The sequence below is a fragment of the Nonomuraea sp. NPDC047897 genome (assembly GCF_043204415.1).
Classification (GTDB): Bacteria; Actinomycetota; Actinomycetes; order Streptosporangiales; family Streptosporangiaceae; genus Nonomuraea.
In genome coordinates, this window is sequence record NZ_JBIDCC010000001.1 from 1 (window position 1) to 752,657 (window position 752,657).

At 71.9% G+C, this 752,657-nt stretch carries 676 protein-coding genes, 1 tRNA gene, 1 other RNA gene and 3 pseudogenes; 407 read left to right on the forward strand and 274 right to left on the reverse strand.

Annotated elements, in window-relative coordinates:
• Together ACGF0J_RS00005 and ACGF0J_RS00010 are read left to right on the forward strand one after the other, a co-directional pair.
• Window positions 1-2,563, forward strand: a 2,563-nt coding sequence (locus tag ACGF0J_RS00005) for a DNA-directed RNA polymerase subunit beta (RefSeq protein ID WP_393140633.1), incomplete at its 5' end; no start/stop codon positions are given.
• Window positions 2,564-2,580: 17 nt separating this feature from the next.
• A complete protein-coding gene (locus ACGF0J_RS00010) occupies window positions 2,581-6,456 on the forward strand; it encodes a DNA-directed RNA polymerase subunit beta' (protein ID WP_393140636.1) in 3,876 nt (1,291 codons plus the stop codon).
• A 124-nt stretch (window positions 6,457-6,580) separates the two neighbouring features.
• Here the strand turns inward: ACGF0J_RS00010 and pepN are convergent, their stop codons facing one another.
• The 5 genes from pepN to ACGF0J_RS00035 form a co-directional block, all read right to left on the reverse strand.
• Complete coding sequence (pepN, locus tag ACGF0J_RS00015; protein ID WP_393140638.1) at window positions 6,581-9,175, reverse strand: aminopeptidase N; 2,595 nt, start codon at window positions 9,173-9,175, stop codon at window positions 6,581-6,583.
• Window positions 9,175-10,224, reverse strand: a complete 1,050-nt coding sequence (locus ACGF0J_RS00020; RefSeq protein WP_393140640.1) for a pyridoxal phosphate-dependent aminotransferase — start codon at window positions 10,222-10,224, stop codon at window positions 9,175-9,177. The genes pepN and ACGF0J_RS00020 overlap by 1 nt, the downstream gene beginning before the upstream one ends.
• Before the next feature lie 10 nt (window positions 10,225-10,234).
• Window positions 10,235-10,639, reverse strand: coding sequence for an ester cyclase (locus tag ACGF0J_RS00025; RefSeq protein WP_393140642.1), 405 nt, complete (start codon window positions 10,637-10,639; stop codon window positions 10,235-10,237).
• 27 nt (window positions 10,640-10,666) lie between these two features.
• Window positions 10,667-11,905, reverse strand: a complete 1,239-nt coding sequence (locus tag ACGF0J_RS00030) for an acyl-CoA dehydrogenase family protein (protein ID WP_393140644.1) — start codon at window positions 11,903-11,905, stop codon at window positions 10,667-10,669.
• A gap of 74 nt (window positions 11,906-11,979) precedes the next feature.
• Window positions 11,980-12,807 carry an SAM-dependent methyltransferase gene (locus tag ACGF0J_RS00035; protein WP_393140646.1) on the reverse strand — a complete coding sequence of 276 codons (828 nt, stop codon included), beginning with the start codon at window positions 12,805-12,807 and terminating at the stop codon, window positions 11,980-11,982.
• A gap of 1,212 nt (window positions 12,808-14,019) precedes the next feature.
• Here ACGF0J_RS00035 and ACGF0J_RS00040 point away from each other — a divergent pair.
• The 56 genes from ACGF0J_RS00040 (at window position 14,020) to truA (ending at window position 63,559) form a co-directional block, all read left to right on the forward strand.
• On the forward strand, window positions 14,020-14,205 hold the full coding sequence (locus ACGF0J_RS00040; RefSeq protein ID WP_393140648.1) for a thiocillin/thiostrepton family thiazolyl peptide: 186 nt from the start codon (window positions 14,020-14,022) through the stop codon (window positions 14,203-14,205).
• A gap of 167 nt (window positions 14,206-14,372) precedes the next feature.
• Window positions 14,373-15,128 carry an alpha/beta fold hydrolase gene (locus ACGF0J_RS00045; protein WP_393140650.1) on the forward strand — a complete coding sequence of 252 codons (756 nt, stop codon included), beginning with the start codon at window positions 14,373-14,375 and terminating at the stop codon, window positions 15,126-15,128.
• A complete protein-coding gene (locus ACGF0J_RS00050; RefSeq protein WP_393140652.1) occupies window positions 15,128-17,824 on the forward strand; it encodes a lantibiotic dehydratase in 2,697 nt (898 codons plus the stop codon). The genes ACGF0J_RS00045 and ACGF0J_RS00050 overlap by 1 nt, the downstream gene beginning before the upstream one ends.
• On the forward strand, window positions 17,821-18,834 hold the full coding sequence (locus ACGF0J_RS00055; RefSeq protein WP_393140654.1) for a lantibiotic dehydratase C-terminal domain-containing protein: 1,014 nt from the start codon (window positions 17,821-17,823) through the stop codon (window positions 18,832-18,834). Before ACGF0J_RS00050 ends, ACGF0J_RS00055 begins: the two co-directional genes overlap by 4 nt.
• The gene (locus ACGF0J_RS00060) at window positions 18,824-19,927 is read left to right on the forward strand and encodes a lantibiotic dehydratase C-terminal domain-containing protein (protein ID WP_393140656.1); all 1,104 of its coding nucleotides are present in this window, start codon (window positions 18,824-18,826) and stop codon (window positions 19,925-19,927) included. Before ACGF0J_RS00055 ends, ACGF0J_RS00060 begins: the two co-directional genes overlap by 11 nt.
• The gene (locus ACGF0J_RS00065; RefSeq protein ID WP_393140658.1) at window positions 19,924-21,528 is read left to right on the forward strand and encodes a hypothetical protein; all 1,605 of its coding nucleotides are present in this window, start codon (window positions 19,924-19,926) and stop codon (window positions 21,526-21,528) included. Before ACGF0J_RS00060 ends, ACGF0J_RS00065 begins: the two co-directional genes overlap by 4 nt.
• Window positions 21,525-23,201 (forward strand): hypothetical protein, encoded by a 1,677-nt coding sequence (locus ACGF0J_RS00070; RefSeq protein ID WP_393140660.1) that lies wholly within the window; start codon window positions 21,525-21,527, stop codon window positions 23,199-23,201. The genes ACGF0J_RS00065 and ACGF0J_RS00070 overlap by 4 nt, the downstream gene beginning before the upstream one ends.
• A complete protein-coding gene (locus tag ACGF0J_RS00075) occupies window positions 23,198-25,111 on the forward strand; it encodes a TOMM precursor leader peptide-binding protein (RefSeq protein WP_393140662.1) in 1,914 nt (637 codons plus the stop codon). The genes ACGF0J_RS00070 and ACGF0J_RS00075 overlap by 4 nt, the downstream gene beginning before the upstream one ends.
• Window positions 25,089-26,417 (forward strand): cytochrome P450, encoded by a 1,329-nt coding sequence (locus ACGF0J_RS00080; RefSeq protein ID WP_393140664.1) that lies wholly within the window; start codon window positions 25,089-25,091, stop codon window positions 26,415-26,417. Before ACGF0J_RS00075 ends, ACGF0J_RS00080 begins: the two co-directional genes overlap by 23 nt.
• Window positions 26,393-27,688, forward strand: a complete 1,296-nt coding sequence (locus ACGF0J_RS00085; RefSeq protein ID WP_393140666.1) for a hypothetical protein — start codon at window positions 26,393-26,395, stop codon at window positions 27,686-27,688. Before ACGF0J_RS00080 ends, ACGF0J_RS00085 begins: the two co-directional genes overlap by 25 nt.
• Window positions 27,685-28,881 carry a cytochrome P450 gene (locus ACGF0J_RS00090; protein ID WP_393140668.1) on the forward strand — a complete coding sequence of 399 codons (1,197 nt, stop codon included), beginning with the start codon at window positions 27,685-27,687 and terminating at the stop codon, window positions 28,879-28,881. The genes ACGF0J_RS00085 and ACGF0J_RS00090 overlap by 4 nt, the downstream gene beginning before the upstream one ends.
• A complete protein-coding gene (locus ACGF0J_RS00095) occupies window positions 28,869-31,313 on the forward strand; it encodes a lantibiotic dehydratase (RefSeq protein ID WP_393140670.1) in 2,445 nt (814 codons plus the stop codon). Before ACGF0J_RS00090 ends, ACGF0J_RS00095 begins: the two co-directional genes overlap by 13 nt.
• Before the next feature lie 35 nt (window positions 31,314-31,348).
• The gene (locus ACGF0J_RS00100) at window positions 31,349-31,861 is read left to right on the forward strand and encodes a pyridoxamine 5'-phosphate oxidase family protein (RefSeq protein WP_393140672.1); all 513 of its coding nucleotides are present in this window, start codon (window positions 31,349-31,351) and stop codon (window positions 31,859-31,861) included.
• A complete protein-coding gene (locus tag ACGF0J_RS00105; RefSeq protein WP_393141813.1) occupies window positions 31,861-33,054 on the forward strand; it encodes a YcaO-like family protein in 1,194 nt (397 codons plus the stop codon). Before ACGF0J_RS00100 ends, ACGF0J_RS00105 begins: the two co-directional genes overlap by 1 nt.
• A 51-nt stretch (window positions 33,055-33,105) precedes the next feature.
• Window positions 33,106-34,422 (forward strand): TfuA-like protein, encoded by a 1,317-nt coding sequence (locus ACGF0J_RS00110; protein ID WP_393140674.1) that lies wholly within the window; start codon window positions 33,106-33,108, stop codon window positions 34,420-34,422.
• On the forward strand, window positions 34,419-36,140 hold the full coding sequence (gene tsrT / locus ACGF0J_RS00115) for a tryptophan 2-C-methyltransferase (RefSeq protein ID WP_393140676.1): 1,722 nt from the start codon (window positions 34,419-34,421) through the stop codon (window positions 36,138-36,140). Before ACGF0J_RS00110 ends, tsrT begins: the two co-directional genes overlap by 4 nt.
• Window position 36,141: 1 nt before the next feature.
• Entirely contained in the window at window positions 36,142-36,957 is an 816-nt protein-coding gene (locus ACGF0J_RS00120) for an SDR family NAD(P)-dependent oxidoreductase (protein ID WP_393140679.1), read from the forward strand.
• A 104-nt stretch (window positions 36,958-37,061) separates the two neighbouring features.
• Window positions 37,062-39,188, forward strand: coding sequence for a S41 family peptidase (locus tag ACGF0J_RS00125; RefSeq protein WP_393140681.1), 2,127 nt, complete (start codon window positions 37,062-37,064; stop codon window positions 39,186-39,188).
• Window positions 39,189-39,691: 503 nt separating this feature from the next.
• Window positions 39,692-40,066, forward strand: coding sequence for a 30S ribosomal protein S12 (gene rpsL, locus ACGF0J_RS00130; protein ID WP_020542315.1), 375 nt, complete (start codon window positions 39,692-39,694; stop codon window positions 40,064-40,066).
• A 2-nt stretch (window positions 40,067-40,068) separates the two neighbouring features.
• Window positions 40,069-40,539: a 30S ribosomal protein S7 gene (gene rpsG / locus ACGF0J_RS00135; protein WP_020542314.1), complete on the forward strand. Its 471-nt coding sequence runs from the start codon at window positions 40,069-40,071 to the stop codon at window positions 40,537-40,539.
• 90 nt (window positions 40,540-40,629) lie between these two features.
• Window positions 40,630-42,678, forward strand: a complete 2,049-nt coding sequence (gene fusA, locus ACGF0J_RS00140) for an elongation factor G (RefSeq protein ID WP_393141814.1) — start codon at window positions 40,630-40,632, stop codon at window positions 42,676-42,678.
• Between the two features lie 161 nt (window positions 42,679-42,839).
• Window positions 42,840-44,033, forward strand: a complete 1,194-nt coding sequence (gene tuf, locus ACGF0J_RS00145; RefSeq protein ID WP_393140683.1) for an elongation factor Tu — start codon at window positions 42,840-42,842, stop codon at window positions 44,031-44,033.
• 271 nt (window positions 44,034-44,304) lie between these two features.
• A complete protein-coding gene (gene rpsJ, locus ACGF0J_RS00150; protein WP_012887830.1) occupies window positions 44,305-44,613 on the forward strand; it encodes a 30S ribosomal protein S10 in 309 nt (102 codons plus the stop codon).
• A gap of 14 nt (window positions 44,614-44,627) precedes the next feature.
• The gene (gene rplC, locus ACGF0J_RS00155; protein WP_393140685.1) at window positions 44,628-45,281 is read left to right on the forward strand and encodes a 50S ribosomal protein L3; all 654 of its coding nucleotides are present in this window, start codon (window positions 44,628-44,630) and stop codon (window positions 45,279-45,281) included.
• Window positions 45,278-45,940, forward strand: coding sequence for a 50S ribosomal protein L4 (rplD, locus tag ACGF0J_RS00160; RefSeq protein WP_393140687.1), 663 nt, complete (start codon window positions 45,278-45,280; stop codon window positions 45,938-45,940). Before rplC ends, rplD begins: the two co-directional genes overlap by 4 nt.
• 5 nt (window positions 45,941-45,945) lie before the next feature.
• Window positions 45,946-46,248 carry a 50S ribosomal protein L23 gene (gene rplW, locus ACGF0J_RS00165; RefSeq protein ID WP_219601697.1) on the forward strand — a complete coding sequence of 101 codons (303 nt, stop codon included), beginning with the start codon at window positions 45,946-45,948 and terminating at the stop codon, window positions 46,246-46,248.
• A gap of 105 nt (window positions 46,249-46,353) precedes the next feature.
• Window positions 46,354-47,190, forward strand: coding sequence for a 50S ribosomal protein L2 (gene rplB / locus ACGF0J_RS00170; RefSeq protein ID WP_101783543.1), 837 nt, complete (start codon window positions 46,354-46,356; stop codon window positions 47,188-47,190).
• A gap of 11 nt (window positions 47,191-47,201) precedes the next feature.
• The gene (rpsS, locus tag ACGF0J_RS00175) at window positions 47,202-47,480 is read left to right on the forward strand and encodes a 30S ribosomal protein S19 (RefSeq protein ID WP_127939591.1); all 279 of its coding nucleotides are present in this window, start codon (window positions 47,202-47,204) and stop codon (window positions 47,478-47,480) included.
• A 28-nt stretch (window positions 47,481-47,508) separates the two neighbouring features.
• The gene (gene rplV, locus ACGF0J_RS00180; protein WP_175587900.1) at window positions 47,509-47,862 is read left to right on the forward strand and encodes a 50S ribosomal protein L22; all 354 of its coding nucleotides are present in this window, start codon (window positions 47,509-47,511) and stop codon (window positions 47,860-47,862) included.
• Window positions 47,862-48,704, forward strand: a complete 843-nt coding sequence (gene rpsC / locus ACGF0J_RS00185; protein ID WP_393140689.1) for a 30S ribosomal protein S3 — start codon at window positions 47,862-47,864, stop codon at window positions 48,702-48,704. Before rplV ends, rpsC begins: the two co-directional genes overlap by 1 nt.
• A 2-nt stretch (window positions 48,705-48,706) precedes the next feature.
• Complete coding sequence (gene rplP / locus ACGF0J_RS00190; RefSeq protein WP_393140691.1) at window positions 48,707-49,126, forward strand: 50S ribosomal protein L16; 420 nt, start codon at window positions 48,707-48,709, stop codon at window positions 49,124-49,126.
• A complete protein-coding gene (gene rpmC / locus ACGF0J_RS00195; protein ID WP_080047279.1) occupies window positions 49,126-49,362 on the forward strand; it encodes a 50S ribosomal protein L29 in 237 nt (78 codons plus the stop codon). Before rplP ends, rpmC begins: the two co-directional genes overlap by 1 nt.
• Window positions 49,355-49,660, forward strand: a complete 306-nt coding sequence (gene rpsQ / locus ACGF0J_RS00200; protein ID WP_101783548.1) for a 30S ribosomal protein S17 — start codon at window positions 49,355-49,357, stop codon at window positions 49,658-49,660. Before rpmC ends, rpsQ begins: the two co-directional genes overlap by 8 nt.
• A 188-nt stretch (window positions 49,661-49,848) precedes the next feature.
• The gene (gene rplN, locus ACGF0J_RS00205) at window positions 49,849-50,220 is read left to right on the forward strand and encodes a 50S ribosomal protein L14 (protein WP_026214151.1); all 372 of its coding nucleotides are present in this window, start codon (window positions 49,849-49,851) and stop codon (window positions 50,218-50,220) included.
• Window positions 50,220-50,522, forward strand: coding sequence for a 50S ribosomal protein L24 (gene rplX, locus ACGF0J_RS00210; protein WP_393140693.1), 303 nt, complete (start codon window positions 50,220-50,222; stop codon window positions 50,520-50,522). The genes rplN and rplX overlap by 1 nt, the downstream gene beginning before the upstream one ends.
• Complete coding sequence (rplE, locus tag ACGF0J_RS00215) at window positions 50,522-51,097, forward strand: 50S ribosomal protein L5 (protein ID WP_101783550.1); 576 nt, start codon at window positions 50,522-50,524, stop codon at window positions 51,095-51,097. Before rplX ends, rplE begins: the two co-directional genes overlap by 1 nt.
• A gap of 2 nt (window positions 51,098-51,099) precedes the next feature.
• Window positions 51,100-51,285: a type Z 30S ribosomal protein S14 gene (locus ACGF0J_RS00220; RefSeq protein ID WP_020542298.1), complete on the forward strand. Its 186-nt coding sequence runs from the start codon at window positions 51,100-51,102 to the stop codon at window positions 51,283-51,285.
• Between the two features lie 190 nt (window positions 51,286-51,475).
• Window positions 51,476-51,874, forward strand: coding sequence for a 30S ribosomal protein S8 (gene rpsH / locus ACGF0J_RS00225; RefSeq protein ID WP_080043229.1), 399 nt, complete (start codon window positions 51,476-51,478; stop codon window positions 51,872-51,874).
• Between the two features lie 16 nt (window positions 51,875-51,890).
• A complete protein-coding gene (gene rplF / locus ACGF0J_RS00230) occupies window positions 51,891-52,433 on the forward strand; it encodes a 50S ribosomal protein L6 (protein WP_393140695.1) in 543 nt (180 codons plus the stop codon).
• Between the two features lie 2 nt (window positions 52,434-52,435).
• Window positions 52,436-52,819: a 50S ribosomal protein L18 gene (gene rplR / locus ACGF0J_RS00235; RefSeq protein ID WP_101783552.1), complete on the forward strand. Its 384-nt coding sequence runs from the start codon at window positions 52,436-52,438 to the stop codon at window positions 52,817-52,819.
• A gap of 25 nt (window positions 52,820-52,844) precedes the next feature.
• Complete coding sequence (gene rpsE, locus ACGF0J_RS00240; RefSeq protein WP_091090115.1) at window positions 52,845-53,474, forward strand: 30S ribosomal protein S5; 630 nt, start codon at window positions 52,845-52,847, stop codon at window positions 53,472-53,474.
• Between the two features lie 2 nt (window positions 53,475-53,476).
• Window positions 53,477-53,659 carry a 50S ribosomal protein L30 gene (gene rpmD, locus ACGF0J_RS00245; RefSeq protein WP_020542293.1) on the forward strand — a complete coding sequence of 61 codons (183 nt, stop codon included), beginning with the start codon at window positions 53,477-53,479 and terminating at the stop codon, window positions 53,657-53,659.
• A 2-nt stretch (window positions 53,660-53,661) separates the two neighbouring features.
• Complete coding sequence (gene rplO, locus ACGF0J_RS00250; RefSeq protein WP_393140697.1) at window positions 53,662-54,117, forward strand: 50S ribosomal protein L15; 456 nt, start codon at window positions 53,662-53,664, stop codon at window positions 54,115-54,117.
• Between the two features lie 171 nt (window positions 54,118-54,288).
• Window positions 54,289-55,599: a preprotein translocase subunit SecY gene (secY, locus tag ACGF0J_RS00255; RefSeq protein ID WP_393140699.1), complete on the forward strand. Its 1,311-nt coding sequence runs from the start codon at window positions 54,289-54,291 to the stop codon at window positions 55,597-55,599.
• On the forward strand, window positions 55,599-56,249 hold the full coding sequence (locus tag ACGF0J_RS00260; protein ID WP_393140701.1) for an adenylate kinase: 651 nt from the start codon (window positions 55,599-55,601) through the stop codon (window positions 56,247-56,249). The genes secY and ACGF0J_RS00260 overlap by 1 nt, the downstream gene beginning before the upstream one ends.
• A gap of 111 nt (window positions 56,250-56,360) precedes the next feature.
• The gene (gene map / locus ACGF0J_RS00265) at window positions 56,361-57,170 is read left to right on the forward strand and encodes a type I methionyl aminopeptidase (protein ID WP_393140703.1); all 810 of its coding nucleotides are present in this window, start codon (window positions 56,361-56,363) and stop codon (window positions 57,168-57,170) included.
• A gap of 15 nt (window positions 57,171-57,185) precedes the next feature.
• On the forward strand, window positions 57,186-57,617 hold the full coding sequence (locus tag ACGF0J_RS00270) for a DUF1707 domain-containing protein (RefSeq protein ID WP_393140705.1): 432 nt from the start codon (window positions 57,186-57,188) through the stop codon (window positions 57,615-57,617).
• 100 nt (window positions 57,618-57,717) lie between these two features.
• Entirely contained in the window at window positions 57,718-58,131 is a 414-nt protein-coding gene (locus ACGF0J_RS00275; RefSeq protein ID WP_393140707.1) for a hypothetical protein, read from the forward strand.
• Between the two features lie 501 nt (window positions 58,132-58,632).
• The gene (gene infA, locus ACGF0J_RS00280) at window positions 58,633-58,854 is read left to right on the forward strand and encodes a translation initiation factor IF-1 (RefSeq protein WP_012887858.1); all 222 of its coding nucleotides are present in this window, start codon (window positions 58,633-58,635) and stop codon (window positions 58,852-58,854) included.
• Window positions 58,855-58,878: 24 nt separating this feature from the next.
• Window positions 58,879-58,992, forward strand: a complete 114-nt coding sequence (gene rpmJ, locus ACGF0J_RS00285) for a 50S ribosomal protein L36 (protein ID WP_003956441.1) — start codon at window positions 58,879-58,881, stop codon at window positions 58,990-58,992.
• A gap of 235 nt (window positions 58,993-59,227) precedes the next feature.
• Window positions 59,228-59,608: a 30S ribosomal protein S13 gene (gene rpsM / locus ACGF0J_RS00290; RefSeq protein WP_080043219.1), complete on the forward strand. Its 381-nt coding sequence runs from the start codon at window positions 59,228-59,230 to the stop codon at window positions 59,606-59,608.
• 45 nt (window positions 59,609-59,653) lie between these two features.
• Window positions 59,654-60,058, forward strand: a complete 405-nt coding sequence (rpsK, locus tag ACGF0J_RS00295; protein ID WP_020542285.1) for a 30S ribosomal protein S11 — start codon at window positions 59,654-59,656, stop codon at window positions 60,056-60,058.
• A gap of 20 nt (window positions 60,059-60,078) precedes the next feature.
• On the forward strand, window positions 60,079-60,705 hold the full coding sequence (gene rpsD / locus ACGF0J_RS00300; protein ID WP_185088199.1) for a 30S ribosomal protein S4: 627 nt from the start codon (window positions 60,079-60,081) through the stop codon (window positions 60,703-60,705).
• Window positions 60,706-60,805: 100 nt separating this feature from the next.
• Entirely contained in the window at window positions 60,806-61,822 is a 1,017-nt protein-coding gene (locus tag ACGF0J_RS00305) for a DNA-directed RNA polymerase subunit alpha (protein ID WP_101783560.1), read from the forward strand.
• A 144-nt stretch (window positions 61,823-61,966) separates the two neighbouring features.
• Window positions 61,967-62,527, forward strand: a complete 561-nt coding sequence (gene rplQ, locus ACGF0J_RS00310) for a 50S ribosomal protein L17 (RefSeq protein WP_393140709.1) — start codon at window positions 61,967-61,969, stop codon at window positions 62,525-62,527.
• 114 nt (window positions 62,528-62,641) lie between these two features.
• Window positions 62,642-63,559 carry a tRNA pseudouridine(38-40) synthase TruA gene (truA, locus tag ACGF0J_RS00315; protein WP_393141815.1) on the forward strand — a complete coding sequence of 306 codons (918 nt, stop codon included), beginning with the start codon at window positions 62,642-62,644 and terminating at the stop codon, window positions 63,557-63,559.
• Here the strand turns inward: truA and ACGF0J_RS00320 are convergent.
• The 3 genes from ACGF0J_RS00320 to ACGF0J_RS00330 all read right to left on the reverse strand — a co-directional run bounded on the left by ACGF0J_RS00320 (window position 63,524) and on the right by ACGF0J_RS00330 (window position 68,414).
• On the reverse strand, window positions 63,524-65,146 hold the full coding sequence (locus ACGF0J_RS00320; RefSeq protein ID WP_393140711.1) for a hypothetical protein: 1,623 nt from the start codon (window positions 65,144-65,146) through the stop codon (window positions 63,524-63,526). The two genes, truA and ACGF0J_RS00320, sit on opposite strands and share 36 nt — an antisense overlap.
• 762 nt (window positions 65,147-65,908) lie before the next feature.
• A complete protein-coding gene (locus ACGF0J_RS00325; protein WP_393140713.1) occupies window positions 65,909-67,633 on the reverse strand; it encodes a hypothetical protein in 1,725 nt (574 codons plus the stop codon).
• Between the two features lie 22 nt (window positions 67,634-67,655).
• The gene (locus tag ACGF0J_RS00330; RefSeq protein ID WP_393140715.1) at window positions 67,656-68,414 is read right to left on the reverse strand and encodes a CAP domain-containing protein; all 759 of its coding nucleotides are present in this window, start codon (window positions 68,412-68,414) and stop codon (window positions 67,656-67,658) included.
• Window positions 68,415-68,723: 309 nt separating this feature from the next.
• Between ACGF0J_RS00330 and rplM the strand changes: the two genes are divergently transcribed.
• Genes rplM through glmM form a run of 3 tightly spaced genes read left to right on the forward strand, consistent with a single transcriptional unit; the run spans window position 68,724 to window position 71,063 of the window.
• Window positions 68,724-69,167 carry a 50S ribosomal protein L13 gene (gene rplM / locus ACGF0J_RS00335; RefSeq protein ID WP_393140717.1) on the forward strand — a complete coding sequence of 148 codons (444 nt, stop codon included), beginning with the start codon at window positions 68,724-68,726 and terminating at the stop codon, window positions 69,165-69,167.
• Between the two features lie 26 nt (window positions 69,168-69,193).
• Window positions 69,194-69,715 (forward strand): 30S ribosomal protein S9, encoded by a 522-nt coding sequence (gene rpsI / locus ACGF0J_RS00340; RefSeq protein ID WP_393140720.1) that lies wholly within the window; start codon window positions 69,194-69,196, stop codon window positions 69,713-69,715.
• A 1-nt stretch (window position 69,716) separates the two neighbouring features.
• Entirely contained in the window at window positions 69,717-71,063 is a 1,347-nt protein-coding gene (gene glmM / locus ACGF0J_RS00345) for a phosphoglucosamine mutase (protein ID WP_393140722.1), read from the forward strand.
• Window positions 71,064-71,124: 61 nt separating this feature from the next.
• Here the strand turns inward: glmM and ACGF0J_RS00350 are convergent, their stop codons facing one another.
• The 6 genes from ACGF0J_RS00350 to coaA are packed head-to-tail and all read right to left on the reverse strand — an operon-like array spanning window position 71,125 to window position 76,398.
• Entirely contained in the window at window positions 71,125-71,841 is a 717-nt protein-coding gene (locus ACGF0J_RS00350) for an ABC transporter permease (RefSeq protein ID WP_393140724.1), read from the reverse strand.
• 1 nt (window position 71,842) lies between these two features.
• Window positions 71,843-72,757 (reverse strand): ABC transporter ATP-binding protein, encoded by a 915-nt coding sequence (locus ACGF0J_RS00355; protein ID WP_393140726.1) that lies wholly within the window; start codon window positions 72,755-72,757, stop codon window positions 71,843-71,845.
• Window positions 72,754-73,611: an ABC transporter permease gene (locus ACGF0J_RS00360; protein ID WP_393140728.1), complete on the reverse strand. Its 858-nt coding sequence runs from the start codon at window positions 73,609-73,611 to the stop codon at window positions 72,754-72,756. The genes ACGF0J_RS00355 and ACGF0J_RS00360 overlap by 4 nt, the downstream gene beginning before the upstream one ends.
• Window positions 73,604-74,512, reverse strand: a complete 909-nt coding sequence (locus ACGF0J_RS00365; RefSeq protein ID WP_393140730.1) for an ABC transporter ATP-binding protein — start codon at window positions 74,510-74,512, stop codon at window positions 73,604-73,606. Before ACGF0J_RS00365 ends, ACGF0J_RS00360 begins: the two co-directional genes overlap by 8 nt.
• Before the next feature lie 39 nt (window positions 74,513-74,551).
• A complete protein-coding gene (locus ACGF0J_RS00370; RefSeq protein WP_393140733.1) occupies window positions 74,552-75,478 on the reverse strand; it encodes a DUF389 domain-containing protein in 927 nt (308 codons plus the stop codon).
• 17 nt (window positions 75,479-75,495) lie between these two features.
• Window positions 75,496-76,398: a type I pantothenate kinase gene (gene coaA / locus ACGF0J_RS00375; RefSeq protein WP_393141816.1), complete on the reverse strand. Its 903-nt coding sequence runs from the start codon at window positions 76,396-76,398 to the stop codon at window positions 75,496-75,498.
• A 172-nt stretch (window positions 76,399-76,570) separates the two neighbouring features.
• Between coaA and ACGF0J_RS00380 the strand changes: the two genes are divergently transcribed.
• The 12 genes from ACGF0J_RS00380 (at window position 76,571) to tsaD (ending at window position 87,238) form a co-directional block, all read left to right on the forward strand.
• Window positions 76,571-77,980 (forward strand): PhoX family protein, encoded by a 1,410-nt coding sequence (locus tag ACGF0J_RS00380; RefSeq protein ID WP_393140735.1) that lies wholly within the window; start codon window positions 76,571-76,573, stop codon window positions 77,978-77,980.
• A 23-nt stretch (window positions 77,981-78,003) separates the two neighbouring features.
• Window positions 78,004-78,354, forward strand: coding sequence for a holo-ACP synthase (locus tag ACGF0J_RS00385; protein WP_393140737.1), 351 nt, complete (start codon window positions 78,004-78,006; stop codon window positions 78,352-78,354).
• 10 nt (window positions 78,355-78,364) lie between these two features.
• The gene (locus ACGF0J_RS00390; RefSeq protein WP_393140739.1) at window positions 78,365-79,822 is read left to right on the forward strand and encodes an NAD(P)H-hydrate dehydratase; all 1,458 of its coding nucleotides are present in this window, start codon (window positions 78,365-78,367) and stop codon (window positions 79,820-79,822) included.
• Between the two features lie 58 nt (window positions 79,823-79,880).
• Window positions 79,881-80,999 (forward strand): alanine racemase, encoded by a 1,119-nt coding sequence (alr, locus tag ACGF0J_RS00395; protein ID WP_393141817.1) that lies wholly within the window; start codon window positions 79,881-79,883, stop codon window positions 80,997-80,999.
• A gap of 66 nt (window positions 81,000-81,065) precedes the next feature.
• Window positions 81,066-82,124 (forward strand): alpha/beta fold hydrolase, encoded by a 1,059-nt coding sequence (locus ACGF0J_RS00400; RefSeq protein ID WP_393140741.1) that lies wholly within the window; start codon window positions 81,066-81,068, stop codon window positions 82,122-82,124.
• Window positions 82,121-82,588, forward strand: coding sequence for a tRNA (adenosine(37)-N6)-threonylcarbamoyltransferase complex ATPase subunit type 1 TsaE (gene tsaE / locus ACGF0J_RS00405; protein ID WP_393140744.1), 468 nt, complete (start codon window positions 82,121-82,123; stop codon window positions 82,586-82,588). Before ACGF0J_RS00400 ends, tsaE begins: the two co-directional genes overlap by 4 nt.
• A gap of 207 nt (window positions 82,589-82,795) precedes the next feature.
• Window positions 82,796-83,443, forward strand: coding sequence for a hypothetical protein (locus tag ACGF0J_RS00410; RefSeq protein ID WP_393140746.1), 648 nt, complete (start codon window positions 82,796-82,798; stop codon window positions 83,441-83,443).
• Between the two features lie 3 nt (window positions 83,444-83,446).
• The gene (locus ACGF0J_RS00415; protein ID WP_393140748.1) at window positions 83,447-83,980 is read left to right on the forward strand and encodes a class F sortase; all 534 of its coding nucleotides are present in this window, start codon (window positions 83,447-83,449) and stop codon (window positions 83,978-83,980) included.
• A 32-nt stretch (window positions 83,981-84,012) separates the two neighbouring features.
• Window positions 84,013-84,951 (forward strand): aminoglycoside phosphotransferase family protein, encoded by a 939-nt coding sequence (locus ACGF0J_RS00420; RefSeq protein ID WP_393140750.1) that lies wholly within the window; start codon window positions 84,013-84,015, stop codon window positions 84,949-84,951.
• Window positions 84,952-85,126: 175 nt separating this feature from the next.
• Window positions 85,127-85,771 (forward strand): tRNA (adenosine(37)-N6)-threonylcarbamoyltransferase complex dimerization subunit type 1 TsaB, encoded by a 645-nt coding sequence (tsaB, locus tag ACGF0J_RS00425; RefSeq protein ID WP_393140752.1) that lies wholly within the window; start codon window positions 85,127-85,129, stop codon window positions 85,769-85,771.
• Window positions 85,772-85,782: 11 nt separating this feature from the next.
• The gene (gene rimI / locus ACGF0J_RS00430) at window positions 85,783-86,214 is read left to right on the forward strand and encodes a ribosomal protein S18-alanine N-acetyltransferase (protein ID WP_393140754.1); all 432 of its coding nucleotides are present in this window, start codon (window positions 85,783-85,785) and stop codon (window positions 86,212-86,214) included.
• Entirely contained in the window at window positions 86,207-87,238 is a 1,032-nt protein-coding gene (gene tsaD, locus ACGF0J_RS00435; RefSeq protein WP_393140756.1) for a tRNA (adenosine(37)-N6)-threonylcarbamoyltransferase complex transferase subunit TsaD, read from the forward strand. Before rimI ends, tsaD begins: the two co-directional genes overlap by 8 nt.
• Window positions 87,239-87,277: 39 nt before the next feature.
• Here tsaD and ACGF0J_RS00440 read toward each other — a convergent pair whose 3' ends face one another.
• The 4 genes from ACGF0J_RS00440 to ACGF0J_RS00455 all read right to left on the reverse strand — a co-directional run bounded on the left by ACGF0J_RS00440 (window position 87,278) and on the right by ACGF0J_RS00455 (window position 92,503).
• Window positions 87,278-88,486, reverse strand: a complete 1,209-nt coding sequence (locus ACGF0J_RS00440) for a hypothetical protein (protein WP_393140758.1) — start codon at window positions 88,484-88,486, stop codon at window positions 87,278-87,280.
• Complete coding sequence (locus tag ACGF0J_RS00445; RefSeq protein WP_393140760.1) at window positions 88,483-89,007, reverse strand: SigE family RNA polymerase sigma factor; 525 nt, start codon at window positions 89,005-89,007, stop codon at window positions 88,483-88,485. Before ACGF0J_RS00445 ends, ACGF0J_RS00440 begins: the two co-directional genes overlap by 4 nt.
• Before the next feature lie 206 nt (window positions 89,008-89,213).
• Complete coding sequence (locus ACGF0J_RS00450) at window positions 89,214-90,962, reverse strand: hypothetical protein (RefSeq protein ID WP_393140763.1); 1,749 nt, start codon at window positions 90,960-90,962, stop codon at window positions 89,214-89,216.
• Between the two features lie 191 nt (window positions 90,963-91,153).
• A complete protein-coding gene (locus ACGF0J_RS00455; protein WP_393140765.1) occupies window positions 91,154-92,503 on the reverse strand; it encodes a methyltransferase domain-containing protein in 1,350 nt (449 codons plus the stop codon).
• 301 nt (window positions 92,504-92,804) lie between these two features.
• On the opposite strand from ACGF0J_RS00455, the gene groES reads away from it, so the two are divergent.
• The 5 genes from groES to ACGF0J_RS00480 all read left to right on the forward strand — a co-directional run bounded on the left by groES (window position 92,805) and on the right by ACGF0J_RS00480 (window position 96,853).
• Entirely contained in the window at window positions 92,805-93,119 is a 315-nt protein-coding gene (gene groES / locus ACGF0J_RS00460; RefSeq protein WP_197093639.1) for a co-chaperone GroES, read from the forward strand.
• Between the two features lie 72 nt (window positions 93,120-93,191).
• The gene (groL, locus tag ACGF0J_RS00465) at window positions 93,192-94,811 is read left to right on the forward strand and encodes a chaperonin GroEL (protein ID WP_393140767.1); all 1,620 of its coding nucleotides are present in this window, start codon (window positions 93,192-93,194) and stop codon (window positions 94,809-94,811) included.
• 92 nt (window positions 94,812-94,903) lie between these two features.
• Window positions 94,904-95,557: a hypothetical protein gene (locus ACGF0J_RS00470; protein WP_393140769.1), complete on the forward strand. Its 654-nt coding sequence runs from the start codon at window positions 94,904-94,906 to the stop codon at window positions 95,555-95,557.
• Between the two features lie 298 nt (window positions 95,558-95,855).
• On the forward strand, window positions 95,856-96,491 hold the full coding sequence (locus ACGF0J_RS00475) for a sigma-70 family RNA polymerase sigma factor (protein WP_393141818.1): 636 nt from the start codon (window positions 95,856-95,858) through the stop codon (window positions 96,489-96,491).
• Window positions 96,488-96,853, forward strand: a complete 366-nt coding sequence (locus ACGF0J_RS00480; protein ID WP_393140771.1) for a hypothetical protein — start codon at window positions 96,488-96,490, stop codon at window positions 96,851-96,853. The genes ACGF0J_RS00475 and ACGF0J_RS00480 overlap by 4 nt, the downstream gene beginning before the upstream one ends.
• 217 nt (window positions 96,854-97,070) lie before the next feature.
• On the opposite strand, the gene ACGF0J_RS00485 is transcribed toward ACGF0J_RS00480, so the two are convergent.
• Both ACGF0J_RS00485 and ACGF0J_RS00490 read right to left on the reverse strand, forming a co-directional pair.
• Window positions 97,071-97,448 (reverse strand): DUF5319 domain-containing protein, encoded by a 378-nt coding sequence (locus ACGF0J_RS00485; RefSeq protein ID WP_185088231.1) that lies wholly within the window; start codon window positions 97,446-97,448, stop codon window positions 97,071-97,073.
• Between the two features lie 36 nt (window positions 97,449-97,484).
• Entirely contained in the window at window positions 97,485-98,498 is a 1,014-nt protein-coding gene (locus tag ACGF0J_RS00490) for a helix-turn-helix domain-containing protein (RefSeq protein ID WP_393140773.1), read from the reverse strand.
• Window positions 98,499-98,917: 419 nt separating this feature from the next.
• On the opposite strand from ACGF0J_RS00490, the gene guaB reads away from it, so the two are divergent.
• From guaB to ACGF0J_RS00505, 3 genes are all read left to right on the forward strand, one after another.
• Window positions 98,918-100,399 (forward strand): IMP dehydrogenase, encoded by a 1,482-nt coding sequence (gene guaB / locus ACGF0J_RS00495; RefSeq protein ID WP_393140775.1) that lies wholly within the window; start codon window positions 98,918-98,920, stop codon window positions 100,397-100,399.
• A gap of 3 nt (window positions 100,400-100,402) precedes the next feature.
• Window positions 100,403-101,524 (forward strand): GuaB3 family IMP dehydrogenase-related protein, encoded by a 1,122-nt coding sequence (locus ACGF0J_RS00500; RefSeq protein WP_393140777.1) that lies wholly within the window; start codon window positions 100,403-100,405, stop codon window positions 101,522-101,524.
• Window positions 101,525-101,721: 197 nt separating this feature from the next.
• Window positions 101,722-102,084, forward strand: a complete 363-nt coding sequence (locus tag ACGF0J_RS00505) for an arsenate reductase family protein (RefSeq protein WP_393140779.1) — start codon at window positions 101,722-101,724, stop codon at window positions 102,082-102,084.
• Between the two features lie 159 nt (window positions 102,085-102,243).
• Here ACGF0J_RS00505 and ACGF0J_RS00510 read toward each other — a convergent pair whose 3' ends face one another.
• The 5 genes from ACGF0J_RS00510 to ACGF0J_RS00530 form a co-directional block, all read right to left on the reverse strand.
• On the reverse strand, window positions 102,244-103,224 hold the full coding sequence (locus tag ACGF0J_RS00510) for a MerR family transcriptional regulator (protein ID WP_393140781.1): 981 nt from the start codon (window positions 103,222-103,224) through the stop codon (window positions 102,244-102,246).
• Between the two features lie 96 nt (window positions 103,225-103,320).
• A complete protein-coding gene (locus ACGF0J_RS00515) occupies window positions 103,321-104,145 on the reverse strand; it encodes a ketose-bisphosphate aldolase (protein WP_393140783.1) in 825 nt (274 codons plus the stop codon).
• A gap of 31 nt (window positions 104,146-104,176) precedes the next feature.
• Window positions 104,177-105,085 (reverse strand): 1-phosphofructokinase family hexose kinase, encoded by a 909-nt coding sequence (locus ACGF0J_RS00520; protein WP_393140785.1) that lies wholly within the window; start codon window positions 105,083-105,085, stop codon window positions 104,177-104,179.
• Window positions 105,085-106,218 (reverse strand): N-acetylglucosamine-6-phosphate deacetylase, encoded by a 1,134-nt coding sequence (gene nagA, locus ACGF0J_RS00525; RefSeq protein WP_393140787.1) that lies wholly within the window; start codon window positions 106,216-106,218, stop codon window positions 105,085-105,087. The genes ACGF0J_RS00520 and nagA overlap by 1 nt, the downstream gene beginning before the upstream one ends.
• Window positions 106,215-107,087: an SIS domain-containing protein gene (locus ACGF0J_RS00530; RefSeq protein ID WP_393140789.1), complete on the reverse strand. Its 873-nt coding sequence runs from the start codon at window positions 107,085-107,087 to the stop codon at window positions 106,215-106,217. Before ACGF0J_RS00530 ends, nagA begins: the two co-directional genes overlap by 4 nt.
• 132 nt (window positions 107,088-107,219) lie before the next feature.
• Between ACGF0J_RS00530 and ACGF0J_RS00535 the strand changes: the two genes are divergently transcribed.
• Both ACGF0J_RS00535 and ACGF0J_RS00540 read left to right on the forward strand, forming a co-directional pair.
• Entirely contained in the window at window positions 107,220-107,990 is a 771-nt protein-coding gene (locus ACGF0J_RS00535; protein WP_393140791.1) for a DeoR/GlpR family DNA-binding transcription regulator, read from the forward strand.
• A gap of 90 nt (window positions 107,991-108,080) precedes the next feature.
• Window positions 108,081-109,817, forward strand: coding sequence for a glycerol-3-phosphate dehydrogenase/oxidase (locus tag ACGF0J_RS00540; protein WP_393140793.1), 1,737 nt, complete (start codon window positions 108,081-108,083; stop codon window positions 109,815-109,817).
• Window positions 109,818-109,901: 84 nt separating this feature from the next.
• On the opposite strand, the gene ACGF0J_RS00545 is transcribed toward ACGF0J_RS00540, so the two are convergent.
• A complete protein-coding gene (locus ACGF0J_RS00545) occupies window positions 109,902-111,686 on the reverse strand; it encodes a S8 family serine peptidase (protein WP_393140796.1) in 1,785 nt (594 codons plus the stop codon).
• A 261-nt stretch (window positions 111,687-111,947) separates the two neighbouring features.
• Here ACGF0J_RS00545 and ACGF0J_RS00550 point away from each other — a divergent pair, with 261 nt between their 5' ends.
• On the forward strand, window positions 111,948-114,737 hold the full coding sequence (locus ACGF0J_RS00550; protein WP_393140798.1) for a BTAD domain-containing putative transcriptional regulator: 2,790 nt from the start codon (window positions 111,948-111,950) through the stop codon (window positions 114,735-114,737).
• Here the strand turns inward: ACGF0J_RS00550 and ACGF0J_RS00555 are convergent, their stop codons facing one another.
• Window positions 114,738-115,223: a phospholipase A2 gene (locus tag ACGF0J_RS00555; RefSeq protein ID WP_393140800.1), complete on the reverse strand. Its 486-nt coding sequence runs from the start codon at window positions 115,221-115,223 to the stop codon at window positions 114,738-114,740.
• Window positions 115,224-115,694: 471 nt separating this feature from the next.
• The gene (locus ACGF0J_RS00560; protein WP_393140803.1) at window positions 115,695-118,016 is read right to left on the reverse strand and encodes a M28 family peptidase; all 2,322 of its coding nucleotides are present in this window, start codon (window positions 118,014-118,016) and stop codon (window positions 115,695-115,697) included.
• Window positions 118,017-118,187: 171 nt separating this feature from the next.
• Here ACGF0J_RS00560 and ACGF0J_RS00565 point away from each other — a divergent pair, with 171 nt between their 5' ends.
• Together ACGF0J_RS00565 and ACGF0J_RS00570 are read left to right on the forward strand one after the other, a co-directional pair.
• Entirely contained in the window at window positions 118,188-118,778 is a 591-nt protein-coding gene (locus tag ACGF0J_RS00565) for a CGNR zinc finger domain-containing protein (protein WP_393140805.1), read from the forward strand.
• A gap of 63 nt (window positions 118,779-118,841) precedes the next feature.
• On the forward strand, window positions 118,842-119,327 hold the full coding sequence (locus tag ACGF0J_RS00570) for a protein-tyrosine phosphatase family protein (RefSeq protein ID WP_393140807.1): 486 nt from the start codon (window positions 118,842-118,844) through the stop codon (window positions 119,325-119,327).
• Between the two features lie 30 nt (window positions 119,328-119,357).
• On the opposite strand, the gene ACGF0J_RS00575 is transcribed toward ACGF0J_RS00570, so the two are convergent.
• From ACGF0J_RS00575 to ACGF0J_RS00585, 3 genes are read right to left on the reverse strand one after another with little or no spacing between them, the layout of a single operon-like run.
• Complete coding sequence (locus ACGF0J_RS00575) at window positions 119,358-120,002, reverse strand: response regulator (protein ID WP_393140810.1); 645 nt, start codon at window positions 120,000-120,002, stop codon at window positions 119,358-119,360.
• Complete coding sequence (locus tag ACGF0J_RS00580; protein WP_393140813.1) at window positions 119,993-121,078, reverse strand: sensor histidine kinase; 1,086 nt, start codon at window positions 121,076-121,078, stop codon at window positions 119,993-119,995. Before ACGF0J_RS00580 ends, ACGF0J_RS00575 begins: the two co-directional genes overlap by 10 nt.
• Complete coding sequence (locus ACGF0J_RS00585; protein ID WP_393140815.1) at window positions 121,062-121,679, reverse strand: DedA family protein; 618 nt, start codon at window positions 121,677-121,679, stop codon at window positions 121,062-121,064. The genes ACGF0J_RS00580 and ACGF0J_RS00585 overlap by 17 nt, the downstream gene beginning before the upstream one ends.
• 279 nt (window positions 121,680-121,958) lie before the next feature.
• Between ACGF0J_RS00585 and ACGF0J_RS00590 the strand changes: the two genes are divergently transcribed.
• Window positions 121,959-122,921 (forward strand): MBL fold metallo-hydrolase, encoded by a 963-nt coding sequence (locus ACGF0J_RS00590; RefSeq protein WP_393140817.1) that lies wholly within the window; start codon window positions 121,959-121,961, stop codon window positions 122,919-122,921.
• Between the two features lie 4 nt (window positions 122,922-122,925).
• The gene (locus tag ACGF0J_RS00595; protein ID WP_393140819.1) at window positions 122,926-124,542 is read left to right on the forward strand and encodes an FAD-dependent monooxygenase; all 1,617 of its coding nucleotides are present in this window, start codon (window positions 122,926-122,928) and stop codon (window positions 124,540-124,542) included.
• A 99-nt stretch (window positions 124,543-124,641) separates the two neighbouring features.
• On the opposite strand, the gene ACGF0J_RS00600 is transcribed toward ACGF0J_RS00595, so the two are convergent.
• Complete coding sequence (locus ACGF0J_RS00600) at window positions 124,642-125,892, reverse strand: hypothetical protein (RefSeq protein ID WP_393140821.1); 1,251 nt, start codon at window positions 125,890-125,892, stop codon at window positions 124,642-124,644.
• Between the two features lie 212 nt (window positions 125,893-126,104).
• Between ACGF0J_RS00600 and ACGF0J_RS00605 the strand changes: the two genes are divergently transcribed.
• Window positions 126,105-126,413 carry a MiAMP1 family antimicrobial peptide gene (locus ACGF0J_RS00605; RefSeq protein ID WP_393140823.1) on the forward strand — a complete coding sequence of 103 codons (309 nt, stop codon included), beginning with the start codon at window positions 126,105-126,107 and terminating at the stop codon, window positions 126,411-126,413.
• Between the two features lie 49 nt (window positions 126,414-126,462).
• Here ACGF0J_RS00605 and ACGF0J_RS00610 read toward each other — a convergent pair whose 3' ends face one another.
• The gene (locus ACGF0J_RS00610) at window positions 126,463-126,627 is read right to left on the reverse strand and encodes a hypothetical protein (RefSeq protein ID WP_393140826.1); all 165 of its coding nucleotides are present in this window, start codon (window positions 126,625-126,627) and stop codon (window positions 126,463-126,465) included.
• Between the two features lie 389 nt (window positions 126,628-127,016).
• Between ACGF0J_RS00610 and ACGF0J_RS00615 the strand changes: the two genes are divergently transcribed.
• Together ACGF0J_RS00615 and ACGF0J_RS00620 are read left to right on the forward strand one after the other, a co-directional pair.
• The gene (locus tag ACGF0J_RS00615; RefSeq protein ID WP_393140828.1) at window positions 127,017-127,142 is read left to right on the forward strand and encodes a hypothetical protein; all 126 of its coding nucleotides are present in this window, start codon (window positions 127,017-127,019) and stop codon (window positions 127,140-127,142) included.
• 176 nt (window positions 127,143-127,318) lie between these two features.
• The gene (locus ACGF0J_RS00620; protein ID WP_393140831.1) at window positions 127,319-127,951 is read left to right on the forward strand and encodes a LysE family translocator; all 633 of its coding nucleotides are present in this window, start codon (window positions 127,319-127,321) and stop codon (window positions 127,949-127,951) included.
• 13 nt (window positions 127,952-127,964) lie between these two features.
• Here the strand turns inward: ACGF0J_RS00620 and ACGF0J_RS00625 are convergent, their stop codons facing one another.
• From ACGF0J_RS00625 to ACGF0J_RS00645, 5 genes are all read right to left on the reverse strand, one after another.
• On the reverse strand, window positions 127,965-129,146 hold the full coding sequence (locus ACGF0J_RS00625; RefSeq protein ID WP_393140833.1) for an AAA family ATPase: 1,182 nt from the start codon (window positions 129,144-129,146) through the stop codon (window positions 127,965-127,967).
• Window positions 129,147-129,234: 88 nt separating this feature from the next.
• Window positions 129,235-131,202, reverse strand: a complete 1,968-nt coding sequence (locus ACGF0J_RS00630; protein ID WP_393140836.1) for a beta-propeller domain-containing protein — start codon at window positions 131,200-131,202, stop codon at window positions 129,235-129,237.
• Between the two features lie 40 nt (window positions 131,203-131,242).
• Window positions 131,243-131,404 (reverse strand): hypothetical protein, encoded by a 162-nt coding sequence (locus tag ACGF0J_RS00635; RefSeq protein ID WP_393140838.1) that lies wholly within the window; start codon window positions 131,402-131,404, stop codon window positions 131,243-131,245.
• Complete coding sequence (locus ACGF0J_RS00640; RefSeq protein ID WP_393140841.1) at window positions 131,404-131,574, reverse strand: hypothetical protein; 171 nt, start codon at window positions 131,572-131,574, stop codon at window positions 131,404-131,406. The genes ACGF0J_RS00635 and ACGF0J_RS00640 overlap by 1 nt, the downstream gene beginning before the upstream one ends.
• Before the next feature lie 165 nt (window positions 131,575-131,739).
• Window positions 131,740-133,782, reverse strand: coding sequence for a protein kinase (locus ACGF0J_RS00645; protein WP_393140843.1), 2,043 nt, complete (start codon window positions 133,780-133,782; stop codon window positions 131,740-131,742).
• Window positions 133,783-133,856: 74 nt separating this feature from the next.
• On the opposite strand from ACGF0J_RS00645, the gene ACGF0J_RS00650 reads away from it, so the two are divergent.
• Both ACGF0J_RS00650 and ACGF0J_RS00655 read left to right on the forward strand, forming a co-directional pair.
• Window positions 133,857-135,347 (forward strand): succinic semialdehyde dehydrogenase, encoded by a 1,491-nt coding sequence (locus ACGF0J_RS00650; RefSeq protein ID WP_393140846.1) that lies wholly within the window; start codon window positions 133,857-133,859, stop codon window positions 135,345-135,347.
• Window positions 135,348-135,480: 133 nt separating this feature from the next.
• Entirely contained in the window at window positions 135,481-137,445 is a 1,965-nt protein-coding gene (locus ACGF0J_RS00655) for an endo-1,3-alpha-glucanase family glycosylhydrolase (RefSeq protein ID WP_393140849.1), read from the forward strand.
• 61 nt (window positions 137,446-137,506) lie between these two features.
• Here the strand turns inward: ACGF0J_RS00655 and ACGF0J_RS00660 are convergent, their stop codons facing one another.
• Genes ACGF0J_RS00660 through ACGF0J_RS00670 form a run of 3 tightly spaced genes read right to left on the reverse strand, consistent with a single transcriptional unit; the run spans window position 137,507 to window position 139,657 of the window.
• Entirely contained in the window at window positions 137,507-138,370 is an 864-nt protein-coding gene (locus tag ACGF0J_RS00660; protein WP_393140852.1) for an SDR family oxidoreductase, read from the reverse strand.
• A gap of 36 nt (window positions 138,371-138,406) precedes the next feature.
• On the reverse strand, window positions 138,407-139,156 hold the full coding sequence (locus tag ACGF0J_RS00665) for an N-acetyltransferase (RefSeq protein WP_393140854.1): 750 nt from the start codon (window positions 139,154-139,156) through the stop codon (window positions 138,407-138,409).
• Window positions 139,157-139,180: 24 nt separating this feature from the next.
• Complete coding sequence (locus ACGF0J_RS00670) at window positions 139,181-139,657, reverse strand: Lrp/AsnC family transcriptional regulator (RefSeq protein ID WP_393140856.1); 477 nt, start codon at window positions 139,655-139,657, stop codon at window positions 139,181-139,183.
• A 60-nt stretch (window positions 139,658-139,717) separates the two neighbouring features.
• Here ACGF0J_RS00670 and ACGF0J_RS00675 point away from each other — a divergent pair, with 60 nt between their 5' ends.
• From ACGF0J_RS00675 to guaA, 3 genes are all read left to right on the forward strand, one after another.
• A complete protein-coding gene (locus ACGF0J_RS00675; protein ID WP_393140858.1) occupies window positions 139,718-141,082 on the forward strand; it encodes a pyridoxal phosphate-dependent decarboxylase family protein in 1,365 nt (454 codons plus the stop codon).
• A gap of 109 nt (window positions 141,083-141,191) precedes the next feature.
• Window positions 141,192-142,034, forward strand: a complete 843-nt coding sequence (locus ACGF0J_RS00680; protein WP_393140860.1) for an SDR family NAD(P)-dependent oxidoreductase — start codon at window positions 141,192-141,194, stop codon at window positions 142,032-142,034.
• Between the two features lie 101 nt (window positions 142,035-142,135).
• Window positions 142,136-143,683, forward strand: a complete 1,548-nt coding sequence (gene guaA / locus ACGF0J_RS00685; protein ID WP_393140862.1) for a glutamine-hydrolyzing GMP synthase — start codon at window positions 142,136-142,138, stop codon at window positions 143,681-143,683.
• Between the two features lie 79 nt (window positions 143,684-143,762).
• On the opposite strand, the gene ACGF0J_RS00690 is transcribed toward guaA, so the two are convergent.
• The 9 genes from ACGF0J_RS00690 to ACGF0J_RS00730 form a co-directional block, all read right to left on the reverse strand.
• The gene (locus tag ACGF0J_RS00690; RefSeq protein WP_393140864.1) at window positions 143,763-145,349 is read right to left on the reverse strand and encodes an FAD-dependent monooxygenase; all 1,587 of its coding nucleotides are present in this window, start codon (window positions 145,347-145,349) and stop codon (window positions 143,763-143,765) included.
• Window positions 145,350-145,484: 135 nt separating this feature from the next.
• Window positions 145,485-146,129 (reverse strand): TetR family transcriptional regulator, encoded by a 645-nt coding sequence (locus ACGF0J_RS00695; RefSeq protein WP_393140866.1) that lies wholly within the window; start codon window positions 146,127-146,129, stop codon window positions 145,485-145,487.
• Between the two features lie 28 nt (window positions 146,130-146,157).
• Window positions 146,158-147,600: a hypothetical protein gene (locus ACGF0J_RS00700; protein WP_393140868.1), complete on the reverse strand. Its 1,443-nt coding sequence runs from the start codon at window positions 147,598-147,600 to the stop codon at window positions 146,158-146,160.
• Window positions 147,601-147,636: 36 nt separating this feature from the next.
• On the reverse strand, window positions 147,637-148,263 hold the full coding sequence (locus tag ACGF0J_RS00705) for a polysaccharide deacetylase family protein (RefSeq protein ID WP_393140870.1): 627 nt from the start codon (window positions 148,261-148,263) through the stop codon (window positions 147,637-147,639).
• A gap of 114 nt (window positions 148,264-148,377) precedes the next feature.
• Window positions 148,378-149,706, reverse strand: a complete 1,329-nt coding sequence (locus ACGF0J_RS00710) for an acyl-CoA reductase (protein WP_393140872.1) — start codon at window positions 149,704-149,706, stop codon at window positions 148,378-148,380.
• The gene (locus tag ACGF0J_RS00715; RefSeq protein WP_393140874.1) at window positions 149,703-150,734 is read right to left on the reverse strand and encodes an acyl-protein synthetase; all 1,032 of its coding nucleotides are present in this window, start codon (window positions 150,732-150,734) and stop codon (window positions 149,703-149,705) included. The genes ACGF0J_RS00710 and ACGF0J_RS00715 overlap by 4 nt, the downstream gene beginning before the upstream one ends.
• 103 nt (window positions 150,735-150,837) lie before the next feature.
• Complete coding sequence (locus ACGF0J_RS00720) at window positions 150,838-152,151, reverse strand: AMP-binding protein (protein ID WP_393140876.1); 1,314 nt, start codon at window positions 152,149-152,151, stop codon at window positions 150,838-150,840.
• 26 nt (window positions 152,152-152,177) lie between these two features.
• Window positions 152,178-152,903 (reverse strand): SDR family NAD(P)-dependent oxidoreductase, encoded by a 726-nt coding sequence (locus ACGF0J_RS00725; RefSeq protein WP_393140878.1) that lies wholly within the window; start codon window positions 152,901-152,903, stop codon window positions 152,178-152,180.
• Between the two features lie 31 nt (window positions 152,904-152,934).
• Window positions 152,935-153,180 (reverse strand): acyl carrier protein, encoded by a 246-nt coding sequence (locus ACGF0J_RS00730; protein ID WP_393140880.1) that lies wholly within the window; start codon window positions 153,178-153,180, stop codon window positions 152,935-152,937.
• A 367-nt stretch (window positions 153,181-153,547) separates the two neighbouring features.
• On the opposite strand from ACGF0J_RS00730, the gene ACGF0J_RS00735 reads away from it, so the two are divergent.
• Genes ACGF0J_RS00735 through ACGF0J_RS00745 form a run of 3 tightly spaced genes read left to right on the forward strand, consistent with a single transcriptional unit; the run spans window position 153,548 to window position 158,040 of the window.
• On the forward strand, window positions 153,548-154,183 hold the full coding sequence (locus ACGF0J_RS00735; protein WP_393140882.1) for a hypothetical protein: 636 nt from the start codon (window positions 153,548-153,550) through the stop codon (window positions 154,181-154,183).
• Complete coding sequence (locus ACGF0J_RS00740) at window positions 154,180-155,793, forward strand: class I SAM-dependent methyltransferase (protein WP_393140884.1); 1,614 nt, start codon at window positions 154,180-154,182, stop codon at window positions 155,791-155,793. The genes ACGF0J_RS00735 and ACGF0J_RS00740 overlap by 4 nt, the downstream gene beginning before the upstream one ends.
• A gap of 15 nt (window positions 155,794-155,808) precedes the next feature.
• Window positions 155,809-158,040, forward strand: coding sequence for a glycosyltransferase (locus ACGF0J_RS00745; RefSeq protein ID WP_393140886.1), 2,232 nt, complete (start codon window positions 155,809-155,811; stop codon window positions 158,038-158,040).
• Window positions 158,041-158,187: 147 nt separating this feature from the next.
• On the opposite strand, the gene ACGF0J_RS00750 is transcribed toward ACGF0J_RS00745, so the two are convergent.
• Both ACGF0J_RS00750 and pseB read right to left on the reverse strand, forming a co-directional pair.
• Window positions 158,188-159,315, reverse strand: a complete 1,128-nt coding sequence (locus ACGF0J_RS00750; protein WP_393140888.1) for a DegT/DnrJ/EryC1/StrS family aminotransferase — start codon at window positions 159,313-159,315, stop codon at window positions 158,188-158,190.
• On the reverse strand, window positions 159,315-160,298 hold the full coding sequence (pseB, locus tag ACGF0J_RS00755; protein WP_393140890.1) for a UDP-N-acetylglucosamine 4,6-dehydratase (inverting): 984 nt from the start codon (window positions 160,296-160,298) through the stop codon (window positions 159,315-159,317). Before pseB ends, ACGF0J_RS00750 begins: the two co-directional genes overlap by 1 nt.
• A gap of 104 nt (window positions 160,299-160,402) precedes the next feature.
• On the opposite strand from pseB, the gene ACGF0J_RS00760 reads away from it, so the two are divergent.
• Window positions 160,403-161,131, forward strand: a complete 729-nt coding sequence (locus tag ACGF0J_RS00760; protein ID WP_393140892.1) for a cytidylyltransferase domain-containing protein — start codon at window positions 160,403-160,405, stop codon at window positions 161,129-161,131.
• Complete coding sequence (locus ACGF0J_RS00765) at window positions 161,128-162,090, forward strand: PseG/SpsG family protein (protein WP_393140894.1); 963 nt, start codon at window positions 161,128-161,130, stop codon at window positions 162,088-162,090. Before ACGF0J_RS00760 ends, ACGF0J_RS00765 begins: the two co-directional genes overlap by 4 nt.
• Here the strand turns inward: ACGF0J_RS00765 and pseI are convergent, their stop codons facing one another.
• Entirely contained in the window at window positions 162,091-163,134 is a 1,044-nt protein-coding gene (gene pseI / locus ACGF0J_RS00770; RefSeq protein ID WP_393140896.1) for a pseudaminic acid synthase, read from the reverse strand.
• Entirely contained in the window at window positions 163,131-163,631 is a 501-nt protein-coding gene (locus ACGF0J_RS00775; protein WP_393140898.1) for a GNAT family N-acetyltransferase, read from the reverse strand. Before ACGF0J_RS00775 ends, pseI begins: the two co-directional genes overlap by 4 nt.
• 156 nt (window positions 163,632-163,787) lie before the next feature.
• Here ACGF0J_RS00775 and ACGF0J_RS00780 point away from each other — a divergent pair, with 156 nt between their 5' ends.
• The 3 genes from ACGF0J_RS00780 to ACGF0J_RS00790 are packed head-to-tail and all read left to right on the forward strand — an operon-like array spanning window position 163,788 to window position 167,163.
• Window positions 163,788-165,236: a glycosyltransferase family 2 protein gene (locus ACGF0J_RS00780; protein ID WP_393140900.1), complete on the forward strand. Its 1,449-nt coding sequence runs from the start codon at window positions 163,788-163,790 to the stop codon at window positions 165,234-165,236.
• A gap of 47 nt (window positions 165,237-165,283) precedes the next feature.
• Complete coding sequence (locus ACGF0J_RS00785) at window positions 165,284-166,093, forward strand: CDP-alcohol phosphatidyltransferase family protein (RefSeq protein ID WP_393140902.1); 810 nt, start codon at window positions 165,284-165,286, stop codon at window positions 166,091-166,093.
• 20 nt (window positions 166,094-166,113) lie between these two features.
• A complete protein-coding gene (locus ACGF0J_RS00790) occupies window positions 166,114-167,163 on the forward strand; it encodes a sulfotransferase family protein (protein ID WP_393140904.1) in 1,050 nt (349 codons plus the stop codon).
• A 113-nt stretch (window positions 167,164-167,276) separates the two neighbouring features.
• Here ACGF0J_RS00790 and ACGF0J_RS00795 read toward each other — a convergent pair whose 3' ends face one another.
• The 8 genes from ACGF0J_RS00795 to ACGF0J_RS00830 all read right to left on the reverse strand — a co-directional run bounded on the left by ACGF0J_RS00795 (window position 167,277) and on the right by ACGF0J_RS00830 (window position 177,558).
• Window positions 167,277-168,341, reverse strand: coding sequence for a glycosyltransferase (locus tag ACGF0J_RS00795; protein WP_393140906.1), 1,065 nt, complete (start codon window positions 168,339-168,341; stop codon window positions 167,277-167,279).
• Window positions 168,338-170,989 carry a CDP-glycerol glycerophosphotransferase family protein gene (locus ACGF0J_RS00800; RefSeq protein WP_393140908.1) on the reverse strand — a complete coding sequence of 884 codons (2,652 nt, stop codon included), beginning with the start codon at window positions 170,987-170,989 and terminating at the stop codon, window positions 168,338-168,340. The genes ACGF0J_RS00795 and ACGF0J_RS00800 overlap by 4 nt, the downstream gene beginning before the upstream one ends.
• Before the next feature lie 86 nt (window positions 170,990-171,075).
• Entirely contained in the window at window positions 171,076-171,897 is an 822-nt protein-coding gene (locus ACGF0J_RS00805) for an SRPBCC family protein (RefSeq protein ID WP_393140910.1), read from the reverse strand.
• A 78-nt stretch (window positions 171,898-171,975) separates the two neighbouring features.
• Window positions 171,976-172,830 carry an FAD binding domain-containing protein gene (locus ACGF0J_RS00810; protein WP_393140912.1) on the reverse strand — a complete coding sequence of 285 codons (855 nt, stop codon included), beginning with the start codon at window positions 172,828-172,830 and terminating at the stop codon, window positions 171,976-171,978.
• Entirely contained in the window at window positions 172,827-175,226 is a 2,400-nt protein-coding gene (locus ACGF0J_RS00815) for a xanthine dehydrogenase family protein molybdopterin-binding subunit (RefSeq protein WP_393140914.1), read from the reverse strand. Before ACGF0J_RS00815 ends, ACGF0J_RS00810 begins: the two co-directional genes overlap by 4 nt.
• A complete protein-coding gene (locus tag ACGF0J_RS00820) occupies window positions 175,223-175,705 on the reverse strand; it encodes a (2Fe-2S)-binding protein (RefSeq protein ID WP_393140916.1) in 483 nt (160 codons plus the stop codon). The genes ACGF0J_RS00815 and ACGF0J_RS00820 overlap by 4 nt, the downstream gene beginning before the upstream one ends.
• A 73-nt stretch (window positions 175,706-175,778) precedes the next feature.
• Window positions 175,779-176,006 carry a hypothetical protein gene (locus tag ACGF0J_RS00825; RefSeq protein WP_393140918.1) on the reverse strand — a complete coding sequence of 76 codons (228 nt, stop codon included), beginning with the start codon at window positions 176,004-176,006 and terminating at the stop codon, window positions 175,779-175,781.
• Complete coding sequence (locus ACGF0J_RS00830; protein WP_393140920.1) at window positions 175,996-177,558, reverse strand: PspC domain-containing protein; 1,563 nt, start codon at window positions 177,556-177,558, stop codon at window positions 175,996-175,998. Before ACGF0J_RS00830 ends, ACGF0J_RS00825 begins: the two co-directional genes overlap by 11 nt.
• A gap of 112 nt (window positions 177,559-177,670) precedes the next feature.
• Here ACGF0J_RS00830 and ACGF0J_RS00835 point away from each other — a divergent pair, with 112 nt between their 5' ends.
• From ACGF0J_RS00835 to ACGF0J_RS00870, 8 genes are all read left to right on the forward strand, one after another.
• Window positions 177,671-178,879, forward strand: a complete 1,209-nt coding sequence (locus ACGF0J_RS00835) for a PspC domain-containing protein (RefSeq protein ID WP_393140922.1) — start codon at window positions 177,671-177,673, stop codon at window positions 178,877-178,879.
• Window positions 178,876-179,514, forward strand: coding sequence for a response regulator (locus tag ACGF0J_RS00840; protein WP_393140924.1), 639 nt, complete (start codon window positions 178,876-178,878; stop codon window positions 179,512-179,514). The genes ACGF0J_RS00835 and ACGF0J_RS00840 overlap by 4 nt, the downstream gene beginning before the upstream one ends.
• A gap of 259 nt (window positions 179,515-179,773) precedes the next feature.
• The gene (locus ACGF0J_RS00845; protein ID WP_393140926.1) at window positions 179,774-181,174 is read left to right on the forward strand and encodes a glutamate--cysteine ligase; all 1,401 of its coding nucleotides are present in this window, start codon (window positions 179,774-179,776) and stop codon (window positions 181,172-181,174) included.
• Between the two features lie 4 nt (window positions 181,175-181,178).
• Entirely contained in the window at window positions 181,179-181,814 is a 636-nt protein-coding gene (locus ACGF0J_RS00850) for a neutral zinc metallopeptidase (RefSeq protein WP_393140928.1), read from the forward strand.
• A gap of 91 nt (window positions 181,815-181,905) precedes the next feature.
• Window positions 181,906-182,163: a WhiB family transcriptional regulator gene (locus ACGF0J_RS00855; RefSeq protein ID WP_393140930.1), complete on the forward strand. Its 258-nt coding sequence runs from the start codon at window positions 181,906-181,908 to the stop codon at window positions 182,161-182,163.
• A gap of 9 nt (window positions 182,164-182,172) precedes the next feature.
• Window positions 182,173-182,877 (forward strand): CPBP family intramembrane glutamic endopeptidase, encoded by a 705-nt coding sequence (locus ACGF0J_RS00860; RefSeq protein ID WP_393140932.1) that lies wholly within the window; start codon window positions 182,173-182,175, stop codon window positions 182,875-182,877.
• Between the two features lie 155 nt (window positions 182,878-183,032).
• Complete coding sequence (locus ACGF0J_RS00865) at window positions 183,033-183,233, forward strand: type II toxin-antitoxin system VapB family antitoxin (RefSeq protein WP_393140934.1); 201 nt, start codon at window positions 183,033-183,035, stop codon at window positions 183,231-183,233.
• Window positions 183,227-183,655 (forward strand): PIN domain nuclease, encoded by a 429-nt coding sequence (locus ACGF0J_RS00870; protein ID WP_393140936.1) that lies wholly within the window; start codon window positions 183,227-183,229, stop codon window positions 183,653-183,655. The genes ACGF0J_RS00865 and ACGF0J_RS00870 overlap by 7 nt, the downstream gene beginning before the upstream one ends.
• A 136-nt stretch (window positions 183,656-183,791) precedes the next feature.
• Here the strand turns inward: ACGF0J_RS00870 and ACGF0J_RS00875 are convergent, their stop codons facing one another.
• On the reverse strand, window positions 183,792-184,511 hold the full coding sequence (locus ACGF0J_RS00875; RefSeq protein ID WP_393140938.1) for a PIG-L deacetylase family protein: 720 nt from the start codon (window positions 184,509-184,511) through the stop codon (window positions 183,792-183,794).
• Window positions 184,512-184,607: 96 nt separating this feature from the next.
• Here ACGF0J_RS00875 and pcrA point away from each other — a divergent pair, with 96 nt between their 5' ends.
• On the forward strand, window positions 184,608-186,860 hold the full coding sequence (gene pcrA, locus ACGF0J_RS00880; protein WP_393140940.1) for a DNA helicase PcrA: 2,253 nt from the start codon (window positions 184,608-184,610) through the stop codon (window positions 186,858-186,860).
• Between the two features lie 314 nt (window positions 186,861-187,174).
• Here the strand turns inward: pcrA and ACGF0J_RS00885 are convergent, their stop codons facing one another.
• A complete protein-coding gene (locus ACGF0J_RS00885; RefSeq protein WP_393140943.1) occupies window positions 187,175-188,221 on the reverse strand; it encodes a L,D-transpeptidase in 1,047 nt (348 codons plus the stop codon).
• A 241-nt stretch (window positions 188,222-188,462) separates the two neighbouring features.
• On the opposite strand from ACGF0J_RS00885, the gene galE (ACGF0J_RS00890) reads away from it, so the two are divergent.
• A complete protein-coding gene (gene galE / locus ACGF0J_RS00890; RefSeq protein ID WP_393140945.1) occupies window positions 188,463-189,455 on the forward strand; it encodes a UDP-glucose 4-epimerase GalE in 993 nt (330 codons plus the stop codon).
• A gap of 97 nt (window positions 189,456-189,552) precedes the next feature.
• Here the strand turns inward: galE (ACGF0J_RS00890) and ACGF0J_RS00895 are convergent, their stop codons facing one another.
• On the reverse strand, window positions 189,553-190,440 hold the full coding sequence (locus tag ACGF0J_RS00895; RefSeq protein WP_393140947.1) for a hypothetical protein: 888 nt from the start codon (window positions 190,438-190,440) through the stop codon (window positions 189,553-189,555).
• Window positions 190,441-190,894: 454 nt separating this feature from the next.
• Between ACGF0J_RS00895 and sucC the strand changes: the two genes are divergently transcribed.
• From sucC to ACGF0J_RS00910, 3 genes are all read left to right on the forward strand, one after another.
• Window positions 190,895-192,076: an ADP-forming succinate--CoA ligase subunit beta gene (gene sucC, locus ACGF0J_RS00900; protein WP_393140950.1), complete on the forward strand. Its 1,182-nt coding sequence runs from the start codon at window positions 190,895-190,897 to the stop codon at window positions 192,074-192,076.
• 3 nt (window positions 192,077-192,079) lie between these two features.
• Window positions 192,080-192,955, forward strand: a complete 876-nt coding sequence (gene sucD / locus ACGF0J_RS00905; protein WP_393140952.1) for a succinate--CoA ligase subunit alpha — start codon at window positions 192,080-192,082, stop codon at window positions 192,953-192,955.
• Window positions 192,956-193,112: 157 nt separating this feature from the next.
• The gene (locus ACGF0J_RS00910) at window positions 193,113-194,738 is read left to right on the forward strand and encodes a DUF6350 family protein (protein ID WP_393140954.1); all 1,626 of its coding nucleotides are present in this window, start codon (window positions 193,113-193,115) and stop codon (window positions 194,736-194,738) included.
• A gap of 82 nt (window positions 194,739-194,820) precedes the next feature.
• On the opposite strand, the gene ACGF0J_RS00915 is transcribed toward ACGF0J_RS00910, so the two are convergent.
• A complete protein-coding gene (locus ACGF0J_RS00915; RefSeq protein ID WP_393140956.1) occupies window positions 194,821-195,240 on the reverse strand; it encodes a hypothetical protein in 420 nt (139 codons plus the stop codon).
• A gap of 75 nt (window positions 195,241-195,315) precedes the next feature.
• Between ACGF0J_RS00915 and purN the strand changes: the two genes are divergently transcribed.
• The 3 genes from purN to ACGF0J_RS00930 all read left to right on the forward strand — a co-directional run bounded on the left by purN (window position 195,316) and on the right by ACGF0J_RS00930 (window position 197,874).
• On the forward strand, window positions 195,316-195,945 hold the full coding sequence (gene purN, locus ACGF0J_RS00920) for a phosphoribosylglycinamide formyltransferase (RefSeq protein WP_393140958.1): 630 nt from the start codon (window positions 195,316-195,318) through the stop codon (window positions 195,943-195,945).
• On the forward strand, window positions 195,942-197,483 hold the full coding sequence (purH, locus tag ACGF0J_RS00925; protein ID WP_393140960.1) for a bifunctional phosphoribosylaminoimidazolecarboxamide formyltransferase/IMP cyclohydrolase: 1,542 nt from the start codon (window positions 195,942-195,944) through the stop codon (window positions 197,481-197,483). The genes purN and purH overlap by 4 nt, the downstream gene beginning before the upstream one ends.
• Before the next feature lie 202 nt (window positions 197,484-197,685).
• Window positions 197,686-197,874, forward strand: coding sequence for a hypothetical protein (locus ACGF0J_RS00930; protein WP_393140962.1), 189 nt, complete (start codon window positions 197,686-197,688; stop codon window positions 197,872-197,874).
• Here ACGF0J_RS00930 and ACGF0J_RS00935 read toward each other — a convergent pair.
• The gene (locus ACGF0J_RS00935; protein ID WP_393140964.1) at window positions 197,847-198,767 is read right to left on the reverse strand and encodes an ROK family protein; all 921 of its coding nucleotides are present in this window, start codon (window positions 198,765-198,767) and stop codon (window positions 197,847-197,849) included. The two genes, ACGF0J_RS00930 and ACGF0J_RS00935, sit on opposite strands and share 28 nt — an antisense overlap.
• 157 nt (window positions 198,768-198,924) lie before the next feature.
• Between ACGF0J_RS00935 and ACGF0J_RS00940 the strand changes: the two genes are divergently transcribed.
• The gene (locus ACGF0J_RS00940; protein WP_393140966.1) at window positions 198,925-199,770 is read left to right on the forward strand and encodes a bifunctional methylenetetrahydrofolate dehydrogenase/methenyltetrahydrofolate cyclohydrolase; all 846 of its coding nucleotides are present in this window, start codon (window positions 198,925-198,927) and stop codon (window positions 199,768-199,770) included.
• 30 nt (window positions 199,771-199,800) lie between these two features.
• On the opposite strand, the gene ACGF0J_RS00945 is transcribed toward ACGF0J_RS00940, so the two are convergent.
• Together ACGF0J_RS00945 and ACGF0J_RS00950 are read right to left on the reverse strand one after the other, a co-directional pair.
• Window positions 199,801-200,223, reverse strand: a complete 423-nt coding sequence (locus ACGF0J_RS00945; protein ID WP_393140968.1) for a DUF6157 family protein — start codon at window positions 200,221-200,223, stop codon at window positions 199,801-199,803.
• A gap of 21 nt (window positions 200,224-200,244) precedes the next feature.
• On the reverse strand, window positions 200,245-201,405 hold the full coding sequence (locus ACGF0J_RS00950) for a CynX/NimT family MFS transporter (RefSeq protein WP_393140970.1): 1,161 nt from the start codon (window positions 201,403-201,405) through the stop codon (window positions 200,245-200,247).
• 209 nt (window positions 201,406-201,614) lie between these two features.
• On the opposite strand from ACGF0J_RS00950, the gene ACGF0J_RS00955 reads away from it, so the two are divergent.
• Window positions 201,615-202,595: a DUF418 domain-containing protein gene (locus tag ACGF0J_RS00955; RefSeq protein WP_393140972.1), complete on the forward strand. Its 981-nt coding sequence runs from the start codon at window positions 201,615-201,617 to the stop codon at window positions 202,593-202,595.
• Between the two features lie 50 nt (window positions 202,596-202,645).
• Here ACGF0J_RS00955 and ACGF0J_RS00960 read toward each other — a convergent pair whose 3' ends face one another.
• Together ACGF0J_RS00960 and ACGF0J_RS00965 are read right to left on the reverse strand one after the other, a co-directional pair.
• Window positions 202,646-203,551, reverse strand: coding sequence for a MurR/RpiR family transcriptional regulator (locus ACGF0J_RS00960; RefSeq protein ID WP_393140974.1), 906 nt, complete (start codon window positions 203,549-203,551; stop codon window positions 202,646-202,648).
• The gene (locus tag ACGF0J_RS00965) at window positions 203,548-204,987 is read right to left on the reverse strand and encodes a glycoside hydrolase family 3 protein (protein ID WP_393140976.1); all 1,440 of its coding nucleotides are present in this window, start codon (window positions 204,985-204,987) and stop codon (window positions 203,548-203,550) included. The genes ACGF0J_RS00960 and ACGF0J_RS00965 overlap by 4 nt, the downstream gene beginning before the upstream one ends.
• 88 nt (window positions 204,988-205,075) lie before the next feature.
• Between ACGF0J_RS00965 and ACGF0J_RS00970 the strand changes: the two genes are divergently transcribed.
• Window positions 205,076-206,635, forward strand: coding sequence for a glycoside hydrolase family 10 protein (locus tag ACGF0J_RS00970; RefSeq protein ID WP_393140978.1), 1,560 nt, complete (start codon window positions 205,076-205,078; stop codon window positions 206,633-206,635).
• Window positions 206,636-206,643: 8 nt separating this feature from the next.
• A complete protein-coding gene (locus tag ACGF0J_RS00975) occupies window positions 206,644-207,834 on the forward strand; it encodes an anhydro-N-acetylmuramic acid kinase (RefSeq protein WP_393140980.1) in 1,191 nt (396 codons plus the stop codon).
• Here the strand turns inward: ACGF0J_RS00975 and ACGF0J_RS00980 are convergent.
• Window positions 207,808-208,452, reverse strand: coding sequence for an FHA domain-containing protein (locus tag ACGF0J_RS00980; protein ID WP_393140982.1), 645 nt, complete (start codon window positions 208,450-208,452; stop codon window positions 207,808-207,810). The genes ACGF0J_RS00975 and ACGF0J_RS00980 overlap by 27 nt on opposite strands.
• Before the next feature lie 181 nt (window positions 208,453-208,633).
• Between ACGF0J_RS00980 and ACGF0J_RS00985 the strand changes: the two genes are divergently transcribed.
• From ACGF0J_RS00985 to ACGF0J_RS01000, 4 genes are all read left to right on the forward strand, one after another.
• Window positions 208,634-209,755, forward strand: coding sequence for a citrate/2-methylcitrate synthase (locus ACGF0J_RS00985; RefSeq protein WP_393140984.1), 1,122 nt, complete (start codon window positions 208,634-208,636; stop codon window positions 209,753-209,755).
• On the forward strand, window positions 209,752-210,045 hold the full coding sequence (locus ACGF0J_RS00990; protein WP_393140986.1) for a DUF3017 domain-containing protein: 294 nt from the start codon (window positions 209,752-209,754) through the stop codon (window positions 210,043-210,045). Before ACGF0J_RS00985 ends, ACGF0J_RS00990 begins: the two co-directional genes overlap by 4 nt.
• 53 nt (window positions 210,046-210,098) lie before the next feature.
• Entirely contained in the window at window positions 210,099-211,316 is a 1,218-nt protein-coding gene (locus ACGF0J_RS00995; RefSeq protein ID WP_393140988.1) for an NADP-dependent isocitrate dehydrogenase, read from the forward strand.
• 170 nt (window positions 211,317-211,486) lie between these two features.
• Window positions 211,487-212,512, forward strand: a complete 1,026-nt coding sequence (locus tag ACGF0J_RS01000) for a polysaccharide deacetylase family protein (RefSeq protein ID WP_393140990.1) — start codon at window positions 211,487-211,489, stop codon at window positions 212,510-212,512.
• Between the two features lie 4 nt (window positions 212,513-212,516).
• Here the strand turns inward: ACGF0J_RS01000 and ACGF0J_RS01005 are convergent, their stop codons facing one another.
• The gene (locus ACGF0J_RS01005; RefSeq protein ID WP_393140992.1) at window positions 212,517-212,726 is read right to left on the reverse strand and encodes a hypothetical protein; all 210 of its coding nucleotides are present in this window, start codon (window positions 212,724-212,726) and stop codon (window positions 212,517-212,519) included.
• On the reverse strand, window positions 212,702-213,334 hold the full coding sequence (locus ACGF0J_RS01010) for a hypothetical protein (RefSeq protein WP_393140994.1): 633 nt from the start codon (window positions 213,332-213,334) through the stop codon (window positions 212,702-212,704). The genes ACGF0J_RS01005 and ACGF0J_RS01010 overlap by 25 nt, the downstream gene beginning before the upstream one ends.
• 262 nt (window positions 213,335-213,596) lie before the next feature.
• Between ACGF0J_RS01010 and ACGF0J_RS01015 the strand changes: the two genes are divergently transcribed.
• The 3 genes from ACGF0J_RS01015 (at window position 213,597) to ACGF0J_RS01025 (ending at window position 217,507) form a co-directional block, all read left to right on the forward strand.
• On the forward strand, window positions 213,597-214,142 hold the full coding sequence (locus ACGF0J_RS01015; protein WP_393140996.1) for a hypothetical protein: 546 nt from the start codon (window positions 213,597-213,599) through the stop codon (window positions 214,140-214,142).
• A 131-nt stretch (window positions 214,143-214,273) separates the two neighbouring features.
• Window positions 214,274-216,478: a bifunctional serine/threonine-protein kinase/glutamate ABC transporter substrate-binding protein gene (locus ACGF0J_RS01020; RefSeq protein WP_393140998.1), complete on the forward strand. Its 2,205-nt coding sequence runs from the start codon at window positions 214,274-214,276 to the stop codon at window positions 216,476-216,478.
• Between the two features lie 54 nt (window positions 216,479-216,532).
• Window positions 216,533-217,507 carry a malate dehydrogenase gene (locus ACGF0J_RS01025; protein ID WP_393141000.1) on the forward strand — a complete coding sequence of 325 codons (975 nt, stop codon included), beginning with the start codon at window positions 216,533-216,535 and terminating at the stop codon, window positions 217,505-217,507.
• Window positions 217,508-217,633: 126 nt separating this feature from the next.
• On the opposite strand, the gene galE (ACGF0J_RS01030) is transcribed toward ACGF0J_RS01025, so the two are convergent.
• The gene (gene galE / locus ACGF0J_RS01030) at window positions 217,634-218,581 is read right to left on the reverse strand and encodes a UDP-glucose 4-epimerase GalE (RefSeq protein WP_393141002.1); all 948 of its coding nucleotides are present in this window, start codon (window positions 218,579-218,581) and stop codon (window positions 217,634-217,636) included.
• An 84-nt stretch (window positions 218,582-218,665) separates the two neighbouring features.
• Here galE (ACGF0J_RS01030) and ACGF0J_RS01035 point away from each other — a divergent pair, with 84 nt between their 5' ends.
• From ACGF0J_RS01035 to ACGF0J_RS01050, 4 genes are all read left to right on the forward strand, one after another.
• Complete coding sequence (locus ACGF0J_RS01035; RefSeq protein ID WP_393141004.1) at window positions 218,666-220,015, forward strand: hemolysin family protein; 1,350 nt, start codon at window positions 218,666-218,668, stop codon at window positions 220,013-220,015.
• 14 nt (window positions 220,016-220,029) lie between these two features.
• Entirely contained in the window at window positions 220,030-221,034 is a 1,005-nt protein-coding gene (trpS, locus tag ACGF0J_RS01040; protein WP_393141006.1) for a tryptophan--tRNA ligase, read from the forward strand.
• Window positions 221,035-221,158: 124 nt separating this feature from the next.
• Window positions 221,159-222,415 carry an ATP-binding protein gene (locus tag ACGF0J_RS01045; protein ID WP_393141008.1) on the forward strand — a complete coding sequence of 419 codons (1,257 nt, stop codon included), beginning with the start codon at window positions 221,159-221,161 and terminating at the stop codon, window positions 222,413-222,415.
• Between the two features lie 88 nt (window positions 222,416-222,503).
• A complete protein-coding gene (locus tag ACGF0J_RS01050; RefSeq protein ID WP_393141010.1) occupies window positions 222,504-223,517 on the forward strand; it encodes a YihY/virulence factor BrkB family protein in 1,014 nt (337 codons plus the stop codon).
• Here the strand turns inward: ACGF0J_RS01050 and ACGF0J_RS01055 are convergent.
• The gene (locus tag ACGF0J_RS01055) at window positions 223,491-224,615 is read right to left on the reverse strand and encodes a D-alanyl-D-alanine carboxypeptidase family protein (protein WP_393141012.1); all 1,125 of its coding nucleotides are present in this window, start codon (window positions 224,613-224,615) and stop codon (window positions 223,491-223,493) included. The two genes, ACGF0J_RS01050 and ACGF0J_RS01055, sit on opposite strands and share 27 nt — an antisense overlap.
• Before the next feature lie 80 nt (window positions 224,616-224,695).
• Between ACGF0J_RS01055 and ACGF0J_RS01060 the strand changes: the two genes are divergently transcribed.
• Entirely contained in the window at window positions 224,696-224,902 is a 207-nt protein-coding gene (locus ACGF0J_RS01060; protein WP_393141819.1) for an SCO4848 family membrane protein, read from the forward strand.
• Here the strand turns inward: ACGF0J_RS01060 and ACGF0J_RS01065 are convergent.
• Window positions 224,862-226,265, reverse strand: coding sequence for a peptide ligase PGM1-related protein (locus tag ACGF0J_RS01065; protein WP_393141014.1), 1,404 nt, complete (start codon window positions 226,263-226,265; stop codon window positions 224,862-224,864). The two genes, ACGF0J_RS01060 and ACGF0J_RS01065, sit on opposite strands and share 41 nt — an antisense overlap.
• Before the next feature lie 518 nt (window positions 226,266-226,783).
• Here ACGF0J_RS01065 and ACGF0J_RS01070 point away from each other — a divergent pair.
• On the forward strand, window positions 226,784-228,013 hold the full coding sequence (locus ACGF0J_RS01070) for a M20 family metallopeptidase (protein WP_393141016.1): 1,230 nt from the start codon (window positions 226,784-226,786) through the stop codon (window positions 228,011-228,013).
• 172 nt (window positions 228,014-228,185) lie between these two features.
• On the opposite strand, the gene ACGF0J_RS01075 is transcribed toward ACGF0J_RS01070, so the two are convergent.
• A complete protein-coding gene (locus tag ACGF0J_RS01075) occupies window positions 228,186-228,395 on the reverse strand; it encodes a hypothetical protein (RefSeq protein WP_393141018.1) in 210 nt (69 codons plus the stop codon).
• 402 nt (window positions 228,396-228,797) lie between these two features.
• Here ACGF0J_RS01075 and ACGF0J_RS01080 point away from each other — a divergent pair, with 402 nt between their 5' ends.
• Window positions 228,798-229,697, forward strand: coding sequence for a PaaX family transcriptional regulator C-terminal domain-containing protein (locus ACGF0J_RS01080; RefSeq protein WP_393141020.1), 900 nt, complete (start codon window positions 228,798-228,800; stop codon window positions 229,695-229,697).
• On the opposite strand, the gene ACGF0J_RS01085 is transcribed toward ACGF0J_RS01080, so the two are convergent.
• From ACGF0J_RS01085 to ACGF0J_RS01105, 5 genes are read right to left on the reverse strand one after another with little or no spacing between them, the layout of a single operon-like run.
• Window positions 229,687-231,732, reverse strand: coding sequence for an acetate--CoA ligase family protein (locus tag ACGF0J_RS01085; RefSeq protein ID WP_393141022.1), 2,046 nt, complete (start codon window positions 231,730-231,732; stop codon window positions 229,687-229,689). The genes ACGF0J_RS01080 and ACGF0J_RS01085 overlap by 11 nt on opposite strands.
• Window positions 231,729-233,273 (reverse strand): FAD-dependent monooxygenase, encoded by a 1,545-nt coding sequence (locus ACGF0J_RS01090; RefSeq protein WP_393141024.1) that lies wholly within the window; start codon window positions 233,271-233,273, stop codon window positions 231,729-231,731. Before ACGF0J_RS01090 ends, ACGF0J_RS01085 begins: the two co-directional genes overlap by 4 nt.
• Complete coding sequence (locus ACGF0J_RS01095) at window positions 233,270-234,136, reverse strand: fumarylacetoacetate hydrolase family protein (RefSeq protein ID WP_393141026.1); 867 nt, start codon at window positions 234,134-234,136, stop codon at window positions 233,270-233,272. The genes ACGF0J_RS01090 and ACGF0J_RS01095 overlap by 4 nt, the downstream gene beginning before the upstream one ends.
• 7 nt (window positions 234,137-234,143) lie before the next feature.
• Complete coding sequence (locus ACGF0J_RS01100; RefSeq protein ID WP_393141028.1) at window positions 234,144-235,190, reverse strand: cupin domain-containing protein; 1,047 nt, start codon at window positions 235,188-235,190, stop codon at window positions 234,144-234,146.
• On the reverse strand, window positions 235,187-236,875 hold the full coding sequence (locus ACGF0J_RS01105; RefSeq protein WP_393141030.1) for a (2,3-dihydroxybenzoyl)adenylate synthase: 1,689 nt from the start codon (window positions 236,873-236,875) through the stop codon (window positions 235,187-235,189). The genes ACGF0J_RS01100 and ACGF0J_RS01105 overlap by 4 nt, the downstream gene beginning before the upstream one ends.
• Window positions 236,876-237,380: 505 nt before the next feature.
• Here ACGF0J_RS01105 and ACGF0J_RS01110 point away from each other — a divergent pair.
• The 7 genes from ACGF0J_RS01110 to ACGF0J_RS01140 all read left to right on the forward strand — a co-directional run bounded on the left by ACGF0J_RS01110 (window position 237,381) and on the right by ACGF0J_RS01140 (window position 246,237).
• A complete protein-coding gene (locus ACGF0J_RS01110; RefSeq protein ID WP_393141032.1) occupies window positions 237,381-238,694 on the forward strand; it encodes an MFS transporter in 1,314 nt (437 codons plus the stop codon).
• Window positions 238,695-239,237: 543 nt separating this feature from the next.
• A complete protein-coding gene (locus ACGF0J_RS01115) occupies window positions 239,238-240,314 on the forward strand; it encodes a BMP family protein (RefSeq protein ID WP_393141034.1) in 1,077 nt (358 codons plus the stop codon).
• Window positions 240,315-240,501: 187 nt separating this feature from the next.
• Entirely contained in the window at window positions 240,502-242,130 is a 1,629-nt protein-coding gene (locus ACGF0J_RS01120; protein WP_393141036.1) for an ABC transporter ATP-binding protein, read from the forward strand.
• The gene (locus tag ACGF0J_RS01125; RefSeq protein ID WP_393141038.1) at window positions 242,130-243,269 is read left to right on the forward strand and encodes an ABC transporter permease; all 1,140 of its coding nucleotides are present in this window, start codon (window positions 242,130-242,132) and stop codon (window positions 243,267-243,269) included. The genes ACGF0J_RS01120 and ACGF0J_RS01125 overlap by 1 nt, the downstream gene beginning before the upstream one ends.
• Complete coding sequence (locus ACGF0J_RS01130) at window positions 243,266-244,561, forward strand: ABC transporter permease (protein WP_393141040.1); 1,296 nt, start codon at window positions 243,266-243,268, stop codon at window positions 244,559-244,561. The genes ACGF0J_RS01125 and ACGF0J_RS01130 overlap by 4 nt, the downstream gene beginning before the upstream one ends.
• Window positions 244,561-244,956, forward strand: a complete 396-nt coding sequence (locus tag ACGF0J_RS01135; RefSeq protein WP_393141042.1) for a cytidine deaminase — start codon at window positions 244,561-244,563, stop codon at window positions 244,954-244,956. The genes ACGF0J_RS01130 and ACGF0J_RS01135 overlap by 1 nt, the downstream gene beginning before the upstream one ends.
• Window positions 244,957-246,237, forward strand: coding sequence for a thymidine phosphorylase (locus ACGF0J_RS01140; RefSeq protein WP_393141044.1), 1,281 nt, complete (start codon window positions 244,957-244,959; stop codon window positions 246,235-246,237).
• Between the two features lie 65 nt (window positions 246,238-246,302).
• Here ACGF0J_RS01140 and ACGF0J_RS01145 read toward each other — a convergent pair whose 3' ends face one another.
• Window positions 246,303-246,680, reverse strand: coding sequence for a MarR family winged helix-turn-helix transcriptional regulator (locus ACGF0J_RS01145; RefSeq protein WP_393141046.1), 378 nt, complete (start codon window positions 246,678-246,680; stop codon window positions 246,303-246,305).
• Between the two features lie 87 nt (window positions 246,681-246,767).
• On the opposite strand from ACGF0J_RS01145, the gene ACGF0J_RS01150 reads away from it, so the two are divergent.
• The 8 genes from ACGF0J_RS01150 (at window position 246,768) to ACGF0J_RS01185 (ending at window position 253,557) form a co-directional block, all read left to right on the forward strand.
• The gene (locus tag ACGF0J_RS01150; RefSeq protein WP_393141048.1) at window positions 246,768-248,180 is read left to right on the forward strand and encodes an MFS transporter; all 1,413 of its coding nucleotides are present in this window, start codon (window positions 246,768-246,770) and stop codon (window positions 248,178-248,180) included.
• A gap of 411 nt (window positions 248,181-248,591) precedes the next feature.
• On the forward strand, window positions 248,592-249,068 hold the full coding sequence (locus tag ACGF0J_RS01155; RefSeq protein ID WP_393141050.1) for a hypothetical protein: 477 nt from the start codon (window positions 248,592-248,594) through the stop codon (window positions 249,066-249,068).
• Window positions 249,069-249,072: 4 nt separating this feature from the next.
• The gene (locus ACGF0J_RS01160) at window positions 249,073-249,426 is read left to right on the forward strand and encodes a cupin domain-containing protein (RefSeq protein ID WP_393141052.1); all 354 of its coding nucleotides are present in this window, start codon (window positions 249,073-249,075) and stop codon (window positions 249,424-249,426) included.
• Window positions 249,427-249,516: 90 nt separating this feature from the next.
• Window positions 249,517-250,590: an adenosine deaminase gene (locus ACGF0J_RS01165; RefSeq protein ID WP_393141054.1), complete on the forward strand. Its 1,074-nt coding sequence runs from the start codon at window positions 249,517-249,519 to the stop codon at window positions 250,588-250,590.
• A complete protein-coding gene (locus ACGF0J_RS01170; protein WP_393141056.1) occupies window positions 250,587-251,198 on the forward strand; it encodes a hypothetical protein in 612 nt (203 codons plus the stop codon). The genes ACGF0J_RS01165 and ACGF0J_RS01170 overlap by 4 nt, the downstream gene beginning before the upstream one ends.
• 57 nt (window positions 251,199-251,255) lie before the next feature.
• Window positions 251,256-252,071, forward strand: a complete 816-nt coding sequence (locus tag ACGF0J_RS01175) for a MerR family transcriptional regulator (RefSeq protein ID WP_393141058.1) — start codon at window positions 251,256-251,258, stop codon at window positions 252,069-252,071.
• Entirely contained in the window at window positions 252,068-253,051 is a 984-nt protein-coding gene (locus ACGF0J_RS01180) for an RNA polymerase subunit sigma-70 (protein ID WP_393141060.1), read from the forward strand. Before ACGF0J_RS01175 ends, ACGF0J_RS01180 begins: the two co-directional genes overlap by 4 nt.
• Window positions 253,052-253,071: 20 nt before the next feature.
• A complete protein-coding gene (locus tag ACGF0J_RS01185; protein WP_393141062.1) occupies window positions 253,072-253,557 on the forward strand; it encodes a GyrI-like domain-containing protein in 486 nt (161 codons plus the stop codon).
• 112 nt (window positions 253,558-253,669) lie between these two features.
• On the opposite strand, the gene ACGF0J_RS01190 is transcribed toward ACGF0J_RS01185, so the two are convergent.
• From ACGF0J_RS01190 to ACGF0J_RS01205, 4 genes are read right to left on the reverse strand one after another with little or no spacing between them, the layout of a single operon-like run.
• Window positions 253,670-255,433, reverse strand: a complete 1,764-nt coding sequence (locus ACGF0J_RS01190; protein WP_393141064.1) for a phospho-sugar mutase — start codon at window positions 255,431-255,433, stop codon at window positions 253,670-253,672.
• On the reverse strand, window positions 255,430-256,233 hold the full coding sequence (locus tag ACGF0J_RS01195; RefSeq protein WP_393141066.1) for a purine-nucleoside phosphorylase: 804 nt from the start codon (window positions 256,231-256,233) through the stop codon (window positions 255,430-255,432). Before ACGF0J_RS01195 ends, ACGF0J_RS01190 begins: the two co-directional genes overlap by 4 nt.
• A 2-nt stretch (window positions 256,234-256,235) precedes the next feature.
• On the reverse strand, window positions 256,236-257,564 hold the full coding sequence (locus tag ACGF0J_RS01200) for a M20/M25/M40 family metallo-hydrolase (RefSeq protein ID WP_393141068.1): 1,329 nt from the start codon (window positions 257,562-257,564) through the stop codon (window positions 256,236-256,238).
• On the reverse strand, window positions 257,561-258,553 hold the full coding sequence (locus tag ACGF0J_RS01205) for an Lrp/AsnC family transcriptional regulator (protein WP_393141070.1): 993 nt from the start codon (window positions 258,551-258,553) through the stop codon (window positions 257,561-257,563). The genes ACGF0J_RS01200 and ACGF0J_RS01205 overlap by 4 nt, the downstream gene beginning before the upstream one ends.
• A 111-nt stretch (window positions 258,554-258,664) precedes the next feature.
• On the opposite strand from ACGF0J_RS01205, the gene ACGF0J_RS01210 reads away from it, so the two are divergent.
• Complete coding sequence (locus ACGF0J_RS01210) at window positions 258,665-259,966, forward strand: MFS transporter (protein WP_393141072.1); 1,302 nt, start codon at window positions 258,665-258,667, stop codon at window positions 259,964-259,966.
• 11 nt (window positions 259,967-259,977) lie between these two features.
• Here the strand turns inward: ACGF0J_RS01210 and ACGF0J_RS01215 are convergent, their stop codons facing one another.
• Window positions 259,978-260,430: a gamma-glutamylcyclotransferase gene (locus tag ACGF0J_RS01215; RefSeq protein WP_393141074.1), complete on the reverse strand. Its 453-nt coding sequence runs from the start codon at window positions 260,428-260,430 to the stop codon at window positions 259,978-259,980.
• A 73-nt stretch (window positions 260,431-260,503) separates the two neighbouring features.
• Between ACGF0J_RS01215 and ACGF0J_RS01220 the strand changes: the two genes are divergently transcribed.
• From ACGF0J_RS01220 to ACGF0J_RS01265, 10 genes are all read left to right on the forward strand, one after another.
• On the forward strand, window positions 260,504-261,898 hold the full coding sequence (locus ACGF0J_RS01220; RefSeq protein WP_393141076.1) for an NAD(P)H-quinone dehydrogenase: 1,395 nt from the start codon (window positions 260,504-260,506) through the stop codon (window positions 261,896-261,898).
• Window positions 261,899-262,304: 406 nt separating this feature from the next.
• Window positions 262,305-264,602: a TIM-barrel domain-containing protein gene (locus ACGF0J_RS01225; protein WP_393141078.1), complete on the forward strand. Its 2,298-nt coding sequence runs from the start codon at window positions 262,305-262,307 to the stop codon at window positions 264,600-264,602.
• Window positions 264,599-265,912, forward strand: a complete 1,314-nt coding sequence (locus ACGF0J_RS01230) for an ABC transporter substrate-binding protein (RefSeq protein WP_393141080.1) — start codon at window positions 264,599-264,601, stop codon at window positions 265,910-265,912. Before ACGF0J_RS01225 ends, ACGF0J_RS01230 begins: the two co-directional genes overlap by 4 nt.
• Window positions 265,913-265,915: 3 nt before the next feature.
• Entirely contained in the window at window positions 265,916-266,776 is an 861-nt protein-coding gene (locus tag ACGF0J_RS01235; protein WP_393141082.1) for a carbohydrate ABC transporter permease, read from the forward strand.
• Window positions 266,773-267,600 carry a carbohydrate ABC transporter permease gene (locus ACGF0J_RS01240; protein WP_393141084.1) on the forward strand — a complete coding sequence of 276 codons (828 nt, stop codon included), beginning with the start codon at window positions 266,773-266,775 and terminating at the stop codon, window positions 267,598-267,600. The genes ACGF0J_RS01235 and ACGF0J_RS01240 overlap by 4 nt, the downstream gene beginning before the upstream one ends.
• A gap of 26 nt (window positions 267,601-267,626) precedes the next feature.
• Complete coding sequence (locus ACGF0J_RS01245) at window positions 267,627-270,515, forward strand: glycoside hydrolase family 3 C-terminal domain-containing protein (protein WP_393141086.1); 2,889 nt, start codon at window positions 267,627-267,629, stop codon at window positions 270,513-270,515.
• A 180-nt stretch (window positions 270,516-270,695) separates the two neighbouring features.
• Window positions 270,696-273,386: a cellulose binding domain-containing protein gene (locus ACGF0J_RS01250; RefSeq protein ID WP_393141088.1), complete on the forward strand. Its 2,691-nt coding sequence runs from the start codon at window positions 270,696-270,698 to the stop codon at window positions 273,384-273,386.
• Between the two features lie 214 nt (window positions 273,387-273,600).
• Window positions 273,601-274,806 carry an ROK family protein gene (locus ACGF0J_RS01255; protein ID WP_393141090.1) on the forward strand — a complete coding sequence of 402 codons (1,206 nt, stop codon included), beginning with the start codon at window positions 273,601-273,603 and terminating at the stop codon, window positions 274,804-274,806.
• 155 nt (window positions 274,807-274,961) lie between these two features.
• Window positions 274,962-277,760: a glycoside hydrolase family 3 C-terminal domain-containing protein gene (locus tag ACGF0J_RS01260; protein ID WP_393141092.1), complete on the forward strand. Its 2,799-nt coding sequence runs from the start codon at window positions 274,962-274,964 to the stop codon at window positions 277,758-277,760.
• Window positions 277,757-278,761, forward strand: a complete 1,005-nt coding sequence (locus tag ACGF0J_RS01265; RefSeq protein WP_393141094.1) for a LacI family DNA-binding transcriptional regulator — start codon at window positions 277,757-277,759, stop codon at window positions 278,759-278,761. Before ACGF0J_RS01260 ends, ACGF0J_RS01265 begins: the two co-directional genes overlap by 4 nt.
• A 50-nt stretch (window positions 278,762-278,811) precedes the next feature.
• Here the strand turns inward: ACGF0J_RS01265 and ACGF0J_RS01270 are convergent, their stop codons facing one another.
• From ACGF0J_RS01270 to ACGF0J_RS01280, 3 genes are all read right to left on the reverse strand, one after another.
• Window positions 278,812-280,338 carry a serine hydrolase domain-containing protein gene (locus tag ACGF0J_RS01270; RefSeq protein WP_393141096.1) on the reverse strand — a complete coding sequence of 509 codons (1,527 nt, stop codon included), beginning with the start codon at window positions 280,336-280,338 and terminating at the stop codon, window positions 278,812-278,814.
• Window positions 280,339-280,439: 101 nt separating this feature from the next.
• Entirely contained in the window at window positions 280,440-281,816 is a 1,377-nt protein-coding gene (locus ACGF0J_RS01275) for a hypothetical protein (RefSeq protein WP_393141098.1), read from the reverse strand.
• Between the two features lie 133 nt (window positions 281,817-281,949).
• Window positions 281,950-283,701 (reverse strand): acetyl/propionyl/methylcrotonyl-CoA carboxylase subunit alpha, encoded by a 1,752-nt coding sequence (locus ACGF0J_RS01280; RefSeq protein WP_393141100.1) that lies wholly within the window; start codon window positions 283,699-283,701, stop codon window positions 281,950-281,952.
• Window positions 283,702-283,928: 227 nt separating this feature from the next.
• On the opposite strand from ACGF0J_RS01280, the gene ACGF0J_RS01285 reads away from it, so the two are divergent.
• From ACGF0J_RS01285 to ACGF0J_RS01295, 3 genes are all read left to right on the forward strand, one after another.
• Window positions 283,929-284,201 (forward strand): WXG100 family type VII secretion target, encoded by a 273-nt coding sequence (locus tag ACGF0J_RS01285; protein WP_393141102.1) that lies wholly within the window; start codon window positions 283,929-283,931, stop codon window positions 284,199-284,201.
• 120 nt (window positions 284,202-284,321) lie between these two features.
• Window positions 284,322-285,461 (forward strand): type VII secretion-associated serine protease mycosin, encoded by a 1,140-nt coding sequence (gene mycP / locus ACGF0J_RS01290; protein WP_393141104.1) that lies wholly within the window; start codon window positions 284,322-284,324, stop codon window positions 285,459-285,461.
• 110 nt (window positions 285,462-285,571) lie between these two features.
• Window positions 285,572-287,818 (forward strand): protein kinase, encoded by a 2,247-nt coding sequence (locus tag ACGF0J_RS01295; RefSeq protein WP_393141106.1) that lies wholly within the window; start codon window positions 285,572-285,574, stop codon window positions 287,816-287,818.
• Window positions 287,819-287,906: 88 nt separating this feature from the next.
• Here the strand turns inward: ACGF0J_RS01295 and ACGF0J_RS01300 are convergent, their stop codons facing one another.
• From ACGF0J_RS01300 to eccCa, 3 genes are all read right to left on the reverse strand, one after another.
• The gene (locus ACGF0J_RS01300) at window positions 287,907-289,100 is read right to left on the reverse strand and encodes a transglycosylase SLT domain-containing protein (protein WP_393141108.1); all 1,194 of its coding nucleotides are present in this window, start codon (window positions 289,098-289,100) and stop codon (window positions 287,907-287,909) included.
• Window positions 289,097-289,435 carry a hypothetical protein gene (locus ACGF0J_RS01305; RefSeq protein WP_393141110.1) on the reverse strand — a complete coding sequence of 113 codons (339 nt, stop codon included), beginning with the start codon at window positions 289,433-289,435 and terminating at the stop codon, window positions 289,097-289,099. Before ACGF0J_RS01305 ends, ACGF0J_RS01300 begins: the two co-directional genes overlap by 4 nt.
• An 88-nt stretch (window positions 289,436-289,523) precedes the next feature.
• On the reverse strand, window positions 289,524-293,516 hold the full coding sequence (gene eccCa, locus ACGF0J_RS01310) for a type VII secretion protein EccCa (RefSeq protein WP_393141112.1): 3,993 nt from the start codon (window positions 293,514-293,516) through the stop codon (window positions 289,524-289,526).
• Window positions 293,517-293,805: 289 nt separating this feature from the next.
• On the opposite strand from eccCa, the gene eccD reads away from it, so the two are divergent.
• On the forward strand, window positions 293,806-295,161 hold the full coding sequence (eccD, locus tag ACGF0J_RS01315) for a type VII secretion integral membrane protein EccD (protein WP_393141114.1): 1,356 nt from the start codon (window positions 293,806-293,808) through the stop codon (window positions 295,159-295,161).
• A 7-nt stretch (window positions 295,162-295,168) separates the two neighbouring features.
• Here eccD and ACGF0J_RS01320 read toward each other — a convergent pair whose 3' ends face one another.
• Window positions 295,169-295,615, reverse strand: a complete 447-nt coding sequence (locus ACGF0J_RS01320; protein ID WP_393141116.1) for a YbaB/EbfC family nucleoid-associated protein — start codon at window positions 295,613-295,615, stop codon at window positions 295,169-295,171.
• A 211-nt stretch (window positions 295,616-295,826) separates the two neighbouring features.
• Here ACGF0J_RS01320 and ACGF0J_RS01325 point away from each other — a divergent pair, with 211 nt between their 5' ends.
• The 3 genes from ACGF0J_RS01325 to ACGF0J_RS01335 all read left to right on the forward strand — a co-directional run bounded on the left by ACGF0J_RS01325 (window position 295,827) and on the right by ACGF0J_RS01335 (window position 297,450).
• On the forward strand, window positions 295,827-296,087 hold the full coding sequence (locus ACGF0J_RS01325) for a hypothetical protein (protein WP_393141118.1): 261 nt from the start codon (window positions 295,827-295,829) through the stop codon (window positions 296,085-296,087).
• A gap of 13 nt (window positions 296,088-296,100) precedes the next feature.
• Entirely contained in the window at window positions 296,101-296,943 is an 843-nt protein-coding gene (locus tag ACGF0J_RS01330; RefSeq protein ID WP_393141120.1) for a hypothetical protein, read from the forward strand.
• A gap of 63 nt (window positions 296,944-297,006) precedes the next feature.
• The gene (locus ACGF0J_RS01335) at window positions 297,007-297,450 is read left to right on the forward strand and encodes a YbaB/EbfC family nucleoid-associated protein (protein ID WP_393141122.1); all 444 of its coding nucleotides are present in this window, start codon (window positions 297,007-297,009) and stop codon (window positions 297,448-297,450) included.
• A gap of 30 nt (window positions 297,451-297,480) precedes the next feature.
• Here the strand turns inward: ACGF0J_RS01335 and ACGF0J_RS01340 are convergent, their stop codons facing one another.
• Window positions 297,481-298,359 carry a hypothetical protein gene (locus ACGF0J_RS01340; RefSeq protein ID WP_393141124.1) on the reverse strand — a complete coding sequence of 293 codons (879 nt, stop codon included), beginning with the start codon at window positions 298,357-298,359 and terminating at the stop codon, window positions 297,481-297,483.
• Window positions 298,360-298,376: 17 nt separating this feature from the next.
• Window positions 298,377-299,825, reverse strand: coding sequence for a hypothetical protein (locus tag ACGF0J_RS01345; RefSeq protein WP_393141126.1), 1,449 nt, complete (start codon window positions 299,823-299,825; stop codon window positions 298,377-298,379).
• Window positions 299,826-300,135: 310 nt separating this feature from the next.
• Here ACGF0J_RS01345 and ACGF0J_RS01350 point away from each other — a divergent pair, with 310 nt between their 5' ends.
• The 6 genes from ACGF0J_RS01350 (at window position 300,136) to ACGF0J_RS01375 (ending at window position 304,802) form a co-directional block, all read left to right on the forward strand.
• Window positions 300,136-300,495, forward strand: coding sequence for a WXG100 family type VII secretion target (locus ACGF0J_RS01350; RefSeq protein WP_393141128.1), 360 nt, complete (start codon window positions 300,136-300,138; stop codon window positions 300,493-300,495).
• 38 nt (window positions 300,496-300,533) lie between these two features.
• Entirely contained in the window at window positions 300,534-300,863 is a 330-nt protein-coding gene (locus ACGF0J_RS01355; RefSeq protein WP_393141130.1) for a hypothetical protein, read from the forward strand.
• Between the two features lie 67 nt (window positions 300,864-300,930).
• Window positions 300,931-301,338: a hypothetical protein gene (locus tag ACGF0J_RS01360; RefSeq protein WP_393141132.1), complete on the forward strand. Its 408-nt coding sequence runs from the start codon at window positions 300,931-300,933 to the stop codon at window positions 301,336-301,338.
• An 11-nt stretch (window positions 301,339-301,349) separates the two neighbouring features.
• Window positions 301,350-302,825, forward strand: a complete 1,476-nt coding sequence (locus ACGF0J_RS01365) for a WXG100 family type VII secretion target (protein WP_393141134.1) — start codon at window positions 301,350-301,352, stop codon at window positions 302,823-302,825.
• A 35-nt stretch (window positions 302,826-302,860) separates the two neighbouring features.
• On the forward strand, window positions 302,861-304,036 hold the full coding sequence (locus tag ACGF0J_RS01370) for a pentapeptide repeat-containing protein (RefSeq protein WP_393141136.1): 1,176 nt from the start codon (window positions 302,861-302,863) through the stop codon (window positions 304,034-304,036).
• A 1-nt stretch (window position 304,037) separates the two neighbouring features.
• Window positions 304,038-304,802 (forward strand): WXG100 family type VII secretion target, encoded by a 765-nt coding sequence (locus tag ACGF0J_RS01375; RefSeq protein ID WP_393141138.1) that lies wholly within the window; start codon window positions 304,038-304,040, stop codon window positions 304,800-304,802.
• A 174-nt stretch (window positions 304,803-304,976) separates the two neighbouring features.
• Here the strand turns inward: ACGF0J_RS01375 and eccB are convergent, their stop codons facing one another.
• Entirely contained in the window at window positions 304,977-306,392 is a 1,416-nt protein-coding gene (gene eccB / locus ACGF0J_RS01380) for a type VII secretion protein EccB (protein ID WP_393141140.1), read from the reverse strand.
• Window positions 306,393-306,522: 130 nt separating this feature from the next.
• Here eccB and ACGF0J_RS01385 point away from each other — a divergent pair, with 130 nt between their 5' ends.
• The 3 genes from ACGF0J_RS01385 to ACGF0J_RS01395 all read left to right on the forward strand — a co-directional run bounded on the left by ACGF0J_RS01385 (window position 306,523) and on the right by ACGF0J_RS01395 (window position 308,921).
• The gene (locus ACGF0J_RS01385) at window positions 306,523-306,924 is read left to right on the forward strand and encodes a hypothetical protein (RefSeq protein ID WP_393141142.1); all 402 of its coding nucleotides are present in this window, start codon (window positions 306,523-306,525) and stop codon (window positions 306,922-306,924) included.
• 19 nt (window positions 306,925-306,943) lie between these two features.
• A complete protein-coding gene (locus ACGF0J_RS01390) occupies window positions 306,944-308,407 on the forward strand; it encodes a WXG100 family type VII secretion target (RefSeq protein WP_393141144.1) in 1,464 nt (487 codons plus the stop codon).
• A 118-nt stretch (window positions 308,408-308,525) separates the two neighbouring features.
• Complete coding sequence (locus tag ACGF0J_RS01395; protein ID WP_393141146.1) at window positions 308,526-308,921, forward strand: VOC family protein; 396 nt, start codon at window positions 308,526-308,528, stop codon at window positions 308,919-308,921.
• Window positions 308,922-309,006: 85 nt separating this feature from the next.
• Here the strand turns inward: ACGF0J_RS01395 and ACGF0J_RS01400 are convergent, their stop codons facing one another.
• Entirely contained in the window at window positions 309,007-309,744 is a 738-nt protein-coding gene (locus tag ACGF0J_RS01400; protein WP_393141148.1) for a transposase, read from the reverse strand.
• Between the two features lie 445 nt (window positions 309,745-310,189).
• Window positions 310,190-314,863, reverse strand: a complete 4,674-nt coding sequence (locus tag ACGF0J_RS01405) for an FtsK/SpoIIIE domain-containing protein (RefSeq protein ID WP_393141150.1) — start codon at window positions 314,861-314,863, stop codon at window positions 310,190-310,192.
• Window positions 314,864-316,480: 1,617 nt separating this feature from the next.
• Here ACGF0J_RS01405 and ACGF0J_RS01410 point away from each other — a divergent pair.
• From ACGF0J_RS01410 to ACGF0J_RS01470, 13 genes are all read left to right on the forward strand, one after another.
• Window positions 316,481-317,146 (forward strand): hypothetical protein, encoded by a 666-nt coding sequence (locus ACGF0J_RS01410; RefSeq protein WP_393141152.1) that lies wholly within the window; start codon window positions 316,481-316,483, stop codon window positions 317,144-317,146.
• Between the two features lies 1 nt (window position 317,147).
• Complete coding sequence (locus ACGF0J_RS01415; RefSeq protein WP_393141154.1) at window positions 317,148-317,864, forward strand: hypothetical protein; 717 nt, start codon at window positions 317,148-317,150, stop codon at window positions 317,862-317,864.
• Window positions 317,861-319,156: a CpaF family protein gene (locus ACGF0J_RS01420; protein ID WP_393141156.1), complete on the forward strand. Its 1,296-nt coding sequence runs from the start codon at window positions 317,861-317,863 to the stop codon at window positions 319,154-319,156. The genes ACGF0J_RS01415 and ACGF0J_RS01420 overlap by 4 nt, the downstream gene beginning before the upstream one ends.
• Before the next feature lie 2 nt (window positions 319,157-319,158).
• Complete coding sequence (locus ACGF0J_RS01425) at window positions 319,159-320,001, forward strand: type II secretion system F family protein (protein WP_393141158.1); 843 nt, start codon at window positions 319,159-319,161, stop codon at window positions 319,999-320,001.
• Window positions 319,994-320,914, forward strand: a complete 921-nt coding sequence (locus tag ACGF0J_RS01430; RefSeq protein WP_393141160.1) for a type II secretion system protein — start codon at window positions 319,994-319,996, stop codon at window positions 320,912-320,914. Before ACGF0J_RS01425 ends, ACGF0J_RS01430 begins: the two co-directional genes overlap by 8 nt.
• Window positions 320,914-321,135 carry a Flp family type IVb pilin gene (locus tag ACGF0J_RS01435; RefSeq protein ID WP_393141162.1) on the forward strand — a complete coding sequence of 74 codons (222 nt, stop codon included), beginning with the start codon at window positions 320,914-320,916 and terminating at the stop codon, window positions 321,133-321,135. Before ACGF0J_RS01430 ends, ACGF0J_RS01435 begins: the two co-directional genes overlap by 1 nt.
• A 41-nt stretch (window positions 321,136-321,176) precedes the next feature.
• Window positions 321,177-321,569 (forward strand): TadE/TadG family type IV pilus assembly protein, encoded by a 393-nt coding sequence (locus ACGF0J_RS01440; RefSeq protein ID WP_393141164.1) that lies wholly within the window; start codon window positions 321,177-321,179, stop codon window positions 321,567-321,569.
• A gap of 52 nt (window positions 321,570-321,621) precedes the next feature.
• Window positions 321,622-321,990 (forward strand): TadE/TadG family type IV pilus assembly protein, encoded by a 369-nt coding sequence (locus ACGF0J_RS01445; protein ID WP_393141166.1) that lies wholly within the window; start codon window positions 321,622-321,624, stop codon window positions 321,988-321,990.
• Window positions 321,987-322,418 (forward strand): TadE/TadG family type IV pilus assembly protein, encoded by a 432-nt coding sequence (locus tag ACGF0J_RS01450; protein WP_393141168.1) that lies wholly within the window; start codon window positions 321,987-321,989, stop codon window positions 322,416-322,418. The genes ACGF0J_RS01445 and ACGF0J_RS01450 overlap by 4 nt, the downstream gene beginning before the upstream one ends.
• A gap of 528 nt (window positions 322,419-322,946) precedes the next feature.
• Complete coding sequence (locus ACGF0J_RS01455; protein ID WP_393141170.1) at window positions 322,947-323,168, forward strand: hypothetical protein; 222 nt, start codon at window positions 322,947-322,949, stop codon at window positions 323,166-323,168.
• Window positions 323,169-323,323: 155 nt separating this feature from the next.
• Entirely contained in the window at window positions 323,324-326,011 is a 2,688-nt protein-coding gene (locus ACGF0J_RS01460) for a BTAD domain-containing putative transcriptional regulator (RefSeq protein WP_393141172.1), read from the forward strand.
• A gap of 277 nt (window positions 326,012-326,288) precedes the next feature.
• Window positions 326,289-326,975, forward strand: a complete 687-nt coding sequence (locus tag ACGF0J_RS01465) for a hypothetical protein (RefSeq protein ID WP_393141174.1) — start codon at window positions 326,289-326,291, stop codon at window positions 326,973-326,975.
• Complete coding sequence (locus ACGF0J_RS01470; RefSeq protein ID WP_393141176.1) at window positions 326,972-328,009, forward strand: hypothetical protein; 1,038 nt, start codon at window positions 326,972-326,974, stop codon at window positions 328,007-328,009. The genes ACGF0J_RS01465 and ACGF0J_RS01470 overlap by 4 nt, the downstream gene beginning before the upstream one ends.
• A gap of 186 nt (window positions 328,010-328,195) precedes the next feature.
• Here ACGF0J_RS01470 and ACGF0J_RS01475 read toward each other — a convergent pair whose 3' ends face one another.
• Complete coding sequence (locus ACGF0J_RS01475) at window positions 328,196-328,630, reverse strand: MarR family winged helix-turn-helix transcriptional regulator (RefSeq protein ID WP_393141178.1); 435 nt, start codon at window positions 328,628-328,630, stop codon at window positions 328,196-328,198.
• A gap of 88 nt (window positions 328,631-328,718) precedes the next feature.
• Here ACGF0J_RS01475 and ACGF0J_RS01480 point away from each other — a divergent pair, with 88 nt between their 5' ends.
• On the forward strand, window positions 328,719-329,906 hold the full coding sequence (locus ACGF0J_RS01480) for an MFS transporter (protein WP_393141180.1): 1,188 nt from the start codon (window positions 328,719-328,721) through the stop codon (window positions 329,904-329,906).
• Window positions 329,907-330,027: 121 nt separating this feature from the next.
• Here ACGF0J_RS01480 and ACGF0J_RS01485 read toward each other — a convergent pair whose 3' ends face one another.
• The 3 genes from ACGF0J_RS01485 to ACGF0J_RS01495 all read right to left on the reverse strand — a co-directional run bounded on the left by ACGF0J_RS01485 (window position 330,028) and on the right by ACGF0J_RS01495 (window position 333,684).
• A complete protein-coding gene (locus tag ACGF0J_RS01485) occupies window positions 330,028-330,537 on the reverse strand; it encodes a methylated-DNA--[protein]-cysteine S-methyltransferase (protein ID WP_393141182.1) in 510 nt (169 codons plus the stop codon).
• Complete coding sequence (locus tag ACGF0J_RS01490) at window positions 330,534-332,195, reverse strand: DNA-3-methyladenine glycosylase 2 family protein (RefSeq protein ID WP_393141184.1); 1,662 nt, start codon at window positions 332,193-332,195, stop codon at window positions 330,534-330,536. The genes ACGF0J_RS01485 and ACGF0J_RS01490 overlap by 4 nt, the downstream gene beginning before the upstream one ends.
• Window positions 332,196-332,307: 112 nt before the next feature.
• Window positions 332,308-333,684 (reverse strand): MFS transporter, encoded by a 1,377-nt coding sequence (locus tag ACGF0J_RS01495; protein ID WP_393141186.1) that lies wholly within the window; start codon window positions 333,682-333,684, stop codon window positions 332,308-332,310.
• A 61-nt stretch (window positions 333,685-333,745) separates the two neighbouring features.
• On the opposite strand from ACGF0J_RS01495, the gene ACGF0J_RS01500 reads away from it, so the two are divergent.
• Window positions 333,746-334,753 carry a DUF5937 family protein gene (locus tag ACGF0J_RS01500; RefSeq protein ID WP_393141188.1) on the forward strand — a complete coding sequence of 336 codons (1,008 nt, stop codon included), beginning with the start codon at window positions 333,746-333,748 and terminating at the stop codon, window positions 334,751-334,753.
• Here the strand turns inward: ACGF0J_RS01500 and ACGF0J_RS01505 are convergent.
• The 3 genes from ACGF0J_RS01505 to ACGF0J_RS01515 form a co-directional block, all read right to left on the reverse strand.
• Window positions 334,711-335,652 carry an NYN domain-containing protein gene (locus ACGF0J_RS01505; RefSeq protein ID WP_101783790.1) on the reverse strand — a complete coding sequence of 314 codons (942 nt, stop codon included), beginning with the start codon at window positions 335,650-335,652 and terminating at the stop codon, window positions 334,711-334,713. The two genes, ACGF0J_RS01500 and ACGF0J_RS01505, sit on opposite strands and share 43 nt — an antisense overlap.
• 106 nt (window positions 335,653-335,758) lie before the next feature.
• Window positions 335,759-335,959 (reverse strand): acyl-CoA carboxylase subunit epsilon, encoded by a 201-nt coding sequence (locus ACGF0J_RS01510; protein WP_393141190.1) that lies wholly within the window; start codon window positions 335,957-335,959, stop codon window positions 335,759-335,761.
• The gene (locus ACGF0J_RS01515) at window positions 335,956-337,542 is read right to left on the reverse strand and encodes an acyl-CoA carboxylase subunit beta (RefSeq protein WP_393141192.1); all 1,587 of its coding nucleotides are present in this window, start codon (window positions 337,540-337,542) and stop codon (window positions 335,956-335,958) included. The genes ACGF0J_RS01510 and ACGF0J_RS01515 overlap by 4 nt, the downstream gene beginning before the upstream one ends.
• A gap of 36 nt (window positions 337,543-337,578) precedes the next feature.
• On the opposite strand from ACGF0J_RS01515, the gene ACGF0J_RS01520 reads away from it, so the two are divergent.
• The 3 genes from ACGF0J_RS01520 to ACGF0J_RS01530 all read left to right on the forward strand — a co-directional run bounded on the left by ACGF0J_RS01520 (window position 337,579) and on the right by ACGF0J_RS01530 (window position 342,643).
• On the forward strand, window positions 337,579-338,364 hold the full coding sequence (locus tag ACGF0J_RS01520) for an ABC transporter ATP-binding protein (RefSeq protein ID WP_393141194.1): 786 nt from the start codon (window positions 337,579-337,581) through the stop codon (window positions 338,362-338,364).
• Entirely contained in the window at window positions 338,361-339,953 is a 1,593-nt protein-coding gene (locus tag ACGF0J_RS01525) for a hypothetical protein (RefSeq protein ID WP_393141196.1), read from the forward strand. The genes ACGF0J_RS01520 and ACGF0J_RS01525 overlap by 4 nt, the downstream gene beginning before the upstream one ends.
• Window positions 339,954-340,021: 68 nt before the next feature.
• Window positions 340,022-342,643, forward strand: a complete 2,622-nt coding sequence (locus ACGF0J_RS01530; RefSeq protein WP_393141198.1) for a phosphoenolpyruvate carboxylase — start codon at window positions 340,022-340,024, stop codon at window positions 342,641-342,643.
• 70 nt (window positions 342,644-342,713) lie between these two features.
• Here ACGF0J_RS01530 and ACGF0J_RS01535 read toward each other — a convergent pair whose 3' ends face one another.
• Window positions 342,714-343,835: an epoxide hydrolase family protein gene (locus ACGF0J_RS01535; RefSeq protein ID WP_393141200.1), complete on the reverse strand. Its 1,122-nt coding sequence runs from the start codon at window positions 343,833-343,835 to the stop codon at window positions 342,714-342,716.
• A gap of 67 nt (window positions 343,836-343,902) precedes the next feature.
• The gene (gene fdhD, locus ACGF0J_RS01540) at window positions 343,903-344,751 is read right to left on the reverse strand and encodes a formate dehydrogenase accessory sulfurtransferase FdhD (RefSeq protein WP_393141202.1); all 849 of its coding nucleotides are present in this window, start codon (window positions 344,749-344,751) and stop codon (window positions 343,903-343,905) included.
• A 131-nt stretch (window positions 344,752-344,882) separates the two neighbouring features.
• Here fdhD and ACGF0J_RS01545 point away from each other — a divergent pair, with 131 nt between their 5' ends.
• The 8 genes from ACGF0J_RS01545 to ACGF0J_RS01580 all read left to right on the forward strand — a co-directional run bounded on the left by ACGF0J_RS01545 (window position 344,883) and on the right by ACGF0J_RS01580 (window position 351,127).
• Window positions 344,883-345,704: a biotin--[acetyl-CoA-carboxylase] ligase gene (locus ACGF0J_RS01545; RefSeq protein ID WP_393141204.1), complete on the forward strand. Its 822-nt coding sequence runs from the start codon at window positions 344,883-344,885 to the stop codon at window positions 345,702-345,704.
• A gap of 33 nt (window positions 345,705-345,737) precedes the next feature.
• Window positions 345,738-346,262, forward strand: a complete 525-nt coding sequence (locus tag ACGF0J_RS01550) for a PH domain-containing protein (RefSeq protein ID WP_393141206.1) — start codon at window positions 345,738-345,740, stop codon at window positions 346,260-346,262.
• A 39-nt stretch (window positions 346,263-346,301) separates the two neighbouring features.
• The gene (locus ACGF0J_RS01555) at window positions 346,302-347,387 is read left to right on the forward strand and encodes an S-(hydroxymethyl)mycothiol dehydrogenase (protein ID WP_393141208.1); all 1,086 of its coding nucleotides are present in this window, start codon (window positions 346,302-346,304) and stop codon (window positions 347,385-347,387) included.
• On the forward strand, window positions 347,388-348,008 hold the full coding sequence (locus ACGF0J_RS01560) for an MBL fold metallo-hydrolase (RefSeq protein WP_393141210.1): 621 nt from the start codon (window positions 347,388-347,390) through the stop codon (window positions 348,006-348,008). It begins immediately after the preceding gene.
• Between the two features lie 122 nt (window positions 348,009-348,130).
• On the forward strand, window positions 348,131-348,307 hold the full coding sequence (locus ACGF0J_RS01565; RefSeq protein WP_393141212.1) for a bacterioferritin-associated ferredoxin: 177 nt from the start codon (window positions 348,131-348,133) through the stop codon (window positions 348,305-348,307).
• A 17-nt stretch (window positions 348,308-348,324) separates the two neighbouring features.
• Complete coding sequence (bfr, locus tag ACGF0J_RS01570; protein WP_393141214.1) at window positions 348,325-348,810, forward strand: bacterioferritin; 486 nt, start codon at window positions 348,325-348,327, stop codon at window positions 348,808-348,810.
• 367 nt (window positions 348,811-349,177) lie between these two features.
• Window positions 349,178-349,846 carry a response regulator transcription factor gene (locus tag ACGF0J_RS01575; RefSeq protein ID WP_043620820.1) on the forward strand — a complete coding sequence of 223 codons (669 nt, stop codon included), beginning with the start codon at window positions 349,178-349,180 and terminating at the stop codon, window positions 349,844-349,846.
• Between the two features lie 3 nt (window positions 349,847-349,849).
• Window positions 349,850-351,127, forward strand: a complete 1,278-nt coding sequence (locus ACGF0J_RS01580; protein WP_393141216.1) for an ATP-binding protein — start codon at window positions 349,850-349,852, stop codon at window positions 351,125-351,127.
• On the opposite strand, the gene ACGF0J_RS01585 is transcribed toward ACGF0J_RS01580, so the two are convergent.
• Window positions 351,111-351,590 carry a GtrA family protein gene (locus ACGF0J_RS01585; RefSeq protein WP_393141218.1) on the reverse strand — a complete coding sequence of 160 codons (480 nt, stop codon included), beginning with the start codon at window positions 351,588-351,590 and terminating at the stop codon, window positions 351,111-351,113. The two genes, ACGF0J_RS01580 and ACGF0J_RS01585, sit on opposite strands and share 17 nt — an antisense overlap.
• A 264-nt stretch (window positions 351,591-351,854) precedes the next feature.
• On the opposite strand from ACGF0J_RS01585, the gene ACGF0J_RS01590 reads away from it, so the two are divergent.
• Both ACGF0J_RS01590 and purE read left to right on the forward strand, forming a co-directional pair.
• Window positions 351,855-353,003: a 5-(carboxyamino)imidazole ribonucleotide synthase gene (locus ACGF0J_RS01590; protein ID WP_393141220.1), complete on the forward strand. Its 1,149-nt coding sequence runs from the start codon at window positions 351,855-351,857 to the stop codon at window positions 353,001-353,003.
• Between the two features lie 52 nt (window positions 353,004-353,055).
• A complete protein-coding gene (gene purE, locus ACGF0J_RS01595; RefSeq protein WP_393141820.1) occupies window positions 353,056-353,544 on the forward strand; it encodes a 5-(carboxyamino)imidazole ribonucleotide mutase in 489 nt (162 codons plus the stop codon).
• Between the two features lie 155 nt (window positions 353,545-353,699).
• On the opposite strand, the gene ACGF0J_RS01600 is transcribed toward purE, so the two are convergent.
• On the reverse strand, window positions 353,700-355,013 hold the full coding sequence (locus ACGF0J_RS01600; protein WP_393141222.1) for a UDP-glucose dehydrogenase family protein: 1,314 nt from the start codon (window positions 355,011-355,013) through the stop codon (window positions 353,700-353,702).
• A 125-nt stretch (window positions 355,014-355,138) separates the two neighbouring features.
• Between ACGF0J_RS01600 and ACGF0J_RS01605 the strand changes: the two genes are divergently transcribed.
• From ACGF0J_RS01605 to ACGF0J_RS01630, 6 genes are all read left to right on the forward strand, one after another.
• Window positions 355,139-356,302 carry an acyl-CoA dehydrogenase family protein gene (locus ACGF0J_RS01605; RefSeq protein ID WP_393141224.1) on the forward strand — a complete coding sequence of 388 codons (1,164 nt, stop codon included), beginning with the start codon at window positions 355,139-355,141 and terminating at the stop codon, window positions 356,300-356,302.
• Between the two features lie 235 nt (window positions 356,303-356,537).
• Window positions 356,538-356,930: a MarR family winged helix-turn-helix transcriptional regulator gene (locus ACGF0J_RS01610; RefSeq protein WP_393141226.1), complete on the forward strand. Its 393-nt coding sequence runs from the start codon at window positions 356,538-356,540 to the stop codon at window positions 356,928-356,930.
• A 78-nt stretch (window positions 356,931-357,008) separates the two neighbouring features.
• Window positions 357,009-357,644, forward strand: a complete 636-nt coding sequence (locus ACGF0J_RS01615) for a DsbA family protein (RefSeq protein WP_393141228.1) — start codon at window positions 357,009-357,011, stop codon at window positions 357,642-357,644.
• Window positions 357,645-357,646: 2 nt separating this feature from the next.
• A complete protein-coding gene (locus ACGF0J_RS01620; protein ID WP_393141230.1) occupies window positions 357,647-358,171 on the forward strand; it encodes a nucleoside deaminase in 525 nt (174 codons plus the stop codon).
• A complete protein-coding gene (locus ACGF0J_RS01625) occupies window positions 358,168-358,488 on the forward strand; it encodes a DMT family transporter (RefSeq protein WP_393141232.1) in 321 nt (106 codons plus the stop codon). The genes ACGF0J_RS01620 and ACGF0J_RS01625 overlap by 4 nt, the downstream gene beginning before the upstream one ends.
• 40 nt (window positions 358,489-358,528) lie before the next feature.
• The gene (locus tag ACGF0J_RS01630) at window positions 358,529-358,927 is read left to right on the forward strand and encodes a DMT family transporter (protein WP_393141234.1); all 399 of its coding nucleotides are present in this window, start codon (window positions 358,529-358,531) and stop codon (window positions 358,925-358,927) included.
• 366 nt (window positions 358,928-359,293) lie between these two features.
• On the opposite strand, the gene ACGF0J_RS01635 is transcribed toward ACGF0J_RS01630, so the two are convergent.
• Window positions 359,294-361,120, reverse strand: a complete 1,827-nt coding sequence (locus ACGF0J_RS01635; RefSeq protein WP_393141236.1) for a sugar transferase — start codon at window positions 361,118-361,120, stop codon at window positions 359,294-359,296.
• 220 nt (window positions 361,121-361,340) lie between these two features.
• Between ACGF0J_RS01635 and ACGF0J_RS01640 the strand changes: the two genes are divergently transcribed.
• Window positions 361,341-362,588 carry a DUF1266 domain-containing protein gene (locus tag ACGF0J_RS01640; protein ID WP_393141238.1) on the forward strand — a complete coding sequence of 416 codons (1,248 nt, stop codon included), beginning with the start codon at window positions 361,341-361,343 and terminating at the stop codon, window positions 362,586-362,588.
• Window positions 362,589-362,621: 33 nt separating this feature from the next.
• Here the strand turns inward: ACGF0J_RS01640 and ACGF0J_RS01645 are convergent, their stop codons facing one another.
• The 4 genes from ACGF0J_RS01645 to ACGF0J_RS01660 form a co-directional block, all read right to left on the reverse strand.
• Window positions 362,622-363,368 carry a DUF4097 family beta strand repeat-containing protein gene (locus ACGF0J_RS01645; protein WP_393141240.1) on the reverse strand — a complete coding sequence of 249 codons (747 nt, stop codon included), beginning with the start codon at window positions 363,366-363,368 and terminating at the stop codon, window positions 362,622-362,624.
• A gap of 104 nt (window positions 363,369-363,472) precedes the next feature.
• Window positions 363,473-364,312, reverse strand: a complete 840-nt coding sequence (locus tag ACGF0J_RS01650; RefSeq protein WP_393141242.1) for an LLM class flavin-dependent oxidoreductase — start codon at window positions 364,310-364,312, stop codon at window positions 363,473-363,475.
• Window positions 364,313-364,424: 112 nt separating this feature from the next.
• A complete protein-coding gene (locus tag ACGF0J_RS01655) occupies window positions 364,425-364,772 on the reverse strand; it encodes an STAS domain-containing protein (protein WP_393141244.1) in 348 nt (115 codons plus the stop codon).
• Window positions 364,773-364,807: 35 nt separating this feature from the next.
• Window positions 364,808-366,298, reverse strand: a complete 1,491-nt coding sequence (locus tag ACGF0J_RS01660; protein WP_393141246.1) for an LCP family protein — start codon at window positions 366,296-366,298, stop codon at window positions 364,808-364,810.
• An 81-nt stretch (window positions 366,299-366,379) separates the two neighbouring features.
• Between ACGF0J_RS01660 and ACGF0J_RS01665 the strand changes: the two genes are divergently transcribed.
• Window positions 366,380-367,399: a glycosyltransferase family 2 protein gene (locus tag ACGF0J_RS01665; RefSeq protein ID WP_393141248.1), complete on the forward strand. Its 1,020-nt coding sequence runs from the start codon at window positions 366,380-366,382 to the stop codon at window positions 367,397-367,399.
• Window positions 367,400-367,555: 156 nt separating this feature from the next.
• Here ACGF0J_RS01665 and ACGF0J_RS01670 read toward each other — a convergent pair whose 3' ends face one another.
• Window positions 367,556-368,830 carry a 2-C-methyl-D-erythritol 4-phosphate cytidylyltransferase gene (locus tag ACGF0J_RS01670; protein WP_393141821.1) on the reverse strand — a complete coding sequence of 425 codons (1,275 nt, stop codon included), beginning with the start codon at window positions 368,828-368,830 and terminating at the stop codon, window positions 367,556-367,558.
• Between the two features lie 134 nt (window positions 368,831-368,964).
• On the opposite strand from ACGF0J_RS01670, the gene ACGF0J_RS01675 reads away from it, so the two are divergent.
• The 6 genes from ACGF0J_RS01675 to ACGF0J_RS01700 all read left to right on the forward strand — a co-directional run bounded on the left by ACGF0J_RS01675 (window position 368,965) and on the right by ACGF0J_RS01700 (window position 374,847).
• Complete coding sequence (locus tag ACGF0J_RS01675; protein ID WP_393141250.1) at window positions 368,965-370,407, forward strand: CDP-alcohol phosphatidyltransferase family protein; 1,443 nt, start codon at window positions 368,965-368,967, stop codon at window positions 370,405-370,407.
• Window positions 370,404-371,027, forward strand: a complete 624-nt coding sequence (locus ACGF0J_RS01680) for a DUF5941 domain-containing protein (RefSeq protein WP_393141252.1) — start codon at window positions 370,404-370,406, stop codon at window positions 371,025-371,027. Before ACGF0J_RS01675 ends, ACGF0J_RS01680 begins: the two co-directional genes overlap by 4 nt.
• A gap of 78 nt (window positions 371,028-371,105) precedes the next feature.
• A complete protein-coding gene (locus ACGF0J_RS01685) occupies window positions 371,106-371,837 on the forward strand; it encodes a sugar phosphate nucleotidyltransferase (protein WP_393141254.1) in 732 nt (243 codons plus the stop codon).
• 146 nt (window positions 371,838-371,983) lie between these two features.
• Window positions 371,984-373,024, forward strand: coding sequence for an iron-containing alcohol dehydrogenase family protein (locus tag ACGF0J_RS01690; RefSeq protein WP_393141822.1), 1,041 nt, complete (start codon window positions 371,984-371,986; stop codon window positions 373,022-373,024).
• Window positions 373,002-373,769, forward strand: a complete 768-nt coding sequence (locus ACGF0J_RS01695; protein WP_393141256.1) for a CDP-alcohol phosphatidyltransferase family protein — start codon at window positions 373,002-373,004, stop codon at window positions 373,767-373,769. The genes ACGF0J_RS01690 and ACGF0J_RS01695 overlap by 23 nt, the downstream gene beginning before the upstream one ends.
• Before the next feature lie 193 nt (window positions 373,770-373,962).
• On the forward strand, window positions 373,963-374,847 hold the full coding sequence (locus ACGF0J_RS01700; RefSeq protein ID WP_393141258.1) for a glycosyltransferase: 885 nt from the start codon (window positions 373,963-373,965) through the stop codon (window positions 374,845-374,847).
• Here the strand turns inward: ACGF0J_RS01700 and ACGF0J_RS01705 are convergent.
• On the reverse strand, window positions 374,819-375,583 hold the full coding sequence (locus tag ACGF0J_RS01705) for an acetoacetate decarboxylase family protein (RefSeq protein WP_393141260.1): 765 nt from the start codon (window positions 375,581-375,583) through the stop codon (window positions 374,819-374,821). The genes ACGF0J_RS01700 and ACGF0J_RS01705 overlap by 29 nt on opposite strands.
• Before the next feature lie 107 nt (window positions 375,584-375,690).
• On the opposite strand from ACGF0J_RS01705, the gene ACGF0J_RS01710 reads away from it, so the two are divergent.
• Together ACGF0J_RS01710 and ACGF0J_RS01715 are read left to right on the forward strand one after the other, a co-directional pair.
• Window positions 375,691-376,134, forward strand: a complete 444-nt coding sequence (locus tag ACGF0J_RS01710) for an RNA polymerase sigma factor (protein WP_393141823.1) — start codon at window positions 375,691-375,693, stop codon at window positions 376,132-376,134.
• Window positions 376,131-377,060: a hypothetical protein gene (locus ACGF0J_RS01715; protein WP_393141262.1), complete on the forward strand. Its 930-nt coding sequence runs from the start codon at window positions 376,131-376,133 to the stop codon at window positions 377,058-377,060. The genes ACGF0J_RS01710 and ACGF0J_RS01715 overlap by 4 nt, the downstream gene beginning before the upstream one ends.
• Here ACGF0J_RS01715 and ACGF0J_RS01720 read toward each other — a convergent pair.
• From ACGF0J_RS01720 to ACGF0J_RS01735, 4 genes are all read right to left on the reverse strand, one after another.
• Window positions 377,057-378,025 carry a glycosyltransferase gene (locus tag ACGF0J_RS01720; RefSeq protein WP_393141264.1) on the reverse strand — a complete coding sequence of 323 codons (969 nt, stop codon included), beginning with the start codon at window positions 378,023-378,025 and terminating at the stop codon, window positions 377,057-377,059. The two genes, ACGF0J_RS01715 and ACGF0J_RS01720, sit on opposite strands and share 4 nt — an antisense overlap.
• Window positions 378,026-378,081: 56 nt before the next feature.
• On the reverse strand, window positions 378,082-379,503 hold the full coding sequence (locus tag ACGF0J_RS01725; protein ID WP_393141265.1) for an acyltransferase family protein: 1,422 nt from the start codon (window positions 379,501-379,503) through the stop codon (window positions 378,082-378,084).
• A 175-nt stretch (window positions 379,504-379,678) separates the two neighbouring features.
• Window positions 379,679-381,304 (reverse strand): LCP family protein, encoded by a 1,626-nt coding sequence (locus tag ACGF0J_RS01730; protein WP_393141266.1) that lies wholly within the window; start codon window positions 381,302-381,304, stop codon window positions 379,679-379,681.
• A 144-nt stretch (window positions 381,305-381,448) separates the two neighbouring features.
• Window positions 381,449-382,963 (reverse strand): hypothetical protein, encoded by a 1,515-nt coding sequence (locus ACGF0J_RS01735; RefSeq protein WP_393141268.1) that lies wholly within the window; start codon window positions 382,961-382,963, stop codon window positions 381,449-381,451.
• A gap of 92 nt (window positions 382,964-383,055) precedes the next feature.
• Here ACGF0J_RS01735 and ACGF0J_RS01740 point away from each other — a divergent pair, with 92 nt between their 5' ends.
• The 3 genes from ACGF0J_RS01740 to ACGF0J_RS01750 all read left to right on the forward strand — a co-directional run bounded on the left by ACGF0J_RS01740 (window position 383,056) and on the right by ACGF0J_RS01750 (window position 387,171).
• Window positions 383,056-385,119, forward strand: a complete 2,064-nt coding sequence (locus ACGF0J_RS01740) for a hypothetical protein (protein WP_393141270.1) — start codon at window positions 383,056-383,058, stop codon at window positions 385,117-385,119.
• A 95-nt stretch (window positions 385,120-385,214) separates the two neighbouring features.
• Window positions 385,215-386,108, forward strand: a complete 894-nt coding sequence (locus tag ACGF0J_RS01745) for a glycosyltransferase family 2 protein (RefSeq protein WP_393141272.1) — start codon at window positions 385,215-385,217, stop codon at window positions 386,106-386,108.
• Between the two features lies 1 nt (window position 386,109).
• The gene (locus ACGF0J_RS01750) at window positions 386,110-387,171 is read left to right on the forward strand and encodes a glycosyltransferase family 4 protein (protein ID WP_393141274.1); all 1,062 of its coding nucleotides are present in this window, start codon (window positions 386,110-386,112) and stop codon (window positions 387,169-387,171) included.
• Here the strand turns inward: ACGF0J_RS01750 and ACGF0J_RS01755 are convergent.
• Complete coding sequence (locus tag ACGF0J_RS01755; RefSeq protein ID WP_393141276.1) at window positions 387,072-388,031, reverse strand: lysylphosphatidylglycerol synthase domain-containing protein; 960 nt, start codon at window positions 388,029-388,031, stop codon at window positions 387,072-387,074. The two genes, ACGF0J_RS01750 and ACGF0J_RS01755, sit on opposite strands and share 100 nt — an antisense overlap.
• 104 nt (window positions 388,032-388,135) lie before the next feature.
• Here ACGF0J_RS01755 and ACGF0J_RS01760 point away from each other — a divergent pair, with 104 nt between their 5' ends.
• From ACGF0J_RS01760 to ACGF0J_RS01790, 7 genes are all read left to right on the forward strand, one after another.
• The gene (locus ACGF0J_RS01760) at window positions 388,136-388,954 is read left to right on the forward strand and encodes a methyltransferase domain-containing protein (RefSeq protein WP_393141278.1); all 819 of its coding nucleotides are present in this window, start codon (window positions 388,136-388,138) and stop codon (window positions 388,952-388,954) included.
• A gap of 38 nt (window positions 388,955-388,992) precedes the next feature.
• Entirely contained in the window at window positions 388,993-389,952 is a 960-nt protein-coding gene (locus ACGF0J_RS01765; protein WP_393141280.1) for a lysylphosphatidylglycerol synthase domain-containing protein, read from the forward strand.
• Between the two features lie 92 nt (window positions 389,953-390,044).
• Complete coding sequence (locus ACGF0J_RS01770; protein ID WP_393141282.1) at window positions 390,045-391,169, forward strand: glycosyltransferase family 4 protein; 1,125 nt, start codon at window positions 390,045-390,047, stop codon at window positions 391,167-391,169.
• Window positions 391,170-391,189: 20 nt separating this feature from the next.
• Window positions 391,190-392,281, forward strand: a complete 1,092-nt coding sequence (locus ACGF0J_RS01775) for a sugar phosphate nucleotidyltransferase (RefSeq protein WP_393141824.1) — start codon at window positions 391,190-391,192, stop codon at window positions 392,279-392,281.
• Window positions 392,282-392,352: 71 nt separating this feature from the next.
• Entirely contained in the window at window positions 392,353-393,249 is an 897-nt protein-coding gene (locus tag ACGF0J_RS01780; RefSeq protein WP_393141284.1) for a DNA-3-methyladenine glycosylase family protein, read from the forward strand.
• A 46-nt stretch (window positions 393,250-393,295) separates the two neighbouring features.
• Window positions 393,296-395,869 (forward strand): bifunctional FO biosynthesis protein CofGH, encoded by a 2,574-nt coding sequence (locus tag ACGF0J_RS01785; RefSeq protein ID WP_393141286.1) that lies wholly within the window; start codon window positions 393,296-393,298, stop codon window positions 395,867-395,869.
• A gap of 81 nt (window positions 395,870-395,950) precedes the next feature.
• Window positions 395,951-397,702, forward strand: coding sequence for a substrate-binding and VWA domain-containing protein (locus ACGF0J_RS01790; RefSeq protein WP_393141288.1), 1,752 nt, complete (start codon window positions 395,951-395,953; stop codon window positions 397,700-397,702).
• 93 nt (window positions 397,703-397,795) lie between these two features.
• Here the strand turns inward: ACGF0J_RS01790 and ACGF0J_RS01795 are convergent, their stop codons facing one another.
• The 3 genes from ACGF0J_RS01795 to cofD all read right to left on the reverse strand — a co-directional run bounded on the left by ACGF0J_RS01795 (window position 397,796) and on the right by cofD (window position 400,892).
• Entirely contained in the window at window positions 397,796-398,527 is a 732-nt protein-coding gene (locus tag ACGF0J_RS01795) for a lytic polysaccharide monooxygenase (RefSeq protein WP_393141290.1), read from the reverse strand.
• Between the two features lie 86 nt (window positions 398,528-398,613).
• Window positions 398,614-399,957 carry a coenzyme F420-0:L-glutamate ligase gene (locus tag ACGF0J_RS01800; RefSeq protein WP_393141292.1) on the reverse strand — a complete coding sequence of 448 codons (1,344 nt, stop codon included), beginning with the start codon at window positions 399,955-399,957 and terminating at the stop codon, window positions 398,614-398,616.
• A complete protein-coding gene (cofD, locus tag ACGF0J_RS01805; RefSeq protein WP_393141294.1) occupies window positions 399,954-400,892 on the reverse strand; it encodes a 2-phospho-L-lactate transferase in 939 nt (312 codons plus the stop codon). The genes ACGF0J_RS01800 and cofD overlap by 4 nt, the downstream gene beginning before the upstream one ends.
• Window positions 400,893-401,074: 182 nt before the next feature.
• Between cofD and ACGF0J_RS01810 the strand changes: the two genes are divergently transcribed.
• The gene (locus ACGF0J_RS01810; RefSeq protein ID WP_393141296.1) at window positions 401,075-403,453 is read left to right on the forward strand and encodes a hypothetical protein; all 2,379 of its coding nucleotides are present in this window, start codon (window positions 401,075-401,077) and stop codon (window positions 403,451-403,453) included.
• Window positions 403,454-403,773: 320 nt separating this feature from the next.
• Window positions 403,774-404,034, forward strand: a complete 261-nt coding sequence (locus ACGF0J_RS01815) for a WhiB family transcriptional regulator (RefSeq protein WP_020546325.1) — start codon at window positions 403,774-403,776, stop codon at window positions 404,032-404,034.
• A 123-nt stretch (window positions 404,035-404,157) separates the two neighbouring features.
• Here ACGF0J_RS01815 and ACGF0J_RS01820 read toward each other — a convergent pair whose 3' ends face one another.
• A complete protein-coding gene (locus tag ACGF0J_RS01820; RefSeq protein WP_393141298.1) occupies window positions 404,158-404,598 on the reverse strand; it encodes a metallopeptidase family protein in 441 nt (146 codons plus the stop codon).
• 135 nt (window positions 404,599-404,733) lie between these two features.
• Here ACGF0J_RS01820 and ACGF0J_RS01825 point away from each other — a divergent pair, with 135 nt between their 5' ends.
• Genes ACGF0J_RS01825 through ACGF0J_RS01845 form a run of 5 tightly spaced genes read left to right on the forward strand, consistent with a single transcriptional unit; the run spans window position 404,734 to window position 408,762 of the window.
• Window positions 404,734-405,102, forward strand: a complete 369-nt coding sequence (locus tag ACGF0J_RS01825) for a DUF3499 domain-containing protein (RefSeq protein ID WP_393141300.1) — start codon at window positions 404,734-404,736, stop codon at window positions 405,100-405,102.
• Between the two features lie 41 nt (window positions 405,103-405,143).
• Window positions 405,144-406,502: a phosphomannomutase/phosphoglucomutase gene (locus ACGF0J_RS01830; protein ID WP_393141302.1), complete on the forward strand. Its 1,359-nt coding sequence runs from the start codon at window positions 405,144-405,146 to the stop codon at window positions 406,500-406,502.
• Window positions 406,499-406,666, forward strand: coding sequence for a Trm112 family protein (locus tag ACGF0J_RS01835; RefSeq protein ID WP_393141304.1), 168 nt, complete (start codon window positions 406,499-406,501; stop codon window positions 406,664-406,666). Before ACGF0J_RS01830 ends, ACGF0J_RS01835 begins: the two co-directional genes overlap by 4 nt.
• Entirely contained in the window at window positions 406,663-407,769 is a 1,107-nt protein-coding gene (locus tag ACGF0J_RS01840) for a bifunctional phosphoglucose/phosphomannose isomerase (RefSeq protein WP_393141306.1), read from the forward strand. Before ACGF0J_RS01835 ends, ACGF0J_RS01840 begins: the two co-directional genes overlap by 4 nt.
• Window positions 407,770-407,823: 54 nt before the next feature.
• A complete protein-coding gene (locus ACGF0J_RS01845; RefSeq protein WP_393141308.1) occupies window positions 407,824-408,762 on the forward strand; it encodes a cation diffusion facilitator family transporter in 939 nt (312 codons plus the stop codon).
• A gap of 54 nt (window positions 408,763-408,816) precedes the next feature.
• Here the strand turns inward: ACGF0J_RS01845 and ACGF0J_RS01850 are convergent, their stop codons facing one another.
• Both ACGF0J_RS01850 and ACGF0J_RS01855 read right to left on the reverse strand, forming a co-directional pair.
• Window positions 408,817-409,308: a GerMN domain-containing protein gene (locus ACGF0J_RS01850; protein ID WP_393141310.1), complete on the reverse strand. Its 492-nt coding sequence runs from the start codon at window positions 409,306-409,308 to the stop codon at window positions 408,817-408,819.
• Window positions 409,305-409,664 carry a MerR family DNA-binding transcriptional regulator gene (locus tag ACGF0J_RS01855; protein ID WP_393141312.1) on the reverse strand — a complete coding sequence of 120 codons (360 nt, stop codon included), beginning with the start codon at window positions 409,662-409,664 and terminating at the stop codon, window positions 409,305-409,307. Before ACGF0J_RS01855 ends, ACGF0J_RS01850 begins: the two co-directional genes overlap by 4 nt.
• 109 nt (window positions 409,665-409,773) lie before the next feature.
• Here ACGF0J_RS01855 and ahcY point away from each other — a divergent pair, with 109 nt between their 5' ends.
• Window positions 409,774-411,201, forward strand: coding sequence for an adenosylhomocysteinase (gene ahcY, locus ACGF0J_RS01860; RefSeq protein WP_393141314.1), 1,428 nt, complete (start codon window positions 409,774-409,776; stop codon window positions 411,199-411,201).
• 203 nt (window positions 411,202-411,404) lie between these two features.
• A complete protein-coding gene (locus ACGF0J_RS01865) occupies window positions 411,405-412,640 on the forward strand; it encodes an adenosylhomocysteinase (RefSeq protein WP_393141316.1) in 1,236 nt (411 codons plus the stop codon).
• A 4-nt stretch (window positions 412,641-412,644) separates the two neighbouring features.
• On the opposite strand, the gene ACGF0J_RS01870 is transcribed toward ACGF0J_RS01865, so the two are convergent.
• On the reverse strand, window positions 412,645-413,286 hold the full coding sequence (locus ACGF0J_RS01870; RefSeq protein WP_393141318.1) for a DUF305 domain-containing protein: 642 nt from the start codon (window positions 413,284-413,286) through the stop codon (window positions 412,645-412,647).
• Between the two features lie 324 nt (window positions 413,287-413,610).
• Between ACGF0J_RS01870 and ACGF0J_RS01875 the strand changes: the two genes are divergently transcribed.
• A complete protein-coding gene (locus tag ACGF0J_RS01875; RefSeq protein WP_393141320.1) occupies window positions 413,611-415,002 on the forward strand; it encodes an LVIVD repeat-containing protein in 1,392 nt (463 codons plus the stop codon).
• A 190-nt stretch (window positions 415,003-415,192) separates the two neighbouring features.
• Window positions 415,193-416,506 carry an LVIVD repeat-containing protein gene (locus ACGF0J_RS01880; RefSeq protein ID WP_393141825.1) on the forward strand — a complete coding sequence of 438 codons (1,314 nt, stop codon included), beginning with the start codon at window positions 415,193-415,195 and terminating at the stop codon, window positions 416,504-416,506.
• Between the two features lie 21 nt (window positions 416,507-416,527).
• Here the strand turns inward: ACGF0J_RS01880 and ACGF0J_RS01885 are convergent, their stop codons facing one another.
• Complete coding sequence (locus ACGF0J_RS01885) at window positions 416,528-417,454, reverse strand: RDD family protein (protein WP_393141322.1); 927 nt, start codon at window positions 417,452-417,454, stop codon at window positions 416,528-416,530.
• A gap of 51 nt (window positions 417,455-417,505) precedes the next feature.
• On the opposite strand from ACGF0J_RS01885, the gene ACGF0J_RS01890 reads away from it, so the two are divergent.
• A complete protein-coding gene (locus tag ACGF0J_RS01890) occupies window positions 417,506-418,498 on the forward strand; it encodes a stage II sporulation protein M (protein WP_393141324.1) in 993 nt (330 codons plus the stop codon).
• Window positions 418,499-418,513: 15 nt separating this feature from the next.
• Here ACGF0J_RS01890 and ACGF0J_RS01895 read toward each other — a convergent pair whose 3' ends face one another.
• The 5 genes from ACGF0J_RS01895 to ACGF0J_RS01915 are packed head-to-tail and all read right to left on the reverse strand — an operon-like array spanning window position 418,514 to window position 423,914.
• Complete coding sequence (locus ACGF0J_RS01895) at window positions 418,514-419,887, reverse strand: DUF58 domain-containing protein (RefSeq protein WP_393141326.1); 1,374 nt, start codon at window positions 419,885-419,887, stop codon at window positions 418,514-418,516.
• A complete protein-coding gene (locus ACGF0J_RS01900) occupies window positions 419,887-420,867 on the reverse strand; it encodes an AAA family ATPase (protein WP_393141328.1) in 981 nt (326 codons plus the stop codon). Before ACGF0J_RS01900 ends, ACGF0J_RS01895 begins: the two co-directional genes overlap by 1 nt.
• Window positions 420,857-422,035, reverse strand: a complete 1,179-nt coding sequence (locus ACGF0J_RS01905; protein ID WP_393141330.1) for a DUF4350 domain-containing protein — start codon at window positions 422,033-422,035, stop codon at window positions 420,857-420,859. The genes ACGF0J_RS01900 and ACGF0J_RS01905 overlap by 11 nt, the downstream gene beginning before the upstream one ends.
• Entirely contained in the window at window positions 422,032-422,679 is a 648-nt protein-coding gene (locus tag ACGF0J_RS01910; protein ID WP_393141332.1) for a DUF4129 domain-containing protein, read from the reverse strand. Before ACGF0J_RS01910 ends, ACGF0J_RS01905 begins: the two co-directional genes overlap by 4 nt.
• Window positions 422,676-423,914 carry a glycerophosphoryl diester phosphodiesterase membrane domain-containing protein gene (locus ACGF0J_RS01915; protein WP_393141334.1) on the reverse strand — a complete coding sequence of 413 codons (1,239 nt, stop codon included), beginning with the start codon at window positions 423,912-423,914 and terminating at the stop codon, window positions 422,676-422,678. Before ACGF0J_RS01915 ends, ACGF0J_RS01910 begins: the two co-directional genes overlap by 4 nt.
• Window positions 423,915-424,168: 254 nt before the next feature.
• Here ACGF0J_RS01915 and mtrA point away from each other — a divergent pair, with 254 nt between their 5' ends.
• The 6 genes from mtrA (at window position 424,169) to ACGF0J_RS01945 (ending at window position 431,343) form a co-directional block, all read left to right on the forward strand.
• On the forward strand, window positions 424,169-424,846 hold the full coding sequence (gene mtrA / locus ACGF0J_RS01920) for an MtrAB system response regulator MtrA (RefSeq protein ID WP_043620615.1): 678 nt from the start codon (window positions 424,169-424,171) through the stop codon (window positions 424,844-424,846).
• Window positions 424,847-424,864: 18 nt separating this feature from the next.
• Window positions 424,865-426,610, forward strand: a complete 1,746-nt coding sequence (gene mtrB, locus ACGF0J_RS01925) for an MtrAB system histidine kinase MtrB (RefSeq protein ID WP_393141336.1) — start codon at window positions 424,865-424,867, stop codon at window positions 426,608-426,610.
• Window positions 426,597-428,375, forward strand: a complete 1,779-nt coding sequence (locus tag ACGF0J_RS01930; protein WP_393141338.1) for an LpqB family beta-propeller domain-containing protein — start codon at window positions 426,597-426,599, stop codon at window positions 428,373-428,375. The genes mtrB and ACGF0J_RS01930 overlap by 14 nt, the downstream gene beginning before the upstream one ends.
• 123 nt (window positions 428,376-428,498) lie before the next feature.
• Entirely contained in the window at window positions 428,499-429,179 is a 681-nt protein-coding gene (locus ACGF0J_RS01935; protein WP_393141340.1) for a ComF family protein, read from the forward strand.
• 626 nt (window positions 429,180-429,805) lie between these two features.
• Window positions 429,806-430,480, forward strand: a complete 675-nt coding sequence (hpf, locus tag ACGF0J_RS01940; RefSeq protein WP_393141342.1) for a ribosome hibernation-promoting factor, HPF/YfiA family — start codon at window positions 429,806-429,808, stop codon at window positions 430,478-430,480.
• Between the two features lie 164 nt (window positions 430,481-430,644).
• Complete coding sequence (locus ACGF0J_RS01945; RefSeq protein ID WP_393141344.1) at window positions 430,645-431,343, forward strand: response regulator; 699 nt, start codon at window positions 430,645-430,647, stop codon at window positions 431,341-431,343.
• Here the strand turns inward: ACGF0J_RS01945 and ACGF0J_RS01950 are convergent.
• Both ACGF0J_RS01950 and ACGF0J_RS01955 read right to left on the reverse strand, forming a co-directional pair.
• On the reverse strand, window positions 431,336-432,553 hold the full coding sequence (locus ACGF0J_RS01950; RefSeq protein ID WP_393141346.1) for a winged helix-turn-helix domain-containing protein: 1,218 nt from the start codon (window positions 432,551-432,553) through the stop codon (window positions 431,336-431,338). The two genes, ACGF0J_RS01945 and ACGF0J_RS01950, sit on opposite strands and share 8 nt — an antisense overlap.
• A 326-nt stretch (window positions 432,554-432,879) precedes the next feature.
• A complete protein-coding gene (locus ACGF0J_RS01955; RefSeq protein WP_393141348.1) occupies window positions 432,880-433,140 on the reverse strand; it encodes an HGxxPAAW family protein in 261 nt (86 codons plus the stop codon).
• A 226-nt stretch (window positions 433,141-433,366) separates the two neighbouring features.
• Between ACGF0J_RS01955 and secA the strand changes: the two genes are divergently transcribed.
• Window positions 433,367-436,156 carry a preprotein translocase subunit SecA gene (secA, locus tag ACGF0J_RS01960; RefSeq protein ID WP_393141350.1) on the forward strand — a complete coding sequence of 930 codons (2,790 nt, stop codon included), beginning with the start codon at window positions 433,367-433,369 and terminating at the stop codon, window positions 436,154-436,156.
• Between the two features lie 244 nt (window positions 436,157-436,400).
• Here secA and ACGF0J_RS01965 read toward each other — a convergent pair whose 3' ends face one another.
• The 4 genes from ACGF0J_RS01965 to ACGF0J_RS01980 form a co-directional block, all read right to left on the reverse strand.
• Window positions 436,401-437,240: an alpha/beta fold hydrolase gene (locus ACGF0J_RS01965; RefSeq protein ID WP_393141352.1), complete on the reverse strand. Its 840-nt coding sequence runs from the start codon at window positions 437,238-437,240 to the stop codon at window positions 436,401-436,403.
• Window positions 437,241-437,571: 331 nt separating this feature from the next.
• Window positions 437,572-438,144, reverse strand: coding sequence for an Rv3235 family protein (locus ACGF0J_RS01970; protein WP_393141355.1), 573 nt, complete (start codon window positions 438,142-438,144; stop codon window positions 437,572-437,574).
• Window positions 438,145-438,348: 204 nt separating this feature from the next.
• Window positions 438,349-439,683: a PTS transporter subunit EIIC gene (locus tag ACGF0J_RS01975; RefSeq protein WP_393141357.1), complete on the reverse strand. Its 1,335-nt coding sequence runs from the start codon at window positions 439,681-439,683 to the stop codon at window positions 438,349-438,351.
• Window positions 439,684-439,788: 105 nt separating this feature from the next.
• A complete protein-coding gene (locus tag ACGF0J_RS01980; RefSeq protein WP_393141359.1) occupies window positions 439,789-440,529 on the reverse strand; it encodes a GntR family transcriptional regulator in 741 nt (246 codons plus the stop codon).
• A gap of 123 nt (window positions 440,530-440,652) precedes the next feature.
• Here ACGF0J_RS01980 and ACGF0J_RS01985 point away from each other — a divergent pair, with 123 nt between their 5' ends.
• The 9 genes from ACGF0J_RS01985 (at window position 440,653) to ACGF0J_RS02025 (ending at window position 446,969) form a co-directional block, all read left to right on the forward strand.
• A complete protein-coding gene (locus tag ACGF0J_RS01985) occupies window positions 440,653-441,687 on the forward strand; it encodes an SIS domain-containing protein (RefSeq protein WP_393141361.1) in 1,035 nt (344 codons plus the stop codon).
• 33 nt (window positions 441,688-441,720) lie between these two features.
• On the forward strand, window positions 441,721-441,957 hold the full coding sequence (locus ACGF0J_RS01990) for a glucose PTS transporter subunit EIIB (RefSeq protein WP_393141363.1): 237 nt from the start codon (window positions 441,721-441,723) through the stop codon (window positions 441,955-441,957).
• An 11-nt stretch (window positions 441,958-441,968) separates the two neighbouring features.
• Window positions 441,969-442,415 carry a PTS glucose transporter subunit IIA gene (locus ACGF0J_RS01995; RefSeq protein ID WP_393141365.1) on the forward strand — a complete coding sequence of 149 codons (447 nt, stop codon included), beginning with the start codon at window positions 441,969-441,971 and terminating at the stop codon, window positions 442,413-442,415.
• Window positions 442,416-442,454: 39 nt separating this feature from the next.
• The gene (locus ACGF0J_RS02000) at window positions 442,455-442,718 is read left to right on the forward strand and encodes an HPr family phosphocarrier protein (protein WP_393141367.1); all 264 of its coding nucleotides are present in this window, start codon (window positions 442,455-442,457) and stop codon (window positions 442,716-442,718) included.
• Between the two features lie 96 nt (window positions 442,719-442,814).
• The gene (locus tag ACGF0J_RS02005) at window positions 442,815-444,185 is read left to right on the forward strand and encodes a glycoside hydrolase family 3 protein (protein WP_393141369.1); all 1,371 of its coding nucleotides are present in this window, start codon (window positions 442,815-442,817) and stop codon (window positions 444,183-444,185) included.
• Between the two features lie 115 nt (window positions 444,186-444,300).
• The gene (locus tag ACGF0J_RS02010; RefSeq protein ID WP_393141371.1) at window positions 444,301-444,945 is read left to right on the forward strand and encodes an HAD family hydrolase; all 645 of its coding nucleotides are present in this window, start codon (window positions 444,301-444,303) and stop codon (window positions 444,943-444,945) included.
• Between the two features lie 34 nt (window positions 444,946-444,979).
• On the forward strand, window positions 444,980-445,477 hold the full coding sequence (locus ACGF0J_RS02015) for a DUF6912 family protein (RefSeq protein ID WP_393141373.1): 498 nt from the start codon (window positions 444,980-444,982) through the stop codon (window positions 445,475-445,477).
• Window positions 445,478-445,521: 44 nt separating this feature from the next.
• Window positions 445,522-446,148 (forward strand): HAD family hydrolase, encoded by a 627-nt coding sequence (locus ACGF0J_RS02020; RefSeq protein ID WP_393141376.1) that lies wholly within the window; start codon window positions 445,522-445,524, stop codon window positions 446,146-446,148.
• A gap of 107 nt (window positions 446,149-446,255) precedes the next feature.
• Entirely contained in the window at window positions 446,256-446,969 is a 714-nt protein-coding gene (locus ACGF0J_RS02025) for an HAD family hydrolase (RefSeq protein WP_393141378.1), read from the forward strand.
• A 97-nt stretch (window positions 446,970-447,066) separates the two neighbouring features.
• On the opposite strand, the gene ACGF0J_RS02030 is transcribed toward ACGF0J_RS02025, so the two are convergent.
• Window positions 447,067-447,954, reverse strand: coding sequence for a penicillin-binding transpeptidase domain-containing protein (locus ACGF0J_RS02030; RefSeq protein ID WP_393141826.1), 888 nt, complete (start codon window positions 447,952-447,954; stop codon window positions 447,067-447,069).
• Between the two features lie 249 nt (window positions 447,955-448,203).
• Window positions 448,204-448,653, reverse strand: a pseudogene (locus tag ACGF0J_RS02035) (NTF2-like N-terminal transpeptidase domain-containing protein); the annotation flags it as partial.
• 87 nt (window positions 448,654-448,740) lie between these two features.
• Between ACGF0J_RS02035 and ACGF0J_RS02040 the strand changes: the two are divergent.
• Genes ACGF0J_RS02040 through ACGF0J_RS02050 form a run of 3 tightly spaced genes read left to right on the forward strand, consistent with a single transcriptional unit; the run spans window position 448,741 to window position 452,545 of the window.
• The gene (locus tag ACGF0J_RS02040; protein ID WP_393141380.1) at window positions 448,741-449,670 is read left to right on the forward strand and encodes a LysR family transcriptional regulator; all 930 of its coding nucleotides are present in this window, start codon (window positions 448,741-448,743) and stop codon (window positions 449,668-449,670) included.
• Entirely contained in the window at window positions 449,667-450,524 is an 858-nt protein-coding gene (locus ACGF0J_RS02045) for a serine hydrolase (protein ID WP_393141382.1), read from the forward strand. Before ACGF0J_RS02040 ends, ACGF0J_RS02045 begins: the two co-directional genes overlap by 4 nt.
• Window positions 450,525-450,583: 59 nt before the next feature.
• On the forward strand, window positions 450,584-452,545 hold the full coding sequence (locus tag ACGF0J_RS02050; protein WP_393141384.1) for an acetoacetate--CoA ligase: 1,962 nt from the start codon (window positions 450,584-450,586) through the stop codon (window positions 452,543-452,545).
• Window positions 452,546-452,557: 12 nt separating this feature from the next.
• Here the strand turns inward: ACGF0J_RS02050 and ACGF0J_RS02055 are convergent, their stop codons facing one another.
• Window positions 452,558-453,118, reverse strand: a complete 561-nt coding sequence (locus tag ACGF0J_RS02055) for an NADPH-dependent FMN reductase (RefSeq protein WP_393141386.1) — start codon at window positions 453,116-453,118, stop codon at window positions 452,558-452,560.
• The gene (locus ACGF0J_RS02060; RefSeq protein WP_393141388.1) at window positions 453,115-453,993 is read right to left on the reverse strand and encodes an NAD(P)H-binding protein; all 879 of its coding nucleotides are present in this window, start codon (window positions 453,991-453,993) and stop codon (window positions 453,115-453,117) included. Before ACGF0J_RS02060 ends, ACGF0J_RS02055 begins: the two co-directional genes overlap by 4 nt.
• A gap of 116 nt (window positions 453,994-454,109) precedes the next feature.
• Here ACGF0J_RS02060 and ACGF0J_RS02065 point away from each other — a divergent pair, with 116 nt between their 5' ends.
• Window positions 454,110-455,183, forward strand: a complete 1,074-nt coding sequence (locus tag ACGF0J_RS02065; protein WP_393141390.1) for an AraC family transcriptional regulator — start codon at window positions 454,110-454,112, stop codon at window positions 455,181-455,183.
• 12 nt (window positions 455,184-455,195) lie between these two features.
• Here ACGF0J_RS02065 and ACGF0J_RS02070 read toward each other — a convergent pair whose 3' ends face one another.
• The 5 genes from ACGF0J_RS02070 to ACGF0J_RS02090 all read right to left on the reverse strand — a co-directional run bounded on the left by ACGF0J_RS02070 (window position 455,196) and on the right by ACGF0J_RS02090 (window position 461,440).
• Entirely contained in the window at window positions 455,196-456,623 is a 1,428-nt protein-coding gene (locus ACGF0J_RS02070; RefSeq protein ID WP_393141392.1) for an FAD-binding oxidoreductase, read from the reverse strand.
• A gap of 106 nt (window positions 456,624-456,729) precedes the next feature.
• On the reverse strand, window positions 456,730-458,232 hold the full coding sequence (locus ACGF0J_RS02075; RefSeq protein WP_393141394.1) for an NADH-ubiquinone oxidoreductase-F iron-sulfur binding region domain-containing protein: 1,503 nt from the start codon (window positions 458,230-458,232) through the stop codon (window positions 456,730-456,732).
• Window positions 458,233-458,287: 55 nt separating this feature from the next.
• Window positions 458,288-459,067, reverse strand: coding sequence for a hypothetical protein (locus tag ACGF0J_RS02080; RefSeq protein WP_393141396.1), 780 nt, complete (start codon window positions 459,065-459,067; stop codon window positions 458,288-458,290).
• Window positions 459,068-459,245: 178 nt separating this feature from the next.
• The gene (locus tag ACGF0J_RS02085) at window positions 459,246-460,799 is read right to left on the reverse strand and encodes a DUF1996 domain-containing protein (protein WP_393141398.1); all 1,554 of its coding nucleotides are present in this window, start codon (window positions 460,797-460,799) and stop codon (window positions 459,246-459,248) included.
• Window positions 460,796-461,440, reverse strand: coding sequence for a DUF4142 domain-containing protein (locus tag ACGF0J_RS02090; RefSeq protein WP_393141400.1), 645 nt, complete (start codon window positions 461,438-461,440; stop codon window positions 460,796-460,798). The genes ACGF0J_RS02085 and ACGF0J_RS02090 overlap by 4 nt, the downstream gene beginning before the upstream one ends.
• A gap of 108 nt (window positions 461,441-461,548) precedes the next feature.
• On the opposite strand from ACGF0J_RS02090, the gene ACGF0J_RS02095 reads away from it, so the two are divergent.
• The 4 genes from ACGF0J_RS02095 to ACGF0J_RS02110 all read left to right on the forward strand — a co-directional run bounded on the left by ACGF0J_RS02095 (window position 461,549) and on the right by ACGF0J_RS02110 (window position 468,103).
• Window positions 461,549-462,103 carry a sigma-70 family RNA polymerase sigma factor gene (locus tag ACGF0J_RS02095; RefSeq protein ID WP_393141402.1) on the forward strand — a complete coding sequence of 185 codons (555 nt, stop codon included), beginning with the start codon at window positions 461,549-461,551 and terminating at the stop codon, window positions 462,101-462,103.
• Window positions 462,103-462,300: a zf-HC2 domain-containing protein gene (locus tag ACGF0J_RS02100; RefSeq protein WP_393141404.1), complete on the forward strand. Its 198-nt coding sequence runs from the start codon at window positions 462,103-462,105 to the stop codon at window positions 462,298-462,300. The genes ACGF0J_RS02095 and ACGF0J_RS02100 overlap by 1 nt, the downstream gene beginning before the upstream one ends.
• Window positions 462,301-462,386: 86 nt before the next feature.
• Window positions 462,387-463,190, forward strand: coding sequence for a tryptophan 2,3-dioxygenase (locus ACGF0J_RS02105; RefSeq protein ID WP_393141406.1), 804 nt, complete (start codon window positions 462,387-462,389; stop codon window positions 463,188-463,190).
• Between the two features lie 38 nt (window positions 463,191-463,228).
• Complete coding sequence (locus ACGF0J_RS02110; RefSeq protein ID WP_393141408.1) at window positions 463,229-468,103, forward strand: NAD-glutamate dehydrogenase; 4,875 nt, start codon at window positions 463,229-463,231, stop codon at window positions 468,101-468,103.
• 87 nt (window positions 468,104-468,190) lie between these two features.
• Here ACGF0J_RS02110 and ACGF0J_RS02115 read toward each other — a convergent pair whose 3' ends face one another.
• Window positions 468,191-469,204 (reverse strand): hypothetical protein, encoded by a 1,014-nt coding sequence (locus ACGF0J_RS02115; protein WP_393141410.1) that lies wholly within the window; start codon window positions 469,202-469,204, stop codon window positions 468,191-468,193.
• A gap of 47 nt (window positions 469,205-469,251) precedes the next feature.
• On the opposite strand from ACGF0J_RS02115, the gene prfB reads away from it, so the two are divergent.
• Entirely contained in the window at window positions 469,252-470,367 is a 1,116-nt protein-coding gene (gene prfB / locus ACGF0J_RS02120; protein ID WP_393141412.1) for a peptide chain release factor 2, read from the forward strand.
• Here the strand turns inward: prfB and ACGF0J_RS02125 are convergent.
• Entirely contained in the window at window positions 470,353-470,544 is a 192-nt protein-coding gene (locus ACGF0J_RS02125; protein WP_393141414.1) for a hypothetical protein, read from the reverse strand. The two genes, prfB and ACGF0J_RS02125, sit on opposite strands and share 15 nt — an antisense overlap.
• A gap of 204 nt (window positions 470,545-470,748) precedes the next feature.
• Here ACGF0J_RS02125 and ftsE point away from each other — a divergent pair, with 204 nt between their 5' ends.
• From ftsE to ACGF0J_RS02155, 6 genes are all read left to right on the forward strand, one after another.
• Complete coding sequence (ftsE, locus tag ACGF0J_RS02130; RefSeq protein ID WP_393141416.1) at window positions 470,749-471,438, forward strand: cell division ATP-binding protein FtsE; 690 nt, start codon at window positions 470,749-470,751, stop codon at window positions 471,436-471,438.
• A gap of 20 nt (window positions 471,439-471,458) precedes the next feature.
• The gene (ftsX, locus tag ACGF0J_RS02135; RefSeq protein ID WP_393141418.1) at window positions 471,459-472,364 is read left to right on the forward strand and encodes a permease-like cell division protein FtsX; all 906 of its coding nucleotides are present in this window, start codon (window positions 471,459-471,461) and stop codon (window positions 472,362-472,364) included.
• A gap of 98 nt (window positions 472,365-472,462) precedes the next feature.
• The gene (gene smpB / locus ACGF0J_RS02140) at window positions 472,463-472,930 is read left to right on the forward strand and encodes an SsrA-binding protein SmpB (RefSeq protein ID WP_393141420.1); all 468 of its coding nucleotides are present in this window, start codon (window positions 472,463-472,465) and stop codon (window positions 472,928-472,930) included.
• Window positions 472,927-474,798 carry a penicillin-binding transpeptidase domain-containing protein gene (locus ACGF0J_RS02145; protein WP_393141422.1) on the forward strand — a complete coding sequence of 624 codons (1,872 nt, stop codon included), beginning with the start codon at window positions 472,927-472,929 and terminating at the stop codon, window positions 474,796-474,798. The genes smpB and ACGF0J_RS02145 overlap by 4 nt, the downstream gene beginning before the upstream one ends.
• 320 nt (window positions 474,799-475,118) lie before the next feature.
• Window positions 475,119-475,502, forward strand: a transfer-messenger RNA (tmRNA) gene (gene ssrA / locus ACGF0J_RS02150).
• A 189-nt stretch (window positions 475,503-475,691) separates the two neighbouring features.
• Window positions 475,692-476,669, forward strand: a complete 978-nt coding sequence (locus ACGF0J_RS02155; protein ID WP_393141424.1) for a PLP-dependent cysteine synthase family protein — start codon at window positions 475,692-475,694, stop codon at window positions 476,667-476,669.
• A 46-nt stretch (window positions 476,670-476,715) separates the two neighbouring features.
• On the opposite strand, the gene ACGF0J_RS02160 is transcribed toward ACGF0J_RS02155, so the two are convergent.
• Window positions 476,716-476,901, reverse strand: a complete 186-nt coding sequence (locus ACGF0J_RS02160; RefSeq protein ID WP_393141426.1) for a hypothetical protein — start codon at window positions 476,899-476,901, stop codon at window positions 476,716-476,718.
• Between the two features lie 260 nt (window positions 476,902-477,161).
• Between ACGF0J_RS02160 and ACGF0J_RS02165 the strand changes: the two genes are divergently transcribed.
• The gene (locus ACGF0J_RS02165; protein ID WP_393141428.1) at window positions 477,162-477,413 is read left to right on the forward strand and encodes a hypothetical protein; all 252 of its coding nucleotides are present in this window, start codon (window positions 477,162-477,164) and stop codon (window positions 477,411-477,413) included.
• Entirely contained in the window at window positions 477,410-477,838 is a 429-nt protein-coding gene (locus ACGF0J_RS02170) for a type II toxin-antitoxin system VapC family toxin (protein ID WP_393141430.1), read from the forward strand. The genes ACGF0J_RS02165 and ACGF0J_RS02170 overlap by 4 nt, the downstream gene beginning before the upstream one ends.
• Before the next feature lie 275 nt (window positions 477,839-478,113).
• Here ACGF0J_RS02170 and ACGF0J_RS02175 read toward each other — a convergent pair whose 3' ends face one another.
• Entirely contained in the window at window positions 478,114-478,692 is a 579-nt protein-coding gene (locus tag ACGF0J_RS02175) for a hypothetical protein (RefSeq protein WP_393141432.1), read from the reverse strand.
• A gap of 57 nt (window positions 478,693-478,749) precedes the next feature.
• Window positions 478,750-479,184 carry an SSI family serine proteinase inhibitor gene (locus ACGF0J_RS02180; protein ID WP_393141434.1) on the reverse strand — a complete coding sequence of 145 codons (435 nt, stop codon included), beginning with the start codon at window positions 479,182-479,184 and terminating at the stop codon, window positions 478,750-478,752.
• A 523-nt stretch (window positions 479,185-479,707) separates the two neighbouring features.
• Here ACGF0J_RS02180 and ACGF0J_RS02185 point away from each other — a divergent pair.
• From ACGF0J_RS02185 to ACGF0J_RS02200, 4 genes are all read left to right on the forward strand, one after another.
• Entirely contained in the window at window positions 479,708-481,297 is a 1,590-nt protein-coding gene (locus ACGF0J_RS02185; protein WP_393141436.1) for a protein kinase, read from the forward strand.
• Window positions 481,298-481,306: 9 nt separating this feature from the next.
• Window positions 481,307-484,150 carry a BTAD domain-containing putative transcriptional regulator gene (locus ACGF0J_RS02190; RefSeq protein WP_393141438.1) on the forward strand — a complete coding sequence of 948 codons (2,844 nt, stop codon included), beginning with the start codon at window positions 481,307-481,309 and terminating at the stop codon, window positions 484,148-484,150.
• 148 nt (window positions 484,151-484,298) lie between these two features.
• Window positions 484,299-484,901 (forward strand): hypothetical protein, encoded by a 603-nt coding sequence (locus tag ACGF0J_RS02195; RefSeq protein ID WP_393141440.1) that lies wholly within the window; start codon window positions 484,299-484,301, stop codon window positions 484,899-484,901.
• On the forward strand, window positions 484,885-485,460 hold the full coding sequence (locus ACGF0J_RS02200) for an OmpA family protein (protein WP_393141442.1): 576 nt from the start codon (window positions 484,885-484,887) through the stop codon (window positions 485,458-485,460). The genes ACGF0J_RS02195 and ACGF0J_RS02200 overlap by 17 nt, the downstream gene beginning before the upstream one ends.
• A gap of 63 nt (window positions 485,461-485,523) precedes the next feature.
• On the opposite strand, the gene ACGF0J_RS02205 is transcribed toward ACGF0J_RS02200, so the two are convergent.
• Window positions 485,524-486,585 carry a S1C family serine protease gene (locus tag ACGF0J_RS02205; protein WP_393141444.1) on the reverse strand — a complete coding sequence of 354 codons (1,062 nt, stop codon included), beginning with the start codon at window positions 486,583-486,585 and terminating at the stop codon, window positions 485,524-485,526.
• 195 nt (window positions 486,586-486,780) lie between these two features.
• Between ACGF0J_RS02205 and ACGF0J_RS02210 the strand changes: the two genes are divergently transcribed.
• Both ACGF0J_RS02210 and ACGF0J_RS02215 read left to right on the forward strand, forming a co-directional pair.
• Window positions 486,781-487,668, forward strand: coding sequence for a hypothetical protein (locus ACGF0J_RS02210; RefSeq protein WP_393141446.1), 888 nt, complete (start codon window positions 486,781-486,783; stop codon window positions 487,666-487,668).
• Between the two features lie 62 nt (window positions 487,669-487,730).
• Window positions 487,731-489,908 carry an acyl-CoA dehydrogenase gene (locus ACGF0J_RS02215; protein ID WP_393141448.1) on the forward strand — a complete coding sequence of 726 codons (2,178 nt, stop codon included), beginning with the start codon at window positions 487,731-487,733 and terminating at the stop codon, window positions 489,906-489,908.
• Between the two features lie 61 nt (window positions 489,909-489,969).
• Here ACGF0J_RS02215 and ACGF0J_RS02220 read toward each other — a convergent pair whose 3' ends face one another.
• Window positions 489,970-491,805, reverse strand: a complete 1,836-nt coding sequence (locus ACGF0J_RS02220; protein ID WP_393141450.1) for a hypothetical protein — start codon at window positions 491,803-491,805, stop codon at window positions 489,970-489,972.
• A gap of 107 nt (window positions 491,806-491,912) precedes the next feature.
• Between ACGF0J_RS02220 and ACGF0J_RS02225 the strand changes: the two genes are divergently transcribed.
• The 5 genes from ACGF0J_RS02225 to ACGF0J_RS02245 all read left to right on the forward strand — a co-directional run bounded on the left by ACGF0J_RS02225 (window position 491,913) and on the right by ACGF0J_RS02245 (window position 499,833).
• The gene (locus ACGF0J_RS02225) at window positions 491,913-493,568 is read left to right on the forward strand and encodes a hypothetical protein (protein WP_393141452.1); all 1,656 of its coding nucleotides are present in this window, start codon (window positions 491,913-491,915) and stop codon (window positions 493,566-493,568) included.
• Window positions 493,569-493,674: 106 nt separating this feature from the next.
• Window positions 493,675-493,809, forward strand: coding sequence for a hypothetical protein (locus ACGF0J_RS02230; RefSeq protein ID WP_393141454.1), 135 nt, complete (start codon window positions 493,675-493,677; stop codon window positions 493,807-493,809).
• A gap of 11 nt (window positions 493,810-493,820) precedes the next feature.
• Window positions 493,821-494,624, forward strand: coding sequence for a glycosyltransferase (locus ACGF0J_RS02235; RefSeq protein WP_393141456.1), 804 nt, complete (start codon window positions 493,821-493,823; stop codon window positions 494,622-494,624).
• A complete protein-coding gene (locus ACGF0J_RS02240; protein ID WP_393141458.1) occupies window positions 494,621-495,754 on the forward strand; it encodes a glycosyltransferase family 4 protein in 1,134 nt (377 codons plus the stop codon). Before ACGF0J_RS02235 ends, ACGF0J_RS02240 begins: the two co-directional genes overlap by 4 nt.
• Window positions 495,751-499,833, forward strand: a complete 4,083-nt coding sequence (locus ACGF0J_RS02245) for an alpha-(1->3)-arabinofuranosyltransferase family protein (protein ID WP_393141460.1) — start codon at window positions 495,751-495,753, stop codon at window positions 499,831-499,833. Before ACGF0J_RS02240 ends, ACGF0J_RS02245 begins: the two co-directional genes overlap by 4 nt.
• Here the strand turns inward: ACGF0J_RS02245 and ACGF0J_RS02250 are convergent.
• Together ACGF0J_RS02250 and ACGF0J_RS02255 are read right to left on the reverse strand one after the other, a co-directional pair.
• A complete protein-coding gene (locus ACGF0J_RS02250) occupies window positions 499,760-501,031 on the reverse strand; it encodes an acyltransferase family protein (RefSeq protein ID WP_393141462.1) in 1,272 nt (423 codons plus the stop codon). The genes ACGF0J_RS02245 and ACGF0J_RS02250 overlap by 74 nt on opposite strands.
• On the reverse strand, window positions 500,929-501,720 hold the full coding sequence (locus ACGF0J_RS02255; protein ID WP_393141464.1) for a class I SAM-dependent methyltransferase: 792 nt from the start codon (window positions 501,718-501,720) through the stop codon (window positions 500,929-500,931). Before ACGF0J_RS02255 ends, ACGF0J_RS02250 begins: the two co-directional genes overlap by 103 nt.
• Before the next feature lie 156 nt (window positions 501,721-501,876).
• On the opposite strand from ACGF0J_RS02255, the gene ACGF0J_RS02260 reads away from it, so the two are divergent.
• Together ACGF0J_RS02260 and ACGF0J_RS02265 are read left to right on the forward strand one after the other, a co-directional pair.
• Window positions 501,877-502,788 (forward strand): DUF3068 domain-containing protein, encoded by a 912-nt coding sequence (locus ACGF0J_RS02260; protein WP_393141466.1) that lies wholly within the window; start codon window positions 501,877-501,879, stop codon window positions 502,786-502,788.
• Between the two features lie 179 nt (window positions 502,789-502,967).
• Entirely contained in the window at window positions 502,968-504,074 is a 1,107-nt protein-coding gene (locus ACGF0J_RS02265; protein WP_393141468.1) for an NAD(P)H-dependent flavin oxidoreductase, read from the forward strand.
• A gap of 3 nt (window positions 504,075-504,077) precedes the next feature.
• Here the strand turns inward: ACGF0J_RS02265 and ACGF0J_RS02270 are convergent, their stop codons facing one another.
• Both ACGF0J_RS02270 and ACGF0J_RS02275 read right to left on the reverse strand, forming a co-directional pair.
• Window positions 504,078-504,383: a type II toxin-antitoxin system Phd/YefM family antitoxin gene (locus ACGF0J_RS02270; protein ID WP_393141470.1), complete on the reverse strand. Its 306-nt coding sequence runs from the start codon at window positions 504,381-504,383 to the stop codon at window positions 504,078-504,080.
• Between the two features lie 39 nt (window positions 504,384-504,422).
• Window positions 504,423-505,232, reverse strand: a complete 810-nt coding sequence (locus ACGF0J_RS02275; protein WP_393141472.1) for a crotonase/enoyl-CoA hydratase family protein — start codon at window positions 505,230-505,232, stop codon at window positions 504,423-504,425.
• 195 nt (window positions 505,233-505,427) lie between these two features.
• On the opposite strand from ACGF0J_RS02275, the gene ACGF0J_RS02280 reads away from it, so the two are divergent.
• The 4 genes from ACGF0J_RS02280 to ACGF0J_RS02295 are packed head-to-tail and all read left to right on the forward strand — an operon-like array spanning window position 505,428 to window position 510,073.
• Complete coding sequence (locus tag ACGF0J_RS02280) at window positions 505,428-506,975, forward strand: acyl-CoA synthetase (protein ID WP_393141474.1); 1,548 nt, start codon at window positions 505,428-505,430, stop codon at window positions 506,973-506,975.
• Between the two features lie 19 nt (window positions 506,976-506,994).
• Entirely contained in the window at window positions 506,995-507,903 is a 909-nt protein-coding gene (locus ACGF0J_RS02285; protein WP_393141476.1) for a Zn-ribbon domain-containing OB-fold protein, read from the forward strand.
• Entirely contained in the window at window positions 507,903-508,922 is a 1,020-nt protein-coding gene (locus tag ACGF0J_RS02290; protein ID WP_393141478.1) for a lipid-transfer protein, read from the forward strand. Before ACGF0J_RS02285 ends, ACGF0J_RS02290 begins: the two co-directional genes overlap by 1 nt.
• On the forward strand, window positions 508,922-510,073 hold the full coding sequence (locus ACGF0J_RS02295; protein ID WP_393141827.1) for a thiolase domain-containing protein: 1,152 nt from the start codon (window positions 508,922-508,924) through the stop codon (window positions 510,071-510,073). Before ACGF0J_RS02290 ends, ACGF0J_RS02295 begins: the two co-directional genes overlap by 1 nt.
• Window positions 510,074-510,105: 32 nt before the next feature.
• On the opposite strand, the gene ACGF0J_RS02300 is transcribed toward ACGF0J_RS02295, so the two are convergent.
• Window positions 510,106-511,140: an RNA-guided endonuclease InsQ/TnpB family protein gene (locus ACGF0J_RS02300; protein ID WP_393141480.1), complete on the reverse strand. Its 1,035-nt coding sequence runs from the start codon at window positions 511,138-511,140 to the stop codon at window positions 510,106-510,108.
• 176 nt (window positions 511,141-511,316) lie between these two features.
• On the opposite strand from ACGF0J_RS02300, the gene ACGF0J_RS02305 reads away from it, so the two are divergent.
• Window positions 511,317-512,903: an acyl-CoA synthetase gene (locus tag ACGF0J_RS02305; RefSeq protein ID WP_393141482.1), complete on the forward strand. Its 1,587-nt coding sequence runs from the start codon at window positions 511,317-511,319 to the stop codon at window positions 512,901-512,903.
• Between the two features lie 9 nt (window positions 512,904-512,912).
• Here ACGF0J_RS02305 and ACGF0J_RS02310 read toward each other — a convergent pair whose 3' ends face one another.
• Both ACGF0J_RS02310 and ACGF0J_RS02315 read right to left on the reverse strand, forming a co-directional pair.
• Window positions 512,913-513,539 carry a LysE family translocator gene (locus ACGF0J_RS02310; protein WP_393141484.1) on the reverse strand — a complete coding sequence of 209 codons (627 nt, stop codon included), beginning with the start codon at window positions 513,537-513,539 and terminating at the stop codon, window positions 512,913-512,915.
• A 21-nt stretch (window positions 513,540-513,560) separates the two neighbouring features.
• Entirely contained in the window at window positions 513,561-514,427 is an 867-nt protein-coding gene (locus tag ACGF0J_RS02315) for a LysR family transcriptional regulator (protein ID WP_393141486.1), read from the reverse strand.
• 110 nt (window positions 514,428-514,537) lie between these two features.
• Here ACGF0J_RS02315 and ACGF0J_RS02320 point away from each other — a divergent pair, with 110 nt between their 5' ends.
• Window positions 514,538-515,059: a cysteine dioxygenase gene (locus ACGF0J_RS02320; RefSeq protein WP_393141488.1), complete on the forward strand. Its 522-nt coding sequence runs from the start codon at window positions 514,538-514,540 to the stop codon at window positions 515,057-515,059.
• Between the two features lie 19 nt (window positions 515,060-515,078).
• Here ACGF0J_RS02320 and ACGF0J_RS02325 read toward each other — a convergent pair whose 3' ends face one another.
• The 4 genes from ACGF0J_RS02325 to ACGF0J_RS02340 all read right to left on the reverse strand — a co-directional run bounded on the left by ACGF0J_RS02325 (window position 515,079) and on the right by ACGF0J_RS02340 (window position 518,416).
• Window positions 515,079-515,648, reverse strand: a complete 570-nt coding sequence (locus tag ACGF0J_RS02325) for a hypothetical protein (RefSeq protein ID WP_393141490.1) — start codon at window positions 515,646-515,648, stop codon at window positions 515,079-515,081.
• Window positions 515,649-515,852: 204 nt separating this feature from the next.
• Window positions 515,853-516,530 (reverse strand): hypothetical protein, encoded by a 678-nt coding sequence (locus tag ACGF0J_RS02330; RefSeq protein ID WP_393141492.1) that lies wholly within the window; start codon window positions 516,528-516,530, stop codon window positions 515,853-515,855.
• Between the two features lie 631 nt (window positions 516,531-517,161).
• Window positions 517,162-517,800, reverse strand: a complete 639-nt coding sequence (locus tag ACGF0J_RS02335; RefSeq protein ID WP_393141494.1) for an alpha/beta fold hydrolase — start codon at window positions 517,798-517,800, stop codon at window positions 517,162-517,164.
• 109 nt (window positions 517,801-517,909) lie between these two features.
• Window positions 517,910-518,416 (reverse strand): DinB family protein, encoded by a 507-nt coding sequence (locus ACGF0J_RS02340; protein ID WP_393141496.1) that lies wholly within the window; start codon window positions 518,414-518,416, stop codon window positions 517,910-517,912.
• A 183-nt stretch (window positions 518,417-518,599) separates the two neighbouring features.
• On the opposite strand from ACGF0J_RS02340, the gene nhaA reads away from it, so the two are divergent.
• Both nhaA and ACGF0J_RS02350 read left to right on the forward strand, forming a co-directional pair.
• Window positions 518,600-519,913, forward strand: a complete 1,314-nt coding sequence (gene nhaA, locus ACGF0J_RS02345) for a Na+/H+ antiporter NhaA (RefSeq protein ID WP_393141498.1) — start codon at window positions 518,600-518,602, stop codon at window positions 519,911-519,913.
• A gap of 59 nt (window positions 519,914-519,972) precedes the next feature.
• Window positions 519,973-521,244 carry a PucR family transcriptional regulator gene (locus ACGF0J_RS02350; protein WP_393141500.1) on the forward strand — a complete coding sequence of 424 codons (1,272 nt, stop codon included), beginning with the start codon at window positions 519,973-519,975 and terminating at the stop codon, window positions 521,242-521,244.
• A 22-nt stretch (window positions 521,245-521,266) separates the two neighbouring features.
• Here ACGF0J_RS02350 and ACGF0J_RS02355 read toward each other — a convergent pair whose 3' ends face one another.
• From ACGF0J_RS02355 to folE, 5 genes are all read right to left on the reverse strand, one after another.
• A complete protein-coding gene (locus ACGF0J_RS02355; RefSeq protein WP_393141502.1) occupies window positions 521,267-523,525 on the reverse strand; it encodes a transglycosylase domain-containing protein in 2,259 nt (752 codons plus the stop codon).
• Between the two features lie 113 nt (window positions 523,526-523,638).
• On the reverse strand, window positions 523,639-524,430 hold the full coding sequence (locus ACGF0J_RS02360; protein WP_393141504.1) for a rod shape-determining protein: 792 nt from the start codon (window positions 524,428-524,430) through the stop codon (window positions 523,639-523,641).
• Window positions 524,427-524,822 (reverse strand): hypothetical protein, encoded by a 396-nt coding sequence (locus tag ACGF0J_RS02365; RefSeq protein ID WP_393141506.1) that lies wholly within the window; start codon window positions 524,820-524,822, stop codon window positions 524,427-524,429. Before ACGF0J_RS02365 ends, ACGF0J_RS02360 begins: the two co-directional genes overlap by 4 nt.
• 145 nt (window positions 524,823-524,967) lie before the next feature.
• Window positions 524,968-525,339 carry a hypothetical protein gene (locus tag ACGF0J_RS02370; protein WP_393141508.1) on the reverse strand — a complete coding sequence of 124 codons (372 nt, stop codon included), beginning with the start codon at window positions 525,337-525,339 and terminating at the stop codon, window positions 524,968-524,970.
• 183 nt (window positions 525,340-525,522) lie between these two features.
• Window positions 525,523-526,167, reverse strand: coding sequence for a GTP cyclohydrolase I FolE (folE, locus tag ACGF0J_RS02375; RefSeq protein WP_393141510.1), 645 nt, complete (start codon window positions 526,165-526,167; stop codon window positions 525,523-525,525).
• A 139-nt stretch (window positions 526,168-526,306) separates the two neighbouring features.
• On the opposite strand from folE, the gene ACGF0J_RS02380 reads away from it, so the two are divergent.
• A complete protein-coding gene (locus ACGF0J_RS02380; RefSeq protein WP_393141512.1) occupies window positions 526,307-526,963 on the forward strand; it encodes a helix-turn-helix transcriptional regulator in 657 nt (218 codons plus the stop codon).
• Between the two features lie 38 nt (window positions 526,964-527,001).
• Here the strand turns inward: ACGF0J_RS02380 and ACGF0J_RS02385 are convergent, their stop codons facing one another.
• A complete protein-coding gene (locus tag ACGF0J_RS02385) occupies window positions 527,002-528,357 on the reverse strand; it encodes a dipeptidase (RefSeq protein WP_393141514.1) in 1,356 nt (451 codons plus the stop codon).
• Window positions 528,358-528,588: 231 nt separating this feature from the next.
• Between ACGF0J_RS02385 and ACGF0J_RS02390 the strand changes: the two genes are divergently transcribed.
• Together ACGF0J_RS02390 and ald are read left to right on the forward strand one after the other, a co-directional pair.
• Window positions 528,589-529,971 (forward strand): aspartate aminotransferase family protein, encoded by a 1,383-nt coding sequence (locus tag ACGF0J_RS02390; protein ID WP_393141516.1) that lies wholly within the window; start codon window positions 528,589-528,591, stop codon window positions 529,969-529,971.
• A gap of 32 nt (window positions 529,972-530,003) precedes the next feature.
• Complete coding sequence (ald, locus tag ACGF0J_RS02395) at window positions 530,004-531,119, forward strand: alanine dehydrogenase (RefSeq protein WP_393141518.1); 1,116 nt, start codon at window positions 530,004-530,006, stop codon at window positions 531,117-531,119.
• A 9-nt stretch (window positions 531,120-531,128) separates the two neighbouring features.
• Here ald and ACGF0J_RS02400 read toward each other — a convergent pair whose 3' ends face one another.
• From ACGF0J_RS02400 to ACGF0J_RS02410, 3 genes are all read right to left on the reverse strand, one after another.
• Window positions 531,129-532,517: a tetratricopeptide repeat protein gene (locus tag ACGF0J_RS02400; RefSeq protein ID WP_393141520.1), complete on the reverse strand. Its 1,389-nt coding sequence runs from the start codon at window positions 532,515-532,517 to the stop codon at window positions 531,129-531,131.
• 52 nt (window positions 532,518-532,569) lie between these two features.
• Complete coding sequence (locus tag ACGF0J_RS02405; protein WP_393141522.1) at window positions 532,570-533,640, reverse strand: sulfite exporter TauE/SafE family protein; 1,071 nt, start codon at window positions 533,638-533,640, stop codon at window positions 532,570-532,572.
• 170 nt (window positions 533,641-533,810) lie between these two features.
• Entirely contained in the window at window positions 533,811-534,440 is a 630-nt protein-coding gene (locus ACGF0J_RS02410) for a TetR/AcrR family transcriptional regulator (protein WP_393141524.1), read from the reverse strand.
• An 81-nt stretch (window positions 534,441-534,521) separates the two neighbouring features.
• On the opposite strand from ACGF0J_RS02410, the gene ACGF0J_RS02415 reads away from it, so the two are divergent.
• Complete coding sequence (locus tag ACGF0J_RS02415) at window positions 534,522-535,421, forward strand: hypothetical protein (RefSeq protein WP_393141526.1); 900 nt, start codon at window positions 534,522-534,524, stop codon at window positions 535,419-535,421.
• Window positions 535,418-536,686 (forward strand): methyltransferase family protein, encoded by a 1,269-nt coding sequence (locus ACGF0J_RS02420; protein ID WP_393141528.1) that lies wholly within the window; start codon window positions 535,418-535,420, stop codon window positions 536,684-536,686. The genes ACGF0J_RS02415 and ACGF0J_RS02420 overlap by 4 nt, the downstream gene beginning before the upstream one ends.
• Here the strand turns inward: ACGF0J_RS02420 and ACGF0J_RS02425 are convergent.
• From ACGF0J_RS02425 to ACGF0J_RS02435, 3 genes are all read right to left on the reverse strand, one after another.
• On the reverse strand, window positions 536,667-537,413 hold the full coding sequence (locus ACGF0J_RS02425; protein WP_393141530.1) for a class I SAM-dependent methyltransferase: 747 nt from the start codon (window positions 537,411-537,413) through the stop codon (window positions 536,667-536,669). The genes ACGF0J_RS02420 and ACGF0J_RS02425 overlap by 20 nt on opposite strands.
• Window positions 537,414-537,600: 187 nt before the next feature.
• Window positions 537,601-538,248: a response regulator gene (locus ACGF0J_RS02430; RefSeq protein WP_393141532.1), complete on the reverse strand. Its 648-nt coding sequence runs from the start codon at window positions 538,246-538,248 to the stop codon at window positions 537,601-537,603.
• The gene (locus tag ACGF0J_RS02435) at window positions 538,245-539,357 is read right to left on the reverse strand and encodes a sensor histidine kinase (protein WP_393141534.1); all 1,113 of its coding nucleotides are present in this window, start codon (window positions 539,355-539,357) and stop codon (window positions 538,245-538,247) included. The genes ACGF0J_RS02430 and ACGF0J_RS02435 overlap by 4 nt, the downstream gene beginning before the upstream one ends.
• Window positions 539,358-539,452: 95 nt before the next feature.
• Here ACGF0J_RS02435 and ggt point away from each other — a divergent pair, with 95 nt between their 5' ends.
• Window positions 539,453-541,219: a gamma-glutamyltransferase gene (gene ggt / locus ACGF0J_RS02440; protein WP_393141536.1), complete on the forward strand. Its 1,767-nt coding sequence runs from the start codon at window positions 539,453-539,455 to the stop codon at window positions 541,217-541,219.
• Window positions 541,220-541,308: 89 nt separating this feature from the next.
• On the opposite strand, the gene ACGF0J_RS02445 is transcribed toward ggt, so the two are convergent.
• Entirely contained in the window at window positions 541,309-541,473 is a 165-nt protein-coding gene (locus ACGF0J_RS02445) for a hypothetical protein (RefSeq protein WP_393141538.1), read from the reverse strand.
• A 103-nt stretch (window positions 541,474-541,576) separates the two neighbouring features.
• Here ACGF0J_RS02445 and ACGF0J_RS02450 point away from each other — a divergent pair, with 103 nt between their 5' ends.
• The gene (locus tag ACGF0J_RS02450; RefSeq protein WP_393141540.1) at window positions 541,577-542,356 is read left to right on the forward strand and encodes an SURF1 family protein; all 780 of its coding nucleotides are present in this window, start codon (window positions 541,577-541,579) and stop codon (window positions 542,354-542,356) included.
• 3 nt (window positions 542,357-542,359) lie between these two features.
• Complete coding sequence (locus ACGF0J_RS02455) at window positions 542,360-542,671, forward strand: DUF3817 domain-containing protein (protein WP_393141542.1); 312 nt, start codon at window positions 542,360-542,362, stop codon at window positions 542,669-542,671.
• A 30-nt stretch (window positions 542,672-542,701) separates the two neighbouring features.
• On the opposite strand, the gene ACGF0J_RS02460 is transcribed toward ACGF0J_RS02455, so the two are convergent.
• From ACGF0J_RS02460 to ACGF0J_RS02470, 3 genes are all read right to left on the reverse strand, one after another.
• On the reverse strand, window positions 542,702-542,893 hold the full coding sequence (locus tag ACGF0J_RS02460) for a hypothetical protein (RefSeq protein WP_393141544.1): 192 nt from the start codon (window positions 542,891-542,893) through the stop codon (window positions 542,702-542,704).
• 120 nt (window positions 542,894-543,013) lie between these two features.
• Window positions 543,014-544,138 carry a protein kinase gene (locus ACGF0J_RS02465; protein ID WP_393141546.1) on the reverse strand — a complete coding sequence of 375 codons (1,125 nt, stop codon included), beginning with the start codon at window positions 544,136-544,138 and terminating at the stop codon, window positions 543,014-543,016.
• A 185-nt stretch (window positions 544,139-544,323) separates the two neighbouring features.
• Window positions 544,324-544,998, reverse strand: coding sequence for a pyridoxal 5'-phosphate synthase (locus ACGF0J_RS02470; protein WP_393141548.1), 675 nt, complete (start codon window positions 544,996-544,998; stop codon window positions 544,324-544,326).
• 257 nt (window positions 544,999-545,255) lie between these two features.
• On the opposite strand from ACGF0J_RS02470, the gene ACGF0J_RS02475 reads away from it, so the two are divergent.
• The 3 genes from ACGF0J_RS02475 to ACGF0J_RS02485 are packed head-to-tail and all read left to right on the forward strand — an operon-like array spanning window position 545,256 to window position 549,104.
• Window positions 545,256-546,794 carry an amidohydrolase family protein gene (locus ACGF0J_RS02475; protein ID WP_393141550.1) on the forward strand — a complete coding sequence of 513 codons (1,539 nt, stop codon included), beginning with the start codon at window positions 545,256-545,258 and terminating at the stop codon, window positions 546,792-546,794.
• Between the two features lie 14 nt (window positions 546,795-546,808).
• Window positions 546,809-547,891 (forward strand): alanine racemase, encoded by a 1,083-nt coding sequence (locus ACGF0J_RS02480; RefSeq protein ID WP_393141552.1) that lies wholly within the window; start codon window positions 546,809-546,811, stop codon window positions 547,889-547,891.
• A gap of 22 nt (window positions 547,892-547,913) precedes the next feature.
• Window positions 547,914-549,104 carry a hypothetical protein gene (locus tag ACGF0J_RS02485; RefSeq protein ID WP_393141554.1) on the forward strand — a complete coding sequence of 397 codons (1,191 nt, stop codon included), beginning with the start codon at window positions 547,914-547,916 and terminating at the stop codon, window positions 549,102-549,104.
• A 9-nt stretch (window positions 549,105-549,113) separates the two neighbouring features.
• Here the strand turns inward: ACGF0J_RS02485 and ACGF0J_RS02490 are convergent, their stop codons facing one another.
• Together ACGF0J_RS02490 and ACGF0J_RS02495 are read right to left on the reverse strand one after the other, a co-directional pair.
• Window positions 549,114-549,671: a TetR/AcrR family transcriptional regulator gene (locus tag ACGF0J_RS02490; protein ID WP_393141556.1), complete on the reverse strand. Its 558-nt coding sequence runs from the start codon at window positions 549,669-549,671 to the stop codon at window positions 549,114-549,116.
• 4 nt (window positions 549,672-549,675) lie between these two features.
• Window positions 549,676-550,293 (reverse strand): LysE family translocator, encoded by a 618-nt coding sequence (locus tag ACGF0J_RS02495; protein ID WP_393141558.1) that lies wholly within the window; start codon window positions 550,291-550,293, stop codon window positions 549,676-549,678.
• 102 nt (window positions 550,294-550,395) lie between these two features.
• Between ACGF0J_RS02495 and ACGF0J_RS02500 the strand changes: the two genes are divergently transcribed.
• Both ACGF0J_RS02500 and ACGF0J_RS02505 read left to right on the forward strand, forming a co-directional pair.
• Window positions 550,396-553,179 carry an ATP-binding protein gene (locus tag ACGF0J_RS02500; protein ID WP_393141560.1) on the forward strand — a complete coding sequence of 928 codons (2,784 nt, stop codon included), beginning with the start codon at window positions 550,396-550,398 and terminating at the stop codon, window positions 553,177-553,179.
• A gap of 207 nt (window positions 553,180-553,386) precedes the next feature.
• Window positions 553,387-553,725, forward strand: coding sequence for a type II toxin-antitoxin system PemK/MazF family toxin (locus ACGF0J_RS02505; RefSeq protein WP_393141562.1), 339 nt, complete (start codon window positions 553,387-553,389; stop codon window positions 553,723-553,725).
• A gap of 71 nt (window positions 553,726-553,796) precedes the next feature.
• Here ACGF0J_RS02505 and ACGF0J_RS02510 read toward each other — a convergent pair whose 3' ends face one another.
• Together ACGF0J_RS02510 and ACGF0J_RS02515 are read right to left on the reverse strand one after the other, a co-directional pair.
• Window positions 553,797-554,240 (reverse strand): GNAT family N-acetyltransferase, encoded by a 444-nt coding sequence (locus ACGF0J_RS02510; protein ID WP_393141564.1) that lies wholly within the window; start codon window positions 554,238-554,240, stop codon window positions 553,797-553,799.
• Between the two features lie 235 nt (window positions 554,241-554,475).
• Window positions 554,476-554,883 (reverse strand): response regulator transcription factor, encoded by a 408-nt coding sequence (locus ACGF0J_RS02515; RefSeq protein ID WP_393141566.1) that lies wholly within the window; start codon window positions 554,881-554,883, stop codon window positions 554,476-554,478.
• Between the two features lie 114 nt (window positions 554,884-554,997).
• Here ACGF0J_RS02515 and ACGF0J_RS02520 point away from each other — a divergent pair.
• Window positions 554,998-555,069: transfer RNA gene (locus ACGF0J_RS02520), tRNA-Arg, on the forward strand.
• Window positions 555,070-555,290: 221 nt separating this feature from the next.
• Here ACGF0J_RS02520 and ACGF0J_RS02525 read toward each other — a convergent pair.
• Entirely contained in the window at window positions 555,291-557,525 is a 2,235-nt protein-coding gene (locus ACGF0J_RS02525; RefSeq protein WP_393141568.1) for an NACHT domain-containing protein, read from the reverse strand.
• Between the two features lie 205 nt (window positions 557,526-557,730).
• Between ACGF0J_RS02525 and ACGF0J_RS02530 the strand changes: the two genes are divergently transcribed.
• Window positions 557,731-558,393: a DNA alkylation repair protein gene (locus tag ACGF0J_RS02530; protein WP_393141828.1), complete on the forward strand. Its 663-nt coding sequence runs from the start codon at window positions 557,731-557,733 to the stop codon at window positions 558,391-558,393.
• Between the two features lie 203 nt (window positions 558,394-558,596).
• Here the strand turns inward: ACGF0J_RS02530 and ACGF0J_RS02535 are convergent, their stop codons facing one another.
• A complete protein-coding gene (locus ACGF0J_RS02535) occupies window positions 558,597-559,376 on the reverse strand; it encodes a BTAD domain-containing putative transcriptional regulator (protein ID WP_393141569.1) in 780 nt (259 codons plus the stop codon).
• An 855-nt stretch (window positions 559,377-560,231) separates the two neighbouring features.
• On the opposite strand from ACGF0J_RS02535, the gene ACGF0J_RS02540 reads away from it, so the two are divergent.
• Together ACGF0J_RS02540 and ACGF0J_RS02545 are read left to right on the forward strand one after the other, a co-directional pair.
• Entirely contained in the window at window positions 560,232-561,326 is a 1,095-nt protein-coding gene (locus tag ACGF0J_RS02540; protein ID WP_393141571.1) for a sensor histidine kinase, read from the forward strand.
• Window positions 561,319-562,455 (forward strand): hypothetical protein, encoded by a 1,137-nt coding sequence (locus tag ACGF0J_RS02545; protein ID WP_393141573.1) that lies wholly within the window; start codon window positions 561,319-561,321, stop codon window positions 562,453-562,455. The genes ACGF0J_RS02540 and ACGF0J_RS02545 overlap by 8 nt, the downstream gene beginning before the upstream one ends.
• Here ACGF0J_RS02545 and ACGF0J_RS02550 read toward each other — a convergent pair.
• Entirely contained in the window at window positions 562,422-563,054 is a 633-nt protein-coding gene (locus tag ACGF0J_RS02550; RefSeq protein WP_393141575.1) for a DNA-binding response regulator, read from the reverse strand. The genes ACGF0J_RS02545 and ACGF0J_RS02550 overlap by 34 nt on opposite strands.
• Window positions 563,055-563,293: 239 nt before the next feature.
• Window positions 563,294-564,004, reverse strand: a complete 711-nt coding sequence (locus ACGF0J_RS02555) for an FkbM family methyltransferase (protein WP_393141577.1) — start codon at window positions 564,002-564,004, stop codon at window positions 563,294-563,296.
• An 837-nt stretch (window positions 564,005-564,841) separates the two neighbouring features.
• Here ACGF0J_RS02555 and ACGF0J_RS02560 point away from each other — a divergent pair.
• The 8 genes from ACGF0J_RS02560 to ACGF0J_RS02595 all read left to right on the forward strand — a co-directional run bounded on the left by ACGF0J_RS02560 (window position 564,842) and on the right by ACGF0J_RS02595 (window position 572,871).
• Complete coding sequence (locus ACGF0J_RS02560) at window positions 564,842-566,701, forward strand: asparagine synthase-related protein (RefSeq protein ID WP_393141579.1); 1,860 nt, start codon at window positions 564,842-564,844, stop codon at window positions 566,699-566,701.
• Between the two features lie 27 nt (window positions 566,702-566,728).
• On the forward strand, window positions 566,729-566,980 hold the full coding sequence (locus tag ACGF0J_RS02565; RefSeq protein ID WP_393141581.1) for a lasso peptide biosynthesis PqqD family chaperone: 252 nt from the start codon (window positions 566,729-566,731) through the stop codon (window positions 566,978-566,980).
• Window positions 566,980-567,438 carry a lasso peptide biosynthesis B2 protein gene (locus ACGF0J_RS02570; protein ID WP_393141829.1) on the forward strand — a complete coding sequence of 153 codons (459 nt, stop codon included), beginning with the start codon at window positions 566,980-566,982 and terminating at the stop codon, window positions 567,436-567,438. The genes ACGF0J_RS02565 and ACGF0J_RS02570 overlap by 1 nt, the downstream gene beginning before the upstream one ends.
• 74 nt (window positions 567,439-567,512) lie before the next feature.
• Entirely contained in the window at window positions 567,513-567,641 is a 129-nt protein-coding gene (locus tag ACGF0J_RS02575; protein ID WP_393141583.1) for a hypothetical protein, read from the forward strand.
• Window positions 567,642-567,852: 211 nt separating this feature from the next.
• Window positions 567,853-568,524: a bacteriocin fulvocin C-related protein gene (locus ACGF0J_RS02580; RefSeq protein WP_393141585.1), complete on the forward strand. Its 672-nt coding sequence runs from the start codon at window positions 567,853-567,855 to the stop codon at window positions 568,522-568,524.
• Between the two features lie 106 nt (window positions 568,525-568,630).
• On the forward strand, window positions 568,631-570,403 hold the full coding sequence (locus ACGF0J_RS02585; RefSeq protein WP_393141588.1) for an ABC transporter ATP-binding protein: 1,773 nt from the start codon (window positions 568,631-568,633) through the stop codon (window positions 570,401-570,403).
• 48 nt (window positions 570,404-570,451) lie between these two features.
• Window positions 570,452-571,030, forward strand: a complete 579-nt coding sequence (locus tag ACGF0J_RS02590; RefSeq protein ID WP_393141590.1) for a TOPRIM nucleotidyl transferase/hydrolase domain-containing protein — start codon at window positions 570,452-570,454, stop codon at window positions 571,028-571,030.
• 362 nt (window positions 571,031-571,392) lie between these two features.
• Window positions 571,393-572,871: a sialidase family protein gene (locus tag ACGF0J_RS02595; RefSeq protein ID WP_393141592.1), complete on the forward strand. Its 1,479-nt coding sequence runs from the start codon at window positions 571,393-571,395 to the stop codon at window positions 572,869-572,871.
• A gap of 168 nt (window positions 572,872-573,039) precedes the next feature.
• On the opposite strand, the gene ACGF0J_RS02600 is transcribed toward ACGF0J_RS02595, so the two are convergent.
• The 3 genes from ACGF0J_RS02600 to ACGF0J_RS02610 are packed head-to-tail and all read right to left on the reverse strand — an operon-like array spanning window position 573,040 to window position 574,732.
• A complete protein-coding gene (locus ACGF0J_RS02600) occupies window positions 573,040-573,561 on the reverse strand; it encodes a DM13 domain-containing protein (RefSeq protein ID WP_393141594.1) in 522 nt (173 codons plus the stop codon).
• A gap of 12 nt (window positions 573,562-573,573) precedes the next feature.
• On the reverse strand, window positions 573,574-574,035 hold the full coding sequence (locus ACGF0J_RS02605) for a hypothetical protein (protein ID WP_393141596.1): 462 nt from the start codon (window positions 574,033-574,035) through the stop codon (window positions 573,574-573,576).
• Window positions 574,036-574,039: 4 nt separating this feature from the next.
• Complete coding sequence (locus ACGF0J_RS02610) at window positions 574,040-574,732, reverse strand: TetR/AcrR family transcriptional regulator (RefSeq protein ID WP_393141598.1); 693 nt, start codon at window positions 574,730-574,732, stop codon at window positions 574,040-574,042.
• Between the two features lie 89 nt (window positions 574,733-574,821).
• On the opposite strand from ACGF0J_RS02610, the gene ACGF0J_RS02615 reads away from it, so the two are divergent.
• The 3 genes from ACGF0J_RS02615 (at window position 574,822) to ACGF0J_RS02625 (ending at window position 576,973) form a co-directional block, all read left to right on the forward strand.
• Complete coding sequence (locus ACGF0J_RS02615; protein ID WP_393141600.1) at window positions 574,822-575,829, forward strand: saccharopine dehydrogenase NADP-binding domain-containing protein; 1,008 nt, start codon at window positions 574,822-574,824, stop codon at window positions 575,827-575,829.
• 86 nt (window positions 575,830-575,915) lie between these two features.
• Entirely contained in the window at window positions 575,916-576,578 is a 663-nt protein-coding gene (locus ACGF0J_RS02620; protein ID WP_393141602.1) for a class I SAM-dependent methyltransferase, read from the forward strand.
• Window positions 576,579-576,670: 92 nt separating this feature from the next.
• On the forward strand, window positions 576,671-576,973 hold the full coding sequence (locus tag ACGF0J_RS02625; protein WP_393141604.1) for a 4a-hydroxytetrahydrobiopterin dehydratase: 303 nt from the start codon (window positions 576,671-576,673) through the stop codon (window positions 576,971-576,973).
• Between the two features lie 3 nt (window positions 576,974-576,976).
• On the opposite strand, the gene ACGF0J_RS02630 is transcribed toward ACGF0J_RS02625, so the two are convergent.
• The 3 genes from ACGF0J_RS02630 to ACGF0J_RS02640 form a co-directional block, all read right to left on the reverse strand.
• On the reverse strand, window positions 576,977-577,312 hold the full coding sequence (locus ACGF0J_RS02630; RefSeq protein WP_393141606.1) for a putative quinol monooxygenase: 336 nt from the start codon (window positions 577,310-577,312) through the stop codon (window positions 576,977-576,979).
• Window positions 577,313-577,386: 74 nt separating this feature from the next.
• Window positions 577,387-578,205 carry a hypothetical protein gene (locus ACGF0J_RS02635; protein ID WP_393141608.1) on the reverse strand — a complete coding sequence of 273 codons (819 nt, stop codon included), beginning with the start codon at window positions 578,203-578,205 and terminating at the stop codon, window positions 577,387-577,389.
• A gap of 133 nt (window positions 578,206-578,338) precedes the next feature.
• Window positions 578,339-578,683, reverse strand: a complete 345-nt coding sequence (locus tag ACGF0J_RS02640) for a hypothetical protein (protein WP_393141610.1) — start codon at window positions 578,681-578,683, stop codon at window positions 578,339-578,341.
• A 66-nt stretch (window positions 578,684-578,749) separates the two neighbouring features.
• On the opposite strand from ACGF0J_RS02640, the gene ACGF0J_RS02645 reads away from it, so the two are divergent.
• Window positions 578,750-579,688: a GlxA family transcriptional regulator gene (locus tag ACGF0J_RS02645; RefSeq protein ID WP_393141612.1), complete on the forward strand. Its 939-nt coding sequence runs from the start codon at window positions 578,750-578,752 to the stop codon at window positions 579,686-579,688.
• 26 nt (window positions 579,689-579,714) lie between these two features.
• On the opposite strand, the gene ACGF0J_RS02650 is transcribed toward ACGF0J_RS02645, so the two are convergent.
• On the reverse strand, window positions 579,715-580,386 hold the full coding sequence (locus tag ACGF0J_RS02650) for a TetR family transcriptional regulator (RefSeq protein WP_393141614.1): 672 nt from the start codon (window positions 580,384-580,386) through the stop codon (window positions 579,715-579,717).
• A gap of 79 nt (window positions 580,387-580,465) precedes the next feature.
• On the opposite strand from ACGF0J_RS02650, the gene ACGF0J_RS02655 reads away from it, so the two are divergent.
• The 10 genes from ACGF0J_RS02655 (at window position 580,466) to ACGF0J_RS02700 (ending at window position 590,818) form a co-directional block, all read left to right on the forward strand.
• Window positions 580,466-581,236 (forward strand): enoyl-CoA hydratase/isomerase family protein, encoded by a 771-nt coding sequence (locus ACGF0J_RS02655; protein WP_393141615.1) that lies wholly within the window; start codon window positions 580,466-580,468, stop codon window positions 581,234-581,236.
• A complete protein-coding gene (locus ACGF0J_RS02660) occupies window positions 581,205-582,101 on the forward strand; it encodes a 3-hydroxyacyl-CoA dehydrogenase family protein (RefSeq protein ID WP_393141830.1) in 897 nt (298 codons plus the stop codon). The genes ACGF0J_RS02655 and ACGF0J_RS02660 overlap by 32 nt, the downstream gene beginning before the upstream one ends.
• Window positions 582,102-582,146: 45 nt before the next feature.
• A complete protein-coding gene (gene paaZ, locus ACGF0J_RS02665) occupies window positions 582,147-584,180 on the forward strand; it encodes a phenylacetic acid degradation bifunctional protein PaaZ (RefSeq protein WP_393141617.1) in 2,034 nt (677 codons plus the stop codon).
• Window positions 584,181-584,272: 92 nt separating this feature from the next.
• On the forward strand, window positions 584,273-585,229 hold the full coding sequence (paaA, locus tag ACGF0J_RS02670; protein ID WP_393141619.1) for a 1,2-phenylacetyl-CoA epoxidase subunit PaaA: 957 nt from the start codon (window positions 584,273-584,275) through the stop codon (window positions 585,227-585,229).
• Window positions 585,226-585,558 carry a 1,2-phenylacetyl-CoA epoxidase subunit PaaB gene (gene paaB / locus ACGF0J_RS02675; protein WP_393141621.1) on the forward strand — a complete coding sequence of 111 codons (333 nt, stop codon included), beginning with the start codon at window positions 585,226-585,228 and terminating at the stop codon, window positions 585,556-585,558. Before paaA ends, paaB begins: the two co-directional genes overlap by 4 nt.
• A gap of 7 nt (window positions 585,559-585,565) precedes the next feature.
• Window positions 585,566-586,435, forward strand: a complete 870-nt coding sequence (paaC, locus tag ACGF0J_RS02680; protein ID WP_393141623.1) for a 1,2-phenylacetyl-CoA epoxidase subunit PaaC — start codon at window positions 585,566-585,568, stop codon at window positions 586,433-586,435.
• Window positions 586,429-586,971, forward strand: a complete 543-nt coding sequence (paaD, locus tag ACGF0J_RS02685) for a 1,2-phenylacetyl-CoA epoxidase subunit PaaD (protein ID WP_393141625.1) — start codon at window positions 586,429-586,431, stop codon at window positions 586,969-586,971. Before paaC ends, paaD begins: the two co-directional genes overlap by 7 nt.
• On the forward strand, window positions 586,968-588,050 hold the full coding sequence (gene paaE, locus ACGF0J_RS02690; protein WP_393141831.1) for a 1,2-phenylacetyl-CoA epoxidase subunit PaaE: 1,083 nt from the start codon (window positions 586,968-586,970) through the stop codon (window positions 588,048-588,050). The genes paaD and paaE overlap by 4 nt, the downstream gene beginning before the upstream one ends.
• A 41-nt stretch (window positions 588,051-588,091) precedes the next feature.
• A complete protein-coding gene (locus ACGF0J_RS02695; RefSeq protein WP_393141627.1) occupies window positions 588,092-589,465 on the forward strand; it encodes a hypothetical protein in 1,374 nt (457 codons plus the stop codon).
• Window positions 589,466-589,570: 105 nt separating this feature from the next.
• Window positions 589,571-590,818 carry an FAD-dependent oxidoreductase gene (locus ACGF0J_RS02700; protein ID WP_393141629.1) on the forward strand — a complete coding sequence of 416 codons (1,248 nt, stop codon included), beginning with the start codon at window positions 589,571-589,573 and terminating at the stop codon, window positions 590,816-590,818.
• Window positions 590,819-590,827: 9 nt separating this feature from the next.
• Here the strand turns inward: ACGF0J_RS02700 and ACGF0J_RS02705 are convergent, their stop codons facing one another.
• The 9 genes from ACGF0J_RS02705 to ACGF0J_RS02745 all read right to left on the reverse strand — a co-directional run bounded on the left by ACGF0J_RS02705 (window position 590,828) and on the right by ACGF0J_RS02745 (window position 604,713).
• Complete coding sequence (locus tag ACGF0J_RS02705) at window positions 590,828-592,171, reverse strand: glutamine synthetase family protein (RefSeq protein ID WP_393141631.1); 1,344 nt, start codon at window positions 592,169-592,171, stop codon at window positions 590,828-590,830.
• The gene (locus ACGF0J_RS02710) at window positions 592,168-593,970 is read right to left on the reverse strand and encodes an IucA/IucC family protein (RefSeq protein WP_393141633.1); all 1,803 of its coding nucleotides are present in this window, start codon (window positions 593,968-593,970) and stop codon (window positions 592,168-592,170) included. Before ACGF0J_RS02710 ends, ACGF0J_RS02705 begins: the two co-directional genes overlap by 4 nt.
• Window positions 593,970-595,232 (reverse strand): hypothetical protein, encoded by a 1,263-nt coding sequence (locus tag ACGF0J_RS02715; protein WP_393141635.1) that lies wholly within the window; start codon window positions 595,230-595,232, stop codon window positions 593,970-593,972. Before ACGF0J_RS02715 ends, ACGF0J_RS02710 begins: the two co-directional genes overlap by 1 nt.
• The gene (locus tag ACGF0J_RS02720; protein WP_393141637.1) at window positions 595,229-596,602 is read right to left on the reverse strand and encodes a lysine N(6)-hydroxylase/L-ornithine N(5)-oxygenase family protein; all 1,374 of its coding nucleotides are present in this window, start codon (window positions 596,600-596,602) and stop codon (window positions 595,229-595,231) included. Before ACGF0J_RS02720 ends, ACGF0J_RS02715 begins: the two co-directional genes overlap by 4 nt.
• Complete coding sequence (locus tag ACGF0J_RS02725; protein ID WP_393141639.1) at window positions 596,599-598,458, reverse strand: IucA/IucC family protein; 1,860 nt, start codon at window positions 598,456-598,458, stop codon at window positions 596,599-596,601. Before ACGF0J_RS02725 ends, ACGF0J_RS02720 begins: the two co-directional genes overlap by 4 nt.
• Window positions 598,455-600,017 (reverse strand): pyridoxal phosphate-dependent decarboxylase family protein, encoded by a 1,563-nt coding sequence (locus tag ACGF0J_RS02730; protein WP_393141641.1) that lies wholly within the window; start codon window positions 600,015-600,017, stop codon window positions 598,455-598,457. Before ACGF0J_RS02730 ends, ACGF0J_RS02725 begins: the two co-directional genes overlap by 4 nt.
• Before the next feature lie 137 nt (window positions 600,018-600,154).
• Entirely contained in the window at window positions 600,155-601,537 is a 1,383-nt protein-coding gene (locus tag ACGF0J_RS02735) for a diaminobutyrate--2-oxoglutarate transaminase family protein (protein WP_393141643.1), read from the reverse strand.
• A gap of 88 nt (window positions 601,538-601,625) precedes the next feature.
• Window positions 601,626-602,867 carry an alanine racemase gene (locus ACGF0J_RS02740; protein ID WP_393141645.1) on the reverse strand — a complete coding sequence of 414 codons (1,242 nt, stop codon included), beginning with the start codon at window positions 602,865-602,867 and terminating at the stop codon, window positions 601,626-601,628.
• Window positions 602,868-603,114: 247 nt separating this feature from the next.
• Window positions 603,115-604,713, reverse strand: a complete 1,599-nt coding sequence (locus ACGF0J_RS02745) for a hypothetical protein (RefSeq protein ID WP_393141647.1) — start codon at window positions 604,711-604,713, stop codon at window positions 603,115-603,117.
• A 111-nt stretch (window positions 604,714-604,824) separates the two neighbouring features.
• Between ACGF0J_RS02745 and ACGF0J_RS02750 the strand changes: the two genes are divergently transcribed.
• Window positions 604,825-605,358, forward strand: coding sequence for an NUDIX hydrolase (locus tag ACGF0J_RS02750; RefSeq protein ID WP_393141649.1), 534 nt, complete (start codon window positions 604,825-604,827; stop codon window positions 605,356-605,358).
• Between the two features lie 12 nt (window positions 605,359-605,370).
• Here ACGF0J_RS02750 and ACGF0J_RS02755 read toward each other — a convergent pair whose 3' ends face one another.
• Window positions 605,371-606,288, reverse strand: coding sequence for a hypothetical protein (locus ACGF0J_RS02755; RefSeq protein WP_393141651.1), 918 nt, complete (start codon window positions 606,286-606,288; stop codon window positions 605,371-605,373).
• A 133-nt stretch (window positions 606,289-606,421) separates the two neighbouring features.
• On the opposite strand from ACGF0J_RS02755, the gene ACGF0J_RS02760 reads away from it, so the two are divergent.
• Window positions 606,422-607,336, forward strand: a complete 915-nt coding sequence (locus ACGF0J_RS02760; protein ID WP_393141832.1) for an SDR family oxidoreductase — start codon at window positions 606,422-606,424, stop codon at window positions 607,334-607,336.
• 3 nt (window positions 607,337-607,339) lie between these two features.
• On the opposite strand, the gene ACGF0J_RS02765 is transcribed toward ACGF0J_RS02760, so the two are convergent.
• Together ACGF0J_RS02765 and ACGF0J_RS02770 are read right to left on the reverse strand one after the other, a co-directional pair.
• On the reverse strand, window positions 607,340-609,487 hold the full coding sequence (locus ACGF0J_RS02765; RefSeq protein WP_393141653.1) for an ATP-dependent RecD-like DNA helicase: 2,148 nt from the start codon (window positions 609,485-609,487) through the stop codon (window positions 607,340-607,342).
• A 130-nt stretch (window positions 609,488-609,617) separates the two neighbouring features.
• Window positions 609,618-611,141 (reverse strand): N-acetylmuramoyl-L-alanine amidase, encoded by a 1,524-nt coding sequence (locus ACGF0J_RS02770; RefSeq protein ID WP_393141654.1) that lies wholly within the window; start codon window positions 611,139-611,141, stop codon window positions 609,618-609,620.
• Window positions 611,142-611,347: 206 nt separating this feature from the next.
• Between ACGF0J_RS02770 and ACGF0J_RS02775 the strand changes: the two genes are divergently transcribed.
• Window positions 611,348-613,309 carry a family 10 glycosylhydrolase gene (locus ACGF0J_RS02775; protein ID WP_393141656.1) on the forward strand — a complete coding sequence of 654 codons (1,962 nt, stop codon included), beginning with the start codon at window positions 611,348-611,350 and terminating at the stop codon, window positions 613,307-613,309.
• Window positions 613,310-613,313: 4 nt separating this feature from the next.
• Here the strand turns inward: ACGF0J_RS02775 and ACGF0J_RS02780 are convergent, their stop codons facing one another.
• Window positions 613,314-614,150, reverse strand: a complete 837-nt coding sequence (locus ACGF0J_RS02780) for an alpha/beta hydrolase (RefSeq protein ID WP_393141658.1) — start codon at window positions 614,148-614,150, stop codon at window positions 613,314-613,316.
• A 197-nt stretch (window positions 614,151-614,347) separates the two neighbouring features.
• Here ACGF0J_RS02780 and ACGF0J_RS02785 point away from each other — a divergent pair, with 197 nt between their 5' ends.
• From ACGF0J_RS02785 to ACGF0J_RS02795, 3 genes are all read left to right on the forward strand, one after another.
• Window positions 614,348-614,677: a type II toxin-antitoxin system RelE/ParE family toxin gene (locus ACGF0J_RS02785; RefSeq protein ID WP_393141660.1), complete on the forward strand. Its 330-nt coding sequence runs from the start codon at window positions 614,348-614,350 to the stop codon at window positions 614,675-614,677.
• 4 nt (window positions 614,678-614,681) lie between these two features.
• Entirely contained in the window at window positions 614,682-614,981 is a 300-nt protein-coding gene (locus tag ACGF0J_RS02790; RefSeq protein WP_393141662.1) for a helix-turn-helix domain-containing protein, read from the forward strand.
• A gap of 77 nt (window positions 614,982-615,058) precedes the next feature.
• Window positions 615,059-616,747 (forward strand): hypothetical protein, encoded by a 1,689-nt coding sequence (locus ACGF0J_RS02795; RefSeq protein WP_393141664.1) that lies wholly within the window; start codon window positions 615,059-615,061, stop codon window positions 616,745-616,747.
• On the opposite strand, the gene ACGF0J_RS02800 is transcribed toward ACGF0J_RS02795, so the two are convergent.
• The 4 genes from ACGF0J_RS02800 to xylA all read right to left on the reverse strand — a co-directional run bounded on the left by ACGF0J_RS02800 (window position 616,729) and on the right by xylA (window position 620,354).
• Complete coding sequence (locus ACGF0J_RS02800; RefSeq protein ID WP_393141666.1) at window positions 616,729-617,193, reverse strand: NUDIX hydrolase; 465 nt, start codon at window positions 617,191-617,193, stop codon at window positions 616,729-616,731. The genes ACGF0J_RS02795 and ACGF0J_RS02800 overlap by 19 nt on opposite strands.
• A 151-nt stretch (window positions 617,194-617,344) precedes the next feature.
• Window positions 617,345-618,454 (reverse strand): Gfo/Idh/MocA family protein, encoded by a 1,110-nt coding sequence (locus tag ACGF0J_RS02805; protein ID WP_393141668.1) that lies wholly within the window; start codon window positions 618,452-618,454, stop codon window positions 617,345-617,347.
• Window positions 618,451-619,191 carry a sugar phosphate isomerase/epimerase family protein gene (locus ACGF0J_RS02810; protein WP_393141670.1) on the reverse strand — a complete coding sequence of 247 codons (741 nt, stop codon included), beginning with the start codon at window positions 619,189-619,191 and terminating at the stop codon, window positions 618,451-618,453. Before ACGF0J_RS02810 ends, ACGF0J_RS02805 begins: the two co-directional genes overlap by 4 nt.
• A gap of 2 nt (window positions 619,192-619,193) precedes the next feature.
• Window positions 619,194-620,354, reverse strand: coding sequence for a xylose isomerase (xylA, locus tag ACGF0J_RS02815; RefSeq protein ID WP_393141672.1), 1,161 nt, complete (start codon window positions 620,352-620,354; stop codon window positions 619,194-619,196).
• A gap of 92 nt (window positions 620,355-620,446) precedes the next feature.
• On the opposite strand from xylA, the gene ACGF0J_RS02820 reads away from it, so the two are divergent.
• Together ACGF0J_RS02820 and ACGF0J_RS02825 are read left to right on the forward strand one after the other, a co-directional pair.
• Window positions 620,447-621,631, forward strand: a complete 1,185-nt coding sequence (locus tag ACGF0J_RS02820) for an ROK family protein (RefSeq protein WP_393141674.1) — start codon at window positions 620,447-620,449, stop codon at window positions 621,629-621,631.
• A gap of 100 nt (window positions 621,632-621,731) precedes the next feature.
• A complete protein-coding gene (locus ACGF0J_RS02825; RefSeq protein WP_393141676.1) occupies window positions 621,732-622,493 on the forward strand; it encodes a hypothetical protein in 762 nt (253 codons plus the stop codon).
• A 119-nt stretch (window positions 622,494-622,612) separates the two neighbouring features.
• Here ACGF0J_RS02825 and ACGF0J_RS02830 read toward each other — a convergent pair whose 3' ends face one another.
• Entirely contained in the window at window positions 622,613-623,542 is a 930-nt protein-coding gene (locus tag ACGF0J_RS02830) for an arginase family protein (RefSeq protein ID WP_393141678.1), read from the reverse strand.
• Window positions 623,543-623,571: 29 nt separating this feature from the next.
• On the opposite strand from ACGF0J_RS02830, the gene ACGF0J_RS02835 reads away from it, so the two are divergent.
• The 3 genes from ACGF0J_RS02835 (at window position 623,572) to ACGF0J_RS02845 (ending at window position 627,672) form a co-directional block, all read left to right on the forward strand.
• Window positions 623,572-624,105, forward strand: coding sequence for a CGNR zinc finger domain-containing protein (locus ACGF0J_RS02835; protein ID WP_393141680.1), 534 nt, complete (start codon window positions 623,572-623,574; stop codon window positions 624,103-624,105).
• A gap of 345 nt (window positions 624,106-624,450) precedes the next feature.
• Entirely contained in the window at window positions 624,451-624,981 is a 531-nt protein-coding gene (locus tag ACGF0J_RS02840) for a pyridoxamine 5'-phosphate oxidase family protein (protein ID WP_393141682.1), read from the forward strand.
• Window positions 624,982-625,242: 261 nt separating this feature from the next.
• A complete protein-coding gene (locus tag ACGF0J_RS02845; RefSeq protein WP_393141684.1) occupies window positions 625,243-627,672 on the forward strand; it encodes an excinuclease ABC subunit UvrA in 2,430 nt (809 codons plus the stop codon).
• 10 nt (window positions 627,673-627,682) lie between these two features.
• Here the strand turns inward: ACGF0J_RS02845 and ACGF0J_RS02850 are convergent, their stop codons facing one another.
• Window positions 627,683-627,922 carry a hypothetical protein gene (locus ACGF0J_RS02850; protein WP_393141686.1) on the reverse strand — a complete coding sequence of 80 codons (240 nt, stop codon included), beginning with the start codon at window positions 627,920-627,922 and terminating at the stop codon, window positions 627,683-627,685.
• A 233-nt stretch (window positions 627,923-628,155) separates the two neighbouring features.
• On the opposite strand from ACGF0J_RS02850, the gene ACGF0J_RS02855 reads away from it, so the two are divergent.
• From ACGF0J_RS02855 to ACGF0J_RS02870, 4 genes are all read left to right on the forward strand, one after another.
• A complete protein-coding gene (locus tag ACGF0J_RS02855) occupies window positions 628,156-628,578 on the forward strand; it encodes a hypothetical protein (protein ID WP_393141688.1) in 423 nt (140 codons plus the stop codon).
• A gap of 180 nt (window positions 628,579-628,758) precedes the next feature.
• A complete protein-coding gene (locus tag ACGF0J_RS02860) occupies window positions 628,759-631,158 on the forward strand; it encodes a lantibiotic dehydratase (protein ID WP_393141690.1) in 2,400 nt (799 codons plus the stop codon).
• Window positions 631,159-631,241: 83 nt separating this feature from the next.
• A complete protein-coding gene (locus tag ACGF0J_RS02865; RefSeq protein ID WP_393141692.1) occupies window positions 631,242-632,663 on the forward strand; it encodes an AAA family ATPase in 1,422 nt (473 codons plus the stop codon).
• Window positions 632,657-633,856, forward strand: coding sequence for a tetratricopeptide repeat protein (locus ACGF0J_RS02870; protein WP_393141694.1), 1,200 nt, complete (start codon window positions 632,657-632,659; stop codon window positions 633,854-633,856). Before ACGF0J_RS02865 ends, ACGF0J_RS02870 begins: the two co-directional genes overlap by 7 nt.
• On the opposite strand, the gene ACGF0J_RS02875 is transcribed toward ACGF0J_RS02870, so the two are convergent.
• Genes ACGF0J_RS02875 through ACGF0J_RS02890 form a run of 4 tightly spaced genes read right to left on the reverse strand, consistent with a single transcriptional unit; the run spans window position 633,853 to window position 638,284 of the window.
• Window positions 633,853-635,226, reverse strand: a complete 1,374-nt coding sequence (locus ACGF0J_RS02875; RefSeq protein ID WP_393141696.1) for a glycoside hydrolase family 5 protein — start codon at window positions 635,224-635,226, stop codon at window positions 633,853-633,855. The genes ACGF0J_RS02870 and ACGF0J_RS02875 overlap by 4 nt on opposite strands.
• A gap of 3 nt (window positions 635,227-635,229) precedes the next feature.
• Window positions 635,230-636,045 carry a carbohydrate ABC transporter permease gene (locus ACGF0J_RS02880; protein WP_393141698.1) on the reverse strand — a complete coding sequence of 272 codons (816 nt, stop codon included), beginning with the start codon at window positions 636,043-636,045 and terminating at the stop codon, window positions 635,230-635,232.
• The gene (locus ACGF0J_RS02885) at window positions 636,042-637,004 is read right to left on the reverse strand and encodes a carbohydrate ABC transporter permease (RefSeq protein ID WP_393141700.1); all 963 of its coding nucleotides are present in this window, start codon (window positions 637,002-637,004) and stop codon (window positions 636,042-636,044) included. Before ACGF0J_RS02885 ends, ACGF0J_RS02880 begins: the two co-directional genes overlap by 4 nt.
• The gene (locus ACGF0J_RS02890) at window positions 637,001-638,284 is read right to left on the reverse strand and encodes an extracellular solute-binding protein (RefSeq protein WP_393141702.1); all 1,284 of its coding nucleotides are present in this window, start codon (window positions 638,282-638,284) and stop codon (window positions 637,001-637,003) included. The genes ACGF0J_RS02885 and ACGF0J_RS02890 overlap by 4 nt, the downstream gene beginning before the upstream one ends.
• Before the next feature lie 138 nt (window positions 638,285-638,422).
• Here ACGF0J_RS02890 and ACGF0J_RS02895 point away from each other — a divergent pair, with 138 nt between their 5' ends.
• Together ACGF0J_RS02895 and ACGF0J_RS02900 are read left to right on the forward strand one after the other, a co-directional pair.
• Window positions 638,423-639,436: a LacI family DNA-binding transcriptional regulator gene (locus ACGF0J_RS02895; protein WP_393141704.1), complete on the forward strand. Its 1,014-nt coding sequence runs from the start codon at window positions 638,423-638,425 to the stop codon at window positions 639,434-639,436.
• A 70-nt stretch (window positions 639,437-639,506) separates the two neighbouring features.
• A complete protein-coding gene (locus ACGF0J_RS02900) occupies window positions 639,507-639,956 on the forward strand; it encodes a DUF6789 family protein (RefSeq protein ID WP_393141706.1) in 450 nt (149 codons plus the stop codon).
• A 3-nt stretch (window positions 639,957-639,959) separates the two neighbouring features.
• Here ACGF0J_RS02900 and ACGF0J_RS02905 read toward each other — a convergent pair whose 3' ends face one another.
• Window positions 639,960-641,105 carry an alpha/beta hydrolase family protein gene (locus ACGF0J_RS02905; RefSeq protein WP_393141708.1) on the reverse strand — a complete coding sequence of 382 codons (1,146 nt, stop codon included), beginning with the start codon at window positions 641,103-641,105 and terminating at the stop codon, window positions 639,960-639,962.
• Window positions 641,106-641,237: 132 nt separating this feature from the next.
• Between ACGF0J_RS02905 and ACGF0J_RS02910 the strand changes: the two genes are divergently transcribed.
• The 4 genes from ACGF0J_RS02910 to ACGF0J_RS02925 all read left to right on the forward strand — a co-directional run bounded on the left by ACGF0J_RS02910 (window position 641,238) and on the right by ACGF0J_RS02925 (window position 646,758).
• Window positions 641,238-642,425 carry a sensor histidine kinase gene (locus ACGF0J_RS02910; protein WP_393141710.1) on the forward strand — a complete coding sequence of 396 codons (1,188 nt, stop codon included), beginning with the start codon at window positions 641,238-641,240 and terminating at the stop codon, window positions 642,423-642,425.
• Complete coding sequence (locus tag ACGF0J_RS02915; protein ID WP_393141712.1) at window positions 642,422-643,066, forward strand: response regulator; 645 nt, start codon at window positions 642,422-642,424, stop codon at window positions 643,064-643,066. Before ACGF0J_RS02910 ends, ACGF0J_RS02915 begins: the two co-directional genes overlap by 4 nt.
• 21 nt (window positions 643,067-643,087) lie before the next feature.
• The gene (locus ACGF0J_RS02920) at window positions 643,088-643,444 is read left to right on the forward strand and encodes a nucleotide pyrophosphohydrolase (RefSeq protein WP_393141714.1); all 357 of its coding nucleotides are present in this window, start codon (window positions 643,088-643,090) and stop codon (window positions 643,442-643,444) included.
• Between the two features lie 68 nt (window positions 643,445-643,512).
• Entirely contained in the window at window positions 643,513-646,758 is a 3,246-nt protein-coding gene (locus tag ACGF0J_RS02925) for a BTAD domain-containing putative transcriptional regulator (protein ID WP_393141716.1), read from the forward strand.
• A gap of 56 nt (window positions 646,759-646,814) precedes the next feature.
• On the opposite strand, the gene ACGF0J_RS02930 is transcribed toward ACGF0J_RS02925, so the two are convergent.
• Window positions 646,815-647,264, reverse strand: coding sequence for an SRPBCC domain-containing protein (locus ACGF0J_RS02930; RefSeq protein ID WP_393141717.1), 450 nt, complete (start codon window positions 647,262-647,264; stop codon window positions 646,815-646,817).
• Window positions 647,265-647,397: 133 nt separating this feature from the next.
• Between ACGF0J_RS02930 and ACGF0J_RS02935 the strand changes: the two genes are divergently transcribed.
• Entirely contained in the window at window positions 647,398-650,094 is a 2,697-nt protein-coding gene (locus tag ACGF0J_RS02935; RefSeq protein ID WP_393141719.1) for a DUF6493 family protein, read from the forward strand.
• A 128-nt stretch (window positions 650,095-650,222) separates the two neighbouring features.
• Here ACGF0J_RS02935 and ACGF0J_RS02940 read toward each other — a convergent pair whose 3' ends face one another.
• Window positions 650,223-650,675, reverse strand: coding sequence for a hypothetical protein (locus ACGF0J_RS02940; protein WP_393141721.1), 453 nt, complete (start codon window positions 650,673-650,675; stop codon window positions 650,223-650,225).
• Window positions 650,676-650,898: 223 nt separating this feature from the next.
• Between ACGF0J_RS02940 and ACGF0J_RS02945 the strand changes: the two genes are divergently transcribed.
• The 4 genes from ACGF0J_RS02945 to ACGF0J_RS02960 all read left to right on the forward strand — a co-directional run bounded on the left by ACGF0J_RS02945 (window position 650,899) and on the right by ACGF0J_RS02960 (window position 654,678).
• On the forward strand, window positions 650,899-651,708 hold the full coding sequence (locus ACGF0J_RS02945) for an alpha/beta hydrolase (RefSeq protein WP_393141722.1): 810 nt from the start codon (window positions 650,899-650,901) through the stop codon (window positions 651,706-651,708).
• Between the two features lie 48 nt (window positions 651,709-651,756).
• Window positions 651,757-652,461: a maleylpyruvate isomerase family mycothiol-dependent enzyme gene (locus tag ACGF0J_RS02950; protein WP_393141724.1), complete on the forward strand. Its 705-nt coding sequence runs from the start codon at window positions 651,757-651,759 to the stop codon at window positions 652,459-652,461.
• A gap of 184 nt (window positions 652,462-652,645) precedes the next feature.
• On the forward strand, window positions 652,646-653,371 hold the full coding sequence (locus tag ACGF0J_RS02955) for an ABC transporter ATP-binding protein (RefSeq protein WP_393141726.1): 726 nt from the start codon (window positions 652,646-652,648) through the stop codon (window positions 653,369-653,371).
• Complete coding sequence (locus ACGF0J_RS02960) at window positions 653,368-654,678, forward strand: FtsX-like permease family protein (RefSeq protein ID WP_393141728.1); 1,311 nt, start codon at window positions 653,368-653,370, stop codon at window positions 654,676-654,678. The genes ACGF0J_RS02955 and ACGF0J_RS02960 overlap by 4 nt, the downstream gene beginning before the upstream one ends.
• Before the next feature lie 77 nt (window positions 654,679-654,755).
• Here ACGF0J_RS02960 and ACGF0J_RS02965 read toward each other — a convergent pair whose 3' ends face one another.
• The 6 genes from ACGF0J_RS02965 to ACGF0J_RS02990 all read right to left on the reverse strand — a co-directional run bounded on the left by ACGF0J_RS02965 (window position 654,756) and on the right by ACGF0J_RS02990 (window position 660,675).
• On the reverse strand, window positions 654,756-655,007 hold the full coding sequence (locus ACGF0J_RS02965) for a hypothetical protein (protein WP_393141729.1): 252 nt from the start codon (window positions 655,005-655,007) through the stop codon (window positions 654,756-654,758).
• Between the two features lie 427 nt (window positions 655,008-655,434).
• The gene (gene recQ, locus ACGF0J_RS02970; protein ID WP_393141730.1) at window positions 655,435-657,249 is read right to left on the reverse strand and encodes a DNA helicase RecQ; all 1,815 of its coding nucleotides are present in this window, start codon (window positions 657,247-657,249) and stop codon (window positions 655,435-655,437) included.
• A 141-nt stretch (window positions 657,250-657,390) separates the two neighbouring features.
• Complete coding sequence (locus ACGF0J_RS02975; RefSeq protein WP_393141731.1) at window positions 657,391-658,089, reverse strand: IclR family transcriptional regulator; 699 nt, start codon at window positions 658,087-658,089, stop codon at window positions 657,391-657,393.
• Window positions 658,086-659,360 (reverse strand): cytochrome P450, encoded by a 1,275-nt coding sequence (locus ACGF0J_RS02980; protein WP_393141732.1) that lies wholly within the window; start codon window positions 659,358-659,360, stop codon window positions 658,086-658,088. Before ACGF0J_RS02980 ends, ACGF0J_RS02975 begins: the two co-directional genes overlap by 4 nt.
• A gap of 20 nt (window positions 659,361-659,380) precedes the next feature.
• Window positions 659,381-660,145, reverse strand: a complete 765-nt coding sequence (locus ACGF0J_RS02985) for an alpha/beta fold hydrolase (RefSeq protein WP_393141733.1) — start codon at window positions 660,143-660,145, stop codon at window positions 659,381-659,383.
• On the reverse strand, window positions 660,091-660,675 hold the full coding sequence (locus tag ACGF0J_RS02990; protein ID WP_393141734.1) for an ATP-binding protein: 585 nt from the start codon (window positions 660,673-660,675) through the stop codon (window positions 660,091-660,093). The genes ACGF0J_RS02985 and ACGF0J_RS02990 overlap by 55 nt, the downstream gene beginning before the upstream one ends.
• Before the next feature lie 502 nt (window positions 660,676-661,177).
• On the opposite strand from ACGF0J_RS02990, the gene ACGF0J_RS02995 reads away from it, so the two are divergent.
• Window positions 661,178-661,417, forward strand: coding sequence for a DUF3040 domain-containing protein (locus ACGF0J_RS02995; RefSeq protein WP_393141735.1), 240 nt, complete (start codon window positions 661,178-661,180; stop codon window positions 661,415-661,417).
• 56 nt (window positions 661,418-661,473) lie between these two features.
• Here the strand turns inward: ACGF0J_RS02995 and ACGF0J_RS03000 are convergent, their stop codons facing one another.
• From ACGF0J_RS03000 to ACGF0J_RS03010, 3 genes are all read right to left on the reverse strand, one after another.
• The gene (locus ACGF0J_RS03000) at window positions 661,474-661,713 is read right to left on the reverse strand and encodes a DUF6343 family protein (protein ID WP_393141736.1); all 240 of its coding nucleotides are present in this window, start codon (window positions 661,711-661,713) and stop codon (window positions 661,474-661,476) included.
• Window positions 661,714-661,775: 62 nt separating this feature from the next.
• Complete coding sequence (locus ACGF0J_RS03005) at window positions 661,776-662,480, reverse strand: maleylpyruvate isomerase family mycothiol-dependent enzyme (protein ID WP_393141737.1); 705 nt, start codon at window positions 662,478-662,480, stop codon at window positions 661,776-661,778.
• 151 nt (window positions 662,481-662,631) lie between these two features.
• Window positions 662,632-663,360, reverse strand: coding sequence for a hypothetical protein (locus ACGF0J_RS03010; RefSeq protein ID WP_393141738.1), 729 nt, complete (start codon window positions 663,358-663,360; stop codon window positions 662,632-662,634).
• 186 nt (window positions 663,361-663,546) lie between these two features.
• Here ACGF0J_RS03010 and ACGF0J_RS03015 point away from each other — a divergent pair, with 186 nt between their 5' ends.
• The 4 genes from ACGF0J_RS03015 (at window position 663,547) to ACGF0J_RS03030 (ending at window position 667,193) form a co-directional block, all read left to right on the forward strand.
• Window positions 663,547-664,419 carry a sugar kinase gene (locus ACGF0J_RS03015; RefSeq protein WP_393141739.1) on the forward strand — a complete coding sequence of 291 codons (873 nt, stop codon included), beginning with the start codon at window positions 663,547-663,549 and terminating at the stop codon, window positions 664,417-664,419.
• A gap of 141 nt (window positions 664,420-664,560) precedes the next feature.
• The gene (locus ACGF0J_RS03020) at window positions 664,561-666,156 is read left to right on the forward strand and encodes an SMI1/KNR4 family protein (RefSeq protein ID WP_393141740.1); all 1,596 of its coding nucleotides are present in this window, start codon (window positions 664,561-664,563) and stop codon (window positions 666,154-666,156) included.
• Between the two features lie 29 nt (window positions 666,157-666,185).
• Complete coding sequence (locus tag ACGF0J_RS03025; RefSeq protein ID WP_393141741.1) at window positions 666,186-666,725, forward strand: carboxymuconolactone decarboxylase family protein; 540 nt, start codon at window positions 666,186-666,188, stop codon at window positions 666,723-666,725.
• Window positions 666,726-666,803: 78 nt separating this feature from the next.
• Window positions 666,804-667,193: a DUF1622 domain-containing protein gene (locus ACGF0J_RS03030; RefSeq protein ID WP_393141742.1), complete on the forward strand. Its 390-nt coding sequence runs from the start codon at window positions 666,804-666,806 to the stop codon at window positions 667,191-667,193.
• Here the strand turns inward: ACGF0J_RS03030 and ACGF0J_RS03035 are convergent.
• From ACGF0J_RS03035 to ACGF0J_RS03055, 5 genes are read right to left on the reverse strand one after another with little or no spacing between them, the layout of a single operon-like run.
• Window positions 667,153-668,148 carry a LacI family DNA-binding transcriptional regulator gene (locus ACGF0J_RS03035; protein WP_393141743.1) on the reverse strand — a complete coding sequence of 332 codons (996 nt, stop codon included), beginning with the start codon at window positions 668,146-668,148 and terminating at the stop codon, window positions 667,153-667,155. The genes ACGF0J_RS03030 and ACGF0J_RS03035 overlap by 41 nt on opposite strands.
• 32 nt (window positions 668,149-668,180) lie before the next feature.
• Window positions 668,181-669,551 carry a GH1 family beta-glucosidase gene (locus ACGF0J_RS03040; RefSeq protein WP_393141744.1) on the reverse strand — a complete coding sequence of 457 codons (1,371 nt, stop codon included), beginning with the start codon at window positions 669,549-669,551 and terminating at the stop codon, window positions 668,181-668,183.
• Window positions 669,548-670,351 carry a carbohydrate ABC transporter permease gene (locus tag ACGF0J_RS03045; protein ID WP_393141745.1) on the reverse strand — a complete coding sequence of 268 codons (804 nt, stop codon included), beginning with the start codon at window positions 670,349-670,351 and terminating at the stop codon, window positions 669,548-669,550. Before ACGF0J_RS03045 ends, ACGF0J_RS03040 begins: the two co-directional genes overlap by 4 nt.
• Complete coding sequence (locus tag ACGF0J_RS03050; protein WP_393141746.1) at window positions 670,351-671,304, reverse strand: carbohydrate ABC transporter permease; 954 nt, start codon at window positions 671,302-671,304, stop codon at window positions 670,351-670,353. The genes ACGF0J_RS03045 and ACGF0J_RS03050 overlap by 1 nt, the downstream gene beginning before the upstream one ends.
• Window positions 671,301-672,593, reverse strand: coding sequence for an extracellular solute-binding protein (locus ACGF0J_RS03055; RefSeq protein ID WP_393141747.1), 1,293 nt, complete (start codon window positions 672,591-672,593; stop codon window positions 671,301-671,303). The genes ACGF0J_RS03050 and ACGF0J_RS03055 overlap by 4 nt, the downstream gene beginning before the upstream one ends.
• 243 nt (window positions 672,594-672,836) lie before the next feature.
• Between ACGF0J_RS03055 and ACGF0J_RS03060 the strand changes: the two genes are divergently transcribed.
• Entirely contained in the window at window positions 672,837-673,334 is a 498-nt protein-coding gene (locus ACGF0J_RS03060; RefSeq protein WP_393141748.1) for an RrF2 family transcriptional regulator, read from the forward strand.
• Window positions 673,335-673,371: 37 nt separating this feature from the next.
• On the opposite strand, the gene ACGF0J_RS03065 is transcribed toward ACGF0J_RS03060, so the two are convergent.
• On the reverse strand, window positions 673,372-674,019 hold the full coding sequence (locus ACGF0J_RS03065; protein ID WP_393141749.1) for a response regulator: 648 nt from the start codon (window positions 674,017-674,019) through the stop codon (window positions 673,372-673,374).
• Window positions 674,016-675,152, reverse strand: coding sequence for a sensor histidine kinase (locus ACGF0J_RS03070; RefSeq protein WP_393141750.1), 1,137 nt, complete (start codon window positions 675,150-675,152; stop codon window positions 674,016-674,018). Before ACGF0J_RS03070 ends, ACGF0J_RS03065 begins: the two co-directional genes overlap by 4 nt.
• A gap of 117 nt (window positions 675,153-675,269) precedes the next feature.
• On the opposite strand from ACGF0J_RS03070, the gene ACGF0J_RS03075 reads away from it, so the two are divergent.
• The 8 genes and pseudogenes from ACGF0J_RS03075 to ACGF0J_RS03110 all read left to right on the forward strand — a co-directional run bounded on the left by ACGF0J_RS03075 (window position 675,270) and on the right by ACGF0J_RS03110 (window position 681,271).
• The gene (locus ACGF0J_RS03075) at window positions 675,270-675,806 is read left to right on the forward strand and encodes a hypothetical protein (protein WP_393141751.1); all 537 of its coding nucleotides are present in this window, start codon (window positions 675,270-675,272) and stop codon (window positions 675,804-675,806) included.
• A gap of 61 nt (window positions 675,807-675,867) precedes the next feature.
• Complete coding sequence (locus tag ACGF0J_RS03080; protein ID WP_393141752.1) at window positions 675,868-676,494, forward strand: TetR/AcrR family transcriptional regulator; 627 nt, start codon at window positions 675,868-675,870, stop codon at window positions 676,492-676,494.
• On the forward strand, window positions 676,491-677,381 hold the full coding sequence (locus ACGF0J_RS03085) for an ATP-binding cassette domain-containing protein (protein ID WP_393141753.1): 891 nt from the start codon (window positions 676,491-676,493) through the stop codon (window positions 677,379-677,381). Before ACGF0J_RS03080 ends, ACGF0J_RS03085 begins: the two co-directional genes overlap by 4 nt.
• Window positions 677,378-678,961 carry an ABC transporter permease gene (locus tag ACGF0J_RS03090; protein WP_393141754.1) on the forward strand — a complete coding sequence of 528 codons (1,584 nt, stop codon included), beginning with the start codon at window positions 677,378-677,380 and terminating at the stop codon, window positions 678,959-678,961. The genes ACGF0J_RS03085 and ACGF0J_RS03090 overlap by 4 nt, the downstream gene beginning before the upstream one ends.
• A 120-nt stretch (window positions 678,962-679,081) precedes the next feature.
• The gene (locus ACGF0J_RS03095) at window positions 679,082-680,557 is read left to right on the forward strand and encodes an aldehyde dehydrogenase family protein (RefSeq protein ID WP_393141755.1); all 1,476 of its coding nucleotides are present in this window, start codon (window positions 679,082-679,084) and stop codon (window positions 680,555-680,557) included.
• Window positions 680,554-680,637: pseudogene (locus ACGF0J_RS03100) on the forward strand (CoA transferase); the annotation flags it as partial. The gene ACGF0J_RS03095 and the pseudogene ACGF0J_RS03100, both read left to right, overlap by 4 nt.
• Window positions 680,638-680,783: 146 nt before the next feature.
• Window positions 680,784-681,029: a GntR family transcriptional regulator gene (locus tag ACGF0J_RS03105; protein WP_393141756.1), complete on the forward strand. Its 246-nt coding sequence runs from the start codon at window positions 680,784-680,786 to the stop codon at window positions 681,027-681,029.
• Window positions 681,026-681,271: an FCD domain-containing protein gene (locus tag ACGF0J_RS03110; protein ID WP_393141757.1), complete on the forward strand. Its 246-nt coding sequence runs from the start codon at window positions 681,026-681,028 to the stop codon at window positions 681,269-681,271. The genes ACGF0J_RS03105 and ACGF0J_RS03110 overlap by 4 nt, the downstream gene beginning before the upstream one ends.
• A gap of 2 nt (window positions 681,272-681,273) precedes the next feature.
• On the opposite strand, the gene ACGF0J_RS03115 is transcribed toward ACGF0J_RS03110, so the two are convergent.
• On the reverse strand, window positions 681,274-682,161 hold the full coding sequence (locus tag ACGF0J_RS03115; protein WP_393141758.1) for a serine/threonine-protein kinase: 888 nt from the start codon (window positions 682,159-682,161) through the stop codon (window positions 681,274-681,276).
• Between the two features lie 38 nt (window positions 682,162-682,199).
• On the reverse strand, window positions 682,200-684,107 hold the full coding sequence (locus tag ACGF0J_RS03120; RefSeq protein ID WP_393141759.1) for an N-6 DNA methylase: 1,908 nt from the start codon (window positions 684,105-684,107) through the stop codon (window positions 682,200-682,202).
• Window positions 684,108-684,183: 76 nt separating this feature from the next.
• On the opposite strand from ACGF0J_RS03120, the gene ACGF0J_RS03125 reads away from it, so the two are divergent.
• A complete protein-coding gene (locus ACGF0J_RS03125) occupies window positions 684,184-684,954 on the forward strand; it encodes a PP2C family protein-serine/threonine phosphatase (RefSeq protein ID WP_393141760.1) in 771 nt (256 codons plus the stop codon).
• A gap of 143 nt (window positions 684,955-685,097) precedes the next feature.
• A complete protein-coding gene (locus ACGF0J_RS03130; protein WP_393141761.1) occupies window positions 685,098-686,030 on the forward strand; it encodes a CHAP domain-containing protein in 933 nt (310 codons plus the stop codon).
• A gap of 38 nt (window positions 686,031-686,068) precedes the next feature.
• Here ACGF0J_RS03130 and ACGF0J_RS03135 read toward each other — a convergent pair whose 3' ends face one another.
• On the reverse strand, window positions 686,069-687,004 hold the full coding sequence (locus ACGF0J_RS03135) for a LysR family transcriptional regulator (RefSeq protein ID WP_393141762.1): 936 nt from the start codon (window positions 687,002-687,004) through the stop codon (window positions 686,069-686,071).
• A gap of 134 nt (window positions 687,005-687,138) precedes the next feature.
• On the opposite strand from ACGF0J_RS03135, the gene ACGF0J_RS03140 reads away from it, so the two are divergent.
• Entirely contained in the window at window positions 687,139-689,013 is a 1,875-nt protein-coding gene (locus ACGF0J_RS03140) for an isochorismatase family protein (RefSeq protein ID WP_393141763.1), read from the forward strand.
• 53 nt (window positions 689,014-689,066) lie between these two features.
• Window positions 689,067-692,276 carry a fused isobutyryl-CoA mutase/GTPase IcmF gene (icmF, locus tag ACGF0J_RS03145; protein ID WP_393141764.1) on the forward strand — a complete coding sequence of 1,070 codons (3,210 nt, stop codon included), beginning with the start codon at window positions 689,067-689,069 and terminating at the stop codon, window positions 692,274-692,276.
• A 3-nt stretch (window positions 692,277-692,279) separates the two neighbouring features.
• Here the strand turns inward: icmF and ACGF0J_RS03150 are convergent, their stop codons facing one another.
• Window positions 692,280-693,083: an SAM-dependent methyltransferase gene (locus ACGF0J_RS03150; RefSeq protein WP_393141765.1), complete on the reverse strand. Its 804-nt coding sequence runs from the start codon at window positions 693,081-693,083 to the stop codon at window positions 692,280-692,282.
• Between the two features lie 248 nt (window positions 693,084-693,331).
• Between ACGF0J_RS03150 and ACGF0J_RS03155 the strand changes: the two genes are divergently transcribed.
• A complete protein-coding gene (locus tag ACGF0J_RS03155; RefSeq protein WP_393141833.1) occupies window positions 693,332-694,099 on the forward strand; it encodes a helical backbone metal receptor in 768 nt (255 codons plus the stop codon).
• 9 nt (window positions 694,100-694,108) lie between these two features.
• Here the strand turns inward: ACGF0J_RS03155 and ACGF0J_RS03160 are convergent, their stop codons facing one another.
• From ACGF0J_RS03160 to ACGF0J_RS03180, 5 genes are read right to left on the reverse strand one after another with little or no spacing between them, the layout of a single operon-like run.
• Entirely contained in the window at window positions 694,109-695,287 is a 1,179-nt protein-coding gene (locus ACGF0J_RS03160; RefSeq protein WP_393141766.1) for an ROK family protein, read from the reverse strand.
• A 3-nt stretch (window positions 695,288-695,290) separates the two neighbouring features.
• Entirely contained in the window at window positions 695,291-696,139 is an 849-nt protein-coding gene (locus ACGF0J_RS03165; RefSeq protein ID WP_393141767.1) for a carbohydrate ABC transporter permease, read from the reverse strand.
• Complete coding sequence (locus tag ACGF0J_RS03170) at window positions 696,123-697,040, reverse strand: carbohydrate ABC transporter permease (RefSeq protein ID WP_393141768.1); 918 nt, start codon at window positions 697,038-697,040, stop codon at window positions 696,123-696,125. Before ACGF0J_RS03170 ends, ACGF0J_RS03165 begins: the two co-directional genes overlap by 17 nt.
• A gap of 37 nt (window positions 697,041-697,077) precedes the next feature.
• On the reverse strand, window positions 697,078-698,442 hold the full coding sequence (locus ACGF0J_RS03175; protein ID WP_393141769.1) for an ABC transporter substrate-binding protein: 1,365 nt from the start codon (window positions 698,440-698,442) through the stop codon (window positions 697,078-697,080).
• A gap of 31 nt (window positions 698,443-698,473) precedes the next feature.
• Window positions 698,474-699,361 carry a sugar phosphate isomerase/epimerase family protein gene (locus ACGF0J_RS03180; RefSeq protein ID WP_393141770.1) on the reverse strand — a complete coding sequence of 296 codons (888 nt, stop codon included), beginning with the start codon at window positions 699,359-699,361 and terminating at the stop codon, window positions 698,474-698,476.
• Between the two features lie 112 nt (window positions 699,362-699,473).
• On the opposite strand from ACGF0J_RS03180, the gene ACGF0J_RS03185 reads away from it, so the two are divergent.
• The 3 genes and pseudogenes from ACGF0J_RS03185 to ACGF0J_RS03195 form a co-directional block, all read left to right on the forward strand.
• Entirely contained in the window at window positions 699,474-700,502 is a 1,029-nt protein-coding gene (locus ACGF0J_RS03185) for a zinc-binding dehydrogenase (RefSeq protein ID WP_393141771.1), read from the forward strand.
• Between the two features lie 3 nt (window positions 700,503-700,505).
• Window positions 700,506-701,291 (forward strand): sugar phosphate isomerase/epimerase family protein, encoded by a 786-nt coding sequence (locus ACGF0J_RS03190; protein ID WP_393141772.1) that lies wholly within the window; start codon window positions 700,506-700,508, stop codon window positions 701,289-701,291.
• A gap of 53 nt (window positions 701,292-701,344) precedes the next feature.
• Window positions 701,345-702,466, forward strand: a pseudogene (locus ACGF0J_RS03195) (hypothetical protein); the annotation flags it as partial.
• A gap of 9 nt (window positions 702,467-702,475) precedes the next feature.
• Here ACGF0J_RS03195 and ACGF0J_RS03200 read toward each other — a convergent pair.
• Window positions 702,476-703,579, reverse strand: a complete 1,104-nt coding sequence (locus ACGF0J_RS03200) for a zinc-binding dehydrogenase (RefSeq protein WP_393141773.1) — start codon at window positions 703,577-703,579, stop codon at window positions 702,476-702,478.
• Window positions 703,576-704,580 (reverse strand): Gfo/Idh/MocA family protein, encoded by a 1,005-nt coding sequence (locus tag ACGF0J_RS03205; RefSeq protein ID WP_393141774.1) that lies wholly within the window; start codon window positions 704,578-704,580, stop codon window positions 703,576-703,578. The genes ACGF0J_RS03200 and ACGF0J_RS03205 overlap by 4 nt, the downstream gene beginning before the upstream one ends.
• Before the next feature lie 105 nt (window positions 704,581-704,685).
• Here ACGF0J_RS03205 and ACGF0J_RS03210 point away from each other — a divergent pair, with 105 nt between their 5' ends.
• The 3 genes from ACGF0J_RS03210 (at window position 704,686) to ACGF0J_RS03220 (ending at window position 707,515) form a co-directional block, all read left to right on the forward strand.
• Window positions 704,686-705,660 (forward strand): glucosyl-3-phosphoglycerate synthase, encoded by a 975-nt coding sequence (locus ACGF0J_RS03210; protein ID WP_393141834.1) that lies wholly within the window; start codon window positions 704,686-704,688, stop codon window positions 705,658-705,660.
• A complete protein-coding gene (locus ACGF0J_RS03215; RefSeq protein ID WP_393141775.1) occupies window positions 705,657-706,808 on the forward strand; it encodes a glycosyltransferase in 1,152 nt (383 codons plus the stop codon). The genes ACGF0J_RS03210 and ACGF0J_RS03215 overlap by 4 nt, the downstream gene beginning before the upstream one ends.
• A gap of 161 nt (window positions 706,809-706,969) precedes the next feature.
• The gene (locus tag ACGF0J_RS03220; protein ID WP_393141776.1) at window positions 706,970-707,515 is read left to right on the forward strand and encodes a phosphatase PAP2 family protein; all 546 of its coding nucleotides are present in this window, start codon (window positions 706,970-706,972) and stop codon (window positions 707,513-707,515) included.
• On the opposite strand, the gene pip is transcribed toward ACGF0J_RS03220, so the two are convergent.
• From pip to mscL, 3 genes are all read right to left on the reverse strand, one after another.
• Window positions 707,469-708,440, reverse strand: a complete 972-nt coding sequence (pip, locus tag ACGF0J_RS03225; RefSeq protein WP_393141777.1) for a prolyl aminopeptidase — start codon at window positions 708,438-708,440, stop codon at window positions 707,469-707,471. The two genes, ACGF0J_RS03220 and pip, sit on opposite strands and share 47 nt — an antisense overlap.
• Before the next feature lie 33 nt (window positions 708,441-708,473).
• The gene (locus ACGF0J_RS03230) at window positions 708,474-709,064 is read right to left on the reverse strand and encodes a hypothetical protein (RefSeq protein ID WP_393141778.1); all 591 of its coding nucleotides are present in this window, start codon (window positions 709,062-709,064) and stop codon (window positions 708,474-708,476) included.
• A gap of 82 nt (window positions 709,065-709,146) precedes the next feature.
• Complete coding sequence (mscL, locus tag ACGF0J_RS03235) at window positions 709,147-709,569, reverse strand: large conductance mechanosensitive channel protein MscL (RefSeq protein WP_393141779.1); 423 nt, start codon at window positions 709,567-709,569, stop codon at window positions 709,147-709,149.
• 206 nt (window positions 709,570-709,775) lie between these two features.
• On the opposite strand from mscL, the gene glgX reads away from it, so the two are divergent.
• The 4 genes from glgX to ACGF0J_RS03255 all read left to right on the forward strand — a co-directional run bounded on the left by glgX (window position 709,776) and on the right by ACGF0J_RS03255 (window position 717,008).
• Window positions 709,776-711,869, forward strand: coding sequence for a glycogen debranching protein GlgX (gene glgX, locus ACGF0J_RS03240; RefSeq protein WP_393141780.1), 2,094 nt, complete (start codon window positions 709,776-709,778; stop codon window positions 711,867-711,869).
• Window positions 711,862-714,000: a malto-oligosyltrehalose synthase gene (treY, locus tag ACGF0J_RS03245; RefSeq protein ID WP_393141781.1), complete on the forward strand. Its 2,139-nt coding sequence runs from the start codon at window positions 711,862-711,864 to the stop codon at window positions 713,998-714,000. The genes glgX and treY overlap by 8 nt, the downstream gene beginning before the upstream one ends.
• Window positions 713,990-715,702: a malto-oligosyltrehalose trehalohydrolase gene (gene treZ, locus ACGF0J_RS03250; protein ID WP_393141782.1), complete on the forward strand. Its 1,713-nt coding sequence runs from the start codon at window positions 713,990-713,992 to the stop codon at window positions 715,700-715,702. Before treY ends, treZ begins: the two co-directional genes overlap by 11 nt.
• A 208-nt stretch (window positions 715,703-715,910) precedes the next feature.
• Window positions 715,911-717,008: a hypothetical protein gene (locus ACGF0J_RS03255; RefSeq protein ID WP_393141783.1), complete on the forward strand. Its 1,098-nt coding sequence runs from the start codon at window positions 715,911-715,913 to the stop codon at window positions 717,006-717,008.
• Window positions 717,009-717,124: 116 nt separating this feature from the next.
• On the opposite strand, the gene ACGF0J_RS03260 is transcribed toward ACGF0J_RS03255, so the two are convergent.
• The 3 genes from ACGF0J_RS03260 to ACGF0J_RS03270 form a co-directional block, all read right to left on the reverse strand.
• A complete protein-coding gene (locus ACGF0J_RS03260; RefSeq protein ID WP_393141784.1) occupies window positions 717,125-717,997 on the reverse strand; it encodes a hypothetical protein in 873 nt (290 codons plus the stop codon).
• A 94-nt stretch (window positions 717,998-718,091) separates the two neighbouring features.
• On the reverse strand, window positions 718,092-719,150 hold the full coding sequence (locus ACGF0J_RS03265) for a CU044_5270 family protein (protein ID WP_393141785.1): 1,059 nt from the start codon (window positions 719,148-719,150) through the stop codon (window positions 718,092-718,094).
• A complete protein-coding gene (locus ACGF0J_RS03270) occupies window positions 719,150-719,734 on the reverse strand; it encodes an RNA polymerase sigma factor (RefSeq protein WP_393141786.1) in 585 nt (194 codons plus the stop codon). The genes ACGF0J_RS03265 and ACGF0J_RS03270 overlap by 1 nt, the downstream gene beginning before the upstream one ends.
• A gap of 470 nt (window positions 719,735-720,204) precedes the next feature.
• Here ACGF0J_RS03270 and ACGF0J_RS03275 point away from each other — a divergent pair, with 470 nt between their 5' ends.
• Entirely contained in the window at window positions 720,205-721,224 is a 1,020-nt protein-coding gene (locus ACGF0J_RS03275) for a hypothetical protein (RefSeq protein ID WP_393141787.1), read from the forward strand.
• 102 nt (window positions 721,225-721,326) lie between these two features.
• On the opposite strand, the gene ACGF0J_RS03280 is transcribed toward ACGF0J_RS03275, so the two are convergent.
• Complete coding sequence (locus ACGF0J_RS03280) at window positions 721,327-722,352, reverse strand: winged helix-turn-helix transcriptional regulator (protein WP_393141788.1); 1,026 nt, start codon at window positions 722,350-722,352, stop codon at window positions 721,327-721,329.
• A gap of 68 nt (window positions 722,353-722,420) precedes the next feature.
• On the opposite strand from ACGF0J_RS03280, the gene ACGF0J_RS03285 reads away from it, so the two are divergent.
• From ACGF0J_RS03285 to ACGF0J_RS03295, 3 genes are all read left to right on the forward strand, one after another.
• Window positions 722,421-723,212 carry an ABC transporter permease gene (locus ACGF0J_RS03285; RefSeq protein ID WP_393141789.1) on the forward strand — a complete coding sequence of 264 codons (792 nt, stop codon included), beginning with the start codon at window positions 722,421-722,423 and terminating at the stop codon, window positions 723,210-723,212.
• Complete coding sequence (locus ACGF0J_RS03290; protein ID WP_393141790.1) at window positions 723,213-724,142, forward strand: ABC transporter ATP-binding protein; 930 nt, start codon at window positions 723,213-723,215, stop codon at window positions 724,140-724,142.
• 151 nt (window positions 724,143-724,293) lie between these two features.
• A complete protein-coding gene (locus tag ACGF0J_RS03295) occupies window positions 724,294-725,115 on the forward strand; it encodes an ABC transporter permease (protein ID WP_393141791.1) in 822 nt (273 codons plus the stop codon).
• 85 nt (window positions 725,116-725,200) lie between these two features.
• Here ACGF0J_RS03295 and ACGF0J_RS03300 read toward each other — a convergent pair whose 3' ends face one another.
• The 7 genes from ACGF0J_RS03300 to ACGF0J_RS03330 form a co-directional block, all read right to left on the reverse strand.
• On the reverse strand, window positions 725,201-725,491 hold the full coding sequence (locus ACGF0J_RS03300) for an MTH1187 family thiamine-binding protein (RefSeq protein ID WP_101784070.1): 291 nt from the start codon (window positions 725,489-725,491) through the stop codon (window positions 725,201-725,203).
• A 78-nt stretch (window positions 725,492-725,569) separates the two neighbouring features.
• Window positions 725,570-725,893 carry a hypothetical protein gene (locus ACGF0J_RS03305; protein WP_393141792.1) on the reverse strand — a complete coding sequence of 108 codons (324 nt, stop codon included), beginning with the start codon at window positions 725,891-725,893 and terminating at the stop codon, window positions 725,570-725,572.
• Between the two features lie 10 nt (window positions 725,894-725,903).
• Window positions 725,904-726,581 (reverse strand): uracil-DNA glycosylase, encoded by a 678-nt coding sequence (locus ACGF0J_RS03310; RefSeq protein WP_393141793.1) that lies wholly within the window; start codon window positions 726,579-726,581, stop codon window positions 725,904-725,906.
• 125 nt (window positions 726,582-726,706) lie between these two features.
• Complete coding sequence (locus ACGF0J_RS03315; protein ID WP_393141794.1) at window positions 726,707-727,615, reverse strand: carbohydrate ABC transporter permease; 909 nt, start codon at window positions 727,613-727,615, stop codon at window positions 726,707-726,709.
• The gene (locus ACGF0J_RS03320; RefSeq protein WP_393141795.1) at window positions 727,612-728,994 is read right to left on the reverse strand and encodes an ABC transporter permease subunit; all 1,383 of its coding nucleotides are present in this window, start codon (window positions 728,992-728,994) and stop codon (window positions 727,612-727,614) included. The genes ACGF0J_RS03315 and ACGF0J_RS03320 overlap by 4 nt, the downstream gene beginning before the upstream one ends.
• Window positions 728,995-729,006: 12 nt before the next feature.
• On the reverse strand, window positions 729,007-730,332 hold the full coding sequence (locus tag ACGF0J_RS03325) for an ABC transporter substrate-binding protein (protein ID WP_393141796.1): 1,326 nt from the start codon (window positions 730,330-730,332) through the stop codon (window positions 729,007-729,009).
• A 7-nt stretch (window positions 730,333-730,339) separates the two neighbouring features.
• Window positions 730,340-731,587: an ABC transporter substrate-binding protein gene (locus ACGF0J_RS03330; protein ID WP_393141797.1), complete on the reverse strand. Its 1,248-nt coding sequence runs from the start codon at window positions 731,585-731,587 to the stop codon at window positions 730,340-730,342.
• A gap of 127 nt (window positions 731,588-731,714) precedes the next feature.
• On the opposite strand from ACGF0J_RS03330, the gene ACGF0J_RS03335 reads away from it, so the two are divergent.
• From ACGF0J_RS03335 to ACGF0J_RS03345, 3 genes are read left to right on the forward strand one after another with little or no spacing between them, the layout of a single operon-like run.
• Window positions 731,715-732,221 (forward strand): PadR family transcriptional regulator, encoded by a 507-nt coding sequence (locus ACGF0J_RS03335; RefSeq protein ID WP_393141798.1) that lies wholly within the window; start codon window positions 731,715-731,717, stop codon window positions 732,219-732,221.
• Entirely contained in the window at window positions 732,218-732,949 is a 732-nt protein-coding gene (locus tag ACGF0J_RS03340) for an ABC transporter ATP-binding protein (protein ID WP_393141799.1), read from the forward strand. Before ACGF0J_RS03335 ends, ACGF0J_RS03340 begins: the two co-directional genes overlap by 4 nt.
• The gene (locus ACGF0J_RS03345; protein WP_393141800.1) at window positions 732,946-735,216 is read left to right on the forward strand and encodes an FtsX-like permease family protein; all 2,271 of its coding nucleotides are present in this window, start codon (window positions 732,946-732,948) and stop codon (window positions 735,214-735,216) included. Before ACGF0J_RS03340 ends, ACGF0J_RS03345 begins: the two co-directional genes overlap by 4 nt.
• A gap of 64 nt (window positions 735,217-735,280) precedes the next feature.
• On the opposite strand, the gene treS is transcribed toward ACGF0J_RS03345, so the two are convergent.
• Both treS and ACGF0J_RS03355 read right to left on the reverse strand, forming a co-directional pair.
• A complete protein-coding gene (gene treS / locus ACGF0J_RS03350; RefSeq protein WP_393141801.1) occupies window positions 735,281-736,969 on the reverse strand; it encodes a maltose alpha-D-glucosyltransferase in 1,689 nt (562 codons plus the stop codon).
• A gap of 265 nt (window positions 736,970-737,234) precedes the next feature.
• Window positions 737,235-738,869 (reverse strand): asparagine synthetase B family protein, encoded by a 1,635-nt coding sequence (locus ACGF0J_RS03355; RefSeq protein ID WP_393141802.1) that lies wholly within the window; start codon window positions 738,867-738,869, stop codon window positions 737,235-737,237.
• Between the two features lie 70 nt (window positions 738,870-738,939).
• On the opposite strand from ACGF0J_RS03355, the gene ACGF0J_RS03360 reads away from it, so the two are divergent.
• From ACGF0J_RS03360 to ACGF0J_RS03385, 6 genes are all read left to right on the forward strand, one after another.
• Window positions 738,940-740,796 carry a hypothetical protein gene (locus tag ACGF0J_RS03360; RefSeq protein WP_393141803.1) on the forward strand — a complete coding sequence of 619 codons (1,857 nt, stop codon included), beginning with the start codon at window positions 738,940-738,942 and terminating at the stop codon, window positions 740,794-740,796.
• A gap of 7 nt (window positions 740,797-740,803) precedes the next feature.
• A complete protein-coding gene (locus ACGF0J_RS03365; protein WP_393141804.1) occupies window positions 740,804-741,463 on the forward strand; it encodes an anticodon-binding protein in 660 nt (219 codons plus the stop codon).
• A gap of 124 nt (window positions 741,464-741,587) precedes the next feature.
• Window positions 741,588-742,970: a diaminopimelate decarboxylase gene (gene lysA / locus ACGF0J_RS03370; RefSeq protein ID WP_393141805.1), complete on the forward strand. Its 1,383-nt coding sequence runs from the start codon at window positions 741,588-741,590 to the stop codon at window positions 742,968-742,970.
• Complete coding sequence (locus ACGF0J_RS03375) at window positions 742,967-744,256, forward strand: homoserine dehydrogenase (protein WP_393141806.1); 1,290 nt, start codon at window positions 742,967-742,969, stop codon at window positions 744,254-744,256. The genes lysA and ACGF0J_RS03375 overlap by 4 nt, the downstream gene beginning before the upstream one ends.
• A gap of 123 nt (window positions 744,257-744,379) precedes the next feature.
• The gene (gene uppS, locus ACGF0J_RS03380) at window positions 744,380-745,099 is read left to right on the forward strand and encodes a polyprenyl diphosphate synthase (protein ID WP_393141807.1); all 720 of its coding nucleotides are present in this window, start codon (window positions 744,380-744,382) and stop codon (window positions 745,097-745,099) included.
• 1 nt (window position 745,100) lies between these two features.
• Window positions 745,101-746,534: an oxygenase MpaB family protein gene (locus ACGF0J_RS03385; protein WP_393141808.1), complete on the forward strand. Its 1,434-nt coding sequence runs from the start codon at window positions 745,101-745,103 to the stop codon at window positions 746,532-746,534.
• A 33-nt stretch (window positions 746,535-746,567) separates the two neighbouring features.
• On the opposite strand, the gene ACGF0J_RS03390 is transcribed toward ACGF0J_RS03385, so the two are convergent.
• The 4 genes from ACGF0J_RS03390 to ACGF0J_RS03405 all read right to left on the reverse strand — a co-directional run bounded on the left by ACGF0J_RS03390 (window position 746,568) and on the right by ACGF0J_RS03405 (window position 752,472).
• Window positions 746,568-748,448 (reverse strand): glycosyltransferase, encoded by a 1,881-nt coding sequence (locus tag ACGF0J_RS03390; RefSeq protein WP_393141809.1) that lies wholly within the window; start codon window positions 748,446-748,448, stop codon window positions 746,568-746,570.
• Window positions 748,445-750,442 (reverse strand): glycosyltransferase, encoded by a 1,998-nt coding sequence (locus ACGF0J_RS03395; protein ID WP_393141810.1) that lies wholly within the window; start codon window positions 750,440-750,442, stop codon window positions 748,445-748,447. Before ACGF0J_RS03395 ends, ACGF0J_RS03390 begins: the two co-directional genes overlap by 4 nt.
• Complete coding sequence (locus ACGF0J_RS03400) at window positions 750,439-751,941, reverse strand: glycosyltransferase (protein WP_393141811.1); 1,503 nt, start codon at window positions 751,939-751,941, stop codon at window positions 750,439-750,441. The genes ACGF0J_RS03395 and ACGF0J_RS03400 overlap by 4 nt, the downstream gene beginning before the upstream one ends.
• A gap of 93 nt (window positions 751,942-752,034) precedes the next feature.
• Entirely contained in the window at window positions 752,035-752,472 is a 438-nt protein-coding gene (locus ACGF0J_RS03405; RefSeq protein ID WP_393141812.1) for a hypothetical protein, read from the reverse strand.
• Window positions 752,473-752,657: the final 185 nt, after the last annotated feature.

Below are 752,657 nucleotides of genomic sequence, written 5' to 3' on the forward strand. Positions count from 1 at the left end.
TTCGGAGATCACGCAGGGCACGCTGACCGAAGAGGACATCGTCGCCACGATCGAGTACATCGTCCGGCTGCACGCGGGCGAGGAGTCGATGCCGGCCGCCGAGGGCGCGCCGCTCGACGAGGTGATCGTCGAGGTCGACGACATCGACCACTTCGGCAACCGCCGCCTGCGCAGCGTCGGCGAGCTCATCCAGAACCAGGTCCGCCTGGGCCTGGCCCGCATGGAGCGCGTCGTCCGCGAGCGCATGACCACGCAGGACGTCGAGGCCATCACGCCGCAGACCCTGATCAACATCCGCCCGGTCGTGGCGTCGATCAAGGAGTTCTTCGGCACCTCGCAGCTGTCGCAGTTCATGGACCAGACCAACCCGCTGGCCGGGCTGACGCACAAGCGGCGGCTGTCCGCGCTGGGCCCCGGTGGTCTGTCCCGTGAGCGGGCCGGCTTCGAGGTCCGCGACGTGCACCCGTCCCACTACGGCCGGATGTGCCCGATCGAGACCCCCGAAGGCCCGAACATCGGCCTGATCGGCTCGCTGGCCTCCTACGGCCGCATCAACGCCTTCGGCTTCGTCGAGACGCCCTACCGCAAGGTCGTCGACGGCAAGGTGACCGACCAGATCGACTACCTGACCGCCGACGAGGAAGACCGTTTCGTCAAGGCGCAGGCCAACACCAAGCTCAACCCCGACGGCTCGTTCGCCGAGGCCCGCGTCCTGGTCCGCACCAAGGGCGGCGAGACCGAGCTGGCGCGTGCCGAGGAGGTCGACTACATCGACGTGTCACCGCGCCAGATGGTGTCGGTCGCCACGGCGATGATCCCCTTCCTCGAGCACGACGACGCCAACCGCGCGCTCATGGGCTCCAACATGCAGCGCCAGTCGGTGCCGCTGCTCAAGAGCGAGGCGCCGCTCGTCGGCACCGGCATGGAGTACCGTGCCGCGACCGACGCCGGCGACGTCATCTGCGCCGAGAAGGCGGGCGTGGTCGAGGAGGTCTCCGCCGACTACGTCACCGTCATGAACGACGACGGCACGCGGACCACCTACCGGGTGGCGAAGTTCAAGCGGTCCAACCAGGGCACGAGCTTCAACCAGAAGCCCATCGTGGCCGAGGGCGACCGGATCGAGGTCAACCAGGTCATCGCCGACGGTCCGTGCACCGACAACGGCGAGATGGCGCTGGGCAAGAACCTGCTCGTGGCGTTCATGCCGTGGGAGGGCCACAACTACGAAGACGCGATCATCCTGTCCCAGCGGCTGGTGCAGGACGACGTCCTGTCCTCGATCCACATCGAGGAGCACGAGGTCGACGCCCGTGACACCAAGCTGGGCCCCGAGGAGATCACCCGCGACATCCCCAACGTCTCCGAGGAGGTGCTGGCCGACCTCGACGAGCGCGGCATCATCCGGATCGGCGCCGAGGTCGTCCCCGGTGACATCCTGGTCGGCAAGGTCACCCCGAAGGGCGAGACCGAGCTGACGCCGGAGGAGCGGCTGCTGCGCGCGATCTTCGGTGAGAAGGCGCGCGAGGTCCGTGACACCTCGCTGAAGGTGCCCCACGGCGAGCAGGGCAAGGTCATCGGGGTGCGCGTGTTCTCCCGTGAGGAGGGCGACGAGCTGCCTCCCGGTGTCAACGAGCTGGTCCGCGTCTACGTGGCCCAGAAGCGTAAGATCACCGACGGTGACAAGCTCGCCGGCCGGCACGGCAACAAGGGCGTCATCTCCAAGATCCTGCCGGTCGAGGACATGCCGTTCCTGGAGGACGGCACCCCGGTCGACATCATCCTCAACCCCCTCGGCGTGCCCGGCCGGATGAACGTCGGCCAGGTCCTGGAGACCCACCTGGGCTGGATCGCAGCCCGAGGCTGGGACATCTCCGGCGTCGAGGAGGCCTGGGCCGAGCGGCTGCGCGACAAGGGCTTCGAGACCGTCGAGCCGCGCACCAACATGGCCACCCCGGTCTTCGACGGCGCCCACGAGGAGGAGATCGTCGGCCTGCTCAAGAACACCGTCGCCAACCGCGACGGCGACCGGATGGTGCAGGAGAGCGGCAAGGCGCGGCTGTTCGACGGCCGCTCCGGTGAGCCGTTCCCCTACCCGATCTCCGTCGGCTACATCTACATCCTCAAGCTGCTCCACCTGGTCGACGACAAGATCCACGCCCGTTCGACCGGCCCCTACTCCATGATCACCCAGCAGCCGCTCGGCGGTAAGGCCCAGTTCGGCGGCCAGCGCTTTGGTGAGATGGAGGTGTGGGCGCTGGAGGCCTACGGCGCCGCCTACGCCCTCCAGGAGCTCCTGACCATCAAGTCCGACGACGTCCTCGGCCGCGTGAAGGTCTACGAGGCCATCGTCAAGGGCGAGAACATTCCCGAGCCGGGCATCCCGGAGTCCTTCAAGGTCCTCATCAAGGAGATGCAGTCGCTCTGCCTCAACGTCGAGGTGCTCTCCAGCGACGGCATGTCCATCGAGATGCGCGACACCGACGAGGACGTCTTCCGCGCCGCGGAGGAGCTCGGCATCGACCTGTCCCGGCGTGAGCCGAGCAGCGTGGAAGAAGTCTGAGGGGGAGATCGCAAACAATGCTGGACGTCAACTTCTTCGACGAGCTCAGGATCGGCCTCGCGACGGCCGACGACATCCGTCAGTGGTCGCACGGCGAGGTGAAGAAGCCGGAGACCATCAACTACCGGACTCTCAAGCCGGAGAAGGACGGGCTCTTCTGCGAGAAGATCTTCGGTCCGACCCGCGACTGGGAGTGCTACTGCGGCAAGTACAAGCGCGTCCGCTTCAAGGGCATCATCTGTGAGCGCTGCGGCGTCGAGGTGACCCGCGCCAAGGTGCGCCGTGAGCGGATGGGCCACATCGAGCTGGCCGCGCCCGTCACGCACATCTGGTACTTCAAGGGCGTCCCGTCGCGCCTCGGCTACCTGCTCGACCTCGCCCCGAAGGACCTGGAGAAGGTCATCTACTTCGCGGCGTACATGATCACGCATGTCGACACCGAGATGCGTGAGCGTGACCTGCCCTCGCTGGAGGCGAAGATCTCCGTCGAGCGGCAGCACATCGAGCAGCGCCGTGACGCCGACGTCGAGGCCCGCCAGAAGAAGCTCGAGTCCGACCTGGCCGAGCTGGAGGCCGCCGGCGCCAAGGGCGACCAGCGCCGCAAGGTCCGTGAGGGCGCCGAGCGCGAGATGCGTCAGCTCCGTGACCGGGCCCAGCGCGAGCTGGACCGGCTGGACGAGGTCTGGAGCCGCTTCAAGAACCTCAAGGTCCAGGACCTTGAGGGCGACGAGCTGCTCTACCGCGAGATGCGCGACCGTTTCGGCCGTTACTTCAAGGGCGGCATGGGCGCGCAGGCGATCCAGGACCGGCTGATCAGCTTCGACCTGGACGCCGAGGCCGAGAACCTCCGCGAGACCATCCGCAGCGGCAAGGGCCAGAAGAAGGCCCGCGCGCTCAAGCGGCTCAAGGTCGTCTCGGCGTTCCTCAACACCACAAACTCGCCGCGCGGCATGGTGCTCGACTGCATCCCGGTCATCCCGCCGGACCTGCGTCCGATGGTGCAGCTCGACGGTGGCCGGTTCGCGACCTCCGACCTGAACGACCTGTACCGCCGGGTCATCAACCGCAACAACCGCCTCAAGCGGCTGCTCGACCTCGGCGCTCCCGAGATCATCGTGAACAACGAGAAGCGGATGCTGCAGGAGGCCGTCGACGCGCTGTTCGACAACGGCCGTCGCGGCCGTCCGGTCACCGGTCCCGGCAACCGGCCGCTGAAGTCCCTCAGCGACATGCTGAAGGGCAAGCAGGGCCGCTTCCGCCAGAACCTGCTGGGCAAGCGAGTCGACTACTCCGGCCGTTCGGTCATCGTCGTCGGCCCGCAGCTCAAGCTGCACCAGTGCGGCCTGCCCAAGCAGATGGCGCTGGAGCTGTTCAAGCCGTTCGTGATGAAGAGGCTCGTGGACCTCAACCACGCGCAGAACATCAAGTCGGCCAAGCGGATGGTCGAGCGGGCTCGCCCCGTGGTGTGGGACGTGCTCGAAGAGGTCATCACCGAGCACCCGGTGCTGCTCAACCGCGCACCGACGCTGCACCGGCTGGGCATCCAGGCGTTCGAGCCGCAGCTCGTCGAGGGCAAGGCCATCCAGATCCACCCGCTCGTCTGCACCGCCTTCAACGCGGACTTCGACGGCGACCAGATGGCCGTGCACCTGCCGCTGTCGGCTGAGGCCCAGGCCGAGGCACGCATCCTGATGCTCTCGACCAACAACATCCTCAAGCCGGCCGACGGCAAGCCCGTGACGATGCCCACCCAGGACATGGTCATCGGCCTCTACTGGCTGACCACCCAGAAGGAGGGCGCCCAGGGCGAGGGCCGGGTCTTCGGCTCGATCGCCGAGGCGCAGATGGCCTTCGACCGCCGCGAGCTGGAGATCCAGGCGAAGATCCAGATCCGGCTCAAGGACGTCCTGCCGCCGCGTGACTGGGTCGCGCCGGAGGGCTGGGAGCAGGGCGACCCGCTCCGCCTGGAGACGACGTTCGGCCGGTGCCTGTTCAACCAGACGCTGCCGGCGAGCTACCCGTTCGTCAACTTCCAGGTCGGCAAGAAGCAGCTGTCCACGATCGTGAACGAGCTGGCCGAGACCTACCCCAAGGTCGAGGTCGCCAACTCGCTCGACGCGCTCAAGGACGCCGGTTTCCGCTGGGCGACCCGTTCCGGCGTCACGATCTCCATCGACGACGTCGTCGCGCCGCCGAACAAGGCCGACATCATGGAGAGCTACGAGCGCCGCGCCGACAAGGTGCAGCGCGAGTACGAGCGCGGCCTGATCACCGACGAGGAGCGCCGTCAGGAGCTCATCGAGATCTGGACCCACGCGACGGCCGACGTCGAGACCGACATGGTCAACGCCTTCCCGGCGACCAACCCGGTCTGGATGATGGTCAACTCCGGCGCCCGGGGCAACAAGATGCAGGTGCGTCAGATCGCCGGCATCCGTGGCCTGGTGTCCAACACCAAGGGTGAGACGATCCCGCGGCCGATCAAGGCCTCGTTCCGCGAGGGCCTGTCGGTGCTGGAGTACTTCATCTCCACCCACGGACAGCGCAAGGGTCTGGCCGACACCGCGCTGCGCACCGCCGACTCGGGTTACCTGACCCGTCGTCTGGTGGACGTGGCGCAGGACGTCATCGTCCGCGAGATCGACTGCGGCACCGACCGCGCGGTCCCGCTGCACGTCGGTGAGCGTGACGCGTCGGGCAACCTGGGCAAGGCCGAGAACGCCGAGTCCAACGTGCACGGCCGCATCCTGGCCGAGGACGTCGAGGTCGACGGCAAGGTCATCGTGGCCAAGGGCGTCGACATCAACGACATCCACGTCACGAAGCTGGTCGAGGCCGGCGTCGAGACCGTCCGCACCCGCAGCGCCCTCGTCTGCGAGGCCAAGATCGGTGTCTGCGCGACCTGCTACGGCCGCTCGCTGGCCACCGGCAAGCTCGTGGACGTCGGCGAGGCGGTCGGCATCATCGCCGCCCAGTCCATCGGTGAGCCGGGCACGCAGCTGACGATGCGTACCTTCCACACCGGTGGTGTGGCAGGTGCCGACATCACCCACGGTCTGCCCCGAGTCCAGGAGCTGTTCGAGGCGCGCATCCCCAAGGGTGTCGCCCCGATCTCCGAGGCCGAGGGCCGGGTCCGCATCGACGAGACCGACAAGTCCCGGAAGATCGTCATCACTCCGGACGACGGCTCGGAGGAGATCGCCTACCCGGTCTCGATGCGGTCGCGCCTGCTCGTCTCCGAGGGCCAGCGGGTCGGCGTCGGGCAGCAGCTCGTCGCCGGTGCGGTCAACCCCAACGAGGTGCTGCGCATCCTCGGCCCGCGGGCCGTGCAGCTGCACCTGGTGGCGGAGGTCCAGCAGGTCTACCGCTCGCAGGGTGTGTCGATCCACGACAAGCACATCGAGATCATCGTGCGGCAGATGCTCAAGCGCGTGAACGTGCTGGAGTCCGGTGACACCGACCTGCTGCCCGGCGAGCTCGTCGAGCGCCCGCGCTTCGAGCAGATGAACCGCGAGACGGTGGCGGAGGGCGGCTCCCCGGCCGCCGGCCGCCCGGTGCTCATGGGCATCACCAAGGCGTCGCTCGCCACCGAGTCGTGGCTGTCGGCGGCCTCCTTCCAGGAGACGACCAGGGTCCTGACGGACGCGGCGATCCACGCCAAGTCCGACTCGCTCCTGGGCCTGAAGGAGAACGTCATCATCGGCAAGCTCATCCCGGCCGGCACGGGCATGCCCCAGTACCGCAACATCCGGGTCGAGCCGACCGAGGAGGCCAAGGCCGCCATGTACACGGTGGGCGGCTACGACGGCTCCGCGGCCGACTACACCTTCGGCACCGGCAGCGGTGAGGCCGTGCCGCTGGAGGAGTACGACTTCGGCCAGTACAACCGATGATCTGTTCGTAGGTCACCGTAGCGCGCCCGGGCCCCGTCCTACTGGGGTCCGGGCGCGCTGCTGTCAGAGCCTCATCTGTTACGGCGGTGCGGCATGGCGCGCTGGGCCGTGCCGCACGCTCCGTTCACGTCGAGGACGACGGCCCCAGGTCGAACGCACGTGCGCGGAGTGCGCGTTCGACCTCGGCCGCGCCCTCCAGCACCAGGCGAACGAGCGGTTCGGGGTGGCCCTGTCCGGCGAACTTCTTGGCCTTGTCCACCGTGGACCGGCGGATGGACCACGCGGGAAACAGACCGGTGACGACGCCACGGGCGTGCTCGGTGGAGCGGCGGGCCCACAGGGCGGGGATCTCGTCGAAGTACCGGTCGGTGAAGGGCTCAAGCAGGTCCTGCTGGCCGGGAAACGCGAAGCTGTACAGGAGAGCTTGCTCAACCGTGGGCGCGAGTGAGTCGCTCTGCATGACCTGCTGCCACGCCCGTTCCTTGGCTGCCGTCAGCGGGCGCAGCACCGCGGCGCGGGCTCCTTGGAAGGCTCCGGCCGATGTGGCGTCATCAGCGATCGCGGCGTCGATGACCGGGGTGTCGACCCCGTCCATGTCCACGCACCCGGCCGCGCTGAGGGCGAGCAGGATCGACCAGCGGAGGTCGGTGTCGATGGCGAGCCCGGCGAGGCCCTGGCCCGCTGCCTCTCCGTCGAGCAGGGCGCGGAGGACGTCGAGATGCCGGGGGCTCAGCACCGCTGTCGCCAGTCCCGAAACCAGGATCAACTGGTGATCAGAACCCGGCGCCGAGGACCTGGCGGCGGCCAGCAGGCCGTCGGCGAGGGACGGCCAACCGACCTCCTCGGCCCAGGCCGGATCGGCGTAGCTGGTCAACGCGAACTGTGCCTGCGTCACGAGCCGTTGGACGACCGCGACCGCCGGTTCATGGAAGCCACGGTTGACCAGCGAGACGAAGTCGCGCGCCCGGAGCTCGACCTCGCGTGTCATCTCCCAGGCGGCGGACCAGCACAGCGTGCGGGGCAGGGAGTCACGTACGTCGCTGATGCGGTCGATCAGCGTGGCGGAGGACTCGGGGTCCAACCGCATCGAGCAGTAGGTGAGGTCGTCGTCGTTCACCAGGATCAGCCGGCCTCGTGGCTGCCCGTGCAGTTCGGGAACCGCGGTGCGCTCGCCCGACACGTCGATCTCGACTCGGTGCCGACGGATGAGCGATCCGTCGGCGTCCTCGTCGTACATGCCGACCGCGACGCGGTGCTCCCGGAACTCTCCCGTGCCCGGGCTTGCCGGTCCCTGGACGACCTCGAATGAGGTGATCTTCCCATCCGGCGTGGTCTCGAGTACCGGACGCAGGGTGTTCATCCCGGTGGTGGCGAGCCACTGCGACGCCCAGCCGGACAGGTCCCTCCCGGATGCCCGCTGGAGGTGGAGCAGGAGATCGGAGAGAGTCGCCGTGCCGTAGGCGTGCTCGGTGAGGTAGGCGCTGAGGCCTTTGAAGAAGTTGTGCTCCCCGACGAACGCCACCAGCTGTTTGAGGACGGCGGCACCCTTGAAATAGGTGATGCTGTCGTAGTTGACCTTCACCGAGGCCAGGTCCGGGATGTCGGAGATGACCGGGTGGGTGGAGGCCAGTTGGTCCTGACCGTACGCCCAGCCCTTCTCCACGCTGGCGAACGTCGTCCAGGCGCCGGTGTACGCGGTGCTGGAGGCCTGACAGAGGACGGCGGCCAGCAGCGCGAACGACTCCTTGAGCCAGAGGTCGTCCCACCACTTCATGGAGACCAGGTTGCCGAACCACATGTGCGCGATCTCGTGCAGGATCGTCTGGTTGCGCCGTTCGTAGGAGTCGGCGGAGACCTTGCTGCGGAACGCCCATTCCTCCATGCAGGTGACCAGCGCGACGCTCTCCATCGCGGCCGCGTTGAACTCCGGCACGAGGCACTGGTCGTACTTGCCGAACGCGTAGGGAATGCCGAAGGTGCGGTGGAAGTAGGCGAAGCCTTCCTTGGTCTCCGCGAACAGGCGTTCGGCGTCCACGTGCTCCGCCAGCGACTCCCGGCAGTAGATCGCCAGCGGAATTTCGCCGTGCTCATCGGTGTAGGTGTCGGTCCAGCGCCGGTAGGGTCCCGCGGCGACTGCCGTCACGTACGTGCTGATCGGCGGTGTCGGCGCGAAGGTGTGCAGCCGCCCACCGCCGGGAAGGTCCTCGGTCGTGAGGCAGACGGAGTTGGAGATCACCGTCCAGTCCTCGGGCGCCACGACGGAGAAGGTGAAGGCGGCCTTGAGGTCCGGCTGGTCGAAGCAGGCGAACGCACGCCGGGCCTCGGCGCTCTCGAACTGACTGTAGAGGTACGTGGCCGAGTCCGTGGGGTCCACGAACCGGTGCACGCCGAGTCCGAAGGACGAGTACGCGTGGTCCGCGGCGACGACCAGGGTGTTGTGCTCGGCCAGCCGGCTGAGCTCGATGCCGGATCCGGAAACGCTGGGGTTGAGCAGCTTCTCGCCGTTGAGCTCCGCCCGGTGTACCCGCTCCGCGACGAGGTCCACGAAACTGGAGCTGCCGGCGCGAGCGTCGAACTCGATCGTCGAGGTCGACGTGAAGAGCTCCGAGCTCGGTGCCCCCTGACCGTCGGTGAAGTCGAGTTCGATCGAGTAGCTGCGGACCCTGAGGTCGGCTGCCCGCTGTGCCGCCTCATCGCGGGTGAGGTTGTGAGCAGTCATCACTGTCTTCCTGTCGGCTGGTTCTCTTTGCTCGATCCGTGCCGTGCTGCGCAGTACTCGCGAACGCCCTCCACGACCCTGTCACCGCCCTGCTCGTGGCCGATGGTGATGCGGACGCCGAGGGGTGAGCGGCTGACCAGGACACCACGGTCGGCCAGCCGATCAGCGAGGTCGTGGTGCCCGACGACGAGAACGAAATTGGCCGCGCTGTCAGGGACTTCGAGCCCGAGGTCCCGCAGTTGCTCGGTGAGGCTCGCGCGCATGGCTCTGATCCGCGCGACCTTGTCGTCCACCGTGTCCATCGCCGCCGATGCCGCCGCGCAGGCCACGTCGGTCACGGCGAACGGAAGCGTCGACGCGGCGAGTCTCCTCGCCAGGTCGGCGTGGGCGATCGCATAGCCGATGCGCAGCCCGGCCAGCCCGTGGGCCTTGGAAAGGGTTCTCGTGAGCACGACGTTCGGGGCATCGACGGCGGCGGCCGCGGAGGCGGCGAGGTCGGCTCGCTCGTCGAAGTCCACGTAGGCCTCGTCCACGACGACCACGGTGTCGGTCCGCACCTCCGCGAGGAACGAGGTGAGCTCCGCGTCCGGGCAGCGAGTGCCGCTGGGATTGTGCGGGTTCGTGATCGCGACGAGGGCCGGACGCGCCGTGCGGACCAGGTGACGGATCTGCTTGAGGTCGGTGCGGAATCCGGGCGCGAGAGGGACGCTCATGGGTGTGCCGCCCCGCCGCACCGTCAGCCATGGGTACATCTCGAAGCCCGGTTCGGCGAAGACCACCGGGTCGCCGGGGTCGACCGTGCAGGACCAGACCGCCTCCAGCAGGCTGACGCTTCCCGCGCCCAACACCACGTTCTCCGGGGCGCAGCCGTTGCGCTGCGCGATCACGTGCGTAAGACGTCGCTGGAGCACACCTCGCGGGTAGCGGTTGGCCGTCCTCAGGACGTCGGCCAGCAGAGCTGCCGACGAGTCGTCGATCGCGACGGGGGACTCGTTCAGATCCATCCGAATCTGCCGGCCGTGGTCGTGCATCGCTGTTTCCTCGGTCATCGGGGCACGGTCAGACGTCGATGTGCCCGAGCTGCCGGTACAGCCCGAGCAGGTCCATCTGGTCCCAGTGCTGGGCGAGGAGGCCGTTCTCCACCAGGAAGATGTCGATCAGACCGATGGAGAAGGTCTTGCCGGTGGGCGGAATGCCGAGGACTTCGCCCACTTGGCGGCCGCTGAAGGTCATGCGCACCACGATCTTGTCGCTCCCGACAACCAGGTCGTCCACTGTCAGCTTCAGCGACTCGACGTTCTCCCGCCAGCGGCCGACGACCTGCTTGAACGCCGCCCGGTCCGGGACGGCGGGGTTGGGGTGGCGGTAGTCCGCCGCCAGGCACCGGTCGAGCAGAGCGAGGTCACCTGAGTTGTAGGCGCCGACGAAGTCGCTCACCAGCTGTTCGGCGAGGGCTGTGTCCATGGGGTCCGTTCTCCTGTCCTGCTCGGTTCACCCGGAGGTCGCGAGCTCTCGCTGGGCCGAATCGGCCAGCGTCGATCGCAGCGGTGGCGTGACCGGCGCCACGGAATCGCCCAGCGTGGTCGCGGCGATCAGCTCGCAGGCGTCGGCGTTGCTGTAGGGGTGCATGGTTCCGGCGCGGACGTCGCGTTGGGCGCGGTCGTACAGCGATCCCGCACGCAGCGCGGACGAGCCGACGATCTGCACGACCCGATCCACCACCGAGACCGCGTTCTGCGTGCCGACGACCTTCGCCAGCACCACCCGGGACATGCCCTCCTGCACGCTCATGGACGTCCACAGGCTGTTGCCCATGACCTCGTCGGCCGCTCGGGACAGCACGGCACGGGCGCTCTCCACGAGCACCTCGCAGTCCGTCAACGTGGTCTGGACGAACGCCTTGGACTGCCACCCTCTTTTGACCACGTCACGCACACACTGCTCCAGCGCGCCGACCGCGATGCCCAGATAGACGGCGCCGAACGACGGCATCGCCCAGCCCCACAACGTCTGCAGCAGCGTGCCGTCCAGGTGGCCCACCGGGAAGGTCAGGAAGACCGCTTCCTCCGGCACGTAGACGTCGTCGAGTTCGATGTCCTCGCTGAGGGTCGCCCGCATGCCGGACGTTCGCCAGGTACCGGCTTTGATTCGCACTCCCGGCGTGTCCGCGGGAATCCTGAAGATCAGGACGCGTGGGCCGTCCGGATGTTCGTCGTCCACGGCCATCGAGGTCATGTGTGTCATGACCGCCGAACCGGTCCCAAAGGTTTTGTTGCCGGTGACGCGGTAGCCGCCCGGTACGCGGGTGGCGACGCTGCCCGTGGACCGCACCAGCGAGTGCCCGGGCTCGGCGGTGGCCCCGGCCAGGAACACCGATCCGTCCACCACACCGCGCAGCATCTTCTCTGCTTTCGCGTCACCGGTGGTGCGCCAGTTACGCGCCATCTGCCCCACCATCGACAGGTGCATGTTGACCACCAACGCTGTCGAACCGCAGCCGGCGGCGAGTCGTTCCTGGGCGCGGACCATGTCGGTGAGGTCGCCACCGCCGCCGCCCAGTTCCTCGGGCACGGTCATCGCGAGATAGCCGGACTCCCGCATGTCCTCGATGTTGCGGTGGGGGAACTCCACGGTCTCGTCGAACCCCGCCGCCCTTTCGCGGAAGCGGTCGGCGAGCTCTTCGGCCAGCGTGACGTGCCGTGTGTACCTGGGTGCGTTGATGAGCCTCATGCGAGTTCCTTCCACCAGCGTGCAGGGCGCCCGGCAGCCCCGCCGAACATGGTCTGCTTCCAGCAGGATTCGTCTCACTCGGTGCGGTGCGCGGTCACCAGCCACGTGCGGGCCACGCCGGGTACGTCTCTTGACGGTGTCTGCGGCACCTGTCGTCCGGTCGCTCCGGGAACGCCCACAGGTTCGGTCACCTCCGCCCGCCAGCCGTGACCGGCCAGCCAGCGCTCCGGCTCGGCGACGCCGGACTTCCAGGCTCGGCCCTCCGTGCGCATCTGGGCCAGCCAGTCCTGCATCCACGGAGCGCGGTAGGTGTCGTTGTTGACGTGCTCCAGACCGAGTGTGCTGCCCGCTGCCGAGAGCCTGGTCAGCACGCGCACCACCCCGTCGGCCTCACGGGCGGTCAGGTAGTAGAGCAGGCCCTCGACCAGCCATGCGGTGGGCAGGTCCGGATCGAAGCCCGCCGCCCGCAACGCGGCGGGCCAGTCGCCGGTGAGGTCGGCTTTGACGATGTGGCGGCCGCACGAGGTGGGGGCGAAGTCGCACTCCTGCACCAGGAGCTCCTTCTCCGCCAGGACCTCCGGCAGGTCCAGCTCGAACAGCCGGGTACCGGCCGGCCACTCCAGGCGGAACGCTCGGCAGTCCAGGCCGGCGGCGAGCAGGACGACCTGGCGGACCGCGGGCGCTGCGAGGGCGGCAGCCAGGTAGTCGTCGAAGTACTTCGTTCGCACGGCGAGGACGTCGAACCGGGACGTCGGACTCGCACGTAGCTGCGCGAGCAGCTCGGCGTTCGTGCGCTCCATGAACGCCACCGCGAGCGGGTCGGTGAACAGGCGGTCCGTTCTCAGCGTCTCGGCCGCCCGTGCGTAGGCGATCCACGCAGCGGTGGCGCCGACGCCGCTCATCGAGCACTCCCGGTGCCGATACAGCGCGCTGAACGAATGTAGGGCGGCGCCGGCCGTAACAAGTGCGAGCGCATCATCAAGTCTTGCCGGGCACAGGTCGCCTGCCGAATGCGGGTGCCTCTGACATCGGTACTCCGGTCCTTATCGTCGACGCTGCGGCAGTGAAATATCCGGCGTGACGGACGTGTTCACACGCCCGTCGTCCGTGGGCGAGTCCGAACTGTCCGCCGTCCCGCCGTGAATTTGATCCCATATCGAGTGCGGCGCGCAAGGGGTCTGTCAACAGAATGGCTGGACGGTCATCGAGAAACGAAATGACCGCTTAGTCGTCGTCGCTTTTATCGGCTCCTCGCGCCTGTGTGAAAAGCGAGAAGTGTGCTCGGCCAACTGTGCGCCGTGCCACCGGTCGCGCTCGGGCGCACACGGAATACCGGTGCACTGCGGAAAGTCAAATAATTGATCAGGAAAGTACTTCGACCGCGTCGTGTCGAGGCGACTCTCGCGCCGTCACGGCCCAAGCCCGTATGCCGACCGCGACGGCATACGCCGTGCCTGGCCGGTGAAGTGTGTGGACGACAGGTGTCGAGCGGAAAGGCGATCCGCGTCAGCGCGGGCCGCCGTCGTCGCATCGGCTGTGCTGATGCCTGGAAAGGGTCGCCGAGCTGCGTGAACGCCGTACTTCACGGCTGCGACGCCGCCGGCAGGTAAGTGAATTGACGCGCACGAACAGAACGCCAGTGAAATCAGAACCCCCAGTGATTCCGATCAGAGCCCTGCTCACGGACAAGCCGTCTCATGCACCCCAAGGCGCAGAGCTCCCCGTCGGACGTGACACTTAGGCACCATAGCCGCACCTCCTTAACGTCGTCAATGGTGTGTTCGACATACCTTGTCCGTCCTGTCAAGGTGCCAGGAAGACACGGATGTGGGCTCGCTCCCGGCGGCATCCCGGTCGCATCCGGAGAGCCTCATATCACCTGCCCCGGGCGGCGGAATTGCGCGAGCGTCGGACCGGGAAATCGCGGCGGATTCGGATTGGAGGGGTGGACAGATCGATCCTTGCATGGTTCTACTTGAACTCGACCTCGGCCAGTCAATGATGCATCAGCCCGCGGGCCGTGGGATTCGAATTCGTGGCTCAGACCACCCGGGGTTCAAAAGTGCAGCGGACCACGTGCGCCGTTGCATCACTGCGATTAGGAAGGTAATCGTATGAGTGCTCCTGTGGAAATGTCGTCGGAGGTCGGCGTCGTCGGCCTGACCGGGCTCGACATCGACACGCTCGAGATCAGCGACTACATCGACGAGTCGCTGCTCGACGCGCACGACCTCACGGAGACCATGGCGGCTTCGTCGTCCTGCACCACCTGCATCTGCACCTGCAGCTGCAGCTCCTGAGGTAAGTAGCTCCTGAATCCACCCGGGCACACGTCTTGGGAGCCGGCCCCGTCATGGCGAGGGCCCGGGTGGATTCGCGCCGCCCGCCGAGCGGCCCCACCTCGGCAGCCCTCGCGTGACCACCCTCCGCAGCTGTGACCAGGCAAGGAAAGAAGAGGACTCGACACGTGCGATCAGTGGTTCTCGTGCACGGTCTGATGGGCACCGTGACAGCGCACTACGAGCGGTGCCGGGAGCTGTGGACCCATCCGGTCGTCGAAGTCGGCCTTCCTGGGCACGGCCTGGACGAGCAACTGCCCGAGCACCCTGCCCGTGCGGCCGTCCGCCGGGTCCACGACGCGATACTCGCCCAGCCCGAGCCGCCGGTGGTGGTCGGCCTGTCCTACCTGGGCGCCGCGGTCGCCCTGCGTGCCGCCGAGAGCGTCGCGGAGTCGGTCCACGGTGTGGTGATCTCCGGCTACTCGCTCATCGTGAGCCCCAAGACCTTGCGGCTCTGGCTGGCGGGGTTCACCCGCATGGCAGCCGAGCAGCACCGGACCCGCGAGTACCTCGCGGGGTTGCACGGTCCCGAGTGGGAGCGGCTGCTCGCCAGTACGGTCGCCGAACTGGACGACGGCTGTTTGATCCTGCCTCAGCAGCAGGACATCGAGTCGCTCGGGACGCCCGTGCTCCTGATCAACGGCGCCCTGCTGGAGAACGAGCGGCTGGCCGTGCAACCAGCAGTGGAGGCCGGCGCGGACGTCGCGATCGTCGGCGGAGCCGGCCACCTGGTGCCGCAGGACAGCCCGCGAGCCTTCGTCGCCGGCGTGGAGGAGTTCCTCGACCGGGTTTCCGAACGGCGGACGGTCTTCCACGAGCGGCGACGGGTCGCCGAACGGGCCGCGAGCGCCAGACCGGTCCCGGCCGGAAGGGACGGCGTGTGATGGCCGGCTCGAACGACGGCTGCCGGCTCGCCGGTTACGGTGTCGTCCGCGTCTGCGGAACGCCGGTGTCGGCGCTCACCAGGCTCAGTTCACGCAAGGTCGCAGACCTCGCGGACGCGCTGGCGCAGGTCGAGCTGGACTGGTCGCTACGAGCGCCCCAAGTGGCCGACGCGCTGACAGATCTGGTCCCGCGGCTGGACGACCGCGGGCACCGCAGGACGGTGCTCGCGCTACGCCGCACCCTGCACCGCAGCGGACAGAGCGCCGAGGACGACATCCAGCGGGTGGCCGCGATGCCCACCGCCGATCAGGTGCCCGGCCTGCGCCGGCTCGCCGGCCTCGCCGCGGCCCGCGCCGACCTGCTCGCCAGGCTGGACAGCGACTACGACGACGCATGGTCCGATGAGCAGCGGGTGCTCGCCGAGATCGCCGGGCAGCCCGCGCTGCGCACGGCCGCCCAGCTCACCTCCGATGGTCTGCTCTTCAACCTCGACCGGTACGTCGCCGACGTGGAGCGAGGAGACGCGCGCGGTAAGCGGGCTCGCGCCACCGAGGCGACCCTGGTCAATCTGGTCACCCGCAGCGCGCTCAAGCCTTCACCGTTCGGCCAGCTCGTGCACACCCGGCCGCTGTCCTTCGAGCCGACGACCGAGCCGACGACCGAGCCGACGACCGAGCCGACGACCGAGCCGACGACCGAGGCGCGGGAGGAGGCCGCGGGCGGGCATGAGGCCGTCGCGCGGCAATCCGTGTGCCGGTTGCCGCGGCAGTTGGTCAACTGGGTGGAGCGAACCCTGGCCGACCACAAGGACCTGCGCACGGTCACGGTGCTGCGGCGGGCTCCCGTCGCCGCGGTCTCCGACACAGGGGTCGCGTTCGTGGTCCGCGGCCGCGACGGCACCCACACCGCCGCACTCGTCGAGCGGATCGTGCGAGCACAGCCGTCCGCGGTGCTCTCCGCCCTCCTCGAACTTCCCGCGGACCAGCCGATAGACGAGCATGACCTGCTTTCGCGCTGTGCCGGGCAACCCGACGTGGACCACGTCCTGGCCGGCCTCATCGAGCAGGGCGTGCTGGCGCGCGACCTCGTCATCGGCGAGCAGGAGCCCGATCCGCTGAACCGCATGGTGCAGCTGCTACCCGAGGGCTGTGACGAGCGGCTGAGCCGCTGCGTGCGCGCGCTCGCCGAGGTGGAGACCGCCTTCGGTACGGCGGACACCGCGCGCCGCACCGAACTGCTCGACAGCGTGCGTGCCACGATCACCGAACTCGCCGGGATCTGCGGAGTGCCGCTGCCGCCGCTGGACGCGGCCCGCACGCTGATCTACGAGGACGCCGTGGTCACCGCCGTGCGTCGTGAACCGGTCGCCCGGTGGGCACCGCACCTGCGGGCCTTGTCCACCATGCACCGGCTGGTGCCGCTGTTCGACGACGACGCGCACGTGCGGGCCATCGTCGCGCAGGTCGTGCAGGAGGCTTTCGGGCCAGGCCCGCATCGCCTGCTGACGCTGTACACCATGATGTCCGGGCCCAAGCTGCGACGGCTGCTCGCCTCGCGGCTCGTCGACGTGACCGCGGGCGTGCCGAGCCAACTGCGCCGCATCCAGGACGCGGTCCTCCAACAGCCGGACATCCACGCCGGCCCGGAGGTCCTGCTGGACCACGAGCGGCTCGCCGCGGTCGGCGCCCGTACGCCGCCGTGGATGTCACAGTGGCCCAGAGTGAACTGGCAGGTGCAGCGCTATGGCGCCGAAGGCGGTGAGCGCCTGGTGGTCAACAGCTGCGCGGCCGGCTACGGGCGGGCCATCTCGCGATTCTGCTCCGCGTACGCCGAGGCGGAACAACCCGCGGACGGCTTCACCGAGCTGGTGCGCGCCGACATCAGCCGCGACGACGATCCCGGCGCGCCGCTCACCGACCTGTCCGCGGTGCTCGGCATCAACGCCAACGTGCACCCGCCGCTGCTCGGCCAGCACCTGCGATACCCCTGCGGCACCCCGCAGGACTGGGGCGGCCCCGGCATCTCGCTGGAGGACTGCTGGGCCGAGGTGGACCAGGCCGGCGGCAGGTTGGTGCTGCGCCACGGGAGGAACGGACCGCCACTGCGCCTGGTGACGCTGAACTTCCTGCTGAACGACCTCGCGCCGCAGCTCTACCGGTTCCTCAACTTCTTCGGCATGGGCAGCCTGGCCAACGTCGCCTGGTGGGACCGGGTGGACCAACGCTTCGGCCGGCGCGAGGAGATCCGCGTGTACCCCAGAGTGCGGCTGGACGACGTCGTGCTGGCTCGCCGTACCTGGAAGATCCCCGCCGCCGAGCTTCCCGACCTGACCGACGTGGACGGTGCGGCCGCGTTCCGCGCGATGCGCTCGTGGCGGCGCTCGCTCGACCTGCCGGAGCGGGTGTTCTGGCGGAAGTTCACGGTGCCCGATCCGCTGGTGGCCGTCTCGCCGGAAGAGCGGGCGCGAGTGACCAGGAGCTTGACCCAGTTTCCGAGCTCCGCGGAGCGCAAGCCCGCCTTCCTCGACTTCTCCAGCATCACCAGCGTCCGTACCTGGCAGCGCGCACTGCGCCGCATCCCGGACGAGCTGACGTTGCAGGAGTGCCTGCCCGAGCCCGGCGACGAGGTCAACTCGACCGCGGCGCGGCCGCCGACGCACGAGTTCACCATCGAGACCGCGGGAGGCCACCGATGAATGCCGACCGGGTGTGGTTGTCCTGCCACGTCTTCTACCACGGCGACGCCGACGGCCTGGTCGTCGACCTGGTGCTGCCGATGTTCGACGACCTCCTGCGCCGCGGGCTGGTGACGCGGCGGTTCTTCCTGCGCCACTGGGAACGCGGTCCGCATGTGCGCATCCGGCTCCAGGTGAGGCCCTCGGACGCGGACGTGGTGCGCGCCGAGGTCGAGACCAGGGTCATCGGCTACCTCGCCGAGCATCCCGGCCCCACGGACGTCGATCAGGCACGGCTGGACGCGTCGCTGAGGAGACTCAGCATCCTTGAGCACGGATCGGCCGACGACGTCGAGGTGCGCACCGCCGAGCCGCCCAACGTGCTGCGCTGGCTCGACTACCGGCCGGAGCTGGGCAAGTACGGCGGCCCCGAAGGCGTCGAGATCGCCGAGGACGTGTTCGACGTGAGCAGCCTGCTGGCCGGTCAGGTGCTGCGCGAGGTCTCCAGCGGCGGCGCGCGGCTGGGTATCGCGATGCAGTTGCTGCTGATCGCCAGCCGGTCCCTCGGCCTCGATCCGGCCGCCCGCACCGTCTTCCTGCGTTCGTATCAGGAACGCTGGCAGAACTACCTGCCTGACGCGCCACGTCTGCTCGCCGCCTGGGGACAGCAGTACGAACACCAGCGGGAGACGTACCTCTCGCTCGTGGCCGACCTCGACGCGGGCGCGCCGATCGGCAAAGGCGTCGGGCTGCGGTGGGAGCAGACGCTTGACGACGCGATCAGCCGGCTACGCCCGCTGGTCGCGAGCGGCGTGGTGTGGCCGTCCGACGTCGACAGGCAGGCGCCCCCGTTCGTCGCGGTGGCCGCGCTGGTCTGCCAGTTCCTGCACACCACCAACAACAGGATGAACGTCCGGCCGCAAGGGGAGTGCTTCGTCGCCTACCTGGCTCACCGCGCGGCCACCGAATGCGGCTTGTCGAACCCGGTCATCGCTGTGGGCGGGCAAGGATTGGAGCGTCATGCGGGCTGAGAATCACGGAGACCTGACTGTCAACGTGCCGTGGTCGGTGCAGGAGGACCTGCTGCTCGACGTGGCGGCGCCGACCCTCGATCAGGCGGTCGAGATCGGCGAGGCCGAGTCCTGGTACTACCTGCGGGAGAGCTTCGAAGGCCGGCCCTACCTGAGGTTGCGCTTCGACACCGACAGCCCTTCGCTGGCTCGACGCCTTTGCGCGCGGATCTCCGAGAGCGTCGGCCCGGCCGGGCGGGAGGACCTGTTCGACTACCGGCCCTACAACCGCGAACACGACTGGCTCGGCGGTCCTGCCGGGCTGGAACTCGTCGAGGCGTTCTGGTTGCGGACCAACCCGCTCGCACTCGATTCGTTGCGGGCCACCAGGGGTGACCGCGCCCTACGGATGGCGCTGGCCTTCGACCTGCTGGTGTGCAGCGGGACGCTGCTGGCCGACAGGCTTCCACCCAGCGTCGGCAAACACGGCTTCAAAGCGGGCTACCTGTCCTATCTGGCCACGTTCGAGGGCTACATGCTGCTCATCCGGGACCCGGAGGGCACCAGGGCGCGCCACGACGAGCGCTACGCGGCGAACCGGGACAAGCTGCGGCCGCGGCTGCGGAGCGTCATCGAGGCCATGGCCGAGCCGGACGGTGAGCTGACGGACGTCCCGCCGATGGCCAGGCAGTTCGTGACCACGCTGCGCGGCTTTCTGCCCGCCATCCAGGCAGGGTTCGACGAGGGTCGCTTCTTCCTGTACGCCTCACCGAAGACCGAGGAGGTCGCGAAGCTCACCCCGTCTCCGGACGGTCTCTATCGCCGGCCTGACGTGCCCTGGCTGGCCGACCTGCCGGAGCCCCCGGTGGCCGGTATCCACCGTGCCATCGCCGACAACGAGTACTACCAGGGGATGATCCGTGAGGATCGCCGGTTCCTGGCCTCCCGGCTCGCGCAGGCGTACGTCAACTGGCACCTGTTCCGGCTCGGGTTCCGGCTGTCCGACCGTTACGCGCTGTTCTACCTGGTGGCGCGGAGCTTCGAGGAGGAGTTCGACCTCGACGCGAGCGAGCTCATCCGATCGGTCCGCCCGGAGGCCGAGGTCGCCGGATGACCCTCACGCGACCCCATGGCCGGCAGGCGCTGGACGCGGACGGCGTCGACGCCTTCGTGCACCGGCTGCGCGGCACGTACGAGGAGATCTACCCGGCGAACTGGCAGATCGACTGGCGCAACGTGCCCAGCCCTTTTCGCTGGTACGAGGGCATTGCACGGATAGATCTGCCGCCGCTGCCGCGCGGGCTGACCACCGGCGGCGCCCGGGAGGCCGCCGCGCTGGCCGATCGCGGACTCCTCGCGCAGGTGGGTGGGTTGCTGCAGGCCGCGTACGGGTTGACCGGGGTGCGCTGGTACCCGGAAGGCATCGCCAAGAGCAGTCCCGAGGAACCGGCTCCCGTGCACCGCGATCCGCACTACCAGCTGCGGCGGGCGGTGCCGTCCGGCGGTGTCACCTTCCCCGCCGAGTGCTACCTCACCACGGGCGGCGATGACCGTCTGCCCGCCGGTGTCTACCACTATGACGCGACCCGCCACGCGCTCGCACCGCTGGTCGCCGGGCGGCCGCCGGTCGGCATCGGGCGGCCCGACGGGGGGCTGCGTCTGGTGCTCACCGTCCCGCTGTGGAAGAACCACTTCAAATACGGCGACTTCTCCTACCGGCTGGCCGCGATGGACACCGGGGCGGTGATCGGCCAGTTCGCGCTGGTCGCCAGGCGCTGGGAATGGTCATGCCGTGTCTCGTTCGGCAACGACGAGTCCCTGCTGCTCAGCCAGCTCGGGCTGGACGCCGACGTCGAAGCCGCACCCGTGGTGCTGGACATAGGGCCGGCCGGACGACTCCCGGACACGGGGGAGGCGCAGGTCGGCTCGCTGAGCTGGCTCGGTTCGATGGGCAAGCTGGACGAGGCGGCCGGAGCGCGCCGCATGCACGGCGCCTGCCTGCGCGCTGCCCGCCCCGGGCAGCCGATCGAGCTGCCTCCGGTATCCGTGAGCGACCTGTCGCCGAGTCCGGACGCGGTGCTGCCGTCGGTCGACGACGAGCCGACCTCGGTCGCGGACGCGTGGGCGCGCACCGCGCTCGGTGAGCAGTTCCGCGGGGAGCCTGCCGACGCCGGTGACCTGGCGCGCTGGCTGGCGCAGGTGACCGCGCCGCTGGACTGCGACGTGCCCGGCGCCGGTGCCGGCCTCGCGCACCCGCGGTGCCTCGTGCTGGTCAAGTCGGTCACCGGGATCCCGGCGGGCGCCTACCTGCCGCTGCCCGGCGGCGGGCTCGGCAAGCTGGCCGATGGCGAATTCGGCGAACTGGTGCAGAGTTGCCTGTTCGGCTCCTACATGAACTTCACCCAGGTGCCGCTGATCGCGGTGATGGTCGGCGCCGCCGAGCCGCACCGCCTGGCCAGCGGTCCGGTGGGCTACCGCACGCAGCACGCGCTCGCCGGCGTACTCACCCAGAGGTTGGCGGTCGCCGCCACCCGCGACGGGTTCTCCGCGCACCCGGTGCTCGGCTTCGTGCCTGCCGAACTCGACCGGCGGCTCGGCCTCGCCGACCGCGGCCTGACCTCGTTGTTGCTGGTCGGCATCGGCCGCTACCGGCGCGCGATCTATCTGGAGAACAGCCTGCACCCGGTGGCGGGGGCGGATGGGGGCATGACGTGAGCAAGACCCTGCTGAGGCTTCGCGCCGACACCTACTACATGCCGGTACGTGACGGCGTGTGGATTCGGACCACCGCCGGTTCGTTCACGTTGCGCGGCGCCAACGCGGCCACCTGGGTGCGGCACCTCGCCCCCCTGCTGGACCGTGGCGTGGTGCCGGAGCGGCTCTACGAGTCGCTGCGCCCCGAGCAGGTCGGCTACGTGCGCAAGCTGATCGACGCGCTGGAGCAGCGCCACGTGTTGCGCTGGGAGCTCGACAACGAGGACCCCGTGCTGGCCGGAGCCTTTCCCCAGCAGATGGAGTTCCTTCGGCATTTCGCTCCGGACGCACAGGCGGCCCTGCGGAACGTGCGCCGGTGCCCGGTCGCGGTCGCCGGCGAGGCCGGACGGGCCACGGTGCTCGCTGCCGCGCTGGCGGAGGCCGGATTCGCCGACATCGCCCTGCGGGACGCCGAACCCGACGAGGAACTGCGTGAGCTGGCTGAGGACTACGCGGCCAGGGGAGTGCCGGTGCGCTTCGCCGGCCCGACGTCCACCGGGGAAGCGACGTCCACCGGGGAAGCACGGCACGTTGTCGGGGTGTTCGCCGCGGACGAGACGGACCAGGGCTTCGCGCTGGCCGACCGCGCGAGCGCCTCGGGAGTCGGCGCTTGGCTCGCCCTGGTTCGAGGGCAGGCCATGCTGCTCAAAGGGCAGCTACCGGGCTCGGGCACCGCTTGCGTGCGGTGTGCCTGGCGCAGGCTGGTGCACTCATCGGTCGATCTGGCGGCTACCGACGGTCTCGGTCATGTGCACGTCTCGATCGCCGCGGCAGCGCTCAGCCAGGAGCTGTTCCAGCAGATCGCCGTACCGGACGGTGCCCGGCTCGCCGAGGGAGTCGTCGTCGACCTGCCGAGGCTCAGCATGTGGCGGACCGCGATCGACCCGGACCCGAGCTGCCCGGCGGCCGCCGTCCATCAGCACGACCCGGAACCTCGGCCACGCACCGGAAAGTACCCGGACGTGGTGTTCGGCGCCCGGTGCTTCGGCCCCTTGGTGGCCTGTTCCCCCGAGCAGTACCGGCAACTGCCACTGGCAGTGGTCCGGCTGCGGGTCAACCCCCCTGGCCGCGATGAGCCGATCGGTCGCGCTGACGGCCCGCTCGTGGTGGCCGAGACGACGGGCGCCACTCGTGAGGAGGCGGCCTTGCTCGCCGTGCGCGACGCGGTGCCCGGCGACGCGGTGCCCGGCGGCGCGGTGAGCGACGTCGGCCGCAGCCGGGCCGAAGCCATCGCCAGGGCGTTGCTGCGCTGGGGCGACACCGTGCCCACCACCGGCTGGATCCCCGCCGACCCCGGCGAGGCCGGGGAGGTCCGGCGTCGCCTCCACAGTCTCGCGGGCGAGCTTCCGGAGGTTCGCCACGAGGCGCATCCCAGTGGGTTGTGGCGGGCCACCGTGGCCACGGAGCAGCCGCTCACCGGCCTGGATGCCGAGCACGCCGGGGAACGCGCCCTCCTGCGCGCGCTCGGTGCCCGGCAACTGCCCGGCAGCCAACTGGACATCGTGCCCGCCGCCGGACGTCGTGAGCCTGATGAGTCCGTGCTGCTGCGCATCTGCGACGCGCTCTCGCTCACGCCGAAGCCGATCCCGTTGCCGCCCTTGGTGTCCGAACACCTGGTCGGGATCGCCCTGTGACCGCGCTTGTGGCCGCACCCGTCGCCGGCATGCTCGACCGGCTGCGCCGGCTGCTCGGCGCAGACACCGTCGTCACGACCGTTCCCGCAGAGTTGCCTGTCGGCCGTCCCGGTGTCCTGCTCGACCTGAGCTGGGACGCTGATCTCGCCGCCCTGCCGGCGCCGGCCGGACCGGTGCTGACGGTGCACGGGCTGCGCGGGCGGCTCGCGCTCGGGCCGCTGATCGAACCCGGAGCACGAGGTTGCCCGCACTGCCTCGCGCTGCGGGTCCGTGCCGCCGAACGCCCGACGGGTGCGGCGCGCGGCGACGTACCGGCACGGTTGTCCGAACGCCCGCACGGGCAGTGGTGGCCGCTGGGCGCGCCGGGCCTGCTCGCCGCTGTGATACGCGCGGAGCTGGACCTGCTGTCCGCCGGCGAGCGACCACTCAGCCGGGACGCCGCGTACGTCGTGGACACCGGCGGTCTGGCCGGCGACTGGCATCCGGCGATCCCCCACGCGTTGTGCACCTCTGCCCACTGCGCCGGGACCAGCGTGCCGATTCCCCCGCCGCTGCCCGTCCTGGACCAGCCGTTGCCCGCCACCGCGGTCGGCTCCACGCGGCGATTCGACGTCGCGCACTTCGCCGGGCAATTGGCGGACGAGTACCTGGACTCCTGGTCCGGGGTGGTCCGCGCGCCGGCACTGGCCGGCAACGCGGCGTTGCCCTCGGTGCAGGTCGACGTTCCGACCGCATGGGGGTTCGCGGAGATCGCCATCGGCCGCGCGGACGACTACTCCGCCGCTCGCACCGGTGCCGTGCTGGAGGGGCTGGAGCGTTACGCGGGATGGCACTGCGGTGGCCGGGAACCGGCGCGGATGGCCGCGTTCGCGGAGCTCGGCGACGCCGTCGACCCGCGCACGCTGCTGCTGCACGAGGAAGGCGCCTATGACACACCGGGCTTCGAATACACCCGATTCGACCCGGACACCCAGACCGGGTGGGCCGAGGCCTACTCGGTCAACTCCGGTAGGCGCACTCTGCTGCCCTTCCACATCGCCTACTACGGCTCCACGCAGCGCACCGACACCGGCCCGGCGTTCGTCTACGAGAACTCCAACGGGTGCGCGCTGGGCGCGGGCGTGGAGGAGGCGCTGCTCGCCGCGCTGCTGGAGATCGCCGAGCGGGACGCCTTCCTGTGCGCCTGGTACTCCGGCACGCCGCTGCCGGAGATCGACCTGACCGAGTTGCCGGCCAGGCCGGCAGCCGCGATCCGCATGCTGCGGCACCACACCGGGCGCGAGGTCCGTGCGTTCCGTGCCGTGGGCCAGTTCGGCGTTCCGGTCGTCATCATGGTGTCCACGTCGGACGATCCGGCGGAGCCGGCCACGCTGGCCACCGCGGGCTGCGCGCTCACCGTACACGGCGCGCTGCTCGGCGCCGCGCAGGAGATGGCCGCGGCGGCACCGGCGATCGCGTTCGACTACCGCGACCGCCGAGTCGCGCTGGAGGCCGCGCTGGACCAGCCGGAGCTGGTCCGGCACATGACCGACCACGCCGTGGTGGGCGCACTTCCCGGCGCCCGCGGACGGTTCTCCTTCCTGCTCGATCAGAAAGCGGAACACGGGCCGAGCGCCGACCTGCACGTGCCACGAGGCGACGTCGCGGCCGACCTGGCCGCGATGCTGCAGGCGGGAGCGGACGACGGCCGCGACGTCATCGTGGTGGATCACACCACCGTGGAGCTGTATCGACTCGGCCTGCGCTGTGTGAAAGCCGTCGTCCCGGGCACCGCGCCGATGACCTTCGGGCACTCGCACCGCCGATTGCCCACCACGGAGCTGGTCCGCGACTTCCGGCTGCGCAACGGGATCGACCTCGGCACCCGCTCAACTCTGGAGGTTCGGCATGAGCCCCACCCGTTCCCCTGACGTCGCGCCCCCGCACGGGGTCACCGCGCTGCCCCACGGTATGGGCTGGGTGATCACGAACCGGGAGATCGCCGTGCGACTGCTCAGCGACGATCGTCTCGGCGTGGTGGAGTCGGCGCCGGTGGTGGCCGCGCTGAGCCGCGACCTTCCGGCCGACGTCCGGCCGCTGGCCGAAGAACTGGGCGAGTTCGCCGACCGGATCATGCTGCAGGCGGCACCCGAACGGCACGCCGAGCTGAGGCGGGCGTTCGGCCGGTTCTTCACCGCCGACGCGGTCGACGCCCGGATCCCGGCCATGCGCGCCTCCGCCGAACGGCTCGTCGAGAAGTTCGCGGGCGAAGGCGGCGGCGAGTTCATGACCGAGGTGGCGTTCCGCTACGCGATCGACGTCGGCAGCCAGTTGGTCGGCTTGCCTGCCGCGCAGTTCAGCCGGCTGCACAAGCTCAGCCAGCGCCTCGCCATGGTCGCCTACGCCTCCCGGCTCAGCGAGCCTACGCGGGCCGTGCGCGAGGGGCATGCCGCGCTGATCGCCATCCGGGCGTCGATAGCGCAGGCACGGAGCACCGCGCCGAAGGACTCCGTACTCGGATCGTGGAACCGGGGTGAGACCGGCGACCTGTCCGACGCGGACTTCGAGGCCAACGCGGTCATGCTCGTGCAGGCCACACTGGAGACGGTGGCGGGAATGCTCGGCAACGCCGCCGTCCGCATCCTCGGTACGCCAGGCGCGTTGGCCGTCGCCGAGCACCGCGCCGAACTGCTCGACGAGGCGTTGCGTCATGAGCCGCCGCTGAAAACCCTGGAACGGGTCGTGCGGGAACCGGTGTCAGTGGACGGCTTCCAGTTCGGCCGGGGTCAGGTGATCTCGGTACAGATCGCCGAAGCCAACCAGATGTCCGGCGGCGGCGAGGCCGTCGCCGGTCGTGCGGTGTTGTCCTTCGGCTGGGGGCCCTACCGCTGTCTCGGCGCCAGGATGGCCCGCCACCAGGCGTTGGAGCTGTTCTCCGCCCTGAATCGGTTGGCGCCGGACTCGACGCTGGCCGAACCGGAGACCGAGCGGGTGCGCCATATTCGCTTCGACATGCCCCGCCGGCTGCTGGTGCGCTGCTCACCTGCGCCCGGACCGCTCCTGGAAGCCCTCACCGACGCGCTGGCCGAGCACGATCTTGATCGCCCGCTGACCTCCATCGAACGTGTCGTCGCCGGTTCGGTGCTCGGCGAGTTCGGCCACGCCGAGCCCGAAGCGGTAGACGCCCCGCGAACCATCCGGGAGTGGGTGACATGGGCAGAGCACAACCGTGGCTGAGTGACGCCGTGGAGTGCCTCGCGCGCTCACGGGCAGGCCTGATCACCGAACACGGCAGGATCGGGTGGCCGGAACTGCTTCGGCGGGCACGGGACCTGGCCGGTGTCCTGCCGCATGCGCCGCACGGCTGGGTCGTGCCCGCGGACGGATCGGTCCGGTCCGTCATCGGCCTGCTCGCCGTCGGCCTCGCGGACCCCGCACCGCGTTGGCTGCTCGGCGATCCGGGCCGCTACGGCACGGGGGAGTCCTTCGGTGACGCGCTGTGGGTGGCCGGAGGTGGCTGCGCGGCACCGGAAACCGTGGTGGGCGTCACTTACGCCACCGCGACGTCGGGCACCACCGCCGCACCGAAGTTGCTGTTCGGCAGGCCGGACGCGCTACCCGACGCGGTGCGGCTCTATACCGACGGCATGCCCGAGTACGCCGGTGCGGAGGTGTTCGCCGCCTGTTCCGGGCTTGATTTCGCCGCGGCCTTCTACATGGTCGTCATGCCCGCGCTCCTGCAGGGCCGCGACCTGCTGCTCTTCGCGCCGAACCGCTGGGACGTCGCGGCACGCGAACTCGCGGGCAGGCCGGGAATCTGCCTGGCCGCACCGGCGTTGGCCGTGCTCGGAGCTCGGGCGGCGGCTGGAGCGACCTACGGCGGTACCTCGATCGTTCCCGCCGGCGGTGGGCTCACCTTCGAGCGGGCCGAGCGGATCACGGCCGGCTTCACCGGGTGCGGGTTCCTGACCATGCTCGGATCCACCGAGACCGGTCTGCTGACCGTGGGCCGTGAGGTGCGCGAGGACGGGCACGTCGGTGAGCCGCTGCGCGGCAAGCCCGTGTGGCTTGAGGACCTGGACGCCAACGGCGTCGGGACGATGTGGACCCGGGGGCCGGACACCCGCTTCGCGGTCACCGGAGGCCGGTTGCTGACGCGTGCGGACGGCGCGACAAGCGCCGGTGACCTCGCTCATCACGACGCCGGCGGCACGGGCTTCTTCCTGGACGGTCGTACCGACGACGTGATCAAGGTGGACGGGGTGAGCGTCTACCCGGGCGCGGTGGCCGCCGCCGTGCGCACGCTGGCCGGTGTCGTGGATGCCGCGGTGTCCGTGGACCGCGGCGGGCCCGCCGACCGGATCACGATCGTCGTCGTCGGGGACACCACCGAGGAGCGCGTGCGCCGAGCGTGCGCCGCACTGCCGCAGCCTGTCGTACCGCACCGGGTGCTGGTGCGCACCGCTGCCGAAGACGCCTACAACGAGCGTGGAAAGGTCCTGTTTTGAGCGGTGATGCGCAGGTTGCCAGCCCGGAACGCGCTGCCGCCGCAGCAGCGATACTGCGCAATCCGGACCTGCTCTACGAGAGCCTGCACAAGCGTGGGCCCGTGCAGTGGAGCGAGCAAGGCCGCGTCTGGCTGGTCGTCGGCTACCAGGCGGCCAGATCTGTGCTGCGTGACGTGCGGTTCCGCATGCCCGGCCCCGGCGCGGACCCGGAATGGGGCGAGGGCGGCGCGCACGGCGAGTTCATGCGCAGCCTGCTGCTCGAGGCCGAGGGCGCGCACCACGAGCGACTTCGCCGGGCGCTCGGCCCGGTGTTCTCCCCCCGCACCGTGCGGGCCAGGGAGGAACGGATCCGCGCGGTCACCGACGAACTCCTCGCCGAGATCAAGCCGGACACGACCTTCGACGGCGTCGCGACGATCAGTGCCCGGCTGCCGGTCTCCGTGGTGGGTGACCTGGTCGGCGTGCCGTCACGGTTACGTAGCGAGGTCTCCGCACTCTGCCGCGCCATCAGCACCGGCGGCGGACTCGCGTCCGGAGCCGCCTCCGCGGACGCCGTCCGCTCGTCCATCGCGGCGCTGGACGAGCTCACCATGCTGGTCCGCGACTGGCTCAAGCACCCCGAACTGCTGCCGGACGGCTCGGTGCTCGCAACCTCCGCCGCCGATCCCGGGACGCTGACCGAGGCCGAGATCGTGGCGAACGTGTTCAGCCTGTACCTGGCGGGCCACGACACCTCACGCAACATGCTCAGCGCGCTGCTGTTCCACCTGGCCGGCGAAGAGAGCCTGCTCGGCGACCTGGCCACCGGACGTACGACTCCGGCAGCCGAAGTGGAGCGGGTCCTGCTCGGCGAGTCGCCGCTCACCTTCACCGTGCGGGTCGCGCTGGAAGAGGTGCGGTTGGAAGGCGAGCTGATCGCTCCCGGCGACCGGATCCGGGTGATGCTCGGCGCCGCCAACCACGACCTACGGCGCACCGGCCAGTCAGGCGGCCTCCTGAGCGGAGTCAGTTTCGGCGAGGGCCGCCACGTGTGCCTCGGCGCTCACGTCGCCCGCCTGGAGGGCATCGTCGTGCTGGAGACGGTCGTCCGCCACTGGTCCACCGTCGCCCTGGCCGACGAACCGCAATGGACTCCTCACTTCCTGCACCGCGGTCTCAACGTCCTGCCGTTGGAGGTTTCGTGGCGGTCGTGAGCCCGGTGGGCGCGGTCCGCGTGGGGCCGGCGGTGATCCGGCGCCGCTGCCAGGTGCGGGCGGACACGCTGGAAAGCCTGGGCAGCGACGCCGTGTGGTCGGCCGCCGGGCACCTCGCCGTGGCGGTCGACGAGTGCTTGCGCCTGGGTGCCGCGCTGGCCGACCGGATCGGCGAACGCATACCGGAGACCGGAGCCGCCGAGCGGCGTGCCCTGCTCCACGCCAGACGGAACGCCTTCAACGGCCGCCCGTTGGACGAGGAACCGGACGTCGAGGGCGTCGGCGCGTACCAAGACGCGCTCGCCGTGTGTCACCAGAGGCGCGCGCAGTTGGCGCGACACGATGCGGAACTGGCGGCCTCGACGCGGGCGACGCTGCTCCAGTCGTTGTCCGATGCCGACTTCGCCGGCTCCGTCGAGCTCTCCGTGCCCGGCCTGGTACGCCAGGTGCCTGCCGCCCTCTCGCGCGACTCGGCGAAGGCCCGGCGCCGCACACTCACCCTGTATCGCCTGCTGACTCGCGCGGCCACCAAGCCGAGCCCGTTCGCCCGCCTCGCCGACTCCACGATCCTGCTGCCCGGCGCCGCGGAGGAGCCGGTGCGCAGCCACGTCCGCATCGACCGCAAGGCGCTGGACTGGGTCCAGCACTGGGTTCGCGCAGGCGGGCTGCGCGCACTGCCCGCCGAGAGGGTGTGGGTGACCACCAACTCCAGCGCCACGCTCACCCCTGGCCGGGTGAGCTGGCTGGCCGGCCGTGGCGTGCGCGGCGCGGCGTGTTCGGCCGGACTGGCGGACCTGCTCACCCGGCTGCGGACACCCGTGCGCCTCGCTGAACTGCACTCGGGCGGCGTCGTGGCCGAGCTCGTCGAGAACGAACTGCTGGAGATCGGCCTTCGGCTCCCCGGCTGGGGCCGGGACACCCTCGCCGTGGCCGCGGCGGCGGTGGACGCCGACGACGAGAACGCCCGGGAGATCCACGACGCGCTGGTCGCCCTGCACGAACTCGAGTCCACGGCCGAACCCGGTGCCGTCGTCAACCGGGCCGGCGCCGGACTGCGGCGCCTGGCCGCCGCATGCGGAGTCCGGGACACCGGCCCCCACCGGGTGCTGGTCAGCGAGGACCGGGTCGGCGTCGCAGGCGATCCGGGACCGCGCTGGGACGCCGACGTCCTCGCCGACCTCGGCCGGCTGCAGCGGGTCGCTCCGCTGTTCGGTCCCGAACTGCCTTTTCACCTGGCCGGCGCCATCTCCTTCGGCGAACAGTTCGGCGACGTGGCCGTCCCGCTGCTCACCGCGTTCCGCTGGTTCCTCCAGGCCGGAAGACAGTCCGCCGATCAGCTCATCACCGAGTCCACCCATCCGGTGCTGGCCGGCGTGCTGGCGGTACGGACCGAGATGATCCGCGGTCTGGAGCGGCTGCGCACCGACGCCGCAGGTGCCGAGGAGGTGTCCGTCGGCCCCGGCTGGCTGGACGACCTAGCCGCCGCGATGCCTCCAGAGGTGCCGGAGTGGCCCTGTGTGTCCTGGCCGGTGCAGGAGGCCGGGGATCGTCTGGTTCTCAACGGGATCGGCTCAGGCTACGGACGGTTCGCGGCCAGGATCGCGGCCACCCTGACCGAGCCGCAACGCCGGCAGGTGCGCACCTGGATCGCCGACGTCGCGGGCTCCTGGACGTTGCCGGTGGACATCGCGGTCCGGTTCGGTGCGACCGTCAACGAACACCCGCTGCTGCTGCCCGCGGCGCTCGCCTACCCGGGCAACGCACTGGACTGCGAACCCGCCACCCGGATCGACATGGCGTCCGTCACGCTCCGGATGGAGGACGGCCGCCTGGTCGCACGCAGCGCGGACTTCCCGGGCAGACGGCTGCTCTTCCTGCCGCACAACGCGACGCTACCGAGCCTGGCGCCCCCGCTGTATCGCTGGCTGAGCCGGCTCGGGCCGCCGCCGGGCAGCACGCTGGCGCTCTGGGACCTTGTCGACAGCGCCGTCGACAGCGCCGCCGGAGACCCCGGCGTGCGCTGCTATCCACGGCTCTCGACGGGCAGGCTCGTCCTGTGCCGCCGCACCTGGAAGGTGCCCGGCGACGCGCTGCCGGACGGCGACGTGGTGGCCTGGCGGCGCTGGTCGGACCGCACCGGGGTGCCGCGCCGGTCGTTCCTGCGGACCACCACGTTGCCCGACCCGTGGGACGTGATGCGCGGGCTGGCCACCGCCCACCGCGTGGGCGCCGCTCGCGCACCCGGCGGCGCGGCAGTGCGCAAACCCTCCTACGTCGACCTGTCCCAGCCACTGGCCCGGCCCGCGAAGGACGGCGACCCCACAGCGAGGCTCACCTTCACCGAGCCGCTTCCCGACCCGGCCCGCAGCGCCCCCGATGGCCATGTCACCGAGTACGTGATCGAGACGGCGCCGGTCAAGACGGTGCCATGACTACCTCTCAACTGATCCGACCCAAGGAAGACGATATGACCGACCATGCCGCCTGGGACATCATCCGCACCACCGTCTCCGAAGCGCAGAACTACTGGATCTGCACCGTGCGCCCGGACGGCCGGCCGCACGCGGTGCCGGTCTGGGGAGTGTGGTGGCGCGACAGCGTGGTGTTCTCCACGATCAACTCCAGCGTCAAGGCAGCCAACCTGCGTACCAACAGCAACGCCAACGTGCACCTGGAAAGCGCGCAGAACGTGGTGACCATGGACGGTCCCGCGGCCGAGTTGACCGACGAGGCCGAGCTGATCGAGATCGGTGCTCTGTTCGACGCCAAGTACGCGGAGATCGCCGGTGTCACCTATGACCTGGTCGCGGCGCACGCCGCGGGCATGACGATCTGCGCGGTGCGTCCGGAGGTGGTGCGCGCGTGGCGGGCCGACGACATGCTGGGCTCCTCGCGGTTCACGTTCGACGTCGACGGCAATCCCGTGCTGGTCCGATCGGTCCCTTTCGAGGCCGTGGCCGAAGAAACGACGTCGGCGTGATGGCCACCGTGCTGCGGGAGGAGGCCGGCCGGTTCGTCGCGGGGACCCACCGCACCCGGCCTCCCGCGGACACCTGGCGGCTGGCCCAGGAGCTGTTCGGTCGTTGTGGGATCAGCCGGGTCGCCGACGTCACCGGGCTGGACATCCTGGGCATCCCGACCTGGGTCGCCGTGCGCCCGCTGGCCAGCACGCTGAGCGTGAGCCAGGGCAAGGGCGCGACCCACACCGAGGCCAAGGTCTCCGCGTCGATGGAGGCCATCGAACTCTGGTACGCGGAGAACACGCCCACCGTGGACCGGGGGCCGCGGGCGGCGAGCGCGTCCTCGCTCGCGTTGTCCTACGACTTCGGCGGGCTGCAACGTGCCGCGCGCAGCCTGCTGACGGCGGACACGCCGCTGCCGTGGGTGCACGCCGACGTCATCGGGGAAGACCGCACGACCTTGGTCCCCGAAGCCAGCGTCGCGATCTCCTCGCTTGCCTCGCCGCAGTGGTCACCGCCGCTGCTCCGGGTGTCCAGCAATGGTCTTGCCAGCGGCAACTGCGCCGACGAGGCGGCGCTGCACGCGCTGTTCGAGCTCGTCGAGCGAGACAGCACGGCGGACCTCGGGCAGCGCCCGGTGCAGGTACGTGACTACATCGATCCCGCCACCGTGGATGACGCGATCTGCGCGGCGCTGATCGAGCGGATACGAGAGTCCGGTGCCTGGCTGGAGCTGGTGGACAACACCCGCGATCCACACTTTCCCTGCTATGTGTCCTATGTGTGGTCGCCGGAGGATCCCTCCATCTACTCCGGCTCGGGCTGTCACAGCAAGCCGGAGGTCGCCCTGTCGCGGGCGATCACGGAGGCGGCCCAGAGCAGGCTGACCGTGATCAACGGGACGAGGGATGACGTGCGCGGCTCGCTCTACCGTTCGCACCGCTGGGACACCACGGCGCCCGTCACGCCCGCCGGCCGCATCCGCTCCTGGCAGGAGGCCACCGACGGGATCGACCGGGTCGCCTTCGGGACCCCGCGAGAGCAACTGCTGTTCACCGCGGAACTCGTGACCCGGCGCACCGGACAGCAGGTGCTGCGTGTCCCCCTGTCCGCTCCGGACGAAGCGCTCGCCGTGGTCCGGGTGATCGCGCCCGGCCTGCGGTTCAGCGCCGGTGACGAGTGCCCTCGGCCGGTTCACCCGAACGGGAGTTGACCAGCTTTGTCGATCCATGTCTTCGCAGGCCCCACGATCGCTCCTGAGCAGGTGACCGAGCTCCTGCCGCAGGCGCGGGTCCATCCTCCGGTTCAGCACGGAGATCTTCTCCGCCTCGACCTCGACACCGGCGACACCGTCCTGATCCTGGACGGGTTCTTCCAGCAGGCACCGGCGGTGCGGCACAAGGAGATCCTGCACCTCGTGCACCGCGGGGTGCGGGTGGTAGGAGCCGGCAGCATGGGCGCGCTGCGGGCCGCGGAGCTGTCCGACCACGGCGTCGTCGGCGTGGGGCACGTCTTCGGCTGGTACGCGGACGGCACCGTGACCGGAGACGACGAGGTGGCCGTGTCCCACCTGTCCGCCGAGGAAGGCCACCGCCAACTCTCCGACGCGCTGGTGAGCCTGCGGTACGGGCTCGGCCGTGCCGCGGGCAGCGCGATCACGGAGGCCGAGCGCGACGCGTTGGTCAAGGTCGTCGCGGAGCTTCCGTTCCCGCAGCGCGGCTGGACGTCGTTGTGGCGGATCACGGAAGGAACACCGCTCGCCGGCGCCGCCGCGCGGGCCCGTGACTATCTCCAGGAGCACCCGCGCCACCTCGACGTCAAACGCGTCGACGCGGAACTGGCGTTGCGCTGGGTGCGGGACAACCCGGCGGTGTCCTCGCCGGCTCCTCGCCCGTCCACCCTGGACACCGTCTATCTGGCCGACTGGCTCTGGGAGAACTCGGGCGCCGAGGTGCGTGGTCAGCACGTCAGCGACCGGCATGCGCTCGGTTTCCTGCAGCTCTTCCTGCCGGCCTATCCGGAGATCCACCGCCTGAGCGCGTTGGCGGCGATCGGCGGCACGGCGGACGGCGCGTTGGCCGCGGCCCGCGCGCGCGGGCTGCTCGGTCCGGACGACGAGCCGACCGCCGGCATGCGCGAGTGGCTCGCCGACGCGGAGCTGGCTGCCGAGCCCGGCCGTGAACTGGTGCTCCGGGCGTTGGTCCGCTCCTTCCGTACCGCGCCGGGAGTCCGCACCGGACATTCCCTGCCCGCGATGGTCGCCGCCTCGCCCGAACTGCTCGGCCTGGCCAGGAACATCACCGCCGTCGCCGCTTCGATGAACGAAGCCAAAAGCGCGCGCCAGCCCGGGTTCCGGGTCGAGCACATCCGTGGCGACCTGGTCGAGCAGTTCTTCACCGACCGCTGGGGCTGCCAGGGCCTTGAGCACGCGTGCTGGGACCGAGGCCTGACCGGTATCGGAGACCTGCACGAGCTGGGCGCGTACTTCTTCCTGCTCGCCCGCTCGGGGCGGCTGCCGGAGCAGGCGCTGTCGGCCGTCGCGGTGGGCACACCAAGCGGCCACGGGGAGAGGATCCGATGAGTAGAGGCTTAGTGGTACTGGTCAACCCGAACAAGGTGCACCCGCCGATCGCGCCGTACGCCCTGGACGTGCTGACCACGTCGTTGGAACTCGCCGGCTTCGAGGTCGAGGTGCTGGACCTGACCTTCCACCGCGACGACTGGAAGTCCTGCCTCGCCGAGTACTTCGGGCATCGAAGCCCGATGCTGGTCGGCGTCACCATCCGCAACACCGACACGGTCTACGCCTTCGAACAGCGCCCGTTCGTCGGTGAGCACAAAGAGATCATCACCGAGATCATGCGGCTGACCGACGCCCCGATCATCGGCGGCGGGATCGGCTTCTCCACCATGCCGTTCGCGCTCATCGACTACTTCGGCATCGACTTCGGGGTCAAAGGGCCCGGTGAGCAGATCCTCTGCGATCTGGCCGACGCGCTGGCCACCGGGCGCGACCCCGCCACGGTGAGCGGCCTGATCCGCAACACCCCGGGCGGCATCACCCGGGTGCCGCCACCGGTCCTCACCACGTCCCGCGAGCGTACGGTGACGCTGCCGTTCACCGGGCACAACGAGGACCGCGTGTGGCAGGTGGACCGCGCCGGCACCTATGTGCGCCGGTCAGGCGCGCCCTACAAGGTGGACAACCTGGAGTACTACCAGCGCGGCGGTCTGGCCGGGATCCTCACCAAGAACGGCTGCACCTACCGTTGCGCGCACTGTGTGGAACCGGACGCGAAGGGCACGGTGTTCGGTCGCCGAGACGTTTCGGCCGTGGTGGACGAGATGGAATCTCTCGCCGGACACGGGATTCTTGATCAGCACACGACCGACAGCGAGTTCAACCTGTCCATTGCGCATGCCAAGAACCTGTTGCGCGAGATCATCCGGCGCAAGCATGCCGACGCCGCCAATCCGCTCAACGAACTGCGGCTGTGGGTCTACTGTCAGCCCTCGCCGTTCGACGAGGAGTTCGCCGAACTGCTCGCGGCCGCGGGCTGCCGGGGGGTGAACGTCGGCTCCGACCACGTGCGCGCGGACATGCTGCAGAACTGGAAGGTGACCGCGAAGGGCACCACCTACTACACGTTCGCCGACACCGAGAAGCTTGTCCGGCTGTGCCACGAGCACGGCATGATGACCATGGTCGAGGCGCTGCTGGGGATGCCGGGCGAGACGCACGAGACCATGCTCGAATGCGTCGACGCCTTCATGGGGCTGGATGCCACGGTCACCGGTTTCTCGCTGGGGCTCCGGCTCTTTCCCTATACGCCGATGGGGATCTCGATGGCCGAGCAGTGCGACGGGGTGCGAACGCTGCCGGGGCTGCAGTCCAACACGGCCGTCGCGCCGATCGTGCTGAAGCCGCTGGCCAAGTGCTCCGGCCCGGTGGAGTACGAACGGCAGTTCATGTTCGACGAGCACGGTGACTTCCGCCTGGTCTGCTACTTCTCGCCGGATCTGGTCGAGGCGCCGGGGACGGTCACCGATCCCGCCGGCCGCTGGAGCCGGTCGGTGGAAGTGCTGTGGGACCACATAGACCCCGGCGAGTACTACCGCGTGATGCTGCCGACGTTGTCCGGATCCAGCGAACACGACAACAACTATGCGGACAATCCCTTCCTGACCAGCCTCAGCGGACTCGGCTACACCGGCGCGTTCTGGGCGCACTGGCGCGATCGGGAGGTGATCCTGCGCCGGGCGCGGGACGCGGGCATGATCGGGTCGGTCGATGCGTGACATGAAGCCGCTCACCGGACAGTGTGCCCTGATCACCGGCGCGAGCAAGGGCATCGGCCGTGAGGTGGCCCTCGCGCTGGCCGGTGCCGGGATGTCGGTGGTCCTGCTCGCCCGCGACCGCGAGCGGCTGGCCGAGGTCACCGAGGAATGCGCCAGGCTCGGGGTCCAGGCGACCGAGGTCAGTGCCGACGTCACATCCCCGGATCACGTGCGCGCCGCGGTCTCCGTGCTCGGCCGGATCGATCTGCTGGTGAACAACGCCGGCGTGGTGGACAGCCATGAGGTGCCGCTGTGGGAGGCGGACTGGGACCAGTGGTGGCGAACCTACGAGACCAACGTGCGGGGGACCTTCAACGTCTGTCGCGCCGTGTTGCCCGGCATGGTCGCCAGGCGCGCGGGTCGGGTGGTGAACATCAACTCGGTGCTGGCGGTACGTCCCGACGTCCGCTATTCCGCCTACTGCACCTCGAAGAGGGCGTTGCTGGGGTTCTCGGACGCGCTCGCCGGCCCGCTCGCCGAGCACGGGGTCTCGGTGTTCGAGCTCAGCCCCGGCATGGTGCGGACCGGCATGACGCTGGGGATGTCCATCTGCGACGGGCGCGAGGACTGGACCCCTGTCGATCGCATCACCGGTGCGCTGTTGCGGGTCGCGACCGGTGAACTCGACCCGCTCGCCGGCCGTTTCGTGCACGTCGGGATGGACGATCTGGACCAGATGTTGTCGCGGGCCGACGAGTTGCGCGCACACGACGCCAGGAGGCTGCGCCTGACCGCGTACGGCCCCGGCGACCCGTTGGCCGACCTCGGCACAGGTTGACTCGTAGGGCAGAGAGGACACATGGTGAAACTCGTAGAGGTCGTTTGCCGCCGGCACCCGATCCGTCACCACCATCACGGCGAGCCCGTTCCCGCGGAGTGCTCATGAGCCGGGCCGACGCGGCGCGCGCGCTCGCGACCGTCTGGGGGGCCGTACGGCACTTCCACCCCGGCGTGTTCGGCCGGGAGGCCGCCTGGGACGAGGCGCTGGCCGAGACGCTGCGAAAGCACTGGGCCGGCGGCGCGGCTCTCGACGGCCGAGCCGCCATCGAGCACCTGCTGGGCCTGCTGGACGACCCGTGCACCGCGGTGGTGAGCGAGCCGGGCTCCCGCGACGTGACGGACCCGGAACGGCCGCCCGCGCTTCGCCGGCTGGACGACGGGACGTGCGTGCTCGCGACCGCGGAGTTCAGGAAGGTGCCGCCGGGCGGGGAACTCTTCAGCGTGCTCCACGGCATGATCAGCGAGGGGCTCCGGGCGCCGCGGCTGGTGATCGACCTGCGGGGCACCACTCGCCTGTTCCAGTTCTCCGCGTTGCCGTACCTGCTGGGGCACTTCATCGGAGAGGAGACGCCACTCGCGATGACCCGCAGCCGGCAGTCCCTCGGGCTGCGGCCCGAGGCCGGCGAGAACATCACCGAGCACCGTGACGGGCTCCTGACCGCGGTCGGCGGGAGCCTCCGCCCGCAGCCGGGCCCCCCTTCGGACATCCCGCTGGCACTGGTGGTCGGGGACGCCAACGAGCCCGGTTACGCCCACGCGCTGGCCCTGCGGCAGGCCGGTCGCGCTCGGCTGGTCCACGCCGCGGGGCCGGCCGCCCAGGCGCCGGGTACGGTGCTCGCCCTGCCCGAGGGGACCCGGGTCCGGGTGCGCACACACGAGTACGTCGGCCTGGACGGCGGGCCGGATCTGCTGGCCGACCCGGCTGACGGGATCTCCGCGGCGGTCCGGACACTGATGTCCGCCCCACCCGCCCCCTCGGCGTTGCCGACGTGGGGACTCCCGCCGGGCCCGGCCGCTCCGGACACCGCCTTCCCGGAGCGTGAGTACCGGCTGCTCGGCCTGATGAAACTGTGGTGCGCCGCGCGCTGGTTCTTCCCCTATCACGAGTTGTGCGACCGTCCCTGGGACGAGGCGTTCGCCGCGGCGCTCCCGCTGTTCGAGGAGGCCCGTGACGAGCGGGACTACGCACGCGCGACAGGCGTGCTCACGACCTGGCTGCACGACTCGCACGCCCAGGTGATGAGTCCCGCGTGGCTCGAGTCCCTGGGCGGCCCGACCGGGATCGACGCGATGGTGCGGCTGGTGGAAGGGCGCACCGTCGTCGTGCAGAGCTCGCAACCGGAGTTGGCCGTCGGGGATGTGGTCACTGTCGTCGACGGCACGCCCTGCGCGGAACGGCGGGCGTTCCTCGGCCGGTACCTGTCGGCCTCGACTCCGCAGGCCCTGGAGAACGCGGTGGACTCCCTGCTGTTGACCGGCCCGGCGGAAAGCACGGCCACACTGGTGATCGAGCGGGCCGGGCAGGCGCCGTCGACCGTCGTGATCCCCCGGACACCGCCGAAGCAGCTCACGTACCGCTCACACCTGCCGGTCTTCGGAGAGCTCACGGAAGGTGTCGGCTACATCGACCTCGTCAGGCTCGCCGCCAGCCAGGCGGAGCAGGCGTTCGAGGAAGTGGAGCGGCTTCCCGGCCTCGTCATCGATCTGCGGGGCTATCCGGGCAACGCCGGTCCGCAACTCGCCTCACGCCTGACGGGCCGCCGTGTCCCGTACGCCCGCCATGCCTATCCGGCCCCGGACTCGCCGGGCCATACCTCGGACGTGGTCCGTGATCGGCTCTTCCACATCGAACCGGCCGACCCCGGCCGCTCGTACGAAGGCCGCGTCGCCGTACTCGTGGACGAGTCCACCATCAGTCAGGGAGAGGTCGTGTGCCTCATGATTCTCGGCGCGGCGCAGGGCCGGGCGCGCGTCTTCGGCACCGCCACGAGCGGGGCCGTGGGCAACGTCACCGACGTCCGGCTCCCCGGGCAGAGCGTCGTCATGTTCAGCGGCTTCTCGGTACGCCACCCGGACGGCGGCACCGTGCAGCGGAAGGGGATCGTCCCCGACACGGTGGTCCCGCTCACGCTCTCCGCGGTGCGCGCCGGGCGGGACGAGACGCTCCAGGCGGCCATGGCCCACCTGCGTCCCAGCCCTGAGGACCCGCTGCGCCCCATGCCGGCCTGACCATCGGCTGCCCGGGGTCGCCACGCGTGGGCGGCGTCGTTCCCGACGGAGTGAAGGATCGTCGGGAACATCGGCGCGACGGTGCGAACGTCGCTCGCGCTCGGAGCCTCGGCGACCTCGGCAGTCTCACGAACCGGTCACAGATCACCCCCCTGTCCCGATATCATGGGTACGGAGCCGTGGCCGGGCACTGACGAAAACAGTCTCGGCGTCCCGGAGTGGCAAGCCGTGTACGCTTTACCGCGCCGCTTTGACGTGTCGCAGAGGCCTGGGTAGTCTTGTGCTTCGTGCCCGTCGTAAGCGGGCCCTCGGTCGTGCGCTCCTTACGGGCGTAGGACGGCTTCCTCGCTCGTAAACTCCGCGGGACGTCTGCGTGAACAGCGCGACACGCCCGAGCGCGGGGGCACCGAGTCGAGAAAAACCAGCAGGTCATGACACCGGCAGTACCTGCGAAACGCACCACAACTGACGTAACACCGGCCAAGGCACGAAACGGAGTGGCAGTGCCCACTATTCAGCAGTTGGTCCGCAAGGGCCGGCAGGACAAGGTCTCCAAGACCAAGACTCCTGCCCTCAAGGGGAGTCCGCAGCGGCGCGGCGTGTGCCAGCGCGTCTACACCACCACCCCCAAGAAGCCCAACTCGGCACTGCGCAAGGTGGCCCGTGTCCGGCTCACCAACGGCATCGAGGTCACGGCTTACATCCCCGGTGTGGGCCACAACCTGCAGGAGCACTCCATCGTGCTCGTGCGTGGCGGTCGTGTGAAGGACCTGCCGGGTGTTCGCTACAAGATCATCCGTGGCTCGCTGGACACCCAGGGTGTCCGCAACCGCAAGCAGGCCCGTAGCCGTTACGGCGCGAAGAAGGAGAAGAGCTAACTATGCCTCGCAAGGGTTCTCCTGGCCGTCGTCAGCTCATGGCTGACCCGGTTTACAGCTCGCCGCTGGTGACCGCCCTGATCAACAAGGTGCTCCTGGACGGCAAGCGCTCCATCGCGCAGTCGATCGTCTACGGCGCCCTCGAGGGCTGCAGGGAGAAGACGGGCAACGACCCCGTCGTCACCCTCAAGCGCGCGCTCGACAACGTCAAGCCGACCCTCGAGGTTCGCAGCCGTCGTGTCGGTGGCGCGACCTACCAGGTGCCAGTCGAGGTGCGCGCCGCGCGCAGCACCACCCTGGCCCTGCGCTGGCTGGTGCAGTACTCCCGCGCCCGCCGCGAGAAGACCATGACCGAGCGCCTCATGAACGAGCTCCTGGACGCCAGCAACGGCCTCGGGGCGAGTGTCAAGAAGCGTGAGGACACCCACAAGATGGCCGAGTCCAACAAGGCCTTCGCCCACTACCGCTGGTAACCCCGGCGGGTTCGACGAGACGACGAGGACGCGAGAGAAGTGGCCACCACGACCGCTCTTGACCTGGCCAAGGTCCGCAACATCGGGATCATGGCCCATATCGACGCGGGCAAGACCACCACGACCGAGCGCATCCTGTTCTACACCGGCATCAACTACAAGATCGGTGAAGTCCACGAGGGCGCTGCCACGATGGACTGGATGGAGCAGGAGCAGGAGCGCGGCATCACGATTACGTCGGCCGCGACGACCTGTGAGTGGGCCGGTCACACCATCAACATCATCGACACGCCCGGCCACGTCGACTTCACCATCGAGGTGGAGCGCTCGCTCCGCGTCCTCGACGGTGCCGTCGCCGTGTTCGACGGTGTCGCGGGTGTCGAACCGCAGTCGGAGACGGTGTGGCGCCAGGCTGACCGCTACGACGTGCCCCGCATCTGCTTCGTGAACAAGATGGACCGGGTCGGCGCGGAGTTCCACCGCTGCGTCGACATGATGGTCAGCCGCCTGGGCGCGACCCCGGCGGTCATCCAGCTGCCGCTGGGCGTCGAGTCCGACTTCAAGGGCGTCATCGACCTGATCCAGATGAAGGCCTTCGTCTGGAGCGCCGAGGCGGCCAAGGGCGAGATGTACGACACCGTCGACATCCCGGCCGACCACGCCGAGGCCGCTCGCGAGTGGCGCGACAGGCTGGTCGAGACCGTCGCCGAGAACGACGACGAGCTGATGGAGCTCTTCCTGGAGGGCACCGAGCCCACCGAGGAGCAGCTGGTCGCGGCCCTGCGCCGCGCCACGCTGGCCAGCGCCGTCAACCCGGTCCTGTGCGGCACCGCGTTCAAGAACAAGGGCGTGCAGCCCCTGCTCGACGCGATCGTCGCCTACCTCCCCGCGCCGACCGACATCCCGGCCTTCAAGGGTCACGCGGTCGGCAACGAGGAGCAGGTGGTCGAGCGGCACGCGGACCCGACCGAGCCGTTCTCCGCCCTGGCCTTCAAGATCGCCAGCGACCCGCACCTGGGCAAGATCACCTACATCCGCATCTACTCGGGCACGCTCGAGTCCGGCTCGCAGGTCGTCAACTCTGTGAAGGGCCGCAAGGAGCGGATCGGCAAGATCTACCAGATGCACGCCAACAAGCGCGAGGAGCGCCCGTCGGCGATCGCCGGTCAGATCGTGGCCGTGATGGGTCTGAAGGACACCACCACCGGTGACACCCTGTCCGACCCGGCCCACCAGGTCGTGCTCGAGTCGATGACGTTCCCGGCCCCGGTCATCAACGTCGCCATCGAGCCCAAGACCAAGGGCGACCAGGAGAAGCTGTCGACCGCGATCCAGCGGCTGGCCGAGGAGGACCCGTCCTTCCAGGTCCGCCGTGACGAGGAGACCGGCCAGACGGTCATCTGGGGCATGGGCGAGCTTCACCTCGAGATCCTCGTGGACCGCATGCGGCGCGAGTTCAAGGTCGAGGCCAACGTCGGCCGTCCGCAGGTCGCCTACCGCGAGACCATCCGCCGTAAGGTGGAGAAGATCGACTACACCCACAAGAAGCAGACCGGTGGTTCCGGTCAGTTCGCGCGGGTCATCATCAACCTCGAACCGCTGGGCGACGGCAACGACGGCTACGAGTTCGAGAACAAGGTCACGGGTGGCCGTGTCCCGAGGGAGTACATCCCCTCGGTCGACGCGGGCGCCCAGGAGGCTGCCGAGTTCGGCGTGCTGGCCGGCTACCCGATGGTGGGCGTGAAGGTGACGCTGACCGACGGTGCGGCGCACGACGTCGACTCCTCCGAGATGGCCTTCAAGATCGCCGGCTCGATGGCCTTCAAGGAGGCCGCGCGCAAGGCTGACGCTGTGCTCCTCGAGCCGATGATGGCCGTTGAGGTCACCACGCCCGAGGATTACATGGGAGACGTCATCGGTGACCTCAACGGTCGCCGCGGGCAGATCCAGGCGATGGACGAGCGGGCCGGTGCCCGTGTCGTCAACGCGCTCGTGCCGCTGTCTGAGATGTTCGGTTACGTGAATGACCTGCGTAGCAATACGCAGGGGCGCGCGAGCTTCAGCATGCAGTTCGACTCCTACGCTGAGGTGCCTCCGGGCATCGCCAAGGAGATCGTCGCGAAGGCCCGGGGCGAATAGTCTCGGGACCCCATGGCCGGACGCCGGGAGACCGGCGGCCGGCCGCCAATGGGGCCTCGGCCCCTGGCTGGGTGGTGTGAGCCGCCCGGCCGTCCAGGGATTCGGGATTACCCGGGCCCGAGTGTGTAGACGAAAGTCAGAGATTCTCAAGGAGAGAACCAGTGGCCAAGGCCAAGTTCGAGCGGACCAAGCCGCACATGAACATCGGCACCATTGGGCACATCGACCACGGCAAGACCACGCTGACCGCGGCGATCACCAAGGTGCTTCACGACCGTTTCCCGGAGCTGAACAAGGCTACGCCGTTCGACAAGATCGACAAGGCGCCCGAGGAGAAGGCTCGCGGTATCACGATCTCCATCGCGCACGTCGAGTACCAGACCGAGAAGCGCCACTACGCCCATGTGGACTGCCCCGGTCACGCTGACTACGTGAAGAACATGATCACCGGTGCCGCCCAGATGGACGGCGCGATCCTCGTGGTCGCCGCCACCGACGGCCCGATGCCGCAGACGAAGGAGCACGTCCTCCTGGCCCGCCAGGTCGGCGTCCCCTACATCGTCGTGGCGCTCAACAAGTCCGACATGGTGGACGACGAGGAGATCCTGGAGCTCGTCGAGCTCGAGGTCCGCGAGCTCCTGTCCGCTCAGGAGTTCCCCGGCGACGACCTGCCGGTCGTCCGCGTCTCCGCGCTCAAGGCTCTTGAGGGCGACGAGAAGTGGGCCGACAGCATCATCGAGCTGATGAACGCCGTCGACGAGAGCGTGCCCGAGCCGCCGCGTGAGACGGAGAAGCCGTTCCTCATGCCGGTCGAGGACGTCTTCTCGATCACCGGTCGCGGCACCGTCGTCACCGGCCGTATCGAGCGCGGCATCGTCAAGGTCAACGAGCAGGTCGACATCATCGGCATCAAGCCCGAGAAGACGACCACCACCGTCACCAGCATCGAGATGTTCAACAAGATGCTCGACGAGGGTCACGCGGGCGACAACGCCGCCCTGCTGCTCCGCGGCATCAAGCGCGACGACGTCGAGCGCGGCCAGTGCATCATCAAGCCGGGCACGACCACCCCGCACACCGAGTTCGAGGGCCAGGTCTACATCCTGTCCAAGGACGAGGGCGGCCGCCACACGCCGTTCTTCAACAACTACCGCCCGCAGTTCTACTTCCGTACGACTGACGTGACCGGTGTCGTGCACCTCCCCGAGGGCACCGAGATGGTCATGCCGGGCGACAACACCGAGATGCGCGTTGAGCTGATCCAGCCCATCGCCATGGAGGAAGGCCTCAAGTTCGCGATCCGTGAGGGTGGCCGCACCGTCGGCGCCGGTCGGGTCACGAAGATCATCAAGTAGCACGATCGCGGGGTGGCGGTCGGCCCCGGAGACAGGGCCGGCCGCCACACCACGAGGGGAGGGAGCTCCGGCTCCCGCCCCGGCTCCACGGCCAAAGCCGTGATCTCGCAGTCGCTTCGGACGTGACCGAAGTAACTGCCGGATCACGGAAGAAAAGGCAGATCGACTGCGTCTGCTACGTGGAGCCTCGCGGGCTCGCGCCCGCAGCACTACAGCGGCAACAGGCCGCACGATACTTTTTCAGACGACAGCGAAGGACACCGAGGCCACTATGGCGGGACAGAAGATCCGCATTCGGCTCAAGGCCTATGACCACGAGGTCATCGACAGCTCGGCCAAGAAGATCGTCGAGACGGTGACGCGGACTGGCGCGAAGGTCGCGGGCCCGGTGCCGCTGCCGACCGAGAAGAACGTGTACTGCGTCATCCGCTCGCCGCACAAGTACAAGGACAGCCGCGAGCACTTCGAGATGCGCACGCACAAGCGGCTGATTGACATCATCGACCCGACGCCCAAGACCGTCGACTCGCTCATGCGGCTCGACCTCCCCGCGGGCGTCGACATTTCGATCAAGCTCTGAGGGATCACACTGACATGGCTAAGACGATCAAGGGCGTCCTGGGCAAGAAGCTCGGCATGACCCAGGTCTTCGACGCGGACAACCGGATGGTTCCGGTCACCGTGGTCGAGGCCGGTCCGTGTGTGGTGACCCGCGTCCGCACGGCAGAGAAGGACGGCTACTCCGCGGTCCAGCTCGGCTACGGGCAGGTCGACCCCCGGAAGGTCAACAAGCCGCTCGGCGACTACCTGCGCAAGCACGACATCACCCCGCGCCGTTACTTCGCGGAGATCCGCACCGACGACGCGAGCGACTACACCCTGGGCCAGGAGCTGCTGGCCGACACCTTCGAGGCCGGCCAGTTCGTCGACGTGACGGGCAAGAGCAAGGGCAAGGGCTTCGCCGGTGTCATGAAGCGGCACGGCTTCGGTGGTCTGGGCGCGTCGCACGGTACGCAGCGCAAGCACCGCTCGCCGGGTTCCATCGGTGGCTGCGCCACCCCGGGCCGCGTTTTCAAGGGTCTGCGCATGGCCGGTCGGATGGGTAACGTCCGCACCACCGTGCAGAGCCTCAAGGTTCACTCCGTTGACGCCGAGAAGGGCCTCATCCTGATCAAGGGTGCGATCCCCGGTGCCAACGGCAGCCTGGTCCTCGTCCGCACCGCTGCCAAGAAGGGGGCTGCCAAGTGACCACCATTGACGTCCTCGACGCCAGCGGCGCCAAGACCGGCACCGTCGACCTGCCCGAAGACATCTTCGGCGCCAAGGTCAACGTTCCCCTCATCCACCAGGTCGTCGTGGCCCAGCTCGCCGCTCGCCGGCAGGGCACCCACAAGGCCAAGACCCGTGGTGAGGTTCGAGGCGGCGGCAAGAAGCCGTACCGTCAGAAGGGCACCGGCCGCGCCCGTCAGGGTTCGACCCGCGCCCCGCAGTTCGCCGGCGGTGGCGTCGTCCACGGCCCGGTCCCGCGTGACTACTCGCAGCGCACCCCCAAGAAGATGAAGGCCGCCGCCCTGCGCGGTGCCCTCTCCGACCGGGCCGGCAGCGGTCGCGTGCACGTGGTGAGCAGCCTGGTCACCGGCGAGACGCCGAAGACGCAGGCCGCGCTGCAGGCCCTTCGCAAGATCACTCAGGCTCGGACCGTGCTCGTCGTGGTCGACGAGGCCGACGAGCTGACCTGGATGAGCCTGCGTAACGCTCCCGAGGTCCACCTGCTGGACGCGGGGCAGCTCAACACCTACGACGTGCTCGTCCACGACGACGTGGTCTTCACCCAGGAGGCGTACGACCAGGTCGTGGCGCGTCTGTCGGCGGGGTCGGCCGAGCAGAGTGAGAAGGAAGACGCCTGATGAGCATGGAGAGGGTCGTCGACCCGCGCGACATCATCATCAAGCCCGTCGTCTCCGAGAAGAGCTACGGCCTGATCGATGAGAACAACAAGTACACGTTCCTGGTGAAGAAGACCGCGAACAAGACCCAGGTCAAGATCGCTGTTGAGCAGATCTTCGGGGTCAAGGTCACCAGCGTGAACACCATCAACCGGCAGGGCAAGCGCAAGCGCACCCGCACCGGCTTCGGCAAGCGTCCCGACACCAAGCGCGCGATCGTGAGCCTGGTCGAGGGCGATCGGATCGACATCTTCGGTCAGATCGGCTGACAGCCACAGATGTAAAGCGGGCCGCATGGTCCGTAGCGGGCAGAGACCGTCGCACTTCGGTGCGGCGGGCTCACCCATGTAACCGACGAAGGATGAACGAAAAAGATGGGCATCCGTAAGTACAAGCCGACGACTCCGGGTCGCCGTGGCTCGAGTGTCTCGGACTTCTCCGAGATCACGCGCAGCACGCCCGAGAAGTCGCTGCTTGCGCCCCTTCACAACAAGGGCGGCCGCAACGTACACGGCCGGGTCACCGCGCGCCACCAGGGCGGCGGTCACAAGCGCGCCTACCGGATCATCGACTTCCGGAGGCATGACAAGGACGGCATCCCGGCGAAGGTCGCTCACATCGAGTACGACCCCAACCGCACCGCCAACATCGCTCTGCTGCACTACGCCGACGGCGAGAAGCGCTACATCATCGCGCCGACCGGCCTCAAGCAGGGCGACCGCATCGAGAACGGCCCCGCGGCCGACATCAAGCCGGGCAACTGCCTGCCGCTGCGCAACATCCCGACCGGTACCTTCATCCACGCGGTGGAGCTCCGTCCGGGCGGCGGCGCCAAGCTCGGCCGCTCCGCGGGCGCCCAGATCCAGCTGCTCGCGAAGGAAGGCCAGTACGCCACGCTGCGTATGCCGTCCGGCGAAATGCGCATGGTCGACGTGCGCTGCCGGGCTTCGGTCGGCCAGGTCGGCAACGCCGAGCAGGCCAACATCAACTGGGGCAAGGCCGGCCGCATGAGGTGGAAGGGCAAGCGCCCGACCGTCCGCGGTGTCGCGATGAACCCCGTCGACCACCCGCACGGTGGTGGTGAGGGCAAGACCTCCGGTGGTCGTCACCCGGTCAACCCCAAGGGCAAGCCGGAGGGCCGTACCCGCCAGGCGAACAAGGCCAGCGACCGGCTGATCATCCGACGTCGGAGCAAGAGGAAGAAGCGGTAGGAGCAGCCGAAATGCCACGTAGCCTTAAGAAGGGTCCCTTCGTGGACGACCACCTCGCCAAGAAGGTGGACGCCCAGAACGAGAAGGGCACCAAGAACGTCATCAAGACGTGGTCGCGGCGCTCCATGATCGTGCCTGACATGCTCGGGCACACGATCGCCGTTCACGATGGCCGCAAGCACGTCCCGGTGTTCATCACCGAGTCGATGATCGGCCACAAGCTGGGAGAGTTCGCCCCGACGCGCACCTTCCGCAGCCACGTCAAGGAAGACCGCCGCAGCCGGCGATAGCAGCCTTCAGAAGTAAGAGGAGTAAGCGATGGAAGCCAGGGCTCAGGCGCGGTTCGTCCGCGTCACGCCCCAGAAGGCCCGCCGCGTGGTGGACCTTATTCGCGGGCTGCCCGCTTCGGAGGCGCAGGCCGTGCTGCAGTTCGCTCCCCAGACGGCGAGCGAGCCGATCTACAAGGTGCTCTCCAGCGCCATGGCGAACGCAGAGCACAATTTCGATCTCGACCCTCAGACGCTGGTCGTCAGCCGCGCGTGGGTCGACGAGGGCCCGACGCTGAAGCGGTTCCGTCCGCGTGCCCAGGGTCGTGCCTATCGGATCAACAAGCGGACGAGCCACATCACCGTGATCGTGGAGTCCCGCGAGCCGAAGGGAAGGACCCGATAGTGGGCCAGAAGGTTAACCCGCACGGGTTCCGCCTCGGCATCACGACCGACTTCAAGAGCCGGTGGTACGCCGACAAGCTGTACAAGTCGTACGTCGCCGAGGACGTGGCGATCCGTCGCATGCTGCAGAAGGGCATGGAGCGGGCCGGCATCTCCAAGGTGGAGATCGAGCGCACGACCGACCGCGTCCAGGTCGACATCCACACCGCGCGTCCGGGCATCGTCATCGGCCGCCGCGGCGCGGAGGCCGACCGCATCCGCGGCGACCTGGAGAAGCTGACCAAGAAGCAGGTCCAGCTCAACATCCTCGAGGTGAAGAACCCCGAGATCGACGCCCAGCTCGTCGCGCAGGGTGTCGCCGAGCAGCTCTCCAGCCGCGTGTCGTTCCGGCGTGCCATGCGCAAGGCCATGCAGTCGGCCATGAAGAGCGGCGCCAAGGGCATCCGGGTGCAGTGCTCGGGTCGTCTGGGCGGCGCCGAGATGTCGAGGTCGGAGTTCTACCGCGAGGGCCGCGTGCCGCTGCACACCCTCCGCGCGGACATCGACTACGGCTTCTACGAGGCCCGCACCACCTTCGGCCGCATCGGCGTGAAGGTGTGGATCTACAAGGGTGAGGCCGCGACCAGCCGCGCCGAGCGTGAGGCGGCCGCCGCCGGTGCTCGCGCCGGCCAGCGTCGCGAGCGTGACGACCGTAGGGGTGGCGGCGACCGTCCCCGTCGCGGTGGCGCCGGTGGCGCCCGCCGTGGTGGCGGCCGCGGCGACCGCGCCCCCAGGACCGAGGCGGCCGCGCAGGCCGCCCCCGAGACCGGCCCGGCTGCGCAGCCGGGTGCTGAAGGGAGCTGACCATGCTGATCCCGCGCAGGGTCAAGCACCGCAAGCAGCACCGGCCTGACCGCAGCGGAGCCGCCAAGGGCGGCACGAGGGTCGTGTTCGGCGAATTCGGCATCCAGGCGCTTGAGCACTCGTACGTGACCAACCGCCAGATCGAGTCCGCCCGAATCGCGATGACCCGTCACATCCGCCGTGGCGGCAAGGTGTGGATCAACATCTACCCCGACCGTCCGCTCACCAAGAAGCCTGCCGAGACCCGCATGGGTTCCGGTAAGGGTTCGCCCGAGTGGTGGATCGCCAACGTCAAGCCCGGACGCGTGATGTTCGAGCTGTCCGGCGTGGCGGAGCCGATCGCGCGCGAGGCGCTTCAGCGCGCGATCCACAAGCTGCCGATGAAGTGCAAGATCGTTAAGCGTGAAATGGGTGAGGCGTGATGGCTAAGGGCCTGACCGCCGGCGAGCTGCGAGTGGAGGACCAGGACACCCTGGTCCAGAAGCTGAAGGAAGCCAAGGAGGAACTGTTCAACCTCCGCTTCCAGGCGGCGACCGGTCAGTTGGAGAGCCACGGGCGGCTGCGTGCTGTCCGCCGCGAGATCGCCCGTATCTACACCGTGATGCGCGAGCGTGAGCTCGGCATCGTCACGGTCGAGAAGGAGACGAGCGATGGCTGAGACCGAGACCACCGAGACCACCCAGGCCGCTGAGGAGACCGCCGAAGGGCGTCACTTCCGCAAGGTCCGCGAGGGCCTGGTCGTCAGCGACAAGATGGACAAGACCGTCGTCGTCGCCGTCGAGGACCGGGTGAAGCACCGGCTGTACGGCAAGGTCATCCGCCGTACGACCAAGTACAAGGCGCACGACGAGTCCAACGCCTGCGGCGTGGGCGACCGTGTGCTTCTGATGGAGACTCGGCCGCTGTCGGCCACCAAGCGGTGGCGGGTCGTCGAGATCCTCGAGAAGGCCAAGTAACCCTTCTCGGATATACCGCGCCTCGTGGGGGGTGGAGACACCCCCCATGACGGTGTCCAAGGACGTGAGACCCCTCGCGTCGCCTGCGGTGCGGCCCCCTTCGGGGGCTGTGGCCGGAGGACCAAGACAACAGCAGGTTCCGCCAGGCTCACGTGAGTGAGAACCGGCGCGACTAACAGGAGTAGAACGTGATCCAACAGGAGTCGCGGCTCAAGGTCGCCGACAACACGGGTGCCAAGGAGATTCTCTGCATCCGTGTTCTCGGTGGCTCGGGCCGACGCTACGCCGGTATCGGCGACGTCATCGTCGCCACTGTCAAGGACGCGCTGCCCGGCAGCACGGGCGTCAAGAAGGGCGATGTGGTCAAGGCCGTCATCGTCCGCACGGTCAAGGAGCGCCGCCGGCCCGACGGCTCCTACATCCGTTTCGACGAGAACGCCGCCGTCATCATCAAGGACAGCGGTGACCCTCGCGGCACCCGTATCTTCGGCCCGGTCGGCCGTGAGCTGCGTGACAAGAAGTTCATGCGCATCATCTCGCTCGCGCCGGAGGTGCTGTGATGTCGAAGCTGCACGTGAAGAAGGGTGACCTGGTCCAGGTCATCGCCGGCAAGAACAAGGGCGCCAAGGGTCGCGTGATCGCCACCCACCCCGCCGACGAGCGTGTGGTGGTCGAGGGCGTCAACATGATCACCAAGCATGGCAAGGAGACCCACCAGGGTCCGCGCGGCGCCAAGACGGGCGGCGTGCAGACCATGGAGGGCCCCATCCATGTGAGCAACGTGAAGAAGCTCAAGGACGACAAGCCCGCCGACAAGAAGGCCGACGAGAAGAAGGCCGACGAGACGGGTGAGGACAGCTGATGACCGCCACGACCACAGAGACCGAGCGTCCGACGCCGCGCCTCAAGACGAAGTACCGCGAGGAGATCGCGGCCCAGCTTCGTGAGCAGTTCGGCATCGAGAACGTCATGCAGATCCCCGGCCTGGTGAAGATCAAGGTCAACATGGGTGTCGGCGAGGCGGCTCGTGACTCCAAGCTCATCGAGGGCGCCGTTCGCGACCTGACCGTGATCACGGGGCAGAAGCCGGCCGTCGTCCGCGCCCGCAAGTCCATCGCCCAGTTCAAGCTGCGCGAGGGCATGCCGATCGGTGCGCACGTGACGCTCCGCGGCGACCGCATGTGGGAGTTCCTCGACAGGCTGCTGTCGCTGGCGCTGCCCCGCATCAGGGACTTCCGCGGCCTGTCGCCCAAGCAGTTCGACGGCAACGGCAACTACACCTTCGGTCTGACCGAGCAGGTCATGTTCCACGAGGTCGACCAGGACAAGGTGGACCGGCCGCGAGGCATGGACATCACGATCGTGACCACCGCGAAGAACGACGACCAGGGCCGGGCGCTGCTGAAGCTCCTCGGGTTCCCCTTCAAGGAGGCCTGATCATGGCGAAGAAGTCGCTGATCGCCAAGGCGGGGCGCAAGCAGAAGTTCGAGGTCCGGGCCTACACGCGGTGCTCCCGCTGTGGCCGGCCGCGTGCCGTCTACCGGAAGTTCGGCCTGTGCCGCGTGTGCTTCCGTGAGATGGCGCACCGGGGCGAGCTGCCTGGCATCACCAAGTCCAGCTGGTAGCTAGTCTTGGGGGCGGCGGCCACGTCGCCCCCAAGCGGTCGCTGCTCAGCGGGCCGTACATATTCACTGTCAAACCCAGGGTGCTCCGACGCGGAGCGCCCACGACCGCGCCGAAGGTCCACCGGCAGAGCAGTGCTCAGGCACTGGAAGCTTGGCCGACTGGAAACCGCGGCGAGGAAGGCCACTGGCCATGACGATGACCGACCCGATCGCAGACATGCTCACGCGTCTGCGCAACGCGAATTCGGCGTACCACGACAGCGTGTCGATGCCGTACTCCAAGATCAAGGCGCACATCGCCGAGATCCTCCAGCAGGAGGGTTACATCCAGGCTTGGACCGTCGAGGACGCCAAGGTTGGCAAGAACCTCGTGGTGGAGCTCAAGTTCGGGCCGACCCGTGAGCGGTCGCTGTCGGGCCTGCGCCGGGTGTCGAAGCCCGGTCTGCGGGTCTATGCGAAGAAGGACAACCTGCCCCGCGTCCTGGGAGGGCTGGGCGTCGCGATCATCTCGACGTCCCACGGTCTCATGACGGACAAGCAGGCCGGCAAGCGTGGTGTGGGCGGGGAAGTCCTCGCCTACGTCTGGTAGAGGGGAGGAACACAGCATGTCGCGAATCGGACGGCTGCCCATCCCTGTGCCCAACGGCGTAGACATCACGATCAACGGCCGCGATGTCCAGGTCAAGGGCCCGAAGGGCACGCTTTCTCACACGGTCGCCGAGCCCATCACGGTGGCTCGGGACGACGACGGCTCCATCGCCGTCACCCGCCCCAACGACGAGAACAAGGTCCGTGCGCTGCACGGCCTGTCCAGGACGCTCATCGCCAACATGGTGCAGGGCGTCACCCAGGGCTACTCCAAGACCCTGGAGATCGTCGGTGTCGGTTACCGCGTCCAGGCCAAGGGCCCGACGCAGCTGGAGTTCGCGCTGGGCTTCAGTCACCCGGTCATCGTGGACGCCCCCGAGGGCGTCTCCTTCCGCGTCGAGAAGCCGACCCTGTTCCACGTGGACGGCATCGACAAGCAGAAGGTCGGCGAGGTCGCGGCCAACATCCGCAAGCTGCGCAAGCCCGACCCGTACAAGGGCAAGGGCGTGCGCTACCAGGGCGAACAGATCCGCCGCAAGGTCGGAAAGGCTGGTAAGTAGGCATGGCTCCGAAGACTGCGTTCAGCAAGCACACGGCTGCCCGCACCGTCTCGCGGGCCCGCCGTCACCGCCGCGTCCGCAAGAACGTCGTCGGCACGACCGCGCGTCCGCGTCTGGTCGTCAACCGTTCGACCCGTCACATGTTCGTCCAGATCGTGGACGACACCGTCGGCCACACGCTGGTCAGCGCGTCCACCATGGACCCCGCGCTGCGCTCGCTCGAGGCCGACAAGACGGAGAAGGCCAAGAAGGTCGGCGAGCTCCTCGCTCAGCGGGCCAAGGAAGCCGGGATCACGGCGGTCGTCTTCGACCGCGGTGGCAACCGCTACGCCGGTCGCATCGCGGCTCTGGCGGACAGCGCCCGCGAAGGCGGGCTCGAGTTCTGATGGCAACTGAGAAGAGGAACCACTGATGGCTGCAGCTCCGCGTCGCGGTGGCGGCACCGGTGGCGAGCGGCGGGACCGTCGTGACGATCGCCGCGGTGGCGCCGCCGACAAGGGCGTCTCGTACATCGAGCGCGTAGTGAAGATCAACCGAGTGGCCAAGGTCGTGAAGGGTGGTCGTCGCTTCAGCTTCACCGCCCTCGTCGTCGTCGGTGACGGCAACGGCCTGGTCGGCGTCGGCTACGGCAAGGCCAAGGAAGTGCCCGCGGCCATCGCCAAGGGCGTCGAAGAGGCGAAGAAGCACTTCTTCAAGGTGCCTCGCATCCAGGGCACGATCCCGCACACCGTGCAGGGCGAGGAGGCGGCCGGTGTCGTCTTCCTGCGTCCGGCCTCGGCCGGTACCGGCGTCATCGCCGGTGGCCCGGTGCGCGCGGTCCTGGAGTGCGCCGGCATCCACGACGTGCTCTCCAAGTCGCTGGGCTCCGACAACCCGATCAACATCGTGCACGCCACCGTGGCGGCTCTGAAGGGCCTTTCCCGGCCCGAGGAGATCGCCGCCCGCCGTGGCCTGCCGATCGAGGACGTCGCGCCGGCCCGGATGCTCAAGGCTCAGCGCGAGGGCCTCGCCGAGGCCGCCGCGGCGAAGGCGGTGAGCTAGTCATGGCACGCCTGAAGATCACTCAGGTTCGCTCGAAGATCGGTGGCAAGCAGAACCAGCGTGACTCGCTGCGTTCGCTTGGCCTGAAGCGAATCGGCGATGTCGTCGTCAAGGAGGACCGTCCCGAGATTCGCGGGATGGTCGCCGTGGTGACGCACCTCGTCGAGGTGGAAGAGGTCGACTAGTCATGACTGACAAGGCTCCGCTCAAGATTCACGACCTGCGTCCCGCCCCCGGCGCCAACAAGGCCAAGATCCGTAAGGGTCGCGGCGAGGCGTCCAAGGGCAAGACGGCCGGTCGCGGCACCAAGGGCACCAGGGCGCGCACCGGGGTCCACCTCGGGTTCGAGGGTGGCCAGGTGCCGCTGCAGAGGCGTCTGCCGAAGCTCAAGGGCTTCTCGAACGCGCTGTTCAAGACGACCTACCAGGTCGTCAACCTGGACAGGCTCGGCGAGCTGTTCCCCGAGGGTGGCGACGTCACCGTCGAGACGCTGGTCGCCAAGGGTGCTGTTCGCAAGAACCAGCTCGTCAAGGTGCTGGGCACCGGCGAGATCTCCGTCGCGGTCAACGTGCAGGCGCACGCCTTCTCGGCCGCCGCGAAGGAGAAGATCGCCGCTGCTGGTGGCTCCGTTACCGAGCTGTAGTTTCGCTATGACGAGGCGTGGAGGCCCTGACAATGGGCCTCCACGCCCGTAGTGCGTTAGAGTTCGCGAGACGGCAGGATTCTGTCCTGCTCGTTTGTACCTGAGACTTCAGATGGCAGATCCCCGCTCCATCGCATACTCACATCGCCGTAAAGGCGCGCAGGAGGGACCGTGCTGACCGCGTTTACCCGGGCGTTCCGGACGCCGGACCTGCGCAACAAGTTGCTCTTCACTCTGGGCATCATCGCGCTGTTCCGCCTTGGCTCGGTTCTTCCGACTCCAGGCGTTCACGTCGAAAATCTCGCCGCCTGTTACGACCAGGCCCGCACCGGCGAAGCCGGCAACATTTACGGGATGGTGCAGCTCTTCAGCGGCGGCGCGCTGCTGAAGCTGTCGATCTTCGCGCTCGGCATCATGCCGTACATCACCGCGAGCATCATCCTGCAGTTGCTCGTCGTCGTGATCCCACGTCTTGAGGCGCTGAAGAAGGAGGGGCAGTCGGGTCAGGCCAAGATCACGCAGTACACGCGTTATCTGACGATCGGCCTCGGTGTCCTGCAGTCCACCGCCTTCATCGCGCTCGCGCGTTCCGGTCAGCTTTTCCCCGACTGTCAGCAGAGCGTGCTGATCAACCCCGACGACGTCTTCCAGATCGTCACGATGGTCATCATCATGACCGCCGGCACCTCGGTGATCATGTGGCTGGGTGAGCTCATCACCGACCGTGGCGTCGGCAACGGCATGTCGATCCTGATCTTCACCTCCGTCGTCTCGATCTTCCCGTCCGAGCTGGCCAACATCTTCCAGGCCAACAAGTTCACCTTCGCCGTGGTCATGGTGGTCGGCATCTTCATGATCGGCGCCGTGGTCTTCGTGGAGCAGGCGCAGCGCCGCATCCCGGTGCAGTACGCCAAGCGGATGGTCGGCCGCAGGATGTACGGCGGCACGTCCACCTACATCCCGCTGAAGGTCAACCAGGCCGGCATCATCCCGGTCATCTTCGCCTCGTCGCTGCTCTACCTGCCGCAGTTGGTGACCTCGTTGTTCGCCAACGCCGAGAACCCCAACGCCGTCGTGCAGTGGATCTCGCAGAACCTCGCCACGGGCGACACGCCGATCTACATGATCACGTTCTTCGTGTTGATCGTGTTCTTCACGTACTTCTACGTGTCCATCACGTTCAACCCCCCTGAAGTGGCCGACAACATGAAGAAGTACGGTGGGTTCATTCCGGGCATCCGTCCGGGCCGGCCGACGGCTGAATACCTCAACTTCGTGCTCACCCGTCTCACCGCGCCCGGCGCGCTCTATCTGGGGCTGATCTCCATGGTCCCGATCGTGGCGCTGTCGGTGGCCGGTGCGAGCCAGAACTTCCCGTTCGGAGGGACGAGCATTCTGATCATGGTTGGTGTCGGCCTGGACACGGTCAAGCAGATCGAGAGCCAGCTGCAGCAGCGTAACTACGAAGGTTTCCTGCGGTAGTGCGTCTCGTTCTGGTCGGGCCCCCCGGAGCGGGAAAGGGGACACAGGCCCAGTACATCGCATCCAACCTGTCCATCCCGAAGATCTCGACAGGTGACATCTTCCGTGCCAACGTCTCTGGCGGCACGGAGCTCGGCAAGTTGGCCAAGACCTACATGGACCGCGGCGACCTGGTGCCCGACGAGGTCACCATCGCCATGGTCCGTGACCGCCTCTCGGAGGACGACGCGCAGGACGGCTTCCTGCTCGACGGCTTCCCGCGCAACGTGCCGCAGGCCGAGATCCTGCGCGACATGCTCAAGGACTGGGGCCAGGCCCTCGACCTGGTGCTCGAACTCGTCGTCGACGACGACGAGGTGGTCAGGCGACTGGCCGGGCGGCGCACCTGCAGCCAGTGCGGCCGCATCTGGCACGTCGAGTTCGACGACAAGCAGGACGACCTGTGCGACGCCTGCGGCGGCTCGCTGTTCCAGCGTGACGACGACAAGGAAGAGACCATCCGGCACCGCCTGGAGGTCTACCAGGAGCAGACGGCCCCGCTCGTCGCCTACTACGCCGACGAGGGCATTCTGGTCGGGGTGGACGCGACGGGGCCGGTCGAGGAGGTCACCCAGCGGGCGATGGAGGCCATCCGGCCGTTCATGGGTTAGCTGGAAGAACCGACTGTCCGAGGTGGCACGAGTTTTCGTGCCACCTCGCGGCTATTGTGGGGGAATTGGGCTCCCGCGTCCGCCCGTTGCATACCCTGGGGGTGCCGAGACGTGTTCAAGAAGAACAGGCATGGAATTCAGATCAAGACGGCCGAGCAGCTCGACAAGATGCGCGCTGCCGGCCTTGTCGTCGGGCGCACGCTGGACCTGCTGAGGCGCGTGGTCGAGCCCGGCATGACGCCGCTCGACCTCGACGTCATCGCCGAGAAGGCCATCAGGGACGAGGGAGCCATCCCGTCGTTCAAGGGCTACCAGGGATTCCCGGCCACGATCTGCGCCTCCGTCAACGACGAGGTGGTCCACGGCATCCCGACGAACGCCCGCAAGCTTCGCGAGGGCGACATCATCTCCATCGACTGCGGCGCCATCCTCGACGGGTGGCACGGCGACTCCGCGGTGACGGTGCCCGTCGGCGAGGTCGATCCCAAGCTCACCGAGCTGATGCGGGTCACCGAGGAGGCCATGTGGCGGGGCATCGCCGCCCTCGCGGCCGGTCGGCGGCTGTCCGACATCGGCCACGAGATCGAGAAGTACGTCCGGTCGCAGGGCCGTTACGGCATCCCGCCGGAGTACGGCGGCCACGGCATCGGCACCGAGATGCACATGGAACCGTGGATCGCCAACCACGGCCGTCCTGGCCGGGGTCCCTCCCTGGAGGAGGGCATGTGCCTGGCCATCGAGCCCATGGTCAACCTGGGCACCGAGCGGACGCGCGTGCTGGCCGACGACTGGACGGTCGTGACGATCGACGGTAAGCAGTCCGCGCACTTCGAGCACAGCGTCGCCGTGACACATAATGGACCTTGGGTGCTGACCGCCCTGGACGGCGGCGCGGAGCGCCTGGCCCAACTGCATAACTAGCCGGGGAGGGTGGGCATGTCGCAGAGCCCCGAGATGCGAGCCTCCGACGTCGAGCGCGACCGGGTCGCCGCCGTGCTCCGGGAGCACACCGCGGTGGGGCGCCTCACCATGGACGAGTTCAACGAACGGCTGGAACTGCTCTACAAGAGCAAGACGCGGGGCGAGCTGGCCCGGCTGACCGCCGACCTGCCGGACGTGGACCTGAGCCAGCGCCAGGTGGCCAAGGTGTCGGAGACGTCCGTCGAGAAGAAGCAGCACGCCGGCATGCGCGCCGCCTGGGGCGCCTGGGCGATGGCCAGCTCCATCAACTGGATCATCTGGCTGATCATCAGCGTCTCCTCCGGCGACATGATCTACCCCTGGCCGCTGTGGGTGATGGGGCCGTGGGGCGTCATCCTGCTCGTGAGCAGCATCTTCGGCGGCGACGAGGACAAGAAGAAGTCCTGAGTGTGCACTAGTGCATTCTGCGCATTCCTCCACAGAACGCGGCGGCGAATCTTCCTAACGTGAGCGGTGTCCGAACAGACACCCCTCATCGGAGGAAGACATGCGTAAGCTCATCGCCACCGCCGCCCTCGCCGGCTCCGCGGTCACCGGCCTCGCGCTCACCGCCCCCGCCGCTCAGGCCGCCACCGCCCCCGCCGTCGCCATCTCCCAGGCGGCGCCGGTGCACAAGTGGGGCAAGTTCTACTCGGCCGGGCACAAGGCCCACACCTACGGCTACACCTGGAAGTCGAAGGGCAAGGTCCACACCAAGTGGTACGGCAAGGAGTTCACGAAGCGGGCCGGCTGGGTCTGGTTCCGGTACGAGCTCCACGGCGGTGGCGGCGGCAAGTTCGCCCTGAAGTGGGACGGCTCGCACACCGGCGCCTGGTCCAAGAAGGGCATCAAGAAGCTCTACACCTACACCTGCTGGGGCGGGAAGTTCACCGCGTGCGGCAAGGTGTACCGCATCTACTGATCTCCACGGACCGCCACGCGGGCTGCTGACGTCCGCGCGGGATGACGACGTCCGGCCGAGCCCGCCGCCTCGCACTGCCGGCTCCTACGAGCCGCGGGGCAGCCACACGGGGGCGCAGTGCGGAGATCATTGGGAAGCGGCCGTGACGGCACGGCACACAGGGACGACGCGACAGGCCCGCCGGGAAGCCCGGCGGGCCTTCCGCCCGCGCCCCGCCGTCCGGCAGCCGTTGACCGGAGGGAAGCCGTTGACCGGGGGAAGCCGGGAAGGGCGGACGGGCGTGGGTACGCGGCGGATGCGGTAAACTGATTCGTGGTTGTGTCAGGACACCTGGCACGCATTTCGCGTTTTAGGCTCAGGTGTCGTACACTCCTTAGTCGGCTCACTATGACCATCGCGCGTCGGCGGTCTTTGCCGGTCGCCGCTCTCTTCGAAGTGCGAGGTCGCGGCTGCTTAGTGAACCGGAGCCTCAGACGATCGATCAGTGAAACGCGAGGGATTTTGGCCAAAAAAGACGGCGCCATCGAGATCGAGGGCACTGTGGTCGAGTCGCTCCCGAACGCCATGTTCCGGGTGCAGCTCGACAACGGCCATAAGGTCCTGGCCCACATCAGCGGACGGATGCGGATGCACTACATCCGGATTCTGCCTGACGACCGGGTGGTCGTGGAACTGAGCCCCTACGACCTCAGTCGTGGGCGGATCGTCTACCGATACAAGTAAGACGTCTGAGGAACACGAAGGACAATGAAGGTAAAGCCGAGCGTCAAGAAGATCTGCGACAAGTGCAAGGTGATCCGCCGGCACGGTCGCGTCATGGTGATCTGCGACAACCTGCGCCACAAGCAGCGCCAGGGCTAGTCGCCGCAAGGCTCCTCCGAGTCCGCCCCAGCAGGGAGCGGGCTCGACGCATGCGGAGCCGCAGTCAGTAATAGCGCGTCACACCTGAGCAGGCGGCGTCACCGGGTTCCGGCCCGGGGGCAGCGGGCCGTACCACTCAGGAGACCCCCGGTCGGAGGCCGGGGCCCTCACCCCGGGCATGGGGAGGGGTAGTGAGGCGCAAGACCTCCGCCACACCGAAGGAGAATGCCCGACCATGGCCCGCCTGGTTGGCGTCGACCTCCCCCGCGAGAAGCGGCTGGAGATCGCTCTCACCTACATCTACGGAATCGGCCGCACCCGCGCCAAGGAGATCCTTGAGGCGACGGGCGTCAGCGGCGACCTGCGCGTGCACCAGCTCAGCGACACCGAGCTCGTCCCGATGCGTGACTACATCGAGGCGAACTTCAAGATCGAGGGTGACCTGCGCCGCGAGGTTCAGGCCGACATCCGTCGCAAGATCGAGATCGGTTGCTACCAGGGCATCCGGCACCGTAAGGGCCTGCCCGTCCACGGCCAGCGCACGCAGACCAACGCGCGCACCCGCAAGGGCAAGAAGAAGACCGTGGCCGGCAAGAAGAAGCCCGGTAAGAAGTAGTCCGCGCAGCCGCGAGACCGAACACCTCAGGAGTGAAGGCAAAGGATGCCTCCTAAGAGCCGTCAGGGTGCGCCGAAGAAGGTGCGCCGCAAGGAGAAGAAGAACGTCGCTCACGGGCACGCCCACATCAAGAGCACGTTCAACAACACGATCGTCTCGATCACGGACCCCAACGGCAACGTGATCTCCTGGGCCAGCGCGGGCCACGTGGGGTTCAAGGGCTCCCGTAAGTCCACCCCGTTCGCCGCTCAGATGGCCGCCGAGAACGCCGCCCGCCGCGCCATGGAGCACGGCATGCGGAAGGTCGACGTCTTCGTCAAGGGTCCCGGCTCCGGCCGTGAGACCGCGATCCGCTCCCTCCAGGCCACCGGCCTTGAGGTGGGTTCGATCCAGGACGTCACGCCGGTTCCGCACAACGGCTGCCGTCCGCCGAAGCGCCGCCGCGTCTGAATTCCAGGAGAGATTGAGAAATGGCTCGTTACACGGGCGCGGACTGCAAGCTCTGCCGTCGTGAGAAGACCAAGCTCTTCCTCAAGGGCAGCAAGTGCGAGTCCGCCAAGTGCCCCATCGAGATTCGCCCCTACCCGCCGGGTGAGCACGGTCGCGGTCGTCCCAAGGAGACCGAGTACCAGCTTCAGCTTCGCGAGAAGCAGAAGACCCGCCGCATCTACGGCGTCCTCGAGAAGCAGTTCCGCAACTACTACGAGGAGGCCGCGGGCAAGAGCGGCAAGTCGGGTGAGGTGCTGCTCCAGATCCTGGAGAGCCGTCTCGACAACGTCGTCTACCGCGCCGGCTTCGCCCAGTCGCGTGACGCCGCTCGCCAGCAGGTCCGCCACGGCCACATCACCGTGAACGGCAAGAAGGTCGACATCCCGTCGTACCGCGTGCGCGAGCACGACATCATCGAGGTTCGCGAGAGCAAGCGCAACCTTCTGCCGTACGAGGTGGCCCGCGCCACCGCCGGCGAGCGCACGGTCCCGGCCTGGCTGGGCGTCGTGCCCGACAAGCTCCGCATCCTGGTGCACCAGCTGCCCGTCCGGCAGCAGATCGACACCCAGGTCCAGGAGCAGCTCATCGTCGAGTACTACTCCAAGTAGTCCTCGCGGCTGGATGGCGTACGGTTCGCCGTACGCCATCTAGGCTTGTACATCGGAGTGACGTCATATAGCGGGCGTCACACGAACAGGGGAGACCCGCATGCTGATCGCTCAGCGCCCGACTCTTCTCGAAGAGTCGATCGACGAGACCCGGTCCCGGTTCGTCATCGAGCCGCTGGAGCCGGGCTTCGGCTACACCATCGGCAACTCGCTGCGCCGCACGCTGCTGTCGTCCATTCCGGGCGCGGCCGTGACGAGCATCCGCATCGAGGGCGTGCTGCACGAGTTCTCGACCGTTCCCGGGGTCAAGGAAGACGTCACCGACATCATCCTCAACCTCAAGGAGCTGGTCGTCTCCTCCGAGCACGACGAGCCGGTCGTGATGTACCTGCGCAAGCAGGGCCCGGGTGAGGTCACCGCCGCCGACATCGCGCCGCCCGCCGGTGTCGAGGTGCACAACCCCGAGCTGCGCATCGCCACGCTCAACAGCAAGGCCAAGCTGGAGATGGAGCTGACCGTCGAGCGCGGTCGCGGCTACGTCTCCGCCGCCCAGAACAAGCAGCCGGGTCAGGAGATCGGTCGCATCCCGATCGACTCCATCTACTCCCCGGTGCTCAAGGTCACCTACAAGGTCGAGGCGACCCGAGTCGAGCAGCGCACCGACTTCGACCGCCTGATCCTCGACGTCGAGACCAAGGCGGCCATGAAGCCCCGCGACGCGGTGGCCTCCGCCGGCAAGACGCTCGTCGAGCTGTTCGGCCTGGCCCGTGAGCTCAACGTCGAGGCCGAGGGCATCGACATCGGCCCGTCGCCGACCGACGCCGCCCTGGCCGCCGACCTGGCCCTGCCGATCGAGGAGCTCAACCTCACGGTCCGCTCCTACAACTGCCTCAAGCGCGAGGGCATCCACACCGTGGGTGAGCTCGTCGCCCGCAGCGAGCAGGACCTGCTGGACATCCGCAACTTCGGCGCGAAGTCCATCGAAGAGGTCAAGCAGAAGCTGCACGAGATGTCGCTGGCGCTCAAGGACTCCCCGCCCGGGTTCGACCCGAGCGCGGTGGCCGGCGCCGGGTACGACGACGACGACAGCGCGTACGTCGAGACCGAGCAGTACTGAACCCGGTGAGGGCCCTCGTGGCCCTCACCTCTCCCCGTGCCGCACGGCGCGGACGACAGTAACGGACCGCGGCAGCGACGGCGGTCCGGCCCGACTCCGGTACCTGGCACGGCCGGGGCGGGTTAACTCACAAGGAGAACTCCCATGCCCAAGCCCACCAAGGGCGCACGTCTTGGCGGCAGCCCGGCTCACGAGCGGCTGATCCTGGCGAACCTCGCCACGGACCTGTTCCGCCACGGCAAGATCCGCACCACGGTTGCCAAGGCCAAGCGCCTCCGCCCGCTGGCGGAGCGTCTGATCACCAAGGCGAAGAAGGGCGACATCCACAACCGTCGCCAGGTGCTCACGGTTGTCAAGGACAAGGGCGTCGTCCACCACCTCTTCACCGAGATCGCGACGACGTTCGCCGAGCGTCCCGGCGGCTACACCCGCATCACCAAGGTGGGGCCGCGTAAGGGCGACAACGCCCCCATGGCCGTCATCGAGCTGGTGTCCGAGCCGCTGAACACGGTCCGCGTCTCGCGCACCGACGCCCCGGCCGCCGCTCCGGCGAAGGCCGAGGAGAGCGCGGCTCCCGCCGAGACCGAGGCTCCGGCCGCCGACGAGGCTCCGGCCGCCAAGGCCGACGAGTCCGCCGAGGCTCCCGCCGCCGAGTCCGAGTCCAAGTCCGAGTCCAAGGACGAGGCGAAGAAGGACGAGGCCTGATCCTTCGGGCAGTCTGCACCGGGTCCGGTTCCCCGCACGGGGTGCCGGGCCCGTTTCTCGTTTCCGGCCCCGCCGAGTGGCGGGCCGGTGTCGCGCATCGTGTGGAGGAAGTTCGTGGTACGGCTCCGCCTCGACCTCGGGTACGACGGCACCGACTTCTCCGGCTGGGCCCGGCAGCCCGGGCGGCGTACCGTCCAGGGTGAGATCGAGCAGGCGCTCGGACGGATCCTGCGGCTGGCCGAGCCGCCGGCGCTGACCGTGGCCGGGCGCACCGACGCCGGGGTGCACGCCCGCGGGCAGGTCGCCCACGTGGACCTGCCGGGGGCCGCCCTGGCCGAGCTCGACCGGCGCTCCGCCCGTACGGCGCAGCCGGACGACGAGCCGGGGGCGGGGCCGGCCGTGGGCGTGGATGAGAGGCTCGCCACGCTCGTGCGGCGGCTGGGCGGGGTCCTCGAACCGGATGTACGGGTTCATCGGGTGTGCGTGGCTTCTGAGGGCTTCGACGCGCGGTTCTCGGCGCTGTTCCGCCGGTACGCGTACCGGGTGAGTGACGCGCCCGGCGGCGGAGACCCGCTGCGCCGCCGCGAGGTCGTCTGGCACAACCGGCCGTTGGCGCTGGACGCGATGAACGCGGCGGCCGCTCGGCTGCTCGGCGAGCACGACTTCGCGGCGTTCTGCAAGAAGCGCGAGGGGGCCACCACGATCCGGGAGCTGCAGCGGCTCCGGTGGGCGCGGGACGCGGACGGCGTGCTGGTGGCCACGGTGGTGGCGGACGCGTTCTGCCACTCCATGGTGCGGGCCCTGGTCGGTGCGTTGCTGGCCGTGGGCGACGGGCGGCGGCCGGTGGAGTGGCCCGCGCAGGTGCTGACCCGGGCCGTACGCGACTCGGGCGTGCACGTGGCGCCCGCGCACGGGCTGTGCCTGGAGGAGGTCGGCTACCCGCCGGCGGAGGAGCTGGCGGCGCGCGCCGCCGCGACGCGCCGGGTGCGCACCGCGTCAGCCGTCGGAGATGCGCCGCTCCAGGACGAGTGACATCTCGTCGCGGAACGCGTCGCTCACCTTCCCCAGCGTCTTGTCCTTGGCGCCCGGCGTGTGGCCGTCGGCGTAGGTCGCGTAGCTGAAGACGATGTAGCGGCCCCAGACCACGCCGGCCGCGTAACCGCCCGCGATGTGCACCCGCTCGCCGCCGCTGCCCGCCGGGCCGGGGAGCGGGCGGAACCACACGTTGCGGCCCAGGTTCTTGGCCTTGTCGGCCCGCAGCGCGGCCTCCTTCGTGGGGAAGACCGCGATGCCGGTCGTCACGGCGTAACGTCGCTTGGCGTCGACGTACGTCGCGCGCAGCACCCGGCTGCACTTCCCGTCGCGCAGCGCCTCGGCGAACGGGCCGGACGCCGCCTCCCTGCAGGTCGCCTCGTTGTGCGTCTTGACCCGGGCGAACTCGGCGCCCGCCGCCTCCACCTTCTTGCGCGGGAACGCCTCCGACAGCGACATCTTCTTCGGGTCGGTCCTGTCGGAGTCGAGCGCGGCCCCGGCGGGGGGCTCGGGGGAGGCCGACGGCGACGCCTCGGTGGCGGGCGGGGACGCGGGGGGAGGCGTCGTCGCGGTGGTGGCCGCCGTGGTGCGCGGCTCAGGCGCGCTCAGCGAGCGGTAGGCGAAGAAGCCGCCGGTGGCGACGCCCGCCAGGACCAGGACTCCCACGGTCGCGAGCAGCGCCCGCTTGCTCTTGCCGGGCTGCTCCGCGGCGGGCGCGGCGGGGCTGGGCTGCTTGAACGGGCCGTCCGGGTGGCCCGGGGCGCCCGGCGGGGGCTTGGGCAGCGGGAACGTCGTCGGCGGGTGCTGGAGGGGGCGGCCGCTGGGCGGCGGCGCGGCGGGTTTGCCCCAGATGTCGCGGGTGAAGGGCAGCTCGGGAAGTTGCTCCTCCTGGCGTTGCTCCTCGGTCTGCGGCGGGGGCGGCAGGGCCGTCGCCGGGGTGCCCGGCCGGGCGACGGGGGGCGGGGCGGGTGGCGGGGCGGCCGGATCGGCCGTCGCGGGGGTGCCCGCGTCGGCGGCCTGATCGGCTGCCTGGTCGGCGGCCTGGTGGGTGGCCTGGTCGGCGGCGTGGTCGGTGGCCTGGTGGGTGGCCTGGTCGGCGGCCGGTTTCGTGTCCGGGGTGGGTGGCTCGGCGCCGGGTCCGGGGGCGGAAGCCGGTGTGGCGTCGGGCTGAGCCGAGGGGGAGGCGGCCGGGTGGGTGGCGGGCCAGACCGGGACGTCGCCGGGCTCGGCGGGGCGCGTGGCCGGCATCGGGTTCGCGCCGGGTGCGTACGGGACGGCCTGGTGCGGGCGGGGGCCGGTGGGCGAGGTCTCGTCCGCGTCCAGGCCCGGCACGGGCTCGCCGGTCGCGGCGGGCCATGGGGGCATGGCCGGCGTGCCGGAGACGGGGGCGGGCCATACCTGCATGCCGGCCGCGGCGGCGGTGAACGCGGGCGGCGGCTCCCAGCGTGGGGCACCGGGCTCGTGGCCGGTGGACGGCTGCCCGCCGGGCTTGTCGTCGGCGTACCAGTCGTACGGTGCGGCGTCGGTCGCGGGCACTTCCCAGGGGTGCGCGGCCGTGGCGGAGGGGGCGGATGGCCGGTCGCTCACGGGAGGGCCGGTGGGCGCCGAGCGGGGGCCGGCCGGCAGGCCGGCGTCGTCCGCCGGGCGGGGAGGCGGAGCGGGGAGGCCGCTCGGCGGAGCGTGCGGCGGCCGGCCCTGGGAGGCGGCGGGCGGCCGGCCGGCGGGCGGGGGCGGGGCGGGGACCGGCGCGGGCCCTCTCGGAGGGCCGGCGGGAGCCGTGAGGTCTGGCGAGGCGGGCGCGTCGTGGTGGGGCGTCGCGTTCGAGGGCGGGAGCGGCGCGTACGGGGTGCCTGGCCCGACCGGCGGGGGGAAAGGCACGTGCGGGGAGGTCTCGTCCGGCTGCGGGGCGGGGACGCGCGGGGCGACCGCGTGGGGCGACCGCGCGTCCTCGTGCGGCGGGGCGACCGTGTGGGGCGAGAGCGCGTCCCCGTGCGGCGGGGGGACGCGGGGCGAGGTGGCGTCGCCCTGGGGGAAGGGGGCCTCCGGCTGCGGGAACGGCAGGCGGGGGGACGTCGTGTCCCCTTGCGGGTACGACGGGTGGTCGGGGGACGTCACGTCCGGTGGGGCGTCCCGCGGTGCCGGGGCGTGGTGCTCGGACGGGCGGCCGAAGCTCGGCGGTGGCGTCGCCGCTGCCGAGCCGTCGGCTTGCCCATGATCGTGCTCAGACCCGGGTTCCTGGCCACGCATAGGGGGAGCCTAGCGAGAGACGCGAGATCGTCATGGCGGTATGGACGTTCCTGGTTGAACAGAACGCGTGGATTGTCACCTTTTCTGGCCGGAAGGGGGAATTCAGCTTGCCGGGAAGCCTGTCATCGAACGAGCGTCCAGCGCCTTGAAGACCGTCGCGCCGGTGATGTCCTTGACGGCACCCGTGATCGCCTTCTGGGACTTCTTGTCGGGCTTGCTGCCGTCCTTGTTCTGGAACCAGATCATGACCGCGTAGTGGCCGTGCATCCAGACGTTGGCGCCGCCGCTGCCCGATCCGACGAGCTTGGTGACCTCGTCCTTGCCCGGCAGCGGCTTGACGTAGTTGGTCTCGCTGCCGACGGAGGCGACCTTGGTGGCGGCCTTGCTGGTGCTGAGGTTGGCCACGCCGACCGTGCCGATCACCTTGCCGGCCTTGTCGCGGAAACTGGCGCGGATGAGCTGGGTGCACTTGCCGTCCTTGAGCGCCTTCTGCATCTTGGCGCCCATGGCGCCGTCGGCGCACTTCTTCAGCTTGCTGGTGATCGTCATCTGGTACGAGCGTCCGGAGACGGTGAGCTTCTTGGCCGGGAAGAGCTCCTTGACCGTGAGCGGCTCGGGGTCCGTCTTGCGGCTGCCCGCGTAGGCGTACTTGCCGGGCGGGCCCGACGGGAGCGGGGCCGAGGTGCGGCGGGTCGTCTGAGCGGCCGTCGTGTCGTCCTCGCCCGCCCGGAACATCAGGACGAGGCCGCCCACCAGCAGTCCGAGCACCGCGACGCCGCCGAGGACGAACCAGAGCGGCCCGCGGGAGCGCGGACCCTCCGCGTAGGGGCTCCACGTCTCGCGGCGCTGCGTGTTCCTGGCCGTGTCGGCGGCCTTCTTGCCGTCGGCCGCTCCGGTGCCCGGGGAGACCGTCTCCTCGGCGCCGGGCGTCCCTGGCTTGTCGGATCCGCTGCCGAACGGGGCCCGCCTGCGTGAGCCGGGACGGGAGGGGCCGGGGGCGGCGGTGTCGAACGGGTCGCGTCCGCGCGTGCCGGAGTCGGTGGAGCTGGAACCGGGGGCGTCGGCGTCGAACGGGTCGCGTCCGCGCGTGCCGCGGCCCCCGCTGTCGGAGCCTCGGGTGCCGGGGCCCTGGGTGCCGGGGCCTCGGGGGTCGGCGCCCGGTGCGCCGGTGTCGAAGGCGGCGCCGGTGCCGAACGGGTTGCGCGGGTCGGGCCCCGCTCCTGGTCCGGCGTCGGGGCCCGATGGCCCGGCGCCGAAGGGATCGCGGGGGCCGGGTCCCGAGCCGGGGCCGGCGGCGTCGAAGAACCCGCGGGGAGCCGGGCCCGATCCGGGGGCTCCGCCGTCGAACGGGTCGCGCTGGGGGCCGCCGGGCGCGAAGGACTCATGCCGCGTGGGCCCGGGCCCGCCCGGACCCGCCGCACCCGGTCGACCAGCGCCCGGTCCGCCCGTGCCGGGTCCGCCCGCGCCGCGTCCCGGCCCGGCGGAACCGGAGCCGGGGCCGCCGGGGCCGCCGGGGCCGTGGGCGCCGGCAGGTCCGGAGCGGGAGGCGGTGGTGTCGAAGGGGTCGCGGGGGGACGGGGCGCCGAAGAAGTCCGTGTCGCCGCCTCCCGCGCCGAAGGGGCCGGGAGCGGCCGGGCCGCCGAAGGAACCCGGCGGCCCCTCGCCGAAGGGGTCGGTCATCCCGAACGTGTCACCCGTGTCGGCGGCCTCCTTGCGACCCTTGCGCGAACGCGGAGCGGCGCCGCCGGTGTCGTCGCCACGCTTCTTCCTCAGGAAGCGGCGCGGCGCGCTCTCCGTGTCGTCTTCGCGGTCATCGGGGAAAGCCATGCGGTGACATTACCGCGACGCCTCAGGAGTATCCGAAGTCCTGCGTCCACCACGGCCCGCCCGGACCGTCGGCCACGCCGACGCCGATGGCCCTGATCCTGCAGTTGAGGATGTTCTGGCGGTGGGCGGGGCTGGCCAGCCACCCGTCGACCGCCTCCTCGGGGCTGGTGTAGCCGCGGCCGATGTTCTCGGCGGCGCCGGCCCGGTAGCCGGCCCGCTCCATCCGCTCCCACGGTGACGAGCCGTCGGGGGAGTCGTGCGCGAAGCGGCCGCTCCTCGCCATCTCCAGCGAGTGGGCACGGGCGGACCGGGTCAGTCCGGCGTCGACGCGCAGCGGCCGGCAGCCCTTCCTGGCGCGGGCGGCGTTGGTGAGCGAGACGACCCTGGACGCCATGCCCGGCGCGGACTGGATCTCCTCGCCGCCGAGCACCCGGGCGGGGTCGTCGACGGTGAAGCCGCGCACCTCGTTCGTCGGCGACGCCGACGGCCTGGCGGCCCTGTTCCTGGACGACTGGCCGCGGGCCGCCTCGGTCGTCTCCTCGCGCTCGATCCGGCCCACGTGCGGCTGCGCCTTACTGGGCGCCGGCGTGGTGGCCTTGGCGGCGGCGGGCGGCGCGGTCTCGTTGAGATAGATGTGCCCGGCCGGGGCGGCGTCGTCGCTCAGCCGGCCGAGGAGCACGCCGGTGAAGAACAGGGCCGCCATGAGGCAGACCACGACACCCAGGTGACTCCGGCGCCGGGCGCTCCGCTGGGTGTGCCGGGTGTGAGAGGTCTGCCGCATACCGCTGTCAACGATAGAGATGTCGGGTCCTGGTGAAGAAGGGATCGCCGGGAACCGAAATAGAACCGTTCTGTGTCGGGTAGAATCGCTGAAGGTTACCGGTCTTTTGACCTGCGCCCGCGAGGGCGGGTAGCCTCATCGTTCGTTGTGTGCATAGGTCCAGCGTGACCGATGCGCGGCGCGTCCGGCGTCATCTCCCATCTTGTGCGGAGACGGAAGGTCCGGGCCGTCGTGTGCCCGCACCGACCGACCCCAGCGCTGCCGCATCCGGCAGCGCGCCGAAGACGCGAGCAAAAGAAGGCTACGACCGTGCGCACGTACTCACCGAAGCCCGCCGACGTCCAGCGTCAGTGGTACGTCATCGATGCGACCGATGTCGTGCTGGGCCGGCTGGCCAGCCACGTCGCGACCCTGCTCCGCGGCAAGCACAAGCCGATCTTCGCCCCGCACGTCGACACCGGTGACTTCGTCATCGTGATCAACGCGGGCAAGGTCTCGCTCAGTGGCAACAAGCTTGAGCAGAAGAAGGCCTACCGCCACTCGGGCTACCCGGGCGGTCTGCGCTCCGTGAGCTACGGCGAGCTCATGGAGAAGCGGCCGGAGAAGGCCGTCGAGAAGGCCGTCAAGGGCATGCTGCCCAAGAACTCCCTCGGCCGGAAGATGGCCAAGAAGCTGAAGGTCTACGCGGGTGCCGAGCACCCGCACCAGGCTCAGCAGCCGGTGCCGTTCGAGATCACCCAGATCGCCCAGTAGTAGTTCGAAAGATTTAGAGGAGAACCGTGGCTGAGCCCACCGGTGTCGAGACGGCCGTCGAGGCCGAGGTGGAGGACTTCTCCGGCGAGGAGTTCCCTTCCGAGTACACCACCGAATCCGCTGCCAGCGCTGACGCCCCTGTGCGCAAGCCCGTCACCACGGGCAACTCGTACGGAACCGGCCGCCGTAAGGAGGCGATCGCCCGCGTGCGCATCGTCCCCGGCACCGGCAAGTGGACGATCAACGGTCGTTCGCTGGACGTGTACTTCCCCAACAAGGTTCACCAGCAGATCGTCAACGAGCCCTTCGTGGTGCTCGGCGCCGAGGAGGCGTTCGACGTCATCGCGCGCATCGACGGCGGCGGCGTGACCGGCCAGGCCGGCGCGCTGCGCATGGGCCTGTCCCGCGCGCTGGCGATCCTGGACGTCGAGGCCAACCGCCCGCCGCTGAAGAAGGCCGGCTTCCTCACCCGTGACGCCCGCGCCACGGAGCGGAAGAAGTACGGCCTGAAGAAGGCCCGTAAGGCTCCGCAGTACAGCAAGCGCTGAGTTGGCGCGTCTTTTCGGCACCGACGGGGTACGTGGGGTCGCGGGACGCGACCTCACGGCCGAGCTCGCCATGGACCTCGCGGTCTCGGCGGCTCACGTCCTCGGCGATGCAGGCGCGTTCGCCGCTACCGGACGCCGTCCGATAGCGGTCGTGGGCCGGGACCCGCGTGCCTCGGGAGAGTTTCTCGAGGCCGCCGTGGTCGCCGGCCTCGCGTCGTCCGGAGTGGATGTGCTGCGCCTCGGTGTGCTGCCCACCCCGGCCGTCGCCCACCTCACCGCCGCGCTCGGCGCCGACCTCGGCGTCATGCTGTCGGCCTCGCACAACCCGGCGCCCGACAACGGGATCAAGTTCGTGGCCCGCGGCGGCTTCAAGCTGTCCGACGCGGTCGAGGACGAGATCGAGCGGCGGCTGGGCGAGGGCTGGAGCTTCCCCGTCGGCTCGGCCGTGGGCCGGGTGCGCGACGCCTACGGTGAGGCCGATCGCTACATCACCCATGTGCTGTCCACGGCGCGCGGCGGGCTCGACGGGCTCAACGTCGTCGTCGACTGCGCCCACGGGGCCGCGCACATGGTGGCGCCCGAGGCGCTGCTGCGGGCCGGGGCCTCGGTCGAGGCGATCGGAGCCAGGCCCGACGGGCTGAACATCAACGCCGGCCACGGCTCCACCCATCTCGACAAGCTGCGGCAGGTCGTCATCTCGCGCGGGGCCGACGTCGGCATCGCCTACGACGGTGACGCCGACCGCTGCCTGGCGGTGGACCACACCGGCGCGGTGGTCGACGGCGACCAGATCATGGCGATCCTGGCCGTCGCCATGCATGCCGGGGGCGAGCTGGCCAAGGACACCGTGGTCGCGACCGTGATGTCCAACCTGGGTTTCAAGCTGGCCATGCGCGAGGCGGGCATCCACGTGGTGGAGACCGCGGTGGGCGACCGCTACGTGCTGGAGCGGATGAAGGCCGACGGCTACAACCTGGGCGGTGAGCAGTCGGGTCATGTCATCATGCTCGACCACGCCACCACCGGCGACGGGCTGCTGACCTCGCTGCACCTGCTGGCGGTCGTGGCCTCCTCGGGCAGGTCGCTGCGCGAGCTGGCCGCCGTCATGACGCCGCTGCCGCAGGTGCTCATCAACGTCACCGAGGTCGACAAGGGCAAGGCCAGGTCGGCCGCGCTGGCGTCGGCGGTGGCCGAGGCCGAGACGGAGCTGGGCGACACGGGACGGGTGCTGATCCGGCCGAGCGGCACGGAGCCGATGATCCGCGTCATGGTCGAGGCCTCCTCGGAGGACCAGGCCACCAAGGTGGCCGAGCACCTCGCCGGCGTGGTGCGGGCCGTCTGCGTCTGACGCCTTCCGACCGGGTACGGCATGCGATCCGCGCGCCGTACCCGGTTTCGCGTTGTCCGGGCTATTCGTCGCCCGTGAGGGAGAACGCGCGCAGCCGCAGGCCGGCCCAGACGACGGCCACCACGGTGGCGATGACCAGGGCGGGGACGGCGAAGCCGAGCGCGATCTCGGCCTTGAGGTAGACCGAGGTGGAGAGCTGGTCGGCGACCGTGCGCCCCCACTGCTGGATCGAGAACTTGCGGGCGCCGGGGACGAAGTTGCCGACGAGGCTCTCCCAGACCAGGGCGTACACGACGCCGATCGTCACCGCGTGCCGGGTGACGACGCCGAGCAGCAGGAACACCGCCGCGTAGGCGATGCCCGCGACCAGCGACCCGACGGCGAACCCGGCGGCCATGCCGTCCTCGTTGCGTACCAGCAGCCAGACCGCGAGGTAGGTCGGCAGCGCGGCGAACACCACCAGCAGCGACGCCGCCACGAGGAACTTGGTCTGTGCGATGACCGGGCGGGAGATCGGCTTGGCCATCAGGTGGATGATGGTGCCGTCGTCGATCTCCGGGGCGATCACGCCGGTGCCGACGATGAGGCCGAGCAGGGGCAGCATCGTGCCCAGGGCGAAGTTCTCCATCAGCAGCGTGGCGTAGCGCTGGTCGGCGTTGCCGGTCAGGCGCAGCAGTACGGCCAGGCCGAGCAGGCCGAGGGGCAGCAGGAGCAGCAGCACGATCCGCCGCCGCCCGAGCAGCGCCCGGTAGGTGATACCGGCTACGACGGTGTTCATGTCAGGCGCTCCGGTTGATCAGGTACGAGAACACGCTTTCCAGGTCTTCGTCGGCGGGCGAGATCTCGTGCAGGCGGATGCCCTCGGCGCGGGCGACCTGGGGCAGCAGCCGGGCGAACCGGCGGAACTCGACGGCCTGGACCTCCAGCCCGTCGGGCCGGAGGGTGACGCCGCCGGCGGAGCTGTCGAGCATCAGTGTGGCGGCCAGCTTGCGGTCGTCGCTGGAGCGGATCCTGAACAGGTGCGGCCGGTCGGTCATCAGCCGGCGGATCTCCCGGAAGTCGCCCGAGGCGGCGTGCCGGCCGGCGACGAGGACTTCGATGTGCTGGGCGACCCGCTCGACCTCTTCGAGGATGTGGGAGCTGAACAGGATCGTCTTGCCCCCGGCGCCCATCGTCTTGATGAGGTCCATGAGATGCATCCGCTGGCGCGGGTCCATGCCGTTGAACGGCTCGTCGAGCAGCAGCACCGCCGGGTCGTGGACGAGCGCGGCGGCGACCTTCACCCGCTGGCGCATGCCCTTGGAGTACGTCTCGACGCGGCGGTCCTTGGGTTCCTCCATCTCGACGGTGGCCAGCGCCTTGCGGGCGGCCTCGACGGGGTCGGGCAGCCCCTGGAGCCTGGCGGCCGACAGGACGAACTGCCAGCCGGTCAGGAAGCCGTACACACCCTCCCGCTCAGGGACAAGGCCGATATTTCGGTAGATGTGGTGGTTCTTCCAGACGGGAGTGCCGTCCAGGGCGACCGTCCCGCCCGACGGGGCGAGGAAGCCGGCCATCATGTGCAGGAGCGTCGACTTGCCCGCCCCGTTGGGGCCGAGCAGCCCGGTGACGCCGGGCCCGATGGTCATGGTCACGTCGTTGACCGCGACGACGTTGCCGTACCACCGGGAGGCCTGGGAGAGCACGATCTTCATCGTGAGGCCGCCTTCCGGTAGCGGAGCGCGAGGGCCGCGAGCGCGGCGGCGATGAGCACGACGACGAGGACACCGGAGATCGGCCCGGCGGGGTAGCCGTCGCCGTCGGCGTTGGGCACGGTGCCGAACAGCCATGCCTGCACCGCGTCGACCAGCCAGAACGGGTTGAGCAGCCAGGCCCACCGGGCGGCGTCGTCGTTGCCGGAGGATTCGAGCATGGCGTAGCCGATCGGGACCGAGGCCGACGACAGCAGGTAGACGGTGATCACCGAGGCCACGCCCAGCCCGCGCCGAGGCGTGAACGAGGCGAGCGCCAGGCCGAACGACGACAGCAGCAGCGCGAGCAGCAGCCCGGTCGCCATGGCGCCCAGGTATTCCTTGGTGGCCGGCGGCCCGTCGAGGTCGACGAGCAGCTCACCCACGTACATGAGGGTCAGCGGCACGGCGACCAGCGCGAACAGCGCCGCGGTCATCGCCACGACCTTCGCGGTGACGTACTGCGTGATCGTGACGGGCCGCGACAGGTAGAGCGGCAGCACCCGGAAGCGCAGGTCGGGCGCCACCGCGGTGGGCGCCTGCGCGGCCAGGAAGATGGCCACCACCGCCTGCATGACCACCGCGAAGGAGCTGTAGGTCAGGCCCCGCTGGCCGAGCATGGCCAGCATCGCGATCGACACGACGGCGGGCAGCAACATGATGGCGGCCAGGCTGAACGGCACGATCTTGCCGCGGACGGTGCGGCCGAGACCGAAGACCCCGCGCAGGGTGTGGACCGTGAGCGCGCCCGTGGCGTGCCACCGGCCCAGGCGCGGGCCGTCGTAGTGGCGGTAGCCGATGTCGTAGATCTCAGACATGCGCGGCCTCGTCCTTGAAGACGTCCTCGATGCGCTGCCGGCCCCGCTCCAGCCGGATGAGGCAGAGGTCGAGGTCGGCGGCGGCGTCGCGGATGGCGTCCAGCGTCTCGGGGCCGCTGACCCGGACCAGCAGCATCCGCCCGTGCGGGGTGACGCCGTGACCGAGCTGCGTCAGCCGCTCGGCCAGTGCTCCGGTGCCCTCGTCCACCTCGACGGTGACGCTCTGGGTGGTCTGGGTGAACTCGGCGATCGCGGACGAGCGCAGCAGCCGCCCGCCGTCGATGACGATCACGTGGTCGCAGATGCGTTCCAGCTCGCCGAGCAGATGGGAGGTGACGAGCACGCTGATGCCGAACTCGGTGCCGATGCGCCGGATCAGGGTGAGCATCTCGTCGCGCCCGCGGGGGTCGAGCCCGTTGGTCGGCTCGTCCAGGAAGATCAGTTTGGGGTCGTGCACCAGGGCCTGGGCCAGCTTCACCCGCTGCTTCATGCCGGTGGAGTAGCCGCCGACGGCGCGGTAGCGCTCCTCGGCCAGCCCGACGTGGCGCAGCACGTCGGCGGCCCGCTCGCGGGCGGCCGTGCGCGGCAGCCCGGACATGCGGGCGAGGTGGACGACCAGTTCGGTGGCCGAGACGTCGGGCGGCAGGCACTCGTGCTCGGGCATGTAGCCGACGAGCCCGCGGATCTGCGCGCCCTTCGCCGTGACGTCGAGGCCGAGCACCCGCGCGCTGCCCGAGGTGGGCGGGAGCAGGCCGAGCAGGATCTTGATGAGCGTCGACTTGCCCGCCCCGTTGGCCCCCACCAGGCCCGTCACGCCGGGCCCGGCGGTGACCGTGAGCCCGTCGAGCGCCGTGACGGTCGGGAAGCGTCTGGTCAGCCCCTCGGTGTCGAGGATGTGCATGATCGGGACCCTACCCGCGGGTTCGGGCCACCGCATCGGTCACACGGATGAGCCGCGTCCTACTTGAGGCCAGAATCGGCGCTGGACGGCGAGCGTGGCGGTGCCCGCGACGAGCATGCCGGCGATGTTCAGCGCGAGCTGCGCCACCGAGCCGGCCACCTCGGCCCACTCGCGCAGCGCCAGCGCCACCCCCACGTATCCGGCGGCGGGCACCGTGGTCACCGAGATGAAGACGCCGATCAGGGCCGACGACTTGCCGCCGGTGATCGACAGGACCCCGGCCACGCCGGCGAGCATCGCCACGATGAACGACCACCGGTCCGGCTTGACGATGAACTGCATCTCCTCGTTCACCTGGAGGTGGGCCGGGCCGATCCAGCCCAGCCAGGAGGCCGCGAGCGCGCAGGCGAACGTCACCGCGACGGCGATGACGAAGCCCACGACCAGCGTGCGGAGGGCGCCCACGACCAGCAGCCACCGCCCGCGCAGCAGCCCGAAGCAGATGGCCGCGACGGCGCCGAACTCCGGCCCGAGCACCATCGCGCCGACGAGCAGCACGATGGAGTTGAGCACCACGCCGATGCCGGCCAGCAGCGTGGCGATGGTCAGGAACGCCAGGAACGCCCAGGTGATGCGCGACTCGGCCGAGACCCGCTGGGCGAGCTGCTCCCAGACGACCGCGTCGTCGGGGTCGCCCGGAGCGTCCTCGACGGCCTCCTCGGCGACCTTCGACAGGGCGAGGTCGATCTGCTCCAGCGCGATCGAGCCCTCCCCGTGCAGCCAGGAGAGCTTGCCGATCACCTCGTTGGCCGACTCGCGGGCCAGGTCCGCCTGGACCAGGTCGCCCTCGGGGGTGACGGCGACGCCGGGGAACACGACGACGTTCGTGGCCCCCGGACACTCCGCCAGCACCGCCCTCACCTCGTGGGTGCGGGCGGCCGGGCTGATCACGCGAAGATGGAGCACCGGGTCATTGTGGCCGATCAGGTGCGGCGCAGGCGCACGCGGCGGACGGAGTGGTCGGCGCCCTTCTTGAGCACCAGGTCGGCGCGTCCCCGGGTCGGGGCGATGTTCTCGACGAGGTTGCGCTCGTTGATGTCGCGCCAGACGTTCACCGCGAAGTCCGTCGCCTCCTCGTGCGACAGCTCGGCGATGTGACGGAAGTAGGACTTGGGGTCCTCGAAGGCGGTGCGGCGCAGCTTGTGAAAGCGCTCGACGTACCAGGTGCGGATGTCCTCGACCTTGGCGTCGACGTAGATGGAGAAGTCGAAGTAGTCGTTGACCGCGAGGGAGGTGGGCGGGGCCGGCTGGAGGACGTTGAGCCCTTCCATGATCAGAATGTCCGGACTGCTCACGGTCTGGTGGGCGCCCGGGACGATGTCGTACTCCAGATGGCTGTAGACCGGCGCCCGCACCTCCGCCGTCCCGGCCTTCACCTCGGCCACGAACCTGACCAGCGCCCGCCGGTCATAGCTCTCCGGGAAGCCCTTGCGGTGCATGATGCCCTTGGCCTCCAGCACCTCGTTCGGGTAGAGGAAGCTGTCGGTGGTGATCAGCTCCACGTGCGGATGCTCGGGCCAGCGGGCGAGCAGGGTGTGCAGCAGCCGGGCCGTGGTCGACTTGCCGACCGCGACGCTGCCCGCGATGCCCAGGACGTACGGCACGCGCCGCTCCTCGTGCCCGAGGAAGGCGCTCAACACGCTGCTGCGCTGCTTGGACCCGGTGTAGTGCAGGTTCAGCAGCCTCGTCAGGGGGAGGTAGATGTCGGTGACCTCGACGAGATCGATGGGATCGTCGACGCCGCGCAACTCTTCCAGCTCGTCTGCGGTGAGAGTCAAGGGCGTGTTCTTGCGGAGATCGCTCCACTGCTCCCTGCTCAGTTCCACGTAGCCGTTGTTCACCTAGGCAGCGTAGCGACGGCGGGCGAACCGCCACCGGCCGGGTGGGGCGGGTTGTCCACAGGCTGTGGACAGAAGTGGGGGATTACCGACACTCAGTTCGGGGAAAGGGCCGCCGTCCTCGTTCCGCCGGCGGCTACTGTCGGGTGAGGAGGGCTCCGTGGACCGTCGTCGCTTCCTCGTCACCACCGCCGTCGCCGGCATCGCCGGCCCCTTCGCGGGCGTCGCCTGCGCCGGCCGCCAAGGCGGGGCCAAGCCGGTGCCCGGCTACGGGCCGCCCCGCCCGGCACGCGACCTGCGCGACGGCGAGGTCAGGCTGCACCTGCCCGACGGCTTCTCCTACCGTTCCTTCAGCGCCGTCGGCGACACCTTCACCGACGGCTCGCCCGTGCCGGGGCGGCACGACGGCATGGCCGCCTTCCCCGGACCGAAGGACACCGTCTTCCTGGTGCGCAACCACGAGGTCAACGGCCCCGTCGGCGCGTTCGGCGCCAAGGACCGCGCCTACGACGAGATGGCCGGCGGCGGCACGGCGACGCTCCGGGTCACCAGGTACGGCGAGGTGCTCGACAGCAGGCCGTCGCTCACCGGCACCATGCTCAACTGCTCAGGCGGCCCCATGCCGTGGAACGCCTGGGTGTCGTGCGAGGAGACCGTCAACGGGCCCGACGTGGGCGACGACTCCACCGGCGGCGACAACTCCAGGCTCACCCGCCGGCACGGCTATGTCTTCGAGGTGCCCGTGCGCGGCACCGCCACGGCCAGGCCCATCAGGGCCGCCGGCCGGTTCGCGCACGAGTCGGCCGCCTTCGACCCGGCCTCGGGCGCGCTCTACCTCACCGAGGACTGCTACAAGTTCCCGTCCGGCTTCTACCGGTACCTGCCGCCCCGGCACCCCCGGGAGGCCGGCCGCCTCCTCGACGGGGGCCGCCTGCAGATGCTCGCCGTCGAGGGCTCGCCCCGCGAGGACCTGTCCGCCGGGCAGCGACCCGGCGCCGCGTACCGCACGACCTGGGTGGACATCGACGACCCCGATCCCCGCTTCACCGGCCGGCCGGCCAACGACGAGGCCGTCCAGGCCGTCGGCCGGCAGGGCCGGGCCGCCGGCGCCGCGATCTTCGCGCGGCTGGAAGGCGCGGTCCACCACCAGGGCACCGTCTACTTCGTCTCCACCCAGGGCGGCGCCGCCTCACCCGGCGGCCCGTCGCCCGGCGGCTTCGGCGACGGCCGGGGCCAGGTGTGGGCGTACGAGACGTGGAGCGGCCGGCTCAGGCTGGTCTACGAGTCGCCCCGCTCGGCGGTGCTCGACCTGCCCGACAACGTGACGGTCAGCCCGCGCGGCACGCTCGTGCTGTGCGAGGACGGCGACGGCGCCAACCACCTGCGCGGCCTCACCCGGCGCGGCGAGCTCTTCGACTTCTGCCGGCTGGCGCCCGTCCAGGGCGACCCGGGCGCCGAGTTCGCCGGCACCACCTTCGGGCCCGGCGGCCACACCCTCTACGTGAACGTCCAGTCCACGCGCGGCACGTCGTTCGCCATCTGGGGGCCGTGGCAGCGCGGCGCGTTCTGACCGCCCGCCGTTAGCCTGGGGGGATGATCCTGGGCATCGGGGTGGACGTGGTCGACATCCGGCGGCTGGAGGAGGCGCTGCGGCGCACCCCGGGCCTGCGCACCAGGCTGTTCACCGAGGGCGAGCGCGACCTGCCCGCGCACTCGCTGGCCGCCAGGTTCGCCGCCAAGGAGGCGGTGGCCAAGGCCCTGGGCGGCCCCAGAGGGGTCACCCACCTGGAGGCCGAGGTGCGCCGCAGGGAGAGCGGCCGCCCCGAGCTGCACCTCACCGGCAGGGCCGCCGAGGTGGCCTACGAGCTGGGGGTCAAGCGCTGGCACCTGACTCTCAGCCACGACGGGGGCGTCGCCGTGGCCTACGTGATCGCGGAGGGATAGCTTCGGACCCATGCGCACCGCCTACACCGCCGACCAGATCCGCGCCGCCGAGCACGCGCTGATGGCGCGACTGCCCGAGGGCACGCTGATGCTGCGCGCCGCCGCCGGACTCGCCGCCGTCTGCGCCGCCGCCCTGGGCAGGGTGTACGGCAGCCGCGTGGTGCTGCTCGTCGGCGGCGGCGACAACGGCGGCGACGCCCTGTACGCCGGGGCCCTGCTGGCCAGACGGGGAGCGCGGGTGGCGGCCGTGCTCGCCGGGTCCAGCGCCCACGAGCGCGGGCTGGAGGCCTACCTGCTGGCCGGCGGGCGGATCGCGGAGGGCGCGGCCGCCACCGCCGTCGAGCGGGCCGACCTGGTGGTCGACGGGCTCGTCGGCATCGGCGCGACCGGCGCGCTGCGCGAGCCGTACGCGGAGCTGGCCCGCGCGGCCAACGCCGCCCCGGCGCTCACCGTCGCGGTGGACGTGCCGAGCGGCGTGGACGCGACCAGCGGCCGGGTCGCCGGCGCGGCCGTCGAGGCGCAGATCACCGTCACCATGGGCGCGGCCAAGACCGGTCTGCTCGTCGATCCCGGCGCAGCCCGCGCCGGCACGGTCGAGCTGGTCGACATCGGGCTCGGCCCCCACCTGCCGGACCCCGACGTGGCCGCGCTGACCGATGCCGACGTGGCGGACCTGCTGCCGCGACCGGCCAACGAGTCCGACAAGTACCGCAGGGGCGTCGTCGGCGTCGCCGCAGGCAGCGACCTCTACACGGGCGCCGCCGTGCTCGCCGTGGGCGGCGCGCTGCGGGCCGGTGCCGGCATGGTCCGCTACGCCGGGCAGCACGCGCCCGTCACCGAGGTCCGCTCCCACTGGCCGGAAGCCGTCGTCACCGAGCTGGCGCGGCCCTCGGTCGACGCGGTCGGCCGGGTCCAGGCGTGGGTGCTCGGCCCCGGCCTCGGCACGGGCGAGTGGGCCCGCGAGCTGGCCGCATCGGTGCTGGCGAGCGACGTGCCCGTCCTGGTCGACGCCGACGCGCTCACCCTGCTCTCCCGCGACTGGTCGCTGCTGCGCCGCGCCGCGCCCGTCCTGGTGACCCCGCACGCGGGCGAGCTGTCGCGGCTCACCGGGGCCGCCCGCGACGAGATCGAGGCGGCCCGGCTGGAGCACGCCCGCTCGGCGGCCGCCGAACTGGGCGTGACCGTCCTGCTCAAGGGCTCGACCACACTGGTCGCGGCTGCCGACCGGCCGGTGCGGGTCAACACCACCGGCACCTCGTGGCTGGCCACCGGCGGCACCGGCGACGTGCTGGCCGGGGTCGCCGGGGCGCTGCTCGCCCAGGGGCTCGACTGCTACGACGCCGCGTCCTGCGCCGCGCACCTGCACGGCCTGGCCGGCCGGATCGCCGCCGAGGGGGCGCCGCTGGCCGCGGGCGACGTGGCGGCGGCCGTCCCGGAGGCCATCCGGCGCGTGCACGACGAACGCTGAGCGCGAATCCGGCTCGGCGGGCCGGGCCACCTGCCAAAATGAGGAGATGGACTCCCGGATGGCGACGCCCGCGACCGCGCGGGTCGAGCTCGCCGCGATCAGGCACAACGTGGCGCTGCTCAGGCAACGGGCCGGCGGCGCCGAGGTGATGGGCGCGGTCAAGGCCGACGCCTACGGCCACGGCCTGGTGCCCGCCTCCAAGGCCGTCCTCGACGGCGGCGCGACCCGGCTCGGCACCGCCTACATCAGGGAGGCGCTGGCCCTGCGCGAGGGCGGCGTCACGGCGCCGGTGCTGTCGTGGATCATCGGCCCCGGGGAGCCGATCGACGACGCGCTGCGGGCCGGCGTCGAGCTGTCGGCGGCGGACGTGCCGCTGCTCGACGAGATCGCCGCGGCGGCCCGGCGCGTCGGGCGCGCCGCGCGCACGCACCTGGAGGCCGACACCGGGATGAGCCGGGGCGGCGCGCCGCTCGCCGCCTGGCCCGCGCTGCTGGCCAGGGCCGCCGCGCTGCAGGCCGAGGGCGCGATCGAGGTCGTCGGGCTCTGGTCCCACTTCGCCTGCGCCGACATCCCCGGCCACCCCTCGATCGACGCGCAGCTCGACGCGTTCGATGCGGCGCTCAGGCTGGCCGAGAAGGAAGGCGTCGCCGGCTCCCACGTGATCAGGCACCTGGCCAACTCCGCCGCCGTCATGACGCTGCCGCGCGCCCACTACGACATGGTCCGCACGGGCATCGCCATGTACGGCCTGAGCCCGGTCCCCGAGCTGGGCGACTTCGGGCTGCGGCAGGCGATGACGCTCACCGCGCGGATCGCGCTGGCCAAGCGGGTGCCCGCCGGCTCGGGCGTCTCCTACGGCCACCTGCACGTCACCGACCGCGAGACCACGCTCGGCCTGGTCCCGATCGGCTACGCCGACGGCGTCCTGCGCCACGCGACCGGGCGGGTCGAGGTGCTGGCAGGCGGGCGGCGCAGGCCGGTCACCGGGCGGGTGTGCATGGACCAGTTCATGATCGACATGGGTGACGACCCGTTGGCGGCGGGTGACGAGGTCGTGCTCTTCGGCCCCGGCGGGGAGGGTGAGCCCACCGCTCAGGAGTGGGCGGATAACCTCGGCACCATCACGCATGAGATCGTGACCAGGATCGGTTCGCGGGTTCCGCGCGTTCACGTGTAGAAGGCGTTCGCGTGCAGGGCCCCCGGTGGCGGAACGGGCGTGGCCATGAGCGGAGAAGGGTCGGACATGACGACGACAACCCGGCGCAGGTTCGGCATCGCCGGCGCCATCGTCGGCGCCGCGTCGGCGGGCGTGGCGGCGGCGGCGCTGGCCAAGCGATACGCGGTGGGCCGGATCAGGCTGCGCCCCGACCCCGACGCGGACGAGCCGTTCGGCGAGCTGCGCGGCAGGGTCAGCACGCTCACCACCTCCGACGGCGTGCAGCTGAACGTCGAGCTCGACGGTCCTGACGACGCGCCGCTGACGGTCGTGTTCTGCCACGGCTACTGTCTCAGCCTGGAGTCGTGGCACTTCCAGCGCAAGGACCTGCGCGAGGAGCACCGCCTGCTGCTGTGGGACCAGCGTTCGCACGGCCGCTCGCAGCGGGCCGGGGCCGGCGACAGCACGATCGACCGGCTGGGCGAGGACCTGGCCGAGGTGATCGAGGCGTTCGTGCCGGGGCCGTGCGTGCTGGTCGGCCACTCCATGGGCGGCATGACGATCATGGCGCTCGCCGACCGCCGCCCCGACCTGTTCGGCGACCGGATCAAGGGCGTGGCCCTCATCGGCACCTCGGCCGGCCGGCTCGCCGAGATCACCCTGGGCCTGCCCGCGCTGGTGTCGAAGGTCGTCCACAAGCTCGCCCCGACGACCGTCTCCATGCTGGGCCGCAGGGGCGCGCTGGTCGACCGGACCCGCCACGCGGGCAGCGACATCGCCTTCCTCATCACCCGCTACATGGGCTTCGGCGACTCCGCGAACGTCAGCCCGACGCTGGTCGACTTCGCCGAGTCGATGATCAGGGCGACGCCGACCGAGGTGGTCGCCGACTTCTACCCGGCGCTGATGAACCACGACAAGCTGTCCGCGCTGCACGTCCTCGACCCCGTGCCCACCGCGATCATGGTGGGTGACAAGGACTGGCTGACCCCGCCCGACCACAGCAGGGCCATGGCCGCGGCGCTGCCCAAGGCGCAGCTCACCGAGGTGGCCGACACCTCCCACCTGATCCAGTTGGAGCGTCCCGGCGTGGTCAACGACGCGCTGCGCGACCTGGTCAAGCGAGTGATGGGGGAGGCACGATGACCGCCGAACGGCTGCCCACGGCCGACGACATGCGGGCGTACGGGACCCGCCTGGCGGCCCGGCTGCGCCCCGGCGACCTGGTCGTCCTGTCCGGCGCCCTGGGCGCGGGCAAGACCACCCTGGTGCAGGGCATCGCCGAGGGCCTGAAGGTGCGCGGCCCGATCACCTCGCCCACGTTCGTCATCGCCCGGGTGCACCCGTCACTGCGGCAGGGACCGCCGCTGGTCCACGTCGACGCCTACCGGCTCGGCGGCGACCTGGAGGTGGACGACCTCGACCTCGACGCCTCCCTGGAGGAGTCGGTCACCGTCGTCGAGTGGGGCGAGGGCCTGGTCGAAGGGCTGTCAGACGACCGGCTGGAGATCCACATCGACCGTGAGGCCGGTGATGACGCCCGCGTGGTGACCGTACGCGGGGTCGGGGGCCGCTGGTCCGACACGCCGCCTGATCGCGAAGAAGAGTAAAGTCCCCACCTTCGCCGGGCAACGCTGTCACCCTGGACGTATCCCGCCAAAGTCAAAAACATGATCGTTGGCTGTGGATTCCCCCAGATTTTCTGGGTATCAGGAGGGAAAGCATCCCCAACCATGGCGGATGCTTGGTGAAGTCAGGCGAAGTGGGGTGCGCTGGTGCTCAGTGTCGGACGAGTCGCATGCGCGGGAGCCGTCCTCATGATCGGCGCGGTGGGCTGCTCGGCGCAGGCCAACTCCGCACCCACCCTGTCACCCTCGGGCACGGCCACCGCCACCGCCACGGCGACCACCACCGCGACCACCACGGCGACCACCACCGCGACGCCGGCCCCTGCGGCGACCACCACCAGGGCGGCCATCAACGTGCGGCTCAACCCCGACCGGGTCCCCGCTGGGGAGACGTCGACGGTGTGGATCCTGGCCAACTGTCCCGTCCCCTCCGGCGGACCCGCCCACACCGGCACCGCCACGTCCCGCGCGTTCGTCGCCGGCGTCACGCTCAACCCCACGCGGCCCTCGTCGGCCTCGCCCGGCTCCACCGCCGCGCCGGCCACCCCGTGGGTGCGCGGCGAGGCTCAGGTGTCCGGCACCGTCGCTCGCGGCTCGTACCGGGTGGACGTCAAGTGCGACGGCACCAACCACACCGGTCGGGCCACGCTGCGCGTCACCAGGCCGGACCCGCTGCCCAGCGACGTGCCCACCAAGGCGCCCCGCGCGGGCGGCGGCGGCACGTTCGCCAAGGACGTCGAGGAGGACTCGTCGCTGCCGCTCGCCCCGGCCGGTGTGGTGCTCGGCCTCGCCCTGATCGGCGCCGCGATCGTGCTCAGGCGCCGCGGCCGGGCCTGAGCGGTGGCGCGCACGGGACAGGTGGTGCTGGCCGGCGCCGCCACGGGACTGGCACTCGTCATGTTCGGCAAGATCGAGACCGCCGGGCCGCCGGCCGGGCAGATCGTGCCGGAGAGCGTCGACATCCCCTCGATCGACGTGGAGGCGCCGCTGATGAAGCTCGGCCTCACCGACGACGGCGAGGTGGAGCTGCCGCCGTACGAGAAGCCGAAGCTGGCCGGGTGGTACACCGGCAGCGCGGTGCCCGGCGACAAGGGCGCCTCGGTGATCGTCGGCCACGTCGACACCAAGACCGCGCCCGCCGTCTTCTACAAGCTCAGGCAGGTGCGCAAGGGCGACCGGGTCAAGGTGCGGCGCAGCGACGGCAAGGTGGTCACCTACCGGGTGGACGAGGTCGAACAGGTGCACAAGGACCGTTTCCCGCTGCGCCGCGTCTACGTGGAGGACGGGCTCAAGCTGGTCACCTGCGGCGGCCGGTTCGACCGGGCCAAGGGCGAGTACGTCGACAACGTGATCGTCTACGCGTCGCGCGTCTGAAAACCGGTTGAGCCCTCCGGGACGATGGGGACATGAGCCTGGACGTCAACCCGTACGGCCCACCGGCCTCCGGATCGCGGGTTCCCTGGGAGCGGGTGCACCCCGCCGCCCGCGCGGGCGTCGAGGAGTTCCTCGGCGCTCCCGTGGCCGAGGCCGTCACCCAGTCCGGCGGCTTCTCGCCCGCCGCCGCCGTACGGGTGCGCGCCGCGAACGGGCGGCGCGCGTTCGTCAAGGCCGTGGGCCCCCAGCCGAACTCCGAAGCGGTCGCCATCTACCGCGCCGAGGCGCGCAACGCCGCCGGGCTGCCCCCGTCGGCGCCCGCGCCGCGGCTGCTGACGAGCTTCGAGGCGGCGGGCTGGGTGGTGCTCGTCTTCGAGGACGTGGCCGGCCGGCATCCGGCGACACCCTGGCGGCGCGACGAGCTGGACCTCGTCCTGGCGGCCGTCCGGCGGATGTCCGCCGAGCTGACTCCCGCCCCGATTCCCGCGCCGACCGTGGGCGACGGGTTCGCGGAGTCGTTCACCGGCTGGCGGAGACTGCTCGGCGAGGACACCACGGGGCTCGACCCGTGGGCGCTGCGCCACCTCGACGAGCTGGCCGGGCTGGAGTCCGGCTGGGCCGAGGTCGCGGCCGGCGACACGCTCCTGCACGCCGACCTGCGCGCCGACAACATCCTGCTCGCGGACGGGCGCGTCTACGTGGTCGACTGGCCATGGGCGTGCGTCGGCGCGGCCTGGTTCGACCTGGTGTGCATGCTGCCCTCGGTCGGCATGCAGGGCGGGCCGCCGCCGGACGAGCTGCTGCCCGACCCCGACCCCGCCGTCACCATGGTGCTCGCCGCCGTCGCGGGCTACCTCGTGCGGCACGGCCGGCTGCCGGCGCCGCCGGGGCTGCCGACGCTGCGGCCGTTCCAGCGCGCCCAGGGTGTGGTGGCGCTCGGCTGGCTGCGGCGGCGCACCGGCTGGTCCTGACGGCGGCCCCGGCCCGAGCGGTCGGCCCGAGCGGTCGGCCCGGGCGGTCGGCCCGGGCGGTCGGCCCGGGCGGTCGGTGGCGCGGACGGCTCGACGGGTCGGCTCGACGGGTCGGTGTGACGGGTCGGTGTGACGCGGCCGGGTGTGCGGCGCGCGGCGGGTAGGCTAATCAGTCGTGCTGGTCCTGGCCTTTGATACCGCGACTCCCGCCGTCACCGCCGCCCTCCACGACGGTGGCCGAGTGCTCGCCGAATCGACCACGATCGACGCCCGGCGCCACGGTGAGCTGCTCGTGCCCACCGTCGAGACCGTGCTGAGCGAGGCCGGGGCGTCGCTGCGCGACGTCACCGCCGTCGTCGCGGGCAGCGGCCCCGGTCCCTACACGGGGCTGCGCGTGGGCCTGATGACCGCGCAGGCGCTCGCCACCACGCTCGGCGTCCCCGCGTACGGCATCTGCACGCTCGACGCCGTCGCCTACGGCAGCGGGCTGCCCGGCCCGTTCGTCGCCGCCACGGACGCCCGGCGCAAGGAGGTCTTCTGGGCCCGCTACGCCGACGCGCGCACCAGGGCCGACGGGCCGTTCGTCGACCGCCCCGCCGACGTGCCCGTCGAGGGGCTGCCCGTGGTGGGCGCGGGCGCCGCGCTCTACCCGGAGGTCCTGGGCGAGTCGAGCGCCCCGCCGTACCCGTACGCGGGATCGCTGGCCGCGCTGGCGGTCGAGCGGCTGGCGGCGGGCACGCCGCTCGACCCGCCGCGCCCGATCTACCTGCGCCGGCCCGACGCGGTGGCGCCCGGCGCGCCCAAGCGGGTGACGGCGTGATACTCCGGCAGATGACCGATACCGACCTGCCGGCGGTCATGGCGATCGAGCGGGCGACGTTCCCGCTCGACGCGTGGAGCGAGGGCATGATGCGCGGCGAACTGGCCGAGCAGCCGCGCACCCGGCACTACGTGGTCGCGGTCATCGACGGCGAGATCGTCGGCTACGCCGGCCTGGCCGCCGCGGCCGACCAGGCCGACGTGCAGACCATCGCCGTGCTGGAGGCCCACCAGCGCACCGGCATCGGCGGCGCCATGCTGGCGGAGCTGCTGGGCGAGGCGCGCAGACGCGGGGCACGCGAGGTTTTCCTGGAGGTCCGCTCCGACAACCCGCGGGCCCGCGCCGTTTACGAGCACTTCGGGTTCGAGGAGATCGGCACCCGCCGCCGCTACTACGACGACGGCACCGACGCGATCATGATGAGGAAGAAGCTGGATGGCTGACGCACCGCTGGTCCTGGGCATCGAGACCTCCTGCGACGAGACCGGTGTCGGCATCGTCCGCGGGCACACGCTGCTGGCCAACACGATCGCCTCCAGCATGGACGAGCACGCCCGCTTCGGCGGCGTGGTGCCCGAGGTGGCCTCCCGCGCCCATCTGGAGGCCATGACGCCGACCGTGGAGGCCGCGCTCGCCCAGGCGGGGCTCCGGTTCTCCGACATCGACGCCGTCGCCGTGACCGCCGGGCCGGGCCTGGCCGGGGCGCTGCTGGTGGGCGTCGCCGCGGCCAAGGCCTACGCCCTCGGCCTCGGTGTGCCGCTCTACGGCGTCAACCACCTGGCCGCCCACGTCGCAGTCGACCAGCTCGAACACGGCCCGCTGCCCAAGCCGTGCATCGCCATGCTGGTCTCGGGCGGCCACTCGTCGCTGCTGCTCGTCCCCGACGTGGCCAAGGACGTCATCTCGCTCGGGTCCACCGTGGACGACGCGGCGGGCGAGGCGTTCGACAAGGTGGCGCGGGTGCTCGGCCTGCCGTTCCCCGGCGGCCCGCACATCGACCGGGCGGCGGTCACCGGCTCCGGCACCGCCGTCTCCTTCCCCCGCGGCAAGATCGACGACGGCACGCTCGACTTCTCCTTCTCCGGGCTCAAGACGGCCGTGGCCCGCTGGGTGGAGGCGCGGCAGGCGGCCGGCGAGACGATCCACGTGCCCGATGTGGCCGCCTCGTTCCAGGAGGCCGTGGTCGACGTGCTGACCCGCAAGGCGCTGCAGGCGTGCAGGAAGTACGACGTGCACGACCTGCTCATCGGCGGCGGCGTGGCGGCCAACTCGCGGTTGCGCGCGCTGGCCCAGGAGCGGTGCGACGCGGCGGGCGTGCGGCTGCGCGTGCCCCGCCCCGGACTGTGCACCGACAACGGGGCCATGGTCGCCGCCCTGGGCTCCGACCTGGTGGCGGCCGGGATCACCCCGTCCGCGCTGGAGATCCCGGCCGACTCGTCGCTGCCGATCACGACCGTCCACGTCTGACGGGGCCGCCCAGGGGGCCAGGTGGGCGGTGCGGTGCCGTCAGAAGCCCGGAAGGACGATGTCGCCGCTCCAGCCCCGGAAGGTGTAGGCACGCAGCCTGCGCACGGCGCCCGTCGTGACGTCGAGGGCGTACGCCGTCTCCCCCAGGGTGGGCACGCGCCCCTCGACCGGCCTTCCCGTACGGCTGGCGGTCCAGGAGCGGTCGATGACGGCAGCCGAGACGACGACCTCCGTGGGGCTGCGCCAGCCGCCGATCCGCCACGACGGGAAGCGCTCGGCCTCGTCGCGGATCCTCACCCTGGACAGAATCCGTCCCGTCGTCGCGTCGACCGTGACGATCGTGTCGTCGGGTCGCGACTTCTGCGCACCGCCGGAGGTCAGCCCCGGCGTCCCGCCGGTCAGGTAGGCGACCCTCCGCCCGTCGGGCGCCAGTTCGCTCACCTGCCGTGCCACGTCCGCGGCGGCGAAGGGTCGCGCCTGCCCGTCGATCAGGAGGGCGTACCGGTCCTGTTCGTTCACGAGGACGACCGGGGAGCCGCCGTCGGGGACGCTGTGCACGTGCCATCCGGCGGGGATCTCGTGGACCCGACCGGCGTCCATGTCGACGACCGCGTCCAGCCCGCCGAAACCGTACAGGCCCAGGTGCCGGCCGTCGGGTGACAGTCGCAGCAGCCCGCCGTTGGTGACCATCGTCGCCCTGCTCACGGTCTGCGGCGCCAACCGGACGTCGCCCGACGCCAGGTCCCGGACGGCGAACCGCTGGTCCTTCTCGCTGTAGTAGGCGATTCGCCGGCCGTCGGGGGTGATGGCCACGGGAGCAGCGGTGTTCATGTAGTTCTGCTCGCTCTGGTCGGTGTAGAAGCTGAGCGCCTCGGGCATCCGGAAGTTCTGCCCGGTGCGGGTGACCACGTGCCACTGCACGCAGTCCTTGCCCGCGAACTCGCCCGTGTTCTTGCCGGGGGTCCACTTCACCCCGCACATGTCGTAGTAGGCGTAGGCGAGCGGATCCACCCCCGAGGTGGGCAGCACGTCGGTGACGCGGCCGCTGATCGTGCCCTGCTCGGCGCCGCCGAGGAGTCCGCCGGCGAGCACTGTCGCACCCAGTGCCACGGCGACCAGCGTCGCCAGCGCGGAGCCGTAGAGGCCGATCCGCCGCCTGCGCCTCGCGCCCCGCACCGCGCGCTCGGCGAGATCGACGGCGGGGGCCTGGCGGGCGAGCAGGTGCAGTTCGTCGCGCAGTCCGGTCATCGGGGCAGCTCCTGGGGATCGACGGCGTTGAGCAGATCGGCCAGTTCGGGGGCGAGGACGCGCAGCCGTCCCAGCGCGTGACTGGTCTGGCTCTTGACCGTGCCGCTGGAGCAGCCGAGCAGGGCGGCGGTCTCCTCGACGCTGCGGTCCTCGTAGTAGCGCAGTACCAGCACGGCGCGCTGGCGTGGGGTCAGCCGCATGAGCGCCTCCTGCAGCGCCAGACGGTGCAGGCTCTCGTCGCCGGAGTCCCGGCCGCGGTCCGGCGGACGTGCCGTAGGGGTCTCGTGCCGCCGGCGTAACCGCCTGCGCCACGACACGTGCTCGTTGATCAGCGCTCTACGGACGTACGCCTCCGGGTTGCCGTCCCCGGCGAGCCGGTGCCAGTGCCTGGCGGTCCGCATGAGCACGGTCTGCAGCAGGTCCTCGGCCTGGGAGGCGTTCCCGGTGAGCAGGTACGCGCTGCGCATCAGCGCCTGCTGGCGCGCGTGCACGAACTCCCTGAAGCCCTCGTATCGATCCATGCGTCTCCTCTCATCCCTCTGTCAACGCCACCTGGACCGACGGGGTTGGAACCGCGGGCGCTGCTGCCACGGTCGCATGCGCCGTGACGTGGCCCGCGCTGGCGAGGCGCGCCGTACCGGCGGCACGGCGCCGAGAGGCGATCTCGGGTTCGAGGACCCGGGGGATGACGAGGGTGATCGGCGAGCCGGCTGGTGGGCCGGCGGCGCTAGTCCTTGGGGCGGGTCGGGCGCAGGAGCGCCTCGGCCAGCGCCAGCATGGTCTCCTCCAGGGCGCCCAGGCGCTTGGTGAGGGTGGTCGTGGCCGGATGGACGATGCCCGTCACGGTCTGGGTCAGCTCGTCGCGGTCGGGCCGGGCCTGGACGGCCTCCGTGAGCGCGGCGGCGGCGGCGGTCAGGCGCTGGGCCTGCTCGGCGGTCTGCGCCGCCAGCCGCTCGTCCAGGCGCTCGCCGATGGCGAGCGTGGTGGGGAGCTGCCCGACGCGCTGGTTGACGGCCTCGACGCGGTCGTCGACGTTCTCCAACTGCTCGCCGGCCTGCTCGGCGCGGGCGGCCAGCTCGGTCAGGCGCCCCTCGACCCCGTCGAAGCGGGTGCCGACCGCGTCGAAGCGGCTGCGCAGGCTGCCGTCCACGGCGGTGAAGCGGCTCTCCAGACCGTTGTCGATCGTGGCGAGGCGGGCCGTCACCGTGCCGTCGACGGCGTCGACGCGGCTGGTCACGGTCTCGAACCCGGCCGCGAGCTTGGTGTCGACGGTGTTGAGGCGGCCGTTGACGGTGCTGTCGACCTGGTCGAAGCGGGTCGTCAGGTGCTCCTCCAGCTCGCCGATGCGCTCGTCCAGGGACTCCAGGTTGTTGTCGAGGTGGTTGAAGCGGCCCTCGTTGCGGGTGGCGGCCTCGGACAGGTGCTGGTCGGTCGCGGCCACCCGCTCGTCGAGCGCGGTGAACCGGCCGTCCATGCGCCCGTCGATCGCGCCGAGCCGGCCGTCGACGGCGACGACGCGCTGGTCCACGGACGTCAGCCGGGAGTCCACCGCCGCGATCCGGCCGTCGATGCCGTCAAGACGGCCGTCGAGGTCGGCGAAGCCCTCGCCGGTCGCCTCGATGCGGCCGTCGACGCCGTCGAGTCGCGACTCGATCGCGAGCAGCCGGCTGTCGAGCCGCCCGGTGACGCGCTGCTCGGTCTCCTGCAGGTGGCCGGTGAGCCGGTGCTCGGCGTCGTCGAGGCGCGTGGCGACATGCTGCCGGGTGGCCGCCAGCCGCTCGTCGAGCTGCGCGCCGACCAGCTCGGCGGTGGCGGACAGCCGGCTGTCGAGGCCCGCCGACAGCTCGGTGAGCACGCCTTCGACATGGTCGGTGCGGGAGGCCAGCTCGGCGATCGACTTGTCGAGCCGCGTGAACCGGCTCGCGGCCACCTCCATGCTGGAGTGCAGCTGCGACAGCGTGGCCGCGAAGTCGCCCATCCGCCGGGCGATGCCCTCGCTGCTGTCGAGCACGCTCTCCAGGCGTTTGAGCGTCTCCTCGACACCGCCGCCGATGGTCGACAGGTCGGCCCACATGGTGGGCAGCTCGCTGAGCGGGGCGACCCGCTGGGTGACCGACTCGACGCGGGCGTCGACGGTGCCGACCTGCTCGCCGACGGCGTCGACGTGGTCACGTACCGCCTCCACGTGCTGGGCGAGGCCCTCGGCCCACATCGGCGGCTTGGCCGCGATGTCGTCGAGGCGGCCGTTGACGGTCTCCAGCGTGCCGCTGAGCCCGCCCAGCTCGCGCTCGCGCACCTCGCGCAGCAGCCACTCCATCCCTTCGAGCCGCTGCCGGATCTCGTCGAGCACGGCGCCCTGGGTGCGCTGCTCGTACACGTGGTCCTGGGCGACGCGTGCCAGCAGTTCGCGCATCCTGTCGGGAACGTTGAGGTGCCCGCCTGACTGGAGAAGGGTGGTGTGGCTGGAATGATCCACCGAAAGCTCCTTCGCTCGCCGACGGTCTGCCGCGCAGCGGTGGGGTAGGTCCGGTTTTCAGATGAAAAGGAGGGCGCGGTGAGCCGCTGCGGGGGGAGAACTCACGCCCGCACACCTTAGCCTCTGGATCAAGGTCCGTCAGGGTCGATGGAAAATATCGGGGTTATTGTGGTATCGCCCTGGTTTGTCATTTACGCAGGTGGGGTGGGGTGGCAAATGAGGGCCGACGGTTTGTCCAGGACGCGGGTGAGAATGACCACGCCGGATTTATCGCCCGAAAGTCGCAGATCTGCGCGGAGCCGTTCGATGTCGACGGCCGAGGCGCGCTTCTTGATGGTCACATTCCCGATGTGCCGCTCACGCAGGGCCGCGCGCAGCCGCTTCAGCGAGAACGGCAGCGCCTCGGCCACCTCGTAACGCGCGGCCCAGGGGGTGTCGACCGGCTCGTCGCCGGTGATGTAAGCGATCATCGGGTCGGGCAGCCGCCCGCCGACCAGCTCGGCCACCTCGCCCACCAGATGCGCCCGGATCGCCGCCCCGTCGGGCTCGTAGACGTAGCGGCCCAGCGGCCCCACGGGAGCGGCGGCGCCGGTGGCCGCGAGCGTGTGCCCGCCGGGCAGCAGCGTGGCCCGCCGCGCCACGGGGCCTGAGGCGCCTGAGGCGCCTGAGGCGCCTGAGGCGCCGGACGCGCCGGACGCGCCGGACGCGATCCACAGGGACGCCTCCTTGACCTCCCCCCTGACGGACACCCACTCGGCCTCGGCGCCGTCGGGGATGAACGCGTACGGGATGCCCGGCGCGACCTTCAGGCAGGCTCGCCGGGACCGGGCCACGAGGTCGAGGACGACCGGCCACGGCGGGGAGTAGGCGAGCGGATCGAACGTGCGGCCCCGCGCCCCGCGCCGTGCCGGGTCGGCGAACAGCACGTCGTGATCCTCCGGCCGCACCGAGGCGGCGTCGGCCACCCGCACCGTGATCCGGTCGGCGAGCCCGAGCGCCTCGGCGTTGGCCCTGGCGACGGCGACGGTCAGCGGGTCGGCGTCCACGGCGTCCACGACGCAACCCGCCCGTGCCAGCGCCAGGAAGTCACCCCCGACCCCGCAGCAGACGTCCACCACCCGCAGCCCGCCCGCTGAGGCCGGGGCCACGTCCCGAGCGGGAGCCATGTCGGGAGCCGGAGCCATGTCGGGAGTGGGAGCCATGTCGGGGGCCGTGTTTGGGGCCGGGAGCGTGTCTGGGGCCGGGGCCGGGAGGGCGCAGCCGGTGAGGCGGCGCGCCCGGTGGGCGGCGACGTCGGCGCGGGTGGCCTGCTCAAGCCCGTGCGGTGTGAAGAACATCAGCTCGGCGTCGGCCCCGAACTTGGCCCGCGCCCGCTCCCTGAGCGCCGTCTGGGTGAGCGCCGCCGACACGAGCGCGGCGTCGTAGGTCCTGCGCAGCCGGGTCGCCGCCGCCACCGGATCGGCGCCGCGCAGCTCCCGCGCCTCCTCCAGAGCGCGCCGGCCGCGCGAGGTCAGCAGCTCGGTGAAGGCGTCGAGGTCCACGCCGTACGACGTTAGCGCCTCGCCCCCGGTACGGGCGCCGCCGGAGGGGGTGACCGCCCTCCGGAGGTGGCCAGGACGAACCCGGTCGAAGGCCCCGCCTGCCTCGCCAAATGGGCATGTCTCGGTCCTGATCGCTCTGAGCAGACGCGTTCGTGTTGACTGTCAAGCCCCTCTTGCATATGTTTCCTGTTGGCACTCTCCCCTTGAGAGTGCCAACGTGCGACGAGGCAGGTCTGGCACCCGCGACGGCAGGCCCCGCTGGTCGCCTCTTCTGATCATTCAAATCTGAAGGGGAGGTCCGATCGTGACGACCGCCACCAAGGTTCCCGTTAAGCCGCTCGGCGACCGCATTGTGGTGCAGCCGCTCGAGGCAGAGCAGACCACCGCTTCCGGCCTGGTCATTCCTGACACCGCCAAGGAGAAGCCGCAGGAGGGCAAGGTCCTCGCGGTGGGCCCGGGCAACTGGGACGAGGACGGCGACAAGCGCATCCCGCTCGACGTGAGCGAGGGCGACATCGTTCTCTACAGCAAGTACGGCGGCACCGAGGTCAAGTACGGCGGCGAGGAGTACCTCGTGCTCTCCGCCCGCGACGTTCTCGCGATCATCGAGAAGTAAGCCGGTCGTGTCGGGCCCCGGGCGCTCTCTTGCGGCCGGGGCCTTCGACACCAGGAGAGGACTTTCAGCAAAATGGCGAAGATCCTGGAGTTCGACGAGGACGCCCGGCGCGCGCTCGAGCGTGGCGTCAACGCCCTCGCGGATGCCGTGAAGGTTACCCTCGGCCCGCGTGGCCGCAACGTCGTCATCGACAAGAAGTTCGGTGCTCCGACGATTACGAACGACGGCGTGACCATCGCTCGTGAGATCGAGCTGGAGGAGCGCTACGAGAACCTCGGCGCCCAGCTCGCCAAGGAAGTGGCCACCAAGACCAACGACATCGCGGGTGACGGCACGACCACCGCGACCGTCCTGGCCCAGGCCATGGTCCGTGAGGGCCTGCGCAACGTGGCGGCCGGCGCCTCGCCGCTGTCGCTCAAGCGCGGCATCGACAAGGCGGCCAAGGAGATCAGCGACAAGCTGCTCGCCAGCGCCCGCCCGGTCGAGGACAAGAAGGAGATCGCGAACGTCGCGACCATCTCCGCCCAGGACGCCAAGATCGGCGACCTGATCGCCGAGGCGTTCGACAAGGTCGGCAAGGACGGCGTCCTGACGGTCGAAGAGTCCAACGCCATGGGCATGGAGCTCGAGTTCACCGAGGGCCTCCAGTTCGACAAGGGCTACCTGTCGGCCTACATGGTCACCGACCCCGAGCGCATGGAGTCCGTCCTCGAGGACGCCTACATCCTGCTCACCCAGGGCAAGGTCTCCTCGATCGCCGACTTCCTGCCGCTGCTGGAGAAGGTCGCGCAGACCAAGAAGCCGCTGCTCGTGGTCGCCGAGGACGTCGAGGGCGAGGCCCTGGCCGTCCTGGTCACCAACAAGATCCGCGGCACGTTCACCTCCGTCGCCGTCAAGGCGCCGGGCTTCGGTGACCGCCGCAAGGCGATGCTGCAGGACATGGCGATCCTCACCGGCGGCCAGGTCGTCAGCGAGGAGATCGGCCTCAAGCTGGAGAACGTCGGTCTCGAGGTTCTCGGCCAGGCCCGCCGCGTCGTCGTCACCAAGGACGCCACGACCATCGTCGACGGCGCCGGTGACGCGCAGGCCATCGAGGACCGCGTCAAGGAGATCAAGATTGCCATCGAGCAGTCCGACTCCGACTGGGACCGCGAGAAGCTGCAGGAGCGCCTGGCCAAGCTCGCCGGTGGCGTCTGCGTGCTGCGTGTCGGCGCCGCCACCGAGGTGGAGCTGAAGGAGAAGAAGCACCGCCTCGAGGACGCGATCTCCGCGACGCGCGCCGCGATCGAGGAGGGCATCGTCTCCGGCGGTGGCTCGGCCCTGATCCACGTCTCCAAGGAGCTCGACGACCTCGGCCTCACGGGCGACGAGGCCACGGGCGTCGGCGTCGTGCGCCGCGCGCTGGTGGAGCCGGCCCGCTGGATCGCCGAGAACGCCGGCCTTGAGGGCTACGTGGTCACCCACAAGGTCGCCGAGCTGCAGACCGGCCACGGCTTCAACGCGGCGACGGGCGAGTACGGCGACCTCATCGGTCAGGGCGTCATCGACCCGGTCAAGGTCACCCGCTCCGCGGTGCAGAACGCCGCCTCGATCGCGGGCATGCTGCTCACGACCGAGGCCCTCGTGGTGGACAAGCCCGAGGAGGAGGCTCCGGCCGCCGGCCAGGGCCACGGCCACGGTCACGGCCACTGACCCCAGCACCACCGCACGGCCCGTCCCGCTCCGGGGCGGGCCGTTCGCATGGCCGGGCACCTGCGCGGGTTGCGACGTGGCACACTCGGCGGGTGGATCGGGACGTGGCGTCGGCGGTGACGCGGCTGCGGGAGGTGTTCGCCCGGTATCCTCGGCGTCCCGTGCTGGAGGGCTGCCCGCACTGCCGGGGCCGGGTGCCGGTGGACGAGGAGCACCTGTTCGAGCTGTCGATGCGACTGGGCGGCACGGTTGGGACTCTCGACGACATCAAGGCGCTGCTGCCGCTGCTCGCGGAGCGGCTCGTCACGGGGCACGAGCTGTTCCCGGCGACCGTCCTCGGCCTGCTGGCGCGTGAAGGGCTGGCGCACTGGCCGGACGCCGAACGTGATGCGGTCGAGGACTGGCTCATGGCGGTCTGGCGGTCGATGCTCGCCGGGTTCCCGGCGCGGGTGGGCGGGTTCGGGGACGTGGCCGACTTCCTGGACGACGTCGCCCGCCTCATGGATCCGGGGCCGTTCCTCGACACCTGGGACGGGCTGCGTTCCCTGGAGGTGGACCGGCACCTGGCCGGCCTGGTGGCCGCGTGGGCGCGCGGGGCGCGGCTGCCCGCCGCGGCGCTCGCCTGGCTGGGGCGCGACGCGGTGCGCGACCGGCTGCACGCGGCGTTCGAGCGCGATCACGACACCGTCTGGGCGGGTGACCTGGCGGTGGCTTACGACCTTCTCGCCGTCCGTCCCTGTCGATGAAGCGCGCCTTGGGCCGACCCGTAAAGCGCTTGTCGGGCGCCAATGTTGTGTGACGTGGTACCTATGACTCCCAGACCGCCAGAGGATATGGAATGGTGACTTATCCCAAGTAAACCGTTCCTGTAAGCGAAGCGTCGGCCCAACTGACAAATGTCGCGTCATTTCGTCTAATGGGTGAAATATAGTGCCGCCATGAAAGGCTTAGTGTCGCCGTTCGATTACTGGCCGTTATCGTCGCGTCAATGTGACCAATCCGTAGCCGTTCGCGATGACGACAGGCAGGACCAGTACGGGCATCATGCCTAACGTGAGCGAGGGAAGCGTCGCCGACGCCAAAATTGGGGTAAGGCTCGCGTCGAGACTTCCGGCACGAACGGATGACTCCGACCTAAGAGAACTGACGAGTCTCGCCGTGCAGGGTGATCGCAGCGCGATCGAATCCCTGCTGGGCGAGTTGCGTCCGATGGTGGTGCGGTATTGCCGTGCCCGGCTGGGCCGGGTTTCCGGGCAATATCACATTGCCGATGACGTGGCCCAGGAGGTCTGCATCGCGGTGTTGTCCGCGCTGCCCCGCTACCGTGACATGGGCCGTCCGTTCGCCTCGTTCGTCTTCGGGATCGCCTCGCACAAGGTCGCCGACGCGCTGCGCAGCTCGGTTCGTTCGGCCGTGCCGACCCAGGATCTGCCCGACGGGCCCGACGACGGGCCCGGGCCCGAGGAGACCGTGGTCCGCTACATCGAGGTGGAGCACGCCCGCAGGCTGCTCGCCCGGCTCCCGGAGCACCAGCGCGAGTTGCTGCTGTTGCGGGTGGTGTCGGGGCTGTCGGCTGAGGAGACCGGTAATGTACTCGGCATGTCACCAGGTGCGGTTCGGGTCGCCCAGCACCGGGCGCTCGCGAGGTTACGGCAGATGGCCGAGCTGGAGTCGGCTTGACGCCGGAGGAGCAGAGCGACGCCCTCCTTGACGCGCTGTCCCGCGGTGAGCCGCCGTGCGACGCCGATCCCGCCGCCTGGCTGCTCGCCGCCCTGCGCCGCGACGTTTCAAGCCGCGACGTTTCAAGCCGCGACGTTTCAAACGGCCACCGGGCTGGAGGCGAGGGCGCATCCCCGACCGCGTCCTCGACCGATGCGCCGGCCGGGGGGGAGGGCGCATCCTCGACCGATGCGCGGGCTTGGGGGGAGGGTGTGTTTCGGGCCGACGCGCGGGCCAGGCGCGACGGCGTGCCGCCGGGAGACGTCAGGGCCCTGTGCGGCAGCGCGAAGGGGAGCGGCGGCGACCATCTGAGCGACGGCTGAGCCGCCGGGGGGCGGCGAAGTGCCCGCAAGCGGCAGGGTTTTCAGCTTCGCGGGCGGCGGGGTTTCGAGCTCCGCGGGGGCAGGGTTTTCAGCTCCGCAAGCGGCGGGGTTTCGAGCTCCGCAAGCGGCAGGGTTTCCAGTTTCGCGGGCGGCGGGTTTTCAGCTCCGCAAGCGGCAGGGTCTCCGGTGGAGGCGGCACCGGCACGACGGCAGTGGGTCAGTGGCGTTCTTCGGTGTCGATGACACCGTCGACATAACCCCGGGCGTACTCCCAGGTGACGTAGTCGGCGGGGTCCGGCTGGAACGCCGGCTCATGCACCTGTGGCTGACCCTTCTCGATCATCTGGCGGAGGTTGCCGCGCAGCAGCTCCCAGTCGAAGAAGTGCTGTTCGCCGCATTCGGGGCAGTCGAGCACCAGACCGAGCACCCCCTGCGGCTCCAACAGGGAGCGAAAGACCTCGACGTCGGCGAGGTCGGTGATGGCCTCGTCACGCTCGGCCGCGGTGAGCGGCTCGGCGTCGTCGAGCTCACCCATCGCCGCCGACGGGTCGTTCGGGTCGTCCGCGAACGGATCGCGGGGGACGTCTTCCAACACCTTCCCACCATATGACCGATGCGGCCTCAGCGGTGCTCAATGGGTGAGCCATCCGCGCCGGGCCGCCTCCACCCCCGCATGGAAGCGTGACTGGGCCCCCAGCCTGGCCATCGCGTCGGCGAACCGCGCGCGGACCGTGCGCACCGAGACGCCGAGGTGGCGGGCGATCGACTCGTCGCACATGCCCTGGGCCGCGAGCCGGAGCACCTGCACCGCACCGTCGCCGCGGCCCTGCCACGGCACGGGCACGGCCCGGCCCCACAGCTCCTCGAACAGGGAGCCGAGCACGCCGACCACGATCGGGGTGCGTACGAGATAGAAGTTGTAGGCGTGGTCCGGCAGGTTGCCGCCCCACAGCGCGGGCAGCCCGGCCGCCTCCGGACCCGCGGTCATGAACCAGCTCGGCACCCGGTCGAGGGTCCGCACCCGGCCGCCCGTGTCCTGCAGGCGGGTCACCTGGTCGCGCACGCCGGACAGCGGCAGAGAGTCCACCGGGATGACCGCGCGCACCTCCAGCAGCCCGCGCCGCTGCGCGTCGATCCACGGGTCGGCGAACTTCCGCACGAAGTCCGTCATGGTGCGCTCGTCGGGGATGGCGGTCAGCAGGGTCATCGGCGGCGCCTGCACGGCCATGCCGATCACGCTCTCGTACAGCACGTCGGCCCCGCTGGCCAGCTCCACCGGGAACGGCCCGCTCTGGTAGTCGCGCCCGGCGTCGTAGTCGCGGATCAGGCCGCGGATCGAGCCGAGCGCCGAGTCGATGCGCCGGCTCTCCTCGGCCAGCCGGTCGAGCCGCTCGGCGATCAGCCGGCCCAGCGCGCCGGCGGGGTGCCGGGCGAGGTACTCGCCCGACTGCTCGTCCACCACCCCCAGCTTGACCAGGTCGTCGAGCTGTCTGCTCACCGTGTCGGCCGGGCCGCCCATGGCCTCGGCCACCTCCGCCAGCGTGGCCCGGTGCAGGCGCAGCACCGCGGTGTAGAGGGCCGACCAGGCCGGATCGAGGCCCAGCGTCTCGAAAGGTGAGGACGCCGGGGGTGACTCGTTGCGCATCTCAGGGAGCTCCGTACGGGGGACACGGGCGTGTCGCGAGGATAACGCGGTGGTCGGCACCTGTCCGCCCCTTACGCCGACTCGCGGGCGGTCTCTGCAACTTCGTGCAGTTGCAGGTTTGCACATTGCCGTCCGGCGCGGGGGTCCCTCACGCTGGGTGGAGAGTCGGCATACATCGGGCCACGGCTGTGCGGAGCCATCAGGACGCGGAGGGGGGTTCGGTGGCGCCACGCGCTCACGCGCCCGGATGCCGGTGTGGCCGGGGGGCGGGACGGATCACCGATGTCCCGTCCCTCGGCTCTTGCGATGCCGGGAGTACGACGGGCCGTGGGGGTCATCGTCCTCCCGGCATCGGTCCTGTTTGGAGCCAGGCCCTAGACTTGTCTGCGATAAGCGCAACGGCAGGAGGGGGCCGCAGCATGTCCAAGTTCACCGAGACAGGTCTGACATTCGACGACGTGCTGCTCGTGCCCGCGTACTCGGACCTCCAACCCGGTGAGGCGGACACCCGTACCCGGCTGTCGCGGGGCATCACACTGTCCATCCCGCTGGTCTCCGCGGCCATGGACACCGTCACCGAGGCCCGCATGGCCGTCTCCATGGCCCGCCAGGGCGGCATCGGCATCCTGCACCGTAACCTGTCGATCGACGAGCAGGCCCAGCAGGTCGACCTGGTCAAGAGGTCCGAGGCCGGCATGGTCACCAACCCGGTCACCTGCACCCCCGACGACACGCTGGCCGACGTCGAGCGGCTGTGCGCCACCTACCGGATCTCCGGGGTGCCGGTGACGGCCGTCGACGGCACCCTCGTCGGCATCGTGACCAACCGTGACATGCGCTTCGAGACCGACCATTCACGCCCGGTGCGCGAGGTCATGACCCCGATGCCGCTGGTCACCGCGCCGGTGGGGGTCTCGCGCGACGAGGCGTTCACGCTGCTGCGCAAGAACAAGATCGAGAAGCTTCCGCTGGTGGACCCCGACGGCCGGCTGCGCGGCCTGATCACGGTCAAGGACTTCACCAAGAGCGAGCAGTACCCCCTCGCCACCAAGGACCCCGACGGCCGCCTGGTGGTCGGCGCGGCCGTCGGCGTCGGCGGCGACGCCGAGCTGCGCGCCAAGGCGCTGATCGAGGCGGGCGTGGACGTCGTCGTCGTGGACGTCGCGCACGGCCACTCCAAGGGCCTCGCCGACATGATCGCCAAAGTCAAGGCCAACAGCAAGGTCGACGTCATCGGTGGCAACATCGCGACCAGGGCCGGCGCGCAGATGCTGGTCGACGCGGGCGCCGACGCGGTCAAGGTCGGCGTGGGCCCCGGCTCCATCTGCACCACCCGCGTGGTGGCCGGCGTGGGCGCGCCGCAGGTGACCGCCATCCACGAGGCGTCGCTGGCCTGTGGGCCCGCCGGTGTGCCGGTGGTCGGCGACGGCGGTCTGCAGTACTCCGGTGACATCGTCAAGGCCATCGCCGCGGGCGCCGACACGGTCATGCTCGGGTCGCTGCTGGCGGGCTGCGAGGAATCGCCCGGCGAACTGATCTTCATCAACGGCAAGCAGTTCAAGTCCTACCGGGGCATGGGCTCGCTGGGGGCCGTGCGCAACCGCGAGCGCGGCGGCGCCTCGTTCAGCAAGGACCGCTACGCGCAGGCCGACGTCGGTGGCGAGGACAAGTACATCCCGGAGGGCATCGAGGGCCAGGTGCCCTACCGCGGTCCGGTCGCGGCCGTCGCCCACCAGCTCGTCGGCGGGCTCCGCCAGGGCATGTGGTACTCCGGTTGCCGCACCATCGAGCAGATGCACACCGACTGCCAGCTCATGCCGATCACGTCGGCGGGGCTGAAGGAGAGCCACCCCCACGACATCCAGATGACCGTGGAAGCCCCGAACTATCACAGAAGGTAATACATGACTCAGCAGGTGGAGATCGGCCGGGGGAAGACGGGCCGCCGGGCCTACGCGCTGGACGAGATCGGCCTCGTGCCCTCGCGGCGCACCCGTGACCCGGAGGAGGTCTCGATCGCCTGGCAGATCGACGCCTACCGGTTCGAACTGCCCGTCGTCGTCGCGCCCATGGACAGCGTCGTCTCGCCCGCCACCGCCATCGAGATCGGCCGGCTCGGCGGTCTCGCGCCGCTCGACCTCGAAGGTCTGTGGACGAGGTACGAAGACCCGCTGCCGCTGCTGGACGAGTGCGCCGAACTGGACGCTGAAGCCGCCACCCGGCGCCTCCAGGAGATCTACAACGCGCCGATCAAGGAAGAGCTGATTGGCCGCCGCATCGAGGAGATCCGGGCCTCCGGCGTCACCACCGCGGTCCGCCTGTCGCCGCAGCGCACCGTCCAGTACCACAAGGCCGTGATCGACGCGGGCGTCGACATCTTCGTCATCCGCGGCACCACGGTCTCCGCCGAGCACGTCTCCGGCCGGGCCGAGCCGCTCAACCTCAAGCAGTTCATCTACGAGCTGGACGTACCGGTCATCGTGGGCGGCTGCGCCACGTACACGGCGGCCCTGCACCTCATGCGCACCGGCGCGGCGGGCGTGCTGGTCGGCTTCGGCGGCGGCGCCTCCCACACCACCCGCAACGTCCTCGGCGTGGCCGTGCCCATGGCCACCGCGATCTCCGACGTGGCCGCGGCCCGCCGCGACTACCTCGACGAGTCGGGCGGCCGCTACGTCCACGTCATCGCCGACGGCGGCATGGGCACCTCCGGCGACATCGCCAAGGCCATCGCCTGCGGCGCCGACGCCGTCATGGTCGGGTCCCCGCTGGCCCGCGCCACCGAGGCCCCCGGCCGCGGCCACCACTGGGGCTCCGAAGCCCACCACCCCGACCTGCCGCGCGGCCGTCGCGTCCGCTTCGGCACCGTCGGCACGCTGGAGCAGATCCTGCACGGCCCGTCGAGCGTCGCCGACGGCTCGATGAACCTCATGGGCGCGCTCAAGCGCACCATGGCGTCCACCGGCTACTCCGACATCAAGGAGTTCCAGCGCGTCGAGGTCGTCGTCGCACCCATCCAGCGCTGACGCACCCCGCACCGGGCCCGCCTTCCCACCGAGGAGGCGGGCCCGTGCCTGTCCGTGGGGCAGACCGGGCCTGTCCCCCCGCGCTGTCACTGAGACGACTCCGTCGGTTGGCGTGACTCTTTGATCAGCAGGTCGCGCCTGGCGGGATCCCGTATCGTGCGGTTCAGCGACGCGTTCGAGCTCCTGGGAAAGGGTTCATGGAGATCTGGATCAACCCTGACTGCTCCAAGTGCCGTTCGGCGCTGTCCGTCCTGGACGCGGAGAACGCCGACTACACGGTCCGCCGCTACCTCGACGACCCGCCCGGCGAGCAGGAGCTGCGTGAGGTGCTGGCCAGGCTGGGGCTGGAGCCGTGGGACATCACCCGCACGGGCGAGCCCGTCGCCGCCGAGCTGGGCGTGGCCGGCTGGCCGCGTACCCCCGGGGAACGTGACCGCTGGATCGCGGCGCTGGCCGCGCATCCGGTCCTCATCCAGCGTCCCATCATCACCGCCGACGACGGACACGCCGTCGTTGGACGGAGTGACGACGCGGTCCGGTCGGTGCTCCCGCGAGAGTAGGCGTCGGCTCTGTTCGTCGGCGTGGAGCGCGGCGGGAGGGGTGCTCTGGGGGCCTCGGCCGTCCGGGGCAGGACGTGGGAACCACGGCAAGCCATCACCTGCGAGCACGTCGAGGTCGAGGACGGGATCGCGGCGGGACGCTGGTCACCGTCGCCGCGATCACGTCTCGGCCGAGGTGCCGGCGCGCAGGGCCTGCACGGCCCAGTCGAGGGTCGGGGTGAGGCTGGCCGGGGGCGGCCAGCCGTTGACGATCGCCAGGAGATGGAGGTAGCGCTCCCGGCGAGGGTCGTTCGCGGTCTCCAGCCGGGACAGCAGGCGGCGGCGCAGGGCGGCGTCGTCGGGGTGGCCGAGGGTGTTCGCGTAGTGCGTGGTGAGCGCCGCGACGATCGCGCCGGCCTCGGGTGAGGTGGGATCGACGCCTGCCGCCAGGGCAGGGCTCGCGTGGTCACGGGCCAGGGCGGTGGCGTCGCGCCGCGGAACGGTGGCGGAGATCTGACCGGCCCTGTGCTGGTCATCCCGGTGCTGGTCGTCGCGGTGCTGGTCGGCTCGGTGTTGGTCGGCGAGGTGGCGGAGGGCGGTCTGGAAGCCCGCGTCGCGGGTCAGCTCGGCCAGCTCGATCCAGGCTTCGACCTGGGCGGGCTCGGGGTCGTCGGGCAGCTCGGGGGTGAGCGACCGGGCGATGCCGCGCAGCGCCGGGTCGGTGCCGGTGTCGAGGGTGGCGTCGAGGAAGTCGGCGATCAGGCGGCCGCGTTCGGCTGCGGACAGGGTGGCCAGCTTGTGCATGAGCTCCATCTCCTCGGGGGCGGCGCCGCGTCGGACTGCCGCCGTCAGGACGGCGCGGCGCAGGCGGAGGGTGCGGATCTGCACGGCCAGGGCGTCGGCGTGCGCCGCGGCGACCTCGGGGAGGGCGAGCTCCCGGTCGGCGATCCGGCGGATCGTCGGCAGGTCCAGGCCCAGCTCGCGCAGGGTCCGGACGAGGTCGAGGCGGGCGACGGCGTCGGGGCCGTACAGGCGGTGGCCGGTGGCGTTGCGGCCGGTGGGCGGCACGATCCCGCGGTCGGAGTAGAACCGGATGGTCTTGACCGTCAACCCGGTGCGCCGGGCCAGGTCGCCGATCGTGTGGAACGTGTCGCCGTGCATGCCTCCACTCTCGTGTCTCCCCTTGGGGGAGGCGCAACCCGCCGGCCACGTTCCGCAGGCAGGTCCGGCGGGTGCTGGGCCTCGTCGGTGCGTGAGTCAGCCGGCGAGCACGCCCAGCAGGTGGGTGACCTCGCGGGCGACCGCGTCGCGGCCGGCGCCGAGGTACTTGCGGGAGTCCACCACCTTCGCGTCGTGCTCCAGGTAGTCGCGGACCGCGCCGGTGAACGCCTTGTTCAGGTGCGTGGCAATGTTGATCTTCTTCATGCCCTGCCGTACGGCGTCGCGCAGCGTGTCGTCGGGCACGCCGGACGAGCCGTGCAGCACGAGCGGCACCGGGACGGCCGCCCGCAGTTCGGCGATGAGCGCAAGGTCGAGCACCGCGTCCTTGGTGGTCATCGCGTGGGACGTGCCCACGGCGACGGCCAGCGCGTCCACGCCGGTGCGGGCCACGTACGCGGCGGCCTCGTGCGGCTTGGTGCGCGCGCCGGGGGCGTGCACGCCGTCCTTGCCGCCCACCTCGCCCAGCTCGGCCTCCACCCACACGCCGCGCTGGTGGCACCAGGCCGCGACCTCCGCTGTGGTGGCCATGTTCGCCTCGTCGGACAGCGCCGAGGCGTCGAACATCACCGACCCCAGCCCCAGTTCGACCGCCTCCTCGACGAGCGCCCGGTCGGTGGCGTGGTCGAGGTGCACGGCCACCGGCACGTCGGCGCGCCGGGCGACTGCGAGGGCCGCGAGCGCGACCGGTTCGAGCGCGCCGTGGTAGCGGACGCAGTTCTCGCTGATCTGCAGCACGACCGGCAGGCCGGCCGCCTCGGCCCCGGCGACGATCGCGGTGGCGTGTTCGAGCTGGATCACGTTGAACGCGCCGACCCCGGCGGGCGACGTGCGGACGATCTCATCGGTCGGGGCGAGGGGCATGTCGGGCTCCTTCTGCGATCTGGTTGCGGGGTCAGGTGACGACGATCCGCGGGTGCACCTGGGCGTAGACGTCGGGGTCGAAGTCGCCGGCGACCGGCGCGGCCACGGCCGCCGCGCCGAGCGCCGCCGCCCGCCGGAGCCTGTCGGGCCACGCCGTCCCCTCCACCAGGCCGAGCGCGAGGCCGGCGACCAGCGAGTCGCCGGCGCCCGTCGGGTTTCCCGCCACCCGGTACGGCATGCGCGCCCGGAACGTCCCCTCGGGCGTGACCGCCAGCAGCCCGTCGGCGCCCAGCGAGACGACGACGGACTCCGCGCCCCGGGCCCGCAGGTGCTCGGCGCCCTCGGCCGGGTCGCCGTGGGGCACGGCCCGGGCCAGCTCGTCGGCGTTGGGCTTGACGATGGCGGGCCGTCCGGCGGGGGCGTGCAGCAGCGGCTCGCCGTCGGCGTCCACGACGGCGGGCACCCCGCGTTCGGCGGCGAGCGCGGCGAGGCGCGCGTACGTGTCGGCCGGGACGCCGCGGGGCAGGCTGCCGGAGATGACGACGGCGCGGGCCCGCCCCACCAGCCCCTCGTACACCCGGACGAACTCCCGCAGCTCGGCGGGCGTGACCTCGGGGCCCGGCTCGTTGAACAGCGTCGTCCCGCTCTCGGCGCCGCCGGAGACGACCAGCGTCGTGCGTGATTCGCCGGCGACCGGGACCAGCGCGCCGGGCAGCCCGGCGGCGTCGAGGTCGGCCTCGATGGCCCGGCCGGTCGGCCCGCCGGCCAGGCCGGTGACCAGCACCTCCTGGCCGAGCCCGCGCAGGACGCGGGCCACGTTGACGCCCTTGCCGCCGGCCCGCCGGTGCACCGACCGGACCCGGTTGACCCCGTCCCAGTCGACGTGCGGCACGTCGTAGGTGACGTCGAGGGCGGCGTTGAGCGTCACGGTGAGGATCATCAGGGCTCCACGATCCAGCCGCCGCGCTTCATCACCCCGGCGACCTCCAGGTCTCCGGAGAGCACGACGAGGTCGGCCGCCTTGCCCGCGGCGATCGAGCCGATCTCGCTGTCGAGGCCGAGCACCCGGGCGGGCGTGAGCGAGGCCGCCCGCACCGCCTCGGGCAGCGACAGGCCGACGTCGCGTACGGCGCGGCGGACCGCGACGTCCATGGTGAGCGTGCTGCCCGCGATGGAGCCGCCCTCGGCGAGGCGGGCGACGCCGCCGGCCACGTCCACCCGCATCGTGCCGAGCACGTACGAGCCGTCGCCCATGCCGGTGGCGGCCATGGCGTCGGTGATCAGCGCCGTCCGGCCGGGGCCCGCGGCCTTGACGGCCAGGCGCAGCATCGCCGGGTGCACGTGCACCCCGTCGTTGACCAGTTCGACGGTGACCCGGTCGTCCTCCAGCAGCGCGGCGACCGGGCCGGGGGCGCGGTGGCCGAGCGGCGGCATCGCGTTGAACAGGTGGGTGGCCACGCTGCCGCCGGCCTCGATGCCGGCCAGGGTCTGTTCGTAGCCGGCGTCGCTGTGGCCGAGGGCGGCGATCACGCCCTGCTCCCGGGCCGCGCGGACGGTGTCGAGGGCGCCTGGCAGTTCGGGGGCGATGGTCAGCATGCGCACGTGGCCGCGCCCGGCTCTGACCAGGCGGTCGAACTCGCGTGGTGACGGCTCGCGCAGCAGCGCCGGGTCGTGCGCGCCGCAGCGGGCCCGCGCGATGTACGGGCCTTCGAAGTGCAGGCCGGCGAGCAGCCCGTCGTCGCACAGGTCGGCGAGTGCCGACGCGGCGGCTTCCAGGTCGTCGAGGGCGGCCGTGACCAGGCTGGCCACCATGGTGGTGGTGCCGTGCCGTTCGTGCAGCGCGATGGCGGAGCGCGCCCCGTCGTGGTCGCCGGCCGGGAAGGAGCCGCCCGCGCCGCCGTGGTTGTGGATGTCGACGAAGCCGGGCGCGACGTAGCGGCCGCGCAGGCTGTGGCCGTCGCGGGGGGCCGGGCCGTGGCCGACGTGCGTAATGCGGCCGTCTTCGATGGTCAGCCACCCGTCGTGCGTCCCCTCCGGGGTCACGATCCGGGCGTCGGAGAGAGTGAGGCTCATGCTGAGAGGATCACAGATCGCGTGAGGTGGAGGGGTTCGTCGGGGTCGAGGCCCTTGGCGAACGCCCGGGCCACCGACACGCGCTGCGCCGTGACCAGCTCGGCCATCGGGTCGAGGCCGCTCTGGCGGAAGGCGCCGCCGGTCGCCTCGACCTGCTCGCGCAGCCCTTCCGGCGCCTGGCCGAACATCCAGGTGACGCGGCCGGGGCCGGCGATGCTGATGGGGCCGTGGCGGTATTCCATCGCCGGGTAGGCCTCGGTCCAGGAGCGGGACGCCTCGCGCATCTTCAGTGCGGCCTCGTGGGCGAGGCCGACCGACCAGCCGGAGCCGAGGAACGTGATCTGCTCGGCCTCGACGAGCGCGGTGTCGAGCGGCGCGGCGACGGCCCGTTCGGCGTCGGCGACGGCCTGGGTGAGGTCCTCGCCGAGGCTGGCGCGCAGCAGCGCGAGCTGCGTGGTGGCGAACCTCGTCTGCACGACGGACCGTTCGTCGGCGTAGTCGAGCACGACGACGCGGCCGGCGGCCCGCATGACGGGTGTCCGCGGGTCGGCGGTGATGGCGGTGGTCCGGCCGCCGAGCCGCCGGAGCACGTCCAGAACCTCGGTCGTGGTGCCCGAGCGGGTCAGCGCGAGCACGTGGTCGTAGCGGCGGCCGGCCGGCATCTCGGAGGCGGCGAACGCGTCCGTCTCGCCCTGCCCGGCGGCCTCGCGCAGTGCCGCGTACGCCATGGCGACGAACCAGGAGGTGCCGCAGCCGACGACCGCCACCCGCTCGCCCGGCTCGGGCAGCACGCCGGACGGGACGTTGTCGACGGCGCGACGCCAGCAGTCCGGCTGGGAGGCGATCTCCGCTTCGGTGTGTGTGGTCACCGGTTCCTCCTGATTCGTGATTATTTCTGTATTTTTTATAGCAGAACAGAGCAGGTTTGTGCAGAGGTGGCTGTGCCGGTGCGTGGTGTGCCACCCTTGCGGCCAACGGAGCGCACACTCAGGGAGGCAGCGGTGTCCCGATACGAACGCTGGAACGGGATCCTGGAGCTGCTCTCCCAGGAGGGCCGCCTGAGCGTCGAGGAGGCGGCCCAGGCGCTCGACGTGTCCACCGCGACGATCCGCCGCGACTTCGACCAGCTCGCCCAGCAGCAGATGCTCATGCGCACCCGCGGCGGCGCCGTCGCGCAGAGCGTCAGCTACGACCTGCCGCTGCGCTACAAGACGGCCCGGCACACCGACGAGAAGCAGCGCATCGCCGCCGCCGCGGCCGAGCTGGTCGAGCCCGGCGCCGTGGTCGGCATGAACGGCGGCACCACCACCTCCGAGCTGGCCCGCGCCCTGGCCATCCGGGCCACCCAGGAGTCCGGCTTCACCGTCGTCACCAACGCGCTGAACATCGCCGCCGAGCTCACGGTCCGGCGACACGTCAAGATCGTGGTGACCGGGGGAGTGGCCCGGCCGCAGTCGTACGAGCTGATCGGCCCGCTGGCGTCCGGCGTGCTGGAGCAGGTGACGCTGGACGTGGCGTTCCTCGGCGTGGACGGGATCGACGCCGACCTCGGCGCCTCGGCGCACCACGAGGGGGAGGCGGGCGTCAACCACCTGCTCGTCAGCCGGGCCGAGCACGTGGTCGCGGTGGCCGACTCCTCCAAGGTGGGCAGGCGGGCCTTCGCCCGCATCTGTCCCATCGGCGAGATCGACACGCTGGTCACCGACGACCGGCTCAGCGACGACCTGGCCGCCCGGCTCACCGACACGGGCGTCAAAGTGGTGCGGGCGTGACCCTCGCCACCCGGCCCGGCAGACATCGTCGCGGCTGAGCGGGTAGGTATGGGAACGCACAGGGATGACGGCCGTACCCCAGGGGGATTCATGGCGTCGGGAAGGGGCGTGGCCCGGCTCGGGCCGGCCGAGCGGGCGGCGGCGCTGGCGAGGATGAGCGCCGAGGAACTGGACGTGGTGGTCGTGGGAGGAGGCGTGGTCGGCGCCGGAACCGCACTCGACGCCGCCACGCGGGGGCTGGAGGTCGGGGTCGTCGAGGCCCGCGACTTCGCCTCCGGCACCTCCTCCCGGTCGTCCAAGCTGATCCACGGCGGGCTGCGCTACCTGGAGCAGCTCAACTTCGACCTGGTCAGGGAGGCCCTGCGGGAGCGGTCCCTGCTGCTGCAGCGGATCGCGCCGCACCTGGTGCGGCCCGTTCCGTTCCTGTTCCCGATGACGCATCTCGGCTGGGAGCGACCGTACGTGGGGGCCGGGGTGGCGCTGTACGACACGCTCGGCTACGCGACCGGGCTGTCCCGCGGCGTGCCGGGACACCGGCACCTGTCGCGCAGGCGGGCGCTGCGCCTGGCGCCCGCGCTGCGCAGGACCGCCTTCACCGGCGCCGTGCAGTACTGGGACGCGCAGGTCGACGACGCCCGCTACGTGATGACCCTGCTGCGCACCGCGGCCACCTACGGCGCCCACGTCGCGCCGCGCGCCCAGGCCGTCGGCTTCCTGCGCGAGGGCGAGCGCGTCACCGGCGTGCGGGTGCGCGACCTGGAGTCCGGCACCGAGATGGAGGTACGGGCGCGGCAGGTGGTCAACGCCACCGGCGTGTGGACCGACGACATCCAGGAACTCGTCGGCGGCCGCGGCCAGATCCACGTGCGCGCCTCCAAGGGCATCCACCTCGTGGTGCCGCGCGACCGCATTCACTCCTACACCGGCATCATCCTGCGCACCGAGAAGTCGGTGCTGTTCGTCATCCCGTGGGGACGCCACTGGATCATCGGCACCACCGACACCGAATGGACGCTCGACAAGGCGCACCCGGCCGCCTCCCGGGTGGACATCGACTACCTGCTCGACCACGTCAACGCCGTGCTGTCGGTGCCGCTGACCCGCGACGACGTCGAGGGCGTCTACGCCGGGCTGCGGCCGCTGCTGTCGGGCGAGTCCGACGAGACCTCGAAACTCTCCCGCGAGCACGTGGTCGCCCACCCGGTGCCGGGACTCGTGATGATCGCCGGGGGCAAGTACACGACCTACCGGGTGATGGCCAAGGACGCCGTGGACGCCGTCGCCCACGGGCTCGACCACCGCGTGCCCCCCTCGTGCACCGACCAGATCCCGCTCGTCGGCGCCGAGGGCTACCAGGCCCTGTGGAACTCCCGGCACCGCCTCGCCCACACCTCCGGGCTGCACGTGGCCAGGATCGAGCACCTGCTGCAGCGGCACGGCTCGTTGATCGACGAGGTGCTGCAGCTCATCGAGGCCGACCGCTCGCTCGCCCGGCCGCTCAACGGGGCCGACGACTACCTGCGCGCCGAGATCGTCTACGCCGCCACGCACGAGGGCGCCAGGCACCTCAACGACGTGCTCACCCGCCGGACGCACATCTCGATCGAGACCTTCCACCGCGGCCTGGGCGTCGCGCGGGAGGCGGCCGAGCTGCTGGCGGGCCCGCTCGGCTGGGACGGCGAGCAGACCAAGCACGAGGTCGAGTACTACACCAAGCGGGTGGAGGCCGAGCGGCTGTCCCAGGAACAGGACAGCGACCAGGAGGCCGACGCGATCAGGCTCGGCGCCCCCGAGATCGTGCCGGTCGCCCCGCCCAGAGACCCGTGACCGGACCCGTGACCGGACCCGTGACCGGACCCGTGACCGGGCCGGGCGGCGGGTGCCGCCCGGCCCGGGGGATGGGGATGTGCCCTACGGCACCGTCACGGTCTTGGTCACCGTGCCGGTGGCGCCACCGTTGTCGGTGACGGTCAGGGTGACGCTCTTGGCGCCGCCGGAGTTGTAGATGTGGCTCACCGTCGCGCCGGTGCCGGTCGTCCCGTCGCCGAAGTTCCAGGCGTACGAGGTGATCGTGCCGTCCGGGTCGGACGAGGACGATCCGTTGAAGGTGCAGAAGCGCCAGATGAAGATCACCTGGCAGGTCTGCGTGAAGTTCGCGGTCGGCGGCTGGTTCGCCGGCGTGCCCGCGCTGACCTGCTTGGTGGTGGACGCGGTCGCGCCGTCGTCGTCCGTCACGGTCAGCTTGACCGTGTACGTGCCGGCCGCGCCGTACGTGTGGCTCGCCGTGGCGCCGGTGCCGGTCGAGCCGTCACCGAAGTCCCAGGCGTACGAGGCGATCGTGCCGTCGGAGTCGGCGGAGCCGGACCCGTCGAAGGAGCAGGCGAGCTGGGTGCACGACGAGGTGAACGACGCCGTGGGCGGCCGGTTGCCGCCGCCGCTCCCGGGCGGGTAGCGGGTGGCGTCGTGCACGTCGAGCAGCGGCTCCCTGACGCCGTCGGAGGAGTCGTCGGTCCAGCCGGAGTTCCCGGTGGCGACCAGCGTGTCCCGTACGGCGAGCACGCCCGCCCGGTCCGCCGGCTTGTGCGCGCCCGACGTCAGCACGCCCGCGGCGCCCGCGACGTGCGGGCTGGCCATCGACGTGCCGCTGATGGTGTTGTAGCCGCCGTTCATCCACGTCGAGTAGATGCAGGTGCCGGGTGCGGCGATCTCGATCGTGCGGCCGTAGTTGGAGTAGAACGCCAGCGTGTCGTCCTGGTCGCGCTCGCTGCGGCACGACAGCGTGTTGCCGCCCTGCCCGCCGGGCAGGCCGTCGATGTCGGTCAGCGCCGAGACGGTGACCACGTCGGCGTGGTTCGCCGGGAAGAACGTCGCGGCGTCCTTGCTGCTGTTGCCCGCGGCGACCACGATCACGACGCCGCGGTTCGTCGCGGTCGTGATCGCGTTGCTGATCGCGCTGCTGGAGCAGCCGTCGCAGCCGAGGCTCAGGTTCGCCACCTCGATCGTCGCCGACCGGGCCGCCACCCAGTCGATGCCGGCGGCGATGCCCGCCAGCGTGCCTGAACCGGCCGAGTTCAGCACCTTCACCGCGTGGATGCGGGCGCCCGGCGCGACGCCCACCGGGCCGATCGCGTTGTCGATCGCGCCGACGGTGCCCGCCACGTGCGTGCCGTGGCCGTTGTCGTCGTCACCGGAGTTGTTCGTGCACGAGCCGGACTGGCAGTTGGCCCGCGCCACGACGTTGAGGTCCGGGTGGTCGAAGTCCACGCCGGTGTCGATGACGGCCACGTCCACGTCGATCCGGACGTCGTCGGTCCCGTCGATGTCGAGGTTCGGATTGTCCGGCCCGAAGATCCGCTTGACGCCGGTGGGGGTCGTCTGCGGGAACGCCACGACCTCGGCGTCCGGCTCCACGGACAGCACGTTCGGGTCCCGCTTGAGCGTCTCGGCGGCCGACGCGCTCAACCGGGCGGTGTAGCCCTTGAAGGCGTGTTCGTACACGCCGACCAGTTCACCGCCCAGCCGCTGCACGTGCTCCTCGGCGGTGGCCTTGGGGGCCGCGCGCAGCTTGTCGCTGAGCTGGACGATGTAGGCGCTCTCCTGCAGGCTCTCCTGCGGGCCGGCCGAGGCGGGGAGCGGCGTCGCGAACAACGCCAGAGCGGTGACGGCTAATGCGAACAGGGGGGTGCGTGGTCGCATGTGAGCCCTTCCTGGGGTGGCGGACGGGGATCACTGAAAACATGAGCCCAAATCAGGCCTGCGACCATACGTAGAGCCCACGTATTGCGACTACGTACTCCGTAGGAGCCCCACGGGCGTGCGGACGGGCGGCGCCGCCCCTTTGCCGTATTGGAGCTGATCGGTTCACCCCCACAGATGCCCAGGAACCTGATCTTCCGGCGGCGTATCCCTGCAAATCGGTAGACTTCCGAGTCTCCGTCGAGGATGGGAGCGCTCCCTTTGAGGCTGGAAATCAGGTGCCTGGGTCCTTGGGAGGTCGAGGTCGACGGTGTCCCTGTCGCGGTCGCCGGGCGGCGCAGGATCGGGTTGCTGGCCAGGCTCGCGCTCACCGGCGGCCAGGCCGTACCCACGGACCGGCTCGTCGCCGACGTGTGGGCGCACGGTTCCGCCGCGACCGCGTCCAAGCAGCTGCACATCGTGGTCTCAAAGCTCCGGGAGACCCTCGGCCCCGGGCTGATCGAGACCCTCCCCGGCGGGCGGTACCGGCTCGCGGTCGAACAGGTGGACGCGCGCGAATTCACCCGCCTGGCCGAGCGGGCACGCGCGGCCCGCGCCGAGGGCGCGGCGGCCGCCGCTGACGGGCTGTTCCGCCGGGCGCTCGGGCTGTGGCGAGGCGCGCCGCTGACCGAGGTGGACGCGCCGTGGGCGCGGCTCGAGGCCGACCGGCTGGAGCGCGAGCGGCTGGCCGTCCTGGAGGACCACGCCGAGCTGCGCCTGGCCGCCGGCGACGAGCGCGCCGTCGCAGCCGAGCTGGCCGCGCACGTCGGCGCACACCCGCACAGGGAGCGGCCCGCCGCGCAGCTCATGCTCGCGCTGTACCGCGACGGGCGGGCGGCTGAGGCGCTGGAGGTCTACCAGCGGTTTCGCCGGGCCATGGTCGAGGAGCTGGGCATCGAACCGGGTGCCGAGCTGCGCCGCCTGCACCAGGCCGTCCTCGTCAAGGACCCCGCGCTCGATCTGCCACCGTCGCGGCAGCTCGCGACGGGCATCAGCGCGCCTCCGGCCGAGTTACCCGCCGACGTGCGGTCCTTCACCGCGCGAGCCGCCGAGATCGAACAGCTGCGCGCCGAGCTGACGGATGGCGCCGCCGTCACCGTGATCTCCGGACCCGGCGGCATCGGCAAGTCCGCGCTGGCCGTCCACGTCGCGCACGCGCTGGCGAGGCGCTTCAGCGACGGCGTCCTCTACGTCAACCTGCGCGGCTCCACCACCGGGCAGGCCCCGCTGGCACCGATAGAAGCGCTTCGCCACCTGCTGCGCTCGCTGGGACTGGACGGCACCGCCGTGCCCGCGAACCTCGACGAGGCCGCGGCGCGCTACCGGTCGCTGACAGCGGCAAGCGACCTGATGGTGCTACTCGACAACGCCCGCGACGTGCGCCAGGTGCGCCCCTTGATTCCCGCGGGACGCCGCTGCCGCGTGGTGATCACCAGCCGCGATCTGCTCGCCACCCTCGACAACGCCCGCCACCTGCACCTCGGCGGGCTCGACGACGCCACCGCGACCACCCTCCTGACCAGGATCGTCGGGCCGGGCCGGGTGGACGCCGAGCCGGACGCGGCGCGGGAGCTGGTGCGCCAATGCGGCGGCTTCCCGCTCGCTCTGCGCATCACGGGCGCGCGCCTGGCCGCCCGCCTCGACTGGTCGCTGTCCGATCTGGCGGTACGGCTGGCTGACGCCACCCGGCGGCTGGACCTGCTGGAGTACGCCGATCTCGCGGTGCGCGCCAGCATCGCGGTCAGCCACCGGCAGTTGGGCGAGGAACCCGCCGGGCACGACGCGGCGCGGCTGCTTCCCCTCCTCGGGCTGCTCGACCTGGCCGAGCACACCCCGACGACCACGGCCGCGCTGGCCGGCTGGTCCGAGCACCGTGCCGAGATCGCGCTTGACCAGTTGCTGGGCGCCCACCTCCTCGAACCCGCAGGACCCGGGCGCTTCCAGCTCCACGACCTCGTCGGGCTGTACGCGCGCGAGCAGGACGTCCCCTGCGCCGAAGCGACCGGCGCCGTCAGCCGCGTGCTACACCACTACGCCGCCACCTCGCGGCGGGTCTCCGAGCTGCTGCTAGGTGGCGGCAGCGGCGTGACCATGGAGGACTTCCATCCCGAGCAGCCGGGGGAGCCCATCGACACCGTGGAGGCGGCCAACGGCTGGCTCGACCGCGAGCGGGACAACCTCCTGGCAGCAGTACGGCAGGCGGCGCGCACCGCGGACTCGGCGATGGTGAGCCTCACGTACGCCCTGCAGTGGTTGTACGACCTCCGGGGCTGGTTCGCGGAGGTCGTGGAAGTGAGCGCGGAACCGCTGCGACTGGCCAAGGAGACGGAGGACTGGCAGGGGGCGGCGTTCCTGCTGCAGGGTCTGGGTTCCGTTTACCAGCAGGCGGGACACTTCGAGCAGAGCGTGTCCCTCCTGCAGGAAAGCCTGGCCTGCTGGGACAAGGCCGGGCAGCCTGAACGGAAGGCGGGGACCTTCAACGACCTCGGCATCACCTACGCCCTGATCGGTCGCCACGACGACGCGCTCGACGCACTGGAGAACGCGCTCGACCTGGTCCAGCGAGCAGGACGCAGGGCGCCGGAGGCGTCCGTGCGCAACAACCTGGTGCACGTCCACTACCGCCGGGGATCGTGCGAGGAAGCCGTGGCCGAGGCGCGGCGCGCCCTGCAGATGAGGAGGGAGCTTGACGACACCAGTGGCCTCGGCATCGCCCACGACACCCTCGCCGACGCTCTCCGCGCCCACGGTCTGCTTCAGGAGGCCGTTCCGGAGTTCCGTCGCGGGATCGAGCTCCAGCTCGAGACCGGCCACACCATGGGCGGCGCCGTATCCCGCTGGTGGCTCGGCCACACCCTGCACGACCTCGGACGGCACGAGGAGGCGCGGCGGGAGTGGCGTGAGTCGCTCGAGCTGCTGCGCGAGGCCCGCCTCCTCGCCCCCGTCGAGGTGGCGGGCTATCTCGCGCAGCCGGTCCCGGACACGCCAGGACCGATCAAGCACCAGCTGTGACTAGGCGAAATACTTGACAGCGTTGTAGAACTGGGTGGCCACGGCCTTGCAGGCGGCCCTCGCCGCACTATTGGACTGCGCGTCGCAGACCCTCTTCATGTCCCCGAGGAAGGCCGAGTCCACTTCCTTCTTGTAGTTTTTCCACGCGCTGGAGGATGCCAGGGCCTTGACGTTGCGGTAGCCGAAGTCGTGACGCCAGCAGGGGATCTTGAAGACGGCGCCCCAGGTGCTGCCGTGCGGCACTGCCTTCGGCACGGAGCAGCCGTCGGTGTTCCAGTTGAACTCGAATTCCTTGACCTGAGTGGTGTTCCTGTTGGTTTTGAACCGGGCCCACGCGTTGTAGCTGGCCTTGGTGTTCTTCGTGAGGGTCAGCGCCATCGCCAGGCGCTCCGCCTTGGTCTTGTCGAGCGCGGTCGCCTGCGCGGGCGTCGACAGCATGGCGCCCGCCGCCAGGACGGCGGCGGACAGGGCCAGTGCCTTCTTCATGGTGACTCTTTTCTCGGGGGAGAAACAGCGGGAAAAGAGTCGCAGCGCCGCCGCGGAGCCCACAACGGAACATAGCGCCGCGGGCCCTGGAACATACTCTGGATATACCGGACCGGGCGATGTCACATGGGGCGGGCGTCGCCCGTCAAGTCATCATGCGCGGGAAGGCGTCCGCAGATCCTCGCCGCCAGGAGGCACCGGGCCGGACGCCGAACCGCGAAGAATTCTGGAAAGGCCCTCGACGCCTTCAGCCATTTCTGCGAAGGGCGACCGAATCGGCTCCCGCCGACCCTGCCGGACCCACCCTTCCTACGTACTCCGTAGGAGCGTGCTCCGAGAAGACGTCGTCCTGGCAAGCTCGCGTTGTCGTGGCAGCCCGGCAAGGTCCCTGTGCGTCCGCGCGGACAGCGGGCAGGTGATGACCCGGGTCATCGCGGGACCTTGCCGGGCAGGATGGTGAGCGTCCGGGGCCTAGGGGTCAAGGGTGTAGGTGCGCGTGACCGCGGTGAGATCGCCGTCCTCCCTGGTGGCGGCGACCAGGTCGGCGGGTCTGGGGACGAAGCCCGGCACCGTGGTCAGCCCGTCGGTCTCGGCGATCACCGTGAGGCGGATCCGGTCCTTCTCCGGTACGCGTACGGTGATCTGGACCCCTCGGGCGGGGATGCCGCGGAAGCGGATCTCCGAGGGCCAGGTGCCGACTCGTGTGCCGGTGACGGGCACGCTCGCCGATCCGAACCGGCCGGCCGATGCGGTGGCGTGGGTCATCGGCTGGTCGAGCCGTAGCGTCACCGAGCGCGTGCCCTTCGCGGCGGTGACCCGCAGTTTCAGGGTGTCCCCGCTGTGGGCCAGGACCTCGGCTCGCGGGCCGTCGGCGGCGATCGCCGGCGCCTGGCCGGTCCGCAGGGTGCCGCGTGCGTACCCGGGGGGCAGCGTGGAGGTGTCGTGGCCGGACACGTACCGCTTGGTCCATGGCGCGGGGTCCGCGTCGGCGCTGACCCAGTGGGCGGTACGGGTGACGGAGTCCATGACGTACGCCAGATGTGTGCGCCGCGGCCGGTCGGCGTCGAAGCTGTCGGCCACGAGCCCGACCGCAACCAGTCCGGCCGTGAGGACGACAGCCGTCAGGGGCACGGCGAGGACGGTGGCTCGCTTCGGCCGGGTGGCGAGGTCGGGCAGGAACAGCTCCGCGATGGGCGCGACGATCAGCCCGAACAGGGCCAGCACCAGTGCGCCGGCCCCGCCGAGCGCCAGCCCCATCCCGTCGAAGACGTTCCCGGCCAGGGACGGCAGCAGCATGGCGGCCGTGACCGGGCCCAGCATCGCCGCGACCGTCCGCGCCCAGGCGGGCGTGCGGAGCAGGACCGCGGCCAGCCAGCCGAGTGCGCCCATCAGCGCCGGCAGGGCGAACAGGAAGGACGCTCCTGGAGCGACCTGGGCGCACAGCAGGCCGAGCCCGGCGAACCAGGTCAGCGCCGCGACCGTCAGGGCGGCCGGGCCCAGCCTGCGGCGCAGCACCAGGTACCAGCCGAGGAGCGTCAGCGCGCACAGCACGACGATCGCCGCCTGGAACGGCTGCGGGCGGTGCAGCAGCCCGCCCATCAGGTCGTAGGCGGGCCGCCAGGACACCAGCAGGCTCCACAGCACTTGCGCCAGGACGGCCGCCAACGCCAGCGGCACCACGGCCGAGGCCGTCGCCGCGAGCAGCCGGGGAATGCTCAGCAGCCGCTTGACGCGGGCCAGCAGCGCCAGGCCCGCCACCGCGACGGCGGCCAGCGCCGCCAGCGGCCAGACGAGCCGGCCGGGATACGTGATCATGGTGCCGAGTGCGCGGAAGTAGGTGACGTCGTGATCGGAGGCCAGCGTCCGCAGGTCCGCGCCGCCGAGGGCGTGCGTCAGCGCCAGCATGTTGCTGCCGTGGTGTTGCAGGCTGCCCCGGTTGAGGTTGGCGATGGAGTCGCCGGCGGTGTGATACAGCGAGGAACGCTGGATGTAGGCGAAATTCATGCCGGTGAAGCCGGCTTTGGTCAGCGGGGTGAAGTCCGTGTTGTTGGGCAGCAGCCGGTACAGCTCCACCATGGCGGAGTGGCCGCGCGGGGCGGGGACGGCGCCGGTGAACGTCTCGACCAGGCGGGCGTTGTCGGCGGAGGTCTCGAACATCAGTGAGGGGCCGCTGACCCCGCGCGCCTCCCAGTTCAGCAGCACGCCGCCGGCCTTGCCGAGGGGGTGCTCGCGGACGAAGGCCTCGGCGCCGAGCACGCCGTCCTCCTCGCCGTCCGACATGAGCAGCACGATGTCGTTGCGCGGGCCGGGGCCGCCGCGCAGCGCCCGGACGGTCTCCAGCACCGCGGCCACCGCGGCGCCGTCGTCGGAGGCGCCCGGTCCCATGGCCGCGGAGTCGTAGTGCGCGGCGATGAGCACGGTGCCGGTCGAGTCGGTTCCGCGCAGCCGGGCCACGATGTTGTCGACCTGGCCGAACGTCGCCAGCCCCGCAGCGGAACGGGCGCCGACCGAGCGTTGGATCTCGACCTCCAGCCCTGCGGCGCGTAGTTGCCCGGCCAGGTAGTCGCGGGCCCGGTCGCTTGCCGGGCTGCCGATGGGCCGTGGTTCGGCGGCGAACTTCTTCAGGTGCACCAGTGCGCGCTCGGCGCTGAACCGGTCGTCCGGGGCGGTGGCCGGCAGGGGTTGCATGGTGCTGTCCGCCATGGCCGTCAGCATGATCACCGCGGCAAGGACGAGCAGGGTTGCCGATCCGGCCAGCAGCCGCCGGGGCACCTCGAACAACTTTCCGATCATGGCTGGAAACAGTAGGTTGAGCCGCTTTTGGGCGGAATGAGGCGCTTGCCCGTCTATACCTGTGGTTTTCCGCACCCCTGGGCGGCCATGGGCCTCCCTGTCTTGGTGGCCCTACAGCATGTACGTAAGGGGTATAGTCCATTTTATTCGGTTACCGAGACGAGGTGAAGCGTGCGGATCTCCATCACCGACTACGCGGTCGGGGCGACTCTGGCCGGCGATCTGGCCAACACCTCGCCCACCGTGCAGGCTGCGGCGGGCGAGGCGCTGCCGACCCCGGACGCGCTGGCGGAGTTCCTCGCAGGGCACGGGCTGCGGCTCGACGCCGTGGCCGATGGGCGTCGGCCGAGCGACGACGACGTCCGCGAGGTTCACCTGCTGCGCCGGGAGGTGCGCGGCGTCGTGGAGACCGAGACGGAGGACCAGGCCGTCGCGGGTGGCGCCGTGCTGGCCGGGCGGGCGGGACTCAGGCCGGTGCTGGAGCGCGACTCCGCCGGGCGGTGGCAGTGGCACGTTCTCACCAGGCCGGGCGCGCCGCTGGCCGAGGAACTGGCCACGCTCGTCGGCATCGGGTTGCTCGGCGCCGTCCGGGCGCTCGGGCACGACCGGTTCCGCGCCTGCGTCGCCCCGGGCTGCCGAGGGGTGTTCGTCGACATCAGCCGCGGGGGTCGTCGCGTCTACTGCAGGCCCGACGTGTGCGGTAACCGGATCAATGTCGCGAATCACCGCGAACGGCGGCGGCTTGACACCACCGCCCGCTGAAGAAGACAGCTCCGCCCTCTGCAGACGACAGCTCCGCTGTCTGAAGGACACAAGGAGAACCCCATGAACGACTCCGTGGACAGCACGACAGCCCGGCCGGTGGGCGGGGCGCCGCTCGCGGGCGCCTTCCGGCTCCCCGACGGCACCTGGATCCGCGGCCGCGGCCTTCGCTATCCGCTGCCGGCGGGGCCCACGCCCGAGTTCGGCCTGTACCTGGGCTCCGACAGCCTCCGCCGCCGCCACGAGGGTGAGCTGCGGTGGCCGCACGCGTGGATCCAGTGGCCCGACTTCATGCTGCCCCGCGACCGCGACGTGGCCGTACAGCAGATCCGCGCGCTGTACGAGCGAGCGCGGGAGGGCGCCGCCGTGGAGGTCGCCTGCGGGGGCGGCGTCGGCCGCACCGGCACGGTCGTCGCCTGCCTGGCGATCCTGGCCGGTCTCGCCCCGGCCGACGCCGTCGCCTGGACCCGCGAGCACCACCACCGTCGGGCCGTCGAAACCCCATGGCAGCGCCGCTGGGTGCTGCGCTTCCCGCCGGCCCTCAGCTGACCTCCGCGCGACCAGGCCGACCACGGCCTTTCAGGAGCCGAGGTAGCGCAGCACCGCCAGGACCCGGCGGCTGTAGCCTGCGGTGTGCGACAGCGCGAGCTTGTCGAACAGGGCGTTGACGTGCTTCTCCACCGCGCTCTGCGACACGTGCAGGGACTGGGCGATGGAGGCGTTGGTCAGTCCCTGCGCCATCAGCTCCAGCACCTGGCGCTCGCGGGCCGTGAGCTGGGCGAGCGGGTCGGTGTGACTGGTGCGCGCGAGCAACTGGCGCACCACCTCCGGGTCGAACGCCGTCCCGCCCGCACCCACCCGGTCCAGCGCGTCCAGGAAGTCGCCCACCTGGGCCACCCGGTCCTTGAGCAGGTAGCCGACGCCGTCGACGCTGCCGCTCATCAGCTCGGTGGCGTACTTCTTCTCCACGTACTGCGACAGCACCAACACCTTGACCTCCGGCCAGCGCCGCCGGATCTCCAGGGCGGCGCGCAGGCCCTCGTCGGTGTGGGTGGGTGGCATTCGCACGTCCACGACCACCGCGTCGGGCCGCTCGCCGGCCACCGCCTGCAGCAGCGCGTCGGCGTCGCCCACCGCGGCCGGCACGTCGTGACCTTCCTCCGTCAGCAGCCGCACCAGGCCCTCCCGCAGCAGGGCCGAGTCCTCGGCCAGCATCACCCGCACGGCAACTCCGCCTCCACGACGGTCGGCCCGCCGGGCGGGCTGGACAGGGCGAGCCGGCCGTCCAACGCGGCCACCCGCTGCGCCAGCCCGGTCAGCCCGCCGCCGGTGGCGTCGGCCCCGCCCACGCCGTCGTCCTCCACCCGCACGACGACCATGGTGGCCTGCCGGCGTACGTCGATGGTCACCAGGGTGGCCCTGGAGTGCTTGGCCGCGTTCGTCACTGCCTCGCTGGCCACGAAGTAGGCGGCGGCCTCCACCGCCGCCGCGGGCCGCCGCGGCAGCTCGCAGGTCACCCTGACCGCGACCGAGGACCGCTCGGCCACCCCGGCCAGTGCCTCCGCCAGCCCGTGCGCGTCCAGCCCCGACGGGTAGACCCGCCAGGCCACCTCGCGCAGCTCCACCAGCGCCTGCTGGGCCTGCTCGTGCAGTTGCTCCAGCAGTTCGGGGCGGCCCCGGCGGGCGCGTCCCGCGAGCATGGACAGCGCCACCAGCCGCTGCTGCACCCCGTCGTGGAGATCCCGCTCGATGCGCCGCCGTTCGGCGTCGACCGCCGCGACCACCCCGGCGCGGCTCACGGTCAGCTCGTCGATCCGCCGCCGCAGCGCCTCCGTCGGGTCGGGAGCGAGCAGCCGTACGGCCAGCCGCCGCTCCAGCGCCTCCACCCCCATCAGGCCGCACACGTCGAGGAACAGCAGAACGGAGCCCGACAGGAACATGTAGGCCAGCAGCGGCCCGGTGGGCAGCATGCCGTCGAACGCCTCCCCGCGCCCCCACGACCACGCCAGCAGGACCGCCGCGCCAAGGCCGATCACGAGCAGCAGCACCACGATGCCGCCCAGCACGCCCACGGGCGTCCGGGCCGCCAGGTAGCGCAGCTCGCCCGCGTCGTTCCTGCCGGGGAGGTCCAGGCGCAGCCGCCACAGCTCCAGCCGGGTCAGCCGGGCGGCCGCCGCCCGTACGGCGGGACGGTCCGCGAACGGCGCCGCCACCAGGACGAACAGCAACCCCGCGAGCGCGGTGACCGCGCCGGCCGCCACCGCCCCGACGAGCCTCAGCCCGCTAACCGCTGACCGCATGCCGCCCCTTGCGCCGCTGGGACAGCCGCACGCCCACGAAGACCAGCACCGCCAGCGCCACCGTGGCGATGACCGCGTTGGTGCCCATGCCGACGTAGGTCTCCACCACCGCCCAGTTCTCGCCCAGCATCCACCCGGTCAGGACGAAGACGGTGTTCCAGAGCAGGCTGCCGGCCGTGGTCAGGAGCGTGAAGACGCCCAACGGCATGCGCTCCACCCCGGCGGGGACGGAGATCAGGCTGCGGAAGATCGGGATCATCCGGCCGAAGAACACCGTCTTGCGCCCGTGCTTGAGGAACCACGCCTCGGTCCTGGCGATGTCGGAGACCTTCAGCAGCGGGATCCGGGCGGCCAGGGCCAGCGTGCGCTCCCGGCCGAGCATCGCGCCCACCCAGTACAGCGCCAACGCCCCGATCACCGAACCGGCGGTGGTCCACAACAGCACGGCGACCAGGTCCATCTCTCCCCGGGAGGCGGTGAAGCCGGCCAGCGGGAGGATCACCTCGCTGGGCAGGGGTGGGAAGAGGTTCTCCAGTGCGATCGCGATCCCGGCTCCCGGCGCGCCGAGCATCTCCATCAGTTCGATCAGCCATTCCGTCATGCGTCCGAGACTAGGAAGGACCAGGGCGGGGCCACCATGAGGCGGATGGCCGTTCATGGGTGCGGAAAACCACAGGTGCCGCAGCCCGCCTGGCCGAGGGAGGTTCGACCGCGGAGGGGTGTGCGGGGCCGTCAGGTCCGTTCACGGCTGGGCCTGACCCCGCGCCGGGCGTGTCCGACCTGAATGCGTGACACCGGCCCGTCCCGGTCGAGAATGTCGGTCAGGGCGGAGAAGGCCGTCCGGCTCGTGCCGGACGGCTCGGCGACATGGAGGTGTGTCGTGGCGCAGAAGGCGTTCGCATCATCCGCGGACCTCGACGACAAGCAGCAGACGCTGGACGTGCTCGCGGACGGCGTGTACGCGCTCACCGCCGAGGGCGACCCCAACGTCGGGGCGGTGGAGGGCGAGGACTTCCTCGTCTGCTTCGAGGCGCTGGCCACGCCCGTCGCGGCCCGCGCCTGGCTGGACCGGTTGCGCGAGCACACCGACAAGCCGGTCAAATACCTCGTGCTGTCCCACTACCACGCGGTCCGCGTGCTCGGCGCGAGCGCGTTCGACGCGCAGGTCGTCGTCGCGCACGACAACACCCGCGCGCTGATCGCCGAACGAGGGCAGCAGGACTGGCAGTCCGAGTACGCGCGGATGCCGCGCCTGTTCAAGGAGCCCGACTCGATCCCGGGGCTCACCTGGCCGGACGCCACGTTCTCCGACCGGTTCGCCATCGACCTGGGCGGCGACCGCGGCGAGCTGGTGCTCCAGTACTGCGGCCGGGGCCACACCGACGGCGACGTCGTGGCCTGGCTGCCGCGGCGGAAGATCCTGTTCGCGGGTGACCTCGTCGAGTCGCGGGCCGCGCTCTACACGGGCGACGCCTTCCACCGCGAATGGGCCACGAGCACGCTGGACCGCGTCGCCGCGTTCGGCGCCGAGACCCTGGTGGGCGGCCGGGGCGCGGTGGCGCGCGGGCAGGACGCCGTGGCGGCCGCGATCGGCCAGACTCGCCACTTCCTGCGCGTGATGCTGCGTGAGGTCGGCGCGGTGCACGAGCGCGGCGGCACGCTCAAGGAGGCGTTCGAGGCCGCCCGGGCCGCCCTCGTCGACCGGTACGGCGGCTGGCCGATCTTCGAGCACTGCCTGCCCTTCGACGTGTCCCGCCTGTGGGACGAGCTCTCCGGCGTCGAACGGCCCGTGATCTGGACGGTCCAGCGCGACCGCGAGGTCTGGGCTCGGCTGCAGGACTGAGGAGATGACCACCACCATGACTGCCGCGGTGGCCGTGCTGGGCAACGGGCCCGTGGGCCAGACGGCGGCCCTGCTCCTCGCCCGCTGGGGCGTGCCCGTCGTGCTCGTGGACCAGCGGCCACGCCGTGACGGGGTCGGCTCGAAGGCGATCGTGCAGCAGCGTGACGTGCTGGACATCTGGGAGTCGGTCGGCGCCGGCCGGCGGATCGCCGACGAGGGGTTGACCTGGACCACCGCCCGCACGTTCTACCGTGACCGCGAACTGTTCAGCTACTCCTTCGCCGAGGCGGGCCGGCCCGCGTTCCCACCGTTCGTGAACATTTCCCAGTCACGTACCGAGCAGCTCCTCGACGAGCGCATCGCCGCCGAGCCGTCGATCGACGTGCGCTGGGGGCACCGTGTCGTGGACATCGCCCAGGACGCCTCCGGGGTGACCCTGACCTGCCTGACCCCGTCGGGCGAGACCACCGTCCGGACGGCCTACCTGCTGGCGTGCGCCGGGGCGAGGGGGGAGGAGGTGCGGCGGATGCTCGGGGTGCGGTTCGACGGCCGTTCGTTCGCCGACCGGTTCCTCATCTGCGACATCCGCGCGGAGCTGCCCGGGTGGGCCCAGGAACGGCGCTTCTACTTCGACCCGCCGTGGAATCCGGGGCGGCAGGTGCTCATCCACCCGTGTCCAGGCTCGACGTTCCGCGTCGACTGGCAGGTGCCGCCCGACTACGACGACCGCGGGGAGGCGGAGTCGGGCGCCCGGGACGCCCGGATCCGCGCCGTCATCGGCGACCGGCCGTACGAGCTGGTGTGGAGTTCGGTGTACCGCTTCCAGTCCCGTGTCGTCGACCGGATGCGGGTGGGCCGGGTCCTGCTCGCCGGGGACGTCGCGCACGTGGTGTCCCCCTTCGGCGCCCGCGGTCTCAACTCCGGGGTGCAGGACGCCGAGAACGCCGCGTGGAAGCTCGCCTTCGTGCTCCGCGGCTGGGCGGACGGCGCCCTGCTCGACAGCTACCACGCCGAGCGGCACGCCGCGGCCCTGGAGAACCTCGACGTCACCGGCGCGACGATGCGGTTCCTGGTGCCCGAGGACGAAAGGGGGTGGCGGCGCAGGACGTCCGTGCTGGAGGCGGCCCGATCCGATCCGGAGGCCCGTGCGGCGGTGGACTCCGGACGGCTCGCCGAACCGTTCTGGTACACCGGATCGCCGCTCACGACGCCGGCGCCCGTCCGGCCGTTCCCCGGCCGTCCCGCGCGAGGGGCGGTGCCGCCGCCCTGCCCGGGCGTGCTCGTTCCCGATGCGCCGATCTCGACCGCGACGCCCGGCGTGACCAGGCTGCGGGAGGTGGCGCGTGACGGATTCCTGCTGCTCGCCGCCGACGGAGTCGACACCGGCCCCGTGTGGCGGGCGGCGCGCCAGGCGACGTCGGCGCCGGTGCGGCTGCTGCGCCTCGGCGACAGCGACCCGGCGGGCGCGCTGCGCCAGGCGCTCGCCGCGCGTCCCGGCGAGCTGTGGGTGCTGCGGCCGGACGCCCACATCGCGGCGGTCCTGCCCGGCGCCACCCCGTCGTCCGTCGCGCGGGCGCTGCGCCGGGCGCTCGCCATGGCGGCCCGCGCCACGTCACCGTGAGGTGCACGGCCTCCCGGACGTGTCCGGCCCGGTGCCGCCGGAGGGCGCGAACGGCACCGCGCTCATGCTTCGCGCTGGCCGCGGAACGAGGCCCGGCCCTCAGCTCTCCCGGCTCCGGTAGGTGGCCCGCAGGTCGATCAGCTTCTCCCTGGCCACCTCGTCCAGGGCCCGGCGCTGATCCGGGTCCTCCTCCCAGGCGGCCTCCGCGCACAGGACCCTGGCCGCCTCGTGCGGCTCGGCGTCGCGCGCCACGTACCAGACGGTGTCGCCACAGCCGCGCCTGTCATGATCGCGGCGCAGGACCGTCACGATGCCGGAGACGAGGATCTGCCTGGTCCACGGGTTCCTGGCCAGGATCTGCCGGTCCACTGTCAGCCCGTCGTCCATGAGTTCGCCGCCGAGCAGGTCGTCCTCCCACCGCCACACGCGGCGGCTGACGCCCGGTGGCACATGCGAGGCGCCACGGCCTTCGACGGGCACCGAGAACGTCCGGGCGCCGGCGCGGCACAACTCCTTGGCGATGCGCTCGCCGTCGGCGTACTCGCGCAGCCGATCCTCGCCCAGGTCCTGCTCGGACGACGAACCCCACCGCGTCTGCTCGGCGTAGTAGCGGTCGACCAGCGGATCCTTGAAGCGCCCCGCACGAGCCCGCGGCGGGGTGCAGGAGGCCGGGGTGAGCTCCGCGCCGTCGTCGATGTCGAACCCGGCCTCGCGCAGCAACTCGTGAACGGTGACGCCGCTGCCCTCGGCCTTGCGGCGTAACCTCCGCAGCCAGCCGTCGAAGGTGTCCAGGTCCGGGTCCGCACGCAGCGACGCCCAGTCCGCGGCCGCCGAGACCGGCACCGGGACCTCCCGCCGCGCCGGCGGTTGCACGAGCTGCTCGGGTTCGAGGTCGATGGAGTAGTACAGCACTCCACGCGCGATGTAGGAGAACGGCGCCGCGTGCGTGATCGGGTCGAAGACATCCCGGATCGGCCAGAACCTCAGCAGCCATGCCTCCTCGCACTCACCCGTGGCATGTCCGTCGCCCGGCTCTGGCTCACGCAGGTACATGCGAACGCCGTACTCGAACCGCGGCGGCCCGATCAGGAAGTCATGCCCTCTGCCGTCCATCATCGTGACGATCGCGACCACACCACTCTCCGCGACGAACGTCGTCGAACTGACCGGCGTCCACGAGGCGTCCGCGGGCCCCGGCTCGGCGTCCCAGGACTCCAGCCGCACGGCCGCGACGAAGTGGTAGATCTCGTCGGTGGGGGAACCCCACGACGGCAGGTCGGTGCCGTCCAGCCCGAACGTGTTGTACTCGACGTAGATCTCGTCGTCGAGCCTCCGCAGCAACTGTGCCATGCAAGGCCTCCGCCCTGTTGGTGATCATCCTGGCTCGGCGGAGTATGGCCCACCGCACCGACAATCCCGGCCGCGCCGCACACACCTTGACCGTGAACGCTCAAACCTGATCGCGCATGAACCTCAGGATGCGTCGAGCATGCGTTTCATTTACTCACAGTGACGGTATGCATACTCACGGTAGATCGCTGAGACGCATCAGGAGGATCGTCGTGAAGAGAATCGCCCTCGTCCCCGTCATCTCCGCCGCCATGGTCGCCATCATGGGCACCGCCGCGTACGCCTCCCAATACGTGGCCTACGAAGGGCCGGGCTTCACCGGCCGGTCGGTGGTCATCGACCGTTGCGGCCCGTCCAACATCCCCTTCCACGGGTCGTACAAGTGGTACGGCGACGGCCAGAGCGGCCGGATGTACAACCAGCCCGACACGCAGGGTGTGATGCACTTCGAGCTGCCGTCCAACCGCCACGCGGAGCAGCGGACGCCCGTCGGCTGGAAGAGCATCTTCATCGTGTGCTGACGCCCGGCAGTGGCGGCGGACGGGCCGCGGGGGCCGTCCGCCGTCCCGGTCAGGTGGTGGCCGGGGCCGACAGGTTCCGCTTGACGGTGCGGGTGAGGTCGTCGGCAAGGAGCTCCGGCGCGCCGGAAGCGACGGCGTCCAGCGCGGCCGAGGCGACCAGGGCCGGGTCGGCCTTCTGGTCGGCCGGGACGGACGCGGCCATGTCGGTGTCCATGTCGATGCCCTTGGGGGCTGTTGCACGCGCGCGGCGTTGGTCATCGCCCAGCCCGCGGCCTTGCCCGCGCTGTAGGCGCCGTGGTCGGCCAGGTGCACCCAGGAGAGCACGGACAGCACGTTGAGGATCGCGCCGCCGCCGTTGGCCTCGATGACCGGGGCGAACGCGCGTCCTTGTCAACGCCTGGGAAGGTGCGCTCCTCGGCGCCCGCGCCGACCGCTCCGCCGCCGCCTTCGACGCCTTCTTCTCCCTCGCGTTCGGTCCGCTGCTGGCGCCCGGCCCCGCGGCGTAGCGCTCGCCGGCTTTGCCGAAAGATGGCGGCGGGCGGGCGTCCCGCCACCCGGTCACTCCCGAAAGCACCATCAAGCAGACAATTCGGGAGGTATGCCATGGGGATCTGGTTCTTCGTCATGCTGGCCATGGGCGTCATGATCGTCAGCGGCCTGGGGATCACGTTGCTGGGGACGGTGCTGAGGCAGGTCAGGGAGGGCGAGCTGCACATGCGGGCCCGCTGACCAGGACGGCGGTGGTGGCGCTGGGGCGAGAGCTCCGGCGTCCCGTGCTGCCAGGGCCAGGCGGGCCGGCCGCGACGGCCGCGGTTCCCGCCCACGGGGCACGAGGTGAGCGCGCGGGTATGAGGGGTGAGCGCGCGGGCCACGAGGCGAGCGCGGGGGCATGAGACGATGCGGGCATGCCGGTCGACCCCCACCTGCTGTCCCTTTTCCTGCTGACCACACTGGTCGCGATGCTCACACCGGGCCCCGACATGCTGTTCGTCCTGGGCTGCGGGATGCGCGGCGGGCCGCGCGCCGGGTTGCTCGCCACGGCGGGCGTGGCCGCGAGCGAGGCCATTCATGTCGCGGTGGCCGCGGCCGGGCTGGCCGCGCTGTTCGCGGCGGCGCCGATCGCGTTCACCGTGGTGCGCATCGTGGGCGCCGCCTACCTCATCTACCTCGGCGTGCAGCTCATCCGCCGGCGCGGGGAGGGGCACGAGGAGGCGCAGGTGACGGGCGGCGGGATGCCCGGTCGCAAGGCGTTCCTCAGCGGCTTCCTGACGAACCTCGTCAACCCCAAGATGGTGACGTTCACGATCGCCTTCCTCCCCCAGTTCGTGAGCCCGCAGCTCGGGCAGGTGTGGCTGCAGTTCGCGATCCTCGGTGTGCTGCTCATCCTGCTGGAGTTCGCCGTCGACGGCACGGTGGGCGTGCTCGCCGGGCGCATCGGCGGCTGGCTGCGCCGCCGCCGGGCGGTCCGCCGCCGGATCGACGTGGCGACGGGCGGGATCTTCGTCGGGCTCGGCGTGAAACTCGCCATGGAGCGCTGACGGCCGCGCCGCGCTAGGTCGTCCGGAGTTGCCGGCGTGAGCTGAGGCCGAGCTTGCGCAGGGCGTTGGCCACGTGCACCTCCACGGTGCGCGGCGACAGCACGAGGCTCTCGGCGATCTCCCTGTTGGTGAGGCCGCCGGCGGCCAGCCGGACCACCTGCTCCTCCCTGGGCGACAGCGTGCTCAACGGCCGGGCCGGGGCGTCGAGGCGGCGGTGCAGCCTGCGCCGGGCCGCCGGGGTGATCGAGTCGCGGACGGCCTGCCGGGCGAGCGGCTGGCGCAGGGCGTACCGGCCGGATGACTCCTCCACGAGCAGGCCGCGGCGCACCGCCTCGGCGAGGCCGCGCTCGCCGCGCTCCGGCGGGACGCCGGCCAGGTCGGCGAGCGAGCGGGCGGTGGCGGGCTCGCCGAGCACGGCGGCGGCCTGGACGAGCGTGCGCGCCGCCAGCGGCACCGAGGCCAGCCTGAGCAGCACGGCGTCCCGCAGCGCCGGCGGGGTGCCCGGCGGTCTGCCCTCGGCCAGCATGCGGGCGAGCTGCTCGATCGCGGCCGGTACGCCTCGGGTGAGCGGCCACAGGTCGCCGGGGCGAGGCAGGAGTTGTTCGGCGAGCTGCGCGGTCTCCTCGGGGTCGAGCGGGGCCAGCGCGATCTCCGCGTGGTCGATGTGCGGCGGCAGGTGGGCGAGCGTCTCGGCCACCGGATGGCTCAGGTCCTCGGCCCGGTAGGTGAGCACCAGGTTGACGGCGGTGGGCAGGCAGCGTGCCAGGAACGCCAGGAGTTCCCGGGTGTCGGGGTCCACCCAGTGCACGTCCTCGATCACGAGTGTGATCGGCCGCAGCGAGCCGAGCAGCGACAGCACGGCCCTGAACAGGCGGTGCCGCTCGACCTGCCGGTCCGGGAGCGGCGGCGGGGCGGGCGGCAGGAGGTGGGCGACCTCGGGTAGCAGGGGGCGTAACGCGCCGGTGATCGGGTTGAGGTCACGGGGCGGGCTGGCGTCGCGCAGCGCCTCTACCACCGGCCCGTACGGGAAGCGCATCGGATGGCAGCGACCGATCGTCAGGGGCGGCCAGTGGAGCTCGTGCAGCAGGCGGGTCTTGCCGACACCGGCCTCGCCCTCCAGCAGGACGACGGCCGGCGGGCGGCTGAGGACCTCGGCAAGCTGATGGAGCTCCCGTTTCCGGCCCACGAAAGGCATGTCGCACCCGCCCGGTCCGACTGCACCATGTCAGTGGATTTTTCATTATTTGTGGGAGTGTGTCCATACAGCTTGCCGGAGAAGATCCTCACCTGGCGAACGGGATCCACGCCTGCTCGGCCAGTGACGCGGCGTCGTTCACCTGGACGCCGCCCTCGGACAGTGTCCACAGGCCGTCGCCGATGACCAGCGTGCGCTGGATGCCGGGCCGGTAGGCGGTGTCGCCCTGGCGCGTCTCCGGATGCGTGATCATGCCCAGCCTGGTCACCGCCGACGCGTCGATCTTCAACGCCAGCGCGCCCGCCTCGTGGCGGCCCTCGCCGTAGGTGTTGAGCGGGACGACCGCCAGGCCCGTCTTCGGCCAGTAGAGGAACGCGTGCGGATCCCACTCGGCCTCCGACCCCGAATCCTTCTGGAACAACTGGGACAGCCGCCGCGGGTTCGCCGGGTCGGCGACGTCGAACAGCGACACCTGAGTGCCGAGCGTCCTGCCCTGCTCGCTGGCCTCCTGCCCGATGCCGATCAGCCGCCCCTCGCCCGCCGGGTGGAGGTAGGCGGAATAGCCAGTGATCTTGAGCTCGCCGGTCACCTTCGGCGCGGCCGGGTCGCGCAGATCGAGCGTGTAGAGCGGATCCACCTGCCGGAAGGTGACGACGTAGCCGACCGGGCCGATGAACCGCACCGAGTAGATCTGCTCGCCCTTGCCCAGGCCGCCCACCTCGCCGGCCTTCGTCAGGTCGGACGCCCGGAGCACGTGGACGCCGCTGACACTCCGCCTCTGCCCCCGGCCCTCCCCGCCGGTCGTGGTGGCGACGCGCAGGTGGCCGTCGTGCTCCGACAGGGAGTACTGGTTCAACAGCCGGCCGGCCACCTTGCCCGACGCCGCGTAGACGGGCGCGCCCGGCCTGGTCACGTCGAAACGGTGCACCTCGGTCTCCTCCGGCGGCGCCTTCACCTTGGTCACGCCCGGCGTGGGCTCCCCGGGTGACGGCTCGGCGGCCGGGGCCTGGTCCTCCAGCATCACCGGCTCGACGGGCCACCACCAGCGCGGGTTGCTGGCCACGTACAGGCTCTGGCCCGTGCCGTAGACGATGTCGCCGTCGGCGGCCAGCCCGATCGGGTCGGTGCCGGCCGCCGTGAGGCCCTGGGCGAGATCGATGGAGTGCACGGTCAGCAGCGACGTGCCGGTGTAGTCGGTGGGGTGGCTGACCCGCTCGCACGGGACCGTCCGTTTGCTGACCGCGCCGGAGGCGTCGGTGATCTCCATCCTGGGCAGCCACGCCTCGATGGGCGCCTTCCGCACGGCCGCCCGGTTGAGCTTCGTCCGTTCGGCCTCCGCGGTGTCCGGCCCCGCCTCGGGGAAGGTGATCTCGGGCTGGCTGCGGGTCACCAGTCGCACGGTCGAGCCGACCATCCGGGCGTCCACGTGGGCGCCCTGCGGCTTGACCGTGCCCAGCACCTTGGGCGTGCCGGCCAGGTCCACGAGCACGTACCGGGTCTCGCCCATCGGGGCGATGGCCTTGTACATCATGTCGCCGCCCCGCATGAGCACCAGGGCCCGGTCGCCCGACACCAGCAGGTCGGCCGGCGCGTAGGTCGGCTCGTCCTTCTCGGTCAGCCGGAGCGTGGCGGTCACCTTCCGGGTGGCGACGTCGATGACGCGCAGCGTGCCGCCGCTCACCGTGACGACCCGCCTGCCGTCGGTCTTGACCACGTCGGGCTCGTCCACCCCCGCCTCGTGCGTGTTGGTGGTCGAGTGCTCGGCGCTGCCCGTGCTCTTGGCGGCGGTGTCGGACTCCGCCATCGCGGTGTCGCTGCGCATCTGCCGCAGCACGTGCGGACCGCCGAAGCCCCACGGGCCGACGTTCTCGGCGGCGTGCTCGCGCAGCCCGGCGAGCATCTCGTCGCAGCCCCGGTAGGCGACCAGCCGCACGGACACCGGCCGCTGCCCGGCGGCCGGGCCGGCCGGGTCGCTGTCACCGGCGGAGGAGGTGCACGCGGCGGTCGCCGTGGCGAGGAGGGCGGCGGCCACCGCCGTGCGCGTCAGCGTCTTCATGACCTTCTTGACGGATCGGCGCGCCGAGCGGTTCAGGTCCTCACCGGGGACCGTGCAGCAGACTGGCCGCCTTTTGAGAGGGGTCACACAGGGCGTCGGTCAGGCCGACCGTCCGTGCGGCGGTGACGTCGCGCACGGCGCCCGGAACGGTGGACCCCTCACCGCGTTCGATCTGGGAGACCCGGCTTCTGGTCACGCCCATCAGGTCAGCGACCTCGGTCTGGACAGGCCCAGGCTCTTGCGCCGTTCGGCCAGCCGGTAGCCGTCGATGTAGGCCTGATTACGCCGCCGGGCCTCGGCCACGGCCTCCTCGCCGCCGGAGGTGGCCACGATGGCGGCGCGGACGTCGCTCCACTTGGGAAAACTCGTCATCGGTCCTTCTCCTCCGCCTCGCGTTCGGTCAGGTACTTCTCTCATACGGCTCTTCGGCCTGGGGGATGGCTCGCCGATACCAGCTCGACCAATCCCCGGACTTGTCCCCGCCGACCAGCAAGATGGCCGACCGCTCGATGATCGTCGGTGGGCGGTCAGGACAGGTCAGGAGCCCGGATTGATCGTGAAGACCGGGCTGAGATCGAGGTTCGCCGGTATTTCCAGGAGCTTGCGGACCAGGCGCCCGTCGAAGCCCACGACCTGGATCTCGTCCTTGTCCGCGTTGTCCTGCTCCCAGCAGTAGAGGTGCCCTTCGTCGTACCACCCGAGCACCTTGTCGCAGTCGGAGGAGAAGGCGCGCACCTTCTTGCCGGTGTCGGTGTCCCAGAGGCAGTGGTCGCCGCCGCCGCCCGGCGGGCAGTTCGTCGCGAACAGCTTGCCGGAGGGGGAGAAGATGTCCTGGGTGCCGGAGGGCAGCGTGCCGACGTTCCGCAGCGTGCGGGTGACCGTGCCGGCGGCGTCGAAGAAGCGCAGCCCGCGCTCGCCGTGCACGTTGACCACGCCGTCCTCGCCGGCGTCCCAGCCGAAGCCCGTCGTGCGCGTGGAGCCGCCGGCCACGGTGCGCACCTTCGCCGTGGTCGTGGCGACGTCGACGACGACGAAGCCCGGGTAGATCCAGTCGTCCTCGCCGTCGCGGTTCTTGATCTTCTTCTCGATGTTCAGCAGGATTTTCGAGCCGTCCCTGGACCAGGCGCGGATGCTGCTGATCAGGGGGTCCCGCACGGTTTTGACCGAGGAGGTGGAGCCCAGCTTGCGGTCGGTGATGACGATCGAGTCGTAGTCGTCGGAGGTGTAGGTGCGGCCCCGGGTCGCGAGGTAGCGGCCGTCAGGGGAGAGCTTGGACTCCCAGGTGCGCGCCTGCTTGGCGAACGTGCCGCGCAACGACCGCCGGGAGTAGTCCACCCACTCGTCGCTCTTGTCGTCGAAGATCTCGTACGAGGTGAGCGTGACGGGGTCGGACGGGTGCTCGAAGAGAGTGATCGCGCCGCCGGCGAGCCGTTTCCTGGACGGGGTCGGCGTGGCCGTCGGGCGGGGTGAGACCGGCCGGTCAGTCGTGGGGGTGGCGCTCGCCGGGGAGGCGGTGGCGGTCGGCTTGTCACGGGCGACCACGAGCGTCACACCCGTCAGGACGAGCAGCGTGACGGCCACGCTCGCGCCGATGACGACGGGGGCCTTCCTGCTGCGGCCCGGTCGCTGCGCGGCCGGCGACGGGTACGCGGGGGAGAAGTTGGTGGGCGGCGGGCCGTACCCGGGCGGTGGCGCGCCGTAGGAGGGCCCGGCCGGGCCGGCGGCCGCGGCGGCCTCGGCGAGGATGCCGGAGCCGCCCCGCGCTCCGCTCACGGGGTGCTGGAGCAGCCGCATGATCACCTGCTCGGCGGTCGGCCGCTGCGCCGGGTCCTTGGCGAGGCAGGTGAGCACCACGTCGCGCAGCGCTCCGTCGAGCACTCCCACGTCGGGCTGCTGGTTGAGCACCCGGTTGATCACCGCGGGCATGGTGTCGCTGCCGAACGGCGCGTGTCCCGAGGCGGCGAAGACCATCGTGCCCGCCCACGAGAACAGGTCGGCCGCCGGCCCGACCTGGTGGCCCATGATCTGCTCCGGCGGCATGTACGCGGGCGTGCCCACCGGCATGCTGCTGATCGTCGAGGTCGCGTTCAGCGCGCGGGCGATGCCGAAGTCGATCACCCGGGGGCCGTCGGCGCCCAGGAGGACGTTGGCCGGCTTGAAGTCGCGGTGCACGATGCCGGCCTGGTGGATCGCCGCGAGCGCCGTGGCCGTGCCGATGGCCAGCCGGTGCAGGGCCGACCCGGTGCGCGGCCCGTCCTCCTGCACGACCCGGTGCAGCGACCGTCCGTCGATGAACTCGCTGACGATGTACGGGCGGTCCTGCTCGATGCCCGTGCCGAGGACGGCCGCGGTGCAGAACGGCGCGACCCGCTGGGCCACCTGCACCTCGCGCAGGAACCGCTCGACGCTGACCTGGTCGCCCGACTGTTCGGGGCGCAGCCACTTCACGGCGAGCCGCGTGCCGGTCGCGTCCGTGGCCAGGTAGACGACGCCCTGGCCGCCCTCGCCCAGCCGGCCGATCAGGTCCAGGCCCGCCAGCCGTCGCGGGTCGCCGGGTCGGAGCGGAGCAAAGGAAGGCATGAGGGGATTGTGGCCCTTTGTCGAGGATCCGGGAAAACTACCGGTCGGTAGCCAGGGCGGAATATCCTTCGGTCATGCACACGACCCGGCAGATCACCGCGCCGTTCACCGGTGAGCCCCTCGCGGAGCTGCCCCTGTCCAGCGCCGACGACGTCAGCGCCGCCTACGCCAAGGCCCGCGCGGCGCAGGCGGAGTGGGCGGCGCGGCCGGTCGCCGAGCGCGTGCGGCCGTTCCTGCGGCTGCACGACGCGCTGCTCGACCGCCGCGGCGAGATCCTCGACATCGTCCAGAACGAGACGGGCAAGGCGCGCAAGCACGCCCTGGAAGAGGTGCTGGACGTCGCGGGCTGCGCGCTCTACTACGCCCGCCGCGCTGCGCGGCTGCTCGCCCCGCGCCGCCGCCAGGGCGTCTTCCCCGTGGCGACGCGCGTGACGGAGCTGCGCCGCCCCAAGGGGGTGGTGGCCCTGATCACGCCGTGGAACTACCCGCTGTCGCTCGGCGTGACCGACGCCGTGCCGGCCCTCCTCGCGGGCAACGCGGTCGTGCACAAGCCCGACACGCAGACCGCGCTGTCGGCGCTGTGGACCATCGACCTGCTGGCCGAGCTGGGCATGCCGCGCGAAATCTGGCAGGTCGTGTTGGGCGAGCCGGCCGACATCGGCGACGCCCTGCTCGACGGCGCCGACTACGTGGCCTTCACCGGCTCCACCCGCGGCGGCCGGAAGATCGCCGAGGAGGCGGCCAAGCGGCTCATCGGCTGCTCGCTCGAACTCGGCGGCAAGAACCCGATGCTGGTGCTCGACGACGCCGACCTCGACCGCGCCGTGCAGGGCGCCATCCGCGCCTGCTTCAGCAACGCGGGCCAGCTCTGCCTGTCGATCGAGCGGCTGTACGTGCACGCGAGCGTGTTCGACGTCTTCGCCGAGCGGTTCGCCGCGCAGGTGCGCGCCATGAAGCTGGGGCCGGGGCACGACTGGTCGGTGCAGATGGGCTCGCTCACCTCGCGCCGGCAGCTCGACACGGTCACCGCGCACGTGGCGGACGCGCTGGCCAAGGGAGCCACGCTGCTGGCCGGGGGCAAGGCCAGGCCGGACCTCGGGCCGCTGTTCCACGAGCCCACGGTGTTGACCGGGGTGACCGCGGACATGGAGCTGTGCCGCAACGAGACGTTCGGCCCGGTGGTCGCCCTGCATCCGTTCGCCTCCGACGACGAGGCTGTGGAGCTGGCCAACGACACCATCTACGGGCTCAACGCCTCCGTCTGGACCGGCGACCTCGCGCGCGGCCGCGCCCTGGCCGCCCGCATCAGGGCCGGGACGGTCAACGTCAACGAGGGGTACGGCTCGGCGTGGGCCTCCTACGACGCCCCCATGGGCGGCATGAAGGCGTCCGGGCTGGGCCGCAGGCACGGCGCGGAGGGTCTGCTGCGCTACACCGAGTCGCAGACCGTGGCCTCGCAGGCGTCGTGGCTCGGGTTCGAGCCGCCGCCCGGCGTGCCGTACGAGAAGTGGGCCGGTGTGCTGAGCACCACGTTGAAGACGATGCGGCGGCTGCGCCTGAAATGAGAGGGATGGCCGACCTGCCCGATCTATTCGACCTATCCGAATTGCCAGATATAGCGTTTGATCTTGCCCCATCCTTGGCTGTGCGAGGCGACTCCGCCTTCGCCGGGTCAATCCCGACAGCCAAGGGAGTTCCATGGTCAACCGATATCGGACGCCGCTGACGGCCGTGGCGGTCGCCGCACTGCTGGGGACCGCCGCCGTCGCCCCCGCGCAGGCGTCCGCCGTCGCCCCCGTCAGCGTGACCGTCGCCGCCGCCGAGGACGTGTTCGTCAGCCAGGCCGAGCCCGCCAAGAGCTTCGCCACCGCGACCTGGATGAGCGTCTGCGGCACCGGCTGCGGGAGCGCCGCCGCGGGGCAGCGCGTCGCCCTCACCCGGTTCAAGGTCGCCGGCATCCCGGAGGACGCCGAGGACGTCAAGGTCACCCTGGACGTCGTCTCAGCCCGGACGACGGACACCACCGTCTCCGTCCGCCAGGTGACGGGCGCCTGGACGGAGGCCGCCACCACCTGGAACACCCGGCCCGCGATCGGCACGACCGCCATCGCCTCGCACACCGGCTTCACCGCCGGCGCGACCGCCAAGCTGGACGTCTCGTCGGCCGTCAACGGCGACGGCACGTACGCGTTCGCCCTCACCGGGACGGACGCCACCGCCACCGTCCTGATGTCGTCACGCGAGACCGGGAACCGCGGGCCGAAGCTCACGATCACCTACACCGGGGGCACCGGGGACACCGGGGACGAGCCGACCGGCGGGCCGCTGCCCTTCACCCTCGCCGGCACGGCGGCGCTGCGGGCCTCGGGCAAGAAGGTGTTCGCGCACTACTTCACCCCGTACCCGCTCTCGCTCGACAACCAGGCGCCCGCGAACGACTACTACGCCAGGAACTACCTCAAACCGGAGGGAGAGAGCGGGAAGCACTCCGCGTACGGCGGGCTGCTTCGTGACCGGCCCCTGGGCCGTGCCCCGATCACGGGCGACTACGCGACGGCGGACTTCAAGACCGAGGTGAAGCAGGCCATCGCCGCCGGCCTGGACGGCTTCACCGTCGACATCCTCTCCGTGACCAGCGCGCACTGGACCCGGGTGCAGAACCTCATCAAGGCCGCCGAGGCCGTCGACCCCGGATTCAAGATCGTGCTCATGCCGGACACCAACGGACTGGCCTCGGTCGACAGCGACGCCCTCGCCGCCGCCATGGCCAAGCTCGCCGCCTCCAAGTCGGTCTTCCGACTCGCCGACAACCGCCTGGTCGTCGCCCCCTTCAAGGCCGAAGGGCGCACCGCCGCCTGGTGGTCCGGCTGGATGAAGACGATGGAGAAGCGGCACGGCATCAAGGTCGCCCTGGTGCCCTGCTTCCTCGACTTCGCCAAGCACCGCGACGCCTTCGCGTCCATCAGTTACGGCTTCTCCAACTGGGGCAACCGCAACCCGGCGGCCAACTCCGGCCTGGGCACGAACATCGGCCGCGCCCACGGCATGGACAAGATCTGGATGCAGCCGGTGTCCGTCCAGGACGAGCGCCCGAACCAGGGCATCTTCGACGAGGCCGGCAACACCGAGAACCTCCGGGCCACCTGGAAGGGCGCCATCGACGGCAAGGCGGACTGGGTCCAGCTGACCACGTGGAACGACTACTCGGAGAACACCCAGTTCGCCCCCTCCAGGAACGCGGGCTGGACCTACCTGGACATCAACGCCTACTACCTGACCTGCTACAAGCTCGGCTGCCCGAAGATCACGAACGACACGGCGTACCTCACCCACCGGATCCAGCCGGTCGCGGCACGGTCCTCGTTCGCGCAGACCAAGCTCATGAGGCTGCGCGGCGGCAGCACGGCGGCGCGTGACACCGTCGAGGTGCTCACCATGCTGACCAAGGCGGCCAGGGTGTCCGTCACGATCGGCGGCACGACCCAGAGCTACGACGCACCCGCCGGCGTGTCCGCCAAGACGTTCCCGCTGAAGGCGGGTACGGCGGCCGCCACCGTCACCAGAGGCTCCGCCGCGGTGGCGAAGGTGGTCTCGCCGTACGCGATCACCACGACGCCGCAGGTGCAGGACCTGCACTACCGGGCGGTGTCCAGCGGGCGCTGACCCTGTGCGCTGACCCTGTGCGCCGACCCTGCGCGCCGACCCATGGAGGGCTGCCCGGCGGTCAGCCGGGCAGCGTCTCGCCGCCGATCGGAGCGAGGATCTCGCCCGTGTAGTACGACGACAGCCGCTCGCTGGCGAAGAACACGTACGACGGCGCGATCTCGTCCGGGTGGGCCGCCCGCTGCATCGGCACCTGCTCGCCGAACGAGCCGACCTTCTCCTCGGGGAACGTCGCCGGGATCAGCGGCGTCCACACCGGCCCCGGCGCGACCGCGTTGACCCTGATGCCCCGCTCGACCAGGTTCTGGGCCATCGCGTAGGTGAAGGCGTTGATCGCCCCCTTGGTCGCCGAGTAGTCGAGCAGCGTCTTGTTGCCGCGCAACCCGTTGATCGACGAGGTGTTGATGATGGCGGCGCCCTCGCGCAGGTGCGGCAGGGCGGCCTTGGTGACGCGGTAGTAGCTGTGGATGTTCACCGCGAAGGTGTGCTCCCACTGCTCGTCCGTCAGCTCTTCCAGCGAGTCGACCGGCGCCTGGTAGGCCACGTTGTTGACCACGACGTCCAGCCCGCCGAGCCCGTCCACGGCCTGCTGCACGACCGACGCGCAGTGGTCGCGGTCGCCCAGGTCGCCGGGCAGCAGCACGCAGCGCCGCCCGGCCTGCTCGACCAGCTTGCGGGTGTGGTTGGCGTCCTCGTGCTCGCTGAGGTAGGCGATGGCGACGTCGGCGCCCTCCTTGGCGAAGGCGACGGCGACGGCCCGGCCGATGCCGGAGTCGCCGCCGGTGATCAGCGCCCGCCGGCCGGACAGCAGCCCGCGGCCTTCGTAGTCGCGCATCTCGTCGCGCGGCTCGGGCGTCATCTCGCCGGTCCTGCCGGGGTACGGCTGGGTCTGCTCCGGCGGTGTGGAGTCCTGGTTCTGAGACATGTGGAGGCGCTTGCCCGCAGCCGGGCAAGGCTAACGTCAGTCCCGCGTCAGCGGATGGCTCACCCAGACGTTCGGCTCCACGTACACGGCGTGGTCGTGGGGCACGTCGCAGTGCACGGGGCTGAGCGCGCCTGGCACCTCGACGGGGCCGCTCCGGTCGAACGGCAGGCCCGTCCACGCGCGCCACTCGGCCAGGGTGCCGGCGACCACCATCGAGCGGGGCGCCACCTTGACGATCCGCCCGCCGGCCCGCACGTGCACGCGCAGCCACGCGTCGTGCGGCAGGCCGTCGTCCCGGGTGCGCGCGACGTACTCGGTCATCGGCGTGCGCGGCTCCAGGTGCTTCAGGTTGGGCCGGACCGGCGCCACCAGTTCGGCGAACCCGAGCCGGGCGGCCTGCTCGCGCAGCGCGGCCACCATGCGCGGTGAGACGCCCGTGCCGAGCCGGTCACGTCGCACGGTGATCTCCAGGGCGGAGACCCGGTCCGCCGCGAGCCCCCGCTCGCGCGCCAGCCAGCCGCGCCGGATCACCGCGTCCCAGCCGCCGTCGGGCAGCTCGTCGTCCTTCGACGTGTACGGGACCATGCACGCGCGCGCCACCAGCCGGCCGGGCTCCGCCTCGTCGTCGGCGACCAGGACGTAGTCGGCGTACGCCTGCTCGGCGACCGCGTAGAACAGGTCGGCGAGCGGGTCCTCGAACATGAACGCCGGCCACGAGTGGTCCATGTCCCAGAGGGAGGCGGCGAACTCGGGACGCTCGGCCAGCGTGGTGATCCGCAGAGACATGCCGCACATTGTCGCATCCTGGCGCTACATGTCGGCGGGTCGCTGCACGGGCTGGTGCTCGGTCCTGAAGACCAGCGTGGTGTGCATGTGCACGATCTCCGGCCGGATGAGGAACCGCTCCAGGACCAGCCGGTGCAGGTGGTCGGCGTCGGCCACCGCCACGTGCACGAGGAAGTCCTCGGCGCCCGCGACGTGGAACAGGGTGATGGTCTCCGGCAGGTCCAGCACGAACGCCCGCAACGGGTCCACGAGCTGGCTGGTGTGCGGGCGGACCCGCAGGGCGAGCAGCGCCTGCAGCGGCCGGCCGAGGCGGGCCGTGTCCACCGAGGCGCGGAAGCCCGTGATGATCCCGCGGCGGCGCAGCGAGCGCACCCGCTCCAGAGCGGTGGACGGCGCGACGCCGAGCCGCTCGGCCAGGTCCTTGTTGGGCAGCCGCGCGTCGTTCTGCAACTCGGCCAGGATGGCCAGGTCCACCGCATCCAGTTCGGCGTTATGCGCCATTGTCGCCCTCCGATTCGCCGACAGTAGCAACATACCGACGAAGCAACCACCATTTCTCCCATGTGGAACATCGAAGAGTTCACCGAGGCGGCGGAGGTCACGGTGGCGGCACTGGCCGCGTACGTGGACGAGAGCCAGCGCGGCGCCGTCCCGGTCCTCAGGCGCCGGCCGCCCCGGGAACTGGCCGACCGGTTGGGGCTGCGCGAGCTGATCGAGAAGGGCGGCATGACGCCGGCCGCCTACGCGGACTTCCTGCGCGTCTTCCTCGCCGAGGGGACGCGGCTGCACCACCCCGCCTACCTCGCCCACCAGACCGCCTCGCCCGACTTCCCGGCGGCGCTGGCCGACTTCGTGCACGGCGCCACGAACAACCCCATGGCCGTCTACGAGATGGGCGCGGCGGCGGCCACGGTGGAGTTCGAGGTGCTCCGGTGGATGCTGGCCAAGGTGGGGTTCCCTGAGGGGGGCGGCGTGCTCACGCACGGCGGCTCGCTGGCCAACCTCACCGCGCTGCTCGCCGCGCGGGCGCGAGCCGTCCCGGACGCCTGGCAGAACGGGCTCCCCGGCGACCTGGTGATTCTCGCGCCGCCGGCGGCGCACTACTCGGTCTCGCGCGCCGCCTCCATCCTCGGGCTCGGGCAGCGGTCGCTGGTGCCGCTGGCGACCGACGCGCTCGGCAGGATCGACGTGACCCGCCTGCCCGACGTCTCGGGGAGGCGGGTGATGGCGCTGGTGGCGGGCGCGTGCGCCACCGGCACCGGCCTGCACGACGACCTGCGCGCGATCGGCGCGTGGTGCCGCGAGCGCGGGATCTGGTTCCACGTGGACGGCGCGCACGGGGCCTCCGCCCTGCTCAGCGAGCGCCACGCGCACCTGCTCGACGGCGTCGATCTGGCCGACTCGGTCATCTGGGACGCGCACAAGATGCTGCGCACCTCGGCCCTGGCCGCCGCCGTCCTCGTGCGCAGGGAGGGCGACCTCGACGCGGCCTTCAGGCAGGAGGCCAGCTACCTTTTCTACGGCGACCAGGGCTTCGACCTCATCAACCGCACCGTCGAGTGCACCAAGGCCGAGCTGGGGCTGAAGATCTTCATGAACCTCGCCTGGCGCGGCGAGCGCGGCATCGGCGACTACGTGGCCGGCCGTTACGACACCGCTCACCGGTTCTGGGAGCTCGCCCGCCGGCGGCCCGGCTTCCACCTGCCGTACGAGCCGGAGAGCAACATCGTCTGCTTCCGGTACGGCGGGGCGGACCAGGCGGCCCTGCGGGAGCGGCTGATGCGGGACGGCTCCTTCCACCTGTCCTCGACCGAGCTGGACGGTGTCCGCCACCTGCGCGTCACGGTGATGGCCCCCGCCACGGACGACCGGACCCTGGAGGCCCTCCTCGACGAGATCGCCGACGTCGCCGCCATCGCCGCCTGACGGACGCCTGGCGGGAGGCCCGTCGGGACGCCTGACGAGAATCGCCGAAGCACCCTGGACTCGTGGGCCCGATCCTGTAGCGTCGAAACGAGCGCTAGGGAGGCTTCGGGTGCGAGAACTCTCCGGCAAGGTCGCGGTGGTCACGGGCGCGGCGAGCGGCATCGGCAGGGCACTGGCCGTCCGCTTCGCGGCGGAGGGCATGTCACTGATGCTGGCCGACGTCGATCCCGGCGGCCTCGCGGAGACGGCGCGGCTGGCGGGCGACACCAAGGTGCTGACCCAGCTCGCCGACGTGTCCGACGAGGACTCGGTGCGCCGGCTGGCCGACCGCGCCTTCGGCGAGCTGGGCGCCGTCCACCTGCTGTGCAACAACGCCGGCGTCTACCAGGGCGGTCACCTGTGGACGCGCACCCCCGAGGACTTCACCTGGCTGCTCGGCGTCAACCTGTGGGGCGTGCTGCACGGCGTCGGCGCGTTCGTCCCGCGCATGATCGAGCAGGACACCGAGGGCCACATCGTCAACACCGTGTCGGTGGCGGGCCTGCTGGCCGGGCCGCGAGCCGGCGGATACGCCGTCAGCAAGTACGCCGCGCTCGCCGCCTCGCAGGCGCTCGCCCACGACCTGATCGCCACCGGCTCCAAGCTGCGGGTCACGGCTCTGTGCCCCGGCGCGGTCCGCACCCGGATCAACCGCTCCGAACGGGTGCGCCCGTTCCACCTGGCCGTCGCGCCCACCCCCGACGGCCTCGACCAGCAGAGCCGCGTCGACGCCGCAGCCGACGCCGCAGTCGACGCCGCTGTCGACAGGGGCATCGACCCGGCGCGGGTGGCCGACATGGTGGTCGACGCCGTCCACGAGGAGCGCTTCCTGCTGCTCACCCACCCCGAGTACGAGACCGACCTGCGCCGGCAGACCGAGACCCTGCTCGCGGGCGGGCTGCCCGCGCTGTAGCCGGCGCCCGGCGAGCAGCCGTCGCACCGGGCCCGTCCAGGCCGAATGAGCACTGCCGATACACTGAGAGGCACCGCATTCGCCTTTGGGGGGTTGTCTCGGTGTCTGAGTTCGACACAGTGCTGGTGGTCGACTTCGGCGCGCAGTACGCGCAGCTGATCGCCAGGCGTGTGCGCGAGTGCCACGTCTACTCCGAGATCGTCCCTTCGACGATGCCGGTCGAGGAGATGCTGGCCAAGGAGCCCAAAGCGATCATCCTGTCCGGCGGGCCCTCCTCGGTCTACGCCGACAACGCCCCCGCCGTGCCGCACGGGCTGTTCGAGACCGGTGTGCCGACGTTCGGCATCTGCTACGGCTTCCAGGCGATGGCCCGGGCGCTGGGCGGCGAGGTGGCCCGCACCGGCGTCGCCGAGTACGGCGGCACCCAGCTCGACGTGCACCGCGAGGGTGTGATCTTCGCCGGGCTGCCCGCCGTCCAGAAGGTGTGGATGTCCCACGGCGACAGCGTCGCCGCCGCCCCCGACGGTTTCACGGTGACCGCCTCGACCCGTGAGACGCCGGTCGCCGCCTTCGAGCAGCCCGAGCGCGGTCTGTACGGCGTGCAGTTCCATCCCGAGGTGCTGCACAGCGAGCACGGCCAGGCCGTGCTCAGGCACTTCCTCGACGCGGCCGGCTGCCGCCCGACGTGGACCATGCTCAACATCGTCGAGGAGTCCGTCGAGGCGGTCCGCCGGCAGGTGGGCGACGGGCGGGCCATCTGCGCGCTGTCCGGCGGCGTCGACTCCGCCGTGGCCGCCGCGATCGTCCAGCGGGCCATCGGCGACCGGCTCACCTGCGTGTTCGTCGACCACGGGCTGCTGCGCAAGGGCGAGGCCGAGCAGGTCGAGCGTGACTTCGTGGCCGCCACGGGCGTGAAGCTGCGCGTCGTCGACGCCGCCGACCGCTTCCTCAAGGCCCTCGAAGGGGTCAGCGACCCGGAGGAGAAGCGCAAGATCATCGGGCGTGAGTTCATCCGCGTCTTCGAGGACGAGCAGCGCGCGATCATGGCCGACGGCCCGGTCGACTTCCTCGTGCAGGGCACCCTCTACCCCGACGTGGTCGAGTCGGGCGGCGGCACCGGCACCGCCAACATCAAGTCCCACCACAATGTCGGCGGCCTGCCCGACGACCTCCAGTTCGAGCTGGTCGAGCCGCTCCGCACGCTGTTCAAGGACGAGGTGCGCCGGGCGGGCGAGGAGCTCGGCCTGCCGGCCGCCATGGTGTGGCGGCAGCCGTTCCCCGGTCCCGGCCTCGGCATCCGCATCGTCGGCGAGGTCACGCGCGAGCGGCTCGACCTGCTGCGCGAGGCCGACGCGATCGCCCGCGAGGAGTTGTCACGCGCCGGCCTCGACCGCGACATCTGGCAGTGCCCGGTGGTGCTGCTCGCCGACGTGCGTTCCGTGGGCGTCCAGGGTGACGGCCGCACCTACGGTCACCCGGTGGTGCTGCGCCCGGTGACCTCCGAAGACGCGATGACGGCCGACTGGTCGCGGGTGCCCTACGACGTGCTGGCGCGCATCTCCACCCGCATCACCAACGAGGTGCCCGAGGTCAACCGGGTGGTGCTCGACGTGACGAGCAAGCCGCCGGGCACCATCGAGTGGGAGTGACCGCCGGCGACGGGCACGCCTGACGGGCGCGCGGCGCCGTACAGCTGCCCGCCAGGCGACCGCCTCCTGACCGGAGCCGTCAGGCGGCGGGGCCGAACCAGCGGGTCAGCGCGGCGCGCAGGGCGGCACGCTCGCCGGGGCCCGGACGAGCCGAGTCCGTCGCCCAGGCGACGTGGCAGTCGGGCCGCAGCAGCAGCGCCGTAGCGGCGCGATCAACGACGCCCGAGCCGTCACCGGTGCCGGCTGGGGTGGGTCGGGGTGTGCGGGCGATGACCGCGTCCACCCTGTCGGCCCAGCCGGACGTCTCCTCGGCCAGGCACGCGTCCTCGGTCAGATCCAGCAGCAGCGGCCGGGCGTTCCGTGTCAGCTCGGCAAGCCGGACCCGGCCCGGCTCCAGGTCCAGCACCAGCTCGGGAGCCCACCGGCCGGTCAGCGGATGACCGTCGTCCGGCCCCATGGCGTAGCCGACGTCCGAGCCGGCCAGCAGGCCCGCCATACGGCCGACGGTGTCACGGTCGCCGAGCAGCTCCGCGAACACCTCGCGCAGCGCCGTGACGTCGCCGCCCGGAGCGATCAGCGCCGTCTGCGCCCGCGTGTGCATGACGACCCGCCGCGCGACCGGCCGCCGCTCGCTCTCGTAGGTGTCCAGCAACCCGGGCGGGGCCCAGCCGTGGATCTCGGCGGCCAGCTTCCAGCCCAGGTTGACCGTGTCCTGCAGTCCCAGGTTCAGGCCGGGGCCGCCGATGGCGCTGTGCACGTGGGCGGCGTCACCGGCCAGCAGCACCCGGCCCGCCCGGTAGCGGTCGGCCAGTCGCGTGCTGCCGCCGGTCAGCCTGCGCGACAGGTGCGGTCCCTCGCCGACGGGCGGGCAGAGCGGCAGGTCCACCCCGAGTACGCGGCGGACGCTCCGGCGCAGCTCGTCCAGCGTCATCGGCCCCTGCTCGCCGGCCGGCCCCCACTCCAGCGTGGTGACCGCCGCCGGGCGGGACGGGAACGGCGCGTACGCGAACAGCCCCCGGTCGGTGCGGTGGTGCATGAACGGCGGGACGAGGCCGTATCCGGGCACGTCGAGCCCGCCGGTCTCCGGGTCGATCAGCTCGGCCGGCACGCTCACGTGAGCGGTCCGCGAGACCGTGTCGTCCCTGGTCACGCCGGGGAAGCCGATGCCCGCCAGCTTGCGCGTCACGCTGTGCCCGCCGTCCGCCCCGACCAGGTGACGGGCGCGCAGCCGGTAACCGCCGCCCGGCCCCTCGATCACGGCGGTGACTCCGGCGTCGTCCTGCGCCAGCCCCACCAGCTCGTGACCTCTGCGGATCTCGGCGCCCAGCTCGGTCGCCCGCCGTTCCAGCACCTCCTCGACCCGGAGCTGCGGCACCGGGAGGAGGCAGAGCGGGTTGTCGTCCAGGCTGCTCAGGTCGAGCGGTAGCGCGCCGAACATGTAGTGCGGCGCCGGCCGGGGCGGCCCGGGGTCGCCGCTCAGCGGTTCGTACAGGCCGCGCCGGTCGAGCATGCGCACCACCTGGCCGACCAGGCCGTTGGCGCGGTTCTCCGTGGTGCGGGCGGGCAGGCGGTCCAGCACCACCGGCCGTACTCCGGCGAGGCTCAGCTCGCAGGCCAGCATCAGCCCGTTCGGGCCTCCACCGGCGATGATGACGTCTGCGGACACGGCGGTCCTCCTTGGTGGGCTTCGGCATTCGGGCATGGCGCGGCGACCCGGCCGCTCCCGTGTCCGGGTGCGCGGGTCTGCGCAGGAGTGCTCAAAGGGCGGGCCGGCGGCTCGGCCCGGGCGTCGGGCGGACGGTCAGGGTTGGGGGAGTCCGGCGGCGAGCTGGCCGAGGGCGTCGCGCAGCAGGTCGGCCATCGAGACGGGCGGCTCGGCGCGCAGCCACTGGTCGGTGGCCACCGTGATGGCCGCTCCGACCGCGCCGGCCACCAGGCGCGGGTAGAGGTTACGGGCGACGTCGGTGCCGGTGCGCTCGGCGATCGCCGCCGCCAGCTCTGCCTCGGCCGCCACGCCGGCCTTGACGAACTCGTGCTGCAGCGCCGGCTCGGCGACCATCAGCCGGACCCCCGCGAGCCACTGGTCGGAGGTCCCCTCGAACCCGGAGCCCGCGTGGTCGGTGCCGGTGTCCTCCATGGCGAACCGGGTCAGGACCGCGCTGGTGACGGCCTCCCACAGGGGCCTGCCGGCCGGCTGGGCGCGCAGCTCCTCCGCGATCAGCAGGGCCCGGTCGAGGTGGCGGGCCGCGATGGCCTCCCCCTTGCCGGCGAAGTAGTTGTTGAACGTGCGGGGCGAGACGCCCGCCTCGGCGGCGATGTCCTCGACGCGCACGTTGTCCCACCCGCGCTCGACGGTCAGCCGGATGGCGGCCCAGCTCAACGCGATGCGGGTCTGCTGCTTCTTGCGCTCCCTCAGGCCGGGGCGCCCGGCGTCCTCGGTTCCCACGACCATGACTGTAGCTAAGTTTGCGCGATCAGAAAAGATGCGTGTCCGGCAATTTTTGCTCGGCGTCCGTCTCCCGGCGTCCGCGCGGCAGGCGCGCCACGCTCGCCACCAGCAGCGGGAGGAGCAGCATCCCGACATGGACGGGGGCGGCCATGTAGCGGAAGTCCTGGGCCGAGATGTTGGCCAGGATGACGAGCTGTTGTCCCGCCACCACCGCCGCCACGGCCGGCGCGTACCTGTTGCGCAGCGCCCACGCGGCCAGCCCCACCGCCAGGTACGACACGTACGACCAGAGCGCCCCCCGCCACAGCAGCCAGTCGTGGCGGGGAGCCGCCGCGTGGAGCAGCCACGCGTCGGCCACCTGGTAGAGCTCCTGAGAGACCGGCCGCAACGAGAACAGGTGCCGCTCCGGGAAGTCGGGCACCTTGTCCGGGCCGACGTAGGCCTCGGCGGTCGGCCTGCGGGAGAAGTGGTAGGTCTCGCCGCCGACGGCCGACTCGTCCTGAGTGATCTTCCAGGCGATGGCGCCCCGGCACAGCCGGGCGTCCACGACGAGGCCGGGCCGTCGCAGCAGCAGGCGCTTCCAGAGGTCGAGCAGCTCGCCCGCCCGCGCGTCGGCCTGCCGCCAGTTGAAGTCGTCCCGCCAGATCAGTGGGTTGATCGTGTGGCAGGTGCCGCCGGCCGTCCAGCGCGACAGCGGCGCCACGCCCGCCATGACGGCCCGGTCCCGGTGGTCGAACAGCTCCGGATGCCCCCGGTACAGCACCGCGATGTCGCCGAAGGCCGTGTGGTACACGTACGTCCTCGACGGGGTGGCGATGCCGACAGCCGGGAACGCCAGGTTGGTGAGCAGGAGCGGAATCGCCGCCGCCGTCGCGCCGACGAGCGCCAGCCGCACCCTCATGACCCGGACCACGAGCACCAGCACGACGACGGTGACCGCCACGATCAGGAAGCCGTTCGCCCTGAACAGCCCCAGCGCCGTCAGAAGCGCGCCGAGCCCGGCCAGCCGCCGGGGGGTGACGGTCCGCGCCGCCGCCATGCCCGCGCACGACGCCGCGACGGCCACGACGCACAGGGTGAACGGCACGTCCTTCCACAGGGTGACCGCGAACGCGCCCACCGGGGGCAGCAACGGCATCAGCACGGCGACCGCCGTCGTGGACCGAGGCGGCGCGCCGAGCGCCCGCAGGGCGGTCGCCAGGTAGGTGAGCGTCGCCGCCATGGCCGTCGTCTGGAGCAGCGTCACCAGGCCGAGATCGCCGCTGACGCGCACGCTGAGCCACAGCAGGGCGTCGTAGACGACGGAATGGTCACTCACCCAGGGACCGGCCATCGTGTGGCTCAGGTAGAGCACCGAGTCCCGGCTGAACAGGCCGGGATGATAGGCGAGCCACCAGCACCCGAGCACGGCCTGGATGGCGAGGAAAGTCGCGAGCGTCCCTGGTCGCGATGCCTTCGCGTTGTGCATGACCCCCATCCCGGCCGGCGGGACCCCTACCCCGGTTTAGGGGTAACTCACTCCGGCTGCGAGCTTCCTGCCGCCGACCAGCGTGGGCACCGTGACCAGGTGATACCCGCGCTTCTTCAGCTCCTTGACGATCGCCGGCATGGCCTTGACGGTCTGCGGGACCACGTCGTGCATGAGGATCACCCCGTCACGCCTGGCCAGCCGGAGGACGGTCGCCTTGATCCGCCTGGCGTCCCGCACCTTCCAGTCGAGTGTCGTGCCGGTCCACATGACCTGGGCGAGCCCCTGCTCGCCGGCCAGGCGCAGCACCCGCTCGTCGGTGTGCCCGTACGGCGGGCGGAACATCGTCACCCGCCTGTCCACGGTCTCCTCGATGATCGTCTGGGCGAGGCGGATCTCGTCGAGGACCTCCCGGTCGTTCGACGACGTCAGGGACGGGTGGCCGTAGGTGTGGTTGCCCACGGCGTGACCTTCGGCGGCGGTCCTCCTGGCGATGTCCGGGAACTCCTCGACGTGCTTGCCCATGAGGAAGAAGGTGGCCTTGACCTTCTCCTTCCGCAGCACGTCCAGCAGGGCCGGCGTATGCTTGCCCGGGCCGTCGTCGAAGGTCAGCGCGATGCACTTCACCTTCGCGCAGTCGACCTTCGCCGCCGCTCCGGACACCGGCGCACCCGTCAACACCAGCGAAACCGCAAGTAACCCCTGAATCACCACAGGTGCCACTTTAAGCCGAACGGACCCCCCTCGCGTCGCCAGGACAAGCCGTGGCCGCGGACGTCAGCGGATCGTGACCAGACGGGTGAACTCGGCGGGCAGATCGACGCCGTCCCACACCCGGTGGAAGCTGAGCGCCTCCCCGATCGGCACCATCCGGTCGACGCCCCGGCCCGCCAGCGTCGCCGCCAGCTCGGCCAGCTCGGCGCGCGAGAAACCGAAGTGGGTCATCGTCTGGTCCGCGCGCCGCACCAGGCCCGCCAGCTCGGCCGGCGAGGCGATCCGGGCGTGCGCGAACGTGCCCGTGCCCAGCCAGCGCCGCGGCGCCAGCTCCGGCGCGGTGAGGACCACGCCGGCCACCGCGTTGCCGCGGAAGCCCACGGACCGCGCCGCGCCGTCGGCGGCCAGCCCGTACGTGGCGACCCGCTTCTCGACCGCCATCGCGGCGTCCACCGTCCAGCCGCGCCGCGCCACCGCCCGCGCCAGCCGGTCGGTGAAGTCGTCGCGGGCCGCGTCGCAGTCGGCGGGCGCGCCCACCCAGAAGACGGTACGCGGCGACGAGCAGGCGGCCTGGCCGAACCAGTAGGCGTCGGCGGCGAACCCGTCGGCCGCAGCCTCCCGCGTGCCGGACGGCGCGCCCAGCCACGCCGAGGCCGAGACCAGCGCGAACGACGACCTGTCGGGGAAGGTCAGGTCGCGCGCGTGGGGCGCGAGCGGATGCCGCCGCACCCCGGCCACGGTGCGGTCGCCGCCCCAGACCACCCTCAGGTCGCAGGCCGCCGACAGCGCGGCGGTGACAGCGTCGGAGCGGCCGTAGGAGACGATCCGCTGCGTCGCGGCCACGGCCTCCGCCACCGCCCGGTCGCACCCGTCGAGCGTCTCCAGCAGGGTCCGCACGAGCAGCGCGGCCACCGCGCCCGCCCGGGGCGAGAGCCGCACCACGTTGCGGTTGCCCGTCAGGGCCGACAGGGCCCACGAGTAGACGAAGACGGTGTCGACGTTCGCGGGCGGGATGTGGAACACCAGGCCGCGCGGCACCCGTACGTGCTCGCCGCCGCGCAGCTCGCCGGCCGTCCGCGCCAGCTCGCGGGGCCGCAGGAAGAAGCCGAGCGAGGCCAGCTCGGGATGGCGGCGGGCGAGCTCGGGGCGCAGCAGCCGCCGCCCGAACGCGGCGAGGAACTCGCGCACCCGCTCGTCGCCGACGCCGAGACAGCCCGCCCCGGCCAGCCCGCCGAGCAGCCCCTCGACGTCCACCGGGGCCCCTTCGGGAAACCGCACCGCCACCTCGTCGCCGGCGGCGCAACGCCCACCAGGCCGCTGCCCGGTGGAACGCCCGCCGGGCAGAGGCGGGATCGCGGCGCCGCGCTCGTCGCGCGGGGAGGCGGCCGTCACGCGGCCGCCTGACCGGAGGTGTCGCTGCACCCGCGCGTCTCGGCCCGCGGCAGCCGCCCCAGCACCGAGAACCGCTTGCCCGGCCACACCCCGTCGTCCACCCCGTGCACCACCCCGAGGTCCTCCGTGAGCAGCACGTGCCCCGGATAGGACGTGGGCAGCGTGCTCACCACCTCGATCACCCCCGGCACGCCCGTCGGCGCCTCCAGCCACGTCTCCGGATCGCGGATCACCACGTTGGCGAAGTCGGGACAGTAGAGCCCGTCACCCTCGGGCCCTTCGAGGAAGACCGTGCCGATCTGCTCCACCATGCCGTAGAAGTCGTGGATCCGGGTCAGCCCGCACTCCTCGCCCAGCCGGGTGCGGAACGCGGCGTTGTCCACGGCCCTGTCGGCCAGCTTCTTCCAGCCCCCGGAGTGGATCAGCACCCCGTGGGAGAGGTCGGCCCGCAGCTCCAGCAGGTGCAGCCAGGCCATGAAGGTGAACCCGAAGACCAGGAACGGCTCGTGGCCGTGGCGGGCCAGGAAGCCCTCGACCGCCCGCCGGTCGAGCCGGCCCCGCTCGTCGAGCACGAAGGTGTGGTCGCGTCCGAAGGTCATCATCCCGAGCACCCCGGCGCCGCGGGCGCTCAGCGTCGGGTCGCGGGTCACCGTCCGGCTGTCCACGACGAGCATCGGCAGCCGCCGCTCGCCCAGCACCGCCCGCAGCGTCGCCGCCAGCATGCGCGGCTGCGCCGCCGCCGCCTCGCGGTCGAGATAGACGCGGCTGGGCGCCTGCCCGGTGGTGCCGCTGGACGTGAGCACCCTGAACACCCGTTCCTCGGGGACGCTGCGCAACTCGTGGGTCTTGAACAGCCGCACCGGCAGCCACGGCAGGTCCGTCACCCGCTCGTACGGCCCCGTCGCCCCGATCGCCGCCAGGATTCTGCGGTAGGGCGGGCAGGAACGCCGGTGCCGCTCGGTCAGCTCGGCCAGCCGGGGCAGCAGCGCCGCCTCCCGCTCGCCTTCGGACAGCCGGAAAACGCTCACCCCGCCCCTCCCGCCGCCCCCCGGCAAGCCACCCCGCCCATCCTCGCGTCCCTCCCCGCGTCCGTTGCCGCGCTCGTCCCCGCGCCCGGACCGGTGTGCGGGCTCATGTGCGGGACTCCAGGGTGCGGTAGTCGATCTTGCCGGTGGTGAGCAGCGGCAGCCGGTCCACCGCCCGTACGTCGAAGCCGCTCCAGTGCAGCCTCAGCTCGGTGCCCAGCCGCCGGGCCAGCCGCGCGCACCCGTCGCGGTCGAGGCCCTCGGCCCACACGGTGACCCGGTCGTCGCCGCTCGTCGCCGCCACCGGTCCGCAGTCGCGCAGCAGCCCCTCGACGTCGTCGAGGCTGACCCGCACCCCGAAGATCTTGGCGATGCGCTTGACCCGGCCGGTGAGGTGGAGGAAGCCCTCGTCGTCGAGACGGCCGAGGTCGCCGGTGCGCAGCACGCCGCCGAGGTCGTCGCCGCGGGCCAGGTCGGCGGCCGTCTCGGCGTAGCCCATCATGACGTTGGGGCCGTGGTAGACGACCTCGCCGCCCTCGACGGTCAGGCGCCCGCCCGGCACGGCCCGCCCGCACGAGCCCGGCTTGTCTGCCAGGTGCTCGGGGGCCAGGACGGAGATCCGCGCGGTCGCCTCGGTCTGGCCGTACATGACGAAGAACCGCTGCGCCTTGGCGGCGAACTCGCCGACCAGCTCGGCCCGCAACCGCCCGCCCGCCTGGGTCATCGTGGTGAGCGTGGGGTGCTCGGCCGGGTCGAAGCGCAGCCTGCGCAGCATCTCGTACTGGTAGGGGACGCCGGCGAGCGAGGTGCAGCCATGGGCGTCGAGATGGGTCCAGAACGACCGCTCCAGCAGCCCCGCGTCGGTCAGCACCACGCCGGCTCCCGCGGCGAGGTGACTGTTGAGCACCGACAGCCCGTAGCTGTAGTGCAGCGGGAGGCTGGTCGGCGCGACGTCGCCGGGACCGATGGCCAGGGCGGTGACGATGGCGTGGGCGTTGGCCAACACGGCCCGCCGGGACAGGCGGACGAGCCGGGGGCTGCCGGTCGAGCCCGAGGTGGCCAGCAGGACGGCCAGGTCGGGGTGGGGGTCGGGCGCCTCGCGGCGGCCGCGCGGTGAGCCTTCGACGGCGTGCGCGAAGCCGAACACCGCCGTCGGCCGGAACCTCCTGATCAGCATGGTCAGCGCGCCGGGGGACAGGTCGGCGTCGAGCAGCGCCACCGGCGTGCCGGCCCGCAGAGCGGCGAGGTAACGCACCACCGAGGTGAGGTCGTTGCGCATGCCGCAGAAGACCGGGCCGGGCGGCAGGCGGGTCAGGACCCGCGCGGCCCGGTCGATCCGGGCGGCCAGGTCGGCGCCCGCGAGCGCGACCGGCTCGCCCGCGACGACGAGCCGCGCGTCCGGGTGCGGGAATGCGTCCATCACAGGTCCATCCGTCGGGTCGGCTCTCACAGCACCAGCCCGCCGTCGACGCCGAGGACCTGGCCGGTGATGAAGGAGGCGGGCTCGGAGAGCAGGAAGGCCACGGCGGCGGCCACGTCGGCGGGTCTGCCGAGCCGGCCGAGCGGGGTCGCCGCGACGGTCGCCGCCCGCGCGTCGTCGCCGAGCGTGGCGAGCATGCCGGTGTCGACGTAGCCGGGGGCCACGGCGTTGACGCGGACACCTGCCGGGCCCAGCTCCTTCGCGGCGGCCACGGTCAGCCCGAGCAGCGCGGCCTTGGAGGCGGCGTAGACCGCCTGGCCCGGCACGCCGCGCAGGCCCATGATCGACGAGACCAGCACCACGGCCGGGCGGGAGCCGCGCCGCAGCAGCCGCACCGCCGCCTGCAGCGTGTGGGCCGCGCCCATCGCGTTGACCTCGAACAGCCGGGACACCGCCGCGGCCGGCGTCATGCCGAGCAGGCCCGCCTCGTGCACGCCCGCGTTGACCACCAGGGCGTCGAGGCGGCCGTGGCTGCGGTGGATCCCGCGCATGACGGCCGTCACCGCCTCGGGGTCGGCCACGTCGCCGTGCGCGGGGAAGGCACGGCCCCCGGTCGCGGCGGCCACCTCCGCGGCGGCCTCGGCCGCCCGCTCCCCGTCACGGCCGTGCACGACCACGTCATGTCCGGCGGCGGCCAGCGCGACGGCGACGGCCCGCCCGATGCCCGAGGTCGAGCCCGTGACGAGCGTCACGGGCCGCCCGGCGGCCGGACCGGGACGCGCCTCAGGAGGAAGCGCCGGCACCGTGCTTCTCCACCAGCCGGACCGCCTGGGTGAACGAGCTCATGTCGATCATCTCGTCGGTGTCGATCATGATGTCGAACTCGTCCTCGATCGCGGCGACCAGCGCCATGTGGGCCAGCGAGTCCCACTGCGGGATCGCCCGGTATTCGAGGTCGTCGACGTCGGCTCCGGCCGCAAGGCCCAAGGAGACACGGAAGACGTCGCGCAGCCGGTCGAGGTGGGTCATGGCCTCTCACTCTCTGTGGTCGAACCGAGACGTAGTGTAGCTCCGATCGTGCGCGGCTCAAACCGAGGCCCCGTCGCGGGTAATGGAACCGTATAACGCCGGATGTCGCGCGGGCGCGGCTGGGAATGTCGGACGGGGCGCGCCCACCGCTACAGGGGAAATGATGGACGAATCAAATCACTGGTACGGTCACTCCCGCATTCTCGGCACCTACTGCGGGCTGTCCGACGACACCCCCCGGCGTATTCAGGGGTTTGTCCAGCACGGTTGGAACTATTTGCATGGATTTCCTCCCGACGACCACTGGTGCTGCCCTGGATATCCCCGTTTCATCTGGAGCGACGTGCTCAGACGTCGGGGTTGGTCCATGGGGCGCAGGGGCCACTACCTCATCGGCGCCCCCTGGATATATCTGCTCCACCTGGAGCCCGACCTGGGCGCGATCCCCGATGCCGAACGCCGGGGCACCATCTGGTACCCGTTCCACGGCTGGGAGAAGAACGCGGTCAGCGGCGACCACTCCCGGCTCGCCGCCGAAATACGCGAAGTGGAGTCCGGCCCGGTGACGGTATGCCTCTATTGGCTGGAGTTCGGCGACCCGAAGATCAGGCGCGCGTACGAGTCGGCCGGTTTCCGGGTCGTCTGCCACGGCGGGCGGGGGTCCCGCTGGGACGGCAAGGGCCGCGACTTCCTGCGCGGGCAGCTCGTCGAGCTGCGCCGGCACCGCAGGGTCGCCTCCAACCGGCTCGGCAGCGCGCTGTTCTACGGCGCGTCCGTCGGCTGCGACGTCGCCGTCTACGGGGACCCGATGCAGTTCGAGGGGGAGCGGCCCGAGTACGGCGGCACGGCACGCCGGATGCGGCTGTGGCCCGAGCTGCACGGGGTGCGCGTGGACCCCGACCTGGCCGCCGAGGCCGCGCGGCGCGAGCTGGGATTCGACCATCAGGCGACACCGGAGGAGCTGCTGCGCATGTTCGGCTGGAAGCGGGTGCGATGCGCGTGAACGAGACGCCGGGCGACGTCCGCCTGATCGGCGGCGAGATGCTGCTCTGGTCCGACGCGGACGCGGTCACCGACTGGCGGGGCGTCGGCCTGGAACTGGCCGGGCGGCTCGTCCCAGCGGGCGGCCGGGTCCTGCTGGCCGGCCCGCACGCGGCCGGGCTGGTGGCCGCCGTCACGGACCGGGCGGGCCACGCCGCCGTCCTCGTCCGCTCCTACCCGGACGCGTGCGCCCTGGGCGAGCTGCACCCCTCGCTGACCGTCCACTGCGGGCGGCTGCGGGCGCTGACGGAGGAGCCGTACGACCTGGTGCTGGCGCTCGACGGCCTGGGGCGCACCTACTCCGCGGAGGAGCCCGCGCCGTCGTGGCAGGAGTCGTTCGAGGCGCTGGCCGGGCTGGTCGCGCCCGGCGGCCGGCTCGTCCTGGCGGTGCCCAACGACCTGGGCGTCGACCGGTTCGTCGAGGCCAGGCCGCCCGACCGGCAGGGCGCGGACGACCACTGGGAGCCGCACGGCTTCGACCCCACCCACCCCGGCGGGCCGGACGCGCTCGACACGGCCCTGGCCGCGGCGGGCCTGGTCACCGGCGGCCGTTACGCCGCCTACCCGGGCCGGGCCGCGCCGCGCGCGCTGCTCTCCGGCGAGCTGCTGGCCCAGGAGCTGCCGGAGGCGCTCACGGTCCCGCTGGCCGCCCGCGAGGGTGACACCATGCTGGTGGCCGACCCGCTCCGCCTGACCCGGCTGGCCTTCCGGCACGGCCTCGGTGAGCACCTCGCCCCCCTGTGGGTGACGGTGGCCGCCCGGCCCGCCGGCCGGCACCCCGACCAGGCGCCGGATGAGCCGGCCTGCCTGCCGGCGGGGCTGGTCGAGGTGGGCCGGGTCGTGCACGAGGTCACGGCCACCACCACCAGGCGACTGCCCGACGGCAGCCCGCGGCCGATCCCGCGCGGGCGCGTCCTGGAGGAGGTGCTGGTCGAGGCGTGCGCCCGCGAGGACGTGCGGTCGATCCGCCACCTGCTCGCCAGGCTCGCCGACTGGGTCGAGGACGGCGGCGACGCGCCCGCCGACAACCTGGTCTGGGACGGCGAGCGGTTCGCCGCCGTCACCCCGCAGCCCGCGCCCACCGGCCCGGTCGCCACGCGGGTGGTGCTCTGCCGCATCCTGTGGCGGTTCGCCGTCCGCCTGCTGGCGAGCGGCCACCACCACCCCTGGCCGTGGCCGCAGGCCGCCGACCAGCTCGCGCTGACCCTGTGCGGCATGGCCGGCCGGCCGTGCGACGACGACGAGCTCGACCGGGCGCGCAAGCTCGACGCCGAGCTGGGGCAACCGGCCCTGCCGCCGGGGGCCGCGCCGGCCTACCGCGACCTGCTGGCCGACCGCGACCGCCTGGCCGACCGGCTGACGGCCGCCCTGGCCAGGGTCACCCGGCTGGAGACCAAGCTCACCTACCGCGAGCGGGAGCTGGTGCGGGCCAGGGCCAGGCTGCGCAGGACCCGGCGCAAGGCCGCCGCCCTGCGCAGGACCCTCGGCCACCGCCTCTCGCGCCGTCTCTCACGCCGCCTCGCCCGCCCCCGCAAGGCCGCCCGCAAGATGTTGCGCCTGCTGTCCGGCTGATCGAGAGGAGCACCCGTGCCGATCCTGTCGGTGATCGTCCCGTTCCACGACGTCGAGAAGTACCTCGGCCCCTGCCTGGACTCGCTGGCCGCGCAGAGCCTGCGCGACCTGGAGGTGATCTGCGTCGACGACGGCAGCCGCGACGGCGCGGCGGACCTGGTCGAGGCCCGGATGGCGGCCGACCGGCGGGTGCGCCTGATCCGGCAGGACAACCAGGGCGTCGGCAACGCCCGCAACACGGGCCTGCGCCACGCCGGCGGCCGCTACCTCGCGTTCGTCGACGGTGACGACACGGTGCCGCCGCGGGCGTTCCACCGGCTGGTGTCGTCGCTGGAGACCACCGGGTCCGACCTGGCGTGCGGCAACGTCATGCGGCTGCACCGCAACCTGCTCGTCCCGTCGTGGGCGCACCGGGAGGCGTTCGCCCGGCCGCTGCGGCGCACCCACATCACCCGCCACCCGCTGCTGGTCCGCGACCGCATGCTGTGGAACAAGGTCTACCGGCGCTCGTTCTGGGAGTCGCTCGGGCTCACGTTCCCCGAGCGGATGTACGAGGACCAGCCGGTCGCCATGCGCGCCCACGTGGGCGCGTCCTCGGTCGACGTGCTCAAGGGGGTCGTCTACCACTGGCGGCTGCGCGAGGAGCGTTCCTCCATCACCGAGCGGCGCCTGGAGCCGGGCAACCTGCGCGACCGCCTGCTCTCGGTGCTGGAGACGTCGTCACTGCTCGCCGAGCGGGCGCCGGAGCTCAAGCCGTACTTCGACCGAGACACGCTCGACATCGACCTCGCCGTCGCCGTGGAGGCGGTGGCCCGCATGGGCGGCGCCGCCGACGCGGAGCTGCTGGACCTCGCCGGCTCCTACCTCGACGGGGTCGCGCCCGGCGAGCTGCTGAGCCTGCCGTTCACGCGCCGGCTCATGGTGCGCCTGCTGCACCTGCGCCGCCTGGAGGAGCTGGCGGCCGTGTTCGACAGGGACCGCGACGGCCGCTTGTGGCCGCACCTCGCCTCCGACGGCCTCCTGCGCAGACGCTGGTACGCCCGGCATCCGGCCGTGCCGCCCCCGCTGGCGGAGGTGACGGGCGAGCTGGCCCTCGCCGCCCGGCTGCTCGACATCGGCTGGCGCGACGGCCTGCTGTGCGGCGAGGGCTGGGCGACGGTCGGCCGGTTCGCCGTCGAGGGGCTGCGGCGGATGCGCGTACGCGTCTGGCTGGAGGAGCGCGGGACCGGCGACCGGCTCGCCCTGGGGGACGAGATCGTCTCGCCCGCGTGGCGGAGCGTGTCCCAGGAGGACGGGGGCGCGGTGCCCGAACACGGCTTCGCCTTCGGGTTCGCGTGGGACCCGGCGGCGCTGGGTCCGGCGCGGCTGGCCCGGCAGGGACGCTGGGACCTGTGGGCCGAGCTGAGGGGTGCCGGGCTGCGGCTGGCGGCCAAGGTGGCGGGGCCGCGCTGGCTGCCGCCCTCGGTCCCGGCGCCGGTCCGGCTGGCTGCCGCCGAACCGCCGTTCGTCCCGGCCCCGCGCCGCGTGACCGACCCGGCCGCCCTCCTCGTCCCCTCCCGCGACGCCGCCCCCGACCGCCCGGCCGTCGGCTCCCGCCGAGGAGCGGCGGCCACGCCCCGGCGGTGGCGGGGAGATGCCCCGCGGGCCGCCGACGGAGGCCGGGGGGAAGCCGACGGAGGCCGGGGGGAAGCCGATCCGCCGTTCGTCCCGGCGCCGCGCCGCACGCCCGGGCCGGGGCGGTGCGACCCCGAGCAGGCCGTCGCCACGACACCCGGTCACGACGCCGGTCACGACGCCGGACTCGGCGTCCCGGTGCCGGGTCCGGTGCGGCGGGCGGGGGTGTGGGTGGTGCCGGTGCGCGGCGGCAGGGGAGTGTGGGGGCTGCGGCTGCGCCGTGCGGAGGCGTTCGTCAGCGAGTGCCGGCTCGACGGCGACGCCCTGCTGGTCGCGGGGGAGCTGGCGGACCTGGGCGACGGCGACCCGGTGCTGCGGCTCGTCCGCCGTACCGACGGGGAGGAGATGTACTTCCCCCTGTCGCTGACCGGTCACCGCTTCCGGGCGAGGGTTCCGCTGGGCGAGGTGGACGCGCCTGTCGGCCGCGAGTCGCGCTGGGAGGTCGTCATCGACCAGGGCCGCCCGCTGCGTCCCCTCGTCCGCACCCCGGCCCGCCCGGCGGCCACCGTCGCCGGGCGGCGCTTCCAGGTGGACCGGAGCGACGACGGCACCCTCATGCTCGCCGAGCGGTGACGTCCGAGCGGTGACGTCCGAGCGGTGACGTCCGAGCGGTGACGTCCGAGCGGTGACGTCCGAGCGGTGACGTCCGAGCGGTCCGAACGGCGTCCGGTCGGCGATGGCCGGACGTGCGGACGCGACGGCCGGACGCCGGCGGGCGGATCAGGGGCCCAGGACGGCCGCCAGGCATTCGACGACCCGGTCCTGCTGGTCGAACGACAGGTCGGGGAAGAGCGGCAGCGACAGTTGCTCGGCGTAGTAGGCCTCCGCCTGCGGGCAGAGGCCCCGCCGGTAGCCCAGGTCCTCGAACACCGGATGCCAGTAGGCCGGGATGTAGTTCACCTGCACCCCGATCCCGGCCGCCCGCATCCGGTCGTACACCTCGCGCCGCCGCCCGTCGCGCACCCGCACGGGGTAGAGGTGCCAGCTCGGTTCCACGTACGGCCGCCGCGCGGGCAGCGTCAGGCCGGGCACTCCGGCGAGCAGCGTGTCGTAGCGGGCGACCAGCTCGGCCCGCCGGGCCTTGAAGGCGGTGAGGCGGCGCAACTGGCTGGCGCCGAGGGCGCACAGCACGTCCGGCAGCCGGTAGTTGAGCCCGAACTCGTGCACCTCCTGGTGCCAGCCGCCGTGTCCGGGGTCGCGCTGTCCGGCCGGGTCGCGGACCAGGCCGTGGTTGCGGAACCGGGCGGCTCGCCGGAACCGTTCGGGGTCGGCGGCGGCCACCGCGCCGCCCTCGGCCGTGGTGACCGTCTTGGTGGGGAAGAACGAGAACGTCGTCAGGTCGGCGAGCCGCCCCACCGGCAGACCCTTGTAGGTGGAGCCGATGGAGTGCGCGGCGTCGGCGACGAGCACCGCCCCTGCCCGCGTGGCGACCTCGCGCAGTTCGTCGTAGTCGGCCGGGTGGCCGGCGTAGTCGACGGCGGTGACGGCCCGGGTGCGTCCGGAGACGGCGGCCGAGGCGGCGTCCGGGCAGAGCGTGCCGGTGTCGGGCCGGATGTCGGCGAAGACGACCCGCGCGCCGCGCAGCGCGGCCGTCGCCGCCGTCGCCACGAAGGTCAGCGGCGAGGTGACCACCTCGTCGCCGGGCCCCACCTCGGCGGCCACGTAGGCGACGTGCAGGGCGGCGGTGCCGGAGGTGACGGCCAGGCAGGGAACGCCTCCGGTCCAGCGCGCCAGCTCCGCCTCGAAGCGGCCCACCGCCGGCCCGGTCGTCAGCCAGTCGCCGCGCAGCACCTCGACGACCGCGTCGACGTCGCCGTCGGTGATCGACTGCTTTCCGTAGGGCAGCATCAGACGCCGACCGCCACCATCTCGCGCAGTTGCTCCGCCGACAGCCAGCGGTCGTTGGTGTCGGAGCGGTAGGCGAAGCCCTCCGGCAGCACCTGGCCGCCCTGCGGCGGCACGTAGCCCCAGGTCGCGATCGTCGGCAGCACGACGTAGCGGTCGGCCAGGAGCAGCGTGCGGCGGCCGTCGTCGGGCGCGATCATCTCTTCGTGCAGCTTCTCGCCCGGCCGGATGCCCACCTCGTAGACCGGGTTGCGGGGGGCCAGCGCCTCGGCCAGGTCGGTGATGCGCATGCTGGGGATGCGCGGCACGTACAGCTCGCCGCCGCGCATGAGGTCGAAGGAGTCGACGACGAAGCGCACGGCCTGGTCGAGCGTGATCCAGAAGCGGGTCATCCGCTTGTCGGTGATCGGCAGGGTGCCGCCCTCGCGGGCGAGCCGCTGGAAGAACGGCACCACCGAGCCCCGGCTGCCGACCACGTTGCCGTAGCGGACGACGGCGAAGCGGGTGACGTGGCTGGCGGCGTAGTGGTTGGCCGAGACGAAGAGCTTGTCGGCGACCAGTTTCGTGGCGCCGTACAGGTTGATCGGGCTGGACGCCTTGTCGGTGGACAGCGCGACGACCTTGTGCACTCCGGCGTCGATGGCGGCCTCGACGACGTTCTGTGAGCCGGCGACGTTGGTGCGGACGTACTCGAAAGGGTTGTACTCGGCCGTGTCGACCTGCTTGAGCGCGGCTGCGTGCACGACGTGCTCGACGCCGTGCATGGCCCTGGCCAGCCGGTCGCGGTCGCGCACGTCGCCGAGGAACCAGCGCAGCCGCTTGTCGTCGTCGAACTGCTGGCGGACCTCGTACTGCTTGAGCTCGTCGCGGGAGAAGACGACCAGACGGCGCACGTCGAGCGCGTCGAGCGCGTGGCGGATGAACGCCTTGCCGAACGACCCCGTGCCTCCGGTGATCAGTATTGACGATCCGCTGAGAATGCTCACGGGGCCCCCTGGAATCGCGTTGACGCGCTGTAGTCGTCCGAGCTGGCCGGTAGCATAGCGCGACCTGTCAGCGACGCACGGTCACACGGGGGAATGGGGCTTCGGTGCGTATTGTCGGAATTATTCAGGCACGGATGGGGTCCACCCGCCTGCCGGGCAAGGTGCTGCGTGAGCTGCGCGGCAGGTCGGTGCTCGGCTGGGTGGTGCGCGCCGCCCGGCAGGCGGAGACGCTGGACGACCTGGTCGTGGCCACCACGACCGAGGCGGCCGACGACGCGGTGGTCGCCGAGTGCCGCAGGCTGGGCGTGGCCTGGCACCGGGGGGCGGTGGACGACGTGCTCGGCAGGTACGTGGCCGCGGTGCGGGAGCACCCGGGCGACGCGGTCATGCGGTTCACGGCCGACTGCCCGCTGCTCGACCCGGTGGTGATCCGCGAGGCCGCGCTGGTCTTCCGCGCCGTGCCCGGCCTCGACTACCTGAGCACGGGCCTGGCGCGCACGCTGCCGCGCGGCCTCGACGTCGAGATCGTGAGCCTGCCGGCGCTGCTGCGGGCCGACCGCGAGGCGACGGACCACCACCGCGCCCACGTCACCTCCTACGTCTACACCTGTCCGGGCAGGTCGCGGCTGCTCGGCCTGGCCTACCCGCCGGCCGCCGACGACCTGCGGGTCACCCTCGACACGCCCGACGACTGGCGGCTCATCTCCCGCGTCGCCGGCGAGTTCGGCGACCGGTGCGTGCCGTACGCGACGCTGGTGAGCTGGCTGCGCGCCCGGCCCGAGGTGTGCCTGCTCAACGCGCACGTGCAGCAGAAGGAGCTGCAGGAGGCTTGAGCAGGAGGGTCGGCGTTCGCTGCGACGCGGGCGGCACGCGCGGGGCGGGCCACCTGGTCCGCTGCGTCGCGCTGGCCGAGGAACTGCGCGGCCGCGGGGTCGAGGTGTGCTTCCTGGGCGACGTGGCCGGGTCGTGGGCGCGGGCGCAGCTCCTGGAGCGCAGGCTGCCGCTCCTCCCGGCCCCCGACCGGCCCGCCCGGCTGGCCGCGCTCGTGCGCGACCTCGGCCTCGACGCGGTCGTGCTCGACTCGTACGAGCTGCCGCCGGGCACGGGCGCGGCGGTACGCGCGTCGGCGGCGGTGCTGGCCATCGTCGACGGCGATCCGCTGGGCCAGGACGCCGACCTCTACCTCGACCAGAACCTCGGCGCCGAGCTGCGCCCCGTCCCGCAGCCCGTCCGGAGGCTGGCCGGGTCGCACTACGTGCTGCTGCGCGACAGCGTCCGCCGGCTGCGCCGCAGGGGCGGCACGCGGCGGGACGCGCCCCGGGTGCTGTGCTTCTTCGGCGGCACCGACAGCGCCGGCGTGGCCCCCGCCTGGGCGCGGGCGCTGGCCGACACCGGCCTGCCGTTCCAGGCGACCGTGGTCAGTCCCACGCCGTTCGCGGCCCACGGGCCGTTCACCGTCATCCCGCCCACCGACCGGCTGCCCGCGCTGATGGCCGAGGCCGACCTCGTGGTCACCGCGGCCGGTTCGGCCGTGTGGGAGCTGCTCTACCTCGGCGTGCCGGCCGCCCTGACGTGGGTGGCGGCCAACCAGCTCATCGGGTACGAGGCACTGGTGGGCCGGGGCATCGCCGCCGGCGCGGGGCCGGCGCCCGACGCGGCGGCCACCAAGGTGCTCGCCGGCCTGCTGGCCGACCCCGAGGCGCGCGAGGAGTACGGCCGGCGCGGCCGAGGCCTGGTCGACGGCAGGGGCCGCGAGCGTGTCGCCGACGCCCTGCTCGCCCTCCTCGGCTAGCTAGACGAGGTCCCAGGTCAGCGGGGTGCCGAGCGGCACGTCGCGGGTGAAGCGCCGGCCCGTCACCTCGGCGAGCGCCGCCGGAGGCAGCCCGCCGGCGGGCCGGACGGAGCGGACGTTGCTGTCGGTCACCGGCTCGCCCGCACGCACGTCCCGCACCACGTACAGCGACCGGCGGAAGCGCAGCCCCTCCCGCTCCGACGGCCGCGGCCCCAGCTCCGGCCGCCCGAGCGCCTCCCACGCGCGCCCGCTCTCGGTCACCAGCGCGGCCAGCTCGCCCGGCTCCAGCGAGAAGGCCGCGTCCACGCCGCCGCCCCGCCGATCCAGCGTGACGTGCTTCTCGATCAGGCAGGCGCCGAGGGCCACGGCCGCCAGCGCGGCGCCGAGCCCCGGAGTGTGGTCGGAGACGCCGACCACGGCCCCGGTCAGCCCGGCCAGCAGCGGCAGCGAGCGCAGATTGCTCTCGGCCGGGTCGGCGGGATAGCTCGCCGTGCAGGCCAGCACCGCGAGCTGGGCGCAGCCGGCCTCGCGGGCGGTGCGCATGGCGGCGTCGATCTCGCCCGCCGACGCCATGCCGGTGGACAGGATCAGCGGCTTGCCGGTGGCCGCGGCGAGCCGGATCAGCGGCAGGTCCACGATCTCCGACGACGCGATCTTGTACGCCGGGACGTCCAGCTTCTCCAGCAGTTCGACGGCGGTCGGGTCGAACGGTGACGAGAACGCCGCCAGCCCCCGCTGCCGGGCCCTGGCGAAGATCGGCTCGTGCCACTCCCACGGAGTGTGGGCCCGCTCGTAGAGGTCGTAGAGGCGCGCGCCGCCCCACAGCGGGTGCCCGTCGCCGAGCCGGAACGCCGGCCCGTCGGCGTTGACCGTGATCGTGTCGGGCCGGTAGGTCTGCAGCTTGACCGCGTGCGCGCCGGCGTCGGCCGCCGCGTCCACGATCGCCAGGGCCCGTTGGAGGCTGCCGTCGTGGTTGCCCGACATCTCGGCGACGACGAACGGCGGATGGCCGGCCCCGACGGCACGGCCCGCGATCGTGATCATGTGTGGTCCTTCCTGGTCAGCTCGACGGTGACGACGTCCACGGGCGTGCCGTCCACCTCGCGCCGGTGGACGCCGACCTCGGTGAAGCCGAAACGGCGGTGCAGCCGCCGCACCGGCTCGTTGCCCGCGAGCACCTGGCCCCGCAGCGTGGTCAGGCCGAGCGGGCCGAAGGCGTGGCCGATCGCGGCGCGCTCCAGCCCGGCCCACGCCGCGAGCACCGCGCCCGTCCGTTCCAGCCCGGAAAGGTCGAGGTAGAAGCCCCACTCGCCGGTCGTGGCGGCGGGAGCGAGCCCGGAGAAGGTGACCACGCCCGCGTCGCGCCCGTCGTGCTCGTAGACCAGCACGCGCCGGGCGGGGTCGTGGCGGACCGCCGCCCACCAGCGGGCGTGCTCGGTCGCGCCGATCACGTGGGTGGTGAAGCTGGCCGCGCGCACGCGCGGGTGGTTGCGCCAGCGCAGCAGCGCGGGCAGGTCGTCGTCGCGGGCCGGCCTCAGCACAGCTCTCCCTACACTCCGTGTTCGTACGGGGTCACACCGTAGCGGATTATGTGTCAGGTAAAGAGCTGATCAGGGAGGGGCAGCGCGACCCGCCGGACGGCGACGGCCGGGGCATGCTGCCGTCTAACCATCCCCCGCACACAAGGAGCCGGCTCTATGACGCCCCTGGTCAGCGTCGTCGTCCCGTTCTACAACGTCGAGCCGTACATCACCGAGTGCTTGGAGTCCCTGGCGGCGCAGACGCTCGCCGACATCGAGGTCATCCTGGTCGACGACGGATCGACGGACGGCAGCACGCGGATCGCCGACGCCTTCGCCGGCCGCGACCCGAGGTTCGTGGTGGTCCGCCAGCCCAACCGCGGGCCCGGGCCGGCGCGCAACGAGGGCATCCGGTGGGCCCGCGGCGCCTATCTCGCCTTCGCCGACAGCGACGACGTCGTGCCGCCCGAGGCGTACGAGACGCTGGTCTGCTCGCTCGAACGGACCGGCTCCGACCTGGCGTGCGGCGGCGTGCGGCGGATCAGGGACGGCGGCCTGGCCGCCTCGTCGCTGCACGAGAAGATCTTCAAGCGGGCGGTGCGGCGCACCCACATCATGGACCGGCGGGTGCTGGTCCGCGACCGGACCGTGTGGAACAAGGTCTACCGCCGGGACTTCTGGCAGGAGCACCGGCTGCGCTTTCCCGCCGGGATCTACGAGGACGTGCCGCTCAGCATGCGGGCGCACGTGCTGGCCGACAGCGTGGACCTGCTGCCCGACGTCGTCTACCACTGGCGCAAACGCGAGTCGGGCGAGGTCTCGATCACCCAGCGGCGCGCCGAGCTGACCAACCTGAGCGACCGGCTGGAGGCCATCTGCGCGGTCCGGGCGTTCCTGCGGGAGGAGGCTCCGGAGCTGATCCTGGCCTTCGACGGGCTGGTGCTGGAGAGGGACATCGTCTTCCTGTTCCAGGCGCTGGAGCAGGCGAGGGAGGAGGACGTGCCGCCGCTGCACGACCTGGCCCGCCAGTGGCTGGCCGTGCTCAGCCCCGCCGTGCTCGGCACCGCGCCGTCCCTGCGCCGGCTGGAGCTGCACCTGGTGGAACGCGGCCTGATCAGGCAGTTCAGGGAGGTGCGGGAGTTCCGGCGCGCCACGGCCGACTCGCCGCGCATCGTGCCGCGCGGGCTGCGCAAGGCCGGCTGGTACGGCGACTACCCCTACTTCCGCGACCGCTCGCTCCGCATCCCGGACGAGGTGTACGACGCCGGCGACGAGCTGAAGCTGCTGGCCAGGGTCGAGGAGTGCCGGTGGACGGGCAGCCGGTTCACCGTGCTCGGCGAGGTGGCCATCCATCGGGTCGAGCGGCGGCCGCGCAAGGTGCGGCTCTTCCTCAGCGACGGCAACCGCGAGGTGCCCGTGCCGTCCCGCCGGACCAAGGGCGGCAGGCACGTCGCCGAGATCGACCCGGCGCAGCTCCGGGGCGGCGGGCCGAACTGGCGGCTGCACGCCCTGGTCGACGCCCGCGGCGTGCAGCTCACCACCCACTTCCGTGACGGGGACGCCCACCGGCCGTGGCGGCTGTCCGTTCCGGGATGGTCAAGAACCGGCATGGACATCGCCCATTAGTTCCAGAGAGTAATACGGACATGACGCCGCGTAGCCATGCTGAATCCATGAGCACCTATTCGCTCGCTGACGTCTACGCGGCTCGCAAGCGCAGAGACTCCTGGTGGACCGTCTACTTCGTGGACCCGGTCGCGTGCCGGGCGGCTCTGGCGGTGGCCAACCGCACCCGGATCACCCCGAACGCGCTCACCGTCACCTCGCTGGTGCTGGGCCTGTTCGCCGCCGGATGCTTCGCCCTGGACGAGCTGGCCGCGGGGGCGGCCATGTTCTACCTGAGCTTCACGATCGACTGCGTGGACGGCAAGATCGCCAGACTGAAGGGCACGGGGACGCCCTTCGGGCTCTGGCTCGACTACGTCGGCGACCGGGTGAGGGTGGTCTGCTGTGCCGCGGGCCTGGCCTACGGCCAGTACGCGCTCACGGGGGAAGTGCGCTGGATCGTGCTCGGCGCCGGGGTGGCCGTGCTCGACCTGTTCAGGTACGTCAACGCCCCGCAGATGAAGCGGGTCCGCGAGACGATCAAGGAGGCGCGGGCCCAGGCCGCGGAGCGCGCCGCCGTGGCGGGGCTGGTGCCCGCGCCGCGCGGCGCGGGCAGGCGGCGGTCCTTCGGCCGGCGGCTCAACCGGTATCTGGCCCGCCGCCGGATCCGGACCCACCTGATCAGCGGCATCGAGTTCCACGCGGCGGTGTTCGTGGTCGCGCCCCTCGTCGGGGTGGCGGCCCTGGTGCCGGTCTCGGCCGTCGCCGGAGTCCTGCTGCTCGGCAACGAGATCTTCCTTGTCTACCGGATGTGGCTCTTCACGCGCAGGCACACCGTGTCCGCCCCGCAGGAGAGCCGAGAGCACGTTCTCGTCTAAGTTTCGGGGGTTAGAACCAGATGTCCGATCGGCCAGTGTTCGTCGTCGGCTGCCCGCGCTCCGGCACCACCATGCTGCAGCTCATGCTGCACTCGCACCCGCGCATCGCGGTGCCGCCGGAGACGCGGTACCTCATTCCCGCCTACATGCGCCGCCGTACCTTCGGCGACATGCGGCTCGCCCAGCGCCGCCGCGCGCTGGCCGAGTGGGTGGCCGGGGACCGCACCACCAAGTTCAAGGAACTCAAGATCGACGCGGACGACTACGTCCGGCAGGCCGTCGAGGGGCCCGGCTCGCTCGGCTCGGTGCTCGGCACGACGTTCCGCATGTACGCCGAGCGGTTCGACAAGGCCCGCTGGGGCGACAAGCGGCCGAGCTACGTCAAGCAGGTCGAGTACCTGCTCAGGCTCTTCCCCGACGCCCAGTTCATCCACCTGATCAGGGACGGCCGCGACTGCGTCTCCTCCCTGAAGGAGATGCCCTGGTACACCCACAACTCCTTCCACGCCGTCTCCACCTGGGCCGAGGCGATCGACGCCGGGGTCAAACTGCGCAGGACGATGCCCGAGGACAGCTACTACGAGCTGCGCTACGAGGACCTCACCGACGACCCGTCGACCGAGCTGAAGAAGCTCTGCCTCTTCCTGGAGGAGGACTTCGACCCGGCGATGGTCTCACCGCGCGAGGCCGCCGCGGTGGCCGTGCCGCCGCACAAGGTCTGGCACAGCAACACCCACGGCGACGTCACCCGGACCCGGGTCGGTAGCTGGGCCAACCGGCTGGACGCGTGGGAGATCTCGCTGTGCGAGCAGGTGCTCGGCGAGCGGCTGGTGGCCAACGGTTACGAGCTGACGGGCGCGCCGCCGGCCTCCAAGGCGCACCTGGCGATCTTCCAGAAGACGGCGCAGAAGCGCCGGGCGAGCCGGGTGCGCAAGCACATGCGCGACCGGATCAACCGGCTGCGCGAGCCCGGCCCGGTGGCCGCGCTGCTCACCACGACCCAGCGGGCGCTCGCCGGGGTCCCGCAGCAGCGCACCGAGGAGCCCGAGCTGGCCGACCGCTCGGGGTGACGGCGGATGCCCGGAGCGCCGCACGGGGGTGGGCGCTCCGGGCCTCCGCTTCTCGCCCGGTCCGGGGGTGGGCGCTCCGGGCGTCTGCTGCTCGCCCGCGTCCGGCGGGACGCTCAGCGGGAGATGTGGGTGAACAGCGACTCCCACTCGTCCAGGACGCGGTCCAGGCGGAACGTCTCGGCCCTCGCCCGGGCGGCGGCGCCCAGCAGCCGCCGCTCCTGCGGCGACTCGACGAGCCGGGCCAGCTCCCGCGCGAACGCGTCCACGTCACCCGGCGGCACGAGCACCGGACCGGCCGACCGCACCCCGCCCGACACGTCGAACGCCACCGCGGGCACCCCGTGCGCTGCGGCCTCCAGCAGCACGATCGGCAGCCCCTCGTGCTCGCTCGTCACGGCCACGATCGAGGCGGCCAGGTACTCGCCCGGCATCCGCGCCGCCGCCACCCGCCCCTTGATGACCACCCGGTCGGCCACGCCCTCCTCGGCCGCGTGCACCCGCAGCCGCTCCAGCTCGGCGCCCTCGCCGATCAGGTGCAGCTCCCACGGCCGGGGCGCGCCCGACCGGGCGAACGCGGTGATGAGCCGGTCGAACCGTTTGACCCCCTCCAGCCGGCCCACCCCCAGCACCCGGGGCGTCTCCAGCGTGGCCGTCTCCCGGGGCCAGGTGGCCAGCGGGTTCGGCACCGCCCAGGCGTTGGGCAGCAGCGCGTGCTCGGAGAACATCCACGCGTCGTCCCGGCTGAGGAAGACCGCCTGGTCGAGGGCCGGATAGTACTTGCGGATGGACCCGAGGTGCCAGCAGTCGCGGGCGTGCTCGTACGAGCCGTGATACTGACCGATGGTGCGCAGGGTGCCGGGCAGCAGCCGCGTCAGCCGGGTGACCACCGACGGCGAGGTCATGACGGCGAAGCCGGGCTGGACGGAGCCGAGCAGCCGGGCCAGCCGCCGGTCGGCGTGACAGCGCGCCAGGCGCCCCTGCCGGTCCATGGCCGTGCGGCTGATCACGTGCTGCTCGTACAGGGGGCTGTCGACGTAGTGGAACGGGGAGGCGGCCTGGTACAGGCCGATCACGTGCACGTCGTGGCCGCGCCCGGCGAGACCCTGCGCGAGGGTGTGCGTCACCTGCTGGACACCGCCGAGCGTGTCGGCTTCCAGGCACGCGAAGACAATGGTCACGGCACCCTCCGCGCCTTGATGAGATCTCCGAAGAAGTCCTCGACGACCCGGGCCGCGGCGTCGCCGCGCTCCTCGGCGCACCACATCTCGCGGAAGGCGGCGTACCGTCCGGCGTAGGAGTCGTGCACGGCGGGCAGGTCGCGCAGGCAGGCGACGAGCTCCTCCGTCGTGGTCACGCACGGGCCGGGGGCGATCGACGGCAGGTCGTGGTAGACGCCACGCCCGCGCAGCCGGTAGTCGTCCCAGTCGTCGATGAGGAAGAGCATCGGCCTGCCGGTCAGCGCGTAGTCGCACATCACCGACGAGTAGTCGGTGAGCAGCGCGTCGGAGGCCAGCATGAGGTCGTTGACCTCGGCATACGTTCCGGCGGGCCGGACGAAGTGCAGCAGGTGCCGGGGCACCGCGTAGCGGTCCACCGGGTGGGTCCGCAGGATCACCACCCACTCGCCGGCCAGTTCCTCGGCCATCAGCTCCAGATCGGCCCGTACCGACCTGCCGCTGTGCTCGGCCCCGTCGCGGTAGGTGGGCGCGTACAGCAGCACCTTGCGGCCGGGCGGGATCTCCAGCGCGGCCCGCGCGTCCGTGGTGGCCGTGCCGTGCACCAGGGCGTCGCAGCGCGGTGTGCCGTAGCGGTAGACGGGCCCGGTGTAGCCGTTGGCGCGCACGAAGTGCCGGGTGAACTCGGCGCTCGGCGAGACCAGCGCGTCCCAGCGGGCGACGGCGGCGCGCCAGCGCCGGCGCGGCCGGTCGAAGTCGGCGCGCAGGTCGGGCGCGTCGAAGCCGATCGACTTGATGCCCTGGCCGTGCCAGGTCTGCAGGTAGCGGGTCCGGCGGGGCTTGGGGTAGTCGAGCGGGAAGCCGTGGCTGTCCACCCAGAAGCCGGCCCTGGCCAGGGTCCAGACGTAGCGCCAGCCGCCGCGCCGCACCAGCCGCGCGCCCTCGGGCGCCCCGCCGCGGCCGGGCGTCACCGACCAGACCACCTCGACGGGCAGCCCGCGGCGGCGCAGCTCCTCGTAGATCGCCCGCGGGCTGCCGGTGCAGCCCTTGCCGACGTCCGACTCGAACAGGGCCAGGTTCCGGCGCGGCGGCAGGACCCGGATCAGGGTCTTGTAGACGCGCAGCTTGTTCGCCGGGGTTCCGGCCCGGCGCAGCAGCGCCCGCCTGATCCGCGGCAGGAGGGGTCGCCGGGGGTGGGGGGCCCGCACGATGAGGTGGGCGGCCGGGCCGTCGGCCGAGACCCTGACGCCGCCGGGCAGCTCGATCGGCTCCATGGCCGGGTTCACCAGCAGCCGGTCGGCCGTGGTGTGGCCGGTCGCGACGTCGGTGAAGCCGATGCGCGGGTTGCACCCCGCGCGCGGGACGAAGGCGACCTCGCTGACGTAGCCGCCCTCGCCGGACGCCTGCGGGTGGATCGGGACGCGCTCGCGGCCGAGCCGCAGGAACGCGGTCCACTCCAGCGGCAGCGCGCCGAACGGGTCGTAGGTGCGCACGGTCATCCGGACGCGCGGGCCGTCGGCGGTGATCTCGGCCACCTCGTGCCGCAGCCGGCTGGCGCTGAAGGGCAGCTCGGCCAGGCGCAGCCGGGTGATGTCCATGCCGGGGGAGACCGTGGTGCCCCAGTAGGTCCGGCCGGCCTGCCGCACCGCGGCCCGTGGCGGCGCCTGCGGGCCGGTGAGCGAGGTGGCCGCGACGAGCAGGTCGTCGATCCGGTCGGCGAGGATGAGGTGGCAGCACACCCTGGCCATCGGCTCCACCCGGTCCAGCACCTCGGCGGGGATCTCCACCAGGTACGGCCGGACCACCGCGGCGAACTCCTTGGCCCACACCTTGTCGCGGGTGGGCAGCGGGTTGAGGTAGACGCGCAGGTCCTGGCGCAGGAACCGGTCCTGGCGGGCCGGCACCAGGTCGTCCGCGCCGTGGGCGCGCAGCACCGCGTCGCTCCGGCGGGCGGCGGCGACCCGGTGGCGGACGTTGTCCATGTCGCCGATGCTGAGCGAGATGGACGTGCGGTCGCGGGTGCGGTGCCAGAGGTAGACGACCCACGGCACGACGGCGAAGCGCTCGGCGACGGCGTAGAGCTGGCTGGCGAAGACGTGGTCCTCGTAGTGGATGTCCTCGGGGAAGCGCAGCGTGTGCTCGCGCAGGAAGCGCACGCTGTAGAGCTTGTTGGTGGTGAAGGAGTCGAGGAACAGCGCCGGTTCCTCGCGGATGCCGGCCACCACCCTGCGCCGGGCGAACAGCGCCGGGTAGTAGCGCTGGGTGCGCCCGTTCCACTCGTACAGGCGGGAGATCTGCCCGGAGACGAAGTCGGCGCCGGTGTGTTCGATCTCGGTGAGCAGGCTCTTGCAGGCGTGCCGGGGCAGCTCGTCGTCGCTGTCGAGGAACATGACGTACGGCGACTCGGCGGCGTCGAGACCGTCGTTCCTGGGCGCGCCGCAGCCGCCGCTGTTGGTGGCCCGGCGCAGGTAGCGCACCCGGGGGTCGGCGCGCATGAGTTGCTCGGCGACCCGGGGGGTGGCGTCGGTGCTGGCGTCGTCGGAGATGACGACCTCAAGGTCGCCGAGGGTCTGGGCGAGCACCGAGCGTACGGCCCTCGGCAGGCGGTCCGCGTCGTTGTGGGCGATCACGACAACTGTGCAGGCCGGCATGCCATCTCCCCCCGGATCGGACACGTGCCAGGGGCATTCCCGCAGGTCGCGACATAGTGTCCGGCTTGGAGGGGTTTTTGCCGGATTTAACGCATTCGTCGCCTGATCAGCCAGCCGAGGAGCAGGATCGCCACGACGGCCGCCGCGACGGGCGCCAGCCGCTTCAGCACCGGCGCGCCGGCGATGTCCAGGAGGTCGAGCGCCTCCTCGTCCGGTGTGCGCGAGGTGCGCACCGTGCCCGCCGGCCGCAGGTCCTCGCCCCGCTCCGCCTGGACGTCCTCCACGAGCACCCGCTCCGCCTGGACGTCCTCCACGAGCACCCGCTCCGCCTGGACGTCCTCCACGGCCGCGGGCCCGGACGGAACGCGCTCCGCGGGGCCGTGCCCGCCGTGCGCGGTGTCGCCGGCCGGCTGCTCGGACAGCAGGTCGGACAGGTTCGCCGCGAACCGGTCGATCAGCTTGCCGCCGACCTCCGCCATGACGCCGCGCCCGAACTGCGCCGGCCGGCCGGTCACGTTGAACGACGTCTCCACGGCGACGGCCGTCGCGCCGCCCGCAGTGCCATCCGCAGTGCCATCCGCTGTGCCGCCCGCTGTGCCGCCCGCCGGGGCGAGCCTGGCCCGCACCGTGGCGGAGGCCGTCCCGGCACCCCGGTCCTCCTTGCCGGACGCCCTGAGCGTGAGCGTGTGACCGTCCTTGTCCACGTCCTCGAACTCGGCCGTACCCCGGTAGGCCACCGTGATCGGGCCCACCTTGACCTTCATCCGGCCGGTGAACCGCTCACCCTCGACAGTGTCGAGCGAGGCCCCCGGCAGGCACGGCGCGACCCGCTCGACGTCGAGCAGCACCGCCCACGCCTGCTCCACCGGGACCGGGACAGTGAACTCGTGCTCGAACCGCATCGCCATTGATCCGCTCCTTCTCCGCCGTTCCCTCGAACCTGGACGGGCGGGGCGCCCCCGCTCGGCGGCGCCCCGCCCCGCGCCTCAGCTCCAGCCCGCGGCGGTGCGCACCGCCCGGTGCGTCAGCACCCTGGCCAGATGCCGCCGGTAGTCCGGCTGGGCGTGCAGGTCGGCCGGCGGCGCGGTGTCCGCCGCGGCCTCCTCGCAGGCCGCCCGCACCCCGTCACCGGCCTCCGCCCCGCGCAGGGCGGCCTCCGCGGCGCGGGCCCGCACGGGCGTCGCCCCCATGTTGGTCAGCCCGATCCTGGCCTCCTCGATGCCGCCGTCGGAGCGCCTGACGGCCGCGGCCACCCCGACCACCGCCCAGGCCTGCGCCGTACGGCGGAACTTCTCGTAGTGGTAGCCCCAGCCCGGGCCGAGCTTCGGGATCCGCACCCCGGCGAGGACCTCGTCCGGCTCCAGCGCCGTCTCCAGGTAGTCGGCGAAGAACTCCGCCGCCGGAATCTCCCGCTCGCCGCGCGCCGACCTGGCCACGAGCACGGCGTCCAGCGCCAGCGCCACGGCCGGCAGGTCACCGGCCGGATCGCCGTGGGCCAGCGAGCCGCCGAACGTGCCCCGGTGCCGCACCGCCGGATCGGCCACGGTGGCGGCGGCCAGCGCCACCAGCGGGCAGGCGCCGTTGACCACGGGGGAGCGCACCACCTCGTCGTGCGTGGTCATCGCGCCGATGTAGACGTGGTCGTCGCGGTCGTGCACACCTGAGAGCTCCGGCAGCCGGCCGATGTCCACCAGCGTCGACGGGTAGGCCAGCCGCAGCCGCAGCAGGGGCAGCAGCGACTGCCCGCCCGCCAGCACCTTGGCGTCCTCGTCCGCGGCGAGGGCCTGGCAGGCCTCCTCGACCGATCCGGCGCGCACGTAGCCGAACTGGGCAGGGATCATGACCGGGCTCCTTCCAGCGCGCGCCAGATCCGCTCGGGCGTGCAGGGCATGCGGATGTCGTGGATCCCGTACGGGCGCAGCGCGTCCACGACGGCGTTGACCACGGCGGGCGTGGAGGCGATCGTGCCCGCCTCGCCGACGCCCTTGACGCCCAGCGGGTTGCCCGTGGCCGGCGTCTCGGTGCGGTCTGTGACGAAGTCGGGCAGGTCGGCCGCCGACGGCAGCAGGTAGTCGGCCATCGTCGTGGTCAGCAGGTTGCCGTCGGCGTCGTAGACGGCCTCCTCGAACAGCGCCTGGGCGATGCCCTGCGCGATGCCGCCGTGCACCTGCCCCCGCACGATCAGCGGGTTGACCACCTTGCCGACGTCGTCCACCGCCACGTACGAGCGGAACCGGACCTGGCCCGTCTCGGTGTCCACCTCCACCGCGCACAGGTGGGTGCCGTGCGGGAAGGAGTAGTTGTCCGGGTCGAACGTGGCATCGGAGTCGAGCCGCGCCTCCACGCCCTCGGGCAGGTCGTGTGCCGTGAACGCGGCGAACGCCAGCTCCTGGATCGTCCTGGCCGACCCGGTGCCGCGCACCTTGAACGCGCCGCCGTCGAACTCCAGGTCGTCCGGCGAGCACTCCAGCAGGTGCGCGGCCAGCCTGCGGGCCTTGTCCTTGACCTTCTCGCACGCCTGCAGCACCGCGATGCCGCCGACCACGAGCGAGCGCGAGCCGTAGGTGTCCATGCCCTTGTGCGCCACGGCGGTGTCGCCGTGCAGCACCGTCACGTCGTCGAACGGCACGCCGAGCGAGTCGGCCACGATCTGGCTCCAGGCCGTCACGTGCCCCTGGCCGTGCGGCGAGGTGCCGGTGACCACCTCGACCTTGCCCGTCGGCAGCATGCGCACCGAGCCGTGCTCCCAGCCGCCGGCGCCGTAGTTGGCCATGCCGAGCATCCGCGACGGGGCCAGCCCGCACATCTCGGTGTAGGTGCTGACGCCGATGCCGAGCTGGACGGGGTCGCGCCGGTCACGCCGGTCGGCCTGCTCGGCCCGCAGCTTGTCGTAGCCGAACAGGGCCAGCGCCCGGTCCGTGGCCGCCTCGTAGTTGCCCGAGTCGTAGGTCAGGCCCGACACGGTCGTGTACGGGAACTCCTCGTGCCCGATCCAGTTGCGCCGCCGCACCTCGACCGGGTCGATCCCCAGCTCGGCGGCCAGCTCGTCCATGACCCGCTCGATCGCGAACGTCGCCTCGGGCCGGCCGGCGCCCCGGTAGGCGTCGGTCGGCATCTTGGTGGTGAAGACGCCCGTGCAGCGGAACTCGTAGGCGTCCATCTTGTAGATGCCGTTGAACATCGACGCGCCCAGCATCGGGATGCCCGGCGTGACCAGCATCAGGTAGGCGCCCATGTCCGCCAGCAGCTCGACCCGCAGCCCCCGGACGCGCCCGTCGGCCTCGGCCGCGAGCGTCAGGTGCTGGATCTGGTCACGGCCGTGGTGCACGGTCAGGTTGCCCTCCGAGCGCGACTCGGTCCACTTGACCGGCACGCCGAGCCGGCGGGTGAGCAGCAGGCACAGCACCTCCTCGGCCGTGACCTGCAGTTTCGAGCCGAACCCGCCGCCCACGTCGGGCGCGATCACCCTGAGCCGGTGCTCCGGGATGCCGGTCGTCACGGCCAGCATGACCCGCAGCACGTGCGGGATCTGGGTGGACGACCAGAGCGTGAACGTGTCGCCGTCCGTGCTCGCCAGCACCGCGCGGGGCTCCATCGCGCTCGGGATCAGCCGCTGCTGGACGTACGTGCGGTCGATGACCACGGGTGCGTCCCGCAGCGCCGCCTCGACGTCCCCCGAGGTGATCGTGACGCTGAACGCCTGGTTGCCGGCCTCGTGCACCTTCGGGCTGTCCGGTGCGAGTGCCTCGTTCATGTCCATGACGGCGGGCAGCGGCTCGTAGTCGACCTCGACCGCCTCCAGCGCGTCGGCCGCCCGGTAGCGGTCGGTGGCGATGACGCAGGCGACCGCCTCGCCGACGTAGCGCACCTGCGACACGGCCATCGGCGGGTGGTCGGGGATCACGATGTCCTCGCTCACCGGCCACGCGCACGGCAGGCTGCCCTGCTCGTCGGCGAAGTCCCGGCCGCTGAAGGCGGCCACCACGCCCGGCAGGTCGCGCGCCGCCGACACGTCCACCCGGGTGATCCGGGCGTGCGCCATCGGGCTGCGCACGAACATCACGTGCAGCATGCCCGGCTGCTGGAGGTTGTCGGTCCACCTGGTGTGCCCGGTCAGCAGCCGCCGGTCCTCCTTGCGCCGCCTGGCCCGGCCGATCTCCCGGGCGCCGTCCGGCTCGGAGATCTGCCCGCTCTCGGCGATCTGCTCGCCGACCAGGCCGGGGTCCAGCTCGGTCATGGCGTCCGCACCGCCTGCCCCATCTCCTGGGCGCCCCGGCGCACCGCGCTGACGATGTTGCAGTAGCCCGTGCACCGGCACAGGTTGCCCTCCAGACCCTGGCGGATGGTCTCCTCCGACGGGTCGGGATCGTTCCTCAACAGGTCGATCGCGGCCAGCACCATGCCGGGCGTGCAGTAGCCGCACTGCAGCGCGTGCTCCTCGTGGAAGGCCCGCTGCATCGGGTGCAGGGAGCCGTTCGCGCCCAGACCCTCGATCGTGACGACGTCGCAGCCGTCGGCCTGGACGGCCAGCACCGAGCAGCTCTTGACGCTCTTGCCGTCGAGCATCACCGTGCAGGCGCCGCAGTTGGTGGTGTCGCAGCCCACCGGCGTCCCGGTCTTGCCCAGTCTCTCTCGTAGCAGGTGAACGAGCAGGAGCCGCGGCTCGACGTCCTCCTCGTATCCGATCCCGTCGACGGTTATGGCGATGCGGGGCATACGTCCTCCCTCAGAACAGGGGGGAATAAGTGGATAAATGCCAAGGTACGCCGGTGTTTTTCCCGGTCAAGGGTTACTTACCTCTGACGACCCTGGCGACCACCGCCACCAGCCCCGCGAACCCCAGCCCCATCACCACCAGGCCCGACAGGACCAGCGGATCCGTGATCGAGCGGGTCAGTATGAGAATGCCCAGCACCACGAACAGCAATCCGCTCAGCAGCGCCATCCAGTCGGTCCGGTGCGCCCGCCGCGGCCTGTCCAGGTCCGACCCCGGCGTGCCGTCGTCCTCACGCGGCACGCCGCACCTCCACGTCGCCCATGCCGCCGCGCAGATGCAGCGCGATCGTCGGAGGCTCCCCCCGCGGCCGGACCTCCGGCTCCAGCACCTTGTCCCACTTCACGTCCACGCCGCCGCGCAGCGACTGGTCGAGCTTGATGTCGCCGACCCGGTTCACGGCGTGCACCTCCACCCGGGCCTCGGGCGGCACGATCACCAGCAGCTCGCCGACCCGCACCGAGGCGCGCACCGTCAGATCGGCGCCCGGCGCCAGCTCGATCTCCGACAGGTCCAGCCGCCCGCTGCCCAGCCCGAGATCGTACGACCGGCTCGCGGCCGCGTTCGCGGTGAGGGGGACCCAGACGGTGTTGCCGACCTCCCGCGGCATCCCGCCGACGGCCATCGCCAGCGCGATCAGCAACGCCACGGCGGTACCCGCGGCCACCAGGCCCGCCCCGCGCCCCCACCAGGCGGCGACCAGCAGGCCCGCCCCTACGGTGACCAGCACGGCGCCCCCCACGACCGTGGGATTGACTCCCGTGCCCGATCCGGCTTGGACCGCCACGACGATGCCTCCAATGACGATGGCCAGCAACACGGTGATGAGGCCGATGAACGATCTGGGCCGCCGGCGGCGCGGCGCCGGCCGGCCGTACAGGGCGGGGTCGTAGGGGGACCAGCCGGCCCGCCTGCGCGGGTCCAGCGGCTGGTAGCCGCCCTCCTCGGGCAGCCCACCCTGGGGGAGCCCGCCCTCCTGGGTGAGCCCCGCCGTCCGGAAGGCGTCGTGCCGCCGCTGCGGGCCGCTCGGCTGGAACGGGCCGCGCGGGGCGAACGGCTGGCCGTACACGGCGTTCTCCTGAGAGGCGCCGGGCTCGCGCACCTCGGGCTCGGCCGGGGCCGAGGGAGGCTCCCCGGTCGCCGGCGGAAGGCGCATTTCCTCGGTGGGGCGCGCGGCCGGCCCCTCCGCGGCGTCCTGGTGGCGCTTTCCGGGCACGGGAGCCGGCGGCCGGTCCGCCTCCCCCGCGGGCGTGCCGAGTCCGGTCGCCGCCCGCTCGGCCGGCGTGGCGACCGTCGGGAAGGCCGTCGGGAAGGCCGGCGGGAAGGCCGGCGGCGGCGCCGCCCGGCGGTTGAGCCGCTCGGGCATCGACCGGACCAGGGACACCAGGTCCACCCCGCTGGAGTGGGCCGCGAGCAGCGAGACGGCGAGCAGCACTCCCACCACCAGCGTCCCCGTGTCGAGCCACACCGTCGTGAGGTTGATCGCCAGCCCGAACCCCAGCACCGCCGTGAGCAGCGCCAGCACCGTCTCGGCGTCGAAGTCGCGCTGGGTCCAGGTCTCGATGTACCCGGGCCGCCCGCTCGGCTCCTTCATCAGCAGGAACGCCGCGATGTACAGGAACAAGCCGATGCCGGAGCCGAACAGCAGCACCGCGAAGGCGACCCGGAACACCACCGGGTCGATGCCCGTGTGCCGTCCCAGCCCGGCGCAGATGCCCAGGAGGAGACGTCCCTCGCGGCTGCGCCGCAGCGCACGGGGCGGCGCGCCGGCTTCCTTGGGCGGTGCTTGCGTCATGGAACCATCGTGGCCCCTGCCCGCCGCCCCCTGCATCCGGGGAACCCCTGACCTGACCCGGGGGTTGTTCCGGATGCCGTTTTCGTCCCGTGCGTGTGACGATGGCGATGTTATGGCTGACCAGAAGACACTTGCCGAACCCGGTGGCGACGCGCCCTACCGCCGGTTGATGCGGCCCATGGAGGGCCGCCTCCTCGGCGGCGTGGCGCAGGGGCTGGCCGCACAGCTCAAGCTCGATCCCGTGGTGATCAGGCTGATGTTCGTGCTGCTGAGCGTGGTCGACGGGGTCGGCGTGGTCGCCTACGCGGTGCTCTGGATGATCTCGCCCCGCGAGCCGTACGAGGGCCGGCCCCCCGTCCGCGACTGGAGCCAGCTCGCGGCGTTCAGCGCGATCGGCGTGGCGCTGCTCGCGTTCGGCTGGCTGACCGGCGCGTCCAAGGGCGGCATCGGCGTGCTGCCGTTCGCGGTCGGCGGCATCGGCGCGCTCATCCTGTGGCAGCAGGCCGATCCCGAGCGGCGCAAGGGCTGGGTGAGCGGCGCCACCACGAGCATCCGGAAGAACCGGGCGCGCACCTTCCTCGGGGTGGCCCTCGTCGTCGGCGGGGCAGCGGGCTTCCTGGTCATCGAGGGACGGCTCGCCGAGGCCGGCCAGGGGCTGCTGTTCACCGCGGTCGTGGTCGGCGGACTCGCCGTCATCGCCGCCCCCTGGCTCGCGGGCCTGTGGAAGGAGCTCCAGCTCGAACGGCGTGAGCGCATCCGGCAGGAGGAACGCGCCGAGGTCGCCGCGATGATCCACGACTCCGTGCTCCACACGCTCACCCTCATCCAGCGCGTCGCGCACGACCCCCGCGAGGTCAGCCGTCTGGCCCGCGCGCAGGAGCGCGATCTGCGCAACTGGCTCTACCAGCCCGCCCAGGACGCCGACGCCACGCTCGCCGCCGCCGTCCGCCGGATCGCCGCCGAGGAGGAGGACGCCCATGGCGTGGCCATCGAGGTGGTGTGCGTGGGCGACGTCGAGCTCGACCCGGCGGGCAAGCTCGCGGCCATGCTGGCGGCCTCCCGGCAGGCCATGGTCAACGCGGCGAAGTACTCCGGGAGCCCCGCCATCTCCGTGTACGCCGAAGTCGAAGGTGAAGAGGTCACGATTTTCGTGAAGGATCGGGGCAAGGGCTTCGACCTCGACGCGGTGCCGGTTGACAGGATGGGGATCAGGGAGTCCATCGTCGGCCGGATGGAACGCCACGGCGGCACGGCCAGGGTGCGCACCGAGCCGGGCGAGGGCACGGAAGTGATGTTGACCATGAAGGTGGCGAAGGAATGAACGTGACCCGGGTGCTGATCGTCGACGATCATCGGTTGTTCCGGTCAGGTGTGCGGGCAGAGCTGGGCGACTCGATCCAGGTGGTGGGCGAGGCCGAGGACGTCGAGACCGCGGTGCGGGCGATCGCCGAGCTGCAGCCCGACGTGGTGCTGCTCGACGTGCACATGCCCGGCGGCGGCGGTCAGGAGGTGCTGCGCCGGGTGCTCGGCTCCGGCTCGCAGGTGCGCTTCCTCGCCCTGTCGGTCTCGGACGCGGCCGAGGACGTGATCGGCGTCATCCGGGGTGGCGCCCGCGGCTACGTGACCAAGAACATCAGCGGCAAGGAGCTGACCGACGCGATCCGCAGGGTGGCCGAGGGCGACGCGGTGTTCTCGCCGCGGCTGGCCGGGTTCGTGCTGGACGCGTTCGCCTCCTCCGAGGCGCCCTCGATCGACCCGGAGCTCGACTCGCTGACGCAGCGCGAGCGGGAGGTGCTGCGGCTGATCGCCCGCGGGTACGCCTACAAGGAGATCGCCAAGGAGCTGTTCATCTCGGTCAAGACGGTGGAGACGCACGTGTCGTCGGTGCTGCGCAAGCTCCAGCTCTCCAACCGGCACGAGCTCTCCCGCTGGGCCACCGCCCGCCGCCTGGTCTGACAGCCGTCGCCAGTGGTCTGACAGCCGTCACCGGCGTCCCCGCCCGGCTCGCCTGGGCAGCGGCCCTGCCCCGACCCGGCTCGCCTCGCCCGCGGCCATGGCCCGGCTCGCCGGGGACGGGCCGCTTGACGAGAAGTGAGCGAACGTTGCCCGGAGTGGGCTGGCATGACAACCAGTTACGTGCGACATTTCCGATATGGGCAAAGATGTGCCGGTCGTTGTTTTCAACCGGGACGATCGCCGGAAATATCGGGAAAAGGTGCGTCGATGTCTTGACGTCTTCGCCCAGATGCTCGCCGAGTCCCGCTTCGCCGACGAGCGTCCCCTGGCCGGCCTGGAGATCGAGCTCAATCTCGTGGACGCGGCCGGCGAGCCGGCCATGTGCAACGCGGACGTCCTCGACGCCATCCAACGGCCCGACTGGGCGACCGAACTCGGCCAGTTCAACATCGAAATCAACATCGAGCCGCAGGACCTCGGCGGCGACGGCGCGCTCCGGCTGGAGAACGACGTGCGGGCCCGGCTCAACCACGCCGAGGAACGCGCCCGCTCCCGCGGCGGCCACCTCGCCCTGATCGGCATCCTGCCCACGCTGCGCGAACGGGACGTCAACGAGGGCACGCTGTCGGCCAACCCCCGCTACCGGCTGCTCAACGAGCAGATCTTCGCCGCCCGCGGCGAGGACCTGCACCTGTGCGTCGAGGGCGTCGAACGGCTCGACACCCACGCTGCCAGCATCGCCCCCGAGGCGGCCTGCACCAGCGTCCAGCTCCACCTGCAGGTCAGTCCCGAGGCGTTCGCCGCCCACTGGAACGCCGCCCAGGCCATCGCCGGGGTGCAGGTGGCGGCCGCGGCCAACTCGCCGTACCTGTTCGGCAAGGAGTTGCACCGCGAGACCAGGATCGCGCTGTTCGAACAGGCCACGGACACCCGGCCGGCCGAGCTGAAGACCCAGGGTGTGCGCCCGCGCGTCTGGTTCGGCGAGCGATGGATCACCAGTGTCTTCGACCTGTTCGAGGAGAACGTCCGGTACTTCCCCGCCCTGCTGCCCCTCTGCGAGGAGGCGGACCCCGAGGCCGAACTGGCCGCGGGCCGCACCCCCGAACTGGACGAGCTCACCCTGCACAACGGCACGATCTACCGCTGGAACCGGCCGGTCTACGCGGTGGTGGACGGCGTCCCGCACCTGCGCGTGGAGAACCGGGTCCTGCCGGCCGGCCCGACCGTGCTGGACATCGCGGCCAACGCCGCCTTCTACTACGGGCTGATGCGCGTGCTGCCGTTCGGCGAACGGCCCATCTGGAGCCAGATGTCGTTCGCCGCGGCCGAGGAGAACCTCACCACCGCCGCCCGGCACGGCCTGGACGCGCGGCTGTACTGGCCGGGCCTCGGCGAGGTGCCCGCCGCCGAACTGATCCTGCGCCGCCTGCTTCCCATGGCGTACGAGGGGCTCGCGGTGCGCGGCGTGGCCACCGCCGTCGCCGACCGGCTGCTCCGGGTCATCGAAGGTCGCTGCCTTTCCGGCCGTACCGGCGCGACCTGGCAGGTGGAGAAGGTACGCGCCCTCGGCGGCGACCGGCACGAGGCACTGCGCCTGATGACGCTGGAGTACATCGAGCGCATGCACACGAATGAACCCGTGCACACGTGGGAAGTCTGACCGGGTGACCCGCGCTCTCGTCCTCCTCCTGGCGCTGCTCCTCGCCGGGTGCGGGCTCACGGGCGCGCCGTCCAGGGACACCCGCGGCGCCGACACGTTCGAGGACGACGTCCGGGGCGCGCGGGAGCTGGGCGAGATGTTCTGGAAGCAACAGTTCAGCGAGTCCGGCCGGACCTACCGGCCGATCATCGACTTCGTGCCCTACTCCGGGCGGTCCGGCCCGCGCTGCGCCGGGGAGCCCGCCGTGCCCAACAACGCCTTCTACTGCCCCGCCGGCCACTTCGTCGCCTTCGACCGCGACTGGATGGAGCGCCTCTGGGGCGAGATGGGCGACGGGTCGGTCTACCTGATCGTGCTGCACGAGCTGGGCCACGCCGTCCAGGCGCAGCTCGACTCCCAGTTCGAGCTGAACGTCCAGGCGGAGCTGCAGGCCGACTGCTACGCGGGAGGCACGCTGTCGGCCCTCGTCCGGGCGGGCTCCCTGCGCGCCGAACCGGGCGACGAGGAGGAGCTGCTGCTCAACCTCGAAGCCGCCGGCGACCCCACGGACGACTGGCTCAACCCCGCCGCCCACGGCACGGCCGAGCAGCGTCAGCGGGCGTTCGCCACCGGCTACAACCGTGGGGTGAGCGCCTGCTGACCGCGGGCCCGCCGCGTCCCGCCGGCGATGTACCCGAGGGTCAACCCCCAGGATGATGCGAGTGATCATGAACGCGGCATAGCGTGGCCTCATGCCCTTGGAGGAGACCGGCTGGCTGCGCGGGGGAGCCTGCAGATCCAGCGACCCAGAGCTCTTCTTCCCCCTCGCCCCCTCCCCGGCCCAGGAGGCCCGCGCCAAGGAGATCTGTGCCGGGTGCCGGGTGCTGCAGGAATGCCGGTCCTACGCCTTACGCGCGGGCGAGGCGGAGGGCATCTGGGGCGGCCTGACCCCGCAGGAGCGCCGCCGCAGCCGCTTCCCAGCCGCGATGGGCGGGCGCGGGGCGACATAGCCTGCAAGGGTGCTGCTTCCCTCGATCGCCGTGCTGGCCGCGGCCAACGTCCTCAACAACAAGGTCGCCCCCCGTCTCGGCCCGCTGACCTCCGCCGCCGCCACCGCAGCGCTGGTGGCGATGGCGCGCCGGTCGGGAGCGTCCTGGCGGGAGCTCGGCTTCGAGCAGCCGCGGCGCGGCGCACTGGTCGGGGCGGCGCTGGCCACCGGGGTCGTCGCCGCCTACACCGTCGGCGTCGCGCTGCCGCGCACCCGGCCGCTGTTCCACGACGAGCGCGCGCTGTCGCTGTCGCGGGCGCGCGTGCTGGAGGAGGCACTCGTGCAGGTCCCGTTCGGCACGGTCCTGCTCGAGGAGGTCGGCTTCAGGGGCGCCCTGTACGGCGGGCTGCGCCGTACCCACGGCACGGCGACGGCGACGGCCGTGTCGTCGGCGCTGTTCGGGCTGTGGCACATCCTGCCCGCGATCGACATGGCCCGTGCCAACCCCGCACTCGGCGCTCTCACGGCGGGCGAGTCACCGGGCCGCCTCGACACGGCCCGAGTGGTCGCGGGGAGCGTGCTGTCCACCGGAGTGGCGGGGGTGCTCTTCTGCGAGCTGCGCCGCCGGGCCGGGCTGCTGGCGCCGTCGATGCTCCACCTGTCCACCAACTCCCTCGGCTATCTCTTCGCCCGCCTCGCGGGACGGCGGGGAACGGGAATTTCGTCCGCGGGGTGAAGATCCTCCACCGCCGTCCGACGTGCACGGAGAGGAAGGGCTCCGATGCAGTACGTTCTCCGCTGCGTACATTCCGTGTCGGACAACGTACGGAGCGTGCGTATATCAAGATCACGACCTGTGATATACGGTGGAGGTAACGGAGGTGATGCCCCTTGCGCACGGTCATCGACATCGACAAGGAGCTCCTGGAAGTCGTTCAGGAGGAGCTTGGGACGAAGAACATGAAGGAGACAGTCCACGCCGCCCTGACGGAGGTCGCCGAAAGGGCAAAGCGTCGAGAAGCGTTCGAATACTGGACCTCACGGGACAATACCGATCTCTTGGATCCGGAGACCATGAAGCATCCGTGGTAGCCACCGGCGTGGTCTACCTCATCGACAAGAGCGCGCTGGCGCGCATGCCCAACCCGCTCGTCGGGCGTGCGCTGAAGCCGCTCATGCTCGACAAGATGCTGGCGATCTGCACGGTTACGCAGCTCGAAGTCCTCTTCAGCGCCCGAGATCCTGCAGGATACGAACTCGACGCACAGCATCTGCGCGACGACTTCCGGTTCCTGGAGCTCAATGCCGAAGTACAGGAACGGGCACTCGACGTGCAAGGCTTACTCGCGCGTAAGTCGCAGCACCGAGGCGTCGGGCCCAACGATCTTCTGATTGCGGCCTGTGCCGAGGTGCACGGGGCGACGGTCCTGCACTACGACCGTGACTACGACGTCATTTCGGAGGTCACCGGCCAGCCATCCCTGTGGGTGGTGCCACCGGGCTCCGTGTCGTGACATGCCCGGCCTCCGTCCGCGCCGCGGAGGCCGCGCCCGAGTCCGGCATCGCGCCCGACCGTGCCGACAGACGGGGACCAGTGGGTGGGGACCGGCGGCCTGTGCCGGTGGGCAGGACCGGCGGCCTGTGCCGTGGTCAGGCCGTGGGGACGACCTGGAAGGCCTCCGCGTAGCGGCCGTCGCCGAAGCCGGCCCGGGCCGCCCACTCCGCCCAGCGCAGCTTGACCGCCTCCTCGAAGCCCGCCACGTGCGCGATCTGGCTCACGTGCGACTGCAGGGCCGCGAGCTTGCGTTCGATCACGGTGGTGACGTCCACCCAGTGATCGGGCGTCATGCCGCCCATCAGCCACACCTCGCGCACCGTCCAGGCCTGCAGGCCCTCGTCCCGCAGCAGCTCGGGGAAGGCGTAGGGGTTGCGGGCGTCGGGATAGACGGCGTCGAGCGTGGCGCCGCCGACGGCGCGGTGGTCGGGGTGGCTGGGCGCGGCGAACTGGTAGTTGCGGTCGGGGTGATGGGTGATCACCAGGTCGGGGCGTACCTGGCGGATGACGCGGGCGATGTCGCGTCTCAGCTCCAGCGACGGCACCACCGTCCCGTCGGGGCGGCCGAGGAAGCGCACGTCCGTGACGCCGACGGCCTTGGCGGCGGCCGTCTGCTCGGCCCGGCGCAGCTCGGCCATGCCGGAGTTGTCGAGGTCGCGGTCGTTGCCGCCGGCGTCGCCGTCCGTGACCAGCAGGTAGGTGACCTCGACGCCCCGGTCGGCGAGGAGCGCCACCGAGCCGGCGGCGCCGAAGTCGACGTCGTCCGGGTGGGCCGTGACGGTCAGGACCCGGTTGATCTCGCTCTCGGCCAGCATGGTCTCCCTTTCTGATCTCCTGTCGGGAGACAACCGCGCGCCCCCGGTCGGCATTCCGGGCGCCGATTGTCGGTGGGGCGTCTTAACCTAGATGGCGTGCCGACCACCCAGGTCTCTGTTGACCACCCCTTGCTCGACGGACTCAACGCGCAGCAACGCGAGGCCGTGATCCACCACGGCAGCCCGCTGCTGATCGTGGCGGGAGCGGGCTCGGGCAAGACCCGGGTGCTCACCCACCGCATCGCCTATCTGCTCGCCGAGCGCGACGTGCATCCGGGCGAGATCCTCGCCATCACGTTCACCAACAAGGCCGCCCGCGAGATGAAGGAGCGCATCGACAAGCTGGTCGGCCCGCGCTCGCGCGCGATGTGGGTGATGACGTTCCACAGCGCCTGCATGCGCATCCTGCGCCGCGAGGCCAAGCGGCTCGGCTTCCCCTCCAGCTTCTCCATCTACGACCAGGCCGACTCCCAGCGGCTGATGGCCATGGTCTGCCGCGAGATGGACCTCGATCCCAAGCGCTATCCGCCGAGGTCGTTCTCGGCGCAGGTGAGCAACTTCAAGAACGAGCTGATCGACTACGAGACCGCGCTCGACAGGGCGGGCTCGCACCTGGAGAAGGTGCTGGCCGAGGCCTACAAGAGCTACCAGCTCAAGCTCACCGAGTCCGGCGCGATGGACTTCGACGACATCATCATGAACACGGTGACGCTCTTCCAGCTCTTCCCCGAGGTGGCCGAGCACTACCGGATGCGGTTCAGGCACGTCCTCGTCGACGAGTACCAGGACACCAACCACGCCCAGTACATCCTGATCAGGGAGCTGGTGGGCCGCCCCGAGCTGCGCACCGGCGACGGCGAGCTGATCCGGTCGGGCGCCGACCAGTCCGAGCTGTGCGTGGTCGGCGACGCCGACCAGTCGATCTACGCCTTCCGCGGCGCGACGATCCGCAACATCCTGGAGTTCGAGCGCGACTACCCCGACGCCCGCACGATCCTGCTGGAGCAGAACTACCGCTCCACCCAGAACATCCTCGCCGCCGCCAACGCGGTCATCGCCCGCAACGAGTCGCGCAAGCCCAAGAACCTCTGGTCCGACCAGGGCGACGGTCCCAAGATCGTCGGCTACGTGGCCGACAACGAGCACGACGAGGCCGTGTTCGTCGCCCAGGAGGTCGACCGGCTCTGCGACGAGGAAGACGTCAGGCCGGGCGACGTGGCCGTCTTCTACCGCACCAACGCCGCCTCCCGGGTGTTCGAGGAGATCTTCATCCGCACCGGCCTGCCCTACAAGGTGGTCGGCGGTGTGCGCTTCTACGAGCGCAAGGAGGTCAAGGACCTGCTGGCCTACCTCCGGGTGCTGGCCAACCCCGGCGACGTGGTGTCGCTGCGGCGCATACTCAACGTGCCCAAGCGCGGCATCGGTGACCGGGCCGAGGCGATGATCGAGGCGCTGTCGTCCCGCGAGCGCATCTCCTACTGGGACGCGCTGCGCCGGGCCGACGAGGCGTACGGCATGGCGACGCGTTCGCTCAACGCCGTGCGGGAGTTCGTGGCGATGATCGAGGAGCTGATCGGCAAGGCCGCGGGCATGCCGCCGTCGGCGCTGGCCGAGGAGGTGCTGGTCGCCACGGGCTACCGCGCCGAGCTGGAGGCGTCGGAGGACCCGCAGGACGAGTCGCGCCTGGAAAACCTCAACGAGCTCGTCTCGGTGGCCTCGGAGTTCGAGGAGGCCAACCCCGAGGGCACGCTGGTGGAGTTCCTGGAGCAGGTGTCGCTGGTGGCCGACGCCGACCAGATCCCCGAGGCCGACGGAGGTCAGGGCGTGGTCACGCTGATGACCCTGCACACCGCCAAGGGCCTGGAGTTCCCGGTGGTGTTCCTGACGGCCATGGAGGACGGTGTCTTCCCGCACGTCCGCTCCCTCGGCGAGCCCAAGGAGCTGGAGGAGGAGCGCCGGCTGGCCTACGTCGGCATCACCCGGGCCCGGCAGCGCCTCTACCTGACGCGGGCGGCGGTCCGCAGCTCGTGGGGGTCGCCGTCGTTCAACCCGGCCTCGCGGTTCGTGAACGAGGTGCCCGGGCAGCTCGTCGACTGGCGGACGCCGCCGGAGAAGACGGCCTGGACCGCGGCCACCCGCCGCGAGCCCGCTCCCACTGCGGCGCCCAAGAAGGGCGCGCGGGCCGTGCCGTCGCTGACGCCGGGGGACCGGGTGTCACACGACGCGTTCGGCCTGGGCACCGTCGTGTCGGTGGACGGAGTGGCGGAGAAGACCAAGGTGAAGATCGACTTCGGCAGCGGGGGCGAGAAGACGCTCCTGCTGGCGTACGCGCCGCTGGAGAAGCTCTAGACGCTCGCCGGCGCGGCGGTGCCCGAAGTTCTCCAGGCCCGGCTCGCCCCCGGCCGCTGAGAGCGCGTGGCAACTCTCCAGGCCCGGCTCGCCCCGGCCGCTGAGACCGCGTGGCAACTCACGGACGACCACCGGCGCGGCTGCCTGCCTGACGTCCGCGGACGGCTGTGGGTCCGTCGGTCCGGTGTCGGTGGACGGTCGTGGGTCCGTCTGTCCGGTGTCGGTGGACGGCTGCGGGTGCCGGGTGTCCCCGCCCGGCTCCTGCACGGGAGTCGGGCGGGACGGGCCGCAGACGTGGCCGCGTGGGAGCGGGGTCAGTTCTTGAGGGCGCTGCCCTTCTTCCACTGGGTCCAGTTGAGCTGCCAGTAGCTCCAGCCGTTGCGCCAGTCGAGCTTGCGCTTGGTGCCGACGATCTTCACGACGTCACCGCGCTGGGCGATGGTGTAGAACCACTTCGCACCCGCGGGGGTGGCGCGCACGCAGCCGTGGCTCTGGTTGGACCGGCCGAGGTACTGGTAGTCGCCGTAGCTCTGGTGCACGTACTCGCCGCTGTCGGAGATGCGGACGGCCCAGGGGATCTCCTCCTTGTAGTAGCGCGGGTCCTTGGGGTCCGTGACGCCCATCCAGGAGGACGTCATCGTCTCCACGGCCTTCTTGCCCATGGTCAGGTGGACGCCGCTGGTCGTCAGGTAGACGTCCACGCCGTTCCTGATCATGCCGCCGCGGCCCGCGCTGATCGGGATGGTCTTGGCGAGCTTGCCGTCGCGGCGCACCTTCATCACGTGTCGGCGCGTGTCGACGACCGAGATGTTGGCCGTGCCGACGGCGAAGCGGCGGGAGACGTCCTTGGCGGCCTCGTTGCCCGGGATCTGGCTGAGGCGCGCCTTGAGGAGCACTTTCTGGTGCGGCTTCCAGTACGTCTTCGTCCGGTAGACGACCTTGCGGTGCGACACCCAGCGCCAGGCGCCCTCGACCGGCTTGTCCGCCTGGACCTCCAGGGCCGCCTCGGCCGCCGCCTTGTCACGGACGTCGCGGTCGAACGTGACGATGATCGGGAAGCCGACGCCGACCTTCTCCGTCTTCTCGCCCATGGGGGTGATGTCGGCGATGCCGAGGCGGGGCTTGGCGGGTGTCGTCCTCGTCGGCGTGGGGGTCGGCGTGGGGACCGGCGTGGTGGCGGCGGCCTCGGCGGCGAGGCCCGCGGCGACGCCCGCGGCGTTGACCGCGCCGGAGGCGGGTGAGGCGCTCGCGGCTCGCGTCGCCGCCACGCGGGTGGTGGACGTGCCTTCCGCCGCGCACGCCGTCGCCGTGGCCAGGGCGAGAAGTGCGGCGATCATCGGCATCCGGGGGAGGGGATTCACGGGGTTACTCCAGGAGTAAGTGCTACGTCGCATAGGTAGACAAACGAAAGGGTTTCTCCGTAGGCGAGATGGCCCTAACGATCCGGTAACGGGTTGCTGTCCACCGCGCCAGGCCACAGGCGGGGCGCGGGCGGGTCCGGCGGTCGGGGATGATCGAACGGGGCGGGGTCGGGGTGGGATTCCCGCGTCCTGACGTACGAGGACGGCGCGTGACGCGCGCGGTGAGAGGCAGGGGACTGGCATGAGCGTGTTGATTTCCGGCGGGGCGGGGTTCATCGGGAGCACGGTGGCGTCCGCGTGCCTGGACGCGGGGATCGAGCCGGTGATCCTCGACAACCTGGTGACGGGGCGGCGGGAGTTCGCCGAGGGGAGGGCGTTCTACGAGGGCGACATCAGCGACGCGGCGCTCGTGGACAAGGTGTTCGCCGAGCATCCCGACATCGAGGCGGTCGTCCACTGCGCGGCGTTGATCGTGGTGCCCGACTCGGTGACCGACCCGGTGGGCTACTACCGGGCGAACGTGGCCAAGAGCCTGGAATTCGTGGACCACCTGCTGCGCAACGGGTGCGAGCGGATGGTGTTCAGCTCGTCGGCGTCGATCTACCGGACGGGGGCCGACCACACGGTGGACGAGCGCTCGCCGCTCGACCCGCAGAGCCCGTACGCGCGGACGAAGGCGATGTGTGAGGCGATGTTCGCCGACATCGCGGCTACCCGGCCGATCCAGGTGCTGTCGCTGCGCTACTTCAACCCGATCGGCGCCGATCCGCAGATGCGCACCGGGCTGCAGTTGCGCCGGCCCAGCCACGCGCTGGGCAAGCTCATTGAGGCGTACGAGGAGGGCGTGCCGTTCCGGATCACCGGCACCGACTACCCGACCCGCGACGGGTCCGGCATCCGCGACTACGTGCACGTCTGGGACCTGGCCGCGGCCCATGTGGAGGCGCTGCGGCGCTTCGACGGGCTGTTCCCCGAGGGCGCGGTGATCAACCTGGGCACCGGCACGGGCACCACGGTGCGGGAGCTGGCCGAGGCGTTCAACCGCGTCGTGGACCGGCCGGTCGAGGTGGTGGAGGCGGAGCGCAGGCCCGGTGACGTGGCGGGGGCCTACACGCGCACGGAGCTGGCCGAGCGGCTGCTGGGTTGGCGGGCCCGACACTCGGTGGAGGAGGGCATCAGGCACTCGCTGGAGTGGGCGCGGGTCCGCGACGCGCGGCTGGGCGAGGTCGGCTAGCGGCGACGGGGCAGGGAGGTCCCTCCCGCCTGCGGGCGACGGGACGGGGACGCCCCTCCCGCCCACGGGCGGAAGGGGCGCCGGCACCGGTCGCGCGTCAGTGCACGATGGCGCTGAGCGGGATGCTCTGCGGGCCGGGCAGGTCGACGGCCTCTTCCAGGGTCCTGGCCACTTCCAGCTCCGGCGGGGCGGTGACGGTGACCGGCGCGCCCCAGCCGCTGTAGCGGGTGTCGACGCTGATCGTCACGTCCTTGGGGCTCATGCCGAGCACGGACGACGGGAACGTCGACACCAGCCGCACCGGCAGGCCCTTGGCGTCCACGGACATCTTCCAGCTGACGGCGCCCTTGGCCGCCTTCAGGTTGATCCCGGGCGTCTTGCGGAACGACGGCGACACCTTGCCCAGCTCGCCCGCCGAGATCTTGCCGTAGAAGCCGTCCTTGGTCGCCTTGGCGCCCTTGAGCAGGGTCTTGAGCGTGGCCGGTTCGCCGACGATGTTCAGCGGCTGGCTGTAGGTGCTGGTCAGACCGACGGGGGCGGTGCCGGGGAGCTTGATCCAGCTCTTGTTGGAGTTGAGCACGGCGCTCCACAGGCTGCCCGTCAGGTAGGTCGACCTGCCGACCGTGACGATCCGCTCGGGCATGGTGAGCGCCGTGACGAGGGCCTCACCGCCTTCGGCGTCCTCCTCGTCCGCGAAGAGGTCCACCAGCGCCTCGGCGTCTTCCTTCTTGATGTTGAGCTGGCCGGTGATGTCGGAGGCGACGACGCCCGAGCCGCCGAACTGCAGCGTGCCGCCGCGCCGCAGGAGGATCTGACGCTCGCCCTGGTAGGCCATCTTGACGACCTCGGCGAACTTGACGCCCTTGCCGGCCGCGTACTGCTTCTTGACGGTGGCGGCCGGGTTCACCGGCGCGGCCTGTGCCGGAGCGGCCGCGATGAGGGTCGCGGCCGAGGCCAAGGCCAGGCCGGTGACGATTCGCTTCATTATGAATCCCTCTCGTTTCTCATTTGAGCGCGAGGAGATCCTGCCAAGCGAAGATCACGATGTTATCTCGGGCTATGGCTCACATGCGGGAAATAGTGTATTTCTCGGGCAGAATAGTGGCGGGTTTACGGTGAGGTCGGCGAACGTCACGTTGGGCGAGGTATTCGCCTCTTTCGGAGCGCCATGGAATGGCGCAGGTGCTTTGTGGGCACGCGTGGCGGATGGTGGCGATTGTCCGCGGCCGCCCGGCCGGGTGGCCGCCACCGTACGCCCCCGGGCTTCTCCTTGTCCGGCGGCCCGCGACAGTGAGATCACCGTCACATCACGGCATATCGCCCACCCGGTGACCTGGGGAGGTCGGGCTTGGGGCTAGGCTTCACTGGCGGAAACGCCCGGCACGCACGGGGTGGCCCGGGCCGTCGAACATCAGTCGGATAAGCAAGGACGGACCCTCGTGGACCTGTTCGAACATCAGGCGAAGGAGCTCTTCGCGGACTACGGCATCCCGGTGCCGCGCGGCATCGTCGCCCACACCGTGGAGGAGGTGCGGGCGGCGGCCGAGCAGCTCACCGGCCGCGTCGTGGTCAAGGCCCAGGTGAAGACCGGCGGCCGTGGCAAGGCCGGCGGCGTGAAGGTGGCGGACGACGCCACCGACGCCGTCGAGAAGGCCAAGGCCATCCTGGGCATGGACATCAAGGGCCACACGGTCCACAAGGTACTCGTGGAGGAGGCGAGCGCGATCGCGGAGGAGTACTACTTCTCCTTCCTGCTTGACCGCGCGAATCGTACATTCCTCGCGATCTGCTCCGCAGCGGGCGGAATGGACATCGAAGAGGTCGCGCACTCCGCGCCCGAAAAGGTGGCCAAGGTTCCGGTCTCCGCGCTGAACGGCGTCGACCGGGCCAAGGCGCGCGAGATCGCGGTCGCGGGCGGGCTGCCCGAGCAGTCGCTCGACGGCGCCGCCGAGCTGATCGAGAAGCTCTGGTGCTGCTTCGTCGACGAGGACGCGACCCTGGTCGAGGTCAACCCGATGATCCTGTCGGCCGACGGCCAGGTGAAGGCCCTCGACGGCAAGGTCACGCTCGACGACAACGCCGTCTTCCGCCAGGCCGAGCACGAGGCGTACGCCGACAAGGCGGCCGAGGACCCCCTTGAGGCCAAGGCCAAGGAGAAGGACCTCAACTACGTCAAGCTCGACGGCGACGTCGGCATCATCGGCAACGGCGCGGGCCTGGTCATGTCCACCCTGGACGTGGTGGCCTACGCGGGCGAGGCCTTCCCCGGCAAGCCGGCCCCGGCCAACTTCCTCGACATCGGCGGCGGCGCCTCGGCCGAGGTCATGGCCGCCGGCCTGGAGATCATCCTCTCCGACCCGTCGGTGAAGTCGATCTTCGTCAACGTCTTCGGCGGCATCACCTCCTGCGACGCCGTCGCCAACGGCATCGTGGCGGCCTTCAAGCTGCTGGAGAGCCGCGGCGAGGCCGTGACCCACCCGCTGGTGGTCCGCCTCGACGGCAACAACGCCCAGCTCGGGCGGCAGATCCTCGCCGACGCCGCGCTCCCGCGGGTCGAGCTGGTTGACACGATGGACGAGGCGGCCAAGCGCGCCGCGGAGCTCGCTGCGGTAGGTGCGTGAGACATGGCTATCTGGCTGACCGAGAACAGCAAGATCATCGTTCAGGGCATGACCGGCGGTGAGGGCACCAAGCACACCCGGCGCATGCTCGCCTCCGGCGCGCGCGTCGTGGGCGGCGTGAACGCCCGCAAGGCCGGCATCACCCACGAGGGCCTGCCCGTCTTCGGCACGGTCGCGGAGGCCATGGCGCAGACCGGCGCCGACGTGTCCGTCGTCTTCGTGCCCCCGGCCTTCACCAAGGCCGCCGTCAAGGAGGCCATCGACGCCGAGATCCCGCTCTGCGTGGTCATCACCGAGGGCGTCCCGGTGCACGACTCGACCGAGTTCTGGGCCTACGCGGTGGCCAAGGGCAACAAGACCCGCATCATCGGCCCCAACTGCCCGGGCATCGCCTCGCCCGGCGCCTCCAACGCCGGCATCATCCCCGCCGACATCACCACGGCCGGCCGCATCGGCCTGGTCTCCAAGTCGGGCACGCTGACCTACCAGCTCATGTACGAGCTGCGCGACTTCGGCTTCTCGACGGCCGTGGGCATCGGCGGCGACCCCGTCATCGGCACCACGCACATCGACGCCCTGCAGGCGTTCCAGGAGGACCCCGGCACCGACGCGATCGTGATGATCGGTGAGATCGGCGGCGACGCCGAGGAGCGGGCCGCCGCCTACATCGAGCAGCACGTGACCAAGCCGGTCGTCGCCTACGTCGCGGGCTTCACCGCCCCCGAGGGCAAGACGATGGGTCACGCGGGCGCCATCGTGTCCGGCTCGGCCGGCACGGCCCAGGCCAAGAAGGAGGCCCTGGAGAAGGTCGGCGTCCGCGTCGGCAAGACCCCCTCCGAGACGGCCCGCCTCATGCGCGAGATCATGCAGGCCCGCTGAGCACCCCGTCGAAGGCCCCGCACCCGCCCGGTGCGGGGCCTTCGCGCGCCGTACCCGGGCGACGGGACGGCCGGGACGCCCGGAAAGCCGACAAAGGCGGACCGGCGCGGCGCGTCAACCAAGCGGCGGTCGGAAAAGATTGCGAAAATCGTCTACTGTGACGGCGATTCTCGACCAGCTCCGGGCAGCCCCCCGCTCGGTGCTCGGCAAACTCCCCGGGGTGTCGGACGACGACGAGTCCCGGCGGCCGCTGCCCGTGTCGGGGATGCTGGCCGCCGCCTGCACGCTGGGCGTCGGGCTCGCCGCGCTCACCACGCTCACCCTGGTCGGCTGGATCGCCGCGCCCAACGGCACGCTGGGGGCCGGGCTGCCGGGAGTGTTCCGCACGGCGGCACAGGCCTGGCTGGCCGCCCACCACGCCGGGTTCGCGATCCCCGGCGGCCGGGTCGGGCTGCTGCCCCTCGGCCTGATCATCCTGCCCGCGCTGCTGCTCTACCGCGCCGCCCGCTGGATGGCCCGCGACGCCGACCTGCGGCTTCGGCTGCCGGCCCGGCTGCCGAAGAACAGCCCGCGCGAGAAGGCCAACGCCCGCCGCCGCGCGCAGCTCGTCCTGGTCGCGCAGGCAGGGGTCTCGCTGGCGGCGCCATACGCGCTGCTGGCCGGGCTGATCGCGGTCGTGGCGCGCAACGACATCACCCAGCCCTACATCGGCGAGGCGCTGCTGAGCCACTTCACGCTCGCCTTCCTGGCGGGCTCGCTGGCCACCGCCCGCACGATCGGGCCGTGGCGGGCGATGCTGCGGCTGCTGCCCGAACGGGTCCGCGCGCTCACCCTCGGCACGGCGGTGGCCACGGCCCTGCTGCTCGCGGCCGGGCTGGTGCTCGTGGTCGTGGCGGTCGGGGTCAACTTCGGGCAGGTGCGCGAGCTGTCCGGGGTGCTGTCGCCCGGCTTCGTGGGCGGGGTGCTGCTCGCGCTCCTGCAACTGCTCTACCTGCTCAACGTGGTCATCTGGGCGCTGGCCTACGTCGCCGGGCCGGGGTTCGCCATCGGCGCCGGGACCCTCGTCGCGCCCACGGGCGTGCAGCTCGGCACGGTGCCGAGCCTGCCGCTGCTCGGCGCGCTGCCCGACAGCGGTCCGGTGCCCGGCTGGGTGATGGCGGTGGTCGCGCTGCCGTTCCTGGCCGGCGCGGTGGCGGGCGTGGTGTTCGCCCGGATCTCGCCCTCTCCCTCGTACGAGGCCGCCCCGCTGTGGGGCTTCTTCACCGGCGTCACCACCGGCCTGGTGGCGGGACTGCTCGCGGCCCTGTCAGGGGGCCCGATCGGCGGCGGGCGGCTGGCGGCCGTCGGGCCGTCGCCGTGGGAGGTTGCCGTGTCGGTCGCCCTGGAGGTGGGCGTCGCGGCGGGCATCTCGGCCGGGGTGACCAACGTGCTGCTGCTCAACCGGCGGGCCCGTGCCCCGCTCGACAAGGCGGCGGCGCCCGTGCGCAGGGCCGGGGCGGCGATCGCCCGGGCGGCGAGCAAGGTGGGTCTGGCCGAGGCCGACGCCCGCCCGCTGCCGGGCCACTGGATGGACGCCACCGAGGCCGACACCCAGCCCATCCCCGTCATCCGCGACGACTGGCAGGACGAGCACGCCTCGGCCGAGGCGGAGACGCTGGCCCAGGCGCGGCCCCGCCCGCCCACCGGTGGCCGCGCCGAGCCGCGCAGGGACATCGTGGACGAGTCGGACGACCGCGGTGGACACGTCATCTACCTCGACCCGTACGCCTGGGACCGCGACTGACGGCCGTGCCGCCGCCGGCTGGCGACGGCGGCCGCGCGACGGCGGCTGGGCGGCGGCGGCCGTGCGACGACGGCCGTGCGGTCTACGGCTGGACGGTGCCCAGCATCTCCAGGACCTCGGCGGGCAGCTTCTGCTGCGCCGCGTTCCTGAACTGGGTGAAGCACTCACCCTGCGAGGTGACCGTGCCCGCCGCCCGCATGCACTCCTGGTAGGCGGAGTACTCGTCCATCAGGTAGACCTGCATCGCCGTGGCGCCGCCCGACAGCGCCAGCGCGATCGCCGAGACGGCGATGCCGCCCACGACCGTGCCCGTCGGCCTGCCCGCGCTCTTGAGCTGCGGCAGCGCCCGGATGCCCGCCATGAGCGCGAACAGCGCCATCACCAGCCCGGCGAGTGGCAGCATGAACGTCATGGCCAGCGCTGCGATGGACAACCAGATCGCGCGGCGGCCCGCGGAATCCGCGGGCTGCTGGCCCGCCGGCGCCTGCACCGGTGTCGACACCTGACCTCCTCTGCGTGACCGGGCGAGGAGCGGATACGCTGGCAGCCCCACCCCGGTTTCCCATTGGAGTGATGCGTGTCTAAGGCTGGGCGGCTCGTCGTCCTCGTCTCCGGCTCTGGAACCAACCTACAGGCCCTGCTGGACGCTTCCGCCGACCCGTCGTACGGGGCACGTGTGGTCGCCGTCGGCGCGGACCGGGAGGGGATCGCGGGGCTGGACCGGGCGGAGAAGGCCAACGTGCCGACATTCGTCGAGAAACTGGCGGACCATCCGTCGCGGGCGGACTGGGACGCCGCCCTCGCGGCCAGGATCGCCTCGTACGAGCCCGATCTCGTGGTCGCGGCGGGATTCATGAAGATCCTGGGGGAGCCGACGATCGGCGCCTTCCCGGTGGTCAACACCCATCCCGCGCTGCTGCCGTCCTTCCCCGGCGCCCACGGCGTGCGTGACGCGCTCGCCCACGGGGTCAAGGTGACGGGCTGCACGGTGATGCTGGCCGACTCGGGCGTCGACACCGGGCCGATCATCGCGCAGGAGGCGGTGAGCGTGCTGCCCGACGACGACGAGGAGTCCCTGCACGAGCGCATCAAGACCGTCGAGCGCCGCCTGCTCGTCGACATCGTCGGCCGGATGGCCCGTGAGGGCTGGACGGTCAGCGGACGTGTGGTCCGCATCGGGAACCAAACAGGAGGGGAATCCAAGTGACTCGCATCGCCATCCGGCGCGCGCTGATCGCGGTGTACGACAAGTCCGGGCTGGAGGAGCTGGCCAGGGCGCTCGACGGGGCCGGCGTGGAGATCGTGTCGACCGGCGGCACCGCGGCCGCCATCGCCTCCTACGGCATCCCGGTGACGAAGGTGGAGCAGCTCACCGGGTTCCCCGAGTGTCTCGACGGCCGGGTCAAGACCCTGCACCCGCGCGTGCACGCCGGGCTGCTGGCCGACCTGACCAAGCCCCACCACGTGGCCCAGCTCGACGAACTGGAGATCGACCCGTTCCAGCTCGTGGTCGTCAACCTCTACCCGTTCGCCGAGACGGTCGCCTCGGGCGCGTCGCCGGAGGAGTGCGTCGAGCAGATCGACATCGGCGGCCCGGCGATGATCCGCGGCGCGGCCAAGAACCACAGCACCTGCGCCGTCGTCGTCGACCCCGGCGCCTACGGCGACGTGCTGAACGCCCTAGACGCGGGCGGCTTCACCCTGGCCGAGCGCAGGCGGCTGGCGGGCCTCGCCTACGCCCACACGGCCTCCTACGACGTGGCCGTCGCCTCCTGGTTCGCCAACGTCTACGAGCCTGACGGCGAGTGGCCGGCGTTCATGGGCGCCGCCTGGGAGCGCAAGGCGACCCTGCGCTACGGCGAGAACCCGCACCAGGCCGCAGCCCTCTACACCGGCGGCTCCGGCGGCCTCGCCGAGGCCGAGCAGCTGCACGGCAAGGAGATGTCCTACAACAACTACCTCGACGCCGACGCCGCCTGGCGGGCCGCCTGGGACTTCACCGACCCGTGCGTGGCGATCATCAAGCACCAGAACCCGTGCGGCATCGCCGTCGGCGCCGACGTGGCCGAGGCGCACCGCAAGGCCCACGCCTGCGACCCGGTGTCGGCGTACGGCGGAGTGATCGCCGTCAACGGGCCGGTCACGGCCGAGCTGGCCGGGCAGATCGCCGAGGTGTTCACCGAGGTCGTGGTGGCGCCGTCGTTCGAGCCCGAGGCGCTGGCCGTGCTGACCCGGAAGAAGAACATCCGGCTGCTCGTCTGCCCCGAAGGCCCGGCCAACGCGTCGGAGTTCCGCCGGATCGACGGCGGCCTGCTGCTGCAGCGGGCCGACCGGGTCGACGCGCCCGGCGACGCTCCCGAGCAGTGGGAGCTCAAGGCCGGCGCGCCGGCGAGCCCCGAGGTGCTGGCCGACCTGGCGTTCGCGTGGCGGGCCGGCCGCTCGGTCAAGTCCAACGCCATCCTGCTGGCCTCCGGCGGGGCCACCGTGGGCGTCGGCATGGGCCAGGTCAACCGGGTCGACTCCTGCCGCCTGGCGGTCAGCCGGGCGGGCGTGCGGGCCGCCGGGTCGGTCGGCGCCTCCGACGCGTTCTTCCCGTTCGCCGACGGGCTGGAGGTGCTGATCGAGGCCGGGGTCAAGGCCGTGGTGGAGCCCGGCGGGTCCGTACGCGACCAGGAGGTCATCGACGCGGCCGAGAAGGCGGGCATCACCCTCTACTTCACCGGCACGCGCCACTTCTTCCACTGACCCTGACGGACCGCCTGACGGGCGACCCTGAAGGGCCGCCTGACGGGCCGCCTGGGCGGGCGGCCCCGGAGCGGGCGGTCCGCCGGAAGCGGTCCGGTCGGGAGCGGTCCGAGGTGCGAGGCCGGCCGAACGGCGGCGAGCATCGGCGAGGTCCGGTTACCCTATGGGCCTCGCCGTCTGTTTCTCCCCTCGGAGTCCTCCTATGGTGCTGCTCGACTCGATCCTGTACGCCTTCGTGACCGTGAACGGGTTCGCCACGAGCCCTTTCGTGCTGGTGGTGCTCGCGTTCCTGGGCGCCTACCTGGGCGTGCGGGCCGTTGAGCTGATCCCCTTCACCCGCCGGATCATCGAGCGGCGCGAGGCTCAGGCCGCCGGCGCCGAGTCCGAATAGTCCCAGGCCAGCTTGGCGGCGCCCGCCAGGCCGGCCCGTACGCCCAGCATGGTGGGCTGGACGTCCACCGCCCGGACGAACCCCAGCCCCGCCACGTCGTCCAGGGCCCGCTCCAGCGGCTCGAAGAGCACCGGGCCGGCCCCCGACACGCCGCCGCCGATGACCACCTTGGTCACCTCGGCGGCAGCGGCGGCGGAGGCGATCATCCCGGCCAGCGCCCTGGCGGCCCGCTCGTAGGCAGCCACCGCGACCGGCTCACCCTCGGCGGCGTCCCGGGCGAGGTTCCGGGCGTCGGCCGGCTCGCCCTGCGGGGCCTTCCAACCGTTGTCCAGCGCCCAGCGGGCCAGGTTGGGGCCGCTGGCGTAGCGTTCGACGCAGCCGCGCCCGCCGCACTCGCAGCGCTCGCCGTACGGGTCCACCGTCATGTGGCCGACGTGTCCGGCGTTGCCGGTCGGGCCGAGCAGTGGCACGCCGTCGATGACGAGGCCGCCGCCGATGCCGGTCGAGACGACGATGCCGAGCAGCGCCGAGCTGCCCCGCCCGGAGCCGAGCCAGTGCTCGCCGAGCGCGAAGCACTGGGCGTCGCCCGCGAGCACGGTCGGCAGCCCGGTCAGCTCCCGCACCTGGTCGCGCAGCGGGAAGTCGCGCCAGCTCGGCATGTTCACGGGGCTGACGGTGCCGGCCGCAAGGTCGAGCGGGCCGGCGCAGCCGACGCCGACCGCCCGGGGCCGCTCCCCGCCGTCGCACACCTCGTCCATGAGGGCGGCCAGGGTGGACATGACGTCCGTACGCGGTGTCGGCCGGATCGCCGATCCCGAGACGGAACCGTCCTCACGCACCAGCGCGGCGGCGAGCTTGGTTCCCCCGATGTCGATGGCGAGGACGGAGCTCATCGACGCTCCCGCGGGGTGTCGGACAACGGTGCTCCTCGGTGGACGGCGAACGGGCGACCGTCACTTTATGTCCTTCCACGCCCGATGACAACGATGTCAGCGCGGGGGCGGAGACCGGAGTGCGGCAGCCCGGGAAGCCGTGGAAGGATGGGGCGACATGAGCGCAGTGAAACTCGACGGCAAGGCCACGGCCGCCCGGATCAAGGCAGACCTCGCGGCCCGGGTGGCCGCGCTCAAGGCCCGCGGCGTCACCCCCGGCCTGGGCACCGTCCTGGTGGGAGACGACCCCGGCAGCCAGATCTACGTCGCCGGCAAGCACCGCGACTGCGCCGAGGTGGGCATCGCCTCCATCCGGGTCGACCTGCCCGCGACCGCCACGCAGGCTGACGTCGAGGCCGCCATCGACGAGCTCAACGCCTCGCCCGAGTGCACCGGCTACATCGTGCAGCTCCCGCTGCCGCGCCACCTCGACACGATGGCGCTGATCGAGCGGATGGACCCGGCCAAGGACGCCGACGGCCTGCACCCGGTCAACCTGGGCCGGCTCGTCCACATGGTCGACGCGCCGCTGCCCTGCACGCCCCACGGCATCGTGCTGCTCCTACAGGAGTACGGCGTGCCGATCAAGGGCGCGGAGGTGGCCGTGGTCGGCCGCGGCATCACCGTGGGCCGCTCCCTCGGCCTGCTGCTGACCCGCCGCAGCGAGAACGCCACCGTCACCCTCTGCCACACCGGCACCCAGGACCTGGCCGGCCACGTCCGCCGGGCCGACATCGTGGTGGCGGCCGCCGGTGTCCCCGGCCTCATCACCCGCGACATGGTCAAGCCCGGCGCGGCCGTCCTCGATGTGGGCGTCTCCCGCGTCGACGGCAAGATCGCCGGTGACGTGGCGGCCGACGTGGCCGAGGTGGCGGGCTTCCTGACCCCCAACCCGGGCGGGGTCGGCCCCATGACCCGCGCCCTCCTGCTGTCCAACGTGGTGGAAGCCGCCGAACGCCGGTAGGCACGCCGCCGGCGGCGTGCCCACCGGCAGTCAGGCGCGGCGGGAGCGCATGGCCTTGAGGATCGTGATGCCCGGCACCTCGCCGGCGACGAACCGTTCGTACTCCGCCGATCCGGCCGGGCACAGGCGCACCCGGCCGGCGCCGTCGAAGAGCAGCCCCCAGCCGTACTTCTTCGGCAGCGGCGACGCCCGCAGGCAGGCCTGCGGCCTGGCGAAGAACTCCGCGCGCAGCCGTGCCCGGTCCGCCTCCGCCGGCTCCGGCTGTTCCTGGCGGCGCAGCCACGTCTCGAAGAGCACGTCCTCCTGGGTCAGCTCGCCGGGGTGGTCGGCGAGCAGGTCGTGCTGCACCACCGCGACCGTCTTCTTGCCGCCTCGCGGGGCCGGCACCACGGCGCCGGCGGTGGGGCAGTCGTCGGCGATGGCGATCAGGGTGTCGTAGTAGTTCAGGTCCACCAGGGCATGATGCCCCACATGTCAACGGGCCGGGTGCGGCCGGGCGGCGAACACCCCGGCGACCGCCTGGACGAGGCAGAACCCAAGGCCGGCCAGCAGGGGTGTGGTCCAGCCGCCCGAGGTCTGCCTGAGCAGCCCGATCAGCAGCGGTCCGGCGGCCGCCAGCACGTACCCGCACGACTGCGCGACGGCCGACAGGGCCGTCACCGAGGCCGGGTCGGGGGCGCGCAGGGTGATGATGAGCAGGGCGAGGGCGATCGCGGCGCCCTGGCCGAGCCCGAGGACGATCATCCACAGCCAGGGCAGGGTCGTGGGCGCGAGCAGCACGCCGAGGTAGCCGGCGATGGTCAGCGCGGTCGCGACCGTCACGTGCGGCACCTGGGAGGCACGGCGTCCGGCGTGGACCGGGACGGCCAGGGTGGCGGCGATCTGGGTGAGGTTCGTCAGGCTGAGCAGGTAGCCGGCCTGGTCCGCGGGCAGCCCCGCGTCCTGGAAGATCGTCGGCAGCCACGCCAGCATGATGTAGAACGTCAGCGACTGCACCCCCATGAACACCGTCACCCACCACGTGACCGGGCTGCGCAGGATGGCGGCGAAGTGGCGGGGCCGGTCGCCGGTGCGGGCGGGTCTGCGCAGCGCCTGGGGGAGCCACAGCAGGGCCGCGGCCACGGCCGGCACCGCGACGAGGGCGGAGACGCCCCGCCAGCCGTGGCCGGTGAGCCGTTCCAGCGGGATCATGAGCGCGGACGCGGCGGCGGCGCCGGCCACCAGCCCGGTGACGTAGACCGACGTGTACGCCCCGACCTGGTGCGGGAAGTGCTGCTTGACCACGCCCGGCATGGCCACATTCATGATCGCGATCGCGGTGCCGGCCAGCGCGGACCCGAGGTAGAGCGCCGGCACGCCGTCCACGGTCCGCACGACGACGCCGGCGGCGAGCAGGAGCAGGCCCGCCAGCAGGGTCCGGTCGAGGCCGGCGCGCCTGGCCAGGACCGGTGTGAGCCCGCCGAACACCCCGAGACAGACGACCATGACAGTGGTGATCGCGCCGCCGCCCGCCGGGGTCAGCCCGAGATCCGTCATGATCTCGTCGAGGAGCGGGGAGACTCCGGCGAGCGCGGGCCGGAGGTTCAGCGAAGCGAGGAGGAAGCCTCCGAGCAGCAGGACAGCGCGCGGCGACATTCAGCCGGTCCGCGCCGGGGCAGCCTGTCCCTTCAAGGTCATCAGGACAGGCTACGCGGTGAACCGGCCGAAAGTACTGTCGGGGACCCCACCTTCGGTCGATGCTCGCGCCGGGCCCCCTGCCACAGGATGAGGTCCATGCCCATTCAAGATCACATCGCTGGCGTCCCCTTCGCCCGTGCCGCGGCGACGACGGGAGAGGCGCCGCGATGACCTCCCCCGGGCGGTCGCGTATCGCCGCGCTCGACGTCCTGCGCGGGTTCGCGCTGTGCGAGATCCTGCTCGCCAACATCCAGCTCATGGCCACCGGCGCCTCCGCCGTCGTGGCGCAGCCCATGGGCGACTGGGACCCCTGGCTCGGGCTGCCGATCTTCTCCCTGCTGTTCGGCGTCGGGTTCGCCCTGCTGCTGGACTCCGCCGCGGACCGCGTCCCCCGCCCGCGGCTGGTCCTGCTGCGCCGGCTGGTGGCGCTGCTGGCGATCGGCCTGGTGCACATGCTGCTGTGGCCGGGCGAGATCCTGACCGACTACGCCGTCGTCGGCATGCTGGTGCTGCTGCCCTCGACCTGGCTGCCGCGGTGGGCCGTGGCCGGCCTCGCCGCCGCGCTCGTCCCGGCGGCGCTGGTCTTCGGCGGGGGCGGCCCCCTGCTGATCGCCGGGTTGTTCCTGCTGGGGGCGGCGTTGGTCCGGTACGGGGTGATCGAGAAGATCGAGCGGTCCACCCGGGGGCCGCTCCTGCTGGGCCTGGTCTTCGCGGCGGGCCTGGCCGCCGCTCTGTGGGCACAGGCCGGCATGCGGGCGGTGGGTGCCACCACGTACCTGCCCGCCGTCTCCAGCCTGGCCGATCTGCTGCTCGTGGGCGTCTACGTGTGCGGCCTGCTGGTCCTGCTGAGGACGCCGCTGCGACCGGTGCTGCGGTTCGTCTTCGCGCCACTGGGCCGGATGGCCCTGACCAACTATCTGACCGCCACCCTCCTCGTCCTGGCGGCCGGTCAGCTCCTCGGCCTGCCGATCGGCCGGTCGTCGTCGGCGGCGTTCCAGGTCGCGGGAGTCATCCTGGCGGTCCAGTGGCTGTTCTCCGTCCTCTGGCTGCGCCGCTGTCGCCAGGGGCCCATGGAGTGGCTCTGGCGCTGGGTGACCTGGGCCCACCGCTCCACCCTGCGCATCCCACGTGCGGCACCCACTCCTTGACGGCCGGAGGTGCGCGCGGGCGGTTGCCGAGGGATCGTGGCGGCGGGCGGTCAGGAGCGGTGGCGGTAGCGGTCGGTGGCTTCCCGGGTGGCGCGGATGGCCTCGCCCGCCGTGTCGTAGGTGCGCTGGGCGAGGCCCACGAAGACGCAGTCGACGATGAGGAGCTGGCTGATCCGGCTGGCCAGCGCCCCGGGCCGGAACGCCGTCTCGCGGCCCGCCGACACCATCGTGTGATGGGCAACCTCGGCCAGGGAGGAGCGCGGGTTGTTGGTGATGCCGACGACCACGGCCCCGGCCTCGGCGGCGGTGCGGGCGGGCACCAGCACGTCGGGCGTCTCACCGCTGCAGCTGATGGCCACGGCCACGTCGCCGGGGCGCAGCAGGGCGGCGCTGGTGAGGGCGAGGTGGGCGTCGGCGAACGGATGGCTCGACAGGCCGATCCGCAGCAGCTTCTGCGACATGTCGGCGGCCACCAGGCCCGAGGCGGCCACGCCGTACACGTCGACGCGGCGGGCGGCGGCGATGGCCGTCACCACCTCGCCGAGCAGGGCCGGGTCGAGCTGCGCCGCCGTGTCGGCCAGCGCCTCCGACTCCGAGCGGGCGACCTTGGCGATGACGTCGGTGAGCGGGTCGTCGGGGCCGAGGTCGCCGGGCACGAGCCGGTCAGGTTCGCGGGCCTGCTCCTTGGCGACCGCCGCGGCCAGCGCGAAGCGAAGCTGGGAGTAGCCGGAGAAGCCGAGGACGCGGGCGGTGCGCACGATCGTCGCCTCGCTGGTGCCGGACACCGCGCTGAACTCGGTTATGGTGCTGCGGACCACCAGCTCGGGATCGTCGAGGATGATACGGGCGATGGCCCGCGCGGCGGGGGTGAGCGACGGCAGCACCGCCCGCACCGCCGCCGCCGGGTTGGCGGGCTGCGCCGGGGTGGTGGCGTCGGCTGCCCGGCCGCCGGTCATCGCACCAGCCATTCGGCCGCGGCCCGGGCCGAGACGCGCGAGACGCCGTGCGTCGCGACGTGGGTGACGCGCGGGTCCGCCGGTGGGCCGGCCGGGATGCCGGTGTCCACGACGATCACGTCCGGCCGCAGCCGCGCGGCCCGCGCCACCCGCTCCCGGACCCAGGCGTGCCGGGCGGCGTCGTGCACGACGAGGACCACCGGCCGGTCGTCGAACGGCGGCAGCTCGCCGTCCTCGGGCAGCCGGGCGCGGGACGTGCCGGGCAGCAGCTCGGTGAGGGCGGCCGTCAGGCCGGTCGGCATGACCGGGTCGACGGCCTGGCTGAACCGGGTGTTGACCTCCACGACGAGCGGCGGCCGGGTCAGCCGGCCGGTCCCCGACGTGGTGAGCGCGGCCCGGGCCGCCTCCATGCCCACCCCCGGGTCGGCGTCGGCCGCGGCCTTCTCGCGCAGCGCCGCCCGCTCGCCGTACCAGTCGGACACGGCCCGCACCCGGGCGGCGGCCTCGGCCAGGCGTTCCTCGGGGAGCGTGCCTTCGCGGACGGCCGCCACGATGGCGTCGCGCAGCTCGTACAGGGTGCGTTCGGTGGTGAGGCCGGCGCAGACGGCGTCGGCGCCGGCGGCGAGGGCGCGCACGGCGATCTCGCCGGGGGAGAACCGGGCGGCCACCGCCCGCATCTCGATCGCGTCGGTGACCAGCATGCCCTCGAAGCCCAGCTCGTCCCTGAGCAGGTCGGTCAGGATGGTGCGGCTGAGCGTCGCGGGCAGCTCGGGGTCGAGGGCGGGCACCAGCAGGTGGCCGCACATGATCGCCTGGACGCCGGCCCGGATCGCGGCGCGGAACGGCGGCAGGTCGCGTTCGGCCAGCACCTGCCCGGAGGCGTGCACGGTCGGCAGCGCCAGGTGCGAGTCGGTGGTGGTGTCGCCGTGGCCGGGGAAGTGCTTGGCGCAGGCGGCGACGCCGGCGCCCTGGACGCCGCGCAGGTAGGCGACGGTGTGCCGGGCGACGAGGCCGGGCTCGGGGCCGAACGAGCGGACGCCGATCACCGGGTTGGCCGGGTCGGCGTTGACGTCGGCCGCGGGCGCGTAGTTCAGCGTGATGTCGGCCTCGGCGAGCATCCGGCCGATCTGGCGGCCCACCCGTTCGGTGAGCCGTACGTCGTCGACCACGCCGAGCGCGCGGTTGCCCGGGAAGGAGCTGCCGGCGGCCACCTCCAGCCGGGTGACGGCCCCGCCCTCCTCGTCGATGGCGACGACGACGCCCGGATTCTCGGCGCGCAGGGCCCGTACGTGCCGCGCGTCCGGCCGGTTGCGGGCGAACAGCACCGCTCCGCCCAGCCCCTCGCCCAGGGCCCTGCGCAGCCAGTCGGGTGCGGTGGTCTCGTCGTAGCCGGGCTGCAGGACTGCCAGGGCGAGTCGGTACAGGTCAGCGGACATGCGGCATTTTCCTTCACGGTTGTTGAATTGAAGGTAATTTTCTGTCATCGTCGCCCTCGACACAACCGCTTCCCGGAGGCCACCCCCCATGCCCACCAGAAGGACAGTTCTCAAAGGTCTCGCCCTCGCCGCCGCCGCGTCCGCCGTCCCGCTGCCCGCCTCAGCCTCCTCCGCCGCCCCGCTCACCACGCTGGACGGCTCGTACGTCCCGCCCCTGCGCCAGATGCGCGGCATGTGGATCGCGTCGGTGGCCAACATCAACTGGCCCTCCAAGCAGGGGCTGAGCGCCGACCAGCAGAAGGCGGAGTTCGTCGCCTGGATGGACCTGGCCGTGCAGCGCAAGCTCAACTCGGTGTTCGTGCAGATCAGGCCGACCGCCGACGCCTTCTGGCCGTCGCCGTTCGAGCCGTGGTCGCACTGGCTGACCGGCACCCAGGGGCAGGACCCCGGCTACGACCCGCTCGGGTTCGCGGTGGCCGAGGCGCACAAGCGGGGCCTCGCCTTCCACGCCTGGTTCAACCCGTACCGCGTCTCCATGCAGCCGGACCCGGCCCAGCTCCACCCCGACCACCCCGGCCGCAGGCACCCCGACTGGATCCTGCCGTTCGGCGGCAAGCTCTACTACAACCCCGGCCTGCCCGAGGTGCGGAGGTTCTGCCAGGACGCGATGCTCGACGCGCTCACCCGCTACGACATCGACGGCCTGCACTTCGACGACTACTTCTACCCCACCAACACCACGGCCTTCGACGACAGCGCCGCCTTCGCCCAGCACGGGGCCGGCTTCCCCGACCTGGCCACCTGGCGCCGCCACAACGTCGACCTCATGGTCTCGGAGATGCAGCAGCGCGTCCGCGAGGCCAAGCCGGAGGTCGCCTGGGGCATCAGCCCGTCGGGCATCTGGCGCAACAAGGCCGCCGACCCGCTCGGCTCCGACACCAACGGCGGCCAGTCGTACGACAACCTGCACGCCGACACGCGCGGCTGGGTCAAGAAGGGCTGGCTCGACTACATCGCGCCGCAGCTCTACTGGTACATCGGCCAGCCCCCCGCCGACTACTCCAAGCTCGTCCCGTGGTGGTCGGACGTGGCGAGCGGCACGAACACGCTGCTGTGGATCGGCCAGGCGGCCTACAAGGCGGGCGACCCGGCGCAAGCCGCGCCCTGGCAGGACCCGGCCGAGCTGTCCAAGCACCTCACGCTCAACCGCGCCCACCCCGAGATCTCCGGCGACATCTGGTACAACGCCAACGACCTGCGCGCCGACCGGATCGCCTCGATCAGCACGGCGGTCGGCGACCACTACACCCGCCCCGCGCTCGCGCCGGTGCTGCCCCGGCTGGCGGACGGCGAGGGGCCGCGGCGGCCCGTCGTGGCGTACGCGCTGCGCCGCCCGGCAGGCGGAGTGGAGGTGCGCGCGGTCGCGACCGGCCGGGACGAGCCGTTCCAGTTCGCCGTGTTCCGCTTCCCCCGCCGGGCGTCCGCCGAAGGTTTCGGCGACGCGCGCCACCTCGTCGCCGTCGTCCCCGGCGACCGGCAGGTCCGCTGGGTGGACCCCGACGGCAAGCGGGGCGACCACTACTACGTGATGGCCGTCGACCGGGCCAACCGGACGAGCCGGCCCAGCAACGGGTTCAGGGTCCTGTAAGGAGCGCGATGCGGGTTCTCGGCCTCATCTCCGGCACGTCGCACGACGGCATCGACAGCGCGGTCGTCGACTGGTCGCTAGACGGCGGCACGCTCATCGGCCGGATCGAGCACGTCGGCGAGCGGCCGTACGAGGCCGGGCTGAGAGCCCGCATCGTCGCCGCCCTCCCGCCCCACCGGGTGGACATGGGGGAGGTGTGCGCGCTCGACACGCTGGTCGGCCAGGCGTTCGCCGACGCGGCGGGGCACTGCCCACGGGCCGACCTGATCTGCTCGCACGGGCAGACCTTCTTCCACTGGGTGACGGACGGCCGGGTCCTGGGCACGCTGCAGCTCGGCCAGCCCGCCTGGATCGCCGAGCGCACCGGCCTGCCCGTCGTCTCCGACGTGCGGGTGCGCGACGTCGCCGCCGGAGGGCAGGGCGCGCCGCTGGTGTCGTACCTCGACCTGCTGCTGCTGGCCGGGCTGCCGGGCCGGGCCGGCGCACTCAACCTCGGCGGCATCGCCAACCTGACCGTCGCCTCGGCGGACTCCGGCGGGCCGATCGCCTACGACACCGGGCCCGCGTGCGCGCTTATCGACGCCGCCGCGCCGCCGTACGACGCGGACGGCGCGCTGGGCGCCGCGGGCACGGTGGACGAGAAGCTGCTCGCCGACCTGCTGGCCGAGCCCTACTACGCCCAGGACCCGCCGAAGACGACCGGCAAGGAGCTCTTCACACCCGGTTACGTCCGCGACCGCGCCGGGGCCGACCTGCCGCCGGTGGGTCTGCCGCCGGCCGGCCTGCCGCCGGCCGACCTGCCGCCGGCCGACCTGGTGGCCACGCTGACGGCGCTGACCGCCGAGACGGTCGCCGCAGAGCTGCGCCGGCACCGGCTGGACACGGTCGTCGTGTCGGGCGGCGGCATCCGCAACCCCACGCTGATGGGCATGCTGCGCGCCCGCGCGCCGCACACGCGGCTGGTGGCCAGCGACGAGCTCGGCGTGCCCGCCGGGGCGAAGGAGGCCGTCGCCTTCTCGCTCTTCGGCTGGCTCACCGCGCACGGCCTGCCGGCCACCGTGCCCGGGTGCACGGGCGCCGCGGGGGCGCGCGTGCTGGGCACGATGACACCCGGCTCCGGCCCTCTGACGCTGCCGGAACCCCTCGCCGAAGCCCCGGTCGCGATCCGGCTGCTACGAAGCCCTGCGTCCGGCGGCTGACGGCTGGTCGGCCGTGGCTCCCGCCCGCTGTGGTGGCACCACAGGGGTGGGACGCACCAGGCCCAGCGCGACGACCTCGTTGGCCAGCCGCGTGCGCCGGTTGGTGCCCTCCGGGATCCGGAACTTCTGGTAGAGCCGCAGCAGATGCTGCTTGACCGCGGCTTCGGTCACGACGAGGTCGTCGGCGATCTCGCGGGCGGTCGCCGGGGCGACGAACGCCTCGTCCGACAGCGCCGGCCGGCAGAGCGAGGTCAGCACGTCGACCTCGCGCCTGGTCAGCTCGGGCGCCGCCGCCCTGCGCAGCTCGATCTCGGGGGCGAAGTCCTCACGGGGGACTCCGCCGACGCGACCGCGCGCCGCGCCGAAGGAGACGACGTCGCCGTCGTCCAGCACCCTCCGGGCGATCGGCCTGCCATTCACCCGTGTGCCGTTGCGGGACAGGCCCAGGTCAACGACATACAGGTAGGGTCCTCGCCTGACGAACTCGGCATGGAGTCGAGACACGCTCGGATCGGTCAGCCGGATGTCGACACCACGGCCCCTCCCCACCGTCGTGATCTCGGGGCGCAACGGGATCACCTCGCCGGTGTCCTCGATGCGTATGAACGGCCCCTCCACGGCAGTTCCTCCCCAGGTAGCCCGCCGTAACTATTACTACAGCTCCGGCTTACCCAACCGAGGGGATGCGGAATCGCCTTTGCCGTAAGGAGAATCCCGCTTGAAATTGGTCTGGACCTCCGCCGACGGTTTTCCCTGCTCACGGGTAGACTTCCAGCGACGATAAGCGGAGGAAACACTCATGGCGGACAAGCCCACGAAAGGCCTGGCCGACGTCGTAGCCGCGTCCACTGCGCTGAGCGACATCGACGGGAAGGCCGGTCGCCTCTTCTACCGTGGATACGACATCCATGACCTGGCCGGCCGAGCGACGTTCGAGGAGACCGCGCACCTGCTCCAGCGCGGCAGGCTGCCCAGTCGCGCGGAGCTGGACCACTACGGGGCCGAGCTGGCCCGGGGCCGTGAGCTGGGCGCGCTCGTGTCCGCGAACGTCGCCGAGATCGCCGAGAAGCAGAAACCGATGGAGGCGCTGCGCAGCCTGGTCTCCCTGGCCGGCGCCGACGATCCCGACAAGGACTCCATCGAGCCCGAGGCCAACCTGCGCAAGGCCGCCCGGCTGACGGCCCAGCAGCCGCTGCTCGTCGCCCGCTACCACGCCGCGCGCACCGGCACCCGGGCACCCGAGCCCGACCCGGCGCTCAGCATCGCCGCGAACTTCCTGCTGCAGGTCACCGGGCGCACCCCGGAGCGGCGCGAGGTCGAGATCTTCGACGCCTGCCTGGTGCTGCACGCCGACCACACCATGAACGCCTCCACCTTCGCCGCCCGGGTGTGCGCCGCGACCCTGTCGGACATGCACTCCGCCATCGTCGCCGCGATCGGCACCCTCAAGGGCCCGCTGCACGGCGGCGCGAACGAGCAGGTCATGAAGACCCTGGAGTCGATCTCGCCGTCCGGCGTGGCCCAGGCAGTCCGCGACAAGCTCGCCGCGGGCGAAAAGATCATGGGCTTCGGGCACCGCGTCTACAAGACCGAGGACCCCCGCGCCACCCACCTGCGCAAGATGTCGGCGGAACTCGCCGAGGCGTCCGGAGACGACACCTACTACCGCATGTCGAAGGAGATGGAGGAGGTCGTCCTCGAGACCAAGGGGCTGTATCCGAACGTCGACTTCTACGCGGCGTCGGTCTACCACTACCTTGGCATTCCGACCGACCTCTTCACGCCGGTCTTCTCGATCAGCCGGATGTCGGGATGGACGGCCCACGTCATCGAGCAGCACGCCGACAACCGGCTGATCCGCCCCGACAGTGAATACATCGGGGAGCGTGACCAGAAGTGGAAGCCGATCGAGGAACGGTGAACCGTTCCGGCGAGACCTGGGGGCCGTACCCGCTGATCCTGGCGGGTGCGGTCGTCGCCGTCGCCACGGCGCTGCTGGCCGACCTGCGGTGGGGCGGGTTCGCGCTGGGGGGAGTGATCATGATCGGAGCCGCGCTCCGGTTCGCCGGGTACGGCGGCGCGCTCGCCGTACGCAGCAGGAAGACCGACGTCATCACACTGGGCGCGTTCGGGTTCGTGCTCGTGCTGACGTCGATGTTGCTGGGCAACAACGAGCTGAAGGCGTTCATCATGTCCCTTTTGGCACGTTGACCTGGCGGTCCGATAGCCTCAACGCATCCATTCATTGAAGGGGAACCATTCGCATGCCCAAGATCAAGGTGGAGGGTCCTGTCGTCGAGCTCGACGGCGACGAGATGACCCGGATCATCTGGCAGTTCATCAAGGACCAGCTGATCCTGCCGTACCTCGACGTCGACCTGAAGTACTACGACCTCGGCATCGAGCACCGTGACGCCACGGACGACCAGGTGACGATCGACGCCGCCAACGCCATCAAGCAGTACGGCGTCGGTGTGAAGTGCGCCACCATCACCCCGGACGAGGCGCGGGTCGAGGAGTTCGGCCTGAAGAAGATGTGGAGGTCGCCGAACGGGACCATCCGCAACATCCTCGGCGGCGTCATCTTCCGCGAGCCGATCATCATGTCCAACGTGCCGCGTCTGGTCCCCGGCTGGACCAAGCCGATCGTCGTCGGCCGTCACGCCTTCGGCGACCAGTACCGCGCCACCGACCTGAAGGTTCCCGGCGAGGGCACGCTGACCCTCACCTTCACCCCGAAGGACGGCTCCGAGCCGATCGAGCTGGACGTCTACGACTTCCCCGGCTCCGGCGTCGCGCTGGCCATGTACAACCTGGACGAGTCGATCCGCGACTTCGCCCGCGCCTCCATGCGCTACGGCCTGGCCCGCAACTTCCCGGTCTACCTCTCCACGAAGAACACGATCCTCAAGGCGTACGACGGCCGCTTCAAGGACATCTTCGCCGAGGTCTACGAGAGCGAGTTCAAGGAGGACTTCGAGAAGGCCGGGCTCACCTACGAGCACCGCCTGATCGACGACATGGTCGCCGCGGCCCTCAAGTGGGAGGGCGGCTACGTCTGGGCGTGCAAGAACTACGACGGTGACGTGCAGTCCGACACGGTCGCGCAGGGCTTCGGCTCGCTCGGCCTGATGACGTCCGTCCTCATGACGCCCGACGGCCGCACCGTCGAGGCCGAGGCCGCCCACGGCACCGTGACCCGCCACTACCGCCAGCACCAGCAGGGCAAGCCCACCTCCACCAACCCGATCGCCTCGATCTTCGCGTGGACGCGTGGCCTGGCCCACCGCGGCAAGCTCGACAACACCCCCGCGGTGACCGAGTTCGCCAACACGCTGGAGCGGGTCTGCGTCGAGACCGTCGAGAGCGGTCAGATGACCAAGGACCTCGCGCTCCTCGTCGGCGGCGACGCCGAGTGGCTGACCACCCAGGACTTCCTGGCCACGCTGGACGAGAACCTCAAGAAGAAGATGGCCGTCTGACAGCCGGCCGTCCGGTCGCGAACGGCCTCCGCCCGCGGTCGCGCCGCGGGCGGCGGCCGTTCGCGACTGTCACCGGCCTTTCCGCTGCTCAGAGCCTCCCTTGGACATCCCGTGTCGATCAGTTGGGTATGAGCCCGGCGTAACAGTCGTGCGCGTCTCGGGGGGTTCGGATGCGACTGCGTGTCATCACTGGGGTGGGTACGGTCACGATCGCGGCGATCGTGACCGGCTGTGGCTCCGAGCCCGCTCCGCAGGCCAAGCCGCCGGCCAAGGCCGACGCGGCGGCGGCGAAGCAGAGCAAGGCCGCGAAGGCCGCCGCCGCGGCCAAGGTCAAGGCCAACGAGCTGGGGCAGGTGCCGGTGCTCATGTACCACCGGATCATCCCGAAGCCGGCGACCACGGACGACCGCACTCCGGCACAGTTCCGCGCCGACCTCGACCGGCTGGCCCGCGACGGGTACGTGCCCGTCACCGCCGCCGAGTTCGTCACCGGCAAGATGGACATCCCGGCGGGGCGGCACCCGGTCGTCATCACCTTCGACGACTCCTCACCCTCCCAGCTCACGCTGGACGAGATGGGCCAGCCGAAGCCCGACACGGCGGTCGCCATCCTGCGCGAGACCGCGGCCCGGCACCCCGGCTTCCGGCCGGTGGCGACCTTCTACGTGACGCGCGACATGTTCGGCAAGTCCGTCAAGGAGGAGCAGGCGCAGATCCTGCTCTGGCTCAAGGACAACGGCTTCGACATCGGCAACCACACCCGCGACCACCTCAACCTGCGCGGCATGGCCAAGAGCGGCGTCCAGGAGCAGATCGGCTCCATCGCCAAGGAGGTGGGCGAGCTGGCCGGGATCAAGCCGGTCACCATCGCCCTGCCGTACGGCAACCAGCCGAGCACCAAGGAGTGGGCCGCCCGCGGCACCTCCTACCACCACAAGGGCGTCTTCCTGGCCGGCTACACCCCGGCGGCGTCGCCGTTCAGCAGGTCGTTCGACCCGCTGGGCATCCCCCGGATCAAGGCCATGGACAAGAAGGGCGACTGCGCCCAGTTCTGCTCCACGGCCTGGCTCGACTGGTTGAAGAGCAACCCGGACATGCGCTACACCTCCGACGGCGACGTGACGACGGTGGCCTTCCCCAAGTTCAAGAACCCGTTCCTGAGCACGACGTACAAGACGTACGCGCTGCCGTACTGACAGGTCAGGCCACCGGGCGGGCGGTGCCGTCGGCCAGGTCGAGCAGGCGGACGGCGTGCTCGCCGTGCGGTCCCCGGATCGCGACGGCGAGCGTGCCGTCGTCCGCCCAGCTCAGGATCCGGCCGATCCACCAGCCGGGGGGCAGCCGGGGGACGACCGTCCGGACGGTCCGGCCCGTGCGCGTGTCGGTCAGGACGACGCCCAGGTGGTCCACCCCGTCCGGGAGGACCTCGGCGGCCGGCGAGGCGAGCACGTCCGCCGCGTGGCCGCCGTCACCTGCCAGGGTGCGAGCGCCGCGAGGAGCCACGCGAGGATCGGCAGGGCGGCGGCGGACAGCTCGGAGGTCCCCCGCAGGACGGCGGGCAGCTCGGGCAGGCCGCAGCGGGACGCGGTCCACAGGGCGACGGCGGTGCCGCCGGCCAGGAGCGTGCGCGCGGACCTCGACCGGATGGCGAGCTCGGCGCAGACCAGGTCGGCCGGTCCCTGCGGCACGGGCGCGCCGTCGAGGTGCCGCAGGAGCAGGTGCACGGTGAGCACCACGCCGAGCGCGAGCGCCGCCCAGGCGCGTTCGGTCACGCCGACGTCCATCCGGAACGACCGCACCACCGTGCTGAGGGCGACGGCGGCGGAAAGAATGGCGGCGCACCGCCAGATGCCGACGAGCGGGGCCGAGGCGAGACACCACCCGTGCGGCCGGCGCGTACGCGGCCGGAAACGGGCGAAGGTGATTTCCGCCGCCACCCCGCCGAGAAACCAGCAGGTGATCGGAAAGTACGGGGAGACGGTGGCGTCGTGCACCATGATGGTCACGGCCAGGGCCATTCCCACGGCTCCGCCGATCCAGCGGAACCGCCTGGTGACCTGGAGATACCGGATAATCCGGTTTCCGGTGAAAACAGTCACGGCGACCGGCTGCTTCGCCGCGAAATGATCGGCCAGGGCCCGGGGCAGCGGCCTGGTCGCCCGGGAATAGGCGACCGGAACAGCCAGCGCCGACAGGGCCAGAAAGAGGGCGGCTAACAAATCTCGGTTTCCGTCACGCCGAAGAAAGTAGCAGAATACGGATCTTGAGTCAGGGGAGTCAATGATCGCCGACGAGGTGTGGGAACGGCTCGATCCGACGACGGGCACGGGCGGCCGGGCCGAGCGGCGGCGCGTGCTGCGGGCGGCGGGGGCGCTCGCCTCCGTGGCGCTCGTCACGGCGGTCGGCTGGTGGAGCGGAGCGGTGGCGCCCCGCCTGGTGGAGACACCCCGCCACGTGCAGATCCGGGCCTTCGAGGACGAGCTCGGCCGGCCGGGGGCCCTCCTGGTGGAGACGGGGCGGTGGATCGCGAACGAGGGCCGGCTGCCCGTCACGATCAACGGAGTGGCGATGCGGGGGCCCGGCGTCAGGGTCACGTCAGTGACCGTCGCGGACGGCGGCTCCCTGCCCGTGACGATCCCGCCGGGCGAGCGGGCGGCGTTCGTCATCGGCATCGACGTCACCGACTGCGACAGCGCCAGCACGGCGGCCCCGGATCTCGTCGTCGACACCGAGAGCTGGTGGGGGAGCCGCGCCGCCACGGTCGGCCGCCCGGACCACGCGGATCCGGACCTCGGCTTCCACCTTGCCTCGCCCTGCGAAGGGTGAGCCGCGGGCCTCGCAGGGACGGTCACGGACCGAAGAGTCACGTCACGAACGGTTAACGCCTCCCTGAGAACTTTCTGAACGTCGTAAAGTTTGCGTCGTCGGGCCGTTTGCACACGTGGGGACATGACGACATGCCGCAGATCTCGCCGCTGGTCACGGGCGACCCCGGCGAGCTGGGGTCGTTCCGGCTCACCGGACGGATCGGAGAGGGCGGCCAGGGCATCGTCTACCTGGGCGTCAACGACGAGGGCGAGCAGGCCGCCATCAAGCTGCTGCACATCAAGTTCAGCGGCGACACCATCGCCCGGTCGCGCTTCGCCAGGGAGCTCAAGGCGGCCAAACGGGTGGCGTCGTTCTGCACCGCCCGGGTCATCGAGGCCGACCTCGACGGTGACACGCCGTACATCGCGAGCGAGTACATCGAGGGACGGGCGCTGCGGGAGCTCGTCGACACCGACGGGCCGCTGCGCGGCACGGTGCTCGACCGGCTGGCCATCGGCACGGCGACAGCGCTGACAGCCATCCACCACGCCTCGATCGTGCACCGCGACTTCAAGCCCGACAACGTGCTCATCGCCGCCGACGGGCCGCGCGTGGTGGACTTCGGCATCGCGCGGATCATCGACTCGACCGGCACCATCACCAGCCGCGCCATCGGCACGCCCGCCTACATGGCGCCCGAACAGATCGCCGGCGAGGACGTGGGGCCCTACACCGACGTGTTCGCGTGGGGGGCCACGATCGCGTTCGCGGCCACGGGCAAGGTGGCCTTCGAGGGCAACTCGATCGCCGTGGTGCTCAACCGGATCCTCAACCACGAGGTCGACGTCGGCATGATGCCCGAGCCGCTGCGCGGGGTGGTCCGCTCGGCGCTGGCCAAGGCGCCGGAGGAGCGGCCGTCGGCCGACCAGATCCTGCTGCGGTTACTCGGCCAGCCCGAGACGACCGGGGCGTCCACGGCCGTGCTCAGCCGGGGCGCGGAGGTGGCCGGCGACGACACCACGCCGTTCCTGCGCGTGTCGCCGTCGCTCGCGAACCGCCAGACCGGCACGGGCGGCACGTCCGCGCCCATGGGCGGCACGTCCGCGCACTCAAGCGGCACGTCCGTGCCCACGGGCGGAGCGTCCTCCCGTACGGGCGGGACGCCTTCCCACCCGGGTGGCACGTCCGCGCACCCCGGCGGGGCGGCGGGACCGACCGGCGGGGGAGCCTCGCGGTACACCGGCGGCGCGGGGGCGCCGCATGCCGGGGCGTTCCCCGCGCAGACCGGCGCGTCGCCCCGGTACGCCGCGGGGACGCAACTGTCGGCGCAGCCGGGCGCCCCGCTGCCCCAGCAGCATTCGGACGGCCCCGCGCCGGGGTCGCAGCCGCAGGCAGGGAGCCCGGCCGAGCCACGCACCGGCGTGCCGCCCGCGCCCGTCACCCCGCCGGCCACCCCTGCCCGGCGCGGCCGGCGAGTCTTATGGCTCACCCTGGCCGTCACCATGGTGCTGCTCTGCGCGCTGACCGTCGTGGCCGTCTCGCGGGGCTGGTCGCCGCTGGCGTTGATCCAGAAGTCCGGTCTCTCCGGCGGGGAGCCGACGGGCGGCGACGGCACCTCGTCGAGCGCGGTGGACAAGGCGGCCGTCACCGGCAAGCTCGTCGTCGGCGTGAAGGGCGACCTGCCCGGCATCGGGCTGGAACGCGGCGGCGGCTTCGAGGGGTTCGACGTCGAGCTGGCGAAGAAGATCGCGGCGGCGCTCGGCGCGAAGCAGACCGAGTTCGTCAGGGTCTCCCGCGGCGACCGGGCCGACCTGCTCGCCGACGGCACGGTGGACCTGGTGGTCGCCACCTACTCCATCGACGAGGCCGACGAGAACAAGGTCAGTTTCGCCGGGCCCTACTACCTGGCGCACCAGGACATCCTGGTGCGCAGCGGCAGCGGCATCGAGCGGATCGACGACCTCGCGGGCAAGAGGATCTGCGCGATCAACAGCCCCTCGGTCGGCCTGGTCCAGGACCGGGTGAAGGTCAGGCCGGTCACAGCGGGCAACTACGCCGAGTGCATGGACCTGCTCAGGAGTGGCGGCGTCGACGCGGTTCCCGGTGACGACCTCATCCTGGCCGGGTTCGCCAGCCGCGAGAACCTCCGCTTCAAGGTGCTGGGCGCCAAGCTCACCAACGAGCGCTACGCCGTCGGCATCCGCAAGGGCGACGCCCGGACGTGCGGCGCGGTCAACGCCGTGATCGCCGACCTCTACGCCACCGGCGCCCTGAAGGAGCTCCTCACCAGCCATTTCAAGAAGGTCGAGTTCGACATGGAGCTGAACAGACCCGTGATGGAAGCCTGCCGATGACGAACGGGTAGCATCCGAAGGTCAATCAATCGTCCTGCGAGTTAGGGGAAGGCCATGGCCACGCCCGTCAAGGTGACCGTCACCGGTGCCGCCGGTCAGATCGGCTACGCACTGCTGTTCCGCATCGCGTCGGGCCAGCTGCTGGGCGCGAACGTCCCGGTCAAGCTGAGCCTGCTGGAGGTCCCGCAGGCGGTGAAGGCCGCCGAGGGCACCGCCATGGAGCTCGACGACTGCGCGTTCCCGCTGCTGTCCGGCATCGAGATCACCGACGACCCGGACGTGGCCTTCGACGGCGCCAACGTGGCCCTCCTCGTGGGCGCCATGCCGCGTAAGGCCGGCATGGAGCGCGGCGACCTGCTCGGCGCCAACGGAGGCATCTTCGGGCCGCAGGGCAAGGCGATCAACGACCACGCCGCCGACGACATCAAGGTCCTCGTGGTCGGCAACCCCGCCAACACCAACGCGCTGATCGCCCAGCAGCACGCGCCCGACGTGCCGGCCGAGCGCTTCACCGCGATGACCCGCCTCGACCACAACCGGGCGCTGTCCCAGCTCGCCGCGAAGCTCCAGGTGCCGGTCACCGAGATCAAGCACATGACGATCTGGGGCAACCACTCCGCCACGCAGTACCCCGACCTGTTCCACGCCGAGGTCGGCGGCAAGGTTGCCGCCGAGCAGGTCGACGCCGAGTGGCTGCGCGAGACGTTCATCCCGACCGTCGCCAAGCGCGGTGCGGCGATCATCGAGGCGCGCGGCGCCTCCTCGGCCGCCTCGGCCGCCAACGCCGCGATCGACCACGTCCACGACTGGGTCAACGGCACCGACTGGACCTCCGCCGCCATCGTCTCCGACGGGTCCTACGGGGTCCCGGAGGGGCTCATCTCGTCGTTCCCGGTCCGCGCCGTGGACGGCCGGTTCGAGATCATCCAGGGTCTGGAGATCGACTCCTTCTCGCGCGAGCGCATCGACGCCAGCGTGCGGGAGCTGGTGGAGGAGCGCGACGCGGTCAGGTCGCTCGGCCTCATCTAGGCACCTTCGAGGGCGCGCGTCCCCTTCCGGGGCGCGCGCCTTCGTCGTGTCCGGCGGCGTACCGGACCGGCGACCTCGACCGGCAGCCGGGACCGGGGGCCGGGCCGGGAGGCGTGGCCGAGGCGGTCAGGAGGCGGACAGCGCCGCCCACGCGTCCGCGACGATGTCGCGCAGCTCCGCCCGCTCGGCCTTCCAGCCCAGCTCGCTCTGGATCCGCTGCGACGAGGCGACCAGCACGGCCGGGTCGCCGGGACGGCGCGGTCCCACGACGGCGGGGATCTCGTGCCCGGTGACCTCGCGGCAGACCGAGATCACCTCCTGGACCGAGAAGCCCGTGCCGTTGCCCAGGTTGTAGATCTCGTGCCGGCCCTCGGCGACCGCGTCGAGCGCCAGCAGGTGGGCGCGGGCCAGGTCGGCGACGTGGATGTAGTCGCGCACGCAGGTGCCGTCGGGCGTCGGGTAGTCGGTGCCGAACACGTTCACCGACTCGCGCTCGCCGGTGGCGACCTTCAGCACGTTGGGGATGAGGTGCGTCTCCACGGTGTGCCGCTCGCGGTAGCGGCCGTGGGCGCCCGCCACGTTGAAGTAGCGCAGGCTCACCGCGCCCAGCCCGCGCAGCCCGGCGTAGGCGGTCAGGGCCGTGTCGACGGCCAGCTTGGAGGCGCCGTAGGGGTTCGTCGGGCGCGTGGGGTCGCTCTCCTCGATCGGGGAGCGTTCGGGCTCGCCGTACGTGGCGGCGGTGGAGGAGAAGACGATCCGGCGCACGCCCTGACCGTGCATGGCGTCCAGCAGGGCCAGCGTGCCGCCGAGGTTGTGCGACCAGTAGAGACCCGGCTTCTCGACGGACTCGCCGACCAGCGACTTGGCGGCGAAGTGCAGCACCGCGTCCACGCCGCGCAGGGCGTCGCCGGCCTCGGTGATGGAGCCATGGACGAACCGGGCGCCCTCCGGCACGGCGTCGGCGTGGCCGGTCGAGAGGTCGTCGAGCACGGTCACCTCGTGCCCGGCCTCGACGAGCTGCGCCGCCACGACGCTGCCGATGTATCCGGCGCCTCCGGTGACCAGTAGCTTCATGTCTACTCCTGTTGGAATATGTTCGATTTGGTCGGCTTGCCGTTCAGCATAGGTGAAAAGCCGTTGAGTACGCTGCCAACCACCATGTATGACAACGTCGCGGCCAACATCGCGCTCGTCCTCGTCTTCATTCTGGTCGGCGGCTACTTCGCGGCGGCCGAGATGGCGATGGTGAGCCTGAGGGAGAGCCAGGTACGCAAGCTCGCCCAGCGCGGGCGGCGCGGCGAGCGCGTCGCCAAACTCGCCCGCGACCCCAACCGATTCCTGTCGGCCGTGCAGATCGGGGTGACCGTCGCCACCATGCTGTCGGCCGCGTTCGGCGCCGACCGGCTCGGCATGCAGCTCACACCCGTCCTCGAAGGATGGGGGGTGCCCGCAGCCGTCGCCCCCGTGCTCGCGCTGGTGCTGGTGACGCTGGCCATCTCGTACGTGTCGCTGGTGCTCGGCGAGTTGGCGCCCAAGCGCCTGGCCAGACAGCGGGCCGAGGGGCTGTCGCTGTTCGTGGCGCCGTTCCTCGACCGCATCGCCGCCCTGTCACGCCCGATCATCTGGGCGCTGTCCAAGTCCACCGACGGCGTCGTCCGGCTGCTCGGTGGCAACCCGCACGCCGACACCGAGGAGGTGACCACCGAGGAGCTGCGCGAGATGGTCGTCGGCCACACCGACCTGACGAGCGACGAGCGCAACCTCATCGCCGAGGTGTTCGCCGCGGGCAAGCGGCAGCTACGCGAGGTCATGCTGCCGCGCACCGAGGTGGAGTTCATGGAGGCCGACACCCCGCTGGCCGAGGCGGCGGTGCTCGCGGCGGCCATGCCGCACTCGCGCTTCCCCGTCTACCGCGAGTCGTACGACGAGGTCATCGGGTTCGTGCACGTCAGGGACCTGCTCGACCCGGTGCTGACCGGCCGCGTCGAGCCCATCAGCACGCTGGTGCCGATCCGGCCGGTCAAGTTCGTGCCCGCCTCCAAGCGGGTGCTGACGACGCTGTCGGAGATGCGCGACGAACAGCACCATCTGGCCATCGTGGTCGACGAGTACGGCGGCACCGCCGGCATCGTCACCCTGGAGGACCTGGTCGAGGAGCTGATCGGCGACATCAGGGACGAGTACGACGTGGAGGACGACACGGTCGTGCTGCCCGCCGGCGAGATGGAGATCGACGGGCTGACCAATCTCGGCGACTTCGCCGAAGAGACCGGCATCAGGCTGCCCAGCGGGCCGTACGAGACGCTGGGCGGGTTCGTGATGGCGATGCTCGGGCACGTCGCGAGCACGGGTGAGATGGTCGAGGTGAACGGTTTCGAGCTGACCGTCACCGAGCTCGACGGCCGCCGGATCGCGAGGGTGCGGGTGAAACGCCGGCCCGCCGTCGAGTCGCCTTCGCCGCCCGTCGAGTCCCCGCCCGTCGAGTCGCCGCCTGCCGAGGATTCCTGACACAATTACCTGCTATGGCCAGACCTCGTGTTCTCTCCGGCATCCAGCCCACCGCGGACTCCTTCCACCTGGGCAACTACCTGGGTGCGGTCCGTCAGTGGGTGCCGTTGCAGGAGACTCACGACGCCTTCTACTGCGTGGTCGATCTGCACGCGATCACCGTGCCGACCGACCCGGCCGACCTGCGCCGGCGCACCCGCGTGGCGGCCGCGCAGCTCTTCGCGGCGGGGCTCGACCCCGAGCGCTCCACGGTCTTCGTGCAGTCGCACGTCCGGCAGCACACCGAGCTGGCGTGGACGCTGATCTGCCTCACCGGCATGGGCGAGGCGGCCCGGATGACCCAGTTCAAGGACAAGTCGGCCAAGTTCGGGGAGAGCGCGGCCAGCGTGGGCCTGTTCACCTACCCGATCCTGCAGGCCGCCGACATCCTGCTCTACCAGGCCAACCGCGTCCCGGTCGGCGCCGACCAGAAGCAGCACCTGGAGCTGACCCGCGACCTCGCGCAGCGCTTCAACCACCGCTTCGGCGACACCTTCACCCTGCCGGAGCCGCACATCCTCAAGGAGGTCGAGAAGATCACCGACCTCCAGGACCCGTCGGCCAAGATGTCGAAGTCGTCCTCCAGCCCGGCCGGCATCCTCGACGTGCTGGAGCAGCCCGGCCCGCTGCGCAAGAAGGTCATGCGGGCGGTCACCGACACGGGCAGCGAGGTGCTCTTCGACGAGGAGAACAAGCCCGGCATCTCCAACCTGCTGCGGATCCAGTCGGCGCTGACCGGCACGCCCATCCCCGAGCTGGTCGCCCGCTACGTCGGCCAGGGCTACGGCACGTTCAAGAAGGACGTCGCCGAGGCCGTGGTCGAGACGTTCGGCCCGATCCGCGAGCGCACCGAGAAGCTGCTGGCCGACGAGGCCGAGCTCGACCGCCTGCTGGCCATCGGCGCCGAGCGCGCGGGCGAGGTGGCCGAGCGCACCATGGCGGAGGTCCGCGACAAGGTCGGCTTCCTGCCCACCCGCTGACGCCCCCCGGGACGCCGCCTGGGTGGTCACCCCGGCCGGCTCGCGTGTCGGCGCTCTCAAGGCCTCACTTCGGCAGATTGAAAGACCTCCCTTCGGCAGATTGAAAGGTCGTTAGACTCTCTGCGTGCGACAAGGTGTCGATTACCTGCCCAGACGTGCGGCGGCCCTCGTGTACGAAGCTCTGGACGACACGAGGGTCGTTGTCATCAACGGAGCCCGGCAGGTGGGCAAGAGCACGCTGGCCGAGCGAGTGCTGTGTCAGGTCTCAGGGGGTGTGGCCAGGTTTCTCGACGACCCGGTCACCAGAGCGGCGGCGAGCGAGGATCCCGTCCGGTTCGTGGGCCACGACGGACTCATGCTCATCGACGAGGTCCAGCGGGTGCCGGACCTCTGGCTGGCGATCAAGCATGCGGTCGATCGCGACCCCCGCCCGGGGCGCTTCCTTCTGACCGGATCCGCGCGTCTGCTGGCTTTGCGCAGTCTTCCCGACGCGCTGCCAGGTAGGGCCGAGACCGTGGAACTGTGGCCGCTGTCCCAGGGCGAGATCCAGGGGCACGAAGACGGATTCGTCGACGCCGCGTTCGCCGCCGGGGCTGAGCTACGCTGCGAGTCTCTCGGACTGCGGAGAAAGGACTATCTGGAACTGGCGGCGCGTGGCGGCTACCCGGAAGCCCTGAAGCGGAAGACGCAGCGCCGCCGCGACCGGTTCTTCGAGAGCTACGTCGCTGACCTGATGGCCAGAGACGTGAAGCAGGTGGCGCAGATCGAGCGTGCCACTGACATGCGGCGGCTCATCTCCTTGCTGGCCGCGCAGACCGGGGGGCTGCTCAACGTCAACCGGTTGGCGAGCGATCTGTCCATCTCCAACCCGACTGTCCGGCACTATATGGAGATCCTGGAAACGATCTTCCTTGTGCGCCTGCTGCCGGCCTGGTCGGCGAGCAGCACGGCTCGTGCCCTCGCCACTCCCAAGGTCATCTTCGTCGACTCGGGACTGGCCCGCTATCTGGCCGGCAGCGGCGGCGGAGACGAGGTGCTGGGAGGGATGATGGAGAACTTCGTGCTCGGGGAGATCGCCAAGCAGCTCACCTGGGCTCATACCTCCGCACGGCTCTACCACTACCGTGATCGCGACCAGTACGAGGTCGACGGCGTCCTGGAGAACAACGCGGGCGAGATCGTGGGCATCGAGGTCAAGGCCGCCGAGACGGTCCGGAGCGACGATTTCCGAGGTCTGCGGTTGTTGCGGCGGCGGTTGGGTGAGCGCATGCGGGCCGGGTTCGTCCTCTACTGCGGGTCGGAGTCGCTCAGCTTCGGTGACGGTCTGGCCTGCCTGCCCATCTCCGGGGTGTGGACGGCGTCCGCCGGGTCCGGCGCTTGACCTGGGCGGGGCTGGGCAGGGACCTCTCACCGGAGAGGCGGACGGCGGGGACCGGTGGCCCCGCGCCAGGAAGAGCGGGGCGGACGAGATGGCCGGTCTGGGCGGGCGGATCGAGGCGGCGAAGGCGTGGGGCCGTGGCCGGGTCGAGTACTGGCGGGTCCGGCGGCCCTCGATCGACCACCTGATCCGTACCGTCCAGCGCTACCAGCTCCAGTCGGGTGACCGGCTGGCGGGCGCGGTGACCTACTTCGCGTTCCTGTCGTTCTTCCCGCTGGTCGCGCTGGCGTACGCGCTGCTCGGCTACGTGCTGAGCAACGACCAGAGCGCGATGGACGCGCTGAACCGGGCCATCACCGAGCAGTTGCCGGGTGTGGCCGACCGGCTCGACCTCGACGGCATCGCCACGGCCAAGGCGACCGCCGGGATCATCGGCCTGCTCGGCCTGCTCTACGCCGGGCTGGGCGCCGTCGACGCGCTCCGCGGGGCGTTGCGCGAGATGTCGATGACCACGACGCCGCCCCTCGCCTTCTTCCTCGGCAAGCTGCGCGACCTGGCCTCGCTCGTCATGCTCGGGGCGACGATGCTTGCCTCGGTGGTCGTCACGGGGTTCGCCACGCAGGCCACGGCCGTGGTGGCGCGGTTCCTCGGTCTGGACGACACGCCGGTGAACAAGCTCATGCTGTTCTTCGTCGGCCTCGGGGCGAGCCTGGCGGCCGACTGGCTGCTCTTCGTGATCGTGCTCGGCTGGGTGGCGCGGCCGACGCAGCCGTTCAAGGTCATCGCCAAGGGGGCGCTGCTGGGGGCGATCGGGTTCGGGGCGCTCAAGCAGCTCGCCGGACTGCTGCTGGGCACGACGCTCAGCAACCCGCTCTACGGCACGTTCGCGGTGATCGTCGGATTGCTGCTGTGGATCAACTTCTCGGCCCGCCTCGTCATGTACGTGGCCGCCTGGACGGCGACGGCGGGATACGCCCCGCCGCCCGCCCCCTCGCCGATCCCGTCGGACGGCGGGGTCACCGAGCCCCCCGAGGCCACCGGCCCGGCCGGGCCCGCGCGGAGCGAGCCGGCCGCCCGGTCACTCGCCGAGGGCAGGGGGGCGTGAGCCGCGCCGGCGGCGCAGGCCGTATCCGAGCCAGACCAGCCCGAACAGCAGCGCGGCCCCGATGACGACGACGCCCACGGTGCGCGTGGTGTCGGTCTGCTTGGCGGCGGCCGCTTCGAGCAGCGGCGCCGGCTGGGCGGCGGAGGGCAGCGGCGTGGCCGTGACCTGCTGCGGCGCCGGCGCCGCAGCCTCGGCGGGGAGCGGGTCGACCAGCCGGCCCACCGGCGTGACCTTGCCGCGGGCGGCGAAGCCCCAGTCGAGGAGCTGGGCGACCTCCTCCCAGAAGAAGCCCTCGTGCCGCATGATGGCCACGATGATCGTGTGGCCGCCGCGGGTGGCCGCGCCGACGAAGCTGGCCCGCGCCTTGGTGGTCCAGCCGTTCTTGACGCCGATCATGCCGTCGTAGCGCCACAGCAGCTTGTTGTGGTTGCTGATCTCGTAGTACTTCTTCGGCGCCGGGAACTTCGCGACCTTCGTGCCGACGTAGCGGCGGAACTCCGGGTTGGCCAGTCCGGCCCGCGCGATGAGGGCCAGGTCGTAGGCCGAGCTGCTCTGGCCCGGTTTGTCCAGCCCGCTCGGCGTCTTGGCCACGGTGTCGTTCGCCTGCAGTCGCCTGGCCTCGGTGTTCATGTCCTGGAGGGTCTTGGCCAGGCCGCCGTTGGCCTCGGCCAGCGCCATGGCGGCGTCGTTGCCCGACGACATCATCAGCGCCTTCATCAGGTCGTCGACCTTGTAGATGGGCTTGGTCGTCAGGCCGACCGCGCTGCCCTCCTGGTTGACGGCGTCGCGGCTCGGCCGGACCGTGAGGTCCTTGTCGAGCAGCGGGAGCAGGGTCACTGCGGTCAGCATCTTGAGCGTGCTGGCCGGGCGGTAGCGGCCGTGGGCGTCCTTGGCCGCGAGCACCTCGCCCGTCACGGCGTCGGCGATGACGAAGGACGTCGCCTTCGTCCTGGGCGGAGCCTTGACGCCGTCGGGACGCACCAGCCCGCGGCTGGCGAGCTGGTCGCCTCCGACCGGTGGCGTCGGTGAGGCGTGTGCGGTCCCGGTGAGCGCGACCGCCGCGATGAGTGCCGTCACCGGCAGGAGTCTGTTCCACATGGCGATCTCAGCGTAGCTTCGAGTTCTTCCACATGCGCCGACTCATCCCCACAAGCTCCGGCCTCGATACTGGAGAGGTGATGATGTCGCGAAAGATCGCCCTTTTCCTCATGGTGCTGGGCGTTTTCATGATCTTCGAATGGGTGAACCTCGGGTTTAACCTGGCCGACGGTCACCGGACGAGCTTCTACGTGGTGCACGGCATCCTGATCGCCGTCAACGTCGTGCTCGGGGCCGTGCTGGTCGTCATCGGCCGGCGGGCGCTCCGCCGAGTGCGAGGCGGGTGAGCCGGTGCAACTCGTCGGCCTCCTCGCGGGAGTCGCCGATCGAGGTGAAGCCCAGCTTGCCGTGCTCGGGGATCGCGCCGAGCAGGTGGAAGACGTTCCCGGTACGACGGGCGGCGTCGAAGCCGAGGCCCAGCCGTTCGGCCATCCGCACGACCTCGCCCGGCGAGCGCCCGCGCAGGCAGGAGGCGGCGCAGTTGTCGGTGGCGGTGTAGTACTTGGGCTGGTCGCCGACCATGAGCAGCCCGGTGCCCGGGTCGTAGGTGGCGCCGGTGGTCAGCAGCGCGGCGCCGAACGGGTGGGTGGTGCCGCCGATGCGCAGGTTGATCTCGCAGAGCAGGGCGGCGTAGCCGGCGTCGGCCTTCAGCGCGAAGAAGTCCATGCCGAACAGGCCGACCACGCCGCGCTCGGCCATGATGCGGGCGATCCGCGCGGCCGACGCCCCGACCTCCGCCCGGTACTCCGGAGCGGCGGGGAAGGTGCAGCCCTGGTACACGTCGTTGTTGGCGCCGCCGAGCACCTGGTCGTGGGTGGCGACGACGTCGTAGTGGCCGCCCGGCGTGATTCTGGCCAGTGCGCTCGGGAAGTACAGCGGCCGGTGCCCGATGAACTCCTCGACCACCGCCCCCCGTTCGGCGATCTTGGCGCTGAAGGTGTCCCAGGTCTCGCCGTCGGCCGAGAAGCTGACGGCCGGGCCGCCGTCCTTGCTGACGATCGCGTTGCCGAGGCCGGAGTAGCCGTCGTTCAGCTTGACCATGACCCGCTCGCCGGGCAGCGCGTCGATGGCGTCCTGGATCTCGGCCTCGGTGCGCAGGTCGCCGAAGCCGCGCGCCATCGGCACACCCGCCTCCTGGCCGACCTCGCGCGCCCCGCTCTTGGAGCCGTAGTACGCCAGGGACGTGGCCGGCCCGTAGAGGGGAACGCCGAGCAGCGAGGCGAGTTCCTCCTCCAGTTCGCTCAGCACGAACGGGACCATCCACGCGTCGCCGTCCACGGCCTGCCGGATCCGCTCGATGGCGTCGGGGCGTGACAGCAGGGTCCGTGTCAGCGGCTGCGAGCAGGGGTCGTCGAGGCTGATGAGTGTGAGCCGCTCGGCGGCGTCGTCGGGGTCGGGCAGGAACCCGAAGTAGTAGTCGACGATGTCGCGGTCGATCGGCGCCGAGGAGAGGTAGACCACCCGGACGCCCGGTTCACGCAGCGTGAGGAGGAGGAAGAGGAGACGCTCCTCGTAGCACCTCGCTCCGGTGATGCGGCGCAGCTCGTCCTGTGGCAGGGAGAGCGAGGGCACGACCACCAGGGTCCCCTCGCTCGGCTCGAAGATGCTTAACCGTGCATACTTCTCCCCGAACGGGATTTTAGTGATCATATGGCGAGTGAAGCACGCATACTTCGCGAACGCAGCAAGCGCCGCAGTGTGTTCGCCATGCCGTAAGGTGACAGGATTCGGAATCGGCCACCACGTTTGGGGGCGGCGTCACGGGGTCACCATCTACTGATCCGTTGTGACTATTTCCGGGCCAGGCGACCGTCACTCACCGTGAGGAACCGGGGTTACGGGCATGCCGTCGGCTAACTTTTGGTGTAGTTGTCCGCGGAGAGGCGTGCGGGAGCGATAAAGTCGAAGCATCGCCGTCGGGCTCACGGCCACCCGCCGTGGTTCCGGGCTGCAGCGGTCGATCTCCGTCCGGAGATCCGTGACCGCGCCCGTGCTGACGATCCCCGGCACCGAGACCCAGGGGTTCGGCGTGTGATTCGCCGGGCCGCTGTTCCGATCGAACAGTGGCCGCAGTGAGACAAGTGACGGGACGACAAGGATTTTTGACGATATAGGCCGTGCTTCTCTGGGCAGTACACAGCGCACGGCATGGGACGGGACGGTGACTGATGCGGGGACGTGAGCTGCGGGGCGAACTCGACGCGTTCCTGGCGGAGACTGAGCAGGATCTGGTGGCGTTCCGGCGCGACCTGCACATGTATCCTGAGCTGGGCTTCGCCGAATACCGCACGACCCAGCGGATCACCGAGCGGCTCACCGCCGCCGGCCTGGTCCCGGCCGTGCTCCCACGCGGCACCGGCATCATCTGCGACGTGGGCAGCGGCGACGGCCCCACCGTGGCGCTGCGCGCCGACATCGACGCGCTCCCCCTCCAGGACGAGAAGGACGCCCCCTACCGCTCCACGGTCCCCGGCGCCTGCCACGCCTGCGGCCACGACGTGCACACCACCATCCTGCTCGGCACCTCCCTCTTCCTCGCCCAGCAGGCCGCCGCCGGCCTCCTGCCCGGCCGGGTCCGCCTCATCTTCCAGCCCGCCGAGGAGCTGCCCGGCGGCGCGCTGGAGGTCATGGCGCAGGGCGGCATCAGCGGAGTCGACCGCATCTTCGGCCTCCACTGCGACCCCCGCCTCGACGTCGGCCAGGTCGGGCTCAAGCCGGGCCCCATCACCTCCGCCTGCGACCGGCTCCTCATCCGCGTGTCCGGACCCGGCGGCCACACCGCCAGGCCCCACCTGACGGCCGACCTCGTCTTCGCCCTCGCCAAGATCCTCACCGAGCTGCCCGCCGCCCTGTCGCGGCGGATCGACCCGCGCAGCTCGCTCAGCCTCGTCTGGGGCCGCGTCGAGGCCGGCTCAGCCGCCAACGCCATCCCCGACGACGGCATCGCCGAAGGCACCGTCCGCTGCCTCGACGAGAACGCCTGGCACGTCGCGCCCGACCTCATCAAGTCCCTGCTGGAGTCGGTCGCCGGCGCCTACGGGGTCGAGGCCGAGATGGAATACACCCGCGGCGTGCCGCCGGTGGTCAACGACGAGATGAGCGTCGAGATGCTGGCGGAGGCGGCGCAGCGCGCCCTCGGCGCCGGCTCGGTCGCCCCCACCCAGCAGTCGCTCGGCGGCGAGGACTTCGCCTGGTACCTGGAGTCCATCCCCGGCGCCTTCGCCAGGCTCGGCACCCGGTCGCCGGGCGGACGGACGTACGACATCCACCAGGGCACCTTCGACGTGGACGAGGGCGCGATCGCCATGGGCGTCCGGCTCATGGCCGCCACCGCCCTGACCGCCCTGTGGGAGTCGCGGCCCGTCACGGTCACCGACCCCATCACGACGCTGGCCTGAACGGTGGATGCGTTCGGTGCAGCCGAGCGGTCACCGCCCCGGCACAGCTCGACGACCTCAGCCTTGACCTCCGGAGTGAAGAAGCGGCGAGGACGCGGATTCTTTCTTCCTCACGCTCTCCATCATGGACAACTCTCCGGAGACTTCGCTCTCGGATGTCCGTCAAACCGGATCAAGCCCAGGCTGTGACGCTGATTCGGCGGCCGGCAAGGAAAATGCATCTGTCGAGGTGACTCGGGCCGGCCTGAAAACAGCCGGGGTTGATCCCGTAGCCGTTGTCGAAGCTCGGCAGCAGGCTGCCCAATGTCATTCTGCGGTATTTTCTGAGCAGAACCCGGCTCAGCCGGGCGCCCGCCGACGCGCGACCGGCCGTCAAAATCATGAGCCTCATGGTCTCCTCTTCAGCGCCACCTCTGCGGCGCCTGCCCCCAGACATCGCCGCCCCTCTCCTGACCTGGACAACCGGCCGGGCGCCCTGCCACCTGGTGTCGATTGGCGCCGCACGGTTGAGTTGATCAGGCGCACTAGGATGGAAGCCTGGTCGAATCGAGGCGGTTCGTTCCAGGCCCCATCCGGCACCACGTCAGAGAAGCAGCACGCCGCTTTCGCTTCGCGCACACGAGCTTGCGCGGATCGTCACGCGGGTTGTAATCTTCGGCGGTACGGCTAAGGGCTGGATATGAGCCAGTCGAAATGCGAGAGAAAGCCACGCCGCGTCGCGTGACTCTCTAAAGCGCAGCAGGCGCGTTGCGTCCCTGGCCGAGGGGTGCGCCATACTGGAAGTATGGCAGTGGAAGAAGGGGCCGAAGCGACACCGCGGTCATTGGTGTTCGACTTGTTCGGAGAATACGTACGGGCCAATGGCGGATATCTCACGCTGCAGGCGCTCTCCCGACTGGTGGCACCGTTCGGTGTGCAACCGGACTCTTTGCGGGTTTTGATGTCGCGCCTACGTCGCAACGGCTGGTTCGAGACCATCAGAGTGGGTCGGACGAGTTTCTACCTCCCTTCCGCTCTCGGGTGGCAACTGCTTGATGAGGGATACACGCGGATCATGAGCGGACCACACGACGAGTGGTCCGGTGATTGGTACATGGTGATCTTCTCTGTGCCGGAAACGGAAAGGACGGCTCGCGCCCGCATTCGCAAGCAGTTGGTGTGGTTGGGCTTCGGGCAGCTGGCGCCCTCGACATGGGTATCCCCTCATGACCGCCTCAGCGAGGCGACTGACCTGCTCAGAGGGGAGCCGTGCACGCAGTTCGACCGGATGATCACTCGCTCACTCACCCCGGAAGAGGATCGCGCGATAGCCGGGCGCTGCTGGGATCTAGTACTGATCGCCAAGGGTTACCTCGACTACATCGAGCGGTGGACGCGCACGTTGAGCGAAGTGCGCGCCGCACCGCCCGCGCCGGACCGCGCTTTCGTGCTGCGTACACAGGTCATCCACGAATATCGCAAATTCCTGTTCGCGGATCCGGATCTCCCGGCACGGCTGCTGCCTGACGAATGGCCAGGACATCCAGCGTGGCGCGTCATGCGCAGCGTGTTCGCGACACTCCGCGAACCGGCCACCCAGCATTACAAAGCCTTGACGGCGGACATGCCCCATCCGGGTGGGGAAGTGTCCGTGCCCGAGGCTCCCCCGTTGCCTGCTCCGCGGTATGGGGCGGTCAGCCCGTGAGGATCAACGCGTCCAGAGCGAGCAGACCCGTAGCCACGACTCGGACCGGATTGATGTCCACCTCGTTGACGTGAGGATTGTCGATCATCAATGCCGCGACGCGGATCAGCAGGGCCGCGAGGTCTGCGTCGGGCACCGGCGTCCTGCCCCTGGCTCCGGTACGAATCCCTTGCGGTAGTTCGCTGATCATCTCCAGCGCGTCCTGAGTGGTCAAGGGAGCCAGTCGCATCGCCGGTTCTCCGAAGCTCTCGACATCGATCCCACCGACACCAAGCAGCACGACCGGGCCGTAACTGTCGTTACGGGCAGCACCGATGATCAACTCGGTGCCGGACGGGGCTTGCCGCTCGATCAGGTATCGGGCGCCGCGCGGATGGACCGCCGCATCGATCCTTTCCAGCGCGGCCGTGAGTTCATGCGCAGATCGCACGCCGATATGGACGGCGCCGATGTCGGATTTGTGCTGCACATGAGCGTCACACAGCTTCACGACGACGGGAGCACCGAGCTCCGCCATGGCTTCGTGTGCCTCGTCGTGCGAACGTGCGACGAGGCGCGATGGGCTGGCCAGACCGAGGTCGGCCAGTATCGTCTTGGCTTGGTCCTCGTCGAAGGGACCCCCCTCCGGTACGTGAACCCGCGCCTGCTTCCCCGTGGTGGGGACGTGGACGCTTCGAGCACGGGCCCGCGCGTCCGCTACCAGGGCCTTCATCCCGGTGACGCCGGAATCAGGTGCCGCATACACCGGGATGCCGGAAGCCCGAAGTGACGTGAGCTGCGGATAGACGTCCTCCTCCCGTCCGCCGGTCACGAAAACCGTCCCGCTCTGCTCTCCCGCGCTCAGATTCGCGGTGACGTGCTGAATCTGCTTCTCTTGCAGGGCGTAGACGAGCACTCCATCGACCGAATCGTCCGCCCGCACTGCTGCGACCACGCGGTCGAAGCTCTCTTCGGGGCGGCCGGTGTCAACAGGGTTGCGCTGGTACGTCATGGGCGGCAGCAGTTCGGCCAGCTGCCGTGCGGTCGAGGAAGACAGATCGGGCATCCGTACCTGCCCATATCGCAGCTGGTCTGCGATGAACAGGCCGGGGCCGGCCTGACCTGTGATGATGGCGATGCCCGGATCAGCTGAAGCAGGCAGGCGGCAGTAGGCCAGAGCTGCGAGCGCGTCCACCATGTCTCTGGGAGTGTCCACGACGACTGCCCCGGCTTGAGCCAGGGCAGATCTCGTGAGTGCCCAGCCGCCGATGAGAGCGCCGGTGTGGGACTGAGCGAAGTCGCTGACATCCGTGCGACCGACCTTGAGCACTACCACCGGTTTGATCATCACGGCCCGCCGGACCGCCTGCACGAGGGCCGCGCCGTTGGCCACGCCTTCGATGTGAAGGGAGATGACCTTGGTGTGGGGGTCCTGGACGAGAAAATCGAGCGCGTCGATGAAGCCGACGTCGATGGCGTTGCCCAGCCCTATGGCGAGGCTGACCCCGATGTGCGCTTGATGCAGCATGAAGGACAGGGCGAGGTTCATGCCTCCGCTCTGAGCGACGATGCCCACTGGGCCAGGTCGCAGCGCACCCACCGAGGGCATGAAGTTCGCGAACACACCGGCTGCCGGGTTGAGGAAGCCAGAGGTGTTGGGGCCGAGGACGCGGATGGAGGCGCTTGTCGCGATCTCGTGGACGCGTTCTTGCAGATCCCGACCTGCCGGGCCGGTCTCCGCGAAACCGCCCGAGCACACGACAGCAGCGCCGACACCGGCGGACGCGCAGTCCTCCAGAACATGCGGTACTGCCGCCGGTGGAACCACCAGGACCGCCAGGTCGATCTCTTCGGGGACATCCCCGACGGCGGCGTAAGCCTTACGCCCAGCGACCGTCGCCGACTTGGTGTTGACCGGGTACACGGCGGAGAAGGTCTCAAGCGCGGTCATCATCGCGTGCCCGGCCTTGCCCGGGGCGTCGGACGCCCCCACGACAGCAATCGAGCGAGGGGTGAAGAGCCGGTCGAGGCCCGTAGGGGGAGGGGTCTCGCTCATGGGGAGGTGATCTCCCTTTCGGGCGTGGGCAGTACGATCATGTCGGTTCTCCCCGACAGGACAAGAGTGGCCAGCCACTCGACATCGTTCGCGTTGGTCGCAAGGGCGACAGGCGCCTCGCCGTGGAGCTTGAGAAGCTCGGCCAGATGCATGGCGGCACGAGTGGCGGGCGGGCCGGCATCTGCTTGGCTGATGACATAGAGCGCCGTGTGTTCGTCGGCCGCCCTTATGTCTTCGACGAGCTTGGGGACCTCCGCGGCGTGCGCCGGCGCGGTGAGCCGGGCAGCATTCGGCACATGACGGTCGAGATCCGCCGCTGAGACGAGACGGCCGGGGAAGGTCTCCTCTCCCACGCGGCAGGGGGTCTGCAGGATCGCTCGGGGGCGAGTGCCACGTTCCTTCAGCAGGTGTTCGGCGAATCTGCTGTCGCCCGCAGCCAGGCGATCAAAGGAGACGCGGCCGCTGCGCGTGAGGAAATGAACAGGGAACTGCTCCGGGGGAAGCGCCGTGAAGCTGTCGAAATGCTCCCACCAGAACATACTCGGCTCGGCGGCTTCCTGGATGCGGTCCACTCTGGGCCTTCGAGCCTGCTCATAGAGCCTTGCCGAACTCGAGAAGTCGGTGCTGGCGGGATCGGTGATCGCCTCGGCGAGTGCAAGGGCGTCTTCCAGCGCCATCGTCGTGCCGGAGCCTACCGAGAAGTGAGCGGTGTGTGCGGCGTCTCCCAGCAGAACGGTGCGATCGTGGCACCACGACGCCGCTCGTACCGTGCGGAAATTCTGCCAGCGGGAGTTGTTGGCCAGCAGTTCTGCTCCGTCAAGGTGTCTGGCGAACACCTCCTGCATGACCTGCCGGGTCGGCTCGTCGCTGGTGCCGGGGGGCAGGGCGGACGTGGCCTCGAAACCCGCCCGCCGCCAGGTCTCCTCGCTGCATTCGACCACGAACGTACTTGTGTGTTCGTCATAGGGATAGGCGTGCACAGCGAACCAGCCTGCCGCCGCCTCCTCGAAGAAGAAGGTCATCGAGTCGAACGGACGATTCGCGCCGAACCAGATGTAGCGGGCGCCGGCCACCTCCACGGTGGGCTGGAAGGACTCCGCGTATGTTTGGCGGGTCGCGCTGTTCAACCCGTCAGCGGCGATCACGAGGTCGTGGGAGCGCTCGAGGACGGCGGAATCCGCCTCGACGTTGAAGCGCAGTCGCACGCCGGCCTCATACGCCCTGGCACGTAGCCGGCTGAGCAGCCGACGCCGACCAATCGCGGAGAAGCCGAGCCCGCCGCAGCGAGTGTGGTGTCCTTTGCAATGGATGTCGATGTGGTCCCAGTGGCGGCCGCCCTGGTGGAGTTCGGCGCCCAATCTCGCGTCTGCCTCGGTGAGGCGGGACAGTGTGGGTGCGGAGAACACCACCCCGAAGCCGAAGCTCTCGTCCGGGCCGTTGCGCTCGAAGAGCTCGACTTCGAAGTCGGAGCGGCGCTCGGCGATCAGCGCGGCGCACAGCAGACCTCCGGGGCCGCCGCCGATGACAGCGATCCTGGTCATCGTTCGCCTCCTGGCAGGCAGGTCGGCCTCGGACGTTCGGCGTAGGGTCTGGCGGTCGCGTCGCTGACGGCGACTTCCAACCGTCCGATGGTCTCGATCTCCACGGTCACCGAACTGGCACCGTTGATGGGGCCGACCCCCGCTGGTGTGCCTGTCAGGATCACATCGCCGGGCCACAGGGTCATGACCGAAGTGGTGTATGCGATGAGCTCCGCGACGCTGAAGATCAGCGCCTTCGTGCTGGTGTCTTGGCGCAACTCCCCATCCACCCAGCAGCGCAGGGTGAGATCATCGGGATCGTCCACCTCGTCGGCGGTCACCACCCAGGGGCCGAGCGGCGTGAAGGTGTCGAATGATTTACGCGTGGAGCGGTCCTCGGTGGAGCGTACCGTGATGTCGAGGGCGCAGGTGTAGCCGAAGACGTGGTCCAGCGCGTCGTCGACGCTGACGTGGCGGGCGACTCTGCCGATGACCACGGCGAGCTCCGCCTCCTGATCGGTTCGAATGTCGCTGTACGGCAGGCGTACTGCTTCTCCTGGACCGATGACCGACGAAGTGGCCTTGAGGAACACCCCGAGGTCGGCGATACTTTGGCTGACCGCCATTTCGCTTTGATGGTCGGCGTAGTTCACCGGCGCCGCGATGATCTTCGGCGGTCTCGGCAGGGGGGCCGCCAGGCGGGCATCTGTTACTCGTCCCCGGTCATTTTCCAGTCGCCGGGCGGCGTCGATGTCGCCGTCCGCGATGAAGCGGTGTAGAGGCCCTCGTTCGTCGGTCGGATCGCTCACCAGATCAGTGATGTCGACGATGCCGCTCTCCGCCACCAGGCCCAGGCGATTCGCAGCCAACGTTGCGATACGCACTGCTACCTCATTTCTGTCGTTCTATGAGTTCTTCGCGATACAGGCCGAGCGAGCGCATCACCGGCTCATTGCTGTAGGAGAAGACGTATGTGTCGTCGGTCTCGCTGGTGTTGATGAGTTCGCACGCGGTCCAGCCCGGCACTGCGAAGACGTCTTTGTCGTTCCAGTCCAAACGCCGGCCTCCGACGATGGCAGTCCCTTGCCCGCGGATCACGTGGTGAACGGAACTTGAGGTGCGTCGGATCGCCGCGCCGTGGAACTTGGGGGGCAGCCGTCGCACCCGACACGACATGGTGGGCAGAACAGGACCACCTGTCCATGGGTTGGTGTACTCAAGGACCACGCCGTCGACCGCGCTGCCTTCGGCGTCATCTCCGATGGCGTCGAAAGCCCGCTCCACCTCGGACCACGGATAGTTGCCGATCGGAGAGCTGGAACCTCGGTCGATCTCCCAGGCCGGCACGAGATGGCCGTGCACGAACTGGCGTGTGGAGATGCCGTCCGGCCGGCTGACCTTCTGGGCGCGTTCTCCGTACAGCTCGAAGAAGCCCGCCTCCAATGCGTTGACGAGCGGGTAGTCGAGGGCGTCCAGCCAGATCATTGGTTCGTCGCCCTCGTGGTAATGGTCGTGCCAGTGCCAGCCGGGTGTCAGCAGGAGATCTCCCGGCCGCATGTGAATGCGCTCACCATTGACGGTGGTATAGGCGCCTTCCCCTTCGATCACGAACCGGAAGGCATTGGAGGCGTGCCTGTGCGCTTGCGCTGTTTCACCACTGACGATCACCTGGAGGCCGGCGTAGAGCGAGTTGACTGTCGCCGGGGGATCCTGCAGGCCGGGATTGATCAGCATGAGCACGCGTCGCTCCGCCTCCTCCAAGGACAGCGTCTTGGCGAAGTGCAGCAGGTACGGGCGCAGCCTCGCGTAACTCCACAGGTAGGGAACAGCGGCGCTGCGCGGCTCGGCGGCGAACAGCTCTCCGTAGTACTTCCACAAAGGCGCGGTGCCCAGATCTTGGAGTGCCGCGTAGGCGGGATCGGGATGGAGTTGTGTCACGGTTTCCGCTCCTGCGTTGACTGGTTCTCGCGTGCTCGGATCTCCGCGTCGGCGCGCAGGGCCTGCTTGTCGATCTTGCCGACGTTGGTGGTGGGCAGCGCGGGGACGACGTGGAGTATTTCGGGGAGTTTGTAGACGGCGGTTCCCGCTTGTGTCATGAACCGACGGATCGACTCAAGGGTCGGCTCACTGGCCTCGCGGCTGACCACGTAGAGGCAGACCCGTTCTCCCAACACGGGGTCGGGCAGTGGAACCGCCGCGGCGTTAGTGATGGACGGGTGCTTGTAGGCGAGGTTCTCGATCTCCTCGGCGGAGATCTTCTCCCCCGCGCGGTTGATGATGTCCTTGACGCGACCTTCCACCGTGAGGTTTCCGGAGGGATGCCAGCGGACGATGTCGCCGCTGCGATACCAGCCGTCAGATGTGAAGGAGCGCTGGTTCTGTTCCGCAGCTCGGTAGTAGCCGCGGATTGTGTACGGGCCGCGGGTGAGGAGCTCACCGGGTTCGCCGGTGGGTACGTCGTGACCTCGCGCGTCCACGATGCGGATCTCGTCGTCGGGGGATACCGGTCTGCCTTGGGTCTGGTGTCGTACCTCCTCGGGGTCGTCGAGAAGGGTGTAGTTGATCAGGCCTTCGGCCATGCCGAATCCTTGTTGCACACGCACGTTCAGCGCCGCTTCGACGCGTCGCGCCAGTTCCGGCGCCAGACGGGAACCGCCGACGGCGAGGGAACGCAGGCTGGTCAGATCCGCCTGTTCGTCGGCGGCCGCCTGTGCCCACCGGTGGGCGACGGCCGGCACCGCGGCGGTGTGCGTGACCCGGTGACGCTCGATCAAGGCGAAGGTCTTGGCCGGTGAGGGGCTGTCACTCATCACCACCGTGCCGCCGGACAGCAACACCCCGAGAATGCCGGGGCATGCGAGGGCGAAGTTGTGCGCCGCCGGCAGGGCGACCAGGTAGACGGTGTTCTCGTCAACCTCGCATGCGCGGGCTGTCGTGCGTGCGTTGTAGGCGTAATCGTTGTGTGTGCGTGGGATGAGTTTGGGGCGTCCGGTCGTGCCGCCGGAAAGCAGCAGCAGCGCCACGTCATCCCCGGATGGACGGTGTTGTTCGACGAGGTGGCGTGCAGCCTGGACATCGCCGGGTCGCCGGCACATGGCCGACAAGCCGTCATGCGCCGATCCGCCCTGAAACAGCACATGGCGAAGGGCTGGAGCGTCGTCCGCCACCTCGACGGCCAACGTTCGATAGTCATAATCCCGGTAGCGTTCCGGCAACGCGTAGGCGTGGGCCTGGGTGAACTTGAGCAGGTAACCGATCTCTGCCTGCCGGTGCTGCGGCAGCGCCATCACGGGCACGACGCCGATCCGGAACGAGGCCAGGGTCAGTATGACGAACTCGGCCACATTGGGCAGTTGGGTGACCAGCACCTGACCGCCTCGTAGCCCACGGTCGATCAACTGGACTGCCAGAAGATCTACGGCGTCAGCGAGCTGACGGTAGGACCATTGATCAGCGCCGTCGATCAGGGCTGTGTGCGTCGGCGTCCGGTCCACCTGGGCAAGGAACTCGCTGCCCAGAGGAACATCCCGCCAGTAGCCTCGCTGCCGATAGCGCCGTGCGTCGGCTTCGGGCCATGGCGTGTGCCGGCTCGGTGCGCCTGCGAGGCCGTTCGCGGTCTTCATGCCTGCCTCCTCGGTGCGGTCAGCTGCCGCCTCACGGGCCGATTGAAACGCAACTATGCACGTCCGTCAATGGTTATGTTTCATTTTGTTCGACCGAAGCCTTCGTTGACGCCCGCATTCGGCAAGTCGTCGGCAGGGCGGTCACCCTGTCGTTGCCTGCTCACTGCGCTGGCTGCACGGCTCATGTCCGGCCGGAGCGACACTCGGGCTGGGCTGGTAGGCGGAGTACGAAGCGGGCGCCACGGAGTAGGTGATCTTCGGGGGCGTCTCATCGTGGGCCACCCGGGCTCTCTCGCTGCTGAGGATCATCTGGGTGGCTGCGCAGCACATGTCTTGGTGACTTGAAACCAATCCATTGACGCTTGTATGCCTATGGGTTACAAAAGCAGTTCATGGCACTTTGCCCGATCTCATGATCGGCTCAGGCGTGCGCCGTCCGATCACGCCCTCATCACAGCCCTGCGATCCACACCCCTCACCCCCCGTCGCATCCCGGAGAACCGCAATGCCCATCACGCACGCAAAACAAGGCTGGCCTCGGGCCACCATCGTGGTCGTCGCCATCTGCTTCACCACGGTGATCTTCGATGGCTACGATCTGATCGTCTACGGCGCGGTGATACCACTGCTCTTGCAGGAGCCAGGCTGGTCCATGAGCCCGGCTGCTGCAGGAGCCATCGGCGGCTACGCCTTGATCGGCATGCTCATCGGTGCTCTCGTCGCAGGCACCATCACCGACATCATCGGCCGCCGGCCGACGATCCTGCTCTGCCTCACATGGTTCTCTCTGGCGACGGGAGCCTGTGCGATGGCCGGATCGAAGGAGTGGCTCGGCGCGCTGCGCTTCCTGGCCGGGCTGGGCCTCGGTGGCGTCATTCCTACCGCCACCGCTCTGACGCTGGAGTACGCGCCCGCACAGCGACGCAACTTCACCTACGCGTTGATGTTCTCCGGCTGGGCCGTGGGTGGCGTTCTCACGGCCGTGGTCGGGCAGGCACTGCTGCCTGAGGCCGGTTGGAGAGTGATGTTCCTGATCGGCGCGCTTCCCATCGTGATCGTCCTGCCTCTGGCAGTCGGCCTGCTGCCCGAGTCGTTGGAATTCCTGCGTGCTCGGGGTCGCCACGCCGAAGCGAGTCAGGTGGCACGCCGGTTCGGCCTCCCCGAGGAGCCGACTTCCCCCGCGCGGCCACCGGCGAAGCGCACCCCCGTACGGATGCTGTTCGTCACGGAGCGCCGAGTGATGACATCACTGCTGTGGGCCGGCTGTTTCCTGGGGCTTCTGCTGGTCTACGGACTCAACACGTGGCTCCCGCAGATCATGCGCCAGGCCGGCTTCTCCCTGGGGTCCGCGCTGAACTTCCTGCTCGCGTTGAACGCCGGCACCATCCTCGGCGCGTTGGTCATGGCCAAGTTGGCCGACCGGCGCGGACCGAAACAGGCGCTGGTGACGATGTTCGCCATCGCGTCGGTATCCATCCTCCTGCTCAGCACCGAACAGCCGATGGCCATCGGCCTCGTCCTGGTCGCCGGCGCCGGCTTCGGAGTCGGAACCCAGATCCTCCTCAACGCCTACATCGGCAATTGCTACCCTGCGGCCGGGCGGGCGACAGCACTGGGCTGGTCCCTGGGGTTCGGGCGTCTTGGAGCGATCCTGGGCCCGGTCGTGGGCGGGTGGCTCGTGGCAGCCGAAAGCGACTGGCGCATCAACTTCTACTTCTACGCCGCGATAGCCGTTGCCGCCGGACTCATCATCGTGCTGGTGCCCCGGACACCTGCAGTGGCCGAGGAAGAGTCCGGAGTAGGACAGTCTGAATCGTGATGTTGAAGCGTAGCCGGTAGTGGCCGGCCCGGGCCCGGGCCCGGGTCAAGCACGGCATGAGGCAGCCGGTCGGGGGCGATCGCCAGGCCGACGCGCAGGCTGTTGCGGTCCTCGACAGTCGGCCGGCCTGGGAGAACGGGTCCTCGCCCCTTCCGGGCGCTGTTCGCCGTACGTCCCTCACGACGATGGCTCGTCAGGTGAGACAGCCGAGGGTGAGGGGCAGGGTGAGGGACGACCGCGACGGCGACACGGTGATTCCACTGCCCTCCGGGTAGCGGAGTTGTAGTCGCGGTCGGTGGACAGCACCACCAACGACAAGGACCCCCTCCCGGGCCGGCGCGGCGTGGATCCTCTGGAGGCATCCGGTCAGCTCGGCCCCAGGGTCAGGTCACAGACGCGACTGATGTCGATAACGGAGCGGTTGCGACCCTGTGTGCCGGTTTGGACCGCCATGGGCAACCAACTATCTTCCGTGCAGGGTTGCCGTACTTTTCTTCGCGCCTGCGATGAAGTCTGACGGCGGGGAAAACGGAAGGAGTCGACTTGCTCAGCAAGCGATTCGGCAGGATGGCCGTCGGCACCGTGGCCGGCGCCATGCTCATGGCGGCCGCGGCCTGCGGTGGCGGCAACACCGGCGGCGACACCGCGTCGAGCGCCCAGCCCAGCGCGGGCACCGGCAGCGACGCGCCGAAGGAGGGCGCGCTGAAGGTCGGTCTCGCCTTCGACATCGGCGGGCGCGGCGACAAGTCGTTCAACGACGCCGCCTACGCGGGCCTGGAGAAGGCCAAGACCGAGCTGGGCGCGGAGATCAAGGAACTGAGCCCCGCCTCCGACGGCTCCAACCGTGGTGAGCTGCTGCGCCAGCTCGCCGACGCGGGCTACAACCCGATCATCGGCGTCGGGTTCGCCTACGGCGAGGACATCAAGAAGGCCGCCGAGGAGTACACCGACATCCAGTTCGCGGTCGTCGACTCGGCCTCCAACGCGCCGAACGTGACGGGCCTGCTGTTCGCCGAGGAGCAGGGCTCCTACCTGGCGGGCGTCGCCGCGGCGACGAAGTCGAAGAGCGGCCACGTCGGCTTCGTCGGCGGCGTCGAGAACGACCTGATCAAGAAGTTCGAGGCGGGCTTCGCGGCCGGCGTGAAGTCGGTCAAGGCGGACGCCAAGATCGACGTCAAGTACCTCACGCCCGACGGTGACTTCAGCGGCTTCAAGGCCCCCGACAAGGGCAAGGTCGCGGCCGAGAAGATGTACCAGGACGGCGCCGACATCGTCTACCACGCCTCCGGCGACTCCGGCCTGGGCGTCTTCCAGGCGGCCGCCGCGGCCAAGAAGAAGGCCATCGGCGTCGACGCCGACCAGCGCCAGACCATCAAGGAGACCGACCTGCAGTCGGTCATCATGACCTCGATGCTGAAGCGCGTGGACGTCGGCGTGTTCGAGTACATCAAGGCGTTCCAGGGCGGCGCCAAGGGCGGCAGCAACGTCACCTACGACCTCAAGGTCGACGGCGTGGGCCTGGCCACCACCGGTGGCGAGATCGACGACATCCAGGACAAGCTCGACGCGGCCAAGAAGGACATCGTCGACGGCAAGATCACGGTTCCGGCCAAGCCGTAACCTGGAACAGGAAACCCTGAGCGAGGGCCCGGAGTCCCGAACCCCGGGCCTTCGTTCTATCCGCCCCTGGCCGGCAGGTCCGGCGAGCCCGTGACCCGGGTGACCCGGGTGACTCGGGCGGGGGGCGGACCTGACGGCTCACAGCGAAGCGGAGTCAACGTGAGCAACCAACGGGCCCGCGCAGCGAATGAGGAACGGTGAGCGACCAGTGAACACCGAGGCCCTCGCCACGGCGCCACCCGCCGTGCGGCTGGAGGGCATCACCAAGCGCTTCCCCGGCGTCGTCGCCAACCACGACATCCGCATCACCGTCGAACCCGGCACGGTGCACGCGATCGTCGGGGAGAACGGCGCGGGCAAGTCGACCCTGATGAAGATCCTGTACGGCATGCAGAAGCCGGACGAGGGCACCATCAGCGTCAACGGCGAGGAGAGGTCGTTCCGCACGCCGAGCGACGCCATCGCCGCCGGGATCGGCATGGTGCACCAGCACTTCATGCTGGCGGACAACTTCACCGTGCTGGAGAACATCGTCCTCGGCGCCGAGCCGACGACGGCCGGCCACCTCGACACCGCCGGCGCCCGCCGGCGCATCCAGGAGCTGGCGAGCAGCCACGGCCTGCACGTGGACCCGGACCGGCTGGTGGAGGACCTCGGCGTCGGCGACCGCCAGCGCGTGGAGATCCTCAAGGTGCTCTACCGGGGCGCCCGCATCCTCATCCTCGACGAGCCGACCGCGGTGCTCGTGCCGCAGGAGGTCGAGGAGCTCTTCCAGAACCTGCGCGAGCTCAAGGCGGGCGGCCTGACCGTCATCTTCATCTCGCACAAGCTGGACGAGGTGCTCGACATCGCCGACGCGATCACCGTGATCCGGCGCGGCACCACGGTCGCCAGCGTGGACCCGCGCGAGGTCACCGCCCGGCAGCTCGCCGAGCTGATGGTCGGCAGCGAACTGCCCACACCCGAGACCCGCGAGTCCACGGTCACCGGCACCGTCGCGCTGAAGGCGGCCGGCCTGACCATGGAGGCCGAAGGCTTCCGGCCGGTGCCCAAGGGCGTCCCGGTCGCCCAGTACGTGGAGCGGCTGCGGCAGGAGGGCAGGCGGCTGCTCCTGGACGACGTGTCGTTCGAGATCCACCGCGGCGAGATCCTCGGCATCGCCGGGGTCGAGGGCAACGGCCAGTCTGAGCTGATCGAGGCCATCATGGGCATCCGGCCCGTGCACGGCGAGATCACCCTGGACGGCGTGGACATCAGCGGCTGGAGCACGCTCAGGCGCCGCGAGGCGGGCATCGGCTACATCCCCGAGGACCGGCACCGGCAGGGCCTGCTGCTGGAGGCGTCGCTCTGGGAGAACCGCGTGCTCGGCCACCAGACCAGGAAACCGGCCCGCAAGGGCCCCTGGGTCGACCGGCGGGCCGCCAAGGCCGACACCGCGCGCATCATCGAGGAGTACGACGTCCGCACGCCCGGCGTCGACACCCTGGCCCTCGCCCTGTCGGGCGGCAACCAGCAGAAGCTCATCGTGGGCCGCGAGATGAGCGGCGAGCCGCGTTTCCTCATCGCCGCCCACCCCACGCGGGGCGTGGACGTCGGCGCGCAGGCCGCCATCTGGGACCACCTGCGCAACGCCCGCGCGGCCGGCCTGGCCGTGCTGCTGATCTCGGCCGACCTGGACGAGCTGATCGGCCTGTCCGACACGCTGAGGGTGATCTACCGCGGGCGGCTCGTCGCCCGGCTCGACCCGTCCGACGTCACGCCGGAGCGGCTGGGCGGTTACATGACCGGCGCCATCGCCGGCACTGAGGAGACGTGATGCCCGCAGGGCTCTACCGGGCGCTGCTCACCGTCGCAGGCGCCGTGGCCGCGATCGTGCTGGCGGTCGCGATCTCCAGCGTTGCGATCAGCGCGGCGGGCGCCAGCCCGCAGGCGGCGTTCGCGGCGCTGTTCAACTTCGGCGACAGCGAGCGGGCGGTGGTCAACGGCATCACCCAAATGATCAACCGGGCGGTGCCGCTGTTCATCGCCGGGCTGGCCGTGGCCGTCGGCTTCCGGATGAACCTCTTCAACATCGGCGTGGAGGGGCAGTACCGGATCGCGGCGGTCTGCGCCGCCTACGTCGGCACGCTGTTCACCGCGCCCGCCCCGATCCAGATCCTGGTGATCATCGTGGTGGCGGCGGCCGTCGGCGGCCTCTACGCGCTGATCCCGGCGCTGATGAAGGTCGGCCGCGGCGTGAACGAGGTCATCTCGACCATCATGCTCAACTACATCGCCATCAACCTGTCGACCTTCCTCGTGCGCGGCCCCTTCATGGGCGAGCGGGAGCAAGGGCAGCTCACCACCAGCACGGCGACCCTTCCCGAGTCGGCCTGGTTCCCCAACCTGAACGTCGTGTTCGAGATGTTCGCACTGCCCTCGCCGCGCGGCGGCGGGCTGTGGGGCTTCCTGGTCGTGGCGATCCTGCTGGGCGTGGGCGTCTGGGTGCTGCTGGAGCGGACCCGCTTCGGCTTCGACGTCAAGGCCAGCGGCCTGAACGCCTCCGCCGCGCTCGCCTCCGGCGTCAACCCGAAGAAGATGGTCATCTCCGCGATGGTGCTGTCCGGCGCCATCGCCGGCCTGATCGGCCTGCCCGAGATCCTCGGCGACAAGCACAACTTCGGCTCCAACTTCACGCCCGGCCTGGGCTTCCTCGGCATCGCGGTCGCCCTGCTGGGCCGCAACAAGCCGGCCGGCATCGCGGTCGCCGCGCTGCTGTTCGGCTTCCTCGACCGGGCGCAGGGGCCGCTGCAGTTCGCCGACGTGCCGCCCTCGGTCATCGCGATCATGCAGGGCACCATCGTGCTCCTGGTCGTGGTCGCGAACGAGATCACGAGCCGGATGGCGCTGCGCCGCGAGGAGCGGCGAGCCGCTCAGCAGCTCGGCACGAACACTCCCGTTGAGGTGAAGGCATGACGACCGTCGCGGACACCCGGGTCAGGAAGTACCACCTGGCACTCATCGGCGTCGCCGTGCTCATCCTGCTCATGTCGCTGGTCCGAGTGCTCTCCAAAGCCAACGACATCACCTCGTCCGGCACGTTCGCGGCGGCGCTCATGCTCGCGGTGCCGATCGGCCTGGCGGGCCTCGGCGGTCTGTGGGCGGAGCGGGCCGGCGTGGTCAACATCGGGCTCGAAGGCATGATGGTGCTGGGCACCTGGTTCGCGGGGTGGGCCGGCTACCAGTGGGGCCCCGTGGCCGCGCTGGTCGCGGGCCTGCTCGCGGGCGCCGTGGGAGGCCTCATCCACGCCGTGGCGACCGTGACGTTCGGTGTCGACCACATCATCAGCGGCGTCGCGATCAACCTGCTCGGTCCCGGTGTCACCCGCTTCCTGTCGGAGGTGCTCTACAAGGAAGGCACCCCGGCCGGCGAGGCGGGCGCGGGCATCACCACCTCGCCGCCGCTGAAGTCGGAGGCGTTCGACATCAGCCTGCCGTTCTTCTCGTCAGGCCCCGACTGGCTGGGCAGCCTGGAGCGCACGCACTGGTTCCTGCTGTCCGACCTCGCGGGCATTGTGCGCGGGCTCACGCACGGGGTGAACGTGCTGGTCATCCTCGCCGTGCTGATGCTGCCGCTGACGTTCTTCCTGCTCTGGCGCACCTCGTTCGGGCTGCGGCTCCGCTCTGCCGGTGAGAACCCGTGGGCGGCCGAGTCGCTGGGCGTGAACGTCTACCTGATCAAGTACGTGGCCGTCGTCATCTCAGGCGCTTTCGCCGGCCTCGGCGGCGTCTTCCTGGTGTTCGTCAGCACCAAGTACGTCGAGGGACAGACCGCGGGCCGCGGCTTCATCGGCCTCGCCGCCATGATCTTCGGCAACTGGCGGCCCGGTGGGCTGGCCGGGGGCGCCGCGCTGTTCGGCTACGCCGACGGCCTGCAACTGCGCAGTTCCGGCGCTGTCACCTCGTTCCTGCTCTTCGGCGCGCTGCTGCTGCTGATCTACGTCGGGATCCGGGTCCTCGCGACGCTCGCGCCCGTTCAGACCGAGGTGGCTGTCACCCGCACCACCAGGGAGTACACGCTGCTGGCCGGCGCCGCCGCGGGCGCGGTCGTGCTCGTCTGGCTCTGGATGACCGTCGACAAGCTGCCGAATGAGTTCGTCTTCATCACACCACACGTGCTCACGCTGCTCGTGCTGCTCGTGGCCTCGCAACGGCTGCGGATGCCGAAGGCCGACGGCGTGCGCTACCGCCGGGGGGAACAACACTGATGACCATCGATTGGGACGGCCTGCGCGCCCAGGCGACCGAGGCCATGCACCATGCCTACGCGCCCTACTCCAAGTTCCCGGTGGGCGCGGCGGCGCTCGTGGACGACGGCAGGGTGGTCACCGGCTGCAACGTCGAGAACGCCTCCTACGGGCTCGGCCTGTGCGCCGAGTGCGGGCTGGTATCGGCGCTGCACGCCTCCGGCGGGGGCCGGCTGGTGGCCTTCACCTGCGTCGACGGTCACGGCGAGCTGCTCATGCCGTGCGGGCGCTGCCGTCAGCTCCTCTACGAGTTCGGCGGCCCGGACCTGCTGGTCGAGACCGTGGACGGCCCCAAGTCGATGGCGGAGATCCTGCCCTACGCGTTCGGCCCCGACGACCTGTCCAGGACGGCCTGAATGGACGTCATCGAGGTCATCGTCGCCAAGCGCGACGCCGGAGAGCTGACGACCGCCCAGATCGACTGGGTGATCGACGCCTACACGCGGGGCGTGGTCGCCGACGAGCAGATGTCGGCGCTGGCCATGGCCGTCCTGCTCAACGGCATGAATCGGCGCGAGATCGCCGACTGGACCCAGGCCATGATCCGCTCCGGCGAGCGGATGGACTGGTCGGCGCTCGACCGGCCGACCGCCGACAAGCACTCCACGGGCGGCGTCGGCGACAAGATCACCCTGCCGCTGGCGCCGCTGGTCGCGGCCTGTGGTGCGTACGTGCCCCAGCTGTCCGGGCGTGGGCTCGGCCACACCGGCGGCACGCTGGACAAGCTGGAGTCGATCCCCGGCTGGCGCGCCTCACTGTCCAGCGACGAGATGCTGGCGGTGCTGCGCGACGCGGGCGCCGTCGTGTGCGCGGCGGGCTCGGGCCTCGCGCCCGCCGACAAGAAGCTGTACGCGCTGCGCGACGTCACCGGCACGGTCGAGTCGATCCCGCTGATCGCCTCCTCCATCATGTCGAAGAAGATCGCCGAGGGCACGGGCTCGCTCGTGCTGGACGTAAAGGTCGGCTCGGGGGCGTTCATGAAGACCGTGGAGCGGGCCCGCGAGCTGGCCGAGACCATGGTGGCGCTCGGCACCGACGCGGGCGTGCGCACGGTGGCGCTGCTGACGGCCATGGACCGGCCGCTCGGCCGGGCCGTGGGCAACGCGCTGGAGGTCGAGGAGTCGGTCGAGGTGCTGGCCGGCGGCGGCCCGTCCGACGTCGTGGAGCTCACCGTACGGCTGGCGCGCGAGATGCTGGAGGCGGCCGGGATCGCGGGCGCCAAGGACCCGGCGGAGGCGCTCAAGGACGGTTCGGCCATGGACTCCTGGCGCCGCATGATCACCGCGCAGGGCGGTGACGCGGACGCGCCGCTGCCCCGCGCGGCCGAGACGACGGTCGTGCCGGCGCCGGCGTCCGGGGTGCTGACCCGGCTCGACGCCTACGCCGTGGGGCTGGCCGCCTGGCGGCTGGGGGCCGGGCGGGCCCGCAAGGAGGACCCGGTGTCGGCCGGCGCGGGGATCGTGCTGCACGCCAAGCCCGGGGACGAGGTGCGGGCCGGGGAGCCGCTGATGACGCTGCACGCCGACGAGCCGGAGCGGTTCGGGCGGGCGCTGGCGGCGCTGGAGGGCGGTTACGCGGTCGGGAGGGCCGACGGGGACGACCTCCTGCCGCTGGTCGTCGACCGGATCACGGCCTAGACGGGTCGAAGGGGCCGTCTCGCCTCCCGTCGGGGGTGGGGCGGCCTTCGCGTGTGCCGGGGCCGTCAGGTGACGAGCGTGTCGGAGAAGATGTCGGCGAGGACGGCGCGCTGGGTGGGGAGCGCCTGGCGGTGGCGGGCGCGCCCCTCGGGCGTGATGCAGACGAAGACTCCGCGCCGGTCGGAGTCGCAGACGCCGCGCGTGACGAGCCCCGCCTTCTCCAGGCGGGCCACGACGCGGGACAGGGCGCTCTGGCTGAGGTGCACCTCGTCGCACAGCTCCTGCAGGCGCAGCTTGCGGTCGTGGCCGACCATGCGGTCGAGCACCTCGAACTCGCTCGCCCCCAGCCCGTGCTTGTCGCCGAGCTCACGTTCGAGCGAGCACATGGCCTTGGCGTGTTTGGCCAGGACGTAGTGCCAGGTCTTGACGAACTCCTCGTCCATGACGCGGAGGTTACCACCGGGTTGAGAAAGATGCAACGGAATTAAATGTGCTTGCATTAGATGCGAGTGCATGTAGTCTGCTGAGTCATGTCCTCTTCCTCATCCCGTTGGGGCGCGCTCGTCGTGCTCTGCGCTGTGATCTTCCTTGACGCCCTGGACGTGTCGATGGTCGGGGTGGCACTGCCCTCCATCCAGCACGACCTGGGCCTTTCCACCTCATCCCTGCAGTGGGTCGTCAGCGGTTACGTGCTCGGATACGGCGGTCTTCTGTTGCTCGGGGGCAGGGTCGCCGACCTGCTCGGGCGGCGCAGGGTGTTCCTGGTCGCGCTGGGCGTCTTCGCCGTGGCCTCGCTGCTCGGCGGCCTGGTGGACGACGGCACGCTGCTGATCGTCGCCCGGTTCGTCAAGGGGGTGGGCGCCGCCTTCACCGCCCCGGCGGCCCTTTCGATCATCACGACCACGTTCCCCGAGGGTCCGCTGCGGAACAAGGCGCTGAGCATCTTCACCGCCTCCGGCGCCAGCGGCTACTCGCTGGGCCTGGTGTTCTCCGGCCTGCTGACCGAGATCGGCTGGCGCTGGACGCTGCTGATGCCGGTGCCCGTCGCGATCATCGCGCTGATCGCCGCGCTCAAGGTGCTGCCGCGCGGCGCCGAGGAACGCGCCGAGGGCGGCCACGACCTGCTGGGCGCCGTGCTGATCACCGCTTCGATGCTGCTGCTCGTCTTCACGGTCGTGCAGGCACCCGAGGCCGGCTGGGCGTCGGCCCGCACGATCGGGTCGCTCGCCGCCGCCGCCGCGCTGCTCGGGCTGTTCGTCTTCGCCGAGCTGAGGATGCGGCACCCGCTGGTGCGGCTCGGCATCCTGCGCTCCGGCTCCCTCGTGCGGGCCAACCTGGGCCTGCTCATCCTCATGGGCTCGTACGTGGCCTTCCAGTTCGTGGCCATGCAGTACTTCCAGAATCTGCTCGGCTGGTCGGCCCTCGGCACCGCCCTGGCGTTCCTGCCCGCCGGCCTGCTCGTCGCGGTCACCTCGACCAAGATGGGCGACTTCGCCGACCGGTTCGGCACCGGCAAGCTCATCGTCGTCGGCGCCGCCGCGCTGGCCGGCGGCTACGCGATGTTCCTCGGCATCGACGAGACGCCGAGCCTCGCCGGCCTGGTCATCCCCGGGATGCTGCTGCTCGGCGTGGCGTTCGCCCTGTCGTTCCCCGCGCTGAACATCCAGGCCACCAACGGCGTGGACGACGAGGAGCAGGGCCTGGCCTCCGGCCTGCTCAACACCTCCGGACAGGTCGGCGGCGCGATCGTGCTGGCCGTGGTCACCGCCGTGCTCACCTCCGAAGGGGGCGGCGCGCTGTCCCTCGGGGCGCTGCGCGCGGCCATCGTCGTTTCCCTCGTCCTCGCCCTGGTGGGCCTCGGCATCTCCGCCTTCGGGCTGCGCTCCCGCCGCGCGCCCGGCACGGTCGAGGAGCGGGAGGTCCGGGCGTACGAGCGCGTCTGAACGACCAGCCGGGGGCGCGCGCCGGGGCCTGGGGCCCCCGGCCCGCGCCCCTTTCCGCGCCCCTTTCCGCGCCCCTTTCCGCGCCCCTTTCCGCGGCGCCGGGTGCGTCGTCGCTTCGGGGGGCCGCGGACCGAGCATCACGTGGACATGGCGCCTACGTCCTCCGCACCGGCCCGCCGTGTCCCCCTTCCGGCCCTTCCTCCGGCTGCCCGTACGGCCATCCGGCTGGTAACCGGGGCCGCGGTCCTCGTGGCGTGCTGTCTGGGCGCGGCCGCGTGCGGGACGGTAGGGCCCGGATCAGGCACGGAGACCGGTGGCACCGAGACCGGTGGCACCGAGACCGGTGGCACCGAGACCGGCGGCACGGTGACGCCCGGAGCCACCTCCTCGCCCGAGAGCACGGAGCCGCCCGTGGGCACGGAGCCGGCCGAGCCCGGACAGGTGCCCGCCACGCCCGGCCGGCCCACCGGCACCGCCCCCGTGCACACCGAGCGGCCGCGCGGGGAGCCCGCCCTGGTGACGGGGGTCCGGTTCGGCCGGCACGCCACCTTCGACCGGGTGGTGATCGACCTCGACGGTCCGGCGCCCGGCCACACCGTCCGGTGGGTGGACGCGCTGGCGCAGGAGGGCTCCGGCAAACCCGTGGACCTGCGCGGCCGCGCCTGCCTGGCCGTCCTGCTCACCCCGGCCGACGCCCACACCGAGGACGGCGAGCCCACCTGGGCGGGCGGCGCGGCCCCCGCCTCGCTGGGCAACGTCACCGAGGCCATCAGGGCCGGCGACTTCGAGGGGCGCGTCCTCATCGGGCTGGCCGCCCGCTCCAGGGAGCCGTTCCGGGTGACGGCCCACACCCGTCCGGACCGGCTCGTCATCGACGTGGCACACTGACCGGATGGTCAGAAGGATCGAAGGCCCCACGCGGGTCCCCGTGCCCGGCGGCAAGCTCATCGACGAGCACGTGGGGCGGGTCAACAGCGCGGACGAGGCGATCTCCATCGCCCACATGGTCGCACCGCCCGGCTGGGAGGAGCCGGCCCAGACGCCCTCGTTCACCGAGTACACGGTGGTGCTGCGCGGCATGGTCGTCGTCGAGCACGACGGCGGCGTCACCGAGGTCCCGGCGGGGCAGAGCGTCGTGACCGAACCGGGGGAGACCGTCCGCTACAGCGCCGGTCCCGAAGGCGCCGAGTACATCGCCGTCTGCCTGCCCGCCTTCAGCCCGGACAGCGCCAACCGCGTCTCCTGAGCCCGCCCCGCGCACGGCCCACCGGCGGCCGCCGGGCGTGCCCGGCCGTGCCGTACGGAAAGGGGCGGACCGGCCGCATATCATGGCCTGATGAGCCCCACGCTTGACGAGATCCGGCGGGCGCCGAAGGTGCTGCTCCACGACCATCTCGACGGTGGCCTGCGGGCCGAGACCATCGTGGACCTGGCCCGCGAGTGCGGATACGACCGGCTGCCCACCACCGACCCCGGCAACCTCCGGCAGTGGTTCGAGGAGGCGTCCGACTCCGGGTCGCTGGAGCGCTACCTGGAGACGTTCGACCACACCGTGGGCGTCATGCAGACCCGCGAGTCGCTGGTCCGGGTGGCCGCCGAGTGCGCCGAGGACCTCGCCGCCGACGGAGTCGTCTACGCCGAGGTGCGCTTCGCGCCCGAGCAGCACACCACCACCGGGCTCAGCCTCGACCAGGTGGTGGAGGCCGTGCTGGAGGGCTTCCGGCTCGGCTCCGAGGGGCGCGGTATCCGGGTCGGCACGCTGCTGACCGCGATGCGGCACATGGCGCGCTCCATGGAGATCGCCGAGCTGGCCGTCCGCTACCGCGACGTCGGCGTGGTCGGGTTCGACATCGCCGGCGCCGAGGCGGGCTACCCGCCCACCCGCCACCTCGACGCCTTCGAGTACCTCCAGCGCGAGAACGCCCACTTCACCATCCACGCGGGCGAGGCGTTCGGGCTGCCGTCGATCTGGCAGGCCATCCAGTGGTGCGGCGCCGACCGGCTCGGCCACGGCGTCCGGATCATCGACGACATCTCCGTGGCCGAGGACGGCACGGCCAAGCTGGGCCGGCTCGCCGCGTACGTGCGCGACAAGCGCATCCCGCTGGAGATGTGCCCCACCTCCAACCTGCAGACCGGCGCCGCGCCCTCCCTCGCCGAGCACCCGATCGGGCTGCTGCGCCGCCTCCACTTCCGGGTCACGGTCAACACCGACAACCGGCTGATGAGCTCCACCAGCTCCTCGGCGGAGTTCGCCAAGCTGGTGGAGGCGTTCGGCTACGGCTGGGACGACCTGCAGTGGTTCACGATCAACGCGATGAAGTCGGCGTTCCTCCCGTTCGACGAGCGGCTGGCGCTGATCAACGGCGTGATCAAGCCCGGGTTCGCGCAGCTGAAGTGGCAACCGTGAGACAGGCGTACCGGTCGAAGTTCGCCTTCGTCCTCGGCTGGGTGTGGGTGGCGTTCGTCGCGTTCAACGTGTGGGACCTGATCGCCCGCTACAACGGCAAGCCGTCGCTGGTGGCGCTCGCCGTCCTCGCGGTGCTCACCGCCCTGGTCTACCTGATCGCGCTCCGGCCGGTCACCCTGTTCACCGAGGACGCCCTGGTGGGGCGCAACCCCCTGCGCACGACGGTGCTGCCGTGGGCCGCCATCGACGAGGTGACGGTGTCACACTCGATCAACCTCCGCCACGGCGACGGGCAGGTGCTGCGGCTGTGGACGCCGGTGAGCACCGCGCGCGAGCGGGCCAAGGCGCAGCGCAGGGCGGCGGCTCCGGCCCCCCGGCGCGGCCGGTTGCGGACCGAGCCGGTGCTGTCCAAGGCCGAGCAGGCGGCGCAGGAGGCGTTCGCGGGCAAGACGCACGCCGACTGGGTGGGTGAGCAGATCACCGACCGGGCCGAGTCGGCCCGCCGCCGCGCCCAGGAGGACGCCCCGGTGCGGGTGCGGTGGGCCTACGACTCGCTCGCGGTGGTCGTCGTGGCGGTCGTGCTGCTGGCCGCCGCGATCCTCGCCTGACGGGATCGTCCGCCGCTTGACCCTGACCCCGTGTGAGGGCGTAGAGGTGGAGACATCATGTTCGGCATCGGAGACTTCGCCAGGCTCGGGCTCGTGTCGGTGCGCATGCTGCGCCACTACGACGCGATCGGGCTGCTGCGACCCGCGCACGTGGATTCGGTCACCGGCTACCGCTCCTACCAGGCCGCGCAGCTTTCGCGGCTCAACCGGATCGTCGCGCTCAAGGACCTCGGCTTCACACTGGAGCAGGTCCGGGTCATCCTCGACGACAACGTCGGCACCGGCGAGCTGCACGGCATGGTGCGGCTGCGCCGGGCCGAGCTGGCCGAGCGGATCAGCGCCGACCTGGCCCGGCTGCGCGGCGTCGAGGCGCGGCTGCGCTCCATCGAGAGGGAGGGCGGCTTGGCCACCGACGAGGTCGTGCTCAAGAGGGTGGCCCCGGTCCGGGTCGGCGAGCTCAGCGCCGTCGCGGCGAGCTACGAGCCCGCCGACGTCGGCCCCGTCATCCAGCCGCTCTACGCCGAGCTGTGCGCCCGGCTGGAGGCGGCCGGCGTCCCGGCGGCGGGGCCGGGCATCGCCTCCTACGTGCCGCAGGAGGACGGGACGGTGCGGGTGCACGCCGCGATGCCCGTGGCCGGTGACTGCGCCGGCGCCGACGTGGACGTCGTGATCCTTCCGGGTGTCGACAGCGCGGCCACGATCATCCACCACGGGTCGATGGACGGAGTGGGGACGACGTTCCAGACGCTGGCCCACTGGATCGAGGACAACGGCCGCACCGCGCTCGGCCTGGGTCGCGAGGTCTACCTGCACTGCCCCGACGACCTGGACGCGTGGGTGACCGAGCTGCAGATCGAGGTGACCAGGCCATGACGGAGATCGCCGAGCTCGAACGGCACCGCACCGAGCTGACCGGCCACTGCTACCGGATGCTCGGCTGCGGCTTCGAGGCCGAGGACGCGGTGCAGGAGACCCTGGCCAAGGCGTGGACGGCCCGCGAGCGCTACGACCCCGGCCGGGCGCCGCTGCGCGCCTGGCTGTTCGGCATCGCGACCAACGTCTGCCTCGACATGCTGCGCGGCGCCCGACGCCGGGCCCGGGCCATCGACCTGGCCCCCCACGCCGCGCCCGGCACCGGCATCGGCGAGCCGCTGCCCGCCCACCGGTGGGTGCAGCCGGTGCCCGACGGCCTCGTGCTCGGCGCCGACCCGGCCGAGGTGGCCGTGGCAAGGGAGACCGTACGCCTGGCGTTCGTGGCCGCGCTGCAGCGCCTCCCGCCCCGCCAGCGGGCCGTCCTCATCCTGCGCGACGTGCTGCGCTGGAGCGCGGCCGAGGTCGCCGACCTGCTGGGCGGCAGCGTGGCCGCCGTCAACAGCGCGCTGCAGCGTGCCCGGGCGGCGCTGCCCGCCCCCGCCGAGCCGGACGCAGGGTCGGGCGCAGGGTCGGGCGCAGGGTCGGGCGCAGGGTCGGGCGGAGCGCTGGACGAGAGACTGCTGGCCCGCTACGTGGCCGCGTTCGAGCGCTACGACGTCGAGACGCTTGTCTCGCTGCTGCACGAGGACGCCACGATGGCGATGCCGCCGTTCACCTGGTGGTTGCGTGGCCGCGCCGACATCCACGCCACCCTGCTCGGCTCCGACGCCCCCTGCCAAGGCTCCCGGATGGTGCCCGCCGGCCGGGCGAACGGGGCCGCCGCCTTCGGCCAGTACCTGGACGGGCAGCCGTTCGCGCTGGTCGTCATCGAGACCCGGCGGGGGCTGGTCAGCGCCGTCACCACCCATCTCGGCGACCGGCTGTTCCCCATGTTCGGGCTGCCGATGAGTTTCGCCGTCCCGATCCGTACTGATGGGTGAGGAAAGGAAGGGACACGACAATGCCTGAGATCGTGCAACACACCGACCGCCCGTACGTCGGGGTGCGCAGGACCATCACCATGTCGACCTTCGGCGCGGTCGGCGACCGCATCGCCGAGCTGATCGGCTGGCTCGCCGAGCGCGGCGTCGGCCTCGCGGGGGCGCCGTTCTTCCGCTACCACGCCATCGACATGGCGGCCGACCGGCTGGACGTGGAGGCGGGAGTGCCCGTCGCCGCGCCGGTCGAGGGCGAGGGCGACATCCGGGCCGGTGTGCTGCCGGCGGGCCGCTACGCCACCGTCACCCACCACGGCCACCCCGACCAGCTCGCCGGCGTGACCGACGAGCTGCTGAAGTGGGCGGCCGGGCAGGGCCTGCGGTGGGACATGTCCGAGGCAGGCGGCGTGGAGCACTGGGGCTGCCGTCTGGAGCTCTACCACACCGACCCGCGGGTCCAACCGGACCCGGCCGAGTGGGACACGACCCTGGAGTTCCGCCTGGCCTGACGCCCGGCCCGGATACCGCATGCTCCCAGCCCGGCACCGGACGGGGTGCCACGTCCGGGGCCGGATACCGCGCGCTCCCAGCCCGGCACCGGACGGGGCGCCACGTCCGGGGCTACAGGGCCAGGGTCGCCTTGAGGTCGGCGGTGATGGCGTCGAGGTCGGCGGCGGCCCGGGTGCGGGCGGCGCTCACGTCGCCGGTGACTGGGACGACCACCTCCAGGTAGCACTTGAGCTTCGGTTCGGTGCCCGAGGGGCGGACGACGACGCGGGCGGCGTCCGACAGCGTGTAGCGCAGGCCGTCGGTCGGCGGCAGGCCGCCGTCGCCCCGGCTGAGGTCGTCGGCGCGCTCCACCGTACGGCCGCCCAGGGTGATCGGGGGAGCGGCGCGCAGGCGGGCCATGGCGTCGCCGATCAGCGACAGGTCGTCCACCCGGACCGAGAGCTGTGACGTGGCGTGCAGCCCGTAGCTGCGGGCCTGCTCGTCGAGGAGGTCCAGCAGCGTGCGGCCGTCGCGCTTGGCCGCCGCGGCGATCGCGGCGATCGTGAGCGCGGCCCCGATGCCGTCCTTGTCGCGCACCGGAAGCCGGTCGCCGCCACCCGTCGGGAACGGACGACCGGGGCCGTCCGCGTCGCCTGCCGGGGGGCGGCCACCGGCGTGGTCCGCATCGTCCGGTGGTGACGCGGCGGGGTCGGCGCCGACGCTGTAGCCGATGGCCTCCTCGTAGCCGAAGACCAGGCCCGGGCCCGCCTTGATGATCCACTTGAAGCCGGTCAGCGTCTCGCCGTGGCGGACGCCGTGCGCGTGGGCGATCTTGCCCAGCAGGGTGGAGGAGACGATGGTGGTGGCGACCATGCGGTCGCCCGAGGTATGGGCGATCACGTGCTCGGCGAGCAGCCCGCCCGTCTCGTCACCGGTCAGCATCCGCACCGAGCCGTCGGCCAGCGGCACACCCACCGCGCACCGGTCGGCGTCGGGGTCGTTGGCGAGCACGAGGTCGGCCCCGACGCGGGCGGCCAGCGCGGCGGCCAGGTCCATCGCGCCCGGCTCCTCCGGGTTGGGGAAGGCCACCGTGGGGAAGTCGGGGTCGGGGTTCCGCTGCTCCTCGACGGCCATCGGACTGTCGAACCCGGCCCGCAGGAACGCGTCGGTCAGCGTGGCGCCGCCGACCCCGTGCAACGGCGTGTAGGCGACCCGCAGGTCGCGGGCGTCGCCCAGGGGCAGCCGGGCGATCGCGTCGATGTAGTCGTCGACGATGTCCTCGCCCAGCTCGGTCAGCGTGCCGGGGCCGTGCAGCGGCAGCTCGTCGACGCGGCCCACGGCGTCGATGGCCGCGGATATCTCCCGGTCGATCGGCGGCACGATCTGCGAGCCGTCGCCCCAGTAGACCTTGTAGCCGTTGTCGCGGGGCGGGTTGTGGCTGGCGGTGACCATGACCCCGGCGTCGGCGCCCAGGTGCGGCACCGCGAACGCCAGCACGGGCGTGGGCAGCGGGCTCGGCAGCAGCGAGGCGTGCAGGCCGGCGCCGGTCAGGATCGCGGCCGTGTCGCGGGCGAACACGTCGGACTTGTGCCGTGCGTCGTAGCCGATCACCACGTGTCGGCCCGGGCCGAGCACGCCGGCCAGGCCGGCGGCGGCCCGCATGACGGTGACCCGGTTCATCCGGTTGGGGCCGGCGCCCAGCTCGCCGCGCAGCCCGGCGGTGCCGAACTCCAGCTTGCGGCCGAACCGGTCGGCCAGCGCCGCCAGGTCGGCCCGGTCGATCAACTCCGATAGCTCGGCGCGGGTCTCGGGGTCGGGGTCCTGCGCCAGCCACTGGCGGGCGGCGCGAAGCAGGCCGTCCGCCTCTGCGGCCGGGTCGTTGTCCGGCCTGCTCACAGCCTGTCCACGACCTTGGCCAGCAGGACGCCCATGCGGGCGGCGGTGGCGCGGCCGACCTGCAGGACCTCCTCGTGGTCGAGCGGGTCGTCGGCCAGGCCGGCGGCCGGGTTGGTGACCAGGGACAGTCCGAGGACGTCCAGGCCGGCCTCGCGGGCGGCGATGGCCTCCAGGACCGTGGACATGCCGATCAGGTCGCCGCCGAGCGTGCGCAGCATGCGGATCTCGGCGGGCGTCTCGTAGGTGGGGCCGCGGAAGGCCACGTAGACACCCTCGGCGATGTCCGGGTCGATCTCGCGCACGAGGGCGCGTAGCCGCCTGGAGTAGACCTCGGTCAGGTCGATGAACGTGGTGCCGGTGATCGGGTTGGCCCCGGTCATGTTGATGTGGTCGCTGATCAGCACCGGGTCGCCGACCTGCTGCGTCTCGGGACGCAGGCCGCCGGCCGCGTTGGTCAGGACGATCGTCCGCACGCCCGCCGCGGCGGCGGTGCGTACGCCGTGCACGACCGCGTCGACCACGCGGCCCTCGTAGAGGTGGCTGCGGCCGAGGAAGACGAGCGCGTGCCGCCCGGCGGCGGTGCGTACGACGCGGATCTTGCCGCCGTGCCCGGCCACCGCGGGGGCGGAGAAGCCGGGCAGGTCGGTGAAGGGAATCTCGCGGACGGTCTCACCGAGCTGGTCGGCGGCCGGCACCCAGCCGGAGCCCATGACGAGGGCCACGTCGAAGGAGTCGGGGCCGGCGGCTGCCTTGAGCGCCGCGGCGGCCTCACCGGCCAGGGCGTAGGGGTCGTTGCTCACCTTCAGTAGTTTATGAGCAGCCTGTCCAGCACCCGCACCCCGAACTGCAGCGCGTCCACCGGCACCCGCTCGTCCACGCCGTGGAACATGGAGGCGAAGTCCATGTCGGCCGGCAGCCGCAGCGGCACGAACCCGAACCCGCGCACCCCCAGGTCGGCGAAGAACGTCTTGTTGTCGGTGCCGCCCGACATGCAGTACGGCACTGCCCGCGCGGTCGGGTCCTCGGCCTTGAGCGCCGCGATCATCGACTCGACCAGGGCGCCGTCGAACGTGGTCTCCAGCGCGATGTCGTGGTGCACGAACTCGCGGCGCACCCTGGGCCCGATGAGCGTGTCGACGGTCTTGAAGAAGTCCTCCTCGTGACCGGGCAGGAACCGGCCGTCGATCACGGCGGTCGCCTGGCCGGGGATCACGTTGGACTTGTAGCCGGCGTCGAGCTGGGTGGGGTTGGTGGTGTGGTTGAGCGTCGCGCCGACGAAGCGCACCAGCGGCCCGATCCGGTCGAGGATCGGCTGCGGGTCGTGCTCGTCGAACGGGATGCCGAAGGCGTCGGCGACCTCGGTGAGGAACTGCCGCACGGTCGGGGTGAGCGTGATCGGCCATTCGTGGGCGCCCACGCGGGCGACCGCCGTGGCCAGCTCGGTGACGGCGTTGTCGGAGTTGAGCATCGAGCCGTGCCCGGCGGTGCCGTCGGCGATGAGCTTCATCCAGGCCAGCCCCTTCTGGGCCGTCTCGATGAGGTAGAGCCGCAGCGACGGGTCCACCTCCAGCGAGTAGCCGCCCACTTCGCTGATCGCCTCGGTGACGCCCTCGAACAGCTCGGGGTGGTGCGCGGTGAGGTGCTTGGCGCCGTACACGCCGCCCGCCTCCTCGTCGGCCACCCAGGCGAAGACGAGGTCGCGGCGCGGCCTGCGGCCCTCGCGGGTGAGCTGGCGCAGGACCGCCAGCATCATGGCGTCCATGTCCTTCATGTCCACGGCGCCGCGGCCCCAGATGTAGCCGTCGCGCACTTCGCCGGCGAACGGGTCCACCGACCAGTCGGCGGCGTTGGCGGGCACCACGTCGAGGTGGCCGTGCACGAGCAGGGCGGGCAGGGACGGGTCGCTGCCCTCGACGCGGGTCACCACGTTGCCGCGGCCCGGGGCGCTCTCGATGTAGGCGGCCTCGATGCCGACCTCGGCCAGCCTGGCCATCACGGCCTCGGCGGCGGCGCGTTCGCCGGGGCCGCTGCCGTCACCGTAGTTGCTGCTGTCGATCCGGATCAGCTCGGCGCACAGCTCGGCGACTTCGCTCTCGGCGGGAGTCAGGGCGGGAGTCTCGGCGGCGGTCATGGTGTCCTTTCCAGGGTGCGGAGGCCGGACTTGCGGAGGTGTCCACGCTTGTGGGCGCGGGTGATGAGCGTGACGTCGATGTCGGTGACCTCGTCGTGCAGGCCGACGACACCTGTCAGGAAACGGTAGAGGGCCGCCTCGTGGGCCACCGCCACCTGGACGATCAGGGAGTGGGTGCCCGCCGTCGCGGCGCAGTAACGGACGTGGGGGTGTGCCGACAGCGTACGGCCCACGTGGTCGAGCCCCTGCGGCTGGACCTTCAGCCAGAGCTGCGCCTCGGCTTCCAGGCCGAGCAGTGCGGGCTCCACCTCGGCCCGCGGCAGCAGCAGGCGCCGTTCGAGCAGGGAGGCGGCGCGTCTGCGGGCGGTCGGCAGGGAGATGCCGAGGCGCTCGGCGATCGCGGTGAAGGCGGTGCGGCCGTCGGCGACGAGCAGGTCGGCGATCTCCTGTTCCAGGGGCGAGAGGCCCTCCTCGTCGGGCGCCGCACCGTCGGGTGGGCCGTCGGGCGGGGCCGGGCGCAGTTCGGCGACCTCCTTGTCGGCGAGGTAGGGGGCGTGCCACTCGGCGACGGTGCGGAAGGTGTGCAGCACCACCTGGGTCCGCGTCTGCTGGACGCCGTCGATCGCGGCGACCTGCGCCGTCAGGATGTCGTGGAGCGCCTCCCGCGACGGTGACACCAGCTCGCAGCCGATGTCGGCCACGCCCGTCAGCGAGTAGACCGAACGGGTGTCCGGCCGGTCGGCCAGGGCCTCGGCGACGGCGGCGGCCGTGCCGGGTCTGACCTGGACGTGCAGGTGGACCGGCCGGCCGTGGCCCGAGCGCAGGTCGTCGTAGATGGCGGTGACGCGGACGGCGCCGTCGGCGATGAGGCGCTGGAGCCGGCGCGCGACCGTGCGTTCGTGCTCACCCACCGCCCGGGCGATCTCGCCCCACGCGGCGCGTGGGTTGACCTGGAGGGCGGAGACCAGCCGCCGGTCGAGAACGTCCACTGAGAGCCGTTTCTATGTCGGGTTTGTAAAAGACTTGGCCAGATATTTGACTGTTTTGGTCGTTCGCTTGCAGAGTAGGCGACCGAGCATCATTGAGCAAAGGAGCCCCCCGTGGCGACCTCCCCCATCGCGCCGTCCCCCGTCGGCATCCCCCGCAGCCGTGTCCGTCAGCTCATGGCGGCCAGCGTCGGCAACCTGGTCGAGTGGTACGACTGGTATGCCTACAGCTTCCTCACGGTGTTCTTCGCCAAGCAGATCTTCCCCGCGACGGGCAACGCCCTCGTACCTCTGCTCAGCTCGTTCGCCATCTTCGCGGTGGGCTTCTTCATGCGCCCCCTGGGCGGGCTGGTGGTGGGCGCGTTCGCCGACCGGTTCGGCCGCAAGGCCGCCATGACGTTCACCATCCTGCTGATGGGCGCCGGCTCGCTGCTGCTGGCGATCACGCCCACGTACGCCGCCGCCGGGGTGCTGGCGCCGATCATCCTGACGCTCGCCCGGCTCATCCAGGGCCTGTCGGTCGGCGGCGAGTTCGCGGCCGCGACCACGTTCCTGGTCGAGTCGGCCCCGCCCGGCCGCCGCGGCCTGTTCTCCAGCTTCCAGTACGTCAGCACCACGCTCGGCCAGCTGCTGGCCTCCGGCCTGGCCGCGGCGCTGGCCGCTACCCTCGGTACGGCCGCCATGGACGACTACGGCTGGCGCATCCCGTTCCTCGTCGGCGCGCTGCTCAGCCTGGTCGGGCTGTGGATCCGCAAGGGCGCCGAGGAGACCAGCACGGTCGCCGAGGACATCAGGCAGGGCCGTGCGGAGCGGCCGCGCATGTTCGAGTTCCTGGTGCGCTACCCCGGCAAGGCCGCCATGATCGTCGGCATCACGGTGGCCGGCACGGTCTCCTACTACACCTGGACGACGTTCCTGCCCACCTACGCGCAGCTCAGCGTGAAGTTCGACCCGTCTGAGTCGCTCACCATCGGCACCATCTCGCTGGTGTTCTTCATGGTGCTGCAGCCGCTGCTCGGCATGCTGTCCGACAAGATCGGCCGCAAGCCGATGCTGATCACGTTCGGGCTGGCGTTCACGCTGCTGCCCGTGCCGCTGCTGGCCTCCCTGTCGAACTCGTTCGCCAGCCTGCTGTTCGTCCAGTGCCTCGGGATGGTCTTCCTCGGCTGCTTCACCTCGGTCTCGGCCGCGGTCAACTCCGAGCTGTTCCCGACCCGGGTGCGCGCCGCGGGCGCGGGCTTCCCGTACTCGCTGACCGTCGCCATCTTCGGCGGCACCGCGCCGCTGATCGGCACGGCGCTCAAGGACGCCCAGATGATCCACGTGTTCCCGTGGTACGTTTCGGTGCTCGCGCTGATCTCGACCCTGGTCTACGTCTTCGCGCTGAAGGAGACCAAGGACCAGCCGCTCGCCTGAGCGGGCCCCGCTCAGTCGCCGAGCGACTTGCAGGGGCGTCCGCGCAGGCCCTTGACGTAGTCGTCGGGGGCGCCCGCCCGCTCCGCCGCGTCCGCGAGGATGCCGAGGTAGCGGGCGGAGGGCAGGCCGCCCTCGTAGCCGTCGAGCACGTAGAACCAGGCCACCTGCTCGCCGTCGAGCGTCTGCACGCGCAGCCGCACCTTGTGGTGCAGGCCGCGGGCGGCGCCCTCCCACTGGTCGAGGGACGCCTCGTCCCACTCGGGCACGTCGTAGAGGACGACGAAGACGTGCTCGTCGGGGTCTTCGACGATGGTGGCCAGGGCGCCTTCCCAGCCCAGGTCCTCACCGCCGAAGGTCAGGCGCCAGCCCTGCAGCCAGCCCACACCCCGCATCGGGGAGTGCGGGGCGCGCATGGCCATCTGCTCCGGGTCCATGTTGCTGCCGTAGGCGGCGTAAACAGGCACAGCGACCAAGGGTAGCGCGCGGGCGGCCGCCCCGTTTGGTCGCCGGGCCGAGGCATGCGGAAGAATGGTGCGCGTGACGAGGATCGTGATCATCGGTGGCGGACCGGGCGGCTACGAGGCGGCGCTGGTGGCTGCGCAGCTAGGCGCGCAGGTCACGATGGTCGAGCAGGACGGCCCGGGCGGCGCCTGCGTGCTCACGGACTGCGTGCCGTCCAAGACGCTGATCGCGACCTCGGTCCGTAAGCAGGCCCTGCTCGACGCTCCGTCGCTGGGCATCAGCTACTCCGGCGGGCCCGACGGCGACATCGGCTCGGCCACGGTCGATCTGCCCCTGGTCAACAAACGCGTCAAGGAGCTCGCGCAGGCGCAGTCGGCCGACATCGCGACCCGTGTCGCGGCCGAGGGCGTGGAGATCGTCCAGGCGCGCGGCCGGTTGGTCGACCCGCAGGTGGTCAAGGCGGGCGACCGGACGTTCAGGGCCGACGTGGTGCTGGTGGCGACGGGCGCCACCCCGCGCGTGCTGCCGGGCGCCGAGCCCGACGGCGAGCGCATCCTCACCTGGCGCCAGCTCTACGACCTGGAGGAGCTGCCCGAGCACCTGATCGTGGTCGGGTCCGGCGTGACCGGCGCCGAGTTCGCCGGCGCCTACCGTTCGCTCGGCTCGGAGGTGACGCTGGTCTCCAGCCGTGACCGCATGATGCCCAACGAGGACGCCGACGGCGCCGAGGTGCTCGAAGAGGTCTACCGCCGCCGCGGCATGAACGTCATGGGCCGCTCGCGCGCCTCCTCGGTCAAGCGCACCGCGAACGGCGTCGTGGTGACGCTGGAGGACGGCCGCACCGCCGAGGGCTCCCACGCGCTGATGACGGTCGGCATGGTGCCCAACACCGGCGGCCTCGGCCTGGAGGAGGCCGGCGTCCAGCTCGACAGGCACGGCTTCGTCAAGGTCGACAAGGTCTCACGCACCTCGGCGCCGGGCGTCTACGCCGCCGGCGACTGCACCGGTGTGCTCATGCTCGCCTCCGTCGCGGCCATGCAGGGCCGCATCGCCGTCTGGCACGCGCTCGGCGAGGCCGTCCAGCCGCTGCGCCTGGCCACGGTGGCCTCCAACATCTTCACCGACCCCGAGATCGCCGCGGTGGGCGTGGCCCAGCGGGCGATCGAGGCGGGCGAGATCGAGGCCAACGTGGTCAAGCTGCCCCTGGCGACCAACGCCCGGGCCAAGATGTCGGGCTTCCACGACGGGTTCGTCAAGCTGTTCTGCCGGCCGCACACCGGCATCGTGCTCGGCGGCGTGGTCGTCGCGCCGCGCGCGTCGGAGCTGATCCTGGCGGTGTCGGTGGCGGTGCAGCAGCGTCTCACCGTGGACCAGCTCGCGCACACGTTCGCGGTCTACCCGTCGCTGTCCGGCTCGATCACCGAGGCGGCCCGCCGGCTCATGCAGCCCGAGGCCGCGCTCGGCGGCTGAGCGCGGCAGCGCCACCACGCGCCGCCGTTCCTGGTGATGGCGGGGGAGCCGTCCGGGTAGGCGGCCACGGGCTCGGCGCCGCGCAGGCGCGCCGGCTCGCTCTGGAGGGTCCCGGTGTCCCCGTTCGACAGAGTCACCGGGGCCTCCCGCGGCCTGGACTCCGCCACGTTGACGCCCAGCAGGTCGCGCAGCGCTTTCGGGTGGCCGCGGACGCCCGGCCCGGCGCATCAGCGCCACGTCCTCGTACCACGCCTCACGGGGCCACTGCTCGGTGTTGCAGTCGCCGCCGCACTACGTCGCCGTCTCCTATTGGGATGGACTCTCAACAAATTCGCCGTTGACGTTTGTTGGTATGGAGACCAAACTAATCCACGGAGTTGGCGCTTGCCCCACCTGAGGAGCCTTCATGCCCTATCGTCCCCCGCTGGTCGCGCACGAGTACTTTGTCGCCGACCCGCCCGAGCTGCCCGTGCGCAAACGGGGCGAGGGCGGCCTGTCGGCGCTGACCACCGCCGAACTGGTCGCGGCAGGCGACGCCGGGGTGATGCTCAAGGCGACGACCGGCACCGAGGAGACCCTGGTCGTCCAGATCGACGTCGCCGGCGAGGGGGTGATCCGGGTCCGGCTGAGCGAGGACGCCGACGCCCGCCCCCGCTCGGAACGGGCGATCTCCCTCGTGACCCCCGGCGCGTACGCCGGCGCGCGGGCCGAGACCCAGCCCGGCGCGCCGATCGTCGTCGACGCCGGACCACTGCGCGCCGAGATCACCCTGTCGCCCTGGCACCTGCGCTTCACCGACGCCTCCGGCGCGACGCTGCTGGAGCAGGACCGCGGCCACACCGACATCAGCGGCCGGCTCCGCACCCTGCCGTTCGGCCGCTCCACCGCCCGCGGCGTGCCGGTCGCCTACCACGAGAGCTTCGCCGCCGCGCCCGACGAGGCGTTCGCCGGCTTCGGCGAGTCGTTCGCGCCGCTGGACAAGCGCGGCCAGCGGCCGCTCATGTGGAACTTCGACGCCTTCGGCGCCGAGTCGCAGCGGGCCTACAAGAACGTCCCCCTGTACGTGTCGAACCGGGGCTACGGCGTGCTGGTGGACAGCGGTGCGCCGACGGAGTTCGACATGTGCCAGTCGACGCACAGCACGGTCCAGATCGTGGTGCCGGACGACGTGCTCGACTACTACGTGATCGCCGGCCCGACCCCGCCCGAGGTGCTGGACCGCTACAACGGGCTGACCAGCCGGCCGGCGCTGCCGCCGAAGTGGGCGTTCGGCACCTGGATCTCGTCCGGGTTCTTCGTCGACACCCAGGAACGGGTGCTGACCAGGGCACGCGCGATCAGGGAGAAGGGCATCCCCTGCGACGTGCTGCACCTGGACTGCTACTGGCAGACCGAAGGCCACTGGTCCGACCTGCGCTGGGACCCCGACCGCTTCCCCGACCCCGACGCGATGCTGGCCGAGCTGGACCGGATGGGCTTCAAGGTCTGCCTCTGGATGAACCCGTACGTCTCCCACCTCAGCCCCGCCTTCCGGGAGGCGGCCGAGGCCGGCTACTTCCTCAGGACGCCCGGCGGCGAGCCGTACGTGGCCGACTGCTGGCACGGCTCCTACCCGCCGTGCGGGATCGTCGACCTCACCAACCCCGAGGCGGTCGCCTGGTTCAAGGACCTGCTCCGCCCGCTGCTGCGGCAGGGCGTGCAGACGTTCAAGACCGACTTCGCCGAGGGAGTGCCGCACGACGCCGTCGCCGCGAACGGCATGACCGGCACCGACCTGCACAACGTCTACACCCTGCTGTTCAACGACGCCGTCGCCGAGGTGACCCGCGAGGTCCACGGGCACACCCTGGTCTGGGCGCGCTCGTCGTTCCTCGGCGGCCAGCGGCACAGCGCCCAGTGGGGCGGCGACACCTACACCAGCTACGCGGCGATGGGCAGCACGCTGCGCGGCGGGCTGGCGCACGGCCTGTCGGGCGTGCCGTTCTGGAGCCACGACGCCGGCGGCTTCACCGGCACGCCGACCGACGACCTGTACGTCCGGTGGACCCAGTTCGGCGCGCTGTCGCCGCTGCTGCGCCTGCACGGCACGACCAGCCGCGAGCCGTGGGAGTTCCCCGCCGTCGAGGAGCACGCGGTGGCGGCGCTGCGGCTGCGCTACCGCCTCATGCCGTACCTCTACTCGGCGGCGGTGGAGGCGGCGCGGACCGGGGCGCCGATGATGCGCGCGCTGTGCGTGGACTTCCCCGGCGACCCGGTGGCCTGGCAGGCTGACCTGGAGTACCTGCTCGGCCGCGACCTGCTGGTGGCCCCCATGACGGCGCCGGAGGGGACGCGGCAGGTCTACCTGCCGCATGGCGAGTGGGTGGACCACTGGACCGGCGAGGTGCTCACCGGCTCCCGCTACGTCCGCGTCGCCAAGCCGCTGGAGCAGATCCCGATCTTCGTCCGGCACGGCGCGCTCATCCCGGTCACCCCGCCGGGCGACACCGTGGGCACGCCGGACGAGATCACCCTCGTCGCCTTCGGGGGCGGCGACAGCCGCGCACGGATCCACGACACCGACGGCGACACCGAGGTCGTGGCCACCCGGGACGGTGACACGCTGCACGTGGCCGTCACCGGCCCGAAACGGATCGCCGCGGTCGAGTTCGCCCCGGTAGCGGGCGCGCCCAGCCGGGCCGTCATCAGTCAGGAGAGGTCATGAGGAAGTCGAGGAGCGCCATGAGGCTGGCCGCCGCGCTGGCCGCCGGAGCGCTGGCGCTGGCGGCCTGCGGGTCGGGCGGCGGGGGCGAGCCCGCCGCTGACGGCGAGCCGCGCGTGCTCAAGCTGTGGCACTACGAGAGCGCCGACAGCGCCATGGGCAAGGCGTGGGCCGAGGCGATCAAGAAGTTCGAGGCGAGCCACCCGGGCGTCACGGTGAAGTTCGAGGAGAAGAGCTTCGAGCAGATCCAGAAGACCGCGAGCATGGTGCTCAACTCCGACGAGGCGCCCGACATCATGGAGTACAACAAGGGCAACGCCACCGCCGGTCTGCTGTCGAAGCAGGGGCTGCTCGCCGACCTGAGCGAGCAGGCGACCAAGCGCGGCTGGGACAAGCTGCTGCCCGGCGGCCTCCAGGTCACCGCCAAGTACGACGAGCGGGGCGTCATGGGCTCCGGCAAGTGGTACGGCGTGCCCAACTACGGCGAGTTCGTGATGGTCTATTACAACAAAGACCTCTTCGACAAGCACGGCGTCAAGGTGCCCACCACGTTCGACGAGCTCACCGCCGCCCTGGACACCTTCGTCAAGGCCAAGGTGACACCCATCGCCTCGGCCGGCGCCGAGTACCCGGCCCAGCAGATCTTCTACCAGCTCGCGCTGACCAAGGCGCAGCGGCCGTGGGTGGACGCCCTGCAGTCCTACAAGGGCAAGGTCGACTTCAAGGGGCCCGAGTTCGCCTACGCGGCGCAGACCATGGCCGACTGGGTGCGGAAGGGGTACATCGCCAAGGACTCCGGCGGCCTCAAGGCCGAGGACATGGGCGTGGCGTTCATGAAGGGCGAATACCCCATCATGATCAGCGGTAGCTGGTGGTACGGCCGCCTCGCCTCCGAGATCAAGAACTTCGAGTGGGGCCACTTCCTGTTCCCCGGCGCCGCCCTGGCGCCCGGCTCCAGCGGCAACGTCTGGGTCGTCCCCGAGAAGTCGGAGAACAAGGACCTCGCCTACGACTTCATCGACCTCACGATGAGCAAGGACATCCAGAACCTGCTCGGCAACTCCGGCGGCGTGCCGGTGGCCGCCGACCCGGCCGCCATCACCGACCCGAAGAGCAAGGAGCTCATCGAGAGCTTCAACAAGCTCACCGCCGCCGACGGGCTGGCGTTCTACCCCGACTGGCCCGCCCCCGGCTACTACGACGTGCTGGTCGCCGGCGTGCAGAACCTCGTCAACGGCAGCAAGACCCCCGACCAGGTCCTGACCGAGATCGCGGGGCCGTACGAGGACAACCTCGCCGACATCGGCGGTTAGCCCATGACGCGCACCAAGGGCTACTGGTGGTACCTCGCACCGAGCCTGGTCCTGTTCCTCGCCGTGATCGTGGCGCCGTTCCTGATGAACGTCGCCACGAGCTTCACCCGCTGGACCGGGGTGGGCACGCCGCGGTGGGCCGGGCTGGACAACTACGCCCGGCTGCTCGACGACGAACGGTTCTGGCAGTCGTTCCAGCACAACGTGGGCCTCATCGTGGCCATGGCGATCGTGCCGACCCTGCTCGGGCTGGTGCTGGCCGCCGCCCTGTTCGACTACATCGGCCGCCGGTTCGGCACCCGCACGGCCGCCGCGCTGCGCGCGATGTACTACCTGCCGCAGGTGCTGCCCGTCGCGGTGGCGGGCGTGGTGTGGGGCTGGATGCTGCACCCGTCGTACGGGGCCGTCAACCAGGTGTTCGGGCTGCGACTCGACTGGCTCGGCGACCCCGACCTGGCGCTGGCCACGGTGATGGCCGTCATGGTGTGGTTCCAGCTCGGCTATCCCGTCGTCATCTTCATGGCCGGGCTGCAGCGGGTGGACCCCGCCCTGCACGAGGCGGCCGAGATCGACGGGGCGTCGTGGTGGCGCAGGTTCTGGCACATCACGATCCCGCAGATCCGGCCGGAGACGTTCGTGGTGCTGCTGACCTGCACGATCGCCGCGCTCAAGGTCTTCGGACCGATCTTCGTGCTGACCCGCGGCGGGCCCGGCAACGCCACCATGGTGCCGTCGTACTTCTCCTACCTGAACTTCTTCCAGAAGAGCAACGTCGGGTACGGCTCGGCCATCGCCACCGTGCTGGCCCTCGTCATCATCGTGGTGACGTTCCTGTTCCTGCGCGTGCAGGAGCGTGCCCGGTGAGGGCGGCGGGGCCGGGCCGGTGGGCCGTGCTCGCCGCGCTGGGCGTGCTGGGCGTCGCGATGATGTTCCCGTTCCTCCTCGTCGCGCTCAACGCGGTCAAGTCGCCCGCCGACTACAGCTCGAACGGGCCGCTGAGCCTGCCGGACCAGATCCACCTGCAGGGCATCGTCGACTTCTGGAACCGCGTCGACTTCGGCGAGAAGCTGTGGAACAGCTTCGTGATCAGCGCCTCGGTCGCGCTGCTCGCGGTCATGCTGTCGGTGCTCAACGCCTACGCGCTCGGCATCGGCCGGGTGCGCGGCCGGCTGTGGGTCCTCGTGCTGTTCCTCGTGGGCAACACGCTGCCGCAGGAGGCGCTGGCCTACCCCCTGTACTACCTGGCCAAGGAGGTGGGCCTGTACGACTCCCGGCTCTCGATGATCATCGTCTTCACGGTGATCCAGGCGGCCTTCGGCACCTACCTGCTGAGCGCCGTCCTCGGCCAGTTCCCCAAGGAGATCCTGGAGGCCGCGTCGATCGACGGCGCGGGCCGCTTCCGGTCGCTGTGGCAGATCGTGGTGCCGATCAGCCGGCCCACGCTCAACGTGCTGGTGATCTTCTTCTTCATCTGGACGTGGAACGAGTTCTTCCTCCCGCTGATCTTCCTCATCTCCAACGACACGCAGACCGTGCCGGTCGCCCTCGGCGTCCTGCAGGGCGAGAGGTACATGGACGCCACCATGTCCAGCGCCTCGGCCCTGCTCGGCATCGTCCCGGCGGTCGCCTTCTTCCTCATCTTCCAGCGCACGCTCACCCGCGGCGTCACGGTCGGCGCCGTCAAGTAACCCCCCACCCCCCTGGAGCAGAGCCCATGTCCCGACGCTCAAGGACCCCAGCGGTCCTCGCGCTCGCCCTGGCGGCGTCGCTGCTGGCCGCCCCGCCGGCCACCGCCGACGACCTGCCGTTCCGCAACCCCGCGCTGCCCGTGGAGCAGCGCGTGACCGACCTGCTCGGCCGGCTCACCCTGGCCGAGAAGCTCACCCTGCTGCACCAGTCGCAGCCGGCCATCCCCCGGCTCGGCATCCCCTACCACAAGAACGGCACCGAGGCGCTGCACGGCATCGCCTGGTCCAACGACCTGGGCGACAACTGGAACCAGAAGCTCGCCCGGGGCACCGTGTTCCCGCAGGCGGTCGGCCTGGCCAGCACCTGGGACCCCGACCTGATCAGGAAGGTCGGCTCGGCCGTGGGCGACGAGACCCGCGGCTACAACGCCGGCAACCCGGACCTGTGGGGCCTGCAGGTGTGGGCGCCGGTCGTGGACCCGCTGCGCGACCCGCGCTCCGGCCGCAACGAGGAGGGCTACTCCGAGGACCCGCTGCTCACCGGTGCGATGGCCACCGCCTACGGCAAGGGCCTGCAGGGCGACGACCCCTTCTACCTGAAGACCGCGCCGGTGCTCAAGCACTACCTCGCCTACAACAACGAGACGAACCGCAGCCTCACCTCGGCCAACCTCACGCCGAAGCTCAAGCGCGAGTACTACGAGCAGGCGTTCAGGACCGCGATCAAGGCCGACGCCGCGACCGGCGTCATGGCCTCCTACAACCTGGTCAACGGCCGCCCCAACCACGTCAACCCCGACCTGAACGAGGTCGTGCGGTCGTGGACCGACCGGACCCTGTACAACGTCAGCGACGCGTGGGGCCCGCACGCGCTCACCGACGTGGAGAAGTACTTCGACGACAAGCCCGAGGCGTTCGCCGCCGTGCTCAAGTCGGGCCAGGACAGCTTCACCATCGACGGCAGCGACAGCGGCCCGCTGGTGACCAACCTCACCGCCGCCCTCGACCGCGGCCTCATCACCGAGGCCGACGTGGACAAGGCGGTCGGGCACGCGCTGACCATCCGGTTCCGGCTCGGCCACTTCGACCCGGACGGCGGCCCGTACAAGAAGATCAGCCCCGACGTGATCGACAGCCCGGCGCACCGGAAGCTCAACCGGGAGACCGCCGCCAAGGCGGCGGTCCTGCTGCGGAACGCCGGCACGCTGCCGCTGCGCTCCCCCAGGTCGGCCGCCGTGGTCGGCCCGCTGGCCGACCGGCTCCACAGCGACTGGTACGCGGGCACGATGCCCTACCAGGTGACCCCGCTCGACGGGATCAAGGAGCGCGTCCCCGACGTCACCACCGGCGCGGGCCTGGAGCGGATCGCCCTCAAGCACCTCGACTCCGGCAAGTACGTCACCGCCACCGGCAGCGGCCCCGACGACAACGCCGCGCTGACCGACACCGCCCCCACGGCAGCCTCGCAGTGGGACGTCACCGACTGGGTCGCCGGCGTCTCCACCCTGCGCAACGCGGGCAACGGCAAGCTGCTCGGCGGCGACGGGCGCTCGCTGGACACCGACGACGACGAGCCCAACGGCTGGTACGTGCAGCAGCAGTTCGCGCTGGAGCGCCAGGCCGACGGCTCCCACCTCATCAGGTACGCCGGCTTCGAGAGCGACGAAGGCTGGTTCGGCCTGCCCGACCCGTACGTCACCGTGACCGCGGACGGCGCCCTCGGCCTGGCCCCGAAGGCGCAGGCGGCACGCTTCGCCAAGGAAGTCGTCGCCGACGGCGTCGCCGCGGCCGCCGAGCAGGCCCGTAAGGCCGAGGTGGCGGTCGTGGTCGTCGGCAGCCACCCGTGGGTGCACGGCCGCGAGGTGCACGACCGCGACAACCTGCAGCTCGGCGACGGGCAGAAGCGGCTCGTCGAGGCCGTGCGCAAGGCCAACCCCAACACCGTGGTCGTGCTGGAGACCAGCTACCCGGTGATCGTGGACGCGCCGACGCTGCTGTGGACCACGCACGCCGGGTCGGAGACCGGCCACGCCGTCGCCGACGTGCTGTTCGGCGACGTCAACCCGGCCGGGCGGCTCACCCAGACCTGGTACGCCACCGACGAGCTGCCCAGCATCCTGGACTACGACCTGGCCAAGACCGGGATGACGTACCTGTACCACCAGGGCGACCCGCTCTACTCCTTCGGCCACGGGCTCAGCTACACCACGTTCGGCTACCAGGGTCTGCGGGTCCGCGGTGACCAGGTGAGCGTCCGGGTCACCAACACCGGTGAGGTGAAGGGCGAGGAGGTCGTGCAGCTCTACACCCGCCAGCACCGCTCCCGCTTCCGGCAGCCGGTCAGGCAACTGCGCGGCTTCGAGCGGATCGCGCTGGCCCCCGGCGAGTCGAAGACGGTCACCTTCCGGCTCGGCCGGGACGACCTGGCGGTGTGGGACCACACGCGCGGCACCTGGGTCGTCGAGGCGGCCACCCACGACGTGCTCGTCGGCTCGGTCTCGGACCGCATCCGGGCCCGCGCCACGACGCGGGTGACCGGCGACACGATCCCGGTCCGCGACCTCACCAGGACGACCCGGGCGATGGACTTCGACGACTACTCCGGCGTGGAGTTCGCCGACGAGAACAAGGTCAGCGGTGACGTCGTGGCCGGGTCCGCCGGTGACTGGATCGCCTTCACCGACGCCTCCTGGGGCTCCCGGCTGACGGCCTCGGTCGCCTCGGTGGGCGGCGGCTCGGTCGAGCTGCGCCGCGGCTCGCCGACCGGGCCGGTCCTCGGGACTGTCCGGGCGCCCGCCACCGGCGGCGTCTACCGGTGGGCCACGGCGGACGCCGCGGTGCGGCCCGGGAAGGGGGACCTGTACCTGGTGTTCCGCGGGGACCTGCGGCTCCGCGACATCACGCTAGCCCGTTGATTGGTTGTGACTCCCAACTATTGACCGGGGATCACCCGTGTGTGAGCCTCGTGGTGAGGCTCATGCGCGAGGGCGAGGCGACGGTCAGGGTCCCCGCGACCCGCGCGTGCGTGGCGGTCATCCGGGCGGACCGGCTGCATGGGGCGCCGCTCGGCGTGCCCCGGAAAGGCAGATCCGCTCATGCCCCGAAGGCTGCTCAGCATCCTCCTGGCCGTCGTCGTCGTCGTGCTGATGACGGTGGTGGCGGTGGTGGTGCGGATGGCGCCGGTCTCGGCCGTCTCCTCCGACCCGTACACCTTCAAGAACGTCCGCATCGACGGTGGCGGCTTCGTGCCCGGCATCGTCTTCAACCCGACTGAGAAGAACCTCGTCTACGCCCGCACCGACATCGGCGGGGCATACCGCTGGAACCAGTCCACCCGGTCCTGGACCCCGCTCCTCGACTGGGTGGGCTGGGACCGGTGGGGCTGGAACGGCGTCGTCAGCCTGGCCACCGACCCCGTGGACACCAACCGCGTCTACGTCGCCGCCGGCATGTACACCAACGGCTGGGACCCGGGCAACGGCGCCGTGCTGCGCTCCACCGACAAGGGCGCCACCTGGCGGGCCGCGCCCCTGCCGTTCAAGCTCGGCGGCAACATGCCCGGTCGCGGAATGGGGGAGGCGCTCGCCGTCGACCCCAACCGCAACAGCGTCCTCTACCTCGGCGCGCCCAACGGCAACGGCCTGTGGCGCAGCACCGACCACGGCGCGACCTGGGCCAAGGTGGCGAGCTTCCCCAACCCGGGCGACTACGCCCAGGACCCCGGCGACCCCAACGGCTACCTGAGCCACCGGCCCGGCGTCGTCTGGGTGACCTTCGACCCGCGCTCGTCGGCCAAGGGCGCCGCCACCAGGACCGTCTACGTCGGGGTGGCCGACAAGGACGACACCGTCTACCGCTCCACCGACGCCGGAGCCACCTGGGAGCGGGTGCCCGGCCAGCCGACCGGCTACCTGGCCCACAAGGGCGTCCTGGACACGGTCAACGGGCACCTGTTCATCGCCACGAGCGACACCGGCGGCCCCTACGACGGCGGCAAGGGCGACGTGTGGCGCCTCGACACCGCGACCGGCGCCTGGACGCGGGTCAGTCCCGTCCCGTCGTCCGGCTCGGACGCCTACTTCGGGTACAGCGGCCTGACCCTCGACCGGCGGAACCCGGGCACGCTCATGGTGGCCACCCAGATCTCCTGGTGGCCCGACGTGATCTTCTTCCGGTCCACCGACTCCGGCGCCACCTGGACCCGCGTCTGGGACTTCACCTCGTACCCCAACCGGAGCTTCCGCTACAGGATGGACATCTCCGCGAACCCGTGGCTGACCTTCGGCGGCAACCCGCAGCCGCCCGAGGTGACGCCCAAGCTCGGCTGGATGACCGAGTCGCTGGAGATCGACCCGTTCGACTCCGACCGGATGATGTACGGCACCGGCGCCACCGTCTACGGCACCGAGGACCTGACGAAGTGGGACTCCGGCGGCCAGTTCACCATCAGGCCGATGGCCAGGGGTCTGGAGGAGACGGCGGTGCTCGACCTGGTCAGCCCGCCGAGCGGCGCGCCGCTGGTCAGCGCCCTGGGCGACATCGGCGGGTTCCGGCACACCGACCTGGACGCGGTGCCGCCGATGATGTTCACCTCGCCGGTGTTCACCTCCACGACCAGCCTCGACTACGCCGAGAAGAACCCGGGCGTCATGGTGCGGGCCGGCAACTTCACCGACGCCGACCGGCCGAACGACAGCCACGTGGCGTTCTCGACCGACGGCGGCGCCACCTGGTTCCAGGGCGGCGAGCCGGGCGGGATCGACGAGGGCGGCACGGTCGCCGCCGCGGCGGACGGCTCCAGGTTCGTCTGGGCGCCCAAGGGCGTGCCCGTCCACTACTCGGTCGGTTTCGGCACCTCCTGGCAGCAGTCGCAGGGCCTGCCGGCGGGGGCGCTCGTCGAGTCGGACCGGGTGGATCCGACGACCTTCTACGGCTACAGCGGCGGCCGCCTCCACGTCAGCGTGAACGGCGGCGCCACCTTCACCGCCACCGCCGCGACCGGCCTGCCCGCCGCCGGCGACGTCCACGTCAAGGCGCTGCCGGGCGTCAAGGGCGACATCTGGCTGGCGGGCGAGACCGGCCTGTTCCACTCGACCGACGGCGGCGCGTCCTTCGGCAAGCTGCCCGGCGTCGCCTCCGCCGTGAACGTGGGCTTCGGCAAGGCCGCGCCGGGGCGGTCGTACCCGGCGGTGTTCGTGGTCGCGACGATCGGCGGCGTGAGCGGCCTCTACCGGTCCGACGACGCGGGCGCGACGTGGGTGCGCATCAACGACGACGAGCACCAGTGGGGCAACATGGGCGAGGCGCTGACGGGCGACCCGCGCGTCCACGGCCGCGTCTACCTCGGCACGAACGGCCGTGGCATCATCTACGGCGACCGCACCGGCCCCACGCCCACGGCCACCCCGACCGTCACCTCCACGACGACCCCCACGGCCACGCCGACCGTCACGCCCACGGTGACGCCCACGGTGACGCCCACCCCCGGCAAGGCGTGCACCGCCACCTACACCCCGGGCAACCAGTGGCCCGGCGGCTTCTCGGTGTCGGTGGCGGTCCGGAACACCGGCACCGCGCCCACCGCCGGCTGGAAGGTCACCTGGACGTTCGCCGGCGACCAGCGGATCAGCCAACTCTGGAACGGCACCCACACCCAGACGGGCGCCGACGTCACCGTGTCCCACATGGGCTACAACGGCGTCGTCCAGCCGGACGCCACCACGTCGTTCGGCTTCAACGGCGCCGGCCCGGCCACCACACCCACCCTCACCTGCACCGCCACGTGACCTGAGAGGGCGCCCGCGCGGGCGCCCTCTCAGGACGGCTGTTTTGGGGGTTGTCGAGGTGACACAGGTCCCGGATAGAATTAGTTCGTCTGTCCATCAAACAAATTAGGGAAGGGTGACCCTCGCCACAAGGGGCCGGCCCGGTCACAGGTTGGTGAAGGGAACCCGCGATGCGGCATGCTGGGGTCACCTCTTGGCGGGAACGGGGCTGATTTTGATCACATCCACGACCGGCCCGCAGCCGGCCGACTTCGCCGACGTCCGGGCCACCAATCTCGCGGTCGTCCTGCGGTTCGTGCGCGAGCACGCGCCGTGCTCGCGCGCGGACATCGCGGCGTCCACCGGGCTCAACAAGGCGACGGTCTCCAGCCTGGTCGCCGACCTGATCGACCGCCGGCTGGTGCGCGAGACCGGCCTGACGGAGAACCGGGTCGGCCGGCCGGCCACGATGCTCGTCCTCGACGGCTCGCCGTACGCGGCGATCGGCGTGGAGATCAACGTCGACTACGTCTCGGCCGTGGCCACCGGCCTGGCGGGGGAGCGGCTGCTGACCTGGCGGCGTTCGTTCGCCGGGGGCGCGTCGGTCAGCCAGGACGTGGCCGCCGTCGCCGCCGTCATCAGGCGCGTGGTGGGCCGCATGGCCAAGGACGACCGGCAGATCCTCGGGCTGGCCGTGGCCGTGCCCGGCCTGGTCGACGTCCAGGGCGTCGTGCGGTTCGCGCCCAACCTCGGCTGGCGTGACGCCGACATCAGCGGCGACCTGGCCAAGGCGCTGCGCGACCCGGGCTTCGCCGTCCAGGTCGACAACGACGCCAACCTCGCCGCGCTGGCCGAGCAGCGCTTCGGCTCGCACGCCGGGGCCGCCGACCTCGTCTACCTCACCGGCGAGATCGGCGTGGGCGCCGGCGTCATCCTCGACGGCCGGCTGCGGCGGGGCGCCCGCGGCTACAGCGGCGAGCTGGGTCACGTCCAGCTCGACCCCGAGGGCCCGCCGTGCCGGTGCGGGCGGCGCGGCTGCCTGGAGTCGGTGGCCGGCATCGCCGCCGTGCTCCGGCGTGAGCCCTCGCCGGCCGAGATCCAGGTCGAGATCGAGGAGGTCGTCCGGTCCGCCCGCGCGGGCGACGCGGCCACCCTGAAGATCCTCGACTCCGTGGGCCGCGGCCTCGGCCGGGGCGTGGCCGTCATCGCCAACCTGGTCAACCCCGAGGTGGTCATCCTCGGCGGCTACTACGTGCTGCTGGCGCCCTGGCTGCTGCCCGCGGTCCACGAAGAGGTCGCCGGACGCGTCATCGCGCCGGGTGGCTGCGAGGTGGTCGCCTCGACGCTGGCACACGACGCCGCCGCGCTCGGCGGCGCCGCCCGGGTGCTCGACTCCGTCGACTCCGGTCGCCTGCCCGGCGGCGCGGCACGCCTCGCCTGACGTCCCGGAAAGCCTCGCCTGACGTCCCAGAAAGTCGTGACGGAGGTCTTGACCTCCGTCCCCCAGGCGGGCACCCTTCATGAAACCCACCGAAATTTCCGCGTAACTTCCCCGGCCGGTCGTCGAAGCGCTTCGACACTTTCAGAGGGATGGCCATGCACGAACCCTTCCGCGACCCTGACGTTCCGATCCCCGACCGGATCCAGGACCTGACGCGCAGGCTCACCCTGGAGGAGAAGCTCGCCCTGCTGCACCAGTACCAGGCGCCGGTCGACCGGCTGGGCGTCGGCCCCTTCCGCACCGGCACCGAGGCCCTGCACGGGCTGGCCTGGCTCGGCCCGGCCACGGTCTTCCCGCAGGCGGTCGGCCTGGCCGCCACCTGGGACCCCGAACTGGTCCGCAGGGTCGGCGAGGCCACCTCCGACGAGGTGCTGGCCTTCCACCACAAGGACCCGGCCGGCGCCGGCCGCAACGTCTGGGCGCCCGTGGTCAACCCACTGCGCGATCCGCGGTGGGGCCGCAACGAGGAAGGCTACTCCGAGGACCCGTGGCTGACCGGGCTGATGGCCACCGCGTACGCGCGCGGCCTGCGTGGGAGCGATCCCACAGTGCTCAAGACCGCGCCCACGCTCAAGCACTTCCTCGGCTACAACAACGAGACCGACCGCTGCGTCACCTCCAGCAACCTGCCGCCGCGCGTGCTGCACGAGTACGAGCTGCCCGCCTACCGCCCGGCCCTGGAAAGCGGCGCGGCCGTCGCCGTCATGCCCTCCTACAACCTCGTCAACGGCCGGCCCGCGCACCTCAGCCCGCTGATCGAACGGGCCCTGCGGGCCTGGGCGCCCGACGAGATCCTCGTGGTCAGCGACGCCTACGCCCCCGGCAACCTGACCGGGCTGCAGCGCTACCACGACACGCTGCCCGAGGCGTACGCGCACGCGGTCCGGGCGGGACTCGACAGCTTCACCCAGGACGACGACCGCGGTGCGGCCACGATCGGCCACCTGCGCGAAGCCGTCACCCGCGGCCTGCTCGCCGAGGCCGACGTGGACCGGGCGGTGCGGCACGCACTGTCGATCAGGTTCCGGCTGGGCGAGTTCGACCCGGCGACGCCGTACGACGACATCACCGAGGAGGTCGTCAACCGGCCCGAGCACCAGGCGCTGGCCCGGGAGGCGGCGCGCCGGTCGTTCGTGCTGCTGTCCAACGACGGGCTGCTGCCGCTCGGCCCCGTCACCAGGATCGCGGTGATCGGCCAGCTCGGCGACACCCTCATGGAGGACTGGTACAGCGGCACCCTGCCGTACGCCGTCACCGCCCGCGCCGGGCTGGCCGAGCGGTGCGAGACCGTGTTCTGCGAGGCCATGGACCGGATCACGCTGACGGCCGAGACCGGCCCGGTCACCGCAGACCCGGCCGGCGGGCCGCTGAGCGTCGCCGCCGCCCCGCCCGGCCAGGCCGGCGCCTTCGACCTGTTCGACTGGGGCGGCGGCGCCTACGCGCTGCGGGCCGCCGCCACCGGCCGGTTCGTCTCCGCCGACGACGGAGTCCTCGTCAACGACCAGCCCGGCCCGAACGGCTGGGAGGTGCGCCAGACCTTCCGCCTGGAAGACCGGCCGCGCGGCGCGATCGCGTTGCGCCACATCTCCACCGGCTGCTACGTCGGAGCGGGCGACGACCGGGTGCTGCGCCTGGTGGACGACGCCGACCAGGCGCTCTGGCTGACCATGGAGGTCGTCCGGAGCGGCGCCGAGCAGGCGGCCGAACTGGCCGCGACCGCCGACGTCGCGGTCGTCGTGGTCGGCGACCACCCGCTCGTCAACGGCCGCGAGACGGAGGACCGCACCAGCCTCGCGCTGGCGCCGGCACAGGACGCCGTGGTCGCCGCCGTGCACGCCGCCAACCCCCGCACGGTCATGGTGATCAGCAGCGGCTACCCGCTCACCTGGACCAGCGCGGACCCGCCCGCCGTGCTGTGGTCCGCGCACGGTGGCCAGGAGTACGGCCACGCCCTGGCCGAGGTGCTGTTCGGCGAGGCCGACCCGGAGGGCCGGCTCACCCAGACGTGGTACCGCTCCGCCCAGGAACTGCCCGACCTGCTCGACTACGACATCATCACGGCCGACGCCACCTACCTGTACTTCCGGGGCACCCCGCTCCACCCGTTCGGGCACGGACTCAGCTACACCAGCTTCGACTTCGCCGATCTGCGGGTGTCCCTGGCGGACGACGTGGTGACGGCCGAGGTGACCGTGACGAACACCGGCCCCCGCGAGGGCGTCGAGGTCGTCCAGTTCTACACGCACCAGCAGCGCTCCCGGGTCAAGCAGCCGCTGCGCAGGCTGCGCGGCTTCGAGAAGGTGCGCCTCGCGCCCGGCGAGAGCCGGACCGTGCGCCTGGCGCTGCCCGTACGGGAGCTGGCCTTCTGGGACGTGACGCGGGGCAGGTTCGTGGTGGAGAGCGCGCCGCACCAGCTCATGGTCGGGCGCAGCGCGACCGACCTGCGGCTGAGCGCCCGATTCGAGGTGGCGGGCGAGACCATCCCGCCCCGCTCCGGGCCGCTGGTGGCCGTGGATCACGACGAGTACGACGCGGTCGCCTTCGTGGACGCCGCCCGCGAGGACGGCGAGGCCGTCCGCTCCGAGGCGGAGGGCGCCTGGATCGTGTTCCGCGACGTGGACCTGACCGGCGCCGCCTCCTGCGTCCTGCACGCGGGCAGCACGGAGGGCGGCGTCGTGACCCTCCACCTCGGCGACCCGCTCTACGGGCCGGCGCTGGCCACCTGCCCCGTCCCGCGCACCGACCGGTACGCCTTCCGGGCGATCGAGGCCCCGCTTGCGCACGCGGACGGAGTCCACGATCTTTATGTGGTGTTCGAGAACGACGGCATCACCCTGACCCGGCTCGAACTCGACGGCGCTGCCCCGGCCGGCGGGCTGGGAGGCGGTGCTTGAGCGGGCGCACGGTCACGATCGCCGAGGTCGCCAGGCACGCCGGCGTCGCGGTCAGCACGGTCTCCTACGTGCTCAGCGGCAAGCGGACGATCTCGGCCGACACCCGCAGGCGGGTGCTCGACAGCATCAGCGCGCTCGGCTACCACCCCAACGCCGGAGCCCGCGCGCTGGCCAGCAGGCGTTCCAACGTCATCGCGCTGGTGCTGCCGCTGCGCGCCGGCGTGCACGTTCCCGTGCTGATGCGCTTCGCCAGCGCCGTCGTCACCGCTGCCCGCCGCTTCGACCACGACGTGCTGCTGCTGACCGCCGACGAGGGCGCCGCCGGCATTCGCCGGGTCGCCGCCAGCGCCCTGGTCGACGCCCTCGTCCTCATGGACGTCGAGCTGCACGACCGCAGGGTGCCGCTGCTGCGCGAGCTGGCCGAGCCCAGCGTGCTCATCGGCTTCCCCGCCGAGCCTGCCGGCCTCACCTGCGTCGACCTCGACTTCGCCGCCGCCGGCGCCCGGTGCGTCGCCCACCTCGCCGAACGGGGGCACACCGAGATCGCGCTGCTGGGCGCCCCCGTCGTGGTCTACGAGCGCGGCACCGGGTTCGCGCGCCGCACGAGGGAGGGCTTCACCGACGCCGTCGCGGCCCACGGCCTCGCCGGGGTGGCGCTGCCGTGCGAGGAGACGTTCGACGAGGTCCACGCGACGGTCGAACGCCTGCTCGCCGACCGGCCGGGCCTGTCCGGCCTGGTGGTGCACAACGAGGCGGCGGTCAACCACGTCCTCGGCTCGCTCCGCCAGCTCGGCAGGCGGGTGCCCGGCGACGTCGCCGTGGTCGCCATCTGCCCTGACGACGTGGCCGAACGGGCCAGCCCGCCGCTCACCTCCGTGCTCATCCCGGCCGAGGAGGTCGGCCGGGAGGCGGTCCGGCTGGTGATGGAGAAGCTGGGGGGCGGCTCCGTGCCGGAGGCCACGCTCCTCACGCCGCAGCTCACCGTCCGCGCCAGCACCTGACACCGCCCGGCATCGCGACGTGGCCGGCCGACCGGGGTGGCGCGGTCCGGTCAGGCGGCCACGGCGAGGCCGTAGGCGGCGAGGAGGGCCGCGGGCAGGCCGACGGAGAACGCCGCCTGCCAGGCCGAGGACGTGCGGCTGCGGGGCAGGGCGGGCCACACGGTCAGCCCGAGCGCCAGCGCCACCCCCAGGACGACCACGCCGGCGCTCCAGGCGACCGGCGGGACCAGCGTCCACAGGCCGGCGTTGTGCGCCAGCCAGAGGAACAGCGCCGCCCACAGCGCCCGCCCGACCAGCGAGACCCGGTCGAGCGCCCGCGGCGGCGCGGGGGCGGCCTCGCCGGGGCCCTCCGCCCGGCGAGCCCTCCTGACGGCGGTCGCCGTCGCCACGAGGAGCGGGACGCCGCTCAGCGTGAAGAGCACCGTGACGGCGAGCAACTGCACCGGCGGCGTGTCCTCGTCCGGGGCGGCCACGCCCAGCAGTCGCAGCCCGACCGCGTCGACCGACCTGCTGGTGTTGGCCAGGACCACCACGCCGCGCCCCGCCGCCCGGTCGAAGCCCGCGTACGCGGAGAAGCCGCCGGTGGCGCCGTTGTGCCAGGTGATCTCCCGGTGCCCGTGCTTGTCGGTGAACCAGCCGTACCCGATCCGCCGGTCGCCGGAGTCGGTGAAGCGGGGGGTGGCGGCGGCCGAGCCGGGGGCGGTGGCGTTCATCGTGGCCTGGACGAGGCGGGCGACGTCGGCGGCGGTGGACCAGGTGGCGCCGCCCGCGCCCGCGTAGCCGTGGTCGCGCCACGGGTCCATCGGCATGCCGTTCTCGCCCTGGCCGCTCGCGTGGCCGGCGGGCAGCGGGTCCCGGGGCCCGAGCACGGTGGTGGCGGACATGCCCAGCGGCTCCAGCAGGCGGGTCCGGAGCAGCGCGGCGTAGCCGCCGCCCGGGGACCGCGGCGCGTTCGCGTGGTCGGCGAGGGCGAGGCCGAGCAGGGCCATGCCGAGGTTGGAGTAGGCGACCTCGCCCCGCTTCCCGTCCGGCGAGACGGCCGCCGCGTCGGCGAGGACGTCCTGCGGTCCGGCCCCGGCGTACGGATCGGCGCCGGTGTAGCTGCCGAGCGCGGCGCGGGCGAGCATGAGCGGGGTCGTCCGGAGCCGGGGCAGGCCCGACCGGTGCGAGGCCAGCTCGGCCAGCGTGACGGAGCCGGTCGCGCCGGACAGGCCGGGCAGCAGGTCGCGGACGGGCGTGTCGGGGGACAGCCCCTCCTCGGCCAGGTCGGCGAGCAGCATGCCGGTCATCACCTTGGGGATGGAGCCCACCTCGTACGGGGTGTCCGGCCCGACCGGACGCGGGACGGGGCCGCCCGAGTCGCCCACGCCCGCGAACCTGACCCGGCCGCCTTCGATCAGCGCCACGGACATGCCCCGGTGGCCCGCGCCGTCCCCGGCAGCCTGCCGCACTGACCGGGCCAGCGCGGCGTCGCCGGTCGTCTCGGGACCGAGGCGCGGCGGGCGGGGCATGGCGAGCACGGCCAGCACGGCCAGCACGGCCACCGCCACGGCGGACAACAGAGCCAGGATCTTCATAAATCCAATATTACGTAATTACGAAGAAGGTTGGGCGGCGGAAACGCGACCGGGCGCGCCCCCGCAGGGAACGCGCCCGATCGGCAGCGAAGAGGAAGCGGCTACCAGTCGCCGCCGCCGAAGTCACCACCGCCGAAGTCGCCGCCGCCGAAGTCCCAGCCGCCACCGCCGCCGAAGTCTCCGCCGCCGCCGAAGTCGCCGCCGCCCGCGTCGGCGGCGCCCTCCGCGTAACCGGCGCCGTAGCCGCCCATGCCCCAGCCGCCGCCGAGCATGCTGCCCATCATGGTGCCGATGAACATGCCGGTCATGATGTCGCCGAAGCCGCCGTAGTAGCCGGAGGCGTAGGGCTGGTAGGCCGGGCCGGCGTCGTAGTAGGGGCGACGCTGGCCGTTGACCATGACCTCGCGCATCTGCGGGTCGAAGCCGCGCTCCACCGCCTCGGCGTCGGCCGTGCAGGCGGGCACGTCGCGCACCGTGCCGCCGGGCGGGGCCCAGCGCACGTCACGCGCCGACGGGCCGTGCTGCGGGTTGAAGAAGCAGGGCGCGCGCCGCTCGGGCACCGGCTGGTCGTTGACCTTGGCCTTCACCACCGCGAGCGCGTAGCGGCCGTCCTCCAGCGTCTGCGTGACGTCGCGGACCTGGTCGGGACGCTGCACGGCGGCGAGCTGCGACTTGGACTTCTCGTAGGAGTCGAGCGCCTGCTGCCACTCGTCGATGTGCCGCCCGCCCTGGCCGGCGAGCGTGACATCGGTGTCGAGCGTCGTGATCTCCTCGCCGAACTTGGTGACGTCCTCCTCCACGGTCTGCTTGACCGCGGCCAGCTCCTGGGCCTCCTTGGCGGCCAGCTTCTTCTTCCGGTTCTTGCTGTAGAGGAAGTAGCCGCCACCGCCGGCCAGCGCGATGACGCCGAGGCCGACGAGCACGCCCGTGCCGCCGCCGCTGCCGCCCACCGGGCCGGAGGCCAGCGCGCTGTTGCGCTTGTTGTCGGCGAGCAGGTTGACCCGCTCGACGAAGTCCTGCATGCCGGACACCACGTTGTCGTTGTGCCGGGTGGCGAGGTTGGCGGCCTGACCGGTCAGGCCGCGGCCGAAGTTGGAGACGGCGAAGAGCGACCTGCCGTCGAGCACGGCGACGGTCATCTGCCCGCTCTTGGCCGCGGAGACCGCGTCGGTGAGCTGCTTGAGATAGGGCCCGGCGGCGGCGTTGTTGGGCACCGTGCCGTCGGGCAGCGCGGCCACGTAGACGCTGACCTTGGAGTCCTTGAGCGTCTGGCGGATCTCCGACTGCTCATCGGCGGTCAGCGGGGAGCCGGGCTGGACGAACAGCGGGTCCTTCTGGTCCTTCCAGTGGGCCAGGACGGACTGCGCGTCGGGCGGAGCCACGGCCGCCTGAACGGCGGGGGTGAGTGCGAAGACGACTAGTAGACCGGCGAACAGAGCCGCGATCGCGGCCCCCGCACGGCGCAGCGGGTGGGTCATTGGCAGCAAGCCTCCTTCGCCCATGAGGACGAACGGGCGGTGGACAAAGTTCCTCACTGGGCACGTTACCCGCCCGGCGGCCGCCGAGCGCGCGCTCGGCGGAGATCTTCGGCTCCGGACGGCCGCCCGGCCGTCAGGCGTCCTTGATCTCGCAGATGGTGGCGCCCGACGTGACGGTCCCGCCCACGGCGGCCGTCAGGCCCGTGACGGTCCCGGCCTTGTGCGCGGTCAGCGGCTGCTCCATCTTCATGGCCTCCAGCACCACGACGGTGTCGCCCTCGGCCACCACGTCGCCGTCGCCGGCGACCACCTTGACGATCGTGCCCTGCATCGGGCTGACCAGCGCGTCGCCGCCCGCCGCCGCCTGCCTCGCGCCGCCCGCACCGCGCCGCGGCCTGCGGGCGCCCGGCGCGGTGGGGGCGCTCGTGCCGAGCCCGGCGGGCAGGACCACCTCCAGGCGCTTGCCGCCCACCTCCACCGTCACCGTCTCACGCGCCGCCGGCTCGCCCTCCGGCCCGGCGGCCTCGCCGGTGTACGGCTCGATCGTGTTGGCGAACTCCGTCTCGATCCACCGGGTGTGCACCGCGAACGGCTCCGCCGTGAACGCCGGGTCGGACACCACCGCCCGGTGGAAGGGCAGCACGGTCGGCATCCCGCCGATCTCGAACTCCGCCAGCGCCCGCCGCGAGCGCTCCAGCGCCTCGGCGCGGGTGCGGCCCGTCACGATCAGCTTGGCCACCAGCGAGTCGAACGACTGCGGCACCGTCATGCCGGCCTCGTAGCCGGCGTCGAGCCGCACGCCCGGCCCCGACGGCGGCCGCCACACGGTCAGCGTGCCCGGCGCGGGCAGGAAGCCCCGGCCCGCGTCCTCGGCGTTGATCCGGTACTCGATCGCGTGGCCGCGCAGCACCGGGTCGTCGTAGCCGAGCGGCTCCCCGGCGGCGACGCGGAACATCTCCCGCACCAGGTCGATGCCCGCCACCTCCTCGGTCACCGGGTGCTCGACCTGCAGTCGGGTGTTGACCTCCAGGAACGAGATCGTGCCGTCCTCGCCGACGAGGAACTCGCAGGTGCCCGCCCCCACGTAGCCCGCCTCGCGCAGGATCGCCTTGGAACTGGCGTACAGCACCTCGACCTGCCGCTCCGTCAGGAACGGGGCCGGAGCCTCCTCCACCAGCTTCTGGTGCCGCCGCTGCAGCGAGCAGTCGCGGGTGCTGACCACCACCACGTTGCCGTGCGCGTCGGCCAGGCACTGCGTCTCGACGTGGCGCGGCCGGTCGAGGTAGCGCTCCACGAAGCACTCGCCCCGCCCGAAGGAGGCCACGGCCTCGCGCACCGCCGACTCGTACAGCTCGGCGACCTCGTCGAGCGCGCGGGCCACCTTGATGCCCCGCCCGCCGCCGCCGTACGCGGCCTTGATCGCGATCGGCAGGCCGTGCTCCTCGGCGAACGCCACCACCTCGGCGGCGCCCGAGACGGGGTCCTTGGTGCCGGCCACCAGCGGGGCGCCCACCTTCTGGGCGATGTGCCGGGCCCGCACCTTGTCACCGAGCGCCGCGATCGCCTCCGGCGGCGGCCCGATCCAGACCAGGCCCGCGTCGATCACCGCCTGCGCGAAGGAGGCGTTCTCGGACAGGAAACCGTAGCCGGGGTGCACCGCGTCCGCGCCCGAGCGCCGCGCGACGTCCAGCAGCTTGCCGACGTCGAGGTAGGTCTCGCCCGCCGAGCGGCCACCCAGCGCGTACGCCTCGTCGGCGACCCGCGCGTGCAGGGCGTCGAGGTCCTCGTCGGAGTAGACGGCCACGCTGGCGAGGCCGGCGTCCTTGCACGCCCGCGCGACCCGTACGGCGATCTCGCCACGGTTGGCGATCAGAACCTTGCGCACCTGCGTCCGTCCTTCCTCCACCGGGGCACTCAACGGAGTGTAAGCGCCGGGCTCCGCCCGCCCTCGGGTGGCCCGCGTGGCCCTCGTGTGGCCCTCGGCGACCCGGACGAGCCCTGACGAAGCCGGATGATCCTCCGCACGACCATAGCCGCTCGGCATAACCGAGGGCGATGGCCGGGCCGCCCGCCTAGGGTGAGCGTGCTGTCACGACGATCCAGGAGGTATGCATGGGCCAGAGCCTGCTCGGTGGCGACCCCGGAGAAATGCAGCAGATGGCGACGCAGTTCACCCAGCAGTCGGAGGCGGTCCGGACCACCATGACCGCGCTCGACCGCGAGGCCGCCAAGGTCGGCACCGCCTGGACCGGCCCCGGAGCCGAGCGCTTCCAGGGCGCCTGGCAGAACTACCGGACCGCGTTCCAGCGGATGACGGAGGAGCTGCAGGAGGCCGCGCGCGTCATCAACACCTACCGGGGCAACATCGAGTCCGCGACCCGCTGAGGCGTCCGGCGCGGACGGTGTCGCGGATGGAGTCGAGCCCCGGCGGAAGCCGGGGCTTTCCGCTGTCCGGCCTCGCGCGTGCCGCGGAACCGGAAATGCCGGGCGATATGCTTCTCGGTCATGATCCCACGGTTACTGTCGGCCTGCGCGCTGGCCGTCGCGATCGTCGTGACGCCGGGCGTCGCCCGTGCCGAGCCCGTCCGGTGCGACCCCGAGAAGGGGTCGATGCAGGTCGCGGAGTCGTGGGCGCAGCGCCGGCTGGACGCGCGCGGCGTGTGGAAGCTGACCCGGGGCGAGGGCGTCACCGTCGCGGTCATCGACAGCGGTCTCGATCTCCGGCACCCGTCGCTGGCCGGAGCGGTGATCAAGCAGGTGGACCTCACCCGCACCGGACATCGCGACTGCATGGGGCACGGCACCGCGATCGCCGGCATCATCGCCGCCCGCTATCTGCGGGGTGTCCCCTTCTACGGGGTCGCGCCCGCCGCGCGGCTGCTGTCGTACAAGCAGACCAACGCGAAGGACGGCGACGTCGCCAAGCTGGCGGAAGCGATCACCAAGGCGGCCGACGCGGGGGCGGACGTCATCAACGTCTCGGTGCAGGCCAGTGACCAGCCCGACCTCAAGGCGGCGGTCCAGTACGCGCTGTCGCGCGACATCGTCATCGTGGCCGCCGCGGGCAACGTGGACCGCGACGGGGTGTCCTCGCCCGCCTACCCGGCCGCGTACGAGGGGGTGCTGTCGGTCGGCTCCGCCACCGAGGACGGCAGGCTGTCCGACTTCTCCAACACCGGTTCGCGGGTCGGCGTGGTCGCGCCCGGCGAGAAGGTCACCAGCACCTGGACCGGCCGCTCGTTCCACGGCAGCCTGGAGGGGACGAGTTTCGCCGCGCCCTACGTGTCGGGCGTCGCCGCGCTGGTGCGTTCCCGGCATCCCCGGCTGACGAACGAGCAGGTGCGCCGGCGCATCGAGCGGACCGCCGACGGCGCGCTCGGCGACGGCACGGGCGCGGGCATGGTCAACCCTCTGCTGGCGGTGACCGCGGTGCTGCCGTCGGAGCAGGTGGCGGTGGCGCCGCCGCCGCCGGCCCCGCTGCCGGAAGGGTTGGTGGCCAAGCGGCCGCCGGTGGACCAGCACGCGATCGACGTGGCGGTGGCCGTGGGAGGTGCGGCCCTGGTGCTCGCGGTGTTCCTCCTGGTGGCGCGGATGGTGGTGCCCATGGGCAGACGGCGGGGGTGGCGGCCGCACCGGCAGCACTGACGGTTTCGATGTGGTCAACGTCCGTGAGGTGGCAGGGAAACACCTGCTACTGGAGTGACATATTTGGTTCAATGATCCGTGAGTCATGATTTGTCACTGAAAGGGCGCCCATGAACTCCCTGGATCCGCGTGACCCTGAACAGTTAGGCGTTTACACCATCCTCGAACGGGTCGGCGAAGGCCCGCGCGGGGTCGTTTACCTGGGCCGCCAAGGCGAAGACGGCACTCCCTACGCGATCAAGGTGCTGCCGGCGACGCCGGACGCCGCGGACGTGGCCCAGCGACTCAAGAGCGGCGAGCGGATTTCGAGCTCCTACGTCGCACGGGTGATCGACGCGGGCGTGTGGGAAGGACGGCCGTACGTCGTCCGCGAGCACATCGAGGGGCGCAGCCTCGCCGATGTCGTGCGGGACGAGGGACCGCTGTCCGGCGACGCGCTGGAGCGGGTGGCGGTCGGCGTGCTCACCGCCCTCACGCCGATCCACCTGGCGGGGCTGACCCACGGCGGCCTCACCCCGCATAACGTGATCATGAGCGCGGACGGCCCCCGCGTCACCGACGCCGCGATCGGCGCGCCGGTGAGCGAGGTCGGCTACCGCTCACCCGAGCAGTTGAACGGCGAGCCGTTCGACGCCTACACCGACGTCTTCTCCTGGGCCTCGGTCGTGGCGTTCGCCGCGACGGGTCAACCGCCCTTCGGCCACGACGCGCAGGCCGTCATGAACGTCGAGCCCGACCTGGGCGACCTGGCCGAGCCGCTGCGCGGGGTCGTGCTGTCCTGCCTGGCCAAGCTGGTCGCCCAGCGGCCCACGACCTACACCGCGCTGCTGCGCCTGCTGGGCGACAGCCATGCCGGGATGCCGGGCGTCGTGCCCCCCGGCCCTGTGCCGCCGATGGTGCCGCCGATGGTGCCGCCGCAGGTTCCCGCGGGCGACACGGTGCTGCTCCCGCCGGGGCAGGAGGCTCCGCCTCTGCAGGGCCTGCCGGTGCCGCCTCCGCCCGCCGTGGTGCCGCAGCAGGCGCCCCCGCCCTCCGCGTGGGGGCCGCCGACCTCAGGAGCCCAGGACGAGCCCCGGCAGACGTGGTCCTCGCCGGACCACGTGCAGCCGGCGGCCGCGGCGCCGCGCCGTGCGTTCCCCGTCGGGCTGGTCGGTGCGCTGGGCGCCGTCGTGCTCGTCTCCGGACTGGGGCTGTGGGGTGCGACCAGCTATGCCCCCAAGCAGATGCTGCAGTCGGCCGCCGGCCCGGGCGCCACAGCGACGGTCACCAGCGCCTCGGGGGCCGAGGGAGCCGAGGGAGACGGGGGCGTCGGCGGACAGCCGGGCGTGCCCGCCGACGGCACGCAGCAGCAGCCGCCGGCGTCGGGTGAGCCTCAGGTGACCGTGCCGTGGGCGCAGACGCCGGACCCGACCTCGACCGGCGTGCTGCCGTTCGAGCTGCCGAGGGACGAGCCGACCGAGCTGGCGGTGCCGGAGCTGAGCACGGTGCCGTCGCCGCTGCCGACGCAGCCGATCATCACGCAGCAGTACCCGACGCAGCCGGTGACGCAGCCCACCCAGCAGCCGACCGTGACCAGCTCCGCCCAGCCGACCGTGACGGCCACGGCCACGGCCACGGCCACGGTCACGCCGACCAAGTCGGTTGAGCCGACCCCGGACGACCAGATCTCCGGTGAGCCGGTGCCGACGCGGTCGAAGGGCCGGCCCACCCGGGAGCCGGACCCGACTCCCACGGAGCGACCGACCGAGCAGCCGACCGAGCAGCCGACTCGCAGCGAGACGCCGACGGAACGGCCGACCACGGAGCAGCCCAGGCCGACGGCCAAGCCCACGACCTCCGCGCCGAGGCCGACGGCGAAGCCGACGACCGAGCAGCCGAGGCCGACGGCCAAACCCACGACCTCCGCGCCGAGGCCGACGGTCAAGCCGACGACCGCGTCACCGAAGCCGACGACCGCGTCGCCGAGGCCGACGGTCAAGCCCACCACCGCGTCGCCGAAGCCGACGACCGCGTCGCCGAAGCCCACCCAGGCGACGAACCCGCACACGCCGGTTTCGGTCTGCGGGTCCGGCTTCTACGTCCAGCGGCAGGGCTCGTTCGCGGGCGGTGTCACCTACCAGCTCTACAACAACGCCACCGGCGAGAACTGCGTGGTGACGATGAAGACCGCCGACATCGGCAAGGCCACCTCGGTCAGCGCCACGCTGGAGATCCAGGGCGGCCCGAGCAGGACCGACAGCGGCAGCTTCGAGTACTACGCCGGCCCGGTGAAGCTGCAGGGCAAGGGCAAGTGCGTCCGCTTCGAGGGCGGCGCCGGCTCCAGCCGGACCAGCTCCGACTGGGGCAACTGCGGCTGACCCCGCACCTGGCCCGTGCTGACGTGAGGACCCGCCCCCGGAGCTCAGGGGGCGGGTCCTTCCGCGTCAGTAGGGCCGGTGGCCGCCGTCAGTAGGGCCGGTAGCCGCCGCCCCTCTCGATGGACGCGATGCCGGGATGGCGGCCCAGGTCGCCGTAGCGGCTGTAGGTGTAGAGGACGCCGGCGATGATGTTGTCGACCGGCTCCAGGATCTGCTTGTGGCCGGGCAGGCTGTGGGCGTTGAAGGTGGGCGGGATCGTCTGCATGAGGCCCTGGGACGGCACGCCGTTCTGCGCGTTGATGTCCCACCTGTTGATCGCGCTGGGGTTGCCGCCCGACTCGTGGAAGATGACGGTCCAGATGCGGTCGATGTCCTTGGGGTCGTTCGGATCGAGGTCGCTGACGTCGATCCCGCGCTTGCGCAGGACGCCGGCCATCTCCGGTGACCTGATGACGGTGAGCGCCTCCTTGATCCACTTGACGACGTCTTCCTTCGGCCGGGGCGTGGTGCCGCCCGACGAGGCGCCGGTGTAGCCGTACGTAGGGGTGCCGCCGCCGTTGCCGCCGCCAGGGGCGCCCGCCGCGCCGTTCGGGCCGGTGTCCGGGACGGGGTTCTGGCCGCCGTTCTGGGCGAGCTGGGTGCGCCGGTACTCCTCGGGCGACACCGGGACCCAGCCGACCTTGTCGGCGACGAAGTCCTGCTTGCCGGCGAACGGGATGCCGGAGAACAGGTTCGCGTCCTTGCCGAGCTGCTTGGTGAGGTTGGTCAGCGCCGTGGACAGCACGGTGTCGGCGGAGTCGAGGCGGCTCTGCGCGGTCTGCGCGAACGTGCTGACCTTGGCGCCGATGTCGCGGTTGAGGTTCGCCGTGGTGGCGCTGGGGTCGTTCTTGGCCCGCGCGTAGGCGTCGCGGATGGTGCCGACCTGCTTGAGCAGGTCGCCGGCGAGCCGGTCGACGTCCTTCTTGGCCTTGTCCAGCTCGTCGGCGACGTCGTTGAGCGAACCGGCGCAGGACACCAGCATGTCGTCCATCGTCTGGCCGGCCTTGCCGTACTTGCCCATGTACGTCACGAACGCGTCGGCCGACTGGCCGCGCCACCAGTCGTCCACCCGCCGGACGGCGCCCGCGAGCACGTTCATGTTGCCCAGGACGTCGGCGCCGCTCGCCACCCAGCGTGCCGCGATGCGCCTGATCTCGCCCGGGTCGGTGGTCTTGACCTTGTCCATCACCTTGGTGAACTTCTCGCCCTGCGGCAGCGCGGCGATCTGGTCGCGCAGGCTCATGACGCGCCCTGCACGGTGGATGCCTGCTCCGCCTTCTGCATGTTGCGGCGGACCTGGTCGAGGGCGCGCTCGACGTCGTCCAGCCGCTCCTGGGCGGCGACGAGCTGCTCCGAGACCCGCTTCTCGACGTTGTTCAGCGCCGAGACCAGCGCCTCGGAGTCGGCGAGGTCGCCGAACACCTCGGCGACCTGCTTGACCGGGAACGCGGCGCCGAACTCCTTCGTGGCCTTGTCCGCGGGCTTGCCGTCCTTCAGCTTGACCAGGTCGATCGAACGGTCGTTGACCGACTCCTGCAGTTGCTGGAGAGCCTTCTGGCTCAGTGCGACGCCTCCCACCAAGAGCCCCTTTCTGGCGGTTAGTGCGCGATGTCGGAAAGGACGTTGCTGATGTTACTCATGGGACGCCTGCCGTGACCGAAGATCCTCAACTGCCCTCCGGCGGCGCCGGCGGCGCCATGAACGCCGTCTGGGTGAGGCGCGCGCCGGACCGGCGGTCCACGTAGTAGCCGCGGCCCGTCGGCAGCGGGTGCGGACGGATGTTGCCGAACAGGTAGCCCTCGTCCTTGTTGCCGGACAGGATCAGCGCGGGACTCGCCAGGTCCTTGATCTTCGTGATGATCGGGTCGAACAGGGCCCGGCCGATGCCGCCCATCTGCCGCGCCATCACCAGGTGCAGGCCGATGTCGCGGGCCTGCGGCAGCAGGTCGGCCAAGGGCAGCAGCGGGTTGGTGGCGCCGGCGACCAGGTCGTAGTCGTCCACCACGATGTACAGGTCGGAGCCCTGCCACCAGCTCCGCGAGCGGAGCTGGTCAGGGGTGAGGTCGGCGGGCGGCAGCCGCTTGAGCAGCGCCCCGCGGGCGTTGTTGATCAGCTCGGTGGCCGCGGTGCTGGAGGCGGCGTAGCCGATCCGGTGCTCGGTGGTGGCCGTGTCCAGCAGTGCACGCCGGTAGTCGATGACGATCATCATCGCCTCGCGTGGCGTCTGCCTGGTCACGATGCTCTCGGCGATGAGACGCAGCAGGTTGGACTTGCCGCTCTCGGTGTCGCCCACCACGATGAAGTGCGGGTCGGATTCCAGGTCGAGCATGACCGGCGCGAGCGACGCCTCGTCGATGCCGATCGCGATGCGCTTCGGGGCGGCCGGGTCCGGGGCGGGCAGCGCCGCGGCCGGCAGCAGCGCGGGCAGCAGCCGCACGGGCGGCGCGGGCGGCCCCTGCCAGGCGTCCCGCATGCCCTGCACGAGCGAGCGCACGCCCACCGCGAGGTCCTCGGCGTTCTGCACGCCGTCGATCCGGGGCAGCGCCGACAGGAAGTGCGTCCCCTCCTTGGTCAGGCCGCGGCCGGGCACGCCCTCCGGCACGGCCATGGCCGCCTTCCGGTTGATCTCCGACTCGTAGGCGTCGCCCAGCTTGAACTCCAGCCGGGTGCCGAACAGGTCGCGGATGCCGGGCCGGAACTCCGACCACTTGTTGGTGGCGGCCACCACGTGGATCCCGTAACCGAGCCCGCGCGCCGCCAGGTCGGTGATCACGCCTTCCAGCGCCTCGAACTCCTGCCTGACCGTCAGCCAGCCGTCGATCACCAGGAAGATGTCACCCCACCCGTCGCCCTCGATCTCCCCGGCGGCCACCTGCCGGCGGTAGGAGGAGATCGAGTCGATGCCCAGCTCGCCGAAGACCCGCTCCCGGTCCCGCAGCACGCCGGCGATCTCGGCGACCGTGCGGCGCACCCGGTCGCCGTCGAGCCTGCTCGCCACGCCGCCGACGTGCGGCAGCCCGTCCAGCGTGGCCAGCGACCCGCCGCCGAAGTCGAGGCAGTAGAACTGCACCTCGCGGGGCGTGTGGGTGAGCGCCATGCTGGTGATCAGCGTGCGCAGCGCGGTGCTCTTGCCGCTCTGCGTGCCGCCCGCGACGCCCACGTGCCCGGCCGCGCCCGACAGGTCCAGCCAGAACGGGTCACGCCGCTGCTCGAAGGGCCGGTCGATGATGCCGACCACCGCGTGCAGTCCGCCGCGCCCCGGCCAGCCCGGCGTGGACAGCCCCAGCTCGGGCGTGATCGACAGCGGGGGCAGCAGGTGGGTGAGCGTGGGCGGCTCGCTCAGCGGCGGCAGCCAGATGCGGTGGGCCGGCGGGCCGGCCCCCTTCAGCCGGTCCACCACGATGTCCAGCAGGCTCGCCTGCGGGCCCTTCTCCTCGGCGGGCGCGATCTCGGCCTTCGGCTTCTCGATCTCGGGCACCGGCACGAAGGCCGGGGTGTACTCGACGACCTCGTGGATCGAGGCGTCGCCGTCGCCGGTCGCGGCCGTCCGCGGGTCGGCCTGGTACGGGCCGGACACGTACGCGGCCTTGAACCGCGTCATGCCGGAGGTGTCGAACTTGAGGTAGCCGTTGCCCGGCGAGGACGGCAGCTCGTAGGCGTCGGCCACGCCCAGCACCACGCGGGACTCCATGGCCGAGAAGGTGCGCAGGCCGATCCGGTACGACAGGTGGGTGTCCAGGCCGCGCAGCCGGCCCTCCTCCAGCCGTTGCGAGGCCAGCAGCAGGTGCACGCCGAGCGAGCGGCCGAGCCGGCCGATCATCACGAACAGCTCGATGAACTCCGGCTTGGCCGTCAGCAGCTCGCTGAACTCGTCCAGCACCACGAACAGGGTGGGCATCGGCGCGAGGTTGGCGCCCTGTTCGCGGGCCCGTTCGTAGTCGCGCAGCGAGGCGTAGTTGCCGGCGGACCGCAGCAGTTCCTGCCGGCGCACCATCTCGCCGTGCAGGGCGTCGTGCATGCGGTCCACCAGGGGGAGCTCGTCCTCCAGGTTGGTGATCACCGCGGAGACGTGCGACAGCTCCTCCAGCCCGAGGAACGTGGCGCCGCCCTTGAAGTCGACGAGGACGAAGTTGAGGATCTCCGAGGAGTGGGTGACCGCCAGGCCCAGCACGAGCGTCCGCAGCAGCTCGCTCTTGCCGGATCCCGTGGCGCCGATGACCAGGCCGTGCGGGCCCATGCCGCCCTGCGCCGACTCCTTGATGTCGAGCTCCACCACGCGGCCGTCGGCGCCCAGGCCGATCGGCACCCGCAGCTTGTTGCGGGCGGCGCGGGGCCGCCACACCTGTGCCGGGTCGAGCCGGGCCGGGTCGGCCACGCCGAGCAGCTCGGTCAGCGTGGTGTTGGCCGACAGTACGTCCTGCGCCTCGCCGCCGCTGGCCGTGGACAGCCGCAGCGGCGCGAGCTGCCTGGCCAGCCCTTCGACGCGCAGGTAGTCGAACCTGTCCGGGGCGCCCAGCCTGGTGGTGCTCTCCTTGCCCGCATGGTCGATCTTGACCATGTGGAAGCCGTCGGGCTGGATGTCGAGCCGCAGTGTGCTCCGCTCGTCGACCGGGCCGGCGGAGCCGGACAGGTCGATCACGGTCACGCCCTGGATGGCGTCGGTGCCGAGCTGGGAGTCCTGCGGCACGTGCCCGCCGTCGAGGATCAGCACGTGGTACGGCAGCGAGTCGGCCGGCGAGCCGGGCTTGAACCGGGCCCGCTCCTTCAGGTCGGCGCCCACCAGCCGGTCGAGCTCGGCGAGGTTCTCGGTCATGAGCCGGACCTGCCCGGCGGCGTCGTCCTGCTCGGGATGCAGGGCGTGCGGCAACCACTTGACCCAGTCCCAGTGCGGCATCCACTCCTCGTCGGCGCAGACCATGATCCGCATGTCGTCGGGCGAGTGGAACACCACCATCTGCGCGATCATGGCGCGCACCAGGTCACGCATGGCCACGGGGTCGCCGCGCAGCTTGATCCGGGCGAACGAGCCGAGCGCCACGGCGACGGGCAGGCCGGCCACCGTGGAGTGCGCGCGGATGAACCGGCGCAGCGCGCCGGCCGTCAGCGCGTCGAGGTCCTCGACCGGCTTGGAGTCCGGGGGCACGAGCTGGACCGCCAGCCGTTGCACGCCGGTGCCCAGCCGGACGGTGCCGAAGTCCTCGTCGCGCGGGCGGCGCTCCCACAGGCGCGCGCTCATCGCCACCCACCAGAGCGACTCGGGCGCGGGCCCGCTCCACTCCAGGGCCTCGCGCTGCTGCTTGGCGGCCCGGCGGGACCGCCTCCTGGCCTGGGACAGGTAGCGGAAGTAGTCTCGGCGCAGGCCGTTGAGGCGGTGCTTGCGCTCGCCCGCCTGGCGGCCCATCTGGCCGATCGTCATGCCGACCATGGAGAAGGCGAACAGCCCGCTCGCCACGTACATGAGCGGGTTGCCCGTGCCGCCCGCGGTGAACATCAGCGCCATGGCCGCCCCGCCCGCGATCATGGGCAGGTAGGTCATCACCGCCATGAAGCCCTGGCCCTGGACCTCCGGGATCTCGGGAGGCGACTCGAGCAGGATCTCACCACGGGGCGGCTTGGGAGTGGGGCGGCGCTCGGGGCGCCGCACGATGACGATGCTCACCCTGGAACTGCCTCCTTGCGGGTCGGAAGACTTTCTTACCAGAGCACATGATCCGCCGTGTGCCCGATATGTTCGTCGTGTCGTGTGACTCGTGGCAAAAAGGGGGAAATCGGTGAGGTCGCTGGCTCAAGGGCCCCAAGGCCCCGCGCCCCACGGGCCCGTGCCCCACGGCCCGGTGCCGCCCGGCCCCGTGCCGCCCGGTTCCGTGCCGCATGGCGCCGGCCCCCGCGGTCCCGTCCCGCAGGGCGCCCTGCCCCAGTCGGCCGCACCGCTGCCTCCGCTGTGCCACGTGACGATCGTGGCCCCCCGCAAGCGGGTCGATCTGGCGCTGCCCGTGGACATCCCGCTGCCCCACGTCATGCCCGGGCTGCTGCGCGCGGTGGACGAGATCGGCGGCGACAACTCGGCCGGACCCGGCTGGGTGCTCCAGCGGCTCGGCGGCGCCCCGTTCGACCTCGGCCTGAGCCTGGCGTCGCTGGGCGTGCTCGACGGCGAGGTGCTCTACCTGCGCCCGCGCGAGGCGGCGATGCCGCCGGCGCTCTACGACGACGTGGCCGACCTCGTCGCGACCGGCGTGAAGGAGCGGGCGGGCGTCTGGGAGGGCGCCCACTCGCGCCGGCTCGGCCTGGGCGCCGCCTCCGCGCTGCTCTGGGTGGGGCCGCTGGTGCTGTTCCTGGCCGGGCCGCCGTGGACGGTGACCGCCATCGTGTCGGGGGCCCTGGCCGTGCTGCTGGTCGCCACGGGGGCCATCATGTCGCGGGCCGTGGCCGACTCCTCCGCGGGCGTGCCGGTCGGCTACGCGGCACTTCCGTACGCCTTCCTGGCCGGGCTGCTCGCGCCGACCAGCGCCGCGGGACTCTTCACGCTCGGCGCCCCGCACCTGCTGGCCGCGCTGGCGTGCACGGCGCTGATCGCCACGTTCGCCGGCACGGTGATCGCCGACGGTGTGATCGGCTTCCTCGGCACGGCCATCGCCTCCGTGGCAGGAGCGGTCAGCGCGGCCGTCGTCATGGTCTTCGGCCTGCCCGAGGCGGGGGTGGCCGCGCTGACCGCCACCATCCTGCTCGCGTTCAGCCCGCTGATCCCGACCCTGTCGTTCCGCATCGCGCGGCTGCCGCTGCCCGGCCTGCCGACGACCTCCGAAGAGCTGCGCAACGAGAACCAGATCCTGGACGCGCCGGAGATCAAGGACCGCACCGTCCAGGCGCGCAACTACGTGACCGGCATGGTCGCCGGCCTCGCGCTGGTCGCCGGAGGGACGCAGTTCTTCCTCGCGCTCGACGGCCACTGGCTGGCCCGGGTCACGGCCCTGATCCTGGCGCTGACGATCATCATGCGGGCGCGGGTGTTCGCGGGGGTTGGGCAGCGACTCTGGCTGGTGTTCTCCGGGGTGGCGGGTCTCGCCACGCTGGCGGTCTCGCTGGGCTCGGACCAGGGCAGCGTCATGGGCGCCGTCCTGGTGATCGGGCTGCTGTGGGCCGCGCTGATCGCGATGGGGATGGGCGTCTGGCTGCCGTCGGGCAAGCCGTCGCCGTTCTGGGGGCGCGCGGGCGACATCGTGGAGCTGATCCTGATCGCCGCGATGTTCCCGCTGGCGCTCGGCGTGCTTGAGGTCTACACCTGGGTACGCGGCCTGTCCGGCTGAACCGCCGTCACCACTCGGGGCGGCGGCTGATCCGGTCCACGGCCGCCGTGCTCGCATCGACCGACCTCGCGAACGACGACTGGATGTCCTGCAACTCCCGCTGCAGGGCGTCCAGATCCCCTGTGGCCCGTGTCGCGTCGTCGCCGATGGCCGAGGTCACCAGCTCCAGGCTCTGCCGCTGGACGTCGTCCTGGGCGGCTCGTACGGCCTCGCACACCTGCTCGGACAGCTCCTCGCTGCCCAGCCGCATGGCTCGCGGGTCTATCACGACGCGCCGGATGCCGCCGCCGTTGTCGACCTCCGCGCTCACGAGCTCGCTGCGGCTGCGCCCCGTACCGGAGATCGCCTCCAGCTTCGCGGTGGCATCAGCGAGGCGGCGGACCGACTCCTCGCTCTGCCTCACCAGACGTTCGAGGTTCGCGGGATCGAGATCGCCGGTCGGGAAGTACGACATCACAACTCTCCTTGACATGCGGGCACACCTGTCCATGAGAAGCCAACGCGATCCTGGTTAATCGGGAGGGAACATCCCCCGTCCGTCCTGTGAAGTGATCGGTAACTGGGCCCTGAACGATGATCATCCGACGTAGCGTGACTCTGGTGCTCTTACGGCTGGGGGATTCATGGCACTGGATGTTCATGTGACGTCACGCGGGATCGAACATGTGGCGTCCCGCGTCGGCGAGGAACTGCTTCCCATCTTCACCAACCTGCGTGCCGCGGTGGACGACACGAGCGTTCCCGCGCCGGCGTTCTCGGCCAGCGGCAACCTCGTGTTCGCCGACGTCTACCGCGACACCCAGCGGATGGCGGCCGACGTGCTCGACGATGCCGTCGACGTCATCCGAGGCTGGCAGGACACGCTCATGGTGACGGCCCGCAACTGGCGGGTCGCCGAGGACATGAGCATCGTCCGATACCAGTAGAAGGACGAGGACGATGGCAGTTGATCCGCACGCGCGATGGCTCCAGGTGCTCGGGGGAGAGGGCGCGACGGGCAGGGCCGCGGCCGGCGCCTCCCACCTGCGGCTGGTGCCGCCACCACCGGGCGGCCCGCAGCCACCCGGTCTGCAGGCCATGCGGTCGCTCGGTCGCCTGTCGATCTACCTCGTGCCCGCCGCGGTGCTCGTCGCCCAGGCCTGGGCGAACGAGCGCGGCATCTCCCAGGCGGCCACCAACTGGGACGCGATGGGCAGAACTCTGGACGACGGCATCAAGTCCCTGATCCCCGACCTCAAGCAGGAACTGCGGAAGAACTGGCAGGGGCGGGACCAGGAGGCGGCCGAGGCGGCGATGTCGCGGATGTCCGGCGAGATCGGCAAGCTACGCCAGGTGTTCTCCAGCATCGGCTCGGTGACCGACGAGATCGGAAGCATCGTCCGTGGCTTCTGGGCGGACATGCTCCTCATCGGCACCACCCTCGCCGGTACGCTCGTCACGCTCCAGGTGCTCAAACTCTTTCCGCACACCCGGGCCATCGCCATGGTGCGGGAGGTGATGGCCGGCAAGCTCGCCCTCAGCACCAGCGCGTTGATGCTGGGCCAGCTCAGCATCATGTTGGGACTCGCCGCCAAGGCTCTGACGAACGAGGCGAAGAAGGCGCGCCAGCTCCGGGTCGTGTGGCCCACCGGCGCGGTGGCCATCGACTTCACCCAGGCACGGATCAGGACCGGCACCCTTCCGCCGTTCCAGCGCCCGCAGGTCGCCGGTGAGCTGCCGCCCGGCTACCAGAACTACGAGTGGGTGGCCCCCAAGCGCGAGTTGCCCGCCAGGCCGTCCTGATTGCGCGAATGATCCACGAGCGCTACCTTGCTGGGCGTTCATCACTCCAGGCGGGAGCAGCCGATGCAGGAGTTCGGGGACTTCGCGAACATCGATATTGACAAGCTTCTCAAGACCGCGGACGGGCAGTTCGCCCGCATCGAGGAACTGCAGAAGAGCATGAGCACCATCGTCGGCCGGGCGCAGGACGAGGACGGGCTCGTCACGGCCGAGTACGCCGCCGAGGGGCTGCGGGAGCTGGACCTGCACCCCAAGGCCATGCGGCTCAGCTCCGCCGAGCTGGCCGAGAAGGTCAAGCAGGTGGTGCAGGAGGCCTCCGAAGACCTCCAGCAGAAGATCAGCGAGGCGATGGGCGATGTCTTCGGGGAGGAGGACAACCCGATGCGCTACATCAAGGACCCGGACGCCGCGCTGGAACAGGTCCGCAGCGCCGAGGCCGCCTACAACCGCACCTTCGAGGACGTCATGGGCGAACTCGACCGCATCCGCCGCCGCCTCGACCTCTGACGGAGCCCGGCCGGGCGGCGGCGGGACGGCTCAGGTGGCCGCGGCGCCCGGCCCCCCGGTCGTGCCGCCAGGCGCCTGATCCGTGGGACCGGGAGCCTGAGTCGTCTTGTCGGACGTCTCGGTCTTCTCGGGCTCCTGGGCCGTGGTGTCGGGCGCCTCGGTCGTCGTCTCGGCCGTGCTGGGCGTACTGCTCGGCGAGGACCTGGGCAGGCCCGACGAGGAGCCGGGCACGTCCGGCTGCGGCAGGCCCTCCAGGTACACCTGCGTGTAGTCGGGGGCGGTCTCCGGAGTGGCCTGCTTGGTCAGCTCCTCCGCCTTCATCGAGGCGAGCAGGGCGCCTGCTGTCATGGTCACACTGGCGCTGATCAGCATCGCCTTGCGCTGCTGCATGGCGAGGAGTTTCAGGCCGCCCGTGAACGCCTGGACATACATGTTGCCCGTGGCCTGCCCGCCGGCGGCGAGTGCGGCGTTCCACCTGGTGAGATACACGATCGTGGCCCACATGGCCATGCCGGACGCGCCGGCGAGCGAGAAGACGGCCGCCGCCTGAGACAGGCTGCTCAGGCCGCCGAGGACGTCCGCCACGCCCGTGTAGACCGGTTTCGAGTCGTCCTTCCGGGCCAGGAAGTCCTTCTTCACCTGCTGGTACTCCGGCCGGGACATCTCCTTCCAGTCCTCCTCGGGGACGTCCTTCTCCAGAGCGTCCAGCTTGGCCTGGAAGGCGTCCAGCTTGGACACGATCCTCCGCCACGCGTTCGACGCGTCCTGGATGTCGCTGGGGCTCGAGTAGAGCGTGCCGATGATCGCCGTCGCGATCCTGGCCAGTGGGCCGAACGCCATGGCCGAGTACGCCGTCAGCCCGAGCGCCGTGACGTACATGGTCGTGCCCGTGTCCTTGAAATCAGGCATGGTCGCAGCTCACCTCCCTAAGACTTGGCCGTGCTGGCCGTTTCGGCGTCCTCGATGATCTTGGCACCTTTGTGGAGCTGGTTGTTCCAGCCCTTGACCGACTGGTGCGCGGCGTCGACATATCCCGCAGCGGTGTCCCGGACGCTGCTGTGAGCCGGCACGAACACCATGCCCATCACCCCGAACCCGGGGAACCCGGTGGAGATGTCCTTGATCTCGGAGTTCAGAGCGTCCAGATCCTTGGCCACCTCGTGCTCGATCTTCTTGCCGAAGTCCTTCAGGGTCTCGGGACGGGCCTTGCGCCAGTCGGAGGAGACGCCCTCAGTCTCCAGGCGCTGGTTCCGGAGCTGCTCCGGGGTGAGCTTGGGCTCCCCGTTCTTGCCTCCCTTGCCGCCCTCGTCGCCCGTCGGGCCGTTCTGGCCGCCGCCGGTGGGCCCTCCGGGGCCGGTACCGCCACCGGTGCCTCCCCCGGTCCCGGAAGGGCCGCCACCACCGCCGCCACTGGGGGCGGACGGCATGTCGGCGCCAGGGGTGCTGGGCTCGCCCGAGTCCCCGGGCTTGTCGCCGTCCGCGGGCGGCTCGGTACCGGGGGTCGGGACGTCGGGTACATCCGGCAGGTCGGGGTCGGGCTGGTCGCCGGGCTTGTCATCATCGGCGGGGTCGCCGGGCTTGTCGCCGTCGCCGGGCTTGTCGTCGTCCGCGGGCGGTTCGGTACCGGGGGTCGGGACGTCGGGTACATCCGGCAGGTCCGGGTCGGGCTGGTCGCCGGGCTTGCCGTCGTCGCCGGGATCGGCGGGGTCCGGGCTGCCGGGGCCGCCTGGCGTACCAGGATCGGTGGGATCGCCAGGGGTGGTCGGGTCCGAGGGGTCGGCCGGGTCGTTCGGGTCCGTGGGGTCGTTCGGCCCAGGATCCGTGGGGTCGTTCGGGTCGTTCGGGTCGTTCGGGTCCGTGGGGTCGTTCGGGTCGTTCGGGTCCGTGGGGTTGTTCGGCCCAGGATCCGTCGGGTCGTTCGGGTCCGCCGGATCACCGTCACCCGCGTCACCCTGGTCCCCGGAGTCGTCGTCGCTGTCCGGGTCCTCGGCCTCGTCAACGGTGTCCGGCTGCCCCCCGGGCCCGTCCCCGGTCTCGTCGTTCTCGTCGTCCCCGTCGGCGGGGGAGCCCTGTGCGGGCTCCTCCTGGTCGCCGTCGGACGGCTCCCACTGCGGATCCCCCTGCGCCGCCACCGGCTCGACCCATTCCGGGTCGTCCGCAGAGGAGTCGGCGGTGGTCTCGGTCCCGCGGGTGTCCGTCTCCCGCTCCTCGGAGCGCTCATCCTGGACCGCTGGGCGCTCACCCTGGACCATCTGTCGCCCGTCGGCGAACTGGACGTCCTGCGCGAGCGTCTCGCTGGGCATGCCCGTCATCGCGACGGGGGAGGAAGACGCATTCGCCCCCCAGTTGATCAGGCTGTCCACGTCTTGGCTCATGCCGTTGCCCTCCGTTGATCGCAGACGCTAGCCCAACCTTGGGCGATCAGGACGCCCAGCGGCAAACCGCAACCTGGTGTTAACCGAAATTCCACGATCATCGTCAATTCGGCTCAACCCGCTGACCTGCCGATTTATGTATATGTGTCCTTGGTGTCATCGATCTGTTACCTGCATGCCTGTTAGGCATGTTGCACCTGATAGCTACCGTGCTCTTTGATTGTTTTCGTGCCGATCGTGCCCTCCGTCTGCTTATGTGGAGTCCGACGGCGAGGTCGATAGGCCCAACAAACCGGGGAGAGGAATCTCTGTGTCGTACTACGGAGCCAGTCCAGAACAGGTCACCAAGGCGGCAGGCCAGGTGCAGGCCGCAGCTCAGCAGATCGAAGGGCTGCGGAAGGGGGTCGCCGCCACCGTGCAGGAGCTGCTCGCCTCCGGGCAGGCCAAGTCGTGGCAGGGCAACGCGGCCACCAAGTACAAGATGCACATGGACCAGTGGGACCAGGGCGCTCGGCGGATTCTCGAAAGCCTCGAGCGCATCTACGACAACATGAACGTCAGCGCCAAGATCTACAGCGCTGCCGCCGCCGAGGCAGAGGACAACATGCGGATCGGCGGGGTGGGAGCCAACGAGAACGCCGTCGACTCGCTCATCAACGTCCGGGCCTGAGCCGCCCTCCCTGCTCGCCGTACAGAACGGAGATCGTCATGGCACAGCTGCATGACTTCACCCAGGTCAACTTCGCGCAGATGCAGGCCGCGCAGGAGGGCCTGATCAAGGTGGTGACCGAGCTCGACCGGATCACCGACCAGCTCTACAGGGACGTGGCCAACACGCTCAAGGACGCCTGGTACGACGACGAGACCGGCACGGGTGCCAAGTCGGAGTTCGACGCCGCACGGGTTGTCTGGGACGCCCAGGAGAAGGAGATGGGCAACCAGCTCGCGCAGGCCGCTCAGGCCGTGGGTCTGGCCAACCAGAACTACATGAACGCCGAGCGGGCCGCCCGCGCCCTGTGGGCCGACCCGGGTCGCTGAACCGTAACCGTAGACTCGGTCATCGCCCGCGCGGCGATGGCCGAGCACACGTCTTCACGGGGGTGCCATGACGCAGAAGGACGTACTCGAGGGCGGCCAGGACCCGCTCCGTCTCGACCCCGACTGGCCGGGGCTCGACGCGGGCGCGACGCTGCACTACGAGGTCGGCAAGATGCGCTCGGTGGCGCGCGAGCTGAGGCGGGCCTTCTCCGGTGAGGACGGCGGCGGTCAGGGCCTCGACCAGCACAAGCAGCGCCTGCTGGACGAGTGTCAGCTCTCCGAGGCGCACATCGGCACCTGGCACGACGCCAGCGCGTTCACCAAGACCGTCGGCGCCAACAGCGCCGGCACCAAGTTCGTCCAGGCGTACGCCGACTTCGCCGAGGCATTCGACAGGGTGATCAAGGCGATCGAGGCCAACGCCGACATCTACGCCCGTACGAACCAGCACAACGAGGGTGGCCGTGAGGCCTGAGGAAGGGCACCGTGGGTAGCCGGCGCAAAGTCCTCGTCATCCGCTCGTTCGAGGCGACGCCCGAAGGCAAAGAGGTCGAGGCGTCCAAGGCCGAGATCGAGCGGTTGCTCACCAACACCAGCCCGGGCGACGTCAGCAGCGCGGGCTCGGCCTACCGCAACGCGGCGAAGGCCATCGACCGGGCCGTCGCCGCCCTGAACGACCACGCCGCCACCTTGGCCAGGGCGTGGCAGGGTCCGGCAGCGGCCGAGGTGCAGAAGGCCATGCAGCTCATGCACGCGAGCGGCGTCGAGCTGGCCGGCAAGATGAAGATGATGGACGGCGCCCTCGACGGCTACGCCCAGAAGGTGCCCGAGACCCTGGAAAAGGTCCGGAACATCCGCGTCGAGGTGCCGACGACCGAGGAGAACACCGGCGGCGGCACCATCGGCGCCAGCCCGTCGCTCCAGCAGACGAACGCCCAGATCCCGCAGAGCGCGAAGATCGCTGCCGAGAACGCCCAGGCGCAGCGGGCGATGAAGGAGCTCAACGAGAAGATCGTCGAGCTGCTCGACGTCAAGGTCCCGATGGACGTCTCGTACGAGCTGCCGGCCGTCGACGTCCCGTCGGCGCCGCCGAAGCAGACGACCGTCGACATGGGCGGCATCGGGAACAACGCGAACCGGTTCGGCACGGGCGGCGCCGAGGGCGGTCGCGCCTCCTACGCCGGCGTCGCCGACACGCGCGGTCCGGGTTCCGGTGACGGCGGCACGGGCGTCGGCGGCTCGGCCGGCACAGGCCCTGGCGGCACGGGACCGACCGGCACCGGCCCGAACGGCACCGATCCCAACGGTACGGGCACCGGCGGGAACACCGGCTCGACCGGCACCGGCCCTGGGAGCACCGGCCCTGGGAGCACCGGCCCTGGGGGGTCTGACCCGAACGGCACGTACCCGAACGGCACAGACCCGAACGGCACAGACCCGACCGGCACAGACCCGACCGGCACCGGCACAGACCCGACCGGCTCCACCGGTTCGGACCCGGCCCAGAGCACCCGGCACCAGACGGGTGCCGACGACGGCACCGTTCCTTCGGTGATCGGCAAGGAGGACCCGCGGCAGACGGAGGCGGCGAACTTCACCCCCTCCCACGTGACGCCGTCGACTTTCACACCCGCCACCGCCCTGCCCACGACCCTGCCGACGACGTCCGTCCCGGTGGCGACCACCTCGATGCCGCTCGTTCCGGCGACCGGAGTCGCCCCTGGCGTCCCGGCTGTGCTGGGAGGCCCGAACCAGTGGGGAGAGCAGGCCGGCGGCAACGCGGGGTCCCAGGGCCGTTCGGCCGGCTCCGGCCACGCGCCGATGTACCCGTTCCTCCCGATGGGCGGCGCTGCGGCGCCCATCGGCTCGGACGACTCCTCAGGATCCGGCGGCGCGCACATGCCGGAGGACCGCGGGATCTGGACCGTCACGCCCGACGTGATCGACCCGTATATTTGCTGAGCATCCGCCCGAGCCGGCACTGAAGAGGGGGACCAATGCCTGAGAGCAACCCGTACCCGCTGGGCGGCGTGCCGGCGATGGGCCTGGAGTCGTCCGGGCTCAAGTTCACGAAGGGCAAGCTGGAGTCCAACGGCAGAACGCTCATCGGCGAAGGAGACAAGCTCGCCACGTTCGCCGGCCGTACGGGAGGCATCTCCCTGGGGTGGCTCGGTTACGGGGTGTCCGGGCGCCAGTGCGACAGTGCCCACGAGGAGGCGCGCGGCCAGCAGGTCGAGACGCTCAAGACCGCGCAGAAGGTGCTGGAGTCGTGGCGGGAGGCGTTCAAGATCGCTGACGCCAAGTACGTCGACGCGGACGACCAGTCGACGCCCAACCCGTACGCCAACAACCAGATGCCGCAGATGCCCGGCCTCAACGGCAGCGGCCTCAACGGGTCCGGACTGAACGGCCTGAACATGCCCAACGGCGGCATCGGCCCCGCAGGGCTGAGAAACCCCGACATGCCGAATCTGCAGGACCCGAACCTGCGCAACCCGGACATGCCGAACCCGAATCTGCAGGACCCGAACCTGCGCAACCCGGACATGCCGAACCCGAATCTGCAGGACCCGAACCTGCGGGACCCGAACCTGCGCAACCCGAATCTGCAGGACCCAAACCTGCGCAACCCGGACATGCCGAACCCGAATCTGCAGAACCCGAACCTGCAGAACCCGAACCTGCGCAACCCCGACCTGCAGAACCCCGACCTGCGGTCCCCCAACATCGATCGGCCTGACCTGCCGACCACGGACCCCAGCAAGCTCGGCATGGACGGTCTCCCGAACAGCACCAAGACCGACCTGGCCGGGCTGGACCCGTCCGCCCTGCAGAACTCGCAGCCCCGCGTCCCCGACGGCCTGCCCCTCGCGGACCCCGCCCGGGTCACCAACGGAGTCCCGGGCGGCGGCACCGCGACGAGTCCGGGAGCGACAACCGGCACGAGCAACGGCATGACGCCCACCAGCGCGACGGCCGGCCTGCCGAAGCTGCCCACCGGAGCGGCCATGGGCGGCATGGGCGGCATGCCGATGGTGCCGATGATGCCGATGTCTCCCGGCCAGAACCAGGAAGGCGACACCAGCGGCTCCGGACTGCTGCGCGGGGAGCCGGAGGACTGGGAAGACGAAGAAGGCGTAGGCCCCGCCGTCCTCCGCCACGAGGGGGCCTGACGTGGCGGAGCTGACCGGGGCGCGCAACCGGTTCCTCGTCGCGGCGACGGTCTCCGCCGGCTGCGCCTGGATCATCAGAAGGCCGCTCGCCTTCTCCATCGCCGCCGGTCTGGGCGTCATGGCGGCGGATCCTGAGGCCATGCTCGAAGCGATGAAGAAATGGAAGACCACCGCCGAAGGGGGCCTGACCGAGGAGCTCGAGAACCTCGTCCGGTGGATGGAGTCCTTCAAGGACAAACTGAAGAAGGACGCCACCTGGGACGGCGCTGCCTTCAACGCCATGGAGGTCGCGGCGGACGGGTTCATCGCGGCGGTCGGGGAACTCGGCGTCGCCCGTAACGGCATCGGCGACACGCTCAAGTCGAGTGCCGACCTCTACGACAAGCTCTCCTACGTCGCGGTCGCGGCGGCGATGGCCATGGTGGTCTGGGCCGTCCTGGTGTCGGTCGGCAAGCTCACCCCCGGCACATGGGCCGGCACCCAGATCGCCGTCAACGCAGGGCTCAAGGCACTGTTCACCTCCCTGCGGCCCATCCTCATCAAGCTGGCGGTCTTCAGCGGCGGCGTCTTCGCCATCTACCAGGGCGTGACCATGAAGAGCATGGAGCAGGAGGCCAAGCTCAAGTCCATGATGGCTGTGCCCATCGAGCAGCACGGTCTGGGCAACGACCCCCGGACCGGTGCGCTGGTCCAGAAGTCGATCCCCGTCGACACGAAGAACGGCACCCTGCCCCCCGGCGTCCAGATCCCCGGCATGACCCGCTGACACCCGTACTCCACCCCGGACACACCGCGCCCACCAAGCCGTCCCCTCAGCCCCAAGCGCCCCTCGACGCGCCTCAGCTCTCCTTCCTCAGCCACCGGCTTCCGTCGTCACCGGCTTCCGTAGCCAACGGTCGACGCAACCCGGAGCGAGCACGCCCGCTCGCAGGAGCCACCTCTACTGGGCCACCTTCACGGGACTCCGCGCGGCGGCCGGATCCAGCCGCGGCCCCTCCGGGATCATGTGCAGCAACTGCGCCGGCAGCGGCGCCACCGCCGCGGCGTCGTACCCCAGCGTCTCCACCTGCGCCCCCGTCTGCAGCGGGAAGCGCCGGTTCTGCTCGGTCACCAGGTAGTAGGTGTTGACGGACCGAAGCTGCCCGTGGCCCGGCAGCAGTCCCGCCACCGCGGCGCCGCCGTTCGGCATCACGATCTGGTCGAAGTGCTCCTGGCTGCCGGTCGTGGGCGGCACCGGGATGCTGATCGTGGCGCCACTGGTGATCTTGGCCTTGGTGGAGCCGCTCTGCGTGTCGGAGTAGACGGCGCACAGCGGGGCGTTCGCCGCGGGAGTGATCACCTTGGGCATCGTCGTCGGCAGCCCGCCGCCGAGCATCGACGTCTTGGACAGGGCCCCGTTCGCCGTGGCCGCGTCGATGGTGATCGGCACCACCCGGCCGGAACCGTACGCCTTCTTGCTGGCCGAGTCGTTGAGCAGCAGCGTCGCCTGCGTCACGGTGATGGGTGACAACCCGTCCTTGAGCAGGACGTACCACCGGTCGGCGCCGCCCGCCATGCCGGGCGTCTGGAAGATCTGGCCGATCCGCCGGGTACGGTCGTCAGGCCCGCGTACCGCCGCGCCGCGGTTCGGGATCGACTGGAACGTGAAGTCGCCTCCGTTCGGGATGGCGTTGATCCAGGCGGCGGGCACCTTCCTGACCGCGGTGGCGCCCAACGCGTTGATCCCTTCGGAATCGACTCTCATCTTCTGGTCGCCCCAGATCACCCAGCCCTGCTGCTGCTCGTCGCGGACGACCATCGCACCCGCGCCGACCGGCGTGCCGCCGACGTCCATCCCGCCCACCAGCGTCACGTACGTCTTCCCGAGGCCCGCCGAGTCGACCGTCTCGCCCACGCACACCGACCACGGCCCCTTGACGAGCTTGTCCTTCGCGGGCAGCGAGTCGGGCGCGCCCGGGATGCCCACGAGCGGGCCCCGGTCGAAGCCTGCCAGCGAGGCAGCAGACACGTTCCGCACCTTCACGTCGGGCGTGTCCAGCAGGAGCCGCGCCGAGACGTAGTTGGCGACCGGCATCAGCTTCTTCTCCTGCTGGCTGTAGACGTACTTGGCCCCGCTCTCGTCCTCGACCAGCAACTGACCGGGGTCTGTCAACTTGGTGGCGTTGCCGGGCTTCAGCATTCCCCAGATCCCGAATGCCGCGGTCACCAGCACCGCGATCAGGAGGCCGGAGAACATCGCCACCGTGTGCCGGCGCATCGGCGGCTCCGGAACATCCGGCTCCGCCTGCAGCAACGCCATGCCCAGGCGCTGCATCATCAGGCGGTGGGCCTGGTAGAGGTCCTTCCGGGTTTGCATGCCGCTCCGTTCCTACTCAAGGTCCCGGAACATGTTACGCATGAGCGTCGAGAGGGATATGTGAAGTTCTGTACGTGATGATGGTGATCCGAGTAAAGTGGCGATCAAGCACCCTTGGGGAGGTTGTGTCGTGGCAATCGGAGAGCACCGGGGCTGCGGGCAGAAATGGCCCGGTCTGGACGCGGAGCGAGACGGCGTCACCTATCCGAAGGATCCGAAAGAGCGCTTCGAGCAGCTCGCCACGAAGCTCGAGGACGCGTTGGAGGACCTGCGAGGGTCGGGACGTGGCTCCCTGACCGAGCTGACCACGCAGGGCAACCTCTCCGCCTTCACCCAGCAGGTGCGGGCCATCGACCGCTGGGAAGGCGGTCGTGCGTTCGCCGACACGCTGGACCTGGGCCACGACGAACTCACCAAGATCTACGGCCAGGTCAACCAGAAGTTCGACATCGCCATCGCTCTGGTGAGGAGCGGTGGCGGCATCTTCCAGGCGGGGGACGACGTGACCCTCCCCGGTTCCACTCAGATCTAGGGCGGCTCAGGGCATCGTCATGGGTGACTCCACGAAGCAGACTCATTGGATCAAGCCGAGCTGTGGCACCTTCGGGTGCGAGACCGGTGGGAGAAACGTCGCCGAGGTGAAGAACTTCTTCACCTCGCTCGACCCAGTCAGCGTGCGGACGGCCGCCACCTCCTATACCGACGCCGCCACCAAGCTGGCCAACGCCCTCAAAGCCATCGACGACGTGAGCGGCGAACTGGCCAAGATCTGGGAGGGCGAATCGTCCGTCAAGACGCAGAAGGCCCTGCGTCAGTTGCACGACACGATCGTCAACCTGGCCGTCGGGCTCGACGACATGGGCAAGCCGCTGGAGACCCTGAGCAGCAAGATCCGTGAGCACAAGGATTTCGTGGAGAACGGGACCGCCACCTGGAGCAATCCCCTGGGCGACCCGGGTAGCTGGGACGACTCCATGCCGGGTTCCTTCCGCACCATCGACAAGGGCTGGGAGTGGGGCTCGCAGGACGAGTTGGCGGGACACCATCTCAAGGCGTTCACCAACGACCTCCAGCAGATCCACATCCGCTTCCCCGACTACGTGGAAAAGGAACTGCCGGACATCAAACCCCCCACGGGTGACGGTCCGGACCTCAAGAACGTCAACCTGTCTGCTCCACGCATCCCGAGCAGCGTGGTTCCGGGGGGTTACAACTCGTCCGACTTCAACCCGGGCCAGAACGGCAACGGGATCAACCAGCCCACGTACCGGGACGGCACCACCACCGACCCACGTTTCCCGAACGGCAACGACCGGCCCGGTTTCCCAGACGGGACCACCGGCACCGACCCGAACGGCACGGACCCCAACGGCAACGGCGTCGGAAACGGTAATGGCGTGGGCAACGGCGTGGGCAACGGCAACGGCGTCGGCAACGGCTCAGGCGTCGGTAACGGCATCGGCAACGGCTCAGGCATCGGCAACGGCTCGGGCATCGGCAACGGAGACTCGAACGGAACCGGCCGCCCCGGCATGCCGTCCGTCACCGACCCCGACTTCCCGGACGGATCGAACACCGACGTGAACGGCAACACGGACCCGAACAGCAGGACCACCCCCGACGACACCACGACCCGCTCGACGATCCTGTCCGACTCCCTGCCGCGATTCGACAGCACGCCGTTCAGCAACCACTCGCCGACCACCACGCCCACCTCCACCCCGACCACCTCGTTCGCCCCGACCGCGTCCCCGACCCCGTCGGGCACCACCCCGGTCGTGAGCACGAACTACGGATCGGGATACGGCAACGCCATGACCGCCGCCGAGACAGCAGCCGCTCGCGGCACCGCCCTCGGCGGAGCGGGCGGCATGGGCGGCATGCCCATCCTGCCCATGGGCGGCTCGCCCGGGGGTGGCCAGGAGTCGCTGAACGAAACCTCCACATGGCTCAAGGAGGAGGACGAGTGCTGGGTCGGCACATTCGACAACGTCGTGAACGACAAGATCTGTTAGCCCGCTGAGCCGCCTTCGACACATCACCTTGTCTCAGAGCCTGCTGACGAAGGCTTAAGAGGGTGTCTTCGATCCCGAGTGCAAGCTCGTGAAGTGGCTGAGCTACGGTCGGTTGATCATGACCAGTCTGCTCGGAATCAACCATCTGACACTGCCCACGACCGAACTCGACCGGCTCGTGGCGTACTACACGGAGTTGCTCGGAGCAACGCTCGCGTTCGAGCGCGCTGCCACCTCTGCTGATCCTCGGATCGCAGTCCTCGATGTCGGCGGGGCCGACCATCTGATGATCGTCGAAACCGCCGCCGTCCCCGCCCTCGATCTTGATCCTCTGAACCGGGCGGGTTGGGGACTGCGCGTGGGCACATACGCACAACTGTGTGAGCTTCGCGAACGGATTCTGGATGCCGGGCGGCCGGTCGAACCGATCGAGACACTGCCCACGCAATGGACGATGACGGCTCGCGATCCCGATGGACGCCCTGTGGACATCCGGGCCCATCGCCCTCGGTGATACTCCTCTGCAAACAAGGTCTTTCCGGCAGTGTTGCCTCCCCCGGGCCAGATCATGATCTTGCACTCGGGATCGAAGACACCCTCTATGTGCTCGTGGGCCTGGGCCCGTAGAGGGCTGGTCCAATCTTGTTGATGTAGCCCTGGTGTGACCATTGGGACAGTTGGACGCGGAAGCTGTTGATGTTCTCGATTCCGAGGATGGCGGCCGGCTCAGCCCCTTCCCAGGCTCGCCAGGGCTGGCCGGCCAGGAGTTCCCGGACCTTGCCTCGCCGGTCGGGGCTGGACAGGTCCGGAAGTGGCGGCGGGCCGGCCCATCGGCCCGGAGGCGGCTGGCCTGCCAGTTCACGGGTCAGGCGGCGGGTCATCTGGTGCACCGTGGCCCACCAGATCAGGGCTTCGTGGTGCTCGGGCCTGCGTTCGTAGATCCGCACCAGCCGGCGGTAGCGGGTCAGCCAGGCGAAGGTTCGTGCTGCCACCCACCTGCGCGGCAGCACGACGAAGCCACGCAGATCGTCGGAGCGCTCGACGATCGTGACGGTCAGGTGGAGCACGTCGCGCGCCCAGCTGAGCAGACGTCCGGCGTAACCGCCGGCGGCCCAGACCAGCGCGATGGTGGAGAACTTCTCCCGCAGCCGGGCCAGCAGCGGGTGGGCGCCGTCACGGTCTTGGACGGAGGCGGCGGTGACGATCACACGCAACAGCAGCCCGAGGGTGTCGACCGCGATATGCCGCTTCTGCCCCTTGATCTTCTTGCCCGCGTCGTACTCGCAGGCTGCCGCGCCGACGCTCTCGGCCGCCTTGACTTCTGGGAATCGATGCACCCGGCCGTGGGCAGCTCGCCGCGTCCGGCCAGGATGCGCAGCCGGCCGCGTAAGCGTCCGGCGAGCCGTTCGGGCAGACCACGCTGGGACCATCGCCGAAGAAGGCGTATACCGCCTCGTGCGGCGGGAAGTCCACCGGCAGGGCCCGCCATTCGATCCCGTACCTGGTCACGTAGTTGATCGCGTCGAGTGTCGCGCGCAGTCATGCACCATCGGCCTGCCGGTGGCCTGGACCAGCTCGGCCATGACCGCCCGTGCCTCGCCTTCGAGCACCGCCCAAGCCGACGAAAGGTAGCGCTCCGGTCGGCCGCTACGAGGGGGCGCAGCGCAAGCTGGATGGTCGCCTGTGCGCAAGCATGGGACAGAAACACAAACTCTGGGTGGCTGGAGGCGAAGGCACCTCCAGCGCCCTGCGTGGATCTCCACGTGCACACCAGGTACGAACCTATGCGGGCACGTCCGGCAGGGCAGCCTGCACCGGGATGGTGGTGCCCGCCGCTACCAGTAAGCCACGTCCGGGTGGGCCCCCGACGGAGCCGCGAGGCAGCCGAATGTTGAAGAGGTCACCGTCAGCAGGGCTTTGCACGGAAAGCAGCACCCCCGTACGAGACTTGCGAGCATCGGCCACGAACCCCCGGTAGGCCGTGGCCAGATCGCCCGTGGCCCCCGCGATGATCAAACCGTGCTCCCCATCTCTGCCCGATCTGAGTACCTCCTCCAGCGCCACCCCGAGTGGAGAGTCCGGGCTGACCAGCTCTGCATCATCCACCACCACCGCATACCGCTGCAGCCCCGCGACGAGATCCTGCAGCCCTGAGGCGTTCCCGTCCAGAACCGCCAACGCTCCGGGCAACGCGCGCAACGGACTGCGTCTGGGCGCCACCACGAGCACCGGGGTCCCCGACGACAGCAGGGACAGAGCAGCTGTGAGCAGCACCGACGACCGCCCGGAACGCGACGGACCGGCGATGACAGCCCCTGGCCCCTGAGCCAGCAGATCGATCCCCAGCGGCGCCAGGGCGTCCCCGCCGGCCCCGATCAGCGCCCACAGCGGCGAGGGCGCCTCGAAGCCGGGAACGAGGTCGAGCACCTGACCGGCTGTGATCCGCATCGGTAGCGCATCCACGCGCAGCGGCGGCTCCCCGTCCCACCACCAGGTTCCTGGACCACCGCCGCCGCGCATGCTTGTACGGCCCCGAGCCTGGCCGTCGTCTCCCCCGGTCATCGACAAACGCGGCGCTGTCAGGTCAGCCGACGTCCTGCCATCTGCCCGGGACTCACTTCCCCCGCTGCCCTCTTCATCCCGAACGGCCTCCTCGTTCGTGGGCACTGAGAGCCGGCGAGAAGCGGCCTCTTCGCCGGCGTTCATCGCGGCCTCGGCAGAAGAGGCTTCGCCTTCCGAAGACACTGAGAGCCCGGCGAACGCGGCAGCCGCATGGGCGTGGGGCGCAGACGCGAGGCCTGTCGTGTGTCCCGCCGGCCCTTCGCCGCGCCTGCCCGGGACCGCGCCGGGGTCGGCCCGCATCTCGGGGCACGGCCCGGCGGGCATGGCATGGCGCCGCTCACCGGCGGCCACGACGTCACGTGTCATCGCCTGTAGGGCGGCAACCTGGGCCGGCCCCGCCGGATCCTCGGCGAGTAGGGCGATCTGACTCTCGACGATGCCGTGTTCACCCAGCGACAGGGCGCGGCCGGGCGGCATGGAGGAGGGGAGTTCCTTGAGGGGGAGTCCGGCCAGCCCGTAGTCGGCGGGATCCGCCAGCCGCAGAATCAGCCGGTCCTCGAACACCGTCGAAACCTGCCCCAGCAGGCAGGATCGGTCGCCGGTCACCACGGCCCGCAGCCCGACGGCCGGCCCTTCCCGCAACAGCTGCAGAAGCGCCTCGGTCAGCCTTCCGTAGTCGTAGCCTTCGAACGCGGCCACGTACCCCTCCCACCGATCCACCATGAGCACCAGCCAGGGCAGACGGTGGCCGCTCTGGCGGTATTCGGCCAGGGAGGCGTGCCCGGCCTCGGCCAACAGTTGCTGGCGGCGCCCGACTTCCGCCCGCAGCCGGGCGAGGAGGCGTTCGACGCGGTCGAGTTGGTCGCGGGTCACCACGGCGCCGCAATGCGGCATCGCCACCAGCGGCAGCAGCGCACCCGACCCGCAGTCGATCGCGTGGACGTGCACGTCAGCAGGCGAAGCCTGCAGGGCGATCGCGCCGGCGATCGTCCGCAGTGCCGTCGACCTGCCGCTGCGGGCCGCGCCCGCGATGAGCAGGTGGCCGCCGTGGCTCAGATCCAGGGCGAGCGGTTGCCGGTCCTGCGTCCACGGCCGGTCGGTCAGACCGAACACCAGTGGCCCCACCTCGGCCCACGACCCCGGAGAACCCTGCGCGACTTCTTCCGGAACCCCGGATGCCCGACCGGAAGCCACCATGTCCTGACCGTTGTCGCCCGGGACCCGAAGGACCAGGTGAGCGGGCAACGGCTCCAGCCACGGGCTCGGCTGCCGTTCGACCCCTGTCAACCGAGCGGCCTCGATGAGCGCATCGGCGAGCAGTGACAGGTCGGTGACCGTCGACTCCTCGGCCGGCTGCGGTGGTGGAGGCAGCCCTCGGCCGAGCGATCTCCAGCCCACGTCGATCACCCGCACGTGGCCGGTGTCGCCGGGCACGGCAGAGCCACCGGCTCCGGCCGTCGCCGAGAGGCCACCCGCACGCGAACGGCCATCCACGCGTGCTTGCCCCGCTGAGAACGAGCCGCCACCGCTGGACGCGACGGCCAGAGGGCTTCGACCGCCGACACGGGCCGTCTGGACCGCCGCTGCCCCCGCACCGGACTTGACGTAGCACCGGCCGGGCGTCGACTTGGAGATGTGGGCCGCGTCCGGCATGTCGATCACATCGGCCGACTCCATGGGCTCGGTGACCCGAAGCGCGATGCGGAGGGACGTGTTGGCCTGGATGTCGGCCGTCACCACACCGGCCGGCCGTTGCGTGGCCAGGATCAGGTGGATTCCCAGTGAGCGACCCCGGCGTGCGATGTCGACCAGCCCGGCCACGAAGTCCGGTAGTTCGGCCACCAGAGCGGCGAACTCGTCGATGATCAGAACGAGACGGGGCAGCGGCTCGCACCGCTTGCCTACACCTCCCGTCAGGGAGGTGTAGTCGTCGATGTCCTTCGCCCCGGCCGCCAGGAGCAGCCGCTCCCTGCGCCGGATCTCTGCCGCCAGGGAGTCGAGCGCCCGCTGGGTCAGATGGCCGTCGAGGTCGCTGACCATGCCGACCGTGTGCGGCAGGCGTACGCACTCCTTGAACGCGGCGCCGCCCTTGTAGTCGATGAGCACGAACGTGAGCTGGTCGGGGCGGTTGGCCACCGCCAAAGCCGAGATCAAGGTCTGCAGCAGCTCTGACTTGCCGGCTCCGGTGGTTCCCGCGATCAGCCCGTGTGGCCCGTCCAGCGCCAGGTCGATCGAGAACCGTCCTTCGGGACCGATGCCGATCACCGCCTCGGTGGACCCTCGCCCACGCCAACGCCGGGCGACCTCCTGGCCGGTGGGCGTGCTCAGACCCAGCAGGTCGAGCAGGCGGACGGAACCGGGCAGGTTGCCGGCCAGATCCTCTCGGCTGACGTCGCGGACGGGGGACAGAGCTCGGGCCACACGGTCACACCACGAGGGCGTGACGAGGTCGGCCAGGACCGGGCCGATGACGTCCAGGCCGCCGCCGCACAGCCGGACGACACCGTCGAAGCCGCATGCGGCCACCGTCGCGCACTCCTCGGGGAGCAGGCGCTGGTCGTCGTCGATCGCGAGGGTGTAGACGCCCGCGCGAGGACCCTGCCGCAGGACCTGCGGCATGCCTGGCAGCCCGCGCAGCGCCTGTGCGCCGTCGAGCACCAGCAGCACGTCGAAGGGCCGCTCGTCGTAGGTGGAGAACGCGGGTGCTTCCGGGCCGCCCAGGTCGTCCCAGCCGGTGGGTATCTTGCCGAACTCGGGGATCGAGGTGTTCTGGCGCTCGTCGATCAGCGCGGTCAGCTCGGCGACGCGGCGCGCCGCCGAGTCGGGGTCGGTGCCGACCAGAGCCACGCAGTCCTCGCCACCGCGCGGCGCGCAGTGCGGCAGCCAGCGAACCCAGCTCCAGCGTTGCTCGCCGTCGGCACGAGCGGAGATGATCACGATGGCCAGATCTCGGGGACTGTGGAGGACCGCGGCCTGGCCGACCAGCCAGCCGGTCAGGCCCGTCGCGATGTCACGTGGGCCGGTGACGCCGGCGACGCCGAGCCGCCGCATGGCGAGGGCCACGGGCACGGCACGGCAGATCGGCAGGTCTATGGCACCGCCCTGCTCCTCGGTGAGCTCGAGATCGGCAGGCAGGTCGGCGAGCCCGACCCGCAGACGAAGTGCGTCGGGGTCGTGGATCCGCCGCTCCCACAGACGCCTGCGCGGGCCGGTGGCCGTGAGCAGCACCTGCGCCGGGTCCGGCGTTTCCGACCTGCGCACCAGCTCGTCCTGTGCGCGGGCCTGCTCGACGGCTTCCTCGTACTGCGTGAGCCGCTCCTTGTACTCCTTGAGCGCCTTCTTGTGCTGCTTCTTGCCGTGGCGGCGGTCGCTCCACCATTGGCCGACCATGATGATCGGCGTCATCAGCGCGATCAGCAGGTAGTACCACTGGCGCAGGACGAACGCCAACGTCAGGCCGAGCACGGCGGGTAGCAGCGCGGCCAGGAGTTGCAGCCGCATCCCCTCGGCCCGCCGAGGCTCGCGTGGCCGCTCGAACGCGCGCTGCCCTCCGGAGGGACGCAACCGGGGTGGCCTGTTGTAGGCCATGCCGCCTTCGGGCCTGGGGGTGAGATGGGCGTCCTGCGGCTCGACCGCGGTGAGGGCGAATGCTGACGAGCCGCAGGTCAGCATGGCATGATCGGTCCAGTCGGCCTTCTCGGTGAGCGGTCGGCCGTTCATCTCGGGAGTCGCCCAGGCCTCCGATGACATCGCGGCCGCCTCGCGCTCCGCCACGCGGGCGGCGAGCTCGGCCACCTCCTCGGCCCATCTGCCTTTGAGTTTGTGACGCGGGGCCTCTCCGGGGCGGCCCCTGCGCACCGGCTCCACCGTGATCGCCTCGGCGGTGACGCGCATGGTCACGGCCTCAGGAGCGACCCTCGGATCGGCGACGGCGATCGCGCATCCGGGGTCGGACCCGATGACGTGCGCGCCCAGCCCGAGCCGGTGCACGGCGCCCGCCGCGGGGCCGCCCACCACCCGCACCTCGGCGACGCCGCCGGGCTCCTCGATGATCGTGGCCCGCGCCAGCCGTGGATCGAGGGTGATCCTGTCACCGTCGCGCAGCACCGTCCTGGCCGGAGCACGCGGGTCGAGTGCGCGGCCGTTGCGCCACAGCACCGGGCCGTCCTCGTCGTGGCCGCCGCTCCGCCCTCGAACGCCGGGCCCCGCCGTGCCCCCACGTCGCTCAGGTCTGTGCGGGCCGGAGCCGCGGGACGGCTCGAAGGAGCGTGGCGCGGGATCGGGGCCCTGCCAGTCACCACCGGCTCGCGAGCCCCCGCGCTCGGAGCGCTGGAAGGGATCATCGTGCTCCGGAACGCGCGAGCCACCGCCCGCCCCGCCGTTGAGAGGGCTGCCGTTGGAAGGACTACGCTGCTCGGGCACGCGCGGCCGGGCGTCGATGGGATGTGGCGCAGACATGCCGTAGGGCGCGCGAGCGCGGGAGAGCCGGACGACCTGGGCCAGCCTCGGCTGACCGCTGAGCGCTTCACTCACGTGGGCGATCGTCACGTTGTCATCGCCGTCGAGCACTATGTCACGGTCGCCCTGCTCGCCGAGCACCGTGAGCATGATCCGCATGTGCCGTCTCCTCGGGGTCCGGATTGCGGGCGCCACGCTAGCGCCCGGTGCGAGATTAAGCGCGCGGGTTGGCGGCATGCGCATGGAAGCCGCTGCTTGTGGATAACTCGCCCATGCGGGGAACGGTTGTGGATAAGTCATTCGACCTCGGGCGTCGGCGGCCTTAAAGTTCGGACGTGGCCTTCCGTCCCTGTCGGGTCAGACGGTGCATGAAGTCCCTGACAATGTGATCATTTGACGCGATCGGCGATGAAGAGTTGCGCTCCAGCGCATGATAGGGCGATGTGGAGCATGCGGTGCGGATATTGCGGATTTGTACGGGATGTGTGGTGCCCGAAATAGGGCGACCGTCGCCCAGGTCGACCAGGCTGTAGCTTGCCGCACCGCGGCGCGCGGGTGAACCCCTGCTTGGCATGAGAGTCCGGGGAGAAGAAGCGTCGCCGGGCCGAGGCGCCCTGCTCCGGCGTGCCTGAGCAGGGCGCCACCGGTCCTGCGGTGACAGCCTTGCGCTGGACGCCCTGGGGTGGGTGTGCCGAGTTTGTTCTGATGGATGAGTGCGGCATTTCGCCCGGTCCTGGGATCTGGCAGCAGGCTGCGCCGGAGGAGCGGCGGGTGAGGCGTGACGGCGCGAGCGCCACAAGAAGTTGTCCATAAGGACGCATATGTCCGAAACCGAAAATCGAGCGAGCAAGGAGGCTGATGTGGCTGTTGTGGCGGTTAGCCCCAAAAGACGATGGCGTCAACTTGCTAGAAACAACAGGCATCGGTTATTACGGGTTGACACCATCCCACCTGCGAAACGAGCATGGTTCCTCGCATTCTGGCCCCACCCATGGCCCATGGATGCACATAATGGCGTGAATTCGACAATTCTCTAATGGGAGCCCCCCACCCATGAGGACAAGCGAAAAGCCTGCCGTCAACGCGGCAGGACTGTCCGGTCCGGCGTCGCGCAAGCTTCCCGTCCCGCCACGCGAGCGGAAGCCTGCGCTGGCGGCCCTCGCCGTGCTCCTCATCCTGGGCGGGGCACTCGCCACGACGCTGCTCGTCATGCGCAGCGGCGACCGGATCTCCGCCATCAGGGTGACGCAGCAGATCGGCGCCGGCCAGCAGTTCACCCAACAGGCGATCGAGGAGGTGCAGATCGCCGACACAGGCATCGACTACGTCGACTGGTCCCAGCGGCAACAGGTGCTGAAGAGTTTCGCCGCCGTGACGCTCCTCCCCGGCACACTGCTCACCAACAACATGGGCGTGCGGGCCAGCGCCGAGCTGGGGCCCGGCAAGGCCAAGGTGGGGCTCGCGCTCAAGCCCGGGCAGGCACCCGCCGGGCTGCAGAAGGGCGACCGCGTCCAGGTGGTGCACGTGCCGGCCCGCACCAGCCAGGCCGAGAGCCGGGTGCTGGCGCAGAGCGCGCTCGTCTTCAGCGTCGGTGAGTCGAGCCGAGCCGGCGGAAGCGGGCTGATCACCGTGATCGTGGACTCGTCGGTGTCGCCCGAAGTCCTCCGTCACGCCTCCAGCGGTGAGATCGCGGTGGCCGAGTTGCCAGGGGCTCGGTGACGTGGCGCTCATCGTGCTGGCAGCCGACAAGGGCGCGCCGGGCGTGACCACCGCTGCGACGGCATTGGCCGCGGTGTGGCCGCGGCCGGTCCTGCTCGCCGAGTGCGACCCCGCGGGCGGCGACATCGCCTACCGGCTGCCGTCCGCCGACGGCGGCGTGCTCAATCCGGGAAAAGGCCTGCTAACACTGGCCGCGACAGCACGCCGCGGGCTCGCACACGCACAGATCCATCCGCACACGCAGAAGATCGTGGGAGGGCTGGACGTGCTGGCCGGGCTGACCCATGGTGAGCAGGCGGCCGGTCTCGCCTGGCTGTGGGGGCCGCTCGGCCGCTCACTCGCCGCGATCCCGGACGCCGACGTGATCGCCGACTGCGGACGGCTGGGCGCCCAGCCCCAGCTCGCCGATCTGCTCGCGGAGGCGGACAAGGTGGTGCTGCTCACCAGGGCGACGCTCGACCAGGTCGCGCACCTGCGCGAGCGTCTGTCGATCACCAAGGCGCACGGCGTGGTGGTGATCGCCGACCCGCGCAGCTACCGCTCCTCGATCGACGACGTACGCCGCATCGTGGGGCCGAGCGTGGGGTTCGTGCACGGACTCGCCTACGACCCCAAGGGGGCCGAGCTGCTGCGCGGGCAATGGGGCGGCCGCCTCGACCGCTCGCTGCTCATCCGAACGGCCCGCGATCTCGTGGGACGGCTGGTGAACGAGCCATGATCGACCACGCGCTCGTCAAGCGGTTCCGCCAGGAGGTCGGCGACCGCCTCGCCCACCAGCGCCGGCTCGACCAGGCCAACGGGCTGCCCGCGATGACCGGCGAGGACGAGAGGCAGTTCGCCAGGGCGCTGATCTCGCAAGTCCTGGAGGAGCACGCGCGCAGCGAGATCGGCTCGGGCCGCACGCCGCCCACCGTCGAGGAGGAGGAAGCGCTCGCGGCGGGCATCCACGCCGCGCTGTTCGGTGTGGGCCGCCTGCAGCCGCTGCTCGACGATCCCGACGTCGAGAACATCGACATCAACGGTTGCGACAAGGTTTTTGTCAGCTACGCCGACGGCCAGGAGCTCATGCACGATCCCGTCGCCGAGTCCGACGAGGAGCTCATCGAACTGATCCAGATCCTCGCAGCCTACTCCGGGCTGTCCAGCAGGCCGTTCGACACCGCCAACCCTCAACTCGACCTCCGGCTGCCGGACGGGTCCCGGCTGAGCGCCGTCATGGACGTCACGCTCAGGCCGGCCGTGTCGATCCGCCGGTCCCGGCTCGGCAAGGTCTTCCTGTCCGACCTGGTCGGAAACGGGACGCTGAGCCCTGACATCGGCCGCTTCCTCACAGCGGCGGTGCTCGCACGCAAGAACATCATGATCGCGGGATCGACCAACGCCGGCAAGACGACCCTGCTGCGCGCTCTCGCCAACGAGATCCCGCCCACCGAACGCCTGATCACCGTCGAACGTGCGCTGGAGCTGGGCCTCGACCAGTTCCCCGAACTGCACCCCAACGTCGTGGCCTTCGAGCAACGCCTGCCCAACTCCGAGGGCCAGGGCGAGATCACCATGGCCGAGCTGGTCCGCAGGTCCCTGCGGATGAACCCCAGCCGGGTGATCGTCGGCGAGGTCCTCGGCGACGAGATCGTCACCATGCTCAACGCGATGACCCAGGGCAACGACGGCTCCCTGTCCACCATTCACGCCAACTCCAGCATGGAGGTCTTCAACCGCATCGCCACCTACGCCCTGCAGGCCGCCGAACGCCTCCCCATCGACGCCACCCACATGCTCATCGCGGGTGCCATCGACTTCGTCGTCTTCGTGGAGAAACGTAACGACTACCATCGCGGCGGCACCCTGCGCCGCTACGTCTCCAGCATCCGTGAGGTCAACGGCTGCGACGGCCGCGTTCTGTCGAGCGAGGTCTTCGTGCCGGGCGCCGAGGGCATCGCCGTGCCGCACGCTCCCGTCTCATGCCTGCCCGAGCTGATCGCGCACGGCTACACCCCGGGAGGCTGGTGACGATGACGGCCTTGGATCCGCTGGCGATGTTCGCGGGCGCGGCCGCAGGAGGCGGCCTGTTCCTGCTCGTCCTCTCCCTGTACGGCATGCGCCCCCGACCGGCTCAACCGAAACGTCACCTCGTCAGGATGCTCACCACCCGCGCAGCCATCGCCGGCGTCGCGGCCACCGCCGTGCTCGTGGTGACCGGCTGGCCCGTCGTGGCGGTGGGGACCGTGCTGCTGGTGTTCGCCTGGCGCGGCCTGTCCGGCGGCGCGGCCGAGGAACGCGACGCGATGCGGCGGCTCGAGGGCCTGGCGGCCTGGACCGAGTCACTGCGTGACACGATCGCCGGCGCGGCCGGACTCGAACAGGCCATTCCCGCCTCGATCAGGGCCGCCGCACCGATGCTGAGACCCCACCTGCGGGCACTGGTCGATCGGCTGCACACCCGGATGGCGCTCCCGGACGCGCTCGCGCTCTTCGCCGACGACCTGGACGACCCTTCCGCCGACCTGGTGGTGGCCGCCCTGATACTCAACTCCAAGCTGCGCGGCCCCGGCCTGCGCGACGTGCTCGGCGCGCTGGCCGTCTCGGCTCGCGAGGAGCTCGACATGCGGCGTCGTGTCGAGGCCGAACGCCGCTCGACCAGGAGGAGTGTGCAGATCGTCGTCATCACGGCTCTGGTCTTCGCGGCGCTGCTCGTCCTGTTCAACCCCACGTACGTGAGCGAATACGGCAGCCTGCTCGGCCAGGCGGTGCTCGTGGTCGTGGCCGGGCTGTTCGGGGCCGGGTTCGCGTGGATGCGGCGGCTCGCCCGCTTCGACAAGCCCACTCGGCTTCTGGTCGGAGGTGACCATGGTTGAGGGCGTGCTGGCGGGCGGCGTGCTCGGATTCGGGTTGTTCCTGCTGCTGCGTGCGCTGTTCCCCGCCCGGCCCGGCCTGGTGGCGCGACTGCTGGCGATCGAGGCCGCACGCGAGGACACGGGCACGCCACGGCTCCAGCTCGTGCTCCCCGACGAGGAGGTGAGCGCCTTCCGCCGTGGGCTCGGCGTACGGCTGGCGCGTGTGTACGCGACGCGCGGCTGGGAGGTGAGGTCCACCAAGGCAGACCTCGCGTTGGTCGGCCGGTCGTTCGAAGGCTTCCTGGCCACCAAGGTGTTGCTGGCCGCAGCCGGATTGCTGGCCTTCCCCGTGCTGCTCGGCTGGCTCCTCCTGATGGGCTGGGGCACGTCCCTCGCCGTGCCGTTCTGGGCTGCCGTGGCCGTTGCGGCGGTGTTCTTCTTCCTGCCGGATCTGCAGGTCAGGCGGGACGCCGCAGCCAAACGGCGTGACTTCAGGCACGTGGTCGGAGCGTTCCTCGACCTCGTCTCGATGAACCTCGCGGGCGGTCGCGGCGTGCCGGAGGCGCTCCTGATGGCGGTCTCGGTCAGCGGCGACCAGCCCAACTGGGCGATGTCCCGCATCCGTGAGGCGCTGAGCGGCGCGCGGATCGTCGGCATCACCCCGTGGCAGGCCCTCGGTCAGCTCGGCGAAGAGATCAACGTCGACGAGCTGCGTGACCTGTCCGCCGCGCTCGGCCTCGTCGCGGACGACGGCGCGAAAGTGCGCGCCTCGCTCACGGCGAGGGCGGCCACGCTGCGCCGACGCGAGCTGGCCGAGATCGAGGGACGGGCCGGTGAGCGTTCCCAGTCGATGCTCGTCGCCCAGTTACTGCTGTGCGCAGGGTTCGTGATCTTTCTCAGTTTTCCGGCCGCTATGAAGATGTTGGGGTCCTGATGAATCATCCCTGGATCGTCTACCTCCGCGCGTACCTCGGTGTGCGCATCCACCACGCCCGTACCGCGCCCTCCAGAGGCGCCTCCGCCGTCGAGTGGGTGATCATCACGGCGATCATCGCCGGTGTCGCGCTCGGCCTCGCCACGCTCATCAAGACGCTGGTCGAGCAGAAACAGGGCGAGATCCAGAACAACTTCGGCGGTGGCAGCGGCGACACGTGATCCGGTCCCGCCTCCGGGCACGTCGGGAGCGCGGGGCCACCGTGATCGAACTGGCTCTCCTCATGCCGGTCGTCCTCGCGGTCGTGCTTCTCATCGTGCAGGTCGCCCTCTGGTTCCACGGACGCCAGGTCGCCGAGGCGGCGGCCCGTGAGGGCGCGAGGGTGGCCCGTTCGGCTCCCTTCGACTCGGGTTCCTGGGAAGCGGAGGCGAGCGCGAAGGCCACAGCCGTCGTCCGGGCCATCGGTCCGCGGCTGCTCGCCAACGCGACGGCGACCACGTCGGCCAAGGACCCGGACCAGCGTTTCGTCACGGTGCGGGGGAGCGCGGTGCAGGTCGTGCCGTTGCTGCCCGAGCTGGCGTTCACGGTCACGGCGACGTCAGGTGGTCCGGTCGAGTGCTTCCGGCCGGACAACGGGGGTGACGACTGTGAATGAGCCGGCAGCGCGTCGGAGCACGCGCAGGCGTGGGGCAGGGGAGAGGGGGTCGATGGCCGTGGAGACGGTCATGCTCGCACCCGTCTTCCTGCTGTTCCTCATGTTCCTGGCCGGGGCGGGGCGGCTGGTCGAGGCGCAGGGTGAGGTCAACGGGGCCGCGCGCGACGCGGCACGGGCCGCCTCCGTGCAACGCACGCTCGACGCGGCGGGCGCCGCCGCCGAGGCCGTCACCACTGACGTGCTGCAGGGCTCCTGCGCGCAGCCCACGGTCGATCTGGGCGAGTCCCGGTTCGAGGAGGGTGGCCAGGTGCACGCCGAGGTGACCTGTGAGCTGGACCTGGGGTTCCTGGGCTTCGACGTGACCAAACAGCTGACGGGCACGGCGGTGGTTCCGCTGGAGCAGTTCCGGAGGGTCGAGTGAAGGGCGCGGCGGCACGGCGAGGCGAGCGCGGCTCCATGTCGGTGTTCACCGTGCTGTTCTCCGTGGTGGTCTTCCTGCTCGCGGGGCTGCTGGTGGACGGCGGAGCGGCCATCAACGCGCGGCTGCGGGCCGCCGACATCGCCGAGCAGGCCGCACGCGCGGGCGCCGACCAGATCGACGTCGATCACCTGCGCGCCACCGGTCGAACGAGGCTGTTGGACGACGGGCAGGTGTGCGGCCGGGTCGACGAGGTGATGGCGGCCCAGGGCGGTGACGGGGTGTCCGCGGGCTCCTGCGCCGTGGAGCAGGGCGGCGCGGCGGTGACCGTCACCGTGAACGTCGCCTGGACGGCGTTCTTCCTCGGCGCGCTCGGCTTCCAGGGGTCCGAGATGCGGGGAAAGGCGACGGCCGGTCCCGAAGCCAGATGAGCCAGACCGATTCCAGTCACTTGGTGGATCAGGGAGCGATGAGCAACGACGCTGGACGCGAGAAAGGAGAGGCGATGCCGACGCGAGAGCCCGCCCGCCCCCACGGGCCCACGCCCGCCCGCCCCTCCGAGCCGACGCCTGCGGGCGACCAGTCGCGCCTCACCGGCCCCCACTCTCCCGGCGCGGTCGAACAGCCCGGCATCGGCGGGGGACACGCCCTTGACTCGGGTGACGGGACGGTAGCCGCCGACTCCAGCTCGGCGGCTCCCAGGAGCTCGGCGGGCATCGACGCTTCCGCTGGGCGCGCGGGCTCGGGCGGGTCTGGAGGATCGGCTGCTTCCGCAGAACGCATGGCTCCGTACGGCGGGCGAGCGCCACGGCCTTCGGGCCGGACTTCCCGCTATGCCAGGGAGGCGGCCTACTTCCTGGAAGGGCCGGCGGCCGGTGCCAGGAGCGGGGACAGGGAAGAGCCTCAACGCGGGCCCGGGTATACAGGTCGGCCGGGGGGAGCCGGTCAAGGGGCTGAGTATGCGAGCGCTGGTGATGGTGACGCTGGATACGCAGGCGCTGCCGGTGGTGGCGGATATGCGAACGCTGGTGATGGTGATGCTGGATACGCAGGCGCTGCCGGTGGTGGCGAACACGCGAGCGCTGCTTATGGGGCGCGGTTTCCGGACACGTCCGGTGGCGCTGAGGGTGTGCTGGGTTACGGGAGTGGCGCCGGGGCTGGTCATGCCGGTGGTCGGGTGAGGCCTGCCGCCGGGACTGAGGGCGGTGGGCGCAGGGGGAGGTATGTGGAGGGGCCGCGGCCGGTCGGTCAGCGGGCGGGGTACGAGGCGCGGGCGCGGGCGGCGGGCCGCCACCTGGGAGACGCAGGTGGACGGAGGGGCGGGGCGGCGCCGCCCGTGCGAATTCCGGCCGGGCGGACCGCCGGGGACGTGCTGGCCGGCCTCGCAGCCCTGGTCGCGCTGGTCGCGCTCGTGGGAGGCGTGCCGTACGCCCTGCTGACGTTCGTCGGCCCGCCGGTCGCGCCGGAGCTGCTGGACATGGACCTGCTGTTCGACCAGGTCGGGCCGTCCACGATCGTCGCCGTGCTGGTGCTGCTCGTATGGCTGGCCTGGCTACAGCTGTTCGCCTGTGTGGTGGTCGAGGTGTACGCCGGGGTGCGGCGGGTCGGGATGCCGGCCAGGGTGCCGCTCTCCGGCGGGCCGCAGGCGCTGGCCAACCGGCTCGTGTCGGCTGTGCTGCTGCTGTTCACCGCCGGAGCCGTGGCGGTGCCCGTCGCCAGGCTCGGGGCGCCGGTGCCGGCCCCCACCCCCATGACCGCCGTCGCGTACAGCGCGCCGGTCGTCGAACAGGTGCTGGAGACCCAGCGGACGAAGAAGGTGTACGTCGTACAGCCACCCCACGGCCGCCACCACGAGAGCCTCTGGGAGATCGCGGAGAAGTGCCTCGGCGACGGCCGCCGCTATCCGGAGATCTTCCGCCTGAACCAGCACAAGGAGCAGCCCGACGGCGCCCGGTTGCGGATGGCCGATCTGATCAGGCCCGGCTGGGTCCTCGACATGCCGGACGACGCGCGCAACACCCACGTCGTCCCGGTCACACAGGCACGAACGCAGACGTTGCGCGAACATCCCGGAAAGGCGGCCGTAACGGGACGGGTCGCCGACAAGGCGGAGCAGACGGTCAGGGAAGAGCTGGGCAAGCGCCGCGCCGGCCAGCAGAGCCCGGACCGGCAGGGCGCCGCGGAGGCGAAGGCCGACGCGGGGCCGGCAGCGGAGGCGGGCAGGGCGGCGGACCGGGGCGACGGCCCCGACCTGGTCGACTATCTCGCGGGGGCGTCACTGGCCGCCGCGGGCCTGCTGGCCGTGCTCGGCAGGCGGCGGCGTGAGCAGTTGTGGCGGCGGGCGTTCGGCCGACGGGTGGTACGCCCCCGCGACGACGCGGCCTCCGCCGAGGTGGCGCTCAGGATCGGCGCGGACGCGCCGGGCACGCGGATGCTCGACGTCGGCCTGCGCCTGCTGGGCGCCGAGCTGGCCGCGCGGGGCCGCACGCCGCCGACCGTGTACGCGGCGCATCTGTCGGCCCGCAACCTCGACCTGTGGATCCACCCGCCCGACGGCGACGCTCCCCACCCGTGGACGGTCCAGGACGGCGGACAGGTGTGGCGGCTGCCCGCGCACGAGGGCCGGTTGCTGGCCGACGATCCGCAGGGCGGAGCACCGTACCCCGGCCTGGTGTCGCTCGGCACCGACGCGGGCGGCCGGGTGCTCGTCGATCTGGAGGCGGCGCAGGGGCTGATCAACATCCGGGGCCCGCAGACCGCGGCAGCCCTCGCCGCGCTGGCCGTCGAACTGGCCACCAACCGCTGGTCGGATCGCATGCGCATCACGCTTGTCGGCTTCGGCGCGGAGCTGACCGCGATCGCTCCCGAACGGGTCCGGGCGGTGGGCGGCCTGGCCGAGGTGCTGCCCGAGCTGGAGGCTGCCGCCGCGCCCCGCCAGGAGGTGCTCACGGGCCGTGTCATGGGGAGCCCACGTGTCGCCCACTACCTGCTGTCGGCCGTGACACCCACCTACGACGAGGCGCGTCGGCTGGCCCTGCTCGCCCGCCGGGACACGGCCGGGTACGTGGTGGCCGGTGACGTGCCGCATGCCACCTGGACCCTGGAGATCACCGATGAGGGCAAGGCGAAGATCGCCGAGCTGGGATTCGAGGTGACCGCCCAGTTGCTCCCGCGTCGCCACTACCAGGCGTTGATCGACCTGTTCCGTACGGCCGGACGGCTCGACGGCGAGCCGCTGTCGGAGACGCGGCCACTGGAGGACCTGCACCCGCCCGAGGTGGAGATCAGGTTGCTCGGCCCCATCGAGATCGCCGGCCTCGGCCCGCTGGAAGAAGGTCGCATGGGTCTGGCAGCCGAGATGCTGGTCTACCTGGCCACCCATCCGGGAGGCGTGCATCCGGCGGTGCTCGGCGGTGTCTTGTGGCCGCGCGGGGCGCAGACGATGGTCAGGGATGCCGCGATTGCCCGGGTGGCCGACTGGCTCGGCCCCGAGCACCTCCTCGTCGACGACGCCGGGCGGTTGAGCCTCGGGCCGCGGGTGCGTACCGACTGGGCGCTGTTCCGGGAGCTCGTGCGCCGGGCCGAGCGTGATCCGACCGCGCGCGTCCTGCTGCTGGAGCGGGCGCTCGGACTGGTGCGGGGTCCGCTGCTGAGCGGGCGCCCGGCCGGCCGGTACGCGTGGCTGGCCGCCGACGACCTGGAGTACGACGTCACGGCGATGGTGGCTGACGTCGCCCACCGGCTGTGCGAGATCCGGCTGGAGCAGGGGGCGCCGGAGGCGGCGGTCGCGGCCGTACGCGCGGCGCTGCTGCTGGCGGCCGACGACGAGTCGCTGTGGCGCACTCTGCTGCGCGCCACGCATGCCACCGGTGACCCGGTGCGGCTGCGCGCCGTGGTGGACGCCCTGATGGGGACGCCGCGCTTCAGGGCGTACGGCGGGGGCCTGGCACCGGAGACGGAGGCGCTCATCGACGAGCTGCTGCCCACCTGGCGCATCCACATGGTGAGGAAGTCGACGGCATGAGAGCGGTGGCGGGACACGGACCGGCGGTCGGGGGGCAGATGCGGCCGCGGCGGGCGGTCGTACGGGAGACGGTGCTGCCGGGGGGTGAGGAGGTGGCTGTGCGAATCGGCTTGAGGCGTGGAAGGGCTGGTGCGCGGGGCGGCTGTGTGGGAGGCGCTTGCGGGAGGGCTGGTGCGCGCGGCGGCTGTGTGGGAGGCGTTTGCGGGAGGGCTGGTGTGCGGGGCGGCTGTGCAGGGTCGCTGGAGGAGGCGGTCTTGCGGGTGGTAGGGGCCGGGCGGTGAAGGCGTGGATCCGTGGCACGGTGGGGATCACCGGGATGGTGTCCCTGGTGGTGGGCTGTGGGCAGGCCGAGCGGCCCTACCTGCCGAACGACGCGCCGGTGTCGGCGACGCCGTCATCCGGAGGGACGCCGGACCTCTCGCCGAGCCGGGAGCCAGGGTCGGCTCCGTCCGCCGGGGACAGCGTGGCCCCGTCCGCCGACGCGAGCTTGACGCCCCCCGAACCCGGGGTGGAGACGGTGTCGCTGGGGGAGAAGATGCGGGTCCGCATCGAATGGCCCGTCGACGCCGATCCGCGGCTGCGGTTGGTCGCCGACTCCTACCTGAACGTGCGCCGGGCGGTCGTCACCGGCGACGACCGCTACCTCGACAACCTGGAGTCCGAGGCGGCGGGGCAGGCGCACGCGTGGGTGAGCGAGTTCGCGGACCAGGAGAGATCGCTGCGGGGCGTGGCCCGGCTCTACAACCTGCGCATCCAGGCCGTCGTGGGCAGGGCTGTGCAGGTCAACACGTGCGTGGACGAGTCACGGCTACGGCTGATCTCCACGCGTACCGGCAAGGCGGTGGCGCGGCAGCCCGACTGGACGCGCGAGCCGTACACGCAGGCCGTCGCCGCACGGCGGGGTGACGACGGAGTGTGGCGCATCAGAACGTTCGTCCAGGGGTCGGAAGGATGTGGCCGATGAATTCCATCGTCCCGGTGCTCGCGGCGGGGATGCTGTTGCTCGGTGCGGGCGCGCACGTCGAGCGGGGTGTTCCGGTCGGCGCTGGTGCCCACGCCGGGCGCGTCGCCACGGCCGGTGGGGCCGTCATGCGCGCCGAGACCGGCGCGCGGGTCGATCCTCGCGATCCGGGCGGTGACTTCGGCGCCAAGGGGGAGCAGCGGGGGCGTACGACGTCTCTGACGCTGACCCATTCCAAGATCGTGGTCACGGGCAACGGGGTCAAGGGCGGCCGCAGCGACGGCTACCGGCTGACGAGCCCCTGCTGGTACGAGCCCGGCCCCACCCCGGAGGAGATGCTGAAGGCGCAGGAGAACTCCGCCGACCACTTCGCCCGGATCAAGGCGGACGAGGAGAGCTTCCTGCGCTACCTGGAGCAGTTCAAGGACAAGATCGGCAAGCCCGGTCGCTGGTGGACGCCTGCCTACAACTCCGCCGACCCCCGGGGGACGGCCTGCTGGACGGACATGGAGCTGTTCGTCTTCGTGCCCCCGAACACCACTCCGCCCCAGGGCATCACCCTGCGCGAACTGGCCGACATCGCCAGGGCCGCGCTGACCGTGCCGGAGCCGACGGTCAGGCTGAACCCCGACGCCAAGAGCTACGTCAACCTGCCCACCTGGGTGTGGCTCGACAGCCTCGGCGAGACGACCCGCTCGGCGACGGCGTCGATCCCCGGTGTGATGAGCGCCACCGTGGTGGCGACGCTGAAGAGCCTCAAGATCGACCCAGGTGTCGGCACGGATCGGGCCGAGGTGAGCGACGACTGCGGGCCGTCGGGCAGGCCGTACGTGAAAGGCGGCACGTTCCGCTGCGGGGTGCGCTACCTGCGCGCGTCGCTCGACCGGCCGCGCGAGTCCTACCAGCTCACCGTGACGACGGTCTGGCCGGTCGAGGTGGCCGACAACGTGGTGCCCGTGCAGTACGCGCCCGTCGAGGTGGGGGTGACGCGGGACGTGCCGGTCGGCGAGGTGCAGAGCACGGTGACGAACCCCTGAGGGTCGATCGGCTCCGCGGGCAGGGCGACCGCGACCGGCCGCGCAGGGCGCGGGCGGTCGGCGGTGGGCGCGGGTGCGTTGGGCGACCGGCATGCGGCCCGCAACGGGCGACCGGCATGCGGCCGCAACGGCGGCAGAGCGTGGTGGTGGTGGGCGGGAGGTGGGGCGGCCGGTGCCGTGAGCGGTTCAGGGAGCGATGACGGCGGCCAGGGGGGCGAGTTCGGGTAGCGCTGCCGCTTCCGCCAGCACTTCCTTGAGCACCGCGTCGTGCGTGGGGACCGCCTGGGCCAGCAGGTCGCGGCCATCGGGTGTGACCTCGGAGTAGATGCCGCGCCGGTCGTCCTCGCACAGGTAGCGCCGGAGCAGGCCGCGGTTCTCCAGGCGGGTGACCAGCCTCGTGGTGGCGCTCTGGCTGAGCACGACGGCGCGCGACAACTGCTGCATCCGCATGTGCCAGCCGTCCTGCCGGTCCAGCACGTCGAGCACGGTGTATTCGCTCACGCTCAGCCCGTGCTCCTTCTGCAGAGCCTTCTCCAGCCTGTCCTCGATTTTCGCGTGCAGTGCGGCGAGGGTGCGCCAGCCCTGGGCGCGCGCCTCGACGGCGTCATCGGCTAGGGGCATGTGACATCCCTCCGAGATATTTGTATGGTCTGTTAGCCAGCGTCTGCAACTAATGTCTACGCTTACTAACGTCGTTCGAGGAGATTCTATGCCTCTCGCCCTGTTCGCCCTCGCGATCAGCGCCTTCGGCATCGGCACCACCGAGTTCATCATCAACGGACTGCTGCCGGAGCTGGCTGCCGACTTCGGTGTGACGATCCCCGTCGCGGGGCTGCTCGTGTCCGGCTACGCCCTCGGGGTCGCCGTCGGCGGGCCGCCGCTGACCATGCTGGGCGGCCGCCTGTCCCGCAAGACCATGCTCCTGGCCCTGATGGTGCTGTTCATCGCCGGCAACCTGCTCTCCGCGCTCGCACCCTCGTACGGGGTGCTCATGGCCGGCCGGATCCTTGCCGCGTTCGCGCACGGCGCGTACTTCGGCGTCGGATCCGTGGTGGCCGCCGACCTGGTGGCTCCGCAGAAGCGGGCCAGCGCCATCGCGCTCATGTTCACCGGTCTGACCCTGGCCAACGTGCTCGGCGTGCCCCTCGGCACGTGGATCGGGCAGGTCTTCGGCTGGCAGGCGACGTTCTGGGCCGTGGTCGCGATCGGGCTGGTCGGGCTGATCGGCGTGGTCGCCCTGGTTCCCCGGCAGCCGCGGCCGACAGGCGGGGTGCTGCGCGAACTGGCGACCTTCCGCAAGGGGGGCGTGTGGCTGGCGCTGCTGATGACGGTGTTCGGCTTCGCGCCGGTGTTCGCGGTGATCACGTTCATCGCGCCGATGATGACCGGGGTGGGCGGGTTCTCCTCCGCCACGGTGCCGGTGGTGATGGCGCTGTTCGGGGTGGGGCTCGTGGTGGGCAACCTGGTGGGCGGCAGGCTCGCCGACCGGGCCGTCATGCCCGCGATCTACGGCTCCGTCGGGCTGCTCACCGTGCTGGCCGCGGTCCTCGCCGTGGTGGCGGGCAACCAGATCGCGTTCGTCGTCGTCATCACGCTGTTCGGCGTGGCCGGGTTCGCGACCGTGCCACCGCTGCAGACCCGCGTGCTGGACGCGGCGTCCGGCGCGCCGACGCTGGCCTCGGCCGCCAACATCGGGGCCTTCAACGTGGGCAACGCGATCGGCTCCTTCGCCGCCGGGCTGACCATCGACGCCGGGCTCGGGTACGCCGCTCCCGCCTGGACGGCCGCGCTGCTGGGCGTGGTCGGGCTCGCGATGGCCGGGCTCGCCTCACTCCAGGTACGCCGAGACGCAGGTACGCCGAACCTCGATCCCCGCCCGGCGAGGGCCGCGAGCTGAACCGACCACGCGGCCGTCGCATGCGTGCAGGGCCGGCGCAAGGGCGGAGCGCGCCCCCGGGGGTTGCCGTGGGGACGCGCTCGCCTGATGACGGGCCCTCGCGCCCGGGGTGCGCGGGGCGTCAGCCCAGGGCCAGCCGGCCCGACTCGTGCGCCAGGAGCCACTCCTTGACCGGTACCCCGTAGTAGTAGCCGCCGTAGCCGCCCGTGCTGGGCAGCACGCGGTGGCAGGGGACGAAGGGGGCGATCAGGTTCTGGGCGCAGGCCGAGCCCGCCACCCGGGCAGCCGTCCTGGGCAGCCCGGCACGCTCGGCCAGTTGCGCGTACGAGACCGTCGTGCCGGGCCTCACCTCGCGCAGCGCCTGGTGGAGCCGCTTGCGGGTGGCACTGCCCGGCTGCTCGACGGGGACGTCGTCCAGGGCGTCCAGGTCACCTCGCAGGTAGTCGCGTACGGCCTGCGCGGCGGGGCCGAGGTCGTCCACGATGGTCAGCCCCTCGGCCTGCAGTTCCGGCGACAGCCGGGCGTACATCTCCTTGGGCTCGGCGGTGAAACCGCCGGCGACCAGCACGCCGTCGCGCAGCAGCAGGGAGAGCGGCCCGATCGGAGTGGGCAGGACCTGTGCGTCGATCATGTTGAGCTCCAGAGATGCAGGGCGGCGTAGGCCCGCCAGGGCCGCCACCGTTCGATGTGGTCGCCGGGAATGCCCAGGGCTGCCATGCGCTTGGTGAGCACCAGGTCGCCGGTGGGCCAGGCGTCGGGGTCGCGCAGCGCCCGCAGCGCGATGTAGCTGGCGGTCCAAGGGCCGATGCCCGGAACGTCCACCAGCTCGGCCACCGCCTCGGCGGGGTCCTGGCCGCCGTCGAGGTCGATCCGTCCTTCGCCGGTACGGGCGGCCAGCTCCTTGAGGGTGGCCACCCGCCGGTTGGTCAGGCCAAGCCCCTGCAGGTCCGCCTCCAGGAGTTCGGCCGGGCCGGGGAACAGGCGGGTCGGCGCGGGCCCGGTGCGGAGGGGCGGCGGCGGCGGGACCAGGGGGCGGCCGGCTCGAGCCACGATCCGGCCGAGCAGGGTACGCGCCCCGGCGACCGAGATCTGCTGCCCCACCACCGCCCGTACCGCCAGCTCGAAACCGTCGAACGCGCCCGGCACCCGCAGCCCCGGCCGTGTCTCCACCAGCGGGGCCAGCGACGTCTGCCCGAGCGCGTCGGCGATCGCGGCCGGGTCGGCGTCGAGATCGAGCAGGCGGCGGCACCTGGCGACGACGCGGGCGAGCTGCCGGGTGTCGTCCACGGCCACGTCCAGGGCGATGTGGCCGTGCTGGGGGGTGAGGGTGACGGTGCCGCCGGGGACGGCCCTGCTGTAGGAGGTGTGGTCGGCGACCTCCAGCTCCGGGATCGCCCGGGAGGCCAGGAAGGCGAACACCGCCTCGGCCTCGTACGGCTCGCGCCGGTGCAGCCGGAGCCGGAGCGGGAGGACGGGCAGCGGCGCGGCCCCGGGCGTGGGTGGCGGGGGTTCGGCCGGCGCGGTCCGGACGACGACAGGGGAGCCGATGTCCGGGGTCCCGACGGGTGCGGTGCCGGTTCCGGCGGTGCTGCTTCCTGAGGTGCCGTTTCCTGCGGTGCCGCTTGCTGGGGTGCCGTTTCCGGCGGTGGCGGTTGCCGGGGCGTCGGTTGCCGGGGAGGCGGGACGGTGTGGGGTGGCGGGTCGTCTGGCGGCGGGGCCGCCCGCGGTGGCCCGCAGCTCGCTGGGGGTGAACCCGTATGTCTCCCGCATCGCCGCGTTGAATTGCCGCACGCTCCCGAACCCCGCCGCGAATGCCACGTCGGTCACCGGCAGGGCCGTCTCGGTCAGCAACTGCTTGGCCAGTAGCAGCCGCTTCGTCCGGGCGACCGCCAGCGGGCCGACGCCCAGCTCGGCCACGAAGAGCCGGTGCAGGTGCCGTTCGGTGATGTGCAGCCGGGCGGCCAGCCCGGACACGCCGTGGTCGTCGGCCGCGCCGTCGTCGATGAGCCGCAGGGCCCGGCCGATGAGGTCGCCGCGCAGGTCCCAGCCGGGGTCACCGGGAGACAGCTCGGGCCGGCACCGTTTGCACGGCCGGAACCCCGCCGCCTCCGCCGAGGCGGCGTGCCGGTAGAAGCGCACGTTGCGTGAGGCGGGGGTGCGGGCCGGGCAGATCGGCCGGCAGTAGATGCGCGTCGTCGTCACCGCCGTGTAGAACCGCCCGTCGAACCGGGCGTCCCGGGACGCGACCGCCCGGTAGCAGGAGTCGAAGTCGAGCTCGAGTGGTGACATGCCACCGACGTTATGCGCTGCCCGGCCGGTCCGGCTGGCGGAAATCGGACGTGACCGTGAAATCGCAGGTCAGCAGGTCGAACGCGGCGACCAGCGGGAATCGGACCACGATTCAGGGCTCCCGGCGCAGTGGCGAGAGCAGCACCGGCAGCCAGCTCGACGCCATGATCACCGCGCCTGCCCACAGGGACGCCCGCACGCCCCACACCTCGCCCAGCAGCCCGGCGAGCAGCCCGCCGAGGCCGACGGCGCCGGTGAGGAGGAGGCGCATGGTGGCGTTCGTCCGGCCCAGCATCCGGTCCGGTGTGATCCGTTGCCGCACGCTGACCAGCAGCACGTTGTTGACGCCGGTGCGGAACGTCAGCACGAACCACGCCGCTGCCGCTGCCCACAGCCACCAGCCGCGGTCCAGGAACGGGATCACCAGGGACGGCGGGGCGGTGACCAGGCTGACCAGGAGCGTCGCCCGTCCGGTTCCGAGCCGGCGTCCGATCAGGTGGGCGGTGGCCGCCCCGGCCAGGGTGCCGAGCCCGCCGACCGCGAGATAGCCCCCCAGCACCCACTCCGGCAGGTCGAGCTCGTCGACGATCAGCACGGGCAGCAGCACCGAACACAGGGGGAAGGCGAGGTTCGCCATCGCGCCCATGACGGTCATCCCGACGAGGACCGGATTGCCGAGCAGGAAGCGCACGCCCTCGACGATCTGCCGGCCGGTCCCGCCTCGGGTGGCCTCGTCGGGCTCGCCTTCGTCCCGGGCGCCGCCGCTTCGGAGGGGACCGAGGGGCGCGTCCGCAGTGGCGCGCGCAGTGAGGGGCGGGGCGGCAGGAAGGGTGGCGCGTGGAGTGAGGGGGCGGGGCTCAGGGAGGACGGCGGGTGGGGTGAGGGAGGGGGTGACGGGCGGGGAAGGGTCGGGGACACGGCGGAGCCAGGTGGCCGACCACAGATAGCTGAGCGCGTCCAGCAGCAGGGCCAGCGGCGCCCCCGCCACCTGCACGAGCACCCCTGCCACGCTCCGGCCCGCCACGTCCATCCCCGCCCCGGTGCTCACCAGGAGGGAGTTCGCCGAGGTCAGCCGTTCGCGGCCGACCAGCCCGGGCAGGAGGCTCACCGCCGCCAGGTCGAACACCAGCGTCCCGGACCCGACCAGCACGGCCACCGCGTACAGCTGGCCCATGCCGAGCCACCCCCACCACCAGGCCACGGGCACGGACAGCAGCACCAGGGCCCGTAGCACGTCGGCGGCGATCATGAGGGGGCGTCGCCGGAGCCGGTCGACCCAGACCCCGGCGGGCAGCCCGAGCACCAGGACCGTCAGCGTGCCGAGCGCGCTGAGGAGGGCGACCTCGCCCGGCCCCGCCGCCAGCACCGTGACCGCGAGGAGGGGCATCGCGACGTAGCCGATCTGGCTGCCGAGCTGGCTGACGGCGCCGGCGACGTACAGGTTGCGGAAGCTTCGCTGTCGAAGCAGGGGCGGTGCAGAAGAGGCCATACGGCCGACGATGCTGAAATATCGTCAGAAGTCGCTATCGATTGCGTGAGACGCTAATCCAATGCCTCTGGAGCTGTCGTTCACGGCCCAGGATCTGGCCAACATCCGCTTCGCCGTCTCACCTCTCGGCGAGGTCATCGCCAGTGTCCGCGTCGTCAAGGACCCCGCTGCCCATCCCGCCCTGCGCCCCTGGGCCCAGCAGGTGCGGCGCCGCCTGGCGGACGTCGACTGGCGGCTGCTGTCCGATCTCGTGCCCGTGCCGACCATCTCGATCGCAGGGTTCACCTGCACGCCGCCGTCCACCTCCATGCCCGACCTGGAACTGGAGCTCGCCACGATGCGCGCCGCCGCCGGCCGTGTCCGCGCCGACCTGGACAGCGTGGGAGGTCCCCGGACGAAACGAATCATGGCCCTGTACGAGGACCCGGAGAGAGGGCTGGAACGTCTGGCGGGGGAGGTCGGCGCCTACTGGGAGGCCGCCATGGCCCCGTACTGGCCGCGGATCAGGTCGCTGCTCGAAGGCGAGATCCTGCGCCGGGCCAGGTTGCTGGCGGAGGGCGGCGCCGGACGCATGCTGGCCGATCTCGACGCGGCCGTCACCTGGCGGGACGGCCGCCTGCGCCTGGAACACCGGTACGTGTCCGGGACGCGCTCGCTGCGCGGGCTGGGACTGCTGCTGGTGCCGTGCGTGTTCGCCTGGCCGCGGGTCTTCTCCGTCACCACGCCGCCCTACCAGCCGACGGTCCGCTACCCGCCGCGCGGTGTCGCCACGCTGTGGGAACGGCGCGCGGTGGACGCGCCGGAGGCGCTGGCGGCGGTGCTCGGCCGCACGCGGGCGCGGCTGCTGGCCGAGCTGGACCAGCCCGCCTCGACCCGCGACCTGGCCCAGCGCGCCGGGCTGTCGGAGCCCGGCGCCAACCGGCACCTCACCGCGCTGCGCGCCGCCGGGCTGTGCACCTCACACCGCACCGGCCGGTGGGTCCTGTACGCGCGCACCGCGGTGGCCGAGGCGATGCTGCGGGGAGGTCACTTCGAGGAGACCCCGACTCCCAGGTCGAACTCGCGGTAGACGCGCGCCCAGAAGCCGTCGCGCAGCCACACGCGTGCCTCGGGGAACGGCCGCAGCGAGTGACCCAGCTCCTTCTCGGCCTCGATCAGCAGCTCGGTGTCGATGACGGTCGGCAGGATCGGCCCCGGTAGCAGGTCGCGGATGTTGTCGCGGCCGCGGGTGAGGATCCACTTCTGCGCCACGTGCTCGCCGACGTCCTCCACGCGGGGGCGGCTCGGCCCGAGCTTGGCCACCTGGCCCGGCTTGACGTGCGGCTTGGCGGGCGCCCGTCCGGCGAACACCTGCGCGGGCGACGGCGCCGCGGCCGGCGGCGGCACCGCGACGGGCTGCGGAGCACGACTGAAAAAGGGCCTCAGGAAATCAGCGGAGATCACTTCGACGGTGTCGGACTCCCACACGAGCCGCTCGGCCTGGTTGGTGCCGTAGGGCGGCTCGACGCCCCACAGGTGGATGCGCACCCCGTAAGCCTGGGCCGCCTCCACCGCGGGCACCATGTCCTCGTCGCCCGCCAGCAGTATCGTGTCGGTCACCGCGTGGTGCCGGGCCAACGCCTCCAGGTCGCTCCTGATCTGCGCGTCCACCCCTTTCTGCTGGCCCCGCGCGTTGAGGTTGCCGAGCCGGACCTTGACCCAGGGGAGCTGGGCGATCACGCGCTGGTCAACGGTGGGCACGCGATCGCGGGCTGCGTCATACCAATAGATCCGCAGGAGTTCGCCGGAAATGCGTTCCGTCGCGTGTTTCTGCAGGCTCTGGATCAGCTCATCGGCGGCCACCCGGTATTCCTTGCGTTCCTTGGCCCCCAGCAGGACTTCTCCTGCGGCGGCATACAGATAACCGACATCCACCAGGACGGCGTACTTCGCTGCCACAGGATGCGGCATGAGGTCTGGGATGCCCATGATGTCCTCCAGGCCGCGGCGTTAGTTGATCGGCCGACTATATACTCCTACTTTTCTAGATAGTCCCAACTCCTCGGGAACTTGACACCCGTTTCCCGGGATCTATCTAGGGGAGGGCGCTCGTCCGCCAAGCCGACTTCCCCGTGGAGAGGGGCTTACGCATCTGCCGGGCGGGGTTTCGCCACGTTCGCGCGGGTGGCGGGGCGGGCGCCTTCGGGGCCGCCCGCCGGGCGGCGAGCACCGTCACCAGGGCGGCGATCTCCTCGGGGCTCGCGTCGCCGCGAACAATGCGCAGATGTCCACTCATAGAGGGATGTTCCCATGCTTCTTCGGTGGCAAGGAGGCCCGCTTGTTCCGCAGCGCGCGTAGCGCCCTGATGATCTGCGGCCGGGTCTCCGACGGCTTGATCACCGCGTCCACGTAGCCGCGCTCGGCCGCGATGTACGGGTTGGCCAGGGTGTCCTCGTACTCGGTGACGAGCCTGGCCCGCTCCGCGTCAGGCTGCTCGGCCGTGGCGAGCTCGCGCCGGTAGAGGATGTTGACGGCGCCCTGCGCGCCCATCACCGCGATCTGCGCGGTCGGCCAGGCCAGGTTGACGTCGGCGCCCAGGTGCTTGGAGCCCATGACGTCGTACGCCCCGCCGTACGCCTTGCGGGTGATGACCGTGATCAGCGGAACGGTCGCCTCGGCGTAGGCGTAGAGCAGCTTGGCGCCACGGCGGATGATTCCGTTCCATTCCTGATCCGTGCCCGGCAGGAAACCCGGAACATCAACAAATGTCAGAATGGGGATATTGAATGCGTCGCAGGTGCGAATGAATCGCGCGGCCTTCTCGGAGGCGTCGATATCCAGGCATCCGGCGAAATGCATGGGCTGGTTGGCCACCACTCCGACCGACTGCCCGTCCACCCGGCCGTACCCGACCACGATGTTCGGCGCGAACAGCGCCTGCACCTCCAGGAACTCCCCGTCGTCCAGCACGTGCTCGATGACCTGGTGCATGTCGTACGGCTGGTTGGCCGAGTCGGGGATCAGCAGGTCGAGGTCGGGATCGGGCTCCAGGTCGGCGGCGGCCTCGAAGACCGGCGCCTCGTCCAGGTTGTTGGACGGCAGGTAGGACAGCAGCGCCTTGACGTATTCGAGCGCGTCGTGCTCGTCGGCCGCCTGGTAATGGGCCACGCCGGACTTGGTGTTGTGCGTGTGCGCGCCGCCCAGTTCCTCGAACGTCACCTCCTCACCGGTCACCGTCTTGATCACGTCGGGACCGGTGATGAACATCTGCGAGGTCTGGTCCACCATCACGATGAAATCGGTCAGCGCCGGAGAATAGACGTGCCCGCCGGCCGCCGCGCCCATGATGAGCGAGATCTGCGGGATCACCCCCGAGGCGTGCACGTTGCGCTTGAAGATCTCGGCGTAGAGCCCGAGCGCGACCACGCCCTCCTGGATGCGCGCGCCGCCGCCCTCGTTGACGCCGATGATCGGGCAGCCCGTCTTCAGCGCCATGTCCAGCACCTTGACGATCTTCTCGCCGTACACCTCGCCGAGCGAGCCGCCGAACACCGTCACGTCCTGCGAGAAGACGCACACCTGACGGCCGTCCACGGTGCCGTGACCGGTGATCACCCCGTCGCCGTAGGGCCGCTTCCTGTCGAGCCCGAACATCGTCGAGCGGTGCCTGGCCAACTCGTCGAACTCCACGAACGAGCCCTCGTCCAGCAGCGCCAGGATCCGCTCACGCGCCGTCATCTTGCCCTTGGCGTGCTGCTTGTCGACCGCCGCCGCCGAACCCGCGTGCACGGCCTCGTCCCGCCGGCGCTCCAGGTCTGCGATCTTCCCGGCGGTGGTGTGGATGTCCGGCTCGGCGGGCGTGGGCTCGGCAGCTGTCATGCGCGCAAGGGTAATCCCTCCTCCTAAGGTGGTTCCATGACGGACGCGGTTCGCACACACGGGCTCTTCAAGCGCTACGGACCTCAGGTCGCCGTCGCCGGGGTCGAGCTCGTCGTCCCGGCGGGCAGCTTCGCGGGGCTCGTCGGCCCCAACGGCGCCGGCAAGACCACGACCCTCGGCATGGTCACCGGGCTGCTCCGGCCCGACGGCGGCCGGGCCGAGGTCGACGGGCTCGACGTCTGGCGCGACCAGGTGCTGGTCAAGGCCCGCATCGGGGTGCTGCCCGAGGGGCTGCGGCTGTTCGAACGGCTGTCGGGCCGCGAGCTGCTGCTCTACAGCGGCCGGTTGAGAGGCATCCCCAAGGCCGACGTCGAGCGGCGCGCCGACGAACTGCTGAACGTCATGGACCTGGCCGGCGCCGCCGACAAGCTCGTCGTCGACTACTCCACCGGCATGCGCAAGAAGATCGGCCTGGCGGCCGCGCTGCTGCACAACCCGTCGGTGCTCTTCCTCGACGAGCCGTTCGAGGGCGTCGACCCGGTCAGCGCCAGCACGCTCACCGAGGTGCTGCGACGCTTCACCGCCTCCGGTTCGACCGTCGTCTTCTCCAGCCACGTCATGGACCTCGTCGAGCGGCTGTGCGACTGGGTGTCGGTGATGAGCGGCGGCGCCATCGTGGCGCAGGGCCCGCTGGCGGAGGTGCGCGGCGGACGCAGCCTCAACGAGGCGTTCCTCACCCTGGTCGGCGGGCCGCGCGGCACCGGCGACGCGGGCCTCACCTGGCTCGGCGCCCGTTCGGCCGCTCCGGAGGAGCAGCGGTGAACGCGCCGCCGCGGTGGAGCGTGCCGGGCACGGTCGAGCTGTTCGCCCGGCTGAAGCTCCGGCTGCTCGCCGGAAACCTGCGCGGCGACCTCGAACGCAAGCTCGGCTTCGGCTTCACGCTCGTCATGGCCGCGCTCCTGACCGCGGGCGGCTTCGCCCTCATGGCGCTGGTCCGGCTGGCGCCGCAGGACGTCGCCGTCGACCTCGTCATCGTCGTCTACACCGTCTTCCTCATCAGCTGGATGGTGGTGCCGCTGCTGGCGTTCGGCCTGGACGACACGCTCGACCCGGCCCGGCTGTCGCTGTTCCCCCTGCGTACGGGGCAGCTCGCGGTCGGCATGTTCACCGCCTCCGCCACCGGCGTGTGGCCGCTCGCGACGCTGATCGTCACGGCCGGCGCGCTGGCCGGCCTGGCCACGGGCGTGGGTGGCGTGCTGGTCGGGCTGGTGGCCGTGTTCCTGCAGTTCGCGCTCTGCCTGGTGCTGTCGCGGCTGGTGACCACGTCCCTGTCCGGCGCGCTGCGCACCCGGCGCGGCCGTGACGTGCTGGCCGTGGCGGCCGTCTTCGTCGTGCTGCTCGCCCAGCTCCCCAACCTGCTCCTCAACGCCGACCTCGCGGACCCGCGGGCGATGCTGCACAGCGCGGCGGGCGTGCTCAGGTGGACGCCGTCGGGTCTGACCGCCCACGCCATCGCCGACGGCGGCCTGACGGGGCTGGCGGAGCTGCTCGTCGTGGCGCTCGTCGTGGCCGTGGCCGCCTGGCTGTGGATCAAGGTGTTGGGCCGGGCCCTGGTGACGCCCGACGCCTCGACGCAGGCCGGGTCCGTGCGCGAGGGGAGCGGCCTGCTCGACCGGCTGCTGCCCGACGGGCCGCTGGCCGCCGTCGTCGGCAAGGAGCTGAAGTACCTGCGCAGGGACCCGCGGCTGCGGGTGATCTGGTTCACCGCCATCGTCGTCACCGTGGTGCTCGCCTTCAGCCTGAGCGGCAACACGCAGGGAGCGCCGGGGCCGTGGCTGCCGGTCGTGCTGACGAGCATCGGCGCGGCGATGATCGCGCTGCAGTCGGGCAACGCCTTCGGCATCGACGGCCCGTCCTATTGGATGAACGTCGTCGCCTGCGGCTCGGAGGAGCACTTCCGCACCGACCTGGCGGGCCGGCATCTGGCGACGGCGCTGGTGGCGACGCCCGTGCTGGTGGTGGTCGCCACGGCCGCCGCCCTGTTCGCCGGCGCCCCGGTGATGATCGTGCCGGCCGTGCTGACCGCGTGGGGCGTGCTCGGCGTCGGCCTCGGCGCCGGCTCGGTGACCAGCGTCACCATCCCGTACACGGTGCCGGAGCGGATGAACGCCTTCACCGGCGCCGCCCCCGGCCAGGGCGGGCAGGCGTTCGCCTCCTCCATGGGCGCGCTGCTCGGCGTCGTGGCCGGTTCGCTGCCGCTGGTGCTGCCGGTGACGCTCGGAGCCGCGTGGGTCAGCGCCGTGGCGCCGCTGTACGGGCTGCTGGCCGCCACGCTCGGCCGCCGCCTCGGCGCGAGGATCGGCTTCGCCCGGATGCCGGACCTCGTGGCGGCCGTGTCGAAGCCCTCGTGACCAGTGGTCTAGTCCAATAGGTGAGACCCGGATACGGCCGTTCACGACGACTGGATACCCTTCGAGACATGATTGACCAGGGGATCGAGCGTCGTAGCGCCGCCGTCACCGAGATGCCCGAAGAGCTCCGCCACGATGTGCGGCTGCTCGGCAAACTGCTCGGCCAGGTGATCGCCGAACAGGGCGGCGAGGACCTGCTGGCCGACGTCGAACGGCTGCGCAAGGCCGTCATCGCCGCCCGCAGAGGTGAGGCCTCGGCCGACGAGGTCAGCGCCATGGTCGCCGAATGGGAGGTCGACCGGGCGGTGCAGATCGCCCGCGCCTTCACCTGCTACTTCCATCTGGCCAACCTGGCCGAGGAGCACTACCGCATCCGGACGCTGCGCGAGCGCGACACCGAGGGCGGCGTGCAGCGCGAGTCGCTGGCGCAGGCGGTGCACGAGCTGGGCGCCGAGCGCGTCGCCGAGCTGGTGGAGAGCCTGGAGCTGCACCCGGTGCTCACCGCGCATCCCACGGAGGCGCGCCGGCGCGCGGTCGTCACCGCCATCCAGCGGATCAGCGGTCAGCTCACCGAGTACAACACGCCGGGCCGCGGCGCCTCCGAACGGGCCGAGAGCAGGCGCCGGCTGCTGGAGGAGATCGACCTGCTGTGGCGCACGGCCCACCTGCGCCCGAGCAAGCTCGACCCGCTCGACGAGGTGCGCACGGCCATGGCCGCCTTCGACGAGACCCTCTTCCGGGTGGTGCCGCAGGTCTACCGGTCGCTGGACGTGGCGCTCGCCGGCGACAGCGGCACCCGCCCGCCGCTGGCCAGGCCGTTCATCCGCTACGGGAGCTGGATCGGCGGCGACCGCGACGGCAACCCCAACGTCACCGCCAAGGTCACCCGTGAGGCCGTTCAGATCCAGGCGGAGCACGTGCTGAGCGCGCTGGAGACCGCCACCACGCGCATCGGCCGCACGCTCACCGCCACCGCCCAGTTCGCCGCGCCGTCGCCCGAGCTGACGGCCGCGATCGCCGCCGCCGAGGATGCCCACCCCGAACTGGTCTCCGAGCTGGCCACCCGCTCGCCGCGCGAGCCGCACCGGCAGTGGCTGCTGTTCGTGGCGGCCCGCATCGCGGCGACCCGCCGCCGCGACCTCGACCTGGCCTACCTCTCGCCCGGCGACCTGCTCGCCGACCTGCGCCTGGTCCAGGACTCGCTGGCCGGCAGCGCCAGGCGGCAGGCGTACGGGGAGTTGCAGCACCTGGTCTGGCAGGTGGAGACGTTCGGCTTCCACCTCGCCGAGCTGGAGGTGCGCCAGCACTCCCAGGTGCACGCGGCCGCGCTGGAGGAGGTGCGGGCAGGTGGCGAGCTGTCGGAGCGCACCGAGGAGGTGCTGGCCACGATCCGGGTGATCGGGTGGATCCAGGAGCGGTTCGGCGTGCGGGCCTGCTCGCGCTACGTCGTCTCCTTCACCCGCGACGCCGCCGACGTGGCCGCCGTCCACGAGCTGGCGCGGCACGCGCTCGGCTCGCGGGCGCCGGTGCTGGACGTGGTGCCGCTCTTCGAGTCGGGCCAGGACCTCGCCAACTCGCCGCGGGTGCTGTCGGGCATGCTGGAGATCCCGCAGGTCCAGGAGCGGCTGGCCGCCACCGGGCGGCGCATGGAGATCATGCTCGGCTACTCCGACTCGGCCAAGGAGCTGGGGCCGGCCGCCGCGACGCTGCGCCTGTACGAGGCGCAGGAGCGGCTCACGGCCTGGGCCGCCGAGCACGACGTGCGGCTGCGCATGTTCCACGGCCGGGGCGGCGCGCTCGGCCGCGGCGGCGGCCCGGCCAACCGGGCCGTGCTCGCCCAGGCTCCGGGGTCGGTCGCGGGCAGCTTCAAGGTCACCGAGCAGGGTGAGGTCATCTTCGCCCGCTACGGGCACACGGCGATCGCCCGGCGGCACATGGAGCAGGTGGCCAACGCCGTCCTGCTGGCCTCGTCGCCGACGGTCGGCGCGCGCACGGCCGCCGCCGCCGACCGCTTCCGCGGTCTCGCCGAGCAGGTGGCGATCGCTTCGGAGCGGGCGTACCGGTCGCTGACCGAGGCCGCAGGCTTCCCCGAGTGGTTCGCCCTGGTGAGCCCGCTGGAGGAGCTGGGCTCGCTGCGCCTCGGCTCCCGGCCGGCCCGCCGGGGGCTCGGCGCGCCGCGCTCGCTCGACGACCTGAGGGCCATCCCGTGGGTGTTCGCCTGGGCGCAGACCCGGGTCAACCTGCCCGGCTGGTACGGCCTGGGCACCGGGCTCGCGTCGGTCGCCTCGCTGGACGAGCTGCGCGCGGCCTACCGGGAGTGGCCGCTGTTCAACGCGATGCTCGACAACGCCGAGATGTCGCTGGCCAAGACCGACCGGTCCATCGCGGAGCGCTACCTGGAGCTGGGCGGCCGGGCCGACTTCACGGAGCAGGTGCTGGCGGAGTACGACCGCACCCGCTCCCTGGTGCTCCAGGTCACCGGTCACACCCGCCTGCTGGAGAACCGCAAGGTCCTCTCGCGTGCCGTCCAGCTCCGCGACCCGTACGTGGACGCGCTGTCGCACCTGCAGCTCCGCGCCCTGCGCGCGCTGCGCACGAGCACCTTCACCGACGACGAGCGTGACCGCCTGTCCACGCTGCTCCTGCTGTCGGTGAACGGCGTCGCCGCGGGCCTGCAGAACACGGGTTGACGGCCGGAAGCCGCGGCCTTCCCCGGTGGGGGCCGCGGCGGTCCGGTCATCGGTCGCGCAGCGGGGTGGGTCAGAGCGAGGCGAAGAACGTCCGCACGTCCTCGACGAAGGCGGCGGGCTGCTCGGCGGGCAGGAAGTTGCCGCCGCGCGCCAGCTCCGACCAGTGGACGACGTTGCTGTCGCGCTCGGCGAAGCGCCGGATGGCGACGTCGGTGCTCAGCGCCACGGCCACGCCGGTGGGGACGGTGCCGCGCTCCTTGGGCGCCCAGGCGGAGGCGTCGTGGGCCATCTCGTAGTAGAGGTTGGCGGACGACCCGGCGGTGCCGGTGAACCAGTAGAGGCTGACGTTGGTCAGCAGCAGGTCGCGGTCCACCGCGTCCTCCGGCAGCTCGCGCTCGGCGTCGGTCCACTCCTTGAACTTCTCCACGATCCAGGCGAGCTGGCCGACGGGGGAGTCGTGCAGCCCGTAGGCCACGGTCTTCGGGCGGGTGGACTGGATGATGTTGAAGCCCATCATGTCGTCGCGGAAGTTCTGCAGCCGGGCCAGCCGCTCCTGCTCGGCCTCGGTCAGCCCGGCGAAGTCGGCCGGGTCCTCGGACGGGAAGGTGACCAGGCCGTTGACGTGCACGCCGACGACCTTGTCCGCCGCCTGGCGGCCGATCTCGACGGCGGTCCACGCGCCGCCGCCCTGACCCTGCACGCCGAAGCGGTCGTATCCGAGCCGGTCCATGACCTCGACGAACGCACCGGCGATCCGGCCGACGTTCCAGCCGGGACCGGCGAGCGGGCCGGAGAAGCCGAAGCCGGGCATGTCGGCGGCCACGACGTGGAAGTCGCGTGACAGCTCGTCGATGACCTCGGCGAACACGGCGAACGAGGCGGGCCAGTCGTGCAGGAGCAGCAGGGGGGTGGCGTCGGGGTTGGCGGAGCGGACGTGCGCGAAGTGGATCGGCTGGCCGTCGACCTCGGTGACGAACTGCGGGAACGCGTTGAGCCGGGCCTCGGCGGCCCGCCAGTCGTAGCGGTCGGCCCAGTAGGCGGCCAGCTCGCGCAGGTAGCCGGTGGGGACGCCGCGGCTCCAGCCCTCGCCGGGCAGCTCGTGGCTCCAGCGGGTGCGGCGCAGGCGGTCGCGCAGGTCGTCGATGTCGGTCTGGGGGATGTCGATGCGGAAGGGGCGGATCTCGGCGCTCATGACGGAACCTCTCGGGCGAAGAAGCGGAACGGCTTGTTCTGTTCCCAGAATAGCAGAACGGAATGCTTTATTCCACTACTGACCGCACCCGGTCGAAGCCCGCGTAGACGTTGCACCGCTCGCCGCGCAGGAACCCCACCAGCGTCATCCCGAACTCCCTGGCCAGGTCCACGGCCAGCGACGAGGGCGCCGACACCGCGCACACCACCGGGACGCCGGCCGCCAGCGCCTTCTGCATGATCTCGTAGCTCGTCCGGCCGCTGACCATGAGCACGTGCCGGTCCAGCGGCAGCCCCCCGGACAGCGCCGACCAGCCGAGCACCTTGTCCACCGCGTTGTGCCGGCCCACGTCCTCCCGCACCGCCACCAGCTCGCCCTCGGCCGTGAACAGGCCCGCCGCGTGCAGGCCGCCCGTCTTGCCGAACACGCCCTGCGCCTCGCGCAGCCGATCCGGCAGGCCGTACAGGACCTCGGGGGTGAGCGTGACCGGACCCGGCGGCAGGGGACGGCAGCGGTCGCGCAACGCGTCCAGGCCGGCCGACCCGCACACGCCGCAGGCGCTGGAGGTCAGGAAGTGCCGGTCCAGCGACGGCAGGTCGGGGACGGGCCCGCGCAGCCGCACGGTCACCGTGTTGTAGCGCGCCTCGGGCGGCACGTCCTCGTCGGCGCAGTAGCCGATCGCCGCGATGCCGTCCGGCGTGGCCAGGCCCTCGCCGTGCAGGAATCCGGCGGCCAGCTCGAAGTCGTGACCGGGGGTCCGCATGGTGATCGCGACGGTCCGGCGGGTGCCGTCGGGCGAGGCGAGGCGGATCTCCAGCGGCTCCTCGGTGGCCAGGTCGTCGCGGCGGTCACCGGCCGTGGCGCCGGTGAGCCGGCGGACGCGGACACGGGTGGTGGGTCCCGGGCGGCCGGTCATGGCCGCCGCGCGAGGGAGAACGTGACGGGGAGTGTGAGGTAGCGCACCCCTCCATCTTCGCCGCACGGCCTAGCCGCGGCCCGGGGAGGGGCCGGTGCGGACCGTGCGGGGCGGTCCGCCAAGATGGAAGGGTGCCCGACTCGCGCTACTCCGACCTGGAGCGCCCGCCTCTCTCCGAGGCGGCGCTGAACCGAGCCCTGGTCCGTCCGGGCGGCGTGTGGACGGGCGTGACCGTCGTCGAACGCACCGGCTCGACCAACGCCGATCTCGCCGCCCTGGCCCGCGAGGGCGCCCCGGAAGGGGCGGTGCTGGTGGCCGAGGAGCAGGTGGCCGGCCGGGGCCGGCACGGCCGCGCCTGGACCGCCCCGCCCCGCTCCGGGCTCATGGTCTCGGTGCTGCTGCGGCCCGGCCCGCCGGTGGACACGCAGGGCTGGCTGCCGCTGCTGTTCGGCGTCGCCGCCGCCACGGCCGTGCGGCGGCTCGCGGAGCTGGACGTGCGGCTCAAATGGCCGAACGACCTGCTGATCGGCGAGCGCAAGCTGGCCGGCGTGCTGGCCGAGCGGACCGAGGACGCGGTCGTCATCGGCATGGGCCTGAACGTGTCGCTCAAACCCGAGGAGCTGCCCGTGCAGACCGCCACGTCGCTGGCCATCCAGCAGGGCGCCTGCCTCGACCGCGACCCGCTGCTGCGGGCCGTGCTGCGCGAGGTGGAGTCGCACTACCGCGACTGGAGTGAGGCCGGCGGAGACGCCGACCGGTCCGGGCTGCGGGCCGCCTACCAGGCCTCCAGCGCCACCATCGGCCGCGACGTGCGGATCGAGCTGCCCGGCGACCGGTTCCTCACCGGCCGGGCCACCGGCATCGACGGCGCGGGCCACCTGCAGGTCGCGGCCGAGGACCGCCGCTACACGCTGAGCGCGGGCGACGTCGTCCACGTCCGGCCGGGCGGGTAGCCGCGCGACCGCCGAGGTGGCACCATGTGCCCCATGGCCATCCCGGATCACCATCTCACGGAGGGTGAGCGGCGGGTCAGGTCCTTCCATCCGCACTGGAGGACGCTGGCCGGGCCCTTCGCCGCGCTCGTGCTCATCGCCGCGGCCTCGGGCGCCGGGCTCTGGCTCGTGCCGGGCTCCTTCGAGTACGCCGGCTACGCCCGGATCGCCATCTGCGCCGTCGCGCTGGCCCTGCTGACCGTCTGGTCGTTCGCCCCCTACCTGCGATGGAAGAACACCGGCTACGTGCTCACCACCCACCGGCTCACGATCAGCAGCGGCGTGCTGAACAAGGCGACCGACGAGATCCCGATGGCCAGGATCACCACGGTCGGCTCCGGCCAGACGCTGATCGAGCGGCTGCTCGGCAGCGGCACGCTCACCGTGGAGTCGGCGGGGGAACGCGGGCCGCTGGTGCTGCGCGACATCCCACGCGTCCAGGAGGTCCGGGGCGAGCTGTTCCGGCTGCTGGAGGACGCCTCCGACGGCGAGCCGGACACCGACGCGGCGAGGCGCTGAGTCTTGCGGTGATCACCCTCCTGACACAAGATGGCTGCCATGCCGTACGAAGTTCAGGGTGTCATCGCCCGAGGTAAAGGCAGAGAAGTTTCCGTCGAGACGGTGATCGTGCCCGACCCCGGGCCGGGCGAGGCCGTGGTCGCCGTCCAGGCCTGCGGTGTCTGCCACACCGACCTTCACTACCGCGAGGGGGGCATCAGCGACGACTACCCGTTCCTGCTCGGCCACGAGGCGGCGGGCGTCGTCGAGGCGGTCGGCGAGGGGGTCACGGGGCTGGAGCCGGGCGACTTCGTCATCCTCAACTGGCGGGCCGTCTGCGGCCAGTGCCGCGCCTGCCTGCGCGGCCGGCCGCAGTACTGCTTCGCCACCCACAACGCCACGCAGAAGATGACCCTGGCGGACGGCACGGAGCTGTCGCCCGCGCTGGGCATCGGCGCGTTCCTGGGCAAGACGCTGGTCGCGGCCGGCCAGTGCACCAAGGTGTCGGCCGAGGCGCCCGCCGAGGTCGCCGGCCTGCTCGGCTGCGGGGTGATGGCGGGCATCGGCGCCGCGATCAACACCGGCGGCGTGACCCGGGGCGACTCGGTCGCGGTGATCGGCTGCGGCGGCGTCGGCGACGCGGCCGTGCTCGGCGCCTCGCTGGCCGGCGCCGCCACGATCGTCGCGGTGGACGTGGACGACCGGAAGCTGGAGTGGGCGCGCGGCTTCGGCGCGACGCACACGGTGAACTCCCGCGAGAGCGACCCGGTGGAGGCGATCCGGGAGCTCACCGGCGGGTTCGGCGCGGACGTGGTCATCGAGGCGGTGGGCCGGCCGGAGACGTACCGGCAGGCGTTCTACGCCCGCGACCTGGCGGGCACGGTCGTGCTGGTCGGCGTGCCGACGCCGGAGATGACGCTGGAGCTGCCGCTGCTCGACGTGTTCGGCCGGGGCGGCGCGCTGAAGTCGTCCTGGTACGGCGACTGCCTGCCGAGCCGCGACTTCCCCATGCTCATCGACCTGTTCCGGCAGGGCCGGCTGCCGCTGGACAAGTTCGTCAGCGAGACGATCCGGCTCGACCAGGTGGAGGAGGCGTTCGCCAAGATGCACCGGGGCGACGTGCTGCGATCGGTGGTGATCCTCTAGATGCTCGACAGGGTCATCACCTCCGGGACGTTCTCGCTCGACGGCGGCACCTGGGACGTCGACAACAACGTGTGGCTGGTCGGCGACGCCCGGGAGGTCCTCGTCATCGACGCCGCGCACGACGCGCGGGCCATCGCCGACCGCGTCGGCGGGCGCACGATCAGGGCGATCGTCTGCACCCACGCCCACAACGACCACATCGACGCGGCCGGCGAGCTGGCCGCGCTCACCGGCGCGCCGATCCGGCTGCACCCCGCCGACCAGGTGCTGTGGGAGCAGGTCTACGGCGACGAGGTGCGCTACCGGCCGCTGGCCGACGGTGAGAAGCTGGAGGCCGGCGGGATCGCGCTGGAGGTGCTCCACACGCCCGGCCACTCGCCCGGCGCGGTGTGCCTGTACACGGCCGACCTGTGCGCCGTGTTCAGCGGTGACACCCTGTTCAAGGGCGGCCCGGGAGCCACGGGCCGGTCCTACTCGTCGTTCGGGACGATCATCGAGTCGATCCGCGACCGGCTGCTGACACTGCCCGGCGAGACCGTCGTGCACACCGGCCACGGCGACTCCACCTCGATCCGGGCGGAGGCGCCTCACCTGGAGGAATGGATCGCCAGGGGACACTGACGCCTGACCCGGAAGCCCGCGATCTGTGGCGCGGCTAACATAGGCAAGCCTTACCGAAGTCGGTTACATTAGGCCTGCCTAACCTAAGCGGGTTTCCGACGTGTTGAGAGGCTTCTCCCCCGATGTACGTGTGTGTCTGTCGTGCCGTGACCGAGAGCGAGGTCCACGACTGCATCGCCGCCGGCGCCAGGAGTGCGCGCCAGGTGCGCGACACCACGGGTGCCGGGGGGGATTGCGCCTCTTGTGTCCGGAAGATATGTGCGATCCTGAAACGGTCGGAAGAACTCACGACCGCCTAGGCACGAGGGGCCCGTTCATGCAGGGCGACAAGCAGATCATCGAACTGCTCAACGAGCAGCTGACCGCTGAGCTGACCGCGATCAACCAGTACTTCCTGCACGCCAAGATGCAGCAGAACTGGGGCTACACCAAGCTGGCCAAGTACACCCGCGACGAGTCGATCGACGAGATGCGCCACGCCGAGGTGCTCACCGATCGCATCCTGTTCCTCGAGGGGCTGCCCAACTACCAGCGGCTGGGCACCCTGCACATCGGCCAGACCGTCGAGGAGCAGCTCCGGGCGGACCTCGAGATCGAGCTGGGAGTGGTGCAGCGGCTGCGGCCCGGCATCCAGCTCATGCGCGAGAAGGGCGACTCGACCTCGGCCCGCATCTTCGAGGAGATCCTCGCCGACGAGGAGCACCACATCGACTACCTGGAGACCGAGCTGGCGCTGATCCACAGCCTGGGTGAGCAGCTCTATCTCGCCCGGTACACCGACCCGTCGTACAGCGACGACTGACCGGGGCCCGACCCGCGGTCACCGCACGCGCCGCGCCCGCCGGAGAGACCCTCCGGCGGGCGCGGCGCGTCGTGGTTCGGCCGGGTGGTTCGGCGCGGGGTGGTTCCGGCCGCGTGGTCCTCGGCCGCGTGGTCCTCGGGGTGTGGCCCCGTCCGGCGCCGCCGGGGTCGCGCGACACGCCGAGGCCGGGGAGCCTTTTCGGGGAATGGCAAGATCGAAATTGTGCATTCCACCCGACAATCGCGGTAATTTAAACGTGACTAGCCGATATTTATCAGCGTTTGCCCAGGTCAATGGATAGGTCAACGACGAGTCAAACCGTGCGCTGTGACCGGGAAACGATCGCTTAAGGTCCTACGATCGCTTCATGACCTGCGTACTTCTCGCCGAGGATGACACCTCGATTTCCGAACCGCTGGCGCGTGCCCTGCGCCGTGAGGGATATCAGGTTGAGGTGAGCCCCGACGGCCCGCAGGCCCTGGAGAGGGCTCTGTCGGGGGGCATCGACCTGATCGTTCTCGACCTCGGTCTGCCGGAGATGGACGGGCTGGAGGTCGCCCGCCGGATCCGCGCCGAAGGGCATGGCACCCCGGTGCTCATACTCACCGCCCGTGTCGACGAGGTCGACACCGTCGTCGGCCTCGACGCCGGCGCCGACGACTACGTCACCAAACCGTTCCGGCTGGCGGAGTTGCTCGCCCGCGTGCGAGCGCTGCTGCGCCGCGGCACGTCCGAGACCCCGGTGGTCCAGGGCGTCCGCATCGACGCCGACTCCCGCCGCGCCTGGATGGGGGAGAAGGAGCTGCACCTGACGACCAAGGAGTTCGACCTGCTGCGCGTGCTGGTCCGCGACGCCGGCAAGGTGGTCACCCGCGAGCAGATCATGCGCGAGGTGTGGGACACCAACTGGTGGGGCTCGACCAAGACACTCGACATGCACATCTCGTGGCTACGCCGCAAGCTCGGTGACGACGCGGCCAAGCCCCGCTACATCACCACGGTCCGGGGAGTCGGCTTCCGCTTCGAACGCGAGTAGGGGATGCGCCGCCGTCTGCTCACCTCGACTCTGGTGGTCGCGGTCATCGCGGTCCTGTTGCTGGGGGTCCCGCTGGGCATCGTGGTCAGCCGTCTGATCGTCGACGAGGCGGCCCAGGAGCTCAGGGCGGAGGCGACCCGCCTCGTGGGGGAGGTGGAGTACGCCCGCATCCAGGAGACACCGCTGGATCCCCAGCAGCTTGAGCAGAAGTATCCCGGCCGCCACATCCAGATCTACGAGCGGGCCAACCCGCCCAAGGCGACCATCGTCGGCATGGCTCCGCCGGCGGGCCAGCAGATGGCCGAGGACGCGCAGTCCGAGAACGGCATCTACGTCCGGGTGAGTCGCGACCGGGACCAGATCGAACAGGACGTGCGCGCGCGCCTGCTGCTGATCGTGGCCCTGGCCGTCGCGGCTCTGGCCGTGGCGGTGGGCCTGGCCATCGTGCAGTCGCGCCGGTTGACGCTGCCGCTCCAGGACCTGGCCAAGATCGCCGAACGGCTGGGCTCCGGCGACGCCCGGCCGAGCCGGCACCGCTACGGCATACCGGAGCTGGACCGGGTGGCCGAGGTGCTCGACCGCAGCGCCACCCGCATCTCCGACCTGCTGACCCGCGAGCGCGAGTTCGCCACCGACGCCTCCCACCAGCTACGCACGCCGCTGACGGGGCTGACCATGCGCCTGGAGGAGATCGTGGCCGCCTGCGACGACCCGGAGACCGTGCGCGAGGAGGGCGAGGCCGCCATCGTGCAGGCCGAGCGGCTCACCGCGGTGATCGACGAACTGCTCGCCGCGGCCCGCAGGCAGCGCCACGCGCAGGCCGAACCGGTGGCCATCGACGAGGTGCTCATCCAGCAGATCACCGAGTGGGAGCCGGTCTTCCGCGGCGGTGACCGCACGCTGCTGCTCGAAGGCGCCCGGGGACTGAAGGCGCTGGCCACGACCGGCGGCTTCGGCCAGGTCATCGCCACGCTGCTGGAGAACTCCCTGCGCCACGGCGCCGGGACCGTCACGGTCACCACCACCCAGGGCGACACCTACATCGTGGTCGAGGTGGCCGACGAGGGGCCCGGGATCGCCGACGACATCGCGCCCAAGGTCTTCGAGCGCAACGTGAGCGGTGGAGGCGGCACCGGGCTGGGGCTGACGCTGGCCCGTGCCCTGGCCGCCGCCGACGGCGGCCGGCTGGAGCTGGTACGGCGCCGCCCCGCGACGTTCGCGATCTTCCTGCGGCCGGCCGACGAGAACGGCCCGACCCGGGTCGTCACCGGTCCTGCCTGACCTCCACGTCCGGCAGCTCGGTGGGGATGGGCTCGGTGGCCTCCAGGAACACCCACTTCTTGTACGACCAGAAGCGGAACAGGGTGCCGAGGCCGACGCCGATGATGTTGGCGATGTTGAGGCTCAGCAGGTCGCTCAGGCCGAGCGTGTAGCGGGTGAAGCCGATCACCAGCAGGCCGATCAGCAGGGCTATGCCGTTGAGCATGAAGAACAGGAAGTACTCGCGGCCGAGGCCGCTCTGCTCCCGGTGCCGGAACGTCCAGAACCTGTTGCCGACGTAGGCGAAGGTCGTCGAGACGACCGCCGCGAACACCTTGGACGTCAGCGGGCCCTGGTCGAGCATCAGGAACAGGTTGAGCATGCCGAGGTCGAGCAGGAAGGCGAGCCCGCCGACGATGCCGAACTTGGTCAGCTCGCGCAGCAGGGCCTCGAACCGCTGGTAGAGGGGCTTGATGAAGTCCACGTCTCCTGGTCGGTCCTTCCCTGTGCGCGGCGCCTGTGAGGCTTGGGGTCACCAGCCTACTGGTCGCGACCCTCGGCCCGGGTCGGAGCGGGGAGGATCACCGCTCATGGCAGTACATCCCTCATATCGGCTTATGCCCGGACAAAGGCTCATTATGAGCAATCCGCCGTGGACGACCCGATCACGCCGGGCCGCCCCGGGCGACGGCGCTGAACTGGGGCGCGGCTGCGAAGCAGCCGGTGCGTCCCGGTAAGCTCACCACACGTGAGTTCCTACAGCCCCATCGGCCCGGTCGTCGGCGTGGTCGGCGCGGGCCAACTGGCCCGGATGACGCAGCAGCCCGCCATCGCCCTGGGCGTCGAGCTGCGGGTGCTGGCCAACGCCCCTGACGAGAGCGCCGCCCGGGTCATCGTCGACACCCGGATCGGCGACTACCGCGACCTCGGCGACCTGCGCGCGTTCGCCAAGGGGTGCGACGCGATCACGTTCGACCACGAGCACGTCCCCACCGAGCACATCAGCGCGCTGGCCGCCGACGGCTACGCGGTGCACCCCGGGGCGGCGGCGCTCGTCCACGCCCAGGACAAGGCGGTCATGCGCGAGCGGCTCACCGCCCTCGGCGCGCCGTGCCCCGCCTGGGCCAGGGTGGCCGGCGTCGAGGACGTCACCGCCTTCGCAGCCGAGCACGGCTGGCCGGTGGTCCTCAAGGCCGTCCGGGGCGGCTACGACGGCCGCGGCGTGTGGGTGTGCCGCTCGGCCGCCGACGCCGAGACGGCCTTCGCGGCCGGGGTGCCGCTGATGGCCGAGGCTTTCGTGCCGTTCCGGCGGGAGCTGGCCGTGCTGGTCGCCCGCTCGCCCCACGGCCAGGGCGTCAGCTACCCGGTCGTCGAGACCGTGCAGCAGGACGGCATCTGCGTCGAGGTGCTCGCGCCCGCCCCCGGGCTGGACCCGGAGGAGGCCGCGCAGGCCCAGCGCATCGCCCTGCAGATCGCCCACGAGCTGGGCGTGACAGGGCTGCTGGCGGTGGAGATGTTCGACACCGGCCACGGGCTCGTGGTCAACGAGCTGGCCATGCGCCCGCACAACAGCGGCCACTGGACGATCGAGGGCGCGCGCACGTCGCAGTTCGAGCAGCACCTGCGGGCCGTGCTCGACCTGCCGCTCGGCTCGCCGGCCATGACCGCGCCCGTCGTCGTCATGGCCAACCTGCTCGGCGGCGACGACCCCGACCTGTTCAAGCGCTATGAACACGTGATGGCGCACGACCCCGGCATCAAGGTGCACTTCTACGGCAAGCAGGTGCGGCCCGGCCGCAAGATCGGCCACGTGACGGCCGTCGGCGACGACCTCGACGCCGTCCGAGCCCGCGCCCGCCACGCCGCCGTCCACCTCACCACGGGGGAGTACACGTGACCGGGATGTCCCCGCGGCCCGCGAAGGAGACGGCGTGAGCATCGGCATCGTCATGGGGAGCGACTCCGACTGGCCCGTGATGAAGGCGGCGGCCGAGGCGGTGGCCGAGTTCGGCGTGCCGTTCGAGGCCGACGTGGTCTCGGCGCACCGCATGCCCACCGAGATGATCGACTACGGCCGTCAGGCCGCCTCCCGGGGCCTGCGCGTCATCATCGCCGGCGCGGGCGGCGCGGCCCACCTGCCCGGCATGCTGGCCTCGGTGACCCCGCTGCCCGTCATCGGGGTGCCGGTGCCGCTGAAGTACCTCGACGGCATGGACTCCCTGCTGTCGATCGTCCAGATGCCCGCCGGGGTGCCCGTCGCCACCGTCGCCGTGGGCGGGGCACGCAACGCGGGGCTGCTGGCCGTGCGCATCCTCGCCGCCGCCGACCCCGAGCTGCGGCGACGCATGGAGGACTTCCAGGAACGGCTCAAGGAGCAGGCGTACGCCAAGGGCGAGCGCCTGCGCGCCGAAGCGGCCGCTCTGGGCGACCCTCCGTGAGGGAGGCCGTGGCTGCCCCGCATCCGGAAGCCACGGTCCGGAAGACGGCGTGACGGCGGCCCGCCGTCACCCGGTCAGCGGGCGTCTTCCTGGAGGCCCGCAGCCCCTTGCGGCGGGTGGCGGCCTGCTCGGCCGTGCCGTCACCGAAAATGAACCTATGGTCTGCCGAGGGCGCGGTAGTGCCAGCCGGCGGCGCGCCAGGTCTCGGCGTTGAGCGCGTTGCGACCGTCGACGATCCTGCGGGTGGCGACCACCTGCCCCAGCGTCTCCGGGTCGAGGTCGACGAACTCCTGCCACTCGGTGAGCAGCAGCACCACGTGCGCCCCGCGGGCCGCCTCCAGCGCCGAGTCGCCGTACTTGAGCTCCGGGTGCGCCTTGCGGGCGTTGTCCAGCGCGATCGGGTCGTACACCGTGACCTGCCCGCCCTGGTGGCCGATCGTGACCGCGACGTCGAGCGCGGGCGAGTCGCGGATGTCGTCGGAGTTGGGCTTGAACGCGGCTCCCAGCACCCCGACCGTGCAGCCGTGGAACGAGCCGCCGGCCAGCTCGCGCGCCAGGTCCACCATGCGGGCGCGGCGGCGCATGTTGATGGCGTCCACCTCGCGCAGGAACGTCAGCGCCTGGTCGGCGCCCAGTTCGCCGGCGCGGGCCATGAACGCCCGGATGTCCTTGGGCAGGCAGCCGCCGCCGAACCCGAGCCCGGCGTTCAGGAACCGGCCGCCGATGCGGTCGTCGTAGGACAGCGCCTCCGACAACTGCTTGACGTCGGCGTGCGCGGCCTCGCAGACCTCGGCCATGGCGTTGATGAACGAGATCTTGGTGGCCAGGAAGGCGTTGGCCGCGGTCTTGACCAGCTCGGCCGTCGCGAAGTCGGTCACCACCATCGGCACGTCGCCCAGCGGCTGGTACACCTCGCGCAGCACCTTCTCGGCCCGCTCGGACCGCACGCCGATCACGATGCGGTCGGGCGTGAGCGTGTCCTGCACGGCGAAGCCCTCACGCAGGAACTCGGGGTTCCAGGCCAGCTCGGCCTCGATGCCGGCCGGGGCCAGCCGGGCGAGCTTGTCGGCGAGCCGGCCCGCGGTGCCGACGGGCACGGTGGACTTGCCGACCACCAGGCACTCGCGGTCGAGGTGCGGCGCCAGCGACTCGACGGCGGCGTCCATGTAGGAGACGTCGGCGGCGTACTCGCCGCGCTTCTGCGGCGTGCCCACGCAGATGAAGTGCACGTCGCCGAAGGCGGCGGCCTCCTCGTAGGAGGTGGTGAAGCGCAGCCGGCCGGATTGGAGGCCGCGGCGGAGCACGGGTTCGAGCCCGGGCTCGTGGATGGGGAGCTCACCTCGGTTGAGACAGCGGACTTTGTCGGCGTCGATGTCGAGGCCCAGGACGTCGAATCCGAGATCCGCCATGCAGGCCGCATGCGTGATGCCCAGGTATCCGGTCCCGATCACCGTCAGGCGATATGGCACGTGTGAGCTCCTTTCGATCGCCCAGGCATGCTACCGGCCGTCGTTACCCCCTTCTGTGCCACCTGGGCCTTTTCACAAACCGTACCGACTGGTAACAAGATGCTCGGACGTCCTAGTATCTCGGTATGAGCTTTCCTCTGTACGCGCCCGCCGAAGAGCACGACATGCTCCGCGAGACGGTCCGCGCCCTCGCCGACGAGAAGATCGCCCCCCGCGCAGCGGAGGCCGACGAGACCGAAGAGTTCCCGTGGGACGTCTACAAGGCGCTCGTCGGAGCCGACCTGCACGCGGTGCACGTACCGGAGGAGTACGGCGGCGCGGGGGCCGACGCGCTGGCCACGGTCATCGTGATCGAGGAGGTGGCGCGGGCGTGCGCCTCGTCCTCCCTCATCCCCGCCGTCAACAAACTGGGCACCGTCCCGCTGCTGCTGTCCGCCTCGGAGGAGCTGAAGCAGCGCTACCTGGCGCCGGTGGCCCGGGGCGACGCCATGTTCTCGTACGCGCTGTCGGAGCCGGAGGCTGGCTCGGACGCCGCCGCGATGAAGACCCGCGCCGTCGCCGACGGCGACCACTACGTGCTCAACGGCACCAAGATGTGGATCACCAACGCGGGCGTGTCCGAGTACTACACGGTCATGGCCGTGACCGACCCGTCGGCCGGCGCCCGGGGCATCTCCGCGTTCGTCGTGGAGAAGGCCGACGAGGGCGTCTCGTTCGGGCCCAAGGAGAAGAAGCTCGGCATCAAGGCCTCCCCGACCCGCCAGGTCATCCTGGAGGACGTCCGCGTCCCCGCCTCCCGCATGATCGGCGAGCCCGGCGCCGGCTTCAAGACGGCCCTGGCCACGCTCGACCACACCCGCATCACCATCGCCGCGCAGGCCCTCGGCATCGCCCAGGGCGCCCTCGACTTCGCCGTCGGCTACGTCAAGGAGCGCAAGCAGTTCGGCAAGGCCATCGCCGACTTCCAGGGCGTCCAGTTCATGCTGGCCGACATGGCCATGAAGCTAGAGGCGGCCCGGCAGCTCACCTACCACGCGGCGGCCAAGTCGGAGCTCGCCATGCACGGGCAGCCGCAGAAGGACCTGACGTTCCTGTCGAGCGCCGCCAAGTGCGCCGCCTCGGACGCCGCCATGGACATCACCACGGACGCGGTCCAGCTCCTCGGCGGCTACGGCTACACCAAGGACTTCCCGGTGGAGCGCATGATGCGCGACGCCAAGATCACTCAGATCTACGAGGGCACCAACCAGATCCAGCGCATGGTGATGGCCAGGCAGCTCCTGAAATAGCGCTTGACGTGCGGGGATCCGGCTCTTCTCGGGCGATGGGCCGGGTCCGCCGAATCCCGGGCTGATCTTCGCTCTCGGCCTGTTCCGTGATCTTCAGCGGCAGCGCTGCCGACTCGTCACTTGACTCGCGAGGGACCTGTGGTACTTTAACTGCATGCACACGCAGCTATCTGGCACCACCCCCAGAGGGAGTGTGAGTGTCGCCTGGTCACGAGTGGCGGTATTCGCCTCCGCAGTGGACGCGAGTCTGGACAAGTGGCTCGCCGATACCTACCGGCTCGGGCTGACCGAGTTCCGGGCGCTGACCTTCCTGCACCAGGCGCCGGACAAGGAGCTGCGGGTCAACGACCTTGCCCAGCGAGTCGGCCTGAATCCCAGCTCGACCACCCGCCTGGTCAGCCGGCTGGAGGCGAAGGGCCTCGCTCGCCGTGACGTCTGCCCCGACGACGGCCGGGGCGTCTACGCCGTCATCGATGAGCGCGCGGAGAAGCTGTTGGCGGAGGTCCGGGATCCCTATGAGGCTCGCGTCCAAGAGTTGCTGAGCAAGCCCGCCATCCACTTCCCCCATCTGGACGCACACCTCATCGCCGGCGCCCTCGCCGAGGTGGGCGCCCTCACCCGACCCTGACGCCGCGGAGCGGGACTGCGGCGTCTTCTGTCGGCAATATATCTGCATGTACAGACACTTAACTGACAGGAGCGTGCCATGACCACCCAGGTCGATGTGTTCGTCGACTACGTCTGCCCCTTCTGCTTCCTCGTCGAACCGGCGATCGAAGAGCTCAGGCGTGAGCGCGATGTGAGGGTGACGATTCGCCCGTTCGAGCTGCGCCCTGACCCGGTGCCCACCCTGCGACCGGAAGACGAGTACCTGCCGCGGGTGTGGAAGGACGCGGTGTACCCGATGGCAGAGCGTGTCGGCGTGCCGATCACGCTGCCCTCGGTCTCGCCGCAGCCCCGTACCGAGAAGGCGTTCATGGTGCTGCAGCTCGCCCAGGAACGGGGCAAAGCCGAGGCCTACACCGAGGCGATGTTCAAGGCCTTCTTCCAGCAGGACCGGAACATCGGTGAGGACGAAGTGATCATCGACGTCGCCACCTCGGTCGGCCTCGACCGCGCCGAGGCCGAACACGCACTCCACAGCGAGGAGCGCCGGGTTCGACAGCGGAGAGACCAGGACCATGCCGAGAACGTCGTCGGGATCGACGCGGTGCCCGGCATCGTCATAGGGGGGCACGTCCTGCGTGGGGTTCCGTCGGCGACCCGGTTGAAGAAGGTCGTCGACCAGCTCACCGCGCGAGAGGCAGGACACCGCGCACCGCGGGCGGAGATCCGGCCATGACCGTGTCCGCGGCCGACCTGCGGGCGGTCATGGACCTGGCTGTCGAGGCCTGCATCGCTCACGTCGCGGCCGGTGGGCTGCCCTTCGTCGGCGTCCTCGTCGAGGACACCGGGAAGGTGATCTCGCAGTTCGGAGTCAACCGGGTCCGGGAGACCGGCGACCCGACCGCGCACGCCGAGGTCGTCGCGATGCGCGACGCCATGACCACCCATGGTCTCGACACCCTGACCGGCACCGTGCTGCTGGCCACCGGGGAGCCGTGCGGGCTGTGCTACCGGTACGCGATCGACCGCGGCGTCGAGGCGATCTATGTCGCTGTCGATCGCGATGAGGTCGCCGCCTTCGGCTTCGACTACCGGGCCGGCTATCCAGCGTTCGGCATCACCGATGAACACCGGGCTGAACTGCTGCGCCCCTTGCCCGTCGCGCGCGGCGACGAGCCGTTCACCCACTACCTGAACACCACCATCGCCGTCAGGAACGCGCCCGCGCGTCCGGACACCGAATCGAGAGGAACACCATCATGAGCTGGCTCTACCTGGGCATCGCCGTCATCTTCGAGATCGCCGTCGGCATCGCGGCGGGCAAGGCGCAAGGCTTCACGAAACTGTGGTGGACCATCGGCACCCTGGTCAGCGGCGCGATCGCCACCTTCTTCCTCAGCCTCGCCCTGCTGACCTTCGACGTCGGCGTCGGCTACGCCCTGTGGACCTCCCTGGCAGGCGTCGGGATCGTCATCATCGGCGCCCTCCGCCTCTCCCAGCGCCTGACTTGGAAGAAGCTCCTCGGCATTGCCGTCGTGATCGTCGGAGTCGTCGGCCTCAACCTCGCCGAAACCGTCTAGCTCTCGCTCATCCGATCACCGCGAAAGGACACCGATCCCCATGACCACCGCATCACAGACCCCCACCGCGCCCGGCACGGAAAGCAAGGCCGGCCCCTGGATGGCACTGCTCCTGGCCGGAGCCTTCGAGGTCGGCTACGCCCTCAGCGTCAACGGCAGCCAAGGCTTCACCAACCCTGCCTGGTCGATCGTCGCGATCGTCTTCTTCCTGTTCACGCTGTTCTTCCTCAGCGTCGCCCTGAAGAGGATCGACGTCGGCATCGGCTACGCCGTCTGGGCCGGCATCGGTGCCATCGGAGCAGCGCTCCTCGGACCGGTCTTCTTCGACGAAACCCTCACCCCCCTCAAGGGATTCTGGCTGGCCGTGATCGTCACCGGAGTCGTCTGGCTCAAACTCGCCGACAGCCCCAGACTCGAACGAGCCCGGGCAACGAACTGAAGCATGCCACGACGACTCCCCGCAGTCGCGTTCGGCCGCTGCCCGCCAGAAACGGACCCGCCGGCCGGCCGCGACGGAGTTCGGGCGCCGATGCCATCATGACCGGCTCAACCGTGAAAACGGGGGCCGGGAAAGGTGGCCCGGCGCCCGTCCTGGTTGTATGCACAGTCGTGCAACCGCCGCACAAGCGAGGGGCCGCGAACCGGTGCCAGGGCCCGCTCGCCCGGCGCTGCCGCTCCAGCAGCCAGCCCGGACCCCTGCCGCAGCTTCGAGATGGCCCGTCCGCCCGTGCCCGGAGCTGCACCTCTGTGAGCAGCGGAGGCACCGGTAGGCCGTTGACCCGCCCGGGCGCGCTGGAGAGGGAAGCTAGGAGATGCGCCGCACGTAGGTGGAGATGAACTCCCAGAGGATGTTGCGGTCCGACCGCAGGCTCGCGGTCTTGTCGTGCCAGATTCCGGTATGGCCTCGTTGCAGGTCGAACGCCTCGGTCTTCGGCTTGAGGCCGAGTTCGACGATCTTGTTGGGGAACGGGCCGAACAGGCCGGGCTTGCCGGCCAGATCCGCTTCGTTCCAGCGCGGGCCGAGGGTCGGGCCGAGGGCCGCCATGGTCTCCTGTCTGGTGGCGTTCAGGAGCGGCCGGTCGTTGATGACCGACATGTTGCCCTTGTAGAGGACGTTGTAGGCCAGTTGGACGAACTCGTCCAGACTGGTCCGCGCCCAGAGCTCGCCCACCCTCGTCCGCCGCGAGTCCGACGAGCCGGCACTGCTGTCCTTGCCATCGGTCGTGCGCATGGAACGGCCCTTGGCGAGGTCGAACTCCCGGCCGAACTGGCCAACGCGTTTCTGCAGGAAGAAGGGGCTCCTCCTGTCCTCGGCGAACTTCGCCAGCGCGAAGACGGCGACCGCGGGCGCGGTGATCGTGAGAATCCCCAGGGCCCATTTGACGTCATGCCACCGCTTGGCCGGACTCTGTTTCCAGGCTCTGCCCCGCAGGCTCGCATAGCTCGGGGCAGGCCAGGCCCGGGCGGCGACCGCCGCGCCGGTGCTGAGCACGGCCATGCCGAAGCCCATCTCGGCGGCGTGCCGCCAGTTCCAGCCGGCGCCGCCGGCCCATCCGGCGGTCGCCAGCACGGTCGTGCTCACTGCCCCGCCGGCCAGGACCCGGGAGAAGGCCCGTTCCCAGGTGGCCGATTCCATGGCTTCGGCCAGGCCGGTGAGCGCGGGTCCGCCTCGGCGCAGGAGGGCGGGCAGCGCGGCGTGCGCACCGGCCATCAAGCCGCCGGCGAGCGCTCCGTGGTACACGTCCCGGACCAGCTTGGCCGCGTCGATGTCGCCGGTGGCGAACAACTGGTTGATCGTGCTCAGCCCGCCGGAGAACATCGCACCCAGCGCGGCCTGCCGGATGACCAGCAGGATGATCCGCAGTGCCAGGCCCTCGGCGCGGAGGAGCCTCTTCACCACAGCGTCGAGGAGCGGGCCGACCCGGGGGGCGAGGAGCCTGGCCAGCAGCATCAGCGCCAGCACGAACACCGCGGAGGCCGCGAATCGCCATCTGGCCTTGACGACCGCGTCATGGGCGATCTGGCCGCAGAAGGCGAGATGCTCGCACCGCCGCCGCAGGTCCGCCAACTGCCCCTGCTCGCCGTGCACGACCCGCGCGGCCCGTCCGAACGCGGCCGTGGTCGGGCCTGACCCGGCCCTGACCGCCCGCCCGGCCTGCCCGGCGATCTGCTCCTGAACGTCGCCGACCACGCGCCCCAGCGCCGTCGCGGCATCGCGCAGCCGTGTCACACCGTCGAGGTCGGCGTCCGGCCACGCGGAGCCGAATCCCACGGACTGGAGGAACCAGAGCGCCTGGCTCACGAAGCCGGGAGGTGGCGTGGTCGTCGGCAGGCCCTCCGAGCCCGGCGCGGGCTTGTACTCCTCCGGATCCGTCAGCCATTGCGGGCACGGCCGCGTGTACGGGATCCCGGTGTTCGCCGCCTCGGCCGAGGCGTACCGGTCGCCGGTGACGACCAGCCCGGCCGCCATCCCGCGCAGCAGGTTCACCGCCACGACCAGGTCTTTCAGCAGGTCGTCACGGATCCGGGCGAACCCCGGCAGGCCCGCGTCGGGGTCGCCCTCCAGCAGCGCCCGGCCCAGGTCGTCCTGGCCGAAGGGCCGCTCCCGCATCGCCCGGCAGAACGCGTCCACGCCACGGGCCAGATCGTCAGCGGCCTCCCGGACGCCCTTCCCCGCGCCGACCCAGATGTCCGGGTCAAAGCGCAGTGTCCCCGCAAGCGGCAGCTCGTCGGTGGCGATGTCTCATCACTCCCAGGGAACGCTCATCCGACTCTGACCGCCGATCGCCCGTCCTGACGGTCCGTAGGGGCGGCCCGCCGGCTCAAGATCAAGTACGGCTATAGTGCACCAAATGCACGCCGAGGACGAGATGCACGACGAGATCCTGCCGTTCCAGCCGGACCCCGACGACGGTGTCCCGTGGCGGGCGCCCGCCCTCCGCGAGCAGCGGCTGTACGAGCTGATGCGGCGGGACGAGGCGGGCGAGGAACGTGCCCACTACGAGTACCTGCGGCTCCTCGCCGCAGAGGGGCTCTACCGGCCGGTGCCGCTGCCGGCGGCCGAGGGCAGCGAGGGCGGCGCGCCGCTGACGGTGCTGACGCTGCAGGACGGCCGCCGCGTCGTGCCGGCGTACACGGTGGGGGTGCTGCCCCGGCCGCACCCGGAGGTGGTGTACGAGTTCGTCACGCTCGGCGGCCTGGACGCCCTGTGGCCCGAGGACGTGGACATCCTGCTGGTCAACGGGGGGACGCCGTGCGCCAAGTGGTTCCTGGCCGACGGCGAGGAGCGCGAGGTCTGGCGTGACCTGAACGCCGAGCTGTTCCGGCCCGACGGCATGTGCGACCGGGTCGAGACGCGCTGGACCGGCACGCCGGAGGACGAGGCCGTGCTGCGCGGCCTGGCCTGCGGCGCCCACCTCTGCTACGCCAACGGCGACGCCTGGAACACCCTGCACTGGCACGGCGCCGGCTACGCCAACGAGGCGGAGGGCCTCAGCGCCGACTGGGACATCGACGGCCGCGACGAGTGGCTGGAGACGGAGGAGCGGCTGCTCCGCTGCGAGGTGAGCGCCTGGCAGTGGCACTTCGTCCTCGACGCGCGCAACCTGCTCGTCCTTGAGACCGGGAGCGCCCGGATCGACCCCATGGCCTGGCGCGACCACGTCGAGACGGCCATCCGCGCCCAGTTGGACGGCTGCGACACCGCGAACCTCGACGCGCACGTCTCGATCCTGCGCGGGCTGGTGGGCGAGGTGATGCGGTACGAGGCGCGCTTCCGGGCCGATGGGCTGCTGCCGCCGGATGGGTACGTGCGCAGCGTCGCGGCCTGGGATCTCGGCCGGGCCTCGATGGTGGCGCGCCGGGGGCTGGGCGCCCGGTACGCGTCCGAGGCCGAGCTGCGCGACGCCGTCGAGCGGGCGGGCAGGAGCGCGCAGGCCGCGTACGGCTCGTGGGCCGAGTTCTCGGCCGGCTACGTCCTGGGCCGCTGTCTCCACTTCGACGAGGAGACGTTCGGCGACTGGTACACGACGGTGCTGGACGCCCACCGGGTGCTGATGACCCACCCCGAGAGTCCCTGGGCCACCATCCCCCTGCACTGACCGGGGCCAGGTACGGGCACGGCTAGCCCGCGGCTAGCCCTTGGCGGTCAGCAGGCGGATGTCGCCCGTGCCGGTCGTGGCGACGATGGTCCGCTCGCTCGGGGTGCTCTTGAGCTGCGACCGCTTTCTGCCGTCCGTGCTTGTGGCCGTGACCCGGTAGGGGCCGTCCGGGACCGTGGCGGTGACGCGCCCGTCGCCGGAGCGCATCTCCAGCCGGTCCGGCGGCGTGGCGAACGACAGGTTGATGGTGCCGGTCGTGGTGCGCGCCTCGACGTCGGCGGACCGGAGCCGGTCGCCCGCGATCAGGCTGTCGCCGCCGGCCAGCCGCAGCCGCCCCGTCGTGCCGTACACCCTGATGGGGCCCGGCGAGGTGACCTCCACGTCCTGCGCCAGGTCCCTGACGACGACACCGTCCTCGGCGCCGCGGACCACCACGCGCACCCCCGGAGGGACCCGGACGTGGTAGCGGGCGCCGCAGTCGCCGAAGACGATCGTGCAGTCGGCGCTCAGCCGCAGCCCGCCCCTGTCGAACGACCAGGAGGCGTTGTCGTCGCGGGCCGCCTTGCCGCGCAGCCACCGGTCCACCCGCACCTCGCCCGCGGCGCCCGGCATGACGCGCAGCCCGCCCATGGCGGAGGTGATCGTCACCTGCGCGCCCGCGTGGGGGAACGTGCGGGTGCCGCGCACCTCCTCGGGGTCCAGTTCCACGCCGCAGGCGGAGGTGACCGCGACCAGCCCGGCCATCGCCGCCGCCGTCGCGGCCGTCGTCATTCGTCTCATGTGGTGATCGTCGCGCGGCGCGGGCGCGGCGCCATCGGCCATCCGACCGAGTGCCCCTCCTCCGTTCGGCCTTCGTTCCCTGCAGGCGGCCGGGGACGGGCGCGTCAGAGGGCGGACAGCAGCTTGTGCACGTGGGAGAGCGGGTCGGGCCCGATCGGGCGGACGGCCACCGTGGACACCCCGGCCTCCCACAGTGCCCTGACCTGGGCCGCGGCCTGTTCCGGCGTGCCCGCGGCCATGTCCACCTCGTCCGGCGTCACCCCGAGGAACTCGGCCTGCCCCGTCGCGGCCGGTCGCATGGCCTCGCGGGCGTCGTCGCCGACGTGGAGGTAGCTGAACGCGACCAGTTCGTGCTCGCCGGCGGCCGCGATCTGCTCGACGATCGGCGGGATGCGCTCCGGCGCCAGGCCCTCGGGGATGATCGTGCCCTGGGCCACCCGCCCCGAAAGGGCCAGCGAGCGCGGGCTCACCACGCCGGCCAGCACCGGTGGCGGCTCGGCCGGCGGGTGGACGAGGGAGACGCCGTCCAGGTGAACGGCCCGGCCGTGCAGGGTGACGGTCTCGCCGCGCAGCAGCGCCCGCACGGACGTGATCGTCTCCTCAAGGAGCGCCAGCGGCGAGGGTACGGCGGCGCCGACCTGCCGCATCCACGCCTGCACGCCGTGACCGATCCCGGCGGCGAGCCGGCCGGGGTGCAGGCGTTCCAGGTTGGCCAGCTCCATCGCCAGCAGCATCGGGTTGCGCAGCGGGGCGGGGGTGATGCCGATGCCCACCCGCAGGCGGGAGGTCGCGGCCAGAGCCGTCGCGGCCGAGGAGATCGCGCCCGTCCAGCCCAGGTCCTCCACCACCCACAGGTCGGACACCGCCGTGCCGTCGAGTTCGCGCGCGAACGGCACGAGCGACTCCGGCGGCAGGTCGCGGTCGAACATGACTCCAAGCCTCACAGGGCCTCCCGTGCTGGCGAAAGCGGCCGTACGACCCGAGTATCCAGGATGCGGGGAGAAGCCGCGTGCGGGGCGTGGGCGGCGGGCGAAGGGTGGAGGGGGCGGGCGGCGCTCAGGCCGCCGCGCCCAGGGCCTCCCGGGCCTCGCCCATCGACCAGCTCGTCTCGAAGTGACGATCCAGGTTCGTGATCGTCAGCAGATGGCTGATCATGCCGTGGCTGAGGACGAGGATGAGCCGGCCACGCCGGTTCTGGACGTGATTGAGCGCGGCCACCAGCACGCCGAGCCCCACCGAGTCGCAGAACGGCACCTCGGTCAGATCGATGACCACATGGGGCGGATCGGCGGCGCGCAGGGCGTCGTCGAGCTCCGCCTGCACGCGCGGAGCCGCGGCCACGTCGAGATCACCGACGATGCGCACGATCGTGCAGGGTTCCTCCCGCCAGCACCTGACAACCATGGGAACGCTCTTGCCCGGTGTGGGGACACTTATGCCTATTTCTTGCAGATGTTCTGAGTTGCTGTTTTGGTGGCCGGGGTAGCGGCGGTCGATGGTTTGGCGCCGGGTGTGGCCGTCGCCGTGGGTTTGCGGATCTTCGGCTGGTCGCTGCCGACGATGACCTCGATGCCCTCGACGTCAGCGGCCTCGCGCAGCTCCGCGCCGGGGATGGCGGAGGCGACGGTGTGGGCGGAGTCCTCGCGGCCCTTGGCGTAGCGCACCACGGTCGTCCGGTGGTCGCGCTTCGCCGTGTCGCCCGGCTCGCCCGGCACCTGGAACCCGGCCGCGATCAGCGCCTGCTTGGTACGGGCGCCCAGGCCGGTGATGGGCGTGCCGTTCTTGACCTTGATCGCGATGCGCCCCGGCGGGATGGGCGAGGCAGCGGGCGCGGGGGTGCCGGACGCCGACGGCCTGGCGGACCCGGACGCCGACGGCTTCGCGGCCGAGGGGGTCGGCGCGGGGGCGAGGTCCTCGTCGGCGGCGATCCGCCGGAACAGCTCGCGCGCCTGCGCCCTGTCCCACAGCACCGCCGACTCGCCGGTCGGTGTCTTGAAGTCGACGTCGGACAGCGGGACGTCCGCGAAGCGCACGTCGTCCAGCGAGACGTCCCTGAGCTGCGTCGCCAGCCCGAGCAGCCCGTCGTCGGGATCGACCTTGACGGTGCGCAGCGTGGAGTTGACGAACGCGGCCAGCCGCGCCGGGTTGGCCAGGGTGTCGGCGCTCAGCGCCTGGTCGAGCAGGGCGGATACCACCTGCTGCTGGCGGTCGATGCGGTCGAGGTCGGACCGGGCGGTCGCGCGGGTGCGGGCGTAGCCGAGGGCCTGGGGGCCCTTGAGCTGGTGGGTGCCGGCCGCCAGGTTGAGCCCTGTCTTCGGGTCGTTGATCGGCACCGGCGTGCAGACCGTGACGCCGCCGAGGGCGTCCACGACGTCGATGAAGCCGAGGACGTTCACCTCGATGTAGCGGTTGATCTGCAGGCCGGTCGCCTCCTCGACCGTCTGCTTGGCGAGCTTGGGCCCGCCGAACTGGTAGGCCGAGTTGATCTTGTGCTGGCCCTTGCCGGGGACGGCCGTCCAGGTGTCGCGGGGGAGGCTCACCACGGTGACCTTGGTGTGGTCCTCCGACAGGTGGATGACCATCATCGTGTCGGTGCGCTGGCCGGACTCGCGGCCGAGCTTGAGCTCGTTCTGCTGCTTGCGTGACAGGTCGTCGCGCTTGTCGACGCCGACGAGGAGGATGTTCATCGCGCCGCGCGACCCCGTCTCCGTCACACCCGCGTCGACCGAGCCGATCTGGCGGGGCGTCGCCCACACCACTCCGGTGCCGACCAGCACGCAGGCGGAGAGCAGACCGGAGATCAACAGGTTTCGGCGCCTGGTCTTCGGGCTCCTGCCCGGCCTGCGCCGGCGACCGTTCGCGAGCCTGACGCCGCCGTAGGCATCACCGCCCACATGTACCCCGGCGTCCTCCTCACCCGGGTCGCGCATTCCGTCCCCCTTTTGTGCGGCCGGAGGATCGGGCGTTCGATTGCCTTCCTCCCCTGCCCGTACAGTAGCGTGAGCCCCGCCATGAAGCAGTTCCCCGACTCGCCGCACGCGCCAGCGGAGACGCGTAGCTGGCCGCCCATCTCCGTCATCATGCCGGTCCTCAACGAGGAGCGGCACCTTCGCGAGGCCGTGGACCAGGTCCTCGCCCAGAGCTACCCCGGCGACATCGAGATCGTCCTCGCCGTGGGCCCCTCGCACGACCGCACCCAGGAGGTCGCCGACGCCATCGCCGCGGCCGACCCCCGCGTCGTCGTGGTGCCCAACCCCACCGGCCGCACCCCCAACGCGCTCAACGCCGCGATCGCCGCCTCCCGCAACGGCATCGTCGCCCGGGTCGACGGGCACGCCATGCTGCCGCCCGACTACCTGCGCGTCGCGGTCGAGACCCTGGAGGAGACCGGAGCCGACAACGTCGGCGGCGTGATGGCCGCCGAAGGCGTCTCCGCCTTCGAACGGGCCGTCGCCTGCGCGATGACGTCCAAGATCGGGGTCGGTGCCGCCGCCTTCCACGTCGGAGGCACGGCGGGTCCGGCCGACACCGTCTACCTCGGCGTGTTCCGGCGCTCCGCCCTCGACCGCGTCGGCGGCTACGACGAGCACTTCCAGCGCGCCCAGGACTGGGAGATGAACCACCGCATCCGCCGGACCGGCGGCCTGGTGTGGTTCCAGCCGCGGATGCGGGTCTCCTACCGGCCGCGCCCCAACGTCAAGGCGCTGGCCAAGCAGTACTTCCACTACGGCCGCTGGCGGCACGTGGTCTCGCGCACCCACGAGGGCACGATCAACCTGCGCTACCTCGCCCCGCCGGCCGCCGTGCTGGCCATGGCGCTGGGCGTGCTGGTCTCGCCGTTCTTCCCGCTGGGGCTGGTCATCCCCGGCGGCTACGTGCTCGCCATCGTCGCGGGCTCGGTGCTGACCGGCAGCGGCGAGCCGGTCACGGTCAAGGCCAGGCTGCCGCTGGTGTACGCCACCATGCACCTGTCGTGGGGGTGGGGCTTCCTCACCAGCCCGCGCAGCCTCGCCCGCCCGCCCCGCCCATAACCGCAACGCCGTCCCCGCCCGCCCGTAGCCGCAACACCCGCCCGCCCGTAGCCGCAATACCGTCCCCCGCCCGGCCCGTACGGCCGCCCACTCGCAAGGAGAGGGCGGCCGTCTCCACGTCCGGCCGGGGCTCACCGGGCGCTGAGCCGGCCGGGTTCAGCGCCCGGTGAGGCTCGCGTCCACGACCCGGCCCGTGAGGCCGGAGGTCAGGAGCCCGAGGGCGGCCCGCGCGACCGGCCCGGCGTCCACGTCGCCGGCGCCCGGCGTGACGCAGGCGACCCGGATGCCGTCCTCGGCCCATTCGGCGGCCAGCGCCCGCGCGAGCGCCGCCACCACGGCCCCTGCGGGCGCGGCGGGGCCGGGCCCGAGCAGCAGCAGCCCGCCGCCGCTCGCCCGCAGGTGCGGACGGGCGGCCCCGGCCACGTGCGCCGCGCCGAGGCACGCCGCCTCCACCCCCTCGCCGGGTTCGAGGCCCGTCGCGGCGACGACGTGGTCGATCCGGCCCACCCGCGCCAGCGCCTCGGCCACCGCCTCCCGGTCCGTGACCCGCACCTCGTCGCCGCGGAACACCCGCACCCGCGCCCCATGTCGTTCCGCCGCCCGCGCCACGGCGTCGGCGGCGGAACCGGACCCGGCGGAACCGGACCCGGCGGAACCGGACCCGGCGGAACCGGACCCGGCGAACACCACCACGGACCGCCCCTCCAGCGCCCCCGGCGCGGCGGCCACGGGCGCGGCGGGTAGCTGGAACAGCCGTTCGGCGATCTCCAGATCCAGCGGGTGGGTGATCTTCATGTTCCGCTCGCTGCCCGCCACCAGGTGGATCGGCACGTCGGGCAGGTAGCGCAGCACCACGCCGCAGTCGTCGGTGGCCGGCAGCCGGGAGAAGCCGGGGTCGGCCATGGCCCGCTCGTACGCCTCGCGGATGACCGACAGCCGGAAGCACTGCGGGGTCTGCGCCCGCCGCAGTCGTGACCGGTCGAGCACCTCGCCGATGACCTCGCCCCCGGCGCCGGGGGCGGCCACGAGGACGGTGTCGGAGCTCGGGATGGCCACCTCCACGGCCCGGTGCGTCCGCAGGGCGCGGACACACTCCGTGATGATCCGGGGCTCCAGGAGGGGACGGACCGCGTCGTGCAGGAGCACGTCGCACTCCTCGTCGCCGAGCGCGCTCAGCGCCCGCCAGGTGCTCTCGGTGCGGCTGGCGCCGCCCTCCACCACCCGGGTCACCTTGCGGAAGCCGGCCCGCTCGACGAGCTCCCTGACCGTGCCGGTGAACCCGGGAGTCATGAGCACCACGACCTCGTCGACCTCCGGCGCCGCCTCGAAGACCGCGATCGTGTGCTCCAGGATCGTCCGGCCGGCGACCGTGACGAGCTGCTTCGGAACGTCCAGTCCGACGCGGCTGCCGACGCCGCCAGCCAAGACCACCCCAACAGAACGCAACCGGGAATCCATACCCGGAGCGTAACGGTCTCATCGTCCGTGATATCGCGTCGCCCTGTCGCTACGCTGAGTCCACGCACCCCCGCGCGACCGGGAGGACCTGCGCATTGACTGACTCCATGACCCGCGCGAGCGCGACCACCTCGGTGGTGCTGCTCGCCACGACCCCCGCCTGCAGGCTTCCCTGTGCCGGCGGCACGCTGCTCGACCGGATCAACGACCAGCTCTCTCGGCTGCCCGTCCGTGACGTCCAGGTGGTGACACCCGGCGGCGGGGCGGCCATCGACCTGCGCGGCATCGCCAAGATCGCGCGCGCCGCGACGGGCGTCGTGGTCGTGCTGCCGGCCGACCTCGTCGTCCACACCGAGGCGCTCGCCCAGCTGCTGGAGCACCCGGCACGCGGCAGCGCCGCGCTGGTCTCCCTGGACGCCGCGGGAGGGCCGCTGCGGCCGCCCGTCCGCGTCGAGGGCGGCCGGGTCGTCGCCGCGGGCAGCTCCTTCCACACCGTGCCCGAGGCGAACGGCACCTTCCGCGGCGTCCTGCAGGCGGGCGAGGCGGACCTCGCGTCGCTGGGCGACGTCGCCGAGGAGCTCGCCGACCTGGCCGAGTCCGGACGGCTCGGCCCCGTCACCCCCGTGGAGGTCGCCGACCTGCTGCTCGTCGGCCTGGTACGGGCCGGCGCCCGGGTGCGCGCCGCCCGGCTCGGGCCGTTGCACGCCGACCGGGTCACCGGCCAGGCCGGCGCCGACGCCGCCCTGGGCAGGCTCGCCGACGTGGACGAGGAGCAGGTGCGCCTCGATACGGCGATCAAGGACCGCGACGGCTTCTTCACCACCTACTTCGTCTCGTCCTGGTCGCGCCACCTGGTGCGTCCGGCGGCCCGGCTCGGGCTGACCCCCAACGCCGTCACCGGGATCTCGGTCGCGCTGGCCTTCCTCGCGGCCGTCTGGTTCTCCGCCGGCGACCGCGGCGCGCAGGTCGCCGGGGCCGTGCTGGTCTACCTGTCGTTCGTGTGCGACTGCCTCGACGGCCAGCTCGCCCGCTACACCCGCAGGTTCTCGCCGTTCGGCGCGTGGATGGACGGCATGGCCGACCGGCTCAAGGAGTACGTCGTCTACGTCGGTCTGGCCATCGGCTACGCCGCCGGGCTGCCGTGGAGCGGCGGCGGCCCCGACGGCATCTGGTACCTCGCCGTAGCCGCGATGATCATGCAGGTCGTCCGGCACGGGACCGACTTCGCCTTCGGCGGGTCGCGGGCCGACGCCCGGCGGATCGGCGAGCAGTGGCCCAAGCCGGTGCGCTCGCTGCTGGAGGCGAGCGACGGCGGCCGGCACGACGCGCCGCGCAAGGGCGTGCTGCGGGCGGCCCTGGCGATGGAGCGCCGCTCCGCCGCCCGCTGGCTGAAGAGGATGATCGTGCTGCCGATCGGCGAGCGGATGGCGCTGATCGCGGTCACCGCCGCCCTCTTCAACGCCCGGGTGACGTTCCTGGCGCTGCTCGGCTGGGGGGCCGTCGCCCTCGCCTACCAGTTCGCCGGCCGGATGCTGAGGACGGGTCGATGATCACGACGCACATGACCCCGGTGCCCAGGAGCACGGTCGTCACCTACCGTGACGACGGGCCGCTCTCGCGCGGCATGGGCATGCTGGTGGCCGGCCAGCTCCCGCCGCTGCCGCCGCTGGTCGCCGGGACGTTCGTCGTCGGCGTGCTGCTGCTCATGGGCGTGGCCGGCAGCGCGGGACTCGCCGTCTTCGTGCCGCTCGTGACGCTGCTGCTGGCCGGGCCCGGCAGCTCCCACCCGCACGACGGCCGCTTCGACTGGCTCGTGCCGCCGACCCTGCGGATGATCGAGTACGCGTTCATCGCCGCCTGCGGGTTCGCCCACGACGTCAACCCGGTGCTGATCTTCCTGCTGCTCGGCGCCCTCGCCTTCCACCACTACGACCTGGTGTACCGGCTGCGCCAGCAGGTCTACCCGCCGCCCTGGCTGGCGACGTTCGGGCTCGGCTGGGACGGGCGGATGCTGGTGATCTCGCTGGCCGTCCTCGTCGATCTGACTGTGGCCGGGTTCGTGCTGCTCACGCTCTACCTGTGGGCGTTGTTCGGCTGGGAGAGCCTGACGTGCTGGCTCGCCTCACCCCGTACGGGAGTGGAGACAGGCGAGACGGGAACGCAAGACTGACGGCGGATTACCCGCACAGGCCCCAAAGGCAACTAACCTTTGGGGCCTAGGTAGTCATGCTCGACCAAGGAGTGCACGTTGCTGGGAATGGTGCTGGCCGCTGGAGCCGGACGACGTCTGCGGCCCTACACCGACACGCTGCCCAAGGCGCTCGTGCCGGTCGACGGCGAGACCACGATCATGGACATCTCGCTGCGCAACCTCGCCGAGGTCGGTCTGCGTGACGTCGTGGTCATCGTCGGATACGCGGCTCAGGCCGTGCACGACCGTAAGGCGGAGCTGGAGGAGCGGCATGGCGTCACGCTCACGCTCGTGCACAACGACAAGGCCGAGGAGTGGAACAACGCCTACTCCCTGTGGTGCGCGCGTGACTACTTCGCGCAGGGCGCGCTGCTCGTCAACGGCGACACCGTCCACCCGGTCTCGGTCGAGAAGACGCTCCTGTCCGCGCCCGAGACCAGCGACGTCCTGCTCGCCGTCGACGACGTCAAGAAGCTCGCCGACGAGGAGATGAAGGTGACCCTCGACGGCGGGTCGCTCAAGCGGATCACCAAGCTGATGGACCCGGCCGAGGCCTACGGCGAGTACATCGGCGCCACCCTGATCCGGCCCGGCGCCGCCGAGCGGCTCGCCGACGCGCTGCGCGCCACGTTCGAGCGCGACCCGCAGCTCTACTACGAGGACGGCTACCAGGAGATGGTCGAGCGCGGCGAGACGATCCACGTCGCCCCGATCGGCGAGGTCGACTGGGTCGAGGTGGACAACCACGACGACCTGGCCAAGGCCCGCACCATCGCCGTCCGCTACTGAGTCGACTGTTGACCGAGTCGACCGTTGACCGAGTCGACCGTTGGCTGAGCCGTCTGTGATGAGCCGTCCATTGGTTACCGAGAAGGGGGCCAGGTGCCGCTTGTAGCACGCAGGAGTGAGGAGGCCCGGTGCCGCTTCTAGCGCGGATGCTCCCGGCGCCGCTGACCATGGAGGTCAGGCGCGGCGCGGTGGCCCAGCTCGGCGCGTTGCTCGCCGACAGTCGGGTGGCCACGTCCGGCAGGGTCGCGGTCGCCGTCGGCCCCGGGCAGGGCGACCGCATCGAGGGTCTGATCGCGCCGACGCTCGGCGAGGCGGAGGTCTTCCGGGTGGCCGACGGGTCGGTCGACGCGGCCGTCTCGCTCGGCGCCGACCTGCGCAAGGGCGCCTACGAGGTGGTGGTGGGCGTCGGCGGCGGCCGCACGATCGACGCCACCAAGTACGCCGCCTCGCTGGCCGGCATCCCCATGGTCGCCGTGGCGACCAACCTGTCCCACGACGGCATCTGCTCGCCGACCGCCTCCCTGGTGTACGAGGGTGGCAAGGGCTCCTTCGGCGTCCCCATGCCGCTGGCGATCCTGGTGGACCTCGACTTCGTGCACGGCGCGCCTCCCTCGCTGGTGCGTTCGGGCGTGGGCGACGTGGTCAGCAACCTGTCGGCCATCGACGACTGGATGCTGTCCAACGTCGAACGGGGCGAGCCCATCGACGGGCTGGCCTGTTCGATGGCGCGCACCGCGGCGGAGGCGTTGATCGGCCGGCGTGACTCCATCGAGTCCGACGCGTTCCTGACCGTGCTCGCCGAGTCGCTGATCCTGTCGGGCATGTCGATGGTGATCGCGGGATCGTCACGGCCTTCCAGCGGTGGAGATCATGAGATCCTGCATGCCGTGGACCAGCTCTTCCCCGGCACCTCCAACCACGGCGAGCTCGCCGGCATCGGTGCCGCCTTCTGCTTCTTCCTGAGGGAGGACACCGGCAGGCTGGCGCAGGTCACCGAGTGCCTGCGCCGCCACGAGCTGCCGGTCACGCCCACCGACATCGGCCTGAGCGCCGAGCAGTTCGCGCAGGCCGTCGCGCTGGCGCCCGCCACGCGTCCCGGCCGTTACACGATCCTGGAGCACCTGCGCCTCCCGGACTCCGAGATCAGGGATCGGGTGGAGGACTATGTCCGGGCCTTCGGTCGCTGAGCTGCGGCGGGTGGCCCAGCCCGAGGGTCACCTGGAGCGCAGGAACGGCGAGCACTGGGCGGGCGTGCTCTACATGCGCCGGATCTCCATCTACGTCACCTGGCTGATGGCCAGGACGTCCGTCACGCCCAACCAGCTCACCTGGGTGATGACGGTGGCCGGTGTCGCGGCCGGGGTCGTGCTGGCCCTGCCGGGATTCTGGGCCGTCCTGGCCGCCGCCCTGCTCGTGCAGGTCTACCTGCTGCTCGACTGCTCCGACGGCGAGCTGGCCCGCTGGACCGGCAAGACCTCGCCGGCCGGCGTGTACCTCGACCGGGTCGGCGCCTACTTCACCGAGGCCGCGCTGCTCGTGGGACTCGGCTGGCGCGCGTCGGCCGTCCTGCCCGACTGGTACACCGTGCTGGGGGTCGCGGCCGCGCTGGGCGCGATCCTCATCAAGGCCGAGAGCGACCTGGTGGAGGTGGCGCGGGCCAAGGGCGGCCTGGCGGCCGCGTCCGAGGCGTCCGCGGTGCAGTTCCGCTCCGGGCTGCTGAGCCTCGGCAGGCGGGTGCTGTCGGCGACGCAGTTCCACCGGATCATGCAGCCGATCGAGCTGTCGCTGCTCGTGCTGGCGACCACGGTGATCGACCTGGTGATCGGCGAGATGGCGGCCACGCGGGTGCTGCTCGTCGCCTGTTTCGCCGCGGCGTGCCTCCAGACGGTCCTGCACCTGGTGAGCATCATGGCCTCCAGGCGGCTTGCGTGATCTTGTCGCGGAGTCCCCGGAACCAGCGGGGCTCCGCGCTCGTCGTATTGATCGGACGTCGGCGGTTCGGTAGGGGTTCACACCCGGTTCCGATACGCTTAGCTCCACCTATCAGAGATGTGCAGACCAGCAGACTCGGTGATCATGAAAGAATGCTCCGCTCGTGACCTCAACGCGTCAGGACGATGATGCGTTGAAGATCTCGTGCGTCATCCTCACCATGGGCAACCGGGTCGCGGAGCTGAACCGGGCGGTCGAGTCCGCGCTCCACCAGATCGACGGCGACGTCGAGGTGGTGATCGTGGGCAACGGCGCCGACGTGCCCGAGGTCTCGGCGACGCCACCCGAGGGCTCAGCCGCGACCGTCAAGACCGTCCGGCTCGACCGTAACACCGGCATCCCGGCGGGCCGCAACCGCGGCGTCGAGGAGTGCTCGGGTGACGTCGTGCTGTTCCTCGACGACGACGGCTGGTACGCCAACCAGAAGGTCGCCGCCCACGTGCGCGACCGGTTCGCCACCGAGCCCGACCTGGCGGTCATCTCCTTCCGGGTGATGGACCCCGACGGCGGCGTCGGGCAGCGCCGCCACGTCCCGCGCCTGCGCGCCGGCGACCCGGAGCGGTCGTCGCCGGTCACCACGTTCCTGGGCGGCGCCTCGGCGGTGCGCCGCTCGGCGTTCCTCCAGGTCGGTGGCCTGCCGGAGCGGTTCTTCTACGCGCACGAGGAGACCGACCTGGCCTGGCGGCTGCTCGGCGAGGGCTACCGGATCGAGTACGACGCCGAGACGGTCATGTACCACCCGCAGGTCCCGCCCACCAGGCACGCCGACTTCTACCGGCTCAACGCCCGCAACCGGGTCTGGCTGGCCCGGCGCAACCTGCCGTGGCCGCTCGCGGTCCTCTACCTGCTCGACTGGATCGTGCTCACCCTGATCCGCGAGCGCGGCTCGGGAGTGGCGCTGAAGGCGTGGTTCACGGGCTTCCTGGAGGGCCTGCGCACGCCGGCCGGTGAGCGCCGCCCGATGGCGTGGCGCACCGCCTGGCGCATGGTCAAGCTGGGCCGCCCGCCGATCGTCTGACTCCGGCGCCCGCGTCGCCGGGCCGGACGTCGCGTGCCGCGCCGAAGACCATTTCGGCGTGGTCCACGGTGGACGACAGCAGGGCGGCCTTGGGCAGGCCCAGCTCGCTGAGCTCCTTGGCGATCGGGTGGTTGCCGAGCCGGATCAGCGCTCCGCCGGGCCGGGCCCGCACCCGGCGGGCCCGCACCGCCCACGGCACCCGCCGGGTCACGCCGTCCTGATGCGTGTAGGCGTTCAGGCCGGTCAGCGCCGGTGGCCGCGGCACCGGCAGTCCTGGTTTGAGGAGCAGGTCCAGCACCAGCCGCCCGTCCCGGCGCACGACGCAGCGTTTGAACGGCGAGCCGAGCCGCAGGTCGATGTCCGTCAGCTCCTTCGGGAAGCCCCAGATCGTCCGGCCCGCCTCCAGCGTGAAGCCCTGGTCCACCGGCAGCCAGTGGATGAACGCCCCGGCGTGCGGCAGCTCACCCAGCCCGACGCGGCCCGGTCGGCCCGGCGGCCGGACGAGGAAGGCCACGCCGAACTCGTGGTAGGCGTCGAGGTCGCCGTCACGGTAGTCGACGAACGCCAGCGCGCAGATCGCCTTGCCGGGGAACACCTCGGCGATCTCCAGGCCCGAGTAGGCGATCACCGCCCTGGCCGCGTCGGCACGCACGGTGTACAGCACGCTGCAGACGGCGGCGTCCCGCACCCGGACAGGCATGCTGACCGTTCGCCCCTGGATCAGATGCGATGCCATGTTTCCAGTACACCAACCGGAAAGGCGTGTGACCATTCCTGCGCTCGCCACGTCTGGGGTGATGTGACAATCGTGACCACGCGGAGGGCGTCATCGACATCGAGGACCTGTACCGCGAGCACTGGCCGCTCGTGTGCGGGTTCCTGTTGCGCCGGACCCGCGATCCCCACCTGGCCGAGGACCTCGCCCAGGAGACGTTCGTCAAGGCCACTCGTGCGTTGCTGGGCTGGCGGGGCGAGAACCCGGCCGCCTGGCTGCTCGCCATCGCGCGCAACGTCCTCATCGACCATGTCCGGCGCGCCAGGCGGGAGCTGTCGCTGCCCGACGCCGGCGAGCTGGGCGTCCCGCCGCTGCACGTGGCCGCCCTCGATGTCCGCGACGCGCTCGACCGGCTTCCTGAGCAGCACCGCAGGCTCCTCACTCTCGTCTACCTGGAGGGCTTCTCGCTGGTGGAGGTGGCCGCGATGACCGGCCGGAAGCACGCGACGATCAAGACAGCGGTGTGGCGGGCGCGAGCCGCCTTCGCCGAGACCTATGGAGGGGTGCGATGAACGAGGACGAGGCCGTGCTGGAGCTGCCGGACTTCGACCCGAAGGTGACCCGCAGGGCGGTGCGCCGGGGCGTGTTCCGGACCGCGCGCGTCGTCCTGGCCGTGCTGTTGGTGCTCTTCCTGGCCGCGGCCGGTCTGACGTTGGTGCAGAAGCGCGGCGACCGCGACGAGCGGATGAAGGACGTGCTGGGGACGGCGTTCAAGCTCTACAACCCGGCCTACGAGGTGTGGACGGAGAGCTGCTGCGACATCACGCCGTGGTCGATGGGTTTCACCGTCATCGCGAGCCAGATCAGGGCCGGGGGCGGCTTCACCGGGAACGGCGGCTCCGCCCACACCATCACGCAGGACTTCTTCGGCCGGGTCGGCCGGCTGCCGCTCGGCAACTACGCCAACACCAACCTGAGCACCAGCCTCGCCAACGTCGGCACGGACCTCCAGCGGAAGGAGGACATCAGGAAGGTTCTGGCCAGGTTGCCCGACGGGCTCAACGCGCTGGCCGTCATCGAGTTCGCCACGCCGGCACGGGCGGAGGAAGTGGCCGCGTTCAGCCGCGACTTCGGTTTCTGCCCGCAGAAGGTCGTCTACGAGCGGCGGCCGGGCTCGGTCCCGATCACCTGGGGCGCCACCACCTGGGACCGGGCGCCGATGCCGGAGGGGACGACGTCGTGCGCCGACGACATGAAGCACCACCTGGCGGGCTTCCGCGCCTGGTCGGGGTTGCTGCGTGACCACGACGACGCCAACCTGCGCCACTTCGACCTGTCCCTGGCCCGGCTGCGCAAGGCGGCGAACGACGGCCTCGCCTATGCCGTCGTGGACAACCTCGTCCCGGTCGAGGACCTGCGCAAGGTGGTCGAGGACCCGCGGGTGCGGACCGTCCGGCTGGCGGACGTGGCCTTCGACCTGCAACGCCCTCGCGGCTAGACCGTCACCGGCCGGGCCGGCGCGGTGACGCCGGCCCACCCTTCCAGCCTGGCCACGAAGGCCGCGGCCTGGTCGGGCCAGTGGTGGCGCAGCCGCGCCTCGGCGTGGCCGCGGGCGCCGAGCGCCGAGCGCCGCGCCGGGTCCTCCTTCAGATCCAGGACGGCCCCCGTGACGGCAGCCACGTCCAGGGGCACCACCACGCCGCAGCCGACCCGCTCCACCAGCGGTCCGGCCTGCGGCGTGGTCACCACGGGGATGCCCCGGCCCATGTAGTCGAGCACCTTGGCCGGCACCCCCTCGATCTCCGGGGCGGCCAGGGACAGGCCCGCCAGCGCGCCACCGGTCATCCGCAGGGCGTGCCGGTTGGGCACGTACCCGAACCAGTCGAGCAGCCCGACGCGCTGGGCGTCGCGCAGCAGCGGCCGGACGGCGGGGTCGGCGGTGCCGATCAGGTCCATCCGGATGCCGTGCGGCGCCAGGCGGCCGGCCAGCGCGATCAGTTCGGCCACGCCGCGCTCGGCGGACAGCCGCCCGAGATGCACCACCCGGGTGTCGCCGGGCACCTGCGGCGCGGTGGCGGCGAACGTCGCGTCGGGCACCAGCTCGGGCGTGCACAGGTGGTGCCGCCGCCGCGCGCGGTCCAGCCGCCGGGCGCCCACGTCCTCGCGCACGTCCCACACGACGGGCGGGCGGCGGTGCGGCAGGGCGCGCAGCAGCGCGTGATCGTGCACCATCAGCAGGTCGGCGCCGGCGGCCCCGCGCCGCAGGGCGGCGCCGGCCCGGCCGTACCCGGCCCGGTACGGCACGTCGATCGCTGTCAATCCCATCGCCGGGGTGACGTTGAAGTGGGTGAACGGCGCGACGTAGGTCACCTCGTGGCCCGCGTCGAGCAGCGCCCGGATCTGCCGGTGCATGATCCGGGCGTCCTCGGGATGGTGGACGGTCGTGCCGACGCATACGCGCATGGGTCGATGCTCGGCGTTGACCCGGAAAAGGGCGTGAATGCGGGTCGAACTACCGCTTAACTTCCGGAGGGGCGCCGATAGAGCCAGGTCAGGCGGGGCTCCAGCAGCCACTTGAACACCGTGCGCGTCTCCGGCAGGCACAGCACGATGGCGAGGGCGAAGCAGCTTGAGCTGATGGCGAGCACGCCGAGCGGGCCGAACAGCCACGGCTGGCTGAGCCAGCCCATCTCCTTGGCGATGAGCACGGGCACCCCGTGCAGCAGGTAGCAGTACAGGGTGCGGGTGCCGAGGTCGGAGTACCAGGTCTCGGTGCGGGGCACGAGCGCCAGCACCGCGAAGCACAGCGCCAGCGAGCACACCAGCAGGCCGGTGCGCAGCCCGAGACCCATGTACCAGGACAGGTCCATGTCCTGGTAGCTCGCCTTGAAGTAGAACGGCGCGAGCTTCGCCCTGGGCGCGATGAAGATGGCCACGGCCGCCGCGGCGAGCACCGTGACCACCGACACGATCTTGATCCAGCGCCGGTCGAGCATCTCGAAGTGCTCGGGCTGCATCACCAGCCCGATGACGAAGAACGGCAGCAGGCCGAAGAACCGGTCCATGCTGAAGTCGCCGGAGATCTGCGAGAACCCGGCGAACAGGTAGATCGCGATCGCCACCGGCACGGGGTGCTTCATCCGCTTCCACACGGGCGTGGACAACCGCCAGAACAGCAGCGCCAGCAGGTACCAGTTGAGCCAGGCCGGGTCGATGACCGTCAGGCTCCACTTCTGGCCCAGCGCGAACCGGAGCGCGGCGTAGCCGACCTCCACGATCACGTACGGCACGACGAACGTGTCGACGAGCTTGTTCGTCTTGGCGTTGGAGTTCCAGAAGTTGCGGGACAGGTAGCCGCTGATGAGCACGAACAGCGGCATGTGGAACACGTAGATGAAGATGTAGGCCGCGCGGGAGGAGTCGGCGTCGAGCGTCGGCACCAGCGAGTGGCCGATCACCACGAGGGCGATCAGGACGAACTTGACGTTGTCGAGGTAGGGGTCGCGCTTGCGCCGGGGCGGCGGGGCCTGCTCGGCGGCCGTCCGCTCCTCGCGGGGCGGCTCCTCCACGGCGACCGTGGGGCGCGGGCCGCCGCCCGGCTGAGGGCCGGGGCCGGGCCGGCCGGGCGCCTGCGGCCCGGCGACCCGCTGGAAGGCGGGAACCTGCGCGGGCTGCGGCTGCGGCTGCGGCTGGGGACCCGGGACCTGCGCGGGCCGCTGCTGGGGGCCCTGGGGCGGGGGCGGGGGGACCGTCTCGCCGGGAGCGTGGGGGTGGGGCGGCAAGGAGGGCGGCAGGGCCACGTGCGGGTCGGTCTGCTCGCTCCAGAAGCGCTCCTCCGGCAGTGGCCACCGGGAGCCGGTGTGGGCGGGGCCGGCGGCGTCGCCGGGTCCGCCCGCGCTCGGGGGAGAAGTGACCGGAGAGGAGTGCTTGTGGTCAGACACTACGGAGTCGCTCAGCTTCGCTCGGGGCCGGGGGAACACGACGGCCGCCGTGCCTCGCGGGCACCTTGACGGCGCAGGGCGATCACGTCGCCGACCCGCACCACATTATCGCCGCCTGAAGGGTCCTGTCTCTCGGCCGGGCCGATAGGAGGTGCTTACACAGCGAACTCTGAGGTCAGACACAGACGTTCTTCTGCTGGCTGGCGACGATCGTGTTGTCCTTGACGCTGTCGGGCAGCTTCTCCACCTTCACCGACTTGAAGTCGGCGCCGACGATGAGCTGCAGGACCGGCGCCTTCGCCGCCGTTGGGGCGGTGGACGGCAGCGGCACCGGCGAGGTGTAGGCGTCGGTGGTGGTGGGCCGCACCTTGCCCGCGGTGGGCGCGGGCTTGGGCAGCACCATCCCGGCCAGCACGTTCGCGTGGTCGCCGCCGGTGGCGGCGGTCTTCGGGTAGCGGATCTGCGTGGTCGGCAGCGACTTGCCGTCGGCCGTCTGGTAGTTGCCGAGGCCGACGACCCGGAAGCCCTGCTTGCTGAGCAGGTCGGCGACCTCGCGGGCCTTGCCGCGGGTCGTCGTGCCGTTGAGCACCTGCACCTGCACCTGCTCGGGCTTGACGGTGACCTTGGGCTTGGCGCTGGTGGACGGCTCGGGCTTGCTGATCTCGATGTCGCTCTTGATCGCGTTGAAGAGCTCGTTGGCGTCGGGCTGCTTCCAGACGACGCGGTTGGGGTCCGTGGGGTCGGGTCCCCACGGGATCGTGGTGAACTTGACGCCCCCCGCCGTCATCTTCTTGGCACTCTGCGCGATCTCGATGAGCTTCTGGGTGTCGTCGGCCAGCTCGGAGTCCATGGTGACCGACTGCGCCACGGCCTTGATCAGGCCGGTCAGCTTGGGGACGTTGATGAGCAGGTCGCTGCTGGTGGCCTTCGCCACCACCTTGCTGAGGAAGATCTGCTGGCGCTTGATGCGCTGGATGTCGCTGCCGTCGCCGTACTTGCGCAGCCGCACGTAGCCGAGGGCCTGCTCGCCGTTCAGCAGGCTCTTGCCTGGGGGCAAGGTGAGTTTGGACGCCTTGTCGTTGACACCGTTCTGCAGGCAGATCTCGATGCCGTCGAGCGCGTCGACGATCTTCTTGAAGCCGCTGAAGTCCACCTCGACGAAATGGTCGATCCGGATGCCTGTGAGCGCCTCGATCGTGGACATCGTGCACACGATGCCACCGGAGCTGTACGCCGAGTTGATCATGTCACGACGCGGCGGCATGATCTGCTTGGTCGTCTCGTTCTTGCACTGCGGGATGTCCACCATCGAGTCGCGCGGGAAGCTGATCAGCTGCGCCTTGTCCCGATCGGGGGACATGTGCATGAGGATGATCGTGTCCGTGCGCTTGCCGCCGGCGTCGGGCTTCCTGGCGTCCGCCTGGCCGTACCGGGCGTTCTCCTTGCCCGCGCGGGTGTCGGAACCGACGAGCAGGACGTTCAGCGCTCCGGTGGACGGGGGGCGGGGGTTGAGGAAGTCGCCCTTGATGACCTTCTTGTTGATGGCGCCGAAGGCGTCGCGGTAGACGGTGTAGCCCGTCAGCGCGCCCGCGACCATGACCGTGGTGGTGGCGATGCTGACCCAGGCCAGGATGCGCATCCTGTTGCCGCCGCCACCGCCGCGGCTGCGATGGCCGCGCGGGGGGAGGTCTTCGGGCGGGGGGGGTGGGGCCGCCGCCGCGGCTCTGCGGGCCATCCGGGATCCGGGCTCCGTGGGCGCGACCCTGCGGTCCTGCGCGGACACGCTCCTCACGTCGGTCATGCGCCCCCTCGCCTGGTCCGGTGCACCTCGCGCGTCGGCTCGGTCGTTCTGCGCCACGAGACTAGGTCACGTACGGCGTGCTCGGGGCCATGACTGAGGGAATCGGTCATGACCCTGCGCTGGTGAATCAGGCCCAAAGCATACTCAGACCTGGACATTACGTGGAATATCATCGCCAAATTGATCACGTTGCCCCAGGTCAGAACGGGCGGTGAGAGCGGCCGCCAGACAGGCCAGAGGGACGGCCGGAAGCACGTACCGGTAGTCGAACTCCGCCACGGCGGCCGGCACGACGAGCAGCGTGACGGCCACCGTCCAGGGCGGCAGCCAGGCGAGGCCCGCACCGCGGCGCGGGAGGGCCGTCTCCTCGCGGCGGCGCAGCCGGAGCACGGTGAGCGCGGTCAACGCGGGCGGGACCAGCAGGATCACCAGCAGCGCGGTCCCCGGCAGCCGGGCGACGTCCTGGTAGGCCCGCAGCCACCCCGCGAACGGCTCGGCCACCTCGGTGCCGATCGCGCCGCGCTCGTAGCGCCGGCCCATGTCCACGCCGAGCTGGGCCGCCCACCGGCCAGGCGGGGGCGGTGACGAGGCGGGGAACTCGTAGTAGCCGTAGATCTCCGCGTCCGGGTAGACCGGCCGCCCCCACACGAACGTGCGGCCCAGCTCCTTCAGCACCGAGGCGGCGTAGTCGAGCGGCTGCTCCCGGATGGCCAGCGTCGCGAAGTGGCGGGCCAGCCCGTCGTTGTCGGCGGTGAAGGTGATGCCGGGCAGCACCACCAGCGGGGAGTCCTTGGCCCACAGGTACTCCTGCGACGGCGGTCGCCGCTCGGGCGGGCGCGGGTCGCACAGCACCCGCAGGTCGGCCGGCGGGTTCATCTCGGCGCAGTCGGCGAACGACATCGTCCGGGCGTAGAGGAAGGCGCCGTTCGCCCCGACGATGCCGAGCCGCTGGTAGGTGGCGTGGAACCAGGCCCCGTACGCGACGACCGGGGCGAGCGCGGCGACGGCCAGCACCCCGGCGAGCCTGACCCGCCCCCGCAGCACGAGCCAGCCGCCGAGCACGGCGACCAGCGGCAGGCCGACGGTCCTGGTGAGGGTCGCGGCGCCGAGCAGCAGCCCGGCCGCCGCCACCCCCCGCACGCCGTCCCGGCCCCGGCCCTGGACCAGCACCACCGCGCCGACCACCAGGAACATGAAGAGCGTGTCGGAGACCAGCAGGTGCTCCAGCTCGATCTGGTAGGCGTCGAGCAGCACCGGCACCGTGGCGGCCGTGGCGGCCCACCTCGGCGCCCGGCGCGCGGCCAGATAGACGAGCACGCCCGTGGCCAGGCCGAGCAGGTGCTGCGTCGCCGTCACCGCGGCGAAGGAGTGCAGCGGCTCCAGCAGCTTGAGGAACGCCGAGTAGCCCGCCGGCCGCACCAGGTCGGGGCGCGGCCGGAAGACGGTGACGATGTAGGTGTAGGAGTCGGGGAACCACAGTGCGGGCCGGTAGCCGAGCATGGCCAGCACGCGCAGCGCGGCCCCCGCGGCCAGCACCCCGAGGAACCAGCGGTGCCGCCGGGCCGTCGCGAACGTCAGGCGGACGCGGACCGCGCCGAGTCTCCCGCGCAGCCCGGTTCCTCCGGGACGGACGGCGGGCGGGGCTGAGGCGTGGTGCACGTCGCGTACGCTACCCGCGTCGAGGGCCGGGTCGTGTCAACGCGGGTGCGGCGGCACGTTGGATACCCTCGCGATCACCGATGGGATCGACCGTGCTCCACCTGCGAGGAAGGCCGTCGGCGGGCAGGGTGCTCGCCGTGGCCTCGGTGCTGCCCGCCCTGGCCGTGGCCGGCTGGCTCCTGGCCGGGCTGGCGCTGCTGCTGGCCGGCCGTTACACGCCGCTGCCGGCGGCGGTGCTCGGCCTGGCGGTGACCGTGCTGCTGGCCCGGTTCGCGCTGCGCCGTCCGGGGCCGCTGGTCGAGGCCACGGCGCTCCAGGCGGGGGCGGTCTTCGCCGTCGCCGCCGCCTCGGGGGTGTTCAACGCGGTCCTGCACGCCGAGCAGCTCGCCGTCCGCCGCGACCCCGCCACCTACGCCCAGTACGCCGCCTGGCTGGCCCGGCACGGCTCGATGCCGATCGAGGTGCGGGCGGAGGCGTTCGGCGGCGCGGACCCGGCGCTGATCTTCGACAGCGTGGGCTTCTTCCCGGCGGACGGGGCCGTCGTGCCGCAGTTCATGCCGGGGGCGCCGCTGCTGTTCGCCGCCGGTGACTGGCTCGGCGCGATGCTCCTGACGCCGGCCGTGCTGGGCGCCTGCGCCGTGCTCACGCTGGCCGGGGTGGTGGCCCGGCTGGCCGGTGCGCGGTGGGCGCCGCTCGCGGCGTCGGCGTTCGCGGTGTGCCTGCCGGTCCTCTACACCTCCCGGACCACGTTCAGCGAGATCCCGTCGATGATCCTGCTGTTCGGCGGGCTGGCGCTGCTGCACGACGCCCTCGCCGGAACCGCGCGGCGCGGGCTCCCGCGGCGGGGCGAGGGCGCGGTGGCCGGGCTGGTGTTCGGGCTGGCCGTGCTGGTCCGGGTGGACGGGCTGCGCGACGTGCTGCCCGTGCTGGCGTTCGCCGGCCTGCTGGTGGCGATGCGCCGCTTCGGCAGGCCCGCGGGGGCGGTCGGGCCGCCGCTGCTCGCGGGGGTCGTGGCCGGCGCGGGGCTGGGGCTGTTCGCGGGTCACGCGCTGTCGCGGCCGTACCTGGACCACCTGTCGCGCTCGGTGCGGCCATTGCTGCTCATCTGCGCCGCCGTCCTGGTCCTCACGGCCGTCGGCGCGGCGGCGGCTCCCCGGCTGGCGCGGGTGCCGCGGCCGCGATGGCTGCCCGGCGCGGGGGCCGCGCTCGTCGTGCTCGTCATGGCGGGCCTCGCCGTACGGCCGTGGTTGCAGACCGTGCGCCGGACGCCCACGACGCTGGAGGACGGGCGGACCGCGCGGTTCATCGAGGAGATCCAGAAGGCCAACGGCCTGCCGCCGGACGGCGAGCGGCTCTACTTCGAGCAGTCGCTGCACTGGGTGGCCTGGTACGTCGGCGTCCCCGTGGTCGTGCTGGCCACGCTCGCCGCCGCGCTGCTGGTCCGCAGGCTGCTGAAGGGCGGCGCGTTCGCGTGGCTGGCGCCGCTCGCCGTGATCGGCTGGACCACGGTCGCCACACTGCTGCGGCCGGAGATCACCCCCGACCACCCGTGGGCGGCGCGCCGGCTGGTGCCCGTCGTGATCCCCGGGCTCGTCCTGCTCGCCGTATGGGGGCTCGCGTGGGCGCGCGACCGGCTGGGGGACAGGCTGGGCGACCGGCTGGGCGGCGGCGGGCCGGGTGGCAGGGGACGCGGCCGCCGGTGGGTGGCCGGCGTGGGCGCGGTGCTCGTGCTCGCGCCGCCCGCCGTGATCTCGATCGGCACGGCGTTCACCCCGGTGGGGCGCGGCGAGGCGGCGGCCGTGGCCGCGCTGTGCGCCCGCATCCCGGCGGACGCCTCGGTGCTGATCGCCGAGCGGGTCACCGCTGATCGCTTCACGCAGGTCGTCCGCGGCATGTGCGGCGTCCCGGCGGCCGAGGTGGAGCGGTACCCCGGCCGCGACACGGCGTCCGCGCACGAGGTGCGCCGGCTGATGGACCGCGTCCGGGCGGCCGGGCGGGTGCCCGTCGTCCTGGCGGCCGAGGCCGCACAGGTCGCGCCGTACGGCCCGCCCCGGCAGGTGATGGCGCTGGTCACCCGGCAGGACGAGCGGTCGCTGACCGGCCCGCCCGACGGCACGTGGTCGCTGCGGATGAACGTGTGGGCGGCCACCGGCTGACGCGACGCCACGCCCGATGTGGACCCGCGTCCCGGCCGGGCAGAGTACCCTCGACGCACGTGAGCACGCCTGAGACCGCCCAGAGTGGAAGCACCGTGGAAGAAGCGCCATACGTCACGATCGTCCTGCCCTGTTACAACGAGCAGGACCACGTCATCGACGAGGTGGAGCGCATCACCCGGGCGATGGACTCCAGCGGCTACACCTACGAGCTGGTCGCCGTGGACGACTGCTCGACCGACGAGACGCTGCTGCGGCTGCAGGAGGCGGCGCCCCGGTTCCCGCACCTGCGCATCCGCGCCTTCCACCGCAACGGCGGCTCCGGCACCGTGCGCCGGATCGGCACCCAGGAGGCCAGGGGCGAGATCGTCGTCTGGACCGACGCCGACATGACCTACCCCAACGAACGCATCCCCGAGCTGGTGCGCATCCTGGAGAAGGACCCGGCGGTCGACCAGGTCGTCGGCGCGCGCACCAGCGAGGAGGGCTCGCACAAGCTGCTGCGCGTCCCCGCCAAGTGGGTGATCCGCAAGGTGGCCGAGATGCTCGCCGGCCAGAAGATCCCCGACCTCAACTCGGGGTTGCGGGCCTTCCGCAAGTCGGTCGCCCGGCCCTACCTGCGGCTGCTGCCGCCCGGGTTCTCGTGCGTCACCACGATCACGCTGTCGTTCCTGTCCAACCAACACGACGTCTACTACCTGCCGATCGAGTACGCCAAGCGGGCCGGCAAGTCGAAGTTCAGCTTCGTCTCCGACGCCTACCGCTACATCCTGCAGGTGCTGCGGATGGTCATGTACTTCAACCCGCTCAAGGTGCTCATGCCGCCGGCGCTGTGGCTGGTGGCCATCGGGCTGGTGAAGGGCGTCTGGGACATGGTCCAGCACCCGTTCTACTTCCCGGCCAACACCGTCATGATCTTCCTGTCGGGCCTGCTCATCGGCTCGGTGGCGCTGCTGGCCGACCTGATCGTGCGCTCGCGGGGCGACTGACGTGCGCATCGCCGTCATCGGCCCCACCTACCCCTACAAGGGCGGCGGGGCCCAGCACACCACCGAGCTGGCGCACCGCCTGGCCGCGCTGGGCCACGACGTGGTGATCGAGTCGTGGCGCGCCCAGTACCCGTCGTTCCTCTACCCCGGGCAGCAGACGATCTCCGCGCCCGAGGGCACCCCCTACCCGCGCACCGAGCGCCGGCTCGACTGGCGCCGCCCCGACGGCTGGCTCGCCGCCGGGCGGCGGCTCCGCTCGGCCGACCTGGTGGTGCTCGCCGTGCTCAGCCCCGTGCAGGTGCCCGCCTACCTCGGCATCCTGTACGGCCTGCGCCGCCGCGCCAAGGTGGTCGCCCTGTGCCACAACGTGCTGCCGCACGAGCGCAAGCCGTACGACGAGCCGTTGATGAAGGCGCTGCTCAGGCGGGTCGACGCCGTGCTCGCCCACTCCGAGGAGCAGGCGGCGCTGGCCCGGACGCTGACGTCGAGGCCGGTGGCCGTGGCGGGGTTGCCGCCGCACCTGCCGTCCACGCACGCCGAACGGTCGGCCACCGTGCACCGGCGGCTGCTGTTCTTCGGCATCGTCCGGCCGTACAAGGGGCTCGACCTGCTGCTGCGCGCGCTGCCCGACGGGGTGTCGCTGACCGTGGCGGGCGAGTTCTGGGGCGGGCTGGACGCCACCGAGGCGCTCGTCGCCGAGCTGGGCCTCGCCGGCCGGGTCGAGCTGCGGCCGGGCTACGTGCCGGCCGAGGAGGTGGCGCCGCTGTTCGCCCGGGCCGACGCGCTGGTGCTGCCCTACCGGCACGCCACGGCCAGCCAGAACGTCTGGCTCGGCCACGAGCACGGCGTCCCGGTGATCGCCACCCGGGTCGGCGCGCTGGCCGACCACGTCACCGACGGGGTCGACGGGCTGCTCGTCGAGCCGGGTGACGTGGGCGCGCTCCGCGCGGCGATCGAGCGGTTCTACGCCTCGGGCGAGCCGGAGAGGTTGCGGTCGGGGGTCAAGGCCGTCGATCCCGAGCCCTTCTGGTCGGCGTACACCGGCACGCTGCTCGGCCTCTGACGGCCCAGCAGCACCGCGACGCCCGCGGCGGCGAGGTCGGCCAGCGTGAACGCCAGCCGCGACACGACCGCCACGGCCAGCGCCGCCCCCTGGCCCACCAGCGGCGCGAGCACCAGCACCAGCGCGCCCTCGCGCACCCCGACCCCGGCGGGTACGACCACGGCGAGCAGGCCGGTCGCCCAGGCGAAGGCGTAGGCGCCGGTGGCGACCACGTACAGGTCCCACCGGCCCGCCAGCAGCCAGATGTGCAGGCCGTAGACGAACCAGCCGAGCGCCGTCCACGCGGTGGCCACCAGCACGGTCCGGCCGGGCAGCACCGTCTCCAGCGGCTCCCTGCGCGCCAGCCGCAACGCCAGGTTCAGGCCCCAGGTGAGCACGCGGGGGTGCAGGCACACCGCGATCACCGGTACGAGCAGCACCAGGTACCACGCCTCGCGCAGCGCGTCGCGGCCGGCCAGCGTGGCGGCGGCGATGGCGAGCGCCACCCCCAGGTTGATCACCAGCGACAGCGAGATGCAGGCGAACGTGCGGCGCGGCGGGCTGCCGTGGTCGCGCCCCAGCTCCATCATCGCCGCGTACGCCCACACCGAGCCCGGGATGTACTTGCCGAGCTGTCCGACGAACATGATCCGCCCGGCCACCCGCACCGGCAGCGGCGAGCCCAGCCCGGCCAGCACCTGCCGCCAGGCGACCAGATGGCACAACTGGCCCCCCAGCACCGCGGCGAACGCCCCGAGCAGCACCCACGGCGACAGCCCGGCGAGCTTGGCCACGGTCTCGTCCCAGTTGCGGGCCAGGCCGTACCCGAGGAAACCGAGCGCGACCAGCGCCAGGACGACGCGCAGCAGGCGGCGGAGCATCCGCCAAGGGTACGCGCGAACGTGACCCGCCGGTAGGGTCCCACGCCGTCCTTCCCGGCGCAGGAGGCGGGGCGGCGGCGCGGGCGACGGTACTGTAGGGCGGCGTGAGTAAGGAACGGGTCGCGCAGCTCGAATACTCCGAGTTCCAGTCGGCCATGCTCGACGAGGCCAAGCGCCGCCGCAAGGCCGCGAAGATCATCGCGGTGCTGGAGCACTTCCAGGGGCCGCTCACCGGGCTGACCGTGGGCGACGTGGGCTGCTCGGCCGGGTTCATCGCCGACGAGCTGGCCGGCGCCGGCGCCGGGCACACGCTGGGCGTCGACATCGACGTGCCGGGGCTGCGCAGGGCCGCCGACCGGTTCGGCGGGCGGGTGGCGTTCGTCTGCGGCGACGGCACGGCGCTGCCGTTCCCCGACGGCTCGCTCGACGTGCTGGTGTTCAACCACATCTACGAGCACGTGGTCGACCCCGACGCCGTGGTGGCCGAGATGCACCGGGTGCTGTCCGACCGGGGCGTCCTCTACCTGGGGCTGGGCAACCGGCTGGGCATCATGGAGCCCCACTACAAGCTGCCGTTCCTGTCCTACCTGCCGCCCGCGCTGGCCGACCGCTACGTGCGCGCCTTCGGCCGGGCCGACCACTACTACGAGCGCTTCCGCACCCGGCGCGGGCTGCGCAGGATGCTGCGCGCCTTCCACGTGTGGGACTACACGATCCCGGTGCTCGCCTCCCCGGAGCGGTTCGCCGGCTCGGAGCTGTTCTCCGGGGCGCTCGGCCGGCTGACCCGCACGGTGCTGGCGCGCACCCCGCGAGCCGCGCTGCGGACGCTGCTGCCGCTGGTGCCCACCTACCTGTGGGTGGCCACCAAGACGCCGCGCCGCCCGGCGGGCGCCGCGCTCCCGCAACCGCCGCAGCCGCTGTGACACCGGGTGAGGCGGGCACGGCGGGGCGGGACGGGACCGTGAGCGGCGACGGGAGCGTGAGCGGCGACGGCGCCGCGGACGGCGGCGTCCCGGGCGGCGGCGTCCCCGACGAGGTGACCGCGAGGGCCGGGCGATCGACGGTCCGGCGGCTGCTGCGGGTGGGGTTCCTGCTGGTCGCCCTCGGGTTCGGCGGGTGGGCCGTGGCCGCGCAGTGGGACGGCGTCGTGGCGGGGTTCGCCCGGCTGAACCCGGCGATGCTCGCCGGATCACTGGCCGCCGTGGTCGCCGCGCTGCTCGGCGCCATGCTCACCTGGCGCACCCTGCTGGCCGACCTCGGCTCGCCGCTGCCGTTCCGGCCGGCCACCAAGGTCTTCTTCGTCGGCCAGCTCGGCAAGTACATCCCCGGCGCCGTCTGGCCCGTGCTCGCCCAGATGGAGATGGGCCGCGACCTCGGCGTGCCCAGGGCGCGCAGCGCGGCGGCGTTCTTCCTCATGATGCCGGTCCAGCTCGCCACCGGCCTGCTCGTCACGCTCGTCACGCTCGGCTGGGACCGCTACGGCGGGCTGCTGCTGCTCGTCCCCGTACTGCTCGTGCTGCTGGAACCCAAGGTGGTCAACGGCCTGATCGGGTTCGGCCTGCGCAGGCTCGGCCGGGAGCCGCTGGAGCACCCGCTGACCCGGCGCGGCATGCTCACGGCGCTGTGCTGGGCGCTGGCCGGCTGGGCCTGCTACGGCCTGCACCTGTACTTCGTCCTCCCGCAGGCTGGTCTGGTCTTCGCCATCGGGGCGTTCGCGCTGTCGTGGTGCCTGGGCATCATGACGTTCGTCGTGCCGGCGGGCGCGGGCGTCCGGGAGGCCGTCATGGTGGCGGTCCTGTCGCCCGTCCTGGACAGCGGCCCGGCCATCGCGGTGGCGCTGTCCTCCCGCGCCGTCATCATCGTGGGCGATCTGATCTGCGCGGGTACGGCGGGGATCGCGGCGCGGCGCAGCCGTACGTGATTTGAGCCCCGATTTGGGGGAGGCTGGTCATAAGCTGAACACAGAGGGGGACACCGGTCCCGCGATGATCTTGAGGGGAGAAGATCTTCGTCATGCCTCGAGTGCTCGTGGACGCGGCGGCGGTCCCCGCGGACCGCGGCGGCCTGATCAGATACGTCGACGGGCTGGTGGCCGGGCTCGGCGCGGCGGGGGCCGACCTCGTCGTGGCCTGCCAGCGCGCCGACGCCGAGCGATACCGGCGGCTGGCCCCCACGGCCGACGTCGTCCCCGGCCCCGTCTCCCTCACCAACAGGGCGGCCAGGCTCGCCTGGGAGCAGACCGGACTGCCGCTGGTGGCCCGCCAGGCGGGCGCGCAGGTCATCCACGCGCCCTACTACTCGATGCCGCTCAGCCCCGGCATGCCGGTCGTCGTGACCGTGCACGACGTCACCTGGTTCACCGAGCCTGAGCAGCACAGCCCCGACAAGGCCGCGTTCTTCCGCTCGGCCACCCGCACCGCCGTGCACCGCGCCAACCGGGTCATCGTCCCGTCCAAGGCGACCCGCGACGAGCTGGTGCGCGTGCTCGCCGCCGACCCGACCCGCATCGACGTCGCCTACCACGGGGTCGACCAGAGCCTGTTCCACCCGCCCAGCGACGAGGAGCGCCGCCGCGCCGCCGAGCGGTGCGGGCTGCACGGCAGGCCGTACGTGGCCTTCCTCGGCGCCCTGGAGCCGCGCAAGAACGTCCCCAACCTGATCCGCGGCTTCGCCGCCGTCGTCAAGAACCTCGGCGACGCCCCCGCTCCCGCCCTCGTGCTCGGCGGCGGCGTGCACGAGGACGACGTCGACGCCGCCTGCCGCGAGGTGGAGGCGACGGTCAAGGTGGTGCGCCCCGGCTTCTTCCGCGCCCCCGACCTGCCCGGCTTCCTCGGCGGGGCGCTGGTGGTGGCGTTCCCGTCGCGCGGCGAGGGGTTCGGGCTGCCGGTGCTGGAGGCCATGGCCTGCGGCGCGCCGGTGCTCACCACGCACCGCGCGTCGCTGCCCGAGGTGGGGGGCGACGCCGTCGCCTACACCGAGCCCGACGCCGACAGCATCGCGGTCGCGCTCGGCCGGTTGCTGTCCTCCCCGGAGGAACGCCGGCGGCTCCAGGAGGCGGGGCTGGCCCGGGCACGCGAGTTCACCTGGGAGGCCTCGGTCGAGGCGCATCTCAGCTCTTATCAACGCGCCACCGAATAGTTGGATAACCTCGCCGAGTGATGGAGACCTCCTTGCCAGGCCTCGAAGCGATCCTCCTGGTCGGCGGGCAGGGCACCCGCCTGCGCCCGTTGACGCTCGGCACGCCCAAGCCGCTGCTGCCCACCGCCGGGGTGCCCTTCCTGGCACACCAGCTGGCCCGTGCCCGGTCGTTCGGGGTGCGCCGGATCGTCTTCGCCACCTCCTACAAGGCGGCGATGTTCGAGCCGGTCTTCGGTGACGGGGCCGAGTTCGGGCTGTCACTGGAGTACATGACGGAGGAGACGCCGCTCGGCACCGGAGGCGCCATCCGCAACGCCGCCGAGGGCCTCACCGCGGCGCCCGGCGACCCGGTGCTCGTGCTCAACGGCGACATCCTGTCCGGCCACGACATCGGCGACCAGGTGCGCACCCACCTCGCCAGGAACGCCGCTGTAACGCTCCATCTGACCGAGGTGGACGACCCGACCCGGTTCGGCTGCGTGCCCACCGACGACGACGGGCGCGTCACCGCCTTCCTGGAGAAGACCCCCAACCCGGTGACCAACCGCATCAACGCCGGCTGCTACGTCTTCACCCGCTCGGTCATCGACATGATCCCGCGCGGCGAGGTCGTCTCGGTCGAACGCGAGACCTTCCCCGGGCTCATCGAGTCGGGCGAGCTCGTCCTCGGCTACGCCGACCGCACCTACTGGCTCGACGTCGGCACCCCGGCGGCCTTCGTCCAGGGCTCGCGTGACCTGGTGCTCGGCCGCCTCGGCTCACCCGCGCTGCCGGGCCCCACCGGCGAACACCTCGCCCTCGACGGAGCCGACGTCTCGCCCGAAGCCAAGATCACCAATGGTTCCGCCGTCGGCGCCCGGGCCGTGGTGGAGGCCGGCGCGGTCGTGTCGGGCAGCGTGCTGAGCGACGAGTGCGTGGTGGAGGCCGGCGCGACGGTGGTCGACTCGGTGCTCGGACGCGGGGCCCGGGTGTGCTCCGGCGCGGTGGTGCGCGACGCGGTCATCGGCGACGGGGCCGTCGTCGGCCCGGGCAACGAGCTGCAGGCGGGCGTCCGCGTCTGGCCGGGCGTACGACTGCCCGAGTGCGCCGTCCGCTGGTCCAGCGACGTCTGACCCGCCCCCGCAGAGCCGGGCGCTCGGCCTCGCCGCTCAGGGCAGGTCCCGGCAGGGGGCACACTGGACGGGTGCAGGAACGCAGGTGGACGCCCCCTGGGCCGCTCGACGTCGGGCTGGCGCTCGGCCCGCACCGGCGCGGCTCCGGTGACCCCACCTGGCGCCGGAGCGCCGACGGGGCCGTGTGGCGCACCTGCCGGACCCCCGACGGCCCCGGCTCGCTGCGGGTGAGCGTCCAGGACGGCGCGGTGCTCGGCCGGGCGTGGGGCGCGGGCGCCGGCTGGCTGCTGGAGATGCTGCCCGCGTGGCTGGGGGCCGACGACGACCTGTCGGGGTTCGAGGTGAGGCACGAGGTGCTGGCCGAGGTGGCGCGCAGGCACGCCGGGCTGCGGATCGGGCGGACGGGGCGGGTCATGGAGGCGCTGGTGCCCGCCGTGCTGGAGCAGAAGGTCGTCGGCCGCGAGGCGTTCCGGGCGTGGCGCTGGCTGCTGCACCGCTACGGCGAGCCCGCGCCGGGCCCGGCGCCCGACGGCATGCGGGTGGTGCCCGAGGCCGAGGTGTGGCGGCAGATCCCGTCCTGGCACTGGCACCGGGCGGGCGCCGAAGCCGTCCGCGCGAGGACCATCGCCACGGCGGCCTGGCACGCCGCCAAGCTGGAGGCGGCCGCCACGACGGCCGAGCTGGACCGGCTGCTGCGCGCCCTGCCCGGCGTGGGCGTGTGGACGTCGGCCGAGGTGCGGCAGCGCGCGTTCGGCGACCCCGACGCCCTCAGCGTGGGCGACTTCCACCTGGCCACGATCGTCGGATACGCGCTGACCGGGCAGCAGACCGACGATCCGGGGATGCTGCGGCTGCTGGAGCCCTACCAGGGGCACCGGCACCGGGCCGCGGTCCTCATCACGCTGACCGGGCTGCGTCCGCCGGCGCGCGGGCCCCGCATGGCCGTGCGCGACTACCGGTCCTTCTGAGCCCTGGGTGCGAGGCACGAACCCAGGCGGACGTAGTGTGCCCTGTATGAGTCTCGTCAGTGATTCCGCGCTCCGCCGCGCGCTCGCCCGCGCCCGTGACGGCAAGGCCCTCGACGTCACCGAGGCGACGGTGCTGCTGCACGCCCGGGGCGCGCACCTGGACACGCTCCTCGACCACGCCTCCCGGGTGCGTGACGCCGGGCTGCGGGCGGTCGGCCGCGAGGGTGTCATCACCTACAGCCGCAAGGTGTTCATCCCGTTGACGAGGCTGTGCCGCGACAAGTGCGGCTACTGCACGTTCGCCACCGCCCCGCACCGGCTGCCGGCGGCGTACCTCAGCCCGGACGAGGTGCTGGAGATCGCCCGGCAGGGTGCCGCGATCGGGTGCAAGGAGGCGCTGTTCACGCTGGGTGACCGGCCCGAGGACCGCTGGCGGCAGGCGCGGGAGTGGCTCGACGCGCACGGCTACGACGACACGCTGTCGTACGTGCGGGCGATGGCCGTCAGGGTGCTGGAGGAGACCGGGCTGCTGCCGCATCTCAACCCCGGCGTGCTGAGCTGGCGCGACCTGCAGCGCCTCAAGCCGGTCGCGCCGTCGATGGGCATGATGCTGGAGACGACCTCGCGGCGGCTGTTCGAGGACAAGGGCCAGCCGCACCACGGCTCGCCCGACAAGGACCCCGCCGTCCGGTTGCGGGTGCTGGAGGACGCGGGCCGGTCCAACGTGCCGTTCACCACCGGCATCCTCATCGGGATCGGCGAGACCGTCGAGGAGCGGGCCGAGTCGATCTTCGCGATGCGCCGGGTGGCCCGCGAGTACGGCGGCGTCCAGGAGGTCATCGTCCAGAACTTCCGCGCCAAGCCCGACACCGCCATGCGCGGCCTGCCCGACGCCGACCTGCAGGAGCTGGCGGCCACGATCGCGGTGGCCCGGCTGGTCATGGGCCCGAAGGTACGCCTGCAGGCCCCGCCCAACCTCGTCGACTCCGAGTACGAGCTGATGATCCGGGCGGGGATCGACGACTGGGGCGGCGTGTCGCCGCTGACCCCCGACCACGTCAACCCGGAGCGTCCGTGGCCGCAGATCGACGACCTGGCGGCCCGCACCGCCGACGCAGGCTTCCGGCTGCGCGAGCGGCTGACCATCTACCCCGAGTACGTGCTGGCCGGCGAGCCGTGGCTGGACCCGAGGCTGTTCGCGCACGTCGAGGCGCTGGCCGACCCCGAGACGGGGCTGGCCCGCGAGGACGCTGTGCTCCGCGGCAGGCCGTGGCAGGAGCCGGACGGCGGGTTCGCCCCGTCCGGCAGGGTGGACCTGCACGTCGAGGTGGACACGACGGGGCGCACCCACGACCGCCGCGACGACTTCGACGACGTCTACGGCGACTGGGAGGCGCTGCGTGACCGGCTCGCCCCCGCAGCCACCCTCGCCTCCGGGACCGGCGGCGGCACCCCGGGCGAGCTGCGCCAGGCGCTCAGGAGGGCGGCGGCCGACCCGGCCGGGCTCACCGACGACGAGGCGGTGGCGCTGCTGTCGGCCGACGGGGAGGCGCTGGAGGAGCTGGCCGCCATCGCCGACGACCTGCGCGCCCAGGCAGCCGGCGACGACGTCACCTACGTCGTCAACCGCAACATCAACTTCACCAACGTCTGCTACACCGGGTGCCGGTTCTGCGCCTTCGCCCAGCGCCGCACCGACGCCGACGCGTACACGCTGAGTCTCGAACAGGTCGCCGACCGGGCCGAGGAGGGCTGGCTGGCCGGCGCGACCGAGGTGTGCATGCAGGGCGGCATCCACCCCGACCTGCCCGGCACCGCCTACTTCGACCTGGCCAGGGCGGTCAAGGCGAGGACGCCCGGCATGCACGTGCACGCGTTCTCCCCGATGGAGGTGGTCAACGGCGCGAGCCGGACGAACCTGTCGATCGAGGAGTGGCTGCACGCGGCGAAGGAGGCCGGCGTCGACTCGCTGCCCGGCACGGCGGCGGAGATCCTCGACGACGACGTGCGCTGGGTGCTGACGAAGGGCAAGCTGCCCGCCAAGGAGTGGATCGAGGTCGTCACCACCGCCCACCGCGTGGGCCTGCCGACCACGGCCACGATGATGTACGGCCACGTGGACGGCCACGCGCACTGGGTCAGGCACATCAAGCTGATCAGGCGGCTGCAGGAGGAGACGGGCGGGTTCTCGGAGTTCGTGCTGCTGCCGTTCGTGCACACCAGCGCGCCGATCTACCTCGCCGGCATCGCCCGGCCCGGCCCCACGGCCCGCGAGAACCGCGCCGTGCACGCCCTGGCCAGGATCCTGCTGCACGGCGCGATCGGCAACATCCAGTGCTCCTGGGTCAAGCTGCGGGACGACCTGTGCCGGCAGGTGCTCGACGGCGGCGTCAACGACCTCGGCGGCACGCTCATGGAGGAGACGATCAGCCGGATGGCCGGGTCGGAGAACGGCTCGTACAAGACGATCAGCGAGCTGCGCGCGATGGCGGGTGCCACGGGGCGGCCGGTCCGCCAGCGCACCACCGAGTACGGCGTCCCGAGCGAGGAGCGGCTGGCCGCGTCCGCGGCGAGCGACGGCGTCTGCCGGAGCGTGCGCCGGGCCCTGCCGACGGTCTAGGTATAACATGTTCTAGCGAGTACTTGATTCGGGTGGGGGAGGCGCTGGGAGAATCATCACTCCCGTGGAGAGAGGTTCACCGTGCGGTTGGGTCGACACCGCGCCGCGTTAAGCGCTGAGCTGCGGCGGAGGAAGGCACTCCAGCGAGGTCTGCTGGCCGGGCTGGCCGCCGTGGCGCTCGTCGCGGCCACGCTCGTGGTCCTCCTCGGCGGCGGCGCCGCCCTGTGCGCCACACGAGAGCCTGTTCTGGTCGACGTCGCCGCCGCGGTGGACGTGGCGCCCGTCGCGATGCGGGCGGCGGCCCGTTTCAACGAGACCAAGACGACGTCGGACGGCCGGTGCGTGCTCGTCCAGGTCACCGAGCAGCCGCCGGCCACCGTGCTGCGGACGCTGATCGGCGACCGGGCGGGCGTGCTGCGCGAACGGCCGGACGGCTGGATCGCCGACTCCTCGGCGTGGATCCGGCTGGCCCGCAAGCAGGGTGCGAGCGCGCTGCCCGCGGGCGAGAGCGTGGTGGCCACCTCGCCGCTCGTCTTCGCCACCCGCCAGTCGCTGGCGCGGCGCTTCTCCGTCGGCGGCACCCAGATGAACTGGCGGATGGTCTTCCCCGCCACCGTGCGCGGCCGGCTGCTGCCCACCGAGAACGAGCCCGACGTGGTCCGCGTCCCCGACCCGTCGCTGGCGGGCGCCGGCATCGCCACGGTCGCCGCCGCCCGCGACGTCGTCGGCACCGGGCCCGACGCCGACAAGGCGCTCACCGCGTTCGTGCGCTGGGCGCAGGCCGGCTCGGCCCCCGACTACCGCACGATGCTGGCGGCCGTGGACGACCGCGCGTTCTGGCGACGCCCGGTCGTCATCGTGCCCGAGCAGTCGGTGTGGGACCACGGCCGCCGCCCCTCGGCCGACCCGGTCGTCGCGCTGCACCCGCGTGAGGGCACCATCAACCTCGACTACCCGTACGTGGTGACCGCCACCGACCCGGCCGTGGCCGACGCCTCGACCGTCTTCGCCGAGTGGCTGCGCGGCCCCGAGGCGCAGGACCTGGTCCGGCGGGCGGGGTTCCGCTCCGGTGACGGCCTGCTGCCGCCGATCTCGCCCGGGCCGGAGATCCCGGCCGAGGCGCCCAGGGCGCGGCCGTCGGTGACGCCGGAGGACATCGACGAGGCGCTGCAGGCGTGGAGCCGGCTCGCGCCGCCCACCAACATCCTGGTGCTGGCCGACACCTCCAAGCACATGGCCGAACCGATCAAGGGCGGCATCACCCGGGTGGGCGTCGCGCTGGAGGCCGCCAAGATCGGGCTGCGGCTGTTCCCCGACTCGACGCACATGGGCATGTGGGAGTTCGCCGACAGGCTGGGCACGGTGAAGGGCCACCTGGAGCGGGTGAGCCTCGGGCCGATCAGCCGGCCCGCCGGCGGCCAGGTCGTCCGGCGGAGCGTGCTGGACGAGCTCACCACCTCGATCACCGCCCACGCCGACCGGGACAGCTCGCTGTACGACGCCGTCCTGAGCGGCTTCCGTGAGGTGACGCAGGAGTACCGCGAGGAGATGAACAACGTCCTCCTCGTGATCACGGCGGGCAGGGACGACGGCCACGGCACCCGGCTCCAGCAGCTCCTCGACCGGCTCGACGCCGAATGGGACCCGGACAAGCCGGTTCAGATCGTGCTCATCGCGTTCGGCGACGACGTGGACCGCGACGGCCTGGCCCGCATCGCGACCGCCACGAACGGCTCCCTGCACGTCGCCGAGCAACCGGACGAGATCATCGACGTCTACCTCGCCGCCCTGGCCCGCCGCCTGTGCCACCCCACCTGCAAGCCGGCGGCCTGATGCGAACCCCGGTCGTCGGCCAGGTCGTCGGACAGGTCGGCCGCCGGCGGGTCAGGTGCCGCCGGCGGCCGGCCGGGGCCGGTCAGCGACCGGTCAGACGCGTTGCCACAGGGCTGGGACGTTCGGCGGCTCCCAGCCGCTGATGGCCGTGTGGGCCTGGAGGCACCGGTACGTCGCGCCGTCGTAGGTCACGGTGGAGCCGGGGCCGTAGGCGGTGCCCGCCTTCCAGGTGCCGCCGGGGCTCGACGTGGGGGTCGGGCTCGGCGTGGGCGTCGGGCTGGCGGTCGGCGTGGGGGACGGGTCCGGCGTGCCGCCGCCGCCGATCCGCAGGTCGATGCAGGCGTAGAAGGCGTTGGCCGTGTCGGCGACGTTCCAGATGGCGAGGACCTTCTGGCGGCCGGAGAAGCCGGACAGGTTCACGGTGTGGGAGACCGTGGGGGGCGGCTGCTGGCCTCCGCCGCTGAACGAGGCCACCCGGGTGCCGCCGATGTAGTACTCGTACGTGCTGGTCGCGTGCCGGGCGGTGAACGTCCAGTTGAACGTCACCGTGGTGCCGACCGACGTGACCGGCCACGGCTTGCTCTCGTCGCTGAGCTGTGCGAAGCGGGCGTTGTTGGCGTGGCAGTTGCGCAGGCCCTTCGGCCCTTCCACGCTCTGCGGCTCGTAGATGATGTCACCGCAGTTGGGCACCTGCCCGCGGGCGCAGAACGCCTGGCGGCTCGGGGGTGAGTTGACGTAGCCGTGGGCCTGCGCCGGCTGCGCGACGAACACCGTGGCAGCGATGGCGATCGCTGCCGTGGCGAGTAACGTGAGCGTCCTTCGCATGAAAGTGCTCCTCTACATGGGGGGATGTCCCGAATGTAAAGGAAACTTTCCTAAGCGTATAGTCCTTCTGACGGATCGTGTCAAGATCAGCGCACCACGATGAAGTCGTCCGGGTCCCGGGGCGGGCGCTGACGGGGCGGGGCGGCGGCATGGCCCACCGCGACACAGCCCATCGGGTCCCACGAGCCGGGCAACTCCAGCACCTCCCGCACGACCGGGCGGCAGAACATCGTGGACGACACCCACGCCGAGCCGAGCCCCTCGACGGCGAGCTGGATCAGCAGGTTCTCGACGCCCGCACCCGTCGCGACGACGAACATCTCCCGCTCGGCGGCGTTGCGCCGCTCGTCGCGGTAGGTGTGGGAGCCCTCCATCACCAGGCACGGCACCACCAGGAAGGGGGCGTTGCGCAGCACGTCGCCGCGCCTGACCCGCTTGGCGATCGACTCTTCGGAGAACCCGTCGCCGCGCAGGTCGGCGATCCACGCCTCGCGCATGGCGTCGAGCAGCCTCAGCCGCGCCGCCGCCGACTCGACCAGCACGAACCGCCACGGCGTCGTGTGGTGCGGAGCCGGCGCCGCGATGCCCGCCGCGACCGCCCGCCGCACCGCCGCGGGGTCCACCGGCTCGTCGGAGAACTCACGGATCGTACGGCGGGCGAACACCACGTCGCGCGAACCGTATCGGAACAGATCCTCGGCCGAGGGCCGCACCAGCGGCCGGACCCCCGGCCCGTCGTCGTCGGTCACCAGGTGCGCCAGCCCCCGGACGACGGCGACCGGAACACCGGTGAGCTTGCCCTTGACCAGCTCGGCGGCCGAGGCGATCTCGTCGGCCAGCGCGGTCACCGTGGCGTTGAGCGGGTTGCCGTGGGTGTCGGCGAGCCCGCGGAAGTCCTCCAGCGGGAGCACGCCCGCCGCGCCGATGGCCACGTCGGTCAGCCCGTGCCGCCAGGGACGGCCGAAGGTGTCGGAGACGATCACCCCGACCCGCGCCGGCAGCCCGGCCCGGACCCGCCGGGCGGAGGCGTCGGCGTCCTCCGGCAGCAGCAGGACCGTGCCGGGGTCGGTGTTGGACGCGTCGACGCCGGCCGCCGCCATCACGAACCCGTGCCGGGTCTCGGAGATGACCGTGTCGCCGCGCCGGGCGACCACCCGCACGGTCTCGTCCTCGATCGCCGCCAGGCGGTCGGGCGCCTGCCGCACCCGGCCCTCCGCCTTGCTGATGATCTTGGAGGTGATGACGACGATGTCGCCGTCGCGCAGGTCGGCGTCCTTGAGCAGGGCCGCGAGGTCGTCCCCCGCCCGCACCTCGCCGATGCCCGTGACGGGGATCACCTCGACCCGCTCGGGGGCCGCGGCCGGACCGGGGTGGGGAGCGGCGGAGGGGCCGGATGCGGGGGGCCGCTCGTCGGGGGCGTGGTCGCTCATCGGGCCAGCTCCAGGGCGAGGTCGAGGGCGGCGCGGGCGATCTCGGCCGCCGCCTCGGCATCGTGCATGAGGATCGGCCGGGACGCCACTCGCACGCCGTCCAGGCGGACCCCGTCGTCCTCGGGCGCCACCAGCCAGCCGTCGAGCAGCTCGGCGCCGTACAGGCCGAGCACCGCCTGAGCCGTCGTCTCGACGCCGATGGCCGTCAGGCAGGCATCGGCCATGCCGCGGACGGGGGCCCCGCCGATGATGGGGGAGACGCCCACGACCGTCTTGGGCAGCAGCGCCTCGCGGATGCCCGGCACCTGGAGGATCGTGCCGATGCTCACCACCGGGTTGGACGGAGGCAGGAGCACCACGTCGGCCTCTTCGACCGCCTCCAGGACGCCGGGGGCGGGCCTGGCGGTCTCGGCGCCGACCAGGGCGAACGACTCGGCGGGCACGGAGGCGCGCAGGCGGACCCACCACTCCTGGAAGTGGATGGCGCGCCGCCCCTGCTCGTCCGAGATCACGACGTGCGTCTCGCAGCGGTCGTCGCTCATCGGCAGCAGGCGGACGCCGGGCTGCCAGCGGGCGCACAGCGCCTCGGTGATCTGGGAGAGCGGGTAGCCGGCCTCCAGCATCTGGGAGCGGACGATGTGGGTGGCGAAGTCACGGTCGCCCAGCCCGAACCACTGGGGCTCCACGCCGTACGCCGCCAGCTCCTCCTTGACGACGTGCGACTCCTTGGCACGGCCCCAGCCCTGCTCCTCGTCGATGCCGCCGCCCAAGGTGTACATGACCGTGTCGAGGTCGGGGCAGACCCGCAGGCCGAACAGGGTGATGTCGTCGCCCGTGTTGCCGATCACGGTGATCCGGGCGTCGGGGGCCGCGGCGCGCAGGCCGCGCAGGAAGCGGGCGCCGCCGATGCCGCCGGCGAGGGACACGATGTGCATGCGGCCCAGTCTTCCACCGACCTGCGACACCTTCCTTCGGGGGCCCGATTGCCCTGAAATATAGGCCTTTAAGGGTTGAAACATGTGTCATTGGGGAACGAGAGGTTTTTGTGACTTGTGCCGTCTTGGGGCAGTCATGTGGCAAACTCCCTTCGGGCTAACGGGTTCCCCGGGGAGTGGTTGTGAGCAAACTCGACGTCGATCGGCTCAAGGAGCCGGCCGCCTGGCTGATGGTGGCCGCAGGCGGGCTGAGCGTGCTGCTGGCGATGGGCAGGGTCCTGATCGGCTCGTCGTCGAGCTTCGGCGGCAGCTCCATCGCCGACCGCGCCGCGGCCAACCTCTTCTCCCTCACCAGCCCGGTGACGGCGGCGTTGCTGCTGGGGGCCGTGCTCCTGATGACCAAGGTGGGGCAGCCGTCGGCCAGGGCGAAGCTGGTCGCGTACGGCGCGGTGGGCGGGCTCGGCGTCGCGACCGTGTTCGGCGCCCTGTCGCTGCTGCTCGGCCTGTTCGCGGACGCCGGCGTGTGGTCCAAGTTCGAGTTCCTGCTCACCGGGGTGCCCCTGCTCGGGCTGACCGCCGTGGCCCTGGTCTACCTGCTGCCGCAGGTCCTGACCGCGGGCCCCGCCTCCGGCCAGGGCTACGGTCCTGGCGCGCCGTACGGCCGGCAGCCGCAGTACGGGCAGGCCCCGGGCGCCCCCTACGGCCAGCAGGCCGACTACGCCCCGCAGCCCGGCTTCGGCCAGCAGCCTCCCGGTCAGACCCCCTACGGTCAGCATCCCGACTACGGGCAGCCCGCCGACGGCCGGCACCCGGGCTTCGGACAGCAGCCCGGCTACGGCCCGCCCGGCGAGGCCCAGCAGCCAGGGTTCGGCCATGGAGAGGGCCCGCAGCCCGGGTCCGGCCGGCACGATGAGGGGCAGCCCGGCTACGGCCAGGCCGGTGACGGTCAGCAGTCCGGCTACGGCCGGCCCGGCGAGGCCCAGCAGCCGCAGCCCCGAACGCCCCAGCCCCGTGCCGCCCTCCCCGCCGCCCCCGGCGACACCAGGACCGACCCCGGTTACGGCGAACCCGCCCTCCCCGGCCACGCCCAGCAGGAGCCGTCCTCCCCCCAGACGGACCAGGGCTTCGGCCAGACGGACCAGGGCTTCGGCCAGACGAACCCGACCCAGAGCATCCCCGCTCAGGACGACCACCAGGGCTTCGGCCGGCCCGCGGACCAGCATGGCTTCGGCCAGGCCGGTGACGGTCAGCAGCCCGGTTACGGTCACCCCGCCCCGGCCCAGGCCGACTACGGCCAGCCCGCCCCGGCCGACCAGGGCTTCGGCCAGAGCGCGCCGCAGGACCAGGGCTTCGGGCATAGCGCCCCGGCCGACCAGGGCTTCGGGCAGAACTCGCCGCAGGACCAGACCTACGGGCAGAGCGCGCCGCAGGACCAGGGCTACGCCCAGAACCCGTCGCAGGACCAGGGCTTCGGCCAGACGAACCCCACCCAGTCCTTCCGCGCCCAGAACGACCAGCAGAACATCGGCCAGCCCACCCCGGCCCACGCGTCGTACACGCCCGCGGAGACCCGGCCCGACGCGGGCCAGCCGCCGGTCGCCGAGTACACGCCCGCTCCCTACGTCCCCGCGGACAGCCAGCCGGGCCTGTACGGCCAGCCCTCCTACACCACGGCCGACTCCCAGCCCGACCTCTACGCCCCGGCCGACACCCACCCGGCCGGCGGCTACCCGCCCGCCGCCGCCCTCCAGGCCGACCCCTACGCGCCGCCCGCCCCCCAGCCCGGCGCCTACACCCCGCTCGACCCCCAGTACCAGCCGTCGCAGCCGCCGTACAGCGCCCAGGACGGCGCCCCGTACGTGCCGCCGATCGTCCAGCCGAACGCCTTCAACGCCCCGGCGTCCACCGACTACCCGACCGGCGAGACCGCGCCCAGCGTGCCGTTCCCCCCGTCGCCGCACCAGGCGGACCAGCAGGGTGGACAGCACAGCGGCCAGCAGGGTGGCCAGCACAGTGGCCAGCAGGGCGGCCAGCCGTTCACCGGCTACTCGGGCCACGAGTACGCCGCCCCGGCCTACCAGGAGCCCGACCCGCCCGTCGATCCGCGCTCGCAGCAGCTCCACGACGCCTACCAGCAGGCGGAGACCTATCAGCACTCGGGCCAGCAGCAGGCCAGGCCGTACGAGGACCCGCTCGGCCACCCCCAGCAGTACCAGCCGCAGCAGCAGTATGGCGGTCAGCCCCAGCAGGCCCCGTACGGGCAGCCGCCGAGCGGCGCGCACCACGCGGGCGGCCAGGGCCAGCACCAGTACGGCCAGCCCGCCCCCGGCCAGCCCGCCCCCGGCCAGTACGGCCAGCAGTACGAGCCCCAGCCGGCCGCCTACGAGCCGCAGCCCTACCAGCAGCAGCCGCCGTCGCAGCCCTACCAGTCGCCGGCGGAGTCCACGGTGCGCCTCGACCCGGAGTCCTACCGCGGCGACGCGCTCGGTGACCAGCGGCGGGGCGGGGACGACCCGATCGACCCGACAGCGATATACACCCCCAACGAGCCACGCCGGTAACGAACCAGCAAAGCACGGCTAGAGAGAAGGTGGGCCCCGGGCGGGCGTCTATACCGCCCTGGTACGGTTCCGACCGCTGACAGCGTTGAACACGCCAGGCCAACGCCATGGATCCCGTGGCGCCGGGTCAGGTGCGAACATCACATGCCGAGCACACCGGGGCGAGAGCTGGTCTTTCCCCGGATAGCGGCATGCCGCTTGACGCCGCGTACAACACGCGCGTGTAATTACAACCATGTTGTTACGCCTTCGCTTGGGTGGGTAATAAGGAAGGCGTCCATGGGGGGCTCCATTGCGGGCGGGCGGCAGGGAGGTGTGCAGTGACCGATCCGGTCATCGCACAGGATCAGCTTGACGCTGAAGAACTCGGATGGCAGGAGCGCGCCCTGTGCGCGCAGACTGACCCGGAGGCGTTCTTCCCGGAGAAGGGCGGCTCCACCCGAGAGGCCAAGAAGGTCTGCCGATCGTGCGAGGTCCGTGCCGAGTGCTTGGAGTACGCGCTCGAACACGATGAGCGGTTCGGCATCTGGGGTGGGTTGTCAGAACGGGAGCGCAGACGGATCAAGCGCCAGGCCGTCTAACGATAGGAAACACCGGCGAAGGGGTCGTGCGGATTGTGCCGCCCGGCCCCTTCGTGCCGCCCGGCCCCCCAGACCGACGCCCCGGACAGGCGCACCAGACCGGCGCCTCAGACCGGCGCCTCGCTAGCGGCGGTCGTCGTAGCCCGGGTCGACCGTCTCGGGCGACACGCCGAGCAGCGTGGCCACCTGCTCCACCACGGTGTCGTGCACGAGCGCCCCGAGGGCGTCGCGGTCACGGGCGCGGGCTTCGAGCGGGCGCCGGTAGACGACGACCGACGCCGGGTCGGGCCCCTTGGCCGCCTGGGCGCGGCCGAGCGGGATCGGGTCGGGGCCGAGACCGGGCCCGTCGTCGAGTTCGCTGAGCGGCGGCACGTCCTCCACCGCGAACTCCACCGCCGAGAGCTGCCGGTCCCACTGCGGGCGCAGCCGGTCGACCGCGTCGAGCACCAGGTCGTCGAACCGCTCGCTGCGTGAGCGCGCGATGGGGACGTGGGACGGCGCCAGCGGGCCGCGCAACCCGCGACCGTGTCGGTCACGCCGCCGTGGGCCCCGCTTCTGAGTCACGGGGCAAGTCTACGGGGAGACGGCATCGGTGCATGTGGGCTCAAAGCCTGCGACAGGTGTCCGAATTGTGGCGACACGCTCGTTAAGAGCGCTCAGATAGTGGCGCCTCGCACTCTTACCAGATACGGTCCCTCCGTGAGCCCCGTCCGCCGCTGTTCCCGCACCGCCTGCAGCCAGCCTGCCGTCTTCACGCTCACGTACGTATACGCCGACTCCACCGCTGTTCTCGGCCCCCTGGCGACGTACGCGGAGCCACACTGCTACGACCTGTGCGCCGAACACGCCGAACGGCTGACCGCCCCGCGCGGCTGGGAGGTCGTGCGCCTGCCCACCGACGGCGGCTCACCCAGCTCCGACGACCTGGAGGCGTTGGCCAACGCCGTCCGGGAGGCGGCCAGGCCCGCCCCCTCGGGTGGCGGCGAGCCGGTCGGTCAGGGCGTCGAGGTCGGCCGCCGGGGGCACCTGCGGGTTCTGCGGTCCGCCCAGCAACATCGCGACCGGTAGGCTCGTTCCAGACGTAGACGACCTAGGGGCGGAGCTGGAGAGTGGGCGACCTCGCCAAGATCTTCAAGGCTTACGACGTGCGCGGCGTGGTGCCGGACGAGTTGGACGAGGCGACCGCAGAGGCGGTGGGGGCCGCTTTCGTGGAGGTCACCGGGGCGAGCGCCGCCGTGGTCGCGCACGACATGCGTGAGTCGTCCGGGCCGCTGGCCGCCGCGTTCGTGCGCGGCGCGCGCTCGCGCGGCGCCGACGTCGTGCACGCGGGCCTGGGCTCCACCGACCTGCTCTACTACGCCAGCGGCAGCCTCGGCCTGCCCGGCGTGATGTTCACCGCCAGCCACAACCCGGCCCGTTACAACGGCATGAAGATGTGCCGCGCCGGCGCGGTGCCGATCGGCGGCGACACGGGTCTCACCGAGATCCGCGACCGGGCCGCGGCTCTGGCCGGTCACCCGGAGGCCGTCGGCGGCCCCGCCGGGTCGCTGGTCGAGAAGGACCTGCTCGCCGGCTACGCCGGGCACCTGCGCACGCTCGTCGACCTGTCGGGCATCCGGCCGCTCAAGGTGGTCGTCGACGCCGGCAACGGCATGGGCGGGCTCACGGTTCCGGCCGTGTTCGACGGGCTGCCGATCGAGCTGACCCCCCTCTACTTCGAGCTCGACGGCACCTTCCCCAACCACGAGGCCAACCCGCTGGAGCCGGCCAACCTGCGCGACCTGCAGCGTGCCGTCCTCGACGCCGGCGCCGACCTGGGCCTGGCCTTCGACGGCGACGCCGACCGCTGCTGGGTGGTGGACGAGCGCGGCGAGTCGGTCTCGCCCTCGGCGATCACCGCCCTGGTGGCCGCCCGTGAGCTGGCCAGGTATCCGGGTGCCACGATCATCCACAACCTGATCACGTCACGCGGCGTTCCGGAGATCATCCGCGAGCACGGCGGCGAGCCGGTGCGCACCCGCGTCGGCCACTCCTTCATCAAGGCCGAGATGGCCCGCACGGGCGCCGTCTTCGGCGGCGAGCACTCCGCCCACTACTACTTCCGCGACTTCTGGTTCGCCGACTCGGGCATGCTGGCCGCGCTGCACGTGCTGGCCGCGCTCGGCGGGCAGGAGCTGCCCCTGTCGCGGGTGGTGGGGGCCTACTCCCGCTACCACGCCTCGGGCGAGATCAACAGCACGGTGGACGACCAGGACAAGGCGCTGCTGCGGGTGCGCGAGGCGTTCGGCGACCGGGGCACGGTCGACGAGCTCGACGGGCTGACCGTGAGCACTCCCGGCTGGTGGTTCAACCTGCGCGCGTCCAACACCGAGCCGCTGCTCAGGCTCAACGCCGAGGCGGCCGAGGAGACCACGATGAGGGCGGTCACCGACGAGGTGCTCGCCATCGTAAGAAGGGTGTCAGAGTGAAGATCGACGACTGGCTGCTGGAGATCCTGGCCTGCCCGGCGTGCAAGTCGCCGCTGCGCGCCGAGGTCGAGGCCGAGGAGCTGGCCTGCACGGGCTGCGGCCTGATCTACCCGGTTCGCGACGACATCCCGGTGCTGCTCGTCGACGAGGCCAGGAAGCCGTGATCTGGGAGCCGGAGAGGCTCGACAACCAGGACCACCTGTCCGAGGGCGATCCGGGTGGCATGCTGCTCGCGGTCGCCGCGTCCGCCGCCCAGGTCCGCACCGGATATCGCACCGCCGTCGAGGCGGGCGTCGGCCGGCTCGGCGAGCAGGGCCGGCCCCGTGCCGTCGTGGTCGTCGGGATGGGCGGCTCGGCCATCGCCGGCGACATCCTGGCCGCCGTCTGCGGCAACGGCGCGCCGGTGCCGATCGTGACCGTGCGCTCCTACCAGCTGCCCGGCTGGGTGGGCGCGGCCGACCTGGTCGTCGCGGTGTCCTGCTCGGGCCGCACGGAGGAGACGCTGTCGGCGGTCACGGAGGCCGTGCGGCGCGGCTGCTCGCTGCTCGCCGTCGGCGCTCCCGGCTCACCGCTGGAGTCGATGGCGAGGCAGGCGTCCGCGACGTACGTGCCGGTGCCCGCGAGCGGGCAGCCGCGGGCCAACGTGTGGCTGCTGGCCGTGCCGCTGGTCGTGGCCGGTGCCGCGCTCGGCCTCGCGCGGGCTGACGAGGAGCTGTTCGAGAACGTGGCGCGGCTGCTGGAGGACATGGCCCACCGATGCCGGCCGTCCAGCGAGTCGTTCGTCAACCCCGGCAAGGCGCTGGCCATGGACCTCGCCGAGAGCATCCCGATGATCTGGGGCTCGTCGCCGCTCGCCGCCGTCGCCGGATACCGGCTGGCCTGCCAGCTCAACGAGAACGCCAAGTATCCGGCCGTGTTCGGCGAGCTGCCCGAGGCCAACCACAACCAGGTGGTCGCCTTCGACGGCCCGCTCGCGCGGCGCGACGTCTTCGACGAGACGCAGGCGCACACGCTGAGGCTCGTCATGCTGCGCGACGTCGAGGAGCATCCGCAGGTGAAGCGGCGGCGCGAGGCGTCCGAACGGCTGGCCCACGACCGCGACGTGCCCGTCACCGAGGTGACGGCCGAGGGGGAGCACCCGCTGGAGCGGCTCGCCTCGCTGATCGGGCTCGGCGACTACGCGACTACCTACCTCGCGCTCGGGTACGGCGTCGATCCGACCCCGGTGTCGGCCATCACAGAGCTGAAGGCCAGGATCTCGCACTAGGATCCCTTTCTCGGGGCTCTGTAGGCGTCCTATAGCTATGAGTGGAGAAGACCCGTGAGCGCGAGCGGCGGTACCAAAGCGATCATCGCGGCCTTGGTGGCCAACCTGTCCATTGCGGTGGCGAAGTTCGTGGCCGCGTTCTTCACCGGCTCCTCCTCCATGCTGGCCGAGGGCATCCACTCGGTGGCCGACTCGGGCAACCAGGCGCTGCTGCTGCTCGGCGGCAAGCGGGCGCAGCGGAGCCGCACCCGGGAGCACCCGTTCGGTTACGGGCGCGAGCGCTACTTCTACGCCTTCGTGGTGGCCGTCGTGCTGTTCACGATCGGCGCGGTCTTCTCGATCTACGAGGGTTTCCACAAGCTGTCGTCGGAGGAGCCGCTCACGTCGCCGGCGTGGGCGATCGGGGTGCTGGTCTTCGCGATCATCGCCGAGGCGTTCTCGTTCCGCACGGCGATCAAGGAGTCCAACGCGGTGCGTGGCTCGCAGTCGTGGGTCGCGTTCGTGCGCCGGGCGAAGTCGCCTGAGCTGCCGGTCATCCTGCTGGAGGACCTCGGCGCGCTGCTGGGCCTGATCTTCGCGCTGTTCGGCGTCAGCATGGCGGTCGTCACCGGCAACCCGGTGTGGGACGCCATCGGCACGCTCATGATCGGTGTCCTGCTCGCGGTGATCGCGATCATCCTGGCGATCGAGACCAAGTCGCTGCTGCTCGGCGAGGGCGCCACCCCCGAGATGGAGCGCCAGATCCATGCCGCGCTGGAGGGCTCCACGGAGGTCGAGCGCGTGATCCACATGCGCACGCTGCACCTGGGGCCGGAGGAACTGCTGGTCGCCGCCAAGATCGCGGTGACGCACAACGACACCGCCGCGGAGGTGGCCAGGGGGATCGACGAGGCCGAGCAGCGCATCCGCGAGGCCGTGCCGATCGCCCGGGTCATCTACCTGGAGCCCGACCTCGACCGCACACCGACCGGCGCGGCCGGCTCCCCTGCGTGAGATCTCCGATGTGAGATCCCCGGCGCGGGACGCGCGAGCCGTCCCGCGCCGGGGTCACTCACGGCCGGTCAGGCAGGACGTGCCCCTTTCGGTCTGGTCGAACAGGCACCGCCCGGCCTTCTCCAGCACGACGACCTTCTTCACCGTCGCGAACTGCTTGAGCGTGGTGCCGATCATGTTGAGCACCCGGGCGTCGGACCCTACGCCGTTGCCCATCACGGTGCGGCAGAAGCGCAGCGTCGCGGTGCCCTTCGAGATCTTGAGGGTGAAGTCGGCGCCGCAGGCGGACTTGCCGCGCAGCGCGCCGGTCAGCTCGGAGCGCAGGCCCCTGGCCCGCTCCTTCGCGGTCGGTCCCGCGATGAGCTGTTCGACGGCGAACCTGGCGACGCCCCGGTGGGGCGCCGTCCGGGTCACCGGGACCAGCTTGCCGGGGATGCCGTACCCCTTGGCGAAGTAGACCTTCACCGTGCTCCCGGCCAGGGTGGGGGAGCCCGCCGCGGGCGCCGGGGACAGCGCCAGAACGGTGGCCATCAGCAGTTCTCTCATGTCTTCTTTGACGTCTGGCCGGGGGCCGGGGTTCGAAGCAGGCGCAGCGCCTTCTCCTTTTCGAAGTCGAGCGCCCGGCGCGGCACCGGGATGCGTCCGATCCGTACGCCGAGGTCGCGGACGGCGGCGGCCACGGCCGGCTCGCTGAGCACGCGCAACGCGAACGCCAGCGCCGCGGGGGAGACGTCGAAGCGCTTCTCCAGCTCGACGCCCTGGGCGACCGCGGCCAGCTCGTCGGGGCCGAAGCGGCGGTGCGCGCCCTGCTCCCGAATGGGAGGCAGGAGGCCCAGAGCTTCCCGGTATCGCAGCATTCGGGGGGACATGCCCAACCGCTGGGCGGCTTCCGTGATGCGCATCCTTACATTCTTACGTCAGGAAGCGGCCGCTGAGCGTGCTCCGCGTCGGAACGACGCCTAAACTCGTCGGCGACAACGTGTGCCGAGAGCCGTGATGCGAGGGAATCAGATGGACTTCAAGGTCGCCGACCTTTCACTTGCCGAGTTCGGCCGCAAGGAGATCAGGCTCGCCGAGCACGAGATGCCCGGCCTGATGGCGATCCGCAAGGAGTACGCGGCCGCGCAGCCCCTGCGTGGCGCGAAGATCATGGGCTCCCTGCACATGACCATCCAGACCGCCGTCCTCATCGAGACGCTCGTCGCCCTCGGCGCCGAGGTGCGCTGGGTGAGCTGCAACATCTTCTCCACCCAGGACCACGCCGCCGCCGCCGTCGTCGTGGGCCCCGACGGCACCGTGGACGACCCCAAGGGCGTCCCCGTCTTCGCCTGGAAGGGCGAGACGCTGGAGGAGTACTGGTGGTGCACCGAGCAGGCGCTCGCCTGGCCCGGCGCCGACGGGCCCAACATGATCCTCGACGACGGCGGCGACGCCACGCTGCTCGTCCACAAGGGCGCCGAGTACGAGAAGGCCGGCGCCGTCCCCGCCGCCTCCGCCGACGACCCGGAGGAGTGGCACGTCATCATCGACCTGCTCAAGCGCACGGTCACCGACGAGAAGAAGTGGACCCGGATCGCCGAGCAGATCAAGGGCGTCACCGAGGAGACCACCACCGGCGTGCACCGCCTGTACGACATGCACAAGAACGGCCAGCTGCTGTTCCCGGCGATCAACGTCAACGACTCGGTCACCAAGTCCAAGTTCGACAACAAGTACGGCTGCCGCCACTCCGTCATCGACGGCCTCAACCGCGCCACCGACGTGCTCATCGGCGGCAAGGTGGCCGTGGTCTGCGGCTACGGCGACGTCGGCAAGGGCTGCGCCGACGCGCTGCGCGGCCAGGGCGCCCGCGTCATCGTCACCGAGATCGACCCGATCTGCGCCCTGCAGGCGGCCATGGACGGCTTCCAGGTCACCACGCTGGACGAGGTCGTCGGCATCGCCGACATCTTCGTCACCGCCACGGGCAACTTCAACATCATCACCGCCGAGCACATGGCGAGGATGAAGCACCAGGCGATCGTGTCCAACATCGGCCACTTCGACAACGAGATCGACATGGCCGGTCTGATGCGCACCGAAGGCATCACCCGCAACACCATCAAGCCGCAGGTCGACGAGTGGATCTTCCCCGACGGTCACTCGATCATCGTGCTCGCCGAGGGCCGCCTGATGAACCTCGGCTGCGCCACGGGCCACCCGAGCTTCGTGATGTCCAACTCGTTCACCAACCAGGTGATCGCGCAGATCGAGCTGTTCACCAAGACAGCCGAGTACCCGATCGGCGTCTACACGCTGCCCAAGCACCTGGACGAGAAGGTCGCCCGGCTGCACCTCGACGCCCTGGGCGTCAAGTTGACCGAGCTGACCAAGGAGCAGGCGGCCTACATCGGCGTCCACGTCGAGGGCCCGTACAAGTCCGACCACTACCGCTACTGATCCGCCGCCCGCGTGCTGGGCACGCGGCCGACGATCCGGTACGACCGGCACGGCGAGTCCGCCCGCCGCGCGCGCCGGGGCTCCGTCCCCGGCATCCGACGAGCGAGGCGGGTCTCCCGCCGTGCCGAGCCTGCGGGCCGCCCCCTTCGCATAGCCGCGAGCAGGGGGCGGCCCGGCGGGTTTCGCGAGGGGAGAACGACCCGATGGACCTCGGGGAGAGCGGCGAGCGGCAGATCAGCTGGGCCGCCCGGTCGATGCCGGTGCTGACCGCGATCGGCGAGCGGTTCGCTGGTGAGCGGCCGCTCGACGGGCTGAAGATCGCCGCGTGCCTGCACGTGACCGCGGAGACGGCCGTGCTCATGGGCGCGCTCAAGGCGGGCGGCGCCCAGATCGCGCTGGCCGCGTCCAACCCGCTGTCCACGCAGGACGACGTGGCCGAGGCGCTGCGGTCGTACGGGCTGGCCGTGCACGCCCGGGCCGGCGTCGACCGGGCCACCTACTACCGGCACATCCACCGGGCGCTCGACATCGGGCCCGATCTGGTGCTGGACGACGGGTGCGACCTGGTCAACACGTTGCACACCGAGCGGACCGACCTGCTGCCGGGCGTCTCGGGCGGCTGCGAGGAGACGACGACCGGGATCATCCGGCTGCGCCAGATGGCCTCGGAGGAGGCGCTGAGGTTCCCCGTCGTGGCGGTGAACGACACGCGAACCAAGCGGATGTTCGACAACCGCTACGGCACCGGGCAGTCGACGCTGGACGGCATCATGCGGGCCACCAACGCCATGCTGGCCGGCCGGACCGTGGTGGTGGCCGGGTTCGGCTTCTGCGGGCGCGGGGTCGCCGAGCGGGCCAAGGGGCTCGGCGCGCGGGTGGTCGTGACCGAGATCGACGCGGTCAAGGCGCTCGACGCCACCCTGCAGGGCTACGAGGTGCGGCCGATGGCCGAGGCGGCGGCGATGGGCGACCTGTTCATCACGGTGACGGGCAACCGCGACGTGGTCCGGGCCGAGCATCTGGCCGCGATGAAGGACGGCGCCATCCTGGCCAACGCCGGCCACTTCGACGTGGAGATCGACGTGCGCGGGCTGGACGACCTGGCCGTGGAGGTGCACCGCGGGGTCCGGCCCAGCACCGACGAGTACGTGCTGGCCGACGGCCGCCGCCTGCTGCTGCTGGCCGAGGGGCGCCTGGTCAACCTCACGGCCGCGGAGGGCCATCCGGCGGCCGTCATGGACATGTCCTTCTCCGCCCAGGCGCTCGCGGTCGCCTGGCTCGCGCGCGAGCGCCTGCGGCTCGCGCCGGGCGTGTACGACGTGCCGGAGGGGATCGACCAGGAGGTGGCCAGGCTCAAGCTGGCGGCCACGGGCATCGGCATCGACACGCTGACGGCCGACCAGGAGTCGTATCTCCACTCCTGGCGCGTCGGCTCCTGACGGCTCAGCCCGCCGCCTGCATCTCCCGCATGCGGCGGATCTCGGCGCTCTGGGTGACGCTCACGTCGCTCGCCAGCTCCTCGACCCGGATGTGCGAGCCGCCGGTGAGCACCTGGTTCGACATCTTCAGGGCGCCCTCGTGGTGGGCGATCATGAGTTGCAGGAACAGCAGGTCGAACGCCTTGCCCCGGGCCGCCCGCAGTGCCTCCATCTGCTCGGGGGTGGCCATCCCCGGCATGCCGGCGTGCGCGGCGTGATGGTCGGGGACCCGCTGGCCGAGCTCCCGCAGCCACGAGGTCATGAACTGGATCTCCGGCCCCTGCGCGTCCTTGATGCGCGCGGCCAGGGCCTTGAGCTTGGCGGACTGCGCCCTGCTGGGCGCCAGGACGGCCATGTCGAGCGCCTGGCGATGGTGGACGATCATGTCGCGGACGTAGGTCACGTCGGCGGCGTTCGCCGTGGGGGAGGGGACGGCGGTGGCGGCCTCGCCCGGTGCGAGGGTCCTGGCCTCCTCGCCGGGCCTGCCGGGTGCGATCACCGGGGCGGTCGAGTCGACGCGCGGTGCCTGCGGAGTCGTGGTGGTGCAACCCGAGAGGGACATCACCGTGCAGATCACCGTGCCCCCGACGATGAGCGCGGCGCGCAACCAGCCTCCTAGAAAGTCGGTCGAGAATGCGCACTCTAGGCCAAAGGTCCTTGGCGGCGGAAGAGGGGTCCAGCGCCGCCGTTCCCGGCCGCCGGCCGTCGGCGGAGGTCGGCCGGGCGGCTGACCCGCACCGGTGCGGCGGGAGTTCCTGGGGACCTGTCACGCCGGTGCAGGCGTGATTGGTCAGAACTCCTGCCATTTCAAGGGGTCAAAACATTAGATTTCTTGACTATGTGGCAACTGGACGGATTTACAGGGATTGACAGAGACTTGGGCAGTTCACGTCGCAGACCCAGCGCAGACGTGAGTCAAGGAGGCCCATCAGTGTCCAGTCCCCTCCGCGCCCTCGTCGTGGCAGGAGCCGCCGTCGCGTTAGCGCTGACGGCCGTGCCCGCGTCGGCTGCCGACATCCCTCCGCCCGATGCCGTGGTGACCAGCCCGAACGTCTCACACGTGCTGAACGTCCCGAAGCCGGAGCCGCTCGCCGGTACGATCAACACCGACATCGCCTTCCAGGGCGGTTACGCCTACGTGGGCAACTACGGCGGCTTCTCGATCTACGACGTCCGCGATCCGAAGAAGACCAGGCCGGTGAGCTCGGTCGTCTGCCCGGGCGGCCAGATGGACGTCAGCGTCTACGGCGACCTGCTGTTCGCCGCGGTCGACAGCTCGCGCAGCGACGACTCGTGCAACAGCACGGGGCTGCCCGCCAGCAACAAGGAGGCCTGGGAAGGCGTCCGCATCTTCGACATCAGCGACAAGGCCGCCCCGCGGTACATCAAGGCGGTCGAGACCAACTGCGGTTCGCACACCCTGACGCTCGTCCCCGGCAAGGGGCTCGACCGGCTCAGGAATCTGTACGTGTACGTCTCGTCGTACTCGCCCAGCGCGAACTTCCCCGACTGCCAGCCGCCGCACGACAAGATCTCCATCATCAAGGTGCCGCTGCGCAACCCGGCCGCCGCGGCCGTCGCCGCCACCCCGGTCGTCTTCCCCGACGGCGGCAACGAGACCCAGCCGGGCCTGCTGGTGCCGACCAGCGGCTGTCACGACATCACCGCCTACGCCGAGAAGAACATCGCGGCCGGCGCGTGCATGGGCGACGGCGTGCTGTTCGACATCTCCGACCGGCTGAACCCGAAGGTCACCGCCCGGATCACCGACCCGAACTTCGCCTTCTGGCACTCGGCCACGTTCAGCAACGACGCCAGGAAGGTCGTCTTCACCGACGAGCTCGGCGGTGGCGGCGCGGCCACCTGCAACGAGGCCACGGGGCCGAACCGGGGCGCCGACGCGATCTACGACATCGCGCGCGGCAAGCTGGTGTTCAAGAGCTACTTCAAGATCGCAAGGCACCAGGCCGACAGTGAGAACTGCGTCGCGCACAACGGCTCGCTGATCCCCGTCAAGGGCAAGGACATCATGGTCCAGGCCTGGTACATGGGCGGGGTCTCGATCATGGACTTCACCGACTCCGCCAACCCGCGGGAGATCGGCTACTTCGAGCGCGGCCCGCGCGCCGACAACAGCGGCGGCGGCGTCTGGTCCGCGTACTACTACAACGGCCACATCTACGCGGCCGACTTCCACGAGGGGCTCGACGTCATCAAGATCGATGATCCGCTGACCAACGGCGCCGCCCGCGTCCGCACCGACCGGCTGAACGTCCAGACCCAGGAGTCCTACCGCGAGAGGGGCTGGGGCCACCGCGACTGACGACACCCCGACCCGCGTACGGCGGAGCCTCCGGGCTCCGCCGTACCGCTGTCCGGAGGGCCGCGGGGGCGTCCTGATGAAATATGGCGGGAAAGGGGGGAAATTCCTGTCATAGTGGGGGCCGCTGTTTCTCTTTCCCCCTAGCAGGAGGTCCTCTGTGGCGTCCCGGATCGGCCGGACCCTGACGTTGATGGGAGTGGTGCTCGCCCTCACGGCGTCACCCGTACAGGCGGCTGACGACGGCAAGACCAGCCCCAACGTCGAGCACGTGGCCAACGTCCCCAAGCAGGCGCCCTTCGACGCGGCCGACGACGCCTACGGCACGGACCTGGCGTTCCAGGGGCACTACGCCTACCAGGGCAACTACTACGGGTTCACCGTCTACGACATCAGGAACCCGGCCAAGCCCAAGGTGGTGAGCCGCGTGAGCTGCCCCGGCGCGCAGAACGACGTCTCGGTCCACGGCGACCTGCTCTTCCTGTCGGTGGACGAGACCATGCGCGACGACTCCTGCAAGGGCGAGCCCGGCAACGTGGCCTCCTCCTCGTCATGGGAGGGCATCCGCATCTTCGACATCTCCCAGAAGACCCGGCCGAAGTACATCAAGTCCGTCAAGACCGCCTGCGGCTCGCACACGCACACGCTCGTGCCGGACACCACGGGCGCGTCGGTCTACCTGTACGTGTCGTCGTACGGCCCCGAGGCCGCCTTCCCCGGCTGCAAGCCCCCGCACGACCGGATCTCCATCGTCAAGGTGCCGCTGAACAGGCCGACCGCCGCCAAGGTCGTCGCCACGCCGGTGCTCTTCCCCGACGGCGGCAACGAGGCCCAGGAAGGGCTCCTCGCGCCGACCAGCGGCTGCCACGACATCACCGTCTACCCGCGCAAGAATCTCGCCGCGGGCGCCTGCATGGGCGACGGCGTGCTCATCGACATCTCCGACCGCGAGCGTCCCAAGGTCACCGCCACGGTCACCGACGAGAACTTCGCCTTCTGGCACTCGGCGACGTTCAACAACACCGGCGACAAGGTCGTCTTCACCGACGAGCTGGGCGGCGGCCTCGGCTCCACCTGCACCAAGGCGGTCGGCCCCGAGCGCGGCGCGGACGCGATCTTCGACATCGAGAACGGGCAGCTCGTCAAGAAGGCCTACTACAAGATCCCGCGCGTGCAGACCACGTCCGAGAACTGCGTGGCACACAACGGCTCCCTCATCCCGGTCAAGGGCCGCGACATCATGGTCCAGGCGTGGTACCAGGGCGGCGTGTCCGTGTGGGACTTCACCGACTCGGCCGCCCCGAAGGAGATCGGCTACTTCGACCGCGGGCCGATGCGGCCACGCAACTTCGGCGGCTCCTGGTCGGCCTACTACTACAACGGCCACATCTACAGCAGCGACATCCAGCGGGGCCTGGACGTGCTGCGCATCACCGACCGGCGCACCGACCCGGCCGCCAAGGTGCGGATGAAGGCGCTGAACGCCCAGACCCAGACCGGGTTCTGATCCCCACGGGCCGCCCGCCGCTCAGGCGGGCGGCGCGAACCCGCCCGAAGTGGGCCGCGGCGGCTCCGGCGCCGGCCCGGAAGGGCCGGCCTGCCGGAAGGGCGGCTGCGGGAAGGGCGGCGCGGGCGGCGGTGTCGCAGGGGCGGACGGCCAGGGCGGCCCCTGCGGGGCCGACGGCTGGAGATGGGGGGCGTGGCCGGACACGCGCCGGGCGAGCCGCTCGTGGTCGCGCCTGCGGCGCTCGGCCAGGACGGCGCTCAGGTAGGCGTGCGGCGGCACCCCCGGCGGAGCCGGCGGCGAGACGAACGCCGCCACCTGGGTCGCGATCCGGACCCCCATCTCGTGCTGGACGTGCGGCGCGAGGTCGTGCCAGCGCATGAGGTACTGGCGGGCGGCACCCGCCACCTCCTCCGGCAGCCTCGACAGCTCCAGCCGCGTCGCCCAGGAGGCGAGCGGCGGCGGCATCACGATGGCCTGCCCCGTCTCGCGCGGCCCCCGCTCGGAGATCACGATCGTGCCGGCGAAGACGTCGCCGAGCCGCTTGCCGCGCTGGGAGACGAGCGACGAGATCAGCGCGGGCGCCCCGGACAGCAGCCAGAACTCCACCACGCCCGCCAGCCCGCGGAACAGCGCCTGCCTGAACCGCTCGGGCCCGCCGTCGTCGCTGACCACCCGCAGCCCCATGGCCAGCTTGCCCAGGCTGCGACCTCTGCTGACGGTCTCGAAGATCACCGGATAGCCGACCAGCACCAGCACGCTGAGCACGATCGACACCGCCGCGAACATCGCCGGGTCGGAGATCACCGAGAACGCCTGGAGCACCACGTAGGACCCCACCAGGACCGTGAACTGCACCGCCATGTCGATGACGAGCGCCAGCGCCCGCGACGGCATCTGCGCCACCCGCACCTCGACGACGACGGCGTCTCCGGTCACAACCTCTGACATACGTGGAGCCTAACGGCAAAGGCCGGTTGCTCGACCGGCCAGAATGGTCGGGTGGACATCGATGCGTTCGTCGCGGCACACCGCCCCGTCTGGGACCGGCTGGAGCACCTGGTCAAGCACCGCTCGTCCCTGACCGGAGCCGAGGTGGACGAGCTGGTGGACCTCTACCAGAGGGTGTCCACGCACCTGTCGATCGTCCGCTCCGCCTCGACCGACGCGATGCTGACCGGCCGGCTGTCCGCGCTGGTGGCCCGGGCCAGGTCCGCTGTCACCGGCGGCCGCGCCCCGGCCTGGCGGGAGTTCGGCCGGTTCTTCACCGTGTCGTTCCCCGTGGTGGCCTACCGGGCCCGATGGTGGTGGCTGGTCACCGGGCTGGCGTTCGTCGCGGTGTCGTGGGTGTTCGGGGCGTGGGTGGCCGGCGACCCGGCGGTGCAGGCCTCGATCGCCACCCCGGAGGAGATCGAGCAGCTCGTCGAGCACGACTTCGCCGACTACTACTCCGAGAACCCCGCGGCCTCCTTCGCCAGCCGGGTCTGGGTCAACAACGCCTGGCTGTCGGCGCAGGTCATCATGTACGCGATCCTGCTGGGCCTGCCGATCCCGTTCGTGCTGTGGGCCAACGCCGCCAACGTGGCCGCCGCCGGCGGGCTGATGGCCTCCCGCGACAAGCTCGACGTCTTCTTCGGGCTGATCATGCCGCACGGCCTGCTGGAGCTCACCGCCGTGTTCCTCGCCGCAGCCGTCGGCATGCGGCTGGGCTGGACGGTGATCGACCCCGGGCCGCGCAGGCGCGTCGAGGTGCTGGCCGAGCAGGGCAGGGCCGTGGTCAGCGTGGCGCTCGGGCTCGTCGTGGTGCTGTTCGTGTCGGGGCTGATCGAGGCGTTCGTCACGCCGTCGGGGCTGCCCACCTGGGCGCGGATCGGCATCGGGGTGCTCGCCGAGGTGGCCTTCCTCGCGTACGTCGTGGTCTTCGGGCGGCGGGCCCTGCGCCGGGACGAGACCGGCGACCTCGAACGCGCCCCCGACGTGGCGCCGAGCGCCTGACGGCCCCGGAGACGGTCAGAGCCGCCCGGCGGCCTTCAACGCGAGGTAGGCGTCGGCCAGGGCCGGTGCGATGTCGTCCGGCGGCGCGTCCACCACCTCCACCCCGTGGCGGCGCAGCCGCGCCGTCATCCGCCTGCGCGCCAGCCGCGCCTGCTCGGCCGCGGCCGCGTCGTACACCTCCTCGGCGGTGCCCCGCCCGGCGGCCATGGCGGTCACGAGCGGGTCGGAGACGGCGGCCACCAGCACGAGGTGCCGGGAGGAGAGCTGCGGCAGCACCGGCATGAGCCCCTCGTCCATGGCCGCCGGGTTGAGGTCGGTGAGCAGCACCACCAGGCAGCGCCGCTTGGCCCGCGACAGGATCGCGGCGACCATGCCCTGCGCGTCGGCCTCGACCAGCTCGGCCTCGATCGGCGCCATCACGTTCACCAGCGACGTCAGCAGCTCGGTGCGCGAGGCCCCGGCCACCCAGGCCCGCACGGCCCGGTCGTAGGCCAGGAAGTCGACCCGGTCGCCCGCCCGGCCGGCGAGCGCGGCGAGCAGCAGCGCCGCGTCCATCGACCAATCGAGCCGCGGCCAGCCCGGCACGGGCCGGGTGTCGGGCGCCGCGAGCAGCCCCCCGCCGCCCGCCGCCGCCCCGGCCAGCGGGATCGGCGCCTCGCCGACCCGGCCCGCCGAGGTGCGGCCGGTGTCGAGCACGATCAGCACCCGCCGGTCGCGTTCGGGCCGCCAGGTGCGGACCACGACGTCGTGCCGGCGGGCCGTGGCCCGCCAGTCGATGGAGCGCACGTCGTCGCCCACCACGTACTCGCGCAGCGAGTCGAACTCGGTGCCCTGGCCGCGTACCAGCGCCGGATGCCGGCCGTCGAGCTCGCGCAGCCGCGCCAGCCGCGAGGGCAGGTGCTTGCGTGACAGGAACGGCGGCAGCACCCGCACCGACCAGGGCGAGCGATGGGTGCCCTGGCGGGCGGCCAACCCCAGCGGCCCCAGTGAGCGGACGGTCACCGCCACGGACTCCCGGTCGCCGCGCCGGGTCGGCGTGAGCGTCAGCGCGAGCCGGCGCCGCTCGCCGGCCGGCACGTCCAGCTCCGCCATGCGGGGCGCCGCGCCGGCCGACGGCGGCCAGGCGTCCCTCAGCACGCCGCGCACCCGCCGGGAGCCCGGATTCTCGACGACCAGCTCGACCGTGACCGACTGGCCCAGCCGGACCAGCCTGTCGCCCGAACGGTGGAAGCGCAGCGGCCGCACCGCGCCCGCGAACAGCAGATCCACCACGACCGCGGCGACCAGCAGCAGGCAGACCCCGGCCAGCGCGGCACCCGGCCGCGGCGCCAGCGCCACCACCACGATGCCGAGCGCCGCCAGCAGCCCGGCGCGTCCCGTCAGCGCCATCAGCGCGGAACCGGGACCGAGGCGAGGATGCCGTCGAGCACGCCGTCGGCGCTCGCCCCCTCCAGCTCCGCCTCGGGCCGGAGCTGCACGCGGTGCCGCAGCGCGGGCCGGGCCAGCGCCTTCACGTCGTCGGGAGTGACGTACGGGCGGCCCGACAGCCACGCCCACGCCCGCGAGGCGGCCAGCAGCGCGGTCGCGCCACGCGGGGACACGCCGAGCTGCAGCGCCGGCGAGCTGCGGGTGGCCCGCGCCAGGTCCACGATGTAGCCGAGCACCTTGGGGGCCACGTGCACCCCGGCCACCGCCTCGCGCCCGGCCGCCAGGTCGTCGGCGGTGGCGACCGGCTTGACCTCCGACAGGTCGCGCGGGTCGAAGCCGAGCGCGTGCCGTTCGAGGACCGAGATCTCCTGCTCGCGCGGCGGCACCGGCACGGTCAGCTTGAGCAGGAACCGGTCGAGCTGCGCCTCCGGGAGCTGGTAGGTGCCTTCGTACTCGACCGGGTTCTGCGTCGCGCACACCACGAACGGGTCCGGCAGCGCCCGCGCCTCGCCCTCGACGCTGACCTGCCGCTCCTCCATCGCCTCCAGCAGCGCCGCCTGCGTCTTCGGCGGGGTGCGGTTGATCTCGTCGGCGAGCAGCAGGTTGGTGAACACCGGCCCCTCGCGGAACTCGAACCGGGCCGTCTTCGCGTCGAAGATCAGCGAGCCCGTCACGTCGCCCGGCATCAGGTCGGGCGTGAACTGCACCCGCTTGAAGTCGAGCGTCAGCGCCGCCGACAGGGTCCGCACCATCAGCGTCTTGGCCACGCCGGGCACGCCTTCCAGCAGCACGTGCCCCCGGCACAGCAGGGCGATGACCATCCCCGTCACCACCGCGTCCTGGCCCACCACGGCCTTGGACACCTCGGCGCGCAGCGCGCCCAGCGCCTCCCTGGCCGCGTCACCACGGGTGGCCGCGAACGGGGTCCCCTCAGAGTTCACCGATCGTCCTTTCAACGGAGTCCAAGTATCGGGCCAGGGCCACGAGCCCGGCGTCGTCGGCGGGCGCGGGGCCGTACAGCGCCGCGTCCACCTGCTGCGCGTCCAGCCCGGCCCGTACGGCGACGGCCCCCACCACCTCGTGCCGCACCGCGCCCGAGCCCAGCCCGAGCCGGGGCACGAGCCGGTCGACCGCGCCGGCCCGCAGCGCCTCGGCGGCCCTGGCGCGCGCCCGCCTGGCCCGGTACAGCCGGCCGCGGCCCTCGACGGTCTCGGCGGCCCGCACCACCACCGGCAGCCGTTCGGTGACCACGGGGCCGAGCCGCCGGCCCCGCCACAGGGCCACGACGAACACGGTGACGGCCGCCATGCCGACGGCCCACGGGACGCCGTCGGGCATCAGGTCGTACAGGCTGGCCCCCTCGGGCCCGGCCAGGTCGCCGGTCGGCGGCGTCTCGGGCTCGACCAGCCAGGTGACGGCCTTGTTGGCGCCGACCAGGTTGAGCGCCAGCGCGGCGTTGCCGTCCTCGGCCAGGCGCTGGTTGGTCAGGAACGCGCCGCTGCCGACCACCGTGGTGGTGCCGCCGGCGTTGGGGAAGCTGACCAGCGTCCACCCCTCACCCGCCGGGTAGCAGCCGGTCGCGCCCGGCGGGGCGCGGAACGCCGCGCCGCCCAGGTAGGCGCTGCCGGCGGCGGTCGCGGCGGGCAGCCGGCACGCGGGCTCGCGGGAGCGCTCGCGGGGCGCGCCGGGCAGGCTGCGCACGCCGGGCGCCAGGTCGTCGAGGCCGTACAGGTCGCCGACGACGAGCCGGTCGCCCTGGATCGCCGCCAGGCGCACCTCGTCGAAGGCGGTCACGTCGGTGATCAGCAGCAGCCGGCCGCCCTGCGCGGCCCTGGACGCCGCGACGGCCACGGAGTCGACCCGCTCGACGGTGACGCCGCGGGTGCGCAGGAGCTGGGCCAGCGCCTTGGCTCCGGCGAGCGAGGTGTCGTCGGGGTCGAGCGGGCGCGTGGCGCGGTCGCCGGAGGCGAGCAGCACGCCGGCGACCGCCGTCGCCACGATGAGCACGCCCAGCAGGACGGCGACCCGGACGGACCGCCAGACCGAGCGGACGGTGGGGGAGGCGGAGACCGACTCGCGGCTGTCCGCCGGGCGCATGTCGACGCTCACGCCGCGCCTCCCTGGGCGCCCGCCGCCGCGGCCTCACCGGTGAGTGCCGCCGGCCTGGCGGCGCGGAGGCGTTCGTCCAGCGACGTCATGGCGTCGTAGGCGGCGCGGGTGCCGGGGACGCCGCCGTAGGTCACGTCGTCGAACGAGCGGGCGGCGGCGGCCAGCTCGCCGGCGAACGCGGGCAGGGCCAGACCCGCCTCGGCGCTCAGCTCGTCGGCCGTGCGGCCGGGCAGCCCGTCGACGAGGGCACGTTCCTCCAGGTCGCGGGCGATGGCGCGGAGCCGTTCCTGGACGGCCTCGGTGTAGCGGCCCTGGGCGGCCAGGTCGGCGGCGGCCTGACGGTGCTCGGCCGCGCTCATCGCGCGCTCGCCGAACAGGGCGGCGGCGGCCCCGGCGTTACGGCGCGAGGTGCGCCGCAGCTGCCAGCCGACCAGCACGATGACGGTGAGGACGAGCAGCGTGATGACCACGGCGGCGATGACGCCGCCGGCCGTGCCGCCGCCGGTGGCCGCGTCCATCAGGTCGCCGAGGAACTGCTGGACGTGCCGCCAGATCCGGTCGAGCAGGGGTTCCTGCTCGTAGGCGGGCTTGAGGAGCTCGTCCGCCGCCCGGCGGGCGGCCTCGTCCCTGCCGATCGGGGTCACGATCCGGCGGAGTTGGACGGGTGCCAGAGGTCGTCGGCCGAGGAGTGCACCCAGCCCTGGCGCTGCTGCTCGATCGCGGCCGTCTGGAGCACGAGGTCGAAGGCTTCGCTGCGCATCCGCCGGTCGGCGTACAGGAGCCCCGCGACGCCCGCCTCGAACGGATAGGTGATCATCGCGCCGAGCGTGCCGCCGACGGCGGTCAGCACGCCCGCCAGGATGAGCGTGCCGACGCCGCCCCCGCCCAGCATGCCGAACAGGGTGCCGGCGATGGTGAACGGCAGTTGCAGGATCGAGCCGATGAAGCCGACCAGCAGTGAGGTGAGCAGCAGGATGCCCAGCACCCGCCAGAAGCCGCCGCCCACCAGCGTCCAGGAGCGGCGCATCGCGTCGAGCGGTCCGCGGCTCTCCAGCACCACGGCCGGCGCCGCGAACGCGAAACGCGTCCGGAAGAACAGCACGTAGCAGACGTAGAACACCATGAACAGGAGCAGGCCGGCCACGCCGGCGCCCGGCGGCATGGAGCCGCCGGAGGCGACCAGCGCCCAGACGATGAGGACGACGACCACCAGGGGCGCCAGCAGGATGGCGGCCTGCAACGCCACCACGGCGAACAGCGCGGGGACGCGCCCCCGGGTGAGCCGCCACGCCTCGGCGGCGGTCATGTTGCCGCCGAAGACGGCCCGGCCGAGGATGCGCGTCAGCACCCCGGTCAGCATGGTCACCACCACGAAGCCGACGGCCAGCGACACGAGCGGCCCGCCGAACTGCGCGAGGAAGCCGCCGGGGAGGTCGCCGGGATCGGCGGCCGGGTCGGCCATCGCCGCGGCCGTCGCGTCGAGCAGGAACACGTTGCCGATCGAGACCGGCACGGCGGCCAGCAGCGCCGCGACCGCCGACAGGCCGAGGACGGCCTTGGGGTTGGACCGGATGAGCTTGATGGTGCCGTCGAGGATGTCGCCGAGGCCCAGCGGGCGCAGCGGGATGATGCCGGGGCGCAGCGCGGGCGGCGGCAGGTAGCCGTAGCCGGGCTGCTGCCACTGCTGCGGGGGCGGCGGGCCCTGGGCGCCGTGACCGGTGCCGTGACCGGGGCCGTGACCAGGGCCCGCGCCGGGGGCGGCGGGCGGGTGGAGCCCCGGAGCGGTCCACGGCGAAGCCTGCGGAGCGCCGTAGGGCGGGGGTTGCTCGACCGCCCACCCCGGCGGAGTCTCGGGCGTGGGGCCGTGACCGTCTGACATGTGTCCATCCTGGCACGGGGGAACGGAGCGTGGTGTCCTGCGGGTGATCCCTTGCATACTGGGGCGAACCGGGTCAAGGATCTCATCGGGGGATGGCCGAAAGTCGGTCGGTTACCGCAGACTGAGGTGCGATCCTGTTGCCAGTCTAAAATTCGCCTCTTGAAGGTCTCGTGTCTCACACATGGGCACACCAAGGGTAACCTTCAGCGGTCGTGCGGGTATGTCCCACAATGCGAAGAACGGGATGAGGGGCCATGAAAGGTCGTGTGCTAGTCGTCGACGACGATGCCGCCCTTGCCGAGATGCTCGGCATCGTGTTGCGCGGGGAAGGCTTCGAGCCGTCCTTTGTCTCCGACGGCGACAAGGCCCTGGACGCGTTCCGGGACACCCGCCCGGACCTCGTGCTGCTCGACCTCATGCTGCCGGGCGCCGACGGCATCGACGTCGCGCGGCGGATCAGGGCCGAGTCGGGGGTCCCGATCGTCATGCTCACCGCCAAGAGCGACACGATCGACGTCGTGCTCGGCCTGGAGTCGGGCGCCGACGACTACATCGTCAAGCCGTTCAAGCCGAAGGAGCTCGTCGCCCGGGTGCGCGCCCGGCTGCGCCGCACCGACGAGCCGACCCCCGAGATCCTGCAGATCGGCGACATCACCATCGACGTGGCCGGCCACTCCGTCAAGCGCGGCGAGGAGACCATCAACCTCACGCCGCTCGAGTTCGACCTGCTGGTGGCGCTGGCCCGCAAGCCGCGCCAGGTCTTCACCCGCGAGGTGCTGCTGGAGCAGGTCTGGGGCTACCGGCACGCCGCCGACACCCGCCTGGTCAACGTCCACGTGCAGCGGCTCCGCGCCAAGATCGAGAAGGACCCCGAGCACCCCGAGATCGTCGTGACCGTCCGCGGCGTGGGTTACAAGGCCGGGCCCGCCTAGCCCGCCGCCCGACCGGCCATGCCTGCGACACGGACCACTCGGCCACGCAGACGGACACTGCGCCAGATCCTCGGCGGTGTCCGCCGCCGAACGCGCCGTGCCGCGGGCACCCTGCGGCGCGTCTGGCGCCGGTCCCTGCAGTTGCAGGTCGTCACCAGCACGCTGGTCATCTCCGTGACCGTGGTCGTCGTGCTCGGCGTGTTCCTGTCCGACCAGATCAACAAGTCGGTCATCGCCGGCCGCCAGGCCTCGGCGGCCAGCGAGGCGTTCGCCGACCGCGTCCAGATCGAGGACGCGCTCAACCGCACGCCCGACGAGCAGTCGCCGCCGGCCACCTCGGGCAAGAAGATGCCGGTCAACCAGCTCGACAGCGTCATGGACAGCATCACCGGCTCCGTCGAGGACGGCTCCAAGAAGCGCTACGAGGTCCTCGTACTCAACCAGGCCGCGCCCGCCGCGTCGCGCGCCTCCGGCAACCTCACGCCCGCCAACGTCCCCGAAGGGCTGCGGCAGGGCATGGAACGCCAGGTCGGCAAGATCCCGGGCGACAAGCCGCAACGGCACCAGGCGCTCATCCGCTTCGACGGCGAGACGCAGCCCCGGCTCACGCTGGTGATCGGCGGCCTGGTCACCCCCGAGACCGGCGGCGTCTACGAGGTCTACCACTTCTTCCCGCTCAGCGAGGAAGAGCAGATGCTGTCCAACGTCCGGCTCGCCATCGTCGTGGTGGGCTTCGGACTGGTGCTGCTGCTCGCCGCCATCGCCTACCTGGTGGCGCGGCAGGTCGTCACCCCGGTACGGCTCGCCCGCCAGGCCGCCGAACGCCTGGCCGCCGGCAAGCTCGACGAACGGCTCAAGGTGCGCGGCGAGGACGACCTGGCCCGCCTGGCGACCTCGTTCAACGAGATGGCCGGAAACCTCGCACTCAAGATCCACCAGTTGGAGGAGCTCTCGCAGGTGCAGCGCCAGTTCGTCTCCGACGTCTCCCACGAGTTGCGCACCCCGCTGACCACCGTCCGGATGGCCGCCGACCTGCTGTACGACTCCCGCGAGGACTTCGAGCCGATGGCCGCCCGCTCCGCGGAACTCATGCAGGCCCAGCTCGAACGCTTCGAGGCGATGCTCGCCGACCTGCTGGAGATCAGCCGCTACGACGCCGGCGCCGCCACCCTCGACCTCGACCCCGTGGACGTCCGCGACGTGGTGCTGCGCGCCATCGCCGACTCCGAGGCGCTGGCCGAACGCCACTCCACCCGCTTCGAGCTGCGGCTGCCGAACGAGCCGTGCATGGCCGAGATCGACAACCGCCGGGTCGAGCGCATCCTGCGCAACCTGCTCTTCAACGCCATCGAGCACGGCGAGGGCCGCGACGTCGTGGTGACCGTGGGCGGCGACCGCGACGCCGTCGCCGTGGCCGTGCGCGACCACGGCATCGGCCTGAAGACCGGTGAGGAGACCATGGTGTTCGACCGGTTCTGGCGCGCCGACCCGTCACGGGCCAGGACCATCGGCGGCACCGGCCTCGGCCTGGCCATCTCACGCGAGGACGCGACGCTGCACGGCGGCTGGCTGCAGGCGTGGGGACAGCCGGGCGAGGGCTCCCAGTTCAGGCTGACGCTGCCGAGGACCGCCGGAGCCGACCTCAAGGGCTCCCCGCTGCCGCTGGTGCCGCCCGAGATCGAGATGCGCCGCACCTGGCGCGGCCACATGACCCCGGTGCTGCTGCCGGCGTCGGGTGACGGAGCCGTCCGTGACGAGGTCTAGACGTCTCCTGGCCGCCCTGGCCGCCCTCACGCTCGCCTCCACCGGCACGGGCTGCGCGGTGATCCCGGTGGGCGGGCCGTTCCCCATGGAGGAGGCGGGCGGCGGCGACGAGCTGACCCGGCCGTTCCAGCGCATGATCGCCGTGCAGCCGCGGGACGACTGGGACCCCCTGCAGGTGGTGGAGGGCCTGCAGGCCGCGATGGCCGCCTACGCCGACGACCCGGCCGTGCTGCCCCACTACCTGACGCCCGAGGCGGCCAAGGTGTGGAAGCCCGACGGCCCCGTGACCGTGATCGGCAACTCGCCGAAGTACCAGTACGAGAGCAAGGCCGGCGGCAACGAGGTGGTCATCAAGCTGGTCGGCACGCACGTCGCCCGCATCGAGGCCGACGACACCTACGTGCCCGCGCCCGGCGCCGCCCCCGACATGCAGGTGTTCTTCACGCTGGTGAAGAACCAGAAGGGCGCCTACCGCGTCAAGTCGATCACGGGCGCCACCGGGCTGCTGCTCACCGTGGACGACCTGACCCGCGCCTACCGGCCCACCAACCTCTACTTCCTGGCCGGGCCGCCCGGCACCGACCGGCTGCTGCCCGACCGGCGCCTGGTCGTCGACCGGGTGTGGCTACGGGTCAAACCCACCGAGAACTTCGCGCAGACCATCGTCAGGCGCCTGCTCGAAGGTCCGAGCAGGGCGCTGCACGCCGCGGTGGGCAGCGTCTTCCCGCAGGGCATGAGCGTGCGATCCGTCAGGTCGGCCGAAGAGCGCGTGGTCGTCGACCTCAGCGGGCCCATCGACCCCGAGGGCGTGTTCGCCGACGGGCTGCAGGCACAGCTCAAGTTCAGCCTCAACGACAACCAGATGGCCAACGGCCGGCCCATCGAGGTGCAGCTCGACGGCGAGCCGTTCTACTCCTCCGAGTCCCTCGTCGTGCCCGCCAACCTGCGCGAGGGCGAGGACTGGTTCGACAACAACAACGCCCGTCCCGCGTACTTCACCAGCAAGGGCGCCATCCACACGCTCAGCGACGGAGCGGGCAACGCCGTCCAGGGGCCCGCCGGGCGGCCGAGCGAGTTCCGCGACATGGCGATGTCCGGGACCGCCGACCTCGTCGCGGCCCGCGGCAAGGAGGGCGCCGGCGGCATCTGGGTCACCCGCGTGGCCACCGACGGCCAGTGGGAGCAGTGGATCCAGGGGGCCGACCTGACCGCTCCGTCGTGGCGGCGCGACGGGACCCTGTGGACCTACGACCGCGCGAACGACACGGTGCTGCGCTGCCACCCGTCCGCGGGACGCGGCCCCGACCGCGTCGCCGCTCCCGGCCTCGACGGGCTCGACGTGACCAGCCTGCGCGTCGCCAGGGACGGCGTGCGCGTCGCGGTGACCATCGGCGAGACCGAGGTCCGGGTCGGCGCCATCACCGGCGGCGCCGGGTCACCCATGCTGGGCAACTTCCACACGCTCACCACCGTCGCGAACGAGAAGATCCGCGACATCGCCTGGCAGGACGGCGAGCGCCTGCTCGTGCTCGTGGAGAGCAAGGACGAGGAGGTGCAGAGCATCCGCGAGATCAACGTCGGCGACGGCGAGATCAAGCAGCTCCCCTCCCCGGGCAAGCGGCTGCGCGGCATCACGGCGCTGGGCGAGCGCATCCTGGCCGCCACCGACCAGGGCGGCGAGGTCCTGGAGTTCAGCAAGGACAAGCAGGCGTGGGTGTCGAAGGTCGCGGCCGAGGACACCCGCCCGTTCTTCCAACTCGGCTGACCCGCCGGCGACACGGCCCGGCCGCGTCTCGCTCGGCGGGTCGGGCCGCGCGGCGGGGCGGGCCGCGGGGCGGGGCGGGTTGGGCCGCGCGGCGGGGCGGCGGAAGTGTCGGTGGCGGGCGGCATGCTGGCGGATGTGTCCCGCGCCCTGCTCGACCTGCTCCTCCCGCAGCGCTGTGTGGCCTGTGGCGTCCCGGGGGAGCCGTTCTGCGGCCCGTGCCTGACCGGCCTCGCCGCACCGGCCCGCCGCCTGCCTGAGCCCCGGCCGGCGGGCCTGCCCGACTGCTGGTCCGCCGCCGACTACGCCGGGCCCGTCCGCCGGGCGCTGATCGCCTACAAGGAGCGCGCCCAGGTCGCCCTCGCGGCGCCCCTGGCCGAGGCGCTGGCGTTCACCGTGGCCGCCGCCGTCTCCCGCGGCCACCCGGCCGCGGGCGCGTTCGTCCTCGTGCCGGTGCCGAGCGCGCGCCGCACCCGCCGGGCGCGCGGCCACGACCCCGTCGGGCGGCTGGCCGCGCGGGCGGCCCGGCTGCTGTCCGCCTGGGGCCACCCCGCCGAGGCGCGCGCGGTGCTGGCGCCCGTCCGGCGCGTGGCCGACCAGGCGGGGCTCGACGCGCGCCGCCGGGCCGCCAACCTCGCCGGCTCGCTCGGCGTCCCCGGCCGCACCGCGCCCGGGCTGCCCGTGGTGCTCGTCGACGACCTCCTCACCACCGGCGCCACCCTGTCCGAAGCCGCCCGCGCGCTGCGCTCGGCCGGCTCCGAGGTGCTCCTCGCCGCGACCGTCGCCGCGACACGCCGGAGATCTTAAAAAGGATTACGGTCACGTTGGGTAAAGAGGGTGGACGCCGTAACCCCTCACCGGATGGTCACATGTCACTACCCACCGTGCAGGAGCTCCCCAGATCAGGAGCCACGCATCACCGGGACATAGCAGTTGGCCGACCATTGACTGGGACATCCTTCACCCCTGTCACACCGTACGAAAATCACGGAAAGTGATCCTTTGGGCAATCCGCAAGCTGACATTCGGGTCCGATCCGGATAGCGTTCTGACATGGCACCCGTTCGGGTCCGTGGTTGCGCAGAGCCGGGAGTCCCGGCTCTGCTAGCCGATGCCAGCCGCAGGCGAAACGGCCCACGTAAGGCGACTCTTCGTCGACCGATCACGGTGCGGCTTAGGGGTAAGTCCTGCCTTCCCGGGGGTCCAGATGTCCCCCGTCAGGAGAGAAGGCCAGTAGTGGCGTCAGAGCTGCGAAAGCCTCAGCAGGCGGATGTGGGGTCGAAGACCAGGTCGGCCGGACGGGTGCCTCCCGAGATCCCGGTGATGGAGCGTCGGAGAGGGGAACGGTGACAGAGAGGAAGACAGAAGACCCCGCCCGGCAGGCGCGTCGTCGGGCGCTCTTTCTCAGTCGTTAGACGAAGGGGGGCTGTTGCATGGACATCATCGTCAAGGGCCGGCACACCGGAGTGAGTGAGCGGTTCCGAGACCACGTGACGACCAAGCTGGCCAGGATCGAGCGTCTGGATAGCAAGCTCATTCGAGTCGATGTGGAGGTGTCGAAGGAACGCAACCCACGCCTCGCCGGACAGCGAGAGCGCGTCGAGCTGACCATTCACTCCCGGGGACCGGCCATCAGGGCCGAAGCCTCGGCGGACGACCGATTCGCCGCCCTCGACATCGCGATGGACAAACTCGAGGGGCGCCTGCGCAGGCTCGCCGACCGGCGCAAGGTCCACCACGGCAACCACTGCCCGCCCTCCGTGGCGGAGCTCACCGCGACGCTACCCGACGTCGATCTCGCGCCCCAGCAGGCCACGCTGGTCCCCGAGCAGGCCGAGTCCGAAGAGGACCAGCTCCCCGACGACAAGCAGTACGACGACAAGCAGTACGACGACATCGTCCCCATCGAGATGGAGGGCGACGGGCCGCTCGTCGTACGGGAGAAGTTCCACAAGGCGGAACCCATGACCATCGACCAGGCCCTCCTCGAGATGGAGCTGGTCGGACACGACTTCTACCTGTTCCGTGACAAGGAGAGCGGCCAGCCGTCGGTGGTCTACAACCGGCGCGGCTACAACTACGGCGTGTTGCGGCTCGTCGAGCCCTGATAGCGTCTTAAAAGATCTTCTCGACCGACCGAGGACCGCGGCACCCGTGCCATCATGGGCGGTCCGACGGCTCTGGCCCCCCGACGAGGAGGAGACGTGAGCGAGCTCAGTCAGGTGCACGTAGGCGAGCGGAGCGAGATCGCGAGGCCCGCCGAGGAGGCCTCGTGACCGAGCCCGGCGAGGCAGGCACGCCGAGAGGCGAGCCGATTCGCGTGCTGATCGTGGACGACCACGAGTTGATCAGGCGGAGTCTGGCGCTGGCGCTGGCGGCCGAGCCGGACATCGACGTGGTCGGCGAGGCGAGCGACGGGCAGGAGGCGGTCGAGCTGGCCGACCGCCTCATGCCCGACGTGGCGCTCATGGACGTGCGCATGCCCCGGCAGGACGGCATCGAGGCCACGAAGGGCATCAAGGCCTCGGTGCCGAGCACCCGCATCATCATGCTGACGGTGAGCGACGAGGAGGAGGACCTCTTCGAGGCCATCAAGGCCGGTGCCACGGGCTACCTGCTCAAGGACGTGCAGATCAACGATGTGCCGGCGGCGGTGCGCGGGGTGCATGAGGGGCAGTCGCTCATCAACCCCGCCATGGCCGCGAAGCTCATCAGCGAGTTCGCGAACATGAGCCGCAAGGAGGCCGAGCGGCCGCCCCAGCTGCCGGTGCCGCGGCTGACCGAGCGCGAGATGGAGGTGCTGCGCTTAGTCGCCAAGGGCATGAACAACCGGGAGATCGCCAAGCAGCTGTTCATCAGCGAGAACACGGTCAAGAACCACGTCCGCAACATCCTGGACAAGCTGCAGCTGCACTCGCGCATGGAGGCCGTGGTCTACGCCGTGCGCGAGCGCATGCTGGAGATCACCTGACGCCGGCCTCCAGGTGGGCGGCGAGGCCCGGGTCGGCCCGCTCGACCCGTACGGCGTCGCAGCCCACCCACTCGGCCGCCGACCACAGGGCGTCGCGCAGGGCGTCGGCCCACCTGGCGGCCGTCAGGCCGGGCTCCAGGCTGAGCTGGCGGGCCACCAGCGTGGTGCCGTCGCGGGCCGGATCCACCCGGCCGATGAGCCGGCCGCCGGCCAGCACCGGCATCGTGAAGTAGCCGTGCACGCGCTTGTGCCGGGGCACGTAGAGCTCCAGCTGGTAGGCGAAGCCGAAGACCCGCTCGGTGCGGCCCCGGTGCCAGATCAGCGAGTCGAACGGCGACACGAGCGTGCTGCGGTGCCGGCCGCGCGGCTCCGACTCCAGCGCCGCGGGGTCGGCCCAGGCGGCGCCGGAGACGGACCCGTTGACCCGGGCCTTGGCCGGCCACCCGGAGACCGTCACCGGGACCAGACCGGCGGCCCCACTGAGCAGGGCCTCGTCCAGGATCGCGGTGAACCGCCCGGTGAGCCGTAGAAAGTCGATCAGGTCGGCCCGGGTCGCGACGCCGAGCGCGCGGCCGGCGATGCCCGCGAGCCGGGTGACGCACTCCTCGTCGGACAGCTCCTCGGCCAGGAGGTCGGCGGGGACCACGCGCTCGGCGAGGTCGTAGACCCGGCGCCAGCCGACCCTGCGGGTGCACACCAGCTCGCCGATGTCGAGCAGCCACTCAAGCGCGATCTTGGAGTCGGACCAGTCCCACCACTCGCCCGCGCCCGCCTGACCGTTGCGCGCCGCCCGCGCGCCGCCCACGTCGGCGGTCGTCACGGGGCCCGACGCGCGCACCTGCTCCAGAAGTTGGTCGACGTGGTCGGGCACCTCGTGCCAGCGGAAGCGCCGCTCGCGGTAGGCGCGCCTTCTGAACGCGTAGAGCGGCCAGTGCTCGATCGGCAGGATGCAGGCGGCGTGGCACCAGTATTCGAAGCTGCGGGCCGGATCGTGCCAGTAGGAGCGCTCCACGGCGTCCCTGCCGACCGCGCCGAGCCGCGCGTAGGCCACCAGCTCGTGGGAACGCGCGAGCACCGAGATCGTGTCGAGCTGCACGGCGCCGAGCCTGCGCAGCATGCCGTGCGCGCCACCGCGGCGCCCGTCGGCGCCGAGCAGCCCCTGCGCGCGCAGGATGATCCGGCGCGCCTCGTCGGCCGTGAGGTCGGTCATGTCAGCGTTTCCCTGCGGATGTCCCTGATACGGCGAAGCATGCGGGGCATGCTAGCGGCGGCCACCGACGAAAACGCCCGGCCCCTGCCGCTCCGGAATGCCGGGAAGCGCTCAGGAATGCCGGGAAGGTGGCGCTCCAGGTGGTGAAGGCTGGAACTCGCCGTATCGGCCCGTGCCACCCCGGACCCGCCGCTGAGGGGTGTGTGACCGTGCGGGGTGAGCCGCGGGGGAGCCGTGAGGCCGCGGGCGGCCAGGCGGGGGTGAGTGCTCGCGGGCATGCCGGAGGCGGGCACCGAGGAGGAGCCGGTGCCCGCCGCGGTGCCGGGTCAGCGGTGGTCTTCGACCGACATGCCCACGCGGGGCGCGTCGATCACGACGTCGGAGAAGATGTCGAAGACGAGGGCGAGGATCCCGCCCACGACGAACACGCCCACGCCGACCCAGATGAGCGTCCAGCTCGCCATGGTCAGGCCGACTCCGCCCACGATGGTGCCGATCAGCATGACGGTGACGGCGAGCCACGAAGACGCGCGCCCGCCGTGACTGCCGAGATTCTCGGTCTGCTCCGACTTGACGCCCTCAACCATGACAATTCCCTTCCTTTGCCGGATATCCCGCTATTCGGTGCCAACCGGCTGTCAACCGGCATACCCTCTGCCTGGATACCCATTCTCCCAGACGCGGCCGGCGCCCCGGATGTCGCGGTGGCTGTGTCCGCTGGCGGAACCGCCTACCATGGCAACGGGGAAGTTTGTCTCGGCCTCTCCTCCTGGCGGCGCCGCCGGGGTAGACCTGCGAGGAGCTTTACATAAAGTGGCAGCCATTCTCGACAAGATCCTGCGTGCCGGTGAGGGCAAGACCCTCCGCAAGCTGAAGAGGATCGCAGACCAGGTCAACTCCATCGAGGACGACTTCACGAGCCTGTCCGACGCGGAGTTGCGCGCGATGACGGACGAGTTCAGGCAGCGTTTCAAGGACGGGGAGTCGCTCGACGACCTGCTTCCCGAGGCCTTCGCCACCGTACGTGAGGCGGCTCGCCGCGTCCTCGGCCAGCGCCCCTACGACGTCCAGATCATGGGCGGCGCCAACCTCCACATGGGCAACATCTCCGAGATGAAGACCGGTGAGGGCAAGACCCTCACCTGCACCCTGCCCGCCTATCTCAACGCGCTCGCGGGCAAGGGCGTCCACGTGGTCACGGTCAACGACTACCTCGCCAAGCGCGACGCCGAGAACATGGGCCGCGTGCACCGCTTCCTCGGGCTCGAGGTCGGCGTGGTGCTGTCCGGCCAGCAGGGCGACGACCGCCGCAAGCAGTACGAGGCCGACATCACCTACGGCACCAACAACGAGTTCGGCTTCGACTACCTGCGCGACAACATGGCCTGGTCGCTCGACGAGTGCGTCCAGCGCGGCCACTTCTTCGCCATCGTCGACGAGGTCGACTCCATCCTCATCGACGAGGCCCGCACTCCTCTGATCATCTCCGGTCCCGGCGAGCAGTCCGGCAAGTGGTACGCCGAGTTCGCCAAGATCGTGCCCCGGCTGCGCAGGGGCGTCGAGGCGAAGAACCCCGGCGAGGAGAGCACCGGCGACTACGTCGTCGACGAGAAGAAGCGCACCGTCGGCGTCCTGGAGGCGGGCGTCGCCAAGGTCGAGGACTGGCTCGGCATCGACAACCTCTACAAGCCCGAGCACACGCACCTGGTCGGCTTCCTCAACAACGCGCTCAAGGCCAAGGAGCTGTTCAAGAAGGACAAGGACTACATCGTCTCCGACGGCGAGGTCCTGATCGTCGACGAGTTCACCGGGCGCGTCCTGCACGGCCGTCGCTACAACGAGGGCATGCACCAGGCCATCGAGGCCAAGGAAGGTGTGGCGATCAAGGACGAGAACCAGACTCTCGCCACGATCACCCTGCAGAACTACTTCCGCCTCTACGAGAAGCTGTCCGGCATGACCGGCACGGCCGTCACCGAGGCCAACGAGTTCCACAAGACGTACAAGCTCGGCGTGGTGCCCATCCCGACCAACCGGCCGATGATCCGCAAGGACCAGGCCGACGTCGTCTACAAGACCGAGGACGCCAAGTTCGACGCCGTGGTCGAGGACATCAAGCAGCGCTACGAGGCCGGCCAGCCGGTGCTCATCGGCACGACGTCGGTCGAGAAGTCCGAGCGGCTGTCCAGGGCGCTCAAGCGCCGCGGCGTGCAGCACGAGGTCCTCAACGCCAAGAACCACGCGCGGGAGGCGACCATCATCGCCGAGGCGGGCCGCAAGGGCGCCGTCACCGTGGCCACCAACATGGCCGGTCGCGGCACCGACATCATGCTCGGCGGCAACCCCGAGTTCCGCGCCGACCTGGAGCTGCGCCAGCGCGGCCTGGACCCGGTCGACACCCCCGAGGAGTACGAGAAGGCCTGGCCGGAGGCGCTGGAGAAGGCCAAGGCGGCGGTCAAGGCCGAGCACGACGAGGTCGTCGAGATCGGCGGCCTCTACGTCCTCGGCACCGAGCGCCACGAGTCGCGCCGCATCGACAACCAGCTCCGCGGCCGGGCCGGCCGCCAGGGAGACCCCGGCGAGTCGCGCTTCTACCTCTCGCTCGGCGACGATCTCATGCGGCTGTTCAACTCGGCCCGCGTCGAGATGATCATGACGAGGCTCAACATCCCCGACGACCAGCCGATCGAGTCGGGCATCGTCTCCAAGGCCATCGCCTCGGCCCAGCACCAGGTCGAGCAGCAGAACTTCGAGATCCGCAAGGAAGTTCTCAAGTACGACGAGGTGATGAACCGCCAGCGCAAGGTCATCTACGCCGAGCGCCACCGGGTGCTGGAGGGCGCCGACCTGCACGAGCAGGTGCGCGGCTTCGTCGGTGACGTGATCCAGGGCTACGTGGCCGGTGCCACGGCCGAGGGCTTCGCCGAGGAGTGGGACCTCGACAAGCTGTGGAAGGCGTTCAGCGAGCTCTACCCGATCCAGATCACCGTCGACGCCATCGCCGAGGAGGCCGGCGGCCGCGAGGAGCTCACCGCCGAGTTCATCAGCGAGAAGATCAAGCAGGACGCGCTCGCGGCCTACGACCGGCGCGAGGAGGAGCTCGGCTCCGAGGCGATGCGCGAGTTCGAGCGTCGGGTCATCCTGTCGGTCCTCGACCGCAAGTGGCGCGAGCACCTGTACGAGATGGACTACCTGCGCGAGGGCATCGGCATGCGGGCCTACGCGCAGAAGGACCCGCAGATCGAGTACCAGCGCGAAGGCTTCGAGATGTTCGCCGCGATGCTTGAGGGCATCAAGGAGGACTCCGTCGGGTTCCTGTTCAACATCGAGGTCGAGGTTCAGCAGAACCCGATCGTCGAGGAGGAGGACACGGCCGTCGCGGAGACCCGCTCGATCATCGCGCGCGGCCTGCGCGGGCCGCAGCGTCCGACCGAGCTGGAGTACACCGCGCCGGGTGAGCAGGGCGAGGTCGAGCACACCCGCGTCCGCACCACTCCGGAGGAGCGGGCGGCCTACGGCAACGTCGAGCGCAACGCGCCCTGCCCCTGCGGGTCGGGCAAGAAGTACAAGCGCTGCCACGGCGACCCGAAGAACGCCGCCTAGCGCCCGACCTGGGCGGGCCCGAACGGGCTCGTCCGGACAGACAGCCAGACGACAGGCCCGCGCCGCACGGCGCGGGCCTGTCCGCTGTGCGCCGGCGGCCGTGGTCGGCTGTCCCCGGCGTCCGCGGCTGGGAGGGCCGCCGAGCAGGACCCCCCGCGGCTGGGACGGCCGCCGGGCCGGACCCCGCCGGGGGCTGTGCGGCACGCCGTCGGCGGGCCCCTACGGTGCTCGTCAGGCGTGCTCGTCAGGCCCGGAGGAACGCGGCGATCGGCTCGGTCTGGCCGAAGATGGCGTGACCGACGCCGGGGAGCACGTTCACGGTCGACCGCGACACGCACTCGCGGACGCGCCGCGCGGTCTGGCGGGAATCGAACATGGCGTCCCGGTCGCCGACGATGACGAGCACCGGCATGGAAAGGCCGCGCAACGCGTCGTCGGGGAACACCGGCAGCTTCTCCCTGCGCGGGTTGAAGTGCGTGAACGTCAGGACGACGGAGTCGAGCGCCTGCCGGTCCCGCTCGCCGTCCAGGCCGGCGACGGCCATCGCCGACTCGCGCAGTCCACCGCGTCGGAACAGGCTCGCCAGCAGGGCCTTGTAGATCCAGCCGACCTTCTGCCGGCCCACGCCGCCCGGGCACAGCAGGGCCAGGCGAGTCACTCGTGCCGGCCGGCGGATGGCGTAGTCCAGGGCCGTCCAGCCGCCGAGGGACGTGGCGGCGAACGCGGCGCCGGTGATGCCGAGCCCGTCCAGTACGTCGTCCAGCCAGAGTGACACGGCGTCGGAGCCCAGGACGGGGCGCGAGGGCGCGCTCAGGCCGGGCTCGCCGACGAGGTCGACGGCGTACGTGCGGAAGTGCCGGGACCAGGTGGTGATATCAGCACGCCACATCGAGGTGTTGGCGCCCGAGCCGTGCAGCAGCACCAGAGGCGGCGCGTCCCGCGGCCCGGAGACGAGGACGAACGTCTCGCCCTCGCGAGTCGGCACCCGCACCTGCTCCGCGGCAACCGGCCAGGTGCGCAGCGCCTGCTGGTAGTGGTCGAGCAGTTCGCGTCCACCCGCCTCGGACTTGTAGATCGTGGTCATGTCGCCCGCACCGCCGGCCGCGCGTCGAGCGCGCCGTCCGAGGCGGCGACCAGCGGTCCGTCCGGGTCGCGCACCAGCGGCGGAACCGCGGCTGCTACCTGCGCATCGTCAGTCATCGTCGGTCTCCCGTCCGAGCAGGCCGCCGCACCGAGCACGGCCTCGATCAGTTGTGGTGTCTCGGCCGGCGCTGCCCCAGCCGCGACCAAGCACCTACAACTCCGTATTGTCGGTAGTATAGGGAAAAATAGGGAAGTTTGAGTGCTACGGCTTCCGTGTGCCGGTCAGGGAAGGGAAGGGCCGGACGGGGCGGCCGTCCCGGCCCTTCGCCGGCTCACGCGGTCTCGAAGTCCGTGACCAGCCACTGGACGCCGCGCCGTTCGAGGCGCAGGGCGAGGACGTGACTGCGTTCGCCGCACTGGATCAGCAGGCACATCTCGACGGCGCCCTCCCGGGGCTCTGTCACGTGGGGGATCCCGGCGGACGGGTGCCGGGTGGCCCGGATCATCTGGCCGGCGCGGACCAGTTCGCGATAGGCCCGGTCGGTGAGGCGTCCGGCGACGGTCTCCGGAGGGCGGCGGCCGGCCAGGACCTCGGCGAGCGCCTGGCCCAGCAGGCGCAGGCCGCGCCCGTCCGGGCTCGCGCCCGGCGGGCCCCACACCAGCGGGTCCGTTTCGAGAGCGAGAGCGCCACGCACCGGCGGGGACGCGGCGACGCGCCGCTCGAACGCCGTCCCCCTCGCGGACGTGGCGATGGAGAGGCGGGGCGGTGTCGTCTCCTGGTCGGGTGTGGGGGTGGAGCGGTGGGGTGGTGTCGTCTCCTGGTCGGGTGTGGGGGTAGCCCGAGGTGGCGGCGGGGTGACGGTGAGGAGGTGGGCTTTCGTACGGGTGGCGTGCAGGGGGCGCATGAACGCTCCATGTCGTAGGGGGACGATCACTACAAGGAGTTTTCGGTCCCGCCTCCGGATACGCCGGACGCCAACTTTCTCGCAAACGCCGCCCGTTCGGGCCGTTGTGCGTGGAACGTCGGGACGAGCTGGCGCGGTGACGCGGCGACCGGGCCGGTGCGGGGGAAGGGGACGGGCGGGTGGGCGGCCGTCCGTAACCCCGTCTCAGGCCTGTTCGGGTGAGGCCTGCCCCGTCTCGCCCGAGTCCACGTCCGGCTCGGGTTCGCGGCCCGGGGTCATGATGTCGAGCCGGCGGATCAGCAAGCTGAACACCACGTAGTAGACGACCCCGTACACCACGCCGAGCAGCAGGATTCCGGGCAGGTTGGCGGTGTTGGCCTTGCCCGCGTTGAGCAGCATGTCGAGCAGCCCGGCGGAGAAGCCGAAGCCGAGCTGGCCGCCGATGAGCATGGTGAGAGCCATCGCCAGCCCGGTCAGTACGGCGTGCACGACGAACAGCAGCGGCGCCACGAAGATGAACGCGAACTCGATCGGCTCGGTGATGCCCGTCACGAAGGAGGCCAGCGCGGCCGAGAGCATGATGCCGCCGACGGCGGGACGGCGGGGTTCGGGCGCCGCCCGCCACATGGCGAGCGCGGCGGCGGGCAGGGCGAACATCATGACGGGGAAGAAGCCCGCCATGAACTGTCCCGCGTGCTCGGCTCCGGCGAAGTAGCAGTTCCAGTCACCGCCGAGGACCCGCCCGCCCACCTCGCACTGCGGCACCACGTGCCACACGATCGAGTTGACGAAGTGGTGCAGCCCCAGCGGGATCAGCAACCGGTTGATCAGACCGTAGATCCCGGTGCCCAACGGCCCCAGCGTGCTGAGCGCCTCACCCGCGGCGCCGATCCACTCGGCCAGCAGCGGCCAGACCCAGCCGACCAGCACGCCCAGCACCAGTGCCACGAAGGCCGTGACGATCGGCACGAACCGCCGCCCGCCGAAGAACGCCAGCCATGACGGCAGCTTGATCCGGTGGAACCGCTGCCACAGCAGCGCGGTGACCAGGCCCATGAGGATGCCGCCGAGCACCTGGGTGGGGTTCGGCACACCGTGGTCGATGACCTCGGTGACGCTCTGCCCGTCGATCTTGCGCAGCAGGACGGTGTCCCGGATGGTGGAGCCGAAGAACATCACCTTCGTCACCCGGTCGAAGACCATGTAGCCCACCACGGCCGCGAGCGCGGTCGTGCCGTCGGCCTTGCGCGCGAACCCGATCGCCACCCCCACCGCGAACAGCAGCGGGATGTTGTCCAGCAGCGCGGTCCCGGCGGCGGCCAGCACTTCGGCGACCTGGTTCAGCCAGCCGAACCCGGCGACGTCGGCCAGCCCGCCCGGCTCGGCGCCGTTGGAGCCGAGCATGTCGGGCTGTCCGAAGCGGACGAGCAGGGCGGCGGCGGGCAGGGCGGCGATCGGCAGCATGAGGGAGCGGCCGAGCCGCTGGAGCACGCTCATCACTCGTGCGAACGGCGAAGGCCTGGCGGTGGTCTCGTTCACCGGGCGTTCCTCCGGGTGATGGGAGTCGGGCCTCCGAAAGTCATGACTCGAAATCGAGGTGCCGAGGGCCGCGGCAGTGCGGCCCGTGGGGTCGGGGGCCGGTGGTCAGGTTCGCCGTACCGGCATCTCCAGGACGGTGCGGAGCTGGTAGCGGTCGGCGCGGTAGGTGGACACGCCCAGCTCGGCGCAGACGCCGCCGGAGAAGGACCGGCGCTGCAGCAGCAGCACGGCGCCGCCGCGCGGCAGCTTCAGCAGGTCGGCGTCGCTCGGGTCGGCGATCCCGCCGTCGATGGTCAGCTCGCCCGCGTCCATGACGAGGCCGTAGCGGCTCTCCAGCAGCTCGTACAGCGATCTGCCTGACAGGTCGTGCTCGGCGAGGTCGGGGGCGAGGCGGACCGGGATGTGCGCGCGCTCGATGGACAGCGGCTCGCCGTCGGCGGTGCGCAGGCGTTCGATGAAGTGGACCTCCTCGCCGGGCGTGATGCCGAGCTCCTTGGCCAGGTGGGCGCTGGCGCGCACGATCCTGCGGTCGAGGTCGCGGGAGCCCGGCGCCATGCCGCGGGCCCGCATGTCGTCGGTGAACGACGTGAGCTGGAGCGCCAGCTCGATCTTGGGCCGGGCGACGAACGTGCCCTTGCCCGGCACCCGGTGCAGGCGGCCTTCGGACACCAGATGGTCGACGGCCTGCCGCACGGTCATCCGGGACAGGCCGAAGCGCTGGCACAGCTCGCGTTCGGACGGGATCGCGGCGCCGATGCTCAGCTCGTCGCTGTCGATGAGGTCCAGCAGGATCTCTCGTAGCTGGAAGTACTTGGGCACCGGGCTGTCGGGATCGATGTGCGCCACGGATCCTCCCCTCGATCTGACCTGGGCAATGGGTTATGGTTCGTACTGGTCTAGTCCGGACTAGACCACATGGCGGAAAACAGGGTCAAGTCCGTACGGTAACGATTGAAGGATGAGCGCGCGATGACGACGAAGATGCGCAGCGAGATCGCCGAGCAGCCGGCGGCGCTGAGGGCCACGCTCGACAGCCTCCTCCCCAGGGTCGACGAGGTGAAGGCGCTCGGCGAGCGGACCCGCCAGTTGCTGTTCATCGCGCGGGGCACCTCCGACAACGCCGCAGTCTACGGCCGCTACCTCGTCGAGTCGCGCGCCGGGCGGCTCGCGGCGCTGGCCGCGCCGTCGGTGGCGACGACGTACCGGCGCAGGCTCGACCTCGACGGCGTGCTGGCCGTGGCGATCTCCCAGTCGGGCCGTACCGAGGAGATCGTGGAGACGCTCGCCTGGGCGCGCGACTGCGGGGCGGCGACCGTCGGCATCACCAACGGCGGCCCGGACAGCCCGCTCGCGCGGGCCGCCGACGTGGCGCTGTGCACGGTCGCCGGCGAGGAGAAGGCGGTCCCGGCCACCAAGACGTACACGACGCAGCTCGCCGCGCTGGCCGTGCTCGCGCTGGGCCTCGGCGCCGAGGTGGACGCGGGCGACCTGCGGCGGGTGCCGGACGCGGTGGAGGAGCTGATCGCCAACCCGGGCGACCTGGACGCGGTCGTCGAGGGGCTGGCCGACAAGCACGGGGCCGTCGTGTCCGCCCGGGGCCTCGCCTTCTCGACCGCGCTGGAGACGGCGCTGAAGCTCAAGGAGGCCTGCTACCTGCACGCCATGGGCCTGTCGTACGCCGACCTGCTGCACGGGCCGATCGCGGTCGTGGACGCGGAGACGCCGGCGGTGCTGGTCGCGGCGGACAACAGCCCGACGCTGCCCGGCACGGTGGCGCTGGCCGAGCGGGTGGTGGCGGCCGGTGCGGCGGCGTACACGATCGGCGGCGGCGCGACGCTGGCCAAGGCCGGCACGGCCGCGCTGAACGGCCCCGACCTGCCGGAGTGGGTCGCCCCGATGGGCCTCATCGTTCCCGGGCAGTTGCTCACCGAGGCGCTGGCCAGGAGGCTCGGCGTGGACCCCGACGCGCCGCGGGGCCTGAACAAGGTCACGCAGACCGACTGAGCGCCGGTTGTGCGAAAGCGAGGAGGAGACGCCATGGCGGCGGAGGCGAACGCGATCATCGCCGGGCTGGGCGGTGCCGGCAACATCATCGACATCGAGCCCTGTATCACCCGGCTGCGCACGGAGGTGCGCGACGCCTCCAAGGTCGACCGGGCCGCGCTGCGGGCGGCGGGCGCCCACGGGGTGATGGTGGCGGGCAACGTGGTGCAGGTCGTCGTGGGGCCGGAGGCCGACACGATCGCCGGCGACATCGAGGATGTCATCCGCTAGAGAGCGAGACCATGACGACTGTCCTCGCCCCGGTCGGGGGGGCGGCTGTGGGGCTGGCGGCCGTTCCCGATCCGGTCTTCTCCGCGGGCATGGTGGGCCCCGGCACGGCGATCGACCCGTACCGGGGGCCGGGTGAGGCCGTCGCTCCCCTTGCTGGGAAAATCATGAAACTGCATCCGCACGCGTACGTCATCGTGGGAGACGACGGCAAGGGCGTGCTGGTGCACCTCGGCATCGACACGGTGCAGCTCAGGGGTGAGGGCTTCCGGCTCCTCGCCGCGGAGGGCGACCGGGTGCGCGCGGGCCAGCCCGTCGTCGCCTGGGACCCCCGCCGGGTCGAGGCCGGCGGCCGGTCGCCGGTCTGCCCTGTCGTCGCGCTCGACGCGCCCGCCGCCTCGGTACGGTGCGTGGTGGCGGGCAGGGTACGGGCGGGCGACGAATTGTTTCGCTGGTTGTGAAAGGGTCCGGCTGGTCCGGACCGGTGAGAGGAGGACTACATGCCCGAACGCAGGGTCACCGTGGTCGCGGAGGTCGGCCTGCACGCCCGCCCGGCCGCGACGTTCGTCAGGGCCGCGGCCAAGGCGCCGATGGACGTCACCGTGGCGCGGGCCTCGGGGGGTGGCGCCCCCATCAACGGCAAGAGCATCCTGCAGATCCTGGCGCTGGACGTGAAGCAGGACGAGACCATCGTGATCAAGGCCGAGGGAGAGGGCGCCGACGCGGTGCTCGACGAGCTGGCCGGCATCGCCGGCTCGCCGTGAGGGCGGCCCACCGCGGGTGACGTGCGTCCGACGCCGCGGGTCCGGAAGGCGTCAAGCCGGGTCCGGGCACCGCGGAGCCTGGATACGGTGGGAAGCATGGTGGGACGGATCGGCATGGCAGGCGCGCTCGTCGTGGCTCTGGCGGCGTGCGGCGGTGGTGGCGGCGAGGCGGCCGGCGCGGCCCGCCCGGCGGAGCGGTCACCGGACGCCGCGCGGAGCGCGGCCACCGCGACCGCCGGCGCGACCCCCGAGCAGACCTCCGGACAGTCGGCCGGGCCAGGCTCCGGCGACGGGCCGGCGCAGGGCGGGGTGTCCGCGCGGCCCGCCGACGTACGGCGCGTGCTGGCCGGGATGAGCCTGGAGGAGAAGGTCGGCCAGCTCTTCATGCCCGTCCTGTACGGCACGGCGGCCACCACCGTCTCGGGCGAGAACCAGGCCAGGTACGGCGCCCAGACTCCCGCCAAGGTGATCGGCAAGTATCACCTGGGTGGCGTCATCCTGTTCCCCGCCAACGTCAAGAGCGTCGGCCAGGTGGTCGGCCTGACCAACGGCCTGCAGAAGGCGTCCCCCGACGTGCCGCTGCTCATCGGCACCGACCAGGAGAACGGCCTGGTCTCCAGGATGGGCTCGCTCATGACGCGCTTCCCCGGCGCCTCGCAGGTCGGCGCCACGAAGAGCACGGCGCTGTCGCGGGCGGTCGCCCGGGCCACCGGCGAGGAGCTGCGCGCCCTCGGCGTCAACCTCGACTTCGCGCCCGTCGCCGACGTGAACGTCAACCCGGACAACCCCGTCATCGGCCGGCGCGCCTTCGGCGACGACCCCGCGCACGTGTCGCGGATGGTCTCGGCCGCCGTCAAGGGCTTCGCCGACGCGGGTGTGGCGGCCACCGCCAAGCACTTCCCCGGCCACGGCGACACGGACGTCGACAGCCACACCGGCCTGCCGGTGATCAAGCACACCCGCGCCCAGTGGGAGCGGCTCGACGCCCCGCCGTTCAGGGCCGCGATCGCCTCGGGCGTCGACGCGGTGATGAGCGCGCACATCGTCTTCCCCAGGCTCGACCCGTCGGGCGACCCGGCGACGCTGTCCAAGCCGATCCTGACCGGCCTGCTGCGGAACAAGCTCGGCTTCCGGGGCGTCATCTCGACCGACGCGCTCAACATGGCGGGCGTGCGCAAGAAGTACGACGACGGTGAGGTGGCCGTGCGGGCCGTCCTGGCCGGCGCCGACCTGCTGCTCATGCCGAACGACTTCCCGAAGTCGTACGACGCGGTGCTGGCGGCGGCGAGGTCCGGCCGGATCTCGAAGCAGCGGCTGGACGAGTCGGTCACCCGGCTGCTGACGCTCAAGCACAACCGCGGCATCCTGGGCGGGGCGCCCACCGCGTCGGCGGCGAAGGCGGCCGAGGTGCTGCGCTCGGCCGAGCACCGCAAGCTGGCCGCCCGGGTGGCGCGCGGCGGACGCTAGCGCTCGCCGCGTCGCCCACCGGCGATGTGGACCGTCCCCGACGGGGGCTTTCGCGGCGGTCGGCAGGGCGTGCGACGCTTTACCCTGGAGCCGGATCGCGACCCGAGGAGGCGGTGTGGTCACAGGTGTTCTGATCGACTGGGGCGGGGTGCTGACGACCAGCATGTCCGAGTCCATCGCGCGGTGGATCGAGGCCGACCGCATCGACCACGACCACTACCGCGAGGTGATGTCCGAGCTGGTCAGCCAGGCGTACGGCGGCGACCGGGAGACGGTCGTGCACGCACTCGAACGCGGGGAGCTCGACGGGTCCGCCTTCGAGCGCGACCTCGCCGCCCGGCTGATGACTCTCGACGGGGTGCCGCCGGAGGCCGAGGGGCTGCTGGAGCGGATGTTCGCGGGCTTCGACCGGGTGGACGTCATGTACGACATGCTCCGCACGGCCCGGGCCAACGGCGTCAGGACGTGCCTGCTGTCCAACTCGTGGGCCAACACCTACCCGCGCGACGACTGGGACGAGATCTTCGACGCGGTGGTGATCTCCGGCGAGGTGGGCATGCGCAAGCCGGAGCCGCGCATCTTCCGGCATGCCCTCGGGCTGGTGGGGCTGCCCGGCGAGGCGTGCGTGTTCGTCGACGACATCGAGGCCAACATCGTGGCCGCGCGCGGGCTCGGCATCGCGGGCATCCACCACCGTGACCCCGACACGACTCTCGCCCAGCTTGAGACACTCCTCCGACTCCCGTTGCGCCGGGCATGATGGTGCCCCGCCCGACGCCGTTGAAAGGTTCCTGATGCGCGTCTACCTGCCGTGCACGCTGCCCGCCCTGGCCCGGGTGGTCGAGACGGGCGAGCTGGGGCCGGCTCCGCTGACCGGCTACGCGGTGACACCCGCGCTGATCGAGTGGTACGCCTCGGGCGACACCGAGGAGCTGGAGTACGTCGCCCTGACCGAGGCCGCCCGCGCCTCCCTGCGGATGCTGGCCGACAGCGGCGGCGAGGCGGCGCCGCGCCGCGTGGTGATCGCGGCCGAGGTGCCCGACTCCGCCCTGTCGGCCGGCACCGACCTCGCCGACCGGGGCAGGGTGCGGGTCACCCGGCCCGTCCCGCTGGCCAAGGTGGCCGCGGCGCACGTGGACGACGCCGACGCCGTCCCTGACGTCCTGGCCGCGATCGACGCGCTGCCCGCGGCCGACAAGGGCGACGACGACGCCCGGTTCACCGTGGACGGCGCCGAGGCGCACGAGCTCATGTGGTACGCCACCCAGGAGATCCCCGACCTGCTGGGCTGAGGGTTCGCCGGAATGTCGCCCGTGGTCGCTAGGCTGGAAGGGACATGACCAAGCACATCATCTGGGACTGGAACGGCACGCTCTTCCACGACATCGACGCCGTGGTGGGCGCGACCAACGAGCTGTTCAGCGGCTACGAGCTGCCGCCGCTGACCGCCGACGGCTTCCGCGCCGTCTACACGCGCCCGATCTGGCTGGCCTACGAGCGGCTGCTGGGCCGGCCGCTGGCCGAGGGGGAGTGGGAGCTGCTCGACACGGGCTTCCACGACCACTACTTCCGGCTGGTCGCGGCCTGCCGGCTGGCCGCCGACGCCGAGCACGCGCTGACCTCCTGGACGGGCAGCCAGTCGCTGTGCTCGATGGCCCCGCACTCCCACCTGGTGCCGATCGTCGAGTCGTTCGGCATCACCGGCCACTTCACCCGGATCGACGGGTTACTGGGTGTCACCGGCGGCGAGAAGGCCGAGCACATGGCCGAGCACATCGAGCGGCTCGGGGTGGAGCCGCGCGAGGTGCTGGTGATCGGCGACAGCGTGGACGACGGCCTCGCGGCACGCCACGTGGGCGCCCGCGCGGTGCTCTACACGGGCGGCATGACGAGCCGGGCCGATCTGCAGGCCACCGGCCTGCCGGTGGTCGACACCCTCGCCGACGCGCTCGGCCACGCCTGACGCCCGGCGGCGCCTGGGTCATGCCGGGATCGCCGGGTGTGGGCGGCGGGCCGGGTGCGGGCCGTAGTCTTGCAGGGTCCCCCCAGGAGGCCGCCATCAACCGCTTAGTGCTCTGGAACGTCGACCTGACCCTGGTCGACGTCGCCATCGTCACCCGAGACGCCTACGCCGAGGCGTTCCGCGTCGTGACCGGCCGCCCGCTGGTCAAGCTCGCGCCGGCGCTCGGCCGGCCAGACTCCGAGATCGTCTTCGAGACGCTCGCCGTCAACGGCGTCGTCGCCGAGGACGACCACCTGCCGAGGTTCCTGTCGGCGCTGGCCCTGGCCTTCGCCGACCGGCGCAGGAGGCTGGTCAAGGACGGCCGGGCGATGCCCGGCGCCAAGGACGCGCTCAGGGCCGTGGCCAGGCTCGACGGGGTGGTCCAGTCGGTGCTGACCGGCACGATCCGGGGCAACGCCGTGCTCAAGCTCAAGGCGTTCAAGCTCGACTCCTACGTCGACTTCGACCTCGGCGGCTACGGCGAGGAGGTCTACCCCAAGGCGACGCTGCTCCAGGTGGCCCAGGGGCGGGCCAGGGAGCGGCTGGGCACGCCGTTCACGGCGGCCAACACGGTCGTCATCGGCGACTCGACGCGTGACGTGCAGGCCGCCGGGATCGGCGGCGCGGCGATGATCGCGGTGGCGTCGGGCCGCTCCACGGCGGCAGAGCTGCGTGGGGCGGGGGCCGACATCGTGCTGCCCGATCTGTCCGACGCCGCCGAGGTGGTCGCGGCCGTGGCCGCGCTGACCTCCCCGGCGGACCGGGTGTCCCGCGGTGTCTGAGGGGGGTCGCGGTCTTTGACGGGGGTCGCGGTCTCTGACCGGGTCGTGGTCTCCGACAGGGGTCGTGGTCTTTGACGGGTCCCGGTCTCTGTCGGGGTCAGGGCAGGGCGTTCAGGAAGCGGGCGGCGATCGGGGCGGCGACGGCCGATCCGGCGCCGCCGCCCTCCACGATGACGGCGAACGCCAGGTCCCCGCGGTAGCCGATGAACCACGAGTGCGCGGGTGGCTCCTTGCCCGAGCCGTACTCGGCGGTGCCGGTCTTGCCGGCGGTGCCGGCCGGGAAGCGGACGGCGTGGGCGGTGCCGTCGGTGACGACGGCCGGCATGAGGTCGCGCAGCGCGCGTACCACGTCGGGCTCCAGCGGGCGGGGGCGCAGGGCGCGGTTGGGCAGCAGTCCGGCGGCGACGAGCCGCGGCGGCCGCCAGGCGCCGTCGGCGATGGCGGCGGCGACCGAGGCCATGTTCAGCGGGCTGGCCAGCACCCGGCCCTGGCCGATGGAGGCGGAGGCGAGGTCGGTGTCGTCCTTCGGGGCGGGGAAGTCGGCCTTCACGGCGGGCACGCCGGGCGTGATCGGGGCGCCGAAGCCGAAGCTCGCGGCCACCTCGGCCAGCCGGCTCGCGCCGAGCCCGGTCACGCTCATCGCGCCGAACGTGGTGTTGCACGAGTGGGCGAAGGCGTCGCGGAACGGCAGCGTGCCGTAGTCCTTGAAGCCGGCGTTGTGGAACGGGAAGCCGCCGATGTTCTGCTCGGCCGGGCAGCTCACCGTCCTGTCCGGTGACAGGCCGCCGGCGACCAGGGCGGAGGCGGTGACGACCTTGAACGTGGAGCCCGGCGGGTACGCGCCGAGCAGCGCCCGGTTGAACCCGCCCGGTTTGTTGACCACGGCGAGCAGCTCTCCGGTCGAGGGCCGCAGCGCCACGAGGGAGGCCGGCTTGCGCGCGGTCTCCAGAGCGTCGGCCCCGGCCCGGTGGACCTTGAGGTCCACGGTGGTGCGCAGCGGTCGGCGCTGCTCCGCCTCGACGACGGTACGGACGCGCTGGTCGCCGTCGTAGAGGTCGACGCGGTGCAGTTCGCCGGTGCCGAACCGGTCGGGGTAGGTCTGCCGGAGCCCTTCGACGAGTTGCTGGACCGAGCCGGGCGTGCCGGGGGTGTCGATGCGGGTGCCGTCGGCGGCCAGCACCGGCTGCGTGGGGCCCTTCGAGGTGACCAGGCGCAGGGTCCTGCCCTTGGTCATCAGCGGGTGGACGGTGGCCGGGCTCCAGTCGACCTTCCAGGCGCGGTCGTGCTCGACGAGGTGGAGCCGTCCGTCGTACGCCCACGTCCTGGGACCGGTCAGGTCGGCGCGGAAGGTCGACGCCCCGCTGTCGGCGTCGGCCGCGCGCAGGCGGAAGGCGGCGTTCGTGAGCTTGAGGTCCGCGCGGAAGCGCCGGTGCAGGCGCTCGAAGTCGGCGGGCGGGTCGGCGACCAGCTCCCGCATCCGCGCGTAGTCCTGCGCCGACCAGGCCTTCAGGTACGCCTGCGCGGTCTCCTCCGGTGTGCCCCGCGTGCGCAGGACCCAGACCGTGACGCCGGCCGCGAGGACGGGCACGAGGACGGCCGCGGTCATCCACGGCCATCGGCGTCGCCTCCGCGGCGCGTTCTCCTCCCTGAGATGCGCGTACATCGTCCCCCTTTGTGGTGCCATGGGGGAGAGGACACCAGAGCCGCTCGGTCGATGTCCAATAGTGATATGTGCGGCATACCGATATGAATGTGGCTATAGTTCCTGCTCATGGACCTCGTCCGGCATCTTCGCTACTTCATCGCGGTGGCGGAGGAACTCCACTTCGGCAACGCCGCCATCCGGCTCGGCATGGCCCAGCCGCCGCTGAGCCAGCGGATCAAGCGGCTGGAGGAAGATCTGGGCGTGCGGCTGTTCGACCGCTCCGCCCGGCAGGTCCGGCTCACCGAGGCGGGCCGGCTGCTGCTCGGCGAGGCCCGCGAGATCGTCGCCCGGGTGGACCGGCTGCACGAGCTGGCCCGCGGCGGCGGCGGCGCCGTGCTGCGCGTGGGGGTGCCGCCCGATCTCGGCGTGGCCGTGATCGCCGCCCTGATCGCCGGGTTCCGGGAGAGCCATTCCGAGATCCGGCTCGCCCCGGTGGAGATGTGGACGGCCGACCAGGTGACCGCGCTGGCCGAAGGCGCCATCGACGTCGGCATCGTGCGCCACCCCGTCACCGCGCCCGGCCTGCACCTCGGCCGGGTGCTCACGCGACGGCAGGGCGTGCTGCTCGCCGAGGAAGACCCGCTGGCCGGCGCGGGCGAGGTGCACCTGGCCGATCTGGCCGGCCGCGAGCTGCTGATGCCGCCCCGCGAGGGCGAGCCCGGCCTGCACGCCGAGGTGCTGGCCGAGTGCCGCCGCCACGGCTACGTCCCGCCGCAGGTGCACGAGGGGGCCGGGCTGGGACTGGTGCTCGCCGGGGCGGCGGTCGCCTTCGGCCCGCGGGAGGAGCTGCCGGGGCTGGCCTGGCGCCCGCTGCTAGGCTCCCCGATCACGGGCCGGGTCTCCACGGCCTGGCGGGGCGGGACGGCGGAGGTGGCCGCCTTCGCGGAGGTGGCCGTGCGGATTCTGAAGGAGCGCGCCGGGATGGCGGACGAGGGCACCGACGGTCCTGCCGTGCCTGTGCGGCGGGTCAGCCGCCGGCCCGGGGTGCTGGCGTGAGCGCCCCCGACTTCGCCGCGGCCTTCCGCGCCGCGGGCGTCGCCGGCTACCTGCACGCCCTCGACATCGACTCCGGCAAGGAGGTCGGGCACGGCTCCGACGAGCCGATGCCGACCGCCTCGGTGTTCAAGGTGCCGCTGATGGTGGCCTTCTGCCGGCAGGCCGACGCCGGGCTGCTCGACCCCGGCGAGCAGGTGACCGTGCGCGCCGCCGACCGGGTGTTCGGGCCGACCGGCGTCTCCGCGATGCTCGACGACGTCACGATGTCGCTGCGTGACCTGGCCTACCTCATGATCGCGGTGAGCGACAACACCGCGGCCGACATGCTGCTCGGCAGGGTCGGCCTCGACGCGGTCAACGCGATGCTGGCCGGGTTCGGGCTGGACGTGACCCACGTCCAGCAGAACGTCGCGGGTTTCTACCAGAGCATGGCCGAGGACACCGGGCACGGCTGGCCCTACCTCGACCCGGCGGAGCTCGCCACGCTGCGCGTGCTGGACCCGGCGCACACCAACCGCAGCACGCCGCGCGAGATGGCCGCGCTGCTGTCCCTCATCTGGCGGGACGAGGCCGCCTCCCCGGCCTCGTGCGCCTGGATGCGCGCCGTGCTCAACAAGCAGGTGTGGCCGCACCGGCTGGCCTCCGGCTTCCCGTACGACGACGTGGACGTCAGCGGCAAGACCGGCACGCTGCCGACGCTGCGCGCCGAGGCCGGCGTCGTCGAGTACCCGGACGGGGGCCGGTACGCGGTCGCCGTCTTCACCCGCTCGTTCAGCCCCGCGGTGAACCAGCCGCGCGCCGACGCCGTGATCGGCACGGCCGCGCGTATGGCGGTGAACCACCTGAGAAGGTAAGGAGTTGTGTGGGGTAGTCCTGTAGGACACGCGATCCACTGGGCGACAGGATGGGGCACATGGTTGCTGAAGGCGCACTTCTCTGGGAGCCGGACGAGGAGACCGTCGCGAGCGCGAGGCTGACCCGCTACCTGGAGTGGCTTGGCCGGCCCGGCGCGGGCTACGAGGAGGTGTGGCAGTGGTCGGTCGACAGCCCGGAGGAGTTCTGGACGTCGATCTGGGACCACTTCAGGGTGATCGGTGAGCGTGGCGACGGGCCCGTGCTGTCGGGGACGATGCCGGGCGCCGAGTGGTTCGCCGGAAGCAGCCTCAACTACGCCGAGAACGCCCTGCGCCACCCCGACGGCCCCGCCGTGGTGTTCGTCTCCGAGGACGGCGCGCGCCAGGAGCTGTCCCGCGCCGAGCTGCGCGAGGAGGTGGCCAGGGTGCGGGCCGGCCTGGTCCGGCTGGGCGTCCGGCGCGGCGACCGGGTGGCCGCCTACCTGCCGAACATCCCGCAGGCGTTGATCGCCTTCCTGGCCACGGCCTCGCTCGGCGCGATCTGGTCGGCCGGCTCGCCCGACTTCGGGGTGGCCAGCATCGTCGACCGGTTCACGCAGATCGAGCCCAAGGTGCTGATCGCGGTCGACGGCTACCGCTACAACGGCAAGGCCTACGACCGCTCGGCCGCCGTGAACGAGATCGCCGCGGCGCTGCCCACGCTGCGCGCCACCGTGTGGATCCCCTATCTCGCCGCGGCCGGTGAGGGGCTGCCGCCCCAGCAAGCCGACCCGGTGCCCGGCGGCACCGCGCAGGTGCCGCACGGCGAGGTGATCGGCTGGGAGGGGCTGCGCGCCGAGAACGCGCCCCTGGAGTTCGAACGGGTGCCGTTCGGCCATCCGCTGTGGATCCTCTACTCCAGCGGCACGACCGGGCTGCCCAAGCCGATCGTGCACGGGCACGGCGGCATCGTGCTGGAGCACCTCAAGTCGCTCTCCTTCCACCAGGACCTCGGCGACGGCGACGTGTTCTTCTGGTACACCACCACCGGCTGGATGATGTGGAACTACCTCGTCGGCGCCCTGCTGGTGGGGGCCGTGCCCGTGCTCTACGACGGCTCGGCCACCCACCCCTCGCCCGCCGTGCTGTGGCGCATCGCCGCCTCCGAGCGGGTGACGTACTTCGGGGTGGGCGCGCCGTACATCATGGCCTCGCTCAAGGTCGGCCTGCGCCCCGACGGGCTCGACGGGCTGCGCGGGGTCGGCAGCACCGGGTCGCCGCTGCCGCCCGAGGGGTTCGCGTGGGTGGCCGAGGCGCTGCCCGGTGTGCCGGTCGGGTCGTTCTCCGGCGGCACCGACGTGTGCACGGGTTTCGTCGGCGCGACGCCGCTCCACCCCATCCGAGCGGGCATCATCCCGTGCCGGTCGCTCGGCGCGAAGGTGGAGGCGTACGACCCGGAGGGCAGGCCGGTCAGCGGCGAGGTGGGCGAGCTGGTGCTCACCCGGCCGATGCCGTCGATGCCGGTCATGTTCTGGAACGACCCGGACGGCGAGCGCTACCGCGGGAGCTACTTCGACGTCTATCCGGGAGTGTGGCGCCACGGCGACTGGATCAAGATCGACGCCGACGGGAGCTGCGTCATCTACGGCCGCTCCGACTCGACCCTGAACCGGGGCGGCGTCCGCATGGGCACCAGCGAGTTCTACCGGGTCGTCGAGCGCTTCGACGAGATCGCCGACAGCCTGGTGATCGACACCGGCCGGCTCGGGCAGGAGGGCCGGCTGCTGCTGTACGTGTCGCTCGCCGAGGGCGCCGAGCTGACCGGCGAGCTGTCCGACGCGCTGCGCCGGACGCTGCGGGCCGAGCTGTCGCCCCGGCACGTGCCCGACGAGATCCGCGCGGTGCCCGGCATCCCGCGCACGCTGTCGGGCAAGAAGCTCGAGGTGCCGGTCCGCAAGATCCTGCTCGGCACGCCCGTCGAGCAGGCGGCCAACCCCGACGCCATGGCCAACCCCGAGGTGCTGGCCCACTTCAGGCCCTGACGTCAGGCCCGCTCAGGCGGCCCTGAGCGGGCGCAGCGCGGCGGACCAGGAGACGACCTGGCCGAGCATGGCGTCGAGCTTGTCCTCGTGGTGGGCGGCGGGCCGGAAGACGGTCATGTCCTCGAAGTCGGTGAACAGCGACAGCGACACCTGGCCCGACACGTCGGCGATCTTGAGCCGGCCGAGCACCTGCCGCAGGTGCTCGGCCGCCCGGACGCCGCCGTCCACCCCGTAGCTGACCAGGCCGGCGGCCTTGTCGGTCCACTCGGCATGGAGGAAGTCGAGCCCGGACTTCAGCGCGCCCGGAAAGGAGCTGTTGTACTCGGGGGTCACGAACACGAAGCCGTCGAACGTGGCCACCTTGGCGGCCCAGGCCCGCGTGTGCGGGTGCTCGTAGACGCCCATGGCCGCGGGCACCGCCTCGTCCAGGTGGGGCAGGCCGAACTCGCGCAGGTCGACCACCTCGTACTCCGCGTCGCCGCGCTTGGCGGCCAGGTCGTGCACCCAGCGGGCGACGTTCTCCGCGTTGCGTCCCGGACGGGTGCTGCCGACGACGATGCCGATCCTGATCATGAAGTGCTCCTCGGAATGGTGGTGATCTCGCCGCGGGTCCGGTCGGCCGAAGCGGTGGTCGGGTGGTCGGACCGGGGCGTCATCAGGAAGGCGGGCGCGTGGTCCGCCGCCCAGGCGTGGAAGGTGCGGGCCGGTCGGCCGGTGACCGCTTCGACGGTGGTCGTCGTAGGACCGGGCGTCCGCGTCAGCGCGGCCTGAGCCTCCAGGATGCCGTCCGCGACCTCGGGCGGCAGGCCGGCGGCGATCATGCGCTGCCGTGCCTCGCCAGGAGGCGCCTCCTCCCAGCGCACCGGCCGGCCGAGCGCCTCGCCGATGATCCGCGCCTGCCGCTCCCGGGTGAGCGACTCGGGCCCGGTGAGCAGGTAGGTCGCTCCGTCGTGCCCGTCGCCGGTCAGCGCGCGCACCGCGACCGCCGCGATGTCCCGCTCGTCCACGGGTGACATGGCCGCCCGCCCGTACGGCTCGCGGACCACGCCGGCCCGCACCTGGTCGGCCCACTGCAGGACGTTGGCCGCGAAGGCGTGCGGGCGCAGCACCGTCCATTGCAGGCCCGACTTCTCGACCATCGACTCCACCTCGCGCTCGTGGTCGCGGACGGCGGCCGAGGACAGGTACACGACCCGGCGGGCCTGCCCGGCGATCACCTCCAGCAGCTCAGCCGCACCCTCCCCGGTGGCGAACGGCCAGACCAGGAACACCCCCTCGACGCCGCGAAGCGCCGGCAGCAACGACGTGGGCTCCCGCAGGTCACCTACGAATTCAGATATGTCAGATCTTCGGGTCAGGGATCTAGCCTCCGTCCCCGCCTCTTCCAACTGCGCGACCACGTGACGCCCGACCCGGCCGGTCGCCCCGGTCACCAGAACCGCGCTCATCGGCTCTCCTTTCGTCTCGACCACACTAGGAGCGGGCAGGGAGACAACCAATGCTGCAGAGTCTGGCTTTTATACGCGTACGTCTCGCGAAATAGGGCATGCGTAGACTGGCCCGCATGGACGTGTTGAGCGACGTGATGGCCATCGTGCGCACCGGCCGGCCCCGGTCCGCCCGGGTCGAGTGGCGCGCGCCGTGGGGGCAGCGCTTCCCCGCGGTGCCCGGATCGGCGGGCTTCCAGGTGATCCTGCAGGGCGGCGCGTGGCTGCTCCCGCCCGCGGGCGACCCGGTGCAGCTCTACGTCGGCGACGTGGTGTTCTTCCCCCACGGGCACGGCTACGCCCTCGCCGACGGGCCGGCGACGCCCGTGGCCGAGGTCGCGTGCGACCCGGCGGAGGAGGGCTCGCTGTTCGCCTCGGCGTCCATCGACGGGCCGGGCGCGACGACGGTGACGCTCTGCGGCGGCTACCGGCTCGACGCCGGCCGGGCCCACCCCGTGCTGCGCGAGCTGCCCGAGATGATCCACCTGCCCGCCCGGCTCGGCCACCACCCCGAGCTGCGCGCGGCCGTCGACCTGCTGGCCGCGGAGATCACCGCCCCCCGGCTGGGCGCGGACACGATCGTCGGCTCCCTGCTCGACACGCTGCTGGTGTATATCCTGCGGGCCTGGTTCACGGCGGAACGCGAGCACTGCCAGGCGGGCGGATGGGCCGCGGCGCTGGGCGACCCCTCGGTCAGCGCCGCCCTCGACGCCATGCACCGCGACCCCGACCATCCGTGGACCGTCCAGGAGCTCGGCGCCCGCGCGGGCCTGTCACGGGCCGCCTTCTCGCGCCGCTTCACCGCCCTGGTCGGGCAGCCGCCACTGGCCTACCTCACCTGGTGGCGGCTGGCCACCGCCGCCCGCCTGCTGCGCCGGTCCGACGCCTCGCTGGGCGAGATCGCCGCCCGGGTCGGCTACGGCTCGGAGTTCGCGTTCGCCAACGCCTTCAAACGCGAGTACGGCATGCCCCCCGGCCGCTACCGCCGCGAGGCCTGCCCGGTGCCGCCCGACGACACCGCCTGGTCAACGCGCCCGGCCCACCCGGACGGTGAGGGCGTCGGTCCCGCCCGAGCGCGGGGTGAGGGCCTCGGTCCCGTCCAAGCGCGGGGCGAGGCGGCGGCCGGACGCGCGCTGCCCACCGGGGCCTGAGCCCCGGCCGGGTCACAGGCCCTGGGGGAGGCGGAAGACGCGGGCCGGGTCGTAGGCGGCCTTGACCTGGGCGAGCCGGGCCGCGTTGGGGCCGAAATAGGCCGTGCGCCAGTCGGTCAGGTCGGGGTCGGCGTAGTTGACGTAGGCGTGGTCGCCGAGGTGCGGGGCCAGCTCGCTGTGGATCCGGCGCAGCCAGGCGCGGTCCCGGCCGTCGGCGTTGTACTGCACGCTGAACAGCGCCGCCCGGTGCGGGAAGGCCGTCGCGTCCGGCCGGACCCGCGCCACCGCGCCGCCGAGGGCGTCCAGCATCACCAGGTGCCGGCCGGGCCGCGCCACCCCGGCCACCAGCGCCCGCACGCCGTCCGGCGGCAGCGGCCGGTAGGCCAGATGCGACTTGGCCACGTAGACCGCCCGGCCCAGCCGCCCGTGCGGGGCGGGATGGCACTGGGCCACCGACAGCGACGAGCAGCCGCCCATTACCTTCATCGCCTCCAGGTGCGAGGTGCGGGTGACCGAGCGGGACGACGGCCGGCCCGCCCGGGCCACGAGCGGGCCGAGCAGCCGGTCCAGCGCGGCCCGGCCGCCCCGGTGCACCCCCGACAGCCGCACCTCCGGCCCGCCCGCGCCGCGCGCGAGGGCGAGCGAGGACCACAGCTCGTCGGGCGCGCCCGGTGCCCACGCCTGCCAGGCCCGCACGGTCGCAGCCGCCCTGGACCACGGCCAGCTCAGGAAGAACACGTGCAGGTCGCGGGCCGGATGCGTGCGGAAGGTGAACGACACGGCGACGCCGAAGTTGCCGCCGCCACCGCCCCGGCAGGCCCAGAACAGGTCGGGATGGCGGCGTTCGTCACAGGTCAACAGCCGGCCGTCCGCCGTCACGATGTCGACCGACTCCATCACGTCGCAGGTCAGGCCGTACAGGCGGGACATCACGCCGATCCCGCCGCCGAGCGCGAGGCCGCTCAGCCCGACGCTCGGGCAGGTGCCCGCCGGGATGCTCACCCCGTGCCGGGCCAGTCCCGCGTACACGTCGATCAGCTTCGCCCCGGCGCCGATCGTGGCGCGGCCGTCGCGGTAGCGGACCGCGTCCATCCGGGAGACGTCGATGACCAGCCCCGTGCCGGTGGACCAGCCGCCGTAGGAGTGGCCGCCCGAGCGGGCGGTGACCGGCAGCCGGTGCTCGCGGACGAACGCCAGGCAGCGGGACACGTCGGCCGCGCCGGCGCAGTAGGCGACGCCACGCGGCCGCACCACGTCGTACACGGGGTTGAACAGGCGCCGGGCCGCGCCGTAGCGGGCGTCTCCGGGCAGCACCAGCGTCCCGGCGAGCCGGCGGCGCAGCCCGGCCCAGTCGGGCGCCGCACCCGGCCCCAGCCCGGCCTGGGCGGATCCGAGCAGCGGCGTCACCGCGGCGGCGCGGAGGAAGTCTCGACGGTCCATGGGGCCTCCGATGATCGGTACGGGCACCTGGGTGAGACGCTGTCCCAGTATCCCCGGTTCGGGTGCCCGGCCCGCCCGGACGCACTTCGGACGGGCCGGGCGGCTCTCACCCCGACCTGACGGCCACCGGCGTGGTCTCCGCCAGGCGCAGCGCCAGCGCCGGGCACATGTCCACCGCCCGGCGCGCCTCCTTCACCATCCAGCCGGGCACGGTCCGGAACGACGGGAACCCGAACCCGTCCAGCTCCACGAACTCCGGCAGCAGATGCGCGCACAGGCCGTGCCCCTGGCAGCGGCTCCAGTCGACGTCGAGGCGGTAGTCGGGCTCCACCTCCGGCTCGGGCAGCGGCAGCACGCCGCGCACCGGCCGGCCGCACGAGCCGTGGTCGCGGTGGACCGCGATCTCGCTCTCGAACGTGTCCAGCGCCGACAGCACGAACCTGGCCGTGCCGTCCGGATGGAAGCAGGCCCCCCGCCGCTCGACGGTGCGCACGGCCCGGCGGACGGCGTCCGTGGAGCCGCTGCCCTCGGTCAGCTCGATCAGTTGCCTGGCCACCTCGGGCAGGCCGAGGCGGCACGGCCCGCACTGGCCCGCCGACTGCGAGGCCAGGTAGGCGGTGATCCGGGCGGCCTCGCCGAGCGGGCACGTCGTCTCGCCGAGCGGCACGATGATCCCGGCGCCGAGGTCGGCCCCGGCGGCCTTCATGCCCGCCCGGGAGACCATCGCGTTGACGGCCGCCTCCGGGGCCAGCCACGCGCCGTGGTAGCCGCCCACCAGCACTCCGTCGCCCGGATCGGCGTCGCACAGGTCGAGCACGTCGGCCAGCAGGGTGCCGGTCGGCACCTCGACGACCGCGTTGCGGCAGGCGCTGCCGCTCATGGTCAGCAGCACCGTGCCGGGCTCCCGGCTGGTGCCCACCTCGGCGTACGCCTCCGGGCCCATCTCGACCAGCAGCGCGAGCTGGGCGTAGGTCTCGGTGTTGGACAGCAGCGTCGGCAGCCCGTCCACGCCGCTGTGCGCGGCCCTGCGCTTGCGTCCGGGCGGGATGCCCTCCAGCCCGTTCACGGCGTTGACGAGGGCCCCGCCCTCGCCGGAGATGAACCGCTCCGGCAACCCGACGACGCGGATCGGGATGTGGCTCTCGGCGGCGCCCGCGACCTTCGCGGCCCGGCGCTCGTTCACGGCGGCCATGATCGACCCTTCGGCGACCTCGCCGGCGGCGGTCGCCACGACCACCTCGCGGGCGTTCAGCGCCTCGGCCGCCAGCACCGCCCCGTCGAGCACCAGGTGCGGGGCACGGGTCAGCAGCATGGCGTCCTTGGAACTGGCCGGTTCGCCCTCGGCGCCGTTGACCAGCACGACGCTCTCGCGTGACCCGGCCGCGTCGGCGACCGCGCGCAGCTTGCGGCCGAACGGGAACGCAGCCCCGCCCCTGCCGCGCATGTCCACCTCGTTCGCCATGGAGATGAGGGACTCCACGTCGCGGGGGACGGGCTCGCCGTGCACGGTGCGGTGGGCGGGCAGGTCCAGGCGCCGGGTGTGCTCCAGCCCGGCGGTCAGGCGGGCCGGCCCCAGCCGCGTCACCTCGGGCACTCGGTGCGGGATCACATGGTCTCCTGGGCGTCGCTTCGCGGTGTCGTCCTCTGGGGGGAGTGGCGGGGGGTCATCCGGCCTCCCGGTACCTGCGCCGGGCGGCGGCGAGGCTCACCGGCGCGTTGATCTCTTCGGGCCGGACGAGCGGCTCGGCCGACACGGCCGGGCCCGCCACGGCCTCCGGCAGGGTGACCGGACGCAACAGCGTGGCCAGCACCCGCACCAGCAGGGCCGCGCCGACGGCCGCGAGGCAGGCCGCGTACGACCAGACCACCCACGCGGCGGCGGACCGGCCGGCGGTCAGCCCGTGCAGCACCGCGACCGGCCAGGCCAGGTAGGCCCCGCCGTGCAGCATCCGCCACATCCACGGCCGGCCGCTGACCGCGAACCGGCCGCGGATGACGCCCGTCACGAGCACCATGATGATCAGGTTGAACGAGACCGTGCCGAGCGCCACCCAGAGCCCGGCGGTCGGCAGCACGACGGCGGTGACCGGGACGTGGCTCAGCGTCATCATGAGGACCACGTGCGTCACCAGGTAGCCCAGGCCGATGACGGCGGTCGCGCGGTGGGCGAGCTGCGCCCGCACCCGGTTGGCCGGGGAGAGGAAGACCCGCTCGGTGGTGAGCAGGCCCAGCCCGACGGTCGCGGTGAACAGCATCAGGGCGAACACGCCCGCGTAGAGCTCGAGGAAGGCCACCCCACGGCCCAGGAGCGCCATCCCGCGTTCGGTCCTGGCCAGGGCGAACACGGACAGCGCCACGGCGGCGATGGCGGCGCTCGCCGCCAGCCGGACATTGCGGGAGTCCAGCCTGGTGGGGGCGTGCCGGGGGGTTCGTCTGTGGAGCATGGATGGGTTTCCCTCCAAGGTCGGTTGAGGGTGCGCCTCGGGAGGGTCAGGCAAGCCTGACGGCGCCGCCCGACCGGATCGCCCGCCCGATCCCGTCCCGTTCCCGCCGGGGGAGGCGGGAGCGGGCGCGGGTGGGGCGGTGGGACCGGGGCGGGCGGCCGGGTGGGGCGGGGTCAGGTCAGCAGCGGCGGCCCCGGTTGATGCAGTCGACCACGAAGCGCATCAGCCGGTCGGGCATGACGTTGGCGAAGTCCGCGTGATCGGTGATCGGGTTGTGCAGCTGTTCCGGGAACGCGTCCAAGGCGTACGACGGGCCCTGCGGAACGGAGTACGTGAGTGTCATCCGCAGCTGCGGGATGGCCCTGGTCCCCTGGGGACAGGCGCCGCTCTGGTCGGGGAAGACCACGTGCGAGCGATGGTTGGCGCTGTCGGTGTTCTGGCCGTCCCAGCAGCTTGGGAAGTCCAGAATACGCACCACCTGACTGCCGCGCGGGCAAAGCGGATATTTGGTGGTGATCCGGTTGTTGAAGCCGCTGCACGTCCAGGCGGCGCGGGCGTTGGCCCCGCCGTTCGTGGCGGCCTTGGCGTCGCCAGTGATCAGCCGCAGGAACCTCGGCATCGGGCTGACCCGGGAGACCGAGTTGCCCCGGAACTGCAGGATCACCTGGCGGGGTCGCAGCACGCGGCCGACGTTGCCGTCCGGGTCCTCGATGTTGTCGTCCACCTTGCGGTCGCGCAGGACCGGCCAGAAGTAGGTCGACCTGTCGCCCAGCCTGCAGGTGGTGCCCGCCGCCGCGAGGCTCTGGTCGGTGGAGAAGGCGTCCGTCGACAGGTTGCCGACGTAGTCGTGCAGGTGGTGGGCGCCGTTGGACACGCCGGGGGCGACGATGAAGTTGTCCGGGTTGTTGTGCCCGTTCTGGTTCGTGCCACAGCGCGAGACGAACGAGCCGCGCGAGCCGCGGCGGCCGCGCGGCGGGTCGATGGAGGTCGGCTGGACCTGGCGGATGTCGACGAAGTCGGTCACGAACGGGCCGAGGTCGGCGCAGTCCTCGCCGCCGCCGTTGCCGTCCGTCCTGGTGGGGGAGGGGGACGGGCTGGAGGTCGGGCGCTGGGTGGGACGGCGGCGGAACTGCTGGCCCTGGTCCTGTGCCCCGGGGTCCTGGGCGCCGGGGTCCTGCGCGCCGGGGTCCTGGCCCTGGTCCTGGTCTCGGTTCTGGCCCTGGTCCTGGCCCTGGTCGTCGGGGTTCTGGTTGCGGTCGCGGTTCTGGTTACGGTTCGGGTTCTGGTCACCCTGGTCCCGGCCGTCGGGGTTTCCGTCCTGGCCCTGGTCGTCGGGGTTCTGGATCGGGTCGAGCGCCTGGCTGAGGGCGCCGCCGCCCGAGACGGGCTGGTCGCCGTCCTCCTGCCGGTCCTGCCGCTGCCCGCCGGTGCCGTCCTGACCGTTTCGGTCGCCGGGGTTCCGGTCGCCGGCGTCCTGGTCTCGGTTCTGGCCCTGGTCCTGGTCTCCCTGGTCCTGGCCGCCGGGGTCCTGACCTCCGGGATCTTGACCTCCGGGATCCTGGTCCCGGTCCTGGTCGCGCTGGCGTTGGGACTGCGACTGCCCTCGGTTCTCGCCCGGCTCGCAGTGATCCGCGAGCACCGGACCGGCGCTGATGACGGCCGCGGACACCAGCCCGCCCGCCACCACGGCCAGGGCCGACACGGCCGCGGCCAGGCGTCTGGAACTACTCATTGTTGTCTCCTTGGGTCGACCACTGCTGGGGCGGGTGGACTGGCCGCGGGAAGCGCGGGTTCGGGCAACTGGTCGTAGGCGACCAGCCCGGTGGACTCGAGCAGCGTCATGTGCTTCAGGACCACGTTCAGCGTGTGCTGGCTGAACCTCCTGATCTCGCTGTTGCGGGTGCCCGCCCGCACGCCTGCCACGACGGAGAAGACCTTGCCGTGGGCCGCGCGCAGCAACTGCGCGAAGTCCTTGTCGAACGCGGAGCCGCTCTGCGCCCCCAACTGGGCCATCCAGCTCTGTTGGTCCGGACTGGGGACGTCGGGCAGCGCGACGCCGAGCCGGGCCGCGTACTGGCGGGTGACCAGGTCGAGCTTGGTGTGGTCCTCCACCAGGTGCATCCCGACTTCCTTGACCCGCTGCGAATCGGCGCGCTCCTGGGCCAGCCGGCCCATGGGTATCTCCCAGAGTCCCGCCTGCCGGACCTTGGCCAGCAGGTCGCGGTCCGCCGGCCCTAGCGGGCCGGAGGGCAGCACCGACCACTCGGCGGACACGGGCGCGGTCGCGGGTGGCATGACCAGCAGGATCGTCACCACCGCGGCCACGGCGAAGCCGCCGAACATGAGGACCTCACCGCGTAAAAGCCTGTGCATGGTGGGAGGTACGCGGGCATCAGCGGGCCGGTTCAGCCATACCGGTGAATAGTTACAAATGACCGTAGTTATCGGAGTGGCTACCGGACGCATAACGAAGGTGTAAAGATGTGCCCCGTGCTAAGTCACCTCGACGGCAGGTTCGAGAGTGCGGATGCCGAGGCGGAGCACCGCATCGCGGTCCTCTACCAGGAGTTCGGCGGCCCTCTGCTGCGCCACATACGCAAGTCGACAGGTAACGACCTCCAATGGGCTGAGGACGTCGTGCAGGAGACGCTCGTCCGCGCCTGGCGTAACTCGGCAAGACTGCAATGGGAACCGAGCCTCATCTGGGCGTGGCTGCTGACCGTGGCCCGCCGCATCGTCATTGACGGGCGCCGGCGCAAGAGTGTCCGGCCCCACGAGGTCGAACCCCCCGAAGTTGACATGCTGGCCGTCCCCGACGGGTCGGAACGGGCGTTATCGGCGATCGTCGTGGCCGAGGCGCTCCGCAGCCTGTCCGAAGAACACCGCGAAGTCATTGAGCAGACCTATCTCAGGGACCGTACGATAAGTGAGGCGGCGGAAATCCTGGGGATCCCGCCGGGCACGGTGAAGTCCCGGCTCTACTACGGCATCCGGGCTCTCCGCGAACATCTGCGGGACAAGGGGGTAGCCGGGTAATGCACGAGGAGGTGGCCGCCTACGTCCTGGGCGTCCTCGACGAGGAGGACATCGAGGCGTTCGAGCGCCACCTCGACACCTGTGCGTCGTGCCGGCGCGAGCTCAAGGAGTTCGCCGAGGTCCCCGCCCAGCTCGACGAGCTGAAGCACTCCCCGTCCGCCTCCGAAGACGATCCCCCACGCTCCATGTCGCGTTGACGTACTCGCCCTTTTCGGGTGATATCGGTACGGCAAGGCGAACGTCCGGTCAGCGACGCCCGGACGAGATCGGGGAGGTGTGTTCGGTGGGGCACAACGCCGATGCGGCCGTCCCCCCGGACAGGCGGTTCGGTGAGGAGGGCGGCAGGCTCTCCTACGGCGGCTACCTCCGGTTGCCCGAGCTGCTTGCCCAGCAACGGCCCCAGTCCGAGGCGCCCGACGAGCTGCTGTTCATCACGATCCACCAGGTCTACGAGCTCTGGTTCAAGCTGCTGCTGCACGAGCTGGAGAAGGCCCGCGACGCGATGTCCGACGGCGAGCTGTGGCTGGCCAGGCACCAGTTCGGGCGGGTGCACGCGGTCGAGCGGGTGCTGGTGCAGCAGGTCGAGGTCCTGGAGACGATGACGCCTCAGGACTTCCTCGCCTTCCGCGCCCATCTGGCCCCGGCCAGCGGGTTCCAGTCCGTGCAGTTCCGCGAGCTGGAGTTCCTGTCGGGCGTGAAGGACACCGGCTACCTGACGCGGCTCAGGGACGCCGACGAGACCGAACTCGCCAGACTGCGCCGCAGGCTGGACGAGCCCACGTTGTGGGATGCTTATCTCACCGCCCTCTCCCAGCGTGGGCTGCCGGTCTCGGACGACGAGATCATGGGCTCGCTGCTGGCCGTGGCGAGGGACCGCCGGTCGTACGACGACCTGTGGCAACTGGCCGAGGATCTGCTCACGCACGACGAGACCGCCGCGCAGTGGCGGACCCGGCACGTGCAGATGGTCGAACGGCAGATCGGCACGAAGTCGGGCACAGGCGGCTCGACGGGCGCCCCCTACCTGCGCGGTAGGACGCGTCTGCACTATTTCCCGCTGCTGTGGGAACTTAGGGCCTGGCTATGAATGTATATGGCAAACCCTCACAAAGGAGTGAGAGCGACATGCCGCTTGACGAGGCCAAGGACGAGTTGCTCCAACGGGCCGCGCAGCGCTGCGCGGCCGGCAGCGACCATGTGAGCCCCGAGGAGGCCCTGGCCCTGCTGCGCGTGTACTACCGGCACGTCGCTCCCGAAGACCTGCTCGACCGCAACCCGGTCGACGTCTACGGACCCGCGATGTCCCACAAGCAGCTCGCCGAGGTGCGCCCCCAGGGCAGGGCGGTGGTCCGGGCCTTCACCCCGACCGTCGACGAGAACGGCTGGGACCCGGGACGCTCGGTGGTGGAGGTGGTCACCGACGACATGCCGTTCCTGGTCGACTCGGTGACGATGGAGCTCGACCGGCACGACGTCGGCGTCCACCTGGTGGTCCACCCGCAGATGCGGGTCCGGCGCGACGTGACGGGCCGGATGCTCGGCCGCGGCCAGGACGACGTCACGGGCCAGACGGTGGCCGAGTCGTGGATGCACGTCGAGATCGACAAGCAGGCCGACCCCGAGGTGCTCAAGGGACTTGAGGCCGACCTGCAGCGGGTGCTGGGCGACGTGCGCCACGCGGTCGAGGACTTCGCGAAGATGCGGGCGATGGCCGTGCAGACAGCCGACGACCTGTCGGACAACCCGCCGCCGCTGGAGCCGGCACAGGTGGAGGACAGCCTCCACCTGCTGCGCTGGCTCGCCGACGGGCACTTCACCTTCCTCGGCTACCGCGAGTACCGCCTGGAGAGCACCGAGGAGGGCGACGCGCTCCGCGCCATGCCCGGCACGGCGTTCGGCATCCTGCGCGACGACAAGATCGGCTCCACGAGCTTCTCCGTGCTCCCTCCCGAGGTGCGGGCCAAGGCGCGGGAGAAGCGGCTGCTGATCATCACCAAGGCCAACTCCCGCGCGACCGTCCACCGGGCCGCCTACCTCGACTACATCGGGGTCAAGCTGTTCTCGCCCGAAGGTGAGGTCATCGGCGAGCGCCGCTTCCTCGGCCTGTTCACGCACATGGCCTACAACGAGTCGATCCTGCGGATCCCCGTCCTGCGGCGCAAGCTCACCGAGGTGCTGGACCGCGCCGGGCTGCAGGCCGACAGCCACGACGGCAAGGATCTCATGGAGATCCTGGAGACGTTCCCGCGTGACGAGCTGTTCCAGACCTCGGTCGAGCAGCTCCTGCCGATCGCGCTCGGCGTGCTGCGGCTGCGCGAGCGCAAGCAGGTCAAGCTGTTCCTGCGCCCCGACGACTACGGCCGCTACATCTCCTGCCTCATCTACCTGCCGCGCGACCGCTACACCACGCAGGTCCGGCTGAGGATGCAGGACGTGCTGCTGAAGGCGCTCGGCGGCAGCACGCTCGACTACAGCGCGATGATCGGCGAGTCGGCGCTGGCGCGGCTCCACGTGGTCATCCGCGGTGCCCGTGGCAGCCTGCTGCCGGCGCCGCAGGTGGACGTGGAGGAGCTGGAGGCGCGGCTGGCCGCCATCACCCGCTCCTGGCAGGACGACCTGGCCACGGCGCTCACCGAGATGAGCTCCGAGGAGGAGGCGCCCCGGCTCATCAGGCGCTACCAGTCGGCCTTCCCCGAGGGGTACAAGGCCGACTTCCCGCCCAAGATGGCCGTGGTCGACCTGCGCCGCCTGGAACAGCTCCTCGCCGCCGCCGACGACGAGCAGATCGACATCAACCTGTACGAGCCGTACGACGCCACCGAGGGCGAGCGGCGGCTGAAGATCTACAAGGTCGGCTCGCCCATCTCGCTGTCCAAGGCGCTGCCGCTGATCCAGCGACTCGGCGTCGAGGTGGTGGACGAGCGCCCGTACGAGATCGACGTCGACAACGACCCGGCCACCAGGAACGCCTGGATCTACGACTTCGGGCTGCGGTTCACCCCCTCGGAGGAGGTCGACCGCAACGACTTCAAGCGGCTCTTCCAGGACGGCCTGGTCGCGCTGTGGAAGGGCGAGGTCGAGGCCGACAACTTCAACGCGCTCATCCTGCGCGCCGGCCTGACCTACGAGCAGGCCGAGATCCTGCGGCTCTACGCCAAGTACCTGCGCCAGGCCGGCAGCACCTACTCCCAGCGCTACATGGAGCGGGTGCTCAACGGCAACGTGCGGCTGGCACGGCTGCTGGTGCGGCTGTTCGAGGCGCGGCTGGACCCGCGGCGCGACGAGGACGTCCGCGCCGACCTGGCCGACGCCCTCGTCGAGGAGATCCTGGGCGCGCTGGACGACGTCGCCTCGCTCGACGAGGACCGGATCCTGCGCGCCTACCTGGAGATGATCCAGGCGACCCTGCGCACCAACTACTTCCAGCGCGACGGCGACCGGCGCAAGCCGTACATCTCGCTGAAGTTCGACCCGCAGGCGATCAGCGTGCTGCCGCTGCCCCGGCCGAAGTACGAGATCTTCGTCTACTCGCCGAGAGTGGAGGGCGTGCACCTGCGGTTCGGCAAGGTCGCGCGGGGCGGCCTGCGCTGGTCGGACCGGATGGAGGACTTCCGCACGGAGGTCCTCGGCCTGGTCAAGGCGCAGATGGTGAAGAACACCGTCATCGTGCCGACCGGCTCCAAGGGCGGTTTCGTGGTGAAGCGCCCGCCGGAGACCGGCACCCGCGAGGAGGTCCTCGCGGAGGGCGTGGCCTGCTACCGGATGTTCATCTCCGGACTGCTCGACGTCACCGACAACCTCGTCGACGGCAAGGTCGTGCCGCCGCCCGACGTGGTCCGCCACGACGGCGACGACCCCTACCTGGTGGTCGCCGCCGACAAGGGCACGGCGACGTTCTCCGACATCGCCAACGGCGTGGCCAAGGAGTACGGCTTCTGGCTCGGCGACGCCTTCGCCTCCGGCGGCTCCATCGGCTACGACCACAAGGCCATGGGCATCACCGCCCGCGGCGCCTGGGAGTCGGTCAAGTACCACTTCCGCACGATGGGCGTGGACGTCCAGAGCACTGACTTCACCGTGGTCGGCATCGGCGACATGTCGGGCGACGTGTTCGGCAACGGCATGCTGCTGTCCCGGCACATCCGGCTGGTCGCCGCCTTCGACCACCGCCACATCTTCGTCGACCCCGACCCCGACGCCGCCGCCTCCTACGCCGAACGGCAACGCCTGTTCGAGCTGCCGCGCAGCTCGTGGGCCGACTACGACGCCGGCCTGATCTCCGCGGGCGGCGGCGTCTTCCCGCGCACCGCCAAGTCGATCCAGATCACGCCGCAGCTGCGCGAGGCGCTCGACCTGCCGGCCGGCGTGTCCTCCATGGCGCCCAACGACCTGATCAGCGCCATCCTGCGGGCCCCCGTCGACCTGCTGTGGAACGGCGGCATCGGCACCTACGTGAAGTCGGGCGCCGAGTCCAACGCCGACGCCGGTGACAAGGCCAACGACCCGCTCCGGATCGACGCCGGCGAGCTGCGCTGCAAGGTCGTCGGCGAGGGCGGCAACCTCGGCTTCACCCAGCTCGCCCGCATCGAGTTCGCGCTCGGCGGCGGGCTGGTCAACACCGACTTCATCGACAACTCCGCCGGCGTCGACACCTCCGACCACGAGGTGAACATCAAGATCCTGCTCGACCAGGTCGTCCGCGACGGCGAGCTGACCGACAAGCAGCGCAACCAGGTCTTCACCTCGATGACCGACGAGGTCGCCGACCTCGTGCTGCGCGACAACTACGCCCAGAACGTGGTGCTCGACGCGGCCCGGTCCCAGGCCGTGGAGATGCTGCACATCCACGCCCGCTACCTGCGGCGGCTCGAACGCGACGGACTGGTCAACCGCGAGCTGGAGTTCCTGCCGTCCGACAAGACGCTGGCCGAGCGCCGCCAGGCCCGCCTCGGGCTGACGGCGCCGGAGTTCTCCGTGCTGCTGGCCTACACCAAGCTCGTGGCCGACGCCGAACTGCTCGGCTCCGACCTGCCCGACGACCCCTACCTGGCCTCCTGGCTGGTGTCGTACTTCCCGTCGGCGCTGCGCGAACGGTTCCGCTCCTACATGGACGCCCACCCGCTGCGCCGCGAGATCATCACCACCTGCGTGGTGAACGAGCTGGTCAACTCCATGGGCACCACGTTCATGTACCGCTTCGCCGAGGAGACCGGCGCCTCGACGCCCGACACCGTGCGCGCCTACCTCGTCACCCGGGAGGTCTTCGACCTGCCCAGCTTCTTCCGCCAGGTGGAGGCGCTGGACAACGTCGTCGACACCGCCACCCAGATTGCCATGCTGCTGGAGGCGCGCAAGCTCGCAGAGCGGGGCACCCGCTGGCTGCTCACCAACCGCCGCCCGCCGCTCGACCTGGCGGGCTCGGCCGGGTTCTTCGTCAAGGGCGTGAACGGCCTGCTCACGCACCTGCCGAAGCTGCTGACCGGCCCCGACCTCGCGGCCTTCGAGGACCGGCGCGACTCCTTCGTCGCCCGTGGCGTGCCCCAGGAGCTGGCCGAGCGGGTGGCGGCCATGGTGCCCGCCTACTCCACGTTCGACCTGGTGGAGATCGCCTCGGTGGCGGGGCGGCCGGTCAACGAGGTGGCGGAGGTCTACTTCGATCTCGCCGACCGCCTCCAGCTCGCCCGCCTGCGCGAGCGGGTCATCGCCCTGCCGCGCGACAACCGCTGGAACGCCATGGCCCGCTCGGCGCTGCGCGACGACCTGTACGCGGCCCACGCGTCCCTCACCCGAGAGGTCCTGACCGGCAGCACCCCCGGCCTGTCGCCGGAGGACCGCCTGGCCCGCTGGAGCGAGGCCAACTCGGCCGCGGTCGGCCGCGCCCGGCAGACGCTGTCGGAGATCTGGGAGAGCGACAACTTCGACCTCGCCACCCTGTCGGTCGCCCTGCGCGCCGTCAGGACCCTGGTGTCCACCAGCAACCTGCCCCGAGCGGAGGACTGACCCCGCACCGGCCCGCCGGAAGGACGCCGCCTCCCCACGGAGCGGGCGCCCTTCCGGCGCGCGGGTGGCCTGGACCGGCCGGTGGCGCTACTCGCCCGTGGCGCGGGTGAGGGCGCCGTCGTGGGCGACGACCCGGGCGGCGGCCGGGGCCGAGAAGGGCGGGACAGCCGTCGCGTACTGGTGGGTCTCGGAGAGCCGGAGCGTGCGGCGCAGCACCGGCTCGTCGATGGCCCAGCGGGCCCGCTCGGGCACCGGGATGAAGTCCTTCTCCGCCGTGCGCGTCGTGGTGGTCGTGGTCCGCGTCAGGGAGTACTGGATCAGCGCCCCGCCGTCGGAGGTGCGCAGCGCGTAGACCGGGTGGTCGTTGCCGCTGAAGATCGAGTCGTAGCTGAACCCGGCGAGCTTGGCCTCGTCGCGCTCCGCGGAGATCTCCTGGGCGATGTCGGTCGTGTGCGGGCCGGGCGCGAGGAGGCCGGCGGTCACGCCGCTGGCGCCCGCCTCAGCCACCGTGGCGTGCAGCGGGCCCATGTAGTGCGGGCTGATGGTGACGCTCTCGTCCTGGGCGCCCAGCGCCGTCGCGTAGCCGTCGGCGTCGAGCGCGATCTGCGGCGCCCGCTGCCCCTCCAGCAGCCGCGTCGCCGAGCCGAGCCGCCAGTCGGCGGCCTTGGCGAATGTCAGCAGCGTCAGGTCGCCGTCGCGGGTGACCAGCACGCTGAACCACGTGCCGGCCCGCTGACCGGCCGGGAAGCGGGGCACGTAGAAGGTGGGCCGTCCCCACGTGTAGCGGGGCGGGCGGTTGCCGGTGGAGGCGAAGGCGGCCGTGGTGAGCAGCGACTCGGAGTCGCGGGTGATCTCCAGCGACAGCCGCAGGTCGCCGCCCGCGCGCAGCAGGTCGTCGGTCGCGACGAACTCGGCGAACACCTCGGCCGCGTCGTCCGGTGTGACGGCGGGCGGCGCCGGTGTGGGCGTGGGAGCGGGACTCCCGGCGGCGGCCTTACTCGGAGCCGGCGCCGCGGAACCCGAGCAGGCGGCGAGCCCGGCCGTCCCGGTCAGCAGGGTGACGGCGAGCGCCGCAGCCTTGAGCCGACCAGATGCGCGCACCTCGCCATGTTATTCGGGCGCGCGATGGTCGCGTACCCTTGGGAGACGTGGCAGTCATCGATCCCGCAGAAGAGATCAACGAGCTGGCGGGCACGCTCCGGAGCATCCAGGACGTGCTCGACCTCGACGCTATGCGCAAGCAGATCGAGGATCTGGAGCAGCAGGTTGCCGCCCCGGACCTGTGGGACGACCCCGACCAGGCCCAGAAGGTCACCAGCAAGCTCTCCCACCTGCAGGGCGAGCTCAACCGGGTCGAGGCCCTGGTCCGCCGGCTCGACGACCTGTCGGTCCTGTACGAGCTGGCGGCCGAGGAGAGCGACGACGAGACCAAGGCCGAGGCCGACAAGGAGCTGTCGTCGCTGCGGTCCGACATCGGCGCGCTGGAGGTCCGCACGCTGCTGTCGGGCGAGTACGACGCGCGCGAGGCGCTGCTGACGATCAACTCGCAGGCCGGTGGCGTCGACGCCGCCGACTGGGCCGAGATGCTGCTGCGGATGTACCTCCGCTGGGCCGAGCGCAAGGGTTACCCGACCGAGGTCTACGAGACCTCCTACGCCGAGGAGGCCGGCATCAAGTCGGCCACGTTCGCGGTGAAGTCCCCCTACGCCTACGGCACGCTGCGCGGCGAGCACGGCACCCACCGCCTGGTGCGCATCAGCCCGTTCGACAACCAGGGCCGCCGCCAGACGTCCTTCGCCGGCGTCGACGTCGTCCCCGTGGTCGAGCAGACCGACCACATCGACATCAACGAGGACGAGATCCGGGTCGACGTCTACCGGTCCTCCGGCCCCGGCGGACAGGGCGTCAACACGACCGACTCGGCCGTGCGCATCACCCACCTGCCGACCAACATCGTGGTCTCCTGCCAGAACGAGCGCTCCCAGCTGCAGAACCGCGCGACCGCCATGGCCGTGCTCCAGGCCAAGCTGCTGGAGCGCAAGCGTCAGGAGGAGGCGGAGAAGATGTCGGAGCTGCGCGGCGCCACGACGACGTCATGGGGCACGCAGATCCGCAACTACGTGCTGCACCCCTACCAGATCGTCAAGGACCTGCGCACGGGCACGGAGGCGGGCAACCCGACGGCCGTTCTCGACGGCGACCTCGACGGTTTCATCGAGGCCGAGATCCGCTGGATGCGCCGGCAGGAGTCAGAGACCGCTTAGGTGCTTGACCGCCAGGGTCACGAACAGCAGGACGACCAGCAGCAGGACGATGAGAGCGGGTGGCAGCCCGGCGAAGCCGTGGTTGTGCATCCGCTCGCGATTGGCGCGGCAGAGGGCGCAGCGGCCCTCGATGACGGGGTGGGCGCACTGCGCGCAGACGAGGTGTTGGCAACTCATGTCAGCCCCAAGTGTAGCCGCACAATCGTTTTGTTTCCGTTATGGACGTTCCATGCCAGTCTTCCCCCTAGACTGTCCCCTGGCCAATCGGAACGTCGATCGTCGGTAAAACCGAGGCGTCCCCGATAGGTGAGCGGCGGGAAGTGGGCATGTGCCACCCTCGCTTCCGTCCTGACCCCTAGACTGGCATGCCGTGATGCTCTCGTGATCCATTTCGATAATGTCACCAAGGTCTACGCGAACCAGAACCGGCCCGCGCTCGACCACGTCTCGGTGGACGTGGACAAGGGCGAGTTCGTGTTCCTCGTCGGTCCGTCGGGATCCGGCAAGTCCACTTTCCTGCGGCTGATCCTCAAGGAGGAGCGGCCCGACTCCGGCGCGATCCACGTCGCCGGCAAGGATCTGGCCCGCCTGTCCAACTTCAAGGTGCCGCACCTGCGCCGCCGCATCGGCTGCGTGTTCCAGGACTTCCGGCTCCTGCCGAACAAGAACGTCTACGAGAACGTGGCGTTCGCCCTGGAGGTCATCGGCAAGCCCCGGCGCTTCATCCGTAAGGTGGTGCCCGAGGTCATCGAGCTGGTCGGCCTGGAGGGCAAGGCGCACCGGATGCCCGACGAGCTGTCCGGTGGCGAGCAACAGCGCGTCGCCATGGCCCGCGCCTTCGTCAACCGGCCTATGATCCTCCTGGCCGACGAGCCCACGGGCAACATCGACCCAGCGACGAGCATCGGCATCATGAAGGTGCTCGACCGGATCAACAGGACCGGCACCACCGTCGTCATGGCCACGCACGACGCGGCCATCGTCGACTCCATGCGCAAACGTGTCGTGGAACTGGAGGACGGCAAGATCGTCCGCGACCAGTCGCGTGGCGTGTACGGCCAGGCGTACTGACAGGGAGCAGCAGGCAAACCATGCGGGCCAATTTCATCTTCTCCGAGGTCTGGATCGGCCTCCGCCGCAACCTGACCATGACGCTCGCGGTGGTCCTCACCGTGGCGGTCGGCATGGCGATGCTGGGCGTCGGCCTGCTGATCAACGCTCAGGTGTCCATGATGAAGGACTACTGGTACGACAGGGTCGAGGTCTCGGTCTTCCTGTGCCACAAGAACACCGCCATGCCGCAGTGCGGCGGCAAGGGCGTCAGTGACGCGCAGGTCAAGGCGCTGGACGCCAAGCTGAAGGCAATCCCCGGGGTCGCGGCCGTCACCTACGAGGACCAGGAGACGGCCCTCAAGAACTTCAAGGCGACCCTCGACCCGGACAACGTGATGGCGCAGACCACCAAGGTCGAGGACATGCCGACGTCGTTCCGCCTCAAGCTGGCCGACCCCGACAGCAACTACAAGCCGATCGTGGACGCGGCGAAGGCGCTGCCGGGCGTCGCGTCGGTGAAGGACCAGCGCGAGATCGTCAACGGCCTCTTCGACATGCTCGACACGCTCCGGTCGGCCGCGCTCATCGTGGCGGGCACGCTGGTGGCCGCCGCCGCACTGCTCATCGGCAACACGGTGCGGCTGTCGGCCTTCAACCGGCGCCGCGAGACCGGCATCATGCGCCTGGTGGGCGCCTCCAACATCTACATCCAGCTTCCGTTCGTGATGGAAGGCGTGATCGCCGGCCTGATCGGCGGTGTGGGCGCGGCCGTCATGCTGATCATGTCGAAGGTCTTCCTCTTCGACGGGCTGGCGGGACACTTCGCCAACCAGCCGCTCGGCTGGGACGAAGTGGCGGGGGCCATCACAAAGACGATGGTCATCGGCGTGTTCATCTGTGTGCTGGCGTCGTTCGTCACGCTGCGCCGCTACCTCAGGGTCTGACCGCGCCGATGGTCGCGCTTCCGACGAACCTCCGCCGGCGGTGCGGGGTCGCTCTTCACGGTTCCGCTCGCCGCTCCGGACGCCGGTAAGGTCGAGACATGCCACGTGAGACGGGGCGGAAAGTCATCGCCCAGAACAAGCGTGCCCGGCACGACTACACCCTCGAAGACACCTTCGAGGCCGGTCTGGTGCTGCAGGGCACCGAGGTCAAGTCGCTGCGGGAGGGCCGCGCCTCGCTCGTCGACGGCTACGCCACGATCGACGGTGGCGAAGCGTGGCTGTTCAACGTGCACATCCCCGAATACAGCCAGGGGACGTGGACCAACCACGCCGCCCGTCGCAAGCGCAAGCTGCTGCTGCACCGCAAGGAGATCGAGAAGCTCGCCGCCAAGACGAAGGAGGGCGGGCTGACGATCGTGCCGGTGCTGCTCTACTTCAAGGACGGCCGGGCCAAGGTCGAGATCGCCGTCGCCCGCGGTAAGAAGGACTGGGACAAGCGTCAGTCGCTGGCGGAGCAGCAGGCCAAGCGGGAGATGACCCGGGCGCTGCGGCACCGCAACCGATGAGCCGCCTGCGCCGCACCCTGACCGCCACGATGACGCTGGCGGTCGCGTGCACGACGCTGACCGGGTGCTTCGACGAGTCGTCGCCGCACGACGCCGTCCGCGACTTCCTCGTGGGCTGGCAGTCGGGCGACTACGCGACGGCCGCCGCCCGCACCGACGGCGACCAGGCGGCCGTGCGCAAGGCGCTGTCCGACGTCAAGCTGCAGCTCGACGCCGCCTCGTTCCGGTTCCGGATCAAGAGCATCACCCTGGACGGCGACACCTCGCGCGCCGACTTCCGTGCCGAGATCGACCTCGGCGAGAACAACCCGCTCTGGGTGTACGACGGGGCGCTGCCGCTGCACGTGGTGGACGGCCTGTGGAAGGTGCGCTGGTCGCCGTCCGTGCTGCACCCGCAGCTCAAGGACGGCCAGCGGTTCGCGGTCGACCTCGAACCCAAGACCCGCCAGCCGGTGGTCGACCGTTCCGGCGAGCCGCTGCAGAGCGACCAGGTGCTCTACGTGGCCGGGGTCGTCCCGTCGCAGCTCGGCGCCCAGGCGCAGGAGGTCGTCAGGCGGCTGTCGGCGGTCACCGGGTTCGCCCAGGACCGGCTGCTGAGCCGCATCCTGTCGTCGCCGCCGAGCGAGTTCGTGCCGCTGGCCACGTTCGGCCGCCAGCGTTTCCTGTCGACGCAGGCGAAGCTCGACGCGATCCCGCAGATCTCCGTCCAGCGGCAGCCGCAGCCGTTCGCGCCCGAGGCGCCCAAGGACCTCATCGGCAGGGTCAGCGCGCTCACCCCGGAGACCGAGCAGAAGCTCGGCGGCCCCCAGCGGGCCGGCGACTCGGTCGGGCAGAGCGGCCTGCAGCGGGCCTACCAGGACTACCTGACCGGCTCCACGCAGACCAGGGTGGTCATCCTCGACCAGGCCGGCAACGAGGTGGCGCGGCTGAAGGAGTGGCCGGGCCGCAAGAACCAGTCGGTCAAGACCACGATCGACCGGGGCATCCAGGCGGCGGCGGAGACCGCGCTGACGGGCACCGCGACGAGCGCGCTGGTCGCGGTGGACAAGAGGTCGGGCGAGATCCGCGCGGTCGCCACCAAGGGTCTCAACGAGGAGAAGGACGCGCTGGCGGGCAAGTTCCCGGCCGGCACCGCCTTCTCCATCGTGGCCGCCGACGCGCTGGTGAAGGCCGGGGTCAGCACCGACCTGAGGCTGTCGTGCCCGGCCGAGCGCACGGTGGGCGGCGCCAGGTTCGTGGAGGCGGGGCAGGCGGCGCAGCAGGCCGGCGGGGCGTCGCCGACGTTCAAGGACAACTTCGCCAAGGGCTGTGTGACCGCCCTGGCCTCGCTCGCCCGCCGCGTCGACGCGGCCGCGCTGGCGAACAGCGCCAAGCAGCAGTTCGGCATCGGGCAGCCGTGGCGGCTGCCGCTGCGGTCCTTCAGCGGAGCGCTGCCCGCCCTGCGCAGCGACGCCGACAAGGCCAGGGCGATCGCCGGCCAGAACGTGCAGGTCAGCCCGCTGTCCATGGCGCTGGTCGCGGCGGCGGCCGGGTCGGGCACCTGGCGGCCGCCCGTGCTGGTGACCGACCCGCAGACGACTGGGCCGACGACCGAGACCGTCGCAGCCCCGCCGGTGCGGCCGGTCCCCCTCGATCCGACGGTGCGCACGGCGCTGACGGCGATGATGCGCGCCGGCGCCGCGGGCACCCCCGCCCAGGCGGGCCGGGGCCGCGTGTACGGGGTGACCGCGCCGGCCGGTGACGAGGGCAGCAGACAGCGGTGGTTCGTCGGCTGGCAGGGGGACCTGGCGATCGCCGTGCTGGCCCGCAACTACGACCCGGCGGCGGTCGCGGGGAGCTTCTTCGCGGCGGTGCGCACCGGTTCGTGAAAACCGCAGTACGGCCCGATCCGACCCAGCGTGAAATATTCGTGACGCTGAGCAACCATCCGGACCTCCGGTGGCGTCTTTCTCAGTGACCGGGTCCGCTCGGGGGGTTGCGGCCCCGGTCACCGCGATGAGACCAGGACTTCATCTCGGGGGAAGTCCTGCCGTCGGACCGGCTCGACCCTGCCGGTCGGCCCCCGGGGACGTGTGCGAACAGCCGCGTCCCCGGGGGTTTCGTCATGGGAATCAAGTTGGCATCACAGGCGTTGTCGGTTGTACAGTCGTCTTGCTCGACTCTTCGGGGTCGTGTTGACAACTGCACAGGGGGTGACTGGCTTCGACTTTGACCTTGCAAGCCAGGTGAAGCGGGCCGAGGACTGCGGACATAACCTCGTTAATCCTGTGACCGCGAACAATAAGTGCCAATAAGAAGCACGCTGAGGTGAGCCAGGACTCCCTGGCTCTCGCTGCCTAAGTAGCGAAGCCTCTGTCAGCCCGAGAGCGCCTTCGGCTCGGTGTCTGGCATCGCTAGAAGGCTCCACCGATCGACCCGGCCACGGGGATGATCGGGAAACCAAACAGTGGCTGAGCCCGTCGGCGACTCGCCTGCGTGATCGCCGGGGCTGAGAAAAACACAGCAGGCTGCGCCCGGAGAAGCCCTGTCTTGGGGTTGAAGGACGCGGGTTCGATTCCCGCCACCTCCACAAGATCAAACCGCCTCCTACCTGCGAAAGCATCGCAGGTAGGAGGCGGTTTTCTTGTTCGGGATGCTTATCTGCGCCTGGGCTGGTCGGGCGACCGCGACGGTCATCGCAGGGGAGCGCGCGGACTCCCTGCCCGGCTCGCTCGTGGCGAACAGGCGCGATCTCTCGGGCCGCGCCTGACATGGTGGGACGGTGAACTGGAACACGCGAGCGCTCGAAGTGCTGGCGGCGGGTGAGCCCACCCCGCTGATCGACTTCCCGGTGTCGGCGCCCGGGATCAGGCTGCTGCTGAAGGACGAGTCCGCCCAACCGACGAGAAGCCTGCGGCACCGGCACGCCAGGGCACTGTTCCGCCGTGCCGTGATGGACGGGTCGGTCACCGAGGGGGTGACCGTGGTGGAGGCGACCGGAGGCAACGCAGCCGTGGCGCAGGCCTGGTTCGCGCGGCGGCTCGGGCTGCCGTACATCGTGGTCATGCCGGGCGAGCGCAGCCAGGCTCGGGCGCGGCCGGTCGAGGAACTGGGCGGGGAGTGCCGGTTCGTGACGCCGCCGCTGGCCATCTACAACGCCGCACGGGAGATCGACGGGCACTTCCTGGACCAGTTCGGGCGGGCCACGCCGCACGACCTGGCGGAGGAGTTGTTCGGACAGGTACGGCCGGACTGGGTGGTGACGGGCGCGGGCACCGGAGCAACCTCGGCCACCCTCGGTCAGTGGATCCGATCCCATGGTGAGGACTGCCGGGTCGCGGTGGCGGATCCCGAGAACTCGGCCTATTTTCCGGGATGGACCCTTGACGTGCCCGATTACGGCACCGGGATGCCCTCGCGGATCGAGGGCATCGGACGGCCGCGCGTCGAGCCCGGCTTCCGGCCCGACCTCGTGGATCTGGTCGTCCCCGTACCCGACGCGGCCAGTGTGGCGGCGGCCCGGTGCATCCGCGAGGTCACCGGGCTGCCGGTCGGCGCGTCGTCGGGCACCGCGCTCTGGGCGGCGCTGGAACTGGTCGAGCGCATGCGGGCCAGGAGCGAGACCGGCACGGTGGTGTCGCTGATCGGCGACGCGGCCGATCGACATCTGGCGACCTGCCACGATGACGGGTGGGCGGCCGGGAAAGGGCTGGACGTCGGACAGTACACGAGCACTCTGAGGCAGCGCGCCAGCCTGTAGCCTGCGGCGGCGTGCATGCTCCAGCCCTGCTGGGCCTCTGCGGGGCTCAGGACTCCTGATCGTTGTCGGAGCGCCTCGTGTCGCGCTCTTTCGAGAGCCTGTCGAACCAGGCCTCGATCTCCTCGTCGGAACAGCTCGACAGATCGACGACGGCGGAACCGTTCTGCAGGTGAATCCGGCCCGCCTGCCCTCTTTTCCGGCGCCACGCGATGATCTTCTCGGAGATGTTCACCGCCGCGCTCGCCGCGCCCAAGATCGGCGCGACGTCCTACCAGCGGTTCTCTGTGAACTCCAGGCCCTCGATGATTTTGAGGGTGTTCCCTTCGACGCTTGTGCGGCTGAAGAACCGCTGGCCGCCCGCGTGGCACAGCTCACAGAAGGACTTCGCCCACTCGAGAACGTGCAGCGCGATCGGTCGGCGTGGTACGCCGTGGCATGGAGGGGTACCATTGAGTCATGGATGCTCGGAGGTGTCGTCCGACCGAGGTGAGCGTGCGCCAGTTCGTCAATGACTCCGGTAGCGTCACCCGCGGGCTGCGTGAGGGCAAGCGATACATCCTCACTCTCAACGGTGAGCCACTTGCCGAGGTGAAGCCGATCAAGCGTCGCCGGTTCGTTCCCACGGCTGAAGCGCAGGCCGTGTTCGCCACCGCCCCGGCTGTCGACTGGAACGAGGTGCGGGCTGATCTGGACACGATCATCGATGACGAGCTGCGTGATCCGTTTGAGGGGACCGGCCTGTGAATCGGCCTGAGCGCGGCGTTCTGGACACCAACATCGTGGCCGCCTTCAAGCTCTTCGATCCCGCCGAGCTGCCCGTGGAATCGGCGATCACCGCCGTCACACTCGGTGAGTTGTCGCGGGGGCCCTACGCCACCGATGATCCGGTCAAGCGCGCGGGAAGGATCGCGGTGCTCCAGCATGTTGAGGCCGCGTTCGGTGATCCGCTGCCGTACGACGCCGAAGCGGCCCGGATGTTCGGGCAGCTCTGTGCCGTCGTGTACGCGCAGGGCCGGCAGCCACGAAGTCGGACCGCCGACCTGATGATCGCCGCGACAGCCGCGAGTAATGCGTTGCCGTTGTTCACCGCGAATCCCAAGGACTTCGACGGCTTGGAACGGCTGGTGGACGTGGTCGCTGTGCTGCGCCCGCACGGCGCGACGGGTTAGCCGTCGGCGTCAGATCATCCGATACGGCTTCACCACCTGCGGCATGGTGTTCGCGTAAGCGGTAAGCACCTTCACACGATCAGACCGCCTCTTACCTGCGGAAGCATCGCAGGTAAGAGGCGTCTTCCGTTCGGGCCGCTGGTCCGCGCCTGGGCCGGCCGGGTGACCGCACGGCCCGGGGCGGCCCCCCGATCGGCGAGCGCTGGCCCCCTCCTGACCAGTCTCGCCCGGGCCGTCCCCGGCCGTGGCCGCGCGCATGTCGGCTGTGCCGTGGATCAGTCGTGCGCTGGGGGCCTGCTCGGCGCGAGGTGGCGGTCGATGACCTGGTCGAGCTGGGCGACGGCGGGCTCCCAGTCGCGCGGCAGCGTGTGGCAGCGGACCGCGCTGCGGCCCCGGTAGCGCAGGGTGTAGGTGAAGTGATCCGCGATGTCGCAGCCGTCGGCGGAGGAGTGCCACGTGGAGACGGCGCCGAGCCTGCGCCTCAGCAGGCTGAACTCCTCGACGGTGAGCTGGAAGGCGGCGCTGGCCTCGCCGGAGGCGACCTGCCCCAGGCCGTTCCTGTCTATCGAAACCCTGCGCTGAATTCCGGCGAACCCGCCGGTCTTTTCATAGCGGATGATTTCTGGTGAATGGCTGGTGGCACGCTGTGCGTGCGTATCGGCCTGCGCGGTCGTCGCCGGCAGGACCGCGATCGCCGCGAGAATGGTCGCGACGGTCAGGTGCTTGAACACGAAAATATCCTTCTCCTCGTCCGGAAGACGATTCGGTGTCCGGTGGGTGAATTGTGGGAATTTCTGTTCCGGGGCATCCCAGAAAAACCCATTCTCGCAGGCGCGCGTTGATCCGGTGTTCATGTGACGGCCAGGTGAGGGTGGGGACCGGGATGCCCCATATTCATGAAAGGCTGTGCGTCAGGAGGCGAAGAGGACGCCTCCGGTGGCGCGCACCGCCGTGCAGAGGTTCGGATACGTCCGCGTGAACTCGCGGAACTGCCTGTTCCAGACCCCGGTGGCGGTCACGTGCACCGGGGCGTACTCCCGGGTGCACATGCCGGGGTCCTCGGGGATGCGCTCCACCATGCCGTTCGCGCGACGGAGCTGGTCGCAGGCCGTCGCCGGGCTGGCGTGCGCGCCTCCGTCGGGGCCGCACAGCAGGGTGCCGGCCGAGACGGGGGCGGGGTCCCCGCCGGTGGCGGGCGTGACGCGGAGGACGTAGACGCCGACGTGGTCGGTCGAGGTCGAGGTGGTCGCCAGAGCGGGCGCGACGGAGAACAGCGGGACCAGCCCGGCGAGGGCGGCCGTGGCGAGCCACGCCCTGCGACGGTCAAAGGTTCGCTGCGATCGCATGGGATACCTCCTTGTATCTTTGCCGCGATCAGCGGCCTCGGTGTGGTGAGACGAAATTGTTGGTCGCCTCATGGTGCGGAGGAAAAGCGCGTGGACCGGATGCCGGTGGGCGTTCCTAAATCCTTGCGCCACGAGATGTTAGAACGATGACAAGTGCGGGGCAAGTCGTCGATCATGTGCCACGCGTGATTCGTTGACAATTCAAAGAAAATCCCTGCTTTATTAAATGCGGCGCATGACCGTAAACAGCGGGGGCGGCGAGGGCGAACGTCTCGGTGCACCGCCCGTCGAGCAGGTGATCTTCACGTGGTGCTGTCGGCGGCTCGCGTCCGGATTGCAGGGCGTTTTCCGGAGAACCCTTTTCTTTTCAGTGACAAAGCTCACATCGCGGCCCGCGACGGTGGCGGCCTGCCTTCGGGCGCGGTCGTGAGGGCGCGGGTGTGGGGGGTGACGTTGATGCGGTCTAGCAGCCGAGATGAGGGCGTGAAGCCCGGCATGTCCGGACATGGCTATGGTGTCTGCGATGACTGGGGACCGGATCGTGGGCGGCTACACGCTGCGGCGTGTGCTCGGGCGGGGCGGCATGGGCGTGGTGCACCTGGCCACCACCCCGACCGGCGGCCTGGCCGCGGTCAAGGTGATCCACCCCGAGCTCGCCCGCGACCCAGCCTTCCGGCGGCGCTTCGAGCGGGAGGTGGCGGCGGCGCGCCGGGTGGCGAGGTTCTGCACGGCTCCCGTGCTGGACGCCGGCATCGACGGTGACACCGCCTACCTCGTCACCGAGTACGTCAAAGGGCCAGACCTGGCGCAGGCCGTACGGGAGCAAGGGCCGCTGGCCGGCTCGAACCTCGACGCGCTCGCGGTCGGTATCGCCACCGCGCTCAGCGCCATCCACGGCGCCGGGGTGATCCACCGGGACCTCAAGCCCTCGAACGTCCTGCTGTCGCCGCTCGGCCCCCGGGTGATCGACTTCGGCATCGCCCAGCTCGTGGAGGCGGGACCGGCCGGCCAGGTCAGCCAGGTGGTCCTCGGGACGCCCGCGTTCATGGCGCCCGAGCAGGTGCGCGGCGAGCCGCTCACCCCGGCCGCCGACGTGTACGCGTGGGGCGGGGTGATGGTGTTCGCGGGCACCGGGCGGCTGCCGTTCGGGGGCGGGTCGCCGGCCGAGGTGCTGTACCGCATCGTCAACGAGGGGCCGTCGCTGGACGGGCTCGACGAGGGCATGCGGGACCTGGTGGAGCGGGCCATGGCCAAGGAGCCGGGGCTGCGGCCCTCGGCGGAGCGGCTGCTGGCGGCCCTCGTCGGAGGCGGCCCGCTGACACACGCCCACGCCACGGAGGTCGTCGAACGCACCTGGACCGGCCCCGCCCCGACCCTGCCCGCCGACCCGGCGCCGCCGTCCGTGCCGTCCTCGGGGGGCGCCGGGGAGCCCGTCCATACCGTTGCTCCGCACTCTCCGCCTGGGGGTACGGCCCGGCGGTGGCGTGTCCGGGCGGTCCGGGCGGCGGGGCTGGTCGCCGTGCTGGCGGCGGTGGCGGTGGGGGTCACGGCCGTGCTGGAGCCGGAGAGCGGACCCTACCGGGCGGACTTCTCGGACGGCTGGGAGGTGGGCGCCTCTCAGGCGGGCACGGCGCGGGCGGACGGCACGGCGTACGTGCTGACCGTCGAGCCGGGATGGCGGCTGTGGAAGTCGGCTCCCCGGCGCGAGCCCGAGGGCCCCGTCCTCGTGGCCGCCAAGGCCCGGCTGGAGCGGGGCACGGGCGAGTACGGCGTGTGGTGCCACGGGGGGACCGGCGGCAGCCGGTACGAGTTCCTGGTCCGCACGGACCAGGTGGCCATCGTCAAGCGGGTCGCGGGAGGCCGGCCGGTGGTGCTGCACGGCCCCGGCCCGGTGCGGCGGGGCACGGGCGGCGGCCGGGTCGTGGCCGAGTGCCGCCGCGACGCGGGCGGCGCGACGCTGCGCATGTGGCTGGACGAGGCGCTCGTCGCCGAGACCACCGACGTGACCGAGCCGCTGGGGCCGGGGGCGGCGGGCGTGCACGCGGCCCCGGCGGGCCGGCAGGGCGTGCGGGTGCGGTTCGAGTCGTTCGACCTCAAGCCGGTCGGCGGGTAGGCGGCCACGGTGCGGGAGGCGCGGGTGCGGTTCGGGCTGCTCGGGCCGCTGCGGATCGAGGGCGGCCCGCCGCCCGGCCCGGCCAAGCACCGGGCGCTGCTGGCCGCCCTGCTGCTGTCGGCGGGCAAGCCGGTGCCGGTCGACCGGCTGATGTCCCTGCTGTGGGACGACCGGCCGCCCGCCTCGGCGGAGCCGGTGCTGCGGGTGTACGTGAGCGCGCTGCGCAAGCTGGTGGACGGCATCGTCACCGTGCCGGGCGGCTACCTGCTGGCGGTCGAGGCCGACGAGGTGGACTGTCACCGGTTCGAGCGGCTGGTCGGCCGGGCGCGCCGGGCCAGGGAGGCGGGCCGCGTCGCGGAGGCGGCCGACGACCTCCGGGCCGCGCTGGCGCTGTGGCGCGGCGACGCCCTGGCCGACGTCGAGTCGGCCGCGCTGCGCCGCCTGCACGCCGTGCCTTTGGAGGAGCTGCGCCTGACCGCCCTGGAGGAACGGGTGGAGCTGGACCTGCGGCTCGGCAGGGGCGCGGAGGTCGTCGGCGAGTTGCGCGCCCTCGTGGCGGCCCGTCCGCTGCGTGAGCGCGCCTGGGCGCTGCTGCTCGACGCGCTGTGCCAGGCCGGCCGCCGGCCGGACGCGCTCGCGGCCTACCAGCAGGCGCGCCGGACGCTGGTGGACGAGCTGGGGCTGGAGCCGGGCGCCGAGCTGCGGGAGGCGCACCGGCGGGCACTGACGGCCGAACGGGCGCCGGCTGCCGAGCGGGCCGCCCCGCCGGCTGCCCCGATCAACGAGACGCCGCCCGACGTCTCCGACTTCACCGGGCGGGCGGACGTGCTGGCCTGGATCGCCTCCAGCACGGCGGGGCCCGGCGGGGCGCCCGCCGTCGTCGTGCTGCACGGCCCGCCCGGCTGCGGGAAGTCGGCCGTCGCCGTCCGGGCGTCCGCGACGCTCGGCCTGCCCGGCGGGCGGCTCTACGCCGCCCTGGGCGGCCGGGCGCCGGGAGCGGTGCTGGAGGACCTGCTCCGCTGCCTCGGCTGCCCGGACGGGGCGGTCCCGGTGGGCCTCACCGAGCGGGTCAGGCTGTATCGCGGGATGACCGCCGGCCGGAGCCTGCTCGTCGTCCTGGACGACGCCACCGCCGAGGCGCAGGTACGGCCCCTGCTGCCCACCGGGCCGGGCAGCCTGACGATCGTGACCAGCCGCTCGCCGCTCGCCGGGCTGGAAGGGGCGCGGGCGTACGAGCTGGGCGTCCTCGGCGCGGGCGAGGCGGTGGACCTGCTGGCCGCGGTGGCCGGGCGCGAACGGGTGGTCGCCGAGCCGGAGGCGGCCCGGCAGCTCGCGCGCCTGTGCGGCGGGCTGCCGCTGGCGCTGCGCATCGCCGGGTCCCGGCTGGCCCGCAAGCCCGGGTGGACGCTCGGCCATCTGGCCGGGCGGCTCGGCGACGAGCGGCGCAGGCTGGACGAGCTGAGCGCCGGCGACCTGGCCGTCCGGGGCAGCCTCGCCCTCGGCTACCAGGGGCTGGCCGAGTCGGAACGGCGGCTGCTGCGCGCGCTGGGCGCGCTGTCGGCGCCCGACTTCGCCGGGTGGGTCTTCGGGGCGGATCTGGAGCCGCTGGCGGAGGCGGGGCTGCTCCAGTCGCGCGGCCTGGACGAGGCCGGGCAGGAACGCTACGGCTGGCACGACCTCACCCGGCTCTTCGCCGCCGAACGCCTGGCCGAGGAGGCGGCGTACGGACAGGCGCGTGATCGTGTGGCCGGTGCGGGAGACACCGGGCGCAGGAGGGTGCTGGAGGGGGTCGCGGGTGAGGTGCTGGCTCGGGTGAGGCGGGCGCGGGCCGCGCTGCTGCCCGCCGAGCCCGGCTCCGGCCGTACCCTGGCCCGTACGGCGGAGAGCCTGCTGGAGACGGGCAGGCTGCGCGGCGAGGCGCGGTGGCTGGCCGCGGAGCGCAGGTTCCTGGTGGCGGCCGTCGGCGACTTCCACCGGGCGGGCCTGCACGAGGCGGCCTGGCGGCTGGCGTTCTACCTGACCGCGCTGTTCGAGCTGGGCGGGCACCACGACGACTGGCACGCCACCGCCGCGACGGGTCTCGACGCCGCCCGGGTGGCGGGCCACCGGGAGGGGGAGGCGCTGTTGCTGCGCGGGCTGGCCGATCTGCACCGGGCCGAGGGGCGGCCGCAGGCCGCGGCGGCGGCGCTCAGGGCGGCCCAGCCCCTGGTGGAGGGGCTGGAGCTGGCCAGGATCACGTTGCGGCTCGGGCTGGTGGAGGAACGGCCGGCGGCGGCCGAGCGTGCCCTGAGCGGGTGCCTGCGAGTGTTCGAGCGGGCGGGTGACCTGCGCGGCACGGCCGAGGCGCTGCGCGCCCTGGGCGCGGTGCGGCGCGATCCCGGCCTGCTGGAGCGCGGCCTGGCCGCGTACCGCGAGCTGGGCGACCCGCGTGGCGAGGCCGAGGCGCTGCTGGACCTCGCCGGCCTGCACCTGGACGCCCGCCGCCTGGGGCCGGCCCGCGCGTGCGCCGAGCGGCGGCTGGCCATCAACCGGCGCCTCGGCGACCGGCTGCCGGAGGCGGCGACGCTGCTCCTGCTGGCCCGGGTCGCCGCGTCGGAGGGCCGGCCGGAGCCGGCCGCCGCGCTCGCGCGGGAGGCCGTGGCGACGTACCGGGAGCACGGCGACCGCCGTCGTGCCGCGTACGGCATGCTCGTCCTGGTGACGGCACACCTCGACCTCGATGAGATTGATGAGGCGGTTGAGGTGGTTGCTGACGTTATGGGAGAGTTTGACTTCCTTGGTGATGGCCATGGCCGGGCGGAGGCCGAACGGCTGGCGCAGGAGGCGCGCCGGCGTCGCGGTCGGCCAGGCTGAGCAACCGTGCGGAAGCCCCGTCAGGAAGCGCCGTGCGGGAGGCCCATGCCTGGATCGCTATGCGGATTCTGAAGGTCGCCGCGCTAGCGTCGCCTCGCGAGTCCGGGCCTCCGGGCTCGTACCCCTGACCAGTGAAGGTGAGCAGAAGATGCGAAAGACGATCGCGCTGGCCGTCGCGGCCGTCGCGTTGGCCGGTTGTGGGATGCTGCCCGCCCAGCAGGGCGCCGGCGGCGCGGAACGGCTGAACCAGGACAGCAGCCCGCCGGCCGGCCAGTCGCAGACCGCGCAGGCTCCCGAGCCGGTCGTCTCCGCCACCACGCAGGAGCCGGCGCCGGCCGGCGAGGTGATCGCCAGCCGGCAGACCAAGGTGACGGCCGGCGGGCAGTCAGGCGAGGCCCGCGTCGAGATCACCGCGCTTCGGCGGCAGGGCCGGACCATGAGTCTCAACTGGACCGTCACCTCCCTGTCCGGCAACGTCAACCTGCACAACGGCATGAGCACCGCGCCGCTCAGGTTCTCGGTGGACGCCGTGTCGCTGATCGACCCGGTGAACGCCAAGCGCTACCGCGTCGCGCGCAACGGCTCCGAAAGCGACGCCGAGTGCGTGTGCTCCGCCACGCAGGGGCAGTTCCTGAAGAAGGGCGAGACCTCCACGCTGTACGCGGTGTTCGCCGCGCCGCCGCCGGACGTCACCAAGGTCGATGTCGAGATGCCCATGATCGGCGTGATCAACGATGTCCCGATCTCGTAGTGCCGTCCTGGTCACCGCTCTGAGTGCCGCGGTGCTGGGGCTGCCGCCCGCCGCCGCGGCGGCCACCCCCGTGCCGAGCCCTCCACCCGGGGTGTCCGGGACCGTCGAGGACCTGGTGCTGCCGGTCGAGGACATCATCGGCGAGGTCGAGTCGCTCGACGGCACCGAGAGCCAGAGTCGGCGCGGGACCGAGGTGACGGTCGCGCTGACCAGCGACGTGCTGTTCGCCGTGGACAAGTGGGTGCTGACGGCCGAGGCCAGGCGGCGTCTGCAGCAGGTGGCGGGCAAGGTGCGGGCGGAGGCCGCGGGGGGTGTGGTCCGGATCGAGGGCCACACCGACGACCAGGGCGCCGACGCCTACAACCGCACGCTGTCGCAGCGCCGTGCCCAGGCCGTGGAACAGGCCATGCGCACCCTGCTCGGCGACGCGGGCGTGACGCTCCAGGCGCGCGGGTACGGCGAGAGCCGCCCGAAGCTGCCCAACCTGATCGACGGCAAGCCGGTGGCGGACAACCGCGCCAAGAACCGCCGGGTGGAGATCGTCTTCGACGCCCGGTGACCGGCCGGGGCCGGCCCGGGACCGGAAACAGGGACGGGCCGGGGCCAGGGACGGGGGCGGGGGTCACTCGCCGGGGAGCTGCCCCAGGGTCACCGTGACGGTCTCCCGCGAGCCGTCCCGCCGCAGCACCTCCACCTTGGCCTGCTCGCCGGGCTTGACCGCGGTCAGCGCCTCGGCCAGCGCGGCCATCGTGGGCGTGTCGGCGCCGTTGACCGACGTGATCACGTCGCCGCTCTCGATGCCCGCCTTCGCCGCGCCGCCGCCCGCCTCCACCCTGACCACGCCCGCGCCGATCGGCCGGCCGTCGGCGCCGATCACCGTGCTGCCGCGGATGCCGAGCGCGGCCCGGTGGGTGTTGGTGACCTTGCCGTCGCGGACGATCTGCGCGGCGATGTCGGTGGCGGTGTTGCTGGGGATGGCGAAGCCGATGCCGGGCGCCGCCCCGCCGCCCAGCTCGGGGTCGGTGGCGGCGAGCGTGGGGATGCCGATCACCTGGCCCGAAAGGTCGACCAGGGCGCCGCCGCTGTTGCCGGGGTTGATCGCGGCCGAGGTCTGGATCGCATTGGCGATCGTCGCGCCCGGCGACCCGGCGGTCTGCGGCTCGGTCACCGTGCGGCCGAGCGCCGAGACGATGCCGTTGGTCACGCTGCCCGACAGGCCCAGCGGGTTGCCCATGGCCAGCACCATCTGGCCGACGCGCAGCCTGGCGGAGTCGCCGAACCTGGCCGGCTTGAGCCCGTCGGGGTCGTCCACCTTGATCACGGCCAGGTCGCCGGCCTCGAAGCTGCGCACCAGCCGGGCGGACCGCGGCTCGCCCCCGGTGGCCAGGGTCACCGTCATCGTGGTGGCCCGGCCGACCACGTGGGCGTTGGTCACGATGTGCCCGGCCGTGTCGTACACGACGCCGGACCCGAGCCCCACCCGTGTGTCGATCTGCACGATCGACGGCAGCACGTCGTTGATGACCTGCTGGAACGTCGCCTCCAGCGGCTGCGCGGCCGGGCCCGTGGGGGCCGTCGCGGTGGGGGTGCCCGCGGGCGAGGGAGACGCGGTGTCGGCCGACGGGAGCGCCGAGCACCCGGTGAGCAGGACGGCGGCGGTGACGGCCGCGGCGATCTTCCTCATACCCGGGTACCTTCCCGGCCCAGGGCGGACGACACGCGGCGCCGCACGTCGGCGGGTGCTCCCGGGACGGCGGGGAACCGCGGATGAGGTGTGGATGACCACAGGTTGCCGGACGCGCCGGCTGGGAGCCGTTCGCACTGCTCAGCTCGCGGGCGGGGGTGCGACGAAACGACCCGGGTGACGTAATCTCGACCCATGGCGGACGTCGGTGACCAGAGACCTCCCTTCGATGCCCCCACCACTCCGTTCCGCGAGGTCGTCGCCGAGGACGAGACGGCGGTGATCCCGCGCGCGGCGGTCTCGCGCCGCCCGTTCGTCCCCGCGTCGCCGCCGCCGAGGCCGGGCCTGCTCGGGCGCGTGTCGCTCAAGTCGCTCTACCTGATCGGCGTGTCCGTCACGACCGTGGCGGCCCTGGTGCTGACGTTCACGATCTTCTCCGGCGACGGGTCGGGTGAGGGCGTGGTCCGGCACGACGTGGCCGGGCTCGCGACCGTGCCCGACGCCGCCACCCCCTCGGCGAGCGCGCCCGCCCTGCCGCCGGTCCCGGCGAGGAAGGCGCTGGCGGGCCTGTCGGGCACCGCGTCGGTGGTGGCCGGCATCGTGTACGACACGAAGAACGGCATCAGCTATCCCCGGCTCGGAGCGCCGTGGCGGACCGCGACGCACAAGCCGTTCACGCTCGCCCAGCGCGCCGGCAAGGCGCCCGATCCCGCCTACGGGCCCGGCGCCGTGATCGCCTCGGCGCTCGTGCCGGGCGCCGTGCCGAAGGCGAAGCCGTCCAAGGACGCCGACTATCGCAGGCTGGCCGTCCGGGCCGCCACCTGGACGCTGGCCCGGCAGTATCCGGCGGGGGCCAGGCTCACCTGGACCGCGTCGCAGCGCAATCCCACGGGCGCCGGCTGGACGCTCGGCTACCAGGTCAGCTACACCGTCGGGGGCCGGGCGCAGGTGGCGCAGGCCCTGGTCTCGGTGGTCGAGGCGGGCAAGGCGAAGCCCGCCATGCTGTTCGCCTCGATCCCGCAGAGCGGCAGGAAGCGCTGGCGGGACCTCAACACCCTGGCCGCGCAGATCCGCCCCATCTAGTACAGAAGCATCCTCTAGAATATGGTTCTGGGCATCACCGGGACCTGCTGGAGGATGTAGCGATGGCGATCGGGTTGAACGAGGAGCACGAGGCGCTGCGTGAGTCGGTGAGCGGCTGGGCCGAGCGGAACATCCCCGCCGAGCTGCTCCGCGCCGCCGCCGACGAGCGCCCGCCCTTCTGGCGGAGTCTCGCCGAGCAGGGGCTGCTCGGCCTGCACCTGCCCGAGGAGGCCGGCGGGTCCGGCTACGGGCTGCTGGAGGCGGCGGTCGCGATCGAGGCGCTGGCCGAGCGGATGGCGCCCGGCCCGTACGTGCCGACCGTGCTGGCCGCCGCCGTCGTCCACGCCTCGAAACGGCACGAGCTGCTGCCAGCCCTCGCCGACGGCACGCTCACCGGCGCCGTGGCGCTGTCCGGCGCTCTCACCGGCACGCGCGACGGCGACGGCGCGCTGGTCGTGTCGGGCACGGCCGAGCCGGTCCTGGGCGGCGCCCTGGCCGACGTGCTCGTGCTGCCCGTCTCCACCGCCGAGGGCGAGGAGTGGGTCGCGCTCGACGCCTCCGCCGCCACCGTCACCGCCGTCAAGTCGCTCGACCTGACCCGGTCCGCGGCGAAGGTCGAGCTGGCGGGCGTGACCGTGCCCGCCGAGCGGGTGCTGGAGGGGGTCGAGCGCTCCGGCGTGCGCAACCTGGCCGCCATCCTGTTCGGGGCCGAGGCGGCGGGGCTGGCGTCGTGGTGCGTGCGCTCGGCCGCCGAGTACGCCAAGGTGCGCGTCCAGTTCGGCCGCCCGATCGGCCAGTTCCAGGGGATCAAGCACAAGCTGTCGCGGATGCTGGTCGCGCTGGAGCAGGCCCGCGCCACCGTCTGGGACGCCACCCGCGCCGAGGGCGCCGAGCTGGAGTACGCCGCCGCCGTCGCCGCCGTGATGGCCCCCGACGCGGCCGTGCGGTGCGCCAAGGACGCCATCCAGACCTTCGGCGGCATCGGCTACACCTTCGAGCACGACGTCCACCTCTACTACCGCCGCGCGCTGACGCTGCGCGCCCTGCTCGGCCCGGCCGCCGGGTGGGCGGCCACCGTCACCGCGCTGGCGCTGCGCGGCGTCACCCGCGAGATGGAGATCGACCTGCCCGAGGACGCCGCGCCGCTGCGCGAGTCCATCCGCGCCGAGCTCGCCGAGATCGGGGAGCTGGCGGGCGTGGAGCAGAAGCGGGCGCTCGCGGCGCGCGGCTTCGTCATGCCGCACCTGCCCAGACCCTGGGGTCGCGCCGCCTCGCCCCTGGAGCAGGTGCTGATCGCGCAGGAGCTGAAGGCCGCCCGGGTCAAGCTCCCCGCCATGATCATCGGGGCGTGGGTGGTGCCGTCCGTCGTCTCGTACGGCACCCCCGAGCAGCAGGAACGGTTCCTGCCCAAGACGCTCAGCGGCGAGCTGATCTGGTGCCAGCTCTTCTCCGAGCCGGGCGCCGGCTCCGACCTGGCCTCGCTGCAGATGAAGGCCGAGAAGGTCGAGGGCGGCTGGCGGCTGAACGGCCAGAAGATCTGGACCTCCGTCGCCCACGTCGCCGAGTGGGGCATCTGCATCGCCCGCGACTCCGCCGAGGGCTCCAAGCACGAGGGCATCACGTACTTCCTCGTGGACATGAAGGCGCCGGGCGTGACGGTCCGGCCGCTGACCGAGATGACCGGCGAGAACCTGTTCAACGAGGTCTTCCTGGACGACGTCTTCGTGCCGGACGAGCTGGTCGTCGGCGAGGTCGGCCAGGGCTGGAAGGTGGCGCGCAACACGCTGTCGAACGAGCGGGTGTCGCTGTCGTCCGGCTCCGGCGGCACCGGCGCGTCGGTGCCCGACCTGCTCGGGCTGATCGGCCGGCTCGGGCGGGAGCTGACCCCCGTCGAGGAGCACCAGGTGGCGGAGGTCATCTGCGAGGCCCACTCGATCAACGCGCTGTCGCTGCGGGTCACCCTCAAGCAGCTCGCCGGGGCGGAGCCGGGCGCCGACGCCTCGGTGCGCAAGCTGCTGTCCACCTCGCACGCCCAGCACGTCTCCGAGACGGCCGTCTCGCTGCTGGGCGCGTCGGCGGTGGTGGCGGCCGACATGTCGCTGGGCGACGCGGGCTACTGGAACCGGGCCGTGCTGGCCACCCGGGCGATGACCATCTACGGCGGCACGACCGAGGTGCAGCTCAACATCATCGGCGAGCGCATGCTGGGCCTGCCCCGGGACCCCGAGCCGGGCAGATGAGCGGCGGAGGCCGGGCGCCGGGCGCCCGGCCTCCCACGGGCGGGGTTCACGGGCGGGGGTCTCACCGGTGGGCGGCCGCGACCGGCTGGAGCGGGGTGGGCGTGCCGTGCCGGGCGGGGCGCGGGACGCCGACCCTGATCTCGCCGACGCACGCCGCGCCGCCGTCCACCGCGCGGACGGCCACCTCGGTGCCGCTGCCGGTGACCGTGGCGAACGTCCAGCCGAAGTCCTTGCCCGCCGGGACGGTCTCCTCGGCGTCGCCCAGCCGCACGGCGAGGCGGGTGGCCGCCGGGTTGAGGTAGCCGATCTGCACCGTCCACTCGCCGCGGGGCATCGGCAGCGGCAGCGGGAAGCGCGCCTCCCGGCCCGAGACCGGTGTGCAGCCGCCCCGCTGCGGGATCGTCAGGCCCTCGACGCTCACCGGGCGCAGGCGGCCCTCCGGGTCGAAGACCAGCGGGTTGGGCAGCGGGCCGGTCAGCCGCCTGGTCCAGGTCACCTGCCCGTCCGGCCGGTCCGCCGCGAGCGGGCCGAGGACCCGGGAGACGCGCGCGTAGTCGTAGAAGAACTGCGGCTCGACCACCCTGGCCGGAACGTGGGTGTCGAGGATGACCGTGCCCGCCGGGGCGCGCTGGAGGGCCACCCGGCCGGTCTCGACGTAGCTCCTGACGTGCTGGCCGAGCGGCAGGCGGGTGTAGGCGGCCACCGACCACACCGAGCCGGCCGCGACCGCCGCCGCGACCGGGATCCAGGCGTGCCGGAGCCGGGGCGGGGGCCGCCGCCAGGGCCGCTCCTCGCCCTGCACGGGGATGAACGCGAGCCCGACGACCACCGCCAGCACGACGGCGGTGGAGGAGACGTACCTCAGCTCCATGCCGCCGAGGTCGGGGCCGAGTTGCACGACACGCCCGATCATGACGGGCACCACGTCCGCCAGCACGAGGTAGGCCAGCAGCGTCAGCCACGCCAGCCAGGCCCGCCGCCGGTAGGCCAGCGACGCCGCGACGGCGACGGCCGCGACGCCCAGCGCGGCCCACATCGGCGCCGGGGGAGTGGCGGCGATGGCGTAGTCGTCGGTGATCGGATGCCACCGCCACGGCCCGCCGAGCGCCGCGGGCACGAACGAGCCGCTCAGCAGCTTCCAGGCGAAGCTCGCCGCGACCGCCGGGTCGGGCAGCGCGGGGCGTACCGTGTCGTTGGTGAGCTGCACCGAGGTGAAGAGCTGCCGGAAGAAGACCGCCGCGTAGACCGCGATCACGGCGAGGTAGAGCAGCCACGCGGGCCGGCGCCGGGCGCGCGGCAGCCATCCCAGCGTGAGCACGAACGCGAGCACCAGGATGAACGGCGCCTTGACGTAGAAGACCATGCCGAGGACCGCCCACCCGGCCGTGGCGAGGGCGTGCCGGAACCTGCCGGTCCTGGCGTAGCGCACCTGCGAGCCGAGCGCCATCGGCAGCGCGACCTGGAACGGCAGCGTCTCGATGACCACGGCCCACCAGGACAGCGACGAGATCGTCAGCGGCGTCAGCAGGTAGAGCGCCAAGGGCGCCAGGATGGCCGGTCGCGCCCCGAACAGCAGCTTGAGCAGTCGCAGCAGCGCCAGCCCGGCCGCGGCCTGCAGTCCGATCGTGACGGCGTGCGCCAGCACGTCGTTGTAGACGCCGAGCCGCCCCATCGCCCAGTGGATCGCGAACGGCCCCGGCATGAGGTGGCCGTAGTCGACGCGCATGAGGTAGTCCCAGGAAAGCTGCTGCTCCAGGCCCCGGGCGATGAAGGTGAAGTCGTCCTGGCGGAAGTACGTCCGCCGTACCAGGTCGAACTTCCAGGCGAGCTGGACGACGATCATCACGATGGCCGCCGCCAGCACGATCTCCCCGCGCTCTCTCGGACGCGTTTCCACCGTCTCCCCGCTCGTCGCCGCCCCGACCCGCCCCCCTATGTCCGGAAGGCTAGCTAGATGGGCATTCATGCGGAATGCCCGTTGTGTGGTTGTGATGTCATAGCGGGATGTTCCGCATCCCGCCCCGAACCGGGACGGCCGCCGCGCTGCTCGGCCTGGCTCTGGGCTGCCTGGCGCTCGGGCCGGCGCTGGGGTGGGGGTTCGTCCTCGTGCAGGACATGGTGTTCGTGCCGGACCCGGCGTTCTCCCGGTTCACCTTCGGGCTGTCGGGGGGCGCGCCGCGGGTGGTCCCCAGCGACGCCGTCGTGACGGCCCTGTCGTCCGTGCTGCCCGGCGAGCTCGTGCAGAAGGCGATCCTGCTCGGCGTGTTCGTGCTGGGCTGCTCGGGGGCCGCGCTGCTCGTGCCCGCCCCCGGCCTCGCGCCCCGGCTCGTCGCCGGGACGTTCTACGTATGGAACCCGTACGTGGCCGAGCGGCTGCTGATGGGGCAGTGGGCGCTGCTGCTGGGGTACGCCGGGCTGCCGTGGGTGGTGGCCGCGGCGGGCGCGGGACTCCGGCCGGGGCGCACGGCCCTGGCCATGCTGCCGGCGGCGGTGGGCGGGTTCGCCGCCATGACGGTGACCGCCCTGGCGGCCCTGCCGGTGGCACTCGGCCGGTCCCGCGCGTGGGCCGTCCGGGTGACGGCGGTGCTGGCGGCGTTCAGCCTGCCGTGGCTGGTGCCCGCGCTGCTGCGGCCGGGGACCGTGACGGGCGACCGGGTGGGGGTGGAGGCGTTCGCCGCCCGGGCCGACACGCCGTTCGGGACGGTGGGCAGCCTGCTGTCCCTGGGCGGGATCTGGAACGCCCATGCGGTCCCCGCCGGGTACGAGACCGTGGCGGGGGCGGTGGCCCGGCTGGTGCTGGCGGTGGCCGGGATCGCCGGCTTCGCCTGCCTCGCGGGCTCGCGGCTGCCGTACCGGGTGGGGCTGGCGGTGGCGGCGGCGGCCGGGTTCGCGATCGCGTGCCTCGGCGTCACCGAGCCGGGACGGGCCGCGCTCGCCCGGCTGATCGGGGTGTGGGGCGGGTTCGCGGTGTTCCGGGACGGCCAGCAGTTCGTCGCCCCGCTGGCGCTGCTGGTGGCAGTCGGCCTCGGCCTGCTGACCGCCGCCGCCCAGGCGGCGGGCGTGCGCGGGAGAGGTGCGCGCTGGGTGGGCGTGCGCGGGAGAGGTGCGCGCTGGGTGGGCGTGCGCGGGAGAGGTGCGCGCTGGGCGGGCGTCATGGCGCTGGTGCCGCTGGCCGTGCTGCCGACCCTGGCGTGGGGCGCGGCGGGCGCGCTGGAGGCGGTCCGCTACCCCCGTGACTGGACGGCCGCCCGGGAGGCGATCCGGCGCGACGGGGAGCCCGGTGACGTCCTGGTCCTGCCGTTCGAGTCCTACCGCCGCTTCCCCTGGAACGGCGGCCGGGCGGTGCTCGACCCGGCCCAGCGGTTCTTCGCCGTGCCCGGCCGGGACGTGGTGGCCAATGACACCGTACGGGTCGGGACGATGGTCGTGCCGAGCGAGGACGAGCGGGCACGCACGGTAGAACGTGTACTAGAAAGATCCTCGGAAGCCCTGCCCGCACAGGGCTTCCGGTACGTCGTCGTGGACGCCGGTACCCCGGCCGAGCTGTCCTCAATCGCGGCGTGGCTGAATCGCGCCCGGATCATCGTCAACGGCTCTGACCTGCGGTTGTATCGTTTCGATGGCCCCGTGGCTGGCAGTGCGCCCGAAACCGGCTATTGAACAGTGAGTTTATTAAGATTTCGTTTAGCTACTTCCGAGTAGCAAGAATTGGTTCTAGGTTGGTGTACCGCCCCCGATATGCGCAGTGCCTGAGGAGGAACCCCCCGTGATCAAGATCCTCGTGGCGGCGATCATAGGCGTCGCCGTCGCAGCACTCGTGGCGACCGTCACGACCGTCTCCTTCACGGGTGCCACGGCGACGCCGGTCAACCAGCCGCTCTACAACTACGGCGACCGGTAGAACCAGCCGCCATGCCGCCCTCCCTCCAAGGGGACGAGAGGACGAGCCGACGACCACTGCTCGAGATCGTCATTCCCGCGTACAACGAGGAAGGACGACTCCCCGGGGGGCTCCTGCAGCTGTGCGCGAAGCTTGCCCGCATGCCGTTCCCGACCGCCGTCACCGTCGTCGACAACAACAGCACGGACGCCACCGCCGAGATCGTCAGGACGTGGCCGCGGGGACCGGTGCCGGTCCGCCTGGTCGCCTGCCCGGTCCCCGGCAAGGGCGCCGCCGTCCGCGCCGGGCTGCTGCAGACCCGCGCGCCCTTCGTCGGCTTCTGCGACGCCGACATGGCCACCGACCTCGGCGCGATCGACGTCGCCTTCGGCCTGCTGCTCACCGGTGAGCGCGTGGTCGTCGGCTCACGCGCGCACGCCTTCTCCGACGTGGAGAACCGGCACAGCCGCGTCCGCGAGCTGGGCGCCGTCGGCTTCCGCTCGCTCGCCAAGGTGCTGGTGCGCGGGGTCAGCGACACGCAGTGCGGGTTCAAGTTCTTCGACGGCCCACTCGCCCGCGAGGTGGCCGCCCGGCTGCGCACCCCCGGCTTCGCGTTCGACGTCGAACTGCTCGCCCGGTGCGCCGCACACGGCGCGAAGGCCCACGAGATCCCGGTGCAGTGGCGCGACATGCCGGGCTCGCGCTTCTCACCGGCCAGGCACAGCGCCGGCATCCTGCTGGAGCTCGGCAGGATCTGGCTGACGCTGCGCACCGAGCCGCGCACCGCCGCGCGGCCCACCTGGGAGCCGCCGCTCGACCCCGTCGGATATCCGTGAACGTCGCCGTCGTCAATTGGCGTGATCCATGGCATCCGGCCGCGGGCGGCGCCGAGACGTACGCCTGGGAGATGGCCCGCCGCCTCGCCGCGGCGGGCCACCGGGTCTGCTTCGTCACCGCCCGCGCACCCGGGCAGCGGGCCGCCGAGCGGATCGACGGGGTCCGCATCGCCCGGATGGGCGGCGCCTTCACCGTCTACGGCCGCGTGCTGCTGTGGCTGCTGCTCCGGCGTGACCTCTTCGACGTGGTGCTCGACTGCCAGAACGGCATCCCGTTCTTCACCCCGTGGGTGCTGCCCCGCCGTACCCGGGTGATCTGCGTCGTGCACCACGTGCACGACCGGCAGTTCGGCGTGCACCTGCCGCGCTGGCTGGCGGCGGTCGGCAGGTTCCTGGAGGGGCCGGCCGCGCGCCGCACCTACCGGCGGCACGACAGCGTGGCCGTGTCGCCCTCGACCGTGACCGCCATGCGCGAGCGGCTCGGCTGGACCGGGCCCGTCCACATCATCCCCAACGGCGTGACCCCGGTCACCCGACCGCCCGCGCCGCCCCCGCAGGACCCGGCCCCCCGGCTGGTCTGCGTCGGCAGGCTCGTCGCGCACAAGCGGGTCGGCCTGCTGCTCGACGCCGTGCCCGAGCTGCGGCGGCGCTGGCCCGGCCTCACCGTGGACGTCGTCGGCCGCGGCCCGGAGGAGGCGGCGCTGCGTGCCAGGCTGCCCGAGGGCGTCACGCTGCACGGCTACCTGTCCGAGCGGGACAAGGAACGCCTCATCGCCTCCGCCTGGCTGCAGGTGACCGCCTCGCAGGGCGAGGGCTGGGGGCTGTGCGTGCTGGAGGCCGCCGCGCTGGGCGTCCCCACGGTCGCCTTCGACGTGGACGGCCTGCGCGACGCCGTACGGCACGGAGAGACCGGCTGGCTCGTGCCCGAGGGCGCCGACGCGGCGGTCAACCTGGCCAAGGGCATCGCCGCGGCCCTCGACGAACTGCACGACGAACTGCACGACGGGCGCCGCGCCGACTACGCCGCGCGGTGCCGCGCCTGGGCGGCCCGGTTCCGCTGGGACCGCAGCGCAGCACGCATGGCCGCCCTCATGCAGGGACGGACCCCGCCCGCCTGGGAGGAGCGGTGAACGAGAAGGTACGGCATCGGCTCTGGTTGGCGATCTGCTGTCTCGGTTTCGCCGTCCTGTCGTTCACCACCGAGCCGGGCAGCGTCATCGGCGACACCAAGATCGACCTGGCGCTGAACCCGGTCGGCTGGCTGGAACGCGCCGCCCACCTGTGGGACCTGCAGCACTTCGGCCAGCTCCAGAACCAGGCCGCCGGCTACCTGTTCCCGATGGGCCCGTTCTTCGCCCTGGGCGACCTGCTGGGCGTCGCGCCGTGGGTGACGCAGCGGCTCTGGCTCACGCTGCTGCTGTGCGTGGCGTTCCTCGGCGTCGAGCGGCTGGCCAGGCAGCTCGGCGTCGGCACGCCCGGCACCCGGATCGTCGGCGCTCTGGCGTACGCGCTGGCCCCGCGCGCGCTGTCCATCCTCGGCGAGATCTCGATCGAGTGGCTGCCCGCCGCGATGCTGCCGTGGATCCTCGTCCCGCTGCTCACCGCGGCCGAGACCGGCCAGCGGGCCCGCGGCGCGATCAGGTCGGGACTGGCCGTGGCCCTGTGCGGCGGCGTGAACGCGGTGGCGGTGCTGGCCGTCCTCGTCGCCCCCGTGATCTACATCCTCACCCGGCCGAGACCGGTGCCGCGCTGGCGGATGCTGGGCTGGTGGACCGGCGCCGTCGGCGTGGCCACCCTCTTCTGGTGGCTGCCGCTGCTGCTCGTCGGCCGCTACGCCTTCTCCTTCCTGCCCTACACCGAGACCGCCTCCACCACCACGCAGGTCACCTCGCTGACCAACGTGCTGCGCGGCGCGTCCGACTGGGTCCGCTACCTGACCGTCGGCGGCGTGGCCGAGCAGCCGCCCGGCTACGCCATCGCGACCGCCGCCGGCATGGTCGTCGTCACCGGGCTGCTCGCCGCCCTCGGGCTGGCCGGGCTGGCCCGCCGCGACCTGCCCGCCAAGGGCTTCCTCGCCGGGCTGTTCCTCGTGGGCGTGGCCGCGCTGGTCGCCGGGCACGTCAGCGCGCTGGAGCCGATCGTCGCCGAGCCGGTCCGCTGGTTGCTCGACGGGCCGCTCGCGCCGCTGCGCAACCTGCGCAAGTTCGACCCGCTGGTGCGGCTGCCGCTGGCACTCGGGCTGGCCCACCTGCTGGCCGCGGTCGCCGGGCGGATCCGGGTGCCGGTGCGGGCGGTTGCCCTGGTGTCGTTCGCCGGGCTGGTGCTGCCGGTCTTCAACCAGGGGCTGGCCGCGCCCGGCGGGTTCAAGGAGGTGCCGCTCTACTGGCGGGAGGCGGCGGCCTGGGTCAACGAGAACGCCGGCGACGAGGGCGTGCTCGTCGTGCCCGGCGCCAAGTTCGGCGAGTACCTGTGGGGCCGGCCGATGGACGACCCGATGCAGCCGATGTTCCGGGCCCGCTGGACCACCCGGCAGGTCACGGCCGCCGGGTCCGTCGGCATGACCCGGCTGCTCGACGCCGTCGACCAGCGGCTCACCGCGGGCCACGGCTCGGCCGGGCTGACCGAGGTGCTGCGCCGCATGGGCGTGCACTACCTGCTCGTACGCAACGACCTCATGCGCGCCCACCTGCAGGGCGCCTGGCCGACCAGGATCCACGAGGCGCTGCGCGAGTCGCCCGGCATCACCCGGGTCCGCTCGTTCGGCGGCGAGGTGGGCGACGCCTTCACCGACGACGTCGTCGAGTCCGTCGACTGGCCGTTCCCGGCGCTGGAGCTGTACGAGGTGACGGGCGCCGCCGAGCTGGTCGGCGTGCAGCCGGCGGGCGAGGCGCTGCGCGTGCGCGGCGGCCCCGACTCGCTGCTCACCATGGGTGACCTCGGCCTGCTCGGCACCGGCCCCGTCCTGGTAAACGACGACGCCGCCAAGCACGAGGTCCCGGCCGTGGTGTCGGACGGGTTGCGGCTACGCGAGCGGCAGTTCGGTGAGATCCGGACGAACTGGACGCCCACCCTGCCGGCTGACCGGCGGGCCGACTTCACCGGCGTCAGGGAGCTGGACCTGCTGGACGAGGGATGGCTGGACGAGGCCGCCACCGCCGAGTACGAGGGCATCTCCGCCATCACCGCCTCCTCCTCGGTCGCCGACGCCGACGCCGTCGCCGGGCTCAGCACGCCCGGCCGCGGCCCGTGGGCGGCCATGGACGGCGACTACGAGACCGGCTGGGAGAGCGGCGGCTGGACCCGCCCCCAGGGCGAGTGGCTCCGGGTCGACCTGCCGCAGGAGCGGCAGATCCCCCGCCTCCAGGTCGTCTTCACCAACAACGTGCTGCTCGGCCAGTCGATCAGACGGGTGGCCGTGGAGACCGCCGCCGGCCGCCTGGTGCAGGACGTGCGGCAGACCAACGACCCGCAGTGGCTGCGTGCCCCGCAGGGCCCGACGAGCTGGCTGCGCATCGAGGTCGTCGAGACGTACGGCAAGAGCTGGAGCTTCGTGCAGCGCGTCGGCATCAGCGAGATCACCATCCCGGGTGTGCTGCCGGGCCGGACGATCAGGATGCCCGGTGAGGGCGGCGCGGTCTTCGTGATGGACCGCGGGCTGGACGGCCGCCCGCAGTGCATGCGCAACCGCGACCGGTGGATCTGCAACCCGCTGCTCGCCCGGCCCGACGAGGAGGGCGCCGGCTTCGACCGGACCTTCACCGCCGACGGCAAGCGCTCGGCCGAGGTGCGCGGCACCGCCGTGCTGCGCGACGCCGCGCTGGTCGACCGCTACACCCGCCTCAGCGACGACCTCACCCGGGTGGAGGGGTCGTCGCAGGTCAGCAAGGACGCGGTGGTCGCGCCGCGGTCGGCGTTCGACGCCGACGCGGCCACCACCTGGATCCCCTCGCCCAACGACGGCGACCCCACGCTCACCCTGCGCTGGAAGGGCAAGCGCACGGTCTCGCGCATCCAGGTCGCCCGCCCCGGCGGCGACCGGCAGCCGCTCGACATGATCGTGGCGGCCGACAAGGGCGTGCTGCGCAGCGGGCGGGTGGACGAGCGGGGCTTCCTCACGTTCAAACCCGTCACCACGAGCCGGCTCACGCTGCGCTTCTACCCGGCCTCGCGGCGCCTGCAGGTCACCGAGCTGATCATCCCCGGCGTCAGCCCGGCGAGCCGGCCCGAGGGCATCCCGTTCCGGCTGGGCTGCGGGCGCGGGCCGAACCTGCAGATCAACGGCAGGACCGTGCCGACCCGGGTCAACGGCACCTACGCGGACCTGCTCGAACAGCGGCCGGTGCGGTTCACCGGCTGCTCGCGGGCGGCCCTGACGGCGGGCGACAACCGCGTGCGCGCCGCCGGCTGGGACCCGTGGGGCGTCACGAACCTCGTCGTCGGCAAGCTGCCCGAGCAGCCGGCCTCCGTCGAGGGCGGCGCCGCCGCCGGCGCCTGGACGCCGTCCCTGCGTGAGGTGCGGGTCAACGCGCCGAAGGACTCGTTCCTCGTCGTCAACGAGAACCACAACGCCGGCTGGCGGGCCACCATCGACGGCCGGACGCTGCGGCCCGCCCGGATCGACGGCTGGAAGCAGGCCTGGGAGCTGCCCGCCGGCACCTCGGGGACGGTGCGGCTGGAGTACGCGCCGGACCGGCCCTACCGGCTCGGCCTGGGGCTCGGGCTGGCCGGGATCGCGCTGCTCGCCGTGCTGTCGCTGGTCATGCGCGGGCCGCGGCCCGAGCACGTGCTGGAGACGGCACCCGCCGCCGCCTCCCGCCTGTCGCGCTGGCGGGTGCCGTACGTGATCGCGGCGGGGCTGGCGTTCGGCGGCTGGGTCGCGGGCTGGCCCGGCATGGCGGTCGTGCTCGCGGCCGTGGTGGCCGCCCTGTGGCTGCGGGGCCGCGCGCCGGCCGCCCGGCGGGCCACGCCGTGGCTGGTGGGCCACTGGGTGGCCGCCGGGCTGTTCGCCGGGGCGACGGCGTCGCTGGCGCTGGCCATGGCGGTGCGGGACTACGCGACCGACGTGGAGCCGCTGGCCGACCACATCCCGCAGCTCCTCGCCTGCGCCGCGATGGGCGTGCTGTTCGCCCAGCTCGTCACCGAACCGGAGCCGCCGGACGAGACGCCGGAGCTTCGGGAGGCGGAGCCGGTGCTGACCAGCGCCCGGTGAGCCGCAGCGCGTTCTCCTCGATGAGGTGGTAGCTGGCCACGCTGACCAGCATCGTGCCGGCGAAGGTGAGGATCGCCACCTTCACGAAGTCGCCGCTGAACGCCTGGGTGCCGGTCGCCTTGTAGTACATGGTGATCACCGGGGCGTGCCACAGGAAGAAGCTGTAGGAGATGCGGCCCAGGTAGGCGGTGACCGGGTTGCCGAGCACGCGGTGACGCAGCGAGTCGCGGCGGGAGGCCAGCGCGAACGGGGCGACCACGAGGACGGCCACCGCCGCCTCCAGCGCCATCCGCCACAGCGACTGGCCCATGCTGGGCAGCGTGAGCGTGCGCGGCCCGGCCAGCTCGGTGCTCAGCACCACGTACAGCAGCAGCGCCAGGACGAGGAGCTGCGGCGCGAGCGCGTCCACCGCCTTGCTCTCCTTGATCCACACCGACAGCACCGCCATCGCCATCCCGGCGGCGAAGTAGATGAGGTGGTGCGGCAGCCACAGGGCGAGCTGCGGCTGCTCCAGCGTGTGCGTGAGGACCACGCTGAGCACCGAGACGACCGGGAGCACGGCGATGCCGGCCAGCAGCCGCAGCGGCCGGTTCGTCGCGGGTCCGCCCCGGCGCGTCCAGCGGTGCAGCAGCCAGGCCAGCGCCGGCAGCGCCACGTAGAACGCCATCTCGATCGGCATCGTCCACATCTGGTACAGGCCCTCGGGGGCCCGGCCCTGCTCGAAGTAGTTCTGCAGCAGGAGCGGCCAGGTCAGCCAGTCGGCCCAGTCGAGCGCGCTCCAGCTCCACACCGCCAGGGCGAGGACGGTCACGACCCAGTAGGCCGGCATCACCCGGAGCACCCGGCGCCACAGGTAGTGGCCCGGCCGGGGCGCCGGGGTGTCCAGCAGGACGGCCTTGGCCCACGGGCGGTAGAGCAGCAGGCCGGACAGCAGGAAGAAGATCGGCACGGCGATGCCCAGTCGCGTCGTCATCCAGGCGAACATGCCGTCGCGGTACATCACGCCGGTGTTGCCGGCGACGTGCAGCACCCAGACGCCGAGGGCGGCGAGGGCGCGGATGCCGTCGAGGGCGGTGTCCCGGCGGGCCGGTTCCGTCAGCGGGGCGGGCTCGACGGGCCGGGGCTCGACGGGCCGGGGCTCGTCGGCGGGGGTGGGTTCGGGGGCGTGCGCTTTCTCAGGACCAGGACCAGGTTCCATGTGGCGAACTCCCTGACGATCGGGACCTTGAGCATCGGGCGGTACCACCAGGGCAGGTAGCGGGGGAAGGCGTCGACCAGCTCCACCTGCGGCTCGGCTCTCGCCCAGCGCAGGCCGTCGGCGACGGAGACCGGGTAGAGGCTCCGCCCGTAGTGGTTCTTGGGTGGCTTGCCGTACTTTTCCTGATATTTCTGGGCGGCTCGGTGGCCGCCCAGATAGTGCCAGGGCGACGTCTCGTGTCCGCCCCAGGGGGAGAGCCAGTTGGTGTACGCGAGGAAGACCAGCCCGCCGGGCCTGGTCACCCGGACCATCTCCGCCGCCATCCGCCACGGGTCGGGCACGTGCTCCAGCACGTTCGAGGAGAAGCAGACGTCCACGGAGGAGTCGCGGAGCGGCAGGTCGAGGGCGCTGCCCAGCAGGCCGCCGCCGGGCGCGCCCTGACCGGCCAGCTCGCCGGCGTCCACGTCCACGCACAGGCACCGCGCACCGTGGCGGCGGAACTCCGTCGCGAAGTAGCCGGGACCGCCGCCCACGTCGAGCACGAGCCGGTCGGCGAGGTCCGCGTACTGCCTCAGCAGGGCGGCGGTGTCGGCCGCGAGGGTCGTGTAGTACCCGTGGCCGTCGCTCTGCTCGGAGCGGAACGCCCGGAACAGCCGGACGGACCGCGCCAGGTCCGCGCGCCTGGACATATTCGACGCTTTCATAGGGAAGTCACGATAGAACCTGTTTCTATCAATTTGATTGCGGCTCCGTACCGGCCGGTGACGCATGTCACTCACTGTCATACTTTGAGCGCGGACGTATCGGCAAGACGACAACAGGTTCTAGGATCGCGGAGGCCTTTGATGGGTCGTATCTCCACGCTCGTCCTCATCGGAGTCGGCGCCTTCTTCATCGCGCTGGCGCCGCTGCTGAAGTTCTGGGCGGCAGAGAAGATCATCTCCGCGCCGGCGGACCAGTTCGGCATCACGCGCCTGGAGGCCAAGGGGGCCCAGTACTTCTCGCGTCAGGACCTCAAGGTGCTGACCGCCGACCTGGACATCATCGTCACCACCCGCGGTGACGTGAAGGAGGCCGACTCCAGCCGGGTGGTCTGGGACGAGGCCACCGTGGTCAACGACGTGACCAACGGCCGGCGCCAGATCGACCTGAGCGAGCGGCGCAGCGCCTTCGACAAGTACACCGGTGAGGGCCTGAACTGCTGCGGCGTCAACGTCGGCAAGGCCCCGGTGACGCTGGAGGGCCAGATCTACAAGTTCCCCTTCGGCACCGAGAAGAAGACCTACAAGGTCTTCAACTCCACGGCGCAGAAGGCGTTCGACGCGCAGTTCGTCCGTGAGGACTCCGTGAACGGCCTGCCCGTCTACGTCTTCGAGCAGACCGTGCCGCCCACCAGGACCCAGACCCTGACCGCGCCGGCCGCCGTGCTGGGCCTGGACGACACCGGTGACGTGCAGGTGGACCGGTGGTACGACGGCAAGGTCACCTACTGGATCGAGCCGGTCACCGGCGCGCCGGTCAAGCAGGAGCAGCAGCGGCACGAGGTGCTGAAGACCCAGGACGGGGTCGAGCGCTCGCCGGCCTTCGTCGCCACCGCCAAGATGACCGACAAGACCGTGGACGAGCTGGTCACCTCGGCGCAGGAGGGCAGGAGTCAGATCAACCTGCTGACGAACGTCATCCCGCTCGTGCTGCTCGTCGTGGGCGTCGCCCTGGTGCTGCTCGGCGTCCTGCTGGGCCGCCGCAACCCCGCCTGACCGGCGGCGTCTGCACGCTCCCGAGGGCCCGCCCCCGTGCGGGCCCTCTTGCGTGCCCGGCGATCATCACGGTCGGTAACTAGAACGCGTTCTTATTCTATGTTACTGGTCGGTACCGACAAAAGGTTCTAGAGTAGAACGCGTTGCAGTTCGTCGTTAAGGCGACGTATTGTCAGGCCATGCGGACCCGTGTCACGGACATGTTCGGAATCGAGCTGCCCATCTTCGCGTTCAGCCACTGCCGCGACGTGGTCGCCGCGGTCAGCCGCGCCGGCGGGATGGGCGTGCTCGGCGCGCTCTACTTCACCCCCGAAGAGCTCGAGATGGAGCTCAAGTGGATCGACGACCACGTCGACGGCCGGCCCTACGGCGTCGACGTGGTCATGCCCGCCTCCTATGAGGGGGCCGAGTTCGCGGCCGACGAGCTGGTCGGCCGGTTGCAGGCGATGATCCCCGAGGGGCACCGGCGCTTCGTGGCGGACCTGCTGGCCTCGCACGGCGTGCCGCCGCTGTCCTCCGACGCCGACGCGGGCAAGGTCCTGCTCGGCTGGACCGACGCCACAGCCCGCCCCCAGGTGGAGGTGGCGCTCCGGCATCCCATCGCGCTGCTCGCCAACGCGCTCGGCCCGCCCCCGGCCGACGTGGTCGACCTGGCCCACGCCCATGGCGTGCGGGTCGCCGCGCTGGCCTCCACCCCCCGCCACGCGCTCAAGCAGGTCGAGGTGGGCGTGGACGTCGTGGTCGCCCAGGGCACCGAGGCCGGCGGGCACACGGGTGAGATCACCACCATGGTGCTCATCCCGCAGGTCGTCGATGCCGTGGACGTGCCGGTGCTCGCCGCCGGGGGCATCGGCAACGGCCGCCAGATGGCCGCCGGCATGGCGCTGGGCGCCGAGGGCGTCTGGACGGGCTCCCTCTGGCTGACGGTCGAGGAGGCCGACACGCCCGAGATGGCCAAGCGCCGCATCCTGCAGGCCACCTCCCGTGACACGGTCCGCTCCCGGAGCTGGACCGGCAAGCCGGCCCGGCTGCTCAGGAACGAGTGGACCGACGCCTGGGAGTCGGAGGAGTCGCCGGGGACGCTGCCGATGCCGCTGCAGTTCATGCTGGTGTCCGACGCCCTGCGCCGCATCGGCCGCTCCGACGCGACCGAACTCGCCACCTTCCCGGCCGGGCAGATCATCGGCATCACCAACCAGGTGCGCTCCACCCGCGACGTCATGTACACCCTCGTGGCGGAGTACACCGAGGCCCTGGAGCGCCTCGGCCGCGTCACGGACACCTGACCCTCACCCGGGATCACGGCTTGGGAGCGCCGCTTCGACACGGCGTCGCTCCCAAGGATCGTCCCCGATGACGTCCTCGTCGCTGAAGAGGTCGTCCGCCTCGTGGCGCATGGCGGCGTAGTCGACGCGCGGGAGCTGTCGATGCTTCGCCACGAGCTCTTCGGCGCCGAGCCGGCGGCGGCGCGGCAGCGGGCGGAGCTCCGCCACCTCGACCCCGTTCCGGGTGATGCGGAAAGTCTCGCCCGCTTCGACCTGGTCCATCACGGCAGCGGAGTCGTCGCGGAGGTCCTGTCGCGTGATGACCTTCACGCCACCAGAGTATCGGCATGTGTCTTTCTGGGCCGCGCGTCAGCGGCCCTCGTAGGTGGCGGGGCGCTTCTCCTTGAAGGCGCGGGTGCCCTCGCGGGCGTCGGCGGAGCCGATCACCGGCCAGCCGAGGTCGTCGGAGACCTTGAGCGCCTCCGGCTCCGGCAGGCCGAGCGTGTCGCGGTAGGTGCGCAGGATGGCCTGGACGGCGAGCGGCCCCGAGGCGGCCACGTCGGCGGCGACCTCCAGGGCCACGGCGAGCGCCCGGCCGTCGGCCACCACCCGGTTGACCAGGCCCATCGACAGCGCCTCGGCGGCCGTGACGGCGCGGCCGGTGAGCAGGAGGTCCATGGCGTGGCAGTACGGGATCTGCCGGGGCAGCCGGACGGCGCTGCCGCCCATGGGGAACAGTGCGCGTTTGGCCTCGAACAGCCCCAGCGTGGCCGACTCGGCCACGATCCGCAGGTCTGTGCCGACGAGCAACTCGGTGCCGCCGGCCACCGCGTGGCCCTCCACGGCGCAGACGATCGGCTTGGTCGGCAGGTCCTCGCGCAGCAGGCCCTTCCAGTGGAAGTCGGGGATGCGGGCGGCGCGGGCCTGCACCTCGGGGTCGTCGGACGGCTGGCCCATGGCCTTCAGGTCGGCGCCCGCGCAGAACGTGCCCTGCGCGCCGGTCAGCACGGCCACCCGGACGTCGTGCTCGGCCGACACGTACGCCCAGGCGGAGGCGAGGCCGACCAGCATGTCGGAGGAGAGCGCGTTGCGGGCCTCGGGACGGTTCATGGTGACGACCACGACGTGGCCGTCGCGTTCGACTCGGCAGTGGGGGGTGCTGATCGGCAGGAGCTCCACGGACGCCTCCACAGGAACGTGTATCAAGCGCTTGCTAGGCAGGGATTGTACTCGCGGCGGAGTCCGGCGAAACCTGCAATCAAGCGCTTGCTCAGGTCTTCGCCGCCGGGTTACGCTGCCCAGGCAAATAAGAACTTGTTCTTGTTTCCCCCTTCCTGGGCAGGCCGGTGACGCGGCTGCCGACGAGGAGCCGCCATGGGCACGCTCGGATTCTGGAGACTGGCGCAGGCCGATCCGGACTGGACCGCCGCCGTGGACCCCGACGGCACGGAGCACCGGGCCGGCGACCTGCTCGCCCGCTGCAACCGGCTCGTGCACGGGCTGCGCGAACTGGGCCTGCGCCCCGGCGACGGCATCTGCGGCCTCATGCCCAACGGCGCCGACGGGCTCGTGCTCTACCTCGCCGCCATGCAGGCCGGCTGGTACTACACGCCGATCAACTGGCACCTGACCGGGCCCGAGATCGCCTACATCGTCGCCGACAGCGAGGCAAAGGCGTTCTTCGCGCACCCCAGGTACGCCGCCGAGGGAACGCGTGGAGCCGAGGCCGTCGCGCCGGAGCGCCGCTTCGCCGTACCCGGGGACATCCCGGGCTTCCGCCCGGTCGGCGACCTGACGGACGGGCGGCCGGACACCGCGCCCGCCGACCGCACGGCCGGCGCCGCCATGCACTACACCTCGGGCACCACCGGAAAACCCAAGGGCGTCAGACGCCCGCTCAGCGGGCTCGACCCCGACGACGGCGCCGAGCTGATGACGTTCCTGCTCGGCCTGTTCGGCATCACACCGGGGCGGCCCAACGCCCACCTCGTCACCTCGCCCAACTACCACACCGCCGTCACCCAGTTCGGCGGCACGGCCCTGCACATGGGCCACACCCTCGTCTACATGGACAAGTGGGACGCCGAGGAGACGCTGCGGCTCTGCGAACGCCACCGGATCACCAACTCGCACCTCGTTCCCACCCACTTCAAGCGCCTGCTCGCCCTTCCGGAGGAGATCCGGGGCAGGTACGACCTGTCGTCGCTGCGATGGATGATCCACGCCGCCGCCCCCTGCCCGGTTCCGGTCAAGCGGGCGATGCTCGACTGGTGGGGCGACTGCGTCTACGAGTACTACGCGGCCACCGAGGGCGGCGGCACCCTCGCCACCCCCGAGGACTGGAAGGCCCACCCCGGCACCGTCGGCAGGGCCTGGCCGATCAGCGAACTGCTCGTCGTGGACGAGCAGGGCGAGCCGGTGCCGCCCGGAACCCCCGGGACGATCTACATGAAGATGGCGGGCGTCAGCTTCGAGTACAAGGGCGACCCCGCCAAGACCGAGGCCAACCGGCTCAAGGACCACTTCACCGTCGGCGACATCGGCTACCTCGACGACGACGGCTTCCTCTACCTGTGCGACCGCAAGGCCGACATGATCATTTCGGGCGGGACCAACATCTACCCCGCCGAGATCGAGAACGAGATCATGGTCCACCCCAAGGTCGCGGACGTGGCCGTCTTCGGCATCCCCGACGAGGAGTGGGGCGAGCAGATCAAGGCCGTGGTCGAGCCCGCCCCCGATGCCGAGCCGGGACCCGCGCTGGCCGCCGAGATCCTCGCCTCGCTGGAGGGGCGGCTGGCCCGCATGAAGTGGCCCAAGACGATCGACTTCATCGCCGAGATGCCCCGCGAGCCCAACGGCAAGCTGCTCAAACGCAAGCTGCGCGCCCCGTACTGGGAGGGACGCGAGCGTGCCATCTGACCGCACGGGAGGTCGCCCCATGCCCCCACCCGAGCCGGACGAGCCGCCGGCCGCCCGGCACGTGCTGGAGTTCCCCGGCGGCTACACCCGCACGACCGGGCCGGTGATCGGCAGGTTCCTCACCGAGCTGCGCGCCGGCCGCCTCGTCGGCGTGCGGACCGCCGAGGGCCGGGTGCTCGTGCCGCCCCTGGAGTACGACCCGGCCACCGGCGATCCCGTGAGCGACACCTACGTCGAGGTCGGCCCGGCCGGCACGGTCACCGCGTCGGCCTGGGTGCCCGAGCCGCGCCCCGGCCACCCGCTCGACCGGCCGTTCGCCTGGGCCCTGATCAGGCTCGACGGCGCCGACACCGCACTCGTGCACGCCGTGGACGCCGGCGACCCCAAGGCGCTGCGGCCCGGCGCCCGCGTCTGGCCGGTCTGGCGGCAGGACCGCACCGGCCACATCACCGACCTGTCCCACTTCGCGCCCGAGGTGACGCGGATCGTCTCGCCCGTCGCACCGGAGTACCGCATCCAGGCCGGCGGCGCGCTGCGGGTCTTCCTCGAAGGAGTCCGGCGCGGCGTCTTCCTCGGCGGCCGGTGCGCCACCTGCGCCAAGGTGTACGTGCCCTACCGGGCCTCCTGCCCCGAATGCGGCGACGCCATCGAGGACCGGGTCGAGCTGCCCGACACCGGCACCATCACCACGTTCGCCATCAACAACCTGCCCGACCCGCGCGCCCCCGAGGTGCCCTTCGTCTCGGCTTACATCCTGCTCGACGGCGCCGACATCCCCATGATCGCGCTGGTCGGCGGGGTGCCCGCGCACGAGGTGCGGCAGGGCATGCGCGTGCGCGCCGCGTGGCTGCCGGAGAGCGAGCGGACGCTGTCCATGGCGAACGTCCGGTGGTTCACCCCCACCGGCGAACCCGACGCGGAGTTGTGATGAGAGACGTGGCGATCGTCGCCTTCGCCCAGACCCGCCACACCGGCCACGACACCGGCCTGTCCGAGCCCGAGCTGATCCTCCCCGTGATCAACGAGGTCAAGGACCGCACCGGCCTGCGCAGGTTCGGCTTCACCTGCTCGGGGAGCTGCGACTACCTCGCCGGGGCGCCGTTCTCGTTCGTCTCGGCGCTCGACGCGCTCGGCGCCTGGCCGCCGATCTCGGAGAGCCACGTGGAGATGGACGCCGCCTGGGCCCTGTACGAGGCGTGGGTCCGGCTCCAGCACGGCGACGTCGACTCGGCCCTCGTCTACGGCTTCGGCAAGTCGTCCCTCGGCGACCTGCGCACGATCATGACGCTCCAGCTCGACCCGTACTACCTGGAGCCCCTGGGCCTGGACCAGCTCTCCGTCGCCGCGCTGCAGGCCGCCGCCCTCGGGGCGGACCGGGCCGAGCTGGACGAGATCGTCCGCCGCAGCCGGGCCGACGGCCGGGCCAACCCGTACGCGCTCGACCTGCCGGCGGAGATCCCCGACGCCCCCGCGGTCGAACCGCTGCGGACCTGCGACATCGCGCCGATCACCGACGGCGCCGCCGCGGTGGTGCTCGCCGCCGGCGACCTCGCCACGCGGCTGTGCGAACGTCCCGCCTACATCAGAGGCATCGCGCATCGCATCGAACCCCACTACCCGGGTATGCGGGATCTCGCCCGGTCGGCCTCCGCGGCCGAGGCCGCACGAGCCGCGGGGGCCGGCAAGGGCCCGATCGACGTGGCCGAGCTGCACACGCAGTTCGCGCACGAGGAGATCGTCCTGCGCCGCGCGCTGGAGCTGCCCGGCAGCACGGTCGTCAACCCGTCCGGCGGCCCGCTCGCCGCCAACCCCGTCATGGCCACCGGCCTCATCCGGCTCGGCGAGGCGGCCCGGCGCGTCCACGACGGCACCGCCTCGCGGGTCGTCGGCCACGCCACGAGCGGCCCCTGCCTGCAGCACAACCTCGTCACCGTCCTGGAGGCATGATGGGCCACCGCTGTGCGGTCATCGGCGTCGGCCAGACGCACTACACGACCAAGCGCCGCGACGTGTCGATCGCCGGGCTGGTGCGCGAGGCGGCGCTGCGCGCCCTGGAGGACGCCGGGCTGACGTTCAGGGACATCGACGCCGTCGTCATCGGCAAGGCGCCCGACCTGTTCGAGGGCGTCATGATGCCGGAGGCGTACCTGGCCGACGCGCTCGGCGCGGCCGGCAAGCCGATGATGCGGGTGCACACCGCCGGCAGCGTCGGCGGGTCCACCGCCCTGGTCGGCGCCAGCCTGATCCAGGGCGGCGTGCACGACCGGGTGCTGGTCGTGGCGTTCGAGAAGCAGTCGGAGTCCAACGCCACCTGGGCGCTGTCCACCCACCTGCCGTTCAACACCTCCCTCGTGGTCGGCGCGGGCGGCTACTTCGCGCCGCACATCCGCGAGTACATGCGCCGCACCGGCGCGCCCGGCCACATTGGCACGCTCGTCGCGGTCAAGGACCGGCGCAACGCGCTGCGCAACCCCTACGCCCACCTCAAGATCCCCGGGATCGACCGGGCCATGGTCGAGGCGACGCCGATGCTGTGGGAGCCGATCCGCTACCTGGAGACCTGCCCGTCCAGCGACGGCGCCTGCGCCATGGTGCTGTCGTCGGAGTCGGGGGTCACCGGCACGCCCGCGTGGATCCACGGCGCCGCCATGCGTTCCGAGCCGATCTTCCGGGCCGGCCGCGACACGGTCAACCCGCAGGCCGGCAAGGACTGCGCCGCCGACGTCTACCGGCAGGCCGGCGTCACCGACCCGCGGCGGCAGATCGACGTGGCCGAGGTGTACGTGCCCTTCTCCTGGTACGAGCCGATGTGGCTGGAGAACCTCGGCTTCGCCGCGGAGGGGGAGGGCTGGAAGCTCACCGAGTCCGGCGCCACGGCGCTCGACGGCGACATCCCGTGGAACGCCTCCGGCGGTGTGCTGTCCAGCAACCCGATCGGCGCGTCAGGCCTGATCAGGTTCGCCGAGGCGGCGCTGCAGGTGCGCGGGACGGCGGGGGAGCACCAGGTGGACGGCGCCCGGCTGGCGCTCGGCCACGCCTACGGCGGCGGAGCCCAGTTCTTCGCGATGTGGATCGTCGGACGGGAGAGGCCCTGGTGACTCCTCCGCTCCCTGAAGGGAGCGGCTTCTCGCTAAGCCGCTTGGGCAGCCTGGCGAGGGGCAAGCCCTGCCCTCAGGATGTTGGTCGCCGCGTTCACGTCGGCGTGCGCGGTGTGCCCGCACGTCGTGCAGGCGAACGCGGCCTGGGTGAGGCGGTTGTCCTTCGCCACGTGCCCGCAGCGGGCGCAGGTGCGGGAGGTGTTGCGGGGATCGACTGCGATCAGCTCTCGACCGGCGCTTTCAGCCTTGTGCGCGAGGATCGTCAGGAACACCCCCCAACCCGCGTCGAGAATCGAACGGTTGAGCCCGGACTTGGCGGCGACGTTACGGCCGGGCGCGTCGATCGTGCCGGACGCCGAACGTGTCATGTGGGTGATCCGCAGGTCCTCGTGCACGATCACGTCGTAGCCACGGACCAGGGCGAGCGCGGTCTTGTGCGCGTGGTCGATCCGCTGGCGGCGGACCTTGGCGTGCAGCGCCGCCACCCGGGCGGCCGCCTTACGGCGGCGCTTGGACCCGCGCTTGGTCCGGGCGAGATCGCGCTGGGCCGATGCCAGACGGCCGGCGCAGGCGGCCAGGTGCCGCTGGTTGTCGATGTGGTGACCGTCGCTGGTCGTGACCAGCGAGGCGACACCCAGGTCGATCCCCGCGACCACACCCGTGGCAGGCAGCGGCTGCGCGGGCACCTCGTCACACGACAGCACCACGTACCAGCGCGAGCCCTCGCGCTTGACGGCGATCGTCTTGACCCGGCCCTTCACGGCCCGGTGCTGGTGCACCCGGACGTGGCCGACGCCCTGAAGGCGCACGAACGTGGCGGCCGGATGCTCGGGCTGGGAATCCCACCGGCAGCCGTCACCGTCCTTCGGCCATTCCACCATGTCGAACCAGCCCCGCCCCTTGAAACGCGGGAACCCCGGCGCGCGCCCGGCCTTGACCCGGTCGAAGAACGCCCGGAACGCCTTGTCCAGCCGTCGCAGCGTGGCCTGCTGGGAAGAGAACGACCACCGGCCCTGACCATCTGGATCGTCGGCGCGGATGTGCTTCAGCTCCGCCGACCTGCGCACACCCACCTCCCACGCTCGGTAACGACGCGACCACGGTACCGGCAGGCACCGACAGAAACCGGAAGGAGACCCGTGATGCGCAGACCCGGCAGGTCACGGCACGCTCGGGCCTTGACGGCCCTCCCGCTCCCGATTCCCCCGGCGGCTGAAGCCGCCGGTCCCCTCGGGAGGCTCTGATGGAGTTCAACCACGCGGACCTGTTCGAGGGGCTGGCCGACACGATCGGGGACCGGGTGGCCGTCGTCTGCGGCGACGAGCGGCGCACCTACGCCGAGCTGGACGCCGAAGCGAACCGGCTCGCGCACTACCTGCTCGACCGCGGGGTGGAGCCGGGCCAGCACGTCGGCCTGCAGCTCTACAACGGCATCGGCTACGTCGCCGGGCTGCTGGCCGCCCTGAAGATCCGCGCCGTGCCGATCAACGTGAACTACCGGTACGTCGAGGCCGAGCTGCTCTACCTCTACCGCGACTCCGACATCCGGGCCCTGCTCTACGACGTGGAGTTCGACGGCCGGGTGGCCGCCGTGGCAGGGGAGGCGCCGCTGCTGCGGCACCTGGTCGCCGTGGGCGGCAACTCGGTGATCCCCGGGGCGGTGCCGTACTGGATGGCGCTGGAGAGCGGCAAGGACGAGCGCGGCTTCGCGCCGCGCTCCGGGCAGGACGTCTACATCATCTACACCGGCGGCACGACCGGCATGCCGAAGGGCGCGATGTGGCACGTCGAGGACCTGTTCATGGCCTTCGGCGGCGGCAATCCGTACGGCGAGCCGCGCGCCACCCCGCGGGAGGTGATCGACGCGGCGGCCGGGTCCGGGCCGCTGGTGATGATGGCGGTGCCGCCGCTGATGCACGGGGCGGCGCAGATGGCCACGTTCATCGCCTGGTGGATGGGCGCGACCATGGTGTACGTCCGCAGGTTCGACGCGGCCGAGGTGTGGCGGACGGTCGCGCGGGAGAAGGTGTTCACGATGAACATCACCGGCGACGCCATGGCCCGGCCGCTCGCCGACGAGCTGGCGCGCGGCGGCCACGACGTGTCGTCGCTGGGCGTGATCAGCTCCACCGGCGCCATCCTGACCGGGTCCGTCCGCGACCGGCTCCAGGAGCTGCTGCCCCACGTCATGATCCTCGACAACTTCGGCAGCACCGAGTCCGGCTTCACCGCTTCGGGGGTGGCCGGCTCCTCGCCCGAGACGGGGCTGCGCTACCAGCCGAACGCCACGGCGCGGCTCACGGTCCTCGACGAGAAGCTGCGGCCGGTCGAGCCGGGCTCCGGGCAGCTCGGCACCGTGGCCAAGGCGGGGCGGATCGCGTTCGGCTACTACAACGATCCCGGTAAGACCGCCGCCACGTTCGTCACCGGCGAGGACGGCACGCGATGGCTGCTGACCGGTGACCTGGCGACCGTCGACACCGACGGCACGGTCAACGTCTTCGGCCGCGGCTCGCAGTGCATCAACACCGGCGGGGAGAAGGTCTTCCCCGAGGAGGTGGAGGCCGTGCTGAAGGGGCATCCGGCGGTGTTCGACGCGGTCGTCACCGGGGTGCCCGACGACCGGTGGGGGAGCAGGGTGGCGGCCGTGGTGGAGCCCCGGCCCGGCGCCGGGGTCACCGCAGACGAGCTGGACGAGCACTGCCGGCGGCTGCTGTCGGGCTACAAGGTGCCGCGCACGTACGCGTTCGTCGAGGAGGTCGTCCGCTCGCCGGCGGGCAAGGCGGACTACCGGTGGGCCCGGCAGACGGTCGAGGCCGCAGGCTCCTGAGACCCGCCGTCAGGCCTTCTCGCCGGTGAGCCAGGCGGCCAGGCCCAGGTAGACGACGCCGCTGCCGACGTCGAGGCGGCGGCGGGCACGCGCGGAGCCGCGGATCCGCCCGGCCAGCACCGAGGCGAGCATGGCGTAGGTGCCGTCGGAGGCCATGCCGAGCACGATCCAGACCACGCCGAGCACCAGGATCTGCGCCGCGACGGGACCGGCCGAGGGGTCGGTGAACTGCGGCAGGAACGCCAGGAAGAAGATCGCGGTCTTCGGGTTGAGCACGTTGACGACGAACCCCTCCGCGAACATGCGCCGCCGTGAGTGCTCCCCGACCTCGACCGTCTCCCCGGTGTCGCCCCGCCGCAGCAGCTTGCGCGTTCCGAGCCAGACCAGGTAGGCGACGCCCACCCACTTGACCACGGTGAACGCGGTCGCCGAGGCGGCCAGCAGCGCGCTGATGCCGAGCGCGGCGGCGGCGACGTGCACCAGCGAGCCCGCGTGCACGCCGAGCACGGAGACCAGCCCGGCGGACCTGCCCTGGGCGACGCTGCGGGTGACGATGAACAGCACGGCGGGCCCGGGCACCACGAGCAGGGCGAGGGTGGCCGCCGCGAAGAGCGAGAGCGTCGCGAGGTCAGGCATGAGGCCATCGTCACATGGCCGTCAAAGGCTTTTCCGCAGCGCGGCGAGCAGGGTCTGGACGGCCGGTGGGTGGGGCGGCTCGCCGTACACGGCGGCGTGGACGTGCCTGGTCGAGCCGGGGATCTCGGTGGTGGTCACCCCGGGGTGGCGGTGCGCGCGCAGGGCCAGTCCCGGCAGCAGCGTCACGCCCATGCCGGCGGCGACCAGCGCCTGGACGGCCACGATGTCGTCGCTGGTGAACGACAGTCGCGGGGTGAACCCGGCCTTGGCGCACATGTCGAGCAGGTGGCTGCGGCACCGGTCACAGCCCGCGATCCAGGCGGCGTCCGCGTGCGCCGCCAGCCCGCCCGCCGGCCCGCCCGCCGGGGTGACCAGGTAGCTCGGGTCGTCGAGCAGGTGGATCATCGAGATGCCGGTGTCCTCGGGCGCCGTGTCGTCGTACCGGAAGATCACCGCCACGTCGACCCGGCCGGAGCGCAGCAGCCGCAGCGCCTCCGGCGGCTCTGTCTCGGTGAGGTCCAGCCGCAGCCCGGGGTGGGTGCGCGCCAGCCGTGCGGCGGCCGCCGGGGTGAAGGTGCCGATCGCCGACGGGAAGGCCGCCAGGCGCACCCGGCCCGAGCGCAGCCCGACGTGGGCGGCCAGCTCCTCGGCGGTGGCGTCGAGGCGGGCGATGATGTCGACGGCCCGATCGGCGAGCAGCCGCCCGGCCTCGGTGAGCCGGATGCCGCGCCCGGCGCGCTGGACGAGCTTGGCGCCGGTCTCGGCTTCGAGGCGGGCCAGGTGATGGCTGACCGAGGGCTGCGAGTAGTGCAGGTCCCGTGCCGCGGCGGTCAGCGAACCCCGGCGGGCGACGGCGACGAGGACCCGCAGGCGTACGACGTCCAGCATTCATCAACCCTACCTATGAGTGAGCCACAAAACATCTGTTGGACCTATCGGTTGTTCCGTAGCACCGTGGAGGGGGTAGAGGCATTAACGTCTTTCCCTAGGGGGATACCATGGAATTGGCCACGGTGCGACCCGGCCTCGACGACCTCGTCGCGGGCATCGCCGCCATCACCGGGCGCGGGCTCGGCGGCCGAGCCGCCGCCCACGCCGTAGCGGGACTGCTCCGCGAGCGCCTGCACACGCTCGACCCGCTCACCCCGCAGGAACGCGCCGGCTCCCCCGAGGGATACGTCTCCCACATCCTGCACGCCCAGGAGGACTTCTCCGTCGTGGCCGTCGTCTGGCGGCCCGGCCAGGAGACGGCCGTCCACGACCACCTGGCGTGGTGCGCGTTCGGCGTCATCAGCGGCATCGAGCACGAGACCCTCTACCGCGACATGGGCGACCACCTGGTGGAGATCGGCCGGGCCGACAACCGGCCCGGCGACGTCAGCGGGTTCGCGCCGCCCGGCGACATCCATCGGGTGCGCAACATCAGCGCCGAGGTCGGCCTCTCGGTGCACGTCTACGGCACCGACGTGAGCAGGTCAGGCAGCAGCGTCCGCCGCGTCTACGACCTGCCGGTGCGCTGACTCCAGGCCGCCGGCAGGGCTACTTGACCCGGATCCCCTTGACGATCTTGTCGAGGTCGGCGAAGAGTGGCTGGGAGACCGTCACGGTGACGACGACGCCCTTGCGCTCCACCCAGGCGACGTCGCGGAACTCGCGGAACTCTTTGTGCGGGATCCGCACGAGCACCGTACGCCCGCCGACCTTCCCCTTCTTCGACTTGACGAACTCGCCCGAGTCGAAGGAGGGTTTGCGCAGGTCGGCGAGCTTCACCAGCGAGGGGTCGCAGGTGATCCGCACCCACAGGTTGCGGTACTTGTCGGGGGTGTACCCCTGACCCAGCCACTGGTAGGCGTACTGTTTCGGCTCCACCCTGACCTGGCCGGCGAGGAAGCCCTTCGGGATGTACTTGACGCGCACTCCGTCGAGAGCGTCGTCGGAGCCCCTGGCCGGCTCGTCCACCGTGTCCGCGGCGGCGCGAGCCACGTCGGCCTTGGTGGGCGTCGGGCAGGAGCCCTTGCCGACAGTGGCGCCTGCAGGGCCTGCGGCCCCCGCGACCACGAAAGCGGCGGACAGCATCGGCAGGACGGTGAAAACCGCGATCTTCTTCATGCTCTGTTCGATGATCATAGAGCGGCAGAAGTTCGGTCCACGGAACGTTCTCTCATCCCCTGGCAGCGGACCGCTGGTCACTTCCCGTGCACGCGGTGCTTGCCGGAAGTAGGTCCGGTCGGCCTCGTCAGGCGAACGCCGGCCTTGCGATCACGCTGCCGACGGCACCAGATGTGGGGGTTCGCGATCTGAACGGCGTTGCCGCTAGACCTCGACCATGGGGAAGTCCTGCGCCGGGACGCCCTCCGGCCGGAAGGGCTGCGGCTGCCCGTCCATCCCCGCGTACAGCACCGCGCCCATCACCCCGACGAGCGTGGTGTGCAGGACCATGATGGTCGTGGTCAGCTTGCGTCCGATCATCTCCTGCAGGCCCAGGGCGCCCACCGGGTTGATCGTGTAGCTCAGGCGGGCGCACAGCAACCACATGACCTCCGCCACGGTCAGCGCGAAGGCCAGGTCGTGCACGTAGTTGAGGGTCTCCACCGCCTGCGCCAGGTCGTAGGCGTGCGCGACGGCGAGGTCGGTGAGCTGGATGCCGGCGGTCATGAAGGCGCGCAGCTTCTTGTCGGCTGCCTCCATCGCCTCGCCCGCCCAGGCGGCGGCCAGGGCCTCCCTGCCCGTGGGGTCGCCGGCCCCGAAGAGGTCGTCCAGATCCCTCGCCATGTTGGCCCAGTAGTCGACATGGTTGTCCAGGACCTCGTCGTTGCGGATCACGGCGGACGCCCACAGCATCGCCCCCATGGCCGCGGTGAACGACAGGCCCGCGGCGACCTTGAGCATCGCGGCGGTGCGGCTGCTCTGCAGGGCGGCCTTCGACCGGACGGCGCGGGCCTCGTGCTCGGCGGCCTGCGCCTTCTCCCGCCCCGTGCGGGCCTTGTTCATCTCGCGGTAGGCGGCGCGGATGCCGTCGTCGTCGCTGTAGCGCCAGAGGTAGTTGCCCGTGGCCAGCCTGCGGTCCAGGTAGAGGGCTCCCAGCGCGCCGGCGCCCGCGCCGGCGAGCAGCGTGTTCGCCTCCCAGGCCTTGGCGTACCCGGGCGGCTCGAACAGGGGATTGGCGGTGGAGAAGGAATAGCCGTTGTCCTGGAGCAGACGGTAGTCGGGGAACTGTCCCGGGTGTCCCTCAGCGTCAGCATCGCGCGCACGCCCGCGTGCTCGGCCTGGGCGTAGCCGTCCTTGTTGGTGGTGACCACCTTCGACATGTTCGAGGCGGACCGGGCGCCCCGGATCAGGCGGGCGCGGTAGTCGTCGAAACCGTGGTTGTAGCGAAGGCGCGCCGCCTCGCCGACCAGCCCGAGGGCGCCCAGCGGCAACCCGGACGCCGCGTACACGTCGCTGCTCGTCCCGCCGCCCAGCCCGTGGAGCGAGAGCAGCGCCTCGGAGGCCCGCCCGAGGTTGACAGCCGAGCGATCGAGTCCGGCGCCGCGTACGTGGAGTGGCTTGTCCGTCACAGGAAGATCATCCGATCTGCCGCATCTTCACAGGGCGAATCACCGCGAACGTAGCGAAACTGTGATTAGAGGTAGCTAACGAGGCGGCCCGCCAGCTCGGCCGGGCGGGCCAGCATCGGGGTGTGGCCGCCGTCGATCTCGTCCGGCGTGACGCCCAGCCGCTCGCGGACGATCTCGCGCAGGAACGCGGGCGGGAAGAACCGGTCGTCGCGGCAGAGCAGGAACGTCGTCGGCACGTCCGGCCACCTGCCGAGCGGCCACGGCTCCAGCAGCGCCTTCTCGGCGTGCTCGCGGCCGCCCGCCAGCATCTCGGCGGCCAGGTCGGGCGGCACGTCGTGCAGGAACACCGCGACCTCGTCGCTCATGTCCGGCCCCTGGAAGCCCGTGTTGGCCCACCAGTCGGCCGGCGGCTCACCGGGAGCCGGGATCATCGCCGCCACCAGCACCAGCCGGTCGGCCTCGACCCGGTCGCACACCAGCGGGGCGACGAGCCCGCCCCACGAGTGGGCCACCACGACGAGGTCCGTCCGGTCGCCGACGGCCTTCACCACCGTGTCGGCGTAGTCGCCCAGCCCCGCCGACGGGTCGTCGATCGGCAGGTCGACGGCCACCGAGTCGTGGCCCAGGCGGCGCAGCTCGGCCTCCACCAGGCGCCAGTCGCGGGCGCTGCCTCCGCCGCCGTGAATGAGCGCGAACGTCGCCATGTCTCCTCCTTGAAGGGTTCGCGTGTGCAGACCGCCCGGCGGCCGGAAACTCATCGCGTACGGCGATGGCTCCCCGCCCGACGGCAGATCCGTTCCCGGGGACGCGGCGTCACTCGCCGGTGACGCCGTCGATGCGTTCGCGCAGCAGGTCGGCGTGCCCGTTGTGGCGCGCGTACTCCTCGATCAGGTGCACGAGGACCCACCGGTGGGTGCAGTCCTGCCCGTGGCGCTGCCGCCTGCCCACGGCGTCCAGCGGCAGCGCGGCCGACAGCTTCCGCGCGTGCTCGATCTCCGCCTGCCAGGTGGCGAACGCCTCCTCGGCCGAGGCGGTGTCCACGTCGTCGAAGTCGGCGTCGACGCGTTCGTCCTTGCCCCACAGCCGGGGCACGTCCTCGTCGTCGAGGATCTGCCGGAACCAGGCCCGTTCCACGTGCGCCATGTGCCGGACCAGGCCGAGCAGGGACATGGACGACGGCGGGGCGCTGCGCAGGCGGAGCTGCTCCTCCGTCAGGCCGGCGCACTTGACGGCGAGCGTGCCGCGATGCCATTCGAGCCAGTTGGTCAACACCGTGCGCTCGTCGCCGGACAGAGGCGGGGGAATCCGGTTGTCGGTCATGAACGGCAACGTATCCGGTGGCGAGCCGGCCACACACATGGGCCACCCCCCGAGGGGGTAGGGCTGACCTTGCCGGAGACCGGCAAGCAAGCCGCCGGAACACTGCGCGCCGGCCACGTTGTGGCGGTGGGCGGCGGTTTGGCAGGCTGGGGATCCATTCCTGTGACTTTCCGGAGCGTGTTCATGATCAATGGTGTCCGTCGCACCCTGTTCGACCGGGGCTCGTGGGCCGAGGCCGGCCGCATCGCCGACATCCTCCGCAAGGAGACCATCGGCGGCGCGCTGCTGCTGGTCGGCGCGGCGGCGGCGTTGATCTGGGCGAACTCCCCCTGGTCGGCCGGGTACGAGGCGCTGCGCGGCGTCACCGTCGGCCCGGCGGCGCTGCACCTGAACCTCGACCTGGCGACCTGGGCCGCCGACGGGCTGCTGGCGATCTTCTTCTTCGTGGCGGGGCTGGAGCTCAAGCGGGAGTTCGTCGCCGGTGACCTGCGCCACGCGCGGCGGGCCGCCGTCCCGGTCGCCGCCGCCTTCGGCGGGGTGCTCGTGCCCGCCGCGCTCTTCCTGCTGGTGACCCGCGGCACCGGCGGCGCCGCGGCGGGCTGGGCGATCCCCACGGCCACCGACATCGCGTTCGCGCTGGCCGTGCTCGCGGTGGTGGGCAGGTTCCTGCCCGCGGCGCTGCGCACCTTCCTGCTCACCCTCGCCGTCGTTGACGACCTCATCGCGATCGTCATCATCGCCCTGTTCTACACCGCCGACCTGGCGCCGGTCCCGCTGCTGGCCGCGCTGGTGCCGCTCGCCGCCTTCACCGCCCTGGTGCAGCGCCGGGTGCGCTCCTGGTGGCTGCTGCTGCCCCTGGCGTTCGCCGTCTGGGCGCTCGTGCACGCCTCCGGGGTGCACGCCACCGTCGCCGGGGTGCTGCTCGGGTTCGCCGTCCCGGTCCTGCGCAGCGGGCGCGCGGGAGGTCCCGAGGCGGGGCCGGGGCTGGCCGAGCACTTCGAGCACAGGTTCCGGCCGCTGTCGGCCGCGGTCGCCGTGCCCCTGTTCGCGTTCCTGTCGGCCGGGGTGACCGTCGGCGGGTTCAGCGGGCTCACCACCGCCCTGAGCGACCCCGTCGCCGTCGGCATCGTCGTCGGACTGGTCGTCGGCAAGCCGATCGGGATCATGGCGGCGACCTGGCTGGTGGGCCGCTTCACCCGGGCCAGCCTGGACGGCGGGCTCGCCTGGGTGGACGTGCTGGGCCTGGCCGTTCTGGCCGGCATCGGCTTCACGGTGTCGCTGCTCATCGGAGAGCTGGCCTTCGGCGCCGGCACCGAACGGGACTCGCACGTGAAGATGGCCGTGCTGACTGGTTCGCTGATCGCCGCGCTGATCGCCGCGGTCATCCTGCGCCTGCGTGACCGGGCGTACCGGCGCATCCACGAGATCGAGACCGCCGACCGCGACCAGGACAACATCCCCGACGTCTACCAGGAGTCCCCGGCGGACCGGAGCTGACCCGCGCCCGCCCGGCAGCCTGGTTGGTCACGGCCGCGGGAACGTGCCAGCCTGGGACCATGGCTGGTCACCGGCAAGGAGAGGGCTCCCGCGACGCCGCCGAGCCCCGGCACACCGCCGCACCGCAGGCGGCGGGGCAGGAGGCGGCGGGACCTGGAGCGGCGGGGCCGGAGGCCGCCGAGCCGGGGGGTGCCGGGCTGGACATCGCCGAGGTGGTGGCGCGGGCCGCGGCCGACGCCGGGGGAGTGCGGGCCGAGTGGTTGCCCGCGTACCTCGCCCTGCTCGCCGAGGTCAGCCTCACCGGACGGGGCCTCGACGCCGCGGCGCTGGCCCGCATGCGCGCGAGCGGCGAGGCGGCGGCCCGGGCCGGCCTGCCGCTGCGCGCCGTCATCGACGTGCACCTCAGCGCCACCTGGCTGGCCTGGCCCGACCTGCCCGGCATCGCCCGAGCCGGGCGGGTGGCCCGGCTGCGCTCCGCCGGCCAGGCCGTCTTCAAGGCCGCCGACCGGTCCGCCCTCGCCCTGGTGGAGGGGTACGAGACGGCCCAGCGCCTGGTGATCCGCCGTGAGGAAGGGCTGCGGCGGGAGTTCATCGACGACCTGCTCCACGGCCGGCTCGACGCGGGCACCCTCGCCGAACGGGCCGAACGCTTCGGGCTGCGCCCCGCCGGAGGGCACATCGTGTGCGTGGCGGAGGGCGGGCGCCCGTTCTACGACGGCGGGCCGGTCGCGCGGCACGTGGAGGCCGCCCTGCTGTCCCGGTTCGGGGTGCGCGACCTGCTCGTCGCGACCAAGGAGGGGCTGCTCGTCTGCGTCACCGCCGACCACGCCGAAGGCGTGACCCGGGCGTTCGTCACCCACACCGAGGAACTGGCGGGCGATGACCCGGCGCTGCGGATCGGCGTCGGCCGCGCCCACCGGGGCCCGGCCGGGATCGTGCGCTCCTACGAGGAGGCCCGCGGCGTGGTCACCTTCGGCCGCCGCCTGGAACTGTCGGAGCGGGTGCTGCACGCCGCCGAACTGCTCGTGCTCCAGGTGCTCCTGCGGGACAACGCCGCGATCACCGAACTGGTGGAGACGGTCCTCGGCCCGCTGCGCGCCCGGCGCGGCGGGCCCGGCGTGCTGCTGGACACGCTGTTCGCGTACTTCGCCGGTGGCGGGGTGGCCACCGAGGCGGCCAGGCGGCTACACGTCGGCGTGCGCACCGTGACCTACCGGCTGGACCGGGTCCGCGCGCTCACCGGGTACGACCTGGACCACCCGATCCAGCGCCACGCGCTGGAGACGGCCACCCTCGGCGCCCGTCTCCTCGGCTGGCCCGGCCAGTCGTAGGCCGTCCGCTCGGCCGGCCCGGCTAGTCGTCCTCGCCAAGCCGGCCGCCGTCGAGCTGGCCGCCGTCGAGCTGGCCGCCGTCGAGTTGGCCGCCGTCGAGCTGGTCGTCGAGCTGGAGCTCGTCCTGCAGGGTCTCCGGCTCCTCGCTGTCCGGCTCGTCCGGCTCCTCCCGGACGGGCGCGCAACTCTCGCCGCACCCCCCGAACCTCGACGTGTTGACCGGGGTGAACTCCTTCACCGGCGCGCCCTTCAGCGCCGCCGTCATCGTGTCCTTCCAGATGGGGCCCGGCAGCGTGGCGCCGGCGACCGCGCCGAAGTACCGGCCGCCGATGGTGACGCCGCTGAGCTTGTAGCGCTGCGAGCCGCGCGGGTCGCCGATGCTGACCGCGCCCGCCAGGTCCGGGGTGAATCCGGCGAACCACGCCGTGGCGTACCCGTCCGTGGTGCCGGTCTTGCCCGCGGCCGGGCGTCCGATGCCGCCCACCGAGCGCATCGTCCCGTTGGTGAACACCCCGGTCAGCACCTCGGCCGTGGCGTCGGCCACCTCGGCGTCCAGCACCTGCCTGCACGACGGCTCGTACGTGTCGGTCCTGCCGGTGGCGGTGTCGGTGACCTTGGTGACGGCCATCGGGGCGCAGAGCTTGCCGCGCGCCGCGATGGCGGCGTAGGCGTTGGCCACGGTCACCGGGTCCATCTCGTTGATGCCGAGCGTGAACGTCTCGTACTCCTGCAGCGGCTTGCCGTCGGCCCGCGTGATGCCCAGCGACTTGGCCGTCTCCACCGTCTCGCACAGGCCGACCCGCTGCTCCAGCGCCATGAAGAAGGTGTTCACCGATCCCCAGGTGCCGGTCCTCAGCGTCTTGAAGCCGGGCGTGCCCTCGTCGTTGGTGACCGTCCACGACGGGATGCCCATGTTCTCGCCCCTGCAGTTCTTGAACGAGGACGTGCTCGGGGCGGTGTAGCCGTTGCCGACGGTGATGCCGTCGTCGAGCTTCATGCCGTCCTTCAGCGCCGCGATCAGGGTGAAGGTCTTGAACGTCGAGCCGGCCTGGAAGCCGATGAGGCCGCCGTGCCTGCTGTCGGCCACCGGGTTGTAGGAGATCTCCTTCTTGCGTGCCGAGTCGCCGAACGGACGGCTGGCCGCCATCGCCCTGATCATTCCCGTGCCCGGTTGCACCAGCGCCTCGGCCGCCACCGCGTCGTCCGAGGCGAACACCCGCCTCTTGATCGCCTGGTCCGCGGCCGCCTGCATCTTCGGGTCGAGCGTGGTGTGGATCTTCAGCCCGCCCTGGACGAAGCGCTGCCGCCTGATCTGCTGCGTCCTGCCGAACGCCGGATTGGTCAGCAGCTCGTGGCGGACGTACTCGCAGAAGTAGGGGTGGCGGCCGGCCTGGCAGCCGTTCGGCTGCGGGACGCCCTTGTAGCCGAGTTTGGCCGCCTTGGCCTCGGCGGCCTGCTCCGGCGTGATCCTGCCGAGCTGGGCCATCCGGTCGAGCACCACGTTGCGCCGCTCCAGCAGCAGCTTGCGCGCCTTCCCGCCGCTGCCGGGGTCGGTGCGGTTGGGGTCCTGCACCGCGCCGGCCAGCGTGGCGGCCTGCGCCAGGTTCAGCTTGGCGGCCGGGACGCCGAAGAACCGCCGGGCCGCCGCCTCGACGCCGTTCGCGCCGTCGCCGAAGTACACGATGTTGAGGTACTTCTCCAGGATCTGGTCCTTGGTGTACTTCTGCTCGACGGCCATGGCGTAGCGCAACTCGTTCAGCTTGCGGGCGTAGCTGGCCTCCAGCGCCTTGTCCTTGCCCTCCTCGGTGGTCGCCGAGTTGAGCAGCACCTGCTTGACGTACTGCTGGGTGATGCTGGAGCCGCCCTGGCTGACGCCGCCGGCGCTGAGGTTCTTGGCCAGGGCGCGGATCGTGCCCTCGATGTCGATGGCGCCGTGCTGGTAGAAGCGGTCGTCCTCGATGGCGACGATCGCCGTCCGCATCTCCTCGGACACCTGCGACAGCGGCACGACCCTGCGGTTCTGGTCGTAGAACTGGGCGATCTGCCTGCCGCGCACGTCGTACACCGTCGAGGCCTGCGCCAGAGACGGCTCCTTGAGCTCCATCGGCTTGATGTTGAGGTCCTCGGCGGCCGACACGAACACCGCCCCGCCGCCGCCCACGGCGGGCAGCGCGATCGCCGCCACCACCACCCCGGCGGCCACCGCCGCCCCGGTGAGGCGCGTGACACCCGCCCACCTGGAAGCGGGCCTGGAACGTGGAGTCGGGTGCGAGCTGGGCATGGCGGTCATGACAGCACAGCGGGCAGGGCACTGTCCAAGACGCTGGGGAGGGCGTGCCGATATCAGAACGGATATCAGGGGTGCTGGCGGCGGCCGGCCGGTGCCGGCCGCCTTCAGCGGACGGGCGGGCCGATCCGGGCGGCCAGGTAGGGTTGCAGGCACAGGCGGGTCAGGCCGCGGACGGTGGCGTGCGCGGGCTCCGGCGTCACGCTCACCCGCATGCGCAGCGCGTCGCGCAGAAGGCGCAGCAGCTCCGCCTGAAGGGCGCCGCCGCCGGTGACGAGCAGGCCGTTGTCCCTCGCCGTGGGACGCTGGTGCGCGGGGATCCGGCGGAACAGCCCCGCCGTCATCTCGACGACGCTGTCCATCGCGTGCCGGGGCAGGCCCTCGCGCGTGGTGGCGCTGAGCTGCACCGCCACCGCGTCGGTGATCGCGCCGTCGCGGATCACCACGGCCTCCACGATGCCCGCGCCCACGTCGAGCACCATGCACGGCCGGGCGTCGGTGACGTCCACGCCCACGCCGACGGCGGCCGCCAGGGGCTCCTCCACGAGCGTCACCTCGCACCCGGCCGCCTCGTGCACCGCCGTGCGCAGCGCCCGCCGGTCGCTCGCCGTCGCGGCCACGGGCACGCCGGCCAGCACCCGCTCCAGCGGCCACAGCCCGCCGGGCAGCGCGTCCAGCAGGACGTCGTGGACCAGCCGCCGGCAGGCCGCCGGCTCGGCCACCATGCCGTGCCGGACGGGCCGCACCAGTGCGGCGGCGCCGGCCGAGCGCCGGTCCACGATCGCGGGCCCGCCCGGCGTCAGCGATCTGACGCGTGCCGTGCCGACGTCGAGGGCCGCGTAACGGCACGGCCGGGCGCCGTCACGGGCGTCGGCCATGGGCCGGTACAGGGGGCTCATGCCGTCGCTCCCGTACGCGAGGACGCCGCCTCCGCCCGGGGAGTCGCCCTCGGCCGCGGTGGAGCCTCGCCCGCCCGGCCGGGGGCCGGCCTCCCCGGCGGCGGGACGGCGCAGGCGTCGCACGTGGTGCGGTGGGGCGCGTGCAGGAGCTGGTCGAACGGGATGAACGACGCGCAGCTCGCGCAACTGCCGTAGCGCTCGCGGTCCATGCGGGCGAGCGCGGCCTCGATCTCGGCGACACGCCGGCCGCCGGTGAGCGGGCCGTGCTCGCCCGAGGCGCCCGAACGGGCGGCGGCGAGCTCCTCCTGCAGCAGCCGGCGCAGCTCCTCCAGCCGCGCCAGGTGCCGGTCGTAGTGCTTGAGGTGATCGTGGATGGATCTGACGTCGGCCATGACGGGATCGGCTCCTCGCTTGCGGGACGGCCGCGCCACGGGGACGCGGCGATGCAGAGCTCTCGGCGGCTCGCGGGCGGGCCTGGCACGCGTGGCCGGGCCTCGGGACGCGCGGGCGGCCGGGGACAGGAGGTCGAAGGTGGCGCTAGACCAGCGGAGGACTACGCGAGCCGGCGGCCCGGTGCGCGAACTGCTGGGGACGGCGTATCCCGTCGGCGCCGGGGTGGGCCACGGCCGGGCGCGGGGTCTCGGCGGAGACGGACCGCGCGCCGCGCACCGCCGCCCACAGCGAGGGCGCGGGGTGCTCCCACGCCCTGGGGGTCTGCGGCGGCAGGCTGGACGGCCGCGCGTCTCCCGCGCCGAGCACCCACGTCGCGGAGTCACCGGCCGGCCGGTGCCCGGGATCGCCGCCGTGCCAGGCGGGCAGGGAGCCGGACAGGAACAGGGACAGCAGGAGCAGCCCCATCACGGCGCCGAACGTGATGGGTCCGCGCGGTGTCCCGAACGCCCCCCTCATACGGCCGACCATAGTCCAACCCGCCCGAAAAGACCCGCCCCGGAGAGACCCGTCCCGGAAAGGCCTGCCCCGAGAAGACCCGCCCCGGAAGAGACCCGCCCCGGAAGAGATCCGTCCCGGAAAGGCCTGTCCCGGAAAGGCCTGCCCGGAAGGACGTGCGCCCTTCGCCCGGCAGGCGGTGGGTCAGTCGGCCGGGGGGCGCGAGGCGGTCGTGGTGAGGGCCATGAACTCCTGCCGGGAGCGCGGGTCGTCGCGCAGGGCGCCGAGCAGGCGGGAGGTGACGGTGCGCGAGCCGACGGCCTGCACGCCCCGCAGCGACATGCACAGGTGCTCCGCGTCGAGGATCACCCCGACGCCCCTGGGCCGCAGGCTCTCGTCGAGGAAGTCGGCGATCTGGACGGTGAGACGTTCCTGGACCTGCATGTCGCCGGCGAAGTGCCGGACCACGCGGGCGAGCTTGGACAGGCCGACGATGCGCTCGCCCGGCAGGTAGCCGACGTGGGCGACGCCGGAGAAGGGCAGCAGGTGGTGCTCGCACAGCGAGGAGAAGGCGATGCGGGTGACGAGCACGAGCTCGTCGTAGTTCTCGTCGTTGGGGAAGGTCGTCATCGTGAACGGGGAGGGGGTCAGCAGTTCGGCGTACGCGCCGGCGACGCGCCGCGGCGTGTCACGCAGATGCGCCGACCGCGGGTCGCGGCCCAGGGCGACGAGCAGGTCGGCCACGGCCTGCTGTGCCGCGGGCAGGTCGATCGCCGGCGCTTCCCCGGCGGTGCGGTCCAGGGCGGCGGCCTCGGCGGTGTCGCTTTCGTCCCATGTCAGCAGGGTCATCATGGTCTCCTTCGACGGCCGGAGGCGGGCGTTCCGGGCCGCGGCGATTTTCGCCAACTCCTGTGCTCACTATTCCGCTGCCACCCGATTTTAGTCAACGGTCATTGGCATAAATAGCGGGTTCGGCTACCGTGGAGCCATGGGCGCCCTGCCGGAAGACCTCGAAGCGCTCGGCCTGCTGGCCGAGCCGCAGCGGGCGCGCATCCACGCGTTGCTGACCGGCGCGCCCCGGCCGCACACCCGGCAGGAGATCTGCCACGCCCTCGGCATGGGGCGCACCCTCGTGACCTTCCACCTGGAAAAACTCGAGCAGGCGGGCCTCGTCACCGTCGTCACCGAGCCGGCCGGCACCGGCCGCCGCGGCCGGCCCGCCCAGCGCTACCAGGCCACGCGGCGCGAGCTGAGCGCCTCGGTGCCGCCACGGCGCTATGAGCTGCTCGCCGAGATCCTGCTGCGGGCCGCGCAGGAACACGAGCCACCCGAGACGTTCGGCCAAGCCGCCGAACGGGCGGCCGAACTGTGGGGCCGGCGGCTGGCGGCCGAGCAGTCCGGCCCCGACGCCCTCTGGCCCCTGCTCGTCCAGCTCGGCTACGAGCCGGCGGCCGACGGCCGGACCGTGCTGCTGACCAACTGCCCGTTCCAGCGGATGCGCTCGGTCAACGCCGGGCTGGTCTGCTCGATGAACGCAGCCCTGGCCCGCGGCTACCTCGACGGCCTGGACGCGGCCGGCCGGTTCGCCCCCCGGCTGCGGCCCTGCCCGGACAACTGCTGCGTGGTCCTCGAACCCGTCGCCTGACCCCGCGGGAAGCCGCCTCCCGCGGGGCCCGGCCGGCGTCAGACGCCGAGGGCCGAGGGGAGGCTCAGCTCGCGCAGGAAGAGCGCCTCCGCGGTGGCGGTGCGGCGCAGCTCCTCCAGGTCGACGCGCTCGTTCGGCGCGTGGATGGCGGCGTCCTCGTCCTCGGCGCCGAACAGCAGGATCTCCGCCGCCGGGAACTGCTTGAGCAGGGTGCTGACCAGCGGGATCGAGCCGCCGGCGCCGACGTCGCGCGGCGGGCGGCCGAAGGCGCGCTCCATCGCGCGGTTGAGCGCCGACCGGGCCTTGCCGCCCGAGTCGGCCTGGAACCCCGCACCCACCGTGAAGTCGCCGAACTCGACCTGCACGCCCCACGGCGTCACCTGCCGCAGGAACTCGACCACGGCGTTGACCGTCGTCTTCGGGTCGCCGGCCGGAGGGACCCGGACCGTGACGCGGGCCCGGGCCAGCGGCTGCACCGCGTTGATCGCCCCGGAGACCGTGGGCACGTCCAGGCCCGTCACCGTGATGGCGTACGACGACCACAGGCGGTCGGCCAGTGAGCCGGAGCCGACCAGGGACACCCCGTCCAGCACCCCGGCCGTCTTCCTGAACTCCTCCTCCGACGGTCCCTGCCCCAGGAACGTTCCGCGCGGCAGGCCGGGGACGCGGATGTCGCCGTTGTCGTCGTGCAGCGAGGTCAGCATGCGCATCAGCGCGGCGAGCGCGTCGGGTGCGGCCCCGCCGAACGAGCCGCTGTGCACGGGCTCGCGCAGCGTGCGGACCTCGACGGTGAACGCGGCCATGCCGCGCAGCGAGGTGGTCACGGCGGGGTCGCCGACGCGCGGGTTGCCGGTGTCGGCCACCACGATGGCGTCGGCCCGCAGCAGCTCGGGGTTCCGCTCGACGAACGCCTCCAGCCGCTCGCCGGCGTACTCCTCCTGGCCCTCGATGAGGACCTTGACGCCGACCGGCAGCCGGCCCTGGAAGGCGCGCAGCGCCGTGATGTGGGAGATGATGCCCGACTTGTCGTCGGCGGTGCCCCGGCCGTACAGCTGGCCGTCGATCAGCGTGGGCTCGAACGGCGGCGTGCGCCAGGCGGCGGGGTCACCGGCGGGCTGCACGTCGTAGTGCGCGTAGAGCAGCACGGTGGGCGCGCCGGGAGGGGCGGGCGCCTCGCCGTACACGGCGGGGAAGCTGCCCTCGACGGGCACCTGCTGGACGCGCGCCAGCCCGGTGCTGCGCAGCAGGTCCTCGACCATGGCCGCGGCGGCGTAGACGGGTTCCTCCGGGTGGCCGGGAAAGGCCACGGAGGGGATGGCGGCCAGCCGCCGCAGTTCCTCGGTGGCCTGAGGCATCGCCGCGGCGACAGCGCTCTCGATCTGGTCAGGAGTCACGGGTCGGTCCCCCGGGTCGTTCTCGGTAGTTAGCGTCTCATTGGATCACAGACGTCCACGCAAGGTGGGAAAGCCATATGACCTGGTGGCCAACCTACTGCGGATTTCGTGCCCGTTACATGGCGGTTCTGCGGATACCTGATTTCTTGCATAGTGTCGCGACGTATTCCTTGGCAAAGCCGTGGGGGAACATGCAGACTGGGGGAAGGCCAGACACGAGGGACGATAGACATGACGCAGCCGGACACCGACATTCTCAAGGCCGCGCACGACCACCTGTGGTTGCACTTCACCAGGCACAGCTCCTACCAGCAGGCCGAGATCCCGACCATCGTCCGCGGTGAGGGGTCCTACATCTACGACATCCACGGCAAGCGCTACCTCGACGGCCTGGCCGGGCTGTTCGTGGTGCAGGCGGGCCACGGCCGCAGCGAGCTGGCCGAGGCCGCCGCCAAGCAGGCCCAGGAGCTGGCCTTCTTCCCGCTGTGGTCCTACGCGCACCCCAAGGCGGCCGAGCTGGCCGACCGGCTCGCGGCGCTCGCGCCGGGCGACCTCAACCGGGTGTTCTTCACCACCGGCGGAGGCGAGGCGGTCGAGTCCGCCTGGAAGCTCGCCAAGCAGTACTTCAAGCTCACCGGCAAGCCGCTCAAGCACAAGGTCGTCAGCCGCCACATCGCCTACCACGGCACCCCGCAGGGCGCCCTGTCGATCACCGGCATCCCGGCGTTCAAGCAGATGTTCGAGCCGCTCGTGCCCGGGTCCATCCGCGTGCCCAACACCAACCACTACCGCGCCGACGAGATCACCGGCGTCAAGGGCATGACGCCCGAGGAGTACGGCGTCTGGGCCGCCGACCGGGTGGCCCGCGCCATCGAGATGGAGGGCCCGGAGACGGTGGCCGCCGTCTTCGCCGAGCCGGTGCAGAACGCCGGCGGCTGCTTCCCGCCGCCCGCCGGCTACTGGCGGCGGCTGCGCGAGATCTGCGACGAGTACGACGTGCTGCTCGTCTCCGACGAGGTCATCTGCGCCTTCGGCCGCCTCGGCACGATGTTCGGCGGCGAGAAGTACGACTACGTCCCCGACATCATCACCTGCGCCAAGGGCATGACCAGCGGCTACTCGCCCATCGGCGCCATGATCGCGCACGAGCGGCTGTTCGAGCCGTTCAAGAGCGGCGAGGAGATGTTCGCCCACGGCTACACCTTCGGCGGCCACCCCGTCTCCGCCGCCGTGGCGCTGGCCAACCTCGACATCTTCGAGCGCGAGGACCTGCTCGGCCACGTCACCAAGAACGAGCCGCTGTTCCAGGCCACGCTCGACGGGCTGCGCGACCTGCCCATCGTCGGCGACGTGCGCGGCGCCGGCTACTTCTGGGGCATCGAGCTGGTCAAGGACAGGACCACCAAGGAGACGTTCACCGCCGAGGAGTCGGAGCGGCTGCTGCGCGGCTTCCTGTCCAAGGCGCTGTTCGACGCGGGGCTCTACTGCCGCGCCGACGACCGGGGCGACCCCGTCATCCAGCTGGCGCCGCCGCTGGTCGCGGGTCCCCAGGAGATCGAGGAGATCGGGTCGATTCTCCGTACCGTGCTCACCCAAGCGTGGGCTCGCCTGTAACACCCCCACCGGTTGCCGAAAGGACCCAAACGATGAAGATCGGCGTGCCTGCCGAGGTCAAGAACCACGAATACCGCGTGGCCGCCACACCGGCGGGAGTGCACGAGCTGGTGCGCCACGGCCACGACGTCATCGTCCAGCGGGGCGCGGGCCTCGGCTCGCACATCACCGACGAGGAGTTCCTCTCGGCGGGCGCGAAGATCCTCGACAGCGCCGACGCCGTGTGGGGCGAGGCGGACATGGTGCTCAAGGTCAAGGAGCCGATCGCGGAGGAGTACCACCGCCTGCGCGAGGGGCTCGTCCTGTTCACCTACCTGCACCTGGCGGCCTCCCGCCCGTGCACCGAGGCGCTGCTCGGCGCGAGGACGACGGGCATCGCCTACGAGACCGTCCAGGTGGGCAACGCGCTGCCGCTGCTCGCGCCCATGTCGGAGGTGGCAGGCCGACTGGCGCCGCAGGTCGGGGCGTACAACCTGATGCGGTTCAACGGCGGGCGCGGCGTCCTGCCGGGCGGCGTGCCCGGCGTGGCGCCGGCCAAGGTGGTCGTCATCGGCGGCGGCGTGTCCGGCCTCAACGCGGCGCAGATCGCCGTCGGCATGGGCGCCGACGTGACCGTCCTCGACACCAACGTCGACCGGCTGCGCTTCATCGACGCCGTCTACCAGGGCCGGCTCAAGACGCTGGTGTCCACCTCCTACGCGATCGAGCGGGAGGTCCTCCAGGCCGACCTCGTGATCGGCGCGGTGCTCATCCCCGGCGCCAAGGCGCCCACGCTGGTCTCCAACGAGCTGGTCTCGCGCATGAAGCCGGGCTCGGTGCTCGTCGACATCGCCATCGACCAGGGCGGCTGCTTCGAGGACTCGCGTCCCACCACGCACGCCGACCCGACCTACACGGTGCACGGCTCGGTCTTCTACTGCGTGGCGAACATGCCGGGCTCGGTGGCCAACACCTCCACGTACGCGCTGACGAACGCGACACTGCCGTACGCGGTCAAGCTGGCCGACCTGGGCTGGCGCGACGCGCTGCGGGCGGACGCCGGGCTCGCGGGCGGCCTCAACACGCACGGCGGGCTGCTCACCAACGTGCCGGTCGGGCAGGCGCTGGGCCTGCCGGTCACGCCGGTGGCCGACATCCTCGCCGCCTGACCCGCTGCCCTAACGGACGCCCAGACGTCGGCGCAGCTCACGGGCGGTGGCCAGGACGTGGTCGATCTCGCCCGGGCTGGGCCACGGCGAGTTGCCCGGCCTGATCAGCGTCCCTCGCACCGAGGCGAGGTACTCGACCGCGCTCGCGTGCAGGCCGCTGCGTTCGACCAGCCAGCCGACGACGTCGGCGTGGTCGTGCAGCGGCCGGGTCACCAGGTCCCAGGTGCCGAGCAGCTCCGCCAGCTCGGGCACGGCCAGCGCGACACCGCCCCGGCGGCCGGTCGCGGCCGCGGCCAGCTCGGCCCGCGCGGCCAGCTCCGGCTCGGCGGCCCGGTCCCAGCCGGGCGGCGGCGGGTCGGTGAGCCACCGCTGCGCCTCGGCGTGCTCCCCGGCCGCGCTGAGCAGACCGCCCAGCTCGACGGCGGCCCGGTGGTGACCGCCGAGCGCCGCCAGCCGGAACCAGTGCCGGCCCCTGGCCAGGTCGCCGTACTCGGCGATGATGAGCAGCCCGAAGTTGAACATCGCCTCCGGGTCGCCACTGGCAGCCGCCCGGCCGAACCAGTGACTGGCCCCCGTCGCGTCGCCCAGCTCCACGCAGACGAACCCGGCCATCCGCTGGTCGGCCAGCCGCCCCGCGCCGGCCGCCCGCTCGAACCAGGCGCGGGCCGTGCGCAGGTCGGCATGGGCGAGCGCGATGCCGCCGAGCTGCGAGGCGGCGCCGGGATGCTCGCTCCTGGCGGCCAGCCGGAAGTACGTCTCGGCGCTCTCGGGATCGCGGCCGGCCTGCAGCAGCAGACCGAGATGGTAGGCCGCCTCGACGTGCCCGCCGCGGGTGGCGCACTCCCACCAGCGCACGGTCTCCTCCTCCTCGCCGGCCGAGTACGCCAGGAAGCCGAGGTCGTGGGCGGAGGAGGTGTCGCCGTCCGCGGCCGCCCGGCGATGCCACTCGCGCGCCACGGGTGTCTCGCCCGCGTCCTCGCACATCAGCGCCAGCCTGCGGGCCGCGACCCGGGACCCGGCGCGCGCCGCGCTCTCGAACCAGCCCCGCGCGGTCGCCGGGTCGCCGCGCTGCTCCAGCAGCAGCGTGGCGAGGTTGACCGCCGCCTCGGTGTCGCCGGTGCCGGCCGCCCGCTCGTACCAGGAGACGGACTCCTCCAGGGTGCCGTGCTTCTCGTGCCAGATGCCGAGGTTGAAGGCGCTGTCGACGTTGCCGGCCAGCGCCGCCCGCTCCCACCAGCGCCGGGCCCCCGAACGGTCGCCCCGCTGCGCGCACAACCGGCCGAGCCGGTGCGCCGCCTGCGGGTCACCGGCCTGCGCGGCCGCCAGCAGCTCGGGTTCGTCGCCGACCCGTGGCGCCGGAACGGTCGCCGCCGCCACCTCACCTTGCCACCACGCCATGCGCACAGAGTGGCATGTGAACGCGTGGACGCGGAGCGTAATCGCCGAGAGGCTAGGAGAAGTTGAGAAAGCCGGTGTACATGCCCATGCCGCAGACGTACCTGAGGGTGCCGGGCGGCTGCGGGGGCAGCCGGACCGTGGCGGGCAGGGCGACGTCCCGCCCGGCGATGGTGACCGTGCCGGTGCACCCCCGCTCGACCGGCCGGAAGTCGATCTCGACGGGCACGCCCGCCGGCAGCCGCGCGTAGCCGGGCCGGTAGCCGTCGCGCAGCGCCCAGATCGTGACGGCGGGCGGCAGCGCGGAGCCCGGCCCGGTGACGGCGGCGGCCGGTGGGGTGGAGCGCGGCAGCCAGCCGCCCAGGTTGAGCCCCGCGCCCGCCGTCCACAGCCCGGCCGCGAGGGCGGCGACGCCCGACAGCCGGGCGACGCGGGTCCGCGACAGCCGCCGCAGCGCGTATCCCAGCAGGGCGAACGCCGGCGAGCCGCCGACCACGAACCCCGCCAGCACCGCCGCGCCGCCGACCGCCGAGTGGCTGGTGACGGCGACCATCTCCATGCTCAGCGTCACCCCGCACGGCACCAGCACGGTCGCCGCTCCCAGCAGCGCGGGGCCGGTGGGCCGCGCGCCCAGCCACGCCCCCAGCCGCGCCGTGGCTCCGCCCTCCCGCGCGCACCCGCCCTCCCGCGCGCACCCGGCGTCCGCGCCACCGGCGTCCATGCGGTCGGTGTGTGTGCAGTCGGTGTCCGTGTGGCTCGTGTCCGTGTGGCTCGTGTCCGTGTGGCTCGTGTCCGTGTGGCTCGCGTCCGAGCTGCGCAGCAGCCGGACGGCGAACGCGACGACCAGGACGCCCGCCGCCACGAGCAGCGCCGCCCGCGTCGTGGGGCCGAGCGTGACCGCCTCGCCGGCCAGCCCGAGCAGCGCCCCCGCGGCCGTGTACGCGGCCAGCCGCCCGGCCAGGAACCAGCCGACCGCCCACCGCCGCCCGCCGGCCTCCCGCCCGCCGCGCCCGCGCGCCAGCCCCGCGAGCAGGCCGCCCTGCACCGCCGTGCACGAGGCGCTGCCGGCCACGAACCCGGCGGCCAGGCCGGTGGCCAGCAGCCCGGCCACCCCCGACGCGCTCACCGGGCGGGCTCCGGCCGGTCACGCCGGCACCCCTCACAGCCGCCTTGCCTGATGCGCCGCATCCTCGACCCCCGCTCCGAAGCGGACCTCTCCAGAGACGTCCTCACGCGGAAACGTAACGGGGCCGACCGGATACGACCAGTTACAGTCTCTTCACCCCGCGGTGCCGTTCATGTCGCAGTCGTCTCGCCGCGACGCCGCGGCAGCCGCATCGTGAGCAGCTTGGCCCGCGGCGCGAGCCGTTCGGCCAGCGTGAACAGCGCCTCGGTGCGCGAGCGGTCGGCGTCGAGGTGGGTGAACAGGTTGACGCCCAGGTAGTACGTGATCGCGGCGTAGGCCAGGTCGCGCGGCGGCAGCAGCTTGGCCAGCGGCGAGCCGCCGATGACCCGGTCGAGGGTCTGTTCGACGAAGTCGATCCACGGCTCCGAGCGTTTGACGATCTCCGCGCGCAGCTCGGGCCGGGCGATGCCGGCGCCCACCAGCTCGGAGAAGAGCGTGATGTGTCCGCCCTCCAGGTCGGCGCGGTAGATCTCGGTGGCGACGGCCACGAGTTCCTCCAGCGTGCGGGCGCCGGCCACGGCCTGCCGGTAGGTGGCCATCCGCTGTTCGGAGGAGCGGTCGAGCGCCGCGAGCAGCAGCGGGTCCACGCCGCCGAAGTGGTAGAAGACCAGCGCTGAGTTGACCCCGGCCGCCCGGGCGATGGTCCGTGCGCTGGTGCCGGCGTAGCCCTCCGTGCGCAGCGTCTCGGCGGCCGCCTCGATCAGCCGCTCGCGCGTCTCCGTCCCCGCCTGCTTCGTCATGGTCGTCCGCCCCTTGTCGATCGGATCAGGCTAAGCATACGGTTTAATCAAGTGATTAAACCGATCGATCAAGAGGTGCGCATGACCACCGAACCCGATCCCCGCCACCAGCGCCGGGCCCGCCGCCTGCTCGCGGCCGTGCTGGCGGCCCTGTTCGCGGCGTTCCTCGCCTACCGGGTGCTGCACGCCGGCCAACTGGAGCAGACGGCGGCGTTCTACGTGGGCATCCCGGCCGTCATCGCGATCACCGTGGCGCTGACCGCCCGGCCGAAGAGCGCCACCGGCCTGATCATGGCCGTGATCACCATCGGGCTCGCGCTGTCCGGGCCGCTGCTGGGGGAGGGCGTCGTCTGCCTCGTCGTGGCCGCCCCGCTGTTCTACCTGCTCGGCCTCGCCTTCGGACTGCTCATCGACTGGACGCGGACACGGCAGAACGGCCGAGGAGCCCACCTGCTCATCGCACCGCTGCTTGTCGTCATGGTGTCCGAAGGGGCCACGGAGGCGACCTCGCTGCCCCGTGACACCACCGTCAGCGCCGTCCGCGCCACCGCCGGGGCGGCGGAGGTCGAGCGGGCGCTGGCCGGAGCGCCGCCGTTCGGGCCGTTCCGGTCGGCGTTCCTGCGGGCCGGCTTCCCCGTACCCGTGACGGCCGAGGGCCAGGGGCTCCAGGTGGGCGCGGTCCGGCACATCACCTTCACCCCGCGCCGGTCGCTCGGCATCGGCGCCCGCCCGGAGCCCCGCTCCATGACGCTGCGGGTCAAGCAGCGCGCGCCCGGATCGGTGGTGTTCGAGGTGGTGGCGGACACCACGCTGGCGCGCTGGCTGGAGCTGCGCGAGGCCCGGTTCGCCTGGACGGACGCCGAGCTGACGGTCTCGCTGCGCTACCGCAGGACGTTCGACCCCGCCTGGTACTTCGGGCCGATCCAGGCGTACGGAGCCGGCCAGGCGGCCGGATACCTCGCGGAGACGTTCACCCGATGAGCGCCGCGCTGATCAGAGGGGTGGCGCTGATGATCCCCCTGCTCGCCGTGGTGGTCGCGGCGGCGGCGCGCCGGCCGGGCGAGCGAGGCGTCGCCGCCGCGCTGCTGGCCACCGGCTGGAACCTGCTCACCCTCGCCGCGGTGAACGCGCTGGCGCTTGAGACGGGATGGTGGAGCTTCCACGCGCGGGGCGGCGTCGCCCACGGGATGCCGGTGGACCTGCTGCTCGGCTGGGCACTGCTGTGGGGCGCGGTCCCCGCCCTGGCCGCGCCGCGGGCCCCCGTGCCGCTGACCGCCGCCGTGCTCGCCTGGCTGGACCTCGCGCTGATGCCGCTCGCCGAGCCGGTGGTCGTGCTCGGCCCCGGCTGGCTCGCCGGGGAGTCGCTGGCCGTCGCCTGTTCCCTCGTCCCCGGCCTGCTCGTGGCGCGGTGGACGCGGGCCGGACAGGCGCTGCCGGCCCGGGCCGGCGTCCAGGTGCTGCTCGCGGGCGGGTTCGGGCTGGCGCTGCCGGTGCTCGTGACGGAGGTGTGGCGGCAGCCGGCCTGGATGCTCGCCGTCGTCGCGCAGGTGCTGGCCGTGCCGACGGTGCTCGGCCTGGCCGCCGTCCGCGAGTTCGCGGTGCGCGGCGGGGGCACGCCGCTGCCGTACGATCCGCCGCGGCGGCTGGTGACCGGCGGGCCGTACGCGTACGTGCGCAACCCGATGCAGGTGGCGATGACCGCCGGCTACCTGGTGCTGGCCACGCTCGACCCGGTCTTCCTGGCCGCCGCGGGGATCTCGTTCGCCTACGGGGCGGGCCTGGCGGCCTGGCACGAGGGCGAGCAACTGGCCGGCCGCTTCGGCGCGGAGTGGCACGCCTACCGGCGGGCGGTCCGGCCGTGGCTGCCCCGCCTGCGCCCCGTGACGCCGCCCGCCACCCTGCCCGCCACCCTGCCCGCCACCCTGCCCGCCACCCTGTACGTCCGCGCCGGATGCGGGCGGTGCGCCGCCGTGGGGCGCTGGTTCGAGCGGCGCTCGCCCGTCGCGCTGCGGATCGCCGCCGCGCAGGACCACCCCCGGGAGCTGACCCGAATCACCTACGAGACGGCCGGCGGCGGCACGGCCGAGGGTGTGGCGGCACTCGCCCGCGCGCTGACCCACGTCCACCTCGGCTGGGCCCTGTGCGGCTGGCTGCTCCTGCTGCCGGGCCTGGGATGGTTCGTCCAGCTCTGCGTGGACGCGTTCGGCGCCGGTCCGGTGCTGCCCGTCAGGCCCGCGCCTCGATGAGGAACCTGCTGGAGTGGGCCACGAACGGACCTCTGGCCTCGATGAGCTGGTGCAGGTCGCACAGCCGCCGGAGGTGGCGGCCGACGGAGAAGCCCGGCACGATCCAGATCACCTTGCGCAGGAAGTAGATCACCGCGCCGACGTCGTGGAACTCCATCCGCAGCCGCTCGGCCCGCAGGTCGGTCACGGTGAGCCCGGCCGCCTCGGCCTCGGCCCTGGCCCGCTCCGGGTCGCGGGCGGAGCCGTCGAGCGGGCCCAGGAAGAACTCGGCCAGCTCGAACACGCTGCGCGGCCCCACCTGCTGGGAGAAGTAGACGCCGCCGGGCCGCAGCACGCGGGCGATCTCCGCCCACCACGTCTCCACCGGGTGCCGGCTCGTCACCAGGTCGAACGCGCCCGTACGGAACGGTAGGCGAGGCTCCTCGTCGTCGGCCACGACCGCCGCCCCCTGCGCTCGCAGCCGGGCCGCCGCCAGCCTGAGGTTGGGCGGCCACGACTCGGTGGCGACCGTCACCGGCGCCAGCCTCGGCAGGCCGGCCAGGATCTCCCCGCCGCCGGTCTGGATGTCGAGAGCGGCCGTCGCGCCGGCCATCCGGTCGCCGAGCAGCCGCGCGTAGCCCCACGACGGGCGCTCCTCGCTCGCGCGGCCGTCGAGCCAGGAGAAGTCCCACCCGTTGACCGGCGCGGCCTGCGCCTCCGCGACCAGAGCCTCGAACGAACGTCCCATGCCGCCAGCCTCCCAGCGCCTTCCGCCGCCGCTCAACGGGTTTCCCGCGCACCGCCGTCAGGCCTGCCCGACTCCGTACATGCCGTCGAGGTCCACGAGATGGGCGCCTGCCTCGGCGGCGACCGCACGTAGATCGGCCACTTAGCCAGAATCCGCTTAGGCTAACTGGAATTTGGTTAGCGGTTCGTCAGTGCCAGCCGGGGCGGACGAGGCCCGACTCGTAGGCGAAGACGACGAGCTGGGCGCGGTCGCGGGCGTGCAGCTTGGCCATGGCCCGGCTCACGTGGGTCTTGGCCGTGGCCGGTGACATGAAGAGCCGGGCCGCGATCTCGTCGTTGGTCAGGCCCGCGCCGACCAGGGTCAGCACCTCGCGCTCGCGCTCGGTGAGCTGCGCCAGGCGGCCGGCCTCCAGGGGCTCCTTGGCGCGGGAGGCGTACTCGGCGATGAGCCGGCGGGTCACGCTCGGGGACAGCAGGGCCTCGCCGGCCGCCACCACGCGGACCGCCTGGATGAGCTCGGCCGGCTCGGTGTCCTTGACGAGGAAGCCGCTGGCGCCGCCGCGCAGCGCCTCGAAGACGTACTCGTCGAGCTCGAACGTGGTCAGGATGATGACGCGCGGCCCGTCGGGCATCTGCCGGGTCGCGGTGAGGCCGTCGGTGCCGGGCATGCGGATGTCCATGAGCACCACGTGCGGTTCCAGCTCGCGGGACAGGCGCACCGCCTCGGCGCCGTCGCCCGCCTCGGCGACCACGGTCATGTCGGGCTGGGCGTCGAGCAGGGCGCGGAAACCCGCGCGGACCAGGGCCTGGTCGTCGGCCAGCAGGACGTTGATCATGTGGTCTCCTCGGGGAGGGGCAGCCGGGCCGACACCTGGAACCCGGCGCCCACCGGCCCGGCGAGCAGCGTGCCGCCCAGGGCGGAGGCGCGTTCGCGCATGCCGGGGATGCCGTTGCCGCCGCCCTGCCCGGCCAGGACGGCCGGCGTCGTCGGGCCGGTGTCGGTGACCTGGACGGCCAGCTCGCGCGGCCCGTACGCCAGCAGGACCCGCACCTTGGCGCCGGGGGCGTGCCGGGCGGCGTTGGTGAGCGATTCCTGGACGATGCGGTAGGCGGCCCGCTCCACCTGGGGGGACAACGGCCGGGAGGCCTGGCGGTCCAGCGTCACGTCGAGGCCGCAGCGCTCGGCCAGCTCGTCGAGCCGGTCGAGGCCGGCCGTGGGGGAGCGGGGGGCGCCGTCGCGCAGGACGTTCAGGACGGAGCGCATCTCGCCGAGCACATCCTTGGAGGCGCCCTTGATGGTGGCGAGGGCGGTGCGGGCCTGCTCGGGATGGTCGTCGATGAGGTGCAGCGCGGTCGCGGCCTGGACGTGGATGAGCGAGATGTTGTGCGCGAGCACGTCGTGCAACTCCTGGGCCATGGTCAGCCGTTCCTCGCTGGCCTGGCGCCGCATCTCCTCCGCGACCGCGCGCTGCTGCTGCGCGCGCCGCTCGCGGACGATCGAGGCCAGCTCCGCCACCACCATGACGAGCAGGATGAACGCGGTGATGGCCAGGTCGTGGAAGATGCCGGCGGGCGCCCCGCCGTCGCCCACGGCGCCGTAGGCGAGGAACACCGCCCAGGTGACCGCCGCCAGCACCCACGCCGCCCGCCGCCGCCCGTCCAGGACCAGGGTGGACAGCACGATGACCGGGGCCAGGTAGACCGGTCCGAGGGGGTAGTCGAGCCACGTGTACACGTACGTCACCAGCAGGGCGACGGCCGATGCGACAACGGGACGTCTCCGGCGGAACGCCAGCGCGGCCGGCCCCGCCGTCAGCAGCGCGAACGCCGGTGCATCCAGCTCCTCCCGGCTGCTCTGCCCGTACGCGGCCCCCATGGACAGCACGATCTGCGCGACGGCGACGCTCACCGCCAGAACCAGGTCATAGCCTGACTTAGCCCGCACGCCGCCCACGGTAGGGCATCCGCCCGGCGCCCGCGTCAGCCGTGCGTAGCAGGGGGCCCTACCGCAATCGGCGTACCTGAGTCAGGGTGGACACCATGCGCCGTGTGCTCGTTCCCGCAGCAGTCCTCGTCACGCTGGCCGCCACCGTCACGCCCGCCACCGTCACGTCCGCCGCCGCCGCCGCGGCGGACGGCGACGGCCGGTGGGCGCCGCGGAAGGTCCCTGTCGCCGAGGGGTACGGAGGCGCTGTCGCCACCGTCGACCTCGATGCCAGCAAGGCCGCGATCGCCGTGCTCAAGAAGGGCGGCAACGCCATCGACGCCGCAGTCGCCGCCGGCGCCGTGCTAGGCGTCACCGAGCCGTACTCGGCCGGCCTGGCGGGCGGCGGCTTCATCGTCTACTACGACGCCCGCGACCGCGAGGTGCACACCATCGACGGCCGCGAGACCGCGCCGAAGGCCATGACGTCCACCTCGTTCGAGGGCGTCCCGTTCGAGGAGGGTGTCACCAGCGGCCTGTCGGCGGGCGTGCCCGGCGCGGTCGCGCAGTGGGACGTGGCCCTGCGCAGGTTCGGCACGATCTCGCTGCGGCAGGCTCTGCAGCCCGCCATCAAGGTGGCGGCCGAGGGGTTCGTGGTCGACCAGACGTTCGTGGACCAGACGAAGCAGAACGAGGCGAGGTTCAAGGACTTCACCTCCACCGCGAAGCTGTACCTGCCGGGCGGGGCGCCGCCCGCCGTCGGCTCCGTCTTCAGGAACCCCGAGCTGGCCGCCACCTACCGGGAGCTCGCCGGACGCGGACCCGGCTGGCTGTACGGCGGGCAGCTCGGCCGCGAGATCGTCGCCACGGTCAAGCGCCCGCCGGTCACGCCCGGGGCGACCCGCAAGGTCAGGCCCGGCCTGATGGAGCTGTCCGACCTGCGCGCCTACCGGGCGCCGCTGCGCGAGCCGACCCGTGTCGACTACCAGGGGCTCCGGGTGTACGGCATGGCGCCCCCGTCCTCCGGCGGCTCGACCGTGGGGGAGGCGCTCAACATCCTCGGCGCGCTGCCCCAGGCGGGCCTGCACGAATACCTGGAGGCGTCCCGCCTGGCCTTCGCCGACCGCAACAGGTACGTCGCCGACGTGCCGCGCGTGCCGCTGAAGGAGCTGCTGTCCGACGGCTTCGCCAAGGAACGCGCCTGCCTCGTCGGCGACCGCGCCATGGCGCATCCGGCCGCGCCCGGCGACCCCGACGGCCGCTACGGGCCGTGCGAGCGCCCGACCGGCACGGCCACGCCGACCGCGGCCGAGGGGCCGGAGACCACGCACCTGGTCGTGGCCGACCGGTGGGGCAACGTCGTCGCCTACAACCTGACGATCGAGTCCACCGGCGGCAACGGCATCGTGGTCCCCGGGCGCGGCTTCCTGCTGAACAACGAGCTGACCGACTTCACCTTCGGCCCCGCCCCCGGCGACCCCAACCTGCCCGGCCCCGGCAAGCGGCCGCGCTCGTCGATGGCGCCGACGATCGTCTTCGACGACGGCCGGCCGGTGCTCGCCGTCGGTTCGCCCGGCGGCGCGACGATCATCACGACTGTGCTGCAGATCCTGATGAACCGTTACGAGTGGGGTATGAGCCTGCCCGAGGCGCTGGCCGCGCCCCGCGCCTCCCAGCGCAACAGCGCCCAGACCCAGGCCGAGCAGGCGTTCCTCGACGCCCATCGGGCCGAGCTGGAGGCCCGCGGGCACGCCTTCGCGGTGGCGCCGGAGCTCGGGGCGGCCACCGCGCTTGAGTTCCTGAGCCGGACCAGGGTCCAGGCCGTGGCCGAGCCCACCCGGCGCGGCGGCGGCAGCGCCATGGTGGTCAGGCCGAGCCGGTGACGGTATGGCCCCGCCTGCCCCCGGGCACGCCGAAAGCGCCGAGGGCCTCGACCGTCGGCGCCGTCAGGGACCGCTGTGGGGGAACGCCGTCAGCGGAGGACCACGAAGACCGCCAGGCCGATGACCACGAGGGCGGCGACGACGGCGATGATCGGGACGAGGGGCGACTTCTTGGGCGCCGGTTCCTGCTCGGCCCCCTGCGCGAACGCGCGGAACGCCTGGGTGTTGCCCGCGGGATCGATGTGCTCAGACATGAGGAGCAGCCTAGCGGGATCGCCTGCGACATATGCGCCTTTTACCGTGATCGGCAGGTGGGCTGATTAGGGGACCGGCCGGGTCGCCGGATAGCTTTGAAGCATGTTGAGGACCCTGCTCTCACCCCGCATGCTGGGGCTGCATCTGCTGACGATCGGGGTCGTCATCGCCTTCATCCTGCTCGGCCGCTGGCAGCTCGGCGTCTTCCAGGACTCCGGCAGGCCGCAGGCGTCCGCCGACCCCGCGCCCGTCGCGGTCACCGCGCTCGCCCCCGTCGGCGCCCAACTCGGGGGCGAGGCGGTGGGACGCCGGGTCACCGCCGAGGGCGTCTACGACGCGCAGCGTCAGCTCCTGGTCGCCGACCGGGTGCCCGACGTCGACGCGCCCGGCGGCAACGTCGCCCGCGGCAAGGGCTACTGGGTGCTCACACCGCTCCGGCTCGACGACGGCACGCTGCTGCCGGTCGTCCGGGGCTGGGTGGCCGAGGCCGGCGATCCGGCCACCGTTGTGCCCGAGGGCAGGGTCGCGCTGTCCGGGAGGCTGCGCCCGCAGCAGGGCACCGACAGCGTGCAGCGGCGGGCCGAGGGGCTGCCCGAGGGGCAGGTGCAGACCGTGTCCACGGGCGAGCTGCTCAACCTGTGGAACGGCGAGCAGGTCCGCGCCGGCTACGTGGTCGCCCAGGAGGCCTCGGGCGGGCTCACCCCGGTGCGGGTCTCACCGCCGGTCGTCGGCGGCACTCTGACCTGGCGTAACCTGGCCTACGCCGCCAACTGGTGGATTTTCGCCGGGTTCGCCGTGTTCATGTGGTTCCACTTCGTGCGCGACGGCGTTCGCGCGGATCGGGACCGTCGTCAATCACCTCAGATGGTGCTGGAAGGTTAATCGGTGGAATCGGCTCTCAAACCCTTCCGGGTGCTCGCCTACATCGTCGGCGTGATGCTGCTCGTCCTCTGCGTGGCGATGGTGCTCAGGTACGGCTTCGGCAACCCGGACCTGTCGAAGATCACCGCGCCCATCCACGGCTTCTTCTACATGGTCTACCTGGTCGCCGTGATGAACCTCGGCATGAAGGGGCGCTGGTCCTGGCCGTACATGCTGGGCATCATGCTCGGCGGCACCGTGCCGTTCCTGTCGTTCTTCGTGGAGCACCGGGTGACCCAGAAGGTGCGGGCGGAGCTGGCGGCGGCGGGCGCCTGAGCCGCCCGCCGCGCCGCCGCCGCACCGGGCTCAGTGGCCGATGCCGCGCTTGCGGGCCCGCTTGAGCCGCGCCCGCTGCGACGGGTCCAGCATCATGTACCCGACCACCGGGGCGGCGACCACGCCGAGGACGACCAGCAGGGTGACCCATCCCGGCAAGAAGATCAAGGACAGCAGCACCGCGGCGCCGGCGCCGATGGCGTACTTCTGGACTGGCGACATCCTCTTCCTCCAACGCGGAGCGCACGCCCCGCCTCTCCCACATTGTGCGTCCCCCGTCCAACGAGTGGGAGCACCGTCGCGGTTCCGTTCGCGATGTATCGCAAAACCGGGACCTGGCGGTCAGGCCGGGACGGCGACCGCGCGCAGGTCCTCGCGGAGGCCGGCGGGGTCGCCGCGCCGGGCGGGGTCGCCCGACAGCAGCCGGAACAGCACGGGAGCCAGCGCCCCGGCCCTCGTGAGTGGCGCTCCCGGAGCGGGCGGGTGGCCTTCCACGGCGGCGAACAGCGTCGCCCCGAGCGCCCACAGGTCGGCCGCCGGGCTCGGCACCCCCTCGGGGGCCCGGAAGGCGGGCGCGGCCGGACCCGCCACCCGCGCCGGCACCAGCCACGCCGCCGCACCCGCGGGGCCCGCCGCACCCCGAGGGCCAGCTTCGCCGGCGGGAAGGACGTCGGGGACGAGGACGCTGGACGGGTGGACGGCGCCGTGGCGCTCCCCACGGGCGTGCGCGGCGGCCAACTGGTCCAGAACGGCCAGCCCGACGGCGGCCGCCCGCGCCGGCGACAACGGCCCCGACACGGCGAGCACCTCGTCCAGGGAACGCTCCACCGCGAGCCGGTCGAGCGTCTCCGCCACCGTCTCGACCGGCGGCGGCCCCAGCGGATCGAGCATGGCCCTGACCAGCGCCCGCAGCGGGTCGGTGCCCGCGGCCGGCACGGAGCCGGGCGGCCGGCCCTCGACGGCGAAGTGCAGGGTGGCCGCCAGCGACCACAGGTCGGCCGAGGGCCGCAGCCCCGCCTGAGGCAGCCCGAAACCCGTCAGCAGCGCCCGTCCCGTCGTGGTCAGCAGCACGTTGCCCGGGTTGACCCGCCCGTGCACGAGCCCGGCGGCGTGCGCGGTGAGCACGGCGGCCAGCACGCCCACCCCCACCCTGGCGGCCTGCAGGGGCGGCAGCGGCCCGCGCGCCGCCACGGTCCGCTCCAGCGCGGCGCCCGAGACGAACTCCATCACCAGCCACGGAACGCCGCCCTCGACCACCACGTCGAGCACCGGGACGACGCATGGATGCCGCAGCCCGGCCGCCAGCCGGGCGTCACGCACCGCGGCGTCGCGCGACTCGGGCGGCAGCCGCAGCTCGCGCACCGCGACGTCGCGGTGCGCCGTCTCGTCGAAGGCCAGCCGCACGGAGCCCCCGCCCAGGGGGTTCAGCAGCCGGTAGCGGCCTGCGAGCCTCGTGGTGTCTCCCATCGCAAAGGGCACGATAGCGGCACGTCCGCGGCCGAAGCCACGCTCAGGCCCGAGCGGGGGGCGGCTGCGGTGGCGGTCGCCGCCGGAGGAAGCCGCCCGCATGCAGCTGCCGTGCGGGAATCGCGCCACCGCCTCGCCCGGAAGATCGCCTTCGGCAACCTGAGCGAGCAGGTAGGTACCGGAGGTCAGGGCCACAGCCGCTGACGCGACCACGCCTGCCCGTCACGCCGGTAGCACAGGCGGGTGTGCCGGCGGTCGTGGTCGGCCTGCCAGAACTCGACCTCGTGGGCGGTGAGGGCGTACAGCGTCCACGTCGGGGACACCAGGCCGGGGTCGGCTTCGATCGCGGCCTTGGCCCGGCGGAACGCCTCGTCGAGGTCGGCGGGGTCGTCCAGGGGCTGGGACTGGCGGCCGATGAGCGCTTCGGCGCGTGAGCCCTCGGGCCGGGCCAGGAAGTCCGCGGCTCCGGCCTCGGGTCCGGCGGAGGCGACGGGCCCGCGGACGCGGATCTGCCGGCCGACCTGCGGCCAGTAGAAGGTCAGCGCGGCGTGCGGGTTGGCGGCCAGGTCGCGGCCTTTGGCGCTGGTGGCGCTGGTGGCGAAGTACCAGCGGCCTTCGTCGTCCACGTTCTTGCAGATCAGCACACGCGTCGACGGGCGGCCTGCGGCGTCGGCGGTGGCCAGGCTCATGGCGTGCGGCGAGCTGACCTTGTCGTCCACGGCTTGCGTGAGCCACTCGACGAACAGCCGCACCGGATGGTCCGGCGCCCGGTCGACGTCGAAGGCGGGCAGGTGTTCGGGGAAGACCTGCAGCGTGCGCAGCAGCGTCGTGAGGTCGATCGTCGTCGACTCGTCGCTCATACGGTGGGCTCCTCGTAGGTCGGGGAAGGTCCGTGCGTGTCCGCGGGGGCCGCACCAGACTAGGACGGTGACCGGGATCGCGCTGGAGAGGGTGGTGCATCCGCCGTGATGTGGTCAGGTAGGTATCAGCCCATCGCGATGGCCGCGCTCCAGAGTGCCGCCGCCGTGAAGCCGGGCCCCGCGGCCTTCGCATCCGGCGCGGCGGCGGGCCGCCGGCATCGGGCCCGAACGGGCGCTCGATCGGGTTTAATCCTTGGGTGGCATTCGACGTGATCATCAGCGGGGGCCGGGTGCTCGACGGCACCGGCGCCCCGCCGTACCGGGCCGACCTGGCCGTCAGCGGCGACCGCGTCGCGGCGGTGGGCCGGCTCGACGGCGCCCGGGCCGGCACCGTGATCGACGCGGACGGACGGTTGGTGGCGCCCGGGTTCGTCGACTGCCACGCGCACGGCGACGCCGCCGTGTTCGACCCGATGGTGCAGCAGGCGGCGCTGCGCCAGGGGGTGACCACCTTCGTGCTCGGCCAGGACGGGCTGTCCTTCGCCCCCGGCTCGGCCGCCACCGTCGCCTACGCCTCCCGCTACTTCGCGGCCGTCAACGGCGCGCCCCCGATCGACGGGCCGCTGACGGTGGGGGCACTGCTCGACTGCTACGACCGGGCCGTCGCGGTCAACACCGCCTACCTCGTCCCGCACGGGACCGTCCGCTACGACGTCATGGGCCCGTCCCCCGGCGCCGCCGCGCCGGACGACCTCGCCCGCATGCGCGCCCACGTCGAACGGGGCCTGGTGGACGGCGCCGTGGGCCTGTCGAGCGGCCTGGAGTACCTGCCCGGCCGCTACGCCTCGGCGGCGGAGCTGGCCGCGCTCTGCGAGCCGCTCGCGCTCGCCGGCCTGCCGTACGTGACCCACATGCGCGCCTACGGCGACGGCGCCGCGGCCGGCATGACGGAGGCGGCCGAGATCGGGGTCCGGTCCGGCGCGGCCGTCCACGTCTCCCACCTGCACGGGCCGGCCGGCGTGCTGCTGCCGCTGGTGGAGGAGGCGCTCGGCCGCGACGTCGACCTGACCTTCGACACCTACCCCTACCTGCGCGGCAGCACCATCCTGGCGATGGTCGTGCTGCCGCCCGACGTCCCCGGCGCCGAGCCGGACCGGGCGCTGGAGATGCTCGCCTCCGGCGAGCTCGACGCCTGGTGGCCCGGCCTGGAGGAGACGTGGCCGCGGCTGACGATCTCCCACGCGCCGGGTCTCGCCTGGGCCGAAGGGCTCGGCGTGGTCGAGGCGGCCGAGCGGGCCGGCGTCCGCCCGGCCGAGTTCTGCCGCCGCCTGCTCATCGAGACGCGCCTGGAGGCAGGCTGCGTGCTCGCCCGCCCCGACGAGGGACCCGAGGGGGAGGAGTCCGTCCGCCGCATGCTCCGCCACCCCGCCCAGACCGGCGGCTCCGACGGCATCTACGTCGGCGGCCATCCGCATCCGCGGGGGTTCGGGGCCTTCGCCCGGTTCCTCGGCCGGCATGTGCGCGAGCTGGGCGACTGGACGTGGGAGCAGGCGATCGTGCACCTGGCCTCCCACCCGGCGCGCCGCTTCGGGCTGGCCGACCGCGGGCTGCTGCGGCCGGGGTTCGCGGCGGACGTCGTGGTGTTCGACCCGGCGATGGTGGCCGACCGGGCGACGTACACCGCTCCCCGCGCCCTGGCGACCGGGGTGGACGACGTGCTGGTGTCGGGAACACGGGTGCTGGCCGGTGGCGAGCCGACCGGGGCGACCCCCGGCCGGGCCCTCCGCCCTTCGTGATCGGGGGAGAAGAGATGGACATGCGGCAAAGCCTCGGACGGTCGATCTTCGACGGTGGCCTGTCGTTCCCGCTGATGGTGGTGCACCGCGAGGCCCTGGAGCACAACATCGCGCTCATGGCCGCCTTCGCCCGCGACCACGGCATGCGGCTCGCACCGCACGTCAAGACGCACATGTCGCCGGAGATCGCCGCCATGCAACTGGAGGCGGGCGCGTGGGGGCTGACCGTGGCCACCCCGCGGCAGGCCATGACGGCCCGTGAGTTCGGCGCCCGGCGCATCGTGCTGGCCAACCAGGTCGTGGACGCCGCCGGGCTCGACTGGATCGCCGCCGAGTGCGAGCGCGACCCCGGCTTCGAGCTCTACAGCTTCGCCGACTCCGCGGCCGGGGTGGACATCCTCGCCGGGCACAAGCCCGCCCGGCCGTACCGGGTGCTGGTCGAGATGGGGCACGCGGGCGGGCGGGCCGGCTGCCGCTCGCTGGACGACCTGCTCGCCCTGGCCCGCCGCGTCCAGGAGACGCCCGGCGTCGAGCTGGCCGGCGTCGCCGGCTACGAGGGCGCTCTGACCACCGCGGAGGAGGTCCGCTCCTACCTGCGGGTGCTGCAGGAGGCCGTCGAGCACCTGCGGGTGAGGAACCCGGTCCTGTCCGTCGGCGGCAGCCAGTGGTTCGACGTGATCGGCCGGGAACTGGTCGCCACCCAGGCCACGATCGTGCTGCGCAGCGGCGCGTACGTCACCCACGACGACGGCTACTACCGCGAGCGCACCCCGTACAACCGGATGGACGGCGAGCTGCGGCCGGCGCTGGAGGTGTGGGCGCACGTGCTGTCCACCCCCGAGCCGGGACTCGCCGTCGTCGGCATGGGCAAGCGTGACGCCCCCTACGACGAGGGGCTGCCCATCCCCAAGCGCGGCGGCGTCACGGTGCTGAAGATGCAGGACCAGCACACGCTCGTGCACGCCGACGGGTTGCGGCCCGGCGACCTGCTCGCGTTCGGCATCTCCCACCCGTGCACGGCGTTCGACAAGTGGCGGGCGCTGCCGGTGGTGGACCGCGAGTACCGGATCGTCGGGTCCGTCCACACCCGCTTCTAGATCGGGACTGTAGGGTCGCTTCGTGGACAGTTCGGTGTACGTCTTCGCCGAGGACCTGCGCGGTGAGGGAGTCGAGCGGGTGCTCGACAGGATCAGGGGGTACGGCGTCGCGGGTGTCACCGTCGGAGCCGTGCACCACGCCACCCGCGACGTCACCCCGCACGGGCTGTCCCGGCTGACCGTCCGCCACGACGCGGCCCACTTCGCCCCGCCGGCCGACCTGTTCGCCGGGCTGCGGCTCAGGCCCGCCACGGGGCACGCCGACGTGTTCGACGGGTTGCGCGACGCCTGCGCCGAGCGTGGGCTCGCGTTGCACGGGTGGGCCGTGTTCCTGGTCAACGCCACGCTCGGTGCCAGGCATCCCGACGTGACCGTGCGCGACTGTTTCGGCGACCGCGGGGCGCCCGCCGACCTGTGCCCCGCCCACCCCGACGTCCGCGCCTACGCCGTGGCGCTGGCCCGCTCGGTGGCCCGGCTCGGCGTCGACAGCGTGGTGGCCGAGTCGCTGCACTTCGGCCCGTTCCGGCCGGAGCGGTCGTTCGTGCCGCTCGGGCCGATGGACGCCTACCTGTTGGGCCTGTGCTTCTGCGACCACTGCATGACCCGCGCCGCCGACCTGGGCGTGGACGCCGAGATGGCGCGCGAGGAGTGCGCCGGCATCGTCGGGCGGGTGCTCGACGGCGACGCTCCGGCGCAGGGCGAGGTGACCCGCGCCGCGCTGACCGCCTACGCCGGCCCCGACGTGGTGGCCTACGCCCGCGCCCGGTCCGAGACCGTGACGACGCTGGTGTCGGAGGTGGCCTCGGCCGTGGCGGGCGAGGGGTCCAGGCTGGTGTTCGTCGACTCGACCGGGGCGGTGAAGGGCTGCACCGACGGGCTGCCGACGCCCGGGCTCGCCGCCCACGACGCCTGGCAGCTCGGCGTCGACCTGGTGGCGCTGGGCGACCTGGTGCCGGGCTTCGGCGTGCTCGCCTACGCCCGCGACGCGGCGCGCGTGGCCGACGACGTGGGAGCCTACCTGCGGTCGGTGGGCAAGGACCGGGAGGTGCGGGCGGTGCTGCGGCCCGGCCACCCGGACAGCGACTCGGCCGACCGGCTCGCCGCCAAGGTCCGCGCGGCCAAGGCGGCGGGGGCGGCAGCGGTCGATTTCTACGCCTACGGGCTGGCGCCGCACGCGGTGCTCGACCGCATCCCGGCCGTCCTGGCCCTGTGACGCGCCGTCCTACGGGGCGGCGGCGGGTGCCCGTACGCCGTCGAGCACGGCCGAGACGGCCCGCGACGCGAAGTCGTCGTCCAGCGGCAGGCCCCTGAAGACCGCCCGCAGCCACACCGCCCCCGCCAGCAGGTCCACCACGAGCATCGGGTCGGCGGCGGCCGGCTCGCCGCGCCGCGCCGCCCGTTCGAAGATCTGCCGCTCCCGGGCGAACCGGTCGGCGAAGAACGCGCGCGCGTCCAGGTCCGGATGCCGTACGGCGGCGCCGAGCGCGGCCACCACCACGTCCCGGGCGGGCGGCTCGGTGAGCAGCCGGACGACGCCCTCGACCAGCGCGACCAGGTCGCCGCGCAGGCTGCCCGTGTCCGGCGGCTCGAACCCCAGCACGTCGGCCTCGACCAGCGCCGCCCCGAGCAGGGCCGCCTTCGACGGCCACCAGCGGTAGATCGTCGTCTTGTTGACGCCCGACCGCTCGGCCACCCCCTCGACCGTCAGCCCGTCGTAGCCGCGCTCCGCCACCAGCCGCAGCGTCGCGTCGAAGATCTCCTGCTGCTTCCTCGGCCCCATGCGGTCATTTTCTCCCGGTGAACGCCGTCGCCACGCCCAGCCCCAGGTACACCACGCCGCTGAAGTAGCGCAGCGCCCTGGCCCGCCCGGCCAGGCGGCCGCCCAACGCCCCTGCCGTGAACGCGTACACGATGTCCGACAGCAGGCCGAGCAGCAGCAGCGTCACCCCGAGCAGCACGATCTGCAGCGCCGGCGACCCGGCGGCCGGGTCCACGAACTGCGGCAGCAGCGCCAGGAAGAACAGCGTCACCTTGGGGTTCAGGACGTTGACGAGCACGCCTTCGAGGAACACCTTGCGCAGCGGCTGCGGTTTCAGCGCCTCGCCGGCGGCTCCGTCCTTGCCGGTGAAGGCGCGGACGCCGAGGTAGACGAGGTAGGCGACGCCCGCCCACTTGACGATCCCGAACAGGGTCGCCGAGGTGGAGATCACGTACGAGAGTCCGGCGGCGGCGGCCGCGATGTGCACGAGCGTGCCCGTCTCGACCCCGAACGCGCTGGCCAGCGCGGCCGCCCGGCCCTGGGCGAGGCCGCGCGCGGTGATGTAGAGGTGGTTGGGGCCGGGCAGCAGCACGAGGGCCAGCGAGGCGCCCACGAACACGAGGAACACGGACCAAGAGATCACGAAATATCAGCTTAGAGAGGGTTTGGTCCTCATCTGGGGTCCAATGGGGGGGCGGTTTCCTGGGCCAATCGCGTGTCGGCGGGGCATGGCATAGTGGCTGGCGTGAAGGGTCTTCTCGTCGGGCGCGCTGCTGAGCTGGCACGACTCGTGCGCGTGCTGGAGGCGGCCGGCGAGGGCACCGCCGGGGTCGCGCTGGTCGGCGGCGACGCCGGCATCGGCAAGACCCGGCTGGCGGGGGAGCTGGTCGCGCTGGCCCGCGAGCGCGGCTTCCACGTGCTGACCGGCCAGTGCGCCGAGCTGGGCGACGCGCTGCCCTACCTCCCCCTGGCCGACGCGCTGCGCGGCGCGCAGCCGGCGGTGCGCGAGGCGGCGGCCGCCCATCCGCTGCTCGGCCAGCTCCTGCCGGGCGTGGAGAGCGCCCCGTCGGCGGGGCTGACCCAGCAGCGGCTGTTCGGCTCGCTGCTCGGGCTGCTCGGCGAGATCCAGCCGGTGCTCTTCGTCATCGAGGACCTGCACTGGGCCGACCGCTCGACCCGAGACCTGCTCGTCTTCCTCAGCCGCATGGTGCAGACCGAGCGGGTCTGCGTGGTCGGCACCTACCGCACCGACGACCTGCACCGCCGCCATCCGCTGCGGCCGGTGCTGGCCGAGCTGAAGCGCCTGCCCGCGGTGACCGCCGTGGAGCTGGGGCCGCTGCACCCCGGCGACATGTCTGACTATGTGGCGACATTGGGGGATGTCGCGGCGCAGGACCTCGGAGAGATCGTCGGCCGCGCCGACGGCAACCCCTTCTACGCCGAGGAGCTCTTCGCCGCCCTCACCGAGGGCGACAGCCTGCCCGACGGCCTGGCCAGCCTGCTGCTGTCCCGCGTCGAAGTGCTGTCCGAGCCGGGGCAGCGGGTGCTGCGGGCCGCCGCCGTGGCCGGGCGGCGGGTCGAGGACGAGCTGCTGCGCGAGGTGTCGGGCCTGCCGCTGGCCGAGTTCGAGGAGGCGGTCCGCGAGATCGTCTCGCGCGGCCTGCTGCGCGTCGACGGCTACGGCTACGCCTTCCGCCACGCCCTCCTGCAGGAGGCCGTCTACACCGACCTGCTCCCCGGCGAGCGCACCCGGCTGCACGCCGCGTTCACGCGGCTGCTCACCTCGCCCGCCGAGCTGGCCCACCACCACCTCGCCGGCCACGACCTCGCCGGCGCCCTGGCCGCCTCCGCCGAGGCAGGCCGGCAGGCCGAGCGCCTCGGCGCGCCCGCCGAGGCGCACCGCCACTACGACCAGGCGCTCGGCCTGTGGGAGCGGGTGGCCGACCCCGAGACGCTGGCCGGCGAGAGCCGGGCCGTGCTCGCCTTCCGCAGCGCCGTGGCCGCCGCCGACAGCGGCGACCTGCACCGCGCGGTCGCCCAGCTCCGCGACCTGCCCCAGACCTGCGAGGTCAGCGAACGGCTGGCCTACTACCTGTTCGAGGCGGACGACCAGGAAGGCGCCATCGCCGCCGCCGAACACGCCGTCGCCACGGCCACCGACCAGGCCGCGCTGGCCCGCGCCCTGGCCACCCACGCCCGCACGCTCTCCTGGAGCCCCCGCCACGCCGAGGGCGAGGGGCTCGCCCGCCGCGCCCTGGAGACCGCCAGGGCGGCCGACGCCCGCGACGCCGAGGTCGGCGCCCTGCTCAGCCTGGCCCTGCACGCCGAGGTCCAGGGCGACCCCGTCCGGGCCCGCGACCTCGCCGCCGCCGCCGTCGCCGTCGGCACCGGCAACCTCGCCATGGACCTGCGCGCCCGCTTCCACCACGCCCGCATCCACTACGACCAGGGCCACCTCGACCAGGCGGCCGAGATCGTCGACGCGGGCATCGAGCTCGCCTTCGCCAACGGGCTCAGATGGAGCACCTACGGCACCGACCTGCGGTTCCTCCGCCTGCTCATCCACTACGTGGCCGGCGACTGGGACCAGGCCGAGGCGGTCGCCGCCACCTTCGGCGCCCGCGTCGGCACCAGCCCCGAGGCGGTCCTGTCGTCGTTCGCGCTGTTCGTCGAGGTCGCGCGCGGGCTGCCCGGCGTCGACCAGCGCCTGGAATGGGTGCGGCCGTTCTGGTCCGACGCACTCGTGGCCTACATGTCCCGGGGCCTGGCCGCCGAGCACGCGCTCTGGCGGGGCGACCCCGAGCTGGCGCTCTCCCACGTCCGAGCCGTGATCGACGCGCTGCAGCCCGGCGACCCGGGCATCCTGCGCATCGCCGCGATAGGCCTGTGGGCCCTCGGCGACCTCGGCGTGGTGGCCGACGCCGACGACCTGCTCGCCAAGGCCCGGCTCGCCGTGGACGAGGGGCCCGTCGGGCAGCGCGGCGAGCTGGGCCCCGAAGGCCGGGCCTGGGCGTTGCGCGTCGAGGCCGAGTGGCACCGCGTCCACGGCCGCCTCGACCCGGCGCTGTGGCGGCGCGTCGTGGAGGCGTTCGACTACGGGTTCGTCTACGAGACGGCCCGCGCCCGCTGGCGCCTGGCCGAGGCGCTCCTCACCGCCGGCGACCGCGACGCCGCCCACACCGAGTGGGCGCTGGCCACCGAGGCAGCGGGCAAGCTGCGGGCGGCGCCCCTCGACCACGCGCTGACGGAGTTCGGCCGCCGGGCCCGTTTCACCGGCACCGGCACCGGCACCGGCGGTCCTGGCGGTTCCGGCGGCGGTTCCGGCTCCGGCGACGGCGGGCTGACGGCCCGGGAGGTGGAGGTGCTGCGGTTGGTGGCCGAAGGGCTGACCAACCGCGAGATCGCCGAGCGGCTGTTCATCGCCCAGAAGACGGTCAGCGTCCACGTGTCCAACATCCTCGGCAAACTCGACGCCTCCACCCGCACCCAGGCGGCGGCCACCGCCCGCCAGCGCGGCCTCCTCGACTGACCTCGCACGCCTCCTGCCGGCGGGCAGGGTCTACGCTGTGACTCGCGGCCACCGCATGATCTTCAGTCTTCACACACCGATGACCCACGGTGGCCGCGCCCGTCTTCACCGACCCTCGGTCACGACGTGCGAAGACGGGGCCCCATCCCTTCCGTGTCCCGCACGGGGCACGCAGCGTTCGCCCGCCGTCTCGTGCCAGGAGGACACATGCAACGCGGTGAAGTCTGGTGGGTCGACTTCGATGAGCGACGCCCGGTCGTGCTGCTCTCGGACGAGCAGTCATCCGGGTTTCAGGCGATGCAGGTCGTTGCGCCAGCGGGCGTCGACATCAGCGGCCTGGGCGTTGAAGTGGCCGTAGGAGCCCCGGAAGGACTGCCCTTCGAAGGCGTGCTGCGGTTCGCGTTCCCGCGTCCAGGCTTTACTCCGTGCACATGGCTGACCACCGTGGCCCGGGACGACCTGACCGAGCGGGCGGGCGTGTTGTCCTCCGTGAAGCTCAGCGAGGTAGGAGAAGCCCTCCGTGCCGCTGGACAGAGGAGGGAGTAGACCCCGACGACTGACCGCTGCCCCCTCTCCACCGCACTCCAGCAACAAGATCACGATCTACGGCTGGAGTACTAGGCGAGGTCGATGTCGTACTTGATGAACCCGCGGTTCTCGGCGACCTGGTCGTACAGGCGGCGGGCCGTGGCGTTCGACTCGTGGGTGTGCCAGTAGAGGCGCCCACACCCGCGCTCCCGCGCCCAGCCCGTCACGGCGGAGATGAGCGCGCGGCCCACGCCGCCGCCCCGCGCGTCGGGGGCGGTGAACAGATCCTGCAAGTAGCACAGGTCGGCGCCGGGTGCGGAGGTGCTGGGGTGGGTGAAGAAGTGGGCGATGCCCACGAGCCTGCCGTCCAGCCTGGCGCCGAGCGCGTGCAGCCGCGTGCCGTCCCCGAACTCCTGCCAGGCCCGCGCGTACATCTCGTCCGGCTCGGTCCGGCCGTAGAAGGCGATGTACCCGCGGAACAGCTCCTCCCAGGCGGCCCTGTCGGACGGCAGCAGTCCGCCGATGGTGATCACGTAGTCGTCTCCCGCCGCGAGGTGGTGGTGTCGTGGCCCGAGGCTAGGGGCGGGCGTCCCACCGCGTCAGAGCCACTGGGCGGGCGAAAACGGCGACCACTCGGGCCTCAGCGGCCCTGTGGCGAGACGGTACGCGGTGCACGGGATCGGCGAACCCGGCCACCACGGGCGCGCCGGCCCAAGCCGACGGCGAGGCGTGCCGGTCGAGATCACGCCGCCTGGCGGGAGGACGTCCTCACCGACCCGGGCCCCTACCCGTTCCCCGTGCCGCCGCGGCCAGCTCCCCGACCGCCTCGATCAGCTCCGCCGGGTCGAACGGCTTGGTCAGGTAGGCGTCCACCCCGATGCCCATCCCGCGCCGCCTGTCATCGTCCTGCGCCCGCGCGGTGATCAGCATGACCTTGATGTGCCTGGTCGCCTCACCGTCGCGCAGCCGCTGCGCCGTCTCCCACCCGTCGAGGCGCGGCATCATCACGTCGAGCGTGATCACGTCCGGCATGACGTCCAGCACCCGCTCAAGGCAGTCCTCGCCGTCGGTGGCCGTCACGACCTCGAACCCTTCCAGGCTCAGGTTCACCGCGATCAGTTGGCGGATGACCTCGTCATCGTCCACCACCAGCACCTTGCCCAGCACGTCGCCCACGGCCGCCAAGCTACCCGTAGCGGCGCGATGACATGCGGCTTTCCCCGAGGTGTGATCAGAGGTTTATCGTGTGCGGAGTGGTGCCCGGATGCTGGTAGCCTTGTCACACGTTCGGCCCCCTTAGCTCAGGGGATAGAGCACCGGCCTCCGGAGCCGGGTGCGTAGGTTCGAATCCTACAGGGGGCACATGATCCTGACCGGCGGTTCCGGCCGCTGACCAGGGTGAACGACATAGAAGCGGGCGGGTCTCCAGTCTCACGGAGTCCCGCCCGTTCTCGTTGACGCTCACTGCTCGTGGACCAGTTGTGGACCACGCCAGACGTCGGATCACGAGGGACGGTCAGCCGTGAGTCGTCGAGGCCGGCGTCTCAGGGCCACAGAAGGCGAGGAGCTTCAGTCTTCGCCGGTCAGCGGGGGCGACCGGGCGCCTTGGCGGCACTGAGATGATCTTGTAGTTCGGCGTGGCGGAACTGGTAGAAGGGGCCCACGGTCCGCAGGACGCCCAGGTGGTGCAGATCGTCCAGGAAGCGCATCAAGCGGAACGGCAGCCGTCCTGACGGCCCGAGGTGTGCCAGGGCGACGGTGGACATCAGCCACATGTGCTGGCGTTTGTTCACCAGGCCGAATGCTGTGCCGCAGATGATGCCCATCCCCGCGTCCACGGCCGCGGACGGGTTCGGCGGCACGATGGACGCCTCGTTCATGAAATCGACCGAGAAGCCGACGACCGCTCCCAGGAGCAGTGCGTTCATCACCTGTAGCCCCACGAGGCTTCGGTTGACCCGCCAGGTGGACTGCGGAGTGAGGGCGGCGGTGAACGGCGGGAGCCGGTTCTCGTCTGGTCGGGCGGGCTTCTTGCCCTGCTGTCGCGACACCCGCACGGTCACCCAGCCGATGCCGAGCACTGAGATCAGAGTGGCCAGGCTCATCTTCCAGCCGTGCGCCCACGCGTTGTAGGCCACTGCCGGCAGTCCGAGGCCGGCCGGCATGATGATGAAGATCATCCGTACGTCGGACAGCAGACCGCGGCTGAAGTCCCGCAGCCGTTGCCGTACGCGCAGCGGAGCGAAGTCGGGGGTGCTGGCGGCGTGCACCGCGGACAGGCCGAAGAAGAGGCCGAAGGCCGAGCCGAAGACCGGCCCATAGGTCAGCATGGCGGTCAGCGCGGCGGGAAGTGCGAACGCCAGGCCGCTCAGGGCGCCGATCCAGGTACGGGCGAGCGCGCGCTGTGTTCGGGAGGCGGGCAGCGCCTGGTCGGCCAGCCGCCACCAGGCCAGATCAGGACCGCCTGATTCGGCCTGCAGGCGTGCCAGCAGCTTCGTCCATTGGGTGATGCCGGCCGGGTCCCATGCCGTGGGCCGGATCGTGGTGCGTGCCTTCAGCAGCGCACCAAGGACATTGTCGAGCAGGTGGGCTCGCAGGGCCCGCGCGTCGTCGGCGTACTCGGTCGCCAGCGGAGCCGGGTCGGCGTCCGGCTGGTCGATGTAGACGGCCCGGACCAGCCACAGGCCCAAGGCGGTGGAGGTGACCTCGGCCAGAGCCGGCGCGGCGCCCTCCCTGAGGGCGCGCAAGACCTTGGTCCACGCCGAAGACGCCGAAAGCGCGGGCAGAGCGGTGCTCAGGTAGTCCGCCACGACGTCGCGGTGCAGGGCCTTCGGCGCGATGACGGCGGCGGCCTTGAGCGGGCGCCGTGCGGCGGTGACCGCGTTGTCGTACTCGGTGGTACGCGACGTGATGATCAATTGATCGCGTTCCATGAGCGTGTCGGACAGTTTTTCGATCACCTTGGCGCGGGCGGGCTCCGGCAGCTCGTCGAGGCCGTCGAGAATGGCCAGAATCGAGCCGCGGGCCGCCAGAAGGTCGGCGCCGTCCTGCTGGTTGCCCGGCGTGCGCAAGGCGGCGTAATCGGTGCGCACCCGCTCGGCCACCCAGTCCTGAAAGCGTGGACGGGCTTCGATGTCCCAGTCGGCGACGGGCAGGAGTACCGGGACCGGCTCGTCGTCACCACGCGTGCGGATCAGTTCCAGCATCAATTGGATGGCCAGCGTGGTTTTGCCGGTACCAGGGCCTCCGGTGATGACCAGGCGGCGACGGCGCAGCGCGCGGAAGGCGACGGCGAGCGCCGCGATGTCGTCCGATCGGCCCGACACCGCCGGCTCACGGTCGGCGATCAGGTGCGGATGATCCATGAGCTTGGTTCGGCGGGTTATGTGCCAGGAGACCGGGATGGGCGGATCGCCCAGAGAACGCGTCACCACCTCATCGCTCCACCGGTGGTGGACCAGCTTGGCGAGCTCCCGCATGGTCTCGGTGACGGTCCCGGCGGCGGGGGCGAGCACGCGCCCCGCCCGTTCGACGATCAGACCGGCCGCCACCGCCGCCACGATGGTGCCGGCGAGCCAAGGGCCGCTCCACACACCGTCGTTGAGGACTTGGTTGGCGGCCACCGACACCGCGACCGGCGCGAGCACCATCGACAGCCATAACAGCCAGGCCCGCCACTTCCGTTCGCGCACCATGGCGGCCATCGTAGTGATCGTTACCTGCGGCGGACGACCTTCCATCGCATGGAAGGGAACGAAGTCTCCAGTGACCATCTGAAACGCAACTTTCGCGCCCCTTTCGGGATTTTGGTCTGCCATGTCTCGTCAGCGGTTGAGGGTTGCGGGCCGGATCGGTGACAGCGTGAAACCGAGCGAAACCGCCGGTGAGTGCGCTGGCCCGGTACGTTCGACCCACGGGCGAGCGGCGGACCGACGTGGGCGACCACCGGATGCCCTCCGCCGCGTGAGCGACTCGGATGATGGCAGGAGGCTTGAGGTGACCGAGACGACCGTAGCCGAGGTGATGGCCGAGCTGGCCGCGCTCGAAGACCCGAAGATACGCGAGGTGAACAGGAAGCACGGTGACGATCACGGTGTGAACCTCGGCAAGCTGCGCGCGCTCGCGAAGCGGCTGAAGACGCAGCAGGAGCTCGCGCGCCGGCTCTGGGAGACGGGTGACATCGCAGCGAGGTTGCTGGCGATCCTGATCTGCCGCCCGAAGGCGTTCGAGCGTGACGAGCTGGACGTCATGGTGCGCGAGGCGCGTACGCCCAAGGTGCATGACTGGCTCGTGAACTACGTGGTCAAGAAGAGCCCGCACGCAGAAGAGCTGCGTCTGGCCTGGTTCGCCGATCCGGATCCGGTGGTCGCGAGCGCCGGATGGGCGCTGACCACCGAACGCGTGGCCAGGAGGCCCGAGGGCCTCGACCTCGCGGGACTGCTCGACGTCATCGAGGCCGAGATGAAAGGCGCCCCGGATCGCCTGCAGTGGGCGATGAACCACTGCCTGGCGCAGATCGGGATCGAGCACGCCGAGCACCGTGCCCGTGCCATCGCCATCGGTGAACGGCTGCAGGTGCTCAAGGACTACCCGACTCCACCGAACTGCACGTCCCCGTTCGCGCCCGTCTGGATCTCCGAGATGGTACGGCGAGCGTCCGCCTCGGCCTCGACCGCGAGGAGATGATCAGGCGGGCGACGTTTCCCCTGGCCTCGACCGATCACGATCGGAGGCGGGTGGGGCGTCGATTCGCGCACGAAACCGCCTGAACGGGTGGTGGCGCGCGTCCGCAAGAGGGGTCACGTTCGTGCGCATTCCTCTCCTCGGTCCGTCGGGCTCCAGGCACCCTTTCCGGGCCGCAACCGACACGGGTGATCTCGGGTCCTCCATCAGGAGGCGCCGCTGTGCGCCGCGCTTCCCAAGTCGAGCTCCACGTGCTGATCGATGATCTTTCGGTGCAGTCTTCTGAGGCCAGGACCGGGGGGTTGCCCCAGTTCCTCCTCCAGGAGGCTCTTCCCTTCGTGGTAGAGGTCCAAGGCGAAGTCCTGTCGTCCCGACCGGTAGAGGGCGAGCATCATCTGACATCGCAATCGTTCGTTGAGAGGCGTCTCCTCCAGCCGTTGACGGAGTTCTGCGAGCATCTGGTGGTGCCGTCCCAGCGCGAGTTCGGCGTCGATCCGATTCATCATCGACATCTGACGCAGGTCGTCCAGCCGGGTCGCCTCGGCCGCCAGACAGGGGCTGTCGACGTCTTCCAGCGCCGTCGGCCCGTACCAAAGACCCTCTGCTTCACGGTGAAGGTGGATGGCTTCGATCTGGTCTCCGGCCTGCTGAGCCATGTCGGCCTGTTTCAACAGCCGTTCGAAGAGATTCGCGTCCACGGCATCCTCGTCCAGGTTCAGCACGTATCCGCCGTCCGTGTAGTCCAAGAATCGATGGTACGGAGCCAGGCTCCTTCGCAGCCGGGAGATTCTGATATAGACCTGTTCGCGGGCCGTGGCGATCGGGTTGTTTCCCCACATGGCCTCTACGAGACGCTCGGTCGGAACGATCCGGCCGGCGTTCACGACCAGCGTGGCCAGGGCCTCCCGTGCCTTTCCCCGTGGAAGTTTGAGTGGCTTCTTATCGGCTGCACACCGAATTCTGCCTAGGATCATGAATCTGAGCATGCGCCTTCCTTTTCCCCGAGCGGCGACAACGTTGACTGGTCAGAAAAATGATCGGTATGGCTTCCAGGCGGCACGATACAGGAGAGGGTCATGCAGGTGGGACGGTCGTTCGACCCACATGTCGACGATCCGGCGTCCCCGTGCGAGGAAAGTCGAGGCCGGCCGGGACGCGAGGGGTGGAAATCGTGAACATCGGCAGACGATCCGCAACGGGCGCAGGACGCATGGTGACCGTTGAGGGTGGGTCGCAAAGGGTTCTGAATGGTCGACCGGAATTATCGGTGAGTCTCGTGAATGCAGTACTGCAGGCATGTCGACAATTCGGCAGGTGGAGATCGCCGGGATGGTATGATCGGACCCGGCCTTGCGAAGGGGCGTGCTGAAGCCGGCACGAGGACATATCGCGGCGGTGTGCCGTTGTGGGCACGGCGCCGAGGTTCGGGTATGCGTTTCTCCTTGTTTCACGCACACAACGTGAGGTAGCGATGTCGCTTGCCGTCGTGAAAGACAATTCTGTCCGTCGTCTGCGGGCTGAGTGCCTATCGCGGGCGACGTCGGTCGAAGCACGCGTGACGCGGACCATCCTGGCCACGTCACGCGAGACCGCGGCCATCCGAGGGCCCAGGATGCGTCCCCTGCCCGGCAGACGGGCCACGAGCCTGCCGGACCGGGTTCGTCCGGGGCCGATGTGCGGCCTTGTGCCTCCTGCGGGCTTGCGGCGGCCGCGTACGGGCTCATCTGACGTGGGGAAGCATCATGGTCAGACCACTCGGGCGAGCTGAGCACCGGCCTCCGGCCGGTGGCGACCCGCCTGACGCCGTCCCCGGGCAGATGGAGAGTGCGCTTCTCCTGTTCGTGTACCGCTTCCAGCACAAGATTCGTGCCGTGGTGGTGATCTCATGCGCTGTGCTGGCGGTGCCCTCGATGCCGTCGGGCAGAGAGATGCTGGCCGTCTTGGTGATCGCCGGCGTGACTGTCGTCTGGAGTGTCGCCTATTACACGTTCGGCCTGTTGCGCAGATGGCCACGGCTGCTCTTCGTCATCGACCTCGCCGTGCTGACGGGGCTCTGCCTCACTCAATTCGTGACCGTACCCGACAGCCAGACGATGCACGGCAGCACCTGGATCCTGGCTGTCGTGAGCATAGTCGTGGTGACATACCAGATGGCCCACCCGTGGCTGGTCGCGCTCCCGGCCTCGCTCTTCCTGGCCGCAGCGGATATCGGCGGAGCGATGCTCGATCGCGCGCATGGATGGGCGTACGCGCTCCCCAACGTGGGCTGGCTGTTGGTGCAGGCTGCGTTGTGTCAGATATTGTTCCGCCTCCTGCTCCACCGATGTCGCTCTGCCGACGCCGCTGCGCTGAGGGCCGAGTCGGCACGACGTCGGCAGTCGGTGGTGGAGGCCCAGCGGCTGGCCAGACGCGAATATCTCGCGACCCTCCACGACACGGCCTGCGCAACGCTGATGATGGCCGCCGCGCGCGGGGACCAGATCCCCCCCGAGAATTTCCGCGCGATGGCCGGCAGTGACCTCAAGCGGCTGATGCCCGAAGGCGTCACGAGCGGAGAATCGCACCTGGCGGTGGAACTGCTCGCGGAGATAGACAGACACCCGCTGCGCGTGACGACCCAGTTCCACGATGCTCTGGGGCACCTGTGGGGTCCCGCTGCCTCGGCTCTGCGCAACAGCCTCGGAGAAGCACTGCGCAATGTCGTCCGTCACGCGGGCGTCGACTCGGCACGAGTCACCGCGCACGTGAGGGAGGAAGTCGTCACGGTGACGATCACAGATGAGGGAGCCGGCTTCGACGCCGCCCGCATACCGCCTCACTGCTTCGGGCTGTCCAAGTCCATCGTCGAGCGCATGGCCGCCGTCGGCGGCCGAGCGGTGATCACCTCCTGCGTCGGGCGTGGCACGGAGGTACGACTGGAGTGGCCGAGTGTCTGAGTCGCCGGACGACCAGATCGGCGATGACCTCCGCGACAGGATGCGCATCGCGGCGTTGATCATCCTCGCGGTCGTCCACTGTGGATTGGTGTTCCCGGCGCTCCTGGCCAACCTGTCCAGTTACCGGTTTCCCGCCGTGCAGCTCGTCGTGTTCGGATCGCTGTCGCTCATCATCATCATGGACGCGCTCTTGGAGGTGGCCGGCCGCCCTCGCCCCCGAAGCTGGGGGGTCGCCTGGACTGTCTGTGTCGTGCTGCTGTCGGCCACCGCGAGCAGCGAACTGTTCGCAGAGCAGTTCTTCGGCACCTTGCATTGGACGCACCTGGAGGTCGGCTGGTTCGTGGTCGTGCTGTTCCTCGGCCGCAAACTGTCGATGACCGCCATCGTGATCGCCTGCTACCTGGCGATCACGCTGCTCCAGTTGATGACGAAAGGGTTACCCTCACGAGTCGAGGGAGCGGGGATGATGATCAGCGCGCTCATCGTGAGCGCATTCCAGATCGCCACCGCGGCCATGGCCAACCAGGTGCGCGACTATGCCGCCGCGGCGAAGAGAGCCATGCGCGACCAGGAGCGACTACGGACCGAGGCGACGGTTCTCGCGCAGATGGAGGCGGAACGGCGGAAGCGGTACCGCGAGCTCAGGACCACGATCGTGCCGCTGTTGCGCGGGCTGGCCGACGGATCGCTCAGTGCGCGGGACGAGGCCACGCGGCGTCGTTGCGCGACCGAGGCCGCACGGGTGCGACGGTTGCTCGTGGAACGTGACCAGGCGTCCGATGCCTTGGCCCACGAACTCCACGCGTGCATCGATGCCGCCGAACGAAGCGGCGTCGACACGCAACTCGCCATACGCGGGGCGCCGGCGAATCTCCCTTGGAGGATCGCCAGCGCGTTGACGGAGCCCGTCGCCAAGGTGCTCGCCGCTGCCAGGGGCAGCGCGCGGGTCACCGTTGTACGCGGTGACGATTCGATCCGGGTCAGCATCGTGGCCGACGCTCCGAGGCTTCACATACCTCGGCCTGACGTGCGGGGGGTGGGCGTGAGTACGCTCTACCGTGGTCAACGGCTGTGGCTGGAGGTCGCCTACGAGCTTCAGAGCTCGTCCAGCGAGACGATCCCGTCCTGAATGGCGCGGGTGATCAGGTTGGCCTTCGTCTTCGCGGGACGCCCGACGTTGGCGTACTTGATGCGGACACGGTCCAGGTAGGTGTTCACCGTGCGCACCGAGAGTCCGAGGCTCTCCCCGACCATGGCCTTCGACTCCGACTGGAACCACTTCAGGAGCACGTCGATCTCGCGGCGGCTCAGGTTCGGCCGGTCCGCGGACGTGTCGCAGCCGAAAGCCCCGGCGAGCGCCGGAGGGGTGTAGGGTCTGTCGGCGGCCGCCGCGAGCGTGGCCGCGACGAGGTGCCGCTCTCCCTCCGTCTTGGTCAGATAGGTGAAGGCTCCCAGCTCAAGGCACATCAAGGCCACCGCCTGGCTCTCGTACATGCTGTAGACGATGACCTGCCTTCCGTGCGCGCTCAGCTCTTCGAGCTGGGCGTACGCAGGTGCGCCGTGGGCGAGCTGCAGGTCGAAGACCACCACGTCCGCCGCGGACCCCGGCTCTGTCATGGCGGTCGAGACGTCTGACCCTCTCGCGGTCACCGTGATCCGCTCCTCGGATGTGGCGTACCACGATTCGATGCCCTGGAGCACCACGGGATGATCGTCGATCAGGGCCACCCTTATCGGCGAAGCTCCTCGGTCCACGTTGTCCTTCTGCCCTTCCGGAAGGTTCACGGTCTGCCGCGTCGAGACATCGTCGCTGTCGGGCCGTTGCACAAGTTGACGGGGTCCATCGGTAGAAGGACCCGCTCATCCCATCAACGGCGAACGGCCATCACTTTCCTGGTTTCGGGGTCACTGGTCCGGCGGCAATCCCGGACCTTGAGCGACAGGTGCGGGAAGTTGTCGTTCGAGGATCAGAGGTCGCGACTGCTGAACAGGTAATTGCGTCGCCTGACACTGATCTCGTCGGTCTTTAGCCATCGGTCGCGTTGCCAGGTGTACATGCGGTATCCCAACGTCAGCAACGGCTCCGTCACATCGCTCGCGACCATGCCGTACTTCTTGAGATGACGGTCCTCGATCTCCAACAGGAGACTGGGCCGGTGTCGCTCGATCGTGTTGAGGCCGCCTTTCAGCACCGCCGATTCGAACCCTTCCACGTCCACCTTCATGAAGGTCACCCGCGAGAGCTCGCGGGTCTCGCAGATGTGGTCGATGGAATGCACGGGCACCTCCAATGTCTTGCCGGCGGATTTGTCCGGACCGCGCAGCCCCGTCTGGAGGTGCGCCCAACCGTGGTTGGGCAGGAGTCCGAACCGGTACGGCAAGCGGAGCTTCTGTCGTCCGTTGGCGGGACCGAGTGCGGCGTTGGTGGCGATCACCTGGTCGGCCCTTGTGGCCCGCCGTGCCGACTCCAAGATCTGGTAGGGGAGACGCAGCGGCTCGAAGCTGTGCACCTGCCCGGTACGCCCCACCAGGCGGGCGAGAGGAAAGGTGTACATCCCGTATGCGGCGCCGATATCCAAGCACACGTCGCCATTCCCCACGAGCTGTGAAAGCCCCCGTAATTCGGACTCCCGAGAGAGGGCGCGGGCGACCATGTCCGCCATCGATAATCTCAGCATGCCGAGGACGGTAGCAGGGAGTTCGGCGTAGGCGAATCCTCCTCAGGGGCGAAATCGGCCGCTCCGCTTCATCTCTGTGGGGGAGGACCGGCCCCTACTGGTCCGCCCTTATAGGCCGGCACCACTGCCGGGTTCTGTCGCGTAAGTGAAGTTCTCCAAGAACCGGCCCCACGTGGGACCTCACGGTCTCCTCGGCGATAAGTCAGACCGCGTGCGATGTCGGCGTTGGACTGACCGTCGGCGGAGACCGTCGAGCTCGCATGGGGGTGAGCGTGTTCAGTCGCAAACGCCTCGCGCTCGTCGAGCAAGAGCGTCACCCGCCCGACCCAGACGCGTCGGCCCGCGACCCGGGCCCGGATACCGCCAGGCGGCCGGCCGCACACGCACTCCGTGCCCGCAGGGGACGACCCCCGGCGGCGACCTCGCCACTCTCATGGCCTCTGCCGGCCGGCGGCGCATTTCCCGCCCTACCGAGTTCGTGTGGGGGGCACGCCCCATCGTGTTCGCGGAGCCGCCGGGTGAGAGCGAGCACCACGCTTCGAACAGCACCGGGGGACGCGACCGGGGCGGTATTGAGGGTGACCGATGCCTGTTCCGGATCTCGCTGCCCCACCAGCCGAGAACCGGTGGATATTCATGCATCGGCCGGCGGATCTCCGGCGGAGGGCGGCACGGGCTCATGGACGACTGGTTTCGATAGGCGGGCGATAGGACGCGTTCGTAGTCTCGTCATTGTCAAGGAAGCCGCCGGCGCGGCGGCCGGAGGGAGGATTCTGCTCGCGGAGCAGTCGACAACCCTTGGGCCGATGAATCGCCCTGTTCCGGATAAGTAAATCCATGAAGGGTAGCGAGATGCACGAAGCAGTTGGCTGGTATTTCGTCATGCTCCCGGACCGGGAGGGCACAGAATCAATCACGGCAAAGCTCGGGCCCGGCGCGCACCCGATTCTGGAGCACGCGTCCGGTCGGCCGTGGATCGTCGGCAGGATGCCAGGAGAGCTCGTGACGAGCTCCACCCTTGTCGGCAAAGGTGACCGGTTGGCGGTCATCGGCTTCTCCTCGGCGACGCCGGAGACGCTGGACCGCGTCGTGGACCAGGCCGCGGTGGTGGAGCAGTTGGACGCGTTGAGTTTCCGGCTGTCCGGCAGCTTCCATCTTCTCGGCTCTTTTGCCGGACGACTGCGGGCGCAGGGCTCCGCCTCGGGTTTCCGGCGCGTTCATCATGCGGTGATCGACGGCTTCGTCGTCGCGTCGGACCGCGCCGACGTGCTGGCCGACCTGGGCTGCTTCTCCTATGACGAAGCCAATCTCGGGATCAGGCTGCTGCGTCAGCTTCCGCACCCTCTCGGCGAGCAGCCGCTGTGGCGAGGGGTGACGGGGGTGACGCCCGGTTCGTGCCTGACGGTGGACCGTGATGGACGTACCGCCCATGAGAGACGCTGGTGGGAACAGCCGGCCGCGGAGATGTCCCGATCAGTCGGAGCCGCCCGGCTGCTGCAGGAGCTGACCGACGCCATGGCGGTGCGTACGCGTTCCGGCGGCGTGGTGCACTGCGACCTTTCCGGCGGGCTCGACTCAACGCCCTTGTGCTATCTCGCGGCACAGGGGCCAGCCGAGATCGTGGCGCACACGGGCTACAACGACGACCCCGGGGGAAGAAACGATCTCACCTATGCTCGGATAGCGCTCCGAGTGATGCCGGATGTGAAACACCACATCTATTCGTGGGACGACCAGCCCGAGTTCTTCGGCGGCTTGTTGTCCACTTCCTACCGGTTGGACGAGCCGACGCAGATGTTCCTCGCCGGTCCGCGGCAGGAGGGCTACGTGGCCAACGCGCGAAGTCGTGGCGCCCGCGCGTACATCACGGGGGACGGTGGTGACCACCTGCTGCACCCGCTCCCGTCCGCCAGCCACACGCTGTTCCGGTCGAATCCCCTGTCGGCGTGGCGGAGAGTGCGCATGTTCCAACAACTGGAGGCATGGCCGATAGGTGACACGGTCAGGGGCCTGCTCGACAACCGCCCTTACGGCGCATGGCTGGGCGACCAGGTACGCACGCTGCGCCAGGCGGAATTCAAGAAGACGGTCCGGTCCCTGGACTGGGACATGCGCATCTCGCTTCCCCGCTGGTTGACGCGTGATGCCGGGGAGGCCATAACGGGTCGTCTCCGTGAGCTGGCGAGCACCGTGGAGCCCTTGGGGCCCAGCCGGGCCCTGCACGGCCAGTACGCGATGATGCTCGACGGCAGCCGCATCCTGCGCGGCGCCCAACAGATCGGTGCCGCCCAGCAGGTCGCGCTGGAATCCCCGTTCTTCGACGACCGTGTCCTTGAGGCATGCTTCTCCGTCCGTCTGGCGGAGCGCCCGATGCCCACAGAGCTGAAGCCTCTCATGAAGCTGGCCATGCGCGGTCTGCTGCCGGCGGAGTTCTTGGCGAGAAAGGGATTCGAAACGGGCGGGTCGCAGGCCGCGCGAGGGCTGGTCAACCATTGGGACGACATTTTGGAATTGTGCGAGGATTCGCCGCTGCCGTCGACCGGACTGGTCGACATGCAACTTTTCCGCGACCTTTGCCGCCCCACGCTGCATCGCGAGCGCGACGCCACACTCGACGCGACCATCAACTGCGCCGCGTTTATGCGGGCGCAACGAACATTCTCGTCGAAAGCGGCGTCGGCTCACTCCGCCTGCTGACCCCGGCGCGCCGGACTGGAGACTCCCATGTTCTCGTTCCATGCCGATGTTTCGTACGCGACAACAGATTACGGAATCGTGTTGCTCGATGAGCGCAAGGGCAAGTATTTCCATCTCGACGCCACGAGCGGCGTCATCATCGGAAGTCTCGACGCCGGACTCGGCGTCGAGGACGCGGTCCGGAACCTGGCCGAGCGCTTCGATGTCGGCAAAGACCGCGCAAGAAACGACGTTCTCGCACTGATCAAGGTTTTGGGTGAGAAAGGGCTGCTCCGATGATGGCCTTGAGCGGCGAATGGGATCGACCGGTGACGGCCAGGACGTGGACCGCCGTGCGGGTCGCCGAGGGCCTCGCCCTGCTGGTGGCACGACTGCCTCCCAAACGCATCCGTATGCTTCTCGGGCTCCTCGGGAGGATGGCACGGCCGGCGCGGCATGACGAGGTCGCCCGAGCACGGACATGTCTGCTCGCTGCCAGCGTCCGTCTCCGTGGCGTTGAGGCCTGCCTGCCGCGCTCCCTGGCCGTGGTGCTGCTCGCCCGGATGCGCGGCGCTCGGGCGACGTGGTGCGTCGGCGTCCTGAGATCGCCCCCCTTTCTCGCGCACGCCTGGGTCGAGGCGGACGGCGAGATGGTCGGCGAGCATCTCGACAGCACGGACTTCGTACGGCTTCTCGCTGTGGGGCCTCCGGTGAATCACCAGGCCGGCCCACCGAGACCGAAGACTTCCGGCGGGTGAGACCCCGTCGGGATCGGCCGATGAAGGCCGACCGCCTGATCGGGCGGAAATCACATCGGGAGGAGGTGAGATCGATGGACAAGCGCTATGAGACGCCCACCGTCACCGACCTGGGCGAGTTCGCTGTCGAGACCGGAATCTTCGGTGTGCGGAACTACGAGGAGGTCGACGCGAACAAGGACTGCTGGCATCCGTTCTGCTGATAGCGACCATCAGTAGTTCACGAGGCGAGACGAGATCGTGAGGTATACGGCGAGCATTCCTCGTCGTATACCTCACGATCGTATGGAGATCGGGTGGGACATGATGGCCGAGGGATCGGCGAGGTGGGTACTCGCATTCGATGACTACTGCGCTCGATGTCGCAGGGTGGCGGGTGCTGTCGCGCGGTCCTGCGACGGAAGGGTGGACACCATGCCGCTCTCCAGCGGCGAGGTGAAGACCTGGTGCGAGAAGGCTCTGGGGCGCCACTGCCCGTGGAGGCCCCTGCTGTTCACGGTCTCCGCAGCCGGGATCCGCGTCTGGACGGGCCTGCCTCTCATGACCATGCTCTGCCGCAGGATCGGGGCACGAGGTTCGATACGCCTTCTCCGGGCCCTCGGCGGTCTCGATCGGGTGGAGGACGACGCGCGAGCCGACGGCAGCCTGATGGCGGGGTTGGCCGGATTGCTGGAGGTCTCCCGACTGCTCATGGGAAAGGGGCGCGCCGGCGTCGACCCCGAAGTCATGGAGATGCGCGTCTGGCTTGACGCGAACAGGCACCGTCTTCCCCGAACGTATGACGACATCGTGGTGTATCCGGTCTCCTATCGGCGGATGATCTATTCACAGCTCTCCGCCGCGGAGAAGGCCGCTGTCATGAGAGACCATCTCGCACACTACGCGCATTCCCATCCTGACCTTTCCGATCAGCAGATCGCGGCCATCAACACCGCTGGCGCGATATTCGGAGATCCGGCCCTGCGGGCGAGTCCGCGCGCCGCACAGGTCCGCACCCGGCTTGAGGAGGCGCATCGCGCCGTGGCGGACGCTTTCGGGGACGACGAAGCCATGGTGATCCTCACCATGCTCGGCCCGCCCGACTGATCCTCCTGCCCTCCAGCGGGCTGTCACAGCGGCGCGGGTGGGTGAAAGGGATGCCATGTCACAAGACCGACCGGAAGGCACGATCGAGCCGGTGGAGAGGACCCCCATGAGAACCCCCATGCGGGAACTGCTGGCCTACCTGAGGCCGCATCGCAAGATCCTGCTGATCGGCGGGTTGCTGTCGGTGGTGGGCAACAGCGCGACGCTGGTCATACCGCAGTCAGCGGAGTACATCGTCAACGCCTTCGGCTCCGGCCGGTCGATGGCCGGCCCACTGATCGGGCTGTCGGTCGCCACAACTGTCGGTGTGGCGGTCATGGCGTTCGGGTCCTACCTGATGGAGCGGACCGGTGAGGGCATCGTCTATGACGCACGCCGCAAGCTGGTCGGTCGCATGCTGCGGCTCAGGGTGGCCGATGTGGACCGGCTCAAACCGGGTGATCTGCTGTCCAGGGTGACCAGTGACACCACGTTGTTGCGAACGGTCCTGACCAACGGCCTGATCGAGTCGGTCGGCTCATCGTTCATGCTGGTCGGTGCGATCGTCGCGATGTTGCTCAAGGACGTCACCCTGTTCCTGGTCACCCTGCTGGTGATGATCGTGGTCGGCAGCATGGTGCGCCTCCTCATGCCCAAGATCCGACGAGCGCAGTTCCAGGCGCAGGAAGCGGTCGGGGAGATGGGCGCGGTGTTGGACCGTGCGCTGCAGGCCTACCGAACCGTCAAGGCCAGCGGCGTCGAGGACCGTGAGATCGCACTCGTGGAAGCGGCCGCCGGGCGGGCCCGCGACCGGGGCGTCCAGGTCGCGGTCTGGGGTTCGCTGGCGGGGGTGTCCACCTGGGTCGCCTTCCAGGGGGCGTTCGTGGCCGTATTCGCGATCGGCGGTGTCCGGGTGGCCTCGGGCGCCATGACCGTCGCCGAACTCGTCGCGTTCTTTCTCTACCTGTTCTTCATGGTCATGCCGATCGGCCAGCTCGTCCAGAGCGCGGTCCTGGTCCAGAACGGCCTGGCCGCGCTCAAACGCATCCGTGAGGTCCAGGACCTCCCGGCAGAACGCCTCGGCTCGGCCCGCCCCCTCCAGGCGGAGCCTCTGGGCGTCGCCTTCTCCGACGTCACTTTCCAGTACGGCGAGGACCGTCCGGTCGTGCACGACCGCACCACGTTCGAGGTGCCCCCTGGTGGCCTGACCGCCTTGGTCGGCCCCTCAGGAGCGGGCAAGTCCACCGTGTTCGCCCTGCTGGAACGGTTCTACGAGCACCAGAGCGGCGTTATCACCGTCGGCGACCGCGACATCCGCGACTGGCCGCTGGACGAACTGCGCGCTGCCTTCGGCTACGTCGAGCAGGATGCCCCCGTCCTGGCCGGGACGCTCCGGGAGAACCTGCTGTTCGCCGCTCCTGAGGCCACCGAAGACGAACTGCGCGCCGCGCTCGCCCGTACACGCTTGGACGACCTCGTCGCCCGCCTGCCCGAGGGGCTGGACACCGCCGTCGGCCACCGCGGTGTGCTGTTGTCCGGCGGCGAACGCCAGCGGGTGGCGATCGCCAGGGCGTTGCTGCGCAAGCCCCGGTTGCTCCTTCTGGACGAGGCCACCTCCCAACTGGACGCGGTCAACGAGCTACGGCTGCGTGAGGTGATCGCCGAGGTGGCGCGGGAGACGACGGTCCTGGTCATCGCCCACCGCCTGTCCACGGTCACCAACGCCGACCGCATCGTGGTCATGGAGGGCGGACGGGTGCGAGCCGTCGGCAGCCATGGCGAGTTGGTCGGATCGGACTCGCTCTACCGGGAACTCACGACCACTCAGTTCCTCATGCCGGGGGTGGCTGCCCTTGCCATCGGCGTGGGGCGCGGCGGGGACGGCCGGGCGACGACATGAGCGGAAAAGGGGATGAAAGCTGTCCGGGTTGGGTGCGAGGCTGGGCAGGTGAGCGACACGCATACCGTGGTCCTGGTCGAGGGAGCCAGCGACAGGGCGGCGATCGAGGCGTTGGCCGAGCGTCGGGGCCGGGACCTGGCGGCCGAGGGCATCTCCCTGGTGGCGATGGGCGGTGCCACGAACATCGGGACGTACGTCGGCAGGTTCGGCCCCCGCGGCCGCGATCTCCGGCTGGCCGGTCTGTGCGACGTCGGGGAGGAAGGCGACTTCCGGAGGAGTCTTGAGCGCGCCGGCCTCGGATCCGAGCTCGGTCGAGGCGATCTGGAGGCGCTCGGGTTCTTCGTGTGCGTGGCCGACCTGGAGGACGAGCTGATCCGTGCCCTCGGCACCGCCGCGGTGGAGCGCGTCGTCGACGCCGAGGGCGAGCTCGGCTCCTTCCGCACGCTCCAGAAGCAACCCGCATGGCGCGGGAGCGCCACGCACGACCAGTTGCGCCGGTTCATGGGAGCGGGCAGCGGCCGCAAGATCCGCTACTCCGGCGCGCTCGTCGCGGCGCTCGATCCCGATCGCGTGCCGCGGCCGCTGGACATGTTGCTGGCACACCTGTCGGGCAGTCGTGGCCGCTGACCCCGTCATCGCCGGCGGCCGCCTGCGCCGCCTCATGCCCGATCTCGGTCCGCTGCGCGACTCGCGCGACTTCCGGCTGCTGACCTGACCGGGCGACCGCCGTCGGCGGCGACCTTCGGACGTCACGGAAAGCGCTTGCGCTGACTACCCGCCGGTTGCCCCGTCGAGGGGAAGGTCAGCTCCGCGGTCGTGGCTTCGTCGCAGGTCGGAGCCGTGATCGACGGCTTTGCCGGCAACGGGCAGACGAATCTGATCTTGCGGCTGTAATGTTCCCAGCGTCGTTCGCCGACTGCCGGAGGAGGCCACGCCGACCCGGCGAGACGGTGACGTCCCCTTGACACGACGAAGATGAGGACCAGCTCGTGATCCGACGCTCCAGGGCACTGTTAGCCGCAGCGGCCACCCTGTTCGCCTGCACCGTCGCGCAGCCCGCCGCCGTGGACGCCGCCGCGGACGACGCCGCGGCACCCCGACCTGCCGTCGTGCGGCCGGTCTCGGGCATCAGCCCGCTGCCCGCCGGGTGCGGGCTTCCCCCGGCCGAGGGCTACACCCTGAACCCGAACACCGAGGTCCTGCCCATGCTGGCGCGGGACCCCAAGCGCCCGCAGCGCCTCGTCACGGTGTTCCAGCAGGACCGCTGGAACCGGTACGGCAGCAACGGCGCGGTCGCCGCCGTGTCGGACGACTACGGCCTGACCTGGCAGCAGTCCAAGAACCAGCCCGCCTTCTCCCGGTGCAACGGCGGCACGAGCGCCAACGGCGGTGACTACGACGTCACGACGGACCATTGGGTCACGGTCACCCCGTCGGGTGCGGCGGTGGCCGCGTCGCTGTCGATGTCCCGCGCCGGCGACGTGACCGCCATCCTGGTGGCCCGTTCCGGCGACGGCGGCCGGACCTGGGACGCGCCCGTCACCCTGCAGCGGGACGACAACCCGCGGTTCTTCAACGACCGCCCGTCGGTGACCGCGGACCCGTACCGGCCGGGCGTGGTCTACGCGGTGTGGGACCGCATCGACGACCAGTCGACCAGCACGACGCCGAACTGGGTGCAGCCGATCTACCTGGCGAAGTCGACCGACGACGGGCGCACCTGGACCACGAGCAAGGTGTACGACGTGCCCACCAACAGCGGCGTCATCGGCACCCAGCTGGTGCCGCTCCCGGACGGGACGCTGCTGATCGGCATGCACCACGAGACGACCACCGACGGCTCCACCCAGGTCATCCGTTCGACCGACGGCGGCCGCACCTGGTCGGAGCCGACCTTGAACGTCCCGGCCCCGCTCGCGGTGGGCCCCCGCATCCCGGACCCGGACAACTCGGGTGACCCGGTGCGCAACGCCGCCCTGCCGCTGCTGGCCACCCAGCCGGGCACCCGGGTCGTCAGCGCCGTCTGGCAGAGCCAGGAATCCGACGGCACCTTCCACGTGGCCTACTCGCGGTCGGCGAACGGCGGGAAGACGTGGTCCAGCCCGATCCGCCTGGACAAGACGCCCACCGGCTCGGCCGCCGTGCCGGTCGTCGCCATGTCCCGGACGGGCACCGTGGCGGTCACCTACTACGACTTCCGCAACAACACGCCCGACCCCGCCACCCTGCCCACGGACCTGTGGGCCGTCACCTGCGCGAGCGACTGCACGCAGCCCGGGGCGTGGCGCGAACAGCACATCGAGGGGCCGTTCGACACGCGGAAGGTCCCGGCGACGAGCGTGGGACGCCTGCTCGGTGACTACACCGGCCTAGTCTCGGTCGGCAGCGCCTTCACCGCGGTGTACGGCGTGTCCACCGGCGACGCCGCCAACCCCGTGGACCTGCACAGCGCGATCTTCTCCGGCTGAGCGTTCCGCACTTCGGTCCGGCCCCGGTCAGGCCGGCCCGGTGGCCGGCCGGGGCCGGACCGGCCGGGCCGAAGTGACAGCCCGAGAACCCGGCTCGACCGGCATGACGAGAACCCGGCCTCGTCTCCGGCCTCCCCGGCTCGACATGGGGACGGCTTCCCGCGCCGGTCACGGCGTCGTCAACGCGGCGGCGCCGAACGAGACGCTGAAGCGCCTGCACCAGATGGTGACGCTGGTCAGCGTGCCGATGTCGGCGTCGGCCGGGACGGCGTAGTTGGCGTTGCCCCTGTTGCCCTTCAGGTGCCCGAGTTCGAGGTGGCGTCCGTCGTCGAAGTTGACCCAGCTCTTCGTGACGGGCTGGTCGCTGAGCCAGACGCGCAGGTCGGGCCCGTCCGAGGTCTTCAGGTTCTCCACGCGCAGGACGCGCGACCCGTCCGGGAGTCGCAGCAGCCTCGCCGTGCCCGTGGTCGCGTGCTCGTGGCTGACGAACGTCCCCGACGCCAGCTCCTCGATCGGCTGCGGGGTCGCGCTCGCCGGCTCCTGCGGCCGGGCGGCCGGGGCCGACGCGACCGTGGGCGGCGCCTCGTTCACCGTCTGGGTGGTGACCAGGCGCCAGGGCTGGAAGAGGTACATCGCGAGGGCGAGCGCCGGGACACCCAGGGCGGCGGTCAGCACGATGAGCAGCTTCATGCCTCAAGGCCATCATGGAATCCCGCGCCCGGGGCTTACGGAGCGGTTACGGCGTCCGCTGCGATGACCGGGTCCGGGCTGGCGGTCGAACCAGCGCGCCGCCGGAGGCGTCAGCAGCGCGACGACCACCGCGAGGGGGAGGGCGGCGCCCGGGGCGAACAACGCGAGCCGGCCGAGACCGCCGTCGATCGCGGCCGTGGCCACGTACCCGCCGCCCGCGATCACCTCCAGGGCGACGGCGCCCCAGCGGACGGCGCCGTGTCGCGACGGCCAGCGCGACACCAGCCGTCCCAGCAGCGCCGTGATCGTGGCGTTGTAGAGGAGCAGCAGGAGGGTCGGGACGTCGGGATCGGCGGCCACGGTGCCGATCATGATGGCGAGCGCCACGAGGGCGAAGGCGACCTGGAGGGTCATGAGGAACCTGGCGGCTCGCACGGCGACCGGCATGCGCTCGGTCTGGATGCCCTCCGGCACCCGATCATTGTGCCGCGTGGGCGTCCGTGTCGCGACCGGACGAGGGGTTCAGGGTGGTGAGCAGGCGGGTGAGCGCGTCCGTGGCCCAGGACCGCCAGCGTGAGTGCTCCCATCCCCGGTTGCTCACCAGCAGGTTGTAGGTCTCGGGGGAGAGGGTCGCGAGGGCGATGTCGGCGGCGGCGTCGGGGGTGAGGCCGTCGCGCAGGGGGGTCTTGTCGGCGAGGGCGTCGGTGAGGACGCGGTGCACGGTGAGGCGCTGCTGGACGTTGGTGGCCCAGACCTCGGCGAGGTCGGGGTCCGTGGTCGCGGCGCTGCGCACGACGTCGAGGAGCGGCGCGGCGCGGAGGTAGATGTCTCCGGCCGCGGCGACCTGGCGGCGGATCTGGCCGAGCGGATCGGGGTCGGCGAGCGTGTCGCGGAACCACGGCCGCTCCATCGTGGGGACCGGTTCGTCGTCGCCGGCGACGGCCAGGTCGAGGGCGGTGGTGAGGATGGCCCGTTTGGTACCGAAGGCGTAGTAGACGGTCTGCTCGCTGACCCCGGCCTCGGCGGCGATGGCGGTGATGCTCGTCGTGGTGTAGCCGGTCGTGGTGAACAGGTCGGTGGCGGCCGCGGTGATGCGGGCGCGGGTGGCGCGGGCGCGGGCGGCGCGCCCGTCCTCCCGTCCGCCGGCCGGGCGTCGTGGATTCTCGCTCACGACTTGACTATAGCGCCACTACGAAAACATTCTTGGGGTATGACTACAAAAACTCCGAGCGCTGCCGGGCTCGGCGGGAGAGGCCGGACATGAGCACGGTTCTGATCCTCGGCGGGTACGGCACGGTGGGCCGCGAGGCCGCCGCCGCGCTCACCCGGCGCCCCGGCACGAAAGTGATCGTGGCCGGGCGCGACCCCGGCCGGGCCCGCCCCGTGCCGGGGACCACCGCGCTGCGGGTGGACGCCGCCGACCCCGCCGACCTGGCCGGAGCGCTGGACGGAGTCGACGCCGTGCTCATGTGCGCCGAGATCGACAACGCCCGGGTCGCCCGCGCGTGCCTGGAGCGGGGCATCGGCTACGTGGACGTGTCGGCCTCCCCGCACGTGCTCGCCGAGATCGAGGAGCTGGACGGCCTGGCCGCCGGACAGGGCGCGACGGCCGCGCTCAGCGTCGGCCTCGTCCCGGGGATCACCAACCTGCTGGCCCGCGTCTGCGCGGAGCGCTCGCCAGGCGGCGACCTGCGCATCGGGGTGCTGCTCGGCTCCGGTGAACGGCACGGCCCGGCGGCGCTCGCCTGGACCGTGGACGGGCTGGGCCGGCTCGGCGGCTCGTGGACGATGGACTTCCCCGCGCCGTACGGCCGGCGCACCGTCCACCGGTTCCCCTTCTCCGACCAGTACACGCTGCCGCGCACTCTCGGCGTGGGCGCCGCGACCACGGGGCTGTGCCTGGACTCCCGGCTGACCACCGTGCTGCTCGCCGCGGCCGGCCGGCCCGCCGTGGCCCGGCTGCTCCGCCGGCCCCGGGTACGCGACCTGCTCCTCGGTGCGCTGGGGAAGGTCCACCTCGGCGGAGACGGGTTCGCCGTGACCGTCCGTCTCGGCACCGCCCGGGCCGCCTTCTCCGGACGGCTGCAGAGCCGCGCCACCGGGCGCGCCGCCGCCCTGCTCCTCCGCGACCTGCCCGCGCTGCCGGCGGGCGTCCGGCACATCGAGCAGCTTGTCGATCCCGTGGCCTTCCTGACCGAACTCGCCGCCGACGGGTTCGACCTGCACCTCGACCTGCACCTCGACCCGGACTCCTGCGGCGACCGGTGACGCGTTCGGCGGGGCGCTGCGGGGGGACATGACAGATGACCCCCACGACCGGGCCACGCCAGGCTGTTCACGGAAGGAGGCCCGCGATGGGCCTGGGGAACCTGCATGACCACTCCCGTCAGGAGCACGCGGGGAGCACGATCAACCACCCCCGCGCGTACGACGTCCTCGCGTCGCTCGCGTTCGCCGGACGGCGGCGGGAGGTGTTCACCCGGCTGGCCGCGCTGTCCGGGGCGCGGCCGGGGGACCGGGTGCTCGACGTGGGCTGCGGCACCGGCTACCTGACCCGCGTGCTCGCCCCGCTGATCGGCCCGGCGGGGCAGGTGGTGGGCGTCGACCCGGCCCCTTCGATGGTCGAGCACGCCCGCCGGCGGGCGCCGGCGAACTGCTCGTACGCGGTCGGGGTGGGGCAGGCGCTGGACCTGGCCGACGAGTCGTTCGACGTGGTGGTGACCAGCCTGGCCGTGCACCACATGCCCGAGGGGGAGCGCGGGGCCGCGGTGCGGGAGATGTTCCGGGTGCTGCGGCCTGGGGGGCGGCTGCTCGTGGTGGAGTTCCGGAGGCCCGCCAACCGCTGGGCCGCCGGGCTGCTGGGCGCGCTGGCCGGCCCCGCCCACCGGCACAGCCCGCGTGACCTGCTGGGCGACCTCGTCCCGCGCGCCGGGTTCGACGTCGAGGCCGAGGGCGAGCTGCCGCCCCTGCTCTTCTACCTACGCGCGGGACGGCCCGCCACGAGCTCCGCTCCGTGAAAGTGCCGGAACGGCGGGCGGCCGGGTGTGAAAGGGCGTACCGGTGGTAGCCCTCCCCGTGGACCGTACAGCGAACCCAGGGGGGGGAGATCATGGCTGAGCGCCTCACGGACGCCGACGTCGACACCGCACTGGAGGCCCTGGAAGCCTGGGGCAGGGAGGGCGACGCGCTCGTCAAGGACGTGCGCATCACGCGCGACAGCTACGGCTGGCTGAGCGAGGCGGTGATGAACGAGGCGAACGCGCTCGACCACCACCCCGAGATCGAACGCACCGGCGACGGCGTCAGGTTCCGGTTGACGACGCACAGCGCGGGCGGGGTGACGGCCAAGGACGTCGAGCTTGCCGCCCGCATCGACCGTGTCCTCAGCGGCGCGGCCCGCGACCGCGGCTGACCGCTATCGGGGGTCGGCGGGGACCTCCAGCTCGCCGAGCGGCGACCAGTCCTGCTGCGGCACGGTGGCGTTCACGATCCGCGGCGTCTCCGCGAGGTACGGCGGGAGCGTGCGCTGGGCCTGCCGGAAGTGCTCCGACTCGACGTGGGCGGCCCCGGCCTCGTCGTCGCGGAACGCCTCCACCAGCACGTACTCCGCCGGGTCGTCCAGGCTGCGCGACCAGTCGAACCACAGGCAGCCCGGCTCCGCCCGGGTCGCCTCGGTGAACTCCGCGGTGATCTCGGGCCACCGGTCGGCGTGCTCGGGCAGAACGCGGAACTTCGCGGCAATGAAGATCATGTGTGGCTCCTCGGCGGATGCGCGTGGCGGGCAGTCCGAGGCTAACGCACCCGGCGCGACCGCATCGGGCGTGGTCAGGCGGGCCGGCCGAGGATGCCGGCGGCCGGGCCGCACAGGCAGCAGCGCTCGAAGTCGAACCGCTCCGCCGAGGCCCGCGCCCAGAGGCGGGCGCTGGTGGCGCTGGACGCCGGATCCACCAGCCTGGCCACCACCAGCGCCACCACCGCCGCCGCGCCCGCCCTGAACAGCGCGGCGGCGGCGCTCTGCGTCCGTGCGCCGGAGACGAACAGGTCGTCCACCAGCAGCACCCGCGCGCCGCCGACCCCGCCGATGACGTGGAAGGCCCGCTCGTCGGACTCGCGCCGGGCCAGGCGGGCCAGGGCGCTCTCGCTGTCGCCGGGCAGCAGGACGGGCCGGTGCAGGCCTGTCAGGTCGCCGACCATGCCGACGACGCGCGGCATGGGGTGGAACGCCTCGACGGGCCGGTCGACGCGCGTCCCGGGGACCGTGGTGACCAGCGTGAACTCCCCTCCGGCCGCCCGCGTCAGGCAGGCGCGGTGGGCGCGGTGGAACCGGGCGAGCGTGGCGGCGAGGAACGTGGACCGGTCCGGCCCGCCCGGCGGGGACGCCGGGACGCGGTGCCGGGCGACGAGGTCGTACAGCTGCGTGCCGCCGCCCCGGCGGGCGCACAACGAGATCGGCACCACGTGCGGCGTGTGCCGGAAGACCCCGCCGGTGGTGCGGGCGCAGCTCGCGCACACCTCGTACGGCCCGTTGCCGGCGTGGCGTTCGCTCGGCCGCGAGTGGCAGACGCGGCAGAGCTCGAAGTCCGCAGCCGGAACGTTCCGGAACAGGGTCAGGTACGGCTGGGTGACCGCGGATGCGTCACCCACGGTCAGAAGGTGGTCGGTTGCCGGGTCACAATCACCAGATTGACCGCCTCGCCCGACAGGTCGTCAATATCCTGAACGACAGTGACTCCTGCCTGCCAGGCCACCCGACCCGGCCAGGATGGAACGTGCGGGTCTAGACGCTGCCCTTGCGTTCGATCACCAGGATGCGTGCTTCGGGTGCGGGATGCGCGACATGTTCGTCGCCAGGTTCGGCGAAGCAGACGCGTCCGGGGGCGAGCCGTTCGACGCGGACCTCACCGTGCTGCCGGTAGTGCATGTCGACGGCGCCGTCCAGAACGGCGAAGACCTCGGGCCCGTCGTTCACGTGCCAGATGTACGGCTCGTCGGTCCAGTGCAGCCGCACGGTCGCGGTGTCCATCTCCGTGATGTCGACGGCACCCCATGCTCGCTCGGCGGTGAAGGAGCGTGCGTCGAGGAAGATCATGGCCTTCTCCCTGCCCTTGAGGATCAACCGCATCGATCCTCCTGTAGGGGAAAAGTCATGACGAGTGACAGGAATGCCGCGTTACGCAACAATCCTGCCATGCACACTGTCGTCGCCCTGGCCCTGCCCGCGGTGGTGGCCTTCGACCTGGCCATCCCGGCGGAGGTCTTCAGCGGAGCGGGATACTCCTTCGCCGTCTGCGCCGAGACGCCGGGGCGCGTGCCCTCCACCACCGGCTTCGACGTACACGTGTCACTCGGGCTTGAGGCCCTTGAGACCGCCGACACCGTGGTCGTGCCGGGCTACGCGCCGTTGGCGGAGCCGAGCCGCCCGGTCCTGGAGGCGCTGCGCGCCACCTCCGCCCGCGGCGGCCGGATGGTCTCGGTGTGCACCGGGGCCTTCGCGCTGGCCGCGGCGGGCCTGCTCGACGGCCGAACGGCGACCACGCACTGGATGGACGCCCCCGAACTCGCCGCACGTTACCCCGACGTCGACGTCGACCCCGACATGCTGTACGCCGACGGCGGGCGCACGCTCACCAGCGCCGGCTTCGCGGCCGGCATCGATCTCTGTCTCCACCTCGTACGCATGGATCACGGCGCCGAAGCCGCGATCCGCGTCGCGCGGCGCCTGGTCGTCGCCCCGCACCGGGAGGGCGGGCAGGCGCAGTTCCTCGAACGTCCGCTGCCCGCGAGCGGCGACGGGATGGCGGCAGTGTGCGCCTGGGCGCTGCGACACCTCGCCGAACCCCTCACGGTCGCCGACCTCGCCCGCCAGGCGGGCTGGTCACCTCGGACGTTCGCCCGGCGCTTCACCGCCGAGACCGGAACCGCTCCGCACCGCTGGCTCATCACCCAGCGCGTCCTCGAAGCACGGCGGCTGCTGGAACAGACGGACCTGCCTGTGGAGGAGGTCGCCCGACGCTCCGGTCTCGGCACGGCGGCGAACCTCCGAGCGCGCCTGTCGCGCGACGCGTCCACCACCCCCACGGCCTACCGCCGGGCCTTCCGCGGCCGGTCCGGGGGCGCATCGCCCTGACGATGCCCGAGACCCGCCGGCCGTCCTCAGGCGGGCTCGTCCCCGCCCCGCCCGGCGGGTTCCGCGCCGGTCACGGTGGCGCCGTGACCGATGGCGGGCTGGCGCAGGCCGTCGAAGGCGACCTTGCAGACGGCGTCGGCGAGGGCGTCGGCGCCCATGCCGCCACGCGGCCGGTACCACTCCGTCAGGGAGTTGACCAGGCCGAACAGCAGGCGGGCGGTCACCGCCGGGTCCACGTCGGGGCGGATGTCGCCCTCCGCCTCCGCCTGCAGCACGAGCTCCGTCACCAGCCGGTCGAACTCGCGGCGCCGGGCCAGGGCCGCCCGCTCGGCCGTGGTGTTGCCGCGGACGCGCAGCAGCAGGGTGACGAACGGGAGCCGGTCGACCAGCACGCGCACGCTGCCCCTGACCAGGAGCTCCAGGCGGTCGATGGCCCGGCCGTCCAGAGCGGCGGTCTCGGCGGCCACCTCGAACAGCCCGTCGAGCGCCCGGTCCATCGCGATGCGCAGCAACTCGTCCTTGCTCGCCACGTGGTGGTAGATCGCCGACTTGGTGATGCCGAGCTTGCGGGAGAGGTCCTCCATGCTGGTGGCCTCGTAGCCACGCTCGTTGAACACCTTGACCGCGACGGACAGCAGCGACTCCAGGTCGTAGCCGGGGCGGCCGCGCCGGGCGGGAGTGGTTCGGGTGGGTGGCACGGTACGAGTATCCCAGCCGAGTTCGCGGGTCGGCACCGGCCTTGAAAACCGACCGAATGGACGGTTAATAATAGGGGTGATGAGCGAGTTCGAGACGCTGCTCGTGGACGAGCGGCCGGACCGGTTGGCCGTGACGCTCAACCGTCCCCAGACGCGCAACGCGATCAATCTGGCCATGGTCGGAGAGCTGCACGAGGTGTGCGCGGAGCTCGAACGCCGCCCCCGCCCCCTGCTGCTCGCCGGGGCGGGCGACGTCTTCGCCGCCGGGGCCGACATCGCCGAGCTGCTCGACCGCGGCCGCGACGAGGCGCTGCAGGGCATCAACAGCCGGCTGTTCGACCGGATCGCCCGGCTGCCGATGCCGACCGTGGCGGCCGTGGCGGGCTACGCGCTCGGCGGCGGCGCGGAGCTGGCCTACGCCTGCGACATCCGGCTGGCGACGCCCGAGGCCGTCTTCGGCAACCCCGAGCCCGCGCTCGGCATCATGGCGGCGGCCGGCGCCTGCTGGCGGCTCGCCGAGCTGGTGGGCCGGTCGGTGGCCAAGCAGGTGCTGCTCGGCGGCAGGCGGCTGACGGCCGCCGAGGCCGAGCGGTTCGGGCTGGTCGCCGAGGTGGTCCCGGGGCCGGAGCTGACCGCGCGCGCCCACGCCCTGCTCGACCGGATGGCGAAGTCCTCGCCGGCCGCGCTGCGGCTGACCAAGCTGGTGCTGGACGCTCCTGGGGCCCATCCGGTGGCCGACGACCTGGCGCAGGCCGTGCTGCTGGAGAGCGCCGACAAGCGCGAGCGGATGACCGCGTTCCTGGAGCGGGGGAGGTCCGATCGTGACGGCGGAGCGGGGAGGCCGTCGTGACAGCGGAGCGGGGGAGGTCGTCGTGACGGTGGCAGGGGTCGTCGGCGGCGGCCGGATGGGCGCCGGCATCGCGCAGGTGCTCGCCGCGGCCGGGGCGCTCGTGACGGTGGTGGAGAGCGACGACGCCGCCGCCGGGCGCGCCCGCGAGCGCGTGGCGGACGGGCTGCGCAAGGCGGCCGGGCGCGGCGGGCTCGCCGGCGACCCGGCCGAGGTGCTGGACCGGGTCCGCTTCGTCACCCGGGTGGCCGAGCTGCCCGCGGACGCCGAGCTGGTCGTGGAGGCGGTGCCCGAGACGGTCGAGCTGAAGGCGCGGGTGCTCGCCGCGGCCGAGGACGCCGTGGCCGGCACGGCCGTCCTGGCCAGCAACACCAGTTCGCTGCCGATCGGCGAGCTGGGCGCGGCGCTGCGCCGGCCCGGCCGGTTCGTCGGCATGCACTTCTTCAACCCCGTCCCCGCCTCCCTGCTGGTCGAGGTCGTCGTCGGGCCGGAGACCTCCGGCGCGACCCGCGACAGCGCGCTCGGCTGGGTCGCCCGGCTCGGCAAGACCCCGGTGGTGGTCAAGGACTCGCCCGGGTTCGCCACCAGCCGTCTCGGCGTGCTGCTCGGCCTGGAGGCGATCCGCATGCTGGAGGAGGGCGTCGCCGACGCCGAGTCGATCGACCGGGCGATGGAGCTCGGCTACCGGCACCCGACGGGGCCGCTGCGCTCCACCGACCTGGTCGGCCTGGACGTGCGGCTGGCCATCGCCGAGCACCTGCACGGCACGCTCGGCGAGCGCTTCGCCCCGCCGCGGCTGCTGCGCGAGAAGGTGGCCCGCGGCGAGCTGGGCCGCAAGAGCGGCCAGGGCTTCTACGCCTGGCCCTGATCCGAACACCCCTGGGCACGCCCGGGACCGACATGGAGGTCAGTCATGGCACCGCTGAGGAGTTATGTGGCCGGCTCGTGGCACGTCCCGCGGGACGAGGGCGCGCCGCTGCTGGACGCGGTCACGGGGCAGGAGGTCGCCCGGGTCTCCACGGCCGGCCTCGACTTCGGGGCCGCGCTGGCGTACGGGCGCGGGGTCGGCGGGCCCGCGCTGCGCGAGCTGACGTTCCACCAGCGCGCCGCCCTGCTCAAGGTGCTCGCCTCGCACCTGCGCGAGCACCGGGAGGAGCTGTACGAGCTGTCGGCGCGCACCGGGGCCACGCGGGGCGACGCGATGTTCGACGTGGACGGCGGCATCGGCGTGCTGTTCTCCTACTCCGGCAAGGGGCGGCGCGAGCTGCCCAACAGCACGGTGCACCTCGACGGCGCGGTCGAGCCGCTGGGCAAGGGCGGCTCGTTCGCCGGCCTGCACCTCTACACGCCGCTACGCGGCGTCGCCGTGCAGATCAACGCGTTCAACTTCCCGGTGTGGGGGCCGTTGGAGAAGTTCGCCCCGGCGTTCGTCGCGGGGGTGCCGTCGCTGGTCAAGCCGGCGAGCCAGACCGCCTACCTGACCGCCCGGCTGGTCGAGCTGATCGTCGAGTCGGGCATCCTGCCGGAGGGGTCGCTGCAGCTCGCCTGCGGCGGGCCGGGCGACCTGCTCGACCACCTCACCGAGCAGGACCTGGTGTTCTTCACCGGCTCGGCGGCCACGGCGCAGAAGCTGCGCACCCACCCGTCGATCATCGGCCGCTCGGTCCGCTTCAACGCCGAGGCCGACTCGCTCAACTGCTCCGTCCTCGGCCCGGACGCCACGCCGGGCGGCGAGGTGTTCGAGCTGTTCGTCAAGCAGCTCGTGACCGAGATGACGGTCAAGGCGGGGCAGAAGTGCACCGCGATCCGCCGGGCCTTCGTGCCCGCCCACCTGATGGACGCCGTCGCCGAGGCGGCGGCCGCCCGGCTGGCCCGGGTGACGGTCGGCAACCCCGCCAACCCCGACGTGCGCATGGGCGCGCTGGCCAGCCTCGGGCAGCGCGAGGAGGTCCGGCGCTCGCTCAAGGCGCTCATGCAGGCCGGCACGACGGTGTACGGCGACGCCGAACGGGTCGAGGTGGTGGACGCCGACCCGGAACGGGGCGCGTTCGTCTCGCCGGTCCTGCTGCGGGTGGACGACGCCGGGCTGGCCGAGCCGCACGAGGTCGAGGCGTTCGGGCCGGTCAGCTCGCTGCTGCCGTACGCCTCCGCCGCCGAGGCGGTCGAGCTGGCCGCCCGCGGCCAGGGCAGCCTGGTCGGCTCGGTGGTCACCGGCGACGCGGACTTCGCCCGCGAGGTGGTGCTCGGCGCCGCCCCCTGGCACGGCCGCCTGCTGGTGCTCGACCCCGAGGCGGCCAAGGAGTCGACGGGGCACGGCTCGCCGCTGCCGATGCTGGTGCACGGCGGCCCCGGCCGGGCCGGCGGGGGTGAGGAGCTGGGCGGCGTCAGGGGCGTGCTGCACCACATGCAGCGCACCGCCGTCCAGGGCAGCCCCGACATGCTGGCGCGGGTCGCCGGGCGGTGGGTGCCGGGCGCGGGCAGGTCCGTCACGGACGTGCACCCGTTCCGCAAGCACCTGGAGGACCTGCGGCCGGGCGACACCGTCGTCGCCGGGCCGCGCCCGGTCAGCCTCGCCGACGTGGAGCACTTCGCGGAGTTCACCGGCGACACCTTCTACGCCCACATGGACGAGGAGGCGGCCCGGGCCAACCCGTTCTTCGACGGCCGGGTGGCCCACGGCTACCTCGTCGTGTCGCTGGCGGCCGGCCTGTTCGTGCAGCCCGACCCGGGGCCGGTGCTCGCCAACTACGGCCTGGAGAACCTCCGCTTCCTCACCCCGGTCTACCCCGGCGACGAGCTGACCGTCACGCTCACCGCCAAGCAGATCGATCCGCGTGAGGGCGCGGAGTACGGCGAGGTCCGCTGGGACGCCGACGTGACGAAGCAGGACGGCTCCTCGGTGGCCAGGTACGACGTGCTGACGCTCGTCGCCAAGCGCGTCCCGTAGCGGCGCCGGCGCCCGCCCGGACTTGCCTGGGCGGGCGCTTCCGACGCACACTAATACTGAACGAATGGTCGGTAGGGAAACGGTGATGCCAGATGAGCGCGGCCGACGACACCAGCCGGCTCGAAGAGCACTTCGACCGGACCATAGCCCGGGAGCAGCGGATCGAGCCGCGTGACTGGATGCCCGACGGCTACCGCCGGACGCTGGTCCGCCAGATCTCCCAGCACGCCCACTCGGAGATCATCGGGATGCAGCCGGAAGGCGAGTGGATCACCCGGGCGCCGTCCCTGCGGCGCAAGGCCATCCTGCTGGCGAAGGTCCAGGACGAGGCCGGGCACGGCCTGTATCTGTACTCGGCGGCGGAGACCCTCGGCGCCGACCGCGACGAGCTGACGGCGATGCTCATCGACGGCAGGCAGAAGTACTCCTCGATCTTCAACTACCCGACGCTGAGCTTCGCCGACGTGGGTGTGATCGGCTGGCTCGTGGACGGCGCGGCCATCTGCAATCAGGTGCCGCTGTGCCGCAGCTCGTACGGCCCGTACGCGCGGGCGATGATCCGCATCTGCAAGGAGGAGTCGTTCCACCAGCGGCAGGGCTACGAGCTGCTGATGACGATGATGCGAGGCACGCCCGAGCAGCGGGCCATGGTGCAGGACGCGGTGGACCGCTGGTGGTGGCCGTCGCTGATGATGTTCGGGCCGCCGGACCACGACTCGCCCAACAGCGCCCGGTCCATGGCGTGGAAGGTCAAACGGCACAGCAACGACGAGCTGCGGCAGCGGTTCGTGGACATGACCGTGCCGCAGGCCGAGGCCCTCGGCGTCCGGCTGCCCGACCCCGACCTGCGCTGGAACGCCGAACGCGGCCACCACGACTTCGGCGAGGTCGACTGGGCCGAGTTCAAGCGTGTGATCAGCGGCGACGGCCCGTGCAACGCCCAGCGGATCGCGGTCCGGCGGGCGGCGCACGACGACGGCGCCTGGGTGCGCGAGGCCGCCGCGGCGCACGCCGCCAAGCAGGCGGCGCGGAGCGGGGCGGCGGCATGAACGGCGGCATGAACGGCGGCGCGGGCGGCGGGGTGAGTGGCGGGGTGCGGGCGTCGTGGCCGCTGTACGAGGTGTTCGTCCGCGGCAAGCGCGGGCTCAACCACGTGCACGTCGGCTCGCTGCGGGCGCCCGACGACGAGACGGCGCTGCGCCACGCCCGTGACCTCTACACCCGGCGCAACGAGGGCGTGAGCATCTGGGTGGTGCGCTCCGACCACATCACCGCCTCCAGCCCCGACGAGAAGGACCCGTTCTTCGCGCCGAGCGGCGACAAGGTCTACCGCCACCCCACCTTCTACGAGATCCCCGACGACGTCCCGCACATGTGAGGCCGCGATGTCCGACGACAACCCCTACGAGGCACTCAGCGGCGAGGGCGACGCCCGGTGGGCGTTCGGCACCGGGTTCGCCGACCCGCTGGCCGGCGTCGACACCACCGTGCCCGCCGGGGTGGACGGCGGCGACCTGGCCGCGTACTGCCTCATGCTCGGCGACGACGCGCTCGTCATGTCGCACCGGCTGCAGGAGTGGTGCACCCGCGCGCCCGAGTTGGAGGAGGAGGTGGCGCTCGCCAACATCGCCCTCGACCTGCTCGGCCAGGCGCGGCTGCTGCTCGCCCGGGCCGGACAGGCCGACGGCGGCGGGCGGAGCGAGGACGACCTCGCGTTCCTGCGTGACGCGCCGGGCTTCCGCAACGTCCGGCTCGCCGAGGCGGCCAACGGCGACTTCGCCCGGTCCATGGCGAGGCTGCTCGTCTTCGCCGTGTGGCGGCTCGCGCTGCTCGACCGGCTGGCCGGCTCGCGTGACCCGGTGCTGGCGGCGGTGGCGGCCAAGGGGGTCAAGGAGGTCACCTACCACCGTGACTACGCGGCCGGCTGGGTGGTGCGGCTCGGCGACGGCACGGCGTACTCGCGGGACCGGATGCGGGAGGGGCTGGCGGCGGTCTGGCCGCTGGTGGCCGAGCTGTTCGTGCCGCACGAGGTGGAGCTGCGGCTGGCGCGGGCCGGGGTGGCGGTGGACCCCTCGGAGTTGCGCGCCGAGTTCGACGCCGTCCTCGACCAGGTGCTCGACGCGGCCCGCCTGGCCCGCCCGGCCGCCGTGGCGGTCGAGGCGGGCGGCCGGGACGGGCTTCATGGGGTGGAGCTGGACGAGGTGCTGTCCGTGATGCAGAGCGTGGCGCGGGCGCTCCCGGGGGGGACATGGTGACGGGACGCGGGACGGCGCGCGCGGCGGGGCAGGACGCCGGGCGTGCGGTGGCCCGTGAGGTCGCCGAGCGGGTGGCCGATCCCGAGCTGCCGCTGCTCACCCTGGCCGACCTCGGCATCCTGCGCGAGGTCGAGACGGACGGTGACGGCCGGGTCGTCGTCACGATCACGCCCACCTACAGCGGGTGCCCGGCGATGGCGGCCATCCGCGCCGACCTCACGGCGAGCCTGCGCACGGCGGGCTTCGCCCGGGTGGAGGTCCGTACCCGCCTGTCGCCGCCGTGGACGACCGACTGGATCACCGCGGCCGGCCGCCGGAAGCTGGCCGAGGCCGGCATCGCGCCGCCCGGGCCCGCACCGTCCCGCGCCGCCGGGCCCGTGCCGCTCACGCTCGGCCCGTCGCGCCGCCGGGTGCGCTGCCCGCGCTGCGGGTCGGCCGAGACGGACGAGCTGTCCCGGTTCGGCGCGACGGCGTGCAAGGCGCTGTGGCGCTGCCGGGCCTGCGCCGAGCCGTTCGAGCATGTCAAGGAGATCTGACCGTGACCATCGCCCAGCAGGAGGATCAGGCTCGCGCGGGCTTCGCGTCACTGCGGGTGGCCCGGGTGGAGCGGCTCTGCGACGACGCCGCGGCCATCACCTTCGACGTGCCCGGCGAGCTGGCGGGCCGCTACGCCTTCCGGCCCGGCCAGTGGCTCACGCTGCGCCGGGTGGTGGACGGGCGGGAGGAGCGCAGGTCGTACTCGATCTGCGCCCGCGCGGGGACCCAGCCGCGGATCGGCGTGCGGGAGATCCCGGACGGGCTGTTCTCCACCTGGCTGGTGCGCGAGCTGGCGGCGGGCGACGAGGTGGAGGTCCTGCCGCCCGCCGGCGCGTTCACGCCGGACCTGAGCCGGCCCGGCCACCACGTGCTGGTCGCGGCGGGATCCGGCATCACCCCGGTCGTGTCGATCGCGTCCTCCGCGCTGGACGACCCGGCGAGCCGGGTGACGCTGCTGTACGGCAACCGGACGGCCGGCAGCGTGATGTTCGCCGACGAGCTGGCCGACCTGAAGGACAGGCATTCCGCCCGGTTCGAGCTGTACCACGTGCTGTCGCGGGAGCCGCGCGAGGCGGAGCTGTTCACCGGCCGGCTGGACGCGGAGCGGCTGCGCCTGCTGCTCCCGGCGCTCACGCCCGTCGCGGAGGTGGACCACTGGTGGCTGTGCGGCCCGTACGGCATGGTCACCGCCGCCCGGCAGGTCCTGGCCGGCCTCGGCGTGCCGGCCGGGCGGGTGCACCACGAGCTGTTCTACGTGGACGAGCCGCCGCCCGCCCTGGTGCGCCGCGCCGGCCCGGCCACCGGCAGCGAGGTGACCGTGATGCTGGACGGCCGGGTCACGACGGCGAAGATGCCCGAGGGGGTGCCGATCCTGGAAGGGGCCCAGCTGGTGCGGCCCGACCTTCCGTTCGCGTGCCGGGGCGGCGTGTGCGGGACGTGCCGCGCCCACGTCGTGGAGGGCGAGGTGGAGATGCGGCGCAACTTCGCGCTCGAACCGGCCGAGGTGGCCGCCGGGTTCGTCCTCACCTGCCAGTCCTATCCCGTGTCGGAGACCGTCACGGTGGACTACGACGTCTGATCCGGCCGGGATGTCGGCGGGGGCCGCTACGGTGTGGGGCCATGTCGACAAGATCGCGATTATGGTGGGCGGTCGCGCTCTCCATCTCCGGCGCCGGGGTGGGTTACGCGCTGTCCCTGGACCGGAGCTCGTTCATCATCGCGTCCTGGGTGTTCTCCTTCTGCCCCGGGCGTGAGGTGGGCTTCCAGGCCACCCGGCTGCTCTGGGAGGCCGCCCAGTGGGTGCCGCCGTTCTGGTACGGCGCGGCGCCGCTGGTGGTGCTGGCCCTCGGCGCGCACTGGCTGGCGACCCGGCGGGGACGGCCGCGTGCCGGGCGGGTCGCGGCCCGGGTGGCTGCCGGCGCCATCCTGCTGCTGCACGGGCTCGGCCCGGCCGGGCTCGCGGTGGACCTGGCGCTGGACCGGAGCTGTCTGGAGAGCTGGGGCGGCTGGGAGGGCGCGCGGTTCTTCCTGGACACCGACGTCGCGCCCATCGTGGCGGCGTTCTGCGTGCTGGCGGCGGTGCGGATCCCGCGGCATCGGGTGCGCCGGCTGCTGCGTTCCCGGCCGTTCCGGCGATGGGTGGCGGGGGTGGCGGTGGTCGGGCTGCTCGCGCAGGTCCCGGTGGCGGACCTGGCCGCCGGTCCGATCACGTCGCTGGACCGCTGCGGGGACCCGTACCGGTCGGGGGAGCGGGTGGGCGGCCTGGCCTTCCTGTGCGGGCTGCGCCGGAATGGCCGTTTCACCGTGGTGGGCGACCATCTGGCGCTGGCCTACGGCCGGGCGCGGTGCGCGGCCTACCGGCCGTCCGGTGGTGACAGCGGGCTGCTCGCCCCGATCTGCCCCGCCGCCGCGGCGGTGGTCCGGCGGGAGGCGGAGCGTGAGGCGGCCGAGTGGCGGGCGGAGGAGGCCGCCGCCCAGCGGGTCTGCGACCGTGCGCGGCACCGCCCGCGGGTCAGGCCGCTGCGGGTCGTCAGGGAGCGGACGCGCACCGACTACGGCGTGCTTGAGTCGGTGGAGTGGAATCCGGCGGAGCCGGAGTACGACCCCTACGACCTCGGGCTGCTGGCCAAGGCCCAGGACAACGGGCTGGTGGCGGCCCGTCCCGGGCACCTGATCGTGCTCAGCCACTCCGACTTCGAGATCTGCCTGACCGCCGAGACCTACCGTCGCCGGCCTCCGGTGGAGGTGAAGGGCTGGGACAGCGTGGTCGAGGTGGGCTACGAGAGCACGTCGGGGTCGATCGAGCTGATGGACCCGATGGCCGGTGAGGGCCTGGCCGGCCTGGCGTTCCGCGGCAAGGGGCACTACCGGGTCCGGGTGCACTACCGCGAGCCCGACTACGACGCCTGGACCCCGCAGCACCTGCTGATCATGATTTTTCCCGGTCGGGGTGAGGACGTCGTCGAGTTCCGGAGGCCGCGCCGGGAGTCCTGACGGGCGGGATCTCCGACGCGGGCAGCCGTCCACTCGCGCTTGACGGGAGGGCGGGGGCGAGCGATGCTGAGGTTATTCAACAGGTGATGAAAAAAGGTGGTGCCGATGACCGGACACACCACGTGCGCCGTCGTGGGCGGCGGGCCGGCGGGGATGGTGCTGGGCCTGCTGCTGGCCCGCGCCGGCGTCGAGGTGACCGTGCTGGAGAAGCACGGCGACTTCCTGCGCGACTTCCGCGGCGACACCGTGCACCCGTCCACGCTGCTGCTGCTCGACGAGCTGGGCCTCGGCGAGAGGTTCGCCGAGCTGCCGCAGAGCCGGCTCTACGAGGCCGCCTTCCCCACCGAGGGCGGCGGGCGGGTGGTGGTGGCCGACTTCCGCAGGCTGCGCACCACGCACCCGTACATCGCGATGGTGCCGCAGTGGGACCTGCTCAACCTGCTGGCCGCGGCCGGACGCGCCGAGCCGCGCTTCCACCTGCGGATGGACACCGAGGTCACCGACCTGGTCGGCGAGTCCGGGCGGGTGACGGGCGTCCGCTACCGCCACCCCGACGGCACGACCGGCGAGCTGCGCGCCGACCTCGTCGTCGGCTGCGACGGCCGCTGGTCCGTCGTCCGCCGGCGGGCCGGCCTGCGCCCCCGCGAGTACCCGGTGCCCATGGACGCCTGGTGGCTGCGGCTGCCCCGCGCCCGCGACGAGCAGGCCGGAGCCCTCATGCCCGGCATGAGCCGCGGGCACTTCGCGGCCGTCATCCCACGGGAGGACTACTTCCAGATCGCCTACCTGGCGGCCAAGGGCCTCGACGCGCGGCTGCGGGCCGAAGGGGTGGAGGCGTTCCGCGAGCGGATCAGGACGGTGCTGCCGCGCCTCGCCGACCGGGTCGGCGAGATCCGGTCCATGGACGACGTCAAACACCTCGACGTCCGGCTCAACCTGCTGCCGCGCTGGCACGTCAACGGCGCGCTGTGCATCGGCGACGCCGCGCACGCCATGTCGCCCATCGGCGGCGTCGGCATCAACCTCGCCGTGCAGGACGCCGTCGCCACCGCCCGCCTGCTCGCCGGGCCGCTGCTGCGCGGGCGCGTCACGTCCGCCGACCTGGCCAGGGTGCGCCGCCGGCGGCTGCTGCCCACCGTGCTGGTGCAGGCCATCCAGCGGCTGATGCACCGGGCACTGGTACGGCCGACGATCGATGGCCGGCGCGCCGGGCCGCCCAGGGCGGCCGCGGTCGTCACCCGGCGGGTGCCGGCCATCCGGTCGGTCACGGCCCACCTGATCGGCATCGGGTTCCGGCCGGAGCGAGCGCCCGCCTTCGCCCGCCGGCCCGGCAGGACACCCGTCGGCGCGTGACGACCCCCGTCACAGGCGTTCGAAGCCGCGCATCCGCTCCCAGTCGGTGACCGCCGTCTCGAACGCCTCCAGCTCCGCCCGCGCCGCCCGCGCGTAGTGGCGCACCACCGCGTCGCCGAACACCTTGGCCGCCAGCTCGCCGCCCTCCCACAGGCGCAGCGCCTCGGCCAGCGTCGCCGGCAGGCGGGGCACCGACGGGTCGGCCAGGGCGTTGGCCGCGTGGGGAGCCGGCAGCGGCAGCCGGTTCTCGATCCCGTGCAGGCCGGCGGCGACGACGGCCGCGACGGCCAGGTAGGGGTTGGCGTCGCCGCCGGGCACCCGGTGCTCGATCCGCAGCGACGCGCCCGCCCCGACCACGCGGATCGGGCAGGTGCGGTTGTCCCTGCCCCACGTGATGCCGGTGGGCGCGAACGCGCCGGGCCGCAGCCGCTTGTAGGAGTTGACGTTCGGGGCCATCAGCAGCGTCAGCTCGGGCAGGCAGGCGAGCTGGCCGGCCACGAAGTGCCGCATCAGCTCCGACATGCCGTCGCCGGCCGTCTCGTCGGCGAACACCGCCGTGCCGTCCGCGCCGCGCAGCGACAGGTGGACATGGCAGGAGTTGCCCTCACCCTCGTCGAACTTCGGCATGAACGTCAGCGCCACCCCCTCCTGGGCGGCGATCTGCTTGGCGCCGTTCTTGAACAGGACGTGCTTGTCGCAGGTGGCCATCGCCTCGTCGTAGCGGAAGACGATCTCGTACTGGCCGGCGTGGCACTCCCCGCGGGCCGTCTCCATCGGCAGCCCGGCCCGGACCATCTCGCGGCGGATCCGCCGCACGACGGGCTCGATGTCGGCCAGCCCCTGCAGCGAGTAGTCCACGTTGTAGCGGGTGGCGGTCTCCAGGCCGTGGTAGCGGCGCTCCCAGGCGTCGCGGTAGGTGTCGCGGAACACCAGGAACTCCAGCTCGGTGCCGGCGAACGCGGTCAGGCCGCGTTCGGCGAGCCGGTCGAGCTGGGCGCGCAGGATGTGGCGCGGGGCCACCTCGACGGGTTCGCCGCCGGGCCAGACGGCGTCGGCGAGGACGAGCGCGGTCCCGGGGTCCCACGGCAGCGGGCGCAGCGTCGCCGGGTCGGGCCGCAGCACGAAGTCGCCGAAACCGGAGTTCCAGGCGTCGATGGCGTACCCGGGCCCGGTCCCCATCTCCACGTCGGACGCCAGCAGGTAGACGCACGCGCCGAAGCCCTGCCGCGCCACCTCCTCCAGGAAGTACGGCACCGACAGGCGGCTGCCCTGCAGGCGGCCCTGCACGTCGGGGACGCCGACGATGACCTCCTCCGCCCGGTGGCGCAGCTCCTCGTAGTCGAGCGCCGTCATCGGTCCTCCTCCTTCTGCGCGGCGAGCGGGTTGGCGACCGTGCCGTGGACGACGTCGAAGCCCTCGTCCCGTTCGGCCCGGTCGTGGAAGCCGCCGCCGAGGAGCTGCTCCCGGTTCAGCGCCACCCGGTCGAATCGCGGCGCGTACAGGCCGAACGCCTCCGACCGGCCGGCCAGGTCGGGGAAGCGGGCGTGGTAGCGGTCGATCTCGGCGCGGACCAGCGCCCAGAACTCCGCCTCGGGCACGCCGAGGTGCCGCTCGGCCAGCGGCGCGAAGAACCGGAAGTGCCCCGCGAAGACCGCGCTGAGCAGCGAGTGCGCCAGGTCCCGCGCGGGCCAGCGCAACAGCACCCCGCGGGCCCGCTCCGACAGGTTCGCGTACTCGGGCAGGTCCTCCGGCAGCAGGTTGACGTCCTCGGCGAAGTCCTTGACCGCGATGCCGACGGGCACCTCGGCGGCGTCGTAGAGGACGACGGTGTTCTCGCCGTGCGGGCAGTACGCCACGCCGTACCGGTAGAGGTAGTGCAGCAGCCCCGGCAGCAGCGCCGCCAGGAAACGGGCCAGCCAGGCGCGCGGCGCGAGCCCGGACCGCTCGACCAGCTCGGCCACCAGGGCGCGGCCGTCCGCCCCGACCTTCAGCAGGGCGGCCATGGTGCGCGCCCGCTCGCCCTCGCCGAGCAGCGCCGCCACCGGTTCGCGCCACACCGCGCCGAGCAGCTCGTGATAGCGGTACGGCGCGTCACGCACGCCGTCGTAGAGCGGGTGGCGCACCGCGACGGCGGCCACCTCGCCGAGCGGGTGGAAGCGCAGCTCGTCGCGCAGGTACGGGTCGGCGGCGCGGACGGCGTGCAGCCAGGCGGTCACGTCGGGCGCGGCCCTGGTCGGCTCGGTGGACAGGCCCCGCCACACCAGCGTGTTGCGGATGAGCAGCGGCACCTTGACGTTGCGCCGCTCCGGACGGTCGAGGTTGGCCAGCGTGCGGATCGACTGCAGCGGCCGGTACCGGTCGGGGCCCTCGCCGAGCGGCACGATCCGGCCGTCGGCCAGGTACGGGGCGAACAGCGTCGCGACGGCCTCGTCCCAGTGGAAGGGGTGCACGGGCAGCCAGGCGAACCCGTCCGGGTCCAGGCCGGTGGCGGCGCAGGCGTCCTCCAGCGCGACGGCGAACCGCTTGCGCGTCTCGTCGTCCAGCTCCTCGGCCAGCAGCGTCGCGGCGTCCAGGCCGGGCACGCCGGAGTAGTCGGCGAGCGAGCCGTGCACGGCCGCCCACAGCAGCCGCACCTCGCCGCCCGCCTCGGGGGCGTAGCGGGCGGCGTCGGAGCCGGCGAAGCCGAGCCGGCCCTTGTTCAGCAGCATGCACGGGTGGCCGTCCTGGTGGGCCTCCAGGTCGAGGTGGTCCAGGTCGGCGAGCCGGGCGGCGGGCAGGGCGCGGGAGATCAGCTCGGCTTCGGCCCGGCGGGTGGCGGTCAGCTCGCGCAGCGCCTCCGCCGTGGTGGGGCCGTCCCAGCCGAGCACCTCGCGGGCGTCCAACAGCAGCAGCTCCGGCCCCGCCTCCTCGCCGCCGGCCGGCTCGGGCAGCCTGCGCAGCGTGCCGTCCACCAGGCGCCAGGTGCCGAACGTGCCGCGGGCCGCCCGGAACGTCCAGCACGCCTCGCCCAGCTCCAGCCGGTAGGCGTCCGGACGGCCGGAGCCGCCGTCGGGCACGGGCACGAGGAGCTCCTCGTAGGCGAACTCCTCGACGGCCTTGGCGAGCAGCCGGCGGCCCGCCTGCTGCCAGGCGTCGCGGTCAGGGGGGGTCATCAGATCTCCTTGGAGTAGGACAGTGCGGGCTGGACGGGAACGGCGCCGGCGCGACGCGCGGACAGGGCCAGGGCGAACACCTGGACGGCCGCGGCGACGGCGATCGGCAGGGCCAGGTCGTGCGCGACCGCCGTCGCGGCGACCAGCGGCGCGGCGAGCAGCCCGGCCGAGCGGACCGTCTCGACGGCGGTGAACGCCGGCCCCGCCGTGCCGGTGGCCCGGAACGCCCACAGCTCCACCGCGACCTGGGCCAGGCCCAGCCCCGCGCCGAACAGCAGCCGCCCGCCGGCCAGCCCGGCCACGGACGACGACAGCGCCTGCCAGGCGAGCCCGGCCGCCCCGGCCGCCAGGGCGACCGGCAGCAGCCGGTCGCCGAGCAGGCCGTGGCAGCGGCGCACCGCGGGCAGCACGGCCAGCGCGGCCACGCTCGGCAGGAAGAACAGCACCGCCGACCCGGCCGGGCCGCCGCCCAGCCCGTCGGCGAACTCGGTGAAGAACGGCCGGGCCACGTTCACCGAGAAGTCGAACGCCACCCCGATCAGCGCCGCCTGGGCGAGCACCGCGAACCTGACGCCCCGGCGGGGCGCCCGCACCGCGGCCGGCACCGCGGCCGGCACCGCGGCCGGCACCGTGCGGGCGGCCGACCGGCGGCCGAGGACGCGGTAGGTCAGCACGGCCAGCGCCACGTCCAGGACGGCGAACGCGGAGATGCCCACGCGCGGCTCCGGCAGCGCCAGCACCCCGGCGCCGACGACCGTCGCCACCACCGTGGACAGGTGGAACACGACGACGATCGAGCAGATCCCGGCCAGCCGGGCCCGCTCCCCGTCCGGCTGCCCGGCCCCGTCGTGCTCGGCGATGAACGCCGGGTAGGCCAGCAGCAGGGCGCTGTTGGTCGCCACGACGGCCCCCGACAGCACGGTGTAGGCCGTGTGGCTCGGAGCCAGCCCGAGCAGCAGGTCGAACACGGCCGAGCCGCACAGCCCGGCCAGCACCAGCCGGTGCAGCGGCCACCGCCGCGCCGCCAGGCCCCACAGCGGCAGCGCGGCCAGGCCGACGATCCGGCAGATCCACAGGTAGCCGCCGGTCGCCCCCGGATCGGTGATGCCGTACAGCCGCTCGAAGAGCTGCGGCAGGAACGGCGTCAGCGCCGTCTCGGCCACCAGGTGCAACCCGATCACCGAGATCAGCACCACCCTGGCGTGCCGGGCGGGCCGCCCGGCCTCCGCCGTGACCTCGCCGGCGGTGACGTCCGTGGTCACCGCAGCGAGCCCTCGGCGGCCTCCGCCGGGACGGCCCGCTGCTGGTGGCCGGGCAGCCGGGGCGCGCCGAACGTCGTCCACGCCGCCCGCTCCGGCACCCGCAGCACCGTGCGGCCCGCCACCGCGTTCAGGATGGTCGCCGCCCGCCACGCGCCCAGCGTCAGATCGGGCGCGCCGACGCCGTGGGTGTGCAGCTCGGCGTTCTGAACGTACAGCGAGCCCGACACGCGCGGGTCCAGCGCCACCCGGTAGCAGCCGTCCACCTGGTAGCGGCCCCGGCCGTCCCAGTCCACCAGGTCGGCCAGCGGCTCCAGGAACGCGGGCCGGGCTGCGGCGTACCCGGTGGCCAGCACCACGGCGGACGTGCGCACCTGGAAGAACGCCTCCTGCTCGCGATGCCGGCAGGTCAGCGCGTAACCGTCGCCGCCCGCGCTGGCCGACACCACCTCCACGCCGGGGTGCAGCGCGGCCCGCGGCTCGGCGCCGCCGATGGTCCGCTCGTACAGCTCGTCGTGGATGTCGCCGAGCGTCTCGGCGCTGACGCCCTTGTAGAGCTGCCACTGCTCGCGGACCAGCCGCTCGCGCCGGTCCTCGGGCAGGCCACGGAAGTAGCCGATGTAGTCGGGGGTGAAGTGCTCCAGGCCGAGCTTGGAGTACTCCATCGGCGCGAACGCGGGGGTGCGGGCCAGCCAGCGCACGTACGGCCCGCCACGCCCGTCGCCGTCCTGGCGGCGCAGCAGGTCGAGCACCACCTCGGCGCCCGACTGGCCCGCCCCGACCACGGTCACGTCGGCGGCGGCGGCCAGCCGGTCGCGGTGGGTGCGGTAGTCGGCGCTGTGCAGCACCCGGCCGGCGTTCTCCTCGGTGAGCAGGGGCAGCAGCGGCTCCGGCACGACGGGCGCCGTGCCGACCCCCAGCACCACCTGGCCGGCGAACACCCGCGTCACGGCTCCGGCGGCCGACCGGTACGTCACCGCGAACGCCTGCGCCGTCTCGTCCCACTCCAGCGCCGTCACCTCGGCGTCGAACCGGCACGACGGCAGCCGCTCGGCGACCCACCGGCAGTAGTGGTCGTACTCGCGGCGCGGGATGTGGAACCGCTCGGAGAAGAAGAACGGGAACATCCGGTCGTGGCTGCGGATGTAGTTGAGGTACGACCAGGGGCTCGTCGGGTCCGCCATCGTCACCAGGTCGGCCAGGAACGGCACCTGGAGCACGGTCCCCTCCATGAGCAGCCCCGGATGCCAGGAGAAGGCCGGCCGGGCGTCCAGGAAGAGGGAGCGCAGCCCCGGGACGCCGTCCGACAGCGCGGCCAGGGACAGGTTGAAGGGACCTATGCCGACGCCGACCAGGTCATAGCGGGCGGTCACCGCTCCACCTCCGTGAGTGGGTTGGGAAGCTCGATGTAGACGGACTGGGTGTGGACGTCGCCGACGAGCTCGTCGCGGCCGTCCACGCAGGTCAGGTAGTTGCCCTTGCAGGGCAGGGCCGGGGCGTCCAGCAGCAGGCCGAGCAGGCCCTTGGCGCCGGGTTCGGCGGCGCGCAGCCGCTCCAGCGCGGCCCGCAGCACGCGCAGCAGGTCGCCCTCATCGGCCAGGCCCAGCGCGCCGAACGCGCCGACCAGGCCGAGCAGGTTGTTGACGCCCAGGTAGTAGGCGACCCGCTCGTCCACGAACGCGTCGTCGAAGACGAGGTCGAGGCCGTCGGCCAGGCCGGGCAGCAGCCGGTCCAGCTCGGCGGCGCGGGAGGCGGCCACGTAGTAGCCCTGGCTGTCGCGGTACCAGCCGGCGCTCGGCAGGCCGTCGCCGTCCAGCGCGACCAGGGTGTTCTGGTGGTGGGGTTCGAGGGCGACGCCGTACCGGGCCTGCAGCCGGATCAGGGGAACGGCGAGCACGTCGAGGTAGCGGGTCAGCCAGAGCGCCGCGGCCTCGCCGGGCGGCAGGCCGCGCGCCCGGACCGTCCGGTCCAGGGCGGCCGACAGCAGCGCCCGGTGCGGGGGCGGGGAGCCGTCGCCGGGGCCGGTGCGTTCGGCCAGCAGCCCGGCCACGCACAGGCCCTCGCGTCCGCCGCCCCGGAACGGGTTGTCGCGGATGGCCGTCTCCAGACCCGTCTCGCCGCCGGTGCCGGCCGAGATCCACGCGAGGTCGCGCAGGATCGCGAAGTCCGGGTGCTCGGCGCGCAGCCACCGCGCGGGCCCGGCCGCCAGCAGCCGGGCCGCCTGGACGCCGAGGCGCATTTCGGAGCGCAGGTTGTTGCGCCGAGAGTTGGTGATCCGCATGCCGAGCGACAGCTTGAGCATCACGTCGGCGCCGGGCCGGTGCACGGTCCGCACCGACGACGTGGGATGCCAGGCCGGGCCGGCCGGGCCGAGCGGCCGCAGCAGCCCCGCCTCCACCAGGGCGGCCACCTCGGGGCGGCGCAGCACCTCGCGGGCCTGCCACGGGTGGGCGGGCAGCGGCACCATGCCGTCCGGCAGGTCCAGCTCCGGCGCGAGGTCGCGGCCCAGCTCGGCCGGGGTCCGCCCGTCGGCGCTCTCGCCCGCCACGACGGCCGGGTCCGCGGCGAACCAGTGCAGCGCGAACGAGCCGCGCAGCTCGGGCGAGTAGTCGGCCAGCTCCCCGTCGGACGCCTCCTCGCGGCTCTTCGGCGCCGGATGGAACGGGTGCCCGAGCAGCAGCGCCTGCTCGACGTCGAGGAACGGGGTCGGCCCGCGCCCGCCGGGCCCCTCCGCGCGCCGCGCGGCCAGGTGCGCGGCGGTGCGGCGGGCGGAGTTCAGCACCCGGGCGGCGGCGTCGGACCCGAGGTGCGCGGGCAGGTCCCGGCGCACCACGGTCTCCCGCACCGCCGCGGCCGCCACCAGCGCCGCGTCCGCCACCCGCTCGCCCGTTCTCGCGCGCGCCCGTTCGTCCGCCCGTTCGTCCGCCCGTTCGTCCGCCCGTTCGTCCGTCGGTTCGCCCGCCCGTTCGCCCGCCCGTTCGCCTGAGCTGCCGGTCACACGGGGCTCGCCGAAGCGGTGCCAGCCGGTCGCCGACCGGTAGCGCACCGGGACCCGCAGCCGGACCCCGCTGGCGGGGAAGTCCAGCAGCAGGTCCGTGCCCGGCGGCGGCACCGGCGTCGCGGTCTCCCGCACGTAGGCGCGCAGCAGCGTCTCCACGGCGGCCGCCTCGCCGGCCCGCCCCGGATCGGGCAGGTCCAGCGGGTCCGCCGCGCCGTCGGGGATGTTCACAGCGCGTCCTCCTCGGCCTGGCCGGCCGCCGCGACCGCGTGCAGGAGCCGTTCGACCTGGTCCGCGGTCGTGTGCGGGTTGAGCAGGGTGAGCTTGAGCCGGACCCGGCCGGGGCCGTCGCCCGGCAGCTCGGTGCGGCCCACCACCGCCCGGCCCGCGCGCAGCAGGCGGCGCCGCAGCCGGGCGTTCACCAGGTCGGCAGCGGCCGGGTCGGCGGGCACGTACCGGAACAGGAACGCCGTCAGGACCGGGTCGGCGTGCAGCTCCAGCCGCGGGTGGGCGCGCACCGCCGCCGCCCCGGCGCGGGCCAGGTCATGGCAGGCGTCCACCAGGCGCCCCAGCCCGGCGCGCCCCAGCGCCCGCAACGTGACCGCGATCTTGAACGCGTCGGCGCGGCGGGTCGTCCGCAGCGAGCGGCCCAGCAGGCTCGGGTAGCCGGCCTCCTCGTCGTCCGCCGGGTTCAGGTAGGCGGCACGGCGGGCCAGCGACTCGTACGTCTCCTCCCGGCGCACCAGGAACACCCCGGCGGCGACGGGCTGCCAGCCGAGCTTGTGCCAGTCCAGGGAGACCGAGTCGGCCAGCTCGATGCCCGCCACGAGCGGCGCGAGCCGGTCCGACAGCAGCGCGCCGCCCCCGTAGGCGGCGTCCACGTGCAGCCAGGCGCCGTGTTCGGCGGCCAGCGCCGCGCACCGCTCCAGCGGGTCGATCGCCCCGGTGTCGGTGGTGCCGGCCGTGGCCACCACGGCGACCGGCAGCTCGCCGCGTCCGGCGCACGCGCGCAGCGCCCCGGCCAGCGCGTCGGGGTCCATCCGCAGGTTCCGGTCCACCGGGACGGACACGACGGCGTCCTCGCCCAGGCCGAGCAGGGCCGCCGAGCGGCGGACCGAGAAGTGCGCGGCGGCGGAGGCGAAGATGCGCGGCCGCGGTCCGCCGGCCGGCACGCCGCCGAGCTGGACCGGCCGCCCGGACACCCGGCCGAGGACCTGGTCGCGGGCCAGCATCAGGCCCATGAGGTTGGACTCGGTGCCGCCCGAGGTGACGACCCCGGCGGCCCCGCCGGGGTAGCCGACGAGCGCGGCCAGCTCGCGCAGCAGCAGCGTCTCCAACTCGGTCGCGGCGGGGGCCTGGTCCCAGGAGTCCAGCGACGGGTTGAGCGCCGACACAGCCAGGTCGGCGGCGACCGCGACGGCGAGCGGCGGGCAGTGCAGGTGCGCGGCGCACGCCGGGTCGGCCGGGTCGGCGCTGCCGTACGCCAGCAGCGCGGTCAGCTCCCGCAGCGGGTCGTCGCCGTCGGCCGCCAGCGCCCGGCCGACGTCGGCCGCCAGCTCCTCGGGCGTGCCGGCCGGCACGGGGCCGCCCCGCCGCTCCGCCCCTGCGGCGAGGGCGGCGAGAACGGTGCTCACGGCGGGCGCCAGAGCCGCCGCACCGGCCACGCCGCCCGCCGGCGCGGTGGCACTCCACGCGCGCCGGGCGGGGTCCTGCTGCGTGGGGGCCTGTTCGCGCTCGTCGTTCACGCGCTCGTCGTTCACGTGCTCGTCGTTCAGGCGCTCGTCTTTCACGCGGTCAGCGTTCCCCGCGGTCCCGGTTCCCACCGCGGACCGGGCGGGCTCCGGGGGAGCGGTCAGCACGCCGGCCGTGCGCGGCCCGGCGCCGTTCGGGCCGGTGCCGTCCGGCTCGGCCTCGTTCGGGCCGTACGTCATGACCGCCGCCCGGCCGGGCGCGACGCGGTGACCTCGGCGACGGCGTCGGCCAGCCGGTCGAGGACCGCCTCCGCCTGCTCGTCGGTGATCACCAGGGGCGGCAGCAGTCGTACGGTCGCGTCGTAGCGGCCGCCCAGCTCCACGATGAGCCCGCGCTTCAGGCAGGCCGCGCGCACGTCGGCGGCCGTGCGCGGCGCGGCCGGGTGCGCTCCGCACGAGTCGGGCGCGCCCTCCGGGTCCACCAGCTCCACACCGAGCATCAGCCCGCGCCCCCGGACGTCGCCGATCACGGGCAGCTCGGCGCGCAGCGCGTCGAGCCGCGCCTTCATCCGGGCCCCCACCGTGGCGGCCCGCCCGGCCAGGTCCTCGCTCGCGACGTGGCGCAGCGTGGCCGCACCGGCCGCCATGGCCAGGGTGTTGCCGCGGAACGTTCCCGTGTGCGCGCCGGGCAGCCAGCCGTCGTAGTCCTCGTGGTAGACGAGGACGGCCAGGGGCAGGCTGCCGCCGATGGCCTTGGACAGCACCATCGCGTCCGGCACGATCCCGCTGTGCTCGACCGCCCAGAACGTCCCGGTCCGTCCCACGCCCGTCTGCACCTCGTCGACGATCAGCGGGATCTCCCGCTCGGCGGTGATGCGGCGCATCTGGCGCAGCCACCCGTCCGGGGCCGGCACCGCGCCGCCCTCGCCCTGCACCGCTTCGAGGATCATCGCGGCCGGCGGGACGACGCCGCCCGCCGGGTCGTCGAGCAGCCGCTCGGTGTAGGCGGCCGACAGCTCGGCGCCGCGCTCGCCGCCGACGCCGAACGGGCAGCGGTACGGGTACGGGTACGGCAGGCGCGTCACGTCCGCGGCGATCCCGGCGACGGGCTCCTTGACCGCGACGTTCGCGGTGGCGGCCAGCGCCCCCGTAGTCATGCCGTGGTAGGCGCCGGTGAACGCCAGCAGCCCGTGGCGGCCGGTCGCGGTCTGCATGAGCTTCAGCGCCGCCTCCACGGCGTCGGTCCCGGCGGGCCCGCAGAAGTGGATCCGCGCCCGGTCGGCGAAACCGGCGGGCAGGGTGGCGAACAGCGCGTCGGTGAACTCGTCCTTCTCCGGCGTCGCCAGGTCGAGGACGTGCAGCGGGGCTCCGCTGTCCACGGTGCGCCGGATCGCCTCCAGCACGACCGGATGGTTGTGGCCGAGGGCCAGCGTGCCCGCGCCGGACAGGCAGTCGAGGTAGCGGCGGCCGTCGGCGCCCTCGATCACCATGCCGTCCCCTCGTACCGGGACGATCGGGAAGGAGCGGGCGTAGGTGCGCGCCGAGGACTCCCGGTCGCGCTGCCGGCGCAGGACGGCGTCGGGTTCGACGGTGACCAGGTCGGTCGGGTATGTGGTCATGAATGAGCTCCGTAGGGCGTCAGGAGGTACGCGGCCTGGTGAGGTGCGGTGCGTTTCGCCCGCGACGGGTGACGTCCGGGCGGGTGGGTCAGAGCAGGTGGCGTTCGGCCACGGGGTGGCCCAGGAAGCGGTGCATGGCGAACTCCCAGCCGTAGGAGCCCGCGTACGGGAACACGACGAGGTCGCCCGCGCGGACGCGGTCCACCCGCACGTCGCGCAGCAGGGTGTCCTCCGGCGTGCACAGTTCGCCGACGACGGTGACCTCGGTGTTCTCGGCGGCCGGGCGCGGGCATCCGGCGGGCCAGTGCTCGATCGGCAGCACCGCCATGTTGTGCACGATGTCCCACGAGGTGGGGAGCTGGAAGTGGTTGATGCCGCCGCGCAGCACCACGAAGTGCTTGCCGTACGAGGTCTTGACGTCGGTGACCTCGGCGGCGTACCAGCCGCAGTCGGCGACCAGGAACCTGCCGGGCTCCAGGACGACCTTGGCGCCGGCGGGCGGCTCGACCTGGGCGGCCAGCTCGCCGAAGCGGGCCACGTCGAACGGTTTCTCGCCCTCGAAGGCGACGCCGATGCCGCCGCCGATGTCGATGTGGCGCAGGTGGATCCCGTGCTCGCGGGCCGTGCGGGCGCTCCACTCGACGCACCAGCGCAGGTAGTCGGCGTGGGCGTCGGCGTCGAGGTTGCCGGAGGCCGCGTGCACGTGGAATCCGACCAGGTCGAGACCGGGCAGGCGCCGGGCCGCGCGCAGCAAGCCGGGCACGTCCGGCTCGGCGACGCCGAACTGCGACGGGACCCCGCCCATGTGCAGGGAGCCGGTCACGGGGATCGCGGCGGGGTTGACCCGCAGCGCCACCCGGGCCGTCACGCCTTCGCTGACCGCGATCTGGCTGATGCGGTGGAGCTCCAGCAGGCTCTCGGCGTTGATGGCCTCCACCCGTTCGCGGACCAGCGCGGTCAGCACGGGGACGGACTTGGCCGGGCCGGCGGCGACGACGGCGGGCGGGCCGTCGTCGGCGGGGCGGGCGCGCAGGGCGAGCTCCAGTTCGGCCTTGGACGCCACCTCGAACCCGTCCACGTGCGGGGCCAGGGCGGCGACGACGCCGGGGAAGGAGTTGGCCTTGACCGCGTAGTAGACGGCGGCCCAGTCCGGCAGCGCGGCGCGCAGCTCGCGGGCCCGCTCGGCGGCGACGGCTCCGTCGTAGACGTAGGCCGAGACGGGCGGCCCGGCCTTGGCGAGGTAGCGGAGCAGCCTGCGCAGCTCGGCGGGCAGCGCGGCCACCGGGTAGGCGGAGCGCGGGGCGGCGGAGGGCGGGAGCTGGATCGTCATGAGGTTCTGCCTCTGGGGTGACGCGACGGCGACAGGCGTCGGTGTCAGGATCTCGGGTAAGGGGGGAGCGGGCGATGGTCCGGTGGGCGGAGGAGGCACGGTTCCCCTTGCGGTATGCGACAGCGGCGGTCCAGGCGCGGGCACAGCTCGTAGCTTAGGTAAGGCTAACCTAATATTTTTGCCACGGGTTGGCAAGCCGTCGCGAGCCGCAACGAGGATGATCTGCCACGAAGAGGCAGGAAACGACCTACCAGGCGAGTGCCGGCAGCGGGCTCTCGCCCTGCCAGACGCGCCACCGACGCGACTCCGGCGACCCCAGATCCACCCGGACGAGCTCGTACGCCGCCCCCCGAGGGCGCTCGGTGACCAGCGACACCAGCAGGTGACGGCCCGACCGGTCGAGCGTGAAGGTCTGCAACGTGGCCTGGCCGGAGGCGAACACCCGTCGGTGCACCCGGCTGTCCCGCCTCGACGGCTCGACGACCGTGATCCGGTGGTCGTTCCACGCATCGGCGGCCGCCCACGAGACGGCCAGCGCGCCGTCCCGCACGACCCCGTCCGGGACGCTCAGGGCCAGCCCGTCGCCGCCGCCCGCCAGGGCGTGCAGCTCATCGGCGGCCAGCAGGTCGGAGCCGGGTCGCGTCACGTCGAGCGCCCTCACCTGTCCGCTCCCGCTCGCGGTGTGGAACACCAGCGTCCCCGCGTCCCGCCAGTGCAGCCCCAGCGGCCCGGCGTTCCCGCGTCCCGCGCCGTGCGCGCCGGCCGCCGACCACTCGCGGCGGGGCGCGACCAGCCCGACGAACGTGGTGGCCACCCGCAGGGTGTCGCCGGGCACCGCCACGGCGCGGCTGTAGGCGATCTGCCCCCGATGGGAGATGGCCAGATCGAGCACCACCCCCGCCAGGTCGCCGCCGACCCGCTCCCCGATGGCCGCGCCGCCGTCCCCGTCCATGACGATCCGGTAGAGGCGCGACGACCGGCCGCCGAACGCGCCGTCGCCCGCCGTGCTGACCGCGGCGAGGTAGCCGCCGGGCCGCGTGTCGCGGGCGACGGCGGTGTACTGGAAGAACGCCGGGTCCGGGGCGGGGAGCAGCCTCGGCTCGCCGCCCTCGACCAGGTCCAGCACGCCCAGCCGGTCCCCGGTGATCACCAGCGCGTGCCTGGGGGTGCCGTCAGGCGCGAGCGACTGCCGCGGCTCCCCCGGCGGCAGCCGCAGCGTGCCGCTCGCGACCAGCAGCGTGAGGACACCCAGGACGGCGGCCGCCGGGACGGGCCACCACGACGCCCGGAACGACCGCTCCGCGGGCGGCCGTCCCGCCGCCCACGCCATGGCCGGCACCGCGGGCGGCCGTCCCGCCGCCCACGCCCCTGCCATGGCCAGCACCGCAGGCGCGAACGTCCAGGCGAGCTGCGCCGCCGACACCGCGTGGGCCGCCTCCGGGGCCACCGTGCAGTCCGCCGCCTCGGGCGTCCAGCCGAGCCGGAGCCGCACGACCAGCAGCGCGTAGTCGGCCGCGACCACCCCCACGACGGCGAGCGCCGCCCAGATCCGGGCCGCGGCCCGCTCTCCCCGGCACGCCACCAGCCACGCGCCCAGCCCCACCACGACCGCCAGCCCCATCGCCACCAGCGTCTGCACCTCGGCGACGAGACCGGACAGCTCCCACTTCCACGGCTCGGGCGTCTCACCCGCGAACCACGCGCACCCGCCGCCGCCCCGCCCGCCCGGCACGACCGCGGCGAGATACGGCCACCCGAACCGCGCCGCCGCGACCACGAAGGCGGTCACCCACCACGCCAGGGCGCGCGAGCGCCACCCCGGCGCCGCCGAAGGGAGTGCTGACACGGCGTTCCCCCGAGCTCGTTCCCGATGTCCCCGGTGGAGATCTTGCCACCCCAGGAGGGCTTCGCCCGACCCGCCCCGATCGGCGGGGGCGCGCGGCCTATGATCCCTGCCATGCCCGCAGTGACTCCCCGCCCGGAGGCGACCCCGCGCCCGTCCGCTCGCATCCTGCTCGCGGACGCCCAGGACCGCGTCCTGCTGTTCCGCGGCCTCAGCCAGCTGAAGAACCCCCGCCACGCGTGGTTCACCCCAGGAGGCGGGGTCCGCCCCGGCGAGCCGCTGCCCGCCGCCGCTGCCCGGGAACTGCTGGAGGAGACCGGGATCACCCTGCCGCCGGCGGCGTTCGGCCCGGTGGTCGCCGTCAGCTCCGGCCACTGGACCAGCGCCGAGGGCACGCTCTACTTCGCGCGCGACTCCTACTTCTTCGTCCGCGTTCCGGAGGCGGTCGTGGACATCTCAGGCATGGAACAGCTCGAACGGTCCCTGTTCGACACCTACCGCTGGTGGCCGCTCGCCGATCTGCGCCGGACAGCCGATGCCCTCGTCCCGCCCGCCCTCCCCGCCCTCCTGGGGCCTCTCCTCGCCGGGACCCGCCCCACCACCCCCGTCACCCTCCCCTGGCACCTCCTGGAGCCGGCGGAGCAGTAGGAGACGGCCGGCTCAGAGCCGCCCGAACCGGTGCAGGGTCTGCAGGGCGCGGACGGTGGCGTGGCCACGCCAGTCCAGGGCGCCCGCCGGCGAGACGGTGGCGTAGTCGACCGTCCAGCCGCCGTCGGGCTCCTGCATGCCGGCCAGCCGGTCCAGATCGGCCGCGACCGCCTCCGGCGACAGCAGCGAGGAGCTGGGGCCGCCCGGTGCGAAGACGAGGTCCAGCGGGTGCAGCGTCTCCTCCTCGGTGCCGCCCCCGACACGCAGCCGGCCGTCGGACGGCACGTGCTCGCCCAGGTGGGCGGCCAGGCCGGCCGCCTCGGGGCGGGTGCCGTGCACCGCGTCCAGGAACCGCAGCGCGAAGGCGAGCACGTACGCGTGCGGCTTCTCGTCGACGGCCTCGATGGCGGAGAGGCAGTAGCGGGTGGCACGGTCGAGCCAGGGGTGGGCGGCCACGGCCGGGTCGTGCGCGGCGACGCGGTGCGCCGCGGCGGCCGTGACGGCGGTGATCTGCAGCGACGACGTGGCCGGGTCGGCGGCGAGCCACCAGGGGGCGCACCCGGCGGCGGCGGTCACGGGCAGCGCGAACGGCAGGCCGCCGTCGGGCAGGGAGACCGCGTCCAGCCAGTCGCACAGCTCCACCGCGTGCGCCGAGGTGGCCGGGGCGACGTCCTCGAACACCTCGAAGGCGTGCGCCGCCGCCCCGGGCTGACTCTCCGGGGAGCGCAGGTCGGGTTCCAGGCCCCAGCCGTAGCCGCCGTCGGCGTTGCGGTAGCCGTCGAGCGCCGCCAGCGCCCCCCGCACGGCTCCCCCCTCGCCGGCCGGCCGACCGGGCGTGCGGGAGTGCGTCAACAGGTCGAAGCGGCGGCGGTCCAGCGGGCGCGCGTGGGTGGCCATGAAGGCGGCCGCCGCGGTGAGGTCGATGGTCATGCCCTCATCGTCTCCCCGCCGCCGCGCCCCGGTCTTGTAGGAATCGGCCACCGCTGGGAATCGGCCACCGCGCCGCCCGGAAAAGATGACACTCCTTGTCGGGTTTTCCTGCCAGGATCGCCTCATGAGCGACATGAATGCATCGCTGAAGGGCAAGGTCGCGCTGGTCGCGGGGGGCACGCGCGGCGCGGGACGGGGTATCGCGGTCGAGCTGGGAGCCGCCGGGGCCACGGTCTACGTCACCGGCCGGACCACCCGGCGGGAGCGTTCCGAGTACGGGCGGCCGGAGACCATCGAGGAGACCGCCGAACTGGTGGACCGGGCGGGCGGGCACGGCATCGCCGTCCAGGTGGACCATCTGGACAGCGACCAGGTGCGCGCCCTCGTCGAACGGATCGACCGCGACCACGGCCGGCTCGACCTCCTCGTCAACGACGTGTGGGGCGGCGACCCCTTCGCCGAGTGGGACACACCGCTGTGGGAGCAGAGCCTCGACAAGGGCATGCGGCTCCTCCGCCTCGCCATCGACACCCACATCATCACCAGCCACCACGCGCTGCCCCTGCTGATGCGCGACCCCGGCGGCCTGGTGGTCGAGATGACCGACGGGACCAAGGAGTACAACGACGCGAACTACCGGGTCTCCTTCTTCTACGACCTGGCCAAGACCGCCGTGATCAGGCTGGCGTTCGCGCAGGCCCACGAACTGAGGGAACGCGGCTGCGCGGCGGTGGCACTGACGCCGGGGTGGCTGCGCTCGGAGATGATGCTGGACATCTACCAGGTGCGGGAGGACAACTGGCGCGACGCCACCAAGACCGAGCCGCACTTCGCCATCTCCGAGTCGCCCCGGTTCACCGGCCGGGCGGTGGCCGCCCTGGCGGCCGACCCCGACGTCATGCGGTGGAGCGGGCAGTCACTGTCGTCGGGGCAGCTCGCGAAGGTGTACGGGTTCACCGACGTGGACGGTTCGCGGCCCGACGCCTGGAGATACGTGGTGGAGGTCCAGGACGCCGGCAAGCCGGCCGACGTCACCGGCTACCGCTGATCCTCACTCCGGGGTGACGCCGAGGGCGAGCCGGCGGGTGAGGCCGGTGTTGCGACGCCGGCCGAGCCGGTGGACGGCGAGTTCGAGGGCCTCGCGCGCCCCGACCAGCACCACCCAGGAGCGGGCCCGGGTGACCAGGGTGTAGAGGAGGCGGCGGCGCAGCATGACGCCGCCCGCCTCGGCCACGATCGGCGCCACCACGAACGGGTATTCGCTGCCCTGCGAGCGGTGCACGCTGATGGCGTAGGCGTGGGTGAGGTCGTCGAGCTCGTCGAAGCCGTAGGTGACCGTGTCGCCGTCGTCGTCTCCGTCGTCGATGCGGACCTCCAGCAGGCGGTCTTCCGGCAGGAGACGGGTGACGGTGCCGGTTTCGCCGTTGAAGACGCCCTTGTCGTAGTTGTTGCGGATCGGCATGACGCGGTCGCCGACACGGAAGACGGAGGACCCCGCCCAGTGCTCGGGGACGCCGTCGCGGGCCGGGTTGAGGCGGTCCTGGATCATGCGGCCGACCTCGGCGGTGCCGGCGGCGCCCTTGCGCATCGGGCAGAGCACCTGCACCTGGCCCGGCTCCACGCCCTGCTTGCGCGGGATGGCCTCGGTGGCCAGGTGGACGACGCGCTCGGCCACGGCGGCCGGGTCGTCCAGCTCCTCGAACCAGAACCCGCCGCCGCCGGGCAGCCGCGGCAGCTCGCCGGCGCGGACGCGGTGCGCGGCCGCGACGATGCCGCTACCCTCGGCCTGCCGGAAGACGTGGGTGAGCCGGACGCGCGGGATGTCCTCGACGCGCAGCAGGTCGGCCAGCACGCTGCCGGGGCCGATGCTGGGGAGCTGGTCGCTGTCGCCGACCAGCAGCAGGTGGCTGCCGGACGGGATCGCCGAGCACAGCCGGGTGGCCAGGTGCAGGTCGAGCATGGACACCTCGTCCACGACGATCAGGTCGGCCTGCGCAGGCGCCTGGTCGAACAGGGCGTCGGGGTCGGGCTGGTGGGCCAGCATGCGGTGGACGGTCATCGCGGGCAGCCCGGTCAGCTCCGACAGGCGCTTCGCGGCTTTGCCGGTGGGTGCGGCCAGCGTGACGGTGCCGCCCATCGCCCGTGCCGTCGCCGCGATCACCCGCACGGTGTGGCTCTTGCCGCAGCCGGGCCCGCCGGTGAGGATCGAGACGGTGCTGGTCAGAGCCATGGTCACCGCGGCTCGCTGGTCGTCGTGCAGCCCGGGGTCCTCCTGGAACGGGCGCAGCGGCAGCGTTGAGCGGGCCTGCCACAGCCGCGTCAGCTCGCCGGCCAGCTTGACCTCGCGGGCGTGCAGCTCCTTGGCGTAGACGACCACCTGCTCGGGCTCGGCCTCGGCTTCCACGACGACCCGCCGCTCGGCGGTGAGCGCGTCGATCATCGGGCGCACCAGGTCGTGGTCGAGCTCCAGCAGCTCGGCGGTCTGCGTGACCAGCGCCGTCATCGACAGGTGGCAGTGGCCGCCGCGCACGGCCGCGCTCTCCAGTCGGTCGAGGACGGCCGCCTTGATCCGCTGCGGGCTGCGCTCGGACACCCCCGACTGCAGCGCGATCCGGTCGGCCGTGTGGAAGGCGACGCCGCGCACCCGCCCGATGAGCTGGTAGGGGTCGGCGGCCAGGACGCCGGCCGAGTCGGGGCCGTACACCTGGTAGATCTTGGCGGCGAGCAGGGGGCTGATGCCGTAGCCCTGCAGGACCACCATCAGCGCGGCGATCTCCTTCTGCTCCTTCCACGCCTCGACGATCTGCGCCTGCCGCCCGGGGCCGATGTTGACGACCTCGGTGAGCCGCTCGGGCCGGGTGTCGATGACGGTCAGCGTCTGCTCGCCGAAGTGGCTGACGATGGCGTGGGCGAGCCGCGGCCCGATGCCGCGGATCAGGCCGGAGCCGAGGTAGAGCTGGATGGCGCGCACGGTGGACGGGACGATCCGCTCGCACGCCGTGACCTGGAACCTGCTGCCGTGGCGGTGGTGCTCGCCCCACGCGCCGGTCAGCCGGAGCGTCTCACCGGGCTGGATCCCGGCCAGCACCCGCCCGGAGGCGACGAACCCCGGACCGCTGTCGGCGCTCATCCGCGCGACGGTGTAGCCGTCGTCGCGGACGTAGACCAACTGCTCGACCGAGGCGTCCACCGCAGACATCCCATCCTCCGGGTACGGAACCGCAGCTTAGGAGATGGGACCGACAGGTGGGCCCGGCACACCGTGCCGGGCGGACCGTACGGCCCGCGCCCGTCCAGGAGGTGGCAAACGGGCGCGGGCCGGACGAGTCTCACACGCGGCTGATGCGCACCGCGTCCGCGATGACGTAGCCGGTGCCCGAGGTCCACCGGCTGACGCCCACCACGTTCTTCGTTCCCGCGCTGAGCGAGAACGTTCCGATCGTGCGCCAGGCGCCGCCGCCCGAGCGCTGGTCGACGTAGACGGTCTGGTTGCCGCCGGACGTCGCCACGATGTACGGGGCCGAGCTGTTGTAGCCGGGGTCGGCCGGGTACCAGACGTCCACCCGGTAGGTGCCCGTGCTGGGGATGGTGGCGGAGAACCAGGCCGGGTCGCTGGCCTCGACCGGGTTCGCGAACCGGTAGTCGGCGCCGTGCCGGTCGGTGGAGTAGGCGGAGGTGCCCCAGTTGGCACTGGCGGTGAACTGGCCGGACGTGGCGTTGTCCACGGTGGTGGTCCACGACGGGGTGCCCGTGCTGCCGGTCACGTAGTTCATGTACGTGGTCCAGTTCCAGTGCGGGCCCGGGTCGGTGTGGGTGGCGCCGGGGACCTGGTTGTGGCCGATGATGTGGCTGCGGTCCTTGGGGATGCCGTACTTGTTGCAGATGGCGCGGGTCAGGGCGGCCGAGGCGCGGTACATGGCGTCGGTGAACCAGGAGGCGTCGCTGACCCAGCCCTCGTGCTCGATGCCGATGGAGCGGGTGTTGTAGGTCCAGTTGCCCGCGTGCCAGGCGATGTCCTTGTCGCGCACCATCTGGGTGATGGCGCCGTTGGACGACTTGACGACGTAGTGGGCGGAGACGTTGGCGCTGGGGTTCTGGAACCAGGAGATGGTGCCGGCGTACGAGCCCTGGGTGACGTGGATGATGACCCGGTCGATGGCGTAGGACGACTCGCGGTTGGAGGCGGTGTAGTTGCCGGAGTTGGCCGCCACCCAGGCGGCGTCGGGGTAGTCGGGGCTGGCCACGGCCGCCTGGGCGGTCAGGTCGCGGGCGCCCGCGAGGTCGCCGCGGTCGGCGGTGACCTCTTGTGGCTTGACGGTCACGCCGCGCGCGTCGAGGCCGAGGCCGAGCAGTTCGTAGACGGCGTCGGCGTACAGCCGGGCCAGTTCGGGGGAGGAGGCGTTGCCGTACCTGGCCACGGCCTGGTACCAGCGGCCGGCGTCCTTGCGGGCGGCCTCGTCGAGGCCCAGCTCGTCGGCGTGGGCGCGCAGCACCGCCGCGCCGCCGAGGATGTTGGCGGCGTCGTCGGCCTTGAGCTTGTCGACGGGCAGCTTGGTGAGTTCGGCGGCCTTCTCCAGGGCCTTGGTGGTGGGGTTGCTGACCAGGTGCATGACGCCGTAGCCGCCGCTGGCGCTGGGCTCGCCGCCGTGGCCGTCGAGGTGGGTCTCGGCATAGGCGAGCGCGACGAGCAGGTCGCGCGGCACGTCGTGCTGGGCCGCGGCGCGGTCGAAGGCGGCCGGCAGGTCGGCGGCCCGCTGGAGGGGCTGGGCGGTGGCGGGCTGGCCGACGATGAGGAGGAGGGCGGTGAGGGCGGAGGTGACGAGAGCGACTAATCGCGTGCGGGCGAACCTCATGGGGGGCTCCTCGTTGGGGGGCAACGGTCGCACAGTAAGGGACATACATGACATATGTCGATAATTGACATTACCGAAGAGTTAGAAGAAACTTTTCGCCCGCGCCGGAGGGTTGTCAGAGGGGTGGTCAGGCGGCGTCCTGGGGCTCCAGCCTCTTGGGGTGAAAACTATTGACGTTGCCCGAGCCGCAACTGAAACTTCTCGTCGTGACCCCCCTGCGGCCCCTCCTGGTCGTCCTCACCCTCGCACTGCTCGGCGCCGTCGCCCCCGTAGCGCCCCTCCCCACCGCCGCCGCGGCGGCCTGCGCCACCGACCCCGCCACCCCCAAGCGGCAGCTCCGCGCGATGTGGATCTCCTCCGTGGCCAACATCGACTGGCCGAGCCGCACCGGGCTCACCGCCTCCGCCCAGCAGGCCGAGTTCCGCGCCTGGCTCGACCTCGCCGTGACCAGGCGCATGAACGCCGTCGTCGTGCAGGTCAGGCCGACGGCCGACGCCTTCTGGCCGTCGCCGCACGAACCGTGGTCGCAGTGGCTCACCGGGACGCAGGGCGGCAACCCCGGCTACGACCCGCTCGCCTTCATGGTCGCCGAGGCCCACGCCCGCAACCTGGAGCTGCACGCCTGGTTCAACCCGTACCGGGTGGCCAACCACGACGACGTGAGCAGCCTCCTCACGAGCCACCCGGCGCGCCGCAACCCCTCCTGGCGCTTCGCCTACGGCGGCAAGCTCTACTACAACCCCGGCCTCCCCGCCGTCCGCGCCTTCATCCAGGACGCCATCATGGACGCCGTCACCCGCTACGACCTCGACGGCGTGCATCTCGACGACTACTTCTACCCCTATCCGGTCAGCGGCCAGACCATCCCCGACAGCGCCGCCTACAACGAGCACGGCGGCGGCTTCACCAACGTCCACGACTGGCGGCGCGACAACGTCAACCGCCTCATCCAGGAGCTGGACCAGCGCATCCACCAGGCCAAGCCACACGTCGCCTTCGGCGTCAGCCCGTTCGGCATCTGGCGCAACGCCGCCACCGACCCGCTCGGCTCGGACACCTCCGGGCTGCAGTCCTACGACGCGATCTACGCCGACACCAGACGGTGGGTCAAGCAGGGCTGGGTCGACTACGTGGCCCCCCAGATCTACTGGCACATCGGGCACACCGCGGCCGACTACTCCGTGCTCACCGCCTGGTGGGCGCAGACCGTGCGAGGCACCGGCGTGCAACTCGTCATCGGCCAGGCCGCCTACCGGGCAGGAGCCTCCGGTCAGGACGCGGCCTGGCAGGACCCCGCCGAGCTGAGCGACCACCTGCACGTCAACCGGCGCCACCCCGAGGTGTCCGGCGACATCCACTTCAGCGCCAAGGACGTCAAGGCCAACCGGATCAACGCCTTCGCCACGCTGGCCGCCGCCCACTACACCAGACCGGCTCTTCTGCCGGCCCGCGGCACCGCAGCCGCCCCGGCCGCCCCCGTGCTCGGCTCCGCCACCCGCGGGCCCGGCGGCGTCGCGCTGACCTGGCAGGGCCAGGCGACGGCGTACGCCGTCTACCGGGTGGACGGCACGCCCACCGCCGCCGACCCGTGCGCCTTCGCCGACGCCCGCAACCTCCTCGCCACCACCCGGAAGACCACGTTCACCGACACCACGGCCGCCACCACGGCCGCCTACACCTACTACGTGACGGCGCTCGGCCGCACCCACCAGGAGAGCGGCCCGAGCACCGGCAGGTCCGTGCCTGGCTCCGGCGGCGGCGCGTTCAGCGTCGTCGTCGACAACGCCGGAGCCGGCTTCACCGCCGGGTCGTCCTGGGGCACCTCCACCTACTCCAGCCAGCTCCACGGCACCGACTACCGCTTCGCCGAGCCCGTCTCGGCCAGCGACCCGGCCTGGTTCCGGGCGGCGATCCCGAGCGCGGGCAGCTACCGGGTCGAGGTCTGGTACCCGGCCAACGCCGGTTACAACAGCGCCACCCCGTACGTGGTCGCGGCGAGCGGAGGGAGCCGGACGGTCACCGTGGACCAGCGGACGGGCGGGGGCGCCTGGCGGTCCCTCGGGACGTTCACCCTCGACGCGGGGACGTACAACGTGGTCGGCGTGAGCCGCTGGACGTCGGCGGCCGGATACGTCATCGCCGACGCGGTCCGCATCACCAAGGTCTGACCCGTCAGCTCCAGCCGCGCGCCCGGAGGAAGGCGGCGCACCGCCGGGTCCAGTCGCCGGCCCCGGGCTGGGCCTCGGCCAGCCCGAGACCGTGGACGCCGCTGGGGTACACGTGCGCCTCCACGGGCACACCGTGGCGGGCCAGCGCGCCCGCCAGCATGAGCGTGTTGTCCACCGGCACGGAGGCGTCGTCGGCGGTGTGCCACAGGAACATCGGCGGGGTGGCCGGGCCCACCCTCCGCTCGATCGACAGGGCCGCGGCATCCCCGCTCGGCCCGTCCCCGCCCGGCCCGTCCCCAGCCGGCCTGTCCCCGCCCGGACCGAGGAGGTTGGTGACCGAGCCCTGGTGCGCGGCCGGGCCGGTCAGTGTGACGACCGGATAGCACAGCACCGCCAGGCCAGGCCGGGGATCGCCCGCGTCGACCTCGTCGTGCGGGCCCTCCGGCAGCATGGGCCCCGTCTCGGTGGCGAGCAGCCCCGCCAGGTGCCCGCCCGCCGAGAACCCGAGCACCCCGACCCGCAGCGGGTCCACGCCGTACCCGGCCGCGTGGTGCCTGACCCAGCGCACGGCCCTGGCGGCGTCGAGCAGCGGCACCGGGTGGCGGTGCGGCGCGACGCGGTAGCGCACCACGAAGGCGGCGACGCCGAGCGAGTTCAGCCACCGCGCCACGGGCGCCCCCTCATGGTCGGCCAGGCGGGCGTACCCACCGCCGGGCAGCACCAGCACGGCCGGGGCCGGGCACGCGGGCGTGCGACCGGCTGCCGCGCGGGGCGGCACCGCCACGGGGAACGCGGTGATCCGCGCCTCGTCCAGGCCGGGCCACAGGGGGTGCTCGCTCATCTGCCGCCTCTCCGCCGACGTCCTCGCCCGGTCACCGTACCGAGGGACGGTCGCGTGCACGCCGACGACACCCGTCGGAGCGCCACGTCCTGGGTGACCTGCATCCGTCAACGGCTGCACCAGGATGACCTGATGCTGTATTCGCAGGACGGCCCACTTGCTCGCCGTATAACGTTCGTGTTATTACTTGGGGAGAGGTGGAACTGGAGCCCGGGGTTGACGAGTGGTTCGACTCGCTCAGTCGGGACGATCAGGAGACGGCCGTCTTCTACGTTGATCTCTTGGCGGAGCGGGGTGTGCTGCTCGGTGAGCCGTACACCAGGCAATTGCACGGCAAACTGCGGGAACTCCGCTTCCATCTCTCTCGCGAGGCGGTGCGCATCACCTACTGGATCGCATCGGGTAGGAGGGTCATCCTGCTCACTGTGTTCAAGAAGCAGCGGATGCGCGAGGTCAGTGAGATCGAACGGGCGGTACGGGCGATGGAGCGGTGTATCGCCGAGGCGCACACGGCAGATGAGGAGTGAGGCCATGGCCGAGCGCAAGGCGTGGGCCGACAAGCGTGCCGAGATCATGAGTCGTCCCGGCGCCGGAGCCGCATACGAGGCCGCTCGTCTGCGGTTCGAGCTTGGAGAGGCGGTACGGCAGCGCCGCGAGGAACTCGGGCTCACGCAGGCCGAACTGGCCGAGCGGGCCGGCCTCAAGCAGCCCGCGGTCGCTCGCTTCGAGGCGGGAGGCACCATGCCGACCATCCCCATGCTGGAACGTCTCGCCGAAGCGCTCGAAGTACGGCTCAACGTCCAGTTTCAACCGCTCCGCGAGGCAAGCTGACTCGCCGTCGCCGCAAGTTGGACAAGGTCGTCAACTAGAGTGGTCGGTGTGGTGGTGGTGGACGGGGCCGGGCGGAGGTGACGTTACGGGCCGGGCTCGTCCCGCGCGTGCTGCTCGCCCTCGCCGCGCTCGTGGTGGCCGCGGTTCCCGAGGCGGTGCGGGTCGTCGACGCCTCCGGCTGCCCGGCGCGTGACGCTCGCGTCGCGGCGGTCTACCCGATCACCGGCTACTGGATCAACCCGCGGCCCGACCGGTGCGAGACGCGCGAGGTCGTCTCGGCGATCCGCCGGCTCGGTGGCGACACGGTCGTCACGTTCGGTTCGCGGCTCACGGCGGTCCGGGCGGACGAGGCCGGACGGCTGTTCGACGCGCGCACCGGCCAGGCCGACCCCGCCTTCGCCGGCTGCCTCGACGGGGGCAGGCCCTGCTACCTGGCCGCCCGCGACGCCGCGCCGGGCAAGGAGATCCGCCGCGCCTTCACCTACGTCGCCCCCGAGCACTTCGGACCGGGTCTGCTGCGCTGTCCCGGCCTCGACCGGCGCATCGAGAGCGGCGGGCGCTCCTACTACCGGATCCTGCTGGGCGCCTCCTGCGCCGCCGGGCCGTTCGACCTGGTCCTCGCCGTCTCGGACGGCGACGGCATCGGCAACCTGCTGGCCGAGGCGGCCGGCCACGGCATGAGGGTCTACCCCGGGCTGCCGACCGCGCCGCAGGACCCCGCCAAGCCGTGGCTGCCCCACCTGGCCCACCTCGACGTGGTGAACACCTTCACCCGCCGGGTGCTGGACGACTACCGGCACCGGCACGGGGCCTCGTCCGCGCTCGCCGGGGTGTACCAGTCGTTCGAACTGGCCATGCGGGACCGGGCCGACGACGACGAGGTGCTGGCCCTGTACCGCGCGCAGCACGCGGTGGCCGCCGCCGCGCTGCCCGGCCGGACGATCGTGGTCAGCCCCTACTGGGACGCCCGCCGGGGGCGCGGCTTCCCGCCCGCCGAGGCGGGCGTGGGGTTCGCCGAGATCGCCGCCACCCGGGCGGGCGCCCCCATGGCCATCGCCATCCAGGACGGGCGGGGCGCCGGCAAGGTGCCCGTGTACGGCCCCGACCAGGCCGAAGCCCCGGTGGAGCCCCGCCTGGAGCCGGTCGTGGGCGCGGTGACCAACCGGCAGGCGTACCTGGGCTCGACCCGCGACTACGTCGAGGCGGTGGCGGGCCGTCCGGTGCCGGGCGTGGAACTGTGGGTGAACGTCGAGCTGTTCGAGCCCACCCCCGTGGCCGGCGAGTGCTCCAGGACCGACCCGCGTCCGCTGCGCGGCCGCACCTCCAAGGCCCGGGTGGACAGCCAGATCATGGCCGTGGGCGGACACGCAGCCAAGATCATCGCCTATCGCTGGGAGCCGTTCGTCGTCTGCCGCGACGACTGGGACAGCCCCTCGCTGGGCGAGAGCATCGCGGCGGCCTGGCACGATCCGCTCGTTGTGCGCGCCACCCGCGGCCACGTGGACGGGCGCGACGGCATCCAGGTGCGGGGCCACCACCTGCGGGGCGGCGCGCTGCGCATCTCCTACCGGCAGCCCGGCGGCCTGGCGACGACCGTCACGGCGGCCCAGGAACGGCACGAGCCGGCCGCCGCGCCGGGCGGCCTGGAGACGGCCTGGGCGCCGTTCACCGCCGCCGGCCTCGACCCGGCCCACCCGTGGATCACCGTCACGGCCGTCAACGCCGTCGGCCGCACCAGCACCACCCCCTACACGTTCCGCGGCTGACGCCGTATCTCCGGCGTTTCCAGCAGGCGGAAGCCGTCGTGACTGCGGACCGCCGGTGTCCCGTCGTGGTGCAGGGCGTCCAGGACCCGGACGGCGAACGCCTCGGACGCGAGATCCCGAACCTCATCCGCGGTGACCCAGCGAAAAGCGCGAGCTTCATCAGTTGTGGTGAGTCGACCGCCGATGGCCTCGCAGCGGAAGACCAGGGCGACGATGCCGTGGGCCATGTTCTTGTAGACGCCGGTCAGGACGACGGGCTCCACGTCCAGGCCGGTCTCTTCGCGAACCTCTCGCAGCAGACCGCTTCTGATGTCCTCCTCGCGTTCCAGCACCCCGCCCGGAGCCTCCCAGGAGTCGTTGTCGCGGCGTTGAGTGAGCAGCGCCCGGCCCTGACCATCGATGATCACACCCGCCACGCTGACGGAGTGCTTGCTGTGGTGATCCATGGAATGTCCTCCGCGCGCTGCTGATCGCTCTTCTCGGACCTCGATACATGAATGTACGAGTTGTGGCCGAGAGCCGTTGCCGGCGGATCCGGCACGACCAGTGGTCGAGCCTGGGTGGGCAGGGGGCGAGCGCCTGCCCATCCAGGGGCCGTCAGGTGAGCGTGGCCGCGTACGGGTCCCAGTCCACTGGCAGCGGGTCGGGCACCGGCGATCCGGAGCCGAGCCCGCGGAACTCGCCCCGCTCGCCCGACTCCGTCACCGCCGCCATGATCTCCAGGACGTGCAGCGCGAGCGCGCCCGACGCCCGGTGCGGGACGTCGGCCCGGATCGCGCGGGCCATGTCGAGCACGCCGATGCCGCGCCCCGCCGTCGTGCCCTCCAGCGGCAGCTCCCGCCAGTCGAGGTCATGCAGGCCCCGGGCCAGCAGTGGGCCGTCGAAGGTGTTGGGATCGGGCAGCGACAGGGCTCCTTCGGTGCCGATGACCTCGATCAGCCTCTTGCTGACCGGCGAGTCGAAGCTGAACGTGGCCCCGGCGGTCGGGCCGTCCGCGAAGTCGATGAGCGCGTTGACGTGGGTCGGCACGTCCACAGGGAAGACCGTGCCCGCCTTCGGCCCCGAGCCGACCACCCGGTGCTCGCGGGCCCGTCGGGTGCTCGCCGACACGCGGGCGGCCGGGCCGAGCAGCGCGACGAGCGCGGTCAGGTAGTACGGGCCGAGGTCGAACAGCGGCCCCGCCCCCCGCTGGTAGAAGAACTCGGGGGTGGGGTGCCACGACTCCGGGCCCATGCCCTGGGTGGCGGCCGTGACCGCGACCGGGGTGCCGATCAGGCCTGACCGTACGGCTCTGATCGTGGACTGGATGCCGGCGCCGAGGAAGGTGTCGGGGGCGTTGCCGACGCGCAGCCCCCGGTTGTCCGCCTCCGCCAGCACCTTGGCCGCCTCGTCCATGTCCAGGGCCAGCGGCTTCTCGCCGTACACGTGTTTGCCCGCCCGTAAGGCGGCCAGCGCCACCGCGGCGTGCGCCGACGGGACGGTGAGGTTGACGACGATCTCCACCTCGGGCAGTGCCAGCACGGTGTCCAGGCCGCCGGAGACGGGGACGCCGTACTCCTCGGCCACGGCGGCGGCGCGCGCCTCGTCGAGGTCGGCCACGGCCAGCACCCGCACGTCCGGGAACGCCGTGAGGTGCCGCAGGTACTGGCCGCTGATCACTCCGGCGCCGACGAGCGCCACGCCCACCGGGCCCGTCCCGGACGTCATGAGACCCCCAGCGAGGACAGGTAGGAGCGGCTGTCCGCGAGCGCCTCGAAGACGTCGCCCGCGCAGGTGTCCAGCTCGACGATCCGCCACGCGCCGGGCGCGGCGGCGAGGATGGCGGGCACCGGCATGACGCCGCCGCCCACGGCCGTGTGCGGCTCGCCCTTGACGCCGGGCCCGTCCTTGACGTGCAGGGCCAGCACCCGGTCGGCGAGCCCGCGCAGCAGGGCGGGCACGTCGGCCCCGCCCACCTGCGCCCAGTAGGTGTCCACCTCCAGGAACACCTCCGGCTCCAGCAGGTCGGCCAGCGCCTCCAGGGCGTGCCGGCCGTCGATCCGCGGCTCGATCTCCCACCAGTGGTTGTGGTAGCCCAGCCGCATGCCGTGGGCGGCGGCCTGCGCGGCCAGGCCGTTGAGCCGGTCGGCCACCCGCGCCAGCCCGTCGCGGGTGGTGAACTCCTCCTCCGCGATGCCGCCCGGGATGATCACGAGGTCGGTGCCGATCGTGGCGATCGCCTCGAACACCTCCTGCGGCTCCCGGCTCAGCAGCGCGTAGGCGTGCGTGCTGGAGACGGTCAGCCCCAGGTCGTCGGCCACCTGGCGGAAGCCCTTGGGGTCGGTCATCGGGTCGTACGGTTCGACGGCGCCGTAGCCGAGTCCGGCGATGCGGCGCAGCACGCCGTCCCGGTCGGCGGCTAACGCGTCCCTGACGGTGTAGAGCTGGACGCTGAGCGGTTGCACCACTATCCCTCCTGGTTCCGGACGCCGAGCAGGTGCTCGATCGCGAGCTGGTTGAGCCGGGTGAAGTGGAAGCCGCGCTCGGCGGCCACGTCGGGATCGAAGTCGTCGGCGGCGAGGTCGGCCAGCGTCTCGCCCGGCGCGAGCGTCGGCACGGCCAGCTCGTCCACCCGCGAGGCGCGCAGCGCGTCCTGCACCTCGGGGTCGGCCCGGAAGGCGCGCGCCTTGTCCTTCAGGATCAGGTAGGTGCGCATGTTGGCCGCCGCCGACACCCACACGTCCTCGGGGTCCTCGGTGCGCAGCGGCTTGTAGTCGAAGTGTCTCGGCCCGTCGTAGCCGCCGTGCTCCAGCAGGTCCACCAGGAAGAACGCGCTCTTCACGTCGCCGTGCCCGAACACCAGGTCCTGGTCGTACTTCGGCCCGTGCTGGCCGTTGAGGTCGATGTGGAAGAGCTTGCCGTGCCAGAGCGCCTGCGCGATGCCGTGCACGAAGTTCAGCCCGGCCATCTGCTCGTGCCCCACCTCGGGGTTGAGCCCTACCATTTCCGGGTGTTCCAGCTCGTTGATGAACGCCAGGGCGTGCCCGATCGTGGGCAGCAGGATGTCGCCGCGCGGCTCGTTCGGCTTGGGCTCCAGGGCGAACCTGAGGTCGTACCCCTGGTCCAGGACGTACTGGCTGAGCAGGTCGAGCGCCTCCTTGTAGCGGGCGAGCGCGGCGCGCACGTCCTTGGCGGCGTCGGACTCGGCGCCCTCGCGGCCGCCCCAGCACACGTACGTCCGCGCGCCCAGCGACGCCGCCAGGTCGAGGTTGCGCATGACCTTGCGGATCGCGTGGCGCCGCACGTCGCGGTCGTTGCTGGTGAACGCGCCGTCCTTGAACACCGGGTGGGTGAACAGGTTGGTGGTGGCCATCGGGACCTTCATCCCGGTCTCGTCCAGCGCCTTGCGGAACGCCGCGACGGCCCGGTCGCGGTCGGGCTCGACGGCGAGCAGGTCGTCGTCGTGGAAGGTGACTCCGTAGGCGCCCAGCTCGGCCAGGCGGTGCACGCTCTCCACCGGGTCGAGCGGCGGCCGGGTGGCGTCGCCGAAGGGGTCGCGCGCCTGCCAGCCCACCGTCCACAGGCCGAAGGTGAAGCGGTCGTCGGGAGTCGGAGTGAATGCGGCCATCGGCCCTCCAGCGGCTCTACTATTAGTCCACAATCTGTACATAATCCTCGGAGGCGGGTGTGAACACGTCAAGAGGCGTGCGGCACGATTCCATGCGTGCCCGTAACCTCGCCGTCGTGCTCGGGGAGATCCGCAGGTCCGGGCCGCTCACCAGGGCAGCGCTCGCGGACCTGACCGGGCTGACCAAGACGACCGTGTCGAAGCTGGTGTCCGACCTGCTGGAGGCGGGCGCCGTCATCGAGACCGGCGCGGTGCGCGACGGCGAACGCGGCCGGCCCGGCGTCGCCGTCGCCCTGTCCGGGCACCGCGTGGCCACGCTCGGGCTGGAGATCAACGTCGACTACCTCGCCGCCTGCGTCGTGGACCTCACCCGCGCCGTGCGGGTCCGCCGCACACGGCCGGCCGACAACCGCAACTCCCGCCCCGAGACGATCCTGTACGAACTGCGCGACCTGGCCCGCTGGGCGGTGTCCGAGGCCGAAGCGCTGGGGCTGCGCGTCACCGGCGCGGCGCTGGCCGTACCCGGACCGGTCGAGGCCGGGCTGCTCCGCAACGCCCCGCACCTCGGCTGGCGCGACGTGCGGGTGACCGGCCTGCTGGACCTGCTCGACCTGCCGTTCGAGGTGGACAACGAGGCCAACCTCGCGGCGCTCGGCGAGCTGTGGTTCGGCTCCGGGGCGACCGACTTCCTCTACGTCTCGGGAGAGATCGGCATCGGCGCCGGCCTGGTGGTGGACGGAGCGCTGTTCCGCGGCACGAACGGCCAGGCGGGAGAGCTGGGACACGTCGTCGTCATGCCCGACGGGCCCGGGTGCCGGTGCGGCGGGCGGGGCTGCCTGGAGGTGTACGCGGGGCAGGACGCGCTGCTCGGCGCGGTCGCACCGCTGAGCGGCCGGGTCGCCGCGCTGCCCGGCGCGGCGGCCGGGATGTCGGCCCAGGCGCCCTCCCTCGAAGGACTGGCCGGGCTGCTGGAGGCGGGCGACCCGGTGGCCCGGGCGGCCTGCGAGGAGGCCGGCCTGGCGCTCGGCACCGCCCTCACCTCGGCCGTCCACCTGCTCGACCCCGGCATGATCGTGCTGGGGGGCTCGTTCGGGCTGCTGTTCCCGTGGCTCGAACGGCCGGTCGGCGACGTGCTGTCGGCGCGGCTGGGGCAGATGCGGCGGACGCCGCCCCGCCTGGTGGCCTCGCAGGCCGGCGCGGACGCCGCCGTCCTGGGCGCCGCCGGCCTCGTCATCCAGCGCGTCGTCGCCGACCCGACCGCCGTCCTGAACCTCTGACCCGCCCGTGCCCATCGAGCCGCTGCGCGTCACCGAGACGGCATCGTGATCACTGCGCGGCAGAATCGGCTGGCACTGCCGCCGATCGAAGGATCTCTCCATGAAGCAGGTCGTCGCCGTACTTCTGGCCGGCGTCTCCATCGCCACCCCCGCCCAGGCCGCCGTCGCCTCCTCCGATCCGGTCTCGGCGCTGAAGAGCCGGATCACCGCTGGCAAGGGCGTGACGTTCACCGACGTCACCTCCTACGTGCAGCTTTCGGGCAAGACCAAGGTCATGAGCCGCTGGGGAACGCTCCAGTTCGGCAAGTCGGGGCTCGCCGCCTCCGACGTCTCCGTCAAGGCCGCCAAGGAGTACGGGAAGTCCGTCGTCTTCGTCGATGAACGCGTCATCACCGTGGGAAAGGTCTCCTACCGGAAGGGCGGCCCGTTCGCGGAGAGAGGGCCCAAGGGCAAGCCTTGGCTCAAGACCAACAAGTGGCTGCCGGTCGGGTTCAGCGGCGCGTTCAGCCAGCCCGTCCACGCCACCGAGCCGGGGACGCTCAAGGCGCTGATATCCGCGGGAAAACGGTCGGGCCGGATGTACACGGGGACCGTCACCTTCGGACAGCTCTGGAAGGTCTCCCCTTGGGCCCGGGCGAGCCTGGTGCGCAAGGAGAGCGACGAGCTCATCCACTACACGCTCACGCTGGGCTCCGACAACCTGCCCAGCAGGTTGGTGACGACCTACCTGGCGGAAGCACATTGGCCCGGGATGAGCACGGAGGGCGACGAGATCCACAACGAGACCGTCTACAAGGGTTGGGGCAGCCGCTACACGATCACGCCACCGCCGGCGAGCCAGGTCCACACGGGCAGGGAGTAACCCAGGTTCCGACCCACTGCCACCGTCCCGCCATCATCCGCCTCGTCGGCGCGGTACTGGCCGAACAGACCACTCATACACCACATCCGTGGACGTGACCCGTGCCCATGCCGGCCCGCTCAGCGGGTCAGGGCCGCCGCCAGGATGTCCACGAGCGCGGCCGCCTGCGAGCCGTCCTCGTCGAGGTCGGGATCGAGGATGGTGACCTGCAGCCCGGCGGCCCCCGGCAGGCGCAGCAGACCGCGCAGCAGCCGCACCATCCGGTCGGCGTCGAGCCCGCCTGGCGTGGGCGAGTCGACCGCCCGCAGCACCGACGGATCCAGCACGTCCGCGTCGACGTGGATCCAGAACCCGTCCAGTTCGTCCCGCACCAGCACCTTCCGTGCCGCCTCCACCGCGGCGGCCACCGCGTCGCTCGCTGCGTCGTTCGCCGTGTCGTCGTTGATGGCGTCGGCGGGCACGGAGGTGATGGCCGTGCCCGCGAAGTCGCCGAGATCCTCCTCGTCGCGGATGCCGAGCACGATGACGTCCTCCTCGCGCACGTACGGGCGCAGCCCGTCGATGTCGGTCAGGTAGTCGTCACCGCGTCCGGTGGCCAGCGCCAGGTCCTCGCCGGCCGCCGCGCCGACGTGCGGCGAGTTGCCCAGGTGCCGGAAGTCGGAGTGGGCGTCCAGGTAGGCCACGCCGTAGCGTCCTGCCCGGCGCAGGGCCAGGGCCGAGCCGAGCAGGATCGAGCAGTCGCCGCCCAGCACGACCGGGAAACGGCCGGAGTCGCGCAGCGCCGTGATCCGGGTGGCCAGCTTGCGGGTGTACGCGGCGATGGCCGGGCCGTTGCGCACCCCGTCGCCCGGCTCCCAGGTGGCCACGTAACGCGGCGGCACCACCACGCCCACGTCCTCGGCGCCGATCCGGCCGAGCAGCCCGGCGTCGCGCAACGCCCAGGGGGCCTTGTAGCAACCGGGCACCGTGCCGGGCGCGGGGGGCCGCAGCCCCAGGTTCGACGGGGCGTCGAGGACGGCAAGCTTGGCGTCAGTGATTATAGTGGTCATAGTCCTGACGGTAACACGAAAGGGAGGCCATGGGGCACTTCGCACAGTTCGGTCTCGTGACGCTGGACCTGGCCAACACCTGGGACGCCTACCTGGACGAGCCCGAGCGGCTGCCCGACGTGGCGGCGCTCCGGCGCTTCTGCGACGAACTGGAGGAAGCCGCGACGGAAGTGGGGGAGAGCGACCTGGCCGCCGTCCGCGCCGTCCGGTCGCGGCTACGGGCCGTGCTCGCCGCCGAGCCCGGCGAACGGGCGCGAGCCCTCGCCGCATGGGCGGCGGAACTACCGGCGCGGGCGGTGGTCGCGGTGGTGGACGGCCTGCCGGAACTGCGGCTCGCCGCCGCCGGGAACGCGCCGCCGGCCGACCGGCTGGCCGTGCGGGCCGTCCGCGAACTGCTGGCCATCGCCGGCGCGGGCGACTGGGAGCGGCTGCGGCTGTGCGCCGCCACGCCGTGCCGGGACGCCTTCGTCGACCGCAGCAGGCCGGGGCGACGGCAGTTCTGCTCGACCCGGTGCGCCAACCGCGCCCACGCCGCCGCCTCCCGCGCCCGCCACCGAGCCTGACGTCACGCGTGCGTCCCCGCGCCGGGCACCGCGCCGCAGGCGGGCCGTGGCCAACGCCGACGACCCGGTCGCCGTGGACATCGCCGCTCTGATGCCGGGCGCGACCACGACGTACGGCCTGGCTGATCCCGCGGACTTCCGCGCGAGCGACTGGTCGTCGAGGCGACCTGAACGCGGTTCGTCCCGCACCAAGAGGGCGGACGCGTCGCCTCCGGGTGCTGATCCCGAGTGTTCGCGTAACCGAAGAAACCATGACACAGGATGTCGGGTTTTTGGGTGAGCATGGTCGCTGGTCGGCGCCGATGGAGGACGCCGACCGAGCCCTACGGACAGACAAGGATCGCCATGCTCGAAACACGAGAAGCTCTCCAGGAGCTGCAGGCTTTGCTGGATGCTTCTCTCTCCCGTTCCACCTCGCATCTCCGCTCGATCATCACGACCGAGAGCACACTGACCGCGGAGGAGCTCACCAGGGTCCTCACTGGCATGTGCACCCTGGCGCTGTCCACCGTGACGGCGAAGGGCGAACCGCGGATCAGCGGGGTGGACGGGCACTTCCTGTACGGGAAGTGGCACTTCGGCACGGCGCGCACAGCTGCCAAGGCCCGCCATCTGGCTGCCCGCCCCGCCGCCAGTGTCGCGCACATGCGCGGTGAGGACCTGGGCGTGTTCACGCACGGCACGGTGGAAATCCTCAACCCGCCGGGCGGCGAGCCGGCCGCCGACTGGCCGGACCTGCTCGCCTACTTCAAGAACTTCTACGGCGACGACCTCTTCGACTGGGACAACGAAGTGGTCTACTACCGGCTGCATCCGCACTGGATGAGCGTCTTCGCCCCCGACATCGCCAAGCTCACGGAGGTGTCCCGTTCGTGATCTGTCCGCGGCACGTGCCGCTTCGGGACCGGCCACGTGCTGCAGGACCTGCTGAAGCGGTCGCTCAGCGCCATTGGGGTGATGAGCGACCGCCGTGGTGTGGCGTGATCGATTCGTTCGGCTTGGGCGGCGGGCCGCCCAAGCGCTGTGTTGCGAAAGGGTGGACCCAGGTTGACAACATTCGTACGGGATGTCGCGAGTATGGGGTGCGAGACCATCGACGTGGTGGGGGCTCGTACCAACAATCTGCGGGACGTGTCGGTGAGCATCCCCAAGGGGCAACTCGTCGCCTTCACCGGCGTGAGCGGCAGCGGCAAAACCTCGCTGGCCATCGACACCCTGCACAACGAGGCCCAACTGCGATATCTGGAGGGGCTTTCGCCGTTCGTACGGCAGTACATCACCCAGCGCAATCGCCCGAAGGTCGACCGCATCCTGGGACTCGGCGCGACGCTCGCGGTCGACCAGCGCCGCCTGAACCGCAACCCCCGCTCCACGGTCGCGACGATCACCGGCATCGATGGGCACCTGGGACTGCTGTACTCGCGCCTTCCGACCATCGGCGCGGGCCCGGCGGCGGAGAGCGGAGACGGGCATCTGACGACCGCTCACTTCGACCGCAACACGCCGGAAGGGAGCTGTGCGGACTGCCACGGGGTGGGCGGACGCTGGCAGGCGCAAGAGGACCTGATCATCACCCACCCGGAGCTTCCGCTCTTCGAGGGGGCGTCACCCTGGTACGCGAAGTGGCGGTCGGGGGAGCACGCGTTCGTACCGGCACTCGCCGACAAGCGGGGCGTGGACCTCGGTCGGCCGTGGCAGTCGCTGCCTGAGGAGTTCCGTCACTGTGTGCTGTACGGCACGGGTGACGAGAAGATCGAGGCGACCGTCGACATGTCGAACAAGAAGGAAACGGTCGCTGTGACCTACACCTTGAGCCAGCCGCTACGGGGCGCGCTCGCCGAGGTGGAGCGGGTGTTCGTGAACGCCCAGACCTCCAGTGCCAAGCAGCGTTACCTGCCGTACATGCGCAAGCAGCCCTGCGGCACCTGCGGCGGCAGCGGGTACGACCAGGTGGCCAGGTCCGTGCGGATCGGTGGACTGACGTACCCCGAGCTGCTCCAGGTGGAAGTACGGGAGGTGCGCGGCTGGGCGCAACGTGTGGCGGATGACCTGGGCGTCCGGGAGCGCGAGGTGGGTGAGCCACTGCTGCAGGATCTGGGTCGCAGGCTCGCGATCCTTGACCGGCTCGGCCTGGCCCATCTCCAGCTGTCCAGGAGCGCGGCGACGCTGTCCGGGGGTGAGTTGCAGCGGACCCGGCTCGCCGCGCAGCTCAGTACCGAACTGAGCGGCATCATCTTCGTCCTTGACGAGCCGGGGACCGGGCTGCATCCGGCGGACAAGGCGCACCTGCTCGACATCGCCCTGGAAGTGCGTGCGGCCGGCAACACGGTGCTCCTTGTCGAGCACGACCCTGAGCTGATCGCCCGGGCCGACTGGGTGATCGATATGGGGCCTGGCGCGGGCCGCCTCGGCGGTGAGGTTCTGGTGTCGGGTCCTCCCGCTGACGTGGCCGCCCACCCGACGTCGCTGACCGGGCGCCATCTTTCCGGCGAGGGCTCGCGGCTGCGCCGGACCCGCCGCCCGGCCCCGGACGACACCGGCTGGGTGGAACTGCACGGCCTGCACGCGCACAACGTGACAGCGGACCTCGTGCGTTTCCCCGTCGGTCGGCTCACCTGCCTGACCGGGGTGAGCGGCAGCGGCAAGAGCACCCTGCTCGGCGCGCTTGGGGCGAGCGCGGAGGCCGCCCTCAACGGAACGGCGACCGACACGGTGCGCAAGGTGACCGGCCTCGAAGGGTTCGGTTGGGTCGCCGTCGTCGATCAAGAACCGCTCGGGCGGACACCGCGGTCCAACCCGGCCACGTACAGCAAGGCATTCGACATTGTCCGCAGGCTGTTCGCCGAGACACCCCTGGCGCGCAGGCACGGGGTCAATGCCTCCTGGTTCAGCTTCAACACCGCAGGCGGTGGCCGCTGCGAGACCTGCACCGGCTATGGCCGGAAGCTGGTCGACATGCACTTTCTGCCGGATGTGTGGGTGGTCTGCGACGCGTGCGAGGGCAGGCGCTACAAGCCGGAGGCCTTGGAGATCAGGTATCAGGGGCTGGCCATCGACCAGGTGCTCGAGCTGACCGTCGCCGAGGCCATGGAGCGGTTCTCCGAGCCCCGGCAGCTCGCGGAGACCCTGGGAGCCCTGAACCAGGTCGGGCTTGGCTATCTCCAACTCGGCCAAAGTGCCACCGAGCTGTCCGGCGGCGAGGCGCAGCGGCTGAAGCTGGCGTCCGCGATCCAGCGCGGTGCAGCGAGCCGCAAGGCCGGGCTCGTCATTCTCGACGAGCCCGTGTCGGGCCTGCACCCGTCTGACATCCAGCGCGTGGTGGATGCGCTCGATGTGTTGATCGACTCGGGCAACACCGTGGTCGTGGCCGAGCATGACATCCCCGTCGCCGCGTCCGCGGACTGGGTGATCGACCTGGGGCCGGGGGCTGGTCCGGACGGGGGTGCGGTGGTCGCGGAGGGCACTCCGGACGTCGTCGCGACGGCGGACACCCCGACGGCCGGTTTGTTGCGGCGGTACGCGGCCGGCCTGCCGCTCCTGCCGGTGCGGGAAGGAGCGCGCTGCTGAGACGCCCGATTCATGACTGTCCCTCGGGATGAGGGCCGGCCACCAGGCAGCGGCGCTGCGTCTGGTCATAGCCGGCCATGGTCCCGCCGGGGCGCAGCCCGCCACCATCCCCGTCGATGCCGAGATCGTGGCCATCCTCCGCGCGCAGCAAGGAGTCGCACGTCAAATGCTCAACGATCGGAGGAGCGGCGCCGAAGCCCTGCCGCGCTACCTGTTCCTGCGCACGCGGGGCAACCGGCTCGGCCGGCATCCCTACCCAGCCGAGACCTACCAGTCACTGCTTCGAGAGCTCACCCAGCGGCTGAACGTCACCGACAGCATGGGCCGGCCGGTTCACATTTCCCAGACGCACCGCAACCGGCACACCCGGGCAACCGGCTTGATCAACGCGGGCGTTCCCATTCACGTGGTGATGAGGAGTCCCGCGGCATATCGCGCCCCTCGGCCGCAGAAGACGAGCCCGCCGCCTCATCTTCGGCCGCCGTGGGAGTGCTCGCGCGCAAGCTGGAGGAAGAACGAGGTGCTCGGCGCCGTGAGGTTGCGGAACTGCGCCGAGCATTGGAAGTAGCTCAAGGGGAGAACCTGGAGCTGACGCCGCGCGGCAGCTACCTCGAAGCCGAGATCGACGGCGACCTCCTGAAGATCCCCGCCCACGACCCGGACGCCCCGGCCGACACGATGGCGCCGATCGCGATCCGCGTGTGGGAGCCGCACCCGCGCCGGCATCTCGAAGCCGACAGCCCGGTCCGGTCATCTCTTGGCCTGCTGGAAGAACCGCACCTGCTGAACGCGTCCGTCAAGGCGATCGTGCGAGCTCACCCGTGGAGGGCTCGTCGGGCATGGCGGCCCTTGGTGGTGGCGAGACACAAGAGTTGCCCATGGTGGCGGAACGAATGCGCAAGGTGACGCCTGTCGTGCCGGCTGTCGGGTGCGCTGTCAGGTGGGCGTCCGCCGCCGGGACCGAGGGGCGGACGTCTATGGCGACCTATTTCACCGCGCATAACAGGTAAAGGTGCGGTGTGCAGCGTTCGCGGCTGGCGGGTCGCCGAGGAAAGTGACGCCAGGAGTCCGTACAGGGGGAGCGCGATGGACTGTCGGCAGGATGGGACCTTCGGCGTACGGGTGGCGGGACTGCCGGCCGGCGGGCTGGAAGAGCTGCGCTTCGCGCGCACCTGGGAGCTGGTGGACGAGCTCCTCGAACTGGAGGGCGAGCCGGAGGACGGCCTGGCCGATCTGCTGGCCGCCGAGCTGGCGGGCAAGGTGGAGACGCTGCGCAGGCTGGCGGGCGACGACGCGTTCCTGCGCGGGCTGGCCTGTTGCGGGCCGGTCCTGTCGGCGCGGCTGGAGAGCTGGCTCGCCGCGCCCGACGCGGTGCCGAAGGTGCCGGCGCTCGCCCGGCTGGCCAGGCAGGTGGCGCGGGCCGCCGCCACGACCAGCCCGCACGCCGCGTTCGTGATCAGCGGTCTGGGCCGCTGGGAGGACGACGGTCCGGCGGAGACGCCCGCGGGGCGGCTGCGCTGGAAGGCGGTGGCCGAGATCGAGCTGGGCACGGTCTGGCGGGTCTGGGAGGCGCTGTCCCGGCGGCCGGGCCTGCGGGAGGCGGTCGAGGTCCGCGTCAACCCGAGCCTGTGGCAGGAGGACGGGTGGCTGTGGTTCCTGGGGGCGGGGGAGCGGGAGACGCTGACCCGGCTGCCAGCGGAGCCCACGCTGACCGGGGTGTTCGCCTGGTTGCGCGGGACGACGGCCCCGACCGTCGGCGCGCTCGAACGGGCCGTCGCCGTTCCGGGCCTGGTGGAGCGGCTGCTGGAGGTCGGCGTGCTGGAGCGGCGCCGGCCGTTCGCCGACCAGGCGCTGGACCCGCTGGCCGACCTCGCCGCCTGGGCCGAGGAGGTGCTGCCGGGCGACTCGCCCGACCGGCCGTGGCTGCCCACGGCGCTGCGCGAGGCCGTCCAGGCGACGTACGGCGAACGCATCCGGCACGTGGCCGGCTGGCTGCTGGCCCGCCTCGGCGACAAGGCGGGAGTGGGCGGCAGGGGCCCGGGGGCCGGGCCCGGCGGGAAGAGCCCGGCCGGGGCCACTTCGGGACGGAACGGGGACGCGGCGGCCACGGCCGAGCCGGTGCCCGGCGGCGGCAGGGCGCGGCTGGCGGACGCGAGCGTGCGCCTGGAGACCGCCGTGTCGCCCGAGCCGCCCGTCGTCTGCGGGCGGGCGGCGTGGCGGCCGGTGCTGCGCGACCTCGACACCGTGCGCCGCCTGGTGGCCGTGTTCGACCCCGACCTGCTGGTCAAGCTGGCCGCCGCCGAGCACTTCCTGGAACGGCACGGGGCCGGCGCGTCCGTGCCGTTCCCGCGCTTCTACCGTGACGCGCTCGCCTCGCCGGAGCTGCGGACGCTGCTCGACCGCGGCCCGGGCCAGGGCGGCGCGGCGGACGGGCCGGGAGCGGGCGGGCCGGGCGCGATCGGCGGGCCGGCGGCGCGCCGCCTGGCAGCGCTGCGCCGCGAGACCTGGGACGCCCTGTACGGCGGGCCGGTGGACGGCCGGGGCGTGGTCACCGCCGACCCGGACGTGGTGGACAAGCTCGCCGCCTCCTGGCCGGCGTTCGTCCGCCCGCCCGGCTCCGTCACCTGCTACGGGCACCTGATGCCGGGGCCGGAGTTCGTGCTGAACGCCGTGACCACCGGTTACGGCCGCGGCACCGGGCGCACCCGCTACCTGCTGGCCCGCGCCGGCCTGGCCACCGGCGGGGCGCTCGACGCCGAGGGGGGCGGGCGCCGGCCGGTGGCCGAGTGCCTGGGCAGCTTCGGCGACCACCTCAACCTGCGTCCGGCCGCCGCCACCCCCGTGGACTACCCGTTCACCGTCACCGACCGGCCGGGTCCGGCGCTGACCGAGCTGCGCGTCTCCTACGACGCGGCGACCCAGCGCCTGGCGCTGACCGACGCGGACGGCGCGCCCGTGCTCCCCGTCCACCTCGGCATGACCGGGGAGCGGGTGCTCCCGCCGGCCTGGTCGTTCCTGGTGCGGGTGTTCGGCGAGCCGCCCGCCGCGATGCCGTCGCCGTGGGGGCTCGGCGGGAGCGCCGCCGACGTGGTGCTCGCCAGGCCGCGGTTGCGGGTCGGCTCGGTGGTGCTGGCCCGCGCCGGCTGGCGGACGGTGGCCGCCGAGCTGCCCATCCCGGCCGACGGAGAGAGCGACGCCGGATTCGTGCTGCGTACGGCCCGCTGGCTGCGGCGGCACGGCATCCCGCGGCGCTTCTTCGCCCGCTTCGGCACCGCCGGGCCCGGCGGTGAGCGCCGGCCGATGTTCGTGGACGTGGAGAACCATTTCCTGCTGCTGTCGCTGGCCCGGGCCGCCGCCCGCCGGGAGGGGCACGTGGTGCTGGAGGAGGCCGTGCCCGACCCGGCCGACGCCCCGGCCTACGGCTCGCACGGCCGCCGCGTCACCGAGTACGTCCTGGAGATCTCGGAGGGCTCGCGGCCCGGGTAGGGGCGTGCGCGGACGTCGCCGGGCCGGCCCTTTCGGTAGCCTTACGTGATTTGTAGGGACCATCGTGACAGAAGGGACGGCCCGTGCCCGACGACGCCGGCCTCCAAGCGCTCCGTGAGGCGGCGCGCTTCTCTCCGGACAACCTCCCGCTGCGCCGGCACCTCGCCGCCCAGCTTCTGGCGCAGGGATACCTCGCCGAGGCCGAGGCCGAATACCGCGCCGCGCTGCTGCTCGCCCCCAAGGACCCCGACATCAGCGCCGGACTGGCGGAGGCGTTCGTCCGACAGAGCGCCTTCGGGGCCGCCCTGTCGGCGCTGGAGCCGTTCCTCGCCGCGCCGGGCTACCCGCCGCGGATGGGCGTGATCGCCGCGCGGGCGCTGCTCGGCGAGGGAGACGGCACCGGGGCGGCGTACCGCTACCGCGACGCCGTCTCCCGCGACCCGTCGCTCGCCGACCCCGACCTGGCCGCCCGCCTCGCCCCGCCCCCGCCCCCCGCGCAGCCTCCGGCCCCCGGGCAGCCCGACCACGCCCAGCCGTACGGCCACGGCCGGCCGTACGGGCAGCCGTACCAGCCCTACGCCCCGCCGCAGCCGGTCCACGCGCCGCCCGGAGTGGACCAGAGCACCGCCGAGGTCGAGCGCCCGCCGGTCACCTTCGCCGACGTGGCCGGCATGGAGGCGGTCAAGGAGTCGCTGCGGGTCAAGCTGCTGCTGCCCGTCCAGCAGCCCGAGCTGTTCGCCGCGTACGGCAAGCGCTCCGGCGGCGGCGTCCTGCTGTACGGCCCGCCCGGAGCCGGCAAGACCCACCTGGCCAGGGCCGCCGCCGGCGAGCTGGGCGCGTCGTTCGTCAACGTGGGCCTGGCCGACATCCTCGACATGTACGTCGGCTCCAGCGAGCGCAACCTGCGCGCCACGTTCGAGATGGCCCGGCGCAACCGGCCGTGCGTGCTGTTCTTCGACGAGGTGGACGCGCTCGCCGCGCGCCGCTCCGACATGCGCCAGGCGCACACCCGCCAGCTCGTCAACCAGTTCCTGGCCGAGCTGGACGGCGTGGACGAGCACGCCAACGAGGGCGTGCTCGTGCTGGCGGCCACCAACGCCCCCTGGTACATCGACGTGGCCTTCCGCCGCCCCGGCCGCTTCGACCAGCTCGTCTTCGTGCCGCCGCCCGACACCGCCGCCCGCGCCGCGATCCTGCGCATCCTGTGCCGCGACAAGCCGCTGGCCGAGATGGACTTCGACGCGGTGGCCCGGGTCACCGAGCAGTTCGTCGGCGCGGACCTGAAGGGCGTCGTGGACCGCGCGGTCGAGGCGAAGCTGCACCAGTCGATCAGCGCCGGGCGGCCGCTGCCCATGTCCACGCCCGACCTGCTGGCGGCGGCACAGACGGTCCGGCCGACGTCGGTGCGGGAGTGGCTGGCCACCGCGCGAAACTACGTGCTGCACGCCAACGAGTCCGGGGCGTGGGACGAGCTGATGCCGTGGATCAAGGGCGGGAAATGGTGACAGCGGCGGCGCCGATCGAGCGGGCCCGGACGCTGCTGCAACTGCGCCGGCCCGCCGACGCCGAACGCGAGCTGCGTGGCGTGCTCGTCCAGGAGCCGCAGAACGCGCTGGCGCACGCCTTCCTCGCCGTCGCGCTGACCGAGCAGCGCCGCGGCCAGGAGGCGGTGGCGGAGGCGGGCGAGGCGGTGCGGCTCGCCCCCGACTCCTGGTTCGGCCACTACGTCGCCGGCCAGGCGCTCTTCCGGGCCGGCCGGCACGACGAGGCGATCACGGCGCTGCGCACGGCGCTGGACCTCAACCTGTCGTACGCGCCCATCTGGGAGGTGCTCGCCCGCATCCACCTGGACCGCGGCGAGTGGTCCCTGGCCGCCGGCGCGGCCCGGCGCGGGCTGGAGCTCGACCCGGAGGACTCCGACCTGGTCAGCCTGCTGGCGCTGGCCCTCACCGGGCTCGGCCAGGCCGCCGCCGCCCGGGACGCCGCGGCCCAGGCCGTCCGGCTGAGCCCGGAGAGCGCGCTGGCGCACCTGGTGTACGGGCGGGCGGCGCTGGCGGCGCGCCGGCCGGCGGAGGCGGCCGGCTCCTTCCGCGAGGTGCTCCGCCTCGACCCGGGCTTCGGCCAGGCCCGGGACCTGCTGGTGGCGGCGCTGAAACAGCGCAACCCGCTCTACCGCCGGTTGGAGGCGCTGCGTGGCCGGTTCTTCGGCGGGTGGCGGATGGTGTTCCTGCTGCCGGTCGCGCCGCCGCTCATCGCCGTGTTCGTGCTCATCGCGCTGCTGCACTGGGCGGCGTGGGTGGCGGAGGCGTTCACCACGCTGCGCCTGACGCGCGGCAAGGCGACCACGCTGTTGTTCGAGGCGGGCGAGAGCCGGGTGGCCGGGCTGTGCTGCGGCCTCCTCGCGGCGGGCGCGGCGCTGCTCACGCTCGGCATCGCGGTCGCGGGCGAGCCGGTCGGCACGGCTGGGGCGGCGGTCATGGCGCTGGTCACCCCCGTGCAGGAGGCCGCCCACACCGGTTCGCCGGCCGGCCGCCGGGTCCTGTACGGCTGGGCGGGCCTGCTCGCCGTGGCCGCCACCGTGTCGGCGGCGCTCGGCGAGATGTCCGGCGCCCTGCTGAGCTCCTACGCCGCGCTGGCGACGATCTGGATCGCGGCCGGGGTGCGCCGCCTGTTCACCCCGGCCCCCGATCCGGTCTAGCGCGCGCCGCGCAGGTTGGCGGCCAGCAGGTCGAGCAGCGGCTCGCGGCGTACGCACCGCCGCAGCAGGAACGAGTCGGCCAGCGCGACCAGCTCGTCGTCGTCGAGCCCCCCGAACAGCCCCGCGTACTCCGGCAGCAGCGCCTGCGCGAGCAGGATGTGCCTGACCAGGTCGTCGGTCTGGTAGCGGGCGCCCCACGGGTACGGCTCCCAGCCGGGCGCCTCCTCGGCGAGCAACCGGTGCAGCGGCGCCAGCACCTCCGCCGTCTCCTCCATCGTCGAGCCCCACCGGTCCACGCCGAGCCGCCGCTTCTTGGCGATGAACGGCCCGAACCTGTCCAGGTACGGCCCGGCCGCGCACACCAGCCCCTGCAGGCCGACGTCCTTGTAGGTCCACAGCGACCACCCGGCGTCGTGGGCGTCGTAGATCTCCAACTGGTCGCGCAGGATGCGGTAGCGCTGCTCGTCCACGGCCGGGTCGCCGGTGTAGACGGGCCCGAACTCGCCCACCCACAGCGGGGTGCCCGTCTCGCGCTGGAAGCGTGAGCGCCTGGCGAACGCCTCCTCCAGTTGGCCCCGGTCACACCAGGAGCCCCGCGTGTAGCCGGGGTAGGGCCCGCCGTGGGCGAACCCGGCCAGGGCGTAGTCGTGGCAGACGAACACCGTGTTCTCGTACACCTCGCGGAAGACCGTGAAGTCGGTGGCGTAGGTGTTGCCGTCGAGGAACAGCACGTGCCGCGGGTCGGCGGCGCGCACCGCCTTGACCAGCCGGTCGTAGAACGGGCCCACCACCTTCCCGGACGGGTCGCCCGGCTCGTTGACCGGGTTGTAGCCGGCCACCCAGGGATGGTCGCGGTAGCGGTCGGCGATGGCCTCCCACAGGTTCACGACCCGGTCCTGGAAGTGGCGGTGCCGCCAGAACGCGGCCACGTGGGTGGGGTTGTCGGAGTGCCAGTGCTGGTTCTGCGAGCCGGGCAGGGCGTGCAGGTCGATGACGGTGTGGACGCCGTGCGCGCCGAGCAGGTCGATGACGCGGTCGAGGTGGCGGAAGCCGTGCTCGATGATCTCGAAGGGGCGCTCGTCGGACTCGAAGTGGTGGTAGTTGACCGGGATGCGCACGCAGTTCATGCCCAGCCCGGCGAGCAGGGCGGCGTCGTCCTCGGTGAAGAAGGAGGTCAGCAGCCGGTCGAAGAACAGCTCCGCGCGGTCCTCGCCGAGCACGTCGCGCACGGCGGCGCGCATCGAGCTCTCGTCGGCGGGGTGGCCGGTGATGAAGTTCTCCATGTTGAGCCAGCCCCCGAGGCCGACGCCGCGTAGCCGTACCGGCTCGCCGTCGGACGTGAGCAGCCGCGTCCCGGACACGTGCAGCATGGATCACCCTTTCGTCGCTCCTGCGGTGAGTCCTCCGATGAGGTGGCGTTCGGCGACGGCGTAGAAGCCGAGCGCGGGCACCATGGCGAGGACGAGGTAGGCGAGCACCCGGGCCGTGTCGGAGGCGTACTGGCCCTGGAACTGCTGGACGCCGAGCGGCAGCGTCCAGGCGGACTCGTCGCTGAAGACCACCAGGGGCAGCATGAAGTTGTTCCAGCTCCCGACGATGGCGAGGACGGAGACGGTGGCGAGCGCGGGGCGGGCCATCGGCAGCAGGATGCGCCAGAAGAACCCGAACGGCGTGCAGCCGTCGATGGTGGCCGCCTCCTCCACCTCGCCGGGGATGCCGCGGAAGAAGCCGCGCAGGATGATGATGGTCAGCGGCAGCCCGAACGCGGCCTGCGTGAGGATCACGCCCAGCGGGTTGTCGATCAGCCCGAACGTGCGCAGCAGGACGAAGATCGGCAGGATGGCCACCGCGAACGGGAACATCAGCCCCATCGTGAAGACGGTGAACAGCGCCTCGCGGCCCCGGAAGGCGAAGCGCGCGAAGACGAACGCCGCCATGGCCGACAGCCCGACCACGATGACCGTGCCGGTCAGCGCGATGAACGTGCTGTTCCAGAGCTGCCGCCAGAACGCCCCGGAGCCGAGCACGTCGGTGTAGTTGCCGGTCTGCCACGGGTCGGGCAGGCCGAACGGGTTGGTGGACAGCTCGTCGGTGCTCTTGAAACCGCCGAGGAGGGCGTAGCCGACGGGGACGAGGATGAACGCGCCGATGATCCAGGCGATCGCGTGCAGGGGAAGAGTCCGTCTCATCTGCGGTGGTCTCCCATGGAGGTGGTGGCGCCCGCAAGGTCGCGGCGCATCACGAAGCGCTGGTAGAACAGCGCGAAGACGAGGCTCAGCGCGAACATCACGACGCTGATGGCGCTGGCGTAGCCCACCTGGTTGCGCCCGAAGCCGAACTCCATCATCGTCACGGCCATGGTCTCCGAGGCGTGCGACGGGCCGCCCTCGGTCAGGATCCACACCAGGTCGAAGAGCTGGATCGTGTAGATGACGGACAGGAAGACGCTGATGCGGATGGTCGGCCCGAGCAGCGGCAACGTGACGTGGCGGAACACCTTCCACGGGGTGGCGCCGTCGATCTGGGCGGCCTCGATCAGCTCGTTCGGGATGCCCTGCCGCCCGGCCAGGTAGATCATCATGTGGAAGCCGAAGTACTTCCACGTCATGACGAGGAAGAGCGACGGCATCACCGTGTCCGGGTCGGACAGCCAGGCCGATTCCAGCCCGGCCACGCCCAGGAGCTGGTTGGCCAGCCCGGACTCGGGCGAGAGGATCAGCGAGAACAGCACGCCCGTGATGACCTCGGACAGCACGTACGGGGCGAAGAACACCAGCCGGTAGATCGTCCGCCCGCGGAGGCGCTGGTTCAGCAGCATGGCGATGGCCAGCGAGAACGGGAGCTGCACCACCAGCGAGAAGACGACGAGGACGGCCAGGTGCCACAGGTCCTGCCGGAACAGCTCGGTCCCGAACAGGCGGGTGAAGTTGTCGAAGCCGACGAAGTCCGTGGGCAGGCCGCCGAAGCCGTTCCACTTGAACACGCTGGCGTAGCCGGCGATCACGATGGGCGCGACCACCAGCAGCAGGAACAGCGCCAGGGCGGGCGCCACGAACAGGGTGACGGTCAGCCACAGCCGCCGCCGGGGAGCGGGCCGCTCGCGGGCCGGAAGCGCGGGCGCCTCCGGCCCGCGGGTCAGCGTCGTCATTCGCTCTTGGCCACTTCCGTGATGGCCTCGGTGACCTGTTGCGGGGTCCTGGTCCCGGCGATGAGCTGGGCCACGCTGTCGTTGACCTCGGCGCCGACGGCCGGCGGGTAGGCCTGGTCCAGGTAGAGCTGGTAGCCGGTGGCGGCGGCCAGGGAGTCGGCCACGATCTTGAGGTTCGGGTCCTTGACCGCGCTCTCCTCACCCTTCAGCACGGGCAGGGTGCCGCCCGCCTCGACGCTTTTGGCGTGCACGTCCTTCTGGGTGACGTACCTGAGGAACTCCACCGCCTCGGCGGGCGCGTCGGCGCCGACGGCCAGCCCGCCGCCACCGCCGAACGCCTCCGTGACCGTGCCCTTGCCGCCTTCGACGGCCGGGAACGGGAAGAAGCCGAGGTCGTCGCCGAGGCCCTTGCCCGACGACTGCTGCACGGCCGGGGCCCACTGGCCCATCAGCTCCATGGCGGCCTTGCCGTTGGACACGCTGGCGGACTGGCCGTCGGGCGTGGAGTAGCCGGCGCCGAGGAAGCCCTTCTGGAACGGCTGCAGGTCCACCAGGGCCTTGAGCTGCGTGCCGGCGGCGACGAAGTCGGGGGTGGCGAAGCTCTTGTCGACCGCGGCCTGCTGCAGGGCGGGCAGGCCGCCGATGCGCATGGCGAGGTAGGCCCAGTAGTAGTGGCCGGGCCACTTCTCCTTGCCGGCCAGCGCGATGGGGGTGGTGCCGGACGCCTTGAGCTTGCCGACGGCGTCGAGGAACTCGGTCCAGGTGCCGGGCGGCCGCGTGATGCCGGCCTTGGCGAAGAGCTTCTTGTTGTACCAGAAGCCGACCATGCCGATGTCGATCGGCAGCCCGTAGGTCTTGCCGTCGAACTGGTACGCGGTGAGCGCCGCCTTGGTGAAGCCGTCGAGGGCCGGCGCCACGTCGGCGGTGATGTCTTTGACCAGACCGGCGTCGATCTGCTGCCGGAGCACGCCGCCGCCCCAGGTGGCGAAGACGTCCGGCGCCTTGCCCGACTGGGTGAGCGTGGTCAGCTTCGCCTTGTAGGCCTCGTTCTCCAGCACCGTGGCCTTGATGGTGACGTGGGGGTGCCTGGTCTCGAACTCCTTGGCCCAGGTGGCCATGATGGTCTTCATGGGTTCGGTGGTCGACAGGTGCCACAGCTCCAGCGTCACCTTCGCCGGCGCGCCCGCGTTGCTCGACTCCGGCGCGGCGCTCCCGTCGCCGCCTCCGCCGCAACCGGTGACGAGCACGGCTGTGGCGATCACCGCGAGACTGCGTTTCATAGGGGCTCCCTCAGGGTCGAAACTTTCGTGAAACCCCCCGATACTTTCGTTGCCTGGAGCATAGGTAAACAGCTTGTTACGCGTCAATAGCGGTGATGGGAGCGTTTCCACGCCGAAAGTTTCGGTACACTGCCGACCATGCCAGCGAAGAGGCGGGTCACGATCGCCCTGATAGCCGAAGAGGCGGGGGTCTCGGTCCCCACGGTCTCCAAGGTCATCAACGGTCGTCCCGAGGTCGCGCCGGAGACCCGTCACCGGGTCGAGCGGCTGCTGCGGGAGCGCGGCTACCAGCGGCGCGCCAGCCAGGCAGACACCCCGGCCGGGCTGGTGGACCTGGTGTTCGCCGAGATCGAGTCACCCTGGGCCATGGAGATCGTCCGGGGGGCCGAGAGCGCCGCCCACGAGGCCGCGGCCAGCCTCGTCATCTCCGTCCTGCACACCCACGCCGGCCCCGGCCGCGACTGGCTCGAACGCCTGGCCGGCCGGCGCACCGACGGCGTGGTGATCGTCGCCTCCAAGCTGTCGGCGGGCGTCCAGGACCAGCTCATCGCCCGCTCCCTGCCGTTCGTCGTGGTCGACCCGGAGGGCGAGCCGGCCGCCGGCGTCGTGTCGGTGGGCGCCACCAACTGGAACGGCGGACTGGCCGCCACCCGCCACCTCATCGAGCTGGGCCACCGGCGCATCGCCATGATCAGCGGCCCCGCCGACATGCTGTGCAGCCAGGCCAGGATCGACGGCTACCGGGCCGCCCTGGCCACGGTCGGCATCCCGGTCGAGCCGGAGCTCATCCGGCGTGGCACGTTCCTCGTCGACTCGGGCCACGACCACGGCCACGCGCTGCTGTCGCTCGACGACCCGCCCACCGCGATCTTCGCGGGCAGCGACCTGCAGGCGTTCGGCGTGTTCGAGGCGGCCCGCCAGCGGGGCCTGCGCGTGCCCGAGGACCTCAGCGTGGTCGGCTTCGACGACCTGCCGCTGGCCAAGTCGGCCTGGCCGCCGCTGACCACGGTCCGCCAGCCGCTGCAGGAGATGGCGGCCCTGGCCACCCGCACGGTGCTCGGCATGGGGCGCGGCGAGGTGCCCGAGACGCGGCGGGTGGAGCTGGCCACCGAGCTGGTCGTCCGCGAGAGCACCGCACCCCTCCCCGCCTGACCGCGCGGGACCCCTCCCCGCCTGACCGCGCGGGCGTTTCCCGGCGGCGCCCCCGGGCAGCCGGAGCGTCATGACGCGAACTCTCATCAGCGAGGCGGTCAAGGGGGCCGCCGGCGGGGCACTCGCAACGGCGGCGATGAGCACGGTCATGCTGGCCGGCGAACGCGCCGGACTCATGGGCGACCAGCCGCCCAAACGCATCGTCCGCTCCCTGCTGCCCGGGTCCAGGCACCGGCCCAAGCCGGGCGAGGGCGTGCTCGCCACCGCCGCCCACTTCGGCTTCGGCATCGCCTCCGGCGCGCTGTTCGGCGCGCTGGCCCGCCGCCGCCGCGTGCCGCTGGGGGTCGCGTACGGGCTGGCGATCTGGCTGGTCAGCTACGCCGGCTGGGTGCCGAAGGTGGCGACGCTGCCGCCGATCCACCGCGACCGGCCGGGCCGTCCAGCCGTGATGGCCGCCGGCCACGTGGTGTACGGGACGGCGCTGGCCTGCGCGCTCAACCGCTGGGACCGGCGCGGCTGACGCTCACCCGCGCCAGAACCTCACCTCCGGGTACGCGGGCGACGGGCCGTCCAGCAGCGGCCGCCGCTCGCGCAGCAGGTGCCGGTCGAAGAACGAGCGCACGTACGTCCGCGTGATCGCGGTCGCGCGGCCGCCGTCGAGCTCCTGCGCCGGGATGCCCAACTGCCGCCGCAGCACCGCGTAGTCGGTGAAGGCGGCGTGGTCGGTCCCGGCCACCGTCAGCCACCGCTTCCACCCCTTGACGTGCGGCCAGAACGTCTTCCACGAGCCGTCACCGGCCGGCGTGTGGTTCCGCTCGGTGCCGACCATCAGGTACGGCCGACGCACCGGCTCGGCGGGCACCTCCGGCATCACGGTGCCGTCCAGGTTGACCCCGGCCCGCACCCGGCGGTCGGCGGCCATCACCTGTGAGACGGTGTTGCCGCCCAGCGAGAACCCGGCCATGCCGATCCGTGACCGGTCGACCAGCCGCCCCCAGCGTCCGCGGAGCAGCTCGTCCAGCACGAATCTCATGTCCCGCACCCGGCTCGCGGTGATCGTGGCACCCCACTCCCGGGTCATCTTCGTCCGGCAGGTCACGCAGCCGACGGTCCGGCCGTCCGGCAACGTCGTCGCCACCGACTCGTGGGTGTGCTCGACCGCGGCGACCAGGTAGCCGCGGCTGGCCAGCTCCTCGCCCAGCGAGGTCATCGTCGCCCGGGGGAAGGCGTGGCCGGGCGACATCAGCACGAGGGGCAGCCCGCGCTTCACCGTGACCGGCGCGGCGCCCGCCCGGGCGTGGGTCCGGGTCGCCGCCAGGGCGTCCGGCGGGACCTGCTCGTACGGCGCGAGCACGGCCGCCGACTCGGCCGCCGTCAGGTAGGGCGCGGCAGCGCCGGACGACGCGGCCGCCGGGTACCACACCGACACCGGGAGCTGCCGGTCACCGAACTCCGGCACCCACGGGTCCGGGCGGCTCCGGTCGACCAGGTGCAGCGCGGCGAACCCCACGGGCAGCCTCCCCGTCGGCGCGGGCAGGGCCGCCCGGACGGCCGGGGACGGCTGCCCGGTGGAGGGCCGCGTGGTCGGTGAAGGGCTCTGGGCGTGGGCGGCCGGCGCGGCGAGCAGCGAGCAGGCCACGCCGAGGGCCACGAGGACGTGTCGTTCCATGCTCCCCACCCTGGGGTCCGATCCCGGCCGCGTCCCGACCCGGACGTCGACCGGCACCCCCTCCTTTCGTCGCACGCCGGTCCTCCGATCGGCGCTTCCCGCCTGCCCCGTGCCACCCCATAGCCTGTCCGGGTGCGGGTGAACAGGCAGATGACGCCGCTGCTGCTCGGCGTGGCCGTCTTCACGGTGTCCCTGGGCTCGGCGAGCGGCGGGCTCGGGGTCGTGTCCGGCCTGCCCTTCCCGTTGCCGCTGGCGGCGGCGACGGCGGCGGGCGCGGCGGCCTGGTGGGCGCGCCGGTCGTGGTGGCCGCTCGCCCTGGTCGGCGCCGCCGCCTACGTGGCGCTGGTGATGTGGCCGCCGCTCGTGGTCGCCTCCTACCACGCGGGCACGCGGCTGCGCCGCACCCGCGACATCGCCCTCTACCTGGGCGCGGCCGGCGCCGTGCTGGCCGCGTCGGTGGGAGCGGGACGGCTCGCCGGCGGCACCCGAGAGCTGGCGACCGCCACCGCGGCCAACGCGGTACTGATGATCGTCGCCGCGATGGTCCTGCCGCTGGTCTACGGGCTGTGGATCAGGTCCCGGCGCGACGTGCTGGCCGCGGCGCGGGAACGGGCCGACCGGCTGGAACGCGAGCAGGTGCTGCGGGCCGAGCAGGCACGCGACCAGGAGCGGGCCCGCATCGCCCGGGAGATGCACGACGTCGTCGCGCACCGGGTCTCACTCATGGTGCTGCACGCCGGGGCGCTGGAGCTGGGCGCGCGCGACGAGCGCACCGCCGGGACGGCGGCCGTGATCGGCGGCATCGGCCGCGAGGCGCTCGCCAACCTGCGCGAGGTGCTCGGGGTGCTGCGCTCGCCCGGACAGCCCGCCCCGCTCGCGCCGCAGCCCACCCTGGCCGACCTCGACCGCCTGCTCGACCAGTCGCGCGCGCTGGGCATCCCGGTGACCCGGCACGACCACGGCGAGCCGCGCCCGCTGCGCTCGACGGTCGAGCGGACGGCGTACCGGGTGGTGCAGGAGGCGCTCACCAACGTGCACAAGCACGCGGCCGGCGCGCCCACCGACGTGCACGTGCGCTTCCTGGCCGGCGAGCTGCGGGTGGAGGTCAGCAACCGTCCGGCGCGGGGCGACGCCGTGCCCGACGCCGCGCCCGACGCCGCGCCCGACGCCGTGCCCGACGCTGTGCCGCTGCCAGGCTCCGGTTGGGGGCTCGCGGGGCTGCGGGAGCGGGTGGAGCTGCTGGGCGGCACCCTGCGCACCGGCCCGTGCGACGGCGGCGGCTTCGGCGTCGTCGCCGAGATCCCCCTGGAGGCGGCGTGATCCGGGTGCTCGTGGTGGACGACGAAGCCCTGGTCCGCTCCGGGCTGCGGATGATCCTGGAGACGGCCGGCGACATCGTCGTGGCCGGCGAGGCGCGCGACGGCGCCGAAGCCGTCGGCGCGGTGACCAGGCTCGCGCCGCACGTCGTGCTGATGGACGTCCGCATGCCCGGCGTCGACGGCCTGGCCGCCGCCGCCCGCATCCAGGCCGCGCCGGACGCGCCCAGGATCGTCATGCTGACGACGTTCGACCTGGACGAGTACGTGCACGAGGCGTTGCGGCTGGGCGCCGTCGGATTCCTGCTGAAGGACACCCCGCCCCGCGACCTCATCGCCGCCGTGCGGACGGTGGCGGCCGGCCAGGCGATGCTGTCGCCGTCCGTCACCAAGAGGCTGATCAGCGCGTTCGTGGACCGGGCGCCGTCACGAGCCGAACGGGCGCGCGCCCGGCTGGCCGCGCTGACCGGCCGGGAGGAGGACGTGATCAGGGCCGTGGCCCGCGGCCTGTCCAACGCCGAGATCGCCCGCGAGCTGCGCCTGTCCGAGGCGACGGTGAAGGCGCACCTCAGCCGCGTACTGGCCAAACTCGGCCTGGCCAACCGGGTCCAGGCCGCGATCCTGGTGCACGACGCCGACCTTTGACGCCGGGATAGGGTCTGCCCCGTGAGCACCGAGTGGGAGCGGCTGTCCGAGCGGCTGCGCGCGTTCGTCCGGGCCAGGGACTGGGAGCAGTTCCACACGCCCAAGAACCTGGCGATGGCCCTCGCCGGTGAGGTCGGCGAGCTGGTGGCCGAGCTGCAGTGGCTCACCCCCGAGGAGTCGCGCGACCTCGACCCCGACACCCTGGCCAGGGTCCGGGCCGAGCTGGGCGACGTGACCGGCTACCTGGTGCGGCTGGCCGACGTGCTCGGGGTGGACCTGGTGGAGGCGGCCCACGCCAAGCTCGACGAGAGCGAACGCCGCTACGACGCCGACCGCTACCGGGGATCGGCCAGGAAGGCGCCCCCGCTCGCCCCCTGACGCCACCCTGCCCGCCGCCTCCCAGCCCGCCGCCACCCTGACCGCCGGCCCCCGCTAGGGTGGCGGGCATGCGTTTCGGGGTGCTGGGCCCGCTGGCCGTCTGGACCGACGCCGGGCAGCCCGTCGCCATTCCCGGCCTGAAGGTGCGCGTCCTCCTCGCCGACCTGCTCGTCAACGCGGGCCAGGTGGTCTCGGCCGACCGGCTCGTCGACGACCTGTGGCGCGGCGAGCCGCCCGGCAACCCGGCCGGCGCGCTCCAGGTGCGGGTCTCCCAACTGCGCCGCGCACTGGAGGACGCCGAGCCCGGCGGCAGGAACCTCGTCGTCTCCCGCCCACCCGGCTACCTCCTCGCCGCCGCGCCGGGCGCGCTCGACGCCGCCGCGTTCGCCGGGCTGGTGACGCGAGCCGGGGCCGCCGGCGATCCCCGCGAACGGGCCGCGCTGCTGGCGGAGGCGCTCGGGCTGTGGCGCGGGCCGGTGCTCGCCGACTTCGCCGACGAGGAGTTCGCCAGGGCGGCGATCGCCCGGCTGGAGGAGCAGCGTCTCGCCGCCCTCGAACAGCACGCCGAGACGCGGCTGGAGCTGGGCGAGCACGGTGAGCACGGCGCGCTCGCCGCCGAGCTCGGCGACCTGGCGGCCCGTCACCCGCTCAGGGAACGCCTCAGGGCCGCACACATGCTGGCCCTCTACCGCGCCGGACGGCAGAGCGAGGCCCTGGCCGCATACGCCGACCTGCGCGAGCGGCTGGCCGACGAACTGGGCCTGGACCCCGGCCCCGACCTGGCCGAGCTGCACCGGGCCATCCTCGTGCAGGACCCCGCGCTGAGCGCCGCGCCGCCGCCCGAGCGGCCCCGCACCAACCTGCCCGCCCCGATGAGCGGCCTCATCGGCCGGGACACCGAGCTGGCCGAGGTTCCCGCCCTGCTGGCGGACGCCCGGCTCGTGACGCTCACCGGCAGCGGCGGCGTCGGCAAGACCCGGCTGGCACTGGAAGTCGCCACCCAGGTGGCGGAGGCGTACCCCGACGGCGTGTGGCTCGTCGAGCTGGCCGCCCTCGACCGCCGCACGGCAGCGGACCCGCAGGCCGGGCCCGTCGCGGAGGCGGTGCTGGCGGCGCTCGACATCCGGGAGGGCGCCGAGACCCACACCCCGGCCGAACGGCTGGCGCAGGCGCTGCGCGACCGCCGCACCCTGCTGGTGCTCGACAACTGCGAGCACCTGGTCGAGCAGGTGGCCGCCCTGGTCGAGCCGTTGCTGCGCGCCGCGCCCGGCCTGCGCGTGCTCGCCACCAGCCGCGAACCGCTGGCCCTGCCCGGCGAGGTGCTGTGGAGCGTGCCACCGCTCGACCTGCCGGCCGACGAAGGGCTCGACGCGATGCGGCGGTCCGGCGCGGTCCGGCTGTTCGCTGCCCGGGCCGCCGCCTCGACCAAGGGGTTCGTGCTCGACGCCGGCAACGCCGAGGCCGTCGCCCGGCTGTGCCGCGCCCTCGACGGCATCCCGCTGGCGCTGGAACTGGCCGCGACCCGGGTCCGGGCGCTCGGCGTGCACGGCCTGGTGGCGCGGCTGGACGACCGCTTCCGGCTGCTCGGCTCAGGACCGCGCGGCGTCCCCGAACGGCAGCGGACGCTCGCGGCAGTGATCGACTGGAGCTGGAACCTGCTGGACGAGCCCGAACGCGCCGTGCTGCGCCGCATGGCCGTGCACGCGGGCGGCTGCACGCTGGAGGCCGCCGAGGAGGTGTGCGCCGGCTCAGGAGACGGCGGCGACGGACCGGACCCCGACGTGCCCGACGTGCTCGACGTGCTGGCCAGGCTCGTCGACCGGTCGCTGGTGGACGTCGTGGAGACGGGTTCGGGCGTGCGCTACCGGCTGCTGGAGTCGGTCGCCGCCTACTGCCTCGACCGGCTGTCCGACGCGGGCGAGCTGGACCGGGCCCGCCGGGCGCACGTCCGCCACCATGTGGCGCTGGCCGTACGCGCCGAGCCGGCCCTGTACGGGCCGGACCAGGGCGAGTGGCTGGCCCGCCTGGACGCCGAGTCGCCCAACCTGCGCGCGGCGCTCGACACGGCGGCCGGCATGGGCGACGCGGCGAGCGCGCTGCGCCTGGCCAACGCGCTGACCTGGTACTGGTTCCTGCGCGGCAGGCTGGCGGAGGCGCGGCGCTCGCTGGAGACCGCACTGACCACCGCGGCCCGGACAGCCGGCCCATCCGGCTGTCCGGAACGCGCGGCCGGCCGGTCGGGTGACGTGCCCGGCAGGGCCCGGGCGGCGGCCTGGCACGCGGGGTTCGCGCAGTTGCTCGGCGAGGACGTCGCCTGGGACACCACGGCCGTGGCCGACCCGGGCGAACGGGCCAGGGCCGAGCTGTTCCTCGCGATGGCCGTCAGGGACGTCGCGGTCACGCAGGAGCTGCTCAGCGGTGCGCTTGCCACGTTCCGCGCGATCGGCGACGAATGGGGCGTCGCGGCGGTGCTGAGCAGGCGCGGCCGCGACCACTTCAGCCGGCGCGACCTGGCCGCGCTCGAACGCGACTGCGGGGAGAGCGCCCGGCTGTTCGACCGGCTCGGCGACCGTTGGGGACGGCTCCAGGCGACGGAGTGGCTCGCCGGGCTGGCCGAGATGACCGGTGACCTCGACCGGGCCGTGCTGCTGTTCGAGGACGGCCTGCGGATGGCCGAGGAACTGGGGCTGTGGCCGGAGGCCGCCCGGCGCACCGCCTGGCTCGGCTGGATGGCACTGGGGGCGGGCGACTACGACAGGGCCATGCACCTGTGCCGCCGGGCGCTGCGGCTCGCCACCGAACAGGGCTACCGGGAGGGTCAGGTCATGGCCGAGATGGCCCTGGCCTTCGCCGCGCGCCGGGCCGGCCTGCTCGACCTGGCCGAGACGCACCTCCTCCACCTGCTCGACGGGGTCCCGCGCCATCCCGGCGCCGAACCCGCCCTGCACCTGCCCACCACCTGCATCGAGCTGGGCTTCCTGCGGGAGCGGCGCAGCGACCCCGCCGCAGCCAGGGAGTTGCACCTGGAGGCGCTGGCGGCCGCCCAGCGGATCGGCGACCCGAGCACCGTGGCGTGGGCGGTGGACGGCCTGGCCTCCGCGTCGGCGGCGGCCGGCGACCACGAGCGGGCCGCGCGGCTGCTCGGCCTGGCCGGCGAGGCCCGGCACGCCGGCCGGACACCGGCCAACCGCTCCGAGCTGGACGAGGTGGAGCGCGTCGCCGCGTCGGCGCGGGCGGCGCTCGGCGAGGCCGCCTTCGCCGCCGCGTACGAGGAGGGCCGCCGGCTCAAGCCGGACGACGCCGCCGGCCTGTAGGAGCCGGGTTCACGCCCGCGACACTCGCCCGGCCGGTCGAGGAACACGCGCCGGGTTCACGCCCGCGACACCAGCTCGCCCAGCCGGTCGAAGAACTCGATCCAGCCCGCCTGCGCCTGCTCGGCGTGCTCGCGGGGCGTGTTGACACCGAACTGGTGGAACCTCATCAGCGTCCCGCCCCCGTACACGTCCAGCGTCACCGTCACCACCGAGGCCGGGCCGTCACCCGGGTCGTCCGGGTCGCCGGTGGTGAACACCAGCCTTCCGGGCCCCGCCACCTCACGGTAGACACCGCCGAGCGGCGCCTCGAAGCCGTCCTCGCCGACGAGCGTCACGCCCCAGGCGCCGCCCGGCCGCACGTCCAGGCTCATCCGGTCCACCGGGGCGCTCATGCCACGCGGCCCGAACCAGCCGGAGAACAGCTCAGGCTCGGTCCACGCCGCGAACACCCGCTCGCGCGGGGCGTCGACGATCCGGGTGATCTCGTACTCGGCGGTCTCGGTCATCGTGCTGCCTTTCGTCCGGCGTTCCGTTACGCCCACCACGATGTCGCGGGCCGCTTACGGTTTTCTTCCGGTGCCCTTCAGCCGGGGTTCTGTCGGTGTCGATCAGTACGGTCCCCGCCATGGAGATCATGAAATGAACCCGTGGCGTGAGGTCCTCGACCGCATCGAGGCAGGCGACAACGCGGGCCTGGTGGAGTTCCTCGACGGGCTCGGCGACGTCGGGCGGCACGCGGTCGCCGTGCAACTCCCCGGGCATCTGTCCGAGCGACTCGCCGCGGGCTGGCAGGCCCGCTGGGAGCTGCGCGACGAGGCGGCCGGCTACCGCCTCGCGGGAGCGGCCTGCCTCGGCGGCGCCGCCCAGGTCGCCACCTGGCTCAACCGGCGCGAGCTGCGCGACGCCGCCGGCCGCACCGACGCCGAGCGGATTCTCCGCCTGCTCAGGCGGCGGCCGGAGGGTTGGCGCCGGGACCTCGCCGTCCGCCTGGTCGAACGGCTCAGGCTGCCGCGCGGCCGGGCGGGCTGGCGGTGGACAGGCGGCATGCCCGGCTGGCACCTGGCGGCCGGGCTGATCCTGCAGACCGGCGCCGAGCCGCCCGCCAACGACGCCTTCACGGCGGGCTGGGTGCTGCGGATGGCCGCCGAGCGGGAGGTGCCACGCCCCGACGACCCGTTGCTCGACCTCATGGTCGCGCGGCTGTTCCACGCCGCCGGGGTCGCCGCGGGGCTCACCTGGAGCCAGGTCCGGGAGAGCCGGACCAGGGACTCGGGCCACGACATCGTCACCGCGCTGGTGACGATGTCCGGCGACGGCCGGCTCAAACGGCAGGACCTGCTCGACGGGTGCCTGACCCGGTTCCTGTCCGGCGCCGCCGCCGACGAGCTGGCGCCGTTCGTGGCGATGTGGCGGCAGCTCGCGCCTGAGGCGGCCGAGATCCCCGCGCTGGAGTTCACCAGGCTGCTGCCGTCGGCGCCGCCGGTGCTCGCGCAGCTCGCCCTCGACGAGCTGCGGCGCGCGGACCGGGCGGGGCTGCTGGACGGCGAGCTGTTCGGGGAGGCGGTGCAGGCGCTGGCGTACCGGCCCGAACGCAAGCACGTCACGGCGGCCCTGAAGTGGATCGCCGACACGGCCTCGCGCGTGCGGTCCGGGGACGCGTTGATCGCCCTGGCGACGGCGTTCTCCCACGAGGCGCCCGCTGTCCGCGACCGTGCCGTCCGCCTCGCGCTCAACCTCGGCACCCGCCACGCCCCCGGCATCGCGTCCGACGACCCTCTCGTGCCGGGCTGGGAAGCCGTCCGGGAGGCCGCCGCGACGCTGCCCGGTGACCTGCGCGAGCGGGTGGCCGCCGTGTTCGGCGAGGTGGCGGCGCCCGCCGACGAACAGCCGGCCGCGCCACCGGCGCCGGTCGCCCGCCCGCTGCCCGCCCTCCCGCCGCCGATCGAGACGCCGGACCAGCTGGCCGACGAGCTGTCCCGGCCGGCCTGGCCCGAGGAGCCGGCCGTGTTGGAAGGCGTCCTCGCCGCCCTGGTCGCCCTCACCCACCGCGACCGCGAGGCCGTGCTGGAGGCGTTGCGGCCGTGGTGGCGCACCGCCTGGCCGCAGCCGTTCGACGCCCACCGTTACGTGCACGGGTGGGGATACGACCGGGCTGTCCGGTCCCTGCTGCATCGGTGCGCGCTGGCCGTCGTGTCGCCCGCCGACAGCCGTGCGCTGACCGTCTCCCTGGACGCGTACACGCGCCCCCACCCCGTGCAGGACCCCCCGCTCCACCAGTTCGTCCAGCGGCGGTTCCGGGAGGTGATCGATCTGTTCGAGCGAGGCGGGACGGTCCCCGTGCTGCTCGCCACCCCGACCTCGCCCACCGGCCACGTCGACCCGGAGACGCTGCTGGAACGCCTGGAGCTGCTCGACGGCGCCGAACCCCTTCCGGCGGACCTCGACCAGGCGCTCCTCCGCCTCCCCCGCCTGGTGGCCGGCCCGCACGACCCTGCCGCGCCCGGCGACCCGCTGCCCTGGGTGCCCGCGCTCGCCGTACGCGCCGAGGAGATCGGCACCGAGGCGGGGCGGCGACTGGCTGCCTGGTTACGGGCCGGTGGGCTGCCCCACCCCGCCGTCTGGTGCACGCGCAAGAGCGTCAGCACCGTCTACGGCAAGACGTCCACCTGGAACACGCGGATCATCCCGGCCGCCGTCGTGCCGGACGCGATCGCCGGACTGCTGGCCACGGGACGCTCCACCGGCTACCCCGACGACACGGCGTGGTGGCCCTGGACCATGCCGTCCCATCGCGAGGTCGTCGCCGCCCACCTGCTTCCCGTCGCGGCCGCGTACGGCGAGCCAGGCCCTGCCGACGCGCTGGCGGCGCTCGCCCACGGCGACGGCCCGCTCGGCGAGGCCACCGCGACGGCGCTCACGATGGTGATGGGCCACCGGCGACCCGAACGCCGGGCGGCAGCCACGGACGCCATCGTCACGTTGGCGGGCCGCGGCGACCTGCCCGGCTTCGGGGGCGTCCTCGGGAACGTCGTCGGCCGGGCGGTGCGGGCGGGCCTGGTGAAGCTCAACCGGGTCAACACCGTCCTGCAGGAGGCCACGGAGGCGGGTGCGGGCACCTGGCCGGTCCTCGCCGCGGCGTTGGAGGTGCTGCTGCCGGAGCCGGGCTCGAAAGCCCCGGCCGGGCTGGGCGAACTGCTCGCGACGGCGGTACGCTCCGCCGTACTGGCCGGGGCCCGCGGCGACGTCCCCGGTCTGGCGGCGTTGGCGGCCCGCAAGGGCGCCAGCCGCACCGGCGAGGAGGCCCGCCGCCTCCACCACCACCTCACCGGAGCCTGACCCGCGCACCCGCCCGGCCCCCGGCGGCCCGCGCCTCCGCTGATCCGCGCCTCCGGGAGCTGCCCCAACCTCCACCACCACGCCGCCGGGCCCGGTCCCGGCGCCCAGCGCGGCGGAGGCTCGCGAGGTCAGGCCGGCTCGTGGTCGGGCGGGCTCGGCCAGGGGTCGGCGGCGAGGTAGCCGGTGAAGTCGGGGTCGTGCGGCCGGGCCAGCACGTGTTCGATCCACGCCCGCCGCTCGTGGTCGATCGCCAGCAGCCCCCACACGCAGGCGGCCGGCCCGTCGGGCGGCACCCGCCGCAGCCCGGTCCCGCCGGGCTCCCCCCGCCACAGCCGCTGGTAGAGGGCGTCGGCCTGCCACCGGCACACGTACACCCACAGGGCCTCGATGGCGCGGTGCACGACCACGAACGCGATGCCCCCCTGCTCGGGCAACTCCCGTTCGGCCGCCTGCAGGCCCGCCTCCACCTCGAAGTCGTCGGGCAGGTCGTCCTCGGCCGTGATGCCGATGACCTTGACGTTCCAGCCGCCGAGCCGCGTCACGCCGAGGGACCGGGTCTGGCGCGGACGGTAGGGGATCATCGAAGCTCCGTCGGGGCGAACACGGTTCGGGGGACGCAACCGATCCTACGGTTGATCAAAGCGCGGAGGTGGCCGTATCGACGCTCTCATCAGGACCGTCGACGTGCCACGGTCCGGTCGTCGGCACCGGGACCTCCACGGGACGGCCGCCGGCACCGGGTCCCGCCGATCACGATCACCCCGTACCGGGACGACACGGTGATCGCTGGGCATGGGTGAGGTCATGACGACGTCACGCGAACACACCTTCACCGGCACCCGAGGCACCAACGTCGCGCGCCGGTGGCCGCACGACCACCCGCGCTACCTCGCGCTCCTCGTCCACGGCTACGGCGAGCACATCGGCCGCTACGAAGGGGTGGCCGGCACACTGGTACGCCACGGAGCCGCGGTGTACGGCGTCGACCACCTCGGCCACGGCAAGTCGGCGGGGGAGCGGGTGCTCGTCGAGGACTTCGAGGACGTGGTGACCGACGTGCACACCCTCAGGCGGCTCGCGGAGGCCGACCATCCCGGCCGGCCCGTCGTGATGATCGGCCACTCCATGGGCGGGATGATCGCCGCCCGGTACGCCCAGCGTCACGGCGCGGGCCTGACCGCGCTGGTCCTGTCGGGACCGGTGCTCGGTGAGTGGGAGCCCGTCCCCGCACTGCTGGCGCTGGACGAGATCCCCGACGTCCCCATCGACCCGGCCACGCTCTCCCGTGACCTGTCCGTCGGTGAGGCCTACGCGGCCGACCCGCTCGTCTGGCACGGGCCGTTCAAGCGACCCACGCTGGAGGCGTTCGCCACCACGCTGGCGGCCATCGCCGAGGGCGGCACCCTGGGCACGCTGCCGACGCTCTGGGTGCACGGCGCCGACGACCGGCTCGTGCCGGCGGACGGCAGCCGGGCCGGCGTCGAGGCCGTCCGCGGGGACGACTTCACCGAGCGGATCTACCCGCAGGCCCGGCACGAGGTGTTCAACGAGACCAACAGGGAGGAGGTGCTGGCCGACGTCACGGCCTTCATCGACCGCGTCCTGCGCCGCTGACCGATGATTCCGCGCCCGCCCGGCCGTCTGTACGGGTGGAGGTAGGACATGGACGAGACCGGAACGCGGGCGGTGAGCCTGCTGGAGCGCGCCATCGCGTACGCGCTGGGGGCCCTGCTGCTAGTGACCCGCGGCGACCTGTACCGGCGCACACCGTGCGGCGGCTGGGACGTCGCCGACCTGCTGGCACACCTGGACGACTCGGTCACGGCACTCCACGAGGCCGCGGACCTCGGGCGAGTCGGCCTGGTCACCGGAACGGTCCCGGCCCTGGCGGCGAGCATGGGCCGGTGCGGTGGGGAGGACCCGGCCCTGGCGGCGAGCATGGGCCGGTGCGGTGGGGAGGACCCGGCTCTGGTTGCGGGAGCGGGCCGGTGCGGTGGGGACCCGGTGCTGGTGGTTCGGGACCGGGCGGCCACGATGCTCGGCGCGTGGGCCGGCACGTTACGCGAGCAGCGGGTGCGCATCGGCGGCTGCTCGCTGCCCGCCGCGACCGTGGCGCAGGCCGGGGCCGTCGAGGTGGCCGTGCACGCCTGGGACCTCGCCCGGGCCTGCGGACGACCCCGCCCGGTCCCGCCCGCGCTGGCGGCGGACCTGCTGGACGTCGCGGCCACGCTCGTCGCGGACGAGGACCGGCCCGACCGCTTCGCCGCACCGGTCGCCGTCCCGCCGCGTTCGGCGCCCGAGGACCGGCTCATCGCCTACCTGGGCCGTGACCCCGCCTGGGCCACCCGCAGCCGCCCGGCCGGGTGACTCCGGGCGGCACCCACCGGCAAGGCGGGGAGCAGTCCGCCGTCACCTGCCCGGCTCCGAGCGCGGGACGGGAGCGCCATCGGGTGATCGGGGATCGGCCGGTGGGATGGTCAGGGGAGAGCCAGGGGCGTCTCCGGGCGAGACCCGATGGGTAGCGGGGCCGGCAGCCGCCACCCTGAAGATCATGAGTGGACACGCGGTCCTCCTCGAAGGAGTGACCAGGACATACGGCGCGGGACCCACCGAGGTCGCCGCGCTGCGGCAGGTCAGCGTGGGCTTCCCGCGCGGCAGCTTCACCGCCGTCATGGGCCCGTCAGGGTCGGGGAAGAGCACGTTGCTGCAGTGCGCCGCGGGCCTCGACCGTCCCCAGTCGGGCGCCGTACGGATCGCCGGGCAGGACATCACCGGCTTGGGCGAGAAGGACCTCGCCGTGCTCCGCCGCGACGCGATCGGCGTCATCTTCCAGGCGTTCAACCTGGTGCCCTCGCTGACCGCGTGGCAGAACGTCATCCTGCCGGCCAGGCTGGCCGGGCGGCGGCCCGATCCGGCCCGGGTCCGCGAACTGCTGCACCGGGTGGGGCTGGCCGGGCGGGAGGGGCACCGGCCGGCTCAGCTCTCGGGCGGGCAGCAGCAGCGGGTGGCGATCGCCCGCGCGCTGCTGGGCCGACCGGAGGTGCTCTTCGCCGACGAGCCGACCGGCGCGCTGGACCGCGGCGCCGGTCACGAGGTGCTCGCGCTGCTGCGCGAGGCGGTGGACACGTACGGCCAGACGGTGGTCATGGTCACGCACGACCCGGAGGCGGCGGCCCGCGCGGACGCCGTGCTGTTCCTCACCGACGGGCGGATCGTCGATGTGCTGGACCGGCCGTCGCCCGAGCAGATCGGCTCGCGGCTGGGCGGCCACCGATGACGGTCCTGCTCGCCTGGAGCAACGTGCGCAGCCAGCCCGCGGGCTTCGCCGGCTCGTTCGCGGCCGTCCTCGTGGCGGTGGTGCTCGTCGGCTCCAGCGGCCTGCTCGTCGCAGGCGCGGACCGGTACCCCGACCTGGACGGGGTCACGGGGCTGCTGGTGCTGTCGGCGCTGGTGTCGGGGTTCGTGTCGGTGTTCGTGGTGGCGGGGATGCTGAGCCTGCACGTGCTGCGGCAGCGCCGGACGTGGGGCCTGCTGCGGTCGGTCGGAATGACCCCCCGCCAGGTGCGCCGGCTGGTCCGTGCCGAGGCGCTGGTCGTGGCGGTGCTCGCCGGCGTGGCGGGCTGCGTGCTGGCCGTGCCGTACGCGGAACTGGTGGCGGCGGTCATGCACGCCGTCGGGCTGACACCGCGGGGCATCCCGGTGGAGGTGACGTGGGGGCCGTTCGTGCCGGCGTTGCTGCTCGGACCCGTGGTGACGCTGCCGGCCGCGGCCGTCGCGGCCCGCAAGGCGGTCCAGGCCGGCCCGCTGGAGGTGCTGCGGGACAGCGCGGCGCAGCAGCGGCTCATGCCCTGGCCGAGGGCGCTCACCGGGATGGTGGCGCTCGCCGGGGGCGGCGTCCTGCTGTACCTGGTGCCCCGGGTGCCGGCGGAGTCGGCCGTCCCCACCGGGCTCGCGGCGACGATGGTGCTCTGTGTGGGAGCGTCGGCGCTCGGCCCCGTCCTGCTGCGCGGGCTGGGCGCGGTGCTGGGCGCACCCGTCGCCCGCCTGGACCCCGGTCCGGGAACGCTTGCCACGGCCTCGCTCACCACCCAGCCCCGCCGGGCGATGGCGGTCGCGTCCCCGGTGATGCTCACGGTGGCGCTGGCGTGCACCTTCCTGTTCGCCGTCACGACGAGCGACGCGGCGGCGGGCGTGGTGCGGACCGGCCCGTCGGTGTGGGCCGCGCCGGTGCTGGTGGGCTCCGCCGTGGCGTACACGGTGATCTCCGTACTCAACGCGACCGCCATGTCGATGTCCGAACGCGGCGCCGAGCTGCGACTGCTGCGCTCCCTGGGCATCACGCCGAGGCAGCTCGTCCGGGCGATCTGCTGGGAGTCACTGATCGTCACGTGCGCCGGTGCCCTGCTCGGCAGCCTGATCGCCGTCGCGTCCCTCACGGCGCTGGGGGAGGCGCTGACGGGTGAGCCGGGGTTCGCGTACTCGCTGCCGCAGTGGCTCGGGCTGGTGGCCGTCTGCGCGGCTACCGCCCTCGTCGGTGGTCTCGCCTCGACCCGCCGCGCCCGCCGCGGAGCCCTTTCACCCTGACGCGCCGGGCCGGTTCAGAGCCGGTTCAGAGCCGGTCCGGGGCCCACCAGTCAAGGCCCCGGACCGGCTCCGCGGTGTCAGTCGTCCTCGTCCAGGCTCTGCAGGATCTGGTCCCACCAGCCGGACGGCAAGGCGACCTGAGACCCCTTGCACTCGTTGAGGCCGCGTGAACCGGACGTGGTCTCGCCGTTCTCGGTGCTCTGCCAGGACGACGACGTGCTGGTGTTGGCGGAGCAGTAGACGTCGGTCGCGCCGGCCGGGCCGGCGGCCACTGCGGTCAGTGCCCCGGTGGCGAGCAGCATGCCGCCGACTGCGATGAGGCTTTTCATGATTCCCCCCTGTTACCACGAAGTGATATGGCTTTGTCACTGTACGTATCCATTGGGGCTGGAGTGGCAAGCGCCACGCGGGGTTTTCCCATTCCACGAGCGAGGATCGGCGAGCCCTCTACCAGCCCGTCACCGGCGGTTTCCTTCACCGCAGGCGCCCCGACGGGTGGTGCCCCCATGATCGGCGCAGGGCTAGTGCCAAGGCGGGGCCTGTGTCCGGCTAATGTGGAATTGAAGCTGACCGCCCGCTATCGGAGCGAGCAGCGCGGTGGCGACGACCGTTCTTCGTGCGGCCGTCGCCACCACCATCCGCCGCCCACGCCCTCCTCCGCGTTCGTCATGAGACCTGCGCCCGCGTGACGCGTCACGTCCGCCGATGCCGGCCCGGGTGGTGAGTGGTCCCGATGCCGGCCCGGGTGGTGGGTCGTCAGGACGTGAGGGTTTCGAGGACCTGCTCGCCGTACTTGGCGAGCTTGTTCTCGCCGACGCCGGTGACCTTGCCGAGCTCGGCCAGCGACGTGGGGGAGAGGGTGGCGATCTCCCGCAACGTGGCGTCGTGGAAGATGACGTACGCGGGCACGCCCTGCTCCTTGGCCGTGGCCGCGCGCCAGGCGCGCAGTCGCTCGAAGAGCGGCACGGCCTCTTCGGGCAGCTCCACCACCGGACGGGCGCCCGTGCCGTTGGAGGTGCCGGAGGTCCTGGCGCGCGCCGGGCGGGGTGCGTCGCGGCGCAGCCTCACCTCGCGCCGGTTGCGCAGGACGTCACCGCTGGTGTCGGTGAGCACGAGCGTGCCGTGGTCGGGCTCGACGGCCAGCAGCCCCTGCGCCAGGAGTTGGCGCGCCACCCCGTGCCAGTCGGAGTTGCCCAGCTCGGTGCCCACGCCGAACACCGTCAGCGAGTCGTGGCCGTGCTGCAGCACCTTGGCGGTCTTCTTGCCGAGCAGGATGTCGACGATGTGCCCCACGCCGAACCGCTGACGTCGTTCGCGGTCGAGCCGCCACACCGTGGACAGGAGTTTCTGGGCGGGGACCGTGCCGTCCCACGACTCGGGCGGGGACTGGCAGGTGTCGCAGTTGCCGCACGGGGCGAAGTCCTTCTGGCCGAAGTAGTCGAGCAGCATCACGCGGCGGCAGCCGACGGTCTCGCACAGGGCGAGCATCGCGTCGAGGTGGAGAACCTGCCGGCGCCGGTGGGCCTCGTCACCCTCCAGGGCGAGCCGCCGATGCTGCACCACGTCCTGCAGGCCGTAGGCCATCCAGGCGGTGGCGGGCAGACCGTCGCGGCCGGCCCGTCCGGTCTCCTGGTAGTAGCCCTCCACCGACTTGGGCAGGTCGAGGTGGGCGACGAACCGCACGTCGGGCTTGTCGATGCCCATGCCGAACGCGATCGTGGCGACGACGACCAGCCCGTCCTCGCGCAGGAAGCGCGCCTGATGGGCGGCCCTCGTCGCGGCGTCGAGGCCCGCGTGGTAGGGAACGGCGGGAATGCCGTTGTCGGCCAGGAAGGCCGCGATCTTCTCGACCGACGATCGAGACAGGCAGTAGACGATGCCGGCGTCGCCGGGATGCTCGCTCCGCAGGAACTCCAGCAACTGCCGCTTGGGCTCGCTCTTGGCGGTGATGCGGTAGTGGATGTTGGGCCGGTCGAAGCCGGCCACGAAGTGGCGGGCCTGGTCGAGACCCAGCCGGGAGGAGATCTCGGCGTGCGTGGCGGGGGTCGCGGTGGCGGTCAGCGCGATGCGCGGCACGCCGGGCCAGCGCTCGTGCAACCCCGACAGTGTGAGGTAGTCGGGCCGGAAGTCGTGGCCCCACTGGGACACGCAGTGGGCCTCGTCGATGGCGAACAGCGAGATCTCGCCCTTGGCCAGCAGCCGCAGGGTCGCCTCCACGCGCAGTCGCTCGGGAGCGAGGTAGAGCAGGTCGAGCTCGCCGGCCAGGAACGCCGCCTCGACGGCCTGCCGTTCGCCGAAATCCTGGGTCGAGTTGAGGAACCCCGCACGGACGCCGAGCGCGGTGAGCGCGTCGACCTGGTCCTGCATCAGCGCGATCAGCGGCGAGACGACCACCCCGGTGCCCGGGCGCACCAGCGCCGGGATCTGGTAACACAGGGACTTGCCGCCGCCGGTCGGCATGAGCACCAGCGCGTCGCCACCCGCCACGACGTGTTCGATGATCTCTTGCTGACCCTGCCGGAAGGAGTCGTAACCGAAGATCCGCCGCAGGACCTCGATGGGGGTATCCATGCGGCTACCTTACGTGGTCGCCCGGGGTCTCAGTGACGGATTCGCCGACGGCGATATGGCCGCCGGCGTGCCGGGGAACCACGTCACGCCGGTGAGCCTCGGCGACGAGCACCCTGAGTCCTCCTGCTCGGCCCTGTCGCGCTAGAGGAGCCGCGCGATCTCGACCGCGGTGCTGAGCACCAGTGGGGCGATCGTGGTCTCATCCCGCACGCCGATGGTGACCACGCCCACGCTGGCGTCGGCCGGGCGCCCCGGCGTGGTGATCGGGGCGGCGACACCCCACGCACCGGGCTGCAGCTCACCCGCGGTGACCGAGTAGCCGGTGGCGCGGGCCTCCGTTATCGCCGGTCGCTCGTCCGGGCAGGGCGGGCGGCCGGCCAGGATGGCAATGCCCGAGGCGCCACGGTTCGCGGGGTGCCGGGTGCCGGTGCGATAGCTGACGTGGATCTGTGAGCCGCGCGGCTCGGCCACGGTGAGTACGACCGCCTGGCTCTCGTCGATGTCGAGCACGGTGATGAAGGCGGTGGCGTTGCAGGTGTCGGCCAGCACCTGGAGCGCGGAGGCGGCCGCGCCGCGGAGCCTGTGCTGCACGGCGGCGTTGAGCTCGACGATGCCGAGTCCGAGGGTGAAGCGGGTACCGATCCGCGCGACCAGCCGGTGGTTGCCGAGCGCGGTCAGATGGCGCGAGACGGCGTTGCGATGAATCCCGGCCAGTTGCGCGAGTTCGGTGATCGTCAAACCGTCCGGATGGTCCCTGAGGATCTCCAGGAGCCGCAGTCCGGTGTCGATCGTCTTGGAGCCTGCCACGGAGGCGGCCGTGCTGTGTTGCTCCGCGGTCATCGGACACCTGGACGGGGCGCGGGGGTGTAGCGCACGGGCAGGTGCTTGATGCCGCCGATGAAGTTCGACACCAGCCGGACCGGTGGCCCGGCGAGTTCGACGTCCGGCAGCCGCCAGAGCAGTTCCCGGTAGAAGGCGCGAAGCTGCAGCCGGGCGAAACGGGAGCCGAGGCACACGTGTGGGCCATCCCCGAACGAGATGTGGTCATTGGGCCGGCGTGCGATGTCGAAACGCATCGGGTCAGGGAACTGCCGCTCGTCGAAGTTGGCGGCACCGTGCAGGACGACGACCTTGTCCCCTGCGGCGATACGCCGCCCGGCCAGGACGGTGTCGCGTACAGCGGTTCGCCTGAAGCTGAGGACGGGCGGATGCCAGCGCAGCATCTCCTCGACGGCCGAGTCGAGGAGCTCAGGGTGATCGAGCAGCCGGCGATGCTGGTCAGGATGGTCGAGCAGGGCGAGCATCCCGCCGGGCAGGGCCGAACGCACAGTGTCGTTGCCCGCGATGACCAGGAGGAAGAAGAACATCGACAGTTCGGCATCGGCGAGACGCTGTCCACCCGCCTCCGCCGTGGCGAGCGCGGTCATGACATCGTCCGCCGGATTCCGGCGCTTGTAGGCGGCGAGGGAGCGGGCGTACTCGAACATGTCGCTGAGCATGGCCGGGGATCGCGGATTGACCGGCTTGCCGTCCGGGCCGCGGACGACGGTCGCGTGGTCGGGGTCCTGGTAACCGATCACGCGGTTGGTCCACTCCAGGATCTGGCCGCGGTCGGCGGAGGGGATGCCGAGGAGGTCCGCGAGGTTGTGGATCGGGTAGTCGTCGGTCACGTCCACCGGCAGGTCGCACTCGCCTCGTTCGGCGATCCCGTCGACGAGCAGGCGCGCCCGTGCCGCGATGCCGGTCGTGAAGCGCTCGATGCGCCTGGCGGTGAACACGCCGGAGACGATGCGCCGGAGCCGGCCGTGGTCCGGCGGATCGAGGTTGAGCATCGTGCGCCGGATGAACGACAGGTCGGCCGGGTCCGGGTCGCGGATCTGGGTGGCGCCGAGCCAGGAGCTGTACTCCATCGGCGTCCGCAGCACGTGTACGACGTCCGCGTGGCGGGTCACCGCCCAGAACCCGGGTCCCGCCGGCCAGTCACCGACCTCGTGCTCGTCCTGCCAGTGCACGGGGTCGTGGTCGCGCAGCCGGCGGTACGTCTCGTGCGGGATGCCTTGTGTGTAGACATGCGGGTCGAACACGTTGACCGCCGCACTCTTGTCGATCATGGACATCCCTCTGGAGATCGTCAGGCGGCCAGGTAGCCTTCGATGGCGGACACCAGGGCCAACGGCGTCTCATCCATCGCGTAGTGGCCGGCGTCCGCGAATGTCAGCAGCTCGGCGTTCGGATACCACTGCAGCCATGTGCCCCGCATGACGTCGGCGGAGAGCGCGGGGTCGTGCTCACCGGCGATGACGAGCACGGGCGTGGTGGCGCCGGTCACCTCGGTGTGGAAGTCGGTGCGGGCCCAGGCGTCCAGGTAGGCCCGGTAGGCGGTCACCGTGGAGTTCCGCAGCGAGTTGTCCACCATCTCGTCGAGCCACGGCCCCGGAAGTCGGTTGCCGGTGGTGAGATCGATGATCGCACGGCGGTTGGCGGGCTCCTCGGCGGAACCGGAGAACAGCGCCCACCCGTCGTCGTCGAACGGCACGCCAGAGGCCGGCACCGGAGAGATGCCGACCAGCTTGCGGACCCGGCCGGGCGCGTCCAGCAGCACCCGCTGCATCGCCGTGCCGCCCATCGAGTGTCCGACCAGGGAGAAGCTGTCCCAGCCCAGCTTGTCGGCGAGTGCTGTCACGTCGGCGGCGATCTCGGCGAGGGTGTACTCGCCGGCGAGGTCGCGGGCCTCGCCGTACCCCCGGTAGTCGGGAAAGGCGTAGGTGAAGGCGTCGCCGTCCAGGTAGGGCTGGATCTTTGCGAAGCTGCTGCGGTCTCCGAACCAGCCGTGCAAGGCGATTACGCGGTGCGGCCCGGAGCCGCGGACGTCGTGGGGAAGGACGACGGGGGACACGGTGGATTCTCCTTCGTGTTCGCGGTGTCGGATGACGAACGCCCGGCGTATGTCCTGGCGGACGGAGGCGCATCGCTCGCCCGCCGGGCGCCGCCGAGGCACTCCAGGCTGAACCAGACGTACTTGCCGGCTTCGTGCTGGACGGCGCCCCACTGGTCGGCCTGCGCCTCCACCAGGAACAGCCCACGCCCGCTCTCGGCCAGGAAGTCGGGGGATCGCCGCGTGGGGAGGGTCGGATCGGGGTCGCAGATCGCCAGCCAGACCGTGGTGTCGCCCACCCGCACGTTGATCCTCACATCGGAGGATCCGCCGACGGACGGGGCGGCGTGCTGGACCGCGTTCGTGACCAGCTCGCTGGTCAGCTCGGCGATCGTCGCCTCGTCGGCGGCGGAGAGGAGCAGATCCCAGGAGGCGAGCATCGCCGACACCCAGCGGCGGGCGATCGACGACGCGATCGGGGAGCAGGGCAGATCGCACCAGCCGGAAAGCTGCCTGCTCGTGAGGTCGGTCACGACGGTCACTGCGCGCACGCTCCGACTGGTGGTGCAGGGCAGGTCGGCGTGCCGTCTCGGCACCGCGCGACGCTCCTCTCCTTGGTGGCTCCCGGGCCCACGCCGCCCTCCATGGGGCGCCTTGATAAGGCGTGGGCAGGTTCGGCCTGGGGCCTCGGGCATTGCGTCGCGAACACGGCGTGAACTTCTCCCGGAATGCCCAAATATTGGGCACGATGGTCAAAAGATGGGCGCGCAGCGAAGAAAGCATCGGCCGGAATGCCGGCTGTTGTCAACGGGAATGACACAAAGTGTGGATCATTCGTGGCCGGGTGCGGGAATGAAGACCGTTCCATGTCCGCTGGGAGCGGGCTCCGATGACGGCTCCGGTGCGTGAGCACGCTGAGCGCGTGGCTCCCCTGTCCGCCCGTGCCGGGGGCGGGTGCACAAGGGCAGGCCGAGGTCCCGCCACAGGTCAGCATGCCTGCCATTACTTGTGGGTAGTTAACCTGCACCTGCGGTGGGAGCAACGGTGATCGCGATGGGCCTCTCAGGGAAGGAACGCCGCATCCTCGCGGAAATCGAGCACGCCCTGGCCTTGGAGGACCCGGACCTCGCCAGGCGCGTCGCGGCGATCAACAGCATCGAGTCCGGCGCCGAGATCGGCCTGCGGCCGTACGGGCGGCAGGCGCGTGACTGGGTGACCGCGCACCTCTGGACGATCGTCGCCGCGGTCGTGCTCGTGGTGGTGCTGCTGACGCTGGCCGTGGTGCTCGCGTAGGGCGGCGTCAGGCAGGACGTCAGGCAGGACGTCAGCCGCGGGCGTCAGGCAGGACGTCAGCCGCGGGTGCGACGGCGTCGCAGCACCGCGAGGTCCACGGCCGCGACGAGGGAGACCGCGGCGGCGATGGCCGCCTCCCAGGCCCACACCTCCTCGCCCGTGCCGGCGGCGCGCGTCAGGAAGAAGACCGCCGCCACCACCCCGAGCACCAGCGCCACGAGAGACAGCGCCCGCCGAGCTCCCAGCGGGCTCCGCGCGGTCACCGGTTCGGTGCCCCGCCGATCACGCAGCCACATGGCCACCTCCTTGTCCCGTCCTCGTCCCGTCCTCGTCCCGTGGTCACGCCCCCGCGAACAGGTCAGGCCAGGCACCTCAGCGTCGCGGCGAGCCGCGGGTCGAGGCCGTGGCCGGCCGGCAGGCGGCCCACCGTGGCCGCCACGAACTCCGGATACGACAAGGTCGCCTCCACCCCGTCCGCGTGCACGCCTATCCGTTCGGCCGTCTGCTCGACCTGGACGTCGGCCTTCTGCTCCGCCAGCGCGAACCGGCCGACCGCGACCCGCCAGCGTGTCCTGCCGTCCGCCTCGTCGGCCGGCACCGGCGCGCCGACGTCGTCGGCGTGCGTGGCGTACTCGGAGTCGTAGTGGAAGGCCTGCAACCCGGCCGGGTAGGGGCCGGCCATCGTGTCGATGAGCGCGTCGCGGCCCAGCTCGCGCATGCGCCGGCGGGTGGCCCCGTTCTCGGCGCGCCATTCCTCCAGCACCTCGTCCACGGGCACGGTCCGGCGCTGCCGTACGCTCCACTCGTTGAAGTCGTGGAAGCCTTCGACCCCCTCCCGGGCGAGCCGGGTTAGCAGGTCCTGCACGTTGCCGTCGAGGCAGGCGTGGTTGTAGAGCTCCTCGCCCGCCAGGTGGGCGAGCACGTCGCGTACCGACCAGCCCGCGCACCGCGAGGGCCGCTCCCACGCCTCGGTGTCGAGGCCGGAGAAGTGGCGGTCGAGCCGGGCCGCCTCGGCGTCGAAGATGTCGAACGGCTCCCACTGTTTCAACAGGTCCTCACCCATACCCCGACGCTACCCCTGGGACGGCGCCTTTCACGGCTGGCGTGGAAGGCGGGCGGGAGCGGGCGGGAGGCGCGGGGAGCGGGCGGAAAGACCGGCGGAAAGGCGAGAGCCCGGCCCCCGCGCAGGGGACCGGGCTCTCGCTCAGCGGTGCTCAGCGACGCCACCAGCCGCCGTAGACCCGCACGTAGTCGGTGCGGCTCGTCGAGCCCTCAAGCTCGTCGTCACCGGCGTAGACGGCCTTGAAGGTGCCGCTCTTGTAGGCACGCGTCTTGGCCGTGAACTTGCCGCCCCACTTGGTGTAGCCGGAGGCGACCCACTTCCAGCCGGAGGAACCGCTGGCGCGGTGGTAGACGTTCACCTTCTCGCCGCGGACGCCCTCCCAGCCGTCGTCGTCCACCTGGAGACGGCCGGAGAAGTAGATCGACTTGCCCTTGCGGACCTTGTAGGGGTCGGCGCTGAAGCGCGTGATGCGCGTCTCGGCCTTGCCCTCCTCGATCTCGACCGCGAAGACGGCGGTGTCGGTGGCGACGACCCTGCCGTCCTTGACGGCCTCGGCCGTGGCCTTCCACTTGCCCTCGTAGTCGCCGTCGTTGAACGGGATGGCGAAGCGCCAGCTGTCCAGCTTCTGGGCGTCCTTCTCGCGCATGGCCCGAAACTGGGCCTGCGGCTCGACGCTCAGCCGGACGCTGTCCACGTCGGAGCTGGCGTCGACCTTGAAGTAGGCGTTCGTCTCGCCGCCGGCCTTCACCACGACCGGGTTGGGCGTGATGTCGCGGATGTCGACGGTCGACGTCTTGGTCTGCGCCGTCGCCGCCCCACCGGAGACGAGCATGGCCCCGCCGACGAAGGCGGAGACGATACCTACAGCGATCTTTCTCATGAGGGTGCTGATTCCTCTCCCCGTTGCCGGAGCCGACTCGGGATCGCCGGCTCCCTCACCTACTTTGAGGCACCGAAATGACGAAAAGTTGGCCCCGTTTTGAGAAAAGATTTGAGCAAGGCGCTGACCTGCTGCGAAGGCCGTGCATCCGGGTTCGGGCCGCACTGACCCACTACAGTCGGGCTCATGACCGACGTCTGCACCCTGGGCGAGGCGCTGGGCGTGGTGTCCAGCGGGCGGGTCCGCCACGAGAACGAGGCCAGGCTGGACGTCTGCGGTCCCGAGCTCACCGTGGCCGTGGCCCTGGCCCGGCTCGGCCACCGGGCCTGCTTCCTGGGCAAGGTCGGCGGTGACGAGCTGGGCGCGAGGGTGCTCACCGTGCTCAGGGGCGAGGGCGTCGACGTGGCCGACATGCGCGTCACCGAGGGGGCCAGGACCGGCTTGTTGCTGAGGGAGGCGCGGGTCGGCAGGGAGCCGCAGGTCACGCACTACCGCGCCGGCTCGGCGGGCTCGGCGCTGGCACCGGGCAACGTGCCCATCGACCGGATAGCGCGCGCCAAGATGCTGCACGTCACCGGCATCACGGCGGCGCTGGGACGCGACGCGCTGGAGGCGGTCCGCACCGCGGTGAGCGCCGCGAGGACGTCCGGGGTGATGATCTCGTTCGCCGTCCGGTACGTGCCGGAGCTGTGGCCGTCGGTGAGGGAGGCGGAGGAGGTGCTGGGCGAGCTGGCCTGCGCTTCCCACCTGCTGTTCCTCGGCCAGGACGAGCTCGACCTGGTCAAGCCGGCGCTGACGCCGGAGCGGGAGGTCGTGGTGGACCGGGGTGCGAAGGGAGCCAGCGTGCGGGCCGACCGCATGCGGTACGACGAGCCGCGGGTGCAGGTCCCCGTGGTGGACGTGGCGGGGTCGGGCGACGCGTTCGCGGCCGGCTACATCAGCGCCGCCCTGGACGGGCTTACGCCGCCGGAGCGCCTGCGGCGAGGGGCGCTGCTGGGCGCCGCCGTGGTCGCCAGCGCCAGCGACTGGCAGGGCCTGCCGGTCAGGGCCGAGCTCTGACCTCCCCGCCCGCCGCCACGCGGCGAGGCGGCCCGCTCCGGTCGACGGGACCGGCTCGGCGCAGTCCTGAGTCGCGACCGGACCGAGCCGGACGGAAGGAGCCGGGCTGATCGTCGGTGGGAGGGTGTAGAACTGGCCCGCATGGATGATCAACGCAAGGACGCCATGGCGGAAGTCCTGCGGAGCGTGGCCGCGCAGGTCGCGGCAGGTGCCCCGCAGGGCTGGCGGCGAGGATGGGTGCACGCCCGCCGCGGCCCGTCCTGGTCGTGGCAGGGCGGCTCGGGGTACGAGATGCCCGATGGCACTATCGAGGGCCTGCGGGCCGGTCTCCACGGGCTGGCGAAGCTCTACCAGCTCAGCGGCGTGTCGCCGGCGGACCTGACGGTCGAGCTGGCCGTCGAGCCTTCGGGCCGGTTCGAGGCGGTGACCAGTCAAGCGATCACCCGCGACGACTCGGGCCGGTTCCTGTACGTCCTGCGCCCGGACACGCTGCCCCGCGAGCCGGGCGCCGACCAGGCGCCGCCGTCGAATCCGACACCCGCGGGTCACCCGGAGGAGGCCGTCCGGCTGTTCCGCGAGTACGTGCGAAGGCGCGCCGACATCCTCGGTGAGGAGGAGGTCCTGCCCGACCCGCTGGACCCCGCGGAGCGGACGGCGCTGCTGGACGCCTTCCCGGGCGACCTTCCTCCCGACCTGGTGGCCCTGTACGGCGAGGCCGACGGCGACGACGAGATCGGACTCTTCCACGGCCACCTGTGGTTCACCCTGGAGTCCGTGACGACCTACGTCCATCACCGTCCTGAGCGGCGATGGACGGACGACCCGCTCTGGTCGATGGCCGCTGACGGGGAGCCGCCCGGCACCATCCGGCGGCAGCTCAGCAGTCCGTCCTGGATCCCGTTCGCGACCAGCACCGGCGGCGACTATCTGGCGGTAGACATGGACCCGGGGCCCGCCGGCCGCCCGGGCCAGGTCATCCGTGTCGGGATCCACTACGACGGCGCGCCCGTCCACGTCGCGGATTCCGTCACCACCATGCTGCGCCGGCTCGTGGAGGCACTCGACCGGGGCGACTACGAAGAAGGTGACGGCTACCTCGATGTGGGGGCGAGGCTGCCGAGCTACCTGGACGACAGCCGCACCTACTGGCGCGGGCACGCTCCGATCCCGAAGAAGCCGCGCGGGATCCAGTCCCTCGTCGTCGACGAGGTCAGGCACCTCGATCTGGAGCCGGTCCGCGGCGCGCCCCACCTGCGCAGGGTGGCCCTGTTCGGCGAGGGGCCCGTCGATCTGCGCCCCCTGCGCGACGTACCGCTCGAAGCGTTGGAGGCCGAGCTGGACGCGGTCGACCTTGACGCGCTGGCCGGACATCCGACCTTGCGCGCCGTGCGGCTCCGCACGCGGGAGCCCGTCGATCTCGGCGTGCTGCGGACGTTGCCGCGCCTGGAAGGACTCGATCTCGCGGAGGCCGCCGTCCGGGACCTCGCTGTGATCGGCGAACTGGACGGGCTGCTGTCCCTCACGCTCTCGCCCGGGCAGTGGTCGCGGCTCGGCAGGCGGGGGCCGCTGGCGGCGGCCGGGCTGGGCGGCGATCCCACGCCGGGCCAGGTGAGCCGCTGGGCGGCCGGGTTCGAGGACGGGGAGGGGCACGAGGAGGGGCACGGCGGCTACGAGTACTTCGCGGGACGGTTCGACGCGTCTCCGGGAGCGGGCGCCGCCGGCGGTGCGGGCGGGTGACCGTCCTCCCCGGGCGTTAGCATCGGCCGATGAGACGCCTGCCGCCGCTGCCCCCGTCCGACCTCACTCCTGACGCGCGCGCCCTTTACGACACGATCGTCGAAGGGCCGCGCGGCACGTCGATGCTGGACGAGCGGGGCGAGCTCATCGGGCCGTTCGGCGCCATGCTGCTCAGCCCGCCCGTGGGCGACGCCCTCCAGCGGCTCGGCGCGGCGATCCGCTACCGGTCGGAGCTGGGCGACCGGGCGAGGGAGATCGCCATCCTCGTGGTGGCCCATGCCTGGGACTGCGCGTTCGAGCGGCACGTGCACGAGCAGGTCGGGCGGGGGCTCGGCCTCACGGATGCGCAGCTCGACGCGCTGCGCACCGGCGCGCCGCTGGAGCTGGCCGACCCGGAGGAGGCGGCGGTGCTCCGCCTCACCAGGGCGCTGGTGTCGCGCGCCGACCTCGACGACGAGGAGTACGGCGTGTTGCCGGCGAGCGCGGTCTTCGAGCTGACCACGCTGGTCGGCTACTACGCCACCCTCGCTCTGCAACTGCGGGTGTTCCGCGTCCAGCCGGGGGCGTGATCCGGGCCCTCGGCGGCCGGGCGTGCTGCGGCGGCGCGCGGGCATGAAGGGGGTGACGGTCACGGGGAGGGGGCGGCGGTGAAGGGGATCATCGAGGCCGTCGGCGCGGCGCTGGACGTCGCGGGCGTGCTCGTCATCGCCGTCGGCACGGTCGTGGCGAGCGTCGTGTTCGGGCTGCGGTGGGTGCGGGCGCGGCGGGGGGCCGACGTCTACCGTCTGTACCGGCAGGGGGTGGGGCGGGCCATCCTGCTCGGGCTGGAGCTGCTGGTGGCCGCCGACATCATCAGGACCGTGGCCGTGTCGCCGACGTTCGAGAGCGTGGGGGTGCTGGCCGTCATCGTGGCGGTGCGGACGTTCCTCAGTTTCTCGCTGCAGGTGGAGTTGGAGGGGCGGCTGCCCTGGCAGCCGTCACCCGCGCCGGCCGGGGTCAGGCCGACTCCCGGACGACCAGCTCCGTCGGAAGGATGACGGGGTCGGCCGGGCCGCCGCCGAACAGGCCGAGCAGCAGGCGGACCATGGCCGAGGCCTGCTCCGCCACCGGGTGGCGGACCGTCGTCAGCGGCGGCTCGGTGTACTGGGCGGCCTCGATGTCGTCGAAGCCGACCACCGCCACGTCGTCCGGCACCCGCCGGCCCGCCTGGCGCAGCGACTGGAGCGCTCCCACGGCCATCAGGTCGTTGGCCACGAAGACCGCGTCGAGCGACGGGTCGTCGCGCAGGAGCTGGCGCATCGCGACGGCGCCCGACTCGCGGGTGAAGTCGCCGACCGCGACGATCGACCTGCGGTCGGAGTCGCGCAGCACGTTGCGGTAGCCGGCCAGCCGGTCCTGGCCGCCGATCATGTCCTGGGGCCCCGCGATCGTGGCGATGCGCCGCCGGCCCGCCGCCACCAGGTGGCGGACCGCGAGCTCGGCCCCGCCGACGTTGTCGTTGTCCACGTACGGGATGTCGACGGGCACGGCCGGGCGGCCGTAGGAGACGACGGGGACGCGCAGCCGCGACAGCGCGGCCGGCAGCGGGTCGGCGCCGTGCATCGAGATGAGCATGACGCCGTCGACGTGCCCGCCGGCGATGTAGCGCTCGACCCGGGCGTGGCTCTCGGCCGAGGAGGCCAGCATCAGCACGACCTGCTTGTTGACCGCCTCCAGCTCCACGCTGGCCGAGCGGATCACCGTGGAGAACAGCGGGTCCTCGGAGAACACCCTGGTCGGCGGCTCGGAGACGACCAGGGCGATCGAGTCGGTGCGCTGGGTGACCAGGCTGCGCGCCGCCGAGTTGGGCACGTAACCCAGCTCGTCGATGGCGCGCTGGACGGCGTCGCGGATGTGCGGCGCGACCGTCGTCTGCCCGTTGACGACGCGCGATGCCGTGGCGCGGGAGACGCCCGCGCGGGCGGCGACGGCCTCCAGCGTCGGGCGTCTCATGGCTGGACCGAGAGGGAGAGCACGGCAGAAATCTACAGCCCGTTCCTGACGATCACGTCCCTGAACCACAGCGCGCTGTCCTTCGGCACCCGGGCCTGCGTCGCGTAGTCGACGTGCACGATGCCGAACCGCCGCGAGTAGCCTTCGGCCCACTCGAAGTTGTCCAGCAGCGACCACACGAGGTAGCCGCGCAGGTCCACGCCCGCCTCGATGGCGCGGTGCGCCTCGCGGAGGTGGCCTTGGAGGTAGGACACCCGGTCCGCGTCGTGCACCCGGCCGTTCTCCATCACGTCGTCGAAGGCGGCGCCGTTCTCGGTGACCATGAAGGGGACGCCCGGGTAGTCGCCCGACAGCCGCACGAGCAGCCTGGACAGGCCGTCGGGCACGATCGGCCAGCCCATCGCGGTGGTGGGGGCGTCGGCGCCGCGGAACGCGACGTCCTCCGAGCCCGGCCAGGCCGCGTCGGCGGGCCGGCCGGGGCTCGCCTCGACCACGCAGGGGTTGTAGTAGTTGATGCCGATCTGGTCGATCGGGGCGGCGATGGTCTCCAGGTCGCCCTCCTGGATGTGGCCGGTGCCGCCGTTGCGCCGGGCGGCTTCCAGCACCTGTTCCGGGTAGCGGCCGTGGATCACCGGGTCGAGGAACTGCCCGGTCAGCAGCGCGTGCACCCGCGCGGTGGCCGCCGCGTCGGCTTCGCCGGGCGTCGCCGACGGGTCGTTGACCTGGGCGGGGGTGAGCACGGGGGCGGAGTTGACGACGAGCATGAGGTGCTGGGCGCCCAGCTCGCGCAGCCGGGCGGCGGCCAGGCCGTGGCCGAGCAGCAGATGGTGGGCGGCGCGGATGGCCTCGCCCGGGTCGCGCCGGCCGGGCGCGTGCACGCCGTTGCCGTAGCCGAGGAACGCCGACACCCACGGCTCGTTGAGCGTCGTCCAGTGGCGGACCCGGTCGCCGAGCCGGTCGTGGACGGCCGCCGCGTACTCGGCGAAGCGGTGGGCGGTGTCGCGGTCCGTCCAGCCGCCCCGGTCCTGGAGCGCCTGCGGCAGGTCCCAGTGGTAGAGCGTCACGTACGGCGCGATCTCGGCGGCGAGCAGCCGGTCCACGAGCCGGTCGTAGAAGGCCAGGCCGCGCGGGTTGGCGGGGCCGGACCCGTCGGCCTGGATGCGCGGCCAGGCCACGGAGAACCGGTAGGCGGCCAGGCGCAGCTCGCGCATCAGCTCGACGTCGTCGGCGTAGCGGTGGTAGTGGTCGCAGGCCACGTCGCCGGTGTCGCCGTTCGCGACGTTGCCGGGGGAGTGGGAGAAGGTGTCCCAGATCGACTGGCCGCGCCCGTCCTCCTTGACCGCCCCCTCGATCTGGTAGGAAGCCGTGGCGGCACCCCAGACGAAGTTTTCCGGGAAAATCATCCTTTGACCGCTCCTTGCATGATTCCACCAATGATCTGCTTGCCGAACAGGACGAAGACGAGGACGAGCGGCAGCGTGCCGACCGCCGTGCCCGCCAGGCCCAGCACGTAGTCGTTGACGTAGCCGCTGGCCAGCGTCGACAGGGCCACCTGCACGGTCGGGTTGTCGGGGGTGAGCACCACCAGCGGCCAGAAGTAGTCGTTCCAGGCCGACATGAACGTGAGCATGCCGAGCACCGCCGCCGCGGGCCGCGCGACCGGCAGCACGACGTGCCGGAACAGCTTCCAGGTCGTGCACCCGTCGACCCGCCCGGCCTCCAGCAGCTCGGTCGGCAGCGCCCGGGACAGGAACTGCGTCATGAAGAACACCCCGAAGGCGTTCACCAGGGCCGGCACGACGAGCGCGTACATGGTGCCGGTCCATTCCAGCTTCACCATGAGCATGTAGAGCGGGATGCTGCCGAGCAGCGCCGGGACCATCATGGTGCCGACCGTGATCAGCAGCAGGGCGTTGCGGCCCCGGAAGCGCAGCTTGGCGAAGGCGAACCCGGCCAGCGTCGAGAAGAACATCACCGCGACCGCGATCGACCCGGCCACGACGAACGAGTTGAGCAGCGCCAGCGCGAACGGCACGGTGTCGAAGACCCGGGACACGTTGGCGAGCAGGTTGCCGCCCGGCAGCAGCGGCGGTGGCACCTCGGCCAGCGCCGAGTTGTGCCGCGAGGCCACCACCACGCTGTAGTACAGCGGGAACGCGGAGAAGAAGGCGACCGCGAGGAGGGTCAGGTAGCGCAGTCTCATCACAGGCCGCCCTTCATCCGGCGGGTCAGCAGGAAGTTGATCCCGGCGACCAGCACCACGGCGAGGAACATCAGCCAGGACGCCGCCGAGGCGTAGCCGAAGTCGAACTTGGTGAAGCCCTGCTCGTAGACGAACAGCGCGAGCGTCTGGTACTGCCGGTCGGGCCCGCCGCTGACGGCCCCGCCGCCCACGCCGCTGCTCGCGCCGAACAGCAGCGGCTCGGCGATGATCTGCATCGCGCCGATCGTCGAGACGATCACGACGAAGACGATCGTCGGCCGGATCATCGGCACGGTGATCCGGCGGAGCTGGGTGAGCGAGCTCGCCCCGTCGAGGGTGGCGGCCTCGTACAGCTCCTTGGGCACGGCCTGCATGGCGGCGAGGAAGATCAGCGCGTTGTAGCCGGTCCAGCGCCACATGATCATCGTGGCGAGCGCGATGTGCGAGGTGGCCGTGCCGGCCGCCCAGTCGATGGTGCCGGCGCCGAACCACGACAGCATCCAGTTGATGACGCCGTAGTCGCGGCCGAAGAGCTGGCTGAAGATCACCACCACGGCCACCACGCTGGTGACGTTGGGCAGCAGCAGCGAGATCCGGAAGAGGGTCTGGAACCTCATCGGCCGGTTGAGCAGGTGGGCCAGCCAGATGGCGAGCAGGAGTTGCGGCGCGGTGGACAGCACCCCGATGGACAGGGTGTTGACGGCGGCGTTCCAGAAGTAGCCGTCGGTGAGCAGCGTGGCGAAGTTGTCCAGCCCGACGAAGGTCTGCTCCTCCTCCAGCAGCGTCCACTCGTGCAGGCTCACCCACGCCGTGTAGACCAGCGGGAACAGCCCGAACGCGCAGAACAGCAGGAAGAAGGGGGCGACGTAGGCGTACGGCGACACCCTCACGTCGAGGGTGTGCCGCACGCCACGCCCGCGCCGCCGGGGGACGGCGAGAGGCAGGGCGCTCATTTGATCTTCTTGACGTCCTCGAGCACCTGCGCCCACGCCTGGTCGGGGGTCTGCTTGCCCTGCTCGACCCGGCCGAGGCCGTCGCCGATCACGACGCGGACCTCGGCCTCCTTGGGTCCGAGGTGCTGGGGCTTGAGCGCCTTGGCCGCCTCGGAGTAGATCTTGCCGATCGGGGCGTCACCGAAGAAGTCCTTGGTGAAGTTCTGGATCGACGGGTCGTCGTAGAGCGCGGGGATCGACGGGAACGTGCCCTCCTCCTTGAAGACCTTGGCCTGGTTCTCCTTGGAGGTGAGGAAGTCGATCAGCTCGGCCGCCTCCTTGGGGTGCTTGCTCTGCTTGGGGACCATCAGGTGGGAGCCGCCGCTGTTGCCGGACCCGCCGGGCACGGTCGCGATGTCCCACTTGCCGGCGGCGTCCTTGGCCTGCTCCTGGATGTAGCCGGTCATCCAGGCGGGGCAGATGATCGTGGCGAAGGCGCCCTTGGCGAAGCCGGTGTTCCACGGCGGTGAGAAGGCGGCCAGCTTGGCGGTCAGTTTCTCCGAGGTGAGCTGGTTGGACAGGTCCCAGGCCTTCTTCACCTCGGGGTTGGTCGCGACGATGATGTTGTCCTGCTGGTCGTACAGGCCGGTCGGGGCCTGGTTGACCATCGCGCGGAAGATCTCGCCGGGGCTGTCCACGAACTTCGCGCCGGCGACGTCGGCCGCGGCGAACTTCCTGCCGGTCTCGATGTACCGCTCCCACGTCGGCCAGAGCTCGGCGACCTCGTCGCGGTCGGTGGGCAGGCCGGCCTTCTCGAACAGGTCCTTGCGGTAGCACATGGCCAGGCCGCCCACGTCGGTGCCGAGCCCGAGGAGTTGGCCGCCCTGTTTGCCGAGTCCCTGCTGCCACTTCCAGTCGAGGTAGTCACCCTGCCGCCGGTCCAGGCCGAACTGCTTGAGGTCGTGGAACTTGCCGGGTTGGGCGGTGAACGTGCTGATGTAGCCGACTTCGACGGCCTCGACGTCGGCCGCGCCGGCGTTCGTGGCCAGCCGCTTGACGAGGTTGTTGTGGTGGTCGTTGAACTGGGTGACGTTCTCGCTGATCTCGATGTTCGGGTGGGTCTTCTTGTACTCCTCGTAGAGCGGCTTGAAGCCGAAGTCGCCGAACAGGCCGACGGTCAGCTTGATCTTCTCTGCGGGCTTGGCGGCCGTGTCCGCGCCGTCACCGCCTCCGCCGCCGCACGCGGCCGTCACGGCGAGCAGGGAGGCGGTCAGCAGGGGTACGGCGAGTCGCCGGATGCGAGGGGTCATGGAACCCTCCTGGGTTCGGGCCGGGAAATGTCCGTGAGAGCGCTCTCTCAGAAGAGTCGTAGCTTTCACTGCTCGTTGTCAACGAAAGTTGGATAACGATCCGGGTTACAGAGAGAGCGCGTTCACGGTCGCCCTAGGGGCGGGTGGAGGCCCGGACGAACACTCCAATGATCTCGGATAGTTTCTATCCGAGTTCTACCATGACTCGGATAATAAATGTCCGCGTTGGATAGGCTGGTGGCCATGAAGCTGTCCACGGGGGTGGAGTGGGCGCTGCACAGCTGCGTCTCCCTCAGCCAGAGCCGCGAGCCCGTTCCCGCGGCCCGGCTCGCCACTTTGCACGGCACCCCTCCCGCCTACCTGGCCAAACATCTGCAGGCGCTCTCGCGCGCCGGCATCGTGCACTCCACGGCCGGGCACGTGGGCGGATATGAGCTGACCCGCCCCGCCGCTCGGATTTCGGCGCTGGAGGTCGTACGGGCCATCGACGGCGGCGAGCCCGCCTACCGGTGCACCGAGATCCGGCAGCGGGGCCCGCTCGCCCTCCCGGCCGAGCGGTGCGAGCGGTCGTGCGCGATCGCCCGCGCCATGGCCGCGGCGGAGGAGGCCTGGGCGGACGCCCTGCGTCAGGTCACGATCGCCGACCTCGCCGCCCGCATCGACGCCGACAGCGGGGGGACGGCGATGGGCGCCGTCAGCCGGTGGCTGGCCGCCGCACGGCCGGAATCCGGCCAGGAGTGACCTAGGACTTGGGCAGCGGGTAGGCGGTGCCGGCGGTTCACGCGTGGCCGTGTTCCCAGGCCCAGGCGGCGATGCCCACGCGGTTGCGTACCCCGAGCTTGCGCTGGACGTTGGCCACGTGGGTCTTGGCGGTGCCGGCCGAGATGAACAGCTCGGCGGCGATCTCGGGGTTGGACCTGCCGCCGGCGACCAGCTTGACGATCTCCAGCTCGCGGTCGCTCAGCGGTTGCTCGCCTGGTACGCCGGTGCGGGCGGGCGACGGGGTGAGGTGGCGCAGCAGGCGTACGGTCACCGAGGGGCTGATCAGCGCATCGCCGGCGGCTGCCGCTCTGATGCCCTCCATGAGGAGCACCGGCCCCGCGTGTTTGAGTAGGAAGCCGCAGGCTCCTGCGCGGAGCGCGGCGTGGACGTACTCGTCGAGGTCGTAGGTGGTCACGACGATCACGCGCATCGGCGACGGCGTCTCGGGGCCGGCCAGGCACTGGGTGAGTTCGAGCCCGTCCATGCGCGGCATGCGGATGTCGGCGACGACCACGTCCGGCCGGAGTTCGCGGGCGAGGTCGAGCGCGGCCAGGCCGTCCGGTGCCTCGCCCACCACCTCCAGGTCCGGCTGGGCGGCGAGGATCGTGCGGAAGCTGCGCCGGATGGCCGGCTGATCGTCGGCGATCAGAACCCGGATGGTCATGGGAACACCGCCTTCACCACCCAGCCGCCGCCGGCGGCGTGGCCGGAGGTGAACTCGCCGCCCAGCGCCTGCACCCGCTCGGCCAGCCCGGCCAGGCCGACGCCGGCGCGTTCGGCGGACGGCAGGCGTAACAGGGCCTGGTCACGTGCCTGGTCATGCGCATGGTCGGCGACGGTCACGACGACCGCTCCCGTCTCGTCGCTCACCTGGATGGCGACGCTCGACCCGGCCGGTGCGTGCTTTCTGACGTTGGTGAGCGCCTCGACGACGATGCGGTAGATCGTGGTCGCGACCTCGCGCGGCACCGGGCCAGAGGGTTCGACGCGCATATCGGTGTCGGGGAAGCCCGCGTCGGCGAAACGCCGTACCAGATCGGGCAGGCCGTCGAGGCCGGGCAGCGGCTCGGCGGAGGCGCTGTCGCCCTCCAGCTCGCGCAGCATGCGCACGGTCCGATCCATGGACGCGAGCGCTCGCGCGCCGTCCTCCTCGATCGCCCGCAGGGCCGCCGCGGCCTCGGACGGATCGCGGTTGAGCAGGATCTGCGCCGCCTGTGCCTGGATGACCATGGCGCTGACGTCGTGGGCGACGAAGTCGTGCAGGTCGCGGGCCAGTTGCAGGCGCTGGGTGCGGCGGGCCTGCCTGACCGCGTTGACCCGGCGTCGGTCCAGGGTGCGCAGATAGGCGCCGAGACCGACCGCGCCTGCCGTGCCGATAGACCAGAAGAGGGTGAGGGCGACCGCGTCGAGGCCCGAGGGTGGCGGCTGGGTGATCTGCAACCCCAGCAGCGCTTCGGAGATCGCGGCCACTCCCACCGCCGGGGCTGCCTGCCGTACGGCGGACCAACGCACGGTCAGCGTGATGAGCGTGAGCACGGCGATCGTGTGGACGTAGGTCGACGGGCCGCCGGGGATGCCCGGATCGGTCAGCCAGGCGAGTGTGCACGTCGCGCCGGTCAAACCAGCGGTCGCGGTGATCGCCGCGAGGAGGGGGCGGGCCTTCGGCCACCAGACGAGCGACATGGCCGCGGCGGTGAGCAGCGCGGACACGACGATGAGCGGGCTCGGGAGCGGCCGGAGGACGAGTGTGAGCGCGAGCGCGCCGGCCACCGCCGGCCCGCCGGCGAGGAATCTCATGACGGCACCCTAGGGCAGCCGCTCGCGACGCCGAATCGGCCGATCGGCAGATGTTTTCCCTGCCTTGGCGGCGCAGTCTGGGTCCACGTCATCCGCAACAGTTCTGGAGGTAGAACGTTGACGATCAACTTGCTGCACAAGGCTCCGGCCACCAGCGACACCGAACGGCCCGTCCCGCGCTGGGCGCTGCGTGCCGCCTACGCGCTTCCCTGGCTGCTGCTCCCTTCGTGTCTGTGGAGGTTGCCGTTCGCCTTTCACTTCGAGATGGGTCAGCTCAGCGACGCGCCGGTGTCTCCGTTGTGGGTCACCATCCCGTACGTGTTCGGGCTCAGTGTGCTCACGGAACTGGTGGCGCTGCTCAGCATCGGTCTGGTGCGCCGGTGGGGCGAGGTGGTGCCGGGCTGGATCCCCGTCATCGGCGGCCGGCGTGTGCCGCCGATGGCGGCGGTCGTCCCTGCCGTGGCCGGTGGGCTGCTCTTGACCGTGGTCTCGGTGTGGATGGTGCTCACCTGGGTTGGGGTCTCCGGGCACATGGCGTATGAGAACGGCTGGTGGCAGGCGCTGGCCATGGTGTGCATCACCCCGCTCGCGCTGTGGGGTCCGATCGTGCTCGCCCTGGCCTACGCCTACCAACGGCGCCGCCGCCACAGCTGAAGGTCCTGACTGGAGTTGAACGCTTGCATGGCTCGCAATACATTCGTATAGACTACTGAGCGTGCGACCAATTACTGAAGAAGATCTGACGACGCGTGCGCGCATCCGCGACGCGGCGATGGCGTTGTTCGCCGAACAGGGGGTCAAGGCCACCACGATCCGCGGAATCGCCGAGGCCGCCAAGGTCTCGCCGGGCCTGGTGCAGCACCACTTCGGGACCAAGGAGGCGCTCAGGCACGCGTGCGACGAGTACGTCCTCGGTTACCTGCGCGACCAGGTCACCGCGGGCGTCACCGACCACGGCCTGGACAAGCCGGAATTCATCGAGAACGTCCACCGGACGGCGCCGCCCCTGATGAAGTACCTCGGCCGCGCCCTCGTGGACGGCTCTCCCGCGGCCGCCGCGATGTTCGACGAACTCGTCCGCGTGACGGAGGAGCATCTCGCCGACGACGAGCGGTCCGAGGCCGATCACCGCGCCCGCGCGACCGTGCTGACGGCGATGAAGCTGGGCATCACGGTGCTGCATGAGCACGTCTCCCGCGCGCTCGGCACAGACCTGTACGACCCGCAGGGCGCGCTGCGCGTCGGTAAGGCCCAGCTCGACCTGATCAGACCGGAATTCCTCGGCCGCGAACTGTTCGACCAAGCGCGGACGGGCCTGGACAAGCTCGAGGCACACCAATGAACACCACAGTGCACGCCGACGGCCTGGTCAAGACCTTCGGCCGGGCCAGGGCCCTGGACGGGCTCGACCTCACCGTCAAGACGGGCGAGGTGCACGGCTTCCTCGGCCCCAACGGTGCGGGTAAGACCACCACGATCCGTATCCTGCTGGGCCAGATGCGCGCCGACGGCGGCCGGATCGCGTTACTCGGCGGCGACCCCTGGCGCGATGCCACCGAGCTGCACCGAAGGCTCGCCTACGTGCCCGGCGACGTCACCCTGTGGCCCTCGCTCACCGGCGGCGAGGTCATCGACCTGCTGGGCAGGGTGCGCGGCGGCCTCGACCCCAAACGCCGCGCCGAGCTGTTGGAGCGCTTCGAGCTCGACCCGCGCAAGAAGTGCCGCACCTACTCCAAGGGGAACCGTCAGAAGGTGGCGCTGGTAGCTGCCTTCGCCTCCGACGTCGAACTGCTGGTGCTGGACGAGCCAACCTCGGGCCTGGACCCGCTCATGGAGGCGGTCTTCAACGAGTGCGTCCTGCAGGAGAAGCGCGACGGCCGCACCGTGCTGCTGTCCAGCCACATCCTGTCGGAGGTGGAGACTCTGTGCGACCGCGTCAGCATCATCCGCGCCGGCCGCACCGTCGAGTCCGGCACCCTGACCGACCTGCGCCACCTCACCCGCACCTCCGTCACCGCCGAGCTGATCGGGCCAGCGCCCGGCCTGGCCGCCCTGCCCGGCGTACACGAGCTGACCGTGGACGGCGTCCGGCTGCGCTGCCAGGTGGACGGCGACGCGCTCACCCCGGTGCTCGCCGAGCTGGCCCGGGCGGGCGTACGCACCCTGACCACGCAGCCGCCGACCCTGGAGGAGCTGTTCCTGCGCCACTACGAGGGAGCCGCCAGATGACCGGCACCATGACCGGCACAGGGACACTGATCCGGCTCATCCTGCGCAGGGACCGCGTGCTGCTGCCCGTGTGGATCGCGATCACCGCGCTGCTTCCGGCGAGCATCGCCTCCGCTACCACCGACCTGTACGCCGACCAGGCCGCCCGCGACTCCTTCGCGGCGGCCTCGGCGAGCAACCCCGCGCAGCTGGCCATGCGCGGCCCCATCTACGACGCGAGCGTCGGCGGCCTGACCGCATGGACGCTCGGCTCCTCTCTCGCGCTGATCGGCGGGCTGATCAGCATCCTGCTGGTGATCAGGCACACCCGCGTCGAGGAGGAGACCGGCCGGCGCGAACTGCTGGCCTCGGGCGTCATCGGCCGTCACGCCCCGCTGGCCGCCGCGCTCGCGGTCGTGCCGGCCGCCAACCTGCTGCACGGTCTGCTGTCGGTGCCTGCCCTGGTCGCGGGCGGCCTGCCCATGGGTTCCTCGCTGCTGTTCGGGCTGTCCACCGCCGCGGGCGGCTGGGCGTTCGCGGCCATGGCCGCCGTCACCGCGCAGCTCACCGCGTCCTCCGGTACGGCCCGCGGCATCGCCATCGCCATCGGCGGCCTGCTGTTCGCACTGCGCTCGCTGGCCGACACCGGCGGCATCGGCTGGCTGGCGTGGCTGACGCCGTTCGGCTGGGTCCGGCTGACCAGACCCTACGCCGGCGACCAGTGGTGGGTGCTGGGACTTATCGCGGTGTTCGCCGCCGCCCTGGCGGCGGCCGCGTTCGCGCTGTCCACGCGGCGGGACGTGGCCGGCGGCCTGATCCCCGTCCGCCCGGGATCCGCCAACGGGACGCTGCAGGGCGCGTTCGGGCTGGCCGCTCGCCTGCACCGTGGCACGCTGACGGGCTTCGCGATCGGTTTCGGAGCGCTGGGCGCCCTGCTCGGCGTGGCGGCGCGCGGCCTGAATGCCCAGTTGGACACGCCGCAGTTCCGGGAGCTGGCCGCGACCCTCGGCGGCGCCGACGCCCGGCTCGCGGACGTGTTCTTCACCTTCGTGATGTTCGTACTCAGCCAGCTCGTCGCGGGGGCGGCGCTGGTGTCGGCGCTGCGCGCCCGTGGTGAGGAGGCGGCTGGCCGGGCCGAGCTGCTGCTGTCCACCCCCGTCGGCCGGCTGCGCTGGGCGCTGAGCCACCTGGCCTTCACCGCCGTGAGCCCGGTGCTGCTGCTGGCCGTGCTGGGTGCGGCGGCGGGGCTCACCTTCGACGGCGACGTGGCCCGCGTCACCGGGGCCACGCTCGCCTACCTGCCCGCGGTCTGGATCGTGGCCGGGATCGCGACGCTGCTGTCCGGCCTGCTGCCACGGGTGGCGGCGGCCGTGAGCTGGACCGTGCTCGGCCTCTTCCTGGTCGTGGATCTGCTGGCGGAGTTCAAGCTGGCCGCCGGGGTCATCCTCGAGCTTTCGCCGTTCGTGCATGTGCCGGCGCTGCTCCTGGGCGGCGCCTCGTCACCGGTGGCGCCGCTGCTGGGGCTGACCGTGGTGGCCATCGCCTTGACCGCGGCGGGGCTGGCGCTCCTGCGTCGCCGCGACCTGGTGCCCTCCGCGTGAAGCCGGCCACGCCGACGTCAGGTGAGGCCGAGGCTCGCGGGTAGCAGGGCGCGGATTGTGGCCTGGACGGCGTCGAGATCGATCGCCTCGGGCGCGACCCGCCATTGGGCGTGCACGCCGATGACGGCTCCCACGACCCGTGGCGGCGGTGCAGGCCGGCGCAAGCAGGGTGATGAACAGGCGCGTGGCCGGCAGCCGGATGAAGTCCATGACCTGGTCGAGCGAGTCCCCGGCCGTATCGGCCGGGTCGGCCGGGGGGAGGCCGGCCAGGACGGCGTGGAGGCCGTCCGCGCCGCCCGCGACGCCGCGCCCGCCTGGCGGGCCACCCCCCACCACGACCGCGCCGCCGTCCTCGACCGGGCGGCCGGCCTGATCGACCTGTCCGCCGAGGAATGGGGCCGCGAGCTCAGCCGCGAGGAGGGCAAGACGCTCGCCGAAGGCGTCGCCGAGGTGCGCGGCGCCGCCCGCATCCTGCGCTACTACGCCGCCGAGGCCGACCGGGAGAGCGGCGAGGTCTACGCCTCCCCGCGCCCCGGCGAGAACTTCCTCGTACTCCGCAGACCGGTCGGCGTCGCCGGGCTGATCACCCCGTTCAACTCCTTGATCGCGATCCCCGCCTGGAAACTCGGCCCCGCCCTCACCTACGGCAACACGGTCGTGTGGAAGCCCTCCTCGCTGGTGCCGCTCCTCGCCACGCGCCTGGCCGGCGCGCTGACCGAGGCCGGCCTGCCGGACGGCGTGCTCAACCTCGTCCACGGCGACGCCGACGCCGGCGCGGCGATCATCGAGGACCCCGGCGTGGACGTGGTGTCGTTCACCGGCTCCACCGAGGTGGGCCGGGCCGTCATCGCCCGCTGCGGCGCGCTCGCCAAACCGGTGCAGACCGAGATGGGCGGCAAGAACGCCGCCGTCGTGCTCGCCGACGCCGACCTCGACCACGCCGCCGAGCAGGTGTGCCTGGGGGCGTTCCGGTCCACCGGGCAGAAATGCACGGCCACCTCCCGCCTCGTCGTCGAAGAATCGGTGGCCGGCGAACTGCTGCGCAAAGTGGCCGCCCGCGCCGCGGAACTCGTCGTCGGCGACCCGCTCGCCGCCGGGGTCGAGATGGGGCCGCTGATCAGCGCCGCGGCACGGGACCGGGTGACGGCGGGCGTCCGCCGGGCTGTCGAGGAAGGGGCCGAGCCGCTGACCGGCGCCCGGCCGTACGAGGAGGGCGACCTGGCGGCCGGCTGGTTCGCGCCGCCGACCGTGCTCGCGCTGCCCGGCACGGACGTGGACGTCTGGAGCACCGAACTGTTCGGGCCCGTCGTCGGCGCCGTCCGGGCCACCGGCCCCGAGGAGGCGCTGCGGCTGGCGAACCACAGCGAGCACGGCCTGTCGGCCGCCATCTTCACCCGCGACCTCGGCACGGCCCTGCGCGCCGTGGACGACCTCGACGTCGGCGTCCTGCACGTCAACTCCGAATCCGCCGGCACCTTCCCGTGGGTGCCGTTCGGCGGGCGCAAGCTCAGCGGCTTCGGGCCCAGGGAGCAGGGGCGGGCCGCCCGCGAGTTCTTCACCCAGACCGCGACCGTCTACCTCGGGACACCCGCGTGAGCGGCGCGCTGTCCGGCCTGCTGGTGGCCGACTTCAGCCGGGTGCTGGCCGGGCCGTACGCGACCATGCTCCTCGCCGACGGGCTGGGACTGCGGTCCGTCGTGGGGGAGGGGGCGGCGGCACAGGTGGCGAACCCCATCGGGCTCGACGTGACGCCGCCCGAGTACCGCCTGCCGCCGCGGGCGCTCGGACAGGACGACCAATGGGTCCGTGAGATATTGGGCCCATGACCGCGCCAGAGGGGCAGCTCGCCGCCGACGGGGGACGCCGCAGGCCGCCGACGGCCCAGCAGTTCGTCCTCGGCGAGCTGCGGCGCGCCATCACCACCGGCCGGCTGCGCCCCGGCGACCCCATCCGGCAGGAGGCCCTGGCCGAGGAGCTCGCCGTCAGCAGGGTCCCGCTCCGCGAGGCGCTCAAGACGCTGCAGGGCGAGGGCCTGGTCAGCCCGAGGCCAACCGCCGCTTCCACATGACCGTCTTCGACGCGGCCGGGCTGCCGCGCCTGGTGCGGATGATCAGGACGTTGTGGGACTCCACCGACGCCTACCGGTCCGTCTACTACGGCGAGGAGGCCAACCGGCGGCGGGTCATCGAGGAGCACCGGGCCGTGCTCGACCTGATGCGCCGGCGCGACGCCGACGCCGTGGCGCGCACCCTGGCCGCGCACCGCGGCCACGCCGTGACGGCCATCGAAGCGGTCCTGCCGCCCTCCTGACCTCAGGTCAGGACACGGCCCACCATGCGGGCGTACATGCGCCCCGGGCTCGGCGCCTCGGTGAGGAAGCCGGGCAGCACGGGCAGCCCCACCACGAACGGCTCCAGCCGCGCGTACAGCTCCTCCGCGCCCGACGGGCGATCGTCCGGCCGCTTCTCCAGCAACTGCCCCAGCAGCGCCGCCAGCGGGCCGGGCAGCCCCGGAACGGCCGGCGGCCGCTCCTTGACCTGCTTCTCGAAGACCACGTAGTCCGTCGGCCCGGTGAACAACTGCCGGCCGGTCAGCATCTCGTGCAACACGCAGCCCAGCGAGTAGAGGTCGCTGCGCGGCTCGGCGACGCCGTGCTGGATCTGCTCCGGCGCCATGTAGGCGGGCGTGCCGAGGATCTGGCCGATCCGGGTGAACGTCGTGACGTCGGTGTCGCGCAGCATCGCCAGGCCGAAGTCGAGCACCTTCACGCTGCCGTCGGGGCAGAGCATGAGATTGGTCGGCTTGAGATCGCGGTGGCAGATCGACAGCGCGTGCGCGGCCGACAGGACGGCGCACGCCTGCGCGGCGATCCCGGCGGCCCACGGCACCGGCAGCGGCCCGTGCTCGCTCACCACGTCGGCCACCGTGACGCCCTCGATGAACTGCATCACCTGGTAGAGCCGCTGCTCGTGGGTGCCGAAGTCGTACAGCACCGGGGCGCCCGGATGCTCCAGCCGGGCCAGGATGCGAGCCTCCCGGATGAAGCGGCGCTCCAGTTCCTGATCGGGGCCGCTCGGCAGCCGGAGCAGCTTGACCGCCACCCGGCGGTCGAGGTGCCGGTCGTGGCCCGCGTACACGGCTCCCATGCCGCCCTGGCCGAGGGGAAGGTCGTCGAGCACATAGCGGTCACCGATGACCATTCGCCCTCCCCCCGCTGCCTTCGGGAAAAACTACACCGTCAGGACTGCGGGCGCAGGTGGCCGTCGGCCAGCCCGTCGAGCCCCAGCCGGATGAGCGCCTGGCCGAGCGTGGTGGTCTCGCGCAGCGCGTCCTCCAGCACCGCGAGCTGCCGGAACGCCTCGCCGTAGGCGCCCTGTTCCGTCAACGGCAGGCGGGGCAGGCGGGTGCGCCGCACGTCGAACCGGCTGGACCCGGTCGTCACCCGGCCGCCGGCCGCCCGCAGGAACCCCGCCAGGAAGTCGGGGTCGAGCCGGCGCCGGTCCACCCGGTAGAGCGTCAGATGCGGCCCCAGCACGCAGCCGCCCTCGGCCACCACCCGCACGCTGGAGTAGGACGCCACCACGTCACCCGGCTGCACCTGCACGAGACCCTGCCGCGCCACCGTCCGGCCGGTCGGCGCCCCGCCCTGGGCGAGGTCGTCTGCCGTGAGCACCGGCACGTCGCCGGACCCGGTCGCCATCCTGGCCGGTGCCTGCAGCACGCCCACCAGACCCTCCTTGATCAGGTCGCCGATCGTGGTGAACGGCTGGTCGAGCGGCTGCTCCAGCACCTTGAGGTCGGGTGGCGCGGCCGTGGCCGCCAGGAACCGGTCGCGCGCCTCGGTGAAGGCCCGCCCCAGGTCGTCGCGGCGCTGGTGGCGGGCCGGCGTCATGTCGACCTCGTCGGCGAGCAGGTCGATGATGCGCACGGTCTGCTCGGAGCGGTCCTCCAGGTAGGCCCGCCAGGCCGGTTCCACGAGCGTCAGGTCGTCGGTGGCGTCGAGGATGAGCACGTCGGACGGCGGCCGCTCGCCGGCCGCCGGGCGGCGCAGCAGCCACAGGTCGGAGCCGGGCAACGCGATCACGGCGCGCAGCGCTCCCGCGCGCAGCAGGTTGGCCCGGATGCGCCGGCCCGCCTTGCGGCTGGCCGCGGCGGGCGGCATGAGGACGGCCACCCGGCCGCCCGGCCGGACGTGGGTCAGGCAGTGCTGCACCCAGGCGAGCTCCGGCTCGCCGCGCGGCGGCAGGCCGTACTCCCAGCGGGGGTCGCCCGTCAGCTCCTCGTAGCCCCAGGCGCGCTCGTTGAACGGCGGGTCGCACACGACCGCGTCGGCGCGCACTCCGGCGAACCCGTCGTGGCGCATCGAGTCGCCGGCGACGATCTCGGCCGCCACGCCGCGCAGCCGCAGCCGGGCCGCCGTGATGCGCGCCGAGGTGGCGCTCAGCTCCTGGCCCAGCACCCGCATCCCTGAGGCGACGCCCGGTTCCTGCCCCTGGACCCGGCTCGCCCGTGTGTCCCTATCCGCGTCCCGTGTGTCCCTATCTGCGTCCCGTGTGTCCCTATCCGCGTCCCGCGCGTCCCGGTCCGCGTCCGGGCCCGTGCCCGGTCCCGGCGCGAGCAGCAGCGTGCCGAGGCCGCAGGCCGGGTCGAAGAGGGTGGCACCCCCGCCCCCGCCGTCGCCGCGACCCGCGCCGACCAGCCGGACCATCAGCTCGGCGGTCTCCTCGCGGGTGATCGACAGGCTTCTGGAGTGCGCCTCCAGGTAGCGCTCGACGAGGAACTCGTACGCGGTGAGCGGGTCGTGCCGCTCGGCCAGCTCGGTCACCAACGCGGCCGGTTCGAGGTCGAGCGCGCTGCGGCCGGTGGTCAGCAGCGCCCCCGCCTCGGCGACCAGCTCGCCCAGGCGCAGATCTCCCGCGGCCCTGAGGCGTTGCCACACCCGATCTCCCAGCGAGACCTGGTAGGACTTCCCATAGCGTCGCAACCACGCCTCGACCTGCCGGAGCGAGAACAATGGCTGATTGGTGGTTCCTCCGACGGGATCGGGGAAGTCGTCGTGGCGGCGTCGCCAGTTGCTCACCGCGGCACGCCCGACCCCCGCGAGCCGGGCGATGTCCCCGGCGTTCACGGTGGGGTCGTGGCTCATGCCGCCCACAGTAGTTCACAAGAGTCTTCAGCGCATCTGCTTGTGAAGTCTTTCAACCAATGATTTACTGCTGTGTATGAAGCACAACATCCGCTATGCCGCCGGATCAGATGTGGGCCGCCGCCGTGAGCAGAACGAGGACTCCGGCTACGCGAGCGGCCGGTTGCTCGTGGTGGCTGACGGGATGGGTGGACACGCGGCCGGCGAGCTGGCGAGCTCGGCGGCGATCGCCGTCATGCGCGAGCTGGATGCCACGCTTCCCGAGACCGGCGCCGACCTGGAGGCGGCGCTGGAGGGCGCCGTGCACGAGGCGGCGCGCCGGCTGGTCGAGCTGGCCGAGATCGACCCCGCGCGCAGGGGAATGGGGACCACGGTGACCGCCCTGCTGTGGGACGGCTACCGGTTCGCCCTGGCTCATCTCGGTGACTCCCGCGGATACCTGCTTCGCGATGGTGCTCTTTACCAGATGACCAAGGATCACACACTTGTGCAGTCGATGGTGGACGAAGGACGGATAACGGAGGATCAGGCCGCCGTGCATCCCCGCCGTTCCATGGTGCTGCGGGTCCTGGGCAGCGAGGGGCGGGCCGAGCCCGACATGGCGCTGCGCGAGGCCGAGCCCGACGACCGCTATCTCCTGTGCTCCGACGGGCTCACCACCGTCCTCGGCCCCGAGACGCTGCACGAGGTGCTGACCACGGTCGCCGACCCCGCCCTCGCCGTCCAGCGGCTCATCGACCTCGCCAACGAGGGCGGCTCGCCCGACAACGTGACCGTCATCGTGGCCGACGTGGTGCCGCCCGGCACCGGGGACGACCAGATCCACCGGGTGGGCGCCGGCGCCTGACGACGGGGCGGCCCGGCACCGGCCTCCGGACCGCCGGCCCCCACCTGCCCCTTCTGTCACTGAGTTCGCCACTTTGCCGGTGTACGGCGCGTGATCACGACGGCGCGATTAAAGTCCATCGTGATCTGCCGACTCTGGGAGGAGTGGCCCTGGACCCGATCGCCGAAGCCCTGCTGAAGCAAGTCCGCCACGAACTCGGCTACCGGGAGAAGAGCGGCCAGCACACGAAGTTCGGCCACTGGTACGCCGAACGTGTCCAGGACCCTCAGTACCGTGACGCGCCGTGGTGCGACATGTTCATCGCCTGGGCGGCCGACAAGGCCGGAGTGGCCGACTACGTCGGGCAGTTCGCCTGGACGCCGTCCCATGCCGGGTGGTTCATCAAGCAGGGCGCGTGGAGCGCCCGGCCCGAGCCGGGGGCGCTGGTCTTCTTCGACTGGAAGGGCGGCAAGAGCTACAAGGGCGTGGACCATGTCGGCATCGTCGAGCGCGTCTCCGGTGACAAGATCCACACGATCGAGGCCAACGTCGACCGTGTCTGGCTCAAGCGCAAGGTCCGCGAGACGGACAAGGTCGTCGGCTACGGCCTGCCGCGCGTCGTCAAGGCCAACGCCCAGCTCACCGAGATCCGCAGCACCGAGCATCCGTTCGCGCCCGCGCCCCGGACCCGGGAGACGGGCTCGCCGTTCGACGTCTTAGGCACGCCGCAGGCGCTGCTGGCGGCGATGGTGCTGACGACGATCGTGCTGTCCCTCCGCTTCGCCGGCCGCCGAGCCGTGGCACGCCCCACCGCCGCACGTTCTGCCACCGCGGGCTCCGCCACCGGGAGTCCTGTCACGGGGAGTGCTGTCACGGGGAGTGCTGCCTCCGAGAGCTCTGGCCCCGGCAGTCCCGACGCCGGGAGTCCGGCCGCCCCGGGTGTCGCCGGTCCGGGCGCACGGGCAGGGGAGGGCGAGGGCCGTTCCGCTCAGGAGCACGCGCCGCATCCCGTGGCCGTACCCCGAGCACGGGTGCCCACGGGAGCGGGTTCCGCGCGGACCCCCAGCCGGCGCAGGCCGTACGAGCCGAAGGTCTGAGAGGCGGAGCTGCGCCGGTCCGTCGGCCGTGTCGGTGTTCAGCGCGGGCTCGCCCAGGTCGGGGTCCAGGTCCCCGTGGCGTCCCGGCCGGTCGCCGTGGCGGCGAGGTGGGCGCGGAGGGTGGCCAGCGCCGGGTGGGGGCTGTCGCGACGCCACAGGAGCGAGTGCGGGTAGACGGGTGTGGGGTCGGTCACCGGGATGCGACGCAGGCCGTGTCCGGCGGGCCAGACGAGCCGGGTCTGCTCGCCCATGAAGGTGGCCAGGGCGGGGGTGTCGGCGATGGTGTCGAGGAGGGCGTCGGAGCCGAAGTTGGGCCCGGTGGCCTCGATGGTGAGGCCGAACTCGGCGACGAGGTCGTCGTAGTAGGCGGCCCATTCGGTGCCGGGGACGATGCCGGGCATCCAGATGCGGTGCCCGGAGAGCTGGGACAGGGTCACTGACCGGGCGTCGGCCAGCGCGTGGGCGGGGCCGGTGAGGAGTTGGAGCGGCTCGTCGAGCACCCGGGCGGACTCGATGTCCTCGGCAAGCGGCCGGCCGGGCACGGCGACGGCGCGAAAGGACGCGTCGATCACACCGGACCGGATGGCGGCGACGGCCGTCTCGATGTCGAACAGCATCACCACGTCGAGTTCGATCTCGGGATGAACGCGGTGAAAGCCGCGCATCAGACCCGACGCCGCGCCGCGCGAGGCGATGATGTCGACACGCAGCGGACGGCTGCCCGTGCGGACGGACGCGACCGCGCGTTCGGCCACCCGGAGTAGCTCCCGGGCATGGGGCAGGAACGCCTGCCCGTCGATGGTGAGCCTGGCGCCGCGCGGCGTGCGGGCGAACAGCCGCACGCCAAGGTCGCGCTCCAGCGCGGCGATGCGCTTGGAGACGGCCTGCTGAGTGACCGCCAGCTCGGCGGCGGCCTCCTGGAACTGCCCCGCGTCGGCGGCGGCGACGAAGGTCCGGACGGTGTCGAGGTCCACGCGGAAACCCTACGGGTACAACTGCCGGTTGTGACGGGGTGCCCTCATGGTTGTTTGATCCCTGGGCGTGGTGCTCGCTTTGATGCTTCCGATCGCGGATCGGTTGTGCGGGTGAGTGGCGAGGAGCGTCGGGCATGAGACAGAGGCACCGGTTGGGGCGGCAGTTCGGGTGGCTCTGGGGGGCGTACGGGACCAGCGCGCTCGGCACGTGGCTCGCCTTCGGCGCGTTCCCGCTGATCGCGATCCAGGTGCTGCACGCGGGGCCGGCGGAGGTCGCGGCGTTGTCGTCCGTCGGGGCTCTGGCGGGCGCGGCCGTGGCGGTGCCGCTGGGTTCGTGGGTGGAGTTCCGCCGCAAGCGGCCGGTCATGGTCGGGACGGACCTGGTGCGCTTCGTGGCACTGCTGACGATCCCGGCCGCGTTCGCGCTCGGCGTGCTGTCCTTCGTCCAGCTCCTGCTGGTCTCGGTGGTCGTCGCGGCCGCCGACATCACCTTCCGCGCCGCCTCCGGCGCCTACCTGAAGACGCTGCTGCCGGCCGAAGACCTGCTCGTCGCCAACGCCCGGTTCGAGGCCACGACCTGGACGACGACGATCATCGGCCCGCCGCTGGGCGGTGCCGCGGTCGGAATCCTCGGGCCGGTGGCGACGGTGCTGGCCGACGCGCTCAGCCACCTGCTCTCGGCCCTGGGCATCCGCGCGATGGGCGGCCAGGAGCCGCCGCCGGAGCGGCGGGAGGCCGCGCGCCCGCGGTCCCGGGACCTGCTCGACGGCTGGCGGTACATCCTCGCCGACGCGATGCTGCGCCCCCTGCTGGTCAACACCGCCTTCTTCAACGGTCTCGTGATGGCCGCCGATGCGCTGCTGGCCGTCCTCATGCTCGGCCGGCTCGGGTTCGCGCCGTGGCAGTACGGCCTCGCCTTCGCCGCGCCCGCGCTCGGCGGGTTGTTCGGGGCGCGGCTGGCCCGACCGCTCGTCACCCGGTTCGGGCAGCACCGGGTCCTGGTCGTGGCGGGGACGCTACGCGCGATCTGGCCCGTCGGCCTGGCCTTCGTGGGGCCGGGCACCGCAGGGCTGCTGCTGGTGATGGGTGTCCAGTTCGGGCTCGTCCTCTGCTGCGGGGTCTTCAACCCCGTCTGCGCCACCTACCGCCTGGAGCGTACCGCGACCGGCCGGGTCACTCGCACCCTGTCCGCCTGGTCGGTGACGACCCGCGCCTCGACCGCGCTCCTGACGGCCGTCTGGGGCGTGCTGGGCAGCCTGCTCGGCCCGCGCACGGCCATCGGCCTGGCCGGCCTGCTCCTGCTGGCGACCCCGCTGCTGCTCCCTCGACGCGCCCCGGCGTCCCTCGCGGAGACGAAGCCGGCACCGCCCTCATCACCCAAGGAGAGAACAATGACCGTCACGACCCCGGCCGTGGACCCCCGGACGGCCGCACTACTCGTCATGGACTACCAGCAGGCAATCCTGGCCTCGCTCCCGGCAGACCCGGAAGCGCTGCTGTCACAGGTGGCCGGCGCCATCAGCGACATGCGAGCCCACGGAGCCGCCATCGCCTACGTGCGGGTCGGATTCACCGAAGCCGACTGGGCGGCGATCCCGCCGGCCAACAAGGCCTTCTCCGTCCTCGGCCGGCAGCGCCTCATGCACCACGCGGATCCCGCCACGGACATCCACCATCGGCTCGCTCCCGAGCCCGGCGACATCACCGTCCGCAAGACCCGCTTCGGCGCGCTGTCCACGACGGACCTGGACCGGCGACTGCGGGATCGCGGAATCACCACCCTGGTCGTCACCGGCGTCGCCACGGGCGGCGCCGTGCTGTCCACCGTCGTTGAGGCCGCTGACCGCGACTACCGGCTCTACGTCCTGTCCGACTGCGTCGCCGATCCGGACCCGCAGACCCACCAGATGCTGATGACCGGGATTCTTCCAAGACTGGCCCACATCGTCGACACCGCCGAACTGCGCTCGCTGCTGAAGAGTCCGTCGCCCCATGCGGGTGGGAAATAGTAGGACGTCCTAGTATCTTCGTACTGAGGCCCCGCACAAAGGAGTGAGAAGCCGTGCACGTACCGGTTCATCCCGTCCGATTCGTGACGGCCGCGGCCCTGTTCGACGGCCATGACGCGGCGATCAACATCATGCGGCGCATCCTCCAGTCGCAGGGAGCGGAGGTCATCCACCTCGGGCACAACCGGTCGGTGGACGAGATCGTCACCGCCGCCGTCCAGGAGGACGTCCAGGGCGTGGCGATCAGCTCCTACCAGGGCGGTCACGTCGAGTTCTTCAGCTACCTCGTGGAGCTCCTGCGCGAGCGCGGAGCCGGCCACATCCGGGTGTACGGCGGAGGCGGCGGGGTCATCGTCCGGGACGAGATCGACCTGCTCCACTCCCGCGGCGTGGCCCGCATCTTCTCGCCCGAGGACGGCCAGACCCTCGGCCTGCCCGGGATGATCAACAAGCTGGTCGAGGAGTGCGACGTCGAGCTGACGGGCGAGCCGTCGGTGGAGGCCGTCGTCTCCGGCGACCAGGCGGCTCTGGCCCGGGCGATCACCCTCATCGAGGCGGGCAGGGCCACGGACGCGCTGCTCGACGGCCTGCGGGCAGCCGGCCGCGAGCGCCGGGCCCCCGTGCTCGGCGTCACGGGCACGGGTGGCTCGGGCAAGTCGTCGCTCACCGACGAGCTGGTGCGGCGCTTCCGGGTGGACAACGACGACAAGCTGCGCATCGCGATCATCGCCATCGATCCCACCCGCAGGCGGGGCGGCGGCGCGCTGCTGGGCGACCGCATCCGCATGAACAGCCTGGGCCCGCAGACCTACTTCCGCTCCCTGGCCACCCGGGGCGCCGCCAACGAGGTGCCCGCGTGCCTCGACGACGTCGTCACCGCCTGCCGCTCCGCGGGCTATGACCTGGTCGTCGTCGAGACCCCGGGCATCGGCCAGGGCGACGCCGGGATCGTGCCGCACGTGGACGTGCCGGTCTACGTGATGACGCCCGAGTTCGGCGCGGCCTCCCAGCTGGAGAAGATCGACATGCTCGACTTCGCCGAGGCCGTGGTGATCAACAAGTACGAGCGGCGCGGCGCCGAGGACGCGCTGCGCGACGTGCGCCGGCAGCTCCTGCGCAACCGCGAGGCGTTCGGCGTGCCGCCGGAGGAGATGCCGGTCTTCGGCACGATCGCCGCCCGCTACAACGACGCCGGCGTCACGGCCCTCTACCAGCACCTCAAGGGCCTGCTGGTGGACAAGGGGATGCAGGCCGGCCCGGGGCTGCTGGCGCCGGTGCGCGGACGCACGTCCGAGATCTCGGCCGCGATCGTGCCGCCGGCCCGCGCCCGCTACCTCGCCGAGATCGCCGAGACCGTCCGCGCCTACCACGCCGAGACCGACGCCCAGGCCGACGTGGCCCGCCGCCGCCAGCAGCTCGCCGCCGTCCGCGCCCTGCTGGACGGGGACGACGAGCGGCTGGCCGAGCTGGAACGGCGGGCCGAGCTGGAGCTGAGCGACGAGAGCCGGGCGCTGCTCGACTCCTGGCCGGTCACCCGCGAGCAGTACACCGCCGACGAACTGGTGGTGAAGGTGCGCGACCGGGAGATCCACACGCCGCTCTGGCGCGAGACGCTGTCGGGCAACCGCATCCCCCGGGTGGCCCTGCCCCGGCACACCGACCACGGCGAGCTGCTGAGGTTCCTGCGCGCCGAGAACCTGCCCGGCAGGTTCCCCTTCACGGCCGGGGTGTTCCCGTTCAAGCGCGACGACGAGGACCCGACCCGGATGTTCGCCGGCGAGGGCGACCCGTTCCGCACCAACCGGCGCTTCAAGCTGCTGTCGGAGGGCCAGCCCGCGACCCGGCTGTCCACCGCGTTCGACTCGGTGACCCTGTACGGCAACGACCCCGACCCGCGGCCCGACATCTACGGCAAGGTCGGCACGTCCGGCGTCTCCATCGCCACGCTCGACGACATGAAGGTCCTCTACGACGGCTTCGACCTGACCGCGCCCAACACGTCCGTCTCGATGACCATCAACGGCCCGGCGCCGACGATCCTGGCGTTCTTCCTCAACACCGCCGTCGACCAGGCTCTCGACAGGTGGCGCGGCGAGCACGGGCGCGAGCCGGATGCCGAGGAGGCGCGCGAGGTGCGGGCACGCACCCTCGCCACGGTCCGCGGCACGGTCCAGGCCGACATCCTCAAGGAGGACCAGGGCCAGAACACCTGCATCTTCTCCACCGAGTTCTCGCTGCGGATGATGGCCGACATCCAGGAGTGGTTCACCGCCAACGGAGTGCGCAACTTCTACTCGGTGTCCATCTCCGGCTACCACATCGCCGAGGCCGGCGCCAACCCGATCAGCCAGCTCGCCTTCACCCTGGCCAACGGCTTCACCTACGTCGAGGCGTACCTGGCCCGCGGGATGAGGGTGGACGACTTCGCGCCGAACCTGTCGTTCTTCTTCTCCAACGGGATGGACCCCGAGTACAGCGTCCTCGGCCGGGTGGCCCGCCGCATCTGGGCGGTCGCGATGCGCGAGAGGTACGGCGCCGGCGAGCGTTCCCAGAAGCTCAAGTACCACATCCAGACCTCGGGCCGGTCGCTGCACGCCCAGGAGATGGACTTCAACGACATCCGCACGACCCTGCAGGCTCTCATCGCCGTCTACGACCACTGCAACAGCCTGCACACCAACGCCTTCGACGAGGCCGTCACCACCCCGTCGGCCGACTCGGTGCGCCGCGCGATGGCCATCCAGCTCATCATCAACCGCGAGTGGGGGCTGGCCCGCAACGAGAACCCGCTACAGGGCTCGTTCATCATCGACGAGCTGACCGACCTGGTCGAGGAGGCGGTGCTGCGCGAGTTCGAGCGGCTGTCGGACCGGGGCGGCGTGCTCGGCGCGATGGAGACGGGCTACCAGCGTGGCCGCATCCAGGACGAGTCGATGCTGTACGAGACGCGCAAGCACGACGGCTCGCTGCCGATCATCGGCGTCAACACCTTCCGCAACCCGCGCGGTGACGGGCCCGAGCAGGGCAAGCTGGAGCTGGCCCGGGGCACCGAGGAGGAGAAGCGGTCGCAGCTGGCCCGGCTGCACGACTTCCACGAGCGGCACCGCGGCGAGTCGCCCGCCGCGCTGGCCCGGCTGCGCGAGGTCGCCATGTCCGACGGCAACGCCTTCGAGGTGCTCATGGAGGCCGCCCGGGTCTGCTCGCTGGGGCAGATCACCGACGCCCTGTTCGAGGCCGGGGGCCAGTACCGCCGCAACGTGTGACGGTCAGTCCCTGCGGCCGACCCCGCCCAGCGCCAGCGACGAGGCGGGGTCGGCCGGGAAGTCGATCGCGTCCGCCTCGTCGGGCCGCCACTGCGGCAGCCACACCAGCCCCGGCTCGGCCAGCGCGAACCCGGCCAGCAGTTCCGTGATCCGCTCTCGGCCGCGTGGGGTGAACGGGATGCCGGCCCGCCGGTAGACCCGGGCCACCGCCGCCATGGCGGCCGGCCGGGCGTCACCGGTGGCGTGCGACAGGACGAGGTGGCTGCCGGGGGCCACCGCCCGGCGCAGCGTGGCGACGATGCGGGCGGGGTCGTCGGCGTCGGCGACGAAGTGCAGGACGGCGCCGAGGACGATGGCGACGGGCTCGGCGAAGTCGATGACCCGCAGCACGTCGGGGTGCTTGAGGATGGCCTCGGGATCGCGCAGGTCGCCTTCGGCCACGGCGAGCCGGCCGTCGTCGGCGGGCAGCGCCCTGACGTGGGTGAGGACGACGGGGTCGCGGTCCACGTACGCCACGCGCGCCCCCGGCGCGGCCTTGCCGGCCACCTCGTGCAGGGTGGTCCGCGCGGGCAGCCCGGCGCCGATGTCGAGGAACTGCCGCACGCCAGCCGTCGCCAGCCGTCGTACGGCCCGCAGCACGAACGCCCTGTTGGCCCCGGCCGCCGCGCGCATCTCGGGTGCCGCGCGCAGGATCTCCTCGGCCGCCTCGCGGTCCACCGCCAGGTGGTCCTTGCCCCCGAGGAGGTAGTCGTAGAGCCGGGCGACGTTGGGCGTGGTCGGATCGAAGCCCTGTGGTTCTCGCTCCAAGTCGCGATCCCCCGATCCAGAGACGATCTTTTGCTGAGAGTGTACGGACGCGTCAGGCCTTTTGTGGAGGGTTGGCAACATTTCAACAGAATTTTGTTCGATGGGCCACCGTGGTCCCGCACTCGCACGGACCCGACCGCCGCGGCGGACCGGCGTGCGCGCCGGCCGCTAGGGTGGCGAGGGTGACGGACGACCCGCGCCCCGCCGACGACCCGCACTCGATCGACGACCCGCACCCGGTCGACGACATGGGCGCCGCCGTCCGCGTGCCCGCGACCGTGCGGCGGATCGTGTCGCTGGTACCCTCGCTCACCGAGTCCGTGGCGGCGACCCTGCCCGGCGCGCTGGTGGGGGCCACCGACTGGTGCTCCCACCCGCCCGGCCTGGACGTCACGCGGGTGCGCGGCACGAAGAACCCCGACCTCGACGCGATCAGGCGGCTGCGACCCGACGTGGTGCTCGCCAACGCCGAGGAGAACCGCGAGCCGGACATCGCGGCGCTGCGCGAGGCGGGCCTGGCCGTGTGGGTGACGCGGATCGAGACGCTGGACGGGGCGTTCGCCTCCCTGGAGCGGATGTTCCGGCATGCGTGCCGCACCGGCCGGCCCGGCTGGCTGGAGCGGGCCGAGCGGGTGTGGCGGGCGCCCGCGCCGCCGCCCGGCGGGCACCGGCCCGCCACCGGCCCGCGCCGCACGGCGGTCGTCCCGATCTGGCGGCGGCCGTGGATGGTCGTCGGCCGCGACACGTTCACCGGTGACGTGCTGGCGCGGCTGGGCGTCGACAACCTGTACGCCGGGCACGCCGAGCGCTACCCCAGGGTGCCGCTGCCCGAGCTGGTGGGGCGCTCACCCGACCTCGTGGTGCTGCCCGACGAGCCGTACGCCTTCTCCGCCGCCGACGGCCCCGAGTGCTTCCCGGGCCTGCGGTGCGTCCTGGTGAGCGGCCGCGACCTGACCTGGTACGGGCCCTCCCTCGTCGCGGCCCGCGCCCGCCTGGAGTCGGCCCTCGCCCGGTAGCCCCCGCTGTCAGCTGGCGGGGGTCCTGGCGCGGCCGCGGGGCTGGCCGCCGGCCGCGAGGGCGGTGTCGACGGACTCCGTGCTGAGCACGTGCTCCATGACGAGCACCGCCGTGCCCACGATCCCGGCGCGCCGGCCCAGGGAGCTGGTGACGATCTCCAGGTTGCGGGTGGTGAACGGCAGGCTGCGGCTGTAGACGCTCTCCCTGATCCCGGTCAGGTAGTGCTCCCGGGTCTCGGCCATGTCGCCGCCCAGCACCAGCACGCCGGGGTTGAGCAGGCTGACCGCGGTGGCCAGCAGGACGCCGAGCGTGCGGCCCGCCTCCTGGGTGCGGGCGATCGCCGTGGGGTCGCCCGCCTGAACCAGGCGCACCACGTCGCTGCTGGTCTCCTGGCCGAGGTCGCGGGCCAGGGCGTGGCCGCTGGCCAGCGAGGCGACGCAGCCGCGCGAGCCGCAGGTGCACACCCGGTCGTCGCTCGTGCGCAGCCGGACGTGCCCGATGTTGCCGGCGGCCTCCTCGGCGCCGCGGTAGATCCGGCCGTCGAGGATGACGCCCGTCCCGATGCCGGTGGAGACCTTGACGAGCACCAGGGCGCGGGTGCGGCGCCACGACGACCACCATTCGCCGAGCGCCATCGCGTTGGCGTCGTTCTCCACCAGGATCGGCACGTCGAAGTCGGCCCGCAGCGCCTCGCCGATCGGGTGGTCGTCCCAGCCGGGCATGAGGAACGACCTGACGACCTTGCCCGCCGTGTGGTCGACCGAGCCGGGCAGGTCGATGCCGATGCCGCAGACCTGCTCGCGCGGCCGTCCGGCCCGGTCGAGCAGCCGTTGGAACGCCTCCCGCACCCACGACAGGACGGCGTCCGGCCCCAGCTCGATGCGCATCTCGATGCGCTCGTCGGCCAGCGGCCGGGCGGCGAGGTCGGTGAGGGCGACGTGCGCGTGGCCGGCCCCGAGGTCGGCCACCAGCACGAGCCGGCTCGTGGCGTCGATGTCGAGCACCGAGGGCGGCCGGCCGCCCCCGGAGCTCTCGACGCCCGACTCGTGGATGTAGCCGGCCTCGATCAGCCGGTCGACCCGGTCGGTGATCGTCGAACGGGACAGCCCGGTGTGGTCGATGAGTGCCTTGCGGGTACGGCAGGAGCCATCACGGATGAGCTGGAGGACCTGTCCTGCCGTCAGCATGGATCACCCTTTCTCTGCTCCCGCCGTGAGGCCCTCCGTCAGCAGCCGCTCACCGGCGAAGAAAATGATCACGATGGGCAGTGTCAGAACCACCGATCCTGCCATGAGCACGGTGGTCGGGATCTCGATACTGCCCGCAAGCTGGGAGAGCCCCAGGGAGACCGTCCAGCTCTCCCGCCTCTCGACGAGGAAGAGCAGGGCGAACAGGAACTCGTTCCAGGCGATCATGAACGCGTAGAGGCCGGTCGCCATGAGCGCGGGCTTGGACAGCGGCAGCACCACCCGCCAGATGGTCGACAGGCGCGTGCACCCGTCGATCGCCGCCGCCTCCTCCACGCTCTGGGGCACGGTCTCGAAGTAGTTGCGGAGCATGTATACCGTGACCGGCACCGTTTGCGCGATATAGACGAGGATCAGGCCGATCAGGGATCCCCGCAGCCCGAGCATCGTGAAGAGCACGAACAGCGGGATGGCCAGCACGATCGCCGGGAACAGGTACACGGCGAGGAACAGGAAGTGCACCTGCCGCCGCCCGAAGAAGCGCAGCCGCGCCACCGCGTACGCGCCCGGGATGGAGATCAGCAGCGTGGCCGCCACCGCCGCCGCCGACACGATGAGGCTGTTGCGCATGAACGTCAGGAAACCCTGCCGGGTCAGCACGTCGACGTAGGTGTCGAGGGTGAAGGCGCTCGGCCACAGCGATCCGGGGTCGAGGATCAGTTCCTGGATGTCGCGTACCGACAGCATCACCATGTAGACGAACGGGAACGCGGTGACCAGGAAGAGGACCGCGATCACCAGCGGCCGGAGCACCCGCAGCGCGCCGCGCTCGACCCTATCCCTGCTCGGCACGTTCGCCACCTCCGAAGAACCTCAGGTAGACGACCAGGAAGACCACGAGGACCACCGCGAGCACGATGGCCTGCGCGGCCGAGGCGCCGATGTCGTCGCGGGCGGTGAGGAAGTTGTAGACCCGCACGCTGACCACCTCGGTGCCCGCCCCGCCGCCCGTGAGCAGGTAGACGTCGTCGAACTTGGTGAAGGTGAACACGAAGCGCAGCACGGACAGCAGCGCGATGATCCGCCACAGCTGCGGCATGATCACGTAGCGGAAGCGCTGCGTCGGCGTCGCCCCGTCGACCACGGCCGCCTCGTCCAGCTCCGCGGGCAGCGCCTGCAGCCGGGCCAGGATGAACAGGAACGCGAACGGGAAGTAGCGCCACGCCTCGAACGCGATCACGGTCAGCAGCGCCACCGGCACCTCGATCCCGAGGAAGGTGCCCTTGGCCTGGCTGAGGAAGGCGATCGGCTGGCTGAGCCAGGTGTTGACGATGCCGTACTGGGGGTTGAGCATCGTCTCCCACAGGAACGCCACGGCCACCACCGGCGCCACGTACGGCACCAGGATGGAGGCCCGGACCAGGGTGCGGCCGCGGAACCTGTCACGCAGCGCCAGCGCGGCGACCAGCCCGATCACGATGGACAGGGCCGTGCCCGCGACCGTGTAGACGAGCGTGTTGACCAGCGCCGACCAGAAGCCGGGCTCGGCCAGCACGTACGTGAAGTTCTCCAGCGTGTAGCGGCCGAACAGGCCCGCCTGCCGGATGTTGATCAGCCGGACGTCCTGGAACGCCAGCATGACGGCCCACAGCAGCGGCAGCACCACCACGACGATCGTGATGACCAGGGTGGGGGAGATCAGCGCGAGTCCCGCCCTGCCCTCCTGCTCGCGAAGCGTCCGCACACGCCTCACCCGGCACCTCCTCGCGAGGTGCCCCGGAGCCGGGCCGTCACTGGCGGATCCCGCGCTTGATGGTCTCGACGTCGGCCTTGGCCTGCGCGGCCGCCGCCTCGGGGGTGAGCGAGCCCTCCACGACCTGGCTCAGCGCCTTCGGCACCGGAAGCTCGCCCATGGTGGCGCCGACCAGCTTGCCCTGGCCCTGCGCGATGCCCCAGCGGGCGAAGGTGTCGGGACTGGCGCGCAGCGCGTCGAGCACCTCGGCCGGGTAGACGTCGGCGAGCGGCTTCTTGGTGTCGACCCCGGCGGGCAGCTTGTTCCACGTGTCCGCGAAGCCCTTGCGGGTCGGGAACTTGCCCTCGGGCGCCATCCCGATCCACCGCTCGTAGCCCTCGTTCATGGCGAACGAGACCCACTTGGCGGCGGAGTCCTTGGCCGCCTCACTGGTCACCACCCAGGAGACGATCTCGCCGTACTGCGCGGGCTCGCTCGCGTCGGGTCCCTTCAGCGCGGTGACGACCCCGGTGTTCTCGGCCAGCCACTCGGGGTCGGCGCGGCACTCCTGGCAGCTCGGCAGCGCGTCCTTGCGCAGCCCGGCCAGCTCGTCGAGGATGAACGAGGACCAGATGGTCATCGCGGCCTTGCCGGAGAAGTACGTCGCCCGGGTGGAGTCGACGTCCTGCTTGCCCTTGACGGAGTAGTCGCGTGCCAGCCCGGTGTAGAAGGAGATCGCCCGGACGCACTGCGGCGAGCCGAGCGTGACGTCGCCCCCGTCGTCGACGAGTTGGCAGCCGTTGGCCAGCGCCACGTGCTCGAAGCTCTGCGCGGTGAACGAGTCCTTGGGGGCGATGGCCAGCGTGATGCCGGCGACACCTCCCGTGTTCAGCTTCCTGGCCGCCGCCTCGACCGCCTCGTAGGTGTCGGGCGGCTGCAGGCCCGCCTTCTCGAACAGGTCCTTGCGGTAGAGGAGCAGTTGGGCCCAGCCGTCGCTGGGCACGCCGAGCAGCTTGCCCTCGGAGCTGGTCAGCTGCAGGGCGCGCGGGGAGAAGGTGTCGCGCCCGAGCTGCTCGACGACCTTGGCGGGGGTCTCGGTGTCGAGCAGGTCGTTGGTCTCCAGCTCGCGCACCGCCGCCAGCGGCAGGGACCCGATCACGTCGGGCAGCTTGCCGGCCGCCGCGGCCGAGGTGATGACCTGGCTGAACTGGTCCTCGGCGACCCCCACGAGGTTGACCTTGATGCCGGTCTTCTTCGTGAAGTCCGCCGCCATCTGTTTCTGGACGGCCATCCGGTCCTCGAGGTTCTCCTCGGTCCAGACGGTGATCTCGTTCGCGGCCGTCTCACGGTCGTCGCCGCAGGCGGCCAGCGTGGCCGCGGCCAGGACTGCGGCGGAGAGAACGGCGGTGACCTTGTTGGGCATGGCACGCTCCTCCAGAGGGGATATGCCGCCCTTACCCCCTGACAAGATGGCGCAACGTCCCGTAAGCGATACCGAGACCGGTCTGTACTCTCTCCGTGCTGCCGCTGTGGACGTGGTCCTCGTGCTCGACCGAGATCACGCCGTCGTAGCCGCCCTCGCGGAGCGCGCCGATCACCATCGGCCAGTCGATCTGGCCCAGCCCCGGCACCCGGAACCGGTACCAGCCCTTCTCGCCGCTGATCGGCCCGTAGAAGCCGAAGCGGTTGACCGTGCCGGGCAGGATCTCGGTGTCCTTGGCCTGCACGTGCGAGATCTCGGAGATGTACGGCATGGCGGCCGCCACCGGGTCGATCCCCAGTGCCACGAGGTGGGACGGGTCGTAGTTGAGCTTGAGCCCGAGCGTGAACATCCACTCCCACAGCTCGGGGGAGTAGGCCAGGTTGCCCGGATAGCCGTCGGGGTGCCAGCTCTTCATCACGCAGTTCTCGATCACGATCTCGACCCCGCGGTCGCGGGCGTACTCGACGAGGGGCGGGAACACGCGGGCCGCCCGCTCCAGGTTGTCGCGGACGGGCAGGCCGGGGTCGCGGCCGACGAACGTGCCGACGGTCGGGCACCCCAGCGCGGCGGCCGCGTCGACGCATCTGCGCAGGTGGGCGTTCACCTGCTCCCCTGCCTGAGGGTGCAGATTGTTCTCGTAGTAGGCGATCGAGGAAAGGGTGAGTCCGGTCTCTGCGAAGATTCGCCCGACCCGCTCCTGTTCAGCTTGGTCAAAAGTATCTACTCTGATGTGATTTCGGTCGTCCGGAGAAGGCCATCCGGCCACCTCCAAAGCCTCGAAGCCTTGGCCGGCAGCCCATCGGGCGATGTCGGCAAGATCATCTCCGGGGAGACAGGCGGTCAGGAAACCGAGTTTCACAGGTAACCTCCGTCGAAGTCCTAGACTTACGAGTGTTCTTGGCGCAACTATGGTTTGCAAACAAGCACTAAAGCTTTACCTTCTGCATGATCAGCAAACTTAAGTGTGGGAAATGCACGTCATCACCTTTCAAGAGCCGGGCCTCGTCCACCTTGGCCTGGAGCCGCCCGCCCCGCTGGAGCCGGGCAGCGTGCGGGTCCGCACGATCTACTCAGGGGTGTCCGCGGGCACGGAGCTGACCGCCTACCGCGGCACCAACCCCTACCTGACCCGCAAGTGGGACACCGAGCGCCGGCTCTTCGTCGAGGGGCAGACGCATGCCTACCCACTCGCCGGATGGGGCTACCAGGAGGTCGGCGAGGTGGTGGAGGCCGCTCCCGACGTCGCCGACCCGCCCGTCGGCAGCCTCGTGTGGGGCATCTGGGGCCACCGCGCCGAGGCGGTCGTGCCGGCCGCCCGGCTCACCGGTCACGTGCTCCCGCCCGGAGCCGACCCGCTGAGCGGCGTCTTCGCCCGCGTCGGCGCCATCGCCATGAACGCCGTGCACGCCGCCGACCTGCACATCGGCGACCAGGTCGCGATCTTCGGGCAGGGGGTCATCGGGCTGCTCGCCACCCGCATGGCCGTCCTCAGTGGCGCTCGGGTGGTCGCGGCGGACGCCATCCCGGCCCGGCTGGAGCTGGCCCGCGACCACGGCGCCGCTGAGACGTTCGACGTGCGGACGGGCTCGGTCGCCGAGTTCATGCGCAAGCGCGTCGAGGGCGCCGACACCGTCATCGAGCTGAGCGGCAGCCACCAGGGCCTGCACGAGGCGATCAGGACCGTCCGCAAGGGCGGCCGGGTCGTGGCCGCCGGCTTCTACCAGGGCGACGGCGTCGGGCTGCGCCTGGGCGAGGAGTTCCACCACAACCAGGTGCAGCTCGTCTCCTCCCAGATCGGCGGCGTGGCCTCCTGGCTGGCGCACCGCTGGGACGTCGAGCGCATGCAGCGCACCTTCATGGAGCTGGTGCACCGGGGCGAGATCGACGTCGTCGGCCTGGTCAGCCATGTCGTCCCCGCCGCCGAGGCCGCCGCGGCCTACGAGCTGCTCGACAAGCACCCGTCAGATGTACTCCAGCTCGTCTTCCGATTCGAGGAGTGACACGTGAAGCTTTCCGTCCAGGAGCAGCTTCTGCCCGGCCGCACCCTGCAGGAGAAGTTCGCCTTCGCGGTGGAGGCCGGCTTCGACGCCGTCGAGCTGCGCGGCAAGGGCGACTTCCACTTCGCCGGCCGCTTGACGGAGCTCAAGCGGGCGCTGGCCGACGGCGTGGTCATGCCGACGGTGTGCGTGGACATGCCGCACTTCATCGGCGACTTCGACCCGGCCAAGCGGACGGACGCCATCCAGCAGCTCCGGTCGCAGCTCACCGTCATCGCCGAGCTGGGCGGCATCGGCGTGATGACCCCCGCCTCCTGGGGCCAGTTCTCCCGCAGGCTCCCCCCGTTCGAGCCGCCGCGCAGCGCCCACGAGGACCGCGAGGTGCTCACCGAGGCCCTCGGCGTGCTCGGCGAGCACGCCCAGCGCAACGGCGTGCTCATCATGCTGGAGCCGCTCAACCGGTACGAGAACCACATGGTCAACACCCTGGCCGAGGCGGTCTCCTACTGCGCCATGGACTCCATCCGGGTCGTCGGCGACACCTACCACATGAACATCGAGGAGGACGACCCCTGCCGCTCGCTGCTGGAGGCGGCGCCCTACCTCGCCCACATGCAGATCAGCGAGTCCAACCGCAACCAGCCCGGCACCGGTCACCTCGACTGGGGCGCCCAGCTCGCCGCGCTGGACGCCGCCGGCTACGACGGCTACCTCGCGCTGGAGTGCCGCCTGCGCGGCGAGCCCGAGATCGTGCTGCCCCAGACGGCGGCGTTCGTCAGGAAGTTCCTGTGATCCTCCGGGACGCCGTGCGCGTCCTGGTCGCCAACTGGGACGGCAGCTACACCGTGCCCTCGCGCCGGCTGTACCCGCACCAGTGGAGCTGGGACTCCGCCTTCATCGCGATCGGCAACGCGCGGTGGTCGCCGCGCCGCGCCAGGGCCGAGCTGCTGACGCTGTTCGGCGCGCAGTGGCGCGACGGCCGGGTGCCGCACATCGTGTTCAACCCCGCGGTGCCCGACCGCGCCTATTTCCCCGGCCCGGAGTTCTGGGAAGTGCACGCCCCGTCCGGCTCGGCGACCTCCGGCATCGTGCAGCCGCCGGTGCACGCGCTGGCCGCCTGGCGGGTGCACCTCGCCGAGCCCGACCCGGCCTTCCTGCGCCGGATCTATCCGCGCCTGGTCGCCCAGCAGGACTTCCTGCGCGGCGCGCGCCGCTCGGCCGAGGGCCTGATCTCCATCGTGCACCCCTGGGAGTCGGGCATGGACAACAGCCCGGCCTGGGACGCGCCCCTCGCCGCCGTGCGGGTGGGGACCTCCGACGTGCGGCGCAGGGATCTCGCCCACGTCAGCGCCGAGGAGCGGCCCACCGACCGCGACTACGCGCGCTACGCCGCGCTCGCCCGCGCCTACCGCGACACCGGCTACCGCCGCGCGGACGCGTTCTGCGTCGAGGACCCCCTGTTCAACGCGGCGTACGGCGTCGCGGAACACGCCCTCGCCAAGATCGCCGAGGTGTGCGGGCTGGATCCGGAGCCGCACCGGCGCGAGGCAGCCGCGATCACCGGGGCGATGGTCGAGCACCTCTACGACGACGGCCTCTTCCACGCCCGCGACGTGCTCACCGGCTGCCTGCTGCGCTCCAACAGCTCCGCCGGCCTGGTGCCGCTCATGCTGCCGGGCCTGCCCCGCGACCTGGTCAACGAACTGGTCGGCACCGCGCTCGACAGGTTCGGGCTCAAGGACGGGATCGTGCCGAGCTTCGCACCGGCCGCCCCCGAGTTCGACCCGGTCCGCTACTGGCGCGGCCCGAGCTGGATCAACCTGAGCTGGCTCATCTGGCAGGGCCTGCGGCGCCGTCGCCCCGACCTGGCCGGGCCGCTGGCCGACGGCATGATCAGGGCGGTCGCCGAGTCGGGTTTCCGCGAGTACTTCGACCCCTCCAGCCTGCGGGGCCACGGCTGCCACGACTTCAGCTGGTCAGCCGCGCTCATCCTGGACGTCGTCGCAGAGCACGGCCTGGACGGCGTGCCTGCGGCGGGCCGCCAGGTCGGCGAGCAGCACGGGGGCCTCCGCGAAACCGACGACATCGGTGATCACGTGCTCACGTAGCAGCGGGCCGCGCCGCCGCAGCAGCGCGATCGTCTCGTGCGAGAGCCGCTCGCGGTCCCAGGCGTGGGCCAGGCCGCGCGGCACCCTGCCGATCTGGGCGCAGCGCAGCGTGAGCCCGTTGTGGTGGAACTCCTCGCCCAGCCGCACCTCGTCGGCGCCGCGGGTGTAGAAGGCGAGGTCCACCACGGTGCCCTGGGGCCGCAGCACCCGCAGCGCCAGGGCCAGCGCCCGGGTCTGGCCGCGGCACTGGAACACCACGTCGGCGCCCCGGTCGCCGGGGCCGTGCCGCCAGCGCCGTTTCAGCTCGACAGCCGGGTCGTCCTGGACGTCCAGCGTGCCGGCGCCGAGCGCCTCGGCGATGGCCAGCCGGGACGGGGTCTCGTCCACCACCACGACCTCCGCCGCGCCGTACTGGAGGGCGAACGAGGCGACGAGCAGGCCCACCACGCCGGCGCCGACCACGACCACGCGCCGGCCGCGCACCCCGTCGCCGAGGTCGCGCACGGCGGGCCCGTGCAGGTCGGCGGCGGCGTGCAGCAGGCCGTTGGCGCAGATCGGGCCCATGTGCGCGACGTAGACGCCGAGCAGCGGATCGAGGTCGTCGGGCAGCTCCACGAACCGGTCGGTCATCGGGTCGGCGACGTAGCCGGTGCGGTGGCCGTAGGTCATGGCCACCAGCGTGCCCTCGCGCACGGCCCGGGTGCGGGTCTCGACGACCATGCCCACCTGCATGTAGCCGATCCCGCGCACCGGGTAGGAGACCGACGGCCGTCCCGGCACGAACAGGCCGAGACCCGCGTCCCAGGAGGCGTTCAGGTAGGGGTTGTCACCCTTGACGTAGGTGAGCTCGGTGCCCGCCGAGATCCCGCTGTGGGTGGTGGCGACCCGGAAACCGCCCGCGGGCACCTCCGGCAGCGGCTCCTCGACCAGCGCCACCTTGCCCGGCTCCTCGATGCTGAGCACCTCGATCATGAGACCACCTGCCCGTCGAGTCGACCGTCCACCTGCCCGCCGGGCGGCTGATGCCCGTTCAGCACGACCGGCCTGCTCTCCGCCGCCGACCGGGCCACCGCCAGCGCCAGCTCGTGCGTCCTGAGCGCCTCGCGGTACGTCACGCGCACGTCGGCGTCCTTGCCCTGCACGGCGTCGATGAACGTCCGGGACACCCGCGTCTTGGCCTGGCCGTCGTCCTGGACGGTCGTCTCGCCGTCCACGGTGAGCCGCGTCTCGGTGAGGTCGAGGGCGATGCCGTCGGCGTGCACCTCCAGCCCCACCCGGTGCTTGTGGTGCAGCAGGCAGGTGGTGGCCAGCATCCCGGCGGCCCCCTCGGAGAAGCGCAGCACGGCGGCCACGGCGCGGTCCACCTCGCCGTCCACCGTGTTCGCGGCCGGCACCGCGTGCACCATCTCCACCTCGCCCACCAGGAGCCGCGCCAGGTCGAGGACGTGGACGGCCTGCTCGACGACCTGGCCGCCGGACAGGGCGGGATCGAGCCACCAGCCGACCGGGGGCACCTTGTCCAGCCAGTGGCCGATGGCGAGCCGGACCGGGCGGCCGGCCAGCAGGTCGCGGGCCCGCTCGACGATGTCGAGGTAGCGCCAGTGGTGGCCGACGGCCGAGGGGAGCCCGCGTCGCTCGATTTCGGATGCGATGTTTTTTGCGGTTTCGAGGGTAAGAGACAGTGGCTTTTCTACGAATATCGGCAGATTGCAGGATAGAACATCCTGTTCCGGTTTACCGTGCGCAAAAGGTGGCACACATACGTATACAGCGTCCAGATCGCCGGCATTCAGCAGCTCGGCATGGCCGCCATAAGCGGGGGTGCCGTGCCGTAAGGCGAGGGCTTCGGCCCTTCGCAGATCAGTGTCGGCGATCCCAGCGATCGTCACATCGGGAAAGCCGGACAGCACGTCTGCATGGCGAGCGGCTACGTTGCCGGCACCGATGATGCCGACTCGGATGATTGGGGACACGTTCCGGCATATCCCACGACAGCGCGCGCTCAAACAACGATGTTCGAACTCTCGCCTCCAGGGAATATGTCGCCGACCGTGACGACGTCAGATCGGGGCTACTGCATGGAGAGAGATCTGCGGGCCTTGGCCAGGGCAAGGGAATGGTACGGACCTCACTCGAGCACCGCCGAGGACTGGTCTCCCGACGCCCTCCTCCGAGCCAAGGCAACGACCACGGTGAGCGTCGTACTACCGGCTCGTAACGAGGAAAACACAGTCGGTGACATCATCACCGTGATCCGCCGCGAACTCGTCGAGCGGACACCGCTCGTGGACGAGATTCTCGTCGTCGATTCCAACTGCACCGACGCGACCGCCGCCAAGGCGGCCGCCGCCGGCGCGCGGGTGGTGGCGCAGGACGCCGTCCTGTCACACCTGCCCGCCCTCACCGGCAAGGGCGAGGCGCTGTGGAAGGGGCTGGCCGCCTCCCACGGCGACATCGTCGTGTTCGTCGACTCCGACCTGCGCGACTTCGGCGCCCACTTCGTGACCGGCCTGCTCGGGCCGCTGCTCACCGACCCCCGCATCCACTTCGTGAAGGGTGCCTACGAGCGGCCCCTGATCGGCGACGACGGGGTCGCGCGGCGCGGCGACGGCGGGCGGGTCACCGAACTGGTCGCCAGACCGCTCATCAACCTGTTCTGGCCCGAGCTGGCCGGATTCCACCAGCCGCTCGGCGGGGAGTACGCCGCCCGCCGCGACGTCCTGGCCCAGGTGCCGTTCGTCACCGAGTACGGCGTCGAGTTCGGGATGCTGGTCGACCTGCTCGATCTCGTCGGCCTGGACGCGATGGCCCAGGTGGACCTGGGCACCCGGACCCACTCCCACCAGTCGACCACCGCGCTCGGCCGGATGGCCGGGCAGATCACGCTCACCGCCTGGTCGAGGCTGGAACGACAGGGCAGGGTCCTGTCGTCGGAAGCGCCGTCCCGGACGCTGCTGCAGTTCGGGCTCGACGGCCGGCCGGACCTGGTGGACGTGTCCGTGGCTGAGCGGCCTCCGCTCGCCTCCCTGCTGCTGGAGGAGGATGTCGCGTGAACGTGCTCATCAACGCGGGGCCCTGGCTGCAGGTCCCGCCCCCCGGTTACGGCGGGATCGAGAACGTGGTCGCCACCCTGGTGCCCGCCCTGCGCGAGCGGGGCGTGCGGGTGATCCTGGCCTCCGTCGGGTCCAGCGACCTGGAGGTGGACGAGCTCGTCAGCGTCTACGACACCGGCCAGTTCGGCGACCTGCAGAAGCCGTACAACCAGGTCATGGGCATCGCCCACGCGCACCAGGCGCGCCTCGTCGAGGAGCTGCGCCGCCGCGACGACGTGGACCTCGTGCACGACCACCTGGAGGTCGTCGGGCCCGCCGTGCTGTCCGCGTTCGACGGGCCGCCCGTCCTGCACACCCTGCACTGGGACCTGCACAAGCATCCGGCGTTCTACGGCGACTTCCCGCAGTCCATCGCCGTCAACGGCGTGTCCGAGTCGCAACTGCGCCGCGCCCCCGAGGCGCTGCGCAACGCCGCGCTGGGCGCCGTCCACCTCGCCACCCCGCTCGCCGACGGCGACGTGCGGGCCGACCGGGGCGAGCACTTCGTGGTCATGGGCCGCGTCTGCCGGCTCAAGGGCCAGCACGTGGCGGCCCGGGTCTGCCAGAAGCTGGGACTCCCACTGGTCCTGGCCGGGCCGGTGAGCGGCCTCGGCACCCAGGCCGACCTGGAGACCGTGACCCAGGACCCCTACCACCCGCTGCACGGGCACCCCGACGTGCGCTACCACGCCGACGTCGTCGCGCCCTACCTCGACGGCGACCTGGTCAGATGGATCGGCGCGGTCGGCGGACGCGAACGCGACGACCTCTACGCCTCGGCGCGCGCCGCGCTCTTCCCCATCCAGTGGGACGAGCCCGGCGGCACCGCCGTGGTCGAGGCACTGGCCCTCGGGGTGCCGCCCGTGGGCCTGCGCCGCGGCTGCCTGCCCGAGATCGTCGAGCACGGCCGCACGGGATTCCTGGCCGACACCGAGGAGGAACTGGCCGAGTGGCTGCTGCGGGTCGACGAGATCGACCCCGAGGAGTGCCGCAGGGAGGCCCGCCGCCGCTTCTCCCCGTCCGTCATGGCCGAGCGCTACCTGGAGCTGTACGAGCGGACCATCAGCCGGGCCCGCTCCCGGCGCGGCGCCGCCGGAGGGCGCGCCTGACGCGGCCCCTGTCCGAAAACTGTCGATGGTCAGCCCCGAGCGCACCGGAGATCGGCCGGACGGCCGACTCCGGTCGCGGCGGAATGGGCCCTGAGGCCGACGCGACCACTCATGATCTTCCGTAAGGTCGTGTCCACGCCTCATTCATCGATTGGACATCTGTGTACCGCGACATCGTCGACCTCGCCCTCGGCACCCCCGGCTGGCTCCACACCTTCGCGGAGGTGGGGACGGACGCGGGGCTGTTCGTCTTCGCGGGGTTGTTCCTGCTGTGCTGGTGGCGGGCGCGCGACGCTCCCGCGCGTGACCTGGCCATCGCGATCGCCGGCCCGGCCGGGATCGTCTGCGCGTACGTGGTCAGCGAGATCGTCAAGCTGGTGGTGCGGGAGGAGCGGCCCTGCCGGGGCGTCACCACGATCGCCGCCTGCCCGCCCGCCGGCGACTGGTCGTTCCCCAGCAACCACGCCGTGATCGCCGCCGGGGCGGCCGGCACGCTCGTCCTGGCCTGGCGGGCCCTGGCCTGGCTGGTGCTGCCGCTGGCGGCGGTCATGGCGTTCTCGCGGGTGTTCGTCGGCGTGCACTACCCGCACGACGTGGCCGTGGGCTTCCTCGCCGGCCTGACGCTGGCGCCGCTGTTCGCGCTGCTGCTGGTCGGCGCCGTCACCCCGGCGGTGCGGCTGGCGCGAAGCCGTCTGTCGCCTCGATGAGCCGGTGCACGATGCCCGGCTCGGTGGCCGCGTGCCCCGCGTCGGCCACGACGTGGAACTCCGCCTCCGGCCAGGCCCGGTGCAGGTCCCAGGCGGTGGTCATGGGGGTGCAGGCGTCGTAGCGGCCCTGCACGATGACCGCCGGGATGTGCCGCACCTTGCCGACGTCGCGGATCAGCTGGTCCGGCTCGAACCAGCCCAGATGGGTGAAGTAGTGGTTCTCGATCCGGGAGAAGGCCAGCGCCATCCGCTCCTCGCCGAACTCCTCCACCAGCCGGGCATCGGGCAGCAGGGTGACCGTGGCGGCCTCCCACTGCGCCCACGCCCTGGCGGCGGCCAGCCGCGCGTCGAGGTCGCCACCCTCCAGCCGCCGGCGGTAGGCCGCGAGCAGGTCGCCGCGCTCCTCCTCGGGGATCGGCGCCGTGAACGTCTCCCACCGGTCGGGGAACAGGTGCGAGGCGCCCTCCTGGTAGAACCAGCGCAGCTCGTGCGGCCGGAGCGTGAAGATGCCGCGCAGCACCAGCTCGGTCGTCCGCTCCGGGTGGGTCTCGGCGTAGGCCAGGGCGAGAGCGCTGCCCCACGACCCGCCGAACACCTGCCACCGGTCGATCCCGAGGTGCTCGCGCAGCCGTTCCATGTCGGCGACCAGGTGCCAGGTGGTGTTGTTCGCCAGCGAGGTGCCGGGGTCGGCCGCGTGCGGCCGGCTGCGCCCGCAGCCGCGCTGGTCGAACAGGACCACCCGGTAGCGATCGGGGTCCCACTGGCGGCGGTGCGTGGTCGTGCAGCCGCCGCCGGGGCCGCCGTGCAGCATGACGGCCGGTTTGCCGTCGGGATTGCCGCACACCTCCCAGTAGACCTGCTCGCCGTCACCGACGTCGAGCAGGCCGGAGTCGTACGGCTCGATGGGCGGGTAATGCGTTCTCATGCGGCATGATCCTGCCACGGTCACGGCGGCGAGTCAGGACCACGCGTGGCGCGACAGGAACGCCCGGTCGCCGGTGGCGTACTCGTGGCAGGCCCGCCGCACGTCGGCCAGGTCGGCCAGCACCGCGCGCACCATCGTGCCCTCCTTGTACTCCACCTCGTAGCCTCCGTCGAGCGGCGACACCTGCAGGAAGTGCCGCCCGAAGACGACGAGCGCGGCGAACGGGTTCTGCGCCGAGAGCGTGCCCAGCACGTCGTGCACCAGGCCCAGATCGGGGTCGTGCACGATCATGCCGTCGCCGGTGTGGAGCTGCATCCCCTCGTAGATCCCGAGCGGCGCCACGTTGTGCACGAGGTCGCGCTGCGGGTCGTAGCAGACCATGCCGTGCGCGCGGGCCACCGCGAACACCTGACCGGAGATCTCGTCCATGGACTCCAGGTCCATGGACACCAGCACGTGCCGGGGAAAGACGGTGACGAGCCCCGGCAGCTCCTTGGCCACCTCGGGCACCGCGCCCGTCATGGGCCGGCTCTTCCTGACCGACAGGTAGACGGCCCGTGCCTGATCCCTGGTGATCGGCGTGGGCTCGTCCCAGACCATCAACTCAACGCTCACCCCGCCCATCCTGCCCAACCGTTGGTCGCCTTGAAGCCCACAACCTGCCAAAACCCCCCAACACCGGTACGGCAGGCGATCCCGCTCCGATCTAGGTCAGGGGTTGCTCCGACCGGGGCACCAGCTCGACCGTGCAGTGCGCGCATCTGCGCGCCTCCGCGGGCACGTCGCTCAGGCACTCCGGGCACTGCCTGGTGGTGGCCTCCTTGTCCCGGTCGAACAGGGTGACCAGCCGCGTCATCGGCATGACGACGAACCAGTAGACCACCGCGGCGATGATGAGGAAGCTGAGCAGATGGTTGAGGAAGTCGCCGTACCTGAACTCGCTGCCGTTGACGGTGAAGGAGTACTGGGCGAAGTCCGGCTCCCTCCCCCCGGTGACGGCCCCGATCAGGGGAGTGATGAGGTCGCGGACCAGGGCCTGCACCAGCCCGCTGAACGTGGCTCCGACGATCACCGCGACGGCCAGCTCGACGATGTTGCCGCGTAACAGGAACTTCTTGAAACCTCCCATGACGTCGTAAGTGACCCGGCACGCAACGGTCAAACCCGGGCGTGGCCGCCGTTCGGCGGGCCCCCGGACCCGGGCGCGGGCATTACGTCCCGGTACCCGGGCTAACCCGCCGACTTCGGGGAAGAACCTGTTCGGCCCACGGAGCGGCGGGCTTGTCGGGCGGATCAGGGGAACGCAACATGGGGAAGAACGGCAAGGGAGCCTCGATGATCGAAGTGTGGCCGGGAGACCCTTACCCTCTCGGGGCGACCTACGACGGCGCCGGCACCAACTTCTCGCTCTACACCGAGGTCGCCGACCGGGTGGAGCTGTGCCTGTTCGACGACGCCAACAACGAGCGGCGGGTCACGCTGACCGAGGTCGACGGCTTCATCTGGCACGGCTACCTGCCCGGCGTCGGGCCCGGCCAGCGTTACGGCTTCCGGGTGCACGGCCCCTACGATCCGGCGCGCGGCCTGCGGTGCAACCCGGCCAAGCTGCTGCTCGACCCGTACGCCAGGGCGATCGAGGGCGGCGTCACCTGGAACGAGGCCGTCTACGGCTACCGTTTCGGGCAGCCCGACTCGCGCAACGACCTCGACTCTGCGCCCTACATGCCGCGCTCCATCGTGATCAACCCGTTCTTCGGGTGGGGCCACGACCGGCCGCCGGCCGTGCCGTACCACGACACCGTCATCTACGAGGCGCACGTGCGCGGCCTGACGATCCGGCACCCCAAGATCCCCGAGCAGTTGCGCGGCACGTACGCCGCCCTCGGCCACCCGGAGATCCTCGACCACCTGACCAAGCTCGGCGTGACGGCGCTGGAGCTGATGCCGGTGCACCAGTTCGTCACCGACCACGTGCTGGAGGAGCGGGGGCTGACCAACTACTGGGGGTACAACTCGATCGGCTTCTTCGCCCCGCACAACCGCTACTCCAGCCAGGGGCAGCGCGGCGGCCAGGTGCTGGAGTTCAAGGCGATGGTCCGGGCGCTGCACGAGGCGGGCATCGAGGTCATCCTCGACGTGGTCTACAACCACACGGCGGAGGGCAACCACCTCGGGCCGACGCTCGGCTTCAAGGGCATCGACAACCCCGACTACTACCGGCTCGTCGACGGCGACCCGCGCCACTACATGGACACCACGGGCACCGGCAACAGCCTGCTGATGCGCTCCCCGCACGTACTCCAGATGATCATGGATTCGCTGCGCTACTGGGTGACCGAGATGCACGTCGACGGCTTCCGCTTCGACCTGGCCTCCACCCTGGCGCGCGAGCTGCACGAGGTCGACCGGCTGAGCGCGTTCTTCGACCTGGTACAGCAGGACCCGGTGCTGTCGCAGGTCAAGCTGATCGCCGAGCCGTGGGACGTGGGGCCGGGCGGCTACCAGGTCGGCAACTTCCCCTCCCGCTGGACCGAGTGGAACGGCCGCTACCGCGACACCATCCGCGACCTGTGGCGCGGCCGGCCGGCCACGCTGCCCGAGTTCGGTTCCCGGTTCACCGGCTCCAGCGACCTCTACCAGGACGACACGCGCCGCCCAGCCGCCTCGATCAACTTCGTCACCTGCCACGACGGCTTCACCCTGCAGGACCTCGTCTCCTACGACCACAAGCACAACGAGGCCAACAAGGAGGGCAACCGCGACGGCACCGACGACAACCGCTCCTGGAACTGCGGCGTGGAGGGCCCGGCCGACCTCGGCATCGAGTCGCTGCGCGAGCAGCAGAAGCGCAACTTCCTGACCACGCTGTTCCTGTCGCAGGGCGTGCCGATGCTGTCCCACGGCGACGAGCTGGGCCGCACCCAGCAGGGCAACAACAACGGCTACTGCCAGGACAACGAGCTGACCTGGGTCGACTGGTCCGACGTGCGCGAGAACTGGCTGCTGCTGGAGTTCACGCAGCGCCTCGCGGAGCTGCGCAAGAAGCATCCGGTGTTCCGGCGCAGGAGGTTCTTCTACGGCAAGCCGGTGCGCGGGCTGAGCGACATCGCCTGGCTCACCCCGTCCGGTGAGGAGATGACCGACGCCGACTGGAACGTCGGATACGCCAAGTCGCTGGCCGTGTTCCTCAACGGCGACGCCATCACCGAGCCCGACCGGCGCGGCAGGCCGATCCGCGACGACTCGTTCCTGCTGCTGTTCAACGCCCACCACGACACGATCGCGTTCACGATTCCCAAGGACTACGGAGACATGTGGCAGACGGAGATCGACACGGCCATGCCGATCATCCTGGACATCCGGCTGAGCCGGGCGGGCGAGGCCGTGGACGTGCCCGGCCGCAGCGTGCGGGTGCTGCGCCGTGTCTAGACCCCTGTCGACCTACCGGGTCCAGCTCACCCCCGACTTCGGGTTCGCGCAGGTCGCCGAGATCGCCGGCCACCTGCGCGACCTCGGCGTCACCCACGTCTACCTGTCGCCGATCCTGCAGGCCAACCCCGGCTCCCTGCACGGCTACGACGTCACCGACCACTCCCGCATCCGCGACGAGTTCGGCGGCGCCAAAGGCTTCCGCGAGATGGCCGAACAGCTCGCCGCCCACGACCTGGGCGTGGTGGTCGACATCGTGCCCAACCACATGAACACCACCAACCCGCGCTTCTGGGAGGTGCTGCGCGACGGGCCCGACTCGGCGTACGCGAGCTGGTTCGACATCGAGTGGGACGGCGGCAGGGTGGCGCTGCCGGTGCTGGGCGACGACACCGAGCCCGTCGTCGAGGGCGACGTGCTGCGCTACCACGAGCACACCTTCCCCCACCCCGGCCACTACCGGCTCGTCGACTGGCGCGAGGGGCCGGGCTACCGGCGCTTCTTCGACGTGTCCACGCTGATCGGGCTGCGCGTGGAGGACCCGGCGGTGCTCTTCGCCACCCACGAGGTGATCTTCTGGCTGCTGGACGAGGGGCTGATCGACGGGCTGCGCGTCGACCACCCCGACGGCCTCGCCGACCCGCGCGGCTACCTGCGGCGGCTGCGCGCCCGCACGGGCGGCGCCTGGACGGTGGTCGAGAAGATCCTCATCGGCGAGGAGCGGCTGCCCGCCGACTGGCCGTGCGACGGCACCACCGGCTACGAGGTGCTCAACCGGGTCAACGGCCTGTTCGTCGACCCGGCCGGCGAGGCGCCGCTGGTCGAGCTGTTCACCCGGCTCACCGGCGAGCCCGGCGACTACCGGCAGGTGGTGGCGCGGGCCAAGCGCGAGGTGCTCGACCTGTTCTTCGGTGCCGAGGTGAAGCGGCTGGCCCAGCTCGCCTCGTGCGAGCCGGACGTGGTCGCCGAACTGCTCGCCGCCATGCCGGTCTACCGGGCCTACGTGGTGCCCGGCGAGCCGCCACCACCCGAGTCGGTCGAGATCGTCGAACAGGCCGCCGCCGCGTGCTCGCCCGCCGCGCGCCGCCTCGCCGAACAGGTCCTGCACGGCCCGCCGGAACTGGTCACCCGGTTCCAGCAGGCGTGCGGGCCGGTCATGGCCAAGGGCGTCGAGGACACCGCCCTGTACCGGTGGTACCCGCTGTCCGGCCTGAACGAGGTCGGCGGCGAGCCCGACGTGTTCGGGACCGGGGTGGCGGAGTTCCACGAGTTCTGCGCCGCCATGCCGCCGCACTCGATGACCACGCTGTCCACGCACGACACCAAACGCTCGGAGGACGTGCGCGCCCGGCTGTCGGTGCTGTCGGAGCTGCCGCACGAGTGGGCGGAGGCGGTCACCGCCTGGTCGAAGGCCGTCCGGCTTGATCCCCGCCTCGACTACCTGGCCTGGCAGAACCTCATGGCCGCCTGGCCCATCTCCGCCGAGCGGTTCGCCGCCTACCTGCTCAAGGCGGCCAGGGAGGCCAAGACCGCCATCTCCTGGGTCAACCCCGACCCCGGCTACGAGCAGCGGCTGCGCGAGTTCGCCGAGGCCGCCGTGCGGCAGCCCGTCGGCGAGTTCACCGAGCGGATCGACGCGTACGCGATGTCCAACTCGCTCGGGGCCAAGCTCGTGCAGCTCATGATGCCCGGCGTGCCGGACGTCTACCAGGGCAACGAGACGACCGACTTCTCGCTGGTCGACCCGGACAACCGGCGGCCGGTGAGCTATCCGCGCACGCCCGCCACGGCGTGGGACGCGGCCAAGCTGCTGGTCACCAGCCAGGCGCTGCGGCTGCGGCGCAGGCTCGGACCGGCGGCGCCGTACACGCCGCTGCGCGCCGACGGCGAGGCGGCGGAGCACGCCGTCGCCTTCTCCCGCAGCCGCGGGGAGCGGGCCCGGGCGGTGGCGGTGGCCACCCGGCTCCCCGTCGGCCTCGAACGGCGCGGCGGCTGGGGGGCCACCACGCTCACCCTGCCGCCGGGCAACTGGCGCGACCTGCTCACCGGCGGCCTCTACACCGGCCGGGTGCCGCTGGCTCACCTCCTCCACCAGTATCCCGTCGCACTCCTGGAGAGACATGATCTTTGAGGTGTGGGCACCGAAGGCCACGGCCGTCGAGGTCGACGTTCTGGGCGGGCGCAGGGCCATGTCCGCGCTGCCGGACGGCTGGTGGACGCTCGACGTCCCCGAGGCCACCCACGGCACCCGCTACGGGTACGTGGTCGACGGCGGCGGGCCGTACCCTGACCCGCGCTCCCGGCGGCAGCCCGAAGGGGTCTTCGGGCCCAGCGCCGTCTACGACCACGACCGCTACACCTGGTCCGACGACGAGTGGACCGGCCGCGACCTGCGCGGCGCCGTCATCTACGAGCTGCACATCGGCACGTTCACGCAGGGCGGCACGTTCGAGGCGGCCATCGACCGGCTGGAGCACCTGGTCGAGCTGGGCGTCGACTTCGTCGAGGTCATGCCGGTCGCCCCGGTGCCCGGCGGGCGCAACTGGGGCTACGACGGGGTGGACCTGTACGCGGTCAACGAGACCTACGGGGGGCCCGACGGGCTCAAGTCGTTCGTGGACGCCTGCCACCGGCACGGGCTGGGCGTCATCCTCGACGTGGTCTACAACCATCTCGGGCCGTCGGGCAACTTCCTGCACCCGTTCGGGCCGTACTTCTCCGGGTTCGCCGGGAGCTACTGGGGTGAGGCGGTCAACCTCGACGGGCCGGGCTCGGACGAGGTGCGCCGCTACTTCGTCGGCAACGCGCTCCAGTGGCTGCGCGACTACCACATCGACGGCCTGCGGCTGGACGCCGTGCACGCCCTGCACGACAAGCGGGCCACCCACCTGCTGGCCGAGCTGTCCGCGGAGGTCGACGCGCTCGCCTGCGCGGTCGGCCGCCCGCTGTCCCTCATCGCCGAGTCCGACCTGAACGACCCGCGCATGGTCCGGCCGCTCGACGCCGGCGGCCTCGGCATGACCGCGCAGTGGAACGACGACGTTCACCACGCCCTGCACACGGCGGTCAGCGGCGAGACGCACGGCTACTACGGCGACTTCGCCGGCCTGCACACCCTGGCCAAGGTGCTCACCTCGGGCGTCCTGCACGACGGCGGCCACTCCAGCTTCAGGCAGCGCGCGCACGGCAGCCCGTACACCGGCGTGCCCGGCCACCGCCTGGTCGCCTGCCTGCAGAACCACGACCAGGTCGGCAACCGCCCGGCCGGCGACCGGCTGCCGCACTCCGCGCTCAAGCTCGGCGCCGGGCTGCTGCTGACCTCGCCGTTCACGCCGATGCTGTTCATGGGGGAGGAGTGGGGGACACGCTCGCCGTTCCTGTTCTTCTCCGACCACGTCGAGCCGCACCTGCGCGAGAGCGAGGGCGGGCGCAGGGAGACGGAGTTCGAGGGGTTCGGGTACGCCTGGGAGGCGCCCAACCCCTCGGAGGAGGCGACGTTCCTCATGTCCAAGCTCGACTGGGCGGAGCTGAAGGAGGAGGCGCACTGGTCGCTGCTGTGCTGGTACCGCGACCTGATCGCGCTGCGCAAGGCGCTGCCGGAGCTGTCGGACCCGCGCCTGGACCGGGTGCGGGTGGAGACGGACCCGGAAGCCGAGTGGCTGGTCATGTGGCGGGGGGAGGTGTGCGTGGCGGTGAACTTCGGCGGCGAGTCGGTGACGGTGCCGGTGCGCGGGGGGACCGTCCTGCTCACCTCGGACGATCCGGTGTCGCTGGGAGAGGACGGGCTCCGGCTCCCTGCCCAGAGCCTCGCCATCTGCCGCCCCGCCCCGTGACCCGGGCGGGAGGGTCGCCATCTGCCGCCCCGCCCCGTGACCCGGGCGGGGTCGCCATCTGCCGCCCCACCCCCATGACCCGGGCCGGAGGGTCGTCCACAGGCGACCCTCCGGTCGCCACCGCCATCCACAGAACCTCGTTCGCCCACCCCGCCCCACCTGCGCGTTCCCCATGCTGAGGCCCTGACCCTTCTTCCCGGAGGCCCCCATGAGGATCGCTCTCGCACTGCCCCGCACGCTGCGCTGCCTTTTCGTCGTCGCGGTGCCGCGCCTGCCCTGTCCCGTCGAGTCCGTGGTGCCCTGGCGCGTCGGCCCGCCCTACCGGAGGGCGGCGACGAGCGCCTTCGGCACCCCGTGGCTGAGCGTCACCCACCACCGCTTCCCGTGGACCCCCGGCGACCTGGCGCTCACCGACGACGAACGACACCTTCTGCGCCGCACCCGCCAACACGTCGTGGTCACCTCCACGGCCGCGCCCCGCACGCTGCCCGCCAGCGCCCAGGTCGCCCGCGCCGCGGCCCGCGCCCTGGCCCAGGCTGGCGACGGCCTCGTCATCGACCCGCTGACGGGCACCACGGTGCCGTTGTGCGGCCACTGCCCGGACGAGCCGTCCGCGTTCCGGCCGGCCGACGACTGGCTCGGCTGGGACGTCCGCATCTCCTCTGCACGGGACGTCCGCGTCCCTTCCGTGCGGGACGTGCGTCTCCCGTCCCGCCCCTCCGTGCGGGGCCTGCGCGTCACCTCCCGGGGGCTGCGCCGTTTCGCCTTCCCCGAGATCACCCTCGACGGCGCCGCCTGCTCCCACACCCTGTGCGCGACGAGCCTGCTGAGCGCCGTGGCCGACCGGCTCCTCACCGGGCACCTGGCGTTCCTCGCCGCCCACCCGCACGCGACGACGCGGCTGATCGACGACCACCTCGTGATCGACTCCCCGGGCCCTTACCGCTCGCCCGGCACGTCCCCATCGCCCCTCCCGGGCGGCGCCCCTTCCTTGCAGATCCGCCTCACTCCCTGTGACGAGCATCCGCCCCCGCCTTCCGCCGGTGCCCGCACCCGCCGGCTCCGGCCGGTCGGCGCGGGCCCGGCCCCGATCACGCGCCTCAGGGCCGACCCGCTCCCCGGCACGGGCCCGATCACGCGCCTCCGGGTGGACCCGCTCCCCGGCACGGGCCAGGTCGCCTGTCTCAAGGTCGGCCCAGCGGCCGGTTCGCCGACCGGGCTGGGGCCGGGCCGGGAGCCGTCTCGCCGACCGGCGGTCCCGGTCGCCCGGCATCCCCGCGCCCCTTCGAGGGCCCGGGCCGCCTGAGGGGCGACGACCGCGAGCCACCCGGCCCGCCGCAGGAGCACAGCCTCTCCGGAGTCGTCAGGCGTTGCGAAGGGGTGCCGCTCGCGCACACGAGCGGCACGCCTCGAAGCGCTGCGTCAGACGAGCTTGCGGTAGATTCGGGACGCATTCGCCTGGGCCGCGCCCTCCCGGCCGAACTCCTGGTAGACCCGCGACGTGATCTCCATGGCCCTGGGTGAGTAGACGGGGTAGAAGTCCCTGCCGCACTCCAGGTCCTTCAGCGCCGACTTGATCTCGCTGTCCAGGTACGGCTTGGCCTGCGCGGGCTTCAGGTTCGGCCGGAAGACGACGGTGTCGCCCTTGGGCAGCTCGCCCTTCCACGCCTTCTTGGCGACGTCCGAAGCCTGCCGCACGATCTTCGCGTGGCTCAGACCGTCCAGCGCGGTCGGCTCCGTCCGGCTGACGCCGAGGCACGCGGCGAACTGCTTGCCCAGCCGGACGAGCTGCTTGTCCTGGTCGAGGACGCTCAACGACTTCCGCACCGCGGCCTCGAGCTGGTCGTGGTAATCATCCTGGGAGGTGACGGTCTTGCCCAGCACCTCCTTGACCGCCCGGGAGAAGCAGGACTCGTCGGCGGCGCGCCACTTCTTCAGCTCGCCGGCCGAGAGCGACATCAGCATCTTGTTGTTCGGGTTCTCGTGCTTGACGGGGTTGACCACCTTGTCCTTCGGATAGACGTTCGGGGACCAGACGCCGAAGCCGTACCTGGCCCGGTACGCCCGCAGCGCCTCCAAGTCACCGGCGAGCCTCTCCCGCTCCCCGGGCTGCCACGTGTGTCGAAGCTCCGGGGAGGCCACGTAGTCCAGGCCCCGCTCCGTCATGCAGGCGACGCGTTCGGCCTCCAGCCGCGTCTGCTTCTCGTGTGCGGCGGCGTCTCCCGACGGCGGGGAGACGAAGCCGCCGAACGAGCCGGCGAGCAGGGTTGTCGCGACCGCCTTGGCGATGAACATGAGGTACTCCTTCTTCCTTGAGGGCATGCCGAATCGAGCTGAGGGCATGCGGAACAGAACTCACGGCCGGAAAGACCGGAGCGGGGGAAAAGCCTCAGCAGGGGATCTTCATGCGGGACGCCTTCGGTGAGACCTCCGGCAGGTTTGGGGCGAGGTCGACGGCGAGCACGGCGGTGCCGGTCACCGTACCCTTCTTCTCGGTGTACTCGCCGCCGGAGGGCGTTTCGACCGTGCGGTCCCTGGTGTTCACCGTGCGCTCGCCCAGGTAGTGGTAGGTCTTCCGATCGAAGATCAGCTCGGAGCGGGTGCCGTTGCCCTCGTCCATGGCGACGGCCAGTCCAGGGCGGCCCGCGGCGTCCACGGCGTCGCCGATGAGCACGATGCCGTCCAGCCCGGCCGCCACCTGGTACAGGGCGGCGCCCAGGCTGGGCCGTACCACGGACTCGCGGACCAGATCCTGGAGGGAGCGCCAGATGCGCAGCGGCTCCTCGCCCGTGTCGGCCACGATCTTCGCGCGGACCAGGCCGGGGTCCGTCGGCCAGGCACCCAGCCGCTCGTAGGCCGGCCGGCCGGGACAGGCCCCTGGCTCGGACACGATGTCCTCGACACCGCGGTCCCAGTACGTGCGGGGCGCCGGTCCCACGGCCGACAGGTTCCGGCTGCGGCTCAGCCAGGGCTTGCCCAGGTCGGCGGCCTCCCAGCGTTCCTGGCTGACCATCACCTTGGTGGAGAGCGTCCGGCCCCTCCGGTCCTTGGTGTACAGGCTGTGCTGGGCCAGGGTCTTGGTGTGGACGTACTGGCCGCGGACCGGCACCGTGTCGGGCCGGTCGGCGGCGGCCCGCGCGGCCAGGGTGAGCAGCGTCCTGGCGTCGGCCGGCGGGGCCGCGATCAGGGACCCGGGGGTACCCGGATCGGAGCCGCCCAGACCCGCCTGGATGACGGTGACGCCGCCGGTGAGCAGCACCGCCATGGCGCCGACCAGGCCGGCCCGCCGGACCGGCAGCCCGGCGGACCACCTTCGGCGCGGACGGTCAGGCCGGGACGCCTGCGCCTCGCGGGTGAGACGGAGCAGGCGGTCACGCCCCCGGGTGGCCGCCTCCTGCGTGGGCTCGGGCTCCGCGAACACGGCCTCGATGAGCTTCAGCTCGTCCATCACCACTCCCCGATCGGGTTGACGTCGCCCAGTGCCTTGCGCAGCTTCTTGCGCGCCCTGTTGATCCGGGACCCGACGGTCCCCACCGGTATGGCCAGGGCAGCGGCGATCTCCTCATAGCTCAGCCCGCCGAACACCAGCAGGAACACCACGTCGCGATCGCCCTTCGACAGCCCCTTCAACCCCCGTACGAGCTCCGGCCGGCTGGCCTGCGCCGCGAGCTGCGAGGTCACCCGGTCCTCGTGCCCGTCGGCGGAGTCCTCGGGGGCGACCTTGCTGAGCGCGTTCAGGCGGCGGCCCTCGCCGCGGCGGTGCCGGGCCACGACGTTCGTGGCGATGCCGAACAACCACGACCGCACGGTGCCCCGCTCCGGGTCGAAGGCGTGCCTGCCGTTGAAAGCGAGCAGGAAGGACTCCGCGACCAGGTCCTCGGCCTGCTCGCTGCCGAGCCGGGCGGCCAGATAGCGGTGGACCTCCTTGAAGTACCGGTCGTACAGGTGGGCGAAGAGCTCGGGATCGTCCAGCGACCGCTCGACCACGGTGACGTCTTCCATCACATCGTTGGCGTCAGGTGGGGCAGTCATGGCGTCCTTCCGAAGGCAACTGTCGCCCAGTGTTCGCCGCTCGGCAGGTTTTCTTCACGCCGATTTCCGGCCAGCCGGGTCAGAGCCGCGTTCGCATCCGCGCCGACGCCACACGGCCCGCCTCCCGTCCTCGACCGTCGGCCAGGCCCGTCAGACCGGTCCGCCCCCTGCGCCGCGTCCGCCCCCCGCGCGGCGATCCGCACATGCAGCGGCTCCGTGGTGCCGAGTCCGGACGGCGCCTCGACCCCGATCCGCACCCGGTCCCCCGCAGCACCTGGGTCCAGTCGAACGGCACCCAGGCGGTAGCCATGCCCGCCGTCAGCTCTTCCTCGTTCAGCTCTCCCTCGATCGGAGGTTCCCGCGGACGCGGGCCGAGCGGCCGGGGAGCGCATCGGCGGTGCTGTCCTAAACCCGTCCGGTACGGTCTCTCTATTGTCATTTGTCGGGATAATTCGGGAGGGACGTCCACCGTGCGAGGCACGAACACCGCGCGTAAGGCGCCGCTCATCGTCGCCTTGATCCTCGGCCTCGCCGGTTGCTCGCTGGCGGACAACCCCGTCGTCCGATGGGCCGCCCCCGCGAAGAGTCCCACGTCACCGTCCTCAGCGTCCTCCTCGCCCCCGGCGCCCCGCGAGTCCGGCGCCGCACCGGGGCCGGACACGCCAGCCCCCAGCCCGTCGCCGTCCAGCCCGTCGCCGTCCAGCCCGTCGTCGTCCAGCCCGGCTCCGTCGAGCCCGGCGGCGAGCATCCGGCTGACCGTCGCCGACGCCAGGAAGGAGGCGGCGGCCTGGGTGGCCAGGCACAACGAACTCATCAAGGACCCTGACTGGTGGGACGAGCAGGCGCGGGCCGACACCTTGTTCGCGGAGGGCACCCGGCACGAGGTGGTCATCGACCGCGGCCATGTCAGCGACGGCAAGAAGGGCCGCGCACGCAGGCCCATCCGGCTGACCGGCAAGCAGACCTACTACGTGCCCCGCGACCAGCCGGACACCGGCGAGTGGTTCATGCTCCAGGCGACCTACCGGGGCCAGGACCGGGCGCACCTGCTGGCCTTCTGGCGGGCCCGGGGCGAGTCGTTCAAACTGGCCGCGAAGACCCCGCTCCACTACGGTCAGCGGGTGCCCGCACCGCGCCTGGACGCCGAGGGCTACGCCAGCGCCGCCCCCATGGCGACCGGAGGGGCCATCGCCCGCGAATACATGATTTTCTGGGACTACGACCAGCACAAGAAGGCCGGGAAGAACGGCTACCGGCTGGCCGAGGACAACTACAGCCGCAGGGCCTACGCCACGGTGTCCAAGGGGGTGTACGCGGGCTACCAGTCGTTCGGCACCCCCTGGGGCTTCGTCACCCGCGACGGCGGCTCGGTCTTCCTGTTCAGCATGCTCAACCACCCGAAGTCGATCTGGCAGGTCCTCACCGTCGCCACCTACGTCCGCAAGGGCAGCAAGGAGATCCAGGAGCTCGCCGGCGACTGGTACGCCTGACCTGCCCGCACCGGTCCGGTTCCGCGTATCCGCCCCGGCGTTCGGCCGCCCCGGTCCAGCCCAGCCGGGTGGCGTCGGGTCACGCCGACCCCCGGCGGCCGGTCAGTGGAGCAGAGACCGGGCGGCTCGCAGCGACTCCTCGACCGCCTGGGGGATGTCGAGGACCGGAAACGTGACGTGGCGGATCACCCGGTGCCGGTCGATCACCAGGATGGCGCGCTTGAGCCGGAGCGCCTGCCCGGCCCGGAACGTGGGCAGCCGGAGCGCCGCCGCCAGCCGCAGGTCCATGTCCGAGAGCAGCGCGAACGGGATGTCCTCGGCGGCGGCGAAGACCGCCTGTTCGTCGGGCCGCTGCGTGCTCACGCCGTGGACGGCGACCCCCATGGCGGCGAACTCGGACGCTCTGTCCCTGAACAGCCGGTTCTCCAGTGTGCAGCCCACCGCGCCCGGCACCTGGTCCCAGCCGGGGGGCAGGGGGGCGGGCACGCCCGTCGCCGGGTAGCAGAACAGGACGGTGGCCGCCGCGTCCGCGACCACGTCGAGCGCGGGAGCCGCCCGTGTCCGGCTCGCCGCTCCTCGGTCGGAGGTGTCTTCCGCAACGGCCGCCCCGCCCGCTCGGCCGCCGCGTTCCGCCTCGCCGTCTGAGCCGCCCGCTCGGCCGCCGGATTCCGCTTCGCCGTCTGAGCCGCCGGACGTCCTGCCGTGGGCCGGGAGGGTCAGGGGAGCGGGTACGCGGGTGCCCAGCAGCGCGTGGACGCGGGCCGCCTCCGTGCTCGCCGGTTCGGCCAGCCCGGTCAGGGAGCCGTCGCCGAGCAGCCAGCGGTCCGCCCAGTCCTGCATGCTGATCAGCAGGGGCGCGAGTGCCCAGCCGGCGTCCGTGAGCACGTACTCGTGGCGCACCGGCCCCACCTGGTACGGCTCGCGGGCGAGCACTCCGTGCTCCACCAGGTGGCGCAGCCGTTCGGTCAGCACCTTGCGTGAGATGCCGAGCTCGCCGAACAGTTCGTCGAAGCGGCGATGCCCGCGCGCGACCTCACGCACGACGAGCAGGCTCCACCAGTCGCCGACGACGGCGGCCGCCTGGGCGATCGAGCACTGGGCGTCCTGAACACGTAGCTCACGGGCCATGACCGAACTTTACCCCGTTGTGAGTCTCTGATAGAAACTCAGTCAGTTCCCAAAGGAGACTTATGGTGGTGGCATGGGCGACCCTCAGACGGTCGTGGCTGGTGACCAGGCGGGCCTACCCCTGGTCGTACTTCATCGGCACCCTCTTGCTGGGTGTCTTCACCATGGGGGTGGCCTACCTCGGACTGCGGGCCATCGCCGGAGACCAGGTCCCGGCGGAGTTCGCCGGCAGGGCGGGCACCTCCGACTATCTCGGCTACATCGCCGTGGGCGCGGCGGCCTACATGTTCGTCGTGCACGGCATCCTCTGGATCGGCAAGGCGCTGATCCAGGAGCAGCGCGAGGGCACGATGGGCGCGCTGGTCGTCGCACCGGCGCGCCGCCTGCCCTACCTGCTGGGCTTCGCCGCGTTCGCGTTCACGGCGGTCGCCCTGGAGGTGGCCGTCCTGCTGGGGTTCGCGCTGCTGCTCGGGGTACGGCCGGCGGTCACGGGCGCCGTGGACGCCGTCCTGGCCGTCGCCGGGCTGGCCCTGGCCGTGTTCGGGATGTCGGTGGTGCTGAGCAACGTGATGATCGTCGCCGGAGAGGCGCACATCACGCAGAACACCGTCTTCCAGGCGATGGCCGTGCTGTCCGGTTTCACCTTCCCGAGGGACTACCTGCCAGAGGCGTTGCGGTGGCTCGGCGAACTCATCCCGATCACGGCCGCCATGGACGTGATCCGGGGCGTCTTCACCGGCGGCACCGGCCTGGACCCCGCCCGTCTCGGCGTGGCCGCGCTGATCGGCCTCGGCTACGCCGCGGCGGGGCTGCTCACGATGCCCTGGGCTGAGCGCAGGGCCATGGAACGGAGCTTCTGAATGATCGAGACCGTGCACCTGCGCAAGGAGTTCGGCACCAAGGTCGCCGTGCACGACCTGAACCTCACCATCCCGCTCGGCCGCGTCACCGGGCTGCTCGGCCTGAACGGAGCGGGTAAGACCACCACGATCAAAATCCTCGCCACCCTGCTCAGGCAGACGTCGGGCACCGTCAGCGTCGGCGGGCTCGACCCGGTCCGGCAGCCGCACGCCGTACGCAGGAGGATCAACCTCATCGCCGGCGGCGAGCGCATGGTGTACGCCCGGATGACCGGCCGGGAGAACCTGTGGTACTTCGGGCAGCTCTACGACGTTCCCGGCAGAGTGCTCCGGCCGCGCATCGCCGAGCTGCTCGACCTCGTCGGGCTGGCCGAGGCCGCCGATATCAGGGTCGAGCGCTACTCGCGTGGCATGGCGCAGCGGCTGTCCATCGCCCGCGGCCTCATCAACGACCCCGACTACCTGCTGCTCGACGAGCCCACGCTGGGCCTTGACGCGCCCATCGCCCGCGACCTGCGCCGGGTGGTGGCAGTGCTGGCCGAGCGCGGCAAGGGCGTGCTGCTCACCAGCCATTACCTCGCCGAGGTCGAGCAGCTCTGCGCGCACGTGTACGTGATCGGCGACGGCCGGCACCTGGCCGAGGGAGCCCCGGCCGAACTGGTGGCCCGGACCGGCTGCCAGCGCACGGTGCGCGTCACCGTCGTCGAGCTCACGCCCCGGGTCGAGGCCGCCGCGCGCGCCTTCGCCCCGGCGGTCCGGATCGCGCCCGGCGGGGTCGTCGAGTTCAGCGGTCCCGGAGACGTCGCCGGAGCCCTGACCACGACGATCATCGAGGCGGGCGGGGCGCTGAAGGGTCTGGAGATCGCCGAACCGACCTTGGAAGACGCCATCCTCGCGCTCAACGACCGGCCCGCGGCGGTGATCGCATGAGGTGGTGGCGGCGGCGCCCGGCGGAGACGGACGAGGTCAGGTCGCACGCGCGGGCCTGGACCCCGCGGCGGCTCGGCGCCGGGTGCGCGAGATGTGCCCTCGACGCCGGTGACCCCTGCCCGTGCCTGACGCGGCTCTGGCAGGTGACCCGGTGAGGCACGCTGCGCGGATCTTCCGGGCCGAGGCCCTCAAACAGCACCGCAGGGTCTTCGGCAGCAAGCTCGTGGTCTTCTCGATGCTGATCTGGCCGCTGCTCACTCTGGCGCAGTCGTACTACACGCTCCGCCCGCTGGCGGCCACGCCCGGCATCGCCGAACGCTGGCCGCTCGCCGCCGACCCGGAGCGGCTGCTGGCCTTCCTGGCCACCGGGACACTCGGGTTCACGTTCTTCTTCTCGTTGGTGCAGTCGGCCTGGCACTTCACCTTCGAGCGGCAGACCGGCACGCTGGAGCTGCTCTTCCTGTCTCCGGCCAACCGCCTGGTCGTGGTCGTCGCCAACGGGTTCGGCGCGCTGGTGCAGAACGCCTGGCTGTTCGCCTGCTTCGCGGTGGCCGGGTTCACGCTGCTCGACGTGGCACGCGTGGCTCACCCGGGCATGTACGCGGTCGTCTTCCTGGCCCTGCTGGTGCCCGCCGTGGCGTGGGGGGCGCTGCTCAACAGCCTGCTGATCTTCTCCAGGGACGCGGCGTTCCTCTACACGCTGCTGGACGATCCGATGGGGTTCGCCGCCGGGGTGCGGCTGCCGACGTTCGCGCTGCCGGGCTGGCTGCGGGCGGCCGGCTCGGTGCTGCCGCTCACCGGGAGTCTGGTGGTGGTGCGCGGGGCGTTGCTCGACGGGCGAGGAGTGGGCGAGCTGGCCGGGGAGCTGGCGGCGCTCGCCGTCCTGTCCGCTGTCCTGCTGGTGACGGCGATGGCGGCGCTGCGGCTGGGCGAGGCCCGCGCCCGGCGAACCGGCCGGCTCGGCCTCTTCTGACCTGCTCGCCGCCCCTGGCCGGCTCGGTCTCTCCCACCCGCTCGGCGTGCGGGCCGGGCCGTCGGTGAGGAAGGGCAGGCGCGGGTCAGGACAGGTGACGTTCCAGGGACTCCAGCTTGCTGGTCATCCCGTCGGTGACGCCCTCGCGGACGTCGGCCTTCAACACGAGGCTGACCCGGGGCGCGACCTCGGCCACCGCCTCGACGGCGCGCCGGACGACGTCCATCACCTCGTCCCACTCGCCCTCGACCGTGGTGAACATGGCGTCCGTCCGGTTGGGCAGCCCGCTGTCGCGGACCACCTTGACGGCCCGGGCCACCGGCTCGGCGACCCCTTCGCCGACACCCAGCGGGGTGATGGAGAACGCGACGATCACGGTGAGACCTCCTCGGCGGAACGGGACGGGGCGTGCCACGGCGCAGGCTGTGCCCGGCGCCGTGGCCGGCGCCGGGCGTCAGGCGTGGTCATGCTCCTCGTGGTCCTCGTCCTCGCTCGGCCCTTCGGAGGGCTCGACGCCCAGCACGGCCTCGCGGGGCTCGATCTCGTCGATGTGGTCCACCAGTTGCAGCACGTGGTCGGGCTCGATCAGCCACTGCAGCGCGGAGGCGCCGGTGTCGTCGGAGGCGACGAGCTCGGCCTGCTCGGCCCGCTCCTCGTCGGAGAGCTCGGCGTCGGGATGCCGGATCTCGGCCAGCGCGGCGGCCTGCAGCGCGTCCACGTCGAGCACCTCCACGGTCAGCTCGACCGTCAGGCGTAGAAACTTCTCGTTATCGCTCATGGCGACGATGCTAGGGCAGCTTCCACTCGACAGGCGTCGCGCCTTGCTGGACGAGCAGTTCGTTGGCCTTGCTGAACGGCCGCGAGCCGAAGAAGCCGTTGCGCGCCGACAGCGGGGACGGGTGGGCCGACTCGATGCGCGGCACGCTGCCGAGCATCGGCGCGAGGTTGCGCGCGTCGCGGCCCCACAGGACGGCCACCAGCGGCTTGTCGCGGGCCACGAGGGCCCGGATCGCCTGCTCGGTGACCTCTTCCCAGCCTTTGCCGCGGTGCGAGGCGGGCTTGCCGGGCATCACGGTCAGCACCCTGTTGAGCAGCAGCACGCCCTGCTCGGCCCAGGGCGTCAGGTCGCCGTTGGCGGGGCGGGGCAGGCCCAGGTCGCTCTCCATCTCCTTGTAGATGTTGAGCAGGCTGCCGGGCAACGGCCGGACGTCGGCGGCGACGGAGAAGGACAGCCCGATGGGATGCCCGGGGGTCGGGTAGGGGTCCTGCCCGACGATCAGCACCTTGACCTCGTCGAAGGGCTGGTTGAAGGCGCGCAGCACGTGCGCGCCGGCGGGCAGGTACTGCCTGCCCTCGGCGATCTCCTTGCGGAGGAACTCGCCCATCTGGGAGATCCGTTCGGCCACGGGCTCCAGAGCCCGTGCCCATCCGGCTTCGACGATTTCGTTCAGGGGACGACCGGCCATGACCGACGAGCTTATCCAGGTCTGGTACGGCCCGCGCGCCGATCGGGCAGGCGGGCCGTACCAGAATGATCACAACGGAGCCCCGCACCCCCCCGAGGAGTGCGGGGTTCCGCCGCGGGCGGTGCCTACTTGACCGAGCCCGCCATCATGCCCTGCACGAAGTAACGCTGGAACGCGAAGAACAGGACCAGCGGGATGATCAGCGACAGGAAGGCGCCGGAGGACAGGATGTCCACGTTGGAGCCGAACTGTCGCATCTGGGACTGGAGGGCCTTGGTCATCGGCTGGTTGCCGGCGTCGGCGAAGACCAGGGCGATGAGCATGTCGTTCCACACCCAGAGGAACTGGAAGATGCCGAGCGAGGCGATCGCCGGCTTGCCCAGCGGGAACACCACGGTGGCGAAGATCTTCCACTCCGACGCGCCGTCCATCCGGGCCGCCTCCAGGAGCGAGGACGGGATGCCGACGAAGAAGTTGCGGAGCAGGAAGATCGCGAACGGCAGGCCGAACGCGACGTGGAAGAGCACCACGCCGGGGATCGTGCCGAAGATCCCCATGTTGCCGTAGAGCGAGGCGATCGGGATGAGCGCGATCTGGATCGGCACGATGAGCAGCCCGATCACGACGAGGAACAGCGTGTCGCGACCCGGGAAGTCCATCCAGGCGAAGGCGTAGCCCGCCATGGCGGCGATGCCGATCACCAGGATCGTGGTGGGCACCGTGATGGCCACGGTGTTCCAGAACGACGAGGTGAAGCCGCTGGACAGCAGGCTGGCGTAGTTCTGCAGGGTCAGCTCGGCGGGCTTGGTGAAGACGGTCCACCAGCCCTCGGCGTTGTTGACCTCGACCGAACGCATCGAGACGACCAGCAGGCCGAGCGTCGGCACCAGCCAGAACAGGCCGAGCAGCACCATGATGAACTGGATCGCGCCGCTGCCGACCCGGTCGACGATGCGGCTGGCCAGGCCACGGCGCGGGGTGCCCGCGTGCAGTCCGGAGGCCGGGGGAGCAGCCGGGGCTGTCGCGGTGGTCATGCGTTCTCCCTCCTGAACCTGCGGATGTTCATGATCATGAAGGGCAGGACCAGGATGAGCAGGAAGATCGCCAGGGCGCTGCCGAGCCCCTGGTTGTTCCCGCCGCCGAACGAGACGCGCCACATCTCCAGCGCGACCACGTTCGCCTCCGGTTGGACCGACGACGGTGCGATGATGAACACCAGGTCGAACACCTTCAGCGTATTGATGATCATCGTCACGAAGACGACGAGCAGCACCGGCGAGAGCAGCGGCACGGTGATCTTGCGGAACACCTGCCACTCCGTCGCGCCGTCGATGCGGGCCGCCTCCAGCGCGTCACGCGGGATGGCCGCCAGGCCGGCCGCGATCAGCACCATGGCGAACCCGGCCCACACCCAGACGAACGCGCCGATGATCGCCGGGGTGATGAGCGTCGGGCCGAGCCAGGTGAGGCCGTTGTAGGCGGCCTCGAAGTTGCTCTGCGGCAGCCGTACGACGTAGGAGCCGCCGGCCAGGCCCTCGAAGCGGAACGAGCCGTCCTCGGCCGTGGTCGCGGTCGCGGCCACCTGGCCGTCCGTGCCGACGGCTTCCACCGTCATGCCGGGCAGGCCCTTCTCGGTGGAGTCCACGGCGTTGCTCTGGCCGCCGCCGCCCGGCGTGAAGTCGAACCAGACCGTGCCGGCCAGCTCGTTGCCGCCCTGCGGGGTCTTGGCCGGCTGCGCGTCGGCGGGCATGACGGCCGGCTTGACGCCGACGATCGGGATCAGCACCGGCTGGCCCGTCTGGGCCGGCTGCTTGGTGACGACCGCGCCGCCCTGGTCGGCGACCGGCGACTGGTCGCCCTCGCGGGGGCGGGCCTCCGGGTAGCCCTGGGCGGAGGAGAACGTGTCGTTGATCGTGGTGAGCACGGCGTTGGCCACGCCCTTGTCGGGGTCCTCGTCGTACACCAGCCGGAAGATGACGCCCGCCGCCATCAGCGAGACCGCCATCGGCATGAACACGATCAGCTTGAAGGCCGTCGCCCAGCGGATGCGCTCGGTCAGCACCGCGAAGATGAGGCCCAGCGTGGTGATGACGATCGGCGCGACGATGACCCAGATCAGGTTGTTCCTGATCGTGGTGAGCATGCCGCCGTCGGTGAAGATCGTGAAGTAGTTGCCCAGGCCGACGAAACCGGTGCCGGCGGCGTCGAAGAGGCTGCGGAAGATCGAGAAGACGATCGGGTAGACCACCCAGACCCCCAGCAGCAGCGCCGCCGGGAGGAGGAAGGCCAGCGCGACCACGGGGGAGGGGCCGAGGCGCAGTTTCGTGTGGGGGGTATCAGCCGGTCCGGGCGCGTCCCCGCGCGAGTCGCTTTCCTCGCGCGGGGCCACCGGGCCGTCCAACCGTTCGGTCACGGCCATACCTCTCTACTTCCAGGCCTTCTTGGCCTCGGCCTCAAGGGCCTCCTGGGCGCCCTTGACGTCGCTGGGGTCGCGCAGGAAGTCCTGCAGGACCTTCCACTGGCCCTTGCCGTCGGTGCCGCCGAAGGCGCTCGGCGCGAGGTCGGACATGTCGTAGCGGACGGCGTCACCGGCCTCGACGATGGTCTTGCCGAGCTGCTTGGTCAGCTCGTCGGGGTAGTTGTCGGGGGAGACGTTCTTGTTGGGGGACAGGTAGCCGGGGAGCTTGGCCCAGACCTCGCCGCCCTCCTTGGAGGCGAGGAACTCCAGCAGCGCCATGGCGCCGGGGGAGTCCTTCATCGCCACGGCGACGTCACCGCCGAGGACGACCGGGGCGGTGTCGCCCGCCTTGGGGAACGGGAAGTACTTGGCGTCCTCGCCGACCTTGGCGCCGGCCTGCACCACCGGGGTGGCCACGAAGTCGGCCTCGATGACCATGGCGGCCTTCTTCTGGCCGAAGACCTTGGTCACGCAGGTGGGGAAGTCGGTCTGCAGGGCGCCGGAGCTGCCCTCGGCGACGAACTCCTTCTTGCCCGCGATCTGCGCGATCTTCTCCAGCGCGGTCTTCACGCTGGGGTCGGTCCACGGGATCTCGTGCTTGGAGAGCTGGTCGTACTTCTCGGGGCCGGCCGAGGAGAGGTAGACGTTCTCGAACAGGTCGGTGAGCGTCCAGGCGGAGGCGCCGCAGAGCGAGAACGGCGGGGTGCCGGAGTCGGCGATGGTCTGGGCGGCCTTGACCAGGTCGTCCCAGGTGGCGGGCGGCTGCACGCCGGCGTCCTCGAACGCCTGGGCCTGGTACCACACCAGCGACTTGTGGGCCGCCTTGACGAGCACGCCGTAGACCTTGCCGTCGGCGGAGCCCAGCTCCTTCCAGTACGGCGTGTAGTTGTCGTCGATCTGCTTGGTGACGGCGTCGGTGAGCGGCTTGAGCGCGCTCTGCTCCGCGTACTGCTGCACCAGGCCCGGCTGCGGCAGGATCGCCACGTCGGGCGGGCTGCCGCCCTGGATGCGCGGGCCGAGGTAGGCGCCGGTGTCCTCACCGGTGGAGGCGTAGGTGACCTCGGCGCCGGTCTTGTCGGAGAATGCCTTGAGCACCTGCTCGAAGTTCTTCTGCTCGTCGCCGGTCCACTTGGCGGCGACCTCGAGCTTGACGCCCTCCAGGGTCTTGGCGCCGGCGCCGGCCGAGCTGGCGGAGCCGGTGGCGGCGGGCGCGGTGTTCGTGGGGGCGTTGCCGCAGGCGGCGACTGCTACCGCGAGCCCGGCCAGGACCGCTGCTGCTCTGGCTGATCGCATAATGACCTCACTGGGTTCTCAGGATCTCTTCGAGTTCGGACTTCATGGAGGCCGCCACGTCGCGGGCGGACTCCTGGTAAGGGGGGCTGAGCGCCTTGGAGACCGAACTGGCGATCACCAGGCTCAGCTGGTTGTAGTTGGCGCTGACCGGCCGCGGCTTGGCGGCGAGGATGCTCTCCTTGAGCGCGGGCAGGTAGGGGAAGCGCCTGATGAGCTCGGGGTCGTCGTAGAGCTCGGTCCACACCGGCGGGAACGATCCCTCGGTGAGCACCCGGCGCTGGTTGTCCAGGCCCGTGAAGTAGCGGATGAACTCCTGCGCGGTCTGCTGGTGCTTGGAGGAGGCGCTGACGGCGAGGTTGGCCCCGCCGAGGGTGCTGGATCCCGGTCCGTCGAGGCCGGGGAGCCTGGTCACGCCGACCTTGCCGCCCAGCTCGGCCCTGGCCGGGCCGTAGGCGTGCGGCCAGTTGCGGGCGAAGGTGAGGCGTCCTTCCTGGAAGGCCAGCCGGGACTCCTCCTCCTTGTAGCTCAGGGACTCGCTGGGGATCCAGCCCTCCCGCAGGCCCTGGCGGAGGAAGTCGAGAGCGGTGCCGGCCTTGGCCACGTCGAGCGTGACCTTGGTGCCGTCGGGGCTGACGACCTGGCTGCCGGCCGACTGCACGGCCTCGGAGAAGTTGACCGTCAACCCCTCGTAAGCGAGGAACTGTCCGCCGTAACCTCCTATATTGTGCTTCTTGGTTACTTGTAGTGCTTTTTCGCGAAGTTCCGCCCAGGTTCTGGGCGGCTTCTTCACCAGATCGGTGCGGTAGTAGAGCAGCCCCGCGTTGCTCGTGTAGGGGACGGCCCACAGTTTGTCCTTGTAGACCGCGGTCTCCACGACGGGCGGCAGGAACCTGTCGAGCGGGAAGAGCCCGCGCTCCAGGGGGATGATCCAGCCGTTCTCCGCGAACTCCGCGGTCCACACCACGTCCAGGCCCAGCACGTCGTAACGGGTGCTGCGGGCCTGGAGGTTGGCGACCATCTGCGCGCGCTGCTCGTCCGCGGCCTCGGGCAGTTCGAGGAGCGTCACCTTCTCGGCCGGGTGGGCCTGGTTCCAGCGATCCAGCAAGGGTTGCAGGTACGCCGTGGTGTCGCGTCCGGTGGCGAACGTGATCGGGCCTGTTCCGCCCGTCGCCGTGTCGCCGCCGCCCTCGTCGCCCGCGGCCGCGCACCCGGCCGTCAGCACAACGGCCAGGGTGAGCGAGAGCGCGCGAAGCACCGTGTTTCCTCCATGTTCCATGGGGCTACATACGTGTTAGGTAGATGCATTCATGTTATGCACACAGGTAATCTGTGGGTCAACGGATTGCGATGTAACGCCTACGTAACACAAGGGGAGGTGAGGCGTGCGGCTGCACCTGCTGGCGCTTCTGGCTAAAGAGCCGGCCCACGGCTACGAGCTGAAGCAGGCACTCGAACAGACCTTCGGCAGCGCCTACCCCTCCCCGAACATCGGGCAGATCTACGTCACGCTCGGCAGGCTGGAGAAGGACGGCCTGATCAAGGCCGTGGACGTCGAGCAGTCCAACCGGCCGAACAAGAAGGTCTACTACCTGACCGCCAAGGGCCGCGAGACCCTCACGCTCTGGGTGGACGAGCCCACCGAGGGTCCCCGCGTGCGCGACGAGTTCTTCATGAAGCTGGTGCTGGCCCCGCTCACCGGCATCGCCGACCGCATGGCGCTCATCAACCGTCAGCGGCGGCACTATCTTTCCCTCATGGGCGACCTCAACGACCTCCTCTCCCGCACGGCGCCTGACGACCACGTGCAGGCGCTGCTCATCGAAGGCGCCATGCTGCACCTGCAGGCCGATCTCGACTGGCTGGAGCGCTGCCAGGAGGACCTGACATGACCCCCCCGGTGCTCAGAACGGTCCACCTGGTCAAGATCTACTCCGACGGCGCGGTGCCCGTGCCGGCCGTGCGCGGGGTGGACCTGCAGGTGGAGCCGGGCGAGTTCGTCGCCGTCATGGGGCCGTCCGGGTCGGGCAAGTCGACCCTCGTGCACATGCTCGGCGGCCTCGACAACCGCACCAGCGGCGAGATCTGGCTCGACGGCCAGCGCGTCGACACCCTCTCCGAGAGCGCCTGGGCGTTACTGCGGCGCAAGAAGATCGGGTTCGTCTTCCAGTTCTTCAACCTCGTCGGCAACATGACCGTGGCCGACAACGTCGAGCTGCCGGCCCTGCTCGCCGGCGCCTCCCCCAAGGAGGCGCGCGAGCGGCGCGAGAGCCTGCTCGGCGCGCTCAACCTGGCCGAACGCGCGGACGCCGCCCCCGGGCAGCTCTCCGGCGGTGAGCAGCAGCGGGTCGCGCTGGCCCGCGCGCTGGCCAACCAGCCGAGCGTGCTGCTGGCCGACGAGCCCACCGGCAACCTCGACAGCCGCAACACCCGCGACGTGCTCAAACTGCTCAGCAACGTGCACAAGGAGGGCCAGACCATCGTCATGGTCACCCACGACGCCCGCGTCGCCGGCCTGGCCGACCGCCTGGTGTCGCTGTTCGACGGCGAGATCGTCGACGACGGCCGCATCGCGCGCAAGCGCACCCGCACCGCCGGCGCGGTGATCGACCTCAGATGAGCACGATGCGGGCAGGCGGCCGCTGGATCAAGGCCGACCTGCGGGCCAGGAAGGGGCAGGCCGCCCTCACCGTGCTGGCGGTGGCCGGCATCGTGGCGGCCCTCATCGCCGCCGTCACGCTCCTGGAGGACGGCACCAACCCGTGGCGCGGCCTGTTCGCCCAGACCAACGGCGCGCACGTGTGGTTCTACACCAAGGACAGCCCCCGGATCACGGCCGGCGACATCGACGGCGTGACCCACGTCGCCGGCCCCTACCGGTCGGCGCCCGTCACCGTCGCCCAGGACGGCAAGAAGGAGCCCACCTCGCTGCGCGCCATGCCGTCCGCTCCGGCGGGGGTGGCCCGGCCCGTGGTCGCCGAAGGCCGCTGGCTCGACCCCGCGCAGCACGACGGCGTGGTGGTCGAACGCTCGTTCGCCGCCGCGCTGCGGGTCAGGGTCGGCGCGCCGTTCACCGTCATCGCGCTGAGCGGCGAGCGCCACACCCTGTACGTGCGCGGCATCGCCGACTCGGCCGAGCAGGGCTTCTTCCCCGAGTGGACGCCCGGCCTGGCCTGGGTCCTGCCGGGCACGCTCGACCGGATCGAACCCATGCTGGGCCGCAGCGAATGGGTGACCGGGCTGCGCCTGACCGACGCCGAAGCGGCCCAGATCGTCTCGCAGCGCGTCGTCGTCAGGCTGGACGACCAGCTCCAGCGCGTCTACACCTGGCGCGAGGTGCGCGCCGCCATGGAGCTCGACAACCGGCTGCTGGGCACGCTGCTGGCCCTGTTCGGCGTGGTCGGGCTGGTCGCCGCCGCGCTGGCGCTGGCCAACGCGGCGGGCGGGCGGGTGCTCGGCCAGCTCCGCGACCTGGCCACGCTCAAGTCGATGGGCTTCACCCGGGGCCAGGTGGCGCTGCTGCTGCTCGCCGAGCACGGCTCGCTCGGCCTGCTCGGCGTTCTGCTGGGCGCCGTGGCCGGCTGGGCGGGCACCGTGGCCGTGCTGGGCGCCTCGCTGGTGGCGCCCGTACCTGTCCTCACCATCGTCACCAGCACCGCCCTGGTCGTCCTCGCCGCGGTGGGCGTGCCCGCCTGGCGCGGCGGCCGGACGCCGCCCATCCCCGCCGCCCCGGCCGTGCCGCCGCGCGGCCACCTGTCGCGGCTGGCCCGGCTGGCCCTGCTCGTCCGGCTGCCGCCCGCGCTGATCCTCGGCACCCGCGACGCCTTCACCCGGCGGGTGCCCGCGTTCCTGACGGTGTTCGGGCTCGCCGTTCCGATGATGATGATCACCATCGGGCTGGGCGTCTGGGCCACGCTCGACAACTTCCTCAGCCATCCCGAGCAGGTCGGCCAGCACGCCGCCCTGCACGTACGCGCGGGCAAGCTTGAGACGGCCCAGGCCGAGCGGCTCGTCAAGCGCGACCCCGGCGTGCTCGCCGTCTATCCCGGGGCCGAGGTGAACGCCCTGGCGCCCGGAGAGGCCCGTTCCATCCGGGTGCGGGCGCTCGGCGGCTCAGGTGCCGGCGCCTACCCGTTCCCGGTGGTCGAGGGCCGCCTGTACGGCCAGCCCGGCGAGGCCGTGGCCGGGCAGGGGCTGCTCGACCTGCTGGGCGCGAAGATCGGCGACCGGGTGCGGCTGACCGTGGGCGGTTCGCCGCTCATCGTGCGCATCGTCGGCCGCACGGTCGAGCCCGACCTCGACGGCGAGGTGCTGTCGGTGGGGCTCGACAGCCTGGCGGCCAAGGACGCGGTGCCTCCGGAGTTCCACGCCCTCGCGCTGCGGCCGGGCGCCGACCCCGCCGAGGTGCGGGCCAGGCTGCTGGCAGCCTCGGGGGAGGGGCTGGAGGTGCAGCGGGTCGTCAACCCGGCCGACCGGCTGACCGTCATCCGCGTGGTGATCGTGGCGCTGATCGTGCTGCTGTCGCTGATCGGCCTGGCCAACCTGCTCACCGCCAGCGCGCTCGGCCTGCGTGACCACGCCTTCGACCTGGCCGTGCTCAAGGCCATGGGGCTGACGCCGCGGCAGGTGATGGCCACGCTGGTGACCGGCAGCGGGCTTCTCGTCGTCCTGGGCGTGGCCGTCGGCACCGCCGTCGGGGTGTCCGTGGTGACCGGCCTGATCGACCTGCAGGGGCACACCAGCGGCGTCGGCGCCGGCATCGGCCGCCCGCCGTCGCCCGTGACGCTCACGCTGGCCGTCCTGTCGGCCGTCGGGGCGGCGGTCGCGGTCGCGATCATCCCCGCCCGCCGGGCCGCCCGCGCCCAGGTGCCGATCGCCACCCGCTGAAGACGCGAGAAGGCGGTGCCCGCCCCCCGTGAGGGGGACGGACACCGCCCTCGGGCGGGTACGCCTACGGCCGCAGCGCGAACCAGTAGAAGCCGTGCCCCGGCAGCGTCAGCAGGTAGGGCACCTCCCCGATGACCGGGAAGCGCACCCCGCCCCGCGCCTCCACCGGCGTCATGCCGGCGAAACGGCGCAGGTCGAGCTCCACCGGCTGCGGGAACTTCGACAGGTTGTTCACGCACAGCATCACGTCGTCCCGCTCCTCGCGGACGAAGGTGAGGACGGAGCTGTTGGAGGACCACATCTCGGTGTAGGCGCCGGTGCCGAACACCGGGTGGTTGCGGCGGATCTCCAGCATGCGGCGGGTGAAGTGCAGCAGCGAGCCGGCGTGCTTCTGCTGCGCCTCGACGTTGACCGCCTGGTAGCCGTAGATCGGGTCCATCACGGCCGGCAGGTAGAGCCGCCCCGGGTCGGCCGAGGAGAACCCGGCGTTGCGGTCGGGGCTCCACTGCATCGGCGTGCGCACCGCGTCGCGGTCCTCCAGCCAGATGTTGTCGCCCATGCCGATCTCGTCGCCGTAGTACATGACGGGCGAGCCCGGCAGGCTCAGCAGCAGCGCCGTGAACAGCTCGATCCGGTCACGGTCGTTGTCCAGCAAAGGGGCCAGCCGGCGCCGGATGCCGAGGTAGGCCCGCATGCGCGGGTCCTTGGCGTACTCGGCGTGCATGTAGTCGCGCTCTTCCTCGGTCACCGTCTCAAGCGTCAGCTCGTCGTGGTTGCGGAGGAAGATGCCCCACTGCGCCTTCTCCGGCAGCTTCGGGGTAAGCGACATGATCTCGGAGATCGGCTCGCGCGTCTCCTTCTTGACCGCCATGTAGATGCGCGGCATGAGCGGGAAGTGGAAGGCCATGTGGCACTCGTCGCCGCCCGTGGTGGGGTCGCCGAAGTACTCGACCACGTCCTCCGGCCAGCCGTTGGCCTCGGCCAGCAGCACCCGGTCGGGGTAGAGCCGGTCCACCTCGGCGCGGATCTTCTTCAGGTAGGCGTGCGTCTCCGGCAGGCCGGCGCAGGCGGTGCCCTCACGCTCGAACAGGTAGGGCACGGCGTCCAGCCGGAACCCGTCGATGCCGAGGTCCAGCCAGAACCGCAGCACCTCGATCATCGCTTCCTGGACGGCCGGGTTGTCATAGTTGAGGTCCGGCTGGTGGTGGAAGAAACGGTGCCAGTAGTACTGCTTGCGCACCGGGTCGTAGGTCCAGTTGGACTCCTCCGCCCCGATGAAGATGATGGGCGCGTCGGGATAGCCCGTCGGCTCGTCCGCCCACACGTAGAAGTCGCCGTACGGCCCCTCCGGGTCGTGCCGGGAGGCCTGGAACCAGGGATGTTTGTCACTCGTGTGGTTCATCACCAGGTCGGTGATGATGCGCAGGCCGCGCTCGTGGGCCGCCTCGACCAGCTGCACGAAGTCCCCGAGGTCCCCGAAGTCGGGCAGGATCTTCATGTAGTCGGAGATGTCGTAGCCGCCGTCACGCAACGGCGACTCGTACAGCGGCAGCAGCCACAGGCAGTCGACGCCCAGCCACTCCAGGTAGTCGAGCTTCTCGATGAGGCCACGGAGGTCTCCGGTGCCGTCACCGTTGGAGTCCTTGAACCCCCGGACGAGAATCTCGTAGAACACCGCCCGCTTGTACCAGGAAGGATCCTCCGAGACGAAGTCCTCGGAGATCGGTTCCGGCGATGGGGATGCGTTGATCATAGGTCGCTCACAGAAGGAGATGTGGGCAGGACGGAGTCACCGGTTCCCCGGCGTTTACATGTGGTGACCGCGCCGCCTGGAGTCGTCATCCCTGCAACTTCAGTGCCCTTGACGGGACCGGATTTGTGATCCGGGTGCTCCCGCTCGATGCGGCGCTTACGGGCCGAACACTATCAGCCCGATGGCTTTCCGGAACCTGCTTATGCGGTGATCTCTTCGTACCCTTCGATACCTCGACGTAATCGCCCTGTTACCCACAGTTCATCTAGAAGGGCGGCGAGACGTCACCGAGGTCACCTTCGAAGTCGCTCAACCACAGCCCGAACAGCACCAGCCCGCGCACCCAGAACCTGTCGTTCCACCCGGTGAAGCGGGTCAGCGCGTCGGGGCCGTCGAGGACGACCTCGTGCAGCTCCTCCGACAGCAGCGTCGGCACCCGTTCGGCCACCGTGCGCAGCATCTGGTGCGCGTACACGCGCGCGGGCCCGGCCGTCGAGCGCAGCGGCACCCGCCGCAGCGGCTGCTTGACGACGTTCGTGGACGGCAGCGCGGCCACCCGCGGGTTGGCCGCGTGCAGCAGCTCCCGGTAGAAGCGGCCCTTGTCCTTGCGCGCCACTCCCACCGACAGCGCCGCGTCGAAGAAGTCGGGGTGGATGAACGGCGCGGCGAACGACGCCTCCGGCCCGACCAGGTTGACCGCCGAACGGGCGATGCCCCGCACCGTACGCGTGTGCAGCACCGACAGCGGCAGCTCCGCCCGGTGCCCGTGCAGCATCGAGGTGGCGGCGTGGAACTGCTCCCGGACGGCCTCCTCGATCCACTCCTTCGCCCGCGGCGACAGGAACGGCTGCGACGGCGCCCCCAGGCTGAGCGAGCCGAGCACCGCGGCCGACCGCTCGGCCTGCGAGGTCGCCTCCAGCGCCGCGCCGCTGACCATGAAGTTCTTCAGCAGCGGCCCGCCCGCCAGGCCGTCGACCAGCACCCGCCCCGACCGGTGCACCTCCTTGGCGAACGGCGCGTACCAGGCGTGGTGCGGCGTCAGGTACTCCAGCCGGCGCGCCACCTCCTGCGCGTCGCCCGGATGGTCGGCCGGGTCCTGCGTGATCACCCGATGGCTGACGCCCAGCTCGCGGGTGATGGCCCGGGCGAAGGCGATGTCGGTGTCGGTGCCGTCGTCGGGGCTCGTCGTCCACGACTCCACGTCGGCGCCGCGCGCCACGGCCACCGCGCACAGCAGCCGCGAGTCGTAGCCGCCGCTGACCGGCACCAGCAGCCGGCGCCCCTCGTAGTCCTTGTAGACCTCGTGCAGGATCTCCAGCAGCTCGCCGGCGCTGGTCCACGTCTCGTACGGCTCGGAGCGCAACCAGCGCGGCAGCCTGCGCTCGGTGCCGAGCGCCCCCCGGTCGTGAACCAGGGCGCTCGAGCCGGGCAGCCGCCTGACCGCCGGGTAGGGCGTGGCCTCGCCGAGGGGGAAGGTCACCTGGATGATCGACGCCCACGCGGCCCAGTCGATCCCGGCGGGCACCAGCGACAGCAACGGCTGGATCAGCGACGAGAAGTAGACCGCCTCGCCCAGCCGCACGTAGTAGACGTCGACCAGGCCGAGCGCGCCGGCGTGCAGGATGACCCGCTCGCCGTCGCCGATCAGGCCCGGCGTCTCGTACGTCTCCGCGACCGCCATCCAGTCGTCGGACCCGGCGGGCCTGCGTTCGCCCCACGAGAACGCGAACGAGCTCTCCGACCGGTGGTAGGGAGGCAGCGGAGCGGAGCTGAACAGCGCCGCGCCCGCCGTCTGCAGGGCGGGCCTGACCCGCGGGCCCGCGCCCGTCAGCTTGCCCAGCACGACGGTGTCGATCCGGCCGAGAGCGCCGCAGACGTAGGGCCGCACGTTGAACTGCACCGGATCTCATCCCTTCGAGACGCTTCCCGGGCAAGAGTATCCTTTGCCGGGCTAGGAATCGGAGGTGCCGGTGAGCACTGAGCTGGAGAGCACGAGGCGCGCGCTGCGGGATGCGATCGCCCAGGCGGAGCACGCGGCCGAGCTGGCGAGGCTGCTGGACGACGCCCAGGCGAGGCTGGCCGAGGCCGAACGGAGCGCCGAGGAGGTCAAGGCGCTCGCCGAGCGGCTGGCCGAGGCCGAGGAGCGGCTGGAGGACGAGCGCGCCGCCGCCGACAAGCTCCGCAAGGAGCTGGCCGAGCAGCGCTACCAGGCCGAGGTGGCCCACTGGAAGCTCTCCTCCATCAAGGTCGCCCGCTGGAACCGGCTCGGCGACGCCATCAAGACCGGCAAGAACAACCCCCTCCTGCTCGCCAAGGGGCTCAAGGGCGCGGCCAGGCCGGTCAAACGGCCCACCGCCCCCAAGCGCAGGCCGGTCGCCACCAAGCAGGCCCGGCAGGCCGGGGACGAGCGGCCCGGAGCCGCCTACCAGGCGACGACCTCCACCCGCACCCTGGAGGGCGCGTCCTTCAAACTCAAGCCGTACCGGGTGCCCACGGGCCCCAACACGCGCCCGCACCTGACCGCCGCGGTGATCGCCGACCCACACGTCGAGGCGCTGCTGCGCTACGAGTGGCGGCAGACGACCGGCTTCACGCCGCGTGACTTCGCCCGGGTGCTGCCGCAGGAGGTGCCGCACCTGCTCGTGGTCGAGTCCGTCACCGCGGGCCCGTGGGCCGGGGAGATCACCGGTGAGCCGGGCGAGGGGCTGCGGGCGCTGCTCACCTGGTGCGCCGACCGCGGCATCCGCACGGTGTTCTGGCACACCCAGGGCGACGCGGCCGACTACGGCGCGGCCGCCGCGCTGTTCGAGCACCGCTTCAGCACCGACCCGGCCACCGGCTGGCCGCGCCTGTCGTTCGGGATCCAGCCGCGGGTGCACAACCCGGTCCCGCTGTCGGGCGGGCGCATCGACCGCGTGCTCACGCTGGAGCAGCTCCTGCCCGGCCACCTGACCTATCCCGACGTGCTCACCTCCTACCGCTGGCCGGCCGCCGTCCAGTGCCCGGCGGGCACCCCGCCGTGGCGGCTGGCCGAGCTGGCGGCCTGCGGCACTCCCATCGGCGACGAGCCCGACTCGCGCCGGGCGCACGTCGCGTTGCGCCGCGCCTACAACAGCGGCACGATGACCGAGCGGATCGACGAGCTGCTGGAGGCGATCGGCCTGCCCGGCGTCCGCGCCACGCTGGAGGTCTCGCTGCTGCTGCCCGTCACAGACCGCTCGCTGCTGGAGCACGCCCTCGCCCAGGTGGCTCGGCAGTCCAAGCCGGTGGCCCAGCTCGTCGTGTTCGGCCCGCCGGAGGCGGAGGCGCGCGCCCGCGAGGCCGTGCCGGGCGCCGAGGTCGTCTTCCGCCGGCTCGACCCGGCGCTGTCCGTCGGCGCGATGCTCGACCGCGGGCTCGACCTGTGCGAGGCCGACCTGGTCGGCGTCATGGACCAGCGCGACGTCTACGGCACCCACTACCTCGCCGACCTGAGCCGGGCCTTCCTGTTCGCCACCGCCGACATCGTCGGCAAGGCCGCCTACTACGCCCACCTGCGCAAGCCGCAGGCCACGCTGCTCAAGCAGCCGGACGCCGAGTACACCTACCTGCCGGAGATCGCCGGCGCGACGCTGCTGGCCCGCCGCAACGCGATGCGCCAGCTCGGCTTCGCCGACCTGACCGACGGCTGGGACGACGTGCTCATGCGGCGCTGCCGCGCCGACGGGGTGAAGGTGTTCTCGGCCGACCGGTTCGGCTACGTTCGCGTCCGCGACGAGGACCGGTGGCTGCTGGGCGCCGCGCACCTGGTCGAGTACGGCTCCGCCGAGCCGCACGCGCTCATCTGAGCCGGCCGTGCGACCCGGGCGGCTGGCCGAGGCGCTGGGGGAGCCGCCCGCGCCGGACGGCACGTGGGAGCGGGAGGCGGTCTACGTCTCGGCCGCCGCGCTGCGCCGCGCCCGGTCCGCGCCGGGGCCGGGCGCGCCGGTGGACCGGGTCGCGGCGGGGCTGGCCGGCCGGGTGCGGCTGGTCGAGGGGGTCTCGCGGGTCGAGGTGCGCCCGAACGGGTTCCTGCGCATCACCGTCGAGACGCCCGGCGAGCTGGTGGAGGAGGTCGGGCCGCTGACGCTGCCCGACCCGTGGCCCGAGCTGCCCCGGACGTGGGACAACCCCGGGTTCGTGGTCCGCTACGCGCACGCGCGGGCGGCCGCCGTGCAGCGGTGGGCCCGTGACCTGGGCGTGCCGGCCACCGGCTTCCGGCCGGAGCTGCTGGACGACCCCCTCCACCGGACCGTGCTGCGGGTGCTGGCCGAGCTGCCGGGACGGCTGAGCCCGGACAGCCGGGCTCCCGGCTGGGCGGCCTACCTGGTGCGGCTGGCCACGGCCTACCACGACGCCCACGAGCTGGCCCCGGCCGTCCCCGTGGGAGACGAGGAGCCGTCGCCCGCGCACACCGCCCGGGTGCGGCTGGCGCGGGCCGTACGGGACGTGCTCCCGGGACCCGAGCGGATGTGAAGAATCGCAAAATGTCCGGAGAAACGGCGAAGAAACGTAAAAATATCGCTTCATAGGGGTGATCGCGTCTCGATACGTGAGCACCCGGTCCAGGGATGACGACGATTCCGATAGCCTCGATCGGGTGAGTCGATTCGCCCATCCCGCAGGGGACCGGCACGCCGAGATGCTGCCCCACGAGCGCCCCCCGCTGGCGCCCGCCGACCTCAACCGGATCAATCCCGCGATCTGGCCCCGAACGTCCGGCCGCACCGAGGGCGCGCTCACGATCGGCGGTGTCGACGTCCGAGACCTCGCCCGTGACCACGGGACGCCGCTGTTCGTGCTCGACGAGGACGACGTCCGCTCGCGCATGCGCGACTACGCGACCGCGTTCGCCGGGTCCGAGGTCCACTACGCGGGCAAGGCGTTCCTGTGCAAGGAGATCGTCCGCTGGCTGGACGAGGAGGGGCTCGGCCTCGACGTGGCCAGCGGCGGCGAGCTGGCGGTGGCGCTCAGCGTGGGCTTCCCGGCCGAGCGGATCACCCTGCACGGCAACAACAAGTCGGTCGCCGAGCTGACCCGCGCCCTGCAGGCCGGGGTCGGGCACATCGTGGTCGACTCGTTCGAGGAGATCGCCCGGCTGGGTCACCTCGCCGACGCGCAGGGCAAGCGGCCCAAGGTGATGATCCGCGTCACCACGGGCGTCGAGGCGCACACCCACGAGTTCATCGCCACCGCGCACGACGACCAGAAGTTCGGGCTGTCGCTCAACTCCGGCGCCGCCGCCGAGGCCGTGCACCGCATCCTGGCGATGCCGTCGCTGGAGCTCGTCGGCCTCCACTCGCACATCGGCTCGCAGATCGTCGACACGGCCGGCTTCGAGGTGGCGGCGCGCCGCCTGGCCACGCTGCTCGTACAGATCAAGGAAGAGCACGGGGTGGTCCTGCCCGAGCTCGACCTCGGCGGCGGCTACGGCATCGCCTACGTCGACGGCGACGAGGCCCCCGGCGTCAAGCACATCGCCGACGGCCTGCGCGAGATCGTCACCAAGGTCTGCACCGACGCCGGTCTGCCGGTGCCGCGGCTCACCGTCGAGCCCGGCCGCGCCATCGTCGGCCCCGGCGGCGTCACCCTCTACGAGGTCGGCACCGTCAAGGACGTCGAAGGGCTGCGCACCTACGTCAGCGTCGACGGCGGCATGAGCGACAACCTCCGCACCGCCCTGTACGGCGCCGAATACACCACGGTGCTGGCCAGCCGCGAGAGCCCGGCCGAGCCCATGCTGAGCCGCGTCGTCGGCAAGCACTGCGAGAGCGGCGACATCGTCGTGCGCGACTGCTTCCTGCCGGCCGACCTCGCACCCGGCGACCTGGTCGCCGTCGCCGCCACCGGCGCCTACTGCCGCTCGCTGGCCAGCAACTACAACTACCTCCCCAGACCCGCCGTGGTCGCCGTCCGCGACGGCCGGCCCCGGGTGATCGTACGGGGCGAGACCGAGGACGACCTGTTGAGGGGGCAGCTGTGAAACCGCTGAAGATCGCGCTGCTGGGCTGCGGCGTGGTCGGCACCCAGGTCATCCGGCTCATCCACGAGCAGCACGACGACCTCGCCGCCCGCATCGGCGCGCCGCTGGAGCTGGCCGGGGTGGCGGTGCGCCGCCTGGGCCGCAAACGCGACGTCGGGCTGGACCCCGACCTGTTCACCACCGACGCCGAGGCGCTGGTCACCCGCGACGACGTCGACATCGTGGTCGAGGTCATCGGCGGCATCGAGCCCGCCCGGTCGCTGATCGTCGCCGCCCTGTCCCGCGGCAAGTCGGTGGTCACCGCCAACAAGGCCCTGCTCGCCGAGGACGGCGCCACCCTGCACGAGGCCGCCCGCGCCGGTGAGGGCGACCTCTACTTCGAGGCCAGCGTCGCCGGCGCGATCCCGCTGCTGCGGCCGCTGCGCGAGTCGCTGGCCGGCGACCACGTCCAGCGGGTGCTCGGCATCGTCAACGGCACCACCAACTACATCCTCGACAAGATGGACTCCACGGGCGCGTCGTTCACCGACGCCCTGGAGGAGGCGCAGACGCTCGGCTACGCCGAGGCCGACCCGACCGCCGACGTCGAGGGGTTCGACGCCGCCGCCAAGGCCGCGATCCTGGCCGGGCTGGCCTTCCACAGCCGGGTGACGGCCGCCGAGGTGCACCGCGAGGGCATCACCGACATCACCGCCACCGACGTGGCCTCGGCCAAGGCCATGGGCTACGTCATCAAGCTGCTGGCCATCTGCGCCCGCTCCGACGACGGCCGCTCCATCGGGGTCCGGGTGCACCCGGCGATGATCCCGCGCACCCACCCGCTCGCCGGAGTGCGCGAGGCGTACAACGCGGTGTTCGTGGAGGCCGAGTCGGCCGGGCAGCTCATGTTCTACGGCAAGGGCGCCGGCGGCGCGCCCACCGCCTCGGCGGTGCTCGGCGACCTCGTCGCCGTGGCCCGCAACCGGCTCGCCCGCACGCGCGGTCCCGAGGAGTCCACCTACGCCTCCCTGCCCGTGCACCCGATGGGCGAGACGGTCACCCGCTGCCACGTGGCGCTGGACGTGGCCGACAAGCCTGGCGTGCTGGCCCGGGTGGCGGAGCTGTTCGCCAAGCACGACGTGTCGATCCAGACGGTGCGCCAGGAGGGACACGGCGACGACGCGCAGCTCGTCATCGTCACGCACCGGGCGACGGACGCCGCGCTGACCGCCACCATGGACGGGCTGCGCGAGCTGGACATCGTGCGGGCCATCGCCAGTGTGATGCGCGTGGAGGGCGACGACTAGGAAGCGGGGCCCGGCGCCCTCGGCGCCGTTCCGGCCTCCTCTCGACTACCAAGAGTCGTTCATCGATCACCCAAAGTGAGATATGGTCGGCTGCGGACATCGGTGAGCGGAGGCCGGGCAGCAGTGGACGGACTGCCACGCCATCTGGCGTGCGTGATGGACGGCAACGGCCGGTGGGCCGCGCAGCGGTCCCTGCCCCGGACGGCGGGCCATCGGGCCGCCGAGGCCGCGGTGATCGACGTGATCGAGACCGCGTCGGCGGCCGGCATCCCGTGGCTGAGCCTGTTCGCGTTCTCCACCGAAAACTGGCGGCGGCCCGGCGTCGAGGTCGGCGCCCTGATGCGGCTGGTCCAGCGGGCCGTGCGCAGGCACGCCATGGCCCTGCACGCGCGCGGCATCCGCTGCCGCTTCCTCGGCGACTCCGACGCCAGGATCCCCGGCTCACTCCGCCGCGACATCACCGACCTGACCACGCTGACCCGCGCCAACACGCGGATGACGCTCACCGTGGCGTTCGACCACGGCGGTCGCCGAGACATCGTGACCGCCGCCCGGTCCCTCATCCGCGAGCGGGTGCCCGCCGAGCGGGTCACCGAGGAGAGCTTCGCCCGCCACCTGCCCCACCCCGACACACCCGACGTGGACCTGGTCATCCGCACCTCAGGAGAGCAGCGCATCTCCAACTTCATGCTGTGGCAGGTGGCCTACGCCGAATGGATGTTTCCCGAGGTGCTCTGGCCCGACTTCCGCGCGGCGCACCTGTGGGAATGCCTGGACGCCTACCGCCGGCGCGAACGCCGGTTCGGCGACGTCCACCTGCCGACCGCGACGCGAAAGGGTTGAGATGACCCAGCCGACCGACGCCCCCACGACCGTCCCGCAGGCGGCGGTGGTGCTGCGGCACTACGTGAGCCAGGCGCGCTGGGGCCTCGCGGCGACCAGGGCCAGCGTCCTGGAGGCCGCTCACCCCCAGATCGGCGCGGCGCTCGTCGGCAACTCGACGTTCGTGGCCCGCCCGTGGCGGCGGCTGCGCAACACCATGATGAGCACCCGGCGGCTGGTCGACGACGACGAGCAGGTGCGCCTGCGCGAGGCGGCCCGGCTCAACAGGCTGCACCAGCGGATCTCCGGCACCGACGCCCACGGCCGTCCCTACGACGCGATGGACCCCGAAGCGCGCGGCTGGGTGATGGCGACCCTGTTCGAGTCGACGGTCACCATGTGCCGGCTGGGCGGCCACCCCCTCGACCCGCCCACGCAGCAACGCCTGTACGACGAGTTCCGGGAGATGCTCGTCCTCATGGGCGACGACGGCAGCAGCCTGCCCGCGACGCTCCAGGAGTTCTGGCCCTACTACGACGACACGATCAGCCGGCGCCTGGAGTTCAACGAGGCCGTCCACGCCGTCCTGCACCGGGTGTTCGCCGAGGTCCCCCCGCCGCCCGCGCTGCGCGGACATCCCACGGCGTGGGCCGCGATCCGCGCCCTGGCCGGGCCGCTGGCGACCGCGATCACCGTCGCGTCGCTGCCGGAGACCTACCGCCGGCAGGCCCGGCTCACCACGCCACCGGGGGCGCAGGCGCTGATGCACGGCGTCCACCTGGCGGCCGGGCTGGCGACCCACTGGCTGCCGGCCGCCTGGACACAGGTCGGCACCTTCATGGACGTCCTCGACCTCGACGATGACGACGACGACGGGCCCGGCTCGCGGCTGCTCGGGGCGCTGCTGCACCAGGCGAGCCGGGTCAGCGCCCTGCTGCAGCACCTCACCGCCGACGCCGGGCCGCCCGTCTCGTCCGCCCGCAGATCCGCCGAGCGGTTCTTCACCGAGGTGCTGGACCAGACCGGCGACGGCCATCTCGCCTGGCCCGACCTCGCGGCCATGGCCCGGGAGATCGCGACCCGGCTCGACATGGACGCCCAGACCGAGGCCCGGCTCTTCACCGCGTACGCCGACTGGTGGCGCGAGCTGCAGACCAGCCTCGACACCGACGGCGACGGACGGATCACCCGGCACGAGTACGCGACGGCGGCCACCACGCCGGCCGGGCCCGCGCTCATCAAGATCGCCGACGTGCTGTTCGACGCCACCGACACCGACGGCGACCAGGTGATCAGCGCGGGAGAGCACCAGAAGCTGTTCCGGACGGCGTTCGACCACGAGCTGACCGGCGGCGGCGGCGGGCTCTCCCGGGCGGCGTTCGTCCGGGAGTTCCTGACGTTCATGGCGGGCCGCCACCGCTCCGCCGCCTATGACCACCTTCTCACCGAAGGCTGAGGCATCGAGCCGGGAGGGGCCGCGGCCGGCCGATCAGGACGTGCCGGGGCCCGCATCCGGTCGCTGGGCCGCGCGGCCGGCCGGGGAGGACGGGCGGGCGGCGAGGCCGCGCATGCGGCGGACGGCACGGGTGAGGACCGTACGGTCGCGGTCGCGGGTCAGCCGCACCGCCTCGCGCCGCCACGACTCGGCCTTGTCCCGCCACCGGGCGGCGTCCCGCTCGCTCTTGCCCGCCTGCCTGCGCATCAGGGCCAGTTCGGCGCGCAGCGCGTCGGCCCGCTCGCGCAGCCGGGCGATCTCCCTGCGCTGCTGCTCGGCCAGCCGTTCGGCCTCCGGCACCGGCCGCCGGCGCGGCGGGTAGACGGCGGGCCTGCGGGCGAACCCCCACTCGGCGCCGTCCAGCCACTCGACGCCGAACAGCTCGTCCAGCACGTCGTCCAGCGGCTCGCCGGGCTCGGCCACCAGCACGGCGCGCGACAGGGCAGACGTGCGTTCCAGGCGGGCCACCAGCACGCCCTGCTCGGTCTCGTCCAGCGCCAGGCACAGCACCCCGCCGTCGGCCTCCTCCAGCCGCGCCACCAGGCGTTCGACGGCGTCGGCACGCGGCACCCAGCCGGGCGGCACCGTCAGCCGGAAGGGCGCCACGACCCGCTCCGGCCCCGCCGGTCGCCGCACCGGGCCGCACAGCGGCGGCCCCGCCTGGTCGGCCGGATGCCCCGCCTGGTCGGCCGGATGCCCCGCCTGGTCGGCCGGACACGCCGCCTGGTCGGCCGGCCATGGCGCCGTCCGACCGGCCGGACGCGCCGTCGCGGGGTCGGACAGCCGCACCCGGGCGTCGTGCTCGAACGTGGCGTGCACAAGGCGCAGGTCCAGGTCCGGGTCACGCAGCGGGGAGCGGCGGCCGGCGCCGAGCGACGCCCACGGGCCCTCGACGGTGACCCGGACGTCCGGGAGGCTCCCGGCCAGCAGGCCGTCCACCGTGGCGCGGACGTCCTCGTACGGCCCGGCCGGCACGACGGCGTCCACGTACGGCACCAGCCACTGCCGGCCCGGCTCCGCCCGCAGATAGCGCCGGTAGGGCACCCGGTCGGCGACGTAGGGGTCGTTGTACCTCTTCAGCGCGGCCATGTCGCGCATGGCCGTGGGCAGGCCGAGATGCCAGGCCCGCGCCTCCGGATCGGGCACGAACACCGCGCCCGCCTGCGTCAGCCGGTAGCCCAGCTCGGTGTCCTCGGCCAGCACCAGTGACGTGTCCAGCCCGCCGACGGAACGCAGCAGCGCCGCCGGGTAGGCGGCCGTCGCCCCCACGTGGATGCGGGTGGCCAGCGAGCTGGGCGCGGAACGCAACCCGTCGTGGTCCCGGATGATCTTCTCGGCCCAGTCGTGGCGGTGCGGGGAGAGCGGGAAGAGACCGTCCGCCCCGCCGTCCCGCACGGCGGCGCGCACCCGTTCCGGCGACGGCAGGCGGTCGGCGACGGTGAAGTCGATCCAGCCGAGCGTCACCACGTACGGGGCGAGGTGATGCCAGCGGAGCTGGGCCTCGACGTGTTCGCGGTGCGGCACCATGTCGGCGTCCAGGACGAGGACGACCTCGCCGGTGGCCGCCTCCAGGCCGGCCTGCAGAGCCCAGGCCCGGCCCCAGCCGCCGGGCGGGGAGGCGATCAGCTTGGTGCCGCCGGGGACCGTCTCCGGCAGCCGCAGCGGCGGCGCGCTGCCGTCGTCCACGACGACCACGTCCATCAGCTCGGCCGGGTAGCTCTGCGCCGACAGCGCCGCGAGGGTGAGGTCGAGGGTCCGCTGGCGGTCGTGGGCGGGGATGACGACCGTCACGGTCAGCGCCGGGTTCCAGCCGCCGAGCGGCGGCGGGCTGAGGACGCCGTAGTCCTGCCGCCGGATGCGAGGGATGCGGGTCATGGTGTGCTGCTCCGGTCGAGCTCCATCAGGGCGCTGGGCCGCAAGCCGCGCCACTGCCGCCTGTTGCGCTGCAGGAACGTGCCGATCGGCTCCTGCCACGTGTGGTTGGCCGCGGGACCCCGGCGCAGGATGTAGCCGAGGCCGTGGGTGCGGTAGATCTGGCCGCCCGCCGCCTGCAGCGCCTCCTGGAACTGCGTGTCCACCGAGCGGCGCAGCGGCCGGAACCCGCCCACGGCGTGGAAGGCCGACCGTTCGACGAGGATCGTGCCGCCCGCGACGAAACTGGTGATCTGCTCGGTGACCTGCCTGCGGTGCACGGTGACGTCGATCGAGGCCAGGTAGACGAACTCCGGCACGGTCCCCACCACCTGCGCCCCCGAGTAGGAGTGGGCCAGCAGCAGGTCCGCCAGGAAGTCGGGGCCGTACCAGTCGTCGTCGTCCATCTTCAGCAGGAACGAGCCCGACGCCCGCGCGGCGGCGTGGTTCAGCACCTCGCCGAAGATCTCGTCCCGGCCGGCCTCGTACACGGTCAGCGGGCGGTCGAACGCGGCGACCGCCGCCGCCACCTCCGGATGGTCCCGGGGCACGTCGTGCAGGGCGAGCACCACCTCCAGCCGTGCGTCGCGCTGCCTGGCCACCTGGTCGAGGGCGAAGCCCACCATGCCGGGCCGGCGGGTGGCGAGGAGCACGGACGTCAGCGGGGCGGCGGGGGCGGGCGCGCCGAGCTGCTCCCAGCGGGCGGCCACCCCGTGCGTGCGCAGCGCCTCGCGGCGCAGCCGGATGCTGTGCTCCTCGCGCCGCAGGTCGTCGTCGAGGGCGGGACGGCTCGTCAGCAGCGCGATCAGCCCCTCGCCGAGGCCGTGCGCCCAGCGCGGCACCGCGTCGGCGACCAGCGGCACCCCGGCGGCCGCGAGGCCGGCGAGGACCCGGACGGCGGCGATCGGCCCGCTGTGCGCGCGCCGCCAGTCGACCGTCACGCCGCGCACCTGCCTGAGCCGCGCCACGTCGGCGTCCGTCACGCCGCCCGACTCGGCGAACGTCGTCACCGCGGTCCCGTCGAGCAGCACCGCCCAGCGTCCGTCGCGCTCCCGGAGCGAGGCCATGCCGCGCGACGGCGTGGTGACGAAGCCCTGCGGGTTGACCAGCCGCTCGTCCACCGGCGGGATCATCGACGGCGCGCCGAGCACGTCGGGGTCGGCCAGCGGCAGGTCTGCGCCGCCGGGCCGGCCCAGCGACTCCCAGGTGGCCGCCCGGTGGGCCGGCCGTTCGACGGGCGGCTCGGCGCCCTCCCAGCCCGCCGTCGTCACGAGGGCCGGCGGGTCGCAGGAGCGCGCGCCGGGCGCGGGGCCGAGCACGGCCGGGTCGTCGAACGTCCGCAGCACCACGTCGCCGCCCGGCGCGCCCACCCGGTCGGGCACCGGCCCGGACACCTCGGCGGGCGTGACGTTGGGGTCGCCGGGCCGCCAGTCGGCGGCGCCGACGCCGGCGATCGCGGCGGCGGGTGCGGCGATCACGTCGAGCCGGTGGCCGGCGAAGGCGCGGGCCGTCGCGGTCACGGTACGGCCCGCGGGCACGGGCGCCGAGAACCTGGCGTCCACCACCCACACCCGGTCCTTGGGCCGGTGCACCCGCAGGTCGGCCAGCGCCCGCCACCGGTGCGCGGGGGTGGGCGTGGGCACCGGCGCCGGGTGCGCGGCGGGCGTGTCGAGCACGGCCACGACCACGCGCGTCGCCTCGGGCAGCAGCTTGTGCAGGGTGGCGGCCCGCCGCAGGTCGGCCGGGGTCCGGGCGAGCACCAGCACCTCCCGCGCCTGCTCGGCCGCGGACGGCGGCTCCAGCAGGTCACGGTCCAGGTCAACCGGCGGGGGAGTGCCGCCCGCGGCGGTGTCGCGGTCGTCCGCGGTCGTGCGGTTCAGGGCCGGGACGGCGGCCGGGTCGATCCCGGCCAGGTAGACGCGCGCCCGCGGCAGCTCCGCCAGCAGTTCATGGATCAACCGGCGCTCCGCAGGTGTCTGATGAGCGAGCCGAACCGCCTGGCCCGTCCGGCCCCGGCGCCGTCCCGCGGCTCGGCCGACAGCCGCTCGACCTCGGCGGACAGCCGCTCGACCGTGCCGCGCAGCTCCTTGACCTCCTCCAGCCGCCGCGCGGCCAGCGCGCGCCACCTGGCCGGGTCGCCGGCCGGCTGCTCGGCCTCGGCCACGGGGACGATCCCGAGCTCGGTCCCGCTGACCCACAGCGAGCCGAACATCTCGTCCACCAGCTCGTCCGGGTCGCCGTGGAAGAACGCGGCGCGGGCGAACGCGGCGGTCCGCTCGAACCGGGCCGCCACCACCCCGTCGGCGGTCTCGGCCAGGACGGCGCGAATCAGGCCCAGCCCGTCGGCGTCGGCCAGCCGTACCAGCCGTGACACCGTGTCGGGACCCGGCGCCCAGCCGGCCGGCAGCGACAGCAGGAACGGCGCCGGGGCGGCGGGCCGCGGCTCGGCGGCGGCGAACGCGACGCGCGGCTCGTACCGGTAAAGGTTGCGGAGCAGGCGCAGGTCCAGCAGCGGCTCGTCGAGGCTGGCGCGGCGTCCCTCGGTGAGCCGGTCCCAGGGGCCGACGACGGTGACGGCGGTGTCGTGCACGGTGCCGGCCAGTGTCGCGTCCACGGTGGTGCGCGTCTCCTCGTAGGTGGTGGCCGGCACGGCGACCCGCACGTACGGCACCCGCCAGTGGCGGTTCGGATGGGTGCGCAGCCAGCGCAGGTCGGGGACGAGGTCGCCGAGGTAGGACCAGTTGTGCCGGTGGACCTCCTTCTCCCGCCGCATGACCGTGGACGGGCCGACGTGCCGGCCGCGCGCCTGCGGGTCCGGGATGAACACCGCGCCCGCCTGCGCCAGGCGGTAGCCCAGCTCGGTGTCCTCGGCCATGTTCAGCTCCGCGTCCACACCGCCCGCCGCGCGCAGCAGGTCGGCGCGGGCGGAGGAGGAGGCGCCGGTGTGCAGCAGGTACGCGGTGGACCCGGCGTCCTTGAGCATCCGGGTGGACTCCAGGGTCTTGCGCGTGTACGCGGACTGGACGCCCTCGTCGTCCGGTGCGTCGACGAACCGGGTGTCACCGATCACGACGGCGTGGTCGACGAGGTGGTGCCAGCGCATGTGCGCCTCGACATGGTCATCGGCGAGGATCATGTCGGCGTCGAGCCAGTGGATCACGTCGCCGGTCGCGGCGAGCCGGCCGGTCTCCCGCGCCGCGCCCCGCCCCCAGCCGTCGCGCACCCGCACGACCCGGGCCCCGGGCAGCTCGATGGGCGGGTCGCTGCCGTCGTCGGCGACGACCACCTCGGTCAGTTCGGCGGGGTAGGTCTGCCGGCCCAGCGCCGCGACCGTTCGCTCCAGCTCCGCACGGCAGTCACGGGCGGGGATGACGACCGAGACCGTCAGCGCGGGCCGCCACGTCCCGATGGCCGGGGGAGTGAGGACGCCGTAGTCGTTGTGCCTGATTCGCGTCATGCCCGACCCTCGCCGAGGGTCCGGGTCGCCCGGCTCCCCCGTGCCCGTGTCACCTCAGACCGGGTCACCCGGCTCCCGCGTGTTCGTGTCACGTCAGACCCGGCCGTCGGCCAGCGCGCGCATCTGCGCGCGCAGTTCGTCCAGCTCGCGGGCGCGCACCATGGCGTTGACCCGGTCCTCGCCCAGGGAGGCGAGGATGGCGGCGAGGTCCTCGTCGCGCCGCGACCCGGACGCCTCGACCACAGCCGCCACGCGGTCCAGCTTCGCGTCGATGCGCTTGAGCGCCGTCGCGGTCCTGGCCAGCTCGCTCTCGTGCTTCTTGACCCGCTGGTCGATGCGCTGGGCCTTGCCGTCGAGTCGGCGCACGCTCAGCAGCAGCACGGCCAGGGCGGCCAGGGCGGCCCCGAACGCCGCCGTGACGGCCGCCGCGCCGAGCGTCACCAGGCCGCCGAGCAGGAGGGCGGTGAGCACCACGACGACCAGGACTCCGAGGAATGCGGCGATCATCGCCAGTTTGCGAGGCGAGAGCATCCGCGCACCTTTCATTGACATCGCTAATCGGGCACCAAGGATTATTGACAGCTTAATCAACTTAAACCACTACAGTGCCATAAGATCCTTAGAGCGTGTTTGAGATGGGTGATCAGCTTCATTCGCAGACGTAGCGGGGCTGGCGTCGGGCGGGCCCTCCTCGGGTGATGCGGCGTGTCATGCCC

Coding starts and splice junctions, on each gene's coding strand:
- ACGF0J_RS00665 (WP_393140854.1), bottom strand. CDS start 139,156: ATGTCTCTGCGGATCACCACGCTGGCCGAGCGTCCCGAGTTCGCCGCC.
- rpsG (WP_020542314.1), top strand. CDS start 40,069: ATGCCTCGCAAGGGTTCTCCTGGCCGTCGTCAGCTCATGGCTGACCCG.
- ACGF0J_RS02840 (WP_393141682.1), top strand. CDS start 624,451: ATGCTCGAAACACGAGAAGCTCTCCAGGAGCTGCAGGCTTTGCTGGAT.
- ACGF0J_RS01000 (WP_393140990.1), top strand. CDS start 211,487: ATGCGACTGCGTGTCATCACTGGGGTGGGTACGGTCACGATCGCGGCG.
- ACGF0J_RS01935 (WP_393141340.1), top strand. CDS start 428,499: ATGCTGGCGGATGTGTCCCGCGCCCTGCTCGACCTGCTCCTCCCGCAG.
- ACGF0J_RS00930 (WP_393140962.1), top strand. CDS start 197,686: ATGGTGCTGCTCGACTCGATCCTGTACGCCTTCGTGACCGTGAACGGG.
- ACGF0J_RS02100 (WP_393141404.1), top strand. CDS start 462,103: ATGCACGAGGAGGTGGCCGCCTACGTCCTGGGCGTCCTCGACGAGGAG.
- ACGF0J_RS01865 (WP_393141316.1), top strand. CDS start 411,405: ATGGACCTCGGGGAGAGCGGCGAGCGGCAGATCAGCTGGGCCGCCCGG.
- ACGF0J_RS02735 (WP_393141643.1), bottom strand. CDS start 601,537: ATGACCACATACCCGACCGACCTGGTCACCGTCGAACCCGACGCCGTC.
- ACGF0J_RS02615 (WP_393141600.1), top strand. CDS start 574,822: ATGAGCACGGTTCTGATCCTCGGCGGGTACGGCACGGTGGGCCGCGAG.
- ACGF0J_RS01580 (WP_393141216.1), top strand. CDS start 349,850: ATGCGCCGCCGTCTGCTCACCTCGACTCTGGTGGTCGCGGTCATCGCG.
- ACGF0J_RS02575 (WP_393141583.1), top strand. CDS start 567,513: ATGGACAAGCGCTATGAGACGCCCACCGTCACCGACCTGGGCGAGTTC.
- ACGF0J_RS02255 (WP_393141464.1), bottom strand. CDS start 501,720: ATGTCCAGGCGCGCGGACCTGGCGCGGTCCGTCCGGCTGTTCCGGGCG.
- ACGF0J_RS03315 (WP_393141794.1), bottom strand. CDS start 727,615: ATGACCACCGCGACAGCCCCGGCTGCTCCCCCGGCCTCCGGACTGCAC.
- ACGF0J_RS00030 (WP_393140644.1), bottom strand. CDS start 11,905: ATGAGGCTCATCAACGCACCCAGGTACACACGGCACGTCACGCTGGCC.
- ACGF0J_RS03155 (WP_393141833.1), top strand. CDS start 693,332: ATGGGCGCCGCCGTCCGCGTGCCCGCGACCGTGCGGCGGATCGTGTCG.
- eccB (WP_393141140.1), bottom strand. CDS start 306,392: ATGCAAACCCGGAAGGACCTCTACCAGGCCCACCGCCTGATGATGCAG.
- ACGF0J_RS00390 (WP_393140739.1), top strand. CDS start 78,365: ATGCGCACCGCCTACACCGCCGACCAGATCCGCGCCGCCGAGCACGCG.
- ACGF0J_RS02905 (WP_393141708.1), bottom strand. CDS start 641,105: ATGGAACGACACGTCCTCGTGGCCCTCGGCGTGGCCTGCTCGCTGCTC.
- ACGF0J_RS01645 (WP_393141240.1), bottom strand. CDS start 363,368: ATGAGACGAATGACGACGGCCGCGACGGCGGCGGCGATGGCCGGGCTG.
- ACGF0J_RS02335 (WP_393141494.1), bottom strand. CDS start 517,800: ATGGCGACGTTCGCGCTCATTCACGGCGGCGGAGGCAGCGCCCGCGAC.
- ACGF0J_RS01335 (WP_393141122.1), top strand. CDS start 297,007: ATGCAGGAGTTCGGGGACTTCGCGAACATCGATATTGACAAGCTTCTC.
- ACGF0J_RS03140 (WP_393141763.1), top strand. CDS start 687,139: ATGAGACAGAGGCACCGGTTGGGGCGGCAGTTCGGGTGGCTCTGGGGG.
- ACGF0J_RS01495 (WP_393141186.1), bottom strand. CDS start 333,684: ATGGCCTCTTCTGCACCGCCCCTGCTTCGACAGCGAAGCTTCCGCAAC.
- ACGF0J_RS00270 (WP_393140705.1), top strand. CDS start 57,186: ATGTCGCAGAGCCCCGAGATGCGAGCCTCCGACGTCGAGCGCGACCGG.
- ACGF0J_RS02950 (WP_393141724.1), top strand. CDS start 651,757: ATGGACGAGACCGGAACGCGGGCGGTGAGCCTGCTGGAGCGCGCCATC.
- ACGF0J_RS01515 (WP_393141192.1), bottom strand. CDS start 337,542: ATGACAGCTGCCGAGCCCACGCCCGCCGAGCCGGACATCCACACCACC.
- ACGF0J_RS01885 (WP_393141322.1), bottom strand. CDS start 417,454: ATGTCAGAGGTTGTGACCGGAGACGCCGTCGTCGTCGAGGTGCGGGTG.
- ACGF0J_RS00120 (WP_393140679.1), top strand. CDS start 36,142: ATGAAGCCGCTCACCGGACAGTGTGCCCTGATCACCGGCGCGAGCAAG.
- ACGF0J_RS01695 (WP_393141256.1), top strand. CDS start 373,002: ATGTCCGGGCCTTCGGTCGCTGAGCTGCGGCGGGTGGCCCAGCCCGAG.
- ACGF0J_RS02870 (WP_393141694.1), top strand. CDS start 632,657: ATGGTGACAGCGGCGGCGCCGATCGAGCGGGCCCGGACGCTGCTGCAA.
- ACGF0J_RS01785 (WP_393141286.1), top strand. CDS start 393,296: ATGAGTCTCGTCAGTGATTCCGCGCTCCGCCGCGCGCTCGCCCGCGCC.
- ACGF0J_RS02555 (WP_393141577.1), bottom strand. CDS start 564,004: ATGCTGAGATTATCGATGGCGGACATGGTCGCCCGCGCCCTCTCTCGG.
- ACGF0J_RS02000 (WP_393141367.1), top strand. CDS start 442,455: ATGCCCGAACGCAGGGTCACCGTGGTCGCGGAGGTCGGCCTGCACGCC.
- ACGF0J_RS02185 (WP_393141436.1), top strand. CDS start 479,708: ATGACTGGGGACCGGATCGTGGGCGGCTACACGCTGCGGCGTGTGCTC.
- ACGF0J_RS02065 (WP_393141390.1), top strand. CDS start 454,110: ATGGACGTGTTGAGCGACGTGATGGCCATCGTGCGCACCGGCCGGCCC.
- ACGF0J_RS01405 (WP_393141150.1), bottom strand. CDS start 314,863: ATGCGCGTCACCGCCGAGGCGATCACGGTGGAGCCGGTGCGCAGGGGC.
- ACGF0J_RS02940 (WP_393141721.1), bottom strand. CDS start 650,675: ATGATCCCCTACCGTCCGCGCCAGACCCGGTCCCTCGGCGTGACGCGG.
- ACGF0J_RS00010 (WP_393140636.1), top strand. CDS start 2,581: ATGCTGGACGTCAACTTCTTCGACGAGCTCAGGATCGGCCTCGCGACG.
- ACGF0J_RS02250 (WP_393141462.1), bottom strand. CDS start 501,031: ATGGAACCTGGTCCTGGTCCTGAGAAAGCGCACGCCCCCGAACCCACC.
- ACGF0J_RS02960 (WP_393141728.1), top strand. CDS start 653,368: ATGACGGTCCTGCTCGCCTGGAGCAACGTGCGCAGCCAGCCCGCGGGC.
- ACGF0J_RS03015 (WP_393141739.1), top strand. CDS start 663,547: ATGACCGACGTCTGCACCCTGGGCGAGGCGCTGGGCGTGGTGTCCAGC.
- ACGF0J_RS00855 (WP_393140930.1), top strand. CDS start 181,906: ATGCCCTTGGAGGAGACCGGCTGGCTGCGCGGGGGAGCCTGCAGATCC.
- ACGF0J_RS02895 (WP_393141704.1), top strand. CDS start 638,423: ATGCCAGCGAAGAGGCGGGTCACGATCGCCCTGATAGCCGAAGAGGCG.
- ggt (WP_393141536.1), top strand. CDS start 539,453: ATGCGCCGTGTGCTCGTTCCCGCAGCAGTCCTCGTCACGCTGGCCGCC.
- ACGF0J_RS02525 (WP_393141568.1), bottom strand. CDS start 557,525: ATGGCAGACCAAAATCCCGAAAGGGGCGCGAAAGTTGCGTTTCAGATG.
- ACGF0J_RS00935 (WP_393140964.1), bottom strand. CDS start 198,767: ATGAGCTCCGTCCTCGCCATCGACATCGGGGGAACCAAGCTCGCCGCC.
- ACGF0J_RS03115 (WP_393141758.1), bottom strand. CDS start 682,161: ATGGTCATCGGTGACCGCTATGTGCTCGACGACCTTCCCCTCGGCCAG.
- ACGF0J_RS01140 (WP_393141044.1), top strand. CDS start 244,957: ATGGACGTCATCGAGGTCATCGTCGCCAAGCGCGACGCCGGAGAGCTG.
- ACGF0J_RS03310 (WP_393141793.1), bottom strand. CDS start 726,581: ATGGCCGGTCGTCCCCTGAACGAAATCGTCGAAGCCGGATGGGCACGG.
- ACGF0J_RS03185 (WP_393141771.1), top strand. CDS start 699,474: ATGCACGTCATCACCTTTCAAGAGCCGGGCCTCGTCCACCTTGGCCTG.
- ACGF0J_RS03035 (WP_393141743.1), bottom strand. CDS start 668,148: ATGAGACGCCCGACGCTGGAGGCCGTCGCCGCCCGCGCGGGCGTCTCC.
- ACGF0J_RS01530 (WP_393141198.1), top strand. CDS start 340,022: ATGATTGACCAGGGGATCGAGCGTCGTAGCGCCGCCGTCACCGAGATG.
- ACGF0J_RS01275 (WP_393141098.1), bottom strand. CDS start 281,816: ATGACCCACCCGCTGCGCCGTGCGGGGGCCGCGATCGCGGCTCTGTTC.
- ACGF0J_RS02640 (WP_393141610.1), bottom strand. CDS start 578,683: ATGCGGTTGATCCTCAAGGGCAGGGAGAAGGCCATGATCTTCCTCGAC.
- ACGF0J_RS00360 (WP_393140728.1), bottom strand. CDS start 73,611: ATGTCTGAGATCTACGACATCGGCTACCGCCACTACGACGGCCCGCGC.
- ACGF0J_RS01630 (WP_393141234.1), top strand. CDS start 358,529: ATGACCACCGCATCACAGACCCCCACCGCGCCCGGCACGGAAAGCAAG.
- ACGF0J_RS02805 (WP_393141668.1), bottom strand. CDS start 618,454: ATGACGTCCGGGACGGGCCCGGTGGGCGTGGCGCTCGTCGGCGCCGGA.
- ACGF0J_RS02175 (WP_393141432.1), bottom strand. CDS start 478,692: ATGAACACCGGATCAACGCGCGCCTGCGAGAATGGGTTTTTCTGGGAT.
- ACGF0J_RS01090 (WP_393141024.1), bottom strand. CDS start 233,273: ATGACCAGGATCGCTGTCATCGGCGGCGGCCCCGGAGGTCTGCTGTGC.
- ACGF0J_RS00475 (WP_393141818.1), top strand. CDS start 95,856: ATGCCTAACGTGAGCGAGGGAAGCGTCGCCGACGCCAAAATTGGGGTA.
- ACGF0J_RS00510 (WP_393140781.1), bottom strand. CDS start 103,224: ATGCACGGCGACACGTTCCACACGATCGGCGACCTGGCCCGGCGCACC.
- ACGF0J_RS00635 (WP_393140838.1), bottom strand. CDS start 131,404: ATGGGCGTGACCAGAAGCCGGGTCTCCCAGATCGAACGCGGTGAGGGG.
- ACGF0J_RS01055 (WP_393141012.1), bottom strand. CDS start 224,615: ATGTGGAACAGACTCCTGCCGGTGACGGCACTCATCGCGGCGGTCGCG.
- ACGF0J_RS01475 (WP_393141178.1), bottom strand. CDS start 328,630: ATGCCCCTAGCCGATGACGCCGTCGAGGCGCGCGCCCAGGGCTGGCGC.
- ACGF0J_RS02425 (WP_393141530.1), bottom strand. CDS start 537,413: ATGGGACGTTCGTTCGAGGCTCTGGTCGCGGAGGCGCAGGCCGCGCCG.
- ACGF0J_RS02070 (WP_393141392.1), bottom strand. CDS start 456,623: ATGGACCGTCGAGACTTCCTCCGCGCCGCCGCGGTGACGCCGCTGCTC.
- ACGF0J_RS01575 (WP_043620820.1), top strand. CDS start 349,178: ATGACCTGCGTACTTCTCGCCGAGGATGACACCTCGATTTCCGAACCG.
- ACGF0J_RS01010 (WP_393140994.1), bottom strand. CDS start 213,334: ATGGCCCTGGCCGTGACCATCATGGTGCACGACGCCACCGTCTCCCCG.
- ACGF0J_RS02700 (WP_393141629.1), top strand. CDS start 589,571: ATGACCGGACACACCACGTGCGCCGTCGTGGGCGGCGGGCCGGCGGGG.
- rplB (WP_101783543.1), top strand. CDS start 46,354: ATGGGCATCCGTAAGTACAAGCCGACGACTCCGGGTCGCCGTGGCTCG.
- fusA (WP_393141814.1), top strand. CDS start 40,630: ATGGCCCATATCGACGCGGGCAAGACCACCACGACCGAGCGCATCCTG.
- ACGF0J_RS00085 (WP_393140666.1), top strand. CDS start 26,393: ATGGGCAGAGCACAACCGTGGCTGAGTGACGCCGTGGAGTGCCTCGCG.
- ACGF0J_RS02620 (WP_393141602.1), top strand. CDS start 575,916: ATGGGCCTGGGGAACCTGCATGACCACTCCCGTCAGGAGCACGCGGGG.
- ACGF0J_RS02800 (WP_393141666.1), bottom strand. CDS start 617,193: ATGGATCACCACAGCAAGCACTCCGTCAGCGTGGCGGGTGTGATCATC.
- ACGF0J_RS01425 (WP_393141158.1), top strand. CDS start 319,159: ATGACGGCCTTGGATCCGCTGGCGATGTTCGCGGGCGCGGCCGCAGGA.
- ACGF0J_RS00975 (WP_393140980.1), top strand. CDS start 206,644: ATGCGGGTTCTCGGCCTCATCTCCGGCACGTCGCACGACGGCATCGAC.
- ACGF0J_RS01855 (WP_393141312.1), bottom strand. CDS start 409,664: ATGCGCATCACGGAAGCCGCCCAGCGGTTGGGCATGTCCCCCCGAATG.
- ACGF0J_RS02265 (WP_393141468.1), top strand. CDS start 502,968: ATGCGGACCCGTGTCACGGACATGTTCGGAATCGAGCTGCCCATCTTC.
- ACGF0J_RS00625 (WP_393140833.1), bottom strand. CDS start 129,146: ATGCCTTTCGTGGGCCGGAAACGGGAGCTCCATCAGCTTGCCGAGGTC.
- ACGF0J_RS03325 (WP_393141796.1), bottom strand. CDS start 730,332: ATGCGATCAGCCAGAGCAGCAGCGGTCCTGGCCGGGCTCGCGGTAGCA.
- ACGF0J_RS03305 (WP_393141792.1), bottom strand. CDS start 725,893: ATGAGCGATAACGAGAAGTTTCTACGCCTGACGGTCGAGCTGACCGTG.
- ACGF0J_RS00970 (WP_393140978.1), top strand. CDS start 205,076: ATGCCCACCAGAAGGACAGTTCTCAAAGGTCTCGCCCTCGCCGCCGCC.
- ACGF0J_RS01665 (WP_393141248.1), top strand. CDS start 366,380: ATGAAGCAGTTCCCCGACTCGCCGCACGCGCCAGCGGAGACGCGTAGC.
- rpsK (WP_020542285.1), top strand. CDS start 59,654: ATGCCTCCTAAGAGCCGTCAGGGTGCGCCGAAGAAGGTGCGCCGCAAG.
- ACGF0J_RS01970 (WP_393141355.1), bottom strand. CDS start 438,144: ATGCGCCCCCTGCACGCCACCCGTACGAAAGCCCACCTCCTCACCGTC.
- ACGF0J_RS00730 (WP_393140880.1), bottom strand. CDS start 153,180: ATGACCCACCTCGACCGGCTGCGCGACGTCTTCCGTGTCTCCTTGGGC.
- hpf (WP_393141342.1), top strand. CDS start 429,806: ATGGACATCATCGTCAAGGGCCGGCACACCGGAGTGAGTGAGCGGTTC.
- ACGF0J_RS00600 (WP_393140821.1), bottom strand. CDS start 125,892: ATGGCACAGTTGCTGCGGAGGCTCGACGACGAGATCTACGTCGAGTAC.
- ACGF0J_RS00645 (WP_393140843.1), bottom strand. CDS start 133,782: ATGCCTTCCTTTGCTCCGCTCCGACCCGGCGACCCGCGACGGCTGGCG.
- rpmJ (WP_003956441.1), top strand. CDS start 58,879: ATGAAGGTAAAGCCGAGCGTCAAGAAGATCTGCGACAAGTGCAAGGTG.
- ACGF0J_RS01150 (WP_393141048.1), top strand. CDS start 246,768: ATGTCCTCTTCCTCATCCCGTTGGGGCGCGCTCGTCGTGCTCTGCGCT.
- rpsH (WP_080043229.1), top strand. CDS start 51,476: ATGACGATGACCGACCCGATCGCAGACATGCTCACGCGTCTGCGCAAC.
- ACGF0J_RS00080 (WP_393140664.1), top strand. CDS start 25,089: ATGAGCCCCACCCGTTCCCCTGACGTCGCGCCCCCGCACGGGGTCACC.
- ACGF0J_RS01950 (WP_393141346.1), bottom strand. CDS start 432,553: ATGACCGACCTCACGGCCGACGAGGCGCGCCGGATCATCCTGCGCGCG.
- ACGF0J_RS01120 (WP_393141036.1), top strand. CDS start 240,502: ATGAGGAACGGTGAGCGACCAGTGAACACCGAGGCCCTCGCCACGGCG.
- ACGF0J_RS03025 (WP_393141741.1), top strand. CDS start 666,186: ATGAGACGCCTGCCGCCGCTGCCCCCGTCCGACCTCACTCCTGACGCG.
- ACGF0J_RS02965 (WP_393141729.1), bottom strand. CDS start 655,007: ATGAAAAGCCTCATCGCAGTCGGCGGCATGCTGCTCGCCACCGGGGCA.
- ACGF0J_RS00655 (WP_393140849.1), top strand. CDS start 135,481: ATGGTCAACCGATATCGGACGCCGCTGACGGCCGTGGCGGTCGCCGCA.
- ACGF0J_RS02180 (WP_393141434.1), bottom strand. CDS start 479,184: ATGCGATCGCAGCGAACCTTTGACCGTCGCAGGGCGTGGCTCGCCACG.
- rplW (WP_219601697.1), top strand. CDS start 45,946: ATGGAGAGGGTCGTCGACCCGCGCGACATCATCATCAAGCCCGTCGTC.
- mtrA (WP_043620615.1), top strand. CDS start 424,169: ATGAAAGGTCGTGTGCTAGTCGTCGACGACGATGCCGCCCTTGCCGAG.
- ACGF0J_RS02145 (WP_393141422.1), top strand. CDS start 472,927: ATGAGCCGCCTGCGCCGCACCCTGACCGCCACGATGACGCTGGCGGTC.
- ACGF0J_RS01775 (WP_393141824.1), top strand. CDS start 391,190: ATGGAGACCTCCTTGCCAGGCCTCGAAGCGATCCTCCTGGTCGGCGGG.
- ACGF0J_RS02090 (WP_393141400.1), bottom strand. CDS start 461,440: ATGCACAGGCTTTTACGCGGTGAGGTCCTCATGTTCGGCGGCTTCGCC.
- rimI (WP_393140754.1), top strand. CDS start 85,783: ATGACCGATACCGACCTGCCGGCGGTCATGGCGATCGAGCGGGCGACG.
- ACGF0J_RS01730 (WP_393141266.1), bottom strand. CDS start 381,304: ATGACCGACGTGAGGAGCGTGTCCGCGCAGGACCGCAGGGTCGCGCCC.
- ACGF0J_RS02535 (WP_393141569.1), bottom strand. CDS start 559,376: ATGCTCAGATTCATGATCCTAGGCAGAATTCGGTGTGCAGCCGATAAG.
- ACGF0J_RS01320 (WP_393141116.1), bottom strand. CDS start 295,615: ATGTCGTACTTCCCGACCGGCGATCTCGATCCCGCGAACCTCGAACGT.
- ACGF0J_RS02975 (WP_393141731.1), bottom strand. CDS start 658,089: ATGACCGCGGAGCAACACAGCACGGCCGCCTCCGTGGCAGGCTCCAAG.
- ACGF0J_RS02260 (WP_393141466.1), top strand. CDS start 501,877: ATGGGTCGTATCTCCACGCTCGTCCTCATCGGAGTCGGCGCCTTCTTC.
- ACGF0J_RS02645 (WP_393141612.1), top strand. CDS start 578,750: ATGCACACTGTCGTCGCCCTGGCCCTGCCCGCGGTGGTGGCCTTCGAC.
- rplC (WP_393140685.1), top strand. CDS start 44,628: ATGGCTAAGACGATCAAGGGCGTCCTGGGCAAGAAGCTCGGCATGACC.
- ACGF0J_RS01070 (WP_393141016.1), top strand. CDS start 226,784: ATGCGGGGACGTGAGCTGCGGGGCGAACTCGACGCGTTCCTGGCGGAG.
- ACGF0J_RS00420 (WP_393140750.1), top strand. CDS start 84,013: ATGAGCCTGGACGTCAACCCGTACGGCCCACCGGCCTCCGGATCGCGG.
- ACGF0J_RS03050 (WP_393141746.1), bottom strand. CDS start 671,304: ATGAGCGCCCTGCCTCTCGCCGTCCCCCGGCGGCGCGGGCGTGGCGTG.
- bfr (WP_393141214.1), top strand. CDS start 348,325: ATGCAGGGCGACAAGCAGATCATCGAACTGCTCAACGAGCAGCTGACC.
- ACGF0J_RS01035 (WP_393141004.1), top strand. CDS start 218,666: ATGTATGACAACGTCGCGGCCAACATCGCGCTCGTCCTCGTCTTCATT.
- ACGF0J_RS02655 (WP_393141615.1), top strand. CDS start 580,466: ATGAGCGAGTTCGAGACGCTGCTCGTGGACGAGCGGCCGGACCGGTTG.
- ACGF0J_RS01640 (WP_393141238.1), top strand. CDS start 361,341: ATGCACGCCGAGGACGAGATGCACGACGAGATCCTGCCGTTCCAGCCG.
- ACGF0J_RS00820 (WP_393140916.1), bottom strand. CDS start 175,705: ATGCCCCGCATCGCCATAACCGTCGACGGGATCGGATACGAGGAGGAC.
- ACGF0J_RS01705 (WP_393141260.1), bottom strand. CDS start 375,583: ATGGCATCGCATCTGATCCAGGGGCGAACGGTCAGCATGCCTGTCCGG.
- ACGF0J_RS02980 (WP_393141732.1), bottom strand. CDS start 659,360: ATGATCGACAAGAGTGCGGCGGTCAACGTGTTCGACCCGCATGTCTAC.
- ahcY (WP_393141314.1), top strand. CDS start 409,774: ATGGACTTCAAGGTCGCCGACCTTTCACTTGCCGAGTTCGGCCGCAAG.
- ACGF0J_RS00670 (WP_393140856.1), bottom strand. CDS start 139,657: ATGGCGCATAACGCCGAACTGGATGCGGTGGACCTGGCCATCCTGGCC.
- ACGF0J_RS03200 (WP_393141773.1), bottom strand. CDS start 703,579: ATGATCGAGGTGCTCAGCATCGAGGAGCCGGGCAAGGTGGCGCTGGTC.
- ACGF0J_RS03390 (WP_393141809.1), bottom strand. CDS start 748,448: ATGACCCGCATCCCTCGCATCCGGCGGCAGGACTACGGCGTCCTCAGC.
- ald (WP_393141518.1), top strand. CDS start 530,004: ATGAAGATCGGCGTGCCTGCCGAGGTCAAGAACCACGAATACCGCGTG.
- ACGF0J_RS03070 (WP_393141750.1), bottom strand. CDS start 675,152: ATGAGATTCCTCGCCGGCGGGCCGGCGGTGGCCGGCGCGCTCGCGCTC.
- tsaE (WP_393140744.1), top strand. CDS start 82,121: ATGACCGCCGAACGGCTGCCCACGGCCGACGACATGCGGGCGTACGGG.
- ACGF0J_RS03000 (WP_393141736.1), bottom strand. CDS start 661,713: ATGTGGCTGCGTGATCGGCGGGGCACCGAACCGGTGACCGCGCGGAGC.
- ACGF0J_RS02705 (WP_393141631.1), bottom strand. CDS start 592,171: ATGACGGCGCTCGACTACGAGGAGCTGCGCCACCGGGCGGAGGAGGTC.
- rplE (WP_101783550.1), top strand. CDS start 50,522: ATGACCGCCACGACCACAGAGACCGAGCGTCCGACGCCGCGCCTCAAG.
- rpmD (WP_020542293.1), top strand. CDS start 53,477: ATGGCACGCCTGAAGATCACTCAGGTTCGCTCGAAGATCGGTGGCAAG.
- treS (WP_393141801.1), bottom strand. CDS start 736,969: ATGATCAACGCATCCCCATCGCCGGAACCGATCTCCGAGGACTTCGTC.
- rplQ (WP_393140709.1), top strand. CDS start 61,967: ATGCCCAAGCCCACCAAGGGCGCACGTCTTGGCGGCAGCCCGGCTCAC.
- ACGF0J_RS02825 (WP_393141676.1), top strand. CDS start 621,732: ATGAAGCAGGTCGTCGCCGTACTTCTGGCCGGCGTCTCCATCGCCACC.
- ACGF0J_RS00875 (WP_393140938.1), bottom strand. CDS start 184,511: ATGCTGGCCGAGAGCGAGATCAACCGGGTCCTGACCGTCACGGCCCAC.
- ACGF0J_RS02210 (WP_393141446.1), top strand. CDS start 486,781: ATGGCGGACGTCGGTGACCAGAGACCTCCCTTCGATGCCCCCACCACT.
- ACGF0J_RS03260 (WP_393141784.1), bottom strand. CDS start 717,997: ATGTTCATCGCCAAGGCGGTCGCGACAACCCTGCTCGCCGGCTCGTTC.
- ACGF0J_RS00060 (WP_393140656.1), top strand. CDS start 18,824: ATGCGGGCTGAGAATCACGGAGACCTGACTGTCAACGTGCCGTGGTCG.
- ACGF0J_RS02995 (WP_393141735.1), top strand. CDS start 661,178: ATGGGCCTCTCAGGGAAGGAACGCCGCATCCTCGCGGAAATCGAGCAC.
- nagA (WP_393140787.1), bottom strand. CDS start 106,218: ATGAGCCTCACTCTCTCCGACGCCCGGATCGTGACCCCGGAGGGGACG.
- ACGF0J_RS02885 (WP_393141700.1), bottom strand. CDS start 637,004: ATGACGACGCTGACCCGCGGGCCGGAGGCGCCCGCGCTTCCGGCCCGC.
- ACGF0J_RS00355 (WP_393140726.1), bottom strand. CDS start 72,757: ATGAAGATCGTGCTCTCCCAGGCCTCCCGGTGGTACGGCAACGTCGTC.
- ACGF0J_RS01105 (WP_393141030.1), bottom strand. CDS start 236,875: ATGAAGACCGCGAACGGCCTCGCAGGCGCACCGAGCCGGCACACGCCA.
- ACGF0J_RS03270 (WP_393141786.1), bottom strand. CDS start 719,734: ATGACTGCCCCACCTGACGCCAACGATGTGATGGAAGACGTCACCGTG.
- ACGF0J_RS01470 (WP_393141176.1), top strand. CDS start 326,972: ATGAATTCCATCGTCCCGGTGCTCGCGGCGGGGATGCTGTTGCTCGGT.
- ACGF0J_RS02295 (WP_393141827.1), top strand. CDS start 508,922: ATGGGCCACCGCTGTGCGGTCATCGGCGTCGGCCAGACGCACTACACG.
- ACGF0J_RS01430 (WP_393141160.1), top strand. CDS start 319,994: ATGGTTGAGGGCGTGCTGGCGGGCGGCGTGCTCGGATTCGGGTTGTTC.
- ACGF0J_RS01755 (WP_393141276.1), bottom strand. CDS start 388,031: ATGCTCCGCCGCCTGCTGCGCGTCGTCCTGGCGCTGGTCGCGCTCGGT.
- ACGF0J_RS00835 (WP_393140922.1), top strand. CDS start 177,671: ATGGCTGACCAGAAGACACTTGCCGAACCCGGTGGCGACGCGCCCTAC.
- rplP (WP_393140691.1), top strand. CDS start 48,707: ATGCTGATCCCGCGCAGGGTCAAGCACCGCAAGCAGCACCGGCCTGAC.
- ACGF0J_RS02360 (WP_393141504.1), bottom strand. CDS start 524,430: ATGAGCCCCCTGTACCGGCCCATGGCCGACGCCCGTGACGGCGCCCGG.
- rpsD (WP_185088199.1), top strand. CDS start 60,079: ATGGCTCGTTACACGGGCGCGGACTGCAAGCTCTGCCGTCGTGAGAAG.
- ACGF0J_RS01180 (WP_393141060.1), top strand. CDS start 252,068: ATGACGGAGATCGCCGAGCTCGAACGGCACCGCACCGAGCTGACCGGC.
- ACGF0J_RS02430 (WP_393141532.1), bottom strand. CDS start 538,248: ATGATCAACGTCCTGCTGGCCGACGACCAGGCCCTGGTCCGCGCGGGT.
- ACGF0J_RS01880 (WP_393141825.1), top strand. CDS start 415,193: ATGGGAGTGGTGCTCGCCCTCACGGCGTCACCCGTACAGGCGGCTGAC.
- ACGF0J_RS01565 (WP_393141212.1), top strand. CDS start 348,131: ATGTACGTGTGTGTCTGTCGTGCCGTGACCGAGAGCGAGGTCCACGAC.
- ACGF0J_RS01200 (WP_393141068.1), bottom strand. CDS start 257,564: ATGACCGCCGCCGAGACTCCCGCCCTGACTCCCGCCGAGAGCGAAGTC.
- ACGF0J_RS02020 (WP_393141376.1), top strand. CDS start 445,522: ATGACCAAGCACATCATCTGGGACTGGAACGGCACGCTCTTCCACGAC.
- ACGF0J_RS02085 (WP_393141398.1), bottom strand. CDS start 460,799: ATGAGTAGTTCCAGACGCCTGGCCGCGGCCGTGTCGGCCCTGGCCGTG.
- ACGF0J_RS00275 (WP_393140707.1), top strand. CDS start 57,718: ATGCGTAAGCTCATCGCCACCGCCGCCCTCGCCGGCTCCGCGGTCACC.
- ACGF0J_RS02445 (WP_393141538.1), bottom strand. CDS start 541,473: ATGTCTGAGCACATCGATCCCGCGGGCAACACCCAGGCGTTCCGCGCG.
- ACGF0J_RS02365 (WP_393141506.1), bottom strand. CDS start 524,822: ATGGCCGACGTCAGATCCATCCACGATCACCTCAAGCACTACGACCGG.
- ACGF0J_RS00660 (WP_393140852.1), bottom strand. CDS start 138,370: ATGTCTCAGAACCAGGACTCCACACCGCCGGAGCAGACCCAGCCGTAC.
- ACGF0J_RS03010 (WP_393141738.1), bottom strand. CDS start 663,360: ATGAGAAAGATCGCTGTAGGTATCGTCTCCGCCTTCGTCGGCGGGGCC.
- cofD (WP_393141294.1), bottom strand. CDS start 400,892: ATGCACATCGTGTCCCTCGCCGGCGGCATCGGCGGCGCCCGCTTCCTG.
- ACGF0J_RS01480 (WP_393141180.1), top strand. CDS start 328,719: ATGCCTCTCGCCCTGTTCGCCCTCGCGATCAGCGCCTTCGGCATCGGC.
- ACGF0J_RS00810 (WP_393140912.1), bottom strand. CDS start 172,830: ATGATCCCTGCCCAGTTCGGCTACGTGCGCGCCGGATCGGTCGAGGAG.
- ACGF0J_RS01125 (WP_393141038.1), top strand. CDS start 242,130: ATGCCCGCAGGGCTCTACCGGGCGCTGCTCACCGTCGCAGGCGCCGTG.
- ACGF0J_RS02015 (WP_393141373.1), top strand. CDS start 444,980: ATGCGCGTCTACCTGCCGTGCACGCTGCCCGCCCTGGCCCGGGTGGTC.
- ACGF0J_RS00800 (WP_393140908.1), bottom strand. CDS start 170,989: ATGCCGGCCTGCACAGTTGTCGTGATCGCCCACAACGACGCGGACCGC.
- ACGF0J_RS02460 (WP_393141544.1), bottom strand. CDS start 542,893: ATGTCGCCAGTCCAGAAGTACGCCATCGGCGCCGGCGCCGCGGTGCTG.
- ACGF0J_RS00515 (WP_393140783.1), bottom strand. CDS start 104,145: ATGCCCCTCGCCCCGACCGATGAGATCGTCCGCACGTCGCCCGCCGGG.
- ACGF0J_RS02830 (WP_393141678.1), bottom strand. CDS start 623,542: ATGACCACTATAATCACTGACGCCAAGCTTGCCGTCCTCGACGCCCCG.
- ACGF0J_RS00490 (WP_393140773.1), bottom strand. CDS start 98,498: ATGCGCAACGAGTCACCCCCGGCGTCCTCACCTTTCGAGACGCTGGGC.
- ACGF0J_RS01795 (WP_393141290.1), bottom strand. CDS start 398,527: ATGCGAAGGACGCTCACGTTACTCGCCACGGCAGCGATCGCCATCGCT.
- ACGF0J_RS03095 (WP_393141755.1), top strand. CDS start 679,082: ATGACGGCTCCCACGACCCGTGGCGGCGGTGCAGGCCGGCGCAAGCAG.
- ACGF0J_RS02565 (WP_393141581.1), top strand. CDS start 566,729: ATGTTCTCGTTCCATGCCGATGTTTCGTACGCGACAACAGATTACGGA.
- ACGF0J_RS00950 (WP_393140970.1), bottom strand. CDS start 201,405: ATGTCGCCGCGCGCTGTCCTGCTGCTCGGAGGCTTCCTCCTCGCTTCG.
- ACGF0J_RS02280 (WP_393141474.1), top strand. CDS start 505,428: ATGGGCACGCTCGGATTCTGGAGACTGGCGCAGGCCGATCCGGACTGG.
- ACGF0J_RS00025 (WP_393140642.1), bottom strand. CDS start 10,639: ATGGACACAGCCCTCGCCGAACAGCTGGTGAGCGACTTCGTCGGCGCC.
- rpsS (WP_127939591.1), top strand. CDS start 47,202: ATGCCACGTAGCCTTAAGAAGGGTCCCTTCGTGGACGACCACCTCGCC.
- ACGF0J_RS00050 (WP_393140652.1), top strand. CDS start 15,128: ATGGCCGGCTCGAACGACGGCTGCCGGCTCGCCGGTTACGGTGTCGTC.
- ACGF0J_RS01500 (WP_393141188.1), top strand. CDS start 333,746: ATGCCTCTGGAGCTGTCGTTCACGGCCCAGGATCTGGCCAACATCCGC.
- ACGF0J_RS02095 (WP_393141402.1), top strand. CDS start 461,549: ATGTGCCCCGTGCTAAGTCACCTCGACGGCAGGTTCGAGAGTGCGGAT.
- ACGF0J_RS00385 (WP_393140737.1), top strand. CDS start 78,004: ATGATCCTGGGCATCGGGGTGGACGTGGTCGACATCCGGCGGCTGGAG.
- ACGF0J_RS01990 (WP_393141363.1), top strand. CDS start 441,721: ATGGCGGCGGAGGCGAACGCGATCATCGCCGGGCTGGGCGGTGCCGGC.
- ACGF0J_RS01080 (WP_393141020.1), top strand. CDS start 228,798: ATGGCAGTGGAAGAAGGGGCCGAAGCGACACCGCGGTCATTGGTGTTC.
- ACGF0J_RS02055 (WP_393141386.1), bottom strand. CDS start 453,118: ATGATCAGGATCGGCATCGTCGTCGGCAGCACCCGTCCGGGACGCAAC.
- pip (WP_393141777.1), bottom strand. CDS start 708,440: ATGAGAACGCATTACCCGCCCATCGAGCCGTACGACTCCGGCCTGCTC.
- ACGF0J_RS00325 (WP_393140713.1), bottom strand. CDS start 67,633: ATGGCTTTCCCCGATGACCGCGAAGACGACACGGAGAGCGCGCCGCGC.
- ACGF0J_RS00610 (WP_393140826.1), bottom strand. CDS start 126,627: ATGGACACCGACATGGCCGCGTCCGTCCCGGCCGACCAGAAGGCCGAC.
- treZ (WP_393141782.1), top strand. CDS start 713,990: ATGATCTTTGAGGTGTGGGCACCGAAGGCCACGGCCGTCGAGGTCGAC.
- ACGF0J_RS03065 (WP_393141749.1), bottom strand. CDS start 674,019: ATGACCATCCGGGTTCTGATCGCCGACGATCAGCCGGCCATCCGGCGC.
- ACGF0J_RS00055 (WP_393140654.1), top strand. CDS start 17,821: ATGAATGCCGACCGGGTGTGGTTGTCCTGCCACGTCTTCTACCACGGC.
- ACGF0J_RS00545 (WP_393140796.1), bottom strand. CDS start 111,686: ATGCGACCACGCACCCCCCTGTTCGCATTAGCCGTCACCGCTCTGGCG.
- purE (WP_393141820.1), top strand. CDS start 353,056: ATGGGGAGCGACTCCGACTGGCCCGTGATGAAGGCGGCGGCCGAGGCG.
- rpsQ (WP_101783548.1), top strand. CDS start 49,355: ATGGCTGAGACCGAGACCACCGAGACCACCCAGGCCGCTGAGGAGACC.
- ACGF0J_RS00735 (WP_393140882.1), top strand. CDS start 153,548: ATGGGGCGCAGGGGCCACTACCTCATCGGCGCCCCCTGGATATATCTG.
- ACGF0J_RS02505 (WP_393141562.1), top strand. CDS start 553,387: ATGCAACGCGGTGAAGTCTGGTGGGTCGACTTCGATGAGCGACGCCCG.
- ACGF0J_RS02925 (WP_393141716.1), top strand. CDS start 643,513: ATGCGTTTCGGGGTGCTGGGCCCGCTGGCCGTCTGGACCGACGCCGGG.
- ACGF0J_RS02040 (WP_393141380.1), top strand. CDS start 448,741: ATGGACCTCGTCCGGCATCTTCGCTACTTCATCGCGGTGGCGGAGGAA.
- ACGF0J_RS01360 (WP_393141132.1), top strand. CDS start 300,931: ATGACGCAGAAGGACGTACTCGAGGGCGGCCAGGACCCGCTCCGTCTC.
- ACGF0J_RS01445 (WP_393141166.1), top strand. CDS start 321,622: ATGGCCGTGGAGACGGTCATGCTCGCACCCGTCTTCCTGCTGTTCCTC.
- ACGF0J_RS01605 (WP_393141224.1), top strand. CDS start 355,139: ATGAGCTTTCCTCTGTACGCGCCCGCCGAAGAGCACGACATGCTCCGC.
- paaA (WP_393141619.1), top strand. CDS start 584,273: ATGAGCGCGGCCGACGACACCAGCCGGCTCGAAGAGCACTTCGACCGG.
- ACGF0J_RS01230 (WP_393141080.1), top strand. CDS start 264,599: ATGAGGAAGTCGAGGAGCGCCATGAGGCTGGCCGCCGCGCTGGCCGCC.
- ACGF0J_RS00365 (WP_393140730.1), bottom strand. CDS start 74,512: ATGCACATCCTCGACACCGAGGGGCTGACCAGACGCTTCCCGACCGTC.
- ACGF0J_RS01390 (WP_393141144.1), top strand. CDS start 306,944: ATGGGTGACTCCACGAAGCAGACTCATTGGATCAAGCCGAGCTGTGGC.
- ACGF0J_RS00125 (WP_393140681.1), top strand. CDS start 37,062: ATGAGCCGGGCCGACGCGGCGCGCGCGCTCGCGACCGTCTGGGGGGCC.
- ACGF0J_RS00350 (WP_393140724.1), bottom strand. CDS start 71,841: ATGAACACCGTCGTAGCCGGTATCACCTACCGGGCGCTGCTCGGGCGG.
- ACGF0J_RS01895 (WP_393141326.1), bottom strand. CDS start 419,887: ATGGCGCTGACGGGACGCGCCGGGCTGCTGGCGGCGCTCGGCATCGTG.
- ACGF0J_RS00650 (WP_393140846.1), top strand. CDS start 133,857: ATGCACACGACCCGGCAGATCACCGCGCCGTTCACCGGTGAGCCCCTC.
- paaD (WP_393141625.1), top strand. CDS start 586,429: ATGGTGACGGGACGCGGGACGGCGCGCGCGGCGGGGCAGGACGCCGGG.
- tsaD (WP_393140756.1), top strand. CDS start 86,207: ATGGCTGACGCACCGCTGGTCCTGGGCATCGAGACCTCCTGCGACGAG.
- ACGF0J_RS00500 (WP_393140777.1), top strand. CDS start 100,403: ATGACTCAGCAGGTGGAGATCGGCCGGGGGAAGACGGGCCGCCGGGCC.
- ACGF0J_RS03040 (WP_393141744.1), bottom strand. CDS start 669,551: ATGATTTTCCCGGAAAACTTCGTCTGGGGTGCCGCCACGGCTTCCTAC.
- ACGF0J_RS01330 (WP_393141120.1), top strand. CDS start 296,101: ATGGCAGTTGATCCGCACGCGCGATGGCTCCAGGTGCTCGGGGGAGAG.
- ACGF0J_RS00585 (WP_393140815.1), bottom strand. CDS start 121,679: ATGACGGAATGGCTGATCGAACTGATGGAGATGCTCGGCGCGCCGGGA.
- ACGF0J_RS00065 (WP_393140658.1), top strand. CDS start 19,924: ATGACCCTCACGCGACCCCATGGCCGGCAGGCGCTGGACGCGGACGGC.
- ACGF0J_RS01135 (WP_393141042.1), top strand. CDS start 244,561: ATGACCATCGATTGGGACGGCCTGCGCGCCCAGGCGACCGAGGCCATG.
- ACGF0J_RS02465 (WP_393141546.1), bottom strand. CDS start 544,138: ATGGGAGACACCACGAGGCTCGCAGGCCGCTACCGGCTGCTGAACCCC.
- ACGF0J_RS00720 (WP_393140876.1), bottom strand. CDS start 152,151: ATGGACGCATTCCCGCACCCGGACGCGCGGCTCGTCGTCGCGGGCGAG.
- ACGF0J_RS01130 (WP_393141040.1), top strand. CDS start 243,266: ATGACGACCGTCGCGGACACCCGGGTCAGGAAGTACCACCTGGCACTC.
- ACGF0J_RS00560 (WP_393140803.1), bottom strand. CDS start 118,016: ATGATCGGAAAGTTGTTCGAGGTGCCCCGGCGGCTGCTGGCCGGATCG.
- ACGF0J_RS02945 (WP_393141722.1), top strand. CDS start 650,899: ATGACGACGTCACGCGAACACACCTTCACCGGCACCCGAGGCACCAAC.
- ACGF0J_RS01455 (WP_393141170.1), top strand. CDS start 322,947: ATGCGAGCGCTGGTGATGGTGACGCTGGATACGCAGGCGCTGCCGGTG.
- ACGF0J_RS01955 (WP_393141348.1), bottom strand. CDS start 433,140: ATGGTTGAGGGCGTCAAGTCGGAGCAGACCGAGAATCTCGGCAGTCAC.
- ACGF0J_RS00020 (WP_393140640.1), bottom strand. CDS start 10,224: ATGACCGAGGAAACAGCGATGCACGACCACGGCCGGCAGATTCGGATG.
- ACGF0J_RS02890 (WP_393141702.1), bottom strand. CDS start 638,284: ATGAAACGCAGTCTCGCGGTGATCGCCACAGCCGTGCTCGTCACCGGT.
- galE (WP_393140945.1), top strand. CDS start 188,463: ATGAGCGTGTTGATTTCCGGCGGGGCGGGGTTCATCGGGAGCACGGTG.
- groL (WP_393140767.1), top strand. CDS start 93,192: ATGGCGAAGATCCTGGAGTTCGACGAGGACGCCCGGCGCGCGCTCGAG.
- ACGF0J_RS03005 (WP_393141737.1), bottom strand. CDS start 662,480: ATGGGTGAGGACCTGTTGAAACAGTGGGAGCCGTTCGACATCTTCGAC.
- ACGF0J_RS02790 (WP_393141662.1), top strand. CDS start 614,682: ATGGCCGAGCGCAAGGCGTGGGCCGACAAGCGTGCCGAGATCATGAGT.
- ACGF0J_RS02110 (WP_393141408.1), top strand. CDS start 463,229: ATGCCGCTTGACGAGGCCAAGGACGAGTTGCTCCAACGGGCCGCGCAG.
- ACGF0J_RS03405 (WP_393141812.1), bottom strand. CDS start 752,472: ATGCTCTCGCCTCGCAAACTGGCGATGATCGCCGCATTCCTCGGAGTC.
- ACGF0J_RS02200 (WP_393141442.1), top strand. CDS start 484,885: ATGTCCCGATCTCGTAGTGCCGTCCTGGTCACCGCTCTGAGTGCCGCG.
- ACGF0J_RS02710 (WP_393141633.1), bottom strand. CDS start 593,970: ATGACCCCCCCTGACCGCGACGCCTGGCAGCAGGCGGGCCGCCGGCTG.
- ACGF0J_RS01680 (WP_393141252.1), top strand. CDS start 370,404: ATGATCACGACGCACATGACCCCGGTGCCCAGGAGCACGGTCGTCACC.
- ACGF0J_RS00895 (WP_393140947.1), bottom strand. CDS start 190,440: ATGAAGCGAATCGTCACCGGCCTGGCCTTGGCCTCGGCCGCGACCCTC.
- ACGF0J_RS02780 (WP_393141658.1), bottom strand. CDS start 614,150: ATGAGCGAGCACCCCCTGTGGCCCGGCCTGGACGAGGCGCGGATCACC.
- glgX (WP_393141780.1), top strand. CDS start 709,776: ATGATCGAAGTGTGGCCGGGAGACCCTTACCCTCTCGGGGCGACCTAC.
- ACGF0J_RS01410 (WP_393141152.1), top strand. CDS start 316,481: ATGAGGACAAGCGAAAAGCCTGCCGTCAACGCGGCAGGACTGTCCGGT.
- ACGF0J_RS02860 (WP_393141690.1), top strand. CDS start 628,759: ATGGACTGTCGGCAGGATGGGACCTTCGGCGTACGGGTGGCGGGACTG.
- ACGF0J_RS02370 (WP_393141508.1), bottom strand. CDS start 525,339: ATGAGGGGGGCGTTCGGGACACCGCGCGGACCCATCACGTTCGGCGCC.
- rpsE (WP_091090115.1), top strand. CDS start 52,845: ATGGCTGCAGCTCCGCGTCGCGGTGGCGGCACCGGTGGCGAGCGGCGG.
- ACGF0J_RS00830 (WP_393140920.1), bottom strand. CDS start 177,558: ATGACGCAAGCACCGCCCAAGGAAGCCGGCGCGCCGCCCCGTGCGCTG.
- ACGF0J_RS01050 (WP_393141010.1), top strand. CDS start 222,504: ATGGCCGGTCTGGGCGGGCGGATCGAGGCGGCGAAGGCGTGGGGCCGT.
- ACGF0J_RS02930 (WP_393141717.1), bottom strand. CDS start 647,264: ATGACCGAGACCGCCGAGTACGAGATCACCCGGATCGTCGACGCCCCG.
- ACGF0J_RS02560 (WP_393141579.1), top strand. CDS start 564,842: ATGAAGGGTAGCGAGATGCACGAAGCAGTTGGCTGGTATTTCGTCATG.
- ACGF0J_RS02215 (WP_393141448.1), top strand. CDS start 487,731: ATGGCGATCGGGTTGAACGAGGAGCACGAGGCGCTGCGTGAGTCGGTG.
- ACGF0J_RS01510 (WP_393141190.1), bottom strand. CDS start 335,959: ATGAGTGGACATCTGCGCATTGTTCGCGGCGACGCGAGCCCCGAGGAG.
- ACGF0J_RS01020 (WP_393140998.1), top strand. CDS start 214,274: ATGCCGCAGATCTCGCCGCTGGTCACGGGCGACCCCGGCGAGCTGGGG.
- ACGF0J_RS01165 (WP_393141054.1), top strand. CDS start 249,517: ATGAGCCCCACGCTTGACGAGATCCGGCGGGCGCCGAAGGTGCTGCTC.
- ACGF0J_RS03120 (WP_393141759.1), bottom strand. CDS start 684,107: ATGAGCCACGACCCCACCGTGAACGCCGGGGACATCGCCCGGCTCGCG.
- ACGF0J_RS00620 (WP_393140831.1), top strand. CDS start 127,319: ATGCCGGTCGACCCCCACCTGCTGTCCCTTTTCCTGCTGACCACACTG.
- ACGF0J_RS02315 (WP_393141486.1), bottom strand. CDS start 514,427: ATGCTGGACGTCGTACGCCTGCGGGTCCTCGTCGCCGTCGCCCGCCGG.
- ACGF0J_RS02290 (WP_393141478.1), top strand. CDS start 507,903: ATGAGAGACGTGGCGATCGTCGCCTTCGCCCAGACCCGCCACACCGGC.
- ACGF0J_RS00305 (WP_101783560.1), top strand. CDS start 60,806: ATGCTGATCGCTCAGCGCCCGACTCTTCTCGAAGAGTCGATCGACGAG.
- ACGF0J_RS03175 (WP_393141769.1), bottom strand. CDS start 698,442: ATGCCCAACAAGGTCACCGCCGTTCTCTCCGCCGCAGTCCTGGCCGCG.
- ACGF0J_RS01285 (WP_393141102.1), top strand. CDS start 283,929: ATGGGCCAGAGCCTGCTCGGTGGCGACCCCGGAGAAATGCAGCAGATG.
- rplX (WP_393140693.1), top strand. CDS start 50,220: ATGTCGAAGCTGCACGTGAAGAAGGGTGACCTGGTCCAGGTCATCGCC.
- ACGF0J_RS01550 (WP_393141206.1), top strand. CDS start 345,738: ATGGCCATCCCGGATCACCATCTCACGGAGGGTGAGCGGCGGGTCAGG.
- ACGF0J_RS02600 (WP_393141594.1), bottom strand. CDS start 573,561: ATGAAGCTGCTCATCGTGCTGACCGCCGCCCTGGGTGTCCCGGCGCTC.
- ACGF0J_RS00520 (WP_393140785.1), bottom strand. CDS start 105,085: ATGATCCTCACCGTGACGCTCAACGCCGCCCTCGACGTCACCTACGAC.
- ACGF0J_RS03255 (WP_393141783.1), top strand. CDS start 715,911: ATGAGGATCGCTCTCGCACTGCCCCGCACGCTGCGCTGCCTTTTCGTC.
- ACGF0J_RS02450 (WP_393141540.1), top strand. CDS start 541,577: ATGTTGAGGACCCTGCTCTCACCCCGCATGCTGGGGCTGCATCTGCTG.
- ACGF0J_RS02955 (WP_393141726.1), top strand. CDS start 652,646: ATGAGTGGACACGCGGTCCTCCTCGAAGGAGTGACCAGGACATACGGC.
- ACGF0J_RS01370 (WP_393141136.1), top strand. CDS start 302,861: ATGCCTGAGAGCAACCCGTACCCGCTGGGCGGCGTGCCGGCGATGGGC.
- ACGF0J_RS03265 (WP_393141785.1), bottom strand. CDS start 719,150: ATGGACGAGCTGAAGCTCATCGAGGCCGTGTTCGCGGAGCCCGAGCCC.
- ACGF0J_RS00700 (WP_393140868.1), bottom strand. CDS start 147,600: ATGCACAACGCGAAGGCATCGCGACCAGGGACGCTCGCGACTTTCCTC.
- mscL (WP_393141779.1), bottom strand. CDS start 709,569: ATGGGAGGTTTCAAGAAGTTCCTGTTACGCGGCAACATCGTCGAGCTG.
- ACGF0J_RS02225 (WP_393141452.1), top strand. CDS start 491,913: ATGTTCCGCATCCCGCCCCGAACCGGGACGGCCGCCGCGCTGCTCGGC.
- ACGF0J_RS01965 (WP_393141352.1), bottom strand. CDS start 437,240: ATGACCACGATCTACAAGTCCGAGGCGGGTGGACGCGAACTGCTCGAC.
- ACGF0J_RS01395 (WP_393141146.1), top strand. CDS start 308,526: ATGACCAGTCTGCTCGGAATCAACCATCTGACACTGCCCACGACCGAA.
- ACGF0J_RS02760 (WP_393141832.1), top strand. CDS start 606,422: ATGAATGCATCGCTGAAGGGCAAGGTCGCGCTGGTCGCGGGGGGCACG.
- ACGF0J_RS03090 (WP_393141754.1), top strand. CDS start 677,378: ATGACCGGCACCATGACCGGCACAGGGACACTGATCCGGCTCATCCTG.
- ACGF0J_RS00595 (WP_393140819.1), top strand. CDS start 122,926: ATGACCACCACCATGACTGCCGCGGTGGCCGTGCTGGGCAACGGGCCC.
- ACGF0J_RS01420 (WP_393141156.1), top strand. CDS start 317,861: ATGATCGACCACGCGCTCGTCAAGCGGTTCCGCCAGGAGGTCGGCGAC.
- ACGF0J_RS01715 (WP_393141262.1), top strand. CDS start 376,131: ATGAACGAGGACGAGGCCGTGCTGGAGCTGCCGGACTTCGACCCGAAG.
- ACGF0J_RS02330 (WP_393141492.1), bottom strand. CDS start 516,530: ATGAACAAGGCCCGCACGGGGCGGGAGAAGGCGCAGGCCGCCGAGCAC.
- ACGF0J_RS01690 (WP_393141822.1), top strand. CDS start 371,984: ATGCTCCCGGCGCCGCTGACCATGGAGGTCAGGCGCGGCGCGGTGGCC.
- fdhD (WP_393141202.1), bottom strand. CDS start 344,751: ATGACCGGCCGCCCGGGACCCACCACCCGTGTCCGCGTCCGCCGGCTC.
- ACGF0J_RS03280 (WP_393141788.1), bottom strand. CDS start 722,352: ATGGCCCGTGAGCTACGTGTTCAGGACGCCCAGTGCTCGATCGCCCAG.
- ACGF0J_RS01175 (WP_393141058.1), top strand. CDS start 251,256: ATGTTCGGCATCGGAGACTTCGCCAGGCTCGGGCTCGTGTCGGTGCGC.
- ACGF0J_RS00965 (WP_393140976.1), bottom strand. CDS start 204,987: ATGTCCGCTGACCTGTACCGACTCGCCCTGGCAGTCCTGCAGCCCGGC.
- ACGF0J_RS03060 (WP_393141748.1), top strand. CDS start 672,837: ATGAAGCTGTCCACGGGGGTGGAGTGGGCGCTGCACAGCTGCGTCTCC.
- rpsM (WP_080043219.1), top strand. CDS start 59,228: ATGGCCCGCCTGGTTGGCGTCGACCTCCCCCGCGAGAAGCGGCTGGAG.
- ACGF0J_RS01435 (WP_393141162.1), top strand. CDS start 320,914: ATGAATCATCCCTGGATCGTCTACCTCCGCGCGTACCTCGGTGTGCGC.
- ACGF0J_RS01295 (WP_393141106.1), top strand. CDS start 285,572: ATGAACTCCCTGGATCCGCGTGACCCTGAACAGTTAGGCGTTTACACC.
- ACGF0J_RS01490 (WP_393141184.1), bottom strand. CDS start 332,195: ATGTCACCACTCGAGCTCGACTTCGACTCCTGCTACCGGGCGGTCGCG.
- alr (WP_393141817.1), top strand. CDS start 79,881: ATGGCGACGCCCGCGACCGCGCGGGTCGAGCTCGCCGCGATCAGGCAC.
- ACGF0J_RS00445 (WP_393140760.1), bottom strand. CDS start 89,007: ATGGATCGATACGAGGGCTTCAGGGAGTTCGTGCACGCGCGCCAGCAG.
- ACGF0J_RS02900 (WP_393141706.1), top strand. CDS start 639,507: ATGACGCGAACTCTCATCAGCGAGGCGGTCAAGGGGGCCGCCGGCGGG.
- ACGF0J_RS01075 (WP_393141018.1), bottom strand. CDS start 228,395: ATGATTTTGACGGCCGGTCGCGCGTCGGCGGGCGCCCGGCTGAGCCGG.
- ACGF0J_RS01250 (WP_393141088.1), top strand. CDS start 270,696: ATGCCCCGAAGGCTGCTCAGCATCCTCCTGGCCGTCGTCGTCGTCGTG.
- ACGF0J_RS02380 (WP_393141512.1), top strand. CDS start 526,307: ATGGGCGCCCTGCCGGAAGACCTCGAAGCGCTCGGCCTGCTGGCCGAG.
- ACGF0J_RS02340 (WP_393141496.1), bottom strand. CDS start 518,416: ATGACCGACAACCGGATTCCCCCGCCTCTGTCCGGCGACGAGCGCACG.
- ACGF0J_RS02410 (WP_393141524.1), bottom strand. CDS start 534,440: ATGACGAAGCAGGCGGGGACGGAGACGCGCGAGCGGCTGATCGAGGCG.
- ACGF0J_RS01655 (WP_393141244.1), bottom strand. CDS start 364,772: ATGGTTGTCAGGTGCTGGCGGGAGGAACCCTGCACGATCGTGCGCATC.
- ACGF0J_RS03020 (WP_393141740.1), top strand. CDS start 664,561: ATGGATGATCAACGCAAGGACGCCATGGCGGAAGTCCTGCGGAGCGTG.
- ACGF0J_RS03110 (WP_393141757.1), top strand. CDS start 681,026: ATGACCGTCTTCGACGCGGCCGGGCTGCCGCGCCTGGTGCGGATGATC.
- rpmC (WP_080047279.1), top strand. CDS start 49,126: ATGGCTAAGGGCCTGACCGCCGGCGAGCTGCGAGTGGAGGACCAGGAC.
- ACGF0J_RS00840 (WP_393140924.1), top strand. CDS start 178,876: ATGAACGTGACCCGGGTGCTGATCGTCGACGATCATCGGTTGTTCCGG.
- ACGF0J_RS02060 (WP_393141388.1), bottom strand. CDS start 453,993: ATGAGCGCGGTTCTGGTGACCGGGGCGACCGGCCGGGTCGGGCGTCAC.
- ACGF0J_RS01300 (WP_393141108.1), bottom strand. CDS start 289,100: ATGAGCCTGCGCGACCAGATCGCCGCGCTGCCGCAGGGCGAGAAGTTC.
- mycP (WP_393141104.1), top strand. CDS start 284,322: ATGATCCCACGGTTACTGTCGGCCTGCGCGCTGGCCGTCGCGATCGTC.
- guaB (WP_393140775.1), top strand. CDS start 98,918: ATGTCCAAGTTCACCGAGACAGGTCTGACATTCGACGACGTGCTGCTC.
- ACGF0J_RS02755 (WP_393141651.1), bottom strand. CDS start 606,288: ATGACCATCGACCTCACCGCGGCGGCCGCCTTCATGGCCACCCACGCG.
- ACGF0J_RS02400 (WP_393141520.1), bottom strand. CDS start 532,517: ATGGCGTGGTGGCAAGGTGAGGTGGCGGCGGCGACCGTTCCGGCGCCA.
- ACGF0J_RS01015 (WP_393140996.1), top strand. CDS start 213,597: ATGATCGCCGACGAGGTGTGGGAACGGCTCGATCCGACGACGGGCACG.
- paaB (WP_393141621.1), top strand. CDS start 585,226: ATGAACGGCGGCATGAACGGCGGCGCGGGCGGCGGGGTGAGTGGCGGG.
- ACGF0J_RS00955 (WP_393140972.1), top strand. CDS start 201,615: ATGACCTCCCCCGGGCGGTCGCGTATCGCCGCGCTCGACGTCCTGCGC.
- ACGF0J_RS03385 (WP_393141808.1), top strand. CDS start 745,101: ATGACCCAGCCGACCGACGCCCCCACGACCGTCCCGCAGGCGGCGGTG.
- ftsX (WP_393141418.1), top strand. CDS start 471,459: ATGCGGGCCAATTTCATCTTCTCCGAGGTCTGGATCGGCCTCCGCCGC.
- nhaA (WP_393141498.1), top strand. CDS start 518,600: ATGATCAATGGTGTCCGTCGCACCCTGTTCGACCGGGGCTCGTGGGCC.
- ACGF0J_RS03085 (WP_393141753.1), top strand. CDS start 676,491: ATGAACACCACAGTGCACGCCGACGGCCTGGTCAAGACCTTCGGCCGG.
- ACGF0J_RS00555 (WP_393140800.1), bottom strand. CDS start 115,223: ATGAAGAAGGCACTGGCCCTGTCCGCCGCCGTCCTGGCGGCGGGCGCC.
- rplV (WP_175587900.1), top strand. CDS start 47,509: ATGGAAGCCAGGGCTCAGGCGCGGTTCGTCCGCGTCACGCCCCAGAAG.
- ACGF0J_RS03345 (WP_393141800.1), top strand. CDS start 732,946: ATGAGCACGATGCGGGCAGGCGGCCGCTGGATCAAGGCCGACCTGCGG.
- ACGF0J_RS00985 (WP_393140984.1), top strand. CDS start 208,634: ATGGCGGACAAGCCCACGAAAGGCCTGGCCGACGTCGTAGCCGCGTCC.
- ACGF0J_RS00400 (WP_393140741.1), top strand. CDS start 81,066: ATGACGACGACAACCCGGCGCAGGTTCGGCATCGCCGGCGCCATCGTC.
- ACGF0J_RS02820 (WP_393141674.1), top strand. CDS start 620,447: ATGCGTGCCCGTAACCTCGCCGTCGTGCTCGGGGAGATCCGCAGGTCC.
- ACGF0J_RS01060 (WP_393141819.1), top strand. CDS start 224,696: ATGATGTCGCGAAAGATCGCCCTTTTCCTCATGGTGCTGGGCGTTTTC.
- ACGF0J_RS02625 (WP_393141604.1), top strand. CDS start 576,671: ATGGCTGAGCGCCTCACGGACGCCGACGTCGACACCGCACTGGAGGCC.
- galE (WP_393141002.1), bottom strand. CDS start 218,581: ATGAAGCTACTGGTCACCGGAGGCGCCGGATACATCGGCAGCGTCGTG.
- ACGF0J_RS01345 (WP_393141126.1), bottom strand. CDS start 299,825: ATGAGCCAAGACGTGGACAGCCTGATCAACTGGGGGGCGAATGCGTCT.
- ACGF0J_RS00780 (WP_393140900.1), top strand. CDS start 163,788: ATGACGCCCCTGGTCAGCGTCGTCGTCCCGTTCTACAACGTCGAGCCG.
- ACGF0J_RS03045 (WP_393141745.1), bottom strand. CDS start 670,351: ATGAGACTGCGCTACCTGACCCTCCTCGCGGTCGCCTTCTTCTCCGCG.
- ACGF0J_RS00100 (WP_393140672.1), top strand. CDS start 31,349: ATGACCGACCATGCCGCCTGGGACATCATCCGCACCACCGTCTCCGAA.
- ACGF0J_RS02530 (WP_393141828.1), top strand. CDS start 557,731: ATGGCCGAGCTGGCCGCGCTCGAAGACCCGAAGATACGCGAGGTGAAC.
- xylA (WP_393141672.1), bottom strand. CDS start 620,354: ATGGCCGCATTCACTCCGACTCCCGACGACCGCTTCACCTTCGGCCTG.
- ACGF0J_RS01270 (WP_393141096.1), bottom strand. CDS start 280,338: ATGAAGATCCTGGCTCTGTTGTCCGCCGTGGCGGTGGCCGTGCTGGCC.
- ACGF0J_RS01660 (WP_393141246.1), bottom strand. CDS start 366,298: ATGCGCGACCCGGGTGAGGAGGACGCCGGGGTACATGTGGGCGGTGAT.
- ACGF0J_RS00570 (WP_393140807.1), top strand. CDS start 118,842: ATGAACGACTCCGTGGACAGCACGACAGCCCGGCCGGTGGGCGGGGCG.
- ACGF0J_RS00785 (WP_393140902.1), top strand. CDS start 165,284: ATGAGCACCTATTCGCTCGCTGACGTCTACGCGGCTCGCAAGCGCAGA.
- sucD (WP_393140952.1), top strand. CDS start 192,080: ATGGCTATCTGGCTGACCGAGAACAGCAAGATCATCGTTCAGGGCATG.
- ACGF0J_RS00410 (WP_393140746.1), top strand. CDS start 82,796: ATGATCGGCGCGGTGGGCTGCTCGGCGCAGGCCAACTCCGCACCCACC.
- ACGF0J_RS02935 (WP_393141719.1), top strand. CDS start 647,398: ATGAACCCGTGGCGTGAGGTCCTCGACCGCATCGAGGCAGGCGACAAC.
- ACGF0J_RS00940 (WP_393140966.1), top strand. CDS start 198,925: ATGAGCGCAGTGAAACTCGACGGCAAGGCCACGGCCGCCCGGATCAAG.
- ACGF0J_RS00790 (WP_393140904.1), top strand. CDS start 166,114: ATGTCCGATCGGCCAGTGTTCGTCGTCGGCTGCCCGCGCTCCGGCACC.
- ACGF0J_RS01025 (WP_393141000.1), top strand. CDS start 216,533: ATGGCCACGCCCGTCAAGGTGACCGTCACCGGTGCCGCCGGTCAGATC.
- ACGF0J_RS00580 (WP_393140813.1), bottom strand. CDS start 121,078: ATGCGGTCAGCGGTTAGCGGGCTGAGGCTCGTCGGGGCGGTGGCGGCC.
- ACGF0J_RS00505 (WP_393140779.1), top strand. CDS start 101,722: ATGGAGATCTGGATCAACCCTGACTGCTCCAAGTGCCGTTCGGCGCTG.
- ACGF0J_RS02305 (WP_393141482.1), top strand. CDS start 511,317: ATGGAGTTCAACCACGCGGACCTGTTCGAGGGGCTGGCCGACACGATC.
- ACGF0J_RS02005 (WP_393141369.1), top strand. CDS start 442,815: ATGGTGGGACGGATCGGCATGGCAGGCGCGCTCGTCGTGGCTCTGGCG.
- ACGF0J_RS01065 (WP_393141014.1), bottom strand. CDS start 226,265: ATGATCACTAAAATCCCGTTCGGGGAGAAGTATGCACGGTTAAGCATC.
- ACGF0J_RS02470 (WP_393141548.1), bottom strand. CDS start 544,998: ATGAGCGACGAGTCGACGACGATCGACCTCACGACGCTGCTGCGCACG.
- ACGF0J_RS02850 (WP_393141686.1), bottom strand. CDS start 627,922: ATGCCGGCCGAGCCGGTTGCCCCGCGTGCGCAGGAACAGGTAGCGCGG.
- ACGF0J_RS02325 (WP_393141490.1), bottom strand. CDS start 515,648: ATGAAGAAGATCGCGGTTTTCACCGTCCTGCCGATGCTGTCCGCCGCT.
- ACGF0J_RS01800 (WP_393141292.1), bottom strand. CDS start 399,957: ATGAGCGACCACGCCCCCGACGAGCGGCCCCCCGCATCCGGCCCCTCC.
- ACGF0J_RS02740 (WP_393141645.1), bottom strand. CDS start 602,867: ATGACGATCCAGCTCCCGCCCTCCGCCGCCCCGCGCTCCGCCTACCCG.
- ACGF0J_RS01915 (WP_393141334.1), bottom strand. CDS start 423,914: ATGTCAGACGGTCACGGCCCCACGCCCGAGACTCCGCCGGGGTGGGCG.
- recQ (WP_393141730.1), bottom strand. CDS start 657,249: ATGGATACCCCCATCGAGGTCCTGCGGCGGATCTTCGGTTACGACTCC.
- ACGF0J_RS01110 (WP_393141032.1), top strand. CDS start 237,381: ATGCCCATCACGCACGCAAAACAAGGCTGGCCTCGGGCCACCATCGTG.
- ACGF0J_RS02570 (WP_393141829.1), top strand. CDS start 566,980: ATGGCCTTGAGCGGCGAATGGGATCGACCGGTGACGGCCAGGACGTGG.
- tsrT (WP_393140676.1), top strand. CDS start 34,419: ATGAGTAGAGGCTTAGTGGTACTGGTCAACCCGAACAAGGTGCACCCG.
- ACGF0J_RS03290 (WP_393141790.1), top strand. CDS start 723,213: ATGATCGAGACCGTGCACCTGCGCAAGGAGTTCGGCACCAAGGTCGCC.
- rplO (WP_393140697.1), top strand. CDS start 53,662: ATGACTGACAAGGCTCCGCTCAAGATTCACGACCTGCGTCCCGCCCCC.
- mtrB (WP_393141336.1), top strand. CDS start 424,865: ATGCCTGCGACACGGACCACTCGGCCACGCAGACGGACACTGCGCCAG.
- ACGF0J_RS00805 (WP_393140910.1), bottom strand. CDS start 171,897: ATGGCGATGCGGTTCGAGCACGAGTTCACTGTCCCGGTCCCGGTGGAG.
- ACGF0J_RS02235 (WP_393141456.1), top strand. CDS start 493,821: ATGCCGCCCTCCCTCCAAGGGGACGAGAGGACGAGCCGACGACCACTG.
- ACGF0J_RS02490 (WP_393141556.1), bottom strand. CDS start 549,671: ATGGGGCCGAGGAAGCAGCAGGAGATCTTCGACGCGACGCTGCGGCTG.
- ACGF0J_RS02350 (WP_393141500.1), top strand. CDS start 519,973: ATGGCTGGTCACCGGCAAGGAGAGGGCTCCCGCGACGCCGCCGAGCCC.
- rpsJ (WP_012887830.1), top strand. CDS start 44,305: ATGGCGGGACAGAAGATCCGCATTCGGCTCAAGGCCTATGACCACGAG.
- rplF (WP_393140695.1), top strand. CDS start 51,891: ATGTCGCGAATCGGACGGCTGCCCATCCCTGTGCCCAACGGCGTAGAC.
- ACGF0J_RS01535 (WP_393141200.1), bottom strand. CDS start 343,835: ATGAGCGCCGAGATCCGCCCCTTCCGCATCGACATCCCCCAGACCGAC.
- ACGF0J_RS02585 (WP_393141588.1), top strand. CDS start 568,631: ATGAGAACCCCCATGCGGGAACTGCTGGCCTACCTGAGGCCGCATCGC.
- ACGF0J_RS02480 (WP_393141552.1), top strand. CDS start 546,809: ATGGACATGCGGCAAAGCCTCGGACGGTCGATCTTCGACGGTGGCCTG.
- ACGF0J_RS03340 (WP_393141799.1), top strand. CDS start 732,218: ATGACCCCCCCGGTGCTCAGAACGGTCCACCTGGTCAAGATCTACTCC.
- ACGF0J_RS03230 (WP_393141778.1), bottom strand. CDS start 709,064: ATGGGCGGGGTGAGCGTTGAGTTGATGGTCTGGGACGAGCCCACGCCG.
- paaC (WP_393141623.1), top strand. CDS start 585,566: ATGTCCGACGACAACCCCTACGAGGCACTCAGCGGCGAGGGCGACGCC.
- ACGF0J_RS00960 (WP_393140974.1), bottom strand. CDS start 203,551: ATGACCGGCGGCCGGGCAGCCGACGCCACCACCCCGGCGCAGCCCGCC.
- ACGF0J_RS02415 (WP_393141526.1), top strand. CDS start 534,522: ATGACCACCGAACCCGATCCCCGCCACCAGCGCCGGGCCCGCCGCCTG.
- ACGF0J_RS02080 (WP_393141396.1), bottom strand. CDS start 459,067: ATGCTCCACAGACGAACCCCCCGGCACGCCCCCACCAGGCTGGACTCC.
- ACGF0J_RS02750 (WP_393141649.1), top strand. CDS start 604,825: ATGCCCGCAGTGACTCCCCGCCCGGAGGCGACCCCGCGCCCGTCCGCT.
- ACGF0J_RS02310 (WP_393141484.1), bottom strand. CDS start 513,539: ATGCCTGACCTCGCGACGCTCTCGCTCTTCGCGGCGGCCACCCTCGCC.
- pepN (WP_393140638.1), bottom strand. CDS start 9,175: ATGACTGCTCACAACCTCACCCGCGATGAGGCGGCACAGCGGGCAGCC.
- ACGF0J_RS01485 (WP_393141182.1), bottom strand. CDS start 330,537: ATGATCGACGCACAGGTCCTGCCCACTCCGATCGGGCCGCTCTCCCTG.
- ACGF0J_RS02420 (WP_393141528.1), top strand. CDS start 535,418: ATGAGCGCCGCGCTGATCAGAGGGGTGGCGCTGATGATCCCCCTGCTC.
- ACGF0J_RS02355 (WP_393141502.1), bottom strand. CDS start 523,525: ATGCCCAGCTCGCACCCGACTCCACGTTCCAGGCCCGCTTCCAGGTGG.
- ACGF0J_RS01560 (WP_393141210.1), top strand. CDS start 347,388: ATGCTCGACAGGGTCATCACCTCCGGGACGTTCTCGCTCGACGGCGGC.
- folE (WP_393141510.1), bottom strand. CDS start 526,167: ATGACCCTGCTGACATGGGACGAAAGCGACACCGCCGAGGCCGCCGCC.
- ACGF0J_RS01185 (WP_393141062.1), top strand. CDS start 253,072: ATGCCTGAGATCGTGCAACACACCGACCGCCCGTACGTCGGGGTGCGC.
- ACGF0J_RS00105 (WP_393141813.1), top strand. CDS start 31,861: ATGGCCACCGTGCTGCGGGAGGAGGCCGGCCGGTTCGTCGCGGGGACC.
- ACGF0J_RS01555 (WP_393141208.1), top strand. CDS start 346,302: ATGCCGTACGAAGTTCAGGGTGTCATCGCCCGAGGTAAAGGCAGAGAA.
- ACGF0J_RS01850 (WP_393141310.1), bottom strand. CDS start 409,308: ATGAGAGAACTGCTGATGGCCACCGTTCTGGCGCTGTCCCCGGCGCCC.
- ACGF0J_RS01985 (WP_393141361.1), top strand. CDS start 440,653: ATGACGACGAAGATGCGCAGCGAGATCGCCGAGCAGCCGGCGGCGCTG.
- ACGF0J_RS01355 (WP_393141130.1), top strand. CDS start 300,534: ATGGCACAGCTGCATGACTTCACCCAGGTCAACTTCGCGCAGATGCAG.
- ACGF0J_RS03160 (WP_393141766.1), bottom strand. CDS start 695,287: ATGCTGACGGCAGGACAGGTCCTCCAGCTCATCCGTGATGGCTCCTGC.
- smpB (WP_393141420.1), top strand. CDS start 472,463: ATGCCACGTGAGACGGGGCGGAAAGTCATCGCCCAGAACAAGCGTGCC.
- ACGF0J_RS01245 (WP_393141086.1), top strand. CDS start 267,627: ATGTCCCGACGCTCAAGGACCCCAGCGGTCCTCGCGCTCGCCCTGGCG.
- ACGF0J_RS01615 (WP_393141228.1), top strand. CDS start 357,009: ATGACCACCCAGGTCGATGTGTTCGTCGACTACGTCTGCCCCTTCTGC.
- ACGF0J_RS00330 (WP_393140715.1), bottom strand. CDS start 68,414: ATGCGGCAGACCTCTCACACCCGGCACACCCAGCGGAGCGCCCGGCGC.
- ACGF0J_RS02320 (WP_393141488.1), top strand. CDS start 514,538: ATGGAATTGGCCACGGTGCGACCCGGCCTCGACGACCTCGTCGCGGGC.
- ACGF0J_RS02875 (WP_393141696.1), bottom strand. CDS start 635,226: ATGCTGCACGTGTCCGGGACGCGGCTGCTCACGTCCGACGGCGAGCCG.
- rplR (WP_101783552.1), top strand. CDS start 52,436: ATGGCTCCGAAGACTGCGTTCAGCAAGCACACGGCTGCCCGCACCGTC.
- ACGF0J_RS00815 (WP_393140914.1), bottom strand. CDS start 175,226: ATGACCGAGCTGGACCCCGGCCTGGTCGGCGAGCAGATCGCCGAGAGC.
- ACGF0J_RS01160 (WP_393141052.1), top strand. CDS start 249,073: ATGGTCAGAAGGATCGAAGGCCCCACGCGGGTCCCCGTGCCCGGCGGC.
- ACGF0J_RS01625 (WP_393141232.1), top strand. CDS start 358,168: ATGAGCTGGCTCTACCTGGGCATCGCCGTCATCTTCGAGATCGCCGTC.
- ACGF0J_RS02770 (WP_393141654.1), bottom strand. CDS start 611,141: ATGAGGTTCGCCCGCACGCGATTAGTCGCTCTCGTCACCTCCGCCCTC.
- ACGF0J_RS03210 (WP_393141834.1), top strand. CDS start 704,686: ATGGAGAGAGATCTGCGGGCCTTGGCCAGGGCAAGGGAATGGTACGGA.
- ACGF0J_RS01520 (WP_393141194.1), top strand. CDS start 337,579: ATGACGGACGCGGTTCGCACACACGGGCTCTTCAAGCGCTACGGACCT.
- ACGF0J_RS00630 (WP_393140836.1), bottom strand. CDS start 131,202: ATGAAGACGCTGACGCGCACGGCGGTGGCCGCCGCCCTCCTCGCCACG.
- ACGF0J_RS01340 (WP_393141124.1), bottom strand. CDS start 298,359: ATGCCTGATTTCAAGGACACGGGCACGACCATGTACGTCACGGCGCTC.
- ACGF0J_RS02580 (WP_393141585.1), top strand. CDS start 567,853: ATGCCGCTCTCCAGCGGCGAGGTGAAGACCTGGTGCGAGAAGGCTCTG.
- ACGF0J_RS00995 (WP_393140988.1), top strand. CDS start 210,099: ATGCCCAAGATCAAGGTGGAGGGTCCTGTCGTCGAGCTCGACGGCGAC.
- ACGF0J_RS02695 (WP_393141627.1), top strand. CDS start 588,092: ATGTCGACAAGATCGCGATTATGGTGGGCGGTCGCGCTCTCCATCTCC.
- ACGF0J_RS00640 (WP_393140841.1), bottom strand. CDS start 131,574: ATGACGAGTTTTCCCAAGTGGAGCGACGTCCGCGCCGCCATCGTGGCC.
- paaZ (WP_393141617.1), top strand. CDS start 582,147: ATGGCACCGCTGAGGAGTTATGTGGCCGGCTCGTGGCACGTCCCGCGG.
- ACGF0J_RS01675 (WP_393141250.1), top strand. CDS start 368,965: ATGACCCGCGCGAGCGCGACCACCTCGGTGGTGCTGCTCGCCACGACC.
- ACGF0J_RS03105 (WP_393141756.1), top strand. CDS start 680,784: ATGACCGCGCCAGAGGGGCAGCTCGCCGCCGACGGGGGACGCCGCAGG.
- ACGF0J_RS01235 (WP_393141082.1), top strand. CDS start 265,916: ATGACGCGCACCAAGGGCTACTGGTGGTACCTCGCACCGAGCCTGGTC.
- ACGF0J_RS00540 (WP_393140793.1), top strand. CDS start 108,081: ATGGCGTCGGGAAGGGGCGTGGCCCGGCTCGGGCCGGCCGAGCGGGCG.
- ACGF0J_RS01145 (WP_393141046.1), bottom strand. CDS start 246,680: ATGGACGAGGAGTTCGTCAAGACCTGGCACTACGTCCTGGCCAAACAC.
- ACGF0J_RS02285 (WP_393141476.1), top strand. CDS start 506,995: ATGCCCCCACCCGAGCCGGACGAGCCGCCGGCCGCCCGGCACGTGCTG.
- ACGF0J_RS01260 (WP_393141092.1), top strand. CDS start 274,962: ATGCACGAACCCTTCCGCGACCCTGACGTTCCGATCCCCGACCGGATC.
- ACGF0J_RS00675 (WP_393140858.1), top strand. CDS start 139,718: ATGTGGAACATCGAAGAGTTCACCGAGGCGGCGGAGGTCACGGTGGCG.
- ACGF0J_RS02835 (WP_393141680.1), top strand. CDS start 623,572: ATGGGGCACTTCGCACAGTTCGGTCTCGTGACGCTGGACCTGGCCAAC.
- ACGF0J_RS01085 (WP_393141022.1), bottom strand. CDS start 231,732: ATGAGCGAGACCCCTCCCCCTACGGGCCTCGACCGGCTCTTCACCCCT.
- ACGF0J_RS01770 (WP_393141282.1), top strand. CDS start 390,045: ATGCCTCGAGTGCTCGTGGACGCGGCGGCGGTCCCCGCGGACCGCGGC.
- ACGF0J_RS03055 (WP_393141747.1), bottom strand. CDS start 672,593: ATGACCCCTCGCATCCGGCGACTCGCCGTACCCCTGCTGACCGCCTCC.
- ACGF0J_RS01225 (WP_393141078.1), top strand. CDS start 262,305: ATGCCCTATCGTCCCCCGCTGGTCGCGCACGAGTACTTTGTCGCCGAC.
- ACGF0J_RS02125 (WP_393141414.1), bottom strand. CDS start 470,544: ATGAGTTGCCAACACCTCGTCTGCGCGCAGTGCGCCCACCCCGTCATC.
- ACGF0J_RS00750 (WP_393140888.1), bottom strand. CDS start 159,315: ATGCTGCCCTACGGAAAGCAGTCGATCACCGACGGCGACGTCGACGCG.
- pseI (WP_393140896.1), bottom strand. CDS start 163,134: ATGATCACGATCGCGGGCCGTGCCGTCGGGGCCGGCCATCCGCCGTTC.
- ACGF0J_RS02880 (WP_393141698.1), bottom strand. CDS start 636,045: ATGAGACGGACTCTTCCCCTGCACGCGATCGCCTGGATCATCGGCGCG.
- ACGF0J_RS03400 (WP_393141811.1), bottom strand. CDS start 751,941: ATGACGCGAATCAGGCACAACGACTACGGCGTCCTCACTCCCCCGGCC.
- ACGF0J_RS01995 (WP_393141365.1), top strand. CDS start 441,969: ATGACGACTGTCCTCGCCCCGGTCGGGGGGGCGGCTGTGGGGCTGGCG.
- ACGF0J_RS00220 (WP_020542298.1), top strand. CDS start 51,100: ATGGCGAAGAAGTCGCTGATCGCCAAGGCGGGGCGCAAGCAGAAGTTC.
- ACGF0J_RS03125 (WP_393141760.1), top strand. CDS start 684,184: ATGAAGCACAACATCCGCTATGCCGCCGGATCAGATGTGGGCCGCCGC.
- ACGF0J_RS02195 (WP_393141440.1), top strand. CDS start 484,299: ATGCGAAAGACGATCGCGCTGGCCGTCGCGGCCGTCGCGTTGGCCGGT.
- ACGF0J_RS01720 (WP_393141264.1), bottom strand. CDS start 378,025: ATGCGCGTATGCGTCGGCACGACCGTCCACCATCCCGAGGACGCCCGG.
- ACGF0J_RS02205 (WP_393141444.1), bottom strand. CDS start 486,585: ATGAGGAAGATCGCCGCGGCCGTCACCGCCGCCGTCCTGCTCACCGGG.
- trpS (WP_393141006.1), top strand. CDS start 220,030: ATGGCCAGACCTCGTGTTCTCTCCGGCATCCAGCCCACCGCGGACTCC.
- ACGF0J_RS00440 (WP_393140758.1), bottom strand. CDS start 88,486: ATGACCGGACTGCGCGACGAACTGCACCTGCTCGCCCGCCAGGCCCCC.
- ACGF0J_RS01505 (WP_101783790.1), bottom strand. CDS start 335,652: ATGGGCATCCCAGACCTCATGCCGCATCCTGTGGCAGCGAAGTACGCC.
- ACGF0J_RS02630 (WP_393141606.1), bottom strand. CDS start 577,312: ATGATCTTCATTGCCGCGAAGTTCCGCGTTCTGCCCGAGCACGCCGAC.
- ACGF0J_RS00040 (WP_393140648.1), top strand. CDS start 14,020: ATGAGTGCTCCTGTGGAAATGTCGTCGGAGGTCGGCGTCGTCGGCCTG.
- ACGF0J_RS02765 (WP_393141653.1), bottom strand. CDS start 609,487: ATGTCTGCGGTGGACGCCTCGGTCGAGCAGTTGGTCTACGTCCGCGAC.
- ACGF0J_RS02050 (WP_393141384.1), top strand. CDS start 450,584: ATGGTTGCTGAAGGCGCACTTCTCTGGGAGCCGGACGAGGAGACCGTC.
- ACGF0J_RS02390 (WP_393141516.1), top strand. CDS start 528,589: ATGACGCAGCCGGACACCGACATTCTCAAGGCCGCGCACGACCACCTG.
- ACGF0J_RS00615 (WP_393140828.1), top strand. CDS start 127,017: ATGGGGATCTGGTTCTTCGTCATGCTGGCCATGGGCGTCATGATCGTC.
- ACGF0J_RS00035 (WP_393140646.1), bottom strand. CDS start 12,807: ATGAGCGGCGTCGGCGCCACCGCTGCGTGGATCGCCTACGCACGGGCG.